Here is a 919,945-nt window from a genome sequence, read left to right on the forward strand (position 1 = left end):
CCCGTACTGGTGGCGGAGCGGCGCGGACCGCTCCTCGGCCGCTCGGGCGTCTGGTCCGTGGCCTGCTGGTGCTGCTCGTCGGGCGGGCGCAGGAAGTCGCGGGCGCGGAACAGCCCGCCGCGCTCGCTCTCGGTGTCCTCGATGTCCGCCGCGGTGTCCGCCGCGGTGTTGATCGGGTCGGCCGTGTCGATCCGCTCGAAACCGCCGAGGGCGGGACGGTCCTCGAAGCCCGGCGCGCCGACGGGCGCCTCCAGCTCGACGGGTCCGTCGAGCACGGAGGATCCGGTCAGCCCCGTCGGCACCTGGGCGAGCGCGGCGAGCCGGCCGCCTTCGGAGCGGCCGCCGCCGTCCCGGGCTGCCGCGGCCGCGGCGCCCTTGCGGTCGAGTCGGAATCCCGTGCCCTCGGTGTCGGGGGCGTCGGTGAGCACCGTGGCAGGGATGAAGACGACCGCAGTGGTGCCTCCGTACGGCGACGGCTGCAGCGAGACCCGCACGTTCTGGCGCTGGGCGAGCCGGCTGACGACGAACAGGCCCAGCCGGTCGGTGTCGGAGAGCTCGAACTCGGGGGTCTCCGCGAGCCGCAGGTTCGCGTCGAGCAGCAACTCGGGGGTCATCCCGAGGCCCCGGTCGTGGATCTCCAGGGTGAAGCCGTTCGCGACCCGCTCGCCGTGCACCTGGACCCCCGTGTGCGGGGGCGAGAACACGGTCGCGTTCTCCAGCAGTTCGGCGATGAGGTGGGTGAGGTCGGAGACGGCGGGGCCGCCCACGCCGATGCGCGGCAGCCGCCGGACCTCGATGCGTTCGTAGTCCTCGACCTCGGCGACGGCCGCCCGCACCACGTCCATCAGCTGGATCGGCTTGCGCCACTGGCGGGAGGGGGCCGCGCCGGAGAGGATCACCAGGCCCTCGGCGTGCCGGCGCATACGGGTGGTGAGGTGGTCGAGCCGGAAGAGGTCCGCGAGCTCCTCGGCGTCCTCGGTGCGCCGCTCCATCGTGTCGAGGAGCGTGAGCTGACGGTGGAGCAGCACCTGGTTGCGGCGGGCGAGGTTGACGAAGACCTCGGAGACGCCGCGCCGCATGTCGGCCTGCCGGACGGCGGCCTCGACGGCGGCCCGCTGGAGCGTGTTGAGCGCCTGGCCGACCTGGCCGATCTCGTCCTTCTCGTAGTCGAGGTGCGGTGCCTCGGTCTCGACGTCGACGTGTTCGCCGGCGGCGAGCCTGCGCATCACGCTGGGAAGACGGACGCCCGAGACCTCGTGGGCCTCCTTGCGCAGCCGTGACAGCGTTCGGGCCAGATCGCGGCCGATGCGCACGGAGACGACGACGGAGACCAGGAGGGCGAGGAAGCCGAGCACGCCGGCGACGCCGGCCCTGACGAGGACGCTGTACGCGGCGGGCTCGACACGGTGCTGGTAGCGGTCGCCGGCCTCGGTGGACTGCTGGGCGAGATCGTCCAGGACCGGAGTGGCCAGCTGCTGCCACCGTGGCGAGTCGACGACGCGCGGCTTGTTGGTGGCGCCCGCGGCGAGCAGCTTCTCCTCGGCCTCGCGCAGCGGCTGGGTTTCGGGGCTCCGCCAGTACTGTTCGAGGATCTCGCGTTCGGACGAGGGCAGGACCTCGAGGTTGATCTCGTACAGGAGCTTGCGGTTGGCGGCGAGGTCCGAGACCGCGCGTATCTCGTCGGCGGTGACCTTGCCCGCGACCAATGAGGAGGTCACGAGCGCGTCCTCGCGGGAGAGCAGCTCGCGGGCGCGTACGACGCCGACGAGCGCCCGGTTCTGCTTCTCCAACTCGACGTCCTCCAGGGCGTGGAGGGAGGTGAGGAAGCTGTAGCAGGGATCGACGAGCCGGTTGTAGAACTCCAGTGCCTGGGCGCGGGTGATCGCGCTCTGTTCGACGTTGCGGCGCAGCGAGCCCAGTCCGTCGAGGGCGTCGACGAGCAGGGTGAGCCGGCGGGAGACGTCCGGGCTGATGGAGTCACGGACGCCGGAGTCCTGTGCGCTGGCGCGGATTTCGGCCACGGCCCTGTCGGTTTCCGCGCGCTGCCGCCGCAAGGTGATGAGGGCCTCGGCCTCCCGGGGGTCGGCGAGGTACACGAGGGTCTGGCGGCGTTCCTTCTGGATGACACGGACCGTGTCCTCGATCGGAAGGCCGACCTTCTCGCTGATGTAGCCGACGTCCAGCAGTTGCTTGGCCTCACGGCCGGTGAGTGCGGTGGCGAAGCCCCAGAGCGCGGTCAGGGACACGAGCGGCACAAGCAGCAACGCCACGATCTTCCGGCGGATCGACTTCCCGCGAAAGCGCATGGCCTCCCCCAGCTCGACCCGCGTGACAGGACGCGGGTGGTGATGTCCGCTTGGTGTGTGGTGCCTGGTCGGTGGTGTGCGTCAACAAACGGCGCGAGCCTACTACTGACACACAGACAACTCGAAGAGACGTCCGGACGATTTTCAGCCGCAGCTCGGCACGTTGATCATGGGTTGTCCTGGTATCCGGGGAGATGGCATTCCGCAGTGTGGTCTAGGACACGTGGGCAGAGCGCCCCGTTCGCTCCGTGCACGGATGGCTGGAATCCTTCGTTCTGAAGGGAATCTTCCGGGCCGGCCGATCGTCATTCCGTACGGGGAACAGGAGTTGCGGGAGATGGGGCCGTGCGCGAATGCGCACGGGTCGGCGGCGTAAACGGACCGGAGCCGGGCAGCCACCCTGCAGTCGGACATATGTGGGGAGTGAGCGCAGACCATGGGGACTGCGGACGAGACGGGTATGCAGCGGCCGCTCTGGGCGGACGAGCCGGTGGGGCGACGGCGGATGCCCGATCCGGTGCGTACGGCGGCCGTGCGCGCCGTGATCGTGACGGCGGTGACGATGATCCAGGCGATGGTGGCCTTCTTCTGCACACTGACGGGGTCGTGGCTGGCGTTCCCCATGCTTCTGAGCAGCGTGGGCAGCACGGTGGTCACGACCTGGGCGGTGCTGGACGTCTGGGTCACCCGCCAGGTGTGGAACCAGCGCAACGGCGTGGTGTCGGTGCCGAGCAGCACGGCGCGGCAGTTGCGGCGTGAGCGGCGGCGGGCACGGCGGACGGCCCGCGTCGCGGCACGGGAGGCCGCGCGGATACGGCGACGGGGCGCGGGCAGGCTGTCGCAGGCCTGAACTCCCGTGCCCCGGGGGGCGTGTTCGCCCAGGCCGCGTCTGACACGGCTCAGGGGCTCCGGTGCGCTGTCTCCGGGTGCTGTGGGCCCGGGTCCTGTGGCGGGGAGCCCGGGTCCGGGTGCTGTGGCGGGGAGGCCGACGCCGAGCCCTGGGACGGGGAGGCAGGGCGGTCCTCGGGCCCTGGACGGGGGGAGGCTGCCGCGGGTGCCTGGTGGTCGGCGGCGCGCTTGAACATCCGGGTCGCGGTGATCTCGCCGTGCACCGTCTCGCCGTCGGTGCGCTGCTGGGGCAGGCCGGGGCGCAGATGCTCCTCCACGCTGATGTACTTCAGGCCGGCCCTCAGGTCCGCGTCGTTGCGCAGCCTGATGACGAGCGGGAACTCGGCGAGGGCCGTGGTGTCGAACAGCCCAGTGGTGTACAGCAGCTGGACACCGAGGGCGTCCGAGACAGCGCGCTGAAGCTCCAGCAGATAGGTCGCGTTGGCACGGCCGATGGGGTTGTCGAGGAACAGCGTGCCGGCGTGCCGGTGCTTGTCCCGGCCGCGGTCGTTGCTGCGCAGCGCCGCCATGGTGCAGTAGAGCGCGATCGCGGCGGTGAGCAGCTGACCGCCGGAGAACACGTCGCCCATCTGCCCGACCGGTACGCGCTCGGCGCGCAGCACCGCGTCCGGCTTGAGGATCTCGACGGCGATGCCCTTCGGCTGAAGCGCCGCCTGGACACCGCGCAGCAGCAGGGACATGCCGTCCCTGCGCAGATCGGAGTTCTTCCTCACCGCGGCGCGGGTGGCCTCGTCGATGACCTCGCCGAGCCGTTCGGTGAGGGTCGCCTGGTCCGGTTCCTCGAAGCGGATGCGGAGAAACTCCTGGCCCGACCACTCGCCGAGTCCCTCAGGGAGTTGGGAGAGCCGCTGCGCCGAGCGAAGCGTGGTCAGCGCGGACTCCACCAGGCCGCGGAGCCGGTCCACGATGGAGTCGCGGTTGCGCTCCAGCTGGGCAAGCTCGTCGGTCAGCACGCGCAGCCGGGGCGCGAACGCCTCCGCCCACTTCGCGGCGTGCTCGGGCAGGGCGGCCGCGGGCAGTTCGCGGATCTGCTGACGGGCCGGTGTGCGTACCGCCTCGTAGCGGGTGGAGTTGGCATGCCGTACGAGCACGTCGCTCGCCTCACGCACGGCGGACTCTGCGGCGGACAGGTCGGACGTGCAGCCACGGAGCGAGCGGCGGGCCTCGGCCGCGGAGTGCCGCGCCTCCTCCAGCGTGCCCGGATACGGGTCGGGGTCCCCCGTCTCCTCCTCCGTGTGGTCCCTGAGCAGATCGCGCAGCAGCGCCGCGGTCTCGTCGAAGCCGCCGGCGGCGTCCTCGGCGGCCCGATGGGCACGCAGCAGCTCGGTGTGGGTGTCGCGGGCGGTGTCCAGCGCCTCGGTGCGGGCGGCGAGTTCGGCCGTGGCCGTACGCAGCAGGGCCTGGGCCTGCTGGGCGTCGACGGGGACCAGCTCCTCGGGCAGGTCGGTGTGCGCCTCGCCGTCCGCCGGGGCGAGGCGCTCGGCCTCGCCGCGCAGCCTGCCGAGCTTCTCGCTCGCCTCGGTGGCGCGGGACTCCAGCATCTGCACCAGCGACTCGGCACGGGCCGCGGCGGCCTGGCGGGACGGCCCGTCGGCACCGTCGGTGCCTTCCAGGAGCTGGGCGGCGCGGGTGCGGACCTTGTTGGTGAGCCGGTCGAGCTCGGCCAGCGCCGCGCTCTCGTCGCTCTCGGCGCGGGCCTGTTCGGCGCGCAGATCGGCGCCGACGCCGACCTTCTCGTACAGCTGGGAGGCGGCGCGGTACGCCTCGCGCAGGGCGGGAAGCGCGGGGCGCGGGGCGTCGGGGGCGGGGTCGGCCGCCGGCAGCTGCTCGGGAGCCCCGGCGATCTCTGCGCGCTCGGCCCGGAGCGCCCGGGCGGTGCGGCGGGCGTCGTCGGCGGCGCGCTGGGCGGCGCGGCGGTCCTCGTCGGCGGCCCTGGCCCGCTCCAGGCAGGTGGTCGCGCGGGCGTCCGACTCGGCCGCGTCATCGGCGAGTTCACGCAGCTTGGCCTGCCAGCCGGCGCGCTCCCGGAGACGGAAGGCCAGCCCGGCGAGCGCGTCGGCCGCGCGGCGGGCCCGCTGGGCCGCGTCCTGCCGCTCGTCGCGGACCTGAGCGGTGTCGGCGGCGGCCTCCTCCGCTTCGGCCCGTGCCGTGCGGGCCCCGGAGAGCGTCTCCTCGGCGGCCTCCGCGGCTTCCTCAGCGGTACGCGCGGCCTCCGCCAGCTCGGCGAGCATGCCCGGCGGGCAGTCGGCGCGCCAGGAGCCGATGCGTGCGGCGAGGGCACGGTCGCCCGCCAGCCGGGCCGCGAGGATCCTGATCTCCTCGTCCCGGGCGGCGGCCCTGGTCCGCAGCGTCTGCCGTTCCTCGTCGGCGGCGTGTTCGTCGTGCATGGCCGGGTTGGGGGGCACGAGGAACACGTCCGTGTCCCCGGCGGCGCCCGGTCCCGGTACGGGCGCGAGCAGGGCGGCGGCCGTGCCGACGGCGACGGTGGACCGCGGCAGCAGCGCGGCTGCGGTCAGCACCTCGCGGGCGCGGGCGTAGGAGACGGGGTCGGTGATCACGACGCCGTCGACCAGCTCGGGCCGGGCGGCCAGGACGGCGGCGTGGTCGGCCGGGTCGACGGCCTGGGCGAGATAGCGCCAGCCGGGCAGCGCCGGAATGCCGTGCTCCCCGAGGAATTCGACGGTCGCCAGCACATCAGGGCCGGGCGGCAGGAGTCCGCCGTCGCCGAGCGCGCCGAGGATGCGGGCGTCGTCGGCGGCGGCGGTGCGCAGGTCGAACAGCTGCCGCTCGGCCGTGACGACGCCCTGCTCCAGCAGCTCACGCAGCTCGTCGGCGTACCGGTCGAACTCCTCGGCGCCGAGGGGGCCTTCGGCGGCGGAGGCCGTGCGCTGCGGGGAGCCGGCCGGCCCGCCGTTGCCGGGTGGGGTGTCCTTCGCGTCCTGGTCATCCGTCCGTGCCGCGTCCTGCGCGGCCTGACCCTGCCGGGGGCCGGGGACGGCCCGGGCGGCGAGGACGGTGGGGCTGCTGGGGCCGGTGGGCAGGCTCAGCAGCTCCGCGAGCCGCTCCGATTCGGCGATGGACGCCGCGGCGAGGCGCTCGGCCTCGTAGGCGTGCGCCGCGGCCCGGGACGCGTCCGAGGCGCGGGCCGCGGCCAGTTCGGCGCGGGTCTCGGCGGCGGCGGCCTCACGGGCGCGGTCGGCGGCCGTGCGGGCGGAGTCGCGGGCCACGTCCCAGGCGGCGACGGCGGTCTTCTCGGCGTCACTGGCGGCGAGCGCGGCCCGGGCCGGATCGGCGTCCGGCGCGGTGTCGTCGAGCCAGCCGGCCCGGACCGCCTCAGCGGTCTCCTGCCCGACCTCTGCGAGGCGCTGGCGCAGATGGCCCGCCTCACTGCGGGCCCGCTGGGCGTCGGTGGCGGCCGCGGTGGCGTCGCGATGGGCCGACTCGCCGGCTTCCTGGAGCGCGGCGGAGCGCTCCTCCTCCTCGTTGGCGACGCGCTCGCCGTCCTCGGCGGCGGAGTGCAGCGCGCGCACGAGGTCGGCGGCAGCCGTGGCGCGTGCCGCCAGCGCGGGTGCGGCGTCCCGCTCCGCCTCGCGGATGGCGGCGGCGACCCGGGTGGAGCGGTCGGCCGCGGCACGGTGCCGGAGCACCGCTTCGGCGGCCTGCCAGGCGGAGTGCAGGGTGCGCGCGTCGATCAGCTCGCGGCGCTGAGCGGCGGCGGCCTTCTCCGCGGCGGTCAGCGCCAGCGAGGCGTTGCGGTAGGCCAGTTCGGCGGCGATGAGCGAGCTGCGGCTGCGGGACTGCTCGGCCTCGGTCACGGTGTGCGCGGCGGCGGTGACCTGCTGGGCGAGTTCCGCGGCACGGGCGCGCTCCTCGCCGGCACGGGCGGAGAGCCGCCGGGCGAGCGTGCGGGTGCGGCGCTCGGCGCCCGCGTGGATGTCACGCGTCCGGTCGCGCGCTCCGGCCGCTTCCACGATGCGGCCGAGCAGATCGACGGAGCCCGCCGTGAAGTCCCGCTCGGCGGTGAGTTCGGCACGGCGGCCGAGCTTGTTGCCGAAGCCGCTGACGAGATCGGCGAGACCGTCGGTGTCACGGGTGTCGGTGACGGCGCGCAGCAGCAGGTCCGTGAAGTCGGAGTCCTTCTTGACCGCGAACAGGCCGGCCGCCTCGCCCTCGTCCGCGTTCATCTCCCGCTGGTAGCGGAAGAGTTCGGGGTCGAGCCCGAGATCGCCGAGGTGCTCGTTCCAGCGGTCGTGGATCTCCTCCCAGAACACCTCCAGATGCGGGTACGCCTTGCCCGCTTCGGTGATCGCGTCGCGGAAGCCCTTCATGGTGCGGCGGCGGCCCTGTGCGCCGGAGGCGCCCTCGACGGGCGGCCGGACGGCGGTGGATTCGGCGACGGGCAGCGAGTCTAGGCCGAGTCCCGGTCCGGGCCGGAAGGAGTACCAGGCTTCGGCGAACTTCCGGGGGTCGTTGGAGACCTGACGGCCGCGCCACTCGCTGACCTTGCCGACGACGACCAGTTCACCGGTGAGAGTGTGCTGCCACTCCAGGGCCACGTGCCCGCAGTCGTCTGCGAGCAGGAACTTGCGCAGAACGCCGGAGCTGGCGCCGCCCAGGGTGTTGCGGTGGCCGGGCAGCATGACCGAGAAGATCAGCTTGAGCAGGACCGACTTGCCGCCGCCGTTCTCCAGGAAGAGCACGCCCGCGGGCGCGGGGCGGCGCGGCGGGCCGACGGGCTCCTCCTCGAAGAACTCGGCCTGCGTGGGGGCCGGGTGGGGCACGGGTGCGCCGACCCCGCGCAGATCCAGCACGGTGTCGGCATAGCGCGCACCGGCGGGCCCGATGGAGTAGAGGCGTACCCGGGACAGCTCGTACATGGCGGCGGACTCTCGTCGTTCTCAGCAGGGTCAAGCGGGGACCGGCAGGTGGTGCCGGGTTCGGGCGGGGCCGGCGGGTCAGGCGTGAAAGGGCAGGCCGGCGTCGGCGGCCAGGTCGAGGGCGTCGGCGTCGGGAGCCGCCACGAGCGTGGCGGTGCCGTCGGTGACGGGGACGACGCCGAGCTCCAGGAGCTCGGCCATGGCAGCGCTGCCGGCCATGTCCCGGACCTGCAGCTGGTAGCGCGCGGTGGTCCGGTACGCACCGCCCGCGTCGTCGCCGGTGCGCTGCAGAAAGCCGGAGTCGGTGAGGAAGGCGACGGCCTTGCCGACGATGCCGGTGGTGGAGCCCGCGAGGCGGCGGGCGTCCTTCGTGGCACCGGTGGCGCTGCGGCGGGCGTAGATCCGCCAGGCGGCCTCCAGTCCGGGCGCGTCGGAGGCCGGGTCGGTGTTCTCTCCCTGCTCCTCGGCGCGCTCCTCCAGGCGCGTACAGGCCTGGCGGACGAACGCGTCGACTCCGTTGACCGTGATCCGGCCGATGTAGCCGTCGTCGGCGAGGTCCTCGGGGCGGGGGAACGCCATGGCGGCGACGGCGAGATGAGCGAGGCCGTGCAGGAAGCGGTCGGCCGAGTCGGCGGAGGCACGCCGCGCGTAGTCGCCCATGCGGACCGCGAAGACCGAGTCCTCGCCTGCGGTGACGGCCATGCCCGCGCGCGGCGACACCTCGAGCACGATGAGGCCGAGGCCGGTGGCGACGGCGTCGGCGAGCCGCGCGAAGGCGGGCTCCTCGCGGTAGCGCCGCAGCAACTCGGCGTACTCCGCGTCGCGCGCGGGCATCAGCTTGGGCTGCAGCCCGAAGGAGACGAGCCGTGCGGCGTCGGCCGCGTCCGCGGGAGTGATGCCGCCGGACGCGGACATCGGCCCGGCCGGCGGCCCCTGCGGCGCGCCCGGCTCGCTCCACGCCCCGGCGTGCTCTGCGTGCTGGTCGCTCACGGCTGCGGCTCCTTGCGGTGGTTCTCTGCGCGTACGGGTTCGGGTGCGGGGTGGAGGACGGGTGCGGGGTGGAGGACGGGTGCGCGGTCGAGGACGGGTGCGCGGCGGGGGGACGCTGCCGCGGCGCGACGATGGGCGGCGTCGATGCCCTGGCGCGCGCTCACGCCGCCTCCGTCCGGTCGGCCGCCATGCCCGCCGCGTCCAGCAGGGCCGTGCCCACGATCAGGTCGGCGCCTCCGAATTCGGGGTCGTCCAGCTCGGTGCCGTCGTCGACGGCGAAGAGCAGGCGCTGCTCGCCCTGCCGGTAGGCCGTGCCGACCGGAGGGCTCGCCGCGTGGACGGCGAGGAGAGCGACGAGATACGGCAGGTCCGGATCGCGGCGGCGCGCCTCGGCGAGGAGCCCGGAGAGCCGGCGCGGGGCGTCGTGCTCCAGATCGAGCAGCTCCATGGCACTCGCGAGCTGCTCCTCGCTGAAGCGGCTGTCGTCCGGGGTCGCGATGAGGTCGGGTTCGGGCATCTCCGCACCCAGGTGCTCACGCTCCACCGGTGGGCTCAGAAGCATGTCGACCAGGTCGGTGACACGGACCGAGGCCGGCGTACGCAGCCCTGTGCCGCGGGCGAAGAACGCGTCGGTGACGCGGATGGCCTGGCCGACGGGCAGTGGCAGCAGCGGCGCGACGAGGTGGCCGTACAGATCGATCCCGGAGCGGGCGGCGGGTGCGGCGAAGGCCTGGCGGTCCTGCTCGGCGCGGAAGAGCGGGCCGGCCTCCAGCAGCCGGGACTGGAGCTGGGTGTGGCGGCGGATGCAGTCCTTGACTATGTCGACGAGCTCGGCGGCGCGGCGCTTGTGCTCGTGGTCCTCGGCCTCGTCACGCGCCTTGCGAATGTTGGTCAGGATCGCGTTCTCGTGGCGGTAGCGGTCGGCGACGTGGTCGAGCGCCTCGGCGATCATGTCGGGCACGGCACTGAGCCAGTCGACGGCGCGCACATTGCGCCGGGTGGCCTCGAGGGTCCTGCGGAGCGTCTCCGCGTACTGCACCGTCCGGTAGCGCGCCTGCTCGGCCGCGAGCTGGGCGTCGGCGAGCCGGCCGCGGTTGATGAGGACCTCCAGCTTCACCTCCGCCGCGATCTGCGCGCTGGTGACGTCCGTGTCGAGGGCTCCGACGAGGACGTTGACCGCTTCGTCGGTCGTGCGCAGATAGACACTGCCGCCGTAGCCGGGGACCTCCTCGATGAGCTTGAAGTCGTAGTCCCGGCGGACATACACGCCGTCAGGACCGAAAGTGCCGTAAACCGCGCGGAAGCCGCGGTCCACGCTGCCGACGTTGATCAGGTTCTCCAGCACCCAGCGGGCGACGCGCTCGTGCTCGGCGACGGGGCGCCGAGGAGCCTGCGCCGCGACCCGGGGCAGCAGTCTGGCCACTATCTGTTCGTGGTCGGCGCCGGTATCGAAGTCCATGTTGAGCGTGACGAGATCGATGGCGGCGAGGGCGACTTCGGCCATCGCGTAGATCGAGTACTCCCCCGCCAGATTCGCCTTGCGCGTGTCCAGGTCGTGCAGCGGCGCGGTGCACGCGAGCGCGCGGAGCCGTCGCGCGAGCCCTTCGTCGGCGGCCGGGCCCTGGGCAGGGCGCGGCCCCGCGCTGAGCTGGGGCGGAACGGATTCCGTCGAGGCAGGCGAAGTCACGGTGCACAGACTAGGTCCTCGCACTGACAACGGTCGAAACGGCGCAGAAACCCCCCGCTCATGGGCTCGGGCGGGCGAGGGGGTCCGGCCGGTCAGCGCTCGGCCGCGTCCCCCTCCGGCACGAGCCCGGCGTAGACCTGGACGAGCCGGGTGCGCGAGCCGTCGAGGTAGTCGGCGAGCAACTGCTCCGCGTCGTCGCGCCTCCCCGCCTTCAGCACTTCCAGAATCTCCCGATTTCGCACGAGATAAGGCTCGTGAAGCCCGCGGGGATCGTCCACGACGTGGAAGGCGAGACGGAGTTCGGCGAGGACACCCCGCATGAGTTCGTCGGTCCGGGCGCTGCGGGCGAGGGCGACGAGTTCCCGGTGGAAGTGGATGTTGGCCGTGGAGACGCCCTTCCAGTGCTTCTCGCGCGCCGCCTGCTCGCCGCCGACGACAGCGGCCCGCAGTCCGTCGAGCGCGAACGGCGGCTCACCGAGCCCGCGGACGACCGCGCACTCGACCAGCCGGCGGGTGCGGTAGATGTCCTCGACGTCCTCGACGGTGAGGACCCGGACGAACACGCCCCGGTTGAGCTGGTGCACGAGCAGCCGCTCATGGGTCAGCAGCCGGAACGCCTCGCGCAGGGTGTTGCGCGAGACGCCGAGCGCTCCGCCGATGCTGTCCTCCGAGAGCCTCGCCCCCGGGAGGAAGAAGCCCTCCGCGATCCGGGTCCGCAGGATGTCCGCGACCCGCTCCGCCGTGCTCGTACGGCCCAGGAGCCGGCGGTCGTCAGCCAGTTCACCGAGCTCGGACCCCGTCGTCCCCACAGCGCCCTCAATTCCGTTCTTCCCGACCGCCGGTGGCCCGGCGCCGTCATCCGGATTCCATCGTAGAAGCAAGAACGAAGCAACGAGACTCTTGTCGGATCGTTGAACAATCCCCTACGGTGTGGTGAGCGTCACTCTGCAGCACCGGCGCATCACTCAGCATCACCACGCACCCCACTCAGCCGCGCCCAATTCCCCCCTCTGCGAGGTGCCGATGAGCACGACCCAGACCCAGCGCGAGCAGGGCGAACTGCCCCAGGACACGGGCGCGTTCGCGTGGCTGCGCGCGCTCGGACCGCGCGGCCGCCGGGCCTTCGGCGGCGCGTTCGGCGGCTATGCCCTGGACTCCTACGACTTCTTCACGCTGCCGCTGAGCATGGTGGCGATCGCCGCCTTCTTCAGTCTGGACAGCGGCCAGACCGGACTCCTCACCACCGTCACCTTGGTCGTCTCGGCCATCGGCGGAGCGCTCGCCGGGATCCTCGCCGACCGGATAGGCCGGGTCCGGGCCCTGATGATCACGGTGATCACGTACGCACTGTTCACCGTGCTGTGCGGATTCGCGCCCAACTACGAGACACTGCTGGTCTTCCGCGCCCTCCAGGGCCTCGGATTCGGCGGCGAGTGGGCGGTCGGCGCGATCCTCGTCGCCGAGTACTCCACGGCCAAGCACCGCGGGCGCACCCTCGGCGCGGTCCAGAGCGCCTGGGCGGCCGGCTGGGCCCTCGCCGTGATCGTCTACACCCTGGTGTTCCAGTTCCTCGACAGCGACACCGCATGGCGCGTCATGTTCTGGACGGGCGCGCTGCCCGCCCTGCTCGTCGTGTACGTCCGGCGGAATGTGACGGACGCGCCCGAGGCCGCGGAGCGGCGCCGGGCGAGCAGCGAGCGCGGCTCGTTCTCCGCGATCTTCCGCAAGGACCTGGCGCGCACCACCCTGTTCGCCGTCCTGCTCTCCACCGGCGTCCAGGGCGGCTACTACACGCTGGCGACATGGGTGCCGACGTATCTCAAGTCCGAGCGGGGCCTCACCGTCGTCGGCACCGGCGGCTATCTGGCGTTCCTCATATCCGGTGCCTTCATCGGCTACCTCACGGGCGGCTATCTCACCGACGTGCTCGGCCGGAAGAAGAACATCGCCCTGTTCGCCGTGCTCTCCGCCGCCTGCATCCTGGCCTACACGAACCTCCCGTCGGGAGCCAACGGGCTGCTGCTCGTGCTCGGCTTCCCGCTCGGCTTCTGCATGTCGGCCATCTTCAGCGGCTTCGGCTCGTTCCTCTCCGAGCTGTATCCGACGGCGGTTCGCGGCACGGGCCAGGGGTTCACGTACAACACCGGCCGCGCGGTGGGAGCCTTCTTCCCCACCCTCGTCGGGTTCCTGGCCGACAGCTGGGGAGTCGGCGGCGCCCTCGTCTTCGGCGCCGTGGGATACGCAATCGCCGTCATCGCGCTGTTCGGGCTGCCGGAGACCCGCGGCCGCGAGCTCGTCTGAAAGGAGCCGACACCATGACCTGGGCCTCGATCGATCTCAACGCCGACCTCGGCGAGGGCTTCGGCCGCTGGCGGCTGACCGACGACGAGGCGCTGCTCTCCGTCGTCACCAGCGCCAATGTGGCCTGCGGCTTTCACGCCGGGGACGCCGCCACCATGCGGCGGGTCTGCACCCTGGCGGCCGAGCACAAGGTGCGGATCGGCGCCCAGGTCTCCTACCGCGATCTGGCCGGCTTCGGCCGGCGCCCGATGGATGTCCCGCCGGACGAACTGGCCGCCGAAGTGGCGTACCAGATCGGTGCGCTGGAGGTCTTCGCCCGCGCCGCCGGAACGCGCGTCTCGTACGTCAAACCGCATGGAGCGCTGTACAACCGGGTCGTCCACGACGAGCAGCAGGCGGAGGCGGTCGTCGAAGGGGTCATGCTCACCGGTGAGCGGTTGCCGCTGCTGGGCCTGCCCGGCTCGACGCTGCACACGATGGCGGAGAAGGCCGGACTCCCCGTCGTCACCGAGGCCTTCGCGGACCGGGCCTACACGGCGGACGGCACCCTCGTGCCACGGGGGCAGGAGGGTGCCGTCCTGACCGATCAGGACGCGGTCGTCGAACGATCGGTGTCGATGGCCAGGTTCGGGGTCGTCACCTCGCACTGCGGCCGGCCGGTCGGCGTCCGTGCACGTTCGCTCTGCGTCCACGGCGACACCCCGGGAGCGGTCGCCCTGGCCCGCACGGTGCGTGCGCGGCTGGAGGAGTCGGGTGTGCGGGTGGAGGCCTTCGTATGAGACTGCTGCCCGTCGGCGACCGGGCACTGCTGGTGGAGCTGGGCAGCGGCGCGGAGGCCGAGTCGCTGCACGCCGAGCTGTTGCGCCGCCGTGCCGCCGGGACGCTTCCCCCGGTCGGCGAGATCGTGCCGGCGGCACGGACGGTCCTCCTCGACGGCGTCGACGAGCCGGGCCGGCTGGCCGCCGAGCTGCCCCACTGGGTCGTCCCGCCCCTCACCGCCGGCACCCGGGACGTGATCGAGATACCCGTGCGGTACGACGGACCGGACCTCGCGGACGTCGCGGCCCTGTGGGGAGTGGCGGTTCAGGACGTCGCCGCGATCCACTCGTCCGCCGAATTCCATGTCGCCTTCTGCGGGTTCGCACCCGGTTTCGGCTATCTCACCGGGCTCGACGAACGCTTCGCGGTGTCTCGCCGGGCGACGCCGAGGACATCCGTACCGGCGGGAGCGGTGGCGCTGGCCGGGCCGTACACGGGCGTGTACCCCCGCTCCTCCCCCGGCGGGTGGCAGCTGATCGGGACGACGGAGACGGTCCTGTGGGACGACGCGCGGGAGCCCGCCGCGCTGTTGTCGCCCGGTGCGCGGGTGCGCTTCGTGCCCGGGGCGGAGGGCAGCCGATGACCGACCGTGCCCTCGCGGTGGTACGGGCAGGGGCGCTGACGACCGTGCAGGACCTGGGCCGGCCCGGGTACGCGCACCTCGGCGTACCGCGCTCCGGTGCGCTCGATCCGGCTGCGCTGCGCCTGGTCAACCGGCTCGTCGGCAACCCCCGGGACGCGGCGGTGCTGGAGACCACGCTCACCGGCTGCGCGGTGCGGCCGCGGAGTGCCGTGACCGTGGCGGTCGGCGGGGCACCGTGCCCGGTGCGGGTCGAGGGCCGCCCGGTGGCCTGGGGCGCGCCGGTGCGGGTCGGAGCCGGTCAGCTGCTGGAGGTGGGCGGCGCGGTGCGCGGCGTACGGAGCTATGTGGCGTTCGCCGGGGGCGTCGCGGCCGATCCGGTGCTGGGCAGCCGGTCGACGGATCTGCTGTCCGGGCTCGGACCGCCGCCGCTGGCCGACGGCGTGGTGCTTCCGCTGGGCCTGCCCGCCGGCCCGGCCGGGCGCCTCGACGGCTCACCGTGGCCCGGGCCGCCGGCCGAGCTGGTGCTGCGGGTGCGGCTCGGCCCACGCGACGACTGGTTCACGGACACCGCCCTGCGGACGCTGAGCACCGGTGCGTACCGGGTGTCGGCGGCGAGCAACCGCATCGGGCTGCGCACGGAGGGGCCGCCGCTGGAGCGTTCCGTCCGGGCCGAACTGCCCAGCGAGGGCATGGTGCTGGGTGCGGTCCAGGTCCCGCCGGACGGCAGGCCCGTGGTGTTCCTCGCCGATCACCCGACGACCGGCGGCTATCCGGTCGTGGCCGTCGTGCGCGAACCGGACCTCGCGGCGGCGGCGCAGGCCGTGCCGGGAACGCCGGTGCGGTTCGTGCCCGTGCGGTAGCCGCGGGCGCCGACCGATCACGGCCCGCCGGTCGGACCGCTGTTCGAACCACCGTTCGGACCACCGTTCGGACCGCCGTTCGGACCGGCGTTCGGACCGGCGTTCGGACCGGCGTGGCCGGCCGCCGGGCCGTATCCGCCGCCGCCCGGGGTTCGTACGACCAGGACATCACCGGGGCCGACCTCGACCGAGTCCACGCCGCGCAGGTTCTCGACGGTTCCGTCCGCCCGCTCGACGGCGTTGGCGCCCAGCGCTCCCGGCTCGCCGCCGGCCATCCCGTACGGCGCCACCCTGCGATGGCCGGTCAGCAGGGCCACGGTCATCGGTTCCAGGAAGCGGATCCTGCGCACCACTCCGTGGCCGCCGCGCCACCGTCCCGCGCCCCCGCTGCCGTCGCGTACCGCGAAGGCGTCGACCCGCACGGGGTAGCGCCACTCCAGCACCTCCGGGTCGGTCAGCCGGGAGTTGGTCATATGGGTCTGTACGGCGTCGGCGCCGTCGAAGCCGTCGCCCGCGCCGGAGCCGCTCGCCACCGTTTCGTAGTACTGCACACGGTCGTTGCCGAAGGTGACGTTGTTCATCGTGCCCGAGCCCTCCGCCTGCACCCCGAGCGCCGCGTACAGCGCGCCGGTGACGGACTGCGAGGTCTCGACGTTGCCCGCCACCGTCGCCGCGGGGTAGGCCGGCGCGAGCATCGACCCTTCCGGCACCCGTACGTCCAGCGGTTCCAGACAGCCGCTGTTGAGGGGGATGTCGTCGGCGACCAGGGTCCGGAAGACGTACAGCACGGCCGCCATCACCACCGACCTCGGCGCGTTGGCGTTGCCGGGCTGCTGCTCGGAGGTTCCGGTGAAGTCGAGGACGGCGCTGCGGGCCTCCCGGTCCACGGTCAGCGCGACCTCGATGACCGCGCCGCCGTCGGTCTCGTACCGGCAGGAGCCGTCGTGGAGCCCGGCCACGATGCGGCGTACGGACTCCTCCGCGTTGTCGCGTACGTGTCCCATGTAGGCCTGGACGACGTCGAGGCCGAACTCCTCGACCATGCGGCCGAGTTCGCTGATGCCCTTCTCGTTGGCGGCGATCTGGGCCCTGAGGTCGGCGAGGTTGGTGTCCGGGTCGCGGGACGGATGGGGCGCGCCGGTGAGCAGCTCGCGCGTCTCGGCCTCCCGCAGCCGTCCGTCGCGTACGAGCAGCCAGTTGTCGAAGAGCACGCCTTCCTCGTCGATGGTGCGGCTGAACGCGGGCATCGAGCCGGGAGTGATGCCGCCGATCTCGGCGTGGTGGCCTCGCGAGGCCACGAGGAAGCGCAGCTCGTGCCCGTCCTCGCCGAAGACGGGGGTCACGACGGTGACATCGGGCAGATGTGTGCCGCCGTGATACGGGTCGTTGATGGCGTACACATCGCCCGGTCGTAGCTCACCGGTGTTGCGCCGCAGCACTTCCTTGATGGATTCGCCCATCGATCCCAGATGCACGGGGATGTGGGGGGCGTTGGCGATGAGATTGCCCTCGGCATCGAAGAGGGCGCAGGAGAAGTCGAGCCGTTCCTTGATGTTGACGGAGTGGGCGGTGTTCTCCAGGCGCACGCCCATCTGCTCGGCGATCGCCATGAAGAGGTTGTTGAAGACCTCCAGCAGCACGGGGTCGACGTCCGTGCCCACGGCGGTACGGGCGGGCCGTGGCCGGACGCGCGTGAGCAGCAGATGTCCGCCCTCACCGACGGCGGCCTGCCAGCCGGGGTCGAGGACGGTCGTGGCATCGGCCTCGGCGATGATCGCCGGTCCCTCGACGTTGTCGTCCGGGGAGAGGTCCTTGCGCCGGTGGAGCGGGGTGTCCGCGGGGCGCCCGTCCAGGAACATCCGGACCGTGTCCCGCGCCCGGGGACCCGCGCCGCCCCGCGCGGCCTCTTCGACGACGACCGAGCCGTGCGGCCCGGCCGTGCCCACCGCCTCGACCGACACCGCCTCGACGACGAGCGGCTTTTCCATGGTGAACGCGTACCGCGCGCGGTGCGCCGAGGTGAACGCCTCCCGCATCCCGTCGAGCGTGCCCAACTGCACGGGCATTCCCGCGTCCGTTCCGGCGTAACGGAGGAGCGCGCGGGCACGGGTGCTGATCGCGTCGTCGGGGACGGCGTCGTCGCGCAGCTCCGCACGGGTGCGTGCGGCGAGGTCGTCGCAGAGCTTCTCCACCCGGCGCAGGGTGTCCTCGTTCAGCTCGGCCTCGACGGACTGCTCGCGCATGGCCGTGGCGTCGGCCAGCCCGATGCCGTAGGCGGAGAGGACCCCGGCGAGCGGCGGCACGATGACGGTGTTGATGCCGAGGGCGTCGGCGACGGCGCACGCGTGCTGGCCGCCGGCGCCGCCGAAGCAGGTCAGGGCGTAGCGGGTGACGTCGTGGCCGCGCTGCACGGAGATCTTCTTGACGGCGTTCGCCATGTTGAGGACGGCGATCTCCAGGAAACCCGCCGCGACCTCCTCCGGGCCGCGCTCGGTGCCCGTGGCCTCGCGCACCTCGTCGGCGAGCCGCTCGAACTTCTCCCGCACGACGTCGGCGTCGAGCGGCTGGTCACCGTCCGGCCCGAAGACCGCCGGGAAGTGCGCGGGCTGGATGCGGCCGAGCATCACATTGGCGTCGGTGACGGTGAGCGGGCCGCCGCGCCGGTAGCAGGCCGGTCCCGGTACGGCGCCCGCCGAGTCGGGGCCGACACGGTAGCGCTGGCCGTCGAAGTGGAGGATCGAGCCGCCGCCCGCGGCGACGGTGTGGATGTTCATCATCGGCGCGCGCATCCGCACGCCCGCGACCTGGGTGCCGAGTTCCCGCTCGAACTCCCCCGCGTAGTGCGAGACGTCGGTGGACGTGCCGCCCATGTCGAAGCCGATGACACGGCCGAAGCCCGCCTGCTCGGAGGTGCGGGCCATGCCGACCACTCCGCCGGCCGGGCCGGACAGCACGGCGTCCTTGCCACGGAAGTGGGCGGCTTCGCGCAGCCCGCCGTTGGACTGCATGAACATCAGCCGGATGGAGCGGAGTTCCTCGGCGACCTCGTCGACGTAGCGGCGCAGGATCGGCGAGAGGTAGGCGTCCACGACGGTGGTGTCGCCACGCGGTACGAGCTTGATGAGCGGGCTCACCTCGTGCGAGCAGCTCACCTGCGTGAAGCCCAGCCGGCGGGCGGCGTCGGCGACGGCCGCCTCGTGGGCGGGGTGGCGGTAGCCGTGCATGAGGACGACGGCGACGCTCGCGAAACCGTCGCGGCGGGCGGCCCTCAGCTGTTCCTCGACCGGCGCGATCTCCAGTGGTCTGACGACCTCTCCGTGCGCGTCGATCCGCTCGGGGACCTCGATGACACGGTCGTACACGGCCTCGGGGAGGACGATGTGGCGGTCGAAGAGCCGGGGGCGGTTCTGGTACGCGATGCGCAACGCGTCCCGGAAGCCTTCCGTGACGACGAGGACCGTCGGGTCGCCGCGGCGCTCCAGCAGGGCGTTCGTGGCGACGGTCGTCCCCATCTTGACGACGTCGATCCGGTCCGCCGGCACGGTGTCCCCGGGGCCCAGCCCGAGGAGCAGCCGGATGCCGGCGACGGCCGCGTCGGGGTAGTGCTCGGGGTTGTGGGAGAGCAGTTTGCGGGTGACGAGATGACCGTCGGGGCGTTTGCCGACGACATCGGTGAAGGTCCCGCCACGGTCGATCCAGAACTCCCAGCGCCCGCTCATTCCCCCATTCTGACAAGCGGCGGGTCGAGTGACAGCGAGGCGAGCGCGGACAGCAGCGCGTTTTCGGCGACGTGGTCGAGGCGTGTGCTGGTGCCGCGGGCCCAGTGGCGTACCTCGGAACCGGCGAGGCCGACCAGTTGGGGCAGGAGATCGGTGCACCGGCGGGCCACCCAGGCCGTGCCGGCCGTGGCCAGCCACGCGGCCTTGGCCATCCGGCTCGGCACGGGCTGCTGGGGTTCGGCGCCGGGGGCGGTCCCGAGGGCGAAGCCCTCCGCGGTGAGCAGCTCATGGAAGCGTCGGGCGATCATGCGGTGTCCGCGCTCGCCCGGGTGGAGCCGGTCCGCGCTCCACATGGAGCGGTCCTCGACCCAGCCGGCGTCGGCGATGTGCAGGTGCACGGCGCCGTACCGCTCGGACAGCGCGTGGACGACGGCGTTGACGGTCCGCTGCCTGCGGGCGAGGGGGCGGGCGAGCGGACCGGGCAGGGCGAGCATCGTGCCGGGGTCGGGCAGGCAGGCGGTCAGCAGCCGGGTGCCGGTTTCGCTGAGCGCGGCGCAGACCGTGTCGAGTCGGACGGCCAGGTCGCGGATGTCGAACGTGTGCCGCAGGGTGTCGTTCACCCCGACGATGACGGAGGCGAGATCCGGGGCGTAGCCGAGGACCTCGGGCGTCTGGCGCTCGTGGACGTCGCGTGCGAGCGCCCCGCTGACGGCGAAGTTCCGGAACTCCGCGGGTCTGCCGGGCTCGCCCAGCCCTTGGGCCAGCAGCGCGGCCCAGCCCCGCCAGGCCCCGTCGACCCGGTCGCCGACGCCCTCGGTGAGCGAGTCGCCGAGGGCGGCGAAGCGGGGCGGACGCGGGGGCGCGGCGGCCTCGGCGCTCCGGGACGCGACGACTCGCGGCGCCGTGGCGTCGCGGCCTTCGGGCCCCGGCGCAGGCGCCACCGCCCCGGCACCTCGTACGGGGGCGGGCGGCGCGGAGGGCTCCGAGGTGATGACGGCAGGGAGGGTGGGGAGGGTCTCGGCGCTGGGGAAAGTCTCGGCGCTGGGGAAGGTCTTGGGGCTGGGGGCCGGGGGGCTCAGGTCGATGGTCATGCCGCGACCTCCGGGTGGTGGGGTATGCGGGCGGGGGCGTCATGGGCGGCGAGGAAGGCCGCGACCGCGCGGTCCCAGCTGAAGAGTTCCGCCCGGGCGCGGGCGGCGCCCCGGCGGTCGTCCTCGCCTCGGGCGAGGAGTTCCCGTACCGCGTCGGCGAAGGCCTCCGGGGTGTCGGTCGCCGCGATACCCGCGTCGCCGATGACCTCGGGCAGAGCCGAGGACGCGCTGGCCACGACGGGGGTGCCGCAGGCGAGTGCCTCCAGGGCGGAGAGCCCGAAGGTCTCGGCGGGCCCGGGCGCGAGGCAGATGTCCGCCGCGGCCTGGAGGTCCGCGAGGGCCTCACGGTCGGCGACATGGCCGAGGAAGTGCACGGGCAGCCGGGCGTCCTGGGCCCGCCGGGTCAGCCCGCTGCGCAGCGGTCCCTCTCCCGCGACCACCAGCGACGCGCGGACGCCGCTCGCGCGGAGCGTGGCGAGCGCGTCGAGCGCCATGCCAGGGCGCTTCTCCACGGACAGCCGCGAGCAGAGCAGCAGCAGGACCTCGGCGCCTTCCGCGTAGCGGGCCCGGAGCACCTTGCTGCGCCGCCCCGGCCGGCACCGTTCGAGCTCGACCCCGAGCGGCGCGCGCACCACGTTGCCCGCCCCGATGCGGATGAACTCCCGCTCCGCCCATTCGGTCGTGCAGACGATCCGCGAGTACGACCAGGCGCTGCGCCTGTTCAGCCGGTCCGCGGTGCGCTCGGCGAACGCGCCGGGGACGCCCCAGGTGCGCAGCACACCGTCGGCCGTCTCGTGCGACACCATGACCGAGGGGACGCGATGGCGCCGTGCCCATTCCCCGGTCCACCGCAGGGTGGTGCGGTCGGAGACCTCCAGCCGGTCCGGGGCCAGCTCCTCCAGGAGCTGCCGCAGCCGGGTCCTGCCGGCGAGGACCCGGTAACCGCCGGTGCCCGGCAGCTCGGGTCCGGGGATGGTGATGACCCGTCCCTGCGGGGTGAGTTCGTCGGTCTCCGCGTCGCCGGGGACGACCAGCACCGGTTCGTGGCCGGCCGCCAGATAGCCGCGGCCCAGCTCGCGCAGGGCCGTGCGCAGCCCGCCGGACGCGGGCGTGACGAAGTTCGCGAGCCGTACGATCCGCAGCCCGCCCGTCCCGTCGATGACCCGAGAGCCGCTCATGCCGCCACCGCCGTACGCTCGCGCAGCACCTCGGTGTAGTGGCTCAGCAGCAGGTCGCCGACCGCGGCCCAGGTCCGGCCCTCGACCGTGTCCCGGCCGGCCTGCCCGTACGCCTGCCTGCGCGCCGGATCCGCCACGAGCGCCGCCACCGCGTCGCGCACCTCGCGCGCGTCGTGCGGCGGTACGAGCAGCCCGGTGCGGCCGTGGTCGACGAGGTCCAGGGGCCCGCCTGCGGCCGGTGCGATGACCGGCAGGCCACTGGCCATGGCTTCCTGCACCGTCTGGCAGAACGTCTCGTACGGGCCGGTGTGCGCGAACACGTCGAAGGAGGCGAAGATCCGGGCGAGGTCCTCGCCGGTGCGGCGGCCGAGGAACACGGCCCCGGGCAGGGAGCTCTGCAGCGACGTGCTGCTGGGCCCGTCGCCCACGACCACGACCTTGACCCCCGGCAGTCCGCAGACTCCCGAGAGCAGTTCGACGCACTTCTCGGGCGCCAGCCGGCCGACGTATCCGACGATCGTCTCGCCGTTCGGGGCGAGCTCGCGCCGCAGCGCCTCGTCCCTCAGCTCGGGCCGGAACCGTACGGTGTCGACACCGCGCGGCCACAGCCGTACCCGCGGGACTCCGTGCTCCTCCAGGTCCCGCACGGCGGCGGTGGAGGGAGCGAGTGTCCGGTCGGCGGCGGTGTGCACGGTACGGATGCGTCGCCACGCCGTGTTCTCGCCCGCGCCCATGTACGTACGGGCGTATCCGGCGAGGTCGGTCTGGTAGATGGCGACGGCGGGCAGCCCGAGTTTCGCCGCGACCCCCATCCCGCGCACCCCGAGCACGAACGGGCTGGCGAGATGGACGACATCGGCCCGGTGCGCGGTGAGCGCCGCGGCCAGCCGCCGACTGGGCAGGGCCACACGGACCTGCGGATAGCCGGGTAGCGGCAGCGACGGCACGCGCACCACCGGGCAGGGTGCTTCGATGTCGGGCCCGGCGACGGCCGGGGCGATGACGAGCGGGTCATGACCGCGCGCGGCGAGATGCCGGGCGGTCTGCAGGGCGCAGTGCGCCACACCATTGACGTCGGGCGGGAAGGATTCGGTGACGATGACGACACGCATATGGGTGTTCTCGTCCCGCCGGGGGTGGTCCGGCCAACGTGGATCTTTCCGCACGTGAAACGTCCCATGAGCGTTTGTGCCACGCCCCCCGTCCGCCGACCGGACCTGCCCCGCGATGCCCCACCCTGCCCGTTTCGGCCATGCCTTTCGGCCATGGGCAGGACGGAGTTCCGGCCGGGGTGCCACGCGCGCCGCTGCGGCGCGTGATCATGGGCGGAATCGCCCCGGGCCCCGGAAGGCCGGCACGGGCGATGCGCGTGCCCGCCGTCGCGTCAGAGCGGCGGCCCGTCCGGCGCTATGCGGCTGCGGACGGCCGTCTGGACCTCGGCCTCCTCGGCCGGGTCGGCGGCGAGCCGACGCAGTCGTTCGGCGACACGCGCGTCACCGGTTTCGGCGTGCAGCGCGGCGACCTCTCTCGTGGTCTCCTCGCAGTCCCAGAGGCATTCGACGGCGAAGCCCGTGGCGAAGGAGGGGTCGGTCGCGGCCAGGGCGCGGGCCGTGCGGCCGCGCAGCTGGGAGGAGGTGGTCTCGCGGTAGACATGGCGCAGCACGGGCGCCGCGCAGCCGATGCCGAGCCGGCCGGTGCCGTCGACGAGGGTCCACAACAGGGGAGCGTCGGGTCCGTCGGCCCGGACGGTCTCGCGGAGCGCGCCGAGGACCAGCTCGGTGTCCTGGGCGCCGCCGCGGCAGGCGAGGACGCCGGCGGCCGAGGCGCCGAGGGCGTCCGGGCGGTGGACCCAGCCGCGCGCCCGGTCGACGGCGGCTTCGCCGCACATCCGCTCGAACGCGGCGACGGCGGCGTCGGCGACCGTACGGGACGGATCGGCGGCCGCGGCCTCGATGAGATCGAGCACCGCGGGGTCCCGGGCCTCCGCCAGGTAGTGCAGTGCGGCGCAGCGCGCACCGTCGGGGCCGCTGCGCGCCGCCTCGACGATCAGCGGACGGTCGTCGGGCCCGGCGACAGCGCCGAGACAGCGTGCCGCCGGAACGTGCAGCGCGCTGCCGCGCTCCAGTCCCTGCTGGGCCCATTCGAAGACGGCCTGGACGCTCCAGCCGGGGCGGGGCCCGGTCGGCCGCAGCTGTCGCTGCCAGCGGTCGAAGGATCCGTGCTCCTGCGCGGCGCGCACCCGGGTCCCGACCGTGTCCCGCTGGTCCTCCGCCCACAGCCGCCACGGCCGCGGCTCGAAGGCGTCCCGTACGGCGGCGGCCAGCTCGGCGTCGCCCTCCGGGGTGGCCGGGAACCGGCCGAGGACGGCGCCGGCGAGTGAGCGCAGTCCGGAGTCGTCGTCGCGCAGGGCCAGCTCGTCGAGGGCCCAGGCCCAGTTGGATCCGGTCGCGGCGTACCGCCGCAGCAGCAGCAGGGCGTCGTCGCGTCCGTAGGAGGCGAGGTGGCCGAGCACGGAGAGCGCGAGCCCGGTCCGTGCGTCGTCGCTGTCGAAGTGGTCCTCGGCACCGAAGAGGTGGGCCTCGATCTCTTCGAGGCCGCCGCCGAGGTCGAGGTAGAGGCGCGCGTAGTAGAGGGAGCGGTTCTCGACCTGCCAGTCGTGGCGGGGGTCGCTCAGCACACAGTGGTTGAGGGCCGCGAGGGCTTCGGCGCGGGGGGCCGCGAGCGCGTGCAGGGTGCCGTCACCGCGGCCCCTCTGCAGCAGGCCGAGGAGGGTACCGCTCGGCGCTATGACTGGTTCGAACATGGAAAGTGCCTCACATCAAGCTGTCGACGCGACCGGGGGTGTGTTCGCCTAGGCCACGCGGCAACATGATCGGCTGCCCGTCGTCTTCCGCTTGGTGTAAACCATCTTCCACTGCCTCTCGTCGGTGGCCCCTTGCGGGCCCGACGTCATGATGACCCAGCCGTTTCGTCGCCGCGACCACATTTACGGCGACCGTCTCACCTGGTGTTCAACACCCGTTCACCGGGCGCCGAACAGCTCCAGGAGGTCCGCCTTCCCAAACATCCGCGCGGTATCCACCGCGGACGGAGTTCCTGCTTCCGGATCGGCTCCGCCGTCGAGCAGGGCACGGATCACGGTGTCCTCGCCCTTGAAGACGGCACCCGCGAGCGGGGTCTGGCCGCGGTCGTTGGCCCGGTCCGCCTCGGCGCCACGGGCCAGGAGGGCCGTCACCGCGGAGGCGTGCCCGTGGTACGCGGCGAGCATCAGGAGCGAGTCGCCCCTGTCGTTGGTGAGGTTCGCCGGAACACCGGCGTCCACGTAGGCGACGAGTGCCTCGGCGTCCCCCTGGCGAGCCAGATCGAAGATCTTGGAGGCCAGCTCGACCACCTCGGGATCCGGGACTTCACTCATCGGAAGGACCGCCTCTCACTGCGTTGACCTGGTACGGCGTACGGGCCGGGCAGCCCCGCACAAGTGAACCGACAGCGTACTGCCCGGTGGGCGAGCACGGCTCCGCCCGTACCGAAGGGTCCGACGCCGCACGCACGGCGAAGATCGTCCATACCCGCCACCAAGATCGACACGCTCGAGGCAACGATCCGGTATCCGCCATTTCAGTGAAAATACTGAATTTTCACCCGAATGCCGCTTTTGTCACATAGATACCTTCTGTGAGGATGGAAGAACTCATGGTGACTGTCCCCTCAACCAGGAGAACTCCTCATGATCCTCTCCGTCTCAGGCGTCGTGCTGCTCGGAATCATCGTCTTCCTCTTCTTCAAGAAGGACGGGTTGAAGGCGTCGCACGCACTGATCTCGGCTCTCTTCGGCTTCTATCTCGCGGGCACGGCCATCGCCCCGAGCATCACCGCGGGAGGCGCGAGCCTGGCCAGCCTCCTGGGCGGGATCAAGTTCTGACCTTCCCGCACCGCCCCTTCCACCACTCGAGGAGCAGGAGAACCACGTGGCCCGGCGACCACTCCCCCGCCTTCCGATCAGCGCCACCGACCGGATCGCTCGCACCCGAGAGCTCGCGCGGACGGCCGCCGACAACGCCACCGACGTCCTCCACCCGCTCATCACGATCAGCCGCGGACTACGGCTGCTGGCCGCCGCCGGACTGCGTAAATGGGCCGACACGCCCAAGGAACGGCGTGGCCCGACGCTGTTCCTGGCGGCGGTCTGCGTGCTGGGAGTCGGGCTCGCGCCGTACGGGCCGCTGCTCGCCCTGATCACGCTGATGGGAGTGGCCGCGTGGCGGGGGCGCGAACGCACCCCGGCGCGGACCGGGCCGACCGAGGCGGAGACCACGCGGCTGCAGGCCCTCTACGACGCGCTCGTCCCGTACTTCTCCGTCCCCGAGGATCCAAGTCCGCTCTTCGCCCACGGCGGGGAGTGGGCCAAGACGTTCAGCGACCACCGGTTCGACGGCGGCGGGCGGCTGACCCGGCTGCGGGTGACGTACCCGGCGTACTTCACCGACGGCGAGGCCGAGGCACGCGCCCGGATCGAACAGCTGCTGCACGCCAAGTCCGGACGCGGACGCGAGTACCTGTTCGACTGGGACGAAGAAGGCAACCAGCTGCTCATGAGCGTGCTGTCCCCGCTCCCGACCACGGTCGCCGCCCAGCGTTTCGTCACCGCCCCCGGCGAGCTGGTCCTGGGCTTCACCGATCCCGGCGCCGTCCAGCGCACGGTTCCGGTCGTCGACGGCGAGGAGACCAGGGACGCGCCGCCCGTGGTCTGGCGTACCGGCCCCCGTTCGACGGAGCCGCACCTGCTCGCGGTGGGGCATCCCGGCAGCGGTACGACGTCGCTGCTGCGCTCGATCGCCCTTCAGGCGCTGACCCAGGGCGACGTCCTGATCGTGGAGGGCAGCGGGACCGGCGAGTACGCCTGTCTGACCGGGCGGACCGGCGTGCTCGCCGTCGAATGCGGCCTGGCCGGGGCGCTGGCGAGCCTGGAGTGGGCGGCGCACGAGACGGAGCGGCGGCTCATCACCGCGAACCGGGCCCGACAGGCGGGGCATCCCGCGCCCGAGGACACCAGACGGCCGCTGTACGTCCTCGTCGACCGGCCCAGCGTGTTCAGCCATCTCGCGGCGGCCGACGGGCGGACCGACCCCCAGCAACTGCTCCAGGTGCCGCTGCGGCACGGCCGGGCCGTGCACGTCACCGTGGTCGTGGCCGACCAGTTCGACAGCCTGGAGTTCCTGAGCGAGACGGTCCGCACACACACCCGCGCCCGTGCAGTGCTCGGCCCGGCCACTCCGGCGCAGGTGGAGAGCGTGCTGGGCGCGCCGCCGCACACGACACCGACGTCCGAGGTCCCGCCCGGGCGGGGCTATGCCCGGATGGGAACCGGCGGAGTCCTCAGGCTCCAGGTGCCGGCGACGCCCGACCCGTACGACGACGCGACCAGCGAAGCCCATCGCCAGGCGGTGCTGGAGCTGCTCCCGGAGCGGCAGATCGCGCCGGACGAGCGGCGCGCGGAGGACGAGCGGCGCGCGGCAGACCCGCGGACCGAGCCCGTGGCGGAGCCGCTCACCGATCCCCTGCCCGAACCCCTGGTCGAGCCTCTTGCCGAGCCGCTGCCCGAACCGGCCCCGGAACCGGCGGCGAGTGCCCGGCCGCGGCCCGCCACGACGCCGGTACCGGCCGAAGGCTGACCGCCGCCCGCCGACCTGCCGCGCAAGGGCACGCCGCCCCCGGCGGCGTCAGGCCACGAACGTCCTCGGGGCATCCGTGCCCGTCGTCACACCCGTTTCGACCAGCCGGGCCGCCGCCGCGAGCCGGGCCGCCGCCTCGTCGGCGACCGGACCGCCGACGGTGAACGGCAGGCGTACGTACCCCTCGAAGGCGCCGTCCACGCCAAAGCGCGGCCCCGACGGGACCCGCACGCCGACGCGTTCGCCCACCTCCGCGAGGCGGGAACCGGACAGACCGCCCGCGCGGACCCACAGCGTCAGGCCGCCGTGCGGCACCTCGAACTCCCAGCCGGGCAGTTCCCGGCGCAGCGCCGTCACCATCTCGTCGCGGTTCCGGCGCGCCTGGGCGCGGCGCAGGGCCACCGCCTCGTTCCAGCCGCCGGTCCCCATCAGCCAGTTGACGCCGAGCTGCTCCAGGACGGGGGTGCCCAGGTCGGCATAGGCCCGGGCGGCGACGAGGGAGCGGATCACATCGGGGGCGGCCCTCACCCAGCCGATCCGCATGCCCGCCCAGAAGGCCTTGCTGGCCGAGCCGACCGTGAGGACCGTGGAGCCGGCGGGGTCGAAGGCGCAGACGGGCCGCGGCATGTCGGTGTCGTCGTCGAGGCAGAGTTCGGACATCGTCTCGTCCACGACGAGGACCGTGCCGGCGGACCGGGCCGCGTCGACGAGCTGGCGCCGCTGGTCCTCGTCCGCCAGTGCCCCGGTCGGATTGTGGAAGTCGGCGACGACGTAGGCGAGCCGGGGCGCGGCGTCGCGCAGAACCTGCCGCCAGCGGGGCATGTCCCAGCCCCGCAGTCCCTCCGCCATGGCCACGGGCACCAGCCGGGCCCCGGCCTCCCTCATCAGCTGCAGGATGTTCGCGTACGAGGGCGACTCGACGGCGATGCGCTCGCCCCGTCCGGCGAAGAGGTGGCAGATGGCGTCGATGGCGCCCATCGCGCCCGTGGTGACCATGATCTGCTCGGGCATCGTGGGGATGCCGCGCTCGGTGTACCGGTCGGCGAGCATCCGGCGCAGCGCGGGCAGACCCGCCGGGTAGTCGCCGTGGGTGTGCGCGTACGGCGGCAGCTCCTCCAGCGCGCCCTGGATGCTCCGGGTGAGCCAGGGCTCGGGCGCCGGGAGGGCCGCGCAGCCGAGGTCGATCATCGAGCCGAGCGACTCCGGCGGCAGGGGTTCGAGTCCGCGGGCGGGCAGCGGGTTCCCGGCGGGTACGGCCGTCCAGCTGCCGGCGCCCCTGCGGGACTCCAGGAATCCCTCGGCCCGCAGTGCCTCGTACGCCGCCGCCACGGTCGTGCGGCTGACGGCGAGGGACACGGCGAGCTCGCGCTCGGCGGGCAGCCTGGCGGCGACGGGGACCCGGCCTTCGAGGACGAGGAGCCGTACGCCGTCGGCGAGTGCCCGGTAGGCGGGCGGCCTGCGGGTGCCGGGGCCGGCCGGGCGGGCCTGTTGTGCCTGGAGCTGCCGGGCCAGCGCGACCGCTCCGACCGCCGAAGTCCACTCCGCCATGGAAGTCGGTCCACCTTCCTCGAATTGGCCATGGTTGGCCTTTCGTTCCCTGCCACAGAGTGTCATGCATCAGTCCACTCACACCACTGGGGGCCAGAACCTTGTCCATCACCTCCGGCCTGCGGGGCGCGCGTCTGCCCCGCAGGCTGCTGCAGCTCTACGTCGGTCTGGCGCTGTACGGCGCCAGTTCCGCGCTCCTGGTCCGCGGCGGCCTCGGGCTCGAACCCTGGGGGGTGCTGCACCAGGGGCTGGCCGAGCGGACCGGACTCACCATCGGCGTCGTCTCGATCATCGTCGGCGCCGTCGTTCTGCTGCTGTGGATCCCGATCCGGCAGAAGCCCGGGCTGGGCACCGTCTCCAACGTCTTCGTCATCGGCGTCGCGATGGACGGCACCCTCGCCGTCGTGCCCGACGCTCGCGGACTGGCCGTACAGATCCCGGTGATGCTCGCCGGGATCGCTCTCAACGGAGTCGCGACCGGCCTCTACATCTCGGCCCGCTTCGGCCCCGGCCCGCGCGACGGGCTGATGACGGGTCTGCACCGGCTCACGGGCCGGTCGGTCCGGCTGGTCCGTACGGCATTGGAGGTGGCGGTCGTGGCCACCGGATTCGTCCTCGGCGGCACGGTCGGCGCCGGCACGGTCGTGTACGCGCTGTCGATCGGCCCGCTCGCGCAGCTGTTCCTGCGCGTGTTCGCCATCCCGTCTGCGGAAGCAGGAAGCACGGTGGTCGCCGGCTCGACACCGGAGCAGGCCATACTGCGAACGTGACTCCCGCAACACGCCCCAGGCACCCCTACCTCGACCATCCCTCCCCCATACCGTTCGCCCACCGTGGCGGCACGGCCGACGGGCTGGAGAACACGGCGGCGGCCTTCCGGCGTGCGGCCGCGGCCGGATACCGCTACTTCGAGACGGATGTGCACACCACCTCCGACGGCAGGCTCGTCGCGTTCCACGACCCGACGCTCGACCGCGTGACGGACGCCCGCGGCCGTATCGCACAGCTGCCGTGGAGCGAGGTGAGCCGGGCCCGGGTGGCCGGCAAGGAGGCCCTCCCGCTGTTCGAGGACCTGATGGAGGAGTTCCCGGAGGTCCGCTGGAACGTGGACATCAAGGCCGAGGGGGCACTGGAGCCGCTGGTGGACCTGGTGCGGCGTACGGCGGCCTGGGACCGGGTGTGCGTCGGCTCCTTCTCGGAGAGCCGGGTCTCCCGGGCGTCCCGGCTCGCGGGACCGCGGCTGGCGACCTCGTACGGTGTGCGCGGGGTGCTGGGACTGCGGCTGCGCTCGCTCGGCATTCCCGCGGCGGTGCGCGCGGGCGCGGTGTGCGCGCAGGTGCCGGAGTCCCAGGGCGGCATCCGGGTGGTGGACCGCCGCTTCGTACGCGAGGCCCACGCGCGCGGGCTGCAGGTGCATGTGTGGACCGTGAACGACCCGGATCGGGTGGCCGCTCTCCTGGACCTCGGGGTGGATGGCATCATGACCGATCATCTGGAGATGCTGCGCACGGTGATGACCGACAGGGGAGTCTGGGTCTGAGCGTCGCGCGTCTCACCACGGGGACGAGCGAGGGGGCGCGGCGTGGCCGCTGACACCGCGGAGGGCACCGCCGGGACGGACGACGCAGGCCGTCGGCGCGAGCAACGTGGCTGGTACTTCTACGACTTCGCCTGCTCCGTCTATTCGACGAGCGTCGTGACGGTCTTCCTGGGCCCGTATCTCACCGCCGTGGCGAAGGCCGCGGCGGACGACGACGGCTTCGTCCATCCGCTGGGCGTCCCGGTCCGCGCCGGTTCCCTGTTCCCGTACGCGGTGTCCGTCTCGGTGGTGGTGGCGGTGCTGGTGATGCCCATGGTGGGGGCCATCGCCGACCGTACGGGCCGCAAGAAGCCGCTCCTCGCCGTCACGGCGTACCTCGGGGCGGGTGCCACGGCGGCGATGTTCTTCCTGGAGGGCGACCGCTATCTGCTCGGCGCGTTCCTCCTGATCGTCGCCAATGCCTCGCTGTCGGTGTCGATGGTCCTCTACAACGCGTATCTGCCGCAGATCGCCGAGCCCGAGGAACGGGACACGGTGTCCTCCCGCGGCTGGGCCTTCGGCTACACGTCGGGTGCGCTCGTCCTCCTGCTGAACCTGGTCCTCTACAGCGGCCACGAGTCCTTCGGTCTGTCCGAGTCGGAGGCGGTCCGCATCTGTCTGGCCTCGGCCGGGCTCTGGTGGGGCGCGTTCACGCTCGTACCGCTGCGACGGCTGCGGGACCGGCGGGTGGCCACGGGCGAGCTCCCGGCCGGCGGCGGGGTCGGGGCCGGCTGGCGGCAACTGGTGGCGACCCTGCGGGACATGCGCCGGCATCCGCTGACGCTGTCGTTCCTGCTGGCGTACCTCGTCTACAACGACGGCGTGCAGACGGTGATCTCACAGGCGTCCGTGTACGGCTCGGAGGAGCTGAAGCTGGATCAGACCACGCTGATCACGGCGGTGCTGCTCGTGCAGGTGCTGGCGGTGGCGGGCGCGCTGGGGATGGGCCGGCTGGCCCGCTCGTACGGGCCGAAGCGCACGATCCTCGGCTCGCTCGCGGTGTGGACGCTGATCCTCGTCGCCGGGTACTTCCTGCCCGCGCGGACACCGGTGTGGTTCTACGCGCTGGCCGCCGCGATCGGTCTGGTGCTGGGCGGCAGCCAGGCGCTGTCGCGGTCGCTGTTCTCGCATCTGGTGCCACGCGGCAAGGAGGCGGAGTACTTCTCCGCGTACGAGATGAGCGACCGCGGACTGAGCTGGATGGGGCCCCTCCTGTTCGGTCTGACGTTCCAGCTGACGGGCAGCTACCGGGATGCGATCATCTCTTTGGTGATCTTCTTCGCACTGGGATTCGTGCTGCTCGCACGGGTACCGGTACGGCGCGCGGTGGCCGCTGCGGGGAACCCCGTCCCGGAACGGATTTAGACGTTGAAGTGAAAGGCCGGTAGTGTACGCCTTTGGCCTGCCAGGCGGACCGTTACTGCGCGCTCAGAAACTCAGAACGCTGGGTGACACTTTCTGCCAGATGTGACAAACCGGGCACTGGTGGGTACCCAAACCCTGGAAAAGCAGCGGCACGACGGGCGACGACGCATGACCGGCAACGGGAATCTTTACCGCCGACCGGACGTTGACCGGATGACGACGACAGCGACACCTGTCCTGTGGGCGACAAGCCCGGGAGGCACGATTCATGAGTGAGCGAGCTCTTCGCGGCACGCGCCTCGTGGTGACCAGCTACGAGACCGACCGCGGCATCGATCTGGCCCCGCGCCAGGCGGTGGAGTACGCATGCCAGAACGGACATCGTTTTGAGATGCCGTTCTCGGTAGAGGCGGAAATTCCGCCGGAGTGGGAGTGCAAGGCGTGCGGCGCCCAGGCACTCCTGGTGGACGGGGATGGCCCCGAGGAGAAGAAGGGCAAGCCCGCGCGTACGCACTGGGACATGCTCATGGAGCGGCGCACCCGCGAGGAGCTCGAGGAGGTGCTGGCCGAGCGGCTGGCGGTCCTTCGCTCCGGAGCCATGAACATCGCGGTGCATCCGCGCGACAGCCGGAAGTCCGCGTAACGACGCACCACAAGCGCTCCTAGGGAGCGCGACAGAACACAGGAGCCGCGGGCTGCCGCACACGGATGGTGTGCCGCAGCCCGCGGCTCCTTTGCGTCTGCGTCGCTCCGCCGGCGCGCACAGCGCACCGGTGGACCGCGAGATGAGTCGGACTGCGCGAGGTGAGCCGGGCTGCTTGCCCGGCCCGGACCACATGCTCGCCCGGGCCACATGCTGGGCCCGGGCTGCGAGTGGGGCGGCTCGGACGCTACGAGGTGAGCGGAGGGCGCGGATCCGGCTCATGGCGGTGAGCCGTGGGCGCGTCCTCGCGGATGACCTCACCCTGCACGATCTTTCCGTCCGGGCGGTGAATGCGGACCTGCTGGAAGGCATCGCCGAGGGAACCGGGAGCGGCCTGCCGCACCCGCCGCTCCAGCGACTTCTCCGCATAGCGGCCGAGGGCCGCGCGGACCGGGGGAAGGAGCAGCAGCAGACCCGCCGCGTCGGAGATCAGCCCGGGCAGCATGAGGAGCACTCCACCGAGCATCAGCAAGCCGTTGCCCGAGCTCGGCCGGTCGTCCCCGGTGGCCGGCGCGACGCCCGACTGCTGCCGCTGGAGGGTCTCCGAGAGATTCCGGAAGGCACGCCGGCCGGCCCGCTTGATCACCACGGCGCCGAGCACACCGCCGGCCACGAGCAGCACGAGCACGGTGAACCCGCCGGCGACTCCGGCGACGACGGTCAGCAGCCAGATCTCCAGCACCAGCCAGGCGGCGATGCCGAGGGGGAGGAAGGTGCGCGCGCGTGAGCGCCTGCGGGCGGTCGGTGTCGTTACGCCGGTCGTCATGGCTCCAGTGTGCCTGGGCGCTCGCAGGAGTGTCGTAAAGGCGGGACCCGTGCGGAAATCCCACGGAATCCGAGGGTCAGAAGGGCTTGCGGCCGATGATCTTTCCGGCCCGTGCCCCGATGCCCCAGGCCGTGACCCGCCACAGGGCCTCCACGACGATGTCGCGGCTCATCTTGGAGTCGCCGAGCTCACGCTCCACGAAGGTGATCGGGACCTCGACGACATGGAAGCCGGCCTCCACGGCGCGGCGGGCGAGGTCGACCTGGAAGCAGTAGCCCTGGGAGGCGACGCCGTCGAGCCCCAGCCCTTCGAGGGTCTCCTTGCGGAAGGCGCGGTAGCCGCCGGTGACATCGCGGATCGGCACGCCGAGCAGGAGCCGCGAGTACGTGCTGCCGCCTCGGGAGAGGAACTCACGGGACCTCGGCCAGTTCACGACGCGCCCGCCGGGCACCCAGCGGGAGCCGAGGACGAGATCGGCACCCTTGAGGGCGGTGAGCAGCCGGGGCAGCTCCTCGGGCTGGTGGGAGCCGTCGGCGTCCATCTCGACCAGGACGCCGTATCCCTGCTCGATGCCCCAGCGGAAGCCCGCGAGATAGGCGGCGCCGAGGCCCTCCTTGCCCTTGCGGTGCAGGACGTGGACGTGGTCGTCCTCGACGGAGAGCTCGTCGGCGATCTTGCCTGTGCCGTCGGGGCTGTTGTCGTCGGCGACCAGGATGTGCGCCTCCGGAACGGCGGCGCGCACACGGGCGACGATCGGCTTGATGTTCTCCGCCTCGTTGTAGGTCGGAATGATCACCAAGGCTCTGCCGAGCGGGCCGTACCGCCTCTGACCGCCGTCGTTCACTGCTGCCCCTTAATTTTCGTACGCAGAGACCCACCATAGCGAGCGCCGGTGACGGAGCCGCGACGGCACGGACACGTGGGCGGAGGGGTGGGAGAAGGGGCCCGGACGAAATCGGGAACGGATCGGGCCCGGCGTCCTTCGGGCCGGCCTGGGAACCGCTGGCTGCGGGTCGACCGAGAGCCGTTGTCTACTGAACGCCGGGCCCCACCCGGGTCGCACCTTCCCCCGAGCTCCTGCGGAGCAGGGGGGACCCCCACCGGTCGAGACCCTCCCTCGCCCCCGAGGCGCGGGCGCTGAACCTGGCTCCCAGTGGTGGTGCGCCGGTGCGGCGCGCCACCCCATGACCCAGCGGCGTTCGACGACTGCGTGGGGGTTCGACCGGTCGGACGTCCTGTGGTGGACTCGGCCGAACCTACCGGCCGGTGGGCGCACTCTGTCAACAGTCGTGCGATCTGCGGCGATTGACCGATTCGGCTGGTCAGCGACGAAGATCCGCAGGTCGCGACGGAGCACATGGAGCAGTGGCCCACGGTGCGAATCGACCCGATGTCACTCGTCCGGCCGTACGTAGACCGTTTGTCCGAACACCACGGTCCGCAGGCACTCGGGAAGGGCACTGCCCGGGGTGAGATCGGGCAGGCCGGGGGTGCCGGAACGGGGGTCGGTTGACCAGCGTGCGACCCGGTCGTCGGGGGCCTGGACGACGAGTTCACCGGTGCGCCAGACCGCGTAGTCGGCGGGCGCGCCGGGCACGAGGGTGCCCGCATCATCCCGTCCGATCGCGCGCCAGCCGCCACGGGTATGGGCAGTGAAGGCGGCGCGTACGGAGATCCGGTGTTCGGGTGTGCGGTGGAACGCGGCGGCCCGGACGGTGCCCCAGGGGTCGAGCGGGGTGACGGGACTGTCGGAGCCGAAGGCCAGGGGGACTCCGGCGCGCAGCAGCGCCGCGTACGGGTTGAGGGTGCGGGCACGCTCGATGCCCAGGCGCTGTGCGTACATACCGGTGTCACCGCCCCAGGCCGCGTCGAAGGCGGGCTGGACGGAGGCGGTGAGACCGAACTCGGCGAAGGCGGCGACCGTTTCCGGGGTCAGCATCTCGGCGTGTTCGACGCGGTGACGGGCGGCGCGGACGCGGGCGAGGCCCAGGGCGGCCGCGGCGGCCCGCATCCCCTCGACGACATGGGTGATCGCCTGGTCGCCGATGGCGTGGAAGCCAGCCTGGAGCCCCGCCTCGGTACAGGCCGTGACGTGCGCGGCGACGGCGGCCGCGTCGAGGTGGGCGACGCCGGCGTGGGCGGCGTCGGCGTACGGCTCGTGGAGACAGGCGGTGTGCGAGCCGAGCGAGCCGTCGGCGAAGAGGTCTCCGGCCGCTCCGGCGGCTCCGAGGGCGCGAGCCCGCTCCACGTCGGTGTCGGCCCAGTAGCCGACGACCCGCGGCCCCGGCTCGTCGGTGGCGGCCTTGAGCAGGCCCGTGAAGTCGTCCTCGGAGGAGATGTCGGGCCCGCCGCACTCGTGGACGGTGCCGATCCCCAGCGACGCGGCGTGCCGCAGGGCGATGCGCTGGGCCTCGGCGCGCTGCTCGGGCGACACGGCGGAGTACGCGGCGGAGCGCACGGCGTGGTGTGCGTCGCCGGTGAGCGGCTCGCCGTCACGGAAGCCGTCCATGCCGCGGACCGCGGGCACCAGATCGAGCATCGCGGTCGTCACGAGCGCCGAGTGGACGTCGATCCGGGTGAGGTACAGCGGACGGCCTCCGGTGAGCTCGTCCAGCTCGGCCCGGCTCAGCGGCCGCTGCTCGGGCCAGCGGGAGGCGTCCCAGCCGTGCCCGATCAGGATGCGGTCGGCGGGGCGGGCCGCCGCGTAGGACCGGACGCGCTCCGCCGCCCCGGCGAGCGACTCGGCGCCGGACAGATCGAGTCCGGTGAGCGCGAGTCCGGTCGCCGTCGTGTGGACGTGCGCGTCGACGAACGCGGGAGTGACCAGAGCCCCTTCCAGATCGACGACCTCGTCCACGCCGGAGGCGAAGGCGTCCGCGGCCCCCTCGGAGCCCACCCAGGCGATGTGCCCGCGCTCGACCACCATGGCGGTGGCGAAGGGGTCGGCGGGGCTGTGGACGTCTCCACCGCGCAGCAGCACGGTGCGGTGTTCGGCCGGGGGCACGCTCTCACTCATGGAGAACAGCCTAGATTCGCGGCGGCCGTGCCTCGTACGGGGTGGAGAGGACCACGGTCGTCCGGGTCGAGACTCCGGCCAGCGAGCGGATCTGGCCGAGCAGCTCCTCCAGCTCCAGCGGGGAGCCCACACGGACCTTGAGGATGTAGTTCTCCTCACCGGCGACGCTGTGGCAGGCCTCGATCTCGGACACGCCGGCGAGGCGCTCGGCGATGTCGTCGGGGGCACTGGGGTCGAAGGGTTTCACCGAGATGAACGCGGTGAGGGGCAGTCCGACCTCTTCGGGGTCCACGACAGCGGCGTATCCCCGGATGACGCCGCGCTGCTCGAGCCGTCGGACGCGCTGATGCACTGCCGAGGTGGACAGGCCGGTGGCCTTGCCCAGGTCGGTGTAGCTCATGCGCCCGTCCTTGACGAGCAACTCGACGATCTGACGATCCAGCTCCTCCATGCAGGTCAACCTATTGCCCCGGATGCCCATCGGCACAGTCGGCGGCGTCCTGGAAGGGCACCTGCGGGGGGCATGTGACGAATGCCACAGCCACGCGACCGTGTCCTTCGGGACCTCGCGGTTACCCCCGGGGCGCGAAGGGAAGTGCTTGGTGTGGTCGAGGCCGCAAGCGCCTGGTCGGCCCCACCCGAGGGGGAGAAACTGCATGCAGAGTGTGAAGCGCACCGGACGTACCGAACCGGAGCCTCTTGAACCCGTTGGTCCTCAAGAGGACGACGAGCTGGACTTCTACGACACCTTCGAGATGTACCGGGTGATCTGCCCGGACTGCGCGCAGCCGATCGCGCTGCTGGCCGACGAGGTCGCACTGCCGGAGCACGCGCTGTGCCCGACACCGTGGAACCCGTTCGTGCTCTCGGTCTGTGCCGGGACCGGCCGGTCCGCCACGGAGGCACGGCCGGCCGACGAGTCGCTGGAGGTCCAGGAGCAGGACACCGCACTGCTGTTGACGCTCCCTCAGGGGCTCGACTGGCGGACGCAGCCCTTCTCGCACGTGGGCGGTCCTGGCTCGCGCCCGTTCAAGATGCCGCCGATGCGACGGGCCGCCTGAGCGGACCGTCCGCCGGGTTCCTCCGGCGCTACCAGTAGGTTCCCCGCACCATGGCGGCGAGGCTGTCATGGTGCAGGATCATCCGGTCCGGGTTCTCCGGCACCGCCACCTCCTTGAAGTGCACCTGGCGGTAGGCCACGCGCAGCATCACGATGGCGTGCCGCAGGGCGGCGTAGAGGGTGTGGAAGTCCATGTCGCGCGGTGTGTGGCCGGTCAGTTCGGCGTAGCGCCGCTCGATGTGCTCACGGCGCAGGAAGTCCGGCAGCCCCCGCTGTCCGGAGCCGACGGTCAGATCCTGGAAGAAGCGGTGCAGGTACACCGTCCAGCCGAGGTCGACCTCGCGCGGGGCGAGGGCGGCCATCTCCCAGTCGAGGACGGCGGCGGGCTCGAAGCCGTCGTAGATGATGTTGCCGATGCGGGCGTCGCCCCACGTGAGAACGGCCGGGCCCTCGTCGGCGGGCCAGTGCGCCTCCAGCCGGTCGAAGGCGCTCTCGATGAGCGGTGAGCGAGGGAGCCCGTCCACCACCCAGGCGTAGTAGTCGCGCTGGGCGTCCACGTGCCGCCGCAGCGCGCTCCCCTCGCAACTCCCCACCGGATACTGGTCGTGGAGCCGGGCGATGACGGAGATCGTGGCCTCCTCCAGCCGGGCGCGTTCGCCGTCGGTCGCCGAGTGCAGCCAGTTCCCCTCGTACGTGTAGGGCACCACGTCCGGCGGCACACGGCCTTCGACGCGCTCCATGACGAGGAAGGGCGCGCCGAGCGGAGCCGGGTCCTCCTCCAGCCAGAGCACCCGTGGCACGGGCAGATCGGTGTGCCGGGCGACGTCCCTCATCGTCTCGTACTGCCGGCGCAGGTCGTAGACGGGGAACACGGTGTACGCGTCGGGGTCGGCCGCGAGTCGCACGGCGCAGGCGCGCAGCGGAGTTCCGGGGTGGTCGATGTCGAAGAGCAGCGTCTCGCTGGACATGCCGTTGGACTCGGGGGCCCGGACGCCGGTGACTTCGGCGCCTGGCAGCCGGGCGTCCAGCCAGGCGGTCAGCCGGAGGGCGAGTGTCTCCGGGTCGCGGGTGGTGGTGCGGGGGCGTGGTGCCGTGGCCATGTCGGTGCTCCTCTGCTCCTCGCTCAACTGCGGGCGGGCCGACGGGAGTCGGCCGGTCGGCGGCCGTGCGCCATAGGCCGTGCTCCGTGCGCCGTGCGCCGTGCTCCGTGCTCCGTGCTCCGTGCTCCGGGCTCCGGGCTCCGGGCTCCGGGCTCCGGGCTCCGGGAGGGTCAGCCGGCGACGGAGTCGTAGCCGGTGAACCCACTCGGGTCGTGGCGGCCGAAGCTGCCGTGCTCGAAGATCCCGTAGCCCGTCCGGCCTTCGAGGGTGAACCGGGCGGCGTGGTCGGTGACGCCGAAGGCGGCCATGGGGTGGGCCGCCGGGTCCGACAGGTCGTAGGTGCGCCGGTCGGTCCATCCTCGGCCCTGCCAGGTGCCGTGCTGCCAGTCGGTGGCGGGTGGATAGCCCGCCCCCACGGCCAGGGGGGAGGAGCAGAGGGTTTCCGCGGTGAGTTCGAGAGGCTTGCCCGCAGGATCGGTGAGGTGGACGACCGCCCGTTCGGGATGGCGGCCGCCCGGGCGGTAGTGGATCTCGGTCCGGGGCCAGCCGAGCTGGACGTCGCGTTCCCCGTCGCGGACGACGACGGCCTCGTTGAGCGAGCGGTGGCCGTCGGCGTCCTCCTGCGTGATGACCATCAGGAAGCGGTCGTCGAACCGGACGGGCATCCAGAGCCAGTGGAATCCCTCGGGGCGGAACTCGTCGCCGCGGCCCGCCTCTTCGCCGGGCAGGGGCCGCACGCCCCAGCTGCGGTCGCGCGTGCCCGTCCACTCCCCCGCCGTGACGGGTATCTCCTCGCCCGCGGCCCGGATCGTGCCCGTGCAGCGGCCGGCCTGGACGAAGCGCCGCCCTTCGAGCGTGAGCCGGTCTCCGCGGCGCTGCACATGATGCGGCTCCCAGACGGCCGGGAAGTCGGCCTCCCAGACGAGGTCGTACGAGAACGACCCGGGATCCGCGGGATCGTCCGCGCAGCGCAGGCGTATCCGGCGCAGCGGCTCCTCGACGACGATGCTCAGCGGCCCGACGGTCAGCCGCATCCGGTCGTCCCCGAGCGCGTCGGAGGCGCGTACGGCGTGCAGCCGGTCGCCGGTGCGCAGGGTGGCGTAGGCGTCGATGACCCCGGCGTTGGGGTACACCCCCAGCCCTGCGACGAGCAGAGCGCGGCCCCGGTGGTCGAGCACCTGGAAGATGCACCGGTCGTAGGCGTTCCGGTCGCCGGTGACGACGTGCTTCATGGAGAGCGGAGCCTGATGGACCGGGTACTCGTCGAGCGCGATGGGACGATCCTGGGACACGACGGCCTCCTCGCCGGGCGGGAGGATGACGGTACGTCAGATCCCGTGGGGGAGCCATACGCGTGCCGGCGAGGGGAACGGGCGGACCGGGCACCCGGCACCCGGCACCCCGGCACCCCGGCACCCGATGGGTACGTCACGAACAGGGGCTCGAATGGCACCGGCGGTGACCCCGCGGGTCCGATCGCCGTTTGGACGGACATGACAGCGCAGCACCCCAAGAGCGGCCCGGGCCGCCGCCGGCTGATGACGCCACGTCAGGAAGAATCGGTTCCGCATGCGGCCGATCCGCCCATCTACAGCGATCTGATGCATCGCTGGGCCAGTGCGGGACGGACCCTTCCGGGCCGCCGTGACCAGGAGTGGAACAGGCTCACGGCGGCACCGGTGTGGACCGGGCGGACCGGCTGGGTCAGTGGGACTCTGGCCCAGCGAGGTGACGGGCGATGACCATGCGCTGGATCTGATTCGTGCCCTCGACGATCTGCAGCACCTTCGCCTCGCGCATCAGCCGCTCGACCGGGAAGTCCGCGGTGTAGCCGTAGCCGCCGAGGACCTGCACGGCGTCCGTCGTCACCTGCATCGCCGTGTCCGTGCAGAAGAGCTTGGCCATGGCCGCCTGCCGCGAGAACGGCCGGCCGGCGTCGCGCAGCCGCGCTGCGGCCAGATACAGCGCCCGGCCCGCCTCCACCTTCGTCGCCATGTCGGCGAGCATGAAGCGCAGCCCCTGGAAGTCGGCGATGGGGCGGCCGAACTGCTTCCGGTCGGTGGCGTACGCGAGGGCCTCGTCCAGCGCCGCCTGGGCGACGCCGATCGCGCAGGCGGCGATGCCGAGGCGCCCCGAGTCGAGAGCGGACAGTGCGATCGCGAAGCCCTGCCCCTCGTCACCGATCCGGCGCGAGTCCGGGACCCGCACTCCGTCGAAGTGCAGCTGGGCGGTGGGCGAGCCCTTCATGCCCATCTTCTTCTCGGGAGCCGCGGCGCTCAGCCCCTCGGCGTCGCCCGGCACCAGGAACGCCGTGATGCCACGGGCCCCCTCGCCGCCGGAGCGGGCCAGGACGGTGCAGAAGTCGGCCACCCCGCCGTGCGTGATCCAGGCCTTGGTGCCGGTGATGACCCAGTCGTCGCCGTCCCGCACGGCCTTCGTCCGCAGCGACGCGGCGTCCGAGCCGGACGACGGTTCGGAGAGGCAGTAGGCGCCGAGCAGCCCCCCGCCCAGCATGGCGGCGAGATGCTCGCCCTGCTGCTCCTTGGTGCCGTAGTTGGCCAGCGCGTGGCAGGCGAGGGAGTGGACGCTGACGCCCAGCCCCACGGTGAGCCGGGCCGCGGCCAGCTCTTCCAGAACCTGCAGGTAGACCTCGTACGGCTGGTCACCGCCGCCGTACTCGGAGTCGTACGGAAGACCGAGCAGTCCCGACTCGGAGAGCAGGGAGAACAGCTCGCGCGGGAAGTGTCCCGCGTCCTCCTCCTCGGCCGCGCGTGGAGCGATCTCCCGCTGGACGATCTCACGGACCAGGGTGATCAGATCCCTGGCCTCCTCGGTGGGCAGTATGCGGTCCACCGGCTGCGGGGCGCGGTCGGGCATAGCGGCGCTCTCCTCCCTGTCGGGCGCTGCGGCGGTCGCGCGCGAAGGGTTGGGCGGCGCCGCCGGATGTCACCTGATGCGCCGATGCTGCCCTCCCGGATCACGGAAGTGGCTGACCAGCGGCTGTGGCGCGTTGAGTATGCCCCATCAGGGGGCGTCCGTCACGGGGCGCTTTCGCCACCTGCGTCACCTTCGCACTCGTCGAAGTTGGTCCGAACCATTGACCAACTGGTCTAGTCCTCCTACCGTTCCCAGCAGCACATGACCGGTTCATGTCATGTGCACCGTGTTCACGCCGCAGCACCTCCCCCCACCCGCTCTCCCTCCCCCACGAGGAGACACGATGCTCGGACCCCGACCCCCACGCGCCCGCTTCCGGGCCCTGATCGCCGCGGTCTGTACGGCCGTCCTCGGCGCCGGCCTGCTCGCCGGAGCCGGCACGGCCACCGCCACCGACGCCACCACCACCGCCACCGCAGGCCCGGCCGCCACCGCGGGCTCCGCCGCCCCCAGGGCCGGCTCCAACGTCGTCGGCTACTTCACCAACTGGGGCGTCTACCAGCGCAATTACCATGTCAAGAACATCGAGACGTCCGGCTCCGCGAGCAAGCTCACCCACATCAACTACGCCTTCGGCAACGTCACCGGCGGCAAGTGCGTCATCGGCGACGCCTTCGCCGACCACGAGAAGGCGTACACCGCCGACCAGTCCGTCGACGGCGTCGCCGACACCTGGGACCAGCCGCTGCGCGGCAGCTTCAACCAGCTGCGCAAGCTGAAGAAGCTGCACCCCGGCCTCAAGGTCATCTGGTCGTTCGGCGGCTGGACCTGGTCGGGCGGCTTCACCGAGGCCGCGAAGAACCCCGCGGCCTTCGCCGAGTCCTGCTACGGCCTGGTCGAGGACCCGCGCTGGGCGGACGTCTTCGACGGCATCGACATCGACTGGGAGTACCCGAACGCCTGCGGCCTCTCCTGCGACACCAGCGGCCGTGACGCCTTCGGGAATCTGATGTCCGCGCTGCGCGCGAAGTTCGGCTCCTCGAACCTCGTCACCGCGGCGATCACCGCGGACGCCAGCAGCGGCGGAAAGATCGACGCGACCGACTACGCGGGCGCCGCCCAGTACGTCGACTGGTACAACCCGATGACGTACGACTTCTTCGGCGCCTGGGCCGCGCAGGGCCCGACGGCGCCGCACTCCCCGCTCACCTCGTACGCCGGCATCCCGCAGGCCGGCTTCGACTCGGACGCCGCGATCCAGAAGCTCAAGGGGCTCGGGATCCCGTCGTCGAAGCTGCTGCTCGGTATCGGCTTCTACGGGCGCGGCTGGACGGGTGTGACGCAGTCGGTGCCGGGAGGTACGGCGACCGGGCCCGCCCCGGGGACGTACGAGCAGGGCATCGAGGACTACAAGGTGCTGAAGACCACGTGCCCGGCCAACGGCACGGTCGCGGGGACGGCGTACGCGCACTGCGGCAGCCAGTGGTGGAGCTACGACACGCCCGCCACGATCGCCGGGAAGATGGCGTACAAGAACCAGCAGGGGCTCGGAGGCACGTTCTTCTGGGAGCTCAGCGGTGACACGACCGACGGGGAGCTGATCAGGTCGATCGGCTGAGGCGCGGGGTGAGGAGGGCGGGGAACCGGTCCGGTTCCCCGCCCTCACTCATGTGCCCGGAACGCCGGAACGTCAGAGGAGCCCGGCCTGGGTGACCAGCATCGCGAAGACGACGACGAGGACCCAGCCCATGATGTGCTCGACGATCTTGGGGCCGTCGTCCTTGGGGCCGCCCGTGCGGGCCCGGGCGTCGGTGGCGTTGGCTGTGGTCGCGGTCATGGCTGCTCACTCGGTCGTCGTGGTCGTGGACGCCCCCCGTGACGGTCCCTCCACGCCCTGGGGGCGTAGCGGGTGACCCGACCACAGTGCCAGCCCGACGGCCCGTGGGCAGTGACACCGCTCACTGCCCACGGGCGCCGAGGAGCTGCTCAGTCGATGCCGAGGGCGGCGAGAGCCTTGCGCTGCGCGGCCGTCGGGTGCTCGGGCCAGTACAGGTAGCAGACACCGCCTGTGCCGGACGCCACGTTCCCGCTCGCGTTGTACCGCTTGGTACGGAGCCAGATCGTCTCCCACTGGGCCCGCTTGTAGACCCGGCGCACGGCCTCGTTGCTCGGCGACGCCGGATCGTTGGCGATCACGTCGCCGTCGGCGGTGAAGCCGATCACGGTCATCAGATGGCCGGAGGTGCCGTAGCCCGCGCCGGTGAGCTCCTCCTTCAGGAACGACTGGGACGTTATGGCCGGGATTCCGGCCTTGACGAGCGCCTCCAGCTGGTCGAGGGACTCCAGCCTGGTGACGACGGCGTTCATGTCCCGGTACGTGGCCGCGTAGGCGGCGTTGAAGGGCCAGTTGCCACAGCCGTCGTACTGGTAGTCGAAGGTGTGACGGGCGGCGTGGCAGACCTGCGGGTCGGCGAAGGCGGGATTCACCCAGGCGAGCTCCTGCGCCGACGGCCTGCGGCCCCAGTACTCGATGATCATCTGCGAGGAGGTGGGGCTGCACCAGGCCTCGCCGCCGTTGTCGTACTCGGGGTACTGGCCCACGTGGACGTTCTGCGAGTAGCGGGGCACCGCCAGCTCACGGGCGATCCGGGGCGTGGAGGCCGGCACGGTGAAGCGGTCCGGGACGTCGGAGGCCATGGCGCCCACACGCCACACCGTGGGGGTCAGGTCCGTGCCGGGCGTGCGGTAGAGGGTGAGACGCAGGCGGTAGGAGGCCAGCCGCAGTCCGCTCGCCGGATCGTCCACCGAGAAGGTGTCGGTCCAGATGGTGCTCCGGCCGTCGGTCTGGTCGTCCACGGACGTGCGGCGGATGTCCCCGTCGCCCGCCGCCCAGCGGCCCATCACGAACCACGGCGTTTGGGTGCCGTCCGTGTACGTGCCGGACAGCTCGGTCTGCAGCCAGGTGCCGGACGGGGTGCGGGCGTTCCAGGAGGCGATGACCTCGGTCGCGGGAACCCCGGGCCGGTGGACGGGCGAGGTCCACGTCGCGTACTCCCAGGCGGTGGTCAGCCCGGTGTGCGGATCCGCGTACTCGGTGCGCCCGGCGAGGGTGTCGATGACCAGCCCGGGACGGCGGCCCGCCACCGCCCGGGTGCCGGCCGCCGCGCCGCTGCGCCAGTCGGTGTACGAGTTCCAGAAACGGTTGTCGACGAGCGGGCGCGGCCGGCCGGCACGGGCCGGAACGGCGGCCGCCGCAGCCGCGGGGGCGGCGGAGGACAGGGCGCTCCCGCCCGCCGCTGCGGCCAGGGCCGCGGTCAGTACGGTTCTGCGCGAGGCGGGAGTGCTCATGGGACCTCCGGAGGCGGTCGCGGGACGCGGACGGTGAGGGCGACAGTGGGCCAACTATCGCGGGTCCCCGGCGGCCTCGGCCAGTGATTCGCAGCGCGTCGCACCCACCAATATTGGTCTCGACCAGTGGCATGACCTGCGACGGTCCCGGCCCGCCATCGAACCGGCCCCCTTAGGGTGACCCCATGAGCCCTCTCGTCTCCCTCGACCGCGCCGCTGCGGTCCTGCGTGCCCTGCCGCCGTCCTGCGGGCCGGTGCGGCTGATCGCGGTCGACGGTCACGCGGGCTCGGGGAAGAGCACCTTCGCCACGCTGCTCGCGGCGGCGCTCGGCGGGGCACCCGTGCTCCGTCTCGACGACCTCGCCACCCACGACGAACTCTTCGAGTGGACAGGCCGGTTGCTCGACCAGGTGATAGCGCCCCTGTCCAGCGGCGAGAGCGCGCTGTACCGGCCCTACGACTGGACGCTGCGCCGCTTCGGCACCCCTCGTCCGCTGCCGGCGGCTGAGGTCGTCCTGGTCGAGGGAGTCGGGTCGGGCCGGCGGGCGCTGCGGCCTCATCTCGCCCGGCTCCTGTGGATGGACCGGGAGCCCGAGGCTTCATGGCTCCGGGGCCGGCGCCGCGACGGGCCGGCGCTGTCCGGCTTCTGGGACGGCTGGACGGTGGCGGAGACGCGTCATTTCGCCGGGGACCCCTCGCGGCCCTTTGCCGACACGCTGGTACGGGAGTTGCCCGAGGGTTACGAGTGGCTCCTGGGGCCGAACGTGACAGCGGGAGCGAACCATTCCGTCACGGAGCGTGAGCACCTCACACCGCCGTACTGAGCAGTCGGAAATCCACCCCGTCGAGTGCCCAACTCCGCTTGACCCAGGGCCCTTACAGGTCTTACGTTCTCAATGTGCGGCTTTTCGGAGCCGCCCGGACGCGAAGCCCCCGGTTGTTCCCCCGTGATCGGGGGCTTCGTTCTGCCCTCAGCACCCTTTTTCAGCGCCGTCCCGGCACCCCACGCTCACCCAGGGTCACCGTCCGCCGGACGCTCGCGCCACCCTTAATTTGCTGCCCCCTGCGCAGGTACGATGCATCTCGGTGCGGTCAAATCCCGTCCGCGACAAGGTGGTTCGGCACGCTCCGACGGGCATCCGCCCGTCGGGACAGCACGGGGGCACGGTATGTGGGGGACCCGATGGACATCGGCACGCAGGGCTCACCGGCCCCGGCCGACCTCGCCTGGGTGCGCGGCGTGGACGCCTACACCATGGGCGCGTATCCGCAGGCCGAGGAGGAGTTCAGAACCGCGGTGCGGCTCGACCCCGGAATGGCGGACGGCTGGCTCGGCCTGCACGCGCTGCGCGTCGACACCACCACCGCCCTCCTGCGGATGTACCGCAACCGGGAGCGCTTCGGTGAGCAGCGGACGCGGCACCGCCGCACGCTGAACTCCTGGTACTGGCTGGGCTGGTGGGTGCAGCCGGTGCTGGAGAGTCCGCGCGACCTGCTGCTCGCACACGCCTCGCACTGGCTCGACGGGCGCCATGTGCCGGAGCTGGACCGGGCGCTGGCCGGGCTGCCGCCCGTCGACGCCGATCCGCAGGTGCGGTTCCTGCACGCCTGCCGGGCGTATCTGGTCAAGGACTGGGACCAGCTCCTCCGGTACACCGAGCCACTCGTCAACGATCCGCTGCTGGGCATCGAGGCCGGTCTGTTCGGCGGCATGGCGCGGGTGCGGCTGGAGATGTACGGGCAGGCCGAACCCCTGCTGTCCACCGCCCTGATGCGCTGCCGCAGCGAGCAGCCGCAGCGCAAGGAACTCCGGTACTGGCTGGCGCGGGCCCACGAGGGCACCGGCCGCAGTGCCGCCGCGCTGCCGCTGTACCGGGCGGTGCACCGGGTCGACCCGGCCTTCATGGACACCTCGGCGCGGCTCGCGGCGATCGCCGAGTACGACGGCATCGACGGGACGGACGAGGCGGTCGGCCTCGCGGCGGTGTCACTGGCAGGCGCCGGCGCGGGCTTCGGTCAGGACTCGATGGACCCGCAGCCCGCCGAGGCCGATCCGCCGTACGTGCCCGAGCCCCGGTTCGGCGGCGACCCGCAGCCCCCGCTGGGCGCGCAGGCCCCGGCCACGGCCGCGGGGCCGCCCGACGGGGTGCGGGAGAAGGCCGCCGCGCCCGCCGCGGCCCCGCCGCAGTTCCCGTCCGGTCCCACCGATCCCGTGCTCCTCGCCGAGGCGCTCGCCGAGCTGGAGCGGATGGTGGGCCTGGAGCCGGTCAAGCGCCAGGTGAAGGCGCTCTCCGCCCAGCTGAACATGGCGCGGCTGCGGTCGGGGCAGGGCCTTCCGGTGCAGCCCCCGAAACGGCACTTCGTCTTCTCCGGCCCCTCCGGCACCGGAAAGACGACGGTGGCCCGCATCCTCGGCCGGGTCTTCTACGCGCTCGGGCTGCTCGGCGGCGACCATCTCGTGGAGGCCCAGCGCTCCGACCTGGTCGGCGAGTTCCTCGGCCAGACGGCCGTGAAGGCCAATGAGCTGATCGACTCCGCGCTCGGCGGTGTGCTGTTCGTGGACGAGGCGTACTCCCTCTCCAACACGGGCTACAGCAAGGGAGACGCGTACGGCGACGAGGCGCTGCAGGTGCTGCTGAAGCGCGCCGAGGACAACCGGGACCATCTGGTGGTCATCCTCGCCGGCTACCCGGAGGGCATGGACCGTCTCCTCGCCACCAACCCCGGGCTGTCCTCCCGCTTCACCACCCGGGTCGACTTCCCCTCGTACCGGCCGCTGGAGCTGACCGCCATCGGCGAGGTCCTCGCGGCGGCGAACGGGGATCTGTGGGACGAGGAGTCGCTGGACGAGCTGCGCTCGATCAGCGGTCATGTGGTGGACCAGAACTGGATCGACGAGCTGGGCAACGGCCGCTTCCTGCGCACGCTGTACGAGAAGAGCTGCGCGTACCGCGACCTGCGGCTCTCGGGATACGCCGGCACCCCGACGCGCGAGGACCTGGCGACGCTCCGGCTGCCCGACCTGATGCAGGCCTACGGCGAGGTCCTCTCGGGCCGCAGCTCCCAGGACCCACCGGGCCTGTGACGTCCTGCGCCGCCTCCGGGGCGGCGCCGGCGTGGTCCGGGTGCGAGGACACGAGGGCCGGGACCGAGCCCGGGACGGATTTCCGGACCGAGCCCCGGCTCGGGGAGGAAGGGGAGGGGCAGGATTCCCCGCCCCTCCCCCGCGCTCAGCCCGCCAGCGCGCGCACCGGGTCCGGAGCCGGCGCGGCCGGGACGGGGACGACGGGCGTCCGGTGGGCGGGGTCACGGACCTCGCCGACCAGTTTCTCCAGGACGTCCTCCAGGGCGACGAGACCCAGCACCCGCCCCGACGCGTCGGCGACCTGCGCCAGATGGGTGGCGGCGCGCCGCATCACGGTGAGGGCGTCGTCCAGCGGCAGCTCCGCCCGCAGCGTGGCCATGGGCCGCCAGATGTGCTGCGGTACGGCCCGCTCGCCGTCCTCCAGGTCGAGGACGTCCTTGACGTGGAGGTAGCCCATGAAGGGCCCGCTGCCCTCGCCCCGGACGGGGAACCTGGAGTAGCCCGTACGGACGGTCAGCTCCTCGATCTGCCGCGGCGACACGGACGGCGGCACGCTCACCAGCGCCGAGCGGACTATGAGGACATCCCTCACGGGGCGGCTGCCCAGCTCCAGCGCGTCGCCGAGCCGCTCCTGCTCCTCCCGGTCCAGCAGACCGGCCTGGCCCGCGTCCTCGACCAGCTGGCCCAGCTGGTCGCTGGTGAAGACCGCTTCGACCTCGTCCTTCGGCTCCACCCGGAACAGCTTCAGCACCAGCCGGGCGCACGCGCCCAGCCCGGCGGTCACCGGGCGGCACAGCCGGGCGAAGCCGACCAGCGTGGGACTGAGCCAGAGCGCGGTCTTCTCCGGCGCGGCCATCGCGAGGTTCTTCGGCAGCATCTCGCCGACGACGAGATGCAGGAAGACGACGACGGCGAGGGCGATGACATAGCCGAGCGGGTGGATCAGCGCCTCGGGTACGTGGACGGCGTGGAAGACCGGCTCCAGCAGATGCGCCACGGTCGGCTCCGCCACCGCGCCGAGCGTCAGCGAGCAGACGGTGATGCCGAACTGCGCCGCCGCCATCATCTGCGGCAGGTTCTCCAGCCCGTGCAGGACCTGCCGGGCCCGCGAGGAGCCCCCGGCCGCGAGGGGCTCGATCTGGCTGCGGCGCACCGACACCAGGGCGAACTCGGCGCCGACGAAGAAGCCGTTGGCGAGCACGAGGAGCAGCGCGAACAGCAGTTGGAGGACGCTCATCGCACGGCCTCCGCGAAGGTCTCCGCGAGGGCCTGGCCGTCCGCGGTACGGACCAGCCTCACCCGTTCGGCCCGGTACCGGTCCACCTGCCGCACCGAGAGGCGCCAGCCGGGCAGCTCGGCCCGGTCGCCGGGCACCGGGATACGGCCGAGGAGGTCGGCGACGAGCCCGGCGACGGTCTCGTAGGGACCGTCGGGCACGTCGAGGCCTATCCGCCGCAGGGTGAGGACCCGGCAGCTGCCGTCGGCCTCCCAGGCCGGGTTGCCGTCCTCGGGCGCGATCGCGGCCAGCTCGGGCCGGTCGTCGCCGTGGTGGTCGTGCTCGTCGCGGACCTCGCCGACGAGCTCCTCGACGATGTCCTCCAGGGTGACCACCCCCGCCGTACCGCCGTACTCGTCGACGACGACGGCTATCGGCTGCTCGCTGCGCAGCCGCTCCAGCAGCTGCCGCACCGGCAGGGTCTCGGGCACCAGCAGCGGGGGGACCGCGATCCGGCCGACGGGGGTGCGCTGCCTCTGGTGCGCCTGCACGGCGAGCGCGTCCTTCAGATGGACCATGCCGACGATCTCGTCGATGCGGTCCCGGTAGACGGGGAAGCGGGAGAGGCCGGTGGCGCGGGTGAGGTTGAGGACGTCCGCCGCGGTCGCGTCGGACTGCAGCGCGCTCATCTTCACGCGCGGGGTCATCACGTGCTGTGCGGTGAGCCCGCCGAGGGACAGCGTCCGTACGAACAGATCGGCGGTGTCCTGCTCCAGCGTGCCGGCGCGTGCCGAGTGACGGGCCAGGGAAACCAGTTCGCCAGGGGTGCGGGCGGATGCCAGCTCCTCCGCCGGTTCGACTCCGAACGCCCGTACGAGCCGGTTGGCGGCGGCGTTGAGCAGCGTGATCACGGGCCTGAACAGCGTCGAGAAGCGGTGCTGCGGGCCGGCCACGAACCGGGCCACCTGCAACGGCCGCGACACGGCCCAGTTCTTTGGGACGAGCTCACCGACCACCATCTGGACGGCGGAGGCGAGCAGCATGCCGATCACGACCGCGACGCCGGGGACGGCACCGTCGGGTATGCCCACCGCGGTGAGCGGCGCGTCGAGCAGCTGTGCGAGCGCGGGCTCGGCGAGCATGCCGACGACGAGGGAGGTGATGGTGATGCCGAGCTGGGTGCCGGACAGCTGGAACGACAGCTCGCGCAGGGCTCGTACGACGCCCCCGGCGCGGCGGTCGCCCTCGGCGGCGGCGCGCTCGGCGTCCGCGCGTTCCACGGTGACCAGGCCGAATTCGGCGGCCACGAAGAAGCCGTTGGCGAGGATGAGAAGGAATGCCGCGCAGAGCAGCAGTAGCGGGATGATCATGCCGCCGCCTCCGGTGAGGGGGCGGCGCAGGTACTACCGGACGATCCGTCCATTGCTGGAGGGAGTCACTCCTCGGGTCGCAGGGTGCCTCACGGGCCACGGTCGGCCGCGCGGGTGTGAGGCGGAGGCGCACTCGGCGCCTCCGCCTCAAGAGTAATCACGAGTCTGCCCCGAGGGGCAGGGGCTCAGCCGTTGTCGGTGCCGGTGCCGCGCGATTCGGCGAGGAGGCGCAGGGCGCGCGCGTCGCGGATGGCGTGCCGACGGGCGACTCCCGGCTGGATTCCCAGGACCGGGAGGCTCGTGCCGTCACTCAGATCGAGGAACACCCAGGGGTCACCCGGACGGAGGTTGACACGGAGGATCTCCGCCCACTCCAGCCGGCGGCTGCGGGTCAGGTTGACGACGGTGACCCCAAGCTCGTCGGCGACGACCTTGGGGCGGCTGAGCAGCGCCAGCACGCCGAAGAAGAGCAGCGCGGTCAGGACGAAGCTGATCCGCTCGCCGGGACCGAGCTTGTCCAGGGCGAACGCGACGGCGGTGATGACGACGAACATCACCGTTCCGACGGACAGCAGGACGGCCCGGGTGCGGGTCGGCCTGAAGGTCACCGGGAGAGCGGGCAGCTCCTGTTGTTCCACAGTCATGTTCGGTGCGTTCCTCGGAGCCTCAGAGCCGGCAGGCGTGGATCGCGGTCGTGAGGATCGCGCGGGCGCCCAGTGCGTACAGATCGTCCATGATCCGCTGTGCCTCCTTGGCCGGCACCATCGCACGGACGGCGACCCAGCCCTCGTGGTGCAGCGGGGAGACGGTCGGGGACTCGAGTCCCGGGGTGAGGGAGACGGCCTGCTCCAGGTGCTCGACGCGGCAGTCGTAGTCCATCATCACGTAGGAGCGGGCGACGAGAACGCCCTGGAGGCGGCGCAGGAACTGCTGCACCTTGGGGTCGTCGGCCTTGGCGCCGGTGCGGCGGATGACGACGGCCTCGGAGGTGAGGATCGGCTCGCCGATCACGCCGAGGCCGGCGTTGCGCAGACTCGTGCCGGTCTCCACGACATCGGCGATGACCTGGGCGACGCCCAGCTCGATCGCGGTCTCCACGGCGCCGTCGAGGTGGACGACGGAGGCGTCGATGCCGTTGTCCGCGAGGTGCTTGGCGACGATGCCCTCGTACGAGGTGGCGATGGTCAGCCCGCCGAACTCCTCGACACCGGAGGCGGTGCCGGGCTTGGTGGCGTAGCGGAACGTGGAGCGGGCGAAGCCGAGCTGGAGGATCTCCTCGGCGTTGGCACCGGAGTCCAGCAGCAGGTCGCGGCCGGTGATGCCGATGTCGAGGCGGCCCGAGCTGACGTAGATCGCGATGTCACGCGGGCGCAGGTAGAAGAACTCGACCTCGTTCTCCGGGTCGACCAGGACGAGTTCCTTGGAGTCCTTGCGCTGGAGGTAGCCCGCCTCATGGAGCATCTCCCCCGCAGGTCCGGAGAGTGAACCCTTGTTGGGGACGGCGATGCGCAGCATGAGGCGGGCTTCCTTTGTGTGCGGAGGAGCGTGCGGAGGGAGGGTGAGCCGGTTCGGTCCGTACGGAACGAGTGTGCTCAGAGATGGGCGTAGACGTCGTCGAGGCTGATCCCGCGCGCGACCATCATCACCTGGACGTGGTACAGCAACTGGGAGATCTCCTCGGCGGCGGCGTCCTTGCCCTCGTACTCGGCGGCCATCCAGACTTCGGCGGCCTCCTCGACGACCTTCTTGCCGATGGCATGGACGCCCTTGTCCACCAGTTCGGCGGTGCGGGAGGTGGCGGGATCGCCGTTGGCGGCCTTGTGCTGGAGCTCGACGAAGAGCTCCTCGAACGTCTTCTTGGACATGGTGGTCCCACCCTACGCGGAAGTGGGCCCTCCTCAGCGCCAGGGTTCAGATACTGAACGCAGCGTGGCCGCGGTGGACACGGCGGCGGTGACGGCCTCGTGTCCCTTGTCCTCGTTGGAGCCCTCCAGACCGGCCCGGTCGAGTGCCTGCTCCTCGGTGTCGCAGGTCAGTACGCCGAAGCCGACGGGGACGCCGGTGTCGACGGAGACCTTGACGAGGCCCTGGGTGACGCCCTGGCACACGTAGTCGAAGTGGGGCGTGCCGCCGCGGATGACGACGCCGAGCGCCACGATCGCGTCGTAGCCGCGGCCTGCCAGCACCTTGGCGACGACGGGCAGCTCGAAGCTGCCGGGGACCCGCAGCAGGGTGGGTTCGTCGATGCCCAGCTCGTGGAGGGCGCGCAGGGCGCCGTCGACGAGACCGTCCATGATCTTCTCGTGCCACTGGGCCGCGATGACGGCCACGCGGAGGTCTCCGCAGTTGCGTACGGACAGTTCGGGTGCGCCCTTGCCGCTCACGTTTCTCCTCGATCCGGTTCTTGCTGTCTTGACTGTCCTGCCGATGCCGCCGGTCGTGGCGGCCGACGGGTCCTACTGGTTGCCGCAGGTGGAGGCGGTGGCGCCGTCCAGCCAGGGCAGGTCGTGCCCCATGCGGTCCCGCTTGGTGCGCAGGTACCGCAGATTGTGCTCACCCGCCTGCAGCGGCATGACCTCACGGCCCTGGACCTTCAGTCCGTGCCGCACGAGAGCGCTGATCTTGTCGGGGTTGTTGGTCATCAGGCGGAGGCTGCGTACACCGAGGTCCTCGAGGATCTGGGCGCCCGCCGCGTAGTCCCGGGCGTCGGCGGGCAGGCCGAGTTCCAGATTGGCGTCGAGTGTGTCGCGACCGCGTTCCTGCAGCTCGTACGCCCGCAGCTTGGACACCAGTCCGATGCCTCGGCCCTCGTGGCCGCGGAGATAGACGACGACCCCGCGGCCCGCCTCGGTGATGCGCTTCATGGAGGCTTCCAGCTGGGGGCCGCAGTCGCAGCGCAGCGAGTGGAAGATGTCGCCGGTGAGGCACTCGGAGTGGACGCGGACGAGGACGTCCTCGCCGTCGCCGAGGTCGCCGTGGACCAGCGCGACGTGCTCGACGCCGTCGGTCGTGGAGCGGTAGCCGTACGCCGTGAACGCGCCGTGCGCGGTCGGCAGGTTGACCTCGGCCTCGCGGCGGACGGTCGGCTCGGAGCTGCGGCGGTAGGCGACGAGGTCCTCGATGGAGATGATCGTGAGCCCGTGCTTGCGGGCGAACGGGATCAGCTCGGGCAGCCGCAGCATGACGCCGTCCTCGCCGGCGATCTCGACGATCGCGCCGGCGGGCCGCAGTCCCGCGAGCCGGGCGAGGTCGACGGCCGCCTCGGTGTGCCCGTTGCGCACGAGGACGCCGCCGGGCTTGGCGCGCAGCGGGAAGACATGGCCGGGGCGCACGAGGTCGGTGGGCTCGGCCGTGCCGCTCGCCAGCAGCTGGAGGGTGGTGGCGCGGTCGGCGGCGGAGATGCCGGTGGTGACACCGTGCGCGGGGGCGGCGTCGACGGAGACGGTGAAGGCCGTGCTCATCGACTCGGTGTTGTGCTCGACCATCTGCGGCAGCTGGAGCCGCTCCAGTTCGTCGCTCTCCATGGGGGCGCAGATCAGGCCCCGGCACTCGCTCATCATGAACGCGACGATCTCGGGCGTGGCCTTCTCGGCGGCGATGACGAGGTCGCCCTCGTTCTCACGGTCCTCGTCGTCGACGACGACGACGGGGCGGCCCGCGGCGATGTCACGGATGGCCTGGTCGACGGGGTCGAGCACGAGCTCCTCCTCCGGGTACCAGGTGGTGTGGATCGCAGGTGCGGCGTGGAACGCCTCGGTCGGGGTGGTGGGAGACGGGCGGGATGTCATGCTGCCGCTCCTTCCAGGGCGGGAGTCGTACGGGATCGCAGCCACCAGTCGCGCATGCCCCACAGGACGAGCGCGCCGTAGATGACGTAGACGAACCCGGAGAACGCGAAGCCGTTGGCGAAGTTCAGCGGTACGCCGACGAGGTCGACCAGCAGCCAGGCGAACCAGAACTCGACCATGCCGCGGGCCTGGGCGTACATGGCGACCAGCGTGCCGACGAAGATGTACGCGTCCGGCCACGGGTCCCAGGACAGGGACGGGTAGGCGGTGAAGAGCAGGGCGACGGCGACGGTGCCGAGCGCCGCCCCGGCCAGCATCACGCCGCGCTGGCGCCAGGTGGCGAAGCGTACGGCGATCGAACCGTCCTGGGCCTGCTGCCGGCCGCGGGTCCACTGCCAGTAGCCCCAGGCCGCGACGGCCATGACGACGACCTGCTTGCCCGCGCTGCCGGTCAGATGGGACGTGGCGAACGCGGCGAAGAGGATGAGGCCGGACAGGAACTGGGCGGGCCAGGTCCATATGGAGCGGCGCCAGCCGAGCGCGAGGGCGATCAGGCCGATCACGTTGCCGATCATGTCGGACCACTTGATGTGCTGGTCGAAGGCCGTGAAGGCCTCGGAGTTCAGCCAGTCCAGGGCGCTCACTCGCCGCTCTCCTTCGCGTCCGCGCCGAGCAGCCGCTCGACGTACTTGGCGATGACGTCGACCTCGAGGTTGACCGGGTCGCCGGGCTGCTTGATGCCGAGCGTGGTCAGCGCGAGGGTGGTGGGGATCAGGCTGATGGTGAAGTGGTCGGCGCCCGCGTCGACGACGGTGAGGCTGACTCCGTCGACGGTGATGGAGCCCTTCTCGACGACGTAGCGGCCGAGCTCCGCCGGGAGGGAGACCTTGACGAGCTCCCAGTGCTCGGACGGAGTGCGCTCGACGACCGTGCCGGTGCCGTCGACATGTCCCTGGACGATGTGCCCGCCGAACCGGCCGTCGGCCACCATCGGCCGCTCCAGGTTGACCCGGGAGCCGACGGCGAGCGCGCCCAGGCTGGAGCGCTTCAGCGTCTCGGCCATCACATCGGCGGTGAACTCGCCGTCGCCGGTCTCCACGACGGTGAGGCAGACGCCGTTCACGGCGATGGAATCGCCGTGCTTCGCGTCCTCGGTGACGACGGGTCCGCGCAGTCGGAAGCGGGACGAGTCACCGAGGTCCTCGACGGCGGTGACCTCGCCCAGCTCTTCGACGATTCCGGTGAACACTCTCAGGCTCCCTTGGGGACGGTCGCGGTGATGCGCAGATCGGGGCCGAGGCGGACGGCCTCGGTCACGTCGAGCCGCAACGCTTCGGTGATGGTGGTGATTCCGGCGTCGGCGAGGGCGGGCCGGCCCGCGCCGAGGAGTACGGGGGCGAGGTAGCCGACGACGGCGTCGACGGCTCCCGCGGAGACGAAGGACCCGGCCAGCGTCGGGCCGCCTTCGAGCAGTACGGAGCGGACGCCGCGCGCGTACAGGGCGTCCAGCAGCGCGGGTACGGACAGGCCGTGGCCCGCCCTGGGCAGCCGTACGACGTCCGGGAGGGCGGTCTCGGCGTCCTCGGCGACCGCGATCAGGGTCGGCGCGGTGTCGTCGAGGACGCGGGCACCGGGCCTCACGGCGGTGGCGTCGGTGTCGATCACGACCCTCAGCGGCTGGGTCACTCCGTCGATGCCGCGGACCGCGAGGTGCGGGTCGTCGGCGCGGGCGGTGCCGGAGCCGACGATCACGGCGTCGGCCTCGGCGCGCAGGCGGTGGACGTCGGCGCGGGACTCGGGCGAGCTGATCCAGCGGCTGGTGCCGTCCGCTGCGGCGATGCGTCCGTCGAGGGTGGCGGCGTACTTCCACAGGACGTAGGGGCGGCGGTGGCGTACGGAGGTGAGCCAGGCGATGTTGCCGGCCTCGGCCTCGTCCCCCAGGAGGCCCTGCTCGACCTGGACGCCGGCGGCGCGCAGGGTGTCGGCGCCCCCGGTGGCCTGCGGGGTGGGGTCGGCGACGGCGTACACGACACGGGCGATCCCGGCCTCGACGAGGGCCTGGGCGCAGGGGCCGGTACGGCCGGTGTGGTTGCAGGGTTCGAGGGTGACGTAGGCGGTCCCGCCGCGGGAGCGTTCGCCCGCGTCCCGGAGGGCGTGGATCTCGGCGTGGGGGCCGCCCGCACGCTGATGGAACCCCTCGCCCACCTGCTGTCCGGCGGCGTCGGTGATGACGCACCCGACGACCGGGTTGGGGCTGGTGGAGCCGAGTCCACGGGCGGCGAGCGCGACGGCTCGGCGCATGGCGTGCGTGTCGGCCGGGGTGGCCACCGGGTCCTCCTGCCTCTTCGGGCACGGACTCCGGGGCTGTCGATGACGACAGAGAAAGCGGGACAACGCCTCAGGGGAACGCCGACGCCGACGGAACGGATCGCCCTCGAGTGTCCCGCGAGGACGATCAGCCGCCATGGCCGACGGACCACGAGGGCCGCCCGCCGCGCACTGCCTCCCATCCGGACTTTAACCGTCGGTCCAGGAATTTCACCTGGTCAACCGGCCGCTGGATGCGGACGGGTCGCGGACTGTAACCGCCGGTTCGGAATTGCACCGACCCCGGAGCGCGCTGCTGCTGATACAGGGCCAGTGTGCCACGGCCTCCGGTGAGCCATACGGGCGAGCCTCTGTGTCCTGGCTCACAGGATCCCTTCGGACCGGAATGGTCCAGACCTATTGACGCACTGGTCTAGTCCTCTTAATCTCTGCGTCACCTCCGCGGAGCGGCCCAGCCGGTGTGCGCACGCCCGGGCCCAACACGACCCACTCGCCCGCCAGTTGTGTGATCCCCACTCCCTCCCCAGGAGGCCACCACCGTGCTCACCCCCACCCGCGCGAGAGCGACGCTCCTCGCGGCCGCGGCAGCCGCCGCAGGACTGCTGCTGAGCTCGCTCTCCGGCGGCGTATCGCACGCCGCCGACAACGAGTCCTGTCGCCCCGACGGGCTCTACGCCACCCCCGGTGTCGACGTCCCCTACTGCTCGGTCTACGACACCGACGGCCGCGAGAAGATGGGCGCCGACCACAAGCGCCGCGTGATCGGCTACTTCACCGGCTGGCGCACCGGGAACAACGGCGAGCCCGCCTATCTCGCCTCCGACATTCCCTGGGACAAGATCACCCACATCAACTACGCCTTCGGGCACATCGGCGGCGACAACAGACTGTCGGTCGGCACGGACGGTCCGGCCAACGCCGCCACCGGCATGACCTGGCCGGGCGTGGCGGGCGCGGAGATGGACCCGGCGTACACGTACAAGGGCCACTTCAACCTGCTCGGCAAGTTCAAGAAGCAGCACCCGGACGTGAAGACGCTGATCTCGGTCGGCGGCTGGGCCGAGACCGGGGGCTACTTCGACGACAACGGCGGGCGGGTGGACTCCGGCGGCTTCTACGCGATGGCGACCAACGCCGACGGCTCGGTGAACCAGGCCGGGATCGACACCTTCGCGGACTCCGCCGTCACGTTCATCAAGAAGTACGGGTTCAACGGCGTCGACATCGACTACGAGTACCCGACGACGATGAAGGACGCCGGCAATCCGCTGGACCACACCGTCGCCAACGCGCGGCGCGCCGGACTCGTCAAGGGCTACGCCGCGCTGATGAAGACACTGCGCGAGAAGCTCGACCGGGCGGGCGCGGCGGACGGGAAGCACTATCTGCTGACCGTGGCGGCGCCGTCGTCCGGATATCTGCTGCGCGGAATGGAGACGTTCCAGGTCCAGAAGTACCTGGACTACGTCAACATCATGTCCTACGACCTCCACGGCGCGTGGAACGAGTACGTCGGCCCGAACGCCTCGCTCTTCGACGACGGCAAGGACGGCGAACTCGCGGCGGCCGGGGTCTACTCGACCTCCCAGTACGGCGGGATCGGCTATCTCAACACCGACTGGGCCTATCACTACTTCCGCGGCTCGATGCCGGCCGGCCGGATCAACATCGGACTCCCGTACTACACACGCGGTTTCAGGAACGTGCAGGGCGGAACGGACGGTCTGTGGGGCAAGGCTCCCTCGACGAGCTGTCCGGCCGGCTCGGGACTGACCAAGTGCGGTGACGGCGCGGTCGGCATCGACAACCTCTGGCACGACAAGGACACCGCGGGCAACGAGTCCCCGGCCGGTTCCAACCCGATGTGGCACGCCAAGAACCTGGAGCGGGGCGTCGTCGGCGACTACGTCACGCGGTACGGCTTCCCCGCCGGGACGACGCTGACCGGCACGTACGCCCGCAAGTACGACTCGACGCTGGTCGCTCCATGGCTGTGGAACGCCCAGAAGAAGGTCTTCCTGTCGACGGAGGACGAGCAGTCGGTGAACGCCAAGGCCGACTACGTGGTGAACAGGGGCATCGGCGGCACGATGATCTGGGAACTGGCCGGCGACTACGGCTGGAACGCCGCGAAGGGCCAGTACGAGATGGGCGACACGCTCACCACCGCCATGTACGAGAAGTTCAAGTCCGCGGCTCCGTACGGCGCGCGGCGTGCGACGGCCGCGACACCGGCCGAAGCGGTCGACCTGGGCGTGGAGTTCGGGCAGTTCCCGCTCGGCGACTCCAACTACCCGATCAGCCCGAAGCTGAAGATCACCAACAACACGACGGCGACGCTCCCGGGCGGCACGGAGTTCCAGTTCGACTACGGCACGTCCGCTCCCGGGAACGCCAAGGACCAGTCCGGCTTCGGCACGACCGTGGTGCGCAGCGACCACACCGGCACGAACGTGGGCGGGCTGAAGGGCGACCACCACCGCGTCTCGCTGAAGCTGCCGAGCTGGCAGACGCTGGCGCCCGGGGCGTCCGTACAGCTGGACTTCGTGTACTACCTGCCGGTGTCGACGCCGTCGAACTGGACGGTGACCTTCGGCGGGAAGACGTATGCGCTGGCGGGTGATCTGGCCCGGGGAACGAGCCTGGTCGATCCCGGGTCGGGCACGACCGGCGGGACGACCACCGGCGGGACGACCACCGGCGGCACGGACAACGGGGGTACGACGACCGGAGGCACGAACACCGGCGGCACGACGGGCGGGGGCGGCCAGTGCACGGCGCCCGCGTGGAACCCGACGACCGAGTACGTGGGCAACACGACCGTCTCCCACAACTCCCGCAGCTGGAAGGCGAAGTGGTGGACGAAGGGCGAGGAGCCGGGTACCACCGGTGAATGGGGGGTGTGGCAGGACCTCGGCGCCTGCTGACCCTCAGCGCGAGAACGCCCGGCGGCGGTTCCCGGCCCTTGCCGCCGCCGGGTCCTCATGGCTCCCGTGACCCCGGGAGACGGGGCTGCGCCGACGCCGCCGGGCCCGTCCGCCCTCGGAGGCCGGACGGGCCTTTACACGTGCGCCGGGGCGAAGAGTTCGGCCTGGGCCGCGTCGCGGGCGGTAAGGAGGGCGCCCCTGAGGATCGCCTCGCCGCCGAGTGCCGCCGGCCGGATCTCCGTGCTCACCGGCGACAGCGTGGCGAGGCGTGCCTCGACCCGGGAGGCGAGAGCCGTCCCGCCGGCGTGCCCGATCTCGCCGCCGAGGACGACGCACCCGGGGTCCAGTACGGCGGCGACGGCCGCGGCCCCCACGGCCAGTTGCCCGGCGAGCGCGTCCAGGAAGGCGCCGCCCGGGCCGTCCGGCCCGCCGCTGTCGCCCGCCGCCGCGACGCGCACGGCCTCCTCGGCGTCGGCCTCGATGCCGTGACGCGAGGCGAGTTCGCGGACCGCGGCGGCACCGGCCAGGGCGTGGAAGCCGGCGTCGCAGCCCGTGGCCGACGGCAGGCCGCCCGTGCCGGGGACCGGGAGGAAGCCGATCTCGCCGGCGCCGCCCGACGCACCGCGGCGCAGCTTCCCGCCGAGGACGACCGCCGCGCCGACCCCCTGGCCGAGCCAGAGCAGGACGAAGTCGTCCTGGTCGCGTGCGGCGCCGAGGCGCTGTTCGGCGACGGCCGCCAGGTTGGTCTCGTTCTCGACGAGGACGGTGGCGGGAAGACGTTCCTGAAGGGCCGCGACGAGTCTGCGGTGCCAGGCGGGCAGGCTGCCGGAGTCCCGCAGTTCCCCCGTGACGGGATCGATCAGCCCCGGCGCCCCGATGCCGACGCTGTGCAGCCGCGCCACGCCCGCGTCGCGCGCCGTGCGCTCCAGCAGCGCCACGGCCTGCTCCACGGCCGGTTCGGTGCCGGTGTCGCTGTCGATGGGAAGCGTCGCCTCGGCGAGCGTCGCGCCCAGCAGGTCGGCGACGACGACGGAGACGCCCTGGGTCCGTACGTCGAGGGCCGCGAGGTGCGCCCGGTCGGCGACGATCCCGTACACCCTGGCGTTGGGCCCGCGGCGCTGTTCGCCCGCCTCGCCCACGATCCTGATGAGGCCGGACTGCTGCAGCCGCTCCACGAGGTCGGCGACGGACGGCCGGGACAGCCCGGTCAACGTCTTCAGCTGGCCTGCCGTCAACGGGCCCTCGTCCTGGAGGAGTCGCAGCGCGAGCCGGTCGTTGATGGCCCTGGCGGTGCTCGGGGATGCGGGCATGCCGGGATCCTTCCAGATCTCCGCCGTGTCACAGCCGGAGGGCTATTTATCAGGCAGGGTTCCTGATAGTTTACGCGAAAGACCACGCTTCACGGGGAGGACGGCACCGATGCCGACTGAAGTGGCCTTCGACAAGCGCCGGCTGAGCCGGGCCCGGTATGCCGTGGCCGCCGTCTTCTGTGTGCACGGTGCCGTGACGGGCAGCTTCGCCACGCGTATCCCCTGGATCCAGGACCACGCGGGAGTCGGCGCCGGCCAGCTCGGTCTCGCTCTCGCCTTTCCCGCGATCGGCGCGTCCCTGGCGATGCCGCTCGCCGGCGCCATCAGCCACCGCTTCGGGGCCCGCACATCGCTGCGCGGGCTGCTCGCGCTCTGGACCCTGGCCCTGACGCTCCCGGCGCTCTCCCCCAACGTGTACGCGCTGTGCGCGGCGCTGTTCGTGTACGGCGCGACGGCCGGCATGTCCGATGTCGCCATGAACGCGCTGGGCGTCGAGATCGAGAACCGCATGGACCGCTCCATCATGTCCGGGCTGCACGGGATGTGGAGCGTGGGCGCGCTCGTCGGCTCCGCCGCGGGCACGCTGGCGGCACATGTCGGCAGCGACGCGCGGTTCCACCACCTCCTGGCGTCCGCCGTGCTCACCGTGATCGGCCTGGTGGCCTGCCAGGGCGTCCTGGACCTGCGCAGCGCGGAGGGCGAGGCGGCGCCGCCGCGGTTCGCGCTGCCGCCGAGGTCCGCGGTCGTCATCGGTGCGATCGGCTTCTGCGGGGTGTTCGCGGAGGGCGCGAGCCTGGACTGGTCGGCGGTGTATCTGCGGGACGTGCTGGACACGTCGGCCGGGCTCGCCGCGGCGTCCACGACCGCGTTCGCCCTGACGATGGCGGTGGCGCGGCTGGTCGGCGACCGGGTCGTGGACCGCTTCGGCCCGGTCCGCACGGTCCGCGTCGGCGGCGTACTGGCGACCGCCGGTGGTGTGCTGGTGGTGCTGGCGCCGCATCCGGTGGCCGCGATGGCGGGGTTCGGGTGCATCGGGCTCGGCATCGCGGTGGTGGTGCCGCTGGCGTTCGCGGCGGCGGGGCGCAGCGGGACGAACCCGAGCCTCTCGATCGCGGGGGTCGCGACGATCACGTACACGTCGGGGCTGATCGCACCGTCCGCGATCGGCGGTATCGCTGATCTGACGTCGCTGGTGGTGTCGTTCGGTCTGGTGACGGTGCTGGCGTTCGGTCTTGTGCTGGGGGCGGGGGTGCTGCGCGGCAGCGGCCGCACGGCGACCCCGACGGCGCCCGCCACGACCGCGACACCATCGGCGCGGGACGTCCGCGCCTAGGTCGCGCCGCAGCCGGGCCGATCGGCCCGGCCGCGTGGTGGGGCGGAAGCGGAACGGGAGGCTCCCCGTACCATTGCGCTGATCAGCACGACCCCCCGCGAACTGGAGCCCGTATGAACCTCGGCGTGCGCTGGAGCCTGCACGGCGACGGACGAACACCCGCTCCCGGAGCCGTCGTACGGCCCGACGAACGCCTCTCGTGGCCACGTACGGCGGGCCTCGGCGCCCAGCACGTCGTGGCCATGTTCGGCGCCTCGTTCGTGGCGCCGGTGCTCATGGGCCTCGACCCGAACCTCGCGATCATGATGTCCGGTGTCGCGACCATGATCTTCCTGCTCGCGACCCGCGGCCGGATCCCCAGCTATCTGGGCTGTTCGCTGTCCTTCGTCGGCGTGGCCGCGACGATCCGCGCCACCGGCGGCGACAGCGCCACCGTCACCGGCGCGATCCTGGTCGTCGGCGCCGCGCTGTTCCTCGCGGGCCTCGCCGTGCGGCACTTCGGCGCACGGATCATCCATGCCGCGATGCCGCCGATCGTCACGGGCGCCGTCGTCATGCTCATCGGCTTCAACCTGGCGCCGGTGACGGCCTCGACGTACTGGCCGCAGGACCAGTGGACGGCGCTGCTCGTGATGCTGTTCACCGGCCTGGCCGTGGTGTGCCTGCGCGGTTTCTGGTCACGGATCGCGATCTTCCTCGGGCTGATCTTCGGCTACGGCATCTCCTGGGTCTTCGACCGCGTCTTCGGCAGGATCCACTCACCGGTCGGCGGCGCCGAGGCCGTCGACCACTGGCGGCTGGACCTGTCCGGCGTGGGCGAGGCCGACTGGATCGGGCTGCCCGCCTTCCACGCCCCGAGCTTCGAGTGGTCGGCGATCCTCGTCGCCCTGCCCGTCGTGATCGCCCTGATCGCCGAGAACGCGGGACACGTCAAGGCCGTCGGCGAGATGACCGGCGACCCGCTGGACGACGAGCTGGGTACCGCGATCGCCGCGGACGGCGCCGCGTCGATGCTGTCGACCGCCGTGGGCGGCCCGCCCAACACCACGTACTCCGAGAACATCGGCGTCATGGCCGCCACCCGCGTCTACTCCACGGCCGCCTACTGGGCCGCCGCGTTCTTCGCGCTCCTCTTCGGGCTCTGCCCCAAGTTCGGCGCGGTCGTCGCCGCGATCCCCGGCGGGGTCCTCGGCGGGATCACCGTCATCCTGTACGGAATGATCGGCCTGCTGGGTGCGCAGATCTGGATCAACGCCAAGGTGGATCTGCGCAATCCGCTGAACCTCGTCCCCGCGGCCGCGGGCATCATCATCGGAGTCGGCGGCGTCAGCCTGAAGTTCACCGACACCTTCGAGCTCGGCGGGATCGCGCTCGGCACGATCGTCGTCATCACCGGCTACCACGTCCTGCGGGCCTTCGCGCCCGCGCACATGAAGCCGCAGGGGCCCCTGCTGGACGCGGGTACCTCCACGTACGACGACGAGGGCGAGGGCGGCGGTCAGCCGGTCGCCAGGTCGTAGGCGTAGTCGGGTGTGAAGGTGCCCGCCGCGCCCTTGCACCCGTCCGACTCCCCCGGCAGCTTCACCCACAGATACGCGTCGATCCGGGCCTCCCCGGTCGCGGTGGTCGGTGCCCTGCCGAGCGCGCGGCCCGCGGGGTCGCACCAGGTGCCCGGCGCCGGTGCGCCGTTGCCGTTGCGGCTGGTGTCGATGACGGCGCCGAGGTGGCCGGGGCCGCCGAGGGCGTCGAGCACCCGGCGCGCGTACCGCGCCTCGTCGGCGGTGCGATGGAAGTTCGACACGTTGGTGAAGATGCCGTCGCCGCTGGTCGCCACGCCCGCGGCGCGCAGAAGCGCGGCCTGCTTCGCGGCCGGGTGCCAGCCGGAGTGACCGGCGTCGAAGTACACCTTCGCCCGTGGGTCGGCGGCCTTCAGGGTGCGGCCGGCCCGGGCCAGGGAGGCGTAGCGGGCGGACCGCCCGGCGTCGGAGAGACAGTCCGAGAGCGCGATCGAGTCGGGTTCGAGGATCACGATGACGGGTGCGTCGCCGAGACCGGCGGCGAACTCCCCTATCCAGGTGTCGTACGCGGCGAGGTCGGGCGCGCCGCCCCGTGAGGCGCCTCCGCAGTCCCGGTCCGGGATGGCGTACGGCACGAGGACCGGGACGCGGCCCGATGCCGCCGCCCCGGAGGTCACCGAGCGCACCTCGCCGGTGATCCCGGCGGGGTTGTGGCCGGGGAACCAGACCGCGGCGGGCCGGGCGGCGATCCGTGACTCGATGAGCGGTCGGCGCGGGTCGTCGTGGTGGTCCCGTACCCAGTCGAGGACCTGCGACTGCGGATGCCGGTACAGCGAGGCCCCGGCGGCCGGTGCCTCCCGGCGCGGGGACACCCGCGTCGCCGACGGCCGGGCCGTGGGCGAGGCATGGACGCCGGGCGCCGGCGAGGGCGGCGCGGGCTCGGCCGGCGTCGTCCGGGCGGCACGGGGCCGGCCGGGCAGCGGAACGGTCACCGGTGAACGCGTGACGACGGGCCGCGCCCTGTCGTCGCCGTCCTCACCCCCGCTCGCCGACACCAGCCCGGTGACCGTGCCCACGACGACGACCGCCGAGGCGGCCGCGGCCATGACCCCACGGCGCACCGCACGGCGCCGCTCGCCGCGTTCCGCGCGACGCCGGGTACGTACGCCTGACACGTGCCGATCCCCCTCTTCCGGCGGCCCGAGGCCGTCGCGTTCCCCCGTTCCGGGGACGCGTTCGGCCGGGCGGCGCCGGTGCGAGCCTATGGCTGGGACGCTGCCCCCATGGCGCAGATCGCACAGTCCGCGGCCGGTACCGGGACCCGCCCGCCCTCGGTCGACGCGGTGATGACCCGGATGCGGGAGTTCCGGTCCGACTGGCCGGCGGGCGACGGGGTTGCGGTCTTCAACCGCGTGTATCTGACGGTCACGGAGGAGGTCGACCGGTGCGTCGACGGGGGCGGGTTCCCGGACCGCCGCGCCGCCTCCACGCTGGGCGTTCTCTTCGCCGAGCGCTATCTCTCCGCCGTCGACACGGCCGCCGCGGGGCGCCGGGCGCCCGCCTGCTGGCGTCCGTTGTTCCAGTACCGGAGGCATCCCGGCGTACGCCCCCTGCAGTTCGCGCTGGCGGGAATCAATGCGCACATCGGACACGATCTCGCGCTGGCCGTCGTGGACACCTGCCGTACGCTCGGCTGCGAACCACCGGACCTGGAGGGGGAGTTCGACCGCGTGGGCGATCTCCTCACGATGCTGGAGGAGCGCATCCGCGAGGATCTGATGCCCGGCCCCGATGTGCTGGAGATCGCCGATCCGCTCACGCATCTGCTGGGCTCGTGGAGCCTGGAACGGGCCCGCGACGGCGCATGGTCGGCGGCACGGCTGCTGTGGCGGCTCCAGGAACTCCCGGGAATGGCCGACGAGTTCACCGAGAGGCTGGACACGGGTGTCGGGCTCGTCGGGCGCTGTCTGCTCACTCCCTGGTCCTGACGCACCCCGACGTGAAGGAGTGGACATGCCGATCCGGCTCGGACTCGGCCTCCCGCAGATGAGGCAGTACGACATCGGCCGCGACATCCCCGCGGTCGCCGCGGCGGCCGAGGAGACCGGCTACGACAGCCTGTGGGTGTTCGAGCGGGTGATCTTCCCCGAGCCCGCGACCCAGGGGCTGTACGGGATTCCGGGCCTGCCCTGGCCCGACCAGTACCGGAACGTCGCCGAGCCGACGGTGTCGCTCTCGCTCGCAGCAGCCGTGACCGGGCGGGCGCGGCTCGGCACCAGCGTGCTGATCGCGCCGCTGCACATTCCCTTCCAGCTGGCGCGTACGCTCGCCACCCTCGACGCGGCGAGCGGCGGCCGGGTCGTGGCCGGGCTCGGCACGGGCTGGGCCCTCGACGAGTACGCCGCGGCCGGCGTCGCCCCGTTCGAGCGGCGCGGAGCGGTCCTGGACGAGACGCTGGACGTGTTCCGGGCGGTGTGGGGCCCGGACCCGGTCGCGTACGAGGGCGAGCTGACGACCATCGCCCCGTCCGTCGTCGGGCCCAAGCCCGCCCGGCCGATCCCCGTGCTGCTGCCGGCGAACAGCACGAAGGCCGCGCGGCGCGTGGTGGACCGGGCCGACGGCTGGCTGCCGGTGGCGATGGGGGCGCGGAAGCTGGCCGGCGAATGGCGGCGGCTGCAGGACCTGGCGGCCGAGCGCGGCCGTGAGCGGCCCCTGCAGGTGTCGGTCCGCGCCAACGCGAGGTACCGCGCGAAGCCGCTCGACGGCGACGACCGCAAGCCGTTCCACGGGAGTGTGGACCAGATCGTCGAGGACCTGGCGGCGCATGTCGCCCCCGGCCTCGACGACTTCCACATCGATCTTCAGACCACCACGCGCGACGCCGAGGAGCTGATGGACGTCGCTGCGGCGGTGTACGAGGGCGCTCGGGCCGCGGGCATCTGACCTGCCGGAACACGCAAGCCGCCGTCGGCCGGGGTTTCCGGACGACGGCGGCTGGGGTGACCTCCCGGGTCCGGCCGGATCACGGTCGGCGGCGGGGGCTCATTCATGGGTGCCCGGAGCGGCTCAGTCCTCCGGGAGCTCGACCGGGGCGATCTCGTCGAAGACGTCGCCCGGTCCGGGGTTGGTGGTGTCGGTGGTGCCGCCGAGGTGGTGCATCACGCCCCACACGGCGTTGAGGGCGGTCTGCACCGCACCCTCGGCCCAGCCGGCCGTCCAGGAGATGTCGTCGCCCGCGAGGAAGATGCCGCGCTTGTCGGCGGGCAGCCGGTCCTGCATGAAGTGGGTGAACAGACGCCGCTGGTAGCGGTAGTGGCCCGGCAGGTTGGCCTTGAACGCGCCCATGAAGTAGGGCTCGTTCTCCCAGGACACGGTCACCGGGTTGCCGATGATGTGCTTGCGGATGTCGACCTTCGGGTAGATCTCGCCGAGCGACTTGAGCATGACCTCCATGCGCTCGTTCGCGGACAGCGGCAGCCACTTGAGGCTGTCGTCGCACCACGTGTACGAGAGGCAGATGACGGCCGGCTTGTCGGGGCCCTCGTCCAGGAGGTAGGTGCCGCGGGTCATGCGGTCGGTGAGCGTCATCGACATGACGTCGCGGCCGGTCGGATTACCCCTGTCGTCGACGGCCTTGTCCAGCCAGAACGGCCGGTCGACGGGCACGAACAGCTTGGAGGACTCCATGTAGTGGGTCCGCTCCATCGCCGTCCAGTGGTCGATGGGGAACAGCGAGTCGTCGCACGCGATCTTGGAGAGCAGCATCCAGGACTGGGCGGTGAAGATCGCTGCCTGGTAGGTGCGGATGTCGCCGGACGCGTCCGTGACGGTGATGCGGTTGCCCGCGGTGCGGTGCAGCCGGGTCACGGCGGGCCGCGGCTCGCCGTCGACGTGCAGCGTCGCGAGCGAGGTGCCGTACGCCCAGTGCGTGATCTTCTCCGGCGAGCGCTCCCAGAGCCGCAGCGGCAGCTGCTGGGAGCCGCCGACGATGCCGCGGTGGTGGTCGTCGGCCTCGGTGTAGACGACGCGGAGGATCTCCAGGATGGAGTTGGGGAAGTCGGTGTCCCAGCCGCCGGTGCCGAAGCCGACCTGGCCGAAGATCTCGCGGTGCCGGAAGGACTTGAAGGCCTCGGAGTCGCAGAGGAAGCCGTAGAAGGTCTGGTTGTCGAGCTTCTCGACGAGCTTCGCCCAGATCTCGCGGATGCGCGGGACGTCCCGCTCGCGCATGGCGCGGTTCATGTCGGAGAAGTCCGCGCCCTCCTCCAGACAGGCGTTCCACGCGTTCATGACGTCGCGGTAGACCTGCGGCAGGTCGTCGATCGTCTCGGCGTAGTGCGACTCGCCCTTGAGGTCGACCACCGTCGAAGGGGTGGACTCGGCCAGGGGGTTGGGGAACGCCTTGGTCTCCAGGCCCACCAGGTCGATGTAGTGCTGCAGCGCCGTCGAGGACGGCGGGAAGCGCATGGCACCCATCTCGGCGGTCAGCGACGGGTCGCAGCCGTCGAAGCCGACCGTGCGCAGCCGCCCGCCGATCTGGTCCGCCTCGTAGACGACGGGCTTGAGGCCCATCTTCATCAGCTCGTAGGCGGCGATGATGCCGGAGAGCCCACCGCCGATGACGGCGATCTCGGTGCCGTGCTCGGTCGCCGGTATCTGGCCGAGGCCCGCCGGGTGGGCGAGGAAGTCGTCGTACGCGTACGGGAAGTCCGGCCCGAACATGGTGATGGGCGGCTGCGCGTCGGTGTGCGGGACGGCGGTGGGCACCGTGGACGTCATGGGGTGTTGCTCCTGGTCTGGCGGGGCGGGTCGAGAGGTCTTAGCGGACGAGCGACGCGTACAGGCCGGGACGGCGGTCGCGCAGGTACGGGTTGTCGGCGCGGGAGGCGGCCAGGAGGGCCGGGTCGGCGTCACCGGTCACCAGCTCCTCGCCGTAGCCGGCCCGGGCCCTGGTGACACCGTCGGGGCCGGCGAGGCAGCTGAGCCCGGCGAAGTCGAACTCGCCCTCGGGGCCGGTCCGGTTGGCGTACGCCACGTACATCTGGCTCTCGAAGGCGCGGGCCGGAAGGAGCTTCTCGGCGACGAACCGGAAGGGGTTCATCAGCGCGGTCGGCACCGCCAGCAGGTCGGTGCCGGCGAGCGCGTGGGCGCGCACGTTCTCCGGGAACTCGACGTCGTAGCAGATCAGCAGGCCGACGCGGAGGCCACCGAGGTCGGCCTGGACGACGGGCTCGTCACCGGGCGTGAACCACTCCTGCTCGAAGCAGCCGAAGAGGTGGGTCTTGCGGTAGTTCGCGAGGCGGGCGCCGTCGGGGCCGATCAGCTGCGCCGCGTTGTACACCCGCTCCTCGTCGGCGCCGGTGCCGCGCTCGGGGTAGCCGTGGAGGACGGCGATTCCGTGCCGTACGGCGATCTCGGCGACGGCCTCGGCCGAGGGGCCGTCGGCGGGCTCCGCGAGGCGGGGTACGTCGGCGCCGATCGCGTAGCCGGTGAGGAACATCTCCGGGCAGACGAGGAGGCCGGCGCCGCCCGCCGCGGCCTGCGCGGCGCGGGTGTCGAGGATCTCGAGGTTCTTCGCGATGTCGCCGGGGGTCCCGGAGCTCTGGAGCAGGGCGGTGCGCAGCGGCGGCATGGACCTACCTCGGAAGGGGTGTGGTGGGTGTCAGGACGACGTCAAAACGGTACGTTCCGGCCGTTGGCCGGGACAAGGCGGGACCGTTGCGTTCCGAGACTCGATCCGTTGCGCGATTGCCCCGTCGGGCGGCGATTCGTTGCGCATCCCCGGCGGGAGGTCCGCTCCGGCCGGGGCCGGGGTCCTTCGCCGACCGGGCGACTACGCAGGGGCGCCCGAGGAGAACCGCCTGAGCAGCGGGGACAGCACCAGCACGGACTTGGTCCGTTCCACGAAGGGCTCGCCGGCGATGCGCTCCAGCACGCGCTCGAAGTGGCGCATGTCGGAGGCGAAGACCTGGACGATCGCGTCCGCCTCCCCGGTGACGGTGGAGGCGGACGCGACTTCCGGATACCGCGCGAGGCCACGCTTGATGGACTCGGGCGAGGTGTTGCTGCGGCAGTAGATCTCGATGTAGCCCTCGGTCTCCCAGCCCATGGCGGCCGGGTCGACCCGGACGGTGAAGCCGGTGATGGCTCCCTCCGCCCGGAGCCTGTCCACGCGCCGCTTCACGGCGGGCGCGGACAGGCCGACGAGCGATCCGATGTCGGCGTAGGAACGGCGGGCGTCCTCGGCGAGGGCGTGGACGATGCGTTCGTCGAGATCGTTCAGTCGCACAGGGGGTGGATCACTTCTCTGCTGTTGCCAACCGGGAGCGGCCGAGGCCGTACAGGAAGTAGAACACGAGCCCGGCGACCATCCAGCCACCGAACCACACCCAGGTGATGGCCGGGAGGCTGAACATCATGTAGGCGCAGAAACCGAAGCCGAGGATCGGGGTGATCGGGAACAGCATCACCTTGAAGGTCCGGTTCATGTCGGGCCGCTTGTAGCGCAGGAGGATCACGGCGACGTTGACCAGCGCGAAGGCGAACAGCGTGCCGATGCTCGTGGCGTTGGCCAGCTCACCCAGCGGGATGAAGGCCGCGAGAGCGCCGCAGAACAGCGAGACGATCACGGTGTTGGCGCGCGGGGCGCCGGTCTTCTCGTTCACCTTGGCGAACACCTTGGGCACGAGCCCGTCGCGGGACATCGCGAAGAGGATGCGGGTCTGGCCGTACAGCACGGCGAAGACGACGCTGGCGATGGCGACGACCGCGCCCGCGGCGAGCACGACGCCCCAGAAGCTCTGGCCGGTGACGTCCTTCATGATCTGCGCGAGCGCCGCCTCCGTGCCCTCGAAGTCCTGCCACGGCATGGCGCCGACGGCGACGAGCGCGACCAGGCAGTAGAGGACGGTGACGATGAGCAGCGACAGCATGATGGCGCGCGGCAGGTCCTTCTTCGGGTTCTTGGCCTCTTCACCCGCGGTGGAGGCGGCGTCGAAGCCGATGTACGAGAAGAACAGGGTGGCCGCGGCGGCGCTGATCCCGGTGACGCCGAGCGGGGCGAGCGGGGCGTAGTTGCCGGCCTTGATGCCCATGAAGCCGATGCCGATGAAGAGCACCAGCGTCACGATCTTGACCATGACCATGATCGTGTTGACGCGGGCGCTCTCCTTGGCGCCGCCCATCAGGAACACCATGGCGAGCAGCACCACGACGAGCGCGGGGAGGTTGATGAAACCGCCCTCGCCGAGCGGCGCGGACACCGCCTCGGGGATCGTCACGCCTATCGTGCCGTCGAGCAGCTCGTTGAGGTACTCGCCCCAGCCGACGGCGACGGCCGCGACGGAGACGCCGTACTCCAGCACCAGGCACCAGCCGCAGACCCAGGCGACCAGCTCGCCCATGGTGGCGTAGGAGTACGAGTACGAGGAGCCGGAGACGGGGACGGCTCCGGCCAGCTCCGCGTACGACAGGGCCGAGAACAGCGCGGTCAGGCCCGCGACGACGAAGGAGATCGCCACCGCCGGCCCGGCCAGCGGAGTGGCCTCGCCGAGGACGACGAAGATGCCGGTGCCGAGGGTGGCACCGATGCTGATCATCGTCAGCTGCCACATGGTGAGCGAGCGGCGGAGGGTGCCGCCCTCGCCCTGCCCGCCCTCGGCGACGAGCTGCTCTACGGGCTTGCGCCGCATCAGCCGGGCTCCGAGCCCGAGAGCGGGGCCGCCGGGGTCCCGCTGGGGGGTGACGGGGGGCGCTGCGTCCAACACTGGGGAGGCTCCTTATCGCTGCCTGTCGGTGAGGCGGCGACCGGAGGCGACCCCTGGGCGCGGACGCGGCTGAGCGCAGCGCGAAGCGCGGGGGGATCGCCGAGCAGACGGTCCCCGCCACTCCACGTACTAAGCGAGGACCTTACGAGGTTCGCGTTCCCGACCGTAATGCATGAGCTTTGCGCACCTGCGCAAGATCGTTGCGTACTCGGGGCGGCCGCGGGGGAACGTTGCACGGCCGCGCAAAAGTCTTCAGATCTCGCGGAGACGGTCGGCGATCTCGCGCAGCAGGGACGGGTCGTGCGTGCCCTGCCGGGCGGTCGGGGCGCAGATCCGGACCAGCCCCGCCTCGACGAGGTCGGCGAGCAGGACGCGGACGACCGTGAGCGGCAGGTCGGCGTCCGCCGCGACCTCGGCGACCGGCCGCGGCGCGCGGCGGACCAGTCGCAGCAGCGCACTGCGGGCGTGGTCGAGCCCTGGCTCGGGCCGTTCGTCGGCGTCGTCCCGTTCCACGGCCGTGACCAGCGACATCAGATCGATGTGATGGTCCGCGGCGGGACGGGTCCGGCCCCGGGTCACGGTGTACGGCCGCACCATCGACCCGGTCTCGTCCTCGTACCAGTGATCGTTCACGGGTCTATGCGCCGGTGGCGTCGACGGCCTCGGTGGACTCGGTGGATCCGGTGGACTCGGTGGATCCGGTGACGGAGCGCGCGGGGACGGTCATGTGCCGGCCGACCCGCTTGACCAGGAGCGTCATTTCGTGGGCGAGCTGTCCGACGTCCGTCCGGACGTCGCTGAGCACGGCGAGGCGGCTGCCGTCCCCGGCGGGGGTGATGAAGAGATACGCCCCGTCGAGCATGACCATGGTCTGCCGGACCTTCCCGGCCGCGAATCGGGAACCGGCTTCCTTGGCGAGGCTGTGGAAGCCCGCGCACACGGCGGACAGATGCTCGACGTCCCGTGCGGGCATGCCGCGGGAGGCGCAGGTGACCAGGCCGTCCGCGGTCAGCAGCACGGCCTGCCGGACGTGATCGGTCCTGGCCAGCAGATCGTCGAGCAGCCAGCCGAGATCGCCCGCGGCGGTCCCCGCCGGCTCTCTGTCGTGCGGCTCAGCCATGGTCGCCCGTCCCTTCGTCGTTCGTACTCTCGCGCCCGGCCGGGCCGGCCTTCCGCCCCCGGTCGAGCCCCCGCTGAAACGCCCCGAAGATCGCCCGCATCTCCTCCGCGCCGACCTCCCGCTCGGGTCCCTCCGGCTCCGTGGGCCCGTCCCGCAGCGGCGCGGCGAGCGAGGCCTGCCGGATCCTGGTGGGCAGCACCCGCGGCCGGGCGCCGGCGCCCGGCCCGCCGCTGTCCTGCGGGGGCGCCGGCGCATCGCCCTCGACGCCGCCCTCGACGCCGGCCCGCGGCCCGGACTCGCCGCCGTCACGCGGCTGTGCCGGGAGCGGGCGGTGTCGCGTGCGGGTGGGGAGCGCGGACTGCCCGTTGTCCGGCCCGATGCCCCCGCCGTGCGGGGAGGCCTTCCGTGCAGGCAGGGCGCGGACGACGGCGCCGGCCGCGGCAGTCGGCGTGGGCTCCGGCGCAGGCGCAGGCGCAGGTACGGGAGCCGGAGCCGATCCGGGGGCCGGGCCGGGGTCCGGGGCCGTGATCGCGTTCGGCAGGAGCACCACCGCCGTGGTGCCGCCGTACGGGGAGCGCGTGAGCGTGACGGTGATGCCGTGGCGCGCGGCGAGGCGGCCGACGATGTACAGGCCGAGGCGCTCGTCCTGGACCGGGTCGAAGTCACCGGGGCGGGCGAGGGTGCGGTGGGCCTCGGCGAGTTCGTCGGCGTCCATGCCGAGGCCGCGGTCGTCGATCTCCAGGACGAAACCGTTGCGTGCGGCGCCGGTGCGCATCGTCACCTGGGTGTGCGGCGGGGAGAACGCCGCCGCGTTCTCGACGAGTTCGGCGACGAGGTGCACCACGTCCGCCACCGCGTCCGCGCCGACCCCCACCGCCGGCATCGGCGGCACCACGACCCGGGCGTAGTCCTCGATCTCGCCGACCGCCGCGGCCACGACGTCCACGAGCGGCACCGGCGCCCGCCACCGCCGCCCGGGCGCCGCGCCCGACAGGATGATCAGGCCCTCCGCGTGGCGCCGCATCCGGGTCGTCAGATGGTCGATCCGGAAGAGGTCCTCCAGCGTGTCCGGGTCCGTCGTACGCCGCTCCAGCGTGTCGACGAGCTTCGACTGCCGGTGCACCAGCGCCTGGTTGCGTCGCGCGATGTTCAGCAGCACGGCGAAGATCCCGCGCCGCAGCGTCGCCTGCTTCACGGCGGCCTCGACGGCCGCCCGCCGGGCCGCGTTCAGCGCCCGCCCGACCTGCGCGATCTCGTCCGGCTCCCGGTCGCCGTCGCCGAAGTCCAGCGGAGGCGCCGCCGCGGCCGCGTCGACGTCCTCGCCCGCGCCGAGCCGTTCCATCACCTCGGGCAGCTGACGGGTCGCGAGCACGTCCGCCGCGTCCCGCAGTTCCTCCAGCCGCCGTGCGATCCGCCGTCCCGCGCCGACCGAGAGCCAGATCGACAGCCCGACGGCGATCAGGCCGACGACACCGACGACGGCCGCCTTGACCATCTCGCGGTAGGCGAAGGCCCGCCCGCGCTCGGCCGCGTTGAGCGCGGAGTCGGTGCACAGCAGCATGTAGCGCTTGACCGCGCGGTCGGTCGTGGTCCGCCAGGACTCGGAGGCCATGGCCTCGCCCGCGTTCGCCGCACCCGCCCGCAGCAGGGTGTCCTCACCCGACGTCAGCGCCCGGTACTCGGCGGTGCGCTGGAAGTCCGTGAACAGCTCGCGCGAGTCGGCGGGCAGATCGGCGACGTACGTACGGTGGAAGACGCGCCGGTCCTCGATCGTCGCGGTGAGCGTGTCGTACTGGCTGTCGGTGAGGTTGCCCGCGGCGCGGGCACCGGCGACGAGCGCGTCCTCCCGGGACACGAACTCCCGCACCCGCACCAGCTCCACCACGACCTGCGCCTCCCGGGCGAGCTGTCCGGCCTGCAGGGCGGTGAGCTGGGACTGCACATCGAAGGTGGGCTCGACGATCGTGGTGTACGCGTCGACGGCCTCGTTCCAGGAGATCCGCCGGTCGACGACCCGCTCCCGCAGACCGTCGAGCCGCGCGGCCGCACCGTCCATGGCGTCCAGCGACTGCCGCTGCCGCGCCGAGAGGTCCTCGCGCCGCTCCTGGTCGCCGATCGCGTCGCGCATGGCCTCGACGGCGCGATCGGTCGAGCGCTGCTGGTCCAGCAGCGCCGCGGCGTCGGCCGCGCCGCCGTTGCGCTGTCCGGCTCCCAGATACGCGGCGGCGAGCCGGCGCTCGATCTGGATCTGCCCCACGGCCGTGTCGACGGGCGTGCCGAAGCCCTCGTAGATGCTCTGGAGCCGGATCAGGGCCCGGAGATCCCCCGTCACCGACACCATGGCGAAGCTCCACAGCGTCATCAGGGCGACGACCGGGAGGACGGTGAGGGCCACGATCCGGCCACGGATCGTGGGACGGCGCAGTCGCCGGCGCATGGACTCCCCAGGACGTTCGGGACAAGCGGTCAGCGGCTGGTTACCGACCGGTAGGGGCAGTCAAGCTACGCGATCCGTCATGGATGGCGCAATGCTCCCGCCGGTAACGCCCGTAGCCGTTACCGGCGCTGGTCATTGACACTTCGTCAGCTCTGCTGCACGGTGCCGCGCAGCCGCCGGCATCGGGGACGGCAGGCAGGACCTCGCGGCGGCGGGGTAGGAGTGAGGTTCCCGTACCCGACGATCGGAGGACCCACGTGACGCCGGACGCCACCTGGCTCGATCCCGCACCGTTTCTGCGCGGCGTGGCCTGGTGCGACGGCGTGCGCACGGTGCGGGCCGACCCCGGCGACACCGCCCGGCTGCCCTGGGACACGTGCGAGCGTGCGGCGCTGCCCGTCGGCGTACGGCTGGAGTTCACCGCGCCGGACGGCGCGCGGGCGGTCGAACTGCGCTACCGGGCCCGGGTGCCTGGCCCGACGGACGCACTGCGCGATCTCGCGCACTGCTTCGCCCTGTGGCAGGGCGACCGCTGCCTGCACGAGTCGTTCACCGAGCCGGCCGAGGAGGCCACGGTGACGATCGCCCTGCCGGCCGGCCCCGGCCCGTTCACCATCCATCCGCCCGAGTCCCAGTCCCCGGTGATCCTCGGACTGCGCGGGCTCGGCGGGACGGTGACTCCCGCGCCCCGACAGCCCCGATGGCTGGTCCACGGCGACTCGATCACGGAAGGCTGGTGGTCCACCCGGCCCGCCCACTCCTGGCCCGCGACCGCCGGCCGGGCCCTCGGCCTCGACTGCGTGAACCTCGGGTACGCGGGCGCGGCACGCGGCGAGCTGCCGACCGCCCAGCAGCTCGCGGCGCTCCCCGCCGAGCTGCTGACGCTCGCCTTCGGCACCAACTGCTGGTCGTCCGTGCCGTATTCGGCCCCCCTGCTGTACGAGACGACGCGTGCCTTCGTCACCCTCGTCCGCGAGGGCCACCCCGCGACGCCGCTGCTGCTGGTCTCCCCCGTGCTGCGCCCGGACGCCGAGTCGACGCGCAACGCCCTGGGCGCCACACTCGCCGAGCTCCGTGCGGCGATGGAGGAGGCGGCCCGCGACCTGGCCGCCGCGGGCGACAAGCACCTGACGTTGCTGCCGGGCAGGGACCTGCTCACTCCGGACGACCTGGCGGACGGGCTCCACCCGAACGACGCGGGCCACGCCCGCCTCGCGGCCGCCGTGGTGAGCGCGCTGGGTCGTGTCTGACGAATGGCGCCGTCCACGCGCCAAAAACGCCTCAGGGGCCGCACCGGTGATCCGGCGCGGCCCCTGAGGCGAGTGACGTGTCAGCTCCAGCTGGCGTGCAGCGGCTTGCCCTCCGCGTAGCCGGCGGCGCTCTGGATGCCGACGATCGCCTTCTCGGCGAACTCCTCCAGCGATCCCGCGCCCGCGTAGGTGCACGAGGAACGGACGCCCGCGATGATCGAGTCGATCAGGTCCTCGACGCCCGGACGCTGCGGGTCGAGGAACATCCGCGAGGTGGAGATGCCCTCCTCGAAGAGCGCCTTGCGGGCCCGGTCGTACGCCGACTCCTCGCTCGTACGGTTGCGGACGGCACGCGCCGAGGCCATGCCGAAGGACTCCTTGTACAGCCGGCCGTCGGCGGTCTGCTGCAGATCGCCCGGCGACTCGTACGTCCCAGCGAACCAGGAGCCGACCATGACGTTGGACGCGCCGGCGGCGAGCGCCATGGCGACGTCGCGCGGGTGACGGACACCGCCGTCGGCCCAGACGTGCTTGCCGTACTTCCTGGCCTCGGCGGCGCACTCCAGCACCGCGGAGAACTGCGGCCGGCCCACGCCGGTCATCATGCGGGTGGTGCACATCGCGCCGGGGCCGACACCGACCTTGATGATGTCCGCTCCGGCGTCGATGAGGTCCTTGACGCCCTCGGCGGCCACGATGTTGCCCGCGACGATGGGGACCTTCGGATCGAGGCCGCGGACCGCCCTGATCGCGGAGATCATGGACTCCTGGTGGCCGTGCGCGGTGTCCACGACGAGCGTGTCCGCACCCGCGTCGAGGAGCTGCTTCGCCTTGCCCGCCACATCGCCGTTGATGCCGACCGCGGCGGCGATCCGCAGCTTGCCGTCGGCGTCCGTGGCCGGTGTGTACAGCGTGGCGCGCAGGGCGCCCTTGCGGGTGAGGATGCCGGCGAGCCGGCCGTCCTCGTCCACGGCCGGGGCGATCTTGCGGTTGGCGTTGTCGAGCTTGGTGAACGCCTCGCGGGGGTCGATGTCCGCGTCGATCAGCAGCAGGTCCTTGGACATGACCTCGGACAGCTGGGTGAAGCGGTCCACGCCGGACAGGTCGTGCTCGGTGACGACGCCGACCGGTCGCTGCTCCTCGTCCACGACGACGCCCGCGCCGTGCGCCCGCTTGTGCAGCAGGGACAGCGCGTCGGCGACGGTCTGGTGCGGGGTGAGCACGATCGGGGTGTCGAGCACGAGGTGGCGCGTCTTCACCCAGGAGACGACCTCGGTGACGACCTCGATCGGGATGTCCTGCGGGATGACGACGAGGCCGCCACGGCGGGCGACGGTCTCGGCCATCCGACGGCCGGCGATCGCGGTCATGTTGGCGACGACGAGCGGAATGGTGGTGCCCGTGCCGTCGGGAGAGGCGAGGTCGACGCCCTGACGGGAGCCCACGGCCGATCGGCTCGGCACCATGAACACGTCGTCGTACGTCAGGTCGTACGGCGGCTTGAGGTCATTGAGGAAACGCACGTGCTGAACATCCCAGTCGATCGGAGGGGCCCCGGAGGTTTCACCCGAGGAAAACGCACGTACTTCATTGTCCCATGACACGGGCGGTGATCCGTGCGGGCCGATCATCCAGGACCGCGCGAAGGGCTCTCGTCGGATCCTCCAAGGGCGAGCAGTACGGCGAGCTGCCCCGGCATGGTGTCCACGGCCTGGGTGAAGACGTCCTGGGCGGTCTGCCAGTCGCGCGGGCGGGCCGCGGCGTACTCCTGCCAGCGGCGGACGAGGACGAGTGTGCCCTCCTCCCCCGGCAGGTCGGTGAGGCAGTCGGCGAGGGCGTCCCAGTTCCGGCCGAACCAGGCGGGCAGCTCCAGGTCGCTCGCGCAGCGCTCCATGAAGGCCGCCTTGTCCGTGACACCGTGCAGGTCGAGCACCGTGATGTTCCGGCCTGCGGTGGCGCCGAACAGGGCCGCGAGGGGGCCGTTTCTCATCGGAGTACCACCCTGAACGTCTGGTAGTGGTCGTCGGTGTAGTAGACCTCCCCCTCCTGCCCCGTGACGATGCGTCGGGCACCGCGGTCGCGCTCGCCGGGCGTGGGCACCGTGTACTCGCGGTAGTAGCCGCGCTTGTGGTCCGGCAGCAGGCCCTCGAAGTTCCCGAAGGTGGAGCCGTCCTTCTTGTACGGGAACGGCCCGCCGCGGTCGATCAGCCGCAGGGTCGTCCTGGCCTCGGGCGGCAGATCGGCGGCCCGGACGGTGGCGAGTCCGGTCGCGGAGGCGGAGACCGGGGCCGGCGGCGAGGACACCGTGGACGCGGGGCTCCGGGTCCCCGGGACCGGGCCCGAGTCGCTGCCGGAGCCGGTGGAACAGCCGACCAGCAGCAGGACCGGACAGGCCACCAGTGCCGTCAGCAGCCGGAAGAGGTACCGGAAGAGGTACGAGAGCCGGAAGGGCCGGTTCAGCATGCCGCCGATGCTGTCACGCCCGGGTGGCGAAGACGGTGAGGATCGGTCCCCGCGGGTAGGGAATGCCCCGTGCAGCACAGTGACGAGACACAGCGCGCCGCCCGTCAGGAGTCCGCAAGGCTCACCGCCGAGAGCGTCCACGGGGTGGCGCTGACCTGGGTGGACAACGCAGGACTCACCCGGGTCAAGGCCGTCCCCGTCGGCCGCCTCGCCCACGCGGCGACGCGCGGCGTCGGCATGTCCCCGGTCTTCGACGTCTACCTCGTGGACGATTCGTACACCACCAGCCGCCACATCGGCGGCCCGGACGGCGACCTGAGACTCGTACCGGACCTGGAGCGGCTCACGGTGCTGGCCGGTCAGCCCGGCTGGGCGTGGGCTCCGGTGGACCGGTACGACCAGCAGGGCCGGCCGTACCCGGCGTGCCAGCGGCTGTTCGCCCGCCGGATGGCCCGGCGGGCCGCGGAGCGGGGCATCGAGCTGCGGATGGGCTTCGAGACGGAGTGGGTCGTGCAGCGGGACGGCGCGTACCCGTGGGCGGGGCCGGCGTACGGGATGGCCCGGGTGGTCGAGCTGTCGGACTACGTGAACGAGGTGCTGCGGACGCTGGCCGCGCAGGGCGTGGAGGTGCTCCAGATCCATCCCGAGTACGCGGCAGGGCAGTTCGAGGTGTCCGTGGCCCCCGCGGACCCGGTCGGCGCGGCGGATCTCGCCGTACTGGTCCGCGAGACGATCCGTGCGGTGTCCGTGCGGCACGGGCTCACCGCCCTGTTCGGCCCGGCGGTGGAGGCGGGCGGCGTCGGCAACGGCGGCCATCTGCATCTGAGCCTGTGGCGGGACGGCCGCAATCTGTGCCGGGACGGTGAGGGGCCGTTCGGGATGACGGACGACAGCGAGTCGTTCCTCGCGGGCGTGCTCGATGCGCTGCCGGCCCTGATGGCCATCGGCGCACCGACCCCGGCGAGCTATCTCCGTCTCCAGCCGTCCCACTGGGCGGGTGTGTTCCAGTGCTGGGGCCTGGAGAACCGCGAGGCCGCCCTCCGCTTCATCACGGGCGCACCGGACGACCCGGACGGCGCGAACGCGGAGGTGAAGTGCTTCGACCCGGCGGCCAATCCGTATCTGGTGACGGGTGCGGTGATCGCGGCGGGACTGGCGGGCATCGCCGCGGGTGCACGGCTGCCGGACCCGGTGCGGGGCGATCCGGCGGTGACCGGCGCCGACGGTCCGGGCGCGGCCGCGTCGGCCGACGGAGCCGGCGGCACGGCGGCGGGCGACAAGGCCACGCGGGGCGGCACGGGCACGCCCGCGCGACTGCCGCGGTCGCTTCCCGAGGCGCTGGACCACTTCGAGCGCTCGGACGTGCTGCGTGACGCGCTCGGCGAGGCGCTGTTCGAGGCGGTCCTCGCGGTACGCCGCGCGGAGAACGAACTGTTCGCGGGCAGGGCCCCGCAGCAGATCGCCGACGCGACCCGCGGGCGGTACTGAATGCCCCTCACGCTGCCGCCGCTCGTCGACCACCACTGCCACGGGGTGCTCCGCCACGACGTGGACGCGGACGGGTTCGCCTCGTACCTGACCGAGTCGAACGCCCCCGCCGCGCCCGGCACGACCTTCTTCGACACCCAGCTGGGCTTCGCGGTGCTGCGCTGGTGCCCGCCGCTCCTCGGCCTCGACGCCCACTGCCCCGCGGAGCGGTATCTGGAGCGCCGCGGCGAGCTGGGCGCCGAGGAGTCGACCCGGCTGCTCCTGCGGGCGAGCGGTACCGGTACGTATCTGGTGGACACGGGCTTGCCGGGCGATCTCACGGGCCCCGGGGAGCTGGCCGGGCTCGGCGGCGGCGAGGCGGGCGTGATCGTACGCCTGGAGTCGCTGGCGGAGCGCACGGCGGATGCCGGCCAGGACGCGGCGTCGTTCCTCGAGGTGTTCGACCACGCCGTCACTGCCGCCGCCCGCACCGCCGCCGGCTTCAAGTCCATCGCCGCGTACCGCCACGGCCTCGGGCTCGACCCCGACCCGCCGGGTGGCGCGGAGGTGCACGCCGCCGCGGCGCGCTGGCTGACGGACCGGCCTCCGGGCGGCCGGATCACGGACCCCGTGCTGCTGCGCCATCTGCTGTGGTCGGCGGTCCGCACGGGGCTGCCGCTCCAGCTGCACACCGGGTTCGGCGATCCCGATCTGCGCCTGGACCACTGCGATCCGCTGCTGCTGACGGACTTCATCCGGGCGGTCGCGCCCCATGGCTGCCCGCTGGTGCTGCTGCACGGATACCCGTACCACCGGCACGCGGCCTATCTCGCCAACGTGTTCACACATGTGTACGCGGACGTGGGCCTGGCGCTCTCCCACACGGGCGCCCGCGCGGCCGCGGTCCTCGCCGAGGCGCTGGAACTCACTCCGTTCGGCAAGCTTCTCTACTCGAGCGACGCGTACGCGCTCCCGGAGCTGTACGTCGTCGGCGCCCGCGTCTTCGAGGACGCGCTCACCCGCCTCACCGACTCCTGGACCTCGTCCGGCGCCTGGTCCGAACCGGACGCGGCCCGCGTCGCCCGCATGGTGTCCGCGGAGAACGCGGCCCGGCTGTACGGCCTGGTCCCGGCGGGGCCGTGAGGGAGGCCCGGGTCGGCCCGGGTCCCAGCCGCAGCCGGGACCGGGCCTGTGGCCGTGGGGTCAGTCGTCCGGGTCCGCGCGGTCCAGGGCGGGGCGGGGTGCGGGACGGGACTCCGTCAGGAGGTAGTCCGCCGCCGCCGTGTCGGTCACCAGGCTGGTCACCAGCCCGGATCTGAGCACCGCCCCGATCGCCGCCGCCTTGCGCTGGCCGCCGGCGATGGCGACGACCTCCGGGATCCGGCGCAGCCGGTCGGCCTCGACGGTGATGCAGCGTTCGCCCAAGTCCCGGCCGACCCGTCGGCCGTCCGCGTCGAACAGGTGCGCCGACATCTCCGCCGCGACGCCGAGCGAGGCGTAGTGCGAGCGCTCCTCGTCGGTCAGCATGTCGTGCACCGTCGAGATGCCCGGCTCCCAGGAACCGATGGACACGCACGCGACCGTGACCTTGTCGAAGTACTCGAAGGCCCGCGCGATCCCCGTCTGGTTGCGCAGCGCGGCCGCGGTCGCCGGGTCCGGCAGCAGCATCGGCGCGTAGATCGGGTGCGCCTCACCGCCGGACACCTGCGCGGCACGGCGCACCGCCTCCACCGAGCCGCGCTCCGCGGTCCCGGCGTCGTACACCCCCGTGAGCTGGACGACCGTGCACGGCGGCAGCCGGTCCAGGGCCGCCGCCATATGGATCGTCGAGCGGCCCCAGGCCAGCCCGAGCACATCCCCCTCGTTCACCAGCTCGCCGAGCAGCTCCGCGGCCACCTCGCCCAGGTTCTCCGGGTCGGGGGACTCGTCCTCGCCCTCCGTGGGGGACTCGACGACCACCGCGTGCCGCAGCCCGTAGCGGGCGCGGAGCGCGTCCGAGCGCTCCGCGTCCAGCTCGGCGGGAACGCGGATCTCGATCCGTACGAGGTCGCGCTCCAGCGCCGTCTCCAGGACCCGGGCCACCTTGAAGCGGCTGACGCCGAACTCCTCCGCGATCTGGATCTTGGACTTGCCCTCGAGGTAGAAGCGTCGGGCCATGGCCGCCGCCTGCACCAGCTCCGCGGGTCCCATCCGCAGGGCCGACCGTCCCGCCGACATAGCAGACACCGCGATCTCCTCACTGCTGTTCACACTCCGGAACCGCCATCCTGACAGATCCGGGTGATGTTGATCAGCCCAGTCGGGCCCCGTTCACCGAGCTGTGGCTCAGTGGTTGCATGCCCAGGGTGCCGAGGCGATCCTCCGGGCCGCCTGCTCGCGCAGCGCACGGACGGCCTCGGCCGGGTCCTCGGCTCCGTACACCGCGGAACCGGCGACGAAGACGTCCGCGCCCGCCTCGGCGCACTGTTCGATCGTGGCTTCCGAGACCCCGCCGTCGACCTGGAGCCACAGCTCGAGTCCGTGTTTGGTGATGAGCTCCCTGGTACGGCGGATCTTCGGGAGCATGATGTCGAGGAACGCCTGGCCGCCGAAGCCCGGCTCCACGGTCATGATCAGCAGCATGTCGAGCTCGGCGAGCAGGTCCTCGTACGGCTCGATGGGGGTGGCGGGCTTGAGCGCCATCGAGGCGCGCGCGCCCTTGGCCCGGATCTCGCGTGCCAGCCGCACGGGGGCCGCGGCGGCCTCCACGTGGAAGGTGACGGAGCCCGCGCCGGCCTCCACGTACTGCGGTGCCCAGCGGTCCGGGTCCTCGATCATCAGATGGCAGTCCAGCGGGGTGTCCGTGGCGCGGCTGAGCGATTCGACCACCGGGACGCCCAGCGTCAGATTGGGCACGAAGTGATTGTCCATGACATCGACGTGGAGCCAGTCGGCACCTTCGACGGCCTTCGCCTCCTCGGCGAGCCGGGCGAAGTCGGCGGACAGGATGCTGGGGTTGATCTGGGCCATGTGCCAAGACTGCCATGCTCGCGCCCACTTCCCGGCCTCGGTGGGGACGGAAGAGGGCCGTTCCTCGTGACCGGGGGCCGCGCGGAGCGGCGCAGTCCGCCCATTCCCGGCATTCGGGGCCGCCTGAGGGCGGCCCGCCCGCGGGTTCGTCCGTAGAGTCGTCCGGGGGTTGCCTTCACCCCGGACCGACCTGTCTGCCGGATGTCCCCGGTTCCCCGCTCCCTCGATCGTGGTGGTGCTGATCCAGTCGCTCGGATGACTCGGATGACTCGGACTACTCGGGGAGAGAGCACGATGACGCACCGTAGGACCACCGTCCGCCGGACCGCCGTGGCCGCCGTGGCCCTGGCACTCGCGGGAGGCACGGCCGTGGCTCCCGCCCCGGCCTCCGCGGCGCCCTCACCGCACCGGTCGAGGGGGTGTGGCGCACGGACGGTTACGGGACGGTCCTGTCGGTCGACCGGGACGTGCTGCGGCAGTACCAGACGAGCGCCGCCGGCTGTCTGCCCGGCGCGAGCGCCGAGCGCTCGGGCGGCGGCGACCGTTCGGCCTCGTACCGGACCGCGGACGGCACCGTCCTGACCGTGCGCCCCGGCGCACTGCGCATCGCCAGCTCGCCAGGAGAGCGCGGACTGCGGCGCCTGGAATCGCTTCCCGCTGCGTGCGCACGACCCGCGCCGCAGGGGCCGGTCGCCGTGTTCGACATGTTCTGGCAGACCTTCGAGGAGAACTATCCGTTCTTCGCCGCCAAGGGCATCGACCGGCGCGCGGTCCGCGACCGCCATCGCCCGCGCATCGACGCCGGCACGACGGACGCCGAGCTGTTCGCGGTCCTCAGCGACATGGTCCGGCCGCTGTACGACGCGCATGTCCGTATCAGCGCGGGCGAGCAGGGCTTCTTCTACGAGAAGCGTCCCGGTACCGAGATTCCGACCGCGGACATGGACAAGCCCATCAAGGCGTACATCCAGGAGCGGGACCTGGGCGGCCGGCCGCTCCAGGAGTTCGCGCGCGGCCGGATCGGCTACGCGGATCTCCCGGGCGGGCAGGGCTATCTGCGCGTCACGGGCTTCGGCGGCTACACGGAGGCGAAGCCGGAGACGTACGCCGACAGCCTCGCCGCTCTGGACGATGCCCTGGACACGGTCTTCACCCGGGAGCGCACCACCGCTCTGACGGGCCTGATCATCGATCTACGGGTCAACGGCGGTGGCTCCGACAGCCTCGGCCTGCGGCTGGCCGGCCGCCTCACCGACCGCGTCCACTTCGCCTACGCCAAGCGCGCCCGCAACGACGCGTCCGATCCGTCCCTCTTCACCCGCCCCCAGCCCCAGCTCGTCCGCCCGGCGCAGGGCCCGCGCTACACGGGTCCTGTCGCGGTCCTCACCGGCGGTTCGACGGTGAGCGCCGGCGAGACCCTCACCCAGGCGCTGATGGAACGGCCGGGGCGGACCATCCGCATCGGGCAGCCCACGCAGGGCGTCTACTCCGATGTCCTGCCGAGGGCTCTCCCGAACGGCTGGCAGTTCCTCCTGCCGAACGAGGAGTTCCTGACCCGCGACGGCCGGACCTTCGACGGCCCCGGCATCCCCCCGCACCTGACCGAACCGGTCTTCACGGAGGAGGAGTTCGCACGCAACCGCGACTCGGCGTTCGACCGCGCACGCGAGGTACTCCCCCGGTCCGGCTGACCCACGCCCGCCCCGCCCCGACACGGGTCGGGGCGGCGGCGGCTGGGTGCTCAGCTCGGCTGGAAGCCGCCGACCTGGGGCATCTCTCCGGCCAGTCCGAGTTTCCCGGCGGTCAGCTCCACGCTGCCCGTTCCGGTGGGACCGGTGGCGCTCCCGGGCAGGACCCACACCGCGCCGTTGCAACGGTCCTCGCACTCCGCGCCGATGATCACATCGATGCGGCCGTCCGCCCGGACGTCGCCGACCGCGAGCGTGGAACCGAAGGTGTCCCCCTGCTCCGAGACGCCCGGCACCGAAGCGGTTTCCTGGGAGATCTGGTACGAGCCGGCGCCGGGCGTGCCGGTCCTCTTGCCGGGGATGACGACGACGGCTCCGGCACGCCCTTGGCCGTTCTGTGTCTGTCCCGGCACACCGACGACGATGTCGCCGAGACCGTCCTTGTTCAGATCGGCGACAGCGACGGCGGTGCCGAAGTTGTTGTACCTCGTCGACGTGCCGGGCACGCCGGCCGTGTCCTGGGTGATGCGCACCGGTGCTGCCGCGAAACCGTTCGCGCCGCCGTACCAGAGGGTGATCTGACCACCCTTGTGACCGTAGGTGCCGCTGATCGGTTCATCGGGGTCGCCGACGACGAGGTCGTCGTGGCCGTCGCCGTTGACGTCCCCGACGGCAGTGGTGGTGCCGTCGATGCGCAGCGGGTCGCTGAGGGTCGCGGGGTCGACGTACACGAGGCCGCCGCTGTAACCGCCGACCCTGACCGTGGTGATGATCCGCACCGCGCGGCCGTCGTGGCGTATCGCGTAGTCGGTGACGGCGACGGAGGCCGTGTCCCGGTTCCACTGCGACGTGCCGACCGACCCGTCGCGTGTGAAGGTTCCGCTGAACTCGATCGACCCGTCGTACCCGCCGACCAGCACCCGTGGGCCGGAGGTGTCACGCACGGCCGCGACGTCCAGTCCGTAGCGGCCGCCCTTGACCACCGGTACGGGCAGCCCGCTCGCCGCGGCCAGGCCGTTCCGGCCGCCCCACAGCACGGTGACGCCGCCGGCGTTCGCATCGCCGGCCAGGTCCTCGTCGGGCGCTCCCACGACCAGGTCGCTGTAGCCGTCCTTGTCGAGGTCGGCGAAGGCCGTCGAGGCCCCGAAAAGGTCCTGAGGCTCCGCGGCGTCCGGCACACCGGCCGTGTCCTGGGTGATGACGGCCTTGCGCAGGGTGGACACCCCGGTCCTGGAGCCGTAGAGGACGACGACCGCCCCCGCGCCCCGCTTGGTCCCCACATCGGCCGTGGGTGACGGGACCACCAGGTCCTGGTAGCCGTCCCCGTTGAGATCGGCAGGCGCGGCGATGGGCTTCGCCACGGCGGGGGCCACCACGCCCGAGCCGGCCACAGCCGCGCACGCCACGGCCACCGCGGCCGCCAACCTGTGTCTTCGAGTCTTCCCCATCTTCCCCACCCTGTTTCCCCTCCCGATCACCATGTGACAGCGGGAGCGTACGCCCCCGCGCGGCGCCGTCCCGCGCGACCTCCTGCCTGGGCAGTACCGCTACAGCAGCCCGTCGGCGATCGTGCCGAGCGAGAGAGCCGGGAGGAAGTTGAGCAGCGCCAGGATGACGGACGCCGCCGTGGCCAGGACCACGAAGTTGGCTCCCTGGGCGCGGAAGGTGCCCGCGGTGACGATCCCCGGCTGCTGCCCGGCGAGGCGGCCGGCCAGCGCCAGGACGCAGACCATCGGCAGATAGCGTCCGACCGGCATCGCCACCACCATCAGCAGGTTGTGGAAGTCGGTGGCGCCGTTGAAGCCCGCCATCGCACTGCCGTTGCTGTTGGTGTTGCTGGTGTACGCGTAGATGAGCTCGGTCAGTCCGTGCGCACCCGGGTTGCCCATCGACGTCTGGCCGTGGCCCAGCGCGAGCGCGAGACCCACGCACCCGAGGATCACGGTGGGCGGGATCAGCGCGTACACGACGACCCACCGCATCTCCGCGAACCCGATCCGCTTGCGCAGGTACTCGGGCGTGCGGCCGACCATCAGACCACCGATGAAGACGGCCACCAGGACCACCATGATCAGGCCGTAGAGCCCGCTGCCGGTGCCGCCGGGGGCGATCTCGCCGAGCATCATCGCGGCCAGCAGCACACCTCCGCCGAGGCTGGAGAAGCTGTCGTACGCGGAGTTGGCCGCGCCGTCGGCGGAGCCCGTGGCGGCCACGCCGAAGAGCGTGGAGCCCGGGATGCCGAAGCGTGTCTCGGTGCCCTCGTACGGACCGCCGACCGCCTCCGTGACCGTCCCGGTGTGGGTGCTCTGCGCGAGCGAGGCCGCGGCGAGCAGCAGGCCGAAGAGGATGCCGACGACCGTGAGGAGCGTCCAGCTGTGCTTCAGGCCGCCGGTCATCCGGCCGAACATGCGGATGCAGGCCGTGGGGACGAGCAGCATCAGCACGATCTCGAAGGCGTTCGTCCACGCCGAGGGGTTCTCGAAAGGGTGGGCGCTGTTGGCGTTGAAGACACCGCCGCCGTCACCGGAGAAGAGCTTGAGCCCCTCCCACGAGGCCGCCGGTCCCTCGAGCAGGGTCTGCCGGCCCCCCGCGACCGTGGTGACGGTCTGGCCGCCGCCGAGGCCCTGGACCACGCCGCCGGCCATCAGGACCAGTCCGGCGACGACCGCGATCGGCACCAGGACGCGGAAGACGGTGCGCAGCAGGTCGGTCCAGAAGTTGCCGAGATCGCCCGTCGAACGGCGGACCAGGCCCCGGATCAGGGCGAGGGCCGCGCAGATGCCGACGGCCGCCGAGGCGAACGCCTGGACGCCCAGGCCGGCCATGACGGCGAGGTGGCCGGTCGTCGACTCACCCGCGTAGTTCTGCCAGCTGGTGTTGGTCGTGAAGGAGACGGCCGTGTGCAGCGCGAGCCGCCACGGCATGCCCTCGTGCCCCGTCGACCAGGGCAGCCGGCCCTGGACGGTGAAGAGGGCGAAGAGCGCGGCGATGCTCACGAAGGAGAACGCCAGCAGAGCCGTCAGATAGTGCCGCCAGGTCTGCTCCTTGTCCGGGTCGATGCCGCAGACGCGGTAGAGGGCCTTCTCCGCCCGCGCGTGCTTGCCGCCGTCGAGGGCGCGGGCCATGTAGTCGCCGAGCGGGACGTGCAGCCCCACCACCACGGCGAGAACGAGCGATGCCTGGATCCAGGCCGCCATGATCAGGCTCCCTGCTTCGGGGACGGCACCGGGTGGGTGCGGTCGAGCGCGATGTTGAGTTCGACGACGTTGACGCCCGGCTCGCCGAGCACACCGAGCGCCCGCCCGGTGGTGTACCGCGCGATCAGCTCGCGGACGGCGGCCTCGTCCATGGACCGCTCACGCGCGATGCGCGGCGCCTGCAGCTCGGCGTACGCCGGGCTGATGTGCGGGTCGAGACCGCTCGCGCTCGCGGTGACCGCGTCGGCCGGCACCTTCGGGTGCGCAGGTGCCTCACCGCGTACGGGCACGGCCGTGGCGCGGCTGTAGTCCGCGCCGTCCTTGGCGCATTCGACGGCAACATCCTGATAGGAGCCGAGGAACGGCCGTGCGGGGCAGGGCTGGTTGAGGCTGACGACGCGGGTGACTCGTCCGCTCGTGCCGCCGTCGTGGAAGACGCCGAGGACCGCGCCGACGCCGTCGTCCGTGCAGTACGGACGCGAGCCGTCGACGCCTTCGAGGTCGCCGACCGCCTTGCTGCGCCCGCACACCAGGGTCAGCAGGCTCGGCTTGTCCGCGGTGTCCACGACGGACTCCGGGCCCTGGTTGCCGGCCGCGGACGCCGCGGCGTCGTAGCCCGTACCGGCGTTGGAGGGCCGGGACTGGAAGTACCGCGTGAGCGGGTTGCCCTCGGCGTCGGTGAAGGACTGGCCGATCAGCGAGCTGCCGGCCGGCCTGCCGTCGGCCCCGGTGATACGGGAGCCCTCCGCCCTGCCGTCCAGGCCGGGCACCTGGGCGAAGGCCGTCATCGCGAGCGGATAGGCCAGACCGGTCAGCAGCGTGAGGACGAGGACCACCCGGAGCGCTGCGATGTGCTGGGCGAGCCAGTGCGGGATGCGTGTCATGTCAGATCCCCGGGATGAACTGGACGAGGGCGACGTCAATGAACTTGATGGCCAGGAAGGGCGCGACGATGCCGCCGAGTCCGTAGATCCACAGATTGCGGGTGAGCAGGGCCGAGGCGCTGCTGGGCCGGTAGCGCACGCCGCGCAGGGCGAGCGGGATCAGCGCCACGATGACCACCGCGTTGAAGACGACGGCGGACAGGATCGCGGACAGCGGCGAGTGCAGGCCCATGATGTCGAGGCTGCCGAGCCCCGGGTACACCGCGACGAACATCGCGGGCAGGATCGCGAAGTACTTGGCGATGTCGTTGGCGATCGAGAAGGTCGTCAACGCGCCGCGGGTGATCAGCAGTTGCTTGCCGATCTCGACGATCTCGATGATCTTCGTGGGGTCGGAGTCGAGGTCGACCATGTTGCCGGCCTCTTTGGCGGCCGAGGTGCCGGTGTTCATGGCCACGCCGACGTCCGCCTGGGCCAGCGCCGGGGCGTCGTTCGTACCGTCGCCGGTCATGGCGATGAGATGGCCGCCGGCTTGCTCGCGCTTGATCAGGTCGAGTTTGTCCTCGGGGGTGGCCTCGGCGAGGAAGTCGTCGACGCCCGCCTCCTCGGCGATCGCCTTGGCGGTCACGGGGTTGTCGCCGGTGACCATCACCGTACGGATGCCCATCCGGCGCAGTTCGTCGAAGCGCTCGCGCAGCCCGGGCTTGACGACGTCCTTGAGGTGGACGACGCCGAGCACCTGGGCCGAGCCGCCGTCCCGTTCCGCCACGACCAGGGGGGTGCCGCCGGAGGCCGAGACCTCGTCGACGGTCTCGTCCAGCGCCGCCGGGATCTCGCCGCCGTGCTCGCGCACCCAGGCCGCGACCGATGCCGCGGCGCCCTTGCGCAGTTGCCGGCCTCCCCCGCGCTGCGGCCGGAGGGTGTCCCCGGGCAGGTCGACGCCGGACATCCGGGAGGCGGCGGTGAACGGCACCCACTCGGCGCCGTCCACGGTCCGGTCGGTCAGCCAGTGCTTCTCGTAGGCGTACGCGACGATCGAGCGGCCCTCGGGTGTGTCGTCGGCGAGGCTGGACAGCAGCGCGGCCTTCGCGAGGCGCTCCACCGGCACTTGGCCGACCGGCAGGAACGCGCTCGCCCGCCGGTTGCCGAAGGTGATCGTGCCGGTCTTGTCGAGCAGCAGCGTGTTCACGTCGCCCGCGGCCTCGACCGCCCGTCCCGACATGGCGAGGACGTTGCGCTGGACGAGGCGGTCCATGCCGGCGATGCCGATCGCGGAGAGCAGCGCGCCGATGGTCGTCGGGATCAGACAGACCAGCAGCGAGACCAGCACGATGCCGGTGACGCCGTCGGCGGTCAGGGCCGCGGTGTCGGGGGCGGCCGCCATGGCGTCCTTGGAGAAGATCGCCATCGGCTGCAGGGTGACGACCGCGACCAGGAAGACGAAGGTCAGCATGACGAGCAGCAGGTTGAGCGCCAGCTCGTTGGGGGTCTTCTGCCGGTTGGCGCCTTCGACCAGGGAGATCATCCGGTCCAGGAAGCTTCCCCCGGGCTCCTGGGTGATCCGCACGACGAGCCGGTCGGAGAGCACACGGGTGCCGCCGGTGACGGCGCTGCGGTCGCCTCCGGACTCGCGGATGACCGGCGCGGACTCACCGGTGATGGCGGACTCGTCGACGCTCGCGGCGCCCTCGACGACATCGCCGTCACCGGGGACCAGTGCCCCGGCCGGTACGGACACGATGTCGCCGCGCCGCAGTTCCGCGGCGGCGACGGCCTCTTCGACCCAGGCGCCGGCCGCCGCACCGGGCTCCCAGCCGGCCAGCCGGCGCGCCGTGGTCTGCTGCCGGGTCCTGCGCAGCGAGTCGGCCTGCGCCTTGCCGCGGCTTTCGGCCACGGCCTCGGCGAGGTTGGCGAAGACCACCGTGAGCCAGAGCCAGCCGGTGATCAGCCAGCCGAAGAGCGTCGGATGGAAGACCGCGATGCCGGTGGTGAGCGCGGCTCCGACCTCGGTGACGAACATGACCGGGTTACGGAACAGGGCCACCGGGTTCAGCTTGCGCAGCGCCTGCGGGAACGCACGCCACAGTTGCGCCGGATCGAGCATGCCGGCGCCGACGCGGCGCGGGCGCTCGGGTCCCGGCGGGACGGCGTCCGGTACGGGCGCGGGGCGGACCTGCGCGGGAGCGGACATCAGAAACGCTCCGGCTTGATCAGGGCCACCACGAGGTAGGCCAGCAGGGCGACGGCCGCGATCAGGCCGACGGTGTTTTCGACGGTCATCGAGAACTCGTCCTCAGATAAGGGATGTTCATGGATCTTTCGGGCGGCATGCGGCATGGCTCGTGTACGGGAGGAGCAGGGCTCCGCCGAGGGGGTGGGGTGTCTGGGGGGCGGCGACTACAGGCCGATGTCGCGGCTGCTCATGCCGGCAGGCGATTCACGGCGTACGAGCGCCCGGGCACGACCGTCCAGGGCGACACGGTCGGGCCGCCGGTTCCGCGGCGTGGCGGGGACACGGAGGGCCGCGCGGGGGCCGGGGCGGAGAACTCCCAGGGGCTCGGCGAGAGCGCGCAGCGCGGGCTCGGAGAGCCTGACGAAGGCCTGGTCCTCGCCCAGAGTGGCGAGGAGCTTCTGCTGCGAGGTGAAGCCCACGGCACGGCGGCAGCCCAGCGGACTGCGGAAGAACATGCCAGTACTGCCCGAGGGGCCCGGCCGGACGGGCACGAAGAGAGGTCCGGCCGGGACGCGTTCAGAGGGCTCGGGGTCCTCGGAATGGTCTACTGGAGACATGGTTCCGCTCCTCGGGAGGCCAATACGCCACCCGACCGGTCCGGCCGGATGTACTCCGGAGACGCTATGCCCACGGGTCAGCGCACCGGCCCCCTCGCTGACGGATGCTTGACGGCAAGAGCCTCACCACTTACGCGGCTCTTACAGCCCACGCCCGCTCCAGTTGATGCCGATCATGAGTCCCTCCCGGGCGACATCGGGCAGTTCGCGGGCGCGCCAGTCTTCCAGGGACATGGATTCGACCCGTAGCCCATGCCCCCAGATCTTCGCCGCCCTCTGGGCGCGGGCCGAGGTCGACTACAGCTCGCGCCACGCGCCCAGATCGCCGGGCGCCCCCGTTCGGATGAAGTCGTGCACCAGGGCCCACGCACGATCCAGACTCAGGACACGGTCGCCGGTGAACGCGGTCAGGTCGTCCACGATCGGAACGTCGACCGCGGCACCCGACGTCACGCTGCCGTCTCCCACCAGAAGCGACATCGCCTCGGAGCCATCGATCAGATGCATGACCGCATGATCGCCTCGGAAGCCGAGGGTCAACTGGGGAAGCTCGCTGCTCGGCAAGCGAACCTCGAGGTACCCCTGACCACGAGCACGCAGCTGGGAGAAGCGGTCCGACAGCCCCCTCACGTCCGAACTTCTCTCACCCGGGGAGAACCGTCCCGACTCGGGTGACGTCGCCGCCCACATCACTCTCAGCTTCCCGTCTCCACCGTTCATCTCCTTTACCCCCGCCACGGGCCCGGGATCCCGTGCGGGGACCGAAGACCGGTGTCGCGCCGACGGCAGTCGCCACCCACCACCGGTGAAGTCAGCCCGTGCGCCGCAGCAGGGCCAGGTACATCGCGTCCGTGCCGTGCAGGTGCGGCCAGAGCTGGACGTCCGGGCCGTCGCCCAGGGCCGGGACGCCGGGCATCAGCGGGCGGGCGTCGATCCACTCGGCCTGCGCGGGCTCGCCGCCGCGGCCCTTGAGGACGTCCTCGACGACGACCCGGGTCTCGGCGAGATGCGGGGAGCAGGTGGCGTAGCCGACGACTCCGCCGACGCGGACCGCCTGCAGCGCCTCGCGGAGCAGGGTCCGCTGGAGCGGGGCGAAGCCGTCCAGGTCCTCGGGGCGGCGGCGCCAGCGGGCCTCGGGGCGGCGGCGCAGCGCGCCGAGGCCCGAGCAGGGGACGTCGACGAGGACACGGTCGAAGGTGCCGGGCAGCCACGGCGGGCGGGTGCCGTCGGCCGCGATGACCTGGTACGGGCCCGGGTTGCCGGCCAGCGCCCGCTCGACGAGGCGGGCGCGATGCGGCTGCTTCTCGGAGGCCAGCAGATGAGCCCCGCGCTCCGCGGCCAGCGCGCCGAGCAGCGCCGCCTTGCCACCGGGCCCCGCGCAACCGTCGAGCCAGCGTGCGTCGGCGCCGTCCAGGGGCGCGTTGGCCAGGGCGATCGCGACGAGCTGGCTGCCCTCGTCCTGGACTCCGGCCCGGCTCTCCTGGACGGGCGCGAGCGCGCCCGGCTCACCGCCCTCGGTCAGCCGTACCGCGTACGGGGACCAGCGCCCCGGCAGTCCGGCCTCCTCGCCGAGCAGGTCCAGCAGCTCGTCGGTCGTGGCCCGGCCCGGCCGGGCCACCAGGGTCACCTCAGGCCGCTCGTTGTCGGCCTCCAGCAGGTCCTCGATCCCGGCGCGGCCGCCTCCGAGCGCGTCCCACAGGGCCGAGACGACCCACCGGGGGTGCGAGTGCACCACGGCCAGATGATCCTCGGCGTCGTCCTCGTACGGCGGCGCGACCCGCTCCAGCCAGCCGTCGAGGTCGTGCTGCGAGATCTTCCGCAGCACGGCGTTGACGAACTTGGCCCGCCCGTCGCCGAGTACCACGCGCGCCAGCTCGACGGTCGCCGACACCGCGGCGTGCGTCGGGATGCGCGTCCCCAGCAGCTGATGTGCGCCGAGCGAGAGCACGTCCAGCACGGGCGGATCGACCTCGCGCAGCGGCCGGTCGACGCACTCGGCGATGATCGCGTCGTACGTCCCCTGCCGCCGCAGCGTCCCGTACACCAGCTCGGTGGCGAGCGCCGCGTCCCGGCTGTCGAAATCGTCCTGCTCACGGGCCTTCCGCAGCAGCGGGGGCAGGACGAGATTGGCGTACGCGTCCCGCTCGTCCACGGCCCGCAGCGCGTCGAACGCGAGGACCCGTACGGGGTCCTTCTTGGGGCGGCGGTACGGCTTGTGGGGACGGCGACGGCTCTGCTCGCTCAAAAGGTGCTCCGCGTTTCTGAAAGGGTCGAACCCCTTCAGCGTACGTCGGCGGCACCCAGCTGTTCGCCCGGGGCGATCCGCACCCCTCGGGCCCAGTCGGCGGCCCGCATCGGCTTCTTGCCCTGCGGCTGCACCCAGTGCAGTTCGACGGCGTGCGAGCCGGTGCCCGCGTGCACATGGTTCTTGCCGACCGAGAGCTCACCGGGCGCCAGGTCCGTACGGTCCGGGAGCGGCTGGACGTTGACCAGCTTCAGCCGCTCGCCCCGGAAGACCGTCCACGCACCGGGCGCGGGCGTGCAGCCGCGGACCAGCCGGTCGACCCGGAGCGCGGGCGCGTGCCAGTCCACATGCGCGTCCTCGACGTTGATCTTCGGGGCGAGGGTGACGCCGTCGGCGGGCTGCGGAACGGCCTTGAGCGTCCCGTCCTCGATGCCGTCCATCGTCGCGGCGAGCAGTCCGGCACCCGCGAAGGCGAGCCGGGTGAGCAGATCACCGCTGGTGTCCGTCGGACGCACATGCTCGGTGATCACCCCGTAGACGGGTCCCGAGTCGAGCCCCTCCTCGATCTGGAACGTCGAGGCGCCTGTCATGTCGTCACCCGCGAGGATCGCGTGCTGCACGGGCGCCGCGCCGCGCCAGGCGGGCAGCAGGGAGAAGTGCAGATTGACCCACCCGCGGGCCGGGACGTCCAGCGCGGCCTTGGGCAGCAGCGCGCCGTAGGCGACGACGGGGCAGCAGTCCGGGGCGATCTCGCGCAGCCGGGCGAGGAAGTCCTCGTCGCGCGGCCTGGCCGGCTTGAGGACCTCGATCCCCGCGTCGTGCGCGCGCTGCGCGACGGGGCTCGCGACGAGCCGCCGGCCGCGGCCCGCGGGGGCGTCCGGCCGGGTGACGACCGCGGCGACCTCGTGCCGGTCCGAGGCGATGAGGGCATCCAGGGCGGGTACGGCGACCTCGGGGGTGCCTGCGAAGACAAGTTTCACTGGTATTACCTCGCTCTGTGTGCCGGGATGCTCGCGCGACGCACCAGTCTATTTGGCCCCACCGACAGGGGGCGCACGGACGGCCGCGCGCCCCACGCGTAGTCCCTTGCACCCTTGCACCGTGACCACAATGCCCGCTGGCGCGTTGGTCAAGAGAGATTGACCGAATCGGGCAGCTCCGGTGCGGCCCGACCCTTTTCAACGCCGGTTCGAGAGGCTTGTTCATGGCCGACCACGCAACCCACGACGCCCAAGCCCGGGCGAGTCTGCATCTGTTGGTGCGGGACATCGAGCGGGTCCGCCGGCAGGTGGACGCTCTGCGCACGCTCACGGCCCAGTTGGGCAACGTCTACCGTCCACGTCGCTCCGGTCCGTCCACGGGCTTCGTCGTCTATGGCAGGGCCCCCGCTCCGACCGTCCGTCTCGCGCAGGAACTGCGGGACAGCGTCGAGACGTTGGTGACCGCGGCGGTGGACTTCGACCGTTCGCTTGGCTTCTCGTGGGACGCGGTGGGCTCGGCGCTGGGTGTGACGAAGCAGGCCGTGCACCGCCGTTACGGGTCACGGCGCACCGCACCGCAGCCCGCCGCCACGGTCCCGGCGGAGCCGGAGCCGGGGGCGACGCGCACGATGCCGGTCGCCCCCGCGGTGCCCGCGGCGCGCTCCATGCCGCCGCAGCCCGCGCCGAGCGCTCACGCTCTCCGCGAGGAGGTCCGCCCGAGCGCCTTCCCCGGCCCGCGCAACGGCTGACCCCCTCATCCCGGCCGCCCCGGTGCACCTCACTGGTGCGCCGGGGCGGTGCTGTGCGGGCGCGGTGCTGTGCACGCGTCATGGTCCGCTGGTGGACGGTGGGGCGTCGCCGTTCCGTCCGGCGGTCCCGTGCGCCGGCACGCTGCGGCACCGGTCACCGGAGATCCGGCCGCGTCCGCCCCTGCGAGAACCACACCTCAGCCGATGTCCGGAGGGTCCACCCGGATGCGGACCGGGTCACCGCCCGTCCGGGCCAGCCGGGCGGCCTGCGCCGACTTCAGCGCGGCGGCCAGCGCCGCCCCGCTCCCCGGCGGTACGCGCAGCAGCACCCGCTCCCACTGCTCCCCCGGCCGGGGTCCCCCCTGCGCGGCCGGCGGAGGATCGCCGGCCCGGCGCGGCCGCCCGGCGGGCACCGGCGGCAACGGCACCGGCCCGAGCACCTCCGCGTCGCCCGGCAGTGACGCCGTGGCCAGGAACTCCGCCACCGCCTCCGCGCGCCCGGTCAGCGACGCCATCCGCGACACCGGCGGAAAGCCCAGCTCCGCCCGCTCGGCCAGCTCCCGCTGGGCATGGCCGACGGGATCCCATCGCACCAGGGCCTGCACCGGCCGCAGCGTGGGCTCGGCGACGACCACGACCGTGCCGCCCTCCGCCTGGCCACGGACCAGCGACGCCGCGGCCGTCCAGCGCCGCAGGGCCTCCTCACCCGCCCGAAGATCGGGCCGCCCGAGCATCGCCCAGCCGTCGAGCAGCAGCGCGGCCGCGTACCCGCCCTCCGCGACGGGCTCCGCGCCCGGTGTGCTGACGACCAGGGCCGGCCGGTCGGGCACCGAGTCCAGCACATGGTCACGCCCGGACGTCCGCACCGGCACCGCCGGGAACGCGCGCCCCAGCTCCTCCGCCGTGCGCCGCGCGCCGACCACCTGGGCCCGCAGCCGGACCCCGCCGCACTCCGCGCAGTGCCACCCCGTCGCGTCCCGTGCACACCAGCCGCACCGCAGGTCCCGCTCCTCAGGGGCCTCCAGCGGCCCGGAGCAGTGCCTGCAACGCGCGGGCGCACGGCACCGCTCACAGGCCAGCCGCGGTACGTAGCCGCGCCGGGGCACCTGGACCAGTACCGGACCCGTCCGCAGTCCGTCGCGCACGGTCTGCCAGGCGAGCGAAGGAAGCCGGGCGGCCCGGGCCGCCTCGTCGCGCGCGAGCTCGCCGTCGCCGACCGTGCGGATCAGGGGCGCGGCACGGCGGACCTCCTCACGGTCCGCGGCCAGCGGGCGCGCCCAGCCGGTCTCGAGGAGCTGGGCGGCCTCCACCGTGCAGCTCGTGCCGCCGAGCAGGAACCCGCACCGTTCGTGGGCCGCGCGCAGCAGCAGCACCTCGCGTGCGTGTGGCAGCGGGGCGTGCGGCTCGCTGTGGCTGGAGTCGCCGTCGTCCCATATCGCGACGAGCCCCAGGTCCTGGACGGGGGCGAACATCGCCGCCCGTGTCCCCACCACCGCCCGCACGGACCCGCGCCGTACCGCCAGCCACTGCCCGTACCGCTTCTCCGGGCCGGCCTCCGCGGTCAGCACCGCGTGCCTCCCCTGGCCGAGCAGAGCGGTCAGCGCGTCGTCGACCCGGGCGGCGGCCCTGCCGTCCGGTACGACGACGAGCGCGCCCCGCCCGGAGGCGAGGGTGGCGGCGACGGCCCTCGCCAGTTCCTCCGCCCAGTGCGGCCCCGGCAGCGCGGTCCATACGGCCCTCGGTGCGCCCCCGCCCGCCAGGGCCTCCAGGAACGCGGGGCCCCGCCCGTACCGCCGCCAGGTCCCGGCCTCCGGCGCACCCGGCGGCGGGAGTGGCTCGGGTGACGGCTTCGACTCGGCCCGCGCGCTCCTCGGCGGCACGGCGAGCTGCAGCACATCGGCCAGACTGCCCGCATACCGGTCGGCGACCGCTCTGGCCAGCGTGAGCAGCCCGGGGCTCAGCACCGGTTCGGGCGAGACGACGCCGGCGAGCGCGGCGAGCGGACCGGAGTAGTCGGACTCGTCCCGCCGCTCGACGATGAACCCGTCGATCAGCCGCCCGCCCTCACGCCGCCCGTCCCGCACCTGGTGCGCCCCGGCCCCGAACCGCACCCGGACCCGGACCCCCGGCTGTGCGGCCTCGTCCAGCTCCTCGGGCACCGCGTAGTCGAAGAACTGGTCGAGGTGCAGCACTCCCTTGTTCACGACGACCCGCGCCACGGGCCGCTCCTGGGCCAGCGCGGCCCCCCGCCACGTCCGCGGCTTGGCCCGCGGCACCTTCGCCTTCCGCACGGTCTCCCGAATGAGCGCAAGCTGCTCCGGCGGACCGTCCCCGGGCCGCGAGGAACGTTCGTTGTCGCTGCTCACAGCCAAATTCCTACCAGACCCCACCGACAACGTCCGCCGTGCGGCCCACGCCCGGACCCGGAGCGGTGACGGCGGGCGACGGGCACACACCTCGCCACACGCCGGGCCGGGCGGGCCGGCGCCAGGAGACACGCGCCCGCCCCCGGAGACACGAGAGCCCCGGACCGTCCCGGTCCGGGGCTCTCGCTCAGCTCGCTGTCTGTCGCTTACAGACCCGCCGCCGCGCGCAGCGCGTCCACGCGGTCCGTGCGCTCCCAGGTGAAGTCCGGCAGCTCACGCCCGAAGTGGCCGTAGGCCGCGGTCTGGGCGTAGATCGGGCGGAGCAGGTCGAGGTCGCGGATGATCGCGGCCGGGCGGAGGTCGAAGACCTCCGCGATGGCGTTCTCGATCTTGTCGACGTCGACAGCGGCCGTGCCGAAGGTCTCGACGAAGAGGCCGACGGGCTCGGCCTTGCCGATCGCGTACGCGACCTGGACCTCACAGCGGGAGGCGAGGCCGGCGGCCACGACGTTCTTGGCGACCCAGCGCATCGCGTAGGCGGCGGAGCGGTCGACCTTGGACGGGTCCTTGCCGGAGAAGGCGCCGCCACCGTGGCGGGCCATGCCGCCGTAGGTGTCGATGATGATCTTGCGGCCGGTGAGGCCGGCGTCGCCCATCGGGCCGCCGATCTCGAAGCGGCCGGTCGGGTTGACCAGCAGGCGGTAGCCGTCGGTGTCCAGCTTGATGCCGTCCTCGACGAGCTGCTTCAGCACGTGCTCGACGACGAACTCACGGATGTCGGGCGCCAGCAGCGAGTCCAGGTCGATGTCGGAGGCGTGCTGCGAGGAGACCACGACCGTGTCGAGGCGGACGGCCTTGTCGCCGTCGTACTCGATGGTGACCTGGGTCTTGCCGTCGGGGCGCAGGTAGGGGATGGTCCCGTTCTTGCGCACCTCGGAGAGGCGGCGGGAGAGCCGGTGCGCCAGGTAGATCGGCAGCGGCATCAGCTCGGGCGTCTCGTCGCACGCGTACCCGAACATCAGGCCCTGGTCGCCGGCGCCCTGCTTGTCGAGCTCGTCGTCGTCACCCTCGACACGGCTCTCGTACGCCGTGTCGACGCCCTGCGCGATGTCGGGCGACTGGGAGCCGATGGACACCGAGACGCCACAGGAGGCGCCGTCGAAGCCCTTCTTCGAGGAGTCGTAGCCGATCTCGAGGACCTTGTTGCGCACCAGGGTGGGGATGTCGGCCCACGCCTTGGTGGTCACCTCGCCGGCCACGTGCACGAGACCGGTGGTGATCAAGGTCTCCACGGCGACGCGGGACGAGGGGTCCTCGCGCAGCAGTGCGTCGAGAATGGTGTCGCTGATCTGGTCAGCAATCTTGTCGGGGTGACCCTCGGTGACGGACTCCGAGGTGAACAGGCGACGGGACACAACGCTCCCTGGGGTTGCAGCGGCTGCTGGCTGATCATTGGCGGACCGGCCGGGGGGCTGCGCCCCGCGTCGTTCCGAGGGACAGTTTATCGGGACCTTCCGCCGACCGGACCCCGCGTCTCGCCACGTGGGAGCCAAACAACACGGGATTCGTCCGAATCAGCTCGGTGATCGGCCCGCGCACACGGCCGGACGGACGGGTTTCGACGCATTTGGCGGTACCGACGGCGGGGTTGAGAAATTCATCCCGGATTCACCCATGTGCGCGCGTGTCTCCCCATGAGCCGCACGAGAGCCGCTCGACATGAGTAGTACGTCACACCACGTGGTGGTAGGTCACCCCGGACTGGGTGGTAGGTCACACCCGACACGGTGGTACGTCACGCCAGGCGCGGCGCCACCAGGTCCCACACCGTGTCCGCCAGGCCTTCCTTCGGCCCGTACGGGACGGGCGTCTCGCCGCCGTCCGCCGCCAGGACCACGGCCTCGTTGGTCTCGGAGCCGAAGGTCTTGCGCTCCCCCACCTCGTTGACGACCAGCAGGTCGCAGCCCTTGCGCCGGAGCTTCTCGCGGCCGTTGACGAGAACGTCGTCGGTCTCGGCGGCGAAGCCGACCACGACCTGCCCCGGCCGTGCCCGGTCGGCGGAGATCTCGGCGAGGATGTCGGGGTTGCGCACCAGCGTGATCGGTGCGGGCTCCTGGCCGTCCTTCTTCTTGATCTTGCCTTCTGCGTACACCGCGGGGCGGAAGTCGGCGACGGCCGCCGCCATCACCACCGCGTCGGCGTCGGCGGCCGCCTTGAGCACGGCCTCACGCAGTTGCACGGCGGTGCCGACGTGGACGACGTCGACGCCCGCCGGGTCGGCCATGCCGGTGTTGGCCTCGATCAGCGTCACCCGCGCGCCCCGGGCCGCGGCGGTACGGGCCAGCGCGTAGCCCTGCTTGCCGGAGGAACGGTTGCCCAGGTAGCGGACGGGGTCGAGCGGCTCACGGGTGCCGCCGGCGCTGACCACGACATGGCGGCCGACGAGGTCGGGAGCGGCGACGCCACGGGCCAGCACCCTGCGACAGGCCTCGAAGATCTCGCCGGGCTCGGGGAGCCGGCCCTTGCCGGTGTCGACGCCGGTGAGCCGGCCGACCGCGGGCTCGATCACGACCGCGCCGCGGCGGCGCAGCGTCGCCACGTTCTCCTGGGTGGCGGGGTGCTCCCACATCTCGGTGTGCATGGCGGGCGCGAAGACGACCGGACACCGGGCGGTGAGCAGCGTGTTGGTGAGGAGGTCGTCGGCGATGCCGTGGGCGGCCTTCGCCAGCATGTCGGCGGTGGCCGGCGCGACCACGACGAGGTCGGCGCCCTGTCCGATGCGGACGTGCGGCACCTCGTGGACGTCGGACCAGACCTCCGTGGAGACCGGGTGCCCCGAGAGCGCCGACCAGGTCGCGGCGCCGACGAAATGGAGCGCGGAGGCGGTGGGCACGACCCGGACGTCGTGCCCGGACTCGGTCAGCCGGCGCAGCAGCTCGCACGCCTTGTAGGCGGCGATGCCGCCGCTGACACCCAGAACGACCTTCGGCTTGTCCACTGCGTCTCCCGCTCCCACTGATGACGACCCGCCGATGACGAGAACCCGCGGATGACGATTCGTACGCCTCTATGACACACCACAGGCCCGGCGGACGTACCGCCGGGCCTGGGATGAAGCGAACGTGCGCCTTACTGGGCCGGGCCCTCGATGGCCTCGGAGGTCAGCAGACCCGCGTTGATCTCGCGCAGGGCGATCGAGAGCGGCTTCTCGTGGACGTGGGTGTCCACCAGCGGACCGACGTACTCGAGAAGGCCTTCACCGAGCTGCGAGTAGTACGCGTTGATCTGGCGCGCGCGCTTGGCCGCGTAGATGACCAGGCTGTACTTCGAGTCGGTGGCCTCGAGGAGCTCGTCGATCGGCGGGTTGATGATGCCCTCGGGCGCGGTGATGGAAGAGGACACGCTCTAGCCTTCCGAAGAAACTTCTGGGAAATCGAACAAGATCAGACAACTGCCATCAAGGCTAGCAGCTCGCGCGCCACGTCCTCGACGGAGGTGTTGACCAGGGTGGTGTCGAACTCGGCCTCCGCGGCCAGCTCGACCTTCGCCGCTTCGAGGCGGCGCTCGATCACATCGGGAGACTCGGTTCCCCGGCCGGTGAGCCGGCGGACCAGTTCGTCCCAGCTCGGCGGGGCCAGGAAGACCAGCTGGGAGTCCGGCATCGACTCCTTGACCTGCCGGGCGCCCTGGAGATCGATCTCCAGCAGCACCGGCTCGCCGGCCTCGAGGCGCTCCAGCACCGCACGGCGCGGGGTGCCGTAGCGATTGCCCGCGAATTCTGCCCATTCCAGGAGCTCGCCGTTGGCGATCAGCTTGTCGAATTCATCGTCGCCGACGAAGAAATACTGGACGCCGTGACGCTCGCCTGGGCGCGGCTTACGGGTGGTGGCCGACACCGAGAGCCATACCTCGGGGTGGACCTTGCGCATATGGGCGACGACCGTGCTCTTACCGACCCCGGAGGGGCCGGAGAGCACGGTCAGCCGCGGACGTACCTCTGCTGCCATGCAGCGATTATCCAGGTTCTCGGGAGTGCCCGGGAACGTCAGGCGGCGCCGCCGCCGAACTCGCGCTCGAGCGACGCGATCTGGTTGGACCCGAGACCCCGCACACGGCGGCTCTCGGAGATGCCGAGTCGCTCCATGATCTGCTTGGCACGGACCTTGCCCACGCCGGGGAGGGACTCGAGCAGGGCGGAGACCTTCATCTTGCCGATGACGTTGTTCTCCTGGCCCTGCTTGATGACCTCGTGGAGGGAGGCGCCGGAGTGCTTGAGTCGATTCTTGACCTCGGCCCGCTCCCGGCGAGCCGCGGCGGCCTTTTCGAGCGCGGCTGCGCGCTGTTCAGGGGTAAGGGGCGGAAGAGCCACGCCTACGTCACCTCGGATGTCGAACTGTCGGATACGGACCGGTGAGGAACCTAGTCGCCCCACACCAGGCGAGCAACGAGCAACGCACTGGTCGTTGCATCGCTGGCTCTCGACGGAGACTAGCGGCCGAGACCGCTCCAGTCAGCGAGAACAGCGGAAAAGTCCTGGTCAGCATCGGCCGACTTGGATATTCCAGACATACCGACCCTGTTTCTGTCAAGAAATCGTCCATGAGAGACGCGCATGACACCCCGGTCGAGCGGTCGGGCGGACCTCCGGCGACCCTTCGCAGGGACCCGGCGGGCCCGCCCGGGAGCCCTACGCGCCGTCGACCGCCGCCCGTACCTCGTCGCTGAAGCGTGCCGCCGCCTCCCGCAGCGCGGCGGCGTCCGGACCGTGCCGCAGCACGCCACGGCTCACGCTCGGGACGACGTTGCGCACGGCCGGGCCGAAGACGCCCGGCAGATCGGCCGGGGTCGCGCCCTGGGCGCCGATGCCGGGCGCGAGGAGCGGACCGTTGATGTCCAGGTCCACGCCCGCCTCGCCGAGCGTGGCGCCGACGACCGCGCCGACCGAGCCCATCGGATCCGCTCCGGCGTTCTCGTCCGCCATGTGGTTCAGCATGAGCTGGGCGAGCGACACGCCGCCCGCCGCCGTGGCGCGCTGGACCTCGGCGCCCTCCGGGTTGGAGGTCAGGGCCAGGACGAAGATCCCGCAGCCGTTGATCACGGCCTGGTCCAGCGCCGGGCGCAGCGATCCGAAGCCGAGGTACGGCGAGACCGTGACCGCGTCCGAGAACAGCGGCGAGTCCTTGCGCAGGTACGCCTCGGCGTACGCGCCCATGGTCGAGCCGATGTCGCCGCGCTTGGCGTCCATCAGGACCAGGGCGCCGGCGGCCCTGGACTCCTCGACGGCCTTCTCCAGGACCGCGATGCCGCGCGAGCCGAAGCGCTCGAAGAACGCGGACTGCGGCTTGAGGACGGCGACCCGGTCGGCGAGCGCCTCGACGACCGTACGGGTGAAGCGCTCCAGGCCGGTGATGTCGTCGTTCAGCCCCCACGCGGTCAGCAGCGAGGCGTGCGGGTCGATCCCGACGCACAGCGGCCCGCGCGTGTCCATGGCGTGGCGCAGTCGGGCACCGAAGGGTGCCGAGGTCTCCAGGGGGCTCATGCGGTGGCTGCCTTTCGGGTCTCGGCGCCGACGGCCTCGGCGAGGGTGGCGTACGGGCTCGCGGCCAGGCGGGCGGCGAGGCCCTTGTGGACGGCACGGGCGTAGAACGGGCCCTCGTAGATGAAGGCGCTGTAGCCCTGGACGAGCGTGGCGCCGGCGAGGATGCGCTGCCAGGCGTCCTCGGCGTTCTCGATGCCGCCGACGCCGACGAGGGTGATACGGGTCCCCACGCGCGCGTACAGGCGGCGCAGCACCTCCAGGGAGCGCTCCTTGAGGGGGGCGCCGGACAGCCCGCCGGTCTCCTTCACGAGCTCCTGGCCGGACGTCAGGCCGAGGCCGTCGCGGGCGATGGTGGTGTTGGTGGCGATGATCCCGTCCAGGCCGAGTTCGACGGCCAGGTCGGCGACGGCGTCGACGTCCTCGTCGGCGAGATCCGGCGCGATCTTGACGAGCAGCGGGACGCGGCGTTCGGTGACGGTGCGGTCGGCCGCCTCGCGCACGGCACTGAGCAGCGGGCGCAGAGATTCGGTGGCCTGGAGGTTGCGCAGACCGGGCGTGTTCGGCGAGCTGACGTTGACCACGAGGTAGTCGGCGTACGGGGCGAGCCGCTCCGTCGAGATCACGTAGTCGCCGACGGCCTCCTCCTCCGGGACGACCTTGGTCTTGCCGATGTTGACGCCGACGATCGTGCGGAAGATCTCGTGGCGGGTGGCGAGGCGGGCGGCGACCGCGGCGGAGCCCTCGTTGTTGAAGCCCATGCGGTTGATCAGCGCCCGGTCGGGAACGAGGCGGAAGAGCCGCTTCCTGGGGTTGCCGGGCTGGGGCTGCGCCGTGACCGTACCGATCTCGATGTGGTCGAAGCCGAGCATCGACATGCCGTCGATGGCGACGGCGTTCTTGTCGAAGCCGGCCGCGAGTCCGAACGGGCCGTGCATGCGCAGGCCGAGCGCCTCGGTGCGCAGTTCCTTGTGGCGGGGGGCGAGGGCGGCGGCGACGAACGTGCGCAGCACGGGGACGCGGACCGCGAGGCGGATCCAGCGGAAGGCGAGGTGGTGGGCCGCCTCCGGGTCCATCCGCTTGAAGACCAGGTTGAAGAACAGCTTGTACATGTCGGTGTCCTCATGAGGAGGGGGACACCGTTTCCGGTGTCCCCCTTGTGGGCTGTCAGTCGCGGGCCGCGATCAGGTGTTCCGCGTGTTCCTGGAGTGAACGGACTCCCACACCGCCGAGGTTGAGCGCGTCGATGCCCTGGACGGCGGCGGCGAGCGCCTGGACCGTCGTCAGGCACGGGACGCTGCGCGCCACGGCCGCCGTGCGGATGTCGTAGCCGTCGAGGCGGCCACCGGTGCCGTACGGGGTGTTGACGATGAGGTCGACCTGGCCGTCGTGGATCAGCTGGACGATGGTCTTCTCGCCGTCCGGGCCCTCGCCCTCGGACTGCTTGCGCACGATGGTGGCGTGGATGCCGTTGCGCTTGAGCACCTCGGCGGTGCCGGAGGTGGCGAGCAGTTCGAAGCCGTGCGCGACGAGTTCCCGGGCCGGGAAGATCATCGAGCGCTTGTCGCGGTTGGCGACGGAGAAGAAGGCGCGGCCCTTGGTGGGCAGCGGTCCGTAGGCGCCCGCCTGCGACTTGGCGTACGCCGTGCCGAAGACGGTGTCGATGCCCATGACCTCGCCGGTGGAGCGCATCTCCGGGCCGAGGACGGTGTCGACGCCGCGTCCGTGGATGTCGCGGAAGCGGCTCCACGGCATCACGGCCTCCTTGACGGAGATCGGCGCGTCCATCGGGAGCGTGCCGCCGTCGCCGTTCGCGGGCAGCAGGCCCTCCTCGCGCAGTTCGGCGATGGTGGCGCCGAGCGAGATCCGGGCGGCGGCCTTGGCCAGCGGCACGGCGGTCGCCTTCGAGGTGAAGGGGACGGTGCGGGAGGCGCGCGGGTTGGCCTCCAGGACGTAGAGGATGTCGCCGGCCATCGCGAACTGGATGTTGATCAGTCCGCGTACGCCGACCCCGCGGGCGATGGCCTCGGTCGAGGCGCGCAGGCGCTTGATGTCGAAGCCGCCGAGCGTGATCGGGGGCAGGGCGCAGGCCGAGTCGCCGGAGTGGATACCGGCCTCCTCGATGTGCTCCATGACGCCGCCGAGGTAGAGCTCGGTGCCGTCGTAGAGCGCGTCGACGTCGATCTCGATGGCGTCGTCGAGGAAGCGGTCGACGAGGACCGGCCGGTCGGGGCCGATCTCGGTGGACTCCGCGATGTACGACTGCAGCCGGGTCTCGTCGTACACGATCTCCATGCCGCGGCCGCCGAGCACGTACGACGGGCGTACGAGGACGGGGTAGCCGATCTCGTCGGCGATGGCCTTGGCCTCGGTGAAGGTGGTGGCGGTGCCGTGCTTGGGCGCGGGGAGGCCGGCGTCGTCGAGGACACGGCCGAAGGCTCCGCGGTCCTCGGCGGCGTGGATCGCCTCCGGGGAGGTGCCGACGATCGGGACGCCGTTGTCCTTGAGGGCCTGCGACAGGCCGAGCGGGGTCTGGCCGCCGAGCTGGACGACGACACCGGCGATGGGGCCCGCGAGGGACTCGGCGTGGACGATCTCGAGCACGTCCTCCAGGGTGAGCGGCTCGAAGTACAGCCGGTCGGAGGTGTCGTAGTCGGTGGAGACGGTCTCCGGGTTGCAGTTGACCATCACGGTCTCGTAGCCCGCCTCGCTGAGCGCGAAGGAGGCGTGGACGCAGGAGTAGTCGAACTCGATGCCCTGGCCGATCCGGTTCGGGCCGGAGCCCAGGATGATCACCGCGGGCTTCTCGCGGGGCGCGACCTCGGTCTCCTCGTCGTAGGAGGAGTAGAAGTACGGGGTCTTCGCGGCGAATTCGGCGGCGCAGGTGTCGACCGTCTTGTAGACCGGGCGGATTCCGAGGGCGTGCCGGACCTCGCGGACGACGTCTTCGCGCAGGCCCCGGATGTCGGCGATCTGAGCGTCGGAGAAGCCGTGGCGCTTGGCGTCGGCGAGGAGTTCGGGGTCGAGCTTCTCGGCGGCGGCCAGCTCGTCGGCGATCTCCTTGATCAGGAAGAGCTGGTCGACGAACCAGGGGTCGATCTTCGTGGCGTCGAAGACCTCGCTCTGGGTGGCTCCGGCGCGGATGGCCTGCATGACGGTGTTGATCCGGCCGTCGGTCGGGCGGACCGACTCACGCAGCAGTTCGTCCTTGTCGCCCGGCTCGCCGGTGAACTCGAACTGGCTGCCCTTCTTCTCCAGGGAGCGCAGGGCCTTCTGCAGCGCCTCGGTGAAGTTGCGGCCGATGGCCATGGCCTCGCCCACGGACTTCATGGTGGTGGTGAGTGTGGCGTCGGCGGAGGGGAACTTCTCGAAGGCGAAGCGAGGCGCCTTGACGACCACGTAGTCGAGCGTCGGCTCGAAGGACGCCGGCGTCTTCTCCGTGATGTCGTTGGGGATCTCGTCCAGCGTGTAGCCGACGGCGAGCCGGGCGGCGATCTTCGCGATCGGGAAGCCGGTGGCCTTGGACGCCAGCGCGGAGGACCGGGACACGCGCGGGTTCATCTCGATGACGATGACCCGGCCGTCCTCGGGGTTGACGGCGAACTGGATGTTGCAGCCGCCGGTGTCGACGCCGACCTCGCGAATGACGGCGATGCCGATGTCCCGCAGGATCTGGTACTCGCGGTCGGTCAGCGTCATCGCCGGGGCGACGGTGATCGAGTCACCGGTGTGCACGCCCATCGGGTCGAAGTTCTCGATGGAGCAGACGACCACGACGTTGTCGTGCTTGTCGCGCATCAGCTCCAGCTCGTACTCCTTCCAGCCGAGGATGGACTCCTCCAGGAGCACCTCGGTGGTGGGAGACAGGGTCAGGCCCTGGCCGGCGATGCGGCGGAGCTCGTCCTCGTCGTGGGCGAAGCCGGAGCCCGCGCCGCCCATGGTGAAGGAGGGCCGGACGACGACGGGGTAGCCGCCGAGGGTGTCGACACCCTTGAGGACGTCGTCCATGGTGTGGCAGATGACCGAGCGCGCGGACTCACCGTGGCCGATCTTGCGGTTGACGGCCTCGACGACGTCCTTGAAGAGCTCGCGGTCCTCGCCCTTGTTGATGGCCTCGACGTTGGCGCCGATGAGCTCGACCCCGTACTCGTCCAGGGTGCCGGACTCGTGCAGGGCGATCGCGGTGTTGAGCGCGGTCTGGCCGCCGAGGGTGGGCAGGAGGGCGTCCGGGCGCTCCTTGGCGATGATCTTCTCGACGAACTCGGGGGTGATCGGCTCGACGTACGTGGCGTCGGCGATCTCCGGGTCGGTCATGATCGTCGCCGGGTTGGAGTTCACCAGGATGACGCGCAGGCCCTCGGACTTGAGGACCCGGCAGGCCTGGGTGCCGGAGTAGTCGAACTCGGCGGCCTGGCCGATGACGATCGGGCCGGAGCCGATGACCAGGACGGACTGGATATCGGTGCGCTTAGGCACGCTGGCCCTCCATCAGGGAAACGAAGCGGTCGAACAGGTACGCGGCGTCGTGCGGGCCCGCGGCCGCCTCGGGGTGGTACTGGACGCTGAAGGCCGGCTGGTCGAGCAGCTGGAGGCCCTCCACCACGTTGTCGTTGAGGCAGACGTGGGAGACCTCGGCGCGGCCGTAGGGGGTCTCGGAGACCTTGTCGAGCGGGGCGTCGACGGCGAAGCCGTGGTTGTGCGCGGTGACCTCGACCTTGCCGGTCGTACGGTCCTGCACGGGCTGGTTGATGCCGCGGTGGCCGTACTTGAGCTTGTACGTGCCGAAGCCCAGCGCCCGGCCGAGGATCTGGTTGCCGAAGCAGATGCCGAACAGCGGCGTCCTGCGCTCCAGGACGGCCTGCATGACGGAGACGGCGTGGTCCGCGGTGGCCGGGTCGCCCGGGCCGTTGGAGAAGAACACCCCGTCGGGGCCGACCGCGAAGACGTCCTCGGCGGTGGCGGTGGCGGGCAGGACGTGCACCTCGATGCCGCGCTCGGCCATCCGGTGCGGGGTCATGCCCTTGATGCCGAGGTCGACGGCGGCGACGGTGAACTTCTTCTCGCCGATCGCGGGGACGACGTACGTCTCCTTGGTGGCGACCTCCGCGGACAGGTCCGCGCCCTTCATCTCGGGGGCCTGGCGCACCTCGGCGAGCATCGTGCCCTCGTCGGGCAGCGCGTTGCCGGAGAAGATGCCGACGCGCATGGCGCCGCGCTCCCGCAGATGACGGGTGAGGGCGCGGGTGTCGACGCCGCTGATGCCGACGACGCCCTGGCGGTCGAGCTCCTCGTCCAGGGAGCGCTGTGCGCGCCAGTTGGAGGGGATGCGGGCGGGGTCGCGGACGACGTAGCCGGACACCCAGATGCGCTGCGACTCGGAGTCCTCGTCGTTGACGCCGGTGTTGCCGACGTGCGGGGCGGTCATCACGACGACCTGGCGGTGGTACGACGGGTCGGTGAGGGTCTCCTGGTAGCCGGTCATGCCGGTGGAGAACACGGCCTCGCCGAAGGTCGCCCCCACGGCCCCGTAGGCGCGGCCGCGGAAGATACGGCCGTCCTCCAGGACGAGTACGGCGGGAACGCGGGTTCCCCTGGTGGAGGTCGTCATCGTGCGGCGCCTTCCGTGGTGTCGGTCGTGATCATGGAGTTGACGGCTTCGACCCAGGCGGCGTGCTCGGCCGCGTGGTCGGAGCGGAAGCCGGAGTCGAGCTGTGTGTCGCCGTGCGCCCAGGTGACGATCAGCAGTCCGCCCTCGGCGAGGACCTTGCCGGCGATGCCCTTGTCGAGGCGGGCCTCGCGCAGGGCCGCGGCCGGGATGAAGAAGTCGGCGGCACCGGGGCGTACGACGTCGATTCCGGCGTCGGTGAGGGTCAGCTCGGCGCGGCTGCGGTTGCCCAGGCCCCGGGCGACGATCCGGTCGAGCCACTGCCCGGCGGTCGTCGAGCCGTGGTAGCGGCCGCTGAGCCGCAGCTTCGCCTCACCCGCGTTCTCGGGCGCCACGGGCAGTTCGGGAAGACCCGACTGGAGCTCACCGCGCCACTTCCAGCCCTGGCGCATCAGCCAGTAGACGAGGGCGATGAAGAGCAGCAGCCCGGCGACCCAGCCGAGGCGCGCGGCCCAGTCGGTGACCTCCGCGGACTTCCGCTCGGCCGCTTCGGCCGCCTGAATGATGAGTGGTGTCACGCCAGCTTCCCGTCCATGAGCGTCGCCCGGCCCCGCAGGAAGGTGTGGGTGACGCGACCCGGCAGCTCGCGACCCTCGTAGGGCGTGTTGCGGCTGCGGGAGGCGAAGCCCGCGGGGTCCACGTTTCCACGGTATGCCGGATCGACCAGCGTGAGGTTGGCGGGCTCACCAGCCGAGACGGGCCGTCCGTGGCCTTCCGCGGCGCCGATGCGGGCCGGCGTGAACGACATCCGGTCGGCCACGCCTTCCCAGGTCAGCAGGCCGGTCTCGACCATCGTGTGCTGGACGACGGAAAGCGCGGTCTCCAGGCCGACCATGCCCATGGCCGCCGCGGCCCACTCGCAGTCCTTGTCCTCGTGCGGGTGCGGGGCGTGGTCGGTGGCGACGATGTCGATCGTGCCGTCGGCGAGGGCCTCGCGCAGCGCCATGACGTCGCGCTCGGTGCGCAGCGGCGGGTTGACCTTGTAGACCGGGTTGTACGTACGGACCAGCTCGTCGGTGAGGAGGAGGTGGTGCGGGGTGACCTCGGCGGTGACGTCGATGCCGCGGGACTTGGCCCAGCGGACGATCTCGACGGAACCGGCGGTGGAGAGGTGGCAGATGTGGACGCGGGAGCCGACGTGCTCGGCGAGGAGGACGTCGCGGGCGATGACCGACTCCTCGGCGACGGCCGGCCAGCCGCCGAGGCCCAGCTCGGCGGAGACGACGCCCTCGTTCATCTGGGCGCCCTCGGTGAGGCGGGGCTCCTGCGCGTGCTGGGCGACGACGCCGCCGAAGGCCTTCACGTACTCCAGCGCGCGGCGCATGATCACGGCGTCGTCGACGCACTTGCCGTCGTCGGAGAAGACGGTGACGCCGGCGGCGGAGTCGTGCATGGCACCCAGCTCGGCGAGCTTCTTGCCCTCCAGGCCGACGGTGACGGCGCCGATGGGCTGGACGTCGCAGTAGCCGTGCTCCTTGCCGAGCCGCCACACCTGCTCGACGACGCCCGCGGTGTCCGCGACGGGGAAGGTGTTGGCCATGGCGAACACGGCCGTGTAGCCGCCGCTCGCGGCCGCGCGGGTGCCGGTGAGGACGGTCTCGGAGTCCTCACGGCCCGGCTCGCGGAGGTGGGTGTGCAGATCGACCAGGCCGGGCAGCAGGATCCGGCCCTCGGCCTCGACCACCTGGGCGCCGTCGGCCTCCAGGCCCGCGCCGACCCGGGCGATGGTCTCGCCCTCGATCAGGACGTCCTGCGCCTCGCCGCCGAGCACCTTCGCGCCACGAATCAGGATCTTGCTCATCGTTACTTGCTCTCCTCGGTACGGGCGTGGGTGGCGGCAGCGGCGGGTTCGGCTCCGCCGAGCAGCAGGTACAGGACGGCCATGCGGATCGACACACCGTTGGCGACCTGCTCGACGGCGGTGCAGCGGTCGGAGTCGGCGACCTCGGCGGTGATCTCCATGCCTCGGTTCATCGGGCCGGGGTGCATCACGACCGCGTGCTCGGGCATCCGGGCCATCCGGTCGCCGTCCAGGCCGTAGCGGCGCGAGTACTCGCGCTCGGTGGGGAAGAAGGCGGCGTTCATCCGCTCGCGCTGCACACGCAGCATCATCACGGCGTCGGACTTCGGCAGCACGTCGTCGAGGTCGTAACCGACCTCGCACGGCCAGGCCCCGACGCCGACCGGCACCAGGGTGGGCGGGGCGACGAGCGTGACATGGGCACCGAGCGTGGTCAGCAGATGGACGTTGGAGCGGGCGACGCGGCTGTGCAGGATGTCGCCGACGATCGTGATGCGGCGGCCGTCCAGGTCACGTCCCAGGCCCTCGTCCCTGCCGACGAGGCGGCGCCGCAGGGTGAAGGCGTCCAGCAGCGCCTGGGTGGGGTGCTCGTGGGTGCCGTCGCCGGCGTTGACGACGGCTCCGTCGATCCAGCCGGAGTTGGCGAGGCGGTAGGGGGCGCCGGAGGCGTGGTGGCGGATGACGACGGCGTCGGCGCCCATCGCCTCCAGGGTCAGCGCGGTGTCCTTCAGAGACTCGCCCTTGGAGACCGAGGAGCCCTTGGCGGAGAAGTTGATGACGTCGGCGGAGAGCCGCTTGGCGGCCGCCTCGAAGGAGATCCGGGTCCGGGTCGAGTCCTCGAAGAAGAGGTTGACGACGGTACGGCCGCGCAGGGTGGGCAGCTTCTTGATCGGCCGGTCGGCGACCCGGGCCATCTCCTCGGCGGTGTCGAGGATGAGAACGGCGTCGTCGCGGGTGAGGTCGGCGGCCGAGATGAGGTGACGCTTCATCTGGGTGTGCTCCGGGGTGTGGAGGTGTGCGGGCATGCCGGCGCGCAGGCGGGCCCGTAGGGCGGGATGGGGCCGTACGGGAGTGCTACTGCTCGCCGGCCGGGGCGGTCTCCTGCGTCCCGAGCAGCACGGTGTCGCGACCGTCCTCCTCGGCGAGCAGGACCTTGACCGTCTCCCGCAGCGACGTCGGGAGGTTCTTGCCGACGTAATCGGCTCGGATGGGCAGTTCACGGTGGCCGCGGTCGACGAGGACCGCCAGCTGGACGGCGCGCGGACGGCCGATGTCGTTCAGCGCGTCGAGGGCGGCGCGGATCGTGCGGCCGGAGAAGAGCACGTCGTCGACGAGGACGACCAGACGGCCGTCGATGCCCTCGGCCGGGATGTCCGTGCGTGCGAGGGCACGGGCAGGACGAAGCCGCAGGTCATCGCGGTACATGGTGATGTCGAGGGACCCGACGGGGATGGTGCGGCCGGTGATCTCGGCGAGCTTCTCGGCGAGACGGCGGGCAAGATAGACCCCGCGTGTCGGGATACCGAGGAGCACCACGTCCTCGGCGCCCTTGGCACGCTCCACGATCTCGTGGGCGATGCGGGTCAGCACCCGCGCGATGTCCGGGCCCTCGAGAACGGGGCGAGCAACATCGGAACTGATGGCGTCCATAAGAAACGGACCTCCTTCTCCGCCTCACGGGACGGACCTTAAAGGACGTCGGATTTGCGCCGTCAACAGTACCAGGGCCGGGAGGCGCCGCTGGTCATCCCCCTCGGGAGGGTCGTACGGACCATTCGGCTTGACGCAGCCAAGTAACGCTGCGTAACCTCACAGTGAGTGACCAGCCGCGCGGCGGAGCCGCACGTTGATACAGCGATACAGCGTCCGGGGAGCTATATGTCCAGCGAATACGCAAAACAGCTCGGGGCCAAGCTCCGCGCCATCCGTACCCAGCAGGGGCTCTCGCTCCACGGGGTGGAGGAGAAGTCCCAGGGCCGCTGGAAGGCCGTCGTCGTCGGGTCGTACGAGCGCGGTGACCGCGCGGTGACCGTGCAGCGTCTCGCCGAGCTTGCGGACTTCTACGGAGTGCCGGTGCAGGAGCTTCTTCCGGGCACCACGCCCGGCGGCGCCGCCGAGCCGCCGCCGAAGCTCGTTCTGGACCTGGAGCGTCTCGCCCATGTCCCCGCCGAGAAGGCCGGCCCGCTGCAGCGTTACGCGGCGACGATCCAGAGCCAGCGCGGTGACTACAACGGCAAGGTGCTCTCGATCCGCCAGGACGACCTGCGCACGCTCGCCGTCATCTACGACCAGTCGCCCTCGGTGCTGACCGAGCAGCTGATCAGCTGGGGTGTGCTGGATGCGGATGCGCGGCGCGCTGTCGCACACGAAGAAGGCTGACGCCACACCTGCAGAAACGTGCCGCCGGGCCGGGGGGAGCAGTGCTTCCTGCCGGCCCGTCGTGCGTTTCGGGGCAACGCCGCGGCGCGGCGCTGCCGTCCTCGTGGCCTTGCCCGGGGCGACGCCCTGCGCCGCGCCCCGCGCGGTGTTCATGCCGGGCGCCGGTGCCGCGCGAGGGCACGCACTGCCCCGGACAGGGCCGGGAAACGGCCGAAGGCCCGCAGCACACAGTGCTGCGGGCCTTCGTGGCTCGGCTCGGCCTGAGGCCTACGCGCCGCGGCGGAGGCTCGGCTTCAGGTCCTTGAAGCGGCCCAGCAGGCCGTTCACGAAGGACGGCGAGTCGTCCGTGGAGAACTCCTTGGCGAGCTGCACCGCCTCGTCGATCACCACCGCGTCGGGGGTCTCGTCCACCCACACCAGCTCGTACGCACCGAGCCGCAGGATGTTGCGGTCGACGACGGGCATCCGGTCGAGCGTCCAGCCGACCGCGTAGGTGGCGATGAGCTCGTCGATGCGGCGCGCGTGCTCCGCGTACCCCTCGACCAGCTCCATCGTGTACTCGTTGACCGGCGGCTGACGGTCGTCGGACCGCGAGTGCCGGATCCAGTCCGCGAGGACTTCCTGCACGGAAGCCCCGCGCTGGTCGGCCTCGAAGAGGATCTGGAAGGCACGCTTGCGGGCCTTGTTGCGGGCAGCCACGGTTAGCTGTTCACCCGGCCGAGGTAGTCGCCGGAACGGGTGTCGACCTTGATCTTCTCACCGGTGGTGATGAAGAGCGGGACCTGGATGGTGTAACCGGTCTCCAGGGTCGCGGGCTTGGTGCCACCGGTGGAGCGGTCGCCCTGGACACCCGGCTCGGTCTCCTGGATGACCAGCTCGACGGCGGCCGGGAGCTCGACGTAGAGCACCTCGCCCTCGTGGGTGGCGACGGTGGCGGTGAAGCCCTCGATGAGGAAGTTCGCGGCGTCGCCGACAGCGGCGCGCGACACATGCAGCTGGTCGTACGTCTGCATGTCCATGAAGACGAAGTACTCGCCGTCCATGTACGAGAACTGCATGTCGCGGCGGTCGACGGTGGCCGTCTCGACCTTCACACCGGCGTTGAACGTCTTGTCGACGATCTTGCCGGACAGCACGTTCTTGAGCTTGGTGCGCACGAAGGCCGGGCCCTTGCCGGGCTTGACGTGCTGGAACTCGACGACGGACCACAGCTGGTCGTTGTCGAGCTTGAGCACCATGCCGTTCTTGAGGTCGTTCGTGGAAGCCACGGTTGCGGAATCTCCTGGACTGACGCTGGTGGACGACCGAGGAGAAGCGAAGGTACGCGCTGCGAGCTCGGCTAGAGCGCGAGCAGCTCCTTGGTCGTGATGGTGAGTAGCTCGGGTCCGCCGTCCGCCTCCTGGCGCACGACGAGCGTGTCATCGATCCGGACTCCGCCCCGGCCCGGGAGGTGAACCCCCGGTTCGACGGTGACCGGCACACAAGCGTCCAGTTTACCCATGGCCGCAGGTGCCAGCTGCGGGTCCTCGTCGATTTCCAGTCCTACACCGTGGCCGGTCGAGGGCGCGAGCCCTTCGCCGTAGCCCGCCGCGTCCAGTACGTGGCGTGCCGCGCGGTCGACGTCCCGGTACCCGGCACCGGGCACGAGGGCCTCGCGGCCGGCCCGCTGAGCGGCGAAGACGAGTTCGTACAGCTCGATCTGCCAGTCCGCGGGAGTGGTGCCGATGACGAAGGTACGGCCGATCTCGCAGCGGTAGCCGCGGTAGTTGGCGCCGAGGCAGACGGACAGGAAATCGCCCTCCTCGACGCGCCGGTCGGACGGGCGGTGGCCGCCGCGGCCGGCGTGGGGGCCGGTGGCGACGGAGGTGGGGAACGCGGGGCCGTCGGCGCCGTGGTCGACGAGGCGGCGCTCCAGCTCGAGCGCGAGGTGCCGCTCGGTGCGGCCGACGAGGATGGACTCCAGCAGCTCGCCGAGGGCCTGGTCGGTGATCTCGGCCGCGATGCGCAGGCACGCGATCTCGTCCTCGTCCTTCACCATCCGCTGCTGCTCGACGGCGCCGCCGAGGTCGGCCAGGCGCAGATGCGGGGTGACGGTGGCGAGGGCGCGGTGGCGGGCGACGGTGAGGTGGTTCTCCTCCACGGCCAGGGAGTCCGCGCCGTCGGTGTCGGCGGACCGCGCGGCGGCGACGGCCGGGTCTCCTCCGTCGGTGGGCAGGACGATCTGCCGCAGCTGCTCGTCCATGCGTCCCTCGACGGGGTCGCCGGTGGGCGCGCTGGGACACAGCAGGACGTCGTCGGTGTCGCCTGCGGGTCCCAGCAGCAGCACGGCGCCGGGTGGGGCGCCGCCTGCGAGATAGCGGACGTTGGCGGGCCGGGAGATCAGCGCCGCTGCGCTGCCGGCCGCGACACAGCGGTCGCGCAGCCGGGCGCGGCGGGCAGCGAACACCTCGGACATGTCACGAGCCTAAGAGCGCGGAGCCGATCCGGCCGTCCGAGCGCGTCCGAGCGGGGTGCGCGCCCCTCTGCCCGGGGGCGTCGCCGCCACCGCCGTGCGGGCGCGCCGGGTGGAGGCGTACCGGGTGACGCGGGGCCCGGCGACCCTGGTCCACGATCTGTCTGGGGACAGCCAGCGGCCGGACTCGCGGGCGACCGGGTGGCCCGGAGTGCCGGTCCTCGGCTGCCCAGCCGGGCGGCGCGGCCGGCGCGACCGGTGGCCCTGGGCGGAACGGTGTCCGTCCTGGCTGTTCCCCGATCTGCCCGGGGACGGCCCGCGGCCGGACTCGCGGGCGACCGGCCGCCCCGGAGCGCCGGTCCTCGGCTGCCCGGCAGGACAACCGACCAGCCGGGGCCGGCGGCCCAGGGGGAACGGCGGGAACGGTGCACGCCCGGTGGCCAGGGTGAACCCGGTCTCCATCTCGGTCGGCGCAACGGCCGGGTGGGCGCACCGGCCGGGCCGGCCGGACCTGGCCTGACCAACACGCCCGGTCTCCGCTCCGGCCGGCGGAACGGCCGGGAGGTGGAGCGTGTCCGTCCTACCAGGCCGGGGGCACGGTCCTTCGCTCCGGCCGACGGAACCGGCCGCGGGGTGGAGCGTGTCCGTCCTACCAGGCCGGGGGGCTCGCGATGGCGCGGGCCAGGACGTCGTCGAGGATGCGGGCCGTGGTCTCGACGTCGCACTGGGAGTTGTCGATGATCGGCAGTCCCGAGCCGTACCAGCCGGCCATGCGGCCGTGGATGCTGGCGACCTCCTCGTCGGAGAGCCGGCGGTTACCGCTGCGCGCGGCGTTGCGCTCCAGGACGATCTCCAGGCCGGGCAGCAGCACGACGGGCAGCAGCCCGGGGCCCACATGACGCTTCCAGCCGCCGAGGCCGACGACGGGGCGGTCGGGGAAGACGGCGTCGTCGAGGATGCAGGAGATGCCGTTGGCCAGGAAGTTGCGCGCGGCGAAGCCACAGGTGCGGCGGGCGAGCCGGTACTGGGCCTCGGACTGGTCGTTCCAGCCGGACTGGGGGTCGGCGAAGCCGGAGCAGACCCATTCGCGGACGTCGTCGAGGCTGATGTGGGCGGTGGGGACACGTCGGCTCCGCGCCCAGTGGCGGGCGACGGTCGTCTTGCCCGCGCCCGCGGGGCCGATCAGCAGGACCGCGAGCGGGGCGGCGCCGGTGCCGGTGTCGGCGGGAGGCGAGGGCGCGGGCAGGGGAACCGGTCCGCCCGGCGGCAGTTGGACGTGGCCCGTGGTGTCGGGCGAGGGCGGCATCGGCGCCTGCTGAGGGGCCGGGCCGCTCCAGCCGGCGGTGGGCGGCCCCTGCGGCGCGGGGCCGGGGTGCTGCGCCTGGTGCTCCCATCCGGGCGTGGTGCCGGGCCCGGGTATGGATCCGGGAACGGGACCCGGGAGGTGTCCCGGCCCGTCGGGCGGCAGCGGAGCTCCCACTGCGTGCTGCATCCGGTGCCACTCCGTCTCGTACGACTTCACGCTGGTCGGGCGGCAGTTGACCGGCCCGTACCGAACGGTACCCTCCCCGGCCGCCCCAGTGGGAACGGCCGGGGCCGGTACGGAGTGCCCGGACCGGGCGGCTTCAGCCGCCGAGTTCCTCGGCCAGTGCGCGCAGGGCCAGCCGGTACGAGCCGATGCCGAAGCCCGCGACCGTTCCGGAGGCGACCGCCGCGATCACCGAAGTGTGGCGGAATTCCTCGCGTGCGTAGGGGTTCGAGATGTGCACCTCGATGAGCGGGGCCGTGCGCTGGGCCGCCGCGTCCCGCATCCCGTACGAGTAGTGCGTGAAGGCACCGGGGTTGATCACGACGGGGATCGACCCGTCCGCCGCCTCGTGCAGCCAGCGGATCATCTCGCCCTCGTCGTTCGTCTCACGGACGTCGACGTCGAAGCCGAGCTCCTTGCCGAGCGAGCGGCAGGCTTCCACCAGCCCCTCGTAGGACGTGGCGCCGTACACGTCCGGCTCCCGCGAGCCGAGCCGGCCGAGGTTCGGGCCGTTCAGGACGAGGACGCGCCGGCTCACGCGGACACCTCGCCGAAGGCCGCGAGCAGCACGGCCGGGTCCGGTCCCTCCAGCACGGTCGGCTTGGCGAGACCGTCGAGCACGATGAAGCGCAGCAGATCGCCGCGGGACTTCTTGTCGACCTTCATGGTCTCCAGCAGCTTGGGCCACTGGTCGCCGCGGTAGGTCAGCGGCAGCCCGACGGACTCCAGGACGGTGCGGTGCCGGTCGGCGGTCGCGTCGTCCAACCGCCCGGCGAGACGGCCCAGTTCGGCCGCGAAGACCATGCCGACCGACACGGCGGCCCCGTGCCGCCACTTGTAGCGCTCGTTCTTCTCGATGGCGTGCGCCAGGGTGTGGCCGTAGTTGAGGATCTCGCGCAGGCCCGACTCCCTGAGGTCGCTGGAGACGACCTCGGCCTTCACCCGGATCGAGCGCTCGATCAGCTCCGACGTGTGCGGCCCCGCCGGGCTGCGGGCACCTTCCGGGTCGGCCTCGACGAGGTCGAGGATGGCCGGGTCGGCGATGAAGCCGGCCTTGATGATCTCGGCCATGCCGCTGACGTAGTCGTGGACGGGGAGAGAGTCCAGCGCGCCGAGGTCGCACAGCACCCCGGCCGGCGGGTGGAAGGCACCGACGAGGTTCTTGCCCTCGGCGGTGTTGATGCCGGTCTTTCCGCCGACCGCGGCGTCCACCATGGCGAGGACCGTCGTCGGTACGGCGATCCAGCGCACCCCGCGCAGCCAGCTCGCGGCGACGAACCCGGCCAGGTCGGTGGTGGCGCCGCCGCCGACGCCGACGATGACGTCGGTGCGGGTGAAGCCGGTCTGGCCGAGGGCCTTCCAGCAGTAGGCCGCGACCTCGACGGTCTTGGCCTCCTCCGCGTTGGGCACCTGGATGGCGACGGCCTCGTAGCCCTGTCGCGCGAGGTCCTGGCGGATCGCCTCACCGGTCTCGGCGAGCGCCTCGGGGTGGATGACGGCGACGCGCTTGGTCCTGGGACCGATCAGCCCGGGGAGCTCCCCGAGCAGCCGGCGGCCGACGAGCACCTCGTACGGGTCGGTGCCGGCCGTGCCGCCGACCTGGATACGGGTCACTGCCTGCTCGGTCATCGGGTCTTCTCCTGGCCGGGGGTCCGGGGCTCGCCCCCGGGGAGGTGCTGCATGTCGAGTGCGTCGAGGACCGCCTGGGCGACCTCTTCGGGGGTGCGGTCGTCGGTGGCGACGACGGCACGGGCGACGTCGGTGTACAGATGCCGGCGGGCCTCCATCAGCTCGCGCCACTGGCGGCGCGGGTTGACGGCCAGCAGCGGGCGGGCGGTGTTCAGCCCGACCCGGCGTACGGCCTCCTCGACGTCCATCGAGAGGTACACGACGGGCAGCCCGGACAGCAGCTCGCGGGTGCCCTCGTCGAGGACGGCGCCGCCCCCGAGGGAGAGGACGCCCGTGTGCTCGGCGACGGCGGCACGGACGGCCGCGCGCTCCAGCTCGCGGAAGCGGGGCTCGCCGTCCTCGATGAAGATGTCGGAGATCTCCCGGCCCTGGGCGGCGACGATGTCGGCGTCGGTGTCCCGGTAGCCGGTGCCGAGGCGCTCGGCGAGGAGGGCCCCGACGGTGGACTTGCCGACGCCCATCGGCCCGACCAGTACGACCCGTGGGCTCACCGGACGGCCAGGTTCTCGAGGTACGACCGCACATTGCGGCGGGTCTCGGGCACGCTGTCGCCACCGAACTTCTCGGCGACGGCATCGGCCAGGACCAGCGCCACCATGGCCTCGGCGACGATGCCGGCGGCCGGAACGGCGCACACGTCGGAGCGCTGGTGGTGCGCGGCGGCGGCCTCGCCCGTGCTCACGTCGACGGTCCTCAGCGCCCGCGGGACGGTCGCGATCGGCTTCATGGCCGCCCGTACGCGCAGCAGCTCACCGGTGGTCAGGCCGCCCTCGGTGCCGCCGGAGCGGCCGGAGGTGCGCCTGATGCCGTCCTCGGTGGCGATGATCTCGTCGTGCGCCTTGGAGCCGGGGACGCGGGCGAGCTCGAAACCGTCGCCGACCTCGACACCCTTGATGGCCTGGATGCCCATGAGCGCGGCGGCGAGCCGGGCGTCCAGACGACGGTCCCAGTGCACGTGCGAACCGAGGCCCACCGGCACTCCGTAGGAGAGGACCTCGACGACGCCGCCGAGGGTGTCGCCGTCCTTGTGGGCCTGGTCGATCTCGGCGACCATCGCCTTCGAGGCGTCGGCGTCGAGGCAGCGCACCGGGTCGGCGTCGAGCTTCTCGACGTCGGCCGGGGTCGGGTAGACCCCGTAGGGGGCCTTGGCGGCGGCCAGCTCGACCACGTGGGAGACGATCTCGATGCCCGCGGTCTCCTTGAGGTAGGACCGGGCCACGGCACCGAGGGCGACCCGGGCCGCGGTCTCGCGGGCGCTGGCGCGCTCCAGGATCGGACGGGCCTCGTCGAAGCCGTACTTCTGCATGCCGGCGAGATCGGCGTGACCGGGCCGGGGCCGGGTCAGCGGGGCGTTTCGGGCCAGCTCGGCCAGCTCCGCCGGGTCGACGGGATCGGCCGCCATGACCTTCTCCCACTTCGGCCACTCGGTGTTGCCCACCATGATCGCGACCGGTGAGCCCATCGTGAGGCCGTGCCGCACGCCGCCCAGGAAGGTGATCTCGTCACGCTCGAACTTCATCCGCGCACCGCGTCCATAGCCGAGGCGCCGCCTGGCAAGGTGGTCCGCCACCATCTCCGTGGTGATCGGGACACCGGCGGGAAGACCCTCCAGCGTCGCCACCAGTGCGGGTCCGTGCGACTCCCCCGCGGTCAACCAGCGCAACCTGCTCAACGGTGCTCCTCCTGCTCGCGCCTCGAACTGCGACGGCGCGACCCGGGGGTACCTCCCGGCCACAGCCAGGGGGCGCGCGACCCTGGCCCGCCTCCCCTGATCCTCCCACGTCCGGGCACCCGACCCGGCCAGTGGTCCAGCAGACGGACGGGATCGCGCCAGGCGGCGGGGCCGAGGTCAGCGCCCGGCGAGGGCTTCCTCGCCGGCCGCGCGCATCGCGGCGAGCGGCGCCGGGGAGCGGCCGGTCATCTGCTCGACCTGGAGAACGGCCTGGTGCACGAGCAGGTCGAGTCCGCCGACGACGGAGCCGTCCTGCTCGGCCCACGCCGCCGCGAGCGGCGTCGGCCACGGGTCGTAGAGGACGTCGAAGAGCGTGCCGGGACGCTCCGGCACATACGGAACGAGGGCGTCCGTCGCGCCCGCGGGCGTGGTGGCGACGACGAGCGGGGAGTCGAAGGCATGTCCCGCCTCCGCCCAGTCGGCGGTGTGCACCTCGACCCCGAGCCGCTCGCCCCAGCCGCGCATCTCCTCGGCACGGACATGGCTGCGTACGTACGCGGTGACCGGTCCCGTGCAGATCCGGGCGAGCGCGGCGAGCGCGGACGACGCGGTGGCGCCGGCGCCGAGGACGGCCGCGTGGTCCACCTTCTCGACGCCGCGCTCGCGCAGCGCGGCGATCATGCCGGGGATGTCGGTGTTGTCCCCTGTGCGCCGGCCGTCCTCGTCGAGGACGACGGTGTTGACGGCCTCGACGGCCGCCGCGGTGTCGCTGATCGCGTCGAGCAGCGGGATGACCGCCCGCTTCAGCGGCATGGTCAGGGACAGCCCCGCCCAGGAGGCGTCCAGCCCGCCCAGGAAGCCCTCCAGGTCCGCCTCGCTCACCTCGAAGCGGTCGTACGACCAGCCGGTGAGGCCCATCGCCGCGTAGGCGGCCCGGTGCAGCACCGGGGAGAGCGAGTGGGCGATGGGCGACCCGAGGACCGCGGCCCGGCGGGTGTCAGTCGCTGTCGCGCTGTTCATTGAACTTGTCCCTGAGCTTCTCGAACTCCGCATGGGTCTTGGCGAACTCGGTCTTGTGCTTGCCGTCGGTCGCCACGAAGTACATCCAGCCGTCCGAGGTCGGGGTGATCGAGGCGTTCAGCGCCGTCAGATCGGGGTTGCCGATGGGCCCGGGCGGCAGCCCCTTCTGGGTGTACGTGTTGTACGCGTCCTGATTGCTGTTGATCTCTTCCTCAGTGATGTCGATCTTGCTCTGACCCTTGAGGTAGTTGTAGGTCGAGTCGAACTGCAGCTTCTGGTTGGTCTCGGTGTTGGTGGGCTTGAGCCGGTTGTAGACGACCTCGGCCATCTTCTTGTAGTCGGTCTCGTTCTTGCCCTCGGCCTGCACGAGGCTGGCCACGGTGATCAGTTCCCAGGCGTTCTTCAGCTTGAGCTGCTTCGCCTTGGCCTCGAGGTCCACCTTCCCGTACTCCTGGTTGGCCCGCTTGACCATCGCCTTGAGGATGTCCTCGGGCTTGGCCCCCTTGGCGACCGGATAGGTGGCGGGGTAGAGGAAACCTTCCAGCGGGTCCTTGACGTTCTCGTGGCCCTGCGCCCATGCGGGGAGCCCGAGCGTCTTCGCCTGCTTCTCGGCGACGGACTTGGTGGTGCCGGGGTCGAGTTCGAGACGCTTGTCGATCTGCTCGTAGATCTGGACGTTGCGCGCGCCCTCGGCGAAGGAGAGGCCGTTGCGGCTGGCGGGGTTGAGCATCAGCTTGACGGCTTCGTCCGCGGACATGCCCTTCTTCAGGGTGTACACGGCGTCCTGGATGCTGCGGCCCCGGGGGTTCTCGCTCTGTGCCGAGACGAAGGCGTCGACGCTCTTCACGACGCCGGCCTCCTTGAGGAGCGCCCCGATCTCGGTGCCGCTCGCCCCGGGCGGGACCGTGACCTGGACCTGACCGCTGCCGGCGCCCTCGAAGTCGGGTGCCGCGCCGAACTGGCCCTGCCAGAACTGGTATCCGACGTAGCCGAGGCCGCCGGCCCCGCCGACCAGGACGACCGCGACGAACAGGCACGCGAAGCCGTTGCGGCCCTTCTTCTTTTTCTTGCCCGGGCCGCGTCCGCCGTCACCGCCACGTCGCCCGTCGCCGGGGTCCTCGTCGTGGTCGTCGTCCTCACGACGGTCCTCGCCGGTGAAGAACGGGTGGTCCTCCTCCTGCGGCTCCGCCGCCCAGTCGTCCTCCGGCGCGGGCGCCTGCCGAGTCTGCTGTGCCTGCTGCGGCGGGGCGCCGCGGCGGCCGGGAGGCTGCGGCGGCGGGTAGGCGTCGGGTGTGCCGTAGTGGTCGGCTCCCGCGCCGTACGGGACGGCTCCCGTGTTCGGGTCGTACGGCATCACGGGCTGCTGGCCGGTGTCCCAGTGGCCGCCGTACTGCTGCTGGTCGTACTGCTGCTGCCCTTGCTGTTGCTGGGCGTACTGCTGCTGCCCGTACTGCTGCTGCCCGTGCTGCTGCTGGGGGTACTGCTGCTGCCCCTGCTGATGTCCCTGCTGCTGGGGCGCGTACTGCCCGCCGTCGTACTGCTGCCGGCCGTCGTACTGCTGCTGCTGGGGATACTGCTGCTGGTATCCCGTCTGGTACTGCGGATCGTTGCCGTAGTGGGGCTCGGGCGCCTGCGGCTGCTGCGGGTACTGCTGCTGGCCGCCGTAGGACGCAGAGCCGTCGCCCTGCTGTCCTCTCCACCCCTGGTCCCCGTACAACGGGTCCTCGGGGTGCCACGGTTCGGAGCCGGGGGCCCGGCCATACTCAGTCATCGATCCCCTAGAGCCGAGAGGCGGGCACGGACGGTCCGCCTCTACGTTGTGCGGCGGTGTTCGAACACCGCCGCATCGCGCGGAACGTTACCGTATCGCGATCAGATGACCACTTCGACGCCCTCGCCCGGGGGACCCCCGGAGGTCCGTTCGGTCTCCAAAGCGTTCTGAAGGATGACAACTGCGGCCACTTGGTCGATGACAGACCGGCCCTTTCTGGACTTCACGCCCGAGGCACGCAAGCCCTGCCCGGCCGTCACTGTGGTCATCCTCTCGTCGACCAGTCGTACCGGCACGGGGGCGATGCCCCGGGCCAGTTCCTGGGCGAAGCCGCGGACCTTGGCCGCCGCCGGGCCCTCCCCACCGCTCAGCGAGCGGGGCAGGCCGACGACGACCTCGATCGGCTCGTACTCGTCGACGAGCTGCCTCAGCCGCCGGTGGGCGGCCGGGACATCACGTCCGGGCACGGTCTCCACCGGGGTGGCCAGGACCCCGTCGGGGTCGCACGACGCGACCCCGATGCGGGCGTCCCCGACGTCGATCGAAAGACGACGTCCTCTGCGCATCGCACTCACACCCCGCTCGCTTCCGCGCCCGCGCGGCGCAGTGCGGGTGGCGTCGTCGGCCGCGGCCCGCCGGCCGCACGCGCGTCGCTCACGATCAGGCCGTCTCGCCGACCAGACGCTCGACGGCGTCGATGGCGTCGCCGATCGCGGCCGGGTTCTGGCCGCCGCCCTGGGCGACGTCGGGCTTGCCGCCACCGCCACCGCCGAGGGTCTTGGCGGCCGTACGGACCAGCTCGCCGGCCTTGAGGCCGCGCCCACGGGCGCCCTCGTTGGTGGCGATGACGGTCAGCGGACGGCCGTTGGCCGTGGTGAACAGGGCCACGACGGCCGGACGGTCACCCGGGATGCGGCCCCGGACGTCGAGGACCAGCTTGCGCAGGTCGTCGGCGGAGGTGCCGTCCGGGACCTGGCCGGTGACCAGGGCGATGCCACGCACGTCCTTGGCGCTCTCGACGAGACCGGCGGCGGCCTGGAGGACCTTCTCCGCGCGGAACTTCTCGATCTCCTTCTCGGCGTCCTTCAGCTTGCCGAGCATGGCCGCGATCTTCTCCGGCAGCTCCTCGGAGCGGCCCTTGACCAGCTCCTGGAGCTGGGCGACGACCGTGTGCTCCTTGGCCAGGAAGTTGTACGCGTCGACGCCGACGAGGGCTTCGATCCGGCGCACGCCGGAGCCGATCGACGACTCGCCGAGCAGCTTCACCAGACCCAGCTGGGCGGTGTTGTGGACGTGCGTACCGCCGCACAGCTCCTTGGAGAAGTCGCCGATGGTGACGACCCGCACGCGCTCGCCGTACTTCTCGCCGAACTCGGCGATGGCGCCCTGCTTCTTGGCCTCGTCGATGCTCATGACCTCGGCCTGGACGTCGAGCTCGCGGGCCAGGACCTCGTTGATCTTCTGCTCGACGTCGGTGAGGACCGTGCCGGGGACGGCGGCGGGCGAGCCGAAGTCGAAGCGGAAGCGGCCCGGGGAGTTCTCGGAGCCCGCCTGGGCGGCCGTCGGGCCGAGGGCGTCGCGCAGCGCCTGGTGGGTGAGGTGGGTGGCGCTGTGGGCGCGGGCGATGGCCCTGCGGCGCGTGACGTCGATGGCGGTGTAGGCGGAGGCGCCCACGGTCACCTCGCCGACCTGCACCGAGCCCTTGTGCACGGAGACACCGGGGACCGGCTGCTGGACGTCGCGGACCTCGATGACGGCGCCCGTGTCGAGCTTGATCCGGCCCTGGTCGGCGAGCTGGCCGCCGCCCTCGGCGTAGAACGGTGTGCGGTCGAGGACGACCTCGACCTCGTCGCCCTCGGAGGCGGCCGGAGAGGGGACACCGTCGACGAGCAGACCGACGATGGTCGACTCGCCCTCGGTGTGGCCGTAGCCGGTGAACTCGGTCGAGCCGGAGGTGTCGGCGACCTCGCGGTAGGCGGACAGATCGGCGTGGCCGGTCTTCTTCGCCCTGGCGTCGGCCTTGGCGCGCTCCCGCTGCTCCTTCATGAGCCGGCGGAAGCCGTCCTCGTCCACGGTCAGGCCCTGCTCGGCGGCCATCTCCAGGGTGAGGTCGATCGGGAAGCCCCAGGTGTCGTGGAGCAGGAAGGCCTTGTCGCCGGAGAGGACCTTCGAGCCGGCGCTGCGGGCCTCGGTGACGGCGCCGTCCAGCACGTTCGTACCGGCGTTCAGCGTCTTGAGGAAGCGGACCTCCTCGGCGAGCGCGACGGACTCGATGCGCCTGCGGTCGGTCTCCAGCTCCGGGTACTGCTGCCCCATGGTCTTGATGACCACGTCGACGAGAGCGGCGACCACCGGGTCGGTGGCGCCGAGGAGGCGCATGTTGCGGATGGCGCGGCGCATGATGCGGCGCAGCACGTAGCCGCGGCCCTCGTTGCCGGGGGTGACTCCGTCGCCGATGAGCATCACGGACGTCCGCAGGTGGTCGGCGACCACGCGGAGGGACACGTCCGAGTCGTGGTTCTCGCCGTAGCGGACGCCGGTGAGCTCGGTGGCCTTGTCGATGACGACGCGCAGGGTGTCGGTCTCGTACATGTTCTGCACGTCCTGCAGGATCATGGCGAGACGCTCGAGGCCCAGACCGGTGTCGATGTTCCTGCTCGGCAGGTCTCCGACGATCTCGAAGTCCTCCTTGGAGGTGCCCTCGCCACGCTCGTACTGCATGAAGACCAGGTTCCAGATCTCCACGTAGCGCTCGTCGTTGACGGCCGGGCCGCCCTCGACGCCGAACGCGGGACCACGGTCGTAGTTGATCTCCGAGCAGGGGCCACAGGGGCCGGGCACGCCCATGGACCAGAAGTTGTCCTTCTTGCCGAGGCGCTGGATGCGCTCGGCGGGGACGCCGACGACCTCGCGCCAGATGCGCTCGGCCTCGTCGTCGTCGAGGTACACCGTGATCCAGAGCTTCTCCGGCTCCAGTCCGTAGCCGCCGTCCGCCACGGAGCCGGTGAGCAGCTCCCAGGCGTACTTGATGGCGCCTTCCTTGAAGTAGTCGCCGAAGGAGAAGTTGCCGCACATCTGGAAGAACGTGCCGTGGCGGGTGGTCTTGCCGACCTCTTCGATGTCGGGCGTACGCACGCACTTCTGCACGCTGGTGGCGCGCGGGGCGGGCGGCTTGGTCTCGCCCAGGAAGTACGGCTTGAAGGGCACCATGCCCGCGTTGACCAGGAGCAGAGTCGGGTCGTCCGCGATGAGCGACGCCGAAGGCACGACGGTGTGCCCGCGCTCCTCGAAGAAGCTCAGCCAGCGGCGGCGGATTTCAGCCGACTCCATCAGTGGTCCTCATTCCGGTCGTACGGATGCTTCTTGTCAAGCATCTCGTAGTGCTTCCTGTACTGCTTCTGGTTTTCGAGGGCGGCGCGACCGCGCTGCGCGGGCAGTCCCCGGTCGACGGGCTCCTCGATCCCCAGGGCCTCGCCGAGCTCGGCCTCGCGCTGGGCCATCCCGGCCCGGACGTCGAGGGCGAAGTCCTTGAGACGGTGCCCGGTCTCGACCGCCTTGTTGGCGGCCTGTGCGGCCAGGCTTTCCGGGGTCAGCTGCTTGAGCTTCCGGTTGACCTTGGTGGTGGCCCACACGCCGGCGGCGGCGCCCGCGGTGAACCAGAACGCACGACGGAACATCGCGCTCAGCCCTTCTGCTTCCGGCGCCTCGCGGCCGGTACGGTGCGGCCGACGACGACCGTGCGACGGGTCTGCGCGGGCGGCACGTCGGTCTTGTTGCGGCTCATCGCCCGGCGTACGCCGTAGCCGAACGCCGCGACCTTCACCAGCGGGCCGCCGAAGGTCGAGGCGACGGTGGTGGAGAGCGCCGAGGCGTTGGAGGTGACCTCCTGGACGTCGGAGGCGATGGCGTCGACCCGGTCGAGCTGGGTCTGCGCGGACCGGACGGTCGCGGAGGCGTCGGCCAACAGTGGCACGGCCTGCTCGGTCACGTCCGCCACCAGCTTGGTGGTCGCCCTGAGCGTCTGCGCCAGCCTCACCAGCACCACGGCGAGGAAGGAGACCAGGATCGCCCAGAAGACAGCCACCAGGATCCCGGCAACCTCTCCACCGGTCACGCTGCACCGCTCTCTGCTCGTCGAGGGTCACTTCGAAAGTCTTTGTCCGACCCTATCGCGCCGGAGGTCGCGCCCCGTACCCGTATCAGTACAGGAACGCGACCCCGTCCGGGAACGCGAGAGCCCGCCGCTCCCCCGCCGGAATCGGCGAGGTGGCGGCGGGCTGAGGCGCGAAGCCGGGGTCGTCTACGACCGCTGGATCAGCGGGCGTAGTACTCGACGACCAGCTGCTCGTCGCAGATCACCGGGATCTCCTTGCGGTTCGGCTCCCGGTCCAGGCGGAAGGCGAGCGCCTTGAGGTTGACCTGCAGGTAGCGCGGGGTCTCGCCGTCGGGCGCGTAGCCACCCTCACGGGCGACCTGGAAGGGGTGCTTCTCGCGGGAGCGCTCGCGGATCGTGACGACGTCGTCCGGGCGGACACGGAACGAGGGCTTGTCGACCTTGCCACCGTTGACCTCGACGTGGCCGTGAACGACCATCTGACGGGCCTGGTAGATCGTGCGGGCGATGCCGGAACGGAGCACCAGGGCGTCGAGACGGCGCTCGAGCTCGATGATCAGGGCCTCACCCGTCTTGCCCTGGACCTTGCTGGCGCGCTCGTAGGCACGGACCAGCTGACGCTCGGAGACGTCGTACTGGGCGCGAAGACGCTGCTTCTCGAGCAGACGGACCTTGTAGTCCGAGTTCTGCTTGCGGCCACGGCCGTGCTCACCCGGCGGGTAGGGGCGAGCCTCGAAGTACTTGACGGCCTTCGGCGTCAGGGCGATGCCGAGTGCACGCGACTTCTTGACCTTGGGTCGCGACTGGTTCACGGGGAACCTACCTCCATGTAAGTTAGGTGAGCCTTACCTTAATCGAGGAGGACGTAATGTCTCGACCACATGGGATCCCCCTGCCCAGTGCGCATCGCAGTTCAGACGCCCCAGCGCCTGCTTACGACGACGATGAACAAGGTCAGCCGCGTCCCAGGGAAGACGCTCGGCAGCCCACCAAAGCCGAGCGCGTACGAACCCTCGTTGAGTACAACGCCTCAGTATCCCTCACGCTGCCGGGTGCTCGCGACCAGGGTCCCGGGTTCTGGGAACCCGCCGCGCGCACCGTCACCCCTGAGGGGGACGTCGTTCTCCTTGTGCCATGGGATTCTCCCACCGCCAGGGCCGCGGCCTACGCCCAGGACGACGACCTGACCTGCGTGATGGAGATCACGGATGTCGCCCCCGTCGCCGTACGGCAGCGCATCCGCGGCCGCGCCTGGCTCGCCGGCTGGCTCACCGCCGTGCGCAACGAGGACCGCGACCGCTACCGGGAACTGCTCGCCGAGCGGCACCCCGTGCGCGCGGTGCTGGAGAGCGACGCGGAGCACCCGTCCTGGATGCTCGTACGGCTGGAGACCGGCGAGATCTCCGTGGACGACCTGTGGGGCACGGGCTGTGTGGAGCCCGACGACCTCGGCAGGACCGAGCCCGATCCGGTCGCGCGGCACGAGGCGGAACTGCTGCAGCATCTGCACTCCACCCACGCCGACCAGGTGCGCGGGCTGGCCACCCTGCTCGGCGACCGCAAGGGCAAGGCCTCTGCTGCGGCGCATGACGTGGTGCCGCTGGCGCTCGACCGGTTCGGGCTGCGGGTGCGCATCACGGAGAAGAAGGGGGGCCGCGCCTTCGACGCGCGCTTCGACTTCCCCGAGCCGGTGCGGGACACCGGGGAGCTGCGGCAGGCCATGCACACGCTCTTCTCCGCGGCGATGGGCTGACGAGGCGCCTCAGCGGTCGTTCGCCGCTTCACCGCCCCGGAGGCGCTCGCGGACCTTCTCGACCACGTCCGCGTAGCGTGCCTCCGCGCCGTACCGCGTCGGTTCGTAGTAGCGCTTGCCGTGGACCGCGTCCGGCGCGTACTGCTGCGGGGCGATGCCGCCCGGGACGTCGTGCGGATACACATACCCCTGGGCGTGGCCCAGCTTGGCCGCGCCCTTGTAGTGGCCGTCGCGCAGATGCGGCGGGACCGGGCCGGCCAGACCGCCCCGCACATCCGCGAGAGCGGCGCCTATCGCCATCGTCGCGGCATTGGACTTCGGGGCCAGGGCCAGCGCGATGGTGGCATGGCTGAGGGTGAGCGCCGCCTCGGGGAAACCGATCATGGCCACGGCCTGGGCGGCGGCGACGGCCGTCGGCAGCGCCGTCGGGTCGGCGAGGCCGATGTCCTCACTGGCCGAGATCATCAGCCGCCGGGCGATGAACCGGGGATCCTCCCCCGCCTCGATCATCCGGGCGAGATAGTGCAGGGCCGCGTCCACGTCGGAGCCGCGGATGGACTTGATGAGCGCGCTCGCCACGTCGTAGTGCTGGTCGCCGTCCCGGTCGTACTTCACGGCCGCACGGTCGACGGTCTCCTCCACGGTCGTGAGGGAGATGTCCTTCTCGCTCTTGGCGAGGGCCGCGCCGGCGGCGGCCTCCAGCGCGGTCAGCGCCCGCCGGGCGTCTCCCCCGGCGATCCGCAGCAGATGCGCCTCGGCGTCGTCGGGCAGCGTCACCGCGTCGCCGAGACCGCGCTCCTCGGCCAGTGCCCGCCGCATCAGGGCGCGCAGATCGTCGTCGGTGAGCGGCTCCAGGGTGAGCAGCAGGGAGCGGGACAGCAGCGGGGAGATCACCGAGAAGTACGGATTCTCGGTGGTCGCCGCGATCAGCGTCACCCAGCGGTTCTCCACGGCGGGGAGCAGGGAGTCCTGCTGGGCCTTGCTGAAGCGGTGGATCTCGTCGAGGAAGAGGACGGTCTCCTTGCCGAAGCCGCCGGCGGCGCGACGGGCGCCCTCGATGACCGCGCGGACCTCCTTGACGCCGGCCGTGATCGCGGAGAGCTCGACGAAGCGCTTGTTCGTCGCCTTGGAGACGACATACGCGAGCGTCGTCTTGCCGGTGCCCGGCGGGCCCCAGAGGATCACCGACGAGGCTCCGGCGGGCCCGCCGGAGCCTTCGCCGACGAGTCTGCGCAGCGGTGAACCCGGCTTCAGCAGATGCTGCTGTCCCACGACCTCGTCGAGGGTGCGCGGGCGCATCCGGACCGCCAGGGGACTCGCGGACGGGTCCTTCTCCTGGCGTTCCTCTGCTGCGGCGGTAAAGAGATCGGGCTCCACGTGAAGAAGCCTAAGTGAGGGCACTGACAACCCTGTCCACGCCCTCGGCCGGATCCGTCAGCCGGTCCAGAAGTCCCACCAGCGGGTCAGGATCAGCATCCCGATGACGCCGGTGTGCAGCACGGGCGGGACCCAGGCGAACTCGGCCAGGAAGCTCTTGGCCCACGCCGGGGCCGGGAGCAGTCCGGTGCGGATGTTGTGCGAGGTCACGTACCAGAACATGAAGATCGTGGCGACCCACGCCAGCGAGCACCACAGGCACAGCGCGTTGATGTTGTACAGCGACTGGTACTGCAGCCAGGTGCAGAATCCGACGCCGAAGAGCGTGCCCGCGTTGAACGTCAGCCAGTACCAGCGGCGGAAGCGGGCTCCCGCCAGCAGGCTCATGCCGACGCAGATCACCACGGCGTACGTGGCCAGGCCGAGCATCGGGTTGGGGAACCCGAAGGCGGAGGCCTGGTCGCTCTCCATGACGCTGCCGCAGGAGACGATCGGGTTGAGGCTGCAGCCGGGGGTGAAGGTCGTCCCGGCGATCTTGGCCTCGAGGATCTTGAACTTGTCGATCGTGATGACCCAGGAGGCCAGCAGCCCGGCCGCGCCGGTGATCACCAGGAGCCAGGCGAACGCGCGGCTGCCGCCGACGGCAGCGCGCGCGGCCTCCGCTTCCTTGCCGGAGGACACACCGTCAACCGCTGCAGTCGTCATATCGCCGTTCCATCACTCGGGCACCGCTGGCACCGTCATTCTGCCGCACCCCTGCGCGCATCCACCGTTCGATGGACATAAGGACGTACCCGCGCAGGGGCTCGAGGGCTCACGCCCACCTCAGGACAGACGTGACCTGACCGCCGCGACCAGGCCGTCCAGCGGGACCGCCGTCTGCTCGCCCGACTCCATGTCCTTGAGCTGGACCACGCCCTCCGCGAGATCCCGCTCGCCGGCGACGATCGCGTACCGCGCACCACTGCGGTTCGCGTTCTTCATCGCACCCTTGAGGCCCTTGCCGCCGTAGCTGAAGTCGGCGGCGACGCCCGCCCTGCGCAGCTCGGTGACGACACCGAAGAGGACGCGGCGCGCCTCCTCGCCGAGCGGGACGGCGAACACGCCGGTGGCGGAGGGCAGTTCGAGCTCGATGCCCTCGGCCTCCAGCGCCAGGACCGTACGGTCGACACCGAGGGCCCAGCCGACGGACGGCAGCGCGGGGCCGCCGATCATCTCGGACAGGCCGTCGTAACGACCGCCGCCACCCACGGCGGACTGCGAGCCGAGACCGTCGTGGACGAACTCGAAGGTCGTGCGCGTGTAGTAGTCCAGTCCGCGCACCAGCTTCTCGTCGTCCTCGTAGGCGACGCCGGCCGCCGTCAGCAGGTCGCGCACCTCCTCGTGGTACGCCTTGCACGCGTCGCACAGGTGGTCGCGCAGCAGCGGCGCGCCCACGAGCTGCCGCTGGACGCTGTCGCGCTTGTCGTCGAGGACCCGCAACGGGTTGATGTCGACCCGGCGCCGGGTGTCCTCGTCCAGGTCGAGCCCGCGCAGGAAGCCCTGGAGCGCGTCGCGGTAGACGGGGCGGCACTCCTTGTCGCCGAGCGAGTTCAGCAGGATGCGGAAGTTGCTGAGGCCCAGCGAGCGGTACGCCTGGTCGGCCAGGATGATCAGTTCGGCGTCGAGCGCCGGGTCCTCGGCGCCCAGCGCCTCGGCGCCGACCTGCGAGAAGTGCCGGTAGCGGCCCTTCTGCGGGCGCTCGTAGCGGTAGTACGAGCCCGAGTACCAGAGCTTGACCGGCAGGTTCCCGGCCTTGTGGAGATTGGCCTCCAGAGCGGCGCGCAGCACGGACGCGGTGCCCTCGGGCCGCAGGGCGAGCCTGTCGCCGCCCTTGGTCTCGAAGGCGTACATCTCCTTGGTGACGATGTCGGTGGACTCACCGACGCCGCGTGCGAACAGCTCGACGTTCTCGAAGCCGGGCGTCTCGATGTAGCCGTAGCCGGAGTTCCTCAGCGGCGCGGCGATCGCCTCGCGCACCGCCAGGTACTTGGCGGAGTCCGGCGGGATCAGGTCGTACGTGCCCTTGGGGGCCTGGAAGGTGCTCACGGGCAGTCTCGCTACATTCCTCGTCGGGGAGCGGCGGTCGTGCCGTCTCCCTGGCCGGCGGCGACCTCCCGCAGATACGGGTTGGTCGCGCGCTCACGGCCGATGGTGGTCTGGGGGCCGTGGCCGGACAGGACCACGGTCGAGTCGTCGAGCGGCAGGCACACACGGCCCAGCGAGTCGAGCATCTCGGCCATGTCACCGCCGGGCAGGTCGGTGCGTCCGATGGAGCCGGCGAACAGCAGATCGCCCGAGAAGAAGACCGGCGGGATGTCCGCGGCCTCGGGCAGAGTGAAGGTCACCGACCCCTTGGTATGGCCGGGCGCGTGCGACACGGTCAGCTCGAGACCGGCCAGCTTCAGGGCCGCGCCGTCCGTCAGCTCGTGGACGTCGTCCGGCTCCCCCACGGTCAGCTCGCCCATGAGCGGCATCCCGATGGAGCGGCCGAGAGCCTTCTCCGGGTCGCTCATCATGTAGCGGTCGGCGGGGTGGATCCACGCCGGCACGTCATGGGCTCCGCACACCGGGACGACCGAGGCGACATGGTCGATGTGGCCATGGGTGAGCATCACGGCCACGGGCTTGAGCCGATGCTTCCTGAGCGTCTCCTCGACTCCCTCGGCGGCCTGGTGGCCCGGGTCGATGATCACGCACTCCTCGCCTGCGGCCGGGGCGACCAGGTAACAGTTGGTCCCCCAGGCCCCGGCGGGGAACCCGGCAATAAGCACGATCGTCCTCAGTCTGTCGTCCGACGGGGATTCGCTCGACGAATGGCAACAGGTCAGAGCCTACCGGCGCAGTTCATTTCACAGCGAACCCGTATACGGTACGGGCACACCCGGCCCGATAGATCACATCATCCACGAGGAGAAGACCCGGTGGTCAGCAGCGATCAGCGGCGGCGGCAGCTCGCCAGGGAGAAGTTCGAGCGGCAGCAGCGACGCCGCGAGGAGATCCGCAAGAAGTCCAGGCGCCGCAACGCGATCATCGCGGCCGTTCTCGCCGTGGTCGTGGCCGCGGGTGGCGCGGCGTACCTCTCGGTGGGCCTGTCGGACGGCGGCGGCAAGGACGACTCCGCGGTGAAGGAGGCCGACCAGTCCCCGACGCCCACGCAGAGCGAGAGCAGTGTGCCGGAGCCCGCGATGGCCATCGCGGCGAAGGGCACGTACACGATGTCGATGAAGACCAGCCAGGGCGACATCGCGTTCACGATGGACGCCGCGAAGACCCCGCACACGGTGAACTCGTTCAAGCACCTCGCGGACAAGGGCTACTTCGACAACACGAAGTGTCACCGGCTGACCACGGAGGGCATCTTCGTCCTGCAGTGCGGCGACCCGAAGGGCGACGGTACGGGCGGTCCTGGCTACACGATCCCGGACGAGAATCTGGCCGGCCTCGGCAAGGCCGGCGCCGACGGCACCGTCACCTACCCGGCGGGCACGGTGGCCATGGCGAACACGGGCGCGCCGAACAGCGGCGGCAGCCAGTTCTTCCTCGTCTACAAGGACAGCAAACTCCCGCCGTCGTACACGCCGTTCGGCACGATGGACGCGGCAGGGCTCACGGCGGTCGAGGCCGTCGCGGCGGGTGGCGTCGAGGGCGGGGCCAAGGACGGCGCCCCCACGAAGGCCGTCACCGTCAAGAAGGCAGCGGTCAGCAAGGGGTGACCCGGCGAATTCGGCGGTGCCGAGTGCGGACAGCCGGGCGGCCGGTCGCCTAGATTGGCGTTGTGCAGCACGGGCGCGGTCCGTGCTGTGGAGGGCGGGGATCCCGTCCAGGAAACTGTGGACGATGCCCAGGGGCCCGAGCCCCTCGGGGCATCATGTGGAGGAGGCGCTGTGAGCAGCGACCCGTGGGGCCGCGTCGACGAGACGGGCACCGTGTACGTGCGGACTTCCGACGGTGAGCAGGTCGTCGGATCGTGGCAGGCCGGCACTCCCGAGGAGGCACTGGCCTACTTCGAGCGCAAGTACGAAGGCCTGGTCGTCGAAATCGGCCTCCTCGAGAAGCGGGTGAAGACCACCGACCTGTCGGCGAAGGACGCGACGACCGCGATCGAGCACATTCGCCAGCAGGTGGACGAGCACCACGCCGTCGGCGACCTCGCGGCGCTGCGCGTGCGGCTGGACGCGCTCGTCGCGGCGGTCGACGCGCGCCGCGAGGAGCGCAAGGCCCAGAAGGCGAAGCAGACCGACGAGGCCCGGCACGCCAAGGAAGCACTGGTCGTCGAGGCCGAGGAGCTGGCGCAGAGCGAGCAGTGGCGGGCGGCCGGGGAGCGGCTGCGTGCGCTGGTGGACACCTGGAAGGGTCTGCCGAGGCTCGACCGCAAGTCCGACGACGAGCTGTGGCACCGCTTCTCGCACGCCCGCTCGGCGTTCTCCAAGCGCCGCAAGGCCCACTTCGCCGCTCTGGACGCACAGCGCGAGGTGGCCCGCCAGACGAAGGAGCGGCTGGTCGCCGAGGCCGAGTCGCTCTCCGGTTCGACGGACTGGGGCCCCACGGCCGCCCGCTACCGCGATCTGATGGCGGAGTGGAAGGCCGCGGGCCGCGCCCAGCGCGAGCACGAGGACGACCTGTGGAACCGTTTCCGCGGCGCCCAGGACGTCTTCTTCGCGGCCCGCGGCGGGGTGTTCGCCGAGCGCGACGCCGAGCAGTCGGAGAACCTGAAGCTGAAGGAAGAGCTGGCGGTCGAGGCCGAGAAGATCCTGCCCGTGACGGACCTGAAGGCCGCTCGCGCCGCCTTCCGGTCCATCAACGAGCGCTGGGAGGCCATCGGCCATGTCCCGCGTGACGCCCGCCCGAAGGTGGAGGGCCGGATGCACGCGGTGGAGCGGGCGATCCAGGAGGCCGAGGAGGCCGAGTGGCGCCGCACCAACCCGGAGGCGCGGGCGCGTGCCGAGGGTCTGACGGGCCAGCTGCAGGCCGCCGTCGACAAGCTGCGGACACAGATCGACGCCGCGCGCGCGGCGGGCAACAACGCCAAGGCGGACAAGCTCGCGCGGGAGCTCGAGGGACGTCAGGCGCTGCTGGACCAGGCCCTCAAGGGCCTGGAGGAGTTCGGCGGCTGACGAGCCGTCACGAAGGCCCCGGGTACGGATTCCGTACCCGGGGCCTTCGTGCATCCGGCCGGGCGCAGCCCCGGCTACGGCTACAGCTACGGCCGCCGCGCGGACGTCACGCGATACACGTCGTACACGCCCTCCACACCCCGCACCGCCTTCAGGACATGACCCAGGTGCTTCGGGTCGCCCATCTCGAAGGTGAAGCGGGAGGTGGCGACCCGGTCGCGCGAGGTCTGGACGGCCGCCGAGAGGATGTTGACGTGCTGGTCGGACAGGACGCGGGTGACGTCCGAGAGGAGCCGGGAGCGGTCCAGGGCCTCGACCTGGATGGCCACGAGGAAGACCGAGGACTGGGTGGGCGCCCATTCGACGTCGAGGATGCGCTCCGGCTGCTGCGACAGCGAGTCCACGTTGACGCAGTCCGCGCGGTGCACGGAGACACCGCTGCCGCGGGTGACGAAGCCGATGATCGGGTCGCCGGGGACGGGGGTACAACAGCGGGCGAGCTTCACCCAGACGTCGTCGACGCCCTTCACGACGACACCGGGATCCGCGTTGGCGCGGCGCTTGCGGCCACGCCCGCGCGACGGCGGTACGGACTCGGCGATGTCCTCGGTCGCCGCTTCCTCTCCGCCGAGCGCCTGGACGAGCTTCTGCACGACGCCCTGGGCGGCGACATGGCCCTCGCCGATCGCCGCGTACAGCGAGGAGATGTCGGGGTAGCGCATCTCGTGCGCGAGCGTGACCAGCGAGTCGCCGGTGAGGATGCGCTGGATGGGCAGGTTCTGCTTGCGCATGGCACGGGCGATGGAGTCCTTGCCCTGCTCGATCGCCTCGTCCCGGCGCTCCTTGGAGAACCAGGCACGGATCTTGTTCCTCGCCCGGGGCGACTTGACGAAGCCCAGCCAGTCGCGGGAGGGGCCCGCGCCGGTCGCCTTGGAGGTGAAGACCTCCACCAGATCGCCGTTGTCCAGGGTCGATTCGAGCGGTACGAGACGTCCGTTGACGCGGGCGCCTATGGTGCGGTGCCCGACCTCGGTGTGCACGGCGTACGCGAAGTCGACGGGGGTGGCGCCGGCGGGCAGCGCTATGACGTCGCCCTTCGGCGTGAAGACGAAGACCTCGTTGCGGGACAGGTCGAAGCGCAGGGACTCCAGGAACTCGCCCGGGTCCTCGGTCTCCTTCTGCCAGTCGAGCAACTGCCGCAGCCACGCCATGTCGTTGATGGCGTCCTTGTCCTTGCCGACGCCCTTGGGGACGTCGGTACGGACCTTGGAGGCGCCGGCGACGGCCTCCTGCTTGTACTTCCAGTGCGCGGCGATGCCGTACTCGGCGCGGCGGTGCATGTCGAACGTACGGATCTGGAGTTCGACGGGCTTGCCGTTGGGTCCGATGACCGTCGTGTGCAGCGACTGGTACATGTTGAACTTCGGCATCGCGATGTAGTCCTTGAACCGCCCGGGAACCGGGTTCCAGCGGGCGTGGACGGTGCCGAGCGCCGCGTAGCAGTCGCGGACGGTGTCGACGAGGACGCGGATGCCGACCAGGTCGTAGATCTCCGCGAAGTCACGGCCGCGGACGATCATCTTCTGGTAGACGCTGTAGTAGTGCTTCGGCCGGCCGGTGACGGTGGCCTTGATCCGGGCGGCGCGCAGATCGGACTGGACCTCGTCGGTCACTATGGCGAGGTACTCGTCGCGCTTGGGCGCGCGCTCGGCGACGAGCCGCACGATCTCGTCGTACATCTTGGGGTAGAGGATCGCGAAGGCGAGGTCCTCCAGCTCCCACTTGATGGTGTTCATGCCCAGCCGGTGGGCCAGCGGGGCGTAGATCTCCAGGGTCTCGCGGGCCTTCTTCTCCTGCTTCTCCCGCTTGAGGTAGCGCATCGTGCGCATGTTGTGCAGCCGGTCGGCGAGCTTGATGACCAGGACGCGCGGGTCCTTGGCCATGGCGACGACCATCTTGCGCACGGTCTCGGCCTGCGCGGCCTCGCCGAACTTGACCTTGTCGAGCTTGGTGACGCCGTCGACGAGCAGGGCGACCTGGTCTCCGAAGTCACGGCGCAGGGTGTCCAGGCCGTACTCGGTGTCCTCGACGGTGTCGTGCAGCAGTCCGGCCATCAGCGTCGCCGGGTCCATGCCGAGCTCGGCGAGGATGGTGGTGACGGCGAGGGGATGCGTGATGTACGGGTCGCCGCTCTTGCGCTTCTGGCCGCGGTGCCAGCGCTCGGCGACCTGGTAGGCGCGCTCGACCTGGCGGAGCGTCGAGCTCTCGATCTTCGGGTCGTTGCTGCGCACGATCCGCAGCAGCGGCTCCAGGACCGGGTTGTACGGGCTGGAGCGCTGGACGCCGAGCCGGGCCAGCCGGGCGCGGACGCGGTTGGACGAGCCGCCGGAGCGCGTCACGGGGGCGGGCGCCGGGGCCGCGGGCGTGGGCTTGGGGGCCGTCACGGGTGCGGGGGCCGAGCCGCTCGCACTCCCCCGGCCTCCGTCCACGGGCGCACCCGTTCCGCTCCGCTCGGGCGCCGCGGACCCGGCCGGCTGCCCGGGCTTCTTCTCGGGCGCGGCTGGGGCCGCCACAGCCTTCTCGGCGTTCTGGTCGGGCTGCGCGGTGGCGGGACGGGCCTCGTCTGGCAAGAGCGCTCCTCGTGCGGATCCGGGTCCCCCGGTCAGGCCCGGAAAGGCCATGGTATCGATCCCGGGCGTTCACCTCGCCTCGGGACGGGGACTGTCCACAACGCGGAACGGGCACCCGGTGTTCCCGGATGCCCGTTCCTGGTGCCTCGACGGCGGTAACACGCTGGTCAGAGCGTGATCAGCGCCTCCAGCGGGGCGCCGCGGAGCGACGGCTCAAGGCGGGTGCGCCCGCCGAGGAAGCCCAGCTCCATGAGGATCGCGACACCCGCGACCTCGGCGCCCGCCCGGCGGATCAGCTCCAGGGACGCCTCGGCCGTGCCGCCGGTGGCGAGGACGTCGTCGATGACCATGACGCGGTCATCGGCGCCGATGTCCTCGGCGTGGATCTCGATCTCGGCGGTGCCGTACTCCAGCTCGTACGCCTGCGACAGGGTCGCTCCGGGGAGCTTGCCCGCCTTGCGTACGGGGATGAAACCGACGCCGGCCCGCACCGCCACCGGTGCGGCCAGGATGAAACCACGCGCCTCCAGGCCGACGACCTTCGTCGCGCCGTGCGTCACGCACAGCTCGGCGAGGGCGTCGGTGAGGACGGTGAAGGCCGCCGGGTCCGCGAGCAGCGGGGTGATGTCCTTGAACAGCACGCCCGGCTTCGGATAGTCGGCCACGTCCCGGATGCGGCTGAGGAGCAGCTCCCGCATCTCCACCGTCATCGGCGCTTCCCCGACGAGGGGCGGCCGCGGCCACGGCCGCGCTGGCCGACGACGGCTCCGGCGGTCGCGGCGGCACCGGGCAGGGCGTCCTGGGGCTCGCCCGGAACGTCCTCCGAGGCGTCCTCGGCGGACTCGCCCCTGGCGGCCGCGGCGGCGCGCTTGGCGAGGACCCGCTTCTTCAGCGCCTTCATCGCCGGCTCGCGCTCCTTCAGGTCGGCGACCAGCGGAGTGGCGATGAAGATCGACGAGTAGGCACCGGCGGCGAGACCGACGAACAGCGACAGCGAGATGTCGTTGAGCATGCCCGCGCCGAGGAACCCGCCGCCGATGAACAGCAGACCGGCCACCGGCAGCAGCGCCACCACGGTGGTGTTGATGGAGCGGACCAGGGTGCCGTTGATCGAACGGTTGGCGATCTCGCTGTACGTCCAGCGGGTCTGCTTGGTGATGTCCTTCGTGCCTTCCTTGAGGCTGTCGAAGACGACCACCGTGTCGTACAGCGAGTAACCGAGGATGGTCAGCAGACCGATCACCGTGCCCGGAGTGACCTCGAACCCGACGAGCGCGTAGATGCCCACCGTGATCGTGATGTCGTGGATGAGTGCCACCAGGGCGGCGAGCGCCATGCGCCACTCGAAGGCGATCGCCAGGTAGACCACCACGAGGATCATGAACACGCCGAGGCCGGTCCACGCCTTGTTGGCGATCTGCTCACCCCAGCTGGGGCCGACCAGCTCCGCGTTGATCTCGCCCGTGATGTTCAGGTCCTCGGCGAGCTGCTTGCCCACCGTGTTGGCCTGGGCGGTGTCCAGCTCGCTGACCTGGATGCGCAGGGTGTCGTTGCCGAGCTTCTGGACGATCGCGGGGTGGCCCGAGGCCTCCTCGGCGAACTCCTGGGCCTGGGCGACGGACACGCTCGTCTTCGGGGTGGTGAAGACGGCACCGCCCTTGAACTCGATGCCCATGTTGAGACCGCTCACCGCCAGGCCGACGATGGCCGTGATGGTGATCAGGATCGAGACGGCGTACCAGATCTTCCGCTTGCCGACGAAGTCGTAGCCGACCTCACCGCGGTAGAGCCTGGCGCCGATGGTGCCGAGACGCGACATCTCACGCCTCCTTCGGGTCGGTGGGGGCGGAGACACGGCGGGAGCGGCGCAGCGGCGGCTTGGCCCCGAGGCGCTTCGGGTCCAGTCCGGACCAGGGGTGACCGCTCGAGAAGAACTTCGTGCGGGCCAGGAGCGTCATCAGCGGCTTGGTGAAGAGGAACACCACGACGACGTCGAGCAGGGTGGTCAGGCCCAGCGTGAACGCGAAGCCCTGGACCTTGCCGACGGTGACGATGAAGAGCACCGCCGCGGCGAGGAACGACACGAAGTCGGACACCAGGATCGTGCGCCGGGCGCGCGGCCAGGCCCGCTCGACGGCCGGACGGAGCGTACGGCCCTCGCGGATCTCGTCACGGATGCGCTCGAAGTACACGATGAACGAGTCCGCGGTGATACCGATGGCGACGATGGCACCACAGACCGCCGGCAGGTTCAGCGCGAAGCCGATGGCGGGACCGAGCAGCGACATCAGCGCGTACGTGAGGATCGCCGAGGCGAGCAGGCTGAGCAGGGCCACGATCGACAGACCGCGGTAGTAGACCACCAGGTAGAGGATGACCAGCGCGAGGCCGATGGCGCCCGCGATGAGGCCGGCCTTGAGCTGCTCGCCACCGAGGGCGGCGGTGACGGTGGTGACGCTCTGCTGCTCGAAGCTCAGCGGGAGCGCGCCGTAGGACAGGATGTTGCCGAGGTCCTGGGCCGATTCCTGGTTGAAGCTGCCGGAGATCTCGGCGCTCGCGCTGAGGGTCTGGTTGACCTGCGGGGCCGAGACGACCTCGCCGTCGAGCACGATCGCGAACTGGTTCATCGGCGACGGCTGCTGCGACAGCTTGCTGGTGATCTTCTGGAACTTCTTCGAGCCCGCGCTCGTGAAGTCCATCTGCACGATCCAGATGCCGCGCTGCGGGTCGAGCACGCCCTGGGCGTCGTCGACGTCCTTGCCGTCGACCTCAGCCGGGCCGAGGAGGTACTTCTCCCAGATGCCGCCGCTGTTCTTGCCACAGGCGACGGTCGGCTGCTCGGGCTTGGCGGCCTTGCCCGCGTTGGCGCGGGCGGTCTGGTCGAGGCAGTTCAGAGCGGCGAACTGCTTCTCCACCTCGGCGGTGGCCGGGGCGCTCGGCGTCGGCGCCGGGTTGGGGCTCTCGGGCGCCTTCGGCTTGTCCGTGGCGGCACCGGACGGCGTCGGCGTGGGAGCCTTCAGCGCGTCCGTGAGGGCACGCCCCTGAGTGGTGGGGCTGCTGCTCGGGGCGGTGGCCTTGTCCTTGCCGTCCGTGGCCTTGTCGCCGGGCTTGCCCGACGGCGAGGCGCTCGGGCTGCCGGAGGGCTGCGGCGTCTCGGGGCCGGCGGCCGCCACGTTCAGAACCGGGCGGAAGAACAGCTGGGCGGTGGTGCCCACCTGCTTCTGGGCCTGCTCCGAGTTCGTCCCCTTGGGGATGTTGACGATGATGTTCTCTCGGCCCTGGGTCTGGACCTCGGCCTCGGAGACACCCAGACCGTTCACACGGCGCTCGATGATGCCGACCGCCGTCTTCATGTTGGTCTCGTTGACCGCGCTCTCCTTGCCGGGCTCAGCCTCGGCCTTGAGCGTGATCGTCGTACCGCCCGCGAGGTCGATACCCAGTCGCGGCGTGGTGTCCCCGGACCAGAACATCCCGCCGACGAGAGCGGCCATCACGATCAGGATCAGCGCGAGGGTACGCCCCGGCTTCCCCTGACCCCCCGGCGCCCTTCGGCCCTTCTTCGGTGCTGCCACCTTCTCGTTTCTCCCTGTCCAACCGTCCCGCGCCGGGTGTGCGACGGGGCGGCCACGATGTGTTGTGGGGACCTGCCCCCGCGGAAGAAGTCGGCACGCACCGGGGACCGCGTGCGCCGGTGGGCGCGCCGCGGTCCCCGGTCGCGGCTACTTCGCGTCGGTGTCGCCGTCGCTCTTGTCGTCGCCCTTGGCGTCCTTGACGTCCTTGGCCTCGGCCTCGGGCGTCGCCTCGGCGTCGTCCGCCTCGTCCTTCTTGCCGAGGTCGATCTTGGCATCCTGGGCGTCGTCGGTCAGCGAGGAGGCGTCGTCCGGCACGATCGGGGTGTCGCTCTTGAGGTCGCTGTCACCGTCGCCGTGCACGATCCGGTTGTACTCGGCGTCCTCGAGGACGGCCCCGATGGCGTTCTTCGCGAACACGAGGTGGACGCCGGGAGCGGCCTCCACGAGGACCGTGTCCTCGTTGACCTCCTTGACCGTGGCGTACAGACCGCCGATGGTCCGGATGCCGGTGCCGGGCTGCATCTGGTTCCGCATGTTCGCCGCCGCCTGCTGCTTCTTCTTGGCGGAGCGGGTCATCAGGAACATGGCCCCGATGAGCACGATGAACGGGAGGAGGGTCACGATATCCACGGGACGGAATTCCTTCGCACGACCGCGGTGAGATGCGGCCTGATCTACGGGGGTGGGCACGCCGACCCGGAAGGGCGGCATCGGCGGAGTCTAAGCGAGTCCGCATCGATGGAACAACGCCCAGCATCGCACCCGGGTTCCCGGCCGTGCGACCCCCCGCGCCGTCACGTACCGAACAGCCCCTGTTGTCCGCCCGGACCGAGGCCCTGCTGGGGCGGTACGAGCCCGAGGTGGGCCCAGGCCGCGGGTGTAGCCACCCGGCCACGCGGGGTGCGCGCCAGGAGGCCCTCCCGGACGAGGAAGGGCTCGGCGACCTCCTCGACGGTCTCGCGCTCCTCGCCCACCGCCACGGCCAGTGTCGACAGACCGACCGGCCCGCCCCCGAACAGCTTGAGCAGCGCCTGGAGCACCGCCCGGTCGAGCCGGTCGAGGCCGCGGCCGTCCACCTCGTACACCCTGAGGGCGGCCGCGGCGATGTCACGGGTGATCCGGCCGTCCGCCTTGACCTGGGCGTAGTCGCGGACGCGGCGGAGCAACCGGTTGGCGATACGAGGCGTGCCGCGGGAGCGGCCCGCGATCTCGGCGGCGCCTTCGGTGTCTATCACCAGATCGAGCAGGCCGGCCGAGCGGTGGATGACCCGCTCCAGCTCCGGCGGCCCGTAGAACTCCATGTGCGCGGTGAAGCCGAAGCGGTCACGGAGCGGCGGCGGCAGCAGTCCGGCCCGGGTGGTGGCGCCGACCAGGGTGAACGGCGGCAGCTCCAGCGGGATGGCGGTCGCACCGGGGCCCTTGCCGACGATGACGTCGACGCGGAAGTCCTCCATCGCCATGTAGAGCATTTCCTCGGCGGGCCGCGACATCCGGTGGATCTCGTCGAGGAACAGCACCTCGCCCTCCTGGAGGGAGGACAGGATCGCCGCGAGGTCTCCGGCGTGCTGGATGGCGGGGCCGCTGGTGATCCTGATCGGGGCGCCCATCTCCGCCGCGATGATCATGGAAAGGGTGGTCTTGCCGAGCCCCGGCGCGCCGGAGAGCAGCACGTGGTCGGCGGTGGCACCGCGCGCGAGCGCCGCCTTCAGGACGAGGTCGAGCTGTTCGCGTACGCGCTCCTGGCCGACGAACTCGTCCAGCGACTTGGGCCGCAGCGCCGCCTCGACGGCCTGGTCCTCCCCGTCGGCGGACGCGCCGACGAGTCGCCCGTCCGCCCCGGCGGACGCCGTGTCGCTGCCGTTGTCGTACCGGTCCATGGATGTGCCTCGCGGTCCTCTCGGGCCGGCTCGGGTCCCGCGGCCGGCGGTACGGCGCGCGGCGGAGCCGCTGGTGGTCGGTCGGTGCCGCCCGGTCGCGCCCTGTGGGGGCGCCGCCGGTCAGCGGGTGCGGTTGAGGGTCTGGAGGGCGGCCTTCAGCAGCTGGCCCACGTTCGGTGCGGCTCCGGCCTCCTCCGCGCGAGGGGCGACGGCGCCGACCGCCTCGTCGGCCTCGCGCGAGGCGTAGCCGAGGCCGATCAGGGCGGCGTGCAGCTGGTCGCGCCAGGACTGGGTGACGGGGGCGCCGACGGCACCTGCCGGGGATCCGACGGGTTCGCCGAGGCGGTCCTTCAGTTCGAGCAGCAGCTTCTGGGCGCCCTTCCTGCCGATGCCGGGCACGGCGATGAGCGCCTTCTCGTCATCGGTGGCCACCGCGCGCCGCAGCGCGTCCGGGCTGTGCACGGCGAGCATCGCCTGGGCCAGCCGTGGGCCGACGCCGCTCGCGGTCTGGAGCAGTTCGAAGACCTGCCGCTCGTCGTCGTCCGCGAAGCCGTACAGCGTCAGGGAGTCCTCGCGGACCACCAACGAGGTGGCGAGCCGGGCCTCCTGACCGATCCTCAGCCCGGAAAGGGTGTCGGGCGTGCACTGGACGGCCATGCCGACGCCGCCGACCTCGATCACGGCGGTGGTCGGGGCGAGGGCGGCGACCGGGCCGCTCACAAAGGCGATCATGCGGTACGGCCTTTCGTCGCGTGATGGGCGGCGACCGCCTGCTGAAGGCGGTTCTGCGCGGGAGCGCGCCAGATGTGACAGATGGCGAGGGCCAGCGCGTCCGCCGCGTCGGCCGGTTTCGGCGGGGCGTCGAGCCGCAGCAGCCTGGTCACCATCGCGCCGACCTGGGCCTTGTCGGCGCGGCCGCTGCCGGTGACGGCGGCCTTGACCTCGCTGGGGGTGTGCAGGGCGACGGGCAGTCCACGGCGGGCGGCGCAGAGCATGGCGACGGCGCTGGCCTGGGCCGTGCCCATCACCGTACGCACGTTGTGCTGGCTGAACACCCGCTCCACCGCGACCAGTTCGGGACGGTGTGCGTCCAGCCACTCCTCGATGCCGCGCTCGATGGCGACGAGGCGGTGGCCGATGTCCGCGTCGGCGGGGGTGCGGACGACGCCGACCCCGAGCATCGTCAGCGGGCGGCCGGCGACACCCTCGACGACGCCGATGCCGCAACGGGTCAGTCCCGGGTCCACACCCAGCACACGCACGCGCCCACCCCTTCTTCGCTTTCCCCCGGCCACCGCTGGGAGGTACCCCGATTCGTGCAGGCTATCGGCCCGCACCGACAACGGCCGACAACGCGACGGGCCGGCGGGGATGTCTCCCCGCCGGCCCGGCGTGCGAAGCGGGATCAGGCGTCGACCTTCTCCATGACGTCGTCCGAGACGTCGAAGTTGGCGAAGACGTTCTGCACGTCGTCGCTGTCCTCCAGCGCGTCGATCAGCTTGAAGATCTTGCGCGCGCCGTCCTCGTCCAGCTCGACCTGCATGGTCGGGACGAAGCTGGCCTCGGCCGACTCGTAGTCGATGCCGGCGTCCTGGAGGGAGGTGCGGACGGCGACCAGGTCGGTCGCCTCGCTGATGACCTCGAAGTTCTCGCCGAGGTCGTTGACCTCCTCGGCACCGGCGTCCAGCACCGCGCCGAGCACGTCGTCCTCGCTCAGCCCGCTCTTGGGGAGGACGACGACACCCTTGCGGTTGAAGAGGTACGACACCGAGCCGGGGTCGGCCATGGATCCGCCGTTGCGGGTCATGGCGACGCGGACGTCGGAGGCGGCGCGGTTGCGGTTGTCGGTGAGGCACTCGATGAGCACCGCGACACCGTTCGGACCGTAGCCCTCGTACATGATCGTCTCGTAGTCGGCGCCGCCGGCCTCGAGGCCCGCGCCGCGCTTCACCGCCGAGTCGATGTTCTTGTTCGGCACCGAGCTCTTCTTGGCCTTCTGGATGGCGTCGAAGAGGGTCGGGTTGCCGTCGATGTCGCCACCGCCGGTGCGCGCCGCGACCTCGATGTTCTTGATCAGCTTCGCGAAGAGCTTGCCGCGCTTGGCGTCGATCACGGCCTTCTTGTGCTTCGTCGTGGCCCATTTAGAGTGGCCGGACATCTGCCTGTCTCCTTCGCGTAACCAATCTCTGCTGCGTTCGCCTGTGATCCTACCGGGACCGGGTCACTGCGCGGCGCGCACCATGTCGACGAACAGGGCGTGCACACGGTGGTCGCCGGTCAGTTCCGGGTGGAACGACGTGGCCAGCGCGTTGCCCTGCCGTACGGCGACGATGTGGCCGCCGTGCTCGGCGAGCACCTCGGCCGCCGCGCCGACGGACTCGACCCACGGGGCGCGGATGAAGACGCCCTCGACGGGGTCGCCCTCGACGCCCTTGACCGCGACCGCGCTCTCGAAGGACTCGTTCTGGCGGCCGAAGGCGTTGCGGCGCACGATCATGTCGATGCCGCCGATGGTCTCCTGGCCCGAGCGCGGGTCGAGGATCTTCTCGGCGAGCATGATCAGGCCGGCGCAGGTGCCGTAGACCGGCATTCCGGCGCGTACGCGCTCACGCAGCGGCTCCATGAGGCCGAAGAGGGCGGCCAGCTTGGAGATGGTGGTGGACTCACCGCCGGGTATGACGAGGCCGTCGACCTCGGCGAGTTCCTCGGGGCGCCGGATCGGCCTGGCCACGGCATCGGCCGCGGCCAGGGCGATCAGGTGCTCCCGTACGTCGCCCTGGAGCGCCAGGACACCGACAACTGGGGGCGCCTCCGCCGAAGGCAGGGGGAGGGTGTCGCTCATGGGTGCTGAGTCCTACCAGCCGCGGTTCGCGTAGCGCTCGGTCTCGGGCAGGGTGTCGCAGTTGATGCCGACCATGGCCTCGCCCAGGTTGCGGGAGGCGTCCGCGATGATCTTCGGGTCGTCGTAGAAGGTGGTGGCCTTCACGATGGCGGCGGCGCGCTTGGCCGGGTCGCCCGACTTGAAGATGCCGGAGCCGACGAAGACGCCCTCGGCGCCGAGCTGGCGCATCAGCGCGGCGTCGGCGGGGGTGGCGACACCACCGGCGGAGAACAGCACGACCGGGAGCTTGCCGAGCTGGGCGACCTCGGCGACCAGCTCGTACGGGGCGCGCAGCTCCTTGGCGGCGGCGAACAGCTCGTTGTGGTCGAGGGCGCGCAGGTGGCCGATCTCGTTCTTGATCTGGCGCAGGTGGCGGACCGCCTCGACGACGTTGCCGGTGCCGGCCTCGCCCTTCGAGCGGATCATGGCCGCGCCCTCGGCGATCCGGCGCAGGGCCTCGCCCAGGTTGGTGGCGCCACAGACGAAGGGGGTCGTGAAGGCCCACTTGTCGGAGTGGTTGACCTCGTCGGCCGGGGTGAGCACCTCGGACTCGTCGATGTAGTCGACGCCGAGGGACTGCAGGACCTGGGCCTCGACGAAGTGGCCGATGCGGGACTTGGCCATGACCGGGATGGAGACCGCCTCGATGATCTCCTCGATCATGTTCGGGTCGGACATCCGAGCCACGCCGCCGTCCTTGCGGATGTCCGCGGGGACCCGCTCCAGGGCCATGACGGCGACAGCGCCCGCGTCCTCGGCGATCTTCGCCTGCTCGGCGTTGACCACGTCCATGATCACGCCGCCCTTGAGCTGCTCGGCCATGCCGCGCTTGACGCGCGCGGTGCCGGTCTCGGGGGCCTGCGGGGAGTTGGGGAACGTGCTGGACACGATCGACCTCATTCGGTGACGACGGTTGGTGCTCCGACGAGCAAACATTCCGGCAGCAGGCCACTGCAAGGGCCAATGATGAGCCGGTGGCTCGTTTTCCGTACGGTTTGCGTCCGGACCTCAGGGGCGGTCGGCGAGGGCCACCGGCGGCTCGTCGTCCATCTCGAACGCCAGCGGGAACGGGGCGTGCCCGGCCAGGCGGAACCAGCGGACCGTGCGGTGGCGCCGCAGCGCCCGTGCCGCGCGTACGGCGTCGTTGTGGAAACGGCGTGCCATCGGTACGCGCCGTACCGCGGCGGCGAGTTCGTTGGCGGCGTCGTCACCGCCGGGGGCCTCTCGTACGATCTCGACCTGCCCGGCCTCGCCGAACACGGCGCGCAACGCCTGGCTCAGCTCGCTCTCGGCGACCTCGCGGTGTTCCTCGTCGGCCTGGCGGGCGGCGTGCGCGGCCTCGTAGAGCACGATCGAGGCGGCCGGGTCGAGCACGCCCGAGGTGGCGAGTTCCTGGGTGACCGAGGCGCGGCGCACGAGCTGGGCGTCGAGTGCGGCGCGGGCCGCGTCGATCCGGGCGTGGAGGCGGTCGAGGCGCCCGGCGGTCCAGCTGAGGTAGAGGCCGATGGCGACGAGCGCGACGAGGATCCAGATCAGGGTTGCGGTCACGCCGGGTCAATCTACCCGTGGCGGTGAGCGCGCCTGCGACAGGCTCGTTCCCCCGCCCCGCCCACCACCGCGGCGTCGCCCCGCGCAGCAGGTCAGTCGCGGGCCAGGCCGAAGCGGGCCATCAGGCCCGGGCGTTCGTCCGCCGCCACCGAGGCCGCGCCGTCCGTCACCGTCTCGTAGACCGCGAGGATGTCCGCGCCGACGGTCGACCAGTCGAAGCGCCGCACGTGCGCGCTCCCCCGCGCGCTCAGCTCCGTGCGCCTGTCCGGTGAGCCCAGCAGCCGGATCGCCGCCGAAGCCAGCGCGTCCGCGTCCTCGTTGGTGAAGAGTTCGCCCGCCGCGCCCTGGTCCAGGACCTGGGCGAACGCGTCGAGGTCCGAGGCCAGCACCGCCGCGCCCGCCGACAGCGCCTCGACCAGGATGATGCCGAAGCTCTCGCCACCGGTGTTGGGCGCGACGTACACGTCGACGCTGCGCAGCAGCCGTGCCTTGTCCTCGTCGCTGACCATCCCGAGGAACTCGACGCGCGAGCGCATCTCCGCCGGGAGGGACGCGACGGCCTCCTCCTCGTCACCGCGTCCCGCGACCAGCAGCCGCGTCCCCGGCCGCTCGGCCAGGATCTTCGGCAGGGCCCGCATCAGGACCGGCAGTCCCTTGCGGGGCTCGTCGATACGGCCGATGAACCCGAGCGTCTCCCCCTGCCACTGCGCCTTCGGCTCGGCCCGCGCGAAGAAGTCGACGTCGACGCCGTTGGGGATGACCACCGCGTCACCGCCGAGGTGTTCCACGAGCGTGCGCCGTGCGTACTCGCTGACCGCGATCCGCGCGTTGATCTTCTCCAGCGCGGGCTGCAGGATCGGGTACGCCGCGATCATCGCCCGCGAGCGCGGGTTCGACGTGTGGAAGGTGGCCACGATCGGCCCCTGCGCCGCCCAGCAGGACAGCAGTCCCAGCGACGGCGAGGCGGGCTCGTGGATGTGGATCACGTCGAACGTGCCGTCGTGCAGCCAGCGCCGTACCCGCGCCGCCGAGAGGAAGCCGAAGTTGAGCCGGGCGACCGAGCCGTTGTACGGCACAGGCACGGCACGGCCCGCGGAGACGACGTACGGCGGCAGCGGAGTGTCGTCGTCCGCGGGGGCGAGGACGGACACCTCGTGCCCGAGGCGGATCAGATGTTCCGCGAGGTCCCTGATGTGGAACTGGACGCCCCCGGGAACGTCCCACGAGTAGGGGCAGACGATGCCGATCCTCACGCCGGACGCCCCTCCCTGTCCTCGCGGACCTCCAGGTCCGCGAGCCACAACCGCTGCAGCATGTGCCAGTCCTCCGGGTGGTCGGCGATTCCCGTGGCGAAGGCGTCGGCCAGCGCCTGTGTCATCACAGACGTCTTCTCCTCCCGCGTACCTGTCTCGGGCACGTCGATCGGCGGGTGGATCCGGCCCTTCATCGTCGATGAGCCGTCGTACCAGAGGGTGGCGGGCATCAGCAGCGCCCCGGTCTGCTGGGCGAGCAGTGCGGGCCCCGCGGGCATCCGGGCGGTCTCGCCGAAGAACTTCACCTCGACGCCCGAGGCGGACAGATCGCGGTCGGCCACCAGGCACACCACGCCGCCGTCGCGCAGCCGCCGCGCGAGGGTGCCGAAGGCGGAGCCGCCGGTGTGCGGCAGGACCTCCATGCCCAGCGACTCGCGGTAGGCGACGAACCGGTCGAACAGCGTCTCCGGCTTCAGCCGCTCGGCGACGGTCGTGAACGGTATGCCCTGGGCGCGGGTGAGCCAGACGCCGGCGAGGTCCCAGTTGGCGAGGTGCGGCAGCGCCAGGACGGCTCCCCTGCCCTCGGCGAGGCAGTCGGTGATGCGGTGCATGCCCTCCAGCTCGAAGCTGCGCCTGGCGCGCTCCTCGTCCCAGGTGGGCAGTCGGAAGGACTCCATCCAGTAGCGCATGTACGAGCGCATGCCGGCCTTCGACAGCTCGGCCAGCCGGTCGGCGCTCGCGTCGGGGACCACACGGGCCAGATTGGACTCCAGCCGCAGCACGCCCTTGCCGCGCCGCTTCCACACCGTGTCGGCGATGGAGCGTCCCAGCGCGGCGGCCACCGGCTCGGGGAGCTTCTTGACCGTTCCCCAGCCCAGCCCGTACAGCGCGTCCGTCAGCCGGTCCTTCATCACGCGGCCCCACTCCCCTCGGCGGACGCCGCAGCGTCCGCCTCCGTCGCCTCACGGCGTACCGTCACGACCCGCTGCCCCAGCGTCACCAGCGAGCCGACGGCCACGGCCCACAGCGCGATCGGCAGCAGGATGCCGATGCCGGGAACACCGAATCCCTGCAGCCCGGCGAGGCCCGCCGCGACCAGCGAGATCACGAGCCGCTCGGCCCGCTCCACCAGCCCGTTCACGGCCACCGGCAGCCCGATCGCCTCGCCGCGCGCCTTGGTGTACGAGACGACCTGACCGCTGGCGAGGCAGAAGATCGCGACCGCGCACAGCACGTTGTCGTCGCCCTTGCCCGCGTACCAGAGGGCGAAGCCGCCGAAGATGGCGCCGTCCGCGACCCGGTCCAGCGTGGAGTCCAGGAAGGCGCCCCAGCGGCTGGAGACCCCGGCCTGGCGGGCCATGTTGCCGTCGACCAGGTCGGAGAAGACGAACAGGGTGATCACGATCGTCCCCCAGAAGAACTCTCCGCGGGGAAAGAAGACCAGCGCGCCCGCCACCACTCCGGCCGTGCCGATGACGGTCACCGCGTCGGGGCTCACTCCGCGGCGTAGCAGAAACGCGGCGAACGGTGTGAGGACACGCGTGAAAAACGCACGCGCGTACTTGTTCAGCATGGCCTTCCCGAGGGGTCGGTGGGCCGAGCGGCCCCGATGGCCACCGGCGGCCCCATCGTAGCCACGCGTGTCCCGCACCAGCGGCCTGGCCCGGTCGCGTACGACGTATGGACGCACCATGACGGGAGTGGAAAGCTCGAAAGACACACCGCGGGCATCGCCGGAGCGCCCCCCGGGCTCCGGCCGGGGGTCTCCCCACGCGGCCCCCGGGTCCCGCGCCCTCACCTCACCGTGCAATCAGTCGGGAGGAACGAATCATGGGCGACAAGGCGAATGCACAGCCCGGAGCCGCCGGCAGGGCTACAACGGCCGACCGGCCGTCATCCGTACGGAACGTGGTGCTGGTCGGCCACAGTGGATCGGGCAAGACGACCCTGGTCGAAGCGCTGGCCCTGGCCGCGGGAGCGGTCAACCGGGCGGGCCGGGTCGAGGACGGGGGCACGGTCTCGGACTACGACGAGATCGAGCACCGTCAGCAGCGTTCCGTACAGCTCAGCCTCGTCCCGGTCGAATGGGGCGGGTACAAGATCAATCTGTTGGACACCCCCGGATACGCCGACTTCGTCGGGGAACTCAGGGCCGGTCTGCGAGCCGCGGACGCGGCCCTTTTCGTTGTCTCGGCCGCCCAGGAGGCCGATGCCGTCGCCGGTTCGACCCGCATGGTGTGGGAGGAGTGCGCGGCGGTCGGCATGCCCAGGGCGATCGTGGTCACGCATCTGGAGACGGCACGCACCGGGTACGAGGAGCTGACCGGGGTCTGCGGGCAGATCTTCGGCGGTGACGACCCCGACGCCGTGCTGCCGCTCTATCTGCCGCTGAACGGCCCGGAGGCGGCGGACGGGCACGCACCGGTCACCGGGCTGATCGGGCTGCTGTCGCAGAAGCTGTTCGACTACTCAGACGGCGGGCGCACCGAGCGGGCCCCGGATCCGGACCAGCTCCCGCTGATCGAGGAGGCCAGGAACCGGCTGATCGAGGGGATCATCGCGGAGAGCGAGGACGAGACCCTCATGGACCGCTACCTCGGCGGCGAGGAGATCGACCTCAAGACACTGATCGACGACCTGGAGAAGGCCGTCGCCCGGGGCGTGTTCCATCCGGTGCTGGCCGCGGCGCCCGCGACGAACGGGGCCAAGCAGGGGCTCGGCACTGTCGAGCTGCTGGATCTGATCACCGGCGGCTTCCCGACCCCGCTGGAGCGCGAGGCGCCGGCGGTCACCACCCCGGAGGGCCGGGAGCGGCCCGCGATCAGCTGCGACCCGGACGGGCCGCTGGTCGCCGAGGTGGTCAGGACCGCGTCCGACCCGTACGTCGGGCGGCTGTCGCTGGTGCGGGTCTTCTCCGGCACGCTGCGCCCCGACGAGACGGTGCACGTCTCGGGGCACGGACTGGCGGACCGGGGCCATGAGGACCACGACGTCGACGAGCGGATCGGCGCCCTCTCCTCGCCCTTCGGCAAGCAGCAGCGCACGGTCGGCGCGTGCATCGCGGGCGATCTCGCGTGCGTGGCGAAGCTGGCGCGCGCGGAGACCGGGGACACGATCTCGGCGAAGGACGATCCGCTGCTGATGGAGCCGTGGGCGATGCCGGACCCACTGCTGCCGCTGGCCATCCAGGCGCACAGCAAGGCCGACGAGGACCGGCTCTCGCAGGGGCTGGCGCGGCTGGTGGCCGAGGATCCGACGATGCGTCTCGAACAGAACCAGGACACGCACCAGGTGGTGCTGTGGTGTCTGGGCGAGGCCCATATGGACGTGGTGCTGGAGCGGCTGCGCAGCCGCTACGGGGTCCAGGTCGACGTGGTGCCGCACAAGGTGTCGCTGCGGGAGACCTTCGGCGGGCCGTCGGCGGGGCGCGGCCGGCACGTGAAGCAGTCGGGCGGTCACGGCCAGTACGCGATCTGCGAGATCGAGGTCGAGCCGCTGCCGCCCGGCTCCGGGATCGAGTTCGTCGACAAGGTCGTGGGCGGCGCGGTGCCGCGCCAGTTCATCCCGTCCGTCGAGAAGGGCATCCGGGCGCAGGCGGCGAAGGGCGTCGCGGCCGGGTATCCGCTCGTCGACATCAAGGTGACGCTGCTGGACGGCAAGGCGCACTCGGTGGACTCGTCGGACGCCGCGTTCCAGACGGCGGGCGCGCTGGCGCTGCGCGAGGCGGCGGGCGAGGCGCGCATCGATCTGCTGGAGCCGGTGGCCCAGATCCAGGTGATGGTGCCCGACGAGTACGTCGGCTCCGTGATGAGCGATCTGTCGGGGCGGCGCGGCCGGGTGGTCGGCACCGAACAGGCGGGCCAGGGCCGCACGCTCGTCCGGGCCGAGGTGCCGGAGATCGAGATCGGCCGGTACGCGGTGGACCTGCGGTCGATCTCGCACGGCACCGGCCGCTTCGACCGCACCTACGCCCGGCACGAGGCGATGCCCCCGCAACTCGCGGGCAGGATCCGCGAACAGGCCGAAGCGGGTTCCTAGGTCGCCTCTGACACGGCCTGGTTGAGCTGCCGCCCGCCGGATCCCCCAGCGGCGGGCGGCACTCGGGAGGGGCGCGCGGCCGGCGACCGGGTGCGCCCGGGTGCGCCCCGCAGGCGGTGCTGACGGGCGGGCCGCGGCCCCGATACGCTGTGGTGCCCAGCTCAGCAGGTGTGCGGGGCGCGGTAGTTGGGAACAGGCCGCAGTGCGGACGGATGCGGCGATGGGGGCGGTAGTGGCGGACCAGGCTTTCGATTTCTCTCCCGGGGCGCAGATCCCGCTGCAGGGCTCGGCCGGCCAGACGGCGGCGACACACGCCCTCGCCTCGGCCGCCTACCGTGACAGCCCGCTGGAGGAGATCCTCAAGGCCAACAACGAGCGGCACCAGTCCAAGGTGAAGAAGGGCAAGATCTCGCTCTTCGAGCCGAATCTGGGTGAGGCCTTCTCGCGTGCCGTGCAGGTGCGGATGCTCGGTGGGGCCCGTAAGCCGCTGATCCAGTCGTTCGGCACGGAGCCGCAGGCCGTGGTCGAGCACGCGCTCGCGGCGAGCCGGATCCGCAAGCAGCGCGACGCCCGGCTGACCGGCGTGATGGCGGTGTTCGGGCTGCTGTTCCTGCCCGGGGCGCTGCTGTGGGTCGGCGTGTTCCAGCTGCGCCGTACGCTCGCGGGGGCGAAGGACAAGAAGGCCGGGGCCCTGGGCACGGCGCTGCTGCTCGCGGTGGGGCTTCTCGCGGTCGTCTTCCTGATCAAGCTGCCGTTCACCGGATTCTGGGCGCTCTACCTGCGGGCCATGATCGTCGCCCCGGTCATCGGCTGGCTGATCGCGAAGCGCGTCTGCGAGTCCACGGCGAAGGACATGCGCGAGCGCTGGGACAGCCTGCTGTCCGGCGGCGGTATCGGCGCGAAGGTGCCGGAGGCCGTCCCCGGCAACCCGAACGAGACCGCGGCCGAGCAGCTGCGCCAGGGCCTGGAGAAGCTCACGGCCGAGCAGCAGTCGAACTCGGTCTTCTACGCCGGCCCCAAGGGGATACTCGGCATGGGCACCCGCTGGGGCAGCTGGCAGCTCGCCGAGGAGCTGGTGGCCAAGGAGCCGGCCAAGGAGTTCCACCAGTTCCGCAGCTGGGACGTCATCAAGGTCATCCACGACCAGCTGACCCTGCTGCGGCGCGGCCCGCTGAACACCGGTGGCTTCCCGGCCCCTTCGGTGAAGCACTGGATCGTGGTGCCGGTCGGGGAGGGCGCGACGGAGGTGGCCAGGCCCGAGGGGCAGAACGTGGACACGTTCCAGGTCAAGCGCCACGAGATACAGCGGATCTGCGACCACCAGCAGTTCGGCAGCGGGAACCGGCACTATCTGGGCGTCCAGTTCACCCTGTGGGACGGCCAGCTGGTCATCACGATGATGATCACGGTGACGGTGCTCTACGAGACGCTGCGCATCGAGGTGACCGGGCACGCGCTCGGCCCGGTGCACTCCCTGTTCACCACCAAGCCGAAGCCGAAGACCGTCGAGGTGGCCAAGACCGTCCGGTTCTGGGAGACCGTCGAGCGGCAGCTGCCGCTCGTCGAGACGACCGAGGTGGTCAGGCTCATGGTCCGGGCGCCGTTCACCTGGTATCCGCCGCTGCTGGACTTCCTCGGCGGGAAGCTCGTGCTGCCCGAGCCGTTCGGGCTCCGGCACGCCTGGGCGGAGCAGCCCTGGCGGCACCGGTTCATGGCGGACGACGCGATGCGCGCGGCGACACCGGTGCTGCGGGTGGCGCACGCCGCGGCGATGCGGGTGCTGGAGGAGAACGGGGTGGACACCGAGCGCTTCACCAACCGCTCGTCCTTCCTCAGCACCGGCGTGCAGGACCCCATGCCGCGCAAGGCCGACGCGTACGACGCCTGACGGCCTCGGCCCGCCCGCGCGGCGCTCCCGGGAGTGCTACGCGGGCGGCCAGGCGTCCGCGAGCATCTTCCGCGTGTCGGCGAGGAGTTGGGGCAGCACCTTCGTGTGGCCGACGACCGGCATGAAGTTGGTGTCACCGCCCCAGCGCGGCACGACGTGCTGGTGCAGATGGGCGGCGATACCGGCCCCGGCCACCGAGCCCTGGTTCATGCCGATGTTGAAGCCGTGTGCCCCGGAGGCGGTCCGCAGCGCCGTCATCGCCCGCTTCGTGAAGGCGGCGAGCTCGGCGGTCTCGGCCTCGTCGAGGTCCGTGTAGTCCGCGACGTGCCGGTAGGGCACCACCATGAGGTGCCCGCCGTTGTACGGGTACAGGTTGAGCACGGCGTAGACGGTGTCGCCGCGCGCGATGACGAGTCCGTCCTCGTCGGACTTGGCGGGGATGGAGCAGAAGGGGCAGCCGTCGTCGGCCCCGGGCCCGGTCGGCTTGTTCTCGCCCTGGATGTAGGCCATCCGGTGGGGCGTCCACAGACGCTGGAAGGCGTCCTGGATGCCGACTCCGATCTGCTGCTCCGGCTCACTCGTCATGTGGTGCAGCATATGACTTCGCCCGTACGGAGCGTGTCGCCGGGGGCGGACCCGGCCGGCTCCCGGCGATGCTGGCCGGATGGACGTCGACGAGGCAGAAACTCCGCTGGCCCGCTGGGAGCAGCGGGCCGAGCTCCCCCTCTTCTGGGCCTCGCTGGTCTTCCTGGCCGCGTACTCGGTGCGGATCCTGGCTCACGAGGTGGACAGGATCTGGCGCGAGCTCGCCTTCGCGACGATGTTGCTGATGTGGCTGATCTTCGCGGCCGACTTCGTGGTGCGCCTGCGGCTGAGCGGCCAGCGACTGCACCGGTTCCTGCGGACGCACTGGCTGGACGCGGTGGTGCTGCTGCTGCCGCTGCTGCGCCCGCTGCGGCTCGTGAAGCTGTACACCACGCTCCAGCGCCGGCGGGACCAGGCGGTCCTCAGCCTGTACGTGCGGGTGATCGTCTATGCGGGGCTGGGCGCCGTGCTGCTCGGCTGGGCCGGGGCGCTCGCGGTCTACCACCAGGAGCGGACCGCGCCCGGAGCGACGATCGTCACCTTCGGGGACGCGATCTGGTGGGTGTGCGAGACGCTGACCACCGTCGGGTACGGCGACGTCACGCCCGTGACCACGTGGGGGCGGATCATCGCGGTCGGGCTGATGATCTGCGGGCTGGCCCTGCTCGGAGCGGTGACCGGCTCGTTCTCGTCCTGGCTGATCCAGGTCTTCACACGGGAGGACGAGAAGAGGCCCCCGGAGGACGGGCGTCCTCCGGGGGCTCCTTCTTCCTGAGCCGCGGCAGCCGCCGGGGCTCAGGAACCGCCTCACATGTGGGTGCGCTCCGCGACGACCTTCGCGATCTTGGCGATGGCCTCGTCGACCGGGATGCCGTTCTCCTGCGACCCGTCGCGGTAGCGGAACGACACCGCGCCGTTCTCCATGTCCTCGTCGCCCGCGATGACCATGAAGGGCACCTTCTGCTTCTGGGCGTTGCGGATCTTCTTCTGCATCCGGTCCGAGGAGGCGTCCACCTCGACGCGCAGGCCCTGCTTCCTCGCCGTGGCGGCGAACTCCTGCAGATACGGGACGTGGGCGTCGCCGATCGGGATGCCGAGCGCCTGGACCGGCGCCAGCCAGGCCGGGAACGCACCCGCGTAGTGCTCGAGCAGCACCGCGAAGAAGCGCTCGATGGAGCCGAACAGCGCCCGGTGGATCATGACGGGACGCTGCTTGGTGCCGTCGGGGCCGGTGTACTCCAGGTCGAAGCGCTCCGGCAGGTTGAAGTCGAGCTGGACCGTCGACATCTGCCAGGTACGGCCGATCGCGTCCTTCGCCTGGACGGAGATCTTCGGGCCGTAGAAGGCCGCGCCGCCCGGGTCGGGGGTGAGCGGGAGGCCCTGCTTCTCGGCCACCTGCCGCAGCACCTCGGTGGCCTCCTCCCAGACCTCGTCGGAGCCGACGAACTTGTTCGGGTCCTTGGTGGACAACTCCAGGTAGAAGTCGGTCAGGCCGTAGTCACGCAGCAGGTCCAGGACGAAGGTGAGGGTGGAGTCCAGCTCCTCCGCCATCTGCTCCTTGGTGCAGTAGATGTGCGCGTCGTCCTGGGTGAAGCCGCGGGCCCGGGTCAGACCGTGCACGACGCCCGACTTCTCGTACCGGTACACGGTGCCGAACTCGAAGAGACGCAGCGGCAGTTCACGGTAGGAGCGGCCGCGCGCGTCGAAGATCAGGTTGTGCATCGGGCAGTTCATGGGCTTGAGGTAGTAGTCCACGCCCTCGTCGAGCTGCATGGGGGGGTACATGCCCTCGGCGTACCAGTCCAGGTGGCCCGACTTCTCGAACAGCTTGCCCTTGGTCGCGTGCGGCGAGTACACGAACTCGTAGCCGTGCTCCTCGTGGCGCTTGCGCGAGTAGTCCTCCATGACCCGGCGGATGACACCGCCCTTGGGGTGGAAGACGGCGAGCCCGGAACCGACCTCGTCGGGGAACGAGAACAGGTCCAGCTCGTTGCCCAGCTTGCGGTGGTCGCGCTTCTCGGCCTCGGCGAGGAAGTCCAGGTGGGCCTTCAGCTCCTCCTTGGACGGCCAGGCGGTGCCGTAGATGCGCTGCAGCATCGGGTTCTTCTCGCTGCCACGCCAGTAGGCGGCCGCGTTGCGCATGAGCTTGAACGCCGGGATGTTGCGGGTGGTGGGCAGGTGGGGACCGCGGCAGAGGTCCTTCCAGCACAGCTCACCGGTCTTGGCGTCCAGGTTGTCGTAGATCGTCAGCTCGCCGGCGCCCACCTCGACGTCCGCGCCGTCGTCGTGCGAGGCGGAACCCTTGATGCCGATGAGCTCCAGCTTGTACGGCTCGTCCGCGAGCTCCTCGCGGGCGGCCTCGTCGGTGACGACGCGCCGCGAGAAGCGCTGGCCGCGCTTCTGGATCTCCTGCATCTTCTTCTCGACGGCCTTGAGGTCCTCGGGCGTGAACGGCTTCTCGACGTCGAAGTCGTAGTAGAAGCCGTCCCGGACCGGCGGGCCGATGCCGAGCTTGGCCTCGGGGAACAGCTCCTGCACGGCCTGCGCCATCACGTGCGCGGTGGAGTGGCGCAGGATGTTGAGGCCGTCCTCGGAGGAGATCTCGACGGGCTCGACGGCGTCGCCGTCCCGCACCTCGTACGCGAGGTCCTTCAGCTCACCGGCCACGCGCGCGGCGATGACGGTGCGCTCGCCGGGGAAGAGCTCGGCTGCCGTGGTGCCCGTGGTCACCACGCGCTCTTCCCGCTCGGAATCGCGTTGGATGATCACACGGACGTCTGACACCGGTCTCTCCTGTCTGGTGGGAAGCACGCGCTGACATCTTGCGCACGCACTACGTCATGCTACCGAGCCGCACGCCTGCCTCGCGAAACGGTTCTCGCGGCGCGGACCGGGCCGGGCGGGCGCCTGCGGCGGGCTTCGCCCACGGCTCTCCCCTCCCCTGTACGGCCTGCGGCCGGGTCACGGGGTACGGGGACATCGCCCGTCCTGGTCAGTCGTCGCCTCCGCAGGCGTCCTCGAAGAAGTCGAGGTTCTCGTGGAGCGCCTTCATCAGTCGGTCCCGCTCCGCCTCGTCCACCTGGACCGGGACGACCCCCGTCGCGTCGGAGAGCCTCCGGAACCCGCCGCGGCTCTCCAGCCGGCCGATGACGCGGATGGGCAGGCCCACCAGGTGCGCGTGGCCGGCCGTGCGGTACGACTCCTCGTCGAGGACCGCCCGGACGTGCGGCACCTCCGCGCCCGCGAGCACCCGCAGCCGGACCGTGCCCTCGCCGCGCGGGCCGGAGCGGCGCATCCGGACCACCGTGCCGGTGATGCGGACGGGTACGGACGGCTCGTCCCGCAGCAGACGGGCACCGGCCTCGCGCAGCGCCGGCAGATCGCCCGGGGAGAACTCCACGGCCTCGGGGCGCGCGGCGCACCCGTCCGGCACCCCGAGCGCCGGCGACCAGGCCAGCGCGATCCGGGCCCCTTCGGAGCCGCGCACCAGGGCGACGAGGGCCTCGGTCAGCTCGCGGCTGACACCGGCCTCGACGGCGGTGTCGAAGGCCTCCATCCCGCCGGTGGCCCGCTGGTAGTCGACGGCCTCGCGGGTGGCGTGCAGGGCGTGGTGGAGCCGTACGACGACGGAGCGGCCGGACTCCGCCGGCACGAAGGCGGTGAGCCCGCGGCCCCCCGGAGCCGGCCCCACCAGCACGCCCTCCAGCGTCGCCTGCGCCTGGCGGCGGTGCCGCGCCCCGTAGTACCCGGCCCGCCCTCGTGCGGCGAGCGCCCCCGCGAGCAGCAGTTGCCGCGCCGCTGACCGCAGTTGTTCCTGGACGGCCCAGGCCGCCGCACCCGAGGGGCCCTGCGGGACGTCCCGCCACCAGCGGATCTCGTCGCTGGGGACGGCGAGCCCGACGAGCACCTCCCGGGCGGAGGGCGCGGCGGAGCGGGCGAGAGCGGTGAGCGCCTCGCCCAGCAGGTCCTCGCAGTCGGGGAAGGCCCGGCTCTCCGGGACGAGCAGGCTGGTGCGGCCGGCGGCGGGACCGGGCGGCGTCCAGCGGGCGTAGCGCCCGGCCGCTCCGCCGCGCCGCCGCCAGCCGTGCCGGTCGAGCAGCGCTCCCAGCACGAGAGGGTCGACATGCGCGGGGTCGGGCCCCTCGCTGCCGTACCAGGGCGGCGGCACATCGTCGGGGAGCGGGAGCGGAAGGGGGTGCGGGTGGGCGAGCGGGCGCGAGCCGGCGGACGGCGGCACGGGCTCGTCGATCGGGCGGTGCGTCACGGTTTCCCTCCCGTCCCGACGCGGGTCATGATCTCGCACAGCGCCCGGTCGTCGAAGATGCGAGAGGTCGGGACGCGCACGGTGGTCCTGCGCCGGCCCGTCACCGGGTGGCCGGCCAGGTTGGTCCAGTAGCAGCAGTGCCGCAGGTCCAGCCGGTCGTGGCTGGCCCGCAGCCACTCGTCCTGGGTCCTCGGGACGATCATGACGACCAGGATCTTGTGCACCGACACGGGTGTGCGGGCCAGCTTCACCAGGTGCTCGTTGTCGAGGGTGAAGGAGAACGCCGGTCCTGGCGGATGCGGCGCGAGCTGGTAGGTGGCCTTCAGTTGCACCTTGATGGTGACTTCGTCGTCGACGGTGTGTCCGGGCGCGCTGTGGCTGACGTGCCAGTCGATCCCGTTGTCCGGGAACGGCTGGGACAGTGAGCAGCCGGCGGCGGCCGCGACGGCATGGAGATATCCCACCTGGAGGGTCTCCATGCAGGCGGTGGTGGCGAGTGCTCCGCGCAGCGGTACGGTCCGCTCGGGCAGCGCACCCGGTTCGGGCTGCGCGAGCGCCATGGCTCCGTCTGCCTTCCGGGCTGTGCCGATGATTGTCCCCACAACGGGGCGTCAACCTCGCGCCCCGTCACCTGTGTTGTCACCCCTCTGCGTACTGCGCAAACGGGGCGGGTATCACCGATTCGGGCAGGGGGATCTGACCATCTGCCCGGCACGGGCGAGGAGTTCGGGGATGACGCGCTGGTATGAAGGGCCCCTGGCCGCATTTGACACCGAGACAACTGGAGTGGACGTCGAGCAGGACCGGATGGTCTCCGCCGCGCTCGTCGTCCAGGATTCGCCGGGTGGACGCGTGCGCGTCACCGGCTGGCTGGTCAATCCGGGCATTCCGGTACCCGCCGAGGCAACGGCGGTGCACGGTCTGACGGAGGAGCATCTGCAGCGCAACGGCCGTTGGCCGGCGCCGGTGATGGAGGAGATAGGCCGGGCGCTGGCCGAGCAGTCCGCGGCGGGCCGGCCGATCGTGGTGATGAACGCGCCGTTCGATCTGACCCTGCTGGACCGCGAACTGCGCCGCCATCGCGCCTCGTCGCTGGCGCGCTATCTGGAGAACGTGCCGATGTGCGTTCTGGACCCGCGGGTCCTGGACAAGCATCTGGACCGTTACCGCAAGGGCCGTCGCACGCTCACGGACCTGTGTGAGCAGTACGGGGTCGAGTTGCAGGGCGCGCATGACGCGGCCGCCGACGCGGTCGCGGCCATGGAGGTCGTACGGGCGGTGGGGCAGCGGTTCGCCGCCCGCCTGGAGCGGCTGTCCCCGGCGGAGCTGCACACCCTGCAGGCCGTGTGGCACGCGGCGCAGGCGCGAGGGCTCCAGGCCTGGTTCGCCCGCAACGGTTCGGAGGAGTCGGTGGATCCGGCGTGGCCGCTGCGGCCGGAGATTCCGGCGCAGGCGGCGTGAGTCCGTGGGTCCGGGTGCCCGGCGGGTCACCCGGGCCCGGGGCTCATCCGGTGAAGCCCGCGGTGAACGGAACGGCCCGCGCGCAACGGGCCGGTGGCCGCGAACGCGTGAGGCCGGTCCGTCAACGGACGGACCGGCCTCTCCCGGTGGGCGATACTGGGTTCGAACCAGTGACCTCTTCGGTGTGAACGAAGCGCTCTCCCACTGAGCTAATCGCCCGGGAACGCACTGAACCATACAGGTACCGGCGGGTTTCCTTCAAACTCTCTCCGGCTCCCCACGAGGTGGGCGTGGACCGGCCGTACTCACTTCGATCCGAGTACCCGATCTGAGTATCCGCGCCCATTCCGGGGGCCTGTGGCCCGCGCCACACTCCACGCCATGGAGAACGCACCGCCACCCGCCGAGGAGCTACGACTCATCGACCGCGAGCTGGCTCAACTCGATGCCAGGCGGGCCCTGTTGCTGGCCCGCAGGGGCTGGCTGCTGCAGACGATACGAGCTGCCGCCGCGGCCCCGGCGGATCCCGCACGGACCGCGCGGCCGGACGCCGAGACCTCACCGCCGAGCGCGCAGAACGTCCTGCTCACACTCGGCGGCATCCTGCTGGCGGTCGCCGCCATCGCTTTCACCCTGGTCAGCTGGGGCCACCTGGGCATCGGTGGCCGCGCGCTCGTGCTGGGCGCCGTCACCGTCACGGCCCTGGCGACGCCCGCCCTGTTGCTGCGCAGGGGGCTCGTCTCCACCGCGGAATCGGTGGCGGCGCTCGGCCTGCTCCTGACCGTGCTCGACGCGTACGCACTGCACCGCGTGGCGTTCCCCGGGACGCATCCCGGGACGTACGCGGCCGTCGCGTCCGGCGTGCTCGCCGCGCTGTGGGCCGGGTACGGGCCTGCCCTCGGCACCCTGCGCCTGCCGGTGCCGGCCGCCGTCGTGGCCGCGCAGTTCCCGCTGCCGTTGTGGGCGCTGGCGGCCGGTTCGAGCCTCTGGGTCACCGCGTGGGCGACGCTGGCCACCGCCGCCCTCGACGTCGCGATCGCGCTCGCCGCGAAGCGGACGGACGTCCGGGTGCTCGGGATCCTGGGTGCCGTGACGACGGGCGGCTGGTCGCTGCTGACCGGCGGCCGGCTGTCGGTGTCGGCGCACAGCCCGTCCCTCGCGGTGGAACCGGCACTGCTGCTGCTCGCCGCCGCGGGCCTGGCCCTGTGCGCGGCATGGCGCGCGCCGGCGTCCGCGGTGGCGACCGCGGCGGTGGCCGGCCTGGCCTCGGTCGCGGGCGTCGGCGGCGTGCTCCGCGCGGCGCTGCCCGGGGAGTGGGCCGTGCCCGCGTATCTGCTGTGCGCCATCGTCCTGCTCGCCGCCGTACGGACCGGCGCACCGCACGGTGTGCGCACCGGGCTCGCGTACGCCTCGGGCGCCGTTCACGCCGCCTCGGCGATCTGGGCCGCGCCGGTCGTGATCCTCACGCTGCTGCGTCCCGCCGCCGTCCTCGAAGACGTCTGGTCCGGCGTCCCTGCCCAGGACGCGGCCCTGTGGGGCACGGTCGCCGCGCCCGTGGTGGCGGCCACGGTGGCCGTGGTGCTCCGGGCGGCGCCGCGCCTCCTCCCGGCCCTCGACCTCCCGCGTACCACCGCCGACTGCGCAGCCCTCGCCCTGGCCTGGTCGGCCGCGGTCGCCGTCCCGACGGCCCTGTCGCTGTCCTATGCGCCGACGCTGGTGCTCCAGCTCCTGACGGCCACGGCGGCGCTGGCCCTGGCGGTCCGCCCGCCGCGCACCGCTGAGGCCACCGGAACCGCGGGAACCGCAGAAGCAGCAGCGACCCCCGGAGCGTGGGGAACCCCGGGAACCCCGCCCGGCGCGTTCGCCGGGATCGCGCTCGCGTGCGGGCTGGCGTCCGGGACGAGCGCCGCGGTGCTCGGTCTGGCCACGCGGCCCGCGACGTTCGCCGTGCTCGGGATGCTGGTGGCCGTGAACGTGGCGGCAGCGCTGCTCGGGCGTGGCCTGCTGCGGGCCGTGGTCGCCTGTGGCGCGGTGGTGGGCACGGCGGGGCTCGTGGCGGCTGCCGCGGCCGCCGCGGGGCTCCCGGCGCACCAGGTCGCGCTCGCGCTGCTCGCCGTACCCGCGGCCGCCGCGCTGCTCGGGGCTCGCCTCGGCCGGCATCCGGTCGCGCTGCCGGTCGAGGCCACGGCCGCCGTCGCGGGGCTGCTCGCCATCGTCCTGGCGGTGCCGCACCCGCCCACGCTGGCCCTGGTGCTCGCCCTCGCGGGCGTCATCGCCGCGGGCACGTCGGTGCGGGCCGAGCGCAGGCCCGTAGCCGGGTATCTCGCCGCGGTGCTGTTCGTCGCGGCGACCTGGGTGCGGCTCGCCGCCTCGGGAGTGGAGTGGCCCGAGGCGTACACCCTGCCGGTGACCGTTCCCGCACTCGCCGTCGGCGCGCTGCGGCGCCGGCGGGACCCGCAGGCGTCCTCCTGGAGCGCGTACGGCCCGGGGCTCACCGCGACCCTGGTGCCCAGCCTCTTCGCGGCCTGGGGCGACACGCACTGGCTGCGTCCGCTGCTCCTGGGAGTGGCCGCGCTCGCGGTGACCCTGGCCGGTGCCCGGCTGCGGCTGCAGGCCCCGCTGGTCCTCGGCGGGCTGACGCTCGCCCTGGACACACTGCACGAACTCGCACCGTACGTCGTCCAGGTCGTCGATGCGCTGCCCCGGTGGCTGCCGCCCGCGCTCGCGGGGCTCCTGCTGCTGGCCGTCGGAGCGACGTACGAGCAGCGGCTGCGCGACGCCCGCCGGCTGCGGGACGGCCTGGGCCGGATGCGGTGACCCGTACCGCCGAACGGGTGAATGCCGAAGGCCCCGGAGACTCTCGGTCTCCGGGGCCTTCGGTCCGGGTGGTGGGCGATACTGGGTTCGAACCAGTGACCTCTTCGGTGTGAACGAAGCGCTCTCCCACTGAGCTAATCGCCCGGGCGCAACGCACACATTACCCGATGTCAGCGGTGGTCCATGACCACCCGGACGCCGCCCTGAGGCGGCCCGAGGTCACTCGTCGATCTTCCAGGGCATCACGATCCCGATCTTCCAGACGTAGATCGCGAGCAGCACCGCGACGATCACCACACCGATGGACGTCAGGATGATGTTGCGCCGGCGCACCTTCGGGTCGAGCGCACGCTGCGCCGCCTCGGTCACTTTGCGTTTCGTCCAGCGCAGCACGAGCTGCGCCCAGACGAACTCCGTGGCCCAGATCGCCATACCGCCGAAGATCACCAGCCAGCCCGGCCCGGGCAGCGGCAGCATGATCACGCCGGCCACGACCACGGCGAGGCCGATGATGAATACACCGACCTGCCAGCTGAGATGCAGCGTCCGGCGCGCCTTCACGAACTCGGGCGCCCGTGAGCCCAGTGGCTGCTCGGCGGGTGCGGTCACATCCCCCGTGGCGGAATCGGGGACCACCGTGGCGGCCACCTTCCGCTCGTCACTCTCCGCATTCATAAGCCCAAAGTACCCGACGAAATGGCTGTCCGGAATGACCGCACAGTCGTACGTGAGACTCCTCCGTACGGGGTACCTCAAGGATCACAAAACAGACAGAGGGGTTTACAACGGCACCGTAGGTGGCATGTCGATTTCGCCGACGTGCGAATCCCCGAGCGCACACTGAGCGAAAGGCCCTGGCGCTTATGAACACCACGGTCAGCTGCGAGCTGCACCTGCGCCTCGTTGTATCGAGCGAGTCATCACTGCCTGTACCCGCGGGCCTGCGGTATGACACGGCCGATCCTTATGCCGTGCACGCCACCTTCCACACCGGAGCCGAAGAGACGGTCGAATGGGTGTTCGCCCGCGATCTTCTCGCCGAGGGTCTTCATCGACCCACGGGAACCGGCGACGTCAGAGTCTGGCCGTCGCGCAGTCATGGCCAAGGCGTCGTCTGCATCGCTCTGAGCTCTCCGGAGGGCGAAGCCCTGCTCGAGGCCCCGGCGCGGGCCCTGGAGTCGTTCCTGAAGCGGACGGACGCCGCGGTGCCACCCGGCACCGAGCATCGTCATTTCGATCTCGATACGGAGCTCTCGCACATCCTGGCCGAAAGCTGAACTGACACCAGGCCGAGGGCAGCTCGGCGCCGTCCGACTCGGGGAGACGGCACCGCGCGGACACGCACAACCACATACGGCACGCTCCGGCGCCGTCGTCGCGGAATCCACCGCGAAGACGGCGCCGTCGCGTTTCACGGTGACCGGCTAGAGTCAGCGCAATTCGGCGGGCGCCCGCCCGCAGCAGGCCAGGGAGCGAATCGTGCTGATCCCCCACGACACCCGCATCGCCCTCGACATCGTCGTCGATCTGATGAACACCACGCCCGAGGGCGACCACGACGACGGACTCGGGGACCTCCCGGCGCTGTACGCGTTCGTGCAGAACTACAACATCAGCGACGTGGGTGAGCTGGGCGAGCACGACCTGAGCGCCGTACGCGAGGTGCGGGACCGGTTCACGGACGTGTTCGCGGCCGCGGACGCCCGCACCGCGGCCGAGATGATCAACCAGCTCGTGGCCTCGGCCGGAACCACTCCGCAGCTGACGGATCACGACGGCTACGACTGGCATGTCCACTACTTCGCCCCGGGCGCCTCGGTCGCCGAGCATCTCGCGGCCGACTGCGGCATGGCGCTGGCGTTCATGATCGTGGCGGGCGAGCACGAGCGGCTGCGACGCTGCGAGGCGCCGGGCTGCGGGCGCGCCTTCGTCGATCTGTCCCGCAATCGCTCGCGCCGCTACTGCGACAGCCGCACCTGCGGAAACCGGCTGCACGTCGCCGCCTACCGGGCGCGCCGCAAGGAAGCGGCCGGCTGAGGTTCACGTCGTTCACCGGGGGCTCACAGCAGAAACAGGTCGTGGACCGCTGCCATGAGCAGAAGGAAGCCGATCACCCCGAGGAAGATCATCAGGGGCGGCTGGGAGAGCGCGAAGAGGCAGCCACGCGGCTCGTCGGCGGGGGCGGGGGCCTGGCCCCGGGAGGTATCCAGCATCTCGGGGTGATGATGACGCAGCACCGGCCCCGGTGATCGACCAACACGCATGAAGACCGCGGGAGTTCATCCCATCCCGTGGACCCGTCCCGTGGAAGCCCCCGCGGCGGCTCGCCGCCTCAGATGCCGTGCTTCTTGAGGATCGCCTCGATGTCGCTGAAGTCTTCGCCGGGCTCGGCGGCCTGCTGCTTGCCCTTCGCCTTCGGCCGGGGCTGCGCCGCGGCCGGACGGCCGGCCTTGCCGAGGGCGGGGGCCGCGGCGGACGGGGCGACCGCGCCGGGGCGTGCGCCGTCCGTGGCGGCCGCCGCCTTGCCCAGCCTGCGCCGCTCCACGGCCCGTGTGGTCATGAACAGTCCCCACGCGGCCCCGAGCACGCCCACGCCCACCCAGGCCAGGGGGCTGAAGACCGTACCGGCCGCCCATTCGACGACGCCGGTCAGGACGAGCCCGAGCGGAACCAGCGCGTACGCGGCGATCCGGGCCGCCGTCAGGAAGCGCTTCCGGTACGCCGCGATGGCGGCGATGCCCAGCCCCGCCGCGGACACCGCGGAACAAATGGTCTCGGCAAGCATCCGGTCCTCCAGGCCCGTGACAACAGTTACCTTCCATCCTGCACCGGCCGACGGCCCGGGGGCCACGCTCCCCGCGCACCTCAGGGAGATCTCCGGGGCGCCCTCCTCCCCAGGTCCGAGCCGGTCCGGATTGGGGCGCGGGCGGCACGGCTGGAAGACTGGTCCCATGAGTGACTCCTCCCCCGCCGGCCCCGTCGTCCTGGACGTCTGGTGCGAGCTGCAGTGCCCCGACTGCCGCGCCGCCCTCTCCGACCTGCACGCCCTGCGCGAACGCTACGGCGACCGGCTGGAGACGCGGCTGCGCCACTTCCCGCTGGAGAAGCACAAGCATTCCTTCGCGGCCGCACAGGCCGCGGAGGAGGCCGCGGTCCAGGGCAGCGACTGGGCGTTCGTGGAGGCCGTGCTCGGGCGGGTCGAGGAACTGGACCGGAAGGGCGAGCCGTTCCTCGTCGAGACCGCGCGTGAACTCGGCCTGGACGCCGAGGAGTTCGACACGGCCCTGATCGACGGGCGGCACATCCTGATCATCGACGCCGACCAGGCCGAGGGCAAGGCGATCGGTGTCACCGGCACCCCGACGTATGTCATCGGTGGTGAGCGGCTCGACGGCGGCAAGAGCCAGGAGGGCCTGCGCGAGCGCATCGAGGAGATCGCCGACCGGCTCCTCGCGGAGCGCGGTGACGCCGGCGCCGGGACCGGGACCGGCGTCTAGAGCAGCGGCTTGGCGAAGTGGTGGTGGGTGGTCCGGTAGCCGAGTGAGGCGTAGAGGGCGACCGCCGGCGTGTTCCCGGTGAGGACGTGCAGGGCGAGTACCGACGCCCCGGCGGCCCCCGCCACCTGCTCGGCGGTCAGCAGCAGCGCCCGCCCGTGGCCCCGGCCCCGGTGCTCCTCGGCGACCTGGACGTCGTACACGTACGCACCACGCTCCCCCGGGCGCATCTCGCGCTCGGCGATCCAGATGTGGCCCACCACCGTGCCCCCGGCGACCAGGGCGCGCAGCCACACACCGGAGGTCGCGGGTCCGTCGGGGAGCTTCTCGTCGTGGTCGGACTCGGATCTGGCGCGGGCCCGGTCCTCGGGCAGGCCCCGGGCGATCCAGCTCCGGGTGTACCGCTCGACCGCGCCGGTCCGCCAGCCGGGGAACTCGGCCTCCGTCAGGGGCCGGCTCGCGACACCCTCGGGGAGCACGGGGGGATCGGCCGGCACCTCCTTCAGCAGGGTGCGGCCGCTCTCGGTGTAGCAGAGCGCCCCGGCCAGGCGCAGCGCGGCGGTGGCCTCCGCGGGGACGACGGTCACGATCCGCGTGCAGCCCCAGCCGCGCAGCACCTCCTCGGCCGCGAGCGCCGCGACCGTACCCCGGCCGCGCCGCCGGTCGCCGTCGTCGATCAGCAGCGAGCGCACGACGCCCGTCGAAGGGCCGGCCGCCGGGTCCCTGGCCAGCGCCACGGCGCCCACGGGCCTGCCGTTGACGCAGACGTCGTAGCTGCGGGACATGGCGTCGGCGGCTTCGTACCGGAGCGGCCCGGACGGCCGCAGGGTGGTGGTCATCAGGGGTGTTCTACCTGCCCTGCGGCCTCCCGTCACGACGTTTCGCAAGGATCACGGGTCAGGGGTCACACGGACCGCGGATCCGGGTCCGCCGCGGAGTGCTCGTCGAAGATCCGCATGGCCTTGGCGGTCAGCGGACCGGGCGCGGAGGTCAGCTCCCGGCCGTCGACGCGGTGCACGGCCTGGACGTCGCGGGTGGAGGAGGTCAGGAAGATCTCCTCGGCACGGTCCAGCGCGTCCATCGACAGGTCCGCCTCCAGCGCCCCCGTCCAGGCCGCGGTCAGCGCACGGGTGATCCCGGCGAGACAGCCCGAGGAGACCGGCGGGGTGTACAGCTGGCCGTCGAGGACGACGAAGATGTTGGAGCCGGTGCCCTCGCAGAGCTGTCCCACGGTGTTGGCGAAGATGGCCTCGGAGGCGCCCTGCTCATGGGCGCGGGCGAGGGCGACCACGTTCTCGGCGTACGAGGTGGTCTTCAGCCCGGTCAGCGCACCGCGTTCGTTGCGGGTCCACGGCACGGTGATCACGGCGGTGGTGTCGGGGCGCCGCCTGGCCTCGGCGAGCGCGACCACGAGCGTCGGGCCCTTGTCGCCGCGGTCGGAGCCGAGCGGCGACAGCCCTCCCGTGTAGGTGATCCGCAGCCGGCCGAACGGCATCGGATTCGCTTCCAAGACGGCCTCACAGGCGCGGCGCACCTCGTCGTGGTCCGGGTCGGGCAGGCCGAGGCCGCGGGCCGAGCGGGTGAGCCGGTCGAGATGCAGGGTGAGGGCGAAGGGGCGGCCCTCGGTCGCCTTGACGGTCTCGAAGATGCCGTCGCCCACGGTCAGGCCGTGGTCGAACACGGAAACCAGGGCGGTGTCGGCGTCCCGCAGTCCGCCGTTGACCCAGATCCTCATGACACGGTCCTTCCACTTTGCGCGTACGTTCCCGACGCTACCGCGAGCAGCCGGGACGCCTTCAGTTCGGTCTCGTCCCACTCCCTCTCGGGGTCGGAGCCCCAGGTGATCCCGGCGCCGGTGCCGAAGCGCAGCAGACCGTCGGCGCGGTCCGTCCAGAAGGTGCGTATGCCGACGGCCAGCTCGCCGGTGCCGCGGTCGGCGTCCACCCAGCCGATGCCGCCGCAGTACGGGCCGCGGGGCGCCGTCTCCAGCTCCGCGATGATCCGCAGGGCGCTCGACTTGGGAGCGCCGGTGACCGAGCCGGGCGGGAAGGTGGCGTCCAGGAGCTCTCGCCAGCCCGCGCCCGGCCCGAGCTCGCCCCGGACCGTGGACACGAGGTGGACCAGGCCGGGGTGGGACTCGACGGCACACAGCGCCGGGACGGTCACGGTCCCGGTGGCGCAGACCCGCCCCAGGTCGTTGCGGACCAGGTCGACGATCATCACGTTCTCGGCGTGGTCCTTCTCCAGCAGATCGGCGGCCGTCCGGCCGGTGCCCTTGATCGGCCCGGACACGACCGTGCGTCCGTCGCGGCGCAGATAGAGCTCGGGCGAGGCGGTGGCGATCTCCACGCCGTGCGCGGGCAGCCTGATCGTTCCCGCGTACGGAGCGGGGTTGCCGCGCGCGAGCAGCGCGGTCAGGGCGTCGACGTCGGCGGCGTCGGGGTCCGGCAGCGGCGCCGACAGGACGCGGCAGAGATTGGCCTGGTAGACCTCGCCGGCGGCGATGTACTCACGAATACGGCGTACGCCCGCGGTGTACGCGGCCCGGTCCAGCGAGGACGTCCAGTCGTCGGCGGCGGGGCCGCGCCAGCGCCCCGGGTCCGGGGCCGGCACCGGCTCGGGGCGCACATCGCCGAAGCGGGCGCAGGTCAGGCGCCCTTCGAAGTCCGCCGCCACGGCCCAGAAGCCGGACGAGTCGAGGGCCTCGGGATCACTGGTGACATCCCTGAGGTCGGTGGCGACGAGGCCGCCGAAGCGGGCCATGGGAGCGAGGTCGTGCACGGCTGTGAGTCTATGGCGGGCCCGGTCCGGCCGCTGCGGCGCGCACCCGGCAGTGAACCCGGCGTGAACACAGCTCAGCACGCTGCGGAAACGCGTTTTTGTGCTGGCCCGGGAATCCGCTAGAGTTCAACACGTCGCCGGGACGCGAGAGCGGTCCGGGAAACGACAGGCGGACGTGGCTCAGTTGGTAGAGCATCACCTTGCCAAGGTGAGGGTCGCGAGTTCGAATCTCGTCGTCCGCTCGAGTGGGGGATCTTCCCGAGAACCCCCGCAGCTCCTGGTGGAGTGGCCGAGAGGCGAGGCAACGGCCTGCAAAGCCGTCTACACGGGTTCAAATCCCGTCTCCACCTCCAAGGACGATTAGCTCAGCGGGAGAGCGCTTCCCTGACACGGAAGAGGTCACTGGTTCAATCCCAGTATCGTCCACCGGACCTGCGAAGGTCCCCCGCGCGATTAGCTCAGCGGGAGAGCGCTTCCCTGACACGGAAGAGGTCACTGGTTCAATCCCAGTATCGCGCACGCATCACCCACGGCCCCCGGGTCGTGGTCCCGAGGACGATTAGCTCAGCGGGAGAGCGCTTCCCTGACACGGAAGAGGTCACTGGTTCAATCCCAGTATCGTCCACAGCCCGGAGCCCCCGGCCGCATCGCGCGGCCGGGGGCTCCGTCGTATCCGCCGCTCAGGAGGAGAACAGCATCCGGCCGAAGCTCTTCTGCCGGTGGTGGCCGCCGTGGTGGCCGCCGTGGTGCGGGGCGCCCCACGCCGGCTGCGCCGGGGCGGGGTAGGCCTGCGGGGCGGGCGGCGCGGGCGGCGTCTGCTGCACCCACTGGGACTCCAGGCGGGTCAGCGACTCCAGCTCGCCGTAGTCGAGGAATATCCCCCGGCAGCCGCTGCACTGCTCGATCTGGACGCCATTGCGGTTGTACGTGTGCATGGGCGCGTGGCACTTGGGACACTGCATGGTTCGGTTCAGCTCCTCGCCGCTCGGTCGGTGGGGTTACCCGCTCCCACACTACGACGGGATCATGTCCTCCAACTCGGGCGGGAGGGAGGCAATTCGGGCACAGGCGTCGGTCATCATCCGCTCCACCTCGTCGAGATCGCGTCCCTCGGCGGTGCTCCTGGCGATCGCGAGGGCCGCGGTCTGCACGGTCAGCGCACGGGCGGGTACGTCGAGTTGGGGCCAGGGATCACCGCCGCTCGACCCGGTGGCGGGGCCGCCGGAGCGCCGGTAGGCGGTGAGGAATCGCGACCAGATGTCCGGGGACAGCATTCCCGCCGCGTACCAGGCCGCAGGGCGGGCGAGATCCCAGGCGGGATCGCCGAGGCCGAGGTCGTCGACGTCGATGAGCTGCCAGGGGCCGTCGTGGGCGGGATGGCGCACGAGCTGGCCCAGATGGAGATCGCCGTGGCAGAGCCGGGCGCCACGGGGTGCGGGTGCCTCGCCGCGCGCCCAGGCGGGGAGCCGGTCCCAGGCGTCGAGCACCGACCGGGCGGCGGGGTGGGCGGGGGCCGCCGCGCGCATCCTGGCCACCGCCGAGGCCGCCTTGGCCGGACCGCGCATGACCGGCAGCGGTCCGGGAAGCGCGTCGAGCGGCACGGTGTGGAGGCGGGCGAGCAGGACCGCGGCCTCCTCCCAGGGCGCCCCGTCCGGGTCCTCGGGGTCCACCGGACTGCCGTAGGGCCAGGCGGAGACGGGGCGCTCGCCGAGAGCGGCGGCGTACGGGACGGGCGGCAGCAGGATCCCGGCCAGCCGGGGGTGCGAGGCGACGGCGATCCGGGTGCGGTGGTCGTCCGGATCGGTCCCGGGAGCATGGGCCTTGGCGACGACGCGGCCGTGCCGTACGACGATTCCGTCCGGCCGCTCGGCCAGCACGTCCCCGTCCCGCCCGCAGGCCCGGCACGCCGCCCTCGCCCCGGCCGCGTGCGCGGCTTCCCGCGCCACGTCCGAAAGCGCGCCCACCAGTGCGCGGTTGCTCTGCTCCACCCGGTGAGCGTACGGGCCGGACCGGGGGCCCGGCGGGGGCGGGGCGCCCCGGGGCCGGAAATGGCGCCGGCCGGTCAGCTCCCCAGCTGACCGGCCGAGCGCTGTCGTCCGCCGCACCCCCGTCCCCACGGGGCTTTTTGGGTGGGATGTCCCCGACCCGGGCCGCTCACCCGGATCCGGGGCGCCGCTCAGCGCCCCAGCATCACGCCCACGGACGACGCCTGTGTGACCACTGCCTCCCAGCCGCCGAAGGCGACGACGAGCAGGGTCGCGAGAGGAAGAACCATGGCCGTTGCGACCAACGGGTGACGCCGGCCGGAGGAACGGCCGCCGAACGTGGCGAAGGCCTTGCGTCCCTGCGTGCGGATCATGGTCCGCGATGCCGTGTCCGCCATGGTTCCTCTCCTGTCGTTGTTGGCAGCGGCGGGTGCGTGACCTCGGGGGACGAGTGCCGCTCCCGCCGCTTGACTTCAAGATTAGGGACGCGGGCGTCCCCGGGCGTCATGCCCGCGTACCGATTGCCGGGCCTCCCGGAGGATGAGCGTCCCGCCTCGCACGTACTCCCCTGGGTGGAGAAGTGGACCTAGTCCTGGGGGTCTTCCCTGAGAGGGAGACGGTCTCCGGGAGCCTCACCCGGCACGGGCTGCTCCACGAGCGCGAGCACACGGTTGGCCATGAACCGGGCGGTTCGCACGACCGAACCGGAGCGCGTGACTTCGCTCACTTCCACCACCCCTCGCCGCACCGCCGTCTCCACCCGGCGGCCCGCCCGGCTTGCCACCACTTCGTACGTCCTCGTGGTGTCACCCGCGTCCACGACTATCTCCACACGGTCGCCCTTCATGGATCCAATCCCCCTTCTGCCACGGATCATTGGGATCGCGCACGGGTCAGCTGCCCTGGATCCCGGGCGCTCCTGACCACTCTTCAAGTTTCCCATCCGGCACTGACAATCGATCGGCCCGCGAGGGCGCGGCCTATGAGCACACCGGCCTACGGGTACGTAAGCTGTGCCACGTCAAACCGACCACCGGCCAGCGGGGAATGAACATGTCGATGATGCGGCTCCGGCGCGAGGATCCGCGTGTCGTCGGCTCGTTCAGGCTGCACCGGCGGCTCGGTGCGGGCGGCATGGGCGTCGTGTATCTCGGCTCGGACCGGCGCGGCCAGCGGGTGGCCCTGAAGGTGATCCGCCCGGACCTCGCCGAGGACCAGGAGTTCCGGTCCCGGTTCGCCCGGGAGGTGTCCGCCGCACGGCGGATCAGGGGTGGCTGTACGGCCCGGCTGGTCGCCGCCGATCTGGAGGCGGAGCGGCCCTGGTTCGCGACGCAGTACGTGCCCGGGCCGTCGCTGCACGACAAGGTGGCCGCGGACGGTTCGCTCACCGCCGCCGAGACCGCCGCGATCGGCGCCGCCCTCTCGGAAGGGCTCGTCGCCGTGCACGAGGCCGGGGTGGTGCACCGGGACCTCAAGCCGTCGAACATCCTGCTCTCCCCCAAGGGCCCCAGGATCATCGACTTCGGCATCGCCTGGGCGACCGGCGCGAGCACGCTCACCCATGTCGGAACGGCGGTCGGGTCCCCCGGCTTCCTCGCCCCCGAGCAGGTGCGTGGCGCCGTCGTCACGCCGGCGACGGACGTCTTCTCGCTGGGCGCGACGCTCGCGTACGCGGCGACCGGCGACTCCCCCTTCGGGCACGGCAGTTCCGAGGTGATGCTCTACCGGGTGGTGCACGAGGAGCCGCAGCTGTACGGCGTGCCGGACGCGCTGGCTCCGCTGCTGCAGGCCTGTCTGGCGAAGGACCCGGACGAGCGTCCGAGCACGCTCCAGCTGTCGATGCGGCTGAAGGAGATCGCGGCCCGCGAGGCGCAGGGGCTGCCGGAGGTGCGGCCGCCGGTCCAGCGCGAGCGGACCGAGCAGGAGTTGCCCTCGGGCCGTCGCACCGCGCGGTACACGGAACGCACCACGCACGGCAGGCCGCCGGCCACCGGCGGGACCGCGGGCCCGTCCGCCTCGCGGGACCGGGCGTCACGGCCGTCGGCGCCGCGTACGGGCGGCTCCCGGCCGGCGCCGTCGCGGGGCGGGGCGAGCACGGCGGGCCGTCCCGCGTCCCGGCCCGGGGTGCGCACGACGTCCACCGGACGCAGGCCGGCCAATCCCCGGCTGCTGCGTCAGCGGATCTTCGTGTTCGTCGTCGTGACCCTGGTCGTGGCGGTGGGCATCACCATGGCGCAGGGGCTGCGGGGCTAGCCACAGCGAGGCCGGGGGCGGTCTGTCGGGTCAGGCCTGTCGGGTCAGGCCTGGTTCTCCGGGCGGCCGGTCGCCACCGCGTAGAACGCCACCGCGGCGGCCGCGCCGACGTTCAGCGAGTCCACGCCGTGGGCCATGGGGATGCGCACCCATTCGTCGGCTGCCATCAGGGCCTTGGTGGAGAGCCCGTCGCCCTCCGCGCCGAGCATCAGCGCCACCCGGTCGAGCCGGTGCGGAGCCGCCTCGTCGATCGCCGACGCCTTCTCGTCCGGGGTGAGCGCGAGCAGTTTGAAGCCCGCCTCCCGTACGGCTTCGAGGCCCTTGGGCCAGGTGTCGAGCCGGGCGTACGGAACGGAGAACACGGCCCCCATCGACACCTTCACCGAACGCCGGTAGAGCGGGTCGGCGCAGTCGGGCGAGAGCAGTACGGCGTCCATGCCGAGGGCGGCCGCGCTCCGGAAGATCGCGCCGATGTTGGTGTGGTCGTTGACCGACTCCATGATCACGACACGGCGGGTGCTGCCCAGGAGCTCGTCGGCCGTGGGCAGCGGCTTGCGCTGCATGGAGGCGAGCGCGCCGCGGTGCACGTGGTATCCGGTGACGCGTTCGGCGAGGTCCGGGCTGACGGCGTAGACCGGAGCCGGAACCTCGTCGATCACATCGCGCATGACGTCGACCCACTTGGCGGACAGCAGCATCGACCGCATCTCGTAACCGGCGTGCCTGGCCCGGCGGATGACCTTCTCGCCCTCGGCGATGAAGAGTCCCTCCGCGGGCTCGCGCTTGCGCCGCAGTTCGACGTCGGTCAGGCCCGTGTAGTCGCGCAGCCGCGGGTCCTCGGGGTCATCGACGGTGATGATGTCAGCCACAGGGTGATACTGCCTTGTCCGGGGGATGGTGCCAACGGTCGGGACGGAGGGTTCGGTTACCGCTGGTTACTCGGGTGGGTCTCGGTGCCGGCCGAGGGCCCCTCGGCGACGACGTCACCGATGACGATGACGGCGGGGGGCCGTACGTCCTGGGTCCTGACGGTCTCCGCGACCGTCGCGAGCGTCGCGTCCACCCGGCGCTGGGCGGCCGTCGTCCCCTCCTGGACCAGGGCGAGCGGGGTGTCGGGGGCCTTGCCGTGGGTGATCAGGGCCTCGGCGATCGCGCCGATCTTGTCGACACCCATGAGGATCACGAGCGTGCCGGTCAGCTTGGCGAGCGACTGCCAGTCGACGAGCGAACGGGGGTCGTCGGGCGCGACATGACCGCTGACGACGGTGAACTCATGGGCCACGCCCCGGTGGGTGACCGGGATGCCGGCGGCGCCGGGCACCGAGATGGAGCTGGAGATGCCGGGGACGACGGTGCAGCTGATCCCCGCCTCGGCGAGCGCCTGGGCCTCCTCCATGCCGCGGCCGAACACGAACGGGTCGCCGCCCTTGAGCCGGACGACCGACCTGCCCGCCTTGGCGTGCTCGATCAGGGCGTTGTTGATGGCCTCCTGGGCCATGAAGCGCCCGTACGGGATCTTCGCGGCGTCGATCACCTCGACGTGCGGCGGGAGTTCGTCGAGCAGGTCACGCGGGCCGAGGCGGTCGGCGATGACGACGTCGGCCTCGGCGAGGAGACGGCGGCCGCGGACCGTGATGAGGTCCGGGTCGCCGGGGCCGCCGCCGACGAGGGCGACGAACGGAGCGCGGGCTCGGTGGTGGGGCGCGGCGAGGGAACCGTCGCGCAGGCCCTCGACGATGGCGTCCCGTACGGCGGCGGAGCGGCGGGGGTCCCGGCCGGTGAGCACGGCGACCGTCACGCCTTCACTGCGTCCGGTCGCCGGGGTCCAGGCCGTCGCCGCCTCCGCGTCGTCGGAGCGTACGCACCACGTCTTGGTGCGCTCGGCCTCGTCGGAGGCGGCCGCGTTGGCGACGGGGTCGCCGGTGGCGACCAGGGCGTACCAAGCGTCGGCGATGTCCCCGTCCTCGTACCGGCGCCGGGTCCAGGTGATCTCGCCCGACTCCGCCATCGCCTCGACGGACGGGGTCGCGGACGGCGAGATCAGGGTGATGTCGGCACCGGCCGCGATGAGCGCGGGGAGACGGCGCTGGGCCACCTGGCCGCCGCCGATGACGACGACGCGGCGGCCGGCGAGACGGAGGCCTACGGGGTAGGCGGGGTGCTCGTGCGCCTGCGCGTGCTGGTGCGCGTGCTCGACGTGCTCGGCCATGGCGGTGCGGCTCCTCGGGGCGGCGGTGCGGGCCGCTGCGACGGTGAAGCGGCTGGTGGGGACGGGTATGAGGGTCCTGGCGACCACGATACGGCGTCGCGGCCGCACCGTTGTTCCGGGTGGTACGCGCTCACCTCCCCGCCCTGCGAGAGAGACGGGCACGAACCACCCGGCGAACCCCTGGTACCGGCTACTTCTCCGTGACGCCCGCCGAGTCGAACGTCGCCACCTCGTGCATGGCCCGGGCCGCGCTCTGCACCAGCGGGAGGGCGAGGAGCGCCCCGGTGCCTTCGCCGAGGCGGAGGTCGAGGTCGACCAGCGGGCGCAGACCCAGCTTGTTGAGGGCGGCGACATGGCCGGGCTCGGCACTGCGGTGGCCCGCGATGCACGCCGCGAGGGCCTCCGGCGCGACGGCCCGCGCGACCAGGGCGGCGGCTCCCGCGGAGACACCGTCCAGGACCACGGGCGTACGCAGCGACGCACCGCCCAGGATGAAGCCGACCAGCGCGGCGTGCTCCAGCCCGCCGACCGCCGCGAGGACGCCGACCGGGTCGGCCGGGTCCGGCTGGTGGAGATCCAGCCCACGCCGGACGACGTCCACCTTCCGCGCGTGCATCTCGTCGTTGATGCCGGTGCCGCGCCCGGTGACCTCCGCCGGGTCCACGCCCGTGTACACGGAGACCAGCGCGGCCGACGCCGTCGTGTTGGCGATGCCCATCTCACCGGTGAGCAGCGCCTTGTTGCCCGCGGAGACGAGATCACGCGCGGTCTCGATGCCGACCTCGATCGCGGAGAGGACGTCCTCGCGCGAGAGCGCGGGGCCCGTCGTGAAGTCGGCCGTGCCCGGACGGACCTTGCGCGGCAGCAGTCCGGGCGTCGCCGGCAGCTCGGACGCGACGCCGACGTCGATGACGCAGACCTCCGCGCCGACCTGGTTGGCGAAGGCGTTGCACACCGCTCCCCCACCGAGGAAGTTCGCGACCATCTGGCCGGTCACCTCCTGGGGCCAGGCCGTGACGCCCTGGGCGTGCACCCCGTGGTCACCGGCGAAGATCGCCACCGCCGCGGGCTCCGGGATCGGCGGCGGGCACATCCGGGACAGCCCGGCCAGCTGCGCGGAGATGATCTCCAGCATGCCGAGAGCGCCCGCGGGTTTGGTCATCCGCTTCTGCCGCTCCCACGCCTCGCCGAGCGCCTTGGCGTCCAGCGGGCGGATGTTGGAGACGGTCTCCTGGAGCAGGTCGTGCGGCTCCTCGCCGGGCAGGGCGCGGCGGCCGTACGTCTCCTCGTGGACGACCCAGGAGAGCGGGCGGCGCTTGGACCAGCCCGCCTGCATCAGCTCGGGCTCCTCCGGGAACTCGTCGACGTAACCGACGCAGAGGTACGCGACGACCTCCAGGTGCTCCGGCAGGCCGAGCGCGCGGACCATCTCACGCTCGTCGAAGAAGCTGACCCAGCCGACGCCGAGGCCTTCGGCGCGGGCGGCGAGCCAGAGGTTCTCCACGGCCAGGGCCGAGGAGTACGGCGCCATCTGCGGCTGGGTGTGCCGGCCGAGGGTGTGGCGGCCGCCGCGCGTCGGGTCGGCGGTGACCACGATGTTCACCGGGGTGTCGAGGATCGCCTCGATCTTCAGTTCCTTGAACTGCTTCGCCCGGCCCTTGGGCAGCGACTTGGCGTACGCCTCGCGCTGGCGCTGGGCGAGTTCGTGCATCGAGCGCCGGGTCTCGGCGGACCGGATGACGACGAAGTCCCAGGGCTGCGAGTGGCCGACGGACGGCGCGGTGTGCGCGGCCTCGAGGACGCGGAGGAGGACCTCGTGCGGGATGGGGTCGCTGCGGAAGCCGTTGCGGATGTCGCGGCGTTCACGGATCACGCGGAGGACGGCTTCGCGTTCGGCGTCGGCGAAGCCGGGGGCCGGCGCGCCGCCCGTCTCTTCGGCGGCGTCCTCGGCAACGGCAACGGCCACGAGCTCCGCTTCCGGATCCTGCGCCTGCTCCTGCTCCGATGCGGCGTCGGTCGCCGGCACGGGAGCGGGCTCCGGAGCGGCGTCCTCCGCGGTCGGCTGCCCCGCGTCGGCCGGTTCGGGTTCGGCCGTGGGCTCCACGACCGCCTGCTCGTCGAGCACGTGCTCCTCGACCACGTGCTCCTCGACCACCTGCTGCGGAACCTCGGTGCCCTCCGCGGGCGCCACGGCCTCGGGCTGCGGCTCGTCGTCGCCATCGCCGTTCCGGGGCGCGGGCACGGGGGCGACGGCTTCGGGCTGCGGGGCGGGCTCCGCCTCGGCCACGGGTACGGGCTCCGGCTCGGGCGCCACGGCCTGCGGCTCCACCACGGCTTCGGCGAACGGTTCGGCCACCGGTTCCACCGTCGGCCCGGCGGCGGGCTCAGGAGTCCCGGCGGGCTCCGTGGCGGCAGCCACGGCAACGGGCGCGGGCTCGGGAACAGACTCGGGCTCGGGCACGGGCTCGGAAAGCTCTTCCTCGGCCGGGGCCATCTCGGCAACCGGCGACGGAGCAAGATGCGGGGTGGTCGGAAGAGAACCCTCCACCGGCACGAACTGGCCGACGAGGGCAGGGTCCGGAGCCACCGTAGACGCCGCGGCGCCGGTTTCGGCGGCCACCTGCGCACTTTCCGGGACGACCGCGCCGGCCGTCTCCAGGGCCTTCTCGGCCTCGGCCACCGCCACGGCCGCCTGGTGCTGAACCTGCTGCGGGGCCGCCCACGGGGTGGCGCCCTGCGGCGGAATCTCACCGAGCTGCGGGCCGGGCAGGACGGCCTGCTCCTCCTGCGGGACGTCGAGGTACTCGGGGCCGGTGGTCGGCGGGCCCGCGACGGGCGCGGGCATCGGGCTCTGCGGCATCGGCGTCGTCATGTGGCCGGTGCCGTTGCTCCGGAGTTCGGCCGGGCCGCGGTCGGACAGCGAGCGGACGACGCCGCCTGTCGCGTCGGGCACCGGCGGCCCCATGTGGAGGGGGCGGCGCGCGGGCGGCGGTGTCGGCATGGACGTCGACGCGGGTACGGGCGGCGGCATCCGCACGCCGCCGAGGTCGAGGGAACCGGAGTCCCGGCCGCCTGCCTCGTGTGCTCCGGCCTCGTGCGTCCACTGCTCGGGGGCCGCCTGCTGCTCCGGCTCGGCCTGCTGCTGCGGCGCGACCGGCGCGACCTGCTGCGCCGCGGCGGCCTGCTCGTACAGCGCTTGGTCGTGTCCCGCCTGCTCGGGCGTCATGGCGTACGCGCCGTGCAGCTGTTCGGAAGGGTGCACGGGGGCCACGGGCTCTGCAGGCGGCATGTACACCGGCACGCCCGCGGCGGGTGCCGCCGCCTGTACCGCCACGGCCTCCGGCGCCATCTGCACCGCCTGAGCCTGAGCATGAGCATGAGCGTGACCCGGAGCCTGGTCGGCCGCCGCGACCGGCGGGGCCACCTGCTGCGGGTCGCTCCACGCCCCCTGCGCGCTCGGCATCAACAGCAGGTCGTCGTCTTCGCCGACGGTTTCGGCGCCACTGCCGGAGGGATCGAGGAAGGTGTACGCGCCCGGGGCGGGGATGCCCGGCTGCTCCACCATGCCTGCGTTCTCCGGCAGCCCCTCGCCCGGGACCTGGCCGGTGTCAGTCATGCGTACCCCTCGCCCATCGGTTGTGCTCCTTCAGACCTTCGCCCGGGGCGCCCGATCGCGGCACACACCCGTGCCCGTCACTACAAGAACGAGCGTGTGCGCCGCGCGGCACGAAAGCCCGCAGACACAAGCATTGTCGTGCGCGTTCGCGTCCACGGCAGCAGGATCCGCCACGGTTCGCTGTGGACTGCGCCACGTCGCGCGTCCCCCGGTCGCGCCGTACCACACCCGGAACCCAAAACGGTCCCCTTTTCCGGATATTGGCGATCGAATCGGCCAACACCTGACTGCGGTACAACGATCGGCCAGCCTACCGCGCCACCGCGTGGCGGCAGGGTCAGGGGGCGCGATCCAGACGCTGGCCGGAGAGCAGGAAGACGACCGAGCGCTCGCGTTCCGACCAGTCGCCGGGGTTCATCTCCACGGACTGGAGCAGGGCGCACTCGACGGCGTAGCCGCCGTCCGCGAGGGCCGCGCCGATCGCCTCGGCGTCGTCCCGGGTGGAGGCGTGGGTGACGATGCGCTCGGGCCGGCGGTCGGCGCAGGCGGTGACGACCGGGACGCCTCCGCCACCGATCCGTACGACATCGGGTTCGGGAAGCCGTTCCAGCACGTGCGGCGCGCGTCCCTGGACGGTCTGCAGCTGGACTCCGTGGCGGCGGGCGGCGGCGTCGGTGCGGATGCAGGCGGCGGGGTCCTCGTCGACGGCGATCACCGCGGCGCCGAAGCGGGCCGCGTCGGCGGCGAGCTCCCCCGCGCCGCAGCCGATGTCCCAGACGAGGTCGCCGAGGCGCGGGCCGAGCCGGGCGAGCTGGGCGGCGCGCAGCTGAACCGATTCGCCCTCGGCCGGCTGGTACCGCGGTCCCTCGGGCGGCATCGCCCAGCCGCGTGACTGAGGGGGGTAGCCGGGCTCGCGGCCCGCCACCCAGCCTCCGCCCTGGGCGGACGCGGTGCCGCCGATGACGATCACGACATTGGGGTCCCGCCAGCTGTGGTCGGCGACCTTGTCGGAGGTGAGAACGGTGACCTGCTCGCGCTCGGTGCCGAGCTCCTCGCAGATCACGAAGGTGCGGTGCACGCCGTCGAGGAGCAGCGCCAGCTCGGCGGGCCCGGCACCCGGGGAGGTGAGGACGGCGACCTTGGCATGGGCCCGGCAGACGTTGACGGCGCGGCGCAGCGTACGGCTGTGGGCGACGACGATCTGGGCGTCGTCCCAGGGCATCCCGGCCCGGGCGAAGGCGGTGGCGACGGACGAGACCGCGGGCACGACCTCGACCTCCAGGCCGTGCTGGGGTGCGCGCAGGGTGCGTACGACGCCGAAGAAGCCGGGGTCGCCGTCGGCGAGGACGACCGGGCTGCCGCGGTGTCCCGCGATCCTGCGGGCGGCGAGGTCGACGCTGCCGAGCCTGATGCGCTCGGCGTTCGCGGGCACCTCGGGGAGCGCCAGGTGGTGGGCGGCGCCGGCGACGAGGGTGGCGGCGGACAGCGCGGACCTGGCGGCTGCGGTCAGGGGCGAGCCGTCCCACCCGATCACCGTGACCCGGTCGGCCATCGTCGTCTGTCTCCTGGTGTCGTCGCAGGTCGAGGCCCTGCCCACAGGGATGCGCGGGCAGGCAGGGCTGAGGGTACCTGGTGTCGGTTCCAGGCGCTGGAGCGGTCAGTTCCAGTCGGTGTAGGCGCCGTAGCCGCCGGCGTCGGCCATCTGGTCGGCGACCCCTTCGAGGTCCTCGGGGAGGAGGCTCCAGATGATGAAGTCGGTGCGCAGGTCGGTCCAGCCACCGTCCTCGGTGCGGGTGCGGGCTATACAGGCGCCGCGCAGGACGCCCTCGCTGATGCAGCCGATCTTCTGGGCGACCTGCTGGGAGGCGGTGTTGTCGGCGGCGGTGCGCAGCTCCAGGCGCTCGAACCGCTGGTCGCGGAAGAGCCAGTGGGCGGTCGCCAGCGCGGCTTCGGAGGCGTAGCCCTCACCACGGGCCCAGGGGGCGATGATGTACGACATCTCGGCGGAGCGCACCCGCCAGTCGGTGCTGCCCAGCTGGATCACACCGACCAGGCGCTGGGTGAGGAACTCGGTGATGGCGAGGTCGATCCCGCGGCCCGCGGCGCGTTCGGTGGGTGCGTACTCGCTGATCCAGTGGTGGGCGGCCGCCTCGGTGAAGGGCTGGGGCACCGCCGTCCAGGCGCCGACGAGTTCGTCGTTCATCATGTCGGCGAGGGCCGGGGCGTCGGCGGGTTCGAGCGCGCGCAGCACCAACCTCTCCGTGCTGATGGAGATGTCCGGGAAGGTGGTAGTCATGCGCAGCTCCAGCCGAAGACCGTTGTAAAGGCCGTAAAGGCACAGCATGCAGCATCGGGTGGAGGATGTGCATGGCCGGGTCGGTACCGCTCACGATACGCCGAGGGCCCCGCACACCACCGGGGGTGTGCGGGGCCCTCGTTCACAAGGACCTTACGGTTGCGGTCACTTGGCCGGGGCGCCGAACGCCGGGACGACCGAACCGGCGTAGGTGTCCTCGATGTACTTCTTCACCTCGGGGGAGTTGAGCAGCGTCACGAGCTTCTCGACGCGCGGGTCCTTCTCGTTGCCCGCCTTGACGGCCAGGAAGTTGGCATAGGGGTTGCCCTCCGCCTTCTCCAGCGCAATGGCGTCCTCGGCGGGCTTGAGGTCGGCCTCGATCGCGTAGTTGCCGTTGATGACCGCGGCGTCGACGTCGTTCAGGGCGCGGGGCACGGTGGCGGCCTCCAGCTCCTTGAACTCCAGGCCCTTCTTGTCGGTGATGTCGGACAGCTTGGCGTTGGTGCCGACACCGGGCTTGACCGTGATGAGGCCGTTGGCGGCGAGCAGCTGGAGCGAGCGGCCCTCGTTGGTGGTGTCGTTGGGGACGGCGATGGTCTGGCCGGGCTTGATGTCCTTGAGGGACTTGACCTTCTTCGAGTACAGGCCGAGCGGCTCGAGGTGGACGTTGACGACGGGCACGATGGTCGTCTTGTTCTTCTTGTTGAAGTCGTCCAGGTACGGCTTGTGCTGGAAGAAGTTGGCGTCGACCTGGCCCTGCTGGGTGGCGGTGTTGGGCAGGACGTAGTCCGTGAACTCCTTCACCTCCAGCTTGAGGCCGGCCTTGTCGGCGAGGTTCGTCCTGACGAAGTTGAGGATGTCGGCGTGCGGCGTCGGGGACGCGGCGACGACCAGCGGCGCGGACTCGGCGGCCTTGTCACCGGAACCGGCCTTGGCGCCCGGGTCGGAGGCGGTGCCGCAGGCGCTGAGGCCGAGGGCGAGGGCGGAGGTGGCGGCGAGGGCCGCGGTGAGCTTGATGGTCTTGCGGGAGTTACGCACGAAAAGTGCCTCTTTCTGGTGTTGCGGTGGTGGCGCCCGGACAAGGAGTGCGGGCCAGGGTGGAGCAGGGGTCAGGCGGTACGGCCGCGGCGCGAGAGCAGCCGTACGATCCCGTCGCCGAGCAGCTGTACGGCGGTGACGATGCCGATCAGGATGACGACGGTGATGAGCATGAACTGGGTCTCGAACCGCTGGAAGCCGTAGGTGACGGCCTTGGACCCGAGGCCCTCGCCGCCGACCGCGCCCGCCATCGCCGAGTAGCCGACGAGGACGATCACGGTGGTGGTGACGGCGGCGACGATCGACGGCAGGGCCTGCGGGAGCAGGACCTTGCGGATGATCGTCGGGATGGAACCGCCCATGGACTGGACGGCCTCGACCAGCCCGTGGTCGACCTCGCGGATCGCCGTCTCGACGAGTCGCGCGAAGAACGGGACGGCACCGACGGCGAGCGGCACGATCATGGCCGTGGGACCGATGAAGGTGCCGACGACGACGGTGGTGAAGGGGATCAGCGCGATCAGCAGGATGATGAACGGCAGCGAGCGGCCGATGTTCACGATCACGCCGACGAACTTGTTCACCGGGGTGTTCTGCAGCAGTCCGCCCTTGTCGGTGAGGACGAGCAGAATGCCGAGCGGGAGTCCGCCGACGACGGTGGCCACCGTGGACCACAACACCATGTAGAGGGTGTCGAGGGTGCCCTGGGTGAGCAGCGGCTGCATCTCCGACCACGTCACTTGACGGTCTCCTTCACCAGTACGGCGTCCTGCGCCTCGGTGCTCTGCACGGGCACGGCGGCCGGCGCGTCGGCTTCGACGATCTCGACCTGGAGGCCCTGCTCGCGCAGGAAGCCGACGGGTACGACGTTGTCCTCGTACCGGCCGGGCAGTTCGATGCGCATCCGGCCGATCTGCTTGCCGCCGACGGTGTCCATCGCGGCGCCGAGGATCGAGATGTCGACGTTGTACGTCCGCGACAGCTGCGAGATCACCGGCTGGGTGGCGGACTCGCCGTGGAAGGTGACGTCGACGACGGTACGGTCCGGGCCCGTGGCGTCCCCGGTCACCGGGAACAGCTCGTGGGCGAGCTCGGAGCCGGGCGTCGCGAGCAGCTCGCTGACCGTGCCGGACTCGCTGATCCGGCCCTGCCGCATCAGCGCGGCGGAGTCGCACACGGTCTTGACGACGTCCATCTCGTGCGTGATGAGCAGGACGGTCAGTCCGAGCTGCTGGTTGAGGTCGCGCAGCAGCTGGAGGATCGAGCGGGTGGTCTCGGGGTCGAGCGCGCTGGTGGCCTCGTCCGAGAGCAGCACCTTCGGGTTCCCGGCGAGCGCGCGGGCGATGCCGACGCGCTGCTTCTGGCCTCCGGAGAGCTGTCCGGGGTAGGCCTTGGCCTTGTCGGCGAGGCCGACGAGGTCGAGGAGTTCGAGCGCCCGGCGGGAGCGCTCGGCCCCGGTGACGCCGAGGATCTCCAGCGGCAGCTCGATGTTGTCCTTGACGCTGCGCGAGGACAGCAGGTTGAAGTGCTGGAAGACCATGCCGATGCGGCTGCGCGCCTGGCGCAGTTCCTTTCCGGCGCGGCTGCCGCGGCCGGCGAGGGCGGTGAGGTCCACGCCGTCGACGGTCACGGTGCCGGAGGTGGGGCGCTCCAGCAGATTGACGCAGCGGATGAGCGAGGACTTGCCGGCGCCGCTGCGGCCGATGACGCCGAAGACCTCGCCCTCGCGGACGTGCAGGTCGACGCCGTCCAGAGCGGTGACGTCGCGGCCTCGCGACTGATAGACCTTCGTGAGGCCCGTGGTGGTGATCACAGGGGTGTTTCCGTCACTGTCGAGTGCACGGCGCGGGGTTCCGTCGCCGGCACGGGCGTGTCGTCGTCTTGGGGGACAGTCGGCGCAGCACGGATGACTGGGTGGCAGCGCGTGCGCGGGGCAGCCCGGTCCGTCGGACATCCGGCGGACGCGGCCTGGCTGTCGGGGTCTCGCTTCGGGGCGCGAGGCTCAGGCAGGGGCCCTCAGAAGGCGCACATTCGACACATACAACGAGCACCGGGCGTCGTGATCGCCTCGGTCGCAAGGGTGCGGCTGCTCGTCGTGGTCATGCGGGCAAGTAAAGCAGAGAGGCCTGCGGACGGATCACGGGTGTCCGGATAGCGGACTCCGGTGATCCACGGTCCGGACGGTCAGGCGGTCGCGGTGATCTCCACGCCGTGGGCCGTGGCCTGCGCGGACACGGCGGAGAGGTCGGTGACGACGATGTCCGCGACCAGCTCGGAGGCGGCGTGCGTTGTGGCCAAGGCCACGGTCGTCATCCCCGCGGCGCGGCCCGCCGTCAGACCGGCGGGCGCGTCCTCGAAGACGACGCAGCGGGCCGGATCGACCCCGAGGGTGCGCGCGGCCAGCAGGAACGGCTCCGGGTCGGGCTTGCCGCGTGTGACGTCGTCGGCGGCTATCAGCGTCTTGGGCCGGATACCGGCCTCCGTCAGCCGCGCCTCGCCGAGCCGCCGGGTCGCGGAGGTGACGACGGCCCACCGCTCGGCGGGCAGCGACCCGAGCAGCGCGGCGGTGCCGGGAAGCAGGACGACGCCTCCGGCGACGTCCTCGACCTCCAGCTGCTCGATACGGGCCACGGCCTCGGGTACGACGTCGGCGGGCAGCAGATCGGCGGCGATCTCGGCGGCGGGCCGGCCGTGCAGCTCGACCCGCGCGAAGTCCTCGGCCGTGATCCCGTACTCATGGGCCCAGCGGGTCCAGCATCGGCGTACCGACGCGAGGGACGACACGAGGGTTCCGTCGTTGTCGAAGAGCAGGGCGTCGGCGTGGATCGTGAAGGTTCCGGATCGCATGGTCACCGACCCTAAGCGGTGCCCCGGGGGCGAGCGCATGGGGCCTTTTGGCCCGTAATACGCTCTGCTCCATGCTTGACGCCCTGACGGTCGCGCTGTCCGCGGCCGCGCTCGCCCTCGCCGCCTGGTGCGGCTTCGCCGCGTACCGGGACCAGCCGACCAAGGACTGGCACTTCATCGGCATGGCGGTGGTGACGGTACTGGCGCTGGCGCAGCTGGCCACCGGGATCGTCCAGCTGGCCAGGGGCGAGAAGCCCGACGAAGGCTCGGTGATCTTCGTCTCGTATCTGATCGGCGCGTTCGCCGCGGTGCCCGCGGCGGGCTTCCTGTCGCTGGCCGAGCGGACCCGCTGGGGTTCGGCGACGGTCGCGGCGGGCGCTGTGGTGCTCGCGGTGCTGGAGGTCCGGCTCTACGACATCTGGGGAGGCTGAGGTGACCGGGACCACCGCCGAAGAGGCGCGGACCACACGGACCAGGCTGGTCAAGGGGCCGGGGCTGCTGCTGGTGTGGCTGTACGGCGTGATGTCGGTGGGCGCCGTGTCGCGCTCGGTGTACCAGATCGCCACCGAGTACGACCGTGCGCCGCTCGCCTATTCGCTGTCCGCCACGGCCGCGGTGGTGTACGCGTTCATCACGTACACCCTCTTCCGCGGCGGGGAGACGGCCCGCAGGGCGGCGCTGGTGTGCTGCGCCGCCGAGCTGGTGGGCGTGCTGACCGTGGGCACCTGGACGCTGGCGGACCCGACCGCCTTCCCCGACGCCACGGTGTGGTCCGACTACGGCATGGGCTACCTCTTCATCCCGGTGCTGCTGCCCGTGACCGGCATGCTGTGGCTGCGCAAGTCCCGGCGCTGAGGCTGCGCGGGTCCAGGCGCTGACCGTGCGGCCGGCTACGCGCTGGTGACGTAGGTCCCCGCGCTCCGGGCGGCGGGCACGCCGGCCGCGTCCGCGTCCTTCTCCATCGTGATGACGGTCAGCTTCGGGCCCAGCTCGCGGCTGGCCACGGGCGCGTAGCCGTGGCTGCGGTAGAGCCGCAGATTGCGCTCGCTGCGATGACCGGTGAGGAGCTGGAAGCGCCGGGCGGCGGGCTCGCCCGCGAAGTGCGCCTCGATGGCGTCGAGCAGCCGTCCGCCGAGACCGTGGCGCCGCATCCGGGGGTGGACGATGAGCTTGGCGATGGTGGCCGTGCCGTCGGCGTCGACCTCGCCGCGTACGGACGCGATCACCTCGTCGCCGAGCCGGGCCACCAGGGCGTGGCCGCGGCCGAGTTCGGCCCTCAGGTCGTCCAGGGTCTGGGTGAGTGGTTCCATGCTGTAGTCGCCGTAGAGCTCCGCCTCGCTCTGGTAGCACAGGAACTGCAGTTTGAGGATCTGCTCGGCGTCCTGCGCCGCTGCCGCTGAGATGGTCACGCTCATGCCCATGTGTGCATGCCTCCCGCTCACCTGCCACCCGGTTGTCTACCGCTCCTTTCCCCGGAGTTCAGGAGCTGCAACCTCTGTCGCGAGCATTCTGCGCAAACATCCCAGGCAACGGGAACGCATCGGCCCCAGACTGCCTTGTGAGATTCCCAACTCTCCTGCGATTTCGCGGTAGGTGGGGTCGCCTGGCGACAACATCGCAGTCAACAGCCGGGGGCAGCGCCCCGGAGTCCTGGCCACCGCGGCCCGCAGCACCCGTCGCCGTTCGGCGACGAGCGCGGCCCGCTCCGGGCAGGCCGTGGGTCCGGTGGCGGGCTCGTCGCCGAACGGGCGCTCGATCATGGCCCGGCGCCGGGCGCGGCGCGCCTCGTCGCGTACGGCTCCCGTGACCCAGCTCGCGGCGTCGGCGGGCGGGCCTTCGGCGTCGAGCCGTTCCAGGAGCCGTACCCAGACGGACTGTTCGAGGTCCCCGGAGTCCAGGGCCTCGCCGAGTGCCTCGGCGCTCGCTTCCGCCGCGACGAGCGGGCGGAGTGTCCGTACGAGCGCGGGGATCTCTTCACGGGGCGTCATGTCCGGCGGGACGCCCGTGTCGTGAGCCGCGGTTTCGGACGTGGCCCGCTGTCACCCGACCGCATGACGGGCGCCGGGGCCGCTGACGACGGACGACGGCGGGGCGGGGGTGAGGGTGGAGCCTGTGGGCCGCCCCGCCGTCGTTCCAGGACTACGGACGCCGGCCGTCGACGAAGTCGCCGCGGGCCAGCAGGCCCGTGTCCGGGTTGTCGGTGAAGATGCCGTCGATGCCCTGGTCGAAGTAGACCTTGAACGCGCCGAAGGCGTCCCCGTACGCGTTCGGGTCGGTGCCGCGCCGGAAGTCGGCGGGCAGGAAGGAGTTCTCGTTCCGCATCGTGTAGGGGTGCAGGATCAGCCCCTTGGCGTGTGCGTCACGGACGAGGGTGGTGGGGGTGCCGAGCCTGCCGCTCGCGTCCCTCGGGATGATGAGGTCGAGGGTGGGGCCGATGCCCTGGGCGTACGAGGCGATCCACCGCAGGCCCTCGGGCTTGACCAGGTCCGCGACCGTGCGCGGGTCACCGGCCTGGACGAAGTCCCACGGCCGGGAGCTCGCTCCGGAGAGCAGGACGACACGGGGTGAGTCCACGAGTTCCGCGAGCCGCTGGATGCTGCTGGGTTCGAACGACTGGAGGAAGACGGCCGAGTTCGCGCGGTGCCGGCCGTGGCGGCGCAGCAGCTTCGCCAGCCGCTCCTCCAGGCCGAGGCCGATACCGCGGAAGTAGGTGGGGTGCTTGGTCTCGACGTGCAGCCACACCGGCCGGCCGCGTCGACGGCCCTCCCGCTCGGCCCAGCGCAGCACCTCCTCGAAGGAGGGGATCTCCCAGCGCCCGTCGTAGAGGGTGTTCTCCTGGCGGCTGGCCGGAATGCGCTCCGTGGCGCGCAGGGTCTTCAGCTCGGCGAGCGTGAAGTCCTCCGTGAACCAGCCGGTGAGACTGATGCCGTCGACGGACCTGGTCGTCCTGCGGGAGGCGAACTCGGGACGGGAGGCGACGTCCGTGGTGCCCGTGATGTCGTTCTCGTGACGGCAGACCAGATGTCCGTCCTTGGTGGGCACGAGGTCCTGTTCCACGACGTGCGCGCCCATGTCCAGGGCCAGCTGGTACGAACCGAGGGTGTGCTCCGGGCGGTAGCCGCTCGCGCCGCGGTGCGCGATGACGGTGGGCACGGGCAGCGAGCGGAAGCCGGAGCCGTGCCCGTGTCCCCGGGCCTCGTCTCCGTGCCGTTCCTGTCCGTGCGCGGCCGGGGCACCACCGATCCCGAGGGCCGCCGACCCGAGCACCGCCGCGCCCAGGAGCGTCCGCCGCCCGGGGGTTCTTTCCGCACCCTGTGTCATCAACTTTCCTCCGTTGGAGATTGTGATGTCCGGCACCTGATCGCCGATGAATTCGCGGCGGACCACGCTAGGCGCCGACGTGTTACGTGCGGGAGACCCAGGGCAAACGCGTCCCAAACTCAGGTCAACACTGTGTATCCGCTGCGTGAACCCGATGTGCGCATGGGCGGCACCCGCGAGTATCGTCCTCACCTGCAGAGACTTCGCCGGCCGTACCCGCCCGCCCCTGACACCGGAGGACCCGTTGTCCCGCTTGTCGCTCATCAAGGCAGTGCTCGGACCGATCCTGCGCCTGATGTTCCGCCCGCGCGTGGAAGGCGCCGAGAACATCCCCGGGGACGGCCCGGTCATCCTCGCCGGCAACCACCTCACCTTCATCGACTCGATGGTGCTGCCGATCGTGTGCGACCGGACGGTGTACTTCATCGGCAAGGACGAGTACGTCACCGGCAAGGGCGTCAAGGGCCGGCTCATGGCGTGGTTCTTCACCGGCGTCGGCATGATCCCGGTCGACCGGGACGGCGCGAACGGCGGGGTCGCGGCGCTGATGACCGGCCACCGGGTGCTGGAGGAGGGCAGGATGTTCGGCATCTACCCGGAGGGCACCCGCTCCCCCGACGGCCGCCTCTACCGGGGCCGCACGGGCATCGCCCGGCTCACCCTGATGACCGGCGCCCCGGTCGTGCCGTTCGCGATGATCGGTACGGACAAGCTCCAGCCGGGCGGCGCCGGCCTGCCGCGCCCCGGCCGGGTGACGGTCCGCTTCGGCAAGCCGATGGAGTTCTCGCGCTACGAGGGCATGGACCGCGACCGCTATGTGCTGCGGGCGGTGACGGACTCGGTGATGACCGAGGTGATGCTGCTCTCGGGCCAGGAGTACGTCGACATGTACGCCACGAAGGCGAAGGCGGCCTGAACGACCGGCCGTCGGCCGGGAGCCGGCGCAGCCGCCCGGAGCCTGCGAGACGCCCCGGCGCCTCGCAGGCGAGAACGGCGGACGCAAGCGCCGCGCGGGGCGGCTACGGGTGCTCGACGCCGTCCGCCAGCTTCTGGCCGCGCAGCAGGAACCACGCGGCGACCGCGGTGGCGAGCAGCACCGCCGCGCCGATGCCCGACGCGAGGCGGAGCCCGTCGACGAACGCGTCCTGCGCCGCGCCGATCAGGGCCGCGCCCTGCTGCGCCGGCAGCTCGGTGGCCGCCTCGACCGCCCCGCCGAGCGATTCACGGGCCGCGGACACCACGTCCGCCGGCGCCCCGGCCGGTGCGGCGAAGTCCCGGTAGACACCCGTCACGATCGAGCCGAGCATGGCGATGCCGAGCGCCGCGCCCAGTTCGTACGCCGTCTCGGACACGGCCGAGGCCGCGCCCGCCTGCTCCTTCGGGACGCTGGACAGGATGACGTCCGCCGTCACGGTGAAGGAGAATCCCGCGCCGATGCCGACGACGAGCAGGGCCGCGCCGAGCAGCGGATAGCCGGTGGACCGGCCGATGACGGTCAGTACGGCGAGCGCGAGGCCGACGGCGCCGAGCCCCGCGGCCACCACGGACCGCACGGAGTACCGACGGGCGAAACGGCCCGCTATCAGCCCGGTCGCCACCGCGCCGATCGCTGCCGGGAGTTCCGCGAGTCCGGCTTCGAGCGGCGGCCTCTCCTGGACCAGCTGCAGGAACTGGGAGAGGAAGAAGACCAGCCCCGACAGCCCCAGGATGGTCAGCAGGTCCGCGAGCACCGCGCCGGAGAAGCCCCGGTGCCGGAACAGCCGCATGTCCAGCAGCGGTGACGGCAGGACCAGCTGCCGGCGGACGAAGCCGTACAGTCCGGCCGCGCCGATGAGCGCGGCGGCGACCGCCTCCCAGCCCACACCGTGGGTCGCGGCCTCCTTGATGGCGTACACGACGCCGACCATGCCGATGAGCGACAGGGCGACGCTGATCAGGTCCCACGGTCCGGCGACCGGGTTCTTCGACTCGGGGAGCAGCTTGATGCCGACGAGGACGAGGACCGCCATCACGGGGAGGTTGATGAGGAAGACGGAGCCCCACCAGAAGTGCTCCAGCAGGAACCCGCCGACGACCGGGCCGACCGCGGCGCCCGCCGAGGCCATCGCGCCCCACACGCCGATCGCGAGGCTGCGCTCCCTGGGGTCGTGGAAGATGTTGCGGATCAGCGCCAGGGTGGACGGCATCAGGGTGGCACCGGCGACGCCGAGCAGGGCCCGGGCGAGGATCATCATCTCGGGCGTGGTGGCGTACGCGTTGAGCACGGACACGGCACCGAAGGCCACGGCACCGGTCAGCAGCAGCTTCTTGCGCCCGATCCGGTCACCGAGGCTGCCCATGGAGACGAGCAGACCGGCGATGACGAACGAGTAGACGTCGCCGATCCACAGCAACTGGGTGCCCGTGGGCTTGAGGTCCTCGCTGAGGAACGGCGTCGCGAGGCCGAGCACGGTGGCGTCCACGGCCACCAGCAGCACGGCCAGCACCAGCACCGCCAGCGCGAGCCAGCGCCCGGGGCGGTACAACGTCTCGTCCGTCCCGCTCGTGCGCTGGACGGTACTGCTGCTCATTTCTCCACACTCCGTCGTGCCCCGCCGAGCAACAGCTCGGCGATCATGTACTGGAAGTCGTTCTTGGCGACCCGGCCGTCCATGACGGACCAGGCGCAGGTGCCGATGAGGCCGTACAGGGCCTCGGTGAGCCATGCGGGCGAGAGGTCGATCCGGAACTCGCCCTGCTCCTGGCCGCGCCGGAAGAGGGCGGACACACGGGCGTCCAGCCGGGACCAGCCCTCGTTGATCTGGTCACCCTCGAACAGCTGGTTCTCGGTGACGAGGAAGGCGAGGAGCTCGGCGCCCGGCTCCATCTCGGCGATCAGCCGACGCAGCGCGTCGCCCGCGTCGCCCTCGTCGAGCCGGGCGCGGTCGACGGCCGCCTCGAACTCCTGGATCCCGAGCTCTTCCAGCGCCTTGACGAGCGCCTCCCGCCCGGCGAAGTGCCGGTGCAGCGTGGCGCGCCCGATCCCCGCAGCGCGCGCGACCTCGTCCATCGTCGAGGTCGATTTCCGCGCGAGCAGGGCAGCGGCGGTGCGGAGCACCTGTTCACGATCCATGGCCATGAGACAACCATACATCGAATGAGACGTTGATGTCTCATTCGATAATCAGATGCCTCTCCGAGGCACGGAAGGAAAGCTGTGCACATGAAGCCGCTGCTACTGATCGACATCGACGGCCCGCTCAATCCGTACGGCGGGAAGCCGCAGCGCCGCTCGGAGGGCTATACGACGCACCGGATGCGCCCGAGCGGCTGGACGCACGACAAGCCGCTGCGGGTCTGGCTCAACCCGGCGCACGGCGAGGAACTCCTGGCGCTCGCCGACAGGTACGAGCTGGTGTGGGCCACGACCTGGAAGGGCGAGGCCAATGAGTGGGTCGGCCCGCATCTGGGGCTGCCGGAACTGCCCTTCATCGACTGGCCCGTGATGCACGGCGCCTCGCCGCACGGGACGTACTGGAAGACGCAGTACGTGCTGACGTACGCGGCCGGGCGGCCGTTCGCCTGGATCGACGACGAGATCACACGGCTCGACCGCGAGTTCGTGGAGCAGAAGCACCTCGCCGCCGCCCTGTTGCTGCACGTCGACCACCGGATCGGGCTGGTCCGGCCGGACTTCGACGCGCTCGCGGACTGGGCGGCGGCGCTGTAGCAGTAGCTCTTGCTGTTGCTGTTGCTGTTGCTGTTGACCTTCTTGCTGTTGCCGTGGCCTGCGGGCCGGGCGTCAGAGCTTGGCGGTCGCCCAGGCGTGCTGAACGGCCAGGTCGGCCTTGACCTCGGCGAGCTGGACGGCGACCGCCGACGGGGCGGTACCGCCCCGTCCGTCGCGGGAGGCCAGCGCGCCCGGGACGTCCAGGACGGTCCGCACCTCGGGCGTCAGATGCGGGGAGATCTTCGCGAACTGCTCGTCGGTGAGCTGGTCCAGCTCGATCCCGTGCACCTCGCACTCCTTGACGCACTCCCCCGCGACCTCGTGCGCCACGCGGAACGGCACGCCCTGCTTCACCAGCCACTCGGCGATGTCGGTGGCGAGCGAGAAACCGGCCGGGGCCAGCTCCTCCATCCGCTCGCGGTTGACGGTCAGCGTGGCCATCATCCCGGTGAAGGCGGGCAGCAGCACCTCGAGCTGGTCGCAGGAGTCGAAGACCGGCTCCTTGTCCTCCTGCAGATCGCGGTTGTACGCGAGCGGCAGCGCCTTCAGCGTGGCGAGCAGGCCGGTGAGGTTGCCGATGAGCCGGCCGGACTTGCCGCGCGCCAGCTCGGCGATGTCCGGGTTCTTCTTCTGCGGCATGATCGACGAGCCGGTGGAGAACGCGTCGTGGAGGGTCACGAAGGAGAACTCCTTCGTGTTCCAGATGATGACCTCCTCGGCGATCCGCGAGAGGTTCACCCCGATCATCGCGGTGATGAAGGCGAACTCGGCGACGAAGTCGCGCGACGCCGTGCCGTCGATGGAGTTGCCCGCGCTTCCGTGCTCGAAGCCGAGGTCCTTCGCCACCGCCTCCGGGTCGAGGCCGAGCGACGATCCGGCGAGCGCCCCGGAGCCGTACGGCGAGACGGCGGTCCGCTCGTCCCACTGCCGCAGCCGCTCGGCGTCCCGCAGGAGCGACTGGACGTGCGCCAGCACGTGGTGGGCGAAGAGCACCGGCTGGGCGTGCTGGAGGTGCGTACGGCCGGGCATGGCGACGTCCGGGTGCGCCTCCGCCAGCCCCACCAGCGCGTCCTGGAGCTCGGCGATCAGCCCGCCGATGATCCGGGCGTGATCGCGCAGGTACATCCGGAACAGCGTGGCGACCTGGTCGTTGCGGGACCGGCCGGCGCGCAGCTTGCCGCCGAGGTCGGCGCCGAGCCGCTCCAGCAGGCCACGCTCCAGGGCGGTGTGGACGTCCTCGTCGGCGATGGTGCCGACGAAGGAGCCGTCGGCGACGTCCGCTTCGAGCCGGTCGAGTCCGGCGAGCATCCGCTCCAGCTCGTCGGCGGTCAGCAGGCCGGCCTTGTGGAGTACGCGCGCGTGGGCACGGGAGCCGGCGATGTCGTACGGCGCGAGCCGCCAGTCGAAGTGGACCGAGGCGGACAGCTTGGCCAGGGCCTCGGCCGGCCCGTCGGCGAAGCGGCCGCCCCACAGCCGGACATCACCGTTGTTGCTGCTCACGTGCTCTGCTCCTCGCGTCGTGCCGGGCTGTGGATGTGCCGCCTCCCCCCGGGCACTCGCGGGCCCCGGGGGATCCCCACCTGGCGCGGAGGAGCGGGGAGGCGGCCGGTTCTGCGTACGTGGGTAACGTACGGGGGTTACGCCAGGTCGCGCTTCGCGGCGATCTTCGACGACAGACCGAAGATGTCGATGAAGCCCTGCGCCTTCGACTGGTCGAACGTGTCGCCCGAGTCGTAGGTGGCGAGGTTGAAGTCGTACAGCGACTCCTGCGACCTCCGGCCGGTGACGACGGCGCGGCCGCCGTGCAGGGTCATCCGGATGTCGCCGGTGACGTGCTGGTTCGCCTCGTTGATGAAGCCGTCCAGGGCGCGCTTGAGCGGGGAGAACCACAGGCCGTCGTAGACCAGCTCGCCCCAGCGCTGCTCGACCTGCCGCTTGTAGCGGGCCAGCTCGCGCTCGACCGTGACGTTCTCCAGCTCCTGGTGGGCGGTGATCAGCGCGATCGCGCCCGGGGCCTCGTACACCTCACGGGACTTGATGCCCACGAGCCGGTCCTCGACCATGTCGATCCGGCCGATGCCCTGGCCGCCGGCCCGCTCGTTGAGCTGCTGGATGGCCTGCAGGACGGTGACGGGCTTGCCGTCGATGGCGACCGGGACGCCCTCCTTGAAGGAGATGACCACCTCGTCGGCCTCGCGGGACATGGCCGGGTTGGAGGTGTACTCGTAGATGTCCTCGATCGGCGCGTTCCAGATGTCCTCCAGGAAGCCGGTCTCGACGGCCCGTCCGAAGACGTTCTGGTCGATGGAGTACGGCGACTTCTTGGTGGTCGCGATCGGGAGCTGCTTCTCCTCACAGAAGGCGATCGCCTTGTCCCGGGTCATCGCGTAGTCACGGACCGGGGCGATGCACTTCAGGTCGGGGCCGAGGGCCTGGATACCGGCCTCGAAGCGCACCTGGTCGTTGCCCTTGCCGGTGCACCCGTGGGCGACGATGCCGGCGCCGTGCTTCTTGGCGGCGGCGACGAGGTGCTTGACGATCGTGGGCCGGGAGAGGGCGGAGACCAGCGGGTAGCGGTCCATGTACAGGGCGTTGGCCTTGATCGCCGGGAGGCAGTACTCCTCGGCGAACTCGTCCTTGGCGTCCGCGACCTCGGCCTCCACGGCACCGCAGGCGAGCGCGCGCTTGCGGATGACGTCCAGGTCCTCGCCGCCCTGGCCGACGTCCACGGCAACGGCGATGACCTCGGCGCCCGTCTCCTCGGCGATCCAGCCGATGGCGACGGAGGTGTCCAGACCGCCCGAGTAGGCGAGTACGACGCGCTCGGTCACGGGATTCTCCTTACGGTGCATTCGGTGATGGGTATAACTATGCGGTCCACCGTATGTTTTGTCAACGCGGCGCATGAAGCGGCGCATAAACCGGATGCCCGCCGACGACCGCCCTCCGTAGGCTCGGGCCATGCTGAGCAGGGAATACGCGGCCCTGGAACGCGTCGCACAGGGCGTTCCGCTCCACGAGGCACTCGATGGGACGGACCCCGGAGACTGGGTGGGCTTCGACATCGACGTCCGCGCCGCGCGGTGGGCCGACCACGACGTCCTGGCCGGACGGGGCACGAGCGAACCCGCCTTCGCCCTGTGCCACCACGACGGCCGCGTCCGGGAGGAGGCCCTGGAGCGGGCCGCCGCCCTGCCCGAGCTGGTGCCGCTCGTCGTGATCCGCACCGCGGACTGGGCCGCTCCGGTACGCGAACGGGCCCGGGCACTGCTCCCGCCGCTGCTCGCCGCCACGGCCCCCGAGGCCCTGGTGCCCCTCACCGCGCTCGTTCTGCACGTGGCACGCCGTGAGCGCGGTGCCTTCGCCCGGGACACCCTCGCGGCGCTCGTGCGGTCCGCCGCGCTCACGGACCTCGAACCCCTGCTGGCCGCCGAGGACCGGGGCACGCGCCGCTTCGCCCACGGCATCGCCGTCGAACGCGGACTGCTCTCGCCGGTCCGCCTCGCCCGCACCGCCGCGGCCGACGCCGACACCGTCGTCCAGCACCTGTGCGCCGAGGCCGCCCTCGTCCATGCGGACGCCGTCGGCGACGCCGTGATCGAGCCGCTGCTGGGTTCGCGGCAGCCCGGCGTACGGGCCGTGGGAGTCACCGCGCTGCGCAAGGCCGGCCGCCACGCCGAGGCGCGGCCGTACCTGACCGACCGCTCAGGGCTCGTGCGGGCCTGCGCCCGCTATGTGCTGCGGCAGGGCGGCGTCGACCCGCTGCCGCTCTACCGCGCGCTGTGCGCCGACCCGGGCGACCCCGGCATACCGGGCTGGGCTCCTCTCGGTCTCGCCGAATGCGGCGGGAGTGCCGACGCCGCGCTGCTGTGGCCGCTGGTCGGCCACCCGGTCCCGGCGGTGCGGGCCCGGGCAGTCGCCGGACTGCGCGTACTCGACAGGGCGGACACGGAGCGGCTGCGGCCGCTGCTCGACGACCCGGCGCCCGCCGTCGCGCGGGAGACGGTCTCCGCGCTGCTCCCGTCGGCCCGCCGGCTGCCGGAGGAATGGCTCGCACGGCGGCTCGACGCCTCGCGGCCGGTGCACACGCGGCGGGCGGCCTTCCGGCTGCTACGGGCCCGGGGCGGAGTCGTACAACTGCGCGCCGCGGTACGTCTGCTGGACGATGAGGACCCTTCGATCCGCGCCCTGGCCGGGCCCACGATCCAGCAGTGGGACCCGCCGGTGGGCGAGGACCACGACCCGACCGAAGTGGCCGCACTGCTGGACCGCTGCACACACCTGTTCAGCGACGACGTCATGCGGCGGCTGCGGTGGCGGTGCGGTGTCGAGGACCGGAACGAACAGCGGGCGGAGGCCCCGCCGTTCGATAATCCCTCCCATGGGACAGACGTACGAGCGCATCGAAGGCCGTATTCGGAGCTTCATCGAAGAGCAGCCCGTTTTCTTCGCCGCCACCGCCCCACTCGCGGCTGACGGACACGTCAACCTCTCCCCCAAGGGCCGCAAGGGCACGCTCGTCGTCGTCGACGAGCTGACCCTGGCGTACCTGGACTTCGGCGGGAGCGGCGCGGAGACCATCGCGCATGTGCGGGAGAACGGGCGCATCACCCTCATGTGGTGCGCGTTCAGCGGTCCGCCGAAGGTGCTGCGGGTGCACGGTGAGGGCGAGGCGGTCTTCCGCGACGATCCGCGATGGGCGGAGTTCCTCCCGTACTTCGAGGGCGCGGACGGGGCCGGGGCCCGTGCGGTCATCGTGGTGCGTGCCCGGCGGATCAGTGACGCGTGCGGGTTCGCCGTGCCGTTCATGGACTACCGCGAGGAGCGTACGCAGCACGCGGAGCACCTGGGGCGGAAGACGGACGACGAGTTCGGCGCGTACTGCGAGAGCAAGCCGTACGTGGGCGTGAGCCTGGACGGACTGCCGGCGCTGCCGCTTCCGCTGCCCGCGCGCACGGACCGGCCCGTCTGACGAACGGGGAAGGGAACCACCTCGTCCGACGAACGAGGAAGGTAACCGCCCCGCCCGTTGAACTCCCCGGCCCTCCTCTGCGTATTCACGTGAGCGATACGGAGCAGGCGAGGAGCAGCGGTGGCGATCATTCAGAGCGGTCGGGCCGCGCGGCGCCAGACCATGCGTGCGATCCGGCCGCGCCGCAATCCCGCGGCGATGCTGCTGGTGGTGGCCTGGGCGGGCGCGATGGCCGTCCTGTGGCTGTGGTGGGACAACACGGCGGTGGTCCATATGGACACGGCCGAGTGGCTGATCGGGGCGGGCCGGATCACGGGCCTGCTCGGCGGCTACATGATCGCGCTCGTGGTGCTGCAGATGGCGCGTGTCCCGGCACTGGAACGGCGGGTGGGCTCCGACCGGGCGACCCGCTGGCACGCGATGAGCGGCCGGTACGCGATCAGTCTCGTCGTCGCCCATGTCGTGCTGACGATCTGGGGATACTCCGTCCAGGCACGCACCGGTCTCGTCGAGCAGACCGTCACCGTCGTCGTCGACTTCCCCGAGATGATCGAGGCGGCGATCGGCACCGGGTTGCTGCTGGTGATCGGCTTCGTCTCGGCCGGCGTCGTGCGCCGTCGTATGCGCTACGAGACCTGGTACTACCTGCATCTGCTGACGTACGTCGCCGTGTATCTGACCTTCTGGCACCAGCTGGCCGCCGGCGCGGAGTTCGTGGCCAACCCGACCGCCCGCACGGTCTGGTACGTGGGGTACGCCACGGTCGGCGCGCTGCTGGTCTGGTACCGGCTGCTGGCGCCCGTACGGCTCAACCTCAGGCACCGGATGCGGGTGGAATCCGTCGTGGACGAGGCCCCCGGCGTGGTCTCCGTGCTGATCACCGGGCGGCGGCTGCACCGGCTCGGCGCCGAGGCCGGCCAGTTCTTCCGCTGGCGCTTCCTCACCGAGGGCCTGCGCTGGAGCTCCAACCCCTACTCCCTGTCCGCCCCGCCCCGGCCGGATCTGCTGCGCATCACCGTCAAGGCCGTCGGCGAGCACAGCACGGCGCTCGCCGAACTGGAGCCCGGCACCCGGGTCTGGGCGGAGGGTCCGTACGGAGCGATGACCGCGGGGCGGCGGAGCCGCAACAAGGTGCTGCTGATCGCCGGCGGAGCCGGCATCACACCGCTGCGGGCCCTGTTCGAGACGCTGCCCGGCGGGCCGGGGGACCTCTCCCTGCTCTACCGGGCCGGTTCGACGGAGGACCTGGCCCTCTGGAGCGAGCTGCAGCAGATCGCCCAGACGCGGGAGGCACGGCTCATGTACGCCGTGAACGGGCCGGACGGGGCACGCCCCGAGATCACCACCGAGCGGCTCAAGGAAGTGCTGCCGGACATCGATGAGCACGACGTCTACCTCTGCGGGCCGCCCGGTCTCGCCGAGGAGTCGTACAACGCACTGCGGGCGGCGGGAGTGCCGTCGCGCCGTATCCATCACGAGTCCTTCGAGATGTGAGGCCGTCCGTGAAGAGGAAACACCCACTGCGCCGGATCGTTCTGAGCGTCGCCGGAACCGCCTCGGCCGTCGTCCTGCTGCTCGCCGTGAAACAGCCGGGTACGCAGGTGGCGGGGCCCCCGCCGCAGGCCGGTGGCGCCGTACAGCCCGCCGCCCCGGCACCCGCCGGCGGTGGAGGCGAACCGGTCGGCGAAGGCGAACCGGCAGGCGGCGGAGGCGAACCCGGTGCGGGTGGAGGCGAACCGGCCGCTGGCGGAGGTGAGCCCGCGGGTGGCGGGGCCGAACCCGCCGGCGGGCAGACGGTCCTCGGGAACGAGGCCGCGACCCAGTACGGGCCGGTGCAGGTACGGCTGACGGTGGCCGGCGGCCGGATCACCGCGGCCGACGCGGTCAAGGCGCCGGCCTCCGACGCCAACAGCCGCCGGATCGCCGCCGACGCCGTACCGCAGCTCAACAAGGCGGCCGTCGCGGCCCAGAGCGCGCAGATCGACGCCGTCTCAGGGGCCTCGTACACCAGCCAGGGGTACATCACGTCCCTCCAGAGCGCTCTGGACAAGGCCGGCCTGTGACATCGGACCGGACACGACTGCGTCATGTCGAGCACGCGATGGGCACGGTGTTCTCGTTCGACGTACGGATGGCGCCGGACTGCGACGGCGCGCGCATGCGCGCCGGACTCGTCGCCGCCGTGGCCTCCCTGCACCGCGTGGACGAGGTCTTCTCGACCTTCCGCGAGGACAGCCGGGTCAGCCGTCTCGCCAGGGGTGAACTCACTCTGGCGGACTGCGGGGCCGAGGTGGCCGAGGTGTTCCGGCACTGCGAGACGGAGGAGCGCCTGAGCGACGGCTGGTTCACCACCCGGTACGCCGGCGGGCTCGACCCCACCGGGCTGGTCAAGGGCTGGGCGGTGGAGCGCGCGGTGCGCATGCTCGCCTCTTCCGGTGCCGCCGCGGTCTGTCTGAACGGCGGCGGCGACATCCAGCTGTACGGCGGCCCGTGGCGGGTCGGCATCTCCGACCCGCTCTGCCCCGGCGGGCTGGTCACGGTCGTCGAGGCGCACGACGGCCTCGCCGTCGCCACCTCGGGCCCGGCCGAGCGCGGCTGTCACATCGTCGATCCGCACACCGGCGGCCCCCCGGCCGGCGGTGTCGCCTCCCTGACGGTGGTCACCCCGGGCCTCACCCAGGCCGACGCCCGGGCGACGGCGGCGTACGCCATGGGCGACCGGGCCCGCGACTGGCTGGAGGAGCTGCCGCACACGGAGGGCTTCGCCGTCACCATGGACGGCGGCACCTGGCAGACCCGCGGCTTCGCCCGCCACATGGCGAACCCGGACCGCCCGAACGACCGCGCCGCCTGAGGGCCGTGGGCGGCCGATGGCGCGGCGCCGCCCGAAGGCAGGCGCCGCCTCCGCGGCTACGGGGGCCCTCCGCCGCCGCGTGGCCGCTGCGACGGCCGGGGCCACCGGAACGGCCGTTGGGCGGCCGACGGCGCCCAGGCCGGCCGATGGCGCTCCGGCAGGCGCAGGACGCGGCCCTGCCGCAGAGGCGCCCGGGGCGTCAGCGGTCGTTCTGGGCCAGGCGCAGCAGGTGGTCGGCGAGTGCCTTTCCGCCCGCCGGGTCGCGCGAGATGAGCAGGAGGGTGTCGTCGCCCGCGATCGTGCCGAGAATCGCGTGCAGTTCGGCCTGGTCGATGGCCGACGCGAGGAACTGGGCCGCGCCGGGCGGCGTACGCAGCACCACCAGGTTCGCCGAGGCCTCCGCGGAGATGAGCAGTTCACCGGAGAGCCGGCGCATCCGCTCCTCCTTCGCGGACTCGCCGAGCGGCGCCTGCGGGGTGCGGAATCCGCCCTCGCTCGGGACCGCGTAGATGAGTTCGCCCCCGGTGTTGCGGATCTTCACCGCGCCGAGCTCGTCGAGGTCGCGGGAGAGCGTGGCCTGGGTGACGCTCAGTCCGTCGTCGGCGAGCAGCTTGGCGAGCTGGCTCTGCGAGCGCACCGGCTGCCGGTTGAGGATGTCCACGATCCGGCGGTGGCGGGCCGTGCGGGTCTGCGGCACGGATTGGCCTCCGTGCTCGGTGTCCTGCGCATCGGTCATCGTCGTCTCATTCTCCGGATCGTCCGTCCCCATGAATCTCGTCGAGGATGCCGGGAAGCGCCCGGAGGAAGGCGTCCACCTCCGCGTCGCCGATGATCAGCGGCGGCATGATCCTTACGACATCGGGGGCGGGCGCGTTGACCAGGAGGCCGGCACCCTGAGCCGCCTGCTGCACCTGGGCTGCGAAGGGCTCGGTGAGCACGATACCCAGCAGCAGGCCGGTGCCACGGACATGGGAGACCAGCGGATGCCCGAGGGACTCGATTCCGTCCCTCAGCAGCTCGCCGGTCCGCTTCACCTCGTCGAGCGTTCCGTCGAGGGTCCTGAGCACGGCGAGCCCGGCGGCGCAGGCGACCGGATTGCCGCCGAAGGTGGTGCCGTGCTGCCCGGGCCGCAGCAGTTCGGCGGCCGGGCCGAAGGCGATGGTCGCGCCGAGCGGCAGTCCGCCGCCGAGACCCTTGGCCAGGGTGACGACGTCCGGGTCGACCCCCTCGTGGGCCTGGTACTCGAACCAGTGACCGCTGCGGCCGATGCCGGTCTGCACCTCGTCGAGGACGAGGAGGGTGCCGGTGGCGCGGGTGATCTCGCGGGCGGCCTGGAGATAGCCGGGCGGCGGCACGACGACACCGTTCTCGCCCTGGACCGGCTCGACGATCACCAGGGCGGTGTCCTCGGTGACGGCGGCCCGCAGCGCCTCGACGTCCCCGTACGGTACGTGCGTGACGTCGCCCGGAAGCGGCAGGAAGGGCTGCTGCTTGGCGGGCTGGCCGGTGAGCGCGAGGGCGCCCATGGTCCGGCCGTGGAAGCCGCCCTCGGTGGCGACCATGTGCCGGCGTCCCGTCAGACGGCCGATCTTGAAGGCGGCTTCGTTGGCCTCGGCGCCGGAGTTGCAGAAGAAGACGCGGCCCGGGCGGCCGGAGAGCTGGAGCAGCCGTTCGGCGAGAGCGACCGGCGGCTCGGCGATGAACAGGTTCGACACGTGCCCGAGCGTGGCGATCTGCTGCGACACGGCCTCGACGACGGCGGGGTGGGCGTGCCCGAGGGCGTTGACGGCGATGCCGCCGACGAAGTCCAGGTACTCGGTCCCGTCGGCGTCCCAGACCTTCGCGCCCTCGCCGCGCACCAGGGACAGCTTCGGCGTGCCGTAGTTGTCCATCATGGAGCCCTGCCAGCGCCGCGTGAACTCCTGGCCGCTCATGCCTTTGCCCCTTCTGTGCCGTCGGGCACGACCATCGTGCCGATGCCCTCGTCGGTGAAGATCTCCAGCAGGATGGAGTGCTGCACCCGGCCGTCGATGACGCGCGCGGTGTTGACGCCGTTGCGTACGGCGTGCAGACAGCCCTGCATCTTGGGGACCATTCCGCTGGAGAGCTCGGGCAGCAGCTTCTCCAGTTCGGTGGCGGTGAGCCGGCTGATCACCTCGTCGCTGTTCGGCCAGTCCTCGTAGAGGCCCTGGACATCGGTGAGGACCATCAGGGTCTCGGCGCCGAGCGCGGCGGCGAGCGCGGCCGCGGCGGTGTCGGCGTTGACGTTGTACACATGGCCGTCGTCGGCGGAGCGGGCGATGGAGGAGACGACCGGGATCCGGCCGTCGTCCAGGAGCGCCTTGATCGCACCCGTGTCGATCGCGGTGATCTCGCCGACCCGGCCGATGTCGACGAGTTCGCCGTCGATGGTCGGGCGGTGCTTGGTGGCGGTGATGGTGTGGGCGTCCTCGCCGGTGAGGCCGATGGCGAGCGGGCCGTGCTGGTTGAGCAGCCCGACCAGCTCGCGCTGTACCTGTCCGGCGAGGACCATGCGTACGACGTCCATGGCCTCGGGCGTCGTCACGCGCAGCCCGGCCTTGAACTCGCTGACGAGCCCGTGCTTGTCCAGCTGGGCGCTGATCTGCGGCCCGCCGCCGTGCACGACGACGGGCTTGATGCCGGCGTGCCGCAGGAAGACGACGTCCTGGGCGAATGCGGCCTTGAGTTCCTCGTCGACCATGGCGTTGCCGCCGAATTTGATGACGACCGTCTTGCCATGGTGGCGGGTGAGCCACGGCAGTGCCTCGATCAAGGTCTGCGCCTTGGGGAGTGCGGTGTGCTTGCGGGTGCTCATCGGCTCCGTGATCTCCCTGGTCCTCAGGAGGAGTAGGCGCTGTTCTCGTGGACGTAGTCGGCGGTCAGGTCGTTGGCCCAGATGACGGCGGACGCGGACCCGGCGGCGAGGTCGGCGGTGATCCTCACCTCGCGGTAGCGCATGTCGACGAGGTCCCGGTCCTCGCCGACGGACCCGTTGCGGCACACCCAGACGTCGTTGATCGCGACGTTCAGCCGGTCGGGCTCGAAGGCGGCCTTCGTCGTGCCGATGGCGGACAGCACCCGGCCCCAGTTGGGGTCCTCGCCGTGGATGGCGCACTTGAGGAGGTTGTTCCGGGCGATGGAGCGGCCCACCTCGACGGCGTCGTCCTCGCTCGCGGCGTTGACCACCTCGATCCGGATGTCCTTGCTGGCGCCCTCGGCGTCGCCGATGAGCTGCCGGGCGAGGTCGTCGCAGACGTCCCGTACGGCGTCGGCGAACTCCCCGTACTCCGGGGTGGTGCCGGAGGCGCCGGAGGCCAGCAGCAGCACGGTGTCGTTGGTGGACATGCAGCCGTCGGAGTCGACCCGGTCGAAGGTGAGCCGGGTGGCGTCGCGCAGCGCCTTGTCGAGCGTGGCGCTGTCCAGGTCGGCGTCGGTGGTGAGGACGACGAGCATGGTGGCGAGGCCGGGGGCGAGCATGCCCGCGCCCTTGGCCATGCCGCCGACGGTCCAGCCGTCCTTGGTGACGACGGCCGTCTTGTGGACGGTGTCGGTGGTCTTGATGGCGATGGCGGCCTTCTCGCCGCCGTGCGCGCTGAGTTCGGTGGCGGCCTTCTCGATGCCGGGCAGCAGCTTGTCCATGGGCAGCAGCTCACCGATGAGTCCGGTGGAGGCGACGGCGATCTCGCCTGCGCTGTGGCCCTGAAGGACCTGGGCGGCCTTCTCCGCGGTGGCGTGGGTGTCCTGGAAGCCCTGGGGGCCGGTGCAGGCGTTGGCGCCGCCGGAGTTGAGGACGACCGCGGAGACGGCGCCGCCCTTGAGGACCTGCTCGGACCAGAGGACCGGGGCGGCCTTGACACGGTTGGAGGTGAAGACACCCGCGGCGGCGTGGCGCGGTCCGTCGTTGACCACGAGGGCCAGGTCGGGGTTGCCGTTCGCCTTGATTCCGGCGGCGATGCCCGCGGCCGTGAATCCCTGTGCAGCGGTGACGCTCAAGGTGCCACTCCGATCGTGGAAAGGCCCGTGGTCTGGTCGAGACCCAGGGCGATGTTCATGCTCTGGACCGCGCCGCCCGCCGTGCCCTTGGTGAGGTTGTCGATGGCGCTGATCGCGATGATGCGGCCGGCGGACGCGTCGTGGGCGACCTGCACCTGAACGGCGTTGGAACCGTAGACGGACGCGGTGGCGGGCCACTGCCCCTCGGGGAGCAGCCGGACGAAGGGCTCGTCCGCGTACGCCTTCTCGTACGCGGCCCGTACGGCGTCGGCGGTCGTGCCCGGCTTCGCCTTGGCGCTGCAGGTGGCGAGGATGCCGCGGGGCATGGGCGCGAGGGTGGGGGTGAACGAGACGGTGACGGGTTCGCCCGCGACCGCGCTGAGGTTCTGGATCATCTCGGGGGTGTGCCGGTGGCCGCCGCCGACGCCGTACGGACTCATGGAGCCCATGACCTCGGAGCCGAGCAGATGCGGCTTGAGGGCCTTGCCCGCACCGGAGGTACCGCTGGCCGCGGTGATCACGGCCTCGGGCTCGGCGAGACCGCCCGCGTACGCCGGGAAGAGGGCGAGCGAGACGGCCGTCGGGTAGCAACCGGGCACCGCGATGCGCTTGGACCCCTCCAGCGCGGCGCGGGCGCCCGGCAGTTCGGGAAGGCCGTAGGGCCACGTACCCGCGTGCGCCGAGCCGTAGAACCGCTCCCAGTCCGCAGGGTCCGCCAGGCGGAAGTCGGCGCCCATGTCGACCACGAGGACCTCGTCACCGAGCTGCTCGGCGACCGCGGCGGACTGGCCGTGCGGCAGCGCGAGGAACACGACGTCGTGCCCGGCGAGGATCTCCGGGGTGGTCGCCGCGAGCACCCGGTCGGCGAGCGGCAGTAGGTGAGGCTGCAGCGCGCCGAGCCGCTGCCCGGCGTTGGAGTTCGCGGTCAGGGCGCCGATCTCGACCCCGGGGTGCGCGAGGAGCAGGCGGAGCAGTTCCCCACCCGCGTATCCGCTCGCTCCCGCGACTGCTGCACGTACTGGCATCGGACCCTCCATGATCGATGGCATGACTATACGCACCATCGCAGCTTTATGCAACGCAGGCCCGGTCCGGGACGAAGCGCTCCGACGACCGGGCCCTCGGCCGGCGGACGGGCGCCCGAGGTGGCGGAGCTGAGCGCTCCGGTCGGCGGGAGAGTAGCGATCGGTCTTCTGACCTGCGAGGTTTTCACGGAAACAGACGGGGAAGAGCAGAAGGCCGGGCCGTGCCGATGGGGCGCGGGGCCCCCGGCCGGAGGTTGAGGGAGGTCATCCTCGTACGGGACGTACGAGGACGAGGGCCGGAGGCACCCCGCACGCCCGAAGGGCTACAGGGGTGCGGGGTCCCAGGCGCAGGCTCCGGGCGAATGCCGAGCGTCCGCACGGCTAGGCGCGCCGCCCCCACGCCGAGACCATCGGGGCGGTGGCCAGGTCGAGGCGGCCGGTGGCGCCGTTCGCCAGGTGGCGGTCGATCTCCTCGTCGGTGGCGAGCCCCGCCGCCACCAGACGGGCGCGGATCTGCCGCACGGTCGTGGCCTCGAGGACGGCACACGCCGGCGAGGCGATCGGGAAGTACGCGTCGGCCCGGACGTCGTCCAGACCGGCCTCGCGCAGCAGCCTGGGCAGAGTCCGCCCGTACGCGAGGTCCGCGCCGCGCGCCGCCATCAACGTGCGGAAGCCCGATCGCAACCGGTTGGCGAGCCGCTCTTCGGGACCCGACTCGTCCGGACAGAGCAGCGGCTGCAACCCCGGGTCCGCGTCCTCCAGCAGCAGCCGGCCGCCGGGCCGCAGCGCCTGCACCATCCGGCGCAGCGCCTCGGCGCGGTCGGTGACATGCACCAGGACCAGCCGGGCGTGGACGAGGTCGAAGCCCCCGGACGGCGGCGGGTCGGCCGACACGTCGTGGCGCAGCACCTCGATCACGCCACCGGCGATGTCCCGGGTCCAGGACACGTCGATGTCGGTGGCGACCACCGTTCCCTCGGACCGACCCGCTCGGCCAGCCCGAGAGGTACGGACGGACCACCGGCACCGACCTCCCAGCACCGCATGCCGGGGGCGATCCCGAGCCGGTCGACGTGCCGGAACGTCACCGGATCTAACAGCTCGCTGAGGGCGTCGAACCGGATCCCCGCCTCCGACGCCGGTTGTCCAGGAGGTAGCCGCGATCCGTGTCGTGCTCAGCCATGTCGCGATTCTGGCAGAGGGGCAGTCGTGCGCTACGCGTTCGAGGCGACGCCGAAGCCCGGCCGAGAAGGCCGGGGCTCGGCAGTCGGCGCAAGCTCAGCGGCGGGCGCGGGCGAGCAAGGCCGCGTGCGGCAGGGTGAGTACACCCTCCGGGCCGGCGAACTCCGCGCTGAACAGATCGAAGTGGCGCTTGATCTCGGCGCGTGTCCGAGGGGTCTGGCTCTGTACCATCTGCCCGCCGAACGCCACACCGGACGCAGGGCCGCTCCACCACTCCTCGGCGTCCGCGCGGTGGTCCCAGCGCAGCGTCTCGCAGGCCACCTCGCGCAGCCCCGTCGACTCCATCAGGCCCGTCAGGCCGCTCTCGTCACGGGGAAAGTCCTCGTCAGGGGCGAGGCCCGCGGGCAGGTGCGGTGGGCGCACGGCACCGGCGGCCTGGATCGCGCGGCCGATCAGAGCCTGTCCCGGTGCCGGTGGCGCCGCCCAGATCGTCAGCGCGATCCACCCGTCCGGCCTCACGACGCGGCGCAGTTCGGCCAGGGCCGCCCTCGGCCGGCCCACGTGGTTGAGCACGAAGTTGCCCACGACGGCGTCGAACTCCGCGTCGCCGAAGGGAAGTTCGGGCAGGACGGCGACGCGCACATCGGCCTCGGGCACGGCCGGCCCGGCCAGATCGACCATGCTGGGCTCCGCGTCCACGGCCACGACCCTCGCGCCCCGGGCGCATCCGGCGGCAGCGACCGTGCCCGGCCCCGTACCCACATCCAGCATGCGCACACCGGGCCCCACCTCGGCGGCGTCGAGCAACTGCGGTACCGGGTAGGCGCACAGCCTGGCGAAACTCCCGGCATAGGGAGCACCCCGGCCTGCCCAGATCAGCCGCTCACTCCTGTCGAAGCCCGTCACGGACACCGGCACCCTCCCCAGCCCGGACCCAGGATCAGCGTGAAGCGGAGACACTAGCCCACCGCCCGAGGCCCCTGTCGGCAGTGACGGGTAGCGCCCTGTGGAATCCGTTTGAACGGATGTCGCGTGGACGTGCACGCTTGCCCGGTGATGCAAGGCGCGGCAAGCGCCGCGTCAGTGCGGCGAACGCCCCGCCCGGCCCAGCGCCTCGCCGCGTCGCCGCAGGAAGTCCCGTTCGGCCGCGTTGCCGGCCAGGGCGGCGGCCGCCTCGTACGCGCGTGCCGCCTCCTCGTGGCGGTCCAGCCGGCGCAGCAGGTCGGCGCGGACGGCGTGGAAGACGTGGTAGGTGTCGAGACCGAGGCCGTCCACGACGGCGAGTGCGGGCCCGGGGCCCTCGGTCTCGGCCACCGCGACCGCGCGGTTGAGAGCCACGACCGGGGTCGGGGCGAGCGCGTAGAGCTGGTCGTAGAGCCGGAGGATCTGCCGCCAGTCGGTGGCGGACGCGGTCGGGGCGTCGCTGTGGACGGCGTTGATCGCCGCCTGGATCTGGTACGGGCCCGGCCGGCCCAGGCGCAGACAGCGGCGGACGAGAGCCTGGCCCTCGGCGACGAGGTCCCGGTCCCAGCGGGTGCGGTCCTGGTCGGCCAGCAGCACCAGCCGGCCGTCCGGGCCGGTGCGGGTGGCCCGGCGGGACTCGACGAGCAGCATGAGCGCCAGCAGGCCCATGACCTCCGGCTCGTCGGGCATGAGTTCGCGCAGGAGCCGGCCGAGGCGAACAGCCTCCGTACAGAGGTCCTCGCGGACGAGCGCCTCGCCCGAGGAGGCCGCGTAGCCCTCGTTGAAGACGAGGTAGACGACCGCCAGCACGGCACGGAGGCGGTCGGGGAGATCGGCGTCGGCGGGCACCCGGTACGGGATGCCCGCGTCCCGGATCTTGCCCTTGGCGCGGACGAGACGCTGGGCCATCGTCGGCTCGGACACCAGGAAGGCGCCGGCGATCTCGGCGGTGCTGAGCCCGCCGACGAGCCGCAGGGTGAGCGCGACCCGCGCGGCCGGGGCGAGGGCGGGATGGCAGCAGCTGAAGATCAGACGCAGCCGGTCGTCACGCACGGGACCCTCCTCGGCCGGTTCGTCGGCGGCGAACAGCAGGGCGGCCTGGGCGTGCCGGTCCTCGCGGGACGCCTCCCGGCGCAGCCGGTCGACGGCGCGGTTGCGGGCGGTGGTGATGATCCAGCCCGCCGGGCTCGGCGGCAGCCCGTCGGCCGGCCAGCGCTCGACCGCCGTGGCGAACGCGTCCTGGACCGCCTCCTCGGCGACGTCGATGTCGCCGAAGACGCGGACCAGGACGGCGACCGCGCGCCCGTACTCCTGACGGAACACGCGCTCCACGGCCGCCGCCGACACCTCCGGCACCCCGGATCCCGACCTCACCCGCAGCTTCCGTGCTCCATCGGCCTGACCTCGATGGACAGAGGGGCGAGGACGCGGGCGTACTTGCGGCCCCAGTCGAGCGCGGCGTCGAGATCGGGCGCCTGGATGATCGTGAAGCCGCCGAGGTGCTCCTTGCCCTCGACGAAGGGCCCGTCGGTCATGAGCACCTCCTCGTCCGTGAACTTCAGCACCGTGGCCGTGCTCGGCGGGAACAGGCCCCCGGCGAACACCCAGGCCCCCGCCTCCCTGATCTCGGCGTTCAACGCCTCCAGATTCCGCATGACCGGCTCCAGGAACTCCGGCGGCGGCGGGTCCCCGTCGGGCTGGTAGATGCTGAGCAGGTACTGCCTCATCGCACTTCTCCTTGCGTCGACCGCCGGCGTCCCTCCGCCGTGGTCCGGCGTGGTCCGGCGTCGTCCGGCGTCGTCCGGCGTGGTCCGGCGTGGTCCGGCTTCTCACCCTCTATACGAACGGGCCCGGCGCGGATCGACACCCCCACCGGGAAAAGTCGGCGCCGATTGACGTGCAGCCACCCGGCTGCCTATATTTCATGCAGCCGATTGGCTGCATATCGGAGGACGGTGGAGACGCATCGGTGGACGAGGTGTTCAAGGCGCTGGCCGACCCCAGCCGCCGCAGGCTGCTCGACAGTCTCAACGCCCGCAACGGGCAGAGCCTGCGGGAGCTGTGCGCCGGGCTGGAGATGGCCAGGCAGTCCGTCAGCAAGCACCTGGCCGTACTGGAAGCGGCCGGCCTGGTGACCACGGTCCGTCGCGGCCGGGAGAAGCTGCACTACCTCAACGCCGTACCGATCAACGCCATCGCCGAGCGCTGGATCAGCCGGTACGACCGCGAGCGCGTGCGCGCCCTCGCCGACCTGAAGGCCGCATTGGAGCGAGAACCCATGGGCGACAACCCGAGTGACACCCCGAGCGACACCCCCGCATTCGTCTACACCACGTACATCAGGACCACTCCCGAGAAGCTCTGGCAGGCGCTGACCGATCCGGCCTTCACCCGGCGCTACTGGGGGGTGACCTTCGCCTCCGACTGGAAGGCGGGCTCGGAGATGGCGTGGGAGCAGTTCGGCATCACGCTGGCCGACCCGGCCCAGGTCGTCCTCGAATCCGAGCCCGGACGGCGGCTGTCCTACACCTGGCACACCTTCACGCCCGAGTTCGCCGAGGCCTGCGGGCTCGACGGCGAGGTCGCCGCCAAGGTGGCCGGGGAGCCCCGGTCGAAGGTGACGTTCGAGATCGAGCCGGTCGGGGAGATGGTCAGGCTGACCGTCGTGCACGACGGCTTCGAGCCGGGGAGCACGGTCCTGGAGGGCGTCAGCGGCGGCTGGCCGGCGATCCTGTCGAGCCTCAAGACCCTGCTGGAGACGGGCGAGACCCTGCCGGAACCGCAGGAGCAGTCCCCGTAGCGACCGCGGCGGGACGCGCCTCGTCGTGTCAGCGTGTCAGCCGTTCTCCAGGCGCAGGTTCCAGCGGCCCGCCCTGCCGGTCAGGACGACCGTGGACAGCGGCCGGACGTCCACGTTCCAGTACGTGCCGGGCGGGGCCTTCAGCGCGTACACGAGCGCGGCCCGTACGACGGCGGGTTCGGCGACGGCCAGGACGGAACTGCCGTCGTCGGCGGGACGGGTGTCGAGCCAGCCCCCTATCCGCGTGATGAAGCGCAGCAGCGGCTCGCCGCCGTGCGGTGCCGAGCGCGGATCGGCGAGCCATTCGTCGACCGCGTCCGGCTCCACGGCCGCCACCTCGGCGAACGTGAAGCCCCGCCACCGGCCCATGTCGCAGTCGCTCAGCGCGGGCTGCGCCAGCGGGGCGTAGCCGAGCGCGTCGGCGGTGGCCCGGCTGCGGGCGGTCGGCGAGCAGTAGCGCAGCTCTGCCGCGCCCAGGGGGACGAGCGCGGGCGCGGCGAGCTGCACATCGTGCCAGCCGGCCTCGTCCAGCGGCCGGTCGTCGTCGAAGCGCTCGGCCAGCCGGGAGGCACAGCGCGCGGCGGTGACAAGGGTGACCCGAACACTCATGGCGGGATCGTGATGCCGAGCACGCCCCAGGTCAAGAGGGGTTACTGACCGTTAACGAAGTTCACCGGGACCGAGGGCCATCCACTTCTGCGGGTCACCGAGCGGTACGAATCCGGCCTTCGCGTAAACGCCATGGGCGTCATCGGTGGCGAGCAGGACCCGTCGCAGCCCGAGCGGTCCGAGATGGTCGCGCACCGCCTCGACGAGCGCCGTACCGATCCCCTTTCCGCGCGCGGCCCTGTCGACGTAGACGTCGCACAGCCAGGCGAACGTGGCCCGGTCGGTGACGACGCGCGCGTACGCGACGAGCTCGCCGGAAGTCCGGTCGTACGCACCGAAGTTGAGGGACCCCTCGATGGCCCGGTCCTGCTGTTCCCGGCTGCGGCCGAGTGCCCAGTAGGCGTCGGTGGAGAGCCAGCGGTGGATCCGGGCGGGGTCGAGCCGGCCGGGGTCGTTGGAGATCTCGTACGCGGCGGGGAGGGCTGTCGTGTCACTCATCGGCGTACCTTCGCAGACACCCCGCCGGGGCGTCACCCGAGAATCTCGTCGCAGGCGGTACGCAGCCTCCGCACCCCCTCCGCGATCTCGGCCGGGCCCGCGACGCCGGCGAAGCTCAGCCGGAGGTGCCCCGCCGGAGGTTCGGCGCTGAAGTACGGGCGGCCGGGAGCCACGGCCACGCCCGCCCGGAGGGCCGCGGAGACGAGGGCCGCCTCGTCGGTGCCGTCGGGAAGACGGGCCCAGAGGTGGTAGCCGCCGGAGGGGATGTGCGGGAGCGAGAGTTCGGGCAGGTGCAGCCGCAGGGCCGCGGTCATGGTGTCGCGGCGGGTCTTCAACTCGGCCGCGACGGCGCGGAGGTGCCGCTTCCAGGCCGGGGCGCCGACGAGTTCCAGGGCGGCTTCCTGGAGCGGTCCGGGGACGAAGAAGTTGTCGACGACGTGGATGGCGCGAAGACGTTCGAGGACGGGTCCCCGGGCGGCCAGCGCGGCCACCCGCAGGCTCGGTGAGGTGACCTTGGTGAGGGAGTGGACGTGCACGACCACGCCGTCGGGGTCGTCGGCGGCGAGCGGCGCGGGGAGCGGGCCCGCGTCGGCGTGGACGAGACGGCGGGCGAAGTCGTCCTCGACGACGAACGCGCCCGCGGCGCGTGCGATCCGCAGCACCTCGGCGCGGCCTTCGGGGGCGAGCACGGCTCCGGTGGGGTTCTGGAAGAGCGGCTGGGTGACGAACACCCGGGCGGCGGTGGCCCGGAAGGCCGCGGCGAGGAGTTCGGGGCGGACACCCTGAGCCGGGTCGGCCGGCACCGGCACCGGCCGCAGCCCCGAGGCACGGGCGATGGCCAGCATGCCCGGGTACGTGGGCGATTCGACGAGCACGGGAGCGCCGGGCGGGGCGAGGGCGCGCAGCGCGGTGGTGAGCGCGGACTGTCCGCCCGCGGTCACCAGCACCTCGGCCGCCGTGACACCCGGGCCGATGCCGCGCGCGAACCATGCGCGCAGCTCGGGCAGTCCGTCGGTGGGCGGGCGGCCCCACGCCCCCGGGCGCCTGCCGCCCCGCGCGAGCGCCGCGGCCATCGCCTGCTCGGGCTGCAGGGACGGATGCAGATAGCCGCCGTTGAACTCGACGACACCGGAGGCGGGCGCGGCGAGCGTCACGAGCACACCGGAGGCGTCGACGGCCCGCGGCACCACCTCCGTCGCGCCGTCCGCGCTGAGCGCGACCTCCTGCCAGGAGGTGTCGCCGGGAGCGGGGGTGTCCGCCCGGGGCTGCGCGCGGAAGGCGCCCGCGCCCGGCCGGGTGACGACGAGCCCTTCGGCGGTGAGCTGGGCCAGGGCGCGGGAGACCGTGACCGGCGAGACCCGGTGGCGCTCGACCAGAACTCGGCTCGACGGCAGCTTCTCTCCGGGTGAGTAGCGGTTCAGCTCCCGCTTCAGGATGCTCGCCAGTTCGGCCACACTGCTACGCTCTTGCATGGAAGCACAGGATAGCGCTACTGCCACCGCGTCGATAGCGGTCCCCGCCACGCCGCCGGCGTCGCATACGGCGGCCCGCACCGAGAGCCCGGCCGGGTCCCGCCGCGGGACCCTGCTCGCCTCGCTCGGCGTCGCCGCCTTCTCCCTCACGTTCCCCTCGACCGCCTGGGGGCTCGAGTCCTTCGGCCCGTGGTCGCTCGTGGCCCTGCGGACCATCCTCGCGGCCGCCATCGCCGGCGTCTTTCTGCTCGCGCTGCGCGTGCCCGTACCCGAGCGGCGGCACTGGGGCTCCCTGCTGGTCGTCGCCGGCGGCGTGGTCGTGGGCTTCCCGCTGCTCACGACGCTCGCGCTGCGGACGTCGACCACGTCCCACGCCGCGGTGGTGGTCGGGCTGCTGCCGCTGACGACCGCCGCCTTCGCGGCCGTGCGGACCGGCCGGCGGCCCTCGCGCACCTTCTGGGGGGCGGCGCTCGCCGGCGCCGCGGTCGTGGTCGCGTTCACGCTGGGCGAGAGCGGCGGCTCACTGTCGGCGGGCGATCCGTATCTGTTCGGCGCGCTGCTGGTGTGCGCGGCCGGCTACACGGAGGGCGGCCGGCTGGCCCGGCTGATGCCGGGCTGGCAGGTCGCCGGCTGGGCGCTCGTCCTGTGCCTCCCGCTCGCCCTGGCCGGCGCGGTGGTCGCCCTGATGGCCGAACCGGTCCGCCCGACCGCGCACGGCCTCGTCGGACTGGCCTGGGTGGCCGCCGGATCGACCTTCTTCGGGCTCTACGTCTGGTACCGCGGCATGGCGTCGATCGGCATCGCCAGGGCCAGTCAGCTCCAGCTCGCCCAGCCGCTGCTGACCCTCGTCTGGTCGGTCCTGCTGCTCTCGGAGCAGCTCTCCCCCGCCGCCCCGCTGGCCGCCGTCGCGGTGCTGGTCTGCATCACCGTCACCCAGCGCACGAGCACCTGAGAGTGACACGGGTCACACCCCGGGACGTAGACTCAGGAATACCCGACCACCCCCTTCAAGGAGGTCACGCCCGATGGAAGCGAGTGTGGGCGACAAGCTGCTCGTGCACGGCCGAGTTGTCGGTCAGCACGATCGGCTCGCCGAAGTCGTAGAGGTACTGGGCGACAAAGGCACACCCCCCTACCGTGTCCGCTTCGAGGACGACGGGCACGAGTGCCTGATGTCCCCAGGTCCCGACAGCGTCGTACGCCACCGCGAGCACTGAGTCCGAGGTCAGCGCGGTGCCCGGATCCGGGTCGGGTAGTGATCGGCCACCACCCTGGCCATCGCCCCGATCCGGTCCGTGACGATCTCCTTGGCCGCGAAGAAGCAGTGGCCGCGCACCTCCGGGTGGCCGCACGCCAGGGTGAGGTGGCGTGAGAGTTCGGCCGGGTCCTGCCACGGGGCGGGCTGGGCCGGGTCACCTGCCTTGTAGAGCGCCTCGCCGATGTAGAGGTCGACCCCGGTGCCCCGCACCGTCTTCGCCCACCAGGGCACCAGTTTCGCGTAGTCGGCCACGGCCAGCCCGATGTGCCAGTACAGCTGCGGGACGATGTAGTCGATCCATCCCCGGCGCACCCACGTGCGGGTGTCGGCGTACAGATCGTCGTACGTCTGCACGCCCGCCCTCGTGTCGGAGCCGAGCGGGTCGGTCGCGGCGTTGCGCCAGACCCCGAACGGGCTGATGCCGAAGCGGACCCGGCTGTCGATGCGCCTGATCCGTGCGGCCGTCTCGCGCACGAGCAGATCGATGTTGTTGCGCCGCCAGGCCGCCCGGTCGGGGAAGTCCGCGCCGTACTCCTCGTAGGCCGCGTCGTCGTCGAAGACCTCGCCGGCCACCGGATACGGGTAGAAGTAGTCGTCCCAGTGCACGGCGTCGATGCCGTACCGCTCTACGGCGTCGAGCATCGCGTCCTGGACGAATGCCCGCACTTCGGGCAGTCCCGGGTTGTAGTAGAGCTTTCCACCGTATGGAAGCACCCATTCGGGGTTGCGCCGTGCCGGATGGTTCGGGGCGAGCCGGCTCACATCGGTGTGCGTGGCGACCCGGTACGGGTTGAACCAGGCGTGCAGTTCCAGCCCGCGGGCGTGGGCCTCGGCCACCGCGGTGCCCAGCGGGTCCCAGCCGGGGTTCCGCCCCTGGACGCCGGTCAGATACGCCGACCACGGCTCGTACGGCGAGGGCCACATCGCATCGGCGGTCGGCCGGACCTGGAAGATCACTGTGTTGAGCCGGCGGGCCACGGCCCGGTCGAGGTACGCGAGCAGCTCCGCGCGCTGCTGGGCGGCGCTCAGTCCGGTCCGCGAGGGCCAGTCCCGGTTGGCCACCGTGGCCAGCCACATCCCCCGGAACTCCTGGGGGCAGCTGCGGCGCCGCGCGGACGCCGCTGCCGCCTTCCCGGTCATGGCCAGTGCGGCGAGCGTGCCGGCCGCCGTGACGAACCCCCGCCGGGTGATCTGCCTCATACGCCGAGTCATGTACCGACCCTCCGGACCGTTGTGCGCCGCGTCCTCGCCGCCGTTCCCGCACAGCATGCCCGCCCCGGGCGCCCGTCCACACGCACCGGCGGAGTAACGTCGTGGGGTCGAGGCGGTCACCGGAGCCATACGGGGGACCTGCCGCACCGAAGATCAGCGAAAGGCACGATGTGACCGACACTGTGGCCGGCGTATCCCGCGTCGGAGTGGTGGGCTGTGGCCAGATGGGCGCCGGTATCGCGGAGGTGTGCGCCCGCAGCGGACTCGAGGTCAGGGTCGCCGAGACCACCGGCGAGGCCCTGGAGATCGGCCGTACGCGTCTGTACAACTCGCTCTCGAAGGCCGCCGAACGCGGCAAGATCAGCGAGGAGGAGCGGGACGCGACGCTGGCGCGGCTCAGCTTCACCACCGACCTCGGTGAGTTCGCGGACCGCGATCTCGTCATCGAGGCCGTCGTGGAGAACGAGCAGGTCAAGACCGAGATCTTCCAGGTCCTCGACCAGGTCGTGACCCGGCAGGACGCGATCCTCGCCTCCAACACCTCCTCCATCCCGCTGGTGAAGCTGGCCGTCGCGACCTCCCGTCCCGACCAGGTCATCGGCATCCACTTCTTCAACCCGGCCCCGGTGCAGAAGCTCGTCGAGCTGATCCCGGCCCTGACGACGTCCGAGGAGACGATCAAGCGGTCGGAGGCCGTGGTCGAGCAGATACTGGGCAAGCACGCCATCCGCGCCCAGGACCGCTCGGGCTTCGTGGTGAACGCGCTGCTCATCCCGTATCTGCTCTCGGCGATCCGGATGTTCGAGTCGGGCATCGCCAGCCGTGAGGACATCGACAACGGCATGGAGCTGGGCTGCGCCCACCCGATGGGCCCGCTGAAGCTCTCGGACCTGATCGGTCTGGACACGGTCGCCTCGGTGGCCGACTCGATGTACGCCGAGTTCAAGGAGCCGCTGTACGCCGCTCCGCCGCTGCTGCAGCGCATGGTGGACGCGGGACGGCTGGGGCGCAAGACGGGGTCGGGCTTCTACTCGTACTCCTGATTCCCCTGATTCGCACAGGTGTTTCACACGGGGTGTGAGGAGCGTGTCCGCATATGCCGTGCGCACACGCTCCCCGGCTCCCACAAGGGGGAGTTGACTCGGGATCGCTCGGCCGAGGGACCACCGGACAACTTTTCCTAAGAGGAGCAGACAGGTGACCACCGACCCCGATCACTTAGCCGCCGTCGAGGAGTTCGCCGAGCTGCGCCGCACACTCGACGTCGGCCTCGCCCGTATCGACGGGCATCTCGCCCTGCTGGCCCAGCGGCACGACCGGATCGACCGGGATCTGGACGAACTGGCCGCACGCGTGGTGACGCTCGAGCACAGCAGGTGGCCCCTGCCCGCCGTCGCCGCGCTCACCGCGCTGGGCGCGCTGGCGGTGGCGGTCTGGCAGGCGGCCGGCCACTAGATCATGTCCGGGACAGGTGGGGCACCGGGGGCCGTCCCCGCGTCGCTCAGCCCAGCCGCAGATGGTGCAGCATCAGCAGCCCGGCCGCCATGTTGGCGGCCGGGACCTCGCCGCGGGCGATCATGTCGGGGACCAGCTTCAGCGGTATCCACTCTCGGCGCGAGGACTCGAAGTCGTCCTCGGGATGGCCGATGTACGTGGCCTTCTCCGACCAGTAGAGATGGTGCCGCGCGTCGGTCAGCCCGTTGGACGGCTCCACGGTCAGCAGATGCTGGAGCGGCCCGGGGCGCCAGCCGGTCTCCTCCTCCATCTCACGGGCCGCGGCGGAGGCGATGTCCTCGCCGTCCTCGACGACACCTGCCGCGAGCTCCCAGCCCCAGCTGTCGGTGATGAAGCGGTGCCGCCAGAGCATCAGCACCTCGTTGGCCTCGTTGACGGCGGTCGCGACGGCGACCGGGCGGAGCCGGATCAGGAAGTGGTCGAGATGCCGGCCGTCCGGCAGCTCCACATCCGCGAGATTGACCCTGAACCAGCGGTTCTCATAGACGGTTTGCTCGCTCAACTTCGTCCACTGCACGGTTCTGCCACCTTCCGACAAGTAGATGGCAATATCGCAGCAGGGTCATGCTCACAGGGGAACGCGCAGGGCTCCGTCGATGAGTTCGGCCGCCTCCACCGCGGGCGGGCAGCCGCTCGCCGCGAGATGCTCCCGTACCGACCGCAGCCGGTCCCGGAGCCGCTGCGACTCCGTTCCCCTGGCCCGTTCGGTCATCTCGACCGCCGTCCGCGCGGCCCGGTCCGCCTCGCCCTGGCGCAGCTCGATCTGGCTCAGCATGGCCAGCCGGTGCACCCGGCCCCGGTCGTGCGACGGAACCGCGGCGGCGGCCCGCGCGTGCTCACCGGCCGCCGTCAGGTCCCCGAGGCACAGCAGCGCCTCCGCGACCTGCACGTTCACCAGCCCCGGCTGGACGTAGCCCGTCTCGTCCGGTTCGTGCCCGGGGCGGATCCGCTCCGCCTCGGCCTCCGCGCGCCGGATACAGCCCAACGCGGCGCCACCGTCCCCCAGTTGCGCGTACGCCTTCGCCTGCATCGCGTACAGATCGGCGGCAAGCGCCGGCGTGATCTGCCGTCCGGCGGCCCGCAGCGCCGCCTCCGCGAACGCCACCGCCTGCCGGTGCTCCCCCATGAACAGCGACTGGTTCACCAGCAGCGCGATGACGTACGCCCCGAGCCCCCGGTCGCCGCTCGCCTTCGCGAGCCGCAGCGCCTGGTGGAAGTAGCGCTGGGCCAGCCCGTGCGCGTCCGAGTCGTACGCGCAGATGCCCGCGACGGCGACCAGGCCGCCGGTCGCGCGGTGCAGCTGACGGCCGAGCGCGTCGCTGTAGGCGCCCCGCAGCAGCGGCGCCGTCTCGGCGTTGAGGAAGCCGACGATCCGGGAGCGGGTGGCGATACCGCCGGCCTTGCGGTACATCAGCTCGTAGTGCGCGCGGGCCGCCCGCAGCATCTTGATGTCGGCCATGCTCACCCGGGTCGGTCCGCTGCGCGAGACGTCGGCGTCCTCCGGCGGGTTCTCCCACTCCCAGACCGGCATCACCGCGGGCGTGCCCGTGACCGCCGGGGCGCCGAGTATGTGCGGACGCTGCTGTTCGTCCGAGCGCCACAACGCGGTGGCGCGCTCCACGAAACCGGAGAGCGGCGAGCCGTGCCGGTCGCCGGTCTCCCCCGGAACGCCGAGCCCGATGTCGTCGAGGGTGACCGCGCGGTGGAGCCGGGCCGCGAGCACCTCGCAGATGAGATCGGGCACCCGGCCGCGCGGCCGCTGGCCCTTCAACCAGCGTGCCACCGCCGTGTGTTCGTACCGGAGGGTCAGGCCTCGCGCCCGGCCCATCTGGTTGACATGGGCGGCGAGGCCCGCGTGGGAGATGCCCGCCTCGTCCAGCAGTGCGTCGAGCAGGGTGTTGGGCTGCATGGGGCCCTCCGTTGGCTCGGTGCGGCCCAGCGTAGTGGAGCGGGCTTCGCACGGGGTGTGAAACAAGTGCATATATCCATGCCGTGCGCGCGCTGCCGCCGTACCGGGCGCACCGGTTGACTGAACTGCCTCACATGGAGGCGGCCGGGCCGCCGGCTCCCCCTCGTACAGTGCGGCGGCCCGTATCCGCGCCGTCCGTCCCGCCGGTCTGCCCGACACTCCGCGGCAGGGCGGGCGGCGCGCGGCCGCGAACGACCGGTTGTCCGTCAGCGATTGGAGGGTTCCCGGCGGGAACGGCGCAGCCCCGGCTCCGCGGACTGCGCCGCGACCCGTGTCCGGTCGTTCCGCAGCACCATGAGGGCCACATCGTCGGTCAGCCGGCCGCCCATGTGGCGCACCCAGCGCCGAGTGCACCCACTGGACCACGACCGCGAGTGCGGCGCCTGGGGCGGTACCTCGCCCGGATCGAGGCCGTGGACGAGAAGGTCCATGCCGGCCGGGTCGATTCAGTCGATCGCCGGCGGGGACACGCGGCCATCCGCCCGGCTTCCCACTCGAAGGAGTGAGCTGGAGGCACGCATACGAGAGGGGCGCACCCGGAACGGATCCTGGTGCGCCCCTCGGCGCTGAGCGGGATGCTCAGGCGCCGCGCAGCACCGCTCCGGTGCGCTCGGCGGCGAGCGCGACGGCGGCGTCGCGGGCGGCCGAGGCCTCCTCGACGGTCAGCGTGCGGTCGGCGGCACGGAACCGCAGCGCGTAGGCGAGCGACTTCCGGCCCTCGCCGATCTGCTCACCCGTGAAGACGTCGAACAGCCGGATGGACTCCAGCAGTTCACCGGCGCCCTCGCGCAGCACCTTCTCGACGTCCGCCGCCGGAACCTCGTCGGGGACGACGAGCGCGACGTCCTGCGTGGCCACCGGGAACGTGGAGATCCGCGGAGCCTGCAGCGCGCCTTCGCCGGCCTGCTCCAGCAGGTCCAGCTCCAGCTCCATCGCGCAGGTGCGCTCCGGCAGCCCCAGCGCCTTGATGACCCGCGGGTGCAGCTCGCCCGCGTGTCCGACGAGGGTCTCCTCACCGTTCACCGTGGCGTACAGCGCGGCACAGCGGCCCGGGTGCCACGGCGCGTGCCGGTCGGCCCGGACGACGAGCCCGGCGCCGGCCTGACGGGCGACGGTACGGGCGGACTCGACCGCGTCGGCCCAGTCGGCCGGACGTCCCGCGCCCCACCAGCCGGCCTGCTCGCGGGCGCCGGCCAGCACCGTGGCGACGCGGCGCGGCTGACGCGGCAGGGCCGCGTTCAGTACGGCGATCTCCTCGTCGGTGGGGCGGCGGTCGACGGGCAGCACGCCCGGGACCGTCTCCTCACCGGTGGGCCGGAAGACCAGACCGGTCTCGAACAGCGCCAGGTCACCGGTCCCGCGGCCGACGTTGCGGCGCAGCGCGGCGAGCAGACCGGGCAGCAGCGTGGTGCGCAGCGCCGGCTCCTCGTCGGAGATCGGGTTGACCAGCGTGACGACGGTGCGTCGCGGGTCGTCCGCCTCCAGGCCGAGCTGGTCGAGGACCGCCTCCCCGACGAACGGGTAGTTCAGCGCCTCGACGTAGCCGCTGCCGGCCAGCGCACGGCCGACGCGCCGGTGCAGCCGCTGGCGGGAGGTGAGCCCGCGGCCCGACGGCGGCGTGGGCAGCGTGGAGGGCAGGTTCTCGTAGCCCTCCAGCCGGATGACCTCTTCCGCGAGGTCGTTCGGCTCGTGCAGGTCGGGGCGCCACGACGGGACGGAGACGACGAGCTCGTCCTGCCCGTAGACGTCGCAGCCGACCTGCTGGAGGCGGCGGACCACGGTCTCGCGGCCGTAGGTGACACCGGCGACCCGGTCGGGGTGGTCGGCGGGCATCGAGACCGTACGCGGCGCGGACGGCGCGATGATCTCGGTGACGCCGGCCTCGGCGGTGCCGCCCGCGAGCAGCACCAGCAGGTCGACCGTGCGCTGCGCGGCCGCGGCGGCGGCCTGCGGGTCGACGCCGCGCTCGAAGCGCTTGGACGCCTCGGAGGACAGCTTGTGGCGGCGTGCGGTGCGGGCGATGGAGACGGGGGCGAAGTGCGCTGCCTCGATGACGACCTCGGTGGTGCCGTGGACCTCACCGGTCTCCGGGTCGGTCGCGGCGTCGGCGATCTCCGTGTTGGCGCCGCCCATCACGCCCGCGAGGCCGATGGGCCCGCGGTTGTCGGTGATGACCAGGTCCTCGGCGTCCAGGACGCGCTTGACGCCGTCGAGGGTGGTGAACTTCTCCCCGGCCTCGGCGCGGCGCACCCCGATCGGCCCGTCGAGCCGGGTCCGGTCGTACGCGTGCAGCGGCTGGCCGAGCTCCAGCATCACGTAGTTGGTGATGTCGACGGCGAGCGAGATCGGCCGCATCCCGGCCTTCTGCAGCCTGCGCTGCATCCAGATCGGGGAGCGTGCCTCGGGGTCGAGGCCGACGACGGTGCGCGCGGTGAAGCGGTCGCAGCCGATCGGGTCCGCGATCTTCACCGCGTAGCCGTACGAGTTGGGCGCGGGCACGTCCAGCAGCGCCGGGTCGCGCAGCGGCCGGCCGTAGGCGATGGCGGTCTCGCGGGCGACACCGCGCAGCGACAGGCAGTAGCCGCGGTCGGGTGTGACGGCGATGTCGAGGACCTCGTCGAACAGCTCAAGCAGCTCGGTGGCGTCGGTGCCGATCTCGATCTCGGGCGGCAGCACGATGATGCCGTGCGTCCCGTCGTCGCCCATGCCGAGCTCGTCGCCGGAGCAGATCATGCCCCGCGAGACCCGGCCGTACGTCTTGCGCTCGGCGATACGGAAGTCACCGGGCAGGACGGCGCCTGGAAGCGCGACGACGACCTTGTCGCCGACGGCGAAGTTCCGGGCGCCGCAGATGATCTCCTGCGGCTCGCCGGTCTGGTTGGCCTGGCCGACGTCGACGGTGCAGAAGCGGATCGGCTTCTTGAACTCGGTCAGCTCCTCGATCGTGAGCACCTGGCCCACGACGAGCGGGCCGGTGAGCCCGGCGCCGAGTTGCTCGACGGTCTCGACCTCCAGGCCGGCCGCGATGAGCTTGGTCTGTACGTCACGGCCGGTCTCCGTCGCCGGCAGGTCGACGTACTCCCGCAGCCATGAAAGCGGGACCCGCATCAGATCTCCATCCCGAAGGGCCGGGTGAACCGGACGTCACCCTCGACCATGTCTCGCATGTCTTCGACGTTGTGGCGGAACATCAGCATCCGCTCGATGCCGAACCCGAAGGCGAATCCGCTGTACTTCTCGGGGTCCACACCGCAGGCGACGAGCACCTTCGGGTTGACCATCCCGCAGCCGCCGAGCTCGATCCAGCCCTCGCTGGAGCAGGTGCGGCAGGGCCGGTCCGGGTTGCCGACGGACTCGCCGCGGCAGACGTAACAGACCATGTCCATCTCGGCGGACGGCTCGGTGAAGGGGAAGAAGTTCGGCCGCAGCCGGGTCTTCATGCCCTCGCCGCCGAAGAGCGCGCGGACCATGTGGTCCAGGGTGCCCTTGAGGTCGGCCATGGTGAGGCCCTCGTCGACGGCGAGCAGCTCGACCTGGTGGAACACCGGGGTGTGGGTGGCGTCCAGGTCGTCGGTGCGGTAGACGCGGCCGGGGCAGATCACGTACAGCGGCGGCTCGCGGTCCAGCATGGAGCGGACCTGCACGGGCGACGTGTGCGTACGCAGCACGACGCCGGAGCCGGTGTCCCCGTCGCCGTCGGCGGCCTTCACGAAGAAGGTGTCGTGCTCACCGCGGGCGGGGTGGTCGGCCGCGATGTTCAGCGCGTCGAAGTTCAGCCATTCGGTCTCGACCTCGGGGCCTTCGGCGACCTCGTAGCCCATGGCCACGAAGATGTCCTCGATGCGCTCGGACAGCGTGGTCAGCGGGTGGCGGGCGCCGGCCGGTACGCGGTCGTACGGAAGGGTGACGTCCACCGCCTCCTCGACCAGCACGCGGGTGTCCCGCTCCGCCTCGAGCTCGGCCTGACGGGCGGCCAGGGCCTTGTTCACGGCACCGCGGGCCTGGCCCACACGCTTGCCGGCCTCGGCCTTGGCGTGCGGCGGCAGGGCGCCGATCTCCCGGTTGGCGAGCGCGAGCGGCGAGGTGGGGCCGGTCTGCGCGATCTTCGCCTCGTGGAGCGCGTCGAGGTCGCCCGCGGCGGCGAAGGCGGCGAGCGCCTCGTCCCGCATGCGCTCGATCTGTTCCGGTTTCAGTGCCTCGACCTCGACAGGGTCGTACGACTTGTTCGGTGCCGACATCTCTTCCCGTACTTCCGATGGGGTGGCTGGGGCCCCCGCTCGACGACCGAGGACGCAAAGGTGCCAAAGGTCGAGTCTAGCGGGGTGAGGGTGCGCGAATGAGCCCGCGGGCTGCCGGGGTGCCTGTCAGGTGAGAAAGGCGGGGGCGCCCACGGGCAACGTAAATCGAAATTCCGCGCCACCGCCCGGACCGCGGCCGACGGTGATCGTCCCGCCGTGCGCCTCGACGATGCCCTTGACGATGTACAGCCCGAGGCCGGTGCCGCCACGCTTGCTCCCCCGCCAGAAGCGGGTGAAGACACGGCCCATCGACTCCTCCGGGATGCCGGGGCCTTCGTCGCTCACGGTGACGGTCGTTCCCTTCTCGTCGCTCTTGCTGATCGCGGGTGCCACCTCGATGGTGACGGTTCCCTCGCCGTGGCGCACCGCATTTTCAAGCAGATTGCCGAGCACCTGATCGATCTTGTCGGGATCGGCCCACAGGGTGGGGAGCCGACGGTGGATACGGACGAAGAACCGGTCCGGGGACTGGCCTCCCGCGGTGTGAGCCTGGACGTGGCGGCCGACGGCGGCGGCGATGTCCACGGGCTGGCGGCGCACTTCGAGCCGGCCGGAGTCGATGCGGGAGATGTCGAGGAGCTCGGCGATGAGCCGGGTGACGCGGTTGGCGTCGGCGTCGACGGTCTCCAGCATGAGCCGCTTCTGGTCGTCGGTGAAGCGCTCCCACTTGGCGAGCAGGGTGGCCGTGAAGCCCTTGACGGAGGTCAGCGGCGAGCGCAGCTCATGGGCGACGGTGGCGATCAGCTCCGCGTGGCTGCGCTCGGTGCGGCGGCGCGCCTCGGTGCCGCGCAGACAGATCACGAGACGGCGCACGGGCCCTGTGGGGGCCTCCCGTACGTACCGGGCGGAGACGAGGACCTCGCGGTTGCCGGGGAGCAGCAGATTCCGCTCGGGCTGGCCGACACGGGTGGCGAGGCCGCCGTAGGGGTCGGTCAGCTGCCACCAGCGGCGCCCCTTGAGGTCCTCCAGCGGCAGCGCCTGCTCCAGCGGCCGGCCGAGTGCCTCGGCACCGGGGATGGCGGTGATCCGTGCGGCCGCGGCGTTGAAGCAGATCACCCGGCCGGTCTCGTCGGCGACGACGAGCCCGTCGGGCAGGTCGTCGGGGTCGATGCCGGGGCACGCGTCATCCATGGCGGCGCCTGCGAAGGCCGGTTGTGCCTCCGAGGGCCTTCTTGTGCCGACAGCCATCCCCGTACCCCACCTCTCGAACCAGTGCAGTGGGTCCCCGAATTGGTCACCCTACTAGTCGGCGGTGACGGAGCGACACCCTGCGGGGCGCGACCTACCGGGCGGTGGTGGCGCGACAGCCGCCGGGGGTGCGCTGGGCGCGTGCGGAGGCGTAGAGGCAGACGGCGGCGGCGGTCGCGAGGTTGAGGCTCTCCGCCTTGCCGTGGATCGGCACGCGGACGACGGCGTCGGCGAGCGCACGGGTCTCCTCGGGCAGGCCCCAGGCCTCGTTGCCGAAGATCCAGGCGGTGGGCCCGGACATGGTGCCCGCGTCCAGCTCGTCGTCCAGGTCGTCCTCGCCGGCCCCGTCCGCGGCGAGGATCCGCACACCGGCGCCCTTGAGCCCGCTGACGGCCTGCTCGACGGGTACGCCGACGGCGACGGGCAGATGGAAGAGCGAACCGACCGAGGCCCGCACCGACTTCGGGTTGTACAGGTCCACGGAGGCGTCGGTGAGGACGACCGCGTCGGCGCCCGCGGCGTCGGCGCAGCGCAGGACCGTGCCGGCGTTCCCGGGGTCGCGTACGTGCGCCAGGACGGCCACGAGCCTGGGCCGGGCGGCGAGGATGTCCTCGAACGGCGAGTCGAGGAACCCGCACACACCGACCAGTCCCTGCGGTGTGACGGTCTGCGAGACCTCCGCCAGGACGGTGTCGTCGGCGTAGTGGATCCGGACCCCGGCGGCACGCGCCGCCCCGACGATGTCCGTGTAGCGCTCGGCGGCCTCGACGGTGGCGAAGAGCTCGATGAGCGTCGGGCGGCCGTCGTCGCCCCGGTGCTCCACGGCCTCCCGTACGGCCTGCGGTCCCTCGGCGATGAACCGCCGGTCCTTGGACCGGAAGTTCCGCTTGGCGAGCCGCCGCGCGGCGACGACGCGCGGGGACCGCGCGGAGATCAGCTCGGGGTTGTGCATGGGGTGCACTCACTTCCTTCATGGCCGTGCCCGGGTCCTTCATGGCCGTGCCCGGGCACGGCACGCCCTGCGGGGCGGGCTCCGCAGGGCCCGGCACCGGGTCCGTCCTCGAGCGCCGGACGGGCTGGACCGGATGTGCGGCCGGTACCGGCTGCTACGGGTCTGGGGCGGAGCCCCTCGAACGGGGCCGGGGCGCGGGACCGGTCACGGGACGGCCCGAGCCCGGTCCCGGGGAGACGCTGGGCCCGGTCCCTGGGGAACCTGTCCCGGTTCCGGGGAGCGGACCCGGTTCCGGGGCGGCGCGAGCCCCCTGGTCAAGGGAGCGCGCCCGGTCCCTGGGGAACCGGCCGCACACGAGCCCGGTCACGAGAGGGCGCCCGGTCCTGGGCAGGACACGAGCCCCGGTCACGGTCCGGCGTGAGCCTCGCGGACGGGGTCCGGGGCGCGGCCCTGGACGGCGTCCGGGGGCTCAGCGCCCCGGGAGAGCCCGCAGCAGGCGCCGCGCCGTGGCCCCGACGTGCGCGGACCCGCAGGCTCGCGGCCTGCGGGTCCGGGCTGTGTCCGGGTGGGACGCGACCGTCAGGCCGCGGCCTTCGGCGCGTTGACGTCGCTCGGGAGCGCCTTCTGGGCGACCTCGACGAGCGCGGCGAAGGCGCCGGCGTCGTTGACCGCGAGCTCGGCGAGGATCTTGCGGTCCACCTCGACGTTGGCGGCCTTCAGACCCTGGATGAAGCGGTTGTAGGTGATGCCGTTGGCGCGGGCAGCGGCGTTGATGCGCTGGATCCACAGCTGACGGAAGTCGCCCTTGCGCTTCTTGCGGTCGTTGTAGTTGTAGACGAGGGAGTGGGTGACCTGCTCCTTCGCCTTGCGGTACAGGCGGGAGCGCTGACCCCGGTAACCGCTGGCCTGCTCGAGGATCGCCCGGCGCTTCTTGTGGGCGTTGACTGCCCGCTTGACGCGTGCCACTTGTTAACTCCTTGTAGCGGGGCCGTGGTTGACTCACACGACCCGGAAACGAATTGGTCCCGGTCTTTGCCCGGAAGCCCCCGTCACCGAGGGCGGGAAATCAATCAGATGCCCAGCATCTTCTTGATCTTGGCGGCGTCACCCGGGGCCATCTCGGCGTTGCCGGTGAGGCGACGCGTCAGCTTGGACGACTTGTGCTCGAGCAGGTGGCGCTTGCCGGCGCGCTCGCGCAGCACCTTGCCGGAGCCGGTGATCTTGAAGCGCTTCTTGGCACCGCTGTGCGTCTTGTTCTTCGGCATCGCGCCGTTCTCTCCTCGTCAGTGGCGCTTCCGTCACCGGTCGTAAACCGGCAGGCGAAAGCGTCAGATGTATCGGTTGATGTCCAGGACGGTCGTCCCGGAATCAGGCCTCGGCGGGCTCCTCGGCGGGGTCCTCGGCGGGGTCCTCGGCGGGGTCCGCCTCAGTGGCGGGCTGACCCTGACGCTCCGCCTTGCGGGCGGCCTGCGCCTCACGGGCCTCGGCCATCGCCTCGGTCTTCTTCTTGTGCGGACCGAGAACCATGATCATGTTGCGGCCGTCCTGCTTCGGGTTCGACTCGACGAAACCGAGGTCCTGGACGTCCTCCGCGAGCCGCTGCAGCAGCCGGTAGCCGAGCTCCGGCCGGGACTGCTCGCGACCACGGAACATGATCGTGATCTTGACCTTGTCGCCCTGCTTGAGGAACCGGACGACGTGACCCTTCTTGGTGTCGTAGTCGTGCGGGTCGATCTTCGGCCGGAGCTTCATTTCCTTGATGACCGTGTGCGCCTGGTTCTTGCGCGCCTCACGGGCCTTCATGGCCGACTCGTACTTGAACTTGCCGTAGTCCATGAGCTTGCAGACCGGCGGCCGCGCGGACGCCGCGACCTCGACCAGGTCGAGGTCGTACTCCTGGGCAAGCTCCAGCGCCTTGGCAAGCGGAACAATCCCGACCTGCTCGCCGCTGGGACCGACAAGTCGCACCTCGGGAACGCGAATCCGGTCGTTGATGCGGGGCTCGGTGCTGATGGATCCTCCTCGGTAGCACCACGCGGCCGTCTGGCGGACAGCCACGCAACGTCTATTTCCTTGGGACCAACCGTGCCGGTGCATCAAAAATGCCCCGGGACAGGACACAGGCGGGGCTCCTTGAATACCGGAACACCGCCGCGGGCCTACCGCGGGGCGCTACTCCGACGGCTCCATCGTCCGTACGGAACGATGGTGGCCGTCTGACCGGTGACCCGCCGCCCGTGAGGGCGATCAGGTGGGAGACGGAGCCTCCACTTGTGGGCCGGACACACACGTGTCCAGCCGGTCGTTACACAAGGTTAGCAGCTCCGGCCGCAAGGAGCGAACCGGGCGACCTGGGGGGCGGGTCAGCCGTAGACCGGGCCGGTGTACTTCTCGCCCGGGCCCTGGCCGGGCTCGTCGGGGACGAGCGAGGCCTCGCGGAAGGCGAGCTGCAGCGACTTCAGGCCGTCGCGCAGCGGCGCCGCGTGGAAGGAGCTGATCTCCGTGGCGCCGGCGTCGAGGAGCCCTGCCAGCGCGTGCACCAGCTTGCGGGCCTCGTCGAGGTCCTTGTGCTTCTCGCCGTCCTCGGTGAGTCCGAGCTTCACCGCGGCGGCGCTCATCAGGTTCACCGCGACCGTGACGATCACCTCGACCGCGGGGACCTCCGCGATGTCGCGGGTCATGGCGTCGAAGTCGGGAGCCTGCTCGCCGGCAGGCTGCTCGGGGGTGGGGGTCGCGTCACTCATGGGGCACACGATATGCGGTGTCCCTCAAGGCCGTACGTACAGGGCCTCACCCGGAGGCGTGGCCCCCGGCGGCAGCAGCGCCAGGTCCAGTCCGCGCACCAGCCGGGCCCTCAGCGTCCCGTCCGCCGCGAGGGCGCGGGCGACGCGCTGCGCCGCTTCGGCCGGGGCCGCGTCCGGGGCGAGGACCAGGGCGAGGGTGCCGTCGGCGCTGCCCGGGCCGAGATGGGCACGGAGCACCGACGGCTCGGCGGCCACCGCGGCGCGTACCGCCTCCGTGACGGCCGGATCGGTGAGCGGATCGGTGCTGGTGCGCCCTTCGGCGAGGGCGAGCAGGGCACGGCCGGTCAGCTGGTACGTCACGGGGCCCGCGAGGTCCAGGACCAGGGTGTCCGCGTTCTCGTGGGCGGCGGCCCGGAGTGCCTGGTGCAGGGGTACGGCGACAGGGCGGGCCTGCGGGTCCCACAGGGCCAGGGACGCGGTCGAGGTGAACGCGGGCAGCGCCCGGCGGTTCCCCGCGGTCAGCGTGGGGACGGCCATGTCGCTGGACTTCTCGCGGGGCAGTCCGCCCGCCCCGATCTCGTCGGCCTCCTCGAGTTCACCGAGCACGGCGACGACGGGGACGAGGAGCCGGGCGCCCTTGAGCGCCTCGAGGACCGGCTGCTCCGCGGACCTGTCCTCGGCCCAGGCGGCGAGGGCCGCCTCCAGGGCGGGGTCGGCGGTGCCGTCGTCGTCGGAGAAGCCCGGGTCGGGAATGTTCTTGAGCGCCACGCGTCGAGCCTAGTTCCTCCGCCGGGGCCTCCCCGACGCCGGGTCGACGCCGTCGGCGGCGGGCGCGCGGAGGCTCTCGGGCGGGGCGGCCCTCAGGTGCGGCGGCCGCCTCGCCACAGGACGATCGCTCCGGCGAGCAGGAGCGCGCCGATGCCTCCGGAGACGGGGGCGAGCACCCCGCCGCCTCCGCCCCCGGCGGAGGAACCGTCCGGGCCGCTGCCGAAGTACCGGCTGCGGTGGCCGTGGGCCGAGGCGGCCTTGGGGTCGACGTCGCCCGGGATCGGCCTGCCGCCCTGGGCGATCGCGGCGGCCGGGTCGACGATGCCGTATCCCTTGGCGTCGTCACGTCCGCTCTTCGGGCCGCCGCGGGTGGTGTCCGCGAGGAGCCGCTTGATCTGGGCGGGGGTGAGCCGTGGGTGCGCGGAGCGTACGAGCGCGACGGCACCGGAGACGAACGCCGCGGCGGCGCTGGTGCCCCAACCCTCGTAGTACTTCCGGTCCGGGTCGGCGATGACGACGTCCACGCCGGGAGCGCTGACCGTGGCGTACCAGCGCCGGGTGGAGAACGAGGCGTGGGTGCCGTAGCGGTCCACCGCCGCGACCGCGATGACACCCGGATAGGCGGCCGGGTACGAGATGTGGTCGCCTTTCTCGCCGCCGTTGCCGGCCGAGGCGACGACGACGGCGCCCTTGGCGAGGGCGTACTGGACGGCGGCGTCCTCGCCGGCGTCCGGGTGCGCGGACTCGCTGTCGTCGCCGAGCGACAGGTTGATGACGTCGGCACCGTGGTCGGCGGCCCAGCGGATGCCCTGGGCGAGGGCGGTGCCCCGGGTGCTGCGGGCCTTGGCGCGCGCGGGGTCGATGCCCTCCAGGATCACCCGGACGGGAAGGATCTTCGCCTCGGGCGCGATCCCGAGTACGCCGTCCTCCTGCCCTGTGCCATGGCCGTGACCGGCGATGATCCCGGCCATCGCGGTGCCGTGCCGGGCCCAGGCCCGGTCGCCGGCCTTGGCGCCGAAGCCGACGAGGTCCTTGGTCGCGAGGACGTTGCCCGTCAGGTCCGGGTGGTCGGCGTCGACGCCGGTGTCGAGCACCGCGACGGTGATGCCCTCGCCCTTAGTGGTCCGCCACGCCTGGTCGGTGTGCATCGCTTCGAGCGCCCACTGGCGGGCCCTGATTCCGTCGGCCTGCGCGGGCGCGACGGAGACCAGCGAGAAGGCGAGGGCCATGGCCACGGCTCCGGCGAGCCGGCGGGGCGTGGACCGGGTGCGGAGGGGGGCTGCCGTCATTCGGGACGCTCCGAGGACTGCGTGGCGGTCTTGCGCAGGGCACGCTCGATGCGGTCCGCGATGCCCTTGGCCTCATGGCCGAGGCCGGCCTGGGCCGGGGCGGAGGAGGCACGGGCGACCATGGCCTCGGCGGCGGGCTGGGGGTCGGCGACGGGGCGGCCGTCGGCGAACCCGGACACCGCGTACACCACGACCGGCGCGTCCGTGAGGACGTTGACGGTCCAGCTGGCGCGCTGTTCGTCGCCGAAACCCGCGGCGACGGTGCCGGGGGCGGCGTACGTCCGCGGCAGCAGGTCGGCCCGTTCGTCCAGGCCCTCCTCGGAGAACCGGCTGCGCAGGGCGGTCATCGAGGTCCGGTCCCCCTCGGTGAAGACCATGCCGACGGTGGTGACGCCGGAGCTGGTGGCGTCGGTGTAGGTCGCGCGCAGGACGCGCAGACAGCCGACGGGCTGAAGGGCCTTCAGGAGCAGCGGGTCGAACGCGCCCGTGCACGGGCCGTCGGGGGCGACGGCGATCCGGGTCCAGACGCGGTCGGCGCCGCCGGGCCCGGCGCCCTGGCCCTTGATCGTGCGCGGGAAGAGGCTGTCGACGGGTGCGCTGTGCCAGAGGGCGCGCGTGTCGGCGTAGCCGGGGCGGGCGGCGGGTGTGGCGGCCGAGTCGTCCACGAGCCAGCTGCCGGTGATCGCGCCGCCGATCAGCCCGAGGCCCAGCACGACACAGGCCACGGCGCCGGCGGTGCGCGCCGGGTGGCGGGTGCGGATGGGGCGCAGCCGGGTGGTGGTCTCGACGGGCGTCTCGGGGTACGCGCCCGGGTACGGCCTCGGGGGCGCGCCGGGCGGCATCCAGGGCGAGGGCGCGGGGCCCACGGGCCGGGCCGGCGGCGCCGCGGCGCCGCGCGGGGGAGCCGGGGGGCGCGGTGGTATCTCCTCGGCGGCGCGAGCGCGACCGAAGGGCTGGGCGTGCGGGCGCTCCCCCGCGGGCGGCGCCTCCGGAGGCAGCGGCACACCGCCGGTTCGCGGCGCGGGCGCGGTCGGAGCGCGCCGGACCTCAGCGGCCGCGCTCCGCGGCCCGGTCCCACCGTCGACCGCGGGCGCCGCGTCCGTACGGGGGTTGGTGCCGACCGGGCGCGGTCCGCTCGTCCCGGCTCCGGCGCGCGCCACCGGCGGACCGGCCGGGCGGTCGGAACCGGCGGGGCGCGGAACACCCGGCCCGGCACCCGGACGCGATCCGGCACCGGGACCGGACCCGGGGACAGCGGTCCCCGGTCGCGGCACCGGCTGACCGGCGGGGCGCGGAACACCCGCACCGGGCCCGGGGGACGTGGTCCCCGGGCGCGCGGCCGGCGGACCGGCCTGCCGGGCGGGCGCGGGGGTGGTGGGCTGTGGAGGCGGGGGTGTGGCGGATGCCGGGGACTCGTCGGGCGGGCGCGGCGCGGGGGCCGGGTCCGACGGAGCGCCGGCGGCCGCGAGCCGCGGCGCCGCGCCGGTGTTCGGGCCGGACGTGCCGGGACGCGTGCCGGACCCCGCGGCCGCGGGCGCGGCCGGCGGAGGCGTCGTGTCCGTGATGGGCCGAAGGCGGGCCGTCGTCTCTGCGGGGGTCGGCGGTGGCTCGGAGGCGTCCGGTGGAACGAAGGCTTCCGATATCCGGGAGTGGCGTGACGGCACACGCGGGCGCTGCGCTTCGGTGCTCATCCGCCCCCCGTTTCCTGGTGCTCCTGCCGCCGCCGGATCGCCTTTCGGGGCAGGCCCGTTCGTCGCCGCGTACCGGTCACTCTACGGGCTGAAGTGCGCCGGACGGGAACAGGACCGCAGGCCCGGGGGGATCTGCGCAGAACGTCCCCCTACCCTCCGGTAGACCGGTCTGGCAAGCTCTGCGCATGACTCCCCGTGCCGCTCGCCGAACCCGGTACGACCGGGCCACCGCCCACCTCGACGCGCCCCTGGCCATAGTGGACTTGGGGGCGTTCGACGCCAATGCGGCGGACCTGGTCAGGCGGGCGGGCGGCAAGCCGATCCGGGTGGCCAGCAAGTCCGTACGCTGCCGGGCGCTGCTGGAACGGGTACTGGCGATGGACGGGTTCGCCGGGATCATGTCGTTCACCCTGGACGAGTCGATCTGGCTCGCGCGCGCCGGGTTCGGCGACGTTCTCCTCGCCTATCCGTCCGCCGACCGGGCCGGCTTCGCCGAGCTGGCCGGGGACGCCAAGCTCGCCGCCGCCGTGACGGTCATGGTCGACGACCCCGCGCAGCTGGAGCTGATCGACCGGGCGCGGGAGGGCGGCACGGAGGAGATCCGGGTCTGTCTGGAACTGGACACCGCGCTGCATCTGCTGGGCGGCCGGATACGGGTCGGGGCGCGGCGTTCGCCGTTGCGGGAGCCTGCGCAGCTGGAGGCGCTGGCCCGGGCGGTCGTGGGCCGTCCCGGTTTCCGGCTGGTGGGGCTGATGGCGTACGAGGGGCATGTCGCCGGTGTCGGGGACGCGGTGGCGGGCAGCCCGTTGCGCTCGCGGGCGGTCCGGCTGATGCAGTCCACGGCCCGCCGGGAGCTGGCGCAACGGCGGGCGGCCGTCGTCCGCGCGGTCCGGGCGGTGGCGCCGGACCTGGAGTTCGTGAACGGTGGCGGCACGGGCAGCGTGCAGCACACCGCGGCGGAGGAGGCGGTCACGGAGATCGCCGCAGGCTCGGGGCTGTACGTTCCGCGGCTGTTCGACAACTACACGTCGTTCGCCGGGCGGCCCGCGGCGCTCTTCGCCCAGCCCGTCGTGCGCCGCCCGGGCGTCGGTGTGGTGACCGTGCTCGGCGGCGGCTACCCCGCGTCGGGCGCCGCGGGACGGGACCGGCTGCCGGTGCCGTATCTGCCGGAAGGGCTGCGGTACGACCCGCAGGAGGGACCGGGCGAGGTCCAGACCCCGCTGCTCGGGCCGGCCGCGGACGATCTGCTCATGGGGGACAAGGTGTGGTTCCGGCACGCGAAGGCCGGGGAGCTGTGCGAGCGGTTCGACTCGCTGCATCTGGTCGAGGACGACCGGGTGACGGCGACCGTGCCGACGTACCGGGGCGAGGGCCGTACGTTCCTGTGACCCGCCGGTGATCGGCCGGTCCCCTGGGCTCCCGGCTCGTCCCGCGCCCTACGGGCTGACCGTGGAGCCGACTCCCCCGCTGACGTCGCCGACCGGCCGGATGCCCTTGATGACCCGGTCCATGTCGCCGAGCGGCGGGCCGTCCGGGCCGGCGTCGAAGGCGAACCGGACGACGATCAGCGACTCGGAGCCGACGGCCGAGGGGAAGACCAGCGACTGCACGTAGCCGCCGGGGCCCGCGCCGGTCGTCACCCGCCACCGCACGAGGTGTCCGGTGCGTCCGGCCACGACCACGGGCGCGGACCTGACCAGCTGGTGGTCCTTGATGCCGCCGTGGATGCGGTTGCCGACGCGGTCGTTGTCGTAGGCCCAGTCGGCGGCGATGCCGACATCCTGGGTGGCGAGCTTCTCGGGCGACTTCACGTTGGTGACCGTGGCCGTACGGGAGGACACCGTGCCGTGGTGGCAGAACTGGGCGGAGTCACCGGGGCACTTGTAGGAGTTCGCGGTCACCATGGTCGGCACGGGGTCGACCGAGGAGTCGGACTTCTCCCAGCCGTCCAGCAGGGGCAGGGTGATGCCGTTGAGCTGGTCGACGAGGACGTCCTGGTCTCCGGCCGCCGTCGGAGCGGGCTTCGGGCCGTTGTCCGTCGCGGAGGGCAGCGGCGCCGAGACGCTCTCCGAGGACTGTGGCACGGTCTGTTCGTCGTCCTTGCCGAGGACGACGACGCCGGTGACGATCGCGCCCAGCAGGACCGCGCCGGCGGTGACGAGCGCGACGATCCCGCCCTTGCCGATGCCGCCGCCCGCGCCGCCCCGTCCGTGCTGTGCGGCGAGGGGTATCGGTGCCGTGACGGGCGGCGCCTGCGGGGCGCCGAGGGGCCGGGTGTGCCCGGTCCAGGCAGCGCCGTCCCACCAGCGTTCGAGGGACGGCGCACCTGGGTCCTGGTACCAGCCCGGGGGTCCCCCCAGGCCGCCAGGCGTGGGGGGAGGGGTCGTCATGCTCATGCGGTCACCCTACAGAGGCGTGACGTACGCCCCCGAGATCCCACCGTCGACCAGGAAGTCCGTGGCGTTGACGAACGACGAGTCGTCGCTGGCGAGGAACGCCACGGCCGCGGCGATCTCGTCCGCGTCCGCGAAGCGGCCCACGGGGATGTGCACGAGCCGCCGGGCCGCCCGCTCGGGGTCCTTGGCGAACAGCTCCTGGAGCAGCGGGGTGTTGACCGGCCCCGGGCACAGGGCGTTGACCCTGATGCCCTCGCGGGCGAACTGCACACCCAGCTCACGGGACATGGCGAGGACGCCGCCCTTGCTCGCGGTGTACGAGATCTGGGAGGTCGCCGCGCCCATCCGGGCCACGAACGAGGCGGTGTTGATGATGGAGCCCCTGCCCTGGCGCCGCATGTAGGGGATGGCGGCCTTGCAGCACAGGAACACGGAGGTGAGGTTGACCTCCTGGACCCGCTTCCAGGCGTCCAGGCCGGTCTCGAGGATGGAGTCGTCGTCGGGCGGCGAGATGCCGGCGTTGTTGAAGGCGATGTCGACGCTGCCGTAGGTGTCGTAGGCGGTCCTGAACAGCGCCTCGACCTGCTCGGCGTCGGTGACGTCGACCTTCACGAACGTGCCGCCGACCTCTTCGGCGGCCGCCTTGCCGGCGATCTCGTCGATGTCGCCGCAGACGACGTTGGCCCCTTCGGAGGCGAGGCGGCGTGCGGTGGCCAGGCCGATGCCGCTGCCGGCACCGGTGATGACGGCGGTACGGCCGACGAGACGGCGGCACACGGTGTTGTCGGTGGTCATGCTGTTCAGGCCTCCGTGCTGATGAAGACGTTCTTGGTCTCGGTGAAAGCGGTGAGGGCGTCGGGGCCGAGCTCACGGCCGAGGCCGGACTGCCCATAGCCGCCGAACGGGGTCCAGTAGCGGACGCTGGAGTGGGAGTTGACGGACAGGTTGCCCGCGGCGACCGCGCCGGAGACGCGCAGCGCCCGGCCGACGTCACGGGTCCAGATGGAGCCGGAGAGTCCGTACTCGGTGGCGTTGGCCAGGCGTACGGCCTCGTCCTCGTCGTCGAAGGGCAGGACGGCGGCGACGGGGCCGAAGACCTCTTCGGTGGCGACGGGGGCGTCGGGGGCGGCGCCGGTGACCAGCGTCGGCGGGAACCAGAAGCCCGGGCCTTCCGGGGCGCTGCCGGTGACCGTCGCGAGGTCATCGGTGACATATGACCGTACGCGGTCCAGTTGCACACGTGAGATGAGCGGCCCCATCTGCGTGTTCTCGTCCGCGGGGTCGCCGACGACGACCGACTTCAGAGCGGGGGCGAGCCGGTCCAGGAAGTCGTCGTACACCGAACGCTGGACGAGGATGCGGGTGCGGGCGCAGCAGTCCTGGCCGCTGTTGTCCAGGAAGGACATGGGTGCCGCGGCCGCGGCGGCCTCGATGTCGGCGTCGGCGAAGACGATGTTGGGGCTCTTGCCGCCGAGTTCGAGGGTCACGCGCTTCACCTGGTCGGCGCAGAGCGACATGATCCGCTTGCCGATCCGGGTGGAGCCGGTGAAGACGATCTTCGCGACGCCGGGGTGGCGGACGAGTGCGTCGCCCGCGAGGTCGCCGCGGCCGGGGAGCACCTGGAAGAGATGCTCGGGAAGGCCCGCCTCCAGGGCGAGTTCGGCGAGGCGCAGGGCGGTCAACGGAGTGGTCTCGGCGGGCTTGAGGATGACCGCGTTGCCGGCGGCGAGCGCGGGGGCGGTGCCCCAGGCGGCGATCGGCATGGGGAAGTTCCACGGCGCGATGACGCCGACGACACCGAGCGGTTCGAGGATCGTGAGGTCGATGCCGCCGGGTACGGGGATCTGCCGGCCGGTGAGGCGTTCCACTCCCCCGGCCGCGTAGTCCAGCAGATCGCGGACGTTCCCGGCCTCCCAGCGGGCGTTGCCGATGGTGTGGCCGGCCTCGCGGACCTCCAGCCGCGCCAGTTCCTCGATGTGGTCGTCCACGACGGCGGCGAAGCGGCGCAGCAGCCGGGCCCGGTCGGCGGGGGCGGCGGCCGCCCAGCCGCGCTGGGCCCGGGCGGCTCGCGCCACGGCCGCGTCGACGTGGTGGGCGAGGGCGCCGGGGACGGTGGCGATGACTTCCTCGGTGGCCGGGTTCAGCACATCGAGTTCGTACGGTTGCGACAAGTGGTGCCTCACATGCGTTCGAAGGAGCGGCGGAGCTCCCAGTCGGTCACCGCGGCGTCGAAGGCTTCGAGCTCGACCCGCGCCATGTTGCGGTAGTGGGCGACGACTTCGTCCCCGAAGGCGGCCTTGGCGATGGGGCTGTTCTCCCACAGCTCGGCGGCCTCGCGGAGGGTGGTCGGGACGTGCGCGTAGCCGGCGGTGTAGGCGTTGCCGGTGCAGACCTCGGGCAGCTCCAGCTTCTGTTCGATGCCGTACAGCCCGGCCGCGACCAGTCCGGCGACGGCGAGGTGCGGGTTGACGTCGCCGCCGGGCAGCCGGTTCTCGAAACGCATCGAGCGGCCGTGGCCGACGACGCGCAGCGCACAGGTGCGGTTGTCGTGGCCCCAGGCTACGGCGGTGGGGGCGAACGAGCCGGGCTGGAAGCGCTTGTACGAGTTGATGTTCGGCGCGTAGAGCAGCGAGAAGTCACGCAGTGCGGCGAGCTGTCCGGCGAGGAAGTACCGCATGACCGGTGACATTCCGTGCTCGTCGTCCCCGTCACCCGCCATGACGTTGCGGCCGTCGGCGTCGGCGAGCGAGAGATGGATGTGGCAGGAGTTGCCCTCGCGCTCGTTGTACTTGGCCATGAAGGTGAGCGAGACGCCCTCCTGGGCGGCGATCTCCTTGGCGCCGGTCTTGTAGACGGCGTGCTGGTCGCAGGTGACGAGGGCCTCGTCGTAGCGGAACGCGATCTCGTGCTGGCCGGGGTTGCACTCGCCCTTGGCGGACTCGACGGTCAGTCCGGCCGCGGCCATCTCGTTGCGGATACGGCGCAGCAGCGGCTCGATCCGGCCGGTGCCGAGCACCGAGTAGTCGATGTTGTACTGGTTGGCCGGTGTGAGGCCCCGGTAGTCGCGGTCCCAGGCCTGCTCGTAGGTGTCCTTGAAGACGATGAACTCGAGCTCGGTGCCGACCCGTACCGAGTACCCGTGCTCCGCGAGGCGCTCCAGCTGGCGGCGGAGGATCTGGCGGGGCGCGGCGACGACGGGGCCGCCGTCGTTCCAGGCGAGGTCGGCGATGAGCATCGCCGTGCCCTCGTTCCAGGGGACGCGGCGCAGGGTGTCCAGGTCGGGGTGCATGGCGAAGTCGCCGTAGCCGCGGTCCCAGGAGGACATCTCGTAGCCGTCCACCGTGTTCATCTCGGTGTCGACGGCGAGGAGGTAGTTGCAGCCCTCGGTGCCGTGCTCCAGGACCTCGTCGAGGAAGAACGGCGCGGCGAACCGCTTCCCCTGGAGCCGCCCCTGCATGTCGGGGAAGGCCAGGACTACGGTGTCGATCTCACCGCTCGCGACGAGGACTCTGAGGTCCTCGACGGTCAGCGGGGGTTTACGGTCTGCCACGGGATGTGCCTCCTAAGGTCAGCCGGGAAGCCATAAGGTATTGCGGAAGACCATTGCTTGGGAAGGGGGAACCGCAACGTGGCGACGATGAGGGAGCCCGATGACCGGCTCACGTCCGTGCTGCGGCCGGTGCGCGGGGGCAACGGTTTCGAGGAGGCGCTGGAGCAGATCCTCCAGGTCGTACGGCTCGGCCTGGTGCCCGGCGGTGAGCGACTGCCCGCCGAGCGCGAGCTGGCCGACCGGATGGGCATCAGCCGGGTGACGCTGCGCGAGGTGCTGAAGGTCCTGCAGGAGGAGGGCCTCGTGGAGAGCCGGCGCGGGCGCTACGGCGGAACGTTCGTCCTGCCCCGCGCCCGGACCGAGGGCGAGGACGAGCTGCGCCGCCGGATCGCGACGGTCGACGTCGAGGACACCCTGCGCTTCCGTGAGGTGCTGGAGGTCGGGGCGGCCGGGCTGTGCGCCGCGCACGGCCTCGGCGAGGACGGGGCCGCGCGGCTGCGTACGGCACTGGCCGCGACGCATGACGCACCCCTCGACGACTACCGGCGCTGCGACACCCTGCTGCACCTCACGCTCGCCGAGTTGTCCGGCTCCCCCACTCTGACCACGCAGTACGCGGCGGTACGGGCGACGGTGAACGATCTGCTGGACTGCATCCCGCTGCTCGTACGCAATCTGGAGCACTCACAGCAGCAGCACGTCGCGCTGGTGGAGGCGGTGCTGGAGGGTGACGCGGACGGGGCGCGGGAGATGATGCGCGAGCACTGCGCGGGCACCGCGGCGCTGCTGCGCGGCTTCCTCACGTGACCCGCACCCCACCCCCGCCACCGCGGGTACGCCACCGGCGCGGCCCATGGGCGTAACCCGAAAGTAACGCACAGGTCTTGCGTTACCCCCCGCCCCAGCGCAAAGGTATGGCTCCATTCCATTGGGCCCGACGCGGGAGCTCTGCCATGACGCTGGAAGACACCACCGGGAGCACGACACCACCACCATCGGACGACTATCTGGAGCGCCGGACCCTGCGGCGCGGCAGCGCGGGCTGGCTGCTGCTCACCGGGCTCGGCGTCGCCTACGTCGTCTCCGGCGACTTCTCCGGCTGGAACATCGGCCTGTCCAAGGGCGGTTTCGGCGGTCTCGCCGCGGCCACCGTGCTCATGGGCCTGATGTACGCCTGTCTCGTCTTCGCACTCGCCGAGCTCTCCGCGATCCTGCCGACGGCCGGCGGCGGCTACGGCTTCGCGCGCCGCGCCCTCGGCCCCTGGGGCGGCTTCCTCACCGGTACGGCGATCCTCATCGAGTACATCCTCGCTCCCGCCGCGATCTCCATCTTCATCGGCGACTACGTCGAGTCGCTCGGACTGTTCGGACTGGAGTCGGCCTGGCCGGTCTACCTCGCCTGCTTCGCGATCTTCATAGGCATCCATCTGTGGGGTGTGGGCGAGGCGCTGCGCTTCAGCCTCGTCGTCACCGCGATCGCGGTCGCCGCGCTGCTGATCTTCGCGCTGGGCGCGTTCACCGACTTCCAGGTGAGCGGGCTCGACGACATCCCGGTCGACAAGGACGCCGTGGGCTCCAGCTCCTGGCTGCCGTTCGGTCTGCTGGGCATCTGGGCGGCGTTCCCGTTCGGCATGTGGTTCTTCCTCGGCGTGGAGGGCGTGCCGCTCGCCGCGGAGGAGGCCAAGGACCCGGTCCGGTCCATGCCCCGGGCGCTCGCCATCTCGATGGGCATCCTGGTGCTGCTCGCCGCGCTGACGTTCTTCGCCGCCACCGGCGCGCGCGGCTCCGCCGCCATCCAGGACGCCGGAAACCCGCTGGTGGTGGCGTTGCAGGGGGACGGCGACCCGACCGCGCTGAGCCGCTTCGTCAACTACGCCGGACTCGCGGGCCTGGTCGCCTCGTTCTTCTCGCTCATCTACGCCGGGTCGCGGCAGCTGTTCGCCCTTTCCCGGGCCGGGTACCTGCCCCGCTTCCTGTCGCTGACGAGCCGCCGCAAGTCGCCGTACCTGGGGCTGCTGATCCCCGGCGCGATCGGCTTCGCGCTGGCGGCCGGCACCGGGGACGGGGCGCGGATGCTGAACATCGCCGTGTTCGGCGCGACCATCAGCTACGCGCTGATGGCGCTGTCCCACATCGTGCTGCGGCGCCGCGAGCCGGAGCTGCCCCGCCCGTACCGCACCCCCGGTGGTGTGCTGACCTCGTCCGTCGCGTTCGTCCTCGCGCTGTCCGCGCTGGTGGCGACGTTCCTGGTGGACAAGGACGCGGCCGTGATCGCGCTGGTCGTGTACGGCGTCGCCCTCGCGTACTTCGCCTTCTACAGTCGGCACCATCTCGTGGCCCGTGCGCCGGAGGAGGAGTTCGCGGCGCTCGCCGCGGCCGAGGCCGAACTCAAGTGACCGTGACCGGAGGTATCAGGTGAGCCAGCCGCTCATCGGCGTCAGCACCTATCTGAACGAGGCTTCGTGGGGCGTGTGGCGGCTGCCCGCCGCCCTGCTGCCCGCCGGGTATCCGCGCCTCGTCCAGTCGGCAGGGGGGATGGCCGCGATGCTCCCGCCGGACGACCCCGGGCGGGCCGCGTCCGTGGTGGCCCGGCTCGACGGGCTCGTCGTCGCCGGCGGCCCCGATGTCGAGCCCGTACGGTACGGGGCCGAGCCCGACCCGCGGACCGGACCGCCGGCGCGGGAGCGGGACGCCTGGGAACTGGCCCTCATCGACGCGGCGCTGGCGGACGGCACCCCGCTGCTCGGGATCTGCCGCGGCATGCAGTTGCTGAACGTGGCCCTCGGCGGCACGCTCGTGCAGCACCTCGACGGGCATGTGGAGGCGACCGGCGTCTTCGGGCGGCATCCCGTGACGCCGGTCGAGGGCACTCGGTACGCCTCGCTGGTGCCCGAGGAGTCCGCCGTACCGACGTACCACCACCAGTCGGTGGACCGCCTCGGGGACGGGCTCGTCGTCTCGGCGCACGCGCAGGACGGCACGGTGGAGGCCGTGGAACTGCCGGACCCGGCCTGGGTCCTGGGCGTCCAGTGGCACCCGGAGATGGGCGAGGACACCCGCGTCATGGCCGGGCTGGTACGCGCCGCGTCATGAGCCGCGCTCCCGGTCCTCCCCGTCGCCGATGACCACTGTGGGGAGGGCCGGGTTTCCTGGACGCCGCCATGGGCACCGTGCCGGGCGCGTCGCCTGCCGTCGCCACGCCGGGCCGGAGGGCCGCCGGGACAAAGGCGCGGACGTGGCACGCAGGGGGTACGTCACGCTGCCGCCGCGCCACCGGCTCACCCCGAGGAGCGCGTCAGCGACAGCAGATCCCGGGCCGGGCCCGTGGGCCGGTGCCCCTGGCGCCAGACCGCGCGGAGATCGCGGCGCAGCCGCACCCCCTCGACCGGGATGCGGACCAGCCGGCGCGAGGCCAGCTCCTCGGTGACCGCGAGTTCGCTGAGGACCGCGGGACCGGCGCCGCTGACGGCGGCCGCCTTCACCGCGGTGGTGGAGGCGAGTTCGAGCAGCGGCTCGGCGAGGCCCCCGTACTCCGCGAGCGCCGAGTCGAGGACCTGACGGGTGCCCGAGCCGCGCTCGCGCAGCACCAGGGAGGTCGCCGCCAGCTTCTCCGGCGACACCGGGGAGCGTCGCCGCGCCCAGTCATGACCCGGCGCGGCGACGACGATCAGCCGGTCGTGGCCGATGACCGTGCCGTCGAGCCCCTCGGGGACGGCGAGTCCCTCCACGAAGCCGAGGTCGGCGTCGTCGCGCAGCAGCCGCTCGGCGACCGCGGCCGAATTGCCCGCGAGCAGCGAGACCGCGGTGCCGGGGCGCCCCTGGCGCAGCGCGATGAGCCAGCCGGGCAGCAGATACTCCGCGATGGTCATGCTGGCGGCCACCCGCAGCCGTGAGTCGCGCCGGTCGCGCAGGGCCTGTGCGCCCGCGTCGAACGCCTCGGCCGCCTCCACGATCCGCCCCGCCCAGTCGGTGACCAGCGCGCCCGCGTCGGTGAGCCGGGAGCCCCGGGGCGAGCGGTCCACGAGCGCGACGCCGAGCTGCCGCTCCATGGACCGGATGCGGCTGCTCGCCGCGGGCTGGGTGATGCCGAGCTCCCGGGCGGCCCGGCCCAGGCTGCCGTGCCGGGCCACGGCGAGCAGCAGCTCCAGCGCGGCGAGATCGGGCACCCGGTGGGCGATCGGCCCGCGTTGCTCTTCGCTCATAAAGCAAGCTTATGGGCTCATAGGAATGAGATCCCTGGTGGGAGTACTTTCCGGGGCGGACAGTGGCCTCATGGTCACCGTCGCCCAGCCCCGTACCACCGCAGCCGTGCCGCCGCGCTCACTCCGGAATCTCGGACCGAACTGGTACGCGGCCGTCATGGGCACGGCCATCGTCGCGAACGCGGGCGCCGCGCTGCCCGTGCGGCTGCCGGGACTCCGGGACGCGTACGAGGCCGTGTGGGTGCTGTCCGCGCTGATGCTGGCGGCGCTGCTGGTGGCCCGCGCCGGGCACTGGCTCCACCATCGCGACCGCGCCCGCGCCGATCTCCTGGACCCGGCGGTCGCCCCCTTCTACGGCTGTCTGTCGATGGCGCTGCTCGCGGTCGGCATCGGCACGTTCTCGGTCGGCCCCGGCGTGATCGGCGAGCGGGACGCGGTGGTGGCCGGCGCGGCGCTGTTCGGCGCCGGCACGCTCGTCGGGCTGGTCGTCGCGGTGGCGATCCCGTATCTGATGATCACGCGTCACAGGGTCGCCCCGGGCGGCGCCTCCCCGGTGTGGCTGCTGCCGGTGGTGGCCCCGATGGTGGCGGCGACGCTGGGTCCGCGACTGGTGCCGCACCTGCCCGCCGGGCAGTGGCGCGAGGCGCTGCTGCTGGGCTGCTACGCCCTGTTCGGGCTGAGCCTGCTGGCGGTGCTGCTGATGCTGCCGCTGGTGTTCGCACGGCTCGTGCACCACGGTCCGCTGCCGCTCGCCCTGACGCCGTCGCTGTTCCTGGTCCTCGGCCCGCTCGGCCAGTCGACGACCGCGGTGAACAGCCTGGCGGACGTGGCGCCGTCCGCGATCGGGTCGCCGTACGCGGCCGGGCTCGGGGCCTTCGCGGTGGTGTACGGGGTACCGGTGATGGGCTTCGCGCTGCTGTGGCTGGCGCTGGCCGGGGCCATGGTGCTGCGAGCGGTCCGCCGGGGCATGCCGTTCGCGATGACGTGGTGGTCGTTCACCTTCCCCGTCGGCACCTGCGTCACCGGTGCCGCGAGCCTCGCCGCCCACACCGGTCTGGCCGCCCTGGAGTGGGCGGCGGTCGCGCTGTATGTGTTCCTGCTGGCGGCGTGGGCGGTGACGGGGGCCCGGACGCTGCGGGGGCTGGTCAGCGGAGCGCTGCTCGCAGCTCCGTCGGCGCCGCTGCCAGCGACGGCCCGTACCAGGTGAGCATGCGCCCGTCGACGAGCGCGGCGGGCAGTGCGGGGAACGCCTCGGGGCCGTCGTCCGCGGTGAAGCGGTAGGGCTCGTCGGGCAGGACGACGAGATCGGCGCCGGCCGCGTTCAGCTCGTCGATCGGGATGCGCGGATAGCGTTCGGGGTGGCCTGCGTAGACGTTGTCGACACCGAGGCGGGCCAGCAGGTCGCCGGCGAACGTGTCACGGCCGAGGACCATCCAGGGCCGCCGCCAGACGGGCACCACGGCGCGCCGCGGCTCGGCCGGCTCGACCGCGGCCCAGGCGGCCTCGGCGTCGTCGAGCCAGCGCGGCCTGGGCACACCGCAGGCCCGCAGGACCCGTTCCAGCTCGGTGAAGGCCTGCGGCAGGGTCCGTACCTCGGTGACGAGGACTTCGAGGCCGGCGGCGCGCAGCGCGTCGAGGTCGGGGGCCCGGTTCTCCTCCTCGTTGGCGACGACGAGGTCCGGCCGGAGTGCGACGATCGCCTCCACGTCGGGGTTCTTGGTGCCGCCGATCCTGATCGCACCGGTGTCGGCGGGCCGGCTGCACCAGTCGGTGACCCCGGCCAGCAGCCCGGGGGCACTGACGGCGACGGCCTCGGTGAGCGAGGGCACCAGCGAGACGACGCGAGTCACAGCCCGGTGGCCTCGATGTGGTCGGCGACGGCGACGACGACGAGACGCGTGCCGGGCCGGGTGGCACGCCACCGGTGGAGCACCCCGCCGGAGAGGAACAGGCTGTCGCCCTTCTCCAGCCGGTACGCCCGGCCCTCGGCCTCGACCTCCACGGCGCCGTCCACGAGGTACATCAGCTCGTCGTTGCGGTGCTGGCACTCTCCTCCGGCGTCCTGCTCGCCGGTCAACTCCACGCCGTGGAGCTGGTGGTGGCCGCGCACCAGGTGGCGCACGCCCGGTCCGGCGGCGAGGGTGTCCTCGTCCGCGCGGACGACGTCGACGACCCGGGCGGAGTCCGCGGCGGCCAGCAGCTCGGCACCGGTGGTCTCCAGGGCCTCGGCGACACGCTGGAGCGAGCGCATGCTGGGGCGCGCCCGCTCGTTCTCGATCTGGCTGAGGAAGGGCACGGAAAGGCCGCTGCGCTCCGCGACGGCGGCGAGCGTCAGATCCAGGGCCCTGCGCCGTCGACGGACGGCGGAGCCGACGCGGAGTGTTTCCTTGTCTCCCATGACCTGATGTCCCTCCCTCCACTCTGTACCTTACGCACGTTCCCGGCACGGCAACCCACTGTTGTCACTGGAGTAACGACAAGGGCCCTGCCACGGAGTGTGACAGGGCCCTCACCGGTGGGGGGATTCATGTGGTCTACTGCGGTGCCAGCCGGTCCACGATGCCGGGGTTCTTCGCCATCCAGGCCTTGACGGCCTCTTCCTCGTGGCCGGTGCCGCGCTTCTGGATCTCGTTCTCCAGACCGGCGAGCTGCTGCTCGCTCAGACGGAAGTCCTTGAGCCACTTCGTGAGCTGCGGGTACTGCTCCGGGAACGCCTTGCTCGCGACGGTGTGGATGCGGTCGCCCTCACCGAAGAGCTTCTTCGGGTCCTTCAGCTTGGTCAGCCCGTACTCGCTGTAGGCCCAGTGCGGGGTCCACAGCATGACCGCGATCGGCTCCTTCTTCGCGTACGCCCGCTTCAGCTCGGCGAGCATGCCGGGCGTGGAACTGTCGACGACCTCGAACTCCTTGTCCAGCCCGTAGCCGGGCAGGACGTCGTTCTTCAGGATGTTCATGGTCTCGGTGCCGGGCTCGATGCCGACGACGCGGCCCTTGAACTCGCCGCTGCGGCCCTTGAGGTCCTCCAGCGAGTCCACGCCCTCGACGTACGAGGGGACCGCGATCTCCAGGGACGTCGGCCCGTACCAGGAACCGATGTCGGTGAGCTTGTCACCGTACTTGTCCCAGTACTTCTTCTGGGTGCTCGGCAGCCAGCCGTCGAACTGGACGTCGATCTGCCCGCGGGACAGCGCCGTGTACATGGGGCCGACCTCGAACTGCTTGAGGTTCATCGTGTACCCGCGCTCCTCGAGGACCGCCTTCCACAGATAGGTGGCGGCGATGTCCTCCTCCCACGGGAACCAGGCGACGTTCAGGGCGCGCTCGCGCTCGTCCTCGCCTCCTTTGGCCGGCTTGCCGGCCTTGGCGACCGGGGTCCACTTGTCGGCGAGGCCCGGGTTCTCCTCGAGCCACGCGCGGACGGCGTCCTGCTCCTTGCCCTTGCCGGTCTCCTGGATCTTCGCCTCGAGACCGGTGAGCTGCTCCTCCGTCATCTTGAAGCTCTTCAGCCACTTGCCGACCTGCGGGTTCTCCTCGGAGAACCCCTTGCGGGCCAGGGTGTGGATGCCGTCGCCCTTGCCCCAGGTGCCCTTCGGGTCCTTGAGCTTCTTCAGGTCGTACGCGCTGTACGCCCAGTGCGGCGACCACAGGGTGGTGACGATGGGCTCCTTCTTGTCGTACGCCCGCTTCAGCTCGGCGAGCATGCCGGGCGTGGAGCCGTCGACGACCTCGAACTCGCCCTCCAGGCCGTACTCCTTGAGGACCTTGTCCTTGAGGATGCCCATCATTCCGGCGCTCGGCTCGATGCCGACGATGCGGCCCTTGAACCGGTCCGCCTTGCCCTTGAGGTCGTCGAGGGAGTCGACGCCCTTCACGTACGAGGGCACGGACAGCTCCAGGGAGGTGGGGCCGTACCAGGAGCCCATGTCCTCCAGCTTGTCCTGGTACTTGTCCCAGTACTGGGCGTGGGTGACGGGCAGCCAGGAGTCGGTCTGGAAGTCGATCTGACCGCCGGCGAGACCGGTGTAGAGCGAACCGGCCTCCAGCTGCTTGGCGTCGACCTCGAAGCCGCGCTGCTCCAGCATCTCCTTCCAGAGGAAGGTGGAGGCGATGCCCTCGTCCCACGGGATGTAGCCGAGGGAGACCTTCTTGCCCTGGCCCACGTTCGTGGCGTCGGAGGCGTCGGCGGACTTGGGGCCGCCGAAGAGGCCCATGCCGCCCGCGACGAGCGCGAGGATGACGACGCCCACGACGGCGACGACGGGCTGGGGGCGGTGGTTCCAGATCTTCAGGCCACCGGTCAGGGCCTTCGCCCTGGCGAGGGCCCGACGGCCGAGCGGCGAGACCTGGCGGCCCAGCGCACCGGTCATCCGGTCCAGGTACATGGCGAGGATGACGATGGAGATACCGGCCTCGAAGCCGAGGCCGATGTCGACATTGCCGATGGCGCGGTAGACGGCGCCGCCGAGACCGCCGCCGCCGACCATTCCGGCGATGACCACCATGGACAGGCCCAGCATGATCACCTGGTTGATGCCGGCCATGATCGTGGGCAGGGCGAGTGGCAGCTGCACCCGGACCAGCGTGTTGCGCGGCGTCGTGCCGAACGCCTCGGCGGCCTCCACCAGCTCCTTGTCGACCTGGCGGATACCGAGTTCGGTCATCCGCACGCCGGGCGGCAGGGCGAAGACGATGGTGGCGATGATGCCGGGCACCACGCCGACGCCGAAGAAGATGATGCCGGGGATCAGATAGACCATGGCGGGCATGGTCTGCATGAAGTCCAGGACCGGCCGGGTCACGGCGCTGACGGTCTTGGAACGGGACGCCCAGATGCCGAGCGGGATCGCGATCACCAGCGTGACGATCGTGGCGACGAGTACCAGCGAGAGGGTCGACATGGCGTCGTCCCACAGCTCGACGGAGTCGATCAGGGCGAAGCCGGCGAACGCGAGTCCGCCGGCGAGGAGTCCGCGCAGCCACCAGGCCACGACCGCGAGGATGCCCGCGAAGAGCAGCGGCTCCGGCGCGGACAGCACCGCGTCGATGCCGTCGTACATCCCGGTGACGACGGAGCTGATGGCGTCGAACAGCCAGGACAGATGGGACTGGAGCCAGTCGACACCGCTGTCGACCCAGTCGCCCAGGTGCAGCCTAGGCACTGGCGCTCACCTGCTTCGGCAGCCGGCGGACCGGGTTGTCGCAGGGCACGGGTTCGCCCGCCTCGTCACCGACGAAGCCGATCAGCCGGGACTGCGGTACGACACCGACGACCTCGCCCTCGGCGTTCCTCACCGCCACGGGGTGCGGGACGCGCGCGCTGACGGCGCACAGGTCCGCGACGAGGGTGTCGGTGGTGACGCTCTCACAGCCGCAGTCCGCCGCCTCGGGGCGCTGCGGATCGGTCATCACGGCGGCGGCCGTCAGCACCCGGGAGCGGTCCACGTCCTGGATGAACGAGGTCACGTAGTCGTTGGCGGGACGGACCAGGATGTCCTCGGCGGTGCCGAACTGCACGATCCGGCCGTCGCGCATCACCGCGATGCGGTCCCCGAGGCGCATGGCCTCGTTGAGGTCGTGCGTGATGAAGACGATCGTCTTCTTCAGCCGCTTCTGCAGTTCGAGCAGCTGGTCCTGCATGTCGCGTCGGATCAGCGGGTCGAGGGCGCTGAAGGACTCGTCCATCAGCAGCAGGTCGGCGTCGGTGGCGAGCGCACGGGCGAGGCCGACACGCTGCTGCATACCGCCCGAGAGCTCGTCCGGCCAGGACTTCTCCCAGCCGCCCAGGCCGGCCAGCTCCAGGGCCTCGGCGGCCCGGCGCTCACGCTCGGCGCGCGCGACACCCTGGACCTCCAGGCCGTAGCCGGCGTTCTCCAGGACGCTGCGGTGGGGGAACAGCGCGAAGTGCTGGAACACCATGCTGATCTTGGTGGAGCGTACGGTGCGCAGCTCGCGCGCACTGAGGGCGGTCAGGTCCTGGCCGTCGAAGAGGACGCGTCCGGCGGTCGGCTCCAGCAGCCCGTTGAGCATCCGCAGCAGCGTGGACTTTCCGGATCCCGAAAGACCCATGACGACGAAGATCTGACCCGGTTCGACCGCGAACGAGGCGTCGATCACCGCTGCAGTCGTTCCGTCGGCGCGGAGCTCGTCGCGGTCGGCGCCGCTTTCGAGCCTGCCTACCGCCTCATCGGGTCGTCGGCCGAACACCTTGTACAAGTGCTCGGCTTGCAGCCTGGACACATACACCTCACGCGTTGAACCGAAAAACGGCCCGCATCCCCCGCCGGCGGGCCGTGGAGCGGGCGGGTTCGGCCCGCTTCCCCGGGGTCGCATCGGTTGAAGGCGCAACGGGGTCCGCTCCGGCGACGCGCCTGCCCCGGCGCTACGGGGCCAAACGCGAGAGTGATCCAGTTCACGCGGGCGACACCGGGCGGCCACGAAGGCACCGTCCGCGTGGCCGGGCCCGGTGTCGGTGGGCCGGGCCCGGTGTCGGTGGGCCGGGCCGGGTGGCGGTGAGGCCGGGCCCGGTGTCGGTGGGGTGCGGCATCATTCGGACTGTGACGCGACGCCTGATGCTCCTCGACACCGCTTCCCTCTACTTCCGTGCGTACTACGGGGTCCCGGACTCCGTGCGCGCGCCCGACGGCACTCCGGTCAACGCGGTGCGCGGGCTGCTCGAATTCATCACCCGGCTGGTCCAGGACCATCACCCGGACGACCTGGTGGCCTGCATGGACGCGGACTGGCGGCCGCACTGGCGGGTGGAGCTGATCCCTTCGTACAAGGCGCACCGGGTGGCGGAGGAGACCGAGACGGGCCCGGACGAGGAGGAGATCCCGGACACGCTGTCGCCGCAGGTCCCGGTCATCGAGGACGTGCTGGACGCGTTCGGCATCGCCCGCGTCGGTGTCGCGGGGTACGAGGCGGACGACATCATCGGCACCCTCACCGGCCGCGCACCGGGCCCGGTCGACATCGTCACCGGCGACCGCGACCTGTACCAGCTGGTGGACGACGCCCGGGGGATCCGGGTGCTCTATCCGCTCAAGGGCGTCGGTCTGATGCAGACCACGGACGAGGCGGTGCTGCGCGAGAAGTACGGCGTGGACGGCCCGGGGTACGCGGATCTGGCCCTGCTGCGCGGAGACCCGAGCGACGGGCTCCCGGGGGTCCCGGGCATCGGCGAGAAGACGGCGGCGAAGCTGCTGGCCACGTACGGGGACCTGGCCGGGATCATGGCCGCCGTGGACGACCCGGGCTCGAAGCTCACTCCGTCGCAGCGCAAGCGGCTGGACGAGTCGCGCGCCTATGTGGCGGTCGCGCCGAAGGTGGTGCGGGTCGCCGGCGACGTGGCGGTGCCCGCCTTCGACCCGGCGCTGCCGAAGGAGCCGCGGGACCCGGCCCGGCTGGAGGAGCTGGCTCTGCGCTGGGGCCTCGGACGGGCCGTGTCCCGGCTGCGGACGGAGCTGGCGGCCGCGAGTTCCACCGACTGAGGTGTTAACTTAGGCAAGCCTAAGCATCTACAGTCAGCAGGGGAGACCGCCGTGGCAGAGACACCCGCACGAAAGGCACCGCAGGTCCACGAGGCGCGGGTCCTGCGTACGGAACGGATCACGCCGCACATGGTGCGTCTCGTGCTGGGCGGCGAAGGGCTGGCGTCCTTCGGCACGGACGGGTTCACCGACCACTACGTGAAGGTCGTCTTTCCGGTGCCGGGAGTGACGTACCCCGAGCCGTTCGACATGACCCGGATCCGTGAGGAGCTCCCTCGCGACCAGTGGCCCAGCAACCGCACGTACACGGTGCGTTCGTGGGACCCGGTCCACCGCGAGCTGGTGATCGACTTCGTGGTCCACGGCGACGAGGGACTCGCGGGCCCGTGGGCGGCCCGCGTCCGGCCCGGCGAGACCGTACGACTGCTCGGTCCCGGCGGCGGTTACGCGCCGGACCCGGCGGCGGACTGGCATCTGCTGGCGGGCGACGAGAGCGCTCTCCCGGCGATCGCGGCGGCACTGGAGCAGATGCCGGTGGGCGCGGTGGTCCACGCCTTCGTGGAGATCTCCGGGCCCGAGGAGGAGCAGAAGATCACGACCCCGGACGGAGTCACGGTCACCTGGCTCCACCGTGGTGCCCGCCCCTGCGGCGAACCGCTGATCGCGGCGGTGCGCGAGCTGGAGTTCCCCGCGGGCGACGTGCACGCGTTCGTCCACGGCGAGGCGGGAGCGGTGAAGGAACTGCGCCGGTACCTCCGCCTGGAGCGGGGCATTCCGCTGACGCGGCTCTCCATCTCGGGCTACTGGCGCCTCGGCAAGTCGGACGAGGCCTGGCGCGCGATCAAGCGCGAGTGGAACGCGGAGGTGGAGCGGGAGCAGGAGGGGTGACCGCCCCGGCCTGAGGGCTCTGCACGTGAGGGCTGCCCGCCCTCGGCGGTACGTGAGGGCTGCCCGTCCTCGGCGGTAGGTGAGGGCTGCCCGTGCCCGGGCTCCCTCGACTGCCTGTGGCCCCCTGTTTCCCCTCCGGCGTGCCCTCCCCCACGGCCCCTTTCCCGCCCCGCATGCCGTCGCCGCGCGCGCCGAGCCGCCGACGCGAGAAACACGCAGGTAAAAACTTTCGCCGGACAGCAGTCAGGACGCGCTTCCGTTCCGTATATGGAAGGTGAGTGCGGGCGAGGGGAGAGCGGTGAAGGAAGCGATACGCATCACAGGGGCACCACCTGCGGGGCCGGGACTCGACGAGTTGCTCGTCCGGGTGGCGCGCGGCGACCAGGCGGCGTTCTCCCGGGTGTACGACGCGGTCTCGGGTCCCGTACTCGGCGTCGTACGCGGCGTGTTGCGCGATCCGGCGCAGTCCGAGGAGGTCACCCAGGAGGTGCTCGTCGAGCTGTGGCGCACCGCCGCGCGCTATCAGCCCTCCCGTGGCTCCGCGCTGACCTGGACCCTCACCCTCGCCCACCGTCGCGCCGTGGACCGGGTACGCTCCGCCCAGGCCGCGGTGGAGCGCGAGCAGAAGGCCGCGCGGCTCGGCGGGACGCCGGCGTTCGACGATGTCGTCGAGCAGGTCGCGGCCCGGCTCGAACGGGAGCAGGTACGGCGCTGTCTGCGCACGCTGACCGAGCTCCAGCGCCAGTCGGTGACCCTCGCCTACTACCGCGGGCTCGCCTACCGCGAGGTGGCGGAACTGCTGTCGGTGCCGCTGGGCACCGTGAAGACCCGTATGCGCGACGGACTGATCCGTCTGCGCGACTGCCTGGGGGTGAACGCATGAGCGCAGCGGCGAAGGGCGCGGGGCGGGATGCCGAGCTGCACACGCTCACCGGCGCGTACGCCCTGAACGCGCTCGGCGACCGGGAACGCGCACGCTTCGAGCGGCACCTGGACGCGTGCCCGGCCTGCGAGCAGGAGGTACGGGAACTCGGCGCCACCGCGGCACGACTGGGCCTCGCCGTCGCCGATCCCCCGGTGCCCGCGATGAAGTCCCAGGTGCTGGCGCGGATCGCGACGGTGCGCCAGGAGCCCCCGACGATCGCCGGTCCGGACACGACCGGGGGGTACGGACATGTCCGCACCCCCGTCCGCAGGGCCCGCCCGGCGGGCCGCCGCAGGTTCCCCCGCTTCGTCCTCGCCGCCTGCCTCGCGGCGGTCGCCGGGCTCGGGGGCGTCGCGTTCTGGCAGCAGCGCGCCGCCGAGGACGCCGCCGCCGAGGCACGGAAGGCGACCACCCTGGCGCAGCAGCGCACCGAGGCGCTCGCCGACGTGCTCACCGCGCCCGACGTCCGCACCACGAGCACCTCGCTCGGCGACGGAGCGACCGGCACGGTGGCCGTCTCCCGCGACCGCAACCAGGCCGTCTTCCTGGCCTCCGGACTGCCGGAACCGGGCAGCGGCAAGGTCTACCAACTCTGGTTCGCCGACGACGGCACCATGCGCCCGGCCGGGCTGCTGGAGTCCTCCGGCGCGCCGGAGGCACTGCTCATGGACGGCCCGGTGGACGGGGCGACGGGCATGGGCATCACCGTCGAGCCGGCGGGCGGCTCGACGAAACCGACCACCACACCGCTGGGGCTGCTGAACTTCCCGGCGGTGTAGGGCCCCGGCGCGGTGACGGGAAGAGTCCGCCGAGGGCTCGCGGCGTCCGGCGCGGTGCATCGCAAGGCGGCGGATCGCCCTCGCACTCGGCCGCACTCGGCTCACTCGGGCGGCCCCGACAGTGCCGCGAGGTGCCGCGACGTGCCGTGCATGGCGTCGCGAGCCGCTGAACTCCCGGTCACGGCAAGGCGCTCGGTACCGGCCGTTCGCTGTACGCGAGGTGAGGAGCGGGGCCGTGAGCACTTCGGCCCCGCTCCGACACGGCCTTGTCATGCGGTGGAAACGGCACGTCCCTAATTTCTGTCGCTCGACAGAATCAGCGACAGGGGCTGCCATGACCGCCACCGCACCCAGCGAGTCCACTGACGTCCGGCCCGGCCCCACGGGTCCGGGCGGCGCCGACGAGGAAGCGCTCGCCGACTTCGGCTACCCGCAGGAACTGCGCCGCCGCATGGGCCGTTACGCGTCCTTCGCGGCCGGCTTCTCCTTCATCTCCGTACTGACGACCGTCTTCCAGTTCTTCGCGCTCGGCTACTCCTTCGGCGGGCCCGCCTTCTTCTGGACCTGGCCCGTCGTCCTCGCCGGACAGCTCCTCGTCGCCGCCTGCTTCGCCGAACTCGCGGCCCGCTACCCTCTCGCCGGGGCCGTCTACCAATGGTCGACGCGGCTCAGCACTCCCGCCTTCGGCTGGTACGCGGGCTGGCTCATGCTCATCGGCCGTGTCGTCGTGGTCGGCGCGGCGGCCCTCGCCCTGCAGGCCGTACTGCCCGCGATCTGGCCGGGGTTCCAGCTCCTCGGCGGCGACCCGTCCCCGACCTCTCCCAGCGGGGCGGCGAACGCGGCCCTGCTCGGGCTGATCCTCCTCGCCCTCACCACGCTCGTGAACGTGCTCGACAACCGGGTCCTGACAGCCGTCAACACCATCGGTGTCTCCGCCGAGATCATCGGTGTCGCCCTCATCGTGACCCTGCTGCTCACCCACTCCGAGCGCGACCCGGGCATCGTCCTGCACACCGGCGACGCGGGCGGCGCGATCGGTGCGCTGCTGATCGGCTCGTTCACGGCCGCGTACGTCCTCATCGGCTTCGAGAGCGCGGGCGAGATGAGCGAGGAGACGGTCAACCCGCGCCGGACGGCGCCCCGGACGACCCTCTCCGCGCTCAGCACCTCCGGTGTCTGCGGCGGACTGCTCCTGCTCGGCGGCCTGCTCGCGGCCCCCAGCCTGACCGACGGACGACTGGCGACGGAAGGCCTCTCGTACGTCCTCACCAGCACGCTCGGCGACGGCCTCGGCAAGGTCCTCCTCGCCGATGTCGTGATCGCGATCTGCGCCGCGACCCTCGCCATCCAGACCTCGGCGACCCGGATGATGTACGCGATGGCCCGCGATCGCCAACTCCCGCTGTCCCCCGCCCTCTCCAAGGTCCCCGCCCGCACCGGCATGCCCGCCGCGGCGGCCCTCACCGTCGGGCTCCTCGCCGCGCTGCTCCTCCTGCTCAACTTCCTCTCCCCCGAGGCGCTCCTGGCGATCGGCACGACCTGCATCGCCATGGTCTACCTGGCGTACGCGATGGTCACCGGCCCCATGCTCGTACGCCGCCTCCGCGGGCACTGGGGACCCGCGGCCCCGGACGAGCGCGACGAAACGGGCCGCCCGCTCTTCACCCTCGGCCGCTGGGGCCTCCCGGTGAACGTCCTGGCGCTCGCGTACGGCGTCGCCATGACCCTCAACCTCGCCTGGCCCCGGGCCGAGGTGTACGACCCGTCGGGCGGCCACTGGTACTTCCAGTGGTTCACGGTCCTGTTCTTGGGCGTCTCTCTCGCGGCGGGCGCCGCTTACCGTGCGCTGAGGCGCGCATAGGCTCACCCTGTGGACAGGGCTGACAGCGCTGACAGGGCTGACAGGGCGGTCGTCGGTTCGGCGGTGGGCGACGCGCTGGGTGCGCCGTTCGAGTTCGGGCTCGCGGGCGGGTACACGGCCCGCTTCCCGGACGGCGTCGGCGAGATGTGCGGAGGCGGCGGCTGGGATCCCGGGGAGGCCACCGACGACACGCAGATGGCCGTCCTCGTCGGCGAGTCCCTGATCGAACGGGGCGGACTCGACCCCGCGGACATGTTCCAGCGCTTCCGCCGCTGGGCAGCGGGAGACCCGAAGGACATCGGTCTCCAGACCGAGCAGGTCCTCGGCGGCGGCGAGCCGTGGGACCTGGCGGCCGCGCTGCACTTCCAGGTCAACGACCGTGCGGCGGGCAACGGTTCGCTGATGCGGGCGGCCACGTCCGCGGTGTATTTCGCGGGCGAGGGACGTGAGGCCACGATGGCGGCGGCCCGACGGATCGCCGCCCTGACCCACGGCGACCGCGCCGCGTGGGAGGGCACGGCGGTCCTCCACGAGCTGATCCGGGTGGCGCTGGACGGGGGCGATCCGCTCGGCGCGGTGCCGGACGCGCTGGCCGGGGTGCACGGAGACCACCGGGAGCGCTGGGCCAGCGTACTGGCGCCCGGTTGGCACCCGGACGACGCGACCGAGTTCAACGGCGCGGTGTGGCCGTGCCTGGGCTCGGCCTTGTGGGCGCTGCGGACGTCGGCGTCGTTCGAGGAGTCGCTCGGCACCGCGATCGATCTGGGCGGCGACACGGACACGGTCGCGGCGGTCACCGGTGCGCCGGCGGGCGCCGTGCACGGAGCCGCCGCGATCCCGGAGCGGTGGACGCGCGCCCTCCACGTGCCTCTTCCGGGGCACGGCACGCGTGTCCTGCGCACCCAGGACCTCACAGCCCTGGCGACGGCGTTGGCGGCCTAGGTCCAATACCAGTGACTTTGGCGCCCGGCGGAGGCCCCATGGGCGATGTTTCCGCACGTCAGAGCTTCGAGTGGCTCGTTAAGTCACTGGCATTGGGCCTAGGTCGTGTCTGACAAATAGCGCCGTCCGCCCGCAGGGCGGGGCGTGCGGCGTCCGGTGCGTGCAATCGCAAGGCGGTGGGGGTGCCCCCGCCGAAGGCTGGGGGAGATCATCCTCGTACTGGACGTACTTGGATGACTCCGACAACGCAGCGTGGGGGCACCTCCCGTGCCCGAAGGGCTACGGGGGAGTGCGTGCCGGGCGTCGCGCGCCAGGCGGGATTTGTCAGACACGGCCTAGCGGTCCGCGCGGCCGCTCACCCCGTACCGGCGATCCTCAGCGCCGCGTCCGCCGTCGCCGAGGCGAACGAACCGACGGGGCGGTCCGGATCCGATCGGTGGACGAGGATCACGCCTTCGATCAGCCCGAACACCAGGTCCGTGCGGAGCGCCAGCTCGCCCTTGTCGAGGGTGCGTCCCGGTGCCGTGCCGGCCAGGAGCTGCCCGTAGGCGTCCTTCAGGTCGGCCCGTACTCGGTGGAACCCGGCGAATCGCTCCCCCTGGACCTCCGGGAGGAGATAGAGGCCGCCAAGGTTGTGCGGGCCCCGGCACAACAGCTCCACGTCCGAGCGGCACAGCTCCCGCAGCCGCTCCTCCGGCGCGCGCCCGTCGTCCGCGAGGAGCCGGCGGGCGAGCGCGAGGGAGGGGGTGACCGTGGATTCGAGGAGCTCGGCGAGGAGGTCCTCCTTGCCGCCGAAGTAGTGGTACATCGTGGCCTGCCGCATCCCCGCGCGCTCGGCCACGGCCCGGGTCGTCGTCGCCGCGTACCCATGCGTCGTGAACAGCTCCGCCGCCGCGGCGAGCAGCTCGTCACGCGTGGACATGCCGCTGTCCGGCCGCGGCTCCGCGCGCGGCCGTCCGACTTTCCGTCCCGTCGTACCCATGCGGCCGATCGTCGCACACGCGGGTGACACCCGGATCTTGGTGAGGCTTCGGTAACGCGTCCGCAATGGCCGGGCAACGGTCCGGAAGCCGTACCTCCCTAGTTTCTGTCGCGCGACAGAAAAGCAGCGATCCGAGCCGGAGGTGCGCCCCATGGCGACTGCGACGACATACGGGGCAAGGGACCACGCCCGCGCCCAGGAGGGCACCCGCGCCGAGGCGATGCCGGTGGTACCGGCCACCGACTGGCCCGCCCCGCCGTGCTCCGCCGGGCATCTGGTGTGGGCGGAGACGGTGGCGGGTGGCAACTACACGCACCGCGTCCTCGCCCGCGGCACCGAGCTGCGTCTCACGGACCTCCGCGGTGACGCCTGCGCCCACGTCGTGCTGTACGCGGACGGGCGCCCCTGGGAGCGGCTCAACGTCGCCGACACCGTGAAGGTGCAGTGGAACGCGTACCTCACGAAGGGCCGGTTGCTGCTCTCCGGCCAGGGCCGCGTGCTCGCCTCGCTGACCGAGGACACCGGCGGCCGGCACGACGCGCTGTGCGGCACGTCGACGCTCGCACGGAACACGGCCCGTTACGGCGACGGCAGCCCGCAGTCCCCCTCCCCCGCCGGCCGTGAGCTGCTCAAGCTCGCCGCGCTCAAGAACGGCCTGGAGCCGCGCGATCTGCCGCCGTCGATCGCCTTCTTCCAGGGTGTGGAGGTACGGGACGACGGGTCGGCGGACTTCACCGGGTCCGCCGGACCGGGCGCCTCGGTCACCCTGCGCGCCGAGCAGGACCTGGTCGTCCTCGTCGCCAACGTCCCGCATCCGCTCGATCCCCGGCCGGAGTACGTCAGCACTCCCCTGGAGGTCCTGGCCTGGCGCGCCGCGCCGACCGCGGCCGGCGACCCATTCCGGGAAGCCGCTCCCGAGGGCCGCCGCGCCTTCCTCAACACCGCCGAATTCCTCGCCGCCAGGGGGCAGTCATGACCGTCGTACCCGCCCGCTCCGCCTGGTCGGCGGTCGTCCGCCGGGGCGAGCAGCTCACCATCACCGATCTGCACGGCAACCAGGCCGTGGACTTCCTCGTCCACGACGCCCACGACACCGCCGTCCGCTACAGCGCCCCGGACACCATCCAGGCCCAGGGCGGCGTCTTCCTCACCACGAGCAGCGTTCTCATGTCGAACGAGCACACCCCCCTGATGACGGTCACGGAGGACACCTGCGGGCGGCACGACACCATCGGCGGGGCGTGTTCCAAGGAGTCCAACACCCTGCGCTACGGCCACCACACGTGGTCGCAGCACGCCTGCGTGGACAACTTCCTCTCCGAGGGCGCCCGGCACGGGCTGACCGCACGCGATCTCGTGTCGAACATCAACTGGTTCATGAACGTCCCCGTCGAGAAGGACGGCACCCTCGGCATCGTCGACGGCATCTCCGCGCCCGGGCTGCGGGTGACGCTCCGCGCCGAGACCGACGTCCTCGTCCTCGTCTCCAACTGCCCGCAGATCAACAACCCCTGCAACGGCTTCGAGCCGACGGCGGTGGAGATGACCATCACGGCCGTCGGGGCCACAGGAACCATCACGGCCGTCGAAACCAACGGAACGACCGGAGCCACGGAGGCGACCGCATGACCTTCGACACCCTCCTCGTCGCCAACCGGGGCGAGATCGCCGTACGCGTCATCCGTACCGCCCGGCGCCTCGGGATCCGCACCGTCGCCGTCTTCTCCGACCCCGACCGCTCCGCTCCCCACGTCCTGCTCGCGGACGAGGCGGTGCGCCTGGGTCCCGCGCCCGCCAAGGAGTCGTACCTCGACGCCGATCTGGTGCTGAAGGCGGCGAAGGACACGGGCGCCGGCGCGATCCACCCCGGGTACGGGTTCCTGTCGGAGGACGCCGCGTTCGCCCGCCGGTGCGAGGACGCCGGCATCGTCTTCGTCGGCCCCGCTCCCGTCCAGCTGGAGCTCTTCGGCGCGAAGCACACCGCGCGCGCCGCCGCCCGTGCCGCGGGCGTGCCGCTCGCCCCCGGAACCGACCTGCTGCCGGACCTCGACACCGCCCTGGCCGCGGCCGAGCGCATCGGCTACCCCGTGATGCTCAAGGCGACCGGCGGCGGGGGCGGTATCGGCATGCGGGCCGTGCACGACCCGGCGGAGCTGGCGGACGCCTGGGAGCGTGTGCAGCGCGTCGCCCAGGCCTCTTTCTCCTCCGCCGGTGTCTTCCTGGAGCGTCTCGTGGAGCACGCCCGCCATGTGGAGGTGCAGGTCTTCGGCGACGGCCGGGGGAAGGTGGTGAGCCTCGGGGACCGCGACTGCTCGCTCCAGCGCCGCAACCAGAAGGTGGTGGAGGAGGCCCCGGCGCCCGGACTGCCGGACCGTGTCCGCGAGCGGCTGGCCCGCTCAGCCCGGGAACTGTGCGCCGGTGTCGGTTACCGGTCCGCCGGGACCGTCGAGTACGTGTACGACGCGGCGCGCGAGGAGGCGTACTTCCTGGAGGTCAACACCCGGCTGCAGGTGGAGCATCCGGTCACCGAGGAGATCTACGGCATCGACCTCGTGGAGTGGATGCTCAGGCTCGCGCAGGGCGACACGGACGTGGTCCGGGAGCCGGGCGCCCCGCGCGGGCACGCGGTCGAGGCAAGGCTGTACGCCGAGGACCCCTCCCGCGACCACCGGCCGAGCTCCGGTCTGCTCACCCGGGTCGCGTTCCCCGAAGGCGTACGCGTGGACGCGTGGATCCGGTCCGGTACCGAGGTGACGACGGCGTACGACCCGATGCTCGCGAAGGTCATCTCGTACGGCGACACCCGGGCCGAGGCGCTGGCCGGGCTCGACCGGGCACTCGCCGCCACCCGGGTCGACGGGATCGAGACGAACCTGGGCGTGGTACGGGCGGCACTGGCGGATCCCGCCGTGCGCGAGGCGACGCACTCCACGGCGACGCTGGCAACCGTGGCCGACCCGACGCCACGGATCGAGGTCGTCTCCGGCGGCACACTGACCACCGTCCAGGACTGGCCCGGTCGTACGGGCTACTGGGAGGTCGGGGTCCCGCCGTGCGGGCCGATGGACGACCGGTCCTTCCGCCTGGGCAACCTGGCGCTGGGCAACACGGAGGGCGCACCCGGCCTGGAGTGCACGCTCCAGGGGCCGGTGCTGCGGTTCAGCCATGCCACGACGGTGTGTGTCACGGGCGCTCCGGCTCCGGTGACGGTGGACGGCGAACCGGTCGCGCAGTGGGAACCGTTCACCGTCCCGGCCGGTGGCACGCTCGCCGTCGGGGCCCCGGACGAGTACGGGCTGCGCACGTATCTGCTCGTCGCGGGCGGCGGGTTGGACGTACCCGACTTCCTGGGCAGCGCGGCGACGTTCACGCTGGGCCGGTTCGGCGGTCACGGCGGCCGGGCGCTGGCGACGGGCGATGTGCTCCACGGCTGCGCGAAGACGGGCGGTCCGGAGGCGGCCGGCCCGGCGACGGGCAGTTCGGAGGCAGCGGGCGGTCCGGACACGGACAGTCCGGGCACGGACGCGGCGCCGACGGAAGGGCCGGCGGCGCACCGGACGCGCCCGGTCCCGTACGCCCAGCGCCCGGTCTTCACCCGCGCCTGGCGGATCGGCGCGGTCGAAGGACCGCATGCGGCACCGGAGTTCTTCGCCGAGGAGGACATCCGGGAGTTCTACGCGGCCGACTGGAAGGTCCACTTCAACTCCGCACGCACCGGCGTGCGGCTCGTCGGGCCGAAGCCGCGCTGGGCCCGGCCGGACGGCGGTGAGGCGGGCCTGCATCCCTCGAACATCCACGACACGCCCTACTCGGTCGGCGCCGTCGACTTCACCGGTGACATGCCGGTGCTGCTCGGCCCCGACGGACCGTCGCTCGGCGGTTTCGTCTGCCCGGCCACGGTTCCGACGGGCGAGCGCTGGAAGCTGGGCCAGCTGCGGCCCGACGACACGGTCCGGTTCCTTCCGGTGACGGTGGACGGGACACCGCGCCGGGAGATCGTGGACGGCGGGATTCTCGCGCGCCACGACGATGTCACGTACCGCCGCAGCGGGGACGACAATCTCCTGGTCGAATTCGGCCCGATGCAGCTGGATCTGGCGCTGCGGCTGCGCGTGCACGCGCTCGCCGAGGCGCTGCGGGCCCGCCGGCTGCCCGGGGTGACCGACCTGACGCCCGGCATCCGGTCCCTCCAGATCAAGCTCGACCCGGCCGTGCTGCCGCTGGAGCGGGCCCTCGCGGACGTGCGGTGCGTCGAGCGGGACCTGCCGCCCGCGGACTCGCTCGTCGTCCCGTCCCGCACGGTTCGGCTCCCGCTGTCCTGGGACGATCCGGCCACCCGGGAGGCCATCGCCCGCTACATGGCGGGGGTGCGTGACGACGCGCCCTGGTGCCCGTGGAACATCGAGTTCATCCGCCGCGTCAACGGCCTGCCGTCGGTGGACGACGTCTTCCGTACGGTCTTCGGGGCCGAGTACATGGTCCTCGGTCTCGGTGACGTCTACCTCGGAGCGCCGGTCGCCACCCCGCTCGATCCGCGCCATCGTCTGGTGACGACGAAGTACAACCCGGCGAGGACCTGGACCGCCGAGAACTCGGTCGGGATCGGCGGGGCGTATCTGTGCGTGTACGGGATGGAGGGGCCCGGCGGCTACCAGTTCGTGGGCCGTACGACACAGGTGTGGTCGCCCTGGTCCGGTCCCAGGCCCTGGCTGCTGAGGCACTTCGACCGCATCACGTGGTACCCGGTGAGCCCCGCCGAACTCCTCGAACTGCGCGCCGACATGGCCGCCGGGCGCTTCACCCCGCGCGTCGAGGAGGGCACCTTCTCCCTCGCCGCGCACCGAGAGTTCCTGGCCGAACACGCTGCCTCGATCGGCGAGTTCCGCAGCCGCCAGGCGGCGGCGTTCGCGGCGGAACGTGAGGCGTGGGAAGCCGCGGGTGAGTTCGCCCGCGCGGAGGCGGCCTCGTCCCCGGCCGCGCCACCCACGGAGCTCGAGGTTCCTCCGGGCGGCCAGGTGGTGGAGGCGGAGTTCGCGGCTTCGGTCTGGCAGGTGAACGTCGCCGCGGGAGACGCGGTGCGGGCCGGGCAGCCGCTGCTGGCGCTGGAGGCGATGAAGATGGAATCCCGGATCCCGGCACCACGCGACGCGACGGTCTCCCAGGTCCTCGTCGCCCCCGGGACCCAGGTCACGGCCGGCACCCCGCTGCTCGTTCTCGGTCCAGTCTGATTCCCGACGCAGATTCCCGGGCCACGACACGATCCGGTGCGTGGGTATGCCTTCCGCAGGAGGTACGGGCGGACACACCCCACCCACCGACCCGCAGAGAACGGCACCGACCCGCGAACGGCCACAGCACCACCGACCCGGAGACGGCCACTCGTACCGACCCACCCCCAGGAGCCCCGATTGCCCCGCACGATGCCGCCCACCGCGCTCTCCCGCGTCCGCGCCGCCTACGACCTCATCGCCCGGGCCGACCGCGCCGACGTCTGGATCACCCTGCGCCCGCAGCGCGACGCCGAGGCGGACGCCCGCGACGTCGACGCCCGGCACGCGGCCGGGGAGCGGCTGCCGCTCGCCGGTACCGTCGTCGCGGTCAAGGGGAACATCGACGTCGCCGGCCTGCCGACCACCGCGGGCTGCCCCTCGTTCGCGTACGAGCCCGGCCACGACGCCCCCGCGGTCGCCCGGCTGAAGGCGGCGGGGTCCGTCGTCCTCGGCACCACGAACATGGACCAGTTCGCCACCGGGCTGGTCGGCACCCGCTCCCCGTACGGTGCCGTCCGCAGCGCCCTCGACCCGGAGCGTGTCGCGGGCGGTTCCAGTTCGGGCTCCGCGGTCGCCGTCGCGCTCGGCATCGCCGACATCGCGCTCGGCACGGACACCGCGGGCTCCGGCCGTGTCCCCGCCGCGTTCAACGGCATCGTCGGGCTCAAGCCCACCCGTGGCCTCGTCGCGACGGACGGTGTCGTCCCGGCCTGCGCAAGCCTGGACTGCGTGAGCGTCTTCGCCCGTACGCTCCCGGAGGCGCGCCTCGCGCTGGGCGTACTGGCACAGGGCGGGGCACCCTCGACGCCCCGTGCGCCGGGCCCCTGGCGGATCGCGGTCCCGCCCACCGCCCAGCTCGGCGAGCTGGACGACGGCTGGGCCGAAGCGTACGAGGCGGCCGCGGCCCGGCTCGAAGCGGCAGGCGCCGAGTTGAGACCGATCGGTCTCGCACCGTTCACCGAGGCGGCCGCGATGCTGTACGAGGGCGCGTTCGTGGCCGAGCGGTACACCGCGGTGGGTTCCTTTGTCGACAAGGGGACTCCGGATCTCGATCCGACGGTCGCGGGGATCATCGGCCGCGCCCGTGGCATCCCCGCCCACCGGCTCTTCGAGGACCAGGCCCGGCTGGCCTCCCTGCGAGCCGCCGCACTCGCCGGTCTGAGGGACGCCGACGCCCTGCTGCTGCCGACGGCCCCCGGTCATCCGACGGTCGCCGAGGTGGCCGCCGATCCCCTCGGCAGCAACGCCCGCCTGGGCCGGTTCACCAACTCCACGAATCTCTTCGGCCTGGCGGCGGTCGCCGTCCCGGCGGGCACGGTGGCGGGCCGTCCCTTCGGTGCGATGCTGGTCGGACCCGCCGGCACGGACGAGAACCTCGCCACGATCGCCGGTCTCCTCACCCCGCCCGTCCGCCTGGCGGTCGTCGGCGCGCATCTCACCGGCCAGCCGCTCAACCCGCAGTTGCTCGCCCTGGGCGCCCGGCGGGTGCGCACGACCCGTACCGCACCCGTGTACCGCCTGTACGCGCTGGACACCGACCCGGCGAAGCCCGGACTGGTGCACACCACGGACGGCTCGGGCGCGCCCGTCGAGGCGGAGGAGTGGGAGCTGCCCGCCGAGGGACTGGGGCTGCTGGCGGCGGCCCTTCCGCGGCCGATGGCACTCGGCCGGGTCGCGCTGGCCGACGGCTCGTCCGTACCCGGCTTCCTGTGCGAGCCGGACGCCCTCGACGGGGCGCGGGACATCACCGCCTACGGGGGCTGGCGGGCGTACCGCACCGGCTGATGCGCGGTGCGCCGCCCCTCGCAGGGGGCGGCGCACCGCACGTTCCGGAGAATCCCGGGATCAGCCGACCGAGCTGTACGCCACCACGCCGCGCAGCAGTGCCTCGACCGCCTTGCGTGCGTTGCGGGTCACGGTCGACTGCTCCGCGGGGGCCGCGGCCGCGATCTGGCCCAGTACGTCGATGACCTGCTTGCACCAGCGCACGAAGTCGCCGGCCGGCATCTCCGCCTCGCGCAGGACCTCGTCCAGACCCTTGCCCGAGGCCCATTCGTACGCGGCCCAGGCGAAGCCGAGGTCGGGCTCGCGCTGTCCCACGCCCTCGGCCTGGTTGATGCGGAACTCCTCCTCCAGCGCGTCCAGCCGGCCCCAGATGCGCACCATCTCGCCGAGCGCGGCCTTCGCCTTGCCCGCCGGCACCTTGGGCGCCACCGCGTCATCGGCCTGGCGCGCCTCGTACACCAACGCCGAGACGCACGCGGCCAGTTCGGCGGGGCTGAGCCCCTCCCACACCCGTTCGCGCAGGCATTCGCTCGCCAGCAGGTCCAGCTCGCCGTAGAGCCTGGCCAGCCGTCTGCCGTGCTCGGTGACCTCGTCCTCGCGGAGGTAGTCCATCTCCGTCAGCAGCGCGACGATGCGGTCGAAGGTCCGGGCGATCGTGTTCGTCCGGCCCTCGATGCGGCGCTCCAGCTGACGGGTGTCGCGCTGGAGCCGGTGGTAGCGCTCGGCCCAGCGGGCGTGGTCCTCACGCTCGTCGCAGCCGTGGCAGGGATGGGCGCGGATGTCCTTGCGGAGGCGGGCGATCTCCCGGTCGTCCGCGGCCTCGGCGCGCGGCCTGCGATGCCGGTCGGGGACGATGTGCCCGGCCTTGGTCCGCAGGGCGGACGCGAGGTCCCGGCGGGACTGCGGCGAGCGCGGATTGAAGGACTTGGGGATCCGCATCCGCTCCAGCGGCTCGACGGGGACCGGGAAGTCCATCGAGGCGAGCCGCTTGACCTGCCGCTCGGCGGTCAGCACGAGCGGGCGGGGACCGTCGTGGTACTCGTATCCGCGGTGGCTGTTGGACCGGCCGGCCGGCAGGCCCGGGTCGAGGACCAGGGCCAGCCCGGCGAACTTTCCGGTGGGGACGTGGATGACATCGCCCGGCTTGAGCTTCTCCAGCGAGTCCGCGGCGGCCGCCCGGCGCTGCGCCGCGCCCTGCTTGGCCAGTTCGGTCTCGCGGTCCTTCAGGTCCCGCCGCAACCGTGCGTACTCCTCGAAGTCGCCGAGATGGCAGGTCATGCCCTCCCGATAGCCCGAGAGCCCCTCCTCGTTGCGCTGCACCTGGCGCGAGATGCCGACGACCGACCTGTCCGCCTGGAACTGCGCGAACGACGTCTCCAGCAGCTCGCGCGAGCGGTGCCGGCCGAACTGGTGCACAAGGTTCACCGCCATGTTGTACGACGGCTTGAAGCTGGAGCGGAGCGGATACGTGCGCGTGCCGGCGAGTCCGGCGAGAGCGCCCGGGTCCATCCCGCGCTGCCACAGCACGACGGCATGGCCCTCGACGTCGATGCCGCGCCGGCCGGCGCGGCCGGTCAACTGGGTGTACTCGCCGGGGGTGATGTCGGCGTGCTGCTCGCCGTTCCACTTGACGAGCTTCTCCAGCACGACCGATCTGGCGGGCATGTTGATGCCGAGGGCCAGGGTCTCGGTGGCGAAGACGGCCTTGACGAGGCCACGGACGAAGAGCTCCTCGACAACTTCCTTGAACGTCGGGAGCATTCCCGCGTGGTGCGCGGCTATGCCCCGCTCCAGGCCCTCCAACCACTCGTAGTAGCCGAGGACATGGAGATCCTCACCGGGGATGGAGGCGGTGCGCTGCTCGACGATCTCCCGCACCCTCTGGCGCGACTCCTCGTCGTTGAGCCGGAGGCCCGCGTACATGCACTGCTGGACGGCGGCCTGGCAGCCGGCGCGGCTGAAGATGAACGTGATGGCGGGCAGCAGCCCTTCCGCGTCCAGCCGCTCGATGACCTCGGGCCTGCCTGGGGTCCAGATGCGCCCGCGCTGTCTGCGCTCACGCTCCCGGTCGGCCTCGCGGACCATCTTGCCGCGGCGGCGTTCGCGCGGGTTGTAGGTCCGCGAGTTCTCCATCCGGGCCATGCGGACCAGGTCGGGGTTGACCTCGCGGCGGGCGGCGCCCCGGCCACCGTGGTCGGTCTCCTCCTCGAAGAGGTCGTACATCCGGCGTCCGGCGAGCACGTGCTGCCACAGGGGCACGGGCCGGGACTCGGAGACGATCACTTCGGTGTCGCCACGGACGGTGTCCAGCCAGTCACCGAACTCCTCGGCGTTGGACACGGTGGCCGAGAGGGACACCAGCGTCACGGAGTCGGGGAGGTGGATGATCACTTCCTCCCAGACGGCGCCCCGGAAGCGGTCCGAGAGGTAGTGCACCTCGTCCATGACCACATAGCCGAGGCCGCGCAGCGACTGGGAGCCCGCGTACAGCATGTTGCGCAGGACCTCGGTGGTCATGACGACCACGGGGGCTTCGGAGTTGACGCTGTTGTCCCCGGTGAGCAGGCCGACCTTCTCGTGGCCGTACCGCTTCACCAGGTCCGAGTACTTCTGGTTGGACAGCGCCTTGATGGGCGTCGTGTAGAAACACTTGCGTCCCTGGGCCAGTGCGAGATGCACGGCGAACTCGCCCACGATGGTCTTGCCGGAGCCCGTGGGGGCCGCGACGAGCACGCCCTTCCCGGCCTCCAGGGCCTCGCAGGCCTCGATCTGGAAGGGGTCCAGACCGAACTCGTACAGGTCGCGGAAGGGAGCGAGCGCGGTGGCCTGCTCGGCGGCGCGGATCCGCGCAGCGGCGTATCGCTCGGCTGGTGAGAGGTCCTCTGTCATCTTGTTGTCGAGCCTACCCGTCGCCTCCGACAGTGGGCTCGATCTTTAAAGCAGCGAGGGTGCCCGGCTCCTGCCGGGCACCCTCCGTGCGTTCTCCGCCGGGGAGATCACGTGACGTCGTCGTATCCGTTCACACGGTCACGCTCGGGGCTCGACTGCTCGGGCAGCGCGAGGGCCGCCGAGACCGGCTCGGGCCTCAGGTCGACCTCGGACGCCTCGTCGTCGGCCAGGCCCCGGTCCGGGTTGCTGCGCCGTCGCCGCATGTCGTTGACGAGCGAGAAGCCCACGGCCATGAAGTAGAGGACGGTGATCGGCCCGGCGAGCGCGATCATGCCGACGGGGTCCGTCGTCGGTGTGATCACGGCGCCGAAGACGAAGACGCCCATGATGACGGCGCGCCACCACCCGAGCATGCGCCGGCCGGTCAGCACGCCGGTGAGATTGAGCATCACCAGCACCAGGGGCAGCTCGAAGGCGAGCCCGAAGACGATCACCATCCGCAGGGTGAAGTCGAGGACGTCGTTGAGCGCGAGGATGTTCGCCGAACCTCCCGGCGTGAGGCTGATGAGCACCTGCACGCTGATGGGGAGGATGCGGTAGGCGAGGTACGCACCCGCGGTGAAGAGGGGTACCGCCGCGCCGACGAAGGCGTAGGTGTACTTCTTCTCGTTCCTGTGCAGGCCCGGCGCCACGAAGGCCCAGAGCTGGTACAGCCAGACCGGGCTCGCGACGACGAGACCCGCGGTGAGGCTCAGCTGGATCGTCGTGCTGAACGGCGCAATCAGCGTGTTGAAGGAGACGATCGCGCAGTTGCCGCCGTCGCTGGTGACGCCCGGCTCGCACTTGGGCACGGACTGCGTCAGGAACTGCATCAGGTCTTCGCTGTACACGAGGGCCACGATCGTGACCGCCACGATGGCGAGCAGACCCTTCGCGAGCCGGTTCCTCAGCTCACGCAGATGTTCCCCGAGCGGCATCCGCCCCTCGGGGTCCTTCTCCTCTTTGCGGGCAGACTTGAGCAACCCACGTCCTCATCTCGTGCGGCAGGCCGCCGACCAGCGGCGGCCGCGGCGGACCTGGGTCAGCGCTTGGTGGTGTCCGTCGGCTCGGTCACGGGACGCGAGCTGGTCACATCGCCGGGCGCGGCCTGGATCGTGCGGGGCGCGGACGTGGTCTGGTCCTGGGCGGAGCCGGGCACCGGCGGGTCGGCCGGGGCGCTCTTCTGGTCGTCCGACTTCATCGCCTTGGCCTCGCTCTTGAGGATCCGCGCGGACTTGCCCAGGGAACGGGCCATGTCGGGGAGCTTCTTGGCGCCGAAGAGCAGGATGATGACGACGAGGATGAGAATGATCTCGGTGGGGCCGAGCCTACCCATAGCTGTTTACCTTCTTCACCGAGGCGACAGTAAGTGCATCAGCCCGGTCGTCGGGCATACGTCCGACCACCGCGCTGTAAGCGATCGTAACCCGCAGCGGTGAACGCAGGGCAATGCCCGTGCAGATTCGCCATTGCAGCCCGCGGCCCGGCTGCCGGAACGATTCGTGCAGCGTACCGCCCCTTGCGCCGCCGGTGGAGACCGCGCGACTACCTCAGTGCCTCGCCCGTCCGCGCCAGGTGCATGGCCGCCTTCTCCAGGTCCTCGGCCGCGTGATTGATCCGTTCCGTCGTCGCGGCCACCTGGCGGCCGAGGCGCTGGGCCTCCAGGAAGACGCGGATGCCGAGGACGCCGAGGACGGCGATGCCGAGGAATCCCAGGGCGATGGCGAGCATGGGCCAGAACATGGTGCAGAGCCTAGGGGTCGGGGAGAGATCGGGGAGAGATCGGAGGGGGAGATCAGACCGTGGAGTGGAGGCGCAGCGTCCGCACTCCGCCGCCCGTGAGGAGCTCGATGATCCGCTCCCCCGCGGGCTTGCGCACCGCCGTCCCGCACTCGGGACAGGTGAAGGAGTAGAACGTGGTCCGCCGGCTCGCCCCGATCGCGAGCCGCAGCGCGCCCGCCGCGAGTTCGAAGCGGGCCCGGCAGTCGGGGCAGGCGGCCTTGAAGAGAACCGGGACCTTGGGCACCGGAACTCCGGGCAGCACGGACATGTCCCTCATCGTTTCCATTCGGTCGCGGTCGTCAGTCCGGTCGTCAGTCCTGGCCGTCGTACGCGGCGAGCGCCTCACGCGCCGCCCGCCGGGCACTGTCCGCCAGGTCCTGCGGGGCGACGATCCGGCCGTCGCGTCCCAGGCGCAGCGCGAGCCGCCGCAGCGACGCGGGCTCGGGGGTGCGCAGGGTGATCCGAAGACCGCCGTCGGGCTGCTCCTCCGCGCTGTCGTGCGGGTAGTACTCGGCGACCCAGCGGCCTCCGGGCCCGACCTCGACGACGACCTCCGGGTCCTCGGCCGACGGCTGCACCAGCCCTTCGGACAGGTCGCGCAGCTCCATCTCGGGCGGCGCGGACGGCTCGTCGAGCAGCCGGATCTCGGCCACCCGGTCGAGCCGGAAGGTGCGGCGCGCCTCGGAGAGGTAGCACCAGGCCTCCATGTACGTGTGGCCGACGGCGAACAGCCGGATCGGGTCGACCTCGCGCTCGGTGAGTTCGTCGCGCGCCGGGGAGTAGTAGCGCAGCCACAGCCTGCGACGCTCGGAGATCGCGCGGTCGACGTCGGCGAAGACGCCGCCCTCGGACTCGAAGGTCACCGACAGCCGGGAGCTGGCGCCCGCCGCCTCGCCGGCCGCGGCCTCCAGCTTGGCGGTGGCCCGCAGCAGTGCCTCGCGGTCGCTCTCGCGCAGTCCGGGCAGCGTGGCGACGGCGCGCGCCGCGACCAGCAGCGCGGTCGCCTCGTCGGCGGCCAGCCGGAGCGGCTCCGCGACGTCGTCCGGGTTGTGCCACCAGATCCGGTCGCCGTCCGTGTCGATGTCGAGCAGATCGCCGCCACGGAAGCTGGTCCCGCACATGGGCAGCACGTCGAGGTCGGAGATCAGTTCGTCCTCGGTGATCCCGAAGGCCCGGGCGACGTCCCCGACGCGTGCTCCGGGGCGCTCGCGCAGATAGGTCACCAGCGAGAGCATCCGCCGGGTCTGGTCGATGGCGTTCGCGGCCATGCTTGTACGAGTCCCCCTCAGCCCTTGGCCACGGCACGCAGCCGGTCCACGACATCGGCCCGCAGATCGGCGGGCTCCAGTACGACGACGTCCGGACCGAACTCCACGAGCCAGGCGTCGAGTCCGTGTCCGTACGGAATCTCCAACTCGTCCCAGCCGTCCGAGAGTTCCCGTACGGAGGTGGCACGCGCGCGCAGCGGGTAGCCGGCCCCGGTGCGCAGCCTGATCCGCGCGGTGCGGGTGGCGGTCTCCCCGGCCCAGCTCTCGACGGTCTCCCGCACGGTGACCACGTCGGGCACGGTCGCCGTGAAGGAGGCGGCGCGCGAGCGGACCTTGCCGGTGATCCGGGAGAGCCGGAAGACGCGCTCGGCGCCCCGGTCGCGGTCCCAGCCCGCGAGGTACCAGTGGCCGCGCCAGCACTCCAGCGTCCAGGGCTCGACCTGGCGGGTCTCGGGCCGTACGGCGTTGGACTTGCGGTAGTCGAAGGTGACGGGCCGGCGGTCGCGGCAGGCCAGCATCAGCGGCTCGAAGGCGGCCTCGTGGACGGGGATGCGCGTTTCGAGGGCGCTGTGCTGGGCCTCGTACGCGTCCTCGGCCTCGGGCATGCCGGCCGCGCGCAGCTTCTGGAGGGCTCCGCTGGCCGCTCCGGCGAGCCGGGCCTGCTGCCAGACCCTGGCGGCCAGGCCGAGCGCCGCGGCCTCCTCGGCGTCGAGGGTGATGGGCGGCAGCCGGTTGGAGTCCCTGCGGGCGAGATAGCCGGTCTCGCCGTCGAGGTTCTCCACGGTGGCGATGACCAGTCCGAGTTCGCGGAGGTCGTCCTTGTCGCGTTCGAACATGCGGTTGAAGGCGTCGTCGGAACCGGCTTCGAGGTAGGCCTCTATGGACCCGCGCAGTTCCCGCTTGCTGAGCGGCCGACGCGTCCCGAGCAGACACAGCGCCAGATTCATCAGCCGCTCGGCCTTGGCAATGGCCATCGACGCCCTACCCGCCCTTCCTCGCACGTCCTCTGATCGTCGAACCTACCGCTACGGAGCGTCGTGGCAAAAGCGTGGGGCCCACGCCTGGAAAGGCGTGGGCCCCATCGTGACCGGTCGGGAACCGGTTGCGATCAGATCGCGACCAGGTCGCAGACGAAGATCAGCGCCTCGCCCGGGGCGATGAGGCCGCCACCGGCGCCGCGGTCGCCATACGCGAGGTGCGCGGGAATGATCAGCTGGCGGCGGCCGCCGACCTTCATGCCCTGCACACCCTGGTCCCAGCCCTTGATGACCTGGCCGATGCCGAGCTGGAACTGCAGCGGGGTGCCGCGGTTCCAGGACGCGTCGAATTCCTCGCCGGTGGAGAAGGCCACGCCCACGTAGTGGACGGAGACCGTGTCGCCCGCCTTGGCCTGAGGGCCGTCGCCCTCCCAGATGTCCTTGATCTCCAGGTCGGCCGGCGGCTCGCCGCCCGGGAAGTCGATCTCGGGCTTCTCGATGCTCACGTGTTGCTCCTTGCGTTCTTTGTGCGAGTCAACGCGGACAGTCTTACAGAACCGCCAGGATGTCGACGGAGAAGACCAGCGTGGACTTGGCCGGGATCGGGCCCCGGGCCTGGTCGCCGTAAGCCATGTCCGGCGGCACGACGAGGAGGACGCGGCTGCCGACCTTCTTGCCCTCCAGGCCCTTCGACCAGCCCGGGATGACGCTGGCGAGCGGGAAGGTGACCGGAGCGCCCTTGGAGTAGCTGCTGTCGAACTCCTTGCCGTCCTTCCACAGGACGCCCTTGTACTGCACGGCGACGGTGTCGCCCGCCTTCACCGCCGGGCCGCTGCCCTCGATCACGTAGTTCGAGACGAGCTTGGTGGGCGCCGGCTTCTGGGGCACGGTGATCGACGGGGCCTTGCCGTCGGTGTTCGTACCGATCTTGGGCAGGTCGAGGTTGTCCTGGGCGACGTCGGTGCCCTTGGCGGTGGTGGGGAGGGTGGTCCCCTTCACGATGTCCATGACGAACACCAGCGTGGCGTTGGGCGGGATGTCGCCCTGGCCCGTGGCGCCGTAACCGAGCGCGGGCGGGATGGACACCTCCAGCCGGCTGCCGACCTTCTGGCCGTCGAGGGCCTTCTGCCAGCCCTCGATGACTCCGCCGCCGCCGATCGTCACCGGGAACGGCTCACCGCGGTCGAAGCTGTTGTCGAACGGCTTGTCACCGTCCCACAGCTGGCCGAGGTAGTTGACCTGGGCCTGGTCGCCCTTCTTCAGGGTCTGCCCCTTGCCCTCGCTGATGACCTCGACCTTCAGGTCCTTGGGCGGTTTGCCCTCGCCCTTGGCGAGAGTGGGCTTCTCGCCGAACTTCTGACCCGCTGTGATGGCGGGCAGTCCGTTCGACGTCGAGGCGGAGTCGGAGCCCTTGTCGTCACCGCATGCCGCTGTGGAGAGCAGCAGCAGGGGCACGACGAGTAGGCCGGCAAGTCGGCGCACGTGTTCCTCAGATCTCAGACGGCACTTCGGTCGCTCGACACTCTAGGCCGTGCCAAGGGCCCCGCACGAGAAACGTACGGGGCCCGGGTGACTCTCCGGCGCTGCTGTTCCCCGGTCGGGGGGGACCTACATTCCGGCGATCAGCTTCTCCACCCGGTCGTCGACCGACCGGAAGGGGTCCTTGCACAACACGGTGCGCTGCGCCTGGTCGTTGAGCTTGAGGTGGACCCAGTCGACGGTGAAGTCCCGGCGCTGCTCCTGCGCGCGGCGGATGAAGTCCCCGCGCAGTCGTGCCCTGGTGGTCTGCGGGGGCACGGACTTGCCCTCGAAGATCTTGAGGTCGTTGCAGATCCGGGTGGCCTGGCCTTTCTTCTCCAGGAGGTAGTAGAGCCCGCGGCGGCGGTGGATGTCGTGGTACGCGAGGTCTATCTGGGCGACCCGCGGGTGCGACATCGTCATGTTGTGCTTGGCCCGGTACCGCTCGATGAGCTTGTACTTCATCACCCAGTCGATTTCGGTGCCGATCCGGTCGAGGTCCTCCTCCTCGATGGCCTCGAGGGTGCGGCCCCACAGTTCCAGGACCTGGGCGACCGTGCCGGTGCGGATGCCCCGGCGGTCCACGAAGTCGACGGCCTTCTCGTAGTACTCGCGCTGGACCTCCAGGGCGGAGGCCTCACGGCCGCTGGCCAGGCGGACCTTGCGCTGACCGGTGATGTCGTGGCTGACTTCGCGGATCGCCCGGATCGGGTTCTCCAGCGTCAGGTCACGCATCACCGTGCCCGCCTCGATCATGCGCAGCACGAGGTCGGTGGCGCCGACCTTGAGCAGCATCGTCGTCTCCGACATGTTCGAATCGCCGACGATGACGTGAAGCCGGCGGTAGCGCTCGGCGTCCGCGTGGGGTTCGTCCCGGGTGTTGATGATGGGCCGGGAACGGGTGGTGGCGGAACTGACGCCCTCCCAGATGTGCTCGGCACGCTGGCTGACGCAGTAGACGGCGCCCCGTGGGGTCTGGAGCACCTTTCCCGCACCGCAGAGGAGCTGACGGGTGACGAGAAACGGGATGAGGATGTCCGCGAGCCGGGAGAACTCTCCGTGGCGGGCGACGAGGTAGTTCTCGTGGCAGCCGTAGGAGTTTCCCGCCGAATCGGTGTTGTTCTTGAAGAGATAGACGTCGCCCGCGATTCCCTCCTCGTGCAGGCGGCGTTCGGCGTCGACGAGCAGGCCTTCGAGGATGCGCTCGCCTGCCTTGTCGTGGGTGACCAGTTCGGTCACGTTGTCACATTCGGGAGTTGCATATTCCGGATGTGAGCCCACGTCGAGGTAGAGGCGGGCGCCGTTGCGCAGGAAGACGTTGCTGCTGCGGCCCCATGACACAACTCGGCGGAAGAGGTAGCGCGCCACTTCGTCAGGTGACAGTCGGCGCTGTCCCCTGAACGTGCACGTGACGCCGTACTCGTTCTCCAGCCCGAAAATGCGGCGGTCCATGACTGAACATTACGCCCGATGGCCTGAGCTGAAACCGGGTTCGACAGCACCGCTTCGATCATTTTCATCCATCGACGCGATGTGTTCGGTGCGGCCGGGAGCTGCGAGGACCCTGCCGGTGGCCAGCAGGACGAGCAGTGCGGCGATGCCGCCGAAGCCGGCGACGGCGAAGCCCGCGGTGGTCCCGCCCAGTTCCACCGCCGGGCCGGCGGCGGCCGTGCCGACCGCGGCACCCACCCCGAAGGTGGTCACGAGCCAGGAGAACGCCTCGGTGACGGTGCCCCTGGGGGCGTGCCGGTCGACGACGATGAACGCGCAGGCGATCGCGGGTGCCAGGAACACACCGGAGACGACACCGAGCACGGTCATCGCGGGAACACCGGGGGTGAGCACGAGCGGCAGATAGCCGAGCGCCAGCAGGCCGGTGATGACGCGCAGTCGCCGCTCGGGGGCGCCCGCCCAGGTGCGGGCGCCGTAGACGACGCCGCCGACGAGCGCGCCGAGGCCGAGGGCGGCCATGAACCATCCGTACACGGATGCCCGGCCGTGGTCGTCGGCGTACGCGTAGGCGGCGACGGTGATGGAGCCGAGGGCGAGTCCGACGAAGAAGAACGAGCCGAGCAGGGCGAGCAGACCGGGCGAGCGCAGGGCGCCCAGCCAGTGGGCCTCGCGGGGCGCGGAACGCCAGGTCCGGGAGGGTTCGGAGACCACCACGGAGAGCGCGCCGAGGACGCCCAGGACGTTGATGACGAGGAGCGCCGCGGCGGGTGACAGCAGCCAGACGAGGAGCGTCACCAGCAACGGACCGACGGTGAACATGACTTCCTGGGCGATCGCGTCCATGGCGTAGGCGCGGTGGACCCGGTCCTCGCGGTGGCCGAGGACGCCGGGCCACAGGGCGCGCAGTCCCCCTTCGAGGGGCGGGGTGAAGAATCCGGCGACGGCGACGGCCGCGTACGCCGCGGGGAGCGAGGCGATGCCGGTGAGGGCGAAGACCGTCATGCCGAGCGCGGAGACGACGGCGGCGGGCAGCTGGACGCGGGGCTGCCCGTGCAGGTCGACCAGACGGCCGAGGAGCGGCTGTCCGGCGGCGGTGGCGAGTCCGTAGACGGCCGCGAGGGCGCCGGCGAGCGTGTAGCTGCCGCCTTCGGCGCGGACGAAGAAGACGATCGCGATATGGGCGATGCCGTTCGGCAGGCGGCCCACGAGCGTGCCCGTGAGCAGGCGCGCCGCATGGGGGGCCTTGAGGATGTCCGCGTACCCGGAGAGTCCGGCTCCCATCGCTTCTGCCTCTTCCTCTCGGCGTCGCGAGGACGTTTTACGTATAACCTGAAGGGGTCATACGTACCATGTCCGCAGGCCGGGAGTCCACTCCGCGGTGCACGGGAAACAGAGCGCGGAGGCGAGTGTGCAGACCCGGGAGCCCGTCGGCGGCGCGCGGCCGACCAGCAGGGACGTGGCGCGGTCGGCCGGGGTGTCACAGGCCACGGTGTCGCTGGTGCTGGGCGGCAAGTGGCGGGGCCGGGTCTCCGAGCGCACCGCCGGTCTGGTGCGCGAGGCTGCCCGCGAACTCGGCTACCGGCCGAATCTCGCCGCCCGCAATCTCCGGCTCGGCCGGACCCGGACCGCGCTCCTCGTGGTGCCGGCGCTGACCAACGAGTTCTTCGCCCGCGTGTACGCGGGTGCGGCCGCGGTCGCCGCCGAGCACGGCTTCGGCGTCGTCGTGTACCCCTCCCCCGAAGGCATCGGTCCCGCGCGGGACCCCTTCGCGTCCGCGCGGGCGGCGCTGGACGGGGTGATCGCCTCCTCCATGGCGGCCGGGGCGCTGGACGCCATCCGCGGGGCGGATCTGCCGCTGGTGATGCTCGACAGCGACCCGGCGGATCCTGCCTCGGCGGCGCAGGTCAACCTCGACATCGCCGACGGTATGCGGCAGGTGACGGACCATCTGCTCCGCCTCGGCCACCGGCGCTTCGTGCATCTCGCCTCGGCAGTGCCCTCGTGGACCTTCGAGGTACGGGCCCGGGCACTGGCGGCGGCGCTGGGCGCGGCCCCGGACGCGGAGCTGCGCACGGTGCCTGCGCCGCTCGACGTGAGCGGTGCCCGGGAGGCCACCGAGCGGGCACTCACCGGGGCGGCACCCCGGCCCACCGCGCTGATCTGCGACGACGACGTCCTCGCGGCGGGGGCCTGCAAGGCCGTCCGCCGTCTCGGGCTGCGGGTTCCTGAGGATGTCTCGGTGACGGGCTTCGACGATCTGGCACTGGCGACGGCGCTGGAGCCCGAGCTCACGACGGTGCGGCTGCCGGCCGAGCGGGTGGGCGAGGAGGGCATGTCCGCGCTGCTCGCCGTACTGCGCGGCGAGTCCCCGGCACCGGGGGCACTCCCGGTGACGCTGATCCCCCGCGCCTCCACGGCCCCACCGGGCCTCTGAACACCGCGCAGGGCGCCCCCAGGACTGCCCCCCTGCGGAACCGCAACCGTGCCCCGGACGCGCCCGCGCCCCGGACGCTGGTGCGGCCGGGGCGCGGATGGTTCGGGCAGGGCCCGGGAGGAGACCTAGGACTCGTCCTCGGGCTCCTCCGCGTCGGAGGGGACCTCCGTCGGGGTCGAGGCCGCGTCGTCGGCCTGGAGGAGGCGGGAGAGCTGGCGTCCCACGATCCGCTTGAACTTCCGCTGCTGCGGTCGCGTACGGTCCAGGATCGCGACCTCCAGCCGCTCCGCGGGGATCTCCCGCTCGCTGCCGTTGGTGTCGCGGGACAGCGCCTGTACCGCGAGCTTCAGCGCCTCGGCGAGCGACATCCCGTCGCGGTGCCGCTGGTCGAGGAAGGTGCTGATCTGCTCGGCGTTGCCACCGACCGCGACCGAGCCGTGCTCGTCCACGATCGAGCCGTCGTGGGGCAGCCGGTAGATCTGGTCGCCCTCGGGGGACGTGCCGACCTCGGCGACGACCAGCTCCACCTCGTACGGCTTCTCGCCGGCGCTGGAGAAGATCGTGCCCAGGGTCTGCGCATAGACGTTCGCGAGGCCGCGGGCCGTCACATCGTCCCGGTCGTAGGTGTAACCACGCAGGTCGGCGTAGCGGACGCCGCCGATCCGCAGGTTCTCGTACTCGTTGTACTTGCCGGCCGCGGCGAAGCCGATCCGGTCGTAGATCTCGCTGAACTTGTGCAGCGCACGGGACGGGTTCTCACCGACGAAGACGATGCCGTCGGCGTACTGCAGCACTACCAGGCTGCGGCCACGGGCGATGCCCTTGCGGGCGTACTCCGCCCGGTCGGCCATGGCCTGCTGGGGTGAGACATAGAACGGCGTCGACACCGGCTATCCGTCCCTTTCTGTCAGTGGCGAGGGGTCACCGCCCGGCGGTGTCCTGGGGAACATCAGAGCAGCGCGGCACGCGGGCCGTCGGGCTGCTCCATCCGGCGCTCCAGCACCGAGCGGGCGGTCTCGGCGGTCTCGGCCTCGGTCAGCTTGCGGAAGCCCTCGTCGGTGATGACCGTGACGATCGGATAGATGCGGCGGGCCACGTCCGGGCCGCCCGTCGCGGAGTCGTCGTCGGCCGCGTCGTAGAGCGCCTGGACGACCAGGGTGATGGCCTGCTCCTCGGTGAGGTCCTCGCGGTAGAGCTTCTTCATCGCCCCGCGGGCGAAGATCGAGCCGGAGCCGGTCGCCGCGTAGCCGTGCTCCTCGGAGCGGCCGCCCGTGACGTCGTACGAGAAGATCCGGCCCTTCTCGCGGTCGACGTCCCAGCCGGCGAAGAGCGGGACGACGGCGAGGCCCTGCATGGCCATGCCGAGGTTGCTCCGGATCATCGTGGAGAGACGGTTGGCCTTGCCCTCGAGGGAGAGCTGGGCGCCTTCGACCTTCTCGAAGTGCTCCAGCTCCAGCTGGAAGAGCTTCACCATCTCCACCGCGAGGCCAGCGGTGCCGGCGATGCCCACGGCGGAGTACTCGTCGGCCGGGAAGACCTTCTCGATGTCGCGCTGGGCGATCATGTTGCCCATGGTCGCCCGCCGGTCACCGGCGAGCACCACGCCGCCGGGGAAGGACGAGGCGACGATCGTCGTGCCGTGGGGTGCTTCGATGACGCCCTGCACGGGGGGCAGGACGCGCTTCCCCGGGAGCAGCTCCGGGGAGTGATCGCCCAGGAAGTCCATGAACGACGACGAGCCGGGCGTCAGGAAGGCTGCCGGCAGACGCCCGGTGCTACGAGGGTTGGCTTCCACGCGTTTCCTTCCGGATAGGCGGCGGCCCGCCTGCTGACGAGCCGCGGGCCGATCTTGCATGCATTGCACGGACCTTACCCGTGCCACCGCCGGTCATCCGTCCCGGTTCCGCCGACCTTGTGCGGACCGGTACCGGGACGGACAACTGGAGTTACCCCCGGCGAAGTTGGGGGAGGCTACTCGCCGCCCTTCTGGACGAAGGACCGCACGAAGTCCTCTGCGTTCTCCTCGAGGACGTCGTCGATCTCGTCGAGTACGGAGTCGACGTCGTCGGACAGCTTCTCCTGGCGCTCCTTGAGGTCCTCCGAAGCCTGCGCTTCCTGCGCCTGCTCCTCGACCTCCTCGGTGGAACGCGTGGCCCGCTGCTGTCCGCCGCCGGTGTCCTTGGTCGCCATATCCCTCACCCCGCTCGGTTTGCCCGTTTGGTTCGGCACACTCAAGATCAGACCCTACAAGCAGGGTCTGACATCGGCCCCTCGCTTTGCTCAACGTCCGGGGGCCACCTTCATGATTCCCGGACGCGGACCATTTCAGCCGCCGGAGAGGACGCGGACCAGCTCCTCCGCGGTCCGGCACCGGTCCAGGAGCTCCTTCACATGGTTACGTGTACCCCGCAACGGTTCCAGCGTGGGCACCCGCTGCAGAGAGTCACGGCCGGGGAGATCGAAGATCACCGAGTCCCAGGAGGCCGCGGCCACGTCGTCCGCGTACTGCTCCAGACAGCGACCGCGGAAATACGCCCTGGTGTCCTCAGGAGGCTTGCTCTCGGCGCGCTCGACGTCCGCCTCGTCCAGGAGGCGCTTCATCTTCCCGCGGGCCGCCAGACGGTTGTACAGGCCCTTCTCGGGGCGTACGTCGGCGTACTGCAGGTCCACGAGGTGCAGCCGTGCCGCGTCCCAGTCCAGGCTGTCGCGTCGCCGGTAGCCCTCCAGGATCTCCTTCTTCGCGATCCAGTCCAGCTCGCCGGACAGGCTCATCGGATCGTTCTCGAGCCGGTTGAGGGTGTCCTCCCAGCGCACCAGGATGTCGCTGGTCTGCTCGTCGGCGTCCACGCCGAAGCGCTCCTCGACGTACTTCCGGGCCAGCTCGAAGTACTCCATCTGCAACTGGACCGCGGTGAGTGTCCGGCCGCTGCGCAGCGTGACCAGACGCTGCAGGCTCGGGTCGTGGGACACCTGGTGGAGCGTGCGGACGGGCTGGTCGACCGCGAGATCGACGTTGATGAAGCCGTCCTCGATCATGGACAGGACCAGCGAGGTCGTGCCGAGCTTGAGGTACGTCGAGATCTCCGACAGATTCGCGTCGCCGATGATCACATGGAGCCTGCGGTACTTCTCCGCGTCGGCGTGCGGCTCGTCCCTGGTGTTGATGATGGGCCGCTTCAGCGTGGTCTCCAGCCCGACCTCGACCTCGAAGTAGTCCGCCCGCTGGCTGATCTGGAAGCCGTGCTCGTGGCCGTCCTGGCCGATCCCGACCCGGCCGGCGCCGGTGACGACCTGGCGGGACACGAAGAACGGCGTGAGGTGCCGCACGATGTCCGAGAAGGGCGTCTCCCGCTTCATCAGGTAGTTCTCGTGCGTGCCGTAGGACGCGCCCTTGTTGTCGGTGTTGTTCTTGTACAGGTGGATGGGCTGGGCGCCGGGGAGCTGAGCGGCCCGCTCGGCGGCCTCCGCCATGATCCGCTCGCCGGCCTTGTCCCAGAGCACGGCGTCGCGCGGATTGGTGACCTCGGGGGCGCTGTACTCGGGGTGGGCGTGGTCCACGTAGAGCCGGGCCCCGTTGGTGAGGATCACATTGGCCAGGCCGATGTCCTCGTCGGTGAGCTGGCTGGAGTCGGCGGCCTCGCGGGCGAGGTCGAAGCCGCGGGCGTCCCGCAGCGGATTCTCCTCCTCGAAGTCCCAGCGGGCGCGTCGCGCCCGGTGCATCGCCGCCGCGTAGGCGTTGACGATCTGGGACGAGGTGAGCATGGCATTGGCGTTCGGGTGGCCGGGGACGGAGATGCCGTACTCCGTCTCGATACCCATTACTCGCCGTACGGTCATGCGGCCCTCCTTGCCCGGCGGCGCTCCCGTCTGGGGGCGGCGCTCAAGTACCGCTCGTGCTCCGGTGCGTGTGCGGTGCCCGTCCCCGCACTGCGCGACCCGGCGGTACGGACGAGCCTAGAACGCCTCTGCGCTGGTGGGGAGATCAATTCGGTCATTGCTCTGTGTGGTGCGATTACCCGTCCGGACGCCCTGGGAAAGCAGGCGGCTGCGGATGCCCTCCCCCGATCTCGACGGGGGAGCCCCAGGACATCCGCAGCCGGGCTGCGATCTACAGGTACTGACCGGTGTTCGCCACCGTGTCGATGGAGCGTCCGGTGTCTGCGCCCTGCTTTCCGGTGACGAGGGTGCGGATGAAGACGATCCGCTCGCCCTTCTTTCCGGAGATCCGGGCCCAGTCGTCCGGGTTCGTGGTGTTCGGCAGGTCCTCGTTCTCCTTGAATTCGTCCACGCAGGCCTGGAGCAGGTGCGCGACGCGGAGACCCTTCTGGTCGTGGTCCAGGAAGGCCTTGATGGCCATCTTCTTCGCCCGGTCCACGATGTTCTGGATCATGGCGCCGGAATTGAAGTCCTTGAAGTACAGGACTTCCTTGTCGCCGTTGGCGTACGTCACCTCGAGGAAGCGGTTCTCCTCGGATTCGGCGTACATCTGCTCGACGACCGACTGGATCATGCCCCCGACCGCCGCCTCCTTGGAGCCGGTGTGCTCGGCGAGGTCGTCGGCGTGCAGCGGCAGCGTCGGCGTCAGGTACTTGCCGAAGATGTCCTTCGCGGCCTCCGCGTCCGGACGCTCGATCTTGATCTTGACGTCGAGCCGGCCGGGGCGCAGGATCGCGGGGTCGATCATGTCCTCGCGGTTCGAGGCACCGATCACGATCACGTTCTCGAGGCCCTCGACACCGTCGATCTCGGCGAGCAGCTGCGGAACGATCGTGTTCTCGACGTCCGAGCTGACACCGGAGCCACGGGTGCGGAAGAGGGACTCCATCTCGTCGAAGAAGACGATGACGGGGGTGCCCTCGCTCGCCTTCTCCCGGGCACGCTGGAAGACCAGGCGGATGTGCCGCTCGGTCTCGCCGACGTACTTGTTCAGGAGCTCGGGGCCCTTGATGTTGAGGAAGTAGCTCTTCCCCGCGGGCTGGCCGGTCACCTCGGCGACCTTCTTGGCAAGGGAGTTGGCGACGGCCTTGGCGATCAGCGTCTTGCCGCAGCCGGGCGGGCCGTAGAGCAGGATGCCCTTCGGCGGCCGCAGTTCGTGCTCCTTGAAGAGATCGGGGTGGAGGTACGGGAGCTCGACCGCGTCGCGGATCATCTCGATCTGGCCGCCGAGGCCGCCGATCTTGTCGTAGTCGACGTCCGGGACCTCTTCGAGGACGAGCTCCTCGACCTCGCTCTTGGGGATCACTTCGTAGACGTAGCCGGAGCGGGGCTCGAGCAGCAGGGCGTCGCCGGGACGGACGGTGGTGTCCAGCAGCGTGTCCGCGAGCCGCACCACCCGTTCCTCGTCGGTGTGCCCGATCACCAGGGCACGCTCGCCGTCCTCGAGGATCTCCTTGAGGGTGACGATGTCCCCGGCACGCTCGAACTCCATGGCCTCGACCACGTTGAGCGCCTCGTTGAGCATGACTTCCTGGCCACGCCGGAGCTCCTCGAGCTCGACGCTGGGGCTGACGTTCACCCGGAGCTTGCGGCCCCCGGTGAAGATGTCGGCCGTGCCGTCCTCGTTCGCCTGCAGGAAGACACCGAAGCCGGCCGGCGGCTGTGCGAGCCGGTCGACCTCCTCCTTGAGGGCCACGATCTGGTCGCGGGCCTCACGGAGCGTGTTCGCCAGACGCTCGTTCTGTGCGGACACGCCGGCCAGGTTCGTCTGCAGCTCGACGATCCGCTCTTCGAGAATCCTCGTATGACGCGGAGAGTCGGCGAGCTTGCGGCGCAGGACGGCGATTTCCTGCTCGAGATAGGCAACCTGGCCGGCGGGGTCTTCAGACCCTCGTCCCGGCCGGAAGCCGCGGTTGTTGTCGTCGTCGTGGGCTGCCACGGTCCTCACCTCCTCCAAGGGGAGCTGGACGCTTCCTGACCCTACCTGGGTGGGTGGTGATTGAAACCCCTAGATCACAAAGACGGAAGGGGTGTGTCCGATCTTCACCCTTGCGCTGCCCCTCACGCCAGGGGAATACCCACCCATCAACATCGGAAAGCGGGCGGTTGTATCGTCGGAGCGGTCAACACCCGTCAGGGCTGGCCCATATTGATACAACACGGCTTGATGAACACCGCGCAGGAACGGCAGGCGACATGAACGAGGCTCTCGAAGTCTGGATCGACCAGGATCTCTGCACCGGCGACGGCATCTGCGCCCAGTACGCGCCCGAGGTCTTCGAGCTGGACATCGACGGTCTGGCCTACGTGAAGAGCGGCGAGGACGAGCTGTTGCAGCAGCCGGGCGCCACAACGCCCGTACCGCTGCCGCTGCTGACGGATGTCATCGACTCGGCCAAGGAGTGCCCGGGCGACTGCATTCATGTACGCCGCGTTTCGGACAAGGTCGAGGTGTACGGGCCCGAGGCGGACTAGGGGGCGCACGCAGAGTGCAGGCTCAGGCACTCCCGGTGGCGGCGGCGCCCTCGGCCGACTCGACGAACTTCCCGCCGCGCCACTGCCACTTGACCTTCTCCTGCTGGTCCGGACAGCAGCGCGGCACGTCCTGCGAGGAGTAGCCGAGAAGGGTCGCCGTGACCGCTCCGTCACGGACGGCGAAGTCGGCCACGCTCAGCCGTCGCGTGGGCTCGAGGAGGGTCGCGACGACGCGCGGGGTGCCGGGCGCCGACCGGGCCAGCACGTAGATGCCGCTCGGCGGGGTGCCGGAGCCCGCGGCGCAGCGGGCCACCACGACCGTCTCCGCACCGCCGTCGCCGTCGAGGTCCCCCGAGGCGTTCTTGACCAGCTGGGTGGCCGCCGATCCGCATTCCAGCGGCAGCTCGACGTCGGTGGCCTCCGGTGCCGGTGCCGGCGCCGCGGCGGTGACCGTCTTCGGACCGGACTGGCCCGCGTTCGCGTGATCGGGCTGGAGCACTCCCGCCCCGGCGACGACCGCGGCCATCGCGGTCGCGGTGGCCAGCCAGTGCACCGGGCGGGCGTGGGTGTGCGCGAGATCCGGGACGGCGGAGGTCTGCACCGAGGCGTCTCCTGTTGAACAGCGGTACCGGTGGGGGTGCCCCGCATAGTGCCACACGTCACAGGTGGCGGGAACAGGGGGGTACGAAACCTCCTCGGTGAGGAGTCAACGTAAGAGCGCCGCCGTCGAGTTCCCGTTCGCTGCCGGGAACTCGACGGCGGCGCCATCGCGTTGTGCAGGGCGTCGGCCTGATGGGCGCTCAGCCCTTGTTGGGGCCCTCGTAGTCCTCGCCGTACGCGCCCTTGGCGGGCCGGCGGCGGCGCATCGGGGGCTCCACACCGTCGGCGAGACGGCGGGCGGTGACGAGGAAGCCGGTGTGGCCGATCATCCGATGGTCCGGCCGCACGGCCAGACCCTCGACGTGCCAGTTCCGGATCATCGACTCCCAGGGCTGCGGTTCGGCGTAGCAGCCGATCTCGCGGATGGACTCGACGGTCCGCGCGAGCTGCGTCGTGGTCGCCACGTAACAGCACAGGATGCCGCCGGGGACCAGCGCCTTGGAGACGGCGTCCAGGCACTCCCAGGGGGCCAGCATGTCCAGAATGACGCGGTCGACGTCGGCGTCCGAGAGATTGTCCTGGAGGTCGCCGACGGTGAGCGTCCAGGCCGGGTGCGGTCCGCCGAAGTAGCGCTCCACGTTGCCCTGGGCGATCTCCGCGAAGTCCTCACGGCGCTCGTAGGAGTGCAGCATGCCCTCGTCGCCGATCGCACGCAGCAGGAAGCTGCTGAGCGAGCCCGATCCCACCCCGGCCTCGACGACGCGTGCGCCGGGGAAGATGTCGGCGAAGGCCAGGATCTGCCCCGCGTCCTTGGGGTAGACCACGGCGGCGCCGCGGGGCATGGACAGGACGTAGTCGGGGAGCAGGGGGCGCAGCGCGAGATAGGCGACGTTTCCCGTGGTACGGACAACACTGCCCTCGGGAGCGCCGATCAGCTCGTCGTGCGGGAAGGAACCCTTGTGGGTGTGGAAGTTCTTCCCGGCCTCGAGCGTGAACGTGTAGTGGCGTCCCTTGGGGTCGGTGAGCTGGACCTGGTCCCCGACCTTGAAGGGCCCGCGACGGCGGGCGGCACCGGTCGGTTCGGACATGTGACCAGTGTATGGGCTCCGCGAACCCGCCCGTGCCACACGGGTTCGGGAGCGCTCAGGAGCCCGGGCGGGCCATGGCGGCCACGAAGGCCCGCTCGACGTCCGCCGTGGAGAGCACTCCGTAGATCTCGCCGGTCTCCTCCACCACCAGGTACTCGGTGGCGGGGCTGGCGCGGAGACGGTCGAGGAGGACCTCGCCGGCGAGTTCGGCGGGGATCCTCATGCCGTCGGTGAGGTCCTGGGAGAGCCCGCCGACGGCGACCCACGGGCGGCGGTGCTCGGGAACACCGACGATCGCGGCCTCCCGGACGAGGCCCGTCGGGTCACCGCGTCCGTCGACGACGACCAGGGCGCGGGCGCCCGCCTCGTTGGCACGGCGCAGCGCCTCGGAGAGCGGGGTGTCGGACTCGACGGGGACGGCGCGCCGGGTGAGCGCGCGGGCCTGCAGCTCGGGCAGGTGCTCGCGGAGGCGGGCCATGCGCAGGCTGTTGCCCGCGCCGGTCCAGATGATCGCGGCGAGGATGGCGGCGAGCAGCGCGTCGGTGACGGTCTCCATGCCGCCGATGTCCTCGGTGGCGTTGCCGAGCGCGCCGGTGTGGGTGAGCAGCGGAAGGCCGATCAGCACGGCGACGGCGAGGGCCCGGCCGACCCAGGCGGCGGCGACGGTGCCGCTCATCGGCCTTCCGGTGATCTTCCAGACGACCGCGCGCAGCATCCGGCCGCCGTCCAGCGGGAGTCCCGGCAGGAGGTTGAAGGCGGCGACGATGAGGTTGGAGATCATCAGCCCGGCCAGCAGGACGCCGGGGACGGTGCCGGGCTCGACGGCGTACATGCCCGCGTAGAACACACCGGCGAGCACGAGCGACAGGAGCGGTCCCACGAAGGCGAGGACGAACTCGCGGCCGGGGGTCTCGGATTCCTTCTCGATCTCCGATACGCCGCCGAAGAACTGGAGCTGGATCCGGCGCACGGGCAGCTTGTAGCGGAGCGCCACGACCGTGTGGGCCAGTTCGTGGACGAGCACGGAGGCGTAGAAGGCGACGGCGAAGAAGAGCGAGACCAGGTAGCGGGCCCCGCCGAGTTCGGGCAGGACTCTGTCGAGCTGTCCGCCGAAGACCCAGGTGATCAGGGCCGCCACCAGGAACCAGCTGGGCGCGACGTACACGGGCACACCGAAGGGGCGGCCCATGAGAATGCCGCCGCCCGGCTCCTCGGAACGGCTCTTCTTGCCGTTGCCGGGGTCGGCTCCCTCCGTGCCGGACCGCGGCCGCGTGCGCTCGCCGCTCTCCTCGTCCTTGTTCACGGGTTCCCTTCGTTGCGAGCCGTCGCTCGTTCGATCATGCAGTGCGAGAGGGTCTGACGTCGATGGTATTCCGCTCGCTGTCAGTGGCGGGCCGTAGGGTCTGAGTCATGAGTACGAGTCAGCCGTCCGCTCCGGAAGGCGTGCCGCAGCCCGTCCTGGAGGATGTGCCCGCCACGACGGACGGGCATCCGGCGCCGCCGGAGAGCCCGGAGAGTTCCCCCTCCGCCCGGGAGGGCCGGCCGCCCATGTCGCTGTCGCCTTCGCGCGCGAGCGACTTCATGCAGTGCCCTCTGCTCTACCGGTTCCGCGTGATCGACAGACTCCCGGAGAAGCCGAGCGAGGCGGCCACGCGGGGCACGCTCGTGCACGCCGTGCTGGAGCGGCTCTTCGACGCGCCGGCGGTGGAGCGCACGCCGCCGCGGGCGAAGGCGCTGATTCCCGGGCAGTGGGACCGGCTGCTGGAGTCGAAGCCGGAGCTGAGCGAGCTGTTCGCGCAGGACGACGGCGCCGAGCGGCTGGCGCGCTGGCTGACCGAGGCGGAGCAGCTGGTCGAGCGGTGGTTCTCGCTGGAGGATCCGACGCGGCTGGAGCCCGCGGAGCGCGAGCTGTTCGTGGAGACGGAGCTGGAGTCGGGGCTGCGGCTGCGCGGAGTGATCGACCGGGTCGACGTGGCGCCGACCGGTGATGTGCGGATCGTCGACTACAAGACGGGCAAGGCCCCCCGCCCCGAGTACAGCGAGGGCGCGCTGTTCCAGATGAAGTTCTACGCCCTCGTGATCTGGCGGCTGAAGGGCGTCGTGCCGCGGCGGCTGCAGCTGGTGTATCTGGGCAGCGGGGAGGTGCTCACCTACGACCCGGTCGCGGCGGATCTGGAGCGGGTCGAGCGCAAGCTGCTGGCGCTGTGGGAGGCGATCGTGCGGGCGACGGAGACGGGCGACTGGCGGCCGCGTCCGACGAAGCTCTGCGGCTGGTGCGACCACCAGTCGGTGTGCCCCGAGTTCGGGGGCACGCCCCCGGTGTACCCGCTGCCGGTGGTGCCGCCGCCTCGCTGAGCGGCGCGGTCCGCGCTCCGGGGTCCGTCCGCACCGGGCCGCGGCCGCCCCACGGGGTCCGTTTCGGGCGGGCAGGGCAGAATGGGGCCGGTCCAGCACTCTTGAGGAGATTCCGTGGCTATCCGCGTCCTACTCGTCGACGACCAACCGCTGCTGCGCACGGGCTTCCGGATGATCCTGGAGGCCGAGCCGGAGATCGCCGTGGTGGGTGAGGCCGGGGACGGTCTGCAGGCCCTGGAGCAGGTGCGGGCGCTGCAGCCGGACGTGGTGCTGATGGACATCCGGATGCCGCGGATGGACGGGGTCGAGGCGACCCGCCGGATCACCGGCCCGGAGCGGGACGGCCCGGCGAAGGTGCTGGTGCTGACCACGTTCGATCTCGACGAGTACGTGGTGGAGGCGCTGCGGGCGGGGGCGAGCGGCTTCCTGCTGAAGGACGCCCCGGCGAACGAACTGGTGCAGGCGATCCGGGTGGTCGCGGCGGGCGAGGCGATGCTGGCGCCGAGCATCACGCGCCGGCTGCTCGACAAGTACGCCGGCCATCTGCCGTCCGGCGAGGAGCCGCTGCCGGACACGCTGCACACGCTGACCGAGCGCGAGGTCGAGGTGCTCAAGCTGGTGGCCCGCGGCCTGTCGAACGCGGAGATCGCCGCGGATCTGTTCGTCAGCGAGACGACGGTCAAGACCCATGTGGGCCATGTGCTGACGAAGCTCGGGCTGCGCGACCGGGTCCAGGCGGCGGTGTACGCGTACGAGAGCGGTCTGGTCCGCCCGGGCGCCCAGTAGGAACCTTCACGCATACGCATACGCGCAGGCGCAGGCACACGCGCGGAGGAGCCCCGGGCCTTCAGGGCCCGGGGCTCCTCTGTTGTGCAGGTGGGGCGTCAGCCCTTCTTGATCTCCCAGAAGCGGAACACGGTCGACGCGTCGAGCGTCCACTCCAGGCCGGTGATGTTGCCGTTGTAGACGGCGTACTGCTTGCCCTGCCAGAGCGGGAGGATCGGCAGTTCCTCGGCGACCTTGTTCTGGAGCTTGCCGAAGATGTCGCCGGTGGCCGAGCGGTCGGCCACGGCGGCGGTCTCCGGGATCATCTTGCCGGTGATCTCCTTGTTCACGTAGCCGTTGCCGAGGACGTTGCCCTCGCCGAAGAACGGCTGCGTGAAGTTGTCGGCGTCCGGGTAGTCGGGCACCCAGCCCTTCACGTAGACGCCGTACTTCCCGGCCTGGATGTCCTTCTCGTACTGCTCGAACTCGACGGACTTGACGTCGGCCTGGAACAGCCCGCTCTTGTTGAGCTGCTGGGCGATGGCGGCCATCTCCAGGTCGGTGGCGGGTCCGTAGCGGCTCGGCGTGGACCACAGGGTGATCTTCACCTTGTCGTCGATACCGGCGTCGCGCAGCGCCTTGCGGGCCTTGTTGGGCTGCGGCGAGCCGCCGTAGAGGTCGAAGTAGGCCGTGTTGTGACCGGCGATCCCGGCCGGGATGATCGAGTGCAGGGGCTCGGCGGTGCCCTTGTACACGTCCCTGACCAGGGCGTCCCGGTCGACGAGGTACGCGAAGGCCTGGCGCACGGCGAGCTCGCCCGCGACCGGGTCCTTGACGTTGAAGACCAGGTGCTGGACCTCGGCGCTGCTGCCCTCGACGACCTCGATGCCCTTCTTGCCGGCCTCGAGGGAGGACTGGAGCCCGTCGATGTCCTGGGCGGTGAGTCCTCGGTAGGCGACGTCGACATCGCCGCTCTTGAGGGCGGTGCCGAGCTCCTTCTGGTTGCCCCGGAAGAAGGTCAGGGTGACGCCGGTGTTGCGGACCTCCGCGGTGCCCTTGTAGTGAGGGTTGACCGAGAAGACCGCTTCCTTGTCGTTGAAGGAGTCGAGCTGGTACGGGCCGGAGCCGACCGCCTTGCCGTCGGTGCGCAGGGAGCCGGCCTCGTACTCGCGGTGGTCCACGATGGAACCGGCGCCCGAGGCGATCTTGCTGGGGAAGGTGGCGTCCGGGACCTTCAGCTTGAAGACGACGGTCCGGTCGTCGGGCGTCTCGATGCTGTCGATCGTGGAGAGCAGCGGCCCCGGGCCGGAGTCACTGGCGATCTTCAGGGCCCGCTCGAAGGAGAACTTGACGTCCTCCGAGGTCAGGTCGTTGCCGTTGCTGAACTGGAGGCCCTCGCGCAGCGTGCACTGGTAGACCGTGCTGCCGCCTTCGAAGCCGCACTTCTCCGCGGCTTCCGGCTGCGGGGTGGAGCCGCCCTTGGGGAAGCTCATCAGGGACTGGAAGACGTTGTTGAACAGCAGCCAGGAACCGGGGTCGTAACCGTCCGCCGGGTCCGTGGCAAGGACGTCGTCGGAGATGCCGACGGCAACCCGGACGCCTTCGCCGTCGGAGCCGTCGCCCTGCTCCGAGCCGCAGCCCGACGCCAGCAGGACGGCGGACAGCCCCGCCGCGAGCGGCGCTGTCGTTCGCTTGAATCGTGCCTTCACAGAACCTTGCCTCTTGCTCTCGTAGCCGGCCGCGCCCTTCGCGACCGGGTGATGAAGGGTCAGGCGGTGCTACCGCGCTCGAGTTCCCACAACTGCAGGTCGGAGGAGGCGTTCAGCGTCCACTCGACTCCGTTGATGTCCGACCGGGCGGCGACGTACTGCTTGCCCTGCCACAGCGGCAGCACCGGGACATCGGTGGCGACGATGTCCTGGAGCTTGGTGAACGAGGCGGAAGCGGCACCACGATCGGCCGTGCGGCGGGACTGCGGGATGAGCTGATTGCGCGCGGCAGTGCTCACGTAGGGGGTGTTGAGGAAGTTGTCCTCGTCCAGGAACGGGGCGATGTAGTTGTCCGGGTCCGGGAAGTCGGGGAACCAGCCCAGGCCGTAGACGGCGTAGTCGCCGCGCTTCTGCGCCGGGCGGTACTTCGACCACTCGGTGCCCTTGACGGTCACGTCGAAGAGCCGGGTGGCGTTGAGCTGGTCGCGCAGCGCCGCGAACTCCTTGGCCGTTCCCGAGCCGTAGTGGTCGGTGGTGTAGTGCAGGGTGAGCTTCACCGGAGTGGTGGTCCCGGCCTCGTCGAGGATGGCCGCGGCCTTCTTGCGGTCGGGCTCGCCGTACTTGTTGAAGAACGAGTTGGTGTGGCCGGTGATGCTCGTCGGGATGAGCGAGTAGAGCGGCTCGGCGGTGGCGCCGTAGACGTTGCCCGCGATCTGGCCGCGGTCGACGACGGCCGCCATGGCCTGGCGGACGGCCTTGTCCTTCACGGACGGGTCCTCGGTGTTGAAGCCGAGGTAGCGGATCTCCAGGCCGGGCATCTCGCTGAGCTCGATGTCGTCCTTGGGATGGTCCTGCAGGTCCTTGATCTGCTCCGGGGACATGGCGCGCGCCATCATGTCGATCTCGCCGGACTCCAGCGCCTTGCCCATCGCCTCGGCGTCGGGGTAGGAGCGCAGCTCCACCTTGTCGTTACGGAGCTTCAGATCGCCCTTGTAGCCGGGGTTCTTGGTGAAGACCGCCTTGACGAGCCTGTCGCCGTCGGTCTCGGCGCTCATCGTGTACGGGCCCGATCCGTCGACCTGGAAGCCGCCGCGGAGCTGCCCGCCCTCGTAGGCGTCGCGGCTGAGGATGCCGGCGACGGGGGTGGAGAGCTTGTACGGGAAGGTGGCGTCCGGCGTGGCCAGCTGGAAGACGATCTCGTCGGCGCCCCGGACCTCGATGGTGTCGATGTTGGAGAGCAGGGCGGCCGTACCGTTGTCGGACTTGATGTCCAGCACGCGCTCGATGGAGAACTTGACGTCCTCGGCGGTGACGGGCTTGCCGCCGGCGAACGTCAGTCCGTCGCGGAGGGTGCAGCGGTAGCTCTCGCTCCGGGTGTCGGTGAATCCGCAGCGGGAAGCGGCCTCGGGGACCGGCGAGCCGCCGCCGCGCGGTACGTGCATGAGCGTCTGCACGGTCTGGCGGAGGACGTTCCAGGCGCCGGTGTCGTAGGCGAAGGCGGGGTCGAAGGGGGCGGGTGTCTCGCTGTCGGCGACGAACTGGTCCGTCGTGCCCACGACAATGGCGTTGCCTCCGTCGGCGCCGCCGCCCGGCGTGGTACCACAGGCGGCGAGTACGGGGGCGAGCAGGCCCATCAAGGCCGGCAGCACCAGTGTCTTGCGGTTCATCCTGGACTTTCTCCCTCGATCCCTCACCGGGATACAGCGGTGTTACGGGATACTCCGCCGCGGCCGCCCGTTCGGGGCGGTGCGATCGGACCGGGACACAGGGCGATCGGGCCGGCGGACACGGTGGACTTGGGTGGTCCCCGTGGCACGTCGGTGGTGCGGCGAAGCTCTCGCGATGAGATTAGTGGGCCGTGCCAGTAATGCTGGACCGGGCCGCAGTTGAGGTGTATCGCCTGGTGAGGAGGCATGGCACGAAGTCGATATTCACGCGCCGGAATGATTCGTACACCCCTCCACCAATCCGGACACAAGGGCATACCCAAATCGCCGCAGACCGGACTCGAACTGTCATGCACGGGCTATTTATGCAGCATTGACAGTGACGAACGTCACGCGGATCGGTGGTTACGGAAAATACACGGCCCGCTGCCCTCGGTTTCTGCCGCTATTCCTCTGCACGCTCGGTGAATGGCTCAGTTCAATCGCGTGATCAAAGTGCGCAGAAAGGACAGGTTCACTTCCTCCAGCGAGCCGACGACGATCCGGCCGTCCGCCGGCGCGATCGGCGCGACGGAGGGGACCGCCACGACCCGGCAGCCCGCCGCCTCGGCCGACGCCACACCCGTCGCGGTGTCCTCGATGACGGCACAGCGGGCGGGCTCGGCGCTCAGCCCCCGGGCCGCGAAGAGATACGGGTCGGGATGCGGCTTCGTACGGGAGACCTCGTCGCCGGCGACGCTCAGCGCGAAGCGGTCACGGCCCAGGGAGGCGAGGACGCGGTCGATGATGCGCCGGTGCGACGCGGACACCAGGGCGGTGGGCACGTTGTGCGCGGCCAGCTCGGTGAGCAGCCGCTCCGCGCCGGGCATCATCGGCACACCGCGGGCGATACGGGCCTCGAAGCGATCGTTGAGCAGCACGGTCAGCTCGGCCAGGGTGATGTCGGCGCCGGTCGCCTCGATCAGATAGCCCGCGCTGCGGGTCATCGGGCCGCCGACCACCACGTCCCGCCAGGCCTCGTCCAGGTCGTGGCCGAGATCCGCGAAGACCTCCACCTCGGCGTCCCACCAGAAGCCCTCGGTGTCCACGAGGGTGCCGTCCATGTCCAGGAAGACGGCCTGCAGGGCAGAGCCGTCCGCGGTACGGGCAAGGGACGCGGGAACCGTGCTGGTCATCCGGCACACCTCCATGAGGGACGCGCAGGCCGGCCGCCAAATAGGGCGACCGGCCTGTATGGGACCGACCAGTGTACGGCTCGCGCGGCGAAAGCGCGCGAACGCTCACCGCGCGTTTCGCGTGGTCACCGCGCGTTGAAGTACTTCGCCTCCGGGTGGTGGATCACGATCGCGTCCGTGGACTGCTCGGGGTGCAGCTGGAACTCCTCCGAGAGCTTGACGCCGATCCGCTCGGGCTCCAGCAGCTGCGCGATCTTGGCCCGGTCCTCCAGGTCGGGGCAGGCCCCGTAGCCGAGGGAGAAGCGGGCGCCGCGGTACTTCAGCGCGAACATGTCCTCGACGTCCACCGGGTCCTCGCCGCCGAAGCCCAGCTCTGCGCGTACCCGGGCGTGCCAGTACTCCGCGAGCGCCTCGGCCAACTGGACGGACAGGCCGTGCAGTTCGAGGTAGTCGCGGTAGGAGTCCGAGGCGAAGAGCTTCGCCGTGGCGTCGCCGATCTTCGAGCCGACGGTGACGACCTGGAGGCCGACCACATCGGGCTCGCCGGACTCCTCGGGGCGGAAGAAGTCGGCGAGGCACAGCCTGCGGCCGCGGCGCTGGCGGGGGAAGGTGAAGCGGGTGCGCTCGGAGCCGTCCTCGCCCAGGAGGATCAGGTCGTCGCCCTTGGACACGCAGGGGAAGTAGCCGTAGACGACGGCCGCCTCCAGCATGTTCTGCGTGTGCAGCTGGTCGAGCCAGCCGCGCAGCCGGGGACGTCCCTCGGTCTCCACCAGCTCCTCGTACGTGGGTCCGTCGCCGGTACGGGCCTGCTTGAGGCCCCACTGGCCCTTGAACAACGCGCCCTCGTCCAGCCAGGAGGCGTACTCCTTGAGCTGGATGCCCTTGACGACGCGCGTGCCCCAGAACGGCGGCTCGGGGACCGGGTTGTCGGTGGCGACGTCGGAACGGACGGCGCCCTGCTCCTCGGGACGCTCCTCGGCGACCGCGGTCGCGGTGGCCCTGACCCGGCGCTGCTTGAGCTCGGGCAGCGCGGCACCGGGGACGCCGCGCTTGACGGCGATCAGGGCGTCCATCAGGCGCAGGCCCTCGAACGCGTCGCGGGCGTAGCGGACCTCGCCCTCGTAGATCTCGTGGAGGTCCTGCTCGACGTACGCGCGGGTGAGCGCGGCCCCGCCGAGGATCACCGGGTAGTCGGCCGCCAGCCTGCGCTGGTTCAGCTCCTCCAGGTTCTCCTTCATGATCACGGTGGACTTCACGAGGAGGCCGGACATGCCGATGACATCGGCCCGGTGCTCCTCGGCGGCCTCCAGGATCGCGGAGACGGGCTGCTTGATGCCCAGGTTGACCACGTTGTAGCCGTTGTTGGACAGGATGATGTCGACGAGGTTCTTGCCGATGTCGTGGACGTCGCCGCGGACCGTGGCGAGCACGATGGTGCCCTTGCCCTCCGCGTCGGACTTCTCCATGTGGGGCTCGAGGAAGGCCACCGCGGACTTCATGACCTCGGCGGACTGGAGGACGAACGGCAGCTGCATCTGGCCGGAGCCGAACAGTTCGCCGACGACCTTCATGCCGTCCAGCAGGGTCTCGTTGACGATGTCGAGGGCCGGGCGCTCCTGGAGGGCCTCGTCGAGGTCCTTCTCCAGTCCGTTCTTCTCGCCGTCGATGATGCGGCGCTTGAGGCGCTCGTCCAGCGGCAGGGCGGCCAGTTCCTCCGCCTTGCCGGCCTTCAGGGACTTGGCGGTGGCGCCCTCGAACAGCGCCATCAGCTTCTGCAGGGGGTCGTAGCCCTCGCGGCGGCGGTCGTAGATCAGGTCGAGCGCCGTGGTGACCTGCTCCTCGTCGAAGCGCGCGATCGGCAGGATCTTCGAGGCGTGCACGATCGCCGAGTCGAGGCCGGCCTTGACGCACTCGTCGAGGAAGACGGAGTTCAGCAGGATGCGCGCGGCGGGGTTGAGACCGAAGGAGATGTTGGACAGGCCCAGCGTGGTCTGGACGTCCGGGTGGCGGCGCTTGAGCTCGCGGATGGCCTCGATGGTGGCGATGCCGTCCTTGCGGGACTCCTCCTGGCCGGTGCAGATGGTGAAGGTCAGGGTGTCGATGAGGATGTCGGACTCGTGGATGCCCCAGTTGCCGGTGAGGTCCGCGATGAGCCGCTGGGCGATCGCCACCTTGTTCTCGACGGTCCGGGCCTGGCCCTCCTCGTCGATGGTGAGCGCGATGAGGGCCGCGCCGTGCTCCTGGGCCAGCCGGGTGACCTTCGCGAAACGCGACTCGGGCCCGTCGCCGTCCTCGTAGTTGACCGAGTTGATGACGGCGCGGCCGCCGAGCTTCTCCAGGCCGGCGCGGATGACCTCGACCTCGGTGGAGTCGAGCACGATGGGGAGGGTGGAGGCGGTGGCGAAGCGCCCGGCCAGCTCCTCCATGTCGGCGACGCCGTCCCGGCCCACGTAGTCGACGCAGAGGTCGAGCATGTGGGCGCCCTCGCGGATCTGGTCGCGGGCCATCTCCACGCAGTCGTCCCAGCGGGCGTCCAGCATGGCCTCGCGGAACTTCTTGGACCCGTTGGCGTTCGTCCGCTCGCCGATGGCCAGGTACGAGGTGTCCTGACGGAACGGCACCGTCTGGTAGAGCGAGGCGGCGCCGGGCTCCGGGCGGGGCTCGCGCGGGGTCGGGACGAGGTCACGGACGCGCTCGACGACCTGACGCAGATGCTCGGGGGTCGTACCGCAGCAGCCGCCGATGAGGGAGAGCCCGTACTCACGTACGAACGTCTCCTGCGCGTCGGCGAGCTCGGGCGCGGTCAGCGGGTAGTGGGCGCCGTCCTTGCCGAGGACGGGCAGACCGGCGTTGGGCATGCAGGAGAGCGGGATCCGCGAGTGGCGGGCGAGGTACCTGAGGTGCTCGCTCATCTCGGCCGGGCCGGTGGCGCAGTTCAGGCCGATCATGTCGATGCCCAGGGGCTCGAGCGCCGTGAGGGCCGCGCCGATCTCGGAGCCGAGCAGCATGGTGCCGGTGGTCTCCACGGTCACGGAGACGATCAGCGGCAGGGAGATGCCGGTGGCGTCCAGCGCGCGGCGGGCGCCGAGGACGGCGGCCTTGGTCTGCAGGAGGTCCTGGGTGGTCTCGACGAGCAGCGCGTCGGCGCCGCCCGCGATCATCCCTTCGGCGTTCTGCTGGTAGGCGTCGCGGAGCGCGGTGTACGGGGCGTGCCCGAGGGTGGGCAGCTTGGTGCCGGGACCCATGGAGCCGAGCACCCAGCGCTGCTGTCCGGTGGCCGCGGTGTACTCGTCGGCGACCTCGCGGGCGATACGGGCGCCGGCCTCGGACAGCTCGTGGACCCGCTCGGGGATGTCGTACTCACCGAGCGCGGCGAGGTTCGCTCCGAAGGTGTTGGTCTCGACGCAGTCGACACCGACCTCGAAGTACGCGGAATGGACGGACCGGACGATGTCCGGCCGGGTGACGTTGAGGATCTCGTTGCAGCCCTCGAGGTTCTCGAAGTCGTCGAGGGTGGGGTCCTGTGCCTGGAGCATGGTGCCCATGGCACCGTCGGCGACCACCACTCGGGTGGCGAGCGCCTGACGCAGGGCGTCGGCGCGGCTCCGGCTGTCGGCGGACGTACCGCTGCCGGTGGACGTCGGGCTGTCGGCGGAAGGGGTCGGCAACGAGGCCATGGATGTGCTCCCTGGAGTGCGACGGCTGTCGGCTTTGCGGCTTCCCGTGGAAGGCGCACGCGGCCAGCGTAGCCGGGCACGTCCCGGCGCGGTGGGCCGGTCCACGGGGTGGACGCCGTGTGTCCCTGGTGATGACCGAGTGCGGATGGTCTTGACACACTGTTCCGGCAGTAACACGAATTCGGCATGGGCCGATACTGTTCAGCATTGTCGAACCATGTTGGGGAGAAAGGCCGGAACGATGGCGAAGAACATCCAGTCACTGGAACGGGCGGCGGCGATGCTGCGCCTGCTCGCGGGTGGCGAGCGCCGTCTTGGCCTGTCCGACATCGCGTCCTCCCTGGAACTGGCCAAGGGGACGGCCCACGGCATCCTGCGCACCCTCCAGGCCGAGGGCTTCGTCGAGCAGGACCCCGCGTCGGGGCGCTACCAGCTGGGCGCGGAGCTGCTGCGGCTGGGGAACAGCTATCTGGACGTCCACGAGCTGCGGGCCCGTGCGCTGGTCTGGACGGACGACCTGGCCCGCTCCAGCGGCGAGAGCGTCCACCTGGGCGTGCTGCACCAGCAGGGCGTCCTGATCGTCCACCATGTCTTCCGGCCCGACGACAGCCGGCAGGTGCTGGAGGTGGGCGCGATGCAGCCGCTGCACTCCACGGCGCTGGGCAAGGTGCTGTCGGCGTACGACCCGGTGGCGCACAGCGAGGTCCTGGAGGTCGACCGCGAGGCGTTCACCCCGCGCACGGTGACCGGGCTCAAGGACTTCGAAGGCGTGCTGGACCTGACCCGGGCGCGGGGGTGGGCCGCCGACGTGGAGGAGACCTGGGAGGGCGTCGCGGCGGTGGCCGCGCCCATCCACGACCGGCGCCGGATGCCGGTCGGCGCGATCGCCATCACGGGCGCCGTGGAGCGGGTCTGCGACGGCGAGGAGCTGCGGTCCGAGCTGATCGCGGCGGTACGGGACTGCGCCCGCGCGGTCTCCCGTGACCTGGGCGCCGGGCGCTTCTGACGCTGCGTCCCGGCAGGCCCGGTCCGGCCCGTGACCGCCGTACCGGGCGGTGGCCGCCGTGCCGCACGGCGGGCGGTTCCGCGCGTTCGGGCGCACCATCGATAACGAAACGGTTTTCCGCCACACAACCCTTGACGCCGTGTTAACCCGAGGGCAAAACTGCCGTGCATCGGTCGGCATTGTCGAACACCTACCGGCAATACGCGCTAGAGTGTGGCAACGCCAAGGGCCGGTATCGCTCTCACCCCCGAGGGCGCGGACCACGGAGGGACCCGTTGGTTCGCCTTCCCCTGGACGAAGGACAAAGGAGTCGCGGGTGTCCAGCTCCGACATCTTCATCGGCGAGATCATTGGTACCGCCGTTCTCATCCTGCTCGGCGCCGGCGTCGTCGCCGCCGTCGTATTGAAGCGCTCCAAGGCGCAGGGCGCCGGCTGGGTCGCCATCGCGTTCGGATGGGGCTTCGCGGTCATGACCGCGGTCTACATCTCCGGCCCCCTGTCCGGCGCGCATCTCAATCCGGCGGTCACGCTCGGCATCGCGATCACGAGCGGGGACTGGGGCAACGTCCCCGTCTACTTCGCCGGCCAGATCATCGGTGCCATGCTCGGTGCCTTCCTGGCCTGGCTCACCTACTACGGCCAGTTCAAGGCGCATCTCGCCGACCCGGAAGTCGTTCCGCCGCCGCTCGAGGAGGGGCTGGTCGACGACAGGTCCGCCCCGAAGGCCGGCCCGGTGCTCGGCATCTTCTCCACCGGTCCGGAGGTCCGGGTCGTCTGGCAGAACCTCGTCACCGAGATCATCGGCACCATCGTGCTGGTCCTCGCGGTGCTCACGATGGGCCTGAACGACAGCGGCAAGGGGCTCGGCACGCTCGGCGGTCTGATCGTCGCCTTCGTGGTGGTCGCCATCGGCTTCTCGCTCGGCGGCCCGACCGGCTACGCCATCAACCCGGCCCGCGACCTGGGCCCGCGCATCGTGCACGCGCTGCTCCCGATGCGCAACAAGGGTGGCTCCGACTGGGGGTACGCGTGGATCCCCGTCGTGGGACCGCTGATCGGCTCGGCCATCGCCGCGGGTATCTACCAGATCGCGTTCGCCTGAGCCGTACGTCCTTCCCTCAGATCTCCAGGAGCACACCGTGACCGACGCACACACCGCCGGCCCGTTCATCGCGGCCATCGACCAGGGCACCACTTCCTCCCGCTGCATCGTCTTCGACAAGGACGGCCGGATCGTCTCGGTCGACCAGAAGGAGCACGAGCAGATCTTCCCGAAGCCGGGCTGGGTCGAGCACAACGCCGCCGAGATCTGGACCAATGTCCAGGAGGTCGTCGCCGGCGCCCTCGAGAAGGGCGGCATCACCGCCGCCGACGTCAAGGCCATCGGCATCACCAACCAGCGCGAGACCACTCTGCTCTGGGACAAGAACACCGGTGAGCCCGTCCACAACGCCATCGTCTGGCAGGACACCCGCACCGACGCGCTCTGCCGGGAGCTGGGGCGCAACGTCGGCCAGGACCGCTTCCGCCGTGAGACCGGCCTGCCGCTGGCGAGCTACTTCTCCGGCCCGAAGGTCCGCTGGATGCTCGACAACATCGAGGGCCTGCGCGAGCGCGCCGAGCGCGGCGACATCCTCTTCGGAACCATGGACTCCTGGGTCATCTGGAACCTGACCGGCGGTGTCGACGGCGGCAAGCACGTCACCGACGTCACCAACGCCTCGCGCACCATGCTGATGAACCTGCACACCATGAAGTGGGACGAGAAGATCGCCCAGTCCATGGAGGTGCCGATGGAGGTCCTCCCCGAGATCCGCTCTTCCGCCGAGGTGTACGGGGAGGTCAAGGAGGGTCTCCTGGCGGGCGTGCCGGTCGCCTCCGCGCTGGGTGACCAGCAGGCCGCGCTGTTCGGCCAGACGTGTTTCGCCGAGGGTGAGGCGAAGTCCACGTACGGCACCGGCACCTTCCTGCTGATGAACACCGGCGACAAGATCATCAACTCCTACTCGGGGCTGATCACCACCGTCGGCTACAAGATCGGCGACCAGGCTCCGGTGTACTCGCTGGAGGGCTCCATCGCCGTCACCGGCGCGCTCGTGCAGTGGATGCGCGACCAGATGGGGCTCATCAACTCCGCGCCCGAGATCGAGACGCTCGCCGCGTCCGTCGAGGACAACGGCGGCGCCTACATCGTGCCCGCGTTCTCCGGGCTGTTCGCACCGTACTGGCGCTCCGACGCCCGCGGTGTGATCGCCGGTCTCACCCGGTACGTCACCAAGGCGCACATCGCGCGCGCCGTGCTGGAGGCCACCGCCTGGCAGACCCGCGAGATCACCGACGCCATGACGAAGGACTCCGGCGTCGAGGTGACCGCTCTGAAGGTCGACGGCGGAATGACCTCCAACAACCTGCTGATGCAGACCCTCTCGGACTTCCTCGACGTACCCGTGGTGCGTCCGATGGTCGCCGAGACGACCTGCCTCGGGGCCGCCTACGCCGCCGGCCTGGCCGTCGGCTTCTGGCCCGACACCGACGCGCTGCGCGCCAACTGGCGCCGGGCCGCGGAGTGGACACCCCACATGGACGCTGCCCAGCGCGACAGCGAGTACAAGAGCTGGCTCAAGGCCGTCGAGCGGACCATGGGCTGGATCGAGCACGACGACAGCTGACGAGGAGCTATTCGAATGACCACCCTGCAGAGCGTCCCCGCCCTGGGGACGCACCCGGCCTCGGGTTCCCTGCCGAGCCGCGCCGAAACGCGGGAGCAGCTTGCCAAGGCGACCTACGACCTCCTGGTGATCGGCGGCGGCATCCTGGGCATCTCCACCGCCTGGCACGCCGCGCAGGCCGGGCTGCGGGTGGCCCTGGTGGACGCCGGCGACTTCGCCGGCGCCACCTCCTCCGCCTCCTCCAAGCTCCTCCACGGCGGTCTGCGCTATCTGCAGACCGGCGCGGTGAAGCTGGTGGCGGAGAACCACTTCGAGCGCCGTGCACTCTCCCGTGAGGTGGCTCCCCACCTGTCCAACCCGCTGACCTTCTATCTGCCGGTCTACAAGGGCGGACCGCACGGCGCGGCCAAGCTCGGCGCGGGCGTCTTCGCCTACTCGGCGCTCTCCGCGTTCGGCGACGGCGTCGGCCACGTCATCTCCCCGTCGAAGGCGCAGCGCGACGTTCCCGAGCTGCGTACGGAGAACCTGAAGGCCGTGGCCGTGTACGGCGACGACCAGATGAACGACGCACGGATGGCGCTGATGGCGGTCCGCGCGTCCCTCGAGGCGGGGGCGGTCGTCCTCAACCACGCCGAGGTCACCGGACTGCGCCTGACCAGGGGCCGGGTCACGGGCGCGGACCTGAAGGACCGTACTGACGGCACCGAGTTCGGTGTCGACGCCCGGCTGGTGCTGAACGCGACCGGCCCGTGGGTGGACCACCTGCGCAAGATGGAGGACCCGAACGCGGCGCCCTCCATCCGGCTGTCCAAGGGCGCGCACCTGGTGCTCAAGCGCACCTCCCCGTGGAAGGCCGCGCTGGCCACCCCGATCGACAAGTACCGCATCACCTTCGCCCTCCCCTGGGAGGACATGCTGCTGCTCGGCACGACCGACGAGGTGTTCGAGGGTGACCCGGCGGATGTCGCGGTCAACGAGAAGGACATCGCCCAGATCCTCGACGAGGCCGCCTTCTCCATCCGTGACCAGCAGCTGTCGCGCGATCTCATCACCTACTCCTTCGCCGGGCTGCGGGTGCTGCCGGGCGGTCCCGGAGACACCTCGCAGGCCAAGCGGGAGACGGTGGTCACCGAGGGCCGCGGCGGCATGCTGTCGGTGGCCGGCGGGAAGTGGACGACGTTCCGCCACATCGGTCGTACGGTGATGAACAAGCTGGCCGAGCTGCCGGGCCGGCCGCTCGCCGACGACATGGAGCCGATCTCGCAGCTGCCGAAGAGGGTCCCGCTGCCGGGCATCGCCAACCCCCGCGCCGTCGCCCACCGGTTGCTGGTGGACGCCCCGGCGCCCGGGCCCCGCATGGCCGCGGACACCGCCCGGCACCTGGCCACGCACTACGGCTCGCTGGCCTTCGACATCGCGCGGCTGGCGAACGACGATACCGCGCTGGCCCAGCGGATCCACCCGGACGCCCCGGAGATCTGGGCCCAGGTCGTGTACGCACGCGACCACGAGTGGGCCGAGACGGCGGACGACGTGCTGCGCCGCCGTACGACGCTGACGATACGAGGCCTCGCCACGGACGAGATCCGCGGCAAGGTCGAGGATCTGCTGCGCAAGAAGGCCTGACGGCAAGGCCTGGTGAGCCCTTCCCCGGTGAGGCCTTCCGGGGGGAGGCCTCACCGGGGAAGACGCGCTTGAGGGGCGGTCGCGACAGCGGCCGCCCCTCAAGCGCGCCTGGCCCAGGGGCACTTCTACGGGCGGCAGGTGCGGGGCCCTGCTACGGCTGCGGCGGCCCTACTGCGGGGCTTCCTCGTCCGAGGCGAGGATCGACGTCTCCAGCTTGCGCAGCAGCCGGGCCAGTTGGCGGCACTCGGACGGCGAGAGTTCGCCGAGCATCCGCCGCTCGTTGTCGAGGTGCTCGGCGAACACCGTGTCGACCTTGGCGAGCCCTTCGGGGGTCAGCCGCGAGTAGACGACGCGCCGGTCGTCGGCGTCGCGCTCGCGGACGATCAGCCCGTCCTTCTCCAGCCGGTCGATCCGCAGGGTCACCCCCGCCGACGACACCAGCCCCGAGTCCGCGAGCTGCCCCGCGGTCAGCCGGTACGGCTCCCCGGACCGGCGCAGCGCGGTCAGCACGTCGAAACCGGCGACCGAGAGGCCGTGGCGTTCGATGGAGGCGGTGAGCCGGGTGCTGTAGCGCAGGAACGAGCGGTGCAGCCTTCCCAGGACCTCCAGCGGGCTGGTGTCCAGTTCGGGCCGCTCCCGTCCCCAGGCCTCGATGGCCATCGCCACGGCGTCCGGCCGCACCGTCGCCCTCCGCTCAGCCATGCCCGTCCCCGTCCCCTCAGCGCGGTCACTGCCGGGGCGCGAATGTCTCACGCCCCTGAAAATCCTATCCCTGAAGTGATTCGGGGCGGAAAGCGAGCCGGGCGCAGGGCGGTCCGTGCGGACGAGCGAGGGCGGTACGCGAAGACCAGCGGGGGCGGACGGTGCGGGCTCGTCAGGAGTTGAGCTCCTCCAGCGTCCTGCCCTTCGTCTCGACGGCGCACAGCGCCACGACGGCACCCACCGCGGCCACGGCGGCGAACTGGGCGAAGACCACCGCCAGGCTGCCGCCCGAGCCGATGATCGCGCCGAGCGCGACCGGTCCGAGGATCACACCGATCCGGTTCCAGACCCCGCCGAAGGCGGCGCCCTTGGCGCGGTTGTGCGTCGGGTACAGCTCGGGCGAGTACAGATAGAGCCCGGCGTTGATCGCGTAGAGGAAGAACGTCGTACAGGACGCGAACACGGCGACCTGCACACCCGAGGTCGCCCCGGCCAGCGCGAGCACGGTGAGCGAGACCATGGTGCCGCCGAGGGCGGCCACCAGGGCGGGGCGCCGGCCCACACGGTCGATCAGCAGGGCGACGATCAGCGTGCCGACAAGCCCGGTGACATTGCTGAGCAGGGTGTATATGAGAGCGGTCGTCAGGTCCAGGCCGAAGTGTTTGGTGTAGAGCGACGGCAGCCAGGTGGAGATGCCGTGGTTGACGTAGTACGCGACGAACCACAGCGCCGAGAGCACGGCGGTACGGCGCAGATAGCGGCCGGTGAACAGGTCCCGCAGGCGCCCCTGCGAGCGCTCCTGGGCGGGCGCGGCGGCCGGGGCCGGCAGCGGTTCGTGCGTGGCGGCGGCCACCTCTGCCTCGATCTGCGCGATGACCTGCTCGGCCTCCTCCGTTCGTCCCCGGGCCAGCAGCCAGCGGGGGGACTCGGCCACGTGCCGGGGCAGCATCGCCGCGAGCACGACCGGGAGCGCACCGATGACGAACATCGCGCGCCAGCCCAGGTTGGGCACCACCCAGATGGCGACCAGCGTGGCCGTGGCCAGACCCGCCGGGAAGATCATCTCGTAGAGCAGCACGAAGCGGCCGCGGCGGTCGGAGCGTGCGATCTCGTTGATGTACGTGGCGGCGACGGGGACGACCCCGCCGATACCCAGTCCCTGGACGAAGCGGAAGAGCGCGAACGTCTCGATGCCGCCGGACAGGGCGACGGCCAGGCTGGCGAGGGCGGTCACGGCGACCCCGAGGGCGACGGTCCGCACCCGGCCGATCCGGTCGCCCAGCCAGCCGGCGCCCAGGGCGCCCAAGAGCATGCCGACGGAGGCGGCCGTGACGGCGAAGGTGGCCTGCCCCGTCGTCAGCCGCCACTCCTTCATCAGTACGGGGAGCGCGGAGGCGGCCAGCAGCTGGTCGAACGCCTCGAAGAACGTCACGGCACCGATCAGCACACGCACCTTGACGTGCCAGCGTGAGTGCGGGAGCCGTTCGAGCCGGGCGGCTATCGAGCCGATGGCAGGCGTGCCGGCCACAGTCGTCATGAAGGGGTTCCTTCCGCGAACAGAGAAGTTCCGGAGACAGTAGATTCAGCCACCTAAGCGGTCAATAGTTAAGTGGCTAGATATTGAGATCGTCGCCTCAGCGTGACGATCGAGCCAGATCCGATCCAGCAGGCCCCTTGCGTGAATAAAGTTAAGCGCTTAGATTTCTAGCGCTTCGACAAAGTCGTCGCAGTTCCCATCGCCCGCCGCCTGCCCGGAGGTTCAGCCGTGCCGCACTTCCCCACCGACGCCCTGATCGCCGGCCAGTGGCGACGCGGCGCGGGCGCACCGTTCGAGACCGTCGACCCGGCGACCGGCCGGGTGCTCGCCACCGTCCACGCCGTGACGGCCGACGAGGTCGGCGAGGCCGCCGAGGCCGGAGCCCGGGCCGCCGCCGACCCGGCCTGGCGGGATCTGCTCCCCCACCGGCGTGCGCGGCTGCTGTACCGCATCGCGGAGCTGGTCGAGGACGCCGCCGACGAACTCTCGGCGATCCAGACCGCCGACACCGGCAAAACCCTCGGCGAGACCCGCGCACTCGCGCTGAGCGCGGCCGGGACCTTCCGCTACACCGGGGCCGCGCTGGAGACGGCGGAGGAGACGATCACCCCCTCCCGCGGCGAGTACGTCACGATGAGCGTGTACGAGCCGATCGGCGTCGTCGGCGCGATCAACCCCTGGAACTCCCCGATCGCCAGCGACGCGCAGAAGATCGCCCCCGCCCTCGCGGCCGGCAACGCCGTCCTGCTCAAGCCCGCCCTCTGGACGCCCCTCGTCTCCCTCGCCCTGGGGCGCATCGTCACCCGGGCGCTGGGCGAACTCGCCCTGCCCACCGCCCTGTTGTCCGTCCTTCCCGGCAGCGGCCGGACCGTCGGTGACGCCGTCGTCCGGCATCCGCTCGTCGGCCGTGTCGGGTTCACCGGCGGCACGGCGACGGGCCGGTCCCTCGCCGCCACCGCCGCGCGCAAGCTGATTCCCGCCTCGCTGGAGCTGGGCGGCAAGTCACCGACGATCGTCCGGGCCGACGCCGACGTCGAACAGGCGCTGGCCGGGGTGATGTTCGGGATCTTCTCCTCCAGCGGCCAGTCCTGCATCGCCGGTTCCCGGCTGTTCGTGGCCCGCGAGATCTACGACGACTTCACCGGCGAACTGGTCGAGCGGGTCCGCAAGCTGCGCGTCGGCCCGGGTACCGACCCCGGGACCCAGGTCGGGCCGCTCGTGCACCACGACCACCGGGACGCCGTCGCCGCCCATGTCGACCTGGCGCGCTCCGAGGGCGCGCGGGTGCTGTGCGGCGGAGCCGTGCCGGACGGCGAGGAGTACCGGGCCGGCGCGTACTACCTGCCCACCGTCCTGGACGGTCTCCCGAACTCCGCGCGGACCTGCCAGGAGGAGATCTTCGGCCCGGTGCTCGCCGCCCTGCCCTACGACGACGAGGACGACCTCGTACGCCGGGCCAACGGCACCGTCTACGGGCTGGCCTGCGGGATCTGGACGCGCGACCACCGCGCCGCCTGGCGCCTGGCGCGCCGTATCGACGCCGGCACCGTCTGGATCAACACGTACAAGCAGTTCAGCGCCTCCACCCCGTTCAGCGGCCGCAAGGACAGCGGACTGGGCACGGAGAAGGGCCGCGACGCCATCCGCGCCTACCAGCGCCAGAAGTCCCTGTACTGGGGCACCTCCGCGGCCCCGCTCCCCTGGGCCAACTGACCCGCGCACCCCTGTCTGGAGACACTCATGCACCAACCGCCACCCGGTCCCGTCGCCCGGCTGCGTTCCCTGCGCTACGTCGAGCTGCACACGCCAGCCCTCACCCGGGCCGCCGACTTCTACCAGGAGGTCTGGGGCCTGGAGACCGTCGAGTCCGACCACGGCGCGCACTGGCTGCGCGGCACCGGCGACGAGCACCACGTACTGCACCTGACCGGGGCCGACCGCGTGGGTCTCGGCCGGATCGCGTTCGCCGTGGCCACGCCCGCCGAGGTCGACGAGGCGGCGCGCAGGCTGACCGCCCGCGGCATCGTCCCGGTCTTCGGGCCGGCGCCGCTGGAGCAGGCGGGCGGCGGCTACGGCCTGCGGTTCACCGACCCCGAGCACCGGCTGATCGAGATCAGCGCCCAGGTCGATGCCGTGACGCCACGCGGCCGTGACGCCGCGGTGCCCGTCGGCGTCACCCACGCGGTGCTCAACACCACCGACATCGACGCGTCGGTCGCCTTCTACTGCGACGTCCTCGGGCTGCGCGTCTCCGACTGGTCCGAGCACCGGATGGCGTTCCTGCGCTGCAACGCCGACCACCACTGCATCGCCTTCAACCAGGCGGAGTGGGCCTCGCTCAACCACGTGGCGTACGAGATGACGTCCGTCGACCACTTCATGCGGGGCCTGGGCCGGCTGCGCCACCACGGCATCACCCCGCAGTGGGGGCCCGGCCGGCACGGCCCGGGCAACAACACCTTCTCCTACTTCACCGACCCGTCCGGGCTCGTGTGCGAGTACACCTCCGAGGTCGCGCAGGTCGTCGAGGACCGGTGGATCGCCCGGGTGTGGCGACGCGTGCCCGAACTGTCCGACCTGTGGGGGACGGCGGGCCCGCCGTCCCAGGAGATCCGCTGTCACATGGCCGGCTCCCCCGATCCCGGTCCCCTCTCTTCCCCCGCTCCCGTGGAGGTTCAGGCATGAGTGCCGTACGCAAGGCCGGACTCGTCGGCTGGGGCGCCATCGGCCGCGTCGTCGGCACGGCCCTCGCACGGCGGGAGGTGCCCGGCGCCGAGCTGGTGTGCATCGTCGACAACCGTCCGCTCGGCGACGCCGCGCCCGCCCCGCAGGTCGCCTTCGAGGAGGCCCTGGAGCGCTGCGACCTGATCGTGGAGGCGGCCGGCCAGGGAGTCGTACGGGAGTGGGGCGAGCGCGTCCTCGCCTCCGGGACGGACCTGCTGGTCGCGTCGACCGGGGCGCTGACCGACGAGGAACTGGCCAAGCGGCTGCTGAACACCGGCCCCGGGCGGGTGTACTTCACCGGCGGCGCGGTCGGCGGCCTCGACCTCCTGCAGGCCGTCCGTGCCTTGGGGCCGCTGGACGAGGTGCGGCTCACCACCACCAAGCTGCCGTCCACGCTCGAACAGCCCTGGATGGACGAGGAACTGCTGTCCCGGCTGCGGACGGCGACCGGACCGGTCGAGGTCATGGCGGGCACGGCACGCGAGATACCCGTGAAGTTCCCCAGGTCGACCAACGTGGCCGCGTCGGTGGCCCTGGCCGTCGGCGACCTGGACGCCGTACAGGTCCGTGTCGTGGCCGACCCCGGCGCCCACCGCACACGGCACGTCGTCGAGGCGTCCGGCCCGCTCGGCGCCTACCGGTTCGAGGTGGCGCACCTCCCGGACCCGGACAATCCGGCGACCAGCCGGGTCGTGCCCTACGCGGTGCTGCGCAGCCTCGCCGCGCTCGCCGGCCGCGGCGGACAGATCCTGTGACGCCCACACCGCATCTGGAGGAGGCGGGCGAGCGGGGACCGTTGCTGCTGTGCCTGCACGGAATCGGCTCCTCGTCGGCCGCGTTCGCCCCGCAGCTCGCCGAACTCGGCCGGTACGCACGGGTCGTCGCCTGGGACGCCCCCGGATACGCGGGGTCGGCGGACCCCGAAGCCCCGCTGACGCTGGACGGCTTCGCCGACGCGGCGGCCGGGGTGATCCGCGAACGCGGCGGGAGCGCCCATGTCCTGGGCGTCTCCTGGGGCGGTGTGATCGCCCTGCGTCTGGCGGTCCGCCACCCGGAACTCGTCGCGTCGCTGATCGTCGCCGACTCCAGCCCGGGATCCGGGACGGACCCGGCGAAGGCCGCCGCCATGCGGGCCCGGGCCGGCGAGCTGGCCTCGCTGGGGCCGCGCGCCTTCGCGGAGCTGCGCGCGCGCCGGCTGGTGTCCGCCGGGGCCCCCGCCGAGCTGGTGCGACGGGTCACCGACACCATGGCCGGCGCGGTCCGGCTCCCCGGCTACGGGTACGCCGCGGAGTCGATGGCCGCCACCGATCTGCGCGACGAGCTGCCCTCGGTCACCGCGCCCACGCTCGTCCTCTGCGGCGACCAGGACGAGGTCACCGGCGTCGAGGCGTCCCAGGCCATCGCCGGTGCCGTCCACAGGACCGCCTACGTGATCGTCAAGGACGCCGGTCACCTGGCCAACCAGGAGCAGCCCGAGCACTTCAACGCCTGGGTCCTCTCCCACCTCCGCATCACCGCCCGCATCCCCGAATGAACACCTCCCGTACGCACACCTCGCGTACGCGCACCTCCCGAACGCACACGTCCACGAAGGAGCACGGCATGCCTCTCACCACCACCGCCTACGACAACGGCGGCGACCTCGCCGCGTACACCGACTCGCTCATCGCGACGAAGGACTCCCGCGAGCCCGACTGGAACACGCTCGCCTTCCAGGCGAAGGCCGGTGACCAGTACCGCCGCGCCCAGATCCGCTACGTCGGCTCCGGTGCGACCGGCAACCACGAGGGCGACAACCGGATCATCCCGTCCGGCGGGTTCACCTTCTCCAACATGCTGCTGCCGCCCGGTGCCGAAGGCCCCGAGCACACCCACCACGACGTCGAGGAGGCCTTCTTCGTCCTGGAGGGCGAGGTCCGGGTCGGCATCCACCGCGGCGAGGACGAGGCGGAGTACCGCACGCTCGGCTACCGGGACATGATCGTCGTCCCGGCGGGTGTGGCCCGCTCGCTGAAGAACGAGGGCGACAAGGACGCGCTGTTCTGCGTCGTCATCGGCACCCGGAAGCCGCAGGTGCCCACGTACCCCGAGCACTCGCCGATGCACGGTGTCACCCGTGACTGACCGGCGCGCCGGCGTCCGTACGGTCGTCGTCACCGGGGCGGGCCGTGGCCTGGGACTGGCCATGGCCCACCGGGCCGGCGCGGACGGATTCCGCGTCGTCCTCGCCGAGCTGGACCCGGCACGGGGCGAAGCCGCCGCCGGGCGGCTGCGCGAGGAGGGCCTCGACGCCCACTTCGTACGCTGCGACGTCGCCGATCCCGCGTCGGTGGAGGATCTCGCCGCCGCCGTACGGGAACTGGGCCCGCTGTACGGCCTGGTGAACAACGCGGCGCTGGCCAACGGCGTCGGCGGAAGTGAGTTCCAGGACATCGACGTGGCGGTGTGGGACCGGCTGATGGCGGTCAACGCCCGCGGCCCCTGGCTGGTCGCGAAGGCCCTCCATCCGCTCTTCGCCCCGCCCGGCCGGATCGTCAACATCGCCTCGGACGCGGCCCTGTACGGCTCCCCGCGGCTCGCGCACTACATCGCCTCCAAGGGCGCCGTGATCGCGCTGACCCGGGCCATGGCGCGGGAACTGGGCGACAGGGGCATCACCGTCAACGCGGTGGCGCCCGGCCTCACCGAGTGCGAGGCCACCGAGAACGTCCCGGCCGAACGCCACGGCCTCTACCGCGCGGGCCGTGCGATCTCCCGCGCGCAGCAGCCCGACGACCTCACGGGCCTCGTCTCCTTCCTGCTGAGCGAGGAATCCCGCTATCTCACCGGACAGGTGGTCGCCGTCAACGGCGGCTTCACCATGAACTGAACCGACGGAGCACCCCATCATGGATCTGGCCCTCGCCGACCGCACCGTACTCGTCACCGGCGGCAGTTCGGGCGTCGGCCTCGCCACCGTCCGCGCCCTGCTCGCCGAGGGCGCGAACGTCGCCACCTGCGGGCGCGACGCGGACCGGCTCGCCGGGGCGGCCGCCGGGCTCGACGGCGGCGACCGGCTGCTGACGGGCGTGTGCGACGTCCGGGACGCCGCCGCGGTACGCGACTTCACCCGGCGCACGGCCGATGAGTTCGGCGGCATCGACGGCCTCGTCAACAACGCCGGGCAGTCCCGGATGAAGGGGCTCGACGAGTCCACCGCCGAGGACTGGCGCGACGAACTGGAGCTGAAGTTCGCCGGGGTCCTCCACCCCGTGCACGCCGCCCGCCCGCATCTGTCGGTCTCGGACGCGGCGAGCGTCGTCAACGTCAACGCGGTCCTCGCCAAGCAGCCCGAGACCCGGCTGATCACGACGAGCGCCGCCCGCGCCGGCATCCTCAACCTCTCCAAGTCCCTCGCGGTCGAGCTGGCGGGCGACGGGATCCGGGTCAACTCGGTCTGCCTCGGCCTGATCGACACCGGGCAGTGGACCCGCCGCCACGCCGCATCCGCCACCGGCCTCGCCTACGAGGAGTGGCAGGCGGAACTCGCCGCCGACCGCGGCATCGCGCTCGGCCGGCTCGGCCGCGCCGAGGAGGTGGCGTACGCGATCGTCGCGCTGCTGTCGCCCCGCGCCTCGTACATCACCGGCACCAGCATCGACGTCTGCGGCGGAGTCGGCCGCTCCATCCTCTGAGGAGACCCCACCATGCGTTACGACAACGGAGGCGAACTCCTCGTCGCCGTCCTGCGGGAACTCGGCATCGACACCGTCTTCGGCATCGTCAGCGTGCACAATCTGCCGCTGGTCGAGGCCGTCGACCGCGAACTGCGGTTCGTCCCCGTACGCCACGAGGCGTCCGCCGTGAACGCCGCCGACGCCTACGGGCGGGCCCGCGGCACCATCGGCTGCGCCCTGACCTCCACCGGCACCGGCGCGGGCAACGCCGCCGGGTCACTGATCGAGGCCCTCAGCGCGGGTACGTCCGTGCTGCACGTCACGGGTCAGGTGGAGAGCGGGTTCCTGGGCAGCGGACGCGGCTTCATCCACGAGACCAAGGACCAGCTGGGCATGCTGACGGCCGTCTCGACGTACGCCGCGACCGTGACCGGCGCCGATACGGCGGGCCGGGTACTGCGCGACGCCGCCCGTGCCGCGCTGACCGCACCGGGCGGCCCCGCGAGCGTGGAATGGCCGATCGACCTGCAGTACGCCGCACAGACCGACACCCCGGCCGAGAGCGCCGAGCCGGCCGTGCCCGCCCCCACCGACGGTGAACTGGCGGCCGCCGGCGCCCTGCTGGCCTCGGCGCGCAGGCCCCTGGTGTGGGCAGGCGGCGGCGCCGTCCGGGCCCGCGCGGAACTCACCGGGCTGCTGGCCGCGAGCGGCGCGGGCCTGATCACGTCCAACTCGGGGCGTGGCTCGGTGCCCGAGGACCATCCGCAGGTCGTCGGCAACTTCGCCACGACCCCCGCCGGGCGCGCGCTGCTCGCCGACGCCGATGTGCTGATCGGCGTCGGCAGCCACTTCCGGTCCAACGAGACCGCCGACTACGGGCTGGCGCTCCCCGCGGCGCACATCCAGATCGACGTCGACGCCGCCTCCCTCGGCCGGGTCTATCCGGTGGAGCACGCGCTGCACGGCGACGCGGCGGCGGTCCTGGCCCGTCTGCTGCCGTACGCGCGGGCCGCCGAGGCGGGCTGGACGGACCGGGTCGCGGCGGTGCGGGCCGAGGTGCGCGCCGCGCTGCACGACTCCATCGGCCCCCAGGCGGCGATCTGCGACGCGATCCGTGCCGCACTTCCCCGTGAGGCGGTCGTCGCCCGCGATGTCACCATCCCGTCGAGCAGCTGGGGCAACCGGCTGCTGGAGATGTACGACCCGCGCGACAACGTCTTCCCGCGCGGCGGCGGCATCGGGCAGGGCCTCGGCATGGGCATCGGGGCCGCGCTCGCCCGGCCCGGCTCGCCGACGGTGGTCCTGGCCGGTGACGGCGGCCTGGCGGTGCATCTGGGCGAGCTGCTCACCCTGGCCCAGGAACGGCCCCGGCTCACCCTGATCGTCTTCAACGACGGCGGCTACGGCGTCCTGCGCAACATGCAGGACCGCTACGGCGACCGCCGCTCCGGGGTCGACCTCGTCACCCCCGACTTCGAGCAGCTGGCGCGGGCCTGCGGGCTGCCGTACTTGCGGATCGCCGCCGAGGAGCACTCACTGCCGGTGGTGACGGCGGCCGTCGCGTCGGACGGACCGACGCTCGTCGAGGTCGATCTGACGGCACTGGGCCCGATGAAGAACCCGTTCACCCCGCCCGTGAAGATCCCCGGCGCATGAGCCGGAGAGGAGGCAGCAGGCCATGAGCGACAACGCGCTGCGGCAGAGCGAACTCCGGCTGACCGTGCACCGCATGACATGGGAGGCGGACGGCGTCCTCTCCGTCGAGCTGGTGCACCCCGAGGGCAAGCCGCTGCCCGCGTGGACGCCCGGAGCGCACATCGACGTCCATGTGGGCGGGCAGATCCGCCAGTACAGCCTGTGCGGCGACCCGCGGTCCACCTGGGTCTACCGGATCGGTGTCCTCGACGCCCCGTCGTCGCGCGGCGGTTCGCGGTACGTGCACACCGGGCTGCGTCCCGGCCAGGACGTCACCGTCTCCGAGCCGCGCAACCACTTCGCGCTGGAGGACGCCGCCGGGTACGTGTTCGTCGCGGGCGGCATCGGGATCACGCCTCTCCTGGCGATGGCACGCGAGGCCGCGCGCAGGGGCACCCCGTGGCGCATGGTCTACGGCGGGCGCACCCGTTCGTCGATGGCGTTCACCGGTGAACTGGCCGCGCTGGACGGTGAGGTGGCCCTCGTACCGCAGGACGAGCACGGGCACATCGACCTGGACGCCGTGCTCGCCGGGCTGGCGGAGGGGACGCTGGTGTACACGTGCGGCCCCGAGCCGCTGCTGGCCGCCGTCGAGGAGCGCTGCCCGGCGGATCGGCTGCGCCTGGAGCGGTTCGCGGCGCCCGTCGTGGAACGCGCCGACGACGACGGCGCGTTCGAGGTCGAGTGCCGCGGCTCCGGAGTGACCCTGTCCGTCGGCGCCGGCACCTCCATCCTCCAGGCCGCCGAGGACGCCGGTCTGACCGTCAGCAGCTCCTGCCGCGACGGCATCTGCGGCTCCTGCGAGACCCGTGTCCTGGACGGCGTCCCCGACCACCGTGACTTCCTGCTCAGCGAGGCCGAGCACACGGCGAACGCGACCATGATGATCTGCGTGTCGCGCTGTGCCTCCGGCCGTCTCGTCCTCGATCTGTGACCACCCCGTTGGAGGCTTCGATGACCACCGCCCCCTGGCCGTACCTGGACGTTCACCAGTCCCGTACGCACGAGCCCACCCCGTACGAGCTGAAGCTGGCCGCCACGCTCGAAGAGGTCTTCACCAAGGACGGCCACGAACTGGCCGATGTCGTCCGCGGGCTCAACGCCCGCCAGGTCCACGCCCCCGACGGCGCCCCGTGGACCGAGGAGTCCTTCCGTACCGAGATGAAGCGCCTGGGAGCCTGACCATGACCCCTTCAACGCCCCTTTCCACAACCGCGTGCACGGCTCCTTCCGCCGACGACATCTACGCGACCGGGCTGCGCAACCAGTGGCATCCCGTCGTCCCGTCCCGCTTCGTCGCCCCCGGGGCGATGCGCAGGGTCACCGTGCTCGGCGAGCAGTGGCTGCTGTTCCGGCGCTCCGACGGCGCCCTGGCGATGCTCGCCGACCGCTGCCCCCACCGCGGCGCCCCGCTGTCGCTGGGCAAGCACCTGGGTGACCGGGTGGCCTGCTGGTACCACGGCGTCGAGGTCGGGACCGACGGCACCGTGTCCTCGGTGCCCGGGCTGCCCGGCTGCAACCTGGAGGGCAGGAAGCTGGTCGCCTCGCTGCCGGTGCGCGAGGTCGGCGGGGCCGTCCTCGCCTACTTCGGCGACGAACGGCACCCGGAGCCGGTCGACCTGGCGCTGCCCGATCCGCTCACCGACCCGGACGCCGACGCGTTCCTCTGCTACGCCGAGTGGAACGTGCCGTGGCGGTACGCCGTGGAGAACCTCCTCGACCCGATGCACGGGGCGTTCCTGCACCACGAGTCGCACACCATGTACGACGGGGACACGACGGCGAAGTTCCGCATCCGGGAGACCGGCCGCGGCTACTTCTTCGAGAAGACCGACCAGCGGGGCGTCAACTTCGACTGGGTCGAGCTGTGCCGCACCGGCGCCGACTGGGTGGACCTGTCCATCCCGTACCCGCCGTCGGCGGGCCCCGGCGGCCCGTTCGGGATCGTCGGCATGGTGTGCCCGGTGGACCGCGAACGCACCGGCGTCTTCTTCTGGCGCTACCGCCGCGTCCAGGACTGGCAGCGCGACACCTGGCGCTTCCTGTACCGGACGGTGATCGAGGAGCGGCACTGGGAGGTCCTGGAGCAGGACCGGGTGATGCTGGAGGCCATGCCGGCCGACGCCGACCAGCGGGAGAACCTCTACCAGCACGATCTGGGTGTCGTACGGTTGCGGCGGCTGTACCGGGCGCAGGCGGAGCAGCAGGCGGCGGCCGGCTGATCACGGCCGACCGGCCCCGCCGTCCGCGGTCGGCCCCGGCGGGGAACGGTCCGGGCGACAACGGTCGGGGCCTGAACCGCATACCCAAAAGTCCGTCACAGGGGTCATAATCATCCGATACATCGGATGTCTTCCTGAGACGAGGTCGCCATGGCTGTCACCGACGAGGCCATCGAGAAGATCAAGGGGATGATCGTCTCCGGCGCGCTGCGGCCGGGCGACCGCCTCCCCAAGGAGAGCGAACTCGCCTCCGAACTGGGCCTGTCCAGGAACTCGTTGCGCGAGGCGGTCCGCGCGCTGTCGTTGATCCGCATCCTCGACGTACGGCAGGGCGACGGTACGTACGTCACGAGCCTGGACCCCCAGCTGCTGCTGGAGGCGCTGAGCTTCGTCGTGGACTTCCACCGGGACGACACCGTGCTGGAGTTCCTCGCCGTGCGCCGGATCCTGGAACCGGCCGCGACGGCGATGGCGACGTCCCGGATCAGCGAGGACGAGCTGGACGCCCTGACCGCACAGCTCGACGCGCTCGGACCGCAGCCCTCGGTGGAGGAACTCGTCGCCGCGGACCTGGAGTTCCACCGCGGAATCGTGCAGACCTCCGGCAACTCCGTCCTCTGCTCACTCCTCGACGGCCTCTCCGGGCCCACCACCCGGGCCCGCGTCTGGCGGGGACTGACCCAGGAGGACGCGGTCAGCCGCACCCTCCATGAGCACCGCGCCATCCTGGCGGCGCTCCGCGACCGCGACGCGGAGGCCGCACGCTCATGGGCGACGGTCCACATCGCGAGCGTGGAGCAGTGGCTGCGGTCGACGCTGTAGGTGTGACGCCGGCAGGTGCGGGGCCCGGGAACGTCTCCCGGGCCCCGCACCTGCCGGACAGCCCCTAGTCCCAATGCCAGTGACTTAACGAGCCACTCGAAGCTCTGACGTGCGGAAACATCGCCCATGGGGCCTCCGCCGGGCGCCAAAGTCACTGGTATTGCCCCTAGTCCTGCTTCTCCCCGCTCGCGAAGCGGGAGATCACCAGGGCCACGATGATGATCGCGCCGTTCAGGAACTGGTTCCAGAGCGCCGGTACGCCGCCCAGCGTCATCACGTTCACGACGAGTTGGAGTGTGAGCACACCGGTCAGGGCACCGAACAGCGTGCCGCGGCCGCCCTTGAGGCTGATGCCGCCGATGACCGCGGCCGCGAACACCTGGAAGATCCAGCCGTTGCCCTGCGTGGCCGCGACCGAGCCGTAGTGGCCGGTGTAGAGGATGCCCGCGAACGCGGCCAGCAGACCGCCGATCGCCAGCACCACCCAGGTGATCCGGTCCACCCGGATGCCGGCGGCGCGTGCCGCCTCCGGGTTGCCGCCGATCGCGTACAGCGCGCGCCCGTGGCGCAGGTACGCCAGCGCCCCGCCGCCGACGGCGAAGAGCGCGAGGCAGATCCACACGGCGGCCGGTACCCCGATCCAGTCCGTCTTGCCGAGGTAGCGGAAGGACTCCGGCACGTCGGTGATCGACTTGCCCTCGGTGATGCCGATGTGGAGACCGCGCAGCATCGTCAGCATGCCGAGGGTGGCGATGAACCCGTTGACGCGCAGCTTGAGCATCAGGAAGCCGTTGACCGCGCCGATCGCGAGACCGACCAGCAGGCAGACCGGGATGGCCATCCAGACCGGGAGGAGTTCCAGTCCGGCGAAGCGGCCGCCCTCCGCCGGAAGGATCAGCCACATGGCGATGACCGGCGCGATGCCGATCGTCGACTCCAGCGACAGGTCCATCCGGCCGCAGATGAGGATGAGTGCCTGGCCGAGCACGAGCAGGCTCAGCTCCGAGGACTGCTGGACCACGCTGATGAGGTTGGTGGAGGTGAGGAAGACCGGCGAGACGATGAAGCCGATCACCATCAGCACCAGGATCACCGGCACGAGCGAGAAGTCGCTCCACCTGATCAGTCGCAGCCGGTTCAGCGGCACCCCGGCGGCGGTCCTCTCGGCCGCCGGCGGCCGTATGGTCTCGGTCATTCCCGCTCCCCCACTCCTTCCATGGCGGCGACCAGCTCCCGGTCGCTCCATCCGCTGCCGAACGTGGCGACCACCCGCCCGTGGAACAGGGCGAGGACCCTGTCGCACACCCGCAGGTCGTCCAGTTCGTCCGAGATGATCACGGCCGCACTGCCCTCGTCGGCCACCCTGCGGACCACACCGAGGAGTGCGTCCTTGGACTTGACGTCGACGCCCGCGGTCGGCCGTACGGCGATCAGCGCGCTCGGTCCCCGGGCCAGCGCGCGGGCGACGACGACCTTCTGCTGGTTGCCCCCGGAGAGCCCGGAGACCTTCTGCTGCGGCCCCTGGGTCTTGATGTCGAGCGAGGCGATCATCGACCGGGCGAACTCCCGTGTACGCGACGGCAGTACCGTCCCCCACGGTCCGAGCTGGTCGGCGACAGTGAGGGTGGCGTTCTCGGCGACGCTGCGGTCGAGGACGAGGCCCTGGAGATGCCGGTCCTCGGGGATGTAGCCGATCCCGGCGTCCAGGGCGTGCGGCACGCTGCCCGGCCGGACGGCCCTGCCGCGTACGGTGATCCGGCCGGCGGTGGCCTTGCGCAGTCCGGCCAGCGTCTCGCCGAGCGCGGTGTTGCCACTGGCCGTGGCGCCGGCGAGTCCGACCACCTCGCCGGGCCGCACCTCCAGGTCGAGCGGGTCGAACTCGCCGTCCAGCGCGAGGCCCTCGGTGCGCAGGACGGGTTCGGCGTCCTTTCGGACCTTGCTCGCGGGGGCATGCCAGGCGGCGGTGCCGCTGGTGGCCTCTCCGGTCATCGCCGCGACCAGGTCGTCCTTGGCGAGCGCGGCGACGGGGGCGCTGAGCACATGGCGGGCGTCACGGTAGACGGTGACGGTGGTGCACAGTTCGTACACCTCCTGCAGATGGTGGGAGATGAAGAGGAACGCCACTCCCTGGCTCTGCAGTTCCCGCAGCTTCCCGAACAGCCGCTGGATGCCTCGGGCGTCGAGCTGGGCGGTCGGCTCGTCGAGGATGATCAGCCGGGCACCGAAGGACAGGGCCTTCGCGATCTCGACGAACTGCCGCTGCTCGACGGGGAGATCCTTGGCCCGTGCGGTGGGGTCGACGCTCACCCCGTACTCGGCGAGCAGTTCCGCGGCCCGCCGCCTGAGCCTGGGCCAGCTGATGAGGCGGCCGCCGGGGCGGCCGGTCTCGAAGCGGTTGAGGAAGAGGTTCTCGGCGACGGTCAGATCGGGCACGACCATCGACTTCTGGTAGACGCAGGCGACCTTGGACTGCCAGGCCGCCGTGGAGCCGAAGGCGGGTGCGGGCTCGCCTCCGAAGGTGACCGTGCCCGCGTCGGGCCTGTGCAGTCCGGTGAGCACGCCGACGAGGGTGGACTTGCCTGCTCCGTTGCGCCCGACGAGTGCGTGGGCCTCGCCGGGTGCGACGGTGAGCCGTACTCCGTCGAGTGCGAGGGTCGGGCCGAAGCGCTTGACGATGCCTTCCGCCTCGACGGCGGGCGGTGCCTGGTGGGCCATGGCTAGCTCTTCTTCTCCAGCTGGTTGGCCCACAGCTTGGGGTCGTCCACGTTCGCCTTGGTCACGAGCGGTGCCGGGAGCTGGTCCTCGAAACCGTTCGGGATCTTGATGATGGTCGAGTCGTGGTCGGTCGGCCCCTCCTTGAAGGTCTTGCCCTCCAGGGCCGCCCTGGCGTAGAAGAGCGCGTACTTGGCGTACAGGTCGGCGGGCTGGGAGACTGTGGCGTCGATCTTCCCGGCGCGGATGGCGTCCAGTTCCTCCGGGATGCCGTCGTTGGAGATGATCGTGATGTGGCCGGGCGTGCCGGGCGCCTTGAGCAGCTTCTTCTGCTCCAGCAGGGCGAGGGTGGGCTGCAGGAAGGCACCGCCGGCCTGCATGTAGATGCCGCCCAGGTCGGGGTGGGCGGCGAGCGTCGACTGGAGCTTGGCGGAGGCGACGTCGCCCTTCCACTCGGTGGCCAGCTCGAAGACCTGGATGCCGGGGAAGTTCTTGTCCATGCACGCCTTGAAGGCCTCGGAGCGGTCGCGGCCGTTGATCGAGGACAGATCGCCCTGGAACTCGGCGACCTTGCCCTTGCCCTTCAGCTGCTCGCCGAGGTACTGGCAGGCCTTCTCGCCGTATGCGCGGTTGTCCGCGCGCACGACCATGTAGACGCTGCCCTTGTCCGGGCGGGTGTCGACGGAGACGACCGGGATCTTCTTCTCGTCGAGGGTCTGCAGCGTCTCGGCTATCGCGCCGGTGTCCTGCGGCGCCATGACGACGGCCTTGGCGCCCTGGTCGGTGAAGACCTGGACGTTGGAGACGAGCTTTCCGATGTCGTTCTGGGAGTTGGCCAGCGGGAGCGCTTCGACCTCGCCGTCCTTGACGCCCTTCTCGATGTACTGCTGGTACGAGTTCCAGAAGTCGGTGTCGCTGCGCGGCAGGTCGATGCCCACCTTGCCGGCGGCCGACCCGCCGCCCTGGTCCCGGTTGCAGCCGGCGAGGGCGGTCACGGCCAGAAGTACGGCGCAGGCGGCGGCACTTGTCGAACGCACTCTCATGGTCCTGTCCTTCGGTGGGTGGCGGCTCAGGCTCAGGTGTTCAGGCTCAGGTGTTCAGGCTCAGGTGCTCGGGCTCACGTGCTCGGGCTCAGGTGCTCGGGCTCAGGTGGCGGAACGCAGGCGCAGACCCTGCATTCCGCCGTCGACCGCGAGTGCCGTGCCCGTGACGGCGGCCGCGGCGGGGCTGGCGAGGTAGACGACGGCGGAGGCGACTTCCTCGGCGGCGACCAGTCGTCCGGTGGGCTGGCGGGCTTCGAGCGCGGCCCGTTCGGCCGCGGGATCGTCGGCCCGGTCGAGCAGCCGGCCGATCCAGGGGGTGTCGGCGGTGCCGGGGTTGACGCAGTTGACGCGGATGCCCTCGCGGACGTGGTCGGCGGCCATGGCGAGGGTGAGGGAGAGGACGGCGCCCTTCGAGGCGCTGTAGAGCGCCCGCTGGGGCAGGCCGGCGGTCGCGGCGATGGAGCAGGTCTGGGTGAGGGAGACGCAGCCGGGGCGTTCGGCGGCGGCCCGGCGCAGATGGGGCAGGGCGTGCCGGGCGGTGCGGACCATGCCGAGGACGTTGATGTCGAGGACCCGGTGCCACTCGTCGTCGGGGTTGTCGGCGACGGTGCCGATGGCGCCGATGCCGGCGTTGGACACAACGGTGTGGAGGGCGCCGTACTCCTGTGCGACGTCATCGATGGCGGTACGCAGTGCCATGTCATCGGTGACGTCCGCCTTCACCGCGAGCGTGCCCTGCGGCGCGCCCGCGGGGTCCCGGTCGAGGACGGCGACCCGGGCACCCCTGGCGAGGAGTTGCCGGGCGATGGCGGCTCCGATGCCCGAGGCGCCGCCGGTGACCACGGCCGCCATTCCCTCGAAGTCGTGTGCCGTTGTCATGAGTTGCCGACCTCCTGGGCGGACGCTCGGGCCTGCCAGACAGGCCCTTCCGGGTAGCGGTGCGCGGCGATCGACTCGGGCCGCATACGGGAGGAGAAGCCCGGCGTGCGCGGGGCGACGTAGCGCCCGTTGTCGATCACGGCGGGCGCGGTGAAGTGTTCGTGGAGGTGGTCGACGTACTCGATGACGCGGTCCTCCAAGCTGCCGGACACGGCGACGTAGTCGAACATGGCGAGGTGCTGGACGAGTTCGCACAGTCCTACCCCGCCCGCGTGCGGGCAGACGGGAACGCCGTACTTGGCGGCGAGCAGCAGGATCGCGAGGTTCTCGTTGACGCCGGCGACGCGGGCCGCGTCGATCTGGACGAAGTCGACGGCCCCGGCCTGGAGCAGCTGTTTGAAGACGACGCGGTTGGCGACGTGCTCGCCGGTGGCGACCTTGACGGGCTGTCCGGCCCGTACGGCGGCGTGGCCGAGGATGTCGTCGGGGCTGGTGGGCTCCTCGATCCAGTACGGCTCGTAGGGGGCGATGGCCTCCAGCCAGCGCAGCGCCTCGGCGACGTCCCAGCGCTGGTTGGCGTCCACGGCGATGCGTACGCCCGGGCCGACCGCCGCACGGGCGACTTTCAGCCGTCGTACGTCGTCGTCGAGGTCGGCGCCCACCTTCAGCTTGATCTGCCCGAACCCGTCGGCGACGGCCTGCTTGGCGAGGCGGACGAGTTTGGCGTCGTCGTAGCCGAGCCAGCCCGGTGAGGTGGTGTAGGCGGGATAGCCGTCCGCGCGCAGCAGTTCGGCCCGTTCGGCCCGGCCCGGCTCGGCGGCGCGCAGGATGGCGAGTGCCTCGTCGCGGGTCAGTGCGTCGGTGAGGTAGCGGAAGTCGACGAGGGAGACGAGTTCCTCGGGCGACATGCCGGCGAGGAACTCCCAGACCGGCAGCCCGGCCAGCTTCGCGGCAAGATCCCAGGCGGCGTTCACGACCGCGCCGACGGCCATGTGCATCACGCCCTTCTCGGGGCCGAGCCAACGCAGCTGGGAGTCATGGGTGAGTTCGAGGTGCAGGGCCGCGAGATCGGCGGCGGAGCGGGGCGCGGGCCGGCCGCTGACATAGGGACGCAGTGCCTCGATGGCCGCTGCCGTGACATCGTTGCCTCTGCCGATCGTGAAGCAGAAGCCGTGCCCCTCCTCGCCGGCGTCGGTGCGCATGACGACGTAGGCGGCGGAGTAGTCGGGGTCGGTGTTCATGGCGTCGGAGCCGTCGAGCTGTTCCGAGGTGGGAAAGCGGATGTCGTGGACCTCGAACCCTGTGACGGTCTGACTCATGCACGCCCCCCGGACGATTCGGTACGACAAGGACCCGGTGAACATCGGACCTCTTGGTCATCCGATGTATAGCGTCGTCTCGGGGGCCAGGTCCAGGCCTGGGGCAAACTTTCTCGGCTACAGCTCGGATGTATGTGCGGCTGGAACCGGTATTCCTCTGACCTATGCCCCTGCCGTATGGAAGTTCACCCAGGCGTGCACAGGGACTGCGGGCGGACCTCTGGGAAGCCGTAAGGTTGGGGCGTACGAAAGAGAACGTCGGAAGGAGGCCTGGGTGATCGAGCTCGAGGGGGTTCCCGAGCTGATCGACCCGGTCATGGTGGCCGCGTTCGAGGGCTGGAACGACGCAGGCGACGCCGCCTCCACCGCGGTCGCGCATCTGGACCGGGAATGGAAGGGCGAGGTGTTCGCGGCGCTCGACGCCGAGGACTACTACGACTTCCAGGTCAACCGGCCCACGGTGTGGCTGGACGGCGGGGTACGGAAGATCACGTGGCCCACCACACGGCTGTCCGTGGTCCGGGTCGGTGGCGAGAAGCCCCGTGATCTGGTGCTGGTCCGCGGGATCGAGCCGTCGATGCGCTGGCGCTCGTTCTGCAACGAGCTGCTGGGCTTCGCCCATGAGCTGGGCGTCGAGATGGTGGTGATCCTGGGCGCCCTGCTCGGCGACACCCCGCACACGCGGCCGGTGCCGGTCAGCGGTGTCACGTCGGATCCGGATCTGGCCAGGACGATGGACCTGGAGGAGACCCGCTACGAGGGCCCGACCGGCATCGTCGGCATCCTCCAGGAGGCGTGTACGCACGCCGGGGTCCCGGCCGTGTCGCTGTGGGCCGCCGTACCGCACTACGTCTCGCAACCGCCGAACCCCAAGGCGACGCTGGCCCTGCTGAACCGGCTGGAGGACCTGATAGACCTCCGCATCCCGCTGGGCGAACTGGCGGAGGACGCACGGGCCTGGCAGCTCGGGGTGGACCAACTGGCCTCCGAGGACAGCGAGGTTGCGGAGTACGTGCAGACGCTGGAGGAGGCGCGGGACACCGCGGAGCTCCCCGAGGCGTCCGGCGAGGCCATCGCCCGCGAGTTCGAGCGGTATCTGCGGCGGCGTGACGGAGGACCGGGGCCCGGCCCGGGTCCCGGTGGGACCGCTCCCGGCGCAGGCCCCGGACAGGCACCCGGCGGGCACGCGACGGAGAGCGGCGACAGCGGCTCCTATCTGCGCGACACTCCCCCTGCGCCCGGCGGGCGCGGGGGGCGGACGCGGCCGCCGAAGCCGCCCCATCCGGAGCCGGGCCAGAGTTCCGACGCCGAGCCGGAGCCCGGGGACGGTCCTGACCCCTCCGAGGACGACTGACCGCTGCGGGGTGTCGTGGTCGAGCGGGGCGGTGCCGGCAGGCACCGCCCCGTCGCCGTGCCGGGCGGCCGAAGTCCGGCCGAAGTCCGCGGGCACAGGAGCCGGGCCGGGGCGCGGTGCCCCGGCCCGGTCCTGCGACGTCCGGCCCCGCGACGTCCGGCCCCGCGCCGTCCGGGCCTGCGCCGTCCGGCCCGGCCTGCGCGGGTGTCAGCCGCAGCGGAACCGTGCGCCCGCCCAGTCCGCGTGGTCACCGGACTTGGAGCCGTTGGTGTCGGTCACCTTCAGACGGACGTGCCGCGCCCCGGTGACGTCGACCTCGGCCGGTACGGTCGCCGAGGCGCCGGTGACCTTCGGCGAGGTCCACAGCACCTCGCCGTCCGCCTCGACGGAGAACGCGACTTCGCCGTATCCGTTGATCTCGTCGTCGATACCGGTGTCCGCGGTGAACGTGGTGCAGCGGCCACCGAGATAGACCTCGATGTCGGAGTCGGCGTGCGCCCCGATGCCCTTCTCGTAGGTCTGGCCGGCGAGGGTGAGCGTATGTCCGTCACTCGCGCCCGATTCCCCGTTGCTGCGGTCGCGTTCGGGTGGGCCCCAGCCGTTGGTGGACGTCAGCCACACCAGATCGCTCGCCCAGACGTCGCCGGACGGCGGCGGCGGCATCACCCCGGCCGCGAACCGCTGCACGGCGGTGCGTGGCTCACCGGCCGCCCGGTAGCGGGCGGTTGCGGTGAGCGTCGCCTCGCCGGGCTCGGCGTCCCGGGCGGGGGTGACGGCGACCTCGACCCGCCTGGTCGTCCCCGCGGGGATGCGGTCCACGCTCGCCGCGGGCGTCACCTGCCAGCCCGCCGGTGTGTCCAGCGAGACCGAGACGTCCGTGGCGTCACGGGCGCCCGCGGTGACATCGACGGCGACCTTGCCCGGCGTGCCGGCGGCCAGTTCCTGACCGGCCGGGGCGGCGACGACGGCCGCGGAGCCGGGGACGGCTCCGCCGACCGCCGCGGTGTCCTCCAGTTCCAGCTCGAAGCCGCGGTCGGTGGGCAGCGCCGCGGTCTTCACCTTCACGACGCCGCCGCGGTCGTCGCGGTCGTACCACCAGCCCTGTCCGGCCGCGTCGAAGGCCGCCCTGCCGCTCAGCCTCGGCAGATCACGGCCGTTCAGCTCGACCGAGCTCGGTGAATCCGCGGTGTGAACGGTGAAGTTGTACGGTCGCGCGTGACTCTTGCCGTTGAACGTGCCACGGCTCGCGCCGATCCGTACGGTCACGTCCCCCGCCCCGCGCTTCGGGGCGTCGACGTCGGCACGCTGGGTGGCGTACTTCCCCGAGCGGTGCTCGCGCGTCACGCCGTCGTCCTCGTAGAGCGTGAACGACGACGATCCCTGCGGGTAGATGTCCCAGGCGAGCGGGGAGCCGGCGCCGCGGTCGGCGTACGAGCGGATCCCGCCGGGCCACATCGGGACGGTGGCGCCGGCCCGGACGAACAGCGGGAGGGTGTCCAGCGGTGCGCTGTAGTCGTCGACCGTGGTGGGGCCCTCGTAGGTGCGTCCGCTCCAGTAGTCGATCCACGTGCCCTTCGGCAGGTAGATTCCGTCGCGCTCGGCGGCGTCCTGGTAGACGGGTGCGACGAGGAAGTCCTCACCGCTCAGGAACTCGTACTTGGCGGCGTCCGTCGCGGCCTTCGGGTCGTCCGGGTACTCCAGGACGAGCGGGCGGGCGAGGCCGACGCCGGTCTTCGTCGCCTCGTGGGCGTACGAGTAGATGTACGGCAGCAACGACTCGTGGAGCTTGAGGTAGTCGCGGTTGATCGAGGTGTACGGCTCGCCGTACCGGAAGGGCTGCTTGTCGCTGGCGGCCCAGCCGTCCATGGTCATGGTGACCGGGAGGAACATCTTCCACTGCAGGTCGCGGGTGTAGGTCTGGGGGCTGCCGCCGAAGATTCCGTCGACGTCACCGGTGGTGTAGGCGAGTCCGGACATGGACGCGCCCGCGTAGGTCGGGATCTGCCAGCGGATGTACTCCCAGCTGCCGGCCTGGTCGCCGGACCACTGGACGCCGCAGCGCTGGGCGCCCGACCAGCTCTCGGGGGCCCAGGTGAAGCCGCGGGCCGTGCTGTTGGCCTCGATGCCGGCGTAGGCGTCCTTGCAGCCGTCCAGGGCGAACTTGTAGCCCGCGCCGACCCAGGCGACGTCGAGCTTGGCGACCCGCTGGCCGGCCTTGACCTGGTCGGCGAGCTTGTCGAGGCCGTCCTCGGTCCACAGGCCGAGCTGCATCTTGCGCTGCTGGAGGCCCTGGGCGGTCTCGGCGAGGTTCTCGTAGCCGCAGCCGTAGCCGTCGTTGACGAGCATCCAGCCGTTGGGCATGTCGTGCTCGACGTAGCCGTCGGCGACCTTCAGCGCGTCGAGGGTGTGGCGTTCGCCGCGGTTGGCGTTGTGGAGGTAGCAGTCGGCGTCGCCGATCTCCAGGCCGTAGACGGGCGGCATGAAGGGCTTGCCCGTGAGCTTCGTGTACTGCCCGATCACGTCCTTGGCGCCGGGGCCCGCGAAGTAGTAGGCGTCGAAGCGCTGTTCCTGGGCGGTGGTGGTCACCGGCTCGCCGAAGACATAGGTGTTGGGGGCGTAGGTGTTGCGGTAGACGCCGTAGCCGGCCGAGGAGAGGTAGAACGGCACGGAGTTGGGGTGGCCGCCGTCGTTCCAGTTGTAGTCGACGCCGACCTCGACGGTCTTGCCGCGGTGCGAGGTGTTGCCCCGGCCGTTCTGCATGCCGGCGCCGTAGAACTGTTCGTCGGCGCCTCGTGCGAGGGTCTGGGTCGTCCTGTCCCCGGTCCAGGTCAGGCCCTTGGTCTCGGCCCAGAGCAGGGTGCCGTCGGCGCGGTGGAGGGCGAATCGCAGCGGTGACTTGTAGGCGCGCAACGTCACCTTCGACGTGCCGAGTTCGTAGCGGTCGCCACGGTCCTTCCAGCGGGTGGCGGGCGGCTTGCCCTGCGGCAGCACGATGTCGCTGCCGGTCGGGTCGGTGAATCCGCCGTCCGGGGCGAGTTCGATCCGGAAGGTCTCCGGGGAGACGAAGCTGACGCGGGCCTCGGCCTGGCCTGCCGTCAGCCGGTAGACGGGTCCTTGGGCGGTGAAGCCGGTGACGTCCCCGACAGTGGTGGGGACCGGCTCGGCATGGGCGCCGCCCGGTCCTGCGAACACCGTGAGGAGACCGAGCAGCAGCCCGGCGACCACCGCTCTCATGCGTATTGGTGATTGCATGGCGCGTGTTTAGCGCAGAAACGAGCATTCCGCCAAGGACAAAACGGAACCGCCCCTGGACTCTCCGAGAGAGTCCAGGGGCGGTGCGGTGGACCGGGCGCGGAGCCCGGGGACGGATACGGGACCTACAGGGCGACGCCGAGCAGGGAGTCCACGGCCCGCGACACGAGACCGGGTGCGCCCTCGTCCGTACCGCCCTCGGTCCGCTGGCGCTCGGTCCAGCGGTCGACGGCGGCCAGCGCGGCGGGAGCGTCCAGGTCGTCGGCGAGTGCCTCGCGGATCTCCTCGACGAGGGCGTCCGCGGACGGCCCGTCAGGCCGGGAGACGGCGGCACGCCAGCGTCCGAGGCGGGCCACGGCCTCCTGGAGGACCTCGTCGGTCCACTCCCAGTCGGCACGGTAGTGGTGGGACAGCAGCGCCAGCCGGATGGCGGCCGGGTCGACGCCGTCGCGGCGCAGCGCGGAGACGAAGACGAGGTTGCCCTTGGACTTGGACATCTTCTCGCCGTTCAGGGCGACCATGCCTGCGTGCACGTAGGCCTTGGCGAACGGGTGCTCGCCGGTGAGGGCCTGGGCGTGCGAGGCGCCCATCTCGTGGTGCGGGAAGGCGAGATCGGAGCCGCCGCCCTGGACGTCGAAGCCCATGCCGAGGTGGTCGAGGGCGATGGCCACGCACTCGATGTGCCAGCCGGGCCGGCCGCGTCCCAGGGAGGCGCCGTCCCAGCTCGGTTCGCCCTCGCGGGCCGCCATCCACAGCATCGGGTCGAGCGGGTTCTTCTTGCCGGGGCGGTCGGGGTCTCCGCCGCGCTCGGCGGAGAGCTCGCGCATCAGGTCGGGGCCGTAGCGCGACACCTCGCCGAAGTGCGGGTCGGACTCCACGGAGAAGTAGACGTCGCCGTCGAGTTCGTACGCGGCGCCGGCGTCGCGCAGCCGCTCGACGAGCGGAACGATTCCGGGTATGGCCTCGACGGCGCCGATGTAGTGCTGCGGGGGCAGCATCCGCAGGGCGGTCATGTCCTCGCGGAACAGGGCGGTCTCGCGTTCCGCGAGCTCGGTCCAGTCCTGTCCGTCGCGGACGGCCCGCTCGAGGAGCGGATCGTCCACGTCGGTGACGTTCTGGACGTAGTGAACCTGCCGCTTGGTGTCGAGCCACACGCGCTGAACGAGGTCGAACGCGTTGTAGGTCGCCGCGTGACCCAGGTGGGTCGCGTCGTACGGGGTGATTCCGCAGACGTAGATACGGGCGACGGGACCGGGGTCGAGGGTGACGAGGCCGCCGGTCGCGGTGTCGTGGATCCGGAGGTCGCGGCCCGTGCCGGGCAGGGCGGGGACCTCAGAAGCGGGCCAGGCATGCATGTCATGAGCGTAACCGGACGCACCTTCCGGAAACGAACCGGATGCCCGCTCTTGGCCTGTCAGGCACTCTTGCGCGTGCGCCTGACGTGGAGCTATGGGACCGCGGGAACGAGCACGGCCGGCAGGGCCGGACGGGCGGCGGGCACGGCCGGACGAGCGGGCTGGACGAACGGTGGACAGCCGGGCCGGACGAGCGGGCTGGACGGGCGGGCTAGACGGGCGGCCAGGGAATCGCGGGCCAGCCGCCGGAGGGTACGGGGTGGCGGGCCGTCTCGCGGAGGGTACGGACCCGGCCCCGTACGGCGGCCACTTCCTCGGCGGTGATCAGCTCCGCGAGCCGGACGGCGAGCGGGGCACCGTCGTCCAGTGCCGTGTCGAGGGCCGCGAGGACCGTGACGGCCTCCTCGGTCAGGGACTCCCCGGCCCATCCCCACAGCAGCGTCCGCAGCTTGTCGTCCACGTTGAAGGTCACACCGTGGTCGATCGCGTACAGCCGCCCGTCCGGCGCGGGGAGCAGGTGTCCGCCCTTGCGGTCACCATTGTTGATCACCGCGTCGAGCACGGCGAGCCTGCGCAGCCGCGGGTCGTCGGCGTGCACGAGGAGCGCCGTGCGGCCCTCCCCGACCTCCGCGAAGCCGACCGCCTTCCAGCCGTCCTCCGGCTCCTCGCCGTCGACGAGCGCGAGCAGTCCCTCCGCGGGGTCGGCCTCGATCCACAGCTGGCACATGCCCTCGCCGTAGGGCCCGTCGCGGAGCACGGTCGGCGGGACGAGTCCCCATCCGGTCGCCTCGGACAGTTCGTACGCGGCGACTTCCCGCTGGGCCAGCGTGCCGTCGGGGAAGTCCCACAGCGGACGCTCACCGGCGACGGGCTTGTAGACGCAGTGCGCCTCCTGGCCGTCGAGCGAGACGGAGCAGTACAGCACCGCGTTCGACGCCTCGCCGATACGGCCGCGCACCGTGAGCTCGCCGTGGGAGAGCAGGTCGAGCGCCGGGTCGAGCGCGGTCACGCTCCGCGGCGGTATCCGTTCTGGCGCGGGCATACGTGTCCCTCCGGGTCGAGCGGCAGGCTGCACAGCGGGCACGGCGGCCGTCCCGCGTTCACGACATCGAGCGCGCGCTTGGCGAAGGCCCTCGCCTGTGCGCCGGTCAGCCGGACGCGCAGCATCGGCGGGCCGTTCTCCTCGTCCTGCAACAGCCGTTCCTCGGCCTCGGCGAGGTCCTCCTCGGAGTCCGCGTCCAGCTCGACCAGTGCCTGCGCCTCGACGATCATGCGCTGTTCCTCGCCGTCCCAGGCCAGCGCCATCGTGCCGACCCGGAACTCCTCCTCGACCGGGGCGTCGAGCGGAGCGGTGTCGGCGATGTCGGTGGGGGCGACGGCCGGGACGGGGGCGTTGCCGCCGGTGCGCCGCACGACCTCGTCCAGCAGTTCGTCGATCCGCTCGGCGAGCGCGGCCACCTGTGTCTTCTCCAGGGCGACGCTCGTCACCCGCCCCCCTGCGGCAGCCTGCAGGAAGAACGTACGACGTCCAGGCAGCCCGACCGTACCGGCCACGAAGCGCTCCGGCGGGTCGTACAGGAATACCTGACGGGACACGTCCTGTCTCCCTTGGAAATCAGAGGATCTTCAGAGTTGAGCGCCGGATTCCGGGTTCGGCCCGTCCACCCTACTGCGCGGAGCGATCACGGTGCTCCCGCGCCGCCACCGACCACAGCCGCCCCGTCGGGGCCGCCCTCGGGCGGCTCGGTGGCGCTCGCGCGGGGCCTGAGCGCCCCGAGGTCGCCGGTGTCGCCGAGCCGGAGAAGGAAGGGCCGCAGCCGGGTGTAGCGGATCGCGGTCACCGAGCACGGTTCGACGTGGATGCGCTGGAAGAGGTCGAGGTGCATCCCGAGAGCGTCCGCCACGAGGGACTTGATGATGTCTCCGTGCGAGCACATCAGAAAGGCGGCGTCCTCGCCGTGCTCCTGCTCGACGCGGGCGTTCCAGTCGCGTACGGCGTCGACGGCGCGAGTCTGCATGGCCCGCATCGACTCGCCGCCGGGGAAGGTCGCCGCGGAGGGGTGGCGCTGGACGACCTCCATCAGCGGTTCGTCGGCGAGTTCGGCGAGTTTGCGGCCGGACCATTCGCCGTAGTGGCACTCGCCGATCCGCTCGTCGGTGTGCAGCGGCAGTCCGGGCCGTGCGTCGAGGAGCGGCTGCAGGGTCTCCAGGCAGCGCTGCAGCGGGCTGGTGACGGCGGCGGCGAGTTCCAGCCCGGCCAGCCTTGCGGGCAGCGCGGCGGCCTGCGCGGTGCCGCGGTCGTCGAGGGCGACCCCGGGTGTCCAGCCCGCGAGCAGCCCCGCGGTGTTGGCGGTGGACCGACCGTGGCGTACGAGGATCAACGTGGCCATGCCGGCCAGCCTAGGGCCTGTGCCGGCGGAACGACCGTGTGGGCTGCGCACGCCGGGGACCGTTCGCGGGCCGAGGTGCGGGCGGGACGGGGGCACGGAAGAATGCGCGCCGTGATCGTGGACTGCGCCATCTACCGGGAGGGTCGTCGGACCGAGGGCCCCGACGATCTCTCCGACGCGCTCGCGGAGGCCCGCGCGGCCAAGAACGCGTTTCTGTGGATCGGTCTGTACGAGCCGAGCGAGCAGGAGTTCGACCGCGTCAGCAGCGAGTTCGGGCTGCACCCGCTGGCGGTGGAGGACGCGCTCAAGGCCCATCAGCGGCCCAAGCTGGAGGTGTACGACGACTCGCTGTTCATGGTCCTCAAGCCCGTCTCGTACGAGGCGGAGACCGACACCGTCAGCGCCGACGAGCTGATGCTGTTCGTCGGCAACTGCTTCGTCGTGACGGTCCGGCACGGGGAGAGCCAGCCGCTGCGCGCGGTCCGGCAGCGGCTGGAGGCCGAACCGCACGTGCTCCGGCACGGCCCGACGGCCGTCCTGTACGCCGTGTGCGACACCGTCGTCGACCACTACATCGAGGTCGCGGGCGAGCTCCAGGAGGATCTGGAGGAGACGGAGGAGGCCGTCTTCGAGCCGATGGGCGGCGACCCCCGGAACACGGCTTCCAAGATCTACAACTTCAAGCGGCAGGTCCTGGAGTTCCGTCGGGCGACCGGGCCGCTGGTGGCGCCGATGACCCGGCTCGCGAGTGCGTCGGTGCCGTTCGTGGACGAGCACTCGCAGCTGTTCTTCCGGGACGTCAACGACCATCTGACCCGGGCCAACGAACAGGTGGACGGGCTGGACCGGCTGCTGTCGGACGTTCTGTCCGCGCATCTGGCGCAGGTGGGCGTGCGTCAGAACGACGACATGCGCAAGATCTCGGCGTGGGCGGCGATGGCCGCCGTGCCGACGCTGGTGGCGGGGATCTACGGCATGAACTTCGACCACATGCCCGAGTTGCGGTTCGGGTGGGGGTACCCGGCGGTGATCCTGCTGATGGCCCTGGTGGTGTTCGGACTGTTCCGGCTGTTCAAGCGCCGCGGCTGGCTGTAGCGAAGGTGAGGGCCGCGGCGCCGGGGTGACCGGAGGCCGGAACCGGGGTGACCGGAGGCTAGAAGGCGGGTGCCGTGGTCGCGGGACCGCCCAGCGCGTCGCGCCGCTCCGGCATCTTGAGGGAGACCATGCGCCGCCAGCCGCCCGCGCGCTCCAGGGCGTACATGGCGTGGATGCCGGCGGCGAGCGCGGCGGACTTGGGCCTCGGCCACTTGAGGATCCTGCCCATGTGGGACATGACGGCGAGGCTGACGTCGCGGTAGATCGCGATCTCGGTGAGGGCGCACTCGCGCAGGGTGGTGTGGATGGCGCGGCCGTGGCCGGCGTAGGCGAGGCGGAGCAACTCCTCGTGGCAGTAGGCCAGGTGGTTGTCCTCGTCGGCGCAGATCTGCTTGATGGCCTTGCCGACCTCGGGGTGGTCCCCGAAGAACCTCACCAGCATGTCCATCTGGTCGGCGGCGCGCTGCTCGGTGACGCGGCTGTGCGAGAGGTAGACGACGATGTCCTTCTCGGTGAGCCGCTGGTCACGACGGAGCTTCTCGTGGGCGAGTCCGATGCCCCGCTGCTCCAGCAGCATCGTGTAGTCGGTCTCGGGCGGTACGTCGACCGGGTCGAGGCCGCGCTTCTTCAGCAGGCCGTTGAAGATCCGGCCGTGCTTGTCCTCGTCGGCGCCGTGCCGGGTGATCTTCGGGGCGAGGTCGCGCATGCTGTCGGGGACGAGGGCGGCGATACGGCCGTTCTCCCAGCCGCCCTGGGCCTCGCCACTGGCCGCGATCGAGCAGAAGAGCTGGTAGGAATCGTCGTTGTCGAGGATCTCCTGGAAAAGACTCCGGGCCGAGAGCATCTGCCACCTCCGTCGAACGTCCGCAAAGAAAAAGTCAAATGGAGACGGGGCCGACCGGCAACAGGTGGGCGGGACAACTCCGCCAAAAGGAGGAGCGCGAGGGCTTTTCGCGCCCCCCGGGGAGTCCGGACGGGACGCCCTCGCCCGCGGGCGTTACCGAGGGCGGGGGTGGCGCGTTAGGTGTCGTGACGGCCGTGGCGGGGATGACCCCGAGCCCCCACCACGGCCGCAGGTATGTCCGGGGCTCGAGGCCCCCGGTCACGCCAGCCCGGAGCGCTCCAGGGCCTCGGTGCCGGCCCGCAGGGCCGCGAGGCGCTCGTCGAGCGTGAAGCCGGCCGGGGCGAGTGTGAGGGTCGTGACCCCCGCCGCCGCGTACGCCTGCATCCGGTCCGCGATCCGCTCGACGGAACCGAGCAGCGTCGTGGAGTCGATCAGCTCGTGCGGTACGGCCGCGGCGGCGCCCTCCTTGTCGCCGGACAGGTACTTGTCCTGGATCTCCGTGGCTTCCTGCTCGTAGCCCATGCGCTGGGCGAGCTGGTTGTAGAAGTTCTGCTTGCGGCTGCCCATGCCGCCGACGTACAGCGCGGTGTACGGGCGGAACATGTCGGCGAGGCCCTTGACGTCGTCGCCCACGGCGAGCGGCACGGTCGGGCACACGTCGAAGCCGTCCATGGTCTTCCCGGCCTTCTCACGGCCCGCGCGGAGGTGGCGGATCGCGGTCTCCTCCAGATGGTCGGCGGAGGGGAAGATCAGCAGGGCGCCGTCGGCGATCTCGCCGGTCTGCTCCAGGTTCTTGGGGCCGATGGCGGCGATGTACAGCGGGATGTGCTCGCGCTGCGGGTGGACGGTCAGCTTGATGGGCTTGCCGGGGCCGCCGGGCAGCGGGAGGGTCCAGTGCTCGCCCTCGTACGACAGCCGCTCGCGGGTCATCGCCCGGCGGACGATCTCGACGTACTCACGGGTGCGGGAGAGGGGCTTGTCGAACGTGACGCCGTACCAGCCCTCGGAGACCTGCGGCCCCGAGACGCCGAGGCCGAGGCGGAAGCGCCCGCCGGAGAGCGAGTCGAGGGTGGCGGCGGTCATCGCCGTCATCGCGGGCTGGCGGGCGGGGATCTGGAGGATCGCCGAGCCGACGTCGATGCTCTCGGTCTGGGCGGCGACCCAGGCGAGGACGGTCGGGGCGTCGGAGCCGTAGGCCTCGGCGGCCCAGCAGACGTCGTAGCCGAGGCGGTCCGCCTCCTGGGCGACGGCGAGATTGTCGCTGTCCATCCCCGCGCCCCAGTAGCCGAGATTGATGCCGAGCCGCATAACCGCTCCTCTTACCGATGAGTAACGTCCTTGTCGCGGGACTTTAGCGCGGCTGTGCCCGATCCGTCAGGGGCGAGTTGTCCACAGGGTCGCTCCGGGTGGGGCCGTGGCCAGTAATCTCGCGCCCATGGAGCAGAGGCATCTCGGCCGTACGGGCCTTCGTGTGTCCCGGATCGGGCTCGGCACCCTGACGTGGGGGCGGGACACCGGCGAGCACGACGCCGCCGACCAGTTGAAGGCCTTCTGGGACGCGGGCGGCACGCTGGTCGACACGGCGGACGTGTACGGCGGCGGGGAGGCCGAGTATCTGCTCGGGCAGCTCGTGGAGCGGCTCGTGCCGAGGCGCGATCTGGTCATCGCCACGAAGGCGGGCAGCGTGCTCGATCCGGCCCGGCGCTTCGACGGCTCGCGCGGTCATCTGCTGGCGGCCCTCGACGCGTCGCTGGAGCGGCTCGGCACGGACCACGTGGACCTGTGGCAGATCCACGGCTTCGATCCGCACACCCCGCTGGAGGAGACACTCCAGGCACTCGACACGGCGGTGAGCAGCGGCCGTGCGCGATACGCGGGGGTGTCGGGCTTCTGCGGCTGGCAGCTCGCGAAGGCGGCCACCTGGCAGCTCGGTGCCCCGGACATACGGACCCGCCTGGCCGGCACACAGATGGAGTACTCGCTGCTGCAGCGCGGCGTCGAGCGGGAGGTGCTGCCCGCGGCGCTGGACCTGGGGATCGGTCTGCTTCCGTCGTCGCCGCTGGGGCGCGGGGTGCTCACCGGCAAGTACCGGCACGCGACACCGGCGGACTCGCGCGGGGGCTCGGAGCAGCTGGCGGCCTTCGTCGAGCCGTATCTGGACGAGGCGGCGAGCCGGATCGTGGACGCGGTCGTCACGGCCGCGGACGGGCTGGCGACGACTCCGCTGGAGGTCGCGCTCGCCTGGGTCCGCGACCGCCCGGGGGTGGTGGCCCCGATCGTCGGCGCGCGCAACGCACAGCAGCTCACGGCGGCGTTGTCAGTGGAGGGTCTTAGTCTTCCTGACGAGATCTGCCAGGCGCTCGACGATGTGTCGGCGCCCGTGCACCGCTATCCCGATCAGGACTGGAGCACGCTGTGACTGCGCTTCCCGGGGCGACCCCCGGCACCCCGGAGACGGAGGGCTCCGCCCTCGACGCACCCGAGACGCCGGGCCGCGGGCCCGGCCGGGCGGGTGAGCCGGGTGAGCCGGGTGAACCGGGGGCGGACGCGCCCGAGGCGGCCGGGGAGACCGAAGCAGAGGGCGAGGCCGGGGCCGACACGACGGACTCGGCCGAGACGGGCACGGCGCAGGCCGACGCGGCCGAGGTGTCCGAGGCGCAGGCGGAGTTGGCCGCGCAGCGCGATCTCAGGGAGCGGATCGAGAAGCGGAAGGCCGAGAAGGGCGGACCGGTCGAGGCCGGGGCGAAGCTGAGCGGTACGGCTGCCGATCTGCTGGCGGCGGTGCGGGCCGTGGAGAGCGGGGAGAAGCCGGGGACCGCGTTCTTCGAGGCGCCGACCGCCCCCAGGCGCCCGGCGCCGTCGTCCGTGCCCCCACCGGAGCGGCCGCGCGTGCCGGAGCCGGGGCGCGGCCCGCGGCCGGCCGATCCGGGGGCCGTGGCGGCCGTGCTGGAGGTGCTCGTGTCGGGCGGTGCGCCCGAGGAACTCGCCACGCGGGTCGCCGGTGTGCTCGGGGAGCAGGCCGCGGAGGCCCTTCGGGAGGATCCCTGGCGGCTGCTGGCCGTGCCCGGAGTGCAGCCGGATCAGGCGGACGGATTCGCGCGGGCGCTGCTCGGCCCGGAGTGCGGCCCCGGAGACGCACGGCGGGCCGCCGCGCTGGTGACCTGGCTGCTGGAGCGCGCCGCGCTGCAGGGCCACACCGCGCTGGAGTCCGCGTCCGTGCGCAGCGCGCTCGCCGCGCGCTCCGTGCCCGAGCCGGACGAGGCGCTGCAGCAGGCGATCGCCGAAGGTGCGGTGCTGGTCTTCCAGGACGGCGCCGAGGAGCCGGAGGAGACACGGGAGGACGCGGAGGCGACGGAGGAGAGCGAGGGCGGGCCGGGCGCCGAGGCGGCGGAGCCGGTTCCGGTCCTGCTCGGCCTCGACCGGTACGCGCTCGCGGAGGAGAGCCTCGCGGACGGTCTTGCCCGGCTGGTCAAGACGGTCCAGGCGGACGGGACGGACGCGGACGCCGGCCGGCCGGCGTCCTGGGAGGGTGCCGCGGCGGCCGCGGGCTCACCGTCGGCGGCCGAGCTGATCCGCGCCGCCGCCGCGCACGGCCTCGTCGTGCACACGGGCGGCGAGGCGGCCCGTGCCGAGCCGGCCGCCCTCGTCGAGGCGGCCCGCTCCCTCGGTCTGCGCGCGGTGGCCACGGCCCACAGCGAGAACGGCCGGCGCAGGCTGGGCGCCGACGCGGTCACGGTGCAGGGGCTGCTCACGGGTGCGCAGGGTCCCGGCCGGGACGGGGACGGCACGCTGGCCCTGGATCTGCTCGCGGTGCTCGACGCGCCTCAGCTGGACGTCGAGACCGCGGCGATGCTCGTGGAGTCCCTCCCGGACGGATGCCGGCTGGTGCTGAGCGGCGACCCCGGTGTGCTGTGGTCGGCGGGCGCGGGACGGGTGTTCGCCGATGTGCTGGCGGCCCGGGTGTGCCCGCAGATCGCGTCCCGTACGCCCGATCCGGGGCCGCTCGGGGAGCTGGTCTCCGGAATCGGCATCGGTGAGCTGGCCCAGGTGGACGCGCCGGGCAAGGAGGTCGTGATCGTTCCGGTGCGGGACGCGGGCGAGGCCGTGCACCGCACGGTCCAGCTGGTCGCGGACTCGGTGCCGCGGGCGATCGGGGTGCCCGCGTCCGAGACGCAGGTGATCACGGTCGGCCATGGCGGTTCCGCGGGCACACGGGCGCTGAACGCCGCGCTCAAGCAGCGGCTCAACCCGGGCCCCGGCCGTTTCGGCGGCTTCGACGAGGCCGACCGGATCGCCTACACCCCGGCGCCGGGCCGGGTCCTGGCCGGCACGGTGGTCTCCGCCGACGAGGAGGGCCTGCGGCTCGACTGCGAGGGCGCGCCCGTCGTGGTGGCGAGGGAGCAGGTCGAGTCGTCGGTGCGGCACGGCTGGGCGCTGACCGCGCACCAGGCGGCCGGGATGCGCTGGCCCGCGGCGGTCGTGGTGCTGCCGGGCGACGCGGCGCAGGGCCTGAGCCGGCCCTGGGTCTACACCGCGTTCGGCCGCGGTGAGCGGCATCTGTCCGTGGTCCACGGCGTCGACCAGGCCCTGCCGCGCGCCGTCGCCGAGATTCCGTCGCAGCACCGCACGACCCGGCTGTGCCCGCTGCTGACCGGCCTTCTCGCGCCGGGACGCTGACGGGCAGGGGCGCGGTCCCGCAGCCCACCTGGGACAAGGGATCAGCGCACCTGAGGATCAGAGGATCAGGGAATCGAGGGAGAACGAGACAAGAGGACCGGGGGCACGGGCCCCCGGTCCTCTCCCCCGATCCGCTCTCGCCGATCCGCTAGCGGTCCGCCGTGTTCAGGTCGTCCAGGTCCTCTTCCACGTCCTCTTCGTCGAACACCGAGCTGACGTCGAAGCGGCACACGACGCGCTCCGGGTCGGCCTGGTCGAAGGGGGTGGCCAGCCATTCGCCCGGCTCGGAGGGCTCGTCCGCGGCGGCGACCCACAGCGTCGAGTCGCCCTCCTCAAGGCCGAACTCCTTGTGCCGGGACGCGATCTCGTCCGGTTCGAACTCACCGAAGAGCACACCGAGCGCGGCGTGCACGCTCGCCCCGACGACCGCCCCCGACGCCTCGTCCGCGGTCTCGTCGCGGTCCAGATCCGCGATGCGCTGCGCCTGCGCGAGCAGCCGCTGCGGCTCCACGACCGCGTAGTCGCGGCGAATGAGGACACTCAGCGCGTTCGGCTCGTCCGGCCCCGTGTACGGCGGCATCGAGTCGTCCGCTCCGGGGATCTCGAACGGAGTGACCTCGTCGTAGCGGTCGTAGAGCCGCTCGTCGTACGCCTCGGCCGCGGCGGCAAGGGCGTTGAACGCCGCGTACACCGCCGGGTCGTCCTCTCCCGTGCGGCGTTCGACCGCTTCGAGGTGACGGTCCAGCGCGGCTTTGACCGCCTCGGCGGCGGCGCGAACCTCGGCAGCCGTGGGCTGCGCAGGAGCGGATGCATCAGACATAGTGCAGACGCTATCCGTACTCGGGCTGTGCCCGCACAATAGATGCGATGCCGGAATACGAATTTGTCGATGTGTACGTCCCTCGCGGTGTCTCCCGCAAGGAGGCGACCCGACTGCTGACCGAGCACGCCGAGTACGGGCACTGGGAGTTGGACAGGCTCACTCTGCGTCGCGACGGCAGCCGCAGGGTGCGGTTGCGCCGTCGCATCATCCGTCAGGCGCGCGCCACATGGTGAGTGCCCGCCCCACGAAGGACGGAGCAGGCCCGCGGTCGCGGGCCCGCCCCGTCGTGTCACCGCACGCTCACGCTCAGGCGCGGGCGCGGGCCTTGCGGTAGAGGAGCATTCCGCCGAGCAGCAGTCCACCGGCCGCCGGGAGCACGGTCCCGAGCGGGCCGGCACCGGTCTGCGCGAGTTCCTCGGTGCCCCGGGGCGGAGTGACGGTGCTGGTACCCGGCGTGTTCGGGGCCGAGGGCTCGACCGGCGTTCCCGGCTCACCGGGCTCACTCGGTTCACCAGGCTCCCCCGGCTCGTTCGGCTCTCCCGGCTCGTTGGGTTCACCGGGCTCCCCCGGCTCTCCCGGTTCCCCGGGCTCCCCCGGCTCGCCGGGCTCCGAGGGCTCACCCGGGTTGTCGTCGTCCGGCCCGTTGGTGCAGTCGTTGCCGAGTGCGCCGTTGCCGAGGCCGCCGACCGTCACGGTGTTGCCGCAGGCGTTCACCGGCACCTCGACGGGCACCTGGATGGTGTTGCCGGAGGCGACGCCGGGAGAGTTCGACGTGGAACCCTCGGCGTGGGAGCCCCCACCGTTCTGCGACGTATTAGCGCAGTCGTTTCCGAACGCGGGGTTCAGCAGTCCGACGACGTTCACGGTATTGCCGCAGACATTGACCGGGACGTGCACCGGAACCTGGATCGCATTCCCGGAGAGCACACCCGGGGAATCCGAGGCGCTCCCATGGGCGCCCGCGCCACCGTGTGCCTGGGCGTAGCCACCGCTGAGGACGAGTACGCCGCCCGCGGCCGCCACGGTGATCAGGCCCTTACGAGTGACCTGTCGCATAGCTACTTCCTGCCTTCTGACTTCCGGAATACCCCCGGGCGCCTCGCCAGGGGGTGGAATAGGGGGTGGAATGCGGACGGCCCCGGAGTGCATGGCGCGCACTCCGGGGCCGCCGGGATCAATCCCTCACAGGGCAAGACTCGACGTCAGTCGTTGACGCAGACGTTGCCGAAGGCGGGGTTCAGCAGCCCGATCACGGAGACCGTGTTGCCACAGACGTTCACCGGCACGTGGATCGGCGCCTGGATGACATTGCCCGACAGCACGCCCGGGGACTGCACGGCGGCACCCTGAGCACCCGAGTCGGCGACGGCCATCCCCGCACCCGCGAGAACCAGACCACCGGTGGCAGCCGCAGCAGCGACGACCTTCTTGATCATTATTCCTCCTTGTTGGCAATGCGATCCCAACCGCGGACCGCACACCTGTAACGAGGAGGACCTATTGGGGCTACTAGCGTATGAGCCCATTCACTCTTTTCAGTCAAATACGCACGTGCGGGCGAATGTTGGCGCTCTCAGCTCGCGTCGAGGAAACGGTCCAGCACGCGAACGCCGAACTGCAGACCGTCCACCGGAACGCGCTCGTCCACGCCGTGGAACATGCCGGCGAAGTCCAGCTCGGGCGGCAGCTTCAGCGGAGCGAAGCCGAAGCAGCGGATGCCGAGGTCGTCGAAGGACTTGGCGTCGGTGCCGCCGGACAGCATGTACGGCACGGCCCGGGCGATCGGGTCCTCGGCGCGGAGCGCCGACTGCATGGCGTCCACCAGATCGCCGTCGAAGCTCGTCTCCAGCGCCTTGTCGGCGTGGACGTCCTCGCGCTTCACCCGGGGCCCGAGCAGCCGGTCGAGGTCGGCGAGGAACTCCTCCTCGTACCCCGGCAGGAAGCGTCCGTCGACGTGTGCGGTGGCCTGTCCCGGGATCACGTTCACCTTGTAGCCGGCGCCGAGCATGGTCGGCGCCGCGGAGTTGCGGAGCGTCGCGCCGACCATCTTGGCGATGCCGCCGAGCTTGGCGAGGGTCGCCTCCATGTCCTCCGGGTCGAGCGGCGTGCCGAGCGCGTCGGACAGCTCGTCCAGGAAGGACCGTACGGTCTTGGTCACCCGTACCGGCCAGGTGTGGCGGCCGAGCCGGCCGACGGCCTCGCAGAGTTCGGTGATGGCGTTGTCGTTGTTGGTCATCGAGCCGTGTCCTGCGGTGCCCTCGACGGTGAGGCGCATCCAGTGCATGCCCTTCTGGGCCGTCTCGACGAGGTAGAGCCGCAGGTTCTCGTTGACGGTGAAGGAGAAGCCGCCGACCTCGCCGATCGCCTCCGTGACCCCCTCGAAGAGGTCCGGGTGCTTGTCGACGAGGTGCCGGGCCCCGTAGGTACCGCCCGCCTCCTCGTCCGCGAGGAAGGCCAGCACCACGTCGCGCGGCGGCTTGCGGCCGCTGCGCAGCCGGTCACGGACGACGGCGAGCGTCATCGCGTCCATGTCCTTCATGTCCACGGCGCCACGGCCCCAGACGCAGCCGTCGGCGATCTCCCCGGAGAAGGGGTGGTGGGTCCAGTCGTCGGCGTTGGCCGGCACGACGTCGGTGTGGCCGTGGATGAGCAGCGCCGGGCGGGAGGGGTCCTCGCCCTCGATGCGCGCCACGGTGGAGGCCCTGCCCGGGTGGGACTCGATGATCTTCGGCTCCAGACCGACCTCGGCGAGCTTCTCGGCCACGTACTCGGCGGCCGCCCGCTCCCCTGGTCCCGAGTGGTCGCCGTAGTTGCTGGTGTCGATCCGGATCAGATCGCGACAGAGGTCGACGACCTCGTCCTCGCCGGAGATCTTCCGGACGGTGTCCGTCTCGCTCACGCTGTTTCCTCCCGCTGTCGCTCTGGTGGTCACCCACATCCTCCCGCGCAAAGAGCCGCACCCCAAGGGCAGCCGCACACCGACACATGCCCGTCACAGCCGGGGCCGGGCGGCGGCCTGCGGGAACGGGGACGTGATCGAGCACCTCCGAATGTTTGCTATGGTTTTCCTCGTCGGAACGGCCCAGGGCCGGAAGACAGACACCTGGTCCGGGTGGCGGAATGGCAGACGCGCTAGCTTGAGGTGCTAGTGCCCTTTATCGGGCGTGGGGGTTCAAGTCCCCCCTCGGACACCACCAGAGAACCCCAGCTGAGCTGGGGTTTTTTGTTTGTCCACGAATGAGTGCGGGAGCAGCCGTGGGACGCAGACGGCGGGTGGCGGTGCCCGTGGCGCCGCTCCCCCAGCGTGACGGGATCGATCCCGTGCGGGTGCGGCTGCCCTCGGACCCGGCAGGTGCCTGGGCGACCGTGGGGGACCATCTCGTCGAACGCTTCGGCGGAGCGGTCGGCGCCGGGCGCGTCGAGGCGATGCTGCGGGAGGGCCGGTTCGTCGGGGCGGACGGGCGGCCGGTGGCCGCCGGGGAGGCGTACGACGCCGGGCGCCACCTCTGGTTCCACCGGGATTTCGTGGCGGAGGAGCGGGTGCCGTTCGAGGTCGGGATCGTGTACCGCGATGAGCGGGTGGTGGTCGCCGACAAGCCGCACTTCCTGGCGACGACTCCGCGCGGCCGGCACATCACGGAGACCGCGCTGGCCCGGCTGCGGCGCGATCTGGGGCTGCCGGAGCTGCAGCCCGCGCACCGGCTGGACCGGCTGACGGCGGGGCTCGCGCTGTTCGTCGTACGGCCGCGGGACCGTGGCGCGTACCAGACGCTGTTCCGCGACCGGCGGGTGCGCAAGGAGTACGAGGCGGTGGCGCCGTACGACCCGGCGGTCGTCCTGCCCGTGACCGTGCGCAGCAGGATCGAGAAGGAGCGCGGGGTGCAGGCGGCCCGGGAGACGGCGGGCGAGCCGAACAGCGAGAGCCGTGTCGAGCTGCTGGAGCACCGGGGCGGGCTCGGCCGGTACCGGCTGCTGCCGGCCACCGGCCGTACCCATCAGCTGCGGGTGCACATGAACGGCCTGGGGCTGCCGATCCTCGACGACCCGCTGTATCCGGTGGTCCTGGAGGACGAGCTCGTGCGCGGTACGGACTACGGCCGGCCGCTGCAGTTGCTCGCCCGGAGCCTGGAGTTCACCGATCCGGTGAGCGGGCGGGAGTGCCGCTTCGAGAGCCGGCTGCGGCTCTCGGCCTGGTGACCGGGAGCGGTCACAGCAGCACCACCGAGCGCAGGACGTCGCCCTCGTGCATCCGGGCGAAGGCCTTCTCGACGTCGGCGAGGCGGATCGTCTCCGTGACGAAGGCGTCGAGGTCGATCCGGCCCTGCTGGTGGAGGTCGATGAGCATGGGGAAGTCGCGGGACGGCAGACAGTCGCCGTACCAGGACGACTTGAGCGCGCCGCCGCGGCCGAAGACGTCGAGCAGCGGGAGTTCCAGCTTCATGTCGGGGGTCGGGACGCCGACGAGGACCACCGTGCCGGCCAGGTCGCGGGCGTAGAAGGCCTGCTCGTACGTCTCGGGCCGGCCGACGGCCTCGATGACGACGTCGGCGCCGAAGCCGCCGGTGAGCTCGCGGATCGCCTCGACGGGGTCGGTGGAACGGGAGTTGACCGTGTGGGTGGCACCCATGGTGCGGGCGGTCTCCAGCTTGCGGTCGTCGACGTCGACGGCGATGATCCGGGCCGCTCCGGCGAGCCGGGCGCCGACGATCGCCCCGTCGCCGACTCCGCCGCAGCCGATGACGGCGACGGAGTCCCCGCGGCCGACGTCTCCCGTGTTGACCGCGGCGCCGATGCCGGCCATGACGCCGCAGCCCAGCAGGCCGGCCACGGCCGGGGAGACGGCCGGGTCGACCTTGGTGCACTGGCCGGCGGCCACGAGGGTCTTCTCGGCGAAGGCGCCGATGCCGAGGGCCGGGGACAGCTCGGCCCCGGAGCCGGCCAGGGTCATCTTCTGGCGGGCGTTGTGGGTGTCGAAGCAGTACCAGGGCCGCCCGCGCCGGCAGGCCCGGCAGCGGCCGCAGACCGCGCGCCAGTTGAGGATCACGAAGTCGCCCGGGGCGACATCGGTGACGTCGGCGCCGACGGACTCCACGATGCCGGCGGCCTCGTGCCCGAGGAGGAACGGGAAGTCGTCGCTGATGCCGCCCTGCTTGTAGTGGAGGTCGGTGTGACAGACCCCGCACGCCTGGATCCTCACCAGGGCCTCGCCGGGTCCCGGGTCGGGGACGGTGATCTCCACGACCTGGACGGGCTCGTTCCTGCCGGGGGCGACGACCCCCTGGACCTGCTGCGCCATCGCAGTTCTTCCCTTCCTCGGGACAGGTGTGCACCGCATGTGTACGGCACCACCATGCCCGTGGCGGGCGATATGGGCGAGGCCCCCCGCCGGATCTTCCCGGTGGGGGGCCTCGTCGTGGTGCGGGACGGACGGGTGTCAGGCGTCCTGGCGCTCGGTGGCGAGGGTGCGGACCCGCTTGCGGACCACGAACCAGCCGCCGACGAGGGCGAGCGCGATCAGCGGCAGGCAGTTGACGGTGGTGCGGCTGATGCCGTCGTCCATCCACATGAGGACGAGGACGGAGGCGAGGAACACCAGCGTGGTGATCTGGGTCCACGGGGCCCACGGGAGCCGGTAGCCCGGGCGGGTGACGCGGCCGTCCTTGGAGCGGTACCAGAACAGCAGCGAGCAGACCATGATCATGCCCCAGGTGCCGATGATGCCGATGGAGGCGAAGTTCAGCACCAGTTCGAAGGCCTCGCCGGGCATTACGTAGTTCAGGACGACGCCGAGGACGCCGAAGCCCGCGGTGAGCAGGATGCCGCCGTAGGGCACGCCGCCCTTGTTCATGACGCCGGTGAACTTGGGCGCGGAGCCGGACATCGACATGGAGCGCAGGATGCGGCCGGTCGAGTAGAGGCCGGAGTTGAGGCTGGAGAGGGCGGCGGTGAGCACGACGAGGTTCATCACGCCCGCGGCGCCGGGGATGCCGAGCTTGTCGAAGAGCGTGACGAAGGGGCTCTCGTCGCCGGAGTAGGCCGTGTACGGCAGCAGCAGCGCGAGCAGCACCACGGATCCGACGTAGAAGAGGCCGACCCGCCACATGATCGAGTTGATCGCCTTCGGCATGATCTTCTCGGGGTTCTCGGTCTCACCGGCGGCGACGCCGCACAGCTCGACGGAGGCGTAGGCGAAGACGACGCCCTGGATGAGCAGCAGCATCGGCATGACGCCCACCGGGAAGACGCCGCCATTGTCCGTGATGGTGGACAGGCCCGGGGTGTGGCCGCCGACCTCGTGCTGGGTGACGACGAGGAAGATGCCGACGAGCATGAAGATCACCAGAGCGGCGACCTTGATGATCGCGAACCAGAACTCCATCTCGCCGAAGTACTTCACCGAGATGAGGTTGGCGGTGAGGACCACGGCGAGGGCGATGAGGGCGAGCACCCACTGCGGTATGTCGCTGAACATGGCCCAGAAGTGGGCGTAGGTCGCGGCCGCGGTGATGTCGGCGATGGCGGTCGTCGACCAGTTCAGGAAGTACAGCCAGCCTGCCGTGTAGGCGCCCTTCTCGCCCATGAACTCACGGGCGTAGGAGACGAAGGCGCCGGAGGAGGGCCGGTAGAGGACCAGCTCGCCGAGCGCGCGCACGACGAAGAAGGCGAAGACGCCGCAGACGGCGTACGCGATGAACAGCGAAGGACCGGCGTTGGCCATCCGGCCACCCGCTCCGAGGAAGAGTCCCGTACCGATGGCGCCGCCGATGGCGATCATGTTGATGTGCCGCGACTTCAGGTCCTTGCGGTACCCGGCGTCACCGGCGTCTACGTGGGGGGTGCCGGTGGCCGGAGGCCCGGCTACAGGCGTATCGGCCGCAGTCAAGGTGCGGTCACTCATGGAGGTGTTCGCCTTCGTGAGGGGATGTGCGGTACCCGGCCGGATTGCCGGCGGCCTTCCCGCGGTGGGGAGGACAGTCGCCGCGGCCGGCCTTGGGGGCGCAGAAGGCCCGAAAGGACATAGTCACGGCAACCCTGGGATTCTGGCAGTGGCCAACCTCACTCAGACACAAATCTGAGGTATTTCAGAGGTTACGACAAGGTGAAGCAAGGATGTCATGATCCTCAGGGCGCGAGTACGTCCAGCTCCTGCAGGGCCCCGACGGCGATCTCTCTGGTCAGCCGCTCGGCCCGGTCGGCATCGCCTTCGCGAACGGCCTCGGCGACCTGCACATGCAGGGTGACGGCGGCCGGGTCCGGGTCCTCGAACATCACCTGGTGGTGCGTACGGCCGGCGAGGACCTCGGCGACGACATCGCCGAGCCGGGCGAACATCTCGTTGCCGGAGGCGTTGAGCACGATTCGGTGGAAGGCGACGTCGTGCTTCAGATAGCCCTCCAGCTGGTGGCCGCGGGAGGTGGCGACCATGCCGAGCGCGCATTCGGTGAGGGCGGCGCACTGCTCGGCCGTGGCGTGGCGGGCGGCGAGCCCGGCGGCGACGGGCTCGATCGCGGAGCGGAGCACGGTCAGGGACCGCAGCTGGCGCGGGCGGTCCGCGCCGGCCAGCCGCCAGCGGATGACGCGCGGGTCGTAGACGTTCCACTCGTCGGTGGGGCGCACGGTCACCCCGACGCGGCGCCGGGACTCGACGAGGTGCATCGACTCCAGGACGCGGATCACCTCACGGACGACGGTGCGTGAGACGTCGAAGCGCTGGGCCAGTTCGTCGGTGCGCAACACGCTGCCCGGCAGGTACTCGCCTGCGGTGATCTCCAGGCCGAGGCTGTCGAGGACATGTGTGTGCAGCCCGTGGCCCTCTGTGGTCATGGGGCAAGGGTACGGGGCAACGTTCAGGAAGAAAAAGTATGACGTTTATGTCTCGGACTCTTGAATACGTCGTACCTAATAGGTTTCAGTAGCGCGACGGCTCGACGTCGGACCGATGCCCGGTCCGGCGCCGACGAAGACAGCGAGGCACCAATGAGCACTCCCCACGTCGTTGTGGTGATGGGCGTGTCAGGAACCGGCAAGACCACGATCGGTCCCCTGCTCGCCGACGCACTGGGCGTTCCCTACGCCGAGGGCGACGACTTCCATCCCGCCGAGAACATCGCCAAGATGTCCGCCGGCACACCGCTGGACGACTCGGACCGCTGGCCCTGGCTGGACGCCATAGGGGAATGGGCACACGGCCGGGCCGGGCTCGGCGGTGTCGTCAGCAGCTCCGCGCTGAAGCGCGCCTACCGGGACCGGCTGCGGGCCGCCGCCCCGGACGCCGTCTTCCTCCATCTGACCGGCGACCGTGCGCTGATCGAGCGGCGCATGGCCGAGCGCAAGGGCCACTTCATGCCCACCGCGCTGCTCGACTCGCAGTTCGCCACCCTGCAGCCGCTGCAGGAGGACGAGGCCGGCGTCTCCGTCGACGTGTCCGGCTCCCCCGAAGAAATCACCGAGCGGGCCGTCGCCGCACTGCGCCGGCTCGACAGCGCAGAAAGCTAAGGAATTCACCGTGACCCGTCTCAGCGTCGAGATGCTGGCAGCGGACGCCACCGAACCGATCACCTCGGCGGGCAACGCACAGCTCGGCATAGCCGTCCTCGCCGGCATCGCCGTCATCGTCGTGCTCATCACCAGGTTTAAGCTGCACGCCTTTCTGGCGCTGACGATCGGCTCGCTGGCGCTGGGCGCCTTCGCCGGTGCTCCGCTGGACAAGACCATCGTGTCGTTCACGACGGGGCTCGGCACCACCGTCGCGGGCGTCGGCGTGCTCATCGCGCTCGGCGCGATACTCGGCAAGCTGCTCGCGGACTCCGGGGGCGCCGACGAGATCGTGGACACGATCCTCGCCAAGGCGAGCGGACGGTCCATGCCCTGGGCGATGGTCCTGATCGCCTCGATCATCGGACTGCCCCTCTTCTTCGAGGTCGGCATCGTCCTGCTGATCCCGGTCGTCCTGATGGTCGCCAAGCGCGGCAACTACTCGCTGATGCGGATCGGCATCCCGGCCCTCGCCGGTCTGTCCGTGATGCACGGCCTCATCCCGCCGCACCCCGGCCCGCTGGTGGCGATCGACGCCATCGGCGCGAACCTGGGCGTCACCCTGGCGCTGGGCCTCGTCGTGGCGATACCCACCGTGATCATCGCCGGCCCGGTGTTCTCCAAGTACGCCGCCCGCTGGGTGGACATCGAGGCGCCCGGCGGCATGATCCCGCAGCGGGCCACGGAGGACCTGGAGAAGCGCCCGAGCTTCGCCGCCACCGTCTCCACCGTCCTGCTGCCGGTCGTCCTGATGATGTCCCACGCGCTGGTCGAGATCGTCGTCGACAACCCCGAGAACCCGCTGCAGCGGGTCACCGCGGTCATCGGCTCCCCGCTGATCGCGCTGCTCACGGCCGTCATCGTCGGCATGTTCACGCTGGGCCGCGCCGCCGGCTTCACCAAGGACCGGATCGCTACCACCGTCGAGAAGTCGCTGGCCCCGATCGCGGGCGTGCTGCTCATCGTCGGCGCCGGCGGCGGCTTCAAGACCACGCTGATCGACATCGGTGTCGGTCAGATGATCATGGACATCTCCAAGAACTGGGCCATCCCGACCCTGCTGCTGGCCTGGCTGATCGCGGTGGCGATCCGGCTGGCCACCGGCTCCGCGACCGTCGCGACCATCTCCGCGGCCGGTCTGGTCGCCCCGCTCGCCGCCGGCATGGGCACGGCCGAGACCGCGCTGCTGGTGCTGGCGATCGGTGCCGGTTCGCTCTTCTTCAGCCACGTCAACGACGCCGGATTCTGGCTGGTGAAGGAGTACTTCGGGATGAGCGTCGGCCAGACCGTCAAGACCTGGTCGGCGATGGAGACCATCATCTCGGTGGTCGGCATCGTCTGCGTACTGCTGCTGTCCCTGGTCCTTTAGCGGTCGGTCGCCGCACGGTCAGTCGTCATCCGGGTCCCACAGCGGGTGCTCCCGCCGGGCCCATGGGCGCTCGACCGACCCGGTGCGCATGCCACGGCGTGCCTCCGGGTCGGCGAGCGCCATCCTGATGTGGCCGATCAGGACGATCCCGATGGTGAGCGCGAGCCAGTCGTGCACGAACGTCGCTCCGGTACGCCACACCAGCGGGGCGAGATGCGTGAACCACATCAGCAGCCCGGTGCCGAGCATCACCAGCACCGCACCCGCGATCCAGCCGGCGTAGAGCTTCTGCCCGGCGTTGAACTTCCCCGCCGGTCGGGCCCCGGGGTCGCGGTCCCGGCGGCGCACGGCCCGCAGCCACCGGCGGTCGTGCGGCCCGAAGCGGTTCAGCCGACGCAGATCCTTGCGGAACGGACGCGAGGCCAGACCGAACAGGAACGGCACGGGCAGCAGCAGGCCCGACCACTCGTGCAGGGTCACCACGAGGTGGCGGCGGCCGACGAGTTCGGCGAGGTCGGGTACGTACAGACAGGCCGCGGTCACCACGCACAGCAGCATCAGGGCCGCGGTGGTGCGGTGCACCCAGCGCTCGGCGCGGCTGAAGCGCCGTACGCGGGCGGGCCGTTCAGACGGTCGGGGTGTCGTCGCGGCCGTTCGACCGGCCGACCCAGGCGTCGACGTCATAACCTCGCTCCTCCCAGTACCCGGGCCGCACTTCGCGGGTCAGGGAGATCCCGGAGAGCCACTTCGCGGACTTGTAGAAGTACATGGGCGCGACGTAGAGCCGCACCGGGCCGCCGTGCGCGTGGCTGAGCGGCTTGTCCTGCATCCGCAGACAGACCAGGACGTCGGAGCGGCGTGCCTGGTCGAGGGTGAGGCTCTCGCTGTACGTGCCGTCGAAGCAGGTGAACCGGATGGCCCGGGCCTCCGGCCGTACCCCGGCGGCGTCCAGCAGGGCCGACAGGGTCACACCCTCGAACGCGGTGCCGGGGACGCGCCAGCCGGTGACGCACTGGACGTCGCGCACCACACGGGTCTGCGGCAGCGCGCGCAGCGCGTCCAGGGTGTACGACCCGGGCCGCTCGACCAGTCCGTCCACGGTGAGGCGGTAGTCCGCCGCGGTCCTGCGGGGGACGGACGCGGCGACCGAGTAGTAGCGGAAGCCGCCGCCGTTGGGGAGCAGGCCGGTGAGCTTGGTGGGGTCCTTGTCGGCGACCGCGCCGAGGAACCCTTCGAGGCCGCGCTGGAGGTACGGCGCGGTGGCGACTCCGGCGGCGCCGAGGCCGAGCACGCCGAGCACGAGGCGCCGTCCGACGGGCGCGCCCTCGGAGTCAGGGGCCGCGTCCGGGTCCGCGTCCGGGGCCGGGTCCACGTCCGAGGCCGGGTCCGCGTCCGCGTCCGGGTCCGCGTCCGGGGCCCGTGGGGTGGTGGGATCCTTCACACGTCGATTCGAGCACCCGCGGCCGCCGGAATCCAGGGGCCGCGGGTGTCCGTCAGACATCCGTCACATGTGACGTCGTACGTGACCGGTACCCGAGGTCACGGGCGACCTCACGCCTTGGTGCCGGCCGGCTCCTCGGGCGCCGCGGCCTGCTCCAGCCGGAAGGCCTCGTTGCCGAGTCCGATACGGGCGTGCACCTCGGGTCGTACGGACCGCAGGACCGTGCCGTACAGCAGGCCGCCGACCAGGGCGGCGCCGACGATGCCGGGCAGGATCCAGCTCAGCGAGGAACCGGGGCCAGCGCCGATCAGGACGTCGAAGTCCTTGACCGTGTACACGGCGATCGCGACGAGCGCGAGACCGGCGAGGCCGGAGCAGACCAGGCGCCAGGCCTGCGGTCCGGCCGCGCCGCGGCGCACGAAGAAGGCGATCACGGCGAAGGAGGCCGCCGCCATCAGCAGGATCACACCGAGCGCCCCGATGTTGCCCATCCAGGTGAACAGGCGCAGCACCGGCGTGGTCGGGTCGCCGGCCGGCATCCCGTCGGTGACGGCGAAGGCCCCGATCACCAGGACGGAGACCACGGACTGGAGCACGGAACCGGTGGCGGGGGCGCCGCTCGCCTTGTTCGTCCGGCCGAAGCCGGCCGGCAGCAGTCCTTCGCGGCCCATGGCGAACGCGTAGCGCGCGACGACGTTGTGGAAGCTGAGCAGTGCCGCGAACATGCCGGTGACGAAGAGGACGTGCAGGACGTCGGTGAAGGTGCCGCCGAGTCGGCTGCCGGTGAGGGTGAACAGCAGCCCGGGGCCCTCCTTGGCCGCCTGTCCGGTGATGGAGCCGGGACCGGTGGCCACGGTCAGCGCCCAGGCGCTGAGCGCGAGGAACAGCGCCGCGTACCCGACGGCGAGGAACATCACGCGTGAGACGACGACCTGGGGGCGGCTGGTCTCCTCCGCGTACACCGGGGACTGCTCGAAGCCGACGAACGCGGCGATGCAGAAGCACAGCGCGGTGCCGAGGCCCGCGCCCGTGAGGGTGTCCGGGTTGAAGGCGCTGAGCGAGAGGCCCTCCGGTCCCGGTTCGGCGATGGCCGCGATGTCGAAGATGACGACGAGCGCGCACTCGACGACGAGGAGCACGCCGAGCACCCTGGCGTTGAGGTCGATCTTCAGCCAGCCGAGCACGGCGACGATCGCGGCGGCCGCGAGCGCCGGGACCCACCAGGCGACGGTCAGACCGAGATGGGTGGCGAGCAGCCCGGCGACCTCGAAGCCGAGGATGCCGTAGATGCCGACCTGCATCGCGCTGTACGCGACGAGGGCGACGAGCGAGGCGCCGGCGCCCGCGGTGGGGCCGAGGCCCCGGGCTATGTACGCGTAGAAGGCACCGGCGTTGTGGACATGGCGGCTCATCTCGGCGTAGCCGACGCTGAACAGCATCAGCACGACGCCGAGGATCACGTACAGCAAGGGCTGGCCGACGATGCCCATCACACCGAAGACGGTGGGCATGACTCCGGCGACGACCATCAGCGGTGCGCTGGCGGCGAGCACCGAGAGCAGCAGACCCGGGGTGCCGAGCCGGTCGGCGCGCAGCGCGCGTTCCTGCCCTTTGTAGGTGTTGATGTCGCTCGTGCTGGTGGCGCTCGTTCTGGTGTTGCTCGTGCTCGAACTGGCCGGCGGCATGGCGGGGCGGTCCCTTCGGGGATGGTCGTTCAGGTGGTGCCGAGCGCTGCGGCGCGCGCGGCCTGGAAGGCGTGGTGCGGGTCCTGGTCCGGATAGGACCAGGGGGCAGGGGTGGCGTGGGCGCCGATGCGGTGGAACAGGGCGGCGGCCTCGGCGGAGCGGCCCTCGCAGTACTTGGCGTGGGCGAGGAAGTTGAGGTCGACGCGGTTGCGGGGGTGGTCCTCGCGCTCCCATTCCAGCCACCAGTCGAAGGCGGCCTTCATCACCTGTCGGGCGCGGCGGCCGGACCAGTGACCGGAGGCGAGGGGATCGGCGGGTTCGCTGCCGGCGGCGGCCAGCACCCGGTAGCGCTCGGCGTGCGCGACGACGGGGAGCACGGCCAAGGGGGAGTCGGCCGGGGCCTGTTCGGCGGCCCAGGAGGCGAAGTCGTACACCTCGTGCAGCGGGTCCTGTCCGGCGGCGGCGTGGCGTTCGGCGAGTCTGGCGACCATCAGATGGTGGGCGTGGTGGTGTTCGGGGTGCCGGACCCGTACCTCGTCGAAGAGGTGGACGACCTCTTCCTCGGTGCCGAGGGTGCGGGCGAGGAGGAGCTGCGCGAGCCACGGGGTCGGGTCGTGCGGAGCGAGTTCGGCGGCGGCCAGGCAGGCCGTACGGGCCGTCTCCGGACGTTCCCGGCCGCCCAGCGCCGCGTGCACGCCGGCGCAGGCGAGGAGCATGGTGGCGTCGGGGCTGGCGGGCTCGGCGAGCAGCCAGTCGCTCGCCCAGGCGGCGCTCGACCGGGGTTCGCCGAGGACGACGAGACGGTGGCCCCGGCGGTCCCAGTCGTCGCCGGTCGCGACGAGCAAGGAGCGTGCGGCTGCCCAGCGGCCCTGGGCCAACTGGCCGCGGGCGGCTATGAGTTCGGTGTCGTCGAGCGCCGAATCGAAGGGGTGGCCGGAACGCCCGGCACGGCGGCGTCCGCGGCCGAGCGGGGGTGGAGGCGGAGGTGGGGGCACCCGCGTGCTTCTTTCACATCTCTCACATCTGGATGTGACCGAGTGGTCGCGCACAGCAAAGCGGTAGGCATGGCTCCACGTCAAGAGCGGTTTGCGGTACGGGTCGGCACGCGCGAACACCCGGTGCCGAAACGATGGTTGGGCCTGTCTTCTATGCTGCCCGGATGAGCGAGGACGAGCCCCTCAAGCCGTATCTGCTGGCCTTCCCCGGACCGGTGCGCGACCGGCTGGTCGCCGCCGTCCTCTCCGGGGAGAAGGTGTCCACCACCGGGCTGCTGGCCGAGTACGAGGCGGAGGACGAGGACCTGCCCGAGGCGGGCGAACGCTGGGGCCTGATCGACTCGGCGGGGCGCGAGGTCGCGGTGCTGGAGGTGACGGAGGTCCGCGTGCTGCCGCTGGCCGGGGTGGACCTCCGGCACGCTCTCGACGAGGGCGAGGGCCACCTGACGGTCGCCGCATGGCGCTCGGCCCACGAACGCTTCTGGCACAGCCAGGAGATGCGCGAGGCCCTGGGCGCCCCGGACTTCACGGTCGACGACACGACCATGCTGGTGGCGGAACGCTTCCGCGTGGTGCGCCGCCTGGACGTGGCCTAGCCACGCTCCCGGCGGCGCACGGGCCGGCCCGGAGTGCGGTCCGCGCACCCCGGGTCCGGCCGCGGGTCAGGACCTGTCCCTCGCCGCACGCGGAGGTCACCGGCGTCAGGGCGACCGGCGTCAGGCGACCGCCTCGGCCGCCGCCCGGCCCGCGGCGCGGCCGGAGAAGATGCAGCCACCGAGGAAGGTGCCTTCGAGCGACCGGTAGCCGTGGACGCCTCCGCCGCCGAAGCCCGCCGCCTCGCCCGCCGCGTACATCCCCGGCAGCGGCTCGCCGCCCTCCGTGAGGACACGGGAGGACAGGTCCGTCTCCAGGCCGCCGAGGGACTTCCGGGTCAGGATGTTGAGCCGTACGGCGATGAGCGGCCCGGCCGCGGGGTCGAGGATGCGGTGCGGGGACGCGGTGCGGATGAGCTTGTCGCCGAGGTACTTGCGGGCCCCGCGCATCGCCGTGATCTGGAGGTCCTTGGTGAACGGGTTGGCGATCTCCCGGTCTCGGGCGGTGATTTCGCGGCGCAGCGCGGCCTCGTCGATGAGGGGCTCCTTGGTGAGCGCGTTCATCCCGCGCACCAGTGCGCCGAGGTCCTTCTCGACGACGAAGTCCGCTCCGTTGTCCATGAACGCCTTGACCGGGCCCGGCACTTCGGCGCGTGCCCGGTCGATGACGCCGCGCACGGACCTGCCCGTCAGGTCCGGGTTCTGCTCGGAGCCGGAGAGCGCGAACTCCTTGCCGATGATGCGCTGGTCGAGGACGAACCAGGTGTAGTCGTAGCCGGACCTGGTGATGTGCTCCAGCGTCCCGAGGGTGTCGAAGCCGGGGAAGAGCGGTACGGGCAGCCGCCGTCCGCGCGCGTCCAGCCAGAGCGAGGAGGGACCGGGCAGGATGCGGATGCCGTGCCGGGCCCAGATCGGGTTCCAGTTCTCGATGCCCTCGGTGTAGTGCCACATGCGGTCGCGGTTGATGTGCCGGGCGCCGGCCGTCTCCGCGATGCCGAGCATCAGCCCGTCGACATGGGCCGGGACACCGGACAGCATCTTCTCGGGCGGGGTGCCGAGCCGCTCGGGCCACTGGGCGCGGACGAGGTCGTGGTTGCCGCCGATGCCGCCGGAGGTGACGACGACGGCCTGGGCGCGGAGTTCGAAGGACCCGGCTACCTCGCGGCTGCTCGCACTGCCGCGCTCGGCGTCGGACGGCTGAAGGATCTCGCCGGTCACGGTGTCGACGGCCCCGGCCGTACGGCTGAGGCCGGTCACCCGGTGCCGGAAGCGCAGGTCGACGAGTCCGCGTGCGACGCCCTCACGGACCCTGCGCTCGAAGGGCTCGACGAGGCCCGGGCCGGTCCCCCAGGTGATGTGGAAACGCGGCACGGAGTTCCCGTGCCCGTTGGCGTCGTAGCCGCCGCGCTCGGCCCAGCCGACGACCGGGAAGAACCTGACGCCCTGCGCGTGCAGCCAGGACCGCTTCTCACCGGCGGCGAAGTCGACGTACGCCTCGGCCCAGCGGCGTGGCCAGTGGTCGTCCTCGCGGTCGAAGCCGGCGGTGCCGAGCCAGTCCTGGAGGGCGAGGTCGTGGCTGTCCTTGATGCGCATCCGGCGCTGTTCCGGCGAGTCGACGAAGAAGAGGCCGCCGAAGGACCAGTGGGCCTGTCCGCCGATCGACTGCTCGGGCTCCTGGTCGAGCAGGATGACCCTGCGCCCGGCGTCGACGAGCTCCGCGGTGGCCACGAGGCCCGCCAGTCCTGCCCCGATCACGATGACATCGGTGTCGTACGGCATGGGTCACGTCCTTCTCGGAGCGGCGGGCTGTCGGATGGCTCCGATCTTCTGTACGCGGCGGTAACTCGTCAACAGTTCGGCCCGCACGACGGCCCGGTGATTTCATGGCCGCATGAGCACCGCTTCCCGTCCGGAGCCGCATCCGGAGTCCCGTCCGGGGCCGAATCCCGCCTCGGGCCCCGCCTCGGGCCCCGCCTCGAGCCCCGCTTCTGGCCCCGCTTCTGGCCCCGCCGACGAGATCCTCGACATCGTCGACGAGAACGACGAGGTCATCGGCCAGGCCCCGCGCGGCGAGGCGTACGCACGCGGTCTGCGCCACCGCTGCGTCTTCGTCCAGGCCCGGGACGCGCGGGGCCGGATCTTCGTGCATCGCCGCACCCCGACGAAGCTCGTCTTCCCGTCCCTGTACGACATGTTCGTCGGCGGTGTCGTCGGCGCGGGCGAGTCGTACGACGACGCGGCGCTGCGCGAGGCGGAGGAGGAGCTGGGCGTCGCCGGACTCCCCCGCCCCGTACCGCTCTTCACGTTCCTGTACGAGGCCCCGGACTGCGACCCGGACGCGATCCCGCAGACCTGGTGGTCCGCGGTGTACGAGGTCCGCTGCGAGCTGCCGGTGCACCCGCAGGCCGAGGAGGTCGCCTGGCACGCCTTCCTCCCGGAGTCCGAGCTGGTGGCGCGGCTCGGTGAGTGGCGGTGGGTACCGGACGGCCTCGCCGCGTACGAGCGGCTCCGCGGCCTCCGGTCGCCCGCGCGGGGGCACGGCGGCGCCCGCCCCACGGGGCAGTAGGCTGCGGCGGGTGAGCGATTGGGTACGGAGTCTGCGGCTGTGGTTCGCGCCCGGGCGGATTCGGGACGAGGGCGAGACGCCCGACTACCGCTTCTCCCTCGCCAATGAGCGCACCTTCCTCGCCTGGATCCGGACCGCGCTCGCGCTCATCGCCGGAGGCTTCGCCGTCGACCAGTTCCTCCCCGATCTGCGGTGGGGTGTGCGGGTGGGGCTGTCGCTCGCGCTGATCGGGGCGGGAGTGCTCTGCGCGTTCCGGGCGGTCAATCACTGGGTGCGGTGCGAACGGGCGATACGGCGCGGCGAGGATCTGCCCGTGTCGCGCTTCCCCTCGGTCCTGGCGCTGGTCGTGGCCGCCGTCTCGGTCACCATGGTGGTGGTCGTGGCGTGGGGGCGCGGGTGAGTTCCGCTCCCGCGGTGCGAGATCCGGGGCTGCAGCCGGAGCGGACCCGGCTCGCGTGGCGCCGGACGACGCTCGCGTTCACGGTGGCGGCGGTGCTGGCGGCCCGGCAGGTCGTGCACCGACAGGGGCTCAGCGGGAGCGATGTCGTCGCCTTCGCGCTCAGCGCGCTGGTGTGGCTCGCGTTCCTGTCGCTGGCGCACCGGCGCATCAGGGCGATGGCCGTGCTCCGGCCGCCGGGCGCGATGCCCTTGGGCCAGGCGCTCGCCGCGACCGCCTGCACGCTGGCGCTCGCCGCGTTCGCCGTCGCGATCGTGTGGTGAACCGTCTCGATCGTGTGGTGAACGGTCGCGATCGTGTGGTGAGCCGCTGCCCGAGGGGTGTCAGTCCTCCCCGTCGAGGGTGACGACGATCTTTCCGCGGGTGTGGCCCTCCTGACTGAGCCGGTGTGCGTCGGCCGTCCTCTCCAGCGGGAAGGTGCGGGCCACATGGACGGAGATGATCTCCTCCTCGGCGAGTTCACTCAGCCGGTAGAGGTCCGCGGTGTTCGGCCGCACGAAGACATAGCGTCCGCCGAGTGCGGTGACCGCGGGGTCGGCGATGGAGGCGAGCCTTCCGCCGTCGGCGAGCAGCTCCGCCGACACGGTCAGGGCCTCGCCGCCCACACTGTCGAGGATCGCGTCGACACCGCCGGGGGCCAGGGCCCGTACCCGCTCGGCCAGCCCCTCGCCGTAGGTGACCGGCTCGGCGCCCAGATCGCGCAGATGCTCGTGGGAGTGCTCACTGGCCGTGCCGATGACCCGTGCGCCGAAGTGGCGGGCGAGCTGCACGGCGATCGATCCGACCCCACCGGCGGCGGCGTGCACGAGGAGGGTGTCGCCGTGTCCGACGCCGAGCGCCTGGGTGAGCACCTGGTACGCGGTGAGCCCGGCCAGCGGCAGTCCGGCCGCCTCCTCGAAGCTCAGGTTGCGCGGTTTGCGGGCGAGGGTGCGGACCGGGGCGGCCACGTACTCGGCGAAGGTGCCGTGGCAGAGGAGGTCCTCCCGGACGTAGCCGATCACCTCGTCACCGACGTCGAACTCCGGGACGGAGGCACCGGTCCGGGCGACGGTCCCGGCGACGTCCCAGCCGGGGACCACCGGGAAGACGGCGTCGAGGACGGGGTCCAGGTAGCCTTCGCGGCACTTCCAGTCGACCGGGTTGACGGCCGCCGCCCGCACTCTGACGAGGACGGCGTCCGGGCCGACCTTGGGCTCCGGCAGTTCGCCGTACTCCAGGACCTCGGGACCGCCGTAGCGGCGGTAGCTGATCGCCTTCATACGTCCGACCCTCCGGCCCGCCCGGGGCTTGCGCAAGCCGGAGCGGCCCGCGCCCACGCGATGCCCTCACACGGAGTCACCACGCGGGCGGCGCAGCGACAGAAGCCGGGACAAAGGGGCATTCCGGACTAGCGTGGGGTCGGCCGGTACACCCGGCGCCTCGATCCCTCCCGAACCACCTCGAAGGTGAGCGACATGACCGTTCTCCACCAGGAACACCCCACTCATGAGCACGCCCACGGACCGGGCTGCGGGCACACCGAGATCGTGCACGGCGATCACATCGACTACGCGCACGACGGTCATCTGCACCGGTCGCACCAGGGCCACTGGGACGAGTGCGAGCCGGGCGGGCACGTCGCCCACGACGAGCACGCCCATCAGCACGGCGAGGGCTGCGGGCACGTGTCCGTTCGCCATGGCGACCATGTCGACTACGTGCACGACGGACACCGCCACGCCGCGCACGACGGGCACTGGGACGATCACTGACGGGCCCGCTTCCGCGCGGCGTCGGCCGACTGGCAGGCTGCCCCGTCAGTCGACCACGAGCTCCGGGAGTCGCGGTGCCCGCCACCGACCCGTACGCCGTCCGCCTCGCTCCCTCCGTGCACGCCTATGTGCAGCCGGACGGCGGCTGGTGCCTCAACAACGCCGGGTTCGTCAGTGACGGGGAGTCCACGCTGCTCGTGGACACCGCCGCCACCGAGGAGCGGGCCCGGCTGCTGCGCGAGGCGCTCCTGGCGACCGGCGCGCCCCTGCCGCGTACGCTCGTCAACACGCACCACCACGGCGATCACACGTACGGCAACGGTGTGTTCACGCCCGAGGCCGTCGTCGTCGGTCACGAGTCCTGCCGGCAGGAAGTGATCGCGGCCGGGCACCAGCTCCATCTCATCTGGCCGGAGACCGACTTCGGGGACATCAGGATCACCCCGCCCGGCACGACGTACGGCGAGCGTCTGACGCTCCGCGCCGGCGGGACGGAGGTCCGGCTGATCCACCCCGGCGCCGCCCACACCGTCGGTGACACGATCGTCCATCTCCCGGAGCACGGGGTCGTCTTCACCGGCGACCTGATCTTCCAGGGCGGCACGCCGTTCATCCCCATGGGCTCGCTGAGCGGCTCGCTGCGCGCGCTCGGGCTGCTGCGTTCCCTGGACGCCGGGACGGTCGTCCCGGGCCACGGCCCGGTCACGGATCCGTCGGCGTACGACGCGACGGAACGGTATCTGCTGTACGTCGCCGAACTCGCCGAGGCCGCGCGCGCCAAGGGCCTCACCCCGCTGGAGGCCGCACAGGGCGCGGACCTCGGGGAGTTCGCCGCGCTGCGGGAGAGCGAGCGGCTGGTGGCCAATCTCCATCGCGCGTACGCCGAACTGGACGGGCTGCCGGAGGGCTCACCGCTGGACATCGCCGCGGTCTTCGGGGACCTGACGGTGATGAACGGCGGCGTTCCGGTGGCATGTCACGCGTGACGGGCGACGCGTGACGCGTGACGGCGTTCGGTGACATGTCACGCGTGACGGGCGGGGCGTGACCGACGCGGGCGAGCCCCGTGCGGCCGGTGACCCGGCGCGGCATGCGGGGGCGTTCACCGGCGCGGGGCGTTCACCAGCGCGGGACGGGCGCGCTCTTCCATTGTGGCTGCGCCTTGCGCATGGCGGCCGCGTCGTCGCGGTCGCGCATCGTGCCGTCGTCCTCCAGCCAGCGCCGGTGCAGCACCTCCAGCCGCTCGCGGTCCAGTGCGACACCGAGGCCGGGCGCGTCGGAGACGGTCAGCCGGCCGTTCCTGAAGACGTGGCGGCTGGTGATGACGTCCTCGGTCTGCCACGGGTAGTGGCTGTCGCAGGCGTGCCGGAGGTCCGGGACGGTCGCGGCGACATGCGTCATCGCGGCGAGGCTGATCCCCAGATGGGTGTTGGAGTGCATCGACAGCCCCACCCCGTACGTACGGCAGATCGCGGCCAGTTCACGGGTCTTGTGCAGACCGCCCCAGTAGTGGTGGTCGGACAGCACGATCTGTACGGCGTCCCGGGCGAAGGCTTCCGCGATCTCGGGGAACGTCGTCACGCACATGTTGGTCGCCAGCGGCAGCTCCGTGGCCGCCGCGACCTCGGCCATCCGGTCGATCCCGGACGCCGGGTCCTCCAGGTACTCCAGGACTCCCTTGAGCTCCTCCGCGACGTACAGCGACGTCCCGACGGACCAGGCGCCGTTCGGGTCGAGCCGCAGCGGCCGGCCGGGAAAGGCGTCGGCGAGCGCCCGGATCGCGGCGATCTCCCGGTCGGGTTCGAAGACACCGCCCTTGAGCTTGAAGGAGCCGAAGCCGTGTTCGCGCTCGAACCGGCGCGCCTGTGCGACGACTCCCGCCGGGTCGAGCGCGGCCCCCCAGTCGTCCGCCTCGCCGCCCTCGGGGTGGGCGGCCCAGCGGTAGAAGAGATAGGCGCTGTACTCGACGGAGTCGCGGACCTTGCCGCCGAGCAGGGCGTGCACGGGCAGCCCCAGCGTCTTGCCCAGGGCGTCCAGACAGGCGACCTCGAAGCCGGAGACGACCGAGAGCCTGAGTTTGTCTGCGGTCTGGACACCTCGCAGTCCGCCCGCGTCCACCCGCTCGTCAACGGCCCCTGAATCGCCGCACACCTCGTCCGCGAGGCCGAAGAGTCCGTTCAGATCGGTGACCGAGCGGCCGGGCAGCGCCTCGGCGAGCGGCCTGGCCGGCTCCAGGTACTTCCCGTCGCCGTAGGTCTCTCCCACGCCCGTCACCCCGCCTCGCGTGACGACCTCCACGATGAGTCGCGGGGTGTACGGCTGGTGGACGCCCTGGGTGTTGAGGAGCGGTGGATCGGCCATGAGGATCGGAGTGAGCCGGACCGTGTCGACAGTCAGCGCAGCAGTTGTATCCATACGTGAACTCTATTCAAGAATACGATCCTGAGGCCAGAGCACGGAGCACGCTTTCCCTCACCGCCCTGGACGACATACCGACTGGTCGGTCATCATGAGTGGAACCGATCTGCCGCCCCACCGGAGGTACCCGATGAGCTCAGTCCACCCCCCGGGCCTCGATCCCGAAGCGCTGCGCGGCCATCTGGAGCGCGAGCGGCCGGGCCTGGTGAGCGGACCGCTGAGCGCCCGGTTGATCCAGGGCGGCCGTTCGAACCTCACCTACGCCGTCACCGACGGCACCCACCGGTGGGTGGTCCGCCGGCCGCCGCTCGGGCATGTGCTCGCCACCGCCCATGACATGAAGCGTGAGCACCGGGTCATCAGCGCGCTGCACCCCACGGCCGTGCCGGTGCCCGAGCCGGTGCTGCTGTGCGAGGACGAGTCCGTGCTCGGTGCGCCGTTCTACGTCATGGAGTTCGTCGAGGGCACTCCGTACCGTACGGCCGAGCAGCTCGCCCCGCTCGGGCCCGAGCGCACCCGCAACGCCCTGCTCGGCCTCGTCGACACGCTCGTCGAACTGCACGCCGTGGACCCCGGATCGGTGGGCCTCGGCGACTTCGGCCGCCCTGAGGGCTTCCTCGACCGGCAGCTGCGCCGCTGGGGCAAGCAGCTCGACGCCTCCCGGGGCCGCGACCTCGCCGGGATCGACGAGCTGCACGCCGCCCTCGGCCGCGCGCTGCCCACCTCCCCGGCGCCCGCCGTCATCCACGGCGACTACCGCCTCGACAACGTCCTGGTCGGCGACGACGACCGGATCAGGGCGATCCTCGACTGGGAGATGTCGACGCTCGGCGATCCGCTCACCGACGTCGGACTGCTGGTGATGTACAGCCAGAAGCTGGAGCTGCCCGACTCCCCCATCAGCACGACCGCGGGGGCCGCGGGCCATCCGGACTCCGCCGAACTGGTCGAGCGCTACGCCGCCCGGTCCGGCCGGGACGTCTCCGCCATCTCCTGGTACACGGCGTTCGCCTGGTTCAAGCTCGCCGTGATCCTGGAGGGCATCCACTACCGCTACACCCTCGGCCAGACCGTCGGCGCCGGCTTCGACCGGATCGGCGATCTCGTCCCCGTTTTCATCGAGCACGGCCTCACCACTCTCCAGGAAGGCTGATCACCCCATGGACTTCGCATTCGACGCCCGTACCGAGGAGCTGCGGGCCAGGCTGCTCGCCTTCATGGACGAGTACGTCTACCCGGCCGAGGCGGTCGAGCACGAGCAGCGCGCGAAGCTCGCCTCGCCGTGGGACACCCCGGCGATCATGGACGAGCTGAAGGCCGAGGCCCGTGAGCAGGGCCTGTGGAACCTCTTCCTGCCGGACGCGGAGCACGGCGGTGGCCTGACCAACCTCCAGTACGCGCCGCTGGCCGAAATCACCGGCCGCAGCCCGCACTTGGCCCCCACGGCCCTGAACTGCGCGGCGCCCGACACCGGCAACATGGAGGTGCTGGCCCAGTTCGGCAGCGAGGAGCAGAAGAAGCAGTGGCTGGAGCCGCTGCTGGCCGCGGACATCCGCTCGGCCTTCGCGATGACCGAGCCCGAGGTGGCCTCTTCCGACGCGACCAACATCGAGACGCGGATCGAGCGCCGGGGCGACGAGTACGTCATCAACGGCCGCAAGTGGTACATCTCCGGTGCGATGAACCCGAACTGCCGGATCTTCATCGTGATGGGCAAGACCGATCCGGACGGGGACGACATCCGGCGCCAGCAGTCGATGATCCTCGTCCCGCGCGACACCCCCGGCGTCGAGGTCCGGCGCGCCATGCAGGTGTACGGGTACGAGGACCACTCCCACGGCGGCCATGCGGAGGTGGTCTTCAACGACGTCCGCGTGCCGGCGTCGAACCTGATCGGCGAGGAGGGCGGCGGTTTCGCGATCGCCCAGGCGCGGCTCGGACCGGGCCGCATCCACCACTGCATGCGGCTGATCGGCATGGCGGAGCGGGCGATCGAGCTGATGTGCCGCCGCGCCGTGTCCCGTACCGCCTTCGGCAAGCCGATCGCCCAGCAGGGCGTGGTGCAGAACTGGATCGCGGACGCCCGGGTGACGGTGGAGCAGCTGCGGCTGCTGGTGCTGAAGACCGCGTGGCTGATGGACACGGTCGGCAATCGCGGTGCGCACACCGAGATCCAGGCGATCAAGATCGCCACGCCTCGTGCGGTCGTGGGCATCCTCGACAGGGCGGTGCAGGTGCACGGCGCCGGCGGGGTGAGCCAGGACTTCCCGCTGGCCGAGCTGTGGGCGGGGGCGCGGACGCTGATGCTGGCGGACGGGCCGGACGAGGTGCACCAGCGGTCGCTGGCGCGGCGTGAGCTGAAGAAGTACCTGTAGCCGTCCGGTAGCTGTGGGCCGTCCCGGGGCCTTCGCCGCCCCCGGACCCCGGTCAGGGGCGCAGTGCCCTGAGCAGCAGGTCGGCGAGGTGGTCGGCGACCTGCTGCGGGGTCAGCGGTCCGTCCGGGCGGTACCAGGTGGACAGGTGGTGGACGGAGCCGAAGTGGTAGTCCACCACCAGGTCAGCGGGGGTCGCGTCGGAGAACACTCCGCTGTGCTGCCCCTCCTCGATGAGGGCGCGGAAGCGCTCGTGGTAGTGCCTGCGTTCCGCGCGGACCTGCTTGTTCTTCTCCGGGCTGAGGTGGTGCATGGAGCGGAAGAAGATCGCCGCGTCGTCGAGGTTGTCGATCGTGGTCACGACGACGTCGGCGGCGGCGGACCGCAGCCGCTCCTCGACGGGCGCGTCCGCGTCCGCGAAGGCGTCGAGGCGCTCCTGCTGGAGCCTCAGCACCCGTGAGTAGACCTCCTGGAGGAGGTCCTCCTTGGAGCCGAAGTAGTGGTAGAGCGCGCCTTTGGTGACGCCGGCCGCCTCGACGATCTCCTGGACGGACGTGCGGTCGTACCCCTGCTCGGCGAAGAGCCGGGTGGCGGCGGCCAGCAGCCTCTGGGGGACGGGGGTGCCGTTCCCGTCCGTCGTCCTGGCCATTGCCGCCACCCGCCTTTCGCTCGGAATCGACTTCTCGTTCCTCGTGTCTACGACCGGGAACGCAGTTCCCGCCTGAGGATCTTCCCACTAGTCGTCTTCGGCAGCTCGTCCAGGATCTCGACCTGCCGTGGGTACTTGTACGCCGCGAGGCGGTCCGCGCAGTATCCGGCGAGTTCGTCGGGCCCGACGGAGGCGCCCGGGCGGAGGCTGACGTACGCCTTCACGGTCTCACCGCGGTAGGAGTGCGGGACGCCGACGACGGCCGCCTCGCGGATCGCGGGATGGGTGTAGAGGACGTCCTCGACCTCACGCGGCCAGACCTTGAAGCCCGAGGCGTTGATCATGTCCTTCTTGCGGTCGACGACGTACAGCCAGCCGTCGGCGTCCATGAAGCCGATGTCCCCGGTGCGCAGCTCGCCCTCGGGGAAGGCGGTGGCGGTGGCGTCGGGCAGCTGCCAGTAGCCGGGCACGACCTGCGGTCCGCGGACGGCGATCTCGCCGTGCTCGCCGAAGGGCACCTCGTCACCGCTGTCGTCGAGGATCCGTACGACCGTGTCGGGGCCGGGGATGCCGACGGAGAGGGTGCCGGAGGCCGGGTCGACCGGGGCCTCGCGCTCCGGGGGTACGGACGCGCAGGGCGCGGTGCATTCGGTGAGTCCGTAGCCGTTGCGGATGTACGGGCCGAGGCTCGCGCGGAACTTCTCGACGAGGGCCGGCGGCACGGGCGCGCCGCCGGAGGATATGACGTCGAAGGAGGCGAAGTGGCCGGGGGTGACGGCGGGGTGGGCGGCCAGCGCCATGAAGGCGGTGGAGGGGCCGACGGTGTAGGCGGGCCGGTGCTCGGCGAAGGCGTCGAGCACGACGCCGGCGTCGAAGCGGTAGGCGAGGGCGAGGGTGCCGGCGTTGGCGACGCAGGCGGCGAGCTGGCAGACCATGCCGGTGATGTGGAAGAGCGGGGCGAGGGCGAAGTAGCAGGCGCCTTCGGGGACGGGGTGGCCGGTGCGCTGGCGTTCGGCGTTGTAGGTGATGCCGCCGTGCAGGTTCATGGCGCCCTTGGGGGTGCCGCTGGTGCCGGAGGTGTAGCTGATCAACGCCACGTCGGCGGCGCCGAGTTCACGGCCCTCGGGTGCGGCCAGGCCGGCCCGGGCGGCGGTGAGGAGGTCGTCGGTGTCGTGGGGCGCGGGCAGCCGTTCGAAGCCGAGGACGCGGTTGTCGTCGCGGGACTGCAGGTCCAGTTCGCAGGCGGTGACGGCGAACCGCAGGGGCGAGGCCCCGGCACTCTCGCGCAGATACGTCTCCCAGGCGCGGTCCGAGCAGATCAGCGCCGTCGCGCCCGAGTCCTTGAGGACGTGGGCGACCTCGGAGGACTTGTACATGGGGTTGAGCGGGACGACGGTGGCCCCGGCCTTCCAGGCGCCGAGGAGGGCGAGCACGAAGTGCGGGGTGTTCTGGAGCATGAGCGCGACCCGGTCGCCGCGTGCGATGCCGCGGGCCGCGAGGGTGCCGGCGACGGAGTCGGACAGCTCGTCCGTCTCGCGGTAGCTGAGGCGTCCGTCGAAGTAGGCGAGGGCGGTGTGGTCCGGGGCCCGTTCGACGGCGGCGCGGAAGGAGTGCACGACGGTCGCGGGAGGGCGCACGGGTGCCCGCTGGGCTTCGGTGAGCTGGGAGAGCCAGGGCCGGGCCGCGTAGGGGGACGCGCTCACTCGCCGGCCTCTTCCCACTTCTGCTGGAGGTGGTTCATGCCGGCCAGCCAGCGGTCGGGCTCTGCGGCGCGGGCCTGGTGGAAGCCGGCGACCTCGGGGTGGGGAAGGATGAGGAAGCGGTCGGCCTCGATGCCTGCGAAGAGGGCGTCGGCGACGTCCTCGGGCTCGATGGCGCTGGGGGCGAGGACGAGTTCGCCGGCCGAACCGGCCGCGGTGAGCATGTCCGTACGGACGCCCTGCGGACAGATGGCGTGGACCTTCAGGCCTCGGTGACGGTAGGTCAGCGAGAGCCATTCGGCGAAGGCGAGCGCGCCGTGCTTGGTGACGCTGTACGGGGCCGCGCCGATCATGGTGAGCAGTCCGGCCGCGGAGACGGTGGAGACGAAGCGGCCGCTGCCGCGCTCCAGCCAGTGGGGCAGCAGGGTGCGCGCCGCCCGTACGTGTGCCATGACGTTGACGTCCCAGGCGGCGGCCCAGACGTCCTCACCGGCGAATCCGTCTCCGGGCGAGGCGAGTCCGGCGTTGGCGCAGTAGATGTCGACGGTGCCGCCGAGCGCGTCCCTGGCCTCCTCGACGACGGCGGACGCGTCGCCGGGGACGGCGAGGGCGCCGATCTCGTCGGCTATGGCCTTGGTCCTGCCGGGGTCGATGTCGTTGACGGCGACGCGTGCGCCCTCCGCCACGAAACGCCGGGCGAGGGCGGCGCCGATTCCGCCGCCCGCGCCGGTGACCACCACGTTCGCGCCCTGCACCGTGCTCATCGGACCTGCCTCTCCGTTGCGGCTCACTCAAGACGGCAGACTAACCAGTCGGTATGTGCCCACGGAAGAGGGTCGTGGCGAACCGTGGCGTCCGGCACGTTCCGCGCGGCCGGAGCCCGCGCTACCGTGCGTGGCCATGACAGATGTAGCGATCACGGAGGTTGTGCGATGAGCCTGTCCAGACGGGGTCTGCTGGCGGCGGGAGGCGCGGCCGGCGCCCTGGCCGCGACCGCCTCCGCCGTCTCACCCGCCGCGGCGCACGGCGGTCGGAGCCGGCTGCGCACCGGCTTCGAACGGCTCTCCGCCGACGGGTACCGGCTGCTGTCCGGCGAGCGGGTCGGCGTCGTCACCAACCCGACCGGCATCACCCGCGACGCCCGCCACATCGTCGACGTCATGCACGCCGACGACCGGGTGGACCTCGTCGCCGTCTTCGGACCGGAGCACGGCTTCCGCGGCACCGCCCAGGCGGGCGGCTCCGAGGGCCGCTACGACGACCCCGCGACCGGACTGCCCGTGTACGACACGTACCTCAAGAGCGGACAGCCGCTCGCCGACATCTTCACCGCGTCCGGCGTCGGGACGATCGTGTTCGACATCCAGGACGCCGGTGCCCGCTTCTACACCTACATCTGGACGCTGTACGACTGCATGGAAGCGGCCGCGCTCGCGGGGAAGCGGCTGGTCGTGCTGGACCGGCCGAATCCGGTCACGGGGCGGGCGGCCCTCGGGCCGGTCCTGGACAAGGCGTTCGCGACCTTCGTGGGCCGTGAACCCATCGCCCAGGCCCACGGCATGACCGTCGCCGAACTCGCCCGGCTCTTCAACGGCGAGTTCCTGGCCACGCCGGTGGAGCTGGACGTGGTCCCGATGTCGGGCTGGCGGCGTGACGAGTTCTACGACGCGACCGGACTGCCCTGGGTGCCGCCGAGCCCCAACATGCCGACGCCGGACACCGCGCTCGTCTACTCCGGTACCTGTCTGTTCGAGGGCACGAACCTCTCCGAGGGCCGCGGCACCACCCGCCCGTTCGAACTGCTCGGCGCCGAGGGCATCGACCGGGCCTGGGCGGAGGCGGCGAACGCACTGGACCTGCCCGGAGTGCGGTTCAGGGAGGCGTACTTCGCGCCGACCTTCTCCAAGTTCCAGGGCAAGACCGTGGGGGGCGTGCAGCTGCACGTCCACGACCGGGACGTCTTCGACCCGGTCCGTACCGGCATCGGGCTGCTGGTGACGGCGAAGCGCAGCTGGAGCGGCTTCGCCTGGCGCTCCGACAACTGGATCGACAAACTCACGGGCTCCACACGGGTGCGCACGCTGATCGACGCGGGCGCCGGAACGGACGACGTCGTCGGGGCCTGGCAGCAGGACCTGGCCGCGTTCCGCGCGGTACGCCGGGAGTATCTGCTGTACCGGTGAGGCGCGTGCCCTGCGGGGGCTCTCCCCCCGCAGGGCACGGTGCCGGCTACGGGCGGTGCGAGGGGAACTCGACGACCTGCTGGTACGTCGGGCGGTTCTGCCAGTGGACCGCCGGATGCGTGATGCCGCCCAGGGGACGGTGCACGAGGGCGTCGGCGCACCACTGGTCGCCGGCGCCGCAGGTGTCGTCGCCGGGATAGACCTCCGTCGCGGGCCGGGCCACGGCCTGCCCGAGCGTGGTCAGCAGCGCGTCACGGCAGGCGGTGAGCTGCCCGCCGCCGCAGTACGTCTTGGCCAGCGGGCCCCCGACCTGCTCCCCCAGCACCTGCCGCAGGTCCTTGTCGGTGAAGCCCCACCAGCCGTACTGGAACGCCGAGCCGCTGTGCCCGCCCGCCGGCCCGTGGTGGGCGGCCGGTGACTCGTCGACGGCGATGCTCGCCGTCAGCGACCGGTAGAGGTCGTCACCGAGACCCGGCCGGAACTCGGCCTCCACCAGCAGCGGCCACCAGGCGTCCATGATCCGTACGGCGTCGGCGTGCCCGTAGGTGTGCGAGCCGGGTGAGGTCTCCTTGCGCTGTGAACCGGCCGCGCGCCAGGAGTCGAGCTGCTGGATCGCGGTGTTCAGGCGGGGATCGGTGACCGGGCTGCTCCGCAGGATCCTCAGCAGCTCCGGCAGCAGCTGCTCCCCGCGCAGATCGGTGAGGCCCGCCTCCGCCATGGCCCGGGTGAGCGACGCCCGGGTCACGCCCCCGTCCGCGACGAGCTTCGCGACCCGGTCGTCGAGCAGATCGCCGCGGTGCACGGAACCGAAGCCGAAGCCCGCGGTGTTGTAGTCCGCGGCCTGCCGGTTGTTCCACGAGATGTAGTAGTCCTGGCCGCTGGAGCGCGGATGCTGCGCGAAGGGCGTGTACGCGGCGGTGTTGGCCGCCGGGTCGAAGCCCTGCCACTCGTAGGGCTGTTCCGCCTTCACGGGCAGGGCCGGATCGATGCCGGACGCCCGCACCGGGTTCATTCCGCTGTTGTAGTAGGCGGTGGTGCGGGAGTCCGCGTAGAACCAGTTGAAGGCGTAGTCGATGTGGTGGACGGCCTGCTGGAAGGAGGAGGCGTCCCTGACGTACGACGGGTCGTTGAGCATCTGGAAGCCGATGATCGAGTCGGCCTCGTGGCGGTAGGTGGAGCGCAGCGAGGTGTACGCGACGGGCTTGCCCGCGACGGTGGCGCGGTGGGTGACGATGCCGTACTTGGTGCGCCAGACCTGCATCCGGTAGGAGCCGGCCGCGGTCCCGTCGGCGACGGTGGGCTTCCAGGAGTTGCGCTTCTCCAGCTTCTCCATGGCGGTGCAGGTGCCCCGGTAGAGGTAGTGGGTGTCGTCATGGCACAGCTCGACGGCGTAGGTGTCGGTGATGTCCTGGGCGGCGGAGGTGGCGGACCAGGCGTAGTCCTGGCCGCGGCCCATCTGGACGTACATGCCGACACCGGCGAAGGCGACGCCGCGGGCGGAGATCCCGGGGCCCTGGAGCTCCTGGAGCATCAGCAGCTGGGGCGCGAAGTAGCCGGTCTGCGGGCCGAAGACGGCGACGGGGTGTCCGCTCGCGGTGTGGGCCCCCGAGACGAGCAGCGCGTTGGACATGCCGCGCTTCGGGTCGAGCGCGCCCGGCGGCAGGACGCCGTCGTCGTACATGCCCTGCGCGGGCCTGAGGTTCGCCGGCGCGCGGACGGGGGCCTTGGCGCCGGTGACCGCCGAGCCGGTGCGGTCGTACACGAGCTGCTCGGGACGGACCGAGCCCGGGTCGGGCAGGGCCGTGCCACGCGGGTTCGCGGGCTTCTGCGCGTACGGGAAGGAGCTGCCGTCGTGGACGGTGAGGACGGCCTCGGGGTCGTTGCGCTGGCGGAACGACTCCCAGACCCTGGTGCCTTCGACGACGCCGTACTTCTGCTGGGCGGCCAGCAGGGAGAGGGCCGCCTGTACCTCGCCGCCGCCTCCGCCACCGAACTGGCCGCCGACGACGGAGGCGATGACGATCAGGTCGGTGAGCCGGAACGGCTGGATCTCGCCGGCGTTGGTGATCGAGTCGATGTGGCCGGTGAGGACGTACTCGCCGGGGAAGTAGCGGCCGTCCTTGGACTGCTGCCGGTAGGCGTTGATGCCGTCGACGTACGCCTGCGCGTCCGCCATGGCCTGCTCGCCGCGGGCGCCCTCGGTGCTGCGGATCCGGGCGATCTGGGCCTCGTAGTCGGCCTCGGTGTACGGGGCCTGGGGCCAGAACTGCTGCTCCATGCCCTGGTTGGCGAGCGCGCCGCCGGCGAACGAGGTCAGCTCGCCCCGTCCGATGTGCCGGAACAGGTCCATCATCCACAGCCGGTCCTGCGCGGCGGCGTACCCGGCGCCGAACTCGGTGCCGTAGCGGGTGGTGCCCTTGATGTGGGGGACGCCGGTCTTCCTGTCGCGCGTGATGGTGACGTCGAGGCGTGGGGAGGTGACGGATTCGGCCTGCCCGGCCGGGACGCCGAAGGAGGCGTCGTTGAAGAATTCGGTCAGTTTGGCGTCGGTCAGGCCGCCGTAGCCGCCCACCAGCGAGCCGTAGCGCCCGAGTTGGTCGGAGCTTTGGCCGGGCCGGGTGCCGAACACGCGGTGGGCGAGGATGTCGGCGAGCGTGGAGTTGCCGTTCTGCCCGGGCGGCAGGATGTCCGCGCACTGGCTCTGCCCCTGGTTCAGGCAGTGGTCGGCGACCGGTGCGGGTTCCTCGGCGGCGGCCTGCGGCAGCGGTGCCAGCAGGGCCGTTGCGAGTACGAGCGTCGCGCAGGCGGTTCTGATTCGTCCGGTGTGGCGTCCGGTGCGTCGTCGCATGGGGATCTCCTCGTCAGAGGCCGGTCCGGCGCAGGTTACTGGCGGTATGACTCATCGGTAAGATGAACAACCGTCACTTTTTCTGCATCGCTCCCACGTGTGGACCGGCTTGTTCCGCTCGGTGGTCCGCGTTCCGACGCATTTTCGAGGGAGCCGGATGGGGTAGTCGTACGTCCATTCCTCGACGCGGAAGTGCGAGCGACGATGTTCGAGCGACGGAGGTGGCAGTGCGATGGCCGGTTTCCGGAGTCTTGCGAGACAGGTGCGCGACCCGCGGGGTGATCTGGCGCTGAGGCGCTACTCACTGCGCAAGTGCCTGGAGCGGTTCGCCCCTTACGGGCACCGGGCGACCTGGGACCATCTGTGTTCCCGGCATGGATTCGGGCCCGACGACCGGGAGCCCGATCCGGCGCGGCTGGTGGCCGCGCTCGACGAGTTGGAGGAGGCGCGGGCCGTGTGGCTCGCGTACGAGAAGAGTTTCGCGGAGCGGCGCAGGCGCGAGAAGCACGACGGGCTGCGGCGGCCGGGGTCGATCGACGACTGGCACCGGCGCACCTGGGGCGGCAACGGCATCGCCCGGTGCGACAACCCGAGGGTGCATCCGTCGGATCCGCTGGGTGAGGTGCTGCGCCGGCTGATCGCCGCCCTGGGTGCGGCGCCCGCGGCGGCCTGTCCGGTGTGCGCGGGCCGCCGGATCGTGTGGCGGCAGGATCTTCACAACGAGCCGTGGTTCGGACCGGTCTGCACGGGGTGCGGGGTCGTGGTCCCCCAGCCGGTGCTGACGAACGACGCGCTGCGGGCCGCCAAGCGGGTGCGCGGCTGGGAACTGGCCTCGGTGGCGTAGCGCGATGCGCGCGGGGGCCGGTCGTCGGCCGTGGAGCCGCGGGCCCCCCGTCGTCGATGGCGCCACGCGCTGTCGGGCGTGGCCTGCGTCGTCGGTCGCGGCCTGCGCCGTCGGTCGTGGCCCGGCGCCGTCGGTCGTGGCCCGCGTTGTCAGTGGTGCCTGGCACCATCGACGGCATGATCCAGGTCTGTCTCAACGGGCAGCGTGGCGCGGAGGATTCGGCCGCCGTGCCGATGTCGCCGGGCGCGCTGGCCGAGTCGGCCGTGGCCGCTGTCGCCGCGGGCGCGTCGGAGGTGCATGTCCACCCGAAGACACCATGCGGCAGCGACTCGCTGTCGCCCCTGGTCGTGGCCCCGGCGGTCGAGGCGATACGGGCGGCGGTGGCTGTGCCGGTCGGGGTGACGACGGGCGCGTGGGCCGAGCCCGATCCGCTGCGCCGGGCCGCGCGCATCCGCTCCTGGACGGTGCTGCCCGACCACGCGTCGGTCAACTGGGACGAGGACGGGGCGGAGGAGGTCGCGGCCGCGCTGCTGGAGCGCGGCGTGGGCGTGGAGGCGGGCATCCGGTCGGGTACGGACGGGGCCCGGCGTTTCGCCGCGTCGCCGCTCGCACCGCGGGTGCTGCGGGTGCTGGCCGAGGTGACGGACCCCGACCCCGCGACGGCGGTGGACACCGCCCGCGCCCTGGTCGCCGGGATCGGCGCGCGGCACGCCGTGCCGGTGCTGCTGCACGGCGAGGAGGGCGGCGCGTGGCCGGTGCTGCGACTGGCGGGGCGGCTGGGGCTGGACACCCGGATCGGTCTGGAGGACGTGCTGTTCCTGCCCGACGGACGTCCCGCCGTGTCGAACGCCCAGCTGGTCATGGCCGCGGTGCGCCTGTGGTCCTGCCCCCAGGAGCCGGACGGTCCCGTGGGTGAGCGCCGTGCATGAGCCCTCCGCGATGGCTCGGTCCCGCGCGCGGCCCACGGCCGGGAGGCGGCGGTGCGGGAGGGCCGGCCGCCGGCGCGGGCCGCAACGCTACCAGCGCGAAATCCGGTGGCCCACCGGGTTTGCGCGCGGACACAGTGGGGCGCGATGTGAGACACGACCGAGGAGCCCGACCATGTCCACGCTGCGCGTCACCGCCGAGCCGCTGACGATCCATGAGCATCCCCGCGCCGACGCCCTCGAGCTGGCCCAGGTGGGCCTCTATCGCGCCGTCGTCGCCAAGGGTGCCTACCGCAGTGGGGACTTCGCGGTCTACATCCCGGAGCAGTCCGTGCTGCCGGCCACGCTGGTCGACGAGCTCGGGCTGACCGGGCGGCTGGCCGGGAAGGCTTCGGACCGGGTCAAGGCGGTGCGGCTGCGCGGTGAGCTGTCGCAGGGGATCGTGTGCCGGCCGAGGGCGCTGGAGGGCACCGACCTGGAGCGCGCTGCCGCCGACGGCACCGACTTCGCCGCGCTCCTGGGCATCACGAAGTGGTCGCCGCCGATCCCGCCCACGATGAGCGGTGACGTGGAGTCCGCGGCCGATCTGCTGCCCTGGGCCGACATCGAGAACCTGCAGCGCTATCCGGACATCTTCGAGCCGGGCGAGCCGGTCGTCCTGACGGAGAAGCTCCACGGGACGGCCTGCCTGGTGACGTACGTCGCCGACGAGACGGGTGCCCCTGCCGTGCCCGGCGAGCCACGGGGGAAGGTGCTGGTGTCGTCGAAGGGGTTCGGCGCGAAGGGCCTGGCGCTGAAGGAGGATCCGCGCAACCTGTACTGGCGCGCGGTGCACGGCCACGCGGCGGCGGAGGTCGCCGCGCGGCTCGCCGCGAAGCTGGGGGCGCGCCGGGTCGGCATCTTCGGTGAGGTGTTCGGCGCGGGGGTGCAGGACCTGTCGTACGGCGCCAACGCCCGTTCCACGGAGCTCGGTTACGCGGTGTTCGACGTGTCGGCCGAGATCGACGGCCAGGTCCGCTGGCTGGACGCGGTGGAGCTGCTCGACGGCGAACTGCCCCTGGTTCCACGGCTGTACGAGGGCCCCTTCTCGCTGGAGAAGGTCCTGGAACTCGCGAGCGGCCGGGAAACCGTCTCGGGCCGGGAAATGCATCTGCGCGAGGGCGTCGTCATACGGTCCGCGACCGAGCGCTACAGCCCGGTGGTGGGCGGCCGGGCGATGGCCAAGTCCGTCAGCCCGGCGTATCTGACCCGCAAGGGCGGCACCGAGTACGAGTGACCGTCCGGCGCCTGGTGGCCCGTCACGGGGGTGCGGGCCACCAGGCGTTTCGGCGTCGCGGAGCCACCGGCGTGTGCGCGCGGCCCACCCGGCCGACCGCCCGGCCCACGGTCGGCGCAATCGGCCGTACGGACCACTTCACCGGCCGAGACTCGGCCCGTGAAGCCGAACCGAGATTCGCTCCTGACCTGGGTGATGGTGGCGCTCACCATGACGACGGGATTGGTCGAGGCGGTCAGCTTCCTGGTCCTCGGGCCGGTCTTCACCGCTGTGCAGACGGGCAACATGCTGCTGATGGGTTTCGCGCTCGCCGGAGTCACCGGCCTGTCCGTGGCCCCGTGTCTCGCCTCGCTGGTGGGGTTCACCGTGGGCACCGTGCTCGCCTCCCGGTACGAGTCGCGCGCACAGGTGCGCGGCCGCCGGTGGTTCAGGGAGGCGCTGGTCGTCGAGGCCGCGCTGCTGGCCACCGCCGCGGTGGCCGCGTGGCAGATCGAAGAGCGCGGTGAGTCGCTCACCGACCGGCACTACATGGTGGCCGCGCTGGTCGCGCTGGCCATGGGGGTCCGGAACGTCTCCACCCTGCGGGCGGGGGTGCCGGGTATGCCCACCACGGTCACCACCCGGGCGTTCACCGCCCTGATCGGCGGCTCCCCCCTCGCCCTCGACAGCCATATCTCGCCCGGTGCGCGCAACGAGATCCGGCGCGGCGCCTCGGTGGCGGCCATGTTCACGGGCGGTCTGCTCGGCGCCTGGATGATCCGGGACGAGCGTCTCGATCCGGCCGTGGTGCTGCTGGTGATCGCGGCCCTGGTGCTGATCGTCGCGATCGGCGCCACCTTCCTGCCTCGTGAGTCCGTGGCCGAATAGCCGCCTGCCGGGCCCGGCCGGTGGATGCGTTGACAGACGCCGCCACCCCGACCATGCTAAGCAGTCGCTTAGACACACACGGACCGGGTGAGAGGCAGGGAACAGGGACATGGCCGAGCCGAGGATCTTCACGTCCGCCGAGGAACTGACCGCCGGAGTCGGCGAACAACTGGGCCACAGCGACTGGCTGGAGATCGAGCAGAAGCGCATCGACCTCTTCGCCGAAGCGACCGGCGACCACCAGTGGATCCATGTGGATCCCGAGCGCGCCGCGGCCGGGCCCTTCGGGAGGACCATCGCGCACGGCTACCTCACGCTGTCGCTGCTCCCGACGCTCGTCCCGCAGATCATGCGGGTCGAGGGCATGAAGATGGGCATCAACTACGGGACCAACAAGGTCCGTTTCCCCGCCCCCGTCCCGGTCGGTTCGCGGCTGCGCGCGACCGCCGTCCTCAAGAGCGTCGAGGAGGCGGGCGGCGGCGTGCAGGTGACGGCCTTGGTCACCGTGGAGCGCGAGGGCGGCGACAAGCCGGTGTGCGTGGCCGAGTCGGTGTCCCGCTACTTCTTCTGAGCCCGACGGCCCCGGGCCGTGTCCGACACGGCCTACGCGCGTGCGGAGACCATGCGCAGGACGAGGTCGGCGTAGAGCTCGCCGACCTCTTCCGGCGTCCGGTGCCCCCGGACGTTGAACCAGCGCGCCACGTCGATGCAGAGCGACAGCACGGCCAGCGTGGTGCCCGGCACGTCGGGGACGTCGAACTCCCCGGTCTCCACGCCGTCGCGCAGGATCTCGCGCACGACGGCGTCGCTGCGGCGGCGCAGCTCCACGATCTCGGTGCGGTGCTCCTCGGAGAGCGCGTCGATCTCGTACTGCACCACCCGCGCGGTGTCGTGCCGGCGGGCGTGCCAGCGGACGAAGGAGCTCACCGCCTCGGCGAGCCGCTCGCTGGGCGTGCCACCGCCGTCGGACGCCGCCGACAGGACCTCCAGCGCCCGGTCGTGCCCGATCCGGCTGATCCGGTGGAGCAGCTCTTCCTTGGTCTTGTAGTGGATGTAGAGCGCTGCGGGGCTCATCCCCGCGCGGCCCGCGATGTCCCGTGTCGTGGTCGCGTGGTAGCCACGTTCGGCGAAGGCCTCCACGGCGGCGACGAGGAGCTTCCGCGCGGCCTCGGGTGCGACTTCGCCCCAGGGCATGTCCTCGCTCGTCGTGTCCTGCGCCGCAGTCATGGCTCGCCCCTTCCGCCCGCCGTCCCGGTGAGTGCGGGACGAACACCATACCCCGAAGCTGAGCAAGCGCTTAGAACGCGGCCGGGGCTTCTTGTGCGGGCCCGGAATCCCGGGCCGCCGGTCAGAACGCCGAGACTCCGGTCAGGGCCCGGCCGATGATCAGCTTCTGGATCTGGCTGGTGCCCTCGTACAGGGTCATCACCCGTGCGTCGCGGAGCAGTTTGCCCACCGGGTACTCGTCGATGTAGCCGTAGCCGCCGAAGACCTGGAGCGCGTTGTTCGCGGCACGGACGGCCGCCTCGGAGGCGAAGAGCTTCGCCTTGGACGCGGCGGTGGCGAAGTCCTCCCCGCGGTCGACGAGATCGGCGACCCGCCAGGTCAGCAGCCGCGCCGCGTCCACGTCCACGGCGGTGTCACTGATCAGCTCCTGGACCAGCTGGTACGAGGCGATCGGCCTGCCGAACTGCTCACGCTCGCCCGCGTAGCCGACGGCGGCCTCGAGCGCGGCCCGGGCGATGCCGACACAGCCCGCGGCCACCGACATCCGGCCCTTGGCGAGCGCGGACATGGCGATCGAGAAGCCCTTGCCCTCCGGGCCGAGCAGGGCGTCGGCCGGCACCCGGACGTCCTCGAGGACCAGCTCGGCGGTGGCCTGGCCGCGCAGGCCGAGCTTGCCGCGGATGGTGCGCCGGGTCAGGCCGGGGGTGTCGGCGGGTACGAGGAAGGCGGAGACGCCCCGGTGGCCGGGGGTGTCGTTGGTGCGGGCGAAGAGCAGCACGACATCGGCCCAGGTGCCGTTGGTGATGAACATCTTCGAGCCGTTGATCACGTAGTCGCCGCCGTCGCGCACGGCCCGGGTGGTCAGATTCCCCGCGTCGGAGCCGGTGCCGGGCTCGGTGAGGCCGAAGCAGCCGAGGGCCTCGCCCGCCGTCAGCCGGGGCAGCCACCGCCGCTTCTGCTCCTCGCCGCCCCAGGCCGCGATGGTCTTGGCGACGAGGCCGAGGGAGACCGAGACGATGCCGCGGACCGACGAGTCGCCGCGTCCGAGTTCCTCCGTGACCAGGCAGTACGCGAGATGGTCGCCGCCCGAGCCGCCGTACTCCTCGTCGATGGTGAGCCCGAGGAAGCCGACCGAGCCCAGCTTCTTCACGATCGATCTGTCGACGCTCTCGGACCGGTCCCAGTCGACGGCATGCGGGCTGATCTCGCGCTCGACGAAGTCGCGCGCGAGATCGCGGACGGCCTGCTGCTCCCCGCTCAGTTCCAGGTTCACCACGGAACATCCCGCCTTTAACTATCACTGCTAGTTTCTGTTCGGCAGGGCTTACTATGTGCCGCATGGCCCGACCGCGCAAGCCCCTCCTCAGCCGCGACCGCATCGTCGGGACGGCGAGCGCGCTCGTGGACGCGGAGGGCCTGGACGCGGTCTCCACCCGCCGGCTCGCCGCCGAACTGGGCGTGAGCGGCCCGTCCCTCTACAACCACTTCCGCAACAAGGACGAGATCCTGGACGCCGTGGCCGACGCGGTCAGCGCCAAGGTCGATCTGTCGATGTTCGACGAGACGGACGGCCGCGACTGGCGCACCGCGCTCCACGACTGGGCCGTCTCCTACCGCGCGGCCCTCACCGACCACCCCAACGTCGTCCCGGTCCTCGCCCGCGGCCCCGGCCGCCGCCCGGCCGGCCTCAAGGTCGCCGACGCCGTCTTCGGCGCCATGGTCCGCGCCGGCTGGCCCCCCGCCCAGGCCACCCATATCGGCGCCCTGATGCGCTACTTCATCACCGGCTCGGCGCTCGGCTCCTTCGCCCGCGGCTTCGTCGACGACGAGACCGCCTACGACCCGGCCGACTACCCGCACCTCGGCCAGGCCCATCTCCTCGCCGACCGGCAGCAGCAGGTCGACGAGGGCGCCTTCGAAACGGGGCTGCGGGCGCTGCTGGACGGACTGGCGGTGCGGTACGAGGCGGGGGTGCGGGGCGCGCGGGCGCCGCAGGGCCCGGCGGACGGTCCGTAACACCGGTGCGGGCGCCGGACCCCGTTGCGGGACGGGCGGGTACCGGCCCGGGGACAATTGCGGTGGGCACGCAAGCGCCGGCGGCGTACGGTCGCGGCATGACATCGACCCAGTGGCGCGCCTTCGCCGCGGCCGCGACCACCGTCGTCCTCTGGGCCTCGGCCTTCGTCTCCATCCGCAGCGCCGGTGCGGACTACTCGCCCGGCGCGCTCGCCCTCGGCCGGCTCCTCGCCGGGGCCCTGGTGCTGGGCGTGATCTGTGCCGTACGCAGGGAGGGACCGCCGCCGAGGGCCGCCTGGCCCGGGATCGCGATATCCGGGCTGCTGTGGTTCGGGCTCTACATGGTGGTCCTGAACTGGGGCGAGCAGAAGGTCGACGCGGGCACGGCGGCGCTGGTCGTCAACGTCGGGCCGCTGGTGATGGCGCTGCTCGCCGGATGGCTGCTGAAGGAGGGGCTGCCGCCGCGGCTGCTGGCGGGGATGGGCGTGTCCTTCGCGGGTGCGGCGGTCGTCGGCCTGTCGATGTCCGGCGAGGGTTCGGCGTCGGTGCTGGGGGTGCTGCTGTGCCTGCTGGCCGCCGTGTCGTACGCGGGCGGTGTCGTCGCCCAGAAGCCCGCGCTGCGGTACGCGTCCGCACTGCAGGTGACGACCTGGGGCTGTGTGATCGGAGCGGTGGCCTGTCTGCCGTTCGTCGGGGTGCTGGTGCGCGAGGCCGCCGAAGCGCCCCTGTCGGCGACGCTCAACATGGTGTATCTGGGCGTGTTCCCGACCGCGTTGGCGTTCACGACGTGGGCGTACGCCCTGGCCCGTACGACCGCGGGGAAGATGGGCGCGACGACCTACGCGGTGCCGGCGATCGTGGTGCTCATGTCGTGGCTGCTGCTCGACGAGGTGCCGGGCTGGCTCACGATGCTCGGCGGCGTGATCTGCCTCGCGGGCGTGGCCGTGTCGCGTTCGAGGTCCCGTACGCCGGCCCGGGAGGACCGGACCGGCGTCACGGACGCCCCGGCGGACCGGGCCGACGACGGCGTCAGGCCCGCGCAGCCGCGCGCTTCGCGAGAACCCTGATCGATACGAGCGCGATGACGGCGAGACCGATGATGTAGGCGGAGACGGCCATCGAGGTTCCGGTCGCCTCCAGCAGGAGCACCATCATGAACGGGGCCAGGCCGCCGCCGAACACCGCGGCGATCTGGTAGCCGAGCGAGGCGCCGGTGTACCGCATCTCGGCGGTGAACAGCTCGGCGAACAGCGCGGCCTGCGGCCCGTACATGATGCTGAGGAAGCAGCTGGTGACGAAGGTGCCGACGGCCAGCCACAGCAGCGACTTGGTGTCGATGAGCAGGAACAGCGGGACCGCCCAGACCAGCAGGCCGACCGCGCCCGCCGCGTAGATCCGCAGCCGTCCGATGCGGTCGGAGAGTGCGGCGGCGGCGGGTATGAGCGCGAGCTGGGTGAGGCTCACGCAGAGCGAGACCATGAGCACCGCGTCGCGCTCCATGCCGAGTTCACGGGTCGAGTAGTCCAGTACGCCGGTGATGATGATGTAGAAGGTGGCGGTGTTCACGGCGAAGGAGCCGCCGGCGAGGAACACCGTGCCGAGGTGCTTGCGCAGGATCGTCCGCAGCGGGGAGCGCGGCTCGCCCTTCTCCTGCTCGGCCAGGGCCTGTTCGGCCTCGCGGAACTCGGGGGTCTCCTCGACCCGGGCGTGGATGTACCAGGCGAGACCGAGGACGAGGAAGCCGACCAGGAACGGCACCCGCCAGCCCCAGGACGCGAAGGCGGAGTCGTCGGTGAAGGCGCCGGCGGCGAGGAACACGGTGTTGGCGGTGACCACACCGATGGGCACGCCGAGCTGGACGAGGCTGCCGTAGAGCCCGCGCTTGCCCTCCGGGGCGTACTCGGTGGCCATCAGCATCGCGCCGCCCCACTGGGCGCCCACGGCGATGCCCTGCATGACGCGGAGCAGCACGAGCAGCAGCGGTGCGGCGATGCCGATCGTCTCGTACGTCGGCAGGAGGCCGATGCCGGTGGTGGCGAGGCCCATCAGGGTGAGGGCGAGGACGAGCATCGGCTTGCGTCCGCGCTTGTCGCCGAGGTGGCCCGCGATGATGCCGCCCACGGGACGGGCGAGGAAGCCGACCGCGAAGGTCGCGAAGGCGGCGAGCACTCCGGCCGAGGGACTGCCCGCGGGGAAGTAGAGATCACCGAGGACGAGTGCGGCGGCGATGCCGAAGACGAAGTAGTCGTACCACTCGACGGCGGAGGCGAGCGCGGCGGCGGTGGCCACGCGGCGACGGTGCCGGTCGGTGGGTGCGGTCACCTGCGGCTTGCCGGCGCGCGGGGAAGGGGGTGCCGTGTCCATGCGTGCACACTCCGATGGGTGCGGGGGACGAGGAGTGCGGGGACCGTACCGACCGGGTGGTATGACGGTCAACGGGTCGCGCAGCAGGAGTTTTTGCTCGATCATTACCCGCCAGTAGTGCGCCGGCCGCGCGAAGGCGGGCGCCGTGACATTCTCGCACCCGCCCGCGACCGCGGCCTGTCGGCGCCAGGACACCAGGCCGGGCTTCGAGGTCGCGTTCTTCCAGGTCAGCGGCCGTGGATGGCCCATCGACGGGCAGACGGCCGCGCTGGAGAGCGGCGGCGCGTTCGCCGTCGAGCACGCCGTCGGGCCGGACGCGGCCCGGCGGACCCGCGTCGCGCGCGTTCCGCGGCCGGTCGCCGTGACGACCACGCGGCGGCGGCCTTCGCCGTCGCGTGCCGCCTCGTCCACGACGAGGCCGGAGCGGCGCTGGCGCATGCGGGAATCGCCGTTCGTGCCGGCTGACGGCCACGACGGTCCCTGCGTGGAGGCACCCTACGCGGCGGACCCCTGCCGGGAGGCTCCTGCCGTCCCCGCAAGACCCCTTCTGCGGGCCGTCAGAAGACCACCAGCGCCCTGCCGCCCTTGCCCGCGAGCATGGCCTCGAAGGCCGCCGGGATGCCGTCGAGGCCGATCCGCCCGGTGATGAGGGCGCTGAGGTCCAGCCGCCCCGCGCGGATGTGCTCCGCGAGCACCGGCAGGTCCCTGGCCGGATCGGAGTTGCCGTAGACGCAGCCCGAGAGCGTCCGGCCCCAGTGGAACAGCTCCAGGGCGTTGAACGTGACCTGCTGGTCCTTGCCGCCGATCCCGACGACCGTCGTGCGGCCGCCGCGGCGCGTCGACTCCCAGGCGGCACGGATCGTCTCGGCGCGGCCGACGCATTCGACGGCCACGTCCGCGCCCTGACCGCCGGTCAGCTTGCGGATCTCCTTCGGGGTGATGGCGGAGGCGACGACGTACTCGGTGGCCCCGGCACGGCGGGCGAGCTCCTCCTTCTCCGGTGACACGTCGACGGCGACGACCGTCGACGCCCCGGCGATCCTGGCCGACTGGAGGGTCGCGAGGCCGACACCGCCGGCGCCGAAGACCACGACCGACTCGCCCTCACGGACCCGGGCCGAGTGGTGGACGGCGCCGTAGCCGGTGAGGACCGCGCAGCCGAGCAGCGCCGCGTCGGTGAGCGGAACGCCGTCCGGGAGCGGAAGAACGCAGTTGGCCGCGACGACGGTCTCCTCGGCGAACGCGGCGACGTTGAGGCCGGGGTGCAGCTCGGTTCCGTCCTCGGCGAGCGCGTGGATGCGGCCGGCGCCCTTGAGGGCAAAGGAGCAGAGCCAGACCTCGCCGATCGTGCAGTGGTGGCACGTACCGCAGGACGGGGCCCAGTTGAGCACCACGCCGTCGCCCGGGGCGACCTGGGTGACGCCCTCGCCGACGGAGACGACCGTGCCCGCGCCCTCGTGGCCGAGGACGGCGGGGACCGGCACCTGCATCGTGCCGTTGGACAGGGACAGATCGGAGTGGCAGACCCCGGCGGCGGCGAGGCGGACCCTCACCTGGCCGGGACCCGGCTCGGAAAGCTCGATGCCGGTGATCTCCAGCGGAGAACCTACGGCGGGCAGGACGGCGGCACGGACCACGGTGGTTGTCTCCCGGTTTCCCGATGCGGAGATCGGAGCTCGGAGTACGGACGTAGCGAATGGACGGTTCGAGGTTCGGGCGGGGGCTCAGAACTGCAGTGACTTGGTGTGCAGATACTCGGCGAGGCCGTGGGAGCCGAGTTCACGGCCCACTCCGGACTGCTTGTAACCGCCGAACGGGGCAAGCGGATTGAAGCGGCCGCCGTTGATGTCGACCTGTCCGGTGTCCATGCGGCGGGCGAAGGCCACGGCCTCGTCCTGGGGACCCCACACGGCGCCCGCGAGCCCGTAGACCGTGCCGTTGGCGATCCGCAGGGCGTCGTCCTCGTCCTCGTACCTCAGGATCGACACGACCGGGCCGAAGATCTCCTCCTGGGCGATGGTCATCTCCGCGGTGACGTCGGCGAAGACGGTCGGTGCGACGTAGTAGCCCGTCTCGCGCGGGGCCTCGGGGCCGCCGGCGACGAGGCGGGCGCCCTCGGCGACGCCCTGTTCGATGTAACCGCGGACGCGCTGCTGCTGGCGGGCGTTGACGAGCGGTCCGAGACGGTCGCCGGGCGTGTACTTGGCGACGGCCTCGGCGGCCAGGGCCACGGCCTCGTCGTACTGGTCGGTGTGCACCAGCATCCGGGTCCAGGCGCTGCACGTCTGGCCGGAGTTGGACATCACGTTGGCGATGCCGACAGCGACGGCGCGTGCGAGATCGGCGCCGGGCAGGATGACGTTGGCGGACTTGCCGCCGAGCTCCAGGGCGACGCGCTTGACCGCTCCGCCCGCGGTCGCGCCGATCCGCCGGCCGACGGCGGTGGAGCCGGTGAAGGAGACCAGGTCCACGTCCGGGTGCTCGGCGAGGGCCTGTCCGGCGACGGGGCCGAGACCGGTCACGAGGTTGAACACCCCGGCCGGAAGCCCCGCTTCGTCGACGGCCTCGGCGAAGAGCTGTGCGGTGAGCGGGGTGTCCTCGGCGGGCTTGAGCACGACGGTGCAGCCGGCGGCGAGGGCGGGGGCGACCTTGGCGACGATCTGGTGGAGCGGATAGTTCCAGGGGGTGATCGCGCCGACGACGCCGATGGGTTCGTGGAGGACGGTGGAGTTGCCGACCTTCTCCTCGAAGGCGTACGTGGCGGCCAGTTCGGCGTACGAGCCGGCGACGAGGACCGGCAGACCCGCGTGGACGGTCCCGGCGAGCTTCGGCGGGGCGCCGAGTTCGGCGGTGACGGTCTCGGCGATCTCCCCCTGGCGGGCGGCGAGGACGTCCCGGAGCGTGGCGAGGCGTGCGGCGCGGTCGGCGGGCGGGGTGGCGGCCCAGCCGGGGAAGGCGGCGCGGGCGGCGCGTACGGCGGCGTCGACGTCGTCCGCCGTACCGGCGGGGACGTGGGCCAAGACCTGCTCGTCCGCGGGATTCACCACCGCGATGGTGTCGGCGGTGGCGGCGGGGCCCCACGTGCCGCCGATGTACATCCCGTCGTGGGCCTTCATCCGCGAGTCTCCTTCGGGCGTGGCGAGGTCCGTCCACGCTCCAAACTAGCGGTGTTAGTTTTTGGGCGCCAGGGTGGGCCGGGGCGGAGGGTGTGATTCTCCCCTCCACCCCGCCCACCTGTGTCCGAGGGCGGGCCGCTCGGCGGTCGGAGCGGCGCCCGTGGCCGGCAGGTCAGGCCGGGGTCTGGCCCAAGGCCGACGGAGGTGCCTGCATCTGGCGGGCGACCGGCGGGGAGATGGACGCGACCTGGGCGCGGGTGCGGTCCACCTGCTGTGCCGCGGGGATCGCCGCCTGGGCCGGCTGGGGTTTGTCCTCGGGGGACTTCGCCACCGACGACCAGGTACGCAGCCGGTGGCTGGCCGCCTCGTCGAGGCTCACCGGCTCCCCCCGCTGCTCCGCCAGCCGGCTGGCCTCGCGGCCGAGCGCGGCCACGTCGTCCCAGCGGAGCCTCAGCACCACGGACAGTTCGGCCCCACCGTCCGGGAGGCCCTTCATGATCGGCCCGTCACCATCGCTCATTGCCGCTCCTGTCGTTGAGGCAGACGCTTTCCCGGGTGCCCGGTAGTACGTACCGTTCGGCCGCCGTGTTCAGCGTCGCGTCCGGCCCGTAGCCCCAGCCCCGCCGCCGAGACGAGGAGCAGCCCCAGCATCACGAACGGCGCGGCCGTGCCCGCGAACCCCGCGACGAGACCGGCGGAGGCGGGAGCCGCGACCTGGCCCAGGCGGTTGCCGGTGAGGCGCAGGGCGAGCGCGGTGGAGCGTGCCTCGGCAGGGGCGGCCCGCACGACGGTCGTCATGGACAGCGGCTGGCCGACGCCGAGGCAGAAGCCCAGTACCGCGAGCATCGCGGCGAGCGCCCACACGGGAACGGGCAGCGCCAGGCCCGCGCACAACAGCCCGGCGAGCAGACAGGTCACGGTGAGCAGGACCGTGCGGCCCATGATCCGGATCATCGGGGTCATGACCAGCCGGCAGGCGATCGTCGCGGCCGCCCGTACGCTCAGCAGCAGCCCGATGACGGACGGGGCGATGCCCCGGTGCTCGCCGATCACCGGGAGGTAGGCGGTGAGGATGTCGGTCGCCGACAGCACGGCCAGGCTGATGACGATTCCCGCGGGTACGCCCCGCGTCCGCAGGATGCGGTGCAACGGCACCGAGGTGCGCGCCGTACGGCGAACGCCGGCCGTGCGGTGCTCGATCCGCCACAGCGAGGTGGCGGCGGCCGCCGCCACCGTCGCGGAGACGAGCAGGGCCAGTGCGCTCGTCCGGGCCATGTCGGTGCCGATCAGCGCCCCTGCGGCGATCGGGCCGACGAGCTGGCCGAGCGAGGCGCCGATCGTGAAGTGGCCGAAGTTGCGGTCCTGTTCGTCGGGCGCGGACTGCCGGGCGACGATCGACTGAGCGCCGATCACGAAGCACAGATGACCGAGGCCCATGACGCCGCTCCAGGCCGCCATGGCGGGCAGGGAACCGGCCAGTCCGCTCAGCGCGCAGCCACCGGAGATCAGCGCCACGCCCAGGGGCAGCAGCGGTGCGCACCGGCCGTGGTCGGTGCGGCGGCCCAGCGGAACGGCGGCGAACAGCGGGAGCAGTGCGTACACACCCGCGATGACGCCGATCGCCCGCTCGTCGGCGCCGAGGGCGAGGGCGCGGTACGAGACGGCCGGGCGGGCCATCGACACCGCCCCCTGCGCGAAGCCGAAGGCGATGACGAGGCGCAGGAGCCAGCCGCGTCGCATCAGATGATGCCGAAGAGGATTCCGGCCCCGAGCACCACGAGGGAGGTGAGCGCGGCCCACTTGACCGTGAACCTGGTGTGGTCGCCGAACTCGACCTTGGCCATGCCGACGAGGACGTACACGGCGGGGACGAGCGGGCTGGACATGTGCAGCGCCTGGCCGGCGAGGGAGGCGCGGGCGATCTCCAGCGGGGAGACTCCGTGGGCGGCGCCGGCTTCGGCGAGGACGGGGAGGACGCCGAAGTAGAAGCCGTCGTTCGACATGAAGTAGGTGAGCGGGAGGCTCAGCAGGCCGGTGACGAGCGCCATGTGGGGGCCCATGCCGGCGGGGATGGCGCCGACGAGCCAGTCGGCCATGTGCTTGACCATGCCGGTGCCGGTGAGGACTCCGGTGAAGACGGCGGCGGCGAAGACCATGCCGGAGACGTTGAGGACGTTGTCCGCGTGGGCGGCGAGACGGGCCTTCTGGTCGGCCATCTTCGGGAAGTTGACGGTGAGGGCGAGGGCGGCGCCGATCAGGAACAGTACGGGGATCGGCAGCAGCTCCATGATCATCGAGGCGAGCAGGACGACGGTGAGCGCGGCGTTGAACCAGTACAGCCGGGGGCGCAGGGTCTCGCGCCTGGGGTCCAGGCCCTGGAAGACCTCGTCGTCGCCGGAGTCGCCGGAGTCGCCGGAGTCGCCGGTGCCGGAGCCCGCGGTGCCGCTGCCGGTTCCGGCGGCGGAACCCGCGGCCCCGCCCGTGGCGGTCGCCGGGCCCGTCGTCGTACGGTCGCCTCCGCCGCCCGCCTTCACCAGCACGGTCTCGGTCTCAGGCTCCAGCGCCTCGTCCAGCGTCAGATAGCCGATGCGCTTGCGCTCGCGGCGGCCGAGGACGTACGCGAGGACGAAGACGAAGAGCAGTCCGACGCCGAGCGCGGGGATCATCGGCACGAAGATGTCACCGGCGTCTAGCTTGAGCGCGGTCGCGGCACGGGCGGTCGGCCCGCCCCACGGCAGGGTGTTCATCACGCCGTTCGCGGTGGCGGCGACGCCGGTCATCACCACGAGACTCATCCCGAGGCGCTTGTAGAGCGGGTACATCGCCGAGACGGTGATCATGAACGTGGTGGAGCCGTCGCCGTCCAGCGACACGATCGCGGCGAGCAGGGCCGTGCCGACCACGACGCGCATCGGGTCCGCCCTGCAGAAGCGCAGGATGCCCCGCACGATCGGGTCGAACAGGCCGACGTCGATCATCACGCCGAAGTAGACGATGGCGAACATCAGCATCGCCGCGGTGGGCGCGAGGTTGCCGACGCCTTCCAGGACGTAGTCCCCGAGCTTCGCGCCCTGTCCGACGATGACGCAGAAGAGCGCGGGGATCAGCACGAGCGCCGCGATCGGCGACATCTTCTTCATCATGATCAGGACCAGGAAGGTCGCGATCATGGCGAAGCCGAGGATTGTCAGCATGGGGAGGGCACCTCACGTTCATCCTTGAACTCCCACCGGAGCCGGCGGTCCGGATGACGTTAGGTGCCGTTCTTCCGCGTTAACAAGATGTTGACGTGTGAGCAATAAGCGCAAAACCCCAGGTCATCGGGCAGGGGCCAGCTCCACGGCGAAGCCGTTGAGGACGGCCGTGCCGGACAGCGGGTCGAGCAGCGAGCCGTCGAGCAGTTGGTTGACGTTGACCCCCGGGCGGGCCGCCGCCACCGACATCCGGGTGCCGGCGCGGTCGTGGCCCCAGCCGTGCGGCAGGCTCACCACTCCCGTGCGTACGGCGTCGGTGATCTCGACGGGGACCTCCAGCTCTCCTCCGGCCGCCTTGATCCGGGCGGTGGCCCCGTCGTCGAGTCCGAGGCGGGCCGCGTCGGCCGGGTGGACCTGGAGGGTGCAGCGGTTGGAACCGCCGTTGAGGGTGGCGACGTTGTGCATCCAGCTGTTGTTGGAGCGCAGATGGCGGCGGCCGACCAGGACGAGCCGGTCGTCCCGCTCCCCCAGGGCGCGCCGCAGTCGCGGCAGATCGGCGGCGATGGGCGCCGGCAGCAGTTCGACGCGTCCGCTGCGGGTCCGAAGGACCTGGGACAGCCGGGGCCGCAGCGGGCCGAGGTCGATGCCGTGCGGCTGCGCGAGCAGGTCGTCGAGGGTGAGGCCGTACGGGCCGAGGCGCAGCATCATGTCGAGCCTCCGCTCGGGGCCGCTGCTTCCGCCCAGCCCGGCTGCGAGCTCCTCGGGGTCCTGGCCGTGGACCGGCGAGTGGGGGTCGGCGACGGCCTTGGCGAGCGAGCCCGCGACCACCATGTCGTCGACGGCCGACGGGTCGGCCCCGTGCATCCCGCTCACGGCGAGGATCAGCCGGGCGTGGATCTCGCACTCGTCCATCGCGCCGGCGTCGAGGGGAATGGCGGCGGGCGTGTAGCGGACCTGGTTGCGGACGGCGAGGGCGTTGAAGGCGAAGTCGAAGTGCGCGCTGCGGGACGGCGGTGGCGGGGGCAGGACGACGTCGGCGTGGCGCGAGGTCTCGTTCAGATACGGGTCGATGCTGACCATGAGGTCGAGTCCGGGCAGCGCACGGTCGAGGCGGTCGCCGTCGGGTGCGGAGAGCACGGGGTTGGCGGCGATCGCGATCACCGCGCGGATGCAGCCTTCGCCAGGTGTCTCGATCTCCTCGGCGAGCACGGTGATCGGCAGTTCTCCCTTGGCCTCGGGGTGGCCGCCGACCCTGCTGCTCCAGCGGCCCAGCGCGAATCCCTTGCCGGGGCCGGCCGGCAGGCCGGCGGGCCGGGGTGCCCGGTCGTGGGCGGCGAGCGGGAAGAGGGCACCGCCGGGCCGGTCGAGGTTGCCGGTCAGGATGTTGAGGACGTCCACGAGCCAGCTGGCGAGGGTGCCGTGCTCGACGGTGCAGCTGCCGATGCGGCCGTAGACGGCGGCGGTCGGGGCGGCGGCGAGTTCGCGCGCGATCGTCCGGATCGTCCCGGCGTCCATGTCGCACGCCTCGGCGACCGCCTCGGGAGTGAACTCCCTTACGGCCTCCCGGACTTCGTCCACCCCTTCGACCTGAGCGGCGAGCGGCCCGAGGTCGGTGAGGCCCTCCTCGAACAGGACCTGGGCGAGGGCGGCCAGCAGCAGCGCGTCCGTGCCGGGGCGGATCGCGACATGGCGGTCGGCGAGCCGCGCGGTGCGGGTACGGCGGGGGTCGACGACGGTGAGACGGCCGCCGCGCCGGCGCAGTGCCTTGAGCTTGCCCGGGAAGTCGGGTGCGGTGCACAGGCTGCCGTTGGAGTCGAGCGGGTTGGCGCCGAGGAGCAGCAGATGGTCCGTACGGTCCAGGTCGGGTACGGGGATGGCGCCCGCGCTGCCGAAGAGCAGTCCGCTGGAGACGTGCTTGGGCATCTGGTCGAGGGTGCTGGCGGTGAAGAGGTTGCGGGTGCGCAGCGTGGACAGCAGGACGGGCGGGTAGAGCCCGCCGGCCATGGTGTGGACGTTCGGGTTGCCGAGGACGACACCGACGGCGTTCGGGCCGTACCGCTCGATCAGCGGGCGTATCCGGGCGGCGACGGTGTCGAAGGCTTCGTCCCAGGTGGCTTCGCGCAGTTCGCCGTGCTCGTCACGGACGAGGGGGGTCCGCAGCCGGTCGGGGTCGGAGTCCAGCTCCCCGAAGGAGGCGCCCTTGGGGCAGATGAATCCCTGACTGAAGACGTCGTCGCGGTCCCCGCGGGCGCCGGTGACCTTCTCCCCCGTTCCGTCGCGTCCGATGGTGAGGGTCAGTCCGCAGGTGGCCTCGCACAGGGGGCAGATGCGCGGGGCCGTGCGGGTGGCGTCGGTTCCTGTCATGGGGCCCTCCCGGGGCGGCGGCAGCGGTGACGCGCGGGCGCCCCTGAGCATACCGACCGGTACGCATGCCGGGGAGGCCCTCGGGCGCACCGGCGGTGAACCGAAGGGGCCGACGCAGGCCGGGCGGTCGCATGCACGGAGACGGGCCCGCGCGGAGGTCAGTCCAGCACCCGGGCCAGATACGCGTACAGCAGCTCCCTCGTCTCCGCGATGATCTCCGCGTCGCCCGACGGGTCGACGCGGAAGGCCAGTTGCAGCAGCGCGTCCGTCGCCTCCACCGCGACGAGCGTGGTGCGGCGCAGCACCGGGTCCGCGCTGCGGCCGAGGTGTCCGGCGAGCAGTTCGGTGAGCCGGTCGGCGACCGCGTGGTTGGCGCCCGAGGCGGGTGCGGCGACCGGGATGCGGTAGCCGAAGTCGATCAGCGCGAAGCCTGGCACGGCCCGCTTCATGGCCAGGTACTCGTCGAGCACGGCGTCGACCGCGCCCCGCCAGTCCGCGGCCGGCATTCCGGCGATCCGCGCCCCGATGCGCTCGGCGTACCGGTCGAGGTTGCGCGCGGCGAGGGCCTCGGCCATGGCCCGCTTGTTACCGAAGAAGCGGTAGACGGAGCCGATGGGCACCTCGGCGCGGGCCGCGACCGCGCGCGTGGACAGCTCCTCGTAGCCGGTCTCGTCGAGGAGTTGGGCGCAGGCGTCCAGGATCCGGGTCAGCCGCTCGGCGCTGCGCTGCTGTACGGGCGTACGGCGGAGGGAGTGACCTGAGGACATCGCCCCATGATGCCGCCCCCGCGCGGCCGCGGGGTGTCGCCGGATGGCCGAGTGGTGCCGTTGACGGGGCCGCGCCGGAATCCTACTGTCGACCATAGGATTCCTTGGGACCGACGCATCGGGAGTGCGGATGAGCGGCATCGAGCAGGCACGGAAGACGGCCGAGGGGCTGGAGTACCTGTCGGGCTTCGGCAATGAACACAGCTCGGAGGCCGTCCCCGGCGCCCTGCCGTACGGGCGGAACTCACCCCAGCGGGCCCCGCTCGGGCTGTACGCGGAGCAGCTGAGCGGCACCGCGTTCACCGAGCCGCGCGCCCAGAACCGGCGCTCGTGGCTGTACCGGATCAGGCCCTCGGCCGCGCACCCGCCGTTCGTCCGCAGCGGCAACGGCGCCCTGCACACCGCCCCCTTCACCGAGACCGTGCCCGACCCGAACCGGCTCCGCTGGGACCCGCTGCCGCAGCCCGCGCCCGGCACCGACTGGCTGGCCGGTCTGTGGACCCTCGGCGGGAACGGGGACGCCACCCAGCGCACCGGCATGGCCGTGCACCTGTACCACGCCAACGCGTCCATGGAACGACGGGTGTTCAGCAACGCGGACGGCGAGCTGCTGATCGTGCCCGAGCGGGGCGGGCTGCTGCTCCGTACGGAGCTGGGGCTGCTGTCCGCCGGGCCCGGCGAGGTCGCGCTCGTGCCGCGCGGGGTGCGCTTCCGTGTCGAGCTGCTCGACGACAGCGCCCGCGGCTACGTCTGCGAGAACTACGGGCAGGCCTTCCAGCTCCCTGACCTCGGGCCGATCGGCGCCAACGGGCTCGCCAACGCACGGGACTTCCGGGCACCGGTCGCGGCGTACGAGGACGTCGAGGGCCAGGTCGAGGTCGTCAACAAGTTCTGCGGCAATCTGTGGACCGCCACCTACGACCACTCGCCGCTCGATGTCGTCGCCTGGCACGGGAACCATGTGCCGTACGTCTACGACCTGCGGGCCTTCAACGTCCTCGGGACCATCTCCTACGACCACCCCGACCCGTCCATCTTCACCGTACTGACGTCCCCCAGCGACACCCCCGGACTGGCGGGCGTGGACTTCGTGGTGTTCGCCCCGCGCTGGCTGGTGGGCGAGGACACCTTCCGCCCGCCCTACTTCCACCGCAACGTGATGAGCGAGTACATGGGCCTCATCGAGGGCGCCTACGACGCCAAGACCGCCGGCAAGGGAGGCTTCGTCCCGGGCGGCGGGTCGCTGCACAACATGATGTCCGCGCACGGCCCCGACCGGGAGACGTTCGACAGGGCGAGCGCGGCCGAGCTGAAGCCGCAGAAGATCGACGACGGCCTGGCGTTCATGTTCGAGACGCGCTGGCCGGTGACCGCGACCGCCGAAGCGGCGAACGCGGACCACCTGCAGAGGGCGTACGACGACGTGTGGCAGGGTCTGGAGCGCCACTTCCGGTCCTGAGGCCGGATCTGATACGGAGTTGCCGTGACCGCCTTCGCCCCCGACTCGCTCGTCCTGAACCGCAAGCTGCCGCTCTGGTACCAGGTCTCGCAGTCGCTCCGCGCCTCCATACTGGGCCGCCGCCCGCACGACCCGCTGCGGCTGCCGACGGAGGAGCAGCTCGCCGAGCACTACGGGGTGAGCGTGCTGACCATGCGGCAGGCGCTCAAGGAGCTGGAGACGGAAGGCCTGATCAGCCGGCACCGGCGGCGCGGCACCTTCATCGAACCGGGGGCGCGGCGGAGCGCGCCCAGACGGCTGCTGGGCTCGATCGACGCGATCGTGGCCCAGCAGTCGGGCGAGCGGACGACGATCCTGGGCCATGCCCCGGAGCCCGTGCCCGGCGGCCTCGCCGAGTACTTCCCCGACACGGACGAGGTCGTCACGTACCGGAGGCTGCGGTGCGACGGCGACAGCGGGGAGCCGACGAACTGGGCGGAGAACGCGGTACGGCCGGACGTCGCGGCGCGGCTGGAGGTCGCGGACCTGGAACGCTGGCCGATGACCAAGGTGTTGCGGGATGCCGTCGGGGTACGGATCAGCCGCATCACGGACACGGTGGAGGCGCGGCTCGCCGACCCGGAGACGGCGGAGCTGCTTCAGGTGCCCCTGCTGTCCCCGATCCTCCACTACACGGGTGTGACGTACGACGAGGAGGGGCGGGTGGTGGACGTGGCACGGATCCGGTACCGGGGTGACCGGTTCTCGTTCTCGGTGACCGTCGAGGCACAGTGAGCTCCACCATGCTGCTGGACGACCTCATGCCCTGGTCCACCGGGCCGTTGCGGCTGGGCCGCGGCTGGGTGGTCGCACCCGACGCCCGGACGCTCAGGTCACGTTGGGACACGCTGGTCGCGGCCACGGGCGAGGAGCGGGCGGCGCTGTTCGGGGAGACCCGGGCGCGGAGCCTGGACAGTTCGGTGGCCGCCCTGCCGGGGCAGGCGACCGGGACCGGGCGGTTCGCGAAGGAGCACGGGCACTGCCCGGAGCCGGTGCGGATCGTGCACGGGGCGTTCGACGAGCAGTGGATCGTCCCGGACCACCGGCTGATGGACGTCGCCAGGCCGGAGTTGTGGCGGGTCGCCGACGGGCAGCAGCTCTTCGCCGTCGAACAGGGCCATGTGCCGGGAGCGGGCGGACCCGCCGTACTGGTCAGCGGCGCGCTTCCCGAAGGGCGCTCGCCGGCCGGACGGCCCGGTCGGATACGCCCCCTGTACCGGCGGCCCGGCGGACGTGAACCCAATCTCGCGCCGGGCGTGCTGGAGGCCCTCCGGGAACGCCACGGCGCCGGCGTCGGGCCCGAGGACGTGCTCGCGTGGACAGCCGCCGCCGGCCGCTCCACGGCCAAGGGCTGTGTGGTGCCCTTCACCTCGGACCCCGCGGTCTGGGCGCGCGGCGTGGAGCTGGGGCGGCGCCTCGTCGGCATCCAGCTCAGAGGCGCCCGGGACGGCGAGCGGCCGAGGCTCCCCGGCGGCCGGCGGCCCTATGTGCGGGCCGCGCTCCCGGCACGGCCGAAGGCGATGGCGTACGACTCCGACGAGGAGGCGCTGCTCCTCGACGAGGGACGGATCTCTCCGGTGCCGGCGGAGGCGTGGGACTTCCGGGTGGGCGGGGTGCGGGTGCTCGAGCACTGGTTCGAGCGGCGGACGACGGAGCCGGAGCCGGGCACGCTGGAGGCGATCCGGCCCGCCGTATGGCCCCAGGAGTGGACGTCGGAGCTGCTGGAGCTGATCACCGTCCTCGCGCTGCTGGCCCCGCTGGAGGACCGGCGGCCGGCGCTGGCCGAGGAGATCGACCGCACCGGGCCGGGCGACCTGCGCCTCGCGCCGGTGCCGGGGGCCGCCAGGCGGCCCGCCTCGGTGCTCGACCACCACGAGGAGGGCCCGGAGGGGCAGTTCGCGCTGCTCTAGGCGCGGGTGGCCGCCAGGACGGCGCGACGACCCGGCCGAACCGGGCCGGGGGTGACAAAGGTGTCGTCTACACGATAGGTACGGCTGTCATGAGCCAGCCGCTGCCCCTCGAAGGCATCACCGTCGTCGCTGTCGAACAGGCCGTGTCGGCTCCGTTCGCCACCCGCCAGCTCGCCGACCTCGGTGCCCGCGTCATCAAGGTGGAGCGCCCCGACGGCGGGGACTTCGCCCGCGGCTACGACACCGCGGCCAACGGGCTCGCGTCGCACTTCGTCTGGTGCAACCGCGGCAAGGAGTCCCTCGCCGTGGACCTCAAGGACCCGCGCGGCCTGGAGGTGGTGCGCCGGCTGATCGCGGACGCGGACGTCTTCGTGCAGAACCTGGCGCAGGGCGCCGCCGCCCGGCTCGGCCTGGACGCCGCCACGCTCTGCGCCGCGCATCCACGGCTGGTCGCGGTGGACATCTCCGGATACGGCGCGGACGGGCCGTACGCGCACAAGCGGGCGTACGACATGCTCGTCCAGTGCGAGGCGGGGCTGGTGTCCGTGACCGGCACCGCGGAGCAGCCGGTGAAGGCGGGCATTCCGGCGGCGGACGTCGCGGCGGCGATGTACGCCTTCTCCGGGGTGCTGGCGGCGCTGCTGCGGCGGGGCACGACCGGGCGCGGCGGGCCGGTGGAGATCTCGATGCTGGAGTCGCTCGCGGAGTGGATGGGGCATCCGCTGCACCACGGGATGCACGGGGGCGAGGCCCCGGCGCGTACGGGTGTGGCCCACGCGGTCATCTCGCCCTACGACGCGTATCCGACGGCGGACGGCGGCCAGGTGCTGCTCTCGGTGCAGAACGACCGTGAGTGGCAGCGGCTGGCCGAGCAGGTGCTGGGCCGCCCCGAGCTGGGCGCCGATCCGGCCTTCGCGACCAACAAGGCGCGCACGGCCAACCGCGGCAGGACGGACGCGGTGGTCGCGCAGGCGCTGGCCCGGCTGGACACCGCGCAGGCCGTGGCCCGGCTGGAGGCGGCGGGCATCGCCTGCGCGCGGCTGAACACCGTCGCGGATCTGGCCGCCCACCCCCAGCTGGCGGCCCGCGACCGCTGGCGCGACGTCGCGTCGCCCGTGGGACCGTTGCGGGCGATGATGCCGCCGATCACCTTCCCGGGCGGTCCGGAACCGCGCATGGGTGCGATCCCGGAGCTCGGCGAGCACACGGACGCGCTGCTGCACGAGGCGGGGCTGACGCCGCGGCGGAGGGCGGAGCTGCACCGGGACGGTGTGGTGGTCACGCACCGCGTACCCTCCGACCGCCCGGAGTGACCGTTTTATCCGTGCCCTTCACCACAGCGGAAGGTTCCTCCACCGACAGGTGACCGAGGCGTCACTGTCCGCGTCGTACGTCTCTGAACTGTGACGATGCCGAGCCTGCGGGCCCCTGCACAAACTGCCGTGCCGCGCCCGCCTTCCGGCGCACAACAGGCAAGTCAAGTGAACGCTGGATAAACTCCTCGTTTGCCGTGCGCGGACCAGGACCCGAAGCGCACTCCGACCGACGGAGAGTGAGAGATGCGTATGAACGAGCCCTGTGCAGCGACCGCCGACGACGGGCGCGATATATGACCGTCGCCCCAGATCCCGCGGCCCTGCTGGACCCGCTGCTCGACGACACCCCCGCGCCGGCGCTCTTCGCCGCCGGGAGTGCCCACGCCGAACGCACCCTCCTCGACATCCTCGACGAGACCGCCCACCGCCACCCGGACGCCCTGGCCGTCGACGACGGCATCGCGCCCCTCACGTACCGCTCCCTCCTCCGGGAGGTCGAAGCACTGCGGCAGCGTCTCGCCGACACGGGGATCGGCACCGGCGACCGGGTGGGCGTCCGCGTCCCGTCCGGGACCGCCGATCTGTACGTCTCGATCCTCGCGGTGCTCGCGGCGGGCGCCGCCTACGTACCCGTCGACGCCGAGGACCCCGACGAGCGCGCCGACCTCGTCTTCACCGAGGCCGCGGTCGCCGCGGTGATCGGCGCGGACCGGACCGTCACGCCGAGCGCCACGCCCGGCGGCGTCACCGGACGCCGCCCCTGTCCCGACGACGACGCCTGGATCATCTTCACCTCCGGATCCACCGGAAAGCCCAAGGGCGTCGCCGTCACCCACCGCAGTGCCGCCGCCTTCGTGGACGCCGAGGCCGGACTCTTCCTCCCGGACGCCCCGCTCGGGACGGGCGACCGGGTGCTCGCCGGCCTGTCCGTGGCCTTCGACGCCTCCTGCGAGGAGATGTGGCTGGCCTGGCGGCACGGCGCCTGTCTCGTGCCCGCGCCACGCTCCCTCGTACGCACCGGGCTCGACCTCGGGCCGTGGCTCGTCGACCAGCGCATCACCGTCGTCTCGACGGTCCCCACCCTCGCCGCGCTCTGGCCCGCCGACGCGCTCGACGCCGTGCGGCTGCTGATCTTCGGCGGTGAGGCCTGCCCGCCCGAGCTGGCCGAGCGCATGGCCGTCGCCGGCCGCGAGGTCTGGAACACCTACGGACCCACCGAGGCCACCGTCGTCGCCTGCGCGGCCCGGCTGACCGGCGAGGGACCGGTCAGGATCGGACTGCCGCTGGACGGCTGGGAGCTCGCCGTCGTGGACGCCCGGGGCGAGATCGTGGCGCTGGGCGAGACCGGTGAACTCGTCATCGGCGGCGTCGGCCTGGCCCGCTACCTGGACGCGGACAAGGACGCCGAGAAGTACGCGCCCCTGCCCGCGCTGGGCTGGGACCGCGCCTACCGCAGCGGCGACCTGGTCCGCGCGGACGCGGAGGGCCTCTTCTTCGTCGGCCGGGCCGACGAACAGATCAAACTCGGCGGCCGCCGGATCGAACTCGGCGAGATCGACGCCGCCCTGCAGGCCCTGCCCGGGGTATCCGGCGCCGCGGCCGCGGTCCGTACGACAGGGGCCGGCCACCAGCTGCTCGTGGGGTACGTCGTCCCGGCCGCGCCGGCGTCCGAGGACGCCGACGGCGCCGCGTTCGACGTCGCCGACTCCCTCGCGCGGCTCCGCAAGGAGCTGCCCGCCGCCCTCGTGCCGGTCCTCGCGGTCGTGGACGATCTGCCGACCCGGACCTCCGGCAAGGTGGACCGGGCCGCCCTGCCGTGGCCGCTGCCCGGCACGGGCGGGGACACGGCAGGCGAAGGACCGGAGCTCACCGCGACCGAGGCCTGGCTCGCCGAACAGTGGGCCGAGCTGCTGGGCATGCCGGTCACCGGGCCCGACGCCGACTTCTTCGCGAACGGCGGCGGCAGTCTCGCCGCCGCGCAGCTCGTGTCCCGGATCCGGGAGCGGTACGCCACCGGATCCGTCGGCGACATCTACCAGAACCCGGCGCTCGGTGCGCTGGCGCGCACGCTGGAGGCCGCCTCGACGGACGGCACGAAGGCACGCGAGGTAGGGCCGGTGGCCCGCCGCACCAAGATCGTGCAGCTGCTGCTCATGCTGCCGCTGCTCACGGTCGCCGGGCTCCGCTGGAGCGTCGTCGCCGCCGCCGTCAACAACGTCCTCATGCTGCCCTGGGCCCCCACCGTCTCCTGGTGGTGGGTCGCGCTCGGCTGGCTGCTCGTCGTCAGCCCGCCCGGGCGGATCGTGATCGCGGCGGGCGGGGCGCGGCTGCTGCTGCGCGGCGTGCGCCCCGGCACCTACCCACGCGGCGGCCGCACACATCTGCGCCTGTGGGCCGCCGAGCGGCTCGCCGAGCTCAGCGGCGCGACGGGCCTCGCCGGCGTCTGGCTCACGTACTACGCACGGGCGCTCGGTGTGCAGCTCGGCGAGGGCGTCGATCTGCACGCCCTGCCCCCGGTGACCGGCATGCTGCGGCTCGGCAAGGGCGCGGCCGTCGAGCCGGAGGTTGACCTGTCCGGCCACTGGCTGGACGGCGACCGCGTGCACATCGGCACCGTACGGATCGGCGCGGGGGCCACGGTCGGCGCCCGCAGCACGCTCTTCCCCGGTGCCAGGATCGGCAAGCGCGCCGAGATCGCGCCGGGTTCGGGTGTGACCGGCGCGGTCCCGGCGGGCGAGCGCTGGTCGGGCGCACCCGCCACCCGCAAGGGCAAGGCCGGCCGCCGCCTCCCCGCCCGCCCGCCGCGCAGACGCCGCTGGACCGCCGTCTACTCGGTGACCTCACTGGTCCTCGGGCTGCTGCCGGCGCTCGCGGCACTGCCCGGCCTCCTGGTGGTGGGCGCCTTCCTGCACGGCCGCACGGGCCTCGGCGAGGTGCTGACGGCCGCGCTGACCGCCGTACCGCTCGCGACGGTCACCGCCGTGATCGCGTACGCCCTGCTCGTCGTCGGCGGCGTACGCGCGCTGTCGATCGGCCTGCGCGAGGGCTACCACCCGGTCCACGGCCGGATCGCCTGGCAGGCCTGGGCGACCGAACGCCTGATGGACATGGCACGCGTCCATCTCTTCCCCCTGTACGCGAGCCTGTTCACGCCCGTGTGGCTGCGGGCGCTCGGGATGAAGGTCGGCCGAGGGGTCGAGGCGTCGACCGTGCTGGCCCTGCCCGCGATGACGACGGTCGGTGACGGCGCCTTCCTCGCCGACGACACCATGGTCGGCTCGTACGAGCTGGGCGGCGGCCTGCTCCACATCGCGGAGGCCCGGGTCGGCAAGCGGGCCTTCCTCGGCAATTCGGGGATGACGGCCGCGGGCCGCCGGGTGCCCAAACGCGGTCTCGTCGGTGTGCTGTCGGCGGCGCCGAAGCGGGCGAAGGCGGGCTCCTCGTATCTGGGCATGCCGCCGATGAAGCTGCCCCGCGCGGTGGAGGAGAGCGACCAGAGCCGCACCTTCGCCCCGCCGCTGCGGCTGAAGTGGGCGCGTGCGTGCGTCGAGCTGTGCCGGATCGTGCCGGTCATGTGCGGTGCGGCGCTCGCCGTGCTCGCGCTCGCGGGCTTCGGTCTGCTGGCCGGCCGCTTCGGCACGGTGGTCGCGGTGCTGTGCGGCGGGCTGCTGCTCGCGGCCGGGGGTCTGGTGGCCTGTCTGGTCGCGATCGCGATGAAGTGGCTGCTGGTGGGCCGGTTCCGGGCGGTCGAGCATCCGCTGTGGTCGTCGTTCGTGTGGCGCAACGAGCTGGCCGACACCTTCGTGGAGGTGCTCGCCGTGCCGTGGCTGGTCGGCGCGACCGCGGGTACGCCGCTGATGAACCTGTGGCTGCGCGGTCTCGGCGCCCGGGTCGGGCGGGGTGCCTGGTGCGAGACGTACTGGCTGCCGGAGGCCGACCTCGTCACCATCGGCCGGGGCGCGAGTGTCAATCGCGGCTGTGTGGTGCAGACACACCTCTTCCACGACCGGATCATGCGCATGGACAATGTCGTCCTCGGAGCGGGTGCGACACTCGGTCCGCACGGCATCGTGCTGCCCGGCGCGGTGATCGGGGACCGGGCCACGGTCGGGCCCGCGTCACTGGTGATGCGCGGGGAGAGCGTGCCCGCGGACACCCGGTGGCTGGGCAACCCGATCGCGGCGTGGCGGCAGTGACGGCGGGTGCGGCCCACCGCACCCGCGCCACCCCCGCACCGGCGACCGGGAACGTTCACGGCACGACGGCACGGCACGACGGCACAGCACAGGGCAAGACCGGAGGACGCACGACGGTGACGGATTCGTACCTGCCGCAGCACGGCGACAGCGGCTACCGCACGACGGAGTACGACCTGGAGCTGGACTATCTCCCGCACACCGGCCGGCTCGCCGGCCGGGCCAGGATCACCGGCGTCGCGGAGCGCGCGCTGTCCGAGGTCGCCCTCGACCTCGGACAGTTCCGCCTCACCAAGGTCCTCGTCGACGGCGGCCGCCCGGCCAAGTACACCCATCGCGGGGACAAGCTCCGGATACGCCCGGCGCGGCCGCTGCGCCCCGGCGCGGCCTTCACCGTGGAGGTGCGCTACACCGGTGTGCCGCACCCGGTGCGGACCCGCGACTGGGGCGACCTCGGCTGGGAGCAGCTGGAGGAGGGCGCGCTGGTGGCCTCGCAGCCGCACGGCGCCAGGTCCTGGTTCCCCTGCAACGACCGGCCCGACGACAAGGCCGTCTACCGGTTCGCGGTGACCGCGCCCTCGCCGTACACCGTGGTCGCGAACGGTGCCCTCGTCTCCCGTACGATCAGCGCCTCCACGACGACCTGGGTGTACGAGCAGTGCGCCCCGATGGCGACGTATCTGGCGACGGTCCAGATCGGCCCCTACGAGCTGGTCGACGTGCCGCACGCCGGCCCGGTGCCGCAGCCGGCCGCGGTCCCGCAGGCGCTGCTCGGCCGCTTCGAGCACGACTTCGCCCGTCAGCCGCAGATGATGACGGTCTTCCAGGACCTCTTCGGGCCCTACCCCTTCGACGACTACGCGGTGGTGGTCGTCGACGAGGAGCTGGACGTGCCGGTCGAGGCACAGGGCCTGTCGATCTTCGGGGCCAACCACGTCGACGGACGGCGCGGAAGCGAGCGGCTGGTCGCGCACGAGCTGGCGCACCAGTGGTTCGGCAACAGCCTGACCGTCGCCGACTGGCGGCACATCTGGCTCAACGAGGGCTTCGCGAAGTACGCGGAGTGGCTGTGGTCCGAGATCTCCGGCGGGCCGTCGGCGGCGGGCATGGCGGCCACCTCGCGCGCCCGGCTCTCGATGATGCGGCAGGATCTGCGGGTCGCCGATCCGGGGCTGCGCCGGCTCTTCGACGACCGGGTCTACGAGCGGGGCGCGCTGACGCTGCACGCGCTGCGTACGGAGATCGGGCACGCGGCCTTCGTCGGCCTGCTGCGGGAGTGGACCGCGACCCATCGGCACGGGGTGGTGACCACGGAGGAGTTCATCGCGATGGCCCGGCGGCACTCGGCACGGCCGCTGGACAAGCTCTTCACGATGTGGCTGTACGAGACGAAGCTCCCGGCCCTGCCGCAGCAGCGCCGCTGAGGGGCTGCCCCTGGCCGGGTGGGGCTCAGCCCGGAAGCCGTGACGGACGGGACGCGGGCCCCGGAGCGGCCGGGGCCGCGCACGCATGACGCGACGGGGTGGTCGGACCTCGGCGGCCGGGCGGGTGCGAGGGGGACGGGTGCGCGTGAACGGTCACACGCGAACCCGGTACCGCCGGCCGGCCACCCCGCCGGTTACTGTCCTCTGCTGCCGAAGAGCGAGCGGCGCAGCCGCCGCAACGGCGCGAAGAGCGAGACTCGCGCGCTCTTGCTGCGACGGGTGTGCGCGACATCACGTGTCGTCAGCTCACGCATCAGCGTGGTCGCCTCGGCCGCCTCGCGCTGCGGCACGGCGGGGCCGCCGAGCACCGCGAGATGGCGGTCGAGACGCGTGCTGGTCGCACTCGTCCCGCATGTGATCGCAGGGACTCGCGCCCTGCTGCGCACCGTTATCTGTTCCATGTCACTCCCCACCCGTACGAGGGCACCCGGCCCGGGCAGGTTAACCCTATCGCCCCGTCCACACACTCGTGTATCCCGCCCGCAGGATTCAGCACACACGTACGGGGGTTGACGACTACGCGGCGAATCCGGCTGATTCCAGGGCGAGTTGGACAGTCTTCGAACTCGACCAAACCTTGCGGCACCCGGCCCCGAACACCTGTCACCAGGCAGTACGGAACTCCTCGTTCACGACAGTCCGCGGAAGTTCACGACAGTCCACGACAGGACGGGACCGACATGATCTCTCATCTCAACAGGAGCGCACGGGGGCGCAGGAGCCTCGCCGCGCTCATCTGTGGTGCGCTGGCAGCAGGGGGGCTCGCGGCCGCCGGAGTGAGCACCGCGCTCGCGCCGGGCGCCGCCAACGCGTCGAGCCATCGCGAGGCCCCGCTGATCTCCGGACAGCCGCAGTACGACACGACGGACGTCTACGCGTTCGTCAGCCCCGACCGGCCGGACACGACGACGATCGTCGCGAACTGGCTGCCGTTCGAGGAACCGGCGGGCGGGCCGAACTTCTACCGCTTCGCCGACGACGCCCGCTACGACGTGCACATCGACTCCGACGGCGACGCCCAGGGCGACCTGCTCTACCGCTGGACGTTCCACGACCAGGTCAAGAACGGCGACACGTTCCTGTTCAACACCGGCCCTGTGACGAGTCTGGACGACCCGGACCTGAACATCACGCAGACCTATGACGTCGAGTTGCTACGACTGCGGGACCAGCATGTGATCTCCACCACCAAGATCGCGAACGATGTGCCGGTCGCACCGTCGAATGTGGGCAAAGCGTCCATGCCGGACTATGCGAAGCTCCGGAACGACGCCGTACGCAAACTCCAGGACGGCAGCGCGGTCTTCGCCGGCCAGGCCGACGACCCGTTCTTCCTCGACCTCCGGGTGTTCGACCTGCTGTACGGGGGCGACCTGTCCGAGGTCGGCCGGGACACGCTGAAGGGCTACAACGTCAACAGCATCGCGCTGCAGGTGCCCACGGAGCACATCCGGCAGTCGGCCGGCCAGCCCGTGGTCGGCATCTGGACGACCACGCACCGCAAGAGCGCGAGCGGTGACTGGACCCAGGTCTCACGGCTCGGTATGCCCCTCGTCAACGAAGTGGTCATTCCCCTCAAGGACAAGGACAAGTTCAACGCGTCCGCGCCGTGGAACGACGCCGACTTCCTGCCGTCCGTCACCAACCCGGAGCTGCCCAAGCTGATCGAGGGCATCTACAAGATCGACGCTCCCGACGAGCCGCGGGACGACCTCGTGTCCGTGTTCCTCACCGGTGTGAAGGACCTCAACCAGCCACCCAAGGTCCGGCCGGCCGAGGCCCTGCGCCTGAACACGGCGATCCCGCCCACGGCCGCGCCGAAGCGGCTCGGCGTCCTGGACGGCGACAACGCGGGATTCCCGAACGGGCGCCGGCTCGCCGACGACGTCCTGGACATCTCGCTCCAGGTCGTCGAGGGCGAACTGCTGGGCGCGAAGAACGATCTGGGCGACGCGGTCGACGCCAACGACCAGGAGTTCGGCAAGTCCTTCCCGTACGTGGCGCTGCCGACGTCCGGCTCGAACGGGCCGGCGGCGAAGGGGCAGGGCGGCGACCGCACCCAGCTCGGCGGCGGCGCGGAGCTCACCTCGGGCGACGCCGCGGACAACCGAACGGTGCTGGCCGCCTCGGTGGGCTCCGCGGTCGCGGGGGCCGTCCTGGTCGGACTCGGCCTGGCGTGGTGGCGGATGCGGCGGCGCGGCAGGTGGTCATGACACATCCCACGGGGTCCGCGTGGCGGCTCGGGGCCGGGGTCGTGGCGCTCGCGTTCGTCCTGACCGCCGCGGGAGCGGTGATGGGCGACACGGGTGTGGCCCCCGCGGCTCCGGCCGCCGCGGGGGCGGCGGTGGCGCCCGGAGCCGCGGCCCGCCTCGGGGTCCGTCCCCTGCAGGCGCATCTCAAGGCACAGCCGAAGGACGCGGGCGCCTGGGCGGCGCTCGGCGCGGCGTACGTCGAGGAGGCCAGGGTCAGCGGCGATCCGTCGCGCTATCCGCAGGCCGAGCAGGCTCTCGCCCGCTCGCTGCGGCTACGGGCGGACGACAACGCGGAGGCGCTCGCGGGCCGCGCCGCCCTCGCCGCGGCGCGGCACGACTTCACGGCGGCACTCGGGGACGCGGACCGGGCCCTCGCGGTCAATCCGTACAGCGAGCGCGGGCTGTCCGTACGGATCGACGCACTCGTCGAACTCGGCCGCTACCCGCAGGCGTTGGACGCGGCGAAGCAGGCGGACGCACGACGGCCCGGCATTCCCGTCTTCACGCGCTTCGCCTACGTCCACGAGCTGCGCGGCGACACGAAGGAGGCACGGCGGGTGCTGGAGCTCGCCCGGGGATCGGCGAGCACCCGGGCCGACATCGCCTACACGGAGACGGCTCTGGGACAACTCGCCTGGTCCCAGGGCGAGTACGACCGGGCACTGCGGCACTGCGCACAGGCCCTGAAGGCCGCGCCGGGGAATCTGGAGGCGCGGGAATGCCGGGCGCGCTCGACCGCAGGAAAGGACGACCTCACCGGTGCGGTACGGGAGTTCGAGGCGATCGTGGACCAATCACCGCTGCCGGGACGGCTGATGGCCCTGGGGGAGCTGTACGACGCGGTCGGCAGGCCCGGACCCGCACGGCAGCAGTACGCGGTCGTCGGTACGTGGACGGGGCTCGCCCGCGCGGGCGGAGTGAACCCCGACCTGGACACCGCCCTGGCCGCGGCCGACCACGGCGACCGGGCCGAGGCCCTGCGCGCGGCCCGCGCCGAATGGCAGCGCCGCCGCACCGTGCACACCGAGGACGCCCTCGCCTGGGCACTGCACCGTGCGGGCCGCTCCGAGGAGGCCCTCCCCCACGCGCGCGCCGCGACCGCGACGGGATACCGCAACGCCGCCTTCCTCTACCACCGCGGCATGATCGAAAGCGCCACCGGAGCCGGCCCCGCCGCCCGCGCCTCCCTGACCCGCGCCCTGGCACTCAACCCCGCGTTCTCCCCGCTCGGCGCCCGCGAGGCGCGCCGCGCGCTGGACGCTCTGGAGGCGTCATGACGACCCACCTCGAATCCGCTCCCGCCGCCCTCATCGCCGCCGCCGTGGCGCTGCTGACGGGAGCACGCGGATGCCTGTCCGGCATACGGGGCCTCGGCCGGGGGCGACCGGCGCGGGTGGTGGCGGTCGTCGTCGGGGTCGGCGCCCTCGTGATGGGGGCCGCCGGGAGCGCCGCGGCGCATCCGCTGGGGAACTTCTCGGTGAACCGGTACGACGGGCTCGTCGTCGCCGAGGGCGAGTTGAGGGTCGACCACGTCGAGGACCTGGCGGAGATCCCGACCGCCAGGGTCCACCCGGAGGCGATGCCGACGGGCCGCCTCGCCGCCTGGGCGAAGGAGCGGTGCGCGGCCGCGGCGGGCGGGGCGCGGCTGACGGTGGACGGGCGGGCGGTGGCGCTCGGTGTCGCGTCCACGCGTGCCGAGGTCCGTCCGGGGCAGGCCGGGCTGCCCACGCTGCGCGTGGAGTGTGCGATGCGGGCGCCGCTGCCGGACGGGAAGGCGAGCCTGGACTTCCGGGCCGGCGGCGGTGAGGGTTCCGGCTGGCGGGAGGTCACGGCCCGGGGCGACCGTACGACGCTGTCCTCGTCGGACGTTCCGCGGGACTCCGTGTCGCGCCGGCTCTCCGCATACCCGGAAGGGCTTCTCGACTCCCCTCCCGACCGCACGGCAGCGTCCCTCACCGTCGTCCCGGGCGGACCCGCCCTCGGCGACGGCCCGGCGTCGGCGGCACCTCCCTCCGTGCTGCCGCGCGGCGCCGACCGCTGGACCCAGGCCCTGACCGGTCTCGTCGAACGACGCGACCTCACCGTGTCGTTCGGCGCGCTCGCCCTCCTGATCGCCCTGGCCCTCGGCGCCCTTCACGCCCTCGCCCCCGGCCACGGAAAGACGCTGATGGCCGCGGCGGCGGCCGCCGGCGGCCGGAACTCGCTGCGCGAGGTGCTGGCCCTCGGCGCCTCCGTGACCGTGACCCACACTCTCGGGGTCTTCGCTCTCGGCGCCCTCATCGCGGCGGGCTCGGCCGTCACCCCGACGATCGTCGGCTGGCTGGGCATGGCGAGTGGGGTCCTGGTCACCGTGGCGGGCGCGCTGCTGGTCCGCAGGGCATGGCACGACCGGGCGCACGGGCGCGGGCACACCCACGTCCACTGGCCGGGCGGCGGGCACACACACGATCACGACCACAGCCACGACCTCAGCCACAGCCACAGCCACGACCACGACCACCACGAGGGCGACAGCCATGGCCACGAGCACCACAGCCACGGCAAGGAGCACGGCAAGGGCCTCGGGAAGGACCACGGCAAGGGCCAACCGCTGCGCCGCAGCGTGCTCCTCGGCTTCGCCGGCGGCCTCGTCCCCAGCCCGTCCGCCGTGGTCGTGCTGGTCGGTGCCGCCGCGCTCGGCCACGCCTGGTTCGGGCTGCTGCTCGTCGTCGCGTACGGAGCCGGCCTGGCCCTCACCCTCGCCGCGGCCGGTTTCGCCGTCGTACGGATCGGGGCGCGGGTGACGGCGTGGCTGACCCGGCAGCGGTCCGCGGGACGGCTGGCCGGCTTCGTCCGGCGGACCGCGCCGCTGAGCACCTCCGTCGCCGTTCTCGTACTGGGATGCGGATTGGTGTTCAGGGGGGCCGCAGGAGCCATGAGTTGAGCTAGCTTGGAGGGGTTTCCACCGTGATGGTCGCTCTGCTGCGGATGGGGGGCTCGTGATGAGCGAAGTGCCGGGCGGCGGTCGGGACGACGAGACGCTGGTCGCGGGGAGGTACCGGCTGCTCGGTCGCCTCGGCGAGGGCGGTATGGGGGTCGTGTGGCGGGCCCGCGACGAGCTGCTGGGGCGGGACGTCGCGGTCAAGGAGGTCCGCGCGCCCGACGCGCTCGGCACCACCGATGTGCGGCGGCTCTACGCGCGCCTGGAGCGTGAGGGCTGGGCCGCCGCCCGGATCTCGCACCGCAATGTGGTCACGGTCTATGACGTGGCCTCCCACGACGGGCGGCCGTGGATCGTGATGGAGCTGGTTCGCGGCCTCTCCCTCTCCGAAGCGCTCGCCGCGGAGGGCCCGATGGCCCCGCAGCGGGCGGCACGCGTCGGGGCCGAGGTGCTCGCCGCGCTCCGCGCCGCCCACGAGGCGGGGGTGCTCCACCGGGACGTGAAACCCGGAAACGTGCTGCTCGCCAACGACGGCCGCGTCGTCCTCACGGACTTCGGGATCGCGATGGTGGAGGGCACGTCCAACCTGACGATGACCGGCGAGCTGGTCGGCTCGCCGGAGTTCCTCGCTCCCGAGCGGGCGCTGGGCCGCACACCCGGGCCCGAGTCGGACCTCTGGTCGCTCGGAGTCCTGTTGTACGCGGCGGTGGAAGGGCAGTCACCGTTCCGTCAGGACACGCCGCTCAGCACGCTGCGCGCGGTCGTCGACGAGGAACTGCCCGTACCGCGCAGGGCGGGCGCGCTGGAACCCGTGATCGCCGGGTTGCTGCGGAAGGATCCGGCGGAGCGGCTGTCCGCCGGGGAGGCCGAGCGGCAGCTGCGGATCCTCGGAGCGGGCGGCACACCGCGGGCCGATCCCCCGCCGGCCGCGGGTCCCCAGGCGGTCACGGTCACCTCCGCGGCGCCCGCGACCCCGGCCACACCTGTCGGGGTCTTCGGGCCCCCCACCCCCACGGCCACGACGGCGCCGTCCCTGGGGACCGGCGCCCCTCCTCCGGAGCGTCCACGCCGTGCCGTCGTCGTCCTGATCGCCGGGATCGCGGCGCTGCTGCTCTCGATCGGCGGCCTCACGTACGCCCTGCTGAACAACGGTGGCCTGGGCGGCAACGGCGGGAGGGGCGACAAGGGAGGCGGCGGCTCCGCGACCGGCGGTTCGGCGAGCGGGCGCGGTGCGGCGAGCGGGGGCGGTTCCGCGGACGGGGGCGCGACGGACGGCGGCCCCTCAGCACCCGTCGCGAGTTCGTCCCCGCCCAAGAGCGGGGGCGCGGCGACCGGTGGGCACGGCTCGGCGACTCAGAAGCCTCCGCAGAGCGTGCATGTGGACGTCCGCGCGGTCCACGGCGGTTACCGCGGGGCCTGCCCGGCCCCCGGAGCCGAGGCGCCCTCCTTCCGGGCGACGGTGACCGTGGGCCGTACCCCGGTCTCCGTCGGCTACCGCTGGGTGACCAGGAGCGGCCGGAGTTCGGACGGCGGCTGGAAAGCACTCGACTTCCCCTCCGGGGAGGGGAAGTCGCGGCAGATCGATCACGTCGAGCTGACGTACACACCGGGTACGACACACCACGACCAGATCCGGGTGGAGGTCCGGAGTCCGGTCGCGGCGCGGTCGAAGTGGGTGGCGTTCTCGGTGACCTGTGACGAGGAGGAGTCCCCGACGGGCACCCCTTCCTCGCCGGGCTACCCGTCGGACGCGGCTGACGGGGGTGACGGAGGTGACGGGGGTCAGGCCACCGAACGGAACGGGGGCAGGTAGCCGCCGGACTGTCCGGAGGCGGTCGGGTGGTACGACTCGCCGATGTTCAGCCAGTTGACGCTGTGCAGCCACGCGGAGCCCGAGCAGATCTCGTGCCCGGTGAACGCCGGGGCGACATCGGCGAAGGTGAATCCGTGGTCGGCGACACGCTTGGCGATGGCGGCGTTGAGGTGGTCGGCACCGCTGTTGATCGCGGCGCGTTCGTTCTCGCTGAGTCCGGTGATGCAGCTTCCGTTGAGTCTGTAGAAGCGCGGGTAGCCGAGGACGACGACACGGGCCGAGGGGGCCTTGGTCCTGATCGCCGAGTACACCGAGTCGAGGCGGCCGGGCAGGGTCGTGTCGACGTAGCGCTTCGCCTCTGCGACGCGCGCGATGCAGGTGCTCTCGGACTGCAGGACGCAGGTCGTCATGACGTCGGCGAAGCCGGCGTCGTTGCCGCCGATGGTGAGGGACACGAGGTCGGTCGCGGAGGTGAGCGGTCCGAGCTGGCCCGCCGTCACATCATTCGTACGAGCACCCGAGCAGGCGGTGAAGGCGAACGACGAGGGTGAGTTGGCTGCTGCCCAGAGGGCGGGGTAGGCCCTGTTGGTGCGCTTGCAGTCGCCGCTGCCGCTGATGTAGGCGCCGGCTCCGAGGCCCGAGGAGTACGAGTCGCCGAGGGCCACGTAGTCGACGGCTGCCGCGGACTGGGCGGCCTGGGCCTGGCCCGTTCCGGTGAGGGCGAGGACTGCGCCGAGGAGGAGTGAGGATGAGATTGCCGCGATTCGGGACAGTTTCATGGAACCTCCCATTAGCAGGATCTCTGCTCAACTGTCGTAGCATGTCCCTCAGTTCACGGGAAGTGTTCATGCCAAGAACAGTGGGCGAGCAGCAAGGAGCCCGGGGACGCGCTTCTTGACGGACCGTCGGACGAGGCCCGACCATGACAGGCCTCAGCATCCAGGCAATCCGGTTCCTCCGGGGGCAAACACGCCCATGCAGACGATCTTCAGCAAACCCGCCCTACTCCGGACGGATGTCCTGCCGGTGCTCGCAGGTATGGCCCTCACCGTGTCCGCGACCGGCGCAGCACTGGCGCTCGCGGGGCTCGAATCGCCGCTTCGCGCGCCGTTCGCGCTCTTCTGTCTCACCGTCGCGCCGGCGGCCGGACTCGCCGCGGCGCTGCGCCCGTTGGCCGCCGGGACCTGCGCACGTATCACGCTCTCGTCGGCCGGCGCGATCCTCGTCGATCTTCTGGTCGCATGGTCATTGCGCGCACTGGACCTGTGGTCCACGGAAAGCGGAGTCACAGGCGTCGCTGCGATCACTTTCTTTCTCTTTGTCATCGCAATGTGGAACAGGCCTGCGCATTTCAGCCCGCGCAGGAAAAAGTTGTAAAAAGCGGAGTCGACGGCCCAGGTCTTGTCATACAGTCCTAATCATCAATACCGTCGTACATCCACCCGCAACGGTCCATCTTTCAAGGCGACTCCTGGGGAGGGGTCATTCGTCGCGACGGACCGTGGCGGGGCGCGGTAGGGGGGTGCCGCGCTCGGTCGCACTTGTGCCGAGTCGCGTACCGCGCGGCCAGCTATGCCAGCTCGCCCAGCCTGTACGGAGATCCATGCCGTCATGGCCGGGGTGAGAGCCCCCCTTTCGAACCGGACACTCATCCGGACTGCCCGGGGGCGGGCGGTCCACCGGACGAGAGGGAAACCGACTCATGAGCTCGTTCCTGCGCCCGGCGGTCCCGGATCCTCATGATCCGCTGACCACGGCCACAGCCATCGCTTCGGCCACCGCCACGGCAACGGCCACCGCCACACTCGGCCGGATACCGGCCCAGTACCGCCCGATCTCCTCTCATCTCGCCATCGCACCACCGGTCAGCGTCGTGATCCCCGCCATGAACGAGGCGGAGAACCTTCCGCACGTCTTCGGGACACTGCCCGAATGGATCCATGAGGTCGTCCTCGTCGACGGCAACTCGACGGACGACACGGTCAACGTCGCACGGGAACTGTGGCCCGGAGTCAAGGTCGTCAAGCAGGCCGGCAAGGGCAAGGGGGACGCCCTGATCAGCGGCTTCGCCGCCTGCACCGGCGACATCATCGTCATGGTCGACGCGGACGGCTCCGCGGACGGCCAGGAGATCGTCAGCTATGTGTCCGCCCTGGTCGGCGGCGCCGACTTCGCCAAGGGCTCGCGCTTCGCCAACGGCGGCGGCACGGACGACATGACCCCCATCCGCAAGCTCGGCAACCGCGTCCTGTGCGGCATCGTCAACGCCAAGTTCGGCGCCCGCTACACGGACCTCTGCTACGGCTACAACGCGTTCTGGCGCCACTGCCTGGACAGCATCGCCCTGGACTGCACCGGCTTCGAGATCGAGACCCTGATGAACATCCGGGTCGTCAAGGCCGGACTGCGCGTCCAGGAAGTGCCCAGCCACGAGTACCTGCGCATCCACGGCGTCAGCAACCTGCGCGCCGTCCGGGACGGGCTGCGGGTCCTCAAGGTGATCCTCCAGGAGAAGGGAGTCCGCCGCGCCGCGCGCCGGAGCCCCGTCCTCACCCTCAACATGCCGCGGGGAGAGGTCTCTTGAGCGGGTACCACCGGACGTTCTCCGTGGTGATCTGCGTCTACACGGAGGACCGCTGGCAGGACATCCTCGCGGCCGTCGAGTCCGTACGCGCGCAGTCGCTCCCGGCGCTGGAGACGCTGCTCGTCGTCGACCACAACCCGGCGCTGCTGAACCGCCTCATCGAGGAGTTCACGGAGCTCCGGACACGGGGAGAGGAGGTGCGGGTGCTCGCCAACGCGGGCCCCCGCGGCCTCTCCGCCGGCCGCAACACCGGAATCGCCGCCGCCCGCGGCGAGTTCGTGGCCTTCCTCGACGACGACGCCGTGGCCGAGCGGGACTGGCTGCGGTACTTCGCCGAGTCCTACGACGACCCGCGGGTGATGGCCGTCGGCGGCAGGACCCGGCCGGCCTGGGCCTCGGGCCGCAGACCGGCCTGGTTCCCCGAGGAGTTCGACTGGGTCGTCGGCTGTACGTACCGGGGGCTGCCGCACGGCCGCGTCCCGGTGCGCAACGTCCTCGGCGGAAACGCGTCCTTCCGCCGCAGCGCCTTCGACGCCACCGGAGGATTCGCCACCGGCATCGGCCGTGACGGTGACAAACGGCCACTGGGGTGCGAGGAGACCGAGCTGTGCATCCGGCTCGGCCGGGCCCTGCCGGACGCGGTCCTGCTGATCGACGACCGCGCCGTCATCCACCACAAGGTCCCCGCCGGACGGGAGCGCTTCCGCTACTTCCGTACACGTACCTACGCGGAGGGCCTGTCCAAGGCGCTGGTCTCCCACAGCGTCGGCAGTGCCAAGGGGCTGGAGACCGAACGGCGGTACACCACCCGGGTGCTCCCGGCAGGCGTCGCGCGAGGGCTGCGCGACGCACTGCTGGGCCGCCCGGGCGGCGCGGGCCGGGCCGGCGCGATCGTCACCGGCGTCGCCACGGCCGCGGCCGGGTACGCGATGGCGAGCGTCCGCACCCGATCCGGGGTGGCTTTCTCCCACGGCCCGATCGCCGCGTACGCGCCGGGAGCGGAGGGCGGCACGCCATGACCGCCGTGAACCAGGCCGTGCCGATCCTCATGTACCACGCGATCGGGCACCGGACCGCTCCGGCGACGCACGGACTGTCCGTGGCGCCGGAGGCGTTCGCCGAGCAGATGGACCTGCTCGGCGGGCGCGGGTTCACACCCGTCACCACCGCGGAGCTCGGGCGGGCGTGGCGGCACGGTGTTCCGCTGCCGCCACGGCCGGTGCTGATCACCTTCGACGACGGCTACGAGGGCGTGCACCGGCACGCCCTCCCCGTCCTCGCCAAGCACGGCTTCTCCTCGACCCTGTTCGTGTCGACGGGCTGGCTGCGGGGCGCGCACGACACGGGCGGCGCGCTCGACACGATGCTGGACTGGGACCAGGTACGGGCACTGGTCGCCGCGGGCACGGAGATCGGCGGCCATACGCACACCCATCCGCAGCTCGACCAGCTGGACGATCCGCGGCTGCGCCACGAGACCCTGCACTGCCGGGAGATCATCGCCGGGGAACTGGGCGCGGCGCCGCTCTCGTTCGCCTATCCGTACGGCTACTCCAGCCGGCGCGTCAGACAGGCGGTGCGCGCGGCCGGCTTCGCCCAGTCACTGGCGGTGGGCAACGCGCTGGCGCGCCGGCGCCAGGGCCCGTACGCGCTGGAGCGGGTGACCGTGCGGCGCTCCACCGGCATCGAGGAGTTCGAGCGGCTCGTCGAAGGCCGGGGCATCGCCCGCGGCTTCGCCAGGGACCGGGCACTGACCAAGGGGTACGCCGTGGTGCGCCGGACCCGGAGGGCGGTGCGACTTCTCCGCACATGAGTTCGAGACCGGTCCGCGACGGCACACGTCAAAAGGCCGTGCACGGAGGGCTGCCGTGCCGGATCATGGCGCCATGACTGCCAACCCTGAGGACTCTGTGCCGATCCGGCTCAACGTCGACGACAGCGACTCGCCGTCGGACGTCGTGGACGCGCTGTTCCTCGGCCGCTTCGCGACGGGCGAGCAGCCGTACTCGCACAGTTCGACGATCGACCGGGTCAAGCCCGGCGCCACACTGCTGCCGCCGGGCGCCCGGGTGCTGCGTGCCGCGCGCGACGACGACCGCAGCGCGACGCTCGCCGACGGCGACGGCTGGACCCTGCTGATCTCCCGCTGGAACCGCGGTGCCGACGTCACGGTCACCGCGGTCAGCTCCGAACTCGCCGAGAAGATCCACAAGCAGGCCACGGAAGGCGTCCAGGACGAGCCGGAACCCCAGCCGGAGAACGTCACGATGGGCTTCTGGTACGTGTCCCCGCGTCGTGGCCCGCACCGCACCACCCGCCAGATCAGCGCCGGTACGTGGGAGGAGGTACGGCCCAACTACACGACGCCGGTGGCCGAGGCGATGGACCGGCTGATGAAGGTGACCCCGGACGACATCGCGGGCCGGCTGCTCCTGCTCCACGGCCCCCCGGGCACGGGGAAGACATCGGCGCTGCGGACGCTGGCGCGCTCATGGCGCGACTGGTGCCAGGTGGACTGTGTCCTCGACCCGGAGCGGCTGTTCAACGACGTCGGCTATCTGATGGACATCGCCATCGGCGAGGACGAGGGCACGGCGAAGGGCCGGTGGCGGCTGCTGCTCCTGGAGGACTGCGACGAGCTGATCCGCGGCGAGGCCCGGCACACGGCGGGCCAGGCGCTGTCCCGGCTGCTGAACCTGACGGACGGGCTGCTCGGCCAGGGCCGCAACGTCCTGGTGGGCGTCACCACCAACGAGGACCTGGAGCGGCTGCACCCCGCGGTGGTCCGGCCGGGCCGCTGTCTGGCCCGTATCGAGGTCGGTTCGCTCACCCGCAAGGAGGCGGTGTCGTGGCTGGGCACCGAGGAGGGCGTGGGCCGCGAGGGTGCGACCCTGGCCGAGCTGTACGCGCTGCGGCGCGGCACGAATCCGGCGTCGGTCCCGGCGCAGCACGACGGCGCGGACGCGGGGCTGTATCTCTGATCTCCCGCAGTTCCCCCGGTTCCCCCGGTTCCCCCAGGACGAGGTCCTGGGGGGTGAGGAACGGACGGGTGCGGCGCTTCAGGCTTCGTACGCCGCCCGCAGCGCGTCCCGAACCGCGCGGAGCGCGTCCTCGCGGGACAGACCCAGGCGGTGGACCTGCTCGGCGTACGCCTGGGCGGCCGCGGCGGCCTGACGCTCCGCCGCATCACCCGCCGCCGCGACGAACGTGCCGTTGCGGCCACGGGTTTCGATCACCCCGTCGCCCTCCAGGGCGCGGTACGCCTTGGCGACGGTGTTGGCGGCCAGGCCGAGTTCCTCCGCGAGACCCCTGACCGTCGGGAGTTTGTAGCCGACGGGCAGCGTGCCGGAACGGGCCTGGGCCGAGATCTGGGAACGCAGCTGCTCGTAGGGCGCGGAAGCGGCGTCCGTGTCGATGAGGATCTTCAAGGTCACAAAATGATTGTCTCCCACTTCGGTGCCGCGGGCACGCCGCTTGGGACCCGCCGGAAAATGAGAGGCGGGCGCACGAGGCGCACGCGTAGCGTGCGGAATCATGACAGTGATCGTCCGTGACTTCCGCGCCCCCCAGGACGCCGCGGGCGCCGCCCGGGTCCAGCGCGCCGCGCTGCCGTTCCTGCTCGTGAGTGCGGAGTCCCTGGCCTTCGACCTGGCCCACGCGCATCCGCTCGCGCGCTTCCGTCCGCTCGTCGCCGAGGAGGACGGCGCGATCGTCGGCACGGCGCAGGTGGGGCTCGCGCACGACAGTCCGGAGCCGGGGGTCGGTTACGCGAACGTCTTCGTGCACCCGGAGCACCGCGGCCGGGGCGCCGGGTCGTCGATCGTGCGTGCCGCCGAGGAGTATCTCGCGGCGGCCGGGGCGACGAGCGCGTACTCCTGGGTGCTGGACGAGCGGGCCCACCGTGCCTTCGCCGAGCGCCTCGGCTACCGGCCCAGCCGCCCGGCGTACTTCCTCCGGCTCGATCTGGCGACGGCGAAACTGCCGCGACTGCGGACACCGCCCGAAGGGGTGCGGATCGTCCCGGCGTCCGCGTTCGCGAACGACCCGCGGCCGCTGTTCGAGCTGGACGCGGAGACCACCGCGGACGAGCCGGGCGACGTGGACGCGGAGTTCACCGACTACGAGCACTGGCTGGCGGAGACCTGGGGCCATCCGCTGTTCAGCCGCGAACTCACCTCCGTCGCCGTCGTGGACGGCCGGCCGGTGGCCTTCAGCGCGGCGCGTACGGACGGTTCGGCCCGCTACGGCACGTCGATGACGGGCACCGCCGGCGACTTTCGCGGCCGGGGCCTCGCCAAGCTCGCCAAGAACGACTCGCTGCACCGGGCGCGTGCCGCCGGGTTCACGGAGGCCTTCACCGGCAACGACGCGGGCAACGGTCCGATGCTGGCGATCAACAAGTGGTTCGGTTACGAGATCTGTGCGACGGAGGTACGGCATGTCCGCACGCTGGGGTGAGTCCTGGGTCGATGTCGCGCTGATCAAGGCGGGGCATACGAAGATCCGCTACCCGGCGGAGGTCGTCGCCGACGACGGCACGCGGATCACCGTCCGCGCGCCGTGGGCGGGCGACGACGTACGGGACTTCGGGTTCGTGCGCTTCGAGCCGGGAGACATCTTCACCGAGTACTACTGGCGCGACCGCTGGTACGCCGTGAAGGAGGTGCGGGCCGGTGACGGGGCGCTGAAGGGCTGGTACACCGACATCACCCGCCCGGCCGAGGTCTCGCGTGACGAGGTCGTGGTCGAGGATCTGGACCTGGATCTGTGGGTGTCGGCCGACGGTACGCAGATCCTGCGGCTGGACGAGGACGAGTTCGCCGCGAGCGGCCTCGCCGACAGCGATCCCCGGGCGGCCGAGGAGGCTGCCCGGGCGCTGGACGCCCTGGAACTCCTGGCCCGCGAGGGGCGGTTCACGGAGCTTCTGGTCTGAGGCGCGGCACCGGGAGCGAGCCCGGGACCGATCCCGGGACCGAGACGGGGATCGAGCCCGGGACCGAGCCCGGGACCGAGACGGGGAGAGGCACCGCCCGGTCCGGTGCACCGGGGTCGTGGGCGATGGTGTCGTCGTCCTCGTGCCAGTGGACGACGAAGCGCTCACCGGCCCGGTACGCCTCGAACCCGGCCCTGCAGTAGGCGACCATGTCGTCCGGGAGCGCGGCGAGGGGATGCCAGGCGAGCTCGGAGCACTTGTGCGGCTCCCGGTTGTCCGGCTCGCCGCCGGTCCCGTACGCCGCCTCGAAGAACCAGCCCGTCCGGGGCGGATCGCCGGGCCCCCGGTGCTGCATCACGAGCGCCACCCGCAGATCCTCCGGCCCGAGCTCCACGCCGATCTCCTCGGACGTCTCGCGCACCATGGCCGCGCGCACGTCCTCGCCCTCCTCGACATGCCCCGACGGCCCGTTCCACAACCCGTCCCCGTAGCCGGTGTTCGCCCGGCGGGCGAGCAGGACCTCGTCGCCGCGCCGCAGGACGAGATGGACGTCGACGACCTCGCTGTGCCGCGGGGCCGGGGGAACGGGCGCGAGCCGGGCCACCACCGCGTACCGCTCGTCGTCGACCGGGCGGCCCCACAGGGCCGGATCGTCCGACAGCGGTTCATGGTCGATCCGTCCCACGAGAGGCGTGAGCGTGCCGATGAGCCGCTGCGCGGGCACTCCGGCGCCTCCCCACACCCCCTCGACCAGCACCAGTCGCCCGCCCGGCCGCAGCAGGGACACCCAGTGGCCGAGCGCCGACTCGGCGTCGGGCAGGGCCCAGACGACATGCCGCACGAGCACGACGTCGAACCGCCGCTCCCCCACCGGTGGCCGGTCCGCCGGGCCGACCAGCACCTCGGCGCCGGTGCCGGCGAGCTTGCGGCGCGCCGCCGCGGCCATGCGCGGCGAGAGGTCCACCGCGGTGACACGGTGGCCCTGCTCGGCGGCGACGAGGGAGAGGCTGCCCGTGCCGCAGCCGAGATCGAGCACATCGGACGGCTCGTGCGGCAGCCAGCGCGCCATGCGCGTCGCCCAGGCACCGCGCACCACGGGGTCGCGCAGTCCGTGGTCGGGCTCCTCGTCGAAGGTGTCGGCGGCCGCGTCCCAGTCGATCGTCGTCATGCGTCCGATCGTCGCAGCCGCCACTGACAACGGGCCGGCCCGCGCGGGTCGGTGCAACGACTCACGACAGCAGGGAGGTTCAACGACTCGCGGCAGCGGGTCGGTTCAGCGGCTTGCGGCAGCGGGTCAGCCCAGCGGCTTGCGGTAGTGGATGCGGTCGTACCGGCCCTCCATGCGGCGTTCGACGACCTCATAGCCGTACCGCTCGTACATCTTCCGGTTCTCCCACATCATGGCGTTCGTGAGCAGCCGCACCTCGGGCACTCCGAGCCGGCGCGCGTGCTCCTCGACGAAGGCCGGCAGCCGGCGGCCGAGTCCCGTGCCCTGGGCGTCGGCGTCGACGGCGATCGAGTCCAGGTAGAGGTGGTCGGCCGCGGGGATCAGCACCAGGACGCCGGTCAGCGGGTCGCCCGTCACGTACACCCGGCCCGCCTCCACGTTCGCCGCGTGGTCCGCCTGCATCGGGGCCGGTACGAGTCCGATCCGTTCGATGTAGTGGTGGTAGGCCGCGTCGGTCACGGCTTTCACACGGGAGATGTCGTCCTCGGCGGCGAGCCGGATGTCGTCGGTCATCCCCTCACCGTACGACCGCGCGCAACCAGTTTCTTCAGCCATGGCCAGGCCAGCAGCACCACGATCACGGCGTACACCGTCACCGAGAACGGGGTGTCGACCAGCCCGGTGACACTGCCGTCGCTGATCTGCAGGGCGCGCCGCAACTGCTGCTCCGCGGCCGGGCCGAGGATGACACCGATCACCGCGGGCAGCACCGGCAGCCCGTAGCGCCGCATACCGAACCCGATCAGTCCGATGACCAGCAGGATCACCAGGTCGAGCGCCTCTCCGCCGACCGCGTACGCGCCGACCGCCGCGAAGAACAGGATCCCCGCGTAGAGGTACGGCCGGGGGATCCGCAGCAGCTTCGCCCACAGCGGTGCGAGCGGCAGGTTGAGCGCGAGCAGCAGGACCATGCCGACGAAGAGCGAGGCGATCAGGCCCCAGACCAGGTCGGGTTCGCGTTCGAAGAGCAGCGGTCCCGGCTGGATGCCGTACTGCTGGAAGGCGGCGAGCATGACGGCCGCGACGGCCGTGGTCGGCAGGCCGAGGGTCAGCATCGACACGAGCGTGCCGGCCGCCGAGGCGGACGCCGCGGACTCCGGTCCCGCCACGCCCTCGATGGCGCCCTTGCCGAACTCCTCCTTGTGCCGGGAGAGCCGCTTCTCGGTGACGTAGCTCAGGAACGTCGGGATCTCCGCGCCGCCGGCCGGTACGGCGCCGAACGGGAAACCGATGACCGGTCCGCGCAGCCATGACTTCCAGGTGCGTTTCACATCGGACTTGGCGAGCCAGGGCCGGCCGACGGGTATCGGCTCTTCGGACGTACGCCGCAGATGGGCCGCGACCCACAGCGCCTCGCCGATCGCGAAGAGCCCGACCGCGACGATGACGACGTCGATGCCGTCCGCGAGCTGGAGCGAGCCGAAGGTGAGCCGCTGCTGTCCGGTCATCTGGTCCAGGCCGACGAGCCCGAGGGTGAGACCGATGAGCAGCGAGGCCAGCCCCCGGATGCGGGACGAGCCGAGGACGGAGGTGACGGCGATGAAGGCCAGCACCATGATCGCGAAGTAGTCGGGTGCGCCGATGTCGACGGCGAGTGCGGCGACGGTCGGGGCGAGTGCGACGAGCAGGATCGTGCCGATCATGCCGCCCGCGAAGTGGCCGACGGCGGCCGCCGCGAGCGCCTGCGCGCCACGGCCCGCCTTCGCCATGGGATTGCCTTCCATGGCGGCGACCACGGCCGCGCTCTCACCGGGCGTGTTGAGCAGGATGGACGTGGTCGAGCCGCCGAACATCGCGCCGTAGTAGATGCCCGCGAACATGATGAAGGCGCCGGTCGGTTCGAGCCCGTACGTGACGGGGAGCAGCAGTGCCACCGCCATGGCCGGGCCGATTCCCGGCAGCACGCCGATCGCCGTGCCGAGCAGCACTCCGAGCGCCGCCCAGAACAGGTTGACCGGGGTCAGCGCCGTCCCGAAGCCGTCGAGGAGGGAGTTGAGCGAGTCCATCGGCTAGAGCACCCCCATCAGCGGGCCACCGGGCAGCGGCACCCCGAGCAGGTTGTTGAAGACATAGAAGGTGACGAGGGAGAGGACGGCCGCGATCAGCGGATCGCGGTGGTGGTGGCGGCTGCCCAGCGCGTACGCCGAGCCCCAGAAGAGCAGTGCCCCGGAGACGGGGAAGCCGAGCGGGCCGATGAGGACGGCGTTCGCGAGGAAGACTCCGGCGAGCAGCAGCACGGTGCGCCGGTCGCCGGGCTCGGAGAGGTCGATGTCCTCGCCGCTCTCGGATTCGCCGCGGCCGCCGCGCAGCACGTCGACGGCGAGGAGTGCGGCGACGAGGAGCAGCCCGGTGCCGACGACGACGGGGACGGTCCTCGGGCCGACGGGGCCGCGCTGGGCGACGTCGACGTGCATCGTCAGCGCGTCGCTCAGGACGAGCACGCCGATGACGAAGAGGAGCACGCTCACGCCGAGTTCGGAGTGCTCGCGCAGCCAGGACGTGCGTGCGGATCCGCCCGCGCTCGACTCTGTCTGCGCTTCCGTTTCCGTTCCCGCTCCTGTTCCCGCTCCCGCTTCCGTGCTCACAGCCCCAGCTCCTTCAGTACGGAGTCGACGCGGGTGTCCTGCGCGTCCAGGAACTCGCCGAACTCGTCACCGGTCAGGAAGGCGTCGTCCCAGCCGTTCTTGCGCATCGAGTCCTGCCACTGCTCGGAGTCGTGGAGCTTGCGGACGAGGCCGACGAGCTTGTCGCGTTCGGCGTCGGAAAGCCCGGGCGGGGCGACGACGCCGCGCCAGTTGGTGAAGTCGGTGTCGAGCCCGGCCTCACGCAGGGTGGGCGCGTCCAGGCCCGGCACCCGCTCGGGGCCGGTCACGGCGAGCAGCCGCAGCTCTCCGGACTTGATCTGGTCGAGGTACTCGCCGACGCCCGAGACGCCGAAGGCGATCTTGTTGCCGAGGATGGAGGCGAGCAGCTCGCCGCCGCCGTCGAAGGGGACGTAGTTGACGGACTTGGGCGCGATGCCCGCGGCCTGCGCCATCAGCATGGGGGCGAGATGGTCGGGGCCGCCGGGTGAGGAACCGCCGCCGACGGGCAGCTTGCCCGGATTCTTCCGCCAGGCGTCCACGAGCTGCTGGATGGTCCGGTACGGGGAGTCCTTGGCGACCACCACGATGTCCTGCTCCTCGGTGAGCCGGGCGATCGGGGTGGTGTCGGCGAGCGTCTTCGGCGACTTGTTGGTGTGGACGGCGCCGACGACTCCGAGGCCCATCGACATGGCGAGCTTTCCGTTGCCGTGCTCGCCGACGAGCCGGGTCAGTCCGACGGTGCCGCCCGCGCCGGGCAGGTTGAACACCTCGATGTTGTGGGTGAGCCCGGCCTCCTCGGCGTTCTTGGCCGCCGTACGGGCGGTGATGTCGTAACCGCCGCCGGGCGAGTTGGGGACCATGATGCGCAGGCCGGGGATCTGGGTGCCGGTGTCGGCGCCGCTGCCCGTGGTGAGCAGCGGAGGCCCCACGAGCACCAGCAGCGCCGCCCCGAGCAGGGCGAGGGGGGTGCGCAATCGCACGTGAGCCGCCTTTCGGTCCGGTGAGGGGAGTGGTGAAGTGGCCCACATGTTGCCCGCGCGTTAAGAAGCTGTCGCTCTTCCGGAATCAACGGACGTTGTGGTCGTTGTGGTCGGCGCCTAGCGTGTCGGCGTGACGACGGTGCTGGTGGTGGACGACGACTTCATGGTCGCGAAGCTGCACTGCCGCTATGTGTCCGCGGTGCCCGGTTTCACGGTTGCCGGGGTGGCGCACAGCGGCGCCGACGCGCTGCGCGCGGCCGACCGGATCCGGCCCGACCTGGTCCTGCTGGACATCTATCTGCCCGATATGGACGGCATCGGCGTACTGCGCGAACTGCGTGCGGCGGAGGCGCGGGACACGGACCGGCAGCCGGCCGACGTCCTGTTCATCACCGCTGCCCGGGACGCGGGCACGGTCCGCGCGGCCCTGCGCGCCGGCGCCCTGCACTATCTGATCAAGCCGTTCAGCCATGCCGCGCTCCAGGAGCAGCTGCGCCACGTGGCCTCGCTCCGGACCCGCCTCGCGTCGCTCGACGAGGCCCGTCAGGAGGACGTCGACCAGATCTTCGGCACCCGGCCGCCCGGCTCCCGCGAACTCCCCAAGGGCCTCGCCGCCCATACGGCGGACCTGGTCGACCGCGTTCTGCGCGCCCACCCGGAGGGCCTGTCGGCCTCGGAATGCGCCGAGGCCGGCTCCCTCTCCCGCGTCAGCGCCCGCCGTTACCTGGAGTACTTCGCGGAAACGGGGCGCGCGGAGGTGACGCTGCGGTACGGGGGTACCGGGCGCCCCGAGCGGCGCTACCGGCGGCTCGGCTGAGGCTCCCTCCCGCGTTTCTCACTGGTCAACCGTTAGTTGAGACTCGTATCATCTGCCGATCGAGGTGGGGATTCCGCTTCGCAGCATCGGCCGAGGTCGGGGGGCCTGTCGAGGCGTGCTGCCCAGAAGCATGGTGCCCCCACCGTCACCAATGACGATTCCGGCGGGCGTTCGTGCTCCGCCGGTTCGACAACCCGAGGGGTGGGTTACCGAGTGCAGATTCGCTTGCGTGGTGGCCGGCACAGGCGCCGTATGAAGCTGGCGCTTCCGGCCGTGGCCGCAGTCATGGCGCTCACAGGGGCGGGGATCGCGTTCAGCGGATCCGATACGGCGGAGGCGGGTGAAGGACTCACGCTCGGCGTCGAGTCGCAGAAGCCCGCGCAGCCGTCACAGGCCGAACTGCGAAAGCGCGTCGGCCAGGCGATGGAGGCCGTCGCGGACGGCGGGGCCGGGAACGGGGCCGGCGCAAGGGCCGGCGGCGCGCCGGCCGCGCGCATCATCGGTGGTTCGGAGACCACCATCTCGGCTGCCCCGTGGATGGCGCAGCTGCACTACTACGACGAGGCCAGCGACACCGGCTTCCTGTGCGGCGGCGTGGTCATCGCCCCGACGAAGGTCGCGACCGCGGCCCAGTGCGTCAAGGGCGCCAAGTGGTACGCGGGCGGCACCGTCGTCGTCGGTACCGACCAGACGCCCACCCAGAACACCGACGGGACGTGGAACTGGCACAACGGCACGCTGCTGGGCGCGTACCGGCAGTGGAACCACCCCGGCTTCAGCTGGTCGGCCGGCCTGGACAACGACGTGGCCGTCCTCACGCTGACATCGCCGGTCCCGGCCGGCGTGAAGCCGCTGCCGCTCGCGCAGCCCACCGACTCCGCGCTGTACGAGGCGGGCCTGGACGGCAAGGTGTACGGCTGGGGCAAGACCACCTCGGGTCCGGGCGGGCGCGCGCAGACGCTGAAGGTGGCCGACGCGGACGTCGTCGCAGACACCTCGTGCGCGGCCGCGTACCCCGGGGGCTTCGTCAAGGGCCACATGCTCTGCGCCGGGGCCGCGCCGACGGGTGACGACGGCACCAGCGAGACGACGTGCGCCGGTGACTCGGGCGGCCCGCTGGTGGTCGGCGGCAGGCTGGCCGGCATCGTCTCCGGGGAGAACTGCGCGACCGCGGGCAAGTACGGTCTGTACGCGAAGGTCTCCACGTACTCGGCACCGATCCAGGCCCGTGTCGACGACGCCAACTGGAACTACGACCACACGGCCGACCTGCTGGCGCGGCGCGCCTCGGACGGGACGCTCTTCGGCTGGACCTCGAAGGTCACCTCGCTGAGCCGTACGTTCAACCACGGCTACTTCGGCGGCTACAACCTGCTCGTCCAGGGCGACCTCGACCGCGACGACTGGGAGGACCTGCTGGTCCGCGCGAGCAACGGCTCCGTGTACTGGGAGCACTTCTCGGTGGTGTCCGGCACGTGGGAGAGCAAGCTCGTCTCCACGGGCTGGGGCGCGCAGAAGCAGATCCTGATCCCCGGCGACGTCACGGGCGACGAACTCACCGACGTCATCACGGTCGACCCGTCCGGCACCATGCGCGTCTACCCGGGCAAGGGCAACGGCGCCCTCGCGGCGCCGGTCGTCACCGGCACCGCCTGGGAGTCGTTCACCATGATCCGCGGCCACGGTGACTTCACCAACGACGGCAAGGCCGACATCTTCGCCCGCGCCAAGGACGGCAAGACGTACCTCTACAAGGGCACGGGTGTCGCCACCCGTCCGTGGTCGGCGCCCGTGCTGGTCGGCGCCTTCCAGTCGATGAACGCCATCGTCACCACCGGCGACGTGAACAGCGACGGCCACGCCGACGTCCTCACCCGCGACACCACGGGCAAGCTCTGGCTCTACCCGGCCAAGGGCAACGGCGGCTTCAACCCGCGCGTCGCGTTCGGCACGGGCTGGCAGGCGTACAACCTGTTCGGCTGATCCCACGGCACACGCCGAAGGGACGGGGCCCGGGCACTGCCCGGGCCCCGCCCCCGCGTCAGCGCGGCCTGCGCACTGTTCCCGGACGTCGAACGAACCGAAGACGAGGACGGCTCATGACATACCGGCGCGCGGCGATACCGGCACTGGCCGGAGGTCTGCTGCTCACGGCGCTCCTGTGGTGGGCGGGATCGAGTACGAACGCACTGCACCTGCCGGGCACCACCGGCGTGATCGGCGGCCGGGCCACCGCCGAGCTCACGACCTGGCTCGTCCCCTGGTCGTACGACCCGCCGGCCGCGCTCCGGATCGGCGCCGGGACGTCCGCCGGGATCGGGGAATCGGCCGAGGCCGACAGCAGCCGCTACCTCGCGCTGTACGCCACCGCGATGCAGATCCGGTTCGGCGCGGTCTTCGCCTTCTTCGTACCCGGGGCGCTGCTCCTCGTTCGCAGACTGCCGCCGGTGCACGGCCGGATGCCGGCCGCGTTGCTCGCGCTGTGGGCCTGGGGCATGGTGGCCGGGACGCTGGCGGTGACCGTCTCCACGCCGTGGCTGATCGCCTCGCACGGGCGCGGCAGCTACCGTTTCCTGCCCCAGCTGGCGGGCATGATCTCCAGTGGGCGGCAGGTCCTGGTGGCGACCGCGCTGGTCGCGGCGACAGTGACGGTGCTCGCTGCGCGGGTCACCGCCAAGGGTGCCGGTCCGCTTCTGCAGGCGGTCGTCCCGGCGCGGGCCGCCCGGTTGGCCGCCACCGCGGGGACCGCGGTGATCGCCCTGTCCCTGGTGGTCCTCTCGTACCATCCGGTCGCGGCGGCCATCCAGACGGTCTCTCCGGACGGCGGGTTCTTCGCCGAACCGGGCGAATTCCTGCGCGTGTGGCTGCTGCTCGGGGCCTGGGCGGTCCCCGAGGGCGGGCCGATCGGCAGCTGGCTCCTGTATCGCGCCGCCGACGTACTGCTGCTCGCCGTGGTGTGGTGGGTACTGCGACGGCTGCCCGGGCTGCTCACCCGGGTCACCGTTCCGGCGATGGCGGTCGGCGCGGTCTGCGCGACCGTCCTCGGGCTGCTGGCGAGCCAGCTGCTGCGGTTGGCGACGGACGGGTCAGGCCTGCGCTGGGGGCTGCTGCACCTCTCCGGCGTCCTCGGTAGCGGCGTCCCGGCCGCCCTGACCTGGGGCCTGGTGGCGGGAGTCGCGGCGGCTGTGACGCTGCGGGTGACCGTGGGACGTGCGGAGTCCGCCGACGCCACGGCCGCCGTCAAGGGCACCGCCCGGCCTTGGAACAGGCCAGGACGAGCCTGACCGCCCGCGCTCGTTGCTCGGCCGGGGCCTCAACCTTTCGACGTTCCTGGGGAGTTCACCTCCTCAGGGGGGCCATCGTGCGTCACCGCATCCTCTCGGCCGTCGCCGCACTCGTCGCCGCCACAGCGTGCGCCGTCCCGGCCGAGAGGCAGCTGTCCTCCGGCCCCTTCTAGGCACCTCTCGTCCCCGAGGTCCACGACCCTTGCCATGCCTGATGACGGCAGCGCAGAAGGGCAAGGTGACACCAGCGACCTGTCAGTGGTGGCTGCGATGCTGCAAGGCATGGTCCCGTGGAATCTGATCGCCCTCGACAGCGCCCTGCGCGCCAGTTGGGCCGCTGACACCTGCTCCCCGGACGACCTCATTCGCGCCGGCTGGCAGCCGGGCAACCCGGCCTGGGGCCACTGCGACATCACGGCCTTGGTCGTCAACGACATCTTCGGCGGCGACCTCATGGTCGGCGAGGTCCATCTCAACGGGGAACAGCACGGCTTTCACTGGTGGAATCGGCTGCCCAGCGGCATCGAACTCGACCTGACGCGCGAGCAGTTCCAGCATGGCCAGACCATCACCGCAGCTCGTTCCGTCACACGTCCGCCGGGGCCTCTGCCTCGTCGCCGGGAGGAGTACCTCCTCCTGCGTGAACGCGTCGCCAAGCGCCTCGGGCCAATGGACCCGCAGGCCACATGGGTCGAAGGAGCCCACAGTAAAGCCGCCGCCATCTTGGGCGTGGGTGTTGCCTACCGCGCTAAGGCTGCTCATCGGACGACTGCGGGGCGGCCCGTGCCCGAAACTCCTCCAAGCACTGACGGCTGAAGACCGTATACGGATGCTGGGCACCAAGGACTCGTTCCCGCCTGTCCGCTACGGTCGCCATCAGCTCGATCGCCACGCTCACATCTCCGAGGGCCGCCCGGATTTGCGCATACAACGTCTGTGCCGAGAGCGTGACGGGATAGTCGGGGCCGTAACGCTGCGGGTACTCCTCGGCAAGCAGGTGAGCGTCTTCGACGGCCGCCTCGAAGCGGCCCAGCCTGTACAAGGCATTGGCGTGGTTAAGCCGTGCTTTCAGGGTGATGGTGTGGTCAGATCCCAGTTCCAGGGCGCACTCCTGGGAAAGTGGCAGCGCCGTGCCGTCGATCTCGGTCGCGAGGTCGGAGGCAGGCACGATCTCAAGCAGGGCGCCTCGCGAACTCAGGGTGAGCGGGTGCACGGGACCGAGTGTCCGCCGCCGACCTTCTACGGCCCGCCGTAGAAGCGCCACGCTCTCCGGAACGCGGCTTAGCGTGTTCAGTGGCCGGCTGGTTGCGTCGTAGCTGTCCAGGGTGTCGGGGTCATCGGGTCCGAAGAGTCGCTCACGGTCCGCGAGGACGCGGCTATGGAGGGCCGCGGACTCTTCGAAACGACCAAGGCGAAACAGCGTCCGGCCGGCTCGCGCAAGCGCAGAAAGCACCAGGCGGTGCTCCGGTCCAAGCACTGGTTCCGTGACGGCCGCAGCCTCGGAGGCCAACTCCCAGGCGGACAGGTAGTCGGCGGTACGGTGGAGCGCGATGGCCAGCCGTACAGCGACGTCCAGAGCCTCCGCCACCACCGACACCTCCGTGGCATGCCGAAGCAGGGCGAGAACGTGGGGTGAGAGGAGTCGTAGGCGCAGATCCTGCGGACCTCGCTCCGGGATGGCGGGAATGACCGCATCGAGCAGTCGGACCGCTGTGCTTGAGACATGAGTGGCCTGCTCGGGTGGCGTGCCCGCTGCCACGCTGGCGAGCAGCACGCCGTGGGTCTGTACGCACCGCACGCCGATGTCGACCAATGTGGTGAGGGACTGGTCGAGCAGTCCCCGCAGCGCGCTTTCGGCCCGTGATCGCGGGAGGACGCCGTTGAGTTCCGAGCTGTTCAAGAGTGTGAGCGGCAGCGGATCAGAGCCGTAGCAGGCCAGCAATCGGAGCAGAGCGGTCGACTCGGGCAACCCTTGGGCGGCAAGCGCGTCGAGAGACAGCTGCCAGGTTTGGCTGACCAACTGCCTGGATCCCTTGTCGGTCAGCGCGGCAGCTCCCCGGTCGATGAGGTCGACGCGCTCGTGCCCGACAAGGTGGCGGCCGTATTTCGCCATCGTCCACGGGTCGATCACCTGCTGGGCGAGGAAGCCGCCCGCAAGCGTGAGCGCCAAGGGAAGCCGTCCCAGTCGGTCTGCGATCTCGGAAGCCTCCTCAACCGTTCCCGTTTCTGGCGCGAGGTCGTACAGCACCTGGGCAGCTGCATCGCGCGGCAGTACACCGACGTGGTGCAGCTCAGCATGTGGCCACCAGCGGGCTGCCGCTTGACGGGTGGTGACCAGAACGGTGCCACGTGGGCTGGTGCGAAGCCAACTGCCGTCCTGCAAGATCGCGGGGTCGTCGGCATTGTCCAGCACCAGCAGCCAGGGTTCCGCGGACCGGTCGAGCCGTTCCCACACCAGATCAGCGGGAGCCCGCAAACCGTTTCGCGCAGCAAGCAGCTCGCCTTCTGTCGCCCCTCGATCGGCGGCGACGGCGAGCATGCCGCTGCGCAGCGTGGTGCGGTCGGCGGCGTTGACCCACAGGCCGGCCCGGCTGCTTTCGGCCGTGGCGCGCTGGAAGAGCGTGATGGCGACCGCGGTCTTGCCGCAGCCGCCCATGCCGTGAAGCACGTAGACCTGATTGAAGACGTCTGACGCTACTGCCGCCTGAAGGTGCTCCATCAGTTCCGTACGGTCGCGGAGGACTGCCGGCGCGCGGCCACCTGTCGGCCGACGCACTGATTCGGTGCTGACCCAAGTCTCAGCGCTCGCATCGCCGTGGTGGTGGTGCTCGACGATGTGCTGGTCACCGGACGCCTGATAGACACGACCGTGACCATCGGCGCGTCCATCCATCGCGTCGCTCATCGCTCGGTGACGTGCTGGTCGCGCCCCGCCTGATAGATCCTGGCGTGGCCGGAGGCGGTGGCTTGCTGCGCCACCGCTGGGGCCGTCGCCGCACGTGGGTCCAGCTCGTCCAGAAGAGTCCGCAGTTCTTCGGCCACCTCGGGTCGAGCTGTGAGCAAACGTCGGATCCGTCCCTGCCACTCCGCCGCAAGTTCACGCTCAGTATCCGGGTCTCCGGTTGTGTGCGAAGCAAGCAGATCATCGTGGGCGGCATCGAGTTCTGCAGCCACGGCCTCAACGCGCTCCGGGTGAAAGCGACGCCAAAGAGAGGTGATCCCCTCCCGGGTGCGTTGCCATGCGTCCGTAGCCATCAAGGTGACGATGGTCGTTCCCGCCGCACTCGCGAGCGCGGCAATCTCTGGCTCCACAGCTCCCCCGACGAGTCCAGGAACACCAACTTCCCTTACTTTAAAGCACGTTCCGATCGGCCTGACGGCTTTTCCGCTGCGCGCCATGGTCCACATGCGGACGGCTTGACGTGCCTGGGCACCTTCGGTCGCGGGCAGTCGCCGAGTGCCACGACCGGTTGATACGTGGCATTCAGACAATCGCTCCGAAGCCGAGTTCGCTCTGACACACGATCCACGTCCTGGGAGCCAAGCGGGGTGCCAAACGAGGCGTCACGGTGCGGCTCCCGTGGTCGGCCACGGGCGCCGACACCACGATCCCCGTGGCCGGACGGCCACGCTCCGCATCGTTCCTGAGGCTGCTCTTACCTCATCCTTAAAGCGACCATAAGGATCGGCATCCCCCCGTCCCAGCAGGCGATTTCGCGGTTTCGAGGGGCTAGCTTTCTGATCGCCGGGGCGGGGTTCGAGCGTCGGTGCTGCTGACGCTTCGGGGGGCTGCGCCGCCGGAGCGGGCCCCGTGCCCCGGTCTTCCGTCCCCCTCATATGTGCCGTTGCTGAAGGAGATCGTCACCATGACCGCTCGCCGTAGGGCCGCCACCGTCGCCACGCTCGGGATCGCCCCGCTCGCGCTGGCCGGGCTCGCCGCATCGCCGGCCGTTGCGCACGGGTCGATGACGGATCCGGTGAGCCGGGTGTCCGCGTGCTACGCGGAGGGGCCGGAGAGCCCGCAGTCGGCGGCGTGCAAGGCGGCGGTCGAGGCCAGTGGGGCGCAGGCGTTCTACGACTGGAACGAGGTCAACATCGCCAACGCCGCGGGCAACCACAAGTCGTTGATCCCGGACGGCAAGCTGTGCAGCGCGAACCGGGACAAGTACAAGGGCCTGGATCTGCCGCGCGCGGACTGGCCGGCGTCGAAGCTCGGGGCCGGCAACCACACGTTCCACTACAAGGGGACCGCCCCGCACAAGGGCTCGTTCGAGCTGTACATCACCAAGGAGGGGTACGACCCGTCGAAGCCGCTGAAGTGGTCGGACCTGGAGGCGCAGCCGTTCGCCAAGGTCACGGACCCGAAGTTGGTGAACGGTGAGTACGTCTTCGACGGCACCGTGCCGAGCAGGTCCGGGCGGCATCTGATCTACTCGATCTGGCAGCGCTCGGACTCCCCCGAGGCGTTCTACACCTGCTCGGACGTGGTCTTCGGCCAGGACAACGGCGGTTCCACGCCAGGCGGTTCGGAGCCGGCGCCGGTCGCGTCCGCGCCGTCCGAAGGGCAGATCGAGGAGGGCGCCGACAACTCCACGGTCGACCACGGCGGTCACGGTGGTGACGACCACTCCGAGGCTCCTTCGACCTCCACGGACGACGACACCGGCACCGACACCGGCACCCCGGAGACCGCGGCACAGCCGGAGACCAAGGGCGAGACCGCTTCCGGCAACACCCCTCAGGCCAACGGCGTCGGTGAGAACCTGGCCGAGACCGGCGGTGACGGGAACACCTCGTACGTCGCCATCGGCGGTGCCGCGGTGCTCGCGGCCGGTGCGGCCGTGATGTTCGCGACGACGCGCCGCAAGGCCCTGCGCCGCTGAGCCGAAGTCGCTGAGCCTGTGCGAGGGGCGCCGCCGCGGACTGCACACCGCGGCGGCGCCCTTCCCCGTCACCTCGTCAGTCGAAGACCGACGCACACGTCGTCGGAGTGGCGCGCGCCGGGTCCAGCGCGTTGGCCACCTCGTGGTACGCGATCCGGTCGAACAGCCCTATCGCCACATGCTCCGAGAAGTCGATGGCGCACAGGTCCTGGACCGTCACGTTCCGGACGTCCGGCCCGCTGAGGAACGCGGAGCGGTACGGGGTGACGACCTCGTCGTACTTGGTGGCGATCACGGTGTAGCGCACGCCCGGGACCGTGTCCCCGCCCTGGTTCAGCTTGGTGAGGAACGCGGAGCCGGCCATCTGGTCCGCGAGGCCGGGCGTGTTCGAGCTGATCAGGTCCGCCACGCCCGGGAAGTACTTGAGCAGGCCGGTGAGCCCGTTCAGCGTCGTGCCGTGGTTGTCGGGTGCGAGGCCGATGAGGGCGTTCACCTTGTCCGCGCCGCCGAGGAACTTGAGGTAGTGGCGCGGCATCATGCCGCCCTGCGAGTGGCCGACGAGATCGGCCTCGCTCGCCCCGGTCGCGGCGAGGACCCTGTCGACGTACGCGTCGAGCTGCTCGGCCGACTTGTCGATGGGGCCGAGGCCGTAGAAGAACGGGACGCCGGGCAGTTGGCCGTAGTCGAGCGAGAAGACGCAGTAGCCGCGCTTGACCAGGTACGGAGCCAGGGCGAGCCAGTTGTCCACGGAGTTCCCGAAGGTGCCGTGGACGAGTATCACCGGGCGGGGGTGGGCGGAGGACGGCTTGCAGGAGTAGTTGTTCCAGCCGCTCGTGGGGGCGGCGGCTGCGTTGGCGGTGGCGGCCGGCGCGAGGCCGATCGCCACCGCCAACAGGGCGGCGGTCAGTGGTCTGAGGGCACGCTTCCAGGACAGCATCGTGCGTTCTCCTTGCGGCTCAAGGGAAATGCGAGGCTGATATGGGGATGTGGGGATTCGCCCTGCGGCCCGGACCACAAGTAGAACAGCTGTGCTCATGTCAACGTACGCACGAGTAACCAAGACTGGGAAGTTACGCGTCGGTAAAAACTGAAACAGCGTCAAGATCCGTGATGGAGCGGTTACTCACGGACATCCCGATCATCCGCTCCCGGGCGTTACGCGGCGAGCGAGCCCGGAATGACCGCCCGTGGGCCGTACTTGGCGCGGGCCCGGTCGGCCACCGCCTCCAGGCGGCGGGCCTTCTCGTCGGCCGGGTCGAAGGTGAGCTGGTGTGCTGCCCGCTCGGCGGGGACCAGCCCTTCGGCGCGCAGTGCGAGGGCGCGCACCCGGGCGCGCTGCAGGCCGAGCGCGTCCAGCAGCCGGTACGCGGCGCCGGTGAGCGCCGCGGAGTGGGCGGTCGGCTCGGCCAGGGCACGGGACTTGGTGGTCGTGGTGCGGTCGGCGTAGCGCACGGTGAGCGTCAGGGAACGGCACACCTGGCCCTCGCCGCGCATCTGCGCGCCCAGTTCCCCGGCGAGCGAGAGCAGGGCGCGACGGTGCCGGTCACGGTCCAGCTCGTCGCGGGGAAAGGTGCGTTCGGCGGCGACGGAGCGGGCGGCCGCGTTCGGGACGACCCGGGTGCGGTCGATGCCGTGGGCCTTCTCGTACACCTCACGCCCGGCGCGGGCGCCGAGGATCCGCTGGAGTACGGCGAGGGGTGCGGCGGCGACCCGGTCGACGGTGTCGAGCCCGTAGCCGCAGAGGGCGCGGGCCGTCGAGGGGCCGACACCGTGCAGTGCGGCGACCGGGCGCCCGGCGAGGAAATCCGCCACGTCGCCCACGACCAGTGTCGTGCCCGGCCCGGCCTCCCGCGCCGCCATCCGGGCGAGCAGCGGACTGGGCCCGGCCCCGATCACGCAGTCCACGCCGTACAGGGCGAGGGCCCGTACCCGTATCAGCGCGGCGAGCCCGGCGGCGTCCCGGCCGAAGTACCGCAGCGCGCCCCGCACATCGACGAGCGCGCCGTCCTGCCCGACCGCTTCCACGACCGGCGTGAACGCCGCGAGCAGCCCGAGCAGTCCCGCGTAGGCGGCCCCGTCGGGCGGACCTCCGCCGGCCCCCCGGAAGCGCACGTACAGAACGGTCGTCCCGGGCGGCCCCGGCCTGACCCGCTCGCCCCCGCGCTCCGTCGTCATCCCGCACTCCCCGGACTCTGGTGCCACAACTTCCTTGCCGGCGCGGCCCCTTCGCCCGCGGGGCGGAGGTCCGCCCAGGCGTTCAGCTCGTAGCCGGTGGACATCCGGATGCTGCGGCCGGCGGCCGGAGCGGTGGGCTCGTCCGGGTCGGTCGTGGTGAGCCGCTCGGCCACCGCGTCCAGGCCGCCGGTGCGCCGGATCTCGATCAGGTCCGCGAGGTTCCACGCGGCGGAGCCGACCACGCTGAGGCTGCGCGGGCCGCGGCGCTGGACGACCCCGCGGACCAGCAACAGCCAGGAGTGGAAGACGGTGTGGGCGCACGCCTCGTGGCTGTCGTCGAAGAAGGCGAGGTCCACCAGGCCCGTGCCGTCGTCCAGGGTGGTGAAGACGACCCGCCGCCCGGAGCGGATCGGCGGGGTCTGGGTGGCCGCCTTGGCGCCCGCGACCAGCACCGTCGCACCGTGTTCGACATCGCGCAGCCGCCGCGCGGGGATCGCGCCGAGCTCGTCGAGGAAGGCGTGGTGGTCCGCCATCAGATGGCGGGACGCGTCCATGCCGAGGACGCCCAGCTCGGCGCTGAGCCGTTCGGCCTCGCTGAGGTCGGGCAGCCCGACGGACGCGGTCCTGCGGCCGCCGCCGAGCGGGAGCTGGCCGCCGTGGGAGGCCAGGCCCCGCTGCGTACGGTGGAGTTCGGCGAGGTGCAGCAGCAGGTCGCGGCGGTTCCCGCCGAATTCGTCCAGCGCGCCGACCTGCGCGAGCCGTTCGGCGACCGGCCGCGCCGGCCGCGCCCGCTCCCAGAAGTCCAGCAGGGACGTATACGGCCGCCCCGCCTCGATCCGTGCCGCTTCCGTCTCGCTGATGCCATGAACATCGGCGAGCGCGAGCCGTATGCCCCACTTTTCGCCAGACACCAGTTCGATCTGATAGGCGACCGCCGACCGGTTCACATCCAGCGGAAGCACCGGCACTCCCCGCCGTCGCGCGTCCGCCAGCAGCAGCCGCTTCGGGTACATCCCGGGATCGTGCGTGAGCAGCCCGGCGTAGAAGGCCGCCGGATGGTGCGCCTTGAGCCACGCCGACTGGTATGTCGGTACGGCGAAGGCGACCGCGTGCGCCTTGCAGAAGCCGTACGAGCCGAACGCCTCGATGATCTCCCAGGCCCGCGCGATCACTTCGGCCGCGTACCCCTTCCGTTCCGCCTGCCGGGCGAACCACACCTTGATCCGTTCCTGCGACTCCGGGTCGGAGAGCCCGCGGCGCACCCGGTCGGCCTCGTCCCTGCCGCAGCCGGTCAGGATGTTCACCATCTCGATGATCTGCTCGTGGAAGACGACGACCCCGTACGTCTCCCCCAGCGGCCCGGCCAGGTCCGAGTGCGGGAAGCGGACCGGTGCCCGTCCGTGCCGGGCCTCGATGAACGGCCGCACCATGTCCGCCGCGACCGGCCCCGGCCGGAACAGCGAGATGTCGACGACCAGATCGTGGAAGTTCGCGGGCTGCAGCCTGCCGACGAGATCGCGCTGGCCCGGCGACTCGATCTGGAAGCAGCCGAGCGTCTCGGCGGAACGGACGAGCTGGTACGTCGCCGGGTCACCCGGCGGCACCTGCCCCGGGTCGTCCAGGTCGATCCGCTCACCCGTCGCCCGCGCGACCTCGGCGACGGCGTGCGCCATCGCGGACTGCATCCGCACGCCCAGCACGTCGAGTTTGAGCAGCCCGAGGTCCTCGACGTCGTCCTTGTCGAACTGAGACATGGGAAAGCCCTCACCGCTGGTCGGCATCACGGGCGTACGCCGCAGCAGCGAGGAGTCCGAGATGAGCACCCCGCAGGGGTGCATGGCGACACCGCGCGGCAGCGCGTCCAGCGCCTCGACCAGTTCCCACAGCCTGTGGTGTCCGCCCTTCTCCTTCGCCACCTCGCGCAGTTCGGGCAGTTCCTCCATCGCCGCGCGGGCGTCGCGGGCCCGGATGTGCGGGAAGGCCTTGGCGAGCCGGTCGATCTCGGCCGGGTCCATGCTCAGCGCGGCGCCCACGTCCCGGATCGCGTGCCGCACCCGGTAGGTCTCGGGCATGGCGACGGTCGCGACCCGCTCCTCGCCGAAGCGGTCGATGATCGCGCGATAGACCTCCAGCCGGCGTGCGGACTCGACGTCGATGTCGATGTCGGGCAGCGCGAACCGGCGCTTGGACAGGAAGCGCTCCATCAGCAGACGCTGCTCGACCGGGTCGGCGTGCGCGATGCCGAGCAGATGGTTGACCAGGGAGCCGGCGCCGGAGCCGCGCGCGGCGACCCGGATGCCCATGTCCCTTGTGTCGTCGACGACCTGAGCGACCGTCAGGAAGTAGGTGGCGTTTCCGTGGAAGTCGATGATGTCCAGCTCGGAGCGCATCCGCTCCCAGTACTCCCGGGCGTCGGGCCTCCGGTCGTAGCCGCGCAGCACCATGCCGGCGGCGGCGCGGGAGGCGAGGACGCGCTGGGCGGTGCGCCGGCCGGCACCGACGAGACGCGGCTCCGGGTAGTAGGCGTAGCCCATGCCCAGGCCGTCCCCCGGGTCGACGAGACACTCGGCGGCGGTCTCCTCGGTGACGGCGAGCAGCCGGTGCGCGGCGTCACGCCGCAGACCGGCGGCCTCGACGACCCGCTCGGCCGTACGGGACATGTCGTCCGCGCCCTTGAGCCAGCGCTCACCGCTGTCGAGCCCCCTGGACGGGTCGACGGGAACGAGCCTGCGGGCCGCGTCCAGGACATCGGCGACGGGGCCCTGATCCGGGTCGGCGTACCGCACGGCGTTGCTGAGCACGGCCCGTACGCCCTGCTCGGCGGCGAAGCCGACGGTACGGGCGGCGAGCCGCAGCGAGCCGGGGCCGGTGCCCCCGGTCCCGTGGTGCACGGCTTCGAGACGCAGCGCGTCGCCGTACCGCTCCCGCCAGGGCGCGAGCAGCCGGGCGGCCCGGTCGGGGCGGCCCGCGGCCAGCGCCCTGCCCACCTCGGAGTCGGGTCCGAGCAGCACGGTGAGCCCGGCGGGGCCGCCGTCCAGGGCGTCCCGTCCGAGGGCGGGCCGGTCGGTGCCGGCGTGGGCGGCGGTGATCAGCCGACAGAGTTCCGCCCAGCCGGCGGCGCCGTCGCGAGCGAGGAAGGTGACGCGCGGCGCGGACTCGTCGATGAAGGCCCCGCCTCGCACCGGAGTGCGCCGGCGGCCGGTTCCGTCCGCCCCCTCGGCCCGCTCCCGTACGGCGAGATCGGCCCCGAACAGCGGCCGCACCCCCGCCTTGACGCAGGCCTTGGCGAAGCGGACCGCCCCCGCGACCGTGTCGCGGTCGGTCAGCGCGAGGGCCCCCATCCCCCGCTCGGCGGCGCGCTCGACCAGCCGTTCCGGATGCGAGGCCCCGTACCGCACGGAGAATCCGGACACGGTGTGCAGATGCGTGAAACCGGGCACCCGCACCTCCTGGCTCAATCCGTTCTCACCTCCCCCTCGCCTCCACCATAGACCAAGTTTCGAACGTTCGTGCGATTGACGCGTGGGGCACATGCCGGAAGGTCCCGGTGGGCGCCGACCGGGTGCCCGGCAGGCGCCCACCGGGTGCCTTCGGGCTAATGTCCGGTGGGCCGCGTTGGGCCCGCGGCCGCCGGTGGTACGAGTCGGGCGATGCCCAGGCAATCCGATCAGCGACGGCACCGGATCCGCGCGGCGCGGCGTCCCGTGCGCGGTCCCGGCCGCCCTGGGTCCCGTATCGGTGAAGCCGCCACCGGGGAGGCTCCCACCGGGGAGGCCGCCACCGACCGGTATGCGGAATCGCGGGTGGCGCCCGCCCTGCGGACCGCCGCCGCCTACGCCTGGCGGCTCCTGGTGGTCGGAGCCGTCGTGTACGCCGTCTTCTCGGTCCTCGGGCGCTTCCACGAGATCGCGGTGGCCGTCTTCCTCGGTCTCGTCGGCACGGCGATGCTCCGGTCGGTGACCGATCTGCTGGCCCGCCGGATTCCGCGGCCGCTCGCCGTGGCCGTGGCGCTGATCAGCAGTCTCGCCCTGATCCTCGGGTGCTGGCCCTGGTCGGCGAGACGGTCGCCGGGGAGCTGACCGTGCTGCAGCGCGAGTTCGGCGCCGGGGTCGAGAGGATCGAACGCTGGCTGGAACAGCCTCCGTTCCGGGTGAACCCGGAAGCGCTCACGGACGTCCGATCATGGATCGGCCGGTTCCTCTCCAGCCATCGGTCCACCCTGATCAGTACGGCGCTCAGCGGCGCGGGCCGGCTGGTGGAGGTGCTGACGACGCTGGCGCTCGCGCTGTTCTCCTCGGTGTTCTTCCTGCACTCGGGCGACCGTCAGTGGAACTGGTTCTGCGACCAGCTGCCGCCGTCCGCGCGGGAGCGGGTGTCGGTGGCGGGCCGTGCGGCGTGGCGGACGTTCACCGGATACACGCACGGCATCGTGCTGGTGGCGGCGACCAACGCGATCCTCGTCGGTGTGGCGCTCTACGCCCTCGGGGTCCCGCTGGCCGTGCCGCTGGCGCTGCTGGAGTTCTTCGCCGCCTTCATTCCGCTCATCGCCTCGCCCATCGCGCTCGCCGTCGCCGCGATCGTGGCACTGGCGGCCAAGGGCCCGGTCGTCGCCGCCGTCGTCATCGCGCTGATCGTGGTCATCGGCCAGCTCGAGGGGCATGTGCTCCACCCGGTCGTGATGAGCTGGGCCGTACGACTGCATCCGCTCGTCGTCGCGCTGTCGGTCATCGGCGGTGCCATCGCCGCCGGGGTGATCGGCGCGGTGGTGGCCGTACCGATCGTGTCCGTCCTCTGGTCGGTGCGCCAGGCGCTGCGCGCCCTGCACCACCAGGGCGAGGGCCGGGGCCAGGACCTCGCACCCGACCTCGCGCCCGGCCTCGGGCACCACCCGGGACCCGAGCTCGTGCCCGACCCGGGACCCGGCCTCGGGCACGACCCGGGCCCGGGTCGCCCCTGAGGACGGCCCGGGCCCGGGAAGTGGAACAGGATCAGCCGATCTCGGCGCCGAAGACCTGCAGCGCCTCCGTCACCGGCTGGAAGAACGTCTCGCCGCCCGAGGAGCAGTCACCGCTGCCGCCCGAGGTCAGACCGATCGCGGTGTCGCCCGCGAAGAGCGAGCCGCCGCTGTCGCCGGGCTCGGCGCAGACCGTCGTCTGGATGAGCCCGTTGACGATCTGGCCGTTGCCGTAGTTCACGGTGGCGTCGAGACCGGTGACCTCGCCCTCGTGCACCTGCGTGGTCGAGCCGCTGCGGGACACCTGCATGCCGACGGTCGCCTCGCCCGCCTTGGTGATCTCCTGCGTGCTGCCGTTGTAGAGGTCCACCGCGCTGGGGTGCTCGGTGTCGCCGCTGTACTTGACGAGCGCGAAGTCGTTCTCGGGGAACTGCGAGTCGACCATGCTGCCGATCGCCGGGCCGCCGGCGGACTCGGACCACTCGCTGCCGGTCTCACCGCAGTGACCCGCCGTGATGAAGTGCGGCTCGCCGTCCTTGACGACGTTGAAGCCGAGCGAACAGCGGCCGCCGCCGCTGTGGATGGCGTCACCACCGGCGATGAAGGGCTTGAACTCCCCCGCCGTCTTCTTCAGTTCCGCCTTCGCGCCGAGGCCCTTCACGACCTCCTGGAGCTTCGTCAGGTTCGCGCCCTTGACCGTACGGTCGGCCGTGACGACCACCTTGTTGGTCACCGGGTCGGTGGCCCAGGACGTGCCGGGGATGGTGGCGCGCTCGGTGAGGGTCTGCCGGGCGGTCTTCAGCTCGGCGAGCGTGTGCTCGACGATTCTGGCCTTGCCTCCGGCCTTGCGCACGGACTCGGCGGCCGCCTCGTCCACCACATTCATCACGAGCGCCTTGGCGTCGGCGTCGTAGTACGCGCCGGCCGCGTCGACGCCCAGGTCCTTACCGAGCGTCGAGGCGAGATTTCCGGCCGCCGACGCCGACAGCTGCTTGACGGTGAACGCGGGCTTCTCCTCGCTGGCGTTCGCAGTCTGCAAGGTGACTCCAGCGGCAACGAGAGCGACGACGGCTCCGCCCGCCATCGCCGCGCGCCTCTTGGGTATCCGTCGGTGGTTCAACATCGACCTCCTGTGGGGGCCGCGTACGGGCAGTGGGGTGCCCGGACACGGAGGATGGGGCGCCCACTATTCCGATACGCGCCGGTAGCACACAAGGTCGAGTTCAGGACGCGCACACGACACCACCAATGCGCCCTCTGCACCTTCACTACCGGAGGTCACCACAGGTCGGTTTCGATTGCGAACACCCCGTGCTACCGGGCCATGTGCGGCGGGTAAGGACTAGTCCTGTCCGGTTCTTCACGCGGAATCAGGCCGAACGGGCTCATTGAAGCCTTTCGCCGACCACCCCCTGATGGGTAATCATCAAGGGGGAGGGGAATGCCAGGACAGTATTGCTGCACATGGCACATGTGCATGACCCATGTGTACGACTGACAGGAATACCCGGCATACGGGGATACATGGAACCCCATGGCGAAGGAGGGGCGGTGCGACGTCGGGTGCGCGCGTCGGACGGGCGGCATCTGATGGTGGAGCGCCTGGGGGACCCGCGGGGCAGGCCCGTCTTCCTGCTGCACGGCACCCCCGGCAGCAGGCTGGGCCCGGCCCCGCGCGGCATGGTGCTGTACCAGCGCGGGATGCAGCTGATCGCGTACGACCGGCCCGGCTACGGCGGCTCCGACCGGCTGGAGGGGCGCAGCGTGGCCGATGTGGTCCAGGACGTACGGGCGATCGCCGACGCGCTGGAGCTCGACCGGTTCGCCGTGGTGGGCCGCTCGGGGGGCGCGCCGCACGCGCTGGCCTGTGCCGCGCTGATGCCCGACCGGGTGACCAGGGCCGCGGCCCTGGTGACGCTGGCGCCGCGGGACGCGGACGGTCTTGACTGGTTCGAGGGCATGGCCGCGTCCAACGTCCTGGAGTACACGACGGCCACGGTCGACCCGGACCGGCTCACCGCGCGGTTCATCCTGCGTTCGGCGGAGATCCGGCGCGATCCGTTCCGGCTGCTCAACGATCTACGCCGGGAGCTGACGGACTCCGACCGGATGGTCGTCGCGGACGCCGGCGTACGGACGATGCTGCTGCGCAACTACCAGGAGGCGCTGCGGACGTCGGCGTACGGCTGGATCGACGACGCCCTCGCCTTCTGCAGTCCCTGGGGATTCGATCCCGCGGAGATCACCGCGCCCGTGCTGCTGTGGCACGGCGAGAAGGACGTCTTCTCTCCGGTCGGCCACTCGCGGTGGCTCGCGCAGCGCATCCCGGGCGCGACGGCGGTCCTGGAGCCCGCCGCCGCGCACTTCGACGCGCTGCACGCGCTGCCCCGCGTCCTGACCTGGCTCCTCGACCCGTCGCTGGAGGACCCGTCCTAGAGGGCCTGCCATGGAGGACCCGCACCGAGGGCTCTCGTTGAAGTCCCTCGGTGCGGGGGCTCGGTACGGGGGCTCGGGGCGGAGCCCCGCGTCACACCGCCAGCGGCTCCAGGTCCCGGTGGATCCTGCGTTCGTCCCTGGCGATCCGGGTCATCGCATGGTCCTCCCCGAGGAGCCGCCCCAGTTCCTCCACGGTCTCGGCGCGCAGCAGCGCCGCCTCGTCCTTGCGTCCCAGCGCGCCGAGCGTCACCGCCATGTTGGAGGAGACGGCGAGGACCTCGGGGTGGTGGGAGCCCAGGACCTCGCGGAGTTTCATGACGGCCCGCCGCTCGGTGTCCAGCGCGGCTTCCAGCTCGCCGAGGTCCGCGCGGGCGTTGGCGAGGTTGACGGTGCAGAACAGCGTGTGCGGATGGGCGGTGCCGAGGACGTCGGTCATCCTGCGGACGGTGGGCAGCAGCACCTGTTCCGCGGTTTCGGGGTCGCCGCAGCCCCACTGGTAGATGCCGAGGTTGTTGAGCGCGGCGAGGGTGTACGGATGCTTCTCGCCCGGCACCTTCATGTACTGGTCCACGACCTCCTGGGCCAGGTCCCGGGCGGCCACCGGCTCGCCGGCGGCGAACAGGTCGGCCGCCAGGTTCAGATCGCAGGCGAGCGAGTCCGGGTTGGCCGAGGTGTACTTGGCGCGGTAGCGGTTGCGGGTGGCCGTCGTCAGCCGTCGGGCGTCCTCGAGCAGGCCGGCCCGCCGCAGTGAGACGGCGAGGCTCTTGGCCGCGGCCAGGGTGCCGGGGAAGGTCCGGCCGAGGGTCTGCTTGTAGATGTCGTAGGTGCGGCTGAGCAGGCCGACCGAGTCCTCGTAGCGGCCGACCTCCCGCAGGTCGCGGGAGAGCGAGGTGGCCGAGGACAGCGTGTACGGGTGCTCGGGGCCGAGCACTTCGGTACGGCGGTCGAAGACGTCCTGGTCGATCTCGCGGGCGCGTGCGTACTGGCCGACCATGCGCAGGTTGAGCGCGAGGTTGTTGGCGGCGGCCAGGGTGCGCGGGTGGGACTCGTGGAAGATCTGGCTGAATCCCTCGTGGGCCTCGGTGGCCAGCTCCATGGCCTTGCCGTACTGGCCGAGGGTGCCGAGGTCCATGGCGAGACCGCTGGTGGTCATGTACGTGTGCGGATGGGAGGGGCCGAGGACGATGCGCTGGCGTTCCAGGGTGACCTCGTCGAGCTCGCGCGCCTCCACGTAACGGCCCTGGGAGCGGAAGATGTTGGAGAGGTGGAAGCGCAGGTACAGGTACTGCAGATCGTCGTTCCCGAGCATCTCCCGCCAGGATTCGCGCAGTTCGTCGCCGAGCGCCCCGGCCGCCTGCCAGTCGCCGCGCTTCCAGAGGTAGCGCACCCGGTCGATGAGGAGCCGGCGGGTCTCCGGCTCCTTGCAGAAGCGGGCCTCCGAGGGGCCGAGGTGGGGCCAGATGGTGGTGAACCGCGGCCAGGTCTCGGGGTTGTCGATCGGCTCGTCGTCGTCGGGGCGCGCGCCGGCGAGGATGCGGTGGACGGCGTGCCGGGCGTCCTGCTGCTCCTGCTCGCTGAGCTGGGCCCGGATGACGGCCTGCACCAGCCGGTGCACCTGGATGGAGTTGGAGACCTGGTCCACCTTGGCGAGGGCGAACCGGCCGATCTCGCGGATGACCCGGCCGAGTACGAGCTTCTCCTGGAGGGAGGAGTCGTAGGGCTTGAGCGCCTCGATCATCTCCTTGCTGTAGAGCAGGTTCGCGGAGATCGGTTCCGGTGCGAAGAACGCGCACAGCTGGAGCAGCCGTACGGCGGCGGGTGAGCGTTCCTTGAGCCGTTCGATGGAGACGTTCCAGGTCGCGGCGACCGGCTCGGGGTAGCCGGCGGGCTGGTTGAGCGCGAGGACGCTCGGCGCCTGCCTGCCGAGCTGTTCCAGGTAGGCGGCGACGGGTGTGGCGGTCTCGGCGATCCACGCCGCTGCCTGCTCGACGGCGAGCGGCAGGTCACCGACGGCGGCGGCGACCTGGTCGGCGTCCTCCAGGGTGAGTCCGGGCGCCCGGCGCTGGAGGTGCTCGACGGACTCCTCCCGCAGGAAGACGTCGACGGGCAGCGCGTCGCCGTACTGCGACCACGTCTGGTTCCTGGACGTGACGAGGATGTGCCCGCCGGTGGGGAAGAACCGCTTGAGCTGTTCGGGGTCGTCGGCGTTGTCGAAGACCAGCAGCCAGCGCGAGGTCGGTACGCCGCGCCGCAGCAGGTCGACGGCCTCCTGGGAGGCGGCGGCCATGTCCTCGCCGCCCTGGGCGCCGAGGCGGGTGCCGAGTTCGGCCAGTCCGGCGACGACGTCGTCGGACTGCTCGGAGGAGATCCACCACACCAGGTCGTAGTCGGCCATGAAGCGGTGCACGTACTCCAGTGCCACCTGGGTCTTGCCGACGCCGCCGAGCCCGTACAGCGTCTGGGGCTGCGGCAGGACGACGGCCATACCGCCGCCGAGCTGGTCGCGCATCCGCTCCAGGACGACGGAGCGGCCGGTGAAGCCGGGGTTGCGGGCGGGCGCGTTCCAGATCTTGGGGACGGTGCCGGGGAACCGCGGGCCGGGCGCGACCCCGTCGGTGAGCTGGATGGGCCGGTCGAGGGCGCGCAGCAGGGCGCTGGTGGCGTGGACCTCGTCGAGGCGGAAGAGGTCGACGGGGTTGCGGTCGATGTAGGGGGTGGTGAGGCGTACGTCGCCGACGCGCAGCGGCAGCAGCTGGCGCCGTCCGCCGCCGGGGTCCTCGGAGGCGGCCCGTTCCCACACCTCCACGGCGCGGGCGGACTTGAGGTACGCGCTGGAGAGCAGCACGACGGTGCGGGCCGCGGTCTCGGGGACGAGCGTGCCGGAGCCGTCCGGGGAGGGTTCCGCGGAGACGTCGCGCGGGACGACGCGGAAGCCGGCGCGGGTGAGGACGGACTCGATCCAGTCGGCCCACATCCGGTTCTCGGCGACGTAGCTGAGGAAGAGGTCGGCGGGCATGGCGGGGCGGCGGCGGGTGAAGGCGTCCCTGATGCGCAGCCTGGCCTCCTCGCCGACGGCCGGCATGGAGGTGACTTCCTGGTCGGTGACGACGGCGGTGAGCCGTTCGAAGGCGGAGAGCAGGGAGTTGGTGAGTCCCGCCTCGTCGCCGAAGGTGGCCAGGGTCTCCTCGTAGGCGTAGTAGGGGCGGTACGGGATCTCCACCGCGCCCCAGTAGGCGGTGATGTCCTCGCCGGCGAGTCCGGTCGGGAAGCGGTCGAACTTCAGCCGGGCGAGGGCCCGTCCGGCGTCGGCCTTCTCCTTCTCGCCCTCGTCGATGCGCATGGGGACGGGGAGGATGCGGATGCCCCGGCCGCCGTAGCGTTCGTCGATCTGCCGTGCGACGGCCGCGGCGCCGTCGATGGACTGGTCGCTGAGGGTGAAGCAGTCGACGAGGACGTCGGGCAGATGGACGGTACAGATGTCGGCGATGTCGCTGAGGCCGGTGCGGCTGTCGATGAGGACGTAGTCGTAGTTGGCCTTCATGTCGTCGCGCAGGGCGTCGAAGAAGTGCCCGCCGCCGAGGCGGTCGTAGAAGTTGTCCCAGTCGAAGGTGGAGACGGTCGCCGAGTACTCGCGGTTCTGCTTGCCGGCGGAGACGAAGTCGAGGGTGCCGCCCTCGGGGAACTCCCAGCCGAGGCTCTCGGGGGTGAGGGAGACGGCGTGCGGCTGGATCCGGGCGTAGTCCCGGTGCCAGTCGTCGGGGCGCTGCACGGGGCTGGTGGCGGCCCAGGCGTACTCGGTGATCAGGTCGATGACACCGGTGGTGGCGCCGAGGGTGGAGGGGTCGAGGAAGGGATGGAAGAAGCGGTGCAGACCGGGGGCCTCCAGGTCCCAGTCGACGGCGAGGACCCGCTTTCCGTTCGCGGCGAGGATCCAGGCGGTGTTGGCCATGGCCATGGTCCGCCCGGTGCCTCCCTTGTACGAGTAGAACGTGACGATGCGTCCGTCACGACTGGCTGTCATCCGTGTCCTCCGCATCGGGCGCCTGGTCGAGCATGTCGGGGATGAAATGCGTGGTGGCGTACTCGGCCGCCATGGGGCCGCGCAGCCGGGGACGTTCGGTATGGCTGCCGCCGGCGGGCGGATAGACCTGTGCGTGTCTGAGGTACTGCTGGGCGGCCGCCTCCACCACCTGGGGGAGGATCTGGCCGAAGGCCTCCATGCTCGGGACGCCGCGGGCCGCGGCGCGGCAGGCGGCACGGCCCTGGCTGAGTTTGGTCGGCAGGGTCTGTTCGAGTGTGGCGCTCAGTTCGCTCTCGGCGGCGCGGCTCTGGTGGTCGTCGCGGTTCCAGGGGACGACGACGCTCACCCAGGGGCGGTTCTCGGCGTCGAAGGCGGCGAGCCGTTCGCGTCTTTCCTCGTCCTCCAGTGCCCAGCGGTCGATGATGAGCAACTCCGGTCTGGTCGGGGGCTGTTTGCTGTCCAGCGGGGAAGTGTCGTGGTCGAAGGAGCCGACCGTGGCCTGGTAGTTGAGGGCGCGGACCAGATCGCGTGCGACGTAGGCGAGCGGCCGGTGGGCGTCCGGGTAGTACGGGTTCCAGTCCTGGGGCATGTCGCCGTAGTACTCGGCGTCGCGTCCCGGTGGCAGGTCGTGTCGGGTGGGGGCGGCGACGGTGACCTGGATGGGGCGGGGGCCGCTGCTGCGCACCGCGCCCGGGGCCGGGGCGCCGGCCGGGTCCTGGGTGCCGAAGGCACTGGGGGCCTGCCGGTAGTCGAGCGGTCTGCTGGGGCCCATCGCGGCGGTGTCGGCGACACTGACGATGCGTTTGGCCAGCTCGTAGACGGCGCGCTCGTACTCCTCGGCGAATATGCGGAGTTTGATGAGTCCGTAGAGCCCGTCGGTGACGTAGCGGTCGCCGAAGGCCCGGTGGTTGAACTGCAACCGCTCGGCGGGGCCCGGGAGTTGCTCGGGTGGCACCGGTACCCACAGGGCGGGCACTATGGCTTCGGCGGGCCGGTTGCTCTTGGCCTGGTGGTAGATCTCGCGCTGGGCGAACGCGTACCACTCCTTGCCGCACATCTCGCTGGCGAAGTAGCGCGGTGAGAAGAGCGGTACGAAGACCCGGCAGGTGGCGAGCACTTCCGCCAGGCGCTCCGACCAGCCTTCGCCGGAACGTATCTCACGGTCCATGAAACCGGCCGGTGCACCGGCCGGCAGATCGGTCAGGGCCATCACATGACCACACAGATCGCGGAACAGCCGCTCGACCCACATATCGGGGTCGGGGCCTCCGGCTCCGTACCTCGGCGTGTGCGCGTAGCTCAAGAAGAAATACGGCCGCTGGTCCGCCGCTCGCTGCTGCGATGACGCGTGCACACGACCCCCGTCCTGTATGAACACTCGCACTCACAGCTGATGAGGTGCGAGCAAAACAATCATTCCGGAGCCGACCTCACTCCATCCCCTCGACGTTCAGTCAATCAACACCGCTTTTCGGACATCCATCTCACCGCATGGTCCACCGCGTCCCTGATCGAGAACAAGGTTGCGACCGTTCCTCCCAGTTGTCCCTTCTGCTCCAGATTCCAGCCGAAGGCGGCGCCGATCGCCTCGAAATCACTGTCGTCCAGAGTGACGTCCAGGTATTCCGTCCATTCCGGCCCGTGCGCCCCACGCACCACACAGGCATACCGTCGCAGGGGCGCTCCCGTGCGGTACTCCGCGAGATGAAAGGCGGTGCAGACGGAGAAACCCACATTGATCATCAATACCCGCGCCCCGGCGCGGTAGAGCGCCCCGAGCGGGGATTCCTCGCCGAGGTGGGAGGAAAGGGGATGCGCCGAGAGCAGTTCCCCCGCCCGCCGGCCCAGCGCGGCGAACGACGTCTGCGGGTGGGCGCTGCGCACCGCGCCTCCGGCGGTCCGTACGGACTCGGCCAACCGGCCCATAGCGGTGCACGGCGTCGTGGCGGGATCGAAGGCGGGCATCGTGGCCCGGAAGGCCGCCGCCTGAGTGGGTGTCATCCCGGCGACCAGCCGCAGATGGGCGGTGGACGTGTCCGAGTTCTCCGTGGTGAAGGCGGGCACCACGAGCGTGCCGTCCGCGCCGAGCGCCGTCAGCAGGGCGTCGCGCAGCGTCGGGGCGTCCAGACCGGTGCCGCCGAGTCCGGCGTGGACGAGGACCGTCTCCCCTTCCCGTAACCCGAGTTCCGCCAGCTGTCCTACGAGCCCGTCCCGCTCATCGGCCGTGTCGGTCACGGTCCGCCTCTTCCCACAGTTGCGCCAGCAGCCGCTTCCCGCCGACGGTGAGTTCCGCGGCGCGGTCCAGGGTGTCCAGCGCCCGCCTCGCCGCTTCCGCGCTGTCCGGTTCGAAGGCCCGCAGGCCGGTCCTCTCGTACGCCCCCGCCAGCAGCTCGGACACCGGAACGGGCGCTTCCTGCCAGGGGGCCGGGTGGCTCCACCAGCCGTCGTCGGCATAGAGGTCGGTGACCTCCAGCAGGGCCTGGAAGCGCGCCCGGCGCCAGCCGCGCAGCAGCAGGGGCGCCAACTCCCCCGCACCCCCGTGCAGCGGGATGCCGAGGGCGCCGAGGCCGTGGCGTCCCAAGGCGGGCCCGGGGTCGGCGACCGGGGTCAGGGTGGTCAGCGATCCGGCGGCGGCCGCGGCCTGTTCCGGTGCGCGCCCGCGCAGCACGCCCCAGGCGCGGGCCAGCCGCCCGGTCCAGTCGGCGGCCTCGGCGAGGCCGAGCCGGGGCAGCGCCGGGACGCCGAAGCAGTCCCGGTAGGGGTCGAGGTCGTCGATCGCGAGATCGGGTGCCCCGTCGCGGCCGAGTCTGCGGACGGGCCGCCAGCCGGTGCCCGGTTCGTCGAGCCGGGCGACCCGCCGCTCTCCTCCGGCGGTCCGTACGAGGAAGCCCTTCTCGACCGGCTGCACCTCCGCGGTGCCCCGCGGTCCGGCCCCGGTCAGCCGTAGTTCGCCGAGGGTCGGCAGCAGCAGGACGCCGCCCTCGTACGTGACACGCACCGGCAGGTCGAGGCCGCCGCGTACGACGGCGGCGGCGACCGACGACGCCAGCCGGCGGGCGGGCGCGAGCGCGGCGCCCGGCAGGTCCTCGTGCAGCGCGTCCAGGGCGCCGAGCAGCCAGCCCCGGGTGTACGGGTGGGTCAGCACGTCGTCGAGGCCGCCCGGCCGGCGGTCGACGGCGCCGGCCAGCTCCCAGGCGCGGGCCCACTCCTCGCCGCCGCGCCCGTCCAGCTCCCGGTTGAGGTCGGCGAGGAGCAGCCGGGTCAGCTCGTGCTGTTCGGTGCGCAGGTCGCCGTCGTCGGTGACGGCGGCCGGTACGGAGCCGGCGGCGGTGCGGTGCTCGATGCCGCGGACGAGGGCCTCGAGGTCCGTGCAGTAGACGGAGGTGTTGTCGAAGTCCGTACCGGAGCGGTAGCGGTGGGTGTAGAGGCCGCCGCCGCAGGAGCGGACGACGGGGCACTGCCGGCAGGTCTCACCGACTCCGGCGAGGCCGAGCTGGCGGGCCCGGACGCCCGGGTGCGAGGCGACCTCGTCGAAGGAGTGGTCGAAGACGTTGAACCCGGTGGCCGCGGCGCCCTCGTAGGCGGTCTTGAGCGAGTCGACCTGCTCCAGGGCGCCGTCGGTCTCCACGACGACGAGGTCGGTGGGGGTGAGGCCGAGCGACTCGGTGAGGCCGGGACCGCCGGAGAGGGTGGACAGGACCGAGGCGAAGAGCCGTACCGGCACGCGGCGGCCGTGGCGCTCCCAGCGGTCGAAGACCGTGAGGAGCCAGTCCGCGTAGGCGGTCGGGGAGCCGTCGGGCCGGGGCGGCGGTTCGTCCCAGGTGGCGTGCGGCAGCAGGAAGTCGATGCGCGGGGGGTCGAGCTCCATCAGAGCGTCATGGACGGCGACCGGGTCGTTGGCGACGTCGACGGTGCACAGGAGGCCGAGGTTGAGATGGCGGTAGCGGTCCTGGCCGAGCAGTTCGACGGCCTTCAGGACGAGGGGGTGGCTGCTGCGGCCGTCCGCGAAGCGGCGGTGGCGGTCGTTGGCGGCCTTGTCACCGTCGAGGGAGATGCCGACCTTGACCCCGAACTCGTCGAAGAGGTCGAGATAGCGGGGGCTGAGCTGAAGACCGTTGGTGTGGATCCGCAGATCGAGTGCGGCGACGCCGTCGAGGGCCGCGATGAGCTCCTCGCAGATCCGGCGTAACCGGGAGGGGCCGGCGAGCAGAGGCTCCCCTCCGTGCAGGATCACTGACACGGAGGGCAGGGCATGTTTCTTCGCATGCTCGGCCAGTCGCAGAGCTGTCCAGAAAATCGCCTCGTCAGAGATTGCTTTCGGGCGGGTACGCCAGCTCTGATCAGCGTGTTCGTAGATGTAGCAGTGGTCGCAAGCAAGATCACATCTGCTGTGGACCTTCAGTACGATCTCGCGGAATGGGACCACGGGTCCGGTCATTCCGCCAGTCTAGGGCAGTCCGGGTCGCTACCGGACGGCCTGAAACCGGACTAGAGCGCGGAGTTGAAGGTGGACATCCGTGCGGAACGGTCGCCGTCGGCGGGGCGCACACGACCCAGCTTCTTGGCGGCGTCGGCGTCACGTACATCGATCTCGGTGAGAGGCACCCGATCCTTCTTCACAGAAGCAAAGGTGACTGAAGTCTGGAAGGTCACGACGGCCGTCCTAGGTCATGTTGTGCTAACGGGGAGCACCGGGCACCGTTGCAGTGTCGGCGGCACGACTTTACTCTCATGGCCACCCGCAGCAACTCGGCACGTAGAGCTGAGACAAAAGCGTTGCGCGAGTATGCCCCGCTCCGAACGGAACAAGCCATTCCATCGAACGAGTGAAGCCAAATCCGCAGAGGGGGGTGCGCATGGCCGCTATTCCGGGCCATCTGCAAAGCATGGTCTTTCGAAACGCTGATCTGCCGGTTCTCTTCCACCGCACGGACGAGACGGCCATCTCACGCCAGCGGCAGGCGATCAACGGCACCCGGCTGCAGCTGCTCCTCCTGGTCCTGGGCTCCGCGCTGGCAGCGCTGCCGTGGCGGGGCAGGATCGGCGACTCCTTCCAACTCGTCGGCCTCCTGGGCGCGTTGGCGTACGCCGGGGTACTCGTCGTCAGCTTCCGCGGATCTCGCAACCGAGCAAAGTCGCACTGGCAACTCAACCGCTCCGCAGCCGAGTTCATCCGCTCGATGTGCTGGCGCTACGCCGTGCACGGCGCCCCGTTCGACTCCAACTCCCCCGATGCGGACCGGCTGTTCGTCGAGCGACTGGAAGAGGGACTGCAGGAGTTACGGAAGGTCGGCTGGGTGGACCCGCGGGAGAACGGTGAGAGCGCGGCCTCCGCCGAGCTCATCACCACGCCGATGCGGCTGCTGCGGGAGAAGGCCTTCAGCGTACGCAAGGAGACGTACGTACGGGACCGGCTCATCGAGCAGCGCAACTGGTACCACAGGCGGGCCGAGATCTCCCGGCGGGCCACCGCGCTGTGGACGGTCACGATCGGACTGCTCACCGTGCTCGCCCTGCTGTTCGGGACGCTGCGCACGTTCTCGGTCACCGATTCGGCCGAGCCGGCCGGGCTGCTGTCCGCCGCCGCGGCGGCCTGTCTGGCCTGGAGCGAGATCCGCCGCCATCAGCCGCTGATCGCGGCCCACTCGCTGGTGGAGGAGGATCTGGCGGCGATCCACATCGCGATGGAGACCTCCGTGACGGAACAGCAGTGGCCGTCCGCGGTGTACGAGACCGAGCGGATCGTCTCGCCGCAGCACACGGACTGGCTGGTCCAGCACCGGAGTTGACCCGGGCTGCCGCTGCCGGGTGTCAGGCCCGCTCGACCCCGTCGCGCCAGATCACCGTCACCGGCTTGCCGCGCTCGCGCGCGTACCGGACGATGTCGCCGGTACCGCCGAGCCCCCGGGCCGGACGGCCGTCCCAGACCGCCAGCAGCCGGTCGCAGTTGTCGGCGATATAGGTACCCGCGGCGTAGTAGGCCTCGTCCGTGGAGTGCGGGAAGGCCATCCGGACCTCCTGGCTGGCCCGGTCCTTGAGCCGCAGATAGCAGGCCAGCGCCTCGGGATCGTCGAAGCCCTCCTCGTAGTCCCCGCTGGGGATGACCACGGTCAGCTCGGCGCCGCAGTCCAGGGCGATGTCGGCGAAGAGCTGGTCGGCTCCCTCGGCGAGGCTGGAGAGCGCCTCCAGCGACCCTTCCTGGCGGCACAGCAGCGCCTTCATGGCGGCCAGCACATGAGGCAGGGCTTCGGGCGGGATACTTCTGTGGCCGGTCACTCCGATGCGCTTCATCCGCCCCCCGATCCGTTGTGGCCGACCGCCCTGCCATCCTCTCAAAAGTGTGCAATACGTCGAGCCCCCGCCCGAGGTGCGGGCGGGGGCTCTTGTTGACCGGAGGTCAGTAGACGCTGACGCCGTAGGCGTTCAGGGCCTCGACGACCGGCTGGAAGAACGTCGTGCCGCCGGAGGAGCAGTTGCCGCTTCCGCCGGAGGTCAGGCCGATGGCCCGGCTGCCGGAGTAGAGCGGACCGCCGCTGTCGCCCGGCTCCGCGCACACGTTCGTGCGGATCATGCCGTAGACGATGTCTCCGCCGCCGTAGTTGACCGTGGCGTTGAGACCGGTGACCGATCCGCTGTGGATGCCGGTGGTGGAGCCGCGACGGGTCACGGACATGCCGACGGTGGCGTTGGCCGCGCTGGTGATGTCGACACTGCCGACGGTGCCCGGCTTGGCGACCGAGGTGTTGGTGTAGCGGACGATGCCGTAGTCGTTCGTCGGGAAACTGGAGCCCGACGTGGTGCCGAGGACCGTGGTGCGACCGGAGTTGGACCACCAGGTGCCCGCGCCGTCGGTGCAGTGGCCGGCCGTGAGGAAGTACTGCGTACCGGCGCTGTTGCGGACGTTGAAGCCGAGGGAGCAGCGCCAGCTGCTCGCGTAGATGGCGTCGCCGCCGGAGATCAGCTTGGAGAACTTGCCGGGAGTGCGTTCGACCCGGATCGCGCCTGCGTTGGCGCCTGCCTCCCGCTTGATCTGGGCGATCTCGCTCTGGGAGACGGTGGAGTCGGCGGTGACGACCAGGGTGTTGGTCGCCTTGTCGATGTGCCAGGCGGTACCGGCCACATCGGCGTCGAGCACGGCGTCGCTCGCGGCGGAGAGCTGCGTCGCGCTGAAGGTGGCGGGAGCCTCGTCGGCGCTGGCGGCGGGGACGGCCAGCGCGGCGGCTGCGACAAGGCCGGTGGTCATGGCGAGCAGACGGGTACGTCTCGCGACGCCATGGGTGGGGTTGGTGCGCTTGATCCTCACTTCTCGTTCCTCCCGAGGGGAATCGGGGACCCGCTGTGGGGTGACGGGCCCGTGAGGCGCAGTCAGAAGGCCGGCAGAGCGTTCGGTTTCGGTCACGCCGTGCCCCTGACAAGCGCTGTTCGGGAGTATTCGGCGCGTCAACCGGCCGCGCAAGGGCGCCTTTCGGCCGTGCGGCGCGTGCGTATGCCGAACGGCCCCGGGGGCTCGGTGGCCGCCGGGGCTGGAGTGTCCGTCGTGGGTAGGACGGGTCAGCGGGTGAGGAGGTTCCGCTCGCCGGCCGCGATCTCGGTCGTCAGGGTGTTGCCGGGAGGCGGGAAGGGGCAGATGAAGTGATCCGCGAAGGCGCACGGGGGCAGCAGCGCCCGGTTGAGGTCGACCAGCACGGAGCCGTCCGCGGCCGGCGCGGCGGGCCGCAGGAAGCGGAAGCGGTAACTGCTCTTCCCGCTGGTCGCGTCGGCGAGGACGGCCCACAGCGAACCGTCCGCCTCGACCGCCGCCTGAAGGCGGTGCTCCGTGCCGTCGAGCTCGAAGAGGATCTCGCCGGACAGCCCCAGACCCCGCTCCCGGCCGTCGGCGTTGCGGACGCGGACACTGCGGTGCTCGTACGGAACGAACCGTCCCGGCACCGCCCAGCGCGGCTCGTACGGTGTGGCGTCGATGCCGAGGAAAGCCTGCCGTGCGGGCGCCGCGGGGTCGAAGTCCCGTACCGCCCAGAGCCCTTCGCGGCGCAGGACGACGAGCCGCCGCTGCCCGTGCGAGACCCGTGACTCCCCCACCGGCGCGTTGTCCGCGGTGAGCCGGACGTCGCCGGTCAGCGGCTTGCCGTCGACGACGAGGCCGTCCTCGGCGGCCGCGGTCAGCACCACCTCGTCACCGTCCTCGCGCCAGCGGCCCGGGATGACCGGAAGTCGCCCTTCCGGGTGGTCGGAGAGCCAATGGGTGCCGCTGAGGGACAGCGGTCCGTACGGCGCCGAGACCGAGGCGACACGGCGCTCGTGCCAGTTCTGCCAGTCCTGCCGCGGATCGCTCTGCGCGTCGCTCTGCGGGTCGCTGCTCATGGATCAACCTTTCCGGATCGCCCGACGGGTTCGGGGAGGCCCAGGTGCGACCGCAGGGTCGCACCGGCGTATTCGGTACGGAAGGCGCCGCGCTCCTGGAGGAGCGGCACGACCTGGTCGACGAAGTCGTCGAGGCCGCCCGGGTCCGGATGCGGTACGAGGACGAAGCCGTCGGCGGCGTCCGTCTGCACCCACACGTCGAGGGCGGCGGCGATGCCGGACGGGGTGCCGACCAAGGTCTGCCGGCCGGTGGTCTCGATCACCGTCTCCCGGATGGACAGCCCCTTGGCCTCCGACAGCGCCCGCCACTCGGCGGCGACGGCGAGCGGGTCGCGGACACGGCCCCGGCCGCGGCCCTGGCCCTGGCCCTGGCCCTGGACGAGCACGCGCTCCGGGGCGGGATCGATTCCGGGAAGTGGCCCGTCGGGATCGTAGGCGGACAGGTCCCGTCCCCAGACCCGCTCCAGCGCGAGGATCGCGGTCCGCGGGGAGATCTGCTGTCCGCGGAGTGCGGCGGCCCGCTCCTGCGCCTCGGCGTCGGTGTCGCCGAGGACGACGGTGATCCCCGGCATGATCGTGAGTTCGTCAGGTGCGCGCCCGTGTGCCGCGAGCCGCGCCTTGACGTCGGCGTAGAGGAGGCTGCTCGCTTCCGGCGTCCCGTGCCAGGTGAAGACCACGTCCGCCACGGCGGCCGCGAACTCCCGGCCCTCGTCGGAGTCTCCGGCCTGGATGACGACGGGACGGCCCTGCGGGCACCGGGGGACCGTGAACTCGCCCTCGATGGTGAAGTGCCGCCCCCGGTGCTCGAATCGGCGCGGTGTGGCGTCCGGGGCCCAGGAGTCCCACAGCGCACGGGCGGTCCGTACGAACTCGGCGGCGCGCGAGTACCGGTCGGCGTGGTCGGGGAAGCCGCCACGGCGGACGTTCTCCGCGCCGGGCGCATCGAAGGTGTCGGAAGGGCCGGAGGTGTCAGATGTATCGGAGGTGGTGACGACGTGCCACGCGGCCCGGCCCGCGCTGAGATGGTCGAGCGAGGCAAGCCGGCGCGCCAGTTCGTAGGGCTCGTTGAAGGTCGCGTCGACCGCGGCCGCGAGGCCGAGGCGGTCGGTGACAGCGGCGAGGGCGTTCAGCACGGTGATCGGCTCGGGGCGGCCGACGGCGTCCAGGTCGTCCGTCCGGCCCCGGTGCTCGCCCGGCCCCTCCGGCCCCTCGGCGAGGAGGAGGAAGTCGAACAGCCCGCGTTCGGCGGTGCGGGCGAACTGCTCGAAGGAGCGGAAGTCGATCGGGCCCCGGGAACGGGGACCGGACCGCAGGGTGGTGCCGTCGACGCCCGGGAGGCGGGCGGCGAGCCGGACCTGCTTCCTGGGCGGCCTCCCGCCGCCGGACTGCCGCGTGGTCATGCCGCTCCCCCGGCGTGTGCGTAGCGGCCCGCGGGACGGGCGAGGCCGAGGTGCTCGCGGAGCGTGCCGCCGGGATAGAAGGTGCGGAAGCAACTGCGGTGCTGCAGCAGCGCGACGGTGCCGTTGACGATCCGCTCCAGATCGCGGTGGGGCGCGATCGGTGCGAGATGGAAACCGTCCGCCGCTCCTTCGCCGTGCCACCGGGTGATCAGCCCGGCGAGGTCGACGGGACCCCCGCTGAAGTGAGGGCCGCCGCCCGCGAGGGGCGGTCCCGCGGCCAGGCCGGGTTCCGGAGCCGACTCCCCCGCGCCGAGGTCGACGACGAGGGAGACCAGGACCCGCAGCGTGTCCGGGTCGCGGCCGTGGGCGGCGGCCCTGCGGCGGATGTCCGCGCGGTGCCCCGCCGCCTGCTCGGGTGTCTGCGCCCGCAGCAGGACGACGTCGGCGTACCGGGCCGCGGTCTCCCTGCCCGGCCCGGCGGAGCCGTCGACGACGGTCACGGGCCGGCCCTGCGGCGGCCTCGGGACGAACGACGGGCCGCGCACGCTGAACGTGCTGCCCCGGAAGTCGACATGGTGCGGCTCGCCACGGTCGACGAAGCGATCTGTCGATGTGTCGTGGACCTCGGCGTCGTCCTCCCGGCCGTCCCACAGCCGGGCGACGACGTCGGCGACCTCACCCGCCTCCCGCCACAGGTCTCCGGGCGGCGCGGCCGGCCGCCGGCCGAAGAGCCGGGCCTCAGCGGCGGTGGCCGAGACGCCGACCATCCAGCCGGCCCGGCCTCGGCTCACCCAGTCGAGGGTGGCCACGGACGCGGACACATGGAGCGGCTCGGTGTGTGTGGTGGTGACGGTGGGCACCAGCCCGATCCGTTCGGTTCCGGGCGCGACTCTCGACAGCACGGCGAGCGCGTCGAGTCCGGGCCTGGCGAAGGAGTCGCCGAGGGTGACGAAGTCGAGCGTGCCCCGCTCGGCGATCCGGGCGAGGTCGACGTAGTACGTCGCGTCGTACTGCGCCGGGCCGTCGAGGGCGACGGCGAGGTGCAGCGGACGGGTGGCAGACATGGGGGGCCTCTCCGAGTGGTCAGTTCTGAGGGGGCGGCCTGTGCGGCGGCCTGGTCAGGGGGCCGGGTCCGGCACCTGCGGAGGTACCGCGGCGAGGGGCGGCGGGGGATCGCTCGTGAGCGGCATACGGAGTCCTTGGTCGTCGTACGTACGGGAGGTCACGCGCCGCTCCTGCCGCGGAGCGGGGAGGTCCTCGAGGAAGCCGAGTACGGCGCGGGCCGTGGCGTCGTTCTGGCTGAACGCCGGGCCACCGGTGCGCGGCCGGGTGAAGGCGCCGCCGGCCCGGGCCGAGGTGTGCGGTCCGAGTGCGAAGCGGCGCGGATGCGGGCGCTCGCCGCGCTCCAGGATCCGCCCGTCCTCGGGGTCCACCCGGAGCAGCCCCGACGGTGTCGCCAGGGCGCCGTCCGCGTAGAGCCCCTTCAGCAGCGGGCTGCGGGTGCGCTCCACGGTGGGGTCGGGCAGCCGGGCCTCGATCAGGACCCGTGCCTCGGTCCGCTCCTGCGGTACGGCGCTGCCGCCGGCCCGGAAGACCCCTTGCCGCTCATCGGTCTCCACGGTGATGCCGGGGCCGAGGAAGCGCACGATTCCGGCCCGCGAGAGCGCGAGCAGCCGGCGCAGCCGTGGTCCTGGCGGTCCGGAGGCGAGATGGGAGAAGAAGCCGTGCCAGCGGCCGCCGTCGCCGAGGTCCCCGAGCCGGATGAGCTGACCGTAGACGGACAGCAGTCCGAGGAAGACGGCCAGATCCGGGCTGTGGGCCGGATCGTGACGCCGCGCCAGGCCGGCGGTGATGTGATCGCTCAGCCGCTCCTGGAGGGCCTCCGCCGAGGGGAGGCTCACTTGGTCCAGGGGGTTGTCGAGGGCGTCCAGGTCGAGCCGGTCGGCGGGGTCGGGGACGGCGGATGCCACGACGGCGGCCAGTTCCGCGCTGCCGGGCGCGGCGGCGGCGTACGCCTCCTCGAAGGCGGGCCAGTCGGTGGCCGTCCGTCGGGGGTGGGCGCTGAAGAGGCGGTGGTAGTGGGCGTACCCGAGCTCTTTGTCGATGAGTGGCCAAATGTCCCTGCGGAAGTCGACCGGGCCGCTTCGGCGCAGGAGTTCACGGGTCTGCTCGGGTCCGAGGAAGCGCGGCAGCGGTGGCCGTTCGCCCTCCCAGGGGTAGCCGATCTTGGAGTGGTACGGGACGCCGCGGCGGGAGCCGACGTACAGGACCGGTTCCCGCCCGGAGGGGAGGTACGTGTCCCCCTCGTGGCGTCCGCCACGGCCCTCGGTCAGCAGCACCATCAGGTCGATGAAGGCGAGCCCGAAGCCCCGGACGATGACGGGTTCCGCGGCGGGGACGACGGACAGATCGCTGTCGGCGGTGAAGTCGGGCGGCAGGTGCAGGAGTCCGTGGCGGGCCGCGAAGGCGCTCAACCGCCGCTGTTCGTCGTCCGGTTCGGCGTCCAGATGGCCGATGGTGAGGACGACCAGATCGGCGAGGAGGTGCTTCCCGCGTCCTTCGAGCACGACCTGCTGGCGGCCCTCGCGGGGGCCACCGACCCGCAGGGCCCGCGTCCGGTGCTCATGGACTCTGACGCCCGCGGGCAGCGCGGTGACGGCCCGCTCGTACACCCAGCGCAGATAGGCACCCTGCTGCGGCCGGCTCGGGAAGGTCTGTCCGTCCAGTCCCGCCCACTCGGCGAGGGTGGGCCCCGGGCGCACGGGACCCGACAGCATCACCGTGTCGTCGGTGAACATGGTGACGTCCTCGGCCATGGAGTTCATCCACAGCAGCGGGGACTGCTCCTCGCGCCATATCCGCCCGCCGCCCGGCGGGTAGGGGTCCACGAGATGGATGTCCAGTTCCAGGTCGGCGGGTGCGTTGGCGGCCAGCCGCTCCAGGACGCCGGTGCCGCGAGGACCGGCTCCGACGACGACGACCGCGGGCCTCATCGGGCACCGGCCGTGCCAGGTATGTGCATGCGAAGGCTCCGTGGATCCAGAGATCGAACACAGGACGTGCCTTCACATGGACCGAGCCCCTCAGCACGATCCGAGACCTGAGGCTATGCGGCGGGCACGGCCCGCTGTCAAGCCTGTCCACACTGTGAGCCGTGCGTCTCAGGTCAGTTGACGCGGAATCGGATGCCTGCTCCACTTGTGCCATGCATCCACAGCAGTGGCTGGTCACGCGCTCCCACATCGACTTCGGTCGCGTGTGGTCGTCGTCCTGTTGAGCCGACCCCCTGCCTTTCCCCGCGCTCTTCCCTCTGCGCATCCCTCGCTTCTCGCACGGCCGTACGCGCCGTGCCCAGCGCCTTCACATCTGCAGCTCCGCGGTACCCCCTCCCCTCACGCCACCTTCTCGTCCGCCGACCCATCGACCCGCCGAAGGGCACGCATGACCAACCTCTAGCAGCCGTCACAGGGGCAGCAGCAGTCACAGCCGCTGGGCGTGCAGTCGCAGTCGCACTTGTGGCAGCAGCCCTCGCGCTTTTTCCGGGACCAGGGGCCCTCGTACTCCTTGGCGCAGCAGATCTGGCAGGTGCAGCACAGGCCGACGAAGGCCGCGCAGCCCGCCCAGAAGCCGCGGGGCTTCGGCTTCGGGGGCTCACCGCCGAAGCCGAACTGCGGCGGGACGCCGCCGTTCCCGCCCGCGCCGCCGCCGTAGGGGTTTCCGCCGCCGTAGGGATTGTCCGACCCGTACGGTCCCGCGGCTCCGCCCCCGGCCGCACTCCCGTACGCACCCCCGTACGGGCCGCCGCCCTGCGCCGGCGGCTGCTGGCCGTACCCCTGGTGCGAGCAGGCCGCCGTGCCGAACGCCCGGTCCACCGACCGCCTCAGCTCGTGCACGAGCAGTACGTGCAGCAGCCGGTCGTCGACGAACTCGGCGTCGTGCAGCGCGAGCCTGATGCCGTGCAGGGCGTCGTCCGCGAGCCGGCGCGCCTCGGCGGGCGTCGTGCCGGTCGCCGTGAGCGGGTTCCATGCTCCTGACGCCGCGTCGGCCTGCCGGTCCTCCACCGCGTCCAGCAGGTGCGCCAGCCGTCCGAAGAGCCGGCCGGCCTCGGCGAGCGGGGCGACGTTCTGTGGCCGTCCGGCCAGAACCGCGGTATGGGCGAAGGCGGCCGCGGTCGCCGTTTCCGTCGGCTCGGTCACGAGCAGCAGCGACGTGCCGGCGCCGGCGAGCGCCTCGATCCCGGTCTGCCGGTCCACGGCGTCGACGAGCACCGCCGTGTCGAAGCCCAGCGCGGCGCCGGTGCGTGCCCCTGCGCGGTCCCAGCCCGCCGCGACCCGGCGCGCGGCCACGGCCACCGGCCTGCGCGCCAACACCCCGTCACGGTCGGCCACGTGGTCCCGTACCTTCGCCGACGCCAGCACGAGCGAGACGGCCGCGGCCAGCCTGGCTCCCTCGCCCCTCGCGACGGGAGCGGTGCGCATGGCGCGCAGCGGACAGGGGCCGGCGGTGCGGCGCTGCTGGGGAGTGCGTTCGGCCTGAGCCTCCGTCAGAACCGAGACGATCAGCCCGTCGTAGTTGGTGACGACCCTGGCGAACTGGCCGTGGTCCGATCGAAGTGCCAGGCAGAGCCCGCAGAGATGGGCCGTCCACTCGGTCTTGAGGCCGTCCGTGAGCCGGTGTGTGCAGGGCCTGACGATTCCGAACACGACGTCCCCCCGTGAGTCGTTCGAGTGCGCGGCCCGCATCGTATCCGGCCGGTCCGTTCACCCGTACGCTCCGAGCCTCACCCATCTGGCCCGACATTCATATTTTGCTTCGATATGAGCCCCCTCAGGGCCCCTACGCTGGAAGAACCTTGACGAATCGCCACATCTTTTGCACCAGTACCGTCACGAATCCCCTGCGCGGCGACTATCCACTTGGCGCGCGATCCGCATTATGGACGACCATAGGGATGCGGAACCACAAGTGACCGCGGTTGAAAGGAGGCGTCCATGGGATCGGTGCGCAAGGCGAGTGCATGGCTGGGTCTCGTCGAGGACAACGACGAGCGTTACTACGACGACGAGTACGCCGAGGGTTCGGGATCCGGCGACCAGTGGGTGACCGACCCGCGGGTGCGGGTGGCCTCCGAGTCGGCCGAGGAGCAGGGTCGCCGGATCGCCACCATCGCCCCGGACAGCTTCCGTGACGCGCGCGGCATCGGGGAGCACTTCCGGGACGGCGTCCCGGTCATCGTCAACCTGACGGCCATGGAGCCCGCCGACGCCAAGCGCGTGGTCGATTTCGCGGCCGGGCTGACCTTCGGTCTGCGCGGCTCGATCGAGCGGGTGGCGACGCGGGTCTTCCTGCTGACCCCCGCCGACACCGAGATCGTCACCGGCGAGTCCGCCGGCCGCGCCACCGACGGCTTCTTCAACCAGAGCTGAGCAGGGCGCTCGCCGGCCCACCGGAACGCGCCGGTCGGTCTACCGGAACGCATCCAGGCCGGTGAGCGCCTTGCCCAGCACGAGCTGGTGCATCTCGACGGTGCCCTCGTAGGTGAGCACCGACTCGAGGTTGGTCGCATGCCGCATCACGGGGTACTCGAGCGAGATCCCGTTGGCGCCGAGGATCGTCCGCGCGGTGCGGCAGATCTCGATCGCCTCCCGTACGTTGTTGAGCTTTCCGAAACTGACCTGCTCCGGGCGCAGTGCCCCCGCGTCCATGCGCCGCCCGAGGTGATGGGCGAGCAGGATCCCCTTGTGCAGTTCGAGCGCCATGTCGGCGAGCTTGGCCTGGGTGAGCTGGAAGCCTCCGATGGGCTTCCCGAACTGCTCCCGTGTCCGCGCGTAGTCGAGCGCCGACTCGAAGCTGGAGCGGGCCGCGCCCATCGCGCCCCAGACGATGCCGTAGCGCGCGTGCGACAGACAGCTGAGCGGCCCCTTCAGTCCGGTGACCGCCGGGAGTACGGCATCCGCGGGCAGCCGGACCTCGTCGAGGACGAGTTCGCTCGTGACGGAGGCGCGCAGCGACCACTTGTGCCTGATCTCGGGGGCCGAGAAGCCGGGTGCGTCGGTGGGGACGGCGAAGCCGCGGATGCCCTCGTCGGTCTGGGCCCAGACGACGGCGACCCCGGCGACCGAGCCGTTGGTGATCCACATCTTGCGGCCCGTCAGTACCCAGTCGGAGCCGTCGCGCTTGGCGTACGTACGCATTCCGGCCGGGTCGGAGCCGTGGTCGGGCTCGGTCAGTCCGAAGCAGCCGATGGTGGAGCCTTCCGCCATGGACGGCAGCCACTGCTGCTTCTGCTCCTCGGAGCCGTACTTCCAGATCGCGTACATGGCGAGCGAGCCCTGGACGGAGACGAGGGAGCGGATGCCCGAGTCGGCGGCCTCCAGCTCCAGGCAGGCGAGTCCGTACTGGACGGCGGTGGCGCCCGCGCAGCCGTAGCCGGTCAGGGACATGCCGAGTGCGCCGATCGAGCCGAGCTCACGGGCGAGTTCGCGGATGCCGGGGAGTTCGCCGCGCTCGTACCAGTCGGCGATGTGCGGCAGGACCCGGTCGGCGGCCCAGGAGCGGACGGTGTCGCGGACCGCGAGGTCCTCCGGGTCCAGGAGGTCGTCGATGCCGAGAGGGTCGGCGGGGTCGAAGGGCGGCAGCTTCGAGGGTGCGGACATGGGGGTGTGCCTCCGGCGGCTCGCACGGCGCTGTGTCACAACCTAGCGGCGTTAGTCAATGCTCGGCGCCGACGTTACGGCTCAGTGTGCCGTGCGTCCAGATCGGACCGGTCCCGCGGCCTCGGCGGGCCTGCGGCATGCCGGGACCGGCGCCTCCGCCGGCATCTTGGCCGGTGTGCCGGCCGGTGCGTCCGCCGACATCTGCGCCGGTGCGTCCGCCGACGTGTCCGCCGTCCTCGGGGGTTCCTGCGGCGCGGCGCACTCCATCACCTTCGGCAGCCGGAGCGCGGCCAGCGCTCCGAGCAGCAGCAGTCCCGCGCTGACGACGAGCGTCACATGCAGCCCGTGGACGAAGGCATGCCGGGCCGCGAGCCGCAGTGCCTCGCCGACGGGGCCGCCGAGCTGGTTCGCCACCTGATAGGCCTCGCCGAGGGAGTTGGTCGCGGCGTCCCGTGCGGCCGACGGGGCGCCGGCGGCCTCGCCGAGCCCGGGCGCGTACGCGGCGTTCATGACACTGCCGAGGAGCGCGATGCCCATGCCGGCACCCAGCTGGTACGAGGTCTCGCCGATGGCCGCGGCACCGCCCGCGTGCTCCGGGGGTGCCTCGCTGAGCATCGACTCGTACGCGCCGAAGAGCGTGGTCTGCAGGCCGAAACCGAGGAGCACGAAGGCGACGGTGAGGAGCAGCGGCCGGTCGTGCTGTCCCATCAGCGTCAGCAGCAGCACGGCGGCGGCGGTCAGGACGAAACCCCAGCCGACCATCCGGCGGGGACCGAGGCGGCGCAGGGTGAACGAGCCGGTGGCACCGGCCGCCATGGCGGCGAAGGTGAGGGGCAGCAGCCGCAGTCCGGTCTCCAGCGGGCTCAGCCCGAGGACGAGCTGGAGGTACTGGACGGCGATGAGTTCCAGGCCGACCAGCGCCAGCATCGCGAGCACGATGCAGCCGACCGAGGTGGAGAAGGTGGCCATGGCGAACATCCGGATGTCTATGAGCGGATGTTCGCGGCGTTTCTGGCGGCGTACGAAGAGGGTGATGAGCAGGGCTCCGGCGAGCAGCGGGCCGACCGTACGGGGGTCGAGGAGACCGTCGCCCGCGCCGAGCCGCTTCACGCCGAGGACGACGCCGAGCACACCGGCGGCGGCCATCAGCGCGCCCAGGACGTCCCAGGGTCCGTCGCCGTCACCCCGGGACTCGGGCAGCAGCCACCTACCCACCGGCAGGATCAGCAGCATCAGCGGGATGTTGATCAGGAAGACCGAGCCCCACCAGAAGTGCTGGACGAGGAAGCCGCCCAGGACCGGACCGGTGGCGGCGCCGACGGCCGCGACCGCGGTCCATATGCCGATGGCGGTGGCGCGCTCGCGCCGGTCCGGGAAGACGGCCCTGAGTATGGAGAGCGTCGCGGGCATGATCATCGCGCCGCCGACGCCGAGCAGGGCGCGGGCCGCGATGAGCACCTCGGGGGTGGTGGCGAGCGCGGCGACGGCCGAGGCGACGCCGAAGAGGGCGTAGCCGAGCAGCAGGATGCGCCGGCGGCCGACCCGGTCCCCGAGGGTGCCGAAGAGGATCAGCAGCGAGGCGCACACCAGCGGATAGGCGTCGACGATCCAGAGGAGCTCGACCCCGGTGGGGCGCAGGTCCTCGGTGACGGCGGGCACGGCGACGTGCAGCACGGTCGCGTCCAGCGCGACCAGGAGCAGGCTGACGCACAGGACGAGCAGGACGACCCAGCGGTTGACACCGCCGCCGGCGGCACGCGGGCGTGCTCCGGCCGTGGTCGTCCCGAACATGTACGTACCTCCTGATGGGTCTCTCGCGTCGGTGGGCGGCCGGGGCGGGGCCCGTGGGCGGCCCGGCATCGACGGGCGAGTGATCAGCCAGCGTACGCGAGTCCCGGCCGGGGGTGCGTGGCGCACCTCTCACCTCGTCGGCCGCCGGGGTGTGGCGTACGCCACGCCCGTGTGCCACGAGGGTGGTACCCGTCGTGCTCCGAACGGCCCCGGAATTCGGCACGGCAATCGCGTGAACGGATTTCTCCGCCTGCAAACACACTTACGGAGGCGACCGCGCGAGCAATAGGGCACAAGGTCACTTCGATTTACGCCCGGGGCCCGATGGAATGTGCGGCTGAGACATGGTCCACATCACATCGTCATCACGAAGGGCCGGGATCGGCCTGGGCGCACACTCACTCGCTGTAACGTCGATTGGGTGCGTACCGACATCTTTGCCCGTCTGGACCGGGAGCCGGAGCCGCCGAAGATAGAGATCCCGCGGATGAGCCGCACCCGTCTCGCCCTCTTCGGCGGGACCTTGGCGTTCTATCTCGCGATCGTCGTCGCCGTGCTCATCTCGTCCTGGCTGGTGATCATCGACTGGAAGGTCATGCTCTTCCGGCCGTATCAGCAGTGGCCGGAACTGCACGCGTTTCTGGACTACTTCGTGGTGCTCGGCCAGCGCGGGCCCACGGCCGTGATGGTGGCGGCCTGGCTGGGCTGGCGCTCCTGGCGGCAGCACACCGTGCGCCCGCTGCTGGTGCTGGGGGCCTCGCTGCTGCTGCTGAACGCGACCGTCGGCGCGGTCAAGCTGGGCCTCGGTCGGCTCGGCCCCCACTACGCGACGCGGATCGGCTCGCCCGAGCTCTTCGCCGGCGGCGATATATTTCCTTCGGGCCACACCGCCAACGCCGTCGTGACCTGGGGAATCCTCGCCTATCTGGCCACCACGCCGAGAGCGAGACGCTATCTGTCGGCGCTGTCGGCCGTGGTCGCCCTGGGCGTCGGGCTGACGACCGTCTACCTCGGTACGCACTGGCTGACCGATGTGCTGCTCGGCTGGGCCGCCGGGCTGCTGATCCTGCTCGCTCTGCCGTGGTGCGAGACGCTGATCGGACGCACCGAGACGATCATCCTCTCGCTGCGCGACCAGTTGCTCTCCCGCCGTCTGCCGATGCCGTCGCTGCCGGTCGCCTCCGGCGGGCCGCGGACCGCCATATACCCGCAGCGGCTGCCGTCCGAGGACGGCGGGGAGCCCGTGCGCCATCCGGTGGGCGCGGCGGGCGCCGCGCGGCTGCCGGGCGGCGGGCGGAGCACCGTGAGCGGTACGGGAGCCCCCGCGGGCCAGGGAGCGGCGGGCACCGCGAGTGCCGCCGGGACGTCCGGCTCGACCGCGACCGCCCGGCTCACCCAGACGCGCCCGCACACGGTGGCGCGCTCACAGCACGCGCCGCACGCCTCGCACACCCCGGCGCCGGCAGGAACCCGCCGTCCGCCGCGGTCGCGCCCGGTCGCGGGCGGCTGACGGCCCTGGAACACCCGGGGACGGTACGCGCCGTGCCCTCCCCGTACGGAGAAGGCCCCGACCTCGGTCGGGGCCTTCTCCGTACGCCCGGACGCCTGCCGGGGTCCTGGCGGGCGGGCTCAGCCCTTCCAGCAGCGGACGACCGTGCCGTCGTCGACCTCGAAGTTCAGTCGGCCCGCCAGGAACTCCATGGTGATGATCGAGCCGGGCGGAAGCGATCTGACGGTGGTCCAGCCCCGGCTGCGGGCGCGCCGCTCGGCCCCGTCGGCGTCGAGGCCGACATAGGGCTCGGTGGCGTCGTCGGGCTGTGCTGAGGGGGTCGGTATCGGTGCCATGTGATTCACCGTAGGCGGCAGCGGACGGTGACGGAAGGACCGTCGGCAACTGCCGAAAAGCGGCATCGGTAGTGCGTGCGTGGAGTCACCGGCTTCCCTCGTACCTCACTGGTCACGCTTGTGTCACAGGTTCACGACATACGTTTGACCGGGATTCGATCACCCGTACGTGCAATCGGTGTTATTCGCACAGGAATTCCTCGGAATTCCCGGATCATCGCTGCACACCAGTGTTCCGGTACCTGGAATTTCCCCGCCCGCACCCCTTTCCCCGGCCGCCCGTGCACCGGGAATTCATCTTGCCTTATGCATCTCCTACTGACGGATGAATGGTTCGCTCACCCGTACGCGTATCGCACCATGTCCCCTTCCGTGTCCCCGCCGTCCCGGCGGAAACCCGTGGCTAGCATCGGGCCATGGGCACGGACACCGTCGAAGCCGCCGCCTCACCGGCGCCGGTGCGCCGACGGGGCCGGGTGGTCGTGGACTGGCTGACGACCACCGATCACAAGAAGATCGGCCATCTCTACCTGGTCACGTCGTTCGTCTTCTTCCTGGCGGCCGGGCTGATGGCGATGCTGATGCGTGCGGAGCTGGCCCGCCCCGGCCTGCAGCTGATGACGAATCAGGCGTTCAACCAGGCCTTCACGCTGCACGGCACGATCATGCTGCTGCTCTTCGCGACGCCCACCTTCGCCGGGTTCGCCAACGCGATCGTGCCGCTGCAGATCGGCGCGCCCGACGTGGCCTTCCCGCGGCTGAACATGTTCTCGTACTGGCTGTTCCTCTTCGGCGGGCTGATGGTGCTGGGCTCGCTGCTGGTGCCGACGGGGCCCGCCGCCTTCGGCTGGACCGCGTACGCCCCGCTCAACAGCCTGGACCGGTCACCGGGCGCCGGCATCGACCTGTGGATCATGGGGCTCGCGCTCTCCGGCTTCGGCACGATCCTCACGTCGGTGAACTTCCTCGCGACGATCGTCGGGATGCGGGCGCCGGGCATGACCATGTTCCGGATGCCGATCTTCACGTGGAACATCCTGTTCACCACGGTCCTGGTGCTGGTGGCGTTCCCCGTGCTGGCGGCCGCGCTGCTGGTGCTGGAGTCCGACCGGCGGTTCGGCTCGGTGGTCTTCGAGGCCGGGAACGGCGGAGCCCTGCTGTGGCAGCACCTGTTCTGGTTCTTCGGCCATCCCGAGGTCTACATCATCGCGCTGCCGTTCTTCGGCATCATCACGGAGATCATCCCGGTCTTCTCCCGGAAGCCGATCTTCGGGTACGTCACGCTCGTCGGGGCCACGATGGCCATCACCGGGCTGTCGGTGGTGGTGTGGGCCCACCACATGTTCGTCACCGGTGCCGTGCTGCTGCCCTTCTTCTCCCTGCTGTCGTTCCTGATCGCCGTGCCGACCGGGGTGAAGTTCTTCAACTGGACCGGCACGATGCTCAGGGGGTCGCTGTCCTTCGAGACCCCGATGCTGTGGGCGATCGGCTTCCTGGTGTCGTTCCTCCTCGGCGGGCTGACGGGCGTCATCCTCGCCTCGCCGCCGATGGACTTCCATGTGACCGACTCGTACTTCATCGTCGCCCACTTCCACTACACGGTCTTCGGCACGGTCGTCTTCGCGATGTTCGCCGGCTTCTACTTCTGGTGGCCGAAGCTCACCGGCAGGATGCTCGACGAACGCCTCGGGAAGATCCACTTCTGGACCCTGTTCATCGGCTTCCAGACGACCTTCCTGGTGCAGCACTGGCTGGGTGCCGAGGGCATGCCGCGGCGGTACGCGGACTACCTCGCGGCCGACGGCTTCACCACGCTCAACACGGTCTCGACGATCGGTGCCTTCCTGCTCGGCACCTCCACACTGCCGTTCCTCTACAACGTGTGGAAGACACAGAAGTACGGCGCGAAGGTGACGGTCGACGACCCGTGGGGGTACGGCCGGTCGCTGGAGTGGGCGACCTCCTGCCCGCCGCCCCGCCACAACTTCACCACCATCCCGCGGGTGCGCTCCGAGTCCCCCGCGTTCGACCTGCACCATCCCGACTTCGCGGGCCTCCCCACCCGGCCGGCCAGCCGCCCGGTCAGTCCCCCAGAGCCCGGGTCAGCCGGTCCCGGACCGTCCTGACGTGGTCGGTGAGCTCCGCCGGCTCGACGACCTCGAAGTCGATGCCCAGGAGCACCACGTGAACGACCATCACGTCCAGGCTTCCGGCGCCCGTGCGCAGCAGACAGCTGTCCGGGCCCTCGGCCTCCAGGACACCCGCCGACGGTGACACCGCCCCGGCCGCGGTCCCGAGCGGTACGCGCAGCCTGATCACCGCCTTCGTCGAGTACGCCGCCGTCGAGACGCCCTTGGACACATAGGCGGCGAGATCCTCGGCGGGCGGGGTGCGCGGCCCGAAGCGCGGGCCGTGCGGCGGTTTCGGGGTGACCCGGTCGACCCGGAACGTCCGCCAGTCGGTGCGGTCCACGTCCCAGGCGACCAGGTACCAGCGGCGCTCGGTGCAGACGAGGCGATGCGGCTCCACGGTGCGGCGGCTCACCTCGCCGTTGTGGTCGCGGTACTCGAAGCGCAGCCGCTCGCTGTCGCGGCAGGCGTTGGCCAGCTCGGTCAGGACCGAGGGATCCACCTGGGCCTGCGGGGTGCGCAGCATCGGCACGGTGTAGGCGTTGAGTGCGCCGATCCGGCGGCGGAGCCGGTGCGGCAGCACCTGCTCCAGCTTGGCCAGGGCGCGTACGGAGGACTCGCCGATGCCCTCGATGCCGTTGCCGGCGGCGGTGCGCAGCCCGACGGCGACGGCGACGGCCTCGTCGTCGTCGAGCAGCAGCGGCGGCAGCTCGGCCCCCGCCCCGAGCTGGTATCCGCCGCCCGTGCCGGGGCTCGCGTTGACCGGATAGCCGAGTTCACGCAGCCGGTCGACATCCCGCCGTACGGTGCGCGCGGTGACGCCCAGCCGCTCGGCGAGATCGGCTCCGGACCATTCACGGTGCGCCTGCAGCAGGGAGAGCAGGCGCAGCAGTCGAGCGGAGGTGTCCAACATGACGGCGAGTCTGCCAGCCGTTGCGGACAGCTGCTGTCCGCGGAAGCGGGCTGGATCAGGCCGTCGGAGTCATGCGCACGCAGAGGTCGTTGGCCGCCGTGTAGCAGGGCGCCGCCCGATAGCCCTCCGCCGTGTGGGCCGGGTAGACGTAGACGCCGCTCCTGTCCCACACGTCGTCGAGGACGCGGGAGATCCGTACCGCCTCCGCGCCCTTCGCGGGACGCAGCCACAGCGTCCACAACTGCTCCTTCCCGACGGGCTGTTCGGCGAGCACCTCGTAGGGGAGCGTGAAGGCGAAGCCGCCGCCCTCGGTGGTCACCGGCACCTGGTGGACGGTGCCGCCCAGCCGGGCCTCGGCCACGGCCCCTTCGCCGGGCACCGCGCCGTACAGCACGCCCTCGACCGTGCAGGCGCCCGGCTCGAAGCCGATGTCACCGGCCTCGGCGTGCGGTTCGCGCAACCAGCAGCGCACCGCGAGCCGCCCGTCCGCCGTCGGACAGGGCACCCGCACCGCGACCCGGCCGGCCTCCGGCACCCGGCCCAGCAGCGCCCGCAGGTCGCGGATGCCCGGCTCGATCGCGACGCCGTCGTCCGTGTACGCGTCCCAGTACCCCTCCGCCAGCTCGACCGTGCTGGGCAGCACGGCCCGCGAGTGCTCCCCGCCGGCCGGGGTGAGCGGCAGCCGTACGGTGTCCCCGGCGCCGGTGCCGCCGCGCCTGCGCAGCACGAACGCCGCGGCCGGCGCCGCGATCCCCGCCATGTCGAAGGTGATGCCGCCAGCGGAGTCGGCGATGCAGTCGGCACGCGGCGTCCGCCGCCCGGTGGGCGTGGTCATGCCGTCTTCCCCTTCCGGATCACTTCGGCTGCCTTGTACCGCACGGAGTAGGCGCCGTCGAGCACCGCGCCGCGCGAGCGGTGCATCGCGTCCCGCAGCGCGCCGCGGGAGCGGCAGCCCGTGCCCCGGGCGAGCAGTTCGGTGAAGAGTGCTTCGTGGCGTTCGGCGATCCGTGCCGGATCGAAGCGCTCGGACGCCTCCAGGGCAGCCGCTCCGGCGCGCCGCCGCTGCTCGTCGTCGTTGATCAGAGCGAGCAGCGCGTCGGCGACGGCGTCCTCGTCACCGACCGGCACCAGCCGTCCGTCGACGCCGTCCTGGATGATCTCGCGGGGGCCGTGCGGGCAGTCGGTGGAGACGACCGGGAGGCCGCAGCGCATCGCCTCGACGATCGTCATGCCGAAGGACTCGATGTTCGAGGTGACCGCGGCGAGCGAGCCCTTGACCCATTCCGGCTCCAGCGGATTGGCCGGTCCCATCAGGAAGACGTGGTTGTGCAGCCCGCGCTGTTCGATCAGCGCCAGCAGCGCGTTGCGTTCGTTGCCGGTCGCGTCGCCGCTGCCGTAGATCCGCAGCCGCCAGTCGGGACGGGCGGCGACGACCTTCGAGAAGGCCTTGACCAGCAGGTCGTACCGCTTGACCTTGGTGAGCCGGCCGGCCGCGACGACCCACTTGCTGTCGGCGTCGGCCGGGGCCACGGTCGGCGCGGGCACGCTGTTGGGCACGGCCACGATCCGTACGCCGGGCAGCTTCAGCCGTGTGCGGTAGGACTGGGCATCGGCCTCGGTGACGGTGGTGACGGCGTCCAGCAGGGCGTACCGGTGGCCGATCTCGCGGCGCAGCCGGTAGCCGTGGCCGTCCAGGGTGAGGTGCTCCTGGCCGACCCGGACCGGGCCGCGGCGGGCCTGGCGGGCGATGTGGACGTTGAGCCCGGGGCGGGTGCCGACGACCACATCGGCCTCCAGGGACCTGAGGTGGGCGGCGATCCGGGCGTCGGTGAGGCGGTTGTACTGCTTCCAGCGGCCGTCGCCGCGCGGGAACACCTTCGCGGGCCGGGTGTAGTCGGGGGCGGTGCCGTCGTAGGTGGGGCTGCCGCTGCGCAGATCCAGCAGGTGACGCATGGTCACGCCCGCCGGCGCGCCCAGTGTCGGCTCCTCACGGTGCCGGAAGACCGAGACGATCTCGACGTCGTGCCGTTCGGCCAGGGTGCGGGCGAGGTTGAACGTCGTGCGGATCGTCCCACCGATTCCGTACGCGTTGTGAAGCAGGAACGAGATATGCATGCGCGGGCGCATCCCCCTGGTATTTCATTGTGGTCAGCACGGGACCTTACTGGGCGTCCGGTGCAGGTTCGTGGTCCGGGGGACGCAAGGCGAGTTCTCCGGGTTCTCCGTCATGTCCCCACTCTGGGCGATGCGCCCCCTTCCGTCCTGTCGACGGGCCGTCGGCGCACGTGATTTGTCGATGTATCGCTGTGGCGATCTGTCGGCCACATCCCGCTTCCCGCGTGACTCTTGCCCTGACTCGCCCGTTGTGCTCTTTACGAGCCGGGAACCGCCCGGCGCACCACCCCGTACCGAGTCCGAGGAGCCACCCGTGCCGCGCATGCTCGACGTCAGCGAGGACGTACGCGCCGAGATCGGCGACGAAGAAGCCGACCGGCTGCTCGCCGGCGAGAACGCCCCGGGCAGCTACGACTGCACTTCCTGCCGCACCCCGGGCGACTCCGAGCAGGAACGCACGAGCACCGTGCTGTTCGTCGGCGAGGAGACCGCCGTCCTCGCCTTCGCCCACGCGAGCTGTATCCCCTCCCAGGTCGTCCAGGTCGCCGAGGAGCAGCTGAAGGGCGCCGTCCGCTCCATCACCGGCGAGTCCCCGGCCGCCGCCCCGCCGCCGGCCGCCCACGCCGGCCCCTCGGCGTCGGTCCCGGCGCCCGAGCAGGCCGTGCTCGGTGTGACGAGCGGTCTGGTCCTCATCGGGGACGAGCTGCATCCCGCGCTCGTCGTCGAGCCGACCGCCCCGATCGCCCGCCCCGGCACGACCGGTGACGGCGGCGACGACTTCCTGCCGCTGCTGATCGAGCAGGGCTTCCTGCCGGTGTCCACGGTCGACCAGCTGCCCCCGTCCCTGAACGGCTGGTCGGTGCTGCTCGCCATGGGCCAGCTGCACGCCGTGCTCCAGCCGGGTACGGGCGGCGCCGGCCAGGTCGCCTGGTGGCAGGCCCATCAGCCGCTTCAGGTCACGGACGGCTGGCGCACCGCCGCGAACAGGTCGCACCGGGTGCTGGTGTTCGCCGCCCCGGTCGGTTCCATCGGCCAGCAGCCGCGTGAGGACCTGCTGCGCGACGCCCTCGACAAGGCCGCGGCGAACGGACGCCTGGTGGCCGCGATGATGCCGCTCGCGGGCACCTGACCCCCGGTCCCGCCGCGGCCGGAGCCCGGGTGGTGTGCGCCCCCGTACCCCTGCCGAACTGCGATTTCCCGGGCGGGGCCGCATCCGACGGGCATCGGGGTCGTTGGCTCATATGTGCACACAGACGACCCCACCTCCCGGCCGTACGAGGGCCGGACCGCTTCGGCCACTCCGATCTACGACGCGCTGTACTCCGAGTACCTGAGGGCGTTCCGGGCACTGCCCGGGGACCGGAGCGGCGAGGAGGACCTCGGCTTCAAGGGATTCGGTGTCGGCCTGGACGCCGGCCACACCGGCTTCCGGTCCAGGGTCGGCCGGCATTCGAGCGCCTGGCAGGCAGGGATCCGGCAGGGGGGCGGTCAACATCGTCTCCCCGCCGCCCTGCCGCCCGCTCCCCGCAGGGGGCTGTGAGGGCGGTGACACGGCGAAGCGGCCGGGACGGTATCCGTCCCGGCCGCTTCGCCGTGTCCGCGTCGCCGCTGCGCGCCGTTACTTCTTCTTCCCGCGCTTCTCGCGCACCCGCACGGAGATGTGGATCGGGGTGCCCTCGAATCCGAACTCCTCACGCAGCCGGCGCTCGACGAAGCGGCGGTAGCCGTGCTCCAGGAAGCCGGAGGCGAAGAGGACGAAGCGCGGCGGCTTCGTACCCGCCTGCGTACCGAACAGGATCCGGGGCTGCTTTCCGCCGCGGATCGGGTGCGGATGGGCGGCGACCAGCTCGCCGAGGAAGGCGTTGAGACGGCCGGTGGGAACGCGGGTCTCCCAGCCCTCCAGGGCCGTCTCGATCGCGGGGACCAGCTTCTCCATGTGCCGGCCGGTCGAGGCCGAGACATTCACCCGGGGCGCCCAGGAGACCTGCTGCATCTCGGTCTCGATCTCGCGCTCCAGGTAGTAGCGGCGCTCCTCGTCGAGGGTGTCCCACTTGTTGTACGCGATGACGAGCGCACGGCCCGCCTCGACGGCCATCGTGATGATCCGCTGGTCCTGGACGGAGATGGACTCGCTGGTGTCGATCAGTACGACGGCGACCTCGGCCTTCTCGACGGCGGCCGCGGTGCGCAGCGAGGCGTAGTAGTCCGCGCCCTCCTGGAGGTGGACCTTCTTGCGGATACCCGCGGTGTCCACGAACTTCCAGGTGGTACCGCCGAGTTCGATGAGCTCGTCGACGGGGTCGCGGGTGGTGCCCGCCATCTCGTTGACGACGACGCGCTCCTCGCCCGCCACCTTGTTCAGCAGGGACGACTTGCCGACGTTCGGGCGGCCGATGAGGGCGATGCGGCGCGGGCCGCCGCCGGCGGTGCCGAAGGTCTGGGCGGGGGCGTCGGGGAGGGCCTCGAGGACCTGGTCGAGCAGGTCGCCGGTGCCCCGGCCGTGCAGCGCGGACACCGGGTACGGCTCGCCGAGACCGAGGGACCAGAGCATGGCGGCGTCGGCCTCGGCGGAGGGGCCGTCGACCTTGTTGGCCGCGAGCACGACGGGCTTCCCCGCGCGGCGCAGCAGCTTCACGACGGCCTCGTCCGTGTCGGTGGCGCCGACGGTGGCGTCCACGACGAAGACGACCGCGTCGGCGGCCTCGATGGCGAACTCGGCCTGGGCGGCGACGGAGGCGTCGATACCGAGGACGTCCTGCTCCCAGCCGCCGGTGTCGACGACCTTGAAGCGGCGGCCTGCCCACTCGGCCTCGTAGGTGACCCGGTCACGGGTGACCCCGGGCTTGTCCTCGACGACGGCCTCACGGCGGCCGATGAAGCGGTTCACCAGGGTCGACTTGCCGACGTTCGGACGGCCGACGACGGCGAGAACGGGCAGCGGGCCGTGGCCGGCCTCCTCGATCGCGCCCTCGACGTCCTCGGGGTCGAACCCCTCCTCCGCGGCGAGCTCCATGAACTCCGCGTACTCGGTGTCGCCGAGTGCCCCGTGGTCGTGCTGGTCGTTCATGAAGTCCGTTCCTCGTTCATTCGTGGTCGGTGAGCCGGGACGGGCCAAAGGGCCCGGGGCTCACTACTGAAGTCTCGCTCAGCGCCCGGTGAGACGCCTGGCGTTTTCCAGGTGGGCGGTGAGCCGCTCCTGGATGCGTACCGTCGCCTCGTCGAGCGCCTTGCGGGTACGCAGGCCGCTGCCGTCACCGGCCGCGAAGGGATCGCCGAAGACGATGTCGACGCGGCTGCGCAGCGGGGGCAGCGCCCGTATCAACCGTCCGGTCCGCTCGCTGCTTCCCAGGACGGCGACCGGGAGGATCGGCGCCCCGGAGCGCACCGCGAAGTACGCGAGCCCGGCGCGGATCGAGGAGAAGTCGCCTCCGCCCCGCGTGCCCTCGGGGAAGATCCCGAGCACGCCGCCGTCCTCCAGGACGCCGAGGGCGCTGGTGACGGCGGCGCGGTCGGCGCTCGTACGGTCCACCTTGAGCTGCCCGATCCCGGTGAGGAAGGGGTCGAGCGGGCCGATGAACGCCTCTTTCTTGATCAGGAAGTGCACCGGCCTGGGCGCGGTGCCCATCAGCATCGGGCCGTCGATGTTGTGCGCGTGGTTGACGGCGAGGATGACCGGCCCGGTCGCGGGAACCCGCCAGGCTCCCAGCACCCGCGGCCGCCACAGGGTGTTCATGAGGCCGATGCCGATCGCCCGGCCGACGGCTGCGCCCTTCGCGGACGGTGCGGTCACTTCGCGGCCCGCTTCTCCTCAACGAGAGCGACGACACACTCGATGACCTGCGAAAGCGTGAGCTCGGTGGTGTCGACCTCGACGGCGTCGTCCGCCTTGGCGAGCGGGGAGGTCTTGCGGCCGGCGTCGGCGGCGTCCCGCTTGACCAGCGCTTCGCGGGTGGCGGCGAGGTCGGTCGCCTCCTTGCCCTTCAGCTCACCGCTGCGGCGGGCCGCCCGGGCCTCCGGGGAGGCGGTCAGGAAGATCTTCAGGTCGGCGCCGGGGAGAACGGTCGTCCCGATGTCACGGCCCTCGACCACGATGCCCTTCGCGACCTTCGCGGCGGCCGAGGCGATGGTCCGCTGCAGCTCGGTGATCCGGGCGCGCACCTCCGGGACCGCGCTGACGGCGCTCACCTTGGAGGTCACCTCCTGGGTGCGGATCGGGCCGGAGGCGTCCAGACCGTCGACGGTGATCGTCGGGGCCGCCGGGTCCGTGCCGGACTCGATCACCGGCTTCCCGGAGGCGCTCGCGATCGCGGCGGGGTCGTCGACGTCGATGCCGTTGCTGATCATCCACCAGGTGATCGCGCGGTACTGGGCGCCGGTGTCCAGGTAGCTCAGGCCCAGCTCTGCGGCGACCGCCTTGGAGGTGCTCGACTTGCCCGTGCCGGAGGGGCCGTCGATGGCGACGATCACGGATTCCACGGTGTCGGAGACCTTCCTGATACGCGTTTGCGGGCAGGCGGGAATGCCAGGGTGCCCCGCACAAGGTTACCGACTGCGCGCCCCTGCTTTTCCCGGGGCTCCGTCCGGTGATCGGGGGGAGCCCCGGGACGGGGCCGGGAAGGCGCCGGAACGGACCCGGGGCTACTGGCGCAGCGCCCAGCCCCGCTCGCGCAGCGCCGCGGACAGGACCGCCGCGGCCGCGGGCTCCACCATGAGCTGGACCAGACCCGCCTGCTGGCCGGTGGCGTGCTCGATACGGACGTCCTCGATGTTGACGCTCGCACGGCCCGCGTCCGCGAAGATGCGGGCGAGCTCGCCGGGCTGGTCGCTGATGAGGACGGCGACCGTCTCGTACGTCGTCGGGGCGGCGCCGTGCTTGCCGGGGACGCGCTCGCGGCCGGCGTTGCCGCGGCGCAGGACGTCCTCGACGCCGCCCGCGCCGTCGCGGCGTTTGTCCTCGTCGGAGGACTGCAGGGCCCGTAGCGCGCGGACCGTCTCGTCGAGGTCGGCGGCGACGCCCGCGAGGACGTCGGCGACAGGCCCCGGGTTCGCGGAGAGGATGTCGATCCACATCCCGGGGTCGGAGGCCGCGATGCGCGTGACGTCCCGGATGCCCTGCCCGCAGAGCCGTACCGCCGTCTCGTCCGCGTCCGCGAGCCGTGCCGCGACCATGGACGAGATCAGCTGCGGGGTGTGGGAGACCAGCGCGACGGCCCGGTCGTGGGCGTCGGCGTCCATCACGACCGGGACCGCGCGGCAGAGCGCGACCAGCTCCAGCGCCAGGTTCAGCACCTCGGTGTCGGTGTCGCGGGTCGGGGTGAGCACCCACGGCCGGCCCTCGAAGAGATCCGCGGTCGCGGCGAGCGGGCCCGAGCGCTCCTTGCCGGACATGGGGTGCGTACCGATGTACGAGGACATGTCGACGCCGAGCGCTTCCAGCTCACGCCGCGGGCCGCCCTTGACGCTGGCCACGTCGAGGTAGCCGCGTGCGGTCCCGGCGCGCATCACCTCGGCGAGCGCGGCGGGTACGTGCGCGGGCGGCACGGCGACGATGGCGAGATCGACGGGGCCCTCCGGCGCCTCGTCCGAGCCGGCGCCGAGCGCGGCGGCGGTCCTCGCCCGGGCCGGGTCGTGGTCCCTGAGGTGCACGGTGACGCCTCGCCCGGCGAGCGCCAGGGCGGCGGACGTACCGATCAGTCCGGTTCCGATGACGAGAGCGGTTCTCACTGGGCGATGTCCTTGCGAAGGGCGGCCGCGGCACCGAGGTACACGTGCGCGATCTCGGACTTGGGCAGGTCCGACTCGATGTGCGCGAGGATGCGCACGACCCGCGGCATGGCTCCCGCGATGTCGAGTTCCTGGGCGCAGATGAGCGGTACGTCGACGATGCCGAGACCGCGTGCCGCGGCGGCCGGGAAGTCGCTGTGCAGATCCGGGGTGGCGGTGAACCAGACGCTGATCAGGTCGTCCGCCGTGAGCCCGTTCCGCTCCAGGATGGCGGTGAGCAGCTCACTGACCTGATCGTCCATGTGCCCGGCGTCGTCGCGGTCCAGCTGGACGGCTCCCCGGACGGCTCGTACCGCCACGTCGTGCTCCTCCTCGACTGTGGGAACGCTCTCGACCGTGCGAACGCTCCGACTGCTCGGGTCAGCCTAGGGGGCGTCCGGGCACACCGGCGCGGCGGCCGCCCTCCGGGACACGAGGTGACGCGAGGTCACACGGGGGCCGGCCGCCGCGCTTCGGCTGGGGGGTCCGCGCGATCAGACCCGCTGCTGCCGGATGATGTCCTCCAGCGAACCGCCCTGCGGGAGCTGGCCCGAGGGGGTCAGCTTGTCGACGGCCTGCGGCAGGGACCGGGCGATCTGGTCAGCCGCCTGCTGCGGCGTCACGCCGGTCTGCTGGGCGACCTTGTCGAGGGTCTCGTTCGGCAGCGCCTCGGCGATCTGCCCGCCGCTGACCGGCTCGTTCTGTCCGGTGCCGATCCAGGACTGCGCCTGGTCCGCGAGGCCGGACTTGGTGAGCATGTCCATCAGGCCGCCGAGCGGATTGCCGGCGCCACCGGCCTGGCCGCCGCCCTGTCCGCCGGCGAGCGCGCCGAGGAGTGCTCCCAGGATGTTGCCGCCGGAGGAGCCGCCCTGGCCGTTGCCGCTGCCGCCGAGGAGGCTGCCCAGAAGACTGCCGAGATCGTTTCCCGCCATGGTCCTGCCTTTCGCCTGTGAGGAAGGGGGAATCACGGTCAATGTCGCCCACACCGGGCACTGCCGCCACTCGGGCTACTACGGACCGTTGCTCAGGTGGACACAGCGCGTCACGTCGGATTGCATGGAGGTCCATGGCCCGCCGTCCTCGCGGGAGGCGCCGATGAAGCGCGCAGGACCACTGATCACCCTGATCACCGGGCTGGTGGTCGGCCTGTTCATGCTGTCGCTGAACGCGACGACCGGTAAGCCCGCGCCCTCGTCGTACGGCCGTGCGACGCCCAGCCCGGCCGCGAGCCCCACCGCGCCCCGGCCTCCCAGTCCCGCGCCGAGCAAGCCCGCGACACCGACGGCGAATCCCCGCATCCCCGCGGTCCCCTCGCCGTCCCCGAGTCCGGTCCCGGACGCCAGGTACGCGGGCCGCACGGCCGACGACACCGCCTCCGTCGCCATCACCCTGCGCAAGGGCAGGGCGGTGGCCTACTTCTGCGACGGCCACACCCGGGAAGCGTGGCTGCGCGGTGCCGTCGAAGGCGACGGCAGCATGCATCTGACGGGCCGGGGCGGCTCGAAGCTCGACGGCGCCGTGAGCGGGGGGCAGGTCACCGGGACGGTGGTGGTCGAGGACCGCAGCTCGCCGTTCACCGCCGCCGAGGCGGGCGGACGGGCGGGGGTCTACCGCGCCACGGCCCAGGTCCGCGGCACCAAGGTGGTCGGCGGCTGGATCGTCCTCCAGAACGGCCGCCAGGTCGGCATCGTCAACCGTGGCGGCAAGCCGGCCGCGGCTCCCCCGATCGACCCCGCCACCGGCCGGGTCGAGGTGGACGGCACCCCGCTGACCGCCGCCCCCGTCGTCCCCTGAGCGTCCCTGCGAGGTGCGTCATGAGCGTGGACCCGAACGCGCAGACACAGGACCCCCCGTCCCCTCCGCCGAGCGGCGGGAGCCTCGGGGACGCGGCCCGCTATCTCGTCCCGGTGCTGGTCGGGGCGGCGGTCGCGGTGGTCCTCGGGGTGTACGGCAGGTTCCACGAACCGGCGGGTACGGCCTTCAACCTCGCCGGCTTCAGCAGTACGAGCGCGGTGAAGTCCTGGCTGGCGACGGCGGCGCTCGCCTTCGGCGTCGTGCAGGTCGTCGCGGCCCTCGCGATGTACGGACGGCTGCCGGGGGTACCCGCCGCCGCCTGGACCCCCGTGCTGCACCGCTGGTCGGGCCGGGTGGCGTTCCTGCTCGCGGTGCCGGTTGCCGTGCACTGCCTCTACGGGCTGGGCTATCAGACGTACAGCGCACGGGCGGCATGGCACTCGCTGATCGGCTGCTTCTTCTTCGGCGCGTTCAGCGTGAAGATGTTGCTGCTGCGCATGGAGCGGCTGCCCGGGTGGCTGCTGCCGGTGGCCGGCGGCGTCGTTTTCGCCGCGCTCGCCGTCCTGTGGCTCACCTCGGCTCTCTGGTTCTTCCGCACCTTCGGAGTGACGACATGAGTGACGGCGTGCACGACGCCGTGACGGACCGGCCGGATGCGGAGCGCGGCGTCGCCCGCCGTACCGTCGTGCTCGCGGGCGCCGGTGCGCTGGTGGTGACGGCGGCCGGCTGCACCGAGTACGGCGACGAGGGCGGCGGCGACGGCACACGGAGCACTCCGCCCGCGCGGGAGCAGTCCGGGAGCGCGCGGCCGCCCGCGGCCGGCGGGCGCCCGCTCGGCACCACCGCGGAGGTGCCGGAAGGCGGCGGCAAGGTCTTCACGGCCGAGAAGGTCGTGGTGACCCAGCCGGTGCGGGGCGACTTCAAGGCGTTCACCGCGGTCTGCACCCATCAGGGCTGCCTGGTCGACAAGGTCGAGGACGGCACCATCGACTGCCCCTGCCACGGCAGCAGGTTCCGGATCGAGGACGGGGCGGTGGCGCAGGGCCCGGCCCGGCGTCCACTGGCCGCGGAGCGGATCACCGTGTCCGGGGACGAGATCCGGCTGACATAGACCAGGTCGGTCGGGGCGGCCGGGGTCGTCAGGGCGGTCACGTAGCCTGCGCGCATGACTCCCGAAGGCCTGGTGCGCGACCACACGATCTACTCCTGCGTAATGGGTTCCCGGGCCTTCGGACTGGCGACGGACGGCAGTGACACGGACCGCCGCGGGGTCTTTCTCGCACCGACCCCGCTGTACTGGCGCTTCGAGAAGCCCCCGACCCATGTGGAGGGCCCCGCACAGGAGCAGTTCTCCTGGGAGCTGGAACGCTTCTGCGAGCTGGCACTGCGCGCCAATCCGAACATCCTGGAGTGCCTGCACTCCCCGCTCGTCGAGCGCGTCGACGACACCGGCCGTGAACTGCTGGCCCTGCGCGAGGCGTTCCTGTCCCGGCAGGCCCATGCGACGTTCGCCCGCTACGCCATGGGCCAGCGCCGCAAGCTGGACGCGGACGTACGGCAGCACGGCGCGCCCCGCTGGAAGCACGCGATGCACCTCCTGCGGCTGCTGGCGAGCTGCCGCGACCTGCTGCGCACGGGCCGGCTCGTGATCGACGTCGGCGACGACCGCGAGCGGCTGCTCGCGGTCAAGCGCGGCGAGGTCGCCTGGCGGGAGGTCGAGTCCTGGATGTCCCGCCTGTCCGAGGAGGCCGCAGACGCGGCCCTGAGGACTCCGCTCCCGGCCGAGCCGGACCGGGCACGGGTCGAGGACTTCCTCGTACGCGTACGACGCGCCTCAGCGCATCGACCGGGTCAGCCGGGTGCGTACGACGAAGTCGTGGAGGGCGTCGTGCGCGGCGGTGGGCGCGTCGGCCAGTGAGGACTGCGCCTGCGCCTCGTCCAGCGCGCGGTGCAGCGCTTCCACCTCGGCACGCACGGCCTCACCGTCGACACCCGCGGGCGCGTGCTCGGCCTGCGTCTTCGCCTCGATCAGCTCGGGCAGCCGGGCGGGTGCCGCCACCTCGCCCAGCAGCGTGGGCAGATCGGCCACCACCTCGCCGGAGCGCATCAGGTGGATGCCGGTGAGCAGCGCCCGGTAGGTGTAGAGCAGCGGCTTGAGTTCACCGGTCTTCTCGAACAGCCGCCACTGGGTGCCCGCGAATCCGCGGTAGTGGTGGGCGTGGTGTGTGGTCACCACACCGGGCGCGAGTGCGACCAGTTCCCGGTGGGCCTCCGAGGTGTGGGCCACGAGCGGCGAGAGCAGCTGCTCCAGCACATAGCCGTTGCGCCGCAGCATCAGCCGGACGAACTTCCGCAGGTCGTGGGTGACGAGGTCCATCTCGACCCCGTCCCTGACCCACATCAGGGACCGGGTCTCCTCCGGCTCGCGCAGCCCGACCAGCTCCTCCACCGGCAGCAGATGGACACCGCGCAGATCCACGTCCGAGTCGCGGGAGGGAAAGCCGTAGAGGTGCGCGCCGGAGACCGTGGCGAAGAGCAGGGGATGGGGCTGCTCCGCGACCACGGGGGCGAGTTCGGCGGGGTGGAGGGCCAGTGTCATGGCTCAAGCGTCCCAGAGCGCGCCCAGTGTGAGCAGTTCGCTCCGGTACTCGATCCGTTCCGCCCACTCCTTGGGCCAGGCCCGTGCGCCGAGGTGCGCGCCCGCGAACGCGCCCGCGAGGCAGGCGATCGAGTCGGAGTCGCCGCGGGTGCAGGCGGCGCGGCGCAGGGCGAGGAGGGGCTGTTCGGGGAAGAGCAGGAAGCAGTGGAGGGCGGTCGCCAGGGCCTCCTCCGCGATCCAGCCGTCGCCGGTGGCGAGGCACGGGTCGGCCTCGGCGTCCGCCTCGCGCAGGGCGGAGGCGAGCCGTTCCAGAACCGCGAGGCACTCGTCCCAGCCGCGTTCGATGAAGGCCTCGGGGGTCGCGTCCTGCGCGTAGGTCCAGAGGTCGCCGAGCCAGAGGTGCTGGTAGCGGGAGCGGTTCTCGTACGCGTACGACCGCAGCCGGCCGACGAGTCCGGCCGGCTCCGTGCCGCGCGCCAGCAGGTACACCGCGCGCGCGGTCAGGTCGGAGGCGGCCAGCGCGGTCGGGTGACCGTGGGTGAGCGCGGCCTGGAGCTGGGCGGCGCCGGAGCGCTGTCCGTCGCTGAGGCCGGGGACGAGGCCGACGGGCGCGACGCGCATGTTGGCGCCGCAGCCCTTGGAGGCCGTCTGGCTGGCCTCCTGCCAGGGCATGTCGCTGTCGAGCTTGTGACAGGCGACCATGCAGGTGCGGCCGGGCGCGCGGTTGTTGTCCGGGGAGTGGAACCAGTCCACGAACTCCTCGCGCACGGGCCGGGTGAGGCCCAGCGGGGCGAGCAGCCCCCGGTCCATCGCGGTGCGGATGCCGCGCGCGAGGGCCAGGGTCATCTGGGTGTCGTCGCTGACGATCGCGGGCTTCGGCAGGGCCATCTCGCGCCAGGGCCCGCACGTGGCGAGGATCGCCGGCACGTCGTTGAACTCGGTGGGGAAGCCGAGCGCGTCACCGAGTGCCAGTCCGGTCAGGGTGCCGGTGGCCGCCTGCTTGGTGGCGGTCCTCGTGCCGGCCCTGTCGGTCGTGTCCGTCATGTCGTGTGCCGTCCTTCCGGTCGCAGCAAGGGAGGATGCAGGGCGTTCGCCGGCCCCGCCCGGTAGAGCGCGGCCGGCTTTCCCCGGCCGCCGGTCAGGCGCGCTCCTCCTTGGACGGCCTCGACGAAGCCGGGTGTGGTGAGGACCTTGCGCCGGAAATTGGGGCGGTCCAGTTCGACGCCCCAGACGGTCTCGTACACCTGCCGCAGCTCGCCGAGGGTGAACTCGGCCGGGCAGAAGGCGGTGGCGAGGCCGGTGTACTCGAGCTTGGCGCCGATGCGGTCGTGGGCGTCGGCGAGGATGCGGTCGTGGTCGAAGGCGAGTCGGCCCTGACTGTCGTGGGGCACCCACCGGGCGTGCGCGGCGTCACCTCCGCCGTGCGGTTCGGGCAGGTCCGGGACGAGCGCGGTGTACGCGACGGACACGACCCGCATACGGGGGTCCCGGTCGGGGTCGCTGTACGTGCGCAGCTGTTCGAGGTGGAGCGCGGCGGCGGTGTCCGCCGACAGACCGGTCTCCTCGGCGAGTTCACGGCGGGCGGCCTGGCCCGCGGACTCCCGGGGCAGGATGAAGCCGCCGGGGAGCGCCCAGGCTCCCTTGTACGGGTCCTGTCCGCGCTCGATGAGCAGAACGTGCAGCGTGCCGTCGCGGACGGTGAAGACCGCGAGGTCGACGGTGACGGCGAAGGGCGGGAAGGCCCGCGGGTCGTATCCCTCCACGCTCGCCGGATCCGTGCTCGCCGGACCCGTGCTCGCCGGACCCGTACGCGTCGCCCCCGCGCCTGTGGGACCCGTGCTCGCCGGACCCGTACGTGTGGAACCCGTGTCCGCGGGGCCCGTGTTCGCCTGCTCCTCGTTCGTGGGCTCCATGGTCATCGGCGCTCCGGAAGCGGATCAGCGAAGGCCCAGCCCTCCGCGAGGAGCGCGTCGACGGCTGCGACGGCCGTGGCCAGCCGCTCCTCGTGCGGCCCGGTCACGGTGATGAACTTCCGCCCGGTGCGGGCGAGCTGCGCGGCGAAGCGCGCGGTCATCCAGGGCCGCAGCTGCTCGCCGTCGCGCAGCCCGTCGTCCTCGAACGGCACGCCGTGGTGGTCGGTGAGCAGCCACAGGTCGCCGCGGCCGCGGGCGGCGATCATGGCGACCTCGTCGCTGGGCGCGCCCATGTACCGCTCGTGCCAGATGGTGGTCGCGAAGGCGTCGGTGTCGCAGATCAGCACCGGGGAGCCGGTGCGTGCGGCGGAGTCCTCGCGCTCGGCCTGCCGGCGGGCGATCAGTGGGAAGTCGTCGCTGCTGAAGCGCACGTCGGACCAGGTCGCACCGGGCCGTTCGGCGCGCAGCGCGGCGAGCTTCCGCTCGCTGAACTCCCTTCCGTACTCGGGCACGCAGGCCGTGCGGGACCAGACTCCGCCGCGGGCGCGATAGTGCCCGGCGAGGGCGGTGGCCAGGGTGGTGGTGCCGGTCGACTCGGCACCGAGGACGACCACGCGCCGGGCGAGCGCGGCGCGTACGGGCGGTTCGAGGAAGTCCCAGCAGCCGACGGGGTCCTTGCGTACGGCCGTGCCGGAGACGGGGAAGACCGTACGGTTCAGGTCGACGCAGACGGAGTCGGCGCGGAAGCGGCGGGCGAGTTCGTCCCCGTATGCCTCGGACGTGAAGACGGCGTCCACGCGCCGGGGGACGGCGGCGCGGAACACGGCCATGTGCGCGTCCCACACGGCCGGGTCGGTCAGATCGACGGGTATGTCGTCGATGGCGCCGACGACCCGGACGTCCGGGTGCACCTCGCTCATCCACGCCATGCGCTCGTCGAGCGGGATCGACTCGACGGACGCGGCGCAGACGAGGACGGTGAGCCGGTCGCAGCGGTCGCGCGCGGTGCGTACGAGGTGGTGGTGGCCCGCGTGCGGCGGATAGAACTTGCCGAGGACGAGCCCGTGCCGGTAGCGCCTCATGCCGGCACCTCCACCAACCGCGACTGCCGCACGGTGAGTTCCCGGGTCCAGCCCCTCAGCCCGAGCACGCACAGCGTCATGAACCCGAGGTAGAGCAGCGAGGTGAGGTAGAGCTCCTTGTACGCGTACAGCGGTACGTAGACGACGTCCGCCGCGATCCACAGCCACCAGGACTCCAGCCGCTTGCGGCACTGTCCGTAGGTGGCCGTCAGGGAGAGCGCGGTGGTCAGCGCGTCCCAGAAGGGGACGGTCGAGTCGGTGGCGCGGTCGAGGAGCAGCGTCAGCCCGAGTGTCCCCACCGCCCCCGCCGTGAGCAGCCACGTCCACTCGGTGCGCGTGGTGCGGCGCACCGGGAGGGCGTCGGAGCCTGGTCCACCCCCGTGGGTCCAGGCCCACCAGCCGTACCCGGCGAGGGCGATGAAGACGACCTGCAGCCCCGCGTCGGCGTACAGGCCGGCCTGGGTGAACAGCAGGACGAAGAACACGTTGTTGGCGATGCCGAGGGGCCAGTTGGCGATGTGCTGCCGGGCGACGAGCCATACGCAGAGCGCCCCGCTGCCGAAGCCGAGGACCTCGGTCCAGCTGACCGGTGTGCCGAGCAGCGTGAACAGCGGCAGCTGCAGTGGTCCGAGTACGTCCGCGAGGTCCACGCCCACCCCTTCCCTTTAGAGTCACTCTGACTATAAAGGCGGAGAGGGTGGCTCGACAAGCACGAAAAAGCCCGCGGCCGTCCGAAGACGGCCGCGGGCTCACGGGAGTTACGGGGTTGCGGACACCCCTAGAGACCGACTTCCCTCATCAGCATGCCGACCTCGGTGTTCGTCAGCCGGCGCAGCCAGCCCGACTTCTGGTCGCCGAGCGCGATCGGACCGAAGGAGGTCCGCACGAGCTTCTCGACCGGGAAACCGGCCTCGGCGAGCATGCGGCGCACGATGTGCTTGCGGCCCTCGTGCAGGGTGACCTCGACCAGGTAGTTCTTGCCGGTCTGCTCGACGACCCGGAAGTGGTCGGCGCGGGCGTAGCCGTCCTCCAGCGGGATGCCGTCCTTGAGGCGCTTGCCGACCTCACGCGGGAGGGGACCCTGGATGGCGGCGAGGTAGGTCTTCTGCACGCCGTACTTGGGGTGGGTGAGGCGGTGCGCCAGCTCACCGTGGTTGGTGAGCAGGATGATGCCCTCGGTCTCGGTGTCGAGCCGGCCGACGTGGAAGAGACGGGTCTCACGGTTGGTGACGTAGTCGCCGAGGCACTGGCGGCCGTCCGGGTCCTCCATGGTGGAGACGACTCCGGCGGGCTTGTTCAGCGCGAAGAACAGATACGACTGGGTGGCCACCGTCAGGCCGTCGACCTTGATCTCGTCGTGCTCCGGGTCCACCCGGACGCCCTGCTCGATGACGATCTTGCCGTTGACCTCGACCCGGCCGGCGTCGATCAGCTCCTCGCACGCCCGGCGCGATCCCATGCCGGCGCGGGCGAGCACCTTCTGCAGCCGCTCGCCCTCCTGCTCGGCACCCGGGAAGGTCTTCGGCGTCTTGATCACCGGCTTGTTCGCGTACCGCTCGCGGTTGCGCTCCTCGGTACGGGCGTCGTACTCACGGGAGCGGGCCGGGGCGGTGCGGCCGCGGCCGCCGCCCTGCGAGGACTGCTTCGGGGACTGCTTGGGACCGCCCTTGGCACCGCCGCGGGCGGCCGCGCCACGGCCCTTCTTCGGCCCCTCGGAGGAACCGGACGTACCTCCCACGTCGTAGCGGCGCTCCTCGGGACGGGGCTTGCCCGCGCGCTTCTGCTTGTCGTCGCGCTCGTTACCGGCACCCCGGTAGTTGCCGCGTCCGCTGCTGTTCCTGCCGCTGCTTCGCATCAAAGTTCCGTCGTCGTCTTGTCGTCGTCGTCTGTGTCCGGAGCGTCCGGATCGAACGACGGAACCCCTTCCTGGGTCTCGGCCTCGATCGCTTCCGCCTCGGGGAGGAACGGCGCGAGCTCCGGGAGCTCGTCCAGACCGCGCAGGCCCATCCGCTCCAGAAAGTAGTTCGTCGTCCTGTACAGGATCGCACCTGTTTCGGGTTCCGCGCCCGCCTCCTCGACCAGACCGCGCTGGAGGAGGGTGCGCATGACGCCGTCGCAGTTCACTCCGCGCACCGCGGAGACCCGGGAACGGCTGACCGGCTGACGGTACGCGACCACGGCGAGGGTCTCCAGCGCCGCCTGTGTGAGCCGGGCCTGCTGGCCGTCGAGGACGAAGCGCTCGACGGCGGTGGCATGCTCGGGACGGGTGTAGAACCGCCAGCCGCCGGCGACGAGACGGAGCTCGAAGCCGCGGCCCTGGACGGTGTACTCGTCGGCCAGCTCGCGCAGGGCGTCGGAGACGGCGCGGCGGGGCTGCTCCAGGACCTTCGCGAGGTGCTCCTCGGTGGCCGGCTCGTCGACGACCATGAGGACGGCTTCGAGGGCGGGCTTGAGGGCGGGATCGAGGGCGCTCACGCCTTCTCCTCTGCGGTCTCGGGGGCGGTCTCGGGTGCGGTCTCGGGGGGTCGGTCGAATTCATCGGTGACGTGCGCGACGGCATCGCCCGCGGCCCAGGTGACCATGAGCTCCCCCAGGGCTTCCTCCTGTTCGAGGGCGACGGCCTTCTCGCGGTAGAGCTCCAGCAGCGCGAGGAAGCGGGCGACGACGGTGAGGGTGTCGCCGACGCCCTCGGTCAGCTCGCGGAAGCTGACCGTCCCGCGCTCGCGGAGCATGCCCACGACCAGCTCGGCCTGCTCCCTCACGCTCACCAGGGGCGCGTGGATGTGGTCCACGTACACCTGGGGCTTCGGCTTGGGCTGCATGGCCTTGACGGCGAGCCTGGCGAAGCCCTCGGCGCCGATGCTGATGACGACCTCGGGGAGCAGCTCGGCGTGATGGTCCTCGAGGCCGACGGTACGGGGGTAGCGCCGGGCCTCCTCGTCGAGCCTGCGGCTGAAGATCTCCGCGATCTGCTTGTACGCGCGGTACTGGAGCAGCCGCGCGAAGAGGAGGTCCCGCGCTTCGAGCAGCGCGAGGTCCGCCTCGTCCTCCACCTCGGCGGCGGGCAGCAGCCGGGCCGCCTTGAGGTCGAGCAGGGTCGCGGCGACGACGAGGAACTCGGTGGTCTGGTCGAGGTCCCAGTCGGGTCCCATGGCGCGGATGTACGTCATGAACTCGTCGGTGACCTTGGAGAGGGCGACCTCGGTGACGTCGAGCTTGTGCTTCGAGATCAGCTGCAGCAGCAGATCGAAGGGCCCCTCGAAGTTGGCGAGCCGCACGGTGAAACGACCGTCGTCGCCCTCCGCCGCGCCGCCGGTGGGCGTGGAAGGCTCGCCCGACGGGGCTTCGGACGGGGCTTCGGACGGGGCTTCGGACGGGGCTTCGGACGGGGCCTCGGACGGCCCAGGGAGGGCCCCGCCCCCGGGCGGAGGTACATCCACCACCAGGGCCGGTGCGAAGCCGGGAGGCGCCGCCTCGGGCGCGTCAGGACGGGCCGTGGCCGGGGCGTCCGGGTCCGCCGACGGCACGGGCGATGCCGCATCCGTCCGCACGAAGCCGGGAGCAGGCGCCGCCTCAGGTGCTTCGGGACGACCCGTATCCAAGGGGTCCGGGTCCGCCCACGGCGCGGACGGAGGTACATCCACGACGAAGGCCGGTACGGAGCCGGGGTCCGCCGACGGCGCGGGCGGGGGCACTTCCGCCGCAGGGGGCGGGACGGCGTCGCCGAGGGTCCGCTCTGTGGTGTCCACGGTGTCCGGAGTGTCCGTGGTGTCCGGGGCCTCTGCCGTCTCGTCGTCGCGGCCGGGCTCCTGCGGGGCCGGCTGGCGCGTGGGTGCCGCCCCCGGGCCGCGGCCCAGGGCGCGGCGGGGCGAGCGCGGCGCGGCGGGGAGGTCCCCGGCCGGAGGCTCGGGGCGGGCAGGGTCGGTCGGCGGCATCGTGGTCCAGGGAACGGAAGGAACGTCGCGCGCAGGCTACCCCGTCAGCGACCGCGCAGGCGCCGCACCAGGATGCTCGCGTCGCCCCTGGACTCCAGGTCCGCGAGGACGACCGCCACCGCTTCGCGGACGATACGGCCGCGGTCGACGGCCAGCCCGTGCTCGCCGCGGAGCACCAGCCGAGCGTGCTCGAGGTCCATCAGTTCCTCGGCCGAGACATAGACCGTGATCTTCTCGTCGTGCCGTTCCCGCCCACTGGGCCTGCGGCCGGACGCGCGGCCCCGGCGGCGCGGCGCGCCGGCCTCCTGCGGACGGCGGCCCTTCGCTCCGGCCGCGGCCTGAGCAGCCGCGGCCGACTGTTCGTTGTCCGCCGCACGGCTCCGCGGCTCGCCGGCCTCCGCCTCCCCGGCCGAGGAGTGCTCCTCGGAGGCGGGGGCAGGGGCCGGAGCCGCAGCGGGCGCCGCGGACGAGGACGGCGACGAGGGCGACTGCGCCTCGACCGGGTCGCTCTCCCCCGCCGGCGCCGGGACCCGCGCCTCGCCGTTCGCCCCGGTCGCGCCCCGCCGCGGGGACGACGACTGCAGCGCCGTGCCCCCGGTCGTACGGAACAGTTCGTCGGCCCCGGGCAGACTCACTCGGCGTGACACCGGGCGAGCACCTCCCTGGCGAGCTGGCGATAGGCGGCGGCGCCGACGGAGTTGGACGCGTACGTCGTGATGGGCTCACCGGCGACCGTGGTCTCCGGGAAGCGCACCGTGCGCCCGATGACCGTGTGGTAGACGTGGTCGTCGAACGCCTCGACCACCCGCGCCAGCACCTCACGGCTGTGCACCGTGCGCGAGTCGTACATCGTGGCGAGGATGCCGTCGAGCTCCAGGTCGGGGTTGAGCCGCTCCTGGACCTTCTCGATCGTCTCGGTCAGCAGCGCGACACCGCGCAGCGCGAAGAACTCGCACTCCAGCGGCACGATCACCTTGTGAGCCGCCGTCAGAGCGTTCACGGTCAGCAGACCGAGCGACGGCTGACAGTCGATCACGATGTAGTCGTAGTCGTTCATCAGCGGCTTCAGGGCACGCTGCAGCGTCGACTCGCGCGCGACCTCGCTCACCAACTGCACTTCCGCGGCCGAGAGGTCGATGTTGCTCGGCAGCAGGTCCATGTTGGGCACGGCGGTCTTCAGCAGGACCTCGTCCGCCGACATGCCCCGCTCCATGAGCAGGTTGTAGACGGTGAGGTCGAGCTCCATCGGGTTCACGCCGAGACCGACCGACAGGGCACCCTGCGGGTCGAAGTCGACGAGCAGCACCCGGCGTCCGTATTCGGCGAGGGCGGCACCCAGGTTGATGGTCGACGTCGTCTTGCCCACGCCGCCCTTCTGGTTGCACATCGCGATGATCTTCGCGGGGCCGTGATCGGTCAGCGGGCCGGGGATCGGGAAGTACGGCAGCGGCCGCCCGGTGGGGCCGATGCGCTCACGGCGCTGGCGGGCAGCGTCGGGCGCGAGCGTGGCCGCGTACTCCGGATCGGGCTCGTACTCGGCGTCTGGATCGTAGAAGTGCCCCTCGGGCACCTCGTCGTAGTCGGCGAAGTGGGTGGACTCTCGGCCACTCTCGTTGCCGGCCATGGCGTTCACGTGTTGGCCGTCCATCATCTTCATCGTGTGGGCTGTCGTCGTCATGTGCTGGTTTGTCGCGAAGGTACGGACAGCGACGGAGCCGACAGCTTCGAGCCCGGACGCAGGCCCCTGGCCCCGCACGGGGGGTACCTCCACGCCAACGGGGCGTAGGGGGCGCGTTCCTGCTTGACCGCCCCCGGGAGAAAATGTCGACTCATTCACAAGTCGTCTTACCTCCTTGGACGTGACCAGGAAACTTATCGATAGGTCAGCGTGGCACCATGCCGACGGTTGGCGACTCTATGGCGTGTCACCGGTCCGCAGCAACACAATCCGCCGGACCCGGCCCGATGTGTCGGCAACCGAACACCCCGCTGTCAAGGGCGCACAGCAACAGGTGCACCTGTTTCACGGGTGTGCGAAACGGTTGAAGGGTTACGTTCGAGGCGAGTTGGGCCGACGTCCCGTGATGTCCGGACACGCAGCCGGCCGGACCTTGCTCGACAAGGTCCGGCCGGTTACGTGATGTTGACGACCCCGGTTGACGGGGCGGTCGGTTGTCCGTCCCGCGTCAGCCGAGGAGGGTGCTCAGCTCGACGGAGTCGAGGCCGTGCGCCTCGGCGACCTCGGCGTAAACGACCTGGCCGTCATGGGTGTTGAGGCCCCTGGCCAGCGCGGCGTCACGGCGCAGCGCCTCGACCCAGCCGTTGTTCGCCAGCGACACGATGTAGGGCAGCGTGGCGTTGGTGAGCGCGTAGGTGGAGGTGTTCGGCACCGCGCCGGGCATGTTGGCGACGCAGTAGAAGACCGAGTTGTGGACCAGGAAGGTCGGCTCGGCGTGGGTGGTCGGACGGGAGTCCTCGAAGCAGCCGCCCTGGTCGATCGCAATGTCGACAAGGACACTTCCGGGCTTCATCCGGGAGACCAGCTCGTTGGTGACCAGCTTCGGGGCCTTCGCGCCGGGGATCAGCACCGCGCCGATGACGAGGTCGGCCTCGAGGACCGCCTTCTCCAGCTCGTAGGCGTTGGAGACGATCGTCTTGATCTTCGTGCCGAAGACCTTGTCGGCCTCACGGAGCTTGTTGATGTCCTTGTCGAGCAGGGTCACGTGGAAGCCCATGCCGATGGCGATCTGCGCGGCGTTCCAGCCGGAGACGCCACCGCCGATGACGACGGCCTCGCCGGCGTGGGTGCCCGGGACACCGCCCGGCAGCACGCCACGGCCGCCGGCCGAGCGCATCAGGTGGTAGGCGCCGACCTGCGGGGCCAGCCGGCCCGCGACCTCGGACATCGGGGCAAGCAGCGGCAGGGCGCGGTTCGGGAGCTCGACCGTCTCGTACGCGATGGCGGTGGTGCCGGACTCCAGCAGGGCGTCCGTGCACTCACGGGAGGCGGCGAGGTGCAGGTAGGTGAAGAGGGTCTGGTCCTTGCGGAGGCGGTGGTACTCCTCGGCGATGGGCTCCTTGACCTTCAGCAGCAGGTCGGCGGTGGCCCAGACCTCGTCGGCGGTGGGCAGGATCTGCGCACCGGCGCCGACGAACTCCTCGTCCGTGATCGAGGAGCCGACTCCGGCGTTGGCCTCGATGAAGACCTGGTGGCCGTGGCGCACGAGCTCGTGCACTCCGGCGGGGGTGATCGCCACCCGGAACTCGTTGTTCTTGACCTCGCGGGGGATGCCGACCTTCACGTCGATCACGGTCCTTGGCTCAGGGGGATTTCTGGTGCAGTTCCATAGTTACCCGGATGCGCCAGGCGCAACGGGATCGACCGGGGCGACACCCGGCAGAGCCAGTCTAATGAAGGACTTCCAGCTGTCTAGCCTTGCGAAGCAAGTTTCTTTGACGGAAACACTACGGATTTCGCAGGCCGGAATCATCACTTCCGAGTAGTTGCTCGGCAGCGGAGCGGTGCAGCCTGGCAGCCGCGGGGTCGCCGAGCCGGTCCAGCGTGTCGGCCAGCCTCAGCTGGAGCGCGGCCTGGAGCCGCAGGTCCCCGGCCCGCCGCGCCCAGGCGACGGCCTCCTCGCAGGAACGCAGCGACTCCTGCGGCCGGCCGGCGTACTCCTGCACCCGGGCCGCCTCGCTCAACGCCCGTGCGTGGCCGGGCAGATCGCCGAGGCGTCGATATCCGGCCGCGGCCGCCCGCCAGCTGCGCAGCGCCTCGCCGTAGCGGCCCGCGTAGGTGTGCACGGTGCCGAGCCTGCCGTACAGCCGCGCCTCGTCGGCACGCTCCCCGCGGGCCAGCCGCTGGGAGAGCGCGCGTCCGTACCAGTCGGCCGCCCGCTGCCAGTCCTCCAGTTCCTGATACGCACCACCTACGGATTCCATCGCGCGGCCGGTGGCGTACGGGTCATTTGCCCGGCGGCCGGCGTCCAGAGCCGACCGATATCGCGCCAGTGCGTCTTCGGTACGTCCGGTCTGGGCGTCCAGGTCGGCCAGGTTCAGCAGCGCGGCGGCCTGCTCCCGGTGGAGCTCGCGGCGTACGGCCACGTCCAGGACCAGCTGGTGCAGTCCGTACAGCTCGGGAGCGGCGGCCTCGGTGCCGCGGTGGGCGACCAGGGCCCGTACGAGCGCGGCGATCAGCCGGCGGGCCAGCGTGTCCAGCTCGCCGTCGGCCACCGCGACACGCGCGGACGCCATCAGGGCGGGCCGCCTGGCCTCCAGCCAGTCCCCGGCGTCCTGCGCGCTCGGGAAACGCAGGGCGCGCGGCAGTCCCGCGAGCTTCTTACGGGCCGTGGACCCCTCGGGCTCGGTCACGGCCCGGCACGACTGCAGCAGCCGTACGGTGCGCTCCAGCATCCGCGCCCGGGCGAGCTGCACCTCGGCCGGCCGCTCCTCCTCGGTCACCAGTGCGTGCAGCAGCGGGGCGAGACAGCCCGGCACCTCGTACTGGTCGTTCTCCGGAACGCCGTGCAGCAGTCCGAGCGCGACGAAGTCGTCCAGCGTCGACCGGGCCGCCGAGACCGAGCACCCGGCCAGCGCGGACGCCGTGTGGGCGTCGGCCCGGCCGGCGGGCGCGAGGGCCAGCAGCCGCAGCATCCGCGCGGCGGGCTGCGGAAGGGATTCGTACACGAGCCGGAAGGCACGGGACAGCGGCCGGGCACCGGCGGGCTGCTCGGGGTCGTCGGGCAGCCCGCGCAGCTGCTTGGTGGCATCGGCGACCGAGGCCTTGGGGCGGGCCGCCAGCCAGCCGCCGACCAGCATCATCGCGGCGGGCTGTCCGCCGCACTGCTCCACGAGCGACTCGGCGGCCTGGGGATCGACGGTGACCCGCACCGAGCCGGTGAAGCGGCTCAGCAGCTCGATCGCGGACTTGGCGTCCATGCCGCCGATCGTGCACGGCCGTACGTCGGGGATTCCGGTGAGCGGGCCCTGGGCGACGGCGACGACCAGGCACTCGGGGTTGTCCGGCAGCAGCGGGTCCACCTGCTCCGCGTCGCCCGCGTCGTCGAGTACGAGCACACAGCGGCGCACCGCGAGCGCCTCGCGGACCATCTCGGTGAGCACGTCCTCGTCCGCTCCGGGCGGACCGGCGATCCCCAGCGCGTCGAGCAGCTCGCGGGCGGTGCGGTCGGTGGGTACGGGCACTCCGCCGGGCTCGGCGAGCCGGGCCCGCAGCACGCCGTCCGGGTACTCGTCCGCCAGCCGGTGCGCCAGCTCCCCGGCGAGCGCGGTCCTTCCGGAGCCGGGCCGTCCGGCGACCAGCAGCACTCTGGCACGCGGGGCCTTGCGTCCCGCGAGCGTGTCGAGACCGGCCCGTTCGATGTCGGAACGCAGCGCCTTCAATTCCCGCTGGCGCCCGATGAATTGCCCACCCACGCGGCCAACGGTCCCATGCCGGGCGCGCGCCTCGACCACGGGCCCGGCCGGTGGATCGGACGGGCGGTTCTCGGACGAGGGGCCCTCGAAGTCCACCGCCTGATCCGTCACGGGCCACGCTCCCTGTCTGCCTGCGTACGAACCGAGCCCACGGGATGTCCGCGAGGGCGCTCCGAGCGTAGATCAGGCATCTCGCCGAACCGGGCAGAGCACGGCGGCGCGCGGCGCGGTAACCCCCGATCGGATGAGCGGATCGTCACACCACCCCTCCCCGGGCCGGGGCAGAGTCCGGCATTCGGCGCGAGCCCAGCAGGACCCGCCGGACGCCCCTAGGCGTCGAAGGGCCGCGCCGGCCAGGGCGCCTCGGCGGGGCGCAGCGCGTCCACGCCGTCGCCCGCGAGTGCGGCGGTCAGCGCGAGCACGCCCACCACCAGGCAGTTGTTGTGCAGTTCCCCGGCGAGCACGCCGCGCACGAGGTCCTCCAACGGCACCCTGGCCAGCTCCATGTCCGCCTCCTCCTCGGAGACCTGGAAGCGCTCGCCCTCCGCCTCGGACAGATCGCGGGCCAGGAAGATCCGCACGGCCTCGTCACAGCCGCCCGGCGTGGTGTACACATCCGTGAGCACGCGCCAGTCGACCGCCTTGACGTGCGCCTCCTCGTACAGCTCGCGCTGGGCCGCCGTCAGCGGGTTCTCACCGGGCACGTCGAGGAGTCCGGCAGGGATCTCCCAGAGCTTCTGCCGCACGGGGTGCCGGTACTGCCGCAGCACCAGGACGCGTCCGGACTCGTCGAGGGCCAGCACCGCCACCGACCCCGGGTGGACCTGGTAGTCACGTCGCGCGACCGTCCCGTCGGGCATGACCACGTCGTCGGTGCGGACACTCGTCTTGTTGCCCCTGAACGGAGTCGCGGTCGCGGTGACCTGCCACTCCTCAGCGGTGTCCCTGATGGCCATCTACGTCCTCCCAGAACGCCGGAACCGGGGCACGGCGCCTCTCCCGGCCCGTACCCCGGTTTCCACCGTAGTGCCTGTGCGTTACTTGCCCGTCTTGCGCTCGACCGCGGCCTTCACCAGGCCCGCGAAGAGCGGGTGCGGGCGGGTCGGGCGGGACCGGAGCTCCGGGTGGGCCTGGGTGGCGACCAGGTAGGGGTGCACCTCACGCGGGTACTCGACGTACTCGACGAGCTTGTTGTCCGGGGAGGTGCCGGAGAAGACCAGTCCGGCCTTCTTCTCCAGCTCCGCGCGGTAGGCGTTGTTCACCTCGTAGCGGTGGCGGTGGCGCTCGTCGACGTACGGCTCGTTCGCGTAGACCTCGCGCACGATCGAGCCGTCGGCGAGCTTCGCCGGGTAGAGCCCGAGGCGCATCGTCCCGCCGAGGTCGCCCGCGCCCTCGACGTACGCCAGCTGCTCCTCCATCGTCGAGATGACGGGGTGGGCGGTGGTGGCGTCGAACTCGGTGGAATTGGCGTCGGGGATCTCGGCCAGGTTGCGCGCGGCCTCGATCACGATGCACTGCAGGCCGAGGCAGATGCCGAGCAGCGGGATCTTGTTCTCGCGGGCGTACTGGATCGCGCCGACCTTGCCGTCGACACCGCGCTCGCCGAAGCCGCCCGGGATGAGGATCGCGTCGACGTCCCCGAGCTGCTTCTGGGCGCCCGCCGGCGTCCGGCAGTCGTCGGAGGTGACCCACTTGACCGTGACCCGGGCCTTGTTCGCGAAGCCGCCCGCGCGCATCGCCTCGGTCACCGACAGATAGGCGTCGGGCAGGTCGATGTACTTGCCGACGAGCGCGACACTGACTTCGTGGTCGGGGTTGTGCACACGGTCCAGGAGGTCGTCCCACGTCGTCCAGTCGACGTCACGGAACGGCAGGTCGAGCTTGCGCACGACGTAGGCGTCCAGGCCCTCGGTGTGCAGCACCTTCGGGATGTCGTAGATCGACTTGGCGTCCATGGCCGCGACCACGGCCGCCTCGTCGACGTCGCACATCAGCGAGATCTTGCGCTTGATCGCGGTGGGGACCTCGCGGTCGGCACGCAGCACGATCGCGTCCGGCTGGATACCGATGTTGCGCAGTGCCGCCACCGAGTGCTGGGTCGGCTTGGTCTTCAGCTCCCCGGAGGGGCCGATGTAGGGCAGCAGCGAGATGTGCACGACGAAGACGTTGTCCCGGCCCACCTCGTGGCGGACCTGGCGGACGGTCTCCAGGAACGGCAGCGACTCGATGTCGCCGACCGTGCCGCCGACCTCGGTGATCACGACGTCGACGTCGTCCGTGGCCATGCGGCGGATGCGGTGCTTGATCTCGTTGGTGATGTGCGGGATGACCTGGACCGTGTCGCCCAGGTACTCGCCGCGGCGCTCCTTGGCGATGACGGTCGAGTACACCTGGCCGGTGGTGACGTTCGCGGAGCCGTCCAGGTCCACGTCCAGGAAGCGCTCGTAGTGGCCGATGTCCAGGTCGGTCTCGGCTCCGTCGTTGGTGACGAACACCTCACCGTGCTGGAACGGGTTCATGGTGCCCGGGTCGACGTTCAGATACGGGTCGAGCTTCTGCATCGTGACCCGCAGACCCCGCGCCTTGAGGAGCGCGCCCAGGCTGGAGGCGGTCAGGCCCTTGCCGAGGGAGGAGGCGACACCCCCGGTGACGAAGATGTGCTTGGTCGTCGTGGATTTGGGCGGCATGGCCAAGAGGGGGCTCCCGTGGTCGCGAGGTGGTCGTGCGGAACGGCGTCCCTCAGGCGATATCCGGGGGTTACCTGGGATTTCCTGGGGTTCCGTCGCTGCGGTTCGGGGGCCGCCATCCCTAGCGGGGCGCACCACCGGTCCACGGGCTACCAGGGTATCAGCGCCCGGGGGAGACTGCTTCCGGCCACACGGGGCATCATGGCCATCACCGGGCTTCTCGGCGTTCACCCGGCGCTCACCCGTTCGGCCGCGCTGCATTGCCGAGGGCGTCGCGCGGATCACCGGGGTGCGTCGTATCCTGCTCGGACACTTGATTCGGAATATCGCTGCCGAGCCAGGCCGGTGAACGGCATCACCCCCGCCTTCCCACAGAGTTTCGCCTGGGCGGGACACCCGTCCCCGAAGCACTAGCTCGTCAACAACCGATTGACACCCTTGACCGCAGTAAGAGCCACGCAGGGCGGACGTGGCCGTTCGACTGGAGATCCACGTGGCCGGGCGCATCGAGGATTACGCACTCATCGGAGACATGCAGACCGCTGCCCTGGTCTGCCGGGACGGCACAGTCGACTGGCTGTGCCTGCCCCGCTTCGACTCGCATGCCATCTTCGCCGGGATTCTCGGCACCGAGGAGCACGGATTCTGGCGGCTCGGACCCGCGTACGCGGCGGGCGCGGAGCCGCCCACGGCCAGTCGTCGCCGGTACCGGGGGGATTCGCTCATCCTGGAATCGGAGTGGGACACGCCACGCGGTACGGTCCGCGTGACGGATTTCATGCCGCCCCGTGACGGCGCTCCCCAGCTGGTCCGGATCGTCGAGGGCGTGAGCGGGCGCGTGCCGATGCGTTCGGCGCTGCGCATGCGTTTCTCGTACGGCCGGGTGGTGCCCTGGGTGCACAAGGTCGACAACCGCACGGTCGCCGTCGCGGGCCCGGACTCGGTGTGGCTGGACACCCCGGTCGAGACCCACGGCAAGGACCTGACCACCTACTCCGACTTCACCGTCTCCCCCGGTGACCGGCTGGCCTTCACCATCAGCTGGCAGCCGTCCCACCACCAGCCGCCGGCCCTGCCCGACCCCGAGGGCGTGCTGGACGCCACCGCCGACTTCTGGCGCGAGTGGGTCGAGCACTGTACGTACCACGGCCCCTACCGGGAGTCCGTCGTCCGCTCGCTGATCACGCTGAAGGCGCTGACGTACGCCCCGACCGGCGGGATCGTCGCCGCGCCGACGACGTCCCTGCCCGAGGAGATCGGCGGCGTACGGAACTGGGACTACCGCTACACCTGGCTGCGCGACGCGGCGATCACCCTGTCCTCGCTGCTGCGCACCGGCTACCGCGAAGAGGCCCGGGCCTGGCGCGAGTGGCTGCTGCGCGCCGTCGCGGGCGACCCGGAGAACCTGCAGATCATGTACGGCATCGCCGGCGAGCGTGAGCTGGGCGAGGCGGAGCTGGACTGGCTGCCGGGGTACGAGGGCTCCGCGCCGGTTCGGGTCGGCAACGGCGCGGCGAACCAGCTCCAGCTCGACGTGTACGGCGAGGTCACCGAGGCCCTGCACCTCGCGCACATGACGGGCCTCTCGCGCAACGACTACGCCTCCATCCTCCAGCTCAAGCTGATCCGGTACCTGGAGGACCACTGGGACCAGCCCGACGAGGGCATCTGGGAGGTCCGCGGACCGCGCCGGCACTTCGTCCACTCCAAGGTGATGGCCTGGGTCGCCGTCGACCGCACGATCAAGCTGATCGAGTCCGGCGACGCGGACGGACCGCTGGAGCGCTGGCGCGAGCTGCGCGACGACATCCACCGCGACGTCTGCGAGAAGGGCTACGACAAGGAGCGCAACACCTTCACCCAGTCGTACGGCTCGAAGGAGCTCGACGCCTCGCTGCTGCTGATTCCGCAGATGGGCTTCCTGCCGCCGGACGACAAGCGCGTCATCGGCACGATCGAGGCGATCCAGCGGGAGCTGTCGACCTCGGACGGCTTCGTGCTGCGCTATCCGACGGCCGGCGACGAGGCCGGTGTCGACGGCCTCGAAGGCGACGAGGGCGCGTTCCTCGCCTGCTCGTTCTGGCTCGCGGACGATCTGGCGATGATCGGCCGCGTGGACGAGGCCCGGCGTCTCTTCGAGAAGCTGCTGTCGCTGCGCAACGACCTGGGGCTGCTCGCCGAGGAGTGGGACCCGCGACTGCAGCGCCAGGTGGGCAACTTCCCGCAGGCGTTCAGCCACGTCCCCCTGATCGACACGGCCCTGCGTCTCACGGCCTCCGGCGCGTACGGCGGCTGAGCGGGGGCGCCCGGGGTGACCGAGGGCTCCGCCCCCGTACCCCCGCTGCACCGACCGTGTCGGGCTGCGCGGCCGGCGGCCGACCGCCGTCCGACCGGGCTCCGCATCGGCGCCGGCGAGGGGCCGGGTGAGATCTCACCCGGCCCCTCGCCGCGCACTCCCCGGTCGCCCCGGGCCCACCGTTCCCCCGGGGGCGTAGTTGGTCGGGGGGGTCCCCGACGGAGCGCCGGGGTCGCATCCGGACCTGGCGCGGCTGCCGCCGCACGCCCACCGGCCGTAGCGGTCGGGTCCCTTCCCGACGGGGCCGCCGTCCGAGTCCCGTCGCGGGGCGGCTCGGCGCCGCACCGCCCCTTCCGGCATCGGGTCCTACGCGACCGCGCGCCGTGACGGGTGGCTTCTTACGATGGAAGGGTCCTGCTCGCGCCCCGGAAGGGGGCATCATGGCGTCCCATCCCCTCACGGAAGCCGCCCTGAGAGGACTCCGCGAGTCCCTGACCGGTGAGGCCGTCACACCGGATGACGCCGGATACGACGAGGCCCGCTCGGTCTTCAACGCGATGATCGACCGGCGGCCCGCGGTGATCGTCCTGTGCGAGTCCGCCGGCGATGTGGCCGCGGCGATCCGCTTCGCCCGGGAGCACGAGCTCGAACTGGCCGTCCGCGGGGGCGGTCACAGCGTCGCGGGGCTCGCCGCCACCGACGGTGGTCTCGTGGTCGACCTGCGCCGGATGCACGCGGTCACGGTGGACCCGGACGCCCGTACGGCCCGGGTCGGCGGCGGCGCGACGATGAGCCATCTGGACCGGGCGACCCAGCCGTACGACCTGGCGACCACGGGCGGGCGGGCCTCCACCACCGGCGTCGGCGGGTTCACGCTCGGCGGCGGATCGGGCTGGCTGGAGCGGAAGTTCGGCCTGGCCTGCGACAACCTCCTCGCCGTCGACCTGGTGACGGCCGACGGCACCGAGGTGCACGCGAGCGACGACGAACATCCGGAGCTGTTCTGGGCGTTGCACGGCGGCGGCGGCAACTTCGGTGCGGCCACGTCGATGACGCTGAAGCTGCATCCGCTGCCCGACATGTCCGTGGCCTTCCTCTTCTTCCCGGCGGCGCGAGGAGCCGAAGTGCTTCCCGTCTACCGGGAGGTACTGGGATCCGCGCCGGACGAGGTCGGCGGCGGTTTCGTCTATCTGACCGGCCCGCCCGAGGACTTCATGCCCGAGCACCTGGTGGGCCGGGCCGTGTGCCTGGTGCTGATCACGTACGCGGGCACCGAGCCCGCACTGCGCGCCGCGACCAAGCCGCTGTTCGGCCTCGGACACGAGGCGGAGGTCGTCACGGAGCTCCCGTACGCCGATCTCCAGTGCATGATCGACGACCCGCCGGGTCTGCGGAACTACTGGTCGGCCGAGTATCTGCGCGGTCTGCCCGACGAGGCCGTGGACGTCTTCTGCGCGCGGGCGAACAGCATGATCGTGCCGTCGAACTCGCAGCACATCCTGTTCCCCATGGGCGGTGCCATGGCCCGCGGGGACTCCCGGTACCCGCTCCCGTGGCGCACCGCCGAGTGGGTCGCGCACCCCTTCGGGATCTGGGACAGCCCTGCCGACGACGCACGCGGCAGGCAGTGGGTCCGTGACGCGAGGACCGACGTCATGCCGTGGTCGATCGGCCAGGTGTATCTCAACTTCATCGGCGACGAGGGCGAGGAGCGGGTCGTGGCCGGCTTCGGCGCCGAGAACCACCGGCGCCTCGCCGACGTCAAGGCCCGCTACGACCCTGACAACGTGTTCCGGCTGAACCACAACATCAAGCCGAGCTGACCGACAGTTGTCCTTCGAACTTTCGCCCAGGTAGCGTCCCGGCCATGGAAACACAGGGCGGCATCACCGTGCAGCGGGCACTCGAACTGCCCGGGCTCCGCAGTGGCCTCCCGGAGGTCGTGGCCGGGGCGGACCGGCTGACCCGTACCGTGCGCTGGGTGCACGCCGGTGAGGTGCCGAACATCGCCTCGCTCCTCAAGGGCGGTGAACTGCTGTTGACGACCGGCCTCGGTCTCGGCACCCGGCCGGCCGAGCAGCGTGCGTTCGTACGCCGGCTCGCGGACCGGGGCATCGCGGCGCTGGTCGTGGAGCTCGGCCCGCGCTTCACCCGGCTGCCCGCCGCCATCGTCGAGGCGGCGAGGACGGCGGGGCTTCCGCTGATCCAGCTCCATCGCGAGGTGCCGTTCGTCGCGGTGACGGAGGAGGTCCACACCGAGATCGTCAACGGGCACTACGCGCTGCTGCAGCGGGCCGAGGAGGTGTACCGGCGGTGCACCCAGGCGCTGCTGGAGGGCGGCGGCATCCCCCAAGTGCTCAGGATCCTGGCCGACTTCACCGCCAATCCGGTGTTCCTGGAAACCGCCGACGGTCAGCTGCTGTACGCGGCGGACACCGAGTCGGGTCCGGTCGCGGCCGATCCGCTCCAGGTGTGGGAGGGGCTGCGCGGCCAGCGCGCGGCACGCGAGGCGGGTCCACCGGTCGGGGCCGTACTGGTCGATGTGCCGGGCGGCGGCCACGGGGCGGGCTCGGTACGCGCACGGCTCGTCCTGCTCGCGGTGTCGGGACCGCTGCTTCCGGTGCACCGGATGGCGGCCGAACGCGCGGCGGGAGTCCTCGCGGTGGTCCTGATGCAGGCCCGCCAGGAGGACGAGCTGGCGGCGCGCGGCCGCGGCGACTTCCTGACCGACCTCGCCGAGGGCCGCATCGTGGCGGAGGACGCGCCCGCGCAGGCGAAGGTCCTGGGCTTCCGCCCGGGTGACGGGCCGCTGCTGCCCGTGGTGATGCGGCTCGCGCCCGAACTCTCCCCGTCCGGCAACTGGGCGCTGCTGGCCCGCGCGGTGCTGGAGGAGCTGTCCTCGGTGGGAGTGCCCGTGTTGCTGGGCGTACGGCCCGTCGAGGGCCGGGTGCCGCTGCTGGTGGGGCTGCGCTCGGACTCGGAGCGTACGGCGGTGGCGGACCGGGTCGCGGCGGCGCTGCGCGCGGGCCTGGAACGGGCGGGCCTCGAACGCGCCGGAGCCCATCCGCCGGTGGTCGTCGTGGGCGTCGGGGGAGGCTGGGCGGCGGCGTCGGCGGGCCTGCGCCATGCGTCCGAGACCGCGGCGGCTGCCCAGGGGCTGCCCGACCGGCCCTGGTACGACGCGCGGCGCCTCGACATCGACCTGCTGCTGTGGCGGCTGCGGGACCACCCCGATCTGGCGGCGTTCGTGGACCGTGCGATCGGCCCTCTCCTGGGGCACGACCGCACGTCCCGCCCGCCGCTGCTGCCCACGCTCCAGACCTTTCTGGCCCACGCGGGCCGCAAGGCGGAAACGGCCCGCGAACTGCACCTCAACCGCCAGACCCTCTACAACCGTCTGGCCCGCATCTCCGAACTCCTGGGCACGGACCTGGACGACCCCCAGACGGTCCTGGCCCTCTCCCTGGCCCTCAGAGCCCGCCGCCACACGCTCTGAGCGCCGGAGGCCCCGCCGGCTCACGCCCAGGGCGGCGGCGGGGCTCGAGGAGGGACGTGCCGGACGCCGTCCGGGCCCGCGACGGCGCAAGCGCCCGCACCCGCAGCCGTCCAGGCCGTAGCGCCGCAATCACCCGCGCCCGTGAGGAAGAAGGCGGCGTTCATCCGCTCGCACTGCGCCGCGCCGCACCGCGCACGCGGCACCTCACGGACTCAGCGCCGGCGCCCGCCGCGGGAAGGTGCCGTGAGCTCGTCGTAGATGCTCAGGATCTGGGCGATGGTCTCGTCCTCGGTCGGCCAGGTCGCCGCGTGCGCGCGCCCCGCCGCCGCGAGACGACGCCGCCGGTCGGGGTCCGCCAGCAGCCCGGACACCGCCGCCGCGAGCGCCGCCGCGTCACCGTACGGGACGAACTCCGCCGCGGAGCCCACGAGTTCGGGGTTGCCGCCGACCCGGGTCGCCACCAGGGGCACACCGAGCCGCAGCGCCTCCTGGGCGAGCAGTGAGCGGGCCTCCCAGCGGCTCGGCAGCAGCGCGAGGTCGGATGCCGCCAGCAGGTCGCTGACGTCGTCGCGACGGCCGAGGAGCCGGACCGGCAGCCCTTCCGTGTCGATGCGCCGCTGCAGCGAGGCCCGCTCCCGGCCCTCCCCCGCGATCGCGACCAGCGGCACGGGGTCGAGCCCGAGCCATTCGTGTGCGGCGTCCAGCAGCGTCCCGTAGCCCCGGCCGGGTTCGAGCCGGCCCACAGCCGTCAGCAACGGCCGTTCGACCGCGCCCAGTTCGGCCCGCGCCTTGCTCTCGGGCGAGCCGTGCCGCGGCGGCGGCACCGCGACCGGCGCGAGGCGGGCGTCGCGCGCGCCACGGCCGCGGGCCCGGTCGACCAGTTCGGACGACGTGCCGAGCACCACCGAGGCCGTTCGTGCCACCCTCCGCTCCAGCAGCCGCACCACCTGGCCGCGTGCCCCTCCGGGCTGCGCCCGGCTGTGCCAGGTGACCACGAGCGGCACGTCCTGCCCGCTGAGCGCCAGCGCGGTCCGCACGGCGGCGTGCAGCCCGTGCGCGTGCACCACGTGTGCTCCCCCGCACGCCGCCCGGAGCGCTCCGACCGCCGCCGGGTCGCCGCGCCGTGGCACGGGCACGAAGTGCGCCCCGGCGCCGAGGAAGTCGTATTCGTGCTCCAGGGGCGCGGGGGCGCACACGGTCACCCCCACTCCCCGCGCCACCAGCCCCGCGGCCAGTGACCTGACGTGAGCGCTGCTGCCCGTGCTGCCGCCGCCCAGCACCTGGACCGTACGCAGCTGTGTCACGCGCCAAGGATGCCAGTCCGTACGCACGTTCCGGCACCGCCGAGGCGTCGTTCCCGTGTCCGGCGCCGCAACTCCGCCACCCGGATCACTCACATGGGTGAGCCCCCGCGTCCGGTGATCCCGCCGCGGCAAGGCCCCGTGGCGATCACGGCCGCCTCACGCGCGGACGGACGGTGCGCCCGACGTCATTGGCGCGCATCCACCGCGCACGTCCTTCCGTGCGCGCCCGCCGTGCGCCGTGCACCACCCGCGCGGGGCCCTCAGACCTCCGCGCGGGCCGTCGCCAGCAGCTCCTCCGCGTGCGCCCGCGCCGTCTCGGAGTCCTCCTGTCCGGCGAGCATCCGGGACAGCTCCCGCACCCGGTCCTCGCCCTCCAGGACCGTGACCCCGGACCGGGTCACCGACCCGTCGTTCGTCTTCTCGACCAGCAGCTGCCGGTCCGCGAACGCCGCCACCTGCGGAAGGTGGGTCACGACGACCACCTGCGCGGTCTTCGCCAGCTTCGCGAGGCGGCGCCCGATCTCGACCGCCGCCTTGCCGCCCACGCCCGCGTCGACCTCGTCGAAGAGGTACGTCGGCACGGGGTCGGTCCCCGCGAAGACGACCTCCACCGCGAGCATCACACGCGACAGCTCACCGCCGGACGCGCCCTTGGCGATCGGCCGCGGCTGGGCACCCGGATGCGGGGCCAGCAGCAGCTCGACCTCGTCCGCGCCGGACGACGAGTAGGCCACGCTGCGTCCGTTGACCTCGATCCCTTCCGGGTCCTCGGACTGGCGGATGTCGATGGTCACGCGCGCGTGCGGCATCGCGAGGTGTGCCAGCTCCGCCGTCACCGCCTCCGCGAACCGCGCCGCCGCCTCGGCACGAGCGTCCGTCAACGCCTGCGCCAATCCGGAGATCTCGGCACGAAGCGCGTCGCGCTCCGCGGTCAGCTCGCCGATCCGGTCGTCGTCGCCCTCCAGTTCGGTGAGGCGCCCGGCGTTCTCCTCGGCCCAGGCCAGTACGGCGTTGATGTCCTCGCCGTACTTGCGGGTGAGCCCGGTCAGCGCGGCCCGCCGCTCCTCGACCGCCGCCAGCCGCAGCGGATCGGCGTCGAGGTTGTCGGCGTACCCGGCGAGCTCGCCCGCGACATCGCCGAGCAGGATGGAGATCTCGCCCATCCGGTCGGCGAGCGCGGCGAGCGCCGGGTCGTGGGAGCGCACGGAGTCCAGGGCCCGTCCGGCGCCCGCGACGAGGGTGGCCGCGTCGACGCCCTCGGGGTCCTCCGGATTCCCGGCGAGCGCCGCGTGGGCCACGGACGCCGCGGAGGCGAGGGCCTCTGCGTGCCCGAGCCGTTCGGCCTCGGCGGCCAGCTCCACGTCCTCGCCGGCGCGCGGCTCGACGCCCGCGACCTCGTTCAGCCCGAAGCGCAGCAGATCGGCTTCCTGGGCGCGTTCACGGGCGCGTGTGGTCAGCGCGGCCAGCTCGTTGGAGACGGCCCTCAGCCGCCGGTACGCGGCCGCGTACTTGGCGTGCGGCACGGCGACCGCGTCGCCCGCGTACCGGTCCAGGGCCTGCCGCTGCCGCGCGGCCTTGAGGAGCCCCTGCTGGTCGGTCTGCCCGTGTACGGCGACCAGCTCGTCGGCGAGCTCGGTCAGCATGCCGACCGGCACGGAACGCCCGCCGAGGTGCGCGCGCGAGCGCCCCTCCGCCGAGATCGTCCGGCTGATCAGCAGCGCACCGTCGTCGAGTTCGGCCCCGGCCTCCTCGGCCCGTACGGCCGCGGGGGCGCCCGCGGGCATGGTGACCCGCCCCTCCACGACGGCCGACTTGGAGCCGATCCGCACGAGGGCGGGGTCGGCGCGCCCGCCGAGCAGCAGCCCGAGGCTGGTGACGACCATGGTCTTGCCCGCACCGGTCTCACCGGTCACCGCCGTGAAGCCTGGTGACAGCTCGACGACGGCGTCGTCGATGACCCCGAGCGACCGTATCCGCATCTCCTCCAACACGGGGAAGACCTTACGAGGTCCTGGGCCGACTGTGCGACGGCCCCCGCCCCTCGCGTACGGACCCGCAGGTGGGGGCACCCCCGCGTCACCCCTCCGAGGGGCGGAACCCGCGGTCAGTGGGAGTGGGGAGCGCCCCGCCACCCCGACACGGGCAGTGCGAACTTCGCCACCAGCCGGTCGGTGAACGACGCGTGGTGCAGCCGCGCCAGCCGCACCGGCACCTCGCCCCGCCGCACCTCCACCCGCGCCGCCGCCGGCAGCTCGACCGCGCGACGGCCGTCGCACCACAGCACCCCGTGCGGCGTCCCCGGCTGGACCTCCACCGCGAGCACCGATGTCGGCGAGGTGACCAGCGGCTTCGCGAACAGGGCGTGCGCGCTGATCGGAACCATCAGCAGGGCCTCCACCTCGGGCCACACCACCGGCCCGCCGGCCGAGAAGGCGTACGCGGTCGACCCGGTCGGCGTCGCGCACACGATGCCGTCGCAGCCGAACCCCGTCACCGGCCGCCCGTCGATCTCCAGCACGACCTCGAGCATCCGCTCGGGCGAGACCTTCTGGACGGCGGCCTCGTTCAGCGCCCAGTCCCGGTGCACGATGTCTCCGTTACGGCGCACGACCACATCGAGGGTCATCCGCTCCTCGACCTCGTACGCCCGTGTCACGACCCGGTCGACGACCTTGTCGAGGTCGTCACGCTCGGCCTCCGCGAGGAACCCGACCCGCCCCAGGTTGACGCCGAGCATCGGCACGCCCGACGCCCGGGCGAACTCCGCCCCGCGCAGCAGCGTCCCGTCGCCGCCCAGCACGATCAGCAGCTCACAGCCGTCGAGCACCTCGGGCGTGGCCTCGGGCACCGTCTCCACCGACTGCGGCAGCGGCAGATCGGCCGCCTCGAAGGCGAGCACCCGCACCCCGAGGCCCGCCCTCAGCAGGCCCTGGACGACGAGTTCGGCGCTCCGGATGGCCGCGGGCCGACCGGTGTGCGCCAGCAGGAAGACGGTACGTGTCCGTGCCTTCGTGTCCGTGCTCGTCTCGTTCGTATCGCTCAACGCGGCCCCTCCGACACTGCACGATCGACATCCGCCGGGTCGAGTTCCGGCGCCCCGGCCCGGAGCCACAGAAAGTACTCGACATTGCCGGAAGGTCCCGGCAATGGACTGGCGGTCACACCCAGCACGCCCAGGCCCAGCTCGCCGGCCTGTCGCGCCACGGTCCGCACCGCGTCGGCACGCAGCTCCGGGCTGCGCACCACTCCCCCGCTGCCGAGGCGCTCCTTGCCGACCTCGAACTGCGGCTTGACCATGAGGACGAGATCGGCGTCGGGCGCCGCGCACCGCACGAGTGCGGGCAGCACCAGGCCGAGCGGGATGAAGGACAGATCACCGACGATCAGGTCCACCGCCTCCCCGTCGATCGCCTCCAGGGTCAACTCACGGACATTCGTACGGTCCTTGACCGTGACGCGTTCATCGCTCTGCAGGGACCAGGCGAGCTGGCCGTACCCGACGTCGACGGCGACGACACCCGCCGCACCGGCCCGCAGCAGCACATCGGTGAATCCGCCGGTGGACGCTCCCGCGTCCAGCGCCCGCCGTCCCCCGACCTTCAGCCCCTTCGGCACGAAGGCCTCGAACGCGCCCGCGAGCTTGTGGCCGCCGCGCGACACGTACTCGGGGTCCGCGTCGTCCTGGGCGACGACGATGGCGGCGCTGGTCTCGACCTGGGTGGCGGACTTGGTGGCGGTGTTGCCGGCGATGGTGACGCGTCCCGCCGCGATCAGCTGGCTCGCGTGCTCACGCGAGCGGGCCAGCTTGCGGCGTACCAGCTCGGCGTCGAGACGGCGGCGTGCCACTCCTGCCACGTTCGGTTCAGCTCCTGTGGTTGTACGAGTCTTCCGGGCGGGCGTCCAGCGCGGTCAGCGTGTCGCGCAGGCCCCTGTGTACATCCTCGTACACCTCCAGGTGGCCGTCCGCAGGGAGGTGGTCGGCGTCGGCCAGCCGCTCCAGGCGTGCGTCGACCCCGGCATGACCGGTGGGGACACGCTCGACCCCGAGGGGCGCGGGCGCGCCGGGGTCGTACGCCTCGACCGCCGGCTCGGGCTCGCCCCCGGGAGGCGGGGCCTCGGCGCCCTCCGGCCCGGGTGCCGTCCCGGACGTCTCGTACTGAGCCCGGGACGTTTCGATCGAGTCGCTCATGCCCAGACGCTACCGCGAAGGCCTGGGGTACCGTCGATCACGATGGCGACGACGGAGGAGTGCCGCAGCGCACTCGACAGACTTTCGGACAATCTGGCCAAGGCGGACGGGGACGTGCGCAGCGCGGCCGCACTCGACCGTTCCCTGAGCTGCCACATCAAGGACCTGGACATCACCTTCACCGGGCGCCTCGCGGCGGGCCGGATCGAGGTGCTGGACACGCTGGACGGCCCGCCTGTCGAGAAGGCGGACATCAGGCTCGCGATGACCGGGGACGACCTGGTGGCGATGGTCGACGGGCGGCTGAACTTCGCGAAGGCCTGGGCCTCGGGCCGGGTGCGGCTCGAGGCCGGCTTCCGCGATCTGCTGCGCCTCAGGGCGCTGCTGTAGTCACCGCACCGGTCGCCGCAGCGTCGGTCTCCGCCGCGTCGGTCTGCGCCCCGGTCGCCGCCTCGGCGGAGTGCGTCCCGGGCGCCTCCTGGGCGTCCGGGACGGCCCGACGAGCCCGCGCCAGCGGCACCACCAGCGGCGTACCGGTCTCCGGGTCGTCGATGACCTGCGAACGAACCCCGAAGACCCGCTCGACGAGCTCGGCGGTGACCACGTCTCCCGGCGCGCCCTCGGCGGCGATCCGCCCGTCGCGCATCGCGATCAGATGGGTGGCGTAGCGCGCTGCCTGATTGAGGTCGTGCAGCACCGCGACCAGGGTGCGGCCCTGCGTCTCGTGCAGCTCGGCGCAGAGGTCGAGGATCTCCAGCTGGTGCTGGATGTCGAGGAACGTCGTCGGCTCGTCGAGAAGCAGCAGCGGGGTCTGCTGGGCGAGCGCCATCGCGATCCACACCCGCTGGCGCTGGCCGCCGGACAGCTCGTCCACGTACCGGTCGGCGAGCTCGGCGACCCCGGTCGCGGCCATCGACTCCTGCACGATCCGCTCGTCCTCCCGGGACCACTGGCGCAGCAGCCCCTGGTGCGGATAGCGGCCGCGGGCGACGAGGTCGCCGACGGTGATGCCGTCCGGGGCGATCGACGACTGCGGCAGCAGACCGAGCGTCCTGGCGACCTTCTTCGCGGGCATCGAGTGGATCGTCCGTCCGTCCAGCAGCACCCGGCCCGTACTGGGCTTCAGCATCCGCGAGAGCGCGCGCAGCAAGGTCGACTTGCCGCAGGCGTTCGGACCGACGATCACCGTGAACGAGTTGTCGGGTATCTCCACCGAGAGGTCCTCGGCGATCACCCGCTGGTCGTAGGCGAGGGTGACCGATTCCGCGGTGAGGCGCTGCATGGACGTACTCCTGGGGTTCTTCTCGGTCTGGTGCTGGTCTGCGGTCGTCTGCTCGGACCGGGCCGTCATATCCGTCCCGCCTTGCGCTCGGTGACGAGCAGCCAGAGCAGATAGGCACCACCGAGCACGCCGGTGACGACACCGACCGGCAGCTGCCGGTCGCCGAAGGCGGAGGTCGCCACCCAGTCGGCCGTGGCGAGCAGGGCGGCGCCCATCATGGCGCTCGCCGCGATGTTCGGCCCGGGCGAACGCGTCAGCCGGCGGGCGAGCTGCGGTGCGCTGAGCGCGACGAAGACGATCGGACCGGCCGCGGCCGTGGCGACGGCGGTGAGCAGCACGGCGGAAGCCATGAGGACGGCCCGGGTCCGCTCGACGCCGATCCCGAGGGCGTACGCCGCGTCGTCCCCCATCTCCAGCATCCGCAGCGGCCGCCCGTACGCCAGGCACAGGGGTATGAGCACCGCGCAGACGGCGAGCAGCGGCCAGAACTGGCTCCAGTCCCGGCCGTCGAGCGAGCCCGTCATCCAGACCACGGCGCGGGTCGCGTCCACCAGGTTGGCCTTGGTGATCAGGTAGTGGATGGCGCCGGTGAGCATCGCGGCGACACCGATACCGACCAGCACCAGCCGGTAGCCGTGCACTCCCCGCTTCCAGGCGAGCAGATACACGGCGGCACCGGTCACCAGACCGCCGACGATCGCCCCGCCCGCGGTGGCGAAGGCATCACCCTTGAACAGCACGATCACCGTCAGCGCACCGACGGACGACCCCTGCCCGAAGCCGAGGACGTCCGGACTGCCCAGCGGATTGCGGGAGATGGACTGGAAGACCGCCCCGCCCACCGCGAGCGCCGCCCCGACGAGCAGTGCCACCAGCACCCGGGGCAGCCGCACGTCCCGGACGATGAACTCCTGCGCGGGCGTGCCGTTGCCGAGCAGCGTCTCGACGACCTCGCCCGGCGTCATCGGGAAGTCACCGCTGCCGACGAGCACGACTGCCGCGGTGGACGCGGCGGCCAGCAGCAGCACGACGACGAGCGCCGCCCTCGGGTCGACACGGACGGACAGCCCGCCCGGGGTGCGTATCGCTTTCACGGCCTTCACAGCTGCGCCATCCTCTTGCGCCGTACGAGATAGATGAAGACGGGCCCGCCGATGAACGCGGTGACCACGCCGACCTGCAGCTCGGACGGGCGTGCCACGACCCGGCCGACGACGTCGGAACCGAGCAGCAGCACGGGCGAGAGCACGGCGGCGTACGGCAGGATCCACCGCATGTCGGGCCCGGTGATGGCCCGCACCAGATGCGGGACCATCAGCCCGATGAAGACGATCGGCCCGCACGCGGCGGTCGCCGCACCGCACAGCAGCGTGACCGCGAGCATGGCCAGGATCCGCGTACGGGTCAGCCGGGCCCCGAGCGCGCGAGCGGTGTCGTCGCCCATCTCCAGCGCGTTCAGCGGCCGGGCGATCAGCAGCGCGAGAAGCGTCCCGGCGCCGATGAACGGGGCGACCTTGGAGATCGTCGCCGGATCGGCCGAGGCGAGCGATCCGACGGTCCAGAAGCGCAACCGGTCCAGCGCGGCCGAGTCCAGCAGCTGTACGGCGTTGACGTAGCCGAACAGCGCGGCGGTCGCCGCGGTGCCGGCGAGCGCGAGCCGCACCGGCGTGGCTCCGCGGCTGCCCCCGAGCACGTACACGACCACCGAGACGACCCCGGCGCCGAAGAAGGCGAACCACACGTAGGCACTGAGCGAGGTGACACCGAAGAAGCTGATCGCCGTCACGACGGCGGCGGCCGCGCCCGCGTTCACGCCGAGCAGTCCGGGCTCGGCCAGCGGATTGCGGGTGAGCGCCTGCATCACCGCGCCCGCCAGGCCGAGCGCCACACCGACCAACAGCCCGAGCACGGTCCTCGGCACCCGCACATCGTGAACGATCACGTCGTTGCCGGTACCGGAGTTCTGGAAGAGGCCGTGCCACACATCAGCGACCGGGACCGACTTGGCGCCGATCGCGATGCTTGCGACACAGACCAGCAGCAGGACACCGACGGCCAGCAGCAGCCCGGCGGCGCGCAGCGCATGGCGCTTGCGCGGCTCGGGCGGGGACGCTGCGGACGTCTGATCCGCGCTCTGTTCAGGAGGACTGTCGACCAACACGCGGTTAGGTTAGCCTACCCTCGCAATCTGCCCGGAGGCGGGAGCCGGAGCACCGCGCCCGCCTTCACCGGCCCAGCCGGGCCAGCGCCTTCCCCGCGTCCAGCGTTCCCGCCGCGTCCCCCGCGTGCGTCCACGCCGCCGCGCACAACGCCCGCAGCCCGTCCAGCGGTTCGCCCTCCCCGTCCAGGACGAGCGAGCCCGCACGCACCGACGCCGTGAAGCCCCCGCAGCCGAACCCGTCGCCCGCACCGGCGGGTACCACCTCGGGCTGCCCGGTCAGCAGACCCCGGAGATCCGCGTCCACATACGTGGGCCGGTGCCTCGGCTCCGCCGCCAGCAGCTGCGCCGCGTCCGTCACCCCGGTCAGGACGAGGAGCGAGTCCACCTCGCCGTTGAACGCGCCCTCGATGTCCGTGTCCAGCCGGTCCCCGACCACCAGCGGCCGCTCGGCGCCCGTGCGCAGAATCGTCTCCCGGTGCATCGGCGGCAGCGGCTTGCCCGCGACCTGCGGCTCGCCGCCCGTCGCGATCCGTACGACCTCGACCGCCGCGCCGTTGCCCGGAGCGATGCCGCGCGCGCTCGGGATCGTCAGGTCCGTGTTGGACGCGAACCACGGCACCCCGCGCGCGATCGCGTAACAGGCCTCCGCGAACCGGCCCCACGCCAGCTCGGGCCCGCCGTACCCCTGCACCACGGCCGCCGGATCGTCGTCCGCGGACTCCACCGGCTCCAGCCCGTGCTCCCGCAGCGCGACCCGCAGCCCCTCGCCGCCGATGACGAGCACCCGCGCCCCGGCCGGGACCTGCTCGGCGATCAGCCGGGCCACGGCCTGCGCCGAGGTGATGACATCGGCGGGCTCCGCCGGCACCCCCAGCTCGGTCAGATGGTGTGCGACCGCGTCCGGCGTCCGCAGCGCGTTGTTCGTGACGTACGCGAGGTGCATCCCGCCCTCGCGCGCCGCCCCGAGTGCGTCCACGGCGTACGGGATCGCCTCCCCGCCCGCGTACACCACCCCGTCGAGATCGAGCAGGGCCGTGTCGTACACCGTGCGCAGCGCCTGCACGCTGCCGCCCGGCCTGGTCCTGCCCTGCTGCCCGCCCATGCTGGTCCGCTCCTCACTCATGGCCCTGCTCTTCGCCCTGCTCGCGGCCGGGTTCCGGCGGCTCAAGGCTCTTCTCGTGACTCTGCTCGTGTCTTTCGATCACGCCGATCGGAGCCTTCGATCCGTGGCTCATACCGATCGCCGCGCACTCCCCCGGTCTCCCCCGATCATCGCGCATCGTCACGGCCACATACGATGCATCAATGAACACGCGAGGTGACAGGGCCACCGACGGTCTGCACATGCTCCCGTTCCGCGGACTGCGCTACGTCCCCGAGCGGGTCGGCAGTCTTGCCGCCGTGACCTCGCCGCCGTACGACGTCGTCGTACGGCCCGACGGGCTGCACCATCTGGAGTCCGCGGACCCGTACAACATCGTCCGGCTGATCCTCCCCCAGGCGGCCACGGCCACGGCCCGCCACGAGCAGGCCGCCGAGACCCTGGACCGCTGGCTGGCCGAAGGCGTCCTCGCCCCCGACCCCGAGCCCGCGCTGTACGTGTACGAGCAGCGCAAGGGCGGCATCCTGCAGCGCGGCATCATCGGCGCCCTGGCGCTGTCCTCCCCCGAAGAGGGCATCGTTCTCCCCCACGAGGACGTGATGCCGCATGTGGTCGCCGACCGCACGGACCTGATGCGCACCACCGGGGCCAATCTCGAACCGCTGCTGTTCACCTACCGCAGCGACGGACCGGCGAACGGGGCCAGCGCGGTCATCGACCGTGTGATCCAGGAACGGCCGCTGCTGGCGACGACGACGGAGGACGGCTTCAGCCACCGCCTCTGGTCGGTCACGGATCCCGTCGACCTGGCGGAGATCGCCACCGACCTCACCCGTCAGCAGGCGCTCATCGCCGACGGCCACCACCGCTGGGCCACCTACCTCAGGCTGCGCGACGAGAGGCCGGAGCCGGGCGCGTGGAGCTACGGCCTGGTTCTGCTGATCGACACGGCCCGCTATCCGCTCCAGGTCCGCGCGATCCACCGGCTGCTGAACCGGCTGCCGGTCGCGGACGCGCTCACCGCCCTCGACGGGCTCTTCCGTATCCGCGAGATCGACGGCCCGCTCCCGGACGCCCTCCGTGCGCTGGCCGAGGCCACGGACGAGGGCAACGCGTATCTGCTCGCCGGAGACGGCCGGTTCCACCTCGTCGACCGCCCGGACGCCGCCCTGCTGGCGCGTACCGTACCGGCCGACCGTCCGGACGCCTGGCGGCGCCTCGACGCGACCGTCCTGCACGCCACCCTCCTCGACCACATCTGGCGTATCCCGGACTCGCCCGAGGAGATCACCTACATCCACGACACCGAGGCCGCGGTCGTCCAGGCCGAACGCCGCGGTGGCACGGCCGTACTGATGCATCCGGTACGGGAGGACGTCGTCCGGGACCTCGCCCGGCAGGGGGTCACGATGCCTCGGAAGTCGACGTCGTTCGGCCCGAAGCCGGCGACGGGCCTGGTGCTGCGCAGCCTGAACGTCGACTGAGCGGAGACGACGAAGGCCCGGCCTCCACGAGTTCGTACTCGTGGGGGCCGGGCCTTCTTGCTCACCTGTACGGCGCAGCCGGGTCAGGACTTGTCGTCGTCCTCGTCCTCGTCGTCGTCCGTGGCGTCCTCGTCGTCGTCCGCATCCTCGGCGTCATGGTCCTGGCCGTCGCTCAGGTCCTCGACCTCGCCGGCGGTGTCGGCGGTGTCGGGCTCATCGGGGGTGTCGGCCTCGTCGGACATCGCGTCGACGAAGTCCACGCCGTCCAGCTCCGCGAGCCGGTCGGAGGCATCAGTCGCGCCGTCCTTGTCCGCCTCGACGGCCTTCGCGAACCACTCGCGCGCCTCGCCCTCACGACCGGCCGCCAGCAGCGCATCCGCGTACGCGTACCGCAGCCGCGCGGTCCACGGCTGTACGGAGTTCGACGCCAGCTCCGGGCTCTGCAGGGTCACGATCGCGGCTTCGAGCTGATCCATGTCACGGCGGGCGCCGGCGGCGACGAGACGCATCTCGACCTGTCCCGCCTTGTCGAGCTTCTGCACCTCCGCCTCGCCGGCCATCGCCAGGGCGCGCTCGGGCCGGCCGAGCCCACGCTCGCAGTCGGCCATCACGGGCCAGAGTTCGAGGCTCCCCGTCATGCGGCGCGCGGCACGGAACTCCGCCAGCGCCTCCGAGTACTTCTGCGTCGCGTACGCGGCGAAGCCGGCGGCCTCGCGCACGGCGGCGACACGGGACGCGAGACGCAGCGCCACACGGGAGTACGCGTACGCCTGCTCCGGGTCCTCGTCGATCAGCCGCGCGACCATGACGAGGTTCCTGGCGACGTCCTCGGCGAGTGTCTTGGGCAGGCTCTGGAGCTCCTGCCGGACGTCCTTGTCGATCTCCTCACCGGTGACGTCCTCGGGGATCGGCAGCCGCTTGATCGGCTCCCTGTCACGATCCCGACCGCGGTCCCGGTCCCGGTCGTCACGACGGCCGTAGCCACCACGGTCGTCGCGTCCGCGGTCGTCACGTCCGCGGTAGCCACCGCGCGCCCGGTCGTCCCGCCGGTCGTCACGGCGGAAGCCGCCACGGTCGTCATCACGACGAGGCCCGCGATCGTCACGACGGTCATCGCGACGGAAACCACCGCGGTCGTCGTCCCGACGAGGCCCACGCGACTGATCGTCGCGGCGGAAGCCACCACGATCGTCACGGCGGTCATCGCGGCGCGGAGCACGGTCATCACGACGGCCGTACGTGCCACGGTCATCGCGACGGTCGTCACGGCGGAACCCACCGCGGTCATCGTCCCGACGAGGCCCACGGTCATCACGACGGTCATCGCGACGGAAGCCGCCACGGTCGTCATCACGACGAGGCCCGCGATCGTCACGACGGTCATCGCGACGGAAACCACCGCGGTCGTCATCCCGACGAGGCCCACGCGACTGATCGTCGCGGCGGAAGCCACCACGATCGTCACGGCGGTCGTCACGGCGCGGAGCACGGTCATCACGACGGCCGTACGTGCCACGGTCATCGCGACGGTCGTCACGGCGGAACCCACCGCGGTCGTCATCACGACGCGGCCCACGCGACTGGTCATCGCGGCGGTCGTCGCGACGGAACCCACCGCGGTCGTCATCACGACGCGGCCCACGCGACTGGTCATCGCGGCGGTCGTCACGACGGAACCCACCGCGGTCGTCATCACGACGCGGCCCACGCGACTGGTCATCGCGGCGGTCGTCACGACGGAACCCACCGCGGTCGTCATCACGACGCGGCCCGCGATCGTCACGACGATCGTCCCGGCGCGCATAACCACGGTCGTCCCTCGGGAAGCGTCCGCCATGGCTGTCATCGCGACGGTCATCCCGGCGATCGTCGCGGCGACCGTATCCACGATCGTCACGAGGGAAGGAGCGACCGCGGTCGCGGTCCTGGTCCCGGTCATCGCGTCGGGGTCCACGGTCGTCGCGGCGGAATCCGCCGCCACCGCGGTTGTCGCCGCCACCTCGGTTGTCGCGGCTGTCGTCCCGGCGCGGTCCTCCTCGGTAGCCGCCCCGGTCACCACCACCGTCCCGGCGACGCGGCTCGCGCTCCGGACGATCGTCGGCAGAGTTGGTGGGCATGGGTATGGCTCCTGTCTTCGTGTACCGCAGTCATTCTCGCGCAGCCGGCCAACCGACGCGCTTTGGGGAAAGCAAGGAAAAACAAAAAGGACCCGTGGTCCCAGCTGAACGCTGGGACCACGGGTCCTGAAAGATTGTTCGGCGGCGTCCTACTCTCCCACAGGGTCCCCCCTGCAGTACCATCGGCGCTGAAAGGCTTAGCTTCCGGGTTCGAAATGTAACCGGGCGTTTCCCTAACGCTATGACCACCGAAACCCTATCGGGTTCGAGCGAACAAGCACACTTTTCAATTAAGTAAGTGATTCTGGTTCGACCGGTGCGACTGTTCGCAACCCGGGAACCACACAGTGGACGCGAGCAACTGAGGACAAGCCCTCGGCCTATTAGTACCGGTCAACTCCACCCATTACTGGGCTTCCATATCCGGCCTATCAACCCAGTCGTCTACTGGGAGCCTTACCCTCTCTAGGAGGTGGGAGTCCTCATCTCGAAGCAGGCTTCCCGCTTAGATGCTTTCAGCGGTTATCCCTCCCGAACGTAGCCAACCAGCCATGCCCTTGGCAGGACAACTGGCACACCAGAGGTTCGTCCGTCCCGGTCCTCTCGTACTAGGGACAGCCCTTCTCAAGACTCCTACGCGCACAGCGGATAGGGACCGAACTGTCTCACGACGTTCTAAACCCAGCTCGCGTACCGCTTTAATGGGCGAACAGCCCAACCCTTGGGACCGACTCCAGCCCCAGGATGCGACGAGCCGACATCGAGGTGCCAAACCATCCCGTCGATATGGACTCTTGGGGAAGATCAGCCTGTTATCCCCGGGGTACCTTTTATCCGTTGAGCGACGGCGCTTCCACAAGCCACCGCCGGATCACTAGTCCCGACTTTCGTCCCTGCTCGACCCGTCGGTCTCACAGTCAAGCTCCCTTGTGCACTTACACTCAACACCTGATTACCAACCAGGCTGAGGGAACCTTTGGGCGCCTCCGTTACTCTTTAGGAGGCAACCGCCCCAGTTAAACTACCCATCAGACACTGTCCCTGATCCGGATCACGGACCCAGGTTAGACATCCAGCACGACCAGAGTGGTATTTCAACGACGACTCCACCCATACTGGCGTATGAGTTTCACAGTCTCCCACCTATCCTACACAAGCCGAACCGAACACCAATATCAAACTGTAGTAAAGGTCCCGGGGTCTTTCCGTCCTGCTGCGCGAAACGAGCATCTTTACTCGTAGTGCAATTTCACCGGGCCTATGGTTGAGACAGTCGAGAAGTCGTTACGCCATTCGTGCAGGTCGGAACTTACCCGACAAGGAATTTCGCTACCTTAGGATGGTTATAGTTACCACCGCCGTTTACTGGCGCTTAAGTTCTCAGCTTCGCCCCACCGAAATGGAGCTAACCGGTCCCCTTAACGTTCCAGCACCGGGCAGGCGTCAGTCCGTATACATCGCCTTACGGCTTCGCACGGACCTGTGTTTTTAGTAAACAGTCGCTTCTCGCTGGTCTCTGCGGCCACCCCCAGCTCAGAGTGCAAGACTCATCACCGGACATGGCCCCCCTTCTCCCGAAGTTACGGGGGCATTTTGCCGAGTTCCTTAACCATAGTTCACCCGAACGCCTCGGTATTCTCTACCTGACCACCTGAGTCGGTTTAGGGTACGGGCCGCCATGAAACTCGCTAGAGGCTTTTCTCGACAGCATAGGATCATCCACTTCACCACAATCGGCTCGGCATCAGGTCTCAGACTATGTGCACGACGGATTTGCCTACCGTGCGTCCTACACCCTTACCCCGGGACAACCACCGCCCGGGCTGGACTACCTTCCTGCGTCACCCCATCACTTACCTACTACAGATCTGGACCGGCGGCTCCACCACTCCCCCTCACTCCGAAGAGATCAGGGGCGGCTTCACGGCCTTAGCATCGTCTGATTCGATATTGGGCGTTTCAAAGCGGGTACCGGAATATCAACCGGTTGTCCATCGACTACGCCTGTCGGCCTCGCCTTAGGTCCCGACTTACCCTGGGCAGATCAGCTTGACCCAGGAACCCTTAGTCAATCGGCGCACACGTTTCCCACGTGTGTATCGCTACTCATGCCTGCATTCTCACTCGTGAACCGTCCACAACTCGCTTCCGCGGCTGCTTCACCCGGCACACGACGCTCCCCTACCCATCACAGCGGGCGTTGGCCCTCATGCTGCAATGACACGACTTCGGCGGTACGCTTGAGCCCCGCTACATTGTCGGCGCGGAATCACTTGACCAGTGAGCTATTACGCACTCTTTCAAGGGTGGCTGCTTCTAAGCCAACCTCCTGGTTGTCTCTGCGACTCCACATCCTTTCCCACTTAGCGTACGCTTAGGGGCCTTAGTCGATGCTCTGGGCTGTTTCCCTCTCGACCATGGAGCTTATCCCCCACAGTCTCACTGCCGCGCTCTCACTTACCGGCATTCGGAGTTTGGCTAAGGTCAGTAACCCGGTAGGGCCCATCGCCTATCCAGTGCTCTACCTCCGGCAAGAAACACACGACGCTGCACCTAAATGCATTTCGGGGAGAACCAGCTATCACGGAGTTTGATTGGCCTTTCACCCCTAACCACAGGTCATCCCCCAGGTTTTCAACCCTGGTGGGTTCGGTCCTCCACGAAGTCTTACCTCCGCTTCAACCTGCCCATGGCTAGATCACTCCGCTTCGGGTCTAGAGCGTGCAACTCAATCGCCCTGTTCGGACTCGCTTTCGCTACGGCTTCCCCACACGGGTTAACCTCGCTACACACCGCTAACTCGCAGGCTCATTCTTCAAAAGGCACGCAGTCACGACGCACCGAGCAAGCTCGATGCGCGACGCTCCCACGGCTTGTAGGCACACGGTTTCAGGTACTATTTCACTCCGCTCCCGCGGTACTTTTCACCATTCCCTCACGGTACTATCCGCTATCGGTCACCAGGGAATATTTAGGCTTAGCGGGTGGTCCCGCCAGATTCACACGGGATTTCTCGGGCCCCGTGCTACTTGGGAATAACTCAAACGAGCCGTTGATGTTTCAGCTACGGGGGTCTTACCCTCTACGCCGGACCTTTCGCATGTCCTTCGCCTACATCAACGGTTTCTGACTCGTCTCATCGCCGGCAGACGATGAAAGAGATATCCCACAACCCCGCATGCGCAACCCCTGCCGGGTCTCACACACATACGGTTTGGCCTCATCCGGTTTCGCTCGCCACTACTCCCGGAATCACGGTTGTTTTCTCTTCCTGAGGGTACTGAGATGTTTCACTTCCCCTCGTTCCCTCCACACTGCCTATGTGTTCAGCAGCGGGTGACAGCCCATGACGACTGCCGGGTTTCCCCATTCGGAAACCCCCGGATCAAAGCCTGGTTGACGGCTCCCCGGGGACTATCGTGGCCTCCCACGTCCTTCATCGGTTCCTGGTGCCAAGGCATCCACCGTGCGCCCTTAAAAACTTGGCCACAGATGCTCGCGTCCACTGTGCAGTTCTCAAGCAACGACCAGCCACCCACCACCCCGCCCTTCTAGGACGAGTTCACTGGGGCCGGCATCGCGAAGGGCGAGCTCACGCTCGCACCCTCAGACACCCAACAGCGCGCCCGGCACAACCAGTCGAGACTCTGCGTTCCACGCCGAAGCAGTACTAACAGTCCTCATCCTGATCGTGCCGAATAATCAACGTTCCACCCTTGAGCAAACCACCGTCGGACATTCGCCGACGTAGTGGCTCTGGACCCCCGGGCAAGCCCGGCGGCCTAGAAGCTCCTTAGAAAGGAGGTGATCCAGCCGCACCTTCCGGTACGGCTACCTTGTTACGACTTCGTCCCAATCGCCAGTCCCACCTTCGACAGCTCCCTCCCACAAGGGGTTGGGCCACCGGCTTCGGGTGTTACCGACTTTCGTGACGTGACGGGCGGTGTGTACAAGGCCCGGGAACGTATTCACCGCAGCAATGCTGATCTGCGATTACTAGCAACTCCGACTTCATGGGGTCGAGTTGCAGACCCCAATCCGAACTGAGACCGGCTTTTTGAGATTCGCTCCGCCTCGCGGCATCGCAGCTCTTTGTACCGGCCATTGTAGCACGTGTGCAGCCCAAGACATAAGGGGCATGATGACTTGACGTCGTCCCCACCTTCCTCCGAGTTGACCCCGGCGGTCTCCTGTGAGTCCCCATCACCCCGAAGGGCATGCTGGCAACACAGGACAAGGGTTGCGCTCGTTGCGGGACTTAACCCAACATCTCACGACACGAGCTGACGACAGCCATGCACCACCTGTACACCGACCACAAGGGGGCGACCATCTCTGGCCGTTTCCGGTGTATGTCAAGCCTTGGTAAGGTTCTTCGCGTTGCGTCGAATTAAGCCACATGCTCCGCTGCTTGTGCGGGCCCCCGTCAATTCCTTTGAGTTTTAGCCTTGCGGCCGTACTCCCCAGGCGGGGAACTTAATGCGTTAGCTGCGGCACCGACGACGTGGAATGTCGCCAACACCTAGTTCCCAACGTTTACGGCGTGGACTACCAGGGTATCTAATCCTGTTCGCTCCCCACGCTTTCGCTCCTCAGCGTCAGTAATGGCCCAGAGATCCGCCTTCGCCACCGGTGTTCCTCCTGATATCTGCGCATTTCACCGCTACACCAGGAATTCCGATCTCCCCTACCACACTCTAGCCTGCCCGTATCGAATGCAGACCCGGGGTTAAGCCCCGGGCTTTCACATCCGACGTGACAAGCCGCCTACGAGCTCTTTACGCCCAATAATTCCGGACAACGCTTGCGCCCTACGTATTACCGCGGCTGCTGGCACGTAGTTAGCCGGCGCTTCTTCTGCAGGTACCGTCACTTTCGCTTCTTCCCTGCTGAAAGAGGTTTACAACCCGAAGGCCGTCATCCCTCACGCGGCGTCGCTGCATCAGGCTTTCGCCCATTGTGCAATATTCCCCACTGCTGCCTCCCGTAGGAGTCTGGGCCGTGTCTCAGTCCCAGTGTGGCCGGTCGCCCTCTCAGGCCGGCTACCCGTCGTCGCCTTGGTGGGCCATCACCCCACCAACAAGCTGATAGGCCGCGGGCTCATCCTTCACCGCCGGAGCTTTCAACCCTCTCCCATGCGGAAGAGAGTGGTATCCGGTATTAGACCCCGTTTCCAGGGCTTGTCCCAGAGTGAAGGGCAGATTGCCCACGTGTTACTCACCCGTTCGCCACTAATCCACCCCGAAGGGCTTCATCGTTCGACTTGCATGTGTTAAGCACGCCGCCAGCGTTCGTCCTGAGCCAGGATCAAACTCTCCGTGAATGCTTCCCGGTAATCCGGGCGAACACCACGAGAGCGGTGCGACCAAGAGGAATAGTCCCGGTCGCACACAGCGTCCTCGCTGTGTCGCCTACCCGCCACATGGGCCGGTAGGACTTTTCAAAGGAACCTCATCTCCACGATGGGAGACGGGGTATCAACTAATCTGGCGTTGATTTTTGGCACGCTGTTGAGTTCTCAAGGAACGGACGCTTCCTTCGTACTCACCCGCAGAACATTCTCTGGGGCTTTCCTCCGGGCGCTTCCCTTCGGTGTTTCCAACCTTACCAGATTCCTTTTCCGTTCCGTTCCCGGTTCGGATTTCGTTTCCAGTGGCCGTTGGAGGGCCTTTCGCCTTTCGGCTGCCTTTCGGCGTGTTCACTACGCTAGCCGATTTTCCCGGCGGCTCATAATCGAGCCGATCGAGTTCGAATTTCGGCATGCCGAAATCAAACCCGCCTGGGTTTGTCGTAGGTAGTGGATGGCCGCTTCGGGGGCTGTAGAACAGCAGTCCCTGTTCATGCGGCTCGGGCTACGTTAGGCGTCTCGCTACGCCGAGTCAAGTCGCCCTGCGGCGTGGCGCGTGGGCGCGGTAGGGGCTCACGGTGGGGTCGTCCGCGATCCAGAAGCGCCAGGGGTGGGTCGCGCCGTCACCGCCGACGCCCGTGCGGGGGCCGTTGCGCACCTGGTCAGGAGTGGCAGGCGTGCCCGTCAGGATGGCCAGTGGAGCGGTCTGGCCGTCCTGGGCGTGGCAGACGTCCGCGCCGTCGAGGGTGCGGTCGATGTCGAGGGCCGTGGCCAGGCGGGCCGGGCCTTTGGCCAGTTCCTTGTCGTTGCGGGCCGAAAGTCGACGTTTGAACGCGAGCTCCTGGCCTACTTGGACCTCACCCGAGCGGAGCAGGACTCCGCTCGCCCTGCCCTCAGGACCGCACACCAGGTTGAGGCAGTGCCACATGCCGTAGGTGAAGTAGACGTACGCGTGTCCGGGTGGGCCGAACATGACTCCGTTGCGGGCGGTGCGGCCGCGGAAGGCGTGCGAGCCCGGGTCGACCTCGCCGGCGTAGGCCTCCACCTCGGTGAGCCGGAGTTCGATGGTGCCGAGTTCCGTGTGGCGGACCAGCGTGCGGCCGAGGAGGTCGGGGGCGACGTCGAGGACCGGGCGGTCGAAGAACTCCCGCGGCAGCGGCGTACGGTCGGGGCTCCTGGACATGGCCTCCGAGGGTACCCGTCACCGTCATCAGGGAACCGACTAGCGTCGTCGCGCGTATGTAGGGGTCAGAACCAGGAAGGGATTGAACATGGGCTTCAAGAGGCTGCTCGCGAGCATGGGGGCCGGCGGTGCCTCCGTCGAGACCGAGCTCACCGAGGCGAACGTCGTTCCGGGCGGGGTCGTCCAGGGCGAGGTGCGTATCCAGGGCGGTTCGGTGAACCAGCAGATCGAGGGGCTCTCCGTCGGTCTGCAGGCCCGCGTCGAGGTGGAAGGCGGGGACCAGGAGGTCAAGCAGGACATCGAGTTCACGAAGCAGCGTCTCGGGGGTGCCTTCGAGGTGCAGGCCGGGGCGGTGCACGTGGTGCCGTTCGGGCTGGAGATCCCGTGGGAGACGCCGGTCACGTCGATCGCCGGGCAGCAGCTGCGCGGCATGAACATCGGTGTGACGACGGAGCTGGAGATCGCGCGCGCCCTGGACTCGGGTGACCTGGACCCGATCAACGTGCACCCGCTGCCGGCGCAGCAGGCGGTCCTGGACGCGTTCATCCAGCTGGGCTTCCGCTTCAAGAGCGCGGACATGGAGCGCGGTCACATCCGCGGGACCCGTCAGCGGCTGCCGTTCTACCAGGAGATCGAGTTCTTCCCGCCGCAGCAGTACCGCGGGCTGAACCAGGTGGAGCTCACCTTCATCGCCGACGACCGTGAGATGGACGTCGTGCTGGAGATGGACAAGAAGCCGGGGCTGTTCAGCGAGGGCAGCGACTCGTACCGGGCGTTCAAGGTGGATCTGCACAACTTCCAGACGACCGACTTCGGCGCGTACCTCAACCAGTGGCTCGCTGATGTCGGCGGCCGTCGTAACTGGCTGTAGGGCTCTAGGCTCGGTGCCGTAGGCGCGTAGGCGCAGGACTGCCGGATTCGGAGGTTCAGACGTGACCGAGGCGAAGAGAGCTCCGCTGCCTCATGCTTTCCATCCGCCGGTGCCGTCGTTCACCGTGACGAGCACCGATGTCGAGCCCGGAGCTTTTCTGAAGGACGCCCAGGTCCACTCGGCGGGGAACACCTCGCCGCAGCTGCGGTGGGAGGGCTTCCCGGCGGAGACGAAGAGCTTCGCCGTGACGTGCTTCGATCCGGACGCCCCGACGGGCAGCGGGTTCTGGCACTGGGTGCTGTTCGACATCCCGGCGTCGGTGACGGAGCTGCCGGCGGGTGCGGGCAGCGGGAAGTTCGAGGGGCTGCCCCCGGGTGCCGTCCATGTCCGTAACGACTACGGGTCGAAGGACTTCGGCGGGGCCGCTCCGCCTCCCGGTGACGGTCCGCACCGCTATGTGTTCACCGTGTACGCGGTGGACAGCGAGAAGCTGGGTCCCGGCGACGACGTGTCGCCGGCTGTCGTGGGCTTCAATCTGCGGTTCCACGCCCTGGCGCGTGCCCAGCTGATCGGCGAGTACGAGAACCGCGGGTAGCTTTCCGAGGGTTCGCCTGTTGTTTGCCCGCTCCTGGTCTTGGAGAGATCAGGAGCGGGCATCTTTCGTTGTGCGCGGATATTGCGTTGTCCATCGCGGCGTGCCCGGCCAGAGTTGATCCAAGCCCAGAGCCCGCCACTAGGGCCGGGCCGGCACACGGGAGGTGGGGCACAATGCGGGACACGCTGGTACTGAATGCGAGCTTCGAGCCGCTTTCGACGGTGACACTCAACCGTGCGGTGGTGCTCGTGCTGCAGGACAAGGCCGTGGTCGAGCAGGCCCACCCCGCTCTCCGTGTGCGTGCGGCGGCGGTCGAGCTTCCGGTGCCCCGGGTGATCAGGCTCTGCAGATACGTGCGGGTACCGTTCCGAAGACAGGCGCCGTGGTCGAGACGGGGTGTGCTGGTCCGGGACCAGCACCGGTGCGCGTACTGCGGGAGGCGGGCGACGACCGTGGACCATGTGGTGCCGCGGTCGCGGGGTGGTGCGGACAGCTGGCTGAACACGGTCGCGTCCTGCGCCGAGGACAATCACCGCAAGGCGGACCGTACGCCGGAGCAGGCGGGGATGCCGCTGCTGCACGAGCCGTTCGTACCGACGCCGGCGGACGCGATGCTGCTGGCGCTGCGGGCGGGTGAGCGATCGGCGCTGCCGGAGTGGCTGGCGCAGCACGGCACGGAGTCCGTCGAGCGGTCCGCGGCGTAGGTCCGTACGCGGCTCTGTGAAGGGACAGCCCGCCTCCTTCGGGAGGCGGGCTTTCGTGTGTCAGCGCATCAGGAGTTGGACGATGGCGACCGTGCCGACGACGACGATCGTGGTGCGCAGTACCACTGGGGAGAGTTTGCGGCCGATCTTGGCGCCGATCTGGCCGCCGATGGCGGAGCCCACGGCGATCAGCAGGACGGCGGTCCAGTCGAAGTGGGCGACGAAGAGGAAGAAGATCGCGGCCACGGAGTTGACGATCGCGGCGAGCACGTTCTTCGTGGCGTTGAGGCGCTGCAGGCTGTCGTGGAGCAGCATGCCCATGAGGGAGAGGTAGATGATCCCCTGGGCCGCGGTGAAGTAGCCGCCGTAGACGCTGGCGAGCATCACGGACGTGATGAGGAGCGGTCCGCCGTCGGGGTGCGGGTCCTCGTTGCCCTTGCGCTCGCGGCGGCGCTGGACGGCCGCGGAGATGCGGGGCTGCAGGACCACGAGGACGAGGGCGAGCGCGACGAGTACCGGGACGATGGTCTCGAAGGCCGTCGGGGGCAGCAGGAGCAGCAGCATCGCGCCGCAGAGGCCGCCGATGAGGGCGGCTGTGCCGAGGCGCAGGATGCGCCGGCGCTGGCCGGTGAGTTCGGCGCGGTAGCCGATGGCTCCGCTGATCGATCCCGGTATCAGGCCGAGGCCGTTGGAGACGGTGGCGGTGACCGGTGGGAGGCCGGTGGCGAGCAGGACGGGGAAGGTGATGAGGGTTCCCGAGCCGACGATGGTGTTGATCGTGCCCGCTGCCGTGCCGGCGGCGAAGATCGCGATCGCTTCCCAGACGGACAAGGCCATCTCCTCACATGATCGGTGTGTCGCCTCCCCGCCATGAAGGTCGAAGGGCCGCACCTGATCATGCATGATCGCGTGACGGTGTCAGTCGATCGGGGGCTGCTCGCGTCGTTCCGTGCCGCCGCTCTGGCGGGGGATGTTGCCCCCGTTCCCGCTCGGGTTCGCGTTGCCGTTGCCGCCTCCGTTGTTGCCGGAGAGGGGGCCGCCGAAGCTGCCGATGGCTCCGGAGAGGCCCTTGAGGGCGTCGCCGATCTCGCTGGGCACGATCCAGAGCTTGTTGGCGTCGCCCTCGGCGATCTTCGGGAGCATCTGGAGGTACTGGTACGAGAGGAGCTTCTGGTCGGGGTCGCCGGCGTGGATCGCCTCGAAGACCGTACGGACGGCCTGTGCTTCGCCCTCGGCGCGCAGGGCGGCGGCCTTGGCCTCACCTTCGGCGCGGAGGATGGCGGACTGCTTCTCGCCTTCCGCGGTGAGGATCTGCGACTGGCGGATGCCCTCGGCGGTGAGGATGGCGGCGCGCTTGTCACGGTCGGCGCGCATCTGCTTCTCCATCGAGTCCTGGATGGAGGTCGGGGGCTCGATGGCCTTGAGCTCGACGCGGTTGACGCGGATGCCCCACTTGCCGGTGGCCTCGTCGAGGACGCCGCGCAGGGCCGCGTTGATCTCCTCGCGGGAGGTGAGGGTCCGCTCCAGGTCCATGCCACCGATGATGTTGCGCAAGGTGGTGACGGTGAGCTGTTCGATCGCCTGGATGTAGCTGGCGACTTCGTAGGTCGCGGCGCGGGCGTCGGTCACCTGGTAGTAGATGACGGTGTCGATGTTGACGACGAGGTTGTCCTGGGTGATCACCGGCTGGGGCGGGAACGGGACGACCTGCTCACGGAGGTCGATCCGGTTGCGGATCGAGTCGATGAACGGGACCACGATGTTCAGGCCCGCGTTGAGGGTGCGGGTGTACCGGCCGAAACGCTCGACGATGGCGGCACTGGCCTGGGGGATGACCTGGATCGTCTTGATCAGGGCGATGAAGACCAGCACCACCAGAATGACCAGAACGATGATGATCGATGGCATCGTGCTTCCCGTGCCCTTCGCTGCCGGATGAACTACCGGATGATGTACCGGACGAGTCTGATGATCGAGTTTCCCAGACCGCGGGCGTTCGTGGGTGAGGTTCGGCCACATGGTCATGACGAACTGTCACATGAGATGTCACATCACCACGGCGGTCGCCCCGTCGATCTCGACCACGTCGACCTGCTCCCCGGGCTCGAAGGCCCGTGAGGTGTCGAGCGCACGGGCCGACCAGATCTCTCCGGCGAGTTTGATGCGGCCCCCGTCGCCGTCCACCCGTTCCAGCACGACGGCCTGACGGCCTTTCAGCGCGTCGATTCCGGTGGCCAGTTGGGGGCGCTGCGAGCTGTGGCGGGCGGCGATGGGCCGGACGACCGCGATGAGCGCGACCGACACCGCGGCGAAGACGACCACTTGGCTCACCACGCCGAAGCCGAGGCCCGCGGTGACGGCTCCCGCGACCGCTCCGGCGGAGAGCATCCCGAATTCGGGCATGGCGGTGAGCACGAGCGGGATGCCGAGTCCCACCGCTGCGATGAGCCACCACACCCATGCGTCGATGTCCACATGGGCATCGTAGGACCGCGAACGCCGCCCCGACAGGGCGCGATCAGGAATGCGGCGGCGCGGGGCGGGTGGGCGGTGTGATGGCGGGGCGTCAGGAGAGCGGGAGGCCCTGGGCCGTCCAGCGCTCGCCGTTGCGCTCGACGACGAGCGGCAGGCCGAAGCAGAGGGAGAGGTTGCGGGAGGTGAGCTCGGTCTCCATGGGGCCCGCGGCGAGCACCTTGCCCTGGCGGATCATGAGGACGTGGGTGAAGCCCGGGGCGATCTCCTCGACATGGTGGGTCACCATGATCATGGAGGGGGCGAACTGGTCGCGGGCGAGGCGGCCGAGACGGCGGACCAGGTCCTCGCGGCCGCCGAGGTCGAGCCCGGCGGCGGGCTCGTCGAGGAGCAGCAGCTCGGGGTCGGTCATCATCGCGCGGGCGATGAGGGTGCGCTTGCGCTCGCCCTCGGAGAGGGTGCCGAACTTGCGGTCCAGGTACTCGGACATGCCGAGGCGGTCGAGGAAGGCGCGGGCGCGCTCCTCGTCGACAGCGTCGTAGTCCTCGTGCCAGGTGGCGGTCATTCCGTAGGCGGCGGTGAGGACGGTCTGCAGGACGGTCTGGCGCTTGGGCAGCTTCTCGGCCATGGCGATGCCGGCGACGCCGATACGGGGGCGGAGCTCGAAGACGTCGACCTTGCCGAGCCGGTCGCCGAGGACGGTGGCGGTGCCGGTGGTGGGGAAGAGGTAGCTGGACGCGATGTTGAGGAGGGTGGTCTTGCCGGCGCCGTTGGGGCCGAGGATCACCCAGCGCTCGCCTTCCTTGACCGACCAGGAGACGTCGTCCACCAGAGCGCGTCCGTCGCGGACCACGGATACGTCCACCAGCTCCAGTACATCGCTCATGAGCGCGTTGTCTCCCCATGCAATCGTCTTGAGGTTCTCGGGCCCTGTGCGCCTGTGGGCGCGGCTCCCCAGTAAACCTACGCCACCCGTCACGTGCTCCTGTCCCCGGTCCGGTACCTAGGCTGGGTCCATGCTCTCGGAACCACGTTCAGGACGGCTGGCGGCATGGGGAAATGCCCTTTTGGCCGGATTTGTATCACCAGATGACGCAGTGATCGCGATTGTCGGGGACGACGCGGTGCACCGTGTGGAGGGTCTGCCGGGTGAGACGCGGCCGGTCGGGCTCACGCTGGCGCTGGGGCGGCTGCGCGGGCTCGGAGCGCGTGGCTTCCGGGTCGCGCTGCCCGCCCCGGGGCACCCGCTGGGGCTCAGCGGTCCGCCGGACTTCAACGCGCGGGCGCTGGACGCGGAGGAGGCGGTGGTCTGCCACGGCGCCGCGTACGGGTTGGTGCCCGAGGTGCACGAGGCGGGTCCCGCCGGTGATGTGCATGTCGAGGTCGTCTGGCACTGTCTGCCCGTCCGGGAGGCCCCGCCGGCCGATGTGCCCTCGCTCTCAGAGGCGGAGCGGGAGCTGGCGGAGGGGCTGCGGGAGGCGACCGAGGTGCTGTCGCGGCTCGATGTGGCGGCCTCCGGTCCGGTGGCCCAGGCCGCGGTCGACGCCTTCCGGGCGCGGGCGGAGGCGAGTGCCGGCCATGAGGTGCTGGCGCCCGGGTACCCGCAGCGTGCGGCACGGGTGCTGGAGCTGGCCCAGCGGATCGGGCTGCTGATCTCGCTGGCGTACGAGAACGGGCACGGCGGGGCGATGAGCGCCTCGGAGATGGCGGCGCGGGGCGAGGCGCTCCGGCCCGTGGAGCGCGTCGCACGGCGCGCCCTGGTGGCCGCGTACAACGCGTACGTGGAGGAGCAGGAGCGCGACGGCAGGCGCTGACGCGGGCGTCCGGCTCCACGGAGGCGGTCGCCCGCCGGTCTCGCGCCGGACTCCCGGTGCGCTCGCGCCGGACTCGCGCCGGACTCGCGGTGCACTCGCTCCGGACTCGCGGTGCACTCGCTCCGGACTCCCGGTGCGCTCGCGGCGGACTCACGGCGGGCGACCGCGGGCTCCTGGAACCCGCGGTCGCGGACAGCCCCGAGGCCCGTCCCATGGGCGGCGCGGGAGGCGCCGCGCGGCGGCCGCGCATGCCGACCGGCCGCCGTGACGGCGGCCGGTGTGGCCGTGCTCGCATGCCGGACGGGCTCGGGTCGCCCGCGAACAAGGACCGGCTCGTTCAGCCGTTGATGCCCGCGTTGCCGAAGGCAGGGTTCAGGGCTCCGATGACGTTGACGGTGTTGCCCACGGCGTTGACCGGCACGTGGACCGGCACCTGAATCAGGTTGCCGGAGCCGACGCCCGGGGAGTGCTCGGCGTAGCCGCCGGCGTGCGCGCTGGTGGCGGACGCCATACCGGCACCGGCGGCGACGAGCCCACCGGCGACCATCGAGACGGCAACGGCCTTCTTCAGGTTCTTCACTTCTGGATCCTCCTAGGCATCGCCGCGGCGGACCGCCGCGGCTCGCCATGGACAACGGCCGGAGGACGCGAGGGATACGCCGTGTGGGCGACATACACACGACGGTATGAATCTCACATCGGAGCCGGGCGGTCCGCGGACCGGCCCCGATGACCTGCTGAAACGTTCCGATCAGCTGGTGAGCCCATGGCGTACGGCCCAGAGCGCCGCCTGTGTGCGGTCCGCGAGATCGAGCTTCATCAGAATGTTCGACACATGGGTCTTCACCGTCTTCTCCGAAAGGACCAGCGCCCGGGCGATCTCCCGGTTGGAGCGGCCGTCGGCGATGAGCCCGAGCACCTCACGCTCGCGCTCGGTGAGTGACGTGCCCCTCCCCTGCCCGGTGTGGGGATCGTCCTGGGCGAGCAACGCGCCCGCCACCTCGGGCTGGAGCAGCACATGGCCCGCGTGCACGGAGCGGATCGCACCGGCCAGCGCGTCCGGGTCCACGTCCTTGTAGACGTAGCCCGAGGCTCCGGCGCGCAGGGCGGGCACCACCGTGCGCTGCTCGGTGAAGCTGGTGACGATCAGCACCTTGGCGGGGTTGTCGAGGGCGCGGAGCTTGCGCAGGGCCTCGATGCCGTCGGTGCCGGGCATCTTCACGTCCATCAGGACGACGTCGGGCCGCAGCTCCTCGGCGCGGGCGACGCCCTCGTCGCCGTCTCCGGCCTCCCCCACGACCTCGATGTCGTCCTGCACCTCCAGGAACGTACGCAGACCGCGGCGCACCACCTGATGGTCGTCCACCAGCAGCACCCGGATAGTCCTGTCAGCCACCGGGGACCTCCATCTCGACCGTGGTGCCCTTGCCGGGCGCCGATTCCACCGTGAGTGTGCCGCCCACGCCGCCCGCCCGGTCCCCCATGGAGACGAGACCGAGATGGCGGCCGGCCCTGCGGACCGTGCCGGGCTCGAAGCCCTTGCCGTCGTCGGTGACGCTGAGGACCGCGCCCTGCCCGCGGCGGGCCAGGCTGACGGCCACCAGCTCCGCGTCCGAGTGCCGCAGGGCGTTGTGCAGGGCCTCCTGGGCGACCCGCAGCAGCGCCTCCTCCTGGGCGGCCGGCAGCGCCCGGACCCCGCGGCTGTCGAAGGTGACGCGCGCGGTGTGGGCGCGGTCGAGCACCTGGACATGCGTACGCAGCGTGTTGACCAGGCCGTCCTCGTCCAGGGCGGCGGGGCGCAGCTCGACGACGGCCGCCCGCAGCTCGTCCGCGGCCTCGGCGGCGAGGAGGGCGACCTGCTGCAGTTCACCCTTGGCGCGGGCCGGGTCGCGGTCCACGAGGCGGGCCGCGGCCTGGGCGGTCAGCCTGAGCGAGAACAGCTTCTGGCTGACGGCGTCATGGAGCTCATGGGCGAGACGGGACCGCTCCTCGGCGATGGTGAGCTCGCGGCTGCGCTCGTAGAGCCGGGCGTTGGTGAGGGCGATCGCGGCGTGCTGGGCGAGGATCGAGAGCAGTTCCTCGTCCTCCTCGGTGAAGCCGCACTCCTCCGCCCGGGAGGAGGGGGGCCTGGAGCACCGCTTGTTGGCGAGGAACAGCGCGCCGATCGTCTCGTCGCCGTCCTTGACGGGCAGGCCCAGGAAGTCGGACATGTCGGGGTGGGCGGAGGGCCAGCCCTCGAAGCGGGGGTCCTTCCGTACGTCCGCGAGCCGCTCGGGGTGCGCGTCCCTGAGCATCGCGGCGAGGATGCCGTGCTGGCGCGGGAGCGGCCCGATCGCCCGCCACTGCTCGTCGCTGACCCCGTCGACGACGAACTGGGCGAAGCCTCCGTGGTCGTCGGGGACGCCCAGCGCCGCGTACTCCGCGTCGAGCAGCTCGCGGGCCGAGGCGACGATCGTCTTGAGGACGTCGCGCACCTCCAGATGCCTGCTCATCGCGAGGAGAGCGGTGCTCACGGCGGCGAGGCCGGAGCTCGGTCGATGGCTCATGGGGATCACGGTACCGGCGGGTGTGACGGTGCGTATCGGGCTGTGGGCGGCCCCTGGGGAGGACCGCGGACCTAGGTCGAAGTGCCCTGCCCGGTAAGGGCCCGGGGACGAGGCGGCGGGCGGCTGCCGGGAGCGAGCCTGAGGGCATCCGGACGGCGTCGGATCGGAACACCGGCCGGCAACGGAACAGACCGGCAACGGAACAGAGGGGACGGACGTCATGCCTGTCGCGATCATCACGGGGGCTTCGAAGGGGCTCGGACACGCACTGGCGGCGGCGCTCGCACGGCGCGGCTGGGATCTGGTGCTGGACGCGCGCACGGCGGGCGTACTGGAGGAGTCGGCGCGGGCGCTGCGGCGCCACGGGACGCGGGTGACGGCGGTGCCCGGGGACGTCACGGACGCCCGGCACCGTACGGAGCTGGTGTCCGCGGCCCGGGAGCTCGGCTCGCTCGAGTTGCTGGTGAGCAATGCCAGTGCGCTGGGCGCCGAGCCGCTGGTGCGGTTGGAGGAGCTGTCGCCGGACGGGCTGCGGTCGGCGCTGGAGACCAATGTGGTGGCGGCGCTGGGGCTGGTGCAGGAGTCGCTTCCGCTGCTGCGGGCGGGCTCGCCGGGGGCGGTGATCGCGGTCTCGTCGGACGCGGCGGCCGAGGCGTACGAGACCTGGGGCGGTTACGGCGCCTCGAAGGCGGCGCTCGATCATCTGGCGGCGGTGCTCGCCGTGGAGGAGCCGGGGCTGCGGGTGTGGACGGTCGACCCGGGCGACATGCAGACGGATCTGTACGCGGCGGCGGTGCCGGACGACGACGAGCCGAGGCCGGGCCCGGGGAGCGTGGTGCCGGGGTTCCTGCGGCTGCTGGACGAGCGCCCGGTGAGCGGCCGGTACGCGGCGCCTGCCCTGGCCGGGGCGCGATGAGCGTGCTGGAGTCGCTCCGGGTGCCGGAGGAGCTGTCGGCCCGGGTGCCGGCGGAGGAGCGCGGGTCCGGGCGGGACGACGTACGGCTGATGGTGTCGCGCGGGACGGAGGTGTCGCACCGCGCCTTCGGTGAGCTGCCGGGGGTGCTGCGGGCCGGGGACGTGCTGGTGGTGAACACGTCGCCGACGCTTCCGGCGGCCGTGAACGGGCGGCTGGGAGGGGAGCGGCTGGTCGTGCACTTCTCGACGCGCGGGGACCGGGGACACCCCGGGACGGAGTCCGCGGGCGGCCGGTGGGCGGTGGAGCTGCGTACCCCGGACGGGACGGGCAGCACGCTGCCGCGGGCGGGAGGTCCGGCGGGCGCGCGGATACGGCTTCCCGGGGGCGGGCTGCTCGTACCGGAGGAGCCCCTGGTGCCGGGGGCGGACCGGCTGTGGTGGGCCACGGTTTCCGTGGACGTGCCGGGGCTGATGCGGCGGTACGGCCGGCCGATCCGGTACCGCTACACCGTGCGGGACCAGCCGCTGTCCGCGTACCAGTCGGTGTTCGCCCTGCCCTCGCCGGGCGGCGCGGGCAGCGCGGAGATGCCGAGCGCCGCGCGTCCCTTCACGGAGCGGCTGGTCGCGGAGCTGGTGCGGCGGGGTGTGCAGTTCGCTCCCGTCACGCTGCACACGGGGGTGGCCTCGGCGGAGGCGCACGAGCCGCCGTACCCGGAGCGGTTCGAGGTGCCGGCGTCCACGGCGTGGCTGGTGAACGCGGCGCGGGACGTCCCGTCGGGGGCCGCCGGCCGGGAGACGGGCGGGCGGATCGTCGCGGTCGGGACGACGGCGGTGCGGGCGCTGGAGTCGGCGTCGGGGGCGGACGGGAGGGTACGGGCGGCCTCGGGGTGGACGGATCTCGTCGTCACGCCCGCGGGCGGGGTGCGGGTGGTGGACGGCCTGCTGACGGGTCTGCACGAGCCCGCGGCCTCGCATCTGCTGATGCTGGCGGCGATCGCCGGGCCGGAGGTGCTGGCCAGGAGCTACTCCGAAGCGCTGGAGCGTCTCTACCTCTGGCACGAGTTCGGCGACATGCACCTCATCCTCCCGTAGTACGGCGCTCACTCCATGCATTGCTTGAGCAACGCTTGGTGAGGCTGTTACGTGTTCGATGTGAGCCCGCGCATAGGACCCAGGTCACTTACGAAGCGCCCTAGTGGATGCATAAGGGACATGCGAGCAGCACAGGGTGTATGACTTGTCCGATTTTGCGGCTTCCGGGTCCACTATCGGGGATCGTACGTCACACCTTTGCCACAGGATTTTGCTGCCGCTAAGAATTGCGTTCGTCGCCGCCGAGCAGGCGCTGCGCCTCCCGGCCGAAGCGACTCCCGCTATTCGAAGAGGTACGTCTCGCATGACCGCGTCCCGCACCCCCGGCTCCCGCCGTATGTCCAAGACCCACAAGTTCTCGATTGCCGGTCTGGCCGCCGTTGGCGCCTCCGCCGTCGCGTTCTCGCTCGTCCCGGGCAACGCCGTCGCCGGCAGCGAGACGCAGGCCGTGCCTGCCTCCCAGGTCGCGTGGTCCTCCTCGGTCGACACCGCGAAGGCCACCGCGCTGCAGACCAGCATCGCCGAGCAGAACGCCTTCACCGCCGCCCAGGTCAAGGCCGCCGCCCAGGCGAAGGCCCAGGCCGCCGCCAACGCCAAGGCCGCTGCCGCCGCCCAGGCGAAGGCCACCGCTGCCGCCGAGGCCAAGGTCGCCGCCGCGGCCAAGGCCAAGGCGCAGGCCCAGGCCGCCGCCAAGAAGCGCGCCGCGGAGCAGGCCGCCAGCCGCGCGGCCGCCCGTAAGCCCGTCTACGCGAACAACCTGGACGGCTGGATCCGCGAGGCGCTCGACATCATGAAGAAGCACGACATCCCGGGCACCTACCACGGCATCCACAAGAACATCATGCGTGAGTCCTCCGGCAACCCGCGCGCGATCAACAACTGGGACATCAACGCCATCAACGGCGTCCCGTCGAAGGGCCTGCTGCAGGTCATCAAGCCCACCTTCGACGCGTACCACGTCCCCGGCACCTCCTGGGACCAGTACGACCCGGTCGCCAACATCGTCGCCGCCTGCAACTACGCGGCCGACCGATACGGCTCGATGGACAACGTGAACAGCGCCTACTGACGGACGCTGCACACACGCCGAAGGGCGGCACCCCGCACGGGGTGCCGCCCTTCGGCGTCGTCGCCGGCCGTGTGCCGCCGCGTGTCGCGGCTACTTGCGCATGACCTCGGGCTCGTGGCGGCGCAGGAACCGGGCCACGAAGAAGCCGCACAGCGCGCCCAGCGCCAGCAGCGCGGCCATGTCCAGGCCCCAGGCCCCGAGCTCGTGGTCCCACAGCGGGTCCGTGTTGCCGGGGTCGTCCTGGTTCGGACTGATCTTGTTGAAGTCCAGCGTGGCGCCCGCGGCGGCGACCGCCCAGCGGGACGGCATCAGATACGAGAACTCGTTCACGCCGACGGTGCCGTTCAGGATGAACAGACAGCCGGTGAAGACCACCTGGACGATCGCGAACATGACCAGCAGCGGCATGGTCTTCTCGGCCGTCTTCACGAGCGCCGAGATGATCAGGCCGAACATCATCGAGGTGAATCCGAGCGCCATGATCGGGAGCGAGAGCTCCAGGAGCGTGGAGCCGCCGAGGACGAGGCCCTCCTCGGGGATCTCACGGGTGGAGAAGCCGATGACGCCCACCAGCGCGCCCTGGAACACCGTGATCATGCCGAGGACGATGACCTTCGACATCAGATACGCGGAGCGGGACAGGCCCGTCGCGCGCTCCCGTTCGTAGATCACCCGTTCCTTGATCAGCTCGCGGACCGAGTTGGCGGCGCCCGCGAAGCACGCGCCGACCGCGAGGATCAGCAGCACGGTGGTGGCCGTGCCGTTGGGGATGACCCGGCCGCTCTGCGGGTTCACCCCGTTGGGCAGCAGGCCCTTGTCCGGATCGATGAGCAGGCTCACCGCGCCGAGAACGGCCGGCAGGATCACCATCAGCGCCAGGAAGCCGCGGTCCGAGGCGATCACCGAGACATAGCGCCTGATCAGCGTGGTGAGCTGGGAGAACCAGCCCTGCGGCTTGGGCGGCCTGATCGCCTGCGGCGGCGGCATGTGCACCGACTGCGGGGCGACGGCGTCGATGTCCGCGGCGTACATCTGGTAGTGCTGCGAGCCCTTCCAGCGGCCCGCCCAGTCGTAGTCGCGGTAGTTCTCGAAGGCGGAGAAGACATCGGCCCAGGTGTCGTAGCCGAAGAAGTTCAGCGCCTCCTCCGGCGGACCGAAGTAGGCCACCGAACCGCCGGGCGCCATCACGAGCAGCTTGTCGCACAGCGCCAGCTCGGCCACGGAGTGCGTGACGACGAGGACGGTGCGGCCGTCGTCGGCGAGGCCGCGCAGCAGCTGCATGACATCGCGGTCCATGCCCGGGTCGAGGCCGGAGGTCGGCTCGTCGAGGAAGATCAGGGAGGGCTTGGTCAGCAGCTCCAGGGCGACGGAGACGCGCTTGCGCTGACCGCCGGAGAGGGAGGTGACCCTCTTGTCCTTGTGGATGTCGAGCTTCAGCTCGCGCAGCACCTCGTCGATGCGCTGCGCGCGCTCCTGCTCGCTGGTGTCCGCGGGGAAGCGCAGCTTGGCGGCGTACTTGAGCGCCTTCTTGACGGTCAGCTCCTTGTGCAGGATGTCGTCCTGCGGGACCAGACCGATGCGCTGACGCAGCTCGGCGAACTGCTTGTACAGGTTGCGGTTGTCGTAGAGGACATCGCCCTGGTTGGCCGGGCGGTAACCCGTGAGGGCCTTCAGCAGCGTCGACTTGCCGGAGCCGGACGGGCCGATGACCGCGACGAGCGACTTCTCCGGGACGCCGAAGGAGACGTCCTTGAGGATCTGCTTGCCGCCGTCGACCGTCACCGTGAGGTGGCGGGCGGAGAAGGAGACCTCACCGGTGTCGACGAACTCCTCGAGCCGGTCGCCGATGAGCCGGAACGTGGAGTGGCCGACGCCGACGATGTCGTTCGGGCCGATGAGCGCGGTGCCGGACTTTGCGAGCGGCTGGCCGTTGACGTAGGTGCCGTTGTGGGAACCGAGGTCGTGGATCTCGAAACGGCCGTCGGGCGTCGCGTGGAACTCGGCGTGGTGGCGCGAGACCTGGAGGTCGGAGACGACCAGCTCGTTCTCCAGCGCACGGCCGATGCGCATCACGCGGCCGAGGGAGAGCTGGTGGAACGTGGTGGGGCTGCGGTCGCCGTAGACCGGCGGAGCCCCCGCGGCACCACCGGGAGTCTTCTGGACGTACGGGTCCTGCGGTCCCTGCTGGTGCGGGACCTGGGCCGCGGGCGGCTGCTGCCACTGCTGCTGCTGCGGAGCCTGCGCCTGCTGGGCATGAGCAGCCTGCTGCGCCTGAGGCGCCTGCTGCGCCCAGCCCTGCTGCGCGTGCTGCGCCGGGGCCTGCTGCGGGGCGGCGCCCTGCGCGCTGTACGCCCCCGCGGTGCCGGACACACTGAGCCGCGGGCCGTCGGTGGCGTTGCCGAGGTGTACCGCGGAGCCGGCGCCGATCTCCATCTGGTGGATGCGCTGGCCCTGCACATAGGTGCCGTTGGTGCTGCCGTGGTCCTCGATGACCCAACTCCGGCCGCCCCAGCTGATCGTGGCGTGCCGCCACGACACTCTGGCGTCGTCGATCACCAGGTCGCCCTGCGGATCACGTCCGAGGGTGTACGACCTGGACGGATCGAGGGTCCAGGTCCTTCCGTTCAATTCCAGTACGAGTTCCGGCACTCCATGCCCCACTAGTTGTCCCCCGAGTTACCCCCGTCGCAGGGAGTCTAGGGATGGTGAACATCGTGAGGAACTATTTCAGGAGCAGTCCCGTATCCGAAAGTCGGGCCTTGTGAAGACGGCGTCGAGGCTTACTTCGATGCGCCGTTGACGGAGGAGAAACACCCCCGGAGAGTGGTAAGCGCCCACGAGTGCACACGGATCATGCACGAAGGGGACAAGTCAGCACGGATCGGGGGGTCCTGATGGCGGCGAGCAGCGACGGTCTCCCGACGGTCGGCGTGCGTGACGGTGTGCCGTGGACGGATGTGGTCCTCGGCTCAGTTGCCGCCGTGAGCTGGGCGATGGCGGGCATGGCGGCGACCGCCGCGCTCGGACTGCATCTGCTGGGCGCCGACTCGGCCGGGGCGCTGGGCCCGATGACGGCGGCGGTGACGGTGCTGGCGGTGGGCGGTTCGGTGACGCCGTCGGGCGATGTGTCCGTGTTCGGCCTGGAGGGCGCGGAGGCGACGACGGCGGTCGACATCACGCCACTCGGGGTGAGCCTGGTCGGGGCGGTACTGCTCGCGCACTTCTTCCTCCGGTCGCTGCGCGGCGCGGGGGCGTATGTGCGGGGTACGGAACTGGCCGCGCGGGTCGCGGTGTTGACGGGACTGTTCCTCGGGGTGGTCGGCTGGCTGGCCTGGGCGGGGCACGACGTCATCACGTTCGACGGGGATGTGCCGGGCATCGGCGAGCTTCCGGGGAACGGGTCCGACGAGGGCGGGGGCGGCATCGAGGTGCCCGGGCTCGGTGAGATCGGGGACATCGGCGGGATCGGGGAGATCGCGGGGCTGCTTCCCGACCGGCTCGGGGACCTGGTGCGCGCGGAGGCGTCGGTCGGCTTCACCGTGGACACCGCCGCCTCACTGGCGGGCGCGCTGTTCTGGGTGCTCGGCGTACTGCTCGTCGCGCTCCTCGCGTCACGTCGTACGCCGCTGCCGTCCGGCTGGGACGCGGTGCACCGGCTGGTACGGCCCGCCGCGTCCGCGCTGGTGACGGTGCTGCTCGTCGCGGTGGCGGCCGGGGCGGCGGCTGCCGCGTACGCCGCGGCAGGTGACGAGCATCCGGGCCGGATCGGCGGCGCGGCGCTGCTCGGCACACCGAACGGGGTGTGGCTCGCCGTCCCGCTGGGCCTCTTCGTGCCGTGGGACGCAAAGGCGACCGGCGGGCCGGCGGAACTCCTGCCGGACCCGCTGGACGAGCTGTTGCGGATCTCGGCGGGCGAGCCGGTGACGGTGGGAGGGCTGGCGGAGCTCGACGGGCGGGTGTGGCTGCTGGCGGTGGCCTGTGCGCTGATGATGCTCTGCGCGGGGGTGCTGACCGCGGTCCGCACACCGCGCGCGGCCGGGGTCGGGGCGGTGGCCTTCGCTGCCCGGTGTGCGGTGGCGCTGGGGGTGGCGACGGCCGTGGCCCTGCCGCTGCTGGTGGGGCTGACGCGGGTGTCCGCTGACGCGTCGCTGTCGGTGCTGGGCGTCGACGCGTTCGGGGCGGGCATCGAGTTGCACGGGCGACTGGGCGCGGCGGTGGCGCTGGGAGCGGCGTGGGGCGCGGGAGCGGGGGCCGCGGGGGCGCTGCTGGCATGCGTGTGCGGGGCCGCGGGGCGGCGGGTGTCCCCGCTCGTGCCACGGCCCACGGCATCCCGCCCGGGCCCTGGGCCGTACCGGCCGTCGGTGCCGTATCGCCCGCCGAACGCGGATACGAACCCCTATCTGCGGTTGCCGCCGACGGCGAGGCCGCGTACGGAAAGGCACCGGGACGGACCGCCTCGGGACAGGCCCCCCGATGAGCCACCGCCTCCCGGGGTGCCGGGAGGCGGTGGCTGATGTTCCGTGCCGTCGGCGGATGCCGCTCGCGGGCGGGAACGGCGCGGTGTCCGGTACGCGGGACGGGCGGGCGCCTGGCACGGAGTGCCCGATACGGTGGGAGCACCATGAGCGCATCGCAGCCCCCAGAGACGTTCGACGTCCCCACTCTCCTGGTCAAGATCTTCGGGAAGGACCGTCCCGGGATCACCGCAGGTCTCTTCGACACCCTCGCCGCCTACGCCGTCGACGTGGTCGACATCGAGCAGGTCGTCACACGTGGGCGCATCACCCTGTGCGCGCTCGTCACCCAGCCGACCGCCGGGACCGAGGGCGAGCTGCGCGCGACCGTGCACAGCTGGGCCGAGTCCCTGAAGCTGCAGGCCGAGATCATCTCGGGCACGGGTGACAACAGGCCGCGCGGCAGCGGCCGTTCCCATGTCACCGTGCTCGGGCACCCGCTGACCGCGGAGTCCACGGCGGCCATAGCGGCCAGGATCACCGGCACCGGGGGCAACATCGACCGTATCTTCCGGCTCGCGAAGTATCCGGTGACCGCCGTGGAGTTCGCCGTGTCCGGCTGTGAGACCGAGCCGCTGCGCACCGCGCTCGCCACCGAGGCCGCGGAGATCGGTGTGGACGTCGCGGTCGTCTCGGCCGGGCTGCACCGCAGGGCGCAGCGCCTCGTGGTGATGGACGTGGACTCGACGCTCATCACGGACGAGGTCATCGAGCTGTTCGCGGCGCACGCCGGCTGCGAGGCGGAGGTGGCCGACGTGACGGCGGCCGCGATGCGCGGAGAGCTGGACTTCGAGCAGTCGCTGCACGCCCGGGTGGCGCTGCTGGCCGGTCTGGACGCGTCGGTGGTGGAGAAGGTGCGCAGCGAGGTGCGGCTCACGCCGGGCGCCCGCACCCTGATCCGTACGCTGAAGCGGCTGGGCTTCCAAGTCGGCGTGGTCTCCGGCGGGTTCACCCAGGTCACCGATGACCTCAAGGAACGTCTCGGCCTGGACTTCGCCTCCGCCAACACCCTGGAGATCGTGGACGGCAGGCTCACCGGGCGGGTCGTCGGCGAGATCGTCGACCGGGCGGGCAAGGCACGGCTGCTGCGCCGGTTCGCGGCGGCGGCGGGCGTACCGCTCGACCAGACCGTCGCGATCGGCGACGGCGCCAACGATCTGGACATGCTGAACGCGGCCGGGCTGGGGGTCGCCTTCAACGCCAAGCCGGTGGTGCGCAGGGCGGCGGACACAGCGGTCAACGTGCCGTTCCTGGACGCCGTGCTGTATCTCCTCGGGATCACCCGCGAAGAGGTCGAGGCGGCGGACGCCCACGAGGACTGAGCCGCGGCGGCGAGCGGCGGTACGCACGGGGACCGGCCCCGGTGCGCGACGGTCGCACCGGGGCCGGTCCGTCGGCGGCGTACGCCGGTTACTCGTGCGGTGCCCAGTAGTCGAGGAGTGTGCCCACGCCGTGCTCGACGGTCTTCCAGGAGCCGGAGAAGCCGACCACGGCGAACGCGGCGGTCGGGAAGCCGCCACGGGTCATCCGCTGCATCGTGTCGCCCTCCGCCTTGCCCGCCAGGGCGTCCGCGAGGGCGAGCATTCCGGGGTTGTGGCCGATGAGCAGCAGGTCGGCGATGTCGTCCGGGGTCTCGTTGAGCAGGGCGAGAAGGTCACCGAGCGAGGCGTCGTAGAGCCGCTCCTCGTACACGGTCCTGGGGCGCTCGGGCAGCTCGTGGACCGCCAGCTTCCAGGTCTCGCGGGTCCTCGCCGAGGTCGAGCAGAGCGCCAGGTCGAAGGGGATGCCGGTGTCGGCGAGTTTACGGCCGGCTACGGGGGCGTCCATGCGGCCACGGTCGGCGAGCGGCCGCTCGTGGTCGGACACCTGAGGCCAGTCGGCCTTCGCGTGGCGCAGTAGGACGATCCTTCGCGGTGTATCGGTGCTCATGCTCCCCAGCTTCGCATGAAATCAGCCAGCAGGCGCAGGGTGTTGAAGGGTGACCGCACCAGGGTGACGACGGGGGCCCGGGAGGGAATCCGGGCAGGCCGAGGGGCTCAGGAGCCGGTCAGCGCCAGCTGGATCCAGCCGAGGAAGACGCCCGGTGACGGGTCGCCCGCGGCGTGCGCCTGCCCGGCCCCGGTCATCAGCACGAGCAGCGCGGAGAAGGCGATGACCGGCAGGACGAGGGCCCACCACCGCAGCCGTACGCCGTCGCCGACGGCCGCGGCGGGGGCGTTGGACGGGGTGCGCGTACGGGCCGACATGGCCGCCTCCGGGTGGTCTGAAGGTGGGCTCCTGCTGAGCTGCTTCAAACCTACGGATCAGGGGCCCGGTCTCCCATCCGGTGATCCACCCACTTCACCCTGACACCGGCCCCCTAGGGGATGGTGGGGACAGCCCCACCCTGCTCCCCCGCCCGGCGTCGGGGCTCCGGTCAGGGCGAGGCGATCGAGGCGACGACACCGATGATCACGGTGATGGCGATCATGGTGCCGAAGACGAGGAGGAGCTTCTTCTGGCCGTTCGGGGGGTTCGGGTCGAGCACAGGCATGGGGTCAGTCTCGCATCCCGGCTTCGTCCTCCACCGTGCGGTCCCGCCCGGCCAGGATGCCGACCGCCATCTGCGGCACGATCAGCCCGGCCATCAGCACGAGCGGCAGGTCCCAGCCGCCGCTGTGCTGGTAGAGGACGCCCACCAGCAGCGGCCCTGGGATGGAGATCAGATAGCCGGTGCTCTGGGCGAAGGCGGAGAGCCGTACGACACCGGCGCCGCTGCGGGAGCGCATGCCGATCATGGTGAGGGCGAGGGGGAAGGAGCAGTTGGAGATGCCGAGCAGCAGCGCCCAGGCCCATGCCCCGGCGGCGGGTGCGAGGAACAGTCCCATGTAGCCGGTCAGTCCGCACAGGCCGAGGGCCACGACGATCGGGCCCTGGGTCTTCAGCCGGGTGGCGAGCCGGGGGATCACGAACGCGAGCGGGACGCCCATGACCATGGTCACGGCGAGCAGCAGGCCGGCCGTGCCCGCGGGGACGCCGGCGTCGCGGAAGATCTGCGGCATCCAGCCCATGCTGATGTACGCGCCGGTGGCCTGGAGGCCGAAGAAGCAGGCGAGGGCCCATGCGGTACGGCTCCGGGCGATGCGCGGGGCGGACGCCTGCGCGGTCCGCCCGGCCGCGGTCCCGGTGGCAGTGGCAGTGGCAGTGGCAGTGGCAGTCACCGTATGCGTACCCCTGTCCGCGCGCCGGCCACGCACCAGCAGCAGCCACGGCAGCACGGCGACGGCCGCGAGCACCGCCCAGACGCCGAGGCCGGTGCGCCAACTGCCGCCCAGCGCCTGGGTCATGGGCACGGTCGCGGCGGCGGCGACCGCGGTGCCGAGCGACAGCGCCATGGAGTAGAGCCCGGTGACGCCGCCGATACGGTCGGGGAAGTACCGCTTGACGATCACCGGCATCAGCACGTTGCTGACGGCGATGCCCATGAGGGCGAGTGCGCTGGCGGCGAGGAAGGCGGTCGTGCCGCTCGCGAAGGGCCGTATCAGCAGCCCCGCGGTGATCGCCACCATCCCGGCGCAGACGATCGCCGCGGGCCCGAAGCGGCGGGCGAGCCGGGGCGCCGCGAGTCCGAAGACCGCGAAGCAGAGCGGCGGCACGGAGGTGAGGACACCGGCGACGGTGCCGCTCATGTGCAGCCCGTTCTGCACCTCTTCGAGGAGGGCGCCGAGGCTGGTGATCGCGGGGCGGAGGTTGAGCGCGGCGAGCACGAGTCCGGCGACGACGAGCCGGAGGACCCAGACCGGGACCCCGGGGGCGGGAGAATCGGAGTGTGTACGGATCGCCGTGGCGGCGGGGCTCAGGGTCTGGGTCTCGTCGGGCATGGAGCCATCATAGAATCATGGGATGATTGGTTGTCCAATCTCGAAGCACGAAGGAGCAGCATGGCGCTGACCTCTCCTCGCCGTTCCGCCCTCTCGGACCAGGTGATCGCCGAGCTGCGGAACCAGATCACCTCGGGCGAGTGGCCGGTGGGCTCGCGGATCCCGACCGAGCCCGAGCTGGTCGAGCAGCTGGGCGTCGCCCGCAACACGATCCGTGAGGCGGTCCGCGCGCTCGCGCACAACGGGCTCCTGGACATCCGGCAGGGCTCGGGCACCTATGTCGTGGCGACGAGCGAGCTGGCCGGCGTGATGCACCGCAGGTTCGCCGACGCCGATCCGCGGCACGTCGCCGAGCTGCGCTCCACGCTGGAGTCCTCGGCGGCCCGGCTGGCCGCCGAGCGCCGCACGGAACGGGACCTGAAGCAGTTGGACGGCCTCCTGGCACGCCGCGAGGACGCGTGGGAGTCGGGCGACGCGGAACTGTTCGTCGCGGCCGACGCGACGTTCCACCTGGCCGTCGTCGCCGCTTCGCACAACGATGTGCTGACCGCGATCTACGCCGACCTGGGTGATCTGCTGCGCGACTGGCTGCGGGACGACGTGGGCCAGGAGCTGCGGCCGGAGAACCACATGGACCACACCCGGCTGGTCGACGCGATCCGCGCCTGTGACGGCGAGGCGGCGGCCGCGGAGGCGGCGGGTTACCCGTTCATGTGTCTGCGCAAGGACGCATGACCCGTCGCGTCGGCATGCACGGCGCCGGGCGTGTTCAAGAGGCCGGGCGTACGACGCACCGCACCGGTGTCACGGGGCCCGGTGCCACGGGGCCCGGTCCACGGCCCCGGGCCGGCGTCACGACGGTCGTCGCAGATGGCTCACCCAGACGGTCCGTATCTCCTTCCAGCAGCGCTCGCTGAGGGTCGCGCGGCCGGTCGGGCCGAGTTCTACGGGCTTGCTGTCGGCATCGACGTCCCACCAGCGCTCGCACTCGACGTGGAGCTGGACCCGGTCGGTGTCGATGTAGGGGTTGTGGCAGTACGCCGTGGCCCGGGAGCCTTCGACGTAGACGCTGCAGTCGGCCCCGAAAGGCCGCGCCGCGGACTCCCGGTGCGGCTGGGAGACCGCCACTGTGGGGGCGGGACACACCAGGGCCGCCACTACCCCCAGTACCGACGCGGAACGCCACGACGTACGCACAAGCAGGACCTCCTCGGCCGTACTGCGGCAAGCGCCGCTGCTGCACCACAAGGGAGGGATTGCTTCTCCAGGGTCACCCGGCCGGGGGCCGTCCGCCCGTCCCATTGACCCGAACGGGCGACGCCCCGGCCTCCCGCACACAGCGGGTGACCGGGGCATCGAAGGCGTCCGGGTGAAGAAGGGCGTCCGTGACGCTGCGTAACGGCTGGTTACGCACCCATCATGTGCACGCCACCGTCGACGTGGATGATCTCGCCCGTGGTCTTCGGGAACCAGTCGGACAGCAGGGCGACGATGCCGCGGCCGGTGGGCTCCGGGTCGGCCATGTCCCACTCCAGCGGGGAGCGGTGGTTCCACACGTCCGCGAGGTCGCTGAAGCCCGGGATGGACTTCGCGGCCATCGAGCCGAGCGGGCCCGCCGAGATCAGGTTGCAGCGGACGTTCTGCTTGCCCAGGTCACGGGCGACGTAGCGGGAGGTGGCCTCCAGCGCGGCCTTCGCCGGACCCATCCAGTCGTACTGCGGCCAGGCGAACTGGGCGTCGAAGGTCAGACCGACCACCGAGGCGCCCTCCTGCGGGAACAGCGGCAGGCAGGCCATGGTCAGCGACTTCAGCGAGAACGCCGAGACGTGCATCGCGGTCGAGACCGACTCGAACGGCGTGTTCAGGAAGTTGCCGCCGAGCGCGTCCTGCGGTGCGAAGCCGATGGAGTGGACGACGCCGTCCAGCCCGCCCAGCTCCTCGCGCACGATGTCCGCGAGACGGCCGAGGTGCTCGTCGTTGGTGACGTCGAGCTCGATGACCTTCGTGGGCTTGGGGAGCTTCCTGGCGATCCGCTCGGTCAGCGTGGGACGCGGGAAGGCGGTCAGGATGATCTCCGCACCCTGCTCCTGGGCCAGCTTCGCGGCGTGGAAGGCGATGGAGGACTCCATCAGCACACCGGTGATGAGGATGCGCTTGCCGGCGAGGATTCCACTCATGTGATCAGTGACCCATGCCCAATCCGCCGTCAACCGGGATGACGGCTCCAGTGATGTACGAGGCGTTGTCGGAGGCGAGGAACGTCACCGCGGCGGCGATCTCCTCCGGCTGCGCGTAACGGCCGAGCGGCACCTGCGAGACGATGCCCGCACGCTGCTCGTCGGTGAGCACCTTGGTCATGTCGGTCTCGACAAAGCCGGGCGCGACGACGTTGAACGTGATGTTCCGCGAGCCGAGTTCGCGGGCGAGGGAGCGGGCGAAGCCGACGAGCCCGGCCTTGGAGGCGGCGTAGTTGGCCTGACCCGCCGAGCCGAGCAGCCCGACCACGGAGGAGATGAGGACGACGCGGCCCTTCTTGGCCCGCAGCATGCCGCGGTTGGCGCGCTTGACGACCCGGAAGGCACCGGTGAGGTTGGTGTCGACGACGGAGACGAAGTCCTCCTCGGACATGCGCATCAGCAGCTGGTCCTTGGTGACGCCGGCGTTGGCGACCAGCACCTCCACGGTGCCGTGCTTGTCCTCGATCTCCTTGTAGGCCTGCTCCACCTGTTCGGTGTCGGTGATGTCGCAGCGGACCGGGAGGCAGCCCAGCTCGATCAGCTCCTTGGGCGGCTCGCCCGAACGGTACGTGATCGCGACCTTGTCGCCGGCTTCGGCGAACGCGCGGGCGATGGCGAGGCCGATGCCCCGGTTTCCTCCGGTGACGAGAACCGAGCGGCTCAACGGATCACCCTTTCGATAGCGGTCTTGTCCTGCAAAAACCTATCGGTACCGCCCATCGTCCAGGGGATCGACCCCTGACAGTGGCGTACCGGATGCGCTGTCGGGTCCCTACAGAAAGCGGTAGGCAGCGGGCACCCGGGCGCGACATGATCGGGGCGACCGGTCTGGTGACGACGGGTCCGACCAGGACAGGAGACATTCGTGGCTCATTCCATCGACGAAGCCTTCACGGCCTTGCCGCTGCGGGCGCTCGCCGACGCGGCGCTCGCTCGGGCCCGTGCGCTCGGCGCCGAGCATGCCGACTTCCGGCTGGAGCGGGTGCGCAGCGCGGCGTGGCGGCTGCGGGACGCCAAACCCTCCGGCTCGTCCGACACCACCGATCTGGGGTACGCGGTGCGGGTCGTGCACGGCGGGGCGTGGGGGTTCGCCTCCGGCGTCGATCTGACCATGGACGCCGCGGCCAGGGTCGCGGGCCAGGCGGTGGCGATGGCGAAGCTGTCGGCGAAGGTGATCGCGGCGGCCGGGTCCGACGAGCGCGTGGAGCTGGCGGAGGAGCCGGTGCACGCGGAGCGTACGTGGATCTCCTCGTACGAGATCGATCCGTTCACGGTCGCCGGCGAGGAGAAGTCCGGGCTGCTGGCGGACTGGAGCGCGCGGCTGCTGCGGGCGGACGGTGTGGCGCACGTGGACGCCTCGCTGCTGACCGTGCACGAGAACAAGTTCTACGCGGACACGGCGGGCACGGTCACCACCCAGCAGCGGGTACGGCTCCATCCGCAGCTCACGGCCGTCGCCGTGGACGAGACGACCGGCGAGTTCGACTCGATGCGCACCATCGCGCCACCGGCCGGCCGCGGCTGGGAGTATCTGACCGGCACGGGCTGGGACTGGGACTCCGAGCTGGAGGAGATCCCGGGGCTGCTCGCGGAGAAGATGCGGGCGCCGAGCGTCGAGGCGGGCCGGTACGACCTGGTCGTGGACCCGTCCAATCTGTGGCTGACGATCCACGAGTCGATCGGCCACGCCACCGAGCTGGACCGGGCGCTGGGCTACGAGGCGGCGTACGCGGGCACCTCCTTCGCCACCTTCGACCAGCTGGGCAAGCTGCGCTACGGCTCGTCGGTGATGAACGTGACCGGCGACCGGACCGCGGAGCACGGTCTCGCGACGATCGGGTACGACGACGAGGGCGTCGAGGCGCAGAGCTGGGACCTGGTCAAGGACGGCACGCTCGTCGGCTACCAGCTCGACCGGCGCATCGCGAAGCTGACGGGCCTCGGCCGCTCCAACGGCTGTGCGTTCGCGGACTCCCCCGGGCACGTTCCGGTGCAGCGCATGGCGAACGTCTCGCTGCAGCCGGAGCCGGGCGGACTGTCGACGGAGGACCTGATCGGCGGGGTGGAGCGCGGCATCTACGTGGTCGGGGACCGGTCCTGGTCGATCGACATGCAGCGCTACAACTTCCAGTTCACCGGGCAGCGCTTCTACCGGATCGAGAACGGCCGGCTCGCCGGGCAGCTGCGCGACGTCGCCTACCAGGCGACGACGACGGACTTCTGGGGCTCGATGGAGAAGGTCGGCGGGCCGCAGACGTACGTCCTCGGCGGCGCCTTCAACTGCGGCAAGGCCCAGCCGGGCCAGGTCGCGGCGGTGTCGCACGGCTGCCCGTCCGCCCTCTTCCGCGGCGTGAACATCCTGAACACCACGCAGGAGGCGGGCCGATGACCCCGGACCGCACCCGCACCGCCCCCCGCCGGGGGTCCGGGGGCCGTCCCCCGGGACAGCACAGCCTGAACACCACGCAGGAGGCGGGCCGATGACCCCGGACCGCACCCGCACCGCCCCCCGCCGGGGGTCCGGGGGTCGACCCCCGGGAACGCACAGTCCCAACACCACCCAGGAGGCCGGTCGATGAGCCCCGTCAGCAAGCCGCACGAGATCGTCGAGCGCGCACTCGACCTGTCCACCGCCGACGGCTGTGTGGTCATCGCCGACGAGCACTCGTCGGCCAATCTGCGCTGGGCCGGCAACGCGCTCACCACGAACGGCGTGACCCGGGGCCGCACCCTCACCGTGATCGCCACCGTGGACGGTGCGCAGGGCACCGCGTCCGGGGTGGTGACGCGGTCGGCGGTGACGGCCGAGGACCTGGAGCCGCTGGTCCGGGCCGCCGAGGCCGCGGCCCGCACGGCGGGGGCGGCGGAGGACGCACAGCCGCTGGTGACCGGCGTCCCGGTGTCGGGGGACTTCACCGACGCGCCGGCCGAGACCTCCTCGGCCGTCTTCACCGACTTCGCACCCGCGCTCGGCGAGGCCTTCGCCCGCGCCCGGTCCGGCGGCCGTGAGCTGTACGGCTTCGCCAACCACGAGCTGACCTCGACGTATCTCGGTACGTCGACGGGCGTACGGCTCCGCCACGACCAGCCCAACGGCACGCTGGAGCTGAACGCCAAGTCGCCCGACCGCAGCCGCTCGGCCTGGGCCGGCCGTTCCACGCGCGACTTCAAGGACGTCGACCCGGCGGCGCTGGACGGTGAGCTCGCGACCCGGCTGGGCTGGGCCGAGCGCCGTATCGACCTGCCCGCGGGCCGGTACGAGACCCTGCTTCCGCCGACCGCCGTCGCCGACCTGCTGATCTACCAGCTGTGGTCGTCCTCGGGCCGGGACGCCGTCGAGGGCCGCACGGTCTTCTCCAAGCCGGGCGGTGGCACCCGTATCGGCGAGTCGCTGTCCGGGCTGCCGCTCACGCTGCGCAGCGACCCGGACGAGCCGGGGCTGGAGTCCGCGCCGTTCGTGATCGCCCATTCCTCCGGCGACGACGCCTCGGTGTTCGACAACGGCCTGCCGCTGCCGGCGACCGAGTGGGTTCGGGAGGGCACGCTGAACCGGCTGATCACCACCCGGCACAGCGCGGGCCTGACCGGGCTGCCGGTCTCCCCCGCCGCCGGCAACCTGATCATGGACGCCGGCGGTGAGCGCTCCCTGGAGGAGATGGTCGCCTCGACCGGGCGGGGACTGCTGCTGACCTGCCTCTGGTACATCCGCGAGGTCGACCCGGCGACGCTGCTGCTGACCGGGCTGACCCGCGACGGCGTCTATCTCGTCGAGAACGGCGAGGTCGTCGGCGAGGTGAACAACTTCCGGTTCAACGAGTCGCCCGTCGATCTGCTGTCGCGGGCCGTGGAGGCCGGGCGCACGGAGAAGACGCTGCCGCGTGAGTGGAGCGACTGGTTCACCCGGGCCGCGATGCCCGCGCTGCGCATCCCGGACTTCAACATGAGCTCGGTCAGCCAGGGCGTATGAGCCCAGGGCCGAACCCATAGACTGCTAGACACCACCTGGGGCGACCATCACCCCTTTCTGCCTTTTCCGAGGAGATACCAGAACCGTGACGGACATCGTCGACGAGCTGAAGTGGCGCGGGCTGTTCGCCCTGTCCACCGACGAGGACGCTTTGCGCAAGGCGCTCGCGGACGGTCCCGTCACGTTCTATTGCGGCTTCGACCCGACCGCGCCCAGCCTGCACGTCGGGCATCTCGTGCAGGCGCTCACCATGCGCCGGCTGCAGCAGGCGGGGCACCGCCCGCTGGCGCTGGTGGGCGGGGCGACGGGTCAGATCGGCGACCCCAAGCCGACGGCGGAGCGCACGCTGAACGACCCGGAGACCGTCGCGGCGTGGGTGGAGCGGGTCCGCGCCCAGATCGAGCCGTTCCTGTCCTTCGAGGGCGAGAACGCGGCGGTCATGGTCAACAACCTGGACTGGACGGCGGGCATGTCCGCCATCGAGTTCCTGCGGGACATCGGCAAGCACTTCCGCGTCAACAAGATGCTGACGAAGGACTCGGTCGCGCGCCGGCTGGAGTCCGACCAGGGCATCAGCTACACGGAGTTCAGCTACCAGCTGCTTCAGGGCATGGACTTCCTGGAGCTGTACAGGCGCTACGGCTGCACCCTGCAGCAGGGCGGCAGCGACCAGTGGGGCAATCTGACCGCGGGTCTGGACCTGATTCACCGTCTGGAGCCGCACGCGAGCGCCCACGCGCTGGCGACGCCGCTGATGACCAAGGCCGACGGCACCAAGTTCGGCAAGACCGAGGGCGGCGCCGTCTGGCTGGACCCGGAGATGACGACGCCGTACGCGTTCTACCAGTTCTGGCTGAACGTGGACGACCGGGACGTCTCGACGTACATGCGCATCCTCAGCTTCCAGAGCCGTGGGGAGCTGGAGGAGCTGGAGAAGCTCACCGAGGAGCGTCCGCAGGCGCGTGCCGCGCAGCGTGCGCTCGCCGAGGAGCTGACGACCCTGGTGCACGGCGCCGACCAGTGCGCGGCGGTCATCGCCGCCTCGAAGGCGCTCTTCGGTCAGGGTGAGCTGGGGGAGCTGGACGAGGCGACCCTGAGCGCGGCGCTCTCCGAGCTGCCGCACGCCCGGGTGAGCGCGCCCGCCGCGGTGGCGGACCTCTTCGCGGAGGTCGGTCTGGTGGCGAGCAAGTCGGCCGCCCGCCGCACCATCAAGGAGGGCGGGGCCTACGTGAACAACGCGAAGGTGACCGCCGAGGACGCCGTGCCGGCCGCCGAGGACCTGCTGCACGGGCGCTGGCTCGTGCTGCGCCGCGGCAAGAAGAACCTGGCCGCGGTCGAGGTCACGGCCGGCTGACACGACGGGCTGACACGACGGACGGCGCGTGTCCCGCGTGACACCGCGAGCGTCACGCGTGACATGGCACAGCGCACGTGTCACACATGACATCGCGCGCGTCCCGTGTGACACCTCGGAACACCACGGCAGCGGCCGGGTGGGAGATCGTTCCCACCCGGCCGCTGCCGTGTCCGTGGCCCGTCGGGCGGCTCCTGCGTCCGCCCTCAGGCCGCTTGTTTTCTGCCGCGCAAGGACGCGTAGAGCATGTCACCGAGGCCGACGATGACCAGGGCGGCGACGATCTGCAGGGCGTGCCGGCCCCAGTCGATGCCCGGTGTCTCCTCGATTCCGAACGCCCCGGCAAGGGCGTTTCCGACGATGCCGCCGATGATGCCGAAGATCGTGATCAGCCAGAGCGGACTGTGCTGCTTCCCCGGCAGGATCGCCTTGGCCAGCAGGCCCAGCACGAATCCGACAATGATCGCCCACAACCAGCTCATGGCTGCCTCCCGGTTTCGGATCGACGTGAGCCGTTATCGGCTAGTTTCGGCGTATCCGCCATACGGCGCATGTCGGACAGATATGTGCGCGGTACACGGTGATGTGGTCCGCCCAGGTCGGGCGGGACCCGGTCTCGAATGCGACGCAGCCGCGGCGTACCGTTGAAGCAGGTCCGGGCCGGGGAGAGTCCGGCGCGGCGATCGGGCGGTGGAACGGCATGTGGAAGCACAAGGAGCCCGAGGTCTTCAGGATCACCGGAGCCCGCCAGGGACTGGCCGACGACGTGCGCGGCAGGCAGCGCCGCTATGTGATCTCGATGTCGATCCGGACCCTCGCGGTGATCCTCGCCGCGGTGCTGTGGAACGTCGAGCAGCATGTGGCGATCGTGGCGCTGGTGCTCGGTGCGGCACTGCCGTACATCTCCGTGGTGATCGCCAACGCGGGCCGCGAGAGCGCGCCGAAGCCACTGTCCACCTTCGTACCGGCCCCCACGCGGCCGATGCTCGAGACCTCCGCCGCGGCGGAGGCGCCCACGGCGGACCGGACAGCGGACAAGGCGGCGGACAAGGCGGATGGGGATCCGGATCCGGAATCCGCCGCCGAGGACACGGCGGACCGGACGATCAGGCACGCCTGACCGCGGGCCGGGCGAGGGCGAGGAACCGTGCCGCGCAATGCTCAAGAAAAGCTCAGATCAATCATGAAGTTCCGGTGCACCGCGGGCCGTTTCGCGTGACATACTGCCTGTGCGCTCCGCATCCCCCGTCGGAGCGACGGACCGACGCCGGGCAGCTCCCCCCGTGGCTGCTCGGCGTCGCCACGTTGTGGACAATGATCCGGTGAGTACCGACGCGGTGAGTGCCGAGACCCCGATCTGTTCCGCCAAGGGCTGTCGAGCCGCCGCCGTCTGGGTGCTGGCGTGGAACAACCCGAAGCTGCACACGCCGGAGCGCCGCAAGACCTGGCTCGCGTGCGACGAACACCGCGAGCACCTGTCACAGTTCCTGGGCGTCCGGGGGTTCCTGAAGGACGTCGTGACGCTCGACGAGTGGGAGCGGAGGTCAGCCGCCGATGGCTGACATGGGGCGCCGGGGCTGAAGGAACTCCGGGTCGTCCAGGCCCGATCCCGCCTTCTTCCCCCACATGGCGAGCTTCCAGATCCGGGCGATCTCCTCGTCCGGCGCGCCGGAGCGCAGAGCGCCGCGCAGATCGGTCTCCTCCTGGGCGAACAGGCAGGTGCGGACCTGCCCGTCGGCGGTGAGCCGGGTGCGGTCGCAGGCGCTGCAGAAGGGCCGGGTGACGGAGGCGATGACACCGACCCGGTGGGGTCCGCCGTCGACGATCCAGCGCTCGGCGGGCGCGGAGCCGCGTGCCCCGTCGTCCTCGGGGGTCAGCTCGAAGCGGGTACGCAGCGACTGCAGGATGTCACCCGCGGTGATCATCCCGTCGCGCTTCCAGCCGTGCTGGGCGTCGAGCGGCATCTGCTCGATGAAGCGCAGCTCGTAGTCGTGCTCGACGGCCCAGGCGAGCAGCTCGGGAGCCTCGTCGTCGTTGAGCCCGGGCATCAGGACCGTGTTGACCTTGACCGGTGTCAGACCGGCGTCGCGGGCGGCCAGCAGGCCCTCCAGCACGTCGTGGTGCCGGTCACGGCGGGTGAGGGTCTTGAAGACGTCGGGGCGGAGGGTGTCGAGGGAGACGTTGACCCGGTCCAGCCCGGCGGCCCGGAGGGCCGACGCGGTGCGCCTGAGCCCGATGCCGTTGGTGGTCAGCGACATCCTGGGGCGGGGCTCCAGGGCTGCGCAGCGCTCGACGATGCCGACCAGACCGGGCCGCAGCAGCGGCTCCCCGCCGGTGAAGCGGACCTCGGTGATCCCGAGGCCGGTGACGGCGATGCGGACCAGGCGCACGATCTCGTCGTCGTCGAGCAGGGACGACTTGGTGAGCCATTGCAGGCCCTCTTCGGGCATGCAGTAGCTGCACCTCAGATTGCACCGGTCCGTGAGGGAGACCCTCAGGTCGGTGGCCACACGGCCGTAGGTGTCGATGAGCACTGCAGGCCCCCTCCCTGGTGTCCGCACATACGGGTACGCGTATATGAGCGAGCCTACGCGAGACCCCTGACAGCGGCAGCTGCCGTTTGCCACGAGGTACGGCGCGGCCGCGTCGTAGGACCCTACGAGGGACCCTACGGCGCGGCCGGGCTCATGCGTGTGACGGTTTGCTCTCTCAGTGGGCGCCGACGCCTGTGAGGGACTTGACCTCCAGCTCGGCGTACTTGCCCTTGTCCGGCTCCTCCTTGGAGAGCAGGGTGCCGAGCCAGCCGAGCAGGAAGCCCAGCGGGATGGAGACGAGGCCGGGGTTCTCCAGCGGGAACCAGGCGAAGTCCGCCGACGGGAACATCGAGGTGGGCTTGCCGGAGACGACCGGGGAGAAGAGCACGAGCAGCACCGACGAGGTCAGGCCGCCGTAGATCGACCAGAGAGCACCCTGCGTGGTGAACCTCTTCCAGAAGAGGCTGTAGAGGATCGTCGGCAGGTTGGCGGAGGCGGCGACCGCGAAGGCGAGCGCCACCAGGCCGGCCACGTTCAGGTCGCGGGCCATGGCGCCGAGCGCGATGGAGACGATGCCGATGAGGACGGTCGCCCAGCGGGCCGCGCGGAGCTCCTCCTTCTCGGTGGCCTGCCCGCGGCGGATGACGTTGGCGTAGATGTCGTGCGCGAAGGACGACGAGGACGCCAGGGTGAGTCCGGCGACGACGGCGAGGATGGTGGCGAAGGCGACCGCCGAGATCACGGCGAGCAGGATCGCGCCGCCCGCCGAGTCCGTACCGCCGATGTACAGGGCGAGCAGTGGTGCCGCCGTGTTGCCTGCCTTGTTGGAGGCGGTGATCTCCTCGGGCCCGACGATCGCCGCCGCGCCGAAGCCGAGCGCGATCGTCATCAGGTAGAACGCGCCGATGATGCCGATGGCCCAGATGACCGACTTACGGGCGGCCTTGGCGGTGGGCACCGTGTAGAAGCGGATCAGGATGTGCGGCAGGCCGGCGGTGCCGAGCACCAGTGCGATGCCGAGGGAGATGAAGTCCAGCTTGGAAGTGCCGGTGGCGCCGTACTTGAGGCCGGGCTCCAGGAACGCCGCGCCCTTGCCGCTCTTCTCGGCGGCCGTGCCGAGCAGGTCGGAGATGTTGAAGTTGAACTTCAGCAGCACCAGGAAGGTGATGAGCAGGGTGCCCGCGATCAGGAGGACGGCCTTGACCATCTGCACCCAGGTGGTGCCCTTCATGCCGCCGATGGTGACGTAGAGGATCATCAGTACGCCGACGAGGCCGACGATCGCGATCTTCCCGGCGTCGGTGGTGATGCCGAGCAGCAGCGAGACGAGGACGCCCGCGCCCGCCATCTGGGCGAGCAGGTAGAAGATCGAGACGACGATCGTGGACGTTCCCGCGGCGGTGCGGACCGGTCGCTGGCGCATGCGGTACGCGAGGACGTCGCCCATGGTGAACCGGCCCGAGTTGCGCAGCGGTTCGGCGACGAGCAGCAGGGCGACCAGCCAGGCGACGAGGAAGCCGATGGAGTACAGGAAGCCGTCGTACCCGAAGAGGGCGATGGCGCCGGCGATGCCGAGGAAGGACGCGGCGGACATGTAGTCGCCGGAGATGGCGAGGCCGTTCTGGAAGCCGGTGAACTGGCGGCCGCCGGCGTAGAAGTCGGCGGCGTCCTTGGTCTGCCGGCCCGCCCAGACGGTGATGCACAGCGTCGCGACGACGAAGGCCGCGAAAAGTGTGATGATCAGCGGCCGGTGCTCGGTGGTGGCACTCGACGCGGCGACCTGGACGGTGTGGAGCGTGGTGCTGCTCATGCGTCGGCCTCCATACGGGACTTGATCGCTTCCGCCTTGGGGTCGAGCTTCTCGGCCGCGTGCCGCGCATAGAGCCAGGCGATGAGGAAGGTGGTGGCGAACTGGGCGAGGCCGAAGACGAAGGCCACGTTGATGTTGCCGAAGAGCTTGGTGCCCATGAAGCCGCCCGCGTAGTTGGACAGCAGGACGTACAGCAGGTACCAGGCGATGAAGGCGACGGTCAGGGGGAAGGCGAAGGAACGGTACGTGCGGCGCAGTTCGCCGAATTCCGCACCCTCCTGCACCTCGACGAACTGCTCGGTCGTGGGCTGGGCAGGACCGGTGTCCTTGCCGGTGCTGGGTGGCGGTGCATCGGTAGCCACGGAATCTCCTTGCGAGGCGGGTGCGACAGGCGATGGGCGGACGGGTTCTCACAACGGCACGGGGCGCACCGCCGAGTGGTTCACCCTCGGCCCTTTTCCCATCCGGCTTTTCCGACGAACTTTCTGTCCGAAGTCCCGGAAGTCGTTGATGTGTCCGGATGATCGGCGATAACTTCACTCGTCATGTACCCGCCCATTCGCACGGGGTGTCTGGGCGGCCCACCGGATGATGTGGAGACCCCATGGCTCATCTGCGATCCAGACGGACGCGCGCAATAGCTCTGCCCGCCGGTCTGGCGCTCACGGCCTCACTCGGATTCCTGCCCGCGGGGGCGGCGACCGCCGCCCCCGCGGACGACACGCCCGTCGCCGTCTCGACCAACGGCCCGAAGCTGTCGTACGTCGTCAACACCGACGGCGGTCACTCGACCGTCGCCAAGGTGAAGCGGGCGGTCGAGAAGGCCGGCGGCACGGTGGTGACTGCCTACGACCAGATCGGCGTCATCGTCGTCCACTCGCAGAACCCTGACTTCGCCCAGCAGATCCGCACGGTGAAGGGCGTCGCGTCGGCCGGCGCCACCCGCACCAACCCGCTGGTCCCGCAGCAGGACAACGCCATCGAGGCCGAACAGCCCCTGACCGCCGCTCAGGCGAAGGCGGCCGCGGCCAAGGCGACGGACGAGCAGGACCCGCTGGAGCCCCTGCAGTGGGACCTGCCCGCCATCAAGGCCGACAAGGCCCACCAGCGCTCGCTGGGCAGCAGCAAGGTCACGGTCGCCGTCCTGGACTCGGGTGTCGACGACACCCACCCCGACATCGCGCCGAACTTCGACCGCCGGGCTTCCGCGAACTGCGTGAGCGGCGTGCCCGTCACGGAGAACGACGCATGGCGTCCGGCCGCGGACGAGAGCGACCACGGCATGCACGTGGCGGGCACCATCGCCGCCGCGAAGAACGGTTTCGGGGTCACCGGCGTGGCGCCCGGAGTGAAGGTGTCCAGCCTCAAGGTGGCGAACCCGGACGGGTTCTTCTACACCGAGGCGGTCCTCTGCGGCTTCGTCTGGGCCGCGGACCACGGCGCCGACGTGACGAACAACAGCTACTACGTCGACCCGTGGCTGTACAACTGCAAGAACGACGAGGACCAGAAGGCCCTGGTCGAGACCCTCGCGCGGGCCACCAGGTACGCGGAGCGCAAGGGCGTGGTGAACGTCGCCGCGGCCGGCAACTCCCGTGCCGACCTCGCCGCCGACCAGGTCACCGACACGACGAGCCCGAACGACACCACGCCGGTCTCACGGGTCGTCAACCCGCGCGAGTGCCCGGACATCCCGGCCATGCTGCCGGGTGTGGTGACGGTGTCGGCGACCGGGGCCAAGGGCATCAAGTCGTCCTACTCGAACTACGGCAACGGGATCGTGGACATCACGGCGCCGGGCGGTGACTCCACCGCCCTCCAGCCGCCGGAGGCCCCCGCCACCAGCGGGCTGATCCTCTCGACCACGTTCCGGGGCGGCCACACCTGGAACTACAAGGCGGGCACGTCGATGGCGTCCCCGCATGTCGCGGGCGTCGTCGCGCTCATCAAGTCGAAGCACCCGCGCCTCTCGGCGGCCGGTGTGAAGGCGCTGCTGTACGCACAGGCCGACGACCGCTCCTGCACCAACCCGTACGACATCAACGGCGACGGAACGGTCGACGCGGTGTGTGAGGGCGGCAAGAGCAAGAACGGCTTCTACGGGGCCGGGATGGCGGACGCGCTGGACGCGGTGCGCTGGTAGGCACGCGCCGTCAGGCACCTGTCGGTGGCCACGTACGCATGAGGGGCCCGGGCGTGAGCGATCACGTCCGGGCCCTTCGTGGGTACGGGCGCGGTTGCCCGGCGTGGCTCACGGCCTGACGAGGACCTTCAGCGCGGTGCGTTCGTCCATGGCGCGGTAGCCGCGGGGCACGTCCTCCAGGCCGACCGTCAGGTCGAAGACCGGTGACGGGTCGATCGTGCCGTCCAGGACGTCGGGGAGCAGTTCGGGGATGTAGGCGCGGACCGGGGCGACACCGCCGCGCAGCGCGATGTTGCGGTCGAACATGACGCCGAGGTCGAGGCCGGTGCCGCTGCCGTGCGGGACGCCGACGTAGCCGATGGCGCCGCCGTCGCGGGTGATGCCGACGGCGGTGCGCATCGACTGCTCGGTGCCGACGGCCTCGATCACGGCCTGTGCGCCCTGGCCGCCGGTCAGCTCCCGTACGGCCGCCACCGCCTCCTCGCCGCGCACGGCGACGACGTCCGTGGCGCCGAAGGTCCGGGCGATGTCGGTGCGGACCTGGTGGCGGCCGAGCGCGATGATCCGCTCGGCGCCGAGCCGCTTCGCGGCGAGGACTCCGCACAGGCCCACGGCGCCGTCGCCGACGACCGCGACCGTACTGCCCGCGGTGACGCCCGCCCCGATAGCCGCGTGGTGGCCGGTGCCCAGGACGTCGGAGAGCGCGAGAAGGGCGGTCAGCAGTCGTTCGTCGGAGGCCGCGTCGGCGGGGAGCTTGACGAGCGTGCCCTCGGCGAACGGGACGCGCACGGCCTGGCCCTGGCCGCCGTCACTGCCGGGCGAGCCCCAGAAGCCGCCCTGCGGGCAGGACGTCTGCAGGCCCTCCGCGCAGTACGCGCAGGTGCCGTCGGACCAGACGAACGGGGCGACGACGAGATCACCGGGCGCGAAGCCGGACACCCCGGAGCCCGCCTCCTCGACCACGCCCAGGAACTCGTGGCCGATGCGCTGTCCCGGCTGCCGCTGCGACTCCCCGCGATAGGCCCACAGGTCGCTGCCGCAGACGCAGGCCAGGACGACACGCACGACGACGTCGGTCGGCTCCTGGAGTTTCGCGTCCGGCACCTCCTCCACACGCATGTCGAACGGGGCGTGGATGGTGGTGGCGCGCATGGCGGACGGATCCTTGCTCTTCGAACGGGGGTACGTGGTTCACCGTACGCCCCGGGCTCCGTGCTCGCTTGCGAGGGCCCCCGTCGTGAGCAGGTACTGGGCCGCGCCGTAGGTGAGCATGATCCAGAAGTCGGGCGCCGGGAGCTGCGGCCACTCGGCGATCCCGGTGGCGATGAGCATGTCCGAGAGCAGGAACAGCGCCCCGCCCGCGCCCGCCGTGCGGCCGAGCGCGCTCGACCGGTACGCCATGGCGGTGAGCAGCACCGAGTAGGCGACGAGGGGCACCCGCAGCCCGGCGGGGAGATCGGCCCACAGCAGTGCGACGGCGCCGGCGAGGACGGCGCCGTATCCGAGGCCGAGCGCCGGGCTCGTCCGCCGGCGTCCGAACAGCGCGAGATAGCAGCAGTGCCCGGCCGCGAAGGCTCCCATGCCGACGAGGAACGCCCCGTCCGTACCGGCCATCAGGAGCACGTCGCCCGCCCAGCCGAGCAGGAGCGCGGCGATCAGCGGCCGGGGGGCGTCGCGGACCGCCGCGTACGCCGCGAGCAGGGGCATCAGCAGCGGCTTGGCGATGTGGTGCCCGGTCTCCCACCCGGCGAGGAGCGAGGCGAGGTCGAGGAGCAGGGCGGCGGCGAAGCACACGGGCAGCAGCCGTGCCGCGGACTCCCGGCCGGGGCGGAGGCCGGCACGGCGTGCGTCACCGGCGGCACGGGCCGGCGCGCTCACGCGACGCGCTCCGCGGCGGCCGCGGGCGCCGGTGCCGCCTGCGCCGGCCCTGCCGGGGCGGCGGGCGCGGCGGCTTCGGCGGGCACGGCGGCTTCGGCGGGCTGCCATCCGGGCCCGCGGAACAACCGCCCCGTCAGCTCACGCCAGTTGCCCGCCGCCCGGACGTCCCGGGCGATGGAGACGTACTCGTGGGTGGCGACGCGCAGCGGGTTGTACGTCGCGATGTTCTTGGTGAGCCCGTACACGGGCCGCTCGGTCTCGGCCGCGAACGACCGGAAGAGCCGGTCCCAGACGATCAGGATCCCGCCGAAGTTCCGGTCGAGATAGCCGCCCTGGGAGGCGTGGTGGACCCGGTGGTGCGAGGGCGTGTTGAGGACGTACTCGAAGGGCCGCGGCAGTTTGCCGATCCGCTCGGTGTGGATCCAGAACTGGTAGACGAGGTTCACGGAGGAGCAGAACGCGAGGGCGGCCGGGTGCACCCCGCAGGCGATCATCGGGAGGTAGAACGGCCAGGAGCTGAACCCGGTCCACGGCTGGCGCAGCGCGGTGCTGAGGTTGAACTTCCGGCTGGAGTGGTGGACGACGTGGCAGGCCCACAGGATCCGGATGACGTGGTGGCCGCGGTGCGACCAGTAGTAGCAGAAGTCCTGCGCGAGCAGCATCAGCAGGACCGTCCACCACAGGACGGGCACGCGGAGCGGAGTGAGCTCGTACACCGCGGTGTAGATCGCGACGACGGGGATCTTCCACAGGAGGTCGAAGAAGAGGCTGCCGAGTCCCATGCCGATGCTGGTGGCGGCGTCCTTGGCCGCGTAGCCGGCGGCGTCCTCGTCGGGATGGAGCCGGTAGCTGACCATCTCCAGGACGGTGAGCAGGACGAAGGCGGGTATCGACCACAGCACGACGTCGGGCAGGTTCGGCGGCATGCGGGCACCGTAGAGGCGGGTGCGGTGGCTCGGCCAGATGGTGTTACCGACAAGTTTGTGAGACTGCTTGTCAGCAAGTTCTGGCGACTTCCGCCAAACGCCCACCGAGCGGCCACCGCGCGGCCACCGGGAGCGGACGGACGGCCGACCTCAGACCCCCGACGCCCCGAGCAGCGACCCCGCCGCGTACGTCACCCCCATCGCCAGCGCTCCCCCGGCCACGTTCCGCGCCATCGCCCGGCCCGCCGGGGCGTTGCCGAGCCGGGCGCTCCACCAGCCGGTGAAGGTCAGCGCGACGAGCACCGAGCCGACGGTCACCCACAGCCGGGCCGAGGACGGCGGCAGCACGATCGCGAGCAGAGGGAGCAGGGCGCCCACGGTGAAGGCGAGGAAGCTCGCGCCCGCCGCGTGCCAGGGGTTGGCGAGCTGGTCCGGGTCGATACCGAGCTCCACGCGGGCGTGGGCGCGGAACGCGTCGCGTTCGGTGAGCTGGACCGCGGCCTCGCGGGCGACGTCGCGGGAGAGGCCTCGGTCGGCCAGCAGGTCGGTCAGCTCGTCGAGTTCGGCCTCCGGCTGTTCGCGCAGTTCGCGCTTCTCCAGCGCCAGCGCCGCGCGTTCGGAGTCGCGTTGAGTGGAGACGGAGACGTACTCGCCGGCCGCCATGGACATGGAGCCGGCGAGCAGTCCGGCGAGGCCGGCCGTGAGAAGCGCGCCGCGGTCGCTCGTCGCGCCCGCGACGCCGACGACGAGTCCCGCGGTGGAGACGATGCCGTCGTTGGCGCCGAGGACCGCGGCGCGCAGCCAGTTGAGGCGGGTGCCGAGGGATTCGTCATGAGGCTCGTGGTGTGCCTCGTGGTGCGTCGGTTCGGTCACCCGGGGAGGGTCTCACCGGGGCCTCACCAGACGCGCACCGACCCGCCCGGTGCGAACGCCGGACTGGTGGCACCGGCCGGGACCTCCTTCAGCGGTTCGGCGATCCCGTCGGCCGTCGGGCCGTGGACGGCGGCGATCGGGTCGAGGAGGCCGAGGTCGAAGCCGTACACCCGGGCCGCGTTGCCGCCCACCATCGCCGCGACCTCGTCGCGCGGCAGGCCCGCGTAGGCGATGCGCAGGCCCTCGCGGGAGTACGGTGCCGTGCCCTCGTCGTGGGGGTAGTCGCTGCCCCACATGATCTTGTCGAGGCCGATCCGGTCGCGCAGCGGCACCTCGTGCGGCCGCATGAAGCTGGCGCCGACGAAGCAGTTGTCGCGCCAGACCTCGCTCGGGCCCTTGCCCATGGCCGCGGCGAGCCCCGCGCCGAACTTGGACTCGGCGGTCGATGCCCTGGTCGCCGCCGCGACGAGCCGTCCGTGGTAGTAGTCGAGCATCTCGACGACCCCCGGGATCCAGCCCGAACCCTGTTCGGTGAGGACCAGTCTGAGCCCGGGGTGGCGGCGGAAGGCCCCGCCGAAGATCAGGTGCCACAGTGCCCGGTGCGAGAACCACGTCGTCTCCACCATGAACACGGCCCGCGCGGCCGGTTCGTCACCGAGCGGCGGGGACGCCGAACCGCCGTGGTGGTTGACGGGGACGCCGAGCTCGTCGCAGACCGCCCATATCGGGTCGTACGTCCCCGAGTACAGCTCCGGCACGCCCGAGCCGGGCGGGGCGCCCGGCAGCAGGATCCCGCCGGTGAGGCCCGCATCCTTGGTACGGCGGATCTCGGCGACCGCCTCGTCGACGTCGTTGAGCAGGATCTGCGCGACGCCCGCCCGCCGTCCCGGGAGGAGGTCGCAGAAGTCGGCGAGCCAGCGGTTGTGGGCCCGCAGCCCGGCCCAGCGCCGCTCGTACTCCTCCGGCGCAGGCGCCGGGGCCATCAGGGAGGCGGACGGGAAGAACGGCGGGATGGTGTTGGGGAAGACGACCTCGGCGACGATCCCGTCGGCCTCCAGCTCGGCGGTCCTGCGGTCGGAGTTCCAGTTGCGGTCGGCGGCGTCGGCGACGAGGTCCTCGTAGGGATTGACGTACGTCGCCGCCCACGCGTCGAAGTCGTCGTGGTACCGCTTCTCCAGATACGGCTTGTAGTCGAGCAGGTCCGCGCCGGCGTGGCAGTCGGCGGAGACGACGGTGTAGCGGTCGGTCATGGCGTGACCCCCAGGGAGGGGAAGTCGTGGTCGGTCAGCCAGTGGCGGCCCACCTCGCGCGAGCGCGCCCAGGACGCCTCGACGGCCGCCTGGTCGTCGGACTGGCCGAGGTCGGCGGGGGTCGGGCCGATGCGGCGGGCGACCGGGGCGAGCGCGGCGGTGTCGAAGCCGAAGACCTCGGCGGCCGCGAGGCCCAGGATGCGGCGGGTCTCGGCGACCGGGATGTCGTGGAAGGTGTTCCTCAGCCAGGTCCGGGTGTCGGGCCAGGTGCCTTCGGGGTGCGGGAAGTCGCTGCCCCAGAGGATGTTGTCGACGCCGATCTCGTAGCGCTGCGCGAGTTCGCGCCGCTTGGTGTTGGTGGCGCAGATGAAGACCTGCCGGTCCAGGTACTCGCTGGGCGGGCGCTTCAGCTCCGCGAAGGGCGAGAGCTTCTTCCCGCCGTGGGCGCCGAGGTAGAGGCGGTCCATGAACCAGAGGAGGTTCGGCAGCCACCAGCAGCCGGATTCGGCGACGCCGAACCTCAGGCCCGGGTGGCGCTCGAAGACGCCGGACCAGAGCAGGAACCAGAGCGGCCGGGCGGGCCACCAGGTGACCTCGGAGACGTAGATCCCGAGGTGGTCGCCGTACTCGTGGCGCGGGGCGGCGCCGGAGTGGGTGACCAGGGGCATGGCGGTCTCGGCGGCGGCCGCCCAGACGGGGTCGTAACGCCGGTCGTGGTACGGGGCCTTGTCCACCCACATGGAGGGGATCATCAGCGCGCCGAGCCCGGACTCCTTGGCCCGGTGGATCTCCGCGACCACACGGTCGGTGTCACCGGTGACGGGGAGCAGGGCGACTCCGCAGTGCCGTTGGGGATGCCCGGACACGAACTCGGCGAGCCAGCGGTTGTGCGCCTGCGCTCCCGCCATGCCGAGGTCCGGGTCCTGGTCGCCGGAGAGCCCGAGGCCGACGCCGAAGGGCGCGGCGGTGCGGCTGTCGACGGCGTCCGCGTCGGGGAAGACGACCTCGGCGGCCACGCCGTCGCCGTCGAGTTCCTTGAGGCGCTGCGCGGTGTCCCAGCCACCGCGCAGTCCTTCCTCGTTGTCGCTGAACCACTTGTCGGCGAACGCCTCGTTGCGTACGCCGAGGCGGGTCATCTCCTCGCGGCGGCGGTCGCGTCCCGCGAGGAACTCGTCGAAGTCGCGGTGGAAACGGGAGTCGAGGTAGGGCCGGTACCGCTCGGTGGGCAGCCCGGCGTGACAGTCGGAGGACACGATCAGATAAGGGTCGTTCGGTGCCGGTGCGTGCGGGTCCGTCATCACGGCTCCCTCAGTCCAGTACGAAGCTTTCGAGGTAGGACGGGTCGGCGCGGTCGAGCATCGACCGCGCGCGTGCCCGGATCTGGCGGTCGCTGTGCTCGCTCGCCGGGAGCATCCAGAAGCGGCCGGCCCTGATGCCGTCCACGACGTGCTCGGCGACCTCCTCGACCGGGGTGAAGACCACGTCGTGGCCCGCGGCCTTCATCGCCGCCTCCCACTGGTCGAGGCTGCGGTACGGGGTTCTGCGCGGCCGCTCCTTGGCGTAGCGGGCCGGGCGGTTGCGGTGCGACTCCCACAGGCCGGTGCGGAGCATGTGCGGGCCGGGGAAGAGCACGGACGCTGCGACGGGGACGCCCTCCGCCTTCAGATGCGCGTACAGCGACTCGGTCAGGGTCACGACGGCGGCCTTGGTGACGGCGTACACGGACGCGGTCGGCAGTGGTGCGATTCCGCCGTCGCCGGACGACGTGTTGACGACATGGCCCGGCTCACCGCCGGCGATCATCCGCGGGACGAAGGCCTGGACGCCGTGGAAGACGCCCCCGACGTTGACGGCGAACGCCCATTTCCAGTCGTTCGGTTCGTGCTCCCACATCCGGCCCTCGGCACCCGAGCCGACGCCCGCGTTGTTGCACAGCACGTGCACGGCACCGAAGGCCGCGTACGCCGCGTCGGCGAGCGCTCGTACGGAGTCGCGTTCCGAGACGTCCACCACCTGGGCGAGGACGTCCGCGCCCTCCGCCTCCAGTGCGTCCGCGGCCTTGCGCAGGGCGCTCTCCTCGACGTCCGCGAGGACGACTTTCAGCCCTTCCGCCGCGAACCGCCGTGCCATCGCCAGCCCGATGCCGCTCGCCGCGCCGGTGACGACGGCGACCTGTCCTCGTGCGAGCCTCATCGGACGCTGCCCTCCGGCGGTCCGTCGAGGATCTGCTGCGGGTCGTCGTAGCGCTGGTGGATGTACGGCAGCAGGTCCCGGGCGCTGACCCGCTCGGCCACCCGGCCCTGCTGGTCGGTGGTCTTCTCGCCGAGGGTGAGCTCGACCAGCTTCCGTACGGGCAGATCGGCGACGGGGTCGTACATGGACTCGCGCAGGACGACATCACCGGTGACCTTTTCGAGCTTGCGCACCCTCTCGTGCCGCGTGCAGTGCACCAGCACGGGGTCCGTGTCGAAGCCGGAACCGGCGCCGTCCACGGCCGGGAGGAACTTGAAGTAGAAGTCCACCTTCTCGGCCGGCTCCGGCAGCGGAAGCGGGCCGCTCACCGCGCCCCGCACCTCGACGAACGCGATGCCGTGCCGGGCGAGCGACGCCCGTACGACCAGACCGTCGCGCTCGACGGTCACCTCGCCCAGCTTCTTCGGTTCGCCGAAGACCTCGCGGCCGCCGATCAGGGCGCGCTCATGGGTCATCGGCATGACCAGCGGATACCAGCCCCGCTGGTCGCCGTGGGCGGCGGCGACCGCGACCGAGCCGGCGCCCAGCGGGTAGCCGGGCAGGTCCACCGTGCTGATGTTCGCCCGCACGAGGGGGTGTTCGGTGGGTTTGAGCGGTGGCGGCAGGACGGCCGCGACCGCGTCCGGGTCGGTCTCCCACACCGCCACCACGCCCGTGGACCAGATGTCGGGGAGCTTGGCTCCGGCCGCTCGGGCCGCCGCGATCTCGGCCTCGGTGCGCGCGCCGTACCGTACGCGTGCCATGTGTCGTACCACCCTTCGTCGTTCGTCGGGGGTCGTTCGACGGGGTCCGTCCTGTAACACAGTTACACCGGCGCCGATGAAGGGTAAAGGGCCATGCACGAAACGGAATTGGGGGCCTCATGCCACGCGCCGCCCTGACCCGCGAAGAGGTGCTGGACACCGCGGCGGAGCTGGTGAAGCAGCACGGCCCGGACGCCCTCACCATGCGCAAGCTCGCCTCCGAACTCGGCTCCGCCGTCACGTCGATCTACTGGCACGTCGGCAATCGCGAGTCGCTGCTGGACGCGCTCGTGGAGCGGACCGTCCAGGAGATGGGCGCGATCCGGCCCACGGGGCGCACCCCGGCCGCCCGGATCGTCTCCCTCGCCCGCGGTCTGCGCCGCGAGCTGCGCGCCAGGCCGCACCTCATCGCGATGGTCCACGAACACGGCCTGACGGAACGCATGTTCCTGCCCGTCCGGCGCACCCTCGTCCGGGAGGTGCACGCCGCCGGGCTGCGCGGCTCGCGCGCCGCCGACGCGGTACGGGCGGTGCAGTTCCAGATCGTGGGCTTCGTCCTGGTCGAACGCAATCGCGAACGCGCGCCCGTGCAGTCGCCCGCCGAGGAGGATCTGTGGACCGGCGCCACCGCCGACGAGGACCCGGCCCTCGCCCGCGCCCTGGCCCGCCCGGCCGATCCGGAGAGGCTCTTCACGCTCTCCGTGGAGGCGCTCGTGACGTCGCTGCTCGCGTAGACGGGGGCTGTTGACCGGTTCCGTGTGGTGCCGGGGCGGGCAGGGGCGGGGCTGTCAGTGGTGACCCGTAAGCTCTGTGACCATGCTCGACGACCGTACGACAGCAGCAACGGCGTGGCCGGCCGTGTATCCGCAGGGGTACGCGGTCGTCGACGTGGAGACCACCGGACTCGCACGCGACGACCGGATAGTGTCGGCTGCCGTCTATCGGCTGGATGCCCAGGGCAATGTCGAGGACCACTGGTACTCGTTGGTGAATCCCGAGCGGGATCCGGGTCCGGTGTGGATCCACGGACTGACGAGCGAGGTGCTGGAGAGTGCGCCTCTTTTCGGTGACATCGCCCATGAATTCGCCCACCGGCTGGACGGCCGGGTGCTCGTCGCGCACAACGCCATCTTCGACTGGTCCATGATCGCCAGAGAGTACGCACGGGCTGAGCGCGTCGCTCCCGTGCGGCAGCGGCTGTGCACGATCGCGCTGTCCAAGGAGCTGGCGCTCCCGTTGCCCAACCACAAGCTGGAGTCGCTCGCCGCGCACTTCGGCGTCGTCCAGCAGCGCGCGCACCACGCGCTGGACGACGCGCGCGTGCTGGCCGAGGCGTTCCGGCCGAGTCTGCACGCGGCGGCGGAGCAGGGGGTGCGGCTGCCGCTGCTGGAGTGCAGGCCGCTGACCGAGTGGTCGTCGGCTCCCACCGCGCCGCGCATCGTCCACCAGGCGTCGGGGCCTTCCTCGTACCGGGCGAACGGCTGGCGCCCCTCGCGCAAGCGGCCCCCGTGCCCGTACCCCAACCCCGGGCGCTATGAAGCGGACAAGCCGCTCAAAATGGGCATGAGGGTCGCCTTCTCGGGTGACACCTCCGTCGAGCGGGAGCTGCTGGAGGACCGCGCGGTCGAGGCGGGCCTCCATGTCGCGACGAGCGTCTCCCGGCTGACGAGTCTGCTCGTCACCAATGATCCGGACGCGCCGACGTCGAAGACGGTCCGGGCGAAGTCGTACGGAACGCCGATCGTCGACGAGGCCGCGTTCACACAGCTGCTGAGGGACGTGGCTCCGGCGCAGGAGTGACGGCCGGGCACGGACAGGGCCGGACCCGGCCCGGCCGCGTGCGCCGGTCGGGTGCAGCCTCGCCGACCCGCCCGCAGGGATCTTGCTCCGGTCCTCCGCCCTCCGGAGCATGCGGCGCATGGCACGTTGCGAGGTCTGCGGAAACGACTACGGCATGTCCTTCGAGGTGCACGCGCAGGGCGCGGTGCACGTCTTCGACTGCTTCTCCTGCGCCATCCACCGGATGGCCCCCATCTGTGAGCACTGCAAGGTCCAGGTCATCGGCCAGGGGGTCGAGGCCGAGGGCCACTGGTACTGCGGCGCGCACTGCGCCCGCGCGGAGGGGAAGGTGGGGATCATCGACAAGGTCTGAGCCTCCCCGCGGGTCCGAGGACCCTCCCTACGAGCACCCCACGACCAAGTTGTACGGTCGTGGGGTGTACCGCTTCCTGTTGTCCCGGCAGTGGGTGATCCTCACCCTCATCGGCCTCGTCCTCATTCCCGTCATGGTCGAGCTGGGCTTCTGGCAGCTGCACCGGCACCAGCACCGCGTCGCACAGAACCAGCTGATCGCGGACAACCTCTCCGCACGGCCGGTCCCCGTCACCGAGCTGACCTCCCCCGGACACACCGTCCCGCGCGCCGACTACTGGCGCCGGGTCACCGCCACCGGGACGTACGACACCACGCACGAGGTCGTCGTGCGCCGCCGCACCGACAACGACGAGCGGGTCGGCGCGCACGTCCTGACCCCGCTGGTCCTCACCGACGGCCGTGCCGTCCTGGTCAACCGCGGCTGGGTGCCCGCGGCGGCCGACCAGCAGGCGTTCCCCGTCGTACCGCCCGCACCGAAGGGCGAGGTCACCGTCACCGGCCGGCTGATGGCCGACGAGACGACGGGTGCCAGCGGAATCAAGGACCTGCGCGGTCTGCCGCCGCGTCAGATCATGCTGATCAACAGCGAGCAGGAGGCCGAGCGCCTCGGCCGGCCCGTGCTCGGCGGCTATCTGCAGCAGACCGCGCCCGAACCGCCGAAGGGCACGCCCGAGCTGATCGCCGACCCCGACCACGACTCCATCGGTGCCCATATGGCGTACGCCGTGCAGTGGTGGCTGTTCGCGTCCGGGGTTCCGGTCGGCTGGGTGATCCTCGTACGCCGTGAGAAGCGGGACCGGGCGGCGGCCGCCGCGCGGCCCGCGCCCGAGGAGGCGGCCGAGGTCGTGGGAGCGGGCGCCGCTTAGCCGGGCGGCGGCGCGGGAACACGCCAAGGCGTGACCCAACGCATCGAGGACTACGCCCTGATCGGCGATCTGCAGACCGCCGCTCTGGTCGGCTCGGACGGCTCCGTCGACTGGCTGTGCCTGCCGCGCTTCGACTCGGGGGCCTGCCTGGCCGCACTGCTCGGCGACGAGAACAACGGCCACTGGAGGCTCGCCCCGAAGGGCGCCGGCACCTGCACCCGCCGTGGCTATGTGCCGGGGACACTCGTCCTGGAGTCCGTCTGGGAGACCAGAACCGGTGCGGTCAAGGTCACCGACTTCATGCCGCAACGCGACCAGGCCCCCGACGTCGTCCGGATCGTGGAGGGCATCGACGGCACGGTCGAGATGGCCGCGACACTGCGGCTGCGCTTCGACTACGGCTCGACCGTGCCGTGGATGCGCAGACTGGACGACGACCGGGTGGCGGTGGCCGGCCCTGACTCCGTGTGGCTGCGGCTGGAGAACCCCGATTCCGTCCCGGTGAAGACCTGGGGACAACAGTTCAGCACCGTCTCCTCGTTCACCCTCGCCGCGGGACAGAAGCTGGCGTTCATCCTCACCTGGCACCCCTCGCACCACTCGCGGCCGAAGCCGCTCGATCCGTTCGAGGCGCTGGCGGCGAGCCTGGAGGACTGGACGGAGTGGTCCGGGAAGTGCCGTTACGAGGGTCCGCACCGTGACGCGGTGCTTCGGTCGCTGATCACCCTCAAAGCGCTGACGTACGCCCCGACGGGCGGGATCGTCGCCGCACCCACGACGTCCTTGCCGGAGGACCCCGGCGGCGTACGGAACTGGGACTACCGCTTCTGCTGGCTGCGCGACTCCACGCTCACCCTCGGCGCGCTCCTCGCGACCGGCTATGTCGACGAGGCCGCGGCCTGGCGCGACTGGCTGCTGCGCGCGGTGGCCGGCGATCCGGCGGATCTGCAGATCATGTACGGGGTGGCCGGTGAGCGCCGGATGCCGGAGATGGAACTCCCGTGGCTGCGGGGCTACGAGGGCTCGACGCCCGTGCGGGTCGGCAACGGCGCGGTCGCCCAGCTTCAGCTCGATGTGTACGGCGAGGTCATGGACTCGCTGCGGCTCGGCAGGGAGGCGGGGCTGGAATCCCTGCCGCACGCATGGAACATCCAGCTCAGTCTGATGGGCTTCCTGGAGTCGAAGTGGCGGGATCCGGACGAGAGCCTGTGGGAGGTTCGCGGGCCGCGGCGCCACTTCGTCCACTCCAAGGTGATGGCCTGGGTCGCGGCCGACCGGGCCGTACGGACCCTGGAGAGCAGTCCGGAGCTGCCCGGCGACGTGACACGGTGGCGGGCGATGCGGGACGAGGTCCACCGCGAGGTGTGCGAGAGGGGTTTCGACCCGGAGCGGAACACCTTCACGCAGTCGTACGGTTCGGAGGAGCTGGACGCGTCGGCGCTGCTCATCCCCCGGGTCGGCTTTCTACCGCCGGACGATCCCCGGGTGCTCGGGACGGTCGACGCGTTACGCGCCGGACTGAGCCGCGACGGGCTGATAGACCGGTACACCACGAAGGGCCCGTCGGTCGACGGGCTGCCCGGCCGTGAGGGAACGTTCCTCGTCTGCTCGTTCTGGATGGTCGACGCCCTGCTGATGACCGGGCGGGCCCAGGAGGCCAGGGACCTCTTCGAGCGGCTGCTCGCGCTGCGCAACGACCTGGGGCTGCTGGCGGAGGAGTACGACCCGGCGGCCCGGCGGCACCTCGGGAACTTCCCGCAGGCGTTCAGCCATGTCGGACTGGTGGGTTCCGCCCTGGCTCTGGCCGAGCACGACGGGGCAGGATAGGGCCATGGATCTTGGACTGAAGGACCGTGTCTATGTCGTCACCGGAGCCACCCGGGGCCTGGGGAACGCCTCCGCCCGGGCGCTGGCCGCCGACGGCGCGAAGCTGATCGTCACCGGGCGGGACGCTGAGGCGACCGCCGAGGCTGCGGCCGCGCTCGGCCCGGACGCCGTCGGCATCGCGGCCGACAACGCCGACCCGGCGACCGCCGAGCGCCTGGTCTCGGCGGCCCGCGAACACTTCGGACGCCTCGACGGCGTTCTGATCAGCGTCGGCGGTCCCGCTCCGGGCTTTGTCGCGGACAACACGGACGAGCAGTGGGAGGCGGCGTTCGCGTCGGTGTTCCTGGGCGCGGTCCGGCTGGCGCGTGGCGCGGCGGCGGCACTCGGGGAGGGCGGCGTCATCGGCTTCGTCCTGTCCGGCTCGGTCCACGAGCCGATCCCCGGCCTCACCATCTCCAACGGGCTGCGCCCGGGTCTGGCCGGCTTCGCCAAGTCCCTCTCGGACGAGCTGGGACCGCGCGGAATCCGTGTCGTGGGCCTGCTTCCCGCCCGTATCGACACGGACCGGGTCCGCGAACTCGACGCGCTGTCGGGCGACGCGGACGCGGCGCGCGTGGCCAACGAGTCCCGGATCCCGCTGCGGCGGTACGGCACCCCCGAGGAGTTCGGGCGTACGGCGGCGTTCCTGCTCTCGCCCGCCGCGTCGTACCTCACGGGTGTGATGCTTCCGGTGGACGGCGGGGCGCGGCACGGCTTCTGACGGACCGTACGGCGTCACGTCCGGCCGGGCTCGGCACGTCTGCGGCGTCGGTGGGCGGCGACGCGTTCGCGTGAGGCGCAGGTGGTGGAGCAGTAACGGCGGGCGCTGCCGGGGCCGTTGCCGAGATAGAGGGCGGTGCAGCGGGGGGAGGCGCACTCCCCCCAGCTGATCCGGCCGTGCTCGGAGAGCAACTGGGCGAGCGCCAGCGCGCTGGAGGCGAGGAACCAGTCGGCCCACCCGGCGCCCTCGCCCCGGTCGATGTGCAGATGCCACGCATGCCCGTCGTGCCGCGACAGACGGGGGCGCGCCCCGCACTCCGCGAGGAGCGTGTTGAGGGTGTGGGCGGCGCGGTCGGCGTCGGTCTCGGTGAGGACGGCGGTGATACGGACGACGGCGGCGCGCAGCCCGTCGGCGTCCGCGGCCGAGAACGCCGGTCCCGAGAGGTCGGCGGGGCTCTCACCGTGCCGGGTGAGCAGCGCGGCGAAGGCCTCGCGCGGCAGCCCGGGATCGGCGCGGACGGCGTTGGCGAGTTCGATCAGCCGCTCGGCGGGCCGGAATCCGTGCTCTGTCACACCCCGCACTGTAACGTCTTGGCCCGTGAAGACGTTACAGACAGGCCGTCGGGGCGCCGTGGGCCCACGAACCGCGGCGGGCATGCGGCCGTATCTGCCGGTCGCCTTCCTCGCCCGGCTCGCGGACGAGGGCATGGCGGTGGCGGTCGTGACGCTGGCGCTGCACCGCACGGGCAGCGCGGCGCTGGGCGCGTACGTCCTGATGGCGTGGATGGCGCCCCACGTGCTCGCGGCACCGCTCGCGGGCTCGATCGCCGCACGCGCCTCCAGCCCGCGGCTGCTCTACGGCGCCGGGCTGGGCTGCCTCGGCGCGGCGATCGCGGCGTCGGCGGCCACCGTGGGCACGGCCCCCGCGCCGGTGACCTTCGCGATCGCCCTGGCAGGCGGCTGCCTCGGCCCGCTGGTCACCGGAGCGCTGTCCGGCCTGATCGGCCTGCTGACCCCGCCCGGACCGGTCCGGGACCGGGCGTACGCCCTGGACGCGGCGGTCTACAACGCCGCGTCCGTCGCCGGCCCCGGCGCGGCCGCCCTCCTGACCGGCCTGTACTCCCCCGCCCTCGCGGTGCTGCTGCTCGCGGCGGCGGCGCTGGCCGCCGCGGCACTGGCCACGGCCCTCCTGCCCGGAACCCGGTCGCGCGGGACGCATCCGGGGCCGGGGGCCGGGGCGGGTCCGCAGCCCCACCGGGCGGCCTCCACGCGGCGGGCCGCGCTGGTGGCCGGGCCGGTAGTGGTGTGGCGTGTGCGGGAGTTGAGGGCGATCACCGGGGCGACCTGCCTGGCGTTCCTCGGGATCGGCGGGCTGACCACGACGGCGGTGCTGCTGGGCGGTGGGGGCGCGCTGATGACCGCGTTCGCCGTCGGGGCGCTGGCCGGGTCACTGGCCGCCGCCCGGTACCGGCCGCGCCTTCCGGCGCCGCGCCTGGCCGAGGCCGCGCTGCTCGGTCTCGGGCTCGCCCTGGCCGCGGCCGCTGCCGTGGCACTCGTGCCCTCGCCGGGCCCGTGGCTGCTCCTGCCGTTCTTCACCGTGGCCGGCCTCTGCGACGGCGTGGTGCTGACGGCCACTCTCCGTGTCCGCTCCGACCACGCCCCGCCCGGTACCCGCCCTCAGGTCTTCGCCGTCGGAGCGGGGCTGAAGATCTCCGCCGCGGCCTGTGGAGCCGGACTCGCCGGGCTCTTCGCTGCACGGCCGGCGCCTCTGCTGCTGCTCGCGATCGCCGCCCTGCAGCTGATGTCCGCGCTGCTGCACGTACTCCTCGGTGCCTCCGGGCGTACGGGCACGCTCCTCGGTCGCCCCGGGCGCACGGGCACGGACGTCGGCCGGTGACGAGGTCACCGGCCGGCGTGTACGAGGCGGGGGCCACTCGGGCGGGGCATCACTCCATGGGGAAGATGTCCCCGGACCCCATCGCGCTCTCCTGCTCGCTCTGTTCCTTCAGCCTGCGTGCCTTCTCCTTGAGCCGCTTGCTCTCCTCGGGATCGTTCACCCGTTCCGCGGCCTGATCCAGTTCCTCGGCCTTCTGCCGCATCTGCCGGACCCGGCCGGCGGCCTCACCTGAAACGCTCATCATCACTCCTCGGACGTCGCTGTGAGCGGACCACTCTCAGCGAAGCAGCGCGGCTGCGGGCCCGCATCCCGAGCGTTGACCGAGCGCGATCAGGTCACCCGTTGCGCCCGGTGCTTCTCCGCGCGCAGACGGACCTCCGCGGGAAGCGCGGCCAGGCCCGCCGAGTCCCTGGCGTGGCTCAGCGCCTCGTCGGAGAGGCGCTCGAGCGTCTCGCCCGGGGAGGCGTAGGGCTCCAGGAGAAGTCGGACCCGGGCCGTCGGAGCGGTGCGCCTGCCGTGCAGGACGACCTGGGCACGGGCCACGCCCGCCAGATCCTCCGCCTCGCCGGCGAGCACCGCCTCCAGTGCGCGGCCCCGCAGCAGCGCGCCCTCCCCGTCGCCGCTGTCGACGAGGACCTCGGCCAGCCGGGAGCGGCGCAGCTGCGCGAGGAACCACCCGACGGCGAGGAGGACGACCACCGCCAGCGCCGCGATCACAGCGGGCCACCACCAGCCCCGGTCCTGCCAACGCTCCCGGCCGCTCTCGCTCAGCAGGACGGCGTCGGGTCCGGGCCAGGGCCACCAGGACGGCACCCCCGCTCCGAACCCGGCGGACAGCACCGCTCCCCCGACGGCGATCAGCACCAGCCCCGCCAGTGCGAGCAGCACACGATTGACGACCCCGAGCACTGCGCTCACCCCCTCTTCGCCGGCCGGCGTACGTGCACGGACAGCGCGGGCGGTCGCGCCAGCCCCAGCTCGCGGATGCCGTCGCCGAGCACGGTGTCCAGATCGGCTCGTACGTCGTCGAGTTCCCGGAAGTGGGACACCGCGCGGACGCCGGCCCGGGACCGTCCCATCCGCACCCGCACGGACTGCACCCCGGACACCTCCATCGCCCGGTCACGCAGCACCAGCTCGGCCGCGTCCCGGTCGAGCCCGGCCCGTACGTCCGCGTCGCCGTCGCGGCGTCGCATCGGCAGCAGCGCGCGCAGCCCCGGTGTCACGGCGAGGACGATCAGCCACACCCCGATCGCCACCGCCGCACCCGCGCCCACCAGCACCCAGACGTCGTCCAGCGGCCTGCGTGCCAGCTGGCCGGCGAGCGAGCGCCGCCACTGCATCCCGGGCCGGTCGGCCCGTACGGAAGCGATGTCGAACAGCAGCAGCCCCGCGCCGCCCACCAGCACCAGCGCGAGCAGGGCGGCCGGGATCCGCCGTGCGGACCAGAACCGCCCGGGCGTACGGCCCTTGCCCGCGACCGCCTTCGGCGACGGACGGTAGGCGGCGGCGGACGCCGACTGGTCGAGTTCCTGGACGGGACCTTTCACCGATTCGCTCATCGGAGCCTCCCCTGAGCCTCCCGACGTGTATGGACGGAGTGCAGCCGATCGACCTGTACGTCCACTTCGGGCACCGCCATCCCCGCCAACGCCTCTACCCGCTGGGCGACATGGCGACGCACGGCACGGCACTGGCCGCCGATGTCGCAGGGATAGTCGAGTTCGAGAGCGACCCGTACCCGGGCGTGGTCATGGTGCACCGTGACCGTGGCCTGCGGGGCCGAACCACCCTCCGGCACATGGGTGAGAGCCTCACGCGCCGCCCGTGCGGCGATCTTCGCGACGACCCGGTCGGCGATCGTCGTCGCGCCCCGCACGGCCGCCGCGATCTCCGTCGTCGCCCGGTGCGCGGTCGGGTCCGCGGCCACGCCGGGTCACCTCCGCCGGTCGCCGTGCTCGCGGCTGCGGAAGAAGTCGCCGGGTTCCAGATCGCCGTCCAGGACGCGCCCCGCGACGAACCCGACCGCCCCCAGCGCCGCCACCAGCAGAAACGCCCCGAACCCGCCGAAGTATCCGGCGAAGCCGAGCGCCATGCCGGCCAGGAGGCCGGCCACCGCCATGCTCATCGTGAGCTCCTCTCGTGAGCCCAGGCGCTGGATCTCCTGAGCTCGGCTACTGGATCCGCGGTTCCGTCTCTTCGTCTTCCTCGTCCGGCAGCTTCACATCGCCGACGGCGATATTGACCTCGACGACCTCCAGACTCGTCATCCGCTCGACCGCGGAGACGACGTTCTCGCGGACGGCGTGGGCGACATCGGCGATCGCGACGCCGTAGTCGACGACGATCTCGAGGTCGAGCGCGGTCTGCTTCTCGCCGACCTCGGCCTTGACGCCACGGGTGACGGGCGGTTTGCCCCCAGGCACCCGGTCGCGGACCGCGCCGAAGCTGCGGGCGAGACCGCTGCCCATCGCGTGGACGCCGACCACGTCGCGCGCCGCGAGTGCGGCGATCTTCTCGACGACACCGTCGGCGATGGTGGTACGGCCCCGGGTCGCCGGGTCTCCGCCGCCGCGCCGTACGGCGCCGGTCGACTCCTTGGTCACGTTGACTTCCGTGTCGGTCATCGCCATGCGTACCTTTCCGGGCGTTGGTGAACTCCGGACTCCGATGACCACACTATGTGTGCTTGCCCGCTCCCGCGCCGGACGATGCGGCAGGCTGGAGCAATGAAGAGGCGGCACCGATGACGGCGGCGGGGACCTGGGCCGCGGCGGTACGGGCCCGGCCTGGGCCGGGCAGGCTGCTGCCGCTGGGTACGGCGGCGGACGGCGCCTGGCTCGCGGAAAGCGCGGCGGAGCCGGTGCTGCGCCGAACGGCTCAGGAGGTGCGTGGCGTGGCACCCGGCCGGATCCGGATCGCGCCCGCCGACCCGGACGCGGCCGGGGCGTCGGCCTTTCCGCCGCCGCCGGCCGCGGTGCCGCCGGGTCCGCTGCGTATCGACGCGGAATGCGAAGCGGCGGCCGTCGAGCCCCTGCCCGCGCTCGCGGAACGGCTCCGCACCGCGCTGTTCGCGGCCGCCGTGGAACGGCTGGGCCTTCCGGTCACGGTGATCGATCTACGGGTGACGGGGCTGCTGGACGCCGTACCGGAACTTGGCGGGGCGTCTTCCTCGTCCGAGGCGTCCGGGGCACGGGCCGTGCAACCGCAGGACGAGATCGGCAGGGCCGCGGCCGCGGTGCCCGGCGTCGCCCATCTGACGGACGCCCTGGGGAGGCCCGTCCGTATCGACGAGTCGTCCGCCCGCCTCGCATGCGCGACGTCGCCGGGCCATCGCCCCGTGGACGTGGCCCGGGCGGTCCGCGCGGCGATCACGCCGCTGCTTCCCTCCCCCGTCCCGGTCACGATCGTGATCACGGCCGTCGAAAGCCGCCCGGCGGGGGCCTAGATCGGGACCGGGACCGGCCGGGCACAGCCCCGGGACCGTTCAGTCCGCCAGGCCCGCGAGGTCGCGCAGGCGCCGGGCCTGTGCCGCGCGCTCGGCCGTGCGCTGGTCCTCGTACGTGCGCGACGGGGCACCGCGCAGCAGGGCCTTCGTCTCGATCACCGCGTCGCGCGGTGCCGCGAGCAGCGCGGCGGTCAAGTCGCGTACGGACGCGTCGAGTTCCTCGCCGGGCACGACGAGGTTGGCGAGGCCGGTCCGTTCCGCCTCGTCGGCGTGGACGAAGCGGCCGGTGGCGCAGATCTCCAGCGCGCGGGCGTAGCCGACGAGCGAGACGAGGGGGTGCGTGCCCGTGAGATCGGGCACGAGTCCCAGGCTGGTCTCGCGCATGGCGAACTGCACGTCCTGCGCGACGACCCGGAGGTCGCAGGCGAGGGCGAGCTGGAACCCGGCACCGATCGCATGACCCTGCACCGCCGCGACGGACACGATGTCGTTACGGCGCCACCAGGTGAATGCCTCCTGGTACTCGGCGATGACGGCGTCGAGCTCGTCGTCGGAGCCGCGCGCGAGATCGAGGAACGACGGCTCTCCGTCGAAGCCCTCGGGCGTGAACGCCTGCCGGTCGAGCCCCGCGGAGAAGGACTTGCCTTCGCCGCGCAGCACGACGACCCGCACGCTGCCCGGCAGCGACCGCCCGGCTTCTGCCAACGCCCGCCAGAGAGCGGGAGATTGGGCATTGCGCTTGGCCGGGTTGGTGAGGGTCACCGTGGCCACCGCGTCATCAACGGTGAGCCGTACGCCGTCCTTGTCGAGCACAGAGTCGAGCGAAGTCATGGGGCGCCTCCGGTTCCGGTGCGGTCAGTGCAGCCACGATTAAGTGACTGCACAGTAACCACCCGGCCGACCAGACGATCGGCCGGGTGGCCGACACCGGAAACCGGCCGGCCTCAGACGACGCTCAGGACCGCGGGCGTCAGGTCGAGGCGACCTTCTTGCCTCGGGTCGCTCCGCCGCGTCCACGCAGCGTGACTCCGGACTCGCTGAGCATCCGGTGGACGAATCCATAGGAGCGGCCGGTCTCTTCGGCCAGCGCCCGGATGCTCGCACCGGAGTCGTACTTCTTCTTCAGGTCTGCCGCGAGCTTGTCGCGCGCGGCGCCGGTCACCCGGCTGCCCTTCTTCAGAGTCTCGGCCACCCGTGCCTCCTCATGGGAAGTGCGCTCTGGACTTCTCATGATCACCCCTCCCGGGCTTCATGGCCACCCATTCGACAAGGTCCGTACGACAAGCTTTGTCGGGCGCATGGACACCGACACGACCGGAACCAATGATTCCGGTCGTACCCGCTGTGACGTTTCGGCGACTCAGGGGCCGAAGTTCCAGGTCAGGGCCACAGTCGTCCGGACCGGACGATTCCGGGGGCGGCGGACCGTTTCGGCGGCCCGCCACGCCGGGGGATGAGACGCACTCACCCAGATGAAGGATCACCTGTGAGCCGAATGATCCATACGGAGTGGATCAGTGCGGATGGATCACTCGTGGACGGGACCGTCAGGCGAGGGCGACGAGGTCCGCGTAGTCCGCGCCCCAGAGGTCCTCGACCCCGTCCGGCAGCAGGATGATCCGCTCCGGCTGAAGCGCCTCGACCGCGCCCTCGTCGTGGGTCACCAGGACGACCGCGCCCTTGTAGGTGCGCAGGGCGCCGAGGATCTCCTCGCGGCTGGCCGGGTCCAGGTTGTTCGTCGGCTCGTCGAGCAGCAGCACGTTCGCCGACGAGACCACCAGCGTGGCCAGCGCCAGCCGGGTCTTCTCACCGCCGGAGAGCACCCCGGCCGGCTTGTCCACGTCGTCGCCGGAGAAGAGGAACGAGCCGAGCGTCTTGCGGACCTCGACCAGGTCCAGGTCGGGGGCGGCGGAGCGCATGTTCTCCAGGACCGTGCGCTCCGGGTCGAGGGTCTCGTGCTCCTGCGCGTAGTAGCCGAGCTTGAGGCCGTGCCCCTCGATGACCTCGCCGGTGTCCGGCTTCTCGGCGCCGCCGAGCAGCCGCAGCAGGGTCGTCTTGCCGGCGCCGTTCAGGCCCAGGATGACCACACGCGAGCCCTTGTCGATGGCCAGATCCACATCGGTGAAGATTTCGAGGGAGCCGTAGGACTTCGACAGGCCCTCGGCCATGAGCGGGGTCCTGCCGCAGGGCGCGGGCTCCGGGAATCGCAGCTTGGCGACCTTGTCGGAGACGCGGACCGCCTCCAGGCCGGCGAGCAGCTTGTCGGCGCGCTTGGCCATGTTCTGCGCGGCGACCGTCTTGGTGGCCTTGGCACGCATCTTGTCCGCCTGCGTGTTCAGCGCGGCGGCCTTCTTCTCGGCGTTCTGCCGCTCGCGCTTGCGACGCTTCTCGTCGGCTTCGCGCTGCTGCTGGTAGAGCTTCCAGCCCATGTTGTAGATGTCGATCTGGGCGCGGTTGGCGTCCAGGTAGAAGACCTTGTTGACGACCGTCTCGACCAGGTCGACATCGTGGGAGATCACGATGAAGCCGCCGCGGTAGGTCTTCAGGTAGTCGCGGAGCCAGACGATCGAGTCGGCGTCGAGGTGGTTGGTCGGCTCGTCGAGCAACAGCGTGTCGGCGTCCGAGAACAGGATCCGGGCCAGCTCGACACGGCGGCGCTGACCGCCGGAGAGCGTGTGCAGCGGCTGGCCGAGCACCCGGTCGGGCAGGTTGAGCGCGGCGGCGATGGTGGAGGCCTCCGACTCGGCGGCGTACCCGCCCTTCGTCAGGAACTCGGTCTCCTGGCGCTCGTACTGCTTCATCGCCTTGTCGCGGGTGGCGCCCTGGCCGGTGGCGATGCGCTGCTCGTTCTCGCGCATCTTGCGCAGCAGCACGTCGAGGCCGCGCGCGGAGAGGATGCGGTCGCGGGCGAGAACGTCGAGGTCGCCGGTGCGCGGGTCCTGCGGCAGGTAGCCGACCTCGCCGGAGCGGGCGATCTGCCCGCCGGCGGGGACGCCCTCGCCGGCGAGGCACTTGGTGAGGGTGGTCTTGCCCGCTCCGTTACGGCCGACCAGGCCGATGCGGTCGCCCTTGGCGATGCGGAAGTTGGCGGACTCGATGAGGATGCGGGCACCGGCACGCAGCTCGATACCGGAAGCGGTGATCACGGAAAGACTCCAGGACGGATGGACGGCGGAAGGACGACGGGGCGTGCGAAGGCTTCGACGCCGTCTAATCCATGAGGAGAATTGCCATACGGCGATTCTACCGGGACCTGGCAACCGGATTTCTGTGGCGCTGACCACGGTGGGCGGCGGCTCGGGCGGGCCATGAGCGGGCGTGCGGGGAGGTCGCGCGGGCGCACGGCACAGCGGTCATGACAGAGCGCCGCAAAAGGGGCGAGTGCCACCGCGCTGGTCGATACTCGGATCATGCAGTTCGACGACGACGCCGACCTGGACACATCGGAGGTCCAGGATGTGCGCCGCAGCCGCGTTCCCGGCGGGAAGGCCACCATCGGCGGCGGCATCGCCGGTCTCCTGGCACTGATCCTGGGCGTGCTCTTCGGGGTGGGCCCCGACCAGCTCGGGCTGACGGAGGGCGGCACGGCCCCGGAGCCGAACGCCTCCTCCGCCGCGCAGGTCGCCCAGAGCTGCCGCAAGGGCGCCGACGCGAACGTCCGCGAGGACTGCCGCATGGTCGCGGTGGTCAACAGCGTGCAGGACTTCTGGCGCTCGGAGTACACGAGGCGCGGCGGGCGCTACACGGACGCGCCGACCGTGATCTTCACCGGCCGGGTCGGCACGGCCTGCGGCACGGCGACCTCGGCGGTCGGGCCGTTCTACTGCCCGGCGGACCGCAAGGTCTATCTGGACCTCGACTTCTTCGACGACCTGCGGACCAAGTTCGGGGCGACCGGCGGCCCGTTCGCGCAGGCGTACGTCGTCGCGCACGAGTACGGCCACCACATCCAGAACCAGATGGGCACTCTGGCCCGGGCTCAGGACCAGCGGCAGGGCGCCGGCAGCAACGCCGTGCGGGTCGAGCTGCAGGCGGACTGCTACGCCGGGGTGTGGGCGCGCCATGCGACGACCACGCCGGACGAGCGGACCGGACGGCCGCTGCTGACGCGGCTGACGGACGAGGACATCCGGGACGGGCTGGACGCGGCGGCGGCCGTGGGCGACGACCGCATCCAGGAGAAGATCCAGGGCCGGGTGACTCCGGAGTCCTGGACACACGGCTCGGCCGCGCAGCGCCAGCAGTGGTTCTACGAGGGCTACCGCACCGGAGACATGGCCCGCTGCAACACCTTCCGCTGATCGTGTTCCGCCGATCGCGGCACGGATCGCCCGTCGACGGCACTCCCCTCGTTCACCGGCATTGTCAGTGCCCCCTGTCAGACTGAGACCCACGTCACAGATCGGTCGTCGAACGAGGAGAAGGGGTGGTCGGCATGGCGGAGGGACCGAGCATCTGCCCGACACTGCTGTACGCGGACGCCAAGGCCGCGATCAGGCAGCTCACCGAGGCCTTCGGCTTCACCGGCAGCGCGGTGTACGAGGGCGAGGACGGCAAGGTGGTGCACGCCGAGCTGTCGTACGGCAACGGGAGGGTGATGCTGGGCAGCAAGGGCACCGGCAGCGAGTTCGACAAGCTGATGGCGTCCGCGGGCCCGGTCGGCGTCTTCGTCCATGTCGTCGATGCGGACGCGCATCACGACAGGGCCGTGGAGCACGGCGTGGAGATCCTGATGCCGCCCACCGACCAGGACTACGGCGCCCGGGACTACATGGCACGCGACCTGGAGGGCAATGTCTGGAGCTTCGGGACGTACCGGCCGGGGGCGGCGGATTCCTGACGGTCAGGCGCCGCCGGTGTGCACCTGGAAGGCGGCCCGGCGGACAGCCTTCGCCAGAGCCGGATCGGGGTGGGCGGCCGCGAGGGCGACCAGGACCTGCACGGTGCGCGGGTGGCCCACCGCCCTGATCTCGTCGAGCAGGGCGGGGACGGTGCCCTGCACGGCCGAGTCGAGATGACGCACCAGCAGGCTGCTCTCGCCGTGGTCGGCGACGGCCGCCGCGGTGTCCACCCAGAGCCAGGTCGCCTCCTCGCGGGTGAGCACCTCGGCGGTGTCCTCGGGGTCGGCTCCCTCGTACTCGGCCAGCCAGAGCAGGGCATACGGTCTCAGGGACGGCTGCGCCGCGGCGGCGCGCACGTCCGCTTCGGCGGCGGCGCCGACGACGCGCAGCGCCTCGAAGGCGAGGCCGCGCAGCAGGGCGTCCTCGCCGCGGGCCACGGCGAGCAGTTCCGTGACGGCGCTGGAGACGGTGCGGGCGGCGAGCCATGCGCGGTACTCGGCGCGGGCGGGGCCCGGGGTGAGCCGCGCGCAGCCGCGGAGCATGTCCTCGGCGGACTGCTCGATATGGCCGGCGGGGCTCTGGGCGGCGACACAGATCTGTTCGAGCTTGACCCACACCGCCCAGTTGCCGAGCGGTGTCAGGGTGGCGTGGCCGTCCCCGAGGGTCAGGGCGCCGACGGCGGCAAGGCCTTCCAGGGCCCAGTCGAGCAGGGCGGAGAGCGGGGCCCCGGCAGCCGTGGCGTCGGGACCTTCGGTCCCGGTGGCGATGGCGGCCGTGGCGGCGACGGCGGTCGCCGGTTCGGGCTGTGGTCCGTACGGCACTTCGCAGCGCTCCTCACGGAGTTCCGCGACGCGCTGCTGGAGCAGGTCGAGCAGGGCCGGTACGGGTACGGGCCCCGCGGAGAGCTGGAGGAGGGAGAGCACCTGCGGGACGGCCTCCACGACCTCGGCGACGGCGGCGGGGGCCACGTCGGCGGGGGCGGGGTGCACGAGGGACCAGGCGTCGAAGAGGGCGACCCAGCCGCGCAGCACGGCGGTGTCGTCGCGGTCCCAGGCGTTCAGCCGCCAGCCGGGGCGCGCGGTCCCGCCGTGGAGTTCGACGAGTCCGGCGAGGCGGGCGCGGTCCCAGCCCGCGTGGATCTGGCCCGGAGTCAGGTCCAGGGCCGCGGCGGCCCGTTCCCGCTCGGCCGCGCTGCCCTCCGCGTGATGGGCGGCCGCCCAGCGGGCGACACGTACCGCGTCGGCGAGGACCTCGCGCGCCTGGCGGGCCAGTTCCGCGGAGGGCGGGGTGCCCTCGGGCGGGCGCGGAGCAGGTCGGGTGCGCCGGTTCGTCACGGCACGGCGGGCCGTGGCGAGGGGACGTGGGCGGACAAGACGGAGCCTGGAGTCGCGCAGGTTACGGGACGTCACGGGGAGCAGTCTTGCCGCTGTCGGCCCGAAAGCCCAAACGGAATCGGTCAACTCGTGCTGAGAGGCCCTCGCCCGGGAGGCTCCGGAGACCGCACAGGACGCCTCCGGGCCCCGGACCGGGGCCCGATCAAGGGGGCGCCGAGGCCGGACGGGAACGCAGACCAGCGGCCGTTTCGACGGCTGGACCAGGGCCGGACCCGGGCGGAATCAAGGCTTAGATCAGGGGCGTGAGGAAGCGCCGGAGGGCCTCTTCGTAGCGGGCCGGGTCCGCGTTCCACATCGAGGCGTGCGGAGCGTGCGGCACGGTCTGCAGGCTGACCAGGTCGGGGCGGCGGGCGGCCAGCTCCCGGGAGGGGCCCCAGGGGGCGATGGTGTCGTCGGGGCCGTGGAAGACCAGGGCGGGCACGCGCAGGACGGCCGGGTCGGCGGCCGCCCGCAGCCGGTCGCCGTGCAGTCCGGTGCGGCCCTGTGCGGCACGTACGGCGAGGGGCAGCAGGGCGGTCGGCATCCGGCGCGCGGCGGCCAGCGCGCGCAGCGTCGTCTCCCAGTCGAGCACCGGGGAGTCCAGGACGAGCCCCGCGACCCGGTCGCGGAGTGCGGAGTTGGCGGCGGTGTGCAGGGCCATCGAGGCGCCGGTGGACCAGCCGTGCAGGATCACGCGTTCCGCACCGCCACGGACGGCGAAGCGGACGGCCGCGTCGAGGTCGCGCCATTCGGAGTCGCCGAGGTGGCCGAGCCCGTCCGGGGAGGCGGGCGCTCCGGGGTCGCCGCGGTAGGAGACGGCCAGCACGGGCAGCCGCCGCTCGGCCAGGAACGGCATCACGTTCATGGTGTGGTCCCGGGTGGCGCCGAGGCCGTGCACCGCGATGATCCAGGTCGAGCGGGCCCCCGGGACGAACCAGCCGGGCAGGGTGCCGAGTTCGCCGGGGATCTCCACGTCCTCGTAATCGATGCCGAGGGCGCTGCCGGGGGTGCCGGTGTGCACCTGCGGGGTGAGCCGCACCTTGGTGCCGGAGTCGAGGCTGCCGTGCTCGACCCGCTCCAGTCTGCGGACGACGGTGTCGGCGGCGTGCGGCACGTTGTCGAGGACGGGACCGACGACGGCGTGCACGGCGGGCCCGGTGAGGCCGTAGGTGCCGGGGCGGAGCGAGGAGAGGCTGCGGGTGAGGGTGATCCGGCCGGGCCCCGTGGCGTGGACGGTGAGCCGTCCTTCGCCGGGCAGGGGCCGGCCGGTGGGGGCCTTCAGCGCGGCGTCGCTGGCGTAACGGCCGGCCGCGAACGCGGCGGCACCGAGGCCGATGAGGGTGGTGACGGCCGCTGCCGTCGCTGTAGCCGGGCGCACCGTTCCAGTGTGGTGACGTCCTTGCCGGGCTGCCAGTGGACGGGGGCCGGCAGGGGTGATGTCAGCGGGGGCGGCGGGACTGGCCGTATCCGCGGAGCTTGTCGGCCACGTCGCGCAGCTGGGGGCCGGAGAGGAGGGAGGGTTCGCGTCCGGGCAGGGAGCTGGCGGTGAGCCAGAGGCGGCACATCCACTCCAGCTGGGCGGTCCGGTCGTACGCCTGGTCGAGGGAGGCGCCGTAGGTGACGGTTCCGTGGTTCTGGAGCAGGCATCCGGTGCGGTCCTCCAGTGCCCGGAGCATGTTCTCCGCCAGCTCGTCCGTTCCGTAGAGGGCGTACGGGGCGACGCGGACGGGCCCGCCGAGGGCCGCCGCCATGTAGTGGATCAGCGGCAGTTCGGCCACCAGGGTGGAGACGGCGGTGGCGTGCACGGCGTGGGTGTGGACGACGGCGGCGGCGTCCGTGGCGCGATGGACGGCGAGGTGCAGCGGCAGCTCGCTGGTGGGGGTGAGCTCGCCGAGGACCTGCCGTCCGTCGAGGTCGACCCCGACGGCGTCCTCGTCGGCGAGCCGGTCGTAGGGCACTCCGCTGGGGGTGACCAGGACGATGTCGCCGTCGCCGGTGGCGACCCGTACGGAGACATTGCCGGAGGTCCCGACGACGAGGCCGTCCGTGGCGGTTCTGCGGGCGGTGGCCACGAGTTCCGCCCAGGCCCGGGACACCGGTTCCCGTTGCTCTTCGTGCCGCTGCTGTGTCATACGGCGATCGTGTCAGGCCCGGGGGCGGCCGGGGTGACCAGGATCTCTTCCACGGTTCCTCCGCCCGGCCGCGGAGGGTCGTCGTGAGCCGGCGGCGTCGCGGCCGGGGCCGCCCGAAGCCCGGTATACGGCCGATCGAGGAGGGTCCGCACGGGTCTGCCGGGTTTTCGCCGTCTCTCCTCGACGACAAGCGGAGCGGTCGCACTCCACTTGGAGACACCCCAACGCCCGCCCCAGTTCATCTTCCGTTCACCCGGTAACCCTACGTTCACCCAAGCCACTGACGTCCAACTGATTGCCTGGGTATTCGGTCAATGGAGCACATCACCCTGCTGCTCGCGATTGTCGTCGTGACAGCTCTCGTGTTCGATTTCACGAACGGCTTCCACGACACCGCCAACGCCATGGCGACGACCATCTCGACCGGGGCGATGAGACCCAAGGCAGCGGTGGCGATGTCCGCCGTGCTGAACCTGGTCGGCGCGTTCCTGTCCGTCGAGGTCGCCAAGACGATCTCCGGCGGGATCATCAACGAACAGGGCATACGCACGGAAGTGATCTTCGCGGCGCTCGTCGGCGCGATCCTGTGGAACCTCCTGACCTGGCTGCTGGGCCTGCCGTCCAGCTCCTCCCACGCACTGTTCGGCGGCCTCATCGGCGCCGCGGTGATGTCGGCGGGCTTCTCGGCCGTCAACGGCGGCACGATCGTCACCAAGGTCCTGATCCCGGCCGTCGCCGCGCCGCTCGTCGCCGGACTCGCCGCGCTGGTCGCGACGAGGCTGACGTACCGGATCGGCAGCAAGGCCCAGGACCGGGCCACGTCCAAGGGCTACCGCGCCGGCCAGATCGCCTCCGCCGGCCTCGTCTCCCTCGCCCACGGCACCAACGACGCGCAGAAGACCATGGGTGTCATCACCCTGGCCCTGGTCACCGGCGGTGTCCTCGCGCCGGGCTCGAACCCCCCGCTGTGGGTCATCGTCTCCGCCGGTCTCGCGATCGCGCTCGGCACGTACCTGGGCGGCTGGCGCATCATCCGCACCATGGGCAAGGGCCTGACCGACCTCCAGCCGCAGCAGGGCTTCGCCGCCCAGACCAGCGCCGCGACGGTCATCCTGGCCTCCTCGCACCTCGGCTTCTCGCTCTCCACCACCCAGTCCTGCTCGGGTGCCGTGATGGGCGCGGGCCTCGGCCGCAAGGGCGGTGTGGTCCGCTGGTCCACCGCGACCCGGATGTTCGTCGCCTGGGGTCTGACCCTGCCGGCCGCGGGTCTGGTCGGCGCCGGCGCCGAGTTCCTGACCGGCCAGGGCACCTGGGGCATCGCCGCCGTGGCGGTCCTGCTGATCGCGGGCTCCGGGGTCATCTGGTCGCTCTCGCGCCGCAAGCCGGTGGACCACACGAACGTCACGCACGACGAGATCGCCGATGCCGAGCCCGCGGGAGTGGTGACGACCGCCATCGCGGCCGTGACCCCGCCGCCGACCGGTGCCGCCGCCGCGACGACCGCGGCCGAGGGCCTCATGGCCACGATCCCGGCTCCGGCCGCCGAGGCCGCCCCGGCGGCCGCCGCCTCCACGTCCGCAGCTCCGGCGCCCGCCGCCACGGTCTAAGGAAAGAACAGCATGAAGATCGACTGGGCAGCTCTGGGCTCCGTCTTCGGCGTGAGCCTCGTCGTCACCGTCGCCCTCGTGGGCCTGTTCACCCTGGGCGTCGCGGGCCTCTCCAAGCAGGAGGCCGCGGCCGCACAGGGAGGCTCCGCAGGACTCGCCCGCACGGGCGCGTACGCCTGCTTCGCGCTCTGCGCGACGGCGGTGGCCTACGGGATCTATCTGATCGTCGCCTGACGACGCTCACGACACGTCCTCGGTACAGGGGCCGGGCACACCCTCGGGTGGGCCCGGCCCCTGTCGTGTGCGCGCTCCCGCGTGCGCCCCTGCGCGCGGTCCCGTGTGGGCCTCCGCACACTGTCCTGTCGCAGGTCAAGGGCGAGTTGACGGGTGTTCGCGGCCCGTGGTGGACTTCCGGAGCCATTACGGCGGCAGCAGAGGAAGCCGGTGAGAATCCGGCGCGGTCCCGCCACTGTCACGGGTGCGCTCCCCCTCACCGGAGCACCCCGGAGCCAGGAACTCTCTCCCGCCGGTCACGTCGAGCCAGGGCGCGGACCCTGAGTGAGGACGAACATGCCTGCCGAACCGGGGGGCCCGGGCTCGTCATGCCCGGGAATCACGTTCGCGTACGGCGCCGCCGCCGGACTCGCCGGCGACCTGCTCCTCGGTGATCCACGCCGTGGGCATCCGGTCGCCGCGTTCGGCCGGGCGGCCGCCGCGGTCGAACGGATCCTGTGGCGCGACCACCGAGGGTGGGGCGCTCTGCACACGGCGGTGTGCGCCGGTGGCGCGGTCGCCGCCGGCGCGCTGGCCGCCGCTTCCGTACGCCGCTCCCGTACCGCCACGATCGCGCTGACCGCCGCCACCACCTGGGCGGTCGTCGGCGGTACGTCACTGGGCCGTGAGGCCAGGGCGATCGGCGGGGCGCTGACGGCCGGGGACATCGAGCTCGCGAGGGAGCGCCTGCCGCATCTGTGCGGCCGCGATCCCCAGGCGCTGGACGGTCCGGGCATCGCCCGGGCCGTCGTCGAGTCCGTCGCCGAGAACACCTCGGACGCGGTCGTCGGCGCGCTGGTGTGGGGCGCGCTCGGCGGAGTGCCGGGGCTCGCCGGCTTCCGGGCCGTCAACACACTGGACGCGATGGTGGGCCACCGGTCGGCCCGCTACCGGCGCTACGGCTGGGCCTCGGCGCGCCTCGACGACGTCGTGGGCCGGCCGGGGTCCCGGCTCACCGCGGTGCTGGCGACGGTCGCGGGCGGCGATCCGCGCGGTGCCGTACGCGCCTGGCGCGCCGACGCGGCGAAGCACCCGAGCCCCAACGCCGGTCCGGTGGAGGCCTCGTTCGCGGGGTCGCTCGGCGTACGGCTCGGCGGGACACTCTCGTACGGCGGGCGGGTCGAGCACCGGCCCGTGCTCAACGGCGAGGGCCGGGCCGTGGAGGTCGCGGACATCGAACGGGCGGTACGGCTGTCCCGGCGCGTCGGGGTGCTGGCGCTCACGGTGTGCGCGGGCGCGCGCCTCGCCGCCGGAACCATGAGGCGGAGGCGGACATGAGCGGGGGCGGACTGCTGGTCGCCGGCACCACGTCGGACGCGGGCAAGAGCGTCGTCACGGCGGGGATCTGCCGGTGGCTGGTGCGGCAGGGCGTGAAGGTCGCGCCCTTCAAGGGGCAGAACATGTCCCTCAACTCCTTCGTCACCCGCGAGGGGGCGGAGATCGGCCGGGCCCAGGCCATGCAGGCGCAGGCGGCCCGCGTGGAGCCCTCGGCGCTGATGAACCCGGTGCTGCTGAAGCCGGGCAGCGACCGCTCCAGCCAGGTCGTGCTGATGGGCAGGCCGGTGGGCGAGCTGAGCGCGCGCGGCTACCACGGAGGCAGGCAGAAGACCCTGTTCGAGCCGGTCGTGCAGTGTCTGGAGGAGCTGCGGCGCACCTACGACGCCGTGATCTGCGAGGGCGCGGGAAGCCCCGCCGAGATCAATCTGCGCCGCACCGACATCGTGAACATGGGTATCGCGCGGGCCGCGCGCCTGCCCGTACTGGTCGTCGGCGACATCGACCGCGGCGGGGTGTTCGCGCAGTTCTTCGGTACGACGGCGCTGCTGGATGCGGAGGACCAGAAGCTGGTCGCGGGCTATCTGGTCAACAAGTTCCGCGGCGATGTGACCCTCCTGGAGCCCGGCCTGGAGATGCTGCACGGGCTCACCGGGCGACGGACGTTCGGCGTGCTGCCGTACACGCACGGCCTCGGCATCGACGAGGAGGACGGGCTGCGGGTGTCGCTGCGCGGCTCCGTGCGCGAGTCGGTGGTGGCATCGCCGGTCGGCGAGGACGTGCTGAGGGTCGCCGTCTGCGCCGTACCGCTCATGTCCAACTTCACGGACGTGGACGCGCTGGCGGCCGAACCGGGCGTCGTCGTGCGCTTCGTCGACCGCCCCGAGGAGCTGACCGACGCCGACCTGGTGATCGTGCCGGGCACGCGCGGGACCGTGCGCGCCCTGGAGTGGCTGCGTGCGCGCGGTCTCGCGGACGCGCTGGCGCGGCGCGCGGCGGACGGCCGGCCGGTGCTCGGCATCTGCGGCGGCTACCAGCTGCTCGGTGAACACATCGACGACGAGGTCGAGTCGCGTGCGGGTGCCGTGACCGGGCTCGGACTGCTGCCGGTCCGGGTGCGGTTCGCGCGCGAGAAGACCCTCACCCGGCCGTCCGGCCAGGCCCTGGGCCAGCCCGTGGAGGGGTACGAGATCCATCACGGCGTCGCCGAGGTCCTGGGCGGAGAACCGTTCCTCTCCGACGGCCATGGACACGGTCTGGACGGCTGCCGGGCCGGATCGGTCTGGGGCACCCACTGGCACGGCTCCCTGGAGAGCGACGGCTTCCGCCGGGCGTTCCTGCGAGTCGTCGCCGCGGCGGCGGGCCGCCGCTTCGTCCCCGCCCCCGACACCTCCTTCGCCGCCCTGCGCGAGGAACAGCTCGACCGTCTCGGCGACCTCATCGAGGAACACGCCGACACGGACGCGCTGTTGCGCCTGATCGAGGGCGGCGCGCCCTCGGGCCTGCCGTTCATCGCACCGGGGGCGCCCGCCCTCCCCGGTGCCCCCGACGCCGGAACCACCCCTGGAGCCGCACAGTGAGCAACGCACCCCACTATCCGTTCACGGCGATCGTCGGGATGGACGATCTGCGGCTCGGGCTCCTGCTGAACGCGGTCAGCCCGGCCGTCGGCGGCGTGCTCGTGCGCGGCGAGAAGGGCACGGCCAAGTCGACCGCGGTGCGTGCCCTCGCGGCGCTGATGCCGGACGTCGACGTCGTCGCGGGCTGCCGGTTCTCCTGTGCTCCCGGCGCGCCGGACCCCGGGTGCCCGGACGGCCCCCACGAGCCGGCCGCCGGTACGGCACGGCCGGCGCGGATGGTCGAACTGCCCGTCGGCGCCTCGGAGGACCGGCTCGTCGGCGCACTCGACATCGAGCGGGCGCTCGCGGACGGGGTGAAGTCGTTCGAGCCGGGTCTGCTCGCGGACGCCCACCGTGGGGTGCTGTACGTCGACGAGGTCAACCTCCTCCACGACCACCTGGTGGACCTGCTGCTGGACGCCGCCGCGATGGGCGCCTCGTACGTGGAGCGCGAGGGTGTGTCCGTACGGCATGCCGCGCGTTTCCTGCTCGTCGGCACGATGAACCCTGAGGAGGGCGAGCTGCGGCCGCAGTTGCTCGACCGGTTCGGGCTGACCGTCGAGGTCGCCGCCTCGCGGGAGCCGGAGCAGCGGGTGGAGGTCGTGCGGCGCAGGCTCGCCTACGACGACGACCCGGCGGCCTTCGCGGCCCGCTGGGCGGACGAGGAGACAGCGCTGCGCGAGCGGATCGTGACCGCGCGGTCGCTGCTGCCGCGGGTGGAGCTCGGCGACGCGGCGCTGCGTCAGATCGCGGCGACCTGCGCGGCGTTCGAGGTGGACGGCATGCGGGCCGACATCGTCATGGCGCGGACGGCGACGGCGCTGGCCGCATGGGCGGGGCGTACGGACGTGGCCGAGGAGGACGTACGCCGGGCCGCGCTCCTCGCACTGCCCCACCGGCGCCGGCGCAACCCCTTCGACGCGCCCGGGCTCGACGAGGACAAACTCGACGAGACCCTGGAGCAGTTCGGCGGGAACGACCAGCAGGACCCCGAGCCCGATCCGGACCCGGACGGGGGGCCGGACGGCCCCGACGGCGGTCCCGACGGCGGAGGCGGCATCCCGCCGCAGGGCCAGGGGCCGGATTCCGGCCCGCCCGAGCGGCGGGAGAACGAGCCGGCCGAGGCCCCGGCGGGAGGACCGGGCGCGGGCGAGCAGGCCGCCGTACGGGCCGCCGAGCCGTTCCGTACGAAGATGCTCAGCGTGCCGGGGCTCGGCGAAGGGGCCGCGGGGCGGCGCTCCCGCGCCCGTACCGAGCACGGCAGGACCACCGGCGCGCGCCGGCCCCGGGGAGCGCTCACCAAGCTGCATCTGGCGGCGACCGTGCAGGCAGCGGCGCCGCACCAGCGGGCGCGGGGCCGTTCGGGTCCCGGCCTCGTGGTCCGCCGGGACGATCTGCGGCAGGCCGCCCGCGAGGGCCGTGAGGGCAATCTCGTGCTGTTCGTCGTGGACGCCTCCGGCTCCATGGCGGCCCGCCGGCGCATGAGTTCCGTGAAGGGCGCGGTGCTCTCGCTGCTGCTGGACGCGTACCAGCGCCGCGACAAGGTCGGTCTGGTCACCTTCCGCGGCACCGGCGCGGACGTGGCGCTGCCGCCGACGTCCTCCGTGGACGCGGCCGCCGCGCGCCTGGAGGAACTGCCGACGGGCGGGCGGACCCCGCTGGCCGCCGGACTGCTCAAGGCGCACGACGTACTGCGCGTGGAGCGGCTGCGCGATCCTTCGCGCCGGGCGCTGCTGGTGGTGGTCACCGACGGCCGCGCGACCGGCGCACGGGGCGCCGACGCCGTGGCGCTCGCGTCGCGCGCCGCGCGGCTGCACGCGGCAGAGGGCACCGCGGCAGTGGTCGTGGACTGCGAGACGGGGCCGGTACGGCTCGGCCTCGCCGGGAATCTCGCCCGTGAACTCGGCGGCACCGCCGTCACCCTGGACGACCTGCGGGCCGAGAGCATCGCCGGGCTCGTCAGGGACGTACAGGCGGCGAGCACGCCGGGCAACAGCACCGTACGCAACAGGAGGGCAGCGTAGTGCCGCAGGGACAGCCGGCCGTCGTTCCGGACGACGGACTCACCACCCGCCAGCGCCGTAACCGCCCACTGGTGATGGTGCACACGGGCATCGGCAAGGGCAAGTCGACCGCCGCCTTCGGGATGGCGCTGCGCGCCTGGAACCAGGGCTGGCCGGTCGGGGTGTTCCAGTTCGTCAAGTCGGCGAAGTGGAAGGTCGGCGAGGAGAACGCGCTGAAGGTCCTCGGCGCGAGCGGCGAGGGCGGCACGGTCGACTGGCACAAGATGGGCGAGGGCTGGTCCTGGATCCAGCGCGCCCCCGCGGAGGGCGAGCAGTCCCACGAGGACAAGGCGCGTGAGGGCTGGGAGCAGGTCAAGCGCGATCTGGCGGCGCAGACCTACAGGTTCTACGTCCTCGACGAGTTCGCGTATCTGCTGCACTGGGGCTGGCTCGACACCGCGGAGGTGATCCAGGTGCTGCGGGAGCGGCCCGGCACCCAGCACGTGGTGATCACCGGCCGCAACGCTCCGCAGGAGCTGCAGGACTTCGCCGATCTCGTCACCGACATGTCCAAGGTCAAGCATCCGATGGACGCGGGCCAGAAGGGCCAGCGGGGCATCGAGTGGTAGCACGTCTCGTCATCGCCGCCCCGGCGTCGGGCAGCGGAAAGACCACCGTCGCGACCGGCCTGATGGCCGCCTTCGCGGCGCGTGGTCTCGCCGTGTCCCCGCACAAGGTGGGCCCCGACTACATCGACCCGGGGTACCACGCCCTCGCGACCGGTCGCCCCGGCCGCAACCTCGACGCCTACATGTGCGGTACGGACCTGATCGCTCCGCTCTTCGCGCACGGTGCGCGCGGCTGCGAACTGGCCCTGATCGAGGGCGTGATGGGGCTGTACGACGGCGCGGCGGACGCCGGTGAACTGGCGTCGACTGCCCAGGTCGCGAAACTGCTGCGCGCACCGGTGGTGCTGGTCGTGGACGCCTCGTCGCAGTCCCGTTCCGTGGCGGCGCTGGTGCACGGCTTCGCGTCCTGGGACCCGCAGGTGCGGCTCGGCGGCGTGATCCTCAACAAGGTCGCGACCGACCGCCACGAGGCCCTGCTGCGGGAGGCGCTGGAGGAGTCCGGGGTGCCGGTGCTCGGGGTGCTGCGGCGGGCGCCCGCGGTGGCGACGCCGTCGCGGCACCTGGGTCTCGTGCCGGTCGCGGAGCGCCACGCGGAGGCGCTGGACGCGGTTGCCGCGCAGGCGGAGCAGGTGCGGCTGGGGTGCGATCTGGAAGGGCTGCTGGCGTTGGCGCGCAGCGCGCCGGAGCTGCAGGCCGAGGCGTGGGACCCTCGGGACGCACTGCCGCCGTACGCAGGTGACGGGGCCGGCATCGCGGCCCCGCAGGCTCCGGTGATCGCCGTCGCGGGCGGGGCCGCGTTCACGTTCTCGTACGCCGAGCACGCGGAGTTGCTGAGGGCCGCCGGCGCGGACGTCGTCCCCTTCGACCCGCTGCGCGACGAGAGCCTGCCCGACGGGACCCGCGGCGTCGTCGTCGGCGGTGGCTTCCCCGAGGTCTACGCCCCCGAGCTCTCCGCCAACTCCCGGCTCCGCAAGGCCGTCGCGGAGCTGGCGCGGGCCGGCGCGCCCATCGCCGCCGAGTGTGCCGGGCTGCTGTATCTCGCGCGTTCGCTGGACGGGAAGCCCATGTGCGGGGTGCTGGACGCCGACGCACGGATGTCGGAGCGGCTGACGCTGGGCTACCGGGACGCGGTGGCGGTGAGCGACAGCGTGCTGGCCGCGGCCGGGACCCGGATGCGCGGTCATGAGTTCCACCGCACCGTGCTGGAGCCGGGCGCGGGCGCGAGCCCGGCCTGGGGCCTGCGGCAGCCCGAGCGCCGCGTGGAGGGCTTCGTGCAGGGCGGCGTGCACGCCAGTTATGTGCATACGCACTGGGCGGGGGCGCCGGAGGCGGCGCGCCGGTTCGTGGGGAAGTGCGCGCTGTGGGACGCGGCGGCGTGACGACCCACGGGCGCCTGGCGTCACTCCGCCAGGCCCGTCACCAGCCAGATGAAAGCGACGCCCGCGACCGTGCACAGCAGCGTGGACCGGGCCGGATGCTCGTGGTGCGCCTCGGGCAGGATCTCCGCGGCCGCGAGGTAGAGCAACGCGCCGCCGAAGAAGCCGAGGTAGCTGCCGAGCAGTTCCTGCGGCATGGTGAACAGCAGGGTCGAGGCGGCGCCGACGACCGGGGCGAGGGCCGCGGCGAGGAGCATGGCGAGGGCCTTGCGGCGCTCGTTCCCGTACAGCTTGGTGATCGTGTACGTGTTGAAGCCGTCCGCGAAGTCGTGGGTGATGACGGCGAGCGCGACGGTGGCGCCCATTCCGCCGCCGGCCTGGAAGGCCGCACCGATGGCGATGCCGTCCATGAGGCTGTGGAGGACCATGGCCGCGGCGGCGGTCATGCCGATCTGCGGGACGCGGTGGTCGTGGCCGTGCGGCCCGCCGTTGTACGCCCCGTGCGCCGCGTGGCGGCCCGCCAGCAGTCGTTCGACGACGTGGGCGAGGAGGAATCCGCCCGCGAACAGCAGCATGGCCTGCGGCACGCCGAAGACCTCACGGCCCGCCGCCGCCATCGCCTCCGGCAGCAGGTCGAGTGCGGCCGCGCCGAGCATCAGACCGCCCGCGAGGCCGAGCACGAGATGTCTTCGGTCGGTGACGCGTCCGGCCGCCCAGCCGCCGAACAGCGTCATCAGGAACGCGCCGAGCGCGACGAACACCGCCATGCGTTCTTGCTAGCCGATCCGACCCCGTCGGCACCGGATGCCACGCCATGAGCGGGCTCGTCGTGGGGGTCGGGGCGCGCCGGGGTGCGCCCGTCGACGAGGTACTGGGGCTGATCCTGCGCGTGCTGCGCGAGGCCGGGGCGGCGCGGGAGGCGGTCGTCGCCCTGGCGACGGTGGACGCGAAGGCGGACGAGCCGGGCATCGTGGCCGCCGCGGCCGCGCTCGGTGTGCCGCTGCTGACGTATCCCGCCGGTGAACTGGCCAAGGTGCGGGTGCCGCATCCCTCACAGACGCCGGCGGCCGCGCTGGGCACTGCGTCGGTGGCCGAGGCGGCCGCGCTCATGGGTGGAGGAGAACTCGTGGCGGCGAAACGGAAATCCGGAGGTCAGGGAGGACCCGGCGCGGTGACCTGTGCCATCGTGCGCCGAGCGGATTCCTCGATTCCGGAACTGGACATGATCCCGGACGTGACCAACAGCGGCCCGGTCGGGCAGCATCGGCAGCATCGCCCCCACGGCAAGGAGAACGTGTGACTTCCCCGCCCGCACTGCTCATCGCAGCCGACGGCGCCCGGCACGAGGCCGGAGCCGCGGCGCTCCTGGACTTCGTGGAGCACCTGGGCAGCCGCCATCCCGGAATCCCCGTCACGGCCGGTCTGGTCGGTGCCGAGCGATGGCCGCTCGGCGAGGCCGTGGACGAACTCGTCGCGGCGGGCGCCGAGCGGCTGGCCGCCGTGTCGCTGGCGCTGGTACCGGACCGGCGGGCCGATGACGGGCTGTCCGCGGCGCTGACCGCCGCGTGCGCGAGCCACCCCGGGCTGTCCGTCACGCGGAGCCGGGTGCTCGGCCCGGACCCGGCGCTGCTCGCGCTGCTGGAGCGGCGGCTGGACGAGGCCCTGGGCGGGGCCGCCCGTACGCCACGGGACCGGGCCGACGTGACGGTCCTGCTCGTCGCTCCCGGCTCGGCCGATCCGGAGGCCAACGCGCAGGTGCACCGGGCGGCTCGGCTGCTGTGGGAGGGCCGGGGGTACGCGGGAGTGGAGACGGCGTTCGTGTCGACGGCCGCGCCCGACGTCCCGGCCGGGCTGGACCGGTGCGTACGGCTCGGGGCCCGCCGGATCGTGGTGCTGCCGTACGTGCTGTTCGACGGCGGTCCGGTGGAGCGGGCGCGGCTGCACGCGGAGGGCTGGGCGGAGGCCCATCCGGACACGCAGGTGCGGTACGCCGAACCGATCGGCGCCGGCGAGGAGTTGGCCGATCTGGTCGTGGAGCGCTACCGGGAGGCGGTCGCCGGCTGCGAACCGCCACAGCCCCGAGACCTGCAGGACGAGCATGAACTCGCCGGCTGACTTCCACGACGGTTTCCGCGACGACTTCCACGATCTGCGGCACCACGGTGACGCGGAGGTGCGCGACGGACGGCTGACCGATCTCGCGGTCAACGTCCGCGCCGGGACACCACCGGTGTGGCTGCGCGAACGCATCGCCGAGTCGCTGCTCTCGCTCGCCGCCTACCCGGACGGCCGGGCGGCGCGGGAGGCGGTCGCGGCGCGCCACGGGCTGCCGGTGGAGCGGGTGCTGCTGACGGCGGGGGCGGCGGAGGCGTTCGTGCTGCTCGCGCGCGGGCTGCGGGCGAGCCGTCCGGTGGTGGTGCACCCGCAGTTCACGGAGCCGGAGGCGGCGCTGCGGGACGCGGGGCATGCGGTGGAGCGGGTGCTGCTGCGTGCGGAGGACGGCTTCCGGCTGGACCCGGCGCTCGTGCCGGAGTCCGCGGATCTCGTGATCGTCGGCAATCCGACCAACCCGACCTCCGTCCTGCACCCGGCCGACGACCTGGCCCGGCTCGCCCGGCCGGGGCGGATCCTGGTGGTCGACGAGGCCTTCATGGACGCGGTGCCGGGTGAGCCGGAGGCGCTGGCGCCGCGGACCGATGTCCCGGGGCTCGTGGTGCTGCGCAGCCTGACGAAGACGTGGGGGCTCGCGGGGCTGCGGATCGGGTACGTACTCGCCGCTCCGGAGACCATCGCCGATCTGGAACGCGCGCAGCCCCTGTGGCCGGTGGCGACTCCGGCGCTCGCGGCGGCGGAGGCGTGCATGTCGCCGCGCGCGCTCGCGGAGGCCGGGGCGGCGGCGGACCGGATCGCGGCGGACCGGGCGCATCTGCTGGCGGGGCTCGCGGAGTTCGACGAGGTGCGGACGGTGACGGAGGCGGAGGGGCCGTTCGTCCTCGTGCGGATCGAGCGCGCGGACGAGGTGCGCGGCAGGCTGCGGACGCTCGGCTTCGCGGCCCGCCGCGGCGACACGTTCCCCGGCCTGGACCGCCACTGGCTGCGCCTCGCGGTGCGCGACCGCCCCACGACGAACCGCTTCCTCCAAGCCCTCGACCAGGCCCTCACGGGCGTGGGCGCGACGGCGGTACGCGGCTGAGGCCCTTCCCTTACGGGGCTTGCCGGCCGTAGCGCGGTGGTGGAGCGGGTGGGCTGAGCGGGGTGGGCCGAGCGAGGTGGGCGCCGCGGGCGCGGCGCCCGGTGGGTCCGCCTCCCGTGTCTCCGGGCCGGCTTGGGCCGCCGCGGAGTGGGGACCGGACCGGACGGGTGCCGCCGGAGCCGCTCCGGGCCACCCTCAGGACCGCGGTCCAGAGGTGGGCACGAGCCGCCCGCCGGTCCGTGTCCGGCGGACGACCTCGGCCCTCCACCCCGCCGGAGGCCGGAGGCGCCCCGCCCGAGGCGCCCCTCGGGGTCAGCCGCGTGCCCGGCTGCGGGCGAGCGCCACCGCGCCGCCGCCGACGAGCAGCAGGACGACCGCGCCGCCCGCGAAGTACGGCGTCATCCCGTTGCCGCCTGTCGCCGCGAGGTTCTCCTTCGCGGGCGCCTCCGCGGGCGCGGCCTTGCCCGGGTCGCCGCCCGTCTGGGGCTTGACGTCGGGAGCCTTCGTCGGCGGCTCCTCCGCGCGGCCAGTGGGCGATTCACAGGTCGCGTGGGCGAGCGTCAGCGTGCCCTCGACCTCGGCGACGTTCAGCTTGAGCGGGTTGACGGACACCTTCAGTTCGAGCGCGGTGGCCGCGGCCGTCCGTGACGTCGTGTGCGTCTTCGACAGTTCGAGGGTGACCTCGCCGACAGCGGGCACCTTGACCCGGGTCGTACCGCCGGTGCTCAGCGTGGTCTTCTTGCCGAGCACCCACACCGACCCGAGCAGGTTCGACACCGCCACGGGCTTCTTGCCCGTCTCGCAGACCGCCTTGGACGTGACCTTCTCGACCTCGATGAGGGAGAGCAACGGCAGCCCCGGCACATGCACCTTGGCGTGAGCGAGGTTGACCCGTCCCTCCGCCCTGTACCGGTCCGCGGTCGCCTTCGCGGTGGCGACCTCGGCACTCAGCACGCTCACCGGCCTGCCCCCGTCGACACCCTCCAACTGGACCGCCAGCGCGGTCTTCTCGGCGCTCTCCGGTGCCTCGACCTCGTTGAGGGACGCCTTCAGGGGCACCTCGACGGTCTTGTTCAGCAGGGAGACGTCAAGGCCGGTGCGGAGGACGACCGCGCTCGCGCGCCCGTCGCCGCCGCCGGTCGCGTGGGCCGGGGCGGCGAGCGCCACGGGTCCGGCGGCGAGCGCCGTGGCGGCCATGGCGGCCGCGGAGCGACGTACGGGCAGACGGAAGCTGTTGCTGATCACGGTGGTGGAACCCCCACAGGAGACATGGCGTCGCCGGGCCGCCCGCCACAGGGACGCGTGCGCGGCGGCGGCGACTGAGAACACCGGAATCCTTACGCACTGAGAGTGAACTGACAGACACCTGAAGTGAGTTCACTCCAAAGTGGGGTTTCCGTGCCCGCATTCGATTAACGAGGTACGGGCGTTCCCTTACGTCCCTCCTGCGGCGGGCGTACGGGGCGTACGCCGGTTGACCTGCGCGTGGCGCACGGAAGCGGACGGAAGGGGCACAACGACCGGCACAGCCCCCGCGTCACGCCCCGTCAACCCGGTCGCCCGACCGACTCGGCCCGTCACCCGACGACATGGCCCCGCATGATCACCCTGCGCGGCGCGGCCAGCACCCGTACGTCCGCCCGCGGATCAGCCTCGTACACGACGAGGTCCGCCGGCGCGCCCTCCTCCAGGCCCGGCCGCCCCAGCCAGCTCCGCGCGCCCCAGGTCGTCGCCGAGAGCGCGTCGACCGCCGGGATGCCGGCCGTCATCAGCTCGGCGACCTCGGCCGCGACGAGCCCGTGCGGCAGCGTCCCGCCGGCGTCCGTGCCGACGTAGACGGGGATGCCCGCGTCGTAGGCCGAGCGGACGGTGTCGTAGCGGCGCTCGTGGAGCCGCCGCATATGGTCCGACCAGCGCGGGAACTTGCTCTCGCCGCCGTCGGCGAGCCGCGGGAACGTGGCGATGTTGACGAGCGTCGGGACGATCGCGACGCCGCGCTCGGCGAACAGCGGAATGGTGTCCTCGGTCAGCCCGGTCGCGTGCTCGATGCAGTCGATGCCCGCCTCGACGAGGTCCCGCAGCGAGTCCTCGGCGAAGCAGTGCGCGGTGACCCGGGCGCCGAGGCGGTGCGCCTCGGCGATGGCCGCCTCGACGGCGTCGCGCGGCCAGCAGGCGGTGAGGTCGCCGGCCTCCCGGTCGATCCAGTCGCCGACGAGCTTGACCCAGCCGTCGCCGCGGCGTGCCTCACGGGCGACGTAGGCGACGAGGTCGCCGGGCTCGATCTCATGGGCGTAGTTGCGGATGTAGCGGCGGGTGCGGGCGATGTGCCGGCCGGCCCGGATGATCCTCGGCAGGTCCTCGCGTTCGTCGATCCACCGGGTGTCGGCGGCCGACCCCGCGTCGCGGATCAGGAGCGTCCCGGCGTCGCGGTCGGTCAGCGCCTGCTTCTCGCTGGTGGCCTCGTCCACCGCACCGTGCTGGTCGAGCCCGACATGGCAGTGCGCGTCGACCAGCCCGGGCAGCGCCCAGCCCTCGACGGTGCGGACATCCCCGGCGACCGGCCGCCGGTACGTGACACGCCCGCCGACCACCCACAGCTCGTCCCGTACCTCCTCCGGCCCGACGAGCACCCGCCCCTTCACATGCAGCACCACGTGATCGCTCATGACCAGCACTCTACGAGCCCTGCTCTACGCTCGACCGAGGACATCAGCGAACACCCGTCCGACCCGACCGCCGACCCTCTCGACCGAAGCGAGCACCACCGTGAGCCACCCGTTCCTGGACCTGCCCCCGCTGACCGCCGCGCGGTTCGCGGCCATCGAGCGACGGGTCGCCGCCCTCCTCGACACCGAGGCGGACGTCGTGATCACACAGGGCGAGGCGCTGCTCCCGCTGGAGGGCTGCATCCGCGGCGGCGCCCGGCCGGGATCGGCCGCGCTGAACGTGGTCACGGGGCCGTACGGGCAGACCTTCGGGAACTGGCTGCGGGACTGTGGTGCCGTGGTGACCGATCTGGAGGTGCCGTTCCACACGGCGGTCACGGCCCAGCAGATCGCCGGGGCGCTGGAGAGGCACCCGGAGATCGACTTCGTCTCGCTGGTGCACGCCGAGGCGGCGACCGGCAACACCAATCCGGTCGCGGAGATCGGCGAGGTGGTACGGGCCCACGGCGCGCTGTTCATGCTGGACGCCGTGGCCTCCGTGGGCGCGGAGCCGCTGCTGCCGGACGCCTGGGGCGTCGACCTGTGCGTGATCGGGGCGCAGAAGGCGATGGGCGGACCGGCCGGGGTCTCGGCCGTGTCGGTGAGCGAGCGCGCCTGGGAGCGGTTCGCGGCGAACCCGGCCGCGCCCCGGCGCTCGTACCTGTCGCTGCTGGACTGGAAGGAGCGCTGGATCGACGGCGGCCGCAAGGCCCTGCTGCACGCGCCCGCGCAGCTGGAGATGCTGGCGCTCGAAGCGTGCCTGGAGCGCATCGAGGCGGAGGGACCGGCGGCGCTGATGGCGCGGCACGCCTCGGCCGCCGCGGCGACGCGCGCGGGCGCCCTGGCGCTGGGCGGCGTGACGCCGTACGTGCACGAGGCCGGCGACGCGGCGCCGGTGGCGACCACGCTGCGCTCGCCCGCCGGGGTCGACGCCTCGGACCTGGTCGCGAAGGCGCTTGCGGTCGACCCGTCGCTGCCGCTCGTCGCGGGCGGAGGGGCCCTGTCCGCCGAGATGATCCGGGTGAACCACTACGGCGTGGATGCGACTTGTGACGTGGTGCAGTCCTCGCTGGCGGCGCTGGGCGCCGCCCTCGGCGAGCACGGCGTCGGGGCGGACGCGGAGGGCGCCCGGCGCGCCGCCGCCGAGGCCTGGCAGAAGTAATGTCCAGCGTGTCCTGCATCTCATCGACAAACAAATAGCGCATTAATAAAAGAATGCGGGGAGCTGCTTTATGGTGAGCAGCTCCCCGTATTCTTCTGCCCGCTTTCCCTGGCCCTAAACGCCAAAGTTACAACAAGATCCAAGCCTCATTCCGGACGGGTTACGAACGTGTGACAGACACCACACGCAAGATTTTTTGCCCGATAACTCCCGGTCAAATAGGGAGAGTTCGCCTCAGCGCAGCGCTTGTGCTCGCGCCCGCGCGATAACACAGACAGCCGCTCCACCCAACCCCTCTCCTCGATGCAATTTGCGAATTGGCTCGGTAAATTCAATTCGCATGACCACCGCACTGAGCATCGACAGCCCACGCGTGGAGGACGGAGCCGCAATCTGGCGCATCGCCCGCGACTCCGAGGTCCTGGACCTCAACTCCTCGTACAGCTATTTGCTGTGGTGCCGCGACTTCGCCACCACCTCCGTGGTGGCCCGCGGCACGGACGGTGAGCCGATCGCGTTCGTCACCGGATACATCCGGCCGCAGCGCCCGCAGACGCTGGTCGTCTGGCAGGTCGCCGTCGACGACGCGCACCGCGGCCGCGGCCTGGCAGGCACCCTCCTCGACGCGCTGACCCACCGCGTCGCCGCGCGGCACGGCATCCGCTCGATCGAGACGACCGTCACCCCGGACAACACCGCCTCCGACCGGCTCTTCACCTCGTACGCGGACCGGCACGGCGCGTCACTGCACCGCGAGGTGCTCTTCGAGGGAGGGCTGTTCCCCGACGGGGGGCACGAGCCCGAAGTGCTGTACCGCATCGGCCCGATCGCCGGCTGACCCGGTCCGCTCCCGCGACCGGCACGGTCCGGCATCGGACCGCACCGATCGCCCACAGACCTACGCCCGAGCTCCGTTCGACCCCCACATCAGGAGTGAAACGCTGTGACCATCACCCCGCCCGCCCTGAGTGTCTTCGAGACCCTGGAGTCGGAGGTGCGCAGCTACTGCCGCGGTTGGCCCGCAGTGTTCGACCGCGCGCAGGGCGCACGGCTCACCGACGAGGACGGCCACACCTATCTGGACTTCTTCGCCGGCGCAGGATCACTCAACTACGGCCACAACAACCCCGTACTCAAACGCGCGCTCATCGACTACCTGGAGCGCGACGGCATCACCCACGGCCTGGACATGGCGACGTCCGCGAAACGCGCCTTCCTGGAGTCCTTCCAGAACATCGTGCTGCGGCCGCGCGACCTTCCGTACAAGGTGATGTTCCCCGGCCCGACCGGCACCAACGCCGTCGAGGCGGCGCTCAAACTGGCCCGCAAGGTGAAGGGCCGTGAGTCGATCGTCTCGTTCACCAACGCCTTCCACGGCATGTCGCTGGGCTCGCTCGCCGTCACCGGCAACGCCTTCAAGCGCGCCGGCGCCGGTATCCCGCTGGTGCACGGCACGCCGATGCCGTTCGACAACTACCTCGACGGGCAGGTCCAGGACTTCCTCTGGTTCGAGCGGCTGCTGGAGGACCAGGGCTCCGGCCTGAACAAGCCGGCGGCCGTGATCGTCGAGACCGTGCAGGGCGAGGGCGGTATCAACGTGGCCCGCGCCGAATGGCTGCGCGCGCTCGCCGACCTCTGCCACCGCCAGGACATGCTGCTCATCGTCGACGACATCCAGATGGGCTGCGGCCGCACCGGTGCCTTCTTCTCCTTCGAGGAGGCGGGCATCGCCCCGGACATCGTCACCCTGTCGAAGTCCATCAGCGGCTACGGACTGCCCATGTCGCTCTGCCTGTTCAACCCGGAACTGGACATCTGGGAGCCGGGCGAGCACAACGGCACGTTCCGCGGCAACAACCCCGCCTTCGTCACCGCGGCCGCCGCGCTGGACACGTACTGGTCCGACGGCCAGATGGAGAAGCAGACGATCGCCCGCGGCGAGCAGGTCGAACAGGCCCTGCTGGCGGTCTGCGACGAGAACTCCGCGTACGGCGCCCACTACCGCGGCCGCGGACTGGTCTGGGGCCTGGAGTTCGCCGACAAGAGCCGGGCGGCGGCGGTCTGCGCCCGGGCCTTCGAACTCGGTCTGCTGCTGGAGACCTCGGGCCCGGAGAGCGAGGTCGTGAAACTGCTGCCGCCGCTCACCGTGACGCCCGACGAACTGGACGAGGGGCTGCGAACGCTCGCCCGCGCCGTCCGTGAGACCGCCTGAAACACCGCAAGCAGGAGAGGAAGCGCACGACTGTGATCGTCCGATCGTTCAAGGACATCGAGAACACCGACCGGCACGTCAGGTCCAAGTCCGGCACCTGGGAGAGCAAGCGCATCGTGCTCGCCAAGGAGAGGGTCGGCTTCTCCCTCCACGAAACCGTGCTGTACGCGGGTACGGAGACGTCGATGTGGTACGCGAACCACATCGAGGCCGTGCTCTGCGTGGAGGGCGAGGCGGAGCTGACGAACGACGAGACCGGTGAGGCGCACTGGATCGAGCCCGGCACGATGTACCTGCTGGACGGTCACGAGCGCCACACCCTGCGTCCCAAGACGGACTTCCGCTGCGTCTGCGTCTTCAACCCGCCCGTCACCGGACGGGAGGACCACGACGAGAACGGCGTCTACCCGCTGCTCACCGAGTCCGAGGAGGGCTGACAGATGACCACCACCGCGATCACCGATCTCTATCCCACCCGCGGCGCCGCCGAGACGGCCGTCCCCCGCCAGGACCCGGTGGTCTGGTCCCCGCCCGGGGCGCCGGGCCCGATCTCCCCGTCCGCGCTCCAGTCGTACGAGCGTGACGGCTTCCTGGCGATCGACGAGCTGATCACTCCGGACGAGGTCGCGGTCTACCGCGCCGAGCTGGACCGGCTGGTCTCCGACCCGTCGGTACGGGCCGACGAGCGCTCGATCGTCGAGCCGAAGTCGCAGGAGGTGCGCTCCGTCTTCGAGGTGCACCGGATCAGCGAGCTCTTCGAGGCCCTGGTGCGCGACGAGCGCGTCGTGGGGCGGGCGCGGCAGATCCTCGGCTCGGACGTGTACGTCCACCAGTCGCGGATCAACGTCAAGCCGGGCTTCGGGGCTTCGGGCTTCTACTGGCACTCGGACTTCGAGACCTGGCACGCCGAGGACGGGCTGCCGCGCATGCGGACCGTGTCGGTGTCGATCGCGCTCACCGAGAACCTCGACACCAACGGCGGGCTGATGATCATGCCCGGGTCGCACAAGACCTTCCTGGGCTGCGCGGGTGAGACGCCCAAGGACAACTACAAGAAGTCGCTGCAGATGCAGGACGCCGGCACGCCCTCGGACGAGGCGCTGACCGCGTTCGCGGACCGGCACGGCATCCGGCTGTTCACGGGCCGGGCGGGCTCGGCGACCTGGTTCGACTGCAACGCGATGCACGGCTCCGGGGACAACATCACCCCGTATGCGCGCAGCAACGTCTTCATCGTGTTCAACAGCGTCGACAACGCCGCGCAGGACCCCTTCGCGGCGCCGGTGCCGCGGCCGTCGTTCATCGGCTCGAGGGACTTCTCGCCGGTGCGGTGACGGCGGTGACAGCACGGAAGGGGGCCGGTCGCGGGCGCGCGACCGGCCCCCTTCGCCCTGTCGTCGATCAGCCGTCAGCCGCTGAACGCAGCCGGTCGGCCGGTCAGCCGGTCAGCCGGTCAGCGCCGGGTAGTCGATGTAGCCCTTGTCGTCGCCGCCGAAGAACGTCGACATGTCCGGAGTGTTGTAAGGGCCGCCCGCCTTCAGCCGAGCCGGCAGGTCCGGGTTGGCGAGGAAGAGCGCGCCGTACGACACGAGGTCGGCGATGCCGTCCTCGATCAGGGCGAGTTCACCGTGGCCGGTCGGCCCGTCGGTCGCCGCGTTGAGGACGACGGTGCCGGCGTACTCCTTGCGCAGGGCGAGGGTGAGCTCGCGCACCCCGGGCCCGCCCTCCAGGATGTGCAGATACGCGAGGCCCAGCGCGTCCAGCTCACGGACCAGCGCGGGGTAGACCCGCTCGGCCTCGTCGAGGGGCTCGGCGATGTCGTTGTACGCGTTGGTGGGAGAGATCCGGATCGCGGTGCGCTCGGCGCCGATCGCGGCCACGACCGCCTTGGTGACCTCGACGGCGAAGCGGATGCGGGCCTCGGCGGAGCCGCCCCACTCATCGCCGCGGAGGTTGGTGTTGGGCGCGAGGAACTGGTGGATGAGGTAGCCGTTGGCACCGTGCAGCTCGACGCCGTCGAAGCCGGCCTCCACGGCGTTGCGCGCGGCGGCGGCGAAATCGCCGATCGTGGCGCGCACCTCGTCGGAGGTCAGCTCGCGCGGGGTGACGAAGTCCTTGGGGCCTTCGTGGGTGAAGAGCTGCCCGTCGGCGGCCACGGCCGAGGCGCCGACCGGGGCGAGCTCGCCCGGCAGCAGCGAGGGGTGCCCGATCCGGCCCGCGTGCATGAGCTGGGCGAAGATCCGCCCGCCCTTGGCGTGCACGGCGTCGGTCACCCGGCGCCAGGCGGCGGTCTGCTCCTCGGAGTGGAGACCGGGAGTGTCGGGGTAGCCCTGGCCCACGGCGGAGGGCTGGATGCCTTCCGTGATGATCAGTCCGGCCGAGGCGCGCTGCGCGTAGTACTCGACGGTGGAGTCGGTCGGGCTGAGCCCGGGTCCGAAGGCGCGGCTGCGGGTCATCGGCGCCATGGCGATGCGGTTGGACAGCCGCGTGCCGGACAGGTCGATCGGGTCGAAGGCGAGGGTCATGTCAGCTCCCGGGAAACAGGCGGGCAGGGATAATTGGTCGGCCAAGTAATGACCACGCCTGCCACTGTAACGCATTCATTGGCCGACCAAGGTAATCTGTGGAGATGGATGTGTGGGACGGTCGGACCGACCCCCGGCATCCGCCGGAAGCACCCCGAGGAGGCCCGATGAGACCGGAGGCCGACCCCGTCTGTCCCGACGCCGGCCGCGACGAGCGCTTGCCCGTGGCCGCCCGCAACGGCCCGGTCAGCCATGCCGTCTCGCGGATCGCCCGACTCCACCGCATGGCCGCCGGCAGGCTGCTGAAGCAGACCGGCCTGTACCCGGGCCAGGAGATCGTGATGATGCACGTCTGGAGCGCCGGGCCGGTACGTCAGTCGGAGCTCATCAGGATCTGCGAGCTCGACCCGTCCACCGTCACGAAGATGCTCCAGCGCCTGGAGCAGTCCGGGCACGTCCGGCGCTGCCCGGACCCGGCGGACCGGCGAGCCGTTCTCGTCGAGGCGACGGAGGCCAGCTGCGCGCTGTACACCGAGGTGAGCCGGGCCTGGAGCACGCTGGAGGAGCACACCCTCGCCGGGCTGGAACCTGCCGAGCGCACCGAACTGGCCCGGCTGCTGGCCAAGGTCGAGGGAAACCTCTGCACGGACATGGCGGCGTGCGCCGGGCAGGTCCCGGGAGGAGCGGACGGACCGGCGCAGACGCTGACGCCGACGCCGACGGACGGAGCGGCGCAGACGCCCACGCCGGCGGACGGGCCGGGGCAGACGCCCACGCCTACGGACGGACCGGCGACGGCGGACCGGCCGGGGCAGCCCGCTCAGTCCGAGAGCGCGTCGAGCGCCCTGTCCACGTCCGCCACCGTGTTGTAGAGGTGGAACGAGGCCCGCAGATTGCCCGCGCGGGCCGAGACGAGGATCCCGGCACGGGTGAGTTCCGGCTGCCGCCCGCCGAGACCGGGTACGGCGACGATGCCGGAGTCACCGGTCACGGGCGCATGGCCGAGTTCCGTCAGCCCGGCGCGGAAGCGGGCGGCGAGGGCGGTGTTGTGGGCGTGGACCGTCCCGACCCCGATCTCCTCCAGCAGCGCGAGGGACTGCTCGGCCCCGTGGTACGCGAGGAACGCCGGCGGCTCGTCGTAGCGCCGGGCGGTACGGGCGAACTCCTCGACCGGGCCGTAGCTGCTCCCCTCCAGGTCCTCGGCCGCGAACCAGCCCGCGTGGGCCGGGACGAGTGACTCCTGCGCGTCCTCGGTGACGGTGAGGAACGACGCGCCGCGCGGGCAGAGCAGGTACTTGAAGGCGGCGGTGACGGTGTAGTCGTACGCCCCCGCGTCCAGCGGCAGCCACCCCGCGGCCTGGCTGGCGTCGAGGAGGACACGCGCGCCGTGGGCGGCCGCGGCGGCCCGTACCGCCGGCAGGTCCGCGATCCGGCCGTCCGCGGACTGCACGGCGGACAGGGCGACCAGCGCGGTGCCGGGCCGCACGGCGGCGGCGATCCCGTCGAGCGGCACGTAGCGCACCTTCAGATCGCCGCGGACCGCGAAGGGCGTGACCACGGAGCTGAACTCCCCCTCGGGAGCGACGACTTCGGCACCGGAGGGCAGCGAGGCCGCGATGAGCGCGACATGCACCGCGACCGAACCGCCGACCGCGACGCGCTCCGCGGACACGCCGGTGAGGCGGGCGAAGGACGCGCGGACGGCCTCCACGGACGCGAAGCTGCCCGCGCCTTCGGGGCGGCCGTCGGCGAGCTCCTCGGCGAGCCGCTTGACGGCCTCGACCGTACGGCGCGGCAGCAGACCGCAAGCGGACGTGTTCAGATACGTCGACGTCGGCGCGAACTCGGCGCCACCCAGGGTGTCCATGTCCCCTCCCCTACCCGCACGGACCGTGCGACCACGCCTGCGCCGGGGCCCGTACGGACCGTGCGACCGAGCCTGCGCCCGGATCCCGCAGGGACCGTGCGATCACGCCTGCGGCGGGACCGCGCACGAGCCGTCGGTGTCGCAGGCGCCCGTGGCGGCCGCGTCCGCCGTGCTGACCGGGACGAGCGCGCGGCCCTGCCAGGCCTGCTCCAGGGCCTGGGTGAAGACCTCGGCCGGCTGTCCGCCGGAGACCCCGTATCGGCGGTCGAGAACGAAGAACGGCACGGCGCTCGCCCCGAGCTCGGCGGCCTCGCGCTCGTCGGCCCGTACGTCGTCGGCGTACGCGTCCTCGTCGGTGAGGACCGCACGGGCCTCGTCGGCGTCGAGACCGGCCTGGACGGCCAGGTCGACCAGGACCTCCGGGTCGAACACGGACCGCTCCTCGGCGAAGTTCGTCCGGTAGGCGAGGTCCAGCAGCTCGTCCTGGCGGCCGCGGGCCTTGGCGAGATGGAGCAGCCGGTGAATGTCGAAGGTGCTGCCGACGTCGCGGCCGTCGGTGCGGTACCCGAGGCCCTCGGCGCGGGCGGTGGTGGCCACGTGCTCCTCCATGGAACGGGCCTGTTCCACCGTGCGGCCGTACTTCTTCGCCAGCGATTCGATCACGGGAGCGGTCTCGCCCTTGGGGCGGTTCGGGTCGAGTTCGAAGGAGCGGTGCACGACCTCGATCTCGTCGCGGTGGGCGAAGGCCGCGAGGCCCTGCTCGAAGCGTGCCTTCCCGACGTAGCACCAAGGGCAGGCGATGTCGCTCCAGATCTCGACGCGCATGGGACTGACTTCTCTCTCTTCGGCCGTGCTCGGTTGTGTGCGGGCGCCCGTCCACGGTTCACCCGGCGTGCGCGACAACCTGTGACCGTGCGCTTTCATTCCCCGCTCAGCCGCAGCGTCAGCACCAGATGGGCTCCGGCCCGCGGCCCGTCCGGGTCCGGCGCCCAGCCCCTGGCCGCGTAGAACGCCCGGGCGCGTTCGTTGTGCTCGTACACCTCCAGGCGTGCCGTGCTCATGCCCGCGCGGCGCCAGTCCGCGAGGCACGCGGAGTGCAGGGCGCTGCCGATGCCGTGGCGCCGGCGGGCGGGAGCGACGTGGAGCTGGGTGAGGGTCACGGTGCCCCCGCCGTCCGCGCGGTACGCGGCCACGCCCGCGAGCTCTCCGTCCGGCAGCACGGCGCAGAGCACATCGCCGCGCTCCACGGCGCGTGCCCAGCCTTCGCCGGTCCTGGCGTGCTCGGCGGCGCTGTCGAAGAGGTGGTCCGGTATCCGGCCGCGGTAGTAGGTGGCACGGGCCTCGGCGTGCAGCGGCGTGATGGCGTCGAGGTCGGCGGGTACGGCCGGGCGTATCCCGGCGGGAAGGATCATGCCGGTCAGGACGCGGCCGACCGGAGCGGCGGTTGCCGGGCCACGCCACCCCGGCCCGTCGAAGAGCGGCCGCCCCGACCCGCCGTGGGCGGTTGCCGGGGCCGGGACCCGCCGACCCGGCCGACGACCGGCCGGGTCAGGACCCGTCGCGCAGGCCCTCCGGCCAGGTCGGGCGGAACTCGACGCGGTCGAAGGTGACGACGCAGCCCTCGCCGACCGGCGACTGGGCCATGAAGCCGACGAGTGCGGCGTCCGCCTGTTCCCGGGTGCCGAGGGTGAAGATCCGGACGAAGGTCCAGCGCTCCCCGTCGGGCGAGGCGTGGAAGGCGAAGGCGCCGCCGGTGCGGCTGATCCGCAGCCAGGCGCTGTCGCCCTCCAGGACGAAGGAGTTGGCGTCGTCGGAGTGGCCCCGGGTGACGACGGTGCAGATCGTCGGCCGGTCCGGGGACAGCTCCAGACAGAGTTTGGCCCATTCCCGCTCGGCGACGTGGAGGTAGAGCACGCCCGCGTCGAAGGCGGCACCGAACCCCACCTTGACCCGCGCGATCAGCTGGAAGTCGCCCTCCGGCGCACCGAGCAGGCGGGGTGCGTCGGAAGCCGGGTCCAGTGCCTCACCGGTGGGCGGCACGAAACGGTCCTGCCGCGCGCCCGCCCAGCCGGTGAGCATCCCGTTCTCGTACGACCAGTCGGCGTCGGGGCCGTACGGACGCAGCGGGAAGGGCAGTTCGGGCAGGTCGATCTCGTCGGTCACGCGGTCAGCCTTCCAGACCCTCCGGGCGCCCGTCGACCCGGCGCGGAAGCCCGAGCGGGTTGTCGTCGCGCAGCTCGGCCGGGAGCAGCGCGGTCGGCGTCGACTGGTAGGTGACCGGGCGCAGCCAGCGCTCGATCGCGGTGCCGCCGACCGAGGTGGAGGTGGAGGTGGTGGCCGGGTAGGGGCCGCCGTGGTGCTGGGCGGGGGCGACGGCGACTCCGGTCGGCCAGCCGTCGACGAGGACCCGGCCGGCGAGCGGGGTCAGCGAGGCGAGCAGCTCCGCCGCGGGGCCGGCCGCCTCGTCCTCGGAGATGTGCAGCGTGGCGGTGAGATTGCCGGGCAGCCGGGCGAGGACGGCCCCGATCTCGTCGGTGGCGGCGTAGCGGGCGACGACGGTCACCGGGCCGAAGCACTCCTCCAGCAGCAGATCGTGCGCCCCTTCGGCGGCCAGCCGCCGCGCCGGTACGGTCAGGAAGCCCGCGCTGACGGTGTGCTCCCCTCCCGCACCGGGAGTGACGGGTGCCTCGACGCCGTCGAGCGCGGCCCGCTCGGTGACGCCGGCGACGAACGCCTCCCGCATCCGGTGGTCGAGCATGACGCCGGGCTCGGTCTCGCTGACCGCCGCCGTCAGCGACTTCAGCAGCCGGTCGCCCGCGTCGCCCTCGGGGGCGAGGACGAATCCGGGCTTGGTGCAGAACTGCCCCTCCCCCAGGGTCATCGAGCCGGCCAGGCCGTTGCCGATGGCCTCCGCGCGTTCGGCGGCCGCGGCCTCGGTGATCACCACCGGGTTGAGGGAGCCGAGTTCACCGTGGAAGGGGATGGGCACGGGACGGGCGGCGGCCGCGTCGAAGAGGGCGCGCCCGCCGCGTACCGAACCGGTGAAACCGGCGGCCGCGACCAGCGGGTGGCGTACGAGTTCCACTCCCGCGTCGAAGCCGTGGACCAGCGCGACGACGTCCTCGGGCAGCCCGACCTGCTGGGCGGCCCTGCGCAGCACCGCCGCGCACAGCTCGGAGGTGGCCGGATGGTCCGGGTGGGCCTTGACGACGACGGGGCAGCCCGCGGCGAGGGCGCTCGCGGTGTCCCCGCCCGGCACGGAGAAGGCGAGCGGGAAGTTGCTCGCGGAGTAGACGGCGACGACGCCGAGCGGGATCTTCCAGCGGCGCAGATCGGGCCACGGCGGGGTGCGTCCGGCGTCGGCGTGGTCGATGCGGATGTCGAGGAAGGCACCTTCGTCGACGACGTCGGCGAAGGCCCGCAACTGGGCGGTGGTCCTGGCGAGTTCTCCGGTCAGCCGCACCGGACCGAGGGCGGTCTCGGCGTCGGCGGCCTCGATGACGTGCTCGCCGGCCTCGTCGAGGAGGTCCGCGGCGGTGCGCAGGAGGGCCGCGCGGACCGTACGGTCGGCGAGGGCGGGCCGTGCGGCGTCCGCGGCCCGTACCGCCCGGTCGACCTCCTCCGCTGTGGCCTCGACCGCAACCTGCTCACGCGGCTTCCCGGTTCGGGGGTCCACACTCCAGACTGGTGCTGCTCCCACCGCGGCTTCCTTCCCGGAGTTGTTCGGTATTCTGAACAGAGTTCCCGATGATGAATGTGTGATGACGTGGGGACTCTATTTCCGGGCGTTCTGCGCGGTCAAGAAGGGTGGAGGGCCATGGCAACTGCCGAGCAGGGTGGGGCTCAGGTCAAGTCCGCGGTGCGGACGGTGGAGTTGCTCGAGTACTTCGCGGGCCGGCCCGGTATGCATTCGCTCGCCGCCGTCCAGGAGGCCGTCGGCTACCCCAAGTCCAGCCTGTACATGCTGCTGCGCACCCTGGTCGAGCTGGGCTGGGTGGAGACCGACGCGACGGGCACGCGGTACGGGATCGGCGTACGGGCGCTGCTCGTCGGCACGTCGTACATCGACGGTGACGAGGTCGTCGCGGCGGCCCGGCCCACACTGGACCGGCTCTCGGACGACACCACCGAGACGATCCACCTGGCCCGTCTCGACGGGACGAACGTCGTGTACCTCGCCACCCGGCAGTCGCAGCACTATCTGCGCCCCTTCACCCGCGTCGGTCGCCGGCTGCCCGCGCACTCCACCTCGCTCGGCAAGGCACTGCTGGCCACCCACAGCGACGAGCAGGTCCGCAAGATGCTGCCGGAGACGCTGCCCGCGCTCACCGAGCACACCATCACCGACCGGGAGCGGCTCATCGACGAGCTGCGGCAGATCCGCGAGCAGGGCTACGCCGTGGACCGCGAGGAGAACACGCTGGGGCTGCGCTGCTTCGGCGTCGCCATCCCGTACCGCACCCCGGCACGGGACGCGATCAGCTGCTCGGTGCCGGTGGCCCGGCTGACGCCGGGACACGAGCAGATGATCAAGGACGCGCTGTTCGACGCGCGGGACCGGCTCACCCTCGCCACCCGGAGGCTCTGATGCGGATCGTCCTGCGCGAGGTCCGTCAGCCGGACCTCGATTACTTCTTCGCGCTGATGCAGGACCCCGAAAGCGGCCGCATGGCCGCGTTCACCGCCGAGGACCCGGGCGACCGGGCCCGCTTCGACGCCCACTGGGAGCGGATCCTCGGCACGGACGCCGTCAATCGCACCGTGCTCGTCGACGGCGCCCCGGCCGGCCACGCCGCCGTCTACGGACCGCCCGGGGAGCGCGAGGTGACGTACTGGATCGACCGCGCCCACTGGGGACGCGGCGTGGCCACGGCCGCGCTGCGCGAACTGCTCGTCCTCGTGGCGGAACGTCCGCTGTACGCGCGCGCCGCCACCGACAACGCGGGCTCGCTGCGCGTCCTGGCCAAGTGCGGCTTCACCGTCACGGGCCGTGACCGTGGGTTCGTCCATGCGCGGGGCGAGGAGACCGAGGAGTTCGTGCTCCGGCTCGACGGCTGAGCGAGCACCTGCGGCACCACGGCACCGCGGCACCACGGCACCGCGCCGGATGAGGATTACCTGAGAAACCCGGCAGAACGGAACGGAAGCCTCCGGGCCTCTCGTCCTTTTCAGGGATGAACAAGACGATCAGGCGCGCCGCGGTCTTCAGCCTGCTCCTGGTGCTCGCCCTGCTGGTGCGGGCCACCTGGGTGCAGGGATACGAGGCCGAGGCCCTCGCGGACGACAAGCACAACCGGCGGAACACCATCGCGCAGTACGCGCAGCCGCTCGGTGACATCGTCGTGGCCGGCTCCCCGGTCACGGGCTCGAAGAGAACGGAGGGCAGCGATCTCGCGTACAAGCGCACGTACACGAACGGCGAGCTGTACGCGCCGGTCACCGGCTACAGCTCACAGGCGTACGGCGCCACGCAGCTGGAGGGCATCTACAGCGACGTCCTCGACGGCACCGACAACCGGCTGAAGAACCCGCTGGACGTGCTCACCGGAAAGCAGGCCCAGTCCGGTGACGTGCTCACCACCATCGACCCGGCCGTGCAGAAGGCCGGTTTCGAGGCGCTCGGCGACAACAAGGGCGCGGCGGTCGCCATCGATCCCGGCACCGGCCGGATCCTCGGCGTGGTGAGCACCCCGTCGTACGATCCGTCGAAGATCAGCGGGACCACCGACGGCGACGCCTGGAAGCGGCTCTCCGGCGACAAGGACCAGCCCATGGTCAACCGGGCCCTCCGGCAGCCGCTGCCGCCCGGCTCGACGTTCAAGCTGGTGGTCGCGGCGGCCGCGCTGGAGGACGGGCTCTACTCGTCGGTGGACGAGCGGACCGACAGCCCCCAGCCCTACACGCTCCCGAACACCCGGACCGTGCTGGAGAACGAGAACAAGTCCGCGCCCTGCCGGAACGCCACGATCCGCACCGCGCTGCAGTACTCCTGCAACAACGTCTTCGGGAAGCTGGCGGCGGATCTGGGCAAGGAGAAGGTCCGGGCCATGGCGGAGAAGTTCGGCTTCAACGACGCCGAACAGGACGTTCCCGTGCGCGCCTCGAAGAGTGTGTATCCGGAGAACATGGACTCGGCGCAGACGGCGTTGACGGGCATCGGCCAGTTCGAGGTCACGGCCACCCCGCTGCAGATGGCGATGGTGTCCGCGGCCCTGGCCAATGATGGCCTCATGGCGTCCCCGCATATGGTCTCCAAGGTCGTCGACGCGGACGGCACCACGCTGCAGAGCTACGAGGACTCCGACACCGAGCGGATCGTGTCCTCGTCCACGGCGGAGCAGCTGCGCAGCGCCATGGTCACGGTGGTCGAGGACGGCACGGGCACCAACGCGCGCATCAGCGGCGCCGAGGTGGGCGGCAAGACGGGCACGGCCCAGCACGGCGAGAACAACAGCAAGACGCCGTACGCCTGGTTCACCTCGTACGCCAAGGACGAGGCGACGGGCAAGGAGGTGGCGGTCGCGGTGATCATCGAGGACTCCGGGGCGGCACGCTCCGAGGTCAGCGGCAACGGGTTGGCGGCGCCGATCGCGCAGAAGATGATGAAGGCGGCGCTCGGATAGACCCCCGGTCGCGGACCGGAGCGGGGCGCACGGTATGCAGGGTCGTTCAAGCCTCAACTCACCGTGTGCATGGAGGACTTCGTGCAGCTGCTGCCCCGCTCCCCGTCCGGCTGGACCATGGCCGTCTTCGGCGCGCTCGCCGCCGTCATGGGTGTGGTGGGGCTGATCGCCCCGGGCGCTCTGCTCACGGCCATGGGCTTCGAGCCCATACCGGACTCGGCGCGCGCGGAGGGCGACCACACACCGGTCTTTCTGACCGCCTCGTCCATGGCGGCGCTCAACATGGGCGTGTACTACGTCCTGGCGGCGCTTTCCGACTGGAGACCCTTCTTCCGCTGGACGGTCCCGTTCCGCCTGCTGACCTGCACGGTCTTCACCGTGGCGGTGATCAGCGGGCGGGCACCCTCCGGCTTCCTGGGTGTGGGCCTGTGGGAGGGCCTGGGCGCGCTGGCGACGGGCCTGGCCCTCCGTTACGAGGCGGGACGCCGAGCTACTACTTGACGCCGATCAGCTGCTCGATCGGGTCGATCGCGAAGTACACGGCGAACAGCCCCGCCGTGGCCCACAGCAGCCAGTGCACCTCGCGCGCCTTGCCGAGGACCGTCTGCAGGACCACGTACGCGAGGAATCCGGCGCCGATGCCGTTGGTGATGGAGTACGTGAACGGCATCACGGCGATCGTCAGGAACGCGGGGATGGCGATCTCGTACCGCTGCCAGTCGATGTGGCGGACCTGGGTCATCAGCAGGAACCCCACCACGACCAGCGCGGGGGCGGCGGCCTGGGCGGGGACGACCGTGGCCAGCGGCGTGAGGAAGAGGGCGAGTCCGAAGAGGGCGCCCGTGACCACGCTGGCGAGGCCGGTGCGGGCGCCCTCGCCGACGCCGGCGGCCGATTCGATGTAGGAGGTGGCGGAGGAGGCGGAGGCCGCGCCGCCCGCCGCGGCCGCCGCGCCGTCGATGAGCAGGACGCGGCCCAGGTTCGGGACGTCGCCCTTCTCGTCCAGCAGCCCGGCCTCGTTGGAGACGCCGACGACCGTGCCCATGGTGTCGAAGAAGTCGCTCAGGACGAGGGTGAAGACGAGCAGGACGATGGTGATGGCACTGACCTGCCCGAAGGCTCCGAAGAGGCTGAAGGAGCCGACGAGTCCGAAGTCCGGGGCGGCCACGATGTCCCCGGGAACGGTGGGAACGGTCAGGCCCCAGGCGAGCGGGGCGATGTCGGCCACCTCGTTGATGACGATGGCGAGGACCGTCATGGCGACGATGGAGAGGAGGATCGCGCCGCGCACCTTGCGGGTCACCAGCGAGATGGTGAGCAGGACACCCAGGCAGAAGACGAGCACCGGCCAGCCGGACAGCTGCCCCTGGGCGCCGAGCTGCACCGGAACGGACCCGGTGTCGCCGGGGATGCGGGTCACGAAGCCCGCGTCGACGAAGCCGATGAAGGCGATGAAGAGTCCGATGCCGACGCTGATCGCCTGCTTCAGCTGCTGCGGGATGGCGTGCATGACGGCCTCGCGCAGCCCGGTGACGACCAGTACGCAGATGACGACGCCCTCGATGACCACCAGACCCATCGCGTCGGGCCAGCTCATCAGCGGCGCGATCTGGTAGGCGACGACGGCGTTGAGGCCGAGCCCGGCCGCGATGGCGAGCGGCAGATTGCCGCCCAGGCCCATGATCGCGGTCATCACGGCCGCCACGAGGGCGGTGACGGTGACCAGTTGGGGCCCGGAGAGATGGGCGCCGAACTTGTCCTCGGCGCCGCCGAGGATGATCGGGTTGAGGACGAGAATATAGGCCATCGTGAAGAACGTGGCGAAACCGCCTCGTACCTCGCGACCGAAGGTCGATCCCCGTTCACTTATTCGGAAGTAACGGTCGACAGCGTTCTGTTGCTGTGATTCCGGCATGGGCTCTCCTCGGCGGGTGACGGTTCCGCGCGGTGTCGGACGGCTGGATTGTGCCCGCCGAGGAGGCCTTTCAGGTTTTCGCCACGTTACTTGACCAGGCTGTTACCCGACCTCGGGTGTTACTTCACCCCGGCCCACCGCTTGATCGTGGAGATCGCCTGCTCCTGCTGCTCGGCGGGCAGCTTCCCGATCGAGGCGCCGTGGTTCGCCCCCGGGACGACGAAGCGGTACGAGTCGTGGCGGCTCGGGGTGAACTTCTCCGCGCTCCAGGGGTCGTTCTCGCCGTAGATGAACATCATCCGCTCACCGCGCGTCGTGACCCAGCGGTCGACGTCGGCCATGGCCGCGTTGTTGTACGAGCCGCGCATCGCCGCGGGCAGCACCGAGTTCGGCTGGTAGATGTCCGGGTGGTGGCGCACGTCCTTGAGGTGCTTGAACTTCAGGTCGGCCCAGCCGAGCTGGGTCGCGGCCTGCCGGTAGTAGGGCCCCGATCCGTTCGTGCCGAGCGTCTCGTCCTGGTAGACGCTGAAGCCGTGCTGCTTCGACCACTCGTACAGCTCGTCGTCACCGACGGCCTTGGCGTCGGGCACGGTGGCGCAGTTCTCGACGGTGTCGCTCTGCCAGAAGTTCCACACCTGGTCGAGGACGGCGAACTCGTAGGCCCGGTCGGTGGTGCCGAGGGTCTCCTCGAAGGTGTCGCCGTTCTTCACGGCGTCCGCCTCGAACTTGGGCAGCAGGCGCTCACGCCGCACCAGCATCTCGCGCTGTACGGCGTTGAGCGCGTCCCGGCACTCCTCGGTGCCGACCGTGCGGAAGAACCGCTCGTAGGTCGAGTCGTCGCGGTTGTGGGCGTCGTTGGGGGCGACGAAGGCCACGACCGCGTCGAGGTCCTGCGGGTAGAAGCGCTCGTGGTACGTGGCGGTCATGCCGCCCTTGCTGCCACCGGTCCCCAGCCACTTGCCCTTCTCGATGCGACGCAGCGCCTGGGTGATGCGGTGCTCGTCGCTCGCCTCCTGCTGGATCGTCATTCTGGACCAGTCGTCCCCGGCCGGGCCCGCGGGCCGGGAGTCGGCGAAGTAGCGGTGCTCGACGCTGATCTGGTTGGCGTCGATGAGGCGGGTGAGGGAAGCGATGCCGGTGGGGAGGGTGTAGCCGCCGGTGTAGAACACGGTCGGCCGGTCGGTGGACTTGTGCCACAGCGTCAGACGCTGGGTGAAGGTGCCGCGGCGTGGGTCGCGGTGATCGACGGGCTGGGCGTACGTCAGCGTGTAGTACGGGTATCCCTCGCGGTCCACGACCGAGACGACCGTCATGCCCGGGATGCGTTCCAGCCGTTCGCGTACGTCCTCGGCGGCGCTCGCCCCGGCCTTGGCGGAGGCGGCCGGGCCGGCCGCGGACGCGGGCACGGCTCCGGCCAGGATCGCCGTACCGGAGACCAGCCCGGCGCACAGAAGTGCGGTTATCCCCTTGTTGCGCACAGTGTTTCCCCTCGTACATGAGTGACGGGTGGTGCGCGGGATGTTACGGCGTAGGGAGCCATCGCACGGGAAAGTACGGCAACTGCCCCATCCGGCCGACCGGTTGCCGCTGCCACGATGCCCGCGGGATCGACGGGATCCGAAGGACGGGACCTGGGGAGGGAGCGGCGGTGGCTGCGGGAAAGGTCGGGGTGCTGCGGGACCGCAATGCGGCGCTGTGGGTGTCGGGACTGCTCGTGTCGGGGTTCGGCACGACGGCGATGTGGCTGGTCTCCGGTATCTGGGTGAAGTCGCTGACGGGGTCGGACACTCTGGCGGCGCTGACGGTGTTCGCGATGTGGGCGCCCGCGCTCGCCGGGCCGCTGCTGGGCACGCTCGCCGACCGGGTGCGCAGACGGCCGCTGCTGATCGCGGTCAACGCCGCGATGGCGGCGCTGCTGCCGGCGCTGCTGCTGCTCGACTCGGGTGACCGCGTGTGGCTGCTGTTCGGTGTCCTCGTCGTGTACGGGGCCGCCGGGGTGGTCCAGGACGCGGCGGAGACGGCACTGGTGGCGGGCGCCGTCGACCGGCGGCTGCTCGGCGACCTCAACGGGCTGCGGATGACGGTGAACGAGAGCACGAAGCTGATCGCTCCGCTCGCCGCGGCCGGGCTGTTCGCCCGGTTCGGCGGGGCGTCGGTGGCGCTGCTGGACGCGGCGACGTTCGCGCTGGCGGCCGGGATCTTCGCGCTGCTCAGGGTGCGGGAGGAGAAGCCGGCCCGGTCCCGGTACGCCTGGGCGGACACGGCCGAGGTCGCCCGCGCGCTGTGGCGCTCCCCCGTGCTGCGGCCGCTGCTGGCGGCCGGCGGGGCCACGATGCTGCTGGCCGGACTGAACGGGGCGCTGCTGTTCGCGGTCGTGGACCGGGTGCTCGGGCACGCCCCGACGTTCGTCGGGGTGCTGTACGCGGTGCAGGGCGCGGGTTCCCTGGTCGCCGGGCTGCTCGCGGGGCCGCTGCTGCGGAGGCTGCCGGAGCGGGTGTTCGCGGCGGCGGGCACCGGGCTGTTCGCGGTGGCGGTGGGGCTGCGGTCACTGCCGTACGACGCGGTGGCGCTGGTGTGCGCCGGAGCGGTCGGGCTGGGGCTGCCGTGTGTGCTCGTCGCGGCGATGACGGCGGTACAGCGCGAGACACCGGACGCGGTGCTCGGCCGTGCCGCCGCCACCGCCCAGTCCCTCCTGTTCGTACCCAACGCGGTGGCACTGGCCCTGGGCGCGGGGCTGGTCGCGGTGGTGGAGGTACGGGTGCTGCTGGTGGCGGTCGGGGTGCTGGGCCTGGTGACGGCGGCAGCCCTGGCGGGCCTCAGCCGAGGCCGGACAGCGCGGCCCTGACCGCCGCCAGATCCTGGTCGGAAGCCAGACCCGCGTGGTACAGCCGCAGTTCGTTCGCACCGAGCGAGGCCGCGTCGGCCGCGTCGGCGGCGAGGGTGCCGGGACTGCCGCCCATACCGCCGACCACCGTGAGGTTGGCGGCGATCACGGAGCCGGCGGAGGCGTGCCGGGCGAACGGGGACAGCAGCCGCGCACCGCCGGTGCAGGGCACGACCACGCCGTCGGCGAGGCCCAGGATGTGCGCCGGGTCGACGCCGGCGTTGGCACCGCAGTGGTACGCCACCGGGTCGGCGTGCAGCAGCACCTGGAAACCCTCCGGCGCGGCGGCCCGTACCGCCGCGACCACCGCCTCCTGAAGGGTGCGGGCGGTATGCGTGCGGAACTCCAGGGTGAGCGCGGCCGGTTCGGCCCCGAGCAGCTTCTCCACCGGGATGTCGGCGGGCGCGCTCCCCCGCCACACCGGCTCCAGTGCCTCCCGCACCGCCGCGCTCAGCTCTCCGGGCTCCACGCCGCGGGCGGCGTATCCCTCGCCGCAGGCGGGACAGAAGCACAGCGACATCGCGTACTGGGCGGCGTCGCCGAGTCCGACGCCCGCGATCTTGTCGTGGGCGTGCAGATGGGCGAGGCCGTACCAGCCGCAGGACTCGAGTTCGGTGCCGCGTGCGCCGGGCCGGACCGCCGCCTCCGCGGCGAGGTCCAGCAGATACGCGCGGACGGCGGGCTGGGCGATACAGGGCGCCCAGGGGTAGCGGTCCCCGTAGGCGTTGACGACGGACGTGCCGGGATGTTCTGAGCCGAGGCGGGAGTTGTGCGCGAGGACGACCCAGGTGTGCACGTCGAGCCCGGCGGCGGTGAGGGCTTCGGCGGCCTCCCCGTACGCGTCGCCGGGCGCCCATGCCCCGGCCGGGTACGGGTGCGGTGTCCGCCCGGCCCAGCGGCTGTCGTCCGGCGGGTAGAGCACGGCCGCGTGCTCGGCGGTGACGACGCGGTGGCGGGGATGGCGGGGGGTGAGGGCCCTGGTGGAGTGGTAGGCGGCGGCGAGGGTGACCTGGCCGACGCCGAGGCCGGCGATCCGCTCGGCGGCGCCGGGGTCGCCGTTGACGTCCCAGGGGTAGACGAAGGCGCCGGTCCTCATTCGGCGGCTCCGTCCCCGAGGAGGGCGTAGCCGCGCCCGATGATGTCGGCCAGTTCCTTGATGTGGTCGGCGGACGGCTCGCTCAGCGGCGGCCGTACCTCTCCGACGTCCTGTCCGCGCAGCCGTACCGCGGCCTTGACGAGCGAGACGGCGTATCCGTTGCGGGAGGCGCGCAGTTCGACGAGCGGCCGGTAGAAGCCGTCCAGCAGCCGTTCGACGGTCGCGTCGTCGCCGCTCATGAGCGCGCGGTGGAAGGCGAGGGCGATCTCGGGGGCGAAGCAGAAGACGGCGGAGGAGTAGAGGGTGATGCCGATGCCGCGGTAGGCGAGGCCGGTGAGCTCGGCCGTGGGCAGTCCGTTGAAGTAGAGGAAGTCGCGGCCGGGGGCGTCCGTGCGTACGGCGCTGACGATGCGCTGCATCAGATCGAGGTCGCCGTATCCGTCCTTGAGGCCGATGATGCCGTCGACCTTGGCGAGTTCGACGACGGTCTCGGGGGTGAAGACGGCGTTGTCGCGCTGGTAGACGATGACGCCGAGCGCGGTGGCGGCGGCGAGCGCCGCGTAGTGGCGCAGCAGTCCGGCCTGGTCGGCGACGACGAGGTACGGCGGCATGGCGAGGATCCCGTCGGCGCCCGCCTCCTCGGCGAGCCTCGCGTACCGGACGGCGAGGGCCGTGCCGTAGCCGGCGCCCGCGACGACGGGGACGCGGCCGGCGGTCTCCTCGACGGCGACGGCGACACAGTCGCGGAACTCCTCCGGGGTCAGCGCGTGGAACTCGCCGGTGCCGCAGCAGGCGAAGACCGCCGCGGCGCCGGCCTCGACCCCGGCGCCCACATGGGCGCGGAAGACGTCGAGGTCGAGAGCGCCGTCCGGTCCGTAGGCGGTGACGGGGAAGAACAGCGGTCCGGTGCCGCTGGTGAGCCGGGCGGCGAGCGGGGCTGAGGTCACGGGCGCTCCCTTGGCCATGCACCGAGCCATCAGCTCGTGCATCATTCTGATCGGCGTCTATATTTCTGAACAACTCACGCTAGGGCAGCCGCTCGGCCGAGGTCAAGCCGGGAAACCGCGACTCCGGGCTGGAGTTGACACTCTGCACGGCACTTGACGGTGCCGGGACCGCTCCTTAGCGTGTCCACGCATGTGAATGCCGCCTAGAGGCCAAGACCTGAGCCGCGTCGAGGAGAACCGATCCATGCCCGCACCCCGCACCCTCCTGCTCACCGGCGCGGCCGGCGGCCTCGGCACCCTGATGCGGGGACTGCTGCCCGCCTACGGCTACGAACTCCGCCTCTTTGACATGACCCCGATCGAAGGGGAGCCCGGGGCGATCACCGCCGACCTCGCCGACAGGGACGCCCTGCGCGAAGCCGTACGGGGTGTCGACGCGATCGTCCACCTCGCGGGCATCTCCCTGGAGGCCTCGTTCGAGAAGATCCTCCGCGCCAACATCGAAGGCACGTACAACCTCTACGAGGCGGCCAGGGCGGAAGGTGTCCGGCGCGTCGTCTTCGCCTCAAGCAACCACGCCGTCGGTTTCACCCCACGCCCGCGCGAGGACACACCCGTCGGCACGGCCGGGCTGATCCCGGTCGACACGCCCCACCGTCCCGACACCTACTACGGCCTGTCCAAGTGCTTCGGCGAGGACCTCGCCCAGCTCTACTGGGACCAGCACGGCATCGAGACCGTGTCCGTCAGGATCGGCTCCTGCTTCATGGAGCCCACCACCGTGCGGATGCTCTCCGTCTGGCTGAGCCCGGGTGACGGCGCCCGTCTCTTCCACGCGGCGCTCACCGCACAGGACGTCGGCCACACCGTCGTGTACGGCTCCTCCGCGAACACGCGCCTGTGGTGGGACCTGTCCACGGCGCGGGCACTCGGGTTCGAGCCGCAGGACGACTCGGAGCAGTTCGCGGAAAAGCTCGTCGCCGAGCAGGGCGAGCTGGACCCGGCGAACCGGGACCACGCATATCTGGGCGGACAGTTCGTGACGAATCCGCCCCGCTGGCCGCACTGAGGCGGTATGCCGCACGCGGCCGTCGGGTGCCGGTGACCGATTCGGCCGAAGGTAAGGGAACGGCAAAGCCGGGTCGCTCGTTACCTCAGGCATGACAGCTATGACCCCCGGCTCGAACATCCCCCTGACCGCCGCGCGCGTGGCGGTGGACGTCGCCGCACCCGTGCGGCTCGACGTATCGGGCCTGCTGCTCACCGCCGACGGCAAGGTGCGCTCCGACGACGACTTCATCTTCTACAACCAGCCGGCCGGCCCCGGTGTCGCCTACCGGTCCGGTGGCGGCACGGCCCCGGACGCGATCGTCGTCGACACCGGCGCCGTTCCGGCCGGGATCGAGAAGATCGTCGTCACGGCCAGTCCGGACGCCGCGGGGCAGACCTTCCAGGGCATCGAGCCCACGGCCACGATCCGGAACGCGGACGACGGATCGGTCCTGGCGACCTTCACCCCGCCGCAGCTGGGCACCGAGACCGCCCTGGTGATCGTCGAGGTCTATCTGCGGAACGGGGCGTGGAAGGCCAGGGCCGTCGGCCAGGGCTATGCGAACGGGCTGGCGGGCATCGCCACCGACTTCGGTGTCTCGGTCGAGGAGGAGCCGGCCGCGGCGCCCGCCCCCGCCCCGGCCCCCGTGGCCCAGACGCCCGCTCCCCCGGCTCACGCACCCGCTCCCCCGGCTCAGGCACCCGCGGCGGCGCCCGCGCCCGGCGCCGGCAAGATCAACCTGGACAAGGGGCGCGTCAGTCTCCAGAAGAACCAGACCGTGTCCCTGGTCAAGGGCGGCCGTCCGCTGCTCTCCCAGGTCAAGATGGGCCTCGGCTGGGAGCCCGCCTTCCGCGGCAAGGACATCGACCTGGACGCGTCCGTGATCGCCTACGGCCCGCAGCGCAACCATCTCGACAGCTGCTACTTCGGGAAGCTGTCCATCCTCAACGGCTCGATCAAGCACTCGGGTGACAACCTCACCGGAGAGGGCGCGGGCGACGACGAGGTGATCGTCGTGGACCTCGGCCGCCTGCCCGCCGACGCCACGGGCCTGGTCTTCACCGTCAACTCCTTCTCCGGCCAGAAGTTCACCGAGGTCGCCAAGGCCTACTGCCGGCTGATGGACGCGGCGACCGGTGAGGAGCTGGTGCGCTTCGACCTCACCGGCGCCGAGCCGCAGACCGGGGTGATGATGGCGAAGCTGATCCGCCAGTTCTCCGGCGAGTGGGAGATGACGGCGATCGGCGAGTTCGTGAAGTCCCGCACGGTCCGCGGCATGGTCAAGCCCGCGGCGCAGGCGCTCTAGGCGTCCGAGGTGGAGGGGCCGCACAGGCGTCCCGACGTGGCGGGGCGGCACCCGGGACCGGGTGCCGCCCCTCATCCGTGGGACGTGTACCGGGAGGTCAGCAGGCGCGCTTCCACGGGCCGGTGATGGCGACCATGATGCCCGGCGTCTGGATGCTGGCGAACAGCGTCCGTCCGTCGGGCGAGAAGACCACGCCGGCGAACTCGCTGTAGGCCGGCTCCTCCTCGGTGCCGAGGTTCAGCTCGTTGCGGGCGATCGGGTACGTCCGCCCGCTCTCGGTCGCGCCGAAGAGGTGCTGGACGCCCTCGCCGTCCTCGGCGATGATCAGGCCGCCGTACGGGGAGACGGTGATGTTGTCGGGGCCGTCGTACGCGCCGTCCTTCGACGGGTCCGCGTTCACACCGAGCAGCACCTTGAGGGTCAGCGTCCGGCGCCGGGGGTTGTAGAACCAGACCTGGCCGTCGTGCGGCTGCCCCGGGCTCTCGTCGCGGGCGTACGAGGAGACGATGTACGCGCCGCCGTCCGCCCACCACATGCCTTCGAGCTTGCGGGCGCGGGTGATCTCGGCGTCGGCGAACTGCTTGCGCACCGGAACGGTCTTCGCGTCGCGGTCGGGTACGTCGACCCAGTCCACGCCGTACACCGTGCCGAGCCTGGTGGCGCGGGACAGGTCGTCGATGAAGCGGCCGCCCGCGTCGTAGCACTTGGGCGCCTGCAGGATGCCGGCGTCCTCGGGGATGTGACGCAGCCGCCCGCGGCCGTGCTGGAAGCCGTGCGGCGGGACCCAGCGGTAGAGCAGGCCGTTGGGGCCGGAGGCGTCCTCGGTGAGATAGGCGTGGCCGCGCTTGGTGTCGATGACGACGGCCTCGTGCTCGTAGCGGCCGAACGCCTTGACCGGGATGGGGTGGCGGTTGGCGCGGCGGTCGTGGGGGTCGACCTCGAACACGTAGCCGTGGTCCTTGGTCATGCCGTTCTCGCCGGCCTTGTCCGCGTTCTCCTCGCAGGTGAGCCAGGTCCCCCAGGGGGTCCGCCCGCCCGCGCAGTTCTGCGAGGTGCCGGCGATGCCGACCCACTCGGCCGTGCGGCCGTCGCGGTGGGTCTCGACGACCGTGCAGCCGCCGGCCGCGGCGGGGTCGTAGACGAGGGCGTCGGTGAGCGGTACGGGGTACTTCCAGTTCTTGCGCGGGCCCTTGAGCTCGTGGTTGTTGACGAGAAGGGTGACTCCGCGGGGGCCTTCGAAGGCGGCGGTGCCGTCGTGGTTGGAGGGGGTGAACTCGCCCGACTCCAGCTTGGTGACACCACTGTGGGTGACGATGCGGTAGGCGAACCCGGCGGGGAGGGCGAGGATGCCCTTCGGGTCGGGGAGGAGGGGGCCGTAGCCGGGGCCGTGGTGGTGGCCGTGACGGTCGGTCTCCGCCGGGCCGTCCTCGGCGGCGAGCGCGCCGGGCGCGGTGGCGAGGGCACCGACGGCGCCGGTGAGGGCGACGCCCGCGCCGGTGAGCGCGGACTGTCTCGTGAATTCCCTGCGGGTGAGCGGCATCGCAGTCTCCTGAGGGGCTGGTTCTACGGGCACCTGGGGTCTGGCCGGTGTCGGCCCACACGCTCCCGGTCACGTATAAACGGCAGTTGAAGTCAATGCGACATCTCACTCTTTCGTCCGCCGGTGGTCCTGCCCACCGGCGGACGCCGCACCGCCGCGCCGCTCCGTGCGCCGGGCGCGCGGGGTCAGGAACCCGGCCGGGAGCGGGCCTTGAACGCGGCCTTGCGGGCGTCCTTCGCCGTCTTCTTGTCGCGGTGCAGACGCCCCATCGCCTCCAGGACGTCCGCCGCGGCCGGATGATCCACCCGCCACGCCTCCTCGAAGAAGCCGCTGTGCTGTCCGACGAGGCCCTCGACCAGGTCCTGGAGTTCCTCCAGATCCCCCTCGGCGTCCAGTTGCGCGGCGATCGTGTCGACGGCGAGCCAGAAGATCATGGACTCGGGGGGCGCCGGCACGTCCGCCGAGCCGCCTTCGGCGAGCCACACGCGGGCGAGGCCACCGAGTTCACGGTCGTCGAGGACGTCCCGCACGGCCGGTTCCGCCTCCGCGCCGGCCAGTGCGAGGGCCTGCTGGCAGTGGAGGCGGCGCAGGGGCGCGCCGGGGTCGGTCCCACGAGCGGCGGCGAGGAGGTCCCGTGCGGCCGCCGGCGTCTCGCGCAGGGCCAGCCACTGGGCGGTCTCCGCCCGGGCCGACCGGTCGGGGTAGTGCGAGACCCCGTCGAGCAGCGCCTTCGCGTCCTTGTCGGCGAGGTCGCCGACCGCGGGTGCCACCACCCCGCCCTCCAGCATCCTGGCCCTGATCCCGTACAGCCCCAGCGGGGTGAGCCTCACCATTCCGTACCGGGAGACGTCCTCTTCCTCCGCGGCCGACAGCGACGGCGCGGACTCCGTCCCCTCCTCGGCCATCAGCGCCTCGTCCACCGGCCGGTACTCCACCAGGCCGATCGGCTCCAGCAGCCGGAACTGGTCGTCCAGTCGCATCATCGCGTCGGAGACCTGCTCCAGGACGGCGTCGGTGGGCTCCCTTATGTCGTCGGGCACGATCATCGACGCGGCGAGGGCGGGCAGGGGGATCTGTTCCTCGCCCGCACCACTCTCGCTGACGGTGAGCAGGTACAGATTGCCGAGGACGCCGTCGAGGAACTCGGCCTCCGACTCGGGATCCCAGTCGAGGGCCTCGAAGTCGATCTCGCCGCCCTCGCCGATGACATGGGCGAGATCGTCGAGCACCGGCGCGATCGCGTCCGCGAAGACCGCGTCGAAGGCGTCCTGCCAGAGGGCGAGCACGTCCTTGGGGCTGCCGCCGGTGACCAGCCGCAGGTGGTCGCCGGTGGTGACGGTGCCGTGTCCGGTGCCGTGTCCGGTGGCGTCGTCCTCCGGATCGACGACGTCGACGAGCCCCGTGTCCACGGCGATCCGCCACGCCTCGCTCGCGTACGCGGCGCCGTCCTCGTCCGCCGTGAGCCCCAACGCCTCGGCCGCGGCGGGCAGTTGTTCGTCCACGAGTTCCCCGCCCGCGCCGACCCTGGTCTCCGGTCCGGCCCAGCGCGCCAGCCGGACGGCCCTGGCCAGCAGGGGTGTGCCGAGGGCGTCCCGCGCCAGTTCCGCGTCCGGATGCAGTCGCACCGGCGGCAGGGTGGGGCGTCCGGCGGGGCGGTCTCCTGGCATCTGGTGGCTCTCCTCGGCTTTCGGGCGTACCGGTGTGCGGCTCGGTTCGGCTCCGGGGCGCTCCAGCGTGCGCCCCTTCGGTTCACTTGCGCTCGTGGCGGCCCCCAGCGTAGACGCATTTCGCCCGATGCCGTCCGGTTCATGTACCCGTCAACCCCCGTACACCCGGCACCTCTTGACAAGTGGCGTGTTCTGCCAAGAGATTGACGCGCGTAGATCCCATCAGTGGTGAAATCGCCACCCCCCAACCCTCACAACGGAGTTCCCTGATGCCTTCCATACCGAGATCTGCCGCCGTCGCGGCCGTCGTGGCCGCCGCGCTGGCCGCCGGCCTGCTCGCAGGCTCCTCCTCGGCCGCCGCCGACGCCGAGACCGCGGACACCGGCGTTCGCATCCATGACATCCAGGGCACGACCCGTACGTCCCCGCTCGTCGGGCAGCAGGTGAAGGACGTCGAGGGCATCGTCACCGGTGTCCGCACGTACGGCTCCTCGCGCGGTTTCTGGTTCCAGGACCCGCAGGCCGACGCCGACCCGGCCACCAGCGAGGGCCTGTTCGTCTTCACCGGCTCCACGCCGACCGTCGCCACCGGTGACGCCGTGAAGGTCTCCGGCACCGTCGGCGAGTACGTCCCGGGCGGCCTGAGCTCGGGCAACCAGTCGCTCACCCAGATCTCCAAGCCGGCCGTCACCGTGGTCTCCTCGGGCAACGCGCTGCCCGCCCCGGTGACCGTCTCCGCCTGGTCCGTCCCGTCGGCGTACGCGCCCGAGGGCGACCCGGCCGCGGCCAACAGCATCAACGCGCTGCCGCTCGAGCCCCGTGCGTACGCGCTGGACTACTACGAGTCGCTGGAGGGCAGCAACGTACGGATCGGCACCTCGCGCGTCGTCGGCGCGACCGACCCGTACTCCGAGCTGTGGGTCACGGTGAAGCCCTGGGAGAACCCGACCCGGCGCGGCGGTGCCCGCTACGGCTCGTACGCGTCCCAGAACACCGGCAGGCTGCAGATCCAGTCGCTGGTGCCCACCGCCCAGCAGCCGTTCCCCAAGGCGAACGTCGGCGATGTGCTGTCCGGCACGACCGAAGGCCCCCTGGACTTCAACCAGTTCGGCGGCTACACGATCACCGCCCGCACCCTCGGCACGGTCACCGACCGCGGCCTGGAGCGCGAGTCGGCGCGTGAGGAGCGCCGCGGCGAGCTGTCCGTCGCCACGTACAACGTGGAGAACCTGGACCCGTCCGACCCGCAGGAGAAGTTCGACGCGCTGGCGAAGGCCGTCGTGGAGAACCTCGCGACGCCCGACATCCTCGCCCTGGAGGAGATCCAGGACGACACCGGCGCCAAGAACGACGGTGTCGTCTCCGCCGAGCAGACGGTCAAGAAGTTCACGGAGGCGATCGTCGCGGCCGGCGGCCCGGCGTACGAGTGGCGGACCGTCGACCCCGAGAACAACAAGGACGGCGGTGAGCCCGGCGGCAACATCCGCCAGGTGTTCCTCTTCAACCCCGAGCGCGTCTCCTTCACCGACCGCTCGGGCGGGAACGCGACGGCCGCGACCGGAGTCGTACGCGAGCACGGCCGCGCCGCCCTCACCCTCTCCCCCGGCCGGATCGACCCGGCGAACACCGCCTGGGAGGCGAGCCGCAAGCCGCTCGCCGGTGAGTTCGTCTTCCGCGGCCGCACGGTCTTCGTGATCGCCAACCACTTCGGTTCGAAGGGCGGCGACGAGGGCCTGACCTCGCACCACCAGCCGCCGGTGCGCTCCTCCGAGGCCAAGCGCCTCCAGCAGGCGCAGGCCGTGAACGCCTTCGTGAAGCAGATCCTCAAGGCCCAGCGCAGCGCCGATGTCGTCGTCCTCGGCGACATCAACGACTTCGAGTTCTCGCAGACGACGAAGGCGCTCACCGACGGCGGTGCGCTGTACCCGGCGATCAAGTCCCTGCCGCGCGCGGAACGTTACTCGTACGTCTACCAGGGCAACAGCCAGGTGCTCGACCAGATCCTGACGAGCCCGTCGATCGACGAGTTCAGCTACGACAGCGTGCACATCAACGCGGAGTTCGCGGACCAGAACAGCGACCACGACCCGCAGGTGCTGCGCTTCCGCCCGTAGCCCGCAGGCGGTGCTACGCGCCCGCGCTCAGGCTGAGCGCGGGCGTGTAGCGCGTCACCCGGCTGCCGGTGAGGCCCGGGTGGTGCCGGACGCGTTCCCACTCCTCCGTGGGCGAACCGACGCCGTCGCCCGGGGCTTCGAGCGCCTCCTGGTGGGCCCGCTCGCTTTCCCACTCGGCGTAGTTGAGGACGCGGGTGCCGTCCGTGCCGAGGTGGAAGTAGGCCGAGATGCCGCCCGGGTGCGGGTGCGGATCGCCTTCGAGCGCGGTGAACACGGCGTCGACCCAGTCGCGCTGACGGGCCGGGTCCGGCCCGTCGAAGCCGATCTCGACGATGACGACACAGCCCGGGACCCTGAGGTCGGCCTCGGGACTCCGTCCGCTGCGGTAGAGCTCGTACGTGTGCAGCCCCAGCCGCTCGATGCCCGGCACGGCGGCGTCGATCTCGTCGTTGCGCTCGTCCCGGAAGGTGCGGGAGAACTCCTGGTACGCGTCCTCGCCGGTCCACTGCGAGTAGTGCAGCAGGGCGGTTCCGTCGTTGCTCGTGTACACGCTGTACGAGAGCAGGCCGACGTCGGGCCAGTCGCGGAGCCGCCAGGCACGGTCGATCGCCTCGACAGCCGCCCGCTGCCGCTCGGGCGTGCCGACGTGCCAGGTGCTGACCTTGACGCTGCCGACGCCGGAGCGGGTGAGGTCGGGACGGGCGGAGAGATACGCGGTCATCGTGGTCCTCCTGAGCCGGTCGGGCCTTCGACGACCATGCTCGGACTTCAACCTCGGTTGAGGTCAAGCCGTCCTCGACCTTTCAGTTTCGCTTGCCCTTGACCCCTAGCAGAACTAAGTGGACCTTCACAGTCGGCGAGCGGACACTTCGGATATGACGACGCGACGAACACGCCCACGCCCCTTCGGCCGCGCCCTGTGCGCGATGATCACGCCCTTCACCGCCGACGGCGCGCCCGACCTGGACGGCGCCCGGAAGCTCGCCGCCCATCTGGTGGCCGAGGGGTGCGACGGGCTCGTGCTGAACGGCACGACCGGCGAGTCCCCGACCACGACCGACGCCGAGAAGACGGCGCTCGTACGGGCCGTCCGCGAGGCCGTGGGCGAGGGACCGGCCGTCGTCGCGGGCGTCGGCAGTGCGAGCACCCGGCACACGGTCGAGCTGGCGCGGGCCGCCGAGGACGCGGGAGCCGACGGGCTCCTGGTCGTCGCCCCGTACTACAGCCGGCCGCCGCAGCCCGCCGTCGCGGCGCACTTCCGGCGGGTGGCGGACGCCGTCGGCATCCCGCTGATGCTGTACGACATCCCCGGCCGCACCGGCACCCGCATCGAGCCCGAGACGATGCTGGCCCTCGCGGCCCATCCGCGGATCGTGGCCGTGAAGGACTGCGCGTACGACCTGCTCGGCAGCGCCAAGGTGATCGCCCGGACCTCGCTCGCCTACTACTCGGGCTGCGAGGAACTGAACCTTCCGCTGTATGCGGTGGGCGGCTCGGGCTTCGTCAGCACGGTCGCGAACGCGGCCCCGCGCCCGATGCGTGCCGTGCTCGACGCCCACGACGCGGGCCGGACGGCGGAGGCCGCCGAGCTCAACGGGCTCACGCTGCCGCTCGCCGAGCTGATGATGGCGTCGGGCCTGCCCGGCACGGTGACGGCGAAGGCCCTGCTCGGCGCGCTCGGCCTGCCGGCCGGGCCGGTCCGGGAACCGCTGCAGCCCGCCGACCGTGACACGGCGGGCGGACTGCTGGCTGTCTACGAGGAACTGGCGCGGCTGTTCCCGGCCTGACCGCAAGTGCCGCCCCGAGCGGACCTAGTCGTACACCGAGGTCGTTCCGAACACCGCGGCGTGCTCCAGGACGTCCTCGAGCGGGTCGTCGATCTGGCCGGTGGAGATCAGCGCCACGACCGGTGCGTTGTGCGAGTCGGTGTGGGTCTCGTCGGCCTGCGCGAGGCCGCACCGGCCCGCCACGGCCAACAGCGTCAACGTTCCGAGTACGGCCACCCTGGTCTTCATGTCGCTTCCTCGCCTTGCGTATTCGTGTGACTCTACGGTCACCCGTTCATCCGCCCGGCGGCATGAAAGGTTACGCAGAGTCACACGAATACGTCGGTACGAGCGACGCACCAGGACTGGCGGACCCTCAGTTGTGGCTGTGGAGCACCTCGTTGAGACCGCCCCAGACCGCGTTGTTCGGGCGGGCCTCGACGGCACCGGTCACCGAGTTGCGGCGGAAGAGGATGTTCGACGCACCGGACAGCTCACGGGCCTTGACGATCTGGCCGTCGGGCAGCGTGACCCGGGTGCCCGCCGTGACGTAGAGACCGGCCTCGACGACGCACTCGTCGCCGAGCGCGATCCCGACGCCCGCCTCGGCGCCGATCAGGCAGCGCTCGCCCACGGAGATGATGACGTTGCCGCCGCCGGAGAGGGTGCCCATGGTGGAGGCGCCGCCACCGATGTCGGAGCCGTCGCCGATGACGACGCCGGCGGAGATCCGGCCCTCGACCATGGAGGTGCCGAGGGTGCCGGCGTTGAAGTTGACGAAGCCCTCGTGCATGACCGTGGTGCCCTCGGCGAGGTGCGCACCGAGCCGGACGCGGTCGGCGTCGGCGATCCGGACGCCCTTGGGGGCCACGTAGTCCGTCATCCGCGGGAACTTGTCGATGGACGTCACCTGCAGGTGCAGGCCCTCGGCGCGGGCGTTGAGCCGCACCCTCTCGACGTTGTCGACGGCGACCGGGCCGAGCGAGGTCCAGGCGACGTTGGCGAGCAGCCCGAAGACGCCGTCGAGGCTCTGGCCGTGCGGGCGCACCAGCCGGTGCGAGAGCAGGTGGAGGCGCAGATAGGCGTCGTGCGCGTCGATCGGCTTCTCGTCGAGCGAGGCGATGACCGTACGGACGGCGACGACCTCGACCTCGCGGCGGGCGTCCACGCCGATGGCCTTCACGGCGCCCTCGCCGAGGAGGTTCACCGCCTGGTCGGGCGAGAGCCGCTCGGTGCCGGCCGGACCGGGCTCGGCCGAGAGCTCGGGGGCGGGGAACCAGGTGTCGAGAACGGTGCCGTCGCCGGCGATGGTGGCAAGGCCGGCGGCGACGGCGCCGGTGGCGCGCGGAGCAGTGGTGCTGTCGGGCGAGTCAGTCATGAGGAGAACCTAACCGGCAGGGCCCGGCCGGGGCGAACCGGTCTCAGGTGCCGGTCGTGAGCCCCGGCGGCCCGTCCCCTGCGCGGGCCGCCGGCGCCGTGCGGTTCGCTACCGCGCGTAGGGGTCGTCCATGACGTCGGTGCTCACCCGGGTGAGCGTGCCGACGACGGTGCCCTTGGCGACGAAGGGGCCTCCGGAGGCCTTGCCGCCCACGTAGTAGTCGAGCCCGGCCACGAAGCGGACGCCGCGGTAGGCGTAGGACTCGGGGTCGAGCAGCACCTGGAGGGAGTTGCGCTCGGAGGAGTAGTCGCGGAAGTTGCCGTCGATGCCGATCGCGACGGCGGGCCTGCCGACCCCGTCGGTCACCTTCTGCGGCTTCGTCGCACCGTCCAGGCCGGTGATGATCCGGTACATCGTCTCGGCCTTGTCGGGCGCCACGGTCGGTGAGCCGGACAGGACCTCGACGACCTCGTTGAAGTCGCGCTGCGCCTGGGTCATGCGCGGGGCGATGACGACCAAGCGGCTCGGGCGGGACTTCTTGCGGATCATGTCCAGCGCGGCGCCGGGATCGTCGGGGAGCGCGGCGACCAGCGCGTCCGACTGCTGCGGGGGAAGCGCGTCGTGCGTGTCGGGGTGGACCTGCGGCCATGCCCGTCGCTGCCGGTCGCCGTCGCTCTTCGGGGGTGTCTCGGGGCTCCGGTCGGGGCGCCCTTGCTGCGTGCCGTCGTAGCGGATCCAGTTCTGTGTGGTGTGCGATCTGCCGGATTCGAGTGAGCACTCCTTTCCGAGGCCGGGCTGCAGCGTGAAGGTGAACCCCTCGCCGTACCAGCCACGGCTCCCGGAGCCCCCGCAGTCCGGGCCGTCCCAGCGGGTCACCTGGTGCACCCAGTCGTCGGCTTCGGGCTGCCGGGCCGTCGGGCCGCTCCCGCCGTCGTCCACGAGCAGGGTGGTCAGCACCGCCGCCGCCGTCACCGCCGCCGCCGCGCCCACCGCGGCGAGCTTCCAGCCGGGGCGCGGGCGACGCCCGCGGGCGATCTCGTCCAGCAGGCGCTGCCGGGCCGGGGTGAGCCGGGCGTGGTCCGGTGTCGGGACACCGGCGCGGAGCTTGCGTACCGCCGTCATCTCATCCATGACCGGCCACCTTCTGGAATTCGTGCACGAGCGTGGGGTCCGCGCCGCCCAGCGCTTCGCGCACCTTGCGGCGGGCGCGGTTGAGCCGGGAGCGGACCGTACCCACCGGGATGGACAGGGCGTCGGCGACCTCCTGGTAGCCGAGGTCGGCCCAGGCGACGAGCAGGAGGACGTGCCGGTCGCCGGTCGACAGCGCGGCGAGCGCGGACGCGAGCGGTCCGCCCGTGGCCTGGGCCGCGACCCGGGCGTCCGCGCGGTCGGACCAGGATTCGGCGACCGGGTCGTGGCCGGTCCTGGCCAGTGCCCTCAGGGCCCGTACCTCGGCGCGGCGGTGCTTGCCGATGAGGTTCGCGGCGATGCCGTACAGCCAGGGGCGGGCGCTCGGGCGCGCCAGGTCGTAGCGCGCACGGGTGCGGAACGCGGCCAGGAAGGTGTCGGCGGTGATGTCGTCGGCCGCGCTCTCACCGAGCCGTCGTGCGGCGTAGCGGTGGATGTCGGCGGCATGCCGCTCATAGAGACCGGCGAACAGTTCGGGCCGTGCCAGGGACTGGGCGATGAGCTCCGCGTCCTCGCTCGGTCCCCCGGGTGGGCCGTTCACGCGGTCTCCGTGTCTGCTGTCGGTAGGCGTCACATCCCCTGTCACCCGCAGACCGCGTTCGGGTTCACGGTGTGGGGCGCGGAAGGATCCGGTCCAGCATCTCGCGTGCGTAGTCCTCGTCGTACGGCGCGTCCGTCAGCAGCACCTGCAGGCAGATGCCGTCCATCAGGGCCACCAGCGCCCGTGCCGTCGCGGGATCGCTGCGACGGGCGAGGGACTCGGCGACGCCGTCGGCCCACTCGGCCGCGACGGGCCGGAGGGCGGGGCGGCGCAGGGCGGCGAGGTAGAGCTCGTACTCCAGCTCCACGCCGGTGCGTTCGCCCCCGAGCCACTCGCCCATCAGCCGGGCCAGCTCCCGGGCGAGATCGCTCCCGGGGTCGACGAGGGCGCCGCTCTCCCGCACGGCGGCCGCGAAGCCCTCGTTGGCCTGGCGCAGCGCGGCGACCAACAGCTCGTCCAGCGAGGCGAAGTGATACGTCGTCGAGCCGAGCGGCACATCGGCCTCGGCGGCGACCGTGCGATGGCTCAGCCCGGCGATGCCGCTGCGGCCGACCACCCGGATCGCCGCGTCGATGATGCGCTGGCGCCGGTCGGGGTCGTACCGGCGGCCCATCAGTGCGCACCCCCGAGGTTGAGCACGACGACCCCGGCCACGACCAGCGCGATTCCGGCGATCTTCACCGGGCCGGCGGACTCGTTCATGAACAGCATGCCGATCGCCGCGACGGCCGCCGTCCCGATGCCCGCCCAGATCGCGTAGGCCGTCCCGACCGACAGCGTCTTCAGCGTCTGCGCGAGAAGCGTGAAGGCGAGCACATAGCCGACGACGGTGACGAGGGAGGGCCAGAGCCGGGTGAAGCCGTCGCTGTACTTCATCGCCGTGGTGCCGGCGACCTCCGCCGCGATGGCCGCGGCCAGCAGTCCGTATCCCATGTGTACGAGTGTACACATGGATGGGTACGCCCGTACACAACGCGGCGGGCCCCGGCACGGCGAAAGGCCATGCCCGCCGGTGTGTGACCGGCGGGCATGGCCTCTTGCGCGTGAAAGCGGACGCGTACCGTACGCGCGTGTGTCAGACGTTGAAGCCGAGCGCCCTCAGCTGCTCGCGACCGTCGTCCGTGATCTTGTCGGGACCCCACGGGGGCATCCAGACCCAGTTGATCTTCAGCTCGTTGACGATGCCGTCGGTCGCCGCCTTCGCCTGGTCCTCGATCACGTCGGTCAGCGGGCAGGCCGCGGACGTCAGCGTCATGTCCAGCGTCGCGATGTTCGAGTCGTCGATGTGGATGCCGTAGATCAGGCCGAGGTTGACCACGTCGATGCCCAGCTCGGGGTCGACGACGTCGTACAGCGCCTCGCGGACCTCCTCCTCGGAGGCCTTCGTGCCGGGCGTCGCGGCCGCGGACGAGAAGGTCTCCTCGTCCGGCCAGTCCTTCTCCGCCGTGGTCTCGCGGTTCTCAGTCATACGGTCTTCCCTTCGGACAGCGCCTGGGCCGTCGCGTCCTTCCATGCCATCCAGCTCAGGAGGGCGCACTTCACGCGCGCCGGGTACTTCGAGACGCCGGCGAACGCGACCGCGTCCTCCAGCACCTCCTCCATCGCGTCGTCCGGCTCGATCTGGCCCTTGGACTGCATCAGCTCAAGGAACGTCGCCTGGATCTTCTGCGCCTCGGCGAGCTCCCTGCCGACGAGCAGCTCGTTCAGCACGGAGGCGGAGGCCTGGCTGATCGAGCAGCCCTGGCCCTCGTACGAGACGTCCTCGACGCGCGTGCCGTCGTACTTCACACGCAACGTGATCTCGTCGCCGCAGGTGGGGTTGACGTGGTGCACCTCGGCGTCACCGTCCCGCAAGCCCCGGCCGTGCGGGTGCTTGTAGTGGTCCAGGATGACGTCCTGGTACATCGAATCAAGCTTCACAGAGCGTCCCTCAGTCCCTCATCCGAAGAAGTTGCGGACGTGCTCCAGGCCGTCGATCAGCGCGTCCACCTCGCCCGGCGTGGAGTACAGATAGAACGACGCCCGCGTGGTCGCAGGAATTCCGTACCTGAGGCACACCGGCCGTGCGCAGTGGTGGCCGACGCGGACCGCGATGCCCTGCTCGTCGAGCACCTGCCCCACATCGTGCGGATGGATGTCGCCGAGCACGAAGGAGATCGCCGCGCCGCGGTCCTCGGCCGTGACCGGGCCGATGATCCGCAGGTCGGGGACCTCCTGGAGGCGGCTCACCGCGTACTCGGTGAGCGCGTGCTCATGCTGGAGGACCTTGTCCATGCCGATCGAGGTGAGGTAGTCCACGGCCGCGCCGAGGCCGACGGCCTGGGCGATCGGGGGCGTACCCGCCTCGAACTTGTGCGGCGCGGGAGCGTACGTGGAGGAGTGCATCGAGACGGTCTCGATCATCTCGCCGCCGCCCAGGAACGGCGGGAGGTCCTCCAGCAGCTCCTGGCGGCCCCACAGGACGCCGATACCGGTCGGGCCGCACATCTTGTGACCGGTGAAGGCCACGAAGTCGGCGCCCAGGGCCTGGACGTCGAGCGGCATGTGCGGAGCGGCCTGCGAGGCGTCGATGAGGACGAGCGCACCGACGTCCTGCGCCCGGCGGACGATCTGGTCGACCGGGTTGACCGTGCCCAGGATGTTGGAGACCAGCGTGAAGGAGACGATCTTCGTCTTCTCCGTGATGATCTCCTCGATGTTGGACAGGTCCAGACGGCCGTCGTCCGTGAGCCCGAACCACTTCAGCTTCGCGCCGGTGCGCTGCGCCAGCAGCTGCCACGGAACGATGTTGGAGTGGTGCTCCATCTCCGTGATGACTATCTCGGTCTCGCGGTCCACGCGGTAGGGCTCGTCGGCCCAGCCCAGCATGTTCGCCACGAGGTTCAGCGACTCCGACGCGTTCTTGGTGAAGATCACCTCGTCGCGGCTGGGCGCGTTGATGAAGGCGGCGACCTTGTCGCGGGCGCCTTCGTACGCCGCCGTGGCCTCCTCGGCAAGGACGTGCACGCCGCGGTGGACGTTGGCGTTGTACCGCTCGTAGTAGGTGTTGAGCGCGTCGAGCACCTGGCGCGGCTTCTGGGACGTCGCCGCGTTGTCCAGGTAGACGATCTTCTTACCGTCGTGGACCAGGCGGTCCAGGATCGGGAAGTCCTTGCGGATCGCCTCGGTGTCGAGGAGGCCCGGCAGATGTGTCACGCGGATACGCCACCCTTCGTGTATGCCTCGTAGCCCTCGGCCTCCAGCTTGTCGGCGAGCTCGGCGCCGCCGGACTCGGCGATACGGCCGTTCGCGAACACGTGCACGAAGTCGGGCTTGATGTAGCGCAGGATGCGCGTGTAGTGCGTGATCAGCAGGGTGCCGACCTCGCCGGACTCGCGGACGCGGTTGACGCCCTCGGAAACCGTGCGCAGGGCGTCGACGTCGAGGCCGGAGTCGGTCTCGTCGAGGATCGCGATCTTGGGCTTGAGGAGCTCCAGCTGAAGGATCTCGTGGCGCTTCTTCTCACCGCCGGAGAAGCCCTCGTTGACGTTGCGCTCGGCGAAGGCGGGGTCCATGTGGAGACGCTCCATGGTCTCCTTGACCTCCTTCACCCAGGTGCGCAGCTTGGGGGCCTCACCGCGGATGGCGGTGGCGGAGGTGCGCAGGAAGTTGGAGACCGAGACGCCCGGGATCTCTACGGGGTACTGCATGGCGAGGAAGACGCCGGCGCGGGCGCGCTCGTCGACGGACATCTCCAGGACGTCCTCGCCGTCCAGGGTCACGGTGCCACCGGTGATCGTGTACTTGGGGTGGCCCGCCAGGGAGTAGGCGAGGGTCGACTTGCCGGAGCCGTTGGGGCCCATGATGGCGTGGGTCTCGCCCTGCTTCACGGTCAGGTCGACGCCCTTGAGGATCTCCTTGGTGGCGTTGTCGGCCTCGACGGAGACGCGCAGGTCGCGGATTTCAAGCGTTGCCATGGGGACTTCAGTTCTCCTGGGTGACGGAGACGAGCACATCGTCCCCTTCGATCTTTACGGGGTACACGGGGACCGGGCGCGTCGCGGGAAGGCCGGACGGCTTGCCGGTGCGGAGGTCGAAGCTGGAGCCGTGCAGCCAGCACTCGATCTGGCAGTCCTCGACCTCGCCCTCGGACAGGGAGACGTTCGCGTGCGAGCAGATGTCGTGGATCGCGAACACCTCGCCCTCCGTACGGACGACGGAGACCGGCGTGCCGTCGAGTTCCACCCTCTTCGGGGTGTCCTCCTCCAGCTCGCTCAGCCCACAGGCTCGGACGAAGGCCATCAGACGGACGCCTCCAGCTCGGCCTCGATCGTGGCGATGAGGCGCTCCTCGACGTCGGGCAGGCCGATCTGCTGGACCAGCTCGGCGAAGAAGCCACGGACGACGAGGCGACGGGCCTCGACCTCCGGGATGCCGCGGGCCATCAGGTAGAAGAGCTGCTCGTCGTCGAAGCGGCCGGTGGCGGAGGCGTGACCGGCGCCGACGATCTCGCCGGTCTCGATCTCCAGGTTCGGCACGGAGTCGACGCGGGCGCCGTCGCTCAGCACCAGGTTGCGGTTGAGCTCGTAGGTGTCCGTGCCCTCGGCCTTGGCCTCGATGAGTACGTCGCCGATCCACACCGCGTGGGCGTTGTCGCCCTGGAGCGCACCCTTGTAGGCGACGTTGGACTTGCAGTGCGGCATGTTGTGGTCGACCAGGAGGCGGTGCTCCTGGTGCTGGCCGGCGTCGGTGAAGTACAGACCGAACAGCTCGGCCTCGCCGCCCGTGCCCGCGTACGAAACGCGCGGGTGGAGGCGTACGACGTCGCCGCCGAAGGTCACGACGACCGACTTGAAGGCGGCGTCGCGGCCGATCAGGGCGTTGTGCTGCGAGCAGTGCACCGAGGTGTCGTCCCAGTCCTGGACGGAGACGAACGTGACCTTGGCGCCGTCGCCGATCAGGAAGTCCACGTTGGCGGCGCGCACGGCGTCGCCGGTGTGGTCGATGACGATGACGGCCTCGGCGAAGGCGCCGATGTCGAAGACGGTGTGCCCGAAGGTGGTGCCGCCCTCGCCGTGCAGGGTGAGCCGCACCGGCTCGGTCAGGACCGTCTCCTTGGGCACGGAGATGACGGTGGCCTTCTCGAAGGAGGAGTACGCCTGGGCGGCGACGCGGTCGACGGGCGTGCCGGCCTTGCCGATACGCGCGTCGTCACGGCCGACGGCCTCGACGGTGACCCCGTCCGGCGCGCTGACCTCCGCCTTGAGCGAACCGTCGGCCTTCGCGGTGCCGTCGTGCAGACCCCGCAGGCGCTCCAGCGGCGTGAACCGCCATTCCTCCTCACGGCCGTGCGGGACCGGGAAGTCCGCGACGTCGAAGGACGGGGGCACGCTCATGCGCGTGGCGACGGTCGACTCGGCGGCCACCGCGATCGAGCCGGCGGTGGTGGAGCCCACCGGAATGTTCTGAGCCTCAGCCATGGCTGTCGTCTTGCTCGCTTCCTCGTTAAGCCTGTGTCTGTTCCGGGTCCGTGGCACCTGTGGCTGCGCCACGGGCCCCGGTCCTCCGTGCTCGCTGCGGACGGGCCGCCGGCGTCAGCCGACCGCGCCTTCCATCTGCAGCTCGATCAGCCGGTTGAGCTCCAGCGCGTACTCCATGGGCAGCTCCTTGGCGATCGGCTCGACGAAGCCGCGCACGATCATCGCCATCGCCTCGTCCTCGGAGAGTCCGCGGCTCATCAGGTAGAAGAGCTGGTCGTCCGAGACCTTGGAGACGGTCGCCTCGTGTCCCATGGAGACGTCGTCCTCGCGGACGTCGACGTACGGGTAGGTGTCGGAGCGGGAGATGGTGTCGACGAGCAGAGCGTCACAGAGGACGTTGGACTTCGCACCCGGAGCGCCCTCGCCGATCTCGATCAGCCCGCGGTAGGACGTACGGCCGCCGCCGCGTGCCACCGACTTGGAGACGATGTTCGACGAGGTGTTCGGCGCCATGTGGACCATCTTGGCGCCGGCGTCCTGGTGCTGGCCCTCGCCCGCGAAGGCGATGGAGAGGGTCTCGCCCTTGGCGTGCTCGCCCATGAGGTAGACGGCCGGGTACTTCATCGTCACCTTGGAGCCGATGTTGCCGTCGACCCACTCCATGGTCGCGCCCTCGTAGGCCACGGCGCGCTTGGTGACCAGGTTGTAGACGTTGTTCGACCAGTTCTGGATGGTCGTGTACCGGCAGCGGGCGCCCTTCTTGACGATGATCTCGACCACGGCGCTGTGCAGGGAGTCCGAGGAGTAGATCGGGGCGGTGCAGCCCTCGACGTAGTGGACGTAGGCGTCCTCGTCGACGATGATCAGCGTCCGCTCGAACTGGCCCATGTTCTCGGTGTTGATCCGGAAGTAGGCCTGGAGCGGGATCTCGACGTGCACGCCCTTCGGGACGTAGATGAAGGATCCGCCGGACCACACCGCGGTGTTCAGCGACGCGAACTTGTTGTCGCCGACGGGGATGACCGTGCCGAAGTACTCCTTGAAGAGCTCCGGGTGCTCCTTCAGCGCGGTGTCGGTGTCCAGGAAGATGACGCCCTGCTCCTCCAGGTCCTCACGGATCTGGTGGTAGACGACCTCCGACTCGTACTGCGCGGCGACACCGGCGACGAGGCGCTGCTTCTCGGCCTCGGGGATGCCGAGCTTGTCGTACGTGTTCTTGATGTCCTCCGGGAGGTCCTCCCAGGACTCCGCCTGCTTCTCGGTGGACCGCACGAAGTACTTGATGTTGTCGAAGTCGATGCCGGAGAGGTCGGAGCCCCAGTTCGGCATGGGCTTCTTGTCGAAGAGACGCAGGCCCTTCAGACGCAGCTTCAGCATCCACTCGGGCTCGGACTTCTTCTCGGAGATGTCGCGGACGACGTCCTCCGAGAGACCGCGCTTGGCGGAGGCGCCCGCGGCGTCGGAGTCGGCCCAGCCGTATTCGTACTTGCCCAGGCCCTCGAGCTCAGGGTGGGCAGTCTCCGTGGGGAGAGTCATGCGGGGTTCCTCCCGGCCGTACTTGCAGATGCTTGCGAAGTGGTCTTGTCGGTCGTGCTGGTCTCGTCGGTCGTGCCGGCCCTGCTGGTGCCGCCGGCCCGCTCGTCGGGTCTGTGGCCCGCCTTCGGGATGAAGGTCGTGCACACTCCGTCGCCGTGGGCGATGGTGGCCAGACGCTGCACATGCGTGCCGAGCAAGCGGGAGAAGACCTCGGTCTCCGCCTCGCACAGCTGCGGATACCGCTCGGCCACATGGGCGACGGGACAGTGGTGCTGGCACAGCTGCTCGCCCACCGGCGCGCTACGCGCCGTAGCAGCGTACCCGTCGGCGGTCAACGCCTTGGCGAGAGCCTCGGTGCGCTCCTCGGCGTCCACGGCCTCCACGGCCGCGCGATACGCCTCAGCCTGGGCCTCCATCCGGTCCCGGGCGAACGCGGCGACGGCGGCTTCCCCGCCCGCGTTCTGCTCGATCCAGCGGAGGGCGTCCACCGCGAGGGCGTCGTACGACTGGTCGAAGGCGTCCCGGCCGCAGTCGGTCAGCGCGAAGACCTTGGCGGGCCTGCCGCGGGTGCGCGCCCCGTACACACGCTGCTCGCGGGCGACGACGACGTCGTCGGAGACCAGCGCGTCGAGATGGCGGCGGACGGCGGCCTGGGTGAGTCCGAGGCGCCCGGCGAGATCGGCGACGGTGGACGGCCCGTGGTCCAGGATGGACCGCGCAACCCGGTTGCGGGTGGACCGCTCCCCGGTCGCGAGCTCCTCCTGAGGGGACTCCCCAACAGCTCCGCCGCTTTTCACAACACCATTGTTGCGTAATTCCCGAGAGACTGACAAGCCGCGTCCCACCGGACGGACGGTGCCGTGCATCACTAAGGGAAACCTAACCTGACCTGCGGCAATGATCATCCATGGGATCGATCCGCCCCTGTCCCCCGCCGTGCGCGGGAAGGCTTCCGGCGGGCCGGCGACCCCGCTGACCGGCGATTTGTCCGCCGCGGAGGTGGCCGGAACCGGACGGTCACCCAGGGTGGGTTCCTGCCCCGGGGGCCCGGGGAGCCGTCGGGCCTCCCTAGACTGCCCCGCATGATGAACGAGTCCGCCGTCCGGGTACGGAGCCTGGTCAAGCGGTACGGAGCCAGGACCGCCGTGAACGGGCTCGACCTCGACGTCCGCGCCGGAACGGTCGCCGCCGTCCTCGGTCCGAACGGCGCCGGGAAGACCACCACCGTCGAGACCTGCGAGGGCTACCGCCGCGCCGACTCGGGCACGGTCCGCGTCCTCGGCCTCGACCCGGTCGCCGACGCCGCGCGGCTGCGCCCGAGGATCGGCGTGATGCTCCAATCGGGTGGCGTCTACTCCGGCGCCCGCGCCGACGAGATGCTCCGCCACATGGCGAAGCTGCACGCCCGCCCGCTGGACGTGGACGCCCTGATCGAGCGACTCGGCCTCGGCTCCTGCGGCCGGACGACGTACCGGCGGCTCTCCGGCGGACAGCAGCAGCGGCTCGCGCTCGCCATGGCCGTCGTCGGCCGCCCCGAACTGGTCTTTCTGGACGAGCCCACCGCCGGACTCGACCCACAGGCCCGCCGCGCCACCTGGGATCTGGTGCGCGAACTGCGCACGGACGGCGTGACGGTCGTCCTCACCACGCACTTCATGAACGAGGCGGAAGAGCTCGCGGACGACATCGCGATCATCGACGCGGGCCGGGTCGTCGCCCAGGGCAGCCCCGAGCAGCTCTGCCGCGGCGGCGCGGAGAACACGCTGCGGTTCACCGGCCGTCCCGGCCTCGACCTGGCCTCCCTGCTCAAGGCGCTGCCGGACGGCACGGCCGCTGCGGAGCTGACGCCGGGTGCCTACCGGATCACCGGCACGGTCGACCCCCAGCTGCTCGCCACCGTCACCTCCTGGTGCGCGCAGCACGGCGTGATGCCGGACGGCATCTCGGTGGAGCGCCACACCCTTGAGGACGTCTTCTTGGAGCTCACCGGGAAGGAGCTGCGGTCGTGACCGCTGAGGTGACCACGGACGTGACGTCCGAAGCCCCTGGAGTGCCGGGGACGTACGCCCCGGACCCGGGCGGCGCCCCCGTCGCACGGATGATCGTGGCGCAGGCGGCCCTGGAGACGAGGATGCTGCTGCGCAACGGGGAGCAGCTGCTGCTCACCGTGATCATTCCGTCGCTGCTGCTCGTGCTGTTCTCGACGGTCGACATCGTCACCGTGCCCGTCCCGGCCACGGGGGGCGGCGGCCGGTCCGTCGACTTCCTCGCGCCCGGCGTCCTCGCTCTCGCCGTGATGTCCACGGCCTTCACGGGCCAGGCCATCGCCACCGGCTTCGAGCGCCGTTACGGCGTGCTGAAGCGGCTCGGCGCCTCCCCGCTGCCGCGCTGGGCCCTGATGGCGGCGAAGACGCTCTCCGTGCTGGTCACGGAGGTGCTGCAGATCGTGCTGCTGACGCTGATCGCCCTCGCGCTGGGCTGGGACCCGCAGGGCGGCGCCGGCTCCGTGCTCCTGCTGCTCGTCCTCGGCACCGCGGCCTTCTCCGGTCTCGGGCTGCTGATGGCCGGCACGCTGAAGGCCGAGGCGACGCTCGCCGCGGCCAATCTGGTCTTCCTGCTGCTGCTGGTGGGCGGCGGCGTGATCGTCCCGCTCGACAGGTTCCCGGAGGCCGCGCAGTCGGTACTCGGCCTGCTGCCGATCTCCGCGCTCTCGGACGGGCTGCGGGACGTGCTCCAGCACGGTGCGTCGATGCCGTGGGGCGACCTCGGGATCCTGGCGGCGTGGGCGGTTCTCGGCCTGGGTGCCGCGGCGAGGTTCTTCCGCTGGGAGTGACGCCGGCGGACGACTGGCCGCCCTCGTGCCCCTGCCGGAGCCTGGAGGCATGACGACCACACTGCTCACCGGAGCGAACAAGGGTCTGGGCTTCGAGGCCGCCCGCCGGCTCATCGCCGAGGGCCACACCGTCTACATCGGCAGCCGGGACGCGGAACGCGGGCGGCTGGCCGCCGAGCGGCTGGGCGCCAGGACGGTCCGGCTCGACGTCACCGACGACGCCTCGGTCGCGGCGGCGGTGAAGACGATCGAGGCCGACGGCGGACTGGACGTCCTGGTCAACAACGCCGGCATCGAGGGACGGGCGCCCGACGGAGGCGTGATCGGCGCCGCGGACGTGACCGCCGACATGATGCGGCGGGTCTTCGAGACGAACGTCTTCGGCGTGGTGCGCGTCACCCACGCGTTCCTCCCGCTGCTGCGGCGGTCCGCAGCCCCGGTCGTGGTCAACGTCAGCAGCGGCCTCGGCTCGATGACCGGTGTCACCGCTCCCGACTCACCGGCGTACGCGTACCCGGGCGTCGCCTATCCGGCGTCGAAGACCGCGCTCAACATGGTCACCGTGCAGTTCGCGAAGGCGTTCCCCGGCATGCGGATCAACGCGGTGGATCCCGGATTCACGGCGACGGACCTCAACGGGCACACGGGTACACAGACCGTCGAGGAGGGCGCGGAGATCATCGTCCGGATGGCGCTGACGGGCCCCGACGGCCCGACCGGCGGCTGCTTCACCGTCGAGGGCCCCGTGTCCTGGTGATCCCCGGGGCGGTCTGTCCCGACATGGCCACCCACGTGAATCCGTGCACAAGCGCCCCTCTACGATGGTCGCCGTGCAGACCCCCCTCGCCTACATCGCCCAGCGCTGGACGCCGTCCCCCAAGACCCTCCGGCGTGCCGCTCTCGCACCCGTCGTGATGAGCGTGGTCATCATCGTGACCGGTGGCGCGGTCCGGCTGACCGGTTCCGGTCTCGGCTGCGACACCTGGCCCAAGTGCACGGACGACAGCCTCTTCGCCACGCCCGAGCAGGGCATCCACGGTGCCATCGAGTTCGGCAACCGGATGCTGACGTACGTCCTGTCGGCGGCCGTCGGCTGGGCGATCATCGCGGCGCGTGCCACCAAGCCGTGGCGGCGCGGGCTCTCCCGGCTCGGCTGGGCGCAGTTCTGGGTCGTGATGAGCAACGCCGTCCTCGGCGGGATCACGGTGTGGGCTGGCCTCAACCCGTGGACGGTGGCCGGGCACTTCCTCGCCGCCAACCTGCTGCTCACGGTCGCCGTGGTCACCTGGGTCCGGGCGGGCGAGGGGGACGGCGCGCCACGGCCCCGGGTGCCGCGCCCGGTGCGGAAGCTGGCCTGGGCGCTGGCCTCCGCCGCCGGGGTGCTGATCGCGTTGGGCACGGTCGTGACCGGCTCCGGCAAGCACGCGGGCGACAGCAGCGACGTACCGCGGATGCCGTTCGACTGGGTGGACGCGGCGCATGTGCATGCCGCGCTGGCCTGGCTGGTGTGCGTGCTCGCCGTGGCGATGTGGCTGGCGCTGCGGGTCGTGGACGCGCCCGACGACACCCGGGCGCGCGCCCGGGAGCTGCTGCTCGTCCTGGTCGCCCAGGGCGCCATCGGCTACACGCAGTTCTTCACGGACGTGCCCGAGGTGCTGGTCGGCGCCCATATGCTCGGCTCCTCGCTGATGTGGATCGCCGTGCTCCGGCTGGCGCTGAGCCTGCGCGAGCGGCCGCTCCCCGCGACGGACGCCCCGGACCGGCAGGACGCCGAGCTGGCGTCGGCCTGACCGGGCCCTCGGCACGCCGCGCCGGCGCCGGCCCGACCCGGGCCGCCCTCAGCACGTGAGCCGGTAGACGCGGCGGGCGTTGTCCGCCGCGATCATCCCGGCGACCCGCTCGGCGTCCGTGCGGCACCAGGCGCCGTCCGCCACCCAGCCGCTGAGCACCCGCCCCAGCGCCTCCCGGAAGGTCTGCGCCCCGACCACGTGGAGCTCGGGCAGCCCCCGGGCACCGCTGGAGAACAGCAGCTTCCCGAACGGGGCGTGCTCCAGGATCTCCGCGAGGACGGCCGCGGCCCCCGCCCCCGTATGGGCGAGCGCGGGTCCGACGTCCGCGTACACATGCGGGAAGACGCTCGCCAGATGCGCGGCGTGCCGGTGGTACGGGTAGCCGTGCAGCAGCACGAGATCGGTGCCGAGGCCGGCGGTGGCCGCCGCGAAGTCGGTCAGCAGCAGCGGATCGCCCACCCCGACGTGCAGTTGCAGCGGCCGGCCCGAGGCCACGGCGATCCAGAGCAGATGACGCAGCAGTACGGGGTCGTCGAGCGGGCCGCCGACGGGGCGTCCGGCCAGCCAGCGCCCGGTGGCGCCGCGCACCTCGCCGGGGCCGGGCGGCTCGGGCGCGAGGGCCGTCCCGTGCCGTGCCCCCGCCATGGAGGCGAAGGCGACGGCCGATCCGGCGGCGCCGTGCACGGCTTCCGCGAGGTTGGCGAGGAATCCGTCGACGGTGCCGGAGGTGTCGGCGACCTGTTCGGCGAGCAGCTCGAGGCGGACGATCTCATGGGCGTCGGCCATGCCCGCGGCGGCGATCTCGGGCGGTCCGGTGAGGTCTCCGGGCAGTCCGGTGTCCACCAGGTAGGTGGAGATCCCGGTGGCCCGCAGCAGCCGCCTGCCGGATTCCAGGACGCCGAGCTCCCTGCGCCGTGCGAGATAGTGCGCCGGCGGGCAGTGCGGTTCCAGACCGAGCAGCGGCGGACACCAGCGTCGTACGGCGAAGCCGGTCTGGGTGTCGAAGAAGGTGGTGCCGGGCGCGGGGGGCCCGGCGGTCCTGCCGAGGTGGGCCTCGAAGGTGCCGAGGCCCAGCTCCGTGCGGAGGACGCCGTGGCAGTACTGATCCACCAACGACGGCGTGTCGATCATCCGGGGGCTCCCAGCGGTGGACATCGTTCCACACGTCCTAACGGGTGAGCCCCGCCTGAGGTGTTGCCCTCGATGCGTCTGTGCTGACGCGGCGGGCTTCGCACCCCGCCCCCGCACGGCCCGCGGCCGCCGGACGGGCCGGTTCTCCGGCCCCTCCGGCGATGGCCGTCAGCCGTTCGAGGGGCCGCCCACCTGGATGCCTGCCATGCGCGTCCACTCGTACGGTCCGGTGCGGACCTTCAGCGCGAAGTCGCCGTCGAACGACTCGTGCAGCGTGATGCCGGACTTCTCGGCCGCGCTGACCGCGATGTCGTGGGTCGGTGCCACCAGGTCGCCCCAGCCGCCGTCCTCGCCGACGAGCACGATGCGGGTGCCCATCTGGCCGATGTACGCGAGCTGGCCCTCGGCGCCGCCGTGCGCCTTGGCGAAGGCGCCGATCTGCTTGGCGAGCTTCGCCGCCTTGCGCTCGGCCTTCGCGGACTGCCTCGCCTGCTTCTCGTCAACCTGCGTGTCTGCCATGACCAGGATGCTACTCGCGGGTAGATCCACTGGCGACCGTCGGGCCACGTGGCCTGGGCCACGCCGCGGGCGGGCGGAGTGGGTCAGCGCAGGAACGGGTCCACCGCGACGGCCACGAACAGCAGCGAGACGTACGTGATCGACCAGTGGAAGAGCCGCATCTCCTTGAGCTTGCCGCCCGCCGCCCCGGCCTTCGCGCGGCTCTGCAGCGCATGCGCCTCCCAGAGCCACCAGCCGCCGGTCACCAGCGCCACCGCCGTGTAGAACCAGCCGGTGTAGCCGAGCGGCGTCAGCAGCAGCGAGACCGCGACCATCACCCAGCTGTAGAGGACGATCTGGCGGGCGACGACCCTGTTGGAGGCGACGACGGGCAGCATCGGCACACCGACCCGCGCGTAGTCCTCCTTCACCTTCATCGACAGCGGCCAGTAGTGCGGCGGCGTCCAGAAGAAGATGACGAGGAAGAGGATGACCGCCGCCCACGACACCGAGTTGGTGACGGCGGACCAGCCGATGAGCACCGGCATACAGCCGGCGATCCCGCCCCACACGATGTTCTGCGCGGTGCGCCGCTTCAGCAGCATCGTGTAGACGACGACGTAGAAGAGGAGCGCGCCGAGCGCGAGCGCCCCGGACAGCCAGTTGACGAGCAGTCCGAACCAGAGGGTGGAGACCACCGCGAGAGCGAGGCCGAAGACCAGGCCCTCGCGCGGCGACACCATGCCGGTGACCAGGGGCCGCTGAGCGGTGCGGTCCATCAGCGCGTCGATGTCGCGGTCGATGTACATGTTGAGCGCGTTCGCGCCGCCGGCGGAGAGGTACCCGCCGACGCAGGTGGCGACGACCAGCCAGAGGTCCGGCACACCCTGCGCCGCCAGGAACATCACCGGTACGGTGGTGATGAGCAGCAGCTCGATGATCCGCGGCTTCGTCAGCGCCACGAATGCCTTGACGCGGGCCCCGAACGGCCGGTGGCCCCCCGGGCTGGGAGTCAAGACGACCCCTGCGGGTCGGGACTCGACGGCCGTCACGCACACCCCTGACAGAGAAATCCCAGCAAGCTCCTCCGAGAGGGCATCTCCCGTGCCCGGAGGGCGATGGGGGCGAATCCTCGGTGAAGACTTGCGCGTACCACGCCACTCTAGACGTTGGCCGCATGCCGATCTTCGCGGGGGTGGGTCGTGTTGAGCGGTGCCGCGGTGCCATGCGTAATCACCCGCGAAAGCACCGACGAGAGGCGAAGTCGGGCCCGTGCCCGCAGGCTGGTTGATGTGTCCGATCGGAGAGACGTGCACCCGAAAGGACGCAGGCTGCTGCGAGGGTAGGCTCGACAGCGCCCGGTACACCCCTCGTCACCGGGACCCGAACATGTGGAGAGGAGCCCTGACTCAGGGTGAGCACCAAGCCGACCACCACAGACCTCGAGTGGACCGCATTGGACCAGCGGGCCGTGGACACCGTCCGTGTCCTTGCCGCTGACGCCGTACAGAAGGTCGGCAACGGCCATCCGGGTACGGCCATGAGCCTGGCCCCCGCGGCGTACGTCCTCTTCCAGAAACTGATGCGGCACGACCCCGCCGACGCGGACTGGACCGGCCGTGACCGGTTCGTGCTCTCCGCGGGTCACTCGAGCCTGACGCTCTACATCCAGCTCTACCTGGCCGGCTACGGCCTGGAGCTGGACGACCTCAAGTCGTTCCGCACCTGGGGCTCGAAGACGCCGGGCCACCCGGAGTACGGCCACACGACGGGCGTCGAGACGACGACCGGCCCGCTGGGCCAGGGTGTCGCCAACGCCGTCGGCATGGCCATGGCCGCCCGCTACGAGCGCGGCCTGTTCGACCCGGAGGCCGAGCCCGGCACCTCCCCGTTCGACCACACCATCTGGTGCATCGCCGGTGACGGCTGCCTCCAGGAGGGCATCTCGGCCGAGGCGTCCTCGCTGGCCGGTCACCAGAAGCTCGGCAACCTGGTGCTGCTGTGGGACGACAACCACATCTCGATCGAGGGCGACACCGAGACCGCCGTCTCCGAGGACACGCTGAAGCGGTACGAGGCCTACGGCTGGCACGTCCAGCGCGTGGCGCAGCTGCCGAACGGCGACCTGGACCCGGTGGGTCTGTACGAGGCACTGCAGGCGGCGCGCGCCGAGACCGAGCGCCCCTCCTTCATCGCGGCCCGGTCGATCATCGCCTGGCCCGCGCCGCACGCGCAGAACACCGAGGCCGCGCACGGCTCGGCGCTGGGTGACGACGAGGTCGCGGCGACCAAGCGCGTCCTCGGCTTCGACCCGGAGCAGTCCTTCGAGGTCTCCGACGAGGTCATCGGGCACACCCGCAAGGCCCTGGACCGCGGTCGTACGGACCGGGACGAGTGGGAGAAGGCGTTCGCCGAGTGGCGGGGCACCAACCCGGAGCGGGCCGCCGAGTTCGACCGGATCCGCTCGACCGAGCTGCCGGCCGGCTGGGAGGAGAAGCTCCCCGTCTTCGAGACCGGCAAGGGTCTGGCCACCCGCGCCGCCTCCGGCAAGGTGCTGCAGGCGCTGGGCGCGGTCGTTCCCGAGCTGTGGGGCGGCTCCGCCGACCTCGCCGGCTCGAACAACACGACGATCGACAAGACGTCGTCGTTCCTGCCCGAGGGCAACCCGCTGCCGGAGGCCGACCCGTACGGCCGCACGATCCACTTCGGCATCCGCGAGCACGCCATGGCCGCGGTGCTGAACGGCATCACGCTGCACGGCAACACCCGTGTCTACGGCGGCACGTTCCTGGTCTTCTCCGACTACATGCGCAACGCGGTCCGGCTGTCCGCGCTGATGCACCTGCCGGTGACGTACGTCTGGACGCACGACTCGATCGGTCTCGGCGAGGACGGCCCGACCCACCAGCCGGTGGAGCACCTGGCCTCGCTGCGCGCCATCCCGGGTCTGAACGTCGTGCGCCCGGCCGACGCCAACGAGACCGCGATCGCGTGGCGCGAGATCCTCCGGCGCTACACGAAGAAGTTCGGTGTGGGCGCCCCGCACGGTCTGGCGCTGACCCGTCAGGGCGTGCCGACGTACGAGCCCAACGACGACGCGGCCAAGGGTGGTTACGTCCTCTTCGAGGCCGAAGGGCCCGATGGGCAGAGCACGGAGGCGCAGGTCGTACTGATCGGCACGGGCTCCGAGGTCCACCTGGCCGTCGAGGCCCGTGAGCAGCTGCAGGCCGACGGCATCCCGGCCCGGGTCGTCTCGATGCCGTCCGTCGAGTGGTTCGAGGAGCAGGACAAGGCGTACAAGGACAGCGTGCTGCCGCCTTCGGTGAAGGCCCGGGTGGCGGTCGAGGCGGGTATCGGTCTTACCTGGTACCGCTACGTCGGTGACGCCGGCCGGATCGTCTCGCTGGAGCACTTCGGTGCGTCGGCCGACGGCAAGGTGCTGTTCCGTGAGTTCGGGTTCACCCCCGAGAACGTGGCCGCCGCGGCACGGGAATCGATCGATGCCGCCGCGCGCTGACGCCGGTACACGACTAGTAGGAGATGCAACTCTCATGACAGACGCACTCAAGCGCCTCTCCGACGAAGGCGTCGCGATCTGGCTCGACGACCTGTCGCGCAAGCGGATCACGTCCGGCAACCTGGCGGAGCTGATCGACCAGCAGCACGTCGTGGGTGTCACGACCAACCCGTCGATCTTCCAGAAGGCCATCTCGTCCGGTGACGGCTACGAGCAGCAGCTCGCCGACCTCGCCGCCCGCAGGCTGACCGTCGAGGAAGCCATCCGCATGATCACGACGGCGGACGTACGGGACGCCGCCGACGTGCTGCGTCCGGTCTTCGACACGACGGGCGGCCAGGACGGCCGGGTGTCGATCGAGGTCGACCCGCGTCTCGCGCACAACACGACGGCGACCATCGCCGAGGCCAAGCAGCTGGCCTGGCTGGTGGACCGGCCGAACACGTTCATCAAGATCCCGGCGACGAAGGCCGGTCTGCCGGCGATCACCGAGGTCATCGGCCTCGGTATCAGTGTCAACGTCACGCTGATCTTCTCGCTGGAGCGCTACCGCGAGGTCATGGACGCCTACCTGGCGGGCCTGGAGAAGGCCAAGGCCGCGGGCCTCGACCTGTCCAAGATCCGTTCGGTGGCGTCGTTCTTCGTGTCCCGTGTGGACACCGAGATCGACAAGCGGCTGGACGCGCTGGGCACGGACGAGGCGAAGGAGCTGCGCGGCAAGGCGGCGCTCGCCAACGCGCGTCTCGCCTACCAGGCGTACGAGGAGGTCTTCTCCTCGGACCGCTGGGCCGCGCTGGACAAGGCGCAGGCCAACAAGCAGCGTCCGCTGTGGGCCTCGACGGGCGTCAAGGACCCGGCGTACAAGGACACGATGTACGTGGTCGATCTGGTCGCCCCGGGCACGGTCAACACCATGCCGGAGGCGACTCTGGAGGCCACCGCCGACCACGGGCAGATCACCGGCGACACGGTGCGCGGCACCTACGAGCAGGCGCGCGCCGAGCTCGACGCCGTCGAGAAGCTCGGGATCTCCTACGCGGACGTCGTGCAGCTGCTGGAGGACGAGGGCGTCGAGAAGTTCGAGGCGTCCTGGAACGATCTGCTCAAGTCGACGCAGGCGGAGCTCGATCGCCTCGCTCCCTCGGAGGGCTGAGCACCTTGACTTCCGCACACGGAGCCAATCCGCTTCGTGACGCCGCGGACCGACGGCTCCCGCGTATCGCGGGGCCGTCGGGCCTGGTGATCTTCGGCGTTACGGGCGATTTGTCACGTAAAAAGTTGATGCCCGCTGTTTACGACCTCGCTAATCGCGGGCTGCTGCCACCGGGCTTCTCGCTCGTCGGATTCGCCCGCCGCGAATGGGACGACCAGGACTTCACGCAGGAGGTCCATGACGCCGTGAAGGAGCACGCCCGCACCCCCTTCCGCGAGGAGGTCTGGCAGCAGCTCATTCAGGGAATGCGGTTCGTCCAGGGCGACTTCGACGACGACGACGCCTTCGAGAACCTCAAGAAGACGATCACGGAACTCGACCAGGCACAGGGAACCGGCGGCAACTTCGCCTTCTACCTCTCCGTGCCGCCGAAGTTCTTCCCCAAGGTCGTCAAGCAGCTCAAGAAGCACGGTCTCGCCGACCAGACGGACGGCTCGTGGCGGCGCGCCGTCATCGAGAAGCCCTTCGGCCACGACCTGGCCTCCGCCATGGAGCTGAACTCGATCGTCCACGAGGTCTTCGCGCCGGACCAGGTCTTCCGTATCGACCACTACCTCGGCAAGGAGACCGTCCAGAACATCATGGCGCTCCGCTTCGCCAACACGCTCTTCGAGCCGATCTGGAACCGGTCGTACGTCGACCATGTCCAGATCACCATGGCCGAGGACATCGGCATCGGCGGCCGCGCGGGCTACTACGACGGCATCGGCGCCGCCCGTGACGTCATCCAGAACCACCTCCTCCAGCTGCTCGCGCTGACCGCGATGGAGGAGCCCGCCTCCTTCGACGCGGACGCGCTGGCGACGGAGAAGACCAAGGTGCTGGGCGCGGTGAAGCTGCCCAAGGACCTGGCGACCGGCACGGTGCGCGCGCAGTACGCGGGGGGCTGGCAGGGCGGCGAGAAGGCCGTCGGCTATCTCCAGGAAGACGGCATCAACCCGAAGTCGAAGACCGACACGTACGCCGCCATAAAGCTGGAGATCGACAACCGCCGCTGGGCGGGTGTCCCCTTCTATCTCCGTACGGGCAAGCGGCTCGGCCGCCGGGTCACCGAGATCGCGGTCGTCTTCCAGCGCGCGCCGCACTCCCCCTTCGACCAGACGGCCACCGAGGAGCTGGGGCACAACGCCCTGGTGATCCGGGTGCAGCCGGACGAAGGCGTGACGATGCGGTTCGGCTCGAAGGTGCCGGGCACGTCGATGGAGGTCCGGGACGTCTCGATGGACTTCGCGTACGGCGAGTCCTTCACGGAGTCCAGCCCCGAGGCCTACGAGCGGCTGATCCTGGACGTCCTGCTCGGTGACTCCAACCTCTTCCCGAGGCTGGCCGAGGTCGAGCTGTCCTGGAAGATCCTCGACCCGATCGAGCAGTTCTGGGACAAGCACGGCAAGCCCGCGCAGTATCCGGCCGGTACCTGGGGTCCGGTCGAGGCGGACGAAATGCTCGCACGAGACGGACGGAGCTGGCGTCGGCCATGAAGATCGATCTTACGGACACCACCTCCAGCAAGATCAACAAGGCGCTCGTGCAGGGCCGCAGGGCCATCGGCACACCGGCCGTCGGCATGGTCCTCACCCTGGTCATCGTCACGGACGAGGAGAACGCCTACGACTCGCTGAAGGCGGCGAACGAGGCGTCGCGGGAGCACCCCTCGCGCACGCTCGTCGTCATCAAGCGGGTCTCGCGCTCGCCGCGCGACCGGGCGAAGGCGCGCCTCGACGCCGAGGTGCGGGTCGGCGCGGACGCCGGCACCGGCGAGACGGTGGTGCTGCGGCTGTACGGCGAGGTCACCGACCACGCCCAGTCGGTGGTGCTGCCGCTGCTGCTGCCGGACGCCCCGGTCGTGGTGTGGTGGCCGGTGACCGCTCCGGTGGACCCGGCCGCCGACCCGCTGGGCGCGCTGGCCCAGCGGCGGGTGACCGACACCTACGCCTGCGAGCGGCCGATCGCCGAGCTGACGGCCCGCGCCGACGCCTACGCCCCGGGCGACACGGATCTGTCCTGGACCCGCATCACACCGTGGCGCTCGATGCTCGCGGCGGCGCTGGACCAGGTGCCGTGGCAGGCCACCTCGGCCGAGGTGGAGGGCGAGGAGTTCAACCCGAGCTGCGAGCTGCTCGCCATGTGGCTCGCCGACCGGCTGAAGGTACCGGTGAAGCGCTCGGTGTCGGCCGGTCCCGGCCTCACGGCCGTACGGCTCCAGACGGGCAACGGCCCGATCGTGCTGGACCGGGCGGACGGCTCGCTCGCGACGCTGTCCATCCAGGGCCAGCCGGACCGCGCGGTGGCGCTGAAGCGCCGGGAGACGGCCGAGCTGATCGCGGAGGAGCTGCGGCGGCTCGACCCTGACGACACGTACGCCTCGGCGCTGCGCTACGGCGTGGACCGGCTGAACGACGAGTCGGCCGAGACCGCGTCCGCCCCGGCGGCGAAGAAGACCGCGAGCAGGGCCCCGGCCAAGAAGGCGGCCACGAAGTGAGCGCCCCTCAACTCGTCGTCCATCGCGACAAGGAGCTGATGGCTCAGGCCGCCGCGGCCCGGCTGATCACCAAGATCGTGGACGCCCAGTCCGGGCGCGGCTCCGCGTCGGTCGTCCTCACCGGCGGGCGCAACGGCAACGGCCTGCTGGCCGCGCTCGCCGCCGCGCCCGCGCGGGACGCGATCGACTGGTCGCGGCTCGATCTGTGGTGGGGCGACGAACGTTTCCTGCCCGAGGGCGACCCGGAGCGCAATGTCACCCAGGCCCGTGCGGCCCTGCTGGACTCGGTCCCGCTGGACCCGTCCCGGGTGCACGCGATGCCCGCGTCCGACGGACCCCACGGCACCGACGCGGAAGCGGCCGCGGCGGCGTACGCGGAGGAACTCGCCCGGGCGGCGGGGCCCGAGGACCACGGCGATGTGCCCACGTTCGACGTCCTGATGCTGGGTGTCGGCCCGGACACGCATGTCGCGTCCCTGTTCCCCGAGCTTCCGGCGGTACGGGAGACCGAACGCACCGTCGTCGGTGTCCACGGCGCGCCCAAGCCGCCACCGACGCGTATCTCGTTGACGCTTCCGGCGATCCGCGCGGCGCGCGAGGTGTGGCTGCTGGCGGCCGGCGAGGACAAGGCCAACGCGGCGAGGATCGCCCTCTCGGGCGCAGGCGAGATCCAGGCACCGGCGGCGGGCGCCTACGGCAGGTCGCGGACGCTGTGGCTGCTCGACTCGGCGGCGGCCTCCCAGCTTCCGCGCGACCTGTATCCCCCGGCCTCGCCCTGACGGCACGTCATCCCACGTCCGAAGGCCCGGCCCGCCCGTCCGGCGGCCCGGGCCTTCGGCATGTCAGAGGATCGCCTGGTCCGGGCGGTCCTCCAGACGGGCGATGGCCTTGCGAGCGGCACCGACGAAGGCATCGAAGCCGGCATTGGTGTGGGTCGGCCGCTCGGACCTGCTGAAGTGGCCGGCGTCGAACATGCTCTGGCGCAGCTCGGCGGTCATCTCCAGCTGGGCGCCCTTGCCGAGCAGCGTCTTGTTGCAGATGTTGTCCGGGTCCTCGCCCGCGAGAGCGGGAACCGTCGAGCCGTCGATGGTGTGGAACCCCGCGGCCTGGAACTCCTCGTGCAGATACCGTTTGAAGTCGGCGTTGAGGCCGCCGACGACGACCGCCTCGGGCACCCCCGCGGACGCACCGGCCTGCGCCGCCGTACAGCCGTGCAGGCTCAGCACGTTGAGGCTGCAGGCGGCCATGGACAGGGCGGACCTGTCGTCGTTGCGTGTCGAGGTGACGTGCAGCTCGCCGTTGTCGGACACGCGCGTGCCCTCGAACATCCAGTAGTCGTGGACCGGGCCGCCCGCCGGCTGCACGGCGAGGGTGGCGGGGTGGTAACCCGCGATCCCCAGGCACAGTTCGGACGTACCCCCCTCGATGCCGCCGCCGTGGATGGCCATGATCGTGGTGCGGTTGAAGGGCTGTCTCAGGTTGTCGCTGTTGTCGAACAGCTCATGGCGCTTGTAGCGCCGTGCGAAGTCGGTTCCCTCCTTGCCGGCGAGCCTCGTGTAGAGATCGGTGTTCGACGCGTAGAGGTCGGCGGCGTGAGCGGGGGAGGCGGCGAAGGCGTTGAGCACGGAGGCGCTGAGTGCGGCGCCTGCGAGTCCGGCCAGTACGGTGCGGCGATCGGCATAGGTCATGCACGTCATGATCGCGGCGGAACGAGACGCTCCGGTCCGCTGAGGCGGTGAGGTCTCTCACAGGGTGCGTTCCGGTCGTTCCAGGAACGGCTCCAGCAGGCCAGGGACCGTGCGGGAGGCGAAGTCGAGGACCTCGTGTTCGTCGGCGTCGTAGACCGAGTACGCCCCGTCGCCCGCCGCCGTGGTCGCCGTCAGGGTGAGGACCCCGGCACGGCGCTGGAACCAGGACTGTTTGACAGTCCAGCCGATGATCCCGTCGCGCTGGAGTGCGACGGTCGCGCGCCGGACGGTCCCGGAGCGGGCGAGCAGATAGTCGCCGCCGAGCGCGTGACCGAGGCTCCGGTACGCGTCCAGGGCCAGCAGCACCGCGAGCGGAAGGAACAGCACCGCGCAGGCCGCCGCGACGTACAGCAGGACGTCCGTGAGCAGCAGCCCCAGCAGCATGAGCACCAGGAGCGGCAGCAGCGCGGCGCCGAGCGCCCAGCGGAGCCTTCGGGCGCGGGCGGCGTGCGGATGGGCGGTGAGCGGCGCGCTCGTCGGGGCCCCGGTCTCCCGCAGCACCAGCGCCGCGACCTCGTCGGCGACGGCCCGTGGCGCGGCCGGCAGCAGCGTCTTGTGGTCCGCGTGCTGGTCCGCCTCGTCCGTGGCCAGACCGGTCGCGACCGCGTCCACCCGCGCCGCCCCGCACAGCCGTACGCCGATCGGCTCGACGAGCTCGACACCCCGGAGCCGCCGCTCCTCGATGGAGATCGAGCGGGTGGTGAACAGTCCCCGGCGGACCCGCAGGGTGCCGCCCGGCTCCCGCTCCAGCCGGTGGTTGAACCACATCTCGACCCAGAGGCCGAGCGCGCCGACGACGCCGGCGACGAGGGCCGCGGCGACGAGCACGACGAGCGTCCAGACCAGCGGCGTGTCCTGGAAGCGCTCGCCGATCCAGTCGATGACCCGGGCCTGAGCGCCGAACCATTCGCTGACCTGCATCACCGCGCCGACGGCCGCCCCACCGAGCAGCGGGGCGACGAACGAGACCGGCGCGTAGCGGATCCAGCGCGGGTCGAGTACGGCCAGCGTGCCCTCCCGGTGGCTTCCAGGGACGGACACGGCCGTACGGGCCAGCAGTTCACGACGCAGCCGCTCGCCCTCCGCCTTCGTCACCGGGTCGAGCTCCAGCGTGGATTCTCCGGTGCCGGTGTGCTCGCCGGTGCCGATCCGCACCTTGACCAGGCCGAGTATCCGCAGCAGCGGATGGGCCGTCAGATCGACGCTGCGGATGCGTTCACGGGCCAGGGAGCGGCGCTTTATCAGCAGCAGCCCGGTGTGGAGTTCGGCGCGCTCGGGTCCGATGCGGTACCGCGTGCGCCGCCACCGTACGTAGTCCGCGCCCGCGCCGGCCGCGATGAGGACGGCCGCTCCCGCGAGCACCCAGGCGAGCGCCCGCCACCACGGCATGCCGCCGGCGAGGCCGAGGAGGGCGGGCAGTCCGGCGCCGCCGGCCACGCCCGCCATGACGGCGGCCGTGACGAGGACGGTGCGCCGGTCGAGCTGCCGCCAGCCGTCGTCGGGCTGCCCGGCGGGCCGGGCGGGCCCGCCGGTGGCGCTCATGTGGCGTCCCCCTGCGTGGCCTGGGTGATCCTGGTCAGCTGTTCGGCCAGCTCCGCCGCGAGCTCGTGGTCCAGGCCCTCGATCCTGATCGCACCCTTGGCCGAGGCCGTGGTGACGGTGACGGTGGCGAGCCGGAAAGCCTGCTCCAGCGGTCCGCGGACGGTGTCGACGGTCTGGATCCGGGACATCGGGGCGATCCGCCACTCCTGCCAGAGGGCACCGGTACGGACGTACACCGCCTCGTCCGTGACCTCCCAGCGGTGGACCCGGTACCACCAGGAGGGGAAGAAGGCCGTGCCGGCGAGGCCGAGGACCGCCAGGGCGCCGGCCGCGGTGAGCAGCCAGCCCCTGGCGGGCTCGATGAACGCGCCGAGGACGGCGAGCACCGCCACCGGCACCAGCGTCGTCAGCAGGCACTGCACACGCCACCAGCCGACGGCCCGTTCGTCCACCCTGTTGTTCGGCGGCCGCAGCCGCACGGTCCCCTCCCCCGGCATCGGGCTACCTGCCGCGCAGGGTGCGGTACGTGTCCACGAGCGTGGCGGTCGAGCTGTCGAGGTCCTCGCCGTCCGCCGCGTCGGCGGCCGATGTCCCCGTGCGGGTCAGCACGGGCTCGATCCGCTTGGCCAGGACCTTGCCGAGCTCGACTCCCCACTGGTCGAAGGAGTCGATGTTCCAGACGGCGCCCTGGACGAACACCTTGTGCTCGTAGAGCGCGACGAGCTGGCCGAGGACGGACGGGGTCAGCTGCTTCGCCAGGATCGTGGTGGTCGGGTGGTTCCCCACGAACGTCTTGTGCGGCACCAGTTCCTCGGCGACGCCCTCGGCCCGCACCTCGTCGGGGGTCTTGCCGAACGCCAGCGCCTGGGTCTGGGCGAAGAAGTTGGCCATCAGCAGGTCGTGCTGGGGCACGAGCCCGGGCAGCAGGTCCCCGACCGGCTCGGCGAAGCCGATGAAGTCGGCGGGGATGAGCTTGGTGCCCTGGTGGATCAACTGGTAGTACGCGTGCTGCCCGTTGGTGCCGGGGGTGCCCCAGACGACGGGCCCGGTCTGCCAGTCGACCCGGTTGCCCTCGCGGTCGACGGACTTGCCGTTGGACTCCATGTCCAGCTGCTGCAGATACGCCGTGAACCTGCTCAGGTAGTGCGAGTAGGGCAGCACCGCGTGCGACTGGGCGTCGAAGAAGTTGTCGTACCAGATGCCGAGGAGGCCGAGCAGCATCGGCGCGTTCTCCTCCGGCGGCGCCGTGCGGAAGTGCTCGTCGACGAGGTGGAATCCGTCGAGCATCTCGCGGAACCGGTCCGGGCCGATGGCGATCATCAGCGAGAGTCCGATGGCCGAGTCGTACGAGTAGCGGCCGCCGACCCAGTCCCAGAACTCGAACATGTTGGCCGTGTCGATGCCGAACTCGGAGACCTTGCCGGCGTTGGTCGACAGCGCCACGAAGTGCTTGGCGACGGCGTCCTGGCCGGCGCCGAGGCCGGTGAGCAGCCAGTCGCGGGCGGACGTGGCGTTGGTGATGGTCTCGACGGTGGTGAACGTCTTGGACGCGATGATGAACAGCGTCTCGGCGGGGTCGAGGTCGCGCACCGCCTCGTGGAGATCGGCTCCGTCGACGTTGGAGACGAAACGGAGCGTCAGGTCCCGTGCGGTGTAGGAGCGCAGTGCCTCATAGGCCATCGCCGGGCCCAGATCGGAGCCGCCGATACCGATGTTGACGACGTTCTTGATGGGCTTTCCGGTGTGACCGGTCCAGCCGCCCGAGCGGATCCGCTCGGAGAAGGCGCTCATCTTGTCGAGCACGGCGTGCACCGCGGGGACCACGTTCTCGCCGTCGACCTCGATGACGGCGTCACGGGGGGCGCGCAGCGCGGTGTGCAGCACCGCCCGGTTCTCGGTGATGTTGATCTTCTCGCCGCGGAACATGGCGTCCCGCAGCCCCGCCACATCGGTGGCCGCCGCCAGGTCCCGCAGCAGCGCCAGCGTCTCGTCGGTCACCCGCTGCTTGGAGTAGTCGAGGTAGAGGTCGCCGACCTGGAGGGTGTACCGGCTGCCGCGCTCGGCATCGGCGGCGAACAGTTCCCGCAGATGTGTGTCGGCCAGCTGCTCACGGTGCTTGGTGAGAGCGGCCCATTCGGGCGTCCGGTTGAGCCGGGTTGCGTTCATCTTCAGCCCACTTCTTCTCGTACCTGCCTGCGTGCCCCGCTGCCCCACCAACCTAGTTGATCCGATGGCCGCGGACGCGGCGGCGAGCAGCGGCCGCGCCCGAGTCCGCCCTGCCCGGTCAGTGCCCGCCGCGGTGCAGCCGCCCCTGGTAGCGGGCTTCGAGCACGGCGTTCCGCTCGTACCCGCCCGGCACGTTGGCGGATACGTACACGGGCGCCTCGTGGCCCTCCGCGCCGAGCAGGGCGACGGCCTCGGCGACGGTCATCTGGACGAGGAGCGAGGAGGTGAGCGTGGAGACGCCGCACAGGGCGTTGCCGTCGGGCAGCGGAAGGAGAGCGTCACCGGTGGGCGCGCAGTTGTCGAGGACGGCGTCGGCCAGGTCGGCGAGCCGCTTTCCGCTGCTGTGCAGGGACGGCACGGAGTTGGTGTGCTCCAGCGAGGTGAGGGCGACCAGCGGGTGGCCCGCCGCCTTCACATGGAGGGCCATGTCGACGATCGAGTTGTTGACACCCGAGTTGGAGATGATCACGAACATGTCCTGCGGGCGTGGCGTGGCCAGGGTGTAGAGCCGGGCGGCCAGGCCGGGGGAACGCTCCAGCAGCGGGTCGTCGAGTACGGCGCGGTCCTCGCCGCCGCGGAGCACGAGATCGGCGAGGGAGATCCGGCTGGTGGGGACGAGTCCGCCGGCCCGGCCCGCGATCTCCAGGGCGGCGGCCTGCGAGTGGCCGGTGCCGAAGGCGTGGACGACGCCGTCCGCGGCGACGCAGTCCGCGATGAGCCGGGCCGCGGCCGCGACGGAGTCCTTGTTGGCCTCGACCGCCCGCTCGAAGGCCGCGCGTCCGTGGTCGACGAACAGGCCGGCCCCGAGCTGCGCGTGCGGGCCCTGGTGCGACTGAGGCATGACTGACTCCCTGGGAGAACGCCGACGACGGCTCATGGCATGCATCAGGCGTGCCTGCACCGTGAACCACCGAATCAATGATTCACTATCTCATGCACATTTCGGCTCAATGAATCAGCCGCCGGCATCTCACGTCAAGAGCCGCGCCAGCTCCACGGCTCCGGCCGCGCCGTCCGTCACGGGTTCGGGCCGCAGCCCCAACGCCCGTGTCCGCACCGTCAGTCGCTCCAGCAGCGGCCCCCGCGGGCCCAGCAGTCCACCGCTCGTGACCAGGGGTTCTCCCGGGATCGGGGCCAACGCGCCCACCGTGGCCGCCAGTTCGTCCGCGGCGCGGTCGAGCAGGCCCCGGGCCACCTCGTCCCCCGCCTCCTCGGCCGCCACCACGAAGGGACTGAGCGCCGCGAGCCGCACCGGGTGCTCCGTGAACGCGTGCCCGATGAGGGCCTCGCGGAGCGATCTGCGACCGGCCCAGGACTCCGGCAGCTCTCCCCGGCGGCCCAGACAGTGCGCGAGCAGCGGCTCCGCCAGCGCGGTCCGCGGCCCACGCCCGTCCAGCGCCCTCAGCACCGCGACCAGCGCCTCCCGGCCCAGCCAGAAGCCGCTCCCGGCATCACCCAGGAGCCAGCCGTCCCCGTCGGCCGAGCGCACCGACCGGCGGTCCGCCACGCGGGCGGCGACCGCACCGGTGCCGGCGATGACGACGAGCCCGTCGGCCGGCACCCCCCGGCCCGAGGCGAAGGCGACGTCCACGTCTCCGTACACGTCCAGCACCGCGGGTGCAGCCCCCACCGCGGCGAGCGCCTCGGCAAGGCAACGCAGGGCGAGCGAGCGCCCCTTGCCGGGTGCGCCGACGGTCGACCCGCCGGCGAAGCCGCCGACGACGGCGGTGACCGTGCCGCCGAGGCCGGGCGGAACGGCCCCGGTGAGAGCGGCGGTCAGATGGCGGGTGAGGGCGTCGCGCTCGACGCTCATCGCGTTGCCGGGCCCGCCCGTGCCTTCGCCGAGGACGGCGCCGCCGCGCGCCTCCGCCAGCCGGGCGCGGACCCGCGTCCCGCCCGCGTCGACGCCGATGACCAGGGGCCGGCTGATGGATTCGCTCATGGGCCCGCATCGTGGTTGATAGATTCACCGAGGACAAGCCCCGCGCGCCGAACGCCAGAGACGAGCCGCCATGATCACCGCACTGATCCGCTCCGAGCTGCCCCGGATGACCGGCTCCCTGCGCAAGGTCGGCGAGCGCGTGCTGGCCGATCCGCAGAGCGTCGCCCTCGCCTCGGCGGCCGAACTCGGCCGCCGCACCGGGACGTCCCAGGCCTCGGTGACCCGCTTCTGCCGGGCGCTCGGCCTCGACTCGTACCAGCACCTGCTGCTCGAACTCGCCAGGGAACAGGGGGGCCGTCCCGCCGACGAACGCCCCATCGGACACGGAATCGGCCCCGACGACCCGCTGGACCATGTCGTCGCGGTCGTCGCCCAGGCCGATCTGCAGGCCCTGCGACGGACCGTGGAGCACCTCGACCGGGACGCCCTGGAGCGGGCCGCGCAGGCCGTCGCCCGTGCGCGCCGCATCGACGTCTACGGAGTGGGCGCCTCGGGCATCGTGGCGCGCGAGACGGAGGCCCGGCTCTTCGGCATCGGCTGTGCCGCCCGGAGCTGGACCGAGGTCCATGCCGCGGAGACCTCCGCCGCCCTGCTCACGCCCTCCGACACGGTGGTGGCGCTCTCCCACTCCGGCACCACCCGTGAGGTCCTCAGCCCGCTCCGGCTCGCCGCCGAGCGGGGCGCCGCGACCGTGGCGGTCACCGGCGATCCGCGCTCACCCATCGCCGCCGCGGCCTCGGTCCACCTCACCTCGACCTCGGCGGAGACCAGTTTCCGGCGCGGCGGATTCGGCACCCGTCATTCGGTGCTGCTGATCCTCGACTGCCTCTTCGCGCGGGTGGCGCAGCTGACCTACGAACGGGCCACGGCCTCGCTCGCGCTGACCGAGCACATCGGCGAGGCACACGCCGTGCGCGCACGGCGCCGCTGAAAGCGTCCGGGCCCGGTCCGCGGACGAACCTCGTGGTTCGTCCGCGGACCGGGCCCGGTATCAGCTGCTCAGATCTCGCCCCGGAGCTTCGCGAGCGCCTCGGCGAGGATCGCCTCGCCGTCCGCGTCGCTGCGCCGCTCGCGCACATACGCCAGATGCGTCTTGTACGGCTCGGTGCGCGGCGGGTCCGGCGGGTTGTCCCGGTCCTGGCCGGCCGGGAACCCGCAGCGCGGGCAGTCCCAGCTGTCCGGAACCTGTGCGTCACTGGCGAAGCTCGGCTGCGTCTCGTGCCCGTTCGAGCACCAGAAGGAGATGCGGAGACGCGGCGCGGATTCGCCCCGCTCGGCCTCCCCCATCGGCCCCGCTCCGACCCGGCTTCCCCGGATCGCGTTGCCACTTGCCACGGTCGTAACTCCCTGCGTGATGGTGCTCGAAGATGCCCCAGTCTACGTAAGGCCCAACGCGCGTCCAGTGATTGGAGTTACACCCCCACCCCCTGGGACGCCCTCAGTGGGTCAGCTGCCCAGCTTCATCAGCAGACCAAGTACGACAATGCAGGCAAACCACATCAGACCGATGACGACGGTGATGCGGTCGAGGTTGCGCTCGGCGACCGAGGAACCACCGACGGACGACTGCATGCCGCCACCGAACATGTCGGAGAGGCCGCCGCCCTTCCCCTTGTGCATCAGCACCAGCAGCATCAGCAGCAGGCTGAAGAAGATCAGGGCGATCGAGAACCCCATAATCACGGCTGGACCAACTTCCTCGGACGGGATCGGACTGAACAACTGATCAACTCGACGGGCGACCTGATCAAGAAAACGGGGGCCGGGCCGGAAAGGCTCGGCCCCCGCAAGGGTACGACGGATCCGCTCTACGGCCTACTCACTGGTCGCGGAAGCGGACGATCTTGACGAACTCGTCGGCGTCCAGCGCCGCACCGCCGACCAGAGCGCCGTCCACATCGGGCTGCGCCATGATCGCCGCGACGTTTCCGGCCTTCACCGAGCCGCCGTACTGGATCCGGACCTTGTCGGCCAGCTCCTGGCTGTAGAGCTCGGCCAGCCGGCCGCGGATGGCCCCGCAGACCTCCTGGGCGTCCTCGGGGGTGGCGACCTCGCCGGTGCCGATGGCCCAGACGGGCTCGTACGCGATCACGATGGTCTCGGCCTGCTCGGCCGGGATGTCCTTCAGACCGCCGTCGAGCTGGTTCAGCGTGTACTGGACCTGCTGGCCCGCCTTGCGGACGTCCAGGCCCTCGCCGACACAGAGGATCGGGGTCAGGCCGTGCCGGTAGGCGGCCTTGACCTTGGCGTTGCAGATCTGGTCGGTCTCGTCGTGGTACTGGCGTCGCTCGGAGTGACCGACGGCGACGTAGGTGCACTTCAGCTTGGCCAGCATCAGGCCCGAGATCTCACCGGTGTAGGCACCGGAGTCGTGCGCCGAGATGTCCTGGGCGCCGTACTTGATCTTGAGCTTGTCGCCGTCCACCAGGGTCTGCACGGAACGCAGATCGGTGAACGGGGGCAGGACGGCGACCTCGACGGCGTCGTAGTCCTTGTCGGCGAGTGCGAAGGCGAGCTTCTGGACGTGGGCGATGGCCTCGAGGTGGTTGAGGTTCATCTTCCAGTTGCCCGCCATCAGCGGGGTACGGCCAGAAGGCGTGGATGCAGTCATGGGTAGGTCAGTCCTCCAGTGCGGCGAGGCCGGGAAGCGTCTTGCCCTCGAGGTACTCGAGGCTCGCGCCGCCACCGGTCGAGATGTGGCCGAATGCGTTCTCGTCGAAGCCCAGCGTGCGGACCGCGGCGGCCGAGTCGCCACCGCCGACGACGGTGAAGGCCTCGCTGTCCACGAGCGCCTGGGCGATGGCGCGGGTACCGCCCGCGTAGTCGGGGTGCTCGAAGACGCCCAGCGGGCCGTTCCAGAACACCGTCTCGGCATCGGCGACCTTGGACGCGTACAGCTCGCGCGTCCTCGGGCCGATGTCCAGGCCCTCCTTGTCGGAGGGGATCTTGTCGGCGTCGACCGTGACGAACTCGGCCGGGGCCTTGGTCTTCAGGTCGGGGAACTCCGACGAGGCCAGGATGTCGACCGGCAGCACCAGTTCGACGCCGCTCTTCTCGGCGCGCTCCATGTACTCGGTCACGACCGGGATCTGGTCCTCCTGAAGGAGGGAGATGCCGACCTCGTAGCCCTTGGCCTTGAGGAAGGTGTACGCCATGCCGCCGCCGATGAGCAGACGGTCGGCCTTGCCGAGCAGCTCGTCGATGACGGCGAGCTTGTCGGAGACCTTGGCGCCGCCGAGGACGACGACGTACGGCCGCTTCACGTCCTCGGTGAGCTTCTTCAGGACGCCGACCTCGGTGCCGATGAGGTGGCCGGCGGCGTGCGGGAGGCGGGCCGGGAGGTCGTACACCGAGGCGTGCTTGCGGTGCACGGCACCGAAGCCGTCGCCCACGTACAGATCCGCGAGGGCGGCCAGCTGCTCGGCGAACGCACCGCGCTCGGCGTCGTCCTTGGACGTCTCGCCGGCGTTGAAGCGGAGGTTCTCGATGACGGCGACCTGGCCGTCGGCGAGGCCGTCGACGGTGGTGCGGGCGGACTCGCCGACCGTGTCGGTCGCGAACGCCACATCGGTGCCCAGCAGTTCACCGAGGCGCGCGGCGGCCGGGGCGAGCGAGAACGCCGGGTCCGGGGCGCCCTTGGGGCGGCCCAGGTGGGAGGCGACGACGACCCGTGCGCCCGCGTCGGCGAGGGCCTTCACGGTCGGCAGGACGGCGCGGATACGGCCGTCGTCGGTGATCGTGGCGCCGTCGAGCGGCACATTCAGGTCGGCGCGGACGAAGACCCGCTTGCCGGTGACGCCTCCGGCGAGAAGTTCGTCGATCGTCTTCATGTGTGATGACTCCTAGAGGGGGTCGAGGACAAGCGACAGGGCTCGTACAGCGCGTCGTTGCGCTGCCCGAGCCCTGTGGCTCACATCGAGGTGCCTACCGGCGCGTGGATCAGAGCTGGTTGCCGACGAAGACGGTCAGGTCGACGAGGCGGTTGGAGTAACCCCACTCGTTGTCGTACCAGCCGACGACCTTGACCTGCTTGCCCTGGACCATCGTGAGCTTCGAGTCGAAGGTGCAGGAGGCCGGCCAGTTGACGATGTCCGAGGAGACGATCGGGTCCTCGGTGTAGTCCAGGATGCCCTTCAGCTGGCCCTCGGCGGCCTTCTGGAAGGCGGAGTTGATCTCGTCCTTGGTGACCTCGCGGTCGAGCTCCAGGACCAGGTCGGTGACGGATCCCGTCGGGACCGGGACGCGCATGGCGATGCCGTCCAGCTTGCCCTTGAGCTGCGGGAGGACCAGGGCGGTGGCCTTCGCGGCACCGGTCGAGGTCGGGATGATGTTCTCCGCGGCGGCACGGGCGCGGCGCAGGTCCTTGTGCGGGAAGTCCAGGATGCGCTGGTCGTTCGTGTACGCGTGGACGGTCGTCATCATGCCCTTGACGATGCCGAAGCTCTCGTCGAGGACCTTCGCCATCGGGGCCACACAGTTGGTGGTGCAGGAGGCGTTGGAGATGACGTTGTGCTTCGCCGGGTCGTACTTGTCCTGGTTGACGCCCATGACGATGGTGATGTCCTCGTCGGTGGCCGGAGCCGAGATGAGGACCTTCTTCGCGCCGCCCGCGATGTGCTTCTCGGCGTCGGCCTTCTTGGTGAAGATGCCGGTCGACTCGATGACGAGGTCGACACCCAGCTCTCCCCACGGGATGTCGGCGGGGTTGCGCTCGGACAGCACCTTGATGGTGTGACCGTCGACGGTGATGGTGTCGGCGGTGTGCGACACGTCGGCCTTGAGGCGGCCGAGGATGGTGTCGTACTTCAGCAGGTGAGCGGTGGTCGCGGTGTCACCCAGGTCGTTGACAGCCACGATCTCGATGTCTGCACCCTGCTCCAGCAGCGCGCGGAAGTAGTTACGACCGATGCGGCCAAAGCCGTTGATGCCTACGCGGATCGTCACGAACCGATCTCCTCAGTGGTACGCCGGTTTCGACGCCGGCGAGCTGATATGGGATGTCCCCGACCGCTTACGACCCTACCTCCCCGCGCCGGCCGGAGTGACATCGAGCACGCCCCTATGTCGGGCCGGACACCGGTGGCCCGTACCTACCGACAAGTACGGGCCACCGGCGTTTCGGGCGACTACGCAGCGTCAACGGCGGAGCACACCGAGCGCCTTCCGCATCAGGGCGTTGCGGTCCGCAGGCGCGGTGACGTGCTCCAGCCCGAAGCCGAGCAGGACCGTGTCACGCGTGGAGACTGCCGCGTACGAGACGAACAGCTCGCCCGTCCGCGCCCAGTCGCCGCCGACCGCGGGCGTGCCCTCGGGAGACCCGGGGGTCGTCCAGGGGCCGAGGGAGGTCTCGAAGCCCTCGCTCTCCTTCTCCGTGCCGCCGACGACGAGGGCCGCGTTGTCGGCGAAGACGCCGCGTCCGCCGCTGCCGGGGTCGGTGACGTAGGAGACCGAGAGCTCGACCTGCTTGCCCGCGTAGGCGCTCAGGTCGAACGAGACCTGCTTCCAGCCGGCCGAGGAGCCGGTGAAGCTGTGCCACGCCCCGCTGGAACCGGTCGCGGTGCAGCCGCCCTCGCCCAGGGTGAGGTAGCGGCGCAGGAAGGGGTGACCGTCCAGGAAGAACCCGGCCGCGCACTCGTCGGGGACGGCGGTGCCGGTGAGTCCGCTCTCCTCGGGGAGGGTCGTCCAGTCCTGGGCCCCGACGGTGTGCGCCTCCAGGATCGCGTGGTCGTAGCCCGGCTCGGTGTTCCAGTTGAGCGCGAGCTTCAGCTGCGGCCTGTCGGCCGCCGTGACACCGGTGAGGTCGACGGTGCGGGTGAGGCGCTTCCAGTCGTTGTCCTCGTGCGTGGCGGAGGCCATCGACTGCCCCGCGTACGGGGCGTAGGGGTTGGCCACTCCGCTGTAGCGGCCCGCCTGTGCGCTGCGGAACTGCGGGAACTCGGCGGCCGGCAGCGCGTCGGACGTGATCGTGTACGCGCCCGGCGCGTTGAGCGGGTTGCCGGTGGCCCCGGCCAGCGGGCCCGCGGATCCGGTGAGGCCGCCCGTGCCGGTGAACCCGGTGGCCCCGGGCACGGAGCCACGTCCGTACGCGCCGAGGTAGTACTGGCTGAAGTCGTCGGTCGCGGCCCTGCCGACCTGGGCGTTGCCGCCGGCCAGCTCGCCGGCCTCGATCAGCTTGCCGCCCTCGTTGAGGAAGTCGCGCAGGGCGAGCTGGGTGGGGCCGCCGGGAGCCTGGGCGCCCGTGTAGTGGACGGCGGTGGAGAAGTGGCCGAGGACGCCGAGGGGATGCGGGGCGCCCTGGGTGGCGACGTCCCAGACGACGGCCTTGCGGCCGTTGGCCCTCAGCGCGTCGACATAGGCCTTGGCGTGCTGGGCGGGTGCGCCCTCCTCCGCGACCACCACGGTGTCGGCGCCGGGCCGGGGCGCGACGGTGTAGGTGAAGTGCGGGCTGGACGTGGGCTTGCCGGCGCTGGTCTCACCGGTGAACCAGACCTCGACCTTGTCGCCGACGTCACCGTCCTTGACCTTCGCCCGGTACTGGTCGAAGCGGATGTTGTCCTCGCCGCCGTAGGTCTCGCCGCCCTTCCACGGCCTGAGCGCCATGTCGTGCGTACGGCCGCCGTTGACGCGGTACTTGAGTTCCTTGTCCCGTACGGACTTGCGGACGGTGACGGACACCTCCTGGTCGCCGCCGCGGGCGTAGGAGACGCCGAACGGGTCGACGGTGAAGTCCGGGGCTTCCATGCCGACCGGGGAGGTCGGCCGGTCGGGATGTGTGGCGGTCTCGGCCACGGCGAGCGCGAAGTCGATGTTCTTGGCGAACTCCGCCTGGATCAGCTTCTCGTCGTCGGGGAAGTTGAAGCCGGACCGGCAGTCCTGGGGCCTCCACTGGTCGTTGGGGTCGATGGCGGAGGCCGTCTGACAGGTGGTCATCTCCGGGGTGAACATCATCAACCCGTTGACGTTGGCCGCGTGGCCGTCGGCCTCGCCGTTGGTGGTGTAGAGCTCGGAGGAGACCTGCGGGTAGTAGCCGGGGACGGCCGGCTTGTCGGGCGTGCCGGCGAGCGCCTTGTAGAGGACGTCGTCGGGGGTGGGGGTGGCGACCTGCCAGCCCACGCCGTACAGCAGCAGTTCGGCGGCGGAGTGGTAGTTGATGCCGTACTCGAAGCCGATGCGCTTCTGGAAGCGGTCGAGCGCGATCGTCTCGGGCTCGGAGGAGGGGCCCGCACCACGATAGGTCTCGCTGCCCGGGTTGGGGGACGAACCCTCGTTGTCGTAGCCCCACTTGTAGGAGAAGTTCCGGTTGAGGTCGACGCCGTCGCCGGTGGTGATCCGTCCGTCGCCGTTGTTGTCGCGGAGGTTCTTGCGCCAGAGCCGGTTGCTCTCGGCCGCGTGGGTGAAGTCGTAGCCGTCGGGGTTGGCGGAGAGCAGGAACCACAGCTCGGTGGTGTCCACGAGCCGAGTGATGCGCTGGTCCTTGCCGTACCCGTCGACGTAGTGGTGGAGCAGCCGCCGGGTCATCTCGGGGGTGATCCACTCGCGTGCGTGCTGGTTGGACATGTAGAGCGTGGACGGCTTGGCGCCGTCGCGGTACTTCTTGGCGCCCTTGCTGAGCTTGAGGGCGAGGATGTCCTTGCCCTGCACGGTCTTGCCGATGCTGACGACCTTGGTGATCGACGGGTTGGCCGCGGCGGTGGCCAGGATCTCCTCCTTGAGGCCCCCTTCGCCGCTGTACGGCCGGTAGACGCCGTCCCCGGCAGCGGCGGCGCGCTGCCTGCCGGCACTGGAGACGGTGTGCTCGGTGAGGCTGACGCCTCGGGCGCGGAGCTCACCGGCCTGGTCCTCGGTGAGGAACACCTCGACGGTGGCGGTGCCCTTGTCCGGTACCTGCTCGGTCAGTTCATGACCGTCGGCTCCGGCCGCGAGGAGCAGTGGTACCTGCTCCTTGGTGACCTTCGCCTGCCATACGGAGAGTCCGGCGTCGTCTCCGCCCTGGTCGGCCCGGGCGAGCGGCGCGGCCGCCAGACCGGCCATCAGGAGTGAGGTCGCGGCGAGGATCGATCTCGCTCTTCGTCTCATTGGCCCCCCTTGCTTTCGTCTGTCGCGAAAGAAAACAGATGCCAGGCTCATCACACCTCATGATCATGTCAAGACCGCGTGTCCGCGGTACCGGTCGGGGTGAAGGGGCGGGGTGAAGAGAGAAGCCCGTCCGGCGTTGCACCGGACGGGCTTCACGGGAGCGGGCCGCACCGTGGGCTCAGCCCACGAGACCGTCGGCCATTTCCTCCGTCAGATTGGATTCCGTACCCGGAATGCCGAGGTCCTGCGCCCGCTTGTCCGCCATCGCCAGGAGCCGGCGGATCCGCCCGGCCACCGCGTCCTTCGTCAACGGCGGGTCGGCGAGCGCCCCCAGTTCCTCCAGGGACGCCTGCTTGTGCTCCATGCGCAGCCGGCCCGCCGCCGCGAGGTGCTCGGGGACCTCCTCGCCGAGGATCTCCAGCGCGCGCTGGACCCGCGCGCCCGCGGCCACCGCGGCGCGGGCCGAGCGGCGCAGATTGGCGTCGTCGAAGTTGGCCAGCCGGTTCGCGGTCGCGCGGACCTCGCGGCGCATCCGCCGCTCCTCCCACGCCAGCACCGACTCGTGCGCGCCGAGCCGGGTGAGCAGCGCGCCGATCGCGTCACCGTCACGGACCACGACCCGGTCCACCCCGCGCACCTCACGCGCCTTCGCCGCGATGGAGAGCCGGCGTGCCGCCCCGACCAGCGCCAGCGCGGCCTCCGGGCCCGGGCAGGTCACCTCCAGCGAGGAGGAGCGGCCGGGCTCGGTGAGCGAACCGTGCGCCAGGAAGGCTCCGCGCCAGGCCGCCTCGGCGTCGCAGGTGGCGCCGGAGACGACCTGCGGGGGCAGCCCGCGGATCGGACGGCCGCGGCCGTCGACCAGACCGGTCTGCCGCGCCAGCTGGTCACCGCCCGCCACCACCCGTACGACGTAGCGCGAACCGCGCCGCAGCCCGCCGGGGGCCATCACCACGAGATCCGAGGAGTGCCCGAAGATCTCCAGGATGTCCTTGCGGAGCCTGCGGGCCGCGATGCCGGTGTCCAGCTCCGCCTCGATCACGATGCGGCCGCTGACCAGATGCAGCCCGCCCGCGAACCGAAGGATCGCCGAGACCTCCGCCTTTCTGCAGCAGGTCCGGGTGACGGGGAGCCGGGAGATCTCGTCCTTCACCGCTGCCGTCATCGCCATGGGCCGATCCTTCCATGCATCCGAAAAATACGGTCGTACGCGGCGGCCAACAGCTCCGGGTCGTGCTTCGGAGCCCCGTCGGGTCTCGCCACGGGCGCCAGCTCGACCGCCGCACCGAGCCGCTCTGCGGCCTCGGCGAGAGACTCGCGGTCGGGCACGGCGGCCTCGTCGGCCAGCACCACGTCCAGGGCGAGTTTAGGGGCGTGTCGCCCCAAAACCTCCAAATGACGCTGCGGAGAGAAGCCTTCCGTTTCTCCGGGCTGCGGTGCGAGATTCAGCGAGAGAACGCGACGGGCCTTCGTCTCGACGAGCGCGTCCAGCAGCTCCGGTACCAGGAGGTGCGGGATCACCGACGAGAACCAGGAGCCGGGACCGAGCACCACCCAGTCCGCGTCGAGTACGGCCGCGACGGCCTCGGGAACGGCCGGCGGATCGTTCGGCACGAGGTGCACCGACTGCACCTCACCCGGGGTGAGCGCGACCGTCGCCTGCCCCCGGACCGTGACGATCTCGTCGGGACGGTCCGGTTCATGCCCCCTGACCAGCGCCTGCAGCTCCAGCGGCACGGCGGACATGGGCAGCACCCTGCCGTGGGCGCCCAGCAGCTTGCCGACCAGGTCCAGGGCCTGCACATGGTCGCCGAGCTGCTCCCACAGCGCGACGATCAGCAGATTCCCGACCGCGTGCTCATGCAGCTCGCCCTGCGACTGGAAGCGGTGCTGGATGACCCGGGACCAGGTCTGGCCCCAGTCGTCGTCACCGCACAGCGCCGCCAGCGCCTTGCGGAGATCGCCGGGCGGCAGGACGCCCAGCTCCTTGCGGAGCCGGCCGCTGGAGCCGCCGTCGTCGGCGACGGTGACGACCGCGGTGAGGTCGCCGGTGATGCGGCGCAGGGCCGCGAGCGACGCCGACAGTCCCATGCCGCCGCCGAGCGCGACGACCTTGGGCTGGGCGCCGCGTCTACGGCCGGTGCGGAGCGCGTCACTGCCCCGCAGCCGGCGCAGACGGAGAGTACGTCCGGTCACTCGCGCCCCATGTCCCGGTGCACGATGACGGTCTCGATCCCCTCGGAGCCGAGGCGGGCGGCGAGCTTCTCGGACATGGCGACCGAGCGGTGCTTGCCGCCGGTGCAGCCGACGGCGATCGTCACGTACCGCTTGCCCTCACGGCGGTAGCCCGCCGCGATCAGCTGCAGCAGCTCGGTGTACTGGTTCAGGAACTCCTTGGCGCCCGGCTGGTCGAAGACATAGCCCGACACCTCCTCGTTGAGGCCGGTGAAGGGGCGCAGCTCCGGGACCCAGTGCGGGTTCGGCAGGAAGCGGCAGTCCACGACGAGGTCGGCGTCGACGGGGAGGCCGTACTTGTAGCCGAAGGACATGACCGTGGCCCGCAGCTCCGGCTCCTCGTCGCCCGCGAACTGGGCGTCCATCTTGGCGCGCAGCTCGTGGACGTTCAGGCTGGAGGTGTCGATCACCAGGTCGGCGTCGCCGCGCAGCTCCCGCAGGAGGTCCCGCTCGGCGGCGATGCCGTCGACGATCCGGCCGTCGCCCTGCAACGGGTGCGGGCGGCGCACGGACTCGAAGCGGCGCACGAGGGCGTCGTCGGACGACTCCAGGAAGACGATCCGCCGGGTGACCTGCTTGGAATCGAGGTCCGCGAGGGACTCGCGGAGGTTGTCGAAGAACCGCCGGCCGCGGACGTCCACGACGACGGCGATACGGGCCACATTGCCCTGGGAACGGGCGCCGAGCTCCACCATGGTGGGGATCAGCGCGGGCGGCAGGTTGTCGACGACGAACCAGCCGAGGTCCTCCAGGCACTTCGCCGCGGTACTGCGGCCCGCGCCCGACATTCCGGAGATGATCACCAGCTCGGGGATGGCCGCCTCTGCGACCTGCCCGGCCTCGGTAGTCGTGCCCGTACTCACGTCTCCTGCTCCGTGTTCTGGTCTGTTCTGCTCGGTCATGCCGTGCTGCCCCCGTCCTCGGTCGCCACTACGGCCCCGTCGTTCTCTTCCATGATCTCGCCTGTCGCCATATTCACCGCGGGGGCGGCGGGCGCCGCCTGTGCAAGGGCAACGACCACGGACTCCGCCGTCTTCCGGCCCATGCCGGGCACCTCGCAGATCTGCTCGATTGTCGCCTGCCGCAGCCGCTTCACCGAGCCGAAATGCTTGATCAGCGCCTGCTTGCGGGTCTCGCCGAGGCCCGGCACCGCGTCCAGCGGGCTCGTCCGCAGCCGCTTGGTGCGCTTGGAGCGCTGATAGCGGATCGCGAAGTCGTGAGCCGTGTCACGCACCCGCTGTATGAGATACAGCCCCTCGCTGGAGCGGGGCAGCACGACCGGGTCGTCCTCGCCGGGCAGCCAGATCTCCTCCATGCGCTTGGCGATCCCGCAGACGGCGACATCGTCGATGCCCAGCTCGTCCAGGGCCCGCTGCGCGGCGGCGACCTGCGGCTGTCCGCCGTCGACGAGGACGAGCTGCGGCGGGTAGGCGAACTTCTTCGGTCTGCCGTTCTCCTCGGCGGCGGTCAGGGCGACCTCACCACCGTCCTCGGCGGTCCACTCGCCCGTCTTCTCCTTCTCGGCGAGGTAGCGCCGGAAGCGCCGGCTGATCACCTCGTGCATGGACCGGACGTCGTCCTGCCCCTCGCCGTGCCAGACCTGCGTATCGCCGACACGGCCCTTGATCTGGAAGCGCCGGTACTCGCTCTTCCTCGGCAGCCCGTCCTCGAAGACCACCATGGACGCCACCACGTCCTCGCCCTGCAGATGCGAGATGTCGAAGCACTCGATCCGCAGCGGCGCCGAGTCCAGGTCCAGCGCCTCGGCGATCTCCTCCAGGGCCCGGGAGCGGGTGGTGAGGTCGCTCGCGCGCTTCGTCTTGTGCAGTACGAGAGCCTGCTGCGCATTGCGCCCGACCGTCGCCATCAGGTCCTTCTTGTCCCCGCGCTGCGGGATGCGCAGCGAGACGGCGGACCCCCGCCGCTCGCTCAGCCACTGGGTGACCGCGGCGAGATCCTCGGGCAGGGCCGGGACGAGCACCTCCTTGGGGACGGCGTCGCCGCTCTCCTCCCCGTACAGCTGCTGCAGCGCGTGCTCGACCAGGCCCGCCGTGTCGACCGCCTCGACCTTGTCGGTGACCCAGCCGCGCTGGCCGCGGACCCGGCCGCCACGCACGTGGAAGATCTGGACGGCGGCCTCCAGCTCGTCCTCGGCGACCGCGATCAGATCCGCGTCGGTGGCGTCCGCCAGCACCACCGCGTTCTTCTCCAGAGCCCGCCTGAGGGCCTCTATGTCGTCGCGCAGCCTGGCCGCCCGCTCGTACTCCATCTCCTCGGCCGCCGCCGTCATGTCCTTCTCCAGACGGCGGATGTAGGTGCCCGTGCGGCCGGCCATGAAGTCGCAGAAGTCCTCCGCCAGTTCGCGGTGCTCCTCCGCGGTGACCCGGCCCACGCACGGCGCCGAGCACTTGCCGATGTAGCCCAGCAGACACGGCCGGCCGGTCCGCGCGGCGTTCTTGAACACCCCGGTGGAGCAGGTGCGGACGGGGAAGACCCGGAGCATCAGGTCCACGGTCTCGCGGATCGCCCACGCGTGCCCGTAGGGACCGAAGTAGCGCACGCCCTTCTTCTTGGCGCCGCGCATCACCTGCACCCGCGGGAACTCCTCGTTCATCGTCACCGCGAGATAGGGGTAGCTCTTGTCGTCCCGGTACTTGACGTTGAAGCGGGGGTCGAACTCCTTGATCCAGGAGTACTCCAGCTGCAGCGCCTCGACCTCGGTGGCGACGACGGTCCACTCCACGGAGGCCGCGGTCGTGACCATCGTGCGGGTGCGCGGATGCAGACCCGCCAGGTCCTGGAAGTAGTTGGCGAGACGCTGCCGCAGACTCTTCGCCTTGCCGACGTAGATCACCCGGCGGTGCTCGTCACGGAACTTGTAGACCCCTGGCGAGTCGGGGATCTGTCCCGGCTTGGGTCGGTAGCTGGAGGGGTCTGCCATGCCGCCCACCCTACTGGCGGCCACGGACAACCGGGGCCCGCCGGGGGCGCGTGGACGGCGTCCCGCGCCCGGGCGCAGGCGCGGGTACGGGGCCGGTGCGGTGCGGGGCGGGTCGAGCCGGGAGCGGGGCGGGGGCGCTTCGAGCCGGGCGGTGGAGGACGCGTCCGGACACGTGCCATGAGCATCTTCCGTTGTCCGGACCAGGTCGACACGCTTCAATGCGGGGTGATGCACGGCTGTGAACGGTGCGTTCCGGGTGTGAGCGGCCGTCTTCGGCCCATCGGCATGACCGCGGCCCACGGTGCGACGATCCGCCGGGCCGCCGTGACCATTCACCGAGGAGTCCCCATGGGGTACGCCGCGCACCCCGCGCACACGGAGGCCGAGCTGGCCCAGGTGCTGCACACCGGCCCGTTCCATGTGGCGCTGCGGGCGGCGCTCGCGGTGCGCGGGCTGCCGCTCCAGCGGGTCCAGCACCACCTCGCGCACCGGGGGGTCAAGGTCGGCGTGACCAGCCTCAGTTACTGGCAGCAGGGCGCGCGCCGGCCGCAGCGCCCCGAGTCGCTGCGGGCCGTGCGCGCCCTGGAGGAGGTGCTGCAGCTGCCGGGGAACTCCCTGCTGCGGCTGCTGCCGGAGGGCGGCGCACCGAGCGACCGGGGCAGACCGGCGGCGCGCTCGTACCGCTCGCTCGCCGGGGCGTCCGGTGTGCTGGAACGGCTGCTGGCCGCCTTGGATCAGCCGGCGGACGGCGGGCTGCACACGGTCGGGCACCACGAGCGGGTGCGGATCGGCGCGGGACGTGAGCTGCTGGGGCGGGACTCGCAGCACGTCGTACGCGCCTACCGCGACGGCGTCGACCGCTGTCTGGCCGTCCACCAGGGAGATCCCGGGTGCGACCCGGCCCGGGTGACGGTGCGGGCGACGGAGAACTGCCGGACGGGGCGGGTGCGGTACGACCGCGCGTCGGGGGTGCTGGTCGCGGAGCTGCTCTTCGACGCACGGCTGCGGGCCGGTGAGACGTATCTCTTCGGGTACGGCTTCGAGGACGGCACGGCCGGGCCGAGTGGTGAGTACGCGCGGGGCTTCGGCTTCGCGGGCGGGCAGTACGTACTGCAGGTGCGGTTCGACGAGGCGGCGCTGCCCCTGCGGTGCCGGCGCTTCGTCCAGGCCTCGGCGGGGGCGGCGCGGACGGGCCGTGCGGATCTGACGCCGAACGGCCGGCACGGCACGGTCCATCTGGTCGAGCAGGACGTACGGCCGGGGGTCCTGGGGATCGACTGGGACTGGGACTGAGCCGCACGCGCCCCGCGCAGGCCCGCAGGCCGGCCCCTCCGGCTCGCAGGCCGGACCCTCGGAGCCGTCGGCCCGCGCCCCGCGCAGGCTCGCAGGTCGCGCCCTCGGAGCCGTCGGCCCGTGGGTCAGGCGTCCGGGCCCGCGACCAGCTTGCCGTCCCGGACACTGACCGGGACCTGCGGGAGCGGCACGGTCGCGGGGCCCTTGAGGGCCTTGCCGGTGGTGACGTCGAAGCGGCTTCCGTGGCACGGACAGTTGCCCTCCGTGCCCTCCACCTTGTCCAGGACGCAGCCGGCGTGCGTGCACTGCGCGCTGAACGCCTTGTATTCGCCCTGCGCCGGGCAGTGCACGACGAGCCGCTGCTCGCGGTAGAGCCGGGCGCCGCCGACGGGGATCTCGTCCGCGGCACCGAGGTCGACCGGTGCGGTCGGCGTCGGGACCTGTGCGTGGCCCACCTTGGAGTCGGTGGAGCAGGCGGCGACACCCAGCCCGGCGGCCCCCGCGAGGGCGGCGCCTTTCAGCACGGTACGGCGGGCGGCGGGCTGGCCGGACATGAAGGTCTCCACGGGTCAGGGGTGGGGGGGCGGTGACAGACCCGACGATACCGGCGCAGATCGCGGCCCCTCCGGGCGGGTCGGGTCAGGGCCGCGGGAGGGCTGTCGCGGCCAGGACCGATGGGTTACGTTTTCAGCCGTGATCGTCGTCGCCGGTGAGTCCCTGATCGACCTGGTCCCGCAGCGGAGGGCGGTCGACGGCGAACCGCTGCCGCCACTGCTGCCGCGGCTCGGCGGCGGCCCGTACAACACGGCGGTGGCTCTGGGGCGGCTCGGCTCGCCCGTCACCTTCTGCTCACGGGTGTCGACGGACGGTTTCGGCGAGGCACTGCTCGGCGGGCTGCGTACGGCGGAGGTCGGGACGTCGCTGGTGCAGCGGGGGCCGGAGCCGACGACGCTCGCGGTCGCCTCGATCGGCGCTGACGGTTCCGCGGGGTACGGCTTCTACACGTCAGGGAGCGCGGACCGGCTCTTCGAACTGCCGCCGGAACTGCCGCGCGGGGTGCGGGCGTTGGCGTTCGGCACGTGCTCGCTGGTGCTGGAGCCCGGTGCGAGCGCGTACGGGGCGCTGCTGCGGCGGGAGGCGGGACGCGGGGTCTTCACCCTGCTCGACCCGAACATCCGGCCGGGGCTGATCCCGGACCCCGACGCGTACCGGGCGCGGTTCGCGGGATGGCTGCCGTCGGTGTCGCTGCTGAAGCTCTCGGAGGACGACGCGAAGTGGCTCGGCGGCGACCCCGAGCGGTGGCTCGCGCAGGGCCCGGCGGCGGTGGTGCTGACCCGCGGTGAGCGGGGGCTGACGGTCTACACCCGCGACGGCGCCGAGGTCTCCGTCCCGGCGGCCGCGGTGAACGTCGCGGACACGATCGGCGCGGGCGACACGGTGAACGCGGCGCTGCTGCACACCCTGGACCGGCACGCCGCGCTCTCCCCGAGCGCCCTGCGGGCCCTGGACGCCCCCACCTGGTCCGCCCACCTCACCTTCGCGGCCCGCGCGGCGGCCCTGACCTGCTCCCGCACGGGCGCGGAACCCCCGTACGCGCGGGAACTGGAGTAGATCCAGGCCGGCGGATCCGACCCGTGCCGGGGCGGAGCCCCGGTGGTCGGGTCCGGCGCGGGTCCGCCGCCCCCGGGCGGTGGCGGGTCCGCGCCGGACCCGAGGTCAGGCCTTGCGCGCGCGGGTGCGCGAGGCGGCCTGCTTCTTCACCGGCTTCACCGGCGTCGCATTCGCCGTCACCGTCTTCTTGGCCACCGCGGTCGAGTTGGCCGACACCGTCTTCCTGGCCGCCTTCTTCGTCGCCGCCTTGCGCGACTGCGGCGGCACCGAGTCGATGATGCGCTCCGGGCTCAGGATGTCCCGCAGGAACTTGCCGGTGTGGCTGGCGGGGACGCCGGCGATCTGCTCCGGCGTGCCCTCGGCGATGACGAGTCCGCCGCCGCTGCCGCCTTCGGGGCCCATGTCGACGACCCAGTCCGCGGTCTTGATGACGTCCAGGTTGTGCTCGATCACGATCACCGTGTTGCCCTTGTCGACCAGCCCGGACAGCACCTTGATCAGCTTGGAGATGTCCTCGAAGTGCAGTCCGGTCGTCGGCTCGTCGAGGACGTAGACCGTGCGGCCGGTGGACCGCTTCTGCAGCTCGCTCGCCAGCTTGACGCGCTGCGCCTCACCACCGGAGAGCGTGGGCGCGGACTGCCCGAGCCGGACGTACCCGAGGCCCACCTCGTTCAGCGTCTTCAGGTGGCGGGCGATCGTCGGCACGGCCTCGAAGAAGTGCAGCGCCTCCTCGATGGGCATGTCCAGCACCTCGGCGATGGACTTGCCCTTGTAGTGGACCTCCAGGGTCTCCCGGTTGTAGCGCGCTCCGTGGCAGACCTCGCACGGGACGTACACGTCCGGCAGGAAGTTCATCTCGATCTTGATCGTGCCGTCGCCCGAGCAGTTCTCGCAGCGCCCGCCCTTGACGTTGAAGGAGAAGCGGCCCGGCAGATAGCCGCGCACCTTCGCCTCCATCGTCTCGGCGAAGAGCTTGCGGACGTGGTCGAAGACTCCGGTGTACGTCGCCGGGTTGGACCGGGGCGTACGGCCGATGGGCGACTGGTCGACGTGCACGACCTTGTCGACGAGGTCGTCGCCGTCCACGCGGGTGTGCCGGCCCGGCACGGACTTGGCACCGTTCAGCTCGCGCGCCAGGTGCGTGTACAGAATGTCGTTGACCAGCGTCGACTTGCCGGATCCGGAGACTCCGGTGACGGCCGTGAGGACACCGAGCGGGAACGACACGTCGATGTCCCGGAGGTTGTTCTCCCGGGCACCGTGCACCGTCAGCTGTCTGGTCGGGTCCGTGGGGCGTCGGATGTCGGGCGTCGCGATGGACCGCTTCCCGGACAGGTACTGCCCGGTCATCGACTCCTTGTTGGCCAGGAGTTGCTTCAACGGGCCGGAGTGGACGACCTTGCCGCCGTGCTCTCCGGCGCCGGGGCCGATGTCGACGACCCAGTCGGCGACCTTGATGGTGTCCTCGTCGTGCTCGACGACGATCAGCGTGTTGCCCATGTCCCGCAGGCGCACCAGGGTCTCGATGAGCCGGTGGTTGTCGCGCTGGTGCAGACCGATCGACGGCTCGTCCAGGACGTACAGCACGCCGACGAGTCCGGAGCCGATCTGGGTGGCGAGCCGGATGCGCTGGGCCTCGCCGCCGGAGAGCGTGCCCGCGGCCCGGTTGAGCGAGAGGTAGTCCAGGCCGACGTCGACCAGGAACCGCAGCCGCTCGTTGACCTCCTTCAGCACGCGCTCGGCGATCTTCTTGTCGCGGGCGCTGAGCGTCAGCCGGCCGAGGAACTCGGCACACTCGCTGATCGACATCGCGGAGACGTCGGCGATGGACTTCTCCATGACCGTGACCGCGAGGACGATCGGCTTGAGCCGCGTGCCCTCACAGGTCGGGCACGGCACCTCGCGCATGTAGCCCTCGAAGCGCTCCCGGCTGGAGTCGCTCTCGGCCTCGCTGTGCCGCCGCTTGACGAAGGAGACCGCGCCTTCGAACGCCGGGGTGGTGTACGCCCGCTCCCGTCCGTACCGGTTCCGGTAGCGGACCTCGACCTGGGTCTTGTGGCCGTACAGCAGGGCCTTCCTGGCACGCTGCGGCAGCCCCGCCCAGGGCATGTCGGTGCTGAAGCCGAGCGCGTCGGCGAGCCCGCCGATGAGCCGCCCGAAGTACTCCTTGGTGTGGCCGTGGGACCAGGGGTGGATCGCGCCCTCGTCGAGCGACCGCTCCTCGTCCGGGACGATCAGCTCGGGGTCGACCTCCATGCGCGTGCCGATGCCGGTGCAGTCGGGGCAGGCGCCGAAGGGCGAGTTGAAGGAGAAGGAGCGGGGCTCCAGCTCCTCGAAGGACAGGTCGTCGTACGGGCAGTACAGGTGCTCCGAGTACATGCGCTCGCGCTCGGGGTCGTCCTCGGGGAGGTCGACGAAGTCGAGCACGACCATGCCGCCGGACAGGCCGAGCGCGGTCTCGACGGAGTCGGTGAGCCGGCGCTTGGCGCTCTCCTTGACGGTGAGGCGGTCGACGACCACCTCGATCGTGTGCTTCTCCTGCTTCTTCAGCTTGGGCGGGTCGGTGAGCTGGATCGTCTGCCCGTCGACCCTCGCCCGCGCGTACCCCTTGGTCTGGAGGTCGGCGAAGAGGTCGACGAACTCGCCCTTGCGCTCCCGGACCAGCGGCGACAGCACCTGGAAGCGGCTGCCCTCGGGGAGCTCCAGCACCTTGTCCACGATGGCCTGCGGCGACTGCCGCGTGATCGGGCGACCGCACTCGGGGCAGTGCGGCTTGCCGATGCGGGCGAAGAGCAGCCGGAGGTAGTCGTACACCTCGGTGATCGTGCCGACCGTGGAGCGCGGGTTGCGCGACGTGGACTTCTGGTCGATCGAGACGGCCGGCGAGAGGCCCTCGATGAAGTCGACGTCCGGCTTGTCCATCTGGCCGAGGAACTGCCGGGCGTAGGAGGACAGCGACTCCACGTACCGGCGCTGGCCCTCCGCGAAGATCGTGTCGAACGCGAGCGACGACTTGCCCGACCCCGAGAGCCCGGTGAAGACGATGAGCGAGTCACGCGGGAGGTCGAGCGAGACGTTCTTGAGATTGTGCTCGCGAGCGCCACGGACGATGAGACGGTCGGCCACGCCGGGTCCGCACCTTTCTTGAGACAGGTCGTGAGAAGCATCGGGAGCAGGGCCCCCCGTCCCGGATCGTTCCAGGCTAGAGGGACCGCGAGATCAACGGTGCCGGACTGTTGAACGCCCGGCTTTCAAGGATGCCTCACCGTGAGCCTATAGCACGCGTATTCGATTTACGGCCATGCTCGCCCACCTTCACTCGAACGTGTGGCGGCACTATCGTCTTCCCCATGATCGATCCCGTACGTGACCTGGCCTCTGTACGCGAAGCGACGAAGCGGCTCCTCGACGCGACCGCCGCCCTGGACAACGCGGCCGTCGCCGAGCCGTCACGGCTTCCCGGCTGGACGCGTGGCCATGTGCTGGCGCATGTGGCCCGCAACGCCGACGCCCTCGTGAACGTTCTCGAGGGCCGCCCCATGTACGTCAGCGCCGAGGCGCGCGACGACGACATCGCGCGGGACGCGCCCCGGCCGCTCGCCGTCCACCTCGACGACGTACGCGAGTCCGACGAGCGCTTCGGGTCCACGGGTGCGGCCGAGGCCGACTGGGCGCGCGTCGTGGAACTCCGCAACGGTGTGAAGGACACGGCGTCCCGGATCCCCTTCCGCCGGCTGGTCGAGGTCGAACTGCACCATGTCGACCTCGGCGTCGGTTACGAGCTGGAGGACCTGCCGGCGGACTTCATGGAGCGCGAGATCGGCTTCCTCACGGAACGGTTCGACGGACACAAGGACGTTCCGCCCACCACCGTCGTCGCCGCCGGCGGCAGTGGTTCGTGGACCACGGGGGGCGGAGCCGACGGCGGACCGGTCACCGTTTCGGGGAGCGCCCCGGATCTGCTCGGCTGGCTGGCCGGCCGCCGCGACGGCTCGGCGCTGGAGGTCACCGGCGGACCGCTTCCGGTGCTCCCGCCCCTGTAGTCGTCTGAGTACGCTGACCCCATGACATACAGCGGAGCGGTGAAGGTCGGCGGTCCGGCGGATGTGCACGAGCTGGCGGACCTGATGATCTCCAAGGTCGCCGTCGGCCCGATGGACAACAACTCCTATCTGCTGCGCTGCCGGACCACCGGCGAGCAGCTGCTGATCGACGCGGCCAACGAGCCCGACACGCTCCTCCGGCTGATCGGTGACGACGGCATCACGTCCGTCGTCACCACGCACCGGCACGGCGACCACTGGGAGGCGCTGGCCGACGTGGTCTCGGCGACCGGGGCCCGGACCTACGCGGGGCGCCATGACGCGGCGGGCATTCCGGTGCCGACCGATGTGCTGGTCGACGACGGGGACACGATCACGGTGGGCCGGGTCGGGCTCACCGCCCGCCATCTGGTGGGCCACACGCCCGGCTCGATCGCGCTCGTCTACGACGACCCGCACGGCCACCCGCACGTCTTCACCGGTGACTGTCTCTTCCCGGGCGGCGTGGGCAACACCTGGAAGGACCCGGACGCGTTCGCCTCGCTGATCCGTGACGTCGAGACGAAGCTCTTCGACGCGCTGCCGGACGAGACCTGGGTCTACCCGGGCCACGGCAACGACACGACGATCGGCGACGAGCGCCCCCACCTTCCCGAGTGGCGCGAACGCGGCTGGTGACGGCGTCCGGGGCCGGTCGGTGACGGACCCCGGAAGCGGCTGACGGCGGGGCGCGCGAGCGGCATTCGGAGCTCCGTGCGCCCCCGTAACCGTGGACGATCACGGGTAGTTGGCGCGACATGCACAACAGTCACGCTCCGTTGCCGCCGTCGGAACCGGCCGCCGCTTCGGAACCGTCCGCCCCGCCCCCTTCCATGGCCCGGATCGCGATGGCCGCCCTCGCCGGGACGGCCGTCGAGTTCTACGACTTCTTCGTGTACGGCACCGCCGCGGCGCTGGTTCTCGGCCCGCTGTTCTTCCCGACGTTCTCCCCGCTCGCGGGCACTCTCGCCGCCTTCGGCACGTTCGCGATCGGCTTCGTCTCCCGGCCCCTGGGTTCGGTGCTCTTCGGGCACATCGGTGACCGCTACGGACGGCGGCCGGTGCTCTTCGCATCCCTGCTGCTGACCGGACTGGCCACGGTCGGGGTCGGCTGTGTGCCGTCGTACGCGACCCTCGGCGTCGCCGCTCCCCTGCTGCTGCTCGTGCTGCGCTTTCTGCAGGGGCTCGGCGTCGGCGGTGAATGGGGCGGGGCGGTCCTGCTGACGGCCGAGCATGCGCCGGCCGGGCGCCGTGGACTGTGGTCGAGCTTTCCGCAGATCGGGCCCTCGGTCGGCTTTCTGCTGGCCAACGGCGTGATGCTGGCGCTCTCCGCGGGACTGAGCGATGCGCAGTTCCGCGAGTGGGGCTGGCGGGTGCCGTTCTGGGCGGCGGGGCTGCTGGCCGCGGGCGGTCTGCTGCTGCGTCGCTCGCTGGCGGAGACACCGCAGTTCGAGCAGATCGGCGAACGGGCGCGGCTGCCGCTGGCCGAAGTGGTGAGCGGGCACTGGCGGCTGGTGCTGCTGACCGCCGGGGCGCTGTCCGTCGGTTACGCCGTCTTCTACGCGGTCTCCACCTGGTCGCTGGCGTACGGCACCGAGCGGCTCGGTGTCAGCCGTACGGTGATGCTCGTCTGCATCATGGCGGCCGTGGCGGTCAAGGGCGCCGTGACCCCGTTCGTGGCGATGCTCGGCGACCGGTACGGCCGCAGGCCGTTGTGCCTCACGGGGTGCGCGGCCTGCGCGCTGTGGATGTTCCCGATGGTGGCGCTGCTGCAGACCGCCGATCCGCTGCTGATGTTCGCGGGGTTCCTGGGCGCGCTGCTGGCGTTCATCACCATGTTCGCGGTGGTCGGGGCGTATCTGCCGGAGCTGTACGAGCCCAGGGTGCGGTGCACGGGCGCGGCGGTCGGCTACAACCTGGCGGGGGTGCTGGGCGGGGCGCTGACGCCGGTGGTGGCCACGGCGGTGGCGGGCGGAAGCGGGCCGCCGTGGGGCGTCGCGGCGTATCTGACCGCGATCGCGGTACTCAGCCTCGGGTGCTTCGCGCTGCTGCCGGAGACGGCGCCGGCACGCGGGCCCGCGCGGAAGCCTGCGGCGGAGGCGGAAGGTGCGGCGGAAGGGGCGGCCGCGTGAGCGGGCCCGGCGGTCCGCGGCCCGGGGCCGTGCGCCGTCCATGACGCACGGCACCGGCCGGGTTGCGGTGGCAACCCGGCCGGTGTTCCGCGTCGTGACCGCGCGCGGGATGAGCGCCGCGCGGCGCGCGGTGAGGCGTCAGGCCTCGATGCTGTCCTTGTCCTTCTCGGGCTCGCCGGCCGCGGAGGCTTCCGCGGCCTCCGCCGCCTCCCGCTGCTCCTGCTTCCTGGAGGCGATGAGGCTCGTGATCGTGGTGATGATCAGTACGCCGCAGATGACCGCCAGCGAGAACGGGATGGAGATCTCGGGGACGTGGACGCCGGACTCGTGCAGTGCGTGGAGCACGAGTTTGACTCCGATGAAGCCGAGGATCACCGACAGGCCGTAGCTGAGGTGGACCAGCTTCTTCAGCAGTCCGCCGATCAGGAAGTACAGCTGACGCAGTCCCATCAGGGCGAAGGCGTTGGCCGTGAACACGATGTACGGGTCCTGGGTCAGGCCGAAGATCGCGGGGATCGAGTCCAGGGCGAACAGCACGTCGGTGGTGCCGATGGCGAGCATGACGACCATCAGGGGGGTCAGGATGCGCTTGCCGTTGGCGCGGATGAAGAGCTTCGTGCCGTGGTACCTGTCGGCGACGCCGAACTTCTTCTCGATGGACTTGAGGAGCCTGTTCTCCTCGAACTCGTCCTCTTCCTCGTCCTTGCGCGCCTCCTGGATGAGCTTCCAGGCGGTGTAGATCAGGAACGCGCCGAAGATGTAGAAGACCCAGGAGAAGCTGGCGATGATCGCCGCACCCGCGGCGATGAAGATGGCCCGCAGGACCAGCGCGATCAGCACACCGATGAGCAGCACCCGCTGCTGGAGGTGGGACGGCACCGCGAACTTCGCCATGATCAGCACGAAGACGAAGAGGTTGTCGACGCTGAGCGACTTCTCGGTGATGAAGCCGGCGAAGAACTCGCCCGAGGCCTGGCTCTCACCGGCCAGCAGCAGCCCGAGTCCGAAGAGCACGGCGAGGACGATCCAGACGACCGTCCATATTCCGGCTTCCTTGATCGACACGTCATGGGGCTTGCGCCCGATGAAGAAGTCGACCGCGATCAGGACGGCCAGACCAAGAATGGTCACTGCCCACATGGTGAATGAAACGTCCACTGCGCCTCCGGCGTCGTACGGCTACTGATCAGCGTCGTCGCTGCCGGAGGTCTCTTCCACCCGGGCGGCACTCGCCGCACTACGGGCCGGCGCCCCGGGACCGGTCTAGGTCTGTCCGTCCGTATTGACGGGCACGCCGCATATGGGAGTACTCCCCTCCGCGCAAAGAACAGTACAGGAAAACCCAAGGGATGGTAAAGACAGAGGTAATGTAAGCGTCAAGTAAGCAGGTCAGCAGGGGTCCTGGCGTTCTGCGCCCGGAGCAGCGCGCGACGGGTCAGCGCCTCCACGTCCGGCGCGCTTCGGCGACCTGGGCCAGCACCAGCCGGAGCACATCACTGCCCGCCGGGACCTCCGGCGGCTCGTAGGTCCAGGAGTGCTGCACCCACGGGTCGGCGAGGTGGTCGTCCGGGACGGGCGTGATCCGCAGCAGGGAGCGCCAGAGCGGATCGAGCACCGGCCCGTAGGCGCTCGCGTCCTCGCGGTCGGCGACCATCAGCAGATGGACCCCGACCGCCGGGCCCTCGTCGGCGAGGTAGCGCAGCTGCGTGACGGCCCGGTCGTCGAAGCCGTGCGGGAAGTCGTTGACGATCAGCAGCTGCTCGGCCGTGTCGAGGTCGGGCGGCAGGGCGTCGGCCGCGCCGCCGCGCACGGCCATCTGCACGAGGTCCACCCGCTGGGTGAGCTTCGCGAGCACGGTGGAGACGCCCTGGGCTCCGGCGGCCGGCGGCCCGTCCAGCACGCCCGACCCCACGAGCGGGGCCAGCGAGACCGCCGCGGAGCCCGCGGGGTCGATGACATGGACCGTGAACTCCCCGGCCGGATACACCGCGAGCAGCCGGACCGCGTGGCCGACGGCGGTGTCCATGGCGCGCCGGCGCAGCTGCGCCTCGTCCATGAGGGAGGCCGCCTCCGAGGCGCCGCGGCCGCTGTCCACCCACAGGCCGCGCTCCAGCGGCAGCCGGATCAGCATGGGGATCCGCAGCTCGGGCCGCTCGGGAAGGTGCAGATCGCCGAGGCGCAGAGCCATCGGGATCTCCATCGGGACCCGGTAGCCGTGCCAGACGGGGCTGTCCCAGCGGGCGAACGCGGGCGGCAGGGCGGGCTCGACGACCTCGGACTCCGCGATCAGCTGGGCGAGGTCACGGTCGAGGACCTCGCGGGCCCGCTCGGTCAGCTCGTCGTGCTTGGCGCGGGCCGCCTCACGGGCGGTGTCACCGGCGCCGGCGATCCGGCTGCGCGGGTCGGACAGGGCCCGGTCGAGCTCCTGGTCGAGCCGGGACTCGGCGAAGTCGACCGCGCTGCGGTACGCGGCCGTCGTACGGGCCAGGTCCTCGAACATGCCCCACACCTGGTTGTAAAGACGCTCCTCCAGCGACCAGCCGGTGGCGTCCCCGGCGACCGGCGTGGGCGGACGTCCCGGCTCGGCGTGCGGTGCGGCCGGGGGCGGGGACGGCGGGGCGGCGGGCTGCTGCCGACGCGGGTGCGTGTAGTCGATGGAGCCGTCGTGGGTCTGCGCCGGCGGCTGGGGCGGCGTGGAGGCCGGAGGCTGCGGGTCCGCTGCCGCTCCCGGTCCTGAGCCGGGGCCGGGGCCGGGGCCCGTGCTGTGACCGGGGCCGGGGCCGGTGTCGCCGGCTGTGCCGCCGGCGGCCGCCGCCGCGTTGTGCCGTACTTCCGTCGTCCGGGCCGGGGGTGTCCCCACCGTACGGGCCACGCCGGGGGCGACGGTCTCCTGGATGACGGCGGCCAGTTCGCCCGCGCGGTCGAGGCCCTGGTCGGTGAGGAGTGCGGTGAGGCCCCCCGCGTAGCCCTGGCCGACGGCGCGGACCTTCCAGGCGCCCTGGCGGCGGTAGAGCTCCAGGGCCACGACGGCGGATTCGGAGTCCAGGCCGGTGATCGTGTAGCTGGCGATCTCGTCGCCGTCGGGCCCGGTCACGGCGACGTACGGGGCGGCGACGGAGCCGAACCGGACCGGGGAGCCCGGCCCCATCGGCAGCGCGAGCAGCACGGTCAGCCGGTGCACCGCCGGGGGCACGGCGTCGAGGTCGACGGTGAGCCGCTGGTCGGCGGTGGCCCGGCGGGAGACCTCGATCCCCGGAAGGGCCGCCTGGCCGGGGTGGGCGACCCATTCGGTGCTCGGCACCCGGCCGTCCTCGTCGGCCAGGGTGGCGGCCGCCACGACCGGTTTGCCGGCCGACACCCGGATGCCGACTCGGGTGTGGGGCAGGGCGTGGTTCTGCCCCCTGACCAGCTCGGCCGTCATCGCCTCTGTCCCCTCGGTGGTAAGCGGTGCAGCTCCCGGCGGCCTGCTGCCTCCGGGAGCTGCGCGGTCACGACAGTCGAAGCCGCGCCTACAGATGCGGCAGGATCGACGGCATCAGGTCCTGGAACGTCCGGCCGGTGCCGGGGTTGCCCAGGGCGGTCATCTGCCAGCCGGAACCGACGCGGTGCACCTTCGCCATGATCTGCGCGGTGTACTGACCGCCGCCGTCCAGCGTGTAGCGCGCGAGCTCCTGGCCGTTGGTCTCGTCCACGATGCGGCAGAACGCGTTCTGCACTTCCTGGAACGTCTGGCCCGTGAACGAGTTGACCGTGAAGACGATCTGGTCGATGTGGACCGGCACCCGCTGCAGGTCGACGAGGATGGACTCGTCGTCACCACCCTGGCCGGCGCCGCCGACCAGATTGTCGCCGGTGTGCCGGACCGAGCCGTCGTCGCTCACGAGGTGCCGGAAGAAGACCACGTCCACCGGCTGCTTGTCGGCGAAGAGCACCGCCGAGGCGTCCAGGTCGACCTCCCGGGTGCGCGAGCCGAACAGCCCGCGCCGGGGCGCCGCCTGCCAGCCGAGCCCCATCCGCACCGCGGTGAGGGTGCCGCCGCCCTGCTTCTCCAGGCTGATGGCCTGTCCCTTGGTCAGATTGACGCCAGGACCCCCGGGCGTACCGCCCTTGGATACGTCCACCACGCGCTGTCCCCTCTCCATGGTTCCCCCGCAACCGTCCGTGTGTGCGGTTGCCCAGCACCCTACGCAGCAGCACTGACAGCGCAGCAGCCTTGGTCCGTTTTTGTGTCGGTGTTGAAACACAGACGTCCGGCGGGCGCGCGGACGCCCGGCCTGCTCAGGCGATCCCCGCTTCCTTCATCTGCCGCAGCTCCTTCTTCAGTTCGCTCACCTCGTCGCGGAGCCGTGCGGCCACCTCGAACTGGAGCTCTGCCGCGGCGGCACGCATCCGGTCCGTCATCTCCTCGATGATCCCGGCCAGTTCGGCGGCCGGGCGGTCGCTGGTGATCTCGCCCTTGCCGGTGGCCACGGCCGCCTTGGGGCCCTTGGGCCCCTTGACCGTGTGCGCGCCGAGCGACGGCACCGGCGCCTTGGCCGCCTTGCCGTCCTTGCCCTGGCGGTAGCCGGTGCCGAGCAGCTGCTCGGTGTCGACCTCCTCGCGGGCGATGGTGGCCACGATGTCGTTGATCTTCTTGCGCAACGGCTGCGGGTCGATGCCGTTCGCCTTGTTGTAGGCGACCTGCTTCTCGCGACGGCGGTTGGTCTCGTCGATGGCCTTCTCCATCGCCGGGGTGATCTTGTCGGCGTACATGTGGACCTGGCCGGAGACATTGCGCGCCGCGCGGCCGATGGTCTGGATCAGGGAGGTGCCGGAGCGCAGGAAGCCCTCCTTGTCGGCATCGAGGATCGCCACCAGTGACACCTCCGGAAGGTCGAGACCCTCACGGAGCAGGTTGATGCCGACCAGGACGTCGTACTCGCCGGAGCGCAGCTCGCGGAGCAGCTCGATCCGGCGGAGCGTGTCGACGTCGCTGTGGAGGTAGCGGACGTTGATGCCCAGCTCCAGGAAGTAGTCGGTGAGGTCCTCCGCCATCTTCTTGGTGAGCGTGGTGACCAGGACGCGCTCGTCCTTCTCGGTGCGCTTGCGGATCTCGTGCACCAGGTCGTCGATCTGGCCCTCGGTCGGCTTGACGACGACCTCCGGGTCGACGAGGCCGGTGGGACGGATGATCTGCTCCACGAAGCCGTCGGAGCGGGAGAGTTCGTAGGTGCCCGGGGTGGCGGACAGATAGACGGTCTGGTCGATGCGCTCCTGGAACTCCTCCCACTTCAGCGGCCTGTTGTCGAGCGCCGAGGGCAGCCGGAAGCCGTGCTCCACGAGGGTGCGCTTACGGGACGCGTCGCCCTCGTACATCGCGCCGATCTGCGGGACCGTCACATGGGACTCGTCGATGACGAGGAGGAAGTCCTCCGGGAAGTAGTCCAGGAGCGTGTTGGGCGCGGTGCCGGGGGCGCGGTCGTCGAAGTGCATCGAGTAGTTCTCCACGCCGGAGCAGGATCCGATCTGGCGGAGCATCTCGATGTCGTACGAGGTGCGCATGCGCAGTCGCTGGGACTCCAGGAGCTTGCCCTGCTTGTCCAGCTGGGCGAGGCGCTCCTCCAGCTCGCGCTCGATCCCGTTGACCGCCTTCTCCATGCGCTCCGGGCCGGCCACGTAGTGGCTGGCGGGGAACACGTAGAGCTCCTGGTCGTCGCTGATGACCTCGCCGGTGAGCGGGTGGAGCGTCGAGAGCGCCTCGATCTCGTCGCCGAACATCTCGATCCGGACGGCGAGCTCCTCGTAGACCGGGAAGATCTCGATGGTGTCGCCCCGCACCCGGAAGGTGCCCCGGGTGAACGCCAGGTCGTTGCGCGTGTACTGGATGTCGACGAACCGGCGCAGCAGCTGGTCGCGGTCGATCTCCTCGCCGATCTTGAGCGGCACCATGCGGTCCACGTACTCCTGGGGGGTGCCCAGGCCGTAGATGCACGAGACGGAGGCGACCACGACCACGTCCCTGCGGGTCAGCAGCGAATTCGTCGCGGAGTGGCGCAGCCGCTCCACCTCCTCGTTGATCGAGGAGTCCTTCTCGATGTAGGTGTCCGACTGGGGGACGTACGCCTCGGGCTGGTAGTAGTCGTAGTACGAGACGAAGTACTCCACCGCGTTGTTCGGCAGCAGCTCGCGGAACTCGTTCGCCAGCTGGGCGGCCAGCGTCTTGTTCGGCGCCATCACGAGGGTGGGGCGCTGAAGCTTCTCGATCATCCAGGCCGTGGTGGCCGACTTGCCGGTGCCGGTCGCGCCGAGCAGGACGACGTCCTTCTCGCCCGCGCGGATGCGCCGGGCGAGCTCGGCGATGGCCGCGGGCTGGTCACCGCTGGGCTGGTAGGGGCTGACGACCTCGAAGGGCGCCATCGTGCGTTCGATCTGGGAAACGGGCCGCATGGAACCACCGTACGACCCGCCACTGACAGCCGGGCCGGATCGGCCGTGCCCGGGAGCTCCGGGGAGCGGGCGGGCGCCGGCGGAAGCGGGTCAGCGCTGGCGGGAGCGCTGGGACACGCGACGCACGGTGCGCGGGGACGCCGACCGGTTCGCCGGTTCTCCGTAGGACGGCAGCCGCCGCTGCGCGGGCACGGCTCCCGGCACCGTGCGGGACAGGCGCACGGGGGGCGCCTCGTCCCGGTCGCCCGTGACCAGCAGCGGGTCGAACATGACGACCGCGGCCGCCAGGATCAGGAAGACGGCCGGGCCGACCAGCATCGGGGCGAGGAGCGTGGCGGGCGAGTCACCGACGGCGGACGGCGGGACGGTGCCGTGCAGATGGACGTCGACGGCCGCCATCCCGGCGTAGTGCATTCCGCTCACCGCGACGCCCATCGCCAGGCTGGCGCCGAGGCTCGCCAGGAACCCGTGGACGGACACGGCGGCCCACAGCGCGGTGGTCGCCGCCACGACGGCGATCACGACGGACAGCGCGACGGTCGGGGTGTCGTACACGAGCCGTCCCTGGAGCCTCATCCCGGCCATGCCGAGATAGTGCATGGAGGCGATGCCGAGGCCGGTGATGGTCCCTCCGGTGATCAGGGCCATCGCCGTGGCGCCCCGGTGGCCCACGATGAAGATGCCGATGCCGGTCATGACGACGGCGATGCCGAGGCTGGCGAAGGTGATCGGCCGATCGTAGCTGATCGGGGCCTCGGCGACGGTGAAGCCCATCATGGCGACGAAGTGCATCGTCCAGATCCCGGAGCCGATCGAGGTGGCGCCGAGCGCCAGCCAGCCCGGTCTGAGGGCTCCGCCGTGGCGCAGTGATCTGGTGGTGCAGCGCAGCCCCAGCGCGCCGCCGAGGCAGGCCAGGAGGTAGGCGGCCACAGGCGTGACGAGACCGTAGCTGAAACCGTCCACTGTGCCCTGCATCGTTCTATGCCCTTCGCCCCTTGTGTCGCCCGTGCCCCCGTGTGCCCCCGTCGAGGAAGCCTTGTCCGGGCGAGAGTATGGCGAGCGGACCGGCAAGCACACATCGGGGCCGGGTTTTCTCCGCGAGGAAACGGTGGAGCGAGGACCCCATCGCGACGGTTCCGTTCATGTTGTGGCCATCCTGTACCCGCCGGCCGTTCCGAAGGCGTCGGACGGCGGTTGTCCACAGGCCCGGCCGGCTGTCGGTGGCCGGTCGTACGGTGGTCCGCATGAACAGCTTCGCGTGGACCGTCGTGGACTCGGACATCGGGCCGCTGCTGCTCGCCGCCACCGACGAGGGGCTGGTGAGCGTCGTGTTCCACGCCCGGGCCGGGGTGCGGGACAGGGCGCTGGGGCAGCTGGCCGCGCGGCTGGGCCGTGAGCCCGTCGAGGACGTGACCGGCTCGGGTCTGCTCGCCGAGCCGATACGGGAGCTCGCGGAGTACTTCGCGGGGCGGCGCAAGGAGTTCGGGCTGCCGCTGGACTGGTCGCTGACCTCCGGCTTCAACCGCCAGGTGCTGCGCGAGCTCGCGGACGGCGTTCCGTACGGGACGGTCGTGGGGTACGGCGATCTGGCCGACCGGGTGGGCCTGCCCGGCGCCGCCCAGGCCGTGGGCGCGGCGATGGGCTCGAATCCGCTGCCCCTGGTGGTGCCGTGCCACCGGGTGGTGGAGAGCGACGGGGGTCTGGGCGGATTCGGTGGAGGTCTTGAGACCAAGCGGAAGCTGCTGGCGCTGGAGGGGGTGCTGCCACAGCCGCTGTTCTGATCCGGTGCTCTGATCCCGTGTCCTGATCCGGTGCTCTGATCCCGTGTCCTGATCCGGTGCCGGGCCGCCCGGGCGGGAGCCGGGCACTGCCCGTGCGGTTCCCCTCGAACGGGTGTCCCTGGCACACTGCGGCGGTGTCCGCTCCTTCCCGTGATGTCCCCCTGGCCTCCGCCTCCGTCGACCTGCCCGCCCTGCGGCGGCGGGTCACACCCGTGCTGATCGTCAGTCAGATCCTCGGCGGACTCGGCGTCGCGACCGGTATCGCCCTGGCAGCCGTGCTGGCCCAGCAGGTCAGCGGGTCCGAGGCACTGTCGGGCCTCGCTCCGACCGCGACCGTCGCGGGTACGGCACTGCTGTCCGTGCCGCTGGCCGCGCTGATGACCGCTCGGGGGCGGCGCCCCGGGCTGGTCCTGGCGTATCTGATCGGGGCCGTCGGAGCGGGTGTGGTCGTGCTCGCCGCGGTGCTGGGGAACTTTCCGCTGCTTCTGCTGGGCATGGCCGGGTTCGGGGCGGCGTCCTCGGCGAATCTGCAGGCGCGGTTCGCCGCCGCGGATCTGGCCGAGCCGGATCGACGGGCCCGGGCGATCTCCACGGTGGTGTGGGCGACCACGATCGGCGCGGTGCTCGGGCCGAACATCGCGGCGCCGGCGGGACGGAGCGTCTCCGGGCTCGGCATACCGGCGGCCGCGGGGCCGTTCGTCTGGGCGGCCGCGGTGTTCCTGCTCTCGGCGCTCGTCGTGGCCGTACTGCTGCGGCCCGATCCGCTGCTGACGGCACGGGCGCTGGCACCGGCCGGGGAGGACGCGAAGGAGGGGCGTTCCCTGAGGGCGGGCGTGCGGGCGGTCCGGGAATCGCCGCGGGCCCGGCTCGCGCTGGTCACGGTCGCCGTCTCGCACACCGCGATGGTGTCGATCATGTCGATGACCCCGCTGGCGCTCAGCCACCACGGGGCCGGGATCGAGCTGATCGGCCTCGTCATCAGCGGCCACATCGCCGGTATGTACGCCTTCTCGCCGGTGATGGGAATGCTGTCCGACCGGCTCGGCAGGCTCTCGGTGATCGGCCTCGCCGTGGGGCTGCTGGCGTGCGCCGCTCTGCTGGCCGGGACGGCGGGGGCGAGCCACGGCCGTACCGCGGCCGGCCTGTTCCTGCTGGGGCTCGGCTGGTCCGCGGGACTCGTCTCGGGCTCCGCCCTGCTCACCGACTCCGTACCCGGCCCCGCCCGGGCCGCCGTGCAGGGCCTGTCGGACCTGACCATGAACGCGTCGGCGGGCATCGGCGGCGTCATGGCCGGCGTCATCGTGGCGAAGGCGGGTTACGGCGGGCTCAATCTGATCGGCGCCTGCCTGCTGCTCCCGCTGGCGGCCCTCGCCGCCCGGCGCGCACTCACCAAGGGGAAGCCGGCCGTCAAAGGCTGATGTGGTAGGCCTTGCGCAGCGTCTCGTGCACGGTCCAGGTCGTACGGTCGCCCTCGCGCAGCACACATGCGTCACCCGGCCCGACCTCCAGGGTGTCGCCCCCTTCGACCTCGATGGTGGCACGCCCGCTCACGACCACGAACAGTTCGTTGGCCTCGGTGTCGGTGACCACGCCCGGGGTGATCTGCCAGATGCCCCGCAGCTGCTTGCCGTCCTCCGACTCCCACAGCGTCCGGCCCGTCACGACCGGTTCCCCGGAGACGATCTGGCCGGGATCGAGGGGCTCGGACTCCAGCTCGGCATCCGGAATGTGCACGGCGAACGAAGGGGAGGAAGGCCCGGCGGCTGTGTGATCGAAGGTCGTCATGGCGGCTCACCTTAGCGGGCGAAAAGATGCCCGTGCGCGGCGAGCCGTCCCGGGTGGTGGCCCGGCCCGGGGCACCGTCGTGGGTACGCCCAGAGCTGCCCCGGGGGAAGGCACGCGACGCCCACGGCAGCGCCCACCCGAGTCCCCACCTCGTACAGGAGCGATGACCGATGTCAGCAGTGCGCACGGGGCGTTGTCTCGCCCTCATGTCGGCCGGAGTCCTCCTCTGCGCCCTCGCGGCGGCCGGACCCACGGCGGCCGCCGAGCCCGTCGGCCCCCGCGCGGCCGCCGGACAGGTCACCGATCCGGTCCCCCGGCCCCTTCCGCTCCCGGCGCCGCCGCGCACGCCCGGGTCCCTGCCCGCACCCGGGTCCATGCCGGCTCCCGGGTCCCTGCCCGCGCCCGTGTTCGCACCGGGCGCCGTCTACAAGCAGGCACTCGACACCCTCGGCCCCCGGCGGCTCACCCCCGGGCAGCGCAGACTCACCGCCCGTAAGGAGGCCGCGGCGAGCAGCTGGTTCAGACGCGCCGAGACCCGGACGAAGCGCGCCGGCTACGTCGTCTCGGGCGGACTGCACCAGTCCCAGCGGACCTCGTACTGGTGCGGGCCGGCGGCCCTCGTCATCACTCAGTCCGCGCATGACGAGGTCGGCGGCCGCTCGCAGCAGAGCGCGGCGGATCTCCTGGAGACCGACTCGAGCGGCACGGCCTGGTACGGGGTCGGCATCGATGTGCCGGACCCGACCGGCTACCCCGTCGTGGACGCGCTCAACTACCGGCTGCCGGGCGCGAACTACGTGCCCAGGTCACTGCCGTACAGCCCGACCTCGGACGACGTGGCGGACTTCCGTGAGCACATCATGCACGACACGGACTACGACTACGCGATCGCCGGCAACGCCTGGGAGGTGCCGGGCGGCCCGCACCTCGTCGGCCATCCGAACATCGAGATCTTCCACTGGGTGGCGATCGACGGCTACAACAGCGACACCGATGCCGGCCAGGTCCGTTATCTGGACCCGGTGGGCGGGGTGAGCACCAGCGTGATCTCGTGGGCGGGCGGTGTGCCCAAGTCGGCCCGGATCTCGTCCCACACCATCACGACGATCATGGGCGGCCGTGGATACGTCTGGTAGGTCCGCCGGCAGGCCCGCTCCCCCGGTCACCGGGACCACGCTTCCGGCCCCGCTGAACACGGCGCTCTTCCACGCGAACCTGCTGAACACGGCGCTGCTGAGCGCGGCGCTGCTGGTCGGCGGTATGGGCTGTACACCGGCGCCCACCGCCCGTCCGACCGTCCCCACGGCCGCCTCCGCCCCTTCGGCCTCCGCCCCTTCGGCCTCCGCACCGTCGGTTTCCGACCCTTCGGCCTCCGCCCCGTCGGTCTCCGCACCGTCGGTGCCGGTGACCTCGGGATCGCGACCGTCGGCGGCGGCCGTCCGGGCGGCCTGTGAGGCGCCGCTGCCCGAGAGCTGGCGGTCCGCGCTCGCCGCCGGCGAGTTCCGTGCGCCCACGGGTGAGCGGGCGGTGCTCACGGAAGTGGGACCCCGGGCCAGTTGGACCGTCGTCCAGCTGTCGGACGACCGGACCCGCCGGGCCGCCCTCGTCGAGGCCGCCGGGGCCCCGCGCACCCTGCTGACGTTCACCGACCCCGTCGAGCACCAGCTCCTGGCGGCCGATGTGTCGGCGGACGGCCGGTGGACGGCGTTCGCGGTCCTGGAGGGCCGGACGCTCGACAGCCCCTGGTCGCTGTACGTACGGGACGCGCAGGGCGGAATGCGGCGGCTCGCCCGTTCCGCGCTCCCCGGCCCGCTCCCGCAGCCCGTCGTCCGGGGCGGGGCGGTCTTCTGGGCGCAGGGCACCGGCGACGGGCGGGCCACCATCTTCACCAGCCCGGTCCGCCCGCCCGGCTCCGGCACGTCGTCCCGTGCGCCCCGCGCCCTGCACACCGGGGTGCTCGACGCGCCCTTCGCCGCCGGCGGGCTGCTGGCCTGGCGCGAGGCCGGCCCGGACGGCCGGACGACGAAGCTGGCCGCGCTGTCGTTCGCCACCCTGCGCCCGGCCGGGCTCCCGGGGCCCCTGGGCGGGCTGCGCGATCTGCGCTCGCCGGCCTCGGACGGCGCCACCTGGGCCTGGATCGAGGACGAGGAGGAGCCGAGGCTGATGGTCTGGCGGCCCGGTCAGCGGTCGCCGGTGGCGCGGCTCTCCGGGCCACCCGCGGCCGAGGGTCTCGACCAGCTGCGCATCAGCGGTGAGCTGATCACCTGGCGCACGCCGGAGGCCGCGTACGCGCTGGACCTGCGGACGTCGGCGTACGCCCGGATCACCCCGCAGTACGGCTATGCGCAGGCCAGGGCCGGTGCGCTCGCCGTCGCCTACAACCAGGGCGAGACGAAGGGGCCGGGTGGGCGGTCCGTGATCCAGGTCGTACGCGCGGACCGGCTGCCGCGGCTGCCGATGCCGCGGGACTGCGGCTGACGCCGGGCTGCGGACTGCACGAGGCTACGGACGGCACGAGGCTACGGACGGCACGAGGCTGCGGCCGGCGCGAGGCTGCGGGCGGCACGGCGGCGCTGCTGACACGGGGGCGCCGAAACGTTTGCGCAGACCGCTGCCGTGCCAGGGATGTGGACATGCCCGAGACCACACTGATGCTGTCCGAAGAGGTACGGGAGGCGCTCGACGCGCGCCGCCCCGTCGTCGCCCTGGAGTCCACGATCATCGCGCACGGGCTCCCGCGCCCACGCAATCTGGCCGTGGCGGAGGAGCTGGAGTCGCTGGTCAGAGCGGGGGGCGCGGTACCTGCGACCGTCGCCGTACTGGACGGACGGCCCCATGTCGGCCTGGACAAGGACGAGTTGGAACGCGTCGCGACGGACCCCGGGGTGCGCAAGCTCGGGCATCGCGATCTCGCCCCGTCGCTGGCGGCGGGCGCGAGCGGCGCGACGACGGTGTCCGCCACGGCGTTCCTGGCGGCGCGGGCGGGCATCCGGGTCTTCGCGACGGGTGGGCTCGGCGGGGTGCACCGCGAGTGGGCGGTGTCCCAGGACGAGTCGGCCGACCTGCGGCTGCTGGCACGCACCCGGATCACGGTCGTCTGCGCCGGGGTGAAGTCGATCCTCGACGTCCCGGCGACGCTGCAGCGGCTGGAGACCCTCGGCGTGGGCGTCCTCGGCTACGGCACGGACCGGTTCCCCGGCTTCTATCTGTCGTCCTCCGGGCTGCCGGTCGACTGGACGGTCCGTACGCCGGAGGAGGTGGCGGACGTGATGCGGGCGCAGGACTCCCTGGGCGGTCCGGAGACGGCGCTGATCGTGGCGCAGCCGGTGCCGGAGGACGAGCAGTTGGACCCGCACCTGCACGACCGGGTACTCGCGGAGGCGCTGGACGAGTGCCGGGAACGGGGCATCGGCGGCCAGGCCGTCACGCCGTTCCTGCTCGACTCGCTGATGCGGCGCACGGAGGGCGCCTCGCTGGAGGCCAATCTGGCGGCGGTGCGCGGCAACGTACGGCTGGCGGCACGGATCGCGGCGGCGCTGTGACGCCTCCCGCGGGACCCGGGGCGCCGGGCGCGCTGCTCGTCGTCGGGGATGTGGCCACGGACGTGGTGGCCCGGCACGGTTCGGCGCTGGCCCACGGGACGGACACGGCGGCCGAGATACGGACCCTGCCGGGCGGGGCAGGTGCCAACGCCGCCTGCTGGGCGGCGTACTCGGGCCGGACCGACGTACGGCTGCTGGGCCGGGTCGGCCGCGACGCCCTGGCCTGGCACGAGACGTGCCTGCGCGAGGCCGGGGTATGCCCCCTGCTGGTCGCGGACGACGAGGCGCCCACGGCGACGGTCGTCGCGCTGGTCGACGCCGACGCGGAGCGCACCTTCCTCACCGACGGCGGTGCGGCGCTGCGGCTCTGCCCCGCCGACTGGTCGCCGGCCCTGCTCGACGGAGTGGCCCGGCTCCATCTGTCCGGGTATCTCTTCTTCGCGGACTCCAGCCGCGAACTGGCCTCGCTGGCCGCCGCCGACGCGGGCGGGCGGGGCATTCCGGTGAGCGTGGACCCGGCGTCGGCCGGCTTCATCGCGGCTCTCGGCGTGGACCGCTTCCTCGCGGCGACGGCGGGGGCCGACATCCTGCTGCCCAACGCGGACGAGGCCCGGCTGCTCACCGGCCTCCCGGACGTCGCCGACGCGGCGGCCAAACTGAGCCGCCACGTACCGCTCGCCGTCGTCACACTCGGCTCCGGCGGCGCGCTGGTCGCGGAGTCGGGCGCGGTGACGGCCCGGATCGCGCCGGTCTCCGCCACGGCGGTCGACACGACGGGCGCGGGCGACGCCTTCACGGGCGCGTTTCTCGCGGCGCTCCTGTCCGGCGCGACCGCGGCCACGGCTGCGGCCTCGGGCTGTCACGCCGGCGCCCACGCGGTCGGCCTCCACGGCGCGCGGCCACCGGGCCGCACGGACACGGGCGCCTGACCGTACCGGTCGGGCGTGGGAGCCTCCCGGCTCACGCCGACCGGCGTCCGCAGGACGGCACGACGGGAGGGCCCGGAGGCCGGACCGGCCCGTGCGAGGGACGGCCACCGGCTCGGCCCCGCACGGCTGTCGCGAACCACGCCCCGTACGCCATCACCGGCCGCTCCCGAAAGCTCCGGCCGCGCGCCCGCACTTCCCCGGACCGGGCGGGGTCGCCCACGGCCGGCGCGGGCCGGGGACTCGCACCGCGCTAGGCGTGGTCGTCGCGGTCCCGACGGTCCCGCCCCCACGGGTCGTTCCAGGCCGGGTGGCGTGGGTCGTCGGCGCGGACGACGACGTCCGCGGAGCCGGCAGGGGCGACCTCGTGCTCGTAGCGCTCGAAGGCGGGCAGCGTCCAGGCCTCGTCTGCGGCGGTACGGCGGCGCAGCGCGCCGGGCGAGAGGCGTACGTGCAGGGTGAGGTCGAACGGGAACCAGTGGCCGAGCAGCAGCGGTCCGTGCGCCACCAGCACTCCACCGGGCGGCAGTTCGACGTGCGGGCTGCGTGTCGCGCGGTCGGCGTCCGGGTCCCACAGGTCCGGCAGGACCCGCCCCGATCCGCCCGGATCCAGCGGTCCGAACACCTCGCGCCAGAGCGCTCCGGTGTCGAACCAGCCGTCGTAGTAGGTGTCGGCGTCCTCGCGCCCGTGCTCGTACCGCAGCGAGGCGGGCTTCAGGAACCCGCCCGTGCCGACCACCAGCACCGACCGTCCGCGCAGCCGTAGCGCCTCGGCGAGCGTCCCGGCCACGGTGGCCGTCCCGGCGGCGGGTGCGCCGTCGACGGCGATGCGCAGCCAGGCGCTGCCGTCTTCGGCCTTGCTCTCCAGGGCCCGGTCGGCGACGGCCTCGGTCAGCCGTTCCCAGGTGATCGGTTCGAGTCGCACCGGTCCATCATGGCTCCCCACGGCGTGCACCGGGGAACGAGGACGCCGGACCCGAAGCAGGAAAGCCAGGACCCGAAGCAGGGAAGCCAGGACCGGAAGCAGTGCAGCCGGACCCGGAGCAGGAGAGCCAGGACCGTCGTCAGGCAGACGGCACTCCCGTCGCGGCGTCGCGCAGTGCCGCCACCGGCGTTCCGTCCACCGAGACGCGGACGCGCCCGTCCCGTACGGCGTCCTCGACGGTGAGGTCTCCGCGGCTGATCGCGAGACATGTGTCGGCGTCCAGCTCCAGCCGGGCGACCGCCCCCCGCTCGGATGCCGGACCGTCTCCGTATCCGCAGACGGATCCGTCGGGCCCGAGCCGCAGGTGGAACTCCCCTTCCGGTAGCCGTACGTCCACGAGGCCCGCCACTCCCGACGCTCCCGACGCCCCCGTCACTCCCGACATCTGAGACATCCCCGTCACCTGAAGGCGGCGCAGCAGCGGCAGCGCGAACCAGTGGGCCCGTACCGCGTCCGTCGGGCGGGGGGCGGCGAGTTCGGGCGCTCCCCATTCGGCCAGGGCGACGACGACGGGGTGCAACGCCCGGCCGCGCTCGGTCAGTTCGTACACGTACGCGGAGACGGGCGCGGGAAGGCGGCGTCGCGCGGCCAGTCCGTCACGTTCCATGTCCTTGAGGCGGGAGGCGAGGACGTCCGTGCTGACGCCGGGCAGATCGGCGTGGAGATCGGTGTAGCGGCGCGGGCCCGCGAGCAACTCCCGCACGATCAGCAGGGTCCAGCGGTCGCCGACGGAGTCGAGGGCGCGGGCGACGGCGCAGTACTGATCGTAGCTTCGGCGGCGTGGAGGACGTGGCATGCGACGCAGTCTAGACCGGTTGTTGGACTTTCCAAGCTCTCACTTGGTAAAACCAAGTATCGAGTACGAGGGACCGAGTACCACCACCCGTAGCGCCACTTCAGGGGAGGCCTCCGCATGGAGTTCCGGCAGTCGAGCAAGCTCAGCGAGGTCTGTTACGAGATCCGCGGTCCGGTGATCGAGCAGGCCAACGCCCTGGAGGAGGCGGGCCACAGCGTCCTGCGTCTCAACACCGGCAACCCCGCGCTCTTCGGCTTCGAGGCGCCGGAGGAGATCGTCCAGGACATGATCCGGATGCTCCCGCAGGCCCACGGGTACACCGATTCGCGCGGCATCCTCTCCGCACGCCGCGCCGTCGCCCAGCGCTACCAGTCCCTCGGGCTCGGCGATGTGTCGGTGGACGACGTCTTTCTGGGCAACGGCGTCTCCGAACTCGTCTCCATGGCCGTGCAGGCGCTTCTGGAGAACGGCGACGAAGTCCTCGTACCGGCACCCGACTTCCCGCTGTGGACCGCCGTCACCACCCTCTCCGGCGGAAAGGCCGTGCACTATCTGTGCGACGAGTCCGCCGACTGGTATCCCGATCTCGACGACATGGCCGCGAAGATCACCGACCGGACCAGGGCCGTCGTGATCATCAACCCCAACAACCCCACCGGCGCCGTGTATCCGCGCGAGATCGTCGAGGGCATTCTCGATCTCGCGCGCCGCCACCAGCTGATGGTGTTCGCCGACGAGATCTACGACCAGATCGTCTACGACGACGCGGTCCACCACAGTGCCGCCGCCCTCGCCCCGGATCTGGTGGTGCTCACCTTCAGCGGGCTGTCCAAGACGTACCGCGTGGCCGGCTTCCGCTCCGGCTGGCTGGTCGTCACCGGCCCCAGGCAGCATGCGCGCAGCTATCTGGAGGGGCTCACGATGCTCGCGTCGATGCGGTTGTGCCCCAACGCGCCCGCGCAGTACGCCATTCAGGCCGCGCTCGGCGGACGCCAGTCGATCCGCGAACTCACCGCGCCTGGCGGGCGGCTGCGCGAGCAGCGTGACCGGGCGTGGGAACGGCTCAACGAGATACCCGGCGTCTCGTGCGTGAAGCCGAAGGGCGCGCTGTACGCGTTCCCGCGCCTCGACCCGAAGGTGCATCCCGTCCACGACGACGAGAAGTTCGTCCTGGACCTGCTGCTGCGCGAGAAGATCCAGGTCGTCCAGGGCACCGGTTTCAGCTGGCCGCGTCCTGACCACTTCCGGATCCTGACGCTGCCGTACGCCGACGACCTCGACGCGGCGATCAGCCGTATCGGACGCTTCCTGAGCGGATACCGCCAGTAGGCGGAAGGCGAGCGGGGGCCGGGAACGGGAGCGGGTCCGAGGGCGTAGCCTGCCCCCGGACCCTGTGGATGCCGCTCACATTCACACGCCGGCACACTTGAGAACCCGGGTCAGTCGTCATTGCGCCGCGTCCTGCCTTTGGACCACCGCCGATCGAGCTCGGCGGACCAGATTCGAACTGGCATTTCGACGCACCAGGGCCCGGGCCCGGTCGATCCGGCGATGAGCGGCGAATGCTGAGTCTGGAGCGAGAGTCTGAGATTCATCGCGGCCGGTCATCGCCGGCCACGTGGTTCACGACAAGCTTCAGCTTCAGCTTTGCGCTCCTCGCGCACCCCGGCCGCGGTGCTCCGTGGCCGGGGAGTCTGTAGGGGCTACCCGAAGAGGTAGCCGAACACGGCGTCACCCACCCGCTGGTCGGTGACCTCCGCGGCGTTCGCCTCCTCGCGGGCGAACTTCACCGCCTGCTGGAGCTTCTCCACCCGGTCCAGCAGCTCGTTGACCCGGCGGGCGGGCAGGGCTCCGGAGAACTTCACGGTGGTCCAGTAGCCGACCGGGATGTCCTCGTAGTACACCTCGACCTGCGCCGGGTGCTTCTCGGTGGCCTCCGCCTTCACATGGTTGCGGGGCACCTTCTTCGTACGGACGGTCCTGACCGGCTCGGTCTTCCAGGAGTCGGTGGACGGGTCCTGCGTCCAGGATTCGGCGGCGTCCAGCACCGGCAGCTTGCGCACGAAGGTGTTGATGTCCGTGAGCTGCTTCTCCAGGAACAGGAGGTACGCGACGGGCACCTCGGCCACCAGGACGCGGCCGTCGACGGTGATGTCGGCGCGGGCCGCGCAGTTCGCCCAGTCCTTGGTGGCGGTGACGTCGAACAGCCGGGTGAGCGTCTTCGCGGTGTCGCGCAGCACGTCCTCGGTCTTGACCTGCACCAGCGTCGACTCGGGCGGCAGCTGCTCGCCCTCTTCGTCCTTCGGCTGATAGGTGCGGGCGATTCCGGCGAGCAGTGCGGGCTTCTGCAGGCCGTGATGCGCCGTCGTCAGGTCCTGGTGCGCCTTGGACTTGACGCCCTTCTCCACTGCGATGATCTGATTGAGTTTCGCCACGTCCGGGAAACTAACAGGACCAATATCCGTTTCTCGAACGATTATTGGACGGGCGGGGGCCCGCTTCGGGAAGGGGGCGGGAGACCGGTGGATCCGCTGGTGGTCGTCGAGCCGCTGAAGCGGCGGCGCTGCGCCGAGTGCGGGCGGGGGCCGCTGGAGCGGCTCGTCCTGGAGTTCGGCTCACCCCGCTGCCTGGACTGCGCCGACCTCGGGCATCTGGTCTTCCTGCCGCGCGGGAACGCGGCACTGACCCGACGGTCCCGCGAGGCGAGCTCCCTGTGGGCCGTCGTCGTACGGCACAACAAGCAGCGCACCCGGTACGAGCGGCAGGGCCTGCTCGTGGAGGAGGCCGCGCTGGCGCGCGCGGAGGAGGCGTGCCTCGCCGACGCGGAGGTACGGGCGCGGCGCCGGCAGCGGGACGCGGCGCGGCGGGCGGCGGAGGACGTCCGCTTCACGGCCAGGCTCACGGCGGAGATCCTGCGGCTCTTCCCGTCCTGCCCGCTCGACCGCGCGCTGGACGTCGCGGCGCACACATCGGCGCGGGGCAGCGGACGCGTGGGCCGCACCGCGGCCGGCCGGGCCCTGGACGAGGGCGCGGTCACGGCGGCGGTGCGGGCTTCCGTACGCCATCTGGACACGCCGTACGACTCGCTGCTCATGCAGGGCGTTCCACGCCACGAGGCTCGCAGACGCGTCGCACCGGCCATCGAGGCGAGGCTCACGGCGTGGCGGTGCGAGCGCCGGGCGTAGCCCGCGGCGGCCCGGCCCGCGGCGTCCCGACCGCCCGGGGCCGCCTTCGGGGCCGGGCCCTACGCCCTCGATGTCGGGCCCCTACGCCCTCGCGCGGGACCGGCGGTAGAGCACGGCACCGCCCAGGATCAGGGTGGCGGCGGCCGGGACGGTGAGTCCGATCGTGGACGGCGTGCCGGTCTCGGCCAGGTGGACCGGGCTCTGCTGGGTCGCGCTCTGAACGGCGGGCGCGGGACGGGTCTTCGGCGGCGTCACCGGCCGCGGCCGGGCCACGGGCTTGACGGAGGAGTTCGAGGAGGAGTTGCCCACGGCCGCGTTACCGATACCGACGACATTCACGGAGTTGCCCGTGACATTCACCGGAACATCGACGGGCACCTGGATCGCATTGCCGGAGAGGACACCGGGGGAATCCTTCGCGCTGCCCTGGGCGACGGCACCGCCACCGCCCCGTCCTTCGTTCTCGCAGCTGTTGCCGGCCGCCGGGTTGAGCAGACCGATCACATTCACGGTGTTGCCGCACACATTCACCGGAACATGCACCGGGATCTGCACCGTGTTGCCGGAGAGCAGGCCCGGCGATCCGGTCGCGCGTCCCTGCGCGTCCGAGTCGGCGTGGGCGGCCCCGGCCGCGGCGAGGGCGCCGCCCGTGACCATGACTGCGACCAGACCTGTTCGGCGAATCTGCCTCATGATTCCTGCCTTCCGGAGGATGAACACGGGTGCTCACCCGCACCGAAAATAACGCGATAGAACCAAACGGGTTATGGCCGGTCGGCGAATCACCCCATCGAGTGGACGGCCGTCGAACTGGTCGCCGCATTCCGGGTGTTCACCACGGAGAATGCCCGCCCGCCGTTCGCCGCGCCCTCCCTCGCTCACCCGGTTCCGTAATCCTGGATACGTCGGCCGTGCCCCCGGTCGGTCAATGCGGGGAGCCTCCGGGCGAGTTCACCGGCGATCTCGTCGACGTCGAGGGTGAGGAGCCTGCGGTCGCGCATCAGGACGCGACCGTCGACGATCGTGGTCAGGACGTCCGCGGACCGTGCGCTGAAGACGAGGGCCGCGGCGATGTCATGGAGCGGGCGCAGGTGCGGTCCGCTCAGGTCCACCAGGATCAGATCCGCGCGCCGCCCCGGTGCGAGAGCGCCGGCCCGCTCGCCGAGCCCGGCGACCCGCGCGCTCTGTGTGGTCGCGTGGTCCAGCGCCTGGCGTGCCGTCAGCCAGCGCGGGTCCTTCTCCGCCGACTTCTGCACGAGCGCGGTGAGCGTCATGCTCTCCCACACGTCGAGCGTGTTGTTGGACGCCGCTCCGTCCGTGGCCAGGCCGACGGGGATGCCGAGCGAACTCAGCGCCCTGATGGGCGTCGTGTCCCAGCCGAACTTCAGGTAGCCCTTGGGCGCGGTCGCGATCCCGATCCGGCCCGTCGCCCGCGCGAGCACCGCGAGGTCGCTGTCGACGATGCCGGTGCCGTGCGCGACGAGGAGGTCCACATCGAGCAGTCCGGTGCGGTGGAGGGTCTCGACGGGTGTGCGGCCGTACCGCTCGAGGCTGCTGTCCGTCTGGGCGCGGTTCTCGGCGGCGTGGATGTGGACGGGCAGTCCGTGCTCGCGCGCCAGTTCGGCGGTGGCCTCCAGATCGGCGTCGTCGACGGTGTACGGGGCGTGCGGCGCCAGGGTGGTGGTGATCCGGCCGTCCGCGTCACCGTCCCTGCGCAGCGCGAAGTCGAGGGAGCGCTCGCGTCCTTCGGCTCCCTGGCTGGAGAAATAGGCCCAGCCGAGGCTCGCCCGCAGCCCGCTGCGGGCGACGGCGTCGGCGACCCGGTCCATCGAGAAGTAGTGGTCGGCGAAGGCGGTGACCCCGCCGCGGATCATCTCGGCACAGGCGAGCAGCGCGCCGAGCTCCACCACCTCGTCGGTGAGGTTGCTCTCGATGGGCCAGATCCAGTCGTTGAACCACTCCTCGACGGGCACGTCCTCCGCGATGCCGCGCAGGGCGACCATGGGCGCGTGGGTGTGGCAGTTGATCAGTCCGGGCATGGCCAACCGGCCGCGGGCGTCGATGCGTTCATGCGCGGGCAGCGCGGCCGCGGTCACGGCGCTGGTGACGTCCGTGATGGCTCCGTCGCGGACGACGACGGCGCTGTCCTCCTCGAACCGGATCGTGCCGTCCTGGCCGTGCACGAGCACCGTGCACCCTTCGACGACGAGATCCGCGGGCTCGGCCATCAGGCCCCCCCTTCGCTGGGTGGTCGGCCCGGCCGAGCCTAGCGGCCGGGCTGTCGGTCAGCGTCCGAGAAGTGTGGTGAGCGCCCCCACCGGGTCCTCGTCGGGTATGCCTCGGGGCCACCAGTCGTCACGGCCGGGGTCCGACTCGTACCCGTACCACAACCCGTCCCGGCCCAGGCGCAGTTGGAGGGACGGGGTGGAGAGGCGGTTGCGCCGGGGTCGGAAGTGCGGGAAGTCCGCGGCGATCAGGGCCGGCCGAGCCCGGTCGAACGGGCCGGCCGGGGGGTCCCACTCGTCCTCCAGCGCGGCCAGGCCCGCACGGCCTCCCTGGCGCCAGGCGGCCACGGCGCGGGCGAGGTCGGTGGGGGTACGGCCGGTGGCGCGGGCGAGTGCCGTGTACAGGGCGCGGGTGGACGCGGTGAGACCGGAGCCGGGGTGGGCGGCGGCCAGCCGGACCGCGTCCTGCCAGGCGCTGAGGCCGGCGATGGGGTCGTGGCCGGTGTGCAGGGTGGTGTGGGCACGGGCCGAGGCCTCGGAGGCGAGGAGGTCGAGGGCGAGCGGATCGAGGGGGGCATACCCCGGGCCGGAGGCCGCGGGGGCGTCGGCCACGCCCGCGGCCCGCGGGTAGACCGGTGGGCGCCCGGGGTGCGCCGGAACGGGCAGCGGGGGCGGGAGCGGTGGCAGCGTGCGCGGGGCGAGGGCGTCACGCGCGCGGACCGTCGCGAGGGCGGGCGCGCCGCCGTGCCCCTCGTCCGGGCCCGCTCCGGTGCTCCGCCCCGCCTCGCTCCCGTCGGCCGGGCTCCGTGCCGCGCTGCCGCGTTCCGCAGCGGCGCGGGTCGCGTTGCGGCGGGTGAGCTCGGCGAGAACCTCCTGCTCGCCGCGGCCGCGCATGAGGAACAGCACGAACGGGTCCTCGTCGAGGATCCTGGCCGTCTGATAGCAGAGGGCGGCCGCGTGCTTGCAGGGGAACCCGTCGTCGGGGCACGAGCAGTCGGGGATCAGATCGCCGGGGACGGGCAGCAGATCGGCGGCGTTGGCCAGGGCGTGCGGAACGTCCTTGTCGAGCAGGGCCGCGATGTGATCGGGCCGGGCGGCGGCGGTGTCCAGGAGCCGCTCCCAGTCGTCGTCCCCGAGGGGCCGCAGCCGGATCTCCGCACGGTAGGGACGCGGCCGGGAGCCGTGGACATACGCCACGACCCTGCCGGGCGTGACGGTGATCGCGTCGACCTGGCCGCGTCCCGCGTAGGCGCGGCCGCGGGCGAGGCGGGCCGGGTCCAGGGCCGTGTCCTCCAGCGCCTCGACCCAGGCGTTGCCCCACCAGGACGCGGCGAGGGTCTCGTCGCCGGAGCGCGGGGCGAGGGCGGGGAACGTGCGCCGCCGGTCGTCGGCCCTGCTCGGCGACGCGCGGCCGGGCCGGTCCGTGCGACGGGCGGCCGGCCCGGGGCGACCGGATGACGCGGGGCTCATGACGGCCTCCTCAGGGAGACGAGATCGGCCAGCTCCCGGTCGGTGAGCTCGGTCAGCGCGGCCTCACCGGAGCCGAGCACCGCGTCCGCGAGCGCCCGCTTGGCGAGCAGCATCTCGGCGATGCGGTCCTCGACGGTGCCTTCGGCGATGAGGCGGTGGACCTGGACCGGCTGGGTCTGGCCGATGCGATAGGCCCGGTCGGTCGCCTGGTCCTCCACCGCCGGGTTCCACCAGCGGTCGTAGTGGACGACATGGCCGGCGCGGGTCAGGTTCAGCCCGGTGCCCGCGGCCTTCAGCGAGAGGATGAAGACGGGGACCTCGCCGGACTGGAAGCGGTCCACCATCCTGTCCCGCTCCGGCACGGGGGTGGCGCCGTGCAGCAGCTGGGAGGGGATCGCTCGGGACGTGAGATGGGCGGAGATGAGCCGCGCCATCGACACGTACTGGGTGAAGACCAGCACGGAGCCGTCCTCGGCGAGGATCGTGCCGAGCAGTTCGTCGAGCAGGGCGAGCTTGCCCGAGCGGGCGGTGAGCCGGGCGCCGTCCTCCTTCAGATACTGCGCCGGGTGGTTGCAGATCTGCTTGAGCGAGGTGAGCAGCTTCATGATCAGCCCGCGGCGTGCGATGCCTTCGGCGGTCTCGATCTGCGCCATCGTCTCGCGCACGACCGCCTCGTACAGCGACGCCTGTTCACGGGTCAGCGGCACGGGATGGTCGGACTCGGTCTTGGGCGGCAGCTCCGGCACGATGCCGGGGTCGCTCTTCTTCCGCCGCAGCAGGAAGGGGCGCACGAGACGGGAGAGGCGCTCGACGGCCTCCTCGTTCTCGACGTGCTCGTTGTTCTCGACGGCGCGGGCGTGGCGGGCGCGGAAGGACTTCAGCGGGCCGAGCAGCCCAGGGGTGGTCCAGTCGAGGAGGGACCAGAGCTCGGAGAGGTTGTTCTCCACGGGGGTGCCGGTGAGGGCGACGCGGGCCGGTGCGGGGATGGTGCGCAGGGCCCTGGCGGTCGCGGAGAAGGGATTCTTGACGTGCTGCGCCTCGTCCGCGACGACCATGTCCCACTCGCGGGCGGCGAGGTCTTCGGCGCTCGTACGCATCGTGCCGTAGGTGGTGAGGACGAAGCCGCCGGGTCCGGTGTCGAGGTCGCGCTCCTGGCCGTGGAAGCGGCGCACGGGCACTCCGGGCGCGAACCGGGTGATCTCCCGCTGCCAGTTGCCCAGCAGGGAGGCCGGGCAGACGACGAGTGTGGGCGCGGTGCGGCCGCGGTGCTCGGCGCGGTGCAGATGGAGCGCGATGACCGTGACGGTCTTGCCGAGGCCCATGTCGTCGGCGAGGCAGCCGCCGAGGCCGAGTGAGGTCATGAGGTCCAGCCAGGCGAGACCGCGCAGCTGGTAGTCGCGCAGGGTGGCGTCGAGGCCTGTGGGCCGGGCGAGGACGGCGGGGCCCTCGGTGAGGCGGTCGCGCAGGGCGGCCAGGGCGCCCTCGGGGACGGCTTCGACGGTCTCGCCGTCCACCTCGGCGGTGCCGGTGAGCGCCACGGCCAGCGCGTCGACCGGCCCCAGCAGCCCCAGCTCCCGCTTGCGTGCCTTGCGTACGAGATCCGGGTCGACCACCACCCACTGGTCGCGCAGCCGCACGACAGGGCGGTGCGATTCGGCGAGCGCGTCCATCTCGCGCTCGGTGAGCGGGTCTCCGTCCAGCGCCAGCTGCCAGTTGAAGCGGAGGAGCTGCTCGCTGTCGAAGAACGGGGTGCCGTCGGTGGCGGAGCCGGGCGCGGGCGAGCGGACGACCGCGGCCGCGCTGAGCGTCCTGGCGAGCTCCCTGGGCCAGTGCACGGCGACCCCCGCGGCGCCGAGCCGGGCGGCGGCCTCGCCCAGCAGTTCGTACAGCTCGTCCTCGGTGAGCGGCAGCACGTCGGGGACGTCGCGCTCCATGAGCCGGCCGAGCGGGGGCCAGACGCGGGCCGCGCGGCGCAGCGCGAGCACGGCGTCGATCCGGGCGCGCGGCCCGAAGTGGTCATCGCCCTCGCCCGCCCACAGCCGGGCCGCGTCGAGGATCACGGTCGGGTCGGCGAGGCTGTGGACCTGCACGAGCGCGGCGCCCGCCTGCCGCTCGTCGCCGCCCTCCTCGCCGAGGTCGAACAGCTCGTACGCGGAGAGGTCGAGGCGGAGCGAGATCCGTACGCCCGCGTCCATCCCGGCGGCGGCCTCCGCCGCCCACTCCCGGGCGCCCGGCAGATGCTGCGGCGCCGTGGCGGCGAACGGCCGGCCCGCGGCGTGCTCGGCGGCGGGGGTGCGGGGCAGGGTGTCCGCGACCGCGTCCAGGAACGACCTGATCAGCGCCTCGGGCTCGGGCAGCCGGAGCGGGCGCGGACCGGGCAGCGGCGTGGCGTGCGCCTCGTACGGCATGGCGGCGGCGATGGCGCGGAGGTGGGCGATGTCGTCGGCGTCGAGCGGGCCGGCCCGCCAGGCGTCGTGGTCGGTGGGCGTCAGCCCGGGCAGCAGCCTGCCTCGCGCGGCGAGGTGCAGGGCGTGCAGGGCGGCGGCGCCCCAGGAGGCGGTGGCGGGGTGTGCCGCCGCGTCGTGCCGGGCGCGCGCGAGCAGGGGCACGGCCTCGGCGACGGACAGCAGCACCGCGGGCACGGTGCGGCCGCGGACCCCGGCTCCGTGCTGCCGTACGACGGTGATCTCACCGGAGACGCCCGGGGTCCCGTCCCCGTCGGGCGCCGGCAGTCCGTCCGGGCTCCAGAAGGCGACCCGCCCGTCCCGGGGCAGCGCGGCCGGAAGGAACACCGCGGCACGGGTGTGCAGCATGCGTGGGTCGCCTCCCTCCCCGACGGGTCGTGCCAGGCGCACGCCGACTCGGAGCGCCATGGATCCACGACCTTACGGGCAGGCTCTGACAACGCCGCTGACCTGCGGCGCAGCACCCGGTTCGCCGCCGCCCGAGGGCCCTGCCGCCGGCAACCGGTCCGGTCGGGCCGCCCTTGCGGCGACGCGCCGTCTCCCTACCGGGGCCCGTCGCCGAGGGATTCGTGGCCTCCGTGTGCCGGGTCGCTCAGGGCCGCGGGGCTTTCCGGGACGACCGGCAGCGGGCCGCTCGCCATGGTCGGGATCGCCGTCGAGTTCGTCGTCGAGTTCGTCGCCGGCGCGTTCGTCAGTGGTGGCTTCTCCGGTGGTTCCTCCTGGCGCCGCTCCGGCTGCGGGGCGGGCTGCGCGCCCCGTTCCAGGAAGCGCAGCAGCTCCACCGGAATGGGGAGCACCAGGGTGGAGTTCTTCTCCGCGGCCACCGCCATCACGGTCTGCAACAGGCGCAGTTGCAGGGCGGAGGGCGTGTCGGCCATCTGGCGCGCCGCCTCGGCCAGCTTCTTGGACGCCTGGAGTTCCGCGTCCGCGTTGATGACCCGGGCCCGCCGTTCCCGGTCCGCCTCCGCCTGGCGCGCCATCGAGCGTTTCATCGTCTCGGGCAGCGAGACGTCCTTGATCTCCACACGGTCGACGCTCACGCCCCATCCGAGGGCGGGGCTGTCGATCATCAGCTCGAGGCCCTGGTTGAGCTTCTCCCGGTTGGACAGGAGGTCGTCCAGCTCGCTCTTTCCGATGATCGACCGCAGCGATGTCTGGGCCATCTGCGAGACGGCGAACCGGTAGTCCTCGACCGTGACGAGCGCGTCGGCGGCGTCCACCACCTTGAAGTAGACGACGGCGTCCACCCTGACGGTGACGTTGTCCCTGCTGATGCCCTCCTGTGCGGGCACCGGCATCGTCACGATCTGCATGTTCACCTTGTGCAGCCGGTCCACGATCGGAACGATCATGGTGAATCCGGGTCCGCGCACGCGGCCCCGGAGCCGGCCGAGGCGGAACACCACGCCTCGTTCGTACTGCTTGATGACCCTGGCCGCGGCCAGGCCGTACACGACGCACGCGGTCCCTGCCGCGAATCCCGCCGCCACCAGCTCTTCGACCATCACTGCACCCCCTGCAGTCCCTGCGTCCGGGAGTTTCGGTCTCTGACTCAACGGTATGGCTGATTTCAACGGTATTCCTGTCCCGACCCGTGGTCGAGCGTCGCGCACCGCCCGGATCCCCTGAGCGGACGCGCATGGCGTGCGAACCCCGCCGGACGTCCGGCAGGGTTCTGAGCACGAGTCCGCATCACAGACGAGGACGAGCCATGTCCGATCACCGGCGTCCCGGCCTCGCCGCCGGAGCACTGCTCCTGACCGCCGCTGTCGCGGGCTGTTCCGGCCTGGGCCGGACCGCGGTGGGCACCGTCACCTACGAGACCGAGCGGAAAGCCGTCGTCACGGTGTCGAACCCCGGGGTCAACGGCTGCCACCGGTTCTCCTCGGCCGGCGCCGTCCGGATCGAGAACGCCACGATGATCGACATCATCGCGTACCCGACGCCCGACTGTACGGGCAGCAATACGGCGTACATCCCGACGACGCTGTTCGACAACATCGTCCCCGGCGACCCGCCCTGGCGCAGCTACTCCCTCGTCCACTGAGCACCGCCGGGAGCCTGCCCGGCGGTGCTCGGTGCCCCGGCCTCACAGCCGCCGGCGGGCCAGCGCGACCAGCTCGGTGTTGTGGTGCCGCCTGACCCAGGCGACGGCTGCGAGCGGCAGCGCCACCAGCACCGGCGTGATCGCGTACTGTCCGTCGAACACGGTCAGCTGGGTCACGAACGCCCCGGTCATCAGGCCGATCAGCGCCAGCGCGGAGATCCCGGAGAGGATCGGGATCACCAGCGCCACCGCGCCCGCGAGCTCCAGCGCGCCGACGGTGTACATGAACCAGTCGCCGAAGCCGATCCTGTCGAAGGACTCCGCGGCCGAGGAGTGCCCGATCAGCTTGGGCGCGGCGCTGGGGACGGCGAGGAAGACGGCGAGCAGGATCTGCAGCGTCAGGACCGTCAGATGCCTGCGGCGGCTGATGCCGGCACCGGCACCCGTGGCGGGCGCGACGGATACGGAGGCGGCGGAGGTGGCGGCGGTGCTGCCCGGGGCGTCGGCGGACATGAGGTCTCCTCGGTAGAGCGTGCGTGTGGGCTTGCACGGAGTGAGACCGGGGGCACGCCCTGAACTCATCGCCGCTCAGCTCATCGCCGCTCAGCTCATCGCCGCGCCACTCATCGCCGCACCCACCACCGGCTCAACCTCCTGGATCGGGGTACATCCAGGAGTGGAAGAGGCGATTGCCATGCGCACTGGGAGTGAACCGACGACCGCACGCAGTCCTCTGCGGATGCGGTTCTGGCTGAGTGTCTGGGGACTGCTCTGGGCGGCCGCGGGGACGGCGCTCTTCGCGCTCGCGGAGCGCCCGGGCTGGGCGATCGCCTGCGCGGTGCTGTGCCTGATCGTCATGACCGATCTGATGATCGTGGTCCATCGGCTCCATCAGGGTCCGCACTACCAGCCCGGCCCCGACATCCCGCCGTACGAACCGGACCACGGGGACAACAGACAGCGCCGCTGAGGACCAGCCGCTGACGACCGGCTGCTGAGGACCGGCCGCCGAGGATCAGGAGTCGAAGCGGGCCGCTTCCAGGTACTCGGGCTTGGGATCGAGCGCGGCCGCGAGCCGGAAGTGCCGCAGGGCCTGGTCCGGCCGGCCGGAGCGCTGGAAGGTGCGGGCCAGCGCGAAGTGCGCGAAGGCGTTGTCGGGCTCGTGGTCGACTATGTGCTGGAACTCGCGCTCGGCCGCGCGCAGTTGGGCCGCCGCGAAGTAGGCCCGCGCCCGCAGCAGACGAGCCGCTCTGCTCTCCGGGTGCGCGGCGATGACCGAGTCGAGGAGCTTGATCGCCCCGCGCGGGTCCCGCGCCGCGAGCAGGTGCTCGGCCGCGCGGAAGTCGATGACATGGGTCTCCGGGTTCGTCTCGGGCACGCTCGCATCCTTCCCTTCCCCCTGAAGGATTCAACATCGTGCGCCGTGCCTGATTCCCGGCGATCACCGTGCGGTGACCGCCAGCGTCAGCCCGGTGAGCAGCACGATCGCCCCGACGATCATGAAGCCCCGGTCGATACGGGTCCGCTCATGACCGGACAGGACGATCTCACGGGGGTCATCGGGGTCGTACGAGATCCGGACGGTGGAGCCGGGGGTCAGCGGCAGGCCGCGGGTGGGCGGCGCGGGGGCCGGGACCTCCAGGACCCGGCCGTCGGCGGTCTCGTACTGGAGCAGGGGCCGGTCCGCGCCCGGCGGTGCGGCTTTGACGAGGGCGGTGACGACCTGACCGGCGGCGGAGATCCGCCGTGTCCGGTTCAGGCCGTACGCGCCCGCGAGGAGGGCGACGAGCCCGCCGAGGACGGTGAAGCCCGCGAAGACGATCTGCACCGCATCCATGCTGGCACCCGCGCCGCGTGCCGTCCCCGCCCCGGGCGCCCGATTGACGCATCCCTGATGCCCGGCGTCACGGGGAGAAGCGCGGAGGCTACCGGCGGGCGCGCTCGGTCAGTTCCGCCCAGACCTTGCGGACCTGTGGCTCCAGCGCCGCCAGCGGCCCGTCGTTGTCGATGACCAGATCGGCGATCGCCCGCCGCTGCTCGCGCGTGGCCTGCGCGGCCATCCGGGCGCGCGCCTCGGACTCGGTCATCCCGCGCAGCCGTACGAGCCGCTCCAGCTGGGTGTCCGGGGCCGCGTCCACGACGACCACCAGGTCGTACAGCGGGGCGAGACCGTTTTCGGCGAGCAGGGGCACGTCGTGGATCACGACCGAGTCCTGCCCGGCCGCGGCCTCCAGCTCCGCGGACCGCGCCCCGACCAGCGGGTGCACGATCGCGTTGAGCTGCGCCAGCCGGTCGGCGTCCGCGAACACGATGGAGCCGAGCCGGGGCCGGTCGAGGGTGCCCTCGGGGGTGAGGATCTCGGGGCCGAACGCCTCGACGACGGCGGCGAGTCCGGGCGTCCCCGGCTCGACGACCTCGCGGGCGATCTTGTCGGCGTCGATCAGTACGGCGCCGTACGAGACGAGCAGCCGCGACACTTCGCTCTTGCCGGCGCCGATCCCGCCGGTCAGGCCCACCTTCAGCATGAGCGGAAGCTTAGGCGTGCGCACGCGTCAGTGCGCCGCCGGGCCCTGGTACCGGCCGGGCCCCGGATCCACCGTGCCCGTCCCCGGGATCCGTCGGACGGAATCCGTCGGCCCTGTGGGTCCCAGGCTCCGTCGGCCCAGCCGGCCTCAGGATCCGTCCTCCCGCTCGGCCAGGAACTTCTCGAACTCCCTGCCGATCTCGTCCGCGGACGGCAGGTCCACCGGTTCGGCGACCAGGCTGCCGCGTGTCTCCGCGCCGGCGATGGCGTCGTACTGGTGCTCAAGTCCCCGTACCAGGGAGACCAGTTCCTCGTCACCCTCGCCGACCTGCCGCTCGATCTCGGTCTGGGTGCGCTGGGCCTCGGTGCGCAGCGTGTGCGCGATTCCGGGGAGGACCAGTCCGGTGGCGGCCGTGATCGCTTCGAGCGCGGTGAGCGCGGCGTCCGGGTAGGCGGAGCGGGCGATGTAGTGCGGGACGTGGGCGGCGACGCCGAGGACGTCGTGCCCCCACTGCATCAGCCGGTACTCGACGAGGGCTTCGGCGCTGCCCGGCACCTGGGCCTCGTCGAAGGGGCTGCGGTGCCCCGGCATGAGGTCGGTGCGGTTGCCGTGCGGGGTGATGCCGACGGGGCGGGTGTGCGGGACGCCCATCGGGATGCCGTGCATGGTGACCGACAGGCGTACGCCGAGTCGCTCGACGATCTCCCGTACGGCGGCGGCGAAGCGCTCCCACTCGATGTCCGGCTCGGGCCCGGACAGCAGCAGGAACGGTGCGCCGGTGGCGTCCTGGACCAGCCGCACCTCGATGGCCGGGGTCTCGTATCCCGTCCAGCGGTCGCGGCGGAAGGTCAGCAGCGGGCGGCGGGCGCGGTAGTCCACGAGCCGGTCGTGGTCGAAGCGGGCCACCACCTGGTTCGGGAGGGTTCCGAGCAGGGTGTCGACGATCTGCTCGCCCGTCTCGCCCGCGTCGATGTACCCGTCGAAGTGGTACAGCATGACGAGCCCGGCCGACTCCTGTGCCAGCGCCATGTCGACGACTGCCAGTCCCTTCGGCTCCCACTCGTACAAACCCTGCGGATCTTGCGCCATTTTCGCCCCTCCTCCGTGTCAACAGGTCACAACATCACGCACGGTGCGGTCATTCCCGGTGACGGACTGCGGACCCGGAACATGACCGAGGCCCGCTCCCCGGAAGGGGAGCGGGCCTCGGTTCAGGGCCTGATGCCTAGCGGAGAGCGATCAGCTCTGGCCGCCGGCCAGCTTCTCGCGGAGCGCGGCCAGGGCCTCGTCCGACGCCAGGGCGCCGGAGTTGTCGTCCGACTCCGAGGAGTACGAACCACCCTGCGGCGCGGCGGCCGGAGCGGCGGCGCCACCCTCGGCAGCGGCGGCCTCGTCGGCCTCGCGGGACTTGATGACCTGGGCCTGGTGCTGCTCGAAGCGCTGCTGCGCCTCGGCGTACTGGCCCTCCCACGCCTCGCGCTGGGTCTCGAAGCCCTCGAGCCAGTCGTTGGTCTCCGGGTCGAAGCCCTCGGGGTAGATGTAGTTCCCCTGGTCGTCGTACGACGCGGCCATGCCGTACAGCGTCGGGTCGAACTCGACCGAGGCCGGGTCGGCACCGAAGGACTCGTTGGCCTGCTTCAGGGACAGCGAGATCCGGCGACGCTCGAGGTCGATGTCGATGACCTTGACGAAGATCTCGTCGTTGACCTGGACGACCTGCTCCGGGATCTCCACGTGGCGCTCGGCCAGCTCGGAGATGTGGACCAGGCCCTCGATGCCCTCGTCGACGCGCACGAACGCACCGAACGGAACGAGCTTGGTGACCTTACCCGGGACGACCTGACCGATCTGGTGCGTCCGGGCGAACTGCTGCCACGGGTCTTCCTGCGTCGCCTTGAGCGACAGGGAGACGCGCTCGCGGTCCATGTCGACGTCGAGAACCTCGACGGTGACTTCCTGGCCGACCTCGACAACCTCGGAGGGGTGGTCGATGTGCTTCCAGGAGAGCTCGGAGACGTGGACGAGACCGTCGACGCCACCCAGGTCCACGAAGGCACCGAAGTTGACGATCGAGGAGACGACGCCGGAGCGGACCTGACCCTTCTGCAGGGTGGTGAGGAACGTCTGGCGAACCTCGGACTGGGTCTGCTCGAGCCAGGCACGGCGGGACAGGACCACGTTGTTGCGGTTCTTGTCCAGCTCGATGATCTTCGCCTCGAGCTCCTTGCCCACGTAGGGCTGGAGGTCGCGGACACGGCGCATCTCGACGAGAGATGCCGGCAGGAAGCCACGGAGGCCGATGTCGAGGATGAGACCACCCTTGACGACCTCGATGACGGTGCCGGTGACGATGCCGTCCTCTTCCTTGATCTTCTCGATGGTGCCCCAGGCACGCTCGTACTGGGCGCGCTTCTTCGAGAGGATCAGGCGGCCTTCCTTGTCCTCCTTCTGGAGAACAAGGGCCTCGATCTCGTCGCCGACCTTGACGACCTCGTTCGGGTCGACGTCGTGCTTGATCGAGAGCTCGCGGCTCGGGATGACACCTTCGGTCTTGTAACCGATGTCGAGCAGGACCTCGTCCCGGTCGACCTTCACGATGACGCCGTCGACGATGTCGCCGTCGTTGAAGTACTTGATCGTCTCGTCGATCGCGGCGAGGAAGGCTTCCTCGTTACCGATGTCGTTGACCGCAACCTGCGGGGTGGTGGCGGTGGTCTCGGTGCTGCTCGTCATGTGGGAAAGGGCTCCGGTACGGACATTGAAGTCGTAGGTACTGCTACGCCGAGAGCCCGATATCGCAGCTGATGAAGCCGGACAGCCAAGTAAGCGCCCACCCGAAGGGAGAGGCGCCTCGAGAACCGAGGGGACATACAACAGATGCGAGCGCGGCCTGCTACGTCTGAGGCGCGCAAGCCCGCAGCGCAACCTTTAGCATACGGGGACGGCAGGGCACGGTCAATGCGCGAAGGCCCCCACCCGGGGCGGAACGCCGCATACCCGGCACAACTAAGGTTTCCCAAGGCCACGATGGCCGCGCCTCGCTCGTCCGCGACACGACCGCGACACGGCTCGTGCGTGCTTCCGGGCGGGGCATCAGCAACGTACAACGACGGGCGAGATGATCCAAGAGTACGAACCGGAGGCGACCCGGCGTGACGCCGGCGACGCGGAGAGCAGCCGGGCGAGCCGTGGCTGGTGGGACCGGAACGCGGACGAGTACCAGAGCGAGCACGGCACGTTCCTGGGCGACGACCGGTTCGTCTGGGGGCCGGAGGGGCTGGACGAGGCGGAGGCCCGGCTGCTCGGCCCGGCGGAGTCCCTCAGGGGCGCGGACGTCCTGGAGATCGGCGCCGGCGCGGCGCAGTGCTCGCGCTGGCTGGCGGCGCAGGGCGCCCGGCCGGTGGCCATGGACCTGTCGCACCGCCAGCTCCAGCACGCCCTGCGGATCGGCGGCGGCTTCCCGCTCGTCGAGGCCGACGCGGGGGCCCTGCCCTTCGCGGACGGCTCCTTCGACCTGGCGTGCGCCGCCTACGGGGCGGTGCCGTTCGTGTCCGACCCGGTGAAGGTGTTCCGCGAGGTACGGCGGGTCCTGCGGCCGGGCGGACGGTGGGTCTTCTCGGTGACGCACCCGATCCGCTGGGCGTTCCCGGACGAGCCCGGGCCCGAGGGGCTGAGCGTGGCCGCCTCCTATTTCGACCGCACGCCGTACGTCGAACAGGACGAGCGGGGCCGCGCCGTATATGTGGAGCACCACAGGACGATCGGCGACCGGGTGCGTGACGTGGTCGCCGGCGGCTTCCGGCTGGTCGATCTGGTCGAGCCGGAGTGGCCGGCCTGGAACAGCCAGGAGTGGGGCGGCTGGTCCCCGCTGCGCGGGAACCTGATCCCCGGAACGGCGATCTTCGTCTGCGTCCGGGACTGAGGCCGTGATCCGCGAGGACGCCCTGGCCGCGCTGCCCGTACGCACCGCCCTGCCCGCGCTGGAGCGGGCGCTGGACGAGCACGGGTCTGCCGTGCTGTGCGCGCCGCCCGGCACCGGCAAGACGACGCTCGTGCCGCTGGCGCTGGCCGAGCGGGGCGCCCGGGTGGTCGTCGCCGAGCCGCGGCGGATCGCGGCGCGGGCGGCGGCGCGGCGGATGGCGTGGCTGCTGGGAGAGAAGGTGGGCGGCCGGGTCGGTTTCACCGTGCGCGGCGAGCGGGTCGTCGGCCGGGACACCGCGGTCGAGGTGGTCACCACGGGTGTGCTGCTGCAGCGGCTCCAGCGGGACCAGGAACTGGCCGGCGTCGATGTGGTGATCCTCGACGAGTGCCATGAGCGGCACCTGGACGCGGACACGGTGGCCGCGTTCCTGCTGGATGTACGGGAGACCCTGCGGCCCGGACTGCGGCTGGTGGCGGCGTCGGCGACGACGGACGCCGAGGGGTGGGCGCGACTGCTCGGTGACGCGCCGGTCGTCGAGGCCGAGGGCGTCGCGCATCCCGTCGAAGTGGTGTGGGCTCCCCCGGCGCGGCCGGTGCGGCCACCGCACGGGACGAGGGTGGACCCGGCGCTGCTCTCGCATGTCGCGTCGGTGGTCCGGCGTGCGCTGGGCGAGCGCACCGGGGACGTGCTGTGCTTCCTGCCGGGGGTCGGGGAGATCGCCCGGGTCGCCGGGCTGCTCGGGGATGTGGACGCCGAGGTGCTCCAGGTGCACGGGCGGGCGCCGGCGGCGGTGCAGGACGCGGTGCTCTCGCCCGGCCGGGGCCGCAGGGTGGTGCTGGCGACGTCGGTCGCCGAGTCGTCGCTGACCGTTCCGGGGGTGCGTGTCGTCGTGGACTCGGGCCTCGCGCGGGAACCACGTACCGATCATGCGCGGGGCATCGGCTCGCTCACGACGGTCCGGGCCTCGCAGGCGGCGGCCCGCCAGCGGGCCGGCCGGGCGGGGCGTGAGGCGCCTGGTGCGGTCTACCGCTGCTGGCCGGAGGCGGAGGACGGCCGGCTCCCCCGTTTCCCCGCGCCGGAGATCCAGGTCGCGGATCTGACCGCGTTCGCGCTCCAGGCGGCGTGCTGGGGCGACCCGGACGCGTCCGGGCTCGCCCTGCTGGACCCGCCGCCGGGCGGGGCGATGGCCGCCGCCCGCTCGGTCCTGTCCGCGATCGGCGCGGTCGACGCGTCGGGCCGGGTGACCGGCCGCGGCGTCCGTATGTCCCGCCTCGGCGTCCATCCCCGTCTCGCGCGGGCCCTGGTGGACGGCGCGCCCGAGGTGGGTGCCCGCCGCGCCGCCGAGGTCGTGGCCCTGCTGAGCGAGGAGCCGCCGCGCGAGTACGGCGACGACCTGGCGGCGGCCTGGCGCACGGCGCGCCGCGGGGGTGACGCGTACGGCGCGCGGTGGCGTACGGAGGCGGGGCGGCTGGCGCGGTCGGCCGAGGCGGGGGGCTCCGCCCCTGGTTCCCCGGCAGGCGCCACGGGTCGGGACTCCTCGGTGTCCGGGGCGCGCGGCGCACGGGCGGAACGCGGGGCGGGGCCGGCGGAGGGCCACCTCTCCGATGACACGGTCGCCGGTTTCGTCGCCGCGCTCGCCTTCCCGGAGCGGGTCGCGCGGGCGCGGGGCGAGGCGGCGTATCTGATGGCCTCCGGGACCGGTGCGGAGCTGGGCGAGCGCTCGCGGCTGCGGAGCGCGCCATGGCTGGCGGTGGCCGTGGCGGACCGGCAGGCGCAGGCCGCGTCCGCACGGGTGCGGCTCGCCGCCGTCGTGGACGAGGACACCGCGCGTACCGCCGCGGCGCATCTGCTGAGCAGGGGCGAGGAAGTGCACTGGGAGGACGGTGACGTCGTCGCCCGGCACGTGGAGCGGCTCGGCGCGGTGGAGCTGTCCGTGCGTCCGCTGAAGGAGCCGGGGCCCGGTCTCGTCAGGGACGCGCTGCTGGAGGGGCTCGGTCGTGAAGGGCTCGGGCTGCTCGCCTGGTCACGGGACGCCGGGGCGCTGCGGCAGCGGCTCGGCTTTCTGCACCGGGCGCTGGGCGCGCCCTGGCCCGATGTGTCGGACGCGGCCCTGCTGGAGCGCGCCGGGGACTGGCTGGAGCCGGAGCTGTCCCGGGCCCGGCGCCGGGCCGATCTCGCCCGGGTCGACGCCGGACAGTCGCTCCGACGGCTGCTGCCCTGGGCCACCGGTGAGGCGGTGCGCCTCGACGAGCTCGCCCCGGAGCGGATCGAGGTGCCCAGCGGGTCCCGGATCCGGGTCGACTACTCCGCCGAGCAGCCGGTGCTGGCGGTGAAGCTCCAGGAGTTGTTCGGGCTGCACGAGACGCCGCGCGTCGCCGGGGTTCCCGTACTCGTCCATCTGCTCTCCCCCGCCGGGCGGCCGGCGGCCGTCACCGCCGATCTGGCCTCGTTCTGGCGCGACGGTTACCGGGCCGTGCGCGCGGAGTTGCGCGGCCGCTATCCGAGGCACCCCTGGCCCGAGGACCCGACGACGGCCACGCCGACGCGAGGTGTGAAGCGCTGACGTGGCCGGTGCCCGGGGCGGGCACCGTGGTCAGACCCCGACGGGCTCGGGGCGCCGCTCCGCGACGGGGTCGTCGTCGGGCCGGCGCGAGCGGGCTTCCAGATAGAGGGAGAGAGCGAGCAGTGCGGCGCCGAGGGTCAGGAATCCCCATGGCAGATACGAGGTGAGCAGGAGCACCAGCGTGCGGTTCGACGACACCAGGCCGACGGTGTAGTCGACGTAGTCCTCGCGCATCTTGACGTGCCCGGAGAACGCGGTGACCTTCTCACGGCCGCCGAGCAGTGAACCGCCGCGCAGTTCCTCGGTGTGGATCTCCTCGCCGTTGACGGGCGCACCGGTGACCGGTTCGACCCAGAACATGCGCTTGGTGGTGTACCAGCGGGTCGTGCCGGTCTGCTTCTCCAGCGTCGTGGCGTCGATGCCGGGCATCGGCAGCTTCTTCGGGTACGGCACCTTGGTCCACGGGATCGTCTGCTCGAAGTAGTAGACCTCCATGCCCCGGAAGTCCCGCGTCCCCTTGTAGTGGATGGGGGCGGAGGTACGGGTCTGGGCGTCGAAGTACTCGTAGTCCCGCTTCTCGGTCAGGAAGGGCCACTTGAACTCGATGCCCTCACGCCGTACCGCGTCGCCGTCGACCATCTCGCCGGTCGCGTGCACGGGGTCCTGGGTGTGGGCGTCGAAGATGTAGCGCTCGGGGATCTGGGAGACCATCTGGCCGTCGGGGCCCTGGACGTAGGAGAGCGAGTCCCAGACGACGACGTCACGGCCCGCGTCGCGCTCGATCTTCGCCGACTCCTCGACGTTGCCCTTGAGGGTCTGCACGATGGTGACCTTCTCGACCTGCTTCGCCTGCATCGTGTCGTACTGCAGCAGCGTCGCGGGCTTCGCCTCGAGCACCATCTCCTGGTACTGGCTCGGCGGGATCTTCGCCAGCCGGGGGAAGGCGTACCAGCGCATCACCGGCGCGAGGGCGGCGAAGAAGACGGCGAAGGACAGGAGGACGAGGCTGGCTTTGCGGCGCATGGCGGCTGGTCCTCCCGCTACTTCTTGGGACCGGGGACGGTGGTGTACAGCGGCTTGGGCGAGGTCTCCCCGGGCGGTACGTCGAGCACCGAGACGAGCAGCACGACGAGGAGCACAGGGGCCAGCCCGATGGCGGCGGCGACGAGGGCGCGCATGGTCGGCCTCCCGGGTGCGCGGATCTGATACGGCGTCAGGACGGCAGGGCGGAGGCACCGTAGCAACGCGGCCGCGAGATGAGAACAGCTCGCACCGCACACGACGTCGCTCACGACGCCGCTCACGCTGCGGGGCATGGCACCGGGCACGGCGGCGGACATGGCGCCGGGCTCGGAGCCGGGCATGACGCCGGACTTCGAGCCGGACATGACGCCGCCCCTCCACCGGGCAGAGGTGAAGGGGCGGCACGCCGTGCGTGGTGCGTGTGCGCTACCGACTCAGGTGGCCGGACTCGGGGTCGGGGTCGGCGTCGGGGCCGGTGCGACCTTCAGTTCGACGGTCAGCGTCGCGCCGCCCTCGGTCGTCAGTCGCAGCAGGAACGTGCCGGTGTACTCGTCGGAGAAGATCTTCGGCAGGACGAGCACACCGTCGGCGTCGGTCTTCAGCTCCGTCAGGGTACGGACCGCCTTGCCGTCCGCGTCCTTGAAGTACGGGCCCTTGGTGTTCTCGGCCGGGTCGTCGGCCGCGGTGATCATCGTGGCGGTGACCGCCACCCCGGCCGCCACCGCGCCCTTGAACGTGGCCTTGACCTCGACCGGGTCGGCGAACTCGCCGCCGGGCGCCGCCGTCAGCTCCTTGTCCCCGGTCCGCGCGAGCGCGTCGGCCTGGCGCGGGCTCACGGTGGCGACGTAGTCGATGCGGGGCAGGGGGCGTCCGGCGACGGTGACGCGGAGGGTGAAGTCGCCGGTCTTCTCGCCCGCCGTCAGCGCCGGGGCGACGGCGATGCCGCCGGTGCCGGTACGGACGACCACGGCGGTGCGGTTGCCGGAGAACCGGGCACCGGTGTCACCGACGATCTCGAAGACGAGGTCGGCCCCGACGACGGACTGGCCCGAACGGTTCTTGGCACGGACCTTCGGCAGCTCCGTGAACTCGCCGCCGGCGGTGGCGGTGGGGTGTCCGGTGCCCGCGTTCTCGATCCCGAAGACCGTCGCGGTGGGCGGCGGGGTCGGCGTGGGGGTCGGCGTGCCGGGCTGGGAGGGCTGCGGGGGCTGCGGGGTGGGGCTGGGCGAACCGCCGGGGTTCGACGGGGAGGGCGAGGGGCCGGGCGTGCCGCCCGGGGTGGGCGGGGCGGTCGGCGTGGGGCTCGCGCCGGTGCCGCGGTCGCTGCGGTCGGTCGGCAGTACGCCCGTACCGTCCGGGACCTGGTGCGTGCCCTTCTTGTAGTACTCGAACCACGTCATGACCGTCCGCAGGTACTCCCGCGAATGGTTGTAGCTCAGGATCGCCCGGTCCAGGTCGGCCTGGACCGACAGGTCACGGCCGCCCGCGCACAGGTACTTTCCGGCGGCGAGGGCGGCGTCGTAGATGTTGTTCGGGTCCTTGCTGCCGTCGCTGTTGGCGTCCTGGCCCCAGGTGGCCCACGTCGACGGGATGAACTGCATCGGGCCGACGGCACGGTCATGGGTGCGGTCGCCGTCGTAGGCACCGTTGTCGGTGTCGGAGATGTTGGCGAAACCGACGCCGTTGAGGACCGGGCCGAGGATCGGGGTGAGCGTGGTGCCGTTGGCGTCGACACGGCCGCCGCGCGCCTGGCCGGATTCGACCTTGCCGATCGCGGCGAGCAGTTGCCAGGGGAGGCGGCAGGCGGGGTCGCTGCTCGCGAGGGTCTGCTCCGCCTGCTTGTACGCGGCGAGCACCGTGGCCGGAATGCCCGCTTCCGCCGGACCCGCCACGGGGAGAGCGGGAGCAGCACCCGGCTTGTTCGGACTGTTCAGCGGCGGCAGATCCGTGTAGTACGGGGAGTTGCCGGTGGCCGAGGACTCCGGTGGCGCGGTCGATTCGGACGTCGGGTTGTCACTGTCGTTGCCGACGGATGTGACCCCCGGGGCCTGCGACGCGGAGAGCGCGGCCACCGCGGCCGCTGCCACCGCCGTCGTGGCGGCCCCCCTGCGCAGTCGGCGGCCGAATTGCGCTGCCATACGTCTGTTCCCTCCCCGTCGGCGACTGTTCGCGCTCCCCGCGCAATGTCCCGGGTGACACTACGGCAACTCGCGGCGCCGTAACACAGGTCCCCCGGCCGCTCTTGCCGCTGTTCACCTCCCGGCCGTCCGCGGTATGCGGAACCGCGCGTTCGTATGGCGGACGGTCAGCTTCCCGCATACTGGTCCGCATTGTTCGCAGATGGTCCTACGGGGGCGCCATGCCATTCACACTCAGCCATGCCGCGGCGGTTCTGCCCGGGATCCGGAGGAACGGCACGGCGCGAGGCCCGCTGTTCGCCTCGGCGCTCGTCGCGGGTTCCTTCGCGCCCGATATGACGTACTTCGCGGCCAGCGTGCGTCCTGAGGCGATGGAGTTGGGGGGCATGACCCACGGGCCGCTGGGTGTGCTGACCGTCGATGCCGCCATCACCGCGGTGCTGGTGGGGCTCTGGCTGATGGTGCGTGAGCCACTGCTGGCGCTGCTGCCGCGCGGTCGGCAGGGGCAGGTGCACGCCGTGCTGCGGGGCCGCCCCTGGGGCGACCGGCCGCCGTTGGTGGCGGTGCTGTGGCTCTACGTCTCGGCGGTGATCGGGGCGACGACGCACATCGTGTGGGACTCGTTCACCCACTTCGACCGCTGGGGCACACGGACCCTGCCCGTGCTGGCCGAATCCGTCGCCGGATTCCCCCTCTACACGTACACGCAGTACGGCAGTTCGGCACTGGCGCTGATCGCTCTCGTCTGGTTCACCACCTCGGCGCTGCGGGCGGTGCCGTCGACGACGCCGGCGCCGCCGTCCGTGCCGCGGATCGGCCGGCGCGGCCGGCAGGCGGCCGCCGCACTGCTGGCGTTCTGTGTCCTCGCCGGGACCGCGCACCGCTGCGTGCGCTGGTACTTGTACTGGGGCCGGATCGACACCCCGCTCGACATCGTCCCGACCGCCTGCTTCGGCGCGGGCGCGGGCCTCGCGGCGGGTGTGGTGCTCTACGCGGCGGCCGTCCGTCTGAGGATGCGCACGGACAGCACCACCACGGACCGGGTCGACCAGCCGGCCTGACGAAGCGGACCGGCGTACGGGGCCGGCGATGCACGAGGTGGCGTACGAGAAGCGCGGCTTACGGGCGGCGGCGTACGGGCGGCCGACGCGGCTCACGGGGTGGCGGCGGTAGAGGGACAGGCCACTGTCGGCCCGCCCCGTACCGCCGCCTCCGCCGGAGGCGTCAGGCGCTCAGTGCGCCGCCGACTCCCAGTCCTCGCCCACGCCCACGGAGACATCCAGCGGCGCCCGCAGCTGCGCCGCGGCCGACATCTGCGCGCGGACGATCGCCTCGACCCGCTCGCGTTCGCCCGGGGCGACCTCCAGCACGATTTCGTCGTGGACCTGGAGCAGCATCCGGGAGGAGAGCCCGGCCTCGCGCAGCGCGCTGTCGACGCGGAGCATCGCGACCTTGACGATGTCCGCCGCCGTGCCCTGGATCGGCGCGTTCAGCGCCATGCGCTCGGCCGCCTCACGGCGCTGCCTGTTGTCGCTGTTGAGGTCGGGCAGATAGCGGCGGCGGCCCAGCATCGTCGCCGTGTAACCCGTGGCCCGCGCCTCGTCCACCACACGCCGCAGATAGTCGCGCACCCCGCCGAACCGCTCGAAGTACGTGTCCATCAGCGCCCGCGCCTCGGCCGCTTCGATGCTCAGCTGCTGGCTGAGCCCGAACGCCGACAGACCGTAGGCCAGTCCGTACGACATGGCCTTGATCTTGCGGCGCATCTCGGCGTCGACCGCGGACCGCTCGACGCCGAAGACCTGGGAGGCCACGGTCGTGTGCAGGTCCTCGCCGGAGGTGAACGCCTCGAGCAGGCCCTCGTCCTCGGAGAGGTGGGCCATCACGCGCAGCTCGATCTGGCTGTAGTCGGCCGTCATCAGCGACTCGAAGCCTTCACCGACGACGAATCCGCGGCGGATGGCGCGGCCCTCGTCCGTACGCACCGGCACGTTCTGCAGGTTGGGGTCGGTGGACGACAGGCGTCCCGTGGCCGCGACCGTCTGGCTGAAGGTGGTGTGGATCCGGCCGTCCGCCGCGATGGTCTTGATCAGGCCCTCGACCGTGGAGCGCAGCCGCGCCTGCTCACGGTGGCGCAGCATGATCACCGGCAGCTCGTGCTCGGTCTGGGCGGCGAGCCAGGCCAGCGCGTCCGCGTCCGTCGTGTAACCGGTCTTGGTCTTCTTCGTCTTGGGGAGGTTCAGCTCGCCGAAGAAGACTTCCTGGAGCTGTTTGGGCGAGCCGAGGTTGAACTCGTGGCCCACCGAGGCGTGCGCCTCCTTCACCGCTTGCTGGACCGCGCCGGCGAACTGCTGCTCCATCGCCTCCAGATGGGCGCGGTCGGCGGAGATGCCGTGCCGCTCCATCCGGGCCAGCAGCAAGGACGTCGGCAGCTCCACGTCGTGCAGGAGCTCGGCGGCGCCGACCTCCTCGAGGCGGGTACGGAACGCCTCGCCGAGGTCGAGGACGGCGCGGGCCTGGGCCATCAGGGCGTCGGCCTCCGCCTGCTCCTCCTCGCTGCCGAAGGCCAGCTGCCCGTCGGCGGCGGCCGGGGCCAGCTCACGGTGGAGGTACTCGACGGACAGGGCGTCCAGAGCGAAGGACCGGCGGCCGGGCTTGACGAGATAGGCGGCGAGGGCGGTGTCCATCGTGATGCCCTGGATGTCCCAGCCGTGCTCGGGGAAGACCCGCAGCGCCTCCTTGGCGTTGTGCAGGATCTTCGGCCGGTCCGGGTCGGAGATCCAGGCGGCGAAGGCCCGCTCGTCGGCCTCGTCGAGCTGGGTCGTGTCGAACCAGGCGGCCTGGCCTCCCTCCTGGCCTTCGGCGGAGGAGGTGCCGGCGGCGAGCGCGATCTCGCTGACGTTGCCGACGCCGAGGGCCCAGGACGCGACGGTGGCGACACCGAGCGGCTGCCCGCCGTGCCGCTCCAGCCAGGGGGCCAGCTCGCCGGCGCCGAGCACGCTGCCGTCCAGCTCGACCCCGGCGGCCGGGGCGGGGGCCTCTTCCTCCGCGGCGCCCGGGTCGACCGCCAGGAGCCGCTCGCGCAGGCTCGGGTTGCGGATCTCCAGGACCTCCAGGAAGCCCTTCAGCGCGCTCCTGTCGTACGGAGCGCGCGCCAGGTCGGCGACGGACCGGGGCAGCTCCACGTCACGCACCAGCTCCGTCAGGTGACGGTTGAGCTTGACGGCCTCCAGATGGTCGCGCAGGGACTGCCCGACCTTGCCCTTGACCTCGTCCGCACGCTCCACCAGCTCCGCGAACGAACCGAACTGGGTGATCCACTTCGTGGCCGTCTTCTCGCCGACGCCGGGGATGCCCGGCAGATTGTCGGACGGGTCACCGCGCAGGGCCGCGAAGTCGGGGTACTGCGAGGGGGTCAGTCCGTACTTCTCCTGGACCTTCTCCGGGGTGAAGCGGGTCAGCTCGGAGACGCCCTTGGTCGGGTAGAGCACGGTCACGTGGTCGGAGACCAGCTGGAAGGAGTCCCGGTCGCCGGTGACGATCAGCACCTCGAACCCGGCGGCCTCGGCCTGGGTGGCGAGGGTGGCGATGATGTCGTCGGCCTCGAAGCCGTCCACGGCGAACCGCACCGCGTTCATCGTGTCGAGCAGCTCGCCGATCAGCTCGACCTGGCCCTTGAACTCGTCCGGCGTCGAGGAACGGTTCGCCTTGTACTCGGGGAAGTCCGCTGAGCGCCAGGTCTTGCGGGACACGTCGAAGGCCACGGCGAAATGCGTGGGCGCCTCGTCGCGCAGCGTGTTCGCCAGCATCGACGCGAAGCCGTAGATGGCGTTGGTCGTCTGGCCGCTCGCGGTCGTGAAGTTCTCCGCGGGCAGCGCGAAGAACGCCCGGTACGCCAGGGAATGCCCGTCCATGAGGAGCAGGCGCGGACGGATGTCGTCTGGGGTCTTCTTCGATGCTGTCTCGGCCACGAACACGATCCTGCCACGGACCACTGACAAAGCCGCCCACGGCCATCGACGGGGTCCGCTGTCGGCGACGCGTGACAGGATCGACGCCGACGAACGACCGATCCCGCGCTCGAAGGGGAGCACGATGGCCAGCAAGCCGCCCGCAGGCGACCCGGTTCAGGACGCACCGCAGATCGAGGCGCCCCAGGACGCCGCGGCAGGCCTGCCCGCGATCGGGCACACCCTCAGGATCGCCCAGCAGCAGATGGGCATGGCGCGCAGCGCCCGGACCCTGCTCAAGGTGAACCAGAAGGACGGCTTCGACTGCCCGGGCTGTGCGTGGCCCGAGGGCGAGAAGCGCCACGTGGCGGAGTTCTGCGAGAACGGCGCGAAGGCGGTGGCCGAGGAGGCGACGCTGCGCCGCGTCACGCCGGACTTCTTCGCCGCGCACCCGCTCTCCGACCTGGCGTCCCGCAGCGGTTACTGGCTGGGCCAGCAGGGCCGTATCACCGAGCCCGTGCTGCTGGAGGCGGGCGCGGACCGGTACGAGGCGGTGACGTGGGAGCGGGCTTTCGCGATCATCGCGGAGGAACTCAGGGCGCTCGGCTCCCCCGACGAGGCCCTCTTCTACACCTCGGGCCGCACCAGCAACGAGGCTGCGTTCCTGCTGCAGCTCTTCGCCCGCGAGTTCGGCACGAACAACCTGCCGGACTGCTCCAACATGTGCCACGAGTCCTCCGGCTCGGCCCTGACCGAGACACTGGGCGTGGGCAAGGGCAGCGTCTCCCTGGAGGATCTGCACCAGGCCGACCTGATCATCGTGGCCGGGCAGAATCCCGGTACGAACCATCCGCGGATGCTGTCCGCGCTGGAGAAGGCCAAGCAGTCCGGCGCGAAGATCATGTCGGTGAACCCGCTGCCCGAGGCGGGCCTGGGGCGCTTCAAGAACCCGCAGACGCCACAGGGCATGCTCAAGGGCGTCTCCCTCACCGATCTCTTCCTCCAGATCCGCATCGGCGGCGACCAGGCCCTCTTCCGCCTGCTCAACAAGCTCGTCCTGGAGGCGCGGGGCGCGGTCGACGAGGACTTCGTACGGGAACACACGCACGGCTTCGAGGAGTTCGCCGCCGCCGCGCGCGCCGCCGACTGGGACGAGACGCTCGCCGCGACCGGCCTCACCCGCGCGGACATCGAGCGCGCGGCGCGCATGGTGCTCGACTCGAAGCGCACGATCGTGTGCTGGGCGATGGGCCTGACCCAGCACAAGCACTCCGTGGCGACCATCAGGGAGGTCGTCAACCTCCTGCTGCTGCGCGGCAGCATCGGCCGGCCCGGCGCCGGGGTGTGCCCGGTGCGCGGGCATTCGAACGTGCAGGGCGACCGCACGATGGGCATCTTCGAGCGGCCCTCGACCGCCTTCCTCGACGCGCTGGAGAAGGAGTTCGGCTTCGCACCGCCGCGCCACCACGGCCTGGACGTGGTCCGGTCCATCCGGGCGCTGCGTGACGGCGACGCGAAGGTCTTCTTCGCCATGGGCGGCAACTTCGTCGGCGCCACCCCGGACACGGAGGTCACGGAGGCGGCGATGCGCCGCGCCCGTCTCACGGTCCATGTGTCGACGAAGCTCAACCGCTCGCACGCGGTGACGGGCACCCGCGCGCTGATCCTCCCGACGCTGGGCCGCACCGACAAGGACGTGCAGAAGAGCGGCAGGCAGATCGTGACGGTCGAGGACTCGATGGGCATGGTGCACGCCTCGCGGGGCAATCTGGCGCCGGCGAGCGCGCATCTGCTCTCCGAGCCGGCGATCGTGGCGCGCATGGCGCGCGCCGTGCTCGGCCCGGAGTCGGCGACCCCCTGGGAGGAGTTCGAGAAGGACTACGCGACGATCCGGGACCGGATCTCCCGGGTCGTGCCCGGCTTCGAGGACTTCGACAACCGGGTCGCACGCCCCGGCGGCTTCACCCTGCCGCACGCCCCGCGCGACGAACGCCGCTTCCCGACCGCCACCGGAAAGGCCAACTTCACCGCCGCACCCGTCGAGTACCCCGAGGTGCCCGAGGGCCGTCTCCTGCTGCAGACCCTGCGCTCCCACGATCAGTACAACACGACGATCTATGGCCTCGACGACCGTTACCGGGGCGTGCGGGGCGGCCGCCGCGTCGTCCTCGTCCACCCGGACGACGCGGCGGAGCTGGGCCTGGCCGACGGGGCGTACACGGATCTGGTCAGCGAGTGGAAGGACGGCGTCGAGCGCCGGGCCGCGGGGTTCCGGGTGGTGCACTACCCGACCGCGCGGGGCTGCGCCGCCGCGTACTACCCGGAGACCAATGTCCTGGTGCCGCTGGACGCCACCGCCGACACCAGCAACACCCCCGCCAGCAAGTCCGTGGTCGTGCGTCTGGAACAATCACCGTCCGCCTAAGCGTTTGCTCAGGCAGAGGTAGATCCTGGACACCGCAGACGCATGACGATCGGAGCCAGCACATGGGCGAGCAGACGACGGTGAAGTTCCCGCAAGAGGTCCTCGACGAGTACGCGGCACTCGGCGTCGACCTGCCCGCGCTGTTCTCCGCCGGGCATCTCGGCAACCGGATGGGCGTGCAGATCGTGGAGGCCTCCGCGGACCGCGTCGTCGGCACGATGCCCGTCGAGGGCAACACCCAGCCCTACGGTCTGCTGCACGGCGGTGCCTCCGCCGTCCTCGCCGAGACGCTCGGTTCCGTGGGCTCGATGCTGCACGGCGGGGTCTCCAAGATCGCCGTCGGCGTGGATCTGAACTGCACGCACCACCGGGGTGTCCGCTCCGGCTCGGTCACCGGAGTGGCCACCCCGGTGCACCGGGGCCGCTCGACGGCCACGTACGAGATCGTGATCACCGACGAGCAGGACAAGCGGGTCTGCACGGCCCGCCTGACCTGCATGCTGCGTGACGTCGGAGCCAAGGACGCCGAGCAGGTCCGGGGCGCTTCGGCCTGACGGCCCGGCCCACCGGGCGCGGCCGACGGCCCAACCGCGCCCGGCTGACGGCCCTCACGTACGCGCGCGGCTGACGGCCCGCACGTACGCGCTGCCGACGGCCCTAGCGGGCGACCGGCAGGGTGACGCTGCTGATCCCGGTCCGGACGGACAGTTCCGTCCCGGCCGGGTACCGGAGGGTGTAGTCGTGGTCGGTCGAGATCAGCACGACACCGAGCCGGTGCCCCTTCCTGAAGACGTGCTCCTGCGGCTGCATCCCCCACGTCAGGTGGTACTCGCGGCCTTCGACGGTCTTGCTCTCCCGCTCGAGCGAGTAGCGGTTGCGGATGTCCAGCCAGCCGCGCGACACGATCTTGAAGTCGGCGGTCTCGGTCCGGTGCCTGGTCCGGTAGGCGCACCCGGTGTCACCGGGGATGCCCTCTCCGTAGCAGACGAGCTGCGAGGTGTCCGTGACGGTGCCGGCGGTGGCGCGGGTGTCGGTGCCGTAGTCGACGAGCAACGCGGTCACATACGGTGAGGAACCGGCGAGTGACGCCCGTACCGACATCTTCGGCACGCCGTTGACGCGCAGGTCCTTCGGGAGCGGCCCCGTGGAGTACACGAGCCGGTCCGCCCGGGGTGTGCCGGGGTCGGCGACCAGCTGCTCGGCGGTGACGGTCCGCCCGGCGTCGGTCATCGTCTGCCGCACCGGCCGGCCGGGGAGCGGCGAGAGCCCGTCGGCGTTCAGCCGCAGGGTCAGGTCCCGGGTGGAACGGTCCGGCCAGTCCCGCTGCTGCCGCCAGCTGAAGTCGGCCTGCTCGACATCGACTCGGGGCGCGGTCGTCGCCCCGTTGTCCAGCCCGTAGAGCCAGTGGTCGAACCACTGGTGCAGCTGGTCCAGCCACTCCTCCATGCGCAGCGGCATCGGATTGCTGTGGCCCGCCTGGTGCAGCCAGAGCTTGCGCGGCACGTCGTGGCGCTTCAGCGCCTCCCACAACTGCCCGAAGTGCTGCGTCTTCACGTTCCAGTCGTTGCCGCCGTGGACGACGAAGACCCCGGCCTTGATCCTGCGTACGTCCTTCAGATAGTCCCGCTCCTTCCAGAAGCGGGTGAAGTCACCGGTGACCCGGTCCTGTTCGGCGGTCAGCCGGTCCAGCACGGGCTTGCAGATCTCCCGGTCGGCGCGGCTGTAGACGGCTTTCGCGAGGACGTCGGTGTCCTCGCCCTGGTAGCCGCCCGGCGCCACCACCCCGCCGCCGGCGCGGTAGTAGTCGTACCAGGAGGAGATCCCGGAGATGGGCACGATGGCCTTGAGGCCCTCGACTCCCGTCGTGGCCACGGCCGTCGGCAGTGTGCCGTTGTACGAGATGCCCATCATGGCCGTGTCACCGGTCGACCAGCCGGCGGAGACCGGCGTGCCGTCCGGGTCCCAGCCCCGGGCGCGGCCGTTCAGCCAGTCGACGGCGGCCTTCGCGCCGAGGGTCTCGTTGCGGCCGCCGGAGGTGGGGCAGCCGGTGGAGCCCCCGGTGCCGAGGCTGTCCAGCTGCGCGACCGCGTAGCCGCGGGGCAGGAAGTAGTTGTCGGTGTACCCCGACCAGGTGACGGAGGGGCCGACGAGTCCGGGGACCCGCTCCCCCGCCGCGAGCCGCCTGCCCGCGGGAAGGCCGTCCTCGTCCACGTCGACGTTGTGGAAGGGGACGTCGTCGATGCCCGCCCAGTACGGGCTCGCCTCGACGATCGTGGCGACCCGAAGGCCCGCGTCCGTCTCCTTCGGCCGCAGGATCCGCATCCGGACCGTGTCCCGGCGGCCGTCGCCGTCACTGTCCACCTCGGTCTCGATGTCGACCTGTTGATGAATCGCCTCGGCGCGCGAGAAGACCGGCTGGGTCCGGTCGCCGACGACGGACAGCGCGGGCGTCCCGGCCTGCGCCGCCGGCACGGGCAGCGCCGTCAGCAGGACGGCGGCCAGAGCCGCCGTACCCCATCTCCGTACCGTACGGACACGGGTCCGGTGGGCCGTGCGCATGCGGGTGGGTCTCGCCATCGTGTCTGCCTCCTGGGCCGGATGGATCCGCGACGGGTGATGAGCACGCGGGAAGCGCACGCACATTCCATCGCTTGCGCATCAGGCGCACCAGAGCGCAACTGCCGCCCGGTCGGGCCTTCTTGCCGCACGGGCCATTCCTCGGCACACACGGCAACCCCCGTTCCGCACCGCCCGTTGCCGGACCCGTGGGGGCGGGTCTAGCTTCGGCACATGACGACCGGTGCGCCGCCGCCTCACCTGCGGTGCACCCTTCTGCGCGCCGTCGTGGCGGCCGCCGCGCTGGCGGTCGGCGCGGCCGGCTGCGCGGATCACGACGCCGGGACGGCCCCCCGGCCGGCTCCCTCGCCACGGACCACCTCACCCCAGCAGTTGTGCACGACCCTCGTCACCCGGTGGGCGCAGCAGCTCCTCGCCGACGGTGGCAGCGGCTACGGCGACTACCAGTCGATGGGCCTGTCCAACGGCCAGTACGAGATCCTGCGCGCCGTCCTCGACGCCGCCCGCACCGAGGAACAACGCAACGGACCGGCGTCCGCACGACAGTTGATCGACCATCAGACCGCCCGGCGTTGTACGGAGCGCTACCGCGAAGGCGTTCCCACGGGCGGGCCGTGGCAATGAGCGGCGTCGGCCCCGTGGAGCCCGGAGAGTCCACGTACGCGGCGGAGCCCCCCGCCCCGGCTCCGCACCGCGCACCGGCCGGGAAGTGGACGGAGTTCGCCACACACCACCGGCGGGTGCTGACCGTCGTCCTCGTGGTCCTCGCCGTCGCCGCCGGCTCCGCATACCTCTACGCGACGCGCCCTCGCCCCGATCCCGGCCCCTGGCCCGCTCAGGCGGTTTCCGTGACGTACGCGGGCGCCGGACCGGCAGCCGTCCACCCCGGGGGGTCATTCCGCTTCTCGGTGGAAATCACGGCAGGCGCGGGGCCACCCGTCACGGTCGAGAGCATCCGCCAGCCGTCCGCGGCCCTGCACCTCACCGCGTCCCCGAATCCTCCTTTTACGGTGAAAACCGGCTCCACCCGCACCGCAGTGATCACCATCCATGTGGACGACTGCGAAAAAGCACCCCGAAATGCCGGGCTCCCTTTCCTGGATGTAACGCTCCGTAATGCCCGCGCAAAACAGGACCAGAGTTTCATCCTCGGCGACCGCTACGCGCGGGACCTGTCCCGGGCCGTGGCCGACTACTGCGAGCGACCACCACGCCTGTCATGACCAAAATAGGGAAACAGTCATGCACCCCATGCCGCAAATCCGTTCGGGATAACAAGAGCGTCACAGCATCGGCCGAGCGGTGCGGAATTCCCATTTACCCGCTTAGAGTCACGGCCAGTCACCGCGCCACCGGATTCCTTGCCAGCGAGGTTCCAGCGCTCGACTCGGCGCTCCACGAGGGGGTTGCCGTGCCAGGTGAAAGGACCAAATCGTGCGTCAACGTTCGCTCATAGCCATAACCGCAGCACTTGCCGCGGGGGCACTCACCCTTACCGCCTGTGGCTCGCGCGACGACAAGGGCGGGGACTCGACGGCCGGTGGCGACACCACCGTGGTCATCGGGATAGACGCGCCGCTTACCGGCGACCTCTCCGCTCTGGGTCTCGGCATCAAGAACTCCGTGGACCTCGCGGCCAAGCAGGCCAACGAGAAGAAGTACGTCAAGGGCGTCACCTTCAAGGTCGAGGCGCTCGACGACCAGGCGCAGCCCTCCTCGGGCCAGCAGAACGCCACCAAGCTCGTCGCCAACAAGGACGTGCTCGGCGTCGTCGGCCCGCTGAACTCCTCCGTCGCCGAGTCGATGCAGAAGGTCTTCGACGACGCGAAGCTCGTCGAGGTCTCCCCCGCCAACACCAACCCGGCCCTGACCCAGGGTGCGGACTGGAACAGCGGCACCAAGAAGCGCCCGTACAACTCGTACTTCCGTACGGCCACCACGGACGCCATCCAGGGCCCCTTCGCCGCGCAGTACCTCTTCAACGACGCCAAGAAGAAGAAGGTCTTCGTCGTCGACGACAAGAAGACCTACGGCGCCGGCCTCGCGGCCACCTTCAAGGCCGAGTTCACCAAGCTCGGCGGCAAGGTCGCCGGCGAGGACCACGTGAACCCGGAGACGAAGGACTTCTCCGCGGTCGCCACCAAGATCAAGAACTCGGGTGCCGACGTCGTCTACTACGGCGGCGAGTACCCCGCGGCCGGCCCGCTGAGCAAGCAGATCAAGAAGGCCGGCGCCAAGATCCCGCTGGTCGGCGGTGACGGCATCTACAGCGCCGAGTTCATCAAGCTCTCCGGCAAGGAGGGTGAGGGCGACCTCGCCACCTCCGTCGGCGCGCCCGTCGAGACCCTGCCGTCCGCCAAGGAGTTCGTCGCGAACTACGAGAAGGCCGGCTACAAGGAGGCCTACGAGGCGTACGGCGGCTACTCCTACGACTCGGCCTGGTCGATCATCGAGGCCGTGAAGAAGGTCGTCGACGACAACGGCGGCAAGCTTCCCGAGTCCAAGGACGCCCGCGCCAAGGTCCTCGAGGCCATGAAGGGTGTCTCCTTCGACGGTGTGACCGGCAAGGTCTCCTTCGACGAGTTCGGTGACGCCACCAACAAGCAGCTCACCGTGTACCAGTACAAGGGCGGCGCCTGGGCTGCCGTCAAGTCCGGTACGTTCACCGGCTGATCTCCACTCCGCATCACATGCATGGCCGCGCGGGGCGCTGCACCAAGCGCCCCGCGCGGTGTCATATCCGGCGAAAGACTTCGGAGGACCTGCGGTGAACGAGCTGCCGCAACAGCTGGTCAACGGCCTGCTACTCGGATCGATGTACGGGCTGGTCGCCATCGGCTACACGATGGTCTATGGCATTGTCCAGCTCATCAACTTCGCCCACGGCGAGATCTTCATGACCGGAGGCTTCGGTGCTCTCACGGTCTGGCTGATGCTCCCCTCGGGCACCACCATGTGGGTGGCCCTGCCGCTCATGATCATCGGCGCGATCATCGTCGCCACCACCATCGCCGTCGGGGCAGAGCGCTTCGCATACCGGCCATTGCGCACCGCACCACGACTCGCGCCGCTCATCACAGCGATCGGTCTGTCACTCGCCCTGCAGCAGGCCGTATGGGCGTGGTACCCCGGAGCCAAGTCCTCCCTGACCTTCCCGGAGATCCCCGGCGGCCCCTTCCACCTGGGCAGCGTCACCATCCAGACCGGCGACGTCTTCCTGCTGATCGCGGCCCCCATATCCATGGCCGTCCTGGGCTACTTCGTCATGAAGACCCGCACCGGACGCGGCATGCAGGCCACCGCACAGGACCCTGACACCGCCAAGCTCATGGGCGTCAACACCGACCGCATCATCGTGGTCGCCTTCGCCCTCGGCGCCGCCTTCGCCGCCATCGGAGCCGTCGCCTACGGCCTCAAGTACGGCGAGGTCAACTTCAAGATGGGCTTCCTGCTCGGCCTCAAGGCCTTCACCGCAGCCGTACTCGGCGGCATCGGCAACATCTACGGCGCCATGATCGGCGGTCTCGTCCTCGGCATCGCCGAGACCATGGCCACCGCCTTCATCGCCGACGTCCCTGGCATGCAGCAGCTCGGCGGCCAGGCCTGGGCCGATGTCTGGGCGTTCGTACTCCTCATCCTCGTGCTGCTCTTCCGGCCTCAGGGTCTGCTGGGCGAGCGCGTGGCGGACAGGGCGTGATCAACATGACTACTGAGACCACCACCGCGGACACCCCGCGTACCCCCGCTGCCGAGACGAGCACCGGCCTCATCGCCCTGCCCCCGCGCATCGCACGGGCCACCGCCACCGCAGGCGGCGCCCTCACCGTCGTCTCCGCCTTCACCGCCTGGACCTGGACGTCCGCCTTCCCCGGCGACCTCACGGTCTACGGCTACCCCGGCGGCCTCCAGTGGCTCGTCCTCATCGGCGGCGCCCTCACCACCCTGTTCGGCCTCGCGTCGTACGGAGTCAAGGGCACCCGCTGGCTCGCCCCCGCCGGAGCCGACGCGGCCATCAAGGTCGCCGCCCTCGGCACCTTCGCCACCGCCTGGTACACGATCCTCGCGATCAGTACCCAGCTCGGCGGCCTCGTCAACCTCGAGCCGGGCGGCATCCTGGCCGCAGTGGCCTCGCTCGCCGCACTCCTCGGCGCACTGGCCCTGCCCTTCGAACGGCCGGCCACCGAGCCCGCCGACCCCGAGGACACCGGCCCGGACCAGTTCAAGCACAACGCCGGCAACACGTGGACCGTCATCAAGGCCGCCTTCGCGACCGGCACCCTCACCCCGGCGCGCAAGCTCCCGGCCTACGCCGAGATCCTCATCCTCGCGGCCGCACTCGCACTCGGACTCGTCGTGTTCACCTACGGCATCGGCACCGAGTACGACGAGCTGTTCATCGGCTTCCTCATCACCGCCTGCTTCGGATTCGCGGCCCTCAGCAAGTCCGGACTCGTCGCACGCCTCTCCGCGATCGCCGCACGCCACCGCAACGTGGCCATGGTCGGCGCCTTCGCCGCCGCAGCCGCCTTCCCCTTCACCCAGTCCGACGACCAGTACGCGACCATCGGCGTCAACATCCTGATCTTCGCCACCGTCGCCCTCGGCCTCAACATCGTCGTCGGCCTCGTCGGCCTGCTCGACCTCGGATACGTCGCCTTCCTCGGCGTCGGCGCCTACGCCGCCGCCATGGTCTCCGGCTCCCCGTCGTCGCCGTTCGGCCTCCACCTGCCGTTCTGGGCCGCCATCCTCGTCGGCGCCGCCGCATCCATGGTCTTCGGCGTCCTCATCGGCGCCCCCACCCTGCGACTGCGCGGCGACTACCTCGCCATCGTGACGCTCGGCTTCGGTGAGATCTTCCGCATCGCCGTCAACAACATGGACGGGACCTCCGGCCCGGACATCACCAACGGCTCAAACGGCATCTCGTCGATCCCGAACCTCAACATGTTCGGCTTCGACTTCGGCGCCGAACACACCATCGCCGGCTTCACCATCGGCCGGTTCGCCAACTACTTCCTGCTCATGCTGCTGATCACACTCGTCGTCGTGGTGGTCTTCCGCCGCAGCGCCGAGTCCCGCATCGGCCGCTCCTGGGTCGCCATCCGCGAGGACGAGACCGCCGCCGAAGCCATGGGCATCAACGGCTTCCGCGTCAAGCTCGTCGCCTTCGCCCTCGGCGCCGCGCTCGCCGGTCTCGCCGGCGCCGTCCAGGCCCACGTCACCTACACCGTGACGCCCGAGCAGTACCAGTTCGCCCACGTCGTCCCGCCCAACTCCGCCTTCCTGCTCGCCGCGGTCGTCCTCGGCGGTATGGGCACGATCAGCGGACCGCTCGTCGGCGGCGCCCTCCTCTACCTCATCCCGAACAAGCTCCAGTTCATGGGTGAGTACCAGCTCTTCGCCTTCGGTGTCGCGCTCATCCTCCTGATGCGCTTCCGCCCCGAGGGCCTCATCCCCAACCGTCGCCGCCAGCTCGAGTTCCACGAGAACGAGGAAGCGCCCGCCACCCTCACCAAGGCAGGTGCCTGAACATGACCACAGACACCACCACGAAGACGACCGCCCCGACGCCGACCGGCGAGACGGTCCTCGACGCACGAGGCGTCACGATGCGCTTCGGCGGCCTCACCGCCGTACGCTCCGTCGACCTCACCGTGAACAGCGGCGAGATCGTCGGTCTCATCGGCCCCAACGGTGCCGGCAAGACCACCTTCTTCAACTGCCTCACCGGCCTCTACATCCCCACCGAGGGCGAGGTCCGGTACAAGGGCACGGTGCTGCCTCCGAAGTCCTTCAAGGTCACGGCCGCCGGCATCGCCCGGACGTTCCAGAACATCCGGCTCTTCAACAACATGACCGTGCTGGAGAACGTCCTCGTCGGCCGCCACACCCGCACCAAGGAAGGCCTCTGGTCCGCCCTGCTGCGCGGCCCCGGCTTCCACAAGGCCGAAGCCGCCTCCCGCGAACGGGCCATGGAACTCCTGGAGTTCATCGGCCTCGCCGGCAAGGCGGAACACCTCGCCCGCAACCTGCCGTACGGCGAACAGCGCAAGCTCGAGATCGCCCGCGCGCTCGCCAGCGAGCCCGGACTGCTCCTCCTCGACGAGCCCACCGCCGGCATGAACCCGCAGGAGACCCGCGCCGCCGAAGAACTCATCTTCGCCATCCGCGACCAGGGCATCGCCGTCCTCGTCATCGAGCACGACATGCGGTTCATCATGAACCTCTGCGACCGCGTGGCCGTCCTCGTCCAAGGCGAGAAGCTCATCGAGGGCGACAGCGCCACCGTCCAGAGCGACGAGCGCGTCATCGCCGCCTACCTCGGCGAGCCCTTCGAGGGCGAACCCGGCGAGGCGGAGGCCGCGGAGGTCGCCGAGGCCGAAGCAGCCGCAGAGGCGGCCGCGGCGGCCGAGCGCGGGACGGACTCCACCGAGGAGCCCACCGACGCCACGGCCGAGGCCGACGACTCGTCCGAGACCGAAGCGGACGACTCGGCGGACGACGAGGACGAGAACGACACCGACGCGCCGGACCCCGCACAGGACGACGCGCCGGAGCCCACCACCGACGCCGACAACGACGCCGACAAGGCCTCCGGTTCCGGCAAGGAGAACGACTGATGACCGCACTTCTCGAGGTCGAGGACCTGCGCATCGCCTACGGCAAGATCGAGGCCGTCAAGGGCATCTCGTTCAAGGTCGAGGCCGGCGAGGTCGTCACCCTCATCGGCACCAACGGCGCCGGCAAGACCACCACCCTGCGCACCCTCTCCGGGCTCCTCAAGCCCGTCGGCGGACAGATCAAGTTCAACGGCAAGTCCCTGCGCAAGGTCCAGGCCCACCAGATCGTCTCGCTCGGGCTCGCCCACTCCCCCGAGGGACGGCACATCTTCCCGCGCATGACGATCGAGGACAATCTGCTCCTCGGCGCCTTCCTCCGCAACGACAAGGAAGGCATCGCCAAGGACGTCCAGCGCGCCTACGACCTCTTCCCCATCCTGGGCGAACGCAGGAAGCAGGCGGCCGGCACGCTCTCCGGCGGCGAACAGCAGATGCTCGCCATGGGCCGGGCCCTCATGTCCCAGCCGAAACTGCTCATGCTCGACGAGCCGTCGATGGGCCTCTCACCCATCATGATGCAGAAGATCATGGCGACCATCGCCGAGCTCAAGGCCCAGGGCACCACCATCCTGCTCGTCGAGCAGAACGCCCAGGCCGCGCTCTCGCTGGCCGACCACGGCCACGTCATGGAGATCGGCAAGATCGTCCTCTCCGGCAGCGGACAGGACCTGCTCCACGACGAGTCCGTCCGCAAGGCGTACCTCGGCGAGGACTGACCTCCACCGCACGGACACGAGAGAGGCCCGCACCCCGAGGGGGTGCGGGCCTCTCCTCGTACCAACGGCGCCTACTGCCCCTTGGCGGCCTTCTTCTCCTCGGCGTCCTCGATGACCGCCTCCGCGACCTGCTGCATCGACAGCCGCCGGTCCATCGACGTCTTCTGGATCCACCGGAACGCCGCCGGCTCCGTCAGCCCGTACTGCGTCTGCAGAATGCTCTTCGCGCGATCCACCAGCTTGCGCGTCTCCAGACGCTGGGAAAGGTCCGCGACCTCCTGCTCCAGCGCCCTCAGCTCCGCGAAACGCGACACCGCCATCTCGATGGCCGGCACCACATCACTCTTGCTGAACGGCTTCACGAGATACGCCATCGCACCCGCGTCCCGGGCCCGCTCCACCAGATCGCGCTGCGAGAACGCGGTCAGCATCAGAACCGGAGCGATCGACTCCTCCGCGATCTTCTCCGCGGCGGAGATCCCGTCCAGCACCGGCATCTTCACATCCAGGATGACCAGATCCGGCCGGTGCTCCCGGGCGAGCTCGACGGCCCGCTGTCCGTCCCCGGCTTCCCCGACGACCGTGTAGCCCTCTTCCTCCAGCATCTCTTTCAGGTCGAGGCGGATCAGGGCCTCGTCCTCTGCGATGACGACGCGGGTCGTCAGCGGCGGGACGTGCGACGCGTTGCCGTCGTCGGCGACGGGCTGGGGCGACTCGGGGGCGGTCACGGGAGCTCCTCGGTGCGGGGCAGGTACTGCACTGAGAAGCCTACCTAGCTGAGGCCGTCGACCTTCACCCGGTACACTCCCACCAGCAACCTTGCCGGGTTGGCGGAATGGCAGACGCTGATGTCTCAAACACATCTGTCCGAAAGGACGTGCGGGTTCGAATCCCGCACCCGGCACAGTCTGCAAGCGGATGTTCACGTTCTCGTGAACATCCGCTTTGTGTTACGCGCGGCGATGGAGAACCACGCACTGTAGCCACATGACTGGCACTGTTGTGCGACAGAGAGCCCTGGCTCTCCTGCATGGTGGCGCGAGAAACGCCGATGTGAGCCGCCTCCTCGACGTGCCCGCGGGCACCGTCGCCTACTGGCTCCACCAGGACCGAGCGGAACGCGGCGAATGCCCGGGGAGGCATGCGCCTCCCTGCCCGCGCTGCGACGGGCGTGAACTCGATCGGGCGGCCTACGCGTACCTGCTCGGGCTATATCTCGGCGACGGGCACATCGTCCACTACTCGGGCCACCGCATTCCGAGCCTCATGATCACCTGTGCCGAACAGTGGCCGGGGCTCATGGACGAATGTGAGGCGGCGATGCGCGCCGTCTTCCCCGACAACTCCGTCTGCCGGGTGCGCAAGCCGGGGTGCCGCAACGTCAAGGTGTACTCGAACCACCTCACCTGCCTGTTTCCGCAACACGGCCCAGGCAGGAAGCACGAGCGTCCGATCGTCCTGGAGGCGTGGCAGCAGGAGATCGTGGACGCGCATCCGTGGGAGTTCGTGCGGGGACTCGTCCACTCCGACGGGTGCCGCAACATGAACTGGACGACCCGCGTCGTCGGGGGCGAGCGGAAGCGGTACGAGTATCCGCGTTACTGGTTCACGAACGTCTCGGACGACATCCGCCTGTTGTACACGGACACCCTCGACAAGCTGGGCATCGAGTGGAAGGACTGCACCCGTGCAGGCCAGCCGTACAACATATCCGTGGCCCGGCGCGCGTCCGTCGCGTTGATGGACGCGCACATCGGGCCGAAGTACTGAGGGCTCCCGCGGCGCGCGGCTCAGGCGTGGAGCAGTTGGTTGAAGAAGGTCCGGTAGCGCTGGAGTGCGACCCGGAGGCCTTCCGTTTCGATCTCCTCGCCGCGGCTCCACTGGGCTTCGAGGTCCTGCTTGTTGTCGGCGAAGGTGGCCGCGAGGGACTGGATCACTTCGGCGACCAGGGCGTCGGCGGCGCGGACGGAGTCCTTGGGGTCGTCGACGAAGGTGCCCTGGATCTCCTGCCAGCGGTCGCGGTAGTCCTCGGCCGCTTCGGCAGGGATGAGGGGCTGCCCGTCCGTCGCGGCAGGTTCGGGTGCCGGTTCAGGGGCGAGGTCGGAAGCGGCTTCGGGCGCCTCCTCGGGTGCGGCTTCGGGAGCCCGTCCTGCGGTGTCCGGGGTGGCCTCGCCCGGGTAGGCAGGTGGCGGCGATTCCGCAGCCGCGGTGGACCTGGGATGTGCCAGGTCGTCCGTGGTGAGGCCGCCGGCCTGCGTGTCTCGGCTGGTGTCGGTGTCGCGGTTGCGCATGTCAACTCACCTCGTCCGGGGCGGGGTCAGGCCGCGTCGTGCCGTGTCTGCCGGTCGCCGAGGAGCTCCTGGAACAGGGTGCGGTAGTGCAGCATGGCGCCGCGGAGTTCTTCGGTGGTGGCCCGGCCGTTCCTGTTGCGGAGGCCGATGTCGTGGGCGGCGCGGTAGTGCTCCAGGGTGCGTCCGTGTTCGACGGAGAGGTCCCGGAGTTGTTGGTCGTAGCCTTCCGTGGGGTAGCCGCGGTCGCTCATGAGCCGGGTGACCAGGCGGTCGGCGTCGTCGACGCTCCTGCCCGGTTCGTCGACGAAGTGTTCTTCGACGCCCTTCCACTCGGTGGAGTAGCGTTCGCGGGCTCCGGCCGGCAGTTCCCTGATGTCGAGGTCCTTGTGCCGTTGCTTCCGGGAGCTCAGCTCGCGCTCGGCGGTGAGGCGGCTGTCGTCGGCCTCGACGGTCCGCTCGTATTCGGGTCCGAACTGTTCCTGGAGGCGGCGTCGGCGCATGGCGAGCCATATGCCGGTGCCGATGATGATCAGGAGGACCGCGATCACGGCGATGATGGCGATGAGTGTTCCTGTGGACATCCGGACCTCCATGTGAGTCCGTTGTCGGCGCGGCCCTGTGCTCTGCGGTCAGGGCCCTCTGTAGTCGCCGACTGCCCAGGACGAGTCCGGACAAACACTCTCAGGAGTTCGGGTTGTCCTCTCCGATGTGGTGGACGCGTACGAGGTTCGTCGAGCCGGGGACTCCGGGTGGGGAGCCGGCGGTGATCACGACGGTGTCGCCTTTGCGGCAGCGGCCGATCCTGAGGAGTTCCTCGTCGACCTGGGCAACCATGGCGTCGGTGGACTCGACGCGCGGGCCGAGGAAGGTTTCGACGCCCCAGGTGAGGTTGAGCTGGGAGCGGGTGGCCGGGTCGGGGGTGAAGGCCAGGAGGGGGATCGGGGAGCGGTAGCGGGAGAGGCGGCGGACGGTGTCGCCGGACTGGGTGAAGGCGACGAGGAACTTGGCGCCGAGGAAGTCGCCCATTTCGGCGGCGGCGCGGGCGACGGCGCCGCCCTGGGTGCGCGGTTTGTTGCGTTCGGTGAGGGGCGGGAGGCCTTTGGCGAGGACGTCTTCCTCGGCGGCTTCGACGATGCGGCTCATGGTGCGGACGGTGCCGACGGGGTATTTGCCGACGCTGGTTTCGCCGGAGAGCATCACGGCGTCGGTGCCGTCGATGACGGCGTTGGCGACGTCGGAGGCTTCGGCGCGGGTGGGGCGGGAGTTGTCGATCATCGAGTCGAGCATCTGGGTGGCGACGATGACCGGCTTGGCGTTGCGCTTGGCGAGCTTGATCGCGCGCTTCTGGACGATGGGGACCTGTTCCAGTGGCATTTCGACGCCGAGGTCGCCGCGGGCGACCATGATGCCGTCGAAGGCGGCGACGATGTCGTCGATGTTGTCGACGGCCTGGGGCTTTTCGATCTTCGCGATGACGGGGAGGCGTCGGCCTTCCTCGTCCATGACGCGGTGGACGTCGTCGATGTCGTGTCCGCTGCGGACGAAGGAGAGGGCGATGACGTCGGCGCCGGTCCTGATCGCCCAGCGGAGGTCTTCGATGTCCTTCTCGGAGAGCGCGGGGACGGAGACGGCGACTCCGGGGAGGTTGAGGCCCTTGTGGTCGGAGACGACGCCGCCTTCGACGACGGTGGTGTGTACGCGGGGTCCGTCGATCGCGGTGACTTCGAGGGCGACGCGGCCGTCGTCGACGAGGATGCGTTCTCCGGTGGTGACGTCGGCGGCGAGTCCCGCGTAGGTGGTTCCGCAGGTGTGGCGGTCGCCTTCGACGGATTCGACGGTGATGGTGAATTCGTCGCCGCGTTCAAGGAGTACGGGTCCTTCACGGAAGCGGCCGAGGCGGATCTTCGGGCCTTGAAGGTCGGCGAGGACGCCGACGCTGCGGCCGATTTCGTCGGAGGCCTTGCGGACGTGCCGGTAGCGCTCCTCGTGCTCGGCGTAGGTGCCGTGGCTGAGGTTGAAGCGGGCGACGTCCATTCCGGCCTCGACCAGTGCCTTGATCTGGTCGTACGAGTCGGTGGCGGGGCCCAGTGTGCAGACGATCTTTGCTCGGCGCATGGTCCGAGCCTATGTCTTACCCGTGGGTAGAGAATTGGTGGCGCATGACTACTCAACAACCTTTACGTGAAGGGTTATTGACAAGTATTGAATTGTGCATGGGGGCGCTCTTTTGAGCAATTGAACGCCCCCGGGTCCGGGGTCACAGCTGTGGTGGCGTCATGGTGAAGCGGGCGTTGACCTGGGCGTGGACCGTCTGCCGTTCGGGTTCGAGGTCGAGGGCGGGAGCGGCTTCGGGGGCTGATCCGGCGAATGCGGCGGAGCGCAGGGCGCCGGGGGCCGGGGGCATGCCGTAGGTCATGGGGGCTTCGGCGCCGAGGTCGGCGAGTTCGACGAGCGCGGAGAGGCGGGCGCCGAGGGCGTCGGCGTATTCGCGGGCGCGCTGGACGGCTTCGAGGACGGCTTGGCGGCGGGCTTCGCCGTGGGCCGGGGAGTCGGGCCGCAGCGACCACCAGGGGCCGTCGACGCGGGTCAGGTCGAGGTCGGCGAGGCGGGTGGTGAGTTCTCCGAGGGCGGTGAAGTCGCCGAGTACGGCGGTGATGTGGACGCGGCCGTGGTAGGCGCGGATGCGTTCGCCTCGGCCGTGCTGGGCGAGTTCGGGGCTGATGGAGAAGGCTCCGGTCTCCAGCTTCTCGACCGCGTCGCCATAGGACTTGATGAGGTCGAGCACCTGGCCGTTGCGGCGGGTGAGGTCGTCGAGGGCGGCTCTGCGGTCCTTGCCCCGTGCGCTGACGGTGACTCCGATCCTGGCGATCTCGGGGTCGACCTCCAGCCGTGCCTCTCCGCGTACCGCGACGCGTGGCATTTCGGGGGTGCCGAAGGGCGGCGGTGTGGGTGGTGGCGTGGGCTGCGGCGTGTCGCTGGTCATGTGGGCTCCCTCGCTGTTGTCCTCGGACACTTTCGCACGCGGGGTTCCCTGCGCCAGACTCTACGCGCGTTGTGCCACGCGCGTAGTGTCACTGGACAGGGGAGAATTCATGCCGCTCAATCGCAGGACGTTCCTGGGCCGTTCGGCCGCCGCGGGGGCCGGGGTCGCCATCGCGGGCGGTGCCGCCGTTCCCGCCGCGGCCCATGGCCGCGGCGGCCGGGAGAGGCGGTACTCGTTCACCGTCATGGGCACCACGGACCTGCACGGGAACGTCTTCAACTGGGACTACTTCACCGACAAGGAGTTCGACGACAAAGCCCACAACGACGTGGGGCTGGCCAAGATCTCCACGCTGGTGAACCAGGTCCGCGAGGACAAGGGCAGGCGCAACACGCTCCTCATCGACGCCGGCGACACCATCCAGGGCACCCAGCTGTCGTACTACTACGCCAAGGTCGACCCGATCACCGCCCACCGGGGTCCGGTGCATCCGATGGCGCAGGCCATGAACGCCATCGGCTACGACGCCGCGGCGCTCGGCAACCACGAGTTCAACTACGGCATCCCGGTGCTGCGCAAGTTCCAGAAGCAGTGCGACTTCCCGCTCCTCGGCGCGAACGCGCTGGACGCGAAGACGCTGCGGCCCGCGTTCCCGCCGTACAGCATGCACCGCCTGTGCACCCCGCACGGCCGGGACGTGAAGGTCGCGGTCCTCGGGCTGACGAACCCGGGCATCGCGATCTGGGACAAGGCCAACGTCAGCGGGAAGATGGTGTTCCCCGGTCTGGAGGAGCAGGCGGCGAAGTGGGTGCCGAAGCTGCGTTCGATGGGTGCGGACGTCGTGATCGTGTCGGCGCACTCCGGGTCCAGCGGTACGTCCTCGTACGGTGACCAGCTTCCGTACGTCGAGAACGCGGCGGCTCTGGTGGCCGAGCAGGTGCCGGGCATCGACGCGATCCTCGTCGGACACGCGCACACGGAGATCGCCGAGTACGTCGTCACGAACAAGGGGACGGGGAAGCCGGTCGTGCTGTCCGAGCCGCTGAAGTGGGGCCAGCGGCTGACCCTCTTCGACTTCGACCTGGTGTGGGAGCGGGGCCGCTGGACGGTGGCGAAGGTGGGGGCCAAGGTCCTCGACTCCAACACCGTCGCCGAGGACCCGAAGATCACGGGTCTGCTCTCCGACGAGCACAGGAAGGTCGTCGCGTACGTCAACCAGGTCATCGGTACGTCCACGGCGGCGATGACCACGGCCGAGGCGCCGTGGAAGGACGAGCCGATCATCGATCTGATCAACCATGTGCAGGCGGAGACGGTGAAGGCGGCGCTGGCGGGCGGCCAGTACGCGGCGTTGCCGGTGCTGTCGCAGGCGTCGTGCTTCTCCCGTACGGCGGCGATCCCGGCCGGGCAGGTGACGATCCGGGACGCGGCGGGTCTCTACCCGTTCGAGAACACGCTGGAGGCACGGCTGATGACCGGTGCCCAGCTGAAGGACTATCTGGAGTACTCGGCGCGGTACTACGTGCAGACGCCGGCCGGGGCGCCCGTGGACACGGCGAAGCTGACGAACGCCGACGGCACGCCGGACTACAACTACGACGCCGTCTCGGGGCTGACGTACGAGATAGACATCGCGAAGCCGGCCGGGTCGAGGATCGTGAACCTGTCCTTCGAGGGTGCTCCGCTCGACCCGGCGGCGCGGTTCGTGCTGGCGGTGAACAACTACCGGGCCAGTGGCGGTGGCGCGTTCCCGCATGTCGCGAAGGCCGAGCAGCTGTGGGCGAACTCGGAGGAGATCCGCAACACGATCATCCAGTGGGTGCAGGCGAAGGGGACGGTGGACCCGGCCGCGTTCGCGTCCGTGGGGTGGAAGCTCACGCGGGACGGCGCTCCGGTCTTCTAGGGGTGTCTAGCGTCGTTCTTCGAGCGGGGTGAGCAGGGGCGTCTGGCCGGGAATGCCGGGCGCCTCCCGCCGCTCCAGGCCGAAGCTGGTGAAGGCGGTGCGGCGCGGCAGCGGGCAGGGCTCCTTGCCGGTGAGGGAGTTGAGGATGGTCGCGCTGCGCCAGGCGGCGAGTCCGAGGTCGGGTGCGCCGACGCCGTGTGTGTGCCGCTCGGCGTTCTGTACGTACACGGAGCCGGTGACGGCCGGGTCGAGGACGAGGCGGAACTGTTCGTCGATCCGGGGCCGGTGGGAGGAGTCGCGGCGCATGTACGGGTCGAGGCTGACGAGGAGCCGGTCGAGGGGGCGCTCCCGGTAGCCGGTGGCGAGGACGACGGCGTCGGTGGTGAGCCGGGAGCGGGTGCCCTGCTGGAGGTGCTCCAGATGGAGCTCGACCTGGGTGGTGGCGACCCGGCCGGCGGTGCGGACCTGGACGCCGGGGGTGAGGACGGTGTCGGGCCAGCCGCCGTGCAGGCTGCGGCGGTAGAGCTCGTCGTGGATGGCGGAGATGGTTTCGGCGTCGATGCCCTTGTGGAGCTGCCACTGCTGGGGGACGAGTCCGTCCCGTACGGTCTCGGGCAGGGCGTGGAAGTAGCGGGTGTAGTCGGGTGTGAAGTGTTCCAGGCCGAGCTTGGAGTACTCCATGGGGGCGAAGGCCTCGGTGCGGGCCAGCCAGTGGATCCCCTCGGCCCCGGCGGGGCGGGCGCGCAGCAGGTCGAGGAAGACCTCGGCGCCGGACTGGCCGGAGCCGATGACGGTGATGTGCCCGGCCTCGAGGAGCTGCTCGCGGTGTTCGAGGTAGTCGGCGGAGTGGAGTACGGGGACGCCGGGGGCGTCGACGAGCGGTCTGAGCGCTTCGGGTACGTGGGGCTCGGTGCCGATGCCGACGGCGATGTGGCGGGCGTAGGCGCGGCCGAGTGACTCCGCTCCCCCGCCCGCGTCGAGCTGGGTGAAGTCGACCTCGAACAGGGCGCGTTCGGGGTTCCAGCGGACCGCGTCGACCTGGTGGCCGAAGTGGAGTCCGGGCAGTCTGGCGCTGACCCAGCGGCAGTAGGCGTCGTACTCCGCGCGCTGGATGTGGAACTTCTCGGCGAAGTAGAAGGGGAAGAGCCGCTCCCGGGCCTTGAGGTAGTTGAGGAACGACCAGGGGCTTGTCGGGTCGGCGAGGCTCACCAGGTCGGCGAGGAAGGGCACTTGGAGGGTGGTGCCGTCGATGAGGAGCCCGGGGTGCCAGTGGAAGGCGGGGCGCTGCTCGTAGAAGGTGGCGGCGAAGCCGCCCGCGCCCTCCCCGGGCAGCCCGTGGGCGAGGGCGGCGAGGGAGAGGTTGAAGGGCCCGATGCCGATGCCCACCAGGTCGTGGGGCTGGTCGGGCTCTGGGGCGCCAGGGGCGGGCGTGCCGGTCATCGGGGGATGCTGCCTTCCGCTACGAGTGCGATGAGGGTGTCGAGGTCGTCCGGGGTGAGGTGGGGGTTGAGCAGGGTCGCCTTGAGCCACAGGCGGCCGTCGGCGCGGGCGCGGCCGAGGACGGCGCGGCCGTCGTGGAGGAGGCCGCGGCGGACGGCGGCCACGGTGTCGTCGCTCGCGCCGCGCGGGCGCAGCAGGACGGTGGACAGGACGGGGCGTTGGTGGAGTTCCAGCGCCGGGGTCTTCTCGACGAGGTCGGCGAGGTCCTGGGCGGCGTCGCAGGTGCGGTCGACGAGGTCGGCGAGCCCGTTCCGGCCGAGGGCGCGGAGGGTGACGGCGATCTTGAGGATGTCCGGGCGGCGGGTCGTGCGCAGCGAGCGGCCGAGGAGGTCGGGCAGCCCGGCTTCGGTGTCGTCGTCGGGGTTGAGGTAGTCGGCGGTGTGGGACAGGGGTGCGAGCAGGGTGTGGTCGGGTACGGCGAGGATGCCCGCGGCGATCGGCTGCCAGCCCAGTTTGTGCAGGTCGAGGGTGACGGAGTGGGCGCGGTCGAGGCCGCGGAGCAGTTCGCGCCGGCGCGGGCTGAACAGCAGCGGTCCGCCGTAGGCGGCGTCGATGTGGAGCTCGGCGCCGTGCCGTTCGCAGAGGGCGGCGATGCCGGGGAGCGGGTCGATGTGTCCGGTGTCGGTGGTGCCGGCGGTGGCGGTGACGAGGACCGGGCGGCCGTGCAGTGCGGTGAGGGCGTCGTCGAGGGCGGCGGGGTCGGTGGTGCCGGCGCGGGCGGGGACGGTGACCGGCGCGGGCAGGCCGAGCAGCCAGGCGGAGCGGCGGACCGAGTGGTGGGTGTGCGCCCCGCAGACGACCTGGACGGTGCCGTGGCGCTCGCGGGCGAGGAGGAGGGCGAGCTGGTTGGCTTCGGTGCCGCCGGTGGTGACGAGGGCGTCGGGGCGGGGGGCGGCCGGATAGACCTCGGCGGCCAGGGCCCGGGTGACCTCGGCCTCCAGCGCGGAGGCGGCGGGTGCCTGGTCCCAGGAGTCCAGGGAGGGGTTGAGCGCGGAGGCGGCGAGATCGGCGGCGACGGCGAGCGCGAGCGGCGGGGTGTGGAGGTGGGCGGCGCAGCGCGGGTCGGCGGGGTCGGCGGCGCCGTACGCGAAGGCTTCGACGAGGGTGCGGAGCGCTTCGGCCGCGCCGTGGCCCTCGGCGGGGACGACCGGTGTGACGGTCTCCCGCACGGCCCGGGTCAGCGGGGCGGGCCCGCCCGGGGGGAGCGGCCCGCCGCGCGCGACCGCGCCTGCGCGGAGCGCGTCGAGCACGACGGCGAGCAGGGGCCGCAGCGCGTCGGGGCCGGCGGTGCCTCCGGCGAGGGGCGGGATGGTCATGCGTCCAGCCTGGCGCGTTGCGCCCGAAGTACCCGAAATCCGCGGCGATCTCAACCCGAATGGGGTACGCCGCCGGGGGCGCACGCCGCGCCCCGAACGCGCCCGATGCGACCCCGGCGATCGGGGCCCGCCCCCGGGTTCCGATGGCTCCCGGAGCGCCCGCACGGTCCCGAGTTCGCGGTCCGGTCCCCGGGCGCGGCGTCCGGAGGGGCTCGTACCGTCCGGGGCAGGCGTCACCCGACGTCACGCCGATGTGCCCGGCCTCGGAGGCCGGGCACGTCGGGGTGTGGGCGGGCTCGGGGTCAGGCGGAGCGGGCCGACAAGGCGCGGCGGAGGTCGTCGAGTTGGTCGGTGAGTTTGCGGTGCAGGACCGGGATCATGGTGGCGTCGCGCAGGCAGGTCTCGCCGAGGCGCAGGGTTTCCTCGTCGACCGCGTGGAGCGGGAAGGCGTTGCGGCCCACGGCTTCGGCGATGGCGGGGCCGCGACGGTCCGCGACGGCGACGGCGGCCGGGTAGAAGCGGGGTACGTACTCGCGTACGAGGTCGGCCTGTTCGGGCTGCCAGAAGCCCTGGGCGGTCGCGGCGAAGAGGTAGTTGGACAGGTCGTCGGACTCGAAGAGCCGGGACCATGCCTCCGCCTTCGCCTCCGGGGTGGGCAGGGCGGCGCGACAACGGGCGGCGCCTTCCCGGCCGGTGGCGCTGGGGTCGCGGTCGAGTTCCGCGGCGATCTCGGCCTCGTCGGTGGCGCCGAGGACGGCGAGCCGGGCGAGGATGCGCCAGCGCAGCTCGGCGTCGAGGTCGGGCCCGCCGGGGACGCTGCCGTCGCTGAGCCAGTCGTGGAGCCCGTTGGGGTGCGCGGCGGCGTCGATGAAGTGGCGTACGGCGGTGAGGCGCAGTCCGGGCCTGCTGCCGTCCTCGGTGCGGCGGATGAGGTCGCGGGTGAGGTCGGTGAGCAGGGCGAGTGCGGCCGGACGGGCTTCGGGGGCGAGGAAGCGGTCCGCGATCTGGGTGCGGGCGAAGGCGAGGACGCCCTGGACGACGGCGAGGTCGCTCTCGTGCGGGAGGTGGGCGCGGGCGGCGTCGAGATAGGCGGTGGGCGCCAGTTCGCCGTCGCGGACCATGTCGCGGGCGGCGTTCCAGACGACGGCGCGGGTGAGCGCGTCGGGCAGGCCCGAGAGGGAGCGTACGACGGTGTCCCAGCCGGCCGCGTCGAGGCGGATCTTGGCGTAGGTGAGGTCGCCGTCGTTGAGGACGACGAGGTCGGGGCGGCGGCCGGTGCGGACGGTGCCGGTTTCGCTCTGGGGGACGTCGACCTCGAAGCGTTCGCGCAGGACGAGTGCCCGGCTGTCGACGGGGTCGCGGTCGTACGCGCCCACGGCGATGCGGTGGGGCCGGCTGCCGTCCCGGTCGATGTCGAGTCGCCAGGTGCCGTCGCCCGCGGTGGTCCGCGGCGCGAGGACGTCGACTCCGGTGGTGCGCAGCCAGGCGGCGGCCCAGGTGTGCACGTCCCGGTCGGTGGCCGCGGCGAGGGAGTCGATGAAGTCGGCGAGGGTGGCGTTGCCGAAGCGGTGCCGGGCGAAGTGGTTGTTGATGCCGGCGAGGAAGTCCTTCTCGCCGAGCCAGGTGACGAGCTGGCGAAGCGCGGAGGCGCCCTTGGCGTAGGAGATCCCGTCGAAGTTGACCAGGGCGGAGGCGGTGTCGGGGACGGCGTCCGGGTCGGGGGCGACGGGGTGGGTGGACGGGCGCTGGTCGGCGTCGTAGCCCCAGGCCTTGCGCGTGATCCCGAAGTCGGTCCAGGTGTCGGTGAAGCGGGTGGCCTCGGCGGCGGTCTGGTAGCCCATGTACTCGGCGAAGGACTCGTTCAGCCAGATGTCGTCCCACCAGCGCAGGGTGACCAGGTCGCCGAACCACATGTGGGCCATCTCGTGGGCGATGACCACGGCACGGGTCTGCCGTTCGGTGTCGGTGACGGCGGAGCGGTAGACGAACTCGTCGCGGAAGGTGACCAGGCCCGGGTTCTCCATCGCGCCCGCGTTGAACTCGGGGACGAAGGCCTGGTCGTAGGAGTCGAAGGGGTACGGCTCCTCGAACTTCTCGTGGTAGCGGTCGTAGCAGGCACGGGTGACGTCGAGGATCTCGTCGGCGTCGGCGTCCAGGTACGGGGCGAGTGAGCGGCGGCAGTGGATGCCGAAGGGCAGTCCGGCGTGCTCGGTGCGTACGGAGTGCCAGGGGCCGGCCGCGACGGCGACGAGGTAGGTGGAGATGAGGGGGGTGGTGGCGGCGGTCCAGCGGCCTTCGCCCTGGTGGGTGGTGATGCCGTTGGCGAGGACCGTCCAGTTCTCGGGGGCGGTGACGGTGAGCTCGAAGACCGCCTTGAGGTCGGGCTGGTCGAAGGCGGCGAAGACGCGCTGCACGTCCTCCATGAAGAGCTGCGTGTAGACGTACGTCTCGCCGTCGGCGGGGTCGGTGAAGCGGTGCATGCCTTCGCCGGTGCGGGAGTAGCGCATGGCGGCGTCGATGCGCAGCTCGTGCTCGCCCTCGGTCAGTCCGGTCAGGGCGAGCCGGTTGGCGTCGAGCGTCTCCGGGTCGAGGTCCTGTCCGTCGAGGGTGACGGAGCGCAGGGTGGCGGGCTTGAGCTCGACGAAGGTGTCTCCGGCCGCGCGGGCCGTGAACCGGATCACGGTTCGTGAGTCGAAGGTCTCGTCGCCGGTGGTGAGGTCGAGCTCGACCGTGTACCGGTGGACGTCGAGGAGCTGGGCTCGGGTCTGCGCTTCGTCGCGCGTCAGTACGGGCATGCGGGCCATGCTGCCTGATGGCCCCTGTCTCGCACACGGGGGTTTGTGGGTTGATCAGCTTTTGTCCGCATCGGACGGCACCGGTGGCGGCCGACGAGGGATGGGCGGGGTGGCGCCTTTGCCACCCCGCCCGGTCGGGTGCGCCGGTCAGCGGACCGTCCGCGCCGCCTTCTCGATGATGCGGGTGACGGCGTCCGGGCGGGACACGCTCACGGCGTGGGAGGACCGGACCTCCTCGACGTGGGCCTTGGCGCGCTTGGCCATGTAGACCTGTGCCTCCCGGGGGATGATCCGGTCGTTGGTGCCCACCAGGGCCCAGGAAGGGATGGTCTTCCAGGCGGGCTCGCCGGAAGGTTCGTTCAGGGCGGTGCCGGTCCCGGGACGCTGGGTGACGGCCATCAGGGCAGCGGTTCTCGCGGGGACGTCCGCACCGAACGCGTGGTGGAACTTGGACTGGTCGATGAAGAAGTCGAAGTCCTTGGAGCCGTCGGGGTTGGTGATCGGGACGGGGCGCAGGACCTTGCCGATGACGCTGCCCGGGAACTTGCTCGCCAGCTCGTTGGCGTTCTCGCCCTTGTCGGGGAGGAAGGCGTCGGCGTACACGAGTGCCTTGACGTTGTCGGAGCCGTGGGCGGCGTTGCTGATCACCGCTCCGCCGTAGGAGTGCCCGACGAGGACCACCGGTCCGTCGATGCTGTCCAGCACGGCCTTGACGGAGGCGGCGTCGCTGCTCACACCCCGCAGCGGGTTGGACGCCGCCACCACGGGATAGCCGTCCCTCTTCAGCCTCTTGATGACGTCGTTCCAGCTGGAGGAGTCGGCGAACGCGCCGTGGACGAGCACGACGGTCGGCTTGTCCCTCTGCACGGAGGGTGTCTTGGCGGCGTTCGCCGGGCCGGCCGATGTGGCGAAGAGGCCGGCGGCGACCGTGGCCGTGGCCAGGAGGGTGAGCGGGGTGCGGGCATGCCGATAGCGCGAATGACGGTACATGAGGGGCCCTTTCGAGGCAGAGGATGAGGCAGAGGATTCAGCCATGTCCGGACGGATGGACGTGGCCGCGGTACGGCAGGAGGCTGCCGCACGTCATGGAGGGGCGGACCGTGGGCGGCAAGCGGGGAACGTGTCCGGGGCTTGCCAGGAGCGGGCTACCGCCGAGGATCGGCTCGGTGGATCGGGCTCGACGCTCCCCTGCCCGGGTCGGCGGGATGCCGCGCGACCCAGCTGGTGTGTCGCTGGTCCCTTAGGCGCCGCGGCTGCGCGGCGCAGTGCTCTCAGTTGCCGCGGAGGACGGTGCGCAGGGTGTGAACTGCCAGCTGCACCGCGGCGGTTGCGGCCTGCGTGGACCGCAGGGGGTTGAGCATCATGAAGTCGTGCAGGATGCCGTTGCAGCGGATGCTCGTGGTGGGAACACCGGCCTGGGTCAGCTTGCGGGCGTAGGCCTCACCCTCGTCCCGCAGCACGTCGTTCTCGTCGACGATGACGAGCGCGGGCGGCAGGCCTTCCAGCTGCTCCAGGCTCGCCCGCAGCGGCGAGGCGGTGACCTCCGCCCGCTGGGCGGGGTCGGTGGTGTAGCAGTCCCAGAACCAGGCCATGCCCTTCGCCGTGAGGAAGGGTCCGTCCGCGAACTCCCGGTAGCTGTCGGTGTCCTGGGCCGCGTCCGTGACGGGGTAGTACAGCGACTGGTGCACGAAGGTCACGTCCCCGCGCTGCTTGGCCATGAGGGTCAGTGCGGCGGTCATGTTGCCGCCGACGGAGTCGCCGGCCACCGCCAGGCGGGAGGCGTCCAGGCCTTCGCCGGCGCCCTTCGCGGTGATCCATCGAGCGGTCGCGTACGCCTGCTCGATGGCGACGGGGTACTTGGCCTCCGGCGAACGGTCGTACTCGACGAACACGACGGCGGCCTGCGCCCCGACGGCCAGCTCACGCACGAGACGGTCATGAGTGCCGGCGTTGCCGAGGACCCAGCCGCCACCGTGCACATAGAGGACGACCGGCAGCACGTCCTCGCCACCGACGGGCTTGACGATGCGTGCCCGGACATCGCCCACCTCGGCGGGCACCGTGATCCACTTCTCCTCCACGTCCAGCTTCGCCACCGGCGCCGCCTGCAGGTCGTCCAAGACCTTCCGGGCAGCCTCCGGACCGATTTCGTAGAGGAACGGCGGATTGGCCGTCGCCTCGGCGAATTCCTGAGCGGCCGGTTCAAGAGTGGGCTTGGTCATCACTGCACTCCTTCGGTCAGCAGGCTCTTCCTGCGTTCACTCCAATGACCGGGCACGTGCCGAAGGTGTGACATATGTCAAGAAAAGGGACCGAGGGGACGACGTCGGAGGTTGCGTTTCCGCCTCCCCGGTATCGGCTTCGCCGGCTCGCAAGGACCGGGGCCAGGCGGGGCGCCATTGAGCAGGGGCCAGGACCGGGACTGGGGCAGGGCTAGGACCGGGGGCCGTCGGCGATCTGCTCGTGGTGGCGGATGACCTCGGCGATGATGAAGTTGAGGAGTTTCTCGGCGAAGCCGGGGTCGAGCTTGGCGCTCTCGGCGAGCTGCCGCAGGCGGGCGATCTGGCGGGACTCCCGGGCCGGGTCGGCGGGCGGCAGGTGGTGCTGTGCCTTGAGGTGGCCGACCTGCTGGGTGCATTTGAAGCGTTCGGCGAGCATGTGGACGACGGCCGCGTCGATGTTGTCGATGCTCTCGCGCAGCCGGGTCAGCTCGGCCAGGACGGACTCGTCGGTACCGCTTGTCTCGCTGGTGCTCATGAGGTGGGAGCTTACGTCGGCCCGGCCACGATGGTCGGAGGGTGTTCGGGATCCGGAACGCGGTTGCTCCAGCCCCCGGGGACGGTGCGTCCCTGCTGCTCGCGGAAGCGGATCGGAGCGGTGCCGACACGGCGGGTGAAGAGGCGGGAGAAGTAGGCAGGGTCGTCGTAGCCGACCCGGCGGGCGACGGCGGCGACGGGAAGGTCGGTGGCGGCGAGGAGTTCCTTGGCGCGCCCCAGGCGGATGCGCAGGAGATAGTCCTTGGGGCTGCAGCCCGCGCCGCGGCGGACGGCGGTGCGCAGTTCGGCCGGGGTCATGCCGTGGCGGGCGGCGTGTTCGGTCACGGACAGCGGCTGGAAGGCGTCACGGGCGAGGGCGTGCAGGACGGGGTCGCCGTCGGGGTTGACGTCGGCGCGGGCACGGCGCAGCGCGACGAGGAGTTCGTGGACGGCGGCGCCGGTCTCGACCTCCAGCAGCGGGTTGCCGCGGCGGGCGGCGCGGGCGATACGGCCGACGGCGGCGCGGGCGGGGGCCGCGTCGGAGAGCGGGACCACGGGCCGGTCGGGTTCGATGTAGCCGAGTTCGGTGTAGGTGGCGGTCGCGGGGCCCGCGAAGTCGACGAAGCTCTCGTCCCAGCCGGTGGCCGGGTCGGGGGCGTAGTGGTGCGGGACGCCGGGGGTGAGCCAGAGGACGGCGGGTGCGGTGACGGTGACGCGGCGGCCGTCCGTGCCGCGGTACCAGCCGCCGCCGGCGCTGATCAGGACGGCCACATGGTGGTCGAGCGTGCGCGGGCCGACGGTGGGGAGGGCGCCGTGCTGCAGTCCGACGCCGAGGCAGACGAGGCCGAGGCGGTGGTGGACGGGGCTGGGCGTGAAGTAGCGCATCCAGGTGTGGTACATCCGCCCGCCTTCCCGGCCCGGTCCTGATCCCCGTCCGATTCGTCCTGTGCCCGACTCGGCCGTGTATCCGGCTCAGCCGTGTCTCCGACTCGGCTGGGTGTCCGAGTCGACCTTGTGTCCGCTTTTGTGCCCGATCGACCGTGTCGTCGATCGGCTCGGATCGGCTTTGTGTCCAATCAGCGCTGATCTTTGTCCATGGACCGCCGGACCGCCAGAGGCAAATGATGACCGCGGTACATGATCAGGGAGGGGCGGGGCGTTGGCTGAGTTCACGGTCGGTGACGAGCATTTTCTGCTGGACGGGCGGCCCGTGCGGCTGCTGTCCGGGGCCCTGCACTACTTCCGGGTGCACGAGGCGCAGTGGGATCACCGGCTGGCGATGCTGCGGGCCATGGGGCTCAACTGCGTCGAGACGTACGTCCCGTGGAATGTGCACGAGCCGGAGCCCGGCCGGTACGCCGACCCGGAGGCGCTCGGCAGGTTCCTGGACGCGGTGGCCGCGGCCGGGATGTGGGCAATCGTGCGGCCGGGTCCGTACATCTGCGCCGAGTGGGAGAACGGCGGGCTGCCGCACTGGCTGACCGGTCCGCTCGGGCGCCGGGCGCGAACGCGTGACGCTCGGTACATGGAGCATGTGGAGCGCTGGTTCGGCACGCTGATGCCGCAGGTCGTGGCGCGTCAGATCACGCGGGGCGGTCCGGTGGTCATGGTCCAGGTGGAGAACGAGTACGGCTCCTACGGCTCGGACCACGTCTATCTCGGCCTGCTGCGGGACCTGCTGCTCGAGCTGGGCGTGGAGGTGCCGCTGTTCACGTCCGACGGCCCCGAGGACCACATGCTGACGGGCGGGTCCGTGCCGGGTGTGCTCGCGACCGCGAACTTCGGCTCGGGTGCGCGCAAGGGCTTCGAGGTGCTGCGCCGCCATCAGCCGAAGGGGCCGCTGATGTGCATGGAGTTCTGGTGCGGCTGGTTCAGTCACTGGGGCGACAAGGCCGTCGTGCGGGATGCGTCCGACGCGGTGGAGGCGCTGCGCGAGATCCTTGAGTGCGGGGCGTCCGTCAACATCTACATGGCGCACGGCGGTACGAACTTCGCCGGCTGGGCCGGTGCGAATCGCTCCGGCACCCTGCACATGGGCGAGCTGACCCCGGACATCACGTCGTACGACTACGACGCGCCCGTCGACGAGTTCGGGCGCCCGACGGAGAAGTTCTGGGCGTTCCGGGAGCTGTTGGCGCCGTACGCGCAGGGCCCGTTGCCGGAGGTTCCCGTGGCGCCGGCGGTGCTGGGGGCGCCGGCGGAGGCCGTGCTGGGCGAGTGGGCGTCGATGGACGCCGTGCTGGAGGCGCTGGGCGGCCCGGAGAGCGAGTACGCGACCTCTCCGTCGTTCGAGGAGCTGGGCGTGGACCGGGGCCTGGTGCGCTACCGGCTCGACGTGCCCGGGCCACGGCGGGCCTTTCCGCTGACCGTGGACGGCCTGCGGGACGTCGCGGTGGTGTACGTGGACGGCGAGCGGGCGGGCGTGCTGACGGAGGCCGACGCGACGCTGCCGGAGCCGGTGGAGGGTCCCGCGGCGTTGGAGCTGTGGGTGGAGTCGCTGGGGCGGGTCAACTACGGTCCGCGGGTCGGCGAGTCGAAGGGCGTCACGGGCGGGGTGATGCACGAGCGCCAGTATCTCCACGGGGTGCGGGCGCGGGGGTTGCGGCTGGACGCGTTCGAGCGGGCGGGGGCGGTGGCCGGGATGACGTTCGGCGTACCGCGGCCGGGTGGGCGGGGCCTGTACCGGGGCGGGCTGACGGTCGCGGGGGCCGGCGACGCGAGGCTCGAACTGCCGGGCTGGACACGGGGGTTCGTGTGGGTGAACGGCTTCTGTCTGGGCCGGTACTGGTCGGCCGGGCCGCAGGAGTCGTTGTTCGTGCCGGGGCCGGTGCTGCGCGAGGGTGCGAACGAGGTGTGGGTGCTGGAGCTGGAACGGGGCGGGGAGGACGTACGGCTGGTGTGACGACCGGGCGTGACAGCCTGGTGTGACGGCCGGACGTGATGGCCCAGTGCGACGGCCTCCCCGCCGCGCTCAGAGGTTCGGTGGCGCGGTGCTACGGGTCGATCGGTGCCGCGGGGCTATCGCTACAGGGTCGCCGCGGCGGACTTGATCGCGGAGGCGAAGGTGGACACCTCGGTGTAGACACCGGGGTAGTCGGGCCGTGCGCAGCCCTGGCCCCAGCTGACGATGCCGACCTGGATCCAGGCGCCGGCGTTGTCGCGGCGGAACATCGGGCCGCCGGAGTCGCCCTGGCAGGTGTCGACGCCGCCCTCGTCGAAGCCGGCGCAGATCTCCTCGCCGGCGATGAGGCTCGGGTACGACTGCTTGCAGGAGGCGTCGGAGACGAACGGGACCTGCGCCTTGAGCAGGTAGCGCTGCTGGCCGCCGCCCTCGCGGGCCGCGCCCCAGCCGGCCACGGTGAAGGTGCCGTTGTTGTACGCCGTCGTGTCGGCGATCTTCAGGGTGGGCAGGTTGATGGGCCGGGCGAGCTTGATCAGCGCCCAGTCCTTGCCGTTGCCGTTGTAGCCGGGGGCCTGGAGGACCTTGGTCGACCTCACCTTGATGGCGCTGGAGCTCTGGAGGTCCACGACTCCGGCGGTGGCGGTGATGCTGGTGTTGTTGCCCGAGCCGCTCACACAGTGCGCGGCGGTGAGGACGATCTGCTGGGTGAGCAGGGAGCCGCCACAGCCCATGGAGAGCCGGACCATGAAGGGGAACTCGCCCTGGGCGGCGCGGGTTCCGCCGACGACGGGCGGCGGGGCGGCGAACGCGGAGCTGGGCTGCAGGCTGACGGCCGCGAGTATGACGGCACCGGCGGCCGCGCATCTCTTGAGGGTGCGCATGAGCTTGTTCAAGGGTCTGCCTTCTTTCGTGGGGGGTTGCTACCTGCACGCCGGGCGGACCCCACGCCATGGGTAGTGACATGGGCCCGTCAAGGCGTGGTCCGGATTATGAGGAGCGGCCCACGAGGCCCACAAGAAGCACTTTTCGGCCAGGCGCCGTGCCGCTACGGGGCCTGGGGGCGCCGTAGAGTTGAGAGCGGTCGGCCGCCGTTCAGGCGGGTGTGCGGGCCGGCCGCGTACAGCACCCACAGGGGGTACGGGCGTGACGAACGGCAGCGAGGTCGTGCACGGCTTCCCGCATCTCGACTCCGTGCGGGCGGCGATCACGGCACTGCACAAGAGGCTGTCGTACGACGGCGTGCGCGCGTACGGGAGCAGTGTGCCGCCCGCCGACGTCGCCTTCTCCGACCAGGACGACCTGCATCTCGGAGCACAGCGGGTGGCCCGTGCTCTGGTCCATCAACTGCGGCTGCCGGAGGCCCGGGTGATCGTGAGCTTCCGCCAGATGCACCATGCGGCGAGCGTCGAACTCACGGCGGGCCCGGAGTACTTCATCGAGCTGAACGACCGATTCCGCAGCCATCGCCGTGACATCGGCGCCGCTCTCGCGCACGAGATCACGCATGTGCTGCTGCACCGGCTGGGGCTGGAGCTCCCGGGGACACGCGACAACGAGATCCTCACGGACACGGTGACGACCTATCTCGGGGCGGGATGGCTGCTGCTCGACGCGTACCGCGAGGACGATGTTTCCAGCCAGAAACTGGGCTATCTGACCCCCGAGGAATTCGGCTACGTCCTGGCCAAGCGCGCGCTGGTCTTCGGCGAGGACCCGTCGGTCTGGTTCACCAGCCCGCAGGGCTACACGGCCTATACGAAGGGGCGGGCGCGGGCGCTGCGCGACGGGCAGCAGCCGCCGCTCTCGGCGGCCGGGTGGAACGGGCGGCGGCGCTACGCCAAGGACCGGCGGCACGCCGCGGACCATCCCGGGCCGGGGCTCCCGGGGCACGGCTCGCCCTACGCCTTCGAGCGGGTGCCCGGCGGCGGGCTGCGGGTCTCGTTCCCCTGTCCCACCTGCCACCAGCGGATCCGGGTGCCGGTGCGGGGGCGGGTGCGGGCACGGTGCGCACTGTGCCGCACGGTTCTCGAATGCGATACCTGAGGGTGCTTCCGTAGGGTTTTCCGTATGAGCACCAAGGACACCGAGGACCTCGGTCCGGCCACGGCCCCCGCCCCGGTCCGGGACCCGGACCGGGGCGCGGACCTGACCGAAGAGCTCTTCGAGGGGCTGTACGGCGGCGACGACGACGCGGTGGTGCGGGCGCTGCGGGCCGGGGCGCCGGCCGAGTCGGCCGACGAGGACGGTCAGACCGCGCTGTACGTGGCCGCTTCCCAGGACCGGCCGGGCATGGTGCGGCTGCTGCTCGCGAAGGGCGCGGACCCCGACCGGGCGAGCGGCGCGGACGGGGCCGAGCTGCCGCTGTGCGGGGCGGCGTCGTGGGGACGCACCGAGGTGCTGCGGGCGCTGCTGGCGGCCGGCGCACGGCCGGATCTGGAGGAGGAGACCGGGGTCAGGGCGCTGACCTGGGCCTGTCGTCAGGGGCGCGCCGAGGCGGTGGAGCTGCTGCTGGCCGCCGGCGCCGACCCGGACCTGCCGGGGCCGGGCGAGGAGCCCCCGCTGGTGACGGCGGCCCGGCGCGGGTCGACGTCCTGCGTGCGCGCCCTGCTCAGGCACGGCGCCCGGGCGAGGGCGGACGCGCTCACGGAGGCGAGGCGCCGGCTCGGCGTCGACCCCGAGGCGGAGCTGCGGCGCACGCTGTCCGAGAGGCACAGCGAGACGGACGGCCACGGGTACGAGACCGTGGCGCGGCGGGTGGAGGAGGACGGCGGGGAGACCGTCATCGTCGAGCTGATCCACACCGGTGGTCTCGTCTCCGGCATCGAGCAGCAGACCGGCCACGCGGCGATCGCCACGATCCTGGAGGAGGAGCTGGACCTGCGGCCCCCCGCCGAGACCCTCGCGGAGCGCGCCCTGCGGCGCGGGGACCCGGACCTGGACGACTGGACCGAGGCCGTGGGGGTCCTTCAGCGCCGCGGTGACGAGGACACCTTCCGCGCGGCCGCGGGCTGGTGCGGGACGGAGGATCCGCTGCGGCAGACGTTCGCGGCGGACGTGCTGGCCGGGCTCTCGGGCGCGGGGACCTGGGCCCGGGCGGTCCCGCTGCTGCGGGAGCTGGCACGGGAGGCGACCCAGCCCGAGGTGATCCGCGCGGCGGTGGCGGCCCTGGGGCAGCAGGCGGACCCCGCGGGGGTGACGGAGATCCTCCGGCACGCCGGGCACGCGGACCCCGAGGTGCGCTTCGGGGTGGCCGTGGCCCTGCACGGGCTGCTCCCGGGCGACCACACCGAGGGCATCGGCGTGGTCCTCGGACTCACCCGGGACGCCGACGACGGCGTCAGGGACTGGGCGACGACGGTCCTGGCCGACGTGGACGCGGACACGCCCGCGATCCGCGACGCCCTCGCCGCCCGCCTCGACGACGACGTCCCCGACATCGAGGCGGAGGCGGCACGCGGACTGGCGATGCGTCAGGACGCCCGCGCGGTGGACGCGTTGGCGCGCATCCTGGAGAACGCGGACCCGGACGGCTACGCGTACTCCACGGCCGACCAGGCCGTGGACCACATCGAGGACGAGCAGACGAGACGACGTCTGGAAGCAACGGTTCCGCGGTCGCGCTGACGCGACCCCGGCGCCGGGCGGGGACAGGTCCTGGGGCCGGTCCGGGAGACGGACCCCAGGCGCCCGGCAATCGCTTCGCGGGCGACGTCTCGTGTTCACCGGTGGGACATCACGGACCCCCGTAATGACGGAGTTGTATGGACAACAGTTGTCCATACAGCTTCGGCCCCGCTTCGCCTTCCCTCATGGAGTACGCGTGACCAGCCCTGCCCGCCCCGCCCGTATCGCCGCTCTCGTCGGCGCCCTCGGACTCACCGCTCTTACGCTCACCGCCTGTGGTGCCGCGCCCGACAAGGGTGCCGGTGCCGTCGGTGGCAAGAACCTCAGCTCCGCGGCCTCGGCGGCCGACGCGGGCGGGATGGACGCCCTGATCGCCGCCGCGAAGAAGGAGGGCACGCTCAACGCGATCGCCCTCCCCCGCGACTGGGCCAACTACGGCGCGATCATCGACGGGTTCACCAAGAAGTACGGCATCAAGGTGAACGTCGAGAACCCCGACGCCTCCAGCCAGGACGAGATCAACGCGGTGAAGACCCGCAAGGGCCAGGACCGTGCCCCCGACGTCCTCGACCTCGGTGCCTCCTTCGCGCAGGCCGCCGCCGCGCAGGGGCTGACCGCCCCGTACAAGGTCACCGCCTTCGACAAGATCCCCGAGACCCAGCGCGACGCGCAGGGCCGCTGGTTCAACGACTACGGCGGCTACGTCTCCATCGGCTGCGACGCCAAGCGCGTCAAGGTCTGCCCGCAGACGTTCGCCGATCTGCTCAAGCCCGAGTACAAGGGCAAGGTCGCCCTCAACGGCAACCCCACCAAGTCCGGCTCCGCCTTCGGCGGCGTCTACGCGGCCGCGCTCGCCAACGGCGGTTCCTTCGACGACATCCAGCCCGGCATCGACTTCTTCGGCAAGCTCAAGAAGAACGGCAACTACAACCCCGTCGAGTCCACCCCGGCCACGGTCGAGAAGGGCGAGACCCCGATCAGCATCGACTGGGACTACCTCAACGCCGGCTACGCCCAGCAGTTCGCGTCCAAGGGCATCGACTGGAAGGTCGCCGTCCCCTCGGACGGCGTCTACGCCCAGTACTACTCGCAGGCCATCAACAAGGACGCCCCGCACCCGGCCGCCGCGCGCCTGTGGCAGGAGTACCTGTACAGCGCCGAGGGCCAGAACCTGTGGCTCAAGGGCTACGCCCGCCCCGTGCTGATGCCGGCGATGACCGCCGACGGCACCATCGACAAGGCGGCCGCGGCCGCCCTGCCCGCCGTCGAGGGCACCCCGCAGTTCCCGACCGAGCAGCAGACCGCCAAGGCCAAGGAGACCCTCTCGCAGGGCTGGGCCGCGGCCGTCTCCGGGTGACGCGCCACATGACCCTGCTCGACTCCCCCGCCCGCGCCTCGGCCGGTACGTCACCGGCCGCGGGCGCGGGCCCCCGGCCCGGCGCCCTCAGGCGCCGCTCCTGGGCGTGGCTCGCCGCGCTGCCGCTGTTCCTCGTCGTCGCCGTCGCCTTCGGACTGCCCGCGCTGGCCATGGCCGACGGTGCCTTCACGGTCGGCGACGGCGGCTACGGCCTCGACAACGTGACCCGCTCGGTCGACGGCGCGTACCGCACCGCCCTCCTCGGCAGCGTGAAACTGTCCGCGCTCACCGCCGCGGCCGGCACGCTCTTCGGCCTGCTGCTCGCCCAGGCCGTCGTCAGCTCCCGGGGCCGCGCGCTGCGCGAGGCCGTCCTCACCGCGTCCGGTGTGCTCGCCAACTTCGGCGGCGTACCGCTCGCCTTCGCCTTCGTCGCCACCCTCGGCAACGCGGGCGTCCTCACCACCCGCCTCGGACTCGACGAGCACGGCTGGTCCCTCTACGGCTTCTGGGGACTGGCGCTGACGTACCTGTACTTCCTGGTGCCGCTGATGGTGCTGACCGTCGCGCCCGCCCTCGACGGACTGCGCGTCCAGTGGCGGGAGGCGGCCCGCGACTGCGGCGCCTCCACCTGGCAGTACTGGCGGCACGTCGGCGTCCCGGTGCTGCTGCCCACCCTCCTCGGCGGATTCGTCCTGCTCTTCGGCAGCGCCTTCGCCGCGTACGCCACCGCCGCGGCGATGGTGGGCAGTTCGGTACCGCTGGTCACCCTCCAGATCGCCGACGCGCTGTCCGGCAACGTCCTCGTGGGCCAGGAGAACGTGGCGCTCGCGCTCAGCCTCGACATGGTGCTGGTCGCGGCCGTGGTCATGGCCGTCCACCTGCCCCTGCAGCGAAGGAGCACCCGATGGCTCGCCTGACCCGCTCCGCCGTGCTGCTGGTCGCCGGGGTGTACTTCCTGGTGCCGCTGCTGGCGTCCGCCGTGTTCACGCTCGACATCCCCGGCCAGGGGCTCACCCTGTCCTCGTACACGGCGATCCTCGGCGCGCCCGGCTTCACCGGCAGCCTGCTGCTGTCGCTCGGGCTCGCGGCGGCCACCGTCGTGCTCGTGCTGCTGCTCACCATTCCCGCGGCGGTCGCCGCCCGGCTCTCGGCCCCGCGGCTGCGTCCCGTGCTCGAAGTGGTGTGCACCCTGCCGCTGGTCGTGCCGCCCGTCGCGCTCACCGCCGGGCTCGGGACGGTGCTGCGCTGGGGCCCGGAGAAGCTGTCCACGACGCCGCTGTACCAGACCTTCGTGGCCGTGCAGAACCCCGACTTCCCGTTCGTGCTCGTGCTCGCCTACGCGGTGATGGCGCTGCCGTTCGTGTACCGCGCGCTGGACGCGGGCCTGCGCGCCGTCGACGTCCGTACGCTCGTCGAGGCGGCCCGCGACCTGGGCGCGTCCTGGCCACGGGCACTGGTCTCGGCCGTGCTGCCGAATCTGCGCGGCGCGCTGCTGAACGCCTCGTTCCTCACCCTCGCGCTGGTCCTCGGCGAGTTCACCGTGGCCTCGCTGCTCGGCTTCCAGCCCTTCGCGGTGTGGATCGTGCAGGCCTCCGGCTCGGACGCCCGGCTGTCGGTCGCCGTGTCGCTGCTGAGCCTGCTGCTGACCTGGGTGCTCCTGCTGGCGCTGACCACGCTCGGCAACCGCCGCCGCCCGTCCCGTACCCCACGTACCTCACGTACCGCCGAACGGAAGACCTCCTGATGACGATGCTCGATACGCCGCCGGTACGCACCGGCGCGGAGCTGCGCCTGCGCGGACTGCGCCGGGCGTTCGGCGCCACCGTCGCGCTCGACGGCCTGGACCTGGACGTCGCCCCGGGCGAACTGCTCGCCCTCCTCGGCCCGTCCGGCTGCGGAAAGACCACCGCGCTTCGGGTGCTCGCCGGCTTCGAGCGGCCGGACGAGGGCCAGGTGCTGCTGGACGGCGAGGACATCGTGCCGGTGCCCGCCAACCGCCGTGACACGGCGATGGTGTTCCAGTCGTACAGCCTCTTCCCGCACCTCACGGCCGCCGACAACGTCGCCTTCGGGCTTCGGATGCGCAAGGCCGGGGGCGCCGAGCGGCGGGCGCGCGCCGCCGAGCTGCTGGAGCTGGTCGGACTGCCCGGCCACGGCGGCCGCTTCCCGCACCAGCTGTCCGGCGGCCAGCAGCAGCGGGTCGCGCTGGCCCGCGCGCTGGCGCTGCGTCCCCGGCTGCTGCTGCTCGACGAGCCGCTGTCGGCGCTCGACGCGCAGGTCCGCGTGACGCTGCGCGAGGAGATCCGCAGGCTCCAGCTGGAGCTCGGCATCACCACCGTGTTCGTCACGCACGACCAGGAGGAGGCGCTGTCGATGGCCGACCGGGTCGCGGTGATGAACGGCGGCCGGCTCGAACAGTGCGCCACCCCGACCGAGTTGTACGCACGCCCCGCGACGGACTTCGTCGCCGAGTTCATCGGCACCATGAACCGGGTACCGGCTCGGGCGGTCGACGGCGGACTGGTCGAGGTGCTCGGCGCCCGCCTGCCCGTCGACGGCGACGCACCCGCGCCCGCCGGCCCGGTGCACGCGCTGATCCGGCCCGAGGCCCTGGACGTCGTCGTGGACGCGGCCGGCCCCGCCAGGGTCACCGGCACCGCCTTCCACGGCCCGACCACCCGCGTCCGGGTCACGCTCCCCGACGGCACGACCGTCAAGGCGGACGTACCGACGCACACGGCCGCCGCACTCACACCGGGCGCGGCCGTGTCCGTACGCCCGCAGGAGCGGCCGGTCCTGCTCACCCGTGGCGGCGCCGAGTGACCGCACTGCGTGGCGTGCTGTTCGACATGGACGGCACCCTGGTCGACACCGAACGCGTCTGGCTGGACGTCGTGGAGGCCGCGGCGCGGCGCCGCGGCCGCGCCCTGGACGCCGGACGGCGTACGGCCGTGACGGGCCGCTCGGTCGGCGACACCGCGGCGATGCTGCACGGCCATCTGGAGGCGCCGGAGGAGGAACTCGCCGCCGAACTGGGCGCGGACTTCGCCGCCCGGCTCGCCGCGGCGGTCGAACCGCGCCCGGGCGCCCTGCGGTTGCTCGCCGCGCTGCGGGAGCGGGAGGTGCCGACGGCCCTGGTGTCCGCGTCACCGCGAGCGGTGGTCGACCAGGTGGCGGGGACCCTGGCCGGGCACCGCTTCGACGCCGTGTTCGGCGCGGAGGACACCGTACGGACCAAGCCCGAGCCCGACCCGTATCTGGCGGCGGCCGCGGCGCTGGGCGCCGACCCGGCCCAGTGCGTCGCGGTCGAGGACAGCCCCACGGGCGTCGCCTCGGCCCGCGCGGCGGGCTGCCGGGTCCTCGCGGTCCCGTCGACCGAACCGCTCGCGGAGGCCGACGGGGTGACCCTCGCCCGGTCGCTCACGGACGTCGATCCCGAGCTGCTGAGCTCACTGGTGGCACGAGAGGACGGCATGACAGGGTGTGCGCGTGAGTGAAGGACAGCAGAGGACGCCGCTGTATCTGAAGGTCGCCGCCGATCTGCGGACCGCCATCACGGCGGGCGAGTACGGCTCCGGGGCGAAGCTTCCGGCGGAGGACGAACTGGCCCGCCGCTACGGGGTGTCCAGAGGCACCGTGCGCCAGGCACTCGCCGCGCTGCGCACCGACGGACTGATCACCTCCCGGCGCGGCACCCGCCGCGTCGTCCTGGGCGCGCCCCGTCTGCACAGCTTCGGTGAGCTGCGCAGCTTCACCCGCTGGGCGCGTTCGCTCGGCGAGGAGCCGGGCGGCCGGGTGGTGGCCCTCGACCGGGTCACGGCGAACGAGGAGGAGGCGGAGAGGCTCCGTCTCGCGGAGGGCGCGATCGTGTACCGGGTGCGCCGGTTGCGTACGCTCTCCGGCGCGCCGGTGATGGTGGAGCGGACGACGTATCCGGAGCGGATCGGTGAGCTGGTGGCCGGAATGCCGCTGGACACGGTCTCGTACTCGGAGCAACTCGAACTGCACGGTGTGCTGTTCGCGGACGCCCGGCACACCATCGACCTGGTGCGGGCGGACGAGGACGACTCGGAACTGCTGGGCTGCCCATCAGGTGAGGCGCTGCTGCGGGAGCGGCGGCACTCGACGGACCCGGCGGGGACGCCGGTGGAGTGGTCGCAGGACCGCTATCTGCCGGGGACGGTGGCGTTCACGATGCAGAGTTCGATGGCGACGACGGCACTGGGCCGCCGACTGAGCCAGTAGCCGCCGAGCCGATTCTCTTCGGCGGCACCGGCCGGTGCGCCGGGGTCGTGGACGAGCGGGGCGGCGTACCGGCAGTGCCGGTACGCCGCCCCGCTCGTGCACGCTCGTGCGCGCTCGTGCCGTTTCTCGCCAGGCCCTACGGACGCAGCAGCCCCTCCAGCAGCGGCCGGAAGTGGGCGAAGCCCGGTGTGGGCATGTCCGGGTCCTTCGCCTGCTCGTCCCAGCGGCGTACGGCGACGGCGTCACGGGCTCCCGGGTGCGCCTCGAAGGCCCGTACCTGGTCGTCGGACATCGGACCGCCCTGGACCTCCAGGGTGTGCACGGAGGCCTCGGAGAGCAGGTCGAAGTAGCCGGGCTCGACGGCGCAGAGGTAGCGCTTGGCGGCGACGTGCAGGCGTACGGGCTCGGTGACTTCGGGGCCGAACCACTGGTCGAGCCAGTCGGCTCCCGTGTGGCTGTGCCGGTTGTCGGTGCCGTGCTCCATCAGGTCGCGGCCGGTGACGGCGCCCTGGAAGTGGCCGACGTCGTGCAGCAGCGCGGCGGCGACGAGGTGCGGCGGGGCGCCTGCGGCCTCGGCGAGAGCGGCGGCCTGGAGCATGTGCTCGGCCTGGGTCACGTCCTCGCCGAAGTACTCGGCGCTGCCTTGGCCCTCGAACAGCTCGGCGAGGGTGTCGAGGGGGTGGGCGGCGGTGCTCATGCGGTGCTTTCCTTCCTGCGGAGTACGGCCAGGGTGGACGCGAGGCCGTCGATGTCGGCGTAGGCGCCCTGGAGGTGCCGGTCACCGGATTCGGCGAAGGCCGTACGGGCGTGCAGCAGCCGGGTGTTGTCGAAGACGAGGCAGTCGCCCGGGGTGAGCCGGAAGTCCAGCTGCAGCTCGCTGCGGAGCAGCAGCTCACCGAAGCGGCGGTAGGCGGCGTAGAAGGCGTCCAGTACGTCGGCCGGCTGGTGCAGGGTGCCGATGGAGCGGTTGTTGAAGCGGATCTCGCGGATCCGGCCCGCCGGGTCGGTGCCGATCAGCGGCCGGTGGGCGCGCAGCTCGGTGCGGTCGTCGGCGAAGGCGAAAGGCACCGGGACGCGGGTGAGGATGCGGTACGCCTCCGGGTCCTCGGCGCGCAGCAGCGAGGCGGCGTGGAAGCCGTCGACGAGGCCGGAGTCGCCGCCCTGGGCCGCGTTGGTGAGGCAGTGCAGCAGCTGGAGGGTCGGCACCGGGTCGCGGTACGGGTTGTCGGTGTGCGGGGTGATACGGGCGCCGGTGAAGGCGAGGTTGTTGGGGTCGGCCTCGACACGGACCTCGAAGAGCGGGCCGTAGTTGGTCTCGCGTACGTAGCCGAAGGTCCGTGCCACTTCGAGGACCTGCCGGTCGCGTACGGGTACGCCGCGCAGCAGGACGAAGCCGAGGCGCAGCACGCTGTCGAGCGCCGCGGCACGGACGGCGTCGTCGGTGGTGTACGCGGCCCAGTCGGCCTCGGGGAACCCGCGGCCGGTGAGGCCGGCGTCCCACAGGTCCTTGTCGTCCTCGGTACGGCCGTCGCCCGGAGCCAGGGCGGTGCCGGGGAGGTGGGCGTCGAGCCAGGCGTCGGGGTAGACGGAGCGGTGCCCGTCGGGGGCCCAGACGACCTCACGGGCCGGATCGCCGTCCGCGGTCGTGGTGTCCTGGACGGAGCCGACGGCGAGTGCGGCGGGCAGCTCGGTGATCTGGAACAGCTTCTGGCCGTTGCGGGGGTTCCGGCAGCCGGAGCAGGGACAGTTGTCGCGCAGCCAGAGCGGCGGTGCGGACGCGAGGGAGAGCATGAGCGGAGCTCCAAGTTGTACAGACAACTTCTGAACAGCTGGAGCCTGACAGGGGGGAATGACCTCGTGGTTACGGCACGGTGGACACCAGAAAGACCCGTGCCGCCGGCCGGAAGGGGGGAAGGGCCGGCGGCACGGGCGCGGAAGGTGGGTCGGTGGGGGCTCAGCAGCCGTGGTCGACGAGATCGAACGACGCGTAGTGGTCGGCGGTGTAGTAGTCCTCCTGCGGGGAATCGCCGGTGACGATGCGGCGGGCACCGCGCGTGGGGGAGCCGGGCGTCTTGACGGTGTACTCGTGGTAGTAGCCGGTCGAGTGGGCCGGGAGGATGCCCTCGCGGTTCTGGAAGACCGTCCCGTCCTGCGGATACGGGAACGGGCCGCCGTTCTCGATGAGTTCGAGCGTGTCATGGGCCTGGGACGGCAGGTCGGAGTAGCAGATGTCGCCGACCGCGGCCGCCGCCGCGGTCGCCGGGGCGGCTACGGGTCCGCCGACGAGCAGGGCGGAGAGGAGGGCGGCCGCGCCGCCGAGCATGGTGATCCGTGGGGGGATTCGCATATCCCATGATGACGCGCGTAGAAGTTGACGTGTCAACGTCAACTCCAAGGTGTTTTCGTCCCATTCACCTCCGCCACCGGACCCTCACGCCCCGGACGCCCGAACGCCCCGGCGCGGTAACCGCGTCGACGCACCGCCCCGCCTGTCGACGCACCGCCTCGTCCTCGGAACCCGGGGCCGACTACCGCGTCCCGTACACCGGTTGCGGCGGCTGCGACTCCGCGAGGAGCTTCAGCGCCGTCTCGCCCGCTTCCGCGGGGCTCCAGCGGGCGGCGCGGTCGGCCGTGGGGCCCGGGTGCCAGCCCTGCATGACCGTGATGCGCCCGGCCTCCGCCTCGAAGACGCGGCCGGTCACACCCGCCGACGCCGCCGAGCCGAGCCAGACGACGAGCGGTGAGACGTTCTCGGGGGCCATGGCGTCGAAGGCGCCCGGCTCGTCCGGTGCCGCCATCGTCGCGGCGAACGTCCGCTCCGTCATACGCGTACGCGCCGCCGGGGCGATCGCGTTGACCTGCACGCCGTAGCGGGACATCTCCGCCGCCGCGACCAGGGTGAGGCCGACGACGCCCGCCTTCGCCGCGCTGTAGTTGCCCTGGCCGACCGAGCCCAGCAGGCCCGCGCCGCTGGACGTGTTGACCACACGGGCCGCCACCTCGCGGCCCGCCTTGGCCTCCGCGCGCCAGTGGGCCGCCGCGTGCTTCAGCGGCAGGAAGTGCCCCTTCAGATGCACCCGCATCACCGCGTCCCAGTCGTCCTCGTCGAGGTTGACCAGCATCCGGTCCCGCAGGAACCCCGCGTTGTTGACGAGCGTGTCGAGCCGGCCGAAGGAGTCGAGCGCCGCCGCCACCAGCGAGGCCGCGCCCTCCCTCGACGCCACGTCCCCGCCGTGCGCCACCGCCTCTCCGCCCGTCGCGCGGATCTCGTCGACGACCCGCCCGGCCGGGCTGTCCGGGCCGGGCGCCCCGTCCGGCCCGACCCCCAGGTCGTTGACCACCACGCGTGCGCCCTCCGCGGCGAACGCCAGCGCGTGGGCCCGCCCGAGCCCCCGGCCCGCGCCCGTCACGATCACGACCCGGCCGCGGCAGATACCAGCAGTCATCTCAACTCCCATCGGAGATCTCCTTGTTCGCGGTCGCGGCATCGAGGAACGCGGGGCGCTCCCCGCCCCCGTGCACCAGCAGGGACGCCCCGCTCACATACGCGGCCCGCGCCGAGGCGAGGAAGACCGCCGCGTCCCCGATCTCGTCCGGCTCCGCGAGCCGGCCCAGCGGCACGGTGCGGCCGACCGCCGCGACACCCGTCTCGTCGCCGTAGTGCAGATGCGAAAGCTCCGTACGCACCATCCCGAGCACGAGCGTGTTCACCCGCACCTCCGGCGCCCACTCCACGGCCATGGACCGCGCGAGGCTCTCCAGCCCCGCCTTCGCCGCCCCGTACGCGGCCGTCCCCGGCGACGGCCGCGTCCCGCTCACGCTCCCGACCATCACCACGCAGCCGCGGGCCGCGCGCAGCAGTTCGTAGGCGGCCAGCGACGCCGTCAACGGGGCCAGCAGATTCAGCTCCAGGACACGTGCGTGCCGCTGCGCCCCGCCCTCCCCCAGCAGCCGGTACGGCGTTCCGCCCGCGTTGTTCACGAGGACGTCGAGCCGCCCGTAGCGGCGGCCGGTCCCGGCGAAGAAGTCCCCGACGGCATCGGCGTCCCGCAGGTCGACGGGGACGAACCGCGCGGTGCGGCCCGCGGACGCGACCGGCACGTCCGGCGGTCTGCGGGCACAGACGACGACGTCGGCCCCCGCCGCGAGGAACGCCCGGGCGATGCCCGCGCCGACGCCGCGCGTCCCGCCGGTGACGACGGCGACCCTCCCGTCCAGCTCCATCGGCTGCTACCTTCCTGACGAGCAGTCACCTAACAAACGTTTGGTGGAAAGGTAGCTGATCCACTCATGGGTGTCTCCACCACAAGCCCGGAGAAGGGCATTTCCGTCGTCACGGTCGACTTCCCGCCCGTCAACGCCCTTCCCGTACAGGGCTGGTACGACCTCGCCGACGCCGTACGCACCGCCGGCCGCGACCCGGAGATCCGCTGCGTCGTCCTGGCCGCCGAGGGCCGCGGCTTCAACGCCGGCGTCGACATCAAGGAGTTGCAGCGCGACCCCGGCCACGACGCCCTGATCGGCGTCAACCGCGGCTGCTACGAGGCCTTCGCCGCCGTCCACGAGTGCGAGGTCCCCGTCGTCGCCGCCGTGCACGGCTTCTGCCTCGGCGGAGGCATCGGCCTCGTCGGCAACGCGGACGCGATCGTCGCCTCCGACGACGCCACCTTCGGACTGCCTGAGCTGGACCGGGGAGCGCTCGGCGCCGCCACCCATCTCGCCCGTCTGGTCCCCGGGCATCTGATGCGCGCCCTGTACTACACCTCGCGCACGGCGACCGCCGCCGAACTGCACGCCCACGGCTCGGTCTGGCGGGTGGTCCCACGCCCCGGACTCCACGCCGCGGCCCTGGAACTGGCGCGGGAGATCGCCCGCAAGGACGGCCACCTCATCCGGCTGGCGAAGGCGGCCATCAACGGCATCGACCCCGTCGACGTACGCCGCAGCTACCGCTTCGAGCAGGGCTTCACCTTCGAGGCGGCCCTCAGCGGCACCGCCGGACGGGTCCGCGACACCTTCGGCAAGGAGGAGACGAGTGGCTGACAAGACCATGAGCGTCGACGAGATCGCGGACCGGCTGCGCAGCGGCATGACCCTCGGCATCGGCGGCTGGGGCTCGCGCCGCAAGCCCATGGCGCTGGTGCGGGCGCTGCTGCGCACCGCGATCACCGACCTCACCGTCGTCTCGTACGGCGGCCCGGACGTCGGGCTGCTGGCCGCCGCGGGCCGGGTCCGCAGGCTCGTCGCACCCTTCGCGACCCTCGACTCGATCCCGCTGGAGCCGCACTTCCGCGCGGCACGCCAAAGCGCCGCCTTCGCGATGACGGAGCTCGACGAAGCCATGTTCATGTGGGGGCTGCACGCCGCGGCGAACCGGCTGCCGTTCCTGCCCGTGCGGGCGGGCATCGGCTCGGACGTCATGCGGGTCAACCCGGAGCTGCGCACCGTCACCTCCCCCTACGAGGACGGCGCGGACGGCGGGCGCGGCGAGGAGTTCGTGGCCGTGCCCGCCCTGCGGATGGACGCCGCGTTCGTCCACATGAACCGCGCCGACCGGCTCGGCAACGGCCAGTACCTCGGGCCCGACCCGTACTTCGACGACCTCTTCTGCGAGGCCGCCGACGAGGCGTACCTCTCGTGCGAACAGCTGGTCGAGACGGCCGAGCTCACCAAGGAGGCGGCCCCGCAGACGCTGCTGATCAGCCGGCACAGCGTCACCGGCGTCGTCGAGACCCCGAACGGCGCGCACTTCACCTCCTGCGCTCCCGACTACGGGCGCGACGAGGCCTTCCAGAAGCTGTACGCGACCACGCCCTGGCAGGAATTCGCCGAACGGTTCCTGTCCGGCGGGAGCGAGCACGCCTACCAGTGCGCCGTCCAGGCCTGGCACGAGGAGCAGCAGTGAACGCCTCCCGCCCCGTCCCCGGGCCCGCATCCGGCTCTGCGTCCGGCTCCGTATCCGATTCCGTAGCCGGCTCTGCGTCCGGTTCCGTAGCCGGCTCTGCGTCCGGATCTGCGTCCGGCTCTGCGCCCGGTTCCGTCACCCGGTCCGAGTACTGCGTCATCGCCTGCGCCGAGGCCTGGCGCGACAACGGCGAAGTGCTGGCCAGCCCGATGGGGATCGTGCCGTCCCTCGGCGCCCGCCTCGCCAGACGCACCTTCTCCCCCGACCTCCTCCTCACGGACGGTGAGGCCATGCTCGTCGGCCTGGACGGCACCGTGGAGGGCTGGCTGCCCTACCGTCGCCACCTCACGATGGTCACCGGCGGCCGGCGGCACGTCATGATGGGCGCGAGCCAGATCGACCGCTACGGCAACCAGAACATCTCCTGCATCGGCGACTGGGCACGCCCGGCGCGCCAGCTGCTCGGCGTGCGCGGCGCTCCCGTCAACACCCTCAACAATCCGGTGAGTTACTGGGTGCCACGGCACTCGCCGCGGGTCTTCGTCGAGAAGGTCGACATGATCAGCGGCGTCGGGTACGACCACGCGAACGGCGCGCGTTTCCACCGCATCCCGCGGGTGGTCAGCAACCTCGGCGTCTTCGACTTCGCCACACCGGACCACTCGATGCGGCTGGCCTCGGTGCACCCGGGCGTCACCGTCGCCCAGATCCGGGAGGCGACCGGCTTCGGCCTGGTCATCGACGACGACGTGCCGTACACCCGGGAGCCGACCGCGGCCGAACTGACGCTGATCCGCGAGGTCATCGACCCTGGCGGCACCCGCTCACGCGAGGTCGGCGACTGATGGAGACCGCGCTCACCAGGCTCACCGGCGTCCGCCACCCCGTCGTCCAGACCGGTATGGGCTGGGTCGCCGGGCCCCGGCTCGTCTCCGCGTCCGCCGACGCGGGCGCGCTCGGCATCCTCGCGTCCGCGACCATGACCACCGAGCAGTTGCGGCAGGCGGTGCGCGAGGTCAAGTCCCGTACGGACGCGCCGTTCGGCGTCAATCTGCGGGCGGACGCCGGAGACGCCCGGGAGCGGGTGCGGATCATCGTCGACGAGGGCGTACGGGTCGCCTCCTTCGCCCTCGCCCCGTCCCGTGAGCTGATCGCCGAGCTCAAGGACGCGGGCGTCGTCGTCATCCCGTCCGTAGGCGCCCGGCGGCACGCCGAGAAGGTCGCGGCGTGGGGTGCGGACGCGGTGATCGTGCAGGGCGGCGAGGGCGGCGGGCACACCGGGGACGTCGCCACGACGGTGCTGCTGCCGCAGGTCGTGGACGCGGTGGACATCCCCGTGGTCGCGGCGGGCGGCTTCCACGACGGGCGCGGGCTGGTCGCGGCGCTCGCCTACGGGGCGGCGGGCATCGCCATGGGGACCCGTTTCCTCCTGACCTCCGACTCGACCGTCCCCGACGCCGTCAAGGCCCGCTATCTCGCGGCGTCGGTCAAGGACGTCGTCGTCACGTCGGCCGTCGACGGACTGCCGCACCGCATGCTCCGTACGGACCTCGTCGACGCGCTGACGCGCTCCGGACGCACCCGGGCGCTGCTGCACGCGGTGCGCCGTGCGGCCGGCTTCCGGAAGCTCTCCGGGCTGTCGTGGTCAGCGATGGTCCGCGACGGGCTCGCGATGAAACACGGCAAGGACCTGTCCTGGAGCCAGGTCCTGCTCGCCGCGAACACTCCCGTGCTCCTGAAGGCGTCCATGGTGGACGGCCGCACCGACCTCGGCGTGATGGCGTCGGGGCAGGTGGCGGGAGTGATCGAGGATCTGCCGAGCTGCGCGGAGCTGGTCGCCCGGGTGATGTCCGAGGCGGAGCAGGTGCTGCGCGGTCTGACGGCCGGGGGCTGAGGGGAAGAGAAGGATGGCCGGGCCGGGCGGTCGGTCGCCCGGGCCCGGCCATCCGCTTGTGGGGGAGGGAGCGCTAGGTCGTGTCTGACAAATGGCGCCGTCCGCCCGCAGGGCGGGGCGTGCGGCGTCCGGTGCGTGCAATCGCAAGGCGGTGGGGGTGCCCCCGCCGAAGGCTGGGGGAGATCATCCTCGTACTGGACGTACTTGGATGACTCCGACAACGCAGCGTGGGGGCACCTCCCGTGCCCGAAGGGCTACGGGGGAGTGCGTGCCGGGCGTCGCGCGCCAGGCGGGATTTGTCAGACACGGCCTAGGCGGCGGTCCGGCGTCCGCCGGTGCCGCCCTGGGCACCACCGGCCGCGGGCCCGCGGGAGCGTCCGCGCTTCGCCGGCGCACGCCCTGCCTGGGAACGGGCGGACTGCGTGTGGCCGGCCTGCGTGTGGCCCTGGGCACGGCCCGCCTGTGAACGGCCGGACTGCGCCCGGCCCGTCTCGCTGCGGCCGCTCTCCGTGCGGCCCCCTTCGGCACGGCGGCCGGAGCCGCCGCCGTTCTGCGGGCGCTTGCGCTTCGGGCGTGACGAGGCGGGCTGCTGAGGCTGCGGGATCTCGATGGTGATCGCCACCCCGGACGGCTCGCGCGCGCCGGTCAGCCGGGCCAGCTCCTCGTCACTGGACTTGATCATGGCCGTACGCGGGCTGATTCCCGCGTCGGACATCAGCCGGCCCATCTCGCGCTTCTGCTCCGGCAGCACGAGCGTCACGACACTGCCCGACTCCCCCGCCCGAGCGGTACGGCCGCCGCGGTGCAGATAGTCCTTGTGGTCCATCGGCGGATCGACGTTCACCACCAGATCGAGGTCGTCCACGTGGATGCCACGAGCCGCCACATTGGTCGCCACCAGCGCGCTGACCTGGCCGTTCTTGAACTGGTCGAGGGTTCGGTTGCGCTGCGGCTGGGTCCTGCCGCCGTGCAGTCCCGCCGCCCGCACACCACTGGCCAGCAGGCGCTTGACCAGCCGGTCCACGGACCGCTTCGTGTCGAGGAACAGGATGACCCGCCCGTCACGGGCCGCTATGCGCACGGTGACGGCCTTCTTGTCCGTCTCGTCGGCGACGTAGAGAACGTGATGGTCCATGGTCGTGACGGCACCGGCGGACGGGTCCACCGAGTGCACCACCGGGTCGATCAGGAACTGCCGCACCAGGCGGTCGATGTTCCGGTCCAGGGTGGCCGAGAACAGCATCCGCTGACCGCCCGGCTCCACCTGCTTCAACAGAGCGGTGACCTGCGGCAGGAATCCCATGTCGGCCATCTGGTCGGCCTCGTCCAGCACCGTGATCGCGACCTGGTCCAGTCGGCAGTCGCCCCGCTCGATGAGGTCCTTCAGCCGTCCGGGCGTCGCGACGAGCACCTCGGCACCGCGCCGCAGCGCGCCGGCCTGCTTGGTGATCGACATTCCGCCGACGACGGTCGCGAGCCGCAGGTTGACCGCCGTCGCGTACGGGGTGAGGGCGTCGGTGACCTGCTGCGCGAGCTCCCGCGTGGGAACGAGCACCAGGCCGAGCGGGCTCCCGGCGACGGCCCGGCGGCCGGCGGTGCGGGCGAGCAGCGCCAGTCCGAACGCGAGGGTCTTACCGGATCCGGTACGGCCCCGTCCGAGCAGGTCACGGCCGGCGAGCGAATTCGGCAGGGTGGCGGCCTGGATCGGGAAGGGGGCGGTCACCCCCTGGGCGGCGAGGGTCTTCAGCAGCCCCGTCGGCAGCTGCAGCTCCTCGAACGACTCGACGGCGGGCAGGGCGGGCGTGCTGGATTCCGGCAGGGTGAATTCCTGCGGAGGCGCCACGCGGCGCGCACCGCCGGAGCCCTTCGCCGACCGCTTCGCGGACTGGTTCGCGGGCTGGGTGCCAGTGCGCCTGGCCGGTCGCTTGCGTGCGGGACGTTCGGAGCGAGTCATTCGGGGGATTGCCTTCCTGGGCCTGAGGACAGCACAAGCCGGGGCCCGCACGCGAAGGTGCGGGCCCCGGCTGCGTGGTACGCGTCCGGGGTCAGGCCGGGACGATGTTCTCCGCCTGCGGGCCCTTCTGGCCCTGCGTGACGTCGAAGGTGACCTTCTGGCCTTCCTGGAGCTCGCGGAAGCCCGAGGTGGCGATGTTCGAGTAGTGGGCGAAGACGTCGGCGCCGCCGCCGTCCTGCTCGATGAAGCCGAAGCCCTTTTCAGCGTTGAACCACTTCACGGTTCCCGTAGCCATGTCATTCTCCTGACAGGTGAGAGGCCCCATCCGGAGATGCCGGAAACACATGTGCGCCTGCGGATCATTCCCGTCAGGCGCACATAAAGTTCATGGGTACCAAAACTGCAACGCGACCAACCGTAGCACGCCGGATGTGGATCGGGCGCGAGGCGGCCGGCGGACACGCCGGAGCCCCGCGCCCGCCGCGGGGCGTCCCGGCTGCCTGCGGATACCGGCCGAACGCCGTCGCAGCCGCTCCTTGATCGGCTTCCGCGGCCTGTGGCGTACTCCGTCCGCCCGGAACGGGCGCAGCGGGCGGAACGACCGGACCTCAGAGCCGCTCGATGATCGTCACGTTCGCCTGACCGCCGCCCTCGCACATCGTCTGCAGCCCGAATCGCCCGTTCGTGCGTTCCAGTTCGTGCAGCAGAGTGGTCATCAGCCTGACGCCGGTCGCACCGAGCGGATGACCCAGCGCGATGGCGCCGCCGTTGACGTTCACCCTCTCCGGGTCGGCGCCGGTCTCCTTCAGCCACGCCAGGACGACGGGTGCGAACGCCTCGTTGATCTCGACGAGGTCGATGTCGTCGAGGGTGAGGCCGGTCTTCTTCAGCGCGTACGCGGTCGCCGGGATCGGCGCGGAGAGCATCCGGATCGGGTCCTCGCCGCGCACCGACAGATGGTGGACGCGGGCGCGCGGGGTCAGCCCGTGCTCCCGTACCGCGCGCTCGCTCGCGAGCAGCATCGCCGCCGCGCCGTCCGAGACCTGTGAGGAACAGGCGGCGGTGATCGTGCCGCCGTCGACGACGGGCCTCAGGCCCGCCATCTTCTCCAGGGTGGTGTCGCGGCGGGGGCCCTCGTCCGCCGTCACGTCCCCGTACGCGACGGTCTCCCGCTCGAAGCGGCCCTCGTCGATCGCGCGGATCGCCCGCTGGTGGGACCGCAGCGCGAACTCCTCCATGGCGCGACGGGAGATGTCCCACTTCCGCGCGATGAGTTCGGCGCCGTGGAACTGGTTGACGGGTGCGTCGCCGTACCGCGCCCGCCAGCCCTCGCTGCCGGCGAAGGGGCCCTCGGTCAGTCCGAGCGGCTCGGCGGCCTGCCGGGAGGCGAAGGCGATCGGGATCTGCGTCATGTTCTGCACGCCGCCCGCGACGACGAGGTCCTGGGTGCCGGACATGACGCCCTGGGCCGCGAAGTGCACCGCCTGCTGGGAGGAGCCGCACTGGCGGTCGACGGTGACGCCGGGCACCTCTTCGGGAAGTCCTGCCGCCAGCCAGCTCGTGCGGGCGATGTCACCGGCCTGCGGGCCCACGGTGTCCAGACAGCCGAAGACGACGTCCTCCACGGCCACCGGGTCGATCCCGGACCGTTCGACCAGGGCCTTGAGGACGTGCGCACCCAGGTCGGCCGGGTGCGCGGCGGCGAGACCGCCCCTGCGCCGCCCCACCGGGGTGCGGACCGCTTCGACTATGTAGGCCTCGGCCATGACTGCTACTCCTTCGTCGTGATGCCGTCCTGTGTCGTGATGCCGTCCAGCACCATCGACAGGTACTGGCGGGCGATCTCGTCCGGGCTGTGCTGTCCTCCCGGCCGGTACCAGGAGGCCGCGACCCAAACGGTGTCGCGGACGAACCGGTAGGTGAGCCGGATGTCGAGGTCGTCACGGAAGACCCGCTCGGCGACCCCGCGCTCCAGCGTCCCGAGCCATGCCTTCTCGAACTTCTGCTGGGAGTCGGCGAGATAGCCGAAGCGGGGCTGCGCGGAGAGGTGCCGGGACTCCTTCTGGTAGATCGCCACGGCCGCACGGTGCCGGTCGATCTCCCGGAAGGACTCGGTGACGAGCGCCTCGATGGTCTCCCTCGGTCCGAGTCCGGCGGCGAGGACCGCGTCGTACCCGGCCCAGAGCTCGTCGAGGAAGGTGGAGAGGATCTCGTCGAGCATCGACTCCTTGGAGTCGAAGTGGTAGTAGAGGCTGCCCGCGAGCATCCCCGCCTCGTCCGCGATCCTGCGGACGGTCGTGGCGTTGTAGCCCTGGGCGGCGAACACCTCGGCGGCGGTGTCGAGCAGTTCGCGGCGCCGCTCGGGCGAGGCGGTCACCTGGGTCTTCTTCTTGGTCGTCGGCACGTGTCCATTCTGGTCCCGCCCCGGATCTACGCGTGCTGGCTGCTGACGGACACGGTCTCGCCGGTCATGTACGAGGAGTAGCCACTGGCCAGGAAGACGATGACGTTGGCGACCTCCCAGGGCTCGGCGTAGCGGCCGAAGGCCTCCCGGGCGGTGAGTTCGTCCAGCACCTCGGCCGAGGTGACCTTCACCAGATGCGGGTGCATGGCGAGGCTCGGGGCGACGGCGTTGACCCGGACCCCGTACGGGGCCGCCTCGACGGCCGCGCACCGGGTCAGCGCCATGACGCCGGCCTTGGCGGCGGCATAGTGGGCCTGTCCGGCCTGGGCGCGCCAACCGACGACGGAGGCGTTGTTGACGACGGCCCCGCCGCGGCCGGCCGCCCTGAACGCGCGGAGGGCGGCGCGGGTGCAGCGGAAGGTGCCGCCCAGGGTGACGTCGAGCACGCGGGACCACTGCTCGTCGGTCATGTCGACGAGCTGGGCCGTGCCGCCGAGTCCGGCGTTGTTCACGACCACGTCGAGGTGTCCGTGGAGGCGTACGGCCGTGTCGAAGAGGGCCTGCACCTGGGTCTCGTCGGTGACGTCGCAGACCAGCGAGTCGACGGCGGCCGGCCCGAACTCCCCGGCCAGCGTCTCCTCCGTCTCCTTGAGGCGGCGCGCGTGCGCGTCGCTGATGAGGATCCGGGCGCCCTCCTCCAGGAAGCGGCGGGCGGTGGCGCCGCCGATGCCGCTCCCCGCGGCCGCGGTGATCACGGCGGTACGGCCCTCCAGCAGCGCGTGCCCGGCCACGTACGGAGCCTTGTTGTCCCTCACACGGGCAAGTTAACCTACCAAACACTTGTTAGGGAAGCGTCGCGACGAGGGAGCGGGCACCCCATGGACCTGGACCACACCGACGAGGAGATCGCCTTCCGCGCCCTGGCCCGCGACTGGCTGCGCGCCCGCGTCCCCGACCAGCCGCTGCCCTCGCTGGAGACCGCGGAGGGCTTCGCCGCGCACCGGGAGTGGGAGGCGGAGCTGTCCGCCGGCCGCTGGTCGGTGGTGTCCTGGCCCGAGCGGTACGGCGGACGCGGCGTGGACCTCTTCCACTGGCTGGTCTTCGAGGAGGAGTACTACGCGGCGGGCGCGCCCGGCCGGGTCTCCCAGAACGGCATCAATCTCCTCGCCCCGACGCTCTTCGACCACGGCACCGAGGAGCAGCGGGCCAGGATCCTGCCGTCGATGGCGAGCGGCGAGGTGATCTGGGCGCAGGCGTGGTCGGAGCCGGAGGCGGGCTCGGACCTCGCCTCACTGAGGTCCCGGGCGGTGCGGACGGACGGCGGCTGGCTGCTGTCGGGCCAGAAGACCTGGTCGTCGCGGGCGGCCTTCGCGGACCGGGCGTTCGGGATCTTCCGCACGGACCCGGACGCGGACAGGCCGCACCGGGGCCTGACGTATCTGATGTTCGACCTGCGGGCGCCGGGTGTGACGGTGAGGCCGATCGGCCGGATCGACGGGAAGCCCGCCTTCGCCGAGCTGTTCCTGGACGAGGTGTTCGTACCGGACGAGGACGTGATCGGCGAGCCGGGCCAGGGCTGGCGTATCGCCATGTCGACGACCGGCAACGAGCGGGGGCTGACGCTCCGCTCCCCCGGCCGCTTCCTCGCCGCGGCGGACCGGCTGGTGGAGCTGTGGCGCTCGGCGGCCGACCCCTCCGACACCGCTCTGCGTGACCGGGTCGCCGACGCGGTCATCGGGGCGCGGGCGTACCGGCTGTTCACGTACGCCCATGCCTCCCGGTTCGCCGCGGGCGGGTCGATCGGAGCCGAGTCGAGCCTGAACAAGGTCTTCTGGTCGGAGTACGACATCGCGCTGCACGAGACCGCGCTCGATCTGCTGGGCGCGGACGGCGAGTTGGCCGACGGGCCGGGTGAGTGGGCCGAGGGGTACGTCTTCTCGCTCGCGGGCCCGATCTATGCCGGTACGAACGAGATCCAGCGCGACATCATCGCCGAGCGGCTGCTCGGCCTGCCGAAGGGACGCCGCTGACCATGCGCTTCCTGCCGACCGACGAACAGCGGGCGTTCATCCGCTCGCTGGACGGGATGCTGACGGCCGCGGACGCACCGCGGGCGGCCCGGGCCTGGGGCGCGGGCGACCCCGGTCCCGGGCGCGCGGTGTGGGCCCGCCTGGCCGAGACGGGTGTCTTCGCGCTGGCCGTTCCGGAGGCGTACGAGGGCGTGGGGCCGCGCCCCATCGAACTGGCCCTCGCCTTCGTGGAGCTGGGGCGGCACGCGGTGCCGGGCCCGCTGGTGGAGACGGCCGCGGCGGCGACGTTGCTCGCCGGCCTCGGCGACCCGGCTCTCGCGAAGCGCTTCCTGCCGGGGATCGCGGCGGGCGAGACCGTGGCCACGCTGGCGCTCGAGGGGTACGGGCCCTACGCGCTGGACGCGGACACGGCGTCGGTCACGCTCACGGTCGTCGGCGACGAACTGCGCGTCGCGCCCGGGCACGGGCCGGTACGGGCCTCGGCCGATCCGGCGCGGCGGCTCGCCGTACCGGACGGCGGGGGCGAGGTGCTGGCGACCGGGGCTCATGTGGCGGCCGCCACTGCGCGCGCCGTCGACCGGGCCCGGCTCGCGACCGCCGCCCAGGCGCTCGGGACCGGGCTGGCGCTGCTGGAGCGGACCGTCGCGTACGTGGGACAGCGCTCCCAGTTCGGGGTCGCGATCGGCTCGTTCCAGGCGGTCAAGCACCGGCTGGCGGACACCCTGATCGCCCTCGAGTTCACCCGGCCACTGGTGCTCGGCGCGGCGCTGACGACGGCACCGGCCGACATCGCCGCGGCGAAGGCGGCGGCGGGCGACGCCGCGTACGGCGCCGCCCGCACCGCCCTCCAGCTCCACGGCGCGGTCGGCTACACCGACGAGCTCGACCTCTCCCTCTGGCTGCGCAAGGCCCGGCCGCTGCGGGACGCCTGGGGGACGCCCTCACAGTGCCGCGCGAAGGTGCTGTCCGGCTGAATCATGGGGCGTCCGTGCGCGGCGGGCTGTCGTCGTTGCCGCGCCGGATCGTCCGCAGCGCCCGGCCCGGCCGCCAGGTCCGTACGACGAGTTCGTCGCCCTCGACCCCGGTGCGTACGGCCTCGGCCAGCTCGGCCCGGAAGAGATGGAAGGGCTGCGGCGCCTCGGTCGCCTCCTGGAACCGGGCCGTCACCTCCGGGTCGGTCACCTCGACCGCCCGTCCGCCGATCCGTACGTCCCCGTCGTCCATGGACGCGTCGGCCCCGGGATTCGCGTGGACGGCGAACCGCGGATCCCGGCGAAGGTCCAGTGCCTTGCGCGAGTTCGGCATCATCCCGAGCCACAGCTCCCCGAAGCGGAAGGTCACCTCGATCCCGGTCAGCCGCGGGGACCCGTCGGCGCGAAGGGTCCCGAGGACGTGGTGCGTGTACGTCTCGAAGCGTTGCCGCACGGTCGCGGCGAAGTCGGGCTCAGCCGCCTGAAAGTCTGCCCAGCTGTTGTTCATGGTTCCAGGAAAGCCGGGATACCCGACATCTCCTGTCGTGTTTTCGGCGGCCGAGGCGGCCGAGGGTACGCGTGGCGTTACGCGCGCACGATGCCCTGCGCGCGGGCGGCGGCCAGCCATGACGGGAATTCGGAGACGAGCCGGTCGTACAGCTCGTCGTCCCGGACCTGCCGCGGGTCCTGGCCGGCGTGGAAGAAGCCCGCGTTGTCGACGGGCCGCTTGGCCGGGACGGCCAGGTCGTCGAGCTTCCGCAGGAACTCGAACTGGCGGCTGCCGGGGTCGCCGAAGCCGATGAACTGCCAGAACAGCGGCAGCTTCGCCGCCTTGCACAGATAGCGCTCGGCGGCGAGCTTGTTGATGGGACCGCCGTCCGTCTGGAAGACGACGAGAGCGGGCGCCGTGGCGCCGCTGTCCAGGTAGTGGTCGATGACCGCGTCCATGGCGAGGTGGTAGCTGGTCCTGCCCATGTGGCCGAGCCCGGCGACGATCCGGTCGATCCGGCCCTCGTGGTCGGCGAGCGCGATGTCCGTCTCCGCGTCGATGTCCGTGGAGAAGAACACGACCGGCACCCGCCCGTCGTCGTCGAGATGCGCCGAGAGCCCCAGCACCCGGTCGGCAAGAGCCTGGACGCTGCCGTCCTTGTAGTACGGCTTCATCGAGCCGGAGTAGTCGACGACCAGGTAGACGGCCGCGCGCTGACCGTTCAGCCCGTGCTTCTCCAGCGAGACGCCCGCGCTCTTGTACAGGCTGACGAGGGCCGGGGCGGACTCCTCCATCTTGCGGAGGCTGATACCCGCCATGGCTAGATGACGCAGCCCTTCACGGCGGCGACGAACGACGCCCAGCCCGCGGCCGGGAAGACGAGCGCGGGTCCCTCGGGCCTCTTGCTGTCGCGTACGGGGACGAGGCCAGGAAGCTCGGCGACCTCCACGCAACTGCCGCCCGTGCCATCGCTGTAGGACGACTTGCGCCAGACGGCACCGTTCAACTCTGCGGTGTTCATGGGATCCTGTAGTCCTCCGCCACCGATTCCAGCAGTTCGAGGGACGCCCTCGGCGACAGCGCGGCGGCCCTGGCGAGATCGTATGACCTCTGGCACTGCTCGACCAGGGCGGGATCGTCGATGAGTTGGCCGCTGCCCGCCCCTTCCGTGTACACCACCGCAGGTGCGTCGTCGAAGGTCATCACGGACACCATGCTGGCGATGAAAGCCTCGTTCATGGCGGCGAAGGGAAGCACCTGCACCACCGCCCTGCGGCTCCGTCCCTGTTCCGCGATGTGCAGGAGCTGCTCGCGCATCGCCTCGGGGCCGCCCATCGGCGTCCGGAGCACCGCCTCCTGGAGGATCGCCCACAGCACCGGCCTCGTCGGATCGCCGAGGACGCCCTGCCGGTCCATCCGGGCACGGACACGCTCCTCGACACTGTCCTGAGACGCGAACGGCGTGGCGGTGCGCGTGATGGCGCGCGCATACGTCTCCGTCTGGAGAAGTCCCGGTACCAGCACCGGCGCGTACTCGCAGATCGTCTTCGCCAGCCGCTCCAGCTCCGCCGCGTCCGCGAAGTAGTCCGCCACCTTCGATGTGCGGGCCAGCCGGCACAGCCGCTGAAGGTGCTCCCCGCTGCCCAGTACCTCGTCCAGCTGCTTCGACATCTCCAGCTGCGGCCGTCGCGTCGCGTTCTCGAACTGGCCGATGTAGGTGGCCGAGCAGAAGACCCGCTCCCCGACCTGTTCCTGCGAGAGCCGTGCGGCCTCGCGCAGTCTGCGCAGCTCCGAGCCGTAGAAGGCCCTCGGGTCGGTGTACGGGTCGGTGTTCCTGGGCTCGGTCATGGCCAAGGTCCCCTTTGCGCAACGCACTTGCCGGTCCCTACAGAGCGTATCCGTTGACCATCGCTGCGTGAGGGCGGAATCCGGTGTCCGCGCACGCGAACGCACCGCGGCGCCTGCCCGGTGTCCGGTCGGGGACGGGTGGGCAGGCGCCGCGGTCTGTTCCGTACGCCGTTGTACGGGACGTCTTCGGGGGTGGGATCAGACCGTCAGGGAACGGTCCGTGGGGCGGATCGGGGCGGGCAGTTCGCTCACGCCCGTGAGGAAGCGGTCCACGCCGCGTGCCGCGGAGCGGCCCTCGGCGATGGCCCAGACGATGAGGGACTGGCCGCGACCGGCGTCGCCGGCGACGTACACGCCGGGGACGTTGGTCGCGAAGTCCGCGTCGCGGGCCACGTTGCCGCGCTCGTCCAGCTCCACGCCGAACTGCGAGACCAGGCCGTTCTGGACGTCCGTGCCGGTGAAGCCCATGGCGAGGGTGACCAGCTGGGCCGGGATGACGCGCTCGGTGCCCGGCTTCTGGGTCAGCTTGCCGTCGACGAACTCGACCTCGATCAGGTGCAGGGACTGGACGTTGCCGTCCTCGTCGCCCTCGAAGTGGGTGGTGGAGACGGAGTAGACCCGCTCACCGCCCTCCTCGTGCGCGGACGTCACCTTGTAGAGCATCGGGAACGTCGGCCAGGGCTGGTGGCCCGGACGGTCCTCGCCCGGACGCGGCATGATCTCCAGCTGGGTGACGGACGCCGCGCCCTGGCGGTGGGCGGTGCCGACGCAGTCCGCGCCGGTGTCGCCGCCGCCGATGACGACGACGTGCTTGCCCTCGGCGGTGATCGGCGGCGCCACGAAATCGCCCTCGACGACCTTGTTGGCGAGCGGCAGGTACTCCATCGCCTGGTGGATGCCGTTCAGCTCACGGCCCGGGACGGGCAGATCGCGAGCGGTGGTGGCACCGGCGGCGATGACGACGGCGTCGTACCGGCGGCGCAGCTTCGCCGCGTCGATGTCGCGGCCGACCTCCACGCCGGTGCGGAACTTGGTGCCCTCCGCGCGCATCTGCTCGATACGGCGGTTGATGTGCCGCTTCTCCATCTTGAACTCGGGGATGCCGTAGCGCAGCAGTCCGCCGATGCGGTCGGCGCGCTCGTACACGGCGACCGTGTGGCCGGCGCGGGTCAGCTGCTGGGCGGCGGCGAGGCCCGCCGGGCCGGAGCCGATGACCGCGACCGTCTTGCCGGACAGCCGGTCCGGGGGCTGCGGCTTGACGTCGTTGGCGTCCCACGCCTTGTCGATGATGGAGACTTCGACGTTCTTGATGGTGACGGCGGGCTGGTTGATCCCGAGGACACAGGCCGACTCGCAGGGGGCGGGGCACAGCCGGCCGGTGAACTCCGGGAAGTTGTTGGTGGCGTGCAGCCGCTCGCTCGCGGCCTGCCAGTTCTCGCGGTAGGCGTAGTCGTTCCACTCGGGGATCAGGTTCCCCAGCGGACAGCCGTTGTGGCAGAACGGGATACCGCAGTCCATGCAGCGCCCGGCCTGCTTGCTGATGATCGGCAGCAGGGAGCCGGGGACGTAGACCTCGTTCCAGTCCTTGACGCGCTCACCGACCGGACGGGTCCTGGCGACCTCGCGTCCGGTGGTCAGGAAGCCCTTGGGGTCAGCCATTGGTCGCCGCCTCCATCATCTTCTCGGTGGTCTCGCGCTCGGAGAGACCGGCGAGCTCAGCGGCGTCCTTGGCGGCGAGCACTGCCTTGTACGTGGTCGGGATGATCTTGCTGAACCGGGCCGCGGCCGCGTCCCAGTCCGCGAGGAGCTTCTCGGCGACGGTGGAGCCGGTCTCCTCGTGGTGGCGGCGCACGACATCGTGCAGCCACTGCTTGTCGGTGTCGGACAGGGCCTCGACGGCGTCCACGTTGCCGGCGTTGACGTTGTCCTTGTCGAGGTCGACGACGTACGCGATACCGCCGGACATGCCGGCCGCGAAATTGCGTCCCGTGCTGCCGAGGACGACGGCGTGGCCGCCGGTCATGTACTCGCAGCCGTGGTCGCCCACGCCCTCGGAGACCACCAGCGCACCGGAGTTGCGGACGCAGAAGCGCTCGCCGGTGCGGCCGCGCAGGAACAGTTCGCCGCCGGTGGCGCCGTAGGCGATGGTGTTGCCCGCGATGGTGGAGTACTCGGCCAGGTGGTCGGCACCGCGGTCCGGGCGGACGACGACGCGGCCGCCGGAGAGGCCCTTGCCGACGTAGTCGTTGGCGTCGCCCTCCAGGCGCAGCGTGACGCCGCGCGGCAGGAACGCGCCGAAGGACTGGCCGGCCGAGCCGGTGAAGGTGATGTCGATGGTGTCCTCGGGCAGGCCCGCACCGCCGAACTTCTTGGTCACCTCGTGGCCGAGCATCGTGCCGACGGTCCGGTTGATGTTCCGGATCGCGACCTGGGCGCGGACCGGCTGGGCCTCCTCCGCACAGGCCGCGGCCAGCGCGTCGGCGGACAGCTTGATCAGCTCGTTGTCGAGGGCCTTCGCCAGGCCGTGGTCCTGCTCGACCAGCTGGTGCCGTACGGCGCCGTCGGGCAGATCGGGCACGTGGAAGAGCGGCTTCAGGTCCAGGCCCTGCGCCTTCCAGTGGTTCACGGCCTGGGTGGTGTCCAGCAGCTCGGCGTGGCCGACGGCCTCCTCCAGCGTGCGGAAGCCCAGCTCGGCGAGCAGCTCGCGGACCTCTTCCGCGATGAACTCGAAGAAGTTGACGACGAATTCCGCCTTGCCGGTGTAGCGCTCACGCAGGACCGGGTTCTGGGTGGCGATGCCGACCGGGCAGGTGTCCAGGTGGCAGACGCGCATCATGACGCAGCCGGAGACGACGAGCGGCGCGGTCGCGAAGCCGAACTCCTCGGCACCGAGCAGCGCGGCGATGACGACGTCCCGTCCGGTCTTCAGCTGACCGTCGGTCTGCACGACGATCCGGTCACGCAGACCGTTGAGCAGCAGCGTCTGCTGGGTCTCGGCGAGGCCGAGCTCCCAGGGGCCGCCCGCGTGCTTCAGCGACGTGAGCGGGGACGCGCCCGTACCGCCGTCGTGGCCGGAGATGAGGACCACGTCGGCGTGCGCCTTGGAGACACCCGCGGCGACCGTGCCGACACCGACCTCGGACACCAGCTTCACATGGATGCGGGCGGCCGGGTTGGCGTTCTTGAGGTCGTGGATCAGCTGAGCCAGGTCCTCGATGGAGTAGATGTCGTGGTGCGGCGGCGGCGAGATCAGGCCGACGCCGGGGGTGGAGTGCCGGGTCTGGGCGATCCACGGGTAGACCTTGTGGCCGGGCAGCTGGCCGCCCTCGCCGGGCTTGGCGCCCTGGGCCATCTTGATCTGGATGTCGTCCGCGTTGACCAGGTACTCGCTCGTCACGCCGAAGCGGCCGGAGGCGACCTGCTTGATCGACGAGCGGCGCGTCGGGTCGTAGAGACGGTCCGGGTCCTCGCCGCCCTCACCGGTGTTGGACTTGCCGCCCAGCTGGTTCATGGCGATGGCGAGGGTCTCGTGCGCCTCCTTGGAGATGGAGCCGTACGACATGGCGCCGGTGGAGAAGCGCTTGACGATCTCGCTGACCGGCTCGACCTCGTCGATGGAGATCGGCTCGCGGCCGGACGTGAAGCCGAAGAGCCCGCGCAGCGTCATCAGGCGCTCGGACTGCTCGTTCACGCGCTCCGTGTACTGCTTGAAGATGTCGTACCGCTTGCTGCGCGTGGCGTGCTGCAGGCGGAAGACGGTCTCGGGGTCGAAGAGGTGCGGCTCGCCCTCGCGGCGCCACTGGTACTCGCCGCCGATCTCCAGCGCGCGGTGCGCCGGGGCGATGCCGCTGGCCGGGTACGCCTTGGCGTGCCGGGCGGCGACCTCCTTGGCGACGACGTCGAGACCGGCGCCGCCGATCTTCGTCGCCGTGCCGTTGAAGTACTTGTCGACGAAGGCCTCGTCGAGACCGACGGCCTCGAAGACCTGGGCGCCGCGGTAGGAGGCGACGGTGGAGATGCCCATCTTGGACATGACCTTGAGGACGCCCTTGCCGAGGGCGTAGATCAGGTTGCGGATGGCCTGCTCGGGCTCGATGCCCTCGATGAACGTACCGGCGCGCAGCAGGTCCTCGACGGACTCCATCGCCAGGTACGGGTTGACGGCGGCGGCTCCGTAGCCGATGAGCAGCGCGACGTGGTGCACCTCGCGGACGTCACCGGCCTCGACCAGCAGGCCCACGTGGGTGCGCTGCTTGGTGCGGATGAGGTGGTGGTGCACGGCGGCGGTGAGCAGCAGCGACGGGATCGGGGCGTGCTCGGCGTCGGAGTGCCGGTCGGAGAGCACGATGATGCGGGCCCCGCCCTCGATCGCGGCGTCGGCCTCGGCACAGATCTGCTCGATACGGGCGGCCAGCGCGTCGCCGCCGCCGGAGACCCGGTAGAGGCCCGCCAGCGTCACGGCCTTCATGCCGGGCATGTCGCCGTCGGCGTTGATGTGGATGAGCTTGGCCAGCTCGTCGTTGTCGATCACCGGGAACCGCAGGGTGACGGACCGGCAGGAGGCCGCGGTCGGGTCCAGCAGGTTGCCCTGGGGGCCGAGGGACGAGTACAGCGAGGTGACGAGCTCCTCGCGGATGGCGTCCAGCGGCGGGTTGGTGACCTGCGCGAACATCTGGGTGAAGTAGTCGAAGAGCAGCCGCGGGCGCTCCGAGAGGGCCGCGATCGGGGAGTCCGTACCCATGGAGCCGAGGGGCTCACCGCCGGTGCGGGCCATCGGCGCCAGCAGGACGCGCAGCTCCTCCTCGGTGTAGCCGAAGGTCTGCTGGCGGCGGGTGACCGAGGCGTGGGTGTGGACGATGTGCTCGCGCTCGGGGAGGTCCTCGAGCTCGATCTCGCCGGCCTCCAGCCACTCCTGGTACGGGTGCTCGGCGGCCAGTCCGGCCTTGATCTCGTCGTCCTCGATGATGCGGTGCTCGGCGGTGTCGACGAGGAACATCCGGCCCGGCTGGAGGCGGCCCTTGCGGACGACCTTGGCGGGGTCGATGTCCAGGACGCCGACCTCGGAGGAGAGGACGACGAGTCCTTCGTCGGTGACCCAGTAGCGGCCCGGGCGCAGACCGTTGCGGTCCAGGACCGCACCGACCTGGGTGCCGTCGGTGAAGGTGACACAGGCCGGGCCGTCCCAGGGCTCCATCATCGTGGAGTGGTACTGGTAGAAGGCGCGCCGGGCCGGGTCCATGGAGTCGTGGTTCTCCCACGCCTCGGGGACCATCATCAGGACGCTGTGCGGGAGCGAGCGGCCGCCGAGGTGGAGCAGCTCCAGGACCTCGTCGAAGGAGGCGGAGTCGGAGGCGTCCGGCGTACAGACGGGGAAGATCCGGTCCAGCTTCTCGTTCCCGAACAGGTCGCTGACCAGCTGGGACTCACGGGCGCGCATCCAGTTGCGGTTGCCCTTGACCGTGTTGATCTCGCCGTTGTGCGCGACGAAGCGGTACGGGTGGGCGAGCGGCCAGCTCGGGAAGGTGTTGGTGGAGAACCGGGAGTGCACCAGGGCCACGGCGGTGGCGAAGCGGCGGTCCGAGAGGTCCGGGAAGAAGGGCTCCAGCTGGCCGGTGGTCAGCATGCCCTTGTAGACGATCGTGCGGGCGGAGAGCGAGGGGAAGTACACCCCGGCCTCGCGCTCGGCGCGCTTGCGCAGCACGAACGCCTTGCGGTCGAGAGCGATGCCGGTGGCCTCGCCGTTCCCGTCCGCGACGAACAGCTGGCGGAAGGCCGGCATCGTCGAGCGGGCGGTGGCACCGAGCAGCTCGGGGGCGACGGGGACCTCGCGCCAGCCGAGGACGTTCAGGCCCTCTTCGGCGGCGATCGTCTCGATCCGTGAGACGGCGTCGTCCTGCTCGTCCTGAGGGACGAAGGCGATGCCGACGGCGTACGAACCGGCCTCGGGAAGCTCGAATCCGGCGACCTCGCGCAGGAACGCGTCCGGGACCTGGAGCAGGATGCCGGCGCCGTCGCCGGAGTCGGGCTCGGAGCCGGTGGCGCCGCGGTGCTCGAGGTTGCGCAGTACGGTCAACGCCTGCTCCACCAGCTCATGGCTGGCAACACCGGTCAGGGTGGCCACGAACCCGACACCACAGGCGTCGTGTTCGTTACGGGGGTCGTACATCCCCTGCGGGGCGGGGCGACCGTCCATGGGCGACCAGGCGTAGGAACGCATCGGCTCTCCCGTCGTCGTCGTGGCATATGGCGGTGCCGAGGGACGACGTTGGCCCTCCGCTGAAATTTCGTGCAGGTTACATGATGGAGTGGTTCTCGACTAGCGGATAGACCATTCCAACATGCGGACACCGCGGTCTGGGGTCTGGTAGCGGCGCAGGTGGGGACGGGTGCGGACAGATCGCCATCCACGGACCCGGATGCAGAGCAGGCTTCGTTGCCCACAGCGCTTACGGCTCATGCCCGGTGGTTAAGGATTCGAAACCGCCGGGTAACGGCTCCTGATGTGAGCCACGTCCAGTGTCGCATTCGGCGGCCCGATCGGGCACCGGGACATGCGTCACAACCTCCGGGCAGAAGGTCCCGGAGGCTGTGTTTCCGCAGGTGGGGCGGCAGGAGGTCCGTCTAGACGGCTGCCCCTACGAGGGACCCGACGGCGTACGTCAAGGCCGCCGCGGCGCCACCCAGGGCGAGCTGGCGCAGGCCGCTGAACCACCAGCCGCGTGCGGTGACCCTGGCGACCAGCGCACCGCAGGCGAACAGCCCCAGCAGCGCCAGCAGGACCGCGGGCCACAGGGCCGTGGCGCCGAGGAGATACGGCAGCACCGGCACCAGCGCGCCCAGCGCGAACGAGCCGAAGGACGAGACGGCCGCGACCGTGGGCGACGGCAGATCGTCCGGGTCGATGCCGAGCTCCTCGCGGGCGTGGATCTCCAGCGCCTGCTCGGGGTCCCTGGACAGCTGCACGGCCACCTCGCGGGCGAGCCGGGGCTCGACGCCGCGCGCCACGTACAGCGCGGCCAGCTCCTCCATCTCGTCCACCGGATGCCCCAGCAGCTCGCGACGCTCGACGTCCAGTTCCGCCTGGACGAGCTCACGCTGCGAGGCCACCGAGGTGTACTCGCCCGCGGCCATGGAGAAGGCTCCGGCCGCGAGGCCCGCGAGCCCCGTGACGACGATGACCTGCTGCGACACGGCACCGCCCGCGACACCGGTCATCAGCGCGAGGTTGGAGACGAGTCCGTCCATCGCGCCGAACACCGCGGGACGCAGCCAGCCGCCGCTCACATCGCGGTGCGTGTGGTTGTCGCGATGCGCCTCGTGGAGTGTCGCCTCGGTCTCGATGATGGACACAGCTCTCCCCTTGCTTCCTTGCGGTTCGTCCGTACTGCCAGGGCGGGTTCGTACGGCGTCCCGCTCCCCCTCGACGTCTCGAAAGTACGCGCGATGTAAGGGTCGCGCCAGCAAGGCAGGCTTTACTTACCTGGTGGCAGGCGGGTGACACCGACGCTTCCCGCGCCGCACTCGGCGCCCCGCGTGGCAGAGATCGAGCAAGAGGCCCAGTGGGTCCAGTGGGGCACGAAGGGGTGACGCGGTGGACTGGATTGCATGCGATCGGGCCCGCGGCGCGCTCCTCGGACTGGCGGTGGGCGACGCGCTGGGGGCGCCGGCGGAGAACATGCGGCCGTCCGAGATCCGCCGCAGGTGGGGCCGGATCGAAGGCTTCGTGACCGACACTCCGGCCGGCACGGACGACACGGAGTACGCGATCTTCTCCGGGCTGCTGCTCGCCCGGCACGGGTCCGCGCTCACCGTCTCGCATGTCGAGAACGCCTGGCACCACTGGATCGCCGACCTCGACGAAGGGCCGTTCCGGGGCGCGGGCTTCAGTGAGCGCGGGACGCTGGAGAACCTCCGCCGCGGTCTGGCCGCGCCCATCACCGCGCAGCACCGGCACGCCTGGAGCGACGGGCTGGCGATGCGGGCGGCGCCGTTCGGCGTCTTCGCGGCGGGCCGCCCCGACGAGGCGGCGCGGCTGGTCGCCATCGACGGCTGCGTCAGTCACGACGGCGAGGGCATCTACGGCGGGCAGGCCGTGGCGGCGGGGGTGGCGGCGGCGATGGCGGGAGCGGGACCGGCCGGGGTGATCGGCGCGGCACTGTCCGTCGTGCCCATGGACTCCTGGACCGCGCGCTCCATGCGCCGCGCGGTCGTCGCGGCGGAACGGGCGGAGACGGATCCGCTCAGCCGCGAACGGACGGTCCGCTCCGCGGTCGTCATCGGCGGCTACCCCTGGACGGACCTGGCTCCCGAGGCCGTCGGCCTCGCCTTCGGGGCGTTCGCGGCGGCCCGCGGCGACTTCCGTACGTCGGTCCTGACCGCGGTCAACATGGGCCGCGACGCCGACACCACGGCGGCGGTCGCGGGGGCGCTGGCCGGCGCGCTGGTGGGGGCCTCCGCCATTCCGGCGGACTGGGCCGCCGCGATCGGCCCCGTCCGGGGCAGCTGCCTCCCCTCGATGCGCGGCTATCACGTCCTGGACATCGCAGACCTCCTCACCCCGTACGACGACACCGAGGCCGCCCCATGACCCCCCGCCCCCTCGACTCCGCGACCCCGGACCAGCCCGCCCCGGACACCCCGGAGTCCTCTCCGGACCTGGGGCTGGATCCGCCCGGCACGGGCGACGGGACGGGCGGTCCCTCCCCGGAGCCGGACGACGGACAGCACGCGACCGACGCGGACCGGGCACCGGACGGGCCCGGCGGGAACGGAGGGACCGCTGCGACCGGTGCGACCGGGGCGGCCGGGGCGACCGCTGCGACCGCTGCGGCCGGGGAGAGCGGAGAAGCCCCCGCCGCCCTCCTGCTCGACACGCCCGGCGGGACCGGAGGAACGCCCGGGTCCGTGAGGCCCGCTACGGCGGGCGGAGCCGGGGGCGCCGGTCCGGGCGGTCTGCTGCTGGACAGGCCCGGCGCGGGAGGCGGGACCGCGGCGTCCCCTCATCCCGAAGTGGCCCCTCCGCAGCGCGCGGCAGCGGGCGGAACGCACGGCTCCGGCGGACCGGGGCCGGTTTCGGGGTGGGGGTACTGCTCCTGGGGGCACCAGGGGCGATCCCGGCGCGACCGGGTGGCGGAAGGCGACGTGCCGTACCGCGCGCGGATCGAAGGGCTGCTGCTCGGGCTCGCCGCGGGCGACGCCGCCGGGTGGCCCGCCGCGCGGCATCGGGCCGCGCGGATGCCCGAGTGGACCCGGCGGCTCACCCGGGAGCTGGACACCTTCGCCGAGCAGAACGCGACGACCACCCTCCCCGTGCCCATCGCCCTGAACCAGCCCCCCGAGCCGCTGCGCCTCGGCCCCTCCGACGACGCCGAATGGGCCGCCTTCGCCGCCGAGACGGTCCTCACCGCCGCCGGCGAGCACTTCGACGGACTCGACCTGGGCCGCCGTATGCGCGCCGCGGTCGACCTCGCCTGGAACGTCCTCGCGGGCAAGATCGCCGCGGCCGCCGCCCGCGCCCCCGAGGTCGAGTCCGCCGTCCTTCCCCTCCGCGCCCGGATCTCCGTACGAGCCGGTCTCGGCAATCTCGCCACCGGGCTGCGCCCGCCCGCGACCGGCCACGACAACCCGCACTACTTCGACGACGCCGCCTGTATCCGCGCCAGCGTCCTCGCCGTCATCCACCCCGGCAACCCGCAGGCCGCCGCCGATCTCGCCGAGTTCGACGCCCGCTACACGCAGGACGGCGACGGTGTGCACGGCGCCCGCGCCATGGCCGCCGCCGTCGCCTCGGCACTGGGCGGCGCGGACGTGGACACCGCCGTCGACGCCGCCCTCGCCCAGCTCCCGGACGCCACCGAGATCGGCCGCAACGCCCGCTACGCCCTCAAGCTCGCCCGCGACGCCGACGACGCGTTCTCCCTCGTCCCGCTTCTGGAGCACCAGATCGTCGACCACGTGTACAGCTACGGCATCGCCGCCGCCGAGACCGTCCCCGTCGCCCTCGCCCTCGCCACCGCCGCGCGCGGCGAGGTCGCGGGTGCCATCCCCGCCGCCGTCTGCCTGTCCCGGGTCGCCGACTCCGCGCCCGCCCTCGCCGGGGCGCTGACCGGCGCGCTCGGCGGCGGATCGGCCGTACCGGCCGCCTGGCGGGACGCCTGCCGCACCCTCGCCGGCTGCACGCTTCCCCGCCTCGCCGGCACGGACCTCGTCGAACTCGCCGGGCTCCTCGCCCACACGATCCGCCCGTCGCACGCCCCGTCAGACGACCTGTCGGACGAACAGCCACACGAACCGGCACACGAACCGGCATACGAACCGTCGCCAGACCCGTCACACAGTCCGTCCGTCACACAAGGCGCCGGCCCGGCCTCCCGCCCGTAACTCGCCCTCGCCGGACACGAATCCCCGACTCCGCATGCCCCGCCCGCGACCGCCCCGGGTGGACAATTCCGGCATGACATTCTCAGCGCTCCCGGCGGTCGCGACGCTCGAAGACCGGATCACGGGCTCCCTCGTCGGCGCGGCGGTCGGCGACGCCCTCGGCGGCCCGGTCGAGGGATACACCCCGGCGCAGATCGTGGAACGGCACGGCGGCCGCGTCCACGGCATCGTGGGCCCGTGGCACGGCGACGACTGGCGCACCGCCCGGCCCGTGGCGCCGTACCACAAGGGCGACGGCCACGTCACCGACGACACCCTCATGACCCACGTTCTCGTACGGGTCTACGCGACCGTACGGGACCATCTCGACGCCTACGCCGTCGCCGACCACCTCGTCCCGGAGCTGATCTCCACCCCCCGCTGGATCCCGGAGCTGGAGGCCGAGGCACTCCCTCTCCAGCGGATCTTCCTCGCGGAGAAGTGGCTCGTGTCCCGCCTCCACTACGGCCATGTCGACCCGCGCGAGGCCGGTACCGGAAACATCGTCAACTGCGGTGCCGCGATGTACATGGCCCCCGTCGGCCTGGTCAACGCCGCCGACCCCGCGGCCGCCTACGCCGAGGCACTGGACGTCGCCGGCGCCCACCAGTCCTCGTACGGGCGCGAGGCGGCGGGCGTGTTCGCGGCGGCGGTCGCCGCGGCCTGCACTCCCGGCGCGACACCGACGACCGTCGTCGAGACCTGTCTGTCCCTGGCCAAGGACGGCACCCGTTCGGCCATCGAGGAGGTGGCCGAAGTCGCCGCCCGCCACAGCGACTTCGAGTCGGCCCTGCGTCCGCTTCGCGAGGCCGTCGCCCCCTTCGACACCGTGGGCCCCGACTACCGCGCCCCTTCCCTGGCGGCCCGCCGCCCCTCCCGGCTGCACGCCATCGAGGAACTCCCCATCGCCCTCGGCATGCTCCTCGTCGGCGACGGCGACTACCGCCGTACGGTCCTCGGCTCCGTCAACTACGGTCGCGACTGCGACTCGATCGCCACGATGTCCGGCGCGATCGCGGGCGCGCTGTACGGCGAGGAGCCGATCCCGCCCGACTGGGTGAAGACCGTCGCCGAGGCCAGCCGCCTCGATCTGCACGCCCCGGCCCGCAGCCTCACGGAGGTCACGCACGAGATCTTCGCCCGCGACACCCGGCGCCGCCGGGAGCACGAAGCGGCCTTCGCCAGGCTGACGGACCCCCGATGAACCTCCGGCTCACCTGGGTCCAGCCCGAGGACATGATCGGCCATGAACTCCGGCAGGCCGCGCAGGACGGCCGCGACGCGTCGGCGATCGCCCACCGCTGGCGTGCGGCGGGCGGCCCCCCGGCGCCATCGGTCGCCGGCGCGTCCCCGCAGCCGGCACCCCCTCCGCTCCGCGCCCTCGCCTCCCGCCTGCTGGACGAACTGGCGGAACTCCCCAGCCCCTTGTCGGTCCACGAGCCGACGGACCTCCCCGCCATCAGAGCGGCCTGTCCGGACTGGCCCCGGTCCGGCACGGCGGCGGAGGCATCCGACCCCGGCGCGGAGGCATCCGGCTCCATGGCGGAAGCATCCGGCTCCGTGACGGAAGCGCTCATGGACCGTCTGCACGCCGCCTGGCTCGGCCGCGCCGCCGGGTGTCTCCTCGGCAAGCCCGTGGAGAAGCTCCCGCTGCACGCCATCCGCGCCCTCGCCCGCGCCACCGGCAACTGGCCGCTCGCCGACTGGTTCACCGCGAAGGGCGTACCCGGTGAACTGCTCGCCGCCCACCCCTGGAACCGCCGTTCCGCACGCACCTCCCTCGCCGAGAACATCGACGGCATGCCCGAGGACGACGACCTCAACTACCCGCTCCTCAATCTGCTCCTGCTCCAGCGGTACGGGCCCGGATTCGGCACCGTCGACGTCGCCAGGCTGTGGCTCGACGAACTCCCCGCCGGCCGCACCTTCACCGCCGAGCGCGTCGCGTACCGCAACCTCCTCTGCGGCCTCGAACCACCGCTCACCGCCCTCCACCACAACCCGTTCCGGGAATGGATCGGCGCCGCGATCCGCGCCGATGTGCACGGCTGGACGCACCCCGGCGATCCGGCGGCCGCCGCCGAGCAGGCCCACCGGGACGCGGTGCTCACCCACACGGCGAACGGCGTGTACGGGGCCATGTTCATCGCCGCCGCGCTCGCCGTGGCGGCCACCGGGAACGCGGACGTGCACAGGTGCCTGCGCGCCGGCCTCCGCGTCGTACCGCCCCGCTCGCGGCTCGCCGAAGCCGTCCGCTCGGGCATCGAGACCGCCGGCGCGCACCGCGACTTCGACACCGTCGTGGACCGCCTGCACGCCGCCCACGGCTCGTACCACTGGGTCCATGTCATCCCCAACGCCGCCCTTCTCACCGCCGCCCTCACCCACGCGGACGGTGACTTCTCCGGGTCCATCTGCCGTGCCGTGTCCGGCGGCTGGGACACCGACTCCAACGGCGCCACCGCCGGCTCGCTCGCCGGCCTGCTCGCCGGCCACCCGGACCGGCTGCCCGGGGGCTGGACCGCCCCGCTCAAGAACCGTCTCGCCAGCACCGTCGGCGACTTCGACGGCATCGGCTTCGACTCGCTCGCCCGCCTCACGTGCGCCCACACCAATCTCCGGGAGGACCCGCGCTCATGACCGGCATCGTCGTGCTCGGCAGCACCAACATGGACCTCGTCGCCTATGTCGCGAAGGCCCCGCAGCGTGGAGAGACCGTCACGGGACGCGAGTTCCGCACCGTCCCGGGTGGCAAGGGAGCCAACCAGGCCGTCGCCGCCGCCCGGGCCGGCGGCGAGGTGGCGATGATCGGAGCCGTCGGCACGGACGACTTCGGCGGCCGGCTGCGGGCCACGCTCGAAGTCTCCGGAGTCGACACCGATCTGCTGCGCACGGCCGAAGGACCCTCAGGAACCGCGCACATCGTCGTGGACGACGAGGGCGGCAACGCGATCGTCGTCATCCCCGGCGCCAACGCCACCGTCGACCATCTGACCCCCGGTGACGAAACCCTCATCGCCACCGCGAACGCCCTCCTCCTTCAGCTCGAGATCCCCCTCGGCGGAGTGATCGCCGGCGCCGAGGCCGCCCGCCGGCACGGGGTACGGACCGTCCTCACCCCGGCGCCCGCCCAGCCTCTGCCGCCCGAACTGCTCGCCGCCACCGATCTGCTGGTGCCGAACGAGCACGAGGCCGCCCTCCTCGCGGGTGTCGCCGAACCGCTCGCCGCCGCCGAGGCACTGCTCCGCCAGGTTCCGGAGGTGGTGATCACGCTCGGCGGGGCGGGCAGTCTCTACGCGGCCCGCGGCATGGAGCCCCTCACGGTCGCCGCGCCCCGCGTCCGCGCCGTGGACACCACCGCGGCCGGTGACACGTTCGTCGGCGCCCTCGCCGTGGCCCTCGTCGAGGGCAGGCCGATGCCCGAGGCGATGATCTGGGCCTCCACCGCGGCCGCGCTCTCCGTCCAGCGCCCGGGCGCCTCGTCCTCCATGCCGTACCGCCCCGAGATCGACGCGGAAGCGCAGACGCGCACGAGGAGCGCCGCGACGCGCCGCTAGCCGCCTGCCGCTGCCACCAGCCGCTGCCGGGCAAGCCGCCGCGACAGGCCCCGCAGGAGACCCGCAAGGAGCAAGGAGCCCCGATGCACGACCCCGACGCCGACGGTGCCGCCGCCCGCCGGTCCACCGGAGCCCGCCCGTCCACCGGAGCCGGTCCGCTCACCGGGCTGCGCGTCCTCGACCTCGCCACCCTGTTCGCCGGGCCGCTCGCCGCGACGATGCTCGGCGACTTCGGCGCCGACGTCATCAAGATCGAGCACCCCCGCAAACCGGACCCCTCACGCGGCCACGGCCCCGACAAGAACGGTGTCGGCCTGTGGTGGAAGCTGCTCGGCCGCAACAAACGCACCATCACGATCGACCTGTCCACGCCGGGCGGCCGGGAGACCTTCCTCCGGCTCGCCGCGACCGCCGATGTCGTCATCGAGAACTTCCGCCCCGGCACGCTGGAGAAGTGGCAGCTCGGCTGGGAGGAGCTGAGCTCCGCCAACCCCCGTGTCGTGCTGGCCCGCGTCACCGGCTTCGGTCAGTTCGGTCCGTACTCCCACCGCCCGGGCTTCGGGACCCTCGCCGAGGCCATGAGCGGGTTCGCCGCCATCACCGGTGAACCCGACGGTCCGCCCACCCTTCCCCCCTTCGGTCTCGCCGACTCGATCGCCGCGCTCGCCACCTCCTACGCCGTCATGACCGCGCTGACCGCCCGCACCGCCACCGGCCGCGGCCAGGTCGTCGACATGGCCATCATCGAACCCATCCTCACCGTCCTCGGGCCGCAGCCCATCTGGTACGACCAGCTCGGCTACGTCCAGCCGCGCACCGGCAACCGCTCCCGCAACAACGCGCCGCGCAACACCTACCGCGCCGCCGACGGCTCCTGGCTCGCCGTCTCGACCTCCGCGCAGTCCGTGGCCGAGCGGGTGATGCGGCTGGTGGGCCGTCCGGAGCTGACGCGCGAACCCTGGTTCGCGACCGGCAGCGGGCGGGCCGAGCACACCGACGAGCTCGACGCGGCGGTGGGCGACTGGATCGCCCAGCACACCCGCGACGAGGTGCTCGCCGCGTTCGACAAGGCGGAGGCCGCGGTCGCCCCCGTCTACGACGTACGCGACGTCATGGACGATCCGCAGTACCGCGCGCTGGACAGTGTCACCGAGGTCCCCGACGCGGAACTCGGTCCGATCCGTATGCAGAACATCCTCTTCCGCCTTTCCGAGACTCCTGGTGGTATCCGCTGGGCCGGCCGCCCCCACGGCGCGGACACGGACACGGTCCTCGGCGAACTCGGGCTCACGCCCGGCCGGATCGCCGGCCTCCGCGACGAAGGCGCGCTATGACCCCGCTCACCTGGCTGTACGCCCCCGGGGACCGGCCGGAGGTCGTACGCAAGGCGCTGTCCTCCGGGGCCGACATCGTGATCGTCGACCTGGAGGACGCGGTCGCGCCCCACCGCAAGGCGTACGCCCTCGCGGCGACCACGGAACTGCTCGCCTCCCCCCAGCCGGTACCGGTGCACGTCCGCATCCACGCAGAGCGCGACATCACCGCGCTGGCCCCCCTGCCCGGCCTGTCGGCACTGCGTATCCCCAAGGTGGCACACGCCACTGACATCCAGATTCCGGCGAAGCTGGCGCCGGGCACGGAGCTGTACGCGCTGCTGGAGTCGGCGGGGGGCGTGGAGCACGCCTACGCCATCGCGACCGCCGACCCGGCCGTGCGCGGCATCGCGCTCGGCGAGGCGGATCTCCGCGCCGACCTGGGCGTACGGAACGACACCGGCCTCGACTGGCCGCGCAGCCGTATCGTCGTCGCGGCCCGCGCGGCCGGGCTCCCCCCGCCGACCCAGTCGGTGTACCCCGACATCCGCGACCTGGACGGCCTCGCGGCCTCCTGCGCCCACGGCCGCGCCCTGGGTTTCCTGGGCCGCGCCGCCATCCATCCCCGGCAGCTCCCGGTCATCGAGCGGGCCTACCTCCCCAGCCCGGAGGAGGTCGAGGCGGCCGAGGAGATCGTCAAGGCGGCGGCGACGGACGCGGGTGCGCTCGCCCTCCCCGACGGACGCTTCGTCGACGCGGCCGTCGTCGCCGCGGCCCACCGCACGCTGTCGCTGGCGGGCCGCGACGGCCGTTGACCCAGGGCCCGGAGCGCCCGGGCCCACGGACTCACGGACTCACGGACGCCCGGAAACGCCTCAGGGCCGCCCGGCTGTGATCAGCCGGGCGGCCCTGAGGATGTGCGAGGAAGCGGTCGGCCACCCGTTGCGTCGCGAAGCGGTCAGCTCCTGTTCGCGGACTCCGAGTCCGCCGGTTCCCCGGAGGGGTCCTTGTCCAGGGACAGGGCTGCCGGGTCGGCGTCCGTCGTCGCGTCGGAGGCCGTGCCGGAGCTGGCATCGGCGTCGTCGGGCTTGCGCGACTCCACCGCCGCCGGCTCGACGACCTCCTCGCGGCCCGGGCGGAGCCGCGCGGAGAGCACGATGTACACGACGGCCAGGACGAAGACGATGATCGCGGTCCACACGTTCAGCCGGAGGCCGAGCACGTGGTGGGCCTCGTCGACGCGCATGTACTCGATCCAGGCGCGGCCCGCGCAGTAGGCGGCGACGTACAGCGCGAAGGCCCGGCCGTGGCCCAGCTTGAAGCGGCGGTCGGCCCAGATGACCAGCAGCGCGACGCCGACGCACCACAGCGACTCGTAGAGGAACGTCGGGTGGTAGGTGCCCTCCGCGCGGTTGACACCCTCGCTGATCTCGAGCGCCCACGGCACGTCCGTCGGCCTGCCGTACAGCTCCTGGTTGAACCAGTTGCCCCAGCGGCCGATGGCCTGCGCGAGGGCGATCGCGGGCGCGATGGCGTCGGCGTACGCCGGGAGCGGGATGCCGCGGCGGCGGCAGCCGATCCAGGCGCCGACCGCGCCGAGCGCGATGGCGCCCCAGATGCCGAGGCCGCCCTCCCAGATCTTGAACGCGTCGACCCAGTTCTCACCCTCGCTGAAGTACAGCTGGTAGTCGGTGATCACGTGGTACAGACGGCCGCCGACGAGGCCGAACGGCACCGCCCACACGGCGATGTCGGCCACCGTGCCGGCTTTGCCGCCGCGGGCGATCCAGCGCTTGTTGCCGTACCAGACGGCCACGAAGACACCGATGATGATGCAGAAGGCGTAGCCGCGCAGCGGGAGCGGTCCGAGGTGGATCACACCGGTGGACGGGCTGGGAATGAAGGCAAGGTCCATGGCAGGTCCGACGCTACCCTGCCGGGCCCACCGCACGGCAACCGACGGGGCAACGTCTGCATAACGAGGCCCCCTGGGCACCCGCCGTTCCCGCGCGGCGGGCCGGTCCGCCGCAGGACCCGCCGGGCATGCGTCCGGGGCGCCCCGCGGCCACGCCGCCGAACGCCCCGGAGGACCCGCCGTCGCTCAGGACCCGGACGGGCTCGGCTGTGCCGTGCCCGGCTTCTTGCCCTTGTTCGCCTCGGTGACCCACTTCTTCAGGTTCTCCGGGCTGATCTGCTCGTTGCCCCGCTGCGGGAAGATGGACTGCCCGTTCAGCAGCACCGTCGGTGTGCCGCTGAAGTCGCCCTTGTGGAAGGCCTCGCCGGACTTCTCGACCCAGCTGTCGTGCGCGCCGGACTCGACGCAGTCCCGGAACGCGGGTGTGTCGAGACCCTGGACCTTGCCCGCCAGCTCGATCAGCCTGCCGTTCTGCGCGAAGGCGTCGTCCGTCTCCGGCGGCTGGTTCTGGTAGAGCACGTCGTGGTACGGGACGAACTTCCCGGCGTCCTGCGCGCACGCCGCCGCGTTCGCCGCGCGGCGTGATCCGTTGCCTCCCAGATTGCCGTCGATGATGGTGGCGAGGCGGTACTCCACCCTGAGCTGTCCGGAGTCCGTCAGCTCATGGATGGTGTTCCTCATCACGTTCTCGAACTGGGCGCAGGCCGGGCAGCGGAAGTCCTCCCAGACCGTGAGCGTGGACGGCGCGTCGCTCGCCCCCGCGGGGAGCGCGAGGGCGTCCTCGCCCTCGGCGCCGCTCGGGGCTGCCACCGGACCGGTGGACGCGCTGTCGCCCTTCCCCTTCCCTCCGGAGTTGGCCGCGATCACGCCGACGACCGCGGCGAGGCCCAGCACGCCGACCACGGCCGCGGACACGATCAACAGGCGCCGTCGCTTGTCGCGCGCCTTCTGCAGCTCACGATCCTGCAGGAGCCGCTCACGCGCGGCCCGCCTTCCGTCATGGTTCTTCTCGCTCACGCCCACAGCAACGAACCGGGGAGGCACCTATGCGCCTCCCCGGTCCGAGGTCCACCCGTACGGGTGAGCAGTTCGCCCGACGGTGTCAGCGCTTGCGCACGCCCGCCGCCAGGTCGCCCGCCAGCGCACGCACCGCCGCGATGCCGGCCGCGTGGTCCTCGGCGTCGAGCAGCCGCTTGACGAAGGCCGAGCCGACGATCACGCCGTCGGCGAAGCCCGCGACCTCCGCGGCCTGCTCGGCGCCGGAGACGCCAAGGCCGACGCAGACCGGCAGCCCGGTGGTGGCACGGGTGCGCCGGACCAGGTCCTGGGCCTGGGCGCCGACGGACTCACGCGTTCCGGTGACGCCCATCAGCGAGGCTGCGTAGACGAAGCCGGAACCCGCCGCCGTGATCTCGCCGAGCCGTGCGTCCTTGCTGCTCGGCGCGACCACGAAGACCGTGGCGAGGCCGTGCTTCTCGGCGTGCTCGCGCCATACGGCGGACTCCTGGACGGGCAGGTCGGGCAGGATGCAGCCCGCGCCGCCCGCCTCGGCGAGCTCGGCGGTGAAGCGCGCGATGCCGTAGCGGTCGATGGGGTTCCAGTACGTCATCACGAGGACCGGCTTGCCCGTGGCCTCGTGTGCCTCGCGGACCGTGCGCATGACGTCGGCGATCCTGACGCCGCCGCGCAGGGCGATGTCGTCGGCCGTCTGGATGACGGGACCGTCGAGGACGGGGTCGGAGTGCGGCAGGCCGACCTCCACGACATCGGCGCCGCCGTCGAAGACGGCCCTGATCGCCTCGATGCCGCCGTCCACGGTCGGGAAGCCGGCCGGGAGGTAGGCGATGAGCGCGGCCCGGTTCTCGGACTTCGCCTGCGCCAGGGTGTCGTTCAGCAGCTGGATGTTCCCGCTCACTTGGCGTCCCCCTCGATCTCGGCGACCTCGCCGGCCGCGTCCGCCTCGACGGCCGAGGCGGCTTCCTCGTCGTACAGCCCGAAGTAGCGGGCAGCCGTGTCCATGTCCTTGTCCCCGCGGCCGGACAGATTGACGATGATCAGTCCGTCCTTGCCCAGCTCCTTGCCGAGCTCCAGGGCTCCGGCGAGCGCGTGCGCGGACTCGATCGCCGGGATGATGCCCTCCGTGCGGGAGAGCAGCCGCAGCGCCTGCATCGCGGCGTCGTCGGTGACGGCCCGGTACTCGCCGCGTCCGCTGTCCTTGAGGTACGAGTGCTCCGGGCCGATGCCCGGGTAGTCGAGCCCCGCCGAGATCGAGTACGGCTCGGTGACCTGGCCCTCGTCGTCCTGGAGGACGTAGCTGCGCGAGCCGTGCAGGATGCCGGGCTCGCCCGCGGTCAGCGTGGCCGCGTGCTCGCCGGTCTCGACGCCGTGGCCCGCGGGCTCGCAGCCCACCAGCCGTACGCCGGTGTCCGGGATGAAGGCGTGGAAGAGGCCGATGGCGTTGGAGCCGCCGCCGACGCAGGCCACGGCCGCGTCCGGGAGGCGGCCCGCGCGCTCCAGGATCTGGCGGCGTGCCTCGACGCCGATGACGCGGTGGAAGTCGCGGACCATGGCCGGGAAGGGGTGCGGGCCCGCGACCGTGCCGAAGAGGTAGTGCGTGTGGTCGACGTTGGCGACCCAGTCGCGGAAGGCCTCGTTGATGGCGTCCTTGAGCGTGCGACTGCCGGACTTCACGGGGACGACCTCGGCGCCGAGCATGCGCATCCGGGCGACGTTCAGCGCCTGGCGCTGTGTGTCGATCTCGCCCATGTAGATGGTGCAGTCGAGGCCGAAGAGGGCGCAGGCGGTCGCGGTGGCGACGCCGTGCTGGCCGGCGCCGGTCTCGGCGATGACGCGGGTCTTGCCCATGCGCCTGGTGAGCAGGGCCTGGCCCAGCACGTTGTTGATCTTGTGCGAGCCGGTGTGGTTGAGGTCCTCCCGCTTGAGGAAGACGCGTGCGCCGCCCGCGTGTTCGGCGAAGCGGGGCACCTCCGTCAGGGCGCTGGGCCGGCCGGTGTAGTGGACGAGCAGATCGTCGAGCTCGGCGGCGAAGGCCGGGTCGGACTTGGCCTTGTCGTACTCGACGGCCACCTCGTCGACCGCGGCGACGAGCGCCTCGGGGATGAACTTGCCGCCGAAGTCGCCGAAGTAGCCGGCCGCGTTCGGCACCTGGCCCTCGGGATCGGGGATGAAGTAATCGCTGGGCATGCCAGAACTCCTCATGAGCGTGAAAGCAGAAGAGAAATGAGGGTGATGACGTCGGATCGCTGAGCGGGTCGCTCAGCGACGCCATCGCATGCCGTTGACCTGGCCGGGCTCGTCCCCGATGACGTACCTGACCCGCCGTCCGTGCACCCGCCGGGCCGGGGCGCGGCAGCCGCGAGGGCGGCAGCCGCGCGCCAGCGGGGCGTGCGGCACGCGCGCCGTCGTACCGGCCGGGCGAAGGCTCGGCCGGGCGGACGGTACGCGGCGCAGGACGGTGGTCATGGGGAGGGTCAGTCCCTCCCGTGCCGCAGGGCCGGGTGGGCGCCGGCGGCGACCAGATCGGCCACGGCGGCCTTGGGGTCGCGTCCGGTGACCAGCGACTCGCCGACGAGGACCGCGTCGGCGCCGGCATTGGCGTACGCGATCAGGTCGTGCGGGCCGCGGACGCCGGACTCGGCGATCTTGACGACGCCTGCGGGGATCTCGGGTACGACCCGTTCGAACGTGGAACGGTCGACCTTGAGGCTCTTGAGGTCGCGCGCGTTGACACCGATGATCTTGGCTCCGGCGTCCACGGCCCGCTCGACCTCGTCCTCGTCATGGACCTCGACGAGCGGGGTGAGACCGATCGACTCTGCGCGCTCGATCAGCGAGACCAGGGCCTCCTGGTCGAGCGCGGCGACGATCAGCAGCACGAGGTCCGCGCCGTAGGCACGGGCCTCCCACAGCTGGTACGACGTGACGATGAAGTCCTTGCGGAGCACCGGGATGTCCACCCGGGCCCGCACGGCTTCCAGGTCCGCGAGCGAGCCGCCGAAGCGGCGCTGTTCGGTGAGGACGGAGATGACGGCCGCGCCGCCCGCCTCGTAGTCGGCGGCGAGTGCGGCCGGGTCGGCGATCGCGGCGAGCGCGCCCTTGGAGGGGCTGGAGCGCTTCACCTCGCAGATGACCTTCACACCCTCGCCGCGCAGCGCGGCGACGCCGTCCTTGGCCTGGGGCGCCTTGGCGGCACGCTCCTTGAGCTCGTCGAGGCTGACCCGCGCCTGCCGCTCTGCGAGGTCGGCGCGTACGCCTTCGATGATCTCGTCGAGCACACTCACGCGAGCGGCCCCCTTCCGAGAGGTAGATGGTGGATCACTGTCAGCAATCCCGATGGTATCCGGCTGAGGGCGAAGGCCTCGCATCCGGTTGACGTCCGTCCCACTACCTGGGACTTCGTCCTGAGGGTCATGGTGCGAGCACCGAGCCGAACGGCAGGTTCCGGACAACCGTGAAGAGCGCCAGAACCGCGCCGAGACCCCACCACCAGCCGGGCCCGAGCGCAATCCGCACCGGTCTTGCACGGACCGCCTGGACGAGCCATGCGGTCCAGAGAACGGCGAAGATCCCGTATCCGGCGACGGCGAGGGCGTTGGCACCGAAGGCGGTGCCCAGGTCGCCGTGGATGAAGGCGTGGGCGCTGCGCAGGCCGCCGCAGCCCGGGCAGTAGATCCCGGTGAACCGCAGCAGCGGACAGACCGGGTAGTGGCCCGGCTCGTTCGGGTCGACCGCGCCGACGTACGCGAAGGCCGCGGCGACGACGGCGATCGTTCCCAGCGGCGCGGCGAGCCGTCGCGACAGGGGTGCGGGGGTGGTGGCTGTGATGGCGTCCACCTCGTGATTGTCCCCCGCTCATGGGTAGAGGCGCAGCCCGGGCTCGCCGGGCTGCGCCTCTACGGAGCGACGGGTGCGGTCAGGAGGCCGTGGCCTCGGCCGGCACGGGCTGCGCGGCGGCCTGCGTACGGGCCAGGACGGGGCTCTCCTTCAGGCCGAGACCGGCGGCCTTCATCGCGGCGCCGACGACACCGCCGAGCAGGGTCACGCCCATTCCGGCCCAGAAGCCGAGCGGGTTGGCCGCCACCATGAACACTCCTGCGATGCAGAAGCCGATGACGGAGATGGTGACACCGGTCCAGGCGGCCGGGGTGTGTCCGTGGCTGCTGCCCGCCATGAGTTGCTCCTCGTTGGTGTTGCGCTGTGGGGTGAGCCGGGGGCTCGTGTTCCATTGTCCCGTACCGGAAGGGGTGCCGGGACGTGGGGGTCGTCACTGATCGCGGGTGTCACAGGCCGCGGGTGTCACCGGTCCCCGGTGGGGTCCTCACCTCGGTCGAGGGCCTTCCACAGTTCCTCGGGGCGGTCCGGGTCGGCCGCGGGACGGCCCTTGCTCGCGCCCCCGCCCGCGCCCTCGCGCTCGTACCGCCCGGACATCGCGGGCCAGGCGGACCCGTACCGCAGGGCGAGCAGTCCGGCGAGGAGGATCAGCAGTCCGGCGGCGGCGGTGACGTACGGCCAGGCGGTGTGCGTGAGGGCGTCGACGCTCGTGACGGTGCCGCTCGTGGTCTGCCGGGCCTGCTCGTCGAGCGCCGCGCTGTCGGAGGCGCCCAGGAAGGCGGAGGCCGCCGCGCCCGCGCCGCTCAGCGCCAGCAGCGCGGAGACGAGGACGCGGCCCGTGCGGCGGACCGCGAAGACGGCGACGAGGGCGGCCAGGCCGACGACGGCGAGGGCCGCCGGAAGCCCGGTGACGTCCCGGCCGTCCGCCTCCAGCGGCACACTGCCCGCGCCGACGGCGGCCGCGCCCTCGGCCCAGGTCTGCCCGGAGGCGAGGAGCACCACGGCGGCGCCGACGGCGCCGAGGAACAGTGCGGCGGCGAGGCTGCGCCGGCCGCCGGCGGCGGTCGCGGCGGCCTCTGCGGTCTCGGTACGGGGCTGGGGTACGGGAACAGCACTCACGCCCCCCACTATCCCTTACGCGTTCGGTTCCCGTTCAGCCGGTTCGCGGTGTGCACGGCACGGAGCACGGCGGCCGCCTTGTTGCGGCATTCGGTGTCCTCGGCGACCGGGTCGGAGTCGGCCACGATCCCCGCTCCGGCCTGCACGTACGCGGTGCCGTCGCGCAGCAGGGCGGTGCGGATGGCGATCGCGGTGTCGGAGTTGCCCGCGAAGTCGAGATAGCCGACGCAGCCGCCGTACAGTCCGCGCCGGGAGGGCTCCAGCTCCTCGATGATCTGCATGGCGCGGGGCTTCGGGGCGCCGGACAGCGTGCCGGCGGGGAAGCAGGCGGTCAGCACGTCGAAGGCGGTACGGCCCGCGGCGACCGTGCCGGTGACGGTCGAGACGATGTGCATGACGTGGGAGTAGCGCTCGACCGACATGAAGTCGACGACCTCGACCGAGCCGGGTTCGCAGACGCGGCCCAGGTCGTTGCGGCCGAGGTCGACGAGCATCAGGTGCTCGGCGCGCTCCTTCGGGTCGGCGAGGAGCTCCTCCGCCAGGTCGTGGTCCTCCTGCGGGGTGGCGCCGCGCGGGCGGGTCCCGGCGATCGGGTGCACCATCGCGCGCCCGTTCTCGATCTTGACCAGCGCCTCCGGGCTGGAGCCGACGACGTCGAAGCCCCCGTCCTCGTGGGGGAAGCGCAGCAGGTACATGTACGGGCTCGGGTTCGTGGCCCGCAGCACCCGGTAGACGTCGAGGGCGCTCGCCTCGCACGGGGTCTCGAAGCGCTGGGAGGGCACCACCTGAAAGGCCTCGCCCGCGCGGATGCGCTCCTTGATGTCCTCGACGGCGTCCTGGAACTGTTCGCCGCTCCACATCGGCCCGGTGTACGGGGGCAGTTCGGACGGCGGCAGGGCCTGCGGCCGGTAGTCGACCGGCTGCGCCAGATCGGCCTCCATGGCGTCGAGACGGGCCACGGCGTCCGCGTAGGCCTCGTCGACGCCCGTGTCGAGGTCGTTGTGGTTGATCGCGTTGGCGATCAGCAGGACCGAGCCGTCCCAGTGGTCGAGCACGGCGAGGTCCGAGGTGAGCAGCATGGTCAGCTCGGGCAGTCTCAGATCGTCCGTGCCGTGCTCGCCGATCTTCTCCAGCCGGCGGACGATGTCGTAGCCGAGGTAGCCGATCATGCCACCCGTGAACGGGGGCATGCCCGGAGCGACGTCGGGGGCGAGAGGCGTGTGCAGGGCCTCGACGGTCGCGCTCAGGGCCTTGAGCGGGTCCCCGTCGGTGGGGACGCCGACGGGCGGGGTGCCGAGCCAGTGCGCCTGGCCGTCACGGACGGTGAGGGTCGCGGCGGACCGGACGCCGACGAAGGAGTAGCGGGACCAGGACCTGCCGTTCTCGGCGGATTCCAGCAGGAACGTGCCGGGGCGCTCCCCCGCGAGCTTGCGGTAGAGGCCGACCGGAGTGTCACCGTCCGCGAGAAGGCGGCGGCTGACGGGGATGACGCGGCGGTCGGCCGCCAGCTTGCGGAAGGTGTCGAGATCCATGGCGCAAAACCCTACTGGCCGAGGGAGAGCACGTCGGCGTCGAAGCAGGTACGGGCCCCGGTGTGGCAGGCGGCACCGATCTGGTCGACCTTCACCAGCACGGTGTCGGCGTCGCAGTCGAGAGCCACGGACTTGACGTGCTGGACGTGGCCGGAGGTGTCGCCCTTGACCCAGTACTCCCGGCGGCTGCGGGACCAGTACGTGGCACGGCCGGTGCTGAGGGTGCGGTGCAGGGCCTCGTCGTCCATCCAGCCGAGCATCAGCACCTCGCCGGTGTCGTACTGCTGGGCGATGGCCGGGACCAGTCCGTCGACGCTCCGCCTGAGGCGGGCGGCGATGGCGGGGTCGAGTGCGCTGGGAATGCGGGACGTGCCTGTCATGGGCTCATTGTGCCGCGCCCACGGGGCCGGAACGGTGGTGCGTCCACTGGGCGGACGCGGCGCGCCGGTCGTAGGCTGGCCGCCATGTCGACCCATGCGAAGCGTGAACGACTTCTGCTCGCCGATCTTCTGGAGGCGGCGGGCCCGGACGCCCCGACCCTGTGCGAGGGGTGGAACACCCGTGATCTGGCGGCCCATGTCGTGGTGCGCGAGCGCCGCCCGGAGGCCGCGGGGATCGTGCTGAGCCCGCTGCGGAGCAGGCTGGAGCGGGTGCAGGCGGAGTATGCCGCGAAGCCGTACGAGGAGCTGATCCAGCTGATCCGTACGGGCCCGCCGCGGATGTCACCGTTCTCGATCAAGCCGGTGGACGAGGCGTCGAACACGGTCGAGTTCTATGTGCACGCCGAGGACGTGCGCCGGGCACAGCCCGACTGGACGGCCCGTGAGCTGGACGCGGTCTTCGCGGACACGCTCTGGTCACGGCTGGAGAGGTCGGCCCGGCTGCTGGGCCGCAAGGCCCCGGTGGGGCTGGTGCTGCGGCGTCCGAACGGGCAGACGGCGGTCGCGCACCGCGGTGCCCCGGTGGTGACGGTGACCGGTGAGCCGGGTGAGCTGACGATGTACGCCTTCGGACGGCAGGACGCGGCGAAGGTGGAGATCGAGGGTGAGAAGGACGCGATCGACCGCGTGGGCAGGACCCAGCTGGGAATGGGCTGACCAGCGGGCTGCCGACCCGCGGGCCGGTCCGGCGCCGCGCTCAGGTCCCGCCGGGGACGGGCCGGGGCTCAGGTCCCGCTGGGGCTCAGCTCCCGCCGGGGGCGGGATGTCCCGGGGCGAGGGCCGTGGCGATCCGGTTCATGAGCGTCTGGGCGGTGTTGCCCTCCGGCGTCTCTGCGGTCTTCGTGGTCGCGACGGCGATGGCGAGGCGTTCGGCGGGCAGGTAGGCCTGCACGGCGGCGTAGCCGGAGAACGACGGGTTCGTCATGATCCAGTCGTTCTGGACGAGCACACCGACGCCGAAGTGCTTGGCCTCGGTGTTCTTCAGGCAGACCGTGGCGGGGCAGCTCTTCGTACCGCCGCCGAGCCCGACCGTGCCGGGGTCGAGCTGGGTCCGGAACGCGGCCGGGGACAGCAGCTCCCCCGTGCCCACGCCCTCCGCCGAGCGGGCCAGGTCGCAGATGTGGGAGGTGAGGACGGCGCCCGGCGCGGTGGTCCACGACGGGTTCCAGAAGGTGGATTCCTCGTAGGGGCCGCGTTCCGAGGTGAAGGCGTGCAGGACCGGCCGCGGGATCTCGGGGGTGGCGCCGTTGCGGGTGTCGTCCAGCCCGAGGGGGCCCATGACGCGCTGCTCCAGCAGCTGGTCGAGCGGCATTCCGGCGATCTTCTCCAGGGCGGCGCCGAGGAGCACGAAGTTGGCGTGGGAGTAGCTCCAGCTGGTGCCCGGCGCGTACCAGAGGGGGTGCGCGGCCGGGTAGGCCACCAGTTCCTCGGCCGTCCACTGGCGGAAGGGGGCCGCCTCCAGCGCGGCGAGGAACTTCGGGTCGGTGACGTAGTCGTGGAGTCCCGAGGTGGAGTCGCCGAGCATCCGCAGGGTGATCCTGTCGGCGTGCGGGGCGTCGGGCAGCCAGCGGGACACCGGGTCGTCGAGACGCGCCTTCTTCTCGTCCACCAGCTGCAGCAGGGTGATGCCCATGTACACGATGGCGATCGAACCGGCTCGGAAGTGCATACCGGGCTGCGCGGGAACGCCGGTCATCGATTCGCCGAGAGCCGTCGTGAGGACTTCCTCGCCGTCCTTCGTGACGCGCAGCACGACCGAGTTCAGGTGCAGTTCGGTCCTGGCCTGCTGCGCGAGATTCAGGACCTCACGGGCGGGGCCGCCCCTGGGCGGCGGAGAGCTGACACACGGCCGCCCGCTCCCGGCCCCGGCCGGGGCGGCGGTGCCTGCGCCGGCCGTCGCCTGGAGGCTCGCCGCGACGAGCGTCGCGGCACAGAGGAGCGGGGCCACGCGGGTGCGCCTCATCGCCTCATTGTCGGCGAACGATCCGCACACGGCCACGCCAGGGCGATCGGGCTCCGACGTCAGCGGGCGCAGCCCCGCACGGCGGCGCCGTGCCCAGCGGCACTCCCGGCGGCGAGATGCCGCGTCCAGGTCGCGCGGGTGTTGGGGATCCCCGGATCGGCCAGCAGCTTCAGCACGTAGGTGGCGTGCAGCCGGGCCCACGGCTCGGAGTCCCGGAACCGCCGTGACGGGCTGTTCAGCCGCCGCGCGGTGCGCACGAGCGCGGCATCTGCCGCGAGGTGGCGCCGCAGCGCGGCCTCGCGCTCGGCAGGATCCGCGGACACCAGTCCGCGGGTCCAGCCGAGCCGGCGGTCCCAGGAGTCCCTCACCGCCCGGTCACCGGACGGGGTGACCCGCTTCCCGCAGGGTCTCCTTGACCTCGGCGATCCGCAGGTCGCCGAAGTGGAAGACGGACGCCGCGAGCACCGCGTCCGCGCCTGCCGCGATGGCCGGTGCGAAGTCGCCGAGCCTGCCCGCGCCGCCGGAGGCGATGACCGGGACGGTGACGTGCTTGCGGACGGCGGCGATCATCTCGGTGTCGTAGCCGTCCTTGGTGCCGTCGGCGTCCATCGAGTTGAGCAGGATCTCGCCCGCGCCCAGCTCGGCGGCCCGGTGCGCCCATTCGACGGCGTCGATGCCGGTGCCGCGTCGGCCGCCGTGGGTGGTGACCTCGAAGGAGCCGGACGGGGTGCGGCGGGCGTCGACCGACAGCACCAGGACCTGGCGGCCGAAACGCTCGGCGATCTCGCGGATCAGCTCGGGGCGGGCGATGGCCGCGGTGTTGACGCCGACCTTGTCGGCGCCGGCCCGCAGCAGTTTGTCGACGTCGTCGGCGGAGCGCACCCCGCCGCCGACCGTGAGCGGGATGAAGACCTGCTCGGCGGTGCGGCGCACGACGTCGTACGTCGTCTCGCGGTCGCCGGACGAGGCGGTGATGTCGAGGAAGGTCAGCTCGTCGGCGCCTTCGGCGTCGTACAGCTTGGCCATCTCGACGGGGTCGCCGGCGTCCCGCAGGTTCTGGAAGTTGACTCCCTTGACCACCCGGCCGTTGTCCACGTCCAGGCAGGGGATGACTCGGACGGCGAGGGTCATGCCGCTCCCCCTCCTTCCCCTCGGTACGCCTCGACCTCGACCTCGACGACCAGCCGCGGGTCGACGAAACCGGAGACGATGATCATCGACGCGGCCGGGCGGACGGCGCCGAGCAGCTCCTTGTGGGCGCGGCCGACCTCGTCGACGTCGCGGGCGTGCGTGATGTACATGCGGGTGCGCACCACGTGCTCGCTGCCGAGTCCGAACTCCTTCAGCGCGGCCAGTGCCGCGTTGAAGGAGTTGACGGCCTGGTCGTACGGGCCGCCGTCGGCGAAGGTGCCGTTGACCACCGACGTACAGCCGGAGACCAGCACCAAGCCGTTCGGCAGCTCGACCGCGCGGGAGTAGCCGAAGGCCTCTTCCCACGGGCCGCCGGAGCCGATCCGGCGGACGTCGTTGCTCACCGCGACACCGCCTCCACCGCTTCCAGCGCCTCTTCCAGGGTGAACGCCTCGGCGTAGAGCGCCTTTCCGACGATCGCGCCCTCGATGCCGAGCGGCACGAGGCCGGCGAGCGCGCGCAGGTCGTCGAGCGAGGAGACGCCGCCGGAGGCGACGACCGGCTTGTCCGTGGCGGCGCAGACATTGCGCAGCAGCTCCAGGTTGGGGCCCTGGAGGGTGCCGTCCTTGGCGATGTCGGTGACGACGTACCGCGCGCAGCCCTCGGAGTCCAGGCGCGCCAGCGTCTCGTAGAGGTCGCCTCCGTCGCGGGTCCAGCCGCGGCCGCGCAGCGTCGTGCCGCGTACGTCGAGACCGACCGCGATCTTGTCGCCGTGCTCGGCGATGACCTTGGCGACCCACTCGGGGGTCTCCAGTGCGGCGGTGCCGAGGTTGACCCGGGTGCAGCCGGTGGCGAGGGCGGCGGCGAGCGAGGCGTCGTCGCGGATGCCGCCGGACAGCTCGACCTTGAGGTCCATGGCTCCGGCCACCTCGGCGATCAGCTCCCGGTTGTCACCGGTGCCGAAGGCCGCGTCGAGATCGACCAGATGCAGCCACTCGGCGCCCGCCCGCTGCCAGGTGAGGGCGGCCTCCAGCGGGGAGCCGTAGGAGGTCTCCGTGCCGGACTCGCCGTGGACGAGGCGGACGGCCTGGCCGTCGCGGACGTCGACGGCGGGGAGGAGTTCAAGCTTCTGAGCCATGATCAGAGGGTCTCGATCCAGTTGGTGAGGAGCTGGGCTCCGGCGTCGCCGGACTTCTCGGGGTGGAACTGGGTGGCCCACAGTGCACCGTTCTCGACGGCCGCGACGAAGGGCTCGCCGTGGGTGGCCCAGGTGACCTTCGGGGCGCGGATGGCCGGGTTGGTCACCTCCAGGTCCCAGTCGCGCACGGCGTAGGAGTGCACGAAGTAGAACCGGGCGTCGGCGTCGAGGCCGGCGAACATCTCCGTGTCCTCGGGGGCCTCGACCGTGTTCCAGCCCATGTGCGGGACGACCGGGGCGTTCAGCGGTCCGACGACGCCGGGCCACTCGTCGAGGCCCTCGGTCTCGACGCCGTGCTCGATGCCGCGGGCGAAGAGGATCTGCATGCCGACGCAGATGCCCATGACGGGCCTGCCGCCGGAGAGCCTGCGGCCGACCACCCAGTGTCCGCGGGCCTGCTGGAGTCCGGTCATGCAGGCGGAGAAGGCGCCCACACCGGGCACGAGCAGACCGTCGGCGTTCATGGCCGTGTCGAAGTCGCGGGTGACCTCGACGTCGGCGCCGACGCGGGCGAGAGCGCGCTCGGCGGAGCGGATGTTGCCGAAGCCGTAGTCGAAGACGACGACCTTCTTCCGCTCGCTCATGACCACACGTCCAGTCGCAGGACACCCGCGGCGAGACACAGCGCGGCTCCGAGGGACAGGAGCACGATCAGGCCCTTGGGCATCTGCTGCTTGGCGAACGAGATGATGCCGCCGATCAGGAAGAGCCCAAGGACGATCAGAACCGTGGAGAGACCGTTCACGACTAGAGAGCGCCCTTCGTGGAGGGAAGGATTCCGGCAGCGCGCGGGTCGCGCTCGGAGGCATAGCGAAGGGCCCTGGCCAGCGCCTTGAACTGGCACTCCACGATGTGGTGGGCGTTGCGCCCGTACGGTACGTGGACGTGCAGCGCGATCTGCGCCTGGGCGACGAAGGACTCCAGGATGTGCCGGGTCATCGTCGTGTCGTACGCGCCGATCATCGGCGCCATGTTCTCCGGCTCGGTGTGCACGAGGTACGGGCGGCCGGACAGGTCCACCGTCACCTGCGCGAGCGACTCGTCCAGCGGCACGGTGCAGTTGCCGAAGCGGTAGATGCCGACCTTGTCGCCGAGGGCCTGCTTGAAAGCGGCGCCCAGCGCGAGGGCGGTGTCCTCGATGGTGTGGTGGCTGTCGATGTGCAGATCGCCGTCGGTCTTGACGGTGAGGTCGAACAGCCCGTGGCGGCCGAGCTGGTCGAGCATGTGGTCGTAGAAGCCGACCCCGGTCGACACATCGACCTTTCCGGTGCCGTCGAGGTCGATCTCGACGACGACGGCGGTCTCCTTCGTGGTGCGCTCGACCCGTCCTACCCGGCTCATGAGCTGTGCTCCTTCTTCAGTGCGCGAACCGCGTCGAGGAACGCGTCGTTCTCTTCGGGGGTGCCGGCGGTGACCCGCAGCCGGCCCGGTACGCCGTTGTCGCGGACCAGGACGCCCCGGTCGAGGATCTTCTGCCACATGGCGTGGGCGTCCTCGAAGCGTCCGAACTGGACGAAGTTGGCGTCGGACTCGGTCACCTCGTAGCCGATGGCGCGCAGCTCGGCGACCAGCCGGTCCCGCTCCTCCTTGAGCTGCTCGACGTACTTCAGCAGCGTATCGGTGTGCTCCAGGGCCGCCAGCGCGGTGGCCTGGGTGACGGCGGAGAGGTGGTACGGCAGCCGTACGAGCTGGACGGCGTCGACCACGGCGCGGTGCGCGGCGAGATAGCCGAGGCGCAGTCCGGCGGCGCCGAAGGCCTTGGACATCGTCCGCGAGACGACGAGGTGGGGCCGGCCTTCGAGCAGCGGCAGCAGCGAGGGCCGGTGGCTGAACTCGACGTACGCCTCGTCGATGACCACCAGTGACGGCTTCGCGGCCTGGGCGGCCTCGTACAGGGCGAGGACCGTCTCGGCGTCGACGGCCGTGCCGGTGGGGTTGTTGGGCGAGGTGACGAAGACGACGTCGGGGCGGTGCTCGGCGATGGCCGTCGCGGCCGCCGCCACATCGATGGTGAAGTCGTCGTTGCGGGGTCCCGAGAGCCAGCCGGTGCCGGTGCCGCGCGCGATCAGACCGTGCATCGAGTACGAGGGCTCGAAGCCGATCGCGGTCCGGCCGGGTCCGCCGAAGGTCTGCAGCAGCTGCTGGATGACCTCGTTGGAGCCGTTGGCCGCCCACACGTTCTCCAGGGCGACCGGGTGCTTCCCGGTGCGGGTCAGATACGTCGCCAGCTCCGTGCGCAGCTCGATCGCGTCCCGGTCCGGGTAGCGGTTGAGGCCGCGCGCGGCCTCCCGCACCCGCTCGGCGATCCGCTCGACGAGCGGCTCGGGCAGCGGGTACGGGTTCTCGTTGGTGTTCAGCTGTACGGGGACGTCGAGCTGGGGCGCGCCGTACGGGGACTTGCCGCGCAGCTCGTCGCGGATGGGGAGGTCGTCGATGCCGGTCACTTGCCGTCGGGTACCTTCCAGCCGAACCGTGCCTTGAGCGCGGCGCCGTGCGCCGGGAGGTCCTCCGCCTCCGCCAGGGTCACCACGTGGTGGGTGACGTCGGCGAGCGCCTCGCGCGTGTAGTCCACGATGTGGATGCCGCGCAGGAAGGACTGGACGGACAGCCCGGAGGAGTGGCAGGCGCAGCCGCCGGTCGGCAGCACGTGGTTGGACCCGGCGCAGTAGTCGCCGAGGGAGACCGGCGCCCACGGGCCGACGAAGATCGCGCCCGCGTTGCGGACCCGCTCGGCCACGGCCGCCGCGTCGGCGGTCTGGACCTCCAGGTGCTCGGCGCCGTACGCGTCGACGACACGCAGGCCGTCCTCGATGCCGTCGACGAGGACGATCGCGGACTGCCGGCCGGACAGCGCCGGGACGATGCGGTCCTCGACGTGCTTGGTCGCGGCGATCTGCGGCTCCAGCTCCCGCTCGACCGCGTCGGCCAGCTCGGGCGAGTCGGTGACCAGCACGGCCGCGGCCAGCGGGTCGTGCTCGGCCTGGCTGATCAGGTCGGCCGCGACGTGCGCCGGGTCGGCGGTGGCGTCGGCGAGGACCGCGATCTCGGTCGGACCGGCCTCGGCGTCGATGCCGATCCGGCCGGTGAAGTAGCGCTTGGCGGCCGCGACCCAGATGTTGCCGGGGCCTGTGACCATGTTGGCAGGCGCACAGGACTCGGTGCCGTACGCGAACATCGCGACGGCCGTCGCGCCGCCCACCGCGTACACCTCGTCGACGCCGAGCAGCGCGCAGGCGGCCAGGATCGTCGGGTGCGGCAGTCCGCCGAACTCCTTCTGCGGCGGGGAGGCGAGCGCGATGGACTCGACGCCCGCCTCCTGCGCCGGTACGGCGTTCATGATCACGGACGAGGGGTAGACGGAACGGCCACCCGGTGCGTACAGCCCGACGCGCTCGACCGGAACCCACTTCTCGGTCACCGTGCCGCCGGGCACGACCTGGGTGGTGTGCGTCTCGCGGCGCTGCTCGCGGTGGACGATCCGGGCGCGCCGGATGGACTCCTCCAGCGCCGCCCCGACCTCGGGGTCGAGCTGCTCCAGCGCCTCGGCGATCGCCTTCGCGGGCACCCTGACGTGCTCGAGCGTCACGCCGTCGAACTTCTCCGCGTACTCGATCAGTGCCGCGTCGCCCCGATGATGGACGTCCTCACAGATGGGCCGCACCTTGTCCAGGGCGGCTTCCACGTCGAACTCGGCACGGGGCAGCAGGTCGCGCAGGGCCCCGCCCTCGGGGAGGGCGTCGCCGCGCAGGTCGATTCGCGAGATCACGGGTCAATTCTCGCAGACCGTTCTTCGGCGCCGTCGTCCGTATCAGTGACTGATACGCGTCACACCACTCTTCACTCCTCACTTCGCACCCCAGAAGTCGTTCATGACCACTAGCGTTCAGTTCGTTACTCAGCGGGAACAACGGCTGTACGGAACCGGGGAACCAGACCGGGGGAAGCGAGGGGGCGGCATTGACCGAGCCGCAGGGCATCGACATGCCCAACGATCTCACCACGGCGGAACGCACGATGTGGACCTCCTTCGAGCACGGGAGGACCTGCGACCTTCGCGACAGCAATCCACTGCTGAACGATCCCTTCTCGGAACGCGAATGGGGCCCCGGGCGCAGCGTGCGCGCCGATGTGATCGCGATGCTGCTGCTGAGCGGTCCGCCGGCACGTCCCGGGCGGGTGTGCGCGCTCAAGCTGCGCGGCGCGTACGTCACGGGCAAGCTCACGCTCTCCGGCGGCACGATCGGGCCGTACGTGGAGCTGACCGGCTGCCGGTTCGAGAGCGAACTGGCCTTTCCCGAGGCGCGGTTCACCACGCTGCGCATGGTCGGCTGCGCGATACCGCGGCTGGAGGCCGCTCGGCTGCACACCGAGGGCGATCTGCATCTGCCGCGCTGCCGGATCGACCGCGGGATGCGGCTCACGGACGCCCAGATAGGCACGGATCTGCTGATCAACCAGATCCAGGTGCGGCCGGACCGGCGGGGCCGCGCGATCGCCGCGGACGGGCTGTCCGTCGCGCAGGACCTGCAGGCCGAGCTGATCGAGACGTACGGCGAGGTCAGTCTGCGCGGCGCGAAGGTCGGCGTGTCGCTGAGCCTGCGCGGCAGCAGGCTGCGGGCGGTCGAGGGGCGGCACGCGCTGAACGCCCCGCAGCTGACGGTGGAGCGCACGCTGTACATGACCCGGGCATGGGTCGACGGGGGCGGCGACCAGGGGGCCACTCCTCCGTTCGGCATCGCCAACGCCGCGGGCGGCCGGGCGCCGGGCGCGCGGGAGCGGCGCTTCGAGTGCCATGGCGGGGTGCGGCTGGACGACGGCCGCTTCGGCGACGCGGTCGACCTCCACAAGGCCCGCTTCGTGCTGTCGGACGCGCGGCGGGAGGAGCTGTCGCTGCGCAGGATCGTCACGCCGGAGCTGCGCTTCACCGGCGAGCGGCCGACGCAGGGACGCGTCGTGCTGAACGGGGCGAAGGTCGTCACGCTGATCGACCTCTCCACGAGCTGGCCCGGGCCCGGCGGGCTGGCCATGGGCGGGTTCGTGTACGAGAACCTCGTCCCGTACAGCCGCTTTCCGCTGGCGCGGCGGCTGGAGTGGATCGAGGCGGCGACTCCGGAGTACGCGCCTGAGCCGTACGAACGGCTCGCGACCGTGCTGCGCAACAGCGGCGAGGACGCGGACGCCCGTGAGGTGCTGCTGGCCAAGCAGCGCCGCCGCCGCGAGACCCTGCCGCTCGCCGCGAAGCTCTGGGGCTTTCTCCAGGACTGGACGGTGGCGTACGGCTACCGGCCGGGCAGGGCCGCGCTGTGGATGGCGGTGCTCTGGGCGGCCGGTGCGGTGGCCTTCTCCCGCTACGACCCCTCGGCGATCAAGCCGGACGAGCACCCGGTGTGGAACCCGTCCCTGTTCGCCCTGGATCTGCTCATCCCGGTGATCAACCTCGGCCAGGACGGCTACTGGCGGCTGGAGGGCCGCTGGCAATGGGCGGCGGCCGCGCTGATACTCCTGGGCTGGATCCTCGCGACGACGGTCGCGGCAGGCGCGTCACGGATGCTGAGGCGCGGCTGAGGCGTGTGGGAGACAGGGGGCGCGCGGGGCGTGACGGGGGGTGTGCGAGGGGCTCTCCCGTGCGTCCGAATACGCGCGCCTTTGCGTTTTCTTGACCTGGGCCAGGACAACCATTCCACCTGCTACCAAAACTTCACAGATGCCCTCTGGCGCACCTCCGACCTGCGTCTTTCAATGGTCCGCACCATGTCTCTGCTCCGCGCCCTGATCAGCACCGCCCGCATGGTCCGGCACACCCCGCGGCTCGCCGACGGCCTGCCTCCGGACGATGCGGTACTGCTCGACGCCCCGGACGGCGGGCTCGGCCCGGCCCTCGTCGCGGCCGCCGTCGGCGATCACGAGCCCGCCGCCGCACTCCTCGCCGCCACGCGCGGCGCGGCCGAGTGGGAGAACCGGGACCGCCATGTGACGCGGCTCGCGGCGTTCGCGTACAACCGCGACGACTGGCTGGCCGGCTGGCTCGCCGCCTCGCCCCGCGATCCCGACGCCCTGCTGGTGAAGGCCGAGCTGGAGGTCCGCAGGGCCTGGGAGTCACCCGCGAGCGCCGAGCGGCTGCGCGAGGTCGGCCCGCTCGTCCACGCCGCCGCCGAGGCCGATCCCCGCGACCCCGTGCCCTGGCGGCTCGCGCTCGACCACGCCCGCGGCACGCACGCCACGCACACCGCCTTCGAGGCGCTGTGGGAGCAGGCGGTGCGCCGCTCCCCGCACCACTACGGCTGCCATGTCGCGGCGCTGCAGTACCTCTCCGCCGTCTGGTACGGCTCGCACCGCGAGTGCTTCGACTTCGCCGAGCGCGCCGCCGAGGACTCGCTGCCCGGCTCCCTCGTCCAGGCCCTGCCGGTGCGGGCGGCGTTCTCCCTGCTGCTGGCGGGGCCCGTCAGCTCCGTGCAGGCTGACCGGATCGACGCCGCGGCGGACCGGGCGATCGCGCTGTCCGCCCGCTTCCGCACGGCCGACCCCTGGCCCGCCGAGGTACGCAATCTGCTGGTGTACGTGCTGATCGCGCGCGGCCGCTGGACCGAGGCGCTGGAGGTGTTCCGGACGATCGGCACGTACGCCACGTCGTTCCCGTGGAACTGTCTGACGGACGATGCGCTGGGCCAGTTCCTGGAGGCCCGCGACGGTGTCCGGATCGAGGTGGCGTCCTCGACGCCGATCCGCCGCGGCCGCAGGATCCGTACGAACGGCGCGGCTCACGCGGCCGCCGCGGCCGGTTCCCTGAGCCCGCTCACCAAGAGCCAAGGGAAGGCGGCAGGACGAGCCCCGTCCGGTGGCCATTACGCTTGACCGCTGTGACCACCGCTCGCCTGCCACTCTTTCCGCTCAACGCGGTGCTTTTCCCGGGCCTCGTGCTGCCGCTCAACGTCTTCGAGGAGCGCTATCGCGCCATGATGCGCGAGCTGTTGAAGACCGACGAGTCCGAACCGCGCCGGTTCGCCGTGGTCGCCATCCGCGACGGCCGTGAGGTCGCGCCGACCGCGCCCGGGCTGCCGGACCAGACCGCGCTGCCCGAGAAGGGCCCGGCCGCCGGCTTCGGGGCGGACCCGGTCCAGGCGTTCCACCGGGTCGGCTGCATCGCGGACGCCGCGACGATCCGGGAACGCGCGGACGGCAGTTTCGAGGTGCTCGCCACCGGCACGTCCCGGGTCAGGCTGCTCTCCGTCGACGCGAGCGGCCCGTTCCTGACCGCCGAACTCGAAGAGATCCCGGAGGAGTCAGGGGAAGGCGCGGGCACCCTGGCCGAAGGCGTGCTGCGGGCGTTCCGGAACTACCAGAAGCGGCTGGCGGGAGCGCGGGAGCGCTCGCTGTCCACGGGCTCGGAGCTGCCGGACGAACCGTCCGTGGTCTCGTACCTGGTGGCCGCGGCGGCCGTGCTGGACACGCCGTCGAAGCAACGGCTGCTGCAGGCGCCGGACACGGCGACCCGGCTGCGGGAGGAACTGAAGCTGCTGCGCTCCGAGACCGCGGTGATACGGCATCTGCCGTCGCTGCCCGCGGTCGAACTGACGCGCGCGCCGACGAGCCCGAACTGACACGAGGACGACGACCTTGGCGAAGAAGCAGCGGAAGCAGCAGGGCGGCACTCCGGCGACGGTGGCGCTGACGGCCGCGGGGACGGCGTTCACGGTGCACGCGTACGAGCACGACCCGGCGTCGCCCTCGTACGGCGAGGAGGCCGCGGAGGCCCTCGGCGTCGCGCCGGAGCGGGTCTTCAAGACCCTCGTGGCGGACGTGGACGGCGAGCTGACGGTCGCCGTCGTCCCGGTCGCCGGACAGCTCGACCTGAAGGCGCTGGCCACGGCGGTCGGCGGCAAACGCGCGGCGATGGCCGATCCGGCCGCGGCCGAGCGCACCACGGGATACGTCCGGGGCGGCATCTCTCCCCTGGGGCAGCGCAAGCGGCTGCGCACGGTGCTGGACGCCTCGGCCTCCGCCCACCCGACGATCTGCGTCTCGGCGGGCCGCCGGGGCCTCGAGGTCGAGCTGGCACCCGCCGACCTGGCGTCCCTTACCGGCGCGGTGCTCGCGCCGATCGGCCGCGCGTAGCGGGGCGTGCGCGGACCCTCGACGGACGGGCGGTCCTCGGCTACGACCGAAGGACATCCCGGCAGGGACTTCCCCGCAGGGACATCCCGGCAGGAGGGGCACCGCCATGTCGAAGCGCACGAGGAAGCGGAAGTGGCGCGTCCGAAAGCGCCGCGCGAACCACGGCCGTCGGCCGGCGTAGTCCGGGAGGGGGCACCGCCCCCTCCCGGCCCCGGGACGAGGGCCACGCGCCACGAGCGCCTTCGGCAGTGGGGCGGGGGCTTCGCCCCTCGCAGCCTGCTCCCGGTACGGCCTGGCCGTACCCTCGGGTCGGCAGAACCAGCGAGCGGGGCCGGGCCGCGAGCGTTCACGACAAGCCCCGCCGGCGATCGAGGCGCAGGTCCGGGGCAGAGTCCCGTGAGCGGCGCCGGGGGCAGAGCCCCCAGGGGAAGGGGAGGGGGAGGGTTCCGCGCGGCGCGGCGGTCGTCAGCGCGGGTCGTCGTGGGCAGGCGACGGGGCCCATTCCGGCTCGGGGTCGCGGGGGCCGAACAGGGCCGTCAGGCCCAGGTGCATGATCATCGCGGCGACCGGCCACGCCAGCAGCGCCGCCTTCGCACGGAGCCTGAGCGGCGCGTCGAAGACGACCCCCTCGCCCACCGCGCGAGCGTGCGCGACGACGTCCTGGTCGGGGCCGAACCAGTGGCCCGTGCCCCATGCCAGGGCGGAGGCGAGGAGCCCGCCCAGCGCGAGCGCGGCGACGACGGCGATGCCCCCGCGCCGGTTGAACAGGAAGGCGCCCGTCGCACTGAGCACCCCGAAACCGAGCGCCAGCAGCACGAACGTACCGTCCGCGCCCGCCGACTCCTCGCCCTCCGTGTCCGCGACGAAGACCGCCGTGTCGGTCGAGATCAGCGGAACCCGGGGCGCCAGCCACAGCCACAGCAGTCCGAGCGCGATCCCCGCGAGCGTCACGGCCACCAGGACCACCGCGGCCTGCCGCAGCTCCCTCTTCATGTCCAACCCTTCTCCGTCCGGGTACGGCGCGGGGTTCGGGGTGTGCCAGGGCGCGTCATGCGGTGCGGGCCGGTGAGGCGGCGTCAGGGGTGCTGTCACCCTGACATCGTGCCAAACGTCCCTGTGGCCCGCCTCACCGGCCGCGTCTCAGCGGACCGCCGCCCGGCGGTACGCCCAGGTCGCGACGGCCAGTGACACCACACCGACGCCGGCGCAGACGGCGAGGTCCAGCGCGACGGTCGGCCAGTGCGGATGCGCCTCGAACGTGCGGGCGAGGGCCTCGACGCCGTACGTGGACGGCAGCAGATCGCGCGCCAACGCGATCGGCCCGGGCAGCCGCCCGGCCGGCAGCACGCCCAGCAGCAGCGCCGCGGACATGCCCAACTGGCCCAGCAGCGTGGCGAGTTCCTGGCGCGGCGCGAGCAGCCCCAGCGCCGCGCCGAGCCCGGCCAGCGCCGCACCGGCGAGCGGGATCACGGCGGCGAGTATCCACAGATGGGTGAGCGGCAGGCTGAAGAGCACCGAGCCGATGACCGCGGTCACCACCGTCCCGGGCACGGTGAAGGAGGCGTACGCCCCGGCCGCGCCGAGCACCACCGCCGCGGGCGGCACCGGCAGCGTCGCGTAGTGGTCCAGACCACCGGAGGCCCGGAGCTGCCCGAAGTACTGGGCGAGCAGATTGAGCGCGACGAACGCGACGACGAGGACGGCCGACCCGGCGACGACGGCCCGCGCCTCGGCACCGTCGTCGACGACCCCGCGCATCAGCACCATGATCCCGACGGACTGGAAGGTCGCGACGAAGAGCAGCGGGATCCGGGCGACCCGCGCCCGGGACAACTGGGCGCGGTACACCGCGGCGAGCGCGGGCAGCAGCCGGGCGCTCGGCGCGAGCGGCGCGGCCTCGCCCTCCGCACCGGCGTGGGCGTCACGCGCTCCCCGCACACTCGCGGCCACGGCCTCCGCAGGCACGATGCTCACCTGGCGCTGCTCCTGTTCGGTACGGACGGCCTCAGTAGGGGCGACGGCTCACGGCTCACGCCTTCACCAGGCCCTTCGTCGCATGGCCGCCGAGCGCCAGATAGACGTCCTCCAGACTCGGCGTGGCCAGGGTGAAGTCGTCGAGGGCGGCGAAGGCCTCGCCTCCGGTCACCGCGGCGACGGCCGCGCGGGCCTCGTCCGGTGCGAGCCGCAGGACCCAGCGACGGCCGGACTCCTGGGCGGAGGGCCGGAGCGCGGCGACCTCGGGTACGTCGAGCGGGGCCCGCTCTCGCCAGAGGAGTTCGACGCGGACCTCGCCGGCGACGCGCTCCTTGAGTCCGGCGGGCGTGTCGCAGGCGATGACCTTGCCGCGTTCCAGGACGGCGACGCGGTCGAGGACCGTCTCGGCCTCGATGACGTTGTGGGTGACGAGGAGCACGGTCACATTGTGCTCGGCGCGCCTGCGGTCCACCGCGGCCCACACCGCGCGCCGGGCGACCGGGTCCATTCCGGTGGTGGGCTCGTCCAGCACCAGCACCGGCCGCTCCCCCACCAGCGTGGCGGCGAAGCAGGCGAGCCGTCGCTGGCCCCCGGAGAGCTTCTTCAGCGGACGCCCGGCGAGCCCGGTCAGACCGAGCTCCTCCAGGACGGTGGCGCATTCGGCGCGCGCCTGCCGTGCCCCGAGTCCGCGCAGCCGCCCGGTGGTCTCGGCGGCGAGCGCGACGGTCAGCTCGTCGAGCGCGGTGGACTCCTGACCGAGGTAGCCGATGAGCCGGGCCGCGCGCTCGGGATGGCGTACGAGATCGTGGCCGAGCACCGCGACGCTGCCGGAGTCCGGTCGCATCAGACCGGTCAGCTGGCGCACGAGGGTGGACTTGCCGGCGCCGTTCGGCCCGAGCAGCCCGAAGATCTCTCCGCGCCGCACTTCGAGGCCGATTCCGTCGTTGGCACGCACCTCGGGAGTCGCGGGTGTCCCCCGCCGGGCACGCGCAGCGGGGTACGTCTTGACCAGATCCCGCACCACGCACACCGTACTCACGAGGGACGAGCCTACGGGGTCCGCCGTCCTACTCCCCGGCCGGGGCGCGTTCCGTGGCTGCACGTACGTCGATCTCCCGCCAGAATCCGGCCCGGATCGCGTACCGGTCATGCTCGTCGATCTGGTCGTCCTTGTGGGCGAGCAGCCCGAAACGCGCAGCGTACCGGAGCAGTTCGCCGTCGATGCGGTGCGGGATGCGCGGGTACATGGTGGACAGCTTGGTCACATGCGCCGGGTCCGGCAGCCGCTCCATCCAGCGGCGGGCGAAGACCTGTCCGACCTCGAAGGGGTCGCCGCCGACGGTGGTGATGTCCTCCTCGCGGTCCGCCCAGCGCTGCTCGGCGCTGGTGAGCTGGGCGAGGGTGGGCAGCGAGGCGGTCTCCGGGGGCTCGCCGAGCGCGCCACCGCCCGAGCGTTCGATCCAGCCCTTGTCGGAGGACCAGCGCAGGGTGGCACCGGCGGGTTGCCGGTCCGTCTGGACGGCCGGGCCGCGCAGGCCCGCCAGGTCCTTGGGGGTGGGGACGCCCTTGGCGTGGGGGCCGGCGGGGGCGGCCGCCCCGTTCTCCGTGCCGCTGCCCACGGCCGGGGCCGAGGACCCGTTGCCGACCGGAGTCACTCGGGGGCCCGTGTCCTCCGCGCGCTCCGCGGCGGCCGCGAGTGCCGACTCGGGCAGCGGGGCGGAGAGGATCGCCGCGATCTCGGGGCGGGGCGCGGGTGGCGGGGCGCAGATTCCGGTGAGTTCCTTGGCGCGTACGGCCTGGGTGATCCAGGCCCGGTCGAGGACGCGGCGTTCGTCGGCCTCGGCGACCAGGTCCTCGGACTGGTTGTAGTCGCCGTCGGCGGCCTGGACGGCCCAGAGGTGGACGGCGACCCCGTGTTCCTTCGCGGACATCAGTCCGGGCAGCAGATCGCCGTCACCGGTCACCAGCACCACGTCGGAGCAGGCGCGATTTCTGGCCAGTTCGGTGAGCTCGGCGTGCATCGCGGCGTCGACGCCCTTCTGCGCCCAGCGGCCGTCGCTGCGGGTCAGCGCGCCCAGCCGGACGGTGACGCGGGGCATGACCCGGAGCCTGCGGTGCTCGGGCTGGGGTACGCGGTCGGGGGCTCCGTCGAACCAGTAGATGCGGAGCAGCGGACGTTCCGTATCGGCTTCGGCGCGCTCGCGCAGGGCATGGATGAGGGCGGCGTGGTCGACGGTGATGCGCGAACGGGCCGGTTCTCCGGCGAGGAGACTCGCGGCGGCGCCCAGCAGATAGCCGGCGTCCACCAGGACGACGCAGCGGTCCACGTGTTCCACCCTCTTTCGGGAACCTCGGGATCGGAGTTGCTTCGGGTTTCCTTCGAGTCTGCCCGAACGCCGGGAGGTTAACGGCCGGAACTCGATCATCGGCGTGGCGGGTCGTGAAGCCGCACCGTAACAGCAGCCCGTTACTCACTGCAATGATCCGAAATGCGGCTCATCCGGCGGTATGTGAGTCTGATGGCGGCCCTGGCCCCTAGATCCCACAGGAGGCACCACCATGGCCAAGAACAAGAACCGAGATCGCAAGATACAGACCGGCTCGAACGCCGAGCGGAGCGCCCAAGAGGCCCGCACCTCCTCGATGGAGGCCCAGTCGGAGCGCCGGGACACGCAGGTACCGCCGACCAGCGTTGCCCACAAGGGACGTCAGAAGCGCTTCGGCCACAACTGACGCACCCCGTCGACGCATGCGTGAGGGGCGCGCCCGATGACCGGGCGCGCCCCTCAAGTGCGTCGCCCCTCAAGTGCGTCGCCCCTCAAGTGCGTCGCCCCTCAAGTGCGTCGCCCCTCAAGTGCGCCGCACGTCCACGTGCGTCACACGTCGTGCGCCGGTCTCAGCCGGCCAGGCAGGACGGGCCGAGCAGCACCTTCAGATCGCCGAACAGCGCGGGATCGGGCTGGACCCGGTGCCGGTCGAGGCGGAGCACGGTGGTCTTGCGGGCTCCCTGGAGCTTGATCCGCACCTCCGTGTTGCCCTTGTGGTGGCCGAGGATCTCACCGAGCCGGCTGATCATGGGCGGGGTGACCTTCACCGTCGGAATGCTGATCACCACGGGGGCGTTGGTGCCCGCGTTGGACAGGTCGGGGACCATCAGCTCCATCGCGACGAGCCGCGGTACGTCCTCGCGCTTGTCGAGCCGGCCCTTGACGAAGACGACCGTGTCCTCGACGAGCTGGGTGGACACCAGTTGGTACGTCGCCGGGAAGAACATGCACTCGATCGAGCCCGCCAGGTCCTCCACGGTGGCGATCGCCCACGCGTTGCCCTGCTTGGTCATCTTGCGCTGCAGGCCGGAGATGATGCCGCCGATGGTGACGACCGCTCCGTCCGCGTGCTCGCCTCCGGTGAGCTGGGCGATCGCCGCGTCGCTCTTGTCGCTCAGCACGTGCTCGATACCGAAGAGCGGGTGGTCGGAGACATAGAGGCCGAGCATCTCGCGCTCCTGGGCGAGGAGATACGACTTCTCCCACTCCACGTCGGAGAACTCGACGTCGAGACCGAAGCCCGGCTCGCTGCTGTCCTCCTCTCCCATCCCGCCGAAGAGGTCGAACTGCCCCTCGGCCTCCTTGCGCTTGACCGCCACCACGTTGTCGATCATCGGCTCGTGCTGGGCGACCAGACCCTTGCGGGTGTGCCCCATCTCGTCGAAGGCGCCCGCCTTGATGAGCGACTCGATGGTCCGCTTGTTGCAGACGACGGCCTCGACCTTGTCGAGGAAGTCGGGGAAGGAGGTGTACTTCCCCTTGGCCTTGCGGCTGCGGATGATCGACTCGACGACGTTCGTGCCGACGTTACGGACGGCCGTGAGGCCGAAGAGGATGACGTCGTCGCCCTGGGCGGCGAAGTTCTGCTCGGACTCGTTCACATTGGGCGGCAGCACCTTGATGCCCATGCGACGGCACTCGTTCAGGTAGACCGCGGACTTGTCCTTGTCGTCCTTGACGGAAGTCAGCAGCGCGGCCATGTACTCGGCCGGGTAGTTGGCCTTCAGATACGCGGTCCAGTAGGAGACCAGTCCGTACGCGGCGGAGTGGGCCTTGTTGAAGGCGTAGCCGGCGAAGGGGACCAGGACGTCCCACAGGGCCTGGATGGCCTCGTCGCTGTAGTCGTTCTTCCGGGCGCCGGCCTGGAAGATGGTGAAGTTCTTCGCCAGTTCCTCGGGCTTCTTCTTGCCCATGACGCGGCGGAGGATGTCGGCCTCGCCGAGCGAGTACCCGGCGATGATCTGGGCGGCCTTCTGCACCTGCTCCTGGTAGACGATCAGGCCGTAGGTGACCGCGAGGACCTCTTCGAGCGGCGCCTCCAGCTCCTTGTGGATCGGCGTGATCTCCTGGCGGCCGTTCTTGCGCTCCGCGTAGTTGATGTGCGAGTTCATGCCCATCGGGCCCGGCCGGTAGAGGGCCGAGACGGCGGAGATGTCCTCGAAGTTGTCGGGCTGCATCTGGCGGAGCAGCGAGCGCATCGGGCCGCCGTCGAACTGGAAGACGCCGAGGGTGTCACCGCGGCAGAGCAGTTCGAAGGTCTTGGGGTCGTCCAGCGGGAGGGCGAGCATCTCCAGGTCGACGCCCTTGTTGGCCTTCACCATCTTGATGGCGTCGTCCATGATCGTGAGGTTGCGCAGGCCCAGGAAGTCCATCTTCAGCAGGCCGAGCGACTCGCACTGCGGGTAGTCCCACTGTGTGATGGTCACGCCGTCGGTGTGCCGCACCCAGATCGGGGCGTGGTCGACGATGGGCTCGCTGGACATGATCACGCCGGCCGCGTGCACGCCCATCTGCCGGACCAGGCCCTCGACGCCCTTGGCGGTGTCGATGACCTTCTTCACGTCCGGTTCGTTCTCGTACATCGACCGGATCTCGCCCGCCTCGCTGTACCGCGGGTGGGAGGGGTCGGTGATGCCGTTCAGGTCGATGCCCTTGCCGAGGACGTCGGCGGGCATCGCCTTGGTGAGCCGGTCGCCCATCGCGTACGGATAGCCCAGCACGCGCGCGGAGTCCTTGATGGCGTTCTTCGCCTTGATCTTGCCGTAGGTGCCGATCATGGCGACCTTGTCCGCGCCGTACTTCTCGGTCACGTACCTGATCACCTCGACGCGCCTGCGCTCGTCGAAGTCGATGTCGACATCGGGCATGGAGACGCGCTCGGGGTTGAGGAACCGCTCGAAGATCAGACCGTGCGGGATCGGGTCGAGGTCGGTGATCCCCATCGCGTACGCGACGATCGAACCGGCCGCGGAACCACGGCCCGGGCCGACCGCGATGCCGTTCTTCTTGGCCCACATGATGAAGTCGGCGACGACGAGGAAGTACCCCGGGAACCCCATCTGGATGATGACGTCCATCTCGTACTCGACCTGCTTCTGCCGGTCCTCGGGGACGCTGCCGGAGAAGCGGCGGTCCATGCCGCGGCGGACCTCCTCCTTGAACCAGGTGACCTCGGTGAAGCCCTCGGGGATGTCGAACTTCGGCATGAGGTTCTTCGCCTCGAACATGCCCGTGGTGTCGACCTGCTCCGCGACGAGCAGGGTGTTGCGGCAGCCCTCCTGCCAGGCGTCGGACGCGTCGATGGCGTACATCTCGTCGGTCGACTTCAGGTAGTAGCCGGTGCCGTCGAACTTGAACCGGTCCGGGTCCGAGAGGTTCTTGCCGGTCTGGATGCACAGCAGCGCGTCATGGGCGGTCGCCTCGTGCGCGTACGTGTAGTGCGAGTCATTGGTGACCAGCGGCGGGATGCCGAGCTTCTTGCCGATCTCCAGCAGTCCGTCGCGGACGCGGCGCTCGATCTCGATGCCGTGGTCCATCAGCTCCAGGAAGTAGCGGTCCTTGCCGAAGATGTCCTGGTACTCGGACGCCGACTTCAGGGCCTCGTCGAACTGGCCGAGGCGCAGCCGCGTCTGCAGCTCGCCGGAGGGGCAGCCGGTGGAGGCGATCAGGCCCTCGGACCACTGGGAGATGGTCTCCTTGTCCATCCGCGGCCACTTCTGCAGCCAGCCCTCGGCATAGGCGTCCGAGGAGAGCCGGAAGAGGTTGTGCAGACCCGTCCTGTTCGCCGCCCAGATCGTCTTGTGGGTGTAACCACCGGAACCGGAGACGTCGTCCCTCTTCTGGTGCGGCTGGCCCCACTGGATCTTCCGCTTGTTCCGCCGGGACTCCGGGGCGACGTAGGCCTCGATACCGATGATCGGGGTGACTCCGGCCTTCTGCGCGGAATGGAAGAAGTCGTACGCACCGTGGAGGTTGCCATGGTCGCTCATGGCGATGTGCGTCATGCCCATCTCGTTGCAGGCGTTGAACATGTCCTTGAGCCGCGCGGCACCGTCCAGCAGCGAGTACTGGGTATGGACGTGCAGGTGCGTGAAGGGCGGCTTGGTCACGGCGGAAGGCCTCCGGCAAACAGTGGACGACAGTCTGGGTGGACAGCGTGGAAGTCTATGCCCCTGCGCTGACAATCGTCGGGCACTCGGGACTACCTTCGTGCGTTGAGCGGGGCGGAAGACCTGTCCCTTATGTCAGCACCAGGAGGCACCCAGCGATGTCGGTCCACCAGCCCACGGCCGGCGAGCGAGGCGAGGAGATCCTCTCCGTCTTCGGCACCGCCTTCGGCGAGCTTCTGGCCGCCGACCCGGCCGCGTTCCGGGTGAAGTTCCGCAAGATGGCGGCCTCCGCCTTCGCCTTCTACCGGGGCTCGGCGAGCCTGTTCTACGCCGACCTGGAGCGGGAGCAGCACAGCGGCCCGTATCTGGACGAGCGCACCAGCCGGGTGTGGATCCACGGCGACCTCCACGCCGAGAACTTCGGCACGTACATGGACTCGAACGGTCGGCTGATCTTCAATGTCAACGACTTCGACGAGGCGTACGTCGGCCCCTTCACCTGGGACCTCAAGCGCCTCTCCGCCTCCCTCGCGCTGATCGGCTACACGAAGGCGCTCAGTGACGAGCAGATCACCGAGCTGGTGCGGGTCTACGCGGCCGCCTACCGGGAGCGCGTCCACGCCCTGGCGACCGGCGCCAAGAACGACGAGGTGCCGCCCTTCACGCTGGACACCGCGGAGGGCCCGCTCCTGGAGGCGCTGCACAGCGCCCGTTCGCTGACCCGCTTCGGGCTGCTCGACTCGATGACCGAGATCCGCGACTTCGAGCGGCGCTTCGCCGGCGGCGGCGGCTCGATCGAGCTGGACGCGGCGACGCGGTACAAGGTGCTGGCCGCGTTCGACGGCTATCTGGAGACGCTCCCCGAGTCGAGCCTGACCCGCCCCGACTCCTACCGCGTGAAGGACGTGGTCGGACGGCGCGGCATCGGCATCGGATCGGCCGGTCTGCCCTCGTACAACATCCTGCTGGAGGGCAACAGCGACGCGCTCGAGAACGACGTCGTGATCTACATGAAGCAGGCGCAGACCCCGGCGGTGTCCCGGCACATCACCGACGAGCGCGTCCGTGACTACTTCCAGCACGAGGGCCACCGCACGGTGATCTCGCAGCGCGCGCTGCAGGCGCACTCGGACCCGTGGCTGGGCTGGACGGAGCTGGACGGGTCCGGTCAGCTGGTCGCGGAGGTCTCGCCGTACGCGGTGGACCTGGACTGGTCGGACATCGACGACCCGGAGGAGATCGCGGCCGTGGTCGCCGATCTCGGCCGGGCGACGGCCACGATGCACGCGGCCGCGGACGACGAGAGCGGCCACTCGCTGGTGCCGTTCTCCACGGAGCGGGCCATCGACGCGGCGATCGCCGCCGACGAGGACGGCTTCGCGGAGCTGCTGGTGGACTTCGCGCACAGCTATGGCGCACGGGCGCGCGCCGACCACCAGATCTTCGTGGACCTCTTCCGCAACGGAAGGATTCCGGGGCTGCGGTAGGGCGGCCCACGGGCGGCCGGATCCTTAGCCGCGGCTTACGGAGCGGCATGGCACACTCCTGAACGATGCCGATTTCCGGGGGGCCTCCCCCGGGGCCCCGGCAGTAAAGGACATCCGGCAGGCAGAGGACCCCGTGCACATAGGCGAGACACGGCTCAGGGGGCTGCGGGCAGCGATCTTCACGGCACTCGTCGTGACGCTGTCCGCCGCCTCCCACGTGCTGCTGTCCCAGGTGCCCCTGCCGCTGCCGACCGTCGCCGCCGTCGCCGCCGGGGTGTTCCTGCTCACGTACGCGCTGGCGGGACGCGAGCGCGGATACGGGCCGATCGCGGCCGTGCTGGTCCCGCTGGAGCTGGCCGCGGACACCGTCTTCACCACCGGCCAGCACGTCTGTTACGGCGCCGCCGGCGGGCCGGTCGCCGGTGCGCTGCGCGCGGTCGGGGTGGACGTGCTGTGCGGCGGGAGCGCCGGTGCGCCCCTGCCCGGCGTCGCTTCGGCCGAGGGGCACATGGCGGCACTGATCGACTCCCCGGACCCGTCCGTGCCGTGGCTGCTGCTCGCCGCGCACGTGTCGGTCGGGCTTGTCGCCGCGGCCTGGCTGCGGCACGGCGAATCGGCACTCGCGGGTCTGCTGCGGACGGCGGCGGTGGCGGCGTTCCGGCCACTGCTGATAGCCGTGGCCGTCGTCCGCGGCGCCGTCGGTACCGCCCGTTCCGCGATGCCCGCCCTGGTACGGACGCACGCCGCCCGTACCCGCCACTTCGTGCAGTCCGTGCGACGCAGGGGACCGCCGCTGCCGGCTCCGGCTCTCGTCTGAGCCCCGGCAGTCCCCCGCCCGAACACCTTTTTCCCACGGAGAACACGATCATGAGTGCACGCAACAGCAAGGCCAACAAGGCTGCCGCCCGCGAGCGGATGCGCGCGGAGCGCGAGCGCCAGGCAAAGAAGGACAAGGCCAGGCGGCAGATCATCGTCGCCCTCTCGACGGTCGGCGTACTGATCGCGGCGGGCGGCATCGGCTATGCCGTCATGCAGGCCAACAAGCCCACGGCCTGGGAGGCCGCGAAGGACGCGAAGGTCGTCAAGCCCAAGAACACCGAGGGTGAGAACGGCACGACGGTCGTCATCGGCAAGCCCGCCGCGAAGAAGACCCTGGAGATCTACGAGGACTCGCGCTGCCCGATCTGCGCGACCTTCGAGCAGGCGGTCGGCGAGACGGTCAAGAAGGACGTCGACGCCGGCAAGTACAAGCTCAAGTACATCGGCGCCACGTTCATCGACAACGCCGACAGCGGCGAGGGCTCCAAGAACGCCCTCTCCGCCCTGGGTGCGGCGCTCGACGTCAGCCCCGAGGCCTTCACGGAGTACAAGGCGGCGCTCTACTCGGCGAAGTTCCACCCCGAGGAGAGCGAGGACAAGTTCGCCAAGGACGCGTACCTGCTGGAGGTCGCGAACTCGGTCGGCGCGCTCAAGAACAACGCCGAGTTCAAGAAGAACGTCGAGAACGGCACCTTCGACCCCTGGGCGCTGAAGATGTCCCAGACCTTCGACGACAGCGGTGTGACGGGTACGCCGACGCTGAGGATGGACGGCAAGAAGGTGACCGCGGAGGGCAGCGAGAACGCGCCGATGACGGTCGAGCAGTTCAACGCCGCGGTCGACAAGGCGCTCAAGGGCTGAAGCTGACGGTTCACGTGGAGAGCGCTCGGTAGCGCTCGAAGGACGGGCAGACGAATTCTCTGAATTCGTCTGCCCGTTCGCCGTACCGGTCAGTAGGCTGACCGGCCGTGACCAGTAGACTCACCACAACTCCGAGCCGCCGCACGGTCGTCAAGGCCGCTGCCGCCACCGCTGTCGCCGCGCCCGTTCTGGCCGGCGCCGCCGCGTCCTCCGCTTCCGCCGCCGAGTCGGCCCCCGCATTCCTCCACGGTGTCGCCTCGGGCGACCCGCTGCCCGACGGTGTGCTGCTGTGGACCCGGGTCACGCCCGCCCCGGACGCCGTTCCCGGCTCCGGCAAGGGCGCCGCCACCGAGGTGCGCTGGGAGATCGCCGAGGACAAGGCGTTCACCGCCGTCGTCTCCGGCGGACTCACCACCGCCACCGCCGCCTCCGACCACACCGTCAAGGTCGACGTCAGGGGCCTGCGCCCCGGCACCGCCTACTACTTCCGCTTCACCTCCGGCACCGCGGTCTCCGCCGTCGGCCGCACCCGCACCGCGCCCGCCGTCGACGCCGCCGCGTCCGGTGTCCGCTTCGGTGTCGTCTCCTGCGCCAACTGGGAGTCGGGCTACTTCTCCGCGTACCGGCATCTGGCGGCCCGCGCCGATCTGCACGCGGTCCTCCACCTCGGCGACTACATCTACGAGTACGGCACCGGCGGCTACCCGGCCGAGGACGAGGTCGTACGGCGCCACGAGCCCCGACACGAGATCACCACGCTCGCCGACTACCGCACCCGGCACGGCAATTACAAGACCGACGCCGACCTCCAGTCGCTGCACGCCGCCCACCCGCTCATCGCGATCTGGGACGACCACGAGATAGCCAACGACGCCTGGTCCGGGGGCGCGGAGAACCACACGCCGGGCACCGAGGGCGACTACGCGGCCCGCGCCGCGGCCGCCAAGCGGGCCTACTTCGAGTGGATGCCCGTGCGCGCCTCGACGGAGGGCACGGTCTACCGCCGGCTGCGCTTCGGCAAGCTGGCCGACCTGCATCTGCTCGATCTGCGCTCGTTCCGCTCGCAGCAGGCGTCCGTGGGCAGCGGCACGGTGGACGACCCGGAGCGCACGATCACCGGCCGCGCCCAGCTGGACTGGCTCAAGTCGGGCCTGGCGTCCTCGGACGCGACCTGGAAGCTGGTCGGTACGTCGGTGATGATCTCGCCGGTCGCCTTCGGCTCCGTACCCGCCTATCTGCTGGAGCCGATCGCCGACCTGCTCGGTCTGCCCAAGGAGGGCCTCGCGGTCAACGTCGACCAGTGGGACGGCTACACGGACGACCGCAAGGAGCTGCTGAAGCATCTGACGGACCGCGGCATCAAGAACACCGTCTTCCTCACCGGCGACATCCACATGGCGTGGGCCAACGACGTTCCGGTGAAGGCGGCGACGTACCCGCTGTCGCAGTCGGCCGCGACCGAGTTCGTGGTGACGTCGGTGACGTCGGACAATCTCGACGAGATCCTGAACGTCGCACCGGGCACGCTGTCCCTGGTCGCGGCCACCGCCGTCAAGGCCGCCAACCGCCATGTGAAGTGGCTCGACATGGACCATCACGGGTACGGCGTCCTCGATGTGACCGCCGAGCACTCGCAGATGGACTACTACACGCTCTCCGACAAGACGCGTCAGGACGCGACGGCCTCCTGGGCGCGCTCGTACCGCACGCTCAACGGGACGCAGAAGGTCGAGCGGGTCAGCCGGCCGGTGCTCTGAGCAACGGCCGTTCGGGTTCCTCTAACCTGGCGCCATGAATGCGCCGGGGGAACTGATCGACGGGCGGTTCGAGCTGATCGAGCCGCTCGGCAGCGGCGGAATGGGCACGGTGTGGCGGGCTCGCGACACCGTGCTCCACCGCGAAGTCGCGCTGAAGGCGGTCCGTCCCGACGCCTCCACGTCCGACGCGGTGCGCGAACGCGTCCTGCGTGAGGCGCGGGCGCTCGCCCGGCTCAACCACCCCCATGTGGTGACGGTCCATCACATCGTGGACGTGCGGCCGCATCCGTGGATCGTGATGGCACTGGTGCCGGGCATATCGCTCCAGGACCGCCTCTCCCAGGGCTCGTTGACCCCGCGGGAAGCGGCACGCATCGGCCGCCAGACGCTCTCCGCCCTCAGCGCCGCACACGCGGCGGGCATCCAGCACCGGGACGTGAAGCCCGCCAACGTCCTGCTGCGGCCCGAGAGTCCCGCCGGGCCCGGCGGCCCGGGCGGTGCCCCCAGCGCCGTACTCACCGACTTCGGGATCGCGGCGCTCCAGGGCTCGACGTCGCTGACCGCCACGGGTGAGCTGGTCGGCTCGCCCGAGTTCATCGCACCGGAACGCGTCCGCGGTCACGACGACGATCCCGCCTCCGACCTGTGGTCGCTCGGGCTCGTGCTGTACGTGTGCGTGGAGGGCGTCAGTCCGTTGCGCCGGGCGACGACGCTGGCCACGCTGGCGGCCGTGCTCGACGACCCGGTGCCCCCACCGGTGCGCTCCGGGCCGCTGGCACCCGTGCTGCAGGCGCTGCTCGTACGGGACCCCGCGGCGCGACCCGACGCCGCACGGCTCGACGCGATGCTGGCGCAGGTGGAGTCGGGGACGACGCCGTACTGGGTACAGCCGACCTCGACGGCGCAGCCGCCGGTATCCGTGCCCTGGCCGGTGCCGCCCGTGCCCACCCTGCTCGACAGTCCGCGGCCGACGGCTCCGCAGCCGACGTCGCTCCCGGGGCGGCGACGGCCGGGCCGTGCACCCGTGATCGTCGCCGCGATCGCCGTGGCCGTCGCGGTCACCGCCGCCACCGCGCTCGTTCTCACCCTGCGCGGCTCGGGGACGGAGACGACGGGCGGCGCGAAGGGCTCCGGCGGCGCGACGAGCACGGCGCCCACCACGCCCCCGCCCAGGACCACGCCCTCGACCACGCCCTCGACCGCACCGCCGGCAAGTGCGGCTCCCACGGTCACCGTCACCGCGCCGGCCCCGCCGGGCGACACCCCGACCGCGTCCTCGGGGCGCTGGATCGCCCAGCTGTTCTCCGAACCCGTCGGTTCCGGCACGGACACACGGGACCAGCGGCTCGCCAAGGTCCGCGAGACCGTGCCCGAGGCCGAGTACGTACGCAGCGACGGCTACGCCTCGTTGCGGCCGGGCTACTGGGTGATCTACGCACCGGGGCCGTTCGCCGACGGCCGGGCCGCGCTCGCGTTCTGCGCGGAGCGCGGCAGGACCACGGCGAACACCTGTTTCGCCCGCTATCTGAGCACGAGCGCGGACGACTTCGGCCTGCAGTGCCGTCCGCCGGCGAGCGACCCCTCGGGCCGCTGCACGCGCCCCTAGCCCGTAGCCCCTGGCCCCTGGCCCCTGGCCCCTACAGGGTTTCCAGGAAACCGAGCGCCACGCGCCAGGTCTGCTCAGCGGCCTGCGCGTCGTGGTCGGGCAGATCCGGATCCGTGTACAGATGCCCGGCGCCCGGGTAGCGGTGGACCTCGACGTCCGCCCCGGCCCTGCCCATCCGCAGATACCAGGCGGTCAGCCAGTCGTGCGGCTCGAACGGGTCGGGGTCGGCGACATGGAGCTGTACGGGCAGCTCGTCCACCTCGGAGCCCTCCGCGATGTCCGACGTACCGTGCAGCAGGAGCAGGCCGCGCGCCTTCTCGTCGCCCAGCGCCAGGTTCTGGGCGATGGCCGCGCCCAGCGAGAAGCCCCCGTACACGAGTCCGCGCTCGGAGTGGGGCGCGGCGGCCAGGATCGCCCGCTTCAGCAGCTCGTCCACGCCGACCTCGCTCTTGTACTCCCTGGCCTCCTCGACCGAGTCGAAGACCCGGCCCTCGAAGAGATCGGGCGTCCACACCTGGTGTCCGGCCGCCCGCAGCCGCTCGGCGGCGGCGAGCACGGCCGGGCGCAGACCGTATGTCGAATGGAAAAGCATGATGTCCATGCGGTCAGGTTACGTTCGAGGATATGGAAAACGTGCTGCGTCCGTTGATCGTCATCGGCGGCTCGGTCGTCCTCACGCTGCTCGTGGGGTCGCTGACCGATGTGCTGCTGCGTCGCGCCGACTCCCGGCACACCGAGACCCCGCTGTGGGGCATGCTGCGCCGCTGCCGCGTCCCGCTCCAGTTCGTGCTCGCCTCGGCATTGCTGAGAGCCACGTTCCGGCAGGCGGAGATCGCGGCGGTGGAGGAGCACGAAGCGGGCATCGGGCAGTTGCTGACGCTGGTGCTCATCGGCGCCTCGGCCTGGCTGGTGGTGGGGATCGCGACGGCCGTCGTCGAATCCTCGTACACGCGGTATGCGGCCGTCACGCGCGATCCGGCACGTGTGCGCCGGGTCCGTACGCAGGTCACGCTGATCCAGCGTGTCGTCATCGCGGTGGTCGGCGTCGTGGCGGTCGCGGCGATGCTGCTGACGTTCCCCGCGATGCGCGCGGTCGGTGCGTCGATGCTCGCGTCGGCCGGTGTCCTCGGCATCGTCGCCGGCATCGCGGCCCAGTCGACGCTGGGCAATCTCTTCGCGGGCCTGCAGATCGCGTTCGGCGACATGGTGCGGATCGGCGACACGGTGGTCGTGGACGGCGAGTGGGGAACGGTCGAGGAGATCACCCTCACCTTCCTCGCGGTGCGCACCTGGGACGAGCGCCGCATCACGATGCCGGTGTCGTACTTCACCAGCAAGCCGTTCGAGAACTGGTCGCGCGGCGGGGTGCAGATGACCGGGACGGTCTTCTTCCACCTGGACCACTCGGCGCCGGTGCACGAGATGCGCGAGAAGCTCCACGACGTCCTGCGCGGATGCCCGGCCTGGGACGGCCGCGACTGGTCCCTCGCGGTCACGGACACCACGCCGAACACGATGGTCGTGCGCGCCGTGGTCACCGCGAAGGACGCGGACGACGTCTGGACGGTCCGGTGCGCGGTGCGCGAACAGCTGATCGCCTGGCTCTGCGACCACCATCCCTACGCACTTCCGCATATCTCGACCGCACGCGCCGCCGAGCCCCCGGGCGCACACACGCCACCGGAAGAGTCCGTCCATCGCACGGGCCGCGGCTAGGCCGTGTCCGACACATCCCGCCCGTGCGCGGCGGCGGAGCGGGAGCGGAGCCAGGGGCCTTCTAGTGGCCGCGCTCCGCCCCGCCGTTGACCTGGATGACCTGGGACGTGATGTGGCCGGCGGCGTGCGAGGCCAGCCAGCGCAGGGTCTGGGCGACATCGCCCGGGTGCCCGGCCCGGCCGGTGGAGGTCTCCGCGACGAGTTTCTGGCGGCGCTCGCCCGGGACCTCGCCGCCGAAGAACCCGGTCTCCTCGATGAAGCCGGGCGCGACCAGGTTCACCGTGATGCCGCGCGGCCCGAGTTGGCGGGCGAGCTCGTGCGTGTACGGGTGCAGGGCGGCCTTCGAGGCGGCGTAGGCACCCGAGCCCGAACCGCGGTAGGCGGCGATGGAGCTGAGGAAGAGCACCCGGCCGCCGGGCGTGGCCAGATGGTCCTTGAGGGCCTCGGTCAGCAGGGTCGCGGTGAGCGTGTTGAGCCGGAAGTTGACGGTCCAGTCGTGGGCGACGGCGTCCAGCGGGTCCTCGAACCCGGGCTGCTGCTCCAGCCTCCCGTTGCCGCCCGCGCTGTGCACGAGCACGTCGACGGTGCCGTACTCCCGCTCGGCGAACACGGCCACACGGCGGGCGCCTTGGGGTTCGCTGAGATCGGCGGCGCAGTAGCGGGCGCCGGGAATCCGCTCGGCCGCCCGCGCGAGCACCTCCTCGCGCCGCCCGAGCAGCAGCACCTGCTCCCCGTCCGCGGCGAACGCCTCCGCCGCCGCGAGCCCGATCCCGGTACCTCCACCACTGATCACCACGGTGCGCGCCATGCCGTGATCCTACGACCGGACTGCCGGGATCCGGCCGACGGCGACCCGGAGGACGACACTTCGGATCAACGGTTCGGATCAGCGTCGACGCCAGCGGTCCCGGGCACAGGTCCGGGGGCAGCGGTCCGGGGCAGCGGTCCCGGGGGCAGAGGTTCGTGTCGGCGGTCCGGGTCAGCGGAGGCTGCGGACGTCGAGCTGCAGCAGCACCCGGTCCACCACCTCGGGGTCGGCGCCCGGCTCGCTGCGTGCCGCGAGCACTTCATGGCGTGCGGCCGAGAGCATCTCGCGCTGGACGCGCTGGAGCGTGCGCTGCCGGCCGGCCCTCTTGGCGAACCACTCGCGCCGTTCCTCGTCGACGATGTCCGGGCTGATCCTGGTGCCGATGTCGTACGCCGCTCGCTGCAGCCGCTCGGCGATGTCCTCCGGCAGCTCCTCGACCTCCTCGATCTCCTTCAGCCGGTGCTTGGCCGCCTTGGCCGCGCGCAGTGCGAGCTGACGCTCCAGTGCCCGCTCGGCATCCGTGTCCGCCCGTACACCGAGCCGCTTCACCAGCCAGGGCAGTGTGAGTCCCTGCGCGACCAGGGTCGTCATGATCACCGCGAAGGCGATGAAGATGATCTCGTCGCGGGCCGGGAACGGCGCCCCGTCGTCGGTCCGCAGCGGAATCGCCAGCGCCAGCGCGACCGACGCGACACCCCGCATCCCGGACCACCACATGACCACGGTCTCGCGCCAGCCGACGGGGATCTCCTCGTCGTAGTCGCGCCGCTTGTGCAGCCGCTTGGTGAGCCAGGTGGCAGGCAGCAGATACAGCAGCCGTACGCCGACGACGACCCCGACGACCAGCGCGGCCCACCCCATCAGATCGGCCTCCCCCGCGAGGGCGGTGCCGAAGACATGGTGGAGTTCGAGCCCGATGAGCCCGAACGCGACCCCGGTGACCAGGGTGTCCACGATCTGCCAGAACGTGTTGCCCGCGAGCCGCCAGAAGACGTCGTCCGCGTCGGCGGCGTTCTCGGCGAGATAGAGGGCCGTCACCAGTACGGCCAGCACGCCCGAGCCCAGCAGCTCCTCCGCCAGCACATAACTGATGAACGGCACGAGCAGCGTGAGCCCGATCTGCAGGGTGGCATCGCCGAGCATGCCCATGAGCCGGTTCGACAGCCAGCCGAGCGCGAGACCGACCGCCACGGCCACCACGGCGGAGAGCACGAGTTCCCGGGCCGCCTCCGGCCAGGAGAACGATCCGCTGACCACCGCCCCGATCGCCACGTGGTAGAGCACGATCGCGGTGACGTCGTTGAAGAGCCCTTCGCCCTCCAGGATCGACACGAGTCTGCGGGGCAGCCCGAGAGTGCCCGCGACAGCGGTCGCGGCGACGGGATCGGGTGGGGCGACGAGGGCGCCGAGCACGACCGCGGCGGCGATCGGCAGTCCGGGGACGGCGGCGTGGGCGACGGCCGCGACCGCCGCCGTGGTGACGAAGACCAGCGCGACGGCGAGCAGCAGGATCGGCCGGACGTTGGCGGTGAACTGCCGCCAGGAGGTGCGCTGGACGGCGGCGTACAGCAGCGGCGGCAGTAGCAGGGGAAGGATGTACTCGGGCGGCAGGGCGACGTTCGGGACGAAGGGCAGCAGCGCGAGGACGGCCCCGGCGAGGGTCATCAGCACGGGCGCCGGAAGCCCCAGCCGCTCCCCGAGCGGCACGGTGACCACGGCCCCCAGCAACAGCACGAACAGCAGGGCCAGTTGGTCCACGGAGCACCCCTCGGCGGTCGAGGCATCGACGTCGGAGCGTCAAGCCTGCCATGCGATTCCGCCGATTTGCCCCGAATCCACCCCCGCTACGGCTGGCTTCCCGAACCGTGGCTCCTGCGCGTGCCCCGCCGCTACAGGGCCCGTCGCATCGCGCGGTGCGCAATGCCGGCGTCCGGGAACTCCGGACCGTACGCCTCGTACCCCAGCCGCTCGTAGAACGCCAGGGCATGTGTCTGCGCATGCAGGTCGACCGCACGGAGACCACGCGCCCGGGCCGCGGACTCGATCGCGCGGACCAGCGCCGCTCCGACGCCGAGGCCCCGCGCGGCCTTGGTCACCGCGAGACGGCCGAGCGAGCCGACCGAGGCGTCACCACCGGTCTTGCCGGCCGCGGCCGGGCCGTACAGCAGCCGGCCCGTGCCCAGCGGGCCGTCCGGGCCGACGGCCAGCACATGGACCGTGTCCGCGTCCGCCGCGTCGTACGCGTCGTACTCGATCTCCTGGGGCACCCGCTGCTCGACGACGAAGACCTCCTTGCGCACCGCGAAGCACGCCTCACGGTCCGCCGGGTCCGTCGCCTCCCGCACGGCACAGCCGCCGCCGGAACCGGCCCGGTCGCTGGGGCCGTCGCTGGGGCCGCCGTGGCCGCTCATGCGCTCTCCGCCGCGATCCTGTCGAGCGCCGACCGCAGATCGGCGGGGTAGTCACTGGCGAACTCGACCCACTGGCCGTCCGAGGGGTGCTCGAAACCGAGCCGCACCGCGTGCAGCCACTGCCGGGTCAGCCCCAGCCGCTTCGCCATGGTCGGGTCCGCGCCGTACGTCAGATCGCCGACGCAGGGGTGCCGGTGGGCCGACATGTGCACCCGGATCTGGTGCGTACGCCCCGTCTCCAGCTTGATGTCCAGCAGCGAGGCGGCCCGGAAGGCCTCGATCAGGTCGTAGTGGGTGACGGAGGGCTTGCCCTCGGCCGTCACCGCCCACTTGTAGTCGTGCTGGGGGTGGCGGCCGATGGGCGCGTCGATCGTGCCGCTCAGCGGGTCCGGGTGGCCCTGCACCAGGGCGTGATACCGCTTGTCGACCGTGCGCTCCCGGAACTGCTGCTTCAGGAGGGTGTACGCCCGCTCGGACTTGGCGACCACCATCAGCCCGGACGTGCCCACGTCCAGCCGGTGCACGATGCCCTGCCGCTCCGCCGCGCCCGACGTCGAGATCCGGTACCCCGCCGCGGCGAGACCGCCGATCACCGTCGTGCCCGTCCAGCCGGGGCTGGGGTGGGCGGCCACGCCGACCGGCTTCACGATCACGACGATGTCGTCGTCGTCGTGCACGATCTCCATGCCCTCGACCGGCTCGGCGACGATCTGGACGGGCGCGGGCGCCTGCGGCATCTCCACCTCGAGCCACGCCCCGCCGTGCACACGCTCGGACTTTCCTACGACGGAGCCGTCGACCTGCACCTTGCCGGCGGCCGCCAGCTCAGCCGCCTTCGTACGCGAGAAGCCGAACATGCGGGAGATGGCGGCGTCGACACGCTCGCCCTCAAGGCCGTCGGGTACGGGCAGGGTGCGGGTTTCCGGAATGGTGCTCACCCGTCGAGTATGCCTTGTCCGGTCCTGTGACCGGCCCCGCCCTGTGGATAACCCGATCTGCCCAGGTCAGTCCTTGTGAACGGTCCCATCGGGGTCCAGGCCCTTGAAGGAAAGGATCACGATGAGGATGCCACCGCACACGATCGCCGAGTCGGCCAGGTTGAACACGGCGAAGTGGGCGGGCGCGATGAAGTCGACGACCGCGCCCTGGAAGACGCCGGGCGAACGGAAGATCCGGTCGGTCAGATTGCCCAGCGCACCGCCCAGCAGCAGCCCGAGCGCGATCGCCCACGGCACGCTGTAGAGCTTGCGCGCCAGTCGCGCGATCACCACGATCACCACGGCGGCGATGATCGTGAAGATGATCGTGAACGCCTCGCCGAAGCCGAAGGCGGCGCCCGGGTTGCGCACGGCCTCGAACTTCAGCAGATCGCCGATGACCTCGATCGGCTCGTGGTGCTCCAGCTTCGCCACCACGAGCATCTTGCTGCCGAGGTCCAGCAGGTACGCCACGGCGGCCACGGCGAACAGCACGAGGATCCGGCGCCTGCCCCTGGGCTGCTCGGCAGGAGCCGCAGCCTCGTCGTCTACGTCCGGCGTACCGATGATGCTCTCCGCCTCTGCCACGTGAGTCCCTCAACCTAGGTGCCTGACTGGTCACGAGGGTACGGCACACACGTACGGACCCGACCCGGGCCACCGCGCCGCGGCCACGCCGAGTGCGGGCCCCGGCCCCGGGTCCCGCCGACGTGAGAACGAGCCCGGTCCCCCGGGGTCCCGCCGACGCGAGTACGGGCCCGTGCACGGGCCCGTACTCGGCGAGTGGGGGCTCAGCCCCGCCGCTCCTGCTTCTGCTTGTCCTCCACGCAGAGCGTCGCCCTCGGGAACGCCTGCATCCGGGCCTTCCCGATCGGCTTGCCGCAGATCTCGCAGAGGCCGTAGGTCCCCGCGTCGAGGCGGTGCAGCGCACGCTCGGTCTGCTCGACCATCTCGCGGGCGTTGGCGGCGAGCGCCATCTCGTGCTCCCGCGTGATGTTCTTGGTGCCGGTGTCCGCCTGGTCGTCGCCCGCTCCGTCCCCGGAGTCGCGCATCAGCCCGGTCAGCGACTCCTCGGAGTGGCTGATCTCGGCCGTGAGCCGGGCCAGCTCGCTCTCCAGCTCGGCGCGCGCCTCGGCGACCTCCTCCGGCGTCCACGGGTCCTCGCCCGGCCGTACCGCGAGCTCTCCCGGCGCGGCGGCGACACGGGCCTGCGGCACCGCCGACGCGGTGTCCTTCGTGGCCGTACCTGACCCGCCCGCGCTCTTCTTGGCTGCCACCGTTCCGGCTCCCGTCTGCTCCGCGGCCTCGGCCGCCTCCTTGGCCGCCGTGGCGGCCTTCCTGGCGCCTGCCTTCGCAGCCGCCCCACTGCCCGTCGCCTTCGTCGCCGCCGCTGAGGAGGACGCCGTCGAGCGCCCCGCCGCCTGCTTGCCCGGGGTGCTCTTCCTCGCGGCCGCGGTCTTCTTCCCCGACGTGGTCTTCTCGGTCGCGGTCTGCTTCCCGCTCGCGATCTTCTTCTCCGTCGCGGTCTGCTTCGCGTCGGTGGCCTTGACGGTCGCCTTCTTCGCCGTCTTCCTGGCCGCCTTCTTCGCCGGGGTCCTCGCCGGCTCCTTCGCGGCCGTGGTCTTCCTCCCGGTCTTCCCGTCGGGTGCCGCGGCCTCGACCTCGGCCGCGTCGTGCGCATTGTGCGCGCCGGCTCCCGACGCGTCGGCGTCGGTCACCTTCCTGGTGGTCTTCTTCGCGACGATGCGCTTCTTGCCGTTCGTGTCCTTGGCCGCCGCCCCCGCAGCGGCGGTGGACCTCGCTGACGCCGTCTTCTTCACGGCGGTCTTCTTCGCCACCATGGCCGCGGCCCCTTCACATATTGTGATCTTGCTCGCGATTCGTGCTGGGACGATAAATCGACCCCAGCGCCGCGGCAACGGGGCACGCCGCCTCTCGGGCCCGCCCCGCGCCTCACCGAACGCGAGCCTGCATCCGTTGTGCCCAGCTCCCCGCCCCCTAATCCGCCGGACCGGAGCCGCCGGATCCGGCACGGCTCCGTATGCCCATTCGGGTCATGCGCGGGGCCGTTCCCGGGCCGTGCGCGGGGCCGGTGCACGGCCCGCGAAGGGCCCCGCCGCACGGCGCGGAAAACCGGTCTGCCGCGCTGCGCCCGGGCCCGTACACTGGGCGCAGCGAAAGGCGTGGATGGGGACCAGTAGCGTCGTACGCAGCCATGAGCGACCCGGGGACGGTGAGAGCCCGGGGGCGAGCGCGGTGCGAAGCATCACCCCGGAGCCGCCGGAAGAACGTCTGCGGGAATCCGCCAGGCCAGTAGACCCGGCATCGCGACCCCAATGAGGGGGCTCACCGGCCGTGCGCCGGAGGGCCAAGGAGGGTGGTACCGCGGGAGCGCAACGGCTCTCGTCCCTCCGACGGAAGAGACACCGTTGGAGGAGCTCCTACATGACGCCGCCGCAGTACCGCCAGGTACCCGCCCAGGTCGACCTGTCCGCGCTGGAGCACGCCGTGCTCGACTTCTGGCGCGAGAACAAGGTCTTCGCGAAGAGCCTCGATCAGTCCGAGGGCCGCCCCGAGTGGGTCTTCTACGAGGGCCCGCCCACCGCGAACGGCATGCCCGGCGCCCACCACATCGAGGCCCGCGTCTTCAAGGACGTCTTCCCTCGTTTCCGCACCATGCGCGGCTACCACGTGGCCCGCAAGGCCGGCTGGGACTGTCATGGCCTGCCCGTCGAGCTCGCCGTCGAGAAGGAGCTCGGCTTCAACGGCAAGAAGGACATCGAGGCGTACGGCATCGCCGAGTTCAACGCCAAGTGCCGTGAGTCGGTGACCCGCCACACGGACGCGTTCGCCGAGCTCACGACCCGGATGGGCTACTGGGTCGACCTCGACGAGGCGTACCGGACGATGGACCCCGAGTACATCGAGTCGGTCTGGTGGTCCCTGAAGGAGATCTTCGACAAGGGACTGCTGGTCCAGGACCACCGGGTCGCCCCCTGGTGCCCCCGCTGCGGCACCGGCCTGTCCGACCACGAGCTGGCGCAGGGCTACGAGACGGTCGTCGACCCCTCCGTCTTCGTCCGCTTCCCGCTGACCTCCGGCCCGCTGGCGGGCGAGGCCGCGCTGCTCGTCTGGACGACGACCCCGTGGACGCTGGTCTCGAACACCGCGGTGGCCGCGCACCCCGAGGTCACCTACGTCGTGGCGACGAACGGCGAGGAGCAGCTCGTCGTCGCGCAGCCGCTGCTGGAGAAGGCCCTCGGCGTGGGGGCACCTCCCGGGTCGCAGGGCCCAGGGGGAGGCTGGGAGGCCACGGGCCGGACGTTCACGGGCGCCGAGATGGAGCGCTGGACGTACGAGCGCCCGTTCCAGCTCGTCCCCTTCGACCAGCCCGCCCACTACGTCGTCAACGCCGAGTACGTGACGACCGAGGACGGTACGGGTCTGGTCCACCAGTCCCCCGCCTTCGGTGAGGACGACCTCAAGGTCTGCCGCCAGTACGGCCTGCCGGTCGTGAACCCGGTCCGCCCGGACGGCACCTTCGAGGAGGACGTGCCGCTGGTCGGCGGGGTCTTCTTCAAGAAGGCCGACGAGGCGCTCACGAAGGACCTGGACGGCCGCGGGCTGCTCTTCAAGCACATCCCGTACGAGCACAGCTATCCGCACTGCTGGCGGTGCCACACGGCGCTGCTCTACTACGCGCAGCCGTCCTGGTACATCCGTACGACCGCGATCAAGGACCGGCTCCTCGAGGAGAACGAGAACACGAACTGGTTCCCGGACTCGGTCAAGACGGGCCGGTACGGGGACTGGCTGAACAACAACATCGACTGGGCACTCTCCCGCAACCGCTACTGGGGCACGCCGCTGCCGATCTGGCGCTGCGAGGAGAACCATCCGACGTGCGTGGGCTCCCTCGCCGAGCTGACCGAGCTGACGGGCACGGACCAGTCCTCGCTGGACCCGCACCGCCCGTTCATCGACGAGATCACCTTCGCCTGCCCGCAGGACGGCTGCGGGCGGACCGCGACCCGCGTCCCCGAGGTCATCGACGCCTGGTACGACTCGGGTTCGATGCCGTTCGCGCAGTGGGGCTACCCGTACAAGAACAAGGAGATCTTCGAGAAGCGCTACCCGGCGCAGTTCATCTCGGAGGCGATCGACCAGACCCGCGGCTGGTTCTACACGCTGATGGCGGTCGGCACGCTGGTCTTCGACAAGTCGTCGTACGAGAACGTGGTGTGCCTCGGCCACATCCTCGCCGAGGACGGCCGCAAGATGTCCAAGCACCTGGGCAACATCCTGCAGCCGATCCCGCTGATGGACCAGCACGGCGCGGACGCGGTGCGCTGGTTCATGGCGGCCGGCGGCTCGCCCTGGGCGGCCCGGCGCGTGGGTCACGGCACGATCCAGGAGGTCGTGCGCAAGACGCTGCTGACGTACTGGAACACGGTGGCGTTCCAGGCGCTGTACGCCCGTACGTCGGGCTGGGCGCCGTCGGCCGCCGACCCGGCGCCGAAGGACCGCACGGTTCTCGACCGCTGGCTGCTCTCCGAGCTGCACGCGCTCGTGGACCAGGTGACGCAGGCCCTGGAGGCCTACGACACACAGCGCGCCGGCAAGCTGATCTCGTCGTTCGTCGACGATCTGTCGAACTGGTACGTGCGCCGCTCGCGCCGCCGCTTCTGGCAGGGTGACGCGGCCGCGCTGCGCACGCTCCACGACGTGATCGAGACCGTCACCAGGCTGATGGCGCCGCTGACGCCGTTCATCACGGAGCGGGTCTGGCAGGACCTGGTGGTCCCGGTGGCTCCCGAGGCCCCCGAGTCCGTCCACCTGTCCACCTGGCCCGAGGCGGACCTGTCGGCGATCGACCCGGCGCTGTCCCAGCAGATGGCGCTGGTGCGCCGGCTGGTCGAGCTCGGCCGCGCCACCCGCGCGGAGTCCGGCGTCAAGACCCGCCAGCCGCTGTCGCGTGCGCTGGTCGCGGTGACGGGCTTCGAGACGCTGTCCCCGGAGCTGCACACGCAGATCACCGAGGAGCTCAACGTCTCCTCACTGGCCTCGCTGTCCGAGGTCGGGGGCTCGCTCGTCGACACGACGGCGAAGGCGAACTTCCGGGCCCTGGGCAAGCGCTTCGGCAAGGGGGTCCAGGACGTCGCCAAGGCGGTCGCGGCGGCGGACGCGGCGGCGCTGTCGCTGGCGCTGCGCTCCGGCTCCGCGTCGGTGACGGTGAACGGCGAGGAGGTGACCCTCTCCCCCGAGGAGGTCATCATCACGGAGACCCCGCGCGAGGGTTGGTCGGTCGCCTCGGACCAGGGCGCGACGGTCGCCCTGGATCTGGAGATCACTCCGGAGCTGCGGCGCGCGGGCCTGGCCCGTGACGCGATCCGGCTGATCCAGGAGGCCCGTAAGAACAGCGGCCTGGACGTCGCGGACCGCATCGCGCTCCGCTGGTCCTCCGAGGACCTCGAGGTCACGTCGGCCCTCAGGGACCACGCCTCGCTGATCGCGGACGAGGTGCTGGCGACGGACTTCGCCATGGGCGACGCCGACGACGCGTACGGCGCCCCGTTCACGGACGAGGGTCTGTCCCTGGCCTTCCGTCTCCGCAAGGCCTGAGAACGAACGCCCGACGGGCCCGGTCGCGTCTGCGGCCGGGCCCGTCGGTCTTTCCCGCGCTTCCAGCGGCTCCGTCGAGGTGCGGCTCCGTCGATGTGCGGCTCCGCCGCGAGGGGACCCCGCCTCGCACGCCGGACGGGCTGCGGCCACCGGCCATCCTCGGCGGTCGAGGCGCCGGGTTACGGGGCGGGCGGGTCCTGGAAACCGGTTCCGCGCACACAACAGGGCCGGGCCCGGGACATGTTGTCCCGGGCCCGGCCCTGGAGCCTGCCGACGGCTACGCGCTCATCGCGCGGCAGCCCGCCGTCAGTTGTCGTCCTCGTCGATGAGGAAACCGCGCATCGGCGACGGCGCCTGCTGCATCGGCTGCGGGCCCTGCGGCCGCACCGGTGCCATCGGCTGGGTCATCGCCGGCGACATCTGCTGCTGACCGCCGTACGACGGGCCGCCCATCTGCTGGTTGCCGCCCATCGTCTGGTTGCCGAAGGACGGGGCTCCCGCGCCGGCCGGAGCCATCGACGGGGACGGCGGCAGCGACGCGGCCGCGGGGGTCCGCGGCGGGGCCAGCGAGTCGTCGGCCTGGGTCTCCAGCTGACGCAGCTGGCTCTCCAGGTACGACTTCAGCCGCGTGCGGTACTCGCGCTCGAAGCCGCGCAGGTCCTCGACCTTGCGCTCCAGCGTGGCGCGGGCCGACTCCAGCGAGCCCATCGCGACGCGGTGCTTCTCCTGCGCGTCCCGCTCCAGCGCGTCGGCCTTGGCGCGGGCGTCCCGCTCCAGGCCCTCGGCGCGCGACCGGGCCTCACCGACGATCTTGTTGGCCTCGGAACGGGCCTCCGCGATCGCCTGGTCGGCGGTCTGCTGGGCAAGGGAGAGCACTCGGGCCGCGCTGTCGCCGCCAGGGCCCTGGCCCGGCAGCTGCGGGCCGTGACCGCCCATGGGGCCGCCCATCGGGCCACCCATGGGACCGCCCTGCATCGGGCCGGGACCCATCGGGCCGCCCTGCGGGTGACCCTGGGGACCGTGACCACCGTGACCACCGTGGCCACCGGGACCGGCGGGCAGCTGCGGAGCACCACCGGGCAGCTGGGGCGGACCCATCTGCGGGGGCTGCTGCTGGACCGGCGGTCCGGATATGGCGGCGGGCACGGGAGCACCGGGACCGCGGCCGTCCTGCGGCTCCGGCGGCTTGCGCATGCCCTGCTGCTGCTGGTTCTGCGCGGCCGCACGGGTCGCCGCCGCCAGCTTCGCGCGCAGGTCCTCGTTCTCGCGGAGCAGGCGCGTCAGCTCGGACTCGACCTCGTCAAGAAAGGCATCGACCTCGTCCTCGTCATAGCCTTCTCGGAGGCGGACGGTCGTGAACTGCTTGTTCCGCACGTCCTCGGGGGTCAACGGCATCTCTTCTTCACCTCTACGTAGTCGTCGGCAGTCGGCAAGACCGTATCGTTCACATCCCTCTCCCCACGCTGCTGACGACGGAGATCAGGATGTAGACGATGATCATCAGAACGAAGAAGGACAGGTCTAGTGCCACGCCCCCGAGACGCAGCGGCGGAATGAACCGCCGCAGAAGCTTGAGCGGTGGATCGGTGACAGTGTAGGTGGCCTCCAGGACGACCACCATCGCCTTGCCGGGTTGCCACGAGCGGGCGAACTGGAAGACGTAGTCCATGACCAGCCGGAAGATCAGCACGATAAGGAAGCACATCAGCGCGATGTAGATCACCTGCAGTGCGACGCTCATCCCGCGCTTCCCTCTCCCCTGGCTCTCATTGCCGGCCTCGCGGCCGGATCGTTCCCTCGGTCGTGTTCTGACTCGGTCTAGCTCTGGTTGAAGAACCCGCCCTCTGCGATGCGGGCCTTGTCCTCCGCCGTGACATCGACGTTAGCAGGCGAGAGGAGGAAGACCTTCTGAGTCACCCGCTCAATGCTGCCATGCAGACCGAAGACGAGTCCCGCGGCAAAGTCGACAAGTCGCTTCGCATCGGTGTCGTCCATCTCCGTGAGATTCATGATCACCGGGGTGCCCTCACGGAAGTGTTCCCCGATGGTACGGGCCTCGTTGTAGGTCCGGGGGTGCAACGTGGTGATGCGGTAGGGCTCCCGCTCGGACACGACCTTGGGCATGATCACCGGTGCGTTCTTCTCCAGACTCGGACGTTCAGGTGTGATGGATGCCACGGGGGCGATTCGTGCCGGACGTCCGGATTCCGCGGCCAGCGAAGCGGCACGCGGCGCCGGTTCGCGCGGGGCGGGCGGCTGGACCACACGCACCGGCTCTTCTCGTTCCACCTGATGCGGGGGCTGGTGCCGCCGGCGGTCCCGCTCGGGCTCCGGCTCCATCTCGGGTTCGAAGTCGTCGTCGGGGTCGAATCCCCGGCCGTCGTACCCATCGTCCTCCACGAGGCCGAGGTAGACCGCCATCTTGCGCATCGCGCCGGCCATTCTCTGAGTCCTCCGCTCTGTGGTGGATCGGCTTCGTTCGGCTACGTCACCAAGTGCCCGCGATCCACTGGGCCCGTCCGCCTTTCGACGGAAATGACCATATTTTCTGCTGTGGTCCGACTTGCTTCGCGACGTTACCCGAGCCGGGGACGGACTCCGAGCACCGCCGTACCGACGCGCACGTGTGTCGCTCCGGCCGCCACTGCCTGTTCGAGATCCGCACTCATCCCTGCTGACACCATGTTCGCAGCCGGACGGTCCACGCGCAGGCGGGATGAGAATTCCATCAGCCGCTCGAACGCAGCCTGTTGACGCCCCGCGTACGGCCCCGACAGTGGCGCCACCGTCATCAGTCCGTCGAGCCGCAGCCCGGGCGAGCCCTCGACCGCCGCGGCCAACTCCTCGATCCCGTCGGGCGCGACGCCTCCCCGGTCGCCCTGCCGACCCGACTCGGCGTCGAGGGCGACCTGGATCAGGCAGCCCAGTTCACGCCCGGCGTTCGCCGCCGCCGCGGACAGTGCGCGGACGAGCTTCAACCGGTCGACGGACTGCACGATATCGGCGTAACCCGCAACAGAACGGACCTTGTTGGTCTGGAGCTGACCGACGAAGTGCCAGGTGAGCGACAGATCCGAGCAGGCGGCGGCTTTCGGGGCCGCCTCCTGGTCCTTGTTCTCGGCGACGTGCCGCACGCCCAGTTCGTGCAGCAGTCGCACATCGCTCGCGGGGTAGGTCTTGGTGACCACGATCATGGTCACTTCCTCCCGCTTGCGGCCTGCCGCGGCACAGGCGGAGGCGATACGTTCCTCCACGCGCGCCAGGTTCTCGGCGAGTTCGGTCCTGCGGTCGGTCATGCGTCGTCTCTTTCGCGGTCCAGCCAGACATATCCGGCAAGCCGCCCGGTGGTGCGGTCGCGGCGGTACGAGTAGTGGTCTTCCGACTCCAGTGTGCAGGCCGGTGACGCGCTCCGGTCCCGCACGCCGAGCGCCTCGAGCTGGGCGTGCACTCCGGCGGTGACGTCGATGGCCGGGGTGCCCCAGCTGGTCTCGGACCATGCCGCCGGTACCGCCGCGGCGACCTCCGCCCGCATCGCCTCCGGCACTTCGTAACAGCGGCCGCAGACCGCGGGTCCGGTCCTGGCGGTCATCCGGGCCGGGTCGGCACCCAGTGCGATCATCGCCTCGACGGCGGCCCGGACCACTCCGGCGGCCATTCCGGGGCGGCCGGCGTGGGCCGCGCCCACCACCCCCGCGACCGGGTCGGCCAGTAGCACCGGGGTGCAGTCGGCGGTGAGGACCGCGAGCGGCAGTCCGCGCCGGGCGGTCACCACGGCGTCCACCGCGGGGATGTCGGCGCCGGCCCAGGGGCCTTCGACGACGGCGACGTCCCGGCCGTGCACCTGGTTCATCCAGACGACGCGGCCCGGGTCGAGGCCCAGGTGCCCGGCGGCGAGCTCCCGGTTCGTACGGACGGCGACGGGGTCGTCACCGACCGCGCCGCCGAGATTGAGCTCCTCGTACGGAGCGGCGCTCACCCCGCCCCACCGGTCGGTGAAAGCGAAGTGGGCGCCGCTCACGCTGTTGTGCTCCCGTATCACTTCAAGATCACTTCAGGAAGTCCGGGACATCCAGTTCCTCGGCCGAGCTGTCGTACGGCCGGGCCGGCGGGACCTGCGGGGACGGGCTCTGCGAGGAGGTGTCCTTCGCCATCGGGGCCGGCTCGGCCGGGGACTCCTCGCGCTGCGGGACCGTGCCGAGTCCGCCGAGCGAGCGCGCGGTCTCGGTGCGGGCCGGCTGCGCGGGCTCCTCGCGCTTGGCGGAGGAGGAGCCGATCACGTTGTCCCGGCGGGTGGGGGGCTGGCCCCCGTCGAAGCCCGCGGCGATGACCGTGACCCGCACCTCGTCGCCCAGCGCGTCGTCGATGACGGCGCCGAAGATGATGTTTGCCTCGGGGTGGGCGGCCTCGCTCACCAGCTGGGCCGCCTCGTTGATCTCGAAGAGACCGAGGTCCGAGCCGCCCGAGATGGAGAGCAGCACACCGCGGGCGCCGTCGATGGACGCCTCCAGCAGCGGCGAGGAGATCGCCATCTCGGCCGCGGCCACCGCGCGGTCGTCGCCGCGGGCCGAGCCGATGCCCATGAGCGCGGAGCCGGCCTCGGACATGACCGACTTGACGTCGGCGAAGTCGAGGTTGATGAGACCGGGGGTGGTGATGAGGTCGGTGATGCCCTGGACACCGGACAGCAGGACCTGGTCCGCGGACTTGAACGCGTCGAGCACGCTGACCTGGCGGTCCGAGATGGACAGCAGCCGGTCGTTCGGGATGACGATGAGGGTGTCGACCTCTTCGCGGAGCTCGGCGATGCCGTCCTCCGCCTGGTTGGCGCGGCGGCGGCCCTCGAAGGTGAAGGGCCGGGTGACCACGCCGATGGTCAGGGCGCCGAGCGAGCGCGCGATGTTGGCCACGACGGGGGCGCCGCCGGTGCCGGTGCCGCCGCCTTCACCGGCGGTGACGAAGACCATGTCGGCCCCCTTGAGGACCTCCTCGATCTCCTCCCGGTGGTCCTCTGCCGCCTTGCGGCCGACTGCCGGGTTGGCCCCGGCCCCGAGGCCGCGGGTGAGTTCCCGGCCGACGTCGAGCTTGACGTCGGCGTCGCTCATCAACAGTGCTTGCGCGTCGGTGTTGATCGCGATGAACTCGACGCCCTTGAGACCGACCTCGATCATTCGGTTGATGGCATTGACACCACCGCCGCCGACACCGATGACCTTGATGACTGCGAGGTAGTTCTGCGGTGCTGCCACGTCGAAGGCCTCTCGCCTCGAGTTACGTGTCGCCGCTTCGCGGTGGTCCCGCGCCGCGACGACGGATGCCGATGGGACGGTCCGAAACGCCGACCCAAACCCTAACGTTGAAGTTTAGGGTTACCAGTGTCTCTACTTCCTGGACTCTCTCGAACGAGACACTAAGTCGACAAGTGGCGTGCGTTCAACGAACACGCCGAACCTCCCGTTTTTCTTTTCACCCTATGTGATCAGCCGTTGCGCTGACCAACCAGGGTGCTGGCCTGCGCGTTTGTGCGTCAACTCGCCGACGCGGCAGGCGCGGTGGGAGCACTCACATCGAAGTACCCCGCACCGGACGCGGCTTTCATCAGGGCGGTGAGCGTACGGGCCTTGACTTCGCCGTCCTCGCTGCTTCCCCACATCACCGTGCGGCCGCGCGTCAGCTTCAGCGTGATGGAGTCGTACGAGAGGACCTCGACGGAGCGGAGGTCCTTCGCGACCGGTGCGGGGAGTTCGGGAATGACGAGGGACGCCTCCCTCAGCAGCCGCTCCTCGCCGAAGCGCCGCACGCTCGCCGACTGATTCGCCGTCAATTTCACCAATGGGACGCCTTTGGGGGCTTTGTCCACCGTGGCGAAGCGCACGCCCTTCGCGTCCACTTCGATGAACCGTGCGCCCTTCTCCATGAGGAGTACGGGCTCGCGCTCGGTCACCTTCAGAACGACTCCGTGCGGCCACGACCGGTCGGCCTCGACCGACTCGATACGGGCCAGCCGCTTGCGCAACCGGTTCTCGATCCCACCCAGATCGATGTAAATCAGCGGCGTCCCGATCGGCACATCGGCCGCCGCCTCGACCTCACGGGGCGTCAGAACCCTGGTGCCGGACACCTCGACCCGCTCGGCACGCACCCACGAGGAACCGTAGAGCACCCAGAAGCCGCCCGCGACGAGCAGGGCGGCGAGGAGGGACAGCAGGACCGGGGGGCCGGGGAGCCGGGGGCGGCGGGGTGCGGAACCGCCCTTGCGGGCCGGGCCGGCCGACGACGGGCCGTTCGGCTTGCGTGTGCCGCGTTCGGCGGTCGTCGGTCCGGCCATGCTCCCTGCCCTTCGCCGTGCCTATCGGCGTGAGGCGATCGCCTCATACACCATTCCGACAAGCAGATCGTCTGCGTCCCGGCGGCCGAACTCGGCGGCCGCGCGGGACATCTCGTACAGCCGGTGCGGATCGGCGAGCACCGGGAGCACGTGGCCCTGGACCCACTGGGGGGTCAGTTCGGCGTCGTCGACCAGCAGTCCACCGCCGGCCTTCACCACCGGCTGGGCGTTCAGCCGCTGTTCGCCGTTGCCGATCGGCAGCGGTACGTAGGCGGCGGGCAGCCCGACGGCGGAGAGTTCGGCGACGGTCATGGCGCCCGCCCGGCAGAGCATCATGTCGGCCGCGGCGTACGCGAGATCCATCCGGTCCACGTACGGTACCGGGATGTACGGCGGCATTCCCGGCATGTTGTCCGCGCGCGGCAGTTCGTTCTTCGGGCCGACCACGTGCAGGATCTGGATGCCGGAGCGTTGGAGCAGCGGAGCGACCTGCTCGACCACCTCGTTGAGGCGGCGGGCGCCCTGCGAGCCGCCGGAGACCAGCAGCGTCGGCAGGTTGGGGTCGAGACCGAACGCGGCGCGCGCCTCGGGCCGGACGCGGGCCCGGTCGAGGGTGGCGATGGAGCGGCGCAGCGGGATGCCGATGTAGCGGGCGCCCCGCAGCTTGCTGTCGGGCGTCGAGACGGCGACAGCCGCGGCGTACCGCGAGCCGATCTTGTTGGCCAGGCCCGGGCGGGCGTTGGCCTCGTGGACGACGATCGGCACACCGAGGCGCTTGGCGGCGAGATAGCCGGGCAGCGCGACATAGCCGCCGAAGCCGACGACGGCGTCGGCCTTCGTGTGCTCCAGGATCTGCTCCGCGGCCTTGATCGTGCCGCGCAGCCGTCCCGGGACGGTGATCAGCTCGGGCGTGGGCTTGCGGGGCAGCGGTACGGCGGGGATCAGGGCCAGATCGTAGCCACGCTCGGGAACGAGCCTGGTCTCCAGACCGCGCTCTGTTCCGAGGGCCGTGATACCCACGGTCGGATCCTGCCTCCGCAGGGCGTCCGCGAGGGCGAGCGCGGGCTCGATGTGGCCGGCGGTCCCCCCGCCGGCGAGTACGACATGCACCGAAATTCACCGCTCTCCGGACGGACGTTCCTTGACGCGCCGTCTCATCGTCTTCCATCTCACCCCGGGCCTCCGCACGGCCAGCGCCGCCTTCGCCGCGGGATCCTCTCGCGCGAAGGCGATCAGCAGTCCCACGGCGAACATGGTCGGCAGCAGGGCCGACCCTCCGTAGGAGAACAGCGGGAGGGGGACACCGGCGATCGGCAGCAGACCGAGCACCGCACCGATGTTGACCACGGCCTGGGCCGTGATCCAGGTGGTCACACCTCCCGCGGCGTACCTCACGAAGGGGTCCTCCGTGCGTCCGGCCACGCGGATACCCGCATAGCCTAGAGCCGCGAAGAGAGCGAGCACCGACAGTGTCCCCGCCAGACCCAGTTCCTCCCCGGTGATGGCGAAGATGAAGTCGGTGTGGGCTTCCGGGAGTTGGCCCCATTTTTCCACACTGGCCCCGATGCCGGATCCGAACCATCCGCCGGAGGCGAGGGCATAGATCCCGTGCACGGCCTGCCAGCAGTGGTCGTCGGGGCCGGGGTCGGTGGCGCCGACGCACTGGAACCGTGCCATACGGTTCTCACTGGTCTTGATCAGGATGGTGCCGATCACCGTGGCGACGGACAGGACGCCGACGAACAGCCTGGTCGGAGCACCCGCCAGCCACAGCAGCCCGAAGAGGATCGCGGCCAGGATGATGGCGGTGCCCATGTCACCGCCGAGCATGATCAGCCCGAGCAGCATGAAGGCGACGGGGACCAGGGGGACGAGCAGGTGCTTCCACTGCGTGAGCAGCCGTTTGTCCTGCTTGCGGGCGAGCAGGTCGGCGCCCCAGAGGATCAGGGCGAGCTTGCCGAACTCGCTGGGCTGCAGCTGGAAGGGGCCGCCGAGCGAGATCCAGTTCTGGTTGCCGTTGACGGACTGCCCTATCCCCGGAACCTGCACGAGCACCATCAGGAAGGCGCTGACCACGAGGATGGGATAGGCGAGCGCGCGGTGGAGCTTGATCGGCATCCGGGAGGCGAGCAGGAGCAGTCCGCCGCCGATGACGGCGGCCAGGAACTGCTTGCGGAAGAAGTACGAGGAGGGCCGCGAGTAGTTCAGCGCGGTGATCATCGAGGCGGAGTAGACCATGACCAGGCCGAGCACGGTGATCAGCAGTCCCGCGCCGAGGATCACGTAGTACGCGGTGAGCGGCCGGTCCCAGGCCCGGCGGGCCTGCTCGTAGGCACGGCGGACCGTGCCGCCGCGGGGCGGACGCGGGGCGCCGCCCGTGCGGGCCCCGGCGCGGGCGGCGTCCGGCCGGCGCGCTCCGGGCCGTCCCGCGGCCCCGCTGCGCAGGGCCAGGCCGGGCATCCCGGCGAAGGCGAAGGCGGGCGCGGGCAGCAGCGCGCGGCCGAGCACGGAGGCGGGCGCGGGCAGCAGCGCGCGACGGAGGGCGGAGGCGAGCGTTTCTCCCGTCCGCCGTCCCCCGGGGCTTCGCCCGGGAGGCACCCCTGTCCCGGCTCGCTCGACGTACGGCTCCGCCTCGTCGGGAGCGGGGCCCCAGGCCCTCGTACGGCCCTCGGCCGCGTCACCGGACGCCGGACGGGCCGGGTGCTCCGGGCCGCCCACCGGAGGTCCCTCCACGCCCTTGGGTGCAGGGTGAGTTCGGGGCGCGGGGTCCGCGGCGGAGTCCCGGCGATGGGAAGGCGCGGCGGTGGCGTCGGGTGGCATGGTTCGCTGTCCCCTCCAGTCGTGGCCGACGCCGCCGGATCGTGGCGGCGGGGCCAGGGCCGGTCAGGCGCGTTCGGCGGCGAGGGCGCGGACCGCGTCCGCGAAGGCCTCGCCTCGCTTGTTGTAGTTGACGAACATGTCCATCGAGGCGCAGGCGGGAGCCAGCAGAACCGTGTCCCCCGGCCGCGCGAGCCGTGCCGCTTCGCGGACCGCCGCCGACATCGCCCCAGTGTCGGTCCGGTCGAGGTCGACCACCGGGACCTCGGGCGCGTGTCGCGTCAGGGCTTCGGCGATCAGCGCCCGGTCCGCGCCGATGAGCACGACGCCGCGCAGTCTCTTCGCCGACTTCTCGACGAGGTCGTCGAACGTCGCACCCTTGGCGAGGCCGCCCGCGATCCAGACGATCGGGTCGTACGACGCCAAGGAGGCTTCCGTGGCATGGGTGTTGGTGGCCTTGGAGTCGTCCACGTACGCGACGCCGTCGACCTCGTCCACGTACTCGATGCGGTGCGCGTCGGGCCGGAAGGCCCGCAGTCCGTCCCGCACGGCGGCGGGCTCGACACCGTAGGCACGGGCCAGCGCGGCCGCGGCGAGGGCGTTGGCGATGTTGTGCGGGGCGGGCGGGTTGACGTCGGAGACCTCGGCCAGCTCCTGGGCCTGCTTCTGCCGGTTCTCGACGAACGCGCGGTCCACGAGGATGCCGTCCACGACACCCAGCTGCGAGGGTCCGGGGGTGCCGAGGGTGAAACCGATCGCGCGGCAGCCCTCCTCGACGTCGGCCTCGCGGACCAGGTCCTCGGTGGCGGGGTCGGCCACGTTGTAGACGCAGGCGACCGTGTTGCCCTCGTAGATGCGGCCCTTGTCGGCGGCGTACGCCTCCATGGAGCCGTGCCAGTCGAGGTGGTCGGGCGCGAGGTTGAGCACGACGGCGGAGTGGGCGCGCAGTGAGGGCGCCCAGTGCAGCTGGTAGCTGGACAGCTCGACGGCGAGGACGTCGTACGTCTCGTCGCCCAGTACGGCGTCCAGCAGCGAGACGCCGATGTTGCCGACGGCCGCCGTCCTCAGGCCCGCCGCCTCCAGGATCGAGGCGAGCATACGGACCGTCGTGGTCTTGCCGTTGGTGCCGGTGACCGCGAGCCAGGGAGCCGCGCCGGGACCGCGCAGCCGCCAGGCCAGTTCGACGTCTCCCCAGATCTCGACGCCCGCCTCGGCGGCGGCGGCGAACAGGGGCTTGTCGGGCTTCCAGCCGGGCGCCGTGACGATCAGCTCGGTGCCCGCCGGCAGGGTGGCACCGTCGCCGAGGCGGACGGTGATGCCCGCCGCCTCCAGCTCCGCCGCCTGCGCCTTCGCGCGCTCGTCGTCGCCGTCGTTGACGACCGTGACGATCGCGCCGAGGCCGTGCAGGACGCGGGCGGCCGGAATGCCGCTCACGCCCAGCCCGGCGACGGTGACGCGCTTGCCCTGCCAGTCCCGCGTGGTCACTTGTCGGCCGCCCAGCCCGCGTAGAAGAGTCCCAGACCCACGATGACGCACATGCCCTGAATGATCCAGAAACGGACCACCACAAGGACTTCCGACCACCCCTTGAGTTCGAAGTGGTGCTGCAGCGGGGCCATCCGGAAGACGCGCTTCCCGGTGAGCCGGAAGGAGCCGACCTGGATGACCACGGACATGGTGATGAGGACGAACAGACCGCCGAGGAGCGCGAGCAGCAGCTCCGTGCGCGAGCAGATCGCGAGGCCGGCGAGCGCGCCGCCGAGCGCGAGCGAGCCGGTGTCACCCATGAAGATCTTGGCGGGCGAGGTGTTCCACCACAGGAAGCCGAAGCAGGCGCCCATCAGCGCGGAGGCGACGACCGCGAGGTCGAGCGGATCGCGCACCTCGAAGCAGGCGTTGGGGTTCGTCAGCGTCATCGCGTTGGCGCAGGACTCCTGGAACTGCCAGAGCCCGATGAAGGTGTACGCACCGAAGACCATCACGGAGGCGCCGGTGGCCAGACCGTCCAGACCGTCGGTCAGGTTCACGCCGTTCGACATCGCAAGGATCATGAACAGCGCCCAGATCACGAACAGCACCGGGCCGATCGACCAGCCGAAGTCGGTGACGAACGACAGCTTGGTGGAGGCCGGGGTCTGCCCGCGGATGTCGGCGAACTGCAGCGCAAGCACCGCGAAGGCGATACCGACGATCAGCTGGCCGGCCATCTTCGCCTTGGCCCGCAGACCCAGCGACCGCTGCTTGACGATCTTGATGTAGTCGTCGAGGAAGCCGACCAGGCCCATGCCCGCCATGAGGAAGAGCACCAGCACACCCGAGAACGTCGGGTCCTCTCCGGTGATCACCTTGGTGAGGGCGTACGCGATCAGCGTGGCCAGGATGAAGGCGATGCCGCCCATGGTGGGCGTGCCCTTCTTGCTGCCGTGGCTGCGCGGGCCGTCGTCGCGGATGAACTGCCCGTATCCCTTGCGGGCCAGCAGCTTGATCAGCAGCGGGGTGCCGATGAGCGTCAGAAAGAGGCCGATGGCCCCCGCGAAGAGGATCTGCCTCATCGGCCGGTGACCTGCCCCTCGGAGCCGTCGGTGCCGGCGAGCAGCGCCTCGGCGATCCGCTCGAGCCCGGCCGACCTGGAAGCCTTCACCAGCACGACGTCTCCCGGGCGCAGCTCTCTGCGCAACAGTTCGACCGCCGCCTGCGTGTCGGACACGTGCACCGACTCCTCACCCCACGAACCCTCGTTATAGGCGCCCAGTTGCAACCAGGACGCTTCCCTGCCCCCGACTGCGACGAGCTTGCTGACGTTGAGCCGGACGGCGAGCCGTCCGACCGCGTCGTGCTCGGCCAGCGACTCGCCCCCGAGCTCGGCCATCGGGCCGAGCACCGCCCACGTGCGTCCCCCGGCGGCCTGGGCGGCCGCGCCCATGGCCGCGAGCGCACGCAGGGCGGCTCGCATGGACTCGGGGTTCGCGTTGTAGGCGTCGTTGACGACCGTCACGCCGTCCGTTCGCTCGGTGACCTCCATACGCCAGCGGGAGAGGGTGCCGGCCTCCGAGAGCGCGGTGGCGATCTCGTCGACGGACATGCCCAGCTCATGGGCGACGGCGGCCGCGGCGAGCGCGTTCGACACGTGGTGCTCACCGTACAGCCGCAGGGTCACGTCGCTGCACCCGGAGGGTGTGCGAAGGCGGAATGCGGGCTGTCCGCTCGGCATCAGCCGGACGTTCTCGGCGCGTACGTCCGCTTCGTCCGACTCACCGAAGAACACGACGCGTGCCTTCGTGCGGGAGGCCATGGCGCGTACGAGCGGGTCGTCGGCGTTGAGGACGGCCACCCCGCCCGCTTCGGCGGCGGGCAGCGACTCGACGAGCTCGCCCTTGGCCTCGGCGATCTGCTCGCGGCCGCCGAACTCGCCGATGTGGGCGGTGCCGACGTTGAGCACGACGCCGACGCGCGGCGGGGTGAGACCGGCGAGGTAGCGGATGTGGCCGATGCCGCGGGCGCCCATCTCCAGGACCAGGAACCTGGTCTCCTCGGTGGCGCTCAGCGCGGTCAGCGGCAGGCCGATCTCGTTGTTGAGGGAGCCGGGGGTCCAGACGGTCGGCGCCTTGCGCTGCAGCACCTGTGCGATGAGGTCCTTGGTGCTGGTCTTGCCGGCGGAGCCGGTGAGCGCGACGAGGGTCGCGCCGAGCCGCTTGACGACGGCGCGTGCCAGTGCGCCGAGCGCCGCTCGGACGTCGTCGACGACGATCGCGGGGACGCCGACGGGACGCGAGGCCAGTACGGCGACCGCGCCCGCGGCGACCACGTCCGCGGCGTAGTCGTGCCCGTCGACCCGCTCGCCGACGAAGGCGGCGAAGAGGCTGCCGGACTCGATCTCACGGGAGTCCCGGACGACGGGTCCCGTGACGCGCACGGACGGATCCGGTATGTCGTACGGCCGCCCGCCGACGATTTCGGCGATCTCGGCGAGGGAGAGGGCGATCAATGCTTCATCCCTGACTGTTCATGTGACGTCTTGCGGCTGTGTTCGATCGCTTCGCGCAGCACCTGGCGGTCGTCGAAGGGGCGGACCACTCCGGCGATGTCCTGACCCTGCTCATGTCCCTTGCCGGCGATCAGCACGGTGTCACCGGCCTCCGCGCGGGCGACGGCCGCGCTGATGGCCGCGGCGCGGTCCGCGTCGACCAGGACGTCGCCGCGCTCGTGGGCGGGCACCTCGGCGGCGCCCGCGAGCATCGCGGCGATGATCGCGAGGGGGTCCTCGGAGCGGGGGTTGTCCGAGGTCAGCAACGCGGTGTCGGCGAAGCGGGCGGCGGCGGCACCCATCGGGCCGCGCTTGGTGCGGTCGCGGTCCCCGCCGCAGCCGAGCACGATGTGCAGCTTGCCCTGGGTGACCTTGCGCAGCGAGCGGAGAACCGATTCGACGGCGTCCGTCTTGTGCGCGTAGTCGACCACCGCGAGGTACGGCTGGCCGGCGTCGACGCGCTCCAGCCGCCCGGGCACGCCGGGCACCGCGGCGACACCGTCGGCCGCGGTCTGGGGATCGATCCCGGCGACGGCGAGGGTGACGATCGCGGCGAGGGTGTTGGCGACGTTGAACGGGCCGGGCAGCGGCGCCTCGGCGCGTACCCGCTCGCCTCCCGGGCCGACGACGGTGAACGTGGAGCCCAGCGGGCCCACTTCGACGTCCTCGGCCCGCCAGTCGGCGTCGGGGTGGCCCTCCGCCGAGAAGCTCACCACCGGGATCCCGGCCTCCGCCACGAGGCGCCGGCCGTACTCGTCGTCGAGGTTGACGACGCCGCGCCGGGCGCGGGCCGGCGTGAACAGCTGGGCCTTGGCCTGGAAGTAGTCCTCCATGCCGGAGTGGAACTCCATGTGCTCCGGCGTGAGGTTGTTGAAGACGGCGACGTCGAAGACGCAGCCGTCGACGCGGCCGAGGACCAGCGCGTGGCTGGACACCTCCATCGCGACCGATTCGACGCCGCGCTCGCGCATCACCGCGAACAGCGCCTGCAGATCGGTGGCTTCGGGCGTGGTGCGCTCCGACTTGATGCGCTCGTCCTCGATGCGCATCTCGACGGTGCCGATCAGCCCGGTGCGGTGTCCGGCGCCGCGCAGCCCGCCCTCGATGAGGTAGGCCGTGGTGGTCTTGCCGGAGGTGCCGGTGATGCCGATCTGCAGCAGGCCCTCGCCGGGCCGTCCGTAGATGTCGGCGGCGAGCTCGCCCATCCGGCCGCGCGGGTTCTCGGTGACGAGCACCGGCAGTCCGGTCGCGGCGGCGCGGTCGGCACCCGTCGGGTCGGTGAGGATCGCGACCGCGCCGAGGTCCTTCGCCTGGGCGACGTAGTCGGCGCCGTGCAGCCGGGCACCGGGCAGCGCGGCGTACACGTCCCCGGGGCGCACGGCCCGGGAGTCGTGCGTGATGCCGGTGACCGCGCCGGAGCCCGGGGGCTCTACCCCCAGCCGGGCGGCCAGCTCTGCGAGGTCGGTCGCACGGACCTCGGCCGGACGGGGTGGGGCGGTTCGGTACTGATCAGCTTGTGGCACGGCGGTGAGCGTACCGGGCGTACCGGGACGGGCGCTAAATGAGGTGGCGCCCGGCACCTGGTTCCCGGAATCGGACGTGATCGTTCTCACTGGCTGTTCCTCCGGGGTCACGCGCCGGGTTCGAACGTGACCGGCAGCCGGGCGGGGGCGTTGCCGGTCGGCGCGACCTGCAGGGTCTTGAGCGCGAACTCCATGACCTTCTTGTAGATGGGTCCGCAGATCTGGCCGCCAAAATAGCTGCCCTTGGTGGGGTTCTGGATGGCGCAGTAGACGGTGATCTGCGGCTTGTCGGCGGGCGCGAAGCCCGCGAAGGAGGCGGTGTAGCCCCGGTAGCGGCCGAGTTCCGGGTCGACCCTGTTCGCCGTGCCGGTCTTGCCGGCGACGCGGTAGCCGGGGATCCGGGCCTTGGTGCCGGTGCCCTCCTCGTCGCCGACGACCGATTCGAGCATGGTGGCGAGGGTCTTGGCGGTCTTCTCGCTGACCACGCGGGTCGTCTCGGGGGCGGGGGCCGGGGCGAAGCGGCCGTCGGGGCCCTTGGTGCCGCGGACCAGGGTGGGTTCGATGCGTACGCCGCCGTTGGCGATGGTCGAGTAGACCGAGGCCGCCTGCATGGCGTTGATCGACAGGCCCTGGCCGAACGGGATCGTGTACTGCTGCGAGGTCGACCAGTCCTGGGGCTTGGCGAGGATGCCGGCGGTCTCACCGGGGTAGCCGAGCCCGGTCGGGCTGCCGATGCCGAACTTGCGCAGGTACGAGTAGAGGACCCGGTTGGCCTGCGTCTGGGTCTTGCCGAGCTGTCCGGTCGCCAGGATGGTGCCGATGTTGCTGGACTTGGCGAGGACGCCGTTGAGCGTCAGGTACCAGGTGGGGTGGTCGATGTCGTCCTTGAAGAGCCGGTCGCCGCGGTGGAGCCGGTTGGGGACGGTGACATGGGTGGCGGGCGTCGCGGCCTGTTCCTCCAGGACCGCGGCCATGGACATGACCTTGCTGGTGGACCCCGGTTCGTACACGTCCTGGAGGGCGGCGTTGCCCATGGCGGCGGCGTTGGCCCGGGAGATGTCGTTGGGGTTGAAGCCCGGGGCGTTGGCCATGGCCAGCACCTCGCCGGTCCTGGTGTTCTGCACGACCACGTAGCCGCGGTCCGCCTTGGACTTCTCCACCTGCTGGCTGATCGCCCGCTGGGCGGCCCACTGGAGGTCGCGGTCGATGGTGAGCTCGATGTCGGAGCCGGGGACGGCGGGCGTCTCGCGGCTTCCGGCGGTGGGCACCCGGCGGCCGCCGGACTGGGCGTAGGTGATGCTGCCGTCCTCGCCCGCCAGCTCCTTGTCGAGCATGGACTCCAGGCCGCCGGCGCCGCGGCCGTCGGCGTTGACGTAACCCAGTATCCCGGCGGCGAGATCGCCGTTGGGGTAGACGCGTTTGCTGCTGGTCTCCTGGAAGACGCCCGCGAGGACGTTGGCGCCGGGGCCGCCCGCGGCCCGGTCCGCCGCGGCCTTCTCGGCGAAGACGCTCTTGAGGTCCTGGATCTGCTTCCAGACCTGCGGCATCTGACGGCGGGCCAGGACGGTGTAGCGGGACTTGGGCGCCTTGAGCTTGTTCGCCAGCTCGGCGGCGTCCTCGCCGACGATCGGCGCGAGCAGCGCGGCGGCCTGCTCGGGCGCGTCCGGGGCCTTGCTCTCCTCGGGCGTGAACATCTTCGGGTCGGCGGTGATGTCGTACGCGTCCACGCTGGTGGCCAGGGCGATCCCGGAACGGTCGGTGATCCTGCCGCGCTCGGCCGCCAGCTTGTGGCTCAGGTAGCGGTTCTTCTCCGCCTTGGCCGCGTACGTACCGGCGTCGACGGCCTGCACCTGCAGCAGCCGGACCACGAACGCCAGCATGACGAGGGTGAGGGCGAGGCTGACGAGCCGCAGCCGGGGCCGGGGGTTGCCGAGCCTGATCCGGCCGGGCGCCGCGGTCCTGCCGGGGCGGCGCGCGGCGGGACGGCCGCGGCCCGCGGGCCTGCCGGGACGTGCGGGGCCCGGCACACGGCGCCGCGGTGGTTCCTGGGGTGGCACTGCGTCACCTGCCGGGGGTCGTGGGGGGCGGCGTCGGCGCACCGGACACGGGCGGCTGCGCGGAGGGCGGCTTCTGGGCACCCGATGCGGGCGGCGGGGCGGGGGCGCCGGACGCGGGCGGTGGCGTCGCCGCCGGTGCGGGCGTGGCCGATGCGGGCGGCGGCGCGGGACGCCGTACGGCGGACGGGTCGGCGGTCGCCCTCTTCGGCACGCCGCGGACCGTGCCGTCCGGCCCGAGGAAGGCGGGGCCGCCACCGGGCACCATGCCGAGTTCCCGGGCCCGCCGCTCCAGCGCGTCGGGAGCGGAACGGCCGTCCACGTCCCGCTGGAGCGCCTGCTCCTGGTCGGTGAGTTCGGTGGTCTTCTTCCTGAGCTCGCTCAGCTTGAAGGAACCCTCGTTGAGCGAGGTGTTGAGGAGCAGCAGGGAGATCAGTCCGCCGCCGAGCAGCACGACGACGAGCAGGACGAAGGGGGTACGGGCTGCGGTGCTCGGTCCGGACGGCATGAACCGTGCGAGCCGCGCGGCGCGTCCCCTGAGCTGTCCGGCGGCCTTCCTCACCGCTCGCCCTCCCTCTCCGCGGCTGCTGTCACCGATCGCTCTCCCTCGCCGCGGCCGCCGTCACCGCACGTCCTCCCGGATCCGCTCGGCGCCGCGCAGCCTCGCGGGCGCGGCCCGGCGGTTCTCGGCGACCTCTTCCTCCGTGGGGAGTTCGGCGCCGCGGGTGAGGAGCTTCAGCCGCGGCTGGTAGCGCTCGGGGACGACGGGCAGTCCGGGCGGTGCCGTGCTCGCGGCGCCTTCCGCGAAGACCTGCTTGACCAGCCGGTCCTCCAGCGAGTGGTAGGAGAGGACCGCGATCCGGCCACCGACGGCGAGGGCCTTCACCGCCGCCGGGACGGCGCGTTCCAGGACCGTCAGCTCGCCGTTGACCTCGATGCGCAGGGCCTGGAAGGTGCGCTTGGCGGGGTTGCCGCCGGTGCGCTTCGCCGCCTGCGGGAGCGCGTCACGGATCAGTTCGACGAGCCGGGCGCTGTTGGAGAAGGGCTCCTTGTCCCGCTCCCGTACGACCGCCGCCACGATCCGCTTGGCCTGCTTCTCCTCGCCGTAGGCGCGCAGGATCCGCACCAGCTCACCGGGCGGGTAGGTGTTGAGGACCTCGGCGGCGCTGACCCCCGTCGTCTGGTCCATGCGCATGTCGAGCGGGGCGTCCTGGGCGTAGGCGAAGCCGCGGTCGGCCTCGTCGAGCTGCATGGAGGAGACACCGAGGTCGAAGAGGACGCCCTGGACGGCGGGGATGCCGAGCCGGTCGAGGACGTCGGGCAGCTCGTCGTAGACGGCGTGCACGAGGGTGGCGCGGTCACCGAAGGAAGCGAGCCGCTCGCCGGACAGCCGCAGCGCCTCCTTGTCCCGGTCGAGCGCGACGAGCCGTACGCCGGGGAACCTGGTGAGCAGTGCCTCGCTGTGTCCACCGAGGCCGAGGGTGCAGTCGACGACCACGGGGCCCCGGTCTTCGGCGGGGCCGGTCCCGGGCTGCTCCAGGGCGGGCGCCAGCAGGTCCAGGCACCGCTGGAGCATCACCGGGACGTGTCGCTGGCTCAATGCGCCCTCTCAGGTCCGGCGCGGGCGGTGGCCGGGCCGGACGTTCGTTTGCCGCACGCGCGGGAGATCGCGAAATGTGCAGGATGTGTCCGTGAACTGCGCGTCACTTTAGTCCACAGGTCGTGCCGGTCAATCAACCGGCTGGCGCGTCGCACCGGCGGCCGTCGCCGGTTCCGGGGAGCGAACGACTCACCCGAACGGACCCCGCCCGTGCCCGCCTGTGGGTTAGCTCACAACAAGCCTCGTTGACGTTCTTTGTCCGCTCTCACAGCGGGCTTCGCGGGCTCGTGACCATTACCGTCGTAGACATGTCGACCTCCGCGCACCTCCCCGCCGAACCCGCCGTCTCGAACGGAACCGTCACCGAGCGGCTCATCGAAGCGAACCAGCGCTACGCGTCGAAGTTCACCGACCCCGGGATGGACGCCCGGCCGGTGCTCCAGGTCGCCGTGGTGGCCTGCATGGACGCCCGGCTCGATCTGCACGCGGCCCTGGGCCTGGAACTCGGCGACTGCCACACCATCCGCAACGCGGGCGGGGTGGTCACCGACGACGTGATCCGCTCCCTGACCATCAGCCAGCGCGCGCTCGGCACCCGCAGCGTCATCCTCATCCACCACACCGGCTGCGGTCTGGAGAGCCTGACCGAGGACTTCCGGCACGAGCTGGAGGACGAGGTGGGGCAGCGGCCGGCCTGGGCGGTCGAGGCGTTCCGCGATGTCGACCAGGACGTGCGGCAGTCGATGCAGCGCGTGCGCACCTCGCCGTTCCTGCTGCACACCGAAGACGTCCGCGGCTTCGTCTTCGACGTCACCACGGGCCTGCTGCGGGAGATCGACCCGGCCGCCTGAACCGATCGCACGGCGCGGCACAGGGCCGCGTGCGGGCGGCGCGGGACGGCGTGGGCCGGCGTGGGGCGGCGTGGGGCGGCGTGGGCCGGCGTGGGGCGGCGTGGGCCGGCGTGGGGCGGCGTGGGGCGGATCACAGCTCTCCGTGAGCAGCCAAACACGGCAACTTCCGACATATGGCACCCACTTATCCACAGGCGAGTGACACGAAGCGGTACCGCCAACAAGAATGCGGGTGTGACACCTCCGCGGAACCGACCGCGGGCGGTGTCCGTGTTTCGGAGTGGGCCGTGCCGTAAGCAGCGCACCGGTCCATGGAACGGGCCGAGGAGGGCCGGGTGACGACCTATGACGATCGAGCGAGCCTCACAGATCTGACCACCACAGCGGAGCGTGTCCGCAGGTCGGTGGAGGGTGTGATCGAGGGCAAGCCTGAGGTCGTACGGCTCTCGCTGACCGTGCTGCTCGCCGAGGGACATCTGCTCATCGAGGATGTTCCGGGCGTCGGCAAGACGATGCTGGCCAAGGCGCTGGCGCGATCCATCGACTGCTCGGTCCGGCGTATCCAGTTCACGCCGGACCTGCTGCCCTCGGACATCACGGGTGTGTCGATCTACGACCAGCAGCGGCGGGACTTCGAGTTCAAGCCGGGCGCGATCTTCGCGCAGATCGTGATCGGCGACGAGATCAACCGCGCGTCGCCCAAGACGCAGTCCGCGCTGCTGGAGTCCATGGAGGAGCGGCAGGTCACCATCGACGGGCAGACGTACGAACTGCCCAGCCCCTTCATGGTGGTGGCCACGCAGAACCCGGTGGAGATGGAGGGCACGTATCCGCTGCCCGAGGCGCAGCGCGACCGCTTCATGGCCCGGGTGTCGATGGGCTATCCGACGCCGGAGGCCGAGCTGCAGATGCTCGACGTGCACGGCTCGGTGTCGCCGCTCGACGACCTCCAGCCCGCGGCGCACGCCCATGACATCGTGAAGCTGATCGACGCGGTGCGCACGGTCCATGTCGCCGACTCCGTGCGGCGGTACGCGGTGGAGCTGGTCTCCGCCACGCGCAACCACGCGGACCTCAGGCTGGGTGCCTCGCCGCGCGCCACTCTGCATCTGCTGCGGGCGGCGAAGGCCTCGGCCGCGCTGTCCGGCCGGGACTACGCGCTGCCGGACGATGTGCAGTCGCTCGCGGGGCCGGTGCTCGCGCACCGGCTGCTGCCCACGGCCCAGGCCCAGCTGAACCGCCGTACCGCCGAGCAGGTCGTGCTGGAGATCGTCCAGCGCACGCCCGTACCCACGTCGGGCAACGACAGCGGATACGGCACGGCGCCCCGCCAGGTGCCCGGCAGCCCGGCCTACGGCCAGCAGCGGCCCGGCGCCCGGCGGCTCTGATGGCGGCCGGGAGCCCTGCCGCCGGCGGTGAGGACAAAGGCGGTCTGCGGGCGGCTCTCGGCGGCCTGACCACGCGCGGCCGCTCCTTCCTGGCCGCCGGTGTGGCCGCGGCGGTGTGCGCCGTGGTGCTGGGGCAGAGCGATCTGCTCCGGGTCGGGCTGCTGCTCGCCGTGCTGCCGCTGATCTGCGTGGCCGTGCTGTACCGCACGCGCTACCGGGTGGCGGGCAGCCGCCGGCTGTTCCCGTCCCGGGCACCGGCCGGCTCCGAGGCCCGGGTGCATCTGCGGATGGACAACGTCTCGCGGATGCCCACGGGTCTGCTGATGCTCCAGGACCACGTGCCGTACGTGCTGGGGCCGCGGCCCCGCTTCGTGCTGGACCGGGTGGAGCCGGGCGGCCGCCGGGAGGTGTCGTACCGGGTCCGCTCGGATCTGCGCGGGCGGTATCCGCTCGGCCCGCTGCAGCTGCGGCTCAGCGACCCGTTCGGCATGTGCGAACTGACCCGCTCCTTCAGCGCGTACGACACGCTGACCGTCATCCCGCGGACCGAGCCGCTGCCGCCGGTGCGGCTGTCCGGCGAGGCCATGGGGTACGGCGACGGACGGCAGCGCTCGCTGGCCCTGGCCGGTGACGACGACATCATTCCCCGGACCTACCGGCACGGGGACGATCTGCGCCGGGTCCACTGGCGTTCCACCGCGCGCTACGGCGAGCTGATGGTGCGCCGCGAGGAGCAGCCGCAGCGGGCGAGATGCACGGTCCTGCTGGACACCCGCCGTGGCGCCTACCAGGGCGCGGGCCCCGACTCGGCCTTCGAGTGGGCGGTGTCGGGCGCGGCCTCCGTGCTGGTGCACATGCTGGAGCGGGGTTTCTCGGCGCGCCTGCTGACGGACACCGGGACCTCGGTGCCGGGCGACGGCGGGGAGGGTTTCGCCGGATCCACCCAGGAGTCCGCGGAGTCGGCCGGGCTGATGCTGGACGCCCTCGCGGTCGTGGACCACTCGGACGGCGCGGGACTGGCGCGCGCCTATGACGTGCTGCGCGGCGGTAACGAAGGGCTGCTGGTCGCCTTCTTCGGCGACATGGACGAGGAGCAGACGGTGGTGACGGCCCGGATGCGGCAGCGCAGCGGCGCCGCCGTCGCGTTCGTCCTGGACAGCGGTGTGTGGGTGACGGGCGGGGCGGTGGACGACGTGGTCGAGGGGCGGCTGCGCCGGCTGCGCGAGGCGGGATGGACGGCGGTGCCCGTCCGGCCCGGGGCCGCGCTGCCCGAGCTGTGGCAGCAGGCCGCACGCGAACGGACCGGGTCCGCCGCCGGTGCGACGGTTGCTTCCGGGGGATGGTCATGAGCGGTCGCGGAAGGCTCGCCCTGTGCGCCTATGCCGCCACGCTGATGGCGGCGGGCGCCATGATCCCGCTGGTCGATCCCTGGGTGTGGCTGCTGCAGGCCGCGGTCCTGCTGGCGCTGGTCGCCGGGGCCGGCGCACTGGCGCGTCGGGTGCCCCTGGCGCGGCCGCTGACGGTGGCGGCCCAGGCGGTGCTGGCCCTGCTGATGCTCACGCTGGTCTTCGCCCGGGAGCAGGCGCTGATCGGACTGCTGCCGGGGCCCGATGCCTTCGCCCGGTTCGGCGAGCTGCTGTCCACGGGCTCCCAGGACGTCGGCCGGTACGCGATCCCGGCGCCGGCGACCGACGGCATCAAGCTGATGCTGATCGGCGGAGTGCTGCTGATCGGCCTGTCGGTGGACGCCCTCGCGGTGACGTACCGCAGCGCCGCTCCCGCGGGTCTGCCGCTGCTCGCGCTGTACTCGGTGGCCGCCGGGCTGTCCGGCGGCGGGTCCGGCTGGTGGTGGTTCCTGCCGGCGGCCTCGGGCTATCTGCTGCTTCTGCTGGCCGAGGGCCGGGACCGGCTGTCCCAGTGGGGCCGGGTCTTCGGCGGCGCGCCCCCGCGCGGTGCGGCCGGCTTCGAGCCGGGGGGCGGAGCCGCCCGGGCGCCGCTGCGCACCGGCCGACGGATCGGTGCGGCCGCCCTCGGCGTCGCCCTGGCCGCCCACGCCGCGTTCCCGGCGCTGGGCAGCGGGCTGCTGGGAGAGGACGGCGGCGGTTCGGGTACGGGCACGGGCGGCGGCACGATCAACGCGGTCAACCCGGTGGTGACGCTGCAGGACAGCCTCAACCAGCCCGAGAGCCGCGAGTGGCTGAAGTACAAGACCAACGCGGACGCCACCGGCGACATGTATCTGCGGATCATGGCGCTGGACCAGTTCGACGGCGGGGCGTGGAAGTTCTCGGTGCGCAAGGTCACGGACATCCCGGAGCGGCTCCCCCAGCCGGAGGGCCTGGGCAGCGGTGTCGGCACGACGGAGATCAGGACGAACATCTCCGCCGCCGGTGCCTACAAGCAGGGCTGGCTGCCGATGCCGTATCCGGCGACGAACGTGGCCGTGGACGGGAACTGGCGCTTCGACCCGGCCCGGCGGACCATCGTCGGCGACCGCGGGCAGACGACCGGCGGGCTGCAGTACTCGGTCACGAGCCTGCAGGTGAAGCCCACCGCGGAGCAGCTCGCCGGAGCACCGAAGGCGCCCGCGTCGGTGCTCGAGGAGTACACGAAGGTGCCCGATGCCCTGCCGGCCGACGTGCCGGCCACCGCGCTCCGGGTGACGAAGGGCGCGGCGAACGACTACGAGCGGGCGGTGAAGCTCCAGGACTGGTTCGCCGTGGACGGCGGTTTCACCTACGACACCCAGGTGGAGTCGGGCGGCGGTGCCCAGGCGATCTCCCGCTTCCTCAAGAACAAGGAAGGGTTCTGCATCCACTTCTCGTTCTCCATGGCCGCGATGGCGCGGACGCTGGGGATACCGGCGCGGGTCGCCGTGGGCTTCACGCCCGGTTCGCCCGCGACGGGCGGAGCGATGTCGGTCAGCAACCAGGACGCCCACGCCTGGCCGGAGTTGTACTTCGAGGGTGTGGGGTGGACCAGGTTCGAGCCGACACCGACGCGGGGCAGCGCGCCCGACTACACCCGTGCGAGCACTCCGTCGGGCGGTCCGTCCAGCCCGGCCGAGCCGGAGGCGAGCGCGTCCGTGGCCGTGCCGGTCGCCCCGTCGCAATCTGCCGACTGTTCTCCGCAGGAGCGGCGGCTCGGCGAGTGCGGAGCACAGGCGCCGGAGGACGTGTCGGTGGCCGGCGGCGGAGGGCCGTCGCTGCCCACCGTCCTGCTGTGGATCGCGGTGGGCGCCGGTGTGCTGCTCGTACCGCTGCTGCCGATGCTGTGGCGGCTGCGAGTGCGAGCCGTCCGGCTGGGTTCCGACGGGCGTACGCCCGAGGAGGCCGCCGCCCGGACGCTGACGACCTGGCTGGAGATCGGCGACACGGCGTGGGACTACGGCATCCTGCCGGACGAGTCGCTGTCGCCGCGCAGGGCGGCCGCCCGCATCGTGCGGCTCGGCCGTCTGGAAGGCGAGCCCGCGGACTCGGTCCACCGGGTGGCCCACGCGGTGGAGCAGATCCTGTACGCGCCGCGTCCGCTGCCCGGGACCGGTCTGGCCGAGGACGCCGGACGGATCCGGGCGGGCCTGTCCGCCCAGGCGGGCCGCGGTGCCCGGCTGCGGGCCCTGTTCCTGCCGCGCTCGGCCGTGCGCGTCGTGTGGGCGTCCTCGGAGCGCTGGAGCACGCTGACGGACCGTGGGACCGCCGCCCGTCGCCGGATCACGGACCGCTGGCTCGCCCAGGTGCGCAGGCAGTCACAGCAGCGCGGCTGAGAAGCGGTAGGGCCGTAGGGGCCGGGCGGGACGCGATCCTGCCCGGCCGGCCCGTTCGGGATCGGCTCCGGGTGCCTGAACGTGAGGTCACGCGAAACGGGTGAGACCTCGATACGGGTGAGGTCACCCGTATCAGAGTGCTTGGTCGGCGAAGGTCACAAAGGGCTCAGTGGCCCTGCTCGTCGCGGCGACGCTGCCACCGCTGCTCGATCCGGTTCATCATTGACCGGCGCTGCTTGGGCTGTCGGCTCGTGGCCTGAGCCCCAGGGCTTTGCTCACCCGGCTTGGGCGCCTTGCGCCAGCCGGTGACCGCCAGGACCGCACAGCCGAGCATGACGAGAAAACCCACCACGCTGATCCAGATCTGCTGGGCGACCATTCCGGCCATGAGGAGCGCGATACCCACCAGGAAGCCGGCGACCGCCTGGTAGACCCGTCGCCGGGTGTACGTACGCAGCCCGCTTCCCTCAAGCGCTGTCGCGAACTTGGGATCTTCGGCGTACAGCGCTCGCTCCATCTGCTCGAGCATTCGCTGCTCGTGCTCCGAGAGCGGCACGGAGTCCTCCTAGTCGTCGGTCGCTGGGGGCGACCGGTATGCGGCCCTTTCAGGATAGGCAGGGAATCGCCCCCGTGAAACCCGCCCGCTGCCCGATTGCCCTTCGGGGCCGCCATGCCGGATCGACTGCTGAGGCGTAGATTCCCCAACCGCCTGTCCGTCATGCCGGATGGTGTCCCCCGATCATACGGGGCGGACGCCCCGAGCGGGCGTCCTGTGGCGTACTCCATCTGCTGCTGCGTCGCTGATCAGCGGTGCGGCGGCGGCACGGTGCCGGTGGCTCAGCCGTGCTTCTCGCCCAGTACGTGGAGCTGTGTCGCGATCGCATGGAACGCGGGCAGCTCGGCGGCGGCCTCCTCCAGCTGCAGCAGGGCGTCCAGAGCGCCCGGCTCGGTGTCCACGAGGACGCCCGGAACGAGGTCGGCGAAGACCCTGACGCCGTGCACGGAGCGGATCTCCAGACCCGCGCCGGCGGCCAGTTCGGTGAGCTGCTCGGCGGTGAAGCGGTGCGGCACCGGGTCGCCCTCGCCCCAGCGGCCCGCCGGGTCGCCGAGCGCCTGCCGGGCCTCGGTGAAGTGCCCGGCCAGGGCCCTGGCGAGCACGGCGCCGCCGAGCCCGGCGGCGAGCAGGCTGAGCGCCCCTCCCGGACGCAGTGCCTCCACCGCGTTGCGCACGCCCTCGGCGGGGTCCTCGACGTACTCCAGCACGCCATGGACCAGCACGGCGTCGAAGCCGCCACGCTCCACGACCTCGAACAGGCCGTGCACATCGCCCTGGACTCCGCGCACCCGGTCGGCGACCCCGGCCTCGGCGGCCCGGCGCTCCAGCGCGAACAGCGCGTTGGGGCTGGGGTCGACCACGGTGACGCGGTGGCCGAGGCGGGCGGCGGGCACCGCGAAGTGACCGGAGCCGCCGCCGGTGTCGAGGACGTCCAGCGAGTCCCGCCCGGTCGCCTTGACCCGCCGGTCGAGCGCGTCCTTGAGGACGTCCTGGACCACGGCGGTCCGGAGGGAGGCGCGGGAAGGGGTCTCCCCACGGCGAAGCCGTACGGGGGGCTTCTGGTCCGACACGGCAGTTGACTCCTCGGCGCGGTGCCGCCCCTGCTGACGGGGCGTGAACGGTGCAGGCTCGCTCCACCCTATTGCCTCCGCCCGGCGTCCCCGTCATCCCACGGCATCCCCCGTCCCCGGCTGCTCGGGCCTGGGCTGCGGCAGGACCGGCTGGAGCACCAGCAGCCGCTCCACCAGGCGCAGGAACATGGCCGCGTCGCGGATCAGATCGTCGGCGTCACGGCTGCCGGCAGCCCCCTGGATACCCGCCTCGGCGCGCGCCCTGCGCACGGCGCCGGAGGCGAAGAGCGCGCTCCACTCGGTGAGCTCCGGGGCGATCTCGGGGAGCACCTCCCAGGCGGACCGTATGCGTGCCCGGCGGCGCGGGCTGGTCTCGGGCCGGCCTCGGGCGGCGAGTACGGCCGCCGCGGTGCGCAGCGCGGCGAGATGGGCGGTGGCATACCGCTCGTTGGGCGTTTCCAGGGTGGCGGCCTCTTCGAGGCCCGCCCGCGCCTGGCCGAGCAGATCGAGTGCGGCGGGCGGCGCGGAGGACCGCCGCAGCACGGGGTGGACATCGCTCGCGGGACCGGTCAGTGAGGGGGCAGGGCCGCCTGCGCGGAGCCGGCGTGCTGCAGCGGCGTACGAGCTGGCCATGACGAACCTCCTGTCGTCGGGTGACGGCATTCCGGCCGTCTGTGCCCATCCTGGGTGACACCACTGACAATCCGCCCTGACCTGGGCATTCCTCGGGGTGAGGTGGTGACTGCGGTGCGGAGCTAAGGTGATTCGAGGAGCACGGCGCGGTACGTGGAACCCCCTCGGAGGGGTCATGCGCGGACAGCACGGTGACCCGCCCGACAGTGCACAGACCCTTCTCGTCACCCTCGGGCGTCTCGTCGACCAGGCCCTGGAGCGGATCAGGATCCAGCGGGCCAGGGCCGAGCTGGCCATGGCCCTGCAGCGCCACATGCTCCCGCCCGAGCTGCCGGACCTGCCCGGTCTGCGCGTCGCGGCCCGGTACTCGCCCTCCAGGGACGGGCTGGACGTGGGCGGCGACTGGTACGACGCGTTCGTGATGTCGGACGGGTCGCTCGGGCTCTCGATCGGTGACGTGCAGGGCCATGACGTGGAGGCCGTCGCGTTCATGGGACAGGTCCGCACCAGCCTCCGGGCCATCGCCGAGGCCACGAGCGATCCGAGGGAGGTGCTGGGCCGCGCCAACAACCTGCTCATCTCGATGGGCTGCGGCCTGTTCGCCACCTGCTGCTTCATACGCTTCGACCCCGTGACACGCGATCTCCACGTGTCCCGTGCCGGTCATGTCCCGATGATCTGGGCGACGGCCGGCGGCGGCTACGGGGTCGCGCTGGACAGCGGTGGCCCTCCGCTGGGCATCGTGGCCCGCGAACAGTATCCGGTGACGCACCGGCGGCTGACGGAGGCAGGGGTGCTGGTCCTGCTCACCGACGGAGTCGTTGAGGGGCCCACGTACCCGATGGAGGCGGGCCTCGCCGAGGTGGCCAAGCTGGTGCGGGCGGGTTTCGACGCCGATCCCGACGTGCTGGCCTCGGCCGTGATCAAGGTGGCCGATCTGACCGGTCACCGCGACGACGCCGCGGTCCTCGTCGCCCGCTATGACGGCCCCGCGAACGGGCCCCCGTCGTGAGGACCCCCGTCGTGAGGTCCGCCGTGCGCGACCCCGCCGCCCGACGGACCCACCCGAGTCGCCCCGCTCCCGCCGACGACGGAGACTGCTGTGGTGCGCGATGAGGAGATCCGGCGTTACGGCTCTGTGGCGCTTCGCATCCTCGCCGTGGCCGCCGTCTACTACGGCTCCGCCGAGTTCGGGCTGCTCCAGCAGCTGGTGCGCGGTCAGGTCACTCCCCTGTGGCCGCCGACGGGGGTGGCCCTGGCCGGTCTGCTGTTCTTCGGCCTGAAGGTCTGGCCGGGCATCGCCCTGGGGGCCTTCCTGGTCAACGTGTCCATCGGTCCTTCGGTGTTCCCGGTGCTCGCCATCGCCGCCGGGAACACGGCGGCGCCGGTCTGTGCGTACCTGCTGCTGCGGCGTGCCGGGTTCCGGGAGGAGCTGGACCGGCTCCGGGACGGACTGGCGCTGATCTTCCTCGGCGCCCTGGCCGGCATGCTGATCAGCGCGACCGTGGGCAGCGGGGTGCTGCTGCTCGCCGGGGCGCTGGCTCCTGGCGGCTTCTGGCCGGCGTGGTCGGTGTGGTGGACGGGCGACGCGATGGGGGTGCTCGTGGTCACCCCGTTCCTGCTCGTTCTGCGCAGGGTCCGGTGGCCCCGTGGTGTGCGGCCGAGCCGCTGGGCGGAGGCGGTGGCGCTCGCGGTGTGCACGCTCCTCGCCACGCTCCTCGCGACCGCCACGGGCAGTTCGTCGCTGCTGTTCCTGGCGTTCCCGTTCCTGATCTGGGCGGCGTTCCGGTTCCAGCTGGCGGGGGCGGCGCCGTGCGCGCTCGGGGTGTCGACGCTCGCGATCTACGCCGCGACCCGGGAGGCGGGGCCGTTCGCGGGTCAGGACCTGTTCTCCAACATGGTCACGTTGCAGGCGTTCAACGGCACGACCGCGCTGACCGCGCTGCTGCTCGCGGCCGTCATCACCGAGCGGAACCAGACGCATGAGGAGATCAGGCGCGTCTGCGCACGGCTGGCGGAGATGGTGGCGGGCATCGAGCCGCGCGACCGCTGACCCCCGACTCCCCAACCTCCTCGACCTCCCCGGCCTCCCTGGCGCGGCCAACCCCCGCCGCTGACCCCGGTTTTGCGTCGTTCACGGGTTCGGAGTAGCTTTTGCACTGACCAGTCAGTTCAAAAGGGGAGGCGGCGTGGACAGCCCGCACGGGGCGGCCGTACGTGCCGAAGGGTTCGGGCTCAAGGGCCCGCGGGGCTGGGCGTTCCAGGGGGTGGACGTCCAGGCCGGCCCCGGCTCGCTCATCGCGATCGAGGGCCCGTCCGGCTCGGGCCGGACGTGTCTGCTGCTCGCGCTCACCGGGCGGATGAAGCCCACGGTGGGCCGGGCGGAGGTCGGCGGGCTGCCACTGCCGCGCAAGATGGCCGCCGTGCGCCGTATCAGCGCGCTCGGCCCTGTCCCGGGGGTCAGCGATCTCGATCCGGCGCTCACGGTCACCGAGCATCTGCGTGAGCGTGCGCTGCTGCAACGGCGGTTCGACGGCTCGCTTCGCGCGCCGCTGCGGCCGCGCGGCGAACGGGCCGAGTCGGCCCGGAGCCGTATCGCCGAGGCACTGGAGACGGCCGGGCTCGACGTGGACGCCCTGCCGAAGGCAGGGCGCACGGCCGTACGGGATCTGGAACGCCTGGAGGCCCTCCGCCTGTCCGTCGCCCTCGCCCTGATCGGCCGGCCCCGGCTGCTGGCCGTGGACGACACCGACCTCAAGCTCTCCGACACGGACCGCGCGCAGGCCTGGGCACTGCTGCGCGACATCGCCGCACGGGGCACGACGGTACTGGCCGTGTGCAGCGAGGCACCGCAGGACGCGGTGCTGATCCGTACGGTCACGACGGCGGCCGGGGAGGCCGAGCCGGGTCCCGCCCCGGATCCCGAGCGGGCGGAGACCGCGCCCGACGGCGTGACGGAGACCGCGGAGGAGACCGAGCCCGCCGACGTGACGGACACCCCGGCGGAGACCGAGCCCGACGACAGCACACCCGGGCCCGACCGGCCCGACGGCGCCACGGGCAACCCGGCGGACGCCGAGCCCACGGAGAGCGCGGCCGATGCCGACTCGGGCCGGCCGGACGACAGCACGGACGGCGCCCAGCACCACACCAACGACACCGAGGAGGGGGCGGCCGATGCGTTCGCCGAGACTGGCCGCGCTTGAGCTGAAGCGGTTCGGGAGGGGCAAGCTGCCGCGTGCCGCGCTCGTCGCGATCCTTTTGCTTCCGCTGCTCTACGGCGCCCTGTACCTGTGGTCCTTCTGGGACCCGTACAGCAGGCTCGACCGGATCCCCGTCGCCCTGGTCAACGACGACAAGGGCGCCACCGCCGACGGCAAGAAGATCGCGGCGGGCGACGAGATCACCCGGAACCTGCTCGACAGCGAGGTCTTCGACTGGCACGAGGTGAGTGCCGCCGAGGCCCGCGAGGGCGTCGAGGAGGGCACGTACTACCTGTCCCTCACCATGCCCGCCGACTTCAGCAAGCGCATCGCCTCCTCCTCCGGCGACGCCCCGGAGACCGGCGCGCTGGAGGTACGGACCAACGACGCGAACAACTACATCGTCGGGCAGATCTCCCGGACGGTCTTCTCCGAGGTGCGCACGGCAGCCTCCACCAAGTCGTCCCGTTCCTTCCTCGACAAGATCTTCATCTCCTTCTCCGACATCCATGACGCGACCGAGAAGGCGGCGAAGGGCGCCGACGAGCTCAAGGACGGCGTCGGCAAGGCCAAGAAGGGCTCGAAGGATCTCTCCGACGGGCTGAAGGACGCCAAGCAGGGCAGCGGCAGGCTCGCGGGCGGCCTGAAGAAGCTCAACAAGGGCGCGGGCGAGCTGGAGACCGGCTCCCGGCGGGTCGCGGACGGGACCCAGAAGCTCGCCGACAGGATCAACGGAGCGGCCGCCGGGGCACGTCCGTACCTCAAGGACAACGGCAAGAAGATCGGCGACTCGGCCCGGCTGGTCTCGGACCTGTCCAAGGCGACCAGGCGCAACCTGGATCTGATCGTCGAGCACGGCCCCGGCCTGCGTTCCGGCGCGCACACGGCCGCCGACAAGCTCGCGGCGCAGTACCAGAAGCGCTGCGTGGACAGTCCCCTGCCCGACATCACCCTGTGCCCGGACCTGAAGCGCGCGGCCGACACGGCCGCGGACGTCGCGACGATCGCCGACGATCTGGACGAGCTGGCCAAGGACGGCAACGGCGATCTGAAGAAGCTGGACGGCGAACTCGCGAAGCTCCAGAAGGGCGCCGACGACCTCGCCAAGCGCGCCCCGCATCTGCACGAGGACGTCGACTACGCCCTCGCCAGGATCAACGAACTGAACTCCGGTGCCCACAAGGTCGCCGATGGAGCCGCGCAGCTGCACACGGGTCTGGCCGGCGCCAAGACCGGTTCCAGCGATCTCGACACCGGCGTCGGCAAGCTCGAGAAGGGCGCGGGCGAACTCGACGGCGGCATGTTCAAGCTCGTCGACGGCTCCGGCGAACTGGCCGGGGGCCTCAACGAAGGCGTCGGCAAGATCCCCGACTACGACAAGAAGGACCGCGACCGCCGTACGGACGTCATGGCCGACCCGGTGCAGCTCGCCTCCCAGTCGATGCACAAGGCGGACAACTACGGCACCGGCTTCGCCCCGTACTTCATCCCGCTCTCCCTCTGGGTGGGTGCGATGGTCGCCTACATGCTGATCCAGCCGCTCAACCGGCGTGCCCTCGCCGCGGGCGCCTCCGCCTGGCGGATCGCCCTCGCGGGCTGGCTGCCGGTGGCCGCGATCGGGCTGCTCCAGGTCGGAGCCCTGCTGGCGGTCCTCCACTGGGGTCTCGGGCTGCAGATGGCCCGCGCCGCCGGGACGACGGCCTTCCTCGCGCTGACGGTGTGCTGCTTCGCCGCGATCATCCAGTGGCTGAACGCCCGCTTCGGAGCGGCCGGCCGGATCCTCGTCCTGGCAGTACTGATGCTCCAGCTGACCTCGGCGGGCGGCACCTATCCCGTCCAGACGAGCCCGGCGTTCTTCAACGCCATCCACCCCTTCCTGCCGATGACCTATGTCGTCGAGGCACTGCGCCGGCTGATCACGGGCGGCGGCATCGGTCCGGTCTGGCAGGCCACGGCCGTGCTGGCCGCGTTCACCGCCGGGGCGCTCGCGCTCACCGCCGTATCGGCGCGGCGCAAGCAGGTGTGGACCTTCGACCGTCTCCATCCCGAGCTGAGTCTGTGAGGCGGGCGAACCTGTGAGAATCGACGCCATGAACAGCAGCAGCACCCGGAGACAGGCGACCCGCGCCAAGCTCTACGAGGCCGCCGTGACCCTCATAGCCGAGCAGGGCTTCTCCGCGACGACGGTGGACGAGATCGCCGAGCGCGCCGGGGTGGCCAAGGGCACGGTCTACTACAACTTCAAGAGCAAGACCGAACTCTTCGAGGAGCTGCTGCGGTACGGCGTGGGCCTGCTGACCGCCTCGCTTCAGGAGGCCGCCGACGAGACGGAGGCGCGCGGCGGCACCAAGGTCGAGGCGCTGGACGGGATGATCAGGGCCGGTCTGCTCTTCATCGACCGCTATCCGGCCTTCACCCAGCTGTACGTCGCCGAGCTGTGGCGCACCAACCGCGCCTGGCAGTCCACGCTGATGGTGGTCCGTCAGCAGGCGGTGGCCGTGGTCGAGACCGTCCTGCGGGAGGGCGTCGAGCGGGGTGAGCTGAGCGCGGAGATCGACATTCCGCTCACCGCGGCCGCGCTCGTCGGCATGGTGCTGGTGGCGGCGCTCGACTGGCAGGCGTTCCAGCGGGAGCGGTCGATCGACGATGTCCACGCCGCGCTGTCGCGGCTGCTGCACGGACGCGTCAGCGGCTCCTGACGTCGACGGGAGTCCCGTCCTCCGGGAGCCCCGCATACGAAACGAAGAGTGCCGGTCCGGCGAAGCTCGATCCCCCCGAGCTTTGCCGGACCGGCGTATCCCCCGTTCCCCGTTCCCCCGTTGCCCTGTACCGCTGTTCCCCCGGGTCCGGGCAACCCCCGTTCGGTCGGTGCGCCACGCCGTTCCGCCGCCCCGTGCCGGCGGTGCCGGCGCCGCGCCCTCCCGTGGCCTCCACTCTTCCGTCCACGCAGGTCGGACCCCATCCGCGTACCTACTCATCTCCGGCACTAGGTACGGATACTCAGCCGCCCGTGCTCATGCCCACCCGCGGGAGGTCCGGGCTGGTTACGATCGCGTCCGTGTCCGTACTCCCTCTGGTCTTCACGAGCGGCTGGGCCAGCGGGATCAACGCGTACGCGGTGGTCCTGCTGCTCGGCCTGTTCGGCGCGGCCGGGGTCACCGACGAGGTACCCGAGTCGCTGCAGCGCCCCGACGTCCTCATCGCGGCCGGTGTGCTCTTCATGTGCGAGGCGGTGGCGGACAAGATCCCGTACGTCGACTCGGCCTGGGACTCCGTCCACACGGTGATCCGTCCGGTGGCCGGGGCGGTGGTGGCGGCGCTGCTGGCCGGGGAGAGCGGGTCGCTGCCGGAGCTCGCGGCGGGCGCGGTCGGCGGCTCCACGGCGCTGATGAGCCATCTGGTGAAAGCGGGCACCCGGATGGCGATCAACACGTCACCGGAGCCCTTCAGCAATGTCGCCATGAGCACCGCCGAGGATCTCGGCGTCGGCGGGATCGTCACGTTCGCGATGTTCCATCCGCTGCCGGCGGCGATCATCGCGGCGACGCTGCTCGTGCTGGGGCTGGTGATACTGGTTTTCCTCGCCTCGCGGATCCGCCGTTTCCTGCGGCGGTGGGCACAGCGCCGCGAGGAGAGACGCATGGCGTCGGACCTGCCGGGGCCACCGGGCCCCTGACGGTCCACGGGCCGGGCCGGGCCGGGGCCCGTGACTGTCGGTGGCGGCCGATAAGGTCCCTGGCATGGCACGGATTGTGGTGATCGGCGCCGGGATGGGCGCCATGGCGGCCGCTGCCCGGCTGGCCGTGGCGGGCCACCGGGTGACGGTGTTCGAGCGCGCGGAGACGTACGGCGGCTCGGTGGGCCGGTTCGAGCGTGACGGCTTCGTCTTCGACACCGGGCCGGGGCTGCTCCATCTGCCCGCCGTCTGGCGGGACTTGTTCGTCAAGACCGGCAAGGAGCCGCTGGAGAGCCGCGTCGAGCTGGTCCAGGTCGATCCGGCGAGCCGTCATCTCTTCGCGGACGGCACGGATGTGGCGCTGCCGAACGCGTCACGGGCGGGTGTCGTCGCGGCGCTGGACGCGGCGCTCGGGGCGGGTTCGGGTGAGCGCTGGGGCGAGTTCCTGGTGCGCGCGCGGGACGCCTGGGACCGCTCGCGGCGACCGCTGCTGGAGGAGCCGCTGCCCGCCGATCCCTCCCGCTTCGGCCGTGACCCGTATCCGGCGGTGAAGGGCGGACTGCTACGGCGCCCGGCACGCACCCTCGCCGAGGTGGGCCGGCGGGAGCTGCGCGACGCGCGGCTGGCGGCGCTGCTGGAGAGCCACGCCCTGGCCTACGGCTTCGATCCGGCGACCGTGCCCGCCTCCGCCGCCGTCCTGCCGTACATGGAGCAGACCTTCGGCAGCTGGTACGTGCGCGGCGGGATACGGGCTCTGGCGGACGCCGTCCACGAGCGATGCCTCGCGCGCAGGGTCGAGTTCGTCTTCGGCGCCGAGGTGACGGACGTACGGATCAAGGACGGCCGGGCGGTCGGCGTCGAGCTGGCGGACGGCCGGTGCGTCGAGGCGGACCATGTGGTCGCGGGCTCGCCCGTGCCCGCGCTGTACCGGGACCATGTCCTTGGGTGGGACTCCCGGGAGGACTGGCCGCGCTATCAGGAGTCGGTACGGACCGGACGGGTCACCGTCTGTCTGGCGCTGCGCGGCGCCCGTGAGGACGGCGCGGCGCACCGGACGGTGGTGCACTCGACGGACCGGGCGGACGAACTGGCGGCGCTCGGCGCGGGACGGCTGTGCGAGCGGCCGACGGTGGTGGTGCTGCGGCCCGGCGACGAGCGGCTGCTGCCGGACGGCGAGCACGAGGCGGTCACGGTGACCGCGACCGTCCCCGCGGGGGACAGCTCGTCGTCGGAGAACCTGTGGGGCGAGGGGGCGGCCGGGGCCATGGGCGCTGAGGCGTTCGCGGACCGGATGCTGGAGGCCGCGGCGGCCGCCGTTCCGGGGCTGCGGGAGCGGCTGCTGTGGCGCGAGGTGCGCACCCCCGTGGACACCTTCCGGGAGACGGGCGCCCATCAGGTGCCGGGACCCGCGCTGGCGGGAGCGCGCGGGGAGCTGCTTCCCGCGGCCAACTCCTCGCCCGTGCCCGGGCTGTACTTCGCGGGCGGCTGGTCGCATCCGGGCGGCGGGCTCGCGCACAGCGGTATGTCGGGTGCGCTGGTGGCCGGGCTGATCGTGGAGGGGGCCGACTTCCGCGGCTCACAGTGAGCCCCGGGCAGTGGCCAACGCTGCGGTGGTCCGCGCTGCGGTGACCCACGAGGCAGTGACCCGCGTGCCGCTGCGCGGGCCGCCCCCGTGGGTGCCGTTGTCAGTAGCGGTACGTCTGGCCGTTGTAGTCGGTCTCGTAGCCCGACTGGTCGTAGCCGTACGGGGAAGGCTGCTCCGGGGGCATCGGCGGGACCTGCTCGCCGTCGCGCTGCTGCGGCACCCAGACACCGCCCGGCGGGGTCTCGCCGTAGCCCTGCTGGGTGGCGTAGGGGTCGGTGTACTGCTGCTGGCCGCCGTAGCTGTCGTACGAGCCGTAGCCCTGCGTGCCGATGTACGGATCGGAGTAGGCGGCGTACTGCTGCTGTCCGGTGCCGTAGTCGTACGGACCGGTGTAGGCGTCGTGGGCGCCGACCGGCTGTTCGTAGCTGTGGCCCTGGGAGTAGGTGTCGGCGTAGCCCGTCGACCAGGTGCCGTAGCCGCTGTCGTTCTGCCCCTGCCCCTGGCCCTGGCCCTGGTTGGCGTACGCCGCGTCGGTGTAGATGCCGTACTGGCCGGTGTCCTCCGGGAGCGGCTGCGGCTCGTAGACGGCCGACGAGCCGTCGTCCGGGTGCTCCGCCATGCCCTGGCGGGAGGGATCGGCCGGGCCGGAGTCCTCGTACGCGAGGTCGGTCACCTCGAGAGTGGGTTCACGGTCGACGGGGCCGCCGCCGGACCTGCGGCGCCGGCTGGAGCCCGGGCTGCCGCCGATCGCCCAGCCGGTGGAGAAGCCCCGGCGGAAGGAGAGCGTGACATAGGTCTGGCCGACCGCGAAGGCGGCGGCACCGATGCCGATCACGATCACGTTCGGCATCAGCACGCCGACGACCACGCCCAGGAATCCGACGAACGCGACCAGCCGCCAGCGCAGCCTCGCCTTGTACTGCAGCAGCACCTCGCCCAGCAGCCACAGCGCGACAATGCCGAACGCGATGTAGAGCACCGTCCAGCCCATGCCCGCCCCTCTCCTGCGGCCCTCCGCCCGGGGTAGCGGCGGATACGGCCGGTCACGACTGCTGGTGCAGTCCGAGATTCTCGTAGATTTCGAGCGTCGCCGTGGAGTTGTTGAGCGTGATGAAGTGCAATCCGGGGACACCCTCGGAGAGCAGCCCCGCGCAGAACTCCGTTGCGAACTCGATACCGATGGAGCGTACAGCGGCGGGGTCGTCCCCGACGGCGCGGATCCTTTGTTCGAGTGCGGGCGGGAACGACGCGTTGCTGAGCTGCGCGAACCGCTCGATCTGCTTGACGCTGGTGACAGGCATGATCTCGGGGATGATCGGGGTCTCGCAGCCGGCCTGCGCGACCCGGTCACGCAGCCGCAGATAGTCCTCGGGCCGGAAGAACATCTGGGTGATCGCGTAGTCGGCACCGGCACGGCACTTGTCCACGAAGTGCTGGATGTCCGAGTCCCAGTCGTCCGACCGGGGGTGCATCTCGGGGAAGGCCGCGACACCGACGCAGAAGTCGCCCGACTCCTTGATGAGCCTGACCAGGTCCGCCGCGTAGCGCACGCCGTCCGGGTGCTCGACCCACTCGCCCATGGGATCGCCCGGCGGGTCGCCGCGGACCGCCAGGATGTTCCTGATCCCGGCGTCGGCGTACTGGCCGATCATGTTGCGCAGCTCGGCGACGGAATGGTTGACCGCGGTGAGGTGCGCGACCGGCGTGAGCGTGGTGTCGGCGGCGATCTGCTGGGTGGCCTTGACCGTGCCCGCCCGGGTGGAACCTCCGGCTCCGTAGGTCACCGAGACGAAGTTCGGCTGAACCGCCTCCACCCGCCGCAGCGCGTTCCAGAGGTTCCGTTCGCCCTTCTCCGTCTTGGGCGCCCAGAACTCGAACGAGTACGACGTCTTGTCGGTGGCGAGCAGCTCGCGCACGGTACGTGCGCGATCCGTCCGGGTGGAAGCTGTGCCGAGGGCCATACTCGCAGGTTATCCAGGGCCCACCGGTCTCCCAACCGTATTCCACCCATCGGACACCGATCGCTCATGAAACGGCCTACTGGGCGTAGGACCGTATCCGCTTGGTGAGACCGGCCGCGGCCGCGGCCGGGTCGTCGGCCTCCGTGATCGCCCGGACGACGACGACGCGCCGCGCGCCCGCCTCCAGGACCTGGTCGAGGTTGCCCGCGTCGATCCCGCCGATCGCGAACCAGGGCCGGTCCTGGCCGAGCGCGGCCGTGTACCGCACGAGGTCCAGGCCAGGGGCGTGGCGGCCGGGCTTGGTCGGGGTGGGCCAGCACGGGCCGGTGCAGAAGTAGTCGACGCCGGGCTCGGCCGCCGCCGCGTCGACCTCCTCGGTGGCGTGGGTCGAGCGGCCGATCAGCACGTCGGGCCCGAGGATCGCGCGGGCGGCGGGCACGGGCAGATCGCCCTGGCCCAGATGCAGTACGTCGGAGCCGACGGCGTGGGCGACGTCGGCCCGGTCGTTGACCGCAAGCAGCTTGCCGTGGCGGCGGCAGGCGTCCGCGAAGACCGCGAGGTGCTCCAGCTCCTCGCCGGCCTCCATGCCCTTGTCCCGCAGCTGCACGATGTCCACCCCGCAGGACAGGACGGCATCCAGGAACTCCGGGAGGTCGCCCTGGCGCTTGCGCGCGTCCGTGCAGAGGTAGAGCCGGGCGTCGGACAGCGAGGCACGGGAATCGGACATGGGTGATACCCCCCGGTGGGTCGGCGGTGCGCGGACCGGGCCGGCCGGGTGGCCGGGCTCCGGTCCGCGCACCGCGTCGAGCGGTGTTCGGATCGGGCGATGCCGGAAAGCGACGTCAGACGGCGAGCGCCTGAGCCCGGCGCTTCACCTCCGTGCCGCGATTCTCGCCGAGAGCCTCCACGGGGGTTCCCGGCAGGGTCGGGTCGGGGGTGAAGAGCCACTCCAGCATCTCTTCGTCGGTGAAGCCGTCGTCCTTCAGGAGCGTCAGGGTGCCGGAGAGGCCCTTGACGACCTTGTCGCCCTTGATGAAGGCGGCCGGAACCTGGAGCGTCCGGTTCTCACCGCGGCGCACGGCGATCAGCTGGCCCTCCTTGACCAGCTGCCGCACGCGCGTCACCTCGACATCGAGCTTTTCTGCGATGTCCGGCAGGTGGAGCCAGGCGGGGACGAGAGCATCGATCTTTGCGTCAATCTCGGTCACGGGACAAGCCTGCCATCCCGGACTGACAGTCGGTAGCCGGGCCCGCCTGAGCTGCGGCCTTCAGAGGGACAACGACGGCGTGGCGGCCCCTCAGAGCGCCGCCGCCTTCAGCGGGACGGCCGGGTCGGCGGCGCGCCGCTCATCGAGCCGGGCCCCGGACTCGATGAGCCTGCGCCCCTGGGCCAGGTCGCGGGGCCTGCCTACCGCCAGGAGGGCGACGAGGACCCCGTCCCGCAGCCACAGCACCGACCAGGAGGCACCGGCCGGGTCGCCCCGCCGGACGAGCGTTCCGGCGCCGCCGTGGTGTCCCGCGTACTGCACGAAGCGGCCGAACTGCTCGGACCAGAAGTACGGAACCGGGTCGTAGATCTCCCCCGGCTCGGCCGGCCGTCCCGCGTCGGCGCCGATGACGTTGGCCGCGACCGTACGCGGGCCCTGGAGCGCGTTGTCCCAGTGGTGGACGAGCAGCCGCTGCCCGTAGCGGCCGGAGGGGAAGGAGGCGCAGTCCCCGACCGCGTACACATCGGGCAGTGAGGTGCGCAGCCGTTCGTCCGCGGTGATCGAGCCGTCGGCGCCGAGGGCGATTCCCGAGCCGGCGAGCCAGCGGGTGGCGGGTCGTGCGCCGATGCCCACGACGACGGCGCCGGCGGCCAGCCGACGACCGTCCGCGAGGACGACCGTGCCCGGCTCGACGGAGGCGACCCGCGCGTCGGTGAGGAGTTCCGCGCCGCTCTGCGCGTACCAGTCCGTCATCGGGGCGGTGACCTCGGCGGGCAGGGCGCCGGGAAGGGGACGGTCGGCGGCCTCGACGACGGTGACCGCGCATCCGGCCTCGCGGGCGGCGGTGGCGAACTCCGCACCGATCCAGCCGGCGCCGACGACCACGATGTCGTGCTGCCGCTGCAGCACCGGACGCAGCCGTTCCGCGTCGTCCAGGGTGCGCAGCAGATGGACGCCGGGGACGCCTTCGGTGCCGGGCAGGGCCAGCGGTTCCGCGCCGGTGGCGATGACGAGGACGTCGTACGCGACGGGGCCGGCCGGGGTGTCGAGCTCGTGCGCCTGCGGGCGCAGGCCACTGGCCTCGCGGCCGAGCTGCAGGTCCACCGACAGGGCCTCGAAGTCGACGTCGAAGGCGGAGCCCTCCGCCGTGCCGAGCAGGACGGCCTTGGAGAGCGGCGGCCGGTCGTAGGGCTGGTGGGGCTCGGCGCCGATGAGGGTGATGCTGCCGGTGAAGCCCTGTTCACGCAGGGCCACGGCGGTCTGTACGCCGGCCATGCCCGCGCCGACGATGACGACACGGCGGCTCTGCGCCGTCTGCTCGGTCTCACTCACCCGGCCACCCTAACCATCTGACGAATCGTCAGGAAGGCGAACCGCCCCTCGTCCCGGCGCGACCGGGCCCGGGCTCCCCTACTGCCCGTTGGGCCGCGGGGTTAGGCTGGCCACCGTACCGATACTCGCGGGAGCCCGGACGCACCGGGCTGAGAGGGAGGCTGGGGCGGCCTCCGACCGTACGAACCTGATCCGGGTCATGCCGGCGAAGGGAGGGTCTGAAGACGTATGCGTCCAGCGCATTCACCAGGACGATCCGCGGACGTCCTCGTCATCGGGGGCGGAATCATCGGCCTCGTCACGGCCTGGCGGGCGGCTCAGCGCGGGCTGCGGACCGCGCTCGCCGATCCCGCGCCGGGCGGCGGAGCCGCCCAGGTCGCCGCGGGCATGCTCGCGGCCGTGACGGAGCTCCACTACGGCGAGGAGACCCTGCTCGGGCTGAATCTCGCCTCCGCCCGTCGCTATCCGCAGTTCGTCGCCGAGCTGGAGGAGGCGAGCGGCCAGGACACCGGATACCGCTCCTGCGGGACGCTCGCCGTCGCCCTCGACGCCGACGACCGGGCCGGTCTGCGGGAGCTGCACGCCCTGCAGCAGCGCTGCGGGCTGGAGTCGGACTGGCTCACCGGCCGGGAGTGCCGGCGCCTGGAGCCGATGCTGGCACCCGGGGTGCGCGGCGGGCTGCGGGTGGACGGCGACCACCAGATCGATCCGCGACGGCTGGCGAAGGCGCTGGTCGTGGCGTGCGAGCGGGCCGGGGTGACCTTCCACCGCCAGTGGGTGGAGCGGCTGTCCGTGGCACGGGACCGGGCCACCGGAGCCGTGCTCGCCGACGGCAGCGAGGTCGCCACGGACCAGGTGGTGCTGGCCGCGGGCAGTCTCAGCGGCAGGCTGGCCGGCGTACCGCCGCAGGTGCTCCCCCCGGTGCGGCCGGTGAAGGGGCAGGTGCTGCGGCTGACCGTGCCGGGGACCCACGCGCCGTTCCTGTCCCGCACGGTACGGGCCGTGGTGCGCGGCAGCCATGTCTATCTCGTGCCGCGCGAGAACGGCGAGCTGGTCGTGGGCGCGACCAGCGAGGAGCTGGGCTGGGACACGACGGTCACGGCGGGCGGCGTCTACGAGCTGCTGCGCGACGCGCACGAGCTGGTGCCCGGCCTCACCGAACTGCCGCTGACCGAGACCCGGGCCGGGCTGCGCCCGGGATCCCCGGACAACGCCCCGATGCTGGGGCCCTCGGAGCTGCCGGGTCTGCTGCTCGCCACCGGTCACTACCGCAACGGCGTCCTGCTCACCCCGGTGACCGGCGACGTCATCGCGCACGTCCTGGTCACCGGTGGCCTTCCGGAGGAGGCACGCGCCTTCACCCCCCGCCGCTTCTCTTCCGCTCCGTCTCCCGCTCGACAGGAGTTGTCCGCATGACCGCGCCCATGAACACCGTGTCCGTGAACGGGGAACCGCGCGACATCGCGACCGGTACGACGCTCGACGCACTGGTGGCCATGCTCACCGCCGCGCCGTCCGGGGTCGCCGCCGCCGTCAACGAGACCGTCGTCCCGCGCGGCGAATGGTCCGGGACCCTGCTCGGCGAGGGTGATCGCGTCGAGGTCCTCACCGCAGTCCAGGGAGGCTGACCAGTCATGGCCGACGACCGTTTTCTGCTGGGCGGAGTGGAGTTCTCGTCCCGACTGATCATGGGGACGGGCGGGGCGCCGAGCCTCGACGTGCTGGAGCGCTCACTGATCGCCAGCGGTACGGAACTGACGACGGTGGCGATGCGCCGTCTCGACCCGACCGTGCACGGGTCCGTGCTCTCCGTGCTGGACCGCCTCGGCATCCAGGTCCTGCCGAACACCGCGGGCTGCTTCACCGCGGGCGAGGCGGTGCTGACCGCACGGCTCGCCCGCGAGGCCCTCGGGACCGGCTGGATCAAGCTGGAGGTGGTGGCGGACGAGCGGACGCTGCTGCCCGATCCCGTCGAACTGCTGGACGCGGCGGAGGTACTCGTCGACGACGGCTTCACGGTGCTGCCGTACACGAACGACGACCCCGTCCTCGCCCGGAAACTGGAGGACGCCGGCTGCGCGGCGATCATGCCGCTCGGCTCTCCTATCGGTTCCGGGCTCGGCATCCGCAATCCGCACAACTTCCAGCTGATCACCGAGCGGGCCGGGGTCCCCGTGATCCTGGACGCCGGCGCGGGTACGGCGTCGGACGCGGCGCTGGCGATGGAGCTGGGGTGCGCGGCGGTGATGCTGGCGTCGGCCGTCACACGTGCGCAGGAGCCCGTGCTGATGGCCGAGGCCATGCGCCACGCGGTCGAGGCGGGCCGCCTGGCCCACCGCGCGGGCCGCATCCCCCGCCGCCACTTCGCGGAGGCGTCCTCCCCGGTGGAGGGGCGCGCGGCGCTGGACCCGGAGCGACCGGCGTTCTGAGTACCCAGGGGGTCCGAGGGCGGTCCCCAGGGGGTCCGCGGGCGCGCGGGGTCCGGGCGTGGGCCCGCGGCGTCACAGGTGCGCTGCAGTACGGGCACCGCCCCATCCCGAGGGTGGCAGGAGCACCTGGCACGGCTCGTAGACTCAACCGCGTGGATACGACCCTTCAGGACCCCCTCGTCGGGCAGGTGCTCGACGGCCGCTACCGCGTCGACGCGCGCGTCGCCGTCGGCGGGATGGCCACGGTCTACCGGGCCGTGGACACCCGGCTCGACCGGGTGCTCGCCCTCAAGGTGATGCACCCGGATCTCGCGACGGACGCCACGTTCGTCGAGCGCTTCATCCGGGAAGCGAAGTCCGTGGCGCGGCTGTCCCACCCGAATGTGGTGGGGGTGTACGACCAGGGAGCGCAGGGCGCGTACGTCTATCTCGCGATGGAGTACGTACCCGGCTGCACCCTGCGCGACGTGCTGCGCGAGCGCGGTGCGCTCCAGCCACGGGCGGCGCTGGACATCCTGGAACCGGTGCTGGCCGCGCTCGGCGCCGCCCACCGGGCCGGGTTCGTGCACCGGGACATGAAGCCGGAGAACGTCCTCATCGGGGACGACGGCAGGGTGAAGGTCGCCGACTTCGGGCTGGTCAGGGCCGTGGGGTCCGTGACGAACACCACGGGGTCGGTGCTCGGCACCGTCTCGTACCTCGCGCCGGAGCAGATCGAGTCGGGCACCGCCGACACCCGCGCGGACGTCTACGCCTGCGGTGTCGTGCTCTACGAGATGCTGACCGGCGGCAAGCCGCACTCGGGCGACACCCCCGCCGCGGTCCTCTACCAGCACCTCAACGAGGACGTGCCGGCCCCGTCCGCCGCCGTCCCCGGGCTCGCCCCGGAGCTGGACGGGCTCGTCGCGAGCGCCACGGCCCGCGATCCCCGGGCACGTCCCTACGACGCCGTCGCGCTGCTCGCGGGGACCCGTGAGGCGCGTGCCGCGCTCGGCGACGACCAGCTCGACGCCGTACCGCCGCAGGCGCGGACCGCGGCCCCCGGCGGAGCCGCCCGCGCCGAGGACCGTACGAGCGTGATCGCGCGGCCGCTGCCCACCGAGGGGGAAGCGGTCCACCGGACCAGCCGGCTGGAGATGCCGCCGCCCGGTCCCGCGCAGCCCGGCCGGAGCCGCCGTCGCCCGGTCCCGCGGCGGGGGATGCTGGCCGCCGTCGTCGCGGTGCTGCTGGTTCTCGGTGTGGGCGCCGGGGTCTGGTACATCAACTCGGGGCAGTTCACGCGTGTCCCCACCGTCCTCGGCCAGAGCGAAGCCGCGGCCAGGCAGCGGCTCACCGCCGCCGGCCTGGACGTGGAGCGGACGGAGAAGGGCTTCAGCGACGTCTACCGGCGGGGCACCGTCATGGACGTCGAGCCCGACCCCGGCCGGCGCATCCGCGACAACGGCTCGGTCACGCTCGTGATCTCCCGCGGCCCCGAGATCGTCAAGGTCCCGAAGGTGGAGGGCCTGCCCCTCGCCGAGGCGCGGAACGCGCTGCGCAAGGTCGGGCTCGCCCCGGGTGTGATCACCAGGGAGTTCAGTGAGGAGGCCGCGCAGGGCGTGGTCATCAGCTCGGACCCGGCCGCCGGCACCGACCGCCGCCCGGACTCCGCGGTGGGGCTCGTCGTCAGCAAGGGCGCCCCGGTCGACGTCCCGGACGTCACCGGCGAGTCACTCGAGGACGCCACGAGCACCCTCGAGGACGCCGGGCTGAAGGTCAGGGTGGCCGCCGAGCGGGTCCACTCCCCCAACGACGCCGGCACCGTCGCCACCCAGTCCCCCGTCGAGGGCCGGCAGGCCGCCACGGGCGACACCATCACCCTCACCGTCTCCAAGGGCCCCCGGATGATCGAGGTCCCGGACGTCACCGGCGACAAGGTGGACGACGCACGGAGCGAGCTGGAGCAGGCCGGCTTCGAGGTCAAGGTCGAGCGCGCCTTCCCGTTCCTCGGCGACACCGTCGAGAGCCAGTCCGTCGAGGGCGGCGGCAAGGCTCCCGAGGGCAGCACGATCACCATCAAGACCAAGGGGATCTAGATCCGATGCACAGCCCTGTCGGCGCCCATGTCCCCGTGGCCGGCGGCCTGGCCAGGACGGGTCTGACGTACGCCCGCGAGATCGTCGCCGAGAGCGTCCAGGTCTTCGTCGCCAATCCGCGCGGCTGGGCGACGCCACCGGGGAACCCGGCGCAGGACGAGCGGTTCCGTGAGGAGTGCGCGGCCGAGGGCATACCCGCGTACGTCCACGCGCCGTATCTGATCAACTTCGGTTCGCACAGCGCCGTCACCGCCGAGCGGTCCGTGGAGTCGCTGCGTCATTCACTGCGCCGTGGGCGGGAGATCGGCGCGCTGGGTGTGGTCGTGCACACCGGGTCGGCGACCGGGGGCCGAACGCGCGAGACGGCCCTCGCGCAGGTGCGGGAGCTGATGCTGCCGCTGCTGGACGAGCTCACGCATGACGACGACCCCTTCCTGCTGCTGGAGCCGACCGCCGGTCAGGGCTTCTCGCTCTGCTCCTTGGTCGAGGACCTCGGCCCGTACTTCGAGGCGCTGGACGCCCATCCCCGGCTGGGCATCTGTCTGGACACCTGCCACGCCTTCGCCGCCGGCCACGATCTGGCCGCGCCGGGCGGTGCCGGACGGGCGCTGGATCTGCTCGTGAGCACGGTCGGCGAGGGGCGGCTGAAGCTGATCCACGCGAATGACTCCAAGGATGTCGTGGGAGCCCGCAAGGACCGCCACGAGAACATCGGCGCCGGTCACATCGGTGAGGACGCGTTTCGTGAGGTGATGCGCCATCCCGCGGCGGACGGTGTGCCGCTGATCATCGAGACCCCTGGCGGACGGCACGGGAAGGAGACGTACGCAGCCGATGTGGCGCTGCTGAAGAAGCTCCGCGACGGCTGAGGATTCCTTGAGGAATACCCTGGGGGGGTATACGGTTCCCGCTGTCGGAAGGAACCGCTACCCGGCTGTGGGGGTTGTCTCATGCAGCACGACGCACACGCTCATCACCGCACCGAACGGTCCGGCGCCCACGCGGGCCACGAGGGACACGGGGCCACGGCCGACTGGCCGACGGCCGCCAGGGCCACCCTCCACTGCCTCACCGGCTGCGCCATCGGCGAGGTCCTCGGCATGGTCATCGGCACCGCCCTGGGCTGGGACACCGTCCCGACGATGGTTCTCGCGATCGTCCTCGCGTTCTTCTTCGGCTACTCGCTGACCCTCTGGGCCGTCGTACGCGCCGGGCTGAGCCTCAAGGCCGCGATCGGCGTCGCCCTCGCCGCCGACACCCTCTCCATCGCCGTGATGGAGCTCGTCGACAACGGCGTACTGCTGCTGGTGCCGGGCGCGATGGACGCCCATCTGTCGGACGGGCTGTTCTGGGGCGCGCTCGCCTTCGCCTTCCTCGTCGCGTTCCTGGTCACGACTCCGGTCAACAAGTGGATGATCGGCCGCGGCAAGGGCCACGCGGTGGTGCACCAATACCACTAGACAGGACCGGCTCCGAGAACCTGGACCCGGTCAGGACTCGGCCCCGGTCAGAACTCGGGCCCGTCGCCCGGCTGCTCCTGGTACGAGTAGCGCTGCTCGCGCCAGGGGTCGCCGAGGTTGTGATAGCCCCGCTCCTCCCAGAAGCCGCGGCGGTCGGCGGTCATGTACTCGATGCCCCGCACCCACTTCGGGCCCTTCCAGGCGTACAGGTGCGGTACGACCAGGCGCAGCGGGAAGCCGTGCTCGGCGGTGAGCAGCTCACCGTCCTTGTGGGTGGCGAAGATCGTGCGCTCGGAGAGGAAGTCGGAGAGGCGCAGATTGGCGCTGAAACCGTATTCGGCCCAGACCATGACGTGGGTGGCGGCCGGGGCCGGCGGGGCCAGGTCGAGGATCGTCCGGGCGGGCACCCCGCCCCATTCGGCCCCGAGCATGCTGAATTTCGTCACGCAGTGGAGATCGGCGACGACCGTCGAGAACGGCAGGGCCGAGAACTCCTCGTGGTTCCAGCAGTGCTTGTCGCCGTCCGCGGTGGCGCCGAAGACCCGGAATTCCCAGCGCTCCGGCTTGAACTTGGGGACGGGGCCGTAATGGGTGACCGGCCAGCCGCGCTGCAGTCGCTGCCCCGGAGGAAGCTCGGACTGTTCTGACGCCCGGTGTTCCCGGCTCTCCGGCTGACCCATGCCCTCAATGGTGACAGACCAGGAGGGGTGGTCATGACCAGGTCTGAGCCGATTCGGGCAACTCCTACTAAGGAGGCACTTACTGGACGGCTCAACGATCACGGTGCGAGGATGCGGCCATCCTGCCCGAGTCACACGCGCGGAAGGAGCCTCTGCGATGCAGGGCGACCCCGAGGTCATCGAGTTCCTCAATGAGCAGCTGACTGCCGAGTTGACCGCGATCAACCAGTACTTCCTGCACGCGAAGATGCAGGAGAACTTCGGCTGGACGAAGCTCGCCAAGTACACCCGGGCCGAGTCGTTCGACGAGATGAAGCACGCCGAGGTGCTGACCGACAGGATCCTGTTCCTGGAGGGCCTGCCGAACTACCAGCGGCTGTTCCATGTGCGGGTCGGCCAGACGGTCACCGAGATGTTCCAGGCGGACCGGCAGGTCGAGGTCGAGGCCATCGACCGGCTGCGGCGCGGCATCGAGATCATGCGGAACAAGGGCGACATCACGTCCGCGAACATCTTCGAGTCGATCCTGGCCGACGAGGAGCACCACATCGACTATCTCGACACCCAGCTCGAACTGGTCGAGAAGCTCGGCGAGGCGCTCTACATCGCGCAGCTGATCGAGCAGCCGGAGAGCTGACCGCGCGCCGGGAGACGCAGGACCGCTAGGCCGCTTCGCGCAGCCGACCCGGAGAGACGGTCTCCAGAGCGTCCGGGGTCACGTCCTCGGCCAGTACGGCGGCGCCGTTGCCCTGCTCGAGCAGTTCGCGGCGCGGGCAGGCACCACGGCCGAGGAGGCCCTGGATACGGCGCACGCACGAACCGCAATCGGTGCCGGCCTTGGAGACCGAAGCAATCTGGCGGGGCGTGCAGGCACCCGCCTCCGCGTGCTCCTTGACCTGCTTCTCCGTGATGCCGAAGCACGAGCAGACGTACACGCGGTTCACCTCCCGGCGGGATCGTTCATGGGTGCCGTCCCGACTTCTCGGTGAGGCTAACCTAACCTTACCCGCCGACCGCGGGTCATAAAAGCCCGGGATATGACTGTGGGGCGCGGATCACATGGATCCGCGCCCCACAGTCATGAGTCGTCGCTGAGCGCTGCGATCACTGGTCGCGGTACATCTCCGCCACCAGGAACGCCAGGTCGAGCGACTGGCTGCGGTTGAGGCGGGGGTCGCACGCCGTCTCGTACCGCTGGTGCAGATCGTCGACGAAGATCTCGTCGCCGCCGCCCACGCACTCGGTGACGTCGTCACCGGTGAGCTCCACGTGGATGCCGCCCGGGTGGGTGCCCAGCGCCTTGTGGACCTCGAAGAAGCCCTTGACCTCGTCGAGCACGTCGTCGAAGCGGCGCGTCTTGTGGCCGGAGGCCGCCTCGAAGGTGTTGCCGTGCATCGGGTCGGTCACCCAGGCCACCGTGGCACCGGAGGCCGTGACCTTCTCGACCAGCTCCGGGAGCCGGTCCCTGACCTTGTCGGCGCCCATGCGGACGACGAAGGTCAGCCGGCCGGGCTCGCGCTCCGGGTCCAGCCTGTCGATGTACTGCAGCGCCTCGTCGACCGTCGTCGACGGGCCGAGCTTCACGCCGATGGGGTTGCGGATCCTCGACGCGAACTCGATGTGCGCGCCGTCCAGCTGGCGGGTGCGCTCACCGATCCAGACCATGTGGCCCGAGACGTCGTACAGATTCCCGGTGCGGGAGTCGACGCGGGTCAGCGCCGACTCGTAGTCCAGCAGCAGGGCCTCGTGCGAGGCGTAGAACTCGACGGTGCGGAACTCGGCCGGGTCGGTGCCGCAGGCCTTCATGAAGTTCAGCGCGTTGTCGATCTCGCGCGCGAGCTGCTCGTAGCGCTGCCCGGACGGGGAGGACTTCACGAAGTCCTGGTTCCAGGCGTGCACCTGGCGCAGGTCGGCGTAGCCGCCGGTGGTGAAGGCGCGCACCAGGTTCAGCGTCGACGCCGAGGCGTGGTACATCCGCTTCAGCCGCTCGGGGTCCGGGACGCGGGCCTCTTCGGTGAAGTCGAAGCCGTTGACGGAGTCGCCCCGGTAGGTCGGGAGCGTCACGCCGTCACGGGTCTCCGTCGGCTTGGAGCGCGGCTTGGAGTACTGACCGGCGATCCGGCCGACCTTCACGACCGGCACGGACGCGGCGTACGTGAGCACCGCACCCATCTGGAGCAGGGTCTTGAGCTTGTTACGGATGTGGTCGGCGGACACCGCGTCGAACGCCTCGGCGCAGTCGCCGCCCTGGAGCAGGAACGCCTCGCCCTTGGCGACGGCTCCCAACCGGGCGCGCAGCTGGTCGCACTCGCCCGCGAAGACGAGCGGCGGATACGACTCGAGGTCCGCGATCACATCGCGCAGAGCCTCGGCATCGGGGTACTCGGGCTGCTGCGCCGCGGGCAGGTTTCGCCAGGTGTTGCCACCGGTTGCGGTGGACTTAGCGTTCACGGTCACCCTCACCACATTACGGGGTGAACAGCGCTGTCCATGTCGCGGCCCAGAGAGTGAGACGGCTCGTACGGCCTGACCCCTGTTCCTGGGGTAGGGTTCCGGGCATGTTCGCGCAGACGACCCAGAACTGGTGGTGGACCGCTCATCCGGCGGCCCACTGACCGATCGCGCGCAACAGGAATCGCGAAGGCCGCCCGAGGGGCGGCCTTTCTCGTGTCTCCGCGGGCCGTTCCTCTCCACTTCACCTGGAAGGAACCCACGCATGCACCCACGGACGCACATCATCGGCAGACTGCTGGACGACCCCGCCGCGCCGCCGTTCGCCCTGCTGCGCAGGCGCACCCCGGGCCGCGACCACGACACCGTCGAAGTGCTGACCGGCCGGATCGAAGAGGCCGAACGGCTCGCCGACATCCCGGTCGGCGATCTCCCCTCGCTCGCGCTGGTGCCGTTCCGGCAGATCAGGGAACGCGGCTTCGACGTACGCGACGACGGCACCCCACTGTCCGTCCTGGTCGCCGAGGAGTGCTTCGAGATCCCGCTGGAGGAGGCGCTCGACCGGCTCCCGGCGCATGAGGTGCGCGTCGAGGGAGGGGGCTTCGACGTCGGCGACGAGGAGTACGCGGAGACCGTCCGGCGGGTCGTCGAGGACGAGATCGGGCGCGGGGAGGGTGCGAACTTCGTCATCCGGCGGACGTTCACCGGCGAGATCCCGGGCTTCGGCCGGGCCGACGCCCTCGCCCTGTTCCGGCGGCTGCTCACCGCGGAGCGCGGCGCGTACTGGACGTTCGTCGTGCACACCGGCGGTGGGAAGGGGCCCGCAGCGGCGGGGGAGACGGGTGGGCGCGTACTGGTCGGCGCGAGCCCGGAGGTGCACGTCCGGATGTCCGGCGGCACGATCGTCATGAACCCGATCAGCGGCACGTACCGCTATCCGGCGTCCGGACCGACGGCTTCCGGCCTGCTGGACTTCCTCGCCGACCGCAAGGAGACCGACGAGCTCTCCATGGTCGTCGACGAGGAACTCAAGATGATGTGCACGGTCGGCGACATGGGCGGCGTCGTCATCGGGCCCCGGCTGAAGGAGATGGCCCATCTCGCGCACACCGAGTACGAGCTGCGCGGGCGCTCCTCGCTCGACGTCCGCGAGGTGCTGCGCGAGACGATGTTCGCGGCGACGGTCACCGGATCGCCGGTGCAGAACGCGTGCCGGGTCATCGAGCGGTACGAGGACGGGGGGCGCGGGTACTACGCGGGCGCGCTGGCGTTGCTGGGGCGGGACGCGGGCGGCGCGCAGACCCTGGACTCGCCGATCCTGATCCGTACCGCCGACATCTCGGCCACGGGTGAGGTGCGCGTCCCGGTCGGCGCCACGCTGGTCCGCCACTCGGACCCGCTGTCCGAGGTGGCCGAGACGCACACCAAGGCGGCGGGGGTGCTGGCCGCGCTGGGGGTGCGTCCGGGGCAGGACCGGGAGGAGTCGGCGCGGCCACGGCTGGCGGACGACCCCCGGGTGCGGGAGGCGCTGGACGCCCGGCGGGCGGACCTGGCTCCGTTCTGGCTGCGGATGCAGTCCCTGCCGGAGCGGGTCACCGGCCACGCCCTCGTGGTGGACGGCGAGGACACGTTCACCGCGATGCTGGCCCATCTGCTGCGGGGGGCGGGGCTGGCGGTGACCGTACGCCGCTACGACGAGCCGGGGGTGCGGGAGGCCGCGCTGGCCCATGAGGGGCCGGTGGTCCTGGGTCCGGGGCCCGGCGATCCGTCGGACGCGGCCGATCCCAAGATGCGGGTGCTGCGGTCGCTGACCGCGGAGCTGGTGCGGGGGCACCGGGGCGGGCTGCTGGGGGTGTGCCTCGGCCACGAGCTGATCGCGTCGGAACTGGGTCTGCGCATCGCCCGCAAGGACGCGCCGTTCCAGGGCGCGCAGGTGGGCATCGATCTGTTCGGCCGTGAGGAGACGGTCGGCTTCTACAACAGCTTCACGGCGGTCTGCGACGAGTCGACGGCGGCCGCCTTGTCGGCGCGGGGCGTGGAGCTGAGCCGCGACCTCCCGACCGGCGAGGTCCACGCTCTTCGGGGCGCCGGCTTCGCGGGCATCCAGTTCCACCCGGAGTCGGTCCTGACGCTGCGCGGCCCGGAGATCGTGCGGGGCCTGCTGGAGGGGCTGGTCCGCGAGCGGCTCGCGTAGCGGGGTACGGGGTACGAGTACGGGCTTCCTGGGCCCCCGGCGCCGGGGGACGCGTACACACGGCATCGCCCACCGACGGGCACCCGGCGCCGGGGGTTGTGCCCACCCGTTCCGCCCCGCGGAACGCATGCCCACAACGGTCGGGGAGTGCGAGAAGCGAGACCGTGGCCGGGCGCGGCGCGAAGCGCACGCGGTCCACACGGGCAGGGCCCGTCAGAGCCCGGGGCCGGCGCGGTGCGAGGCGCACGCGTTCGCATGGGCGAGGACCTGCGGGCCGCTCGAGGTGCGGCCCGCAGGGGTGGGGGCTCGGGGGCAGGAGTCAGCCGAAGAAGACGCCGACCTCCTTGTAGAGCGACGGGTCCACCGTCTTCAGCTTCGCCGTCGCCTCGGCGATCGGGACACGGACGATGTCCGTGCCGCGGAGGGCGACCATCTTGCCGTAGTCGTGGTCGCGGATCGCGTCGATCGCGTGGAGGCCGAAGCGGGTCGCCAGCCAGCGGTCGAAGGCGCTGGGCGTGCCGCCGCGCTGGACGTGGCCGAGGACCGTCGTCCTGGCCTCCTTGCCGGTGCGCTTCTCGATCTCCTTGGCCAGCCACTCGCCGACCCCCGACAGCCGGACGTGCCCGAACGAGTCGAGCGTCCCGTCCTTGAGGACCATCTCGCCGTCCTTGGGCATCGCGCCCTCCGCGACCACCACGATCGGCGCGTACGAGGCGCGGAAGCGCGACGTGACCCACGCGCAGACCTGGTCGACGTCGAACCGCTGCTCCGGGATGAGGATGACGTTGGCCCCGCCCGCCAGCCCCGAGTGCAGCGCGATCCATCCCGCGTGACGGCCCATCACCTCGACGACCAGGACCCGCATATGGGACTCCGCCGTGGTGTGCAGCCGGTCGATGGCCTCCGTCGCGATGCCCACGGCCGTGTCGAAGCCGAAGGTGTAGTCCGTGGCGGACAGATCGTTGTCGATGGTCTTCGGCACGCCCACGCAGTTGACGCCGTACTCGTCGGAGAGCCGGGCGGCGACGCCGAGGGTGTCCTCGCCGCCGATCGCGATCAGCGCCTCTACCTCCTGCTTGGCGAGGTTCTCCTTGATCCGGCGGATCCCGTTCTCCACCTTGAGGGGGTTGGTGCGGGAGGAGCCGAGGATGGTGCCTCCGCGCGGCAGGATGCCGCGCACGGCGGGGATGTCCAGCCGGACCGCGTCGCCCTCCAGCGGCCCGCGCCAGCCGTCCCGGTAGCCGGTGAACTCGAATCCGTACTCCTGCACGCCCTTGCGGACGATGCCGCGGATGACCGCGTTGAGGCCGGGGCAGTCGCCGCCCCCGGTCAGTACTCCGACGCGCATGGAAGGTCCCTTCGCCGTCGCTGGTGACATATGGGAGCCACGCTAGTAGTGACCCAGGTCACTACGGGACGGTACGAAAGGTGAATTCCCGGCACGGGGACGGCAGTTGACGTCCAGCCGTTCACTCGATCGAGTGTCAGGCGTCGTCGAGGCCGCGCTCTATCGCGTACCGCACGAGCTCCACGCGGTTGTGCAGCTGCAGCTTCCCCAGCGTGTTCTGCACATGGTTCTGCACCGTGCGGTGCGAGATGACCAGACGCTCGGCGATCTGCTTGTACGAGAGGCCCTTGGCGACCAGCCGCAGCACCTCCGTCTCCCGCTCGGTGAGCTGCGGCGCCTTCGGCTCGTCGGGCCCCGCGGCCGCCACGGGCTCGGTGGCCAGCCGCCGGTACTCCCCGAGGACCAGTCCGGCCAGGCCGGGGGTGAAGACCGGGTCGCCGGCGGCGGTGCGCCGCACGGCATCCACCAGTTCCTCGGTGCTGGCCGACTTCAGCAGATAGCCCGTCGCCCCGGACTTGACCGCCTCCAGGACGTCGGCGTGCTCACCGCTCGCGGACAGCACCAGGACCCGCAGGGCCGGGTTCGCCCCCACCAGCTCCTTGCAGACCTGGACGCCCGGCATCCCGGGCAGGTTCAGATCGAGGACGAGCACATCGGGCCCGACGGCACCGGCCCTGCGCACCGCCTGCGGCCCGTCGCCCGCCGTGGCCACCACGTCGTAGCCGGACTCGGCCAGATCGCGTGCGACGGCGTCCCGCCACATCGGGTGGTCGTCGACCACCATCACCCTGATCGGCTGCTCGCTCATCTATCCGTCCGCCTTCCCCCGAGTCCCCCGCGGGACCTTCAACTCGACTTCCGTACCCTGCCCCGGCACCGAGATCAGCTCCGCCGTGCCGCCTATGTCCCGCAGCCGGCCGCGGATCGAGAGCGCGACACCGAGCCGCCCCTCCCCCTCCGCCTGGGCGAGCCGCCCGTCCGGGATGCCCGGCCCGTCGTCCCGGACCGTGACGATCACCTCGTCCGGCCAGTCCTCGACCAGGATCCAGGCCCGTGCGTCGTCGCCGACGTGCCTGCGGACATTGTCCAGGGCGGCACCGACAGCGGCCGCGAGCTCCTTCGCCGAGTGCGGCGGCAGCAGCACCGGGGCGCCGGGCTCGGACAGGGTCACCCGGCATCCGGCGTGCGGCGCAAGGAGCGTGCGCAGGTCGCACGGGACCGCGGCGGCCGGTCCGTCCGGGCCCTCCGGTTCCTCCACGACCCGGACGACCGCGCCCTGCGTCTCGTCCTCCGACACCCGCGACGCGGGCAGCAGACCGCCGGCGACCAGGGTGCGCAGGGCGATCTCCTGCTCGCCCGCCATCCGGCCGAGTTCCGCCGCCTCACCGCCGAGCGCGGTGCCGCGCCGCTGCACCATGGCCAGTACCTGGAGCACGCTGTCGTGGATGTCGCGGGCCAGCCGCTCCCGCTCCCGGGTGGCCGCCTCGATCTCCAGGGCGCGGGCCAGCGTGCGCTCGGACGCACGGGCGACCTCGACGACGTAGCCGATCGCGATGGAGGCGACCCACACCAGCAGGACGTTGTGGAAGGTGTCCCGGCTGGGCTCACCGCGCTCGATGATGTTGGCGACGGCGACCAGGGAGGACGCGAAGCCCGCCCAGCGCCAGCCGCCCTTGATCGCGAACGCGAGGACCGATCCCGCCGTCCAGATCGAAGGCAGCGTCGGACCGTCCATCTGCTGCGCCTGCTCGTCGGCGAGCGGGGTGAGCAGGATTCCGGTGAGGGCGATGGTGAGGTCGGCGACGAGGAAACGCCGGGTGCACGCGGTGGCGTTCGCCACCCTGGGGAGGGTGGCGAACGTCCAGAGGACCATCACGGCGAGGAAGCCCACGGCCACCCAGGGGCGCTCGTACTTGTCCCGCGCGAAGAGGAAGAGGGCGACGGCGTAGCCCATCGTCAGCACGCGGTACGCCGTCAGCGCGCGCCACAGCGGCAGCTCCACCGACATGCGGACGACCCGCTCGCGCTTGGCCATGCCCCCGATCCCCCCAACCAGTCCCGGACACCCGTGGACCGACGACGCTAGTGTGCGCCGTCCCGTTCCGTCGTGCCCGTGTCCGTCGTGCCCGCGTCCTTCGAGTCCTTGGCGTCCTTCGCGTCCTTCGAGTCCTTCGCGTCCTGCGCGTCCTGCGCGGCCGCGGCCTCCTTGACGGCCTTGGCGGCCTTCTCCGCTTCCTTCGCGGCCTTCTCCGCGTCCGCGATCTGCCGCTTGGCCGCCGTGGCGTAGACGTCCACGTACTCCTGGCCGGAAAGCTTCATGATCTCGTACATGACCTCGTCGGTCACCGAGCGCAGGATGAAGCGGTCGTGCTCCATGCCGTGATAGCGGCTGAAGTCGAGCGGCTTGCCGATCCGGATCCCCGGGCGCATCAGCTTGGGGATGACCTTGCCGGGCGGCTGGATCTTCTCGGTGTCGATCATCGCGACCGGGATGACGGGCGCACCGGTGGCGAGCGCCACGCGTGCGAGGCCGCCCGGCTTGCCGCGGTAGAGCCGGCCGTCCGGCGAGCGGGTGCCCTCCGGGTAGATGCCGAACAGCTCACCGCGCTCGATGACCTCGATGCCGCTCTTGATGGCGGCCTCGCCCGCGCCGCGCGCGCCGGAACGGTCCACCGGCAACTGGCCGACGCCCTTGAAGAAGGCCGCCGTGAGCTTGCCCTTGATTCCCGGGGAGGTGAAGTACTCGGCCTTGGCGATGAAGGTGACCTTGCGGTCCAGGACCGCGGGGAGGAAGAAGGAGTCCGAGAAGGACAGGTGGTTGCTCGCGAGGATCGCCGGCCCCTCGGCGGGAATGTTCTCGAGGCCCTCCACCCACGGCCTGAAGGCGAGCTTCAGTGACCCTCCGATGGAGAACTTCATTGCGCCGTAGATCAACTCGAGTGCCTTCCTGGTATCCGTCGAAAAGACCTTAACCCGTGCGACGTCTGCCCTCTCCTCCCCGGGCCCGTGCTGGGTGGCCGTCGGCCCTGGTCGGTGTCAGTCCGGTCGCGTACGGTGAGTTTGCCTACCGGGGGGACGTTCCCCGGGCCCCTGAAAGGAGACCCCGGTGCCGGTCCTTCCTGGAGCCGAGCCGTACCGCCACGAGGGTGGCGAGATCGGCGTCCTTCTCTGTCATGGATTCACCGGTTCCCCGCAGTCGCTGCGCCCGTGGGCGGAGTATCTGGCGGCGCGGGATCTGACCGTGTCGCTGCCGCTGCTCCCCGGACACGGCACCCGCTGGCAGGACATGGCGCTCACCGGCTGGCAGGACTGGTACGCGGAGGTGGACCGGGAGCTGCGGACGCTGCGCGAGCAGTGCAGCCAGGTCTTCGTCTTCGGGCTCTCCATGGGCGGCGCGCTGACCCTGCGGCTGGCGGCCAAGCACGGCGATGCGATCAGCGGCATCGTCGTCGTCAACCCGGCGAACAAGGTGCACGGACTCTCGGCGTACGCGCTGCCCGTGGCCCGCCACTTCGTCCGGACCACGAAGGGGCTGACGAGCGACATCGCCAAGGAGGGCGTGGAGGAGGTCGGCTACGACCGGGTGCCGCTGCACGCCGCGCATTCCGTGCGGAACTTCTTCCGTCTGGTCGACGGTGAGCTGCCGCAGGTCACCCAGCCGATGCTGCTGCTGCACAGCCCGCAGGACCATGTGGTGCCGCCCGCGGACTCCGCCAGGATCCTCGGCCGGGTCTCCTCGACGGACGTCCGGGAGGTCCTGCTGGAACAGAGCTACCACGTGGCGACGTTGGACCACGACGCGGAGCGGATTTTCGAGGAGAGCCACGCGTTCATCGGCCGCCTCGCTCCGAGCGTCGGCAAGAAGGGAAGCACGACAGGTGGCTGAGCAGCACGACGCGGACCGGGAGCGGGATCCGGAGCCGCAGCCCATCGACGAGGAAGCCGCCTGGGCGGCGATCGTCGCCGGGTACGGAGAGGAGCCGGCGGACCCGCCGGGGGCGAAGCCGTTCAAGTCGGTGGAGGACCTCGCGGGTCTTCAGAAGCCGGTGCTCAACGACCTGCCCGGGAGCCGTGGCGTCGAGGACGACGGGGCCGGCGACCACAGCGGGGACGGCGGGGACGGCGAGGAGGACGACCGGGGGCCGAAGCGGCCGCTCGGCGGCTCGATCGTGTTCGCGCCGGGTGTCGGCATGGGCGCGGGCCCGCGTGACTACCAGGTCGACGAGGCGAGCGACGACGACCTCGACGAGACCGACGAGGGCCACTTCGTGCCGCCGGAGCCGCCGCCGCTGCCGGAGGCCGACACGACCGCGAAGTTCGCCTGGCTGGCCGTGATCGGCGGCCCGGTGCTGCTGCTGCTCGCCGTGATCCTGCAGTGGGACATGACGTGGTGGCTCACGACGCTCGGCGTCGGCGGCTTCCTCGGGGGCTTCGTCACCCTCGTGGCCCGGATGTCGCAGGGGGACGACGAGGACGACGACGATCCGGGGCGGGGCGCGGTGGTCTAGGGCCGGCCTTTCGGCCCCTGGCGGCGGCCCCTGGCACCGTCGGCCCCTGGCAGCGTCGGCTCCGGAGCGTCGGGGCCGCGGTGGGTCCGGTCAGCCGGTGGCGGGGATCCTCAGCGCCGCCAGCACCGGGAGGTGGTCGGTGGCTGCGGTGAGATCGGCTTCCGCGACGCCCGGGAGGCCCCGTGGGACGCCGCAGCCGAGGACTTCGATGCCCTGGGTGGCGAAGATCGCGTCGATGCGCTGGTGCGGGTCGGCCGGCGTCGAGGTGTACTCGGCGCCCCAGGGGCTGACCGCCCAGCAGTCCTGGAGCCCGGCCGCGAGCCGCCGGAAGCCGCGCCCGTCCGGCCGGTCGTTGATGTCGCCCGCGGCGATCGCGTACGGCACGTCCATCGCGGCGAGGCGGTCGAGCAGCACCCCGGCCTGGGCGTAGCGCTCGTCGCTCTGCAGGCTCAGATGGCAGCTGAGCAGTCCGACGCGGGCGCGGCCGAAGCGTACGACGGCGGTGGCGAAGCCGCGGCGGTGCAGGCCGGGGGTGAGCGGCAGCAGCACGTCCTCGGTGCGCTCGACGGTCGCCCGCAGCGAGCACAGCAGCAGGGGGCCCGCGGCGGTGGCGCCGCCGCCCAGCATCACCAGCTCGCTCTTGGCGGCGAGGCGTGCGGCGTGCTTGCGCCAGCGGAAGAAGCGGGGGGCTTCCTGGATGAAGACGAGGTCGGGGCGGCAGGCGCGGATGACGCGGGCGAGGGCGTCCTCGTCGTCGCGCAGGGAGCGGATGTTGTAGCTGAGGGCGCGGACGACGGCTGAACCGTCGGACTCGGTGCGGGAATTGGGCAGCGGTCGCGTCTCGGACGTCACCATGCGCCACAAGATAACGGGCCCCGGCCCCCGTTGCCCGGCGCGCCGCGTCGCCCGCGGCGGGCGCACACGCAGGAGCCGCGTCCGAGCACACGGCCGTAGCCCTGGGGACCCTCGGGGAGACGCCATCCGCGGAACCACCGACACCTGCCCGCAGAGCGCGAGCCCCCGCCACAGACCCGGCCGCACGAACCGCGCTTCCCGGCCCGTCCGGCATCCGAGGAGACGGCCGAAAAGCCGCGCGGCTCTGGAGGCGTCGCCTCCAGAGCCGTCAACACGCCCGCCCGCAGGGCAAGCAAGGGTGCGGTGGGGTGTCAGCCCTGCCTGGCCAGGTCGGCCGCGCCGACGAGGCCCGCCTTGCCGCCCAGTTGCGCCGCGAGGACCTGCGCGTGCGGGCGCCACTGGGCGCCGATCAGCCATCGCCGGAAGGACTTGCGGATCGGGTCGAGGACCAGTTCGCCCTCGTCCGAGACTCCGCCGCCGACGATGAACGCCGAGGGGTCGAAGAGCGACGCGAGGTCGGCCAGTCCCGCGCCGGCCCAGCGGGCCAGTTCGCGGAAGGAGTCGATCGCGACCTTGTCGCCCTGCCGTGCCGCGGCGCTGACGTGCTTGCCCTCGATGCCGGCGGGGGTGCCGTCGCCGAGACCGAGCAGGATCTCGGCCATCTCGGGCGTCGCCATCGCGCGCTGGCGGGCGTACCGCACGAGGGCGCGTCCGGACGCGTACTGCTCCCAGCAGCCCTGGCTGCCGCAGCCGCACAGCAGACCGTCGGGAACGACCCGGATGTGCCCGAACTCCGCGGCCACGCCGAAGCGTCCGCGGCGCAGCTTGTTGCCGATGATGATGCCGCCGCCGAGGCCGGTGCCGAGCGTGATGCAGATGACGTCGTCGTGTCCCTGGCCCGCGCCGAAGCGGTACTCGCCCCACGCCGCCGCGTTCGCGTCGTTCTCCACGACGACGGGGAGGCCGACCCGCTGCTCGACCTTGTCCTTCAGCGGCTCGTGCCGCCAGTCGATGTTCGGTGCGAAGAGGACGGTGGCACGCTTGTCGTCGACGTAGCCGGCGGCGCCGATGCCGACTGCCTCGATGTCGTGTCCCTTACCGGCTCCGGTGACGGCCGCGCAGATCGCATCCACGATGCCCTCGGCGGTCGGCGGAGTGGGCACCGTGTGTGTCTCGAGAATGGTGCCCTCTTCGTCGACCACGCCGGCCGCGATCTTGGTGCCGCCGATGTCGACGCCGATGGTGAGTCCCATGTGTCCCTCAGTTTTCGGTCGAGCCCCGCTAAGGCCAACCGTACCGGAGGGAGTCCTGGCCTCAGTCCAGGTCGATCTTCTCGCTCGGACCGGGCCCCTCGTCCCGTCGGTCGTTACGGTCGGTCCCGTCCGTGCGGTGGTCCGGTCGGCCGGACGTCCCGCCCCGGGTCCAGCGGCGCTCCTGCCCTTCCACGGCGGAGCGGTACGCGGCCAGCAGCTCGTTGCCCGCGGCCGCGAGATGGTCGAAGACCTGCGGGTTGCGCTCGATGACCGGCTCCACGGCCGACTTCGCCTGGTTGATGAACTGCTGCACCGCTCCCTGCGCGGCCATGCCGAGCAGCGGGTTCTGCAGCGACGAGACCTTGTCGGCGACCGCGTCGAGGAGCTTGCGCAGTTCCTCGCCCGCGGTGCCGGTGGTCTGCCCGTGCTCCTCGCGGCGGCGGGCCCGCTCCGCCGCCAGGTCCTCGGCGCACGCCGTCGCCCATGCGTCGGCGTCGACGGCGGGACGTTCGGTGGCATCGCTCATGGCGTACTCCTAGGAAAGTTCTTCGTACGTCGACGGTACCCGAACGGCAGGGGACGGTTCAGCGGCTCCTCGGCGGTTCAGCGGCCCTTCGGCGGCTCAGCGGCCCTTCGGCCACAGGCCGGGATCCGGCAGGAACCGGACCCTGAGCTCGCCGTCCCTGAGGCCGGCGCCGGTGACGGTGCAGCGGCGCAGCACGGACGGCAGCGGGAGGATCCGGCGGAACGGGCCGACGGTGACGAACAGTTCGTCGTCCCGGCGGACCAGCTGCAGCTGCTCCTTGACGGCTCCGGGCAGCGGCAGCCGCCAGACCAGCACACCGTCGTCGGCCCTGCGGTCCTCGACCGTCCAGCCCTTCCCGGGGACCGGGTCGCAGGTGCGGCCGGTGGGCTCGTCGATCAGCTCGTCGAGGTCGGCAAGTTCCTGCGGGTCGTGCCCCGCGTGGGGCACCTCCTGGACCGGTATGCCGCCGAACTCCTCGCGCCACTCCTTGATCGCGCTCTGCTGCCGCCCCGAGAGCGCCGCGAGGAAGGGTTCGGCGGACCCGGTCGGCAGGATCCGGTTGGCGATCACCATGTCGAGGGCCGGGCCGTGCAGGCCGAGCCCGAGCCGGGCCGTGCGCAGGGCGCGACCGGCCGCGGCGGAGCCGGGCTCGGCCACCAGCCGTACCGACGTGTCCGGGCTCTCGACCAGCGCCTGGACGAGGGCGAGCTCCGCGTCCCAGCGGGCGGCCGTCTCGTAGAGCCACTGCGCGGGCATCGGCACGCCCGCGAGCTGGGCGAGCACGGGGCGTAGCGAGCGGGCGGCCTGCCGTTCCACGGGCAGCAGCCGCCGGAGGTAGCGCCGCAGCTGCTCGGGGAGGGCGAGCAGGGCGATCGCCTGACGTACCGGGGGAAGATCGACGACCACGAGGTCGTGGTCGCCCTCGGTGGCCGTCTTGAGGGCGCGGAGCAGCGCGAACTGTTCGCTGCCCGGCAGCTCCGTGAGCTCCCCGTCCTCCAGGGGGACGGCCCCGAGCAGGTCGAGGGCGGCGTCGGCCCGGTCCTGGAAGCTGAGGAACTCGCGCCGGAAGTCGGCGTCGGAGTCCACGCGGACGACGGTCAGACCCGTCACGCCCGCGTCGTCTTCGGCCGGGACCGGGACATCGCGTCCGGCCGGGACCGGGACATCGGGTCCGCCCGGGGCCAGGACATCGGCTCCGGGCGAGGCCAGGACATCGGGTCCGCCCGGGGCCAGGACATCGGCTCCGGGCGAGGCCAGGACATCGGGTCCGCCCGGGGCCAGGACATCGGCTCCGGCCCGGACCGGGACACCGGCTCCCGCGGCCACGCCGGTTCCCGCGAGCGCGTCGGCCGGTTCGGTGGTCAGCAGCAGAACCCGTTCGCGCCGCCGCGCCCCGGCGAGTGCGAGGGCGGTGGCGACGGTGGTCCGGCCGGCCCCGCCGGTGCCGGTGACGAAGACGGTGCGCATGGAGGGGGGATCAGGCCTTCGGGCCGGACTCGACGCGCTTCTTCAGACCGGCCAGGGCGCGGTCGATGATGACCTTCTCCGCCTTGCGCTTGATCATCCCGAGCATGGGGATCTTGACGTCGACGGTCAGCTGGTACGTGACCTCGGTGTGCTCGCCGCCGCCGACCGGCGCCAGTGTGTAGGAGCCGTCCAGGGCGCGCAGCATCTGGGACTTGACCAGCGTCCAGGAGACCTGGTTGTCGCCGGTCCAGGTGTAGGCCAGGGTGTGGTCGTCCTTGATCGCGCCGGCGTCGAGCACCAGCCGGACCTGGAGGGCGCGGCCCTGGTCGTCCTTCTCCAGGACCTCGGTCTCCTTCACCTCGCCGGTCCACTCCGGGTAGCGCGCGAAGTCGGAGATCACCCCCATCACATCGGCCGGTGCCGCGTCGATGGTGATGCTCGAGCTGGTGTGTTCCGCCATCGCCGGGCTCCTCCAGTGATCTCCGGACAGGGTTGCGGTCAGCAATCTATCGTGACCGGGCCCGTCACCATTCCAGGGCCCACGGCCGCCCGGTCGCCGCGAAGTGCCCGACGTTCACGCACTCGGTCGCGCCGATCCGCATGCGCCGCGCCAGCGGCTGGTGCACATGCCCGAAGAGGGAGTACCTGGGCCGGATCCGGTGGATGGCGTCGAGCAGTGCCCGGCTGCCGCGCTCGAAGCGGCGGGCGACCGTGTCGTACGTCAGCTCGGGCACCTCCGGCGGGATGTGCGTGCACAGGACGTCGACCTCGCCGAGGGCCTCGACCTTCGCCGCGTACTCCTCGTCGGAGATCTCGAACGGCGTGCGCATCGGGGAGCGCAGACCGCCGCCGACGAAGCCGAAGACGAGTCCGTCCAGCTCGACGCGCTGGCCGTCGAGGACGGTGGTGCCGGGGCGCGCGTACTCGGACCACAGGTGCGGGATGTCGACATTGCCGTAGGTGGCGTATGTCGGGGTGGGGAACGCGGCGAACATCTCCGTGTACTGCTTGCGCACGGCGGCGAGGATCGCGGCGTCGCGGTCGAGTCCGGCCCAGAGCCGGCGGCCCAGCTCGCGGGCCTCCTCGAAGCGGCGGGCGGTGCGCAGTTCGACGATACGGTCCGCGTTCTCGACGCCGAAGAGGTCGGGGAAGATGCCGCGGGAGTGGTCGGCGTAGTCGAGGAAGAGCACCAGGTCACCGAGGCAGATCAGGGCGTCGGCCCCGTCGCCCGCGCCGGCGAGGTCCGCGGCGTTGCCGTGCACGTCACTGACCACATGAACTCGCATGGTGATCACCCTAGAGTCGTCGGGCAGCGGTGGGTAGAGGAGGCCGGACCTGCGGTTACTGCCGAACCGTCCATAGGGTGGAATAGTGTTCGCCACGGTGCGGCACAGCGGTGTGACGCAGGGAACATCTGGCCGGTGCCCCTATCCGGAACCAAGTACTCATGGGTAACGTCCGGGCAGTCCCCGGTGCGTTCACACAGAGCCGTGGCGCCGGCGCCCGATGAGGAGCAGCAGTCTTGCGCGAGTTCAGCCTTCCGGCCCTGTACGAGGTCCCCACGGACGGCAATCTGACGGATCTCATCCGCCGCAACGCGACGCAGCATCCCGACGTCGCGGTCATGGGCAGAAAGGTCGCCGGTGCCTGGACCGATGTGACCGCCACACAGTTCCTCGCCGAGGTGCGGGAGGCCGCGAAGGGTCTCGTCGCCGCCGGGGTGAGCCCCGGTGACCGGGTCGCCCTGATGTCGCGTACCCGCTACGAGTGGGTGCAGCTGGACTTCGCGATCTGGAGCGCCGGCGGCGTGACCGTGCCGGTGTACGAGACCAGCTCGGCCGAGCAGGTGCAGTGGATCCTCGGCGACTCCGGTGCGGTCGCGGTGATCGTGGAGAGCCCGGCGCACGCGGCGGCCGTGGAGTCCGTACGCGAGAGCCTGCCGGCCCTTCGGCACGTCTGGCAGATCGAGGACGGCGCGATCGACCGGCTGACCGCGGCGGGTGCGGAGGTCTCGGACGAGACGCTCGACGCGCGCGGTGCGGTCACCAAGGCCGACGACCCGGCGACGATCGTCTACACCTCGGGCACCACGGGCCGCCCCAAGGGCTGTGTGCTCACGCACCGCGCGTTCTTCGCGGAGTGCGGCAACCTGGTCGAGCGGCTCAAGCCGCTGTTCCGCACCGGTGACAGCTCGGTCCTGCTCTTCCTGCCGGCCGCGCACGTCTTCGGCCGCATGGTCGAGATCGCGTCCGTGATGGCGCCGATCAAGCTCGGCTGCGTTCCGGACATCAAGAACCTCACCGACGAGCTGGCGGCCTTCCGCCCGACGCTGATCCTCGGTGTGCCGCGCGTCTTCGAGAAGGTCTACAACTCGGCGCGGGCGAAGGCCCAGGCGGACGGCAAGGGCAAGATCTTCGACAAGGCCGCGAACACGGCGATCGCGTACAGCCGCGCCATCGGCACCCCGCAGGGCGCCCCGCTCGGGCTGAAGCTCAAGCACAAGGTGTTCGACCGGCTGGTGTACAGCAAGCTGCGTGCGGTGCTGGGCGGACGCGGCGAGTTCGCGGTCTCCGGCGGTGCGCCGCTGGGTGAGCGGCTCGGTCACTTCTTCCGCGGCATCGGCTTCACCGTGCTGGAGGGCTACGGCCTCACGGAGTCCTGTGCGGCGACGGCGTTCAACCCGTGGGACCGGCAGAAGATCGGTACGGTCGGGCAGCCGCTGCCGGGTTCGGTGGTGCGGATCGCCGACGACGGCGAGGTGCTGCTGCACGGCGAGCACATCTTCACCGGCTACTGGAACAACGAGGCGGCGACGGCGGAGGCCCTGGCCGACGGCTGGTTCCACACCGGTGACATCGGCACGCTCGACGAGGACGGCTATCTCGCGATCACCGGCCGGAAGAAGGAGATCCTGGTGACGGCGGGCGGCAAGAACGTCGCCCCGGCGGTCATCGAGGACCGTATCCGGGCTCACGCGCTGGTCGCGGAGTGCATGGTGGTGGGTGACGGGCGGCCGTTCGTGGGCGCGCTGGTCACGATCGACGACGAGTTCCTGGCCCGCTGGGCTGCCGACAACGGGAAGCCGGCCGGTTCGACGGCCGCTTCGCTGCGCGACGACGCAGACCTGCTGGCGGAGATCCAGCGGGCGGTGGACGAGGGCAATGCCGCGGTATCCAAGGCGGAATCGGTGCGGAAATTCCGCATTCTCACCTCCCAGTTCACGGAGGAGGCCGGCCACATCACGCCGTCGCTGAAGCTGAAGCGGAATGTGGTGGCGAAGGACTACGCCGACGAGATCGAGGCGATCTACCGCGCGTAGTCCTCTGCCAGGACGCGGGCCATGTTGCGCTCGGCGAGCGCGGTGATGGTGACGAACGGATTGACACCGATGGAGCCCGGGATCAGGGCTCCATCGGTGACGTACACCCCTGGGGCGCCGCGCACCCGGCCGTAGTCGTCGGTGGCCCTGCCGAGCACGCAGCCGCCGAGCGGGTGGTACGTGAAGTCGTCGGCGAAGGTCTTGTTGCCGCCGAACAGGTCGTACCGGTAGATGGTGGCGTTCCTGAGGTTGATGCGGTCGAAGAGCTTCCTCGCCGCGTTGACGGAGACCTGACTCTGCGCCTGTGACCAGTCGAGTCGCGCGGAGTCGGTGGCGGCGTCGTAGGTGAAGGTGCCGCGTTCGGGGTTTCTCGTGATCGCCAGGTAGAGGCTGATCCAGTGCTCGAAGCCCATCGGGAGCGGGGCGATCTCGGCGAAGACCGGGTTGGCGGTGTTGGACCGGTCGTCGATGCCCATGACCGGCATGGTCGCCTGGTTGGCGCCGACGGTGTCCCACAGGTGGTTGGCACGGGCCGTCATGACGTTGCCGTTGGTGCCCCAGCCCTTGCCGATGTGCTCGCTGAGGTCCGGCAGCGTGCCCGACTCCCGGGCGCGCAGCAGGAGTTCGGTGGTGCCGAGGCTGCCGGCGCCGAGGAAGAGCCGGGTGCAGCCGATGTCGCGGGTGGCGACGACCTTGCCGGTCGTGTCGATGCGGTCGGCGGTGACGACGTACGTGCCGTCGGGCTGCCTTCGTACGGCGCGGGCCCGTTGGAGGGTCTCGATGGCGACGTTGCCGGTGCCGAGCGCGGCGGCGAGATACGTCTTGTCGAGGCTGCGCTTTCCGTGGTTGTTGCCGTAGATGACCTCTCCGCCGAGGGCGGACCTGACGGCCTGGCCCGCGGCTTCGCGCTGCATGTAGCCGAAGTCGTAGACGTTGGGCACGAAGGTCGTCCCGAGGCCGGTGTTGGCGGCGTGCTTGCGGGAGATCCGGGTGAAGCGGTACCACTCGGTGGACTCGAACCACGCCGGGTCGATGGTGTTGACGCCCAGCATCTGACGGGCGCGCGGGAAGTACGTGTCGTACATCGCGTTCGCGTCGACGGTCGGCAGCACCTCGGTGAAGTACGCGCGTTCCGGGGTGACGGCCATGCCGCCGTTGACGAGGGACCCGCCGCCGACGCCGCGCCCCACGTAGACGGACATGTTGGCGAAGCGGACGCGGTCGAGCACGCCGGGGTAGGGGCTGATGTCCTTGTTGACGACGTCGAGCCAGAGGAACTGCGCGAGCGGGGCCTCGGTGCGGGTGCGGAACCACATGGAGCGGTGGTCCGGGGCGCCGGTGGCGCAGAACAGCTTTCCGTCGGGGCCCGGGGTGTCCCAGAGCCGGCCCATCTCGAGTACGAGGGTGGGGATTCCGGCCTCGCCGAGGCGAAGGGCGGTGACGGCGGCGCCGTATCCGGAGCCGATGACGAGAGCGGGGGTGTGGTCGGTGGCCTGCGCGGCCCGATCTCTCTGCGCGGCCTGTGCGGGGGTGGCCGTGATGCGCGTGAGGCCGAGCGCGGCGGCGGTCTGGAGGGCGCCGAGACCCAGTAAGTGACGGCGCGTCAGATGTGGTGTCATGGTGCGCAGCATGTGCGGACTTTTCGGTTCCGCCTATCCACCGCGTGAAGCTTTTTTCGCGGGCACGCAAGAGTGCCGATTCCGCCAGGGCCGGGCGGAGGCGCCCGCAGGGGCGCCCGTACGGCCGGACGCACCCGCCGGACACCCGCTAGAGCAGCGCCCTGAGGCGGTCCGCCAGGAGGTCCCGGCGCCAGCGCTCCTCGACCCACTCACGGCCCCGCTCCCCCATGCGCCGGCGCAGGTCCGGGTCCTGGAGCAGGGTCACGATCCGGTCCGCCGAGTCCCCGGGCGAGCCACCCCGTACGACCCACCCCGTCTCACCGTCGAGCACGGCGTCCGGTGCGCCGCCGGAGTCGCCCGCGACGACCGGGAGGCCGGTGGCCGAGGCTTCCAGATAGACGATGCCGAGGCCCTCCACGTCCAGCCCTCCGCGCCGCGTACGGCACGGCATGGCGAAGACGTCACCGGCGCCGTAGTGCGCGGGCAGTTCCTCCCAGGGCACGGAGCCGGTGAACCGCACGGACGCGGCCACCCCCGTCGCCTCGGCCAGCTTGCGCAGGTCGTTCTCGTACGGGCCGCCGCCGACGATCAGCAGCACCGCGTCCGGCACCTTCGCCAGGATCGCGGGCATGGCCAGGATCAGTGTGTCCTGGCCCTTGCGCGGCACCAGCCGGGAGACGCAGACGACCACCGGGCGGTCGGTGAGCCCGAGCCGCTCGCGGACCGTGTCCCCGCCCGAGCCCGGGTGGAAGGTCTTCTCGTCGACGCCCGGCGGCAGTTGCACCATCCGTCCGGCCGCCTCGGGCGTCAGCGCCGCGGCGATCCGCGAGCGCGTGTACTCACCGAGGTAGGTGATCGTGTCCGTGCCCTCGCCGATCCGGCGCAGCAGCTGCCGGGAACCGGGCAGCTGCGCCCAGCCCGCCTCGTGCCCGTGCGTGGTCGCGACGAGCCGCCGGGCTCCCGCCCTGCGCAGCGCGGGTGCCATCAGGCCGAGCGGCGCGGCGGCCCCGAACCACACCGACGTACAGCCGTGCTCCCGCAGCAGTCCCACCGCCCGCCGGGTGACGCGCGGCGTCGGCAGCAGCATGGTGGTGCGGTCGCGGACCACCGTGAAGGGCTGCTCGGCGTCGAAGTCGGCCGTCGCCTCGACGCCCTCGCGGCCGCGCTTCCAGGTGGACGCGTAGACGACGAGCTGTTCGGGGTCCAGGCGCAGCGCCATGTTGTGCAGGAACGCCTGGATGCCGCCGGGGCGCGGCGGGAAGTCGTTGGTCACGATCAGGGTCTTCTCCATCGCCGCCGACAGTACCAACGGCGGCCGTGCCTCTTCGCACGCGTACGGCCCTACCGGGCATCATGACAGTTCGGGGCGTACGGGAACGGATCAGGATGAGGTGGCCATGAAGGGTGCGGTCGGCACGGGCCTGTCCGTCCTGGCCTGGGCCCTCACCAGGACCTTGGTGCTGCTCTGGGTCCTGAAGGTCCTGGTCGTCCGGGGCCCCGATGTGACCAGCGACGTCGCGGTGATCTACCAGGGCTGGTACGAGGTCCTGAGGACCGGCACGTACCCGGTGGACGATGTCACCTGGCAGTATCCGCCCGCCGCCGCCCTGGCGATCCTCTCCCCCGCCCTGCTGCCCTTCCTGGACTACGTCTCCGCCTTCTTCGTGCTCGCGCTGGTCTGCGACGCGGCGGTGCTCGGGCTCCTGCTGTACGCGGGGCGGCGGCCCGGGAAGTCGATGAAGGGGGCCTGGGTCTGGGTCGCGGGGGTCCCGCTGCTCGGTCCGACCGCGTACGCCCGCTACGACCTGATGGTGACGGCGGTCGCGGTCGCGGCCCTCTTCGCGGCCGCGCGCCGGCCGCGGCTCGCAGGGGCGCTGGCCGGGTTCGGCGCGCTGCTGAAGGTGTGGCCGGTGCTGGTGCTGGCCGGGATGCGCAAGGGCCGTTCCTGGATCGCGGCGGGGGTGACGGCGGCCGGCCTGCTGCTGGTGTTCGCGGCGGCGATGCCCGGGGCGCTGGCGTTCCTCGGTTTCCAGCGGGACCGGGGCACGGAGGTCGAGTCGCTGGGCGCGCTGGTCTTCCATGTGGCCCGGCATGTCGGCTGGGAGGGCCAGGTGCTGCTCAACTACGGCTCGGTCGAGTTCCTCGGGCCGTACGTGCCGCAGGTCAGCGCGACGGCGCTCGGGCTGTCGGTGGTGGCCTTCGCCTGGCTGGCGGCGTGGCGGCTGCGGGCCAGGCGGTTCACGGCGGGCACCACGGCCGACGCGGCGTTCACGGCGGTGCTGCTGTTCACGATCACGAGCCGGGTGATCAGCCCGCAGTACATGATCTGGCTGGTGGGTCTGGCCGCGGTCTGCCTCGCGTTCCGGTCGAGCCGGATGGCGGTGCCCGGATGCCTGGTGCTGGCGGCCACGGGGCTCACGTTCCTCGGGTTCCCCGTCTGGTTCGACCTGGTGGTGGCGAGCGACGCGAGGGGCATCGCGGTGCTGGCGGCGCGCAACGGTCTGCTCGTCGTGGCGGCGCTCATGGCCTGCCGGCGGCTGTGGACGAGCACGGTCCCCCGGCCCGCGGAACCCGCACGGCGACGGGGCCGGCGGCCGCTGCCCGCTCAGCCCGCCCGCGACAAGGAGCCCGTCGAGCCCTGACGCCGACGCGTCCCCGGCCCGCCGGAACGGCGGGGCGGGCGCCGACGCCCGTATCTCCGGCGCGCGGGCCCGGTCCGACGGCGATCGCGGGCGGACGCACCGGCCGGCGGCCGTGCTCAGGTCGGACTCGGCGGCCCAGGTACGGCCCGGCGGCTCGGGTCGGACTCGGCGGCCCAGGTACGGCTCGGCGGCGGTACCGCTCGGCGGCTCAGGTCAGGCGTTCGCGTACGTACTCGCGCCAGCCCGCGGTGAAAGCCTCCATGCTCGTGCCGAGCACCTTGTTCAGCGCGGATTCGAGCGCGGACTCCCGCGCGCCCTCGCGCGGTTCCGCGTCGCCCACCGCGCGGTAGAGGGCCCGCAGCCGGCCCTCGTCCCATCGCTCGGCGATGAACTCGCAGGCCAGCCAACCGCTCCCGTAGGCACGGCCCAGCGCCTCCGCGTCGGCGCCGAAGGCGAAGTCGGCGTCGGCGGGGAGGCGGGCGGGCGGATCGCCGCGGCGGACCGCCCGCTGGAGCTCCGGGGCGGTCTCGGCGGCCGTGCGGCCGGTCCCGCGGTAGGCGGCCCAGTCGGCGAAGCCCTCGGAGAGCCACACCGGCGTGGTGGCGGAGGTGTGCGCCCTGGTCGCCACGTGCGCGGTCTCGTGTGTGAGGACGACACGGCGGCCGACATCGCCGAGCACTCCGTACGCCTCCGGGTTGACGATCACCCGGTCGGCCCGGACCGCCGCGCTCCCTCCGGTCTCGCCCGTGGTGACCGCCGCGATGCCCTTGTACCCCTCGGCCGGCGCCCCCAGCAGCCGTCCCATCGCGTCCAGCGACGCCGGCACCAGGACCACCACCCGTCCCGCCCAGCGCTCGGGCCAGGCCGCCGACACCGCGGGCACGGCGCGATCGGCGTCCGCCGCGATCTCCCGCAGCCGCGCCGGGCGCTGGCCGACGCCGAGGACCAGGCTGCGGGCGCTGCGCACCACCTCGATGTCGCCCTGCTGCCAGAGGTGCTGCCCTTCGCCGCGACCGGGGCGGTCGGCCGTGACGTACCAGCGGCCGCCCCGCTCGGTCAGGTCCAGGCTGCGGTCGGCGGTCACGGGCGCGCTGTCGTACCCGTCGAACCGGTAGCTCAGTTCGGCCTCGACCGTGGCCCGGTCACCGGAGCGCCGTACATCGGTGAGCCGGTACTCCCAGGAGCGCAGCGGTACGTCGGCCAGGCTGGCGAGCTCGCTTCGCCCGGCCTCCCGCAGCTGCCGCGCGGCGGGGTCGAGCGCGGCCAGGTAGCCGTCCTCGTCGTTCCGGAGGACCGCCGCGGCCCGGGCGTCGAGCGTCCGCTGGATGTCATGGCCCGCGGTGTCCGGCCCCTCGGGATCCGTGCAGCCGCCCGTCAGGAGCAGCCCGGCGGCGACGAGCGACGCCGTACGTCGTCCCGCCGCTCGCCCGAAGAACCCCTGACCGGCCACCCTGCCGATCGTATGCGAGCGGACCGGAAGGGACGGAGAGCGACAGTCGGGCACTCAGGGGCGCGTCACCGAGGCGATCGGCATCATGCCGACGGGGTCGTAGCGCACCCCGGCCCCCGGATAGGGCGCGTGGACGACCTGGCCGTTGCCGACGTACATGGCGACATGGCTGGCGTCGGAGCGGTAGGTGACGAGGTCGCCGGGCCTGGCCTGCGACAGCGGCACCTGCAGTCCGGCGTACCGCTGTGCCTGGGAGGTGCGCGGCAGTCCGACGCCGGCCTGCGCGTAGGACCACTGGGTGAGCCCGGAGCAGTCGAAGCCGTGCGGGCCGTTCGCGCCCCAGACGTAGGGCCTGCCGACCACGCTCTGCGCGGCGGCCACCGCCGCGGCCGCCCGCGCGGACGCCGGACCCGCGCCGCCCGACAGGTCCGGCACGGCCCGGCCGGAGCGCGACGCCCGGTCGTAGGCCTCGCGCTCCGTCCTCGGAAGGGAGTTCAGCAGCCGCTGGGTCTCCGCGAGCTTCGCCTCGATCGTGCGCTTGTGGCGGGCCAGGGCGGACCGGGTGCGTTCCAGCTCGGCCAGCTTCCGGGTGGCCTCGGACCGCTCCTGGCCGAGCCTGCGCTGGGCCCGCCGGAGCTCCTGAAGGGCCTCCGACTCGCGTTCGCTGAGCCGGTCGAGGACCGCGGCCTTGTCGAGATACGTGTCGGGGTTCCCGGAGAGCAGGAGGGCGAGGGCGGGATCCATGCCGCCGGAGCGGTACTGGGCGCCGGCCACCGAACCGAGCGTGCTGCGCATCCGGTTGATGTGCTCCTGGCCGCGTGCCGCCCTGTCCTGCGCCCGGGCCACCTCTTCGCGGAGTTCGTCCGCGTGCTCCTCCGCCTGGTTGTACTGCTCCGTGGCCTTCTCGGCCTGCTCGTACAGCCGGTCGACCTTGGCCCGGGTCGACTCGGGGCTGTCGGCCGGGTCGGCGCCGGCCGGTGCGCTGCCGAGGGCGGCCGCGGCGGTCGCCGCCGCGGCCGAAAGGAGGGTGACCCGGGCACCCCGGTTGAAACCGGACGCTGAGGGTCGGCGATGGGACGCCACAGGAGCCGTACTCCCTTCCGCTGGACGCAGCCTGAGCGGCTGCTGCGCGGCAGACAGTAACGGCGGGGACACGGACCGGCCAAAAGCGGCAATGGGCACAAACAGTGACGCCCCGACGGAGACCACAGGTCACCGGCGGGGCGTACCGTCAGCGGAGGATGCCGTAATTCGCCCGAATGGGCGCCAGTCGGGAGGGCGTGGGAGCCGTCAGATCCGGACGCCGAACTGGAAGGTGCCCATGTAGTCCATCGACTCGTAACGGACGGAGGCACCCGGCTTCGGGGCGTGCAGGATCTGGTTGTTGCCCGCGTACAGACCCACGTGCGAGAGGCTGTTGAAGAAGACCAGGTCGCCGGGCTTGAGCTGGCTGCGGCCTATCCTCACGCCGTCGTTCTGCTGGGTGTAGGTGGTCCGGGAGATACCGACGCCGGCCTGGCGGTACGACCACTGCGTCAGCCCGGAGCAGTCGTAGGAGTTCGGGCCCTCGGCGCCGGAGACGTACGGCTTGCCGATCTGGGTCGCGGCGGCGTTGAGAGCGGCGGCGCCGCGCTGGGAGGCCGGAACCTCGTTGCCCAGGTCGACGCGGTCACCCGCGGCGCGGCTGGCGCGCTGCTCCTCCTCCTGCATCTTCGCCCGCTCCGCGGCGGTCAGGGTGTTGAGGAGCTTCTGCGCGTCTGCGAGCTTGCCCTGGAACTTCTTCTTCTTCTCGCCCAGCGTCTTGCGGACGTCCTCGAGGTCACCGAGCTTGCGGGCGGCCTCGGCGCGCTCCTGGGCGAGGGTGCGCTGCTTGGACTGGATGTTCTCCAGCGCGGCGGTCTGCTTGGCCCCGAGCTGGTCCATCGCGGACGCCTTGTCGAGGTAGGTGTCCGGGTCACCGGAGAGGAAGAGCTGGACGGACGGGTCGATACCACCGGAGCGGTACTGGGCGCTCGCCACCGAACCGAGGCTGTCCCGCAGGGTGTTGAGCTCGTCCTGACCGCGGGCGACCTTGTCCTGGATCGCGCCGATCTCCTTCTGGAGCTTGGTCTGCTGCTCCTTGGCCCCGTTGTACTCCTCGGTGGCCTTCTCCGCCTCGTGGTAGAGGGCGTCGACCTTCGCCTTGACCTCGTCCTTGCTCGGCTTCGCCGGTGCGGCCTGCGCGGCCTGGGAGGTGAGGGCGACGGCCGCTGCGGCGGTCGCGGTGAGCACGGTCACACGGGTGCGGCTCGGCTGCTTGGGTCGACGGTGGGACGCCACGAAGGCGAGCTCCTTCTTCCTCAGCCGCCTGCCGGGCTGTGGGGGGTTGAATCCCCGGCTCACGCCTGTCCAGCACCCCCGCGTAAATCGGGCTGAACTACGTGAAATCGGCGGTTCCTTCACTGCCATCCCGGATGGATGATCAACCGTGCGAAGGTTCGAGGCCTGACCCTAGTGACCTTCCTGTGATCAGTTCAAATCCTCATCAGAAAAATCTGGCCCACGAAGCGCATTCTTTACACACATCACACGGGCAGTAGTGACGACTTGACGGTGCGTTCCGCGAAATCGGGCATTAAGCCCAGGAGTTACGAGACTCGCTAGACGCGCGAAAGCCGCTTCAGCAACATTGCGGACGGGACCGGGCGGGCTCCCGCCTTGGCGACTCCGTCGGCGACCTCACGGTCGGTCGAGACCACGACGACGGGACGGCCGGGCGGCTCGGCCCGGACGAGCTGGCGGATGAGCTCGTCCGCGGTCACCCCGGGCTTGGAGAACAGCACCCGCACCCCGCGCGGCGGCGCCAGCAGCACCGGAGCCGCCAGCTCAGCCCCGTCGAAGACACAGGTGATCTCGGCGCCCGTCTGCGCGGCGAGCATCGCCAGACCGCCGAGCAGCCGCAGCCGCTGCTTCTCCAGCGGCATCGTCGGATAGCCGGTCTTGGTGACGTTGTAGCCGTCCACGAGGAGATGCACCTGGGGCAGCGCGAGCAGCTGGTCCAGCAGCGCCGGGTCGGTCTCGGACAGCGCCCGCGCCGCGATGTCCTTCGGGGTCATACGGCCCGGCTCGACCGCGTCGACGGTGTCGGCGGGATGCAGGGACACCGGAGGCAGGGCCAGTTCACGGCGCAGCCCCGAGGCCGCGTCCAGCACGGTGTCCAGCAGCAGCCGCACCCGCATGTCCTCGATCGAGCGGCCCTCCCGGGAGGCCCTGCGGCCCGCCTCGACCGCGGCCTCCGCCTCACCGAGCCTGGCCTTGAGCCGGCGCGCCTCGCTCTCGGCCGCGGACACCTGGGCGTGCGCCTCGGCCTTGGCGGCCTCGGCCTCGGCGCGGGTGCGGCGCACCGCGGCCTCGCCGCGCTTCACATCGCTCTGGGCGCTGCGCAGCTTGCGGTGAAGCGATTCGGCTTCCTTGCGGGCGGCGTCCAGTTCGGTGCGCAGCCGCTCGGTCTCGGCCCTGGTCCCTGCCTTCAGCCGGTCGAGTTCCTCGCGGAGCCGCTCCAGCTCGCGCCGGCTCTCCTCGTCGGCGCGCTCGGCGTCCGCGCGCTGGGCCTCCTCGCCCGCGGCGGCCACCAGCTTCACCCAGCCCGCCGGGCGCAGCACATAGGCGGCCGCGGCCACGTCGACGGGGTCCGCGGCAGCGGGCGCGGTCCCCGTCTCCAGCGCACCGGTCAGCTCCGGCTGCGACTCCCGCAGCCGTTCGCCGATGCGCTGCCGGAACAGCGGGTCGCCCTCCAGGGCCGCGGCCATGGCGTTGCCCGCGAACTTCGCGCGGCGCGTCGGGGTGAAGCGGGCGTACTGCCGCAACTGGGTGGGAAGTTCGTTGACGGTCAGCCCGCCGAAGGCGTCCGAGACCAGGGCGACGACACGTCGCCGTACACCTTCCGGCAGCGGGCGGTCGAGCGCCTCGGCGGCGTCGCCGGCACCGGCCGGCCCGGCGCCGCTGTCAGGCTGCTCCACGATCCGTCACCCCACTGTTCCTCCGTACGGGTCCGCACGGCTCCGCTCAGGAGTCGCCGCCCGGCCTGTCCACCAGTTCGATCTGATCCACGGCGTTGCACCAGCGACAGCGGACCGACTCGATGGTCTCACTGACCACCTCGCGCTCCTCCACCTTGGGCTCGCCCGCCAGGTCCAGATGGACGTACTCGACGACCTTGGACGAACGGGTCACGTCGAAGCGGGTCAGATTGCCGCACAGGGTGCAGCGCCACCGGGTGCCTGCCGTCGGCATGGGTACCGTCGTCATCGTGCCGTCCTCGTCTCTTCGTGCGTACTGCCCGTAACCCTACGACCTCACCGGTCCGCCGTGACACGGCGAGGCAGTCTGCCCCCTTCGGTCCCGGTACGCCATGCTCTGGTCATGATCGATCGGTGGACAGCGGCGAGGAGCGCGTTGAGGGGTCCCTCCGTGACCTACGGAGTGATCGGTCTGTGCAGTCTGCTCTTCGTCATCGGCCCGGTCTCCGGGCTCAACCCGTCCTACGGCACCGGGGACACTCTGCTCGCCGCGCAGACCGTCCACTTCGAACGCTGGGGCGTCATCCCGAGCGAGCTGCTGCGCGGCTCCCCCCGGGCCCTCCTCACCCCGCTCACCGCGCTCTTCGTGCACGGAAGCTGGCTCCATCTGCTGGGCAACATGCTGTTCCTCTATGTCTTCGGGGCGATGGCCGAGGAACGCATGGGGCATGTGCAGTTCGCCCTCTTCTACGTCGGCTGCGGCTATCTCGCGCTCGTCGCCTACGCGGCGGCCAACGCGGAGTCGGACCACACACTGGTCGGCGGGTCCGGAGCGATCTCGGGAGTGCTGGGCGCCTTCCTGTGCCTCTTCCCGAGGGCGCGGGTGACCAGCCTCTACCCCTTTCTGTTCTTCCTGCCGCTGCGCTTCCCCGCGTGGATCGTGCTGATCTTCTGGTTCACGCTGCAATGGCTGGCGGAGGCACAGAGCACGTCGACGGGTCCCGGGGTGGCGTATCTGGCGCATCTGGTGGGGTTCGGGATCGGGTTCCTCTACGCGTGGGGCCGATTCCGGCAGGCGGCTAGAGTGAAAGCCCAAGCAGCGGCCACCGAGGGAGAAAGACAGCCGTGATCACCGCGATCGTGCTCATCAAGACCAGCGTGGACCGCATTCCCGAGATCGCCGAATCGATCGCCGCCCTGGACAGCGTCAGTGAGGTCTTCTCGGTCACGGGTACGTACGACCTGATCGCCATGGTCCGCGTCGCCAAGCACGACGACCTGGCCGACGTCATCCCGGGCAGCATCAGCAGGATCCCGGGCGTCGAGGCGACGGACACGCACGTCGCGTTCCGCACGTACTCCCAGCACGACCTGGAGGCGGCCTTCGCGATCGGCCTCGACGCGTAGGCGCGTCCGGCTCGCCCTCGGGCCGGGCTCCTGCCCGGCCACGTGGCCGCCGACGGTGACACCGCCCTCGGCCACGCCGTCACCGGCGGCTTCGATCTGATGGTCCTCGACATCGGCCTGCCCGGCCGCGACGGCTTCACCGTGCTGCGGGAGCTGCGCGAGGCCCGGGTGACCCTGCCGGTGATCGTGCTGACCGCCCGCGACTCGGTACGGGACACGGTGGCCGGCCTGGAGGGCGGCGCGGACGACTGGATGACCAAGCCCTTCCGCTTCGAGGAGCTGCTGGCCCGGGTGAGGCTGCGGCTGCGCACGGCGGCCCGCGCCCCCGAGGTCACGATGCTGCGCAGCGGTGACATCGGGCTGGATCTGCGGACCCGCAGGGCGCGCTCGGCCGGGCGCACCGTGGACCTGACGGCCCGTGAGTTCGTCCTGCTGGAGCTGTTCCTGCGCCACCCCGGGCAGGTCCTGTCGCGGGAGCAGATCCTGTCCCATGTGTGGGGGTACGACTTCGCCCCCGGGTCGAACATCGTGGACGTGTACGTCCGCGCCCTGCGCAAGAAGCTGGGCGCCGAGTGCCTGGAGACGGTCCGCGGCATGGGCTATCGCATGCCGTAGCAAACCCGCCCCGTCTCCTCGTCCATGAAGTTCCCTTCACAAACGGCTCATTGGGGACTCACGGCGGGCGTCGAGGCTGATGGTCGTGACCTTCTCCCTCAGGCACACGGCCTGGCTCTGCGCCGCGTTCTCGCTCTGCGCGCTGCTCGCCGTGCCCTCCAACGTCCCGGCCTCGGCGCGGACGCCCGGCTCACGCTCGGCGTCTTCGCCCTCGCCACCTTCGCCTGGATCGCCCTGCCGGTCGACGACACGTATGTCGCGCTGGGCGCCGGACTGGCACTCGCCGCGACCGGTGTGATCAGCAGCGAGACACTGTTCGCGACCCTCGTGATGCCACGGTGTGGCTGTTGATCTGCGCGTTCGTGCTGGCCGCCGCCGTGACCCGGACGGGCCTCGCGGGCCGGGCGGCCGCGTTCCTGGTGAGCGGCGCCAGGACCGTACGGCAACTGGCGCATCTGACGACGGCCGCGCTCGTCGTCACCGCGTTCGCCGTACCGGCCACCTCCGGACGGGCCGCCCTCGCCCTCCCGGTCTTCCTCGCGCTCACCCGGGCGCTCGCCGGCCGCAAGCGGCTGGTGGTGATGCTGGCGCTGCTCTTCCCGACCGTGGTCCTGCTGTCCGCCGTCGCCACGCTCATCGGCGCCGGGGCCCATCTGATCACCGTCAACGTGCTGTGGGAGCGGACCGGTGAGCGGATCGGCTTCGTCGAATGGCTGCTGCTCGGGCTGCCGCTGGCGGTCGTGTCGTCCCATCTCGCGGCCGAGGCCGTGCTGTTGACGACGACCCGGCGCGCCGACCGGCGCGTTCCGGTACGGATCGGCGTGGCACAGCTCCAGCAACACTGCGACGACCCGGCCACTCCGCTCAGCGGCCCGCTGACCACCGCCGAGACCCGCTGCCTGGCGCTGCTCGGCACGGTCGTGACGCTGTGGTGCAGCGAGCCGCTGCACCATGTGCCGCCGGCGCTGGTCGCGCTGATCGGCGCCGTGGTCGCGGTCTCGCCGGCACTCGGCACCGTGGGGCTCAAGGACGGGCTGCGGACGGTGCCCTGGCCACTGCTGCTCTTCATGGCCGCGACCACGGCGACGGGGGTCGCGCTCGCCGAGTCCGGGGCGGCGGACTGGCTGGTCGGCGGGCTGCCGCCGGCCCTGCCCGCGTGGTTCTTCCTCGTCGTGGTGATCGCGGTGTCGACGGCGGCGCATCTGGTGCTGCAGTCACGTTCCGCCCGCTCGTCCGTGCTGGTCCCGCTGGTCGTGGCGGCGGCTGCCGGGGCAGGCGTCAACCCGGTGGCCGCGGCGCTCGCGTCCACCGCCGCGGCCGGGTTCTGTCACACACTGCCGGCCTCCGCGAAGCCCGTCGCGCTCTTCGCCGAGCTGCCCGGCAGCTACACACCGCGCGATCTGCTGCGGCTCTCCGCCGTGCTCGCGCCGCTCACCGCGGCGCTGGTGCTGCTCTTCGTCCTCACCGTGTGGCCGCTGCTCGGCGTGCCCGTACTCCTGGAGAAGCCATGACCGACAGGTTCCCGAGGCCCTACCGCATCGCTGTCGCCCCCAGCGGCTTCAAGGAGTCCCTGTCCGCCGCGCAGGCCGCCGCGTCGATCGCCGAAGGGCTGCTGCGGGTCGTGCCGGACGCCGGGATCGACCTGATCCTGCTGGTCGACGGCGGCGAGGGCACGGCGGCGGCGCTGGCCGCGGCGACGGGCGGGCGGCTCGTGCGTCTCACCGCCACCGGGCCGGTCGGCGAGCCCGTGGGCACGCACCTCGCGCTGCTCGGCCCCGGCACGGCGGTCGTCGAGATGGCCGCGGTCGCCGGGCTGTCCCTCGTACCGCCCGACCGCCGCGATCCCGTGCGCACGACGACGTACGGTGTCGGCGAGCTGATCCGCGCCGCGCTGGACTCGGGCGCCCGCCGCATCCTCGTCGGCTGCGGCGACTCGGGCACGTCGGACGGCGGGGCGGGAGCGCTGCAGGCGCTCGGTGCACGACTGCTGGACGCCGAGGGGCGCGAACTCGGCAGGGGCGGCGGAGAGTTGCTCCACCTGGACCGCATCGACACGGGCGGCCTCGACCCGCGGCTGGCACGCGCCGAGATCCTGGTGGCCTGCAATCCGCACAACGTGCTGTGCGGGGAGCGGGGGGTGGCTCGGGTCTTCGGTCCTCAGAGGGGGGCGACGCAGGCGCAGGTGGAGCGGCTCTCGGCGGGGCTGGAGCGGTGGGCGGCGGTGCTGACGCGCGATGTCCTGCGGGCGCCCTGCCCGCTCCGCCGCTCCTCGGGCACCGACGGGGTACCGTCCGGCGCGGCGTGGCTCGGCGGGCGCTTCGAGGCCGGCCACGGCCCGGGGGACGGCGGAGGTGTGCCCGATCTCCGGCTCTCCCCCGGTACCGGGGCCTCGGGCGGCCTCGGTGCCGGACTCGCCGCCGTCGGAGGGCGGCTGCTGCCTCGGTTCGAGGTGCTCCTCGGCCACCTCGATCTGGACGCACGGCTCGCCGCCGCCGATCTCGTCGTCACCGCCGAGGGCGCCCTCGACGCCCAGACGCCGCACGGCAAGATCCCGGCCGAGGTGGCCCACCGCGCCAAGCGGGCGGGCCGTCCGGTGCTCGCGCTCGCCGGCACGCTGGGGCACGGTGCGCACGAGGTGCGGGCCGTCGGGGTGGACGCGTACAGCTCGATCGTGCCCGCTCCCGTGCCGCTGCGCGAAGCGCTC

Annotated in this window: 817 protein-coding genes, 9 tRNA genes, 3 rRNA genes, 9 pseudogenes and 3 riboswitches (2 of these 841 running past the window's edge); of the genes and pseudogenes, 311 read left to right on the top strand and 527 right to left on the bottom strand. The window is 71.7% G+C overall.

Features of this window, described 5'->3' with window-relative positions; all coding sequences use genetic code 11:
• Positions 1-2,306: the 5' portion of a sensor histidine kinase gene (locus OG766_RS05080; RefSeq protein WP_328724644.1), read on the bottom strand. The gene continues 616 nt to the left of window position 1, outside the view; the window shows 2,306 of its 2,922 coding nt (coding positions 1-2,306); it begins with the start codon at positions 2,304-2,306; the stop codon falls past the left edge of the window.
• 436 nt (positions 2,307-2,742) lie between these two features.
• On the opposite strand from OG766_RS05080, the gene OG766_RS05085 reads away from it, so the two are divergent.
• Complete coding sequence (locus tag OG766_RS05085) at positions 2,743-3,156, top strand: hypothetical protein (protein ID WP_266375947.1); 414 nt, start codon at positions 2,743-2,745, stop codon at positions 3,154-3,156.
• A 49-nt stretch (positions 3,157-3,205) separates the two neighbouring features.
• On the opposite strand, the gene OG766_RS05090 is transcribed toward OG766_RS05085, so the two are convergent.
• The 5 genes from OG766_RS05090 to OG766_RS05110 all read right to left on the bottom strand — a co-directional run bounded on the left by OG766_RS05090 (position 3,206) and on the right by OG766_RS05110 (position 11,578).
• The gene (locus OG766_RS05090) at positions 3,206-8,092 is read right to left on the bottom strand and encodes a hypothetical protein (protein WP_328724645.1); all 4,887 of its coding nucleotides are present in this window, start codon (positions 8,090-8,092) and stop codon (positions 3,206-3,208) included.
• 78 nt (positions 8,093-8,170) lie between these two features.
• Complete coding sequence (locus OG766_RS05095; protein ID WP_328724646.1) at positions 8,171-9,082, bottom strand: hypothetical protein; 912 nt, start codon at positions 9,080-9,082, stop codon at positions 8,171-8,173.
• Positions 9,079-9,246, bottom strand: coding sequence for a hypothetical protein (locus OG766_RS05100; RefSeq protein ID WP_266375943.1), 168 nt, complete (start codon positions 9,244-9,246; stop codon positions 9,079-9,081). Before OG766_RS05100 ends, OG766_RS05095 begins: the two co-directional genes overlap by 4 nt.
• Positions 9,243-10,769 carry a hypothetical protein gene (locus tag OG766_RS05105; protein WP_266375942.1) on the bottom strand — a complete coding sequence of 509 codons (1,527 nt, stop codon included), beginning with the start codon at positions 10,767-10,769 and terminating at the stop codon, positions 9,243-9,245. Before OG766_RS05105 ends, OG766_RS05100 begins: the two co-directional genes overlap by 4 nt.
• 92 nt (positions 10,770-10,861) lie before the next feature.
• Entirely contained in the window at positions 10,862-11,578 is a 717-nt protein-coding gene (locus tag OG766_RS05110) for a GntR family transcriptional regulator (RefSeq protein WP_266375941.1), read from the bottom strand.
• Between the two features lie 214 nt (positions 11,579-11,792).
• Here OG766_RS05110 and OG766_RS05115 point away from each other — a divergent pair, with 214 nt between their 5' ends.
• The 4 genes from OG766_RS05115 to OG766_RS05130 are packed head-to-tail and all read left to right on the top strand — an operon-like array spanning position 11,793 to position 15,332.
• On the top strand, positions 11,793-13,070 hold the full coding sequence (locus OG766_RS05115; RefSeq protein WP_266375940.1) for an MFS transporter: 1,278 nt from the start codon (positions 11,793-11,795) through the stop codon (positions 13,068-13,070).
• A gap of 14 nt (positions 13,071-13,084) precedes the next feature.
• Entirely contained in the window at positions 13,085-13,849 is a 765-nt protein-coding gene (locus tag OG766_RS05120) for a LamB/YcsF family protein (protein WP_266375939.1), read from the top strand.
• Positions 13,846-14,472, top strand: a complete 627-nt coding sequence (locus OG766_RS05125; protein WP_266375937.1) for a 5-oxoprolinase subunit B family protein — start codon at positions 13,846-13,848, stop codon at positions 14,470-14,472. Before OG766_RS05120 ends, OG766_RS05125 begins: the two co-directional genes overlap by 4 nt.
• Complete coding sequence (locus OG766_RS05130) at positions 14,469-15,332, top strand: biotin-dependent carboxyltransferase family protein (protein ID WP_328724647.1); 864 nt, start codon at positions 14,469-14,471, stop codon at positions 15,330-15,332. The genes OG766_RS05125 and OG766_RS05130 overlap by 4 nt, the downstream gene beginning before the upstream one ends.
• Positions 15,333-15,349: 17 nt before the next feature.
• On the opposite strand, the gene OG766_RS05135 is transcribed toward OG766_RS05130, so the two are convergent.
• From OG766_RS05135 to OG766_RS05160, 6 genes are all read right to left on the bottom strand, one after another.
• Positions 15,350-19,051: a hydantoinase B/oxoprolinase family protein gene (locus OG766_RS05135; RefSeq protein ID WP_328724648.1), complete on the bottom strand. Its 3,702-nt coding sequence runs from the start codon at positions 19,049-19,051 to the stop codon at positions 15,350-15,352.
• The gene (locus OG766_RS05140; RefSeq protein WP_443045594.1) at positions 19,048-20,043 is read right to left on the bottom strand and encodes an SGNH/GDSL hydrolase family protein; all 996 of its coding nucleotides are present in this window, start codon (positions 20,041-20,043) and stop codon (positions 19,048-19,050) included. The genes OG766_RS05135 and OG766_RS05140 overlap by 4 nt, the downstream gene beginning before the upstream one ends.
• A gap of 95 nt (positions 20,044-20,138) precedes the next feature.
• Positions 20,139-21,320 carry a glycosyltransferase gene (locus tag OG766_RS05145; protein ID WP_266375933.1) on the bottom strand — a complete coding sequence of 394 codons (1,182 nt, stop codon included), beginning with the start codon at positions 21,318-21,320 and terminating at the stop codon, positions 20,139-20,141.
• Entirely contained in the window at positions 21,317-22,432 is a 1,116-nt protein-coding gene (locus tag OG766_RS05150) for a glycosyltransferase family 4 protein (protein WP_266375932.1), read from the bottom strand. The genes OG766_RS05145 and OG766_RS05150 overlap by 4 nt, the downstream gene beginning before the upstream one ends.
• A gap of 272 nt (positions 22,433-22,704) precedes the next feature.
• Complete coding sequence (locus tag OG766_RS05155) at positions 22,705-24,123, bottom strand: HEAT repeat domain-containing protein (protein ID WP_266375931.1); 1,419 nt, start codon at positions 24,121-24,123, stop codon at positions 22,705-22,707.
• 219 nt (positions 24,124-24,342) lie between these two features.
• Positions 24,343-24,735: an ankyrin repeat domain-containing protein gene (locus tag OG766_RS05160; protein ID WP_328724650.1), complete on the bottom strand. Its 393-nt coding sequence runs from the start codon at positions 24,733-24,735 to the stop codon at positions 24,343-24,345.
• Between the two features lie 312 nt (positions 24,736-25,047).
• On the opposite strand from OG766_RS05160, the gene OG766_RS05165 reads away from it, so the two are divergent.
• Together OG766_RS05165 and OG766_RS05170 are read left to right on the top strand one after the other, a co-directional pair.
• Positions 25,048-25,242 carry a hypothetical protein gene (locus OG766_RS05165; protein WP_266375929.1) on the top strand — a complete coding sequence of 65 codons (195 nt, stop codon included), beginning with the start codon at positions 25,048-25,050 and terminating at the stop codon, positions 25,240-25,242.
• A 46-nt stretch (positions 25,243-25,288) separates the two neighbouring features.
• Complete coding sequence (locus OG766_RS05170; protein WP_328724651.1) at positions 25,289-26,992, top strand: hypothetical protein; 1,704 nt, start codon at positions 25,289-25,291, stop codon at positions 26,990-26,992.
• Positions 26,993-27,040: 48 nt separating this feature from the next.
• Here the strand turns inward: OG766_RS05170 and OG766_RS05175 are convergent, their stop codons facing one another.
• The gene (locus OG766_RS05175) at positions 27,041-28,540 is read right to left on the bottom strand and encodes an SCO1417 family MocR-like transcription factor (RefSeq protein WP_266375927.1); all 1,500 of its coding nucleotides are present in this window, start codon (positions 28,538-28,540) and stop codon (positions 27,041-27,043) included.
• 101 nt (positions 28,541-28,641) lie between these two features.
• Between OG766_RS05175 and yczE the strand changes: the two genes are divergently transcribed.
• From yczE to OG766_RS05195, 4 genes are all read left to right on the top strand, one after another.
• A complete protein-coding gene (gene yczE, locus OG766_RS05180; protein WP_266375926.1) occupies positions 28,642-29,310 on the top strand; it encodes a membrane protein YczE in 669 nt (222 codons plus the stop codon).
• The gene (locus OG766_RS05185) at positions 29,307-30,080 is read left to right on the top strand and encodes a glycerophosphodiester phosphodiesterase (protein ID WP_328724652.1); all 774 of its coding nucleotides are present in this window, start codon (positions 29,307-29,309) and stop codon (positions 30,078-30,080) included. The genes yczE and OG766_RS05185 overlap by 4 nt, the downstream gene beginning before the upstream one ends.
• 42 nt (positions 30,081-30,122) lie before the next feature.
• On the top strand, positions 30,123-31,484 hold the full coding sequence (locus OG766_RS05190) for an MFS transporter (protein WP_328724653.1): 1,362 nt from the start codon (positions 30,123-30,125) through the stop codon (positions 31,482-31,484).
• A 268-nt stretch (positions 31,485-31,752) separates the two neighbouring features.
• Entirely contained in the window at positions 31,753-32,127 is a 375-nt protein-coding gene (locus OG766_RS05195; RefSeq protein ID WP_003959706.1) for an RNA polymerase-binding protein RbpA, read from the top strand.
• 247 nt (positions 32,128-32,374) lie between these two features.
• Here OG766_RS05195 and fxsA (OG766_RS05200) read toward each other — a convergent pair whose 3' ends face one another.
• The 4 genes from fxsA (OG766_RS05200) to OG766_RS05215 all read right to left on the bottom strand — a co-directional run bounded on the left by fxsA (OG766_RS05200) (position 32,375) and on the right by OG766_RS05215 (position 36,420).
• Complete coding sequence (gene fxsA / locus OG766_RS05200; protein ID WP_266375920.1) at positions 32,375-32,953, bottom strand: FxsA family membrane protein; 579 nt, start codon at positions 32,951-32,953, stop codon at positions 32,375-32,377.
• Positions 32,954-33,029: 76 nt separating this feature from the next.
• Positions 33,030-33,797 carry a polyprenol monophosphomannose synthase gene (locus OG766_RS05205; RefSeq protein WP_266375919.1) on the bottom strand — a complete coding sequence of 256 codons (768 nt, stop codon included), beginning with the start codon at positions 33,795-33,797 and terminating at the stop codon, positions 33,030-33,032.
• Between the two features lie 549 nt (positions 33,798-34,346).
• Positions 34,347-35,969: an amidohydrolase gene (locus OG766_RS05210; protein WP_266375917.1), complete on the bottom strand. Its 1,623-nt coding sequence runs from the start codon at positions 35,967-35,969 to the stop codon at positions 34,347-34,349.
• Between the two features lie 10 nt (positions 35,970-35,979).
• On the bottom strand, positions 35,980-36,420 hold the full coding sequence (locus OG766_RS05215) for an Lrp/AsnC family transcriptional regulator (RefSeq protein WP_328724654.1): 441 nt from the start codon (positions 36,418-36,420) through the stop codon (positions 35,980-35,982).
• A gap of 205 nt (positions 36,421-36,625) precedes the next feature.
• On the opposite strand from OG766_RS05215, the gene OG766_RS05220 reads away from it, so the two are divergent.
• Positions 36,626-37,030, top strand: coding sequence for a hypothetical protein (locus OG766_RS05220; RefSeq protein WP_266375912.1), 405 nt, complete (start codon positions 36,626-36,628; stop codon positions 37,028-37,030).
• Between the two features lie 28 nt (positions 37,031-37,058).
• On the opposite strand, the gene OG766_RS05225 is transcribed toward OG766_RS05220, so the two are convergent.
• The 3 genes from OG766_RS05225 to OG766_RS05235 all read right to left on the bottom strand — a co-directional run bounded on the left by OG766_RS05225 (position 37,059) and on the right by OG766_RS05235 (position 41,006).
• The gene (locus OG766_RS05225) at positions 37,059-38,129 is read right to left on the bottom strand and encodes a phosphotransferase family protein (RefSeq protein ID WP_328724655.1); all 1,071 of its coding nucleotides are present in this window, start codon (positions 38,127-38,129) and stop codon (positions 37,059-37,061) included.
• 170 nt (positions 38,130-38,299) lie between these two features.
• On the bottom strand, positions 38,300-39,361 hold the full coding sequence (locus tag OG766_RS05230; protein ID WP_443045595.1) for a DUF7064 domain-containing protein: 1,062 nt from the start codon (positions 39,359-39,361) through the stop codon (positions 38,300-38,302).
• Positions 39,362-39,833: 472 nt separating this feature from the next.
• Positions 39,834-41,006, bottom strand: a complete 1,173-nt coding sequence (locus OG766_RS05235) for an acyl-CoA dehydrogenase family protein (RefSeq protein ID WP_328724657.1) — start codon at positions 41,004-41,006, stop codon at positions 39,834-39,836.
• A 343-nt stretch (positions 41,007-41,349) separates the two neighbouring features.
• Between OG766_RS05235 and OG766_RS05240 the strand changes: the two genes are divergently transcribed.
• Positions 41,350-42,624, top strand: a complete 1,275-nt coding sequence (locus OG766_RS05240; protein WP_328724658.1) for a glycoside hydrolase family 18 protein — start codon at positions 41,350-41,352, stop codon at positions 42,622-42,624.
• 72 nt (positions 42,625-42,696) lie between these two features.
• Here OG766_RS05240 and OG766_RS05245 read toward each other — a convergent pair whose 3' ends face one another.
• A complete protein-coding gene (locus OG766_RS05245; RefSeq protein WP_328724659.1) occupies positions 42,697-42,843 on the bottom strand; it encodes an SCO1431 family membrane protein in 147 nt (48 codons plus the stop codon).
• 149 nt (positions 42,844-42,992) lie between these two features.
• A complete protein-coding gene (locus tag OG766_RS05250) occupies positions 42,993-44,354 on the bottom strand; it encodes a peptidase C39 family protein (RefSeq protein ID WP_266375901.1) in 1,362 nt (453 codons plus the stop codon).
• 185 nt (positions 44,355-44,539) lie between these two features.
• Here OG766_RS05250 and OG766_RS05255 point away from each other — a divergent pair, with 185 nt between their 5' ends.
• On the top strand, positions 44,540-45,178 hold the full coding sequence (locus OG766_RS05255; protein WP_266375900.1) for a uridine kinase family protein: 639 nt from the start codon (positions 44,540-44,542) through the stop codon (positions 45,176-45,178).
• A 359-nt stretch (positions 45,179-45,537) separates the two neighbouring features.
• The gene (locus tag OG766_RS05260; protein WP_266375899.1) at positions 45,538-47,439 is read left to right on the top strand and encodes an AAA family ATPase; all 1,902 of its coding nucleotides are present in this window, start codon (positions 45,538-45,540) and stop codon (positions 47,437-47,439) included.
• A 145-nt stretch (positions 47,440-47,584) separates the two neighbouring features.
• Here the strand turns inward: OG766_RS05260 and OG766_RS05265 are convergent, their stop codons facing one another.
• The 10 genes from OG766_RS05265 to ribD all read right to left on the bottom strand — a co-directional run bounded on the left by OG766_RS05265 (position 47,585) and on the right by ribD (position 56,141).
• Positions 47,585-48,676: a hemolysin family protein gene (locus OG766_RS05265; RefSeq protein WP_266375898.1), complete on the bottom strand. Its 1,092-nt coding sequence runs from the start codon at positions 48,674-48,676 to the stop codon at positions 47,585-47,587.
• A complete protein-coding gene (locus tag OG766_RS05270; protein WP_328724660.1) occupies positions 48,673-50,025 on the bottom strand; it encodes a hemolysin family protein in 1,353 nt (450 codons plus the stop codon). The genes OG766_RS05265 and OG766_RS05270 overlap by 4 nt, the downstream gene beginning before the upstream one ends.
• Positions 50,026-50,210: 185 nt before the next feature.
• Positions 50,211-50,669 carry a PH domain-containing protein gene (locus OG766_RS05275; protein WP_266375895.1) on the bottom strand — a complete coding sequence of 153 codons (459 nt, stop codon included), beginning with the start codon at positions 50,667-50,669 and terminating at the stop codon, positions 50,211-50,213.
• A gap of 22 nt (positions 50,670-50,691) precedes the next feature.
• The gene (hisG, locus tag OG766_RS05280; protein WP_266375893.1) at positions 50,692-51,540 is read right to left on the bottom strand and encodes an ATP phosphoribosyltransferase; all 849 of its coding nucleotides are present in this window, start codon (positions 51,538-51,540) and stop codon (positions 50,692-50,694) included.
• Positions 51,541-51,617: 77 nt separating this feature from the next.
• Positions 51,618-51,890 carry a phosphoribosyl-ATP diphosphatase gene (locus OG766_RS05285; protein ID WP_328724661.1) on the bottom strand — a complete coding sequence of 91 codons (273 nt, stop codon included), beginning with the start codon at positions 51,888-51,890 and terminating at the stop codon, positions 51,618-51,620.
• A 33-nt stretch (positions 51,891-51,923) separates the two neighbouring features.
• Positions 51,924-52,409: a 6,7-dimethyl-8-ribityllumazine synthase gene (ribH, locus tag OG766_RS05290; RefSeq protein ID WP_266375889.1), complete on the bottom strand. Its 486-nt coding sequence runs from the start codon at positions 52,407-52,409 to the stop codon at positions 51,924-51,926.
• A 72-nt stretch (positions 52,410-52,481) separates the two neighbouring features.
• Positions 52,482-53,813 (bottom strand): bifunctional 3,4-dihydroxy-2-butanone-4-phosphate synthase/GTP cyclohydrolase II, encoded by a 1,332-nt coding sequence (locus OG766_RS05295; protein WP_266375888.1) that lies wholly within the window; start codon positions 53,811-53,813, stop codon positions 52,482-52,484.
• A complete protein-coding gene (locus OG766_RS05300; protein WP_266378247.1) occupies positions 53,810-54,448 on the bottom strand; it encodes a nicotinamide mononucleotide transporter family protein in 639 nt (212 codons plus the stop codon). The genes OG766_RS05295 and OG766_RS05300 overlap by 4 nt, the downstream gene beginning before the upstream one ends.
• A 5-nt stretch (positions 54,449-54,453) precedes the next feature.
• Entirely contained in the window at positions 54,454-55,062 is a 609-nt protein-coding gene (locus OG766_RS05305) for a riboflavin synthase (protein ID WP_266375886.1), read from the bottom strand.
• A gap of 2 nt (positions 55,063-55,064) precedes the next feature.
• Positions 55,065-56,141: a bifunctional diaminohydroxyphosphoribosylaminopyrimidine deaminase/5-amino-6-(5-phosphoribosylamino)uracil reductase RibD gene (gene ribD / locus OG766_RS05310; RefSeq protein WP_328724662.1), complete on the bottom strand. Its 1,077-nt coding sequence runs from the start codon at positions 56,139-56,141 to the stop codon at positions 55,065-55,067.
• A 164-nt stretch (positions 56,142-56,305) separates the two neighbouring features.
• A riboswitch (FMN riboswitch) is annotated at positions 56,306-56,436 on the bottom strand.
• A gap of 244 nt (positions 56,437-56,680) precedes the next feature.
• Between ribD and OG766_RS05315 the strand changes: the two genes are divergently transcribed.
• Positions 56,681-59,068 (top strand): chitinase C-terminal domain-containing protein, encoded by a 2,388-nt coding sequence (locus OG766_RS05315; protein WP_328724663.1) that lies wholly within the window; start codon positions 56,681-56,683, stop codon positions 59,066-59,068.
• 134 nt (positions 59,069-59,202) lie between these two features.
• Here the strand turns inward: OG766_RS05315 and OG766_RS05320 are convergent, their stop codons facing one another.
• On the bottom strand, positions 59,203-60,378 hold the full coding sequence (locus OG766_RS05320) for an ROK family transcriptional regulator (protein ID WP_266375880.1): 1,176 nt from the start codon (positions 60,376-60,378) through the stop codon (positions 59,203-59,205).
• A gap of 109 nt (positions 60,379-60,487) precedes the next feature.
• On the opposite strand from OG766_RS05320, the gene OG766_RS05325 reads away from it, so the two are divergent.
• The gene (locus OG766_RS05325) at positions 60,488-61,711 is read left to right on the top strand and encodes an MFS transporter (protein ID WP_266375878.1); all 1,224 of its coding nucleotides are present in this window, start codon (positions 60,488-60,490) and stop codon (positions 61,709-61,711) included.
• Between the two features lie 113 nt (positions 61,712-61,824).
• The gene (locus OG766_RS05330; RefSeq protein WP_328724664.1) at positions 61,825-63,231 is read left to right on the top strand and encodes a uracil-xanthine permease family protein; all 1,407 of its coding nucleotides are present in this window, start codon (positions 61,825-61,827) and stop codon (positions 63,229-63,231) included.
• Here OG766_RS05330 and OG766_RS05335 read toward each other — a convergent pair.
• Positions 63,210-64,403 (bottom strand): glycoside hydrolase family 6 protein, encoded by a 1,194-nt coding sequence (locus OG766_RS05335; protein ID WP_266375875.1) that lies wholly within the window; start codon positions 64,401-64,403, stop codon positions 63,210-63,212. The two genes, OG766_RS05330 and OG766_RS05335, sit on opposite strands and share 22 nt — an antisense overlap.
• 108 nt (positions 64,404-64,511) lie before the next feature.
• Here OG766_RS05335 and OG766_RS05340 point away from each other — a divergent pair, with 108 nt between their 5' ends.
• Entirely contained in the window at positions 64,512-65,216 is a 705-nt protein-coding gene (locus OG766_RS05340) for a DUF5995 family protein (protein ID WP_266375873.1), read from the top strand.
• 25 nt (positions 65,217-65,241) lie between these two features.
• On the top strand, positions 65,242-66,171 hold the full coding sequence (locus OG766_RS05345; protein WP_266375872.1) for an LLM class F420-dependent oxidoreductase: 930 nt from the start codon (positions 65,242-65,244) through the stop codon (positions 66,169-66,171).
• A 123-nt stretch (positions 66,172-66,294) separates the two neighbouring features.
• Here the strand turns inward: OG766_RS05345 and OG766_RS05350 are convergent, their stop codons facing one another.
• The 7 genes from OG766_RS05350 to OG766_RS05380 form a co-directional block, all read right to left on the bottom strand.
• Positions 66,295-68,004: a flavin monoamine oxidase family protein gene (locus OG766_RS05350; RefSeq protein ID WP_266375871.1), complete on the bottom strand. Its 1,710-nt coding sequence runs from the start codon at positions 68,002-68,004 to the stop codon at positions 66,295-66,297.
• 40 nt (positions 68,005-68,044) lie between these two features.
• On the bottom strand, positions 68,045-68,857 hold the full coding sequence (locus tag OG766_RS05355) for a carbon-nitrogen hydrolase family protein (RefSeq protein WP_266375869.1): 813 nt from the start codon (positions 68,855-68,857) through the stop codon (positions 68,045-68,047).
• 201 nt (positions 68,858-69,058) lie between these two features.
• Positions 69,059-69,514 (bottom strand): Lrp/AsnC family transcriptional regulator, encoded by a 456-nt coding sequence (locus tag OG766_RS05360; RefSeq protein ID WP_266375867.1) that lies wholly within the window; start codon positions 69,512-69,514, stop codon positions 69,059-69,061.
• Positions 69,515-69,524: 10 nt separating this feature from the next.
• Positions 69,525-70,916: an amino acid permease gene (locus tag OG766_RS05365; protein ID WP_443045596.1), complete on the bottom strand. Its 1,392-nt coding sequence runs from the start codon at positions 70,914-70,916 to the stop codon at positions 69,525-69,527.
• 327 nt (positions 70,917-71,243) lie between these two features.
• Positions 71,244-71,624, bottom strand: coding sequence for a DUF742 domain-containing protein (locus OG766_RS05370; protein WP_266375864.1), 381 nt, complete (start codon positions 71,622-71,624; stop codon positions 71,244-71,246).
• Between the two features lie 4 nt (positions 71,625-71,628).
• Positions 71,629-72,111, bottom strand: a complete 483-nt coding sequence (locus OG766_RS05375) for a roadblock/LC7 domain-containing protein (protein WP_266375862.1) — start codon at positions 72,109-72,111, stop codon at positions 71,629-71,631.
• A complete protein-coding gene (locus tag OG766_RS05380) occupies positions 72,104-74,548 on the bottom strand; it encodes a sensor histidine kinase (protein WP_266375860.1) in 2,445 nt (814 codons plus the stop codon). Before OG766_RS05380 ends, OG766_RS05375 begins: the two co-directional genes overlap by 8 nt.
• 257 nt (positions 74,549-74,805) lie before the next feature.
• On the opposite strand from OG766_RS05380, the gene OG766_RS05385 reads away from it, so the two are divergent.
• Positions 74,806-75,798 carry a GDSL-type esterase/lipase family protein gene (locus OG766_RS05385; RefSeq protein ID WP_266375858.1) on the top strand — a complete coding sequence of 331 codons (993 nt, stop codon included), beginning with the start codon at positions 74,806-74,808 and terminating at the stop codon, positions 75,796-75,798.
• 80 nt (positions 75,799-75,878) lie between these two features.
• Here the strand turns inward: OG766_RS05385 and OG766_RS05390 are convergent, their stop codons facing one another.
• From OG766_RS05390 to OG766_RS05400, 3 genes are all read right to left on the bottom strand, one after another.
• A complete protein-coding gene (locus OG766_RS05390) occupies positions 75,879-77,321 on the bottom strand; it encodes a GuaB1 family IMP dehydrogenase-related protein (RefSeq protein WP_266375856.1) in 1,443 nt (480 codons plus the stop codon).
• A 104-nt stretch (positions 77,322-77,425) separates the two neighbouring features.
• The gene (locus OG766_RS05395; protein WP_266375854.1) at positions 77,426-77,788 is read right to left on the bottom strand and encodes a barstar family protein; all 363 of its coding nucleotides are present in this window, start codon (positions 77,786-77,788) and stop codon (positions 77,426-77,428) included.
• Positions 77,785-78,261, bottom strand: a complete 477-nt coding sequence (locus OG766_RS05400) for a ribonuclease domain-containing protein (protein ID WP_328724668.1) — start codon at positions 78,259-78,261, stop codon at positions 77,785-77,787. Before OG766_RS05400 ends, OG766_RS05395 begins: the two co-directional genes overlap by 4 nt.
• A gap of 69 nt (positions 78,262-78,330) precedes the next feature.
• Between OG766_RS05400 and OG766_RS05405 the strand changes: the two genes are divergently transcribed.
• On the top strand, positions 78,331-79,749 hold the full coding sequence (locus OG766_RS05405; protein WP_328724669.1) for a glutamine synthetase family protein: 1,419 nt from the start codon (positions 78,331-78,333) through the stop codon (positions 79,747-79,749).
• The gene (locus tag OG766_RS05410) at positions 79,750-80,871 is read left to right on the top strand and encodes an amidohydrolase family protein (protein ID WP_266375848.1); all 1,122 of its coding nucleotides are present in this window, start codon (positions 79,750-79,752) and stop codon (positions 80,869-80,871) included.
• Positions 80,872-80,931: 60 nt separating this feature from the next.
• Here the strand turns inward: OG766_RS05410 and OG766_RS05415 are convergent, their stop codons facing one another.
• Positions 80,932-81,978, bottom strand: a complete 1,047-nt coding sequence (locus tag OG766_RS05415) for a sugar-binding transcriptional regulator (RefSeq protein WP_266375846.1) — start codon at positions 81,976-81,978, stop codon at positions 80,932-80,934.
• A gap of 75 nt (positions 81,979-82,053) precedes the next feature.
• The gene (gene rpe / locus OG766_RS05420) at positions 82,054-82,737 is read right to left on the bottom strand and encodes a ribulose-phosphate 3-epimerase (protein WP_266375844.1); all 684 of its coding nucleotides are present in this window, start codon (positions 82,735-82,737) and stop codon (positions 82,054-82,056) included.
• Positions 82,738-83,031: 294 nt separating this feature from the next.
• On the opposite strand from rpe, the pseudogene OG766_RS05425 reads away from it, so the two are divergent.
• Positions 83,032-84,428: pseudogene (locus OG766_RS05425) on the top strand (S41 family peptidase).
• Positions 84,429-84,478: 50 nt separating this feature from the next.
• Here OG766_RS05425 and OG766_RS05430 read toward each other — a convergent pair.
• The 9 genes from OG766_RS05430 to fmt all read right to left on the bottom strand — a co-directional run bounded on the left by OG766_RS05430 (position 84,479) and on the right by fmt (position 94,521).
• Positions 84,479-85,873 (bottom strand): FG-GAP-like repeat-containing protein, encoded by a 1,395-nt coding sequence (locus OG766_RS05430; protein ID WP_328724671.1) that lies wholly within the window; start codon positions 85,871-85,873, stop codon positions 84,479-84,481.
• 99 nt (positions 85,874-85,972) lie between these two features.
• The gene (kdpA, locus tag OG766_RS05435) at positions 85,973-87,622 is read right to left on the bottom strand and encodes a potassium-transporting ATPase subunit KdpA (RefSeq protein WP_266375840.1); all 1,650 of its coding nucleotides are present in this window, start codon (positions 87,620-87,622) and stop codon (positions 85,973-85,975) included.
• A 2-nt stretch (positions 87,623-87,624) separates the two neighbouring features.
• Positions 87,625-88,506 (bottom strand): potassium-transporting ATPase subunit C, encoded by an 882-nt coding sequence (locus tag OG766_RS05440; RefSeq protein ID WP_266375838.1) that lies wholly within the window; start codon positions 88,504-88,506, stop codon positions 87,625-87,627.
• A gap of 1 nt (position 88,507) precedes the next feature.
• The gene (gene kdpB / locus OG766_RS05445; RefSeq protein WP_443045445.1) at positions 88,508-90,697 is read right to left on the bottom strand and encodes a potassium-transporting ATPase subunit KdpB; all 2,190 of its coding nucleotides are present in this window, start codon (positions 90,695-90,697) and stop codon (positions 88,508-88,510) included.
• The gene (gene kdpF / locus OG766_RS05450; RefSeq protein WP_266375836.1) at positions 90,697-90,786 is read right to left on the bottom strand and encodes a K(+)-transporting ATPase subunit F; all 90 of its coding nucleotides are present in this window, start codon (positions 90,784-90,786) and stop codon (positions 90,697-90,699) included. The genes kdpB and kdpF overlap by 1 nt, the downstream gene beginning before the upstream one ends.
• 117 nt (positions 90,787-90,903) lie before the next feature.
• Complete coding sequence (locus OG766_RS05455) at positions 90,904-91,296, bottom strand: SAV_915 family protein (protein WP_328724672.1); 393 nt, start codon at positions 91,294-91,296, stop codon at positions 90,904-90,906.
• 297 nt (positions 91,297-91,593) lie between these two features.
• Positions 91,594-91,803 carry a hypothetical protein gene (locus tag OG766_RS05460; RefSeq protein ID WP_328724673.1) on the bottom strand — a complete coding sequence of 70 codons (210 nt, stop codon included), beginning with the start codon at positions 91,801-91,803 and terminating at the stop codon, positions 91,594-91,596.
• Positions 91,804-92,107: 304 nt separating this feature from the next.
• On the bottom strand, positions 92,108-93,541 hold the full coding sequence (locus OG766_RS05465; protein WP_328724674.1) for an RsmB/NOP family class I SAM-dependent RNA methyltransferase: 1,434 nt from the start codon (positions 93,539-93,541) through the stop codon (positions 92,108-92,110).
• A 35-nt stretch (positions 93,542-93,576) separates the two neighbouring features.
• On the bottom strand, positions 93,577-94,521 hold the full coding sequence (gene fmt / locus OG766_RS05470) for a methionyl-tRNA formyltransferase (protein ID WP_328724675.1): 945 nt from the start codon (positions 94,519-94,521) through the stop codon (positions 93,577-93,579).
• 224 nt (positions 94,522-94,745) lie between these two features.
• Between fmt and OG766_RS05475 the strand changes: the two genes are divergently transcribed.
• Positions 94,746-95,270: a hypothetical protein gene (locus OG766_RS05475; protein WP_266375828.1), complete on the top strand. Its 525-nt coding sequence runs from the start codon at positions 94,746-94,748 to the stop codon at positions 95,268-95,270.
• Between the two features lie 197 nt (positions 95,271-95,467).
• Here OG766_RS05475 and OG766_RS05480 read toward each other — a convergent pair whose 3' ends face one another.
• The 14 genes from OG766_RS05480 to pyrR form a co-directional block, all read right to left on the bottom strand.
• Positions 95,468-97,636: a primosomal protein N' gene (locus OG766_RS05480; protein ID WP_266375827.1), complete on the bottom strand. Its 2,169-nt coding sequence runs from the start codon at positions 97,634-97,636 to the stop codon at positions 95,468-95,470.
• Between the two features lie 206 nt (positions 97,637-97,842).
• A complete protein-coding gene (gene metK / locus OG766_RS05485; RefSeq protein WP_266375826.1) occupies positions 97,843-99,051 on the bottom strand; it encodes a methionine adenosyltransferase in 1,209 nt (402 codons plus the stop codon).
• 380 nt (positions 99,052-99,431) lie between these two features.
• Complete coding sequence (coaBC, locus tag OG766_RS05490; protein WP_266375825.1) at positions 99,432-100,634, bottom strand: bifunctional phosphopantothenoylcysteine decarboxylase/phosphopantothenate--cysteine ligase CoaBC; 1,203 nt, start codon at positions 100,632-100,634, stop codon at positions 99,432-99,434.
• A 131-nt stretch (positions 100,635-100,765) separates the two neighbouring features.
• Complete coding sequence (gene rpoZ, locus OG766_RS05495) at positions 100,766-101,038, bottom strand: DNA-directed RNA polymerase subunit omega (RefSeq protein ID WP_005319902.1); 273 nt, start codon at positions 101,036-101,038, stop codon at positions 100,766-100,768.
• Between the two features lie 41 nt (positions 101,039-101,079).
• Positions 101,080-101,643 carry a guanylate kinase gene (gmk, locus tag OG766_RS05500; protein ID WP_266375823.1) on the bottom strand — a complete coding sequence of 188 codons (564 nt, stop codon included), beginning with the start codon at positions 101,641-101,643 and terminating at the stop codon, positions 101,080-101,082.
• A 38-nt stretch (positions 101,644-101,681) separates the two neighbouring features.
• Positions 101,682-102,005, bottom strand: a complete 324-nt coding sequence (locus OG766_RS05505) for an integration host factor (RefSeq protein ID WP_093658266.1) — start codon at positions 102,003-102,005, stop codon at positions 101,682-101,684.
• Between the two features lie 318 nt (positions 102,006-102,323).
• On the bottom strand, positions 102,324-103,175 hold the full coding sequence (gene pyrF / locus OG766_RS05510; RefSeq protein WP_266375822.1) for an orotidine-5'-phosphate decarboxylase: 852 nt from the start codon (positions 103,173-103,175) through the stop codon (positions 102,324-102,326).
• On the bottom strand, positions 103,172-104,284 hold the full coding sequence (locus OG766_RS05515; protein WP_328724676.1) for a quinone-dependent dihydroorotate dehydrogenase: 1,113 nt from the start codon (positions 104,282-104,284) through the stop codon (positions 103,172-103,174). The genes pyrF and OG766_RS05515 overlap by 4 nt, the downstream gene beginning before the upstream one ends.
• Before the next feature lie 55 nt (positions 104,285-104,339).
• The gene (gene carB / locus OG766_RS05520) at positions 104,340-107,648 is read right to left on the bottom strand and encodes a carbamoyl-phosphate synthase large subunit (protein WP_266375820.1); all 3,309 of its coding nucleotides are present in this window, start codon (positions 107,646-107,648) and stop codon (positions 104,340-104,342) included.
• Complete coding sequence (carA, locus tag OG766_RS05525) at positions 107,641-108,780, bottom strand: glutamine-hydrolyzing carbamoyl-phosphate synthase small subunit (protein WP_266375819.1); 1,140 nt, start codon at positions 108,778-108,780, stop codon at positions 107,641-107,643. The genes carB and carA overlap by 8 nt, the downstream gene beginning before the upstream one ends.
• Positions 108,777-109,355 carry a PH-like domain-containing protein gene (locus OG766_RS05530; RefSeq protein WP_266375818.1) on the bottom strand — a complete coding sequence of 193 codons (579 nt, stop codon included), beginning with the start codon at positions 109,353-109,355 and terminating at the stop codon, positions 108,777-108,779. The genes carA and OG766_RS05530 overlap by 4 nt, the downstream gene beginning before the upstream one ends.
• Positions 109,352-110,638 carry a dihydroorotase gene (locus OG766_RS05535; protein WP_266375816.1) on the bottom strand — a complete coding sequence of 429 codons (1,287 nt, stop codon included), beginning with the start codon at positions 110,636-110,638 and terminating at the stop codon, positions 109,352-109,354. Before OG766_RS05535 ends, OG766_RS05530 begins: the two co-directional genes overlap by 4 nt.
• A 2-nt stretch (positions 110,639-110,640) precedes the next feature.
• On the bottom strand, positions 110,641-111,627 hold the full coding sequence (locus OG766_RS05540; protein WP_266375814.1) for an aspartate carbamoyltransferase catalytic subunit: 987 nt from the start codon (positions 111,625-111,627) through the stop codon (positions 110,641-110,643).
• A gap of 85 nt (positions 111,628-111,712) precedes the next feature.
• The gene (gene pyrR / locus OG766_RS05545; protein WP_266375813.1) at positions 111,713-112,288 is read right to left on the bottom strand and encodes a bifunctional pyr operon transcriptional regulator/uracil phosphoribosyltransferase PyrR; all 576 of its coding nucleotides are present in this window, start codon (positions 112,286-112,288) and stop codon (positions 111,713-111,715) included.
• A gap of 228 nt (positions 112,289-112,516) precedes the next feature.
• Here pyrR and bldD point away from each other — a divergent pair, with 228 nt between their 5' ends.
• On the top strand, positions 112,517-113,017 hold the full coding sequence (bldD, locus tag OG766_RS05550; RefSeq protein ID WP_017945577.1) for a transcriptional regulator BldD: 501 nt from the start codon (positions 112,517-112,519) through the stop codon (positions 113,015-113,017).
• 267 nt (positions 113,018-113,284) lie between these two features.
• Here bldD and nusB read toward each other — a convergent pair whose 3' ends face one another.
• The 15 genes from nusB to rpsD all read right to left on the bottom strand — a co-directional run bounded on the left by nusB (position 113,285) and on the right by rpsD (position 128,075).
• The gene (nusB, locus tag OG766_RS05555; protein ID WP_328724678.1) at positions 113,285-113,716 is read right to left on the bottom strand and encodes a transcription antitermination factor NusB; all 432 of its coding nucleotides are present in this window, start codon (positions 113,714-113,716) and stop codon (positions 113,285-113,287) included.
• Positions 113,717-113,718: 2 nt separating this feature from the next.
• The gene (gene efp / locus OG766_RS05560; protein ID WP_266375811.1) at positions 113,719-114,285 is read right to left on the bottom strand and encodes an elongation factor P; all 567 of its coding nucleotides are present in this window, start codon (positions 114,283-114,285) and stop codon (positions 113,719-113,721) included.
• 71 nt (positions 114,286-114,356) lie between these two features.
• Complete coding sequence (locus OG766_RS05565) at positions 114,357-115,472, bottom strand: aminopeptidase P family protein (RefSeq protein ID WP_266375810.1); 1,116 nt, start codon at positions 115,470-115,472, stop codon at positions 114,357-114,359.
• A 646-nt stretch (positions 115,473-116,118) separates the two neighbouring features.
• The gene (locus OG766_RS05570) at positions 116,119-116,961 is read right to left on the bottom strand and encodes a Pro-rich N-terminal domain-containing protein (protein WP_266375809.1); all 843 of its coding nucleotides are present in this window, start codon (positions 116,959-116,961) and stop codon (positions 116,119-116,121) included.
• Positions 116,962-117,094: 133 nt separating this feature from the next.
• Complete coding sequence (aroQ, locus tag OG766_RS05575; RefSeq protein ID WP_266375808.1) at positions 117,095-117,535, bottom strand: type II 3-dehydroquinate dehydratase; 441 nt, start codon at positions 117,533-117,535, stop codon at positions 117,095-117,097.
• Positions 117,532-118,626 carry a 3-dehydroquinate synthase gene (gene aroB / locus OG766_RS05580; protein ID WP_266375806.1) on the bottom strand — a complete coding sequence of 365 codons (1,095 nt, stop codon included), beginning with the start codon at positions 118,624-118,626 and terminating at the stop codon, positions 117,532-117,534. The genes aroQ and aroB overlap by 4 nt, the downstream gene beginning before the upstream one ends.
• Positions 118,623-119,177 carry a shikimate kinase gene (locus tag OG766_RS05585; RefSeq protein WP_266375804.1) on the bottom strand — a complete coding sequence of 185 codons (555 nt, stop codon included), beginning with the start codon at positions 119,175-119,177 and terminating at the stop codon, positions 118,623-118,625. Before OG766_RS05585 ends, aroB begins: the two co-directional genes overlap by 4 nt.
• On the bottom strand, positions 119,174-120,358 hold the full coding sequence (gene aroC / locus OG766_RS05590; RefSeq protein WP_266375802.1) for a chorismate synthase: 1,185 nt from the start codon (positions 120,356-120,358) through the stop codon (positions 119,174-119,176). Before aroC ends, OG766_RS05585 begins: the two co-directional genes overlap by 4 nt.
• A gap of 177 nt (positions 120,359-120,535) precedes the next feature.
• Complete coding sequence (locus OG766_RS05595; RefSeq protein ID WP_266375800.1) at positions 120,536-121,378, bottom strand: shikimate dehydrogenase; 843 nt, start codon at positions 121,376-121,378, stop codon at positions 120,536-120,538.
• Positions 121,356-123,149, bottom strand: a complete 1,794-nt coding sequence (gene mltG / locus OG766_RS05600; protein ID WP_266375798.1) for an endolytic transglycosylase MltG — start codon at positions 123,147-123,149, stop codon at positions 121,356-121,358. Before mltG ends, OG766_RS05595 begins: the two co-directional genes overlap by 23 nt.
• A gap of 101 nt (positions 123,150-123,250) precedes the next feature.
• Positions 123,251-123,715: a Holliday junction resolvase RuvX gene (gene ruvX, locus OG766_RS05605; protein ID WP_266375797.1), complete on the bottom strand. Its 465-nt coding sequence runs from the start codon at positions 123,713-123,715 to the stop codon at positions 123,251-123,253.
• A gap of 94 nt (positions 123,716-123,809) precedes the next feature.
• Complete coding sequence (gene alaS, locus OG766_RS05610) at positions 123,810-126,479, bottom strand: alanine--tRNA ligase (protein ID WP_266375796.1); 2,670 nt, start codon at positions 126,477-126,479, stop codon at positions 123,810-123,812.
• Positions 126,479-126,826, bottom strand: coding sequence for a DUF6167 family protein (locus tag OG766_RS05615; protein WP_266375795.1), 348 nt, complete (start codon positions 126,824-126,826; stop codon positions 126,479-126,481). Before OG766_RS05615 ends, alaS begins: the two co-directional genes overlap by 1 nt.
• A gap of 5 nt (positions 126,827-126,831) precedes the next feature.
• Positions 126,832-127,263: a DUF948 domain-containing protein gene (locus OG766_RS05620; RefSeq protein ID WP_266375793.1), complete on the bottom strand. Its 432-nt coding sequence runs from the start codon at positions 127,261-127,263 to the stop codon at positions 126,832-126,834.
• A 200-nt stretch (positions 127,264-127,463) separates the two neighbouring features.
• Complete coding sequence (rpsD, locus tag OG766_RS05625; RefSeq protein WP_093658307.1) at positions 127,464-128,075, bottom strand: 30S ribosomal protein S4; 612 nt, start codon at positions 128,073-128,075, stop codon at positions 127,464-127,466.
• A 317-nt stretch (positions 128,076-128,392) separates the two neighbouring features.
• On the opposite strand from rpsD, the gene OG766_RS05630 reads away from it, so the two are divergent.
• On the top strand, positions 128,393-129,016 hold the full coding sequence (locus tag OG766_RS05630) for a DUF2470 domain-containing protein (protein ID WP_323137252.1): 624 nt from the start codon (positions 128,393-128,395) through the stop codon (positions 129,014-129,016).
• 9 nt (positions 129,017-129,025) lie between these two features.
• On the opposite strand, the gene OG766_RS05635 is transcribed toward OG766_RS05630, so the two are convergent.
• From OG766_RS05635 to OG766_RS05650, 4 genes are all read right to left on the bottom strand, one after another.
• Positions 129,026-130,393 (bottom strand): replication-associated recombination protein A, encoded by a 1,368-nt coding sequence (locus tag OG766_RS05635; RefSeq protein ID WP_266375790.1) that lies wholly within the window; start codon positions 130,391-130,393, stop codon positions 129,026-129,028.
• 57 nt (positions 130,394-130,450) lie between these two features.
• Complete coding sequence (locus OG766_RS05640) at positions 130,451-131,098, bottom strand: vitamin K epoxide reductase family protein (protein WP_266375789.1); 648 nt, start codon at positions 131,096-131,098, stop codon at positions 130,451-130,453.
• A gap of 120 nt (positions 131,099-131,218) precedes the next feature.
• Positions 131,219-132,481: a histidine--tRNA ligase gene (hisS, locus tag OG766_RS05645; RefSeq protein WP_266375788.1), complete on the bottom strand. Its 1,263-nt coding sequence runs from the start codon at positions 132,479-132,481 to the stop codon at positions 131,219-131,221.
• A gap of 11 nt (positions 132,482-132,492) precedes the next feature.
• Positions 132,493-133,206 (bottom strand): MBL fold metallo-hydrolase, encoded by a 714-nt coding sequence (locus OG766_RS05650; RefSeq protein WP_266375787.1) that lies wholly within the window; start codon positions 133,204-133,206, stop codon positions 132,493-132,495.
• A gap of 150 nt (positions 133,207-133,356) precedes the next feature.
• On the opposite strand from OG766_RS05650, the gene OG766_RS05655 reads away from it, so the two are divergent.
• Positions 133,357-134,148 carry a peptidylprolyl isomerase gene (locus tag OG766_RS05655; RefSeq protein ID WP_266375786.1) on the top strand — a complete coding sequence of 264 codons (792 nt, stop codon included), beginning with the start codon at positions 133,357-133,359 and terminating at the stop codon, positions 134,146-134,148.
• Between the two features lie 171 nt (positions 134,149-134,319).
• The gene (locus tag OG766_RS05660) at positions 134,320-135,549 is read left to right on the top strand and encodes a DUF349 domain-containing protein (protein ID WP_266375785.1); all 1,230 of its coding nucleotides are present in this window, start codon (positions 134,320-134,322) and stop codon (positions 135,547-135,549) included.
• An 86-nt stretch (positions 135,550-135,635) separates the two neighbouring features.
• On the opposite strand, the gene OG766_RS05665 is transcribed toward OG766_RS05660, so the two are convergent.
• From OG766_RS05665 to pgsA, 15 genes are all read right to left on the bottom strand, one after another.
• A complete protein-coding gene (locus tag OG766_RS05665) occupies positions 135,636-138,179 on the bottom strand; it encodes a RelA/SpoT family protein (RefSeq protein ID WP_266375784.1) in 2,544 nt (847 codons plus the stop codon).
• A gap of 167 nt (positions 138,180-138,346) precedes the next feature.
• The gene (locus OG766_RS05670; protein ID WP_266375783.1) at positions 138,347-138,889 is read right to left on the bottom strand and encodes an adenine phosphoribosyltransferase; all 543 of its coding nucleotides are present in this window, start codon (positions 138,887-138,889) and stop codon (positions 138,347-138,349) included.
• Positions 138,886-139,998, bottom strand: a complete 1,113-nt coding sequence (gene secF / locus OG766_RS05675) for a protein translocase subunit SecF (RefSeq protein WP_266375781.1) — start codon at positions 139,996-139,998, stop codon at positions 138,886-138,888. The genes OG766_RS05670 and secF overlap by 4 nt, the downstream gene beginning before the upstream one ends.
• A 1-nt stretch (position 139,999) precedes the next feature.
• On the bottom strand, positions 140,000-141,751 hold the full coding sequence (gene secD, locus OG766_RS05680) for a protein translocase subunit SecD (RefSeq protein ID WP_266375779.1): 1,752 nt from the start codon (positions 141,749-141,751) through the stop codon (positions 140,000-140,002).
• Between the two features lie 147 nt (positions 141,752-141,898).
• Positions 141,899-142,381, bottom strand: a complete 483-nt coding sequence (yajC, locus tag OG766_RS05685) for a preprotein translocase subunit YajC (RefSeq protein WP_266375777.1) — start codon at positions 142,379-142,381, stop codon at positions 141,899-141,901.
• A 164-nt stretch (positions 142,382-142,545) separates the two neighbouring features.
• Positions 142,546-143,628, bottom strand: coding sequence for a Holliday junction branch migration DNA helicase RuvB (gene ruvB / locus OG766_RS05690; RefSeq protein WP_266375775.1), 1,083 nt, complete (start codon positions 143,626-143,628; stop codon positions 142,546-142,548).
• A gap of 120 nt (positions 143,629-143,748) precedes the next feature.
• On the bottom strand, positions 143,749-144,360 hold the full coding sequence (gene ruvA, locus OG766_RS05695; protein WP_266375773.1) for a Holliday junction branch migration protein RuvA: 612 nt from the start codon (positions 144,358-144,360) through the stop codon (positions 143,749-143,751).
• Complete coding sequence (ruvC, locus tag OG766_RS05700) at positions 144,357-144,890, bottom strand: crossover junction endodeoxyribonuclease RuvC (protein WP_266375771.1); 534 nt, start codon at positions 144,888-144,890, stop codon at positions 144,357-144,359. Before ruvC ends, ruvA begins: the two co-directional genes overlap by 4 nt.
• A gap of 143 nt (positions 144,891-145,033) precedes the next feature.
• Entirely contained in the window at positions 145,034-145,786 is a 753-nt protein-coding gene (locus tag OG766_RS05705; protein WP_266375769.1) for a YebC/PmpR family DNA-binding transcriptional regulator, read from the bottom strand.
• Positions 145,787-145,849: 63 nt separating this feature from the next.
• Positions 145,850-146,470: a pyridoxal 5'-phosphate synthase glutaminase subunit PdxT gene (gene pdxT, locus OG766_RS05710; RefSeq protein WP_266375767.1), complete on the bottom strand. Its 621-nt coding sequence runs from the start codon at positions 146,468-146,470 to the stop codon at positions 145,850-145,852.
• A gap of 12 nt (positions 146,471-146,482) precedes the next feature.
• Complete coding sequence (gene pdxS / locus OG766_RS05715) at positions 146,483-147,409, bottom strand: pyridoxal 5'-phosphate synthase lyase subunit PdxS (RefSeq protein ID WP_266375765.1); 927 nt, start codon at positions 147,407-147,409, stop codon at positions 146,483-146,485.
• Between the two features lie 108 nt (positions 147,410-147,517).
• Positions 147,518-148,057, bottom strand: coding sequence for a hypothetical protein (locus tag OG766_RS05720; RefSeq protein ID WP_266375763.1), 540 nt, complete (start codon positions 148,055-148,057; stop codon positions 147,518-147,520).
• Positions 148,058-148,149: 92 nt separating this feature from the next.
• Entirely contained in the window at positions 148,150-149,310 is a 1,161-nt protein-coding gene (locus tag OG766_RS05725) for a glycosyltransferase family 4 protein (RefSeq protein ID WP_266375761.1), read from the bottom strand.
• Positions 149,307-150,221 (bottom strand): phosphatidylinositol mannoside acyltransferase, encoded by a 915-nt coding sequence (locus tag OG766_RS05730; protein ID WP_266375759.1) that lies wholly within the window; start codon positions 150,219-150,221, stop codon positions 149,307-149,309. The genes OG766_RS05725 and OG766_RS05730 overlap by 4 nt, the downstream gene beginning before the upstream one ends.
• Entirely contained in the window at positions 150,221-150,883 is a 663-nt protein-coding gene (gene pgsA / locus OG766_RS05735) for a phosphatidylinositol phosphate synthase (protein ID WP_266378240.1), read from the bottom strand. Before pgsA ends, OG766_RS05730 begins: the two co-directional genes overlap by 1 nt.
• Positions 150,884-151,140: 257 nt before the next feature.
• Between pgsA and OG766_RS05740 the strand changes: the two genes are divergently transcribed.
• Together OG766_RS05740 and OG766_RS05745 are read left to right on the top strand one after the other, a co-directional pair.
• Positions 151,141-153,348 carry an elongation factor G-like protein EF-G2 gene (locus OG766_RS05740; protein WP_266375757.1) on the top strand — a complete coding sequence of 736 codons (2,208 nt, stop codon included), beginning with the start codon at positions 151,141-151,143 and terminating at the stop codon, positions 153,346-153,348.
• 232 nt (positions 153,349-153,580) lie between these two features.
• Complete coding sequence (locus tag OG766_RS05745; RefSeq protein ID WP_266378237.1) at positions 153,581-155,236, top strand: hypothetical protein; 1,656 nt, start codon at positions 153,581-153,583, stop codon at positions 155,234-155,236.
• A gap of 36 nt (positions 155,237-155,272) precedes the next feature.
• Here the strand turns inward: OG766_RS05745 and OG766_RS05750 are convergent, their stop codons facing one another.
• Entirely contained in the window at positions 155,273-155,833 is a 561-nt protein-coding gene (locus OG766_RS05750) for an HIT family protein (protein ID WP_266375755.1), read from the bottom strand.
• A 67-nt stretch (positions 155,834-155,900) separates the two neighbouring features.
• On the opposite strand from OG766_RS05750, the gene OG766_RS05755 reads away from it, so the two are divergent.
• Positions 155,901-156,596: a potassium channel family protein gene (locus OG766_RS05755; RefSeq protein WP_328724681.1), complete on the top strand. Its 696-nt coding sequence runs from the start codon at positions 155,901-155,903 to the stop codon at positions 156,594-156,596.
• Between the two features lie 32 nt (positions 156,597-156,628).
• On the opposite strand, the gene thrS is transcribed toward OG766_RS05755, so the two are convergent.
• The 3 genes from thrS to OG766_RS05770 all read right to left on the bottom strand — a co-directional run bounded on the left by thrS (position 156,629) and on the right by OG766_RS05770 (position 160,645).
• Positions 156,629-158,605, bottom strand: a complete 1,977-nt coding sequence (thrS, locus tag OG766_RS05760; protein WP_266375752.1) for a threonine--tRNA ligase — start codon at positions 158,603-158,605, stop codon at positions 156,629-156,631.
• A gap of 208 nt (positions 158,606-158,813) precedes the next feature.
• Entirely contained in the window at positions 158,814-160,085 is a 1,272-nt protein-coding gene (locus tag OG766_RS05765; protein WP_443045447.1) for a hypothetical protein, read from the bottom strand.
• Positions 160,082-160,645 carry a DUF4365 domain-containing protein gene (locus OG766_RS05770; RefSeq protein ID WP_266375751.1) on the bottom strand — a complete coding sequence of 188 codons (564 nt, stop codon included), beginning with the start codon at positions 160,643-160,645 and terminating at the stop codon, positions 160,082-160,084. Before OG766_RS05770 ends, OG766_RS05765 begins: the two co-directional genes overlap by 4 nt.
• A 172-nt stretch (positions 160,646-160,817) precedes the next feature.
• Between OG766_RS05770 and OG766_RS05775 the strand changes: the two genes are divergently transcribed.
• A complete protein-coding gene (locus OG766_RS05775; protein ID WP_266375750.1) occupies positions 160,818-161,546 on the top strand; it encodes a 3'-5' exonuclease in 729 nt (242 codons plus the stop codon).
• A gap of 147 nt (positions 161,547-161,693) precedes the next feature.
• Here the strand turns inward: OG766_RS05775 and OG766_RS05780 are convergent.
• Positions 161,694-161,765, bottom strand: a tRNA-Val gene (locus OG766_RS05780).
• A gap of 162 nt (positions 161,766-161,927) precedes the next feature.
• Here OG766_RS05780 and OG766_RS05785 point away from each other — a divergent pair.
• Entirely contained in the window at positions 161,928-164,363 is a 2,436-nt protein-coding gene (locus OG766_RS05785; protein ID WP_328724682.1) for an SCO7613 C-terminal domain-containing membrane protein, read from the top strand.
• Positions 164,364-164,432: 69 nt separating this feature from the next.
• On the opposite strand, the gene OG766_RS05790 is transcribed toward OG766_RS05785, so the two are convergent.
• Positions 164,433-164,507, bottom strand: a tRNA-Val gene (locus OG766_RS05790).
• Between the two features lie 75 nt (positions 164,508-164,582).
• A complete protein-coding gene (locus tag OG766_RS05795) occupies positions 164,583-165,038 on the bottom strand; it encodes a TIGR02611 family protein (RefSeq protein ID WP_328724683.1) in 456 nt (151 codons plus the stop codon).
• A gap of 188 nt (positions 165,039-165,226) precedes the next feature.
• Here OG766_RS05795 and OG766_RS05800 point away from each other — a divergent pair, with 188 nt between their 5' ends.
• Together OG766_RS05800 and OG766_RS05805 are read left to right on the top strand one after the other, a co-directional pair.
• A complete protein-coding gene (locus OG766_RS05800; RefSeq protein ID WP_003959770.1) occupies positions 165,227-165,640 on the top strand; it encodes an SsgA family sporulation/cell division regulator in 414 nt (137 codons plus the stop codon).
• 202 nt (positions 165,641-165,842) lie between these two features.
• Positions 165,843-166,400 carry a CGNR zinc finger domain-containing protein gene (locus OG766_RS05805; RefSeq protein ID WP_266375747.1) on the top strand — a complete coding sequence of 186 codons (558 nt, stop codon included), beginning with the start codon at positions 165,843-165,845 and terminating at the stop codon, positions 166,398-166,400.
• 23 nt (positions 166,401-166,423) lie between these two features.
• Here the strand turns inward: OG766_RS05805 and OG766_RS05810 are convergent, their stop codons facing one another.
• Positions 166,424-166,576, bottom strand: a complete 153-nt coding sequence (locus OG766_RS05810) for a hypothetical protein (RefSeq protein WP_266375746.1) — start codon at positions 166,574-166,576, stop codon at positions 166,424-166,426.
• Between the two features lie 119 nt (positions 166,577-166,695).
• Positions 166,696-167,148 carry a hypothetical protein gene (locus OG766_RS05815; protein ID WP_266375744.1) on the bottom strand — a complete coding sequence of 151 codons (453 nt, stop codon included), beginning with the start codon at positions 167,146-167,148 and terminating at the stop codon, positions 166,696-166,698.
• A 166-nt stretch (positions 167,149-167,314) separates the two neighbouring features.
• On the opposite strand from OG766_RS05815, the gene OG766_RS05820 reads away from it, so the two are divergent.
• Positions 167,315-167,860 (top strand): DsbA family protein, encoded by a 546-nt coding sequence (locus tag OG766_RS05820; protein ID WP_328724684.1) that lies wholly within the window; start codon positions 167,315-167,317, stop codon positions 167,858-167,860.
• On the opposite strand, the gene OG766_RS05825 is transcribed toward OG766_RS05820, so the two are convergent.
• The 3 genes from OG766_RS05825 to OG766_RS05835 form a co-directional block, all read right to left on the bottom strand.
• The gene (locus OG766_RS05825) at positions 167,857-168,696 is read right to left on the bottom strand and encodes a GNAT family N-acetyltransferase (protein WP_266375740.1); all 840 of its coding nucleotides are present in this window, start codon (positions 168,694-168,696) and stop codon (positions 167,857-167,859) included. The two genes, OG766_RS05820 and OG766_RS05825, sit on opposite strands and share 4 nt — an antisense overlap.
• A 65-nt stretch (positions 168,697-168,761) precedes the next feature.
• Positions 168,762-169,592 carry an aminotransferase class IV gene (locus OG766_RS05830; protein WP_266375738.1) on the bottom strand — a complete coding sequence of 277 codons (831 nt, stop codon included), beginning with the start codon at positions 169,590-169,592 and terminating at the stop codon, positions 168,762-168,764.
• Positions 169,589-170,638 (bottom strand): chorismate-binding protein, encoded by a 1,050-nt coding sequence (locus OG766_RS05835; RefSeq protein ID WP_266375736.1) that lies wholly within the window; start codon positions 170,636-170,638, stop codon positions 169,589-169,591. Before OG766_RS05835 ends, OG766_RS05830 begins: the two co-directional genes overlap by 4 nt.
• Before the next feature lie 169 nt (positions 170,639-170,807).
• Between OG766_RS05835 and OG766_RS05840 the strand changes: the two genes are divergently transcribed.
• The 5 genes from OG766_RS05840 to OG766_RS05860 all read left to right on the top strand — a co-directional run bounded on the left by OG766_RS05840 (position 170,808) and on the right by OG766_RS05860 (position 171,263).
• Positions 170,808-170,880 (top strand) — tRNA-Gly (locus OG766_RS05840).
• A gap of 37 nt (positions 170,881-170,917) precedes the next feature.
• Positions 170,918-170,991 (top strand) — tRNA-Cys (locus OG766_RS05845).
• Between the two features lies 1 nt (position 170,992).
• Positions 170,993-171,064, top strand: a tRNA-Val gene (locus tag OG766_RS05850).
• A 21-nt stretch (positions 171,065-171,085) separates the two neighbouring features.
• Positions 171,086-171,157: transfer RNA gene (locus OG766_RS05855), tRNA-Val, on the top strand.
• Between the two features lie 34 nt (positions 171,158-171,191).
• Positions 171,192-171,263 (top strand) — tRNA-Val (locus OG766_RS05860).
• A 55-nt stretch (positions 171,264-171,318) separates the two neighbouring features.
• On the opposite strand, the gene OG766_RS05865 is transcribed toward OG766_RS05860, so the two are convergent.
• From OG766_RS05865 to OG766_RS05880, 4 genes are all read right to left on the bottom strand, one after another.
• On the bottom strand, positions 171,319-171,600 hold the full coding sequence (locus tag OG766_RS05865; protein WP_328724686.1) for a TFIIB-type zinc ribbon-containing protein: 282 nt from the start codon (positions 171,598-171,600) through the stop codon (positions 171,319-171,321).
• Between the two features lie 51 nt (positions 171,601-171,651).
• Positions 171,652-172,626, bottom strand: coding sequence for a phosphotransferase family protein (locus OG766_RS05870; protein WP_328724687.1), 975 nt, complete (start codon positions 172,624-172,626; stop codon positions 171,652-171,654).
• A gap of 188 nt (positions 172,627-172,814) precedes the next feature.
• On the bottom strand, positions 172,815-173,021 hold the full coding sequence (locus OG766_RS05875; protein WP_266375730.1) for a hypothetical protein: 207 nt from the start codon (positions 173,019-173,021) through the stop codon (positions 172,815-172,817).
• 188 nt (positions 173,022-173,209) lie between these two features.
• Positions 173,210-173,470, bottom strand: a complete 261-nt coding sequence (locus OG766_RS05880; RefSeq protein WP_266375728.1) for a hypothetical protein — start codon at positions 173,468-173,470, stop codon at positions 173,210-173,212.
• A gap of 206 nt (positions 173,471-173,676) precedes the next feature.
• Between OG766_RS05880 and OG766_RS05885 the strand changes: the two genes are divergently transcribed.
• Positions 173,677-174,876: a serine/threonine-protein kinase gene (locus OG766_RS05885; RefSeq protein WP_266375726.1), complete on the top strand. Its 1,200-nt coding sequence runs from the start codon at positions 173,677-173,679 to the stop codon at positions 174,874-174,876.
• Between the two features lie 44 nt (positions 174,877-174,920).
• Here the strand turns inward: OG766_RS05885 and OG766_RS05890 are convergent, their stop codons facing one another.
• The 9 genes from OG766_RS05890 to OG766_RS05930 form a co-directional block, all read right to left on the bottom strand.
• A complete protein-coding gene (locus tag OG766_RS05890; RefSeq protein WP_266375724.1) occupies positions 174,921-175,745 on the bottom strand; it encodes a TrmH family RNA methyltransferase in 825 nt (274 codons plus the stop codon).
• Positions 175,746-175,801: 56 nt separating this feature from the next.
• Positions 175,802-177,085 (bottom strand): uroporphyrinogen-III C-methyltransferase, encoded by a 1,284-nt coding sequence (cobA, locus tag OG766_RS05895; RefSeq protein WP_266375722.1) that lies wholly within the window; start codon positions 177,083-177,085, stop codon positions 175,802-175,804.
• Positions 177,086-177,275: 190 nt separating this feature from the next.
• Positions 177,276-180,701, bottom strand: coding sequence for a nicotinate-nucleotide--dimethylbenzimidazole phosphoribosyltransferase (cobT, locus tag OG766_RS05900; protein ID WP_328724688.1), 3,426 nt, complete (start codon positions 180,699-180,701; stop codon positions 177,276-177,278).
• Positions 180,702-181,038: 337 nt separating this feature from the next.
• Entirely contained in the window at positions 181,039-182,253 is a 1,215-nt protein-coding gene (gene cbiE, locus OG766_RS05905) for a precorrin-6y C5,15-methyltransferase (decarboxylating) subunit CbiE (RefSeq protein ID WP_328724689.1), read from the bottom strand.
• A gap of 105 nt (positions 182,254-182,358) precedes the next feature.
• Positions 182,359-182,997, bottom strand: a complete 639-nt coding sequence (locus OG766_RS05910; RefSeq protein WP_266375716.1) for a GNAT family N-acetyltransferase — start codon at positions 182,995-182,997, stop codon at positions 182,359-182,361.
• A gap of 165 nt (positions 182,998-183,162) precedes the next feature.
• Positions 183,163-184,035: a MetQ/NlpA family ABC transporter substrate-binding protein gene (locus OG766_RS05915; RefSeq protein WP_266375714.1), complete on the bottom strand. Its 873-nt coding sequence runs from the start codon at positions 184,033-184,035 to the stop codon at positions 183,163-183,165.
• Positions 184,036-184,106: 71 nt separating this feature from the next.
• A complete protein-coding gene (locus OG766_RS05920) occupies positions 184,107-184,775 on the bottom strand; it encodes a methionine ABC transporter permease (RefSeq protein WP_266375712.1) in 669 nt (222 codons plus the stop codon).
• Positions 184,772-185,848: a methionine ABC transporter ATP-binding protein gene (locus OG766_RS05925; protein WP_266375710.1), complete on the bottom strand. Its 1,077-nt coding sequence runs from the start codon at positions 185,846-185,848 to the stop codon at positions 184,772-184,774. Before OG766_RS05925 ends, OG766_RS05920 begins: the two co-directional genes overlap by 4 nt.
• A gap of 371 nt (positions 185,849-186,219) precedes the next feature.
• Positions 186,220-186,882, bottom strand: coding sequence for an HAD family hydrolase (locus OG766_RS05930; protein ID WP_328724693.1), 663 nt, complete (start codon positions 186,880-186,882; stop codon positions 186,220-186,222).
• A gap of 71 nt (positions 186,883-186,953) precedes the next feature.
• Between OG766_RS05930 and OG766_RS05935 the strand changes: the two genes are divergently transcribed.
• Positions 186,954-187,313 (top strand): hypothetical protein, encoded by a 360-nt coding sequence (locus tag OG766_RS05935; RefSeq protein ID WP_328724695.1) that lies wholly within the window; start codon positions 186,954-186,956, stop codon positions 187,311-187,313.
• A 1-nt stretch (position 187,314) separates the two neighbouring features.
• Positions 187,315-187,737 (top strand): hypothetical protein, encoded by a 423-nt coding sequence (locus OG766_RS05940; RefSeq protein ID WP_266375704.1) that lies wholly within the window; start codon positions 187,315-187,317, stop codon positions 187,735-187,737.
• 35 nt (positions 187,738-187,772) lie between these two features.
• Here the strand turns inward: OG766_RS05940 and OG766_RS05945 are convergent, their stop codons facing one another.
• From OG766_RS05945 to OG766_RS05955, 3 genes are all read right to left on the bottom strand, one after another.
• Complete coding sequence (locus tag OG766_RS05945) at positions 187,773-188,303, bottom strand: GNAT family N-acetyltransferase (protein WP_328724698.1); 531 nt, start codon at positions 188,301-188,303, stop codon at positions 187,773-187,775.
• A gap of 36 nt (positions 188,304-188,339) precedes the next feature.
• A complete protein-coding gene (locus OG766_RS05950; protein ID WP_266375700.1) occupies positions 188,340-188,870 on the bottom strand; it encodes a sigma-70 family RNA polymerase sigma factor in 531 nt (176 codons plus the stop codon).
• A gap of 151 nt (positions 188,871-189,021) precedes the next feature.
• Positions 189,022-190,203, bottom strand: coding sequence for a glycerophosphodiester phosphodiesterase (locus OG766_RS05955; RefSeq protein ID WP_266375698.1), 1,182 nt, complete (start codon positions 190,201-190,203; stop codon positions 189,022-189,024).
• Positions 190,204-190,357: 154 nt separating this feature from the next.
• Between OG766_RS05955 and OG766_RS05960 the strand changes: the two genes are divergently transcribed.
• Positions 190,358-191,119, top strand: a complete 762-nt coding sequence (locus OG766_RS05960) for a lysophospholipid acyltransferase family protein (RefSeq protein WP_266378230.1) — start codon at positions 190,358-190,360, stop codon at positions 191,117-191,119.
• A gap of 103 nt (positions 191,120-191,222) precedes the next feature.
• Here OG766_RS05960 and OG766_RS05965 read toward each other — a convergent pair whose 3' ends face one another.
• Both OG766_RS05965 and OG766_RS05970 read right to left on the bottom strand, forming a co-directional pair.
• Positions 191,223-192,773, bottom strand: a complete 1,551-nt coding sequence (locus OG766_RS05965; RefSeq protein ID WP_328724700.1) for an MFS transporter — start codon at positions 192,771-192,773, stop codon at positions 191,223-191,225.
• Positions 192,770-193,321 carry a TetR/AcrR family transcriptional regulator gene (locus OG766_RS05970; protein ID WP_266375694.1) on the bottom strand — a complete coding sequence of 184 codons (552 nt, stop codon included), beginning with the start codon at positions 193,319-193,321 and terminating at the stop codon, positions 192,770-192,772. The genes OG766_RS05965 and OG766_RS05970 overlap by 4 nt, the downstream gene beginning before the upstream one ends.
• Positions 193,322-193,405: 84 nt before the next feature.
• Between OG766_RS05970 and OG766_RS05975 the strand changes: the two genes are divergently transcribed.
• A complete protein-coding gene (locus tag OG766_RS05975) occupies positions 193,406-193,912 on the top strand; it encodes an HAD domain-containing protein (RefSeq protein ID WP_328724701.1) in 507 nt (168 codons plus the stop codon).
• Between the two features lie 72 nt (positions 193,913-193,984).
• On the opposite strand, the gene argH is transcribed toward OG766_RS05975, so the two are convergent.
• Together argH and OG766_RS05985 are read right to left on the bottom strand one after the other, a co-directional pair.
• Entirely contained in the window at positions 193,985-195,412 is a 1,428-nt protein-coding gene (gene argH, locus OG766_RS05980) for an argininosuccinate lyase (protein ID WP_266375690.1), read from the bottom strand.
• Positions 195,413-195,549: 137 nt separating this feature from the next.
• Entirely contained in the window at positions 195,550-196,743 is a 1,194-nt protein-coding gene (locus OG766_RS05985; RefSeq protein WP_266375689.1) for an argininosuccinate synthase, read from the bottom strand.
• A gap of 130 nt (positions 196,744-196,873) precedes the next feature.
• Between OG766_RS05985 and OG766_RS05990 the strand changes: the two genes are divergently transcribed.
• The 5 genes from OG766_RS05990 (at position 196,874) to OG766_RS06010 (ending at position 201,738) form a co-directional block, all read left to right on the top strand.
• Positions 196,874-198,388, top strand: a complete 1,515-nt coding sequence (locus OG766_RS05990; RefSeq protein ID WP_328724703.1) for a hypothetical protein — start codon at positions 196,874-196,876, stop codon at positions 198,386-198,388.
• Entirely contained in the window at positions 198,294-198,884 is a 591-nt protein-coding gene (locus tag OG766_RS05995) for a pyridoxamine 5'-phosphate oxidase family protein (protein WP_266375687.1), read from the top strand. The genes OG766_RS05990 and OG766_RS05995 overlap by 95 nt, the downstream gene beginning before the upstream one ends.
• Positions 198,885-199,046: 162 nt before the next feature.
• A complete protein-coding gene (locus OG766_RS06000) occupies positions 199,047-200,378 on the top strand; it encodes a ferredoxin reductase family protein (protein WP_266378227.1) in 1,332 nt (443 codons plus the stop codon).
• Between the two features lie 8 nt (positions 200,379-200,386).
• The gene (locus OG766_RS06005) at positions 200,387-200,947 is read left to right on the top strand and encodes an FMN-binding protein (RefSeq protein WP_266375685.1); all 561 of its coding nucleotides are present in this window, start codon (positions 200,387-200,389) and stop codon (positions 200,945-200,947) included.
• Positions 200,948-200,985: 38 nt separating this feature from the next.
• Positions 200,986-201,738: an FAD:protein FMN transferase gene (locus OG766_RS06010; protein WP_328727429.1), complete on the top strand. Its 753-nt coding sequence runs from the start codon at positions 200,986-200,988 to the stop codon at positions 201,736-201,738.
• 199 nt (positions 201,739-201,937) lie between these two features.
• Here the strand turns inward: OG766_RS06010 and OG766_RS06015 are convergent, their stop codons facing one another.
• The 9 genes and pseudogenes from OG766_RS06015 to OG766_RS06055 form a co-directional block, all read right to left on the bottom strand.
• The gene (locus tag OG766_RS06015) at positions 201,938-202,474 is read right to left on the bottom strand and encodes an arginine repressor (RefSeq protein WP_266375682.1); all 537 of its coding nucleotides are present in this window, start codon (positions 202,472-202,474) and stop codon (positions 201,938-201,940) included.
• A gap of 7 nt (positions 202,475-202,481) precedes the next feature.
• Positions 202,482-203,672, bottom strand: coding sequence for an acetylornithine transaminase (locus OG766_RS06020; protein ID WP_266375680.1), 1,191 nt, complete (start codon positions 203,670-203,672; stop codon positions 202,482-202,484).
• The gene (gene argB, locus OG766_RS06025) at positions 203,669-204,574 is read right to left on the bottom strand and encodes an acetylglutamate kinase (protein WP_266375678.1); all 906 of its coding nucleotides are present in this window, start codon (positions 204,572-204,574) and stop codon (positions 203,669-203,671) included. Before argB ends, OG766_RS06020 begins: the two co-directional genes overlap by 4 nt.
• Before the next feature lie 23 nt (positions 204,575-204,597).
• Positions 204,598-205,752: a bifunctional glutamate N-acetyltransferase/amino-acid acetyltransferase ArgJ gene (gene argJ, locus OG766_RS06030; protein ID WP_266375676.1), complete on the bottom strand. Its 1,155-nt coding sequence runs from the start codon at positions 205,750-205,752 to the stop codon at positions 204,598-204,600.
• Positions 205,749-206,777, bottom strand: a complete 1,029-nt coding sequence (argC, locus tag OG766_RS06035; RefSeq protein ID WP_328724705.1) for an N-acetyl-gamma-glutamyl-phosphate reductase — start codon at positions 206,775-206,777, stop codon at positions 205,749-205,751. Before argC ends, argJ begins: the two co-directional genes overlap by 4 nt.
• 381 nt (positions 206,778-207,158) lie before the next feature.
• Positions 207,159-207,960: pseudogene (locus OG766_RS06040) on the bottom strand (methyltransferase domain-containing protein).
• 95 nt (positions 207,961-208,055) lie between these two features.
• Positions 208,056-208,865 carry a class I SAM-dependent methyltransferase gene (locus OG766_RS06045; RefSeq protein WP_328727430.1) on the bottom strand — a complete coding sequence of 270 codons (810 nt, stop codon included), beginning with the start codon at positions 208,863-208,865 and terminating at the stop codon, positions 208,056-208,058.
• Between the two features lie 174 nt (positions 208,866-209,039).
• Positions 209,040-210,296: an RNA polymerase sigma factor gene (locus OG766_RS06050; protein WP_328724706.1), complete on the bottom strand. Its 1,257-nt coding sequence runs from the start codon at positions 210,294-210,296 to the stop codon at positions 209,040-209,042.
• On the bottom strand, positions 210,293-210,649 hold the full coding sequence (locus OG766_RS06055; RefSeq protein ID WP_266375670.1) for a YciI family protein: 357 nt from the start codon (positions 210,647-210,649) through the stop codon (positions 210,293-210,295). Before OG766_RS06055 ends, OG766_RS06050 begins: the two co-directional genes overlap by 4 nt.
• Positions 210,650-210,891: 242 nt before the next feature.
• Here OG766_RS06055 and OG766_RS06060 point away from each other — a divergent pair, with 242 nt between their 5' ends.
• Positions 210,892-211,722, top strand: coding sequence for an ArsR/SmtB family transcription factor (locus tag OG766_RS06060; RefSeq protein ID WP_266375668.1), 831 nt, complete (start codon positions 210,892-210,894; stop codon positions 211,720-211,722).
• A gap of 36 nt (positions 211,723-211,758) precedes the next feature.
• Here the strand turns inward: OG766_RS06060 and OG766_RS06065 are convergent, their stop codons facing one another.
• Genes OG766_RS06065 through OG766_RS06075 form a run of 3 tightly spaced genes read right to left on the bottom strand, consistent with a single transcriptional unit; the run spans position 211,759 to position 214,301 of the window.
• Positions 211,759-212,331, bottom strand: coding sequence for a histidine phosphatase family protein (locus tag OG766_RS06065; protein WP_266375666.1), 573 nt, complete (start codon positions 212,329-212,331; stop codon positions 211,759-211,761).
• A gap of 51 nt (positions 212,332-212,382) precedes the next feature.
• On the bottom strand, positions 212,383-212,829 hold the full coding sequence (locus OG766_RS06070; RefSeq protein ID WP_266375664.1) for a GNAT family N-acetyltransferase: 447 nt from the start codon (positions 212,827-212,829) through the stop codon (positions 212,383-212,385).
• 32 nt (positions 212,830-212,861) lie between these two features.
• The gene (locus OG766_RS06075; RefSeq protein ID WP_266375662.1) at positions 212,862-214,301 is read right to left on the bottom strand and encodes an aminotransferase-like domain-containing protein; all 1,440 of its coding nucleotides are present in this window, start codon (positions 214,299-214,301) and stop codon (positions 212,862-212,864) included.
• Here OG766_RS06075 and OG766_RS06080 point away from each other — a divergent pair.
• Together OG766_RS06080 and OG766_RS06085 are read left to right on the top strand one after the other, a co-directional pair.
• On the top strand, positions 214,300-215,253 hold the full coding sequence (locus tag OG766_RS06080) for a DMT family transporter (protein WP_328724707.1): 954 nt from the start codon (positions 214,300-214,302) through the stop codon (positions 215,251-215,253). The two genes, OG766_RS06075 and OG766_RS06080, sit on opposite strands and share 2 nt — an antisense overlap.
• A gap of 73 nt (positions 215,254-215,326) precedes the next feature.
• On the top strand, positions 215,327-215,518 hold the full coding sequence (locus tag OG766_RS06085) for a DUF1918 domain-containing protein (protein WP_266375658.1): 192 nt from the start codon (positions 215,327-215,329) through the stop codon (positions 215,516-215,518).
• An 8-nt stretch (positions 215,519-215,526) separates the two neighbouring features.
• On the opposite strand, the gene OG766_RS06090 is transcribed toward OG766_RS06085, so the two are convergent.
• Positions 215,527-216,759, bottom strand: coding sequence for a glycoside hydrolase family 10 protein (locus tag OG766_RS06090; protein ID WP_328724708.1), 1,233 nt, complete (start codon positions 216,757-216,759; stop codon positions 215,527-215,529).
• A 194-nt stretch (positions 216,760-216,953) separates the two neighbouring features.
• Here OG766_RS06090 and OG766_RS06095 point away from each other — a divergent pair, with 194 nt between their 5' ends.
• Positions 216,954-217,814 (top strand): 3-hydroxybutyryl-CoA dehydrogenase, encoded by an 861-nt coding sequence (locus tag OG766_RS06095; protein ID WP_266378218.1) that lies wholly within the window; start codon positions 216,954-216,956, stop codon positions 217,812-217,814.
• Between the two features lie 154 nt (positions 217,815-217,968).
• On the top strand, positions 217,969-218,226 hold the full coding sequence (locus OG766_RS06100) for a hypothetical protein (protein ID WP_266375655.1): 258 nt from the start codon (positions 217,969-217,971) through the stop codon (positions 218,224-218,226).
• A gap of 46 nt (positions 218,227-218,272) precedes the next feature.
• On the opposite strand, the gene OG766_RS06105 is transcribed toward OG766_RS06100, so the two are convergent.
• From OG766_RS06105 to OG766_RS06170, 14 genes are all read right to left on the bottom strand, one after another.
• Positions 218,273-218,803, bottom strand: coding sequence for an NUDIX hydrolase (locus OG766_RS06105; RefSeq protein ID WP_266375653.1), 531 nt, complete (start codon positions 218,801-218,803; stop codon positions 218,273-218,275).
• A 51-nt stretch (positions 218,804-218,854) separates the two neighbouring features.
• On the bottom strand, positions 218,855-220,195 hold the full coding sequence (locus OG766_RS06110) for a transcriptional regulator (RefSeq protein WP_328724710.1): 1,341 nt from the start codon (positions 220,193-220,195) through the stop codon (positions 218,855-218,857).
• Positions 220,196-220,461: 266 nt separating this feature from the next.
• A complete protein-coding gene (locus OG766_RS06115) occupies positions 220,462-220,686 on the bottom strand; it encodes a hypothetical protein (RefSeq protein ID WP_328724712.1) in 225 nt (74 codons plus the stop codon).
• Positions 220,687-220,834: 148 nt separating this feature from the next.
• Positions 220,835-223,363 carry a phenylalanine--tRNA ligase subunit beta gene (pheT, locus tag OG766_RS06120; RefSeq protein ID WP_266375649.1) on the bottom strand — a complete coding sequence of 843 codons (2,529 nt, stop codon included), beginning with the start codon at positions 223,361-223,363 and terminating at the stop codon, positions 220,835-220,837.
• Complete coding sequence (pheS, locus tag OG766_RS06125) at positions 223,363-224,493, bottom strand: phenylalanine--tRNA ligase subunit alpha (protein ID WP_328724714.1); 1,131 nt, start codon at positions 224,491-224,493, stop codon at positions 223,363-223,365. The genes pheT and pheS overlap by 1 nt, the downstream gene beginning before the upstream one ends.
• A 126-nt stretch (positions 224,494-224,619) precedes the next feature.
• Positions 224,620-225,741 (bottom strand): sensor histidine kinase, encoded by a 1,122-nt coding sequence (locus OG766_RS06130; RefSeq protein ID WP_423247010.1) that lies wholly within the window; start codon positions 225,739-225,741, stop codon positions 224,620-224,622.
• A 94-nt stretch (positions 225,742-225,835) separates the two neighbouring features.
• Positions 225,836-226,693, bottom strand: a complete 858-nt coding sequence (locus OG766_RS06135; protein WP_266375643.1) for a TrmH family RNA methyltransferase — start codon at positions 226,691-226,693, stop codon at positions 225,836-225,838.
• Between the two features lie 579 nt (positions 226,694-227,272).
• Complete coding sequence (rplT, locus tag OG766_RS06140; protein WP_066950970.1) at positions 227,273-227,659, bottom strand: 50S ribosomal protein L20; 387 nt, start codon at positions 227,657-227,659, stop codon at positions 227,273-227,275.
• Between the two features lie 104 nt (positions 227,660-227,763).
• Positions 227,764-227,958 (bottom strand): 50S ribosomal protein L35, encoded by a 195-nt coding sequence (gene rpmI / locus OG766_RS06145; protein ID WP_019884943.1) that lies wholly within the window; start codon positions 227,956-227,958, stop codon positions 227,764-227,766.
• A 103-nt stretch (positions 227,959-228,061) separates the two neighbouring features.
• Positions 228,062-228,790, bottom strand: a complete 729-nt coding sequence (gene infC / locus OG766_RS06150; RefSeq protein WP_443045448.1) for a translation initiation factor IF-3 — start codon at positions 228,788-228,790, stop codon at positions 228,062-228,064.
• Positions 228,791-229,056: 266 nt separating this feature from the next.
• Positions 229,057-229,437 carry a DUF1844 domain-containing protein gene (locus OG766_RS06155; RefSeq protein WP_266375639.1) on the bottom strand — a complete coding sequence of 127 codons (381 nt, stop codon included), beginning with the start codon at positions 229,435-229,437 and terminating at the stop codon, positions 229,057-229,059.
• A 24-nt stretch (positions 229,438-229,461) separates the two neighbouring features.
• A complete protein-coding gene (locus tag OG766_RS06160; protein ID WP_266375637.1) occupies positions 229,462-230,205 on the bottom strand; it encodes an SseB family protein in 744 nt (247 codons plus the stop codon).
• Between the two features lie 92 nt (positions 230,206-230,297).
• Positions 230,298-231,494, bottom strand: coding sequence for a type VII secretion-associated serine protease mycosin (gene mycP / locus OG766_RS06165; protein ID WP_266375635.1), 1,197 nt, complete (start codon positions 231,492-231,494; stop codon positions 230,298-230,300).
• Complete coding sequence (locus OG766_RS06170; protein ID WP_266378215.1) at positions 231,491-232,336, bottom strand: hypothetical protein; 846 nt, start codon at positions 232,334-232,336, stop codon at positions 231,491-231,493. Before OG766_RS06170 ends, mycP begins: the two co-directional genes overlap by 4 nt.
• Before the next feature lie 1,034 nt (positions 232,337-233,370).
• Here OG766_RS06170 and OG766_RS06175 point away from each other — a divergent pair.
• Entirely contained in the window at positions 233,371-234,573 is a 1,203-nt protein-coding gene (locus OG766_RS06175) for an amino acid deaminase/aldolase (RefSeq protein ID WP_266375633.1), read from the top strand.
• 48 nt (positions 234,574-234,621) lie between these two features.
• Here OG766_RS06175 and OG766_RS06180 read toward each other — a convergent pair whose 3' ends face one another.
• From OG766_RS06180 to OG766_RS06195, 4 genes are read right to left on the bottom strand one after another with little or no spacing between them, the layout of a single operon-like run.
• Positions 234,622-235,581: a DUF2510 domain-containing protein gene (locus tag OG766_RS06180; RefSeq protein ID WP_266375631.1), complete on the bottom strand. Its 960-nt coding sequence runs from the start codon at positions 235,579-235,581 to the stop codon at positions 234,622-234,624.
• Positions 235,582-235,590: 9 nt separating this feature from the next.
• Positions 235,591-236,376, bottom strand: a complete 786-nt coding sequence (locus tag OG766_RS06185; protein WP_266375629.1) for a 3-oxoacyl-ACP reductase — start codon at positions 236,374-236,376, stop codon at positions 235,591-235,593.
• Between the two features lie 5 nt (positions 236,377-236,381).
• Positions 236,382-237,752 (bottom strand): aldehyde dehydrogenase family protein, encoded by a 1,371-nt coding sequence (locus tag OG766_RS06190; protein ID WP_328724719.1) that lies wholly within the window; start codon positions 237,750-237,752, stop codon positions 236,382-236,384.
• An 8-nt stretch (positions 237,753-237,760) separates the two neighbouring features.
• Complete coding sequence (locus tag OG766_RS06195) at positions 237,761-239,131, bottom strand: glutamine synthetase family protein (protein ID WP_328724721.1); 1,371 nt, start codon at positions 239,129-239,131, stop codon at positions 237,761-237,763.
• 87 nt (positions 239,132-239,218) lie between these two features.
• On the opposite strand from OG766_RS06195, the gene OG766_RS06200 reads away from it, so the two are divergent.
• From OG766_RS06200 to OG766_RS06210, 3 genes are all read left to right on the top strand, one after another.
• Positions 239,219-239,938, top strand: a complete 720-nt coding sequence (locus tag OG766_RS06200; RefSeq protein ID WP_266375623.1) for a FadR/GntR family transcriptional regulator — start codon at positions 239,219-239,221, stop codon at positions 239,936-239,938.
• 146 nt (positions 239,939-240,084) lie between these two features.
• Entirely contained in the window at positions 240,085-241,527 is a 1,443-nt protein-coding gene (gene eat, locus OG766_RS06205; protein WP_328724722.1) for an ethanolamine permease, read from the top strand.
• Between the two features lie 19 nt (positions 241,528-241,546).
• Entirely contained in the window at positions 241,547-242,224 is a 678-nt protein-coding gene (locus tag OG766_RS06210) for a gamma-glutamyl-gamma-aminobutyrate hydrolase family protein (RefSeq protein ID WP_266375619.1), read from the top strand.
• A gap of 185 nt (positions 242,225-242,409) precedes the next feature.
• Here OG766_RS06210 and OG766_RS06215 read toward each other — a convergent pair whose 3' ends face one another.
• Positions 242,410-243,333: a LysR family transcriptional regulator gene (locus OG766_RS06215; protein ID WP_266375617.1), complete on the bottom strand. Its 924-nt coding sequence runs from the start codon at positions 243,331-243,333 to the stop codon at positions 242,410-242,412.
• A 70-nt stretch (positions 243,334-243,403) separates the two neighbouring features.
• Between OG766_RS06215 and OG766_RS06220 the strand changes: the two genes are divergently transcribed.
• Entirely contained in the window at positions 243,404-244,540 is a 1,137-nt protein-coding gene (locus tag OG766_RS06220) for a TDT family transporter (RefSeq protein WP_328727431.1), read from the top strand.
• Here OG766_RS06220 and OG766_RS06225 read toward each other — a convergent pair.
• The 4 genes from OG766_RS06225 to OG766_RS06240 form a co-directional block, all read right to left on the bottom strand.
• A complete protein-coding gene (locus OG766_RS06225) occupies positions 244,479-245,183 on the bottom strand; it encodes a helical backbone metal receptor (protein WP_328724723.1) in 705 nt (234 codons plus the stop codon). The genes OG766_RS06220 and OG766_RS06225 overlap by 62 nt on opposite strands.
• The gene (locus tag OG766_RS06230; RefSeq protein ID WP_266375613.1) at positions 245,180-245,731 is read right to left on the bottom strand and encodes a helix-turn-helix domain-containing protein; all 552 of its coding nucleotides are present in this window, start codon (positions 245,729-245,731) and stop codon (positions 245,180-245,182) included. Before OG766_RS06230 ends, OG766_RS06225 begins: the two co-directional genes overlap by 4 nt.
• A gap of 136 nt (positions 245,732-245,867) precedes the next feature.
• Positions 245,868-248,492, bottom strand: a complete 2,625-nt coding sequence (locus OG766_RS06235) for an ABC transporter permease/substrate binding protein (protein WP_328724725.1) — start codon at positions 248,490-248,492, stop codon at positions 245,868-245,870.
• On the bottom strand, positions 248,485-249,570 hold the full coding sequence (locus tag OG766_RS06240; RefSeq protein ID WP_328724726.1) for a quaternary amine ABC transporter ATP-binding protein: 1,086 nt from the start codon (positions 249,568-249,570) through the stop codon (positions 248,485-248,487). Before OG766_RS06240 ends, OG766_RS06235 begins: the two co-directional genes overlap by 8 nt.
• Positions 249,571-249,902: 332 nt before the next feature.
• On the opposite strand from OG766_RS06240, the gene OG766_RS06245 reads away from it, so the two are divergent.
• From OG766_RS06245 to OG766_RS06270, 6 genes are all read left to right on the top strand, one after another.
• Entirely contained in the window at positions 249,903-250,823 is a 921-nt protein-coding gene (locus OG766_RS06245) for a 5'-3' exonuclease (protein WP_328727432.1), read from the top strand.
• 51 nt (positions 250,824-250,874) lie between these two features.
• Positions 250,875-251,711, top strand: a complete 837-nt coding sequence (locus OG766_RS06250) for a siderophore-interacting protein (protein ID WP_328724727.1) — start codon at positions 250,875-250,877, stop codon at positions 251,709-251,711.
• Positions 251,712-252,009: 298 nt separating this feature from the next.
• The gene (locus OG766_RS06255) at positions 252,010-252,594 is read left to right on the top strand and encodes a sigma-70 family RNA polymerase sigma factor (RefSeq protein WP_328724729.1); all 585 of its coding nucleotides are present in this window, start codon (positions 252,010-252,012) and stop codon (positions 252,592-252,594) included.
• Positions 252,591-253,415, top strand: a complete 825-nt coding sequence (locus OG766_RS06260; protein ID WP_266375603.1) for an anti-sigma factor — start codon at positions 252,591-252,593, stop codon at positions 253,413-253,415. Before OG766_RS06255 ends, OG766_RS06260 begins: the two co-directional genes overlap by 4 nt.
• Before the next feature lie 334 nt (positions 253,416-253,749).
• Complete coding sequence (locus OG766_RS06265; protein WP_266375601.1) at positions 253,750-255,276, top strand: amino acid permease; 1,527 nt, start codon at positions 253,750-253,752, stop codon at positions 255,274-255,276.
• Positions 255,277-255,285: 9 nt separating this feature from the next.
• Positions 255,286-256,218 (top strand): ADP-ribosylglycohydrolase family protein, encoded by a 933-nt coding sequence (locus tag OG766_RS06270; RefSeq protein ID WP_328724731.1) that lies wholly within the window; start codon positions 255,286-255,288, stop codon positions 256,216-256,218.
• 355 nt (positions 256,219-256,573) lie between these two features.
• Here the strand turns inward: OG766_RS06270 and OG766_RS06275 are convergent, their stop codons facing one another.
• Positions 256,574-257,200: a TetR/AcrR family transcriptional regulator gene (locus OG766_RS06275; protein WP_266375597.1), complete on the bottom strand. Its 627-nt coding sequence runs from the start codon at positions 257,198-257,200 to the stop codon at positions 256,574-256,576.
• Between the two features lie 151 nt (positions 257,201-257,351).
• On the opposite strand from OG766_RS06275, the gene OG766_RS06280 reads away from it, so the two are divergent.
• The 4 genes from OG766_RS06280 to OG766_RS06295 all read left to right on the top strand — a co-directional run bounded on the left by OG766_RS06280 (position 257,352) and on the right by OG766_RS06295 (position 264,255).
• Positions 257,352-258,176, top strand: a complete 825-nt coding sequence (locus OG766_RS06280) for an urea amidolyase associated protein UAAP1 (protein ID WP_266375595.1) — start codon at positions 257,352-257,354, stop codon at positions 258,174-258,176.
• Positions 258,173-258,829: an urea amidolyase associated protein UAAP2 gene (locus OG766_RS06285; RefSeq protein WP_266375594.1), complete on the top strand. Its 657-nt coding sequence runs from the start codon at positions 258,173-258,175 to the stop codon at positions 258,827-258,829. Before OG766_RS06280 ends, OG766_RS06285 begins: the two co-directional genes overlap by 4 nt.
• A complete protein-coding gene (locus OG766_RS06290) occupies positions 258,826-262,428 on the top strand; it encodes a 5-oxoprolinase/urea amidolyase family protein (protein ID WP_328724732.1) in 3,603 nt (1,200 codons plus the stop codon). The genes OG766_RS06285 and OG766_RS06290 overlap by 4 nt, the downstream gene beginning before the upstream one ends.
• A gap of 192 nt (positions 262,429-262,620) precedes the next feature.
• The gene (locus OG766_RS06295) at positions 262,621-264,255 is read left to right on the top strand and encodes an allophanate hydrolase (protein WP_328727433.1); all 1,635 of its coding nucleotides are present in this window, start codon (positions 262,621-262,623) and stop codon (positions 264,253-264,255) included.
• A gap of 60 nt (positions 264,256-264,315) precedes the next feature.
• On the opposite strand, the gene OG766_RS06300 is transcribed toward OG766_RS06295, so the two are convergent.
• From OG766_RS06300 to OG766_RS06350, 11 genes are all read right to left on the bottom strand, one after another.
• Complete coding sequence (locus OG766_RS06300) at positions 264,316-267,144, bottom strand: DEAD/DEAH box helicase (protein ID WP_266375590.1); 2,829 nt, start codon at positions 267,142-267,144, stop codon at positions 264,316-264,318.
• Between the two features lie 107 nt (positions 267,145-267,251).
• Positions 267,252-268,121: a twin-arginine translocase subunit TatC gene (gene tatC / locus OG766_RS06305; RefSeq protein ID WP_266378204.1), complete on the bottom strand. Its 870-nt coding sequence runs from the start codon at positions 268,119-268,121 to the stop codon at positions 267,252-267,254.
• Between the two features lie 104 nt (positions 268,122-268,225).
• Positions 268,226-268,519 carry a Sec-independent protein translocase subunit TatA gene (tatA, locus tag OG766_RS06310; protein ID WP_266375588.1) on the bottom strand — a complete coding sequence of 98 codons (294 nt, stop codon included), beginning with the start codon at positions 268,517-268,519 and terminating at the stop codon, positions 268,226-268,228.
• 209 nt (positions 268,520-268,728) lie between these two features.
• Positions 268,729-268,926 (bottom strand): hypothetical protein, encoded by a 198-nt coding sequence (locus tag OG766_RS06315; RefSeq protein ID WP_328724733.1) that lies wholly within the window; start codon positions 268,924-268,926, stop codon positions 268,729-268,731.
• Positions 268,927-268,978: 52 nt separating this feature from the next.
• Entirely contained in the window at positions 268,979-269,242 is a 264-nt protein-coding gene (locus OG766_RS06320; RefSeq protein ID WP_385472681.1) for a hypothetical protein, read from the bottom strand.
• 34 nt (positions 269,243-269,276) lie between these two features.
• Positions 269,277-270,233, bottom strand: a complete 957-nt coding sequence (locus tag OG766_RS06325; protein WP_328724734.1) for a helix-turn-helix transcriptional regulator — start codon at positions 270,231-270,233, stop codon at positions 269,277-269,279.
• A gap of 17 nt (positions 270,234-270,250) precedes the next feature.
• The gene (locus OG766_RS06330) at positions 270,251-271,207 is read right to left on the bottom strand and encodes a helix-turn-helix transcriptional regulator (protein ID WP_266375580.1); all 957 of its coding nucleotides are present in this window, start codon (positions 271,205-271,207) and stop codon (positions 270,251-270,253) included.
• A gap of 134 nt (positions 271,208-271,341) precedes the next feature.
• The gene (locus OG766_RS06335) at positions 271,342-271,716 is read right to left on the bottom strand and encodes an FKBP-type peptidyl-prolyl cis-trans isomerase (protein WP_266375578.1); all 375 of its coding nucleotides are present in this window, start codon (positions 271,714-271,716) and stop codon (positions 271,342-271,344) included.
• 43 nt (positions 271,717-271,759) lie between these two features.
• Positions 271,760-272,692, bottom strand: a complete 933-nt coding sequence (locus OG766_RS06340) for an FKBP-type peptidyl-prolyl cis-trans isomerase (RefSeq protein WP_266375576.1) — start codon at positions 272,690-272,692, stop codon at positions 271,760-271,762.
• 126 nt (positions 272,693-272,818) lie between these two features.
• The gene (gene pafA / locus OG766_RS06345) at positions 272,819-274,180 is read right to left on the bottom strand and encodes a Pup--protein ligase (protein ID WP_266375574.1); all 1,362 of its coding nucleotides are present in this window, start codon (positions 274,178-274,180) and stop codon (positions 272,819-272,821) included.
• A 9-nt stretch (positions 274,181-274,189) separates the two neighbouring features.
• Positions 274,190-275,461 carry an MFS transporter gene (locus OG766_RS06350; RefSeq protein ID WP_266375572.1) on the bottom strand — a complete coding sequence of 424 codons (1,272 nt, stop codon included), beginning with the start codon at positions 275,459-275,461 and terminating at the stop codon, positions 274,190-274,192.
• 127 nt (positions 275,462-275,588) lie between these two features.
• Here OG766_RS06350 and OG766_RS06355 point away from each other — a divergent pair, with 127 nt between their 5' ends.
• The gene (locus OG766_RS06355) at positions 275,589-276,614 is read left to right on the top strand and encodes a LacI family DNA-binding transcriptional regulator (protein WP_266375571.1); all 1,026 of its coding nucleotides are present in this window, start codon (positions 275,589-275,591) and stop codon (positions 276,612-276,614) included.
• Positions 276,615-276,739: 125 nt separating this feature from the next.
• Here OG766_RS06355 and prcA read toward each other — a convergent pair whose 3' ends face one another.
• The 5 genes from prcA to arc form a co-directional block, all read right to left on the bottom strand.
• Entirely contained in the window at positions 276,740-277,501 is a 762-nt protein-coding gene (gene prcA, locus OG766_RS06360) for a proteasome subunit alpha (RefSeq protein WP_266375569.1), read from the bottom strand.
• A gap of 62 nt (positions 277,502-277,563) precedes the next feature.
• Positions 277,564-278,409 carry a proteasome subunit beta gene (gene prcB, locus OG766_RS06365; RefSeq protein WP_443045450.1) on the bottom strand — a complete coding sequence of 282 codons (846 nt, stop codon included), beginning with the start codon at positions 278,407-278,409 and terminating at the stop codon, positions 277,564-277,566.
• Between the two features lie 176 nt (positions 278,410-278,585).
• On the bottom strand, positions 278,586-278,804 hold the full coding sequence (locus tag OG766_RS06375) for a ubiquitin-like protein Pup (protein ID WP_266375567.1): 219 nt from the start codon (positions 278,802-278,804) through the stop codon (positions 278,586-278,588).
• Between the two features lie 135 nt (positions 278,805-278,939).
• The gene (dop, locus tag OG766_RS06380; RefSeq protein WP_266375565.1) at positions 278,940-280,451 is read right to left on the bottom strand and encodes a depupylase/deamidase Dop; all 1,512 of its coding nucleotides are present in this window, start codon (positions 280,449-280,451) and stop codon (positions 278,940-278,942) included.
• A 271-nt stretch (positions 280,452-280,722) separates the two neighbouring features.
• Positions 280,723-282,489: a proteasome ATPase gene (gene arc, locus OG766_RS06385; protein ID WP_266375563.1), complete on the bottom strand. Its 1,767-nt coding sequence runs from the start codon at positions 282,487-282,489 to the stop codon at positions 280,723-280,725.
• A 257-nt stretch (positions 282,490-282,746) separates the two neighbouring features.
• On the opposite strand from arc, the gene OG766_RS06390 reads away from it, so the two are divergent.
• The gene (locus tag OG766_RS06390; RefSeq protein WP_266375562.1) at positions 282,747-283,025 is read left to right on the top strand and encodes a ferredoxin; all 279 of its coding nucleotides are present in this window, start codon (positions 282,747-282,749) and stop codon (positions 283,023-283,025) included.
• A 22-nt stretch (positions 283,026-283,047) separates the two neighbouring features.
• Here the strand turns inward: OG766_RS06390 and OG766_RS06395 are convergent, their stop codons facing one another.
• The 3 genes from OG766_RS06395 to OG766_RS06405 form a co-directional block, all read right to left on the bottom strand.
• Entirely contained in the window at positions 283,048-283,626 is a 579-nt protein-coding gene (locus OG766_RS06395) for a hypothetical protein (protein WP_328724735.1), read from the bottom strand.
• 199 nt (positions 283,627-283,825) lie between these two features.
• Positions 283,826-284,713 (bottom strand): tRNA (adenine-N1)-methyltransferase, encoded by an 888-nt coding sequence (locus OG766_RS06400; RefSeq protein ID WP_266375558.1) that lies wholly within the window; start codon positions 284,711-284,713, stop codon positions 283,826-283,828.
• Between the two features lie 55 nt (positions 284,714-284,768).
• On the bottom strand, positions 284,769-286,016 hold the full coding sequence (locus OG766_RS06405; protein WP_328724737.1) for a site-2 protease family protein: 1,248 nt from the start codon (positions 286,014-286,016) through the stop codon (positions 284,769-284,771).
• A 107-nt stretch (positions 286,017-286,123) separates the two neighbouring features.
• On the opposite strand from OG766_RS06405, the gene OG766_RS06410 reads away from it, so the two are divergent.
• Both OG766_RS06410 and OG766_RS06415 read left to right on the top strand, forming a co-directional pair.
• On the top strand, positions 286,124-287,068 hold the full coding sequence (locus OG766_RS06410) for a RecB family exonuclease (protein WP_423247011.1): 945 nt from the start codon (positions 286,124-286,126) through the stop codon (positions 287,066-287,068).
• A gap of 114 nt (positions 287,069-287,182) precedes the next feature.
• Positions 287,183-287,854 carry a response regulator transcription factor gene (locus OG766_RS06415; RefSeq protein ID WP_328724738.1) on the top strand — a complete coding sequence of 224 codons (672 nt, stop codon included), beginning with the start codon at positions 287,183-287,185 and terminating at the stop codon, positions 287,852-287,854.
• A gap of 98 nt (positions 287,855-287,952) precedes the next feature.
• On the opposite strand, the gene OG766_RS06420 is transcribed toward OG766_RS06415, so the two are convergent.
• The 4 genes from OG766_RS06420 to metH form a co-directional block, all read right to left on the bottom strand.
• Positions 287,953-289,542, bottom strand: coding sequence for an ABC transporter substrate-binding protein (locus tag OG766_RS06420; protein WP_266375552.1), 1,590 nt, complete (start codon positions 289,540-289,542; stop codon positions 287,953-287,955).
• 59 nt (positions 289,543-289,601) lie between these two features.
• A complete protein-coding gene (locus OG766_RS06425) occupies positions 289,602-291,209 on the bottom strand; it encodes an ABC transporter substrate-binding protein (protein ID WP_328724739.1) in 1,608 nt (535 codons plus the stop codon).
• 473 nt (positions 291,210-291,682) lie between these two features.
• Positions 291,683-292,384, bottom strand: coding sequence for an HAD family hydrolase (locus OG766_RS06430; protein ID WP_266375548.1), 702 nt, complete (start codon positions 292,382-292,384; stop codon positions 291,683-291,685).
• Positions 292,385-292,509: 125 nt separating this feature from the next.
• Positions 292,510-296,061, bottom strand: a complete 3,552-nt coding sequence (gene metH / locus OG766_RS06435) for a methionine synthase (protein ID WP_328724740.1) — start codon at positions 296,059-296,061, stop codon at positions 292,510-292,512.
• Positions 296,062-296,302: 241 nt separating this feature from the next.
• On the opposite strand from metH, the gene OG766_RS06440 reads away from it, so the two are divergent.
• The 4 genes from OG766_RS06440 to OG766_RS06455 all read left to right on the top strand — a co-directional run bounded on the left by OG766_RS06440 (position 296,303) and on the right by OG766_RS06455 (position 301,362).
• Positions 296,303-297,067 carry an IclR family transcriptional regulator gene (locus tag OG766_RS06440; RefSeq protein ID WP_266378196.1) on the top strand — a complete coding sequence of 255 codons (765 nt, stop codon included), beginning with the start codon at positions 296,303-296,305 and terminating at the stop codon, positions 297,065-297,067.
• Positions 297,068-297,383: 316 nt separating this feature from the next.
• Positions 297,384-298,169: an MIP/aquaporin family protein gene (locus tag OG766_RS06445; protein ID WP_266375545.1), complete on the top strand. Its 786-nt coding sequence runs from the start codon at positions 297,384-297,386 to the stop codon at positions 298,167-298,169.
• 37 nt (positions 298,170-298,206) lie between these two features.
• Complete coding sequence (glpK, locus tag OG766_RS06450) at positions 298,207-299,736, top strand: glycerol kinase GlpK (protein WP_266375543.1); 1,530 nt, start codon at positions 298,207-298,209, stop codon at positions 299,734-299,736.
• Between the two features lie 15 nt (positions 299,737-299,751).
• Positions 299,752-301,362 (top strand): glycerol-3-phosphate dehydrogenase/oxidase, encoded by a 1,611-nt coding sequence (locus OG766_RS06455; RefSeq protein WP_328724742.1) that lies wholly within the window; start codon positions 299,752-299,754, stop codon positions 301,360-301,362.
• A 168-nt stretch (positions 301,363-301,530) separates the two neighbouring features.
• Here OG766_RS06455 and OG766_RS06460 read toward each other — a convergent pair whose 3' ends face one another.
• Together OG766_RS06460 and OG766_RS06465 are read right to left on the bottom strand one after the other, a co-directional pair.
• Positions 301,531-302,064 (bottom strand): MarR family winged helix-turn-helix transcriptional regulator, encoded by a 534-nt coding sequence (locus OG766_RS06460; RefSeq protein WP_266375539.1) that lies wholly within the window; start codon positions 302,062-302,064, stop codon positions 301,531-301,533.
• Positions 302,065-302,236: 172 nt separating this feature from the next.
• Positions 302,237-303,601 carry an MFS transporter gene (locus OG766_RS06465; protein WP_328724744.1) on the bottom strand — a complete coding sequence of 455 codons (1,365 nt, stop codon included), beginning with the start codon at positions 303,599-303,601 and terminating at the stop codon, positions 302,237-302,239.
• A gap of 228 nt (positions 303,602-303,829) precedes the next feature.
• On the opposite strand from OG766_RS06465, the gene OG766_RS06470 reads away from it, so the two are divergent.
• The 12 genes from OG766_RS06470 (at position 303,830) to OG766_RS06525 (ending at position 314,720) form a co-directional block, all read left to right on the top strand.
• Positions 303,830-305,314 (top strand): aldehyde dehydrogenase family protein, encoded by a 1,485-nt coding sequence (locus OG766_RS06470; RefSeq protein ID WP_328724745.1) that lies wholly within the window; start codon positions 303,830-303,832, stop codon positions 305,312-305,314.
• A 27-nt stretch (positions 305,315-305,341) separates the two neighbouring features.
• Positions 305,342-306,286 (top strand): VOC family protein, encoded by a 945-nt coding sequence (locus OG766_RS06475; protein ID WP_328724746.1) that lies wholly within the window; start codon positions 305,342-305,344, stop codon positions 306,284-306,286.
• Positions 306,283-307,080 (top strand): aspartate dehydrogenase domain-containing protein, encoded by a 798-nt coding sequence (locus tag OG766_RS06480; RefSeq protein ID WP_328724747.1) that lies wholly within the window; start codon positions 306,283-306,285, stop codon positions 307,078-307,080. The genes OG766_RS06475 and OG766_RS06480 overlap by 4 nt, the downstream gene beginning before the upstream one ends.
• Positions 307,077-307,859, top strand: coding sequence for an alpha/beta fold hydrolase (locus OG766_RS06485; protein WP_328724748.1), 783 nt, complete (start codon positions 307,077-307,079; stop codon positions 307,857-307,859). Before OG766_RS06480 ends, OG766_RS06485 begins: the two co-directional genes overlap by 4 nt.
• 68 nt (positions 307,860-307,927) lie before the next feature.
• Positions 307,928-308,449 carry a cupin domain-containing protein gene (locus tag OG766_RS06490; protein WP_266375530.1) on the top strand — a complete coding sequence of 174 codons (522 nt, stop codon included), beginning with the start codon at positions 307,928-307,930 and terminating at the stop codon, positions 308,447-308,449.
• The gene (locus OG766_RS06495; RefSeq protein WP_328724749.1) at positions 308,442-309,194 is read left to right on the top strand and encodes an SDR family oxidoreductase; all 753 of its coding nucleotides are present in this window, start codon (positions 308,442-308,444) and stop codon (positions 309,192-309,194) included. The genes OG766_RS06490 and OG766_RS06495 overlap by 8 nt, the downstream gene beginning before the upstream one ends.
• Positions 309,195-309,213: 19 nt before the next feature.
• Positions 309,214-309,999, top strand: coding sequence for an SDR family oxidoreductase (locus tag OG766_RS06500; protein ID WP_328724750.1), 786 nt, complete (start codon positions 309,214-309,216; stop codon positions 309,997-309,999).
• Between the two features lie 12 nt (positions 310,000-310,011).
• Positions 310,012-311,637, top strand: coding sequence for a thiamine pyrophosphate-binding protein (locus tag OG766_RS06505; protein ID WP_328724752.1), 1,626 nt, complete (start codon positions 310,012-310,014; stop codon positions 311,635-311,637).
• A gap of 22 nt (positions 311,638-311,659) precedes the next feature.
• Positions 311,660-312,610, top strand: a complete 951-nt coding sequence (locus tag OG766_RS06510) for a PDR/VanB family oxidoreductase (protein ID WP_328724753.1) — start codon at positions 311,660-311,662, stop codon at positions 312,608-312,610.
• Between the two features lie 20 nt (positions 312,611-312,630).
• Positions 312,631-312,858: a recombinase-like helix-turn-helix domain-containing protein gene (locus tag OG766_RS06515; RefSeq protein WP_266375528.1), complete on the top strand. Its 228-nt coding sequence runs from the start codon at positions 312,631-312,633 to the stop codon at positions 312,856-312,858.
• 2 nt (positions 312,859-312,860) lie between these two features.
• Positions 312,861-313,898: an aromatic ring-hydroxylating oxygenase subunit alpha gene (locus OG766_RS06520; RefSeq protein WP_266375526.1), complete on the top strand. Its 1,038-nt coding sequence runs from the start codon at positions 312,861-312,863 to the stop codon at positions 313,896-313,898.
• 150 nt (positions 313,899-314,048) lie between these two features.
• Complete coding sequence (locus OG766_RS06525; protein ID WP_266375524.1) at positions 314,049-314,720, top strand: FadR/GntR family transcriptional regulator; 672 nt, start codon at positions 314,049-314,051, stop codon at positions 314,718-314,720.
• 166 nt (positions 314,721-314,886) lie between these two features.
• On the opposite strand, the gene OG766_RS06530 is transcribed toward OG766_RS06525, so the two are convergent.
• The 5 genes from OG766_RS06530 to OG766_RS06550 all read right to left on the bottom strand — a co-directional run bounded on the left by OG766_RS06530 (position 314,887) and on the right by OG766_RS06550 (position 320,673).
• Positions 314,887-315,915, bottom strand: coding sequence for an ABC transporter permease (locus OG766_RS06530; RefSeq protein WP_266375522.1), 1,029 nt, complete (start codon positions 315,913-315,915; stop codon positions 314,887-314,889).
• Positions 315,912-317,435, bottom strand: coding sequence for a sugar ABC transporter ATP-binding protein (locus tag OG766_RS06535; protein ID WP_266375520.1), 1,524 nt, complete (start codon positions 317,433-317,435; stop codon positions 315,912-315,914). Before OG766_RS06535 ends, OG766_RS06530 begins: the two co-directional genes overlap by 4 nt.
• Before the next feature lie 2 nt (positions 317,436-317,437).
• The gene (locus tag OG766_RS06540; protein ID WP_266375518.1) at positions 317,438-318,475 is read right to left on the bottom strand and encodes a sugar ABC transporter substrate-binding protein; all 1,038 of its coding nucleotides are present in this window, start codon (positions 318,473-318,475) and stop codon (positions 317,438-317,440) included.
• 102 nt (positions 318,476-318,577) lie between these two features.
• Positions 318,578-319,354 (bottom strand): SDR family NAD(P)-dependent oxidoreductase, encoded by a 777-nt coding sequence (locus OG766_RS06545; RefSeq protein WP_266375516.1) that lies wholly within the window; start codon positions 319,352-319,354, stop codon positions 318,578-318,580.
• Positions 319,351-320,673 carry an enolase C-terminal domain-like protein gene (locus OG766_RS06550; protein WP_266375514.1) on the bottom strand — a complete coding sequence of 441 codons (1,323 nt, stop codon included), beginning with the start codon at positions 320,671-320,673 and terminating at the stop codon, positions 319,351-319,353. The genes OG766_RS06545 and OG766_RS06550 overlap by 4 nt, the downstream gene beginning before the upstream one ends.
• A 274-nt stretch (positions 320,674-320,947) precedes the next feature.
• Between OG766_RS06550 and OG766_RS06555 the strand changes: the two genes are divergently transcribed.
• Entirely contained in the window at positions 320,948-322,027 is a 1,080-nt protein-coding gene (locus OG766_RS06555) for a PAC2 family protein (RefSeq protein WP_328724754.1), read from the top strand.
• Positions 322,028-322,234: 207 nt separating this feature from the next.
• Here OG766_RS06555 and OG766_RS06560 read toward each other — a convergent pair whose 3' ends face one another.
• The 5 genes from OG766_RS06560 to OG766_RS06580 form a co-directional block, all read right to left on the bottom strand.
• Positions 322,235-325,279: an NPCBM/NEW2 domain-containing protein gene (locus OG766_RS06560; RefSeq protein WP_328724755.1), complete on the bottom strand. Its 3,045-nt coding sequence runs from the start codon at positions 325,277-325,279 to the stop codon at positions 322,235-322,237.
• A gap of 125 nt (positions 325,280-325,404) precedes the next feature.
• Positions 325,405-326,634 carry a cysteine--1-D-myo-inosityl 2-amino-2-deoxy-alpha-D-glucopyranoside ligase gene (gene mshC, locus OG766_RS06565; RefSeq protein WP_328724756.1) on the bottom strand — a complete coding sequence of 410 codons (1,230 nt, stop codon included), beginning with the start codon at positions 326,632-326,634 and terminating at the stop codon, positions 325,405-325,407.
• Between the two features lie 211 nt (positions 326,635-326,845).
• Complete coding sequence (locus OG766_RS06570) at positions 326,846-327,676, bottom strand: SCO1664 family protein (RefSeq protein ID WP_266375506.1); 831 nt, start codon at positions 327,674-327,676, stop codon at positions 326,846-326,848.
• Positions 327,640-328,230, bottom strand: a complete 591-nt coding sequence (locus tag OG766_RS06575) for a DUF3090 domain-containing protein (RefSeq protein WP_266375504.1) — start codon at positions 328,228-328,230, stop codon at positions 327,640-327,642. The genes OG766_RS06570 and OG766_RS06575 overlap by 37 nt, the downstream gene beginning before the upstream one ends.
• Before the next feature lie 86 nt (positions 328,231-328,316).
• The gene (locus OG766_RS06580; protein ID WP_266375502.1) at positions 328,317-329,024 is read right to left on the bottom strand and encodes a histidine phosphatase family protein; all 708 of its coding nucleotides are present in this window, start codon (positions 329,022-329,024) and stop codon (positions 328,317-328,319) included.
• A gap of 102 nt (positions 329,025-329,126) precedes the next feature.
• Between OG766_RS06580 and corA the strand changes: the two genes are divergently transcribed.
• Positions 329,127-330,119 carry a magnesium/cobalt transporter CorA gene (gene corA, locus OG766_RS06585; RefSeq protein ID WP_328724757.1) on the top strand — a complete coding sequence of 331 codons (993 nt, stop codon included), beginning with the start codon at positions 329,127-329,129 and terminating at the stop codon, positions 330,117-330,119.
• Positions 330,120-330,177: 58 nt separating this feature from the next.
• On the opposite strand, the gene OG766_RS06590 is transcribed toward corA, so the two are convergent.
• Together OG766_RS06590 and OG766_RS06595 are read right to left on the bottom strand one after the other, a co-directional pair.
• On the bottom strand, positions 330,178-330,963 hold the full coding sequence (locus OG766_RS06590) for a ferritin-like domain-containing protein (protein WP_266375498.1): 786 nt from the start codon (positions 330,961-330,963) through the stop codon (positions 330,178-330,180).
• Positions 330,964-331,221: 258 nt separating this feature from the next.
• A complete protein-coding gene (locus OG766_RS06595) occupies positions 331,222-332,271 on the bottom strand; it encodes an LLM class F420-dependent oxidoreductase (RefSeq protein WP_266375496.1) in 1,050 nt (349 codons plus the stop codon).
• A 127-nt stretch (positions 332,272-332,398) separates the two neighbouring features.
• On the opposite strand from OG766_RS06595, the gene OG766_RS06600 reads away from it, so the two are divergent.
• Positions 332,399-333,382 carry an aldo/keto reductase gene (locus OG766_RS06600; RefSeq protein WP_266375494.1) on the top strand — a complete coding sequence of 328 codons (984 nt, stop codon included), beginning with the start codon at positions 332,399-332,401 and terminating at the stop codon, positions 333,380-333,382.
• Entirely contained in the window at positions 333,379-335,640 is a 2,262-nt protein-coding gene (locus OG766_RS06605) for a helix-hairpin-helix domain-containing protein (RefSeq protein ID WP_328724759.1), read from the top strand. Before OG766_RS06600 ends, OG766_RS06605 begins: the two co-directional genes overlap by 4 nt.
• A 148-nt stretch (positions 335,641-335,788) precedes the next feature.
• Here OG766_RS06605 and OG766_RS06610 read toward each other — a convergent pair whose 3' ends face one another.
• On the bottom strand, positions 335,789-336,460 hold the full coding sequence (locus OG766_RS06610) for a hypothetical protein (protein ID WP_266375490.1): 672 nt from the start codon (positions 336,458-336,460) through the stop codon (positions 335,789-335,791).
• Between the two features lie 47 nt (positions 336,461-336,507).
• Between OG766_RS06610 and OG766_RS06615 the strand changes: the two genes are divergently transcribed.
• Entirely contained in the window at positions 336,508-336,696 is a 189-nt protein-coding gene (locus tag OG766_RS06615) for a DUF5703 family protein (RefSeq protein ID WP_266375488.1), read from the top strand.
• A gap of 73 nt (positions 336,697-336,769) precedes the next feature.
• Here OG766_RS06615 and OG766_RS06620 read toward each other — a convergent pair whose 3' ends face one another.
• From OG766_RS06620 to OG766_RS06630, 3 genes are all read right to left on the bottom strand, one after another.
• Positions 336,770-337,519, bottom strand: a complete 750-nt coding sequence (locus tag OG766_RS06620) for a chaplin (RefSeq protein WP_323137249.1) — start codon at positions 337,517-337,519, stop codon at positions 336,770-336,772.
• Positions 337,520-337,665: 146 nt separating this feature from the next.
• On the bottom strand, positions 337,666-337,899 hold the full coding sequence (gene chpH, locus OG766_RS06625) for a chaplin ChpH (RefSeq protein WP_266375486.1): 234 nt from the start codon (positions 337,897-337,899) through the stop codon (positions 337,666-337,668).
• A gap of 137 nt (positions 337,900-338,036) precedes the next feature.
• Positions 338,037-339,362 (bottom strand): M20/M25/M40 family metallo-hydrolase, encoded by a 1,326-nt coding sequence (locus OG766_RS06630; protein WP_266375484.1) that lies wholly within the window; start codon positions 339,360-339,362, stop codon positions 338,037-338,039.
• A gap of 207 nt (positions 339,363-339,569) precedes the next feature.
• Here OG766_RS06630 and OG766_RS06635 point away from each other — a divergent pair.
• Both OG766_RS06635 and OG766_RS06640 read left to right on the top strand, forming a co-directional pair.
• A tRNA-Leu gene (locus OG766_RS06635) sits at positions 339,570-339,657 on the top strand.
• A gap of 61 nt (positions 339,658-339,718) precedes the next feature.
• Positions 339,719-340,660: a pseudouridine synthase gene (locus OG766_RS06640; protein WP_266375482.1), complete on the top strand. Its 942-nt coding sequence runs from the start codon at positions 339,719-339,721 to the stop codon at positions 340,658-340,660.
• A 10-nt stretch (positions 340,661-340,670) separates the two neighbouring features.
• Here the strand turns inward: OG766_RS06640 and OG766_RS06645 are convergent, their stop codons facing one another.
• From OG766_RS06645 to OG766_RS06655, 3 genes are all read right to left on the bottom strand, one after another.
• Positions 340,671-341,759: an S-(hydroxymethyl)mycothiol dehydrogenase gene (locus OG766_RS06645; RefSeq protein ID WP_266375480.1), complete on the bottom strand. Its 1,089-nt coding sequence runs from the start codon at positions 341,757-341,759 to the stop codon at positions 340,671-340,673.
• 138 nt (positions 341,760-341,897) lie between these two features.
• The gene (locus OG766_RS06650; RefSeq protein WP_328724761.1) at positions 341,898-343,361 is read right to left on the bottom strand and encodes an amino acid permease; all 1,464 of its coding nucleotides are present in this window, start codon (positions 343,359-343,361) and stop codon (positions 341,898-341,900) included.
• A gap of 224 nt (positions 343,362-343,585) precedes the next feature.
• Positions 343,586-344,287 carry a FadR/GntR family transcriptional regulator gene (locus OG766_RS06655; RefSeq protein ID WP_266375476.1) on the bottom strand — a complete coding sequence of 234 codons (702 nt, stop codon included), beginning with the start codon at positions 344,285-344,287 and terminating at the stop codon, positions 343,586-343,588.
• Positions 344,288-344,440: 153 nt separating this feature from the next.
• Here OG766_RS06655 and OG766_RS06660 point away from each other — a divergent pair, with 153 nt between their 5' ends.
• Together OG766_RS06660 and OG766_RS06665 are read left to right on the top strand one after the other, a co-directional pair.
• Positions 344,441-344,959, top strand: coding sequence for a gluconokinase (locus tag OG766_RS06660; protein WP_266375474.1), 519 nt, complete (start codon positions 344,441-344,443; stop codon positions 344,957-344,959).
• Between the two features lie 10 nt (positions 344,960-344,969).
• On the top strand, positions 344,970-346,367 hold the full coding sequence (locus OG766_RS06665; RefSeq protein WP_328724763.1) for a GntT/GntP/DsdX family permease: 1,398 nt from the start codon (positions 344,970-344,972) through the stop codon (positions 346,365-346,367).
• An 18-nt stretch (positions 346,368-346,385) separates the two neighbouring features.
• Here the strand turns inward: OG766_RS06665 and OG766_RS06670 are convergent, their stop codons facing one another.
• From OG766_RS06670 to OG766_RS06685, 4 genes are all read right to left on the bottom strand, one after another.
• Positions 346,386-347,051 carry a cytochrome b/b6 domain-containing protein gene (locus OG766_RS06670; protein WP_328724764.1) on the bottom strand — a complete coding sequence of 222 codons (666 nt, stop codon included), beginning with the start codon at positions 347,049-347,051 and terminating at the stop codon, positions 346,386-346,388.
• A complete protein-coding gene (locus OG766_RS06675) occupies positions 346,993-347,808 on the bottom strand; it encodes a molybdopterin-dependent oxidoreductase (RefSeq protein WP_443045453.1) in 816 nt (271 codons plus the stop codon). Before OG766_RS06675 ends, OG766_RS06670 begins: the two co-directional genes overlap by 59 nt.
• A gap of 110 nt (positions 347,809-347,918) precedes the next feature.
• Positions 347,919-349,493 carry an APC family permease gene (locus OG766_RS06680; protein ID WP_328724765.1) on the bottom strand — a complete coding sequence of 525 codons (1,575 nt, stop codon included), beginning with the start codon at positions 349,491-349,493 and terminating at the stop codon, positions 347,919-347,921.
• 29 nt (positions 349,494-349,522) lie between these two features.
• The gene (locus OG766_RS06685) at positions 349,523-350,488 is read right to left on the bottom strand and encodes a hypothetical protein (protein ID WP_328724767.1); all 966 of its coding nucleotides are present in this window, start codon (positions 350,486-350,488) and stop codon (positions 349,523-349,525) included.
• Positions 350,489-350,652: 164 nt separating this feature from the next.
• On the opposite strand from OG766_RS06685, the gene OG766_RS06690 reads away from it, so the two are divergent.
• On the top strand, positions 350,653-351,084 hold the full coding sequence (locus OG766_RS06690) for an ASCH domain-containing protein (protein WP_266375464.1): 432 nt from the start codon (positions 350,653-350,655) through the stop codon (positions 351,082-351,084).
• Positions 351,085-351,204: 120 nt separating this feature from the next.
• On the opposite strand, the gene OG766_RS06695 is transcribed toward OG766_RS06690, so the two are convergent.
• Positions 351,205-352,860 (bottom strand): FAD-binding dehydrogenase, encoded by a 1,656-nt coding sequence (locus tag OG766_RS06695; RefSeq protein ID WP_266375462.1) that lies wholly within the window; start codon positions 352,858-352,860, stop codon positions 351,205-351,207.
• A gap of 112 nt (positions 352,861-352,972) precedes the next feature.
• On the opposite strand from OG766_RS06695, the gene OG766_RS06700 reads away from it, so the two are divergent.
• The 3 genes from OG766_RS06700 to OG766_RS06710 are packed head-to-tail and all read left to right on the top strand — an operon-like array spanning position 352,973 to position 354,367.
• Complete coding sequence (locus tag OG766_RS06700; protein WP_328724769.1) at positions 352,973-353,647, top strand: NUDIX hydrolase; 675 nt, start codon at positions 352,973-352,975, stop codon at positions 353,645-353,647.
• 10 nt (positions 353,648-353,657) lie between these two features.
• A complete protein-coding gene (locus OG766_RS06705; RefSeq protein WP_328724770.1) occupies positions 353,658-354,047 on the top strand; it encodes a YidH family protein in 390 nt (129 codons plus the stop codon).
• A 14-nt stretch (positions 354,048-354,061) separates the two neighbouring features.
• Complete coding sequence (locus tag OG766_RS06710) at positions 354,062-354,367, top strand: DUF202 domain-containing protein (protein ID WP_423247166.1); 306 nt, start codon at positions 354,062-354,064, stop codon at positions 354,365-354,367.
• A gap of 60 nt (positions 354,368-354,427) precedes the next feature.
• On the opposite strand, the gene OG766_RS06715 is transcribed toward OG766_RS06710, so the two are convergent.
• The gene (locus tag OG766_RS06715) at positions 354,428-355,363 is read right to left on the bottom strand and encodes an NADP-dependent oxidoreductase (RefSeq protein ID WP_266375454.1); all 936 of its coding nucleotides are present in this window, start codon (positions 355,361-355,363) and stop codon (positions 354,428-354,430) included.
• A gap of 195 nt (positions 355,364-355,558) precedes the next feature.
• Here OG766_RS06715 and OG766_RS06720 point away from each other — a divergent pair, with 195 nt between their 5' ends.
• Both OG766_RS06720 and OG766_RS06725 read left to right on the top strand, forming a co-directional pair.
• Positions 355,559-355,855 (top strand): hypothetical protein, encoded by a 297-nt coding sequence (locus tag OG766_RS06720; protein WP_266375452.1) that lies wholly within the window; start codon positions 355,559-355,561, stop codon positions 355,853-355,855.
• Between the two features lie 74 nt (positions 355,856-355,929).
• Entirely contained in the window at positions 355,930-356,841 is a 912-nt protein-coding gene (locus OG766_RS06725) for an MBL fold metallo-hydrolase (protein ID WP_328724771.1), read from the top strand.
• Positions 356,842-356,974: 133 nt separating this feature from the next.
• On the opposite strand, the gene OG766_RS06730 is transcribed toward OG766_RS06725, so the two are convergent.
• Positions 356,975-358,270, bottom strand: coding sequence for a glucarate dehydratase family protein (locus OG766_RS06730; RefSeq protein WP_266375448.1), 1,296 nt, complete (start codon positions 358,268-358,270; stop codon positions 356,975-356,977).
• Between the two features lie 133 nt (positions 358,271-358,403).
• Between OG766_RS06730 and OG766_RS06735 the strand changes: the two genes are divergently transcribed.
• Complete coding sequence (locus tag OG766_RS06735; RefSeq protein ID WP_328724773.1) at positions 358,404-359,426, top strand: phosphotransferase family protein; 1,023 nt, start codon at positions 358,404-358,406, stop codon at positions 359,424-359,426.
• Positions 359,427-359,433: 7 nt separating this feature from the next.
• A complete protein-coding gene (locus OG766_RS06740) occupies positions 359,434-360,648 on the top strand; it encodes an acyl-CoA dehydrogenase family protein (protein WP_328724774.1) in 1,215 nt (404 codons plus the stop codon).
• A gap of 52 nt (positions 360,649-360,700) precedes the next feature.
• Here the strand turns inward: OG766_RS06740 and OG766_RS06745 are convergent, their stop codons facing one another.
• From OG766_RS06745 to OG766_RS06755, 3 genes are read right to left on the bottom strand one after another with little or no spacing between them, the layout of a single operon-like run.
• The gene (locus tag OG766_RS06745) at positions 360,701-361,294 is read right to left on the bottom strand and encodes a TetR/AcrR family transcriptional regulator (protein WP_266375442.1); all 594 of its coding nucleotides are present in this window, start codon (positions 361,292-361,294) and stop codon (positions 360,701-360,703) included.
• Between the two features lie 47 nt (positions 361,295-361,341).
• Positions 361,342-362,997, bottom strand: coding sequence for an AMP-binding protein (locus OG766_RS06750; RefSeq protein WP_266375440.1), 1,656 nt, complete (start codon positions 362,995-362,997; stop codon positions 361,342-361,344).
• Positions 362,994-363,758 (bottom strand): SDR family oxidoreductase, encoded by a 765-nt coding sequence (locus tag OG766_RS06755; protein WP_266375438.1) that lies wholly within the window; start codon positions 363,756-363,758, stop codon positions 362,994-362,996. The genes OG766_RS06750 and OG766_RS06755 overlap by 4 nt, the downstream gene beginning before the upstream one ends.
• A gap of 168 nt (positions 363,759-363,926) precedes the next feature.
• On the opposite strand from OG766_RS06755, the gene OG766_RS06760 reads away from it, so the two are divergent.
• Positions 363,927-365,177 (top strand): exo-beta-N-acetylmuramidase NamZ family protein, encoded by a 1,251-nt coding sequence (locus OG766_RS06760; protein ID WP_266375436.1) that lies wholly within the window; start codon positions 363,927-363,929, stop codon positions 365,175-365,177.
• A 46-nt stretch (positions 365,178-365,223) separates the two neighbouring features.
• On the opposite strand, the gene OG766_RS06765 is transcribed toward OG766_RS06760, so the two are convergent.
• Positions 365,224-368,025 (bottom strand): penicillin acylase family protein, encoded by a 2,802-nt coding sequence (locus tag OG766_RS06765; RefSeq protein ID WP_328724777.1) that lies wholly within the window; start codon positions 368,023-368,025, stop codon positions 365,224-365,226.
• A 232-nt stretch (positions 368,026-368,257) separates the two neighbouring features.
• Between OG766_RS06765 and OG766_RS06770 the strand changes: the two genes are divergently transcribed.
• The 5 genes from OG766_RS06770 to OG766_RS06790 all read left to right on the top strand — a co-directional run bounded on the left by OG766_RS06770 (position 368,258) and on the right by OG766_RS06790 (position 372,509).
• Complete coding sequence (locus OG766_RS06770; RefSeq protein WP_266375418.1) at positions 368,258-368,869, top strand: hypothetical protein; 612 nt, start codon at positions 368,258-368,260, stop codon at positions 368,867-368,869.
• Positions 368,870-369,045: 176 nt separating this feature from the next.
• Positions 369,046-369,798, top strand: coding sequence for a 3-keto-5-aminohexanoate cleavage protein (locus OG766_RS06775; RefSeq protein WP_266375416.1), 753 nt, complete (start codon positions 369,046-369,048; stop codon positions 369,796-369,798).
• Positions 369,799-369,970: 172 nt separating this feature from the next.
• Positions 369,971-371,071, top strand: a complete 1,101-nt coding sequence (locus tag OG766_RS06780) for an RNA ligase (ATP) (RefSeq protein WP_328724778.1) — start codon at positions 369,971-369,973, stop codon at positions 371,069-371,071.
• 159 nt (positions 371,072-371,230) lie between these two features.
• Complete coding sequence (locus tag OG766_RS06785; protein ID WP_328724779.1) at positions 371,231-371,938, top strand: YoaK family protein; 708 nt, start codon at positions 371,231-371,233, stop codon at positions 371,936-371,938.
• 109 nt (positions 371,939-372,047) lie between these two features.
• A complete protein-coding gene (locus tag OG766_RS06790) occupies positions 372,048-372,509 on the top strand; it encodes a MaoC family dehydratase (protein ID WP_266375410.1) in 462 nt (153 codons plus the stop codon).
• Between the two features lie 32 nt (positions 372,510-372,541).
• Here OG766_RS06790 and OG766_RS06795 read toward each other — a convergent pair whose 3' ends face one another.
• Together OG766_RS06795 and OG766_RS06800 are read right to left on the bottom strand one after the other, a co-directional pair.
• Entirely contained in the window at positions 372,542-373,165 is a 624-nt protein-coding gene (locus OG766_RS06795; RefSeq protein ID WP_266375408.1) for a TetR/AcrR family transcriptional regulator, read from the bottom strand.
• A gap of 121 nt (positions 373,166-373,286) precedes the next feature.
• Positions 373,287-374,438, bottom strand: coding sequence for an acyl-CoA dehydrogenase family protein (locus tag OG766_RS06800; protein ID WP_328727437.1), 1,152 nt, complete (start codon positions 374,436-374,438; stop codon positions 373,287-373,289).
• Between the two features lie 65 nt (positions 374,439-374,503).
• On the opposite strand from OG766_RS06800, the gene OG766_RS06805 reads away from it, so the two are divergent.
• Both OG766_RS06805 and OG766_RS06810 read left to right on the top strand, forming a co-directional pair.
• The gene (locus OG766_RS06805; RefSeq protein WP_266375404.1) at positions 374,504-375,181 is read left to right on the top strand and encodes a TetR/AcrR family transcriptional regulator; all 678 of its coding nucleotides are present in this window, start codon (positions 374,504-374,506) and stop codon (positions 375,179-375,181) included.
• Positions 375,182-375,279: 98 nt separating this feature from the next.
• Positions 375,280-376,248 (top strand): DMT family transporter, encoded by a 969-nt coding sequence (locus tag OG766_RS06810; RefSeq protein ID WP_266375403.1) that lies wholly within the window; start codon positions 375,280-375,282, stop codon positions 376,246-376,248.
• On the opposite strand, the gene OG766_RS06815 is transcribed toward OG766_RS06810, so the two are convergent.
• The 8 genes from OG766_RS06815 to OG766_RS06850 all read right to left on the bottom strand — a co-directional run bounded on the left by OG766_RS06815 (position 376,211) and on the right by OG766_RS06850 (position 386,986).
• Positions 376,211-377,545 (bottom strand): MFS transporter, encoded by a 1,335-nt coding sequence (locus OG766_RS06815; protein ID WP_266378190.1) that lies wholly within the window; start codon positions 377,543-377,545, stop codon positions 376,211-376,213. The genes OG766_RS06810 and OG766_RS06815 overlap by 38 nt on opposite strands.
• Before the next feature lie 557 nt (positions 377,546-378,102).
• Entirely contained in the window at positions 378,103-379,182 is a 1,080-nt protein-coding gene (locus OG766_RS06820) for a Zn-dependent alcohol dehydrogenase (RefSeq protein WP_328724780.1), read from the bottom strand.
• A gap of 87 nt (positions 379,183-379,269) precedes the next feature.
• Complete coding sequence (locus tag OG766_RS06825; RefSeq protein ID WP_328724782.1) at positions 379,270-380,661, bottom strand: aldehyde dehydrogenase family protein; 1,392 nt, start codon at positions 380,659-380,661, stop codon at positions 379,270-379,272.
• A gap of 172 nt (positions 380,662-380,833) precedes the next feature.
• Positions 380,834-381,181 (bottom strand): hypothetical protein, encoded by a 348-nt coding sequence (locus OG766_RS06830; protein WP_266375396.1) that lies wholly within the window; start codon positions 381,179-381,181, stop codon positions 380,834-380,836.
• Positions 381,178-382,401 carry an MFS transporter gene (locus tag OG766_RS06835; RefSeq protein ID WP_328724785.1) on the bottom strand — a complete coding sequence of 408 codons (1,224 nt, stop codon included), beginning with the start codon at positions 382,399-382,401 and terminating at the stop codon, positions 381,178-381,180. Before OG766_RS06835 ends, OG766_RS06830 begins: the two co-directional genes overlap by 4 nt.
• Positions 382,401-383,855, bottom strand: coding sequence for a CitMHS family transporter (locus OG766_RS06840; protein WP_328724786.1), 1,455 nt, complete (start codon positions 383,853-383,855; stop codon positions 382,401-382,403). The genes OG766_RS06835 and OG766_RS06840 overlap by 1 nt, the downstream gene beginning before the upstream one ends.
• Before the next feature lie 123 nt (positions 383,856-383,978).
• Positions 383,979-386,219 (bottom strand): molybdopterin-dependent oxidoreductase, encoded by a 2,241-nt coding sequence (locus OG766_RS06845; RefSeq protein WP_328724787.1) that lies wholly within the window; start codon positions 386,217-386,219, stop codon positions 383,979-383,981.
• A 158-nt stretch (positions 386,220-386,377) separates the two neighbouring features.
• Positions 386,378-386,986: a TetR/AcrR family transcriptional regulator gene (locus OG766_RS06850; protein ID WP_266375388.1), complete on the bottom strand. Its 609-nt coding sequence runs from the start codon at positions 386,984-386,986 to the stop codon at positions 386,378-386,380.
• Positions 386,987-387,116: 130 nt separating this feature from the next.
• Between OG766_RS06850 and hmgA the strand changes: the two genes are divergently transcribed.
• The 6 genes from hmgA to OG766_RS06880 all read left to right on the top strand — a co-directional run bounded on the left by hmgA (position 387,117) and on the right by OG766_RS06880 (position 397,330).
• Entirely contained in the window at positions 387,117-388,445 is a 1,329-nt protein-coding gene (gene hmgA / locus OG766_RS06855) for a homogentisate 1,2-dioxygenase (protein WP_328724789.1), read from the top strand.
• A gap of 24 nt (positions 388,446-388,469) precedes the next feature.
• On the top strand, positions 388,470-389,219 hold the full coding sequence (locus OG766_RS06860; protein WP_266375384.1) for a GntR family transcriptional regulator: 750 nt from the start codon (positions 388,470-388,472) through the stop codon (positions 389,217-389,219).
• An 8-nt stretch (positions 389,220-389,227) separates the two neighbouring features.
• The gene (locus OG766_RS06865) at positions 389,228-390,394 is read left to right on the top strand and encodes a type ISP restriction/modification enzyme (RefSeq protein WP_328724791.1); all 1,167 of its coding nucleotides are present in this window, start codon (positions 389,228-389,230) and stop codon (positions 390,392-390,394) included.
• Between the two features lie 89 nt (positions 390,395-390,483).
• Positions 390,484-391,707: a CaiB/BaiF CoA transferase family protein gene (locus OG766_RS06870; protein WP_266375382.1), complete on the top strand. Its 1,224-nt coding sequence runs from the start codon at positions 390,484-390,486 to the stop codon at positions 391,705-391,707.
• A gap of 296 nt (positions 391,708-392,003) precedes the next feature.
• Positions 392,004-395,906: a Pls/PosA family non-ribosomal peptide synthetase gene (locus OG766_RS06875; RefSeq protein ID WP_266375380.1), complete on the top strand. Its 3,903-nt coding sequence runs from the start codon at positions 392,004-392,006 to the stop codon at positions 395,904-395,906.
• A gap of 116 nt (positions 395,907-396,022) precedes the next feature.
• Complete coding sequence (locus OG766_RS06880) at positions 396,023-397,330, top strand: M1 family metallopeptidase (RefSeq protein WP_266378185.1); 1,308 nt, start codon at positions 396,023-396,025, stop codon at positions 397,328-397,330.
• Positions 397,331-397,524: 194 nt separating this feature from the next.
• On the opposite strand, the gene OG766_RS06885 is transcribed toward OG766_RS06880, so the two are convergent.
• Positions 397,525-397,791, bottom strand: a complete 267-nt coding sequence (locus OG766_RS06885; RefSeq protein WP_266375378.1) for a hypothetical protein — start codon at positions 397,789-397,791, stop codon at positions 397,525-397,527.
• Between the two features lie 279 nt (positions 397,792-398,070).
• On the opposite strand from OG766_RS06885, the gene OG766_RS06890 reads away from it, so the two are divergent.
• The 4 genes from OG766_RS06890 (at position 398,071) to OG766_RS06905 (ending at position 404,375) form a co-directional block, all read left to right on the top strand.
• Positions 398,071-399,603, top strand: coding sequence for a DUF4331 domain-containing protein (locus tag OG766_RS06890; protein WP_266375376.1), 1,533 nt, complete (start codon positions 398,071-398,073; stop codon positions 399,601-399,603).
• On the top strand, positions 399,600-400,919 hold the full coding sequence (locus OG766_RS06895) for a tetratricopeptide repeat protein (protein ID WP_328724792.1): 1,320 nt from the start codon (positions 399,600-399,602) through the stop codon (positions 400,917-400,919). The genes OG766_RS06890 and OG766_RS06895 overlap by 4 nt, the downstream gene beginning before the upstream one ends.
• 152 nt (positions 400,920-401,071) lie before the next feature.
• Complete coding sequence (locus OG766_RS06900; protein ID WP_328727438.1) at positions 401,072-402,565, top strand: HoxN/HupN/NixA family nickel/cobalt transporter; 1,494 nt, start codon at positions 401,072-401,074, stop codon at positions 402,563-402,565.
• Between the two features lie 58 nt (positions 402,566-402,623).
• The gene (locus OG766_RS06905) at positions 402,624-404,375 is read left to right on the top strand and encodes a serine/threonine-protein kinase (protein ID WP_328724793.1); all 1,752 of its coding nucleotides are present in this window, start codon (positions 402,624-402,626) and stop codon (positions 404,373-404,375) included.
• Here the strand turns inward: OG766_RS06905 and OG766_RS06910 are convergent.
• Positions 404,345-405,154, bottom strand: coding sequence for an SGNH/GDSL hydrolase family protein (locus tag OG766_RS06910; protein WP_328724795.1), 810 nt, complete (start codon positions 405,152-405,154; stop codon positions 404,345-404,347). The genes OG766_RS06905 and OG766_RS06910 overlap by 31 nt on opposite strands.
• A gap of 196 nt (positions 405,155-405,350) precedes the next feature.
• On the opposite strand from OG766_RS06910, the gene OG766_RS06915 reads away from it, so the two are divergent.
• The 5 genes from OG766_RS06915 to OG766_RS06935 all read left to right on the top strand — a co-directional run bounded on the left by OG766_RS06915 (position 405,351) and on the right by OG766_RS06935 (position 409,940).
• Entirely contained in the window at positions 405,351-405,752 is a 402-nt protein-coding gene (locus OG766_RS06915) for a hypothetical protein (RefSeq protein WP_266375368.1), read from the top strand.
• 325 nt (positions 405,753-406,077) lie between these two features.
• On the top strand, positions 406,078-406,959 hold the full coding sequence (locus tag OG766_RS06920; RefSeq protein WP_266375366.1) for a glycosyltransferase family 2 protein: 882 nt from the start codon (positions 406,078-406,080) through the stop codon (positions 406,957-406,959).
• A complete protein-coding gene (locus OG766_RS06925) occupies positions 406,956-407,978 on the top strand; it encodes a glycosyltransferase family 2 protein (protein ID WP_328724796.1) in 1,023 nt (340 codons plus the stop codon). Before OG766_RS06920 ends, OG766_RS06925 begins: the two co-directional genes overlap by 4 nt.
• Positions 407,975-408,772, top strand: coding sequence for a polysaccharide deacetylase family protein (locus OG766_RS06930; RefSeq protein WP_266375362.1), 798 nt, complete (start codon positions 407,975-407,977; stop codon positions 408,770-408,772). The genes OG766_RS06925 and OG766_RS06930 overlap by 4 nt, the downstream gene beginning before the upstream one ends.
• Before the next feature lie 73 nt (positions 408,773-408,845).
• A complete protein-coding gene (locus OG766_RS06935; protein WP_266375360.1) occupies positions 408,846-409,940 on the top strand; it encodes a DUF5925 domain-containing protein in 1,095 nt (364 codons plus the stop codon).
• Positions 409,941-410,018: 78 nt separating this feature from the next.
• Here OG766_RS06935 and OG766_RS06940 read toward each other — a convergent pair whose 3' ends face one another.
• The gene (locus OG766_RS06940; protein ID WP_266375358.1) at positions 410,019-410,393 is read right to left on the bottom strand and encodes a GntR family transcriptional regulator; all 375 of its coding nucleotides are present in this window, start codon (positions 410,391-410,393) and stop codon (positions 410,019-410,021) included.
• A gap of 100 nt (positions 410,394-410,493) precedes the next feature.
• Between OG766_RS06940 and OG766_RS06945 the strand changes: the two genes are divergently transcribed.
• A complete protein-coding gene (locus tag OG766_RS06945) occupies positions 410,494-411,417 on the top strand; it encodes a GNAT family N-acetyltransferase (RefSeq protein ID WP_328724798.1) in 924 nt (307 codons plus the stop codon).
• Positions 411,398-411,892 (top strand): DUF402 domain-containing protein, encoded by a 495-nt coding sequence (locus OG766_RS06950; protein WP_266375354.1) that lies wholly within the window; start codon positions 411,398-411,400, stop codon positions 411,890-411,892. The genes OG766_RS06945 and OG766_RS06950 overlap by 20 nt, the downstream gene beginning before the upstream one ends.
• Here the strand turns inward: OG766_RS06950 and OG766_RS06955 are convergent.
• The 5 genes from OG766_RS06955 to OG766_RS06975 form a co-directional block, all read right to left on the bottom strand.
• A complete protein-coding gene (locus OG766_RS06955) occupies positions 411,873-413,060 on the bottom strand; it encodes a methyltransferase domain-containing protein (protein ID WP_328724800.1) in 1,188 nt (395 codons plus the stop codon). The genes OG766_RS06950 and OG766_RS06955 overlap by 20 nt on opposite strands.
• Positions 413,061-413,186: 126 nt before the next feature.
• Positions 413,187-413,633, bottom strand: coding sequence for a GNAT family N-acetyltransferase (locus OG766_RS06960; RefSeq protein WP_328724801.1), 447 nt, complete (start codon positions 413,631-413,633; stop codon positions 413,187-413,189).
• Positions 413,630-415,126, bottom strand: a complete 1,497-nt coding sequence (locus tag OG766_RS06965; protein ID WP_266375348.1) for a tripartite tricarboxylate transporter permease — start codon at positions 415,124-415,126, stop codon at positions 413,630-413,632. The genes OG766_RS06960 and OG766_RS06965 overlap by 4 nt, the downstream gene beginning before the upstream one ends.
• Positions 415,127-415,129: 3 nt before the next feature.
• Positions 415,130-415,612 carry a tripartite tricarboxylate transporter TctB family protein gene (locus tag OG766_RS06970; protein WP_328727439.1) on the bottom strand — a complete coding sequence of 161 codons (483 nt, stop codon included), beginning with the start codon at positions 415,610-415,612 and terminating at the stop codon, positions 415,130-415,132.
• A gap of 89 nt (positions 415,613-415,701) precedes the next feature.
• Entirely contained in the window at positions 415,702-416,685 is a 984-nt protein-coding gene (locus OG766_RS06975) for a Bug family tripartite tricarboxylate transporter substrate binding protein (RefSeq protein ID WP_266375346.1), read from the bottom strand.
• 130 nt (positions 416,686-416,815) lie between these two features.
• On the opposite strand from OG766_RS06975, the gene OG766_RS06980 reads away from it, so the two are divergent.
• The 4 genes from OG766_RS06980 to OG766_RS06995 all read left to right on the top strand — a co-directional run bounded on the left by OG766_RS06980 (position 416,816) and on the right by OG766_RS06995 (position 421,602).
• Positions 416,816-417,502, top strand: coding sequence for a response regulator (locus tag OG766_RS06980; protein WP_266375344.1), 687 nt, complete (start codon positions 416,816-416,818; stop codon positions 417,500-417,502).
• A gap of 252 nt (positions 417,503-417,754) precedes the next feature.
• The gene (locus OG766_RS06985) at positions 417,755-419,485 is read left to right on the top strand and encodes a trypsin-like serine protease (RefSeq protein WP_328724805.1); all 1,731 of its coding nucleotides are present in this window, start codon (positions 417,755-417,757) and stop codon (positions 419,483-419,485) included.
• A 116-nt stretch (positions 419,486-419,601) separates the two neighbouring features.
• Positions 419,602-420,786 carry a hypothetical protein gene (locus OG766_RS06990; RefSeq protein WP_266375340.1) on the top strand — a complete coding sequence of 395 codons (1,185 nt, stop codon included), beginning with the start codon at positions 419,602-419,604 and terminating at the stop codon, positions 420,784-420,786.
• Positions 420,787-420,993: 207 nt separating this feature from the next.
• Entirely contained in the window at positions 420,994-421,602 is a 609-nt protein-coding gene (locus OG766_RS06995; protein ID WP_266375338.1) for a YunG family protein, read from the top strand.
• Here OG766_RS06995 and OG766_RS07000 read toward each other — a convergent pair.
• A complete protein-coding gene (locus tag OG766_RS07000) occupies positions 421,535-423,691 on the bottom strand; it encodes a tetratricopeptide repeat protein (RefSeq protein ID WP_266375336.1) in 2,157 nt (718 codons plus the stop codon). The two genes, OG766_RS06995 and OG766_RS07000, sit on opposite strands and share 68 nt — an antisense overlap.
• Positions 423,688-424,098 carry a hypothetical protein gene (locus OG766_RS07005; RefSeq protein ID WP_328724808.1) on the bottom strand — a complete coding sequence of 137 codons (411 nt, stop codon included), beginning with the start codon at positions 424,096-424,098 and terminating at the stop codon, positions 423,688-423,690. The genes OG766_RS07000 and OG766_RS07005 overlap by 4 nt, the downstream gene beginning before the upstream one ends.
• A 554-nt stretch (positions 424,099-424,652) precedes the next feature.
• Between OG766_RS07005 and OG766_RS07010 the strand changes: the two genes are divergently transcribed.
• Positions 424,653-425,669: a lytic polysaccharide monooxygenase auxiliary activity family 9 protein gene (locus OG766_RS07010; RefSeq protein ID WP_328724810.1), complete on the top strand. Its 1,017-nt coding sequence runs from the start codon at positions 424,653-424,655 to the stop codon at positions 425,667-425,669.
• A gap of 76 nt (positions 425,670-425,745) precedes the next feature.
• On the opposite strand, the gene OG766_RS07015 is transcribed toward OG766_RS07010, so the two are convergent.
• The 3 genes from OG766_RS07015 to OG766_RS07025 form a co-directional block, all read right to left on the bottom strand.
• On the bottom strand, positions 425,746-426,606 hold the full coding sequence (locus OG766_RS07015; RefSeq protein ID WP_266375332.1) for an esterase/lipase family protein: 861 nt from the start codon (positions 426,604-426,606) through the stop codon (positions 425,746-425,748).
• A gap of 218 nt (positions 426,607-426,824) precedes the next feature.
• Positions 426,825-427,844, bottom strand: coding sequence for a DNA polymerase Y family protein (locus tag OG766_RS07020; protein WP_266375330.1), 1,020 nt, complete (start codon positions 427,842-427,844; stop codon positions 426,825-426,827).
• Positions 427,841-431,302, bottom strand: a complete 3,462-nt coding sequence (locus OG766_RS07025) for a DNA polymerase III subunit alpha (protein ID WP_328724812.1) — start codon at positions 431,300-431,302, stop codon at positions 427,841-427,843. The genes OG766_RS07020 and OG766_RS07025 overlap by 4 nt, the downstream gene beginning before the upstream one ends.
• 192 nt (positions 431,303-431,494) lie before the next feature.
• On the opposite strand from OG766_RS07025, the pseudogene OG766_RS07030 reads away from it, so the two are divergent.
• Positions 431,495-432,663: pseudogene (locus tag OG766_RS07030) on the top strand (AI-2E family transporter); the annotation flags it as partial.
• Positions 432,664-432,832: 169 nt separating this feature from the next.
• Here OG766_RS07030 and OG766_RS07035 read toward each other — a convergent pair.
• A complete protein-coding gene (locus OG766_RS07035; RefSeq protein ID WP_328727440.1) occupies positions 432,833-433,918 on the bottom strand; it encodes a S1 family peptidase in 1,086 nt (361 codons plus the stop codon).
• 431 nt (positions 433,919-434,349) lie between these two features.
• Between OG766_RS07035 and OG766_RS07040 the strand changes: the two genes are divergently transcribed.
• Positions 434,350-435,234: an alpha/beta fold hydrolase gene (locus OG766_RS07040; protein WP_266375326.1), complete on the top strand. Its 885-nt coding sequence runs from the start codon at positions 434,350-434,352 to the stop codon at positions 435,232-435,234.
• A gap of 91 nt (positions 435,235-435,325) precedes the next feature.
• Here OG766_RS07040 and fxsT read toward each other — a convergent pair whose 3' ends face one another.
• From fxsT to fxsA (OG766_RS07065), 5 genes are all read right to left on the bottom strand, one after another.
• Positions 435,326-439,255, bottom strand: a complete 3,930-nt coding sequence (gene fxsT, locus OG766_RS07045; RefSeq protein ID WP_328724813.1) for an FxSxx-COOH system tetratricopeptide repeat protein — start codon at positions 439,253-439,255, stop codon at positions 435,326-435,328.
• The gene (fsxC, locus tag OG766_RS07050; protein WP_328727441.1) at positions 439,239-440,633 is read right to left on the bottom strand and encodes an FxsC protein; all 1,395 of its coding nucleotides are present in this window, start codon (positions 440,631-440,633) and stop codon (positions 439,239-439,241) included. The genes fxsT and fsxC overlap by 17 nt, the downstream gene beginning before the upstream one ends.
• An 80-nt stretch (positions 440,634-440,713) precedes the next feature.
• Entirely contained in the window at positions 440,714-441,490 is a 777-nt protein-coding gene (locus OG766_RS07055) for an aminoglycoside N(3)-acetyltransferase (RefSeq protein ID WP_328724815.1), read from the bottom strand.
• The gene (gene fxsBH, locus OG766_RS07060) at positions 441,471-443,693 is read right to left on the bottom strand and encodes a radical SAM/SPASM protein FxsBH, inactivated beta-hydroxylase extension form (protein WP_328724816.1); all 2,223 of its coding nucleotides are present in this window, start codon (positions 443,691-443,693) and stop codon (positions 441,471-441,473) included. The genes OG766_RS07055 and fxsBH overlap by 20 nt, the downstream gene beginning before the upstream one ends.
• 50 nt (positions 443,694-443,743) lie before the next feature.
• Positions 443,744-443,860 (bottom strand): FxSxx-COOH cyclophane-containing RiPP peptide, encoded by a 117-nt coding sequence (gene fxsA / locus OG766_RS07065; RefSeq protein WP_266375318.1) that lies wholly within the window; start codon positions 443,858-443,860, stop codon positions 443,744-443,746.
• Between the two features lie 281 nt (positions 443,861-444,141).
• Between fxsA (OG766_RS07065) and OG766_RS07070 the strand changes: the two genes are divergently transcribed.
• The gene (locus OG766_RS07070) at positions 444,142-445,044 is read left to right on the top strand and encodes a DUF4231 domain-containing protein (RefSeq protein ID WP_266375316.1); all 903 of its coding nucleotides are present in this window, start codon (positions 444,142-444,144) and stop codon (positions 445,042-445,044) included.
• 22 nt (positions 445,045-445,066) lie between these two features.
• Here the strand turns inward: OG766_RS07070 and OG766_RS07075 are convergent, their stop codons facing one another.
• The 7 genes from OG766_RS07075 to OG766_RS07105 all read right to left on the bottom strand — a co-directional run bounded on the left by OG766_RS07075 (position 445,067) and on the right by OG766_RS07105 (position 453,719).
• A complete protein-coding gene (locus OG766_RS07075; protein WP_266375314.1) occupies positions 445,067-445,546 on the bottom strand; it encodes a hypothetical protein in 480 nt (159 codons plus the stop codon).
• Between the two features lie 106 nt (positions 445,547-445,652).
• Positions 445,653-446,558 (bottom strand): S1 family peptidase, encoded by a 906-nt coding sequence (locus tag OG766_RS07080; protein WP_266375312.1) that lies wholly within the window; start codon positions 446,556-446,558, stop codon positions 445,653-445,655.
• Between the two features lie 248 nt (positions 446,559-446,806).
• Positions 446,807-447,616, bottom strand: coding sequence for a DUF1684 domain-containing protein (locus tag OG766_RS07085; protein ID WP_266375310.1), 810 nt, complete (start codon positions 447,614-447,616; stop codon positions 446,807-446,809).
• Positions 447,613-449,016 carry an NtaA/DmoA family FMN-dependent monooxygenase gene (locus OG766_RS07090; protein ID WP_266375308.1) on the bottom strand — a complete coding sequence of 468 codons (1,404 nt, stop codon included), beginning with the start codon at positions 449,014-449,016 and terminating at the stop codon, positions 447,613-447,615. Before OG766_RS07090 ends, OG766_RS07085 begins: the two co-directional genes overlap by 4 nt.
• Entirely contained in the window at positions 449,013-450,080 is a 1,068-nt protein-coding gene (locus OG766_RS07095) for an LLM class flavin-dependent oxidoreductase (RefSeq protein WP_266375306.1), read from the bottom strand. The genes OG766_RS07090 and OG766_RS07095 overlap by 4 nt, the downstream gene beginning before the upstream one ends.
• A gap of 54 nt (positions 450,081-450,134) precedes the next feature.
• Positions 450,135-452,009 carry an FAD/NAD(P)-binding protein gene (locus OG766_RS07100; protein ID WP_328724819.1) on the bottom strand — a complete coding sequence of 625 codons (1,875 nt, stop codon included), beginning with the start codon at positions 452,007-452,009 and terminating at the stop codon, positions 450,135-450,137.
• 459 nt (positions 452,010-452,468) lie between these two features.
• A complete protein-coding gene (locus tag OG766_RS07105) occupies positions 452,469-453,719 on the bottom strand; it encodes a DUF5685 family protein (protein WP_328724820.1) in 1,251 nt (416 codons plus the stop codon).
• 288 nt (positions 453,720-454,007) lie between these two features.
• Here OG766_RS07105 and OG766_RS07110 point away from each other — a divergent pair, with 288 nt between their 5' ends.
• Positions 454,008-454,442 (top strand): cell division protein SepF, encoded by a 435-nt coding sequence (locus OG766_RS07110; protein WP_266375301.1) that lies wholly within the window; start codon positions 454,008-454,010, stop codon positions 454,440-454,442.
• A 39-nt stretch (positions 454,443-454,481) separates the two neighbouring features.
• Here OG766_RS07110 and OG766_RS07115 read toward each other — a convergent pair whose 3' ends face one another.
• On the bottom strand, positions 454,482-455,672 hold the full coding sequence (locus OG766_RS07115; protein ID WP_266375299.1) for an acyl-CoA dehydrogenase family protein: 1,191 nt from the start codon (positions 455,670-455,672) through the stop codon (positions 454,482-454,484).
• 81 nt (positions 455,673-455,753) lie between these two features.
• Positions 455,754-457,463 carry an MFS transporter gene (locus tag OG766_RS07120; protein ID WP_328724821.1) on the bottom strand — a complete coding sequence of 570 codons (1,710 nt, stop codon included), beginning with the start codon at positions 457,461-457,463 and terminating at the stop codon, positions 455,754-455,756.
• 421 nt (positions 457,464-457,884) lie between these two features.
• Here OG766_RS07120 and OG766_RS07125 point away from each other — a divergent pair, with 421 nt between their 5' ends.
• Positions 457,885-458,973 carry a phosphatase PAP2 family protein gene (locus OG766_RS07125; protein WP_328724822.1) on the top strand — a complete coding sequence of 363 codons (1,089 nt, stop codon included), beginning with the start codon at positions 457,885-457,887 and terminating at the stop codon, positions 458,971-458,973.
• Between the two features lie 119 nt (positions 458,974-459,092).
• On the opposite strand, the gene OG766_RS07130 is transcribed toward OG766_RS07125, so the two are convergent.
• The gene (locus OG766_RS07130; protein ID WP_266375296.1) at positions 459,093-459,308 is read right to left on the bottom strand and encodes an I78 family peptidase inhibitor; all 216 of its coding nucleotides are present in this window, start codon (positions 459,306-459,308) and stop codon (positions 459,093-459,095) included.
• Between the two features lie 416 nt (positions 459,309-459,724).
• Between OG766_RS07130 and ctaD the strand changes: the two genes are divergently transcribed.
• A complete protein-coding gene (gene ctaD, locus OG766_RS07135; protein WP_266375294.1) occupies positions 459,725-461,434 on the top strand; it encodes an aa3-type cytochrome oxidase subunit I in 1,710 nt (569 codons plus the stop codon).
• On the opposite strand, the gene OG766_RS07140 is transcribed toward ctaD, so the two are convergent.
• Genes OG766_RS07140 through OG766_RS07150 form a run of 3 tightly spaced genes read right to left on the bottom strand, consistent with a single transcriptional unit; the run spans position 461,391 to position 464,465 of the window.
• Entirely contained in the window at positions 461,391-462,350 is a 960-nt protein-coding gene (locus OG766_RS07140; protein ID WP_266375293.1) for a helix-turn-helix transcriptional regulator, read from the bottom strand. The two genes, ctaD and OG766_RS07140, sit on opposite strands and share 44 nt — an antisense overlap.
• A 55-nt stretch (positions 462,351-462,405) precedes the next feature.
• A complete protein-coding gene (locus OG766_RS07145) occupies positions 462,406-463,185 on the bottom strand; it encodes a hypothetical protein (protein ID WP_328724823.1) in 780 nt (259 codons plus the stop codon).
• On the bottom strand, positions 463,182-464,465 hold the full coding sequence (locus OG766_RS07150) for a glycosyltransferase family 4 protein (protein ID WP_266375289.1): 1,284 nt from the start codon (positions 464,463-464,465) through the stop codon (positions 463,182-463,184). Before OG766_RS07150 ends, OG766_RS07145 begins: the two co-directional genes overlap by 4 nt.
• A 313-nt stretch (positions 464,466-464,778) precedes the next feature.
• Here OG766_RS07150 and OG766_RS07155 point away from each other — a divergent pair, with 313 nt between their 5' ends.
• Positions 464,779-465,594 carry a hypothetical protein gene (locus OG766_RS07155; protein ID WP_266375287.1) on the top strand — a complete coding sequence of 272 codons (816 nt, stop codon included), beginning with the start codon at positions 464,779-464,781 and terminating at the stop codon, positions 465,592-465,594.
• Positions 465,595-465,708: 114 nt separating this feature from the next.
• The gene (locus OG766_RS07160) at positions 465,709-466,005 is read left to right on the top strand and encodes a hypothetical protein (RefSeq protein WP_328724824.1); all 297 of its coding nucleotides are present in this window, start codon (positions 465,709-465,711) and stop codon (positions 466,003-466,005) included.
• A gap of 78 nt (positions 466,006-466,083) precedes the next feature.
• Here OG766_RS07160 and der read toward each other — a convergent pair whose 3' ends face one another.
• The 6 genes from der to OG766_RS07190 all read right to left on the bottom strand — a co-directional run bounded on the left by der (position 466,084) and on the right by OG766_RS07190 (position 471,160).
• Entirely contained in the window at positions 466,084-467,532 is a 1,449-nt protein-coding gene (der, locus tag OG766_RS07165; protein ID WP_266375283.1) for a ribosome biogenesis GTPase Der, read from the bottom strand.
• Positions 467,533-467,610: 78 nt separating this feature from the next.
• Entirely contained in the window at positions 467,611-468,198 is a 588-nt protein-coding gene (locus tag OG766_RS07170; RefSeq protein ID WP_266378172.1) for a lysophospholipid acyltransferase family protein, read from the bottom strand.
• 53 nt (positions 468,199-468,251) lie between these two features.
• The gene (cmk, locus tag OG766_RS07175; RefSeq protein WP_266375281.1) at positions 468,252-468,941 is read right to left on the bottom strand and encodes a (d)CMP kinase; all 690 of its coding nucleotides are present in this window, start codon (positions 468,939-468,941) and stop codon (positions 468,252-468,254) included.
• A 162-nt stretch (positions 468,942-469,103) separates the two neighbouring features.
• Positions 469,104-470,189, bottom strand: a complete 1,086-nt coding sequence (locus OG766_RS07180; RefSeq protein WP_328724826.1) for a prephenate dehydrogenase — start codon at positions 470,187-470,189, stop codon at positions 469,104-469,106.
• Complete coding sequence (aroH, locus tag OG766_RS07185; RefSeq protein ID WP_266375277.1) at positions 470,186-470,548, bottom strand: chorismate mutase; 363 nt, start codon at positions 470,546-470,548, stop codon at positions 470,186-470,188. Before aroH ends, OG766_RS07180 begins: the two co-directional genes overlap by 4 nt.
• A 174-nt stretch (positions 470,549-470,722) precedes the next feature.
• Positions 470,723-471,160 (bottom strand): YidB family protein, encoded by a 438-nt coding sequence (locus OG766_RS07190; RefSeq protein ID WP_266375275.1) that lies wholly within the window; start codon positions 471,158-471,160, stop codon positions 470,723-470,725.
• Between the two features lie 163 nt (positions 471,161-471,323).
• On the opposite strand from OG766_RS07190, the gene OG766_RS07195 reads away from it, so the two are divergent.
• The 4 genes from OG766_RS07195 to OG766_RS07210 are packed head-to-tail and all read left to right on the top strand — an operon-like array spanning position 471,324 to position 473,940.
• Positions 471,324-472,022 carry a hypothetical protein gene (locus tag OG766_RS07195; protein ID WP_266375273.1) on the top strand — a complete coding sequence of 233 codons (699 nt, stop codon included), beginning with the start codon at positions 471,324-471,326 and terminating at the stop codon, positions 472,020-472,022.
• A 20-nt stretch (positions 472,023-472,042) separates the two neighbouring features.
• Positions 472,043-472,639: a DUF6529 family protein gene (locus tag OG766_RS07200; protein WP_266375271.1), complete on the top strand. Its 597-nt coding sequence runs from the start codon at positions 472,043-472,045 to the stop codon at positions 472,637-472,639.
• Complete coding sequence (locus OG766_RS07205; protein WP_266375269.1) at positions 472,636-473,133, top strand: Rieske (2Fe-2S) protein; 498 nt, start codon at positions 472,636-472,638, stop codon at positions 473,131-473,133. The genes OG766_RS07200 and OG766_RS07205 overlap by 4 nt, the downstream gene beginning before the upstream one ends.
• A gap of 54 nt (positions 473,134-473,187) precedes the next feature.
• The gene (locus tag OG766_RS07210; RefSeq protein WP_266375267.1) at positions 473,188-473,940 is read left to right on the top strand and encodes a nucleotidyltransferase domain-containing protein; all 753 of its coding nucleotides are present in this window, start codon (positions 473,188-473,190) and stop codon (positions 473,938-473,940) included.
• Here the strand turns inward: OG766_RS07210 and OG766_RS07215 are convergent.
• The 14 genes and pseudogenes from OG766_RS07215 to OG766_RS07280 form a co-directional block, all read right to left on the bottom strand.
• Positions 473,857-474,621, bottom strand: a complete 765-nt coding sequence (locus OG766_RS07215; RefSeq protein WP_328724828.1) for a nucleotidyltransferase domain-containing protein — start codon at positions 474,619-474,621, stop codon at positions 473,857-473,859. The genes OG766_RS07210 and OG766_RS07215 overlap by 84 nt on opposite strands.
• Before the next feature lie 3 nt (positions 474,622-474,624).
• Complete coding sequence (locus tag OG766_RS07220; protein WP_266375263.1) at positions 474,625-475,665, bottom strand: ADP-ribosylglycohydrolase family protein; 1,041 nt, start codon at positions 475,663-475,665, stop codon at positions 474,625-474,627.
• A complete protein-coding gene (locus OG766_RS07225; protein ID WP_328724830.1) occupies positions 475,662-476,540 on the bottom strand; it encodes an NUDIX hydrolase in 879 nt (292 codons plus the stop codon). Before OG766_RS07225 ends, OG766_RS07220 begins: the two co-directional genes overlap by 4 nt.
• Positions 476,537-477,616 (bottom strand): AAA family ATPase, encoded by a 1,080-nt coding sequence (locus OG766_RS07230; RefSeq protein WP_266375259.1) that lies wholly within the window; start codon positions 477,614-477,616, stop codon positions 476,537-476,539. The genes OG766_RS07225 and OG766_RS07230 overlap by 4 nt, the downstream gene beginning before the upstream one ends.
• On the bottom strand, positions 477,613-478,266 hold the full coding sequence (pnuC, locus tag OG766_RS07235; RefSeq protein WP_328724832.1) for a nicotinamide riboside transporter PnuC: 654 nt from the start codon (positions 478,264-478,266) through the stop codon (positions 477,613-477,615). Before pnuC ends, OG766_RS07230 begins: the two co-directional genes overlap by 4 nt.
• 128 nt (positions 478,267-478,394) lie before the next feature.
• A complete protein-coding gene (locus tag OG766_RS07240; RefSeq protein ID WP_266375255.1) occupies positions 478,395-479,471 on the bottom strand; it encodes a pseudouridine synthase in 1,077 nt (358 codons plus the stop codon).
• Positions 479,471-480,043, bottom strand: coding sequence for an SMC-Scp complex subunit ScpB (gene scpB, locus OG766_RS07245; protein ID WP_328727442.1), 573 nt, complete (start codon positions 480,041-480,043; stop codon positions 479,471-479,473). Before scpB ends, OG766_RS07240 begins: the two co-directional genes overlap by 1 nt.
• 44 nt (positions 480,044-480,087) lie before the next feature.
• On the bottom strand, positions 480,088-481,551 hold the full coding sequence (locus OG766_RS07250) for a segregation/condensation protein A (RefSeq protein WP_328724833.1): 1,464 nt from the start codon (positions 481,549-481,551) through the stop codon (positions 480,088-480,090).
• Between the two features lie 44 nt (positions 481,552-481,595).
• On the bottom strand, positions 481,596-482,198 hold the full coding sequence (locus OG766_RS07255) for a hypothetical protein (protein ID WP_266375249.1): 603 nt from the start codon (positions 482,196-482,198) through the stop codon (positions 481,596-481,598).
• On the bottom strand, positions 482,183-483,322 hold the full coding sequence (locus tag OG766_RS07260) for a ParA family protein (RefSeq protein ID WP_385472328.1): 1,140 nt from the start codon (positions 483,320-483,322) through the stop codon (positions 482,183-482,185). The genes OG766_RS07255 and OG766_RS07260 overlap by 16 nt, the downstream gene beginning before the upstream one ends.
• A 415-nt stretch (positions 483,323-483,737) precedes the next feature.
• A complete protein-coding gene (gene ald / locus OG766_RS07265) occupies positions 483,738-484,853 on the bottom strand; it encodes an alanine dehydrogenase (RefSeq protein ID WP_266378168.1) in 1,116 nt (371 codons plus the stop codon).
• 147 nt (positions 484,854-485,000) lie between these two features.
• Positions 485,001-487,023, bottom strand: a pseudogene (locus OG766_RS07270) (tetratricopeptide repeat protein); the annotation flags it as partial.
• A gap of 290 nt (positions 487,024-487,313) precedes the next feature.
• On the bottom strand, positions 487,314-487,940 hold the full coding sequence (locus tag OG766_RS07275) for an NUDIX domain-containing protein (protein WP_266375247.1): 627 nt from the start codon (positions 487,938-487,940) through the stop codon (positions 487,314-487,316).
• 81 nt (positions 487,941-488,021) lie between these two features.
• Complete coding sequence (locus OG766_RS07280) at positions 488,022-489,671, bottom strand: CTP synthase (RefSeq protein ID WP_266375245.1); 1,650 nt, start codon at positions 489,669-489,671, stop codon at positions 488,022-488,024.
• Between the two features lie 493 nt (positions 489,672-490,164).
• Between OG766_RS07280 and OG766_RS07285 the strand changes: the two genes are divergently transcribed.
• From OG766_RS07285 to OG766_RS07295, 3 genes are all read left to right on the top strand, one after another.
• Positions 490,165-491,967, top strand: a complete 1,803-nt coding sequence (locus OG766_RS07285; RefSeq protein WP_328727443.1) for a glycoside hydrolase family 15 protein — start codon at positions 490,165-490,167, stop codon at positions 491,965-491,967.
• A 440-nt stretch (positions 491,968-492,407) separates the two neighbouring features.
• Positions 492,408-493,790, top strand: coding sequence for an FAD-binding oxidoreductase (locus OG766_RS07290; protein WP_266375243.1), 1,383 nt, complete (start codon positions 492,408-492,410; stop codon positions 493,788-493,790).
• Positions 493,791-493,834: 44 nt separating this feature from the next.
• Positions 493,835-495,463 carry a PucR family transcriptional regulator gene (locus OG766_RS07295; RefSeq protein WP_328724834.1) on the top strand — a complete coding sequence of 543 codons (1,629 nt, stop codon included), beginning with the start codon at positions 493,835-493,837 and terminating at the stop codon, positions 495,461-495,463.
• Positions 495,464-495,675: 212 nt separating this feature from the next.
• On the opposite strand, the gene OG766_RS07300 is transcribed toward OG766_RS07295, so the two are convergent.
• The 5 genes from OG766_RS07300 to OG766_RS07320 form a co-directional block, all read right to left on the bottom strand.
• A complete protein-coding gene (locus OG766_RS07300) occupies positions 495,676-496,767 on the bottom strand; it encodes a glycosyltransferase family 4 protein (RefSeq protein WP_266375239.1) in 1,092 nt (363 codons plus the stop codon).
• 260 nt (positions 496,768-497,027) lie between these two features.
• Positions 497,028-498,746, bottom strand: coding sequence for a DNA repair protein RecN (gene recN, locus OG766_RS07305; RefSeq protein ID WP_328727444.1), 1,719 nt, complete (start codon positions 498,744-498,746; stop codon positions 497,028-497,030).
• A 125-nt stretch (positions 498,747-498,871) separates the two neighbouring features.
• A complete protein-coding gene (locus OG766_RS07310; protein ID WP_266375237.1) occupies positions 498,872-499,810 on the bottom strand; it encodes an NAD kinase in 939 nt (312 codons plus the stop codon).
• On the bottom strand, positions 499,807-500,622 hold the full coding sequence (locus OG766_RS07315; protein WP_328724836.1) for a TlyA family RNA methyltransferase: 816 nt from the start codon (positions 500,620-500,622) through the stop codon (positions 499,807-499,809). The genes OG766_RS07310 and OG766_RS07315 overlap by 4 nt, the downstream gene beginning before the upstream one ends.
• Before the next feature lie 7 nt (positions 500,623-500,629).
• The gene (locus OG766_RS07320) at positions 500,630-500,956 is read right to left on the bottom strand and encodes a hypothetical protein (protein ID WP_266375234.1); all 327 of its coding nucleotides are present in this window, start codon (positions 500,954-500,956) and stop codon (positions 500,630-500,632) included.
• A 42-nt stretch (positions 500,957-500,998) separates the two neighbouring features.
• On the opposite strand from OG766_RS07320, the gene OG766_RS07325 reads away from it, so the two are divergent.
• Entirely contained in the window at positions 500,999-501,346 is a 348-nt protein-coding gene (locus tag OG766_RS07325) for an SCP2 sterol-binding domain-containing protein (RefSeq protein ID WP_266375232.1), read from the top strand.
• Here OG766_RS07325 and OG766_RS07330 read toward each other — a convergent pair.
• From OG766_RS07330 to OG766_RS07345, 4 genes are all read right to left on the bottom strand, one after another.
• The gene (locus OG766_RS07330) at positions 501,330-502,307 is read right to left on the bottom strand and encodes an ABC transporter ATP-binding protein (protein WP_443045456.1); all 978 of its coding nucleotides are present in this window, start codon (positions 502,305-502,307) and stop codon (positions 501,330-501,332) included. The two genes, OG766_RS07325 and OG766_RS07330, sit on opposite strands and share 17 nt — an antisense overlap.
• Positions 502,304-503,341 carry a FecCD family ABC transporter permease gene (locus tag OG766_RS07335; protein ID WP_266375228.1) on the bottom strand — a complete coding sequence of 346 codons (1,038 nt, stop codon included), beginning with the start codon at positions 503,339-503,341 and terminating at the stop codon, positions 502,304-502,306. Before OG766_RS07335 ends, OG766_RS07330 begins: the two co-directional genes overlap by 4 nt.
• Positions 503,338-504,399, bottom strand: coding sequence for a FecCD family ABC transporter permease (locus OG766_RS07340; RefSeq protein ID WP_266375226.1), 1,062 nt, complete (start codon positions 504,397-504,399; stop codon positions 503,338-503,340). Before OG766_RS07340 ends, OG766_RS07335 begins: the two co-directional genes overlap by 4 nt.
• A gap of 64 nt (positions 504,400-504,463) precedes the next feature.
• Positions 504,464-505,522 (bottom strand): HAD hydrolase-like protein, encoded by a 1,059-nt coding sequence (locus tag OG766_RS07345; protein WP_266375224.1) that lies wholly within the window; start codon positions 505,520-505,522, stop codon positions 504,464-504,466.
• Positions 505,523-505,704: 182 nt separating this feature from the next.
• On the opposite strand from OG766_RS07345, the gene OG766_RS07350 reads away from it, so the two are divergent.
• The gene (locus tag OG766_RS07350; RefSeq protein ID WP_266375223.1) at positions 505,705-506,985 is read left to right on the top strand and encodes a DUF1015 domain-containing protein; all 1,281 of its coding nucleotides are present in this window, start codon (positions 505,705-505,707) and stop codon (positions 506,983-506,985) included.
• Positions 506,986-507,068: 83 nt separating this feature from the next.
• Here OG766_RS07350 and OG766_RS07355 read toward each other — a convergent pair whose 3' ends face one another.
• The 6 genes and pseudogenes from OG766_RS07355 to OG766_RS07380 all read right to left on the bottom strand — a co-directional run bounded on the left by OG766_RS07355 (position 507,069) and on the right by OG766_RS07380 (position 515,632).
• The gene (locus tag OG766_RS07355) at positions 507,069-507,899 is read right to left on the bottom strand and encodes a hypothetical protein (protein ID WP_443045597.1); all 831 of its coding nucleotides are present in this window, start codon (positions 507,897-507,899) and stop codon (positions 507,069-507,071) included.
• Positions 507,900-507,938: 39 nt separating this feature from the next.
• Positions 507,939-508,541 (bottom strand): annotated as a pseudogene (locus OG766_RS36720) (hypothetical protein); the annotation flags it as partial.
• Between the two features lie 697 nt (positions 508,542-509,238).
• Positions 509,239-509,355 (bottom strand): 5S ribosomal RNA (rrf, locus tag OG766_RS07365).
• Between the two features lie 110 nt (positions 509,356-509,465).
• A 23S ribosomal RNA gene (locus OG766_RS07370) occupies positions 509,466-512,590 on the bottom strand.
• Between the two features lie 309 nt (positions 512,591-512,899).
• Positions 512,900-514,425, bottom strand: a 16S ribosomal RNA gene (locus tag OG766_RS07375).
• The 16S, 23S and 5S rRNA genes sit together here, the layout of an rRNA operon.
• 556 nt (positions 514,426-514,981) lie before the next feature.
• Complete coding sequence (locus OG766_RS07380; protein ID WP_266375220.1) at positions 514,982-515,632, bottom strand: DNA-3-methyladenine glycosylase; 651 nt, start codon at positions 515,630-515,632, stop codon at positions 514,982-514,984.
• A gap of 88 nt (positions 515,633-515,720) precedes the next feature.
• Between OG766_RS07380 and OG766_RS07385 the strand changes: the two genes are divergently transcribed.
• From OG766_RS07385 to OG766_RS07395, 3 genes are all read left to right on the top strand, one after another.
• Entirely contained in the window at positions 515,721-516,503 is a 783-nt protein-coding gene (locus tag OG766_RS07385; protein WP_266375218.1) for a sporulation protein, read from the top strand.
• A gap of 61 nt (positions 516,504-516,564) precedes the next feature.
• Entirely contained in the window at positions 516,565-517,098 is a 534-nt protein-coding gene (locus OG766_RS07390) for a YbhB/YbcL family Raf kinase inhibitor-like protein (RefSeq protein ID WP_266375216.1), read from the top strand.
• 173 nt (positions 517,099-517,271) lie between these two features.
• Positions 517,272-517,802, top strand: a complete 531-nt coding sequence (locus tag OG766_RS07395) for an HNH endonuclease (protein WP_266375214.1) — start codon at positions 517,272-517,274, stop codon at positions 517,800-517,802.
• Positions 517,803-517,862: 60 nt separating this feature from the next.
• Here OG766_RS07395 and OG766_RS07400 read toward each other — a convergent pair whose 3' ends face one another.
• The 4 genes from OG766_RS07400 to OG766_RS07415 form a co-directional block, all read right to left on the bottom strand.
• Positions 517,863-518,639, bottom strand: coding sequence for a sulfite exporter TauE/SafE family protein (locus tag OG766_RS07400; protein WP_423247014.1), 777 nt, complete (start codon positions 518,637-518,639; stop codon positions 517,863-517,865).
• Between the two features lie 81 nt (positions 518,640-518,720).
• Positions 518,721-519,710: an SPFH domain-containing protein gene (locus tag OG766_RS07405; RefSeq protein WP_266375210.1), complete on the bottom strand. Its 990-nt coding sequence runs from the start codon at positions 519,708-519,710 to the stop codon at positions 518,721-518,723.
• A gap of 138 nt (positions 519,711-519,848) precedes the next feature.
• Complete coding sequence (locus OG766_RS07410) at positions 519,849-520,277, bottom strand: NfeD family protein (RefSeq protein WP_266375208.1); 429 nt, start codon at positions 520,275-520,277, stop codon at positions 519,849-519,851.
• 91 nt (positions 520,278-520,368) lie between these two features.
• A complete protein-coding gene (locus OG766_RS07415; RefSeq protein WP_266375206.1) occupies positions 520,369-521,160 on the bottom strand; it encodes an ABC transporter ATP-binding protein in 792 nt (263 codons plus the stop codon).
• A gap of 130 nt (positions 521,161-521,290) precedes the next feature.
• Between OG766_RS07415 and OG766_RS07420 the strand changes: the two genes are divergently transcribed.
• A complete protein-coding gene (locus tag OG766_RS07420; RefSeq protein WP_328724839.1) occupies positions 521,291-522,088 on the top strand; it encodes a hypothetical protein in 798 nt (265 codons plus the stop codon).
• A 337-nt stretch (positions 522,089-522,425) separates the two neighbouring features.
• Here OG766_RS07420 and OG766_RS07425 read toward each other — a convergent pair whose 3' ends face one another.
• The 3 genes from OG766_RS07425 to OG766_RS07435 all read right to left on the bottom strand — a co-directional run bounded on the left by OG766_RS07425 (position 522,426) and on the right by OG766_RS07435 (position 524,634).
• Complete coding sequence (locus tag OG766_RS07425; RefSeq protein ID WP_266375202.1) at positions 522,426-522,668, bottom strand: chaplin; 243 nt, start codon at positions 522,666-522,668, stop codon at positions 522,426-522,428.
• Between the two features lie 171 nt (positions 522,669-522,839).
• Entirely contained in the window at positions 522,840-523,484 is a 645-nt protein-coding gene (locus OG766_RS07430) for a response regulator (RefSeq protein WP_266375200.1), read from the bottom strand.
• Positions 523,477-524,634, bottom strand: a complete 1,158-nt coding sequence (locus tag OG766_RS07435) for a GAF domain-containing sensor histidine kinase (protein WP_266375198.1) — start codon at positions 524,632-524,634, stop codon at positions 523,477-523,479. The genes OG766_RS07430 and OG766_RS07435 overlap by 8 nt, the downstream gene beginning before the upstream one ends.
• 220 nt (positions 524,635-524,854) lie before the next feature.
• On the opposite strand from OG766_RS07435, the gene OG766_RS07440 reads away from it, so the two are divergent.
• The 3 genes from OG766_RS07440 to OG766_RS07450 all read left to right on the top strand — a co-directional run bounded on the left by OG766_RS07440 (position 524,855) and on the right by OG766_RS07450 (position 527,710).
• Entirely contained in the window at positions 524,855-525,550 is a 696-nt protein-coding gene (locus OG766_RS07440; protein WP_328724841.1) for an SDR family NAD(P)-dependent oxidoreductase, read from the top strand.
• Positions 525,547-526,641 carry an S-adenosylmethionine:tRNA ribosyltransferase-isomerase gene (locus OG766_RS07445; protein WP_266375194.1) on the top strand — a complete coding sequence of 365 codons (1,095 nt, stop codon included), beginning with the start codon at positions 525,547-525,549 and terminating at the stop codon, positions 526,639-526,641. The genes OG766_RS07440 and OG766_RS07445 overlap by 4 nt, the downstream gene beginning before the upstream one ends.
• Positions 526,642-526,945: 304 nt before the next feature.
• Positions 526,946-527,710 (top strand): transglycosylase SLT domain-containing protein, encoded by a 765-nt coding sequence (locus OG766_RS07450; RefSeq protein WP_266375192.1) that lies wholly within the window; start codon positions 526,946-526,948, stop codon positions 527,708-527,710.
• 90 nt (positions 527,711-527,800) lie between these two features.
• Here the strand turns inward: OG766_RS07450 and OG766_RS07455 are convergent, their stop codons facing one another.
• Positions 527,801-530,359, bottom strand: coding sequence for an ABC transporter ATP-binding protein/permease (locus tag OG766_RS07455; RefSeq protein ID WP_328724843.1), 2,559 nt, complete (start codon positions 530,357-530,359; stop codon positions 527,801-527,803).
• Between the two features lie 245 nt (positions 530,360-530,604).
• Here OG766_RS07455 and OG766_RS07460 point away from each other — a divergent pair, with 245 nt between their 5' ends.
• Positions 530,605-532,224, top strand: a complete 1,620-nt coding sequence (locus OG766_RS07460) for a streptophobe family protein (RefSeq protein ID WP_328724844.1) — start codon at positions 530,605-530,607, stop codon at positions 532,222-532,224.
• A 107-nt stretch (positions 532,225-532,331) separates the two neighbouring features.
• On the top strand, positions 532,332-533,546 hold the full coding sequence (gene serB, locus OG766_RS07465) for a phosphoserine phosphatase SerB (RefSeq protein ID WP_328724845.1): 1,215 nt from the start codon (positions 532,332-532,334) through the stop codon (positions 533,544-533,546).
• 88 nt (positions 533,547-533,634) lie between these two features.
• Here the strand turns inward: serB and OG766_RS07470 are convergent, their stop codons facing one another.
• The 4 genes from OG766_RS07470 to OG766_RS07485 all read right to left on the bottom strand — a co-directional run bounded on the left by OG766_RS07470 (position 533,635) and on the right by OG766_RS07485 (position 536,084).
• Positions 533,635-534,153, bottom strand: a complete 519-nt coding sequence (locus OG766_RS07470; RefSeq protein ID WP_266375184.1) for a SixA phosphatase family protein — start codon at positions 534,151-534,153, stop codon at positions 533,635-533,637.
• Between the two features lie 107 nt (positions 534,154-534,260).
• Positions 534,261-534,470 carry a hypothetical protein gene (locus OG766_RS07475; protein WP_266375182.1) on the bottom strand — a complete coding sequence of 70 codons (210 nt, stop codon included), beginning with the start codon at positions 534,468-534,470 and terminating at the stop codon, positions 534,261-534,263.
• 170 nt (positions 534,471-534,640) lie between these two features.
• Positions 534,641-534,757: an SGM_5486 family transporter-associated protein gene (locus tag OG766_RS07480; protein WP_266375180.1), complete on the bottom strand. Its 117-nt coding sequence runs from the start codon at positions 534,755-534,757 to the stop codon at positions 534,641-534,643.
• A 4-nt stretch (positions 534,758-534,761) separates the two neighbouring features.
• Positions 534,762-536,084 carry a CynX/NimT family MFS transporter gene (locus OG766_RS07485; RefSeq protein WP_266375178.1) on the bottom strand — a complete coding sequence of 441 codons (1,323 nt, stop codon included), beginning with the start codon at positions 536,082-536,084 and terminating at the stop codon, positions 534,762-534,764.
• A 60-nt stretch (positions 536,085-536,144) separates the two neighbouring features.
• Between OG766_RS07485 and OG766_RS07490 the strand changes: the two genes are divergently transcribed.
• Complete coding sequence (locus tag OG766_RS07490) at positions 536,145-536,819, top strand: FadR/GntR family transcriptional regulator (protein ID WP_266375176.1); 675 nt, start codon at positions 536,145-536,147, stop codon at positions 536,817-536,819.
• Between the two features lie 117 nt (positions 536,820-536,936).
• On the opposite strand, the gene OG766_RS07495 is transcribed toward OG766_RS07490, so the two are convergent.
• The 3 genes from OG766_RS07495 to fabG form a co-directional block, all read right to left on the bottom strand.
• Positions 536,937-537,281 carry a hypothetical protein gene (locus OG766_RS07495; protein ID WP_266375174.1) on the bottom strand — a complete coding sequence of 115 codons (345 nt, stop codon included), beginning with the start codon at positions 537,279-537,281 and terminating at the stop codon, positions 536,937-536,939.
• A 209-nt stretch (positions 537,282-537,490) separates the two neighbouring features.
• Positions 537,491-538,261 (bottom strand): enoyl-ACP reductase FabI, encoded by a 771-nt coding sequence (gene fabI, locus OG766_RS07500; protein ID WP_266375172.1) that lies wholly within the window; start codon positions 538,259-538,261, stop codon positions 537,491-537,493.
• 4 nt (positions 538,262-538,265) lie between these two features.
• A complete protein-coding gene (gene fabG / locus OG766_RS07505) occupies positions 538,266-538,985 on the bottom strand; it encodes a 3-oxoacyl-[acyl-carrier-protein] reductase (protein ID WP_266375170.1) in 720 nt (239 codons plus the stop codon).
• 201 nt (positions 538,986-539,186) lie between these two features.
• Between fabG and OG766_RS07510 the strand changes: the two genes are divergently transcribed.
• From OG766_RS07510 to tyrS, 3 genes are all read left to right on the top strand, one after another.
• Complete coding sequence (locus OG766_RS07510) at positions 539,187-540,710, top strand: TldD/PmbA family protein (RefSeq protein ID WP_266375168.1); 1,524 nt, start codon at positions 539,187-539,189, stop codon at positions 540,708-540,710.
• A gap of 186 nt (positions 540,711-540,896) precedes the next feature.
• The gene (locus OG766_RS07515) at positions 540,897-542,288 is read left to right on the top strand and encodes a metallopeptidase TldD-related protein (RefSeq protein WP_266375166.1); all 1,392 of its coding nucleotides are present in this window, start codon (positions 540,897-540,899) and stop codon (positions 542,286-542,288) included.
• Between the two features lie 85 nt (positions 542,289-542,373).
• A complete protein-coding gene (gene tyrS, locus OG766_RS07520) occupies positions 542,374-543,642 on the top strand; it encodes a tyrosine--tRNA ligase (protein WP_328724848.1) in 1,269 nt (422 codons plus the stop codon).
• Positions 543,643-543,848: 206 nt separating this feature from the next.
• Here tyrS and OG766_RS07525 read toward each other — a convergent pair whose 3' ends face one another.
• On the bottom strand, positions 543,849-544,124 hold the full coding sequence (locus OG766_RS07525; protein WP_266375162.1) for a GlsB/YeaQ/YmgE family stress response membrane protein: 276 nt from the start codon (positions 544,122-544,124) through the stop codon (positions 543,849-543,851).
• A gap of 218 nt (positions 544,125-544,342) precedes the next feature.
• Here OG766_RS07525 and OG766_RS07530 point away from each other — a divergent pair, with 218 nt between their 5' ends.
• The gene (locus tag OG766_RS07530; RefSeq protein WP_266375160.1) at positions 544,343-544,762 is read left to right on the top strand and encodes a DUF3099 domain-containing protein; all 420 of its coding nucleotides are present in this window, start codon (positions 544,343-544,345) and stop codon (positions 544,760-544,762) included.
• Positions 544,763-544,964: 202 nt separating this feature from the next.
• Positions 544,965-545,204 (top strand): hypothetical protein, encoded by a 240-nt coding sequence (locus OG766_RS07535; RefSeq protein ID WP_266375158.1) that lies wholly within the window; start codon positions 544,965-544,967, stop codon positions 545,202-545,204.
• On the opposite strand, the gene moaA is transcribed toward OG766_RS07535, so the two are convergent.
• The 3 genes from moaA to OG766_RS07550 form a co-directional block, all read right to left on the bottom strand.
• Entirely contained in the window at positions 545,187-546,176 is a 990-nt protein-coding gene (gene moaA / locus OG766_RS07540) for a GTP 3',8-cyclase MoaA (protein WP_266375156.1), read from the bottom strand. The genes OG766_RS07535 and moaA overlap by 18 nt on opposite strands.
• Positions 546,177-546,351: 175 nt before the next feature.
• Entirely contained in the window at positions 546,352-547,986 is a 1,635-nt protein-coding gene (locus OG766_RS07545) for a solute symporter family protein (RefSeq protein ID WP_266375154.1), read from the bottom strand.
• Positions 547,983-548,348 carry a DUF485 domain-containing protein gene (locus OG766_RS07550; RefSeq protein ID WP_266375153.1) on the bottom strand — a complete coding sequence of 122 codons (366 nt, stop codon included), beginning with the start codon at positions 548,346-548,348 and terminating at the stop codon, positions 547,983-547,985. The genes OG766_RS07545 and OG766_RS07550 overlap by 4 nt, the downstream gene beginning before the upstream one ends.
• 242 nt (positions 548,349-548,590) lie before the next feature.
• Here OG766_RS07550 and OG766_RS07555 point away from each other — a divergent pair, with 242 nt between their 5' ends.
• Positions 548,591-550,129 (top strand): S8 family peptidase, encoded by a 1,539-nt coding sequence (locus OG766_RS07555; protein ID WP_328724850.1) that lies wholly within the window; start codon positions 548,591-548,593, stop codon positions 550,127-550,129.
• 108 nt (positions 550,130-550,237) lie between these two features.
• Here OG766_RS07555 and OG766_RS07560 read toward each other — a convergent pair whose 3' ends face one another.
• The 8 genes from OG766_RS07560 to OG766_RS07595 form a co-directional block, all read right to left on the bottom strand.
• Complete coding sequence (locus OG766_RS07560) at positions 550,238-551,281, bottom strand: zinc-dependent alcohol dehydrogenase family protein (RefSeq protein ID WP_266375151.1); 1,044 nt, start codon at positions 551,279-551,281, stop codon at positions 550,238-550,240.
• Positions 551,282-551,320: 39 nt separating this feature from the next.
• The gene (locus tag OG766_RS07565) at positions 551,321-552,007 is read right to left on the bottom strand and encodes a lysoplasmalogenase (RefSeq protein WP_443045459.1); all 687 of its coding nucleotides are present in this window, start codon (positions 552,005-552,007) and stop codon (positions 551,321-551,323) included.
• Entirely contained in the window at positions 552,004-552,933 is a 930-nt protein-coding gene (locus tag OG766_RS07570) for a sterol desaturase family protein (RefSeq protein WP_266375150.1), read from the bottom strand. The genes OG766_RS07565 and OG766_RS07570 overlap by 4 nt, the downstream gene beginning before the upstream one ends.
• Positions 552,934-553,083: 150 nt before the next feature.
• The gene (locus OG766_RS07575; RefSeq protein WP_266375149.1) at positions 553,084-553,806 is read right to left on the bottom strand and encodes a VIT1/CCC1 transporter family protein; all 723 of its coding nucleotides are present in this window, start codon (positions 553,804-553,806) and stop codon (positions 553,084-553,086) included.
• Positions 553,807-553,829: 23 nt separating this feature from the next.
• Positions 553,830-555,056, bottom strand: a complete 1,227-nt coding sequence (locus OG766_RS07580) for an amidohydrolase family protein (protein WP_266375148.1) — start codon at positions 555,054-555,056, stop codon at positions 553,830-553,832.
• On the bottom strand, positions 555,053-556,354 hold the full coding sequence (locus OG766_RS07585) for an amidohydrolase family protein (protein ID WP_328724852.1): 1,302 nt from the start codon (positions 556,352-556,354) through the stop codon (positions 555,053-555,055). Before OG766_RS07585 ends, OG766_RS07580 begins: the two co-directional genes overlap by 4 nt.
• A 10-nt stretch (positions 556,355-556,364) precedes the next feature.
• Positions 556,365-557,249 carry an SDR family NAD(P)-dependent oxidoreductase gene (locus OG766_RS07590; RefSeq protein WP_266375146.1) on the bottom strand — a complete coding sequence of 295 codons (885 nt, stop codon included), beginning with the start codon at positions 557,247-557,249 and terminating at the stop codon, positions 556,365-556,367.
• A complete protein-coding gene (locus OG766_RS07595) occupies positions 557,246-558,052 on the bottom strand; it encodes an acetoacetate decarboxylase family protein (RefSeq protein WP_328724853.1) in 807 nt (268 codons plus the stop codon). The genes OG766_RS07590 and OG766_RS07595 overlap by 4 nt, the downstream gene beginning before the upstream one ends.
• Before the next feature lie 119 nt (positions 558,053-558,171).
• Here OG766_RS07595 and OG766_RS07600 point away from each other — a divergent pair, with 119 nt between their 5' ends.
• The 6 genes from OG766_RS07600 (at position 558,172) to OG766_RS07625 (ending at position 563,659) form a co-directional block, all read left to right on the top strand.
• A complete protein-coding gene (locus OG766_RS07600) occupies positions 558,172-558,786 on the top strand; it encodes a TetR/AcrR family transcriptional regulator (protein WP_328724854.1) in 615 nt (204 codons plus the stop codon).
• Positions 558,787-558,868: 82 nt separating this feature from the next.
• A complete protein-coding gene (locus tag OG766_RS07605; RefSeq protein WP_328724855.1) occupies positions 558,869-559,852 on the top strand; it encodes a DEDDh family exonuclease in 984 nt (327 codons plus the stop codon).
• 118 nt (positions 559,853-559,970) lie between these two features.
• On the top strand, positions 559,971-560,204 hold the full coding sequence (locus OG766_RS07610; protein WP_266375142.1) for a hypothetical protein: 234 nt from the start codon (positions 559,971-559,973) through the stop codon (positions 560,202-560,204).
• A gap of 64 nt (positions 560,205-560,268) precedes the next feature.
• The gene (locus OG766_RS07615) at positions 560,269-561,072 is read left to right on the top strand and encodes an SURF1 family cytochrome oxidase biogenesis protein (RefSeq protein ID WP_266375141.1); all 804 of its coding nucleotides are present in this window, start codon (positions 560,269-560,271) and stop codon (positions 561,070-561,072) included.
• Between the two features lie 30 nt (positions 561,073-561,102).
• Positions 561,103-562,899, top strand: coding sequence for a glycoside hydrolase family 15 protein (locus OG766_RS07620; RefSeq protein ID WP_266375140.1), 1,797 nt, complete (start codon positions 561,103-561,105; stop codon positions 562,897-562,899).
• A gap of 4 nt (positions 562,900-562,903) precedes the next feature.
• Positions 562,904-563,659, top strand: coding sequence for an SDR family oxidoreductase (locus tag OG766_RS07625; protein WP_266375139.1), 756 nt, complete (start codon positions 562,904-562,906; stop codon positions 563,657-563,659).
• A gap of 14 nt (positions 563,660-563,673) precedes the next feature.
• On the opposite strand, the gene OG766_RS07630 is transcribed toward OG766_RS07625, so the two are convergent.
• Positions 563,674-564,231 carry a CGNR zinc finger domain-containing protein gene (locus OG766_RS07630; RefSeq protein ID WP_266375138.1) on the bottom strand — a complete coding sequence of 186 codons (558 nt, stop codon included), beginning with the start codon at positions 564,229-564,231 and terminating at the stop codon, positions 563,674-563,676.
• A gap of 58 nt (positions 564,232-564,289) precedes the next feature.
• On the opposite strand from OG766_RS07630, the gene OG766_RS07635 reads away from it, so the two are divergent.
• Positions 564,290-565,555 (top strand): MFS transporter, encoded by a 1,266-nt coding sequence (locus OG766_RS07635; protein WP_328724857.1) that lies wholly within the window; start codon positions 564,290-564,292, stop codon positions 565,553-565,555.
• Between the two features lie 49 nt (positions 565,556-565,604).
• On the opposite strand, the gene OG766_RS07640 is transcribed toward OG766_RS07635, so the two are convergent.
• The 6 genes from OG766_RS07640 to OG766_RS07665 all read right to left on the bottom strand — a co-directional run bounded on the left by OG766_RS07640 (position 565,605) and on the right by OG766_RS07665 (position 568,182).
• A complete protein-coding gene (locus OG766_RS07640; protein WP_266378156.1) occupies positions 565,605-565,796 on the bottom strand; it encodes a DUF6381 family protein in 192 nt (63 codons plus the stop codon).
• An 89-nt stretch (positions 565,797-565,885) separates the two neighbouring features.
• The gene (gene amaP / locus OG766_RS07645) at positions 565,886-566,464 is read right to left on the bottom strand and encodes an alkaline shock response membrane anchor protein AmaP (RefSeq protein ID WP_423247168.1); all 579 of its coding nucleotides are present in this window, start codon (positions 566,462-566,464) and stop codon (positions 565,886-565,888) included.
• A gap of 5 nt (positions 566,465-566,469) precedes the next feature.
• A complete protein-coding gene (locus tag OG766_RS07650; protein WP_266375135.1) occupies positions 566,470-567,117 on the bottom strand; it encodes a DUF6286 domain-containing protein in 648 nt (215 codons plus the stop codon).
• Entirely contained in the window at positions 567,114-567,485 is a 372-nt protein-coding gene (locus OG766_RS07655; RefSeq protein WP_266375134.1) for an Asp23/Gls24 family envelope stress response protein, read from the bottom strand. Before OG766_RS07655 ends, OG766_RS07650 begins: the two co-directional genes overlap by 4 nt.
• A gap of 6 nt (positions 567,486-567,491) precedes the next feature.
• Complete coding sequence (locus OG766_RS07660; protein WP_266375133.1) at positions 567,492-567,683, bottom strand: hypothetical protein; 192 nt, start codon at positions 567,681-567,683, stop codon at positions 567,492-567,494.
• A gap of 46 nt (positions 567,684-567,729) precedes the next feature.
• Positions 567,730-568,182, bottom strand: a complete 453-nt coding sequence (locus OG766_RS07665; RefSeq protein WP_266375132.1) for an Asp23/Gls24 family envelope stress response protein — start codon at positions 568,180-568,182, stop codon at positions 567,730-567,732.
• A gap of 119 nt (positions 568,183-568,301) precedes the next feature.
• Between OG766_RS07665 and OG766_RS07670 the strand changes: the two genes are divergently transcribed.
• The gene (locus OG766_RS07670) at positions 568,302-569,003 is read left to right on the top strand and encodes a hypothetical protein (protein WP_328724860.1); all 702 of its coding nucleotides are present in this window, start codon (positions 568,302-568,304) and stop codon (positions 569,001-569,003) included.
• A gap of 39 nt (positions 569,004-569,042) precedes the next feature.
• Here OG766_RS07670 and OG766_RS07675 read toward each other — a convergent pair whose 3' ends face one another.
• From OG766_RS07675 to OG766_RS07685, 3 genes are all read right to left on the bottom strand, one after another.
• Entirely contained in the window at positions 569,043-569,834 is a 792-nt protein-coding gene (locus OG766_RS07675) for an enoyl-CoA hydratase/isomerase family protein (RefSeq protein WP_266375130.1), read from the bottom strand.
• Positions 569,835-569,973: 139 nt separating this feature from the next.
• Complete coding sequence (locus OG766_RS07680) at positions 569,974-570,195, bottom strand: helix-turn-helix domain-containing protein (RefSeq protein WP_328724861.1); 222 nt, start codon at positions 570,193-570,195, stop codon at positions 569,974-569,976.
• Between the two features lie 355 nt (positions 570,196-570,550).
• Positions 570,551-572,149: an ABC-F family ATP-binding cassette domain-containing protein gene (locus OG766_RS07685; RefSeq protein ID WP_266375129.1), complete on the bottom strand. Its 1,599-nt coding sequence runs from the start codon at positions 572,147-572,149 to the stop codon at positions 570,551-570,553.
• Between the two features lie 264 nt (positions 572,150-572,413).
• Between OG766_RS07685 and ypfJ the strand changes: the two genes are divergently transcribed.
• Entirely contained in the window at positions 572,414-573,304 is an 891-nt protein-coding gene (ypfJ, locus tag OG766_RS07690; RefSeq protein ID WP_266375128.1) for a KPN_02809 family neutral zinc metallopeptidase, read from the top strand.
• 134 nt (positions 573,305-573,438) lie between these two features.
• On the top strand, positions 573,439-573,843 hold the full coding sequence (locus OG766_RS07695) for a VOC family protein (RefSeq protein ID WP_266375127.1): 405 nt from the start codon (positions 573,439-573,441) through the stop codon (positions 573,841-573,843).
• 3 nt (positions 573,844-573,846) lie between these two features.
• Here OG766_RS07695 and OG766_RS07700 read toward each other — a convergent pair whose 3' ends face one another.
• From OG766_RS07700 to OG766_RS07710, 3 genes are all read right to left on the bottom strand, one after another.
• Positions 573,847-575,253, bottom strand: a complete 1,407-nt coding sequence (locus tag OG766_RS07700) for a hypothetical protein (protein WP_328724864.1) — start codon at positions 575,251-575,253, stop codon at positions 573,847-573,849.
• 214 nt (positions 575,254-575,467) lie between these two features.
• Positions 575,468-576,595 (bottom strand): alpha/beta hydrolase, encoded by a 1,128-nt coding sequence (locus OG766_RS07705; RefSeq protein ID WP_266375125.1) that lies wholly within the window; start codon positions 576,593-576,595, stop codon positions 575,468-575,470.
• 61 nt (positions 576,596-576,656) lie between these two features.
• Positions 576,657-577,349 (bottom strand): class II aldolase/adducin family protein, encoded by a 693-nt coding sequence (locus OG766_RS07710; RefSeq protein WP_266375124.1) that lies wholly within the window; start codon positions 577,347-577,349, stop codon positions 576,657-576,659.
• A 314-nt stretch (positions 577,350-577,663) separates the two neighbouring features.
• On the opposite strand from OG766_RS07710, the gene OG766_RS07715 reads away from it, so the two are divergent.
• From OG766_RS07715 to OG766_RS07745, 7 genes are all read left to right on the top strand, one after another.
• Positions 577,664-578,956, top strand: coding sequence for an inorganic phosphate transporter (locus OG766_RS07715; protein WP_266375123.1), 1,293 nt, complete (start codon positions 577,664-577,666; stop codon positions 578,954-578,956).
• Positions 578,957-578,968: 12 nt separating this feature from the next.
• Positions 578,969-579,190, top strand: coding sequence for a hypothetical protein (locus tag OG766_RS07720; protein ID WP_266375122.1), 222 nt, complete (start codon positions 578,969-578,971; stop codon positions 579,188-579,190).
• 153 nt (positions 579,191-579,343) lie between these two features.
• Positions 579,344-579,495: riboswitch (cobalamin riboswitch) on the top strand.
• 31 nt (positions 579,496-579,526) lie between these two features.
• The gene (locus OG766_RS07725) at positions 579,527-580,507 is read left to right on the top strand and encodes a cobalamin biosynthesis protein (RefSeq protein WP_266375121.1); all 981 of its coding nucleotides are present in this window, start codon (positions 579,527-579,529) and stop codon (positions 580,505-580,507) included.
• On the top strand, positions 580,504-582,084 hold the full coding sequence (locus tag OG766_RS07730) for a cobyric acid synthase (RefSeq protein WP_328724869.1): 1,581 nt from the start codon (positions 580,504-580,506) through the stop codon (positions 582,082-582,084). Before OG766_RS07725 ends, OG766_RS07730 begins: the two co-directional genes overlap by 4 nt.
• A gap of 38 nt (positions 582,085-582,122) precedes the next feature.
• Positions 582,123-584,147 carry a putative cobaltochelatase gene (locus OG766_RS07735; protein ID WP_328727447.1) on the top strand — a complete coding sequence of 675 codons (2,025 nt, stop codon included), beginning with the start codon at positions 582,123-582,125 and terminating at the stop codon, positions 584,145-584,147.
• Complete coding sequence (gene cobO / locus OG766_RS07740) at positions 584,147-584,755, top strand: cob(I)yrinic acid a,c-diamide adenosyltransferase (RefSeq protein WP_266375119.1); 609 nt, start codon at positions 584,147-584,149, stop codon at positions 584,753-584,755. The genes OG766_RS07735 and cobO overlap by 1 nt, the downstream gene beginning before the upstream one ends.
• Positions 584,749-586,134 carry a cobyrinate a,c-diamide synthase gene (locus OG766_RS07745; RefSeq protein WP_328724871.1) on the top strand — a complete coding sequence of 462 codons (1,386 nt, stop codon included), beginning with the start codon at positions 584,749-584,751 and terminating at the stop codon, positions 586,132-586,134. Before cobO ends, OG766_RS07745 begins: the two co-directional genes overlap by 7 nt.
• A 20-nt stretch (positions 586,135-586,154) precedes the next feature.
• Here OG766_RS07745 and OG766_RS07750 read toward each other — a convergent pair whose 3' ends face one another.
• Positions 586,155-586,898, bottom strand: a complete 744-nt coding sequence (locus OG766_RS07750; RefSeq protein ID WP_266375117.1) for a ZIP family metal transporter — start codon at positions 586,896-586,898, stop codon at positions 586,155-586,157.
• A 56-nt stretch (positions 586,899-586,954) separates the two neighbouring features.
• Here OG766_RS07750 and OG766_RS07755 point away from each other — a divergent pair.
• The 3 genes and pseudogenes from OG766_RS07755 to cobC form a co-directional block, all read left to right on the top strand.
• Positions 586,955-587,326 (top strand): annotated as a pseudogene (locus OG766_RS07755) (cobalamin biosynthesis protein); the annotation flags it as partial.
• Positions 587,327-587,427: 101 nt separating this feature from the next.
• Positions 587,428-588,246: a sirohydrochlorin chelatase gene (locus tag OG766_RS07760; RefSeq protein WP_323137246.1), complete on the top strand. Its 819-nt coding sequence runs from the start codon at positions 587,428-587,430 to the stop codon at positions 588,244-588,246.
• Positions 588,230-589,324, top strand: a complete 1,095-nt coding sequence (cobC, locus tag OG766_RS07765) for an Rv2231c family pyridoxal phosphate-dependent protein CobC (protein ID WP_328724872.1) — start codon at positions 588,230-588,232, stop codon at positions 589,322-589,324. Before OG766_RS07760 ends, cobC begins: the two co-directional genes overlap by 17 nt.
• Positions 589,325-589,636: 312 nt before the next feature.
• Here cobC and OG766_RS07770 read toward each other — a convergent pair whose 3' ends face one another.
• Together OG766_RS07770 and OG766_RS07775 are read right to left on the bottom strand one after the other, a co-directional pair.
• Positions 589,637-590,569 carry an SCO1860 family LAETG-anchored protein gene (locus OG766_RS07770; RefSeq protein ID WP_266378150.1) on the bottom strand — a complete coding sequence of 311 codons (933 nt, stop codon included), beginning with the start codon at positions 590,567-590,569 and terminating at the stop codon, positions 589,637-589,639.
• A 332-nt stretch (positions 590,570-590,901) separates the two neighbouring features.
• A complete protein-coding gene (locus OG766_RS07775) occupies positions 590,902-591,990 on the bottom strand; it encodes an amidohydrolase family protein (protein WP_266375115.1) in 1,089 nt (362 codons plus the stop codon).
• A gap of 100 nt (positions 591,991-592,090) precedes the next feature.
• Here OG766_RS07775 and OG766_RS07780 point away from each other — a divergent pair, with 100 nt between their 5' ends.
• From OG766_RS07780 to thpD, 5 genes are all read left to right on the top strand, one after another.
• On the top strand, positions 592,091-593,191 hold the full coding sequence (locus tag OG766_RS07780) for a pyridoxal-phosphate-dependent aminotransferase family protein (protein ID WP_266375114.1): 1,101 nt from the start codon (positions 592,091-592,093) through the stop codon (positions 593,189-593,191).
• Positions 593,192-593,531: 340 nt separating this feature from the next.
• Complete coding sequence (gene ectA / locus OG766_RS07785) at positions 593,532-594,029, top strand: diaminobutyrate acetyltransferase (RefSeq protein WP_328724873.1); 498 nt, start codon at positions 593,532-593,534, stop codon at positions 594,027-594,029.
• A 105-nt stretch (positions 594,030-594,134) separates the two neighbouring features.
• Positions 594,135-595,403: a diaminobutyrate--2-oxoglutarate transaminase gene (ectB, locus tag OG766_RS07790; RefSeq protein ID WP_266375112.1), complete on the top strand. Its 1,269-nt coding sequence runs from the start codon at positions 594,135-594,137 to the stop codon at positions 595,401-595,403.
• A 32-nt stretch (positions 595,404-595,435) separates the two neighbouring features.
• Positions 595,436-595,840 carry an ectoine synthase gene (locus OG766_RS07795; RefSeq protein WP_266375111.1) on the top strand — a complete coding sequence of 135 codons (405 nt, stop codon included), beginning with the start codon at positions 595,436-595,438 and terminating at the stop codon, positions 595,838-595,840.
• 3 nt (positions 595,841-595,843) lie between these two features.
• Positions 595,844-596,737 (top strand): ectoine hydroxylase, encoded by an 894-nt coding sequence (thpD, locus tag OG766_RS07800; protein WP_266375110.1) that lies wholly within the window; start codon positions 595,844-595,846, stop codon positions 596,735-596,737.
• Positions 596,738-596,848: 111 nt separating this feature from the next.
• Here the strand turns inward: thpD and OG766_RS07805 are convergent, their stop codons facing one another.
• The gene (locus tag OG766_RS07805; protein WP_328724876.1) at positions 596,849-597,928 is read right to left on the bottom strand and encodes an alkene reductase; all 1,080 of its coding nucleotides are present in this window, start codon (positions 597,926-597,928) and stop codon (positions 596,849-596,851) included.
• Positions 597,929-598,095: 167 nt separating this feature from the next.
• Here OG766_RS07805 and OG766_RS07810 point away from each other — a divergent pair.
• Positions 598,096-598,590: pseudogene (locus tag OG766_RS07810) on the top strand (MarR family winged helix-turn-helix transcriptional regulator); the annotation flags it as partial.
• A 158-nt stretch (positions 598,591-598,748) separates the two neighbouring features.
• On the opposite strand, the gene OG766_RS07815 reads toward OG766_RS07810, so the two are convergent.
• The 5 genes from OG766_RS07815 to OG766_RS07835 form a co-directional block, all read right to left on the bottom strand.
• On the bottom strand, positions 598,749-599,795 hold the full coding sequence (locus OG766_RS07815) for an aminotransferase class V-fold PLP-dependent enzyme (protein ID WP_266375108.1): 1,047 nt from the start codon (positions 599,793-599,795) through the stop codon (positions 598,749-598,751).
• 102 nt (positions 599,796-599,897) lie between these two features.
• On the bottom strand, positions 599,898-600,620 hold the full coding sequence (locus OG766_RS07820; RefSeq protein WP_266375107.1) for a DsbA family oxidoreductase: 723 nt from the start codon (positions 600,618-600,620) through the stop codon (positions 599,898-599,900).
• Between the two features lie 95 nt (positions 600,621-600,715).
• Complete coding sequence (locus tag OG766_RS07825) at positions 600,716-601,207, bottom strand: GNAT family N-acetyltransferase (protein WP_266375106.1); 492 nt, start codon at positions 601,205-601,207, stop codon at positions 600,716-600,718.
• Between the two features lie 136 nt (positions 601,208-601,343).
• A complete protein-coding gene (locus tag OG766_RS07830; protein WP_266375105.1) occupies positions 601,344-601,958 on the bottom strand; it encodes a DUF1349 domain-containing protein in 615 nt (204 codons plus the stop codon).
• 4 nt (positions 601,959-601,962) lie between these two features.
• Positions 601,963-603,495, bottom strand: coding sequence for an aldehyde dehydrogenase (NADP(+)) (locus tag OG766_RS07835; RefSeq protein ID WP_328724879.1), 1,533 nt, complete (start codon positions 603,493-603,495; stop codon positions 601,963-601,965).
• A 117-nt stretch (positions 603,496-603,612) separates the two neighbouring features.
• Between OG766_RS07835 and OG766_RS07840 the strand changes: the two genes are divergently transcribed.
• From OG766_RS07840 to OG766_RS07855, 4 genes are all read left to right on the top strand, one after another.
• Positions 603,613-604,383, top strand: a complete 771-nt coding sequence (locus OG766_RS07840) for an IclR family transcriptional regulator (RefSeq protein ID WP_328724880.1) — start codon at positions 603,613-603,615, stop codon at positions 604,381-604,383.
• Complete coding sequence (locus OG766_RS07845) at positions 604,383-604,853, top strand: GNAT family N-acetyltransferase (protein WP_328724881.1); 471 nt, start codon at positions 604,383-604,385, stop codon at positions 604,851-604,853. Before OG766_RS07840 ends, OG766_RS07845 begins: the two co-directional genes overlap by 1 nt.
• A gap of 116 nt (positions 604,854-604,969) precedes the next feature.
• Positions 604,970-606,418 (top strand): peptidoglycan D,D-transpeptidase FtsI family protein, encoded by a 1,449-nt coding sequence (locus OG766_RS07850; RefSeq protein WP_328724882.1) that lies wholly within the window; start codon positions 604,970-604,972, stop codon positions 606,416-606,418.
• A gap of 69 nt (positions 606,419-606,487) precedes the next feature.
• On the top strand, positions 606,488-606,919 hold the full coding sequence (locus OG766_RS07855; protein ID WP_266375100.1) for a hypothetical protein: 432 nt from the start codon (positions 606,488-606,490) through the stop codon (positions 606,917-606,919).
• Here OG766_RS07855 and OG766_RS07860 read toward each other — a convergent pair.
• Both OG766_RS07860 and OG766_RS07865 read right to left on the bottom strand, forming a co-directional pair.
• Positions 606,912-608,333: an NCS2 family permease gene (locus tag OG766_RS07860; RefSeq protein ID WP_266375099.1), complete on the bottom strand. Its 1,422-nt coding sequence runs from the start codon at positions 608,331-608,333 to the stop codon at positions 606,912-606,914. The genes OG766_RS07855 and OG766_RS07860 overlap by 8 nt on opposite strands.
• Positions 608,334-608,452: 119 nt before the next feature.
• On the bottom strand, positions 608,453-609,811 hold the full coding sequence (locus OG766_RS07865; RefSeq protein ID WP_328724883.1) for a S28 family serine protease: 1,359 nt from the start codon (positions 609,809-609,811) through the stop codon (positions 608,453-608,455).
• Positions 609,812-609,981: 170 nt separating this feature from the next.
• On the opposite strand from OG766_RS07865, the gene OG766_RS07870 reads away from it, so the two are divergent.
• The gene (locus OG766_RS07870) at positions 609,982-611,178 is read left to right on the top strand and encodes an MFS transporter (RefSeq protein WP_443045460.1); all 1,197 of its coding nucleotides are present in this window, start codon (positions 609,982-609,984) and stop codon (positions 611,176-611,178) included.
• Here OG766_RS07870 and OG766_RS07875 read toward each other — a convergent pair.
• Together OG766_RS07875 and OG766_RS07880 are read right to left on the bottom strand one after the other, a co-directional pair.
• On the bottom strand, positions 611,150-612,313 hold the full coding sequence (locus OG766_RS07875) for a hypothetical protein (RefSeq protein ID WP_266375097.1): 1,164 nt from the start codon (positions 612,311-612,313) through the stop codon (positions 611,150-611,152). The two genes, OG766_RS07870 and OG766_RS07875, sit on opposite strands and share 29 nt — an antisense overlap.
• Complete coding sequence (locus OG766_RS07880) at positions 612,310-613,260, bottom strand: 5-dehydro-4-deoxyglucarate dehydratase (RefSeq protein WP_328724884.1); 951 nt, start codon at positions 613,258-613,260, stop codon at positions 612,310-612,312. Before OG766_RS07880 ends, OG766_RS07875 begins: the two co-directional genes overlap by 4 nt.
• 244 nt (positions 613,261-613,504) lie before the next feature.
• Here OG766_RS07880 and OG766_RS07885 point away from each other — a divergent pair, with 244 nt between their 5' ends.
• Both OG766_RS07885 and OG766_RS07890 read left to right on the top strand, forming a co-directional pair.
• Entirely contained in the window at positions 613,505-614,329 is an 825-nt protein-coding gene (locus OG766_RS07885; protein WP_266375094.1) for an NAD-dependent epimerase/dehydratase family protein, read from the top strand.
• A 100-nt stretch (positions 614,330-614,429) separates the two neighbouring features.
• Positions 614,430-615,617 carry a TerD family protein gene (locus OG766_RS07890; RefSeq protein WP_266378145.1) on the top strand — a complete coding sequence of 396 codons (1,188 nt, stop codon included), beginning with the start codon at positions 614,430-614,432 and terminating at the stop codon, positions 615,615-615,617.
• A 97-nt stretch (positions 615,618-615,714) separates the two neighbouring features.
• Here OG766_RS07890 and OG766_RS07895 read toward each other — a convergent pair whose 3' ends face one another.
• Together OG766_RS07895 and OG766_RS07900 are read right to left on the bottom strand one after the other, a co-directional pair.
• Positions 615,715-617,157, bottom strand: coding sequence for an alkaline phosphatase PhoX (locus OG766_RS07895; RefSeq protein ID WP_328724886.1), 1,443 nt, complete (start codon positions 617,155-617,157; stop codon positions 615,715-615,717).
• A gap of 185 nt (positions 617,158-617,342) precedes the next feature.
• Entirely contained in the window at positions 617,343-618,824 is a 1,482-nt protein-coding gene (locus OG766_RS07900; RefSeq protein WP_266375092.1) for a hypothetical protein, read from the bottom strand.
• A 269-nt stretch (positions 618,825-619,093) separates the two neighbouring features.
• Here OG766_RS07900 and OG766_RS07905 point away from each other — a divergent pair, with 269 nt between their 5' ends.
• On the top strand, positions 619,094-620,938 hold the full coding sequence (locus OG766_RS07905; RefSeq protein WP_328724888.1) for an endonuclease/exonuclease/phosphatase family protein: 1,845 nt from the start codon (positions 619,094-619,096) through the stop codon (positions 620,936-620,938).
• 13 nt (positions 620,939-620,951) lie between these two features.
• Here OG766_RS07905 and OG766_RS07910 read toward each other — a convergent pair whose 3' ends face one another.
• Complete coding sequence (locus OG766_RS07910; RefSeq protein ID WP_328724890.1) at positions 620,952-621,659, bottom strand: antibiotic biosynthesis monooxygenase; 708 nt, start codon at positions 621,657-621,659, stop codon at positions 620,952-620,954.
• A 154-nt stretch (positions 621,660-621,813) separates the two neighbouring features.
• Here OG766_RS07910 and dapA point away from each other — a divergent pair, with 154 nt between their 5' ends.
• Entirely contained in the window at positions 621,814-622,725 is a 912-nt protein-coding gene (dapA, locus tag OG766_RS07915) for a 4-hydroxy-tetrahydrodipicolinate synthase (RefSeq protein WP_266375089.1), read from the top strand.
• 24 nt (positions 622,726-622,749) lie between these two features.
• Here dapA and OG766_RS07920 read toward each other — a convergent pair whose 3' ends face one another.
• The 14 genes from OG766_RS07920 to OG766_RS07985 all read right to left on the bottom strand — a co-directional run bounded on the left by OG766_RS07920 (position 622,750) and on the right by OG766_RS07985 (position 633,603).
• Positions 622,750-622,953, bottom strand: a complete 204-nt coding sequence (locus OG766_RS07920; protein ID WP_266375088.1) for a hypothetical protein — start codon at positions 622,951-622,953, stop codon at positions 622,750-622,752.
• 127 nt (positions 622,954-623,080) lie between these two features.
• Positions 623,081-624,082, bottom strand: a complete 1,002-nt coding sequence (dapD, locus tag OG766_RS07925; RefSeq protein WP_266375087.1) for a 2,3,4,5-tetrahydropyridine-2,6-dicarboxylate N-succinyltransferase — start codon at positions 624,080-624,082, stop codon at positions 623,081-623,083.
• 108 nt (positions 624,083-624,190) lie between these two features.
• Positions 624,191-625,213, bottom strand: coding sequence for a hypothetical protein (locus OG766_RS07930; protein WP_266375086.1), 1,023 nt, complete (start codon positions 625,211-625,213; stop codon positions 624,191-624,193).
• Positions 625,206-625,811, bottom strand: a complete 606-nt coding sequence (locus tag OG766_RS07935; protein WP_266375085.1) for an RNA polymerase sigma factor — start codon at positions 625,809-625,811, stop codon at positions 625,206-625,208. The genes OG766_RS07930 and OG766_RS07935 overlap by 8 nt, the downstream gene beginning before the upstream one ends.
• Positions 625,812-625,875: 64 nt before the next feature.
• Positions 625,876-626,424: a TetR/AcrR family transcriptional regulator gene (locus OG766_RS07940; RefSeq protein ID WP_266375084.1), complete on the bottom strand. Its 549-nt coding sequence runs from the start codon at positions 626,422-626,424 to the stop codon at positions 625,876-625,878.
• Positions 626,424-626,744, bottom strand: coding sequence for a DMT family transporter (locus tag OG766_RS07945; RefSeq protein WP_266375083.1), 321 nt, complete (start codon positions 626,742-626,744; stop codon positions 626,424-626,426). Before OG766_RS07945 ends, OG766_RS07940 begins: the two co-directional genes overlap by 1 nt.
• Positions 626,745-626,886: 142 nt before the next feature.
• Entirely contained in the window at positions 626,887-627,279 is a 393-nt protein-coding gene (locus OG766_RS07950; protein ID WP_266375082.1) for a metal-sulfur cluster assembly factor, read from the bottom strand.
• Positions 627,276-627,731, bottom strand: a complete 456-nt coding sequence (sufU, locus tag OG766_RS07955; RefSeq protein ID WP_328724895.1) for a Fe-S cluster assembly sulfur transfer protein SufU — start codon at positions 627,729-627,731, stop codon at positions 627,276-627,278. The genes OG766_RS07950 and sufU overlap by 4 nt, the downstream gene beginning before the upstream one ends.
• Before the next feature lie 18 nt (positions 627,732-627,749).
• Entirely contained in the window at positions 627,750-629,006 is a 1,257-nt protein-coding gene (locus OG766_RS07960) for a cysteine desulfurase (protein ID WP_266375079.1), read from the bottom strand.
• The gene (sufC, locus tag OG766_RS07965) at positions 629,003-629,767 is read right to left on the bottom strand and encodes a Fe-S cluster assembly ATPase SufC (protein WP_266375078.1); all 765 of its coding nucleotides are present in this window, start codon (positions 629,765-629,767) and stop codon (positions 629,003-629,005) included. Before sufC ends, OG766_RS07960 begins: the two co-directional genes overlap by 4 nt.
• A 7-nt stretch (positions 629,768-629,774) precedes the next feature.
• Positions 629,775-630,092, bottom strand: a complete 318-nt coding sequence (locus OG766_RS07970; protein ID WP_266375077.1) for a non-heme iron oxygenase ferredoxin subunit — start codon at positions 630,090-630,092, stop codon at positions 629,775-629,777.
• Positions 630,092-631,270: a Fe-S cluster assembly protein SufD gene (gene sufD / locus OG766_RS07975; protein WP_266375076.1), complete on the bottom strand. Its 1,179-nt coding sequence runs from the start codon at positions 631,268-631,270 to the stop codon at positions 630,092-630,094. The genes OG766_RS07970 and sufD overlap by 1 nt, the downstream gene beginning before the upstream one ends.
• Before the next feature lie 114 nt (positions 631,271-631,384).
• Positions 631,385-632,806, bottom strand: a complete 1,422-nt coding sequence (sufB, locus tag OG766_RS07980) for a Fe-S cluster assembly protein SufB (protein WP_266375075.1) — start codon at positions 632,804-632,806, stop codon at positions 631,385-631,387.
• Positions 632,803-633,603: a helix-turn-helix transcriptional regulator gene (locus OG766_RS07985; protein WP_266375074.1), complete on the bottom strand. Its 801-nt coding sequence runs from the start codon at positions 633,601-633,603 to the stop codon at positions 632,803-632,805. The genes sufB and OG766_RS07985 overlap by 4 nt, the downstream gene beginning before the upstream one ends.
• A 285-nt stretch (positions 633,604-633,888) precedes the next feature.
• Here OG766_RS07985 and OG766_RS07990 point away from each other — a divergent pair, with 285 nt between their 5' ends.
• From OG766_RS07990 to OG766_RS08005, 4 genes are all read left to right on the top strand, one after another.
• Positions 633,889-634,815: an ABC transporter ATP-binding protein gene (locus OG766_RS07990; RefSeq protein WP_266375073.1), complete on the top strand. Its 927-nt coding sequence runs from the start codon at positions 633,889-633,891 to the stop codon at positions 634,813-634,815.
• 89 nt (positions 634,816-634,904) lie between these two features.
• Positions 634,905-635,639 carry an ABC transporter permease gene (locus OG766_RS07995; RefSeq protein WP_266378141.1) on the top strand — a complete coding sequence of 245 codons (735 nt, stop codon included), beginning with the start codon at positions 634,905-634,907 and terminating at the stop codon, positions 635,637-635,639.
• Positions 635,640-635,688: 49 nt separating this feature from the next.
• On the top strand, positions 635,689-636,396 hold the full coding sequence (locus tag OG766_RS08000) for an SDR family NAD(P)-dependent oxidoreductase (RefSeq protein WP_266375072.1): 708 nt from the start codon (positions 635,689-635,691) through the stop codon (positions 636,394-636,396).
• A gap of 64 nt (positions 636,397-636,460) precedes the next feature.
• A complete protein-coding gene (locus tag OG766_RS08005; protein WP_266375071.1) occupies positions 636,461-637,429 on the top strand; it encodes a COX15/CtaA family protein in 969 nt (322 codons plus the stop codon).
• A 48-nt stretch (positions 637,430-637,477) separates the two neighbouring features.
• Here OG766_RS08005 and OG766_RS08010 read toward each other — a convergent pair whose 3' ends face one another.
• The 3 genes from OG766_RS08010 to OG766_RS08020 form a co-directional block, all read right to left on the bottom strand.
• Positions 637,478-638,560, bottom strand: coding sequence for an amidohydrolase family protein (locus OG766_RS08010; protein WP_328724897.1), 1,083 nt, complete (start codon positions 638,558-638,560; stop codon positions 637,478-637,480).
• Between the two features lie 168 nt (positions 638,561-638,728).
• Positions 638,729-639,079 carry a hypothetical protein gene (locus OG766_RS08015; protein ID WP_266375069.1) on the bottom strand — a complete coding sequence of 117 codons (351 nt, stop codon included), beginning with the start codon at positions 639,077-639,079 and terminating at the stop codon, positions 638,729-638,731.
• An 83-nt stretch (positions 639,080-639,162) separates the two neighbouring features.
• A complete protein-coding gene (locus OG766_RS08020; RefSeq protein WP_266375068.1) occupies positions 639,163-640,110 on the bottom strand; it encodes a heme o synthase in 948 nt (315 codons plus the stop codon).
• 362 nt (positions 640,111-640,472) lie between these two features.
• Between OG766_RS08020 and tkt the strand changes: the two genes are divergently transcribed.
• The 5 genes from tkt to pgl are packed head-to-tail and all read left to right on the top strand — an operon-like array spanning position 640,473 to position 647,046.
• Entirely contained in the window at positions 640,473-642,575 is a 2,103-nt protein-coding gene (tkt, locus tag OG766_RS08025) for a transketolase (RefSeq protein WP_328724898.1), read from the top strand.
• A 34-nt stretch (positions 642,576-642,609) separates the two neighbouring features.
• Entirely contained in the window at positions 642,610-643,728 is a 1,119-nt protein-coding gene (tal, locus tag OG766_RS08030; RefSeq protein ID WP_328724899.1) for a transaldolase, read from the top strand.
• A 5-nt stretch (positions 643,729-643,733) separates the two neighbouring features.
• Entirely contained in the window at positions 643,734-645,266 is a 1,533-nt protein-coding gene (zwf, locus tag OG766_RS08035) for a glucose-6-phosphate dehydrogenase (protein ID WP_266375064.1), read from the top strand.
• On the top strand, positions 645,263-646,267 hold the full coding sequence (opcA, locus tag OG766_RS08040; protein WP_266375063.1) for a glucose-6-phosphate dehydrogenase assembly protein OpcA: 1,005 nt from the start codon (positions 645,263-645,265) through the stop codon (positions 646,265-646,267). Before zwf ends, opcA begins: the two co-directional genes overlap by 4 nt.
• Positions 646,264-647,046 (top strand): 6-phosphogluconolactonase, encoded by a 783-nt coding sequence (gene pgl, locus OG766_RS08045; protein WP_266375062.1) that lies wholly within the window; start codon positions 646,264-646,266, stop codon positions 647,044-647,046. The genes opcA and pgl overlap by 4 nt, the downstream gene beginning before the upstream one ends.
• Before the next feature lie 63 nt (positions 647,047-647,109).
• On the opposite strand, the gene OG766_RS08050 is transcribed toward pgl, so the two are convergent.
• The 6 genes from OG766_RS08050 to OG766_RS08075 all read right to left on the bottom strand — a co-directional run bounded on the left by OG766_RS08050 (position 647,110) and on the right by OG766_RS08075 (position 653,725).
• Positions 647,110-647,955 (bottom strand): poly-gamma-glutamate hydrolase family protein, encoded by an 846-nt coding sequence (locus OG766_RS08050; protein ID WP_328724900.1) that lies wholly within the window; start codon positions 647,953-647,955, stop codon positions 647,110-647,112.
• Positions 647,956-648,012: 57 nt separating this feature from the next.
• Positions 648,013-649,557 (bottom strand): PH domain-containing protein, encoded by a 1,545-nt coding sequence (locus OG766_RS08055; RefSeq protein WP_328724902.1) that lies wholly within the window; start codon positions 649,555-649,557, stop codon positions 648,013-648,015.
• Complete coding sequence (locus OG766_RS08060; protein WP_266375058.1) at positions 649,554-650,054, bottom strand: PH domain-containing protein; 501 nt, start codon at positions 650,052-650,054, stop codon at positions 649,554-649,556. The genes OG766_RS08055 and OG766_RS08060 overlap by 4 nt, the downstream gene beginning before the upstream one ends.
• Before the next feature lie 4 nt (positions 650,055-650,058).
• Positions 650,059-651,723 carry a glucose-6-phosphate isomerase gene (pgi, locus tag OG766_RS08065; protein ID WP_328724904.1) on the bottom strand — a complete coding sequence of 555 codons (1,665 nt, stop codon included), beginning with the start codon at positions 651,721-651,723 and terminating at the stop codon, positions 650,059-650,061.
• A gap of 118 nt (positions 651,724-651,841) precedes the next feature.
• Positions 651,842-652,624 carry an SIS domain-containing protein gene (locus OG766_RS08070; RefSeq protein WP_266375056.1) on the bottom strand — a complete coding sequence of 261 codons (783 nt, stop codon included), beginning with the start codon at positions 652,622-652,624 and terminating at the stop codon, positions 651,842-651,844.
• Between the two features lie 129 nt (positions 652,625-652,753).
• Positions 652,754-653,725 (bottom strand): N-acetylglucosamine kinase, encoded by a 972-nt coding sequence (locus OG766_RS08075; protein WP_266375055.1) that lies wholly within the window; start codon positions 653,723-653,725, stop codon positions 652,754-652,756.
• A gap of 70 nt (positions 653,726-653,795) precedes the next feature.
• On the opposite strand from OG766_RS08075, the gene OG766_RS08080 reads away from it, so the two are divergent.
• The gene (locus OG766_RS08080; protein WP_328724905.1) at positions 653,796-654,656 is read left to right on the top strand and encodes a MurR/RpiR family transcriptional regulator; all 861 of its coding nucleotides are present in this window, start codon (positions 653,796-653,798) and stop codon (positions 654,654-654,656) included.
• 68 nt (positions 654,657-654,724) lie between these two features.
• Here the strand turns inward: OG766_RS08080 and OG766_RS08085 are convergent, their stop codons facing one another.
• From OG766_RS08085 to uvrC, 10 genes are all read right to left on the bottom strand, one after another.
• Positions 654,725-655,060, bottom strand: coding sequence for an RNA polymerase-binding protein RbpA (locus OG766_RS08085; RefSeq protein ID WP_078503510.1), 336 nt, complete (start codon positions 655,058-655,060; stop codon positions 654,725-654,727).
• 111 nt (positions 655,061-655,171) lie between these two features.
• Positions 655,172-655,402, bottom strand: coding sequence for a preprotein translocase subunit SecG (gene secG, locus OG766_RS08090; RefSeq protein WP_266378139.1), 231 nt, complete (start codon positions 655,400-655,402; stop codon positions 655,172-655,174).
• A gap of 142 nt (positions 655,403-655,544) precedes the next feature.
• A complete protein-coding gene (gene tpiA / locus OG766_RS08095) occupies positions 655,545-656,336 on the bottom strand; it encodes a triose-phosphate isomerase (protein WP_266375053.1) in 792 nt (263 codons plus the stop codon).
• 7 nt (positions 656,337-656,343) lie between these two features.
• Complete coding sequence (locus OG766_RS08100) at positions 656,344-657,555, bottom strand: phosphoglycerate kinase (RefSeq protein WP_266375052.1); 1,212 nt, start codon at positions 657,553-657,555, stop codon at positions 656,344-656,346.
• A gap of 109 nt (positions 657,556-657,664) precedes the next feature.
• A complete protein-coding gene (gene gap, locus OG766_RS08105) occupies positions 657,665-658,669 on the bottom strand; it encodes a type I glyceraldehyde-3-phosphate dehydrogenase (RefSeq protein WP_266375050.1) in 1,005 nt (334 codons plus the stop codon).
• 192 nt (positions 658,670-658,861) lie between these two features.
• Positions 658,862-661,801 (bottom strand): M14 family metallopeptidase, encoded by a 2,940-nt coding sequence (locus OG766_RS08110; RefSeq protein ID WP_328724907.1) that lies wholly within the window; start codon positions 661,799-661,801, stop codon positions 658,862-658,864.
• Between the two features lie 178 nt (positions 661,802-661,979).
• Complete coding sequence (whiA, locus tag OG766_RS08115) at positions 661,980-662,969, bottom strand: DNA-binding protein WhiA (protein WP_093653140.1); 990 nt, start codon at positions 662,967-662,969, stop codon at positions 661,980-661,982.
• Positions 662,960-663,994, bottom strand: a complete 1,035-nt coding sequence (locus OG766_RS08120) for a gluconeogenesis factor YvcK family protein (protein ID WP_266375048.1) — start codon at positions 663,992-663,994, stop codon at positions 662,960-662,962. Before OG766_RS08120 ends, whiA begins: the two co-directional genes overlap by 10 nt.
• Entirely contained in the window at positions 663,991-664,896 is a 906-nt protein-coding gene (gene rapZ, locus OG766_RS08125; RefSeq protein WP_328724908.1) for an RNase adapter RapZ, read from the bottom strand. The genes OG766_RS08120 and rapZ overlap by 4 nt, the downstream gene beginning before the upstream one ends.
• A gap of 35 nt (positions 664,897-664,931) precedes the next feature.
• Positions 664,932-666,974: an excinuclease ABC subunit UvrC gene (gene uvrC, locus OG766_RS08130; protein ID WP_328724910.1), complete on the bottom strand. Its 2,043-nt coding sequence runs from the start codon at positions 666,972-666,974 to the stop codon at positions 664,932-664,934.
• A 348-nt stretch (positions 666,975-667,322) separates the two neighbouring features.
• On the opposite strand from uvrC, the gene OG766_RS08135 reads away from it, so the two are divergent.
• Positions 667,323-668,267 (top strand): hypothetical protein, encoded by a 945-nt coding sequence (locus OG766_RS08135; RefSeq protein WP_266375045.1) that lies wholly within the window; start codon positions 667,323-667,325, stop codon positions 668,265-668,267.
• Between the two features lie 125 nt (positions 668,268-668,392).
• On the opposite strand, the gene OG766_RS08140 is transcribed toward OG766_RS08135, so the two are convergent.
• The gene (locus OG766_RS08140; protein WP_266375044.1) at positions 668,393-668,821 is read right to left on the bottom strand and encodes a Rieske (2Fe-2S) protein; all 429 of its coding nucleotides are present in this window, start codon (positions 668,819-668,821) and stop codon (positions 668,393-668,395) included.
• Between the two features lie 139 nt (positions 668,822-668,960).
• On the opposite strand from OG766_RS08140, the gene OG766_RS08145 reads away from it, so the two are divergent.
• Positions 668,961-669,878: a carbohydrate kinase family protein gene (locus tag OG766_RS08145; protein WP_328724912.1), complete on the top strand. Its 918-nt coding sequence runs from the start codon at positions 668,961-668,963 to the stop codon at positions 669,876-669,878.
• Positions 669,879-669,983: 105 nt separating this feature from the next.
• Here the strand turns inward: OG766_RS08145 and uvrA are convergent, their stop codons facing one another.
• Positions 669,984-673,004, bottom strand: a complete 3,021-nt coding sequence (gene uvrA / locus OG766_RS08150) for an excinuclease ABC subunit UvrA (protein WP_328724913.1) — start codon at positions 673,002-673,004, stop codon at positions 669,984-669,986.
• Between the two features lie 224 nt (positions 673,005-673,228).
• Here uvrA and OG766_RS08155 point away from each other — a divergent pair, with 224 nt between their 5' ends.
• The 3 genes from OG766_RS08155 (at position 673,229) to OG766_RS08165 (ending at position 676,092) form a co-directional block, all read left to right on the top strand.
• Positions 673,229-673,921 (top strand): maleylpyruvate isomerase family mycothiol-dependent enzyme, encoded by a 693-nt coding sequence (locus tag OG766_RS08155; RefSeq protein WP_328724914.1) that lies wholly within the window; start codon positions 673,229-673,231, stop codon positions 673,919-673,921.
• 21 nt (positions 673,922-673,942) lie between these two features.
• On the top strand, positions 673,943-674,599 hold the full coding sequence (locus OG766_RS08160; protein ID WP_266375039.1) for an MBL fold metallo-hydrolase: 657 nt from the start codon (positions 673,943-673,945) through the stop codon (positions 674,597-674,599).
• A 194-nt stretch (positions 674,600-674,793) separates the two neighbouring features.
• Positions 674,794-676,092: an MFS transporter gene (locus OG766_RS08165; RefSeq protein ID WP_328724915.1), complete on the top strand. Its 1,299-nt coding sequence runs from the start codon at positions 674,794-674,796 to the stop codon at positions 676,090-676,092.
• Between the two features lie 138 nt (positions 676,093-676,230).
• Here OG766_RS08165 and OG766_RS08170 read toward each other — a convergent pair whose 3' ends face one another.
• The 5 genes from OG766_RS08170 to OG766_RS08190 all read right to left on the bottom strand — a co-directional run bounded on the left by OG766_RS08170 (position 676,231) and on the right by OG766_RS08190 (position 683,493).
• Positions 676,231-677,232 (bottom strand): TerC/Alx family metal homeostasis membrane protein, encoded by a 1,002-nt coding sequence (locus tag OG766_RS08170; protein ID WP_328724916.1) that lies wholly within the window; start codon positions 677,230-677,232, stop codon positions 676,231-676,233.
• 295 nt (positions 677,233-677,527) lie between these two features.
• Positions 677,528-679,513 (bottom strand): TerD family protein, encoded by a 1,986-nt coding sequence (locus tag OG766_RS08175; protein ID WP_266375035.1) that lies wholly within the window; start codon positions 679,511-679,513, stop codon positions 677,528-677,530.
• An 88-nt stretch (positions 679,514-679,601) separates the two neighbouring features.
• On the bottom strand, positions 679,602-680,168 hold the full coding sequence (locus OG766_RS08180; RefSeq protein WP_328727448.1) for a TerD family protein: 567 nt from the start codon (positions 680,166-680,168) through the stop codon (positions 679,602-679,604).
• 202 nt (positions 680,169-680,370) lie between these two features.
• Positions 680,371-682,518 carry an excinuclease ABC subunit UvrB gene (gene uvrB, locus OG766_RS08185; RefSeq protein WP_328724917.1) on the bottom strand — a complete coding sequence of 716 codons (2,148 nt, stop codon included), beginning with the start codon at positions 682,516-682,518 and terminating at the stop codon, positions 680,371-680,373.
• A 90-nt stretch (positions 682,519-682,608) separates the two neighbouring features.
• A complete protein-coding gene (locus OG766_RS08190; RefSeq protein WP_328724918.1) occupies positions 682,609-683,493 on the bottom strand; it encodes an MHYT domain-containing protein in 885 nt (294 codons plus the stop codon).
• A gap of 269 nt (positions 683,494-683,762) precedes the next feature.
• On the opposite strand from OG766_RS08190, the gene OG766_RS08195 reads away from it, so the two are divergent.
• Entirely contained in the window at positions 683,763-684,299 is a 537-nt protein-coding gene (locus OG766_RS08195; protein WP_266375030.1) for a methylated-DNA--[protein]-cysteine S-methyltransferase, read from the top strand.
• A gap of 134 nt (positions 684,300-684,433) precedes the next feature.
• Positions 684,434-685,717 carry an MFS transporter gene (locus tag OG766_RS08200; RefSeq protein WP_328724919.1) on the top strand — a complete coding sequence of 428 codons (1,284 nt, stop codon included), beginning with the start codon at positions 684,434-684,436 and terminating at the stop codon, positions 685,715-685,717.
• Here the strand turns inward: OG766_RS08200 and OG766_RS08205 are convergent.
• Positions 685,707-686,084: a cupin domain-containing protein gene (locus OG766_RS08205; RefSeq protein WP_266375028.1), complete on the bottom strand. Its 378-nt coding sequence runs from the start codon at positions 686,082-686,084 to the stop codon at positions 685,707-685,709. The genes OG766_RS08200 and OG766_RS08205 overlap by 11 nt on opposite strands.
• A 170-nt stretch (positions 686,085-686,254) precedes the next feature.
• Here OG766_RS08205 and OG766_RS08210 point away from each other — a divergent pair, with 170 nt between their 5' ends.
• From OG766_RS08210 to OG766_RS08225, 4 genes are all read left to right on the top strand, one after another.
• Positions 686,255-687,220, top strand: a complete 966-nt coding sequence (locus tag OG766_RS08210) for a hypothetical protein (protein ID WP_266375027.1) — start codon at positions 686,255-686,257, stop codon at positions 687,218-687,220.
• Complete coding sequence (locus OG766_RS08215) at positions 687,204-688,562, top strand: hypothetical protein (protein ID WP_328724922.1); 1,359 nt, start codon at positions 687,204-687,206, stop codon at positions 688,560-688,562. Before OG766_RS08210 ends, OG766_RS08215 begins: the two co-directional genes overlap by 17 nt.
• A gap of 155 nt (positions 688,563-688,717) precedes the next feature.
• Positions 688,718-689,626, top strand: a complete 909-nt coding sequence (locus OG766_RS08220; protein WP_266375025.1) for a pseudouridine-5'-phosphate glycosidase — start codon at positions 688,718-688,720, stop codon at positions 689,624-689,626.
• Positions 689,623-690,555: a carbohydrate kinase family protein gene (locus OG766_RS08225; RefSeq protein ID WP_266375024.1), complete on the top strand. Its 933-nt coding sequence runs from the start codon at positions 689,623-689,625 to the stop codon at positions 690,553-690,555. Before OG766_RS08220 ends, OG766_RS08225 begins: the two co-directional genes overlap by 4 nt.
• A 250-nt stretch (positions 690,556-690,805) precedes the next feature.
• Here OG766_RS08225 and OG766_RS08230 read toward each other — a convergent pair whose 3' ends face one another.
• Entirely contained in the window at positions 690,806-691,477 is a 672-nt protein-coding gene (locus OG766_RS08230; protein WP_266375023.1) for a uridine kinase, read from the bottom strand.
• Positions 691,478-691,616: 139 nt separating this feature from the next.
• A complete protein-coding gene (locus OG766_RS08235) occupies positions 691,617-692,333 on the bottom strand; it encodes a winged helix-turn-helix transcriptional regulator (RefSeq protein WP_266375022.1) in 717 nt (238 codons plus the stop codon).
• Between the two features lie 117 nt (positions 692,334-692,450).
• Here OG766_RS08235 and OG766_RS08240 point away from each other — a divergent pair, with 117 nt between their 5' ends.
• Entirely contained in the window at positions 692,451-693,662 is a 1,212-nt protein-coding gene (locus tag OG766_RS08240; protein ID WP_266375021.1) for a pyridoxal phosphate-dependent aminotransferase, read from the top strand.
• Between the two features lie 374 nt (positions 693,663-694,036).
• On the opposite strand, the gene OG766_RS08245 is transcribed toward OG766_RS08240, so the two are convergent.
• On the bottom strand, positions 694,037-694,768 hold the full coding sequence (locus OG766_RS08245; protein ID WP_266375020.1) for a DUF7873 family protein: 732 nt from the start codon (positions 694,766-694,768) through the stop codon (positions 694,037-694,039).
• Positions 694,769-694,855: 87 nt separating this feature from the next.
• Here OG766_RS08245 and OG766_RS08250 point away from each other — a divergent pair, with 87 nt between their 5' ends.
• Positions 694,856-695,518, top strand: coding sequence for a DUF2293 domain-containing protein (locus tag OG766_RS08250; RefSeq protein WP_266375019.1), 663 nt, complete (start codon positions 694,856-694,858; stop codon positions 695,516-695,518).
• 81 nt (positions 695,519-695,599) lie between these two features.
• Here OG766_RS08250 and OG766_RS08255 read toward each other — a convergent pair whose 3' ends face one another.
• From OG766_RS08255 to OG766_RS08275, 5 genes are all read right to left on the bottom strand, one after another.
• A complete protein-coding gene (locus OG766_RS08255; protein WP_323137244.1) occupies positions 695,600-696,211 on the bottom strand; it encodes a chaplin in 612 nt (203 codons plus the stop codon).
• A 185-nt stretch (positions 696,212-696,396) separates the two neighbouring features.
• Complete coding sequence (locus OG766_RS08260; protein ID WP_328724923.1) at positions 696,397-697,746, bottom strand: amidohydrolase; 1,350 nt, start codon at positions 697,744-697,746, stop codon at positions 696,397-696,399.
• Positions 697,747-697,803: 57 nt separating this feature from the next.
• Complete coding sequence (locus OG766_RS08265) at positions 697,804-699,213, bottom strand: SWIM zinc finger family protein (protein ID WP_328724925.1); 1,410 nt, start codon at positions 699,211-699,213, stop codon at positions 697,804-697,806.
• Positions 699,210-702,026, bottom strand: coding sequence for a DEAD/DEAH box helicase (locus OG766_RS08270; RefSeq protein ID WP_328724926.1), 2,817 nt, complete (start codon positions 702,024-702,026; stop codon positions 699,210-699,212). The genes OG766_RS08265 and OG766_RS08270 overlap by 4 nt, the downstream gene beginning before the upstream one ends.
• 194 nt (positions 702,027-702,220) lie before the next feature.
• Complete coding sequence (locus tag OG766_RS08275) at positions 702,221-703,183, bottom strand: slipin family protein (RefSeq protein WP_328724927.1); 963 nt, start codon at positions 703,181-703,183, stop codon at positions 702,221-702,223.
• 206 nt (positions 703,184-703,389) lie between these two features.
• Between OG766_RS08275 and OG766_RS08280 the strand changes: the two genes are divergently transcribed.
• Complete coding sequence (locus OG766_RS08280; RefSeq protein ID WP_266375014.1) at positions 703,390-703,725, top strand: hypothetical protein; 336 nt, start codon at positions 703,390-703,392, stop codon at positions 703,723-703,725.
• 42 nt (positions 703,726-703,767) lie between these two features.
• Here OG766_RS08280 and OG766_RS08285 read toward each other — a convergent pair whose 3' ends face one another.
• Positions 703,768-704,238, bottom strand: a complete 471-nt coding sequence (locus tag OG766_RS08285) for a DoxX family protein (protein WP_266375013.1) — start codon at positions 704,236-704,238, stop codon at positions 703,768-703,770.
• A 181-nt stretch (positions 704,239-704,419) separates the two neighbouring features.
• Between OG766_RS08285 and OG766_RS08290 the strand changes: the two genes are divergently transcribed.
• Positions 704,420-704,695: a DUF6343 family protein gene (locus OG766_RS08290; RefSeq protein ID WP_266375011.1), complete on the top strand. Its 276-nt coding sequence runs from the start codon at positions 704,420-704,422 to the stop codon at positions 704,693-704,695.
• Between the two features lie 45 nt (positions 704,696-704,740).
• On the opposite strand, the gene OG766_RS08295 is transcribed toward OG766_RS08290, so the two are convergent.
• From OG766_RS08295 to rpsA, 5 genes are all read right to left on the bottom strand, one after another.
• A complete protein-coding gene (locus OG766_RS08295) occupies positions 704,741-705,103 on the bottom strand; it encodes a tetratricopeptide repeat protein (RefSeq protein WP_266375010.1) in 363 nt (120 codons plus the stop codon).
• A 63-nt stretch (positions 705,104-705,166) separates the two neighbouring features.
• Positions 705,167-705,562: a DUF3592 domain-containing protein gene (locus OG766_RS08300; protein WP_328724931.1), complete on the bottom strand. Its 396-nt coding sequence runs from the start codon at positions 705,560-705,562 to the stop codon at positions 705,167-705,169.
• 88 nt (positions 705,563-705,650) lie between these two features.
• Entirely contained in the window at positions 705,651-706,250 is a 600-nt protein-coding gene (gene coaE / locus OG766_RS08305) for a dephospho-CoA kinase (RefSeq protein WP_266375007.1), read from the bottom strand.
• A gap of 147 nt (positions 706,251-706,397) precedes the next feature.
• Positions 706,398-707,339, bottom strand: a complete 942-nt coding sequence (locus OG766_RS08310; RefSeq protein ID WP_266375006.1) for a PAC2 family protein — start codon at positions 707,337-707,339, stop codon at positions 706,398-706,400.
• Between the two features lie 150 nt (positions 707,340-707,489).
• A complete protein-coding gene (gene rpsA, locus OG766_RS08315) occupies positions 707,490-708,983 on the bottom strand; it encodes a 30S ribosomal protein S1 (protein ID WP_266375005.1) in 1,494 nt (497 codons plus the stop codon).
• A gap of 385 nt (positions 708,984-709,368) precedes the next feature.
• On the opposite strand from rpsA, the gene OG766_RS08320 reads away from it, so the two are divergent.
• Together OG766_RS08320 and hrpB are read left to right on the top strand one after the other, a co-directional pair.
• Positions 709,369-710,172, top strand: coding sequence for a class I SAM-dependent methyltransferase (locus OG766_RS08320; RefSeq protein ID WP_266375004.1), 804 nt, complete (start codon positions 709,369-709,371; stop codon positions 710,170-710,172).
• 4 nt (positions 710,173-710,176) lie between these two features.
• Entirely contained in the window at positions 710,177-712,735 is a 2,559-nt protein-coding gene (gene hrpB, locus OG766_RS08325; protein WP_266375003.1) for an ATP-dependent helicase HrpB, read from the top strand.
• A gap of 30 nt (positions 712,736-712,765) precedes the next feature.
• Here the strand turns inward: hrpB and OG766_RS08330 are convergent, their stop codons facing one another.
• The 3 genes from OG766_RS08330 to OG766_RS08340 all read right to left on the bottom strand — a co-directional run bounded on the left by OG766_RS08330 (position 712,766) and on the right by OG766_RS08340 (position 715,896).
• Entirely contained in the window at positions 712,766-713,758 is a 993-nt protein-coding gene (locus tag OG766_RS08330) for a DUF3068 domain-containing protein (RefSeq protein WP_328724932.1), read from the bottom strand.
• Between the two features lie 17 nt (positions 713,759-713,775).
• Positions 713,776-713,913 (bottom strand): SPW_0924 family protein, encoded by a 138-nt coding sequence (locus tag OG766_RS08335; RefSeq protein ID WP_266378135.1) that lies wholly within the window; start codon positions 713,911-713,913, stop codon positions 713,776-713,778.
• Between the two features lie 279 nt (positions 713,914-714,192).
• Positions 714,193-715,896, bottom strand: coding sequence for a lytic transglycosylase domain-containing protein (locus OG766_RS08340; RefSeq protein WP_328724934.1), 1,704 nt, complete (start codon positions 715,894-715,896; stop codon positions 714,193-714,195).
• A gap of 221 nt (positions 715,897-716,117) precedes the next feature.
• On the opposite strand from OG766_RS08340, the gene OG766_RS08345 reads away from it, so the two are divergent.
• Positions 716,118-716,957 carry a DUF4184 family protein gene (locus OG766_RS08345; RefSeq protein ID WP_328724936.1) on the top strand — a complete coding sequence of 280 codons (840 nt, stop codon included), beginning with the start codon at positions 716,118-716,120 and terminating at the stop codon, positions 716,955-716,957.
• 171 nt (positions 716,958-717,128) lie between these two features.
• Here OG766_RS08345 and polA read toward each other — a convergent pair whose 3' ends face one another.
• The gene (gene polA, locus OG766_RS08350; protein WP_266378131.1) at positions 717,129-719,810 is read right to left on the bottom strand and encodes a DNA polymerase I; all 2,682 of its coding nucleotides are present in this window, start codon (positions 719,808-719,810) and stop codon (positions 717,129-717,131) included.
• 181 nt (positions 719,811-719,991) lie between these two features.
• Here polA and OG766_RS08355 point away from each other — a divergent pair, with 181 nt between their 5' ends.
• Together OG766_RS08355 and OG766_RS08360 are read left to right on the top strand one after the other, a co-directional pair.
• The gene (locus OG766_RS08355; protein ID WP_266374999.1) at positions 719,992-722,271 is read left to right on the top strand and encodes an FdhF/YdeP family oxidoreductase; all 2,280 of its coding nucleotides are present in this window, start codon (positions 719,992-719,994) and stop codon (positions 722,269-722,271) included.
• 62 nt (positions 722,272-722,333) lie between these two features.
• Positions 722,334-722,825, top strand: coding sequence for a PaaI family thioesterase (locus OG766_RS08360; protein WP_266374998.1), 492 nt, complete (start codon positions 722,334-722,336; stop codon positions 722,823-722,825).
• Positions 722,826-722,928: 103 nt separating this feature from the next.
• Here the strand turns inward: OG766_RS08360 and OG766_RS08365 are convergent, their stop codons facing one another.
• Positions 722,929-724,848, bottom strand: a complete 1,920-nt coding sequence (locus tag OG766_RS08365) for a Xaa-Pro dipeptidyl-peptidase (RefSeq protein WP_328724937.1) — start codon at positions 724,846-724,848, stop codon at positions 722,929-722,931.
• A 213-nt stretch (positions 724,849-725,061) separates the two neighbouring features.
• Between OG766_RS08365 and OG766_RS08370 the strand changes: the two genes are divergently transcribed.
• From OG766_RS08370 to OG766_RS08400, 7 genes are all read left to right on the top strand, one after another.
• Complete coding sequence (locus OG766_RS08370; RefSeq protein ID WP_328724938.1) at positions 725,062-725,472, top strand: hypothetical protein; 411 nt, start codon at positions 725,062-725,064, stop codon at positions 725,470-725,472.
• A 116-nt stretch (positions 725,473-725,588) separates the two neighbouring features.
• Positions 725,589-726,071, top strand: a complete 483-nt coding sequence (locus tag OG766_RS08375; protein WP_323137243.1) for a Tat pathway signal sequence domain protein — start codon at positions 725,589-725,591, stop codon at positions 726,069-726,071.
• A gap of 211 nt (positions 726,072-726,282) precedes the next feature.
• The gene (locus OG766_RS08380; RefSeq protein WP_266374993.1) at positions 726,283-727,521 is read left to right on the top strand and encodes a branched-chain amino acid ABC transporter substrate-binding protein; all 1,239 of its coding nucleotides are present in this window, start codon (positions 726,283-726,285) and stop codon (positions 727,519-727,521) included.
• A gap of 94 nt (positions 727,522-727,615) precedes the next feature.
• The gene (locus tag OG766_RS08385) at positions 727,616-728,545 is read left to right on the top strand and encodes a branched-chain amino acid ABC transporter permease (protein WP_266374992.1); all 930 of its coding nucleotides are present in this window, start codon (positions 727,616-727,618) and stop codon (positions 728,543-728,545) included.
• A gap of 5 nt (positions 728,546-728,550) precedes the next feature.
• The gene (locus tag OG766_RS08390; protein WP_328724939.1) at positions 728,551-730,377 is read left to right on the top strand and encodes a branched-chain amino acid ABC transporter permease; all 1,827 of its coding nucleotides are present in this window, start codon (positions 728,551-728,553) and stop codon (positions 730,375-730,377) included.
• 2 nt (positions 730,378-730,379) lie between these two features.
• The gene (locus OG766_RS08395; RefSeq protein ID WP_328724940.1) at positions 730,380-731,468 is read left to right on the top strand and encodes an ABC transporter ATP-binding protein; all 1,089 of its coding nucleotides are present in this window, start codon (positions 730,380-730,382) and stop codon (positions 731,466-731,468) included.
• Positions 731,468-732,184, top strand: a complete 717-nt coding sequence (locus tag OG766_RS08400) for an ABC transporter ATP-binding protein (RefSeq protein ID WP_266374987.1) — start codon at positions 731,468-731,470, stop codon at positions 732,182-732,184. Before OG766_RS08395 ends, OG766_RS08400 begins: the two co-directional genes overlap by 1 nt.
• Before the next feature lie 71 nt (positions 732,185-732,255).
• Here the strand turns inward: OG766_RS08400 and OG766_RS08405 are convergent, their stop codons facing one another.
• A complete protein-coding gene (locus OG766_RS08405; protein WP_266374986.1) occupies positions 732,256-732,912 on the bottom strand; it encodes an ANTAR domain-containing response regulator in 657 nt (218 codons plus the stop codon).
• A gap of 93 nt (positions 732,913-733,005) precedes the next feature.
• Between OG766_RS08405 and OG766_RS08410 the strand changes: the two genes are divergently transcribed.
• Positions 733,006-733,088 (top strand) — tRNA-Leu (locus tag OG766_RS08410).
• Positions 733,089-733,171: 83 nt separating this feature from the next.
• Positions 733,172-733,954 carry a helix-turn-helix domain-containing protein gene (locus tag OG766_RS08415; RefSeq protein WP_328724941.1) on the top strand — a complete coding sequence of 261 codons (783 nt, stop codon included), beginning with the start codon at positions 733,172-733,174 and terminating at the stop codon, positions 733,952-733,954.
• A 20-nt stretch (positions 733,955-733,974) separates the two neighbouring features.
• Here the strand turns inward: OG766_RS08415 and OG766_RS08420 are convergent, their stop codons facing one another.
• The 4 genes from OG766_RS08420 to OG766_RS08435 all read right to left on the bottom strand — a co-directional run bounded on the left by OG766_RS08420 (position 733,975) and on the right by OG766_RS08435 (position 737,458).
• A complete protein-coding gene (locus OG766_RS08420; protein ID WP_328724942.1) occupies positions 733,975-734,475 on the bottom strand; it encodes a hypothetical protein in 501 nt (166 codons plus the stop codon).
• Between the two features lie 26 nt (positions 734,476-734,501).
• Positions 734,502-735,056, bottom strand: coding sequence for a hypothetical protein (locus OG766_RS08425; RefSeq protein ID WP_266374983.1), 555 nt, complete (start codon positions 735,054-735,056; stop codon positions 734,502-734,504).
• Positions 735,057-735,156: 100 nt separating this feature from the next.
• Positions 735,157-736,590, bottom strand: coding sequence for a pyruvate kinase (gene pyk, locus OG766_RS08430; RefSeq protein WP_328724943.1), 1,434 nt, complete (start codon positions 736,588-736,590; stop codon positions 735,157-735,159).
• A 142-nt stretch (positions 736,591-736,732) separates the two neighbouring features.
• Positions 736,733-737,458 (bottom strand): SIMPL domain-containing protein, encoded by a 726-nt coding sequence (locus tag OG766_RS08435; protein WP_328724944.1) that lies wholly within the window; start codon positions 737,456-737,458, stop codon positions 736,733-736,735.
• A 109-nt stretch (positions 737,459-737,567) separates the two neighbouring features.
• On the opposite strand from OG766_RS08435, the gene OG766_RS08440 reads away from it, so the two are divergent.
• Positions 737,568-739,361, top strand: coding sequence for a bifunctional metallophosphatase/5'-nucleotidase (locus OG766_RS08440; protein WP_328724945.1), 1,794 nt, complete (start codon positions 737,568-737,570; stop codon positions 739,359-739,361).
• A 6-nt stretch (positions 739,362-739,367) separates the two neighbouring features.
• Here OG766_RS08440 and OG766_RS08445 read toward each other — a convergent pair whose 3' ends face one another.
• The 7 genes from OG766_RS08445 to OG766_RS08475 all read right to left on the bottom strand — a co-directional run bounded on the left by OG766_RS08445 (position 739,368) and on the right by OG766_RS08475 (position 748,628).
• Positions 739,368-740,801, bottom strand: coding sequence for a lysine N(6)-hydroxylase/L-ornithine N(5)-oxygenase family protein (locus OG766_RS08445; RefSeq protein ID WP_266374978.1), 1,434 nt, complete (start codon positions 740,799-740,801; stop codon positions 739,368-739,370).
• Positions 740,798-742,177: a pyridoxal phosphate-dependent decarboxylase family protein gene (locus tag OG766_RS08450; RefSeq protein WP_328724946.1), complete on the bottom strand. Its 1,380-nt coding sequence runs from the start codon at positions 742,175-742,177 to the stop codon at positions 740,798-740,800. The genes OG766_RS08445 and OG766_RS08450 overlap by 4 nt, the downstream gene beginning before the upstream one ends.
• Positions 742,178-742,479: 302 nt before the next feature.
• Positions 742,480-744,972 carry an aminopeptidase N gene (gene pepN / locus OG766_RS08455; protein WP_328724947.1) on the bottom strand — a complete coding sequence of 831 codons (2,493 nt, stop codon included), beginning with the start codon at positions 744,970-744,972 and terminating at the stop codon, positions 742,480-742,482.
• Between the two features lie 147 nt (positions 744,973-745,119).
• Positions 745,120-745,962: an alpha/beta fold hydrolase gene (locus OG766_RS08460; protein ID WP_266374975.1), complete on the bottom strand. Its 843-nt coding sequence runs from the start codon at positions 745,960-745,962 to the stop codon at positions 745,120-745,122.
• 281 nt (positions 745,963-746,243) lie between these two features.
• On the bottom strand, positions 746,244-747,194 hold the full coding sequence (locus OG766_RS08465) for an alpha/beta hydrolase (protein WP_328724948.1): 951 nt from the start codon (positions 747,192-747,194) through the stop codon (positions 746,244-746,246).
• A 211-nt stretch (positions 747,195-747,405) separates the two neighbouring features.
• Positions 747,406-747,729, bottom strand: coding sequence for a chorismate mutase (locus tag OG766_RS08470; RefSeq protein WP_266374973.1), 324 nt, complete (start codon positions 747,727-747,729; stop codon positions 747,406-747,408).
• Positions 747,730-747,740: 11 nt separating this feature from the next.
• A complete protein-coding gene (locus OG766_RS08475) occupies positions 747,741-748,628 on the bottom strand; it encodes a helix-turn-helix domain-containing protein (RefSeq protein WP_266374972.1) in 888 nt (295 codons plus the stop codon).
• Between the two features lie 259 nt (positions 748,629-748,887).
• Here OG766_RS08475 and OG766_RS08480 point away from each other — a divergent pair, with 259 nt between their 5' ends.
• The gene (locus OG766_RS08480; RefSeq protein ID WP_328724949.1) at positions 748,888-750,630 is read left to right on the top strand and encodes a glycoside hydrolase family 35 protein; all 1,743 of its coding nucleotides are present in this window, start codon (positions 748,888-748,890) and stop codon (positions 750,628-750,630) included.
• Positions 750,631-750,752: 122 nt separating this feature from the next.
• Here the strand turns inward: OG766_RS08480 and OG766_RS08485 are convergent, their stop codons facing one another.
• Entirely contained in the window at positions 750,753-751,511 is a 759-nt protein-coding gene (locus tag OG766_RS08485; protein ID WP_385482119.1) for a S1 family peptidase, read from the bottom strand.
• A gap of 262 nt (positions 751,512-751,773) precedes the next feature.
• On the opposite strand from OG766_RS08485, the gene OG766_RS08490 reads away from it, so the two are divergent.
• From OG766_RS08490 to OG766_RS08525, 8 genes are all read left to right on the top strand, one after another.
• Positions 751,774-752,673 (top strand): hypothetical protein, encoded by a 900-nt coding sequence (locus OG766_RS08490; protein ID WP_328724950.1) that lies wholly within the window; start codon positions 751,774-751,776, stop codon positions 752,671-752,673.
• A gap of 24 nt (positions 752,674-752,697) precedes the next feature.
• Entirely contained in the window at positions 752,698-754,254 is a 1,557-nt protein-coding gene (locus OG766_RS08495; RefSeq protein ID WP_266374968.1) for an ankyrin repeat domain-containing protein, read from the top strand.
• A 196-nt stretch (positions 754,255-754,450) separates the two neighbouring features.
• Complete coding sequence (locus OG766_RS08500) at positions 754,451-755,611, top strand: ABC transporter substrate-binding protein (protein WP_328724951.1); 1,161 nt, start codon at positions 754,451-754,453, stop codon at positions 755,609-755,611.
• An 8-nt stretch (positions 755,612-755,619) separates the two neighbouring features.
• Positions 755,620-756,528 (top strand): ABC transporter permease, encoded by a 909-nt coding sequence (locus OG766_RS08505; protein ID WP_328724952.1) that lies wholly within the window; start codon positions 755,620-755,622, stop codon positions 756,526-756,528.
• Positions 756,516-757,355 carry an ABC transporter permease gene (locus OG766_RS08510; protein WP_266374965.1) on the top strand — a complete coding sequence of 280 codons (840 nt, stop codon included), beginning with the start codon at positions 756,516-756,518 and terminating at the stop codon, positions 757,353-757,355. Before OG766_RS08505 ends, OG766_RS08510 begins: the two co-directional genes overlap by 13 nt.
• Positions 757,355-758,434, top strand: a complete 1,080-nt coding sequence (locus OG766_RS08515; protein ID WP_266374964.1) for an ABC transporter ATP-binding protein — start codon at positions 757,355-757,357, stop codon at positions 758,432-758,434. Before OG766_RS08510 ends, OG766_RS08515 begins: the two co-directional genes overlap by 1 nt.
• Entirely contained in the window at positions 758,431-759,108 is a 678-nt protein-coding gene (locus tag OG766_RS08520; protein ID WP_328724953.1) for an HAD family hydrolase, read from the top strand. The genes OG766_RS08515 and OG766_RS08520 overlap by 4 nt, the downstream gene beginning before the upstream one ends.
• Complete coding sequence (locus OG766_RS08525; protein ID WP_266374962.1) at positions 759,101-759,856, top strand: GntR family transcriptional regulator; 756 nt, start codon at positions 759,101-759,103, stop codon at positions 759,854-759,856. The genes OG766_RS08520 and OG766_RS08525 overlap by 8 nt, the downstream gene beginning before the upstream one ends.
• A 136-nt stretch (positions 759,857-759,992) precedes the next feature.
• On the opposite strand, the gene OG766_RS08530 is transcribed toward OG766_RS08525, so the two are convergent.
• From OG766_RS08530 to OG766_RS08550, 5 genes are all read right to left on the bottom strand, one after another.
• Entirely contained in the window at positions 759,993-760,553 is a 561-nt protein-coding gene (locus tag OG766_RS08530; protein ID WP_266374961.1) for a phosphonate degradation HD-domain oxygenase, read from the bottom strand.
• Positions 760,550-761,647 carry a 2-trimethylaminoethylphosphonate dioxygenase gene (gene tmpA / locus OG766_RS08535; protein ID WP_328724954.1) on the bottom strand — a complete coding sequence of 366 codons (1,098 nt, stop codon included), beginning with the start codon at positions 761,645-761,647 and terminating at the stop codon, positions 760,550-760,552. Before tmpA ends, OG766_RS08530 begins: the two co-directional genes overlap by 4 nt.
• A 163-nt stretch (positions 761,648-761,810) precedes the next feature.
• The gene (locus OG766_RS08540) at positions 761,811-762,203 is read right to left on the bottom strand and encodes a ribonuclease (RefSeq protein WP_266374959.1); all 393 of its coding nucleotides are present in this window, start codon (positions 762,201-762,203) and stop codon (positions 761,811-761,813) included.
• A gap of 181 nt (positions 762,204-762,384) precedes the next feature.
• Positions 762,385-763,302 (bottom strand): SDR family oxidoreductase, encoded by a 918-nt coding sequence (locus tag OG766_RS08545; protein WP_328724955.1) that lies wholly within the window; start codon positions 763,300-763,302, stop codon positions 762,385-762,387.
• A 1-nt stretch (position 763,303) separates the two neighbouring features.
• Entirely contained in the window at positions 763,304-764,080 is a 777-nt protein-coding gene (locus OG766_RS08550; RefSeq protein WP_328724956.1) for an SDR family oxidoreductase, read from the bottom strand.
• A 66-nt stretch (positions 764,081-764,146) separates the two neighbouring features.
• Here OG766_RS08550 and OG766_RS08555 point away from each other — a divergent pair, with 66 nt between their 5' ends.
• From OG766_RS08555 to OG766_RS08570, 4 genes are all read left to right on the top strand, one after another.
• Positions 764,147-764,899, top strand: coding sequence for an enoyl-CoA hydratase family protein (locus OG766_RS08555; RefSeq protein WP_266374954.1), 753 nt, complete (start codon positions 764,147-764,149; stop codon positions 764,897-764,899).
• Positions 764,892-765,761, top strand: a complete 870-nt coding sequence (locus tag OG766_RS08560) for a CoA transferase subunit A (RefSeq protein WP_266374952.1) — start codon at positions 764,892-764,894, stop codon at positions 765,759-765,761. The genes OG766_RS08555 and OG766_RS08560 overlap by 8 nt, the downstream gene beginning before the upstream one ends.
• Before the next feature lie 158 nt (positions 765,762-765,919).
• On the top strand, positions 765,920-766,606 hold the full coding sequence (locus tag OG766_RS08565) for a CoA-transferase subunit beta (RefSeq protein ID WP_266378127.1): 687 nt from the start codon (positions 765,920-765,922) through the stop codon (positions 766,604-766,606).
• Positions 766,606-767,655, top strand: coding sequence for an NAD(P)H-dependent flavin oxidoreductase (locus OG766_RS08570; protein ID WP_266374951.1), 1,050 nt, complete (start codon positions 766,606-766,608; stop codon positions 767,653-767,655). Before OG766_RS08565 ends, OG766_RS08570 begins: the two co-directional genes overlap by 1 nt.
• A 310-nt stretch (positions 767,656-767,965) precedes the next feature.
• Here the strand turns inward: OG766_RS08570 and OG766_RS08575 are convergent, their stop codons facing one another.
• The 5 genes from OG766_RS08575 to OG766_RS08595 form a co-directional block, all read right to left on the bottom strand.
• Positions 767,966-769,609 carry a DEAD/DEAH box helicase gene (locus OG766_RS08575; protein ID WP_266374950.1) on the bottom strand — a complete coding sequence of 548 codons (1,644 nt, stop codon included), beginning with the start codon at positions 769,607-769,609 and terminating at the stop codon, positions 767,966-767,968.
• A 91-nt stretch (positions 769,610-769,700) separates the two neighbouring features.
• Positions 769,701-769,904, bottom strand: coding sequence for a cold-shock protein (locus OG766_RS08580; protein ID WP_020871138.1), 204 nt, complete (start codon positions 769,902-769,904; stop codon positions 769,701-769,703).
• Between the two features lie 313 nt (positions 769,905-770,217).
• Entirely contained in the window at positions 770,218-771,375 is a 1,158-nt protein-coding gene (locus tag OG766_RS08585; protein ID WP_266374948.1) for an acetyl-CoA C-acetyltransferase, read from the bottom strand.
• Between the two features lie 5 nt (positions 771,376-771,380).
• On the bottom strand, positions 771,381-772,013 hold the full coding sequence (locus OG766_RS08590; protein ID WP_266374947.1) for a TetR/AcrR family transcriptional regulator: 633 nt from the start codon (positions 772,011-772,013) through the stop codon (positions 771,381-771,383).
• A 26-nt stretch (positions 772,014-772,039) separates the two neighbouring features.
• On the bottom strand, positions 772,040-772,828 hold the full coding sequence (locus OG766_RS08595; protein WP_266374946.1) for an SDR family oxidoreductase: 789 nt from the start codon (positions 772,826-772,828) through the stop codon (positions 772,040-772,042).
• 63 nt (positions 772,829-772,891) lie between these two features.
• On the opposite strand from OG766_RS08595, the gene OG766_RS08600 reads away from it, so the two are divergent.
• Complete coding sequence (locus tag OG766_RS08600; protein WP_328724957.1) at positions 772,892-774,043, top strand: acyl-CoA dehydrogenase family protein; 1,152 nt, start codon at positions 772,892-772,894, stop codon at positions 774,041-774,043.
• Between the two features lie 2 nt (positions 774,044-774,045).
• Positions 774,046-775,017: an acyl-CoA dehydrogenase family protein gene (locus tag OG766_RS08605; RefSeq protein WP_328724958.1), complete on the top strand. Its 972-nt coding sequence runs from the start codon at positions 774,046-774,048 to the stop codon at positions 775,015-775,017.
• Position 775,018: 1 nt separating this feature from the next.
• Here OG766_RS08605 and OG766_RS08610 read toward each other — a convergent pair whose 3' ends face one another.
• From OG766_RS08610 to OG766_RS08640, 7 genes are all read right to left on the bottom strand, one after another.
• Positions 775,019-775,522, bottom strand: a complete 504-nt coding sequence (locus OG766_RS08610) for a pyridoxamine 5'-phosphate oxidase family protein (RefSeq protein ID WP_266374941.1) — start codon at positions 775,520-775,522, stop codon at positions 775,019-775,021.
• 77 nt (positions 775,523-775,599) lie between these two features.
• A complete protein-coding gene (locus OG766_RS08615; RefSeq protein WP_266374939.1) occupies positions 775,600-776,322 on the bottom strand; it encodes a vWA domain-containing protein in 723 nt (240 codons plus the stop codon).
• Positions 776,323-776,324: 2 nt separating this feature from the next.
• Positions 776,325-776,525 (bottom strand): DUF397 domain-containing protein, encoded by a 201-nt coding sequence (locus tag OG766_RS08620; RefSeq protein WP_266374937.1) that lies wholly within the window; start codon positions 776,523-776,525, stop codon positions 776,325-776,327.
• Complete coding sequence (locus OG766_RS08625) at positions 776,522-777,352, bottom strand: helix-turn-helix domain-containing protein (RefSeq protein WP_266374936.1); 831 nt, start codon at positions 777,350-777,352, stop codon at positions 776,522-776,524. The genes OG766_RS08620 and OG766_RS08625 overlap by 4 nt, the downstream gene beginning before the upstream one ends.
• Before the next feature lie 198 nt (positions 777,353-777,550).
• Positions 777,551-779,011, bottom strand: coding sequence for a glutamate synthase subunit beta (locus OG766_RS08630; RefSeq protein ID WP_266374935.1), 1,461 nt, complete (start codon positions 779,009-779,011; stop codon positions 777,551-777,553).
• The gene (gene gltB, locus OG766_RS08635) at positions 779,004-783,569 is read right to left on the bottom strand and encodes a glutamate synthase large subunit (RefSeq protein ID WP_266374934.1); all 4,566 of its coding nucleotides are present in this window, start codon (positions 783,567-783,569) and stop codon (positions 779,004-779,006) included. The genes OG766_RS08630 and gltB overlap by 8 nt, the downstream gene beginning before the upstream one ends.
• A 404-nt stretch (positions 783,570-783,973) precedes the next feature.
• The gene (locus OG766_RS08640; RefSeq protein WP_266374932.1) at positions 783,974-784,702 is read right to left on the bottom strand and encodes a VIT1/CCC1 transporter family protein; all 729 of its coding nucleotides are present in this window, start codon (positions 784,700-784,702) and stop codon (positions 783,974-783,976) included.
• Positions 784,703-784,943: 241 nt separating this feature from the next.
• On the opposite strand from OG766_RS08640, the gene OG766_RS08645 reads away from it, so the two are divergent.
• From OG766_RS08645 to OG766_RS08675, 7 genes are all read left to right on the top strand, one after another.
• The gene (locus tag OG766_RS08645) at positions 784,944-785,939 is read left to right on the top strand and encodes an ADP-ribosylglycohydrolase family protein (protein ID WP_266374931.1); all 996 of its coding nucleotides are present in this window, start codon (positions 784,944-784,946) and stop codon (positions 785,937-785,939) included.
• Positions 785,940-786,478: 539 nt separating this feature from the next.
• On the top strand, positions 786,479-787,732 hold the full coding sequence (locus OG766_RS08650; protein ID WP_328727449.1) for an ADP-ribosylglycohydrolase family protein: 1,254 nt from the start codon (positions 786,479-786,481) through the stop codon (positions 787,730-787,732).
• A gap of 73 nt (positions 787,733-787,805) precedes the next feature.
• Positions 787,806-788,975 carry an ADP-ribosylglycohydrolase family protein gene (locus tag OG766_RS08655; RefSeq protein WP_266374930.1) on the top strand — a complete coding sequence of 390 codons (1,170 nt, stop codon included), beginning with the start codon at positions 787,806-787,808 and terminating at the stop codon, positions 788,973-788,975.
• Complete coding sequence (locus OG766_RS08660; protein ID WP_328724959.1) at positions 788,972-790,411, top strand: ADP-ribosylglycohydrolase family protein; 1,440 nt, start codon at positions 788,972-788,974, stop codon at positions 790,409-790,411. The genes OG766_RS08655 and OG766_RS08660 overlap by 4 nt, the downstream gene beginning before the upstream one ends.
• Positions 790,408-791,328, top strand: coding sequence for a ribokinase (gene rbsK, locus OG766_RS08665; RefSeq protein WP_328724961.1), 921 nt, complete (start codon positions 790,408-790,410; stop codon positions 791,326-791,328). Before OG766_RS08660 ends, rbsK begins: the two co-directional genes overlap by 4 nt.
• Before the next feature lie 83 nt (positions 791,329-791,411).
• Positions 791,412-792,662 carry a CaiB/BaiF CoA transferase family protein gene (locus tag OG766_RS08670; protein ID WP_266374927.1) on the top strand — a complete coding sequence of 417 codons (1,251 nt, stop codon included), beginning with the start codon at positions 791,412-791,414 and terminating at the stop codon, positions 792,660-792,662.
• Complete coding sequence (locus OG766_RS08675; protein ID WP_266374926.1) at positions 792,659-793,456, top strand: HpcH/HpaI aldolase/citrate lyase family protein; 798 nt, start codon at positions 792,659-792,661, stop codon at positions 793,454-793,456. Before OG766_RS08670 ends, OG766_RS08675 begins: the two co-directional genes overlap by 4 nt.
• A gap of 143 nt (positions 793,457-793,599) precedes the next feature.
• Here the strand turns inward: OG766_RS08675 and lgt are convergent, their stop codons facing one another.
• The 11 genes from lgt to hisI all read right to left on the bottom strand — a co-directional run bounded on the left by lgt (position 793,600) and on the right by hisI (position 802,438).
• A complete protein-coding gene (gene lgt, locus OG766_RS08680; protein WP_266374925.1) occupies positions 793,600-794,556 on the bottom strand; it encodes a prolipoprotein diacylglyceryl transferase in 957 nt (318 codons plus the stop codon).
• A 186-nt stretch (positions 794,557-794,742) separates the two neighbouring features.
• On the bottom strand, positions 794,743-795,573 hold the full coding sequence (locus tag OG766_RS08685) for a DsbA family protein (protein ID WP_266374924.1): 831 nt from the start codon (positions 795,571-795,573) through the stop codon (positions 794,743-794,745).
• 85 nt (positions 795,574-795,658) lie between these two features.
• Positions 795,659-796,471: a tryptophan synthase subunit alpha gene (trpA, locus tag OG766_RS08690; protein WP_266374922.1), complete on the bottom strand. Its 813-nt coding sequence runs from the start codon at positions 796,469-796,471 to the stop codon at positions 795,659-795,661.
• Positions 796,468-797,760, bottom strand: a complete 1,293-nt coding sequence (trpB, locus tag OG766_RS08695) for a tryptophan synthase subunit beta (protein ID WP_328724963.1) — start codon at positions 797,758-797,760, stop codon at positions 796,468-796,470. Before trpB ends, trpA begins: the two co-directional genes overlap by 4 nt.
• 72 nt (positions 797,761-797,832) lie before the next feature.
• Positions 797,833-798,039 (bottom strand): tryptophan biosynthesis modulator TrpM, encoded by a 207-nt coding sequence (trpM, locus tag OG766_RS08700; RefSeq protein WP_266374920.1) that lies wholly within the window; start codon positions 798,037-798,039, stop codon positions 797,833-797,835.
• 8 nt (positions 798,040-798,047) lie between these two features.
• A complete protein-coding gene (trpC, locus tag OG766_RS08705; protein ID WP_266374919.1) occupies positions 798,048-798,857 on the bottom strand; it encodes an indole-3-glycerol phosphate synthase TrpC in 810 nt (269 codons plus the stop codon).
• Between the two features lie 127 nt (positions 798,858-798,984).
• Positions 798,985-799,410 carry a DUF2752 domain-containing protein gene (locus OG766_RS08710; protein WP_266374917.1) on the bottom strand — a complete coding sequence of 142 codons (426 nt, stop codon included), beginning with the start codon at positions 799,408-799,410 and terminating at the stop codon, positions 798,985-798,987.
• A 79-nt stretch (positions 799,411-799,489) separates the two neighbouring features.
• Complete coding sequence (locus tag OG766_RS08715) at positions 799,490-799,747, bottom strand: HGxxPAAW family protein (RefSeq protein WP_266374916.1); 258 nt, start codon at positions 799,745-799,747, stop codon at positions 799,490-799,492.
• Positions 799,748-799,872: 125 nt separating this feature from the next.
• Positions 799,873-800,526 (bottom strand): TIGR02234 family membrane protein, encoded by a 654-nt coding sequence (locus tag OG766_RS08720; protein ID WP_443045461.1) that lies wholly within the window; start codon positions 800,524-800,526, stop codon positions 799,873-799,875.
• Positions 800,527-800,534: 8 nt separating this feature from the next.
• Positions 800,535-802,058, bottom strand: coding sequence for an anthranilate synthase component I (locus OG766_RS08725; RefSeq protein WP_266374912.1), 1,524 nt, complete (start codon positions 802,056-802,058; stop codon positions 800,535-800,537).
• 11 nt (positions 802,059-802,069) lie between these two features.
• Positions 802,070-802,438 carry a phosphoribosyl-AMP cyclohydrolase gene (hisI, locus tag OG766_RS08730; protein ID WP_328724966.1) on the bottom strand — a complete coding sequence of 123 codons (369 nt, stop codon included), beginning with the start codon at positions 802,436-802,438 and terminating at the stop codon, positions 802,070-802,072.
• An 84-nt stretch (positions 802,439-802,522) separates the two neighbouring features.
• Here hisI and OG766_RS08735 point away from each other — a divergent pair, with 84 nt between their 5' ends.
• Positions 802,523-803,155, top strand: coding sequence for a TIGR03085 family metal-binding protein (locus OG766_RS08735; RefSeq protein WP_266374908.1), 633 nt, complete (start codon positions 802,523-802,525; stop codon positions 803,153-803,155).
• 85 nt (positions 803,156-803,240) lie between these two features.
• Here the strand turns inward: OG766_RS08735 and OG766_RS08740 are convergent, their stop codons facing one another.
• The 10 genes from OG766_RS08740 to hisD are packed head-to-tail and all read right to left on the bottom strand — an operon-like array spanning position 803,241 to position 810,556.
• Positions 803,241-804,461 (bottom strand): serine hydrolase domain-containing protein, encoded by a 1,221-nt coding sequence (locus OG766_RS08740; RefSeq protein WP_328724967.1) that lies wholly within the window; start codon positions 804,459-804,461, stop codon positions 803,241-803,243.
• A gap of 59 nt (positions 804,462-804,520) precedes the next feature.
• A complete protein-coding gene (locus OG766_RS08745; RefSeq protein ID WP_328724968.1) occupies positions 804,521-804,829 on the bottom strand; it encodes a hypothetical protein in 309 nt (102 codons plus the stop codon).
• A 7-nt stretch (positions 804,830-804,836) separates the two neighbouring features.
• Positions 804,837-805,592: an imidazole glycerol phosphate synthase subunit HisF gene (gene hisF / locus OG766_RS08750; RefSeq protein WP_266374902.1), complete on the bottom strand. Its 756-nt coding sequence runs from the start codon at positions 805,590-805,592 to the stop codon at positions 804,837-804,839.
• Positions 805,589-805,996 (bottom strand): RidA family protein, encoded by a 408-nt coding sequence (locus OG766_RS08755; RefSeq protein ID WP_266374901.1) that lies wholly within the window; start codon positions 805,994-805,996, stop codon positions 805,589-805,591. The genes hisF and OG766_RS08755 overlap by 4 nt, the downstream gene beginning before the upstream one ends.
• Positions 805,993-806,730: a bifunctional 1-(5-phosphoribosyl)-5-((5-phosphoribosylamino)methylideneamino)imidazole-4-carboxamide isomerase/phosphoribosylanthranilate isomerase PriA gene (gene priA / locus OG766_RS08760; RefSeq protein WP_328724970.1), complete on the bottom strand. Its 738-nt coding sequence runs from the start codon at positions 806,728-806,730 to the stop codon at positions 805,993-805,995. The genes OG766_RS08755 and priA overlap by 4 nt, the downstream gene beginning before the upstream one ends.
• A gap of 2 nt (positions 806,731-806,732) precedes the next feature.
• Positions 806,733-807,374, bottom strand: coding sequence for an imidazole glycerol phosphate synthase subunit HisH (hisH, locus tag OG766_RS08765; protein ID WP_266374898.1), 642 nt, complete (start codon positions 807,372-807,374; stop codon positions 806,733-806,735).
• Positions 807,371-807,535 (bottom strand): hypothetical protein, encoded by a 165-nt coding sequence (locus OG766_RS08770; protein ID WP_266374897.1) that lies wholly within the window; start codon positions 807,533-807,535, stop codon positions 807,371-807,373. Before OG766_RS08770 ends, hisH begins: the two co-directional genes overlap by 4 nt.
• A 2-nt stretch (positions 807,536-807,537) precedes the next feature.
• Positions 807,538-808,131 carry an imidazoleglycerol-phosphate dehydratase HisB gene (gene hisB, locus OG766_RS08775; RefSeq protein WP_328724972.1) on the bottom strand — a complete coding sequence of 198 codons (594 nt, stop codon included), beginning with the start codon at positions 808,129-808,131 and terminating at the stop codon, positions 807,538-807,540.
• Complete coding sequence (locus tag OG766_RS08780; protein ID WP_266374895.1) at positions 808,128-809,234, bottom strand: histidinol-phosphate transaminase; 1,107 nt, start codon at positions 809,232-809,234, stop codon at positions 808,128-808,130. Before OG766_RS08780 ends, hisB begins: the two co-directional genes overlap by 4 nt.
• Positions 809,231-810,556 (bottom strand): histidinol dehydrogenase, encoded by a 1,326-nt coding sequence (gene hisD / locus OG766_RS08785; protein WP_266374894.1) that lies wholly within the window; start codon positions 810,554-810,556, stop codon positions 809,231-809,233. The genes OG766_RS08780 and hisD overlap by 4 nt, the downstream gene beginning before the upstream one ends.
• A 191-nt stretch (positions 810,557-810,747) precedes the next feature.
• Here hisD and OG766_RS08790 point away from each other — a divergent pair, with 191 nt between their 5' ends.
• The 4 genes from OG766_RS08790 (at position 810,748) to ybaK (ending at position 814,902) form a co-directional block, all read left to right on the top strand.
• Complete coding sequence (locus OG766_RS08790) at positions 810,748-812,355, top strand: oxidoreductase (RefSeq protein ID WP_328724973.1); 1,608 nt, start codon at positions 810,748-810,750, stop codon at positions 812,353-812,355.
• 174 nt (positions 812,356-812,529) lie between these two features.
• Positions 812,530-813,642, top strand: coding sequence for a hypothetical protein (locus OG766_RS08795; RefSeq protein WP_266374890.1), 1,113 nt, complete (start codon positions 812,530-812,532; stop codon positions 813,640-813,642).
• A gap of 5 nt (positions 813,643-813,647) precedes the next feature.
• The gene (locus tag OG766_RS08800) at positions 813,648-814,388 is read left to right on the top strand and encodes an LON peptidase substrate-binding domain-containing protein (RefSeq protein WP_266374889.1); all 741 of its coding nucleotides are present in this window, start codon (positions 813,648-813,650) and stop codon (positions 814,386-814,388) included.
• A 16-nt stretch (positions 814,389-814,404) separates the two neighbouring features.
• Positions 814,405-814,902: a Cys-tRNA(Pro) deacylase gene (ybaK, locus tag OG766_RS08805; protein ID WP_266374887.1), complete on the top strand. Its 498-nt coding sequence runs from the start codon at positions 814,405-814,407 to the stop codon at positions 814,900-814,902.
• Between the two features lie 465 nt (positions 814,903-815,367).
• On the opposite strand, the gene OG766_RS08810 is transcribed toward ybaK, so the two are convergent.
• From OG766_RS08810 to OG766_RS08825, 4 genes are read right to left on the bottom strand one after another with little or no spacing between them, the layout of a single operon-like run.
• Complete coding sequence (locus OG766_RS08810; RefSeq protein WP_266374886.1) at positions 815,368-815,994, bottom strand: ABC transporter permease; 627 nt, start codon at positions 815,992-815,994, stop codon at positions 815,368-815,370.
• Between the two features lie 48 nt (positions 815,995-816,042).
• The gene (locus OG766_RS08815) at positions 816,043-816,876 is read right to left on the bottom strand and encodes an ABC transporter permease (protein WP_266374885.1); all 834 of its coding nucleotides are present in this window, start codon (positions 816,874-816,876) and stop codon (positions 816,043-816,045) included.
• Positions 816,877-816,931: 55 nt separating this feature from the next.
• The gene (locus tag OG766_RS08820) at positions 816,932-817,906 is read right to left on the bottom strand and encodes an ABC transporter ATP-binding protein (RefSeq protein ID WP_266378121.1); all 975 of its coding nucleotides are present in this window, start codon (positions 817,904-817,906) and stop codon (positions 816,932-816,934) included.
• Between the two features lie 37 nt (positions 817,907-817,943).
• Positions 817,944-819,212: an NYN domain-containing protein gene (locus tag OG766_RS08825; RefSeq protein ID WP_266374883.1), complete on the bottom strand. Its 1,269-nt coding sequence runs from the start codon at positions 819,210-819,212 to the stop codon at positions 817,944-817,946.
• A 223-nt stretch (positions 819,213-819,435) separates the two neighbouring features.
• On the opposite strand from OG766_RS08825, the gene OG766_RS08830 reads away from it, so the two are divergent.
• Complete coding sequence (locus OG766_RS08830) at positions 819,436-819,609, top strand: hypothetical protein (protein ID WP_266374882.1); 174 nt, start codon at positions 819,436-819,438, stop codon at positions 819,607-819,609.
• Positions 819,610-819,772: 163 nt separating this feature from the next.
• On the opposite strand, the gene dnaE is transcribed toward OG766_RS08830, so the two are convergent.
• On the bottom strand, positions 819,773-823,312 hold the full coding sequence (gene dnaE, locus OG766_RS08835; RefSeq protein ID WP_266374881.1) for a DNA polymerase III subunit alpha: 3,540 nt from the start codon (positions 823,310-823,312) through the stop codon (positions 819,773-819,775).
• Between the two features lie 158 nt (positions 823,313-823,470).
• On the opposite strand from dnaE, the gene OG766_RS08840 reads away from it, so the two are divergent.
• From OG766_RS08840 to OG766_RS08860, 5 genes are all read left to right on the top strand, one after another.
• The gene (locus tag OG766_RS08840) at positions 823,471-824,799 is read left to right on the top strand and encodes a DUF2252 domain-containing protein (RefSeq protein ID WP_266374880.1); all 1,329 of its coding nucleotides are present in this window, start codon (positions 823,471-823,473) and stop codon (positions 824,797-824,799) included.
• Positions 824,800-824,932: 133 nt separating this feature from the next.
• Entirely contained in the window at positions 824,933-825,616 is a 684-nt protein-coding gene (locus OG766_RS08845) for a hypothetical protein (protein ID WP_266374879.1), read from the top strand.
• 50 nt (positions 825,617-825,666) lie between these two features.
• Entirely contained in the window at positions 825,667-826,479 is an 813-nt protein-coding gene (locus OG766_RS08850; RefSeq protein ID WP_328724974.1) for a DsbA family protein, read from the top strand.
• A gap of 107 nt (positions 826,480-826,586) precedes the next feature.
• Positions 826,587-828,236 (top strand): alkaline phosphatase D family protein, encoded by a 1,650-nt coding sequence (locus OG766_RS08855; RefSeq protein WP_266374876.1) that lies wholly within the window; start codon positions 826,587-826,589, stop codon positions 828,234-828,236.
• A gap of 34 nt (positions 828,237-828,270) precedes the next feature.
• Complete coding sequence (locus tag OG766_RS08860) at positions 828,271-829,842, top strand: serine/threonine-protein kinase (RefSeq protein WP_266374875.1); 1,572 nt, start codon at positions 828,271-828,273, stop codon at positions 829,840-829,842.
• A 31-nt stretch (positions 829,843-829,873) separates the two neighbouring features.
• On the opposite strand, the gene OG766_RS08865 is transcribed toward OG766_RS08860, so the two are convergent.
• The gene (locus tag OG766_RS08865; RefSeq protein ID WP_266374874.1) at positions 829,874-830,443 is read right to left on the bottom strand and encodes a dienelactone hydrolase family protein; all 570 of its coding nucleotides are present in this window, start codon (positions 830,441-830,443) and stop codon (positions 829,874-829,876) included.
• A gap of 23 nt (positions 830,444-830,466) precedes the next feature.
• Between OG766_RS08865 and OG766_RS08870 the strand changes: the two genes are divergently transcribed.
• The gene (locus tag OG766_RS08870; RefSeq protein WP_266374873.1) at positions 830,467-831,558 is read left to right on the top strand and encodes a mechanosensitive ion channel family protein; all 1,092 of its coding nucleotides are present in this window, start codon (positions 830,467-830,469) and stop codon (positions 831,556-831,558) included.
• A 61-nt stretch (positions 831,559-831,619) separates the two neighbouring features.
• On the opposite strand, the gene OG766_RS08875 is transcribed toward OG766_RS08870, so the two are convergent.
• The 6 genes from OG766_RS08875 to OG766_RS08900 form a co-directional block, all read right to left on the bottom strand.
• Positions 831,620-832,366 (bottom strand): SDR family NAD(P)-dependent oxidoreductase, encoded by a 747-nt coding sequence (locus OG766_RS08875; RefSeq protein WP_328724975.1) that lies wholly within the window; start codon positions 832,364-832,366, stop codon positions 831,620-831,622.
• A gap of 171 nt (positions 832,367-832,537) precedes the next feature.
• Positions 832,538-834,124: a Na+/H+ antiporter gene (locus OG766_RS08880; protein WP_328724976.1), complete on the bottom strand. Its 1,587-nt coding sequence runs from the start codon at positions 834,122-834,124 to the stop codon at positions 832,538-832,540.
• A gap of 131 nt (positions 834,125-834,255) precedes the next feature.
• Positions 834,256-834,777 (bottom strand): GNAT family N-acetyltransferase, encoded by a 522-nt coding sequence (locus OG766_RS08885; protein ID WP_266374868.1) that lies wholly within the window; start codon positions 834,775-834,777, stop codon positions 834,256-834,258.
• Positions 834,774-835,715 (bottom strand): RluA family pseudouridine synthase, encoded by a 942-nt coding sequence (locus tag OG766_RS08890; protein ID WP_266374867.1) that lies wholly within the window; start codon positions 835,713-835,715, stop codon positions 834,774-834,776. The genes OG766_RS08885 and OG766_RS08890 overlap by 4 nt, the downstream gene beginning before the upstream one ends.
• A 66-nt stretch (positions 835,716-835,781) precedes the next feature.
• The gene (gene lspA, locus OG766_RS08895; RefSeq protein WP_266374866.1) at positions 835,782-836,342 is read right to left on the bottom strand and encodes a signal peptidase II; all 561 of its coding nucleotides are present in this window, start codon (positions 836,340-836,342) and stop codon (positions 835,782-835,784) included.
• A gap of 203 nt (positions 836,343-836,545) precedes the next feature.
• The gene (locus OG766_RS08900) at positions 836,546-837,595 is read right to left on the bottom strand and encodes a TraR/DksA family transcriptional regulator (RefSeq protein ID WP_266374865.1); all 1,050 of its coding nucleotides are present in this window, start codon (positions 837,593-837,595) and stop codon (positions 836,546-836,548) included.
• A gap of 604 nt (positions 837,596-838,199) precedes the next feature.
• Here OG766_RS08900 and ileS point away from each other — a divergent pair.
• Positions 838,200-841,376, top strand: coding sequence for an isoleucine--tRNA ligase (ileS, locus tag OG766_RS08905; RefSeq protein WP_328724978.1), 3,177 nt, complete (start codon positions 838,200-838,202; stop codon positions 841,374-841,376).
• Between the two features lie 306 nt (positions 841,377-841,682).
• Here ileS and OG766_RS08910 read toward each other — a convergent pair whose 3' ends face one another.
• The 16 genes from OG766_RS08910 to rsmH all read right to left on the bottom strand — a co-directional run bounded on the left by OG766_RS08910 (position 841,683) and on the right by rsmH (position 859,719).
• The gene (locus OG766_RS08910) at positions 841,683-842,771 is read right to left on the bottom strand and encodes a DivIVA domain-containing protein (protein ID WP_266374862.1); all 1,089 of its coding nucleotides are present in this window, start codon (positions 842,769-842,771) and stop codon (positions 841,683-841,685) included.
• Between the two features lie 49 nt (positions 842,772-842,820).
• Positions 842,821-843,117 (bottom strand): YggT family protein, encoded by a 297-nt coding sequence (locus OG766_RS08915; RefSeq protein ID WP_266374861.1) that lies wholly within the window; start codon positions 843,115-843,117, stop codon positions 842,821-842,823.
• 77 nt (positions 843,118-843,194) lie between these two features.
• Positions 843,195-843,818: a cell division protein SepF gene (locus tag OG766_RS08920; RefSeq protein WP_266374860.1), complete on the bottom strand. Its 624-nt coding sequence runs from the start codon at positions 843,816-843,818 to the stop codon at positions 843,195-843,197.
• Between the two features lie 134 nt (positions 843,819-843,952).
• Entirely contained in the window at positions 843,953-844,672 is a 720-nt protein-coding gene (locus OG766_RS08925; protein WP_328724981.1) for a YggS family pyridoxal phosphate-dependent enzyme, read from the bottom strand.
• Positions 844,669-845,394 carry a peptidoglycan editing factor PgeF gene (gene pgeF, locus OG766_RS08930; RefSeq protein WP_443045464.1) on the bottom strand — a complete coding sequence of 242 codons (726 nt, stop codon included), beginning with the start codon at positions 845,392-845,394 and terminating at the stop codon, positions 844,669-844,671. The genes OG766_RS08925 and pgeF overlap by 4 nt, the downstream gene beginning before the upstream one ends.
• A 28-nt stretch (positions 845,395-845,422) precedes the next feature.
• On the bottom strand, positions 845,423-846,622 hold the full coding sequence (ftsZ, locus tag OG766_RS08935; RefSeq protein ID WP_266374856.1) for a cell division protein FtsZ: 1,200 nt from the start codon (positions 846,620-846,622) through the stop codon (positions 845,423-845,425).
• 278 nt (positions 846,623-846,900) lie between these two features.
• Positions 846,901-847,701 carry a cell division protein FtsQ/DivIB gene (locus tag OG766_RS08940; RefSeq protein ID WP_328724983.1) on the bottom strand — a complete coding sequence of 267 codons (801 nt, stop codon included), beginning with the start codon at positions 847,699-847,701 and terminating at the stop codon, positions 846,901-846,903.
• Positions 847,702-847,722: 21 nt separating this feature from the next.
• The gene (murG, locus tag OG766_RS08945) at positions 847,723-848,811 is read right to left on the bottom strand and encodes an undecaprenyldiphospho-muramoylpentapeptide beta-N-acetylglucosaminyltransferase (RefSeq protein WP_266374854.1); all 1,089 of its coding nucleotides are present in this window, start codon (positions 848,809-848,811) and stop codon (positions 847,723-847,725) included.
• 6 nt (positions 848,812-848,817) lie between these two features.
• Complete coding sequence (gene ftsW / locus OG766_RS08950) at positions 848,818-850,161, bottom strand: putative lipid II flippase FtsW (protein WP_266378118.1); 1,344 nt, start codon at positions 850,159-850,161, stop codon at positions 848,818-848,820.
• Positions 850,162-850,584: 423 nt separating this feature from the next.
• Positions 850,585-852,003 (bottom strand): UDP-N-acetylmuramoyl-L-alanine--D-glutamate ligase, encoded by a 1,419-nt coding sequence (gene murD / locus OG766_RS08955; RefSeq protein ID WP_266374852.1) that lies wholly within the window; start codon positions 852,001-852,003, stop codon positions 850,585-850,587.
• Positions 852,000-853,070 (bottom strand): phospho-N-acetylmuramoyl-pentapeptide-transferase, encoded by a 1,071-nt coding sequence (gene mraY, locus OG766_RS08960; protein WP_266374850.1) that lies wholly within the window; start codon positions 853,068-853,070, stop codon positions 852,000-852,002. Before mraY ends, murD begins: the two co-directional genes overlap by 4 nt.
• Positions 853,067-854,503, bottom strand: coding sequence for a UDP-N-acetylmuramoyl-tripeptide--D-alanyl-D-alanine ligase (locus OG766_RS08965; RefSeq protein ID WP_266374849.1), 1,437 nt, complete (start codon positions 854,501-854,503; stop codon positions 853,067-853,069). Before OG766_RS08965 ends, mraY begins: the two co-directional genes overlap by 4 nt.
• Entirely contained in the window at positions 854,500-856,155 is a 1,656-nt protein-coding gene (locus OG766_RS08970; RefSeq protein ID WP_443045466.1) for a UDP-N-acetylmuramoyl-L-alanyl-D-glutamate--2,6-diaminopimelate ligase, read from the bottom strand. Before OG766_RS08970 ends, OG766_RS08965 begins: the two co-directional genes overlap by 4 nt.
• 17 nt (positions 856,156-856,172) lie before the next feature.
• Positions 856,173-858,122, bottom strand: coding sequence for a peptidoglycan D,D-transpeptidase FtsI family protein (locus tag OG766_RS08975; protein WP_266374847.1), 1,950 nt, complete (start codon positions 858,120-858,122; stop codon positions 856,173-856,175).
• A gap of 4 nt (positions 858,123-858,126) precedes the next feature.
• On the bottom strand, positions 858,127-858,681 hold the full coding sequence (locus OG766_RS08980) for an FtsB family cell division protein (RefSeq protein ID WP_423247021.1): 555 nt from the start codon (positions 858,679-858,681) through the stop codon (positions 858,127-858,129).
• Positions 858,682-858,741: 60 nt separating this feature from the next.
• Positions 858,742-859,719 (bottom strand): 16S rRNA (cytosine(1402)-N(4))-methyltransferase RsmH, encoded by a 978-nt coding sequence (rsmH, locus tag OG766_RS08985; RefSeq protein WP_266374846.1) that lies wholly within the window; start codon positions 859,717-859,719, stop codon positions 858,742-858,744.
• A 308-nt stretch (positions 859,720-860,027) separates the two neighbouring features.
• On the opposite strand from rsmH, the gene OG766_RS08990 reads away from it, so the two are divergent.
• The 4 genes from OG766_RS08990 to OG766_RS09005 all read left to right on the top strand — a co-directional run bounded on the left by OG766_RS08990 (position 860,028) and on the right by OG766_RS09005 (position 865,721).
• Complete coding sequence (locus OG766_RS08990; RefSeq protein WP_266374845.1) at positions 860,028-860,570, top strand: beta-class carbonic anhydrase; 543 nt, start codon at positions 860,028-860,030, stop codon at positions 860,568-860,570.
• A gap of 335 nt (positions 860,571-860,905) precedes the next feature.
• The gene (locus OG766_RS08995) at positions 860,906-861,958 is read left to right on the top strand and encodes an AAA family ATPase (protein ID WP_266374844.1); all 1,053 of its coding nucleotides are present in this window, start codon (positions 860,906-860,908) and stop codon (positions 861,956-861,958) included.
• On the top strand, positions 861,958-863,307 hold the full coding sequence (locus OG766_RS09000; protein ID WP_266374843.1) for a DUF58 domain-containing protein: 1,350 nt from the start codon (positions 861,958-861,960) through the stop codon (positions 863,305-863,307). Before OG766_RS08995 ends, OG766_RS09000 begins: the two co-directional genes overlap by 1 nt.
• The gene (locus OG766_RS09005; protein WP_266374842.1) at positions 863,304-865,721 is read left to right on the top strand and encodes a transglutaminase family protein; all 2,418 of its coding nucleotides are present in this window, start codon (positions 863,304-863,306) and stop codon (positions 865,719-865,721) included. The genes OG766_RS09000 and OG766_RS09005 overlap by 4 nt, the downstream gene beginning before the upstream one ends.
• A gap of 166 nt (positions 865,722-865,887) precedes the next feature.
• Here OG766_RS09005 and OG766_RS09010 read toward each other — a convergent pair whose 3' ends face one another.
• From OG766_RS09010 to OG766_RS09020, 3 genes are all read right to left on the bottom strand, one after another.
• Positions 865,888-866,277: a DUF3040 domain-containing protein gene (locus OG766_RS09010; protein ID WP_266374841.1), complete on the bottom strand. Its 390-nt coding sequence runs from the start codon at positions 866,275-866,277 to the stop codon at positions 865,888-865,890.
• 281 nt (positions 866,278-866,558) lie between these two features.
• Positions 866,559-867,347: a methyltransferase gene (locus OG766_RS09015; protein WP_266374840.1), complete on the bottom strand. Its 789-nt coding sequence runs from the start codon at positions 867,345-867,347 to the stop codon at positions 866,559-866,561.
• 93 nt (positions 867,348-867,440) lie between these two features.
• Positions 867,441-867,980: an SAV_6107 family HEPN domain-containing protein gene (locus OG766_RS09020; RefSeq protein ID WP_266374839.1), complete on the bottom strand. Its 540-nt coding sequence runs from the start codon at positions 867,978-867,980 to the stop codon at positions 867,441-867,443.
• A gap of 175 nt (positions 867,981-868,155) precedes the next feature.
• Between OG766_RS09020 and OG766_RS09025 the strand changes: the two genes are divergently transcribed.
• The 7 genes from OG766_RS09025 to OG766_RS09055 all read left to right on the top strand — a co-directional run bounded on the left by OG766_RS09025 (position 868,156) and on the right by OG766_RS09055 (position 876,444).
• Positions 868,156-868,992 (top strand): PP2C family protein-serine/threonine phosphatase, encoded by an 837-nt coding sequence (locus OG766_RS09025; RefSeq protein WP_266374838.1) that lies wholly within the window; start codon positions 868,156-868,158, stop codon positions 868,990-868,992.
• 93 nt (positions 868,993-869,085) lie between these two features.
• A complete protein-coding gene (locus OG766_RS09030; protein WP_266378113.1) occupies positions 869,086-870,033 on the top strand; it encodes an MASE1 domain-containing protein in 948 nt (315 codons plus the stop codon).
• A 136-nt stretch (positions 870,034-870,169) separates the two neighbouring features.
• Positions 870,170-871,186, top strand: coding sequence for an ATP-binding cassette domain-containing protein (locus tag OG766_RS09035; RefSeq protein ID WP_266374837.1), 1,017 nt, complete (start codon positions 870,170-870,172; stop codon positions 871,184-871,186).
• Entirely contained in the window at positions 871,158-873,245 is a 2,088-nt protein-coding gene (locus tag OG766_RS09040) for a YhgE/Pip domain-containing protein (RefSeq protein WP_266374835.1), read from the top strand. The genes OG766_RS09035 and OG766_RS09040 overlap by 29 nt, the downstream gene beginning before the upstream one ends.
• A gap of 28 nt (positions 873,246-873,273) precedes the next feature.
• Positions 873,274-873,882, top strand: a complete 609-nt coding sequence (locus tag OG766_RS09045) for a TetR/AcrR family transcriptional regulator (RefSeq protein WP_266374833.1) — start codon at positions 873,274-873,276, stop codon at positions 873,880-873,882.
• Positions 873,883-874,241: 359 nt separating this feature from the next.
• Positions 874,242-874,859: a DUF4126 domain-containing protein gene (locus tag OG766_RS09050; RefSeq protein ID WP_266374831.1), complete on the top strand. Its 618-nt coding sequence runs from the start codon at positions 874,242-874,244 to the stop codon at positions 874,857-874,859.
• Between the two features lie 64 nt (positions 874,860-874,923).
• Complete coding sequence (locus OG766_RS09055; RefSeq protein ID WP_266374830.1) at positions 874,924-876,444, top strand: phytoene desaturase family protein; 1,521 nt, start codon at positions 874,924-874,926, stop codon at positions 876,442-876,444.
• Between the two features lie 100 nt (positions 876,445-876,544).
• On the opposite strand, the gene OG766_RS09060 is transcribed toward OG766_RS09055, so the two are convergent.
• The 5 genes from OG766_RS09060 to OG766_RS09080 form a co-directional block, all read right to left on the bottom strand.
• The gene (locus OG766_RS09060; RefSeq protein WP_266374829.1) at positions 876,545-877,435 is read right to left on the bottom strand and encodes a hypothetical protein; all 891 of its coding nucleotides are present in this window, start codon (positions 877,433-877,435) and stop codon (positions 876,545-876,547) included.
• Between the two features lie 52 nt (positions 877,436-877,487).
• Entirely contained in the window at positions 877,488-878,405 is a 918-nt protein-coding gene (gene metF, locus OG766_RS09065) for a methylenetetrahydrofolate reductase [NAD(P)H] (RefSeq protein WP_266374828.1), read from the bottom strand.
• A 76-nt stretch (positions 878,406-878,481) separates the two neighbouring features.
• Positions 878,482-879,132 (bottom strand): thiamine phosphate synthase, encoded by a 651-nt coding sequence (thiE, locus tag OG766_RS09070; protein WP_266374827.1) that lies wholly within the window; start codon positions 879,130-879,132, stop codon positions 878,482-878,484.
• Positions 879,133-879,247: 115 nt separating this feature from the next.
• Positions 879,248-879,613, bottom strand: coding sequence for an Rv2175c family DNA-binding protein (locus OG766_RS09075; RefSeq protein WP_266374825.1), 366 nt, complete (start codon positions 879,611-879,613; stop codon positions 879,248-879,250).
• Between the two features lie 90 nt (positions 879,614-879,703).
• Entirely contained in the window at positions 879,704-880,945 is a 1,242-nt protein-coding gene (locus tag OG766_RS09080; RefSeq protein WP_266374823.1) for an NAD(P)/FAD-dependent oxidoreductase, read from the bottom strand.
• A gap of 117 nt (positions 880,946-881,062) precedes the next feature.
• A riboswitch (TPP riboswitch) is annotated at positions 881,063-881,176 on the top strand.
• On the opposite strand from OG766_RS09080, the gene thiO reads away from it, so the two are divergent.
• From thiO to OG766_RS09110, 6 genes are all read left to right on the top strand, one after another.
• Positions 881,174-882,361 carry a glycine oxidase ThiO gene (thiO, locus tag OG766_RS09085; protein WP_266374821.1) on the top strand — a complete coding sequence of 396 codons (1,188 nt, stop codon included), beginning with the start codon at positions 881,174-881,176 and terminating at the stop codon, positions 882,359-882,361. It overlaps the preceding riboswitch by 3 nt.
• Complete coding sequence (gene thiS, locus OG766_RS09090) at positions 882,358-882,573, top strand: sulfur carrier protein ThiS (protein ID WP_266374819.1); 216 nt, start codon at positions 882,358-882,360, stop codon at positions 882,571-882,573. The genes thiO and thiS overlap by 4 nt, the downstream gene beginning before the upstream one ends.
• A gap of 6 nt (positions 882,574-882,579) precedes the next feature.
• Positions 882,580-883,374, top strand: coding sequence for a thiazole synthase (locus OG766_RS09095; RefSeq protein WP_266374818.1), 795 nt, complete (start codon positions 882,580-882,582; stop codon positions 883,372-883,374).
• A gap of 152 nt (positions 883,375-883,526) precedes the next feature.
• Positions 883,527-885,449, top strand: a complete 1,923-nt coding sequence (gene pknB / locus OG766_RS09100; protein WP_328724987.1) for a Stk1 family PASTA domain-containing Ser/Thr kinase — start codon at positions 883,527-883,529, stop codon at positions 885,447-885,449.
• A 5-nt stretch (positions 885,450-885,454) separates the two neighbouring features.
• Positions 885,455-886,318: a deoxyribonuclease IV gene (locus OG766_RS09105; protein WP_266374816.1), complete on the top strand. Its 864-nt coding sequence runs from the start codon at positions 885,455-885,457 to the stop codon at positions 886,316-886,318.
• 81 nt (positions 886,319-886,399) lie between these two features.
• Positions 886,400-886,909: a DUF4396 domain-containing protein gene (locus OG766_RS09110; RefSeq protein WP_328724988.1), complete on the top strand. Its 510-nt coding sequence runs from the start codon at positions 886,400-886,402 to the stop codon at positions 886,907-886,909.
• A 47-nt stretch (positions 886,910-886,956) separates the two neighbouring features.
• On the opposite strand, the gene OG766_RS09115 is transcribed toward OG766_RS09110, so the two are convergent.
• Positions 886,957-887,589: a sulfite oxidase-like oxidoreductase gene (locus tag OG766_RS09115; protein WP_266374814.1), complete on the bottom strand. Its 633-nt coding sequence runs from the start codon at positions 887,587-887,589 to the stop codon at positions 886,957-886,959.
• 157 nt (positions 887,590-887,746) lie between these two features.
• Between OG766_RS09115 and bfr the strand changes: the two genes are divergently transcribed.
• Complete coding sequence (gene bfr, locus OG766_RS09120; protein ID WP_266374813.1) at positions 887,747-888,226, top strand: bacterioferritin; 480 nt, start codon at positions 887,747-887,749, stop codon at positions 888,224-888,226.
• Positions 888,227-888,251: 25 nt separating this feature from the next.
• Here bfr and OG766_RS09125 read toward each other — a convergent pair whose 3' ends face one another.
• On the bottom strand, positions 888,252-888,524 hold the full coding sequence (locus tag OG766_RS09125) for a (2Fe-2S)-binding protein (RefSeq protein WP_266374812.1): 273 nt from the start codon (positions 888,522-888,524) through the stop codon (positions 888,252-888,254).
• A gap of 169 nt (positions 888,525-888,693) precedes the next feature.
• Positions 888,694-890,040, bottom strand: a complete 1,347-nt coding sequence (locus OG766_RS09130) for a class II 3-deoxy-7-phosphoheptulonate synthase (RefSeq protein WP_266378110.1) — start codon at positions 890,038-890,040, stop codon at positions 888,694-888,696.
• Positions 890,041-890,147: 107 nt separating this feature from the next.
• On the opposite strand from OG766_RS09130, the gene OG766_RS36725 reads away from it, so the two are divergent.
• Complete coding sequence (locus tag OG766_RS36725) at positions 890,148-890,204, top strand: trp operon leader peptide (RefSeq protein ID WP_078513512.1); 57 nt, start codon at positions 890,148-890,150, stop codon at positions 890,202-890,204.
• Positions 890,205-890,305: 101 nt separating this feature from the next.
• Positions 890,306-892,234 (top strand): anthranilate synthase family protein, encoded by a 1,929-nt coding sequence (locus OG766_RS09135; protein ID WP_328724990.1) that lies wholly within the window; start codon positions 890,306-890,308, stop codon positions 892,232-892,234.
• 319 nt (positions 892,235-892,553) lie between these two features.
• On the opposite strand, the gene OG766_RS09140 is transcribed toward OG766_RS09135, so the two are convergent.
• The 4 genes from OG766_RS09140 to OG766_RS09155 form a co-directional block, all read right to left on the bottom strand.
• Positions 892,554-893,582, bottom strand: coding sequence for a 6-phosphofructokinase (locus OG766_RS09140; protein ID WP_266374808.1), 1,029 nt, complete (start codon positions 893,580-893,582; stop codon positions 892,554-892,556).
• A 136-nt stretch (positions 893,583-893,718) separates the two neighbouring features.
• Positions 893,719-894,390, bottom strand: coding sequence for a response regulator (locus OG766_RS09145; protein ID WP_266374806.1), 672 nt, complete (start codon positions 894,388-894,390; stop codon positions 893,719-893,721).
• A complete protein-coding gene (gene macS / locus OG766_RS09150; RefSeq protein ID WP_266374804.1) occupies positions 894,391-895,617 on the bottom strand; it encodes a MacS family sensor histidine kinase in 1,227 nt (408 codons plus the stop codon). It abuts the gene before it with no gap.
• A gap of 47 nt (positions 895,618-895,664) precedes the next feature.
• Positions 895,665-896,501 (bottom strand): lysophospholipid acyltransferase family protein, encoded by an 837-nt coding sequence (locus OG766_RS09155; RefSeq protein ID WP_328724993.1) that lies wholly within the window; start codon positions 896,499-896,501, stop codon positions 895,665-895,667.
• Positions 896,502-896,688: 187 nt separating this feature from the next.
• Between OG766_RS09155 and OG766_RS09160 the strand changes: the two genes are divergently transcribed.
• Together OG766_RS09160 and OG766_RS09165 are read left to right on the top strand one after the other, a co-directional pair.
• A complete protein-coding gene (locus OG766_RS09160; RefSeq protein WP_266374802.1) occupies positions 896,689-897,468 on the top strand; it encodes an alpha/beta hydrolase in 780 nt (259 codons plus the stop codon).
• Positions 897,461-898,090 (top strand): hypothetical protein, encoded by a 630-nt coding sequence (locus tag OG766_RS09165; protein ID WP_266374800.1) that lies wholly within the window; start codon positions 897,461-897,463, stop codon positions 898,088-898,090. Before OG766_RS09160 ends, OG766_RS09165 begins: the two co-directional genes overlap by 8 nt.
• Positions 898,091-898,180: 90 nt before the next feature.
• Here OG766_RS09165 and OG766_RS09170 read toward each other — a convergent pair whose 3' ends face one another.
• The 6 genes from OG766_RS09170 to OG766_RS09195 all read right to left on the bottom strand — a co-directional run bounded on the left by OG766_RS09170 (position 898,181) and on the right by OG766_RS09195 (position 903,477).
• On the bottom strand, positions 898,181-898,945 hold the full coding sequence (locus tag OG766_RS09170) for an endonuclease/exonuclease/phosphatase family protein (protein ID WP_266374798.1): 765 nt from the start codon (positions 898,943-898,945) through the stop codon (positions 898,181-898,183).
• A gap of 311 nt (positions 898,946-899,256) precedes the next feature.
• Positions 899,257-900,198 carry an ROK family glucokinase gene (locus OG766_RS09175; protein ID WP_266374796.1) on the bottom strand — a complete coding sequence of 314 codons (942 nt, stop codon included), beginning with the start codon at positions 900,196-900,198 and terminating at the stop codon, positions 899,257-899,259.
• A gap of 61 nt (positions 900,199-900,259) precedes the next feature.
• On the bottom strand, positions 900,260-900,724 hold the full coding sequence (locus OG766_RS09180) for a DUF5304 domain-containing protein (RefSeq protein WP_266374794.1): 465 nt from the start codon (positions 900,722-900,724) through the stop codon (positions 900,260-900,262).
• 96 nt (positions 900,725-900,820) lie between these two features.
• Positions 900,821-902,191, bottom strand: coding sequence for an ArsA family ATPase (locus tag OG766_RS09185; RefSeq protein ID WP_266374792.1), 1,371 nt, complete (start codon positions 902,189-902,191; stop codon positions 900,821-900,823).
• A 10-nt stretch (positions 902,192-902,201) separates the two neighbouring features.
• Positions 902,202-902,651: an SRPBCC family protein gene (locus OG766_RS09190; protein WP_266374790.1), complete on the bottom strand. Its 450-nt coding sequence runs from the start codon at positions 902,649-902,651 to the stop codon at positions 902,202-902,204.
• 64 nt (positions 902,652-902,715) lie between these two features.
• Positions 902,716-903,477, bottom strand: a complete 762-nt coding sequence (locus OG766_RS09195; RefSeq protein ID WP_328724994.1) for a metallophosphoesterase family protein — start codon at positions 903,475-903,477, stop codon at positions 902,716-902,718.
• 236 nt (positions 903,478-903,713) lie between these two features.
• Between OG766_RS09195 and OG766_RS09200 the strand changes: the two genes are divergently transcribed.
• Positions 903,714-905,510: an AMP-dependent synthetase/ligase gene (locus tag OG766_RS09200; RefSeq protein ID WP_266374786.1), complete on the top strand. Its 1,797-nt coding sequence runs from the start codon at positions 903,714-903,716 to the stop codon at positions 905,508-905,510.
• Here OG766_RS09200 and OG766_RS09205 read toward each other — a convergent pair.
• Positions 905,498-907,129 (bottom strand): GMC oxidoreductase, encoded by a 1,632-nt coding sequence (locus tag OG766_RS09205; RefSeq protein ID WP_328724995.1) that lies wholly within the window; start codon positions 907,127-907,129, stop codon positions 905,498-905,500. The two genes, OG766_RS09200 and OG766_RS09205, sit on opposite strands and share 13 nt — an antisense overlap.
• A 148-nt stretch (positions 907,130-907,277) precedes the next feature.
• On the bottom strand, positions 907,278-908,420 hold the full coding sequence (locus OG766_RS09210; RefSeq protein ID WP_328724997.1) for a glycosyltransferase family 4 protein: 1,143 nt from the start codon (positions 908,418-908,420) through the stop codon (positions 907,278-907,280).
• Positions 908,421-908,526: 106 nt separating this feature from the next.
• Here OG766_RS09210 and OG766_RS09215 point away from each other — a divergent pair, with 106 nt between their 5' ends.
• The gene (locus tag OG766_RS09215; protein WP_328724999.1) at positions 908,527-909,771 is read left to right on the top strand and encodes a glycosyltransferase family 87 protein; all 1,245 of its coding nucleotides are present in this window, start codon (positions 908,527-908,529) and stop codon (positions 909,769-909,771) included.
• A gap of 208 nt (positions 909,772-909,979) precedes the next feature.
• Here the strand turns inward: OG766_RS09215 and OG766_RS09220 are convergent, their stop codons facing one another.
• From OG766_RS09220 to OG766_RS09240, 5 genes are all read right to left on the bottom strand, one after another.
• A complete protein-coding gene (locus OG766_RS09220) occupies positions 909,980-911,221 on the bottom strand; it encodes a hypothetical protein (RefSeq protein ID WP_328725000.1) in 1,242 nt (413 codons plus the stop codon).
• 54 nt (positions 911,222-911,275) lie between these two features.
• On the bottom strand, positions 911,276-912,304 hold the full coding sequence (locus OG766_RS09225) for a C40 family peptidase (RefSeq protein WP_266374776.1): 1,029 nt from the start codon (positions 912,302-912,304) through the stop codon (positions 911,276-911,278).
• A 207-nt stretch (positions 912,305-912,511) separates the two neighbouring features.
• Positions 912,512-913,540: a C40 family peptidase gene (locus tag OG766_RS09230; RefSeq protein WP_266374774.1), complete on the bottom strand. Its 1,029-nt coding sequence runs from the start codon at positions 913,538-913,540 to the stop codon at positions 912,512-912,514.
• A 320-nt stretch (positions 913,541-913,860) separates the two neighbouring features.
• A complete protein-coding gene (locus tag OG766_RS09235; RefSeq protein ID WP_423247022.1) occupies positions 913,861-915,219 on the bottom strand; it encodes an NYN domain-containing protein in 1,359 nt (452 codons plus the stop codon).
• Between the two features lie 46 nt (positions 915,220-915,265).
• Positions 915,266-915,508: a hypothetical protein gene (locus OG766_RS09240; protein ID WP_266374772.1), complete on the bottom strand. Its 243-nt coding sequence runs from the start codon at positions 915,506-915,508 to the stop codon at positions 915,266-915,268.
• 114 nt (positions 915,509-915,622) lie between these two features.
• Here OG766_RS09240 and OG766_RS09245 point away from each other — a divergent pair, with 114 nt between their 5' ends.
• The 5 genes and pseudogenes from OG766_RS09245 to OG766_RS09265 form a co-directional block, all read left to right on the top strand.
• Entirely contained in the window at positions 915,623-916,348 is a 726-nt protein-coding gene (locus OG766_RS09245; RefSeq protein ID WP_266374770.1) for a rhomboid family intramembrane serine protease, read from the top strand.
• Positions 916,345-916,626: an Lrp/AsnC family transcriptional regulator gene (locus OG766_RS09250; RefSeq protein ID WP_266374768.1), complete on the top strand. Its 282-nt coding sequence runs from the start codon at positions 916,345-916,347 to the stop codon at positions 916,624-916,626. Before OG766_RS09245 ends, OG766_RS09250 begins: the two co-directional genes overlap by 4 nt.
• A 42-nt stretch (positions 916,627-916,668) precedes the next feature.
• Positions 916,669-917,241 (top strand): annotated as a pseudogene (locus OG766_RS09255) (response regulator transcription factor); the annotation flags it as partial.
• Between the two features lie 79 nt (positions 917,242-917,320).
• Positions 917,321-918,752: pseudogene (locus OG766_RS09260) on the top strand (SLC13 family permease).
• On the top strand, positions 918,749-919,945 hold the 5' portion of the coding sequence (locus OG766_RS09265; protein WP_328725002.1) for a glycerate kinase family protein. The gene runs 126 nt beyond the window's last position; 1,197 of the gene's 1,323 nt are visible here — the first part of the coding sequence; the start codon lies at positions 918,749-918,751; the stop codon falls past the right edge of the window. The pseudogene OG766_RS09260 and the gene OG766_RS09265 overlap by 4 nt, the downstream one beginning before the upstream one ends.

The organism is Streptomyces sp. NBC_00259 (assembly GCF_036181745.1).
Taxonomy (GTDB): Bacteria; Actinomycetota; Actinomycetes; order Streptomycetales; family Streptomycetaceae; genus Streptomyces; species Streptomyces pratisoli.

Coding starts and splice junctions, on each gene's coding strand:
- OG766_RS05640 (WP_266375789.1), bottom strand. CDS start 131,098: ATGACGACTGCAGCGGTTGACGGTGTGTCCTCCGGCAAGGAAGCGGAG.
- trpB (WP_328724963.1), bottom strand. CDS start 797,760: ATGCCCAGCGATTACTTCATCCCCGATCCCGAGGGCCAGGTGCCGAAC.
- OG766_RS08205 (WP_266375028.1), bottom strand. CDS start 686,084: ATGACGACCTTCGATCACACAGCCGCCGGGCCTTCCTCCCCTTCGTTC.
- OG766_RS08285 (WP_266375013.1), bottom strand. CDS start 704,238: ATGTCCGCCGACGCCCCGGGCAGCACCGCCGCCACCTCCGCCGCCTCC.
- OG766_RS08460 (WP_266374975.1), bottom strand. CDS start 745,962: ATGTACCGTCATTCGCGCTATCGGCATGCCCGCACCCCGCTCACCCTC.
- dapA (WP_266375089.1), top strand. CDS start 621,814: ATGACGACGCGACGAACACGCCCACGCCCCTTCGGCCGCGCCCTGTGC.
- OG766_RS08580 (WP_020871138.1), bottom strand. CDS start 769,904: ATGGCTACGGGAACCGTGAAGTGGTTCAACGCTGAAAAGGGCTTCGGC.
- OG766_RS06010 (WP_328727429.1), top strand. CDS start 200,986: ATGGGCACGGTGTTCTCGTTCGACGTACGGATGGCGCCGGACTGCGAC.
- mshC (WP_328724756.1), bottom strand. CDS start 326,634: ATGCATGCCTGGCCCGCTTCTGAGGTCCCCGCCCTGCCCGGCACGGGC.
- OG766_RS06285 (WP_266375594.1), top strand. CDS start 258,173: ATGACCGTCGTACCCGCCCGCTCCGCCTGGTCGGCGGTCGTCCGCCGG.
- OG766_RS08080 (WP_328724905.1), top strand. CDS start 653,796: ATGATCACCGCACTGATCCGCTCCGAGCTGCCCCGGATGACCGGCTCC.
- OG766_RS06740 (WP_328724774.1), top strand. CDS start 359,434: ATGGACTTCGCATTCGACGCCCGTACCGAGGAGCTGCGGGCCAGGCTG.
- OG766_RS06065 (WP_266375666.1), bottom strand. CDS start 212,331: ATGAGTGTTCGGGTCACCCTTGTCACCGCCGCGCGCTGTGCCTCCCGG.
- tpiA (WP_266375053.1), bottom strand. CDS start 656,336: ATGACTGCATCCACGCCTTCTGGCCGTACCCCGCTGATGGCGGGCAAC.
- OG766_RS07010 (WP_328724810.1), top strand. CDS start 424,653: ATGACCGCTCGCCGTAGGGCCGCCACCGTCGCCACGCTCGGGATCGCC.
- OG766_RS05345 (WP_266375872.1), top strand. CDS start 65,242: ATGCCGATCCGGCTCGGACTCGGCCTCCCGCAGATGAGGCAGTACGAC.
- OG766_RS08570 (WP_266374951.1), top strand. CDS start 766,606: ATGGAGACCGCGCTCACCAGGCTCACCGGCGTCCGCCACCCCGTCGTC.
- OG766_RS08060 (WP_266375058.1), bottom strand. CDS start 650,054: ATGCCGGGGGAGGGGACCGTGCGGCTGCGGCCGCCGAACAACAGGGTG.
- OG766_RS05250 (WP_266375901.1), bottom strand. CDS start 44,354: ATGAGCACTCCCGCCTCGCGCAGAACCGTACTGACCGCGGCCCTGGCC.
- OG766_RS06780 (WP_328724778.1), top strand. CDS start 369,971: ATGTCCACGCTGCGCGTCACCGCCGAGCCGCTGACGATCCATGAGCAT.
- OG766_RS06515 (WP_266375528.1), top strand. CDS start 312,631: ATGACCACCGCCCCCTGGCCGTACCTGGACGTTCACCAGTCCCGTACG.
- OG766_RS08335 (WP_266378135.1), bottom strand. CDS start 713,913: ATGCGCGCCCTCGTCGCCGCCGCCATCGGGCTGGCCCCTGTGCTCCTC.
- OG766_RS07905 (WP_328724888.1), top strand. CDS start 619,094: ATGCCTTCCATACCGAGATCTGCCGCCGTCGCGGCCGTCGTGGCCGCC.
- OG766_RS09140 (WP_266374808.1), bottom strand. CDS start 893,582: ATGCGCGTCGGAGTACTGACCGGGGGCGGCGACTGCCCCGGCCTCAAC.
- OG766_RS05975 (WP_328724701.1), top strand. CDS start 193,406: ATGAAGCCGCTGCTACTGATCGACATCGACGGCCCGCTCAATCCGTAC.
- OG766_RS05380 (WP_266375860.1), bottom strand. CDS start 74,548: ATGCGCCGGCGACTGCGCCGTCCCACGATCCGTGGCCGGATCGTGGCC.
- OG766_RS07445 (WP_266375194.1), top strand. CDS start 525,547: ATGAGCGTGCTGGAGTCGCTCCGGGTGCCGGAGGAGCTGTCGGCCCGG.
- OG766_RS06505 (WP_328724752.1), top strand. CDS start 310,012: ATGCGTTACGACAACGGAGGCGAACTCCTCGTCGCCGTCCTGCGGGAA.
- OG766_RS07515 (WP_266375166.1), top strand. CDS start 540,897: ATGAGCCCCGTCAGCAAGCCGCACGAGATCGTCGAGCGCGCACTCGAC.
- OG766_RS05275 (WP_266375895.1), bottom strand. CDS start 50,669: ATGACTGTGGAACAACAGGAGCTGCCCGCTCTCCCGGTGACCTTCAGG.
- OG766_RS08870 (WP_266374873.1), top strand. CDS start 830,467: ATGGAAAACGTGCTGCGTCCGTTGATCGTCATCGGCGGCTCGGTCGTC.
- OG766_RS07075 (WP_266375314.1), bottom strand. CDS start 445,546: ATGAAGCGCATCGGAGTGACCGGCCACAGAAGTATCCCGCCCGAAGCC.
- OG766_RS08940 (WP_328724983.1), bottom strand. CDS start 847,701: ATGGCCGGACCGACGACCGCCGAACGCGGCACACGCAAGCCGAACGGC.
- OG766_RS09240 (WP_266374772.1), bottom strand. CDS start 915,508: ATGACGACGGTACCCATGCCGACGGCAGGCACCCGGTGGCGCTGCACC.
- OG766_RS06915 (WP_266375368.1), top strand. CDS start 405,351: ATGCAGACGATCTTCAGCAAACCCGCCCTACTCCGGACGGATGTCCTG.
- OG766_RS05260 (WP_266375899.1), top strand. CDS start 45,538: ATGGACATCGGCACGCAGGGCTCACCGGCCCCGGCCGACCTCGCCTGG.
- rpsA (WP_266375005.1), bottom strand. CDS start 708,983: ATGACGAGCAGCACCGAGACCACCGCCACCACCCCGCAGGTTGCGGTC.
- OG766_RS06545 (WP_266375516.1), bottom strand. CDS start 319,354: ATGACAACGGCACACGACTTCGAGGGAATGGCGGCCGTGGTCACCGGC.
- recN (WP_328727444.1), bottom strand. CDS start 498,746: ATGCGGATACGGTCGCTCGGGGTCATCGACGACGCCGTCGTCGAGCTG.
- alaS (WP_266375796.1), bottom strand. CDS start 126,479: ATGGAGTCGGCTGAAATCCGCCGCCGCTGGCTGAGCTTCTTCGAGGAG.
- ypfJ (WP_266375128.1), top strand. CDS start 572,414: ATGCAGTTCGACGACGACGCCGACCTGGACACATCGGAGGTCCAGGAT.
- OG766_RS08915 (WP_266374861.1), bottom strand. CDS start 843,117: ATGAGCGTCGCACTGCAGGTGATCTACATCGCGCTGATGTGCTTCCTT.
- OG766_RS09245 (WP_266374770.1), top strand. CDS start 915,623: ATGATCGATCGGTGGACAGCGGCGAGGAGCGCGTTGAGGGGTCCCTCC.
- OG766_RS07525 (WP_266375162.1), bottom strand. CDS start 544,124: ATGAGCTGGTTGTGGGCGATCATTGTCGGATTCGTGCTGGGCCTGCTG.
- OG766_RS09180 (WP_266374794.1), bottom strand. CDS start 900,724: ATGAGCGATGCCACCGAACGTCCCGCCGTCGACGCCGACGCATGGGCG.
- OG766_RS07945 (WP_266375083.1), bottom strand. CDS start 626,744: ATGGGATACGGACTGCTGGCCGCGGCCATCGCGGCGGAGGTCGCCGGC.
- OG766_RS07480 (WP_266375180.1), bottom strand. CDS start 534,757: ATGCCTGTGCTCGACCCGAACCCCCCGAACGGCCAGAAGAAGCTCCTC.
- OG766_RS07015 (WP_266375332.1), bottom strand. CDS start 426,606: ATGCTGTCCTGGAAGCGTGCCCTCAGACCACTGACCGCCGCCCTGTTG.
- OG766_RS07110 (WP_266375301.1), top strand. CDS start 454,008: ATGGGATCGGTGCGCAAGGCGAGTGCATGGCTGGGTCTCGTCGAGGAC.
- OG766_RS05285 (WP_328724661.1), bottom strand. CDS start 51,890: ATGTCCAAGAAGACGTTCGAGGAGCTCTTCGTCGAGCTCCAGCACAAG.
- OG766_RS05160 (WP_328724650.1), bottom strand. CDS start 24,735: ATGAGTGAAGTCCCGGATCCCGAGGTGGTCGAGCTGGCCTCCAAGATC.
- OG766_RS06845 (WP_328724787.1), bottom strand. CDS start 386,219: ATGACAGGAACCGACGCCACCCGCACGGCCCCGCGCATCTGCCCCCTG.
- OG766_RS05830 (WP_266375738.1), bottom strand. CDS start 169,592: ATGAGGATCTGGGTCAACGGCGGACTGCGGGACGCCGACACCGCCCTG.
- OG766_RS07100 (WP_328724819.1), bottom strand. CDS start 452,009: ATGAGGCCCGCGGTCGTCGTCGTCGGAGCCGGTCCTCGCGGCACCGGC.
- OG766_RS06840 (WP_328724786.1), bottom strand. CDS start 383,855: ATGCTGACAATCCTCGGCTTCGCCATGATCGCGACCTTCCTGGTCCTG.
- corA (WP_328724757.1), top strand. CDS start 329,127: ATGCGCGCCGTGATCGTGGACTGCGCCATCTACCGGGAGGGTCGTCGG.
- OG766_RS07995 (WP_266378141.1), top strand. CDS start 634,905: ATGATCGTGGCGCAGGCGGCCCTGGAGACGAGGATGCTGCTGCGCAAC.
- OG766_RS06480 (WP_328724747.1), top strand. CDS start 306,283: ATGAGTGCCGTACGCAAGGCCGGACTCGTCGGCTGGGGCGCCATCGGC.
- OG766_RS07460 (WP_328724844.1), top strand. CDS start 530,605: ATGGCGGCGAGCAGCGACGGTCTCCCGACGGTCGGCGTGCGTGACGGT.
- OG766_RS08715 (WP_266374916.1), bottom strand. CDS start 799,747: ATGGCGGGCAGCAGCCACGGACACACCCCGGCCGCCTGGACCGGTGTC.
- pepN (WP_328724947.1), bottom strand. CDS start 744,972: ATGCCCGTACTGACGCGCGACGAAGCGCAGACCCGAGCCCAGCTCCTC.
- OG766_RS06695 (WP_266375462.1), bottom strand. CDS start 352,860: ATGCCGTACGACACCGATGTCATCGTGATCGGGGCAGGACTGGCGGGC.
- OG766_RS08425 (WP_266374983.1), bottom strand. CDS start 735,056: ATGTCCACAGGAACACTCATCGCCATCATCGCCGTGATCGCGGTCCTC.
- mycP (WP_266375635.1), bottom strand. CDS start 231,494: ATGACGGCAGCCCCCCTCCGCACCCGGTCCACGCCCCGCCGGCTCGCC.
- OG766_RS06770 (WP_266375418.1), top strand. CDS start 368,258: ATGGCCGGTTTCCGGAGTCTTGCGAGACAGGTGCGCGACCCGCGGGGT.
- pafA (WP_266375574.1), bottom strand. CDS start 274,180: ATGGACCGCCGCATTTTCGGGCTGGAGAACGAGTACGGCGTCACGTGC.
- OG766_RS08330 (WP_328724932.1), bottom strand. CDS start 713,758: ATGCGCCGCAAAGCCAGCCTCGTCCTCCTGTCCTTCGCCGTCTTCTTC.
- OG766_RS06595 (WP_266375496.1), bottom strand. CDS start 332,271: ATGCGGCTCGGCATCAATCTCGGCTACTGGGGCGCGGGGATGGACAGC.
- OG766_RS07720 (WP_266375122.1), top strand. CDS start 578,969: ATGAAGATCGACTGGGCAGCTCTGGGCTCCGTCTTCGGCGTGAGCCTC.
- OG766_RS08135 (WP_266375045.1), top strand. CDS start 667,323: ATGGGGTACGCCGCGCACCCCGCGCACACGGAGGCCGAGCTGGCCCAG.
- OG766_RS07205 (WP_266375269.1), top strand. CDS start 472,636: ATGAGTGACGGCGTGCACGACGCCGTGACGGACCGGCCGGATGCGGAG.
- OG766_RS05320 (WP_266375880.1), bottom strand. CDS start 60,378: ATGCCCGCATCCCCGAGCACCGCCAGGGCCATCAACGACCGGCTCGCG.
- OG766_RS07070 (WP_266375316.1), top strand. CDS start 444,142: ATGGTCTTTCGAAACGCTGATCTGCCGGTTCTCTTCCACCGCACGGAC.
- OG766_RS06055 (WP_266375670.1), bottom strand. CDS start 210,649: ATGAGGCAGTACCTGCTCAGCATCTACCAGCCCGACGGGGACCCGCCG.
- OG766_RS05400 (WP_328724668.1), bottom strand. CDS start 78,261: ATGCTGAACCGGCCCTTCCGGCTCTCGTACCTCTTCCGGTACCTCTTC.
- OG766_RS08005 (WP_266375071.1), top strand. CDS start 636,461: ATGGTCGCCGTGCAGACCCCCCTCGCCTACATCGCCCAGCGCTGGACG.
- OG766_RS06465 (WP_328724744.1), bottom strand. CDS start 303,601: ATGACGACTGTGGCCGGCACGCCTGCCATCGGCTCGATAGCCGCCCGG.
- OG766_RS09210 (WP_328724997.1), bottom strand. CDS start 908,420: ATGGAGAAGACCCTGATCGTGACCAACGACTTCCCGCCGCGCCCCGGC.
- OG766_RS06865 (WP_328724791.1), top strand. CDS start 389,228: ATGCTGCTGGACGACCTCATGCCCTGGTCCACCGGGCCGTTGCGGCTG.
- OG766_RS07555 (WP_328724850.1), top strand. CDS start 548,591: ATGGCTCATCTGCGATCCAGACGGACGCGCGCAATAGCTCTGCCCGCC.
- OG766_RS08190 (WP_328724918.1), bottom strand. CDS start 683,493: ATGCAGGGCACAGTGGACGGTTTCAGCTACGGTCTCGTCACGCCTGTG.
- carA (WP_266375819.1), bottom strand. CDS start 108,780: ATGACGACCTCCACCAGGGGAACCCGCGTTCCCGCCGTACTCGTCCTG.
- OG766_RS08510 (WP_266374965.1), top strand. CDS start 756,516: ATGGCTCGCCTGACCCGCTCCGCCGTGCTGCTGGTCGCCGGGGTGTAC.
- OG766_RS05230 (WP_443045595.1), bottom strand. CDS start 39,361: ATGAAGCACGTCGTCACCGGCGACCGGAACGCCTACGACCGGTGCATC.
- OG766_RS06690 (WP_266375464.1), top strand. CDS start 350,653: ATGAGCGAGGACGAGCCCCTCAAGCCGTATCTGCTGGCCTTCCCCGGA.
- OG766_RS05350 (WP_266375871.1), bottom strand. CDS start 68,004: ATGACGTCCACGGTGCCCACCGCCGTCCCGCACACCGACGCGCAGCCG.
- rbsK (WP_328724961.1), top strand. CDS start 790,408: ATGACCGGCATCGTCGTGCTCGGCAGCACCAACATGGACCTCGTCGCC.
- kdpB (WP_443045445.1), bottom strand. CDS start 90,697: ATGTCCGCTCCCGCGCAGGTCCGCCCCGCGCCCGTACCGGACGCCGTC.
- OG766_RS07625 (WP_266375139.1), top strand. CDS start 562,904: ATGGATCTTGGACTGAAGGACCGTGTCTATGTCGTCACCGGAGCCACC.
- OG766_RS07920 (WP_266375088.1), bottom strand. CDS start 622,953: ATGAAGACCAGGGTGGCCGTACTCGGAACGTTGACGCTGTTGGCCGTG.
- OG766_RS06280 (WP_266375595.1), top strand. CDS start 257,352: ATGGCGACTGCGACGACATACGGGGCAAGGGACCACGCCCGCGCCCAG.
- OG766_RS07815 (WP_266375108.1), bottom strand. CDS start 599,795: ATGGACACCCTGGGTGGCGCCGAGTTCGCGCCGACGTCGACGTATCTG.
- OG766_RS08495 (WP_266374968.1), top strand. CDS start 752,698: ATGAGCACCAAGGACACCGAGGACCTCGGTCCGGCCACGGCCCCCGCC.
- chpH (WP_266375486.1), bottom strand. CDS start 337,899: ATGATCAAGAAGGTCGTCGCTGCTGCGGCTGCCACCGGTGGTCTGGTT.
- OG766_RS08795 (WP_266374890.1), top strand. CDS start 812,530: ATGGTCCGCACCATGTCTCTGCTCCGCGCCCTGATCAGCACCGCCCGC.
- OG766_RS07640 (WP_266378156.1), bottom strand. CDS start 565,796: ATGAGCGTTTCAGGTGAGGCCGCCGGCCGGGTCCGGCAGATGCGGCAG.
- OG766_RS06730 (WP_266375448.1), bottom strand. CDS start 358,270: ATGGATACAACTGCTGCGCTGACTGTCGACACGGTCCGGCTCACTCCG.
- fxsA (WP_266375920.1), bottom strand. CDS start 32,953: ATGACGACCGGCGTAACGACACCGACCGCCCGCAGGCGCTCACGCGCG.
- OG766_RS05820 (WP_328724684.1), top strand. CDS start 167,315: ATGAGTGACTCCTCCCCCGCCGGCCCCGTCGTCCTGGACGTCTGGTGC.
- OG766_RS07600 (WP_328724854.1), top strand. CDS start 558,172: ATGCCACGCGCCGCCCTGACCCGCGAAGAGGTGCTGGACACCGCGGCG.
- OG766_RS07910 (WP_328724890.1), bottom strand. CDS start 621,659: ATGACCGCGTATCTCTCCGCCCGTCCCGACCTCACCCGCTCCGGCGTC.
- OG766_RS05740 (WP_266375757.1), top strand. CDS start 151,141: ATGGGCGACAAGGCGAATGCACAGCCCGGAGCCGCCGGCAGGGCTACA.
- OG766_RS07385 (WP_266375218.1), top strand. CDS start 515,721: ATGGGCTTCAAGAGGCTGCTCGCGAGCATGGGGGCCGGCGGTGCCTCC.
- OG766_RS08740 (WP_328724967.1), bottom strand. CDS start 804,461: ATGAGGCGCACCCGCGTGGCCCCGCTCCTCTGTGCCGCGACGCTCGTC.
- OG766_RS07085 (WP_266375310.1), bottom strand. CDS start 447,616: ATGAGCAGCGACCCGCAGAGCGACGCGCAGAGCGATCCGCGGCAGGAC.
- OG766_RS09020 (WP_266374839.1), bottom strand. CDS start 867,980: ATGGCCAGCTCGTACGCCGCTGCAGCACGCCGGCTCCGCGCAGGCGGC.
- OG766_RS07190 (WP_266375275.1), bottom strand. CDS start 471,160: ATGGCGGGAAACGATCTCGGCAGTCTTCTGGGCAGCCTCCTCGGCGGC.
- OG766_RS05950 (WP_266375700.1), bottom strand. CDS start 188,870: ATGACGCCCCGTGAAGAGATCCCCGCGCTCGTACGGACACTCCGCCCG.
- OG766_RS05880 (WP_266375728.1), bottom strand. CDS start 173,470: ATGAAGGGCGACCGTGTGGAGATAGTCGTGGACGCGGGTGACACCACG.
- OG766_RS06790 (WP_266375410.1), top strand. CDS start 372,048: ATGGCCGAGCCGAGGATCTTCACGTCCGCCGAGGAACTGACCGCCGGA.
- OG766_RS05375 (WP_266375862.1), bottom strand. CDS start 72,111: ATGGCTGAGCCGCACGACAGAGAGCCGGCGGGGACCGCCGCGGGCGAT.
- OG766_RS06955 (WP_328724800.1), bottom strand. CDS start 413,060: ATGACGACGATCGACTGGGACGCGGCCGCCGACACCTTCGACGAGGAG.
- OG766_RS08010 (WP_328724897.1), bottom strand. CDS start 638,560: ATGATCGACACGCCGTCGTTGGTGGATCAGTACTGCCACGGCGTCCTC.
- OG766_RS08850 (WP_328724974.1), top strand. CDS start 825,667: ATGAGTGCACGCAACAGCAAGGCCAACAAGGCTGCCGCCCGCGAGCGG.
- OG766_RS07860 (WP_266375099.1), bottom strand. CDS start 608,333: ATGCCGGAATCACAGCAACAGAACGCTGTCGACCGTTACTTCCGAATA.
- der (WP_266375283.1), bottom strand. CDS start 467,532: ATGAACGACCAGCACGACCACGGGGCACTCGGCGACACCGAGTACGCG.
- OG766_RS05775 (WP_266375750.1), top strand. CDS start 160,818: ATGACGCGCTGGTATGAAGGGCCCCTGGCCGCATTTGACACCGAGACA.
- OG766_RS05995 (WP_266375687.1), top strand. CDS start 198,294: ATGGGACAGACGTACGAGCGCATCGAAGGCCGTATTCGGAGCTTCATC.
- OG766_RS09115 (WP_266374814.1), bottom strand. CDS start 887,589: ATGGGTCAGCCGGAGAGCCGGGAACACCGGGCGTCAGAACAGTCCGAG.
- OG766_RS06455 (WP_328724742.1), top strand. CDS start 299,752: ATGACCACCCTGCAGAGCGTCCCCGCCCTGGGGACGCACCCGGCCTCG.
- OG766_RS07145 (WP_328724823.1), bottom strand. CDS start 463,185: ATGACCACGCCCACCGGGCGGCGGACGCCGCGTGCCGACTGCATCGCC.
- OG766_RS08540 (WP_266374959.1), bottom strand. CDS start 762,203: ATGCGAATCCCCCCACGGATCACCATGCTCGGCGGCGCGGCCGCCCTC.
- OG766_RS07395 (WP_266375214.1), top strand. CDS start 517,272: ATGCGGGACACGCTGGTACTGAATGCGAGCTTCGAGCCGCTTTCGACG.
- OG766_RS07140 (WP_266375293.1), bottom strand. CDS start 462,350: ATGTTGGACACCTCCGCTCGACTGCTGCGCCTGCTCTCCCTGCTGCAG.
- OG766_RS06475 (WP_328724746.1), top strand. CDS start 305,342: ATGCACCAACCGCCACCCGGTCCCGTCGCCCGGCTGCGTTCCCTGCGC.
- OG766_RS07825 (WP_266375106.1), bottom strand. CDS start 601,207: ATGATCCTTCCCGCCGGGATACGCCCGGCCGTACCCGCCGACCTCGAC.
- hisF (WP_266374902.1), bottom strand. CDS start 805,592: ATGACCCTCGCCGTCCGAGTCATCCCCTGCCTGGACGTGGACAACGGC.
- OG766_RS08400 (WP_266374987.1), top strand. CDS start 731,468: ATGACCGCACTTCTCGAGGTCGAGGACCTGCGCATCGCCTACGGCAAG.
- OG766_RS08840 (WP_266374880.1), top strand. CDS start 823,471: ATGTCGGTCCACCAGCCCACGGCCGGCGAGCGAGGCGAGGAGATCCTC.
- tatA (WP_266375588.1), bottom strand. CDS start 268,519: ATGGGTAGGCTCGGCCCCACCGAGATCATTCTCATCCTCGTCGTCATC.
- OG766_RS07000 (WP_266375336.1), bottom strand. CDS start 423,691: ATGAGCGACGCGATGGATGGACGCGCCGATGGTCACGGTCGTGTCTAT.
- OG766_RS07570 (WP_266375150.1), bottom strand. CDS start 552,933: ATGCCGCCGAACCTGCCCGACGTCGTGCTGTGGTCGATACCCGCCTTC.
- OG766_RS06835 (WP_328724785.1), bottom strand. CDS start 382,401: ATGCGACGCGGCTGGCTCCTGCGCCTCGTCATCGCCTTCGGCTTCGCG.
- bldD (WP_017945577.1), top strand. CDS start 112,517: ATGTCCAGCGAATACGCAAAACAGCTCGGGGCCAAGCTCCGCGCCATC.
- OG766_RS07670 (WP_328724860.1), top strand. CDS start 568,302: ATGACGGCGGCGGGGACCTGGGCCGCGGCGGTACGGGCCCGGCCTGGG.
- OG766_RS08360 (WP_266374998.1), top strand. CDS start 722,334: ATGGGCGAGCAGACGACGGTGAAGTTCCCGCAAGAGGTCCTCGACGAG.
- OG766_RS06130 (WP_423247010.1), bottom strand. CDS start 225,741: ATGGCTGTCGGCACAAGAAGGCCCTCGGAGGCACAACCGGCCTTCGCA.
- fabI (WP_266375172.1), bottom strand. CDS start 538,261: ATGAGTGGAATCCTCGCCGGCAAGCGCATCCTCATCACCGGTGTGCTG.
- fxsBH (WP_328724816.1), bottom strand. CDS start 443,693: ATGACCGGACCCGTGGTCCCATTCCGCGAGATCGTACTGAAGGTCCAC.
- OG766_RS06070 (WP_266375664.1), bottom strand. CDS start 212,829: ATGAGTGACACGACAGCCCTCCCCGCCGCGTACGAGATCTCCAACGAC.
- OG766_RS06315 (WP_328724733.1), bottom strand. CDS start 268,926: ATGTTCTGGCCCATGCTCGCCATCGCCCTGGGATTCCTCGGCATCGCC.
- cbiE (WP_328724689.1), bottom strand. CDS start 182,253: ATGGCCGACCGGGTCACGGTGATCGGGTGGGACGGCTCGCCCCTGACC.
- OG766_RS06245 (WP_328727432.1), top strand. CDS start 249,903: ATGCTCCTCGACACCGCTTCCCTCTACTTCCGTGCGTACTACGGGGTC.
- pyrF (WP_266375822.1), bottom strand. CDS start 103,175: ATGAGCCCCCTGGAGACCTCGGCACCCTTCGGTGCCCGACTGCGCCAC.
- ectA (WP_328724873.1), top strand. CDS start 593,532: ATGACCACCGCACTGAGCATCGACAGCCCACGCGTGGAGGACGGAGCC.
- gltB (WP_266374934.1), bottom strand. CDS start 783,569: ATGCGTTCCTACGCCTGGTCGCCCATGGACGGTCGCCCCGCCCCGCAG.
- OG766_RS08675 (WP_266374926.1), top strand. CDS start 792,659: ATGACCCCGCTCACCTGGCTGTACGCCCCCGGGGACCGGCCGGAGGTC.
- OG766_RS08415 (WP_328724941.1), top strand. CDS start 733,172: ATGACTGGCACTGTTGTGCGACAGAGAGCCCTGGCTCTCCTGCATGGT.
- OG766_RS05430 (WP_328724671.1), bottom strand. CDS start 85,873: ATGGGGAAGACTCGAAGACACAGGTTGGCGGCCGCGGTGGCCGTGGCG.
- OG766_RS06525 (WP_266375524.1), top strand. CDS start 314,049: ATGGCTGTCACCGACGAGGCCATCGAGAAGATCAAGGGGATGATCGTC.
- OG766_RS06670 (WP_328724764.1), bottom strand. CDS start 347,051: ATGACGTCGACGCCTGGGTCGGCCGGTCGAACGGCCGCGACGACACCC.
- OG766_RS08265 (WP_328724925.1), bottom strand. CDS start 699,213: ATGAGCCCCGCGTCATCCGGTCGCCCCGGGCCGGCCGCCCGTCGCACG.
- OG766_RS06620 (WP_323137249.1), bottom strand. CDS start 337,519: ATGCGACAGGTCACTCGTAAGGGCCTGATCACCGTGGCGGCCGCGGGC.
- OG766_RS06720 (WP_266375452.1), top strand. CDS start 355,559: ATGACCGTTCTCCACCAGGAACACCCCACTCATGAGCACGCCCACGGA.
- OG766_RS06155 (WP_266375639.1), bottom strand. CDS start 229,437: ATGAGTGACGCGACCCCCACCCCCGAGCAGCCTGCCGGCGAGCAGGCT.
- rpe (WP_266375844.1), bottom strand. CDS start 82,737: ATGGCCCAGATCAACCCCAGCATCCTGTCCGCCGACTTCGCCCGGCTC.
- OG766_RS08660 (WP_328724959.1), top strand. CDS start 788,972: ATGAACCTCCGGCTCACCTGGGTCCAGCCCGAGGACATGATCGGCCAT.
- OG766_RS09055 (WP_266374830.1), top strand. CDS start 874,924: ATGGCACGGATTGTGGTGATCGGCGCCGGGATGGGCGCCATGGCGGCC.
- OG766_RS07590 (WP_266375146.1), bottom strand. CDS start 557,249: ATGAGGCTCGCACGAGGACAGGTCGCCGTCGTCACCGGCGCGGCGAGC.
- OG766_RS06430 (WP_266375548.1), bottom strand. CDS start 292,384: ATGACCAGCACGGTTCCCGCGTCCCTTGCCCGTACCGCGGACGGCTCT.
- OG766_RS08270 (WP_328724926.1), bottom strand. CDS start 702,026: ATGCTGCACACCCGTGCCGCGGTGTTCCTTCCGGCCGCGCTGCCCCGG.
- OG766_RS07325 (WP_266375232.1), top strand. CDS start 500,999: ATGGCGACGACGGAGGAGTGCCGCAGCGCACTCGACAGACTTTCGGAC.
- OG766_RS06500 (WP_328724750.1), top strand. CDS start 309,214: ATGGATCTGGCCCTCGCCGACCGCACCGTACTCGTCACCGGCGGCAGT.
- OG766_RS07250 (WP_328724833.1), bottom strand. CDS start 481,551: ATGCCGCCGACCGACCCTGCCCGCCCCGAGCCTCCGGCCGGGGACCTC.
- OG766_RS05225 (WP_328724655.1), bottom strand. CDS start 38,129: ATGGCCACGGCACCACGCCCCCGCACCACCACCCGCGACCCGGAGACA.
- secG (WP_266378139.1), bottom strand. CDS start 655,402: ATGGGGTTCTCGATCGCCCTGATCTTCTTCAGCCTGCTGCTGATGCTG.
- OG766_RS08735 (WP_266374908.1), top strand. CDS start 802,523: ATGTCGACCCATGCGAAGCGTGAACGACTTCTGCTCGCCGATCTTCTG.
- OG766_RS08865 (WP_266374874.1), bottom strand. CDS start 830,443: ATGGACATCATGCTTTTCCATTCGACATACGGTCTGCGCCCGGCCGTG.
- OG766_RS08725 (WP_266374912.1), bottom strand. CDS start 802,058: ATGGATCTCGACACCTTCCGCAAGCTGGCGGCCGACCGCCGCGTCATC.
- OG766_RS09105 (WP_266374816.1), top strand. CDS start 885,455: ATGCACAGCCCTGTCGGCGCCCATGTCCCCGTGGCCGGCGGCCTGGCC.
- OG766_RS08440 (WP_328724945.1), top strand. CDS start 737,568: ATGCCGCTCAATCGCAGGACGTTCCTGGGCCGTTCGGCCGCCGCGGGG.
- OG766_RS08075 (WP_266375055.1), bottom strand. CDS start 653,725: ATGAGCGAATCCATCAGCCGGCCCCTGGTCATCGGCGTCGACGCGGGC.
- OG766_RS08990 (WP_266374845.1), top strand. CDS start 860,028: ATGTCGACCTCCGCGCACCTCCCCGCCGAACCCGCCGTCTCGAACGGA.
- OG766_RS07845 (WP_328724881.1), top strand. CDS start 604,383: ATGCGGATCGTCCTGCGCGAGGTCCGTCAGCCGGACCTCGATTACTTC.
- OG766_RS05800 (WP_003959770.1), top strand. CDS start 165,227: ATGAACACCACGGTCAGCTGCGAGCTGCACCTGCGCCTCGTTGTATCG.
- OG766_RS09205 (WP_328724995.1), bottom strand. CDS start 907,129: ATGACACCACATCTGACGCGCCGTCACTTACTGGGTCTCGGCGCCCTC.
- OG766_RS07200 (WP_266375271.1), top strand. CDS start 472,043: ATGAGCGTGGACCCGAACGCGCAGACACAGGACCCCCCGTCCCCTCCG.
- OG766_RS06295 (WP_328727433.1), top strand. CDS start 262,621: ATGCCGCCCACCGCGCTCTCCCGCGTCCGCGCCGCCTACGACCTCATC.
- OG766_RS05090 (WP_328724645.1), bottom strand. CDS start 8,092: ATGTACGAGCTGTCCCGGGTACGCCTCTACTCCATCGGGCCCGCCGGT.
- ruvB (WP_266375775.1), bottom strand. CDS start 143,628: ATGGACCGGTACGACAACGGCAGCGACACGGCGTCCGCCGGGGCGGAC.
- OG766_RS07225 (WP_328724830.1), bottom strand. CDS start 476,540: ATGACCATGGAGCCCACGAACGAGGAGCAGGCGAACACGGGCCCCGCG.
- OG766_RS09045 (WP_266374833.1), top strand. CDS start 873,274: ATGAACAGCAGCAGCACCCGGAGACAGGCGACCCGCGCCAAGCTCTAC.
- OG766_RS05730 (WP_266375759.1), bottom strand. CDS start 150,221: ATGAAGGACCGGCTGACGGACGCGCTGTACGGGCTGGGCTGGGGAACG.
- infC (WP_443045448.1), bottom strand. CDS start 228,790: ATGCACCGGCACGGTTGGTCCCAAGGAAATAGACGTTGCGTGGCTGTC.
- argC (WP_328724705.1), bottom strand. CDS start 206,777: ATGCCAGTACGTGCAGCAGTCGCGGGAGCGAGCGGATACGCGGGTGGG.
- ctaD (WP_266375294.1), top strand. CDS start 459,725: ATGGGCACGGACACCGTCGAAGCCGCCGCCTCACCGGCGCCGGTGCGC.
- OG766_RS07345 (WP_266375224.1), bottom strand. CDS start 505,522: ATGAGTGAGGAGCGGACCAGCATGGGCGGGCAGCAGGGCAGGACCAGG.
- OG766_RS05165 (WP_266375929.1), top strand. CDS start 25,048: ATGATCCTCTCCGTCTCAGGCGTCGTGCTGCTCGGAATCATCGTCTTC.
- OG766_RS06200 (WP_266375623.1), top strand. CDS start 239,219: ATGAGGGAGCCCGATGACCGGCTCACGTCCGTGCTGCGGCCGGTGCGC.
- metH (WP_328724740.1), bottom strand. CDS start 296,061: ATGGCCTCGTTGCCGACCCCTTCCGCCGACAGCCCGACGTCCACCGGC.
- OG766_RS08515 (WP_266374964.1), top strand. CDS start 757,355: ATGACGATGCTCGATACGCCGCCGGTACGCACCGGCGCGGAGCTGCGC.
- OG766_RS06930 (WP_266375362.1), top strand. CDS start 407,975: ATGACCGCCGTGAACCAGGCCGTGCCGATCCTCATGTACCACGCGATC.
- OG766_RS08275 (WP_328724927.1), bottom strand. CDS start 703,183: ATGGTCGAAGAGCTGGTGGCGGCGGGATTCGCGGCAGGGACCGCGTGC.
- OG766_RS06615 (WP_266375488.1), top strand. CDS start 336,508: ATGCCGGAATACGAATTTGTCGATGTGTACGTCCCTCGCGGTGTCTCC.
- OG766_RS06560 (WP_328724755.1), bottom strand. CDS start 325,279: ATGCAATCACCAATACGCATGAGAGCGGTGGTCGCCGGGCTGCTGCTC.
- trpM (WP_266374920.1), bottom strand. CDS start 798,039: ATGACCACCGTCCTGCGCCGCGTACCGTCCGCCCGGCCGAGCCTTCGC.
- OG766_RS08015 (WP_266375069.1), bottom strand. CDS start 639,079: ATGGCAGACACGCAGGTTGACGAGAAGCAGGCGAGGCAGTCCGCGAAG.
- OG766_RS06000 (WP_266378227.1), top strand. CDS start 199,047: ATGCGTGCGATCCGGCCGCGCCGCAATCCCGCGGCGATGCTGCTGGTG.
- OG766_RS05355 (WP_266375869.1), bottom strand. CDS start 68,857: ATGCCGCCGCTGCGCACCGCCCTGCTCCAGAGCTCCGGGACCCCCGGC.
- OG766_RS06260 (WP_266375603.1), top strand. CDS start 252,591: ATGAGCGCAGCGGCGAAGGGCGCGGGGCGGGATGCCGAGCTGCACACG.
- OG766_RS06965 (WP_266375348.1), bottom strand. CDS start 415,126: ATGGACTCGCTCAACTCCCTCCTCGACGGCTTCGGGACGGCGCTGACC.
- OG766_RS05115 (WP_266375940.1), top strand. CDS start 11,793: ATGAGCACGACCCAGACCCAGCGCGAGCAGGGCGAACTGCCCCAGGAC.
- OG766_RS06680 (WP_328724765.1), bottom strand. CDS start 349,493: ATGCCGCCGGCCAGTTCGAGCACGAGCAACACCAGAACGAGCGCCACC.
- OG766_RS07950 (WP_266375082.1), bottom strand. CDS start 627,279: ATGACTGAGAACCGCGAGACCACGGCGGAGAAGGACTGGCCGGACGAG.
- OG766_RS06080 (WP_328724707.1), top strand. CDS start 214,300: ATGGAAGCACAGGATAGCGCTACTGCCACCGCGTCGATAGCGGTCCCC.
- OG766_RS07150 (WP_266375289.1), bottom strand. CDS start 464,465: ATGCATATCTCGTTCCTGCTTCACAACGCGTACGGAATCGGTGGGACG.
- OG766_RS08530 (WP_266374961.1), bottom strand. CDS start 760,553: ATGAGCACCGCCGCCCACCCCCTCGACACCCTCGCCGAGCTGTTCGAG.
- OG766_RS07320 (WP_266375234.1), bottom strand. CDS start 500,956: ATGAGCGACTCGATCGAAACGTCCCGGGCTCAGTACGAGACGTCCGGG.
- OG766_RS06520 (WP_266375526.1), top strand. CDS start 312,861: ATGACCCCTTCAACGCCCCTTTCCACAACCGCGTGCACGGCTCCTTCC.
- OG766_RS07435 (WP_266375198.1), bottom strand. CDS start 524,634: ATGAGCCATCGACCGAGCTCCGGCCTCGCCGCCGTGAGCACCGCTCTC.
- OG766_RS06020 (WP_266375680.1), bottom strand. CDS start 203,672: ATGAGCGGCCAGGAGTTCACGCGGCGCTGGCAGGGCTCCATGATGGAC.
- OG766_RS05795 (WP_328724683.1), bottom strand. CDS start 165,038: ATGAATGCGGAGAGTGACGAGCGGAAGGTGGCCGCCACGGTGGTCCCC.
- OG766_RS08485 (WP_385482119.1), bottom strand. CDS start 751,511: ATGCGCACCCTCAAGAGATGCGCGGCCGCCGGTGCCGTCATACTCGCG.
- OG766_RS07560 (WP_266375151.1), bottom strand. CDS start 551,281: ATGCGCGCCACCACCATCCACGCCCCGTTCGACATGCGTGTGGAGGAG.
- dapD (WP_266375087.1), bottom strand. CDS start 624,082: ATGACTGACTCGCCCGACAGCACCACTGCTCCGCGCGCCACCGGCGCC.
- OG766_RS05460 (WP_328724673.1), bottom strand. CDS start 91,803: ATGCATCTGATCGATGGCTCCGAGGCGATGTCGCTTCTGGTGGGAGAC.
- fxsT (WP_328724813.1), bottom strand. CDS start 439,255: ATGACAGCCAGTCGTGACGGACGCATCGTCACGTTCTACTCGTACAAG.
- OG766_RS06325 (WP_328724734.1), bottom strand. CDS start 270,233: ATGGCCGCGAACGCCATCGACCAGACCCGGCGGATGCTCTCGCTGGTG.
- OG766_RS08600 (WP_328724957.1), top strand. CDS start 772,892: ATGGACCTGGACCACACCGACGAGGAGATCGCCTTCCGCGCCCTGGCC.
- OG766_RS09000 (WP_266374843.1), top strand. CDS start 861,958: ATGGCGGCCGGGAGCCCTGCCGCCGGCGGTGAGGACAAAGGCGGTCTG.
- OG766_RS07330 (WP_443045456.1), bottom strand. CDS start 502,307: ATGACGGCCCGGTCCGAGCAGACGACCGCAGACCAGCACCAGACCGAG.
- OG766_RS07280 (WP_266375245.1), bottom strand. CDS start 489,671: ATGCCGCCCAAATCCACGACGACCAAGCACATCTTCGTCACCGGGGGT.
- OG766_RS06825 (WP_328724782.1), bottom strand. CDS start 380,661: ATGAAGGCCCACGACGGGATGTACATCGGCGGCACGTGGGGCCCCGCC.
- uvrC (WP_328724910.1), bottom strand. CDS start 666,974: ATGGCAGACCCCTCCAGCTACCGACCCAAGCCGGGACAGATCCCCGAC.
- OG766_RS05935 (WP_328724695.1), top strand. CDS start 186,954: ATGCTTGACGCCCTGACGGTCGCGCTGTCCGCGGCCGCGCTCGCCCTC.
- OG766_RS08435 (WP_328724944.1), bottom strand. CDS start 737,458: ATGACCAGCGACACGCCGCAGCCCACGCCACCACCCACACCGCCGCCC.
- sufC (WP_266375078.1), bottom strand. CDS start 629,767: ATGGCAACGCTTGAAATCCGCGACCTGCGCGTCTCCGTCGAGGCCGAC.
- ruvA (WP_266375773.1), bottom strand. CDS start 144,360: ATGATCGCCTTTGTGAGCGGCCCGGTCGCCGCCCTCGCCCCGACCACC.
- OG766_RS09215 (WP_328724999.1), top strand. CDS start 908,527: ATGAAGGGTGCGGTCGGCACGGGCCTGTCCGTCCTGGCCTGGGCCCTC.
- gmk (WP_266375823.1), bottom strand. CDS start 101,643: ATGGCAGCAGAGGTACGTCCGCGGCTGACCGTGCTCTCCGGCCCCTCC.
- OG766_RS09145 (WP_266374806.1), bottom strand. CDS start 894,390: ATGAGCGAGCAGCCGATCAGGGTGATGGTGGTCGACGACCACCCGATG.
- cobA (WP_266375722.1), bottom strand. CDS start 177,085: ATGGCCGAGCACGTCGAGCACGCGCACCAGCACGCGCAGGCGCACGAG.
- OG766_RS07290 (WP_266375243.1), top strand. CDS start 492,408: ATGGCGTCCCATCCCCTCACGGAAGCCGCCCTGAGAGGACTCCGCGAG.
- pheS (WP_328724714.1), bottom strand. CDS start 224,493: ATGTCGGCACCGAACAAGTCGTACGACCCTGTCGAGGTCGAGGCACTG.
- OG766_RS07990 (WP_266375073.1), top strand. CDS start 633,889: ATGATGAACGAGTCCGCCGTCCGGGTACGGAGCCTGGTCAAGCGGTAC.
- pheT (WP_266375649.1), bottom strand. CDS start 223,363: ATGCGGGTCCCGCTTTCATGGCTGCGGGAGTACGTCGACCTGCCGGCG.
- OG766_RS06185 (WP_266375629.1), bottom strand. CDS start 236,376: ATGACCACCGACAACACCGTGTGCCGCCGTCTCGTCGGCCGTACCGCC.
- OG766_RS05220 (WP_266375912.1), top strand. CDS start 36,626: ATGCAGAGTGTGAAGCGCACCGGACGTACCGAACCGGAGCCTCTTGAA.
- OG766_RS08830 (WP_266374882.1), top strand. CDS start 819,436: ATGGCCAAGAACAAGAACCGAGATCGCAAGATACAGACCGGCTCGAAC.
- OG766_RS06180 (WP_266375631.1), bottom strand. CDS start 235,581: ATGAGCATGACGACCCCTCCCCCCACGCCTGGCGGCCTGGGGGGACCC.
- OG766_RS05440 (WP_266375838.1), bottom strand. CDS start 88,506: ATGACACGCATCCCGCACTGGCTCGCCCAGCACATCGCAGCGCTCCGG.
- OG766_RS05365 (WP_443045596.1), bottom strand. CDS start 70,916: ATGCGGCGCAAGCCCGTAGAGCAGCTCGTCGCCGAGGGCGGGCAGGGC.
- OG766_RS07930 (WP_266375086.1), bottom strand. CDS start 625,213: ATGGATGAGATGACGGCGGTACGCAAGCTCCGCGCCGGTGTCCCGACA.
- OG766_RS08910 (WP_266374862.1), bottom strand. CDS start 842,771: ATGCCGTTGACCCCCGAGGACGTGCGGAACAAGCAGTTCACGACCGTC.
- OG766_RS08160 (WP_266375039.1), top strand. CDS start 673,943: ATGACATACAGCGGAGCGGTGAAGGTCGGCGGTCCGGCGGATGTGCAC.
- OG766_RS08465 (WP_328724948.1), bottom strand. CDS start 747,194: ATGACCAAGCCCACTCTTGAACCGGCCGCTCAGGAATTCGCCGAGGCG.
- OG766_RS05295 (WP_266375888.1), bottom strand. CDS start 53,813: ATGACATCCCGCCCGTCTCCCACCACCCCGACCGAGGCGTTCCACGCC.
- OG766_RS08575 (WP_266374950.1), bottom strand. CDS start 769,609: ATGACTCGCTCCGAACGTCCCGCACGCAAGCGACCGGCCAGGCGCACT.
- OG766_RS08055 (WP_328724902.1), bottom strand. CDS start 649,557: ATGAGCGCCACCGGCGGGCCCGCCCGGCCCGCCGGGCAGCCCGACGAC.
- OG766_RS07195 (WP_266375273.1), top strand. CDS start 471,324: ATGAAGCGCGCAGGACCACTGATCACCCTGATCACCGGGCTGGTGGTC.
- OG766_RS07715 (WP_266375123.1), top strand. CDS start 577,664: ATGGAGCACATCACCCTGCTGCTCGCGATTGTCGTCGTGACAGCTCTC.
- OG766_RS06490 (WP_266375530.1), top strand. CDS start 307,928: ATGCCTCTCACCACCACCGCCTACGACAACGGCGGCGACCTCGCCGCG.
- OG766_RS06015 (WP_266375682.1), bottom strand. CDS start 202,474: ATGACCGATGCGCAGGACACCGAGCACGGAGGCCAATCCGTGCCGCAG.
- opcA (WP_266375063.1), top strand. CDS start 645,263: ATGAAGATCGATCTTACGGACACCACCTCCAGCAAGATCAACAAGGCG.
- OG766_RS08470 (WP_266374973.1), bottom strand. CDS start 747,729: ATGAGCACCAGCGAGACAAGCGGTACCGACGAGTCCGTCCTGGCCGAG.
- OG766_RS09155 (WP_328724993.1), bottom strand. CDS start 896,501: ATGAAGTTCTCCATCGGAGGGTCACTGAAGCTCGCCTTCAGGCCGTGG.
- OG766_RS06850 (WP_266375388.1), bottom strand. CDS start 386,986: ATGTCCTCAGGTCACTCCCTCCGCCGTACGCCCGTACAGCAGCGCAGC.
- OG766_RS07650 (WP_266375135.1), bottom strand. CDS start 567,117: ATGAGCGAATCGGTGAAAGGTCCCGTCCAGGAACTCGACCAGTCGGCG.
- OG766_RS07115 (WP_266375299.1), bottom strand. CDS start 455,672: ATGTCCGCACCCTCGAAGCTGCCGCCCTTCGACCCCGCCGACCCTCTC.
- OG766_RS08395 (WP_328724940.1), top strand. CDS start 730,380: ATGACCACAGACACCACCACGAAGACGACCGCCCCGACGCCGACCGGC.
- OG766_RS07855 (WP_266375100.1), top strand. CDS start 606,488: ATGGAGGACTTCGTGCAGCTGCTGCCCCGCTCCCCGTCCGGCTGGACC.
- OG766_RS06795 (WP_266375408.1), bottom strand. CDS start 373,165: ATGACTGCGGCGCAGGACACGACGAGCGAGGACATGCCCTGGGGCGAA.
- OG766_RS05750 (WP_266375755.1), bottom strand. CDS start 155,833: ATGCTGCACCACATGACGAGTGAGCCGGAGCAGCAGATCGGAGTCGGC.
- OG766_RS06300 (WP_266375590.1), bottom strand. CDS start 267,144: ATGACAGAGGACCTCTCACCAGCCGAGCGATACGCCGCTGCGCGGATC.
- OG766_RS07750 (WP_266375117.1), bottom strand. CDS start 586,898: ATGGCGGTGTTCGTCGCGCTCGGCGCGTTCCTGATGACGCTGTTCGGC.
- OG766_RS09175 (WP_266374796.1), bottom strand. CDS start 900,198: ATGGGACTCACCATCGGCGTCGACATCGGCGGCACCAAGATCGCGGCC.
- OG766_RS05475 (WP_266375828.1), top strand. CDS start 94,746: ATGGCCGACCACGCAACCCACGACGCCCAAGCCCGGGCGAGTCTGCAT.
- ftsW (WP_266378118.1), bottom strand. CDS start 850,161: ATGCCCGGCCTGGCCCTGCGCAGCGGGGCCGCGGGACGGCCCGGAGCG.
- OG766_RS05825 (WP_266375740.1), bottom strand. CDS start 168,696: ATGACCACCACCCTGCGGCCGTCCGGGCCGCTCCGGTACGAAGCCGCC.
- OG766_RS07820 (WP_266375107.1), bottom strand. CDS start 600,620: ATGCGCGTCGAGATCTGGAGCGACATCGCCTGCCCTTGGTGCTACGTC.
- hisH (WP_266374898.1), bottom strand. CDS start 807,374: ATGAGCGAGCGGAAGAAGGTCGTCGTCTTCGACTACGGCTTCGGCAAC.
- thiS (WP_266374819.1), top strand. CDS start 882,358: ATGACCGCGCCCATGAACACCGTGTCCGTGAACGGGGAACCGCGCGAC.
- OG766_RS07490 (WP_266375176.1), top strand. CDS start 536,145: ATGGCGCTGACCTCTCCTCGCCGTTCCGCCCTCTCGGACCAGGTGATC.
- OG766_RS05120 (WP_266375939.1), top strand. CDS start 13,085: ATGACCTGGGCCTCGATCGATCTCAACGCCGACCTCGGCGAGGGCTTC.
- OG766_RS05810 (WP_266375746.1), bottom strand. CDS start 166,576: ATGCTGGATACCTCCCGGGGCCAGGCCCCCGCCCCCGCCGACGAGCCG.
- kdpA (WP_266375840.1), bottom strand. CDS start 87,622: ATGGCGGCCTGGATCCAGGCATCGCTCGTTCTCGCCGTGGTGGTGGGG.
- OG766_RS08875 (WP_328724975.1), bottom strand. CDS start 832,366: ATGGCGCGCACCGTGGTGATCAGTGGTGGAGGTACCGGGATCGGGCTC.
- OG766_RS06570 (WP_266375506.1), bottom strand. CDS start 327,676: ATGCCCGCGCCAGAACGGATACCGCCGCGGAGCGTGACCGCGCTCGAC.
- tmpA (WP_328724954.1), bottom strand. CDS start 761,647: ATGCTCTCCCTCGCGTCCGCACCGCCGCTCTGGCTGCGCGACAACTGT.
- OG766_RS05125 (WP_266375937.1), top strand. CDS start 13,846: ATGAGACTGCTGCCCGTCGGCGACCGGGCACTGCTGGTGGAGCTGGGC.
- OG766_RS08260 (WP_328724923.1), bottom strand. CDS start 697,746: ATGGCCGAGCCCGCGGATCTCGTCGTCGAAGGGTGCACGGTGCTCGTG.
- OG766_RS08370 (WP_328724938.1), top strand. CDS start 725,062: ATGACGACCGGTGCGCCGCCGCCTCACCTGCGGTGCACCCTTCTGCGC.
- OG766_RS07665 (WP_266375132.1), bottom strand. CDS start 568,182: ATGACCGACACGGAAGTCAACGTGACCAAGGAGTCGACCGGCGCCGTA.
- OG766_RS08920 (WP_266374860.1), bottom strand. CDS start 843,818: ATGGCCGGCGCGATGCGCAAGATGGCGGTCTACCTCGGCCTCGTGGAG.
- OG766_RS08885 (WP_266374868.1), bottom strand. CDS start 834,777: ATGAGCGGCCACGGCGGCCCCAGCGACGGCCCCAGCGACCGGGCCGGT.
- OG766_RS07415 (WP_266375206.1), bottom strand. CDS start 521,160: ATGAGCGATGTACTGGAGCTGGTGGACGTATCCGTGGTCCGCGACGGA.
- OG766_RS05910 (WP_266375716.1), bottom strand. CDS start 182,997: ATGACTACCACCTTCCCGGACATCTCCATCAGCACGGAGAGGTTGGTG.
- tal (WP_328724899.1), top strand. CDS start 642,610: ATGACAGACGCACTCAAGCGCCTCTCCGACGAAGGCGTCGCGATCTGG.
- OG766_RS08655 (WP_266374930.1), top strand. CDS start 787,806: ATGACATTCTCAGCGCTCCCGGCGGTCGCGACGCTCGAAGACCGGATC.
- eat (WP_328724722.1), top strand. CDS start 240,085: ATGACGCTGGAAGACACCACCGGGAGCACGACACCACCACCATCGGAC.
- OG766_RS05395 (WP_266375854.1), bottom strand. CDS start 77,788: ATGAGAAACGGCCCCCTCGCGGCCCTGTTCGGCGCCACCGCAGGCCGG.
- OG766_RS07695 (WP_266375127.1), top strand. CDS start 573,439: ATGGCGGAGGGACCGAGCATCTGCCCGACACTGCTGTACGCGGACGCC.
- OG766_RS06110 (WP_328724710.1), bottom strand. CDS start 220,195: ATGCAGCCCAACACCCTGCTCGACGCACTGCTGGACGAGGCGGGCATC.
- OG766_RS05815 (WP_266375744.1), bottom strand. CDS start 167,148: ATGCTTGCCGAGACCATTTGTTCCGCGGTGTCCGCGGCGGGGCTGGGC.
- OG766_RS05210 (WP_266375917.1), bottom strand. CDS start 35,969: ATGAGTGAGAGCGTGCCCCCGGCCGAACACCGCACCGTGCTGCTGCGC.
- OG766_RS06390 (WP_266375562.1), top strand. CDS start 282,747: ATGAACGAGGCTCTCGAAGTCTGGATCGACCAGGATCTCTGCACCGGC.
- cobT (WP_328724688.1), bottom strand. CDS start 180,701: ATGACTGACACCGGCCAGGTCCCGGGCGAGGGGCTGCCGGAGAACGCA.
- OG766_RS08165 (WP_328724915.1), top strand. CDS start 674,794: ATGGCCCGGATCGCGATGGCCGCCCTCGCCGGGACGGCCGTCGAGTTC.
- coaE (WP_266375007.1), bottom strand. CDS start 706,250: ATGCTGAAGGTGGGCCTGACCGGCGGGATCGGCGCCGGCAAGAGCGAA.
- OG766_RS08585 (WP_266374948.1), bottom strand. CDS start 771,375: ATGGCCGAGGCCTACATAGTCGAAGCGGTCCGCACCCCGGTGGGGCGG.
- OG766_RS05565 (WP_266375810.1), bottom strand. CDS start 115,472: ATGTCCGAGGTGTTCGCTGCCCGCCGCGCCCGGCTGCGCGACCGCTGT.
- OG766_RS08340 (WP_328724934.1), bottom strand. CDS start 715,896: ATGGCAGCGCAATTCGGCCGCCGACTGCGCAGGGGGGCCGCCACGACG.
- OG766_RS05330 (WP_328724664.1), top strand. CDS start 61,825: ATGAACCTCGGCGTGCGCTGGAGCCTGCACGGCGACGGACGAACACCC.
- OG766_RS06175 (WP_266375633.1), top strand. CDS start 233,371: ATGACTCCCCGTGCCGCTCGCCGAACCCGGTACGACCGGGCCACCGCC.
- OG766_RS08195 (WP_266375030.1), top strand. CDS start 683,763: ATGAACAGCTTCGCGTGGACCGTCGTGGACTCGGACATCGGGCCGCTG.
- whiA (WP_093653140.1), bottom strand. CDS start 662,969: ATGGCGATGACGGCAGCGGTGAAGGACGAGATCTCCCGGCTCCCCGTC.
- OG766_RS07275 (WP_266375247.1), bottom strand. CDS start 487,940: ATGGCCATCAGGGACACCGCTGAGGAGTGGCAGGTCACCGCGACCGCG.
- OG766_RS07020 (WP_266375330.1), bottom strand. CDS start 427,844: ATGACGACGGAGCGCGGGGGCGAGCGGGTCAGGCCGGGGCCGCCCGGG.
- OG766_RS07580 (WP_266375148.1), bottom strand. CDS start 555,056: ATGACCGACCGCTACACCGTCGTCTCCGCCGACTGCCACGCCGGCGCG.
- OG766_RS08670 (WP_266374927.1), top strand. CDS start 791,412: ATGCACGACCCCGACGCCGACGGTGCCGCCGCCCGCCGGTCCACCGGA.
- priA (WP_328724970.1), bottom strand. CDS start 806,730: ATGGCTCAGAAGCTTGAACTCCTCCCCGCCGTCGACGTCCGCGACGGC.
- OG766_RS09110 (WP_328724988.1), top strand. CDS start 886,400: ATGCAGCACGACGCACACGCTCATCACCGCACCGAACGGTCCGGCGCC.
- OG766_RS08070 (WP_266375056.1), bottom strand. CDS start 652,624: ATGCCTCAGTCGCACCAGGGCCCGCACGCGCAGCTCGGGGCCGGCCTG.
- OG766_RS05245 (WP_328724659.1), bottom strand. CDS start 42,843: ATGACCGCGACCACAGCCAACGCCACCGACGCCCGGGCCCGCACGGGC.
- OG766_RS05175 (WP_266375927.1), bottom strand. CDS start 28,540: ATGGCGGAGTGGACTTCGGCGGTCGGAGCGGTCGCGCTGGCCCGGCAG.
- OG766_RS07850 (WP_328724882.1), top strand. CDS start 604,970: ATGAACAAGACGATCAGGCGCGCCGCGGTCTTCAGCCTGCTCCTGGTG.
- OG766_RS08280 (WP_266375014.1), top strand. CDS start 703,390: ATGTCCGATCACCGGCGTCCCGGCCTCGCCGCCGGAGCACTGCTCCTG.
- OG766_RS06815 (WP_266378190.1), bottom strand. CDS start 377,545: ATGGACACGGCACCCCCTTCCCCGCGCGCCGGCAAGCCGCAGGTGACC.
- tatC (WP_266378204.1), bottom strand. CDS start 268,121: ATGCCGCTCGGGGAACATCTGCGTGAGCTGAGGAACCGGCTCGCGAAG.
- OG766_RS05570 (WP_266375809.1), bottom strand. CDS start 116,961: ATGCAGCACGCAGTGGGAGCTCCGCTGCCGCCCGACGGGCCGGGACAC.
- OG766_RS07405 (WP_266375210.1), bottom strand. CDS start 519,710: ATGCCATCGATCATCATCGTTCTGGTCATTCTGGTGGTGCTGGTCTTC.
- OG766_RS06910 (WP_328724795.1), bottom strand. CDS start 405,154: ATGAAACTGTCCCGAATCGCGGCAATCTCATCCTCACTCCTCCTCGGC.
- OG766_RS06540 (WP_266375518.1), bottom strand. CDS start 318,475: ATGAGAGTGCGTTCGACAAGTGCCGCCGCCTGCGCCGTACTTCTGGCC.
- OG766_RS06170 (WP_266378215.1), bottom strand. CDS start 232,336: ATGCCGCCCGGCGCGCCCCCGAGGCCGTACCCGGGCGCGTACCCCGAG.
- OG766_RS07440 (WP_328724841.1), top strand. CDS start 524,855: ATGCCTGTCGCGATCATCACGGGGGCTTCGAAGGGGCTCGGACACGCA.
- OG766_RS08310 (WP_266375006.1), bottom strand. CDS start 707,339: ATGGCGCAAGATCCGCAGGGTTTGTACGAGTGGGAGCCGAAGGGACTG.
- OG766_RS05595 (WP_266375800.1), bottom strand. CDS start 121,378: ATGAACAGCGCGACAGCGACTGACACCCGCCGGGCCGCGGTCCTCGGG.
- OG766_RS08900 (WP_266374865.1), bottom strand. CDS start 837,595: ATGGTGGCGAAGAAGACCGCCGTGAAGAAGACGGCGTCAGCGAGGTCC.
- OG766_RS05235 (WP_328724657.1), bottom strand. CDS start 41,006: ATGCCCGACCGCGCCCCGCAGCCGGTGGACCGCATACTGCCCACCGAG.
- OG766_RS05150 (WP_266375932.1), bottom strand. CDS start 22,432: ATGCGTGTCGTCATCGTCACCGAATCCTTCCCGCCCGACGTCAATGGT.
- thpD (WP_266375110.1), top strand. CDS start 595,844: ATGACCACCACCGCGATCACCGATCTCTATCCCACCCGCGGCGCCGCC.
- OG766_RS06890 (WP_266375376.1), top strand. CDS start 398,071: ATGATCTCTCATCTCAACAGGAGCGCACGGGGGCGCAGGAGCCTCGCC.
- OG766_RS06350 (WP_266375572.1), bottom strand. CDS start 275,461: ATGGGAGCCGGACTCTCCGGGTACGCGGACATCCTCAAGGCCCCCCAT.
- OG766_RS07840 (WP_328724880.1), top strand. CDS start 603,613: ATGGCAACTGCCGAGCAGGGTGGGGCTCAGGTCAAGTCCGCGGTGCGG.
- OG766_RS07420 (WP_328724839.1), top strand. CDS start 521,291: ATGCTCTCGGAACCACGTTCAGGACGGCTGGCGGCATGGGGAAATGCC.
- OG766_RS06995 (WP_266375338.1), top strand. CDS start 420,994: ATGCCTGATGACGGCAGCGCAGAAGGGCAAGGTGACACCAGCGACCTG.
- mraY (WP_266374850.1), bottom strand. CDS start 853,070: ATGAGGCAGATCCTCTTCGCGGGGGCCATCGGCCTCTTTCTGACGCTC.
- OG766_RS06700 (WP_328724769.1), top strand. CDS start 352,973: ATGAGCACCGCTTCCCGTCCGGAGCCGCATCCGGAGTCCCGTCCGGGG.
- OG766_RS05865 (WP_328724686.1), bottom strand. CDS start 171,600: ATGCAGTGTCCCAAGTGCCACGCGCCCATGCACACGTACAACCGCAAT.
- OG766_RS08110 (WP_328724907.1), bottom strand. CDS start 661,801: ATGAGACGAAGAGCGAGATCGATCCTCGCCGCGACCTCACTCCTGATG.
- thiE (WP_266374827.1), bottom strand. CDS start 879,132: ATGTCCGATTCCCGTGCCTCGCTGTCCGACGCCCGGCTCTACCTCTGC.
- OG766_RS05515 (WP_328724676.1), bottom strand. CDS start 104,284: ATGTACAAGCTGTTCTTCAACCTGGTCTTCAAGCGGATGGACCCGGAG.
- OG766_RS06830 (WP_266375396.1), bottom strand. CDS start 381,181: ATGAGCGATGGTGACGGGCCGATCATGAAGGGCCTCCCGGACGGTGGG.
- OG766_RS06935 (WP_266375360.1), top strand. CDS start 408,846: ATGACTGCCAACCCTGAGGACTCTGTGCCGATCCGGCTCAACGTCGAC.
- OG766_RS09195 (WP_328724994.1), bottom strand. CDS start 903,477: ATGCGAGTTCATGTGGTCAGTGACGTGCACGGCAACGCCGCGGACCTC.
- OG766_RS06645 (WP_266375480.1), bottom strand. CDS start 341,759: ATGGCGCAGCAGGTCCAGGGGGTCGTCGCCCCCGGCAGGAACGAGCCC.
- hmgA (WP_328724789.1), top strand. CDS start 387,117: ATGAGCGGCATCGAGCAGGCACGGAAGACGGCCGAGGGGCTGGAGTAC.
- bfr (WP_266374813.1), top strand. CDS start 887,747: ATGCAGGGCGACCCCGAGGTCATCGAGTTCCTCAATGAGCAGCTGACT.
- ileS (WP_328724978.1), top strand. CDS start 838,200: ATGACGCCGCCGCAGTACCGCCAGGTACCCGCCCAGGTCGACCTGTCC.
- OG766_RS06650 (WP_328724761.1), bottom strand. CDS start 343,361: ATGAGTGACCGCACCTTGACTGCGGCCGATACGCCTGTAGCCGGGCCT.
- OG766_RS05705 (WP_266375769.1), bottom strand. CDS start 145,786: ATGTCCGGCCACTCTAAATGGGCCACGACGAAGCACAAGAAGGCCGTG.
- OG766_RS09190 (WP_266374790.1), bottom strand. CDS start 902,651: ATGGCGGAACACACCAGCTCGAGCATCACCATCGACGCGGCACCGGCC.
- OG766_RS07730 (WP_328724869.1), top strand. CDS start 580,504: ATGAGCGGGGGCGGACTGCTGGTCGCCGGCACCACGTCGGACGCGGGC.
- OG766_RS06530 (WP_266375522.1), bottom strand. CDS start 315,915: ATGACCGAGACCATACGGCCGCCGGCGGCCGAGAGGACCGCCGCCGGG.
- OG766_RS08925 (WP_328724981.1), bottom strand. CDS start 844,672: ATGACCGACCGCAGGACCGAACTCGCCGAGAACCTGGCGCGCGTGGAG.
- OG766_RS07400 (WP_423247014.1), bottom strand. CDS start 518,639: ATGGCCTTGTCCGTCTGGGAAGCGATCGCGATCTTCGCCGCCGGCACG.
- OG766_RS07295 (WP_328724834.1), top strand. CDS start 493,835: ATGGAAACACAGGGCGGCATCACCGTGCAGCGGGCACTCGAACTGCCC.
- OG766_RS06765 (WP_328724777.1), bottom strand. CDS start 368,025: ATGCGACGACGCACCGGACGCCACACCGGACGAATCAGAACCGCCTGC.
- OG766_RS07350 (WP_266375223.1), top strand. CDS start 505,705: ATGAACACGCGAGGTGACAGGGCCACCGACGGTCTGCACATGCTCCCG.
- OG766_RS08175 (WP_266375035.1), bottom strand. CDS start 679,513: ATGACGGCCGAGCTGGTCAGGGGGCAGAACCACGCCCTGCCCCACACC.
- OG766_RS05875 (WP_266375730.1), bottom strand. CDS start 173,021: ATGGCGGACACGGCATCGCGGACCATGATCCGCACGCAGGGACGCAAG.
- OG766_RS07380 (WP_266375220.1), bottom strand. CDS start 515,632: ATGTCCAGGAGCCCCGACCGTACGCCGCTGCCGCGGGAGTTCTTCGAC.
- OG766_RS06460 (WP_266375539.1), bottom strand. CDS start 302,064: ATGGCTGAGCGGAGGGCGACGGTGCGGCCGGACGCCGTGGCGATGGCC.
- OG766_RS05135 (WP_328724648.1), bottom strand. CDS start 19,051: ATGAGCGGGCGCTGGGAGTTCTGGATCGACCGTGGCGGGACCTTCACC.
- OG766_RS06425 (WP_328724739.1), bottom strand. CDS start 291,209: ATGAACCGCAAGACACTGGTGCTGCCGGCCTTGATGGGCCTGCTCGCC.
- OG766_RS06400 (WP_266375558.1), bottom strand. CDS start 284,713: ATGTCCGAACCGACCGGTGCCGCCCGCCGTCGCGGGCCCTTCAAGGTC.
- OG766_RS06875 (WP_266375380.1), top strand. CDS start 392,004: ATGACCGTCGCCCCAGATCCCGCGGCCCTGCTGGACCCGCTGCTCGAC.
- OG766_RS08155 (WP_328724914.1), top strand. CDS start 673,229: ATGATCGATCCCGTACGTGACCTGGCCTCTGTACGCGAAGCGACGAAG.
- OG766_RS07675 (WP_266375130.1), bottom strand. CDS start 569,834: ATGACTTCGCTCGACTCTGTGCTCGACAAGGACGGCGTACGGCTCACC.
- dop (WP_266375565.1), bottom strand. CDS start 280,451: ATGACCGTACGGCGAGTAATGGGTATCGAGACGGAGTACGGCATCTCC.
- OG766_RS07725 (WP_266375121.1), top strand. CDS start 579,527: ATGCCTGCCGAACCGGGGGGCCCGGGCTCGTCATGCCCGGGAATCACG.
- OG766_RS08615 (WP_266374939.1), bottom strand. CDS start 776,322: ATGGCGGGTATCAGCCTCCGCAAGATGGAGGAGTCCGCCCCGGCCCTC.
- OG766_RS06550 (WP_266375514.1), bottom strand. CDS start 320,673: ATGAGTCAGACCGTCACAGGGTTCGAGGTCCACGACATCCGCTTTCCC.
- OG766_RS08050 (WP_328724900.1), bottom strand. CDS start 647,955: ATGACCTATGCCGATCGCCGCACCGTACTGGCCGGACTCGCAGGCGCC.
- OG766_RS06900 (WP_328727438.1), top strand. CDS start 401,072: ATGGGGGCCGCCGGGAGCGCCGCGGCGCATCCGCTGGGGAACTTCTCG.
- OG766_RS06410 (WP_423247011.1), top strand. CDS start 286,124: ATGAGTACGAGTCAGCCGTCCGCTCCGGAAGGCGTGCCGCAGCCCGTC.
- OG766_RS05195 (WP_003959706.1), top strand. CDS start 31,753: ATGAGTGAGCGAGCTCTTCGCGGCACGCGCCTCGTGGTGACCAGCTAC.
- OG766_RS07900 (WP_266375092.1), bottom strand. CDS start 618,824: ATGCCAGGAGACCGCCCCGCCGGACGCCCCACCCTGCCGCCGGTGCGA.
- OG766_RS08630 (WP_266374935.1), bottom strand. CDS start 779,011: ATGGCTGACCCCAAGGGCTTCCTGACCACCGGACGCGAGGTCGCCAGG.
- OG766_RS06905 (WP_328724793.1), top strand. CDS start 402,624: ATGAGCGAAGTGCCGGGCGGCGGTCGGGACGACGAGACGCTGGTCGCG.
- OG766_RS07895 (WP_328724886.1), bottom strand. CDS start 617,157: ATGCCGCTCACCCGCAGGGAATTCACGAGACAGTCCGCGCTCACCGGC.
- OG766_RS08320 (WP_266375004.1), top strand. CDS start 709,369: ATGATCCAAGAGTACGAACCGGAGGCGACCCGGCGTGACGCCGGCGAC.
- OG766_RS06655 (WP_266375476.1), bottom strand. CDS start 344,287: ATGACCACAGAGGGCCACGGGCTGCACACACATGTCCTCGACAGCCTC.
- OG766_RS08170 (WP_328724916.1), bottom strand. CDS start 677,232: ATGTGGGCAGTGACCATTCTTGGTCTGGCCGTCCTGATCGCGGTCGAC.
- OG766_RS07890 (WP_266378145.1), top strand. CDS start 614,430: ATGACCCCCGGCTCGAACATCCCCCTGACCGCCGCGCGCGTGGCGGTG.
- OG766_RS08545 (WP_328724955.1), bottom strand. CDS start 763,302: ATGACTGCTGGTATCTGCCGCGGCCGGGTCGTGATCGTGACGGGCGCG.
- pyk (WP_328724943.1), bottom strand. CDS start 736,590: ATGCGCCGAGCAAAGATCGTCTGCACACTGGGCCCCGCCACCGACTCG.
- OG766_RS07120 (WP_328724821.1), bottom strand. CDS start 457,463: ATGTTCGGGACGACCACGGCCGGAGCACGCCCGCGTGCCGCCGGCGGC.
- OG766_RS07450 (WP_266375192.1), top strand. CDS start 526,946: ATGACCGCGTCCCGCACCCCCGGCTCCCGCCGTATGTCCAAGACCCAC.
- OG766_RS08605 (WP_328724958.1), top strand. CDS start 774,046: ATGCGCTTCCTGCCGACCGACGAACAGCGGGCGTTCATCCGCTCGCTG.
- OG766_RS07805 (WP_328724876.1), bottom strand. CDS start 597,928: ATGACCCTCGCCTTCGACCCGATCGACCTGTCCGGCACGCGGCTGTCC.
- OG766_RS06375 (WP_266375567.1), bottom strand. CDS start 278,804: ATGGCGACCAAGGACACCGGCGGCGGACAGCAGCGGGCCACGCGTTCC.
- OG766_RS07090 (WP_266375308.1), bottom strand. CDS start 449,016: ATGACCACGCGGCAGTCCGGCGGCGGGAGGCCGCCCAGGAAGCAGGTC.
- OG766_RS05410 (WP_266375848.1), top strand. CDS start 79,750: ATGCCCCTCACGCTGCCGCCGCTCGTCGACCACCACTGCCACGGGGTG.
- scpB (WP_328727442.1), bottom strand. CDS start 480,043: ATGGTCGTCGACGAGCCGGCCACCGAGGAGCACCTCGCGAAGGTCCTG.
- serB (WP_328724845.1), top strand. CDS start 532,332: ATGAGCGCATCGCAGCCCCCAGAGACGTTCGACGTCCCCACTCTCCTG.
- OG766_RS08620 (WP_266374937.1), bottom strand. CDS start 776,525: ATGAACACCGCAGAGTTGAACGGTGCCGTCTGGCGCAAGTCGTCCTAC.
- OG766_RS07530 (WP_266375160.1), top strand. CDS start 544,343: ATGTGGAAGCACAAGGAGCCCGAGGTCTTCAGGATCACCGGAGCCCGC.
- OG766_RS08450 (WP_328724946.1), bottom strand. CDS start 742,177: ATGACCATCCCGCCCCTCGCCGGAGGCACCGCCGGCCCCGACGCGCTG.
- OG766_RS06760 (WP_266375436.1), top strand. CDS start 363,927: ATGAGCCTGTCCAGACGGGGTCTGCTGGCGGCGGGAGGCGCGGCCGGC.
- OG766_RS07545 (WP_266375154.1), bottom strand. CDS start 547,986: ATGAGCAGCACCACGCTCCACACCGTCCAGGTCGCCGCGTCGAGTGCC.
- OG766_RS07130 (WP_266375296.1), bottom strand. CDS start 459,308: ATGGCACCGATACCGACCCCCTCAGCACAGCCCGACGACGCCACCGAG.
- OG766_RS07230 (WP_266375259.1), bottom strand. CDS start 477,616: ATGAGGCGCTACCGGCACGGGCTCGTCCTCGGCAAGTTCTATCCGCCG.
- OG766_RS06985 (WP_328724805.1), top strand. CDS start 417,755: ATGAAGCTGGCGCTTCCGGCCGTGGCCGCAGTCATGGCGCTCACAGGG.
- OG766_RS06590 (WP_266375498.1), bottom strand. CDS start 330,963: ATGCTCTCGGCCCGGAGTCTTTTCCAGGAGATCCTCGACAACGACGAT.
- OG766_RS05770 (WP_266375751.1), bottom strand. CDS start 160,645: ATGGCGCTCGCGCAGCCCGAACCGGGTGCGCTGCCCGAGCGGACCGTA.
- OG766_RS07210 (WP_266375267.1), top strand. CDS start 473,188: ATGACTCCCGAAGGCCTGGTGCGCGACCACACGATCTACTCCTGCGTA.
- OG766_RS05885 (WP_266375726.1), top strand. CDS start 173,677: ATGTCGATGATGCGGCTCCGGCGCGAGGATCCGCGTGTCGTCGGCTCG.
- OG766_RS06440 (WP_266378196.1), top strand. CDS start 296,303: ATGGCGAAGAACATCCAGTCACTGGAACGGGCGGCGGCGATGCTGCGC.
- OG766_RS09005 (WP_266374842.1), top strand. CDS start 863,304: ATGAGCGGTCGCGGAAGGCTCGCCCTGTGCGCCTATGCCGCCACGCTG.
- OG766_RS05945 (WP_328724698.1), bottom strand. CDS start 188,303: ATGGGCATGAGCGTGACCATCTCAGCGGCAGCGGCGCAGGACGCCGAG.
- OG766_RS07610 (WP_266375142.1), top strand. CDS start 559,971: ATGGCACGTTGCGAGGTCTGCGGAAACGACTACGGCATGTCCTTCGAG.
- OG766_RS05960 (WP_266378230.1), top strand. CDS start 190,358: ATGTGCGCATGGGCGGCACCCGCGAGTATCGTCCTCACCTGCAGAGAC.
- OG766_RS08220 (WP_266375025.1), top strand. CDS start 688,718: ATGCCCGAGACCACACTGATGCTGTCCGAAGAGGTACGGGAGGCGCTC.
- OG766_RS05145 (WP_266375933.1), bottom strand. CDS start 21,320: ATGAGCGGCTCTCGGGTCATCGACGGGACGGGCGGGCTGCGGATCGTA.
- OG766_RS05615 (WP_266375795.1), bottom strand. CDS start 126,826: ATGTTCCGTCGTGCGTTCTGGTTCACCGCGGGCGCCGCCGCCGGCGTG.
- OG766_RS06220 (WP_328727431.1), top strand. CDS start 243,404: ATGGTCACCGTCGCCCAGCCCCGTACCACCGCAGCCGTGCCGCCGCGC.
- pyrR (WP_266375813.1), bottom strand. CDS start 112,288: ATGGACGCCATCAGTTCCGATGTTGCTCGCCCCGTTCTCGAGGGCCCG.
- metF (WP_266374828.1), bottom strand. CDS start 878,405: ATGGCCCTCGGCACAGCTTCCACCCGGACGGATCGCGCACGTACCGTG.
- OG766_RS07970 (WP_266375077.1), bottom strand. CDS start 630,092: ATGGCCTTCGTCCGAGCCTGTGGGCTGAGCGAGCTGGAGGAGGACACC.
- OG766_RS08365 (WP_328724937.1), bottom strand. CDS start 724,848: ATGGCGAGACCCACCCGCATGCGCACGGCCCACCGGACCCGTGTCCGT.
- pgsA (WP_266378240.1), bottom strand. CDS start 150,883: ATGCTGAACAAGTACGCGCGTGCGTTTTTCACGCGTGTCCTCACACCG.
- OG766_RS06330 (WP_266375580.1), bottom strand. CDS start 271,207: ATGGCCATTGCCAAGGCCGAGCGGCTGATGAATCTGGCGCTGTGTCTG.
- kdpF (WP_266375836.1), bottom strand. CDS start 90,786: ATGACCGTCGAAAACACCGTCGGCCTGATCGCGGCCGTCGCCCTGCTG.
- secF (WP_266375781.1), bottom strand. CDS start 139,998: ATGTCGCGTCTCGGCACCATCGGCGCCAGGCTCTACCGCGGTGAGGTC.
- OG766_RS07240 (WP_266375255.1), bottom strand. CDS start 479,471: ATGCGAAGCAGCGGCAGGAACAGCAGCGGACGCGGCAACTACCGGGGT.
- OG766_RS06960 (WP_328724801.1), bottom strand. CDS start 413,633: ATGACCGACGACATCCGGCTCGCCGCCGAGGACGACATCTCCCGTGTG.
- OG766_RS06115 (WP_328724712.1), bottom strand. CDS start 220,686: ATGGACCTTCTCGTCCACGGCCTCGATCCGGGCGAGGTACCGCCCCAG.
- OG766_RS07170 (WP_266378172.1), bottom strand. CDS start 468,198: ATGAACACCCTGTGGCGGCCGCGGGTGCTGGGAGCCTGGCGGGTTCCC.
- OG766_RS06660 (WP_266375474.1), top strand. CDS start 344,441: ATGAGCACTCCCCACGTCGTTGTGGTGATGGGCGTGTCAGGAACCGGC.
- OG766_RS08860 (WP_266374875.1), top strand. CDS start 828,271: ATGAATGCGCCGGGGGAACTGATCGACGGGCGGTTCGAGCTGATCGAG.
- hisI (WP_328724966.1), bottom strand. CDS start 802,438: ATGACAGGCACGTCCCGCATTCCCAGCGCACTCGACCCCGCCATCGCC.
- OG766_RS06920 (WP_266375366.1), top strand. CDS start 406,078: ATGAGCTCGTTCCTGCGCCCGGCGGTCCCGGATCCTCATGATCCGCTG.
- OG766_RS06990 (WP_266375340.1), top strand. CDS start 419,602: ATGACATACCGGCGCGCGGCGATACCGGCACTGGCCGGAGGTCTGCTG.
- uvrB (WP_328724917.1), bottom strand. CDS start 682,518: ATGCGGCCCGTTTCCCAGATCGAACGCACGATGGCGCCCTTCGAGGTC.
- OG766_RS06600 (WP_266375494.1), top strand. CDS start 332,399: ATGGAGCAGAGGCATCTCGGCCGTACGGGCCTTCGTGTGTCCCGGATC.
- argB (WP_266375678.1), bottom strand. CDS start 204,574: ATGAGCACCCGCAAGCACACCGCACTCCCCAAGGCGCAGACCTTGATC.
- macS (WP_266374804.1), bottom strand. CDS start 895,617: ATGGCCAAGCGCGAGCGGGTCGTCCGCATGTCGGTGGAGCTGCCGCTG.
- OG766_RS08235 (WP_266375022.1), bottom strand. CDS start 692,333: ATGCCACGTCCTCCACGCCGCCGAAGCTACGATCAGTACTGCGCCGTC.
- OG766_RS05965 (WP_328724700.1), bottom strand. CDS start 192,773: ATGAGCAGCAGTACCGTCCAGCGCACGAGCGGGACGGACGAGACGTTG.
- hisG (WP_266375893.1), bottom strand. CDS start 51,540: ATGCTGCGCATCGCCGTCCCCAACAAGGGTTCACTCTCCGGACCTGCG.
- OG766_RS05270 (WP_328724660.1), bottom strand. CDS start 50,025: ATGATCATCCCGCTACTGCTGCTCTGCGCGGCATTCCTTCTCATCCTC.
- OG766_RS05535 (WP_266375816.1), bottom strand. CDS start 110,638: ATGAGCAAGATCCTGATTCGTGGCGCGAAGGTGCTCGGCGGCGAGGCG.
- lgt (WP_266374925.1), bottom strand. CDS start 794,556: ATGGACCTTGCCTTCATTCCCAGCCCGTCCACCGGTGTGATCCACCTC.
- OG766_RS08390 (WP_328724939.1), top strand. CDS start 728,551: ATGACTACTGAGACCACCACCGCGGACACCCCGCGTACCCCCGCTGCC.
- OG766_RS05540 (WP_266375814.1), bottom strand. CDS start 111,627: ATGAAGCGTCACCTCATCTCGGCCGCCGACCTCACCCGCGACGACGCC.
- OG766_RS05670 (WP_266375783.1), bottom strand. CDS start 138,889: ATGACGGTGGAGATGCGGGAGCTGCTCCTCAGCCGCATCCGGGACGTG.
- OG766_RS05130 (WP_328724647.1), top strand. CDS start 14,469: ATGACCGACCGTGCCCTCGCGGTGGTACGGGCAGGGGCGCTGACGACC.
- pgi (WP_328724904.1), bottom strand. CDS start 651,723: ATGAACGCAACCCGGCTCAACCGGACGCCCGAATGGGCCGCTCTCACC.
- OG766_RS07095 (WP_266375306.1), bottom strand. CDS start 450,080: ATGTCTGCCACCCGTCCGCTGCACCTCGCCGTCGCCCTCGACGGCCCG.
- OG766_RS08475 (WP_266374972.1), bottom strand. CDS start 748,628: ATGTACCACACCTGGATGCGCTACTTCACGCCCAGCCCCGTCCACCAC.
- OG766_RS06945 (WP_328724798.1), top strand. CDS start 410,494: ATGACAGTGATCGTCCGTGACTTCCGCGCCCCCCAGGACGCCGCGGGC.
- OG766_RS08610 (WP_266374941.1), bottom strand. CDS start 775,522: ATGAACAACAGCTGGGCAGACTTTCAGGCGGCTGAGCCCGACTTCGCC.
- OG766_RS05155 (WP_266375931.1), bottom strand. CDS start 24,123: ATGTTCGAACCAGTCATAGCGCCGAGCGGTACCCTCCTCGGCCTGCTG.
- sufB (WP_266375075.1), bottom strand. CDS start 632,806: ATGACTCTCCCCACGGAGACTGCCCACCCTGAGCTCGAGGGCCTGGGC.
- OG766_RS06755 (WP_266375438.1), bottom strand. CDS start 363,758: ATGAGCACGGTGCAGGGCGCGAACGTGGTGGTCACCGGCGCGGGCGGC.
- OG766_RS08625 (WP_266374936.1), bottom strand. CDS start 777,352: ATGACCGAGCCCAGGAACACCGACCCGTACACCGACCCGAGGGCCTTC.
- OG766_RS06215 (WP_266375617.1), bottom strand. CDS start 243,333: ATGAGCGAAGAGCAACGCGGGCCGATCGCCCACCGGGTGCCCGATCTC.
- OG766_RS05325 (WP_266375878.1), top strand. CDS start 60,488: ATGCCGACTGAAGTGGCCTTCGACAAGCGCCGGCTGAGCCGGGCCCGG.
- OG766_RS06275 (WP_266375597.1), bottom strand. CDS start 257,200: ATGGGTACGACGGGACGGAAAGTCGGACGGCCGCGCGCGGAGCCGCGG.
- OG766_RS05215 (WP_328724654.1), bottom strand. CDS start 36,420: ATGGAGGAGCTGGATCGTCAGATCGTCGAGTTGCTCGTCAAGGACGGG.
- OG766_RS05970 (WP_266375694.1), bottom strand. CDS start 193,321: ATGGCCATGGATCGTGAACAGGTGCTCCGCACCGCCGCTGCCCTGCTC.
- OG766_RS06745 (WP_266375442.1), bottom strand. CDS start 361,294: ATGGCCAGGACGACGGACGGGAACGGCACCCCCGTCCCCCAGAGGCTG.
- OG766_RS06885 (WP_266375378.1), bottom strand. CDS start 397,791: ATGGAACAGATAACGGTGCGCAGCAGGGCGCGAGTCCCTGCGATCACA.
- hisB (WP_328724972.1), bottom strand. CDS start 808,131: ATGAGCCGGGTAGGACGGGTCGAGCGCACCACGAAGGAGACCGCCGTC.
- ruvX (WP_266375797.1), bottom strand. CDS start 123,715: ATGCGCAGAGGACGTCGTCTTTCGATCGACGTCGGGGACGCCCGCATC.
- OG766_RS09095 (WP_266374818.1), top strand. CDS start 882,580: ATGGCCGACGACCGTTTTCTGCTGGGCGGAGTGGAGTTCTCGTCCCGA.
- OG766_RS06290 (WP_328724732.1), top strand. CDS start 258,826: ATGACCTTCGACACCCTCCTCGTCGCCAACCGGGGCGAGATCGCCGTA.
- OG766_RS06085 (WP_266375658.1), top strand. CDS start 215,327: ATGGAAGCGAGTGTGGGCGACAAGCTGCTCGTGCACGGCCGAGTTGTC.
- OG766_RS05785 (WP_328724682.1), top strand. CDS start 161,928: ATGGAGAACGCACCGCCACCCGCCGAGGAGCTACGACTCATCGACCGC.
- OG766_RS08555 (WP_266374954.1), top strand. CDS start 764,147: ATGGGTGTCTCCACCACAAGCCCGGAGAAGGGCATTTCCGTCGTCACG.
- OG766_RS06735 (WP_328724773.1), top strand. CDS start 358,404: ATGAGCTCAGTCCACCCCCCGGGCCTCGATCCCGAAGCGCTGCGCGGC.
- OG766_RS08505 (WP_328724952.1), top strand. CDS start 755,620: ATGACCCTGCTCGACTCCCCCGCCCGCGCCTCGGCCGGTACGTCACCG.
- OG766_RS06870 (WP_266375382.1), top strand. CDS start 390,484: ATGAGCCAGCCGCTGCCCCTCGAAGGCATCACCGTCGTCGCTGTCGAA.
- OG766_RS08240 (WP_266375021.1), top strand. CDS start 692,451: ATGGAGTTCCGGCAGTCGAGCAAGCTCAGCGAGGTCTGTTACGAGATC.
- OG766_RS05955 (WP_266375698.1), bottom strand. CDS start 190,203: ATGACACAGGGTGCGGAAAGAACCCCCGGGCGGCGGACGCTCCTGGGC.
- OG766_RS09040 (WP_266374835.1), top strand. CDS start 871,158: ATGCGTTCGCCGAGACTGGCCGCGCTTGAGCTGAAGCGGTTCGGGAGG.
- OG766_RS07485 (WP_266375178.1), bottom strand. CDS start 536,084: ATGCCCGACGAGACCCAGACCCTGAGCCCCGCCGCCACGGCGATCCGT.
- OG766_RS06135 (WP_266375643.1), bottom strand. CDS start 226,693: ATGCACAACCCCGAGCTGATCTCCGCGCGGTCCCCGCGCGTCGTCGCC.
- OG766_RS06895 (WP_328724792.1), top strand. CDS start 399,600: ATGACACATCCCACGGGGTCCGCGTGGCGGCTCGGGGCCGGGGTCGTG.
- OG766_RS08290 (WP_266375011.1), top strand. CDS start 704,420: ATGCGCACTGGGAGTGAACCGACGACCGCACGCAGTCCTCTGCGGATG.
- OG766_RS07875 (WP_266375097.1), bottom strand. CDS start 612,313: ATGAGGACCGGCGCCTTCGTCTACCCCTGGGACGTCAACGGCGACCCC.
- OG766_RS09060 (WP_266374829.1), bottom strand. CDS start 877,435: ATGGGCTGGACGGTGCTCTACATCGCGTTCGGCATTGTCGCGCTGTGG.
- mltG (WP_266375798.1), bottom strand. CDS start 123,149: ATGACTGAGTATGGCCGGGCCCCCGGCTCCGAACCGTGGCACCCCGAG.
- OG766_RS09135 (WP_328724990.1), top strand. CDS start 890,306: ATGCACCCACGGACGCACATCATCGGCAGACTGCTGGACGACCCCGCC.
- OG766_RS06580 (WP_266375502.1), bottom strand. CDS start 329,024: ATGGCCACGTTGATCCTCGTACGCCACGGTCGGTCCACCGCCAACACC.
- OG766_RS05990 (WP_328724703.1), top strand. CDS start 196,874: ATGCTGAGCAGGGAATACGCGGCCCTGGAACGCGTCGCACAGGGCGTT.
- OG766_RS07885 (WP_266375094.1), top strand. CDS start 613,505: ATGCCCGCACCCCGCACCCTCCTGCTCACCGGCGCGGCCGGCGGCCTC.
- OG766_RS08100 (WP_266375052.1), bottom strand. CDS start 657,555: ATGAAGACGATCGACGAACTTCTCGCCGGAGGCGTCACCGGCAAGCGG.
- OG766_RS09025 (WP_266374838.1), top strand. CDS start 868,156: ATGCGCGGACAGCACGGTGACCCGCCCGACAGTGCACAGACCCTTCTC.
- cobC (WP_328724872.1), top strand. CDS start 588,230: ATGAACTCGCCGGCTGACTTCCACGACGGTTTCCGCGACGACTTCCAC.
- OG766_RS09185 (WP_266374792.1), bottom strand. CDS start 902,191: ATGCGCACCGTCTTCGTCACCGGCACCGGCGGGGCCGGCCGGACCACC.
- OG766_RS06610 (WP_266375490.1), bottom strand. CDS start 336,460: ATGTCTGATGCATCCGCTCCTGCGCAGCCCACGGCTGCCGAGGTTCGC.
- OG766_RS06810 (WP_266375403.1), top strand. CDS start 375,280: ATGACATCGACCCAGTGGCGCGCCTTCGCCGCGGCCGCGACCACCGTC.
- OG766_RS07660 (WP_266375133.1), bottom strand. CDS start 567,683: ATGAGCATGGCGGTGGCCGGCCTCCTGGCCGGCATGGCGCTCGGCTTC.
- OG766_RS07585 (WP_328724852.1), bottom strand. CDS start 556,354: ATGACGGACCCGCACGCACCGGCACCGAACGACCCTTATCTGATCGTG.
- OG766_RS06510 (WP_328724753.1), top strand. CDS start 311,660: ATGAGCGACAACGCGCTGCGGCAGAGCGAACTCCGGCTGACCGTGCAC.
- pdxT (WP_266375767.1), bottom strand. CDS start 146,470: ATGAGCGACACCCTCCCCCTGCCTTCGGCGGAGGCGCCCCCAGTTGTC.
- OG766_RS06075 (WP_266375662.1), bottom strand. CDS start 214,301: ATGCAAGAGCGTAGCAGTGTGGCCGAACTGGCGAGCATCCTGAAGCGG.
- OG766_RS05085 (WP_266375947.1), top strand. CDS start 2,743: ATGGGGACTGCGGACGAGACGGGTATGCAGCGGCCGCTCTGGGCGGAC.
- OG766_RS06805 (WP_266375404.1), top strand. CDS start 374,504: ATGGCCCGACCGCGCAAGCCCCTCCTCAGCCGCGACCGCATCGTCGGG.
- OG766_RS08445 (WP_266374978.1), bottom strand. CDS start 740,801: ATGACCGGCACGCCCGCCCCTGGCGCCCCAGAGCCCGACCAGCCCCAC.
- OG766_RS07215 (WP_328724828.1), bottom strand. CDS start 474,621: ATGACACTGGCCCTCCACCCCGCCGAACTCGCCCCCGTGGTCGCGGAG.
- OG766_RS06715 (WP_266375454.1), bottom strand. CDS start 355,363: ATGAAGGCGATCAGCTACCGCCGCTACGGCGGTCCCGAGGTCCTGGAG.
- OG766_RS06775 (WP_266375416.1), top strand. CDS start 369,046: ATGATCCAGGTCTGTCTCAACGGGCAGCGTGGCGCGGAGGATTCGGCC.
- OG766_RS08000 (WP_266375072.1), top strand. CDS start 635,689: ATGACGACCACACTGCTCACCGGAGCGAACAAGGGTCTGGGCTTCGAG.
- OG766_RS07470 (WP_266375184.1), bottom strand. CDS start 534,153: ATGAGCACCGATACACCGCGAAGGATCGTCCTACTGCGCCACGCGAAG.
- OG766_RS08210 (WP_266375027.1), top strand. CDS start 686,255: ATGTCAGCAGTGCGCACGGGGCGTTGTCTCGCCCTCATGTCGGCCGGA.
- OG766_RS07595 (WP_328724853.1), bottom strand. CDS start 558,052: ATGGCACGCGTACGGTACGGCGCGCGCACCGAGGCCGAGATCGCGGCG.
- OG766_RS06535 (WP_266375520.1), bottom strand. CDS start 317,435: ATGGCCCACCAGGCACCGCCCGCCGTCGAGGCGGAAGGCATCGTCAAG.
- OG766_RS05255 (WP_266375900.1), top strand. CDS start 44,540: ATGAGCCCTCTCGTCTCCCTCGACCGCGCCGCTGCGGTCCTGCGTGCC.
- OG766_RS05265 (WP_266375898.1), bottom strand. CDS start 48,676: ATGAGCGTCCTCCAACTGCTGTTCGCGCTGCTCCTCGTGCTCGCCAAC.
- OG766_RS07220 (WP_266375263.1), bottom strand. CDS start 475,665: ATGACGGACACGACCGACAGGGCCGGCACGAGGACCGCCACCAAGCAG.
- OG766_RS07475 (WP_266375182.1), bottom strand. CDS start 534,470: ATGTCGGCCCGTACGCGCACCCCGTCCAACGCCCCCGCCGCGGCCGTC.
- OG766_RS05240 (WP_328724658.1), top strand. CDS start 41,350: ATGCTCGGACCCCGACCCCCACGCGCCCGCTTCCGGGCCCTGATCGCC.
- OG766_RS07605 (WP_328724855.1), top strand. CDS start 558,869: ATGCTCGACGACCGTACGACAGCAGCAACGGCGTGGCCGGCCGTGTAT.
- OG766_RS05930 (WP_328724693.1), bottom strand. CDS start 186,882: ATGCGATCCGGAACCTTCACGATCCACGCCGACGCCCTGCTCTTCGAC.
- OG766_RS08550 (WP_328724956.1), bottom strand. CDS start 764,080: ATGGAGCTGGACGGGAGGGTCGCCGTCGTCACCGGCGGGACGCGCGGC.
- OG766_RS08140 (WP_266375044.1), bottom strand. CDS start 668,821: ATGTCCGGCCAGCCCGCCGCCCGCCGTACCGTGCTGAAAGGCGCCGCC.
- OG766_RS06265 (WP_266375601.1), top strand. CDS start 253,750: ATGACCGCCACCGCACCCAGCGAGTCCACTGACGTCCGGCCCGGCCCC.
- OG766_RS07940 (WP_266375084.1), bottom strand. CDS start 626,424: ATGGGCCGCCGGTACGACCCCGACCGGCGCCAGCGCATCATCGACGCG.
- OG766_RS05755 (WP_328724681.1), top strand. CDS start 155,901: ATGGACGTCGACGAGGCAGAAACTCCGCTGGCCCGCTGGGAGCAGCGG.
- thiO (WP_266374821.1), top strand. CDS start 881,174: ATGCGTCCAGCGCATTCACCAGGACGATCCGCGGACGTCCTCGTCATC.
- polA (WP_266378131.1), bottom strand. CDS start 719,810: ATGGACGGGCATTCCCTGGCGTACCGGGCGTTCTTCGCGCTGCCCGCG.
- OG766_RS06950 (WP_266375354.1), top strand. CDS start 411,398: ATGTCCGCACGCTGGGGTGAGTCCTGGGTCGATGTCGCGCTGATCAAG.
- OG766_RS07735 (WP_328727447.1), top strand. CDS start 582,123: ATGGACGATCTGCGGCTCGGGCTCCTGCTGAACGCGGTCAGCCCGGCC.
- sufD (WP_266375076.1), bottom strand. CDS start 631,270: ATGGCTGAGGCTCAGAACATTCCGGTGGGCTCCACCACCGCCGGCTCG.
- OG766_RS08300 (WP_328724931.1), bottom strand. CDS start 705,562: ATGGATGCGGTGCAGATCGTCTTCGCGGGCTTCACCGTCCTCGGCGGG.
- OG766_RS05340 (WP_266375873.1), top strand. CDS start 64,512: ATGGCGCAGATCGCACAGTCCGCGGCCGGTACCGGGACCCGCCCGCCC.
- rpmI (WP_019884943.1), bottom strand. CDS start 227,958: ATGCCGAAGAACAAGACGCACAGCGGTGCCAAGAAGCGCTTCAAGATC.
- OG766_RS05455 (WP_328724672.1), bottom strand. CDS start 91,296: ATGTCTCCAGTAGACCATTCCGAGGACCCCGAGCCCTCTGAACGCGTC.
- OG766_RS06230 (WP_266375613.1), bottom strand. CDS start 245,731: ATGGGAGACAAGGAAACACTCCGCGTCGGCTCCGCCGTCCGTCGACGG.
- OG766_RS06090 (WP_328724708.1), bottom strand. CDS start 216,759: ATGAGGCAGATCACCCGGCGGGGGTTCGTCACGGCGGCCGGCACGCTC.
- OG766_RS08420 (WP_328724942.1), bottom strand. CDS start 734,475: ATGCGCAACCGCGACACCGACACCAGCCGAGACACGCAGGCCGGCGGC.
- OG766_RS07710 (WP_266375124.1), bottom strand. CDS start 577,349: ATGACACAGCAGCGGCACGAAGAGCAACGGGAACCGGTGTCCCGGGCC.
- OG766_RS06320 (WP_385472681.1), bottom strand. CDS start 269,242: ATGAGGGACATGTCCGTGCTGCCCGGAGTTCCGGTGCCCAAGGTCCCG.
- OG766_RS08345 (WP_328724936.1), top strand. CDS start 716,118: ATGCCATTCACACTCAGCCATGCCGCGGCGGTTCTGCCCGGGATCCGG.
- pdxS (WP_266375765.1), bottom strand. CDS start 147,409: ATGAGGTCGATCGTGTCCAGCACGTTCCCCAACTCCCCGCAGGCCCCC.
- OG766_RS09170 (WP_266374798.1), bottom strand. CDS start 898,945: ATGGTGACGTCCGAGACGCGACCGCTGCCCAATTCCCGCACCGAGTCC.
- OG766_RS08355 (WP_266374999.1), top strand. CDS start 719,992: ATGGCCAGCAAGCCGCCCGCAGGCGACCCGGTTCAGGACGCACCGCAG.
- aroB (WP_266375806.1), bottom strand. CDS start 118,626: ATGACCGAGCAGGCAGTGACCCGTATCCAGGTCGGCGGCACGGCCGGC.
- OG766_RS08255 (WP_323137244.1), bottom strand. CDS start 696,211: ATGAGGCAGATTCGCCGAACAGGTCTGGTCGCAGTCATGGTCACGGGC.
- OG766_RS07775 (WP_266375115.1), bottom strand. CDS start 591,990: ATGAGCGATCACGTGGTGCTGCATGTGAAGGGGCGGGTGCTCGTCGGG.